The organism is Mucilaginibacter sp. AK015 (assembly GCF_014200785.1).
Lineage (GTDB): Bacteria > Bacteroidota > Bacteroidia > Sphingobacteriales > Sphingobacteriaceae > Mucilaginibacter.
Genome location: NZ_JACHCV010000002.1, coordinates 1 through 662,510 on the forward strand (window position 1 = coordinate 1; position 662,510 = coordinate 662,510).

At 44.3% G+C, this 662,510-nt stretch carries 611 protein-coding genes, 11 tRNA genes, 3 pseudogenes and 2 riboswitches; of the genes and pseudogenes, 229 read left to right on the forward strand and 396 right to left on the reverse strand.

Annotated elements, in window-relative coordinates; translation table 11 throughout:
• On the forward strand, window positions 1–721 hold a 721-nt coding region (locus tag HDC91_RS09160; RefSeq protein ID WP_221262158.1), incomplete at its 5' end, for a transposase.
• Between the two features lie 178 nt (window positions 722–899).
• Here the strand turns inward: HDC91_RS09160 and HDC91_RS09165 are convergent.
• From HDC91_RS09165 to HDC91_RS09175, 3 genes are all read right to left on the reverse strand, one after another.
• The gene (locus tag HDC91_RS09165) at window positions 900–1,400 is read right to left on the reverse strand and encodes a DUF5606 domain-containing protein (RefSeq protein ID WP_183551052.1); all 501 of its coding nucleotides are present in this window, start codon (window positions 1,398–1,400) and stop codon (window positions 900–902) included.
• A gap of 80 nt (window positions 1,401–1,480) precedes the next feature.
• Window positions 1,481–1,918 (reverse strand): peptidylprolyl isomerase, encoded by a 438-nt coding sequence (locus HDC91_RS09170; protein ID WP_162429207.1) that lies wholly within the window; start codon window positions 1,916–1,918, stop codon window positions 1,481–1,483.
• Between the two features lie 157 nt (window positions 1,919–2,075).
• Complete coding sequence (locus HDC91_RS09175; RefSeq protein WP_183551055.1) at window positions 2,076–2,591, reverse strand: hypothetical protein; 516 nt, start codon at window positions 2,589–2,591, stop codon at window positions 2,076–2,078.
• A 195-nt stretch (window positions 2,592–2,786) separates the two neighbouring features.
• Between HDC91_RS09175 and HDC91_RS09180 the strand changes: the two genes are divergently transcribed.
• The gene (locus HDC91_RS09180; RefSeq protein ID WP_183552521.1) at window positions 2,787–3,968 is read left to right on the forward strand and encodes an asparagine synthetase B; all 1,182 of its coding nucleotides are present in this window, start codon (window positions 2,787–2,789) and stop codon (window positions 3,966–3,968) included.
• An 88-nt stretch (window positions 3,969–4,056) separates the two neighbouring features.
• Here HDC91_RS09180 and HDC91_RS09185 read toward each other — a convergent pair whose 3' ends face one another.
• Genes HDC91_RS09185 through lpxK form a run of 3 tightly spaced genes read right to left on the reverse strand, consistent with a single transcriptional unit; the run spans window position 4,057 to window position 8,010 of the window.
• Window positions 4,057–6,168: a putative porin gene (locus HDC91_RS09185; protein ID WP_183551058.1), complete on the reverse strand. Its 2,112-nt coding sequence runs from the start codon at window positions 6,166–6,168 to the stop codon at window positions 4,057–4,059.
• Window positions 6,168–6,983, reverse strand: a complete 816-nt coding sequence (locus HDC91_RS09190; protein WP_183551061.1) for a purine-nucleoside phosphorylase — start codon at window positions 6,981–6,983, stop codon at window positions 6,168–6,170. The genes HDC91_RS09185 and HDC91_RS09190 overlap by 1 nt, the downstream gene beginning before the upstream one ends.
• Complete coding sequence (lpxK, locus tag HDC91_RS09195) at window positions 6,955–8,010, reverse strand: tetraacyldisaccharide 4'-kinase (RefSeq protein WP_183551064.1); 1,056 nt, start codon at window positions 8,008–8,010, stop codon at window positions 6,955–6,957. Before lpxK ends, HDC91_RS09190 begins: the two co-directional genes overlap by 29 nt.
• Before the next feature lie 99 nt (window positions 8,011–8,109).
• On the opposite strand from lpxK, the gene HDC91_RS09200 reads away from it, so the two are divergent.
• Window positions 8,110–9,018: a serine hydrolase gene (locus HDC91_RS09200; protein ID WP_183551067.1), complete on the forward strand. Its 909-nt coding sequence runs from the start codon at window positions 8,110–8,112 to the stop codon at window positions 9,016–9,018.
• 1 nt (window position 9,019) lies between these two features.
• On the opposite strand, the gene HDC91_RS09205 is transcribed toward HDC91_RS09200, so the two are convergent.
• Entirely contained in the window at window positions 9,020–9,508 is a 489-nt protein-coding gene (locus HDC91_RS09205) for a VOC family protein (protein WP_183551070.1), read from the reverse strand.
• A 146-nt stretch (window positions 9,509–9,654) separates the two neighbouring features.
• Here HDC91_RS09205 and yihA point away from each other — a divergent pair, with 146 nt between their 5' ends.
• The 5 genes from yihA (at window position 9,655) to HDC91_RS09230 (ending at window position 14,338) form a co-directional block, all read left to right on the forward strand.
• Window positions 9,655–10,284 carry a ribosome biogenesis GTP-binding protein YihA/YsxC gene (yihA, locus tag HDC91_RS09210; RefSeq protein ID WP_183551073.1) on the forward strand — a complete coding sequence of 210 codons (630 nt, stop codon included), beginning with the start codon at window positions 9,655–9,657 and terminating at the stop codon, window positions 10,282–10,284.
• Window positions 10,285–10,320: 36 nt separating this feature from the next.
• Complete coding sequence (locus HDC91_RS09215; RefSeq protein ID WP_183551076.1) at window positions 10,321–11,175, forward strand: UbiA-like polyprenyltransferase; 855 nt, start codon at window positions 10,321–10,323, stop codon at window positions 11,173–11,175.
• A gap of 213 nt (window positions 11,176–11,388) precedes the next feature.
• Window positions 11,389–13,089, forward strand: coding sequence for a M3 family oligoendopeptidase (locus HDC91_RS09220; RefSeq protein WP_183551079.1), 1,701 nt, complete (start codon window positions 11,389–11,391; stop codon window positions 13,087–13,089).
• A gap of 38 nt (window positions 13,090–13,127) precedes the next feature.
• Window positions 13,128–13,616, forward strand: coding sequence for a hypothetical protein (locus tag HDC91_RS09225; protein WP_183551082.1), 489 nt, complete (start codon window positions 13,128–13,130; stop codon window positions 13,614–13,616).
• Window positions 13,617–13,693: 77 nt separating this feature from the next.
• Window positions 13,694–14,338 (forward strand): hypothetical protein, encoded by a 645-nt coding sequence (locus HDC91_RS09230; RefSeq protein WP_183551085.1) that lies wholly within the window; start codon window positions 13,694–13,696, stop codon window positions 14,336–14,338.
• A gap of 7 nt (window positions 14,339–14,345) precedes the next feature.
• On the opposite strand, the gene HDC91_RS09235 is transcribed toward HDC91_RS09230, so the two are convergent.
• Window positions 14,346–15,008 carry a phosphatase PAP2 family protein gene (locus tag HDC91_RS09235; protein ID WP_183551114.1) on the reverse strand — a complete coding sequence of 221 codons (663 nt, stop codon included), beginning with the start codon at window positions 15,006–15,008 and terminating at the stop codon, window positions 14,346–14,348.
• A gap of 81 nt (window positions 15,009–15,089) precedes the next feature.
• Here HDC91_RS09235 and HDC91_RS09240 point away from each other — a divergent pair, with 81 nt between their 5' ends.
• Complete coding sequence (locus HDC91_RS09240) at window positions 15,090–16,808, forward strand: amino acid permease (RefSeq protein WP_183551117.1); 1,719 nt, start codon at window positions 15,090–15,092, stop codon at window positions 16,806–16,808.
• A gap of 120 nt (window positions 16,809–16,928) precedes the next feature.
• Here HDC91_RS09240 and HDC91_RS09245 read toward each other — a convergent pair whose 3' ends face one another.
• From HDC91_RS09245 to HDC91_RS09255, 3 genes are all read right to left on the reverse strand, one after another.
• Window positions 16,929–17,654 carry a DUF3891 family protein gene (locus HDC91_RS09245; protein WP_183551120.1) on the reverse strand — a complete coding sequence of 242 codons (726 nt, stop codon included), beginning with the start codon at window positions 17,652–17,654 and terminating at the stop codon, window positions 16,929–16,931.
• A 151-nt stretch (window positions 17,655–17,805) separates the two neighbouring features.
• Entirely contained in the window at window positions 17,806–18,696 is an 891-nt protein-coding gene (locus tag HDC91_RS09250) for a flavin reductase family protein (RefSeq protein ID WP_183551123.1), read from the reverse strand.
• Window positions 18,697–18,816: 120 nt separating this feature from the next.
• Complete coding sequence (locus HDC91_RS09255; RefSeq protein WP_183551127.1) at window positions 18,817–19,812, reverse strand: fumarylacetoacetate hydrolase family protein; 996 nt, start codon at window positions 19,810–19,812, stop codon at window positions 18,817–18,819.
• Window positions 19,813–20,211: 399 nt separating this feature from the next.
• On the opposite strand from HDC91_RS09255, the gene HDC91_RS09260 reads away from it, so the two are divergent.
• The 4 genes from HDC91_RS09260 to HDC91_RS09275 all read left to right on the forward strand — a co-directional run bounded on the left by HDC91_RS09260 (window position 20,212) and on the right by HDC91_RS09275 (window position 23,865).
• The gene (locus tag HDC91_RS09260; RefSeq protein ID WP_162429223.1) at window positions 20,212–21,369 is read left to right on the forward strand and encodes a homogentisate 1,2-dioxygenase; all 1,158 of its coding nucleotides are present in this window, start codon (window positions 20,212–20,214) and stop codon (window positions 21,367–21,369) included.
• A 96-nt stretch (window positions 21,370–21,465) separates the two neighbouring features.
• Complete coding sequence (gene hppD / locus HDC91_RS09265) at window positions 21,466–22,590, forward strand: 4-hydroxyphenylpyruvate dioxygenase (protein WP_183551129.1); 1,125 nt, start codon at window positions 21,466–21,468, stop codon at window positions 22,588–22,590.
• Window positions 22,591–22,790: 200 nt separating this feature from the next.
• Window positions 22,791–23,288, forward strand: coding sequence for a TspO/MBR family protein (locus HDC91_RS09270; RefSeq protein ID WP_183551132.1), 498 nt, complete (start codon window positions 22,791–22,793; stop codon window positions 23,286–23,288).
• Window positions 23,289–23,328: 40 nt separating this feature from the next.
• Window positions 23,329–23,865, forward strand: coding sequence for a hypothetical protein (locus tag HDC91_RS09275; protein WP_183551136.1), 537 nt, complete (start codon window positions 23,329–23,331; stop codon window positions 23,863–23,865).
• A gap of 63 nt (window positions 23,866–23,928) precedes the next feature.
• Here HDC91_RS09275 and HDC91_RS09280 read toward each other — a convergent pair whose 3' ends face one another.
• Complete coding sequence (locus HDC91_RS09280) at window positions 23,929–26,322, reverse strand: BamA/TamA family outer membrane protein (RefSeq protein ID WP_183551139.1); 2,394 nt, start codon at window positions 26,320–26,322, stop codon at window positions 23,929–23,931.
• On the opposite strand from HDC91_RS09280, the gene HDC91_RS09285 reads away from it, so the two are divergent.
• From HDC91_RS09285 to HDC91_RS09295, 3 genes are all read left to right on the forward strand, one after another.
• The gene (locus HDC91_RS09285) at window positions 26,313–27,062 is read left to right on the forward strand and encodes an RNA methyltransferase (RefSeq protein ID WP_183551142.1); all 750 of its coding nucleotides are present in this window, start codon (window positions 26,313–26,315) and stop codon (window positions 27,060–27,062) included. The two genes, HDC91_RS09280 and HDC91_RS09285, sit on opposite strands and share 10 nt — an antisense overlap.
• A gap of 47 nt (window positions 27,063–27,109) precedes the next feature.
• Window positions 27,110–27,180 (forward strand) — tRNA-Cys (locus HDC91_RS09290).
• A 30-nt stretch (window positions 27,181–27,210) separates the two neighbouring features.
• Window positions 27,211–27,387, forward strand: a complete 177-nt coding sequence (locus HDC91_RS09295; RefSeq protein WP_162429229.1) for a spore protein — start codon at window positions 27,211–27,213, stop codon at window positions 27,385–27,387.
• A gap of 244 nt (window positions 27,388–27,631) precedes the next feature.
• On the opposite strand, the gene tnpA is transcribed toward HDC91_RS09295, so the two are convergent.
• Both tnpA and HDC91_RS09305 read right to left on the reverse strand, forming a co-directional pair.
• A complete protein-coding gene (gene tnpA, locus HDC91_RS09300; protein ID WP_183551145.1) occupies window positions 27,632–28,099 on the reverse strand; it encodes an IS200/IS605 family transposase in 468 nt (155 codons plus the stop codon).
• A 4-nt stretch (window positions 28,100–28,103) separates the two neighbouring features.
• Window positions 28,104–29,141, reverse strand: coding sequence for a quinone-dependent dihydroorotate dehydrogenase (locus HDC91_RS09305; protein WP_183551148.1), 1,038 nt, complete (start codon window positions 29,139–29,141; stop codon window positions 28,104–28,106).
• 122 nt (window positions 29,142–29,263) lie between these two features.
• Here HDC91_RS09305 and HDC91_RS09310 point away from each other — a divergent pair, with 122 nt between their 5' ends.
• From HDC91_RS09310 to HDC91_RS09325, 4 genes are all read left to right on the forward strand, one after another.
• A complete protein-coding gene (locus tag HDC91_RS09310) occupies window positions 29,264–30,022 on the forward strand; it encodes a GDSL-type esterase/lipase family protein (protein ID WP_183551151.1) in 759 nt (252 codons plus the stop codon).
• 93 nt (window positions 30,023–30,115) lie between these two features.
• A complete protein-coding gene (gene abc-f / locus HDC91_RS09315; protein ID WP_183552523.1) occupies window positions 30,116–32,038 on the forward strand; it encodes a ribosomal protection-like ABC-F family protein in 1,923 nt (640 codons plus the stop codon).
• Between the two features lie 227 nt (window positions 32,039–32,265).
• On the forward strand, window positions 32,266–33,522 hold the full coding sequence (locus HDC91_RS09320) for a type IX secretion system plug protein domain-containing protein (protein ID WP_255476699.1): 1,257 nt from the start codon (window positions 32,266–32,268) through the stop codon (window positions 33,520–33,522).
• Between the two features lie 82 nt (window positions 33,523–33,604).
• On the forward strand, window positions 33,605–34,132 hold the full coding sequence (locus HDC91_RS09325) for an acyl-CoA thioesterase (protein ID WP_183551157.1): 528 nt from the start codon (window positions 33,605–33,607) through the stop codon (window positions 34,130–34,132).
• A 120-nt stretch (window positions 34,133–34,252) separates the two neighbouring features.
• Here the strand turns inward: HDC91_RS09325 and HDC91_RS09330 are convergent, their stop codons facing one another.
• On the reverse strand, window positions 34,253–36,322 hold the full coding sequence (locus tag HDC91_RS09330) for a M13 family metallopeptidase (RefSeq protein ID WP_183551160.1): 2,070 nt from the start codon (window positions 36,320–36,322) through the stop codon (window positions 34,253–34,255).
• Window positions 36,323–36,339: 17 nt separating this feature from the next.
• Here HDC91_RS09330 and HDC91_RS09335 point away from each other — a divergent pair, with 17 nt between their 5' ends.
• From HDC91_RS09335 to HDC91_RS09345, 3 genes are all read left to right on the forward strand, one after another.
• Window positions 36,340–36,501 carry a hypothetical protein gene (locus tag HDC91_RS09335; protein ID WP_183551163.1) on the forward strand — a complete coding sequence of 54 codons (162 nt, stop codon included), beginning with the start codon at window positions 36,340–36,342 and terminating at the stop codon, window positions 36,499–36,501.
• Window positions 36,502–36,704: 203 nt separating this feature from the next.
• Entirely contained in the window at window positions 36,705–39,407 is a 2,703-nt protein-coding gene (locus HDC91_RS09340; protein ID WP_183551177.1) for a valine--tRNA ligase, read from the forward strand.
• Window positions 39,408–39,516: 109 nt separating this feature from the next.
• Window positions 39,517–41,343, forward strand: coding sequence for an ATP-binding protein (locus HDC91_RS09345; protein WP_183551180.1), 1,827 nt, complete (start codon window positions 39,517–39,519; stop codon window positions 41,341–41,343).
• On the opposite strand, the gene HDC91_RS09350 is transcribed toward HDC91_RS09345, so the two are convergent.
• Entirely contained in the window at window positions 41,340–41,798 is a 459-nt protein-coding gene (locus HDC91_RS09350; protein WP_183551183.1) for a type I restriction enzyme HsdR N-terminal domain-containing protein, read from the reverse strand. The genes HDC91_RS09345 and HDC91_RS09350 overlap by 4 nt on opposite strands.
• A gap of 122 nt (window positions 41,799–41,920) precedes the next feature.
• On the opposite strand from HDC91_RS09350, the gene holA reads away from it, so the two are divergent.
• On the forward strand, window positions 41,921–42,943 hold the full coding sequence (holA, locus tag HDC91_RS09355) for a DNA polymerase III subunit delta (RefSeq protein WP_183551185.1): 1,023 nt from the start codon (window positions 41,921–41,923) through the stop codon (window positions 42,941–42,943).
• 6 nt (window positions 42,944–42,949) lie between these two features.
• On the opposite strand, the gene HDC91_RS09360 is transcribed toward holA, so the two are convergent.
• Together HDC91_RS09360 and HDC91_RS09365 are read right to left on the reverse strand one after the other, a co-directional pair.
• A complete protein-coding gene (locus HDC91_RS09360; RefSeq protein WP_183551188.1) occupies window positions 42,950–43,909 on the reverse strand; it encodes a PAS domain-containing protein in 960 nt (319 codons plus the stop codon).
• Window positions 43,910–44,098: 189 nt separating this feature from the next.
• Complete coding sequence (locus HDC91_RS09365) at window positions 44,099–44,362, reverse strand: hypothetical protein (protein WP_183551191.1); 264 nt, start codon at window positions 44,360–44,362, stop codon at window positions 44,099–44,101.
• A 158-nt stretch (window positions 44,363–44,520) separates the two neighbouring features.
• On the opposite strand from HDC91_RS09365, the gene HDC91_RS09370 reads away from it, so the two are divergent.
• A complete protein-coding gene (locus HDC91_RS09370; RefSeq protein WP_183551194.1) occupies window positions 44,521–44,925 on the forward strand; it encodes an EVE domain-containing protein in 405 nt (134 codons plus the stop codon).
• Window positions 44,926–44,960: 35 nt separating this feature from the next.
• Here HDC91_RS09370 and HDC91_RS09375 read toward each other — a convergent pair whose 3' ends face one another.
• Complete coding sequence (locus HDC91_RS09375) at window positions 44,961–45,476, reverse strand: O-acetyl-ADP-ribose deacetylase (RefSeq protein WP_183551197.1); 516 nt, start codon at window positions 45,474–45,476, stop codon at window positions 44,961–44,963.
• A 133-nt stretch (window positions 45,477–45,609) separates the two neighbouring features.
• Between HDC91_RS09375 and HDC91_RS09380 the strand changes: the two genes are divergently transcribed.
• Window positions 45,610–46,944, forward strand: coding sequence for a rhodanese-like domain-containing protein (locus tag HDC91_RS09380; protein WP_183551200.1), 1,335 nt, complete (start codon window positions 45,610–45,612; stop codon window positions 46,942–46,944).
• 38 nt (window positions 46,945–46,982) lie between these two features.
• Here HDC91_RS09380 and HDC91_RS09385 read toward each other — a convergent pair whose 3' ends face one another.
• The 3 genes from HDC91_RS09385 to HDC91_RS09395 form a co-directional block, all read right to left on the reverse strand.
• On the reverse strand, window positions 46,983–48,698 hold the full coding sequence (locus HDC91_RS09385) for a GMC oxidoreductase (RefSeq protein WP_183551203.1): 1,716 nt from the start codon (window positions 48,696–48,698) through the stop codon (window positions 46,983–46,985).
• Between the two features lie 151 nt (window positions 48,699–48,849).
• Complete coding sequence (locus HDC91_RS09390; protein ID WP_221262159.1) at window positions 48,850–49,356, reverse strand: GDSL-type esterase/lipase family protein; 507 nt, start codon at window positions 49,354–49,356, stop codon at window positions 48,850–48,852.
• 3 nt (window positions 49,357–49,359) lie between these two features.
• On the reverse strand, window positions 49,360–49,704 hold the full coding sequence (locus HDC91_RS09395; RefSeq protein ID WP_183551206.1) for a hypothetical protein: 345 nt from the start codon (window positions 49,702–49,704) through the stop codon (window positions 49,360–49,362).
• 178 nt (window positions 49,705–49,882) lie between these two features.
• On the opposite strand from HDC91_RS09395, the gene HDC91_RS09400 reads away from it, so the two are divergent.
• Entirely contained in the window at window positions 49,883–51,175 is a 1,293-nt protein-coding gene (locus HDC91_RS09400) for a hypothetical protein (protein WP_183551209.1), read from the forward strand.
• A gap of 79 nt (window positions 51,176–51,254) precedes the next feature.
• Here the strand turns inward: HDC91_RS09400 and HDC91_RS09405 are convergent, their stop codons facing one another.
• From HDC91_RS09405 to HDC91_RS09415, 3 genes are all read right to left on the reverse strand, one after another.
• A complete protein-coding gene (locus HDC91_RS09405) occupies window positions 51,255–52,712 on the reverse strand; it encodes a hypothetical protein (protein WP_183551212.1) in 1,458 nt (485 codons plus the stop codon).
• Window positions 52,713–52,793: 81 nt separating this feature from the next.
• On the reverse strand, window positions 52,794–55,571 hold the full coding sequence (locus HDC91_RS09410) for a TonB-dependent receptor domain-containing protein (RefSeq protein ID WP_370576814.1): 2,778 nt from the start codon (window positions 55,569–55,571) through the stop codon (window positions 52,794–52,796).
• Window positions 55,572–55,687: 116 nt separating this feature from the next.
• Window positions 55,688–56,050: a helix-turn-helix domain-containing protein gene (locus HDC91_RS09415; RefSeq protein ID WP_183551215.1), complete on the reverse strand. Its 363-nt coding sequence runs from the start codon at window positions 56,048–56,050 to the stop codon at window positions 55,688–55,690.
• A 215-nt stretch (window positions 56,051–56,265) separates the two neighbouring features.
• Here HDC91_RS09415 and HDC91_RS09420 point away from each other — a divergent pair, with 215 nt between their 5' ends.
• Window positions 56,266–57,156: a M12 family metallopeptidase gene (locus tag HDC91_RS09420; RefSeq protein ID WP_183551218.1), complete on the forward strand. Its 891-nt coding sequence runs from the start codon at window positions 56,266–56,268 to the stop codon at window positions 57,154–57,156.
• Between the two features lie 53 nt (window positions 57,157–57,209).
• Here HDC91_RS09420 and HDC91_RS09425 read toward each other — a convergent pair whose 3' ends face one another.
• Window positions 57,210–57,470: a hypothetical protein gene (locus HDC91_RS09425; protein WP_183551221.1), complete on the reverse strand. Its 261-nt coding sequence runs from the start codon at window positions 57,468–57,470 to the stop codon at window positions 57,210–57,212.
• A 309-nt stretch (window positions 57,471–57,779) separates the two neighbouring features.
• Here HDC91_RS09425 and pruA point away from each other — a divergent pair, with 309 nt between their 5' ends.
• Window positions 57,780–59,417, forward strand: a complete 1,638-nt coding sequence (gene pruA / locus HDC91_RS09430) for an L-glutamate gamma-semialdehyde dehydrogenase (RefSeq protein WP_183551224.1) — start codon at window positions 57,780–57,782, stop codon at window positions 59,415–59,417.
• 171 nt (window positions 59,418–59,588) lie between these two features.
• Here pruA and can read toward each other — a convergent pair whose 3' ends face one another.
• The 5 genes from can to HDC91_RS09455 all read right to left on the reverse strand — a co-directional run bounded on the left by can (window position 59,589) and on the right by HDC91_RS09455 (window position 63,965).
• Window positions 59,589–60,248, reverse strand: a complete 660-nt coding sequence (gene can / locus HDC91_RS09435; protein ID WP_183551228.1) for a carbonate dehydratase — start codon at window positions 60,246–60,248, stop codon at window positions 59,589–59,591.
• Window positions 60,249–60,263: 15 nt separating this feature from the next.
• Complete coding sequence (locus HDC91_RS09440; protein WP_183551231.1) at window positions 60,264–61,013, reverse strand: YoaK family protein; 750 nt, start codon at window positions 61,011–61,013, stop codon at window positions 60,264–60,266.
• 129 nt (window positions 61,014–61,142) lie between these two features.
• Window positions 61,143–61,868: a carbonic anhydrase gene (locus HDC91_RS09445; RefSeq protein WP_183551234.1), complete on the reverse strand. Its 726-nt coding sequence runs from the start codon at window positions 61,866–61,868 to the stop codon at window positions 61,143–61,145.
• 14 nt (window positions 61,869–61,882) lie between these two features.
• Complete coding sequence (locus tag HDC91_RS09450) at window positions 61,883–63,484, reverse strand: SulP family inorganic anion transporter (RefSeq protein ID WP_183551237.1); 1,602 nt, start codon at window positions 63,482–63,484, stop codon at window positions 61,883–61,885.
• Between the two features lie 148 nt (window positions 63,485–63,632).
• Window positions 63,633–63,965 (reverse strand): hypothetical protein, encoded by a 333-nt coding sequence (locus HDC91_RS09455; protein ID WP_183551240.1) that lies wholly within the window; start codon window positions 63,963–63,965, stop codon window positions 63,633–63,635.
• A gap of 220 nt (window positions 63,966–64,185) precedes the next feature.
• Here HDC91_RS09455 and HDC91_RS09460 point away from each other — a divergent pair, with 220 nt between their 5' ends.
• From HDC91_RS09460 to HDC91_RS09470, 3 genes are all read left to right on the forward strand, one after another.
• The gene (locus tag HDC91_RS09460; protein WP_183551243.1) at window positions 64,186–65,727 is read left to right on the forward strand and encodes an acyl-CoA carboxylase subunit beta; all 1,542 of its coding nucleotides are present in this window, start codon (window positions 64,186–64,188) and stop codon (window positions 65,725–65,727) included.
• Between the two features lie 237 nt (window positions 65,728–65,964).
• Window positions 65,965–66,375, forward strand: a complete 411-nt coding sequence (locus HDC91_RS09465; RefSeq protein ID WP_183551246.1) for a GNAT family N-acetyltransferase — start codon at window positions 65,965–65,967, stop codon at window positions 66,373–66,375.
• Window positions 66,376–66,409: 34 nt separating this feature from the next.
• Entirely contained in the window at window positions 66,410–67,003 is a 594-nt protein-coding gene (locus HDC91_RS09470; RefSeq protein WP_183551249.1) for a DUF2238 domain-containing protein, read from the forward strand.
• Window positions 67,004–67,007: 4 nt separating this feature from the next.
• Here the strand turns inward: HDC91_RS09470 and HDC91_RS09475 are convergent, their stop codons facing one another.
• Entirely contained in the window at window positions 67,008–67,277 is a 270-nt protein-coding gene (locus tag HDC91_RS09475) for a hypothetical protein (RefSeq protein WP_183551251.1), read from the reverse strand.
• A gap of 142 nt (window positions 67,278–67,419) precedes the next feature.
• Between HDC91_RS09475 and HDC91_RS09480 the strand changes: the two genes are divergently transcribed.
• Window positions 67,420–68,223 (forward strand): bifunctional 2-polyprenyl-6-hydroxyphenol methylase/3-demethylubiquinol 3-O-methyltransferase UbiG, encoded by an 804-nt coding sequence (locus HDC91_RS09480; protein ID WP_183551254.1) that lies wholly within the window; start codon window positions 67,420–67,422, stop codon window positions 68,221–68,223.
• Here HDC91_RS09480 and HDC91_RS09485 read toward each other — a convergent pair.
• From HDC91_RS09485 to HDC91_RS09510, 6 genes are all read right to left on the reverse strand, one after another.
• On the reverse strand, window positions 68,220–72,341 hold the full coding sequence (locus tag HDC91_RS09485; RefSeq protein WP_183551257.1) for a two-component regulator propeller domain-containing protein: 4,122 nt from the start codon (window positions 72,339–72,341) through the stop codon (window positions 68,220–68,222). The two genes, HDC91_RS09480 and HDC91_RS09485, sit on opposite strands and share 4 nt — an antisense overlap.
• Before the next feature lie 244 nt (window positions 72,342–72,585).
• A complete protein-coding gene (locus tag HDC91_RS09490; protein WP_183551260.1) occupies window positions 72,586–74,277 on the reverse strand; it encodes a DUF5060 domain-containing protein in 1,692 nt (563 codons plus the stop codon).
• Between the two features lie 122 nt (window positions 74,278–74,399).
• Window positions 74,400–75,458: a glycoside hydrolase family 26 protein gene (locus tag HDC91_RS09495; RefSeq protein WP_221262160.1), complete on the reverse strand. Its 1,059-nt coding sequence runs from the start codon at window positions 75,456–75,458 to the stop codon at window positions 74,400–74,402.
• Window positions 75,459–75,726: 268 nt separating this feature from the next.
• Window positions 75,727–76,650, reverse strand: a complete 924-nt coding sequence (locus HDC91_RS09500) for a hypothetical protein (protein WP_183551263.1) — start codon at window positions 76,648–76,650, stop codon at window positions 75,727–75,729.
• A gap of 7 nt (window positions 76,651–76,657) precedes the next feature.
• On the reverse strand, window positions 76,658–78,172 hold the full coding sequence (locus tag HDC91_RS09505) for a RagB/SusD family nutrient uptake outer membrane protein (RefSeq protein WP_183551266.1): 1,515 nt from the start codon (window positions 78,170–78,172) through the stop codon (window positions 76,658–76,660).
• Between the two features lie 22 nt (window positions 78,173–78,194).
• Window positions 78,195–81,221: a TonB-dependent receptor gene (locus HDC91_RS09510; protein ID WP_183551269.1), complete on the reverse strand. Its 3,027-nt coding sequence runs from the start codon at window positions 81,219–81,221 to the stop codon at window positions 78,195–78,197.
• A 277-nt stretch (window positions 81,222–81,498) separates the two neighbouring features.
• Here HDC91_RS09510 and HDC91_RS09515 point away from each other — a divergent pair, with 277 nt between their 5' ends.
• Window positions 81,499–82,035, forward strand: a complete 537-nt coding sequence (locus HDC91_RS09515; protein ID WP_183551272.1) for an OmpA family protein — start codon at window positions 81,499–81,501, stop codon at window positions 82,033–82,035.
• Between the two features lie 67 nt (window positions 82,036–82,102).
• Here the strand turns inward: HDC91_RS09515 and HDC91_RS09520 are convergent, their stop codons facing one another.
• Window positions 82,103–83,413, reverse strand: coding sequence for a hypothetical protein (locus tag HDC91_RS09520; RefSeq protein WP_183551285.1), 1,311 nt, complete (start codon window positions 83,411–83,413; stop codon window positions 82,103–82,105).
• 143 nt (window positions 83,414–83,556) lie between these two features.
• Here HDC91_RS09520 and HDC91_RS09525 point away from each other — a divergent pair, with 143 nt between their 5' ends.
• Complete coding sequence (locus tag HDC91_RS09525; RefSeq protein WP_183551288.1) at window positions 83,557–85,920, forward strand: TonB-dependent receptor; 2,364 nt, start codon at window positions 83,557–83,559, stop codon at window positions 85,918–85,920.
• A gap of 1 nt (window position 85,921) precedes the next feature.
• Here HDC91_RS09525 and HDC91_RS09530 read toward each other — a convergent pair whose 3' ends face one another.
• Window positions 85,922–86,524: a trimeric intracellular cation channel family protein gene (locus HDC91_RS09530; protein ID WP_183551291.1), complete on the reverse strand. Its 603-nt coding sequence runs from the start codon at window positions 86,522–86,524 to the stop codon at window positions 85,922–85,924.
• 192 nt (window positions 86,525–86,716) lie between these two features.
• Here HDC91_RS09530 and HDC91_RS09535 point away from each other — a divergent pair, with 192 nt between their 5' ends.
• Window positions 86,717–87,961, forward strand: coding sequence for a cystathionine gamma-synthase family protein (locus tag HDC91_RS09535; protein WP_183551294.1), 1,245 nt, complete (start codon window positions 86,717–86,719; stop codon window positions 87,959–87,961).
• A gap of 192 nt (window positions 87,962–88,153) precedes the next feature.
• Here HDC91_RS09535 and HDC91_RS09540 read toward each other — a convergent pair whose 3' ends face one another.
• The 11 genes from HDC91_RS09540 to kduI all read right to left on the reverse strand — a co-directional run bounded on the left by HDC91_RS09540 (window position 88,154) and on the right by kduI (window position 103,077).
• Entirely contained in the window at window positions 88,154–88,330 is a 177-nt protein-coding gene (locus tag HDC91_RS09540) for a hypothetical protein (protein WP_183551297.1), read from the reverse strand.
• Between the two features lie 51 nt (window positions 88,331–88,381).
• Window positions 88,382–90,889, reverse strand: coding sequence for a hypothetical protein (locus HDC91_RS09545; protein ID WP_183551300.1), 2,508 nt, complete (start codon window positions 90,887–90,889; stop codon window positions 88,382–88,384).
• Between the two features lie 82 nt (window positions 90,890–90,971).
• On the reverse strand, window positions 90,972–94,796 hold the full coding sequence (locus HDC91_RS09550) for a two-component regulator propeller domain-containing protein (protein ID WP_183551303.1): 3,825 nt from the start codon (window positions 94,794–94,796) through the stop codon (window positions 90,972–90,974).
• Window positions 94,797–95,058: 262 nt separating this feature from the next.
• Window positions 95,059–96,225, reverse strand: a complete 1,167-nt coding sequence (locus HDC91_RS09555) for a polysaccharide lyase 6 family protein (protein ID WP_183551306.1) — start codon at window positions 96,223–96,225, stop codon at window positions 95,059–95,061.
• Window positions 96,226–96,351: 126 nt separating this feature from the next.
• Entirely contained in the window at window positions 96,352–97,158 is an 807-nt protein-coding gene (locus tag HDC91_RS09560) for a DUF4350 domain-containing protein (RefSeq protein ID WP_183551308.1), read from the reverse strand.
• A gap of 142 nt (window positions 97,159–97,300) precedes the next feature.
• A complete protein-coding gene (locus tag HDC91_RS09565; protein ID WP_183551311.1) occupies window positions 97,301–98,338 on the reverse strand; it encodes a LacI family DNA-binding transcriptional regulator in 1,038 nt (345 codons plus the stop codon).
• An 88-nt stretch (window positions 98,339–98,426) separates the two neighbouring features.
• Window positions 98,427–99,719: an MFS transporter gene (locus tag HDC91_RS09570; RefSeq protein ID WP_183551314.1), complete on the reverse strand. Its 1,293-nt coding sequence runs from the start codon at window positions 99,717–99,719 to the stop codon at window positions 98,427–98,429.
• A gap of 11 nt (window positions 99,720–99,730) precedes the next feature.
• Window positions 99,731–100,387 (reverse strand): bifunctional 4-hydroxy-2-oxoglutarate aldolase/2-dehydro-3-deoxy-phosphogluconate aldolase, encoded by a 657-nt coding sequence (locus HDC91_RS09575; protein ID WP_183551317.1) that lies wholly within the window; start codon window positions 100,385–100,387, stop codon window positions 99,731–99,733.
• On the reverse strand, window positions 100,377–101,414 hold the full coding sequence (locus tag HDC91_RS09580) for a sugar kinase (RefSeq protein ID WP_183551319.1): 1,038 nt from the start codon (window positions 101,412–101,414) through the stop codon (window positions 100,377–100,379). The genes HDC91_RS09575 and HDC91_RS09580 overlap by 11 nt, the downstream gene beginning before the upstream one ends.
• Window positions 101,414–102,229, reverse strand: coding sequence for an SDR family oxidoreductase (locus tag HDC91_RS09585; protein WP_183551322.1), 816 nt, complete (start codon window positions 102,227–102,229; stop codon window positions 101,414–101,416). The genes HDC91_RS09580 and HDC91_RS09585 overlap by 1 nt, the downstream gene beginning before the upstream one ends.
• An 11-nt stretch (window positions 102,230–102,240) precedes the next feature.
• Entirely contained in the window at window positions 102,241–103,077 is an 837-nt protein-coding gene (gene kduI / locus HDC91_RS09590; protein WP_183551325.1) for a 5-dehydro-4-deoxy-D-glucuronate isomerase, read from the reverse strand.
• Between the two features lie 334 nt (window positions 103,078–103,411).
• On the opposite strand from kduI, the gene HDC91_RS09595 reads away from it, so the two are divergent.
• From HDC91_RS09595 to HDC91_RS09615, 5 genes are read left to right on the forward strand one after another with little or no spacing between them, the layout of a single operon-like run.
• Complete coding sequence (locus tag HDC91_RS09595; protein WP_183551328.1) at window positions 103,412–103,981, forward strand: YhcH/YjgK/YiaL family protein; 570 nt, start codon at window positions 103,412–103,414, stop codon at window positions 103,979–103,981.
• A gap of 21 nt (window positions 103,982–104,002) precedes the next feature.
• Entirely contained in the window at window positions 104,003–105,229 is a 1,227-nt protein-coding gene (locus HDC91_RS09600) for a glycoside hydrolase family 88 protein (RefSeq protein WP_183551330.1), read from the forward strand.
• A 6-nt stretch (window positions 105,230–105,235) separates the two neighbouring features.
• A complete protein-coding gene (locus HDC91_RS09605) occupies window positions 105,236–105,598 on the forward strand; it encodes a cupin domain-containing protein (protein ID WP_183551333.1) in 363 nt (120 codons plus the stop codon).
• Between the two features lie 23 nt (window positions 105,599–105,621).
• Entirely contained in the window at window positions 105,622–106,809 is a 1,188-nt protein-coding gene (gene uxuA / locus HDC91_RS09610) for a mannonate dehydratase (protein ID WP_183551336.1), read from the forward strand.
• A 6-nt stretch (window positions 106,810–106,815) separates the two neighbouring features.
• Window positions 106,816–107,907, forward strand: a complete 1,092-nt coding sequence (locus tag HDC91_RS09615; protein ID WP_183551339.1) for an alginate lyase family protein — start codon at window positions 106,816–106,818, stop codon at window positions 107,905–107,907.
• Window positions 107,908–107,966: 59 nt separating this feature from the next.
• Here the strand turns inward: HDC91_RS09615 and HDC91_RS09620 are convergent.
• Window positions 107,967–108,037 (reverse strand) — tRNA-Gln (locus HDC91_RS09620).
• Window positions 108,038–108,303: 266 nt separating this feature from the next.
• Complete coding sequence (locus HDC91_RS09625) at window positions 108,304–110,433, reverse strand: carbohydrate binding family 9 domain-containing protein (RefSeq protein WP_221262161.1); 2,130 nt, start codon at window positions 110,431–110,433, stop codon at window positions 108,304–108,306.
• A 297-nt stretch (window positions 110,434–110,730) separates the two neighbouring features.
• On the opposite strand from HDC91_RS09625, the gene HDC91_RS09630 reads away from it, so the two are divergent.
• The gene (locus tag HDC91_RS09630) at window positions 110,731–111,384 is read left to right on the forward strand and encodes a class I SAM-dependent methyltransferase (protein WP_183551344.1); all 654 of its coding nucleotides are present in this window, start codon (window positions 110,731–110,733) and stop codon (window positions 111,382–111,384) included.
• A gap of 41 nt (window positions 111,385–111,425) precedes the next feature.
• Here the strand turns inward: HDC91_RS09630 and HDC91_RS09635 are convergent.
• The 5 genes and pseudogenes from HDC91_RS09635 to HDC91_RS09655 all read right to left on the reverse strand — a co-directional run bounded on the left by HDC91_RS09635 (window position 111,426) and on the right by HDC91_RS09655 (window position 116,326).
• Window positions 111,426–112,354 (reverse strand): annotated as a pseudogene (locus HDC91_RS09635) (DUF5996 family protein).
• A 210-nt stretch (window positions 112,355–112,564) separates the two neighbouring features.
• Window positions 112,565–112,635, reverse strand: a tRNA-Cys gene (locus tag HDC91_RS09640).
• Window positions 112,636–112,650: 15 nt separating this feature from the next.
• A complete protein-coding gene (locus tag HDC91_RS09645) occupies window positions 112,651–113,286 on the reverse strand; it encodes a peroxiredoxin (RefSeq protein WP_183551347.1) in 636 nt (211 codons plus the stop codon).
• A 144-nt stretch (window positions 113,287–113,430) separates the two neighbouring features.
• Window positions 113,431–113,548: riboswitch (SAM riboswitch) on the reverse strand.
• Between the two features lie 113 nt (window positions 113,549–113,661).
• On the reverse strand, window positions 113,662–115,209 hold the full coding sequence (locus HDC91_RS09650) for a SulP family inorganic anion transporter (protein WP_183551350.1): 1,548 nt from the start codon (window positions 115,207–115,209) through the stop codon (window positions 113,662–113,664).
• A gap of 49 nt (window positions 115,210–115,258) precedes the next feature.
• Entirely contained in the window at window positions 115,259–116,326 is a 1,068-nt protein-coding gene (locus tag HDC91_RS09655) for a glycoside hydrolase family 2 TIM barrel-domain containing protein (RefSeq protein ID WP_183551353.1), read from the reverse strand.
• A gap of 436 nt (window positions 116,327–116,762) precedes the next feature.
• On the opposite strand from HDC91_RS09655, the gene HDC91_RS09660 reads away from it, so the two are divergent.
• Entirely contained in the window at window positions 116,763–118,244 is a 1,482-nt protein-coding gene (locus HDC91_RS09660; protein WP_183551368.1) for a PAS domain-containing sensor histidine kinase, read from the forward strand.
• 13 nt (window positions 118,245–118,257) lie between these two features.
• Window positions 118,258–118,692: a response regulator gene (locus HDC91_RS09665; RefSeq protein WP_183551371.1), complete on the forward strand. Its 435-nt coding sequence runs from the start codon at window positions 118,258–118,260 to the stop codon at window positions 118,690–118,692.
• Between the two features lie 113 nt (window positions 118,693–118,805).
• On the opposite strand, the gene HDC91_RS09670 is transcribed toward HDC91_RS09665, so the two are convergent.
• Window positions 118,806–119,786: a type I phosphomannose isomerase catalytic subunit gene (locus tag HDC91_RS09670; RefSeq protein ID WP_183551374.1), complete on the reverse strand. Its 981-nt coding sequence runs from the start codon at window positions 119,784–119,786 to the stop codon at window positions 118,806–118,808.
• Between the two features lie 215 nt (window positions 119,787–120,001).
• A complete protein-coding gene (locus HDC91_RS09675) occupies window positions 120,002–121,231 on the reverse strand; it encodes an NADP-dependent isocitrate dehydrogenase (protein WP_183551377.1) in 1,230 nt (409 codons plus the stop codon).
• A 259-nt stretch (window positions 121,232–121,490) separates the two neighbouring features.
• On the opposite strand from HDC91_RS09675, the gene HDC91_RS09680 reads away from it, so the two are divergent.
• Together HDC91_RS09680 and HDC91_RS09685 are read left to right on the forward strand one after the other, a co-directional pair.
• Window positions 121,491–122,201 carry a hypothetical protein gene (locus tag HDC91_RS09680; protein ID WP_183551380.1) on the forward strand — a complete coding sequence of 237 codons (711 nt, stop codon included), beginning with the start codon at window positions 121,491–121,493 and terminating at the stop codon, window positions 122,199–122,201.
• Window positions 122,202–122,267: 66 nt separating this feature from the next.
• Window positions 122,268–122,702 (forward strand): hypothetical protein, encoded by a 435-nt coding sequence (locus HDC91_RS09685; RefSeq protein ID WP_162429303.1) that lies wholly within the window; start codon window positions 122,268–122,270, stop codon window positions 122,700–122,702.
• A gap of 65 nt (window positions 122,703–122,767) precedes the next feature.
• Here HDC91_RS09685 and HDC91_RS09690 read toward each other — a convergent pair whose 3' ends face one another.
• From HDC91_RS09690 to HDC91_RS09705, 4 genes are all read right to left on the reverse strand, one after another.
• Window positions 122,768–124,594: a DNA polymerase III subunit gamma/tau gene (locus tag HDC91_RS09690; RefSeq protein ID WP_183551383.1), complete on the reverse strand. Its 1,827-nt coding sequence runs from the start codon at window positions 124,592–124,594 to the stop codon at window positions 122,768–122,770.
• Window positions 124,595–124,665: 71 nt separating this feature from the next.
• A complete protein-coding gene (locus HDC91_RS09695) occupies window positions 124,666–124,905 on the reverse strand; it encodes a hypothetical protein (protein ID WP_183551385.1) in 240 nt (79 codons plus the stop codon).
• Between the two features lie 58 nt (window positions 124,906–124,963).
• On the reverse strand, window positions 124,964–125,479 hold the full coding sequence (locus HDC91_RS09700) for a hypothetical protein (protein ID WP_183551388.1): 516 nt from the start codon (window positions 125,477–125,479) through the stop codon (window positions 124,964–124,966).
• A 15-nt stretch (window positions 125,480–125,494) separates the two neighbouring features.
• Window positions 125,495–126,115, reverse strand: a complete 621-nt coding sequence (locus HDC91_RS09705; RefSeq protein ID WP_183551391.1) for a hypothetical protein — start codon at window positions 126,113–126,115, stop codon at window positions 125,495–125,497.
• Between the two features lie 124 nt (window positions 126,116–126,239).
• Between HDC91_RS09705 and rpsF the strand changes: the two genes are divergently transcribed.
• The 5 genes from rpsF to HDC91_RS09730 all read left to right on the forward strand — a co-directional run bounded on the left by rpsF (window position 126,240) and on the right by HDC91_RS09730 (window position 128,860).
• A complete protein-coding gene (rpsF, locus tag HDC91_RS09710) occupies window positions 126,240–126,605 on the forward strand; it encodes a 30S ribosomal protein S6 (protein WP_162429306.1) in 366 nt (121 codons plus the stop codon).
• Complete coding sequence (gene rpsR, locus HDC91_RS09715; RefSeq protein WP_095705209.1) at window positions 126,605–126,868, forward strand: 30S ribosomal protein S18; 264 nt, start codon at window positions 126,605–126,607, stop codon at window positions 126,866–126,868. The genes rpsF and rpsR overlap by 1 nt, the downstream gene beginning before the upstream one ends.
• 16 nt (window positions 126,869–126,884) lie before the next feature.
• A complete protein-coding gene (gene rplI, locus HDC91_RS09720; RefSeq protein WP_129876403.1) occupies window positions 126,885–127,328 on the forward strand; it encodes a 50S ribosomal protein L9 in 444 nt (147 codons plus the stop codon).
• 141 nt (window positions 127,329–127,469) lie between these two features.
• A complete protein-coding gene (mtgA, locus tag HDC91_RS09725) occupies window positions 127,470–128,213 on the forward strand; it encodes a monofunctional biosynthetic peptidoglycan transglycosylase (RefSeq protein WP_183551394.1) in 744 nt (247 codons plus the stop codon).
• Between the two features lie 50 nt (window positions 128,214–128,263).
• Window positions 128,264–128,860, forward strand: coding sequence for a lipopolysaccharide assembly protein LapB (locus tag HDC91_RS09730; RefSeq protein ID WP_183551397.1), 597 nt, complete (start codon window positions 128,264–128,266; stop codon window positions 128,858–128,860).
• A 2-nt stretch (window positions 128,861–128,862) separates the two neighbouring features.
• Here HDC91_RS09730 and HDC91_RS09735 read toward each other — a convergent pair whose 3' ends face one another.
• Window positions 128,863–129,822: an MBL fold metallo-hydrolase gene (locus HDC91_RS09735; RefSeq protein WP_183551400.1), complete on the reverse strand. Its 960-nt coding sequence runs from the start codon at window positions 129,820–129,822 to the stop codon at window positions 128,863–128,865.
• A gap of 28 nt (window positions 129,823–129,850) precedes the next feature.
• Between HDC91_RS09735 and HDC91_RS09740 the strand changes: the two genes are divergently transcribed.
• The gene (locus HDC91_RS09740) at window positions 129,851–130,156 is read left to right on the forward strand and encodes a hypothetical protein (protein WP_162429311.1); all 306 of its coding nucleotides are present in this window, start codon (window positions 129,851–129,853) and stop codon (window positions 130,154–130,156) included.
• Window positions 130,157–130,184: 28 nt separating this feature from the next.
• On the opposite strand, the gene HDC91_RS09745 is transcribed toward HDC91_RS09740, so the two are convergent.
• Complete coding sequence (locus tag HDC91_RS09745) at window positions 130,185–131,279, reverse strand: AI-2E family transporter (RefSeq protein WP_183551403.1); 1,095 nt, start codon at window positions 131,277–131,279, stop codon at window positions 130,185–130,187.
• Window positions 131,280–131,463: 184 nt separating this feature from the next.
• On the opposite strand from HDC91_RS09745, the gene HDC91_RS09750 reads away from it, so the two are divergent.
• Window positions 131,464–131,637, forward strand: coding sequence for a DUF6496 domain-containing protein (locus HDC91_RS09750; protein ID WP_183551407.1), 174 nt, complete (start codon window positions 131,464–131,466; stop codon window positions 131,635–131,637).
• Between the two features lie 73 nt (window positions 131,638–131,710).
• On the opposite strand, the gene HDC91_RS09755 is transcribed toward HDC91_RS09750, so the two are convergent.
• From HDC91_RS09755 to HDC91_RS09795, 9 genes are all read right to left on the reverse strand, one after another.
• Window positions 131,711–132,220: a hypothetical protein gene (locus HDC91_RS09755; protein WP_183551410.1), complete on the reverse strand. Its 510-nt coding sequence runs from the start codon at window positions 132,218–132,220 to the stop codon at window positions 131,711–131,713.
• A 20-nt stretch (window positions 132,221–132,240) separates the two neighbouring features.
• Window positions 132,241–134,349: a M48 family metalloprotease gene (locus HDC91_RS09760; protein WP_183551413.1), complete on the reverse strand. Its 2,109-nt coding sequence runs from the start codon at window positions 134,347–134,349 to the stop codon at window positions 132,241–132,243.
• Window positions 134,349–135,326 carry a Gfo/Idh/MocA family protein gene (locus tag HDC91_RS09765; protein ID WP_183551416.1) on the reverse strand — a complete coding sequence of 326 codons (978 nt, stop codon included), beginning with the start codon at window positions 135,324–135,326 and terminating at the stop codon, window positions 134,349–134,351. The genes HDC91_RS09760 and HDC91_RS09765 overlap by 1 nt, the downstream gene beginning before the upstream one ends.
• 12 nt (window positions 135,327–135,338) lie before the next feature.
• On the reverse strand, window positions 135,339–137,387 hold the full coding sequence (gene ligA / locus HDC91_RS09770; RefSeq protein WP_255476700.1) for an NAD-dependent DNA ligase LigA: 2,049 nt from the start codon (window positions 137,385–137,387) through the stop codon (window positions 135,339–135,341).
• Window positions 137,388–137,436: 49 nt separating this feature from the next.
• Window positions 137,437–138,279 (reverse strand): endonuclease/exonuclease/phosphatase family protein, encoded by an 843-nt coding sequence (locus HDC91_RS09775; protein ID WP_183551419.1) that lies wholly within the window; start codon window positions 138,277–138,279, stop codon window positions 137,437–137,439.
• Between the two features lie 132 nt (window positions 138,280–138,411).
• Window positions 138,412–140,475, reverse strand: coding sequence for a hypothetical protein (locus HDC91_RS09780; RefSeq protein ID WP_183551422.1), 2,064 nt, complete (start codon window positions 140,473–140,475; stop codon window positions 138,412–138,414).
• An 85-nt stretch (window positions 140,476–140,560) separates the two neighbouring features.
• Window positions 140,561–140,803 (reverse strand): DUF3253 domain-containing protein, encoded by a 243-nt coding sequence (locus tag HDC91_RS09785; protein ID WP_183551424.1) that lies wholly within the window; start codon window positions 140,801–140,803, stop codon window positions 140,561–140,563.
• A gap of 148 nt (window positions 140,804–140,951) precedes the next feature.
• Complete coding sequence (gene dapA, locus HDC91_RS09790; RefSeq protein WP_183551426.1) at window positions 140,952–141,833, reverse strand: 4-hydroxy-tetrahydrodipicolinate synthase; 882 nt, start codon at window positions 141,831–141,833, stop codon at window positions 140,952–140,954.
• Window positions 141,834–142,023: 190 nt separating this feature from the next.
• Window positions 142,024–143,862, reverse strand: a complete 1,839-nt coding sequence (locus tag HDC91_RS09795) for a UbiD family decarboxylase (RefSeq protein ID WP_183551428.1) — start codon at window positions 143,860–143,862, stop codon at window positions 142,024–142,026.
• A 50-nt stretch (window positions 143,863–143,912) separates the two neighbouring features.
• Between HDC91_RS09795 and HDC91_RS09800 the strand changes: the two genes are divergently transcribed.
• The 3 genes from HDC91_RS09800 to dctA all read left to right on the forward strand — a co-directional run bounded on the left by HDC91_RS09800 (window position 143,913) and on the right by dctA (window position 146,632).
• Window positions 143,913–144,365 (forward strand): hypothetical protein, encoded by a 453-nt coding sequence (locus HDC91_RS09800; RefSeq protein ID WP_183551429.1) that lies wholly within the window; start codon window positions 143,913–143,915, stop codon window positions 144,363–144,365.
• 89 nt (window positions 144,366–144,454) lie between these two features.
• Window positions 144,455–145,294 carry a sulfite exporter TauE/SafE family protein gene (locus HDC91_RS09805; RefSeq protein WP_183551430.1) on the forward strand — a complete coding sequence of 280 codons (840 nt, stop codon included), beginning with the start codon at window positions 144,455–144,457 and terminating at the stop codon, window positions 145,292–145,294.
• A 102-nt stretch (window positions 145,295–145,396) separates the two neighbouring features.
• Window positions 145,397–146,632 (forward strand): C4-dicarboxylate transporter DctA, encoded by a 1,236-nt coding sequence (gene dctA / locus HDC91_RS09810; protein ID WP_183551431.1) that lies wholly within the window; start codon window positions 145,397–145,399, stop codon window positions 146,630–146,632.
• 199 nt (window positions 146,633–146,831) lie between these two features.
• Here the strand turns inward: dctA and HDC91_RS09815 are convergent, their stop codons facing one another.
• Window positions 146,832–147,599: a carboxypeptidase-like regulatory domain-containing protein gene (locus HDC91_RS09815; protein WP_183551434.1), complete on the reverse strand. Its 768-nt coding sequence runs from the start codon at window positions 147,597–147,599 to the stop codon at window positions 146,832–146,834.
• A 182-nt stretch (window positions 147,600–147,781) separates the two neighbouring features.
• Here HDC91_RS09815 and sucD point away from each other — a divergent pair, with 182 nt between their 5' ends.
• From sucD to HDC91_RS09845, 6 genes are all read left to right on the forward strand, one after another.
• Complete coding sequence (sucD, locus tag HDC91_RS09820; protein WP_183551437.1) at window positions 147,782–148,657, forward strand: succinate--CoA ligase subunit alpha; 876 nt, start codon at window positions 147,782–147,784, stop codon at window positions 148,655–148,657.
• Between the two features lie 224 nt (window positions 148,658–148,881).
• Complete coding sequence (locus tag HDC91_RS09825) at window positions 148,882–150,399, forward strand: serine hydrolase (protein ID WP_183551440.1); 1,518 nt, start codon at window positions 148,882–148,884, stop codon at window positions 150,397–150,399.
• Window positions 150,400–150,654: 255 nt separating this feature from the next.
• Window positions 150,655–151,029: a methionine-R-sulfoxide reductase gene (locus HDC91_RS09830; RefSeq protein WP_183551442.1), complete on the forward strand. Its 375-nt coding sequence runs from the start codon at window positions 150,655–150,657 to the stop codon at window positions 151,027–151,029.
• Between the two features lie 671 nt (window positions 151,030–151,700).
• The gene (locus HDC91_RS09835; RefSeq protein WP_162429329.1) at window positions 151,701–152,675 is read left to right on the forward strand and encodes a ribonucleoside-diphosphate reductase small subunit; all 975 of its coding nucleotides are present in this window, start codon (window positions 151,701–151,703) and stop codon (window positions 152,673–152,675) included.
• A 135-nt stretch (window positions 152,676–152,810) separates the two neighbouring features.
• A complete protein-coding gene (locus HDC91_RS09840) occupies window positions 152,811–155,186 on the forward strand; it encodes a ribonucleoside-diphosphate reductase subunit alpha (protein ID WP_183551445.1) in 2,376 nt (791 codons plus the stop codon).
• Between the two features lie 157 nt (window positions 155,187–155,343).
• Entirely contained in the window at window positions 155,344–155,550 is a 207-nt protein-coding gene (locus tag HDC91_RS09845; RefSeq protein ID WP_183551448.1) for a cysteine-rich CWC family protein, read from the forward strand.
• A 460-nt stretch (window positions 155,551–156,010) separates the two neighbouring features.
• Here the strand turns inward: HDC91_RS09845 and HDC91_RS09850 are convergent, their stop codons facing one another.
• Window positions 156,011–156,349, reverse strand: coding sequence for a hypothetical protein (locus tag HDC91_RS09850; RefSeq protein WP_183551451.1), 339 nt, complete (start codon window positions 156,347–156,349; stop codon window positions 156,011–156,013).
• Between the two features lie 155 nt (window positions 156,350–156,504).
• Between HDC91_RS09850 and fabG the strand changes: the two genes are divergently transcribed.
• Window positions 156,505–157,248: a 3-oxoacyl-[acyl-carrier-protein] reductase gene (fabG, locus tag HDC91_RS09855; protein WP_183551454.1), complete on the forward strand. Its 744-nt coding sequence runs from the start codon at window positions 156,505–156,507 to the stop codon at window positions 157,246–157,248.
• A gap of 187 nt (window positions 157,249–157,435) precedes the next feature.
• Here the strand turns inward: fabG and HDC91_RS09860 are convergent, their stop codons facing one another.
• Together HDC91_RS09860 and HDC91_RS09865 are read right to left on the reverse strand one after the other, a co-directional pair.
• Window positions 157,436–157,612 (reverse strand): histone H1, encoded by a 177-nt coding sequence (locus tag HDC91_RS09860; RefSeq protein WP_129876789.1) that lies wholly within the window; start codon window positions 157,610–157,612, stop codon window positions 157,436–157,438.
• Window positions 157,613–157,900: 288 nt separating this feature from the next.
• The gene (locus HDC91_RS09865) at window positions 157,901–159,052 is read right to left on the reverse strand and encodes a hypothetical protein (RefSeq protein WP_183551457.1); all 1,152 of its coding nucleotides are present in this window, start codon (window positions 159,050–159,052) and stop codon (window positions 157,901–157,903) included.
• Between the two features lie 103 nt (window positions 159,053–159,155).
• Between HDC91_RS09865 and HDC91_RS09870 the strand changes: the two genes are divergently transcribed.
• Entirely contained in the window at window positions 159,156–159,893 is a 738-nt protein-coding gene (locus HDC91_RS09870; RefSeq protein WP_183551460.1) for a DUF5020 family protein, read from the forward strand.
• 47 nt (window positions 159,894–159,940) lie between these two features.
• Here the strand turns inward: HDC91_RS09870 and HDC91_RS09875 are convergent, their stop codons facing one another.
• The 16 genes and pseudogenes from HDC91_RS09875 to mraZ all read right to left on the reverse strand — a co-directional run bounded on the left by HDC91_RS09875 (window position 159,941) and on the right by mraZ (window position 178,215).
• Window positions 159,941–161,179: a pyridoxal phosphate-dependent aminotransferase family protein gene (locus HDC91_RS09875; protein WP_183551463.1), complete on the reverse strand. Its 1,239-nt coding sequence runs from the start codon at window positions 161,177–161,179 to the stop codon at window positions 159,941–159,943.
• 129 nt (window positions 161,180–161,308) lie between these two features.
• Window positions 161,309–162,916 (reverse strand): cell division protein FtsZ, encoded by a 1,608-nt coding sequence (gene ftsZ, locus HDC91_RS09880; RefSeq protein WP_183551466.1) that lies wholly within the window; start codon window positions 162,914–162,916, stop codon window positions 161,309–161,311.
• A gap of 204 nt (window positions 162,917–163,120) precedes the next feature.
• Complete coding sequence (gene ftsA / locus HDC91_RS09885; RefSeq protein WP_183551469.1) at window positions 163,121–164,470, reverse strand: cell division protein FtsA; 1,350 nt, start codon at window positions 164,468–164,470, stop codon at window positions 163,121–163,123.
• A gap of 5 nt (window positions 164,471–164,475) precedes the next feature.
• Window positions 164,476–165,390, reverse strand: coding sequence for a cell division protein FtsQ/DivIB (locus HDC91_RS09890; protein WP_183551472.1), 915 nt, complete (start codon window positions 165,388–165,390; stop codon window positions 164,476–164,478).
• A complete protein-coding gene (gene murC / locus HDC91_RS09895; protein ID WP_183551474.1) occupies window positions 165,383–166,738 on the reverse strand; it encodes a UDP-N-acetylmuramate--L-alanine ligase in 1,356 nt (451 codons plus the stop codon). Before murC ends, HDC91_RS09890 begins: the two co-directional genes overlap by 8 nt.
• Window positions 166,739–166,912: 174 nt before the next feature.
• The gene (murG, locus tag HDC91_RS09900; protein ID WP_183551477.1) at window positions 166,913–168,016 is read right to left on the reverse strand and encodes an undecaprenyldiphospho-muramoylpentapeptide beta-N-acetylglucosaminyltransferase; all 1,104 of its coding nucleotides are present in this window, start codon (window positions 168,014–168,016) and stop codon (window positions 166,913–166,915) included.
• A 105-nt stretch (window positions 168,017–168,121) separates the two neighbouring features.
• Complete coding sequence (locus HDC91_RS09905) at window positions 168,122–169,270, reverse strand: FtsW/RodA/SpoVE family cell cycle protein (protein ID WP_183551480.1); 1,149 nt, start codon at window positions 169,268–169,270, stop codon at window positions 168,122–168,124.
• A 57-nt stretch (window positions 169,271–169,327) separates the two neighbouring features.
• Window positions 169,328–169,668: pseudogene (locus HDC91_RS09910) on the reverse strand (four helix bundle protein).
• Between the two features lie 50 nt (window positions 169,669–169,718).
• A complete protein-coding gene (gene murD, locus HDC91_RS09915; RefSeq protein ID WP_183551483.1) occupies window positions 169,719–171,074 on the reverse strand; it encodes a UDP-N-acetylmuramoyl-L-alanine--D-glutamate ligase in 1,356 nt (451 codons plus the stop codon).
• A gap of 77 nt (window positions 171,075–171,151) precedes the next feature.
• On the reverse strand, window positions 171,152–172,393 hold the full coding sequence (gene mraY / locus HDC91_RS09920) for a phospho-N-acetylmuramoyl-pentapeptide-transferase (protein WP_183551486.1): 1,242 nt from the start codon (window positions 172,391–172,393) through the stop codon (window positions 171,152–171,154).
• Between the two features lie 217 nt (window positions 172,394–172,610).
• Window positions 172,611–172,847, reverse strand: a complete 237-nt coding sequence (locus HDC91_RS09925; protein ID WP_221262163.1) for a four helix bundle protein — start codon at window positions 172,845–172,847, stop codon at window positions 172,611–172,613.
• Between the two features lie 57 nt (window positions 172,848–172,904).
• The gene (locus HDC91_RS09930; RefSeq protein ID WP_183551489.1) at window positions 172,905–174,365 is read right to left on the reverse strand and encodes a UDP-N-acetylmuramoyl-L-alanyl-D-glutamate--2,6-diaminopimelate ligase; all 1,461 of its coding nucleotides are present in this window, start codon (window positions 174,363–174,365) and stop codon (window positions 172,905–172,907) included.
• A complete protein-coding gene (locus HDC91_RS09935; RefSeq protein ID WP_183551492.1) occupies window positions 174,362–176,452 on the reverse strand; it encodes a penicillin-binding protein in 2,091 nt (696 codons plus the stop codon). Before HDC91_RS09935 ends, HDC91_RS09930 begins: the two co-directional genes overlap by 4 nt.
• A complete protein-coding gene (locus HDC91_RS09940; protein WP_162429346.1) occupies window positions 176,452–176,859 on the reverse strand; it encodes an FtsL-like putative cell division protein in 408 nt (135 codons plus the stop codon). The genes HDC91_RS09935 and HDC91_RS09940 overlap by 1 nt, the downstream gene beginning before the upstream one ends.
• A complete protein-coding gene (rsmH, locus tag HDC91_RS09945; RefSeq protein WP_183551494.1) occupies window positions 176,856–177,758 on the reverse strand; it encodes a 16S rRNA (cytosine(1402)-N(4))-methyltransferase RsmH in 903 nt (300 codons plus the stop codon). The genes HDC91_RS09940 and rsmH overlap by 4 nt, the downstream gene beginning before the upstream one ends.
• A complete protein-coding gene (mraZ, locus tag HDC91_RS09950; RefSeq protein WP_183551497.1) occupies window positions 177,751–178,215 on the reverse strand; it encodes a division/cell wall cluster transcriptional repressor MraZ in 465 nt (154 codons plus the stop codon). The genes rsmH and mraZ overlap by 8 nt, the downstream gene beginning before the upstream one ends.
• 158 nt (window positions 178,216–178,373) lie before the next feature.
• Here mraZ and purU point away from each other — a divergent pair, with 158 nt between their 5' ends.
• Window positions 178,374–179,198 (forward strand): formyltetrahydrofolate deformylase, encoded by an 825-nt coding sequence (purU, locus tag HDC91_RS09955; RefSeq protein WP_183551500.1) that lies wholly within the window; start codon window positions 178,374–178,376, stop codon window positions 179,196–179,198.
• A gap of 74 nt (window positions 179,199–179,272) precedes the next feature.
• Window positions 179,273–180,379 (forward strand): toxin-antitoxin system YwqK family antitoxin, encoded by a 1,107-nt coding sequence (locus tag HDC91_RS09960; RefSeq protein WP_183551503.1) that lies wholly within the window; start codon window positions 179,273–179,275, stop codon window positions 180,377–180,379.
• Window positions 180,380–180,383: 4 nt separating this feature from the next.
• Here HDC91_RS09960 and HDC91_RS09965 read toward each other — a convergent pair whose 3' ends face one another.
• From HDC91_RS09965 to HDC91_RS10000, 8 genes are all read right to left on the reverse strand, one after another.
• A complete protein-coding gene (locus HDC91_RS09965) occupies window positions 180,384–181,919 on the reverse strand; it encodes a glycoside hydrolase family 32 protein (protein WP_221262164.1) in 1,536 nt (511 codons plus the stop codon).
• 82 nt (window positions 181,920–182,001) lie between these two features.
• Complete coding sequence (locus tag HDC91_RS09970; RefSeq protein ID WP_183551506.1) at window positions 182,002–182,418, reverse strand: VOC family protein; 417 nt, start codon at window positions 182,416–182,418, stop codon at window positions 182,002–182,004.
• 215 nt (window positions 182,419–182,633) lie between these two features.
• Complete coding sequence (locus HDC91_RS09975; protein ID WP_183551509.1) at window positions 182,634–184,490, reverse strand: CocE/NonD family hydrolase; 1,857 nt, start codon at window positions 184,488–184,490, stop codon at window positions 182,634–182,636.
• A gap of 90 nt (window positions 184,491–184,580) precedes the next feature.
• The gene (gene pgk, locus HDC91_RS09980) at window positions 184,581–185,774 is read right to left on the reverse strand and encodes a phosphoglycerate kinase (protein WP_183551512.1); all 1,194 of its coding nucleotides are present in this window, start codon (window positions 185,772–185,774) and stop codon (window positions 184,581–184,583) included.
• 97 nt (window positions 185,775–185,871) lie between these two features.
• Window positions 185,872–186,306 carry a GNAT family N-acetyltransferase gene (locus HDC91_RS09985; RefSeq protein WP_183551514.1) on the reverse strand — a complete coding sequence of 145 codons (435 nt, stop codon included), beginning with the start codon at window positions 186,304–186,306 and terminating at the stop codon, window positions 185,872–185,874.
• Window positions 186,303–187,301, reverse strand: a complete 999-nt coding sequence (gene gap, locus HDC91_RS09990; RefSeq protein WP_183551529.1) for a type I glyceraldehyde-3-phosphate dehydrogenase — start codon at window positions 187,299–187,301, stop codon at window positions 186,303–186,305. Before gap ends, HDC91_RS09985 begins: the two co-directional genes overlap by 4 nt.
• Before the next feature lie 52 nt (window positions 187,302–187,353).
• The gene (locus tag HDC91_RS09995) at window positions 187,354–188,457 is read right to left on the reverse strand and encodes an MraY family glycosyltransferase (protein WP_183551532.1); all 1,104 of its coding nucleotides are present in this window, start codon (window positions 188,455–188,457) and stop codon (window positions 187,354–187,356) included.
• A 54-nt stretch (window positions 188,458–188,511) separates the two neighbouring features.
• Window positions 188,512–189,258 carry a glycosyltransferase family 2 protein gene (locus HDC91_RS10000; protein ID WP_183551535.1) on the reverse strand — a complete coding sequence of 249 codons (747 nt, stop codon included), beginning with the start codon at window positions 189,256–189,258 and terminating at the stop codon, window positions 188,512–188,514.
• 87 nt (window positions 189,259–189,345) lie between these two features.
• On the opposite strand from HDC91_RS10000, the gene HDC91_RS10005 reads away from it, so the two are divergent.
• Window positions 189,346–190,119: a polysaccharide biosynthesis/export family protein gene (locus HDC91_RS10005; protein WP_183551538.1), complete on the forward strand. Its 774-nt coding sequence runs from the start codon at window positions 189,346–189,348 to the stop codon at window positions 190,117–190,119.
• 6 nt (window positions 190,120–190,125) lie between these two features.
• On the opposite strand, the gene obgE is transcribed toward HDC91_RS10005, so the two are convergent.
• The 4 genes from obgE to HDC91_RS10025 form a co-directional block, all read right to left on the reverse strand.
• Window positions 190,126–191,124: a GTPase ObgE gene (gene obgE / locus HDC91_RS10010; RefSeq protein ID WP_183551541.1), complete on the reverse strand. Its 999-nt coding sequence runs from the start codon at window positions 191,122–191,124 to the stop codon at window positions 190,126–190,128.
• Window positions 191,125–191,234: 110 nt separating this feature from the next.
• Window positions 191,235–191,807, reverse strand: coding sequence for an adenylate kinase (locus HDC91_RS10015; protein ID WP_183551544.1), 573 nt, complete (start codon window positions 191,805–191,807; stop codon window positions 191,235–191,237).
• Between the two features lie 56 nt (window positions 191,808–191,863).
• Window positions 191,864–191,937: transfer RNA gene (locus HDC91_RS10020), tRNA-Arg, on the reverse strand.
• Window positions 191,938–192,039: 102 nt separating this feature from the next.
• The gene (locus HDC91_RS10025; protein WP_162429363.1) at window positions 192,040–192,501 is read right to left on the reverse strand and encodes a redoxin domain-containing protein; all 462 of its coding nucleotides are present in this window, start codon (window positions 192,499–192,501) and stop codon (window positions 192,040–192,042) included.
• A gap of 254 nt (window positions 192,502–192,755) precedes the next feature.
• Between HDC91_RS10025 and HDC91_RS10030 the strand changes: the two genes are divergently transcribed.
• From HDC91_RS10030 to atpC, 3 genes are all read left to right on the forward strand, one after another.
• Window positions 192,756–193,748, forward strand: coding sequence for an NAD(P)H-quinone oxidoreductase (locus HDC91_RS10030; RefSeq protein WP_183551547.1), 993 nt, complete (start codon window positions 192,756–192,758; stop codon window positions 193,746–193,748).
• Between the two features lie 205 nt (window positions 193,749–193,953).
• Complete coding sequence (gene atpD / locus HDC91_RS10035; RefSeq protein WP_183551550.1) at window positions 193,954–195,459, forward strand: F0F1 ATP synthase subunit beta; 1,506 nt, start codon at window positions 193,954–193,956, stop codon at window positions 195,457–195,459.
• 145 nt (window positions 195,460–195,604) lie between these two features.
• Complete coding sequence (atpC, locus tag HDC91_RS10040; RefSeq protein WP_183551553.1) at window positions 195,605–195,859, forward strand: ATP synthase F1 subunit epsilon; 255 nt, start codon at window positions 195,605–195,607, stop codon at window positions 195,857–195,859.
• Window positions 195,860–196,138: 279 nt separating this feature from the next.
• On the opposite strand, the gene HDC91_RS10045 is transcribed toward atpC, so the two are convergent.
• Entirely contained in the window at window positions 196,139–196,453 is a 315-nt protein-coding gene (locus HDC91_RS10045; RefSeq protein ID WP_183551556.1) for a hypothetical protein, read from the reverse strand.
• 25 nt (window positions 196,454–196,478) lie between these two features.
• Complete coding sequence (locus HDC91_RS10050) at window positions 196,479–197,267, reverse strand: Fic family protein (protein ID WP_183551559.1); 789 nt, start codon at window positions 197,265–197,267, stop codon at window positions 196,479–196,481.
• Between the two features lie 375 nt (window positions 197,268–197,642).
• Between HDC91_RS10050 and ilvD the strand changes: the two genes are divergently transcribed.
• The 11 genes from ilvD to ilvA all read left to right on the forward strand — a co-directional run bounded on the left by ilvD (window position 197,643) and on the right by ilvA (window position 210,512).
• Window positions 197,643–199,352, forward strand: a complete 1,710-nt coding sequence (gene ilvD, locus HDC91_RS10055; protein ID WP_183551562.1) for a dihydroxy-acid dehydratase — start codon at window positions 197,643–197,645, stop codon at window positions 199,350–199,352.
• A gap of 97 nt (window positions 199,353–199,449) precedes the next feature.
• On the forward strand, window positions 199,450–201,204 hold the full coding sequence (gene ilvB, locus HDC91_RS10060) for a biosynthetic-type acetolactate synthase large subunit (protein ID WP_183551565.1): 1,755 nt from the start codon (window positions 199,450–199,452) through the stop codon (window positions 201,202–201,204).
• A gap of 51 nt (window positions 201,205–201,255) precedes the next feature.
• Complete coding sequence (gene ilvN / locus HDC91_RS10065; RefSeq protein WP_255476702.1) at window positions 201,256–201,903, forward strand: acetolactate synthase small subunit; 648 nt, start codon at window positions 201,256–201,258, stop codon at window positions 201,901–201,903.
• 112 nt (window positions 201,904–202,015) lie between these two features.
• Window positions 202,016–203,074, forward strand: coding sequence for a ketol-acid reductoisomerase (gene ilvC / locus HDC91_RS10070; protein ID WP_183551568.1), 1,059 nt, complete (start codon window positions 202,016–202,018; stop codon window positions 203,072–203,074).
• Window positions 203,075–203,163: 89 nt separating this feature from the next.
• Window positions 203,164–204,579 (forward strand): 3-isopropylmalate dehydratase large subunit, encoded by a 1,416-nt coding sequence (gene leuC / locus HDC91_RS10075; RefSeq protein ID WP_183551571.1) that lies wholly within the window; start codon window positions 203,164–203,166, stop codon window positions 204,577–204,579.
• Window positions 204,579–205,166, forward strand: coding sequence for a 3-isopropylmalate dehydratase small subunit (gene leuD, locus HDC91_RS10080; protein ID WP_183551574.1), 588 nt, complete (start codon window positions 204,579–204,581; stop codon window positions 205,164–205,166). Before leuC ends, leuD begins: the two co-directional genes overlap by 1 nt.
• A gap of 53 nt (window positions 205,167–205,219) precedes the next feature.
• On the forward strand, window positions 205,220–206,014 hold the full coding sequence (locus HDC91_RS10085) for a methyltransferase domain-containing protein (RefSeq protein ID WP_183551577.1): 795 nt from the start codon (window positions 205,220–205,222) through the stop codon (window positions 206,012–206,014).
• A gap of 40 nt (window positions 206,015–206,054) precedes the next feature.
• Entirely contained in the window at window positions 206,055–207,125 is a 1,071-nt protein-coding gene (gene leuB, locus HDC91_RS10090) for a 3-isopropylmalate dehydrogenase (RefSeq protein WP_183552535.1), read from the forward strand.
• Window positions 207,126–207,203: 78 nt separating this feature from the next.
• Window positions 207,204–207,962 (forward strand): class I SAM-dependent methyltransferase, encoded by a 759-nt coding sequence (locus HDC91_RS10095; RefSeq protein WP_183551580.1) that lies wholly within the window; start codon window positions 207,204–207,206, stop codon window positions 207,960–207,962.
• 129 nt (window positions 207,963–208,091) lie between these two features.
• Window positions 208,092–209,258, forward strand: a complete 1,167-nt coding sequence (locus HDC91_RS10100; RefSeq protein WP_183551583.1) for a 2-isopropylmalate synthase — start codon at window positions 208,092–208,094, stop codon at window positions 209,256–209,258.
• Window positions 209,259–209,261: 3 nt separating this feature from the next.
• Window positions 209,262–210,512, forward strand: a complete 1,251-nt coding sequence (gene ilvA, locus HDC91_RS10105; RefSeq protein WP_183551586.1) for a threonine ammonia-lyase IlvA — start codon at window positions 209,262–209,264, stop codon at window positions 210,510–210,512.
• A 201-nt stretch (window positions 210,513–210,713) separates the two neighbouring features.
• On the opposite strand, the gene HDC91_RS10110 is transcribed toward ilvA, so the two are convergent.
• The gene (locus HDC91_RS10110) at window positions 210,714–212,198 is read right to left on the reverse strand and encodes an NAD(P)/FAD-dependent oxidoreductase (protein WP_183551589.1); all 1,485 of its coding nucleotides are present in this window, start codon (window positions 212,196–212,198) and stop codon (window positions 210,714–210,716) included.
• 131 nt (window positions 212,199–212,329) lie between these two features.
• Between HDC91_RS10110 and HDC91_RS10115 the strand changes: the two genes are divergently transcribed.
• Genes HDC91_RS10115 through HDC91_RS10130 form a run of 4 tightly spaced genes read left to right on the forward strand, consistent with a single transcriptional unit; the run spans window position 212,330 to window position 214,669 of the window.
• A complete protein-coding gene (locus tag HDC91_RS10115; protein ID WP_183551592.1) occupies window positions 212,330–213,163 on the forward strand; it encodes a phytoene/squalene synthase family protein in 834 nt (277 codons plus the stop codon).
• A gap of 22 nt (window positions 213,164–213,185) precedes the next feature.
• Window positions 213,186–213,749, forward strand: coding sequence for a hypothetical protein (locus HDC91_RS10120; RefSeq protein WP_183551595.1), 564 nt, complete (start codon window positions 213,186–213,188; stop codon window positions 213,747–213,749).
• Window positions 213,750–214,430 carry a lycopene cyclase domain-containing protein gene (locus HDC91_RS10125; RefSeq protein WP_183551598.1) on the forward strand — a complete coding sequence of 227 codons (681 nt, stop codon included), beginning with the start codon at window positions 213,750–213,752 and terminating at the stop codon, window positions 214,428–214,430. It abuts the gene before it with no gap.
• A complete protein-coding gene (locus HDC91_RS10130) occupies window positions 214,430–214,669 on the forward strand; it encodes a cytochrome b5 domain-containing protein (protein ID WP_183551601.1) in 240 nt (79 codons plus the stop codon). The genes HDC91_RS10125 and HDC91_RS10130 overlap by 1 nt, the downstream gene beginning before the upstream one ends.
• Window positions 214,670–214,874: 205 nt before the next feature.
• Here the strand turns inward: HDC91_RS10130 and HDC91_RS10135 are convergent, their stop codons facing one another.
• The 5 genes from HDC91_RS10135 to HDC91_RS10155 all read right to left on the reverse strand — a co-directional run bounded on the left by HDC91_RS10135 (window position 214,875) and on the right by HDC91_RS10155 (window position 219,349).
• Complete coding sequence (locus tag HDC91_RS10135) at window positions 214,875–215,411, reverse strand: RNA polymerase sigma factor (RefSeq protein WP_183551604.1); 537 nt, start codon at window positions 215,409–215,411, stop codon at window positions 214,875–214,877.
• A gap of 273 nt (window positions 215,412–215,684) precedes the next feature.
• Window positions 215,685–216,704: a UDP-N-acetylmuramate dehydrogenase gene (gene murB / locus HDC91_RS10140; RefSeq protein WP_183551607.1), complete on the reverse strand. Its 1,020-nt coding sequence runs from the start codon at window positions 216,702–216,704 to the stop codon at window positions 215,685–215,687.
• A 143-nt stretch (window positions 216,705–216,847) separates the two neighbouring features.
• Entirely contained in the window at window positions 216,848–217,285 is a 438-nt protein-coding gene (locus HDC91_RS10145) for a sterol desaturase family protein (protein ID WP_183551625.1), read from the reverse strand.
• A 75-nt stretch (window positions 217,286–217,360) separates the two neighbouring features.
• Window positions 217,361–218,764 carry a dihydrolipoyl dehydrogenase gene (gene lpdA / locus HDC91_RS10150; protein ID WP_183551628.1) on the reverse strand — a complete coding sequence of 468 codons (1,404 nt, stop codon included), beginning with the start codon at window positions 218,762–218,764 and terminating at the stop codon, window positions 217,361–217,363.
• Between the two features lie 210 nt (window positions 218,765–218,974).
• Window positions 218,975–219,349, reverse strand: a complete 375-nt coding sequence (locus tag HDC91_RS10155) for a GxxExxY protein (protein ID WP_183551631.1) — start codon at window positions 219,347–219,349, stop codon at window positions 218,975–218,977.
• Window positions 219,350–219,518: 169 nt separating this feature from the next.
• On the opposite strand from HDC91_RS10155, the gene HDC91_RS10160 reads away from it, so the two are divergent.
• From HDC91_RS10160 to HDC91_RS10170, 3 genes are all read left to right on the forward strand, one after another.
• Window positions 219,519–221,384: a CocE/NonD family hydrolase gene (locus HDC91_RS10160; protein WP_183551634.1), complete on the forward strand. Its 1,866-nt coding sequence runs from the start codon at window positions 219,519–219,521 to the stop codon at window positions 221,382–221,384.
• Window positions 221,385–221,488: 104 nt separating this feature from the next.
• The gene (locus tag HDC91_RS10165) at window positions 221,489–223,138 is read left to right on the forward strand and encodes a M1 family metallopeptidase (protein WP_183551637.1); all 1,650 of its coding nucleotides are present in this window, start codon (window positions 221,489–221,491) and stop codon (window positions 223,136–223,138) included.
• 165 nt (window positions 223,139–223,303) lie between these two features.
• Window positions 223,304–223,999 carry a head GIN domain-containing protein gene (locus HDC91_RS10170; protein ID WP_183551639.1) on the forward strand — a complete coding sequence of 232 codons (696 nt, stop codon included), beginning with the start codon at window positions 223,304–223,306 and terminating at the stop codon, window positions 223,997–223,999.
• A 99-nt stretch (window positions 224,000–224,098) separates the two neighbouring features.
• Here HDC91_RS10170 and trxA (HDC91_RS10175) read toward each other — a convergent pair whose 3' ends face one another.
• The 3 genes from trxA (HDC91_RS10175) to dnaE all read right to left on the reverse strand — a co-directional run bounded on the left by trxA (HDC91_RS10175) (window position 224,099) and on the right by dnaE (window position 228,640).
• Window positions 224,099–224,419, reverse strand: a complete 321-nt coding sequence (gene trxA / locus HDC91_RS10175) for a thioredoxin (protein ID WP_129876852.1) — start codon at window positions 224,417–224,419, stop codon at window positions 224,099–224,101.
• A 166-nt stretch (window positions 224,420–224,585) separates the two neighbouring features.
• Window positions 224,586–224,990 (reverse strand): EthD family reductase, encoded by a 405-nt coding sequence (locus tag HDC91_RS10180; protein ID WP_183551641.1) that lies wholly within the window; start codon window positions 224,988–224,990, stop codon window positions 224,586–224,588.
• A gap of 59 nt (window positions 224,991–225,049) precedes the next feature.
• Window positions 225,050–228,640 carry a DNA polymerase III subunit alpha gene (gene dnaE, locus HDC91_RS10185; protein ID WP_183551651.1) on the reverse strand — a complete coding sequence of 1,197 codons (3,591 nt, stop codon included), beginning with the start codon at window positions 228,638–228,640 and terminating at the stop codon, window positions 225,050–225,052.
• A 259-nt stretch (window positions 228,641–228,899) separates the two neighbouring features.
• Here dnaE and HDC91_RS10190 point away from each other — a divergent pair, with 259 nt between their 5' ends.
• The 3 genes from HDC91_RS10190 to HDC91_RS10200 all read left to right on the forward strand — a co-directional run bounded on the left by HDC91_RS10190 (window position 228,900) and on the right by HDC91_RS10200 (window position 236,779).
• Window positions 228,900–234,017, forward strand: a complete 5,118-nt coding sequence (locus HDC91_RS10190; RefSeq protein ID WP_183551658.1) for a translocation/assembly module TamB domain-containing protein — start codon at window positions 228,900–228,902, stop codon at window positions 234,015–234,017.
• A complete protein-coding gene (locus HDC91_RS10195) occupies window positions 234,014–236,272 on the forward strand; it encodes a BamA/TamA family outer membrane protein (RefSeq protein ID WP_183551661.1) in 2,259 nt (752 codons plus the stop codon). Before HDC91_RS10190 ends, HDC91_RS10195 begins: the two co-directional genes overlap by 4 nt.
• A gap of 75 nt (window positions 236,273–236,347) precedes the next feature.
• On the forward strand, window positions 236,348–236,779 hold the full coding sequence (locus tag HDC91_RS10200) for an aspartyl protease family protein (RefSeq protein ID WP_183551662.1): 432 nt from the start codon (window positions 236,348–236,350) through the stop codon (window positions 236,777–236,779).
• A gap of 10 nt (window positions 236,780–236,789) precedes the next feature.
• Here the strand turns inward: HDC91_RS10200 and HDC91_RS10205 are convergent, their stop codons facing one another.
• The 3 genes from HDC91_RS10205 to gyrB all read right to left on the reverse strand — a co-directional run bounded on the left by HDC91_RS10205 (window position 236,790) and on the right by gyrB (window position 239,867).
• The gene (locus HDC91_RS10205) at window positions 236,790–237,449 is read right to left on the reverse strand and encodes a hypothetical protein (protein ID WP_183551665.1); all 660 of its coding nucleotides are present in this window, start codon (window positions 237,447–237,449) and stop codon (window positions 236,790–236,792) included.
• Entirely contained in the window at window positions 237,446–237,784 is a 339-nt protein-coding gene (locus HDC91_RS10210; RefSeq protein ID WP_162429395.1) for a PadR family transcriptional regulator, read from the reverse strand. Before HDC91_RS10210 ends, HDC91_RS10205 begins: the two co-directional genes overlap by 4 nt.
• A 124-nt stretch (window positions 237,785–237,908) precedes the next feature.
• The gene (gene gyrB, locus HDC91_RS10215; protein ID WP_183551668.1) at window positions 237,909–239,867 is read right to left on the reverse strand and encodes a DNA topoisomerase (ATP-hydrolyzing) subunit B; all 1,959 of its coding nucleotides are present in this window, start codon (window positions 239,865–239,867) and stop codon (window positions 237,909–237,911) included.
• A 195-nt stretch (window positions 239,868–240,062) separates the two neighbouring features.
• Here gyrB and HDC91_RS10220 point away from each other — a divergent pair, with 195 nt between their 5' ends.
• A complete protein-coding gene (locus HDC91_RS10220) occupies window positions 240,063–240,668 on the forward strand; it encodes an OmpH family outer membrane protein (RefSeq protein ID WP_183551670.1) in 606 nt (201 codons plus the stop codon).
• Between the two features lie 82 nt (window positions 240,669–240,750).
• Entirely contained in the window at window positions 240,751–241,230 is a 480-nt protein-coding gene (locus HDC91_RS10225) for a nucleoside deaminase (RefSeq protein ID WP_183551673.1), read from the forward strand.
• 11 nt (window positions 241,231–241,241) lie between these two features.
• Here HDC91_RS10225 and HDC91_RS10230 read toward each other — a convergent pair whose 3' ends face one another.
• The 27 genes from HDC91_RS10230 to HDC91_RS10360 form a co-directional block, all read right to left on the reverse strand.
• Window positions 241,242–241,577: a DUF6122 family protein gene (locus tag HDC91_RS10230; protein ID WP_183551676.1), complete on the reverse strand. Its 336-nt coding sequence runs from the start codon at window positions 241,575–241,577 to the stop codon at window positions 241,242–241,244.
• Between the two features lie 36 nt (window positions 241,578–241,613).
• A complete protein-coding gene (gene kdsA / locus HDC91_RS10235) occupies window positions 241,614–242,393 on the reverse strand; it encodes a 3-deoxy-8-phosphooctulonate synthase (protein WP_183551679.1) in 780 nt (259 codons plus the stop codon).
• On the reverse strand, window positions 242,380–243,120 hold the full coding sequence (gene kdsB, locus HDC91_RS10240; protein WP_183551682.1) for a 3-deoxy-manno-octulosonate cytidylyltransferase: 741 nt from the start codon (window positions 243,118–243,120) through the stop codon (window positions 242,380–242,382). Before kdsB ends, kdsA begins: the two co-directional genes overlap by 14 nt.
• Before the next feature lie 2 nt (window positions 243,121–243,122).
• Complete coding sequence (locus HDC91_RS10245; protein WP_183551685.1) at window positions 243,123–244,058, reverse strand: SIS domain-containing protein; 936 nt, start codon at window positions 244,056–244,058, stop codon at window positions 243,123–243,125.
• A 114-nt stretch (window positions 244,059–244,172) separates the two neighbouring features.
• On the reverse strand, window positions 244,173–246,119 hold the full coding sequence (locus HDC91_RS10250; RefSeq protein ID WP_162429403.1) for a nucleoside-diphosphate sugar epimerase/dehydratase: 1,947 nt from the start codon (window positions 246,117–246,119) through the stop codon (window positions 244,173–244,175).
• Between the two features lie 166 nt (window positions 246,120–246,285).
• Complete coding sequence (locus HDC91_RS10255; RefSeq protein WP_183551688.1) at window positions 246,286–247,233, reverse strand: UDP-GlcNAc--UDP-phosphate GlcNAc-1-phosphate transferase; 948 nt, start codon at window positions 247,231–247,233, stop codon at window positions 246,286–246,288.
• Window positions 247,234–247,239: 6 nt separating this feature from the next.
• Window positions 247,240–248,181 (reverse strand): NAD-dependent epimerase/dehydratase family protein, encoded by a 942-nt coding sequence (locus tag HDC91_RS10260; protein ID WP_183551691.1) that lies wholly within the window; start codon window positions 248,179–248,181, stop codon window positions 247,240–247,242.
• Window positions 248,178–249,350 carry a glycosyltransferase family 4 protein gene (locus HDC91_RS10265; protein ID WP_183551694.1) on the reverse strand — a complete coding sequence of 391 codons (1,173 nt, stop codon included), beginning with the start codon at window positions 249,348–249,350 and terminating at the stop codon, window positions 248,178–248,180. The genes HDC91_RS10260 and HDC91_RS10265 overlap by 4 nt, the downstream gene beginning before the upstream one ends.
• Window positions 249,350–250,936 (reverse strand): alginate lyase family protein, encoded by a 1,587-nt coding sequence (locus HDC91_RS10270; RefSeq protein ID WP_183551697.1) that lies wholly within the window; start codon window positions 250,934–250,936, stop codon window positions 249,350–249,352. Before HDC91_RS10270 ends, HDC91_RS10265 begins: the two co-directional genes overlap by 1 nt.
• Window positions 250,937–250,944: 8 nt before the next feature.
• A complete protein-coding gene (gene wecB / locus HDC91_RS10275; RefSeq protein WP_183551700.1) occupies window positions 250,945–252,036 on the reverse strand; it encodes a non-hydrolyzing UDP-N-acetylglucosamine 2-epimerase in 1,092 nt (363 codons plus the stop codon).
• A 13-nt stretch (window positions 252,037–252,049) separates the two neighbouring features.
• Complete coding sequence (locus HDC91_RS10280) at window positions 252,050–254,182, reverse strand: bi-domain-containing oxidoreductase (RefSeq protein WP_183551703.1); 2,133 nt, start codon at window positions 254,180–254,182, stop codon at window positions 252,050–252,052.
• Complete coding sequence (locus HDC91_RS20095) at window positions 254,183–254,695, reverse strand: DapH/DapD/GlmU-related protein (RefSeq protein WP_183551706.1); 513 nt, start codon at window positions 254,693–254,695, stop codon at window positions 254,183–254,185.
• Window positions 254,695–255,903 (reverse strand): glycosyltransferase, encoded by a 1,209-nt coding sequence (locus tag HDC91_RS10290; protein WP_183551709.1) that lies wholly within the window; start codon window positions 255,901–255,903, stop codon window positions 254,695–254,697. The genes HDC91_RS20095 and HDC91_RS10290 overlap by 1 nt, the downstream gene beginning before the upstream one ends.
• A 4-nt stretch (window positions 255,904–255,907) precedes the next feature.
• The gene (locus tag HDC91_RS10295) at window positions 255,908–256,987 is read right to left on the reverse strand and encodes a glycosyltransferase (protein ID WP_183551711.1); all 1,080 of its coding nucleotides are present in this window, start codon (window positions 256,985–256,987) and stop codon (window positions 255,908–255,910) included.
• A 70-nt stretch (window positions 256,988–257,057) separates the two neighbouring features.
• Complete coding sequence (locus HDC91_RS10300; protein ID WP_183551714.1) at window positions 257,058–258,638, reverse strand: DUF4838 domain-containing protein; 1,581 nt, start codon at window positions 258,636–258,638, stop codon at window positions 257,058–257,060.
• A gap of 104 nt (window positions 258,639–258,742) precedes the next feature.
• Complete coding sequence (locus HDC91_RS20100) at window positions 258,743–259,288, reverse strand: acyltransferase (protein WP_162429414.1); 546 nt, start codon at window positions 259,286–259,288, stop codon at window positions 258,743–258,745.
• Between the two features lie 5 nt (window positions 259,289–259,293).
• Window positions 259,294–260,598, reverse strand: a complete 1,305-nt coding sequence (locus tag HDC91_RS10310; protein ID WP_183551717.1) for an O-antigen ligase — start codon at window positions 260,596–260,598, stop codon at window positions 259,294–259,296.
• 46 nt (window positions 260,599–260,644) lie between these two features.
• Window positions 260,645–261,793, reverse strand: coding sequence for a hypothetical protein (locus tag HDC91_RS10315; protein ID WP_183551721.1), 1,149 nt, complete (start codon window positions 261,791–261,793; stop codon window positions 260,645–260,647).
• Window positions 261,794–261,814: 21 nt separating this feature from the next.
• Window positions 261,815–262,672, reverse strand: a complete 858-nt coding sequence (gene murB / locus HDC91_RS10320) for a UDP-N-acetylmuramate dehydrogenase (protein WP_183551724.1) — start codon at window positions 262,670–262,672, stop codon at window positions 261,815–261,817.
• Window positions 262,662–263,978 (reverse strand): flippase, encoded by a 1,317-nt coding sequence (locus HDC91_RS10325; protein ID WP_183551727.1) that lies wholly within the window; start codon window positions 263,976–263,978, stop codon window positions 262,662–262,664. The genes murB (HDC91_RS10320) and HDC91_RS10325 overlap by 11 nt, the downstream gene beginning before the upstream one ends.
• Window positions 263,975–264,511: a serine O-acetyltransferase gene (locus HDC91_RS20105; protein ID WP_162429419.1), complete on the reverse strand. Its 537-nt coding sequence runs from the start codon at window positions 264,509–264,511 to the stop codon at window positions 263,975–263,977. Before HDC91_RS20105 ends, HDC91_RS10325 begins: the two co-directional genes overlap by 4 nt.
• Window positions 264,512–264,520: 9 nt before the next feature.
• Window positions 264,521–265,765: a UDP-N-acetylglucosamine 1-carboxyvinyltransferase gene (locus tag HDC91_RS10335; RefSeq protein WP_183551730.1), complete on the reverse strand. Its 1,245-nt coding sequence runs from the start codon at window positions 265,763–265,765 to the stop codon at window positions 264,521–264,523.
• A 35-nt stretch (window positions 265,766–265,800) separates the two neighbouring features.
• On the reverse strand, window positions 265,801–266,787 hold the full coding sequence (locus HDC91_RS10340) for an SDR family oxidoreductase (protein WP_162429421.1): 987 nt from the start codon (window positions 266,785–266,787) through the stop codon (window positions 265,801–265,803).
• 38 nt (window positions 266,788–266,825) lie between these two features.
• The gene (locus HDC91_RS10345) at window positions 266,826–268,160 is read right to left on the reverse strand and encodes a nucleotide sugar dehydrogenase (protein WP_255476703.1); all 1,335 of its coding nucleotides are present in this window, start codon (window positions 268,158–268,160) and stop codon (window positions 266,826–266,828) included.
• A gap of 77 nt (window positions 268,161–268,237) precedes the next feature.
• Entirely contained in the window at window positions 268,238–270,583 is a 2,346-nt protein-coding gene (locus HDC91_RS10350; protein ID WP_183551733.1) for a tyrosine-protein kinase family protein, read from the reverse strand.
• Between the two features lie 29 nt (window positions 270,584–270,612).
• Window positions 270,613–271,422, reverse strand: coding sequence for a polysaccharide biosynthesis/export family protein (locus tag HDC91_RS10355; protein WP_183551736.1), 810 nt, complete (start codon window positions 271,420–271,422; stop codon window positions 270,613–270,615).
• A gap of 220 nt (window positions 271,423–271,642) precedes the next feature.
• Window positions 271,643–272,035, reverse strand: coding sequence for an RNA-binding S4 domain-containing protein (locus tag HDC91_RS10360; RefSeq protein WP_183551739.1), 393 nt, complete (start codon window positions 272,033–272,035; stop codon window positions 271,643–271,645).
• A gap of 165 nt (window positions 272,036–272,200) precedes the next feature.
• On the opposite strand from HDC91_RS10360, the gene HDC91_RS10365 reads away from it, so the two are divergent.
• The 6 genes from HDC91_RS10365 (at window position 272,201) to miaA (ending at window position 277,832) form a co-directional block, all read left to right on the forward strand.
• Window positions 272,201–273,016 (forward strand): 2,3,4,5-tetrahydropyridine-2,6-dicarboxylate N-succinyltransferase, encoded by an 816-nt coding sequence (locus HDC91_RS10365; protein WP_202925361.1) that lies wholly within the window; start codon window positions 272,201–272,203, stop codon window positions 273,014–273,016.
• A gap of 107 nt (window positions 273,017–273,123) precedes the next feature.
• A complete protein-coding gene (locus tag HDC91_RS10370; RefSeq protein WP_183551742.1) occupies window positions 273,124–274,110 on the forward strand; it encodes a glycosyltransferase family 9 protein in 987 nt (328 codons plus the stop codon).
• Window positions 274,103–274,669, forward strand: coding sequence for an L-threonylcarbamoyladenylate synthase (locus tag HDC91_RS10375; RefSeq protein WP_183552544.1), 567 nt, complete (start codon window positions 274,103–274,105; stop codon window positions 274,667–274,669). Before HDC91_RS10370 ends, HDC91_RS10375 begins: the two co-directional genes overlap by 8 nt.
• Before the next feature lie 53 nt (window positions 274,670–274,722).
• Window positions 274,723–276,135 (forward strand): CCA tRNA nucleotidyltransferase, encoded by a 1,413-nt coding sequence (locus HDC91_RS10380; RefSeq protein WP_183551744.1) that lies wholly within the window; start codon window positions 274,723–274,725, stop codon window positions 276,133–276,135.
• Between the two features lie 39 nt (window positions 276,136–276,174).
• Window positions 276,175–276,825: a plasmid pRiA4b ORF-3 family protein gene (locus HDC91_RS10385; RefSeq protein ID WP_162429427.1), complete on the forward strand. Its 651-nt coding sequence runs from the start codon at window positions 276,175–276,177 to the stop codon at window positions 276,823–276,825.
• An 86-nt stretch (window positions 276,826–276,911) separates the two neighbouring features.
• Window positions 276,912–277,832 (forward strand): tRNA (adenosine(37)-N6)-dimethylallyltransferase MiaA, encoded by a 921-nt coding sequence (gene miaA / locus HDC91_RS10390; RefSeq protein WP_183551747.1) that lies wholly within the window; start codon window positions 276,912–276,914, stop codon window positions 277,830–277,832.
• 183 nt (window positions 277,833–278,015) lie between these two features.
• Here miaA and rfbA read toward each other — a convergent pair whose 3' ends face one another.
• The 30 genes from rfbA to HDC91_RS10540 form a co-directional block, all read right to left on the reverse strand.
• The gene (gene rfbA / locus HDC91_RS10395; RefSeq protein WP_183551750.1) at window positions 278,016–278,882 is read right to left on the reverse strand and encodes a glucose-1-phosphate thymidylyltransferase RfbA; all 867 of its coding nucleotides are present in this window, start codon (window positions 278,880–278,882) and stop codon (window positions 278,016–278,018) included.
• Window positions 278,883–278,958: 76 nt separating this feature from the next.
• Complete coding sequence (gene rfbD, locus HDC91_RS10400) at window positions 278,959–279,828, reverse strand: dTDP-4-dehydrorhamnose reductase (RefSeq protein ID WP_370576816.1); 870 nt, start codon at window positions 279,826–279,828, stop codon at window positions 278,959–278,961.
• 34 nt (window positions 279,829–279,862) lie between these two features.
• On the reverse strand, window positions 279,863–280,798 hold the full coding sequence (locus HDC91_RS10405) for a GDP-L-fucose synthase (protein WP_183551753.1): 936 nt from the start codon (window positions 280,796–280,798) through the stop codon (window positions 279,863–279,865).
• Between the two features lie 106 nt (window positions 280,799–280,904).
• On the reverse strand, window positions 280,905–281,216 hold the full coding sequence (locus HDC91_RS10410) for a DUF3467 domain-containing protein (RefSeq protein ID WP_183551755.1): 312 nt from the start codon (window positions 281,214–281,216) through the stop codon (window positions 280,905–280,907).
• A gap of 212 nt (window positions 281,217–281,428) precedes the next feature.
• A complete protein-coding gene (gene rpoC, locus HDC91_RS10415; protein ID WP_183551758.1) occupies window positions 281,429–285,715 on the reverse strand; it encodes a DNA-directed RNA polymerase subunit beta' in 4,287 nt (1,428 codons plus the stop codon).
• Window positions 285,716–285,800: 85 nt separating this feature from the next.
• Window positions 285,801–289,604 (reverse strand): DNA-directed RNA polymerase subunit beta, encoded by a 3,804-nt coding sequence (rpoB, locus tag HDC91_RS10420; RefSeq protein ID WP_183551761.1) that lies wholly within the window; start codon window positions 289,602–289,604, stop codon window positions 285,801–285,803.
• Between the two features lie 202 nt (window positions 289,605–289,806).
• On the reverse strand, window positions 289,807–290,193 hold the full coding sequence (gene rplL / locus HDC91_RS10425; RefSeq protein ID WP_162429432.1) for a 50S ribosomal protein L7/L12: 387 nt from the start codon (window positions 290,191–290,193) through the stop codon (window positions 289,807–289,809).
• 62 nt (window positions 290,194–290,255) lie between these two features.
• Window positions 290,256–290,774: a 50S ribosomal protein L10 gene (gene rplJ, locus HDC91_RS10430; protein WP_162429433.1), complete on the reverse strand. Its 519-nt coding sequence runs from the start codon at window positions 290,772–290,774 to the stop codon at window positions 290,256–290,258.
• Between the two features lie 2 nt (window positions 290,775–290,776).
• Window positions 290,777–291,475, reverse strand: coding sequence for a 50S ribosomal protein L1 (gene rplA, locus HDC91_RS10435; RefSeq protein WP_183551764.1), 699 nt, complete (start codon window positions 291,473–291,475; stop codon window positions 290,777–290,779).
• A 27-nt stretch (window positions 291,476–291,502) separates the two neighbouring features.
• Window positions 291,503–291,943, reverse strand: a complete 441-nt coding sequence (gene rplK / locus HDC91_RS10440) for a 50S ribosomal protein L11 (protein WP_162429435.1) — start codon at window positions 291,941–291,943, stop codon at window positions 291,503–291,505.
• 197 nt (window positions 291,944–292,140) lie between these two features.
• Window positions 292,141–292,683 (reverse strand): transcription termination/antitermination protein NusG, encoded by a 543-nt coding sequence (gene nusG, locus HDC91_RS10445; RefSeq protein ID WP_162429436.1) that lies wholly within the window; start codon window positions 292,681–292,683, stop codon window positions 292,141–292,143.
• A 10-nt stretch (window positions 292,684–292,693) separates the two neighbouring features.
• On the reverse strand, window positions 292,694–292,888 hold the full coding sequence (gene secE, locus HDC91_RS10450) for a preprotein translocase subunit SecE (protein ID WP_162429437.1): 195 nt from the start codon (window positions 292,886–292,888) through the stop codon (window positions 292,694–292,696).
• Between the two features lie 16 nt (window positions 292,889–292,904).
• Window positions 292,905–292,975 (reverse strand) — tRNA-Trp (locus HDC91_RS10455).
• Between the two features lie 126 nt (window positions 292,976–293,101).
• Window positions 293,102–294,289 (reverse strand): elongation factor Tu, encoded by a 1,188-nt coding sequence (gene tuf, locus HDC91_RS10460; RefSeq protein WP_183551767.1) that lies wholly within the window; start codon window positions 294,287–294,289, stop codon window positions 293,102–293,104.
• Between the two features lie 58 nt (window positions 294,290–294,347).
• Window positions 294,348–294,419 (reverse strand) — tRNA-Thr (locus HDC91_RS10465).
• An 87-nt stretch (window positions 294,420–294,506) separates the two neighbouring features.
• Window positions 294,507–294,579, reverse strand: a tRNA-Gly gene (locus tag HDC91_RS10470).
• A 79-nt stretch (window positions 294,580–294,658) separates the two neighbouring features.
• Window positions 294,659–294,739: transfer RNA gene (locus HDC91_RS10475), tRNA-Tyr, on the reverse strand.
• Between the two features lie 64 nt (window positions 294,740–294,803).
• Window positions 294,804–294,876, reverse strand: a tRNA-Thr gene (locus HDC91_RS10480).
• A 242-nt stretch (window positions 294,877–295,118) separates the two neighbouring features.
• A complete protein-coding gene (hpf, locus tag HDC91_RS10485) occupies window positions 295,119–295,466 on the reverse strand; it encodes a ribosome hibernation-promoting factor, HPF/YfiA family (RefSeq protein ID WP_162429439.1) in 348 nt (115 codons plus the stop codon).
• 12 nt (window positions 295,467–295,478) lie between these two features.
• Window positions 295,479–296,393 (reverse strand): tyrosine-type recombinase/integrase, encoded by a 915-nt coding sequence (locus tag HDC91_RS10490; RefSeq protein WP_183551770.1) that lies wholly within the window; start codon window positions 296,391–296,393, stop codon window positions 295,479–295,481.
• A gap of 86 nt (window positions 296,394–296,479) precedes the next feature.
• Window positions 296,480–296,674, reverse strand: a complete 195-nt coding sequence (gene rpsU, locus HDC91_RS10495) for a 30S ribosomal protein S21 (RefSeq protein WP_067059690.1) — start codon at window positions 296,672–296,674, stop codon at window positions 296,480–296,482.
• A gap of 104 nt (window positions 296,675–296,778) precedes the next feature.
• Window positions 296,779–297,462: a hypothetical protein gene (locus HDC91_RS10500; protein ID WP_183551774.1), complete on the reverse strand. Its 684-nt coding sequence runs from the start codon at window positions 297,460–297,462 to the stop codon at window positions 296,779–296,781.
• A gap of 107 nt (window positions 297,463–297,569) precedes the next feature.
• The gene (locus tag HDC91_RS10505) at window positions 297,570–299,531 is read right to left on the reverse strand and encodes a M1 family metallopeptidase (RefSeq protein WP_183551777.1); all 1,962 of its coding nucleotides are present in this window, start codon (window positions 299,529–299,531) and stop codon (window positions 297,570–297,572) included.
• A gap of 113 nt (window positions 299,532–299,644) precedes the next feature.
• Window positions 299,645–299,989, reverse strand: a complete 345-nt coding sequence (locus HDC91_RS10510; protein ID WP_183551780.1) for a Spx/MgsR family RNA polymerase-binding regulatory protein — start codon at window positions 299,987–299,989, stop codon at window positions 299,645–299,647.
• A gap of 12 nt (window positions 299,990–300,001) precedes the next feature.
• The gene (locus tag HDC91_RS10515) at window positions 300,002–302,389 is read right to left on the reverse strand and encodes a TonB-dependent receptor domain-containing protein (RefSeq protein ID WP_183551783.1); all 2,388 of its coding nucleotides are present in this window, start codon (window positions 302,387–302,389) and stop codon (window positions 300,002–300,004) included.
• 87 nt (window positions 302,390–302,476) lie between these two features.
• On the reverse strand, window positions 302,477–303,037 hold the full coding sequence (gene pth, locus HDC91_RS10520; protein WP_162433073.1) for an aminoacyl-tRNA hydrolase: 561 nt from the start codon (window positions 303,035–303,037) through the stop codon (window positions 302,477–302,479).
• Window positions 303,038–303,334: 297 nt separating this feature from the next.
• On the reverse strand, window positions 303,335–305,185 hold the full coding sequence (locus HDC91_RS10525) for an RICIN domain-containing protein (RefSeq protein ID WP_183551786.1): 1,851 nt from the start codon (window positions 305,183–305,185) through the stop codon (window positions 303,335–303,337).
• A gap of 170 nt (window positions 305,186–305,355) precedes the next feature.
• Window positions 305,356–305,934 carry a 50S ribosomal protein L25/general stress protein Ctc gene (locus HDC91_RS10530; protein WP_162429446.1) on the reverse strand — a complete coding sequence of 193 codons (579 nt, stop codon included), beginning with the start codon at window positions 305,932–305,934 and terminating at the stop codon, window positions 305,356–305,358.
• A 58-nt stretch (window positions 305,935–305,992) separates the two neighbouring features.
• Entirely contained in the window at window positions 305,993–306,937 is a 945-nt protein-coding gene (locus HDC91_RS10535; protein WP_162429447.1) for a ribose-phosphate pyrophosphokinase, read from the reverse strand.
• 146 nt (window positions 306,938–307,083) lie between these two features.
• Window positions 307,084–307,154: transfer RNA gene (locus tag HDC91_RS10540), tRNA-Gln, on the reverse strand.
• 209 nt (window positions 307,155–307,363) lie between these two features.
• Between HDC91_RS10540 and HDC91_RS10545 the strand changes: the two genes are divergently transcribed.
• The 4 genes from HDC91_RS10545 (at window position 307,364) to HDC91_RS10555 (ending at window position 311,376) form a co-directional block, all read left to right on the forward strand.
• Complete coding sequence (locus tag HDC91_RS10545) at window positions 307,364–310,501, forward strand: DUF2723 domain-containing protein (RefSeq protein WP_183551788.1); 3,138 nt, start codon at window positions 307,364–307,366, stop codon at window positions 310,499–310,501.
• Between the two features lie 330 nt (window positions 310,502–310,831).
• Entirely contained in the window at window positions 310,832–311,017 is a 186-nt protein-coding gene (locus tag HDC91_RS10550) for a hypothetical protein (RefSeq protein ID WP_162429449.1), read from the forward strand.
• A gap of 25 nt (window positions 311,018–311,042) precedes the next feature.
• Window positions 311,043–311,171 carry a hypothetical protein gene (locus HDC91_RS20010; protein ID WP_255476704.1) on the forward strand — a complete coding sequence of 43 codons (129 nt, stop codon included), beginning with the start codon at window positions 311,043–311,045 and terminating at the stop codon, window positions 311,169–311,171.
• A 43-nt stretch (window positions 311,172–311,214) separates the two neighbouring features.
• The gene (locus HDC91_RS10555; protein ID WP_183551791.1) at window positions 311,215–311,376 is read left to right on the forward strand and encodes a hypothetical protein; all 162 of its coding nucleotides are present in this window, start codon (window positions 311,215–311,217) and stop codon (window positions 311,374–311,376) included.
• A 58-nt stretch (window positions 311,377–311,434) separates the two neighbouring features.
• Here HDC91_RS10555 and lpxB read toward each other — a convergent pair whose 3' ends face one another.
• The 4 genes from lpxB to HDC91_RS10575 form a co-directional block, all read right to left on the reverse strand.
• Window positions 311,435–312,559, reverse strand: a complete 1,125-nt coding sequence (lpxB, locus tag HDC91_RS10560) for a lipid-A-disaccharide synthase (protein WP_183551794.1) — start codon at window positions 312,557–312,559, stop codon at window positions 311,435–311,437.
• Between the two features lie 88 nt (window positions 312,560–312,647).
• The gene (locus HDC91_RS10565; protein ID WP_183551797.1) at window positions 312,648–312,911 is read right to left on the reverse strand and encodes a hypothetical protein; all 264 of its coding nucleotides are present in this window, start codon (window positions 312,909–312,911) and stop codon (window positions 312,648–312,650) included.
• Window positions 312,904–313,677, reverse strand: coding sequence for a 5'/3'-nucleotidase SurE (gene surE, locus HDC91_RS10570; protein ID WP_183551800.1), 774 nt, complete (start codon window positions 313,675–313,677; stop codon window positions 312,904–312,906). The genes HDC91_RS10565 and surE overlap by 8 nt, the downstream gene beginning before the upstream one ends.
• Before the next feature lie 67 nt (window positions 313,678–313,744).
• Window positions 313,745–314,896: an acyltransferase gene (locus tag HDC91_RS10575; RefSeq protein WP_183551803.1), complete on the reverse strand. Its 1,152-nt coding sequence runs from the start codon at window positions 314,894–314,896 to the stop codon at window positions 313,745–313,747.
• A 196-nt stretch (window positions 314,897–315,092) separates the two neighbouring features.
• On the opposite strand from HDC91_RS10575, the gene HDC91_RS10580 reads away from it, so the two are divergent.
• Complete coding sequence (locus HDC91_RS10580) at window positions 315,093–315,887, forward strand: hypothetical protein (protein WP_183551806.1); 795 nt, start codon at window positions 315,093–315,095, stop codon at window positions 315,885–315,887.
• 8 nt (window positions 315,888–315,895) lie between these two features.
• Here HDC91_RS10580 and HDC91_RS10585 read toward each other — a convergent pair whose 3' ends face one another.
• From HDC91_RS10585 to HDC91_RS10610, 6 genes are all read right to left on the reverse strand, one after another.
• Window positions 315,896–316,870, reverse strand: coding sequence for a hypothetical protein (locus tag HDC91_RS10585; RefSeq protein WP_183551809.1), 975 nt, complete (start codon window positions 316,868–316,870; stop codon window positions 315,896–315,898).
• A 93-nt stretch (window positions 316,871–316,963) separates the two neighbouring features.
• Window positions 316,964–319,117 carry a GH92 family glycosyl hydrolase gene (locus HDC91_RS10590; RefSeq protein WP_183551812.1) on the reverse strand — a complete coding sequence of 718 codons (2,154 nt, stop codon included), beginning with the start codon at window positions 319,115–319,117 and terminating at the stop codon, window positions 316,964–316,966.
• A gap of 57 nt (window positions 319,118–319,174) precedes the next feature.
• Complete coding sequence (locus HDC91_RS10595) at window positions 319,175–319,858, reverse strand: SGNH/GDSL hydrolase family protein (RefSeq protein WP_183551814.1); 684 nt, start codon at window positions 319,856–319,858, stop codon at window positions 319,175–319,177.
• A gap of 184 nt (window positions 319,859–320,042) precedes the next feature.
• Complete coding sequence (locus HDC91_RS10600; RefSeq protein ID WP_183551817.1) at window positions 320,043–320,693, reverse strand: hypothetical protein; 651 nt, start codon at window positions 320,691–320,693, stop codon at window positions 320,043–320,045.
• A gap of 68 nt (window positions 320,694–320,761) precedes the next feature.
• Window positions 320,762–321,526, reverse strand: a complete 765-nt coding sequence (locus HDC91_RS10605; protein WP_183551820.1) for a helix-turn-helix domain-containing protein — start codon at window positions 321,524–321,526, stop codon at window positions 320,762–320,764.
• A gap of 82 nt (window positions 321,527–321,608) precedes the next feature.
• Window positions 321,609–322,133, reverse strand: coding sequence for a hypothetical protein (locus tag HDC91_RS10610; protein ID WP_183551822.1), 525 nt, complete (start codon window positions 322,131–322,133; stop codon window positions 321,609–321,611).
• A gap of 106 nt (window positions 322,134–322,239) precedes the next feature.
• Between HDC91_RS10610 and HDC91_RS10615 the strand changes: the two genes are divergently transcribed.
• On the forward strand, window positions 322,240–322,542 hold the full coding sequence (locus HDC91_RS10615) for a DUF1330 domain-containing protein (protein WP_183551824.1): 303 nt from the start codon (window positions 322,240–322,242) through the stop codon (window positions 322,540–322,542).
• Window positions 322,543–322,588: 46 nt separating this feature from the next.
• On the opposite strand, the gene HDC91_RS10620 is transcribed toward HDC91_RS10615, so the two are convergent.
• The gene (locus HDC91_RS10620; protein WP_183551826.1) at window positions 322,589–324,145 is read right to left on the reverse strand and encodes a serine hydrolase; all 1,557 of its coding nucleotides are present in this window, start codon (window positions 324,143–324,145) and stop codon (window positions 322,589–322,591) included.
• A 282-nt stretch (window positions 324,146–324,427) separates the two neighbouring features.
• On the opposite strand from HDC91_RS10620, the gene HDC91_RS10625 reads away from it, so the two are divergent.
• The gene (locus tag HDC91_RS10625; protein WP_162429464.1) at window positions 324,428–324,871 is read left to right on the forward strand and encodes an Hsp20/alpha crystallin family protein; all 444 of its coding nucleotides are present in this window, start codon (window positions 324,428–324,430) and stop codon (window positions 324,869–324,871) included.
• Between the two features lie 48 nt (window positions 324,872–324,919).
• Here the strand turns inward: HDC91_RS10625 and HDC91_RS10630 are convergent, their stop codons facing one another.
• Both HDC91_RS10630 and HDC91_RS10635 read right to left on the reverse strand, forming a co-directional pair.
• Window positions 324,920–325,609 carry an SGNH/GDSL hydrolase family protein gene (locus HDC91_RS10630; protein ID WP_183551828.1) on the reverse strand — a complete coding sequence of 230 codons (690 nt, stop codon included), beginning with the start codon at window positions 325,607–325,609 and terminating at the stop codon, window positions 324,920–324,922.
• 15 nt (window positions 325,610–325,624) lie between these two features.
• Window positions 325,625–328,525, reverse strand: coding sequence for a glycoside hydrolase family 38 C-terminal domain-containing protein (locus HDC91_RS10635; RefSeq protein ID WP_183551830.1), 2,901 nt, complete (start codon window positions 328,523–328,525; stop codon window positions 325,625–325,627).
• A 183-nt stretch (window positions 328,526–328,708) separates the two neighbouring features.
• On the opposite strand from HDC91_RS10635, the gene HDC91_RS10640 reads away from it, so the two are divergent.
• Entirely contained in the window at window positions 328,709–331,900 is a 3,192-nt protein-coding gene (locus HDC91_RS10640; protein ID WP_183551833.1) for a GH92 family glycosyl hydrolase, read from the forward strand.
• A 100-nt stretch (window positions 331,901–332,000) separates the two neighbouring features.
• Window positions 332,001–334,679, forward strand: coding sequence for a glycoside hydrolase family 38 C-terminal domain-containing protein (locus HDC91_RS10645; RefSeq protein WP_183551836.1), 2,679 nt, complete (start codon window positions 332,001–332,003; stop codon window positions 334,677–334,679).
• 63 nt (window positions 334,680–334,742) lie between these two features.
• Here HDC91_RS10645 and HDC91_RS10650 read toward each other — a convergent pair whose 3' ends face one another.
• From HDC91_RS10650 to HDC91_RS10675, 6 genes are all read right to left on the reverse strand, one after another.
• Complete coding sequence (locus HDC91_RS10650; protein ID WP_183551838.1) at window positions 334,743–337,091, reverse strand: GH92 family glycosyl hydrolase; 2,349 nt, start codon at window positions 337,089–337,091, stop codon at window positions 334,743–334,745.
• Window positions 337,092–337,173: 82 nt separating this feature from the next.
• Window positions 337,174–337,941 (reverse strand): DUF3823 domain-containing protein, encoded by a 768-nt coding sequence (locus HDC91_RS10655; protein WP_183551841.1) that lies wholly within the window; start codon window positions 337,939–337,941, stop codon window positions 337,174–337,176.
• Window positions 337,942–337,951: 10 nt separating this feature from the next.
• On the reverse strand, window positions 337,952–339,868 hold the full coding sequence (locus HDC91_RS10660) for a RagB/SusD family nutrient uptake outer membrane protein (protein WP_183551844.1): 1,917 nt from the start codon (window positions 339,866–339,868) through the stop codon (window positions 337,952–337,954).
• A gap of 11 nt (window positions 339,869–339,879) precedes the next feature.
• Window positions 339,880–343,194, reverse strand: coding sequence for a TonB-dependent receptor (locus HDC91_RS10665; protein WP_221262167.1), 3,315 nt, complete (start codon window positions 343,192–343,194; stop codon window positions 339,880–339,882).
• A gap of 62 nt (window positions 343,195–343,256) precedes the next feature.
• Window positions 343,257–344,672: a sugar porter family MFS transporter gene (locus HDC91_RS10670; protein ID WP_162429472.1), complete on the reverse strand. Its 1,416-nt coding sequence runs from the start codon at window positions 344,670–344,672 to the stop codon at window positions 343,257–343,259.
• Window positions 344,673–344,677: 5 nt separating this feature from the next.
• Entirely contained in the window at window positions 344,678–346,495 is a 1,818-nt protein-coding gene (locus HDC91_RS10675) for a class I mannose-6-phosphate isomerase (RefSeq protein ID WP_183551847.1), read from the reverse strand.
• 257 nt (window positions 346,496–346,752) lie between these two features.
• Here HDC91_RS10675 and HDC91_RS10680 point away from each other — a divergent pair, with 257 nt between their 5' ends.
• A complete protein-coding gene (locus tag HDC91_RS10680; protein WP_162429474.1) occupies window positions 346,753–347,481 on the forward strand; it encodes a GntR family transcriptional regulator in 729 nt (242 codons plus the stop codon).
• Between the two features lie 47 nt (window positions 347,482–347,528).
• On the opposite strand, the gene HDC91_RS10685 is transcribed toward HDC91_RS10680, so the two are convergent.
• Together HDC91_RS10685 and HDC91_RS10690 are read right to left on the reverse strand one after the other, a co-directional pair.
• Window positions 347,529–348,620 carry an MBL fold metallo-hydrolase gene (locus HDC91_RS10685; RefSeq protein ID WP_183551849.1) on the reverse strand — a complete coding sequence of 364 codons (1,092 nt, stop codon included), beginning with the start codon at window positions 348,618–348,620 and terminating at the stop codon, window positions 347,529–347,531.
• Between the two features lie 214 nt (window positions 348,621–348,834).
• The gene (locus tag HDC91_RS10690) at window positions 348,835–349,398 is read right to left on the reverse strand and encodes a PAS domain S-box protein (RefSeq protein WP_183551852.1); all 564 of its coding nucleotides are present in this window, start codon (window positions 349,396–349,398) and stop codon (window positions 348,835–348,837) included.
• A 520-nt stretch (window positions 349,399–349,918) separates the two neighbouring features.
• On the opposite strand from HDC91_RS10690, the gene HDC91_RS10695 reads away from it, so the two are divergent.
• Window positions 349,919–351,226, forward strand: coding sequence for a site-specific integrase (locus tag HDC91_RS10695; RefSeq protein ID WP_183551855.1), 1,308 nt, complete (start codon window positions 349,919–349,921; stop codon window positions 351,224–351,226).
• Window positions 351,227–351,542: 316 nt separating this feature from the next.
• Window positions 351,543–353,102, forward strand: a complete 1,560-nt coding sequence (locus HDC91_RS10700) for a Fic family protein (RefSeq protein WP_183551858.1) — start codon at window positions 351,543–351,545, stop codon at window positions 353,100–353,102.
• A 112-nt stretch (window positions 353,103–353,214) separates the two neighbouring features.
• Here HDC91_RS10700 and HDC91_RS10705 read toward each other — a convergent pair whose 3' ends face one another.
• Window positions 353,215–354,168: a DJ-1/PfpI family protein gene (locus HDC91_RS10705; RefSeq protein ID WP_183551861.1), complete on the reverse strand. Its 954-nt coding sequence runs from the start codon at window positions 354,166–354,168 to the stop codon at window positions 353,215–353,217.
• A gap of 338 nt (window positions 354,169–354,506) precedes the next feature.
• Here HDC91_RS10705 and HDC91_RS10710 point away from each other — a divergent pair, with 338 nt between their 5' ends.
• On the forward strand, window positions 354,507–354,887 hold the full coding sequence (locus HDC91_RS10710) for a hypothetical protein (protein ID WP_183551864.1): 381 nt from the start codon (window positions 354,507–354,509) through the stop codon (window positions 354,885–354,887).
• Between the two features lie 220 nt (window positions 354,888–355,107).
• Here the strand turns inward: HDC91_RS10710 and HDC91_RS10715 are convergent.
• A tRNA-Asn gene (locus tag HDC91_RS10715) sits at window positions 355,108–355,181 on the reverse strand.
• A gap of 86 nt (window positions 355,182–355,267) precedes the next feature.
• Here HDC91_RS10715 and HDC91_RS10720 point away from each other — a divergent pair.
• Window positions 355,268–356,185, forward strand: a complete 918-nt coding sequence (locus HDC91_RS10720; RefSeq protein WP_183551867.1) for a PfkB family carbohydrate kinase — start codon at window positions 355,268–355,270, stop codon at window positions 356,183–356,185.
• Between the two features lie 88 nt (window positions 356,186–356,273).
• On the opposite strand, the gene HDC91_RS10725 is transcribed toward HDC91_RS10720, so the two are convergent.
• The 4 genes from HDC91_RS10725 to HDC91_RS10740 all read right to left on the reverse strand — a co-directional run bounded on the left by HDC91_RS10725 (window position 356,274) and on the right by HDC91_RS10740 (window position 359,827).
• On the reverse strand, window positions 356,274–357,272 hold the full coding sequence (locus tag HDC91_RS10725; protein ID WP_183551870.1) for an ABC transporter ATP-binding protein: 999 nt from the start codon (window positions 357,270–357,272) through the stop codon (window positions 356,274–356,276).
• 347 nt (window positions 357,273–357,619) lie between these two features.
• Window positions 357,620–358,426: an outer membrane beta-barrel protein gene (locus HDC91_RS10730; RefSeq protein WP_183551873.1), complete on the reverse strand. Its 807-nt coding sequence runs from the start codon at window positions 358,424–358,426 to the stop codon at window positions 357,620–357,622.
• Between the two features lie 77 nt (window positions 358,427–358,503).
• Complete coding sequence (locus HDC91_RS10735; protein ID WP_183551875.1) at window positions 358,504–359,274, reverse strand: hypothetical protein; 771 nt, start codon at window positions 359,272–359,274, stop codon at window positions 358,504–358,506.
• Window positions 359,258–359,827 (reverse strand): RNA polymerase sigma factor, encoded by a 570-nt coding sequence (locus tag HDC91_RS10740; protein ID WP_162433075.1) that lies wholly within the window; start codon window positions 359,825–359,827, stop codon window positions 359,258–359,260. The genes HDC91_RS10735 and HDC91_RS10740 overlap by 17 nt, the downstream gene beginning before the upstream one ends.
• Window positions 359,828–359,938: 111 nt before the next feature.
• Here HDC91_RS10740 and HDC91_RS10745 point away from each other — a divergent pair, with 111 nt between their 5' ends.
• On the forward strand, window positions 359,939–361,201 hold the full coding sequence (locus tag HDC91_RS10745) for an amidohydrolase family protein (RefSeq protein ID WP_183551878.1): 1,263 nt from the start codon (window positions 359,939–359,941) through the stop codon (window positions 361,199–361,201).
• 60 nt (window positions 361,202–361,261) lie between these two features.
• Here HDC91_RS10745 and hemJ read toward each other — a convergent pair whose 3' ends face one another.
• The 8 genes from hemJ to hemC all read right to left on the reverse strand — a co-directional run bounded on the left by hemJ (window position 361,262) and on the right by hemC (window position 369,288).
• Window positions 361,262–361,804, reverse strand: a complete 543-nt coding sequence (gene hemJ, locus HDC91_RS10750) for a protoporphyrinogen oxidase HemJ (protein WP_183551881.1) — start codon at window positions 361,802–361,804, stop codon at window positions 361,262–361,264.
• Window positions 361,805–361,922: 118 nt separating this feature from the next.
• Entirely contained in the window at window positions 361,923–362,948 is a 1,026-nt protein-coding gene (hemE, locus tag HDC91_RS10755; protein WP_183551884.1) for a uroporphyrinogen decarboxylase, read from the reverse strand.
• An 81-nt stretch (window positions 362,949–363,029) separates the two neighbouring features.
• On the reverse strand, window positions 363,030–363,554 hold the full coding sequence (locus HDC91_RS10760) for a tol-pal system YbgF family protein (RefSeq protein WP_183551886.1): 525 nt from the start codon (window positions 363,552–363,554) through the stop codon (window positions 363,030–363,032).
• 6 nt (window positions 363,555–363,560) lie between these two features.
• The gene (locus HDC91_RS10765; RefSeq protein ID WP_162429491.1) at window positions 363,561–364,265 is read right to left on the reverse strand and encodes a response regulator transcription factor; all 705 of its coding nucleotides are present in this window, start codon (window positions 364,263–364,265) and stop codon (window positions 363,561–363,563) included.
• Between the two features lie 12 nt (window positions 364,266–364,277).
• Window positions 364,278–365,153 (reverse strand): sensor histidine kinase KdpD, encoded by an 876-nt coding sequence (locus HDC91_RS10770; RefSeq protein WP_162429492.1) that lies wholly within the window; start codon window positions 365,151–365,153, stop codon window positions 364,278–364,280.
• Window positions 365,154–365,211: 58 nt separating this feature from the next.
• Window positions 365,212–366,522, reverse strand: coding sequence for a glutamate-1-semialdehyde 2,1-aminomutase (hemL, locus tag HDC91_RS10775; protein ID WP_183551889.1), 1,311 nt, complete (start codon window positions 366,520–366,522; stop codon window positions 365,212–365,214).
• A 119-nt stretch (window positions 366,523–366,641) separates the two neighbouring features.
• Entirely contained in the window at window positions 366,642–367,613 is a 972-nt protein-coding gene (gene hemB / locus HDC91_RS10780; RefSeq protein ID WP_183551892.1) for a porphobilinogen synthase, read from the reverse strand.
• Window positions 367,614–367,713: 100 nt separating this feature from the next.
• Complete coding sequence (hemC, locus tag HDC91_RS10785) at window positions 367,714–369,288, reverse strand: hydroxymethylbilane synthase (RefSeq protein WP_183551895.1); 1,575 nt, start codon at window positions 369,286–369,288, stop codon at window positions 367,714–367,716.
• Between the two features lie 187 nt (window positions 369,289–369,475).
• On the opposite strand from hemC, the gene HDC91_RS10790 reads away from it, so the two are divergent.
• Window positions 369,476–369,706, forward strand: coding sequence for a hypothetical protein (locus HDC91_RS10790; protein ID WP_183551898.1), 231 nt, complete (start codon window positions 369,476–369,478; stop codon window positions 369,704–369,706).
• Between the two features lie 353 nt (window positions 369,707–370,059).
• On the opposite strand, the gene hemA is transcribed toward HDC91_RS10790, so the two are convergent.
• Window positions 370,060–371,286, reverse strand: coding sequence for a glutamyl-tRNA reductase (gene hemA / locus HDC91_RS10795; protein WP_162429496.1), 1,227 nt, complete (start codon window positions 371,284–371,286; stop codon window positions 370,060–370,062).
• Between the two features lie 155 nt (window positions 371,287–371,441).
• Between hemA and HDC91_RS10800 the strand changes: the two genes are divergently transcribed.
• The 7 genes from HDC91_RS10800 (at window position 371,442) to trxA (HDC91_RS10830) (ending at window position 377,236) form a co-directional block, all read left to right on the forward strand.
• A complete protein-coding gene (locus tag HDC91_RS10800) occupies window positions 371,442–371,828 on the forward strand; it encodes a MauE/DoxX family redox-associated membrane protein (protein WP_221262168.1) in 387 nt (128 codons plus the stop codon).
• A gap of 104 nt (window positions 371,829–371,932) precedes the next feature.
• On the forward strand, window positions 371,933–373,459 hold the full coding sequence (locus HDC91_RS10805; protein WP_183551902.1) for a bifunctional GNAT family N-acetyltransferase/carbon-nitrogen hydrolase family protein: 1,527 nt from the start codon (window positions 371,933–371,935) through the stop codon (window positions 373,457–373,459).
• 35 nt (window positions 373,460–373,494) lie between these two features.
• Window positions 373,495–373,944 carry an RDD family protein gene (locus HDC91_RS10810; protein ID WP_183551906.1) on the forward strand — a complete coding sequence of 150 codons (450 nt, stop codon included), beginning with the start codon at window positions 373,495–373,497 and terminating at the stop codon, window positions 373,942–373,944.
• Entirely contained in the window at window positions 373,944–374,786 is an 843-nt protein-coding gene (locus HDC91_RS10815) for a S9 family peptidase (protein ID WP_255476705.1), read from the forward strand. The genes HDC91_RS10810 and HDC91_RS10815 overlap by 1 nt, the downstream gene beginning before the upstream one ends.
• Window positions 374,787–374,836: 50 nt before the next feature.
• The gene (locus tag HDC91_RS10820; protein ID WP_183551909.1) at window positions 374,837–375,835 is read left to right on the forward strand and encodes an MBL fold metallo-hydrolase; all 999 of its coding nucleotides are present in this window, start codon (window positions 374,837–374,839) and stop codon (window positions 375,833–375,835) included.
• A 13-nt stretch (window positions 375,836–375,848) separates the two neighbouring features.
• Entirely contained in the window at window positions 375,849–376,724 is an 876-nt protein-coding gene (locus tag HDC91_RS10825) for an alpha/beta hydrolase (protein WP_183551913.1), read from the forward strand.
• Window positions 376,725–376,933: 209 nt separating this feature from the next.
• Window positions 376,934–377,236 (forward strand): thioredoxin, encoded by a 303-nt coding sequence (gene trxA, locus HDC91_RS10830; RefSeq protein WP_183551916.1) that lies wholly within the window; start codon window positions 376,934–376,936, stop codon window positions 377,234–377,236.
• 18 nt (window positions 377,237–377,254) lie between these two features.
• Here the strand turns inward: trxA (HDC91_RS10830) and HDC91_RS10835 are convergent, their stop codons facing one another.
• The 30 genes from HDC91_RS10835 to rplC form a co-directional block, all read right to left on the reverse strand.
• On the reverse strand, window positions 377,255–378,991 hold the full coding sequence (locus HDC91_RS10835) for a thiamine pyrophosphate-dependent enzyme (RefSeq protein WP_183551919.1): 1,737 nt from the start codon (window positions 378,989–378,991) through the stop codon (window positions 377,255–377,257).
• A 127-nt stretch (window positions 378,992–379,118) separates the two neighbouring features.
• Entirely contained in the window at window positions 379,119–379,733 is a 615-nt protein-coding gene (rplQ, locus tag HDC91_RS10840; protein WP_183551922.1) for a 50S ribosomal protein L17, read from the reverse strand.
• A 189-nt stretch (window positions 379,734–379,922) separates the two neighbouring features.
• Window positions 379,923–380,915, reverse strand: a complete 993-nt coding sequence (locus tag HDC91_RS10845) for a DNA-directed RNA polymerase subunit alpha (protein WP_183551925.1) — start codon at window positions 380,913–380,915, stop codon at window positions 379,923–379,925.
• A 177-nt stretch (window positions 380,916–381,092) separates the two neighbouring features.
• Complete coding sequence (gene rpsD / locus HDC91_RS10850) at window positions 381,093–381,701, reverse strand: 30S ribosomal protein S4 (protein ID WP_162429505.1); 609 nt, start codon at window positions 381,699–381,701, stop codon at window positions 381,093–381,095.
• A 67-nt stretch (window positions 381,702–381,768) separates the two neighbouring features.
• Window positions 381,769–382,158, reverse strand: a complete 390-nt coding sequence (gene rpsK / locus HDC91_RS10855; protein WP_162429506.1) for a 30S ribosomal protein S11 — start codon at window positions 382,156–382,158, stop codon at window positions 381,769–381,771.
• Window positions 382,159–382,287: 129 nt separating this feature from the next.
• Complete coding sequence (gene rpsM / locus HDC91_RS10860; RefSeq protein WP_162429507.1) at window positions 382,288–382,665, reverse strand: 30S ribosomal protein S13; 378 nt, start codon at window positions 382,663–382,665, stop codon at window positions 382,288–382,290.
• A gap of 73 nt (window positions 382,666–382,738) precedes the next feature.
• Window positions 382,739–382,855, reverse strand: coding sequence for a 50S ribosomal protein L36 (gene rpmJ, locus HDC91_RS10865; RefSeq protein WP_082855993.1), 117 nt, complete (start codon window positions 382,853–382,855; stop codon window positions 382,739–382,741).
• 7 nt (window positions 382,856–382,862) lie between these two features.
• Window positions 382,863–383,081 (reverse strand): translation initiation factor IF-1, encoded by a 219-nt coding sequence (gene infA, locus HDC91_RS10870; RefSeq protein WP_022833270.1) that lies wholly within the window; start codon window positions 383,079–383,081, stop codon window positions 382,863–382,865.
• A gap of 63 nt (window positions 383,082–383,144) precedes the next feature.
• A complete protein-coding gene (gene map, locus HDC91_RS10875) occupies window positions 383,145–383,936 on the reverse strand; it encodes a type I methionyl aminopeptidase (RefSeq protein WP_162429508.1) in 792 nt (263 codons plus the stop codon).
• 8 nt (window positions 383,937–383,944) lie between these two features.
• Complete coding sequence (gene secY, locus HDC91_RS10880; RefSeq protein ID WP_183551929.1) at window positions 383,945–385,288, reverse strand: preprotein translocase subunit SecY; 1,344 nt, start codon at window positions 385,286–385,288, stop codon at window positions 383,945–383,947.
• 6 nt (window positions 385,289–385,294) lie between these two features.
• On the reverse strand, window positions 385,295–385,741 hold the full coding sequence (rplO, locus tag HDC91_RS10885) for a 50S ribosomal protein L15 (RefSeq protein ID WP_162429510.1): 447 nt from the start codon (window positions 385,739–385,741) through the stop codon (window positions 385,295–385,297).
• 4 nt (window positions 385,742–385,745) lie between these two features.
• On the reverse strand, window positions 385,746–385,925 hold the full coding sequence (gene rpmD, locus HDC91_RS10890) for a 50S ribosomal protein L30 (protein WP_067059736.1): 180 nt from the start codon (window positions 385,923–385,925) through the stop codon (window positions 385,746–385,748).
• Between the two features lie 6 nt (window positions 385,926–385,931).
• A complete protein-coding gene (gene rpsE, locus HDC91_RS10895) occupies window positions 385,932–386,450 on the reverse strand; it encodes a 30S ribosomal protein S5 (protein ID WP_162429511.1) in 519 nt (172 codons plus the stop codon).
• 11 nt (window positions 386,451–386,461) lie between these two features.
• On the reverse strand, window positions 386,462–386,815 hold the full coding sequence (gene rplR, locus HDC91_RS10900) for a 50S ribosomal protein L18 (RefSeq protein WP_370576826.1): 354 nt from the start codon (window positions 386,813–386,815) through the stop codon (window positions 386,462–386,464).
• Entirely contained in the window at window positions 386,815–387,372 is a 558-nt protein-coding gene (rplF, locus tag HDC91_RS10905) for a 50S ribosomal protein L6 (protein WP_162429513.1), read from the reverse strand. Before rplF ends, rplR begins: the two co-directional genes overlap by 1 nt.
• A 17-nt stretch (window positions 387,373–387,389) precedes the next feature.
• Complete coding sequence (gene rpsH, locus HDC91_RS10910; RefSeq protein WP_238395350.1) at window positions 387,390–387,791, reverse strand: 30S ribosomal protein S8; 402 nt, start codon at window positions 387,789–387,791, stop codon at window positions 387,390–387,392.
• Window positions 387,792–387,947: 156 nt separating this feature from the next.
• Window positions 387,948–388,217: a 30S ribosomal protein S14 gene (rpsN, locus tag HDC91_RS10915; protein WP_067059741.1), complete on the reverse strand. Its 270-nt coding sequence runs from the start codon at window positions 388,215–388,217 to the stop codon at window positions 387,948–387,950.
• A complete protein-coding gene (gene rplE / locus HDC91_RS10920; RefSeq protein ID WP_162429515.1) occupies window positions 388,210–388,779 on the reverse strand; it encodes a 50S ribosomal protein L5 in 570 nt (189 codons plus the stop codon). Before rplE ends, rpsN begins: the two co-directional genes overlap by 8 nt.
• Window positions 388,779–389,120 (reverse strand): 50S ribosomal protein L24, encoded by a 342-nt coding sequence (gene rplX, locus HDC91_RS10925; protein WP_162429516.1) that lies wholly within the window; start codon window positions 389,118–389,120, stop codon window positions 388,779–388,781. Before rplX ends, rplE begins: the two co-directional genes overlap by 1 nt.
• A 1-nt stretch (window position 389,121) precedes the next feature.
• Window positions 389,122–389,490 carry a 50S ribosomal protein L14 gene (gene rplN, locus HDC91_RS10930; protein ID WP_073405786.1) on the reverse strand — a complete coding sequence of 123 codons (369 nt, stop codon included), beginning with the start codon at window positions 389,488–389,490 and terminating at the stop codon, window positions 389,122–389,124.
• A 1-nt stretch (window position 389,491) separates the two neighbouring features.
• Entirely contained in the window at window positions 389,492–389,746 is a 255-nt protein-coding gene (gene rpsQ / locus HDC91_RS10935; protein ID WP_129876199.1) for a 30S ribosomal protein S17, read from the reverse strand.
• A gap of 19 nt (window positions 389,747–389,765) precedes the next feature.
• The gene (rpmC, locus tag HDC91_RS10940; RefSeq protein WP_067059746.1) at window positions 389,766–389,975 is read right to left on the reverse strand and encodes a 50S ribosomal protein L29; all 210 of its coding nucleotides are present in this window, start codon (window positions 389,973–389,975) and stop codon (window positions 389,766–389,768) included.
• A 111-nt stretch (window positions 389,976–390,086) separates the two neighbouring features.
• Window positions 390,087–390,509, reverse strand: coding sequence for a 50S ribosomal protein L16 (gene rplP / locus HDC91_RS10945; RefSeq protein WP_134335648.1), 423 nt, complete (start codon window positions 390,507–390,509; stop codon window positions 390,087–390,089).
• Between the two features lie 48 nt (window positions 390,510–390,557).
• The gene (rpsC, locus tag HDC91_RS10950) at window positions 390,558–391,409 is read right to left on the reverse strand and encodes a 30S ribosomal protein S3 (protein WP_162429517.1); all 852 of its coding nucleotides are present in this window, start codon (window positions 391,407–391,409) and stop codon (window positions 390,558–390,560) included.
• Between the two features lie 6 nt (window positions 391,410–391,415).
• Window positions 391,416–391,844 (reverse strand): 50S ribosomal protein L22, encoded by a 429-nt coding sequence (gene rplV, locus HDC91_RS10955; protein WP_162429518.1) that lies wholly within the window; start codon window positions 391,842–391,844, stop codon window positions 391,416–391,418.
• 3 nt (window positions 391,845–391,847) lie between these two features.
• On the reverse strand, window positions 391,848–392,114 hold the full coding sequence (rpsS, locus tag HDC91_RS10960; protein WP_067059750.1) for a 30S ribosomal protein S19: 267 nt from the start codon (window positions 392,112–392,114) through the stop codon (window positions 391,848–391,850).
• Window positions 392,115–392,116: 2 nt separating this feature from the next.
• The gene (rplB, locus tag HDC91_RS10965) at window positions 392,117–392,944 is read right to left on the reverse strand and encodes a 50S ribosomal protein L2 (protein WP_162429519.1); all 828 of its coding nucleotides are present in this window, start codon (window positions 392,942–392,944) and stop codon (window positions 392,117–392,119) included.
• A 7-nt stretch (window positions 392,945–392,951) separates the two neighbouring features.
• On the reverse strand, window positions 392,952–393,242 hold the full coding sequence (rplW, locus tag HDC91_RS10970; protein ID WP_121245911.1) for a 50S ribosomal protein L23: 291 nt from the start codon (window positions 393,240–393,242) through the stop codon (window positions 392,952–392,954).
• A gap of 1 nt (window position 393,243) precedes the next feature.
• Window positions 393,244–393,873 carry a 50S ribosomal protein L4 gene (rplD, locus tag HDC91_RS10975; RefSeq protein WP_162429520.1) on the reverse strand — a complete coding sequence of 210 codons (630 nt, stop codon included), beginning with the start codon at window positions 393,871–393,873 and terminating at the stop codon, window positions 393,244–393,246.
• Between the two features lies 1 nt (window position 393,874).
• On the reverse strand, window positions 393,875–394,492 hold the full coding sequence (rplC, locus tag HDC91_RS10980; RefSeq protein ID WP_183552556.1) for a 50S ribosomal protein L3: 618 nt from the start codon (window positions 394,490–394,492) through the stop codon (window positions 393,875–393,877).
• Between the two features lie 243 nt (window positions 394,493–394,735).
• On the opposite strand from rplC, the gene HDC91_RS10985 reads away from it, so the two are divergent.
• Both HDC91_RS10985 and HDC91_RS10990 read left to right on the forward strand, forming a co-directional pair.
• Window positions 394,736–395,356, forward strand: coding sequence for a hypothetical protein (locus tag HDC91_RS10985; protein ID WP_183551935.1), 621 nt, complete (start codon window positions 394,736–394,738; stop codon window positions 395,354–395,356).
• Between the two features lie 317 nt (window positions 395,357–395,673).
• Window positions 395,674–396,201, forward strand: a complete 528-nt coding sequence (locus HDC91_RS10990; protein ID WP_183551938.1) for a hypothetical protein — start codon at window positions 395,674–395,676, stop codon at window positions 396,199–396,201.
• Between the two features lie 60 nt (window positions 396,202–396,261).
• Here the strand turns inward: HDC91_RS10990 and HDC91_RS10995 are convergent, their stop codons facing one another.
• Complete coding sequence (locus HDC91_RS10995) at window positions 396,262–397,521, reverse strand: prephenate dehydrogenase (protein ID WP_183551941.1); 1,260 nt, start codon at window positions 397,519–397,521, stop codon at window positions 396,262–396,264.
• A gap of 97 nt (window positions 397,522–397,618) precedes the next feature.
• Between HDC91_RS10995 and HDC91_RS11000 the strand changes: the two genes are divergently transcribed.
• From HDC91_RS11000 to HDC91_RS11015, 4 genes are all read left to right on the forward strand, one after another.
• Window positions 397,619–398,341 carry a DUF3667 domain-containing protein gene (locus tag HDC91_RS11000; RefSeq protein ID WP_183551943.1) on the forward strand — a complete coding sequence of 241 codons (723 nt, stop codon included), beginning with the start codon at window positions 397,619–397,621 and terminating at the stop codon, window positions 398,339–398,341.
• A 94-nt stretch (window positions 398,342–398,435) separates the two neighbouring features.
• The gene (locus HDC91_RS11005; protein WP_255476706.1) at window positions 398,436–399,176 is read left to right on the forward strand and encodes a hypothetical protein; all 741 of its coding nucleotides are present in this window, start codon (window positions 398,436–398,438) and stop codon (window positions 399,174–399,176) included.
• 23 nt (window positions 399,177–399,199) lie between these two features.
• Entirely contained in the window at window positions 399,200–399,649 is a 450-nt protein-coding gene (locus HDC91_RS11010) for a hypothetical protein (RefSeq protein WP_183551946.1), read from the forward strand.
• Between the two features lie 94 nt (window positions 399,650–399,743).
• Window positions 399,744–400,154, forward strand: coding sequence for a VOC family protein (locus HDC91_RS11015; RefSeq protein ID WP_183551948.1), 411 nt, complete (start codon window positions 399,744–399,746; stop codon window positions 400,152–400,154).
• A 111-nt stretch (window positions 400,155–400,265) separates the two neighbouring features.
• Here HDC91_RS11015 and HDC91_RS11020 read toward each other — a convergent pair whose 3' ends face one another.
• The 9 genes from HDC91_RS11020 to HDC91_RS11060 form a co-directional block, all read right to left on the reverse strand.
• On the reverse strand, window positions 400,266–400,553 hold the full coding sequence (locus HDC91_RS11020; protein ID WP_183551950.1) for a type II toxin-antitoxin system RelE/ParE family toxin: 288 nt from the start codon (window positions 400,551–400,553) through the stop codon (window positions 400,266–400,268).
• A complete protein-coding gene (locus HDC91_RS11025) occupies window positions 400,554–400,763 on the reverse strand; it encodes a DUF2683 family protein (RefSeq protein WP_183551952.1) in 210 nt (69 codons plus the stop codon).
• An 85-nt stretch (window positions 400,764–400,848) separates the two neighbouring features.
• Entirely contained in the window at window positions 400,849–401,154 is a 306-nt protein-coding gene (gene rpsJ, locus HDC91_RS11030; protein WP_022830652.1) for a 30S ribosomal protein S10, read from the reverse strand.
• Between the two features lie 114 nt (window positions 401,155–401,268).
• A complete protein-coding gene (gene fusA, locus HDC91_RS11035) occupies window positions 401,269–403,380 on the reverse strand; it encodes an elongation factor G (protein ID WP_162429529.1) in 2,112 nt (703 codons plus the stop codon).
• 128 nt (window positions 403,381–403,508) lie between these two features.
• Window positions 403,509–403,976 (reverse strand): 30S ribosomal protein S7, encoded by a 468-nt coding sequence (gene rpsG, locus HDC91_RS11040; protein WP_162429530.1) that lies wholly within the window; start codon window positions 403,974–403,976, stop codon window positions 403,509–403,511.
• A gap of 19 nt (window positions 403,977–403,995) precedes the next feature.
• A complete protein-coding gene (gene rpsL, locus HDC91_RS11045; protein ID WP_067063087.1) occupies window positions 403,996–404,409 on the reverse strand; it encodes a 30S ribosomal protein S12 in 414 nt (137 codons plus the stop codon).
• Between the two features lie 346 nt (window positions 404,410–404,755).
• The gene (locus HDC91_RS11050; protein ID WP_183551954.1) at window positions 404,756–405,370 is read right to left on the reverse strand and encodes a hypothetical protein; all 615 of its coding nucleotides are present in this window, start codon (window positions 405,368–405,370) and stop codon (window positions 404,756–404,758) included.
• Between the two features lie 4 nt (window positions 405,371–405,374).
• Window positions 405,375–405,812: a hypothetical protein gene (locus HDC91_RS11055; protein ID WP_183551956.1), complete on the reverse strand. Its 438-nt coding sequence runs from the start codon at window positions 405,810–405,812 to the stop codon at window positions 405,375–405,377.
• 12 nt (window positions 405,813–405,824) lie between these two features.
• Complete coding sequence (locus HDC91_RS11060; RefSeq protein ID WP_221262169.1) at window positions 405,825–406,748, reverse strand: nucleotide kinase domain-containing protein; 924 nt, start codon at window positions 406,746–406,748, stop codon at window positions 405,825–405,827.
• A 298-nt stretch (window positions 406,749–407,046) separates the two neighbouring features.
• On the opposite strand from HDC91_RS11060, the gene HDC91_RS11065 reads away from it, so the two are divergent.
• From HDC91_RS11065 to HDC91_RS11085, 5 genes are all read left to right on the forward strand, one after another.
• A complete protein-coding gene (locus HDC91_RS11065) occupies window positions 407,047–407,931 on the forward strand; it encodes a nucleoside triphosphate pyrophosphohydrolase family protein (protein ID WP_183551960.1) in 885 nt (294 codons plus the stop codon).
• Between the two features lie 379 nt (window positions 407,932–408,310).
• Entirely contained in the window at window positions 408,311–409,240 is a 930-nt protein-coding gene (locus tag HDC91_RS11070; RefSeq protein WP_162429531.1) for an outer membrane protein assembly factor BamD, read from the forward strand.
• Between the two features lie 16 nt (window positions 409,241–409,256).
• Window positions 409,257–409,601, forward strand: a complete 345-nt coding sequence (locus HDC91_RS11075) for a DNA-directed RNA polymerase subunit omega (protein ID WP_183551963.1) — start codon at window positions 409,257–409,259, stop codon at window positions 409,599–409,601.
• A 131-nt stretch (window positions 409,602–409,732) separates the two neighbouring features.
• Window positions 409,733–410,935, forward strand: a complete 1,203-nt coding sequence (gene coaBC, locus HDC91_RS11080) for a bifunctional phosphopantothenoylcysteine decarboxylase/phosphopantothenate--cysteine ligase CoaBC (RefSeq protein ID WP_183551966.1) — start codon at window positions 409,733–409,735, stop codon at window positions 410,933–410,935.
• The gene (locus tag HDC91_RS11085; RefSeq protein ID WP_183551969.1) at window positions 410,932–411,828 is read left to right on the forward strand and encodes a DUF4835 family protein; all 897 of its coding nucleotides are present in this window, start codon (window positions 410,932–410,934) and stop codon (window positions 411,826–411,828) included. The genes coaBC and HDC91_RS11085 overlap by 4 nt, the downstream gene beginning before the upstream one ends.
• Window positions 411,829–411,886: 58 nt before the next feature.
• Here HDC91_RS11085 and HDC91_RS11090 read toward each other — a convergent pair whose 3' ends face one another.
• The 3 genes from HDC91_RS11090 to HDC91_RS11100 form a co-directional block, all read right to left on the reverse strand.
• Window positions 411,887–412,201 (reverse strand): DUF3817 domain-containing protein, encoded by a 315-nt coding sequence (locus tag HDC91_RS11090; protein ID WP_183551972.1) that lies wholly within the window; start codon window positions 412,199–412,201, stop codon window positions 411,887–411,889.
• Window positions 412,202–412,210: 9 nt separating this feature from the next.
• Window positions 412,211–412,675 (reverse strand): hypothetical protein, encoded by a 465-nt coding sequence (locus tag HDC91_RS11095; protein ID WP_183551975.1) that lies wholly within the window; start codon window positions 412,673–412,675, stop codon window positions 412,211–412,213.
• A 66-nt stretch (window positions 412,676–412,741) separates the two neighbouring features.
• Window positions 412,742–413,329, reverse strand: coding sequence for a TetR/AcrR family transcriptional regulator (locus tag HDC91_RS11100; RefSeq protein WP_183551979.1), 588 nt, complete (start codon window positions 413,327–413,329; stop codon window positions 412,742–412,744).
• A gap of 146 nt (window positions 413,330–413,475) precedes the next feature.
• Here HDC91_RS11100 and recJ point away from each other — a divergent pair, with 146 nt between their 5' ends.
• From recJ to HDC91_RS11130, 6 genes are all read left to right on the forward strand, one after another.
• Entirely contained in the window at window positions 413,476–415,185 is a 1,710-nt protein-coding gene (gene recJ, locus HDC91_RS11105) for a single-stranded-DNA-specific exonuclease RecJ (RefSeq protein ID WP_183551982.1), read from the forward strand.
• Between the two features lie 119 nt (window positions 415,186–415,304).
• A complete protein-coding gene (lptB, locus tag HDC91_RS11110) occupies window positions 415,305–416,045 on the forward strand; it encodes an LPS export ABC transporter ATP-binding protein (RefSeq protein WP_183551985.1) in 741 nt (246 codons plus the stop codon).
• A gap of 89 nt (window positions 416,046–416,134) precedes the next feature.
• Entirely contained in the window at window positions 416,135–417,658 is a 1,524-nt protein-coding gene (locus HDC91_RS11115; RefSeq protein ID WP_183551988.1) for a GH3 auxin-responsive promoter family protein, read from the forward strand.
• Between the two features lie 186 nt (window positions 417,659–417,844).
• Window positions 417,845–418,375, forward strand: a complete 531-nt coding sequence (locus HDC91_RS11120) for a transposase (RefSeq protein WP_183551991.1) — start codon at window positions 417,845–417,847, stop codon at window positions 418,373–418,375.
• 244 nt (window positions 418,376–418,619) lie between these two features.
• Window positions 418,620–419,009 (forward strand): hypothetical protein, encoded by a 390-nt coding sequence (locus tag HDC91_RS11125; protein ID WP_183551994.1) that lies wholly within the window; start codon window positions 418,620–418,622, stop codon window positions 419,007–419,009.
• A 165-nt stretch (window positions 419,010–419,174) separates the two neighbouring features.
• Window positions 419,175–419,567: a hypothetical protein gene (locus HDC91_RS11130; RefSeq protein WP_183551997.1), complete on the forward strand. Its 393-nt coding sequence runs from the start codon at window positions 419,175–419,177 to the stop codon at window positions 419,565–419,567.
• 4 nt (window positions 419,568–419,571) lie between these two features.
• Here the strand turns inward: HDC91_RS11130 and folP are convergent, their stop codons facing one another.
• Entirely contained in the window at window positions 419,572–420,423 is an 852-nt protein-coding gene (gene folP, locus HDC91_RS11135) for a dihydropteroate synthase (protein ID WP_370576820.1), read from the reverse strand.
• 118 nt (window positions 420,424–420,541) lie between these two features.
• Between folP and HDC91_RS11140 the strand changes: the two genes are divergently transcribed.
• From HDC91_RS11140 to HDC91_RS11150, 3 genes are read left to right on the forward strand one after another with little or no spacing between them, the layout of a single operon-like run.
• Window positions 420,542–421,081: a DUF1599 domain-containing protein gene (locus tag HDC91_RS11140; RefSeq protein ID WP_183552000.1), complete on the forward strand. Its 540-nt coding sequence runs from the start codon at window positions 420,542–420,544 to the stop codon at window positions 421,079–421,081.
• Window positions 421,078–422,229, forward strand: a complete 1,152-nt coding sequence (locus HDC91_RS11145) for a BT_3928 family protein (RefSeq protein ID WP_183552003.1) — start codon at window positions 421,078–421,080, stop codon at window positions 422,227–422,229. The genes HDC91_RS11140 and HDC91_RS11145 overlap by 4 nt, the downstream gene beginning before the upstream one ends.
• Window positions 422,229–422,738, forward strand: a complete 510-nt coding sequence (locus HDC91_RS11150; protein ID WP_183552006.1) for a shikimate kinase — start codon at window positions 422,229–422,231, stop codon at window positions 422,736–422,738. The genes HDC91_RS11145 and HDC91_RS11150 overlap by 1 nt, the downstream gene beginning before the upstream one ends.
• A 35-nt stretch (window positions 422,739–422,773) precedes the next feature.
• Here HDC91_RS11150 and HDC91_RS11155 read toward each other — a convergent pair whose 3' ends face one another.
• The 6 genes from HDC91_RS11155 to HDC91_RS11180 all read right to left on the reverse strand — a co-directional run bounded on the left by HDC91_RS11155 (window position 422,774) and on the right by HDC91_RS11180 (window position 426,840).
• Window positions 422,774–423,283, reverse strand: coding sequence for a phosphoribosyltransferase family protein (locus tag HDC91_RS11155; RefSeq protein WP_183552009.1), 510 nt, complete (start codon window positions 423,281–423,283; stop codon window positions 422,774–422,776).
• 115 nt (window positions 423,284–423,398) lie between these two features.
• Window positions 423,399–423,800 carry a hypothetical protein gene (locus HDC91_RS11160; protein WP_183552012.1) on the reverse strand — a complete coding sequence of 134 codons (402 nt, stop codon included), beginning with the start codon at window positions 423,798–423,800 and terminating at the stop codon, window positions 423,399–423,401.
• Between the two features lie 6 nt (window positions 423,801–423,806).
• On the reverse strand, window positions 423,807–424,667 hold the full coding sequence (locus HDC91_RS11165) for a hypothetical protein (protein ID WP_183552015.1): 861 nt from the start codon (window positions 424,665–424,667) through the stop codon (window positions 423,807–423,809).
• An 83-nt stretch (window positions 424,668–424,750) separates the two neighbouring features.
• A complete protein-coding gene (locus tag HDC91_RS11170) occupies window positions 424,751–424,966 on the reverse strand; it encodes a DUF2442 domain-containing protein (protein WP_162429548.1) in 216 nt (71 codons plus the stop codon).
• A 95-nt stretch (window positions 424,967–425,061) separates the two neighbouring features.
• The gene (locus HDC91_RS11175) at window positions 425,062–425,787 is read right to left on the reverse strand and encodes a YebC/PmpR family DNA-binding transcriptional regulator (RefSeq protein ID WP_183552017.1); all 726 of its coding nucleotides are present in this window, start codon (window positions 425,785–425,787) and stop codon (window positions 425,062–425,064) included.
• 102 nt (window positions 425,788–425,889) lie between these two features.
• Entirely contained in the window at window positions 425,890–426,840 is a 951-nt protein-coding gene (locus HDC91_RS11180) for an NAD-dependent epimerase/dehydratase family protein (RefSeq protein ID WP_183552020.1), read from the reverse strand.
• A gap of 232 nt (window positions 426,841–427,072) precedes the next feature.
• Between HDC91_RS11180 and HDC91_RS11185 the strand changes: the two genes are divergently transcribed.
• The 3 genes from HDC91_RS11185 to HDC91_RS11195 all read left to right on the forward strand — a co-directional run bounded on the left by HDC91_RS11185 (window position 427,073) and on the right by HDC91_RS11195 (window position 429,603).
• Window positions 427,073–428,080 carry an aspartate-semialdehyde dehydrogenase gene (locus HDC91_RS11185; RefSeq protein WP_183552028.1) on the forward strand — a complete coding sequence of 336 codons (1,008 nt, stop codon included), beginning with the start codon at window positions 427,073–427,075 and terminating at the stop codon, window positions 428,078–428,080.
• 113 nt (window positions 428,081–428,193) lie between these two features.
• A complete protein-coding gene (locus tag HDC91_RS11190; protein ID WP_183552031.1) occupies window positions 428,194–428,976 on the forward strand; it encodes a hypothetical protein in 783 nt (260 codons plus the stop codon).
• Window positions 428,977–429,054: 78 nt separating this feature from the next.
• Window positions 429,055–429,603, forward strand: coding sequence for a type 1 glutamine amidotransferase domain-containing protein (locus HDC91_RS11195; RefSeq protein ID WP_183552034.1), 549 nt, complete (start codon window positions 429,055–429,057; stop codon window positions 429,601–429,603).
• A gap of 56 nt (window positions 429,604–429,659) precedes the next feature.
• Here HDC91_RS11195 and HDC91_RS11200 read toward each other — a convergent pair whose 3' ends face one another.
• The 4 genes from HDC91_RS11200 to HDC91_RS11215 form a co-directional block, all read right to left on the reverse strand.
• On the reverse strand, window positions 429,660–430,115 hold the full coding sequence (locus tag HDC91_RS11200; RefSeq protein WP_183552037.1) for a nuclear transport factor 2 family protein: 456 nt from the start codon (window positions 430,113–430,115) through the stop codon (window positions 429,660–429,662).
• Between the two features lie 213 nt (window positions 430,116–430,328).
• On the reverse strand, window positions 430,329–431,753 hold the full coding sequence (gene dnaA, locus HDC91_RS11205) for a chromosomal replication initiator protein DnaA (protein ID WP_183552040.1): 1,425 nt from the start codon (window positions 431,751–431,753) through the stop codon (window positions 430,329–430,331).
• A gap of 309 nt (window positions 431,754–432,062) precedes the next feature.
• On the reverse strand, window positions 432,063–433,610 hold the full coding sequence (locus HDC91_RS11210; protein WP_183552043.1) for a methylmalonyl-CoA mutase: 1,548 nt from the start codon (window positions 433,608–433,610) through the stop codon (window positions 432,063–432,065).
• A gap of 4 nt (window positions 433,611–433,614) precedes the next feature.
• Complete coding sequence (locus tag HDC91_RS11215) at window positions 433,615–434,145, reverse strand: hypothetical protein (protein ID WP_183552046.1); 531 nt, start codon at window positions 434,143–434,145, stop codon at window positions 433,615–433,617.
• An 89-nt stretch (window positions 434,146–434,234) separates the two neighbouring features.
• On the opposite strand from HDC91_RS11215, the gene HDC91_RS11220 reads away from it, so the two are divergent.
• Window positions 434,235–434,588, forward strand: a complete 354-nt coding sequence (locus tag HDC91_RS11220; protein ID WP_183552048.1) for an iron-sulfur cluster assembly accessory protein — start codon at window positions 434,235–434,237, stop codon at window positions 434,586–434,588.
• Between the two features lie 169 nt (window positions 434,589–434,757).
• The gene (locus HDC91_RS11225) at window positions 434,758–435,996 is read left to right on the forward strand and encodes an ABC transporter permease (protein WP_183552050.1); all 1,239 of its coding nucleotides are present in this window, start codon (window positions 434,758–434,760) and stop codon (window positions 435,994–435,996) included.
• A 133-nt stretch (window positions 435,997–436,129) separates the two neighbouring features.
• On the opposite strand, the gene HDC91_RS11230 is transcribed toward HDC91_RS11225, so the two are convergent.
• The 5 genes from HDC91_RS11230 to HDC91_RS11250 are packed head-to-tail and all read right to left on the reverse strand — an operon-like array spanning window position 436,130 to window position 441,313.
• Window positions 436,130–436,867 carry a tyrosine-protein phosphatase gene (locus HDC91_RS11230; protein ID WP_183552053.1) on the reverse strand — a complete coding sequence of 246 codons (738 nt, stop codon included), beginning with the start codon at window positions 436,865–436,867 and terminating at the stop codon, window positions 436,130–436,132.
• A gap of 2 nt (window positions 436,868–436,869) precedes the next feature.
• Window positions 436,870–437,922, reverse strand: coding sequence for a dTDP-glucose 4,6-dehydratase (gene rfbB, locus HDC91_RS11235; protein ID WP_183552056.1), 1,053 nt, complete (start codon window positions 437,920–437,922; stop codon window positions 436,870–436,872).
• 20 nt (window positions 437,923–437,942) lie between these two features.
• Window positions 437,943–438,962, reverse strand: a complete 1,020-nt coding sequence (galE, locus tag HDC91_RS11240; RefSeq protein ID WP_183552059.1) for a UDP-glucose 4-epimerase GalE — start codon at window positions 438,960–438,962, stop codon at window positions 437,943–437,945.
• 54 nt (window positions 438,963–439,016) lie between these two features.
• Complete coding sequence (locus HDC91_RS11245; protein WP_162429562.1) at window positions 439,017–440,003, reverse strand: UDP-glucuronic acid decarboxylase family protein; 987 nt, start codon at window positions 440,001–440,003, stop codon at window positions 439,017–439,019.
• Window positions 440,003–441,313, reverse strand: coding sequence for a UDP-glucose/GDP-mannose dehydrogenase family protein (locus HDC91_RS11250; RefSeq protein WP_183552062.1), 1,311 nt, complete (start codon window positions 441,311–441,313; stop codon window positions 440,003–440,005). Before HDC91_RS11250 ends, HDC91_RS11245 begins: the two co-directional genes overlap by 1 nt.
• Before the next feature lie 66 nt (window positions 441,314–441,379).
• Between HDC91_RS11250 and HDC91_RS11255 the strand changes: the two genes are divergently transcribed.
• The 10 genes from HDC91_RS11255 to hemH all read left to right on the forward strand — a co-directional run bounded on the left by HDC91_RS11255 (window position 441,380) and on the right by hemH (window position 450,010).
• Window positions 441,380–442,594 (forward strand): 3-deoxy-D-manno-octulosonic acid transferase, encoded by a 1,215-nt coding sequence (locus tag HDC91_RS11255; protein ID WP_183552065.1) that lies wholly within the window; start codon window positions 441,380–441,382, stop codon window positions 442,592–442,594.
• 281 nt (window positions 442,595–442,875) lie between these two features.
• Complete coding sequence (locus tag HDC91_RS11260; protein WP_183552068.1) at window positions 442,876–443,694, forward strand: alpha/beta fold hydrolase; 819 nt, start codon at window positions 442,876–442,878, stop codon at window positions 443,692–443,694.
• Window positions 443,691–444,314, forward strand: a complete 624-nt coding sequence (locus tag HDC91_RS11265) for a lysophospholipid acyltransferase family protein (RefSeq protein ID WP_183552071.1) — start codon at window positions 443,691–443,693, stop codon at window positions 444,312–444,314. The genes HDC91_RS11260 and HDC91_RS11265 overlap by 4 nt, the downstream gene beginning before the upstream one ends.
• Before the next feature lie 3 nt (window positions 444,315–444,317).
• Window positions 444,318–444,947 (forward strand): lysophospholipid acyltransferase family protein, encoded by a 630-nt coding sequence (locus HDC91_RS11270; protein ID WP_183552074.1) that lies wholly within the window; start codon window positions 444,318–444,320, stop codon window positions 444,945–444,947.
• The gene (locus tag HDC91_RS11275; protein ID WP_183552077.1) at window positions 444,944–446,032 is read left to right on the forward strand and encodes a glycosyltransferase family A protein; all 1,089 of its coding nucleotides are present in this window, start codon (window positions 444,944–444,946) and stop codon (window positions 446,030–446,032) included. Before HDC91_RS11270 ends, HDC91_RS11275 begins: the two co-directional genes overlap by 4 nt.
• Complete coding sequence (locus HDC91_RS11280) at window positions 446,029–446,661, forward strand: carotenoid biosynthesis protein (RefSeq protein ID WP_221262170.1); 633 nt, start codon at window positions 446,029–446,031, stop codon at window positions 446,659–446,661. Before HDC91_RS11275 ends, HDC91_RS11280 begins: the two co-directional genes overlap by 4 nt.
• A 102-nt stretch (window positions 446,662–446,763) precedes the next feature.
• Window positions 446,764–447,195, forward strand: coding sequence for a DUF1801 domain-containing protein (locus HDC91_RS11285; RefSeq protein WP_183552083.1), 432 nt, complete (start codon window positions 446,764–446,766; stop codon window positions 447,193–447,195).
• A gap of 72 nt (window positions 447,196–447,267) precedes the next feature.
• Window positions 447,268–448,119, forward strand: coding sequence for a 4-hydroxy-3-methylbut-2-enyl diphosphate reductase (locus tag HDC91_RS11290; RefSeq protein WP_183552086.1), 852 nt, complete (start codon window positions 447,268–447,270; stop codon window positions 448,117–448,119).
• A 64-nt stretch (window positions 448,120–448,183) separates the two neighbouring features.
• Window positions 448,184–448,861 (forward strand): fatty acid desaturase, encoded by a 678-nt coding sequence (locus HDC91_RS11295; RefSeq protein WP_255476707.1) that lies wholly within the window; start codon window positions 448,184–448,186, stop codon window positions 448,859–448,861.
• A 135-nt stretch (window positions 448,862–448,996) separates the two neighbouring features.
• The gene (gene hemH, locus HDC91_RS11300; protein ID WP_183552088.1) at window positions 448,997–450,010 is read left to right on the forward strand and encodes a ferrochelatase; all 1,014 of its coding nucleotides are present in this window, start codon (window positions 448,997–448,999) and stop codon (window positions 450,008–450,010) included.
• 116 nt (window positions 450,011–450,126) lie between these two features.
• Here the strand turns inward: hemH and crtD are convergent, their stop codons facing one another.
• The 3 genes from crtD to HDC91_RS11315 all read right to left on the reverse strand — a co-directional run bounded on the left by crtD (window position 450,127) and on the right by HDC91_RS11315 (window position 455,218).
• On the reverse strand, window positions 450,127–451,599 hold the full coding sequence (crtD, locus tag HDC91_RS11305; RefSeq protein ID WP_183552091.1) for a 1-hydroxycarotenoid 3,4-desaturase CrtD: 1,473 nt from the start codon (window positions 451,597–451,599) through the stop codon (window positions 450,127–450,129).
• A 65-nt stretch (window positions 451,600–451,664) separates the two neighbouring features.
• Window positions 451,665–454,220 (reverse strand): family 20 glycosylhydrolase, encoded by a 2,556-nt coding sequence (locus tag HDC91_RS11310; RefSeq protein ID WP_183552094.1) that lies wholly within the window; start codon window positions 454,218–454,220, stop codon window positions 451,665–451,667.
• Between the two features lie 71 nt (window positions 454,221–454,291).
• The gene (locus tag HDC91_RS11315; RefSeq protein ID WP_183552098.1) at window positions 454,292–455,218 is read right to left on the reverse strand and encodes a cobalamin-binding protein; all 927 of its coding nucleotides are present in this window, start codon (window positions 455,216–455,218) and stop codon (window positions 454,292–454,294) included.
• Between the two features lie 95 nt (window positions 455,219–455,313).
• Between HDC91_RS11315 and HDC91_RS11320 the strand changes: the two genes are divergently transcribed.
• Window positions 455,314–456,024, forward strand: a complete 711-nt coding sequence (locus HDC91_RS11320) for a LysE family translocator (RefSeq protein WP_255476708.1) — start codon at window positions 455,314–455,316, stop codon at window positions 456,022–456,024.
• 170 nt (window positions 456,025–456,194) lie between these two features.
• Complete coding sequence (locus HDC91_RS11325; RefSeq protein ID WP_183552101.1) at window positions 456,195–457,988, forward strand: hypothetical protein; 1,794 nt, start codon at window positions 456,195–456,197, stop codon at window positions 457,986–457,988.
• A 72-nt stretch (window positions 457,989–458,060) separates the two neighbouring features.
• Here the strand turns inward: HDC91_RS11325 and HDC91_RS11330 are convergent, their stop codons facing one another.
• The 6 genes from HDC91_RS11330 to HDC91_RS11355 form a co-directional block, all read right to left on the reverse strand.
• On the reverse strand, window positions 458,061–459,122 hold the full coding sequence (locus HDC91_RS11330) for a DUF2157 domain-containing protein (protein ID WP_183552104.1): 1,062 nt from the start codon (window positions 459,120–459,122) through the stop codon (window positions 458,061–458,063).
• Between the two features lie 115 nt (window positions 459,123–459,237).
• Window positions 459,238–460,188 carry a bifunctional riboflavin kinase/FAD synthetase gene (locus HDC91_RS11335; protein ID WP_183552107.1) on the reverse strand — a complete coding sequence of 317 codons (951 nt, stop codon included), beginning with the start codon at window positions 460,186–460,188 and terminating at the stop codon, window positions 459,238–459,240.
• A 73-nt stretch (window positions 460,189–460,261) separates the two neighbouring features.
• Window positions 460,262–460,975 carry a tRNA pseudouridine(55) synthase TruB gene (gene truB, locus HDC91_RS11340; protein WP_183552110.1) on the reverse strand — a complete coding sequence of 238 codons (714 nt, stop codon included), beginning with the start codon at window positions 460,973–460,975 and terminating at the stop codon, window positions 460,262–460,264.
• A gap of 75 nt (window positions 460,976–461,050) precedes the next feature.
• Window positions 461,051–461,845 carry an undecaprenyl-diphosphate phosphatase gene (locus HDC91_RS11345; RefSeq protein ID WP_183552113.1) on the reverse strand — a complete coding sequence of 265 codons (795 nt, stop codon included), beginning with the start codon at window positions 461,843–461,845 and terminating at the stop codon, window positions 461,051–461,053.
• The gene (locus HDC91_RS11350; protein ID WP_183552116.1) at window positions 461,845–462,105 is read right to left on the reverse strand and encodes a DUF3098 domain-containing protein; all 261 of its coding nucleotides are present in this window, start codon (window positions 462,103–462,105) and stop codon (window positions 461,845–461,847) included. The genes HDC91_RS11345 and HDC91_RS11350 overlap by 1 nt, the downstream gene beginning before the upstream one ends.
• A 62-nt stretch (window positions 462,106–462,167) precedes the next feature.
• Window positions 462,168–463,046 carry an ABC transporter permease gene (locus HDC91_RS11355; protein ID WP_162429582.1) on the reverse strand — a complete coding sequence of 293 codons (879 nt, stop codon included), beginning with the start codon at window positions 463,044–463,046 and terminating at the stop codon, window positions 462,168–462,170.
• Between the two features lie 298 nt (window positions 463,047–463,344).
• Here HDC91_RS11355 and HDC91_RS11360 point away from each other — a divergent pair, with 298 nt between their 5' ends.
• Together HDC91_RS11360 and HDC91_RS11365 are read left to right on the forward strand one after the other, a co-directional pair.
• The gene (locus HDC91_RS11360; RefSeq protein ID WP_183552119.1) at window positions 463,345–463,578 is read left to right on the forward strand and encodes a hypothetical protein; all 234 of its coding nucleotides are present in this window, start codon (window positions 463,345–463,347) and stop codon (window positions 463,576–463,578) included.
• Window positions 463,579–463,661: 83 nt separating this feature from the next.
• Window positions 463,662–464,180, forward strand: coding sequence for a thioredoxin family protein (locus HDC91_RS11365; protein ID WP_183552121.1), 519 nt, complete (start codon window positions 463,662–463,664; stop codon window positions 464,178–464,180).
• 208 nt (window positions 464,181–464,388) lie between these two features.
• Here the strand turns inward: HDC91_RS11365 and pyk are convergent, their stop codons facing one another.
• Together pyk and HDC91_RS11375 are read right to left on the reverse strand one after the other, a co-directional pair.
• A complete protein-coding gene (gene pyk / locus HDC91_RS11370; protein WP_183552124.1) occupies window positions 464,389–465,825 on the reverse strand; it encodes a pyruvate kinase in 1,437 nt (478 codons plus the stop codon).
• A gap of 61 nt (window positions 465,826–465,886) precedes the next feature.
• Window positions 465,887–466,306 (reverse strand): IPExxxVDY family protein, encoded by a 420-nt coding sequence (locus HDC91_RS11375; RefSeq protein ID WP_162429586.1) that lies wholly within the window; start codon window positions 466,304–466,306, stop codon window positions 465,887–465,889.
• Between the two features lie 440 nt (window positions 466,307–466,746).
• Here HDC91_RS11375 and HDC91_RS11380 point away from each other — a divergent pair, with 440 nt between their 5' ends.
• From HDC91_RS11380 to HDC91_RS20170, 4 genes and pseudogenes are all read left to right on the forward strand, one after another.
• Complete coding sequence (locus tag HDC91_RS11380; protein ID WP_067058906.1) at window positions 466,747–466,986, forward strand: acyl carrier protein; 240 nt, start codon at window positions 466,747–466,749, stop codon at window positions 466,984–466,986.
• A gap of 21 nt (window positions 466,987–467,007) precedes the next feature.
• A complete protein-coding gene (gene fabF, locus HDC91_RS11385) occupies window positions 467,008–468,261 on the forward strand; it encodes a beta-ketoacyl-ACP synthase II (RefSeq protein WP_162429587.1) in 1,254 nt (417 codons plus the stop codon).
• A gap of 9 nt (window positions 468,262–468,270) precedes the next feature.
• Window positions 468,271–468,996: a ribonuclease III gene (gene rnc / locus HDC91_RS11390; RefSeq protein ID WP_183552128.1), complete on the forward strand. Its 726-nt coding sequence runs from the start codon at window positions 468,271–468,273 to the stop codon at window positions 468,994–468,996.
• A gap of 18 nt (window positions 468,997–469,014) precedes the next feature.
• Window positions 469,015–469,206: pseudogene (locus tag HDC91_RS20170) on the forward strand (four helix bundle protein); the annotation flags it as partial.
• A 34-nt stretch (window positions 469,207–469,240) separates the two neighbouring features.
• Here the strand turns inward: HDC91_RS20170 and HDC91_RS11400 are convergent.
• Window positions 469,241–469,978 carry a hypothetical protein gene (locus HDC91_RS11400; RefSeq protein WP_221262171.1) on the reverse strand — a complete coding sequence of 246 codons (738 nt, stop codon included), beginning with the start codon at window positions 469,976–469,978 and terminating at the stop codon, window positions 469,241–469,243.
• A gap of 205 nt (window positions 469,979–470,183) precedes the next feature.
• Between HDC91_RS11400 and HDC91_RS11405 the strand changes: the two genes are divergently transcribed.
• The 6 genes from HDC91_RS11405 to HDC91_RS11430 all read left to right on the forward strand — a co-directional run bounded on the left by HDC91_RS11405 (window position 470,184) and on the right by HDC91_RS11430 (window position 473,577).
• Window positions 470,184–471,059 carry a YicC/YloC family endoribonuclease gene (locus HDC91_RS11405; RefSeq protein WP_255476709.1) on the forward strand — a complete coding sequence of 292 codons (876 nt, stop codon included), beginning with the start codon at window positions 470,184–470,186 and terminating at the stop codon, window positions 471,057–471,059.
• A 94-nt stretch (window positions 471,060–471,153) separates the two neighbouring features.
• Entirely contained in the window at window positions 471,154–471,723 is a 570-nt protein-coding gene (gmk, locus tag HDC91_RS11410) for a guanylate kinase (RefSeq protein WP_183552149.1), read from the forward strand.
• A 117-nt stretch (window positions 471,724–471,840) separates the two neighbouring features.
• Window positions 471,841–472,413, forward strand: a complete 573-nt coding sequence (gene nadD, locus HDC91_RS11415; RefSeq protein WP_183552152.1) for a nicotinate (nicotinamide) nucleotide adenylyltransferase — start codon at window positions 471,841–471,843, stop codon at window positions 472,411–472,413.
• Window positions 472,414–472,441: 28 nt separating this feature from the next.
• Window positions 472,442–472,621, forward strand: a complete 180-nt coding sequence (locus HDC91_RS11420) for a hypothetical protein (protein WP_183552155.1) — start codon at window positions 472,442–472,444, stop codon at window positions 472,619–472,621.
• The gene (locus HDC91_RS11425) at window positions 472,612–472,926 is read left to right on the forward strand and encodes a type II toxin-antitoxin system RelE/ParE family toxin (RefSeq protein ID WP_183552158.1); all 315 of its coding nucleotides are present in this window, start codon (window positions 472,612–472,614) and stop codon (window positions 472,924–472,926) included. Before HDC91_RS11420 ends, HDC91_RS11425 begins: the two co-directional genes overlap by 10 nt.
• 51 nt (window positions 472,927–472,977) lie before the next feature.
• Window positions 472,978–473,577: a tRNA-(ms[2]io[6]A)-hydroxylase gene (locus HDC91_RS11430; RefSeq protein ID WP_202925366.1), complete on the forward strand. Its 600-nt coding sequence runs from the start codon at window positions 472,978–472,980 to the stop codon at window positions 473,575–473,577.
• Here the strand turns inward: HDC91_RS11430 and HDC91_RS11435 are convergent, their stop codons facing one another.
• The 6 genes from HDC91_RS11435 to HDC91_RS11460 all read right to left on the reverse strand — a co-directional run bounded on the left by HDC91_RS11435 (window position 473,578) and on the right by HDC91_RS11460 (window position 479,557).
• Window positions 473,578–475,176 (reverse strand): FAD-dependent monooxygenase, encoded by a 1,599-nt coding sequence (locus HDC91_RS11435; RefSeq protein WP_183552161.1) that lies wholly within the window; start codon window positions 475,174–475,176, stop codon window positions 473,578–473,580.
• A 5-nt stretch (window positions 475,177–475,181) separates the two neighbouring features.
• Entirely contained in the window at window positions 475,182–475,892 is a 711-nt protein-coding gene (locus HDC91_RS11440; protein ID WP_183552164.1) for an SAM-dependent methyltransferase, read from the reverse strand.
• A 55-nt stretch (window positions 475,893–475,947) separates the two neighbouring features.
• The gene (locus HDC91_RS11445; protein WP_183552167.1) at window positions 475,948–477,204 is read right to left on the reverse strand and encodes a pyridoxal phosphate-dependent aminotransferase; all 1,257 of its coding nucleotides are present in this window, start codon (window positions 477,202–477,204) and stop codon (window positions 475,948–475,950) included.
• Window positions 477,205–477,362: 158 nt separating this feature from the next.
• Complete coding sequence (locus HDC91_RS11450) at window positions 477,363–478,097, reverse strand: acyl-CoA desaturase (RefSeq protein WP_162429596.1); 735 nt, start codon at window positions 478,095–478,097, stop codon at window positions 477,363–477,365.
• A 157-nt stretch (window positions 478,098–478,254) separates the two neighbouring features.
• Window positions 478,255–478,716 (reverse strand): PA2169 family four-helix-bundle protein, encoded by a 462-nt coding sequence (locus HDC91_RS11455; protein WP_183552169.1) that lies wholly within the window; start codon window positions 478,714–478,716, stop codon window positions 478,255–478,257.
• A gap of 160 nt (window positions 478,717–478,876) precedes the next feature.
• Window positions 478,877–479,557 carry a hypothetical protein gene (locus tag HDC91_RS11460; RefSeq protein WP_183552172.1) on the reverse strand — a complete coding sequence of 227 codons (681 nt, stop codon included), beginning with the start codon at window positions 479,555–479,557 and terminating at the stop codon, window positions 478,877–478,879.
• A 222-nt stretch (window positions 479,558–479,779) separates the two neighbouring features.
• Here HDC91_RS11460 and HDC91_RS11465 point away from each other — a divergent pair, with 222 nt between their 5' ends.
• The gene (locus HDC91_RS11465) at window positions 479,780–480,412 is read left to right on the forward strand and encodes a hypothetical protein (RefSeq protein ID WP_183552175.1); all 633 of its coding nucleotides are present in this window, start codon (window positions 479,780–479,782) and stop codon (window positions 480,410–480,412) included.
• A gap of 254 nt (window positions 480,413–480,666) precedes the next feature.
• The gene (locus tag HDC91_RS11470; protein ID WP_183552178.1) at window positions 480,667–481,956 is read left to right on the forward strand and encodes an HAD-IB family phosphatase; all 1,290 of its coding nucleotides are present in this window, start codon (window positions 480,667–480,669) and stop codon (window positions 481,954–481,956) included.
• Between the two features lie 82 nt (window positions 481,957–482,038).
• Here HDC91_RS11470 and HDC91_RS11475 read toward each other — a convergent pair whose 3' ends face one another.
• Together HDC91_RS11475 and HDC91_RS11480 are read right to left on the reverse strand one after the other, a co-directional pair.
• Window positions 482,039–482,515, reverse strand: a complete 477-nt coding sequence (locus tag HDC91_RS11475) for a universal stress protein (RefSeq protein ID WP_183552181.1) — start codon at window positions 482,513–482,515, stop codon at window positions 482,039–482,041.
• Between the two features lie 69 nt (window positions 482,516–482,584).
• Window positions 482,585–483,928, reverse strand: coding sequence for a voltage-gated chloride channel family protein (locus HDC91_RS11480; RefSeq protein ID WP_183552184.1), 1,344 nt, complete (start codon window positions 483,926–483,928; stop codon window positions 482,585–482,587).
• 28 nt (window positions 483,929–483,956) lie between these two features.
• Window positions 483,957–484,021, reverse strand: a riboswitch (Fluoride riboswitch).
• 113 nt (window positions 484,022–484,134) lie between these two features.
• On the opposite strand from HDC91_RS11480, the gene HDC91_RS11485 reads away from it, so the two are divergent.
• Both HDC91_RS11485 and HDC91_RS11490 read left to right on the forward strand, forming a co-directional pair.
• Complete coding sequence (locus tag HDC91_RS11485) at window positions 484,135–485,088, forward strand: tryptophan 2,3-dioxygenase family protein (RefSeq protein ID WP_183552187.1); 954 nt, start codon at window positions 484,135–484,137, stop codon at window positions 485,086–485,088.
• 74 nt (window positions 485,089–485,162) lie between these two features.
• The gene (locus tag HDC91_RS11490; protein ID WP_183552190.1) at window positions 485,163–486,227 is read left to right on the forward strand and encodes a branched-chain amino acid aminotransferase; all 1,065 of its coding nucleotides are present in this window, start codon (window positions 485,163–485,165) and stop codon (window positions 486,225–486,227) included.
• A gap of 52 nt (window positions 486,228–486,279) precedes the next feature.
• Here HDC91_RS11490 and HDC91_RS11495 read toward each other — a convergent pair whose 3' ends face one another.
• Both HDC91_RS11495 and HDC91_RS11500 read right to left on the reverse strand, forming a co-directional pair.
• A complete protein-coding gene (locus HDC91_RS11495; RefSeq protein ID WP_183552192.1) occupies window positions 486,280–487,026 on the reverse strand; it encodes a bifunctional 2-polyprenyl-6-hydroxyphenol methylase/3-demethylubiquinol 3-O-methyltransferase UbiG in 747 nt (248 codons plus the stop codon).
• 7 nt (window positions 487,027–487,033) lie between these two features.
• Window positions 487,034–487,552, reverse strand: a complete 519-nt coding sequence (locus HDC91_RS11500) for a serine acetyltransferase (RefSeq protein ID WP_183552195.1) — start codon at window positions 487,550–487,552, stop codon at window positions 487,034–487,036.
• A 113-nt stretch (window positions 487,553–487,665) separates the two neighbouring features.
• On the opposite strand from HDC91_RS11500, the gene HDC91_RS11505 reads away from it, so the two are divergent.
• Window positions 487,666–488,943 carry a glycosyltransferase family 4 protein gene (locus HDC91_RS11505; protein ID WP_183552198.1) on the forward strand — a complete coding sequence of 426 codons (1,278 nt, stop codon included), beginning with the start codon at window positions 487,666–487,668 and terminating at the stop codon, window positions 488,941–488,943.
• On the forward strand, window positions 488,940–489,689 hold the full coding sequence (locus HDC91_RS11510; protein WP_183552201.1) for a glycosyltransferase family 2 protein: 750 nt from the start codon (window positions 488,940–488,942) through the stop codon (window positions 489,687–489,689). The genes HDC91_RS11505 and HDC91_RS11510 overlap by 4 nt, the downstream gene beginning before the upstream one ends.
• Before the next feature lie 68 nt (window positions 489,690–489,757).
• On the opposite strand, the gene HDC91_RS11515 is transcribed toward HDC91_RS11510, so the two are convergent.
• The 4 genes from HDC91_RS11515 to uvrB all read right to left on the reverse strand — a co-directional run bounded on the left by HDC91_RS11515 (window position 489,758) and on the right by uvrB (window position 494,986).
• Window positions 489,758–492,232 carry a YfhO family protein gene (locus HDC91_RS11515; RefSeq protein ID WP_183552204.1) on the reverse strand — a complete coding sequence of 825 codons (2,475 nt, stop codon included), beginning with the start codon at window positions 492,230–492,232 and terminating at the stop codon, window positions 489,758–489,760.
• 87 nt (window positions 492,233–492,319) lie between these two features.
• Entirely contained in the window at window positions 492,320–492,616 is a 297-nt protein-coding gene (locus tag HDC91_RS11520) for a hypothetical protein (RefSeq protein WP_162429610.1), read from the reverse strand.
• A gap of 6 nt (window positions 492,617–492,622) precedes the next feature.
• The gene (locus HDC91_RS11525) at window positions 492,623–492,880 is read right to left on the reverse strand and encodes a DUF4834 family protein (RefSeq protein WP_183552207.1); all 258 of its coding nucleotides are present in this window, start codon (window positions 492,878–492,880) and stop codon (window positions 492,623–492,625) included.
• 78 nt (window positions 492,881–492,958) lie between these two features.
• Window positions 492,959–494,986 (reverse strand): excinuclease ABC subunit UvrB, encoded by a 2,028-nt coding sequence (gene uvrB / locus HDC91_RS11530; protein WP_183552210.1) that lies wholly within the window; start codon window positions 494,984–494,986, stop codon window positions 492,959–492,961.
• A gap of 414 nt (window positions 494,987–495,400) precedes the next feature.
• Between uvrB and upp the strand changes: the two genes are divergently transcribed.
• The 4 genes from upp to HDC91_RS11550 all read left to right on the forward strand — a co-directional run bounded on the left by upp (window position 495,401) and on the right by HDC91_RS11550 (window position 498,578).
• Complete coding sequence (upp, locus tag HDC91_RS11535) at window positions 495,401–496,054, forward strand: uracil phosphoribosyltransferase (protein WP_183552213.1); 654 nt, start codon at window positions 495,401–495,403, stop codon at window positions 496,052–496,054.
• Window positions 496,055–496,109: 55 nt separating this feature from the next.
• Window positions 496,110–496,835: a YjjG family noncanonical pyrimidine nucleotidase gene (locus tag HDC91_RS11540; protein WP_183552216.1), complete on the forward strand. Its 726-nt coding sequence runs from the start codon at window positions 496,110–496,112 to the stop codon at window positions 496,833–496,835.
• Window positions 496,832–497,365 carry a DinB family protein gene (locus HDC91_RS11545; protein WP_183552219.1) on the forward strand — a complete coding sequence of 178 codons (534 nt, stop codon included), beginning with the start codon at window positions 496,832–496,834 and terminating at the stop codon, window positions 497,363–497,365. The genes HDC91_RS11540 and HDC91_RS11545 overlap by 4 nt, the downstream gene beginning before the upstream one ends.
• 358 nt (window positions 497,366–497,723) lie before the next feature.
• Entirely contained in the window at window positions 497,724–498,578 is an 855-nt protein-coding gene (locus tag HDC91_RS11550) for a UDP-2,3-diacylglucosamine diphosphatase (protein WP_183552222.1), read from the forward strand.
• Window positions 498,579–498,580: 2 nt separating this feature from the next.
• Here the strand turns inward: HDC91_RS11550 and HDC91_RS11555 are convergent, their stop codons facing one another.
• Window positions 498,581–499,114 carry a hypothetical protein gene (locus HDC91_RS11555; protein ID WP_183552224.1) on the reverse strand — a complete coding sequence of 178 codons (534 nt, stop codon included), beginning with the start codon at window positions 499,112–499,114 and terminating at the stop codon, window positions 498,581–498,583.
• Window positions 499,115–499,257: 143 nt separating this feature from the next.
• Between HDC91_RS11555 and HDC91_RS11560 the strand changes: the two genes are divergently transcribed.
• From HDC91_RS11560 to HDC91_RS11615, 12 genes are all read left to right on the forward strand, one after another.
• On the forward strand, window positions 499,258–500,244 hold the full coding sequence (locus HDC91_RS11560) for a glycosyltransferase family protein (protein ID WP_183552227.1): 987 nt from the start codon (window positions 499,258–499,260) through the stop codon (window positions 500,242–500,244).
• Window positions 500,245–500,394: 150 nt separating this feature from the next.
• Window positions 500,395–501,381, forward strand: coding sequence for a DUF6427 family protein (locus tag HDC91_RS11565; protein WP_162429621.1), 987 nt, complete (start codon window positions 500,395–500,397; stop codon window positions 501,379–501,381).
• Window positions 501,382–501,426: 45 nt separating this feature from the next.
• A complete protein-coding gene (gene purQ, locus HDC91_RS11570) occupies window positions 501,427–502,119 on the forward strand; it encodes a phosphoribosylformylglycinamidine synthase subunit PurQ (RefSeq protein WP_162429622.1) in 693 nt (230 codons plus the stop codon).
• Window positions 502,119–502,862, forward strand: coding sequence for a type III pantothenate kinase (locus tag HDC91_RS11575; RefSeq protein WP_183552230.1), 744 nt, complete (start codon window positions 502,119–502,121; stop codon window positions 502,860–502,862). The genes purQ and HDC91_RS11575 overlap by 1 nt, the downstream gene beginning before the upstream one ends.
• On the forward strand, window positions 502,855–504,177 hold the full coding sequence (locus HDC91_RS11580; protein WP_183552233.1) for a hypothetical protein: 1,323 nt from the start codon (window positions 502,855–502,857) through the stop codon (window positions 504,175–504,177). The genes HDC91_RS11575 and HDC91_RS11580 overlap by 8 nt, the downstream gene beginning before the upstream one ends.
• A 9-nt stretch (window positions 504,178–504,186) precedes the next feature.
• Window positions 504,187–504,762, forward strand: a complete 576-nt coding sequence (gene lptC / locus HDC91_RS11585; RefSeq protein ID WP_183552236.1) for an LPS export ABC transporter periplasmic protein LptC — start codon at window positions 504,187–504,189, stop codon at window positions 504,760–504,762.
• A 106-nt stretch (window positions 504,763–504,868) separates the two neighbouring features.
• Window positions 504,869–506,965 (forward strand): peptidylprolyl isomerase, encoded by a 2,097-nt coding sequence (locus HDC91_RS11590; RefSeq protein ID WP_255476710.1) that lies wholly within the window; start codon window positions 504,869–504,871, stop codon window positions 506,963–506,965.
• Window positions 506,966–507,031: 66 nt separating this feature from the next.
• Window positions 507,032–507,547: a DUF2480 family protein gene (locus HDC91_RS11595; RefSeq protein ID WP_162429627.1), complete on the forward strand. Its 516-nt coding sequence runs from the start codon at window positions 507,032–507,034 to the stop codon at window positions 507,545–507,547.
• A gap of 34 nt (window positions 507,548–507,581) precedes the next feature.
• Window positions 507,582–508,358 (forward strand): DUF3108 domain-containing protein, encoded by a 777-nt coding sequence (locus HDC91_RS11600; RefSeq protein ID WP_183552241.1) that lies wholly within the window; start codon window positions 507,582–507,584, stop codon window positions 508,356–508,358.
• Between the two features lie 8 nt (window positions 508,359–508,366).
• Window positions 508,367–508,930 (forward strand): DUF3109 family protein, encoded by a 564-nt coding sequence (locus HDC91_RS11605; protein ID WP_183552244.1) that lies wholly within the window; start codon window positions 508,367–508,369, stop codon window positions 508,928–508,930.
• Between the two features lie 146 nt (window positions 508,931–509,076).
• Window positions 509,077–510,213, forward strand: a complete 1,137-nt coding sequence (gene gmd, locus HDC91_RS11610; protein ID WP_162429630.1) for a GDP-mannose 4,6-dehydratase — start codon at window positions 509,077–509,079, stop codon at window positions 510,211–510,213.
• A 21-nt stretch (window positions 510,214–510,234) separates the two neighbouring features.
• Window positions 510,235–511,851 (forward strand): gliding motility protein RemB, encoded by a 1,617-nt coding sequence (locus HDC91_RS11615; protein WP_183552246.1) that lies wholly within the window; start codon window positions 510,235–510,237, stop codon window positions 511,849–511,851.
• A 152-nt stretch (window positions 511,852–512,003) separates the two neighbouring features.
• On the opposite strand, the gene HDC91_RS11620 is transcribed toward HDC91_RS11615, so the two are convergent.
• Window positions 512,004–512,489 carry a hypothetical protein gene (locus HDC91_RS11620; RefSeq protein WP_162429632.1) on the reverse strand — a complete coding sequence of 162 codons (486 nt, stop codon included), beginning with the start codon at window positions 512,487–512,489 and terminating at the stop codon, window positions 512,004–512,006.
• Window positions 512,486–513,820: a tRNA lysidine(34) synthetase TilS gene (tilS, locus tag HDC91_RS11625; protein WP_183552259.1), complete on the reverse strand. Its 1,335-nt coding sequence runs from the start codon at window positions 513,818–513,820 to the stop codon at window positions 512,486–512,488. The genes HDC91_RS11620 and tilS overlap by 4 nt, the downstream gene beginning before the upstream one ends.
• A gap of 51 nt (window positions 513,821–513,871) precedes the next feature.
• Between tilS and HDC91_RS11630 the strand changes: the two genes are divergently transcribed.
• Complete coding sequence (locus HDC91_RS11630) at window positions 513,872–516,517, forward strand: OstA-like protein (RefSeq protein WP_183552262.1); 2,646 nt, start codon at window positions 513,872–513,874, stop codon at window positions 516,515–516,517.
• A gap of 105 nt (window positions 516,518–516,622) precedes the next feature.
• Window positions 516,623–516,865, forward strand: coding sequence for a hypothetical protein (locus HDC91_RS11635; RefSeq protein WP_183552265.1), 243 nt, complete (start codon window positions 516,623–516,625; stop codon window positions 516,863–516,865).
• A 123-nt stretch (window positions 516,866–516,988) separates the two neighbouring features.
• Here HDC91_RS11635 and HDC91_RS11640 read toward each other — a convergent pair whose 3' ends face one another.
• Window positions 516,989–518,338, reverse strand: a complete 1,350-nt coding sequence (locus HDC91_RS11640; RefSeq protein ID WP_183552268.1) for an NHL repeat-containing protein — start codon at window positions 518,336–518,338, stop codon at window positions 516,989–516,991.
• Window positions 518,339–518,609: 271 nt separating this feature from the next.
• The gene (locus HDC91_RS11645) at window positions 518,610–520,376 is read right to left on the reverse strand and encodes a fasciclin domain-containing protein (RefSeq protein ID WP_183552271.1); all 1,767 of its coding nucleotides are present in this window, start codon (window positions 520,374–520,376) and stop codon (window positions 518,610–518,612) included.
• 191 nt (window positions 520,377–520,567) lie between these two features.
• On the opposite strand from HDC91_RS11645, the gene HDC91_RS11650 reads away from it, so the two are divergent.
• Window positions 520,568–521,938, forward strand: coding sequence for an APC family permease (locus HDC91_RS11650; RefSeq protein ID WP_183552274.1), 1,371 nt, complete (start codon window positions 520,568–520,570; stop codon window positions 521,936–521,938).
• Here the strand turns inward: HDC91_RS11650 and HDC91_RS11655 are convergent.
• The 23 genes from HDC91_RS11655 to HDC91_RS11765 all read right to left on the reverse strand — a co-directional run bounded on the left by HDC91_RS11655 (window position 521,907) and on the right by HDC91_RS11765 (window position 546,153).
• Window positions 521,907–522,737, reverse strand: a complete 831-nt coding sequence (locus HDC91_RS11655) for an amidohydrolase (protein ID WP_183552277.1) — start codon at window positions 522,735–522,737, stop codon at window positions 521,907–521,909. The genes HDC91_RS11650 and HDC91_RS11655 overlap by 32 nt on opposite strands.
• Window positions 522,724–523,581 (reverse strand): fumarylacetoacetate hydrolase family protein, encoded by an 858-nt coding sequence (locus HDC91_RS11660; protein ID WP_183552280.1) that lies wholly within the window; start codon window positions 523,579–523,581, stop codon window positions 522,724–522,726. The genes HDC91_RS11655 and HDC91_RS11660 overlap by 14 nt, the downstream gene beginning before the upstream one ends.
• Window positions 523,582–523,735: 154 nt before the next feature.
• Window positions 523,736–524,500 (reverse strand): SDR family NAD(P)-dependent oxidoreductase, encoded by a 765-nt coding sequence (locus HDC91_RS11665; RefSeq protein WP_183552283.1) that lies wholly within the window; start codon window positions 524,498–524,500, stop codon window positions 523,736–523,738.
• A gap of 9 nt (window positions 524,501–524,509) precedes the next feature.
• On the reverse strand, window positions 524,510–526,174 hold the full coding sequence (locus HDC91_RS11670; RefSeq protein WP_183552286.1) for a UxaA family hydrolase: 1,665 nt from the start codon (window positions 526,172–526,174) through the stop codon (window positions 524,510–524,512).
• A 166-nt stretch (window positions 526,175–526,340) separates the two neighbouring features.
• Window positions 526,341–527,168, reverse strand: coding sequence for an OmpA family protein (locus HDC91_RS11675; RefSeq protein ID WP_162429643.1), 828 nt, complete (start codon window positions 527,166–527,168; stop codon window positions 526,341–526,343).
• Between the two features lie 21 nt (window positions 527,169–527,189).
• On the reverse strand, window positions 527,190–527,852 hold the full coding sequence (locus HDC91_RS11680; protein WP_183552289.1) for a DUF2461 domain-containing protein: 663 nt from the start codon (window positions 527,850–527,852) through the stop codon (window positions 527,190–527,192).
• A gap of 52 nt (window positions 527,853–527,904) precedes the next feature.
• Window positions 527,905–528,180, reverse strand: a complete 276-nt coding sequence (locus HDC91_RS11685) for a hypothetical protein (RefSeq protein ID WP_162429645.1) — start codon at window positions 528,178–528,180, stop codon at window positions 527,905–527,907.
• Between the two features lie 6 nt (window positions 528,181–528,186).
• Window positions 528,187–528,765 (reverse strand): DUF420 domain-containing protein, encoded by a 579-nt coding sequence (locus tag HDC91_RS11690; protein WP_183552292.1) that lies wholly within the window; start codon window positions 528,763–528,765, stop codon window positions 528,187–528,189.
• 92 nt (window positions 528,766–528,857) lie between these two features.
• The gene (locus HDC91_RS11695) at window positions 528,858–529,514 is read right to left on the reverse strand and encodes an SCO family protein (protein WP_255476711.1); all 657 of its coding nucleotides are present in this window, start codon (window positions 529,512–529,514) and stop codon (window positions 528,858–528,860) included.
• Window positions 529,515–529,555: 41 nt separating this feature from the next.
• Window positions 529,556–529,897, reverse strand: a complete 342-nt coding sequence (locus tag HDC91_RS11700; protein WP_162429648.1) for a cytochrome C oxidase subunit IV family protein — start codon at window positions 529,895–529,897, stop codon at window positions 529,556–529,558.
• Window positions 529,898–529,917: 20 nt separating this feature from the next.
• Window positions 529,918–530,628, reverse strand: coding sequence for a cytochrome c oxidase subunit 3 (locus HDC91_RS11705; RefSeq protein ID WP_162429649.1), 711 nt, complete (start codon window positions 530,626–530,628; stop codon window positions 529,918–529,920).
• A gap of 6 nt (window positions 530,629–530,634) precedes the next feature.
• Window positions 530,635–531,207, reverse strand: a complete 573-nt coding sequence (locus tag HDC91_RS11710; RefSeq protein ID WP_255476712.1) for a cytochrome c oxidase subunit 3 — start codon at window positions 531,205–531,207, stop codon at window positions 530,635–530,637.
• Window positions 531,208–531,215: 8 nt separating this feature from the next.
• Entirely contained in the window at window positions 531,216–532,100 is an 885-nt protein-coding gene (gene cyoE, locus HDC91_RS11715) for a heme o synthase (RefSeq protein ID WP_183552298.1), read from the reverse strand.
• Entirely contained in the window at window positions 532,097–533,158 is a 1,062-nt protein-coding gene (locus tag HDC91_RS11720; RefSeq protein WP_183552300.1) for a heme A synthase, read from the reverse strand. The genes cyoE and HDC91_RS11720 overlap by 4 nt, the downstream gene beginning before the upstream one ends.
• Window positions 533,159–533,310: 152 nt before the next feature.
• Window positions 533,311–535,203, reverse strand: coding sequence for a cbb3-type cytochrome c oxidase subunit I (locus tag HDC91_RS11725; protein ID WP_162429652.1), 1,893 nt, complete (start codon window positions 535,201–535,203; stop codon window positions 533,311–533,313).
• Window positions 535,204–535,222: 19 nt separating this feature from the next.
• The gene (locus tag HDC91_RS11730) at window positions 535,223–536,422 is read right to left on the reverse strand and encodes a cytochrome c oxidase subunit II (RefSeq protein ID WP_162429653.1); all 1,200 of its coding nucleotides are present in this window, start codon (window positions 536,420–536,422) and stop codon (window positions 535,223–535,225) included.
• A gap of 48 nt (window positions 536,423–536,470) precedes the next feature.
• On the reverse strand, window positions 536,471–537,739 hold the full coding sequence (locus HDC91_RS11735; protein ID WP_162429654.1) for a quinol:cytochrome C oxidoreductase: 1,269 nt from the start codon (window positions 537,737–537,739) through the stop codon (window positions 536,471–536,473).
• Between the two features lie 12 nt (window positions 537,740–537,751).
• The gene (locus HDC91_RS11740) at window positions 537,752–538,336 is read right to left on the reverse strand and encodes a cytochrome c (RefSeq protein WP_183552302.1); all 585 of its coding nucleotides are present in this window, start codon (window positions 538,334–538,336) and stop codon (window positions 537,752–537,754) included.
• On the reverse strand, window positions 538,320–538,856 hold the full coding sequence (locus tag HDC91_RS11745) for a DUF3341 domain-containing protein (protein WP_162429656.1): 537 nt from the start codon (window positions 538,854–538,856) through the stop codon (window positions 538,320–538,322). Before HDC91_RS11745 ends, HDC91_RS11740 begins: the two co-directional genes overlap by 17 nt.
• A gap of 2 nt (window positions 538,857–538,858) precedes the next feature.
• Entirely contained in the window at window positions 538,859–540,331 is a 1,473-nt protein-coding gene (gene nrfD / locus HDC91_RS11750) for an NrfD/PsrC family molybdoenzyme membrane anchor subunit (RefSeq protein WP_162429657.1), read from the reverse strand.
• 22 nt (window positions 540,332–540,353) lie between these two features.
• Entirely contained in the window at window positions 540,354–543,419 is a 3,066-nt protein-coding gene (locus HDC91_RS11755; protein ID WP_183552315.1) for a TAT-variant-translocated molybdopterin oxidoreductase, read from the reverse strand.
• A gap of 38 nt (window positions 543,420–543,457) precedes the next feature.
• Window positions 543,458–544,729 (reverse strand): cytochrome c3 family protein, encoded by a 1,272-nt coding sequence (locus HDC91_RS11760; protein WP_183552317.1) that lies wholly within the window; start codon window positions 544,727–544,729, stop codon window positions 543,458–543,460.
• A 443-nt stretch (window positions 544,730–545,172) separates the two neighbouring features.
• On the reverse strand, window positions 545,173–546,153 hold the full coding sequence (locus tag HDC91_RS11765; protein WP_183552319.1) for a deoxyhypusine synthase family protein: 981 nt from the start codon (window positions 546,151–546,153) through the stop codon (window positions 545,173–545,175).
• Between the two features lie 112 nt (window positions 546,154–546,265).
• Between HDC91_RS11765 and HDC91_RS11770 the strand changes: the two genes are divergently transcribed.
• Window positions 546,266–547,402, forward strand: a complete 1,137-nt coding sequence (locus tag HDC91_RS11770) for a polymerase (protein ID WP_183552321.1) — start codon at window positions 546,266–546,268, stop codon at window positions 547,400–547,402.
• Between the two features lie 94 nt (window positions 547,403–547,496).
• Here HDC91_RS11770 and HDC91_RS11775 read toward each other — a convergent pair whose 3' ends face one another.
• The 3 genes from HDC91_RS11775 to HDC91_RS11785 all read right to left on the reverse strand — a co-directional run bounded on the left by HDC91_RS11775 (window position 547,497) and on the right by HDC91_RS11785 (window position 551,277).
• Complete coding sequence (locus tag HDC91_RS11775) at window positions 547,497–548,210, reverse strand: hypothetical protein (RefSeq protein WP_183552323.1); 714 nt, start codon at window positions 548,208–548,210, stop codon at window positions 547,497–547,499.
• 17 nt (window positions 548,211–548,227) lie between these two features.
• On the reverse strand, window positions 548,228–550,195 hold the full coding sequence (locus HDC91_RS11780; protein WP_183552325.1) for a hypothetical protein: 1,968 nt from the start codon (window positions 550,193–550,195) through the stop codon (window positions 548,228–548,230).
• A gap of 296 nt (window positions 550,196–550,491) precedes the next feature.
• Entirely contained in the window at window positions 550,492–551,277 is a 786-nt protein-coding gene (locus tag HDC91_RS11785) for an O-methyltransferase (protein WP_183552327.1), read from the reverse strand.
• A 45-nt stretch (window positions 551,278–551,322) separates the two neighbouring features.
• Here HDC91_RS11785 and HDC91_RS11790 point away from each other — a divergent pair, with 45 nt between their 5' ends.
• Window positions 551,323–552,192: a transglutaminase-like domain-containing protein gene (locus tag HDC91_RS11790; protein ID WP_183552330.1), complete on the forward strand. Its 870-nt coding sequence runs from the start codon at window positions 551,323–551,325 to the stop codon at window positions 552,190–552,192.
• A gap of 106 nt (window positions 552,193–552,298) precedes the next feature.
• On the opposite strand, the gene HDC91_RS11795 is transcribed toward HDC91_RS11790, so the two are convergent.
• The 8 genes from HDC91_RS11795 to HDC91_RS11830 form a co-directional block, all read right to left on the reverse strand.
• The gene (locus HDC91_RS11795) at window positions 552,299–553,210 is read right to left on the reverse strand and encodes an alpha/beta hydrolase (protein WP_183552333.1); all 912 of its coding nucleotides are present in this window, start codon (window positions 553,208–553,210) and stop codon (window positions 552,299–552,301) included.
• A gap of 257 nt (window positions 553,211–553,467) precedes the next feature.
• The gene (locus HDC91_RS11800) at window positions 553,468–553,953 is read right to left on the reverse strand and encodes a hypothetical protein (protein ID WP_183552336.1); all 486 of its coding nucleotides are present in this window, start codon (window positions 553,951–553,953) and stop codon (window positions 553,468–553,470) included.
• Between the two features lie 11 nt (window positions 553,954–553,964).
• The gene (locus HDC91_RS11805; protein WP_183552339.1) at window positions 553,965–554,666 is read right to left on the reverse strand and encodes a hypothetical protein; all 702 of its coding nucleotides are present in this window, start codon (window positions 554,664–554,666) and stop codon (window positions 553,965–553,967) included.
• 198 nt (window positions 554,667–554,864) lie between these two features.
• Window positions 554,865–555,410: a hypothetical protein gene (locus HDC91_RS11810; protein WP_183552341.1), complete on the reverse strand. Its 546-nt coding sequence runs from the start codon at window positions 555,408–555,410 to the stop codon at window positions 554,865–554,867.
• Window position 555,411: 1 nt separating this feature from the next.
• Window positions 555,412–556,494 carry a hypothetical protein gene (locus HDC91_RS11815; protein ID WP_183552344.1) on the reverse strand — a complete coding sequence of 361 codons (1,083 nt, stop codon included), beginning with the start codon at window positions 556,492–556,494 and terminating at the stop codon, window positions 555,412–555,414.
• Between the two features lie 29 nt (window positions 556,495–556,523).
• A complete protein-coding gene (locus HDC91_RS11820; RefSeq protein ID WP_183552347.1) occupies window positions 556,524–556,931 on the reverse strand; it encodes a hypothetical protein in 408 nt (135 codons plus the stop codon).
• A 204-nt stretch (window positions 556,932–557,135) separates the two neighbouring features.
• Window positions 557,136–558,228 (reverse strand): peptide chain release factor 2 gene (gene prfB / locus HDC91_RS11825; RefSeq protein ID WP_162429666.1). Its coding sequence is split into 2 segments (ribosomal slippage): window positions 557,136–558,167 and window positions 558,169–558,228, totalling 1,092 coding nucleotides; the frame shifts between segments, so codons are not numbered across the junction.
• A gap of 141 nt (window positions 558,229–558,369) precedes the next feature.
• The gene (locus tag HDC91_RS11830) at window positions 558,370–558,807 is read right to left on the reverse strand and encodes a hypothetical protein (protein WP_183552354.1); all 438 of its coding nucleotides are present in this window, start codon (window positions 558,805–558,807) and stop codon (window positions 558,370–558,372) included.
• 253 nt (window positions 558,808–559,060) lie between these two features.
• On the opposite strand from HDC91_RS11830, the gene pgi reads away from it, so the two are divergent.
• Window positions 559,061–560,707: a glucose-6-phosphate isomerase gene (gene pgi, locus HDC91_RS11835; protein WP_183552357.1), complete on the forward strand. Its 1,647-nt coding sequence runs from the start codon at window positions 559,061–559,063 to the stop codon at window positions 560,705–560,707.
• A 43-nt stretch (window positions 560,708–560,750) separates the two neighbouring features.
• Window positions 560,751–561,539: a hypothetical protein gene (locus HDC91_RS11840; RefSeq protein ID WP_183552360.1), complete on the forward strand. Its 789-nt coding sequence runs from the start codon at window positions 560,751–560,753 to the stop codon at window positions 561,537–561,539.
• A 64-nt stretch (window positions 561,540–561,603) separates the two neighbouring features.
• On the opposite strand, the gene HDC91_RS11845 is transcribed toward HDC91_RS11840, so the two are convergent.
• A complete protein-coding gene (locus tag HDC91_RS11845) occupies window positions 561,604–563,151 on the reverse strand; it encodes a glycoside hydrolase family 10 protein (protein WP_183552370.1) in 1,548 nt (515 codons plus the stop codon).
• A gap of 256 nt (window positions 563,152–563,407) precedes the next feature.
• On the opposite strand from HDC91_RS11845, the gene HDC91_RS11850 reads away from it, so the two are divergent.
• From HDC91_RS11850 to HDC91_RS11870, 5 genes are all read left to right on the forward strand, one after another.
• Window positions 563,408–564,334, forward strand: coding sequence for a hypothetical protein (locus HDC91_RS11850; protein WP_183552372.1), 927 nt, complete (start codon window positions 563,408–563,410; stop codon window positions 564,332–564,334).
• Between the two features lie 166 nt (window positions 564,335–564,500).
• Window positions 564,501–566,459 carry a DNA primase gene (gene dnaG / locus HDC91_RS11855; RefSeq protein WP_183552374.1) on the forward strand — a complete coding sequence of 653 codons (1,959 nt, stop codon included), beginning with the start codon at window positions 564,501–564,503 and terminating at the stop codon, window positions 566,457–566,459.
• Window positions 566,460–566,461: 2 nt separating this feature from the next.
• Entirely contained in the window at window positions 566,462–566,728 is a 267-nt protein-coding gene (locus HDC91_RS11860) for a hypothetical protein (protein WP_183552376.1), read from the forward strand.
• Window positions 566,728–567,096, forward strand: coding sequence for a YraN family protein (locus HDC91_RS11865; RefSeq protein ID WP_183552378.1), 369 nt, complete (start codon window positions 566,728–566,730; stop codon window positions 567,094–567,096). The genes HDC91_RS11860 and HDC91_RS11865 overlap by 1 nt, the downstream gene beginning before the upstream one ends.
• 1 nt (window position 567,097) lies before the next feature.
• Window positions 567,098–568,150, forward strand: a complete 1,053-nt coding sequence (locus HDC91_RS11870; RefSeq protein ID WP_183552380.1) for a glutaminyl-peptide cyclotransferase — start codon at window positions 567,098–567,100, stop codon at window positions 568,148–568,150.
• Between the two features lie 167 nt (window positions 568,151–568,317).
• Here HDC91_RS11870 and HDC91_RS11875 read toward each other — a convergent pair whose 3' ends face one another.
• Window positions 568,318–569,286, reverse strand: a complete 969-nt coding sequence (locus HDC91_RS11875) for a GlxA family transcriptional regulator (protein ID WP_183552382.1) — start codon at window positions 569,284–569,286, stop codon at window positions 568,318–568,320.
• 136 nt (window positions 569,287–569,422) lie between these two features.
• Between HDC91_RS11875 and HDC91_RS11880 the strand changes: the two genes are divergently transcribed.
• The 3 genes from HDC91_RS11880 to HDC91_RS11890 are packed head-to-tail and all read left to right on the forward strand — an operon-like array spanning window position 569,423 to window position 571,593.
• Window positions 569,423–569,983 (forward strand): dihydrofolate reductase family protein, encoded by a 561-nt coding sequence (locus tag HDC91_RS11880; RefSeq protein ID WP_183552384.1) that lies wholly within the window; start codon window positions 569,423–569,425, stop codon window positions 569,981–569,983.
• 5 nt (window positions 569,984–569,988) lie between these two features.
• Window positions 569,989–570,564 (forward strand): dihydrofolate reductase family protein, encoded by a 576-nt coding sequence (locus tag HDC91_RS11885; protein ID WP_183552387.1) that lies wholly within the window; start codon window positions 569,989–569,991, stop codon window positions 570,562–570,564.
• A gap of 48 nt (window positions 570,565–570,612) precedes the next feature.
• Entirely contained in the window at window positions 570,613–571,593 is a 981-nt protein-coding gene (locus HDC91_RS11890; RefSeq protein WP_183552389.1) for an alpha/beta fold hydrolase, read from the forward strand.
• A gap of 121 nt (window positions 571,594–571,714) precedes the next feature.
• On the opposite strand, the gene HDC91_RS11895 is transcribed toward HDC91_RS11890, so the two are convergent.
• The 10 genes from HDC91_RS11895 to miaB form a co-directional block, all read right to left on the reverse strand.
• A complete protein-coding gene (locus HDC91_RS11895; RefSeq protein WP_183552391.1) occupies window positions 571,715–572,698 on the reverse strand; it encodes a pyruvate dehydrogenase complex E1 component subunit beta in 984 nt (327 codons plus the stop codon).
• A gap of 302 nt (window positions 572,699–573,000) precedes the next feature.
• Window positions 573,001–573,786 carry a mechanosensitive ion channel family protein gene (locus tag HDC91_RS11900; RefSeq protein ID WP_183552393.1) on the reverse strand — a complete coding sequence of 262 codons (786 nt, stop codon included), beginning with the start codon at window positions 573,784–573,786 and terminating at the stop codon, window positions 573,001–573,003.
• A gap of 334 nt (window positions 573,787–574,120) precedes the next feature.
• Window positions 574,121–575,755 carry a chaperonin GroEL gene (gene groL / locus HDC91_RS11905; RefSeq protein ID WP_162429681.1) on the reverse strand — a complete coding sequence of 545 codons (1,635 nt, stop codon included), beginning with the start codon at window positions 575,753–575,755 and terminating at the stop codon, window positions 574,121–574,123.
• A 103-nt stretch (window positions 575,756–575,858) separates the two neighbouring features.
• Entirely contained in the window at window positions 575,859–576,152 is a 294-nt protein-coding gene (groES, locus tag HDC91_RS11910; RefSeq protein ID WP_162429682.1) for a co-chaperone GroES, read from the reverse strand.
• A 239-nt stretch (window positions 576,153–576,391) separates the two neighbouring features.
• A complete protein-coding gene (gene secG / locus HDC91_RS11915; RefSeq protein ID WP_183552395.1) occupies window positions 576,392–576,742 on the reverse strand; it encodes a preprotein translocase subunit SecG in 351 nt (116 codons plus the stop codon).
• An 11-nt stretch (window positions 576,743–576,753) separates the two neighbouring features.
• Window positions 576,754–578,400: a hypothetical protein gene (locus HDC91_RS11920; RefSeq protein ID WP_183552397.1), complete on the reverse strand. Its 1,647-nt coding sequence runs from the start codon at window positions 578,398–578,400 to the stop codon at window positions 576,754–576,756.
• Between the two features lie 18 nt (window positions 578,401–578,418).
• Complete coding sequence (locus HDC91_RS11925) at window positions 578,419–578,970, reverse strand: LptE family protein (protein WP_183552399.1); 552 nt, start codon at window positions 578,968–578,970, stop codon at window positions 578,419–578,421.
• A 7-nt stretch (window positions 578,971–578,977) separates the two neighbouring features.
• On the reverse strand, window positions 578,978–580,222 hold the full coding sequence (locus HDC91_RS11930) for a sigma-54-dependent Fis family transcriptional regulator (RefSeq protein WP_162429686.1): 1,245 nt from the start codon (window positions 580,220–580,222) through the stop codon (window positions 578,978–578,980).
• Between the two features lie 62 nt (window positions 580,223–580,284).
• Window positions 580,285–580,650: a four helix bundle protein gene (locus HDC91_RS20175; RefSeq protein WP_183552401.1), complete on the reverse strand. Its 366-nt coding sequence runs from the start codon at window positions 580,648–580,650 to the stop codon at window positions 580,285–580,287.
• A 54-nt stretch (window positions 580,651–580,704) separates the two neighbouring features.
• Complete coding sequence (gene miaB, locus HDC91_RS11940; protein ID WP_183552403.1) at window positions 580,705–582,150, reverse strand: tRNA (N6-isopentenyl adenosine(37)-C2)-methylthiotransferase MiaB; 1,446 nt, start codon at window positions 582,148–582,150, stop codon at window positions 580,705–580,707.
• A gap of 146 nt (window positions 582,151–582,296) precedes the next feature.
• On the opposite strand from miaB, the gene HDC91_RS11945 reads away from it, so the two are divergent.
• Window positions 582,297–584,102, forward strand: coding sequence for a hypothetical protein (locus tag HDC91_RS11945; protein ID WP_183552404.1), 1,806 nt, complete (start codon window positions 582,297–582,299; stop codon window positions 584,100–584,102).
• A gap of 111 nt (window positions 584,103–584,213) precedes the next feature.
• On the opposite strand, the gene HDC91_RS11950 is transcribed toward HDC91_RS11945, so the two are convergent.
• The 14 genes from HDC91_RS11950 to HDC91_RS12015 all read right to left on the reverse strand — a co-directional run bounded on the left by HDC91_RS11950 (window position 584,214) and on the right by HDC91_RS12015 (window position 605,699).
• The gene (locus tag HDC91_RS11950; protein ID WP_183552412.1) at window positions 584,214–584,795 is read right to left on the reverse strand and encodes a transposase; all 582 of its coding nucleotides are present in this window, start codon (window positions 584,793–584,795) and stop codon (window positions 584,214–584,216) included.
• Between the two features lie 125 nt (window positions 584,796–584,920).
• Window positions 584,921–592,117 carry a cell surface protein SprA gene (sprA, locus tag HDC91_RS11955; RefSeq protein WP_255476713.1) on the reverse strand — a complete coding sequence of 2,399 codons (7,197 nt, stop codon included), beginning with the start codon at window positions 592,115–592,117 and terminating at the stop codon, window positions 584,921–584,923.
• A gap of 23 nt (window positions 592,118–592,140) precedes the next feature.
• On the reverse strand, window positions 592,141–592,725 hold the full coding sequence (gene ruvA / locus HDC91_RS11960) for a Holliday junction branch migration protein RuvA (RefSeq protein ID WP_183552414.1): 585 nt from the start codon (window positions 592,723–592,725) through the stop codon (window positions 592,141–592,143).
• 2 nt (window positions 592,726–592,727) lie between these two features.
• Window positions 592,728–595,037 carry an NADP-dependent malic enzyme gene (locus HDC91_RS11965; RefSeq protein WP_183552416.1) on the reverse strand — a complete coding sequence of 770 codons (2,310 nt, stop codon included), beginning with the start codon at window positions 595,035–595,037 and terminating at the stop codon, window positions 592,728–592,730.
• A gap of 153 nt (window positions 595,038–595,190) precedes the next feature.
• Entirely contained in the window at window positions 595,191–596,429 is a 1,239-nt protein-coding gene (locus HDC91_RS11970; RefSeq protein ID WP_183552418.1) for a lytic transglycosylase domain-containing protein, read from the reverse strand.
• Window positions 596,430–596,483: 54 nt separating this feature from the next.
• Window positions 596,484–597,908, reverse strand: a complete 1,425-nt coding sequence (gene gatA / locus HDC91_RS11975; RefSeq protein ID WP_183552420.1) for an Asp-tRNA(Asn)/Glu-tRNA(Gln) amidotransferase subunit GatA — start codon at window positions 597,906–597,908, stop codon at window positions 596,484–596,486.
• Window positions 597,909–598,009: 101 nt separating this feature from the next.
• Window positions 598,010–598,195 carry a twin-arginine translocase TatA/TatE family subunit gene (gene tatA, locus HDC91_RS11980; RefSeq protein ID WP_162429695.1) on the reverse strand — a complete coding sequence of 62 codons (186 nt, stop codon included), beginning with the start codon at window positions 598,193–598,195 and terminating at the stop codon, window positions 598,010–598,012.
• A gap of 36 nt (window positions 598,196–598,231) precedes the next feature.
• Window positions 598,232–598,720 carry a twin-arginine translocase TatA/TatE family subunit gene (locus HDC91_RS11985; protein ID WP_183552422.1) on the reverse strand — a complete coding sequence of 163 codons (489 nt, stop codon included), beginning with the start codon at window positions 598,718–598,720 and terminating at the stop codon, window positions 598,232–598,234.
• Between the two features lie 54 nt (window positions 598,721–598,774).
• Window positions 598,775–600,070: a murein hydrolase activator EnvC gene (locus HDC91_RS11990; RefSeq protein WP_183552424.1), complete on the reverse strand. Its 1,296-nt coding sequence runs from the start codon at window positions 600,068–600,070 to the stop codon at window positions 598,775–598,777.
• Between the two features lie 16 nt (window positions 600,071–600,086).
• Entirely contained in the window at window positions 600,087–600,887 is an 801-nt protein-coding gene (locus tag HDC91_RS11995) for a DUF4292 domain-containing protein (protein ID WP_183552426.1), read from the reverse strand.
• Window positions 600,865–602,595, reverse strand: a complete 1,731-nt coding sequence (locus tag HDC91_RS12000) for a tetratricopeptide repeat protein (RefSeq protein WP_183552428.1) — start codon at window positions 602,593–602,595, stop codon at window positions 600,865–600,867. The genes HDC91_RS11995 and HDC91_RS12000 overlap by 23 nt, the downstream gene beginning before the upstream one ends.
• A 14-nt stretch (window positions 602,596–602,609) precedes the next feature.
• The gene (locus HDC91_RS12005; protein ID WP_183552430.1) at window positions 602,610–604,115 is read right to left on the reverse strand and encodes a lipopolysaccharide biosynthesis protein; all 1,506 of its coding nucleotides are present in this window, start codon (window positions 604,113–604,115) and stop codon (window positions 602,610–602,612) included.
• 17 nt (window positions 604,116–604,132) lie between these two features.
• On the reverse strand, window positions 604,133–604,402 hold the full coding sequence (locus HDC91_RS12010; RefSeq protein ID WP_255476714.1) for an acylphosphatase: 270 nt from the start codon (window positions 604,400–604,402) through the stop codon (window positions 604,133–604,135).
• 124 nt (window positions 604,403–604,526) lie between these two features.
• A complete protein-coding gene (locus HDC91_RS12015; RefSeq protein WP_183552439.1) occupies window positions 604,527–605,699 on the reverse strand; it encodes an amidohydrolase family protein in 1,173 nt (390 codons plus the stop codon).
• Between the two features lie 143 nt (window positions 605,700–605,842).
• Here HDC91_RS12015 and rlmN point away from each other — a divergent pair, with 143 nt between their 5' ends.
• Both rlmN and HDC91_RS12025 read left to right on the forward strand, forming a co-directional pair.
• Window positions 605,843–606,913 (forward strand): 23S rRNA (adenine(2503)-C(2))-methyltransferase RlmN, encoded by a 1,071-nt coding sequence (rlmN, locus tag HDC91_RS12020; protein ID WP_183552441.1) that lies wholly within the window; start codon window positions 605,843–605,845, stop codon window positions 606,911–606,913.
• Window positions 606,914–607,076: 163 nt separating this feature from the next.
• A complete protein-coding gene (locus tag HDC91_RS12025) occupies window positions 607,077–607,775 on the forward strand; it encodes a ComF family protein (RefSeq protein WP_183552443.1) in 699 nt (232 codons plus the stop codon).
• 87 nt (window positions 607,776–607,862) lie between these two features.
• Here HDC91_RS12025 and HDC91_RS12030 read toward each other — a convergent pair whose 3' ends face one another.
• The 3 genes from HDC91_RS12030 to HDC91_RS12040 form a co-directional block, all read right to left on the reverse strand.
• Window positions 607,863–610,991 (reverse strand): PAS domain S-box protein, encoded by a 3,129-nt coding sequence (locus HDC91_RS12030; protein ID WP_183552445.1) that lies wholly within the window; start codon window positions 610,989–610,991, stop codon window positions 607,863–607,865.
• Between the two features lie 9 nt (window positions 610,992–611,000).
• Window positions 611,001–612,281 (reverse strand): serine hydroxymethyltransferase, encoded by a 1,281-nt coding sequence (gene glyA / locus HDC91_RS12035; protein WP_183552447.1) that lies wholly within the window; start codon window positions 612,279–612,281, stop codon window positions 611,001–611,003.
• 142 nt (window positions 612,282–612,423) lie between these two features.
• Window positions 612,424–613,170 (reverse strand): ScpA family protein, encoded by a 747-nt coding sequence (locus HDC91_RS12040; RefSeq protein ID WP_183552449.1) that lies wholly within the window; start codon window positions 613,168–613,170, stop codon window positions 612,424–612,426.
• A 137-nt stretch (window positions 613,171–613,307) separates the two neighbouring features.
• On the opposite strand from HDC91_RS12040, the gene dxs reads away from it, so the two are divergent.
• Window positions 613,308–615,239, forward strand: coding sequence for a 1-deoxy-D-xylulose-5-phosphate synthase (gene dxs, locus HDC91_RS12045; RefSeq protein ID WP_183552451.1), 1,932 nt, complete (start codon window positions 613,308–613,310; stop codon window positions 615,237–615,239).
• Window positions 615,240–615,306: 67 nt separating this feature from the next.
• Here the strand turns inward: dxs and HDC91_RS12050 are convergent, their stop codons facing one another.
• Both HDC91_RS12050 and HDC91_RS12055 read right to left on the reverse strand, forming a co-directional pair.
• A complete protein-coding gene (locus tag HDC91_RS12050; protein WP_183552453.1) occupies window positions 615,307–616,884 on the reverse strand; it encodes a Na+/H+ antiporter in 1,578 nt (525 codons plus the stop codon).
• 176 nt (window positions 616,885–617,060) lie between these two features.
• On the reverse strand, window positions 617,061–618,632 hold the full coding sequence (locus HDC91_RS12055) for a M20/M25/M40 family metallo-hydrolase (protein ID WP_183552455.1): 1,572 nt from the start codon (window positions 618,630–618,632) through the stop codon (window positions 617,061–617,063).
• 119 nt (window positions 618,633–618,751) lie between these two features.
• Here HDC91_RS12055 and HDC91_RS12060 point away from each other — a divergent pair, with 119 nt between their 5' ends.
• The gene (locus HDC91_RS12060; protein ID WP_183552457.1) at window positions 618,752–619,123 is read left to right on the forward strand and encodes a VOC family protein; all 372 of its coding nucleotides are present in this window, start codon (window positions 618,752–618,754) and stop codon (window positions 619,121–619,123) included.
• A 180-nt stretch (window positions 619,124–619,303) separates the two neighbouring features.
• Here HDC91_RS12060 and HDC91_RS12065 read toward each other — a convergent pair whose 3' ends face one another.
• Entirely contained in the window at window positions 619,304–619,996 is a 693-nt protein-coding gene (locus HDC91_RS12065) for a response regulator transcription factor (protein ID WP_183552459.1), read from the reverse strand.
• A 117-nt stretch (window positions 619,997–620,113) separates the two neighbouring features.
• On the reverse strand, window positions 620,114–621,940 hold the full coding sequence (locus tag HDC91_RS12070) for a sensor histidine kinase KdpD (RefSeq protein WP_183552461.1): 1,827 nt from the start codon (window positions 621,938–621,940) through the stop codon (window positions 620,114–620,116).
• Window positions 621,941–622,073: 133 nt separating this feature from the next.
• On the opposite strand from HDC91_RS12070, the gene HDC91_RS12075 reads away from it, so the two are divergent.
• Window positions 622,074–622,961 (forward strand): T9SS type A sorting domain-containing protein, encoded by an 888-nt coding sequence (locus HDC91_RS12075; RefSeq protein ID WP_183552463.1) that lies wholly within the window; start codon window positions 622,074–622,076, stop codon window positions 622,959–622,961.
• Window positions 622,962–623,069: 108 nt separating this feature from the next.
• On the opposite strand, the gene HDC91_RS12080 is transcribed toward HDC91_RS12075, so the two are convergent.
• Window positions 623,070–623,432 (reverse strand): DUF3127 domain-containing protein, encoded by a 363-nt coding sequence (locus HDC91_RS12080; protein ID WP_162429715.1) that lies wholly within the window; start codon window positions 623,430–623,432, stop codon window positions 623,070–623,072.
• 84 nt (window positions 623,433–623,516) lie between these two features.
• On the opposite strand from HDC91_RS12080, the gene HDC91_RS12085 reads away from it, so the two are divergent.
• Both HDC91_RS12085 and HDC91_RS12090 read left to right on the forward strand, forming a co-directional pair.
• Window positions 623,517–624,692, forward strand: a complete 1,176-nt coding sequence (locus HDC91_RS12085; protein WP_183552465.1) for a class I SAM-dependent RNA methyltransferase — start codon at window positions 623,517–623,519, stop codon at window positions 624,690–624,692.
• Entirely contained in the window at window positions 624,689–625,180 is a 492-nt protein-coding gene (locus HDC91_RS12090; protein ID WP_183552467.1) for a hypothetical protein, read from the forward strand. The genes HDC91_RS12085 and HDC91_RS12090 overlap by 4 nt, the downstream gene beginning before the upstream one ends.
• Before the next feature lie 69 nt (window positions 625,181–625,249).
• On the opposite strand, the gene HDC91_RS12095 is transcribed toward HDC91_RS12090, so the two are convergent.
• Complete coding sequence (locus HDC91_RS12095; RefSeq protein WP_183552469.1) at window positions 625,250–627,178, reverse strand: VWA domain-containing protein; 1,929 nt, start codon at window positions 627,176–627,178, stop codon at window positions 625,250–625,252.
• Between the two features lie 84 nt (window positions 627,179–627,262).
• Here HDC91_RS12095 and HDC91_RS12100 point away from each other — a divergent pair, with 84 nt between their 5' ends.
• Both HDC91_RS12100 and HDC91_RS20180 read left to right on the forward strand, forming a co-directional pair.
• On the forward strand, window positions 627,263–627,829 hold the full coding sequence (locus HDC91_RS12100) for an RNA polymerase sigma factor (protein ID WP_183552470.1): 567 nt from the start codon (window positions 627,263–627,265) through the stop codon (window positions 627,827–627,829).
• Window positions 627,826–629,133, forward strand: coding sequence for a carboxypeptidase-like regulatory domain-containing protein (locus HDC91_RS20180; RefSeq protein ID WP_183552471.1), 1,308 nt, complete (start codon window positions 627,826–627,828; stop codon window positions 629,131–629,133). The genes HDC91_RS12100 and HDC91_RS20180 overlap by 4 nt, the downstream gene beginning before the upstream one ends.
• Window positions 629,134–629,187: 54 nt before the next feature.
• On the opposite strand, the gene HDC91_RS12110 is transcribed toward HDC91_RS20180, so the two are convergent.
• The 12 genes from HDC91_RS12110 to pdhA all read right to left on the reverse strand — a co-directional run bounded on the left by HDC91_RS12110 (window position 629,188) and on the right by pdhA (window position 639,702).
• Window positions 629,188–629,910: a DUF4197 domain-containing protein gene (locus HDC91_RS12110; protein WP_183552473.1), complete on the reverse strand. Its 723-nt coding sequence runs from the start codon at window positions 629,908–629,910 to the stop codon at window positions 629,188–629,190.
• Window positions 629,911–629,948: 38 nt separating this feature from the next.
• Window positions 629,949–630,956 carry an inorganic phosphate transporter gene (locus HDC91_RS12115; RefSeq protein WP_162429722.1) on the reverse strand — a complete coding sequence of 336 codons (1,008 nt, stop codon included), beginning with the start codon at window positions 630,954–630,956 and terminating at the stop codon, window positions 629,949–629,951.
• Window positions 630,957–630,976: 20 nt separating this feature from the next.
• Window positions 630,977–631,627, reverse strand: a complete 651-nt coding sequence (locus HDC91_RS12120; RefSeq protein ID WP_162429723.1) for a DUF47 domain-containing protein — start codon at window positions 631,625–631,627, stop codon at window positions 630,977–630,979.
• Window positions 631,628–631,675: 48 nt separating this feature from the next.
• A complete protein-coding gene (locus HDC91_RS12125; RefSeq protein ID WP_183552475.1) occupies window positions 631,676–632,740 on the reverse strand; it encodes a cell wall metabolism sensor histidine kinase WalK in 1,065 nt (354 codons plus the stop codon).
• 101 nt (window positions 632,741–632,841) lie between these two features.
• Entirely contained in the window at window positions 632,842–633,387 is a 546-nt protein-coding gene (locus tag HDC91_RS12130; protein WP_221262173.1) for a YceI family protein, read from the reverse strand.
• Between the two features lie 72 nt (window positions 633,388–633,459).
• Complete coding sequence (locus HDC91_RS12135) at window positions 633,460–634,110, reverse strand: HD domain-containing protein (protein WP_183552479.1); 651 nt, start codon at window positions 634,108–634,110, stop codon at window positions 633,460–633,462.
• Between the two features lie 59 nt (window positions 634,111–634,169).
• Window positions 634,170–634,400, reverse strand: coding sequence for a helix-turn-helix domain-containing protein (locus HDC91_RS12140; protein WP_183552481.1), 231 nt, complete (start codon window positions 634,398–634,400; stop codon window positions 634,170–634,172).
• 148 nt (window positions 634,401–634,548) lie between these two features.
• Entirely contained in the window at window positions 634,549–635,253 is a 705-nt protein-coding gene (locus HDC91_RS12145; protein WP_183552483.1) for a uracil-DNA glycosylase family protein, read from the reverse strand.
• A gap of 5 nt (window positions 635,254–635,258) precedes the next feature.
• Window positions 635,259–636,041, reverse strand: a complete 783-nt coding sequence (locus HDC91_RS12150; RefSeq protein ID WP_183552485.1) for a zinc-dependent peptidase — start codon at window positions 636,039–636,041, stop codon at window positions 635,259–635,261.
• 5 nt (window positions 636,042–636,046) lie between these two features.
• Window positions 636,047–636,766: a DUF3667 domain-containing protein gene (locus HDC91_RS12155; protein ID WP_183552488.1), complete on the reverse strand. Its 720-nt coding sequence runs from the start codon at window positions 636,764–636,766 to the stop codon at window positions 636,047–636,049.
• 219 nt (window positions 636,767–636,985) lie between these two features.
• Window positions 636,986–638,668 (reverse strand): pyruvate dehydrogenase complex dihydrolipoamide acetyltransferase, encoded by a 1,683-nt coding sequence (locus HDC91_RS12160; protein ID WP_183552490.1) that lies wholly within the window; start codon window positions 638,666–638,668, stop codon window positions 636,986–636,988.
• A 38-nt stretch (window positions 638,669–638,706) separates the two neighbouring features.
• Complete coding sequence (gene pdhA, locus HDC91_RS12165) at window positions 638,707–639,702, reverse strand: pyruvate dehydrogenase (acetyl-transferring) E1 component subunit alpha (protein ID WP_162429732.1); 996 nt, start codon at window positions 639,700–639,702, stop codon at window positions 638,707–638,709.
• Between the two features lie 583 nt (window positions 639,703–640,285).
• On the opposite strand from pdhA, the gene HDC91_RS12170 reads away from it, so the two are divergent.
• Both HDC91_RS12170 and HDC91_RS12175 read left to right on the forward strand, forming a co-directional pair.
• Window positions 640,286–640,861 (forward strand): C40 family peptidase, encoded by a 576-nt coding sequence (locus HDC91_RS12170; protein ID WP_183552492.1) that lies wholly within the window; start codon window positions 640,286–640,288, stop codon window positions 640,859–640,861.
• Window positions 640,862–640,918: 57 nt separating this feature from the next.
• The gene (locus tag HDC91_RS12175; protein ID WP_183552494.1) at window positions 640,919–642,031 is read left to right on the forward strand and encodes a CapA family protein; all 1,113 of its coding nucleotides are present in this window, start codon (window positions 640,919–640,921) and stop codon (window positions 642,029–642,031) included.
• Here HDC91_RS12175 and HDC91_RS12180 read toward each other — a convergent pair.
• Window positions 642,028–642,213 (reverse strand): hypothetical protein, encoded by a 186-nt coding sequence (locus HDC91_RS12180; protein WP_162429735.1) that lies wholly within the window; start codon window positions 642,211–642,213, stop codon window positions 642,028–642,030. The genes HDC91_RS12175 and HDC91_RS12180 overlap by 4 nt on opposite strands.
• A 263-nt stretch (window positions 642,214–642,476) precedes the next feature.
• On the opposite strand from HDC91_RS12180, the gene HDC91_RS12185 reads away from it, so the two are divergent.
• The 4 genes from HDC91_RS12185 to HDC91_RS12200 all read left to right on the forward strand — a co-directional run bounded on the left by HDC91_RS12185 (window position 642,477) and on the right by HDC91_RS12200 (window position 646,260).
• Window positions 642,477–642,929 (forward strand): 3-oxoacyl-ACP synthase, encoded by a 453-nt coding sequence (locus HDC91_RS12185; protein ID WP_183552496.1) that lies wholly within the window; start codon window positions 642,477–642,479, stop codon window positions 642,927–642,929.
• 146 nt (window positions 642,930–643,075) lie between these two features.
• Entirely contained in the window at window positions 643,076–643,453 is a 378-nt protein-coding gene (locus tag HDC91_RS12190) for an RNA-binding protein (RefSeq protein WP_183552498.1), read from the forward strand.
• A gap of 260 nt (window positions 643,454–643,713) precedes the next feature.
• Window positions 643,714–644,277 (forward strand): ribosome recycling factor, encoded by a 564-nt coding sequence (frr, locus tag HDC91_RS12195; RefSeq protein WP_183552500.1) that lies wholly within the window; start codon window positions 643,714–643,716, stop codon window positions 644,275–644,277.
• Window positions 644,278–644,505: 228 nt separating this feature from the next.
• On the forward strand, window positions 644,506–646,260 hold the full coding sequence (locus tag HDC91_RS12200) for an ABC transporter ATP-binding protein (protein ID WP_183552502.1): 1,755 nt from the start codon (window positions 644,506–644,508) through the stop codon (window positions 646,258–646,260).
• 266 nt (window positions 646,261–646,526) lie between these two features.
• Here the strand turns inward: HDC91_RS12200 and pyrH are convergent, their stop codons facing one another.
• The 7 genes from pyrH to HDC91_RS12235 form a co-directional block, all read right to left on the reverse strand.
• The gene (pyrH, locus tag HDC91_RS12205) at window positions 646,527–647,231 is read right to left on the reverse strand and encodes a UMP kinase (RefSeq protein ID WP_183552504.1); all 705 of its coding nucleotides are present in this window, start codon (window positions 647,229–647,231) and stop codon (window positions 646,527–646,529) included.
• Between the two features lie 51 nt (window positions 647,232–647,282).
• Window positions 647,283–648,404, reverse strand: coding sequence for an N-acetylglucosamine-6-phosphate deacetylase (gene nagA, locus HDC91_RS12210; RefSeq protein ID WP_183552506.1), 1,122 nt, complete (start codon window positions 648,402–648,404; stop codon window positions 647,283–647,285).
• Between the two features lie 180 nt (window positions 648,405–648,584).
• Window positions 648,585–649,436: a translation elongation factor Ts gene (gene tsf, locus HDC91_RS12215; RefSeq protein ID WP_162429742.1), complete on the reverse strand. Its 852-nt coding sequence runs from the start codon at window positions 649,434–649,436 to the stop codon at window positions 648,585–648,587.
• 96 nt (window positions 649,437–649,532) lie between these two features.
• Window positions 649,533–650,390, reverse strand: a complete 858-nt coding sequence (gene rpsB / locus HDC91_RS12220) for a 30S ribosomal protein S2 (protein ID WP_162429743.1) — start codon at window positions 650,388–650,390, stop codon at window positions 649,533–649,535.
• A 19-nt stretch (window positions 650,391–650,409) separates the two neighbouring features.
• Window positions 650,410–650,796 (reverse strand): 30S ribosomal protein S9, encoded by a 387-nt coding sequence (gene rpsI, locus HDC91_RS12225; protein ID WP_162429744.1) that lies wholly within the window; start codon window positions 650,794–650,796, stop codon window positions 650,410–650,412.
• Window positions 650,797–650,821: 25 nt separating this feature from the next.
• A complete protein-coding gene (rplM, locus tag HDC91_RS12230; protein WP_183552508.1) occupies window positions 650,822–651,259 on the reverse strand; it encodes a 50S ribosomal protein L13 in 438 nt (145 codons plus the stop codon).
• 495 nt (window positions 651,260–651,754) lie between these two features.
• Window positions 651,755–652,774: an aldo/keto reductase gene (locus tag HDC91_RS12235; protein WP_183552510.1), complete on the reverse strand. Its 1,020-nt coding sequence runs from the start codon at window positions 652,772–652,774 to the stop codon at window positions 651,755–651,757.
• A 112-nt stretch (window positions 652,775–652,886) separates the two neighbouring features.
• Here HDC91_RS12235 and HDC91_RS12240 point away from each other — a divergent pair, with 112 nt between their 5' ends.
• Entirely contained in the window at window positions 652,887–653,216 is a 330-nt protein-coding gene (locus HDC91_RS12240) for a hypothetical protein (protein ID WP_183552511.1), read from the forward strand.
• Between the two features lie 23 nt (window positions 653,217–653,239).
• Here the strand turns inward: HDC91_RS12240 and HDC91_RS12245 are convergent, their stop codons facing one another.
• Both HDC91_RS12245 and HDC91_RS12250 read right to left on the reverse strand, forming a co-directional pair.
• The gene (locus HDC91_RS12245) at window positions 653,240–654,220 is read right to left on the reverse strand and encodes an acyl-ACP desaturase (protein ID WP_162429748.1); all 981 of its coding nucleotides are present in this window, start codon (window positions 654,218–654,220) and stop codon (window positions 653,240–653,242) included.
• Window positions 654,221–654,515: 295 nt separating this feature from the next.
• The gene (locus tag HDC91_RS12250; RefSeq protein WP_183552513.1) at window positions 654,516–654,728 is read right to left on the reverse strand and encodes a hypothetical protein; all 213 of its coding nucleotides are present in this window, start codon (window positions 654,726–654,728) and stop codon (window positions 654,516–654,518) included.
• Window positions 654,729–655,029: 301 nt separating this feature from the next.
• Here HDC91_RS12250 and HDC91_RS12255 point away from each other — a divergent pair, with 301 nt between their 5' ends.
• From HDC91_RS12255 to HDC91_RS12270, 4 genes are read left to right on the forward strand one after another with little or no spacing between them, the layout of a single operon-like run.
• Window positions 655,030–656,376 carry a sensor histidine kinase KdpD gene (locus tag HDC91_RS12255; protein WP_183552515.1) on the forward strand — a complete coding sequence of 449 codons (1,347 nt, stop codon included), beginning with the start codon at window positions 655,030–655,032 and terminating at the stop codon, window positions 656,374–656,376.
• 13 nt (window positions 656,377–656,389) lie between these two features.
• Window positions 656,390–658,483 (forward strand): cellulose biosynthesis cyclic di-GMP-binding regulatory protein BcsB, encoded by a 2,094-nt coding sequence (locus tag HDC91_RS12260; protein WP_162429750.1) that lies wholly within the window; start codon window positions 656,390–656,392, stop codon window positions 658,481–658,483.
• A gap of 34 nt (window positions 658,484–658,517) precedes the next feature.
• Complete coding sequence (locus HDC91_RS12265; protein WP_183552517.1) at window positions 658,518–660,365, forward strand: glycosyltransferase; 1,848 nt, start codon at window positions 658,518–658,520, stop codon at window positions 660,363–660,365.
• Window positions 660,365–661,942 carry a hypothetical protein gene (locus HDC91_RS12270; protein ID WP_183552519.1) on the forward strand — a complete coding sequence of 526 codons (1,578 nt, stop codon included), beginning with the start codon at window positions 660,365–660,367 and terminating at the stop codon, window positions 661,940–661,942. The genes HDC91_RS12265 and HDC91_RS12270 overlap by 1 nt, the downstream gene beginning before the upstream one ends.
• 54 nt (window positions 661,943–661,996) lie before the next feature.
• Here HDC91_RS12270 and HDC91_RS12275 read toward each other — a convergent pair whose 3' ends face one another.
• The gene (locus HDC91_RS12275) at window positions 661,997–662,233 is read right to left on the reverse strand and encodes a hypothetical protein (protein WP_162429753.1); all 237 of its coding nucleotides are present in this window, start codon (window positions 662,231–662,233) and stop codon (window positions 661,997–661,999) included.
• Between the last annotated feature and the right edge of the window lie 277 nt (window positions 662,234–662,510).

Consider the following 662,510-nt stretch of genomic DNA (forward strand, 5'->3'; position numbering starts at 1 on the left):
CCGGTTTAGCCAGATGCGGATGTCGAGGGCAAAAACAGATAAGAAGGATGCCGGGATGATTGCTGAATATGGAAAAATGGAACAGCCCGGTTTATGGCAAAAGCCAGAGCAGCATGTCATTACCCTGCAACAAACAGAAGCGTTATTAGCCAGGCTTCAAACAGAGCATACCGCTTTAAACAACCAGTTAGGCAGTTTTGAAAGCAGCGGCTTGCTGACAAAGGAGTTAAGACGGCAGATCCTTAGAGAGCTGCTTCATAAAGACCGCCTCATCAAAAAGCTGACGATACAAATGGAGCAGATAGCTCAGGTACATTATTCGGGTATGCTAAGCAATCTGGAAAGTATACCAGGCTTGGGCAGGAAAACAGCGATGATGCTGACGGTACTTAGTGGCGGGTTTAGTCGTTTTGATAATTATCGGGCACTGAGTTCATATATTGGCATTTGTCCGAGGATATTTGAATCGGGCACCAGTGTAAAAGGCAAGGCCCGGATCTGCAAGATGGGGATGTCGAGAATAAGGGCAACACTATACATTTGCTCATGGAGCGCATCCAGGTGTAATAAAGCCTGCAAAGAACTTTATCAGCGGCTGCTGGCAAAAGGTAAGGCAAAGAAACTTGCGCTGATCGCAGTAGCTAACAAACTATTGAAACAGGCCTTTGCTATTGCAACACAAAAAACAAAATACAACGAAAATTATTCAAATATTATTTGATTTTAAACACAGTTCATTGCGAGCGATAGCGTGGCAATCTCTTTAAGCCACTCCTCCATGCAAGGCGTATAATTGTCCTGAAGAGGTTGCTTCGTACCTCGCAATGACATAGTTTTATAGTAATATTAAAGCCCCGGCAGTTACCTGCCGGGGCTTTAATATTATCAGCAATAACTGCTTATGCTTTTTTTGCAGGCGCCTTTTTAGCCTTAGCTTTTGGGGCTTCGGCGGCCGGTGCTTCCTCTGTTACAGATCCGGCGGCAGGCGCTGCTTCTTCGGCAACCGGCGCAACGGCAGGCTCCTCGTTAAACAGCGGGAATTCTTTTAATATCAAAAACCAACTGATGATCTTTTTAATATCTGATGAGTAAACTTTTTCCTCGTCATGGTCGGCCGCTACTTCGTAAAAAAAACCGCGAAGTTTTTTGCCGTCATCCTTAACAGACGGCACGCTTGCTGCCGTTTTCATACGTTCAAAAATGTCGGTCAGCTTTATGTCATCCTCTAAACCAAAAACGGTTATCTCGTTCAATGCAGCCAGTTTCGCGGTAGAAATATTAGCCACCAGCTTTGTTTTTTTGTCGTCAAGGCTTTCTAAAACGTAACCCGTTTTGTTTTGGGCTAGCGCCCTCCATAAACCCGGTTTACCCGATACCGCAACAATTCCCTGTAAATTCATGTGTTAGTTTATTGGTTGATTAAGTTGATCGGTGAGTGGTTTTACTAATCACTACTCACCAATCAACCCTTCACTATTATCTATTCTTCAATTACTTCTATACCTAAAATTTTGTCCCCCTGGCGTATATCGTCAACCACGTCAACATTTTCAATAACTTTACCAAATACGGTGTGGTTACGGTCTAAATGCGCGGTGTTATCGCGGCTGTGGCATATAAAAAACTGCGAGCTGCCGGTGTTACGGCCTGCATGCGCCATTGATAGCACACCGCGGTCGTGGTATTGGTTATCGCCAGTAAGTTCGCAGTCAATACGTTTGCCGCTGCCACCGGCACCTGTGCCGGTTGGGTCGCCGCCCTGTACCACAAAATTGGGGATAACACGGTGAAAAGTTACGTTATCATAAAAACCTGATTTAGCCAGCCCTAGGAAGTTAGCTACGGTGTTTGGCGCATCCTTGTCAAAAAATTGAACGGTCATGTCGCCTTTTTCGGTTTTAATTATTGCTTTGCTCATTGTTTTTAATTTTAAACAGGTGGCAAAGGTAATGATTTGGGGTTAAAGCTGAAAGGGTTGAGTGGTTGATAAAGTGAGTGTAGAGTTGTCTTACTTCGCCAATTAATATTCAACATTCAGTGTTCGGTATTATAATTCACAATCAATAATATAGGGTTTAATCTGTAAATGATACTACGATCTGTTTATCAGCCGGTTGATATTTGAAAAACCCTTTTAGATTAGAGTAAAACTCTTCTACTTGATCGATGGGTCTTTGGGGATTTTTGGCGAATCCAGACAAACAATCTTCAAACCACGTCAGTCCTTTTTTTCCTGCTAACAAAAAAGCGAAATATGACATCCTTGTATACTGTATGCTATTGATATCGCGGTTTGTAGTAAATTTAAAAGTAAACATAGCTTTCTTCACTAGGTCTTCCTCGCCAAAAATTTCTACAGAAGTTCCGTTGTCGTCAACACCAACATACCGCGGGTTGCCATTGCTATCGGCCGTTTTCTTAAAAAGCATTGAACTGTCTGACGATTGAATTCGCTTGATTAAATGCGTTCTGCTTACCTGTATCCCTTCCTTTACAACAGGAGGCTCGCCTTTCTGCTGTGCATTAACTCCAAGCACAAATAACATTGAAATAATAGAAAGAACGATTGTTTTTAATACTCCGCGCTTCATGATTTACGACTTTGAGCTACTAATATAATACCATTTCCAATTAATCGTTACATTTGGTAGCATCCAAAAATGAACACCATCGAAAAGCACCTTTCACCTTTTACCTTTCGCCTTTTACCTAAAAGAAAAAGCTTTTTGCTTTTGGCCTTTCTGCTTTTAACTCAATTAACACGGGCGGCCTCTATCCTTATCCCGATGGATGATGAGCAAAAGGATCACCTGAAAAGTTACGGCATTGCTTTTTGGACCTTGAAGAACGGCGAAACGGTTGACTGGCTGCTTAACTACCGTGGCGGCAGCTTTATGATGAAGTACGACCAGAAGCTGGAACAAGAATGCAAGATACGCGGTGTAAGTTACGAGGTTTTGTCTGATGCAAAGGCTAACGAAATATTAACCGAAGTGAGCGACCCATCGGTAAACATGGATATGGTAAAACTGGAGAAAGCGCCAAAAATGGCTGTCTACTCGCCCAAAAACAAACTGCCGTGGGATGATGCCGTTACCCTGGTGTTAAAATATGCCGAGATACCCTACGATGTGATCTACGATGAGGAAGTGATACGCGGCGACCTGCCAAAGTACGACTGGCTGCACATGCACCACGAAGATTTTACGGGCCAGTTCAGCAAGTTTTATGGCGTGTACCGCTACGCGCAGTGGTATAACGATGATGTAAAAAGCCAGCAGGCTATGGCCACAAAGCTGGGTTTTAAAAAGGTTTCGCAAATGAAGCTTGCCGTGGTGCAGCACATACGCGATTTTTGCGCGGGCGGGGGCTTCCTGTTTGCCATGTGTAGCGGTACCGATACTTTTGATATTGCCCTTGCCGCCTCTAATACAGATATCGTTGAAAGCATGTTCGACGGCGACCCCGCCGACCCCGATGCACAGGCCAAGCTCGATTTTACGCAGACCTTCGCCTTCCAGAATTTCACACTCGACCAAAACCCGCTATCCCATCAGTTCGGCAATATCGATGTTACCCCGGTTAGGCAGGTTGACCGTACCCGCGATTTTTTTACGCTGTTTGATTTTTCGGCCAAGTGGGATGTGGTCCCCAGCATGCTAACGCAGGACCATGATAAAGTGATAAAAGGCTTTATGGGCCTAACCACCGCATACAATAAAAATAAGCTAAAGCCCGGCGTTACCATTATGGGCGAAATGAAAACCGCCAACGAAGCCCGATACATACACGGTGAATTTGGCAAAGGCCAGTGGACCTTTTACGGCGGCCACGACCCCGAAGATTACCAGCACGCCGTAGGCGACCCGCCAACCGACCTGAAACTGCACCCTAACTCGCCCGGTTACCGGCTGATATTAAATAACGTACTGTTCCCCGCGGCCAAAAAGAAGAAACAGAAAACGTGATTTCAGTTAGCAGTTTTTAGTTGGCAGTTTGCTGTCTACAGGTAGCTGCATACTGGCAACTGCACACTGTTTTACTGCCAACGGCGTACTAATTATAGAACGTCCACGCTACGCCGAATTTCAGCATCTTATCCATTTGAGGGTAACGGTTCACGGTGTAAAAACCGTTGCTGAAAAGTCCCTGATTTACGTAATCGTATTGTATAAAAAGGTTAGTACGGTCAAGCGTGGCCTTAAAAAATACAGTTGCTATGGGGTACGATGTAAAGGTAATATCAGGCCCGTTATAAAACTGCCCCAGCCCCACCGCGTATGAAGGCGCGAGGTAAGGGGTGTTATACCTTACGCTAACCCCAAACTGCGAGTTTAGCACATTAAACAGCGTAGCGCCATAATACAAGCTGCTGAAAGTATAAACCTCGGGCGTACGCAAAATATTGGCGTTATCTGTTTTCTGGTAAACCACATAATTATCAAAATGGAACCTGCGCCACTCCAGGTTTTTGCCCACGCTTAGCTTAAGCATATTGATGGCCGATCCGTACTGTTTTGGAGTAGCGTCTATACCGCCGGGCTGCGCGGCAAAGTACAGGTAATCGTTTATCAGGAAGTATTCGGCCTTCAGGTCAACTTGCAGCAAATCGTTTAAATAGTTAAAAGACAGGTTGGTGGTTTTTTGATTGCTGAAATTATTGTTAAAAATATAATGGTTAGATATCCAGTTGGTATAAACCATGCCCGGCGAGCTGCTTTGTAAATAGGCGCCCAAAACAATGCGCCCGGCTTTAGGCCCGCCCGAAAGGGTAAGCTTGGCGTCGTATAGCAGATCGCCAAAGTTGCGGCCCTGAACGATCTGGTTTATATTACCATCAAGATTTATCCTGTCGCTGAATTTATAGCCCAGCCTGGCCTTTAAGGTAATGTTCTGAAAAGTCTCGTTTTGTACCCTTGATGGCTTTATCTCTTTGCGCCCAAATTCATTAATTAGCGTATCGGCAACAAACTGGCTCACTTTATAAAAATCCTGGGTTAGCCCTACATCCAGTTTCAATTCATTCTTAACCATTTTCAACGACTTTCCCCTTAAATAAAAACTGTACGAAAAATCGTTTTGCAGGTGCATAACATTCAACGAATCGCGCGATCGGCCCGCGCTAAAATAATAATCGGGGAATACGCCGTACCTGTCCAGATCATTTTGCAGGTAGTTATATTTACGTTGATTAAAATATAATGTGTAGGCTACCCGCTGCGTAGGCAGCACATTTTTACTATAAGCTTTACCCGTATTGAGGCTATCTATATGGCCTATGTAATAGAACTGCTTAATATATATGCCGGTGCTTTTCCAGTTGGTAAAGCTGCTTGGCAGGCGTACGGGTTCGCCGGTTTTATTAAACGACGATTGGCGGCTGTTAAATATGGTATCCTTTAATATCGATCCCGTTTCGGGCGCTTTAAGGTTATTAAACAAAACATTTGCCAACAGATTATACCGCTTATTAACGCTGTGGTACCACGTAAAAATCCCCGCAGTAAAATCGCTTACGTTTTGTGCCAGTATGCCATTGGTACTGTAATACCCCCTTGAACCGTTAAAGTTAAGCAGGAAGCCCACATTCCAGTTGGGTTTTACGTTTTGCGTATGCAGGGTCTTAAAAAGCTGCTCTTTAGAGCCACCGAGCGAACTGTATAAAGAAAGCAGTGTGTAAGGCGCGCGCGCATTAAAATAATTTATATCCTGCGGGTTTACCATGTAGGCATCCAGCGCGTGCATGCCTTCGTCAAACCCAATGGTTTTGCGCGGGTTAAACAGCAGGTCGCGCTGAGATACGCCGGGGTATCCCAGGCTTATTTTAGGGTTGCGCGGCTGGTTAAGCGGGCTGTAATTTTCAAAGTTCACCAAACCTGTATCCAACGGAAATAGCTGGATGCTATCCATCAGCAGGCGTTCGCTGGTAACTTTTATAAATTTAGAAGTAAATACAATAGAATCCTTCCTGTTCTCCTCGCGCATACGCACCGAGTCGAGGTTTTGTGATTCTCCCCTTCTTATCGCATTGCGCGATGTGTCGCGCGAATAAACCGGGTCGTTGCGGTTTTGACCGGGGAAACGGTTGGAACCGCCCACCTGTGCAAAAACATCGTGCGCCGCGGCGCAGATCAATAAAATAAGTAAATATTTAAGCCTGTTCGCCATTAAAGCCCTGCTATTAATTCTTTTAGTATCACGGTCAGTTTCGGTTCGGCTTCGCGGGCCACGGTCAATATTTCTTCGAGCGACACCGGTGTAAGTACCTCGGTGAAACCCTCGTCGGTAATTACCGATATGGCGAATACCGGCAGGCCCATGTGGTTGGCAACAATAACCTCGGGCACGGTGCTCATACCTACAATATCGCCGCCTATTATACGCAGGTATTTATACTCGGCGCGTGTTTCTAAATTAGGGCCGGTAACCGCAACATAAACTCCTTTATGGCAGGTAATATTGTTTGCTTTTGCAATGGCGAGGCCTTTATCTATCAGATCGTGGCGATAAGGTTGACTCATATCCGGGAAACGCGGCCCAAGCCCTTCGTTATTACGGCCGGTAAGCGGGTTAAAGGGCTGCAGATTTATATGATCTTCAATGATCATTAGATCACCTTTTTTGATCGCCGGGTTTAGCGAACCGCTGGCGTTTGATACGAAAAGCGTTTTTATGCCCAGCATTTTCATCACCCTTACCGGAAAGGTGATCTGCTGCATGGTGTAGCCCTCGTAATAATGCAAACGGCCCTGCATGGCCACAACCTTTTTACCCCCAAGCATCCCAAATATCAGTTTACCTGAATGGAACTCAAGCGTTGATATCGGGAAATCGGGAATATTCGAATACATCAGTTGTTTTTCAACCGTTATCTCGTTCACCAGGGCGCCAAGGCCGGTACCCAGAATAATACCTGCTTCGGGTTCAAAATCGCCAATGCGATTTTTTATATATTCAGTGGTGTGTAATATGCTCTCTAACATAATCCTTTACTAATTTATCAAAGTGCCGCTGCCCGTTATTTAAAAAGTGAACCCCTATCGGCAGTACTAAAATTGGCAATTGTTTAACGGCCGGCAACATCTCGTGTATCCCTAAACGTTGAGCATCCTTTTCTGTTGTGATAATAACTTTTTTTTGCACCCTGCAGGCAGAGAATTCGCCGGCAAGTTTAGCGATATTTTTTAAGCTAAACCGGTGATGATCGGGATAATTGTGGTGAATGATATTTGCGCCGGATTGCCTGATGTGCTGTACCAACGGTTTTGGATTGGCAATACCGGTAATTAAAAACACTGTTGTATCGGCATCAATAACAGTATCTGCCGGCTTACCCTGCATATCCTGCAACGGCTGGTAAGCAATCGATGTAAAAAACAGGGGTTGCCAGTTCAAAGGCGCGATACTTTCATAACAGCGGGTCATTTCCACTTCGGTCAACCCGTCCGGGCATTTAGTTACCACCATTACATCGGCGCGCCATCTGCCACTAAAAGGTTCGCGCAGGTTACCGGCCGGCAGCAATGTTTTTGGTCCCTGCAAATGTTTATAATCAAAAAGTAAAATGCTTAAGCCCGGCTTAACCCGCCGGTGCTGAAAGGCATCATCCAATACAATAATATCGCGGTTGTTTTGAAGCTTATCTATCCCTGCGGCCCTGTCTTCGCATACGGCTACGGTAATATCCGGAAACTTTTGTTTGAACTGCGCGGGCTCGTCCCCTATTTGCGTGGCGGTGGCGGCGTCATCAGCGGTTATAAAACCTTTTGTATTGCGACCGTACCCTCTGCTTAGCGTAGCCAATTTGTAATCGTCTTTTAACAGGCGGATAAGGTACTCGGTCATGGGGCTTTTGCCTGCACCACCCACCTCCAGGTTCCCTACGCCTATTACCGGCAGTTTAAACTCCCGCGATTTAAACAACCCCGCATCGTAACACCAGTTACGGATAATAACCGCCAGGCCATAAAGCAACGAAAAAGGTAATAAAAGCCAGCGCAGGTATTGCATAGATGATGTAAAGATAGGAAAACAGGATGTTTAAATTTAATAAAGCTGCGTCGCATAGGGTTACAGAAAAGTTCATAACTTTATTTATCAATTCCTCCTATGAAGTACCCCGCATTTATCTTCCTGATTTTTTGTACCCTAACCGCCTTCGCTCAAACCGACAAAAAGTTAACCGCTCAATTACAAACCGCTGTTAGAGGTTTTAACGGACAGGTAGGCATCTACGTGCAAAATTTAAAAACAGGCAAGTCGGCTGCTATAAATGCCGATACGTTGTTCCCTACTGCCAGCATGATCAAAGTAAGTATTTTAAGCGGCCTGATGGACAAGATAGAAAAAGGCGAAATGCAGTACAACCAAAAACTTGTTTATCGCGATTCGCTGTTGTACCCGGGCGAGGATATCCTGGGCTCGTTTAAGGATAAGGATACCATACAGCTTAGCAAGGTTGCCCTGCTGATGATAACCATGAGCGATAATACCGCCAGCATATGGCTGCAAAAACTGGTGGGCGGCGATTACATTAACACCTGGCTGGAACAGAATGGCTTTAAAGTAATGCGGGTAAATTCGCGCATACCGGCGCGCAGGCCAATTTGGGAAATATATGGCTGGGGCGTAACCACCCCGCGCGAAATGTGCCGGTTGTTTACCATGATAAGGGATGGCAAGGCGGTAAGCCCCGCAGCAAGCGAGCGTATGTACCGCATGCTTAACAGGATCTACTGGGATGATAAAGCGCTGTCGCAGATACCGCCTTATGTGCAAACCTTATCCAAACAGGGTGCGGTTGATGCATCAAAGTCTGAAACGGTGCTGGTGAACGCGCCGCACGGCGACTACGTGTTCTCCATTATCACCAAAAACAATAAGGACCAGCGATGGGTGCCCGACAACGAGGCAGATCTGCTCATTAAAAAAGTATCGGCACTGTTATGGCATTATTTTGAACCCCATAGCAAATGGCAGCCCGCGGCTGGTATGGATAAATACATGCTTAACGAATAACTTATTTAAGTAAGGCAAGCAAACCGGGGATATCCAGCTGGCGGGTGTACATGGTGATATTGCCCTGCTCATCCAGTGGCCACTTATCGCGCGGCTTGTCCCAGTATAGCTCTACACCGTTCTGGTCAGGATCATTGAGGTATATGGCCTCAGATACGCCATGGTCGGCAGCGCCGGTGATGCTGTATTTGGCATCGATCAATCGTTGCAGTATTTCAGCAAGATCCTTCCGTTCCGGATATAGTATAGCAGTATGATATAAACCGGGTGCATACTCAGGCGCCGGCGAAGCGCCCTTACTGTGCCAGGTGTTTAACCCGATATGATGATGGTAACCGCCGGCGGATATAAATGCCGCCTGGTCGCCGTACATGGTTATCAATTCGAAGCCCAGCAGGTCGCAATAAAAAGCCATCGACCTTTTCAGGTCGCTCACCTTTAAGTGCACATGGCCAATCCGGGTTTGGGCTGGTATTTTATAATCGTTCATGGCGTTTGTTTTTATGTTGTAAAGTTACAACGTTGTAAGGCTTTATATATCAACAGCAAGTAAAATAAATGTTTAAACATGTATTTATCGCGCATTCCAACTTTACAACATTCTAACCTTTCAACAATATACCCTACCTTTGCAGCATGATCATTAAATCAGCCGATTTTATTTGCAGCAATACCCAGATATCAAAATTGCCGCCGCCCTTAAAGCCGGAGTATGCTTTCATTGGCCGCAGTAACGTGGGTAAATCGTCCCTGATAAATATGCTCACCCAAAAAAAGGGACTGGCAAAAACCTCGCAAACGCCGGGTAAAACACAGCTTATCAATCATTTTTTAGTTAATGATAACTGGTATATCGTGGATCTGCCGGGTTATGGCTACGCAAAAGTATCAAAAAGCAAAAAGGCGGATTGGAACAAATTTATCCAAACCTACCTTGATAAGCGCGAGAGCCTGCAATGCGTAATGGTTTTGATAGACAGCCGCTTAGAGCCGCAGAAAATAGACCTTGAATTTTGCAGCTGGCTCGGCGAAAAAGGCCTGCCGTTTGTTACCGTGTTTACCAAGGCCGATAAGCAAAGCAGCATAAAAACAGACCAGAACATCGCGAGATTCCGCAAAGCGCTCCTGGGTTATTTTGAGGAGGCCCCACAGCATTTTATAACTTCGGCCGAAAGCATGCAGGGCCGCGATGAGGTACTGGCGTTCATAAGCAGCATAAATCAGAATTTTGAAGTGCCGGAATTTGATGGGGAGAGATATAGTTAATTTGGCTCCACTCTTGAGCGGGGAATTTAGAATAAAATGAAAAAATATTTATCATTAGTAACTTTTACGCATACCATTTTTGCCATGCCGTTTGCCTTTATCGGCTTTTTTTTGGCGGTAACCACTACAAATCATCGGTTTGAATGGCAAAAACTGGCCATGATGTTGCTTTGTATGGTGTTTGCACGCAACTCGGCCATGGCTTTTAACCGCTACCTGGACAGAAATATCGATGCTAAAAACCCGCGCACCAAACAGCGCGATATCCCAGCAGGCAGGATCAGTCCGGCGGCGGCATTAACGTTTACCCTGGTAAACTGCGGCTTATTTATATTAACAACATGGTTTATTAACCCCCTGTGTTTTTACCTTTCGCCAATAGCATTGCTGGTGGTGTTGGGTTACAGCGCTACCAAACGCTTTACGGCGCTTTGCCATATGGTTTTAGGTTTGGGTTTATCCCTCGCCCCTATTGGCGCGTACCTGGTGGTTACCGGTGCATTTGCTTTAACACCCGTATTCTTCTCGCTGTCGGTTTTATGCTGGGTAAGCGGCTTTGATATTATCTACGCCCTGCAGGACGAGGATTTCGACCGTAACGAAAAGCTACACTCCATCCCTGCCTGGCTGGGCAAAGTAAATGCGTTAAGGCTTTCCACTTTTCTTCATGTTCTTTCTTCAGTATTTATCATTATGCCGGTATTCTATACCACCGTGGGGTTATTATATTACATTGGTATCGGTTTCTTTTGTGCTATGCTCATCTATCAGCACCTGCTGGTAAAACCAAATGATCTGAGCCGCGTAAACCTGGCCTTTATGACCACCAACGGCATAGCCAGCGTGGTTTTCGCGGCCTTTTTCTTGTTGGATAGGGTCTGGATGCGGTAACGTTTTAGTCCGAAAGTCCGCAGAAGTCGGAAAGTCCGAAAGATTAGCTCTGTTGGGCTTTGTATTTTGACAATACCCTTGTTTCTCTGCGGACTTTCCGTCTTTCCGGACTTTCTGATTCATCCTCACCGTCTTTTCTACGTTTCCATTCTTTTCCAAATCCCAAATAATCTGCACATTTGCATATCTGCATATTTGCACATCTATAAACCAATGATCCATAAAAAAACAAGAACATATATCCCGGCTAACCTGGAAATTAAGTGGGAAACGCTGGAACCTATTTACAAGGAACTACTGGCCCGCCCCATCAATTCGGTTGAAGAACTGGAGCAATGGCTGAAGGATGGCAGCGAACTACAGGCTGCCCTGGAAGAAGATTTTGCCTGGCGCTACATCCGCATGACTTGCGATACCGTGAGTGAAGAATTGCTGCAAAGCTTTCAGTACTTTGCTACCGAGATAGAGCCTAAAACCGCGCCTTATAATAACGAGCTGAATAAAAAGCTGGTTAATAACGAATACGTTGGCCAACTGAACGAAGAGAAATTCTACATTATGCTGCGTGCGGTACGTAAGCAATTAGAGCTTTTCCGCGAAGAGAACATTCCGCTGCAAACCGAGATACAGGTAGAGCAGCAAAAGTACCAGTCGATAACCGGCGCTATGTCGGTTCATATTGGCGAGAAAGAATATACGCTTGAACAGGCTTCCGTTTTTCTGAAAGATACCGACCGCAGCAAAAGGCAGGAAGTTTGGGAAAAGATTACCGCCCGCCGCCTGCAGGAAAAAACGGTACTTGATACCTTATTTGACCACCTGCGTGCCCTGCGCCATAAAGTAGCGCTAAACGCCGGGTTCGAGAACTTCCGCGATTATATGTTCCAGGCGCTGGGTCGTTTTGATTATACCCCCCAGGACTGTTACGCTTTCCACGCGGCTATAGAAACTGAGGTAGTGCCCATCCTGCGGGAGCAGGCCGAAAAACGTAAACAGGCTTTGGGCGTTGATACGCTTAAGCCCTGGGATATGGATGTTGACCCATTAGGCCGACCCGCGCTTAAGCCTTTCAACAGCGGTGCCGAGTTGGTAGAAAAATCTATCCAGTGCTTCAGCAATATCAACCGTTACCTGGGCGAGCGTTTGGAGATCATGAAAGATAATAACCTGTTTGATGTGGAAAGCCGCAAAGGCAAAGCGCCGGGTGGTTATAATTATCCCTTATCAGAAACTGGTGCGCCATTCATCTTCATGAACTCGGCCAACACCTTTCGTGATCTTACGACCATGGTGCACGAGGGCGGCCATGCTGTACATACTTTCCTGACAGCCGACCTGGAGTTGAACGACTTTAAACATTGCCCAAGCGAAGTGGCCGAACTGGCATCCATGTCGATGGAATTGATATCGATGGATAACTGGGACGTATATTTTGACAACGAGGAAGACCTGAAACGCGCCAAACGCGATCAGCTTGTTGATGTACTGAAAACCCTGCCCTGGGTGGCGGTGGTAGATCAGTTTCAGCACTGGATATATACCAACCCCGATCACACCGATGCCGAACGCACCGAAGCCTGGCTAAAAATTTACGAGCCGTTTGGCGCCGGATTTGCCGATTGGAGCGGGCATGCCGAGGCCGAGCAAAACCTATGGCAAAAACAGCTGCACATTTTTGAAGTACCGTTTTACTATATCGAATATGGGATGGCCCAGCTTGGTGCCATAGCTGTTTGGAAAAACTACAAGGAAAACCCCGAAAAAGGCCTGCAGCAATACCTGGATGCCCTGAAACTGGGTTACACCAAAACCATTACGGAAATTTATGAAACCGCCGGCATCAAATTTGATTTCAGCGCGGGCTACGTAAAAGAACTTGCCGAATTTGTAAAGGCCGAGATGGATAAGATATAAATGATAGGCCCTCTCCGTTGGAGGGGGCTTTTTTAAATATGAACCAAGCCATCAACTTCTTCTGGACCATCATCTGTTTCGCCCCCGTTATTAGTTTTTGGGCTGGTGCCGCGGCCATGCAATTGCTTTATGTGCTTATTTTCATTAGTTCTTTGGGCCTGGCTATCCCCGCCAAAGTTTCACAATTAAGCTATAAGCCTAAGTTTTACGAGGCGCTGGGCATAAAATTCATCCGTAAGCTGGTGCAAAACGGCGAATATGCCAACAAGCTTATCCGCAGAAAAAACCCGCAGTATAAGTTAATAAAAAACAAGGCGCACGCTTTGCGGTATATTCATACCATAAAAATGTACGAACGATTCCATTTTTTTTGCTTTGTTTTCTTTATGCTTACCTCGGTACTTTGCCTGATTACGCGGCAATACAACTACTTTGCGGGTATAACCCTGGCTAACATGGTTTATAATGCATCACCAATGTTGTTACAGCAATACAACCGTGCAAGGGTGCTAAACCTCAACAGATAAGCTACTTACCATCATCATCTGCATATTATTTTTGGCATATATCAAAACTTATAGGGGTTTTATAGGTTTAACCATCTATGAAAAAGATATTTGTAATATTTAGCCTTATGCTGTTAGCAGCAGGTGGCTTTGCGCAAACACCCCTGAAACCGGTTAAGATAGATAGCCTGGTTACGGTTTCGCTACCTGAAAAATACACAAAAAAAGATACGCTCGGCCAATCCATATATTCAGGCAATGGCCAATATGGTTACATGGTGGTTATTCGCGCGCCCAATGCCGCCAATAATGAGCCGTTAAAAAAAGAACGTGACCTGAACAAGGTATTAAAAGATTATATAAAGGGCATTAAAGGGCAGTCAGAGGGCAGCACGCTCAACGTTCGCGATACCCTTATCGGACATCTTAAAGCCAAAACCTTTGAGCTACAGGTTGATGAAGGCGCGGGTGTACAAACGCGCAACTTTATTGTGATATACACCCAGGATGTAACTTACACCTTCGAATATTATTACGAGGAAATGCGTAAGGATGTAATGAAAGATGAGTATAAGGCGTACGCCAGTTCAATAAAGCTTTCGCCCGAAATGAAACGTACCGACCAATACCTGTCGAACGCTAAAGGTTTATCGCCTACGGCTAAAATAGGGATATATGGTGGTGGCGCATTGCTCCTTATCCTGATAATTGTGCTGGTTGTTAGTAAGAAAAAGAAAAAATAAGGGTCGCTCAAACACCTTTGTTTAACAGTCCCCGGCTCCACCGGGGGCTGTTTATAAAAACCTTACGGTCTATATAGCTAAGCCACAATACGGTTACTAAAACCCCCACTACCGAACCAACCGTAACATCTTCAAAAAAATGCTGGCTTAAATACATGCGCGAGTAGCCCACCATTACGGCCACAAAAAGTAATACAGCACCCCATGTTTTGTTTTTAGCCAAATAGGTAATTACAACCCCTGCCGAAAATGCCGTTACCGTATGGCCCGAAGGGAAACTGTGGTAAGTTAAAATATAAAGCCCCTTTACAAAATGTATTCTATTTAACTGGTCGCCAAAGTATAATTTGGGGCGCGGCATATCAAAGCTATATTTCAAGATCTGGGCGGAAACCGCAGTTAAGGCATAGCTGGTTATTACTAAAAATGAAGCGCGGTAGTTAAACAGCACCAGTATAATGGCAAGCGCTACAACTGTCAGGCCATCGCCGATATGGGTAATATAGGGCTCAATATTATCTGCCAGATCGCTATGGATACCGTTAATAGCAAAATATATCTCTGTACGCGTAAAAAGGAGTTTGATAACCAGGCAAATACACAAAATACATACATAAGGGATAAAAAGGTATCGTATTTTAAACAAAACATCTTTTGCACCTGCATTCATCGGCACAAAGTAAGCATATAGTTTTTCAATGCAAAAAAATGGTTATGTTTGGTTTGAAAAAGACCAAACTGATCAAATTACATGTCGAGAAGTATATTTCGAAGAAAGTCAGTCTCTAAAATATTAGCTGATGTAGCCAGCGGTTTTAGCGACAGTGAACACTCCGGTGGCCCGTCCGGGCTTGAAAAAGCATTAAATGTTAAAGACCTAACCCTGATGGGTATTGCAGCCGTTGTAGGCGCGGGTATATTCTCAACCATTGGCGAGGCTTCCTTTCAGGGAGGGCCTGGAGTAAGTATACTGTTTGTTATTACCGCCATTACCTGCGGGTTTTCGGCTTTATGTTATGCTGAGTTCGCATCGCGCATCCCGGTAGCAGGCAGTGCATACACGTATGCCTATGCATCATTCGGCGAGCTTATCGCCTGGATCATAGGCTGGGATCTGCTGATGGAATACGCCATAGGCAACATAGCGGTAGCCATATCATGGAGCGAGTATTTTGTAAACCTGCTTGAAGGGTTTAATATACAGATGCCCGCGTACCTTACTTTAGATTACTTCTCGGCCTTTACCGCTCACGAAAAAATACAGGAGCTTACCGCCGGCGGACACCTTGCCGAAATTACCGACCGGATGCGTATTGCAGCGTCGGCGTGGGCAACCGCGCCGGGAACGGGCAACTTTAAACTGATAGCCAATATACCGGCTTTAGCTATAGTTTTTGTGATAACTTACCTGGTATACATTGGCATACGCGAAACCAAAAAGGCCACTAACGCCATGGTGTACCTAAAAATTGCCATTGTAATTATAGTTATCGTGATAGGCTTTTTTTACGTTACGCCGGCCAACTGGCACCCGTTTTTACCAAACGGCTTTAGCGGGGTAATGAAGGGTGTATCGGGCGTATTTTTTGCCTATATTGGTTTTGATGCCATATCAACTACCGCCGAAGAATGTAAGAACCCGCAAAAGGACCTGCCCCGGGGGATGATCTATTCGCTGGTTATCTGTACCGTTTTATATATACTGATAGCCCTTGTTTTAACAGGTATGGTTAGCTATAAAGACCTTAGGGTTGGCGACCCGCTTGCCTATGTATTTGCCAAGGTTGGATTAAAGAATATAAGCTATGTGATATCCATCAGCGCGGTTGTTGCTACCGCCAGCGTACTGCTCATATTCCAGTTGGGGCAGCCCCGTATATGGATGAGCATGAGCCGCGACGGTTTATTGCCAAAGGCATTTTCGCGTATTCATCCCAGGTTTCACACGCCATCGTTTGCTACCGTGGTAACCGGCTTTGTGGTAGCCGTACCGGCCTTATTCTTAAACCTTACCGAAGTTACCAATTTAACCAGTATAGGCACATTGTTTGCCTTTGTGCTGGTTTGCGGCGGGGTATTGTTGCTGCCGCGCGAAAATGCTGTAAAGGGTAAGTTCCATTTGCCGTATATCAATTCGCAGTGGATAGCGCCGGCGCTCTTTGTTGTAGGGGTGTTCTTTTTCAGGCATAACCTGATGAACCTTATCAGCGGTACCGATCTGCACCAAAAGTTCCCCTACTTTTTATTCATCCTATTATCGGCAACGCTTGCTGTGCTGGCGTTTATCAAAAAATTGTCGCTTATACCTGTATTAGGGCTTGTAAGCTGTTTTTACCTGATGGCCGAGTTAGAATATGAAAGCTGGATACGTTTCCTGGCATGGCTTGTTATAGGGTTGGTTATTTACTTTAGCTATGGCTACAAACACAGTAAGCTGGGCAAACCCGAAAACGCGCACTTGGAGCGATAGCCTTAACGATATTATTAAATAGTGATAAAAATGCCGGCGAAATGCCGGCATTTTTATTTGAAAAAACTTGAATTTTTTAGAGAAATTTCGGGATAATTTTATGAATTAGCCAAAACGTCACTACTTCTGTAGCCGCCAAACCTGCTCGACGACGGGAGCCCCGGCCAATTCCTTTTTGAATTGATCGCAGCTTTCAAACTTCAGCGTGGCGAGCAACCGGCTTTCTAAACTCAAAGTAAAACTTGTTGTTTCAAATGGCCACGGCGCTATGGTAAGGGTGCCGTTGCTGTTACGCGATAGCTTGTATTGTTTATTGTCCGGCCCCGGGCTCACTTCAACCACACGGTTTTCGGGTGGCACCTGGTGCTGGGCAAGCAGCAACGACAAAGCATCGCACCACTCCAACAAACCATATGCCTCGCCGGCTTCCTTTTGAGTAATGCCTAATTCCTTCATCCATTGCTTTTGTAACTGCTTTTGTCCCGCCAGGAAACGCTTTACCTGCGGGTTTGAGAGGGCTTCGCTCTTGTGCAGAAAAACCATGTGCATAGAAGTCAGCAAGGCGATATACCTGCTTTTTGATATCGAAAAGTGATGCAATCGCGTGCAATGTTCCTGCTTAAATTTTTTCATGCTAAAATCTACCGGGCCGCCTTGAGGGGTCAGCAGGTCATCGGCCTCCAGTTCAGTTTGCGCGTCATCATGATCGGCAATAGCTATAAGCGTTTCCGTCCAGCGGTTGGGGCGGTCATTTTTTCGCCATTGCATAGCAATTTGCGCCGCAAGCACCCCGTGCGCCCGCTGTGTTATAATCTCCCAGCCATGTTCTGTATAATTGGCGATCATAAAGGAATAATGATCTGGAAAAGAAATTGTTTACGCTTATTGAACCATGTCATTGCAACGATAGCGCGGCAATCTTGTCGCCCATGCATAACTGCTTAGCATACTACGAGGTTGCCACGTCGCTACGCTCCTCGCAATGACATATTGTTATTTAATCTGCAAGCAACACCATCCACGCCTCTTTTACCTTACCTTCATCCAACAGGTGTTTAGCTTTTAAATGCAGCTGTAATTCACGGGTTTGGGTGTCGCCGATGGTAGCGTCAAAAAGTTCCTTCAGTTCATCGCTTTGCGTGTACGCTTCTATCTCTTCATCTGTGGGCAATACTTCTACATTCCCTAACTGCCCGAGGTTGTTGCCGGTAAGTACTTTCGAATTGCGGATAGCCCTGGGTATGGCATCAACCCCTATACCAATAGTGGTTACGGGTTTAGCCACCTTAAACAGGTTATCGGCAGTGACGCGGCAATACCAGTCGGCGCCAAGGCGGGCTACCAGGTCGATTTTTTCCTGGTCTATAACGCCATTTTCGTTCAAGATCGCCTCGTTAATATGGATGAATTTTATTTCGGCTATTACCAGGTTGCCCGCGCCGGGGGTATCAGCCAGACTGATAATATCCCTTACTACACACTCCAACTGTACCGGCGATTCGGCCACGCGGGGCGGCTTAACCATTACCGATGGCAGCTCGGTTAAGCCCGCCTTAATAAATTCGTTTACGCCTGCCGGATACTCCACGCTCGATAATGATACCTGCTGCACCATATCGTAGTTAACAATATTGATAACGCATTCAGGCACCTGCTTTAAATTTTCGAGGGTATGCTTGGTAGTATTATCCCTCACCCTGCGCGATGGCGAAAAAACGCATACCGGCGGGTTAACGCTAAACACGTTAAAAAAGCTAAACGGACTAAGGTTAACATTCCCCTCCGCATCAACAGTAGATGCCAGGCAAATAGGCCTGGGCGCTACCGCGTGATTGAGGTAAGCCTGGATCTGTAACGGCGATAGGTCTTTTATATCGAGTGTTAGCATGGTGTTCTCAACGCGTCATTGCGAGGTACGAAGCAATCTCCATTGAGGCATATCGGCTATGCATAGCCTTGAGATTGCTTCGTACCTCGCAATGACGGTTTTATTATTATTTAATATTGTTTATTTCTTCAACGCCAGCAGCGAAAAATCGTCCTTACTTTTTTTAATAATATTACCCAGCATGCCCAGGCCGGTTATTTCCATTTCCACCAGGTCATTTGGTTGCAGCCACTGGGGCTGGTAGTTAGGGTCGTTTAGCAGGCCTGTACCGTTTAGTTCCAGAAAACAGCCTGTGCCTACGGTACCCGAGCCAATAACATCGCCCGGCAGCACATCGCAGCCATAAGCACAGCGCTCAATAATTTCCGCGAAGGTCCAGTCCATATCGGCCATATTGCCGGCGCTTACCTGCTTACCGTTCACCACACATTTCATCTCCAGATTGTAAGTAACCCCGGTATGGCCTTCTTTTGGCGAGGTTTTATATTGCTCTAACTCATCGGGGGTAACCAGCCAGGGGCCTATCACGGTCGAAAAATCCTTGCCTTTTGCCGGGCCAAGGTTCAGCAGCATTTCTTCCATTTGCAGGGTGCGTGCGCTCATATCGTTCATGATCATGTAGCCCGCAATAAAGCCGTCGGCATCGGCCGCCCTTATATTACGCCCTTTTTTATTGAGCACAACGGCCACTTCCAGTTCAAAATCAAGCTTCTGGAAATGATCGGGCATGCACTCAATCTCGCCGGGTCCTTGTATGGCGTTATGGTTGGTAAAGTAAAAAATTGGGTACTGGTCAAACTCGGCTATCATATCCACCTTGCGGTTGCGGCGCGCAGCGGCCACATGCTGGCGGAAGGCGTACCCATCACGGCACGAGGTAGGGTGCGGCACGGGGGCCATCAACTCATAAAACAACTCCTCTTTTGCCTGCATTTTAGCAGTTTTAATGGCCTCGTTAACTTTTTTAGCACGATCCATTAATTCATCGCCTCCCCATAAAAATTCGTTCATATTATCGGGGATCAGCTTATCGCACGAGTTTAGGTTGTAGATATGGCCGTTTATGTAAATGCCTAAATGCTCCCGGTCTTCGGTTTTGTAGGATACTAATTTCATACGTTAGGAATTGGTTTATCGGAAATCAAAAGTAGTTATTTTGGTTGATTGTAGAGACGCGATACCTGGTGAAAAACTATGCTTGCATATTAATTGCATATATTGTAATTTTGATGTAATGATGAGCATTAAAAAACAGTTTTACTTTTCCCTCGGACTTACTTCTATGAGTAATTCCTCCTCTTTCAGGGATGCTGTGCTCTCTAAGATCGCCCTGGCGCAATTCTAATTTCTTATTGTAAAGTTTTAAGTTGAAAGGTTGGAATGTTTTCCTGCCCGGGCATTTAAAACTAATAGACGTCAACAAACGTTTAATATAAAGAATTTTATGGTGTAAGTATTTTGATATCAAAACTTTACAACTTTAAAACATTCCAACATTTTAAACCAATATAAACCATGCCTATTTACCATACTTTAGGGACTATCCCGCATAAGCGGCATACGCAATTCCGTAAGCCGGATGGCACTTTATATGCCGAAGAACTGGTATCGACAGAGGGTTTTTCCAGTTTGTACTCGCTGGTTTACCACACTTACCCGCCCACTATTGTAAAAGAACTTGGCGAGCCTTATTCTGTTGAGCCCAAAATAGCGCGCGAAAAGCACCTTAAACATACCAGCCTGATAGGTTTTAACATAAAACCCGAAGACGATTACCTGCAAAGCCGTAAGCCGGTTTTAGTAAATGCCGACCTGCATATTTCCTTGGCGGCCCCACGCCAAAGCATGACGGATTATTTTTACAAGAATAGCCAGGCCGACGAGGTAATATTTATTCATGAGGGCACAGGTACGTTAAAAACAGGTTTCGGCAAGATAAAATTCGAATACGGCGATTACCTGGTTATCCCGCGGGGTACCATTTACCAGCTGGAGTTTAACAGCGAAGATAACCGCCTGTTCATTGTAGAAAGCTTTAGCCCTATCCGATCGCCAAAACGTTATCGCAACGCATATGGCCAGCTCATGGAGCATGCACCCTATTGCGAACGGGATATTAAACGCCCTACAGACCTGGAAACCATAGACCAGAAGGGCGACTTTAAGATCCTGATCAAAAAGCAGGGACTTATTTATCCGTACACTTATGGCACCCATCCGTTTGATTTTATTGGCTGGGACGGCTTTCACTACCCATGGGCATTTTCCATACACGATTTTGAACCGATAACGGGCAGGGTACATCAACCACCACCGGTACACCAAACATTTGAAGGCCACAATTTTGTGATATGCTCATTTGTGCCGCGCAAGTTTGATTATCACCCCTTATCGATACCCGCGCCGTATAATCACAGCAATGTAGATAGCGATGAGGTTTTATATTACGTTGACGGCGATTTTATGAGCCGGAAAAGCGTGGTAAAAGGGCAGATAACGCTGCACCCCGGCGGCATCCCGCACGGCCCGGCGCCGGGCTCGGTCGAAAAATCTATAGGCAAAGAGTTTACTGATGAATTGGCCGTGATGATAGATCCCTTCCGCCCGCTGATGCTGACGGAGGATGCCGTACAGATTGAAGACGAAAATTATTATAAAAGCTGGGTTTTTTGAGGTTGTTGGAAAGTTGAAATGTTGTAAGGTTAGAAAGTTAATTCGCCAAACAACAACATTACATCTTTCCAACTTTAAAACATTACAACAAATAAAATGGAAACATTAACATTAGATACCAAACCAACCACAACAGATTTTTTGCCGCTTAACGGTACGGATTATGTTGAATTTTATGTGGGCAATGCCAAGCAGGCTGCCCACTATTACAAAACCGCTTTCGGTTTTCAGGACCTGGCTTATGCCGGACCCGAAACCGGCGTGCGCGACCGCGCATCGTACGTTTTACAACAAGGTAAAATACGCATTGTGTTAACTACACCGTTGCATTCCGATCACCCGATAGCGGAGCATATTAAAAAACACGGCGATGGTGTAAAGGTGCTGGCGCTATGGGTTGACGACGCTTACGACGCCTTTAAACAAACCACAAGCCGCGGAGCGGAGCCTTTTCAGGAGCCCCAAACCATTACCGACGAACACGGCGAAGTGCGCACCAGCGGCATTAAACTTTATGGCGAAACGGTTCACCTGTTCATCGAGCGTAAAAACTACAGCGGACCGTTCCTGCCGGGATATAAAGCCCTGCAAACAACTTACCGTCCGCCTGTTGCAGGCCTGTTGTATGTAGACCATTGCGTGGGTAATGTGGGCTGGCATAAAATGAACTACTGGGTAAATTTTTATGAGGAAATTATGGGGTTCCGTAATATTCTTACGTTTGATGATAAAATGATATCCACCGAATACTCGGCCCTGATGAGCAAGGTTATGAGTAACGGTAACGGATACGTAAAGTTCCCGATAAATGAGCCGGCCGAGGGTAAAAAGAAAAGCCAGATAGAAGAGTACCTGGAATTTTACGAAGACGAGGGCGTGCAGCACCTGGCATTGGCTACCAACGATATTGTAAAAACAGTAACTGACCTGCAAAGCCGGGGTGTGGAGTTTTTAACGGTACCTACCACCTATTACGACGAGCTTACCGATCGTGTAGGCCATATTGACGAAGACCTGGAGCCGCTTAAAAAATTAGGCATCCTGGTTGACCGCGACGACGAGGGCTACCTGCTGCAGATATTTACCAAACCTGTTGAAGACCGCCCTACGCTGTTCTTCGAGATCATACAGCGCAAAGGGGCAAAATCATTTGGCGCTGGCAATTTTAAAGCGCTGTTTGAAGCCATTGAACGCGAGCAGGAACTGCGCGGAAACTTATAGATCATCTCTTGCCAAGTCAAGAGCATCGTATTACCCAGGGTATGGTTCAAACTTGAACCATACCCCTTATTGAAAGGTTGGGTAAGGTAAATGCCGGGCGCTATGCCTCGCGTTCAGCGTTTTTGACAAGGGCAAATTCCCCCTGTAAAAAGGTGAATTTAAGCCCGAAACATTTATTAACTTGCGTAAGTTGTATTACCATGAGCACCAACCCTTTACATACCAGGTTCCGAATATTTCCATTGCTGGTAAGTGTGGCAATAACATTTGGTATCGGGTTTGTGGCCTCACTTTTTACGCGCCCCGAAATAACCGGATGGTACGCCGCCTTAAAAAAACCGGCGTTTACACCCCCTAACTGGCTTTTCCCGGTAGCATGGACAACCCTGTACTTGCTAATTGCCATTGCAGCGTACCTGGTTTGGCAACGCCGCGACAGCACATCAACCTATAAAACCACGGTTGTTATTTATGTTACGCAGCTTGCGCTCAACTTCTCGTGGTCGATAGTGTTCTTTGGCATGCACCACATATTGGCCGCGCTGTTTATTATCGTAGCGTTACTGGTATGCATCGTTTTAAACATCGGCTGGTTTGCCCGGTTCAGTAAAACAGCGGCCTGGCTGTTGGTACCCTACCTGATGTGGGTACTTTTTGCTGCTTTGTTAAACATTAGCATTAGTGTGCTTAACAAATAAGAAAAACACTATTTTTATTGCACGTTATCCTGTGCCTGAAATGAAAAGATTTTTGCTTACCTGCGTCCTCACAATTATTGCTGTATCATTTGCTTTGGCCGATACTATCGCCATCAACCATTTTGTAATAAAAGAGAACCCGTTTGCTAAAGATGAGATAGCCATTATAGCAGTTGATACCGCCGGGGTGATCCAGGAAAACGTGAGCGGACTGTTCACTTTTACGATAAATGGCTTTACCGAAGAGCTTACTTTTGATAAGGGCACTGCCTTTTATCGGCATAAGATAGAAAAATCGAGCTTTGTATACACCAGGCACGAGAATGTCAATGGCACCCACGCCATACTTTATTACGTTTACAGGCACGATAGCAGGCTTACCCCTGTAAAAATAAGCTGGATAGTATTAATAGGTATACCGCTTGCGTTGATATTGCTTGGTTACCTGTTTAAGCGGTTCATTATAATAGCGCTTATAATTTTTTGTATCTTCCTGTATTTTAACCACAGCAATGGTTTAAGCATCCCAACATTCTTCCAGAGTATTATTGATGGGTTAAAGGGGGTGTTTTCGTAGCAAGAGGTTAGAGCGCTAATGCACTACCGGGTGCCTCGTTTTTCAATACAACCAATCTCCGAATTAAAACGGCAGCCCGATACCAAAGTTTAGCTGCAAGAAACTGTAGCTGTCGCCTAATATCTTGCCATTATTGTCTACCCCTGTTTTATTAGCGCGAAGGTAGGCCTCCTTAAATTCGCCGGTTTTAAACAATTCATCAAAATGTTTAACAAATACCCATTGGTCTGATCCGTTGAACTGCGGGTCTTTAAATTTAAAAGCGGCATCAAGTCTAAAGACAAAAAAACCAAGGTCAAACCTTAAACCGGTGCCAATACCAATTGCGGTAGACTGCAGGATATTGTTAAACCTGAATTCGCCGTTGGGGTTATCGGCGGTTTTATGCAAGCGCCAAACGTTGCCCGCATCTATAAAAAATGCCCCTTTCAGCTTCGTGCCAAAAAAGTTATCCATTAATTTATAGCGGTATTCGGCATTGGCAACCATTTTTATTTCACCAAACTGATCCAGGTATTTTAAACGCGAGCGTGTTGTATCGGCGGCGCCGCCTACGCCATAGCTGGCACGGTTAAACTGGCCCGGCCCTAAGGTACGCGGCAGCCAGGCACGTATATCGTTTGCACCGCCGGTATAAAAATTCTTTTCAAAGATCAACTGGTTACTGTTACCGTACGGCACGCCGATACCGGGATTAAAGCGAAATATAAACTGCTTTTCGCCCCCTAAACTACGGTACCACCGGTAATCAACCTCGGTTTTTACATATTGCGAAAAAGCGTAACCAAACAAGGTGCGCTGGCCAAGCGTATCGCGGGGTGCGTTTACCAGTTTGCTTAGCAGGCTAAGCGTACCCCCGCCCAGATCAAGACCGCCCCTGAAGTATATAAAGTTTTTGTAAGAGTTTAACTCCTGCGCGTTGTACTGGAAGGTATATTGGCTACCTGATGTAAACGTAGTACGCCCAATAAGGTACACATACGAATAGCGGTTTTGCTTTAAAAGCTCGGCCTTCGCCACTGGGTCGATACTGCCGCTCGAAAATTCGATGCTTATAGGCGTAACGGAGTGCTGTTTACGGGCAGTTTCAAAAAAATCGTAGGTAACCGAGTTTATAAAACTGCGGCGCTCCACCAGTCCTTTTTGATAAAACAACTGGAAATTGGTGGAGAATGTGGTATGCGGCACGCCGAATTTAGCAAGGTTAGGAAATTTGAAAGGCAGCAGCAGTCGCGGATAAATAACACTGGCACCGGCCCTGAAATCCTGGTTTTGTATCCCCTGGTTAACCGATGAGTTGCCATTATCGAACAGAATGCTCCAATTGAGCTTTATCTGTAACGTTGCGGCCTGTTTAAAGATATTGCGGTTGGTAAAGGTATTACCAAGGTTATAGCCAAAGCGCCCCTGGTTAAACAAAAATTCGGCTTCTACCCGGTCGCTCATGAGTTTCAGGGGCACAACATCAATTTTGGTATTCAGCCGGTTGCTGCTGTCGGGTAGTTTCTCGTAAGTTGGGTTTGGCACGTTCCTGAATACGTTAAGCTCCGAAAGGCGGGAGGTGGTGAGCGTTTGCTTATCAATATCATACAATTCACCTTTCCGTTGAAAAATATAATCGGTAACGGTGCGGGGCTTAAACTTTCCCGAAAAATCAACAAACCTGAACTGGCTGTCTACCTGTATAGTATCTGCCTTGCCGGGGGTACGGCCATTACTGCGTGCAACGGTAACCAAAGTATTGTTAATGGTATAAACCGGGTGTTCGGTTTTGCCCTGCGGGTTATCGATGGTCATTACCACATCAACAATACTCTTATTAAAACTCGAATCGGGCAGGTAGTTGATATACTGGCGATAAAAGTCGTAATAACCGTTACGTTTCATTACCAGGTAAAACTGATCGCGGTCGTAAGCTAAACTATCTGTATCAAAACGGCTGCCTTTATTGATATGCGAGTAATCCTTACGCGTTTTGCGATACAGTTCCTGCACCTTGGGGTCGGCAATGCTATCCTTAAAGTTCCTTATCTTAAACAGCGGCCCTTCGGTAGCGGTAAAAAACAGCTGGGCCTTTTTCTTCTTCACAATAATGGAGTCGGCTACTTTGGCTTTTAAAAACCCTTTGTTAACCAGGTATTTTTGTATTTGCATTCGCGAAAACTCCACCAGGTTGCTATCCAGCAAAGCGGGCGCTTCGCCTATTTTGCGTTTACCGTTGCCGCTAAACAGGTAATAAAACTGCAGGTTAAGCCAGTTGTTTGGCTGCTGCTCTTTATCAACATAGTTAAGCGCCTCTTCCGAAAACTCTTTGTCAACGCCTTTGATCGTAACTTTGCGCACAATGGCCTGGTTATCTTTTATGCCTCTGGTAACACTGCAGCCGGCACCAATAATAACCACCAAAATACTTAATATTGCAAGACGGAAATGTCCGGGTGTATTATATGCTTTCAAAATCTCAGATCAGTTTACTAACGTCTTTACAACACAAAAAGTTCCGCAGGGAACATGGTTTATTTATGGTAGAAGGCTACAAATCAATAACTGAATTTGACGGTTCCGATTACCACCTGCATACCATATATCATACGCCTGATATTGCACCAAAATTGCTTAAATTATCCCAAAAAATAAACTTTCGGGAGATTTCTTTAAATGACCTTCAAAAAGTAAGCTCCCTGAAAACCCCGGCTGATGCAATTGCTACTGTTAAGATACCCCGATGGGGCAGCTTAAACCCTACAACGTTAAAAAATAAATTTAGTTTGGTGCTTGATGGTATACAGGACCCCGGCAACATGGGTACCATTATACGCACTGCCGATTGGTTTGGCATCGGCAACATTATTTGCTCGGAAGATACTGTTGATGCCTATAACCCCAAAGTTGTACAGGCCACCATGGGCTCGCTGGCGCGGGTAAATGTTACCTATACCAATTTAGCAGGCCTGGTTTCGGCAGCAAAGCTGCCCGTTTTCGGCGCTTTACTAAACGGCGAAAATATTTATACCACAAACTTTGGCACCGAGGGCTTGCTAATTATGGGCAACGAAGGCAATGGTATACGGCCTGATATTCAGGCGTTAGTAACCAAAGCTATCACCATTCCGCGCATTGGTAGGGCCGAATCGTTGAATGTGGCCATAGCCACGGCCATATGCTGCTCAGAGCTTGCCGCAAAATCCTACAAATAAAAATTGATTAGCAACAAATAATTACTATTTTTGCAATCCTTAAAATTGGTCGGGTGGCCGAGTGGCTAGGCAGAGGTCTGCAAAACCTCCTACAGCGGTTCGAATCCGCTCCCGACCTCAAGGTTAAAAACATTTAAAATAAAAAGTCATGGGCGTTACTCGTTTAAAAAGAAAAGATAGAAGGAACAAAACCACTTCGCGTTTAGAAGTTCAGTTTTTAAAATTAGCTACCAACATTGAATTGGGCAGCCGTTCTGCAGAGAAAAAAGACAGCCAGATAGCAAAAAACAATGCTGTTTTAGCTAAAGCCGCTGCAGGCAAATAAGTCGTCTTTTTTAAAGAAATTTAAAGGCATACCGGTAATGGTATGCCTTTTTTATTGGAGGTACGTTTTGTCAAGGAGGCTCCTTTGGAGCCAAAATACCAATTAACTTTTCTATAAACAGGGCGCCCCGCTGGGGCTTTAGCACGGCCATTTAGTATTTCCCTAATCGGCTAACTATCACGGGCTCCAGCGGAGCCACGTGTTTATAGAAAGACAGGGGCTGAACGGGCTCCGTAGGTGCCTCCTAGCTTTTGTCAAAAAAATCAAATAGATACTTATCCTCGAACGGAATTTCAAACTTCTCTAACAATTCTAAATACTCTTGCTTGAACGTTTTCGTTTGATGATGCCTTTCCTGATTAAGTACGTATTTTACAACCGAATCGATATGAGAATGAGAATATGAAAATACACCGTAACCTTCCTGCCAGCTAAACTTGCCCATTATCCAACTTTTGCTGTTTATAAATTCGTTGCTTTCTACTTTAAGCTCCTTTATAAAATCTGAAATTAAAATAGTTGGTTTAAAACCCACAAAAAGATGAACATGATCAGGCATACAATTTACAGCAAGCATTTTTGCTTTCCGGTTTTGTACAAGGGAGGTAAAATATTTATGTAATTCTTCTTTATGTTCCTTAGGAATCAGGCTTAATCTGTTTTGCACGGAAAACACAAACTGTAGATAAATTTGGGAAAACGTGTTTGCCATATTATTAAGTTTTCAACACCGCTTTATTAATCTCCCCTATCAATCCCGGTCCTTCGTAAATAAAACCAGTGTATAACTGCACTAACGATGCGCCGGCCTTTAATTTCTCTATCGCATCCGCGGCCGAATGTATGCCGCCTACCCCGATAATAGGGAACGCCCCGCCTGATATTTTATGCAGATAAGCGATAACCTCCGTGGAGCGATTGGCTAACGGTTTCCCGCTTAATCCGCCGGTCTCTGCTTTATGTGCTGATGTAAGCCCCTCGCGGTTGATCGTGGTATTGGTGGCAATGATGCCTGCTATCCCTGTTTGTTTTACAATATCGGCGATATCGTTTAACTGATCGTTTGTAAGGTCGGGCGCAATCTTTAACAGGATGGGCCTGCTAATACCATTCTTGTTATTGCGTTGCTGCAGCGTGTTTAAAATATGCATCAGGGGCCCTTTCTCCTGTAACTCGCGCAGGCCGGGTGTATTCGGCGAACTTACGTTCACCACAAAATAGTCAACCACATCAAACAGCCTATCGAAGCATTTGATATAATCGCTTACTGCATCCTCATTGGGCGTTACTTTATTTTTACCGATGTTGCCGCCTATTATAAGTGCCTGCTGCCCAGGTTTAAGGCTTTTACGATAGGCCGCAATACGCTCCGCGGCCACATCAACGCCATGATTGTTGAAGCCCATACGGTTTATCAGCGCCTCATCTGCCGGCAGGCGGAACATGCGCGGCCTGGGATTACCCGGCTGCGGCAACGGGGTAACGGTACCAACCTCAACAAAACCAAAGCCCAGGTTACCCATTTCGCTGATCAATTCGGCGTTTTTGTCGAAACCGGCGGCAAGGCCTACCGGGTTCTTAAACTTTAGGCCAAATACTTCGCGTTCCAATCGTTTATCATTACTGCCCCAAATGGCTTTACTTAGTGCCGCGCCACCCGGAAAACGATTGAAACGTTTAAGGTTACGGGTCACAAAATAATGCACGTTTTCGGGGTCGAACTGAAACAGCAGGGGTTTTAGCAATTGATACATGGTGCAAATTTACCGATTTTAACAATTACGCATCAACTTTTAACAATTAAGCATCGGCGTAATTAACAATTTGTATCTTAGGCAAGCGCTATAAATTTGCGCCGTTATAAACCAATACCAACATGACCAATAACAACTCGCGTCGTAATTTTATAAAAACCACCGCTGTGGGCGCAGCTGCAGCTATCAGCATCCCGCAAATTGTATCTGCTTCGGCTAAAAGTTACGGAACTAAAAAGGTGCGATTGAACGATAACGATGTGATCTTGTTCCAGGGCGACTCTATTACCGATTGGGGGCGCGACCATAACAAAACTGTCCCTAATGATAACAGCGCCCTGGGCAACAGTTATGTTTTGCTAACCGCTGCCGAGTTGCTTGAAAAATATGCTGCAAAAAACCTGCAAATTTATAACAAAGGCGTGAGCGGTAACAAAGTTTATCAGCTGGCAGATAGGTGGGACACCGATACGCTTGCGCTGAAACCAACCGTACTGAGCATCCATATTGGGGTGAATGATTTTTGGCATACCCTGGGCGGCGGCTATACCGGTACTATCGACACTTACATAACAGACTACAAAAAACTGCTCGACCGCACTAAAAATGCGCTTCCCGGCGTAAAGCTGATCATAGGCGAGCCTTTCGCCATGATAGGTACCAAAGCCGTTGATGCCAAATGGTACCCCACGTTTGACCTTTTCAGGAAAGCTGCACGAGACATCGCAGCGGAATACGACCTGCCATTTATACCCTACCAAACCGTATTTAATAACGCACTTAAACAAGCGCCCGCCACTTATTGGACACTCGATGGCGTACACCCCAGCCTTGCCGGCGCAAAACTAATGGCGCAAGCCTGGATGGAAACGATAAGGTAGGGCTCACAGCCAAAAGCACTATTATTTCCCATTACAAAGCTTTCCGCTTTGAACTTTAAGCTTTCGGCTCAAAACCGTATCTTTGCGGCCGAAATGATAGCTATAAATAACCTTACGTTCGAGATTGGTGCGCGGGCCTTGTATGATGAAGCCAACTGGCATATTAAACCGGGAGAAAAAATTGGCCTTATAGGCGCTAACGGTACAGGGAAAACCACCCTGCTTAAAATGATCGTTGGTGAATACACCCCAACCTCGGGCACTATTTCAATGGCTAAGGACCTTACCATGGGCTACCTTAACCAGGACCTGCTTTCCTACTCATCTGATAAAAATATTGTGCATGTTGCCATGGAGGCCTTTGAACGCCAAAACCAGCTGCACGATGAAATAGAAAACCTGCTGAAAAAGCTGGAAACCGATTACAGTGAAGACCTGCTGCACAAATTAAGCGATAAACAGCACGAATTTGAATTGCTTGACGGGTACAACATTGAATATAAAGCCCACGAAATTTTAGCGGGTCTTGGTTTTAGCGAGGCCGACTGCCAGCGTAAGCTAAGTACTTTTAGCGGGGGCTGGCGCATGCGTGTAATGCTTGCCAAAATACTTTTACAGGCGCCTGATATCCTTTTACTGGATGAGCCTACCAACCACCTTGACTTACCATCCATCCAATGGCTGGAAGATTACTTGAAGGCCTTTAGCGGCGCTATAATCATCGTATCGCACGACAGGTGGTTTTTAGACAGGGTAATTAACCGCACGGTTGAATCGCGCAAGGGTAAACTAACTGTATACGCGGGTAACTATACTTTTTACCTGGAAGAAAAAGCACTGAGGGCCGAAATACAACGCGGCGAGTTCAAGAACCAGCAATCGAAAATACGGCAGGAAGAGCGCCTGATAGAACGTTTCCGGGCCAAGGCATCCAAAGCAAAAATGGCGCAGTCGCGCATTAAAATGCTCGACAAAATGGAGCGTGTAGAAGACGTTGACGATGATAACCCCGAGGTTAACTTCAGTTTTAAATTCAGTAAGCAATCGGGCCGCCATGTGGTAACATTAGAGCACATCACCAAAAAATACCCTGCTATCGATATCCTGGATGATGCAGAGGCAATTATTGAAAAAGGTGATAAAATAGCGCTAATAGGTGCTAACGGTAAAGGTAAATCAACCCTGCTGCGTATTGTTGCCGGTGCTGATAAAGAGTTTGAAGGAAAAGCGATAACCGGCCATAACGTTACGCAAACCTTTTTTGCGCAGCACCAGTTAGAGAGCCTGCACCTGGAGAACCAGATACTGCAGGAACTGCAATCCTTCGCCCCAAAACATACCGAAACGGAGCTGCGCTCGATATTGGGTTCGTTCCTGTTCACGGGCGATGATGTATTTAAAAAGATCAAAGTACTATCGGGTGGCGAAAAATCGCGCGTAGCGCTGGCTAAGGCCTTAACCGCGGATGCAAACTTTTTGGTACTGGATGAGCCTACCAACCACCTGGATATGGCATCGGTTAATATATTGATACAGGCACTGCAGCAGTACGAAGGTACGGTGATAGTAGTATCGCATGACAGGCATTTCCTTGATAATGTGGCCAACAAAATATGGTTTATAGAAGACCAAAAGATAAAACAATACCCGGGCACTTATGCCGAGTACGACGAATGGGCGGCTAAACGCAAGTTAGAGCCCAAAACAGCCGTGCCTACCCCGCAACCTAAAAAGGAAGAAAAAAAACCGGAGCCTGTTAAACAGCCGCAAAGCGAAAACAAAAACCAGCAGCTAAAAAGGCTGAACCAGGACCTTAATAAGCTGGAAGAACGTATTGCCGAAATAGAAAAGGATGTAAAGGTGCTGGAAGTACAACTGGCCGACGACACTATTTACAACCAGGCCGAGAAACTAAAGCAGGTTAACGATAACTATCAGCTCAAAAAGTTAGAGCTTAGGGAAAACCAGGCACGCTGGGAGGCCCTTGCCGAACAGATAATGGAACTGGAAGCATAACGCTAAAAGCTTTAATTAGCATGGGCAGTTGCAAGAGTAGCTGCCTTTTTGTTCGCGGCAGCAACATAGTATGAGCGATCAAAAAGCGCAATGTCATGGTGAGCTTGTCGAACCATTAGCGAATTGCCCGCCGCGCACCCTTCGACAAGCTCAGGCTGACACTCGTATCTCATTTTCATATCCGAAATAATGCGGTATAACAAACGTTTTGTTGTTATCTTGTGATGATGAAAAGTTTTTTACTAAGCCTGTTCCTGTTAATTTCCGTTGCATGTTTTGCGCAAAGTACACCGTTTGATAACAGCGTTTACCGGCACGAGATAAAAAGCGTTGAGTTTTACAACTCAAAAAAACCGGCATCCTTCCCGGTAATAGAACTGGGCGGGCGCGAAACGGTTACCCTGGGTTTTGACGACCTTAGCGGTGCCAGCCGCACTTTTAACTACGCCCTGCAGCATTGCGATGCCAACTGGCGCCCATCTAACCTATCGCCCTCTGAGTACCTGGAAAGCTTTACCGACGATCGCATTAATGATTATACCTACTCATCAGGTACATTCCAAAAATACACCCACTACGAGGTTAAGATACCTAACCGCAATATCATCCCTAAGATATCCGGCAATTACATATTAAAGGTTTATGAGGACGGCGACCCTGCCAAACTGATACTTACCCGCAGGCTTTACGTGGTTGATAAGCGGGTATCGGTAAGTGCAAATATTATTGCATCAAACAATGTATCGGCAAGGCGCACCAATCAAAAGGTAAATTTCACCATCGACTATACCGGCTTGCCCGTACAAAACCCCAACACCGACATCCGGGCATTTTTAATGCAGAACGCCCGGCTCGAAACGGGGATCATGAACAACAAGCCAACCTACATACGCGGTACGCAGCTGGTTTATAACGACGTTAACATTAACGATTTTGCCGGCCGTAACGAGTTCAGGCATTTTGACACCCGTACGCTAAAGCTCAACTCCGAACGAATATCCAAGATCTATAAAGATACTGCCAACACCGTAATGCTGCTGGGCGACCCAAACCGCAACCTGCCAAATTATACGTTGCTTTACGATATCGACGGCAAGTTTTTCATCCTTAACCAGGATGGTAACGACCCGCGACGCGACGCGGATTACGCGTACATGTATTTTACCCTGGCGGCCAATAAATCGCAGGCAGAGGGCACAGCCTATATTGTGGGCCAGTTTAATGATTATAAGCTAGACGATAACAGCAAGCTCACTTATGACGATCGCGGGCGCTGGTACACCAATTTACTGTTAAAACAGGGCGTTTACGATTACCAGTACGTTTGGGTAAGCAACGCCACCAGGCAACCTGATGATACCGCTTTAGAAGGCAACTATTTTGAAACCGAGAATGAATATCAATTACTTGTTTACTACCGGCAAACCGGCGCGCGGTACGAGCAGTTGGTGGGGTATAACATGCTTACAACTACAAGGCAATAGCATTTATCGCCGTAAGGTAAAGAACAGGCTTCTCTTGTTTATTAAGCGCCCATACTTCCCTGCTAAAGTTTATCTTTGCGTTATGAAAGGAAAATCATCCAAAGAATCGTATACTATCATGAACGAACTGGTGTTACCCAATGACACCAACACCCTTAACAATTTAATGGGGGGCCGTTTACTGCATTGGATGGATATCGCTGCGGCTATATCGGCACAAAAACATTGTAACCGTATAGTGGTAACCGCGTCGGTAGATAACGTGTCCTTTCAGCACCCGATAAAACTGGGCGATGTAATTACCATAGAAGCAAAGGTTTCGCGCGCGTTTACCACCTCTGTTGAGGTTAGGCTGGATGTATATGCCCAAAACATACCATCCGGTACGAAAGTTAAAAGCAACGAAGCTTATTATACATTTGTAGCCCTTGACCAAAATGGCCGCACCATACCCGTGCCGCCTATGCTGCCCGAAACAGACGAAGAAGTTGCCCTTTATGATGGCGCACTGCGCCGCCGCCAGTTAAGACTGATACTTGGCGGTAAAATGAAACCGGATGATGCTACCGAACTAAAAGCCCTGTTCTTTGGAGCATTAGATAAAGATTAGAGATTTATTAGTCGGAGATTAGGAAATTATAAAAAAGGAAGCCCGACGTTTGTCGGGCTTCCTTTTTTATATCAATCAAATGATTCTAATCTCTGATCATAACATTTAATATCTAAATCCCTACCACACTTTTATCCTATCCTCGGGGCTTTTGTACATTTTATCGCCGGGTTTTACATCAAAGGCGGTGTACCAGGCATCCATATTAGTAACCGGGGCGTTGGTGCGGAATTGCTCGGGTGAGTGTGGATCAGTCAGGATACGCTGCGCTGCTGCCTCGGGACGCTGCGAGCTTCTCCAAACCTGCGCCCACGATAAAAAGAAACGCTGATCAGGCGTAAAGCCGTCGATTTTTGTGTTTGACTGTCCCTGTTTGGTTTTCTTAAAAGCCTCATAGGCAACGTTAAGCCCACCCAGGTCGGCAAGGTTTTCGCCAAGGGTAAGCCTGCCGTTTACGTGCATGGTATCAACCACGGTAAAGGCATTGTATTGGGCTACTACCCTATCGGCGCGGGTTTTAAATTTATCTGCGTCGTCTTTTGTCCACCAGTCGCGCAGGGTGCCATCGGCGTCGTACTGGCGGCCCTCGTCGTCAAAGCCGTGGGTCATTTCATGGCCTATCACCGCAGCTATACCACCATAATTTATGGCGTCATCGGCACCAAAATCAAAAAACGGGAACTGCAGTATCCCCGCAGGAAAAGCAATTTCGTTGTTGGTAGGGTTGTATGATGCATTTACGGTTGGCGGGGTCATACCAAATCGTGTCCTGTCTACCGGTTTGCCCAGGCGGCTAACGTTGAAATTATAACGCCATACGGCTATACGCCTTAGGTTTCCGGCATAATCATCGCGGTTGATCACCAGGCCGTTGTAAACCTCCCATTTATCAGGGTAGCCAATTTTAACACGGAACGCAGCCAGTTTTTTAAGCGCGCGTGCCTTTGTTTCTTCGCTCATCCAGTCAAGGCGTTTTATGCGGTCTCCAAGGGTAACCTTAAGGTTGTTCACCAGGTCAACCATGTATTTTTTCGCCGCCGGGGTAAAGTATTTTTCAACGTACAACTGGCCCAGCAACTCGCCAATGCTGCCATCTATCAGGCCGCTCATGCGCTCGTTACGCGGCGTTTGTACCTTTTGGCCGCTAAGGCTGCTGCTATATGCAAACCCGGCCTTAACAAACGGAGAGCTCAGCGATGACGCGGAACCCTTTAATATATTCCATTTTAAATAGGTTTTCAGATCGTTTACCGGCGTGGCAGCCAGCAACGCATCGGCATCTTTAAAAAACGCGGGCTGCCCAACTATAATGGTATCCTGCCCGGCTACCTTTAGCATGGGCAACAACTTAACCCAGTTTAAATGCGGAGTGGTTTTACTGAAATCTAAAACCGAGAACTTGTTATAGGTTAAATGAGGGTCGCGCTGGGCTACACGGCTCAGTTGCGATTTTGCCAGCGCTTTTTCCAATTCAAAGATCATATCCGCGTTTTTAGCCGCCTCGTCTGCGCTGGTACCAGTTAAGGTGAACAGCGTGGTAATGTAAGTTTTCAGCGCGTCCTGTATCTTTTGGGTGCGGGCATCACTTTTCAGGTAATTATCCCTGTCGGGCAGGGTGGTACCGCCCTGCCGCAGGCTAACAATATAGCGGTCAACGTTTTTCTCGTCCTGGCCAACGCCAAAGCCAAACAGTGGGCTGCCTATTCCGTTAACGCGTTCGTAAACCAATTCGTTCACAATGCCGTTAAGATCGGTTATATTGTTAATGCGCGCCAGGTCGGCTGCAATTGGTGTATAGCCTTTCTTTTCAATAGTAAGGCTATCCATACCGCTGGCGTAAAGATCGCCAACGCGCTGTTTAAGGCTGCCTTTTGGCTGGCCCGGGGTTTTGCTTACCTCGTTAAGCAGGCCCAAAAGGCGGTCGGTATTTTCCTGCCTTAAAATATTGAAGCTGCCCCAGCGGGTCTCTTTGGCAGGTATAGCATTTTGTTTTATCCAGTTGCCGTTGGCATATTCAAAAAAGTTATCGCCGGGTTTTACCGACAGATCCATATTGGCCGGGTCGATATATTTTTTAGGCGGGATAGTATGATGTTTTTGGTTGGCTGGCTTAGGGCCGTTACCGGCAAAGGCGGTTACCGACAGGCACAGCGCACCCATCAGCATTAAATTGGTAAACTTTAGTTTCATGATAAATCAGTAAAACCATGAAGTTAATTTTTTATATGCGGGATGGCAAATATTTGAGCAGGCGCATTTATTTATTAAACCAGTTGATAACAACTGACAGGCGCGACATTTTGATAAAAGCCACCAAAAAACGATTTAAGGGCACTGTTTTCATGTCTGGATTTGTTTACAATGTATAAACGTATGTATGTAAAAATATTGTTGCTGATTGTTTAAACTGATTAATTCATAATTGTTCCACATAAAACTTACCCACAACCCCCGCCGCGGGAGAGGGCTTTAAAACCAATTTAAATAATCTTGGCTCCTGTGCAACGGGTTGCGGAGAGGCTATCTCATTTACCTATTCCCAATTAGCGCCAAATAGTTATTTTTGCAGGCTATGAGTATTGCAAAAACCTATTCGCCCGCACAAGCCGAAGAAAAATGGTATAGTTACTGGTTACAGCACAATTTTTTCAGGTCGGTACCTGACGAACGTGAACCTTATACCATTGTGATCCCTCCGCCAAACGTTACCGGCGTGCTGCACATGGGCCATATGCTAAACAATACCATACAGGATGTTTTGATACGCCGCGCCAGGATGAACGGCAAGAATGCCTGCTGGGTACCGGGTACAGACCACGCCAGCATTGCTACCGAAGCAAAGGTTGTGGCCATGCTAAAAGAACGGGGCATCAGCAAAAAAGACCTTACCCGCGAAGAGTTTTTAAGTTACGCCTGGGAATGGAAAGAAAAATACGGCGGCATCATCCTGGAGCAATTAAAAAAGCTCGGCGCTTCGTGCGATTGGGAACGCACCAAATTCACCATGGACGAGGATATGAGCGAGTCTGTTATAGACTACTTTATTCACCTGCACAAAAAAGGCTGGATATACCGCGGCGTGCGTATGGTTAACTGGGACCCGCAGGGAAAAACTGCCGTTAGCGACGAGGAAGTTATTCGTAAGGAGGTAAATCAGAAGCTTTATTATGTTCGATATTATTTGAGTCAGAAAGACGGAAAGTCAGGAAGTCCGAAAGACGAAGCCTCTCTTTCGGACTCACCGACTTCCGGACATTCGGACTTCTTAACCATCGCAACTACCCGCCCTGAGACCATTATGGCCGATGCTGCGATATGTATCAACCCAAATGATGAGCGGTACACGCACCTGCATGGCAAATCGGTTTTTATTCCGCTGATAAACCGCGAGATACCGGTTATACTGGATGAATATGTAACCATGGACTTCGGTACCGGCTGTTTAAAGGTTACCCCGGCGCATGATCTGAACGACTACGAGCTTGGCCAGCGCCATAAGTTGCCGGTTATTGATATTTTAAACGACGACGCCACCCTTAACGAAAAGGCGCAGATACTGGTAGGCGAAGACCGTTTCGCCGCCCGCAAAAAGATAGCAGTGCTGCTGGAAGAAGCAGGCGCGCTTGAAAAAACAGAAGATTACACTTCGCAGATAGGCTACAGCGAACGCACAAACGCCGCTATCGAACCAAAGTTAAGCATGCAATGGTTTTGCAAAATGCCCGAGCTGGCTAAACCTGCCCTGGATTACGTGCTGAACGGCGATGTAAAGCTGATACCCGAGAAATTTATCAACACCTACCGCCACTGGATGGAGAACGTTAGGGACTGGAACATCAGTCGCCAGCTATGGTGGGGGCAGCAAATACCGGCATACTACCTGCCAAACGGCGAGTTTGTGGTAGCCAAAACCAAAGAAGAGGCATTAACCCAGGCACAAAAAGCAGATGCATCGCTTACTATAAACGACCTTACCCAGGACGAAGACGTTTTAGATACCTGGTTCTCGTCGGGTTTGTGGCCGATGTCGGTTTTTGATGGCGTACGCAACCCTGATAACCCCGAGATAAATTATTACTACCCTACAAACGACCTGGTGACAGCCCCCGAGATTTTGTTCTTCTGGGTAGCAAGGATGATCATGGCAGGGCACGAACTGCGCGAGCAGAAACCTTTTACCAACGTTTACCTAACCGGTATTGTGAGGGACAAACTGGGCCGCAAAATGTCAAAATCGTTAGGTAATTCGCCCGACCCTTTAGACCTGATAGAAAAATACGGGGCGGATGGAGTACGTGTGGGTATGCTGCTATGCTCGCCTGCGGGTAACGACCTGATGTTTGACGAAAGCTATTGCGAACAGGGCCGTAACTTCGCCAATAAAATATGGAATGCCTTTAAATTGGTAAAGGGCTGGGAAGCAAACGATAGTATTGCGCCGGCCAATCAAATTGCCATTGAATGGTTTGGCAGCAGGCTGAACCAGGCATTGGTTGATATTGAAAGCGACTTTAAACAATACAGGTTATCTGAGGCGCTAATGACCACCTACAAACTGGTGTGGGACGATTTTTGCGCCTGGTACCTGGAGATGGTTAAACCTGCCTACCAGCAAGGCGTTGAAAAACAAAAAGTCGATCGGGAAACCTACGATGCTACGGTAGCTTATTTTCAGGATATATTGAAGGTATTGCACCCTTATATGCCGTTTATTACCGAAGAGCTGTGGCATGATGAGTTGTTTGGCACCCGGGCCGATCTGGATTGCTGTATTGTTGCACAACTGCCAGTTATCGGGCAAATAAATACCCGCCTGGTTACCGAGATAGAAGTAGTGCAGCAGGTGATAGCGCAGGTAAGAAACACGCGCAACAGTAATAAATTATCGCCTAAGGACACGTTACCGTTAGCGGTAAAAACGAATTCGGCTATTAATTATAAAACGTACGAAGGCGTTATTAAGCAACTGGGCAACATCAGCGATGTGAGTTTGGTGAACGATGCAATTACCGGCGCAAATAGCTTTATTGCAGGTACAGACGAGTTTTTTATCTCCCTTAACATAGAAATCGATGTTGAAGCTGAACGGGCCCGGCTTGAAAAGGAAAGTGATTATTTGGCAGGGTTCCTGAAGTCGGTAAACGCCAAACTGGGAAACGAACGTTTTATGGCAAATGCCAAACCCGAGATAATTGACAACGAACTTAAAAAGAAAGCTGATGCCGAAGCCCGGTTAAAAATAGTGGAAGATAATTTACGCGGCCTGGCAGGCTAATTGCATGGCATAAAGGCACGTTGATACTTAATTATTAAGTTATTGTGTATATTATTACCGCAATATTTAATATTTTAGTTCGTCCTAATTTTACCGGCAAGCAAAGGAAGTGGATTTTTTTAATTTCTCTATTAATAAAATACTTACCCGGGAGCAGTCAATACTTGACCAGGCCCGCATCCGCTTGCTATACTATGGCTTTTTGTTAGCTATTGTTGGCATTGGCGCGCTGTATCTGAGCGTATACCTTCAGGATTTGCATGTAATGTCGATCACATTAGGTGCTACCCTCTTGCTTATCATTGCGCTGTTCAAGTATCTTACCTATAAACCACACTGGCATACCATATCGCACATATTGCTTGTAATGGGTACGCTCATAAACCTGGCCACGGTGTTTGTGATCATGCAGGATGTAAACATCATTACCATACAGATCATCATCCTGGTTATCGTATTCAGCTTTTATATGCTGGGGCAAAACTGGGGGATGTTTTTTTCGCTGCTTAACCTGCTGCCGGTATTGATATTTATGGTAATGCAGTACGACCACAATTATTATATCGATTTTAAGCCTGAAAAGTCTGATCAGTCGACCACTATTATCGCCATTTTCGCCAATTTTATCCTCATCATATTTATTCACAGCCACTTTTACAGCGCGTTTTTAAAAAATATAAAGCAGCTTAAAGAAACCGGCGAAGAGCAGGCGGCTTTGAATATAAAATTTGAAAGGGCTATTGAAAAGGCCGAAAAATCGTCGCAGGTGCAGTCGGAGTTTTTATCCACCATGTCGCACGAGATACGCACCCCGTTAAACGCGGTAATTGGTATGAGCAACCTGCTGCTGATGAATAACCCCCGGCAAGATCAAAGCGAAAACCTGGAGATACTGAAATTCTCGGCTAATAACTTGCTGGCTATTGTTAACGATGTACTTGATTTTAATAAGATAGAATCGGGCAAGGTGGTGTTCGAGAAGATCAAGTTTAACCTGGTTGACCTGATGCAGAATATCTGCGGCGGGCAAATTATCAAAGCCGAGGAAAAAGGCTTGTTGTTTAAGCTGGATATCGACAGCTCGTTGAGGCGAAAGGTAATATTTGGCGACCCCACCCGCCTAACCCAAATAATTTTTAACCTGGTTAGCAACGCCATAAAATTTACAGCGCAAGGCAATATATGGGTAAGGGTAACCTGCTTAGAAGACCGTCATAATAACATTACGGTTGGTTTTTCGGTAAAAGACACGGGTATTGGTATCAAAAAAGAAAACCTGGAAACGATATTCGAGCCTTTTACCCAGGAATCGATAACCACTACCCGCCAATACGGCGGCACCGGCCTGGGGCTGGCTATTGTAAAGCGCCTGCTTGAGCTGCAAAACCTGCAGATGCATGTAAGCAGCAAAGTGAACGAAGGATCTGAATTCTCGTTCAATATGGAGTTCCCGGTATCCACCGAAGCCGTTGCCCGGATAAAAGAACCCACAGCCGAACCACAGCCCCAACAACCGCAACAGCCGCAGGTGGCCGAAGTTGAGGACAGCAGCAGCAGCCTGCGTGTTTTGATTGCCGAGGACAATCCGGTTAACGTTATGCTGATGAAAAAGCTGCTTTCGAAATGGAAGATAGTGCCAACAATAGCCGAAAATGGTGAGCGCGCCGTAGAAATTATGCAATACGGCAACTTCGATATTATTTTAATGGATTTGCAAATGCCGGTGATGAACGGCTTTGACGCCTCCATGGAAATACGCAAAATGCCCGACCCGGCTAAAGCGAATATTCCGATTATAGCCTTAACAGCATCCGCCCTGTTTGATATACGCGAACAGGTAATCAACGCCGGCATGAACGATTACGTGGCCAAGCCCTTTAAACCAGATGAGCTGATGGAAAAGATGCAAAACCTGGTAGCTGCTGTAAACAGTTAAAGCTTATTATAAGCAGGCAGGTCCTGTAAAAACTTAAAACTTTCGGTATCGTGGTCAATGTGGCAGTAATAATGCTGTAAACCGTTGGTTACTGCCATAAGTTGTACTTTATGTACCATGTTATAGCGGGCCGCCTGGCTAAAGGTAGCCTGGTTAATCGTAACCGAAGGCGCCTTACACTCAACAAGCAGTATTTTTTGGCCGGCTGGGTTAAACACAATAATATCGGTGCGTTTAGCCATGCCGTGCAGCTTAAGCCCTCCTTCCAGCTTTATCAATGTTTTGGGGTATTGCTTTTGCCTGATCAGGTATTGTACAAAATGCTGCCGCACCCACTCTTCGGGGGTAATAATAATGGTCTTCTTCCGCAACTCGTCAAACACGGTTAGCTTGCCGTTTTGGTCGGTAAGCTTAAAAGGGTATGGCGGTAGGTTAAGGGGCTGCAATAAATCCATTTTTGAATAAATCAAAAGTAAAAAGTTAAAAGTCAAAACGCATAGCATATCCAATTAAGTTGAGGTTTATTATTCCACAAACACTACTTTTTACTTTTAACTTTTTACTTTTGGCTTAACCCATGGCCGCTCCCGACATTATAAAAGACCTTAAGAACCGTAAGTTTAAGCCCCTGTACCTGCTACATGGCGAAGAGCCGTATTATATAGACCTAATAAGCAATTACATCGAAAACAACCTGCTAACCGATGCCGAAAAAGGGTTTAACCAAACCATATTATACGGCAAGGACACCGATATCATGACGGCCATTAACGCTGCCAAACGGTATCCCATGATGAGCGATTACCAGGTGGTGATGATCAAAGAGGCGCAGGATATGAAATGGGGCCGCGATGATGACGATAAAAAAAACATTAACCCCATACTAAGCTACCTTGAAAACCCGCTGCCAAGCACAATAATGGTTTTTTGCTATAAATACGGCAAATTTGACAAGCGTAAAAAAACCTATAAGGCTATCGAGAAGAATGGGCTGGTGTTTGAGTCGGCAGCTTGGTACGACAGCAAAATACCGGGTTGGATAGAGGGCTACGTAAACGATAAGAAATACAAGATAAGCCCACAAGCGGCGGCCATGCTTGCCGAATACCTGGGTAACGACCTGTCGAAAATTGCCAATGAGCTGGATAAGCTGATGCTTAACGTTACTGCCGGCCAGGAAATAACCCTACAGCTGATACAGGATAATATCGGTATCAGCAAAGAGTATAATGTTTTTGAGCTGCAGAGCGCATTAACAAAAAAAGACGCCTATAAAGTTAACCAGATCATAAATTACTTCGATGCCAACCCAAAATCAAATCCTATTGTGCTGGTATTGGGTAACCTTAATAACTTTTTCAGCAAGGTGCTGGCCTACCATTATGTTAAAGACCGCACCCCGCAAAACCTTGCCCGCGAACTGGGTGTTAGCCCCTACTTTTTAAAGGATTACGAACAGGCGGCGCGTGGTTACAACCTGGGCAAAACCTTTGAGGTAATCAGCTACCTGCGCGAGTACGATTTGAAAAGCAAGGGTGTAGAATCAAACACCGACCACGGCGGTTTGATGAAGGAACTGATGTTTAAGATATTGCATTAAGCCGCATCAGGTCAAGGTTTTCTCAACCCGGGCGTTAATATCTTTGATGATATGATCAAGCTCAACGGCGCTTAGCTTAAGCATTTTCAATGGCTGCTCCAGTTGCTCGTTGTTATGGGGGGTGCCGTCTAAGGAATTGATGATCCCCATGATGTTGGCCAGTGGCTTACGTATCAAATGCGAATTGATGTATGCGATCTGGTCCAGGCTTTGGTTTTTAAGGTTTATCTGTTCTTCGCCGTGCTTTTGTCCGGTGATGTCCTGAAAGTAAACCGCAAGCCCTTCTGCACCCGGATAAACGGTAAAGCATATCCATTTATTCAGCGGCGACACATATTCTTCAAACTTAACCGTTTCATGTTTTTCGAGCGAAAAGTTAAATTGCTTAAAAACCTCCAGCTGGCGATAATATGGGTATAAATGCCATAGCGTTTTGTGCAAAACAGCAGCCCGTTTTGTTGCCAGTATGCGTTCTGCTTCCTTGTTAAGGTAAGTTATACGCAGTTTACTATCCAGTGTAATAAACCCGTCTGTTATACTTTCCAGGGTCTCGTTAATTTTATTTACCGCTTGGGTGAGCTGTATATCCTTAAGTTTTTGTTCCGTAATATCGTGTATAATAACCATGCGGCAGTGGCAGCCGTTATAAGTTACATTGTACGATGTAATGTTCACATAAATGGTGCTGCCATCCTTTTTTAGGTGAGTGAGTTCTTTTTTTACAGTTTGGCTATGCTTTATCCGTTTGATAAGGGCAAGCATATCCTGCTGTTCATAAACGGGCCGTATTTGCGAAAGTGTTATTTCATACAGGAATTCTTCGCGGGTATAGCCATAGTGTTTTATGGCCGCATCGTTCACTTCTTTAAACATCAGCGTATCAACCTCCACAATCCACATGGGGTTTGGGTTGTGATGAAACAACACACTAAAGCTGGCATCATCGTTACTGATCCTTAAAGACATAATTTACATAGCTGCGCAGATAAACACTGTTAATACAATTATATATAATATAGCGTTAAGATTAGCTATAAATTAGTTTTTTCGTAAAAGGAAATAATAAATGGTATGACTTACAGAAAAGCGCTGGTTCCATATCAGTTAGACGCGGGCTGTAAGCCCCGTTGCCATTAAAACTTATGGTTTAATAAGTCAATGTACCCTTGGGTGTAATACTTCCGGGTTTAAAATTTCTGGCAGGCAGCTATTCCTATGATATATAACAACTCTTACCGCATCGCCCAAATTAAACGAATATTTGCTCAGGTCTATCTCAAAGGCCGAGGACTCGAACGCATCCGAAGTAGTCATGCCATTAACTTTCACCTCGTAAACACAAAAAGTTTCACCAAAATTACTATAAGGGTTTTTTACATACAGGTTGTGGCCTGTATAAATGCCATCAATTTCTATCATAACGCGTTCAGGTTTAAACAACAATATCGCAATTATTTATAATAGTATACGTGCTGATAAAGATATTCAAGACCAAATAATTTTAATTTTTCAACGCATTTTGTCACCTTTACCACAAGTTAAGGCAACAAACTAAAGCACCCCCGATACCTTATAATATGCACCATTGGTTAGTAAAATCCGAACCTGTAAAATATAGCTGGGAAAAATTCAATAAAGAAGGCCGCACCTTTTGGGATGGTGTGCGTAATTACCAGGCACGCAATAACTTAAAACTGATGAAAGAGGGCGACCTGGTGATGTGGTACCACAGTAACGAGGGCAAAGAAGTAGTAGGTATTGCCCGTGTGGTTAAAGAGTTTTACCAGGACCCCACTACCGATGACACCAACTGGGTAGTGGTTGACCTTGAACCCGTTGAACCGTTGAAAAAACCCGTTACCCTTGAACAAATAAAAGCCGATGAACGCCTGAAAGACGTCGGGCTGATCCGGCAGGGGCGCTTATCAGTAATGGCTTTAAAGCGTGAAGAATTTGACCGGATAATTGAATTAGGCAGCTAACTTTCCGGAAAAATTCTTAAAAAAATTGAAAATTTTTAGAGTAATTTCTGGTAAATTCTATAGTTCTCGTCATCGAAACAAATAAACATTACCTCCCGGATTTCTTCGTTCCCATATAGAAATTCGTTAACTGTTTTAACCGCTATTTCCGCCGCTTTGTCTTTCGGGAAACGGTAAACACCGGTACTGATATTCGGAAAAGCAATGGTGTTAACATTATTGTTCACTGCTATGGCAAGGCTGTTGACGTAGCAATTTGCAAGCAGGGTTTCCTCGCCGCGTTTGCCACCACCCCAAACCGGCCCCACCGTGTGTATCACATATTTGGCCGGCAGCTTGCCGCCGGTAGTAATTACAGCATTGCCGGTTTTGCAGCCTCCCTGCCGGTTAACTATGTTAACGCACTCTTCCAGTATCTGCTTGCCGCCTGCACGGTGTATGGCGCCATCAACGCCGCCGCCGCCCATGAGGCTGCTGTTGGCCGCATTTACAATAGCATCAACGGCCAGTTTCGTTATATCGCCTTGCCGCAGTATTATACGTTTATCCATATCAGGTTAACCAACAATACTTAACGTATGTTTTAAACTGCACACGGCGTATTGTCAATATTTACCTCGCCCCTACATTGATGGCTTTCAACCATTCAACTAAACGTATATCTTTGCGGCACTGACACATTATATGATAGTTCACCAATTTTACGATAAGGGCCTGGCACATGCCTCGTACGCCATTATCCGCTCGGGCCGGATGGTTGTTATCGACCCTGCCCGCGATCCGCAGCCATACTATGACTTCGCCGCCCTGCATAACGCGGATATCACGGGCGTTATTGAAACACACCCCCACGCCGATTTTGTAAGTTCGCACTTGGAGATACATCAAACTACCGGCGCAGTAATTTATGTGAGCAAACTGGCCGGCGCCGGATACCCGCACGAAAGCTTTGACGACGGCGACGTGATATCCCTTGATGATATCAAACTTAAGGCTATGAACACCCCCGGCCATTCGCCCGATTCTATTTGTATTTTACTGGAGGACGAAAACGGCCGCGACTGCGCCGTATTTACCGGCGATACGCTTTTTGCCGGCGATGTGGGCCGACCCGACCTGCGCGAGAACGCAGGTAACATTACCGCAAAAAAGGAGCAACTGGCCCGGCAAATGTACCATAGCACCCGCGAAAAGCTGATGGTACTGCCCGCCGATGTTACGGTTTACCCCGCCCACGGCCCGGGCTCGCTGTGTGGTAAAAGCATGAGCCCCGACCTGCAAACCACCATTGGCAAAGAACTGCGCGAAAATTACGCCCTGCAGCTGATGGACGAATTGGCCTTTGTAAAAACCTTAACGGCCGACCAGCCCTTTATGCCAAAATATTTTGGTTATGATGTAGAGCTGAATAAAACCGGGGCTCCTAACTTTGAGGAAAGTATTGGCATGGTAAACCGGCCGTCGAAAAGTATCCCTTTGGAAAAAGGCGCTTTAGTTATTGATACCCGCACCAAAGATGTTTACCGCGCTGGCCACGTTAAAAGCTCGATCAACCTGCAGGACGCTGAAAAATTCGAGACCTGGCTGGGATCAGTGATAGGGCCTGATGAACAGTTTTATTTAATAGCCGGCAATGATGAGGAATTAGAGCGAATGATAGCCAAAACAGCTAAAATTGGTTACGAAAAAAACATAATTGCCGCGATGTTGCCTCCTGAAGCCGCCACTGAGCGGTCGCCTGAGCTTAAATACGATGATTTTAAAGCACACCCGGATGACTATACCATTATTGATGTGCGCAATTGGGCCGAAATAAAGGCAGGCAAATTATTCAGCAACGCCCTTACCGTTCCCCTGCCCGAGTTACGCGAGCGTATAAGCGAAATACCGGCCGATAAACCCATAGTGGTGCATTGCGCCGCGGGTTACCGCTCGGCAGCGGCGGCAGGTATTGTCGAAAGCAAAATAACCGGGGTGCCGGTTTATGACCTTGGCGAAGCCATTAACGACTGGAAGTAAGTCGCTGCGTTAAAACTTATAGCAAGTAATGCACATAGCTACACCTCGCCCTTTTTCAGCGCGCTTACAGCGTAATTTGCAGCGCGCGCGGTTAGGGCCATAAAGGTAAGCGAAGGGTTCTGCGTACCGGTAGATGTCATACACGCGCCATCAGTTACAAATACATTTGGGCATGCGTGCAACTGGTTCCACTTATTCAGTAACGATGTTTTAGGGTCGTGCCCCATGCGTATGCCGCCCACTTCGTGAATATCAAGCCCCGGCGCCTGTTTGCTATCATTGGTGGCAATATCTTTGCAGCCTGCCTTGTCCAGCATTTCGGCACCCTGCACCAAAAAGTCTTTCAGCAGTTTTTCATCGTTATCATCATAATCAACAGCAATACGTAATTGCGGTATGCCCCATTTATCGTTTTGCTGGCGGCTTAGCTGTACAAAGTTGCTTTCTTTAGGTATGGTTTCGCCCTGCATCATCATATAAATGCCCCATGGGCCGGGTTCGGCAATGGCATTTTTGTAGTCCGCGCCAATAGGTGCGCCTTGGGTAAAATGGCCCCAGCCCGGGCGTGTTGCGGTATAAAACGTCATATAACCACGCAAAAAGTCCGTCTCTTGCTTACGTACGTTCCTGAAGTTAGGCATCATCACCGCTGTTGGCCTGCGCCCGTAATAATAACTATCCATCGGCCCGTCGAAACTTGCCGTCATAGACCCGCGATAGTTATGAAATGCAATGTATTTACCAAGCAAGCCGTTATCGTTGCCCAAACCATTGGGGAAGCGGCCCGATGTTGAATTAAGCAGGATAAGGTTGCTGTTTAAAGCAGCGGCATTAACAAAAATGATCCTGGCAAAATACTCAATGGCTTTGTTGGTATGCGCATCTATCACCCTTACGCCAAGGGCCTTTTGTTTTTTTTCGTCGTAAATGATGGAATGTACAACCGAATCTGGCCGAAGGGTTAAGTTACCTGTTTTGGCGGCCCAGGGTAGGGTGGATGAGTTAGAACTGAAATATCCGCCGAAAGGGCAGCCCCGTTCGCACAAGCTGCGGGCCTGGCACTGGCCCCTGCCCTGCTGCAAATGTATTTCTTTGGGTTGGGTAAGGTGGGCGCAGCGGCCAATGATAACATCCCGGTCATGGTAATGGGCCATAATGCGCTTTTGGATCTCCTTTTCCACCACGTTCATTTGCCATGGAGGCAAAAAGTCGCCGTCGGGCAGCGTTTCCAGGCCATCGCGATTACCGCTTATCCCGGCAAACTGCTCTACATGGGTATACCAGGGCGCGAGGTCGTTGTAGCGTATTGGCCAGTCTACCGCGAAACCGTCGCGCGCGGGGCCTTCAAAATCAAATTTGCTCCAGCGCTGCGTTTGCCTTGCCCAAAGTAATGATTTACCCCCAACCTGGTACCCGCGAATCCAATCAAAGGGCTTATCCTGTACATAAGGGTGTTCCTTATCCTTAACAAAAAAATGTTCAGACGCTTCGCCAAATGCATAACACCTTTCGGCAATAGGGTTTTGCTGCTTCACCTGCAACGGCAATTGGCCCCGATGCGGAAAATCCCAGGGGTTTTTTGTAGCCGTAGGATAATCTTTTAAATGCACTACATCCTTGCCGCGTTCTAATACCAGGGTTTTAAGGCCCTGGCCACAAAGCTCTTTAGCCGCCCAGCCGCCGCTTATACCCGATCCTATCACGATAGCATCAAAAGTATTGGCCGCAAGCTTGTTTGAATTTACATATGCCATGATTGGTGGTTTGGAAACGGAAATTAATGATTGTTGACCGTAAGCGCAAAGATATATTGATGCTATTGGCAAATACTCCTGTAATCAACCTGCATGCCTAAACCTTTACAACACTTCCCTTATCACCGGCCATACCGTTTCGGCCACCACCTTACCCTTCGGCCGAGGGGTGCAGTCTGTCCCATAAGTTAAGGTGCTTTACACCTGCCACGCCTGATAATAAAAAGGGCACAAAGGCCATTTGATTGTCCTTTGCCAGTTTGGGGTATATGGCGTTAAAAGCAATAGCCACTTGGCCGCCTAAAAATAAAGGCACTTCCATACCCAGCAGTACCAGTTTAGCCTCCGGGTATTTGTTTTTTACACGATTAACTATTTCCTGCAGGTTTTGAGCGATAAGGCCTGGCGGCGTGCCTTTACGTATATCATTTATTCCCAGCTCAAGCACAAATACCGCTATGGGTTTATTCAGCCAATGATCCAACCGGGAAAGGCCGCCTGTTGTAGTATCGCCGCTAAGGCCGGCATTTATTATTTGATAGTGAAGGCCCAGGGCGTTTATTTTATCGCCGATAAGCGCCGGGAACGATTGGGCCGCGGCATTACCAAGCCCATAGCCGGCTGTGAGGCTATTGCCAAAAAACAATATATTTTGCATGGATCAGGTCCCCTCCAAATTCCACAGACCGGGGTGATCGCGGTAATGGCTTACGCTTTCTATAATTTCTTGTATCTCTTCTGTGGTTAGCTCATCGCGACCGTCGGCGGTGTATGTAAACAATTTGCCCGGCTCCTCAAAGGTTATATAACCCAGGTAATTGGGGTCGAGCTTTTTTTCCAGGAGCAGCTCGCTTTCCTGTCGATCTTCCTCTTCCACATCATCCCCCCCGTCGTTATAAATATTATAAGTATAGGTTATTACCTGATGACCATTTACCCGGGCCTGCGTGTTCGGTATAACCTTTACAGGCCTGTCATTCCCTACTGTAAAGTATATAGGTATCATTGGCTGCGCTTTAGTTATCAAAAAACAAATGTTGTACCAAATAAGCGTTGCGTTGCCTGTTATCAGTAATTATAAACATTTGTTTTAAGCCAAACCTACCGCGTACGCAATTTTAAAAGGTGTAAATACTTTAAAATAAACGGTTTATTATTATTTTAGGGTAACCAACCTTAATTAAATGACAAACACCGCAGCCGAGCCGGCCTACTGGTCGCCATTGCGCAAGCTCTCTTTGCGCTTCTTCATGATATTTTTTATTGCGTACATCGTTTTTAACCCCAACGGCGTTTTGCCGAATATTGATAAGCTGTACGAAATTTATATTGAGCCTGTACACACGTTAATTGTTTGGCTGGGTAAGCATGTACTGCATTTAAGTAAGCCCATAACCGTGTTTACCAATGGAAGCGGCGACACCACATACGATTATGTGCTGCTGTTTTTTTGCTTTGTTACTGCAATTGTTAGTGCAATAATATGGTCGGTGGCCGATAGAAAAGCCCGCAATTACAACAACTTATTTTACTGGCTTACGGTAGTTGTACGTTATTATGTAGCCATCACCATGATAACTTATGGTTGTGTAAAAATTATAAAACTGCAGTTTCCGTCGCCATCGCCCGATAGGTTGCTGCAGCCATTTGGCAATGCGTCGCCTATGGGCCTGGCCTGGACCTACATGGGGTATTCGACCGGCTTTAACTACTTTACAGGCTTTGCCGAATTTACATGCGGCGTATTGTTATTTTTTCGGCGTACCGCCACACTCGGCGCTATTGTGGGGCTGGTTGTGGCGGGTAACATCATGGCTATCAACTATGCTTTTGATGTGCCTGTTAAACTGCTGTCAACCATGCTGGTGATCATGTGCCTGTATATATTAAGCAAGGACTTTATCCGGCTTACAAATTTTTTTATCCTTAATAAACCGGCTTCGGCCGCAAATTTAGGCCGGCACACTTTTAAGAAGCGCTGGAAAAACCTTACCCTGTGCATTGTAAAGTATGTATTGGTGATATATACCGTAGTAATGAATTTTTACGGTGATGTAGAGGCAATGGACCAATATGGCGATGCCGCTAAAAAACCACCTTTATATGGCATATATAACGTACAAAGCTTTGTACGCAATAAAGACACCATCCCGCCGCTTAAAACGGATACCACCCGATGGGATAAGCTGACTATTAGTTATGCTGGCCGGGCGAGGGTGATCATGAGCGACGATACCAGCCGGATGCACGATTTTAAGATAGATACGCTTAAACATACCATTGATATGTACAGCTACGCCGACACTACCGGCAAAGCGCATTATACTTACAGCCAACCATCTAAAGATGTGCTGCTGCTAAAAGGGACCATGAGGAAAGATTCGATCAGTATACGCCTTAAAAAATACGACCTGCAAAACTTCAGGCTTTTGAACAGGGGCTTTCACTGGATAAATGAGTATCCGTATAACCGGTAGATTGCCAAAACTGATGTAAAAAAAGCGGCTACCCGAAATGGATAGCCGCTTTATAATTAATTATTAATTGATCTTATGATTAGTTTACTGCGCCTGGTGTTGTGTAAGGCATCACCTGCGGGTTATAGTTAGCCCAGCCTGCGCTCCAATCCTCGGTACCAAATGCACCGCGGTAAGCTACTTTCTCAAAAAACGCATCGGCCAGTTTGGTGTCGGTAAACACCGCGCCCGATGCAGCAATTGAGCCTGCTTTTACTGTAAATATTGGTGTACCCGGCAATGCAAAGTCTGATGAGAATTTAAACGGATCGTTTATCAAAGCATCAGCGTACTGGCTTGCGTCAAAAATGTTGGCAGCGCGCAGGGTAGCTTCAAAAATAGCTTTCTGGGTTGCGTTGTCACCTTTTACTTCGTTACCTTTTTTGTTGCTTCCGTAAATAATGTTGTTAGCAAATTTTAAGCGGCCGGCCGTAAAGTTTGTTGAGGTAGCACCCGCTGTTGCAACTTTTGAATCGTCGATATAAATACCTTCCTGGAAACCTGAGAATATAGAGTTGAAGATACTTTCGGCAGAGTTGCGGCGTATTTGCGCAGCGTGCTGATAGTTAGCATTAACAGCTGGCAATGTTGCACCTGCTGATGCAGGTAATACAGGGCCTAATAAGGTCATATTAGCAAACACAGCCGAAGTTTGAGGGGTTTTATCTGAACCCGAGCCATCATTGTCAGATTCAAAAGCGTTTGAGCCCGATACGTCGGCAATGGTTGGATAACGTTGTGCCAAACCAAACTGAACTTTACCCGAGAAACCAAAGTCGGTATCAAAATCATCGTCAAGGCTGCCTATAGCTAATAAGTGTTTAGCGTTTACTGTACCGCCAAACCATTCGTAAGCGTCATCGCCAGAGCGGTAAACCTCTACATAATCAATAGTAGTACCGGCACCAACGCCGCCAAAAGTAATACCGTTGATCTCGTTATCGGGCGAGAATGGGATACCTGCGTACTCTACACGTACATATTTCAAAGTGCCTGAGTTGTCGTTAGGATCGTTGCCGCCATATTGTTTGTATTTGGCATCGTTACCTTTACCATCAAGGCCACCTTCGATATTTACGTTATCGCCCTGGTTAACCGGCGCCTTACCCAAAAGGATAATACCGCCCCAGTCGCCGGCTGTACGTGTACCTGCAGCAAAAGATGATGTAAATACAATAGGTTTAGCCGGTGTGCCTATGGCCGAAATTTTTGCACCACGGGTAATTATTAATGTGCCTTTGCTTGCCTTATCACCTTTAACGATGGTTCCGGGCTCAACGGTTAAGGTTGCGCCATTGGTAACATAAACAAAGCCTTTTAAAGTGTAAATTTTGTCGGCTGTCCAGGTAGTGTTGGCATCTATATCTCCGCTAACCTCTACAGTGTTGCCGTTTTGAACAGGCGGGTCAACAATAGGATCGATAATGGCATCTTTCTTACTACAAGAACTTGCCATAATAACTGCGCTAAGCGCTAAAAACAATAATGATTTTTTCATGCTGATATCTCTCGATTTTTTAACAAATAACGGCCGCCTGTATTAAGTAAATATTAACTGCCGTTTAACAAATAAATATTATTAAAACGTGTAATTAAATGATAATGAGTAATTTGAACCCATTGCATAATTTTTAAAAGTGGTGCCGGTACCTGATGGTGCGTATGGTTTGCCATCAAGCTGGTAAACAAAATTGTAGCGCTGGTTAAGGATGTCGCTGCCGCTAAACTTAATTTCACCGCGGCTTTTAATAACCTTATAGCCTATCTGAAAATCCAGCATATCGCGCGGTTTTTCGTAGATGCTCGAGAACCTGCCGCCGCCTGCAAAAAATATCCTTTCGCCCAGGCGGTTATAAAGCACATTAATTGACAGTTTGTTATTCAGCTCGGTATGCTGCAGGCCAGCGTTTATTACGTAAGGCGATTGCCCAACCAACGGCCGGGTCTTCTCTAAACGTGGTATACCATCGGTAGGGTTGGTTACTTTTGAACGGTTTATAGAAAGGTTGGCATATGCTGTGGTGTTTTTAAAGAAATTGCTGCCGTTAATAAAATCAAGCGATTTGCGGGCCTCCAGTTCAAAACCATACACATAAGCCGACTTAGAGTTAAAGTAGGTGATGTTGGTAGTCGAGTTTTCGTCCTGTATCAGCGGCTCAATCGCGTTCTGGAACTTTTTATAGAATGCCGATACCGAAAATATTTGCCCTGCCGAAGGATAAAATTCGTAACGCAGGTCGGCATTGTCAATTATCGTGCGCTGCAGATCAGGGTTACCCTGCTGGTTGGCCAGCAATTCGTAATCGTAATATGAGAACAACGCAAGCTCCCTAAACTCGGGGCGCGCCACGGTACGGTAGTAAGATGCCCTTAAGTTAGCTTTATCTGTTAACGCATAGGTAAAGTTTACTGATGGCAACAGGTCAAGGTTATTCAGGTTAACCGCTTTTGCGGTAGGGTCTTTGGTTAGCAGGTTAAGGTCGAATTTTTCGGCCCTTAAACCGTACACCACACGCACGTGATCGCCAATTTTGCTATCCAGCATGGCATAGCCAGCGTTGGTTGTACTATTGGCGGTGTACCTGTCCGTCAGGTTTTGCAATTCATCAAGGTTGTATAAACCTGCGGCTATCACATTTGGGCCAAACAAGGTTTGTATTGGGCGCATCCTTATCGCCTCGGCGTTGGGGTCGTTGGTGTTTAGCACCAGGCCAATAAACCGTGCGTCGAAGGACCTGTCGCGGTACTGCGAGCTTACACCCAGTTTAAGCGTGCTTTGTTTAAACAGGTTTACCGGTACGTTATAATCAACCTTACCCGAGTAAATATTTTCGTTAAGGTGCGAGAACAAGCGGGCGTTCTCTTTATTCAGGTTGGTTACCTGTGCAATAAAGTCTTCGCCGGCGTTGTGTTGTGTATAATTAACTTTCTTTTGGTCGGGTTGGTCGTTAAGTATATTGCTGTAGCTCAGGTTCCATTTTAACTTAGAGCTTTTTTGCCCCAGGCCGTGCTCACCTTCCAAAGTTGTTTTAAATAAGGCTTTCTCTAAAAGGTCGAAAGCGTAAAAACGGTTATCGTTCGACGATGTGCTGGTGTTAGCGCCCGTGCGGTACGTAAACTGATCGTCTAAAACGCGGTTATACAAGTTTTTTAAAGTGATCTTACTTTTGCCAAAGCTGTAGGCAAAGTTTGCCAACGCCCCAATATTGGTCGAAAACTTATATTGCTGGCTGCGATAATCAAAGTTATCGTACTGCTGTATAAAGTCGGGCACAATGGTTTGCGCGTTGCGGTAAGTTAGCGCGACGGTGGTACCAAAGCGGTTTTTGTTTTCGCCAATTTCCTTTACGTTACCAATGGTCAACTGGTAGTTTTGGGTAGGTAATGCTTTAGATGTGTAAACGTTATAATCGTTATTAAGGGTGTTGATAGCCTGTATATTCTGCTTAGCAGGCAACTGCCTTAAGGTGATCTGGCTGGTAGTCGGAAAATTGTTTACCAGTTTGCGGGTACCATCGTCAAAACCCAAATAATCAATACCGCTGCGGTAGCCGCTTTTAAAATCTTTAAAAGTGCTTTGGGTATTGTAGCCCAAACCAAGGCCAACGGTTACAAAGTTTTGGTCGGGGATATCTTTGGTCAATATCTGTACGCTGCCGCCTGCAAAATCGCCCGACATATCAGGGCTGGCGGTTTTGCTGATAACGATATTATCTACCAGGCTTGAGGGTACAATATCAAACGAGAACGCTTTACGGTTAGGCTCGGTGCTGGGCAGCGGCGCACCGTCAAGCGATGCAGTGTTATACCTGTCGCTTAAGCCGCGCACTACAACAAACTTATTATCCTGTATGGTAGCGCCGCTTACGCGTTTAAGCACGTCGCTGGTGTTGCGATCGGGCGATTTTTTGATCAGTTCTGACGAGATACCATCAGAAATGGAAACACTGTTTTTTTGAATGGCGTATAAAGCCCCTACCGACTCCTGGCGGTACGTGGCGCGCACCACCACCTCTTTAAGCGCCTGCGACTCGGCCGGCGCTACGGTAATATCAAGCGGGGTATTGGCGTTTGCCTTCACCTCGATATCAGATACGGTTTTGCTTTGATAGCCAATGTAACGTACCAATATGGTGTATTTGCCAGGGGTAAGCCCGCCCAATACATAATGGCCTTCTACATCGGTAGCGGCGGCTTTGGTGGTGCCCTCAATATTTACGGTGGCGCCAATTAAGGTCTCGCTTGTTTTCTGATCGATTATTTTGCCTGATATACGGCCGGTGCCTTGTGCAAATAAACTGCCTGCATTAAGGCTTAAAACAATGATAATGGTTATAGCAGATAAAACTTTTTTCACGTGTATTAATTTAATACCGCAAAACTATTACCGCTATGTTAGTTGAATGTTATGCGTTTATTACCATAACAACCACTTAATATTAATAAAATGTTAACTGATTTTGGAAGCGGTTATCAACCAGCTTTTTGGCGCCCGGCCACGCCTTGCTGCTTTAATTCCTGCAATTCCAGCTCGTAGGCACGCATGCGGGCGTGCAGTATATCCACCTCGGTACGCATCATTTGTATCTCGGTTATCAGCTTGGCCGAATCGGGCTTGTGTATCATTTTTTCGCCCGTGCCCAGTATCAGCCACTCGGGCGAGTACTTTAGCTGGAAACACAGTTTACGGATCAGGTAATAGCTTACATCCTGCTTTTGGTTAATAACCTTGCTAATAAAACCCTGATCTACCCCAATGGCATTGGCAAGGGCCAGCTGGCCGCCATGTTCTTTAACGATAACCTTTATTCGTTTTACAACTGCTTCATCAGACATGCTGCAAGTATAAACATTTTTGATAAAGCAGGCACATTTGCTTAAAAATTGCGATAGCGGCCGCCCCAACAAATGATGAAAGTTAAGGGGCCAGCCTGCGGGAAACTCAATACTTTTCTGACGTGTTCGTTTGCAATAAAAAAATAAACATATCTGATACATAGGCGTTACAATATAATACAGGGCGAAATTTAATTACTTTAAAAGAATTAATTATGCGTAAAAGATATCTGGTAGCCATGCTGATAGCTTGTATGGCATCTGCATGTACCAAAACACCCGAAGGTGATATTACATCACCATCAAATAACAGCCCCGCCGGTGCCGATGCATCGGACCAGGAGTTATTGGCAAACACCGCTTCTGATGAGCAAAACGAATCTGATTTTGCCACAGACGACGCTATTCCAAAAGTTTGTGTAGATAAATTTACAAGTAGCCAGCCTATTGTATTAGATGAGGAGGATGACGAGGTAAGCAAAAAAGGTGTTTTTGTAAAAGGTACCAAGTGGCCAAAAGGCAAAACGCTAAAAGTATATTTTATAAACGGCAGCGACTTTTTACGAAATAAGGTAATTTTTTACGCCCGGAAATGGGCCAACCATACTACCCTGCATTTTGTGGTTACCAGCAAAAAGTCCGAATCGAACATACGTGTAGGCTTCAAGATCAACAAAGACCATGGCTCGTGGTCATTGCTGGGTACCGACGCCGAAAAATATAAGGCTTACCAAACCATGAATTTTGGATGGTTCAACAAACACACCGAGGATAAGGAATTTAGCCGTACCGTAGTGCACGAATTTGGCCATGCCATTGGCCTGGGCCACGAGCAGCTAAGCCCGGTTGAAAAGATACCGTGGGATAAGCAGGCGGTTTATGATTACTATATGGGCCCGCCAAACAACTGGACAAAAAAACAGGTGGACTTTAACATTTTTGACAGGTATAAAAAACGTGATGTACGCAACACCAAATTCGACCCGGAATCGATAATGCAATACCCTGTACCAAAAGAATTTACTACCGACGGTTCGTCGATAGGGTATAATTACTACCTGAGCGATAAGGATAAAAAGTTTATCGCCAGGATATATCCGGATTAAGTAAATAAAAGGGCAGACGTACCCTGCCCTTTTATTTTATGAAGCTAGGTATGTTATCTAACAATAACTTTATTAGCGTTTTGTGCTGCCATTACTGCCCAGATAATACAGCCTACCCAGGCAATTGCGGCACCAATAATGGGGATAACGAAAAAGAGGATAATTGTAGCGAAAAACATTACCACGCCACCAAGTATCGAAGCGTACAGTAAGCCTAGCGGCCCAAATAAAAAGGCTAACAAAAATGCGGTGCCAACACTTTTTTGTTTGGCTACAATAATAATTTGCTGTTGTGGAGGATTGGTTTGTTCCATAATTTGTGAAAGGTTTAGTTGAAGGTTTTAATAAAAATGTACTACTAGTTACTGTACTACAATAGGTTATATCAAATATTATATATTAAACCAACAATTCAAAATATAATGATATTTGATTTTCATGCGTATACTGGGCCTTCTGTAAGCGCATTCTGCTTGCCATAGCCTGGGTTGTTATTGGTGCCATTGATGTTTATCGATGTTTTAAAGCTCATCAAACCCATGTCACAAATTCCAATTTGCACATTCGTACATTCGCACATCTGCACATTTCGCCGTATCTTTGCGGCACCAAAATAATCATCTATGTTAAAAGGATTTTTTAATGTTCCGGCACCTGTAAATGAGCCTGTATTAAACTACGGCCCGCGCAGTGTGGAGCGTGCGGCCCTTAAAGCCGCTTTAACCGAGGCACGCTCAAAACAGGTTGATATACCCATGTATATTGGCGGCAAAGAGGTGCGTACGGGTAAGCTCAAAGAGCTGCGCCCGCCTCATGACCATCAGCATTTATTAGGCACATTTCACTACGGCGATAAAACCTATATAACAGCGGCTATTGATGCAGCCCTGGCTGCCAAAGCCGATTGGGAAAACCTGCCATGGGAGCAGCGCGCAGCCATATTTTTAAAAGCTGCCGACCTGCTTGCCGGCCCATATCGTTTTAAGATAAACGCGGCCACCATGCTTGGCCAAAGCAAGAACGCTTACCAGGCCGAGATTGATTCGGCCTGCGAGTTCATCGACTTTTTGCGCTTTAACGTGCAATACATGACCGAAATTTACCAGCAGCAGCCCCCGGTATCGGGTAAGGGTGTATGGAACCGCGTAGAACAGCGCCCGCTTGAGGGTTTTGTGTTCGCGCTTACGCCGTTTAACTTTACGGCGATAGCGGGTAACTTGCCAACATCGGCAGCCATGATGGGTAACGTGGTAGTGTGGAAGCCTGCCGATACGCAGGTGTACGCTGCCAACGTAATTATGCAGGTTTTAATTGAAGCAGGCCTGCCGGCTGGTGTTATCAACCTGATATACGCACCCGGCCCCGAGGTTGGCGATGTGGTATTTAACCACCCCGATTTTGCCGGCATCCACTTTACAGGCTCAACCGGTGTTTTCCAGAACATCTGGCAAACCATTGGCAACAACATCCATAAATACAAAACCTACCCGCGCATTGTGGGCGAAACCGGCGGTAAAGACTTTGTGCTTGCCCACCCAAGCGCCAATGCTGATGCCGTTGCGGTAGCCTTGCTGCGCGGCGCATTTGAATACCAGGGGCAAAAATGCTCGGCTGCTTCAAGGGCTTATATACCTGCAAGCTTATGGCCTGCTGTAAAAGAACACATGGTACGCGAGATGGCTACTTTTAAAATGGGCCCTACCGAAGATTTTGAGAATTTTATTAATGCCGTTATCACCGAAGCATCGTTTGATAAACTGGCAAAATATATTGACGCGGCAAAAACCGACGACAGCGTTGAGATTGTTGCCGGCGGCAAGTACGATAAATCAAAGGGCTGGTTTATTGAGCCTACCGTTTTAAAGGTTAACGACCCGTACTATGTAACCATGTGCGAAGAACTGTTTGGCCCGGTATTAACCGTGTATGTTTACGATGACAGCGAGTGGAGCAATATACTGGATATTGTAGATAAAACATCTATTTACGCGTTAACAGGCGCCATTCTATCGCAAGATCGTTACGCCATTGCCGAGGCTACACAACGCCTGCGCAACGCCGCGGGCAACTTCTACATAAACGATAAGCCAACCGGTGCAGTTGTTGGTCAGCAGCCGTTTGGCGGCGCACGTGGATCGGGAACTAACGATAAGGCCGGATCAATGATCAATCTGCTGCGTTGGGTATCGCCAAGAACGATAAAGGAAACCTTTGACCCGCCAACGGATTACAGGTACCCGTTTTTAACGGCTGAGGTTTAATCCCATAGCCCCTTAAAGCGGAAGCTTTAAATAAGCATAATAAAGGCCAAAGTTTTTACTTTGGCCTTTATTTATGAATACCCGCGCTGTGGCAAGCAAACCTGCACAGCGCAACAGATATTCCGTTTCTCGGGATGACAAGCGGGTTATGTCTCTTAGGTATTGATCCTGCTATTTCTCAAACCTGAACACCTCGTCCATTTTCAGGTTATTATGGGTGCTTACCTTCATATCGGTAATAATACCGGTGGCAAGGCTGTACACCCAGCCATGTACGTTTAGCTCCTGCCCGTTTGCCCAGGCATTTTGTACAATAGATGTTTTGCAGAGGTTGCTTACGTTCTCTATCACGTTCAGTTCAACCAGGCGATCGCCGCGTTTGGATTCGTCTTCAATCGCGTCCAGCTCTGCAGCATGCACACGATAAACATCTTTTATGTGGCGCAGCCAGTTATCTATCAGGCCGAATTGTTTATTGGTCATGCTGGCCAGTACGCCGCCGCAGCCATAATGCCCGGTTACAATAACATGCTTTACCTGCAAAACGTTAACAGCGTAGTCTAATACGCTAAGCATATTCATATCCGTGTGTATCACCATATTGGCAATATTGCGGTGCACAAATATCTCGCCGGGTTTGGTATTGGTTATCTGGTTGGCAGGTACCCGGCTATCGGCGCAGCCTATCCACAATACCGGCGGTTTTTGCCCGTTTGCAAGCGTGGTAAAGTACTCGGGGTCTTCTTTTAAAGCGTTGGCAACAAAGTTTTTATTGCCCTCTAAAAGGCTCTCGTAGCTAATGTGGTTGGTTTCGTGTATATGTTTAGACATGGCGATAATTGTTTCTTATTTACTGACCGGCGCATTCTTCCGCGAAAAAAAGCGCATCAATTTGTGCCGGGCAACTGTTGATAAATCGTAATATAATATCGTGAGCAATATTAAGGGTATAAAGTAAAATATGGCAAACTCGTACAAATTAAAGAAGTATCCGCCAATAATGCCACCCAAAAAGTAAAATCCAAGCACCGTAAGGCGAATGTATATTTTGTTTTTGGTACCCTCGGCTTTGGTTGACCTGGGGTGATACCAATCGGATATATCTCCGCCCAGGTCTGTAAACAGCCCGGTTAGGTGCGTTGATTTGATAAGCCCGCCCGACACGATCGACACCATGCTGTTTTGCAGCCCCATTGAAAACAATATGGCGGCAATTACAATTTCGCGTTCGGTTTGGGTCTCTTCATAAAAATTATGGCCGTATATGGCCACAAATAACAGGATAATAATTTCGATAATAACCGGTGCAGAATGCGCGCGGTAGTAGCTCCGTTCTTCGTACGACCGGATGATAAAGCTGGACACAAACGCCCCTGCGAAAAACATGAACAACCACACCAGGAATATGATTATCTGGGCGAAGTTTTGCTCAACAATATGCCGGGCGAGGTTGGCCACATGCCCGGTAATATTTGACGTAAACGCCAGGAACGCCACCATGCCCACTACATTGGTAATGCCTGCTACCGCCGCCGTTGACGATGCCAGCAACAGGTTTTCTTTAAGCGTGCGGTCGTTTTTTGATTGCCTTAGCATAGGTACTGTTTTATAAAGGCTAAATTACTCTTAAAACTTATTAAAGTGCGGCGCTAAAAAAAATACGCCATAAAAAACCCCGGCTGCAATAACAGCCGGGGCAATATGTATAGATAGATATAGGGCGGATTAATGCGCGGCCAGCGCTTCGGTACCTTCCAGTTCGTACACATAGCCCAGGTTGTCTGGCCCGCTGCTGGTTAAGCCAAGGTCTTTAATAAAGCCGGTGCTTATATCAATTACCCAGCCGTGCACCTGCAGGTCGGCGCGGTGCATCCAGGCGTTTTGTACGATGGACGTTTTGCACAGATTATACACCTGCTCGCTCACATTCAGTTCAACCAGGCGGTTTACTTTTTGCTTCTCGTCGGTAATGCGGTCAAGCTCGTAAGCGTGTAAGCGGTAAACGTCTTTAATATGGCGCAGCCAGTTATCTATAATACCAAACTGCTTGCCTGTTAAAGCAGCTGCCACGCCGCCGCAGCCGTAATGGCCGGCAACAATAACATGTTTTACTTTTAATACGTTAACGGCATAATCAAGCACGCTAAGCATATTCATATCAGAGTGCACGCAAACGTTGGCAATGTTGCGGTGCACAAATACCTCGCCCGGTTTGGTACCCGTAACTTCGTTAGCGGGCACGCGGCTGTCAGAACAGCCTATCCACAAAACCTCCGGGCTTTGTCCCTGCGCCAGTTTTTTAAAATACTCAGGGTCTTCCTTTACGCGCTCGGCTACCCAGCTGCTATTGCCCTTAATCAATTTTTTATAGCTCTGGGCCTGGGCCAGCTTGATGCTGCCGGCATCAATAGCCGGCTTGTTTCCGTTCTTATTATTTTCAATTGTCGACATGATACTTTTTTGTTTTATGGTTTATAAACTAATTCTTTTAAAGGCGGCACATCGTACCTTTCCTTTACATCCTGCAATTGCACAACAATACCTTTGGTGTAAGCATTGTGCTTGTAATTGTGTATGATCTCTAATACGTCGGGGTCAATATAGCGCGACTGCGAGCCATCGATAATCACATCGCTGCCCTTTGGCAAACTTGTTAAGGTTACCTGTATAGCAGCTTTGTTTAAAAACGATACCTCTTCGGCCAGCTTTATGCGGATGGTGTTTTTTTCGCCGTTTGGCGCAATGGTGTAAAAATAGGGGTTACGCAGGTTTGTGCGCAGTATATAAAATACGCCAACCAGCATACCAATACCCACACCAATAAGCAGATCGGTAAAAATAACGGCCACTATGGTTACCACAAACGGTATAAACTGGTTCAGCCCTTTATGCCACATGTGCTTAAACAGCCCGATCCTTGCCAGCTTATACCCTACTGTTAATAATATGGCTGCCAGGCACGATAGCGGTATCTTATTCAACAGCGATGGTATGGTTAGCAGGCATATAAGCAGTAAAAAACCATGGAATATGGCGCTTACTTTAGTACGCGCACCCGAATTGACATTCGCCGATGAACGAACGATCACGGCCGTCATGGGTAAACCGCCCAGCAAGCCGCTTACTACATTCCCCGCACCCTGGGCAATCAGCTCGCGGTTTGTAGGCGATACGCGTTTAATAGGGTCAATTTTATCTACTGCTTCAAGGCTCAACAAGGTTTCTAAACTGGCCACAATGGCAATAGTGGCAGCAGTTATCCATACCTGTTTATCGCCTATGCCGCTAAAATTTGGTGATTTAAACAGGCCTAAAAACTCGCTTGTGCTGTTTACAACAGGTATCTGCACAAACTGCTTATCTAAAAGCGCTAAGCTTGTACCGCTAAATAACGAGGCTAACACCACACCGATAACCACAACCATTAACGGTGCGGGCACAATGGCCACCTTTTTAACTTTTGGCCAGTATATCATCAGCAGTAACGAAACACCTGCTATGATCACCGCGCCATAATTTATTTTGCTTACAGCGCTTATAATGCCCGAAAAGGTGTTGTTTGAATCGGCCTGGCTAAAGCCTTCGTCACCCTCAAAGTCCGAATCGTAACCAACAGCGTGCGGAAACTGCTTCATGATGAGGATGATACCAATGGCTGCCAGCATCCCCTCGATAACCGCCGACGGGAAATAGTTGGCAATAGTACCTGCCTTTACCAACCCCAGCACTATTTGCATGGCACCCGCTAACAAAACAGCCAGTAAAAAGGCCTCGAACGAACCCAATGTAGCAATGGAGTTTAACACAATTACGGTTAGCCCCGCGGCCGGGCCGGCTACACTTAGCTGCGAGCCGCTTAACGCCCCGATAACTATACCGCCGATGATACCCGATAATATACCGGAAAACAACGGCGCGCCCGATGCCAGGGCTATACCCAAACATAGTGGCAGGGCAACCAGGAACACCACCAGGCCCGAGGGGATATCTTTTTTTAGATTTTTAGCAAGAAAATACTTTTTCAGGTTAAGATCGCCGGCGGTAACGCCGCCTTGCTTGATTTGCATAACAATGATTTTATAATGAAAATTAAATAAACAGCATGTTAAACAACGCCGTGAAAGGGTATTGTAAAACAGCACAATTTGTTCGGCCTGCGTTAAAAACAGGGAACGCGCGGTTACTTACCGGATACGGCGTATCCGGCTATTTTCATTAAACGTTGGGAGGCGGGGTAGGTACCGTAGGGTGGTAAACTTGCTTGTAAAGCGATTTTTCTAAGTTGTGCAGTATATTGGTTTCGACAATGAAAGGGCGGTAAACAACCAGGTGGTTGATACTTTCATCGAAGACCTTTTTTTCTTTAACAGATTCTTTCTCGGGGTCTTCCTTTTCATTTTTCGATTCATGCTCTAACTGCATGATAACCGCATGAACTGTTTTATTATCAATGCACACAAAAACCGACGCAGTAGATATAACCATCTTTATAACAAAGATGCCCATAAATAAAGCGGCCAATGAATTTTTAAAAATCCGGTTTTTCATGTGCTACAAAGATATGATTTTTTGTAAAAGCAAAGTATCATCCCTGCGTTAAACGCTAATCTTACAATATAATTACTAAATAGCCTCACCTAATCCTCTCCAAAGGAGAGGACTTAAATTTCGGCCTTTTTTGAACCCTCTCCTTTGGAGAGGGCAGGGTGAGGCCAAATAGTTAACAATATAATTACTAATTTTAACGCTTTACCAATTAAACCGCACTGTGAATAAAAAGTTGGAGATTTTACAAAAAAAGCGCGACCACGCGCTTGAGGGTGGAGGGGCTGCACGTATAGAAAGTCAGCATAAAAAAGGGAAATTGACCGCCCGCGAGCGGCTGCATTTTCTATTGGACGAGGGCTCGTTCCAGGAGATAGGGATGCTGGTTTCGCACCGCTCTACCGATTTTGGCATGGAAAAGGAAAAATATCCCGGCGACGGTGTGGTTACCGGTTATGGCACCGTGAACGGGCGTTTGGTGTACGTTTTTTCTCAGGATTTTACCGTTTTTGGCGGCTCGCTATCAGAAACCCACGCCGAAAAGATCTGTAAGATAATGGATCTGGCCATGAAGAACGGGGCACCTGTTATCGGCCTTAACGACTCGGGCGGCGCGCGCATACAGGAAGGCGTGGTATCGCTTGGCGGTTATGCCGATATATTTTACCGCAATACCATGGCCAGCGGTGTAGTGCCGCAGATTTCGGCAATCATGGGCCCGTGCGCGGGTGGTGCCGTGTATTCGCCGGCCATTACCGATTTTATTTTGATGGTAGAGCATACCAGTTACATGTTTGTAACCGGCCCAAACGTGGTAAAGACGGTAACGCACGAGCAGGTAACATCTGAAGAACTGGGCGGCGCCAATACCCATGCAACTAAAAGCGGTGTTACGCATTTTGCCTGCGCCAACGAGATAGAAGCCATTAACAACGTAAAAAAGCTGTTAAGCTACATGCCGCAGAATTGCGAAGACCGCCCCCCTGCCCTGACTTACGAGATTAAGAACGAAGAGCGCCCCGCACTAACCGATATACTGCCTGAAAATGTTTCGCAGCCATATGATATTCGTGAGGTAATAGAACAGGTGATAGACGGCGGGTCATTTATGGAAGTGCATAAGGATTTTGCCGAAAACATTGTGGTTGGCTTTGCCCGACTGGCCGGCCGCAGTATAGGTATAGTAGCCAACCAGCCCGCGTTTTTAGCCGGGGTGCTGGATATTCACTCATCAACCAAAGGAGCGCGATTTGTGCGTTTTTGCGATAGTTTTAACATTCCATTATTGGTTTTTGAAGATGTACCGGGCTTTTTACCGGGCACCGACCAGGAGTGGAACGCCATTATCACCAACGGCGCTAAACTGCTTTACGCCTTTTGCGAGGCTACCGTTCCACGCATTACGGTTATTACCCGCAAAGCCTACGGCGGCGCGTACGATGTAATGAACTCCAAGCACATCGGTGCCGATATGAATTACGCCTGGCCAAGCGCCGAGATCGCCGTAATGGGTGCCAAAGGCGCTGCCGAGATCATTTTTAAGCGCGAGATAACCGCCGCCGAAAACCCGGAAGCAAAATGGCGCGAAAAGGAAGAGCAGTATGCCAGCATCTTCGCCAACCCATACCGCGCGGCCGAACGTGGCTTTATAGACGAGGTAATAACACCCGCCGAAACCCGCGCAAAGCTTATCCACGCCTTTAAAATGCTGGAAAATAAAGTGGTGAATAATCCTAAGAAGAAGCACGGGAATATTCCGTTGTGATATTAGATTTTAGATATACGATTTCGGATTTTGCCGGTATATAGTATGAAGCAATAACCGCGTGATTCCCTCCCAACGGGAGGGTGCAGGGAGGGGTTTTACAAAGCGATAAGCAGCGTTCAAGCCCCTCCCCGCCAACGCGCTACCCTGGCCCCTCTCCCAAGGGAGGAATGACACTTCATCATCCAGTGTTCGATATTAAAAAACCTTTTACCTTTATACTTTCGCCTTGTCCTCATGATAAGTATCGAACAAATAACCCCTCACCTAACCTGGCGGCTACGCAGGGATGTTCTTTATCCAGGCCAATACCTGCACGATATGGAGATGGACGAGGACAATCATGGCTATCATTTCGGGGCATTTGAAAATAATGCGTTGGTGGGTGTGGTATCGTTGTTTAAGCATAGCGATGACGATTGGCAGTTCCGCAAGTTTGCGGTGGTTGCTGATGTGCAAAAGAAAGGGATCGGTACACAATTGTTAAACTATATCACCACATTTGTTGTGCGCGAAAACGGCACCAGGCTTTGGTGTAATGCCAGGCTATCGGCCACAGGCTTTTACCAAAAATTTGGATTTACTAAAACCGGCAGCGAATTCCATAAAAACGGTTTTGATTACCTCATCATGCAAAAAAGCTTGTAATAAAGTATAAATTGCTTTATTTAGGTTTGGATACATGAATAAACATGCTGTTTTAATATTGCTGTTCTTTGCCGGGCTGATACTTTCCGCGATCAACCCGCACGATTATTTTACCTGGATGCTGGAAGTTTTCCCGGCCGTGCTGGGTTTTATTGTACTGGCGCTTACTTACCGGCGCTTTCAGTTTAGCTACCTTACCTACGTGATGATACTGCTGCACTGCTATGTGCTTTTTATAGGCGGGCATTACACCTACGCCGAAGTGCCGGCTTTTAACTGGCTGCGCGATGCCTTTCACCAGGCGCGTAACAATTACGATAAGGTAGGGCATTTTACCCAGGGCTTTGTACCTGCCATGATCACCCGCGAGCTGTTTATCCGGCTGCATGTTTTTCAGAAAAAGAACTGGATAGCGTTTTTAACCGTGTGCGTTTGCACCACCATCAGTGTACTGTACGAGTTTTTAGAGTGGGTTGTGTCGATTATTTCCGGCCAGTCGGGCGACTCGTTCCTTGGCACACAGGGATATATCTGGGATACACAATCGGATATGCTTTACGCCATGATAGGCGCCATTTGTATGGTTGTTTTTTTCTCGGGGTTACAGGACAGAGCGGTAAAAAATTAGCCGCTTAATTTTTAAGGATATAATTATACCAGATGAACAACTGATCGAACAGCGAGCCGGTGGCAAACTCTTCGCCCGTTGAGGTTACCATGCGCACAAAGCCTTGCTCGTTATCGGCTATCACATAGTCGAACTCGGTCTTTACAAAATCGCGCTGAAAGGTGAATTTTACCTTAACCGTATCGGCAGTGTTCTCACCCTGGCTAAAGGTGGGCACAAGGTAGTACCCATTGCTTGTTTGTAATGTAATATGCCTTGTGTCGCGTAGATCCATTGTGATTGGCAGCTTTTAACCTTTATGTAAAGTAAAGCAAAATACACAGGCACGTACAGGGCCAAAACCGCCTTTCTATAAGGGGAATATTCGCTTAGTTGCCGCCAAAATGTATATTTATACTTTAACTAAAAAAACATATATGGAGCCGGCACGGGGTTACATAATTAGCGGCGGTATCGAAGGCAAAAAGCGCCTTAACCTACTTGCCGGGGTGTTGCACGGCCATACCCAATTGCTACTGCAAGCAAACGGCCTTGTACACGGCGCCTCGTTTTTTGACGTAGGGTGCGGCGGCGGCGATGTGGCGGTAATGGCGGCCAAGATAACCGGCAGCAACGGCATGGTTACCGCCATAGATTTTGATAAAGAGATCATTGCGCTGAATAAAAAAGATGCCGAAGGTAAGGGCATTAGCAATATTTTATATAATACCCAAAGCGCTTACGATATCAGCTATCACAACCAGTTTGATGTGGCGTATTCGCGTTTCCTGTTATCGCACCTTACAGAACCTCAAAGGGTGGTAAACAATATGCTAAAAAGTGTAAAGCCCGGCGGGAGAATAATTATAGAGGACATTGATTTTAGTGGCCACTTTTGCTACCCGGCGTGTACCGCCTTTGATGAGTATGTACGTTTATTTACCGCTACCGCGAAACAGCGCGGGCAAAACGCCAATATCGGCCCGTGTTTACCGTCGCTTTTTAAGGCAGCGGGTATAGCTCAAATAAACTTCGACGTGATACAGCCCGTGTTCGCCAAAGGCGACGGCAAACAAATGGCCGTGATCACCATGGATAAAATAAAGCAGGCGGTAGTAGCCGAAGGCCTTGCCGATGCCCAAACTGTTAATTCCATTATTACCGACCTTGAAGCCTTCACCAACGATCCCGAAACCATCATCAGCCCGCGCATCTTCAGGGTGTGGGGGGTTAAGGATTAACCCTGCCTTACACCCGGCAGCCTGTTCTTTGCCCGGTATTCGTTTGGTGAGCAGTTGAATATCTTTTTAAACTCCCTGAAAAAGTAAGTTTTGTTATTGAACCCGGTGCGGTAAAATATCTCTGAAACGGTAAGGTCAGACCCGGTGAGCAATGCCGACGCCTTTTGGATCCTGATGCTGCGGATCAACTCGGTGGGGGTCATGTCCGACAGGGTTTTGATTTTGCGGTACAGCTGTATTTTGCTCAGGTTTAAGGCATTCTCCAAAAAAGCGCCGTCAAGTTCCTCATCTATGTTTTCCTCGATAACGCGGGTTACCTTTTCGATGAATTTCTTGTCACTGTCGGCTACGTCCCGGCTATCCAGGTGGGCGATAACATTCCCCGAATTAAATAACTTGTGCAGCTTATCGCGGTATTCCAGCAGTTTTTGCACTCTTACCAGTAAATGCTCCGTTTGGAATGGCTTAGGGATATAAGCATCCGCCCCGCAGCTGTACCCTTCGGTCATGTGCTCGGTAGTGGTACGGGCAGATAACAGCACAAACGGGATATGGCAGGTTTCGGACGTATTTTTAATCAGATCGCAAAGCTGCAGGCCGTTCATATCGGGCATCATCACATCGCTGATGATCAGGTCGGGCATGGCGCGGTGTATAACTTCCAGCGCCTGCTTTCCGGTAGATGCTTCGTAAATGATATAGGTATCGCCTAAAATATCTTTCAGCAGGTAACGTATCAGCTGTTCATCATCTACAATTAGTATAGCTTTTCTCTCTTCCTGCTCAAAGCTTTTAACCATCGATCTTTTGTTGTTATCGGCAACGGTGCTTGGGTCAATGGTTTTTGTGCCGGTGGTTAACGAGTTGAATATGTACGACGCGTTGTCCGTTTTATCGGTATCGGTTATCTGCTCATGTTTGGCCGGTATATAGTTCAGCGGCAGCAAGGCTTTAAAGGCTATCCAGTTGTTTTCGCAGGTCACGGTTATTTCGCCGCCTAAAAGCTGCACGATCTGCCGGGTAAAGGCCAGGCCAATACCCGAGCTTATTTTGTTTTGCTGGCTGCCATCCACCACAAAAAACTTATCAAACAGCTGCCCCACTTCACCTTCAGTTAGGTTACAGCCCGAGTTAGCTACCACGATTTTCAATTGGTTGGTTTTTTTGCACGCGTCTACCGAAAAGATAATGTATTGCTTAGCGGTGCAATGCTTGAACGCGTTGGAGAGCAGGTTGAAAATGATCTTCTCCAGCTTATCCTTATCCATCCACATGCTGATGCCCGGCTCGATGTGGATAGAGAAATCAAGCCCTTTCTGATCAACCAGAACACTGAATAATCCTGCCCGATTTGTCAGCAGGTCTGATATATTAAAGTAGCTGTAATGATTTTTCAATTGCCCCGATTCGGCCTTCCTGAACTCCAGCAGCTGGTGTACCAGGTAGTGCAGCCTGGACGCTTCCTGGCTAACGATGGACAGGAACTGTTTACCCTGCTTTGGCTCTTCAAATCGTTTAGTTTTAAACAGGTAACGCTCCAGCGAGCCTAATATCAGCGTTAGCGGAGTTTGCAGCTCGTGCGCTATGTTGGTAAAAAAGTTTATTTGTTCCTGGTGCAGGTTCTCGTCCTTTTCGCGCAGCATGTGCTCCATTTTTAGTTCATGTTCCATCAGGAATTTATTTCTGCGATAGCGCACCAACAGGAAACCGGCACCTACCAAAACCACTGCGTAGGCCAAAAACGCCCATAACGACAGCCACCAGTATTGCTTAACGGTTACCGTAAAAGCGGTAACACCCGGTGTCCACGCCCCCTCTCCGTTCGACCACTTTATCTTCAGCGTATAATCGCCCGGCGGCAGATTATTGTAAATTATTTTTTCGTGCTTGCCTATGTAATGCCAGCCTTTGTCAGACCCCTCTAAAAAATAAGCATATTGGCATTTTTGCGAATTAACATAAGTAATAGGCTGCAGGTTAAGCTCAAAGTAATTGTCCTGGGGTTTTAATATATAATGCTGGTTAATTACCGAGCCGTTCTTTGTCAGCACTTTCAGTCCACGCTCGGGGGCGTTTTTGCCGGCAAACTGCATATCAGATATCAGCAGGTGAGGCTGCTCGTTACTCACATGGATATTTTGCGGGAAGAAATAATTAAAGCCATAAATCCCCCCAAAAAACAGCATGCCCGCTTTATCCTTCCAAACAGCATTATCGCTAAACTCGTCGCTTTGCAGCCCATCCGACTCTTTGTAGTGTACTATCTTTAAACTTGCCGGGTTTATCTTAGCCAGGCCCTTGTTAGTGCTTATCCATATATTGCCTGTATTATCCTCGCTTATGGCATGGATGGTGTTATTGGGCAGGCCGTTATCTACATGAAGTTTTTTAAACACAGGCTTAGCGCTTTTTATGGCCGTGGCCTCATCGGCCCAGTTCAGGCCGAAGCTTGTGCCTACCCACAACCGTTTATTGTTATCCACGTATAACGACAAGACATCGTTGTTTGACAGGCTGCCATCGTAACTACGCGCCTTCATGGTGCGGAATTTTTGTGTTGCTTTATTAAAAACGCTTAAGCCACCATACCGGCAGCCTATCCATAAATTATTGTTGCTGCCCTGCGCAAGGGTATATATAACATCATTACCGGGGCCCCTGGCATCGCCCGTGTATTGGTATTTGGTTAGATATTTTATCCTGATCTTACCGTTATCACGTTCCAGTTTAAGGTGTACCAGCCCGCTCTCGTTCAACCCCAGCCAAACCGAGCCGTCGTTATCTGATAAAATGCAGTGTACCGAGCCAAAGGCCGGGTAAGCGCCGCTGTTGCTGATATCCTCCCACTTGGTAAATTCTTTCGTTTTCAGATCATAAAGGGTTACACCCGCCGCATCCGAGCCAATATACGCCAGCCCGTCATTACCCTTTTCAATAGTGTAAACGCAGTTATCCAGCAAGTCTACATTAGTGTGAAACGATTTAATGGCCGAGAAAGCTACATTTTTACTCCCCCAATTTTTTATAGTGATGATGCCGTTGCCCTTTGTGCCTATCCATAGTTCGCCGTTTATTTCGGCAAATGCCCTTACAGGGATATGAAACGACTGCCCGTTGGGCTGCTTTTGCACGATACCGAAATAGTTCTCTTTTTTGGCAACCTTTAACACGCCGTTGCCATCGGTACCAAACCACAGCAGGTTGGTAGCATCGTTCATTAACGAGGTTACCCTTACATTCTGCAAAACGGGTATCTGTGCAGCTATGGTACTTACAGGTTTGAATTGCTCATCGTATTCGCCCATGCCTTTTGAGGCCCAGGCAAAAACGTAGTGCTGTTTAAAAAAGCTCATTGACCGTACCTCGTGCGGTAATTTTAGCAGGCTTTGCTTTGCATACTGCTTATTGATACCCACCAGTACGCCACTTTTTGTGGTATAAAAAACCCTATGATTGGCCATAAAGACATTGTCGACATCCTGTACAGATGTAAACTGCTTTACCGACTCGAAACCGGCAGCCTTTTTCCGGAATGCTTCCAGTATGCCGTTATCTTTTAAAAGCCACAGAGTACCCTGTTCATCAAACAGCATCCGCAGCAGCATAAAGTTGGTAAGGCCCTTAATATTTACCCTGTTAAAACTATCGGTTTGGGTGTTGTAGATAAAAAGCTCTGAACTGTTTTTGCGCGCCGCGTAAACCTGTCCCTTGTTGTCAACTGCAACGGTGTAGCCGTTGGAATTTACTTTTTTTGGATTATAAAAGTAATTAGTAAAATCGCCCGTGTTTTTATTGAATTTTGACAGCCCCTCTACAGTGCCTATCCATATATTACGTTTGGTATCGCCGGTTACCTGGTAAATAACATTGCTGGCAATGGCATTTTTGCTATTCCCTTTCTCGTAGTTGAATACGTGAATATTGTTGCCGTCGTAAAAGTTTAACCCGTCCCAGCTGCCAAACCAGATGATATTGTCAGAATCCTGGTAAATGGTGTTGATACAACTGTTTGACAGGCCGCTGCTGTTATCTATCTGCTGGTAAGTGTATTGCGCCCGGCTTTCGCTGCTCCATAACAACAAGCCTATACAAGTAATTAAAGCGTATAAATATCTCATATACAAAAGCATAAGCAGATATAAACCTTACCCCGCTCTTATACAGCAGTAACCCGGATATACGAAATGGTAAAATGTGTTTATAGCTGGTATAACAAACTTATAAAATAAGCCCGTATATGAGTAATACTATTTTAACATTTAATAATGTTTAGGCCGCTATAATCGCCCTAAAATTAAAATGAAACAACATTTTTACACAATTTAAACGTGTACTAATTACACACCATAAGAAGTTGCAGGGTTATTTTACCAACAGGATAAGCACAACCTCCTGCCCGGCATTAAGTTTAACGCCTTTAATATTTAACCGCTTATTAATCGCCTTAAGCTGTGTAAATTGTGTGGTTTTTAGCGCTGATGGATAAAAAGCCTTTACCATCGCCGCTCCTGCACCGGCATACGCGAATGACACATCAGTATCCAGATCCTCGCCGGTAGTATTAAGCAGGTAAATAAAGTACTTATTGCCGCATTGTACCGCCTGTGTGTGCAGCCTGCCGGCGTTAACGGCAAATTGTACAAATTTACCATTGCCTGCTTTCAGCATCATATCGCTGATTTGCCTTACTCCCTTAAAGTAAGGCTCCATCTTTTGATCGTTAAAGAACTCCCACCACCAACTCATGGGTAATACAGGCGTTGGACTAAACATACCATACCATAACCCCCGCTTAAAATCAAAATTGGCCTCTTTGGCGTACTTAGGGTTGGCATCTTCCCATCTGTACCCAAATTCGCCTACCACGTAAGGTTTACGATAGTTTTCGATGTATTCAGGATAGATAGCGGGAATCTTTTCGGTGCGTTTATAAATATGCTTCTGGTTAAAATCCAGGTATGCTATCTGGTTCATGCCGGCTATATCGCGATGCGAGACGCTGGTGGTAACCAAATGTTTATAGGGGTCGATATCTTTAAGGTACCGGCTCATATCATCATGCCACTGGGTGATAAAATGATGCGGGATCAGGATGCTGTCTTCTTTGGTAAAGGCGGCATTATCCACCTCGTTAAAAAACTCAATAGCGGCAATATTTGTACTGTATCCCCAGCGGGCAATAACGTACCTCAGCTTGTTCTTATATTTTTGCTTTGCAGATGTAAAGCTGAAAAAATCGGTTGGTGTTTTTGCCGGGCCGCCATTTAGCTGGTTATAGGGGCTGTTTTTCCAGCCTCCGTCTTCCATTAAATGGCCGTGCCAGTCCAGCGTGAGCATAAAGTATAGGCCAAGCGAATCGGTCATGTTCACTAACTCGTCCATGCGTTTGATGGCGCCGGGGTTAAAGTATTGGTCGGTATTGCTGTATCTTTTTGTCGACCGCACCTTTTGCCACTCCAGCGGCAGGTTCCAGTAACACATCCATGTCCTGAAGAAATTTGCGCCGTTCTTTGCCAGTTCGGGCAGCAAACGATCGTAAGTATACTTGTCGTTTTCAAACGAGCGCGATTCCCAACCTACGTTCTCACCTATTCCTCTGAACAGCTCACCGTTATCAAATTTAAATGTCCAAAGGTTATTCTTATGCAAAAATCCGCGTTTGGCAGATGGCTGTACGGTAAATTTACCTTTAATGCTTTCGGTGGTTTTACCTTTGGTGTTGAGGTTAAAGTAGTAACTGTAAACACCGGTTTCCTGTGCGGCAAAACGGGCCTTCCATGCAGACGATTTGCTATCGCCCCTATCAAAATAACAGGGCAGTACAAGCGGCTTACCCGATGGGCTGGCAAGCACCATATCCACACTTACCTCCTGCTGGTCGTAAGGATTTTTAAAGGGAACGGATAGTTGAATATCCCACTCCGCTTTTTCATATTCAGTTACTTTTTTGTTTACCTGGCTATAGGTGATACCGCCGGGTTGCGCGCAGGCATTGCCCGCGCGCAGCAGCGATACTACAACCAATACACCAATCAATCTATAAAAGCTTTTCATTTATAATATTTCAATTTCAAACCAGCTTTTTAGCCTCACCTGACCCTCTTGAAAGGAGAGGACTTAGCTAAATATAGCTGATTTTAAGTCCCTCTCCTTTGCAGAGGGATTTGGGGTGAGGCCTACCAGCCAGGCATTTTATCTAAGGTTACCACGTTTGGCGCTGTATATAAAGCCTTTACCTGCGCATCGGTATTTGACGAGAAGGTAAGTTCAGACCAGCTCATGAAGAACGCCCATTTAGGTTGTGCAGAAAGTTGCGCCGCGGTAGGCAGTTTATCACATTCGCCAATAGCAATGGGCTTGCCTTTTGCGGCAGCTACCATAATATTATATTTTGCCGTAGTGTAACCACTGCCGTCGTAAAAATCAAGCGCGGCCACATCCCAGTAGTCCGAACCGGGGTTGTAAGCGTTCATATCAGTTTCCAGGCTACCAAAATCCTGCATATCCCAAACCCAAATCAGGTTGGTAAGGCCCTTGGTATTGGTCATGTAATCGTGCAACTGTTGGTATAACTTACGGGTACCATTTGCACCAGGCCTGCCGCCCCACCAAAACGCGCCCTGGTTCATTTCGTGGTAGGGGCGCCATAAAACCTCTACATTCTTATCTTTTAATTGCTGCAGGTATACGCACACTTCGTCAACCAGGTTTTTCCACTGGGTGTTAATGGCGGTGCCATCGGTTAACAGGTCGTTCCATTGGGCATCGGTTAATTTGCTTTTAACGCCGCTGGCATCAAACCCGCAGGGCTCGGCCAGGGCCGGGTTGCATGAGTGCCACATGATGTTTACAACAGCGCCCTTTTTAAATTGGGCCTCCGCCTCGTTGATCATCAGCTGGCGGTTGTTTATGTTATCCGCCTGGAAAAGGAAGTCGCCGCTCCATAACGCAGGGTATTTGCCTGTTACGCTAAATGCTTTGTCTGTCCATGCTTTTGGGGTGCTGTTTGGCTCGCGGTTGTGTATACCCGAGAGCGTTTTGGTACCAGCTATGCTGTACAGGTATTTCAGCGATTTAAATGGGGTATTCGGGACCACCGGTGGGTCTGTAACCACAACCGGCGGATCGTTCTTTACGGGTGTAATATTGTTTCCGCCATCCTTGCCGCACCTTATTATCGAAAATAAGACAGCTACAGCTACCAGGCACATCAACGGAAAATATCTTTTTTTCATAAGGTCTGTTATTAATACTATCAACACTTTGATCTTTTTCAGGAATGCAGTTTATAATTTATCCAATACAATATGCTACAGCGGCGCGCCCTGCAATGAGGTTCGTAGTGCTTCTTTACAATTCCAATCATGGTTAACATGGTTAACATAATTAAGCTAATTTTTAACTTAAAAACTTGATAATAAGATACTTATGTTAAAACCGTGTTAACCATAATTCGCATTGATCTTTTCCTAAATATGGGCAGCGCCGCTGTGCGCATGTACTTTATTGTTTTTTAACATCTATCCAGTAAACACGAGGGTGCTTAACAAATTTGTCGTAATCCGAGTAGATGTTGTTCCAGTCGTCGGTACCGTTAAGCGTGAACATGAACGAGTTATCGGTTACCGTTCTTGATTTGCCGTTACCCAGATCGGTAGTTGTGCCGGGGCTTACAAACGTTGCTGTAGTGGTTTTTCCGTCGGCAGACTTGAATATCACCTTATTGGCGTTGTAATCGTGTATCCAGGTGCCCTCACCTTTTGGTATGGTACGATAGAAATTGTTTACATCTGTCGGCGGGTTCAGGATATACTTAAAGTCGGCGTATTTGCCGTCTGCACCGGCATTATTGGTAACAGTACCAGTTGTATTTCCCTCAGGGGTCACGCCGGTGTAAACAAAGGTAAGTGTGTTATCCTGCTCCGCTTCGGGGCCGCCAACCGCAGGCCATACCCACGGTTTATCGGTCATTTTTATTACACCGCCGCCACCATACTCAGGGCCGGTACCACCGTAAACCACCAGGCTTTGCACGTTAAATGTGCCCAGTAAGGGCTCCGTAAACGGCACAAGCTCTACCGTCCAGTCGCGGGTTTCGCCCGTTTCAGCAGTTACTGTGTAGGTTGCCTGGTTATCGTGGGCGGCAAAATCAATAGATGTGCCCGATTCAGGTTTTACAGTTGATTTATATGACGTTTGAATATTGGCTTTAACGTTGTCGAACGTTGTACCGTTCTGCATCAGCACGCGCACGGTTACTTTTGAGTTTGCGCGGTCGACCACAGCGGGGCCAACCTGTACCAGGCCATCACCTAAGGTTACAGCCTCTATGGCGCGCTCATGGCTCTGTATGCCTTCTGAAGGATCTTTTTTACAAGCCCCAAGCAAAATGATGGCTATGATGAATATATAATTTATACGTTTCATGATGATCTTAATTTGATTGGTTATTTAAGTTAGGGTTCCTGTCAACCTCTGATTGCGGGATGGGGAAGAAATACGGGTCGCCGGTTACCGTTTTGCCATATTTATCAACCAGGATATTTTCGATATTATGAGTACGGCGCAGGTCAAACAAACGCTGTCCTTCAAAACAAAGCTCCCATGAGCGCTCCTGAAGTACAGCATCCCTGAACTGCTTAACGCTTAAACCCGGCGGCAGGTCGCCTAATCCGGCGCGGTTCCTTATCGCTTTTACAGCATTGTAACCTTCGGTTGTAGGGCCGCATGCTTCCGCATAAACCAGCAGCACATCCGAGTAGCGCAGTATGGGTGTGTTGCAGCTGGTTTGATCGCCGGCCTTCCAGCCGCTATCATTAAACTTATTGCTGAATGGCCTCGTGTATGCATCGTTTATACTCAGGTTTTGTGTTGGCCCTGTGCCCGAGTTGCCGCTGCCTACATCGTAAATGGTTGATATGATCAGCTCGTTTTTGCGTTTATCGTTGTTATCAAAGCTGTTGTACAAGGCCGGTTCGGTTAAAAATTCGTTAAACCCACCCGGTACAAACACCCCGTTTGGCAGCTTAAAGTTCAGGTTTGGCATAAACATCTTTGGCAGTTTTGAGTACAAGCCTTCGTTGGTGCCGGTACGGTCGGCAGATGCATCCCACAGGTGCTCGGGGCCGTTCTTTTTGTTTACATCATAAATATCTACCAAATTTGGATCCAGGCCATAAACGCTTTGGTTATTTACCACCATGCCCGCGTACTCTTTTGCCTTGGCGTACATCGCGTCGGCATTTTCAACAAACTCGTAACCCGGCGAACCGCTTTCCTTGCCCGATGCCAGGGTTAAGTATACTTTTGAAAGTAAGCCCCATGCCCCTACCTGGTTAACTCGGCCCAGGCGGCGTACCTGGTCCATCATACCTGCGGCTTTGGTCAGGTCATCGATGATCTGATCGTAAATAACCTTCATTGATGATTTTGGCAAATTGGTTTTGCTTGGGTCGTCAACGGGTTCCAGGTGCAATGGCACCGCGCCAAATAACCTAACCAGGTTAAAGTAGTGCAGGGCGCGCAGGGTGTAGGCCTCGCCCACCACTTCGTTGCGGGCAGCCTCGCTCATAGATGTTATTTTCGGCACATAAGCAATTACCAGGTTGGCGCGGTTTGCCCCCACATACGGCAGCTGAAAACCGGGCCTCAGCGTAGCGTTTACCGGCGTGGCGGCCAGTTTATCAAGCAACACGTTATCTGCACTTTTACCGGCAGCTATCTCTATATCTTCGGTAGGTGCTTCGGTAAGGGTGATAAAGTTACGCGAGTAATAATCCAGATCGGGCAGGATGGAATAAGCGTATATCAACGCCGAATTTGCATCTGCTTCGGTCTTATAAAAGTTTGCTGTCGACAGGAAACCGTAAGGCTTCTCGTCAAGCTGTTTCCGGCAGGCTGTAAATGAAGTTGCTGCCAGGATAAGCGCTATATATTTTAATTTTTTCATGTTTAATTCAATTTTTAAGGAATTAGAAACTTACGTTAAGGCCAAGGGAATAAGCCCGCGGCTTGCGGTAATTGCCTCCAAATTGTCCGTTCTCGCCAACTTCAGGGTCGTAGCTTGGGTTAAATTTGGTAAAGGTGTACAGGTTATTACCCGAGAAGTATACCCTTAGGTTTGATATTCCTTTTACAAAATTCGGTTTAAAGTTGTAGCCCAGGTTTACATTCTGGATACGCAGGAACGAACCGTCCTGCACGTACCAGTTAGAGGCATAATTTACACGGGTAGAGTTTACGCTCGGATAAGTGTTGCTTGGGTTATCAGGCGTCCAGCGTTGCAACTGCGCGCTTGGGGTAAACTTCGAAAAGTTGAAAATATCGTTACCCTGCACGCCGTAGATCTGTGCCGAAAGATCAAACCTGTCGTACTTTAACGAGGTATTGAAGCTGTAGGTAAACTTAGGGTTGGGGTTACCGATGATATACTTACCGTTTTGCCCTACCGGCAGCGGGCCGCCTGCTATGTATTTGATATCGCCGGCTTTTTGGGTGGTACCATCAACAGGCGATGTACCGCCATCCTGCTGCACAATGCCATCAAACAGGTATCCTACAAATACGTTGGCGGGCTGGCCGTTTATATAATAGTTTAACGGCGCGCGTATGGCCTCGATATCGCCCTGCGCAGCCTCAATGCTGTTGCCGCCACCAATGTTCAGTACTTTGTTACGGTTAATACTTAAGTTACCACCCACATTCCAGCTCAGTTTGCCTTGCAGTACCTGCGCGTTTACACCTAACTCAAAGCCTTTGTTATCAATAGTACCATCGTTAATCTGGATAACGCTGTAACCCGATGACAACGCTATCTGGTTTAAGCGAAGCAGATCGGTAGTATGTTTGTAGTAATAATCTGCCGTAATAGTAAAGCGCTGGTTAAACAAGCCTATATCTACACCCAGGTCAAGCTGGCGGGTGGTTTCCCATTTAAGGCTTTTGTTACCAAGGCCGTTAAACACCTTGCCGTTAACGTTAGATCCATCGTTGAAGAACGGCGGGCCGTAACCTGTTTGGAAGCCGCCATCGGTAAAATATTTGTAGCTACCCAATAACGACAGGGACTGATAGGGCGATATGCCCTGGTTACCTACCAAACCGTAGCTTCCGCGTACTTTTAGTTCAGATATCTCGGGGATGGCTTTCATAAACGATTCTTCGTTCACCTTCCAGGCTACAGCACCCGTAGGGAAGAAAGCGTATTTGTTATTATCACCAAATTTAGACGAACCATCTGTACGGCCGGTAAACGTAAACAGGTAACGGTTAAATAAGGTGTAATTGAAACGGCCGTAGTACGACTCTAACACCGTGCGGGTAAGGTTATTACCTACTACGTAAGTAGTGGCGCCGGCAAGGTTCTCGTTGCCCAGAATATCGTTCACAAAGCCCTGGCCCTGTATAAACGATGTGCGCACGGTAGTGTTTTCGTAACTGGTACCGGCCACAAAGTTAATGTGGTGGTCTTTACCCAGATCGCGGTCGTAAGTTAAAAAGTTCTCTACAATAAGGTGATTGGCGCTATAGTTATTCAGCTGGCCAAATCCCTGAAACTGGTACCCGGTCCCGGTTGCATCGCGCGGCTGGTAATTATCGCTGATGGAGTTACCGTAGGCGTTACTGATGCGGCTGCGCAGATTTAAACCCTTCATAATATCCCAGCTTATAAAAGCGGATGACAAAAGGTCGATAGTTTTGCTTTGGTTGGTAACCTCGTTGGCTATTTGCAGCGGGTTGCCATAGTCGTTACTGCCAATATGAAAGTACGTTCCGTCCTCATTATAAGCGGGGAAGATGATATTACGATCCACCGACAAGCCCTGTCCGTAGTTTTTTGTCCAGGTGCTTATCACGTTAATACCTGCGGTAAGGTTTTGTTTAAGCTTTTGTTCCAGGTTAACACGGCCGATGTACTTTTCGTAGCCGTTTTTGATAGCCAGGCCCTGCTCATTATAATAATTGCCCGATATGGCGTAGATGGTTTTATCGTTACCACCGTCGGCTGTAAGGGTATAGCTTTGCGATATAGGGTTACGGTAAACCAGCTTTGCCCAATCGGTGTTGTATGGCCATTTTGATTTGTTAGGGTCAATACCACGCAGCTCGGCAACCGATGGGTAATAAGTACCGCCAATGGTTTGGCCAACATACTGCGGCGCCTCGCCACCGTTTATACGCGACTCGTTACTTAAAATGGCCACATCGGCCGGGTCATGAAATACGTCGAGTTTATTACCTAAAGTAGAAAGGGTAGTGAGCGCGTTTAATGTGATACGCGCCTGGCCTTTTTTACCTTTACGTGTGGTGATCAAAAGCACCCCATTGGCCCCCCTGGACCCGTAAATGGCCGCTGACGACGCGTCTTTAAGCACTTCTACCGATTCGATATCATCAGGGTTTACCTGTTTAATATCGCCGGCATCGCCCAATGGGATACCGTCAATAACCACAAGCGCGTTGGCATCGCTGCGCGAACCATAACCCCTTACGCGGATAGTTGCGCCCGCGCCGGGCTGGCCCGATGGCGCAATTACCTGCACACCGGCAATTTTTCCCTGAAGTAACTGGTCAACATTACCAGACGGAACGCGGTTTAGGTCGCTGCCCTTGATAGAGCCTACCGAACCGGTTACATCGCGTTTTTTAGTAGTACCGTAGCCTACAACTACCACATCGTTAAGGTCGCGTGTGGCGTTTTGCAGGGTAACATCTAATTTAGTTTGCGATGCATTTACCGGCAGTTCGCGGGTTTGCATCCCTATAAACGAGAAAACAAGGGTAGCTCCTGTTCCCGGTACAGATATAACATATTTACCGTTAACATCAGATACCGCCCTTGTAGCGGTACCTTTTACTGCAATGGTAACACCCGGCAAGGTAATCCCCTCCTGGTCTGCTACCGTACCTGTAACCTGCCTTTGCTGGGCTAACACATTTGCAGTGCTAAAGCAAAGTAAGATCACACAAACAAATGTTGTGTAAAAAATTGTCCTCATAAATTTTTAATTGGTTTATAGCGGCAATATTAGTTTAGCCGCAAAACTTGTTATTACACTATAGTTACTAAGTAGTACACAAACGCGTTAAACCGCGTTACAATAGCCTTAAGGCATTATTTTTTCGTAAAACAAAGGGGCGCTTTTCTTATTAGCATAAATAAATAAACTAAAGGCTTCATTACATGTTTATTCATGTTGCATGAAGCGTAAAAACCTATATTTACAATATCGGGTAACCGTTATCGTTTTTTTTATTTACCAAATCATCTAAAACATGAAGTTTTTAAAAACATCTATTTTACCATTTGCACTACTATTAGGTATAGCCGTTTTACCGGCTTGTTCAAAAAAAGTAATGAAACCATCGCCGCCCTTTATAGCGCCGGCAAGCAATACGCCAACCACACCGCCACCAGCCCAGGAAAAACCTGCACCAGCGCCAGAGAAACCAGCGCCTGCACCAGCCCCCGCACCACCCGACTATAATTTTAGCAACATACAGTTTGAATTTAACTCAGGCATTTTAAAAACAGATGCCTACCCTATTCTGGATAAGGCTGCCGCCGAAATGAAAAAAGACCAATCGGTAAAATTTGTACTGAACGGCAATTCATCTGCCGAGGGTACCGAAGAGCATAACATGGCACTTAGTATTGAGCGCGCTAACGCTGTTAAAACCTACCTGGTTAATACCGGTGTAAACGGTGCCAACCTGGAAGTGAAAGGTTACGGCGAATCGAAACCCATCACCTCGAACGCAACCGAAGAAGGCCGCGCGTTAAACCGCCGGGTTGAAATAAAAAAACAATAAGTTTATTTTCTTATAAAAAAGGGCGATGCGTTTATAACACATCGCCCTTTTTATTTACAAACCAGCTTTACTTTTTCACCAGATCTGCCGGGTTAACGGGATTGCTTAGCAGGTGGCCAAACAGTTCCCAGCGTTTTTCGGGGGCCTTTGCAGTGCCGCCGTTGCGTTCTATATAGCCTTTAACCAGGTCCTGCCCGTAGTTGTAGTTAATAACGTAGCTGCGGTATTTTTTGATGAAGCTCATAGATTTATCAGCGGTTTCATCGTTCATTAAACAATACTTTTTAAGGAAGCTGCGGGCTTTACTTTGGCTCATGGTTTCGTTTATCAAACCCCGCGCCGCTTCGTTACGTGCGTAATTCAGCCTGCCCTTCAGCTCTAATGCCTTAAAATAAGTATCGATGCCGGCGGTATCTAACCCTGCCAGCGGCAGCAATACATTTTTGGCAAACTTTACCTTATCATCCCCCGGGAAAGCTACCTCGATACCATAATTGGCGCTGCCCTCGGCAATTAGCGATTGCGGACTAAACAACGGGTAAAGCGATATCTCTACCCACCCCCTGTCGTGATACAGGTTTTTTTCCAGCAGCATATTGTATACGTGGTGGCCCGGGTAACTTTCGTGGCTGCCCACATCAATAGCGCGGTCAATAAATATCTTAATATCGGTATTGATCTGTACGGTGCTTTGGTACTTGCCTTTATACCAGTTGTAGCCGTTCCAGGGTTTATCGGTAACATATTCTAACGCGAAGTTTTCGCCGGCAGGAAGCTTATAATGTGCAAGCGTGCGTTTGCGGGCCTCAGCAATGGCGGCCTTCATTACCGCATCCAGTTTATCTTTAGGGATAACAAATTTGTTGGCCAGTTTCTGAAACCTGTCGTTTACATTGCCTTTGCCCGGCAGCAGGCTATCCAGCTTATCTAAATCCGCTTTAAAATATTCTTCGGCGTAAGCCGGCGCTGCAACGCCAAATAATTCTCTCGATTCTTCATCGAACGAGCGGTACTCGCCGGCGTAAATTCTTACCCGCCGGCCAAACGCTATCAGCTGGTTATACATCCAGTGCGCCCTTATCTTATTCGAGTCGACCTGCGAGCCATCCGCCAGCAGCTTTATATCGTTCATTAACATGTTAATGCTGGCCAGCAGGCTATCCCGGGGGAAGGTTTTATCTGTAATTTCTTTCGGTTTCAACGAGTCGGGGCCGTAGTAGGCATCCACAAAATCGCTATCGAACTGGCCAATGGTAAGGCCAAGGGTTACATATTGTTGCGCGAATTTATTCAGTTTTTTACCTTCGACGGTATCAGAAGCCTTCTGTTTGCACGACAGGGCGAACAAAACAGGTATCAACAGCAGTAGTTTTTTCATGGGCGGATGTTTGCGCCGCAAGTTAAGAATTCCTTTTTAAACGGATTTGCAATGGCCGCTATAAGTACAATTAAAAGCCGCGGAAGAATTTTCTGAAAGTCCATCTATCATTAGCGTTTAAACCTCATCTTTGGTTATCTGATATGAAAAAAATCTTGCTTGTCATCTTATGCATTGCTCCTTTAGCCGGGTTTTGCCAAACCGGGGTAATTCGTGGCAAAATAACCAATACGTTAAGCAATGCACCGCTATACGGGGTAAGTGTAAGCCTGTTATCCGCAACAACCGGTACCGTAACAGATAGTGCCGGCAACTACCAAATAAGCCAATTAACACCAGGTTATTACACCCTGCAGGTTTCGTTATTAGGATACCGCACCAAAATAATTTATGATATCCAGGTTACCAATGCCAAAACAGCCGTTGCTGATATCAACCTTGACGAAGACGCGCAAACTTTAGATGAAGTAAAAATATCCGCATCAAAATTTTATAAACCGTTAGAAAGCCCGGTATCGTTACGTACCATTGGCGCTACCGAAATAAAACGCAACCCGGGGGGCAACCGCGATATAAGTAAGGTGATACAGTCGCTGCCCGGCGTATCGTCGCCGGTAAGTTTCCGGAACGATATCATCATTCGTGGCGGCGCCCCTAACGAGAACAGGTTTTATATTGATGGCGTAGAGATACCAAACATCAATCATTTTGCAACACAGGGTTCATCGGGCGGGCCTGTGGGGCTTATCAATGTTGATTTTATAAACGAAGTGGATTTTTATTCGGGCGCGTTTCCGGCTAATCGCGGCAACGCTTTAAGCTCGGTATTCGAGTTTAAACAAAAAGATGGCCCAACCGACCGCCAGCACGCCACATTAACTTTAGGCTCGAGCGATTTCGCTGCTTCGCTGGCGGGGCCGCTGGGCAAAAAAACCACCTTTATATCGTCTTACCGTTATTCGTACCTGCAAGGGTTGTTTAAACTGCTTGGCCTGCCGTTCCTGCCATCGTACCAGGATTTTCAGTTCAAATTAAAAACAAAGTTTAACCAAAATAACGAACTTACTATTTTGGGCCTTGGTGCTATTGACAGGTTTAAACTTAACCTGAACGCCAAGAACACCGAGCTAAACAGCTATACACTGGCCAACATCCCTGTTAATTCGCAAAATAACTATACCATAGGGGCAACCTATAAAAACTTTCGCAGCAACGGGTACAGTTTGTTTGTTTTAAGCCGCGATTTTTTAGATAACCAGGCAAAAAAATACCAGGATAACAACGAAGCCGGCACCAAAACGCTGGATTACGTATCGCAGGAGATAGAAAATAAATTCAGGTTCGAGAACGTAAGCAGCATGAATGGCTACCGTTTGAATTTTGGCGCCGGGGCCGAATCGGCCGAATACAGCACCAACACGTTTAATTTGTTGCCCTTCGGCAGCAATATTTACACATCAAACATCAGCTTTTTCAAATATAGCTTGTTCGGGCAGCTAAGCCGCCCTTATTTACAGGACAGGCTTATGCTATCATTTGGGGTGCGTGCCGATGCCAATACTTTCTCCGGCAGGATGAATAACTTGTTAAAAACCCTTTCTCCGCGTTTATCAGCTTCTTATAATTTCACCTATAAAATAAGCCTTAATTTCAACACAGGTATTTATTATCAATTACCTGCTTATACCGTTTTGGGCTACCGCGATAAAAACGGGATACCCGCCAATAAAAACGTTGACTATATAAACAATAAACAACTGGTGCTGGGGGTTGAATATAATACGCAAAAAAATACACGCTTTACCGTAGAGGGCTTTTATAAAGCTTATAAAAACTATCCGCTTGAGCGGGTACTCGGCGATAGCATCCCACTTGCCAATCTGGGTGCCGATTTTGGCGTAGTTGGCAACCAGGAGGTTGTTGGGGCTACAAACGGACGTAGTTATGGGGTGGAATTTTTTGCTCAGCAACGGTTGAACAAGGGGTTTTACGGTATCCTGGCCCTTACGCTTTTCAAAAGCGAGTTCCAGGATAAAAATGGCAGGTATGTGCAGTCGTCATGGAACAACCGTTATATTTTAAGCATGACGGGTGGCAAGGTATTTAAACGCAACTGGGAGGTTGGCGCTAAATTAAGGTACACAGGCGGCAGCCCGTATACGCCTTACGATATAAGCTCGTCAACATTGAAAAGCAACTACAGCATTTTTCCGCAGGGGATACCTGATTGGACGCAGCTTAATACAAGGCGTTTAAAAGATTTTTACCAGCTGGATGTTAGGGTTGATAAAAAATATCCGTTCAAAAGGTTTACCCTTAATATATATGTAGATATTCAAAACCTTACCAACAATCAGTATCAACTGCAAGCATACCTGGTTCCATACCGCGATGCCGAAGGTAATATAACAGATGCTCCCGGCGATCCTTCACGGTTTAAGTCGAAATTGCTTGATAATAAGAGCGGAAACGTACTGCCAACTATTGGGGTTATCTTCGAATTGTAGGTTATACCCTGGGCAACCGCCAGTTATGGCGCACTGATAACAATCGAAAGCTACAGATCAACACCACCGAAATAGATTCCGCGAGCTGCTTTTCTATCAATGGCAGTAAAAGAACATAGCAAACGCCGCCGGTAATACACGGAATGGCATACAGCTCTTTATGAAACAGCACCGGGATGTGATTAAGCAGCATATCGCGCAGTACGCCGCCAAAGCAACCGGTAATAGTGCCCAGGGCTATGCAGGCGCCCGTACCCAGATGGGCATCCAGCCCCTTTTGGATGCCTATTATGGCAAATAACCCCAACCCCAGCGCATCAAAAAGCACCAGCGTTACCTTGAAGTTTTTAACACGTTTTTTAAAAAGAATGGTTACCACAGTGGTGGCCAGTATGATGAGCGGGGTGCTTACATCCCGCAGCCACGAAACCGGTGTATTACCAATAAGCAGATCGCGCAGGGTACCACCGCCAATAGCCGTTACAAAGCCCAGAATGAATACCCCGAAAACATCAAGCCTTTTTTGCATGGCCGAAAAAGCGCCCGATACCGTGAAGGCAATGATGCCCAGTATCTCTATAACGGTTGAAAAGCTCACGTGCATATGGTTTTAAAAGAATCAGGATATTTAGAGTCAGGAGAGGAAGGCATACCTGTATTTCCCTTAATTCTTGACTTCTTGATTCCTGACTCTCTTTTATTGCAAACCTAACTTTTTGTACCGATATAACCATTCGCTTTGTTTTTCATGCTCATATAGCTATAATTGCGAAGTATTAAAATTTCTGCATCTATCATGACCAAGCAAAAAGGATTCACTACTACATTGTTACACGCCGACCGCTTACGTAAACCCGAGTTTGGGGCCCTTCACCAGCCCATCCATACTGCGGTAACCTGGGGATTTGATGATGTGCAGGATCTGGTGAACGTGTTTCAGAACAAAGCGAAGGGTTACGCCTACTCCAGGCAGGGCAACCCCACTACCGCCGCGCTCGAGAACAAGGTTACTATGATGGAGAACGGCCTGGCCTCGGTGAGTTTTGCCACCGGTATGGCAGCCATTATGGCTACCGTTTTTGCGCTGGTAAAAAAGGGCAGCCACATAATCGCCAGCTCGTACCTGTTTGGTAATACCCGCAGCGTACTGCAAACCTTTACCGAAATTGGTTTGGACATTTCTTTTGTGGATGCTACATCTGTCGAAAATATAAAAGCAGCATACCAGCCTAATACCTGTATGGTTATGGTTGAAACTATTGCAAACCCCGCTACCCAAATTGCCGATATGGAAAACATTGGCAAATTTGCCCAGGAAAAAAACCTGATATACGTGGTAGATAACACCATGACCTCGCCTTACCTGTTTAAACCTGCAACGGTTAAGGCATCGCTGGTTATAAACGCGTTAACCAAATATATAGGCGGCCACGGCAACGCGCTTGGAGGCTGCGTAACCGATACCGGCCTTTATAACTGGGCCAACTACCCCGGAATAGCCCAAGTGTTACGCCAGCAAATTAAACCCGAGTTATTAGGCATAACCCAGATACGTAAACGCGGCCTGCGCGATGGCGGGGGAACCCTGGCACCCGAAGCAGCGCACACCATATCGGTAGGGGCCGAAACCCTTGCCCTTAGATTAGAACGCGCATGCGGCAACGCCGCCGCATTGGCCGAGTATTTACAATCGCACCCGTTAGTAAGCAAAGTTTACTACCCGGGCCTAACAGACCACCCGCAGCACCAGCTATCCAAAAAGTTATTTAAGTTTCCGGGTGGGCTAATGAGCTTTGCACTGAAAGACGGGGTGGATGTATTTGCGTTTTTGAACCGCCTGCAGGTGGTAATTAAAAGCAGCAACCTTGGCGATACCCGCACGCTGGCAATACCTGTGGCCCAAACCATATTTTTTGAACTTGGCCCCGAAAGGCGCGCAGAAATGGGCATCCCCGAGGGGATGATACGCTTATCGGTAGGTATCGAAGACCGTGATGACCTGCTTGAAGATTTTAAGCAGGCTTTTGAAGGGGCTTTGTAAATTAGTGATAACAACAGTTCCCCTCTCGAAAGGGGGCGCGCCTGATAGTGCGATTGCAGGGGTGTGTTTGTACGCTTTACTAAACCCCTCCCTACACCCTCCCGGCGGGAGGGAATCGCACATGGCCATCTCTTTTTATAAAACTATATCTGTAACATCCGATAATTACCGATAACGACTTTTAGAATATATTTATTTTGAGACGCAAACTGCTGCTTTAGCCGGATAAGTTGCTGCACGTGCCGGCTGGTTATTGCACTTACCCAGCAAGGTGTATATCACAATGAATATAACGATGGTAGACAGGCAACCACCGCCTAACTTTTTGGCGCCCCATGCCGCAATTATTCCCCTGAAAAAATTATTCATACTCGCTTTTATATGATAAACGCAATTTTTTGCAGATGGTTTTAACCGCTGTTAGGGCAGTTTCTTTTTTACGTTAAAGGTTTGTTCGCCATAAACCACATCTTCGTCGGTAAGGCCCTGTACTACAATTTTAAACGGGCCGGTAATATCGTTAGTAAAAAACGTCAGGTTGGTTTCTGCCGATGAACTTAAAGGCACGTTGTATTTCCAAAAAATAGTAGACTGGTAATCGGGCGGTGCGTCTTTCTCTTTATCGTAATCTACCACATAAAACTCCTTATGGGCATAAATACCCTTTAACTGCAGCATACTTGTGTACTCTTTTTCTTTATGTAATACGCACCCGCGATACACCTCGTTCACATACTGGCCGCCCCGCCAAACTTTAACGATATCTCCTTTTTTAAGCGGTTGAAACCTGTTATTACCAAACGGATGGTTGCCGCAGTTAAGGATATTGTTAAAGCACACCCAATCGCCGCATTCGTTTTTACTTAAGTCGTTTTCAATGGTAAACCTGGGCAGGCTTTCGTAAAAAAGATTACTTTTAACCGCCTTTATCTGCACTTCTTTCAGCTGCTTTATTTTATTCGGCAGTTCCATCACAAAATCTTCATTGCTCCCCGCCGATGCGGTTGTTACCCCGTCATAAAATGTCAGCGTATCTGCCAGCTTTTGGGTAAATTCTTCAAAAGGGTTGTTTATATGAATAACGTAGGGAGCGGTTTTGGCCTTTCCATTAATGAACAATATCATTTTTTTATCGGCTGGCGTAACCATGCTGCGCTCATTCATTTTAAAATGACCGCTGCTGTCGGTATGTACTATCTGCGCTAACGTGTCGGCAATGGCACTTAAATCAATGGGCTTTTTTAATGGCTTGTTACTAAAGGTAACGTCGCCATTATAGGCTAAGTTACGGTATTGCTGTATCGTATCCGCCATCTGCGCTTTTATCATTTCCGGCCAGGTGTAGCGGCTCCAGCCCTTTATCAGCAGTAATTTATTCAGATAAGCCCTGTTGGTACTTTCGTCGCCCATTAAGTTATCCTTGGCGGGCATATCATGCAGCTGCCGCATCAGGTAATAATAACTCTCGATGTTGTTAGGCTGTTTATAGCTGATACGGTTATCCTGTACGCAAGCTACCGAAACATACCCCGATAGCGGGTTACCGGCTGCATTGCTCAGCTTGATATTAAGTTTCACCTTTTGCCGTATATCATATTCCTGGTTATCAGTTTTAAGGTTTAACACAGATCTTTTATCGAAATGGGAAAAAAACACACGCTCTGCACAAGGCCTTTCCAGGCTGTCTAACACCGTTATCATGGTTAAACCGCGCGGCAGATCGGCAAGGGCAAATTTTGTTACCAGGCCTTCCGGATAGATCTCTTCTTCCAGCGAAGTGAAAATCTCGTGGTAGTTATGCAATAATATCTTAACCTGTTGCTGCCGTGTGCTTTGCAATTTGATGGTAATACTATCTGGCGATAAAGCATCAACCACCTGTAATACCACGCCTTGCGACAAGGCCTTTGGCAGCGTATAAACGGTATCTGCCATACCTGCACGCGCCAATCTTACCTGGTAAGCTGCCCCTTTTTGGGGCGCCAGCTTAAACAAGCCCATACCGTAACTGTCCGTCGATATCGTATCAACGGGCTTACCGTTCTTTAGCAGTATGCCCCTTATGGTCAATGGCTCCCCATTAGGGCTTTTAGCTTCCCATCCAATATTGCTTGTTTTACCATTTACCAGGTAACCCCCTTCGGGGTAAAACCTGATAGCGGCCTTTGCCTTGCGTACCGGGAGGTTGATGCGGATACTTTCCTTCAGCTTCCCGTCGCCAACATCGGCCTTCAACACATGGCCGGCCGGCGATACCTGGCTTTTATCCAGGGTGAGGATATGCTCGCCGGTGACACCCGTTTTTCCGGTGGCAAGCACCGCGCTGCGCCCGGTGCCATTCAGTTTATATTTTACTGGGGCTGCAATCACGGGCAGTTCTTTTGATTTTGCAGTAAGCACGGTTCTTATTTTGCCCCGGGGCGTTTGGGTGCTATCCAGTATGCTAAACGATAAATTAAGCGCCGGCTGATTTGTTGTTTTTATGGTTACCGCTTGCTTAAAAAAAGCCGATGGTTTGCCGTTAACCAAACGATCGGTATAGGCTACCAGGTGGTAATTACCGGCGCTAACCGAATCGGGGATATACATGCTGCCAAAGCTGAGGCCACCATCCATAATAAAATTCGCCTGGGTGGCTATTTTATTATCGTCATCACTAATAAGCGAAACCGAAAGGATGTGATGTTCCTTAACCTTATTAATATCCGAGCTGATGAGATACCCGGTAAACCATATCTCCTCGTTGTTGGTGTAGATGTTTTTATCAAAATGAACAAATAATACGGGCGATTGGTCTTTAAGTCCGTACAAATTCATTTTTGCAACAAGCGTATCCGAAAGTTCAGCTTCGTCCTGTGCAAAAAGTGCCGGCGACGCCATTAAAAAAAATAATATGCAGCTTATCAGGCGAAAAATAAACTTATCCATTGCCTAAAAATAACAATAAGTTTATAAAAACACCGCCCGATGCCTGCTGAGCTTTATAAATAATTACACGTTATACACAGGGTTACGCCTTAAACGAAGATGCGTTTTTTGTCACATCGCGATACGATTTTTCCAGATAGACCAACAATTCGGCAAAGCCAATAGGTTTTGACATAAAGTAGTTCATACCGGCCTGCAGGCATTTCATTTTATCCTCGGGCATTGCGCTGGCCGTCATGGCAATAATAACAGGCTGATGGGTGTTTTGCCGCCGTATTATTTGGGTGGCCTCTAAACCGTCTAACTCGGGCATCTGTACATCCATTAAAACCACATCGAATTTTTCCATCTGCGTTATGTCAACCGCTTCGCGGCCGTTAGCTACCATAAAAGGTTCGTACCCAAATTTCTTCAGTATCTGTTTAATAACTTTTTGGTTGATCAAATTGTCTTCGGCTACCAATATTTTCAATGGGAACTTTACGGCAAAACCGGAAGAAACAGCCTGCGGAACCGGGTTAGGCGCGGGCTGATGCTGCGCTGAGGGTTCGTCCGCAGGCAGCCGGCATAGCATGCTAAAGGTTACTTCGGTACCAACATCCAGCACGCTTTCGATATTCATTGATCCGCCTAACAGTTCAACAAGGCGCTCGCAAATGACCAGGCCGAGGCCCGTGCCCCCATATTTGCGTGTTGTAGACGAATCACCCTGCGAGAATGGCCTGAATAAGCGCGAAAGCTTGTCGGGCGATATGCCAACGCCTGTATCTTTAACATGGAAGGATATTTTCGCGTCCGCTTTATCTACATAAAGCAATTCTGCAGCAACAGATACCGTGCCCGCTTTAGTAAACTTTAATGCGTTGCCTATCAGGTTTATCAAAACCTGCTTTAACCGTAGCTTGTCGCTGATCACCTTTTCGGGGATGTTCTGGTCAATTGAACAGGTGAGCTGTATGTTCTGTTTAACGGCTTGCCCGCTAAACAGCTTTAGTACTTCGTTGATACATTCCTGCAGGTCAAACTCGTGAATATCGAGTACCATCTCACCCGATTCTATCTTCGAGAAATCGAGGATATCATTTATTACGTTAATAAGGCTTTCGCCGCTTATGCGGATGGTTTCTGCATATTCGCGTTGCTCGGGGTCAAGCCTGGTTTCGCATAATAACGATGCCATACCCATAACACCATTCATGGGGGTGCGTATCTCGTGACTCATGGTAGCCAGGAAAATGCTTTTGGCGCGGTTAGCCCGTTCGGCCTCCATTCTGGCTTTCAGTTCCTGTTCGCGCTGGTCTCTTAGTTCTTCCGATTGTGCCTGTAATTCTTCATTTATGGCGGTCAACTCTTCCGACTGGTCCTGCAACTCATTTGCCTGCTTTTCAATCTCTGCGGTGCGCTGTTTAACAATACGTTCCAGTTCGGCTTTTTTTGAGCGTATATCGCTTAAGCGGTACCGGTAATAACCATACAGTAAGCCGGCAACAGTTATCGCAGCCAAAATTTTAAACCACCAGGTCATCCAAAAAGGGCCTGCTACAATAATGCGTAATTGCGCGGGGGTGGTGTTCCACACGCCGTCGTTGTTGGCGGCCTTTACCTTAAAAATGTATTCGCCCGGGTATAAATTGGTATAGGTTGCCCGGCGCTGCGTACCTACATAATTCCAGCCGTCTTCAAAACCTTGCAATTGGTATGCATATTGGCTTAAACCCGGTAAGGTATAACTTAATGCCATGTACTCAACCGTAAAAACCGATTGCTTGTAGTCCAGCTTTATCTCTTTTGTTTGGCTTATAACCTGTTTAAGCGGCGAGCCTTTACCAATGGGTAAGGCCTTATTAAACAGCTGAAAACCGCTTATGATTATTTTGGGTGGGTGGCTGTTAACCGGCAGGTTCGACGGATCGATTATATTAAAACCGTTAAGCCCGCCAAACAACAATTTGCCGCTTTGGGTTACCAGGCCGGCGCCTTTTGAAAACTCGGGGCCCTGCAAACCGTTAAGATTTGTAAAATGCCTGAAACTGCCGGTGCCGGGTTTAAAACGAATTAACCCGTTTGTTGTGCTTACCCAAATATACCCATATCTATCTTCGGTTATAACGTTTATGATAGAATAAACATCGCCATTTGGGAAGTGATAACCTGCAAAGTGTTTGCTTTTGGCGTTGTACAGGTTTAGCCCCCCGCCTATTGTACCAACCCACAAGTTACCCTTGCTATCCTCAAAAATATCTGATATGGTATTATTGGTTAAACCGGCATTAAATGTTTTAAACTGTGTAAAATTATTTTTACCCGGGTTATATAAGTTTAGTCCGTCATAAGTACCTACCCAAACGTTGTTCTTCCGGTCGCGGTAAATAACGCGTACATCGTTGTTGCTCAGGCAATGTAGCGTATCCTTTGTGTCGTACTTGTACCGCTTTGTTACCAAACCGCTATGTATAACATTTACGCCCCCTTCATCAAGCCCCACCCAAATATCATTATTCTGGTCCTGCATTAACGAAAACACTATATCGCTACTGATATTTTTGGGGGTAAGGCCCTTTGAATAGTGCGCTATTTTTTTGGTTTTACCTTCAAGTACATCTAAACCGTTGCCATAAGTGCCTGCCCATAGCTTGTTATCTTTATCCTTTAAAAGCGCAAGTATCTTACTACCGCTTATGCCAATATTATCATGGGTTATTTTTTGTGTGGCCTTGTCCATGTAGTTTAGCCCCCCGCCGTCGGTACCTATCCATATATCGGGGCCAACCTCGGCAAAACACAGCGCATGATTGTTGGTTAACGCGTTTACGGCACCTCTTTGATTTGAGAATTGTAAAAACGAAGGGACATTGTTATCGTATTTCAGCATGCCCGACTCAAATGTTCCAACCCGCAGTATACTGCCGGTATCGTACACATAATTAACCGAGTTTACCTTGTTATTAAATTTGTTATAACGATGGTCAAACGTATGAGTAGTTTCATCAAAAAGATCTAATCCTTCCTCGGTACCCACCCAAAGTTGGTGTTCGGATGCAAAGGCAAGGCTAAATACCGAATTATGGGTTATGGAATTTGGGTTATTCGCCTGGTGGCTGTAATGCGTAAACGATTCCGCCGCGCGGTTAAACAGGTCAAGCCCGCTATCCGCCGTAGCGATCCATATATCCCCGTTATTTTTTACAAGCAGGTTGCGGATATGATCAGTGGCGATGCTTTTGCTGTTTGAAGCGCTATGAACATATTTTTTCTTCTCCCCGGTTTTGTAATTAAACCTGACCAGGCCGCCATCGGTACCCAACCACAGGTAGCCGTATTTATCTTCCTTTACCGAATAAATATGATGATCGGCAATGTAATCCTTGTCCTTTTCGTAAAAAAAACGGGTTACCTTATGCGTTACCGGATCGAGCAGGTTTAAACCGGAATAGGTGCCCACCCACATATTGTTTTTGCTATCGCGATAGATGCTGTTTATATCATCGTTAGATATGGTGGTGACAACATTTTTATTTGCGGTAAAGTTTATAAACGAATCGGTGTCGCGGTTATACAAACTTAAGCCGCCGCCCCCCGTGCCAACCCATAAGTTGCCCGCGGCATCTTCAGCAAGAACATTGATGTTGTTGACCCTTAACGAGTTTTTATCGTTGGCGTTGTGGCGGTAAACTTTAAAACCGTACCCGTCGTAACGGTTAAGGCCATCATCGGTAGCCAGCCAGATATAACCTACCCTATCCTCAAAAATAAATTTAACGTTACTGTGCGACAGGCCATCGCTGATGCTTAGGGTAGTTTTATAGGCATTTTGATATTGCGCGGAAACCTTTACAGATATTACAGATAAGGCACTTATTATTAATATGATAAACACCTGTACAGGCCTTAAAGATCGTCTGCTCATTAAATACTACTTTTTTAAATACTTAAACACGCTCGTACAGAACTAATTAGCAAGCAGAATAATAACTTATTGAATTTAGATTTACTGGTTTGTACGAAAGTAATGTATAAAGGTTGTAAATTTTCTTTACATGAAAGTATTTAACACTATTTTTTTCTGCAAGTAAAATATCTGTCAATCAGACCATTATTACAACAAAAAAATAAGCTATAACTTAATATTAAGGAAAAAGGTTTATAAATAATAATATGACAAACGCTATTTATTGTAATACCGGGGTTTGCGTATCGGTGATTATATTACCGGCTATTTCATTGTTGAAAGGTGCTATATCCTGTATAGTGCGCGATGGATAACGCCTGGTATCGAATTTGCCCGTCCAGTCGGCGTTTTTACTGCCGCCAACTAAAATACCCGTAATGCAATGGCTTATGTGGTTGTTTTTGATGATGCAATTGCTTGCTGCTATGTAAAAACCGGTGTCTCCCCTTCCTTTGGCCATGCCGTACATTAGCCTGATGGCTATGGGCAGTCCTTTAAAAGTATTGTTGGTAACAGTATGGGCGGTGCCGTTAACGCGTATGCCTCCTGTACCGCCTTCAAAGCTATTGCTGTCTATTAAACATTCGTGGCCGCCGCGCATTACCAGTTCGCCGTGGCAATCCTCAAAATAGTTATTGATATACTTATTACCCGATGCCTTGTTACTGATCACTTCCGGCTCGCCGTTGCAGCGTATAAAGCGGTTATCGCGTACGGTTGTATACGAATAGCGGTTACCTAACAATATGGGGTCCTGCCCTATTTGTACACATTCGCCGCCGTTGTTACCCTTCCAGGTTACGCTGTCCTTATCCATAAAAGTGTTATGATCTATTAGCGTATGTAACGATACCTCGTTCGGGCCGACTCTTACCTGCACTTCCTGGTTGTTAAAATTGCCGCTAAAAGTGCAATGGTCTACCCGGTTATGCTCGCCCTGCCCGGATACCGCCAATATAGGCATAAACTGAGCATTTACTGTATTCCTGGTAAAAATGCAATCGGTTACCCGGCAATATTTAGCGGCCTTCATTTCAATAAGCACTACGTTAGCGCCTTTTTCCTTAAACAACCGGCAGCCTTCAAATTTTAAACCTCTAACTTGTATGTAACTACCTGTTACCTCTAATACTGCCTGGTGCACCTCGCCCGTAAATACCGCCTTGCCTGTACTTTCGGCCCTGATGATAATAGGCTTGCTGACCGTACCATTACTGTTAACAGCAGCGGCCCAGCCCTGGTAGCTGCCATTGGCAATTACAATTTCATCCCCCGGTTGCACAATAGCCGCAGCTTTGCTGAACTCAGCGGGTGTTTTTACTTTATATTTTTTGCCAAAGCTTACCTGAACGGACAGGCAGGCAAGTGTTACCAGTAAAATCTTCATTAAATTTATGTTGTTTATAATTTTATCCACGGCAGTAGGTGTACTTAATTGAAACATCATAGGTGGATTAACCAAATACCGGCCCCGCTATGCGCGGGACCGGCGAAATGGCACTTACTCACTATATTAATTAACCATGTTTCGGTTCGGGTGCAGCTTACACTGAGATAGTACGTAAACCGCAAGGTCTGCCGCTGCTTTATCATTATCGAAACCGGCGGGCAAACGGCCGTTAACATATTCGTTATACAGCCATGGGTCGCCTATGGCTATAACGGTGCCTTTGCCGTATTTAGTTATGGCTGCTATCGCGGTACCGTTCGCAGCTTTTAAAAGCGGCTTTGCCCGGCCGGATAAACCTATGCTGCATGCATCTTTTATAAAAGCCTTTTTAGATGTTTTAAAAACGGGGTTGTTGCTTATCAAAACCGCGCCATTCTCAAAATGGGCATCATCAATTACATGGCTTTGCATGTCGTTGTTAAAGTGCATGCCAAACTTGGCGGCAAGCACGTTAAAATGGTTTAACTCCACATTAGCGCTATCGTTTGCCATCATGATAAGCACACCGCCAGCCTTTACCCACCGGGCAATATTATCGGCATCGGCCTGCTGTATGTAGTTGGGGTTCGGGTTCTCTTTACGGCTATCGGGGTCAACAATAATATATACCGCTGTGCCCTTTAAATTTGCTGCCGTTGGCGCTGTGTCCAGCCTGCTTAAAGTTGCCCCCTTTGATCTGAAGATATCACCCCATACCGAGAAACCTGAATTGGCGGTATCCTCCCATAAGTAATGAAACCGCTCGGTTTGGCGGCCCTTTGTTTGATGTGTTTCGTGGTTAAAAAAATAATCAAGGGTAACGGTTTGCGCCATTACCGTGCCGGTAACTAAATACAGGGAAACTATAACACCGAAAAAACTGCGTTTCATGCTTTGCAAATAACCGGGTAAATAAGCAGCGTTTATAATTGGTAATAAAGCAACTGCGAATCAAAAATACCCTGATTACCATATCGATGGCATGTTTAAAGGATATTTATTTACGATATCGTTTTCGCTGCGGCCCGGCCAACTATGATGTTTTACGCGCGGTTGAATGGCGGGTAACCAGTTGGGTAGGCAACACAATAGTTTCAAATTCGTGTACAGGGCGTTTTGATAAAATAAGGCTTAACAGCATTTGGGTGGCCTTTTGCCCCATTTCAAATCCCGGCTGATAAACCGAGCTAAGCGAGGGGTTCAGCGCGTCGGCCAGGGTGGTATTGGTGTAGCCTATCAGGGCAATCTCCTGCGGGATCTTTATTCCCAGTTTATTCAGCAACAGCAAAGTGGTGGTGGTTATCCGGTCGGATGTGGTGAAGATCGCGTCGGGCTTTTCTTTCAGCGATAGCAGTTCGTTCAGCGCGTTCTCAATTTCGCCCACATCGCGGCCCCCATGCGGGCAGTGTTTAATGTATTCATCGCCCATCGTTATGCCTGCCTCCTCGAGCGCTTTACTGTACCCGGCAAAACGTTCTTTGGTGATAGAAATATTTGGCGGGCTGGTAATATGCGCTATGCGTTTGTACCCTGAATCCAGCAGGTGGCGGGTGGCGTCATACCCTCCTTTAAAATTGTCGGCAATTACTTTATGGGTGTCTATCTCGTCGGTTATGCGGTCAAAAAAAACAATAGGCAAGCCCTGGCGGTGCAGCTTGTGCAGGTGTTCAAAGTCTTTGGTCTCGGTGGATAGTGATATCAGCAGTCCATCAATAGACCGGTGTGTAAGGTGGTCAACGTTCTTTACTTCCAGGTCGAACGATTCGTGGGTTTGGGTAATGATCACATTGAACCCTGCCTCGTAAGCAACGGATTCGATGCCGTTGATCACCTGCGAAAAAAACTGGTTCTCGATGGTGGAAACTACGATACCGATTGATTTGCTGTGCCCCTGTTTTAAGCTTTGAGCAATAGGGTTTGGCCGGTAGTTATGTTGTTCGGCATACTCATTTACAAGCTTTTTTGTATTCTCGCTGATCTCGTAGCTATCCCTTAACGCCTTTGATACGGTAGAAACCGAAAGGTTAAGCGCGGTAGCTATATCCTTAATTGTAATACTGTTAAAATTCATATTAGGTTAATGCCAAGCAAACGCCATCAACACTGTGCTTAACATTTCACCAATGTAATAAATCTTACTTGTTTATGGAAATATCAGGTTACAGTTTCACCACCTTCATCCTGGGGGTTAACAGGTGCATAATGAACCAGGCCAGCAAATAAGCGCAGGCGCACATGGTGAAAATAATGTTATAACCCGCAGTGATATTACCCGATGCCTTGGCCGAATCTAATATCCAGCCGATAAAGAACGGGAATGCTATACCGCCTACGGCCCCCGCCATACCCCCTATACCCACAACCGAGCTTACCGCCCGTTTAGGGAACATATCTGATGCTGAGGTAAAGATATTGGCGCTCCAGGCCTGGTGGGCCGCCGCTGCCAGACTTATTAACCCCACAGCCTGCCAGATATTGGCCGCATACCTCGCCGCAAATATGGGCACTACGCACAACGCGAAAATGAACATAGCCGTTTTACGCGCCCTGAATATGGGCATCCCGCTTTTAATGAACCGCGATGATAAATATCCCCCGCCTATGCTGCCGATAGTTGTAGCGGTATAAACCAATACAAGGGGCAGGCTTGGTTTGGTAAGATCGAGCTTGAAGGTGCTTGCAAAGTACGATGGCAGCCAAAACAGGAAGAAGTACCAGATGGGATCGGTGAGGAACTTGCCAGCCACAAATGCCCAGGTTTGCCTGATGCCGAACAGCCGCACCCATTTTATCTTTTCCTGCGGGCCGTCTTCCACGGCTGGTTCGTCAACATCACTGTGTATATGCTCAAACTCGGCACTGTTTATCTTTTTATGCTTTGACGGAACCTCGTAAAATATCCACCAGAATATCAGCCATAAAAAACCAATGGCGCCGGTTATGATAAAGGCCATCTGCCAGCCGTAAATACCCAGTATCCAGGGCACCATTATAGGTGCCGCTACCGCGCCTATGTTCGCGCCCGAATTAAATATCCCCGTTGCCAGGGCACGCTCTTTTTTGGGGAACCACTCGGCAACAACCTTAATGGCCGCCGGGAAGTTGCCCGACTCGCCAAGGCCCAACGCCGCCCTTACCGCGCCAAAACCTAAAGTTGTTTTTACAATGGCGTGCAGCATGGCTGCCACGCTCCAAAAAATGAGCGATATGGTGTATCCCAGTTTGGTGCCCAGCTTATCGATAAAGCCGCCAAAGGCCAGTAAGCCAATGGCATAAGCCGCCTGAAAAGCCATAACTATGTGGCTGTAATCTTCTTCTGTCCAGTTAAATTCTCCTTCAAGCTTTGGTTTCAATAAGCCGATAACCTGCCTGTCGAGGTAGTTAATAGTCGTGGCAAAAAACAGCAGGATCACAACAATCCACCGGTAGTTGGTTTTTTTGGTATCGGTCATAATTGGTTTTATTATCGTGCCGACTTTACTAACTGTAATGCCCGCAACGTTTCTGTATATAACTGGTCGTACGCTTTGTTATCAAGGATGCTTTTTGTGATCAGTTTGCTGCCCATCCCAACAGCCGATACACCCGCGTTAAACCATCCCGTAATATTTTCCAGGCTCATTTCTACTCCGCCGGTAGGCATCATTTGCACCCCCGGGAAAAGCTCTTTCACCGCCGATACGAACGCATGCCCCAATATATTGGCGGGGAACAGCTTCACCAATTTGGCGCCAAGCTCCTGCGCCTCGTAAATTTCAGTGGGCGTCATACAGCCGGGTATCCATAGCAGGCCGTGTTTTGCGGCAACCGCTGCAACCTGGTGGTTAACCAGCGGCGATATTAAAAAATCCGCACCGGCGGCGGCAAACTGTTCGGCCTCGTCGGCAGATTTAACGGTACCGATGCCCAAAAGCAAGCCCGGCAATTGCAGCTGCTGCTTTTTAAGTGCTTTAAAATTATCGAGCGCTGCCGGCCCACGGTTGGTATATTCAATGGCACGGATGCCTGCCTTATACAGCGTTTGATTAATAGCCATACTTACCTCGCTGCTTTCGTTATAGTAAAGCGGCAACACACCTTGTTCTACAATACTATCCTGTACCTGCTGCTTAGTTTGCATTGTTAATAGCTTTGGTTATTTTTTCTACGGTGCTTTGGGTAGCATCCCCCTTTACTGACAACTTATCGAACGCAGCTGCTGTAGCAAAATTCAGGGCTGTCCAAAGCTCCAATTTAAGCCCGTAGCAGTATATCAGCCCGGCCATAAAACAATCGCCGCTGCCTACCTTATCAATTACTTTGTTTGTAATATATTCGTGTGAATTATAAAATTCCCCTTCCTGGTATAAGGTGGTATAATATTTTATACCACCTTCATGGTCGAACCTGAAGGTATTGGCAACTGTTCTGCATGCAGGGAACCTTTCCATTATCTTTTTGGAACTGCTAAGCGCTTCGGCAAGGTAGTTTTCTTTTGTATCAATATCTGTCAACTGCGGACTAACCGGTATGCCTAATAAGCTTTCGGCCGCCCAAACATTGCCCATTACCATGTTGCAATATTTTACCAGTCGCGGCATAATTTGCTCCGGCTCCTTGCCGTACTGCCAAAGCTTTGCACGATAATTCAAATCGATAGATATGGTGATGTTTCGTTTGGATGCTGCTATCAGCACCTCTTCGCAAAGGTCGGCGGTTTGCTCCGTCAACGCCGGGCAAATAGCGCTGAAGTGAAACCAGCTTACACCTGTTAAAACTTTGTCCCAATCAATAACGCCCGGCTTTAATTCGGCAAATGCCGAGCCAGCACGGTCATATATTACCGCGTCGTGTTTCATATCGGCGCCGCTGGTTAAATAAAATAACCCCTGGCGGCCTGCACCTTTATGGATAGCCGAAGTATCGATGCCCCTTTCGGCGACATAATTAATGATTTGCGCCGACAAGCCGTTATCGGGCATGGCGGTAAAATACTTTGTTTTAACATTCCATAAAGCCAGCGCGGTAGCCACGTTTAATTCAGCGCCGCCCACATAAACCGGCAGGCTGCTGCTTTCAAGCCATTTGCCGCTCGCATCAGGGCATATCCTGAGCAGCAGTTCGCCAAAAGTTAAAACCGTGTCGTTACTTTGCGTGCCTGTTTCCATTAAACCCCTCCAAATATCGAGAACCCGCCGTCAACACATATCATAGAGCCGGTTACAAATGCCGATGCGTCGCTCAGCAGCCAAACCAGCGCGCCAATCAGCTCATCCGGGTGGCCAAAGCGTTTAAACGGCGTTTGTTTAATAACCAATGCGCCCCTATCGGTGTAACCGCCTTCGGGCTTTGTTAAAAGGTTGCGGTTTTGTTCTGTTAAAAAAAAGCCTGGGGCCAGGGCGTTCATCCGTATCGCATCGCCATAACGGTTGGCCAGCTCAACGGCAAACCATTGGTTATAGCAATCAACCGCGGCCTTGCCCATATTGTAGCCCAATACCCTGGTAATAGCCCGCTTGGAGTTCATGGATGATATATTAACTATACTGCCCTTGCCTGTTTTGGCAATTGCTTCGCCAAACACCTGAGTAGGCAGCAGGGTGCCCCAAAGGTTTACTTCCATTACTTTTTTCATCCCGTTAAGGTTCATATTGAATATGTCCTCATCGGGCTGCAGCACACCTTCGGGCATGTTGCCGCCGGCTCCGTTAACCAACCCGTCTATACGGCCAAATTTATCAAGCAAAGCAGTTTTGGCGGCTTTTAAGTCGTCTTCCTGCAACACATCTGCAACAAGCGCAATGGCCTGCCCGCCGTTTTTATTGATGGCTTCGGCCCTTTCTTCGGCAACCTGCCGGTTGCGGCCCAGTATCCCTACCGTGCCGCCGGCTGCTACAATGCCATCTATAAAAGATTTGCCCAGTATGCCAGTGCCGCCGGTTACAACAATTACCTTCCCTTTTAACGAAAAATTATTCTCCACTGTGCTTATTTCTATTTTATGTTATCAATGCTGATGGCATCCATATCTGTATAATCAAGGTTTTCACCTGCCATGCCCCATATAAAGCTGTAACTGCCGGTACCTGCTCCAGCGTGAATGCTCCACGGCGGCGATACCACGGCACCGTAATTATCAATTAATATATGCCTGGTTTCGGCTTCCTCGCCCATCAGGTGAAATACCCTTTGCCCCGCGGGGATATCGAAGTAAAAATAAGCTTCCATGCGGCGGTCGTGTACGTGCGGCGGCATGGTGTTCCATACGCTGCCTTCGTGCAGTGTGGTTAAGCCCATAACCAGCTGGCAGCTTTTTATACCGCCGTCGCCGTTATGTATATATTTATTAATGGTGCGCTTGTTAGCGGTGGCGCTCCTGCCAGTGTGTACTTTTTCGGCCTGCTCAATGGGCAAAAGGGTTGTGGGATAATTTGTATGCGCGGGCGATGAAAGCAAATAAAACACCGGCGGCGTGGCGGCATCAACTGCGGTAAAGCTTACTTGTTGTACGCCTTTGCCTATATACAGGCAATCCATTTTCTTCAGGTCGAAAGTTTGGCCGTCGGCTGTTACCCGGCCGTCTCCCGCAACATTGATGATGCCTAACTCGCGGCGTTCTAAAAAATACCCGGCTTTAAGGTTATCGTAATTTTCAAGTACTAAGGTTTTACTAACCGGGTGTGCACCGCCTATTATCATGCGGTCGTAATGTGTGTAAACGCAGTTTACCCGGTCTGCCTTTACCAGGTCGTCAATTAAAAAGCGGTCGCGTATCTGTTCGGTCTGGTAGGTTTTAAAATCACCGGGGTGAACGCTATGTATTACTTTCAAAACAGGAAGTGTTAGAGTTTAATGTATAATGTTCAGCAAGTCTACAATTATGATATTTTAATTTGAAATAAACGTGTTGTTATTTCTACGCAAACGTTATCGAAAACTTTCGCTTACTAAATTAATATAAAATACACGGCCTTTACTATAACGTTTGCGTAGAATTAGTAGCGGCCACCGGCTGAAATTTAAACTATTTCCTTGTAATATTGACCTATGGCAGCGCAGTAGAGGCATAGCCGCCGGCGCATTGCCGGTTATAAACCAATTGAATAATATCATGAAAGTTAAACCTTTATTTCGGCTAGCAATAGCTGCTATCAGTTTTATCGCGATGGAAAATACAGCAATAGCGCAAACCGGCACCGGCAATAATGTTAACCCAAAAACCGCCCGGGAATGGGCACAAAGCAATAAATGGAAGAACGGCTTAAAATTAAGCTTGTATAAGCATGTAAACGCAGTTGAGTTTTATAAGCAATACCATAACAATAAAGCCGTGTGGGATAAAGTGTTTAGCTATTTACGCGAACAAAACCTGGATACCTTAAGCGCGGGCAAGCACCCTATTGACGGCGAGAACGCTTATGCCAGCATAACCGAGGCACCATCAAAAGAACTGGATAAGGCGGGGTGGGAATCGCACCGCAAATACATCGATCTGCAATATGTAATAAAGGGTAAAGAGCGCATTGATGTTATCGACATAAACAAAGCCACCATTACCAAACCCTACAGCGAAACCAGCGACGCCGCAAACTATACTGCCGAAGGTGCTTCGTACATCGCCGAACCCGGCACATTCTTTTTGTTTTTTCCGCAGGATGTACATCGCCCTAACATTAAGATAGAAGGTTACGATGTAGTCAAAAAATTAGTGATAAAAATTAAAGTGGTCAATTAAACGGCCCTATTAAATACATCCATGAACATCAAACATATTATACCCCTGATAGCATTGAGCGTCGCTGCTATTAGCGTATCGGCACAAAACAACGCGCGCGAAGCATTCAAATTCGCAAAGCATCAAACAAAACTTTTATTAGCCGAAACTGCTAAAATCAAAGCGGCTGCCAACAAGCCCAACCTGTTATCGCCGCGTGCACTGAACACAAAAGGCGACCTGGTGATGGTATCATCAAAAGATTGGTGCAGCGGCTTTTTTCCCGGCAACCTGTGGTTTTTATATGAATACACCGGCGATAAATTCTGGAAAGAACGATCTGAACCGTTTACTGCCGAAATGGAAGGCGAAAAAAGCAACACCGGCACACACGACCTGGGCTTTATGGTATATAATAGCGTAGGCAACGCCTACCGCTTAACCCGCCAGCAGAAATATAAGGATGATATCATCCAGACGGCCAGGTCACTTATTACCCGTTTTAACCCAACTGTCGGCTGCATCAAATCATGGGACCATCAAAAACAATGGCAGTTCCCGGTGATCATTGATAATATGATGAATCTGGAATTGCTTTTTGAGGCGACCAAACTAAGCGGCGATTCCAGCTTTTATAAGGTGGCGGTCACCCATGCCAATACTACGCTTAAAAACCATTTCAGGGCCGACAACAGTTCGTTCCACGTTATTAATTACGACCCCGAAACCGGCAAGGTGCTTAACAAACAAACCCTGCAGGGCTTTGCCGATAGCTCCGCCTGGGCTCGCGGGCAGGCATGGGGGCTTTATGGCTACACCATGTGCTACCGCGAAACCGGTAACAAAGCATATCTTGCCCAGGCCGAAAAGATAGCCAGATATATTTTCAGCAACCCGCAGATGCCGCCCGACCTGGTGCCCTATTGGGATTTTGACGCGGCTAAACTGGGCAACCAGCCACGCGATGCATCGGCAGCGGCTATTGCCGCGTCTGCTTTGTACGAATTAAGTACCTACAGCAAAAACGCCGTTACCTATAAAAAAACAGCCGACAAGATATTAAACAGCCTGGGCAAAAGCTACCAGGCACAGCCCGATAGCGCCAGCGGCTTTTTGCTGTTGCACAGCACCGGCCATAAACCCGCCAACAGCGAAATTGATGTGCCCATTATTTATGCCGATTACTATTACCTGGAAGCCCTGCTGCGCCAAAAACGCCTGGCCGAGAAAAGGCCGGTTATCAACGCTACCGGTACCCTTAAAAACTGACCGGGCATGATACAAAGCAACTTATTCCAGTTTGAGGATATCGCTAACTGGCAAACCGTTGGCAACGGCGTGCAACGGCAGGTGTTGGGCTATGATGATAAGCTGATGATGGTAAAGGTAAGATTTATCAAAGGGGCTTGCGGCGCCCTGCACAGCCATGCGCACGCGCAGGTTAGCTATGTAGAAAGCGGCGCGTTTGAAATGACAATGGGCGAAACGGTAAAGATCATTCGCAAAGGGGATGGGTATTATGTGCCGCCGTTTACCGTGCATGGCTGCGTTTGCCTGGAGGATGGCATGCTGATTGATGCCTTTAGCCCCGCCCGCTGGGATTTTTTAGCTGCCGACACCGAACAATATACTTTGTAAATTAGGCGATCAAAACTATTTAAATGAGCTTAGAACAAACATGGCGCTGGTACGGGCCTGATGACCCGGTGACGTTGGCCGATGCCAGGCAAGCCGGGGCTGCCGGTATTGTTACCGCCCTGCACCATATCCCCAACGGGGAGGTTTGGCCGGTAGATGAGATCCTGAAAAGAAAAAAATTGATTGAAGACGCGGGTCTAAAGTGGTCGGTAATTGAAAGCGTGCCGGTGCACGAGGATATCAAAAAACGTAGCGGCAATTACGAGCGCTATATCCAAAATTATCGCCAAAGCCTGCTTAATATAGGGCAATGCGGTATCAGCATCGTTTGCTATAATTTTATGCCCGTGCTCGACTGGACCCGCACCGACCTGGATTACCCAATGCCCGGCGGCGCTACCGCCCTAAGGTTTGATACCGTTGCCTTCGCCGCTTTCGATATTTATATCCTGAACAGGCCGGGCGCGGAAAACGATCATCCCGAAGCCATAAGGTTAAAGGCAAAGGCATACCACGATAGTTTAAGCGAGGCCGCCAAACAGCAATTGGTAAAAAACATAATAGCCGGCTTGCCCGGGTCAGAGGAAGGTTACACCCCCGCCAGGTTTTTAAACATGCTGGCCTCGTACGGGCATATCAGCGCGCAAACGCTGAAGGCTAACCTGGCTTATTTTCTGCAGCAGGTTATCCCCGCGGCGGAGCAGGCCGGCGTACTGATGTGCATCCACCCCGACGACCCGCCATACCCTATACTTGGCCTGCCGCGCGTGGTTAGTACCGAGCAGGACATACTGGATATTTATGATGTAGTTGATAGCCCCAATAACGGGCTTACCTTTTGCACCGGATCGTTCGGGGTAATAGCAAGTAACGATTTGCCGGGCATGGTTGAGCGCCTGGGCCATCGTATCCACTTTATACACCTGCGCAGCACCAAACGTGATTCGGAAGGCAACTTCCACGAAGCTGACCACCTTGACGGCGATGTAGATATGTATGCAGTGATGAAGGCCCTGCTGCTGGAACAGCAGAAAAGGGTAACTGCGGACCGAACAGATATCAGTATGCCCTTCCGCCCCGACCACGGGCATAAAATGCTCGATGACCTGCATAAAATAACAAATCCGGGCTACTCGGCCATCGGCCGCCTGCGCGGACTGGCCGAATTGCGCGGGCTGGAGTTGGGTATCAAAAGATCATTAGAAATCTAATTTTACATGAAAAAGTTCGTCTGCTTTTTGGCCCTTGCCGTTACAACTTTTTGTGCCGACGCGCAGTTTGCAAGCCTTGACAAAAACGAGGTAAAATTGATGCGCGAATCGCTCAAAAAAGACAGAAAATTCTCGAAAATTTTCAGGAATTTTCAAGTAATTGCCGACCAATCGCTGAGCGAAACCCCCAACCCGATAGCGGTTATTTTGTCGCAGGGCCTGCTCGCCGGCGACCCCAGGAAGACCGCAAGCCTGAAAGCCCTGGAAGATGCCAATAAGGTTTACGCGCTTGCATTTGCCTACAAAATATCGGGCAAAACCGCTTATCTGAACAAAGCAACAGACTTTTTTACCGCCTGGGCAAAGATCAACAAAGCCACCGACGACCCCATCAACCAAACCAAACTGGAAGATATGGTTACCGCGTATGACCTTGTAAGAGAGGATGTTACAGCACAAAGCCGCACCCTTACAGACGATTGGCTACGCGGTATAGCTGATGCACTGGTGGATAGTAAATACGCCAAAGGCAGCCGCGGCACCGCCATCAACAACTGGAACTCGCACCGTATCAAGATGATAGCCCTTATTGCTTATACGCTGCACGATAATAAATACGATAGCGTTATCAGCACAGAGCTTGAAAAACAGCTTAACGTAAACCTAAACCCTGATGGCACCACCCATGACCTGATGGAACGCGACGCCTTTCACTACCAAACTTATGATATTGAGCCACTTATATCAACCTGCATAGCTATTTACAGGGCAACAGGCAAAAATTATTTTGACTGGAAAACCGCCAACGGTTCGACGATAAAGAACTGCGTTGACTACATGACACCCTATATGACCGGCGAAAAAATCCATCCCGAATTTGTAAAAAGCACTGTAGCCTTTGATAAAAAACGGGCGGAAAACGGAGAAAAGGGCTATGCGCCAGGTACATTGTTCGAGCCTGTTAACGGCGTTCACACCTTCTCGCTGGCAGCTTACTTTGATAAAGGATATAATACGATCATCCGCCGGGCTATGCACGATGATAACTACTTGAACTGGCGAATGGCACTTAATGCTTTTACTGTTGTAAAACCATAACAGACAGCTGTTTATGAATAAAAAGGGCGAATGACCATCAGATCATTCACCCTTTTTAGTTTTCCTGAATGGATTCGAACCACTACTAACAGAGTCAGAGTCTGGTGTGCTACCGTTACACTACAGGAAAATAGCGGTATTGCTTTATGCTGCAAAAGTATAAAATTGACAGATGTTTGCAACCATAATGCTGTAAAAATTGAGAATATCTCCACGCTTCATTGCGCGGAGCGAATCGACAAACGAATCTCTTTAAGCTATTGGTTTATGCAAAGTGTAATTGTCCTCAAGAGATCCCTTCGTTCCTCGCAATGACGTGGTGAAAAACTTCACGATGACAACGCTGTGAATCGCATCTCTCTATTATCTGCACATTTCTCATATCTGCACATCCAACTATATATTCCACCAATAAGTCCACTTAATGGTAAACTGCCTGTTTTTAACAGTGAAGGGCGATGGGATAGAGTTATCGCCATAAACGATAAACAGGTCGGAGGCGGGTTTGTAGCGCCATTGCAGGCGGCTGTTGATGTTCATGTTGCGGGCTTGCTCGTTATATTGCACGTATGTGGTAAAATACAGCGTATTGGTGAAGGTAACATCAGCCCGCGGGCCAATGAGCCAGAATTTGTTGCGTCCATAAGGTGCGGGCAACTGCAGATCATTATACGAGGCGTTCAATATCAGGTTAACATACGGCTGAAAACGGTAGCCCAACTGCCCTACCAGCGTGGTTTTGGTACCGTTATCATAATACCCGCCGCGGGCAACCTCAAAAAGATAAGTAAACACGCTTTGTGGTTTTGATGCGTATTGTACATCGATGGTGTTCCAATGGCTTTTAAAGCCCACGGGCAAGCTGTCCTTACCGGTATTGGTAGGGTCGTATTCGCGCAGCAGCTTCACATAATCATCAAGCGCGGATATGGTTAAGGTACCACGGTCGCGGAAGGTGATCAGGTAGCTGAGGATGCTTTCGTTATCGGTTGGTTTATAAGCCTCGTCAAAAAAGTAAATACCGGTGTACTGCAGGCCATGCGATAATACTACCCCGCTTTTAGGAAAAAAGTTGTGCTGCAGCAGGGGGTTCAACTTATTATAACCGGTACGGGGCACATAGCCAACTTCGGCGTTGTAATCTTTCCCTACATATTGCTGTTGCAAGGCCGCTGTCCAGTATTTGCTTAGGTATTGCAAATTGGCCGCCTGCACGAATTCGCGCCCTTTTACCCCTGCCGTAAAAGATTTTAACCCCAGCAGCTTGCCGGTCCATTGGTTGTTTGATGATGCCAGGTTAAATTCGGCGCCTATGTTACGGTTATACGCGTTGGCTGCACTGCCCGGTGCAGGGGCGCTGCCGGTACCATCCTTATTTACAAACATAAAACCAATATTCGACCGCGAGAACACCCGCCTTTGCAGGGTAACAATACCAAAGTTTTGCCCTGGTAAATTATCAGATGCCGACCGCCCGGTTTGTATATCCATTACCCCTACCCGCCAGTCTTTATCTATTTTCCCGGTTAACCGCGCGCCCGCGCGTATTGGCGCATTTAAACCGATACGGCGCGAGAAGAACGGCCTGATATCGCCATAACCGAAGTTGGCAAACAGATCACCGTTCTCCAGAAAAAACTGACGCTTTTCGGGGAAGAACAGCTCATACCTGTTCAGGTTTATCACCTGCTGATCAACATCCACCTGCGAAAAATCGGGGTTAACGGTCATGTCCAGGTTAAGCGACGAGGTAAGCCCCACCTTTACATCACCCCCAATTTCTTTACGCCAAACTGCCGGTTTATCGCTCTGAAAATCTTTGGTGATGCCCCCCAACGCGTAAGGGATGACTGATATGTTATGTGTAGCCACCGGCGGCGCTTCATCCCAAACAACCGTACCGGTGTAAGCCAGCGCGGCGGTTGGGAATTGTCTGGGTATAGGCGTCCAGCTCGATTTCTCGGTAGTGACCAGATCATTACGGCTAAAGTTTATTCCCCACTCTTTTATGCCTTTTTTGTAACGAATACTTTTAAAAGGAATGGCCGCTTCGAACACCCATTTATCCGGATAATTTTTTACAGCCGAGTACCACTTGTTATCCCAACTCAGGTCAACCTTGCTGCCTTCATACATGGTGCCATCCCATTGGGCCCCTGCCGCGTTGGCGCCGAAGCTAAAGCCATCGGTACGGGCATCAAAGGGATCCATAAAAAAGATGAAGTTATCATTCTTCAGAAAGCTAAAATCGCGCTTCAGCGATTCCACCATATAGCCTGCTGTTGGCGTATAGCAAACCGCCGATATGTAAAAGTTATCGTTATCATACGCCAGGCGAACTACTGTGCGTAGTTTGGCAAGGCTGGTATCCATAGGCAATACCATAAAAAACGGGCTTGTAGTATCGGCCTTAAGCCAGTCGGCTTCATCAAGCAAACCATCAATTTTTATGGGGGATGCAGCACGCTTGATATGGTATTTGTAACCGGCGTTCTTTTTTTGCGCGAAAACAAAACTACTAAACATGCAACAGCACATTAGTAATAGGGTAAACTTTGGTTTTAGCAATTGGTATGGTACTTAGGATGTGAGATAATACCACCGCTATTGTGTTAACGGTACACAATAATATAAATATTATGCGATAATGCATAAGCACATTGGCTTATCAAACCAAATTTTTAAAGCCATTGCAATATTGTTACATTGCAGCCGGGCCGACTCACCCCCTGCCCCCTCTCTGCTGCGCAAAGAGGGGGAGGATTTAAGAACCAATTTCCCCAGTCGGGGAGAGTCGACTACAACGCTAAACTAAATACCAACATGGCAAACCGCTTGCAGCAGCTTTACGGCAATATTGATATCTACCTTTTCGACCAGCTTTTGAAGGGACGCTTTGATGGGTGCACAAACGTGCTGGATGTTGGCTGCGGCGGCGGGCGAAACATCGTATACTTTCTGCAAAACGGCTATGAGGTTTATGGCATCGACCCAAATCCTGAAGCAGTGGCGCTGGTAAAAGCATTGGCCAAAGAGCTGGCTCCGGCTACTCCGCCAACAAACTTCAGCATAGGCAAAGCCGAACAACTGCCCTTTGAGGATGAAATGTTCGACCTGATAGTTTGCAGCGCAGTACTGCATTTTGCAGCCGATAGCAATCACTTCGACGCCATGCTGCGATCAATATGGTGCGCATTAAAAACCGGCGGTTATTTTTTCGCGCGGCTGGCATCTGATATTGGCATCGAGGATAAAGTGATTCCCCTGGGCAATAGCCGCTACGCCCTACCAGATGGCTCCGAACGCTTTTTGGTGAACGAACAGGTGCTAATGGAGTACACAGCCAGCTTAGGCGGCGAACTTTTTGAGCCGATAAAAACCACCAACGTGCAAAATTTACGGTGCATGACAACGTGGTGTTTGCGGAAAGTGGCCTCACCTAAACCCTCTCCGGGAGAACGAACTTTTCCGTTATAATAGCCAACCGCCCGCTCAAGCGCGAACATTTGAATTGGCGATTAATTTTTAAAACCCTGCAAATCACACTCTAATGCTCTATCCCAATTACCTGTTGTGGCGGCGGCATTATAGGTAGTTTGCAAAAACTGCATCAGGGTATTTTCGGGGTTGGCGGCTTGCTGTACCATTTCGTACATTAAAAAATATTCGCCCATTTCCTGGCTGTAAAAGGCTTCGGGTGGGCTCACCTGCTGCTTGCCGTAATCTTCAGGAGTTGGGTAACAATAGGCGTAGAACGCCGGCTGCGGAAACGCCTCGCTGCCCGGCCAAAACCCGCATGAGCTAACCTCGTGCGAGTATGCTTCCTGCATTACATCATCGGGCATGTTGGGCGCGCCGCCGGGGTGTTTGGGCGCCGGCCGGCCGCTGAAACGGGTAACTGCCAGGTCGAACGCGCCCCAAAAGAAATGTACCGGGCTGCATTTGCCCAAAAAGCCTGCCCTGAAATCAGTAAAAACATTGTGTATCCTGATGAGCGCCTGCCACAGGTTGTGCATCACATCGCTGTCGTAAGTACATGGCTTTTGGTTTTCGGCGAAGGGTATGGCCGGGTCAACCTCATTAGGCGCGGCATAAATTTCCACTTCAATACCCGCCAACCTCAGGTTAGCCATAACTCGTTGTAGAAAGCGGCTATGGTTTCGGCGCCTAATGCCGATGAGATATTTTCGCCCGTACTGGTGGTGATATGCAGTTGATGCTTTATAAAATCAAGGTCTATCTGGAACACCCCGCCGCCGTAGGGTATGCTGCCTGTTGTTAAGCCTGTAGCGCTTACATACAGCGTAACCTGCCACGAGTGGTTTATCCACGGCATTTTTTTGAGGCGCACCTTGCCTATCATTTGTGTCCACATGTGTACCGTGGCAAGGGTGTCCTTCAGGTAATGATAATCGAGTTTTGGCCAGGGGTGAGTGGTAGTGTTCATACGTAAAGATACAATGAAATGGGGGAATTTTTTATGTAGTGTGTTAGTTTACTCACCAAGCGACACTTCGTGCGTGGCCCTTTCTGCTACGCAAAGAGGGTGAAAAATTAGAGAGTGGCCAAGCCTGGCGATGACCGGGCAGTAACCAAAAAAGGCGATGGACTCCTCAGCCCACCGCCCCGTCATTATAGTCAGTCAGTATAGTTTCAGACGTCGCGGGTAGATTCGAACTACCGTTAAAGGTTTTGCAGACCCACACCTATCCTCTCGGCCACGCGACTTTATCTTTCAGCCAGTTATTTATTGGGCTGGGGCGTTGTACGCAAATACGGTTTTACCTCTTTAAACCCTTTAGGGAATTTAGCCGGGATATCTTCTGTTTTGATTGATGGAAGCACCACAACATCTTCGCCGTCTTTCCAATCGGCAGGGGTAGCAACGCTGTGGTAAGCGGTTAACTGCAGGCTATCTATCACCCTCAATATCTCCTGGAAATTTCTGCCGGTTGATGCCGGGTAGCTGATGATCAGTTTTATCTTTTTATCGGGGCCGATAATAAATAACGAGCGCACGGTTGCTGTTAGCGAAGCATTAGGATGTATCATGTCGTAAGCTTGCGATATCTCGCGGGTTTCATCGCCTATGATCGGGAACGTAACTTCAACATCCTGGGTCTCATTGATGTCTTTTATCCACCCCTTGTGCGATTCTACATTATCGGTGCTTAAGGCTACTACTTTTACATTACGCTTTGCAAACTCGTCTTTGAGCGCTGCGGTTTTGCCCAGTTCAGTGGTGCAAACGGGGGTATAATCAGCCGGGTGCGAGAAAAGCACACCCCAGCTATCGCCCAGGTATTCGTAAAAATCTATTTCTCCTTGTGATGTTTGTGCTTTAAAATTTGGGGCGTCGTCGCCAATTCGTAAACTCATGTCTTTTTAAATTTTAAGTTGATATAAAAATATACAGCCATTAATGCTATGCTAATAGTTACAAAACTTATACAGGAAATTTGAAGGGATGCCGGCAGATGCAAGAGCATGTTTTGGATGCAAAACATGGTGGTCTTTTAAATCAGCTTATCTGTCTCCGACGCTATGCGGCGAAGCAGGAATTAGCACCTTACACAAGCTAAAAGCTGTACAGGTTGCTAAGACATCATAGGGCCTTTCCCTCTGTCTTTCTGGATAAGTATATATTTAAAGAACGATTACATTACAAAAGTAATTATAAATTCTATAATTCCTATAGACTTTATAATTTATTTTTAACATCTGTTTTAAACAGCTAAATTTCAGGAAGATAATCTATATATTATAACTCTTTTCTGTTGCTACCCAGTAATGCGGGTCTTCCATAATATTTACATCAATAACATCAGCGGCATTTTTTAGCAAAGCGATGCAATCTTTACTCAGATGCTTTAAATGGAGTTTTTTGCCTGCCTTACGATATCGCTCTGTTAATTTGTTAAGGGCTTGGATACCCGACATATCGGCAACGCGACTGTCTTTAAAGTCTATAATCACTTCGTCAGGATCGCCGGAGATGTCAAACTTTTCAGAAAACGCCGTTACCGATCCAAAAAATAACGGGCCGTAAATTTCGTAATGTTTGGCGCCATTACCGTCTACATATTTACGGGCGCGGATGCGTTTTGCACTTTCCCAGGCAAATACCAGGGCCGATATAATAACGCCTATCAACACAGCCAATGCAAGGTTGTGCAGCAGTATAGTTATAACAGCAACTAATATCCCCACAAATACATCCTGTTTGGGCATTTTATTAAATATCCTGAAGCTTATCCATTCAAAAGTACCAAATGCCACCATGATCATCACACCGGTAAGGGCGGCCATTGGCAGTTTGCCTATAACAGGCGCCCCAAAAAGTATAATCAATAAAATAGTTAGCGATGCTATTATACCCGATAACCTTGCCCTGGCGCCTGCTGATAAGTTTACCAGGGTTTGCGCTATCATGGGGCAGCCGCCCATCCCAAAAAAGAAACCATTTAAAATATTGGCGCTTCCCTGGGCTATACATTCGCGGTTGCCGTTGCCCCTTGTTGCGGTCATTTCATCAACCAGGTTTAAGGTAAGCAGGCCCTCTGTTAAGCCTACAGCCGCCATAATTAAAGCATAAGGGAAAATAATGTTGAGTGTGTGCAGGCTTAAAGGTATGGCAGGAATATGAAAAGGCGGGAAGCCACCGCTGACAGATGCAATATCGCTTACTGTTTTTGTGTGGATACCAAAACCCAGCACCAAAACAAATACAACAATAATTGCCACCAGCGACGATGGTACCGCCCTGGTAATTTTTGGGAAAAGCACCACAATAGCTATGGTTAACGCCACAAGGCCGCCCATAATTAACAATGGAGCGCCGCTAAGCCAGGCCGGCTGCCCGTTAACCACCGTTTTAAATTGTTGTAGCTGCGCCATAAAAATGATCACCGCCAGGCCGTTTACAAAACCATACATAACAGGTTGCGGCACCAGCCGGATAAGCTTTGCCAGTTTAAACACCCCAATAGCGATCTGGATAATGCCTGCTAATGCCACTGCGGCAAATACATATTCTATCCCGTTGGCCTTCATTAATGCTATCAGCACTACAACCGTGGCCCCTGCCCCGCCCGAAACGAGCCCCGGCCTTCCGCCGAATATAGCGGTAACAAGCCCCATTATAAAAGCGGCATACAAACCTACCAATGGCGGGAAGCCCGCCAGTATGGCGAACGACAATGATTCGGGCATCATGGTCATGGCAACAGTAAGGCCGGCCAGTATTTCGGTTTTATAGTTAACCTTTTGTGTAAAATCGAATAATTTAAAGCTCGCCTTCATGGCCGCAAAGCTATAAAAATGCCTGCAACATACCGGGCGTATTGCTGTTCTACTTTCCGTTTAGTTTTTTTATCAGCTCCACTTCTTCGGCCCTGTAAGGTGTGCCATCCTTCCGGAATATATCGTGGAACCACTCTTTAGGTTCACTGCCATCAGGAATTGGGTTATCCCAGGCGTAAATGGTATTGGTTTTACCCATTACAAAACCCCAATTAAGTGCGCCCACGTTCTCTTTTTTGAGCATAGGCATTACATTGGCAAATTTGCTTCCGCGGGTGCGGGCCATATATTCGGTACAGATAAGCGGTTTGCCGTGGCTTTTTAATAGTTGTATAGTTTTTAGGTGTGAGGCTTCGTCGGTATAATCGTGGTAAGTAATAATATCCGAGTTAAGGGCCTGGTAGGCATTCAATTTTTCAAAACTCCAATCCCATAAACCAGCGGATACAGGCTGATCGGGGTTTACCGCCCGTGCCCAGGTAAATACTTTGTTAAGCAATGCAAGCGAGGCATCCTTTTTACCGGAATTGCCCGGCTCGTTATACAGGTCCCACAGCAGTATGCGCTTGTCGTGCTTAAAGGCAGTCATAACGTCAGTTACGTAAGCCTGCAACATGGCGGTTTCGCCGGGGTTGTTCAGGCGGTTGCCCGGGTCCTGAAGCCAGCCTGAATTGTGTACGCCAACCTTTGGCGCAGGCTGGGTGCCAATTTTGGCACCGGCGTTCCAGCAGTCATCAAAAAACACAAACATGGTTTTAATGCCGTGCTTATCGGCAATGGCGAGGTATCGGGCAATACGTTTTTTAAAACCGGCTTTATCCTGCTGCCAGGCAAGGCTATGCAAAAACACCCGCATGGTATTAAACCCTATCCCTTCGGCATAACCTAACTCCCGGTCGATGGTTGCAGGGTCGAACGTTGCCGCCTGCCACATCTCTAACTGGTTAATCGCGGTACTGGGTATAAAATCTGCACCGGTCATCCATTTATGCTGGCCGTACCAGGTATTGGCCTTGGCCACCGACCATACTTTACCTGCAGGCGTCGTTTGGGCGGCTGCGCCGGCCGTTATTGATATCAGAACAATTGTAAGCAGCTTCAAGAATTGTTTTCCCATCGTTGTAAATTTTGTAAGGCTAAATATAGAAAATGATGCTGTAATTAATAATGTCAAACTCACATATAATTTAAACGGATATAAACCGCCTAATACGCTACTGGATTTATGAACACATTGAATAGCAATAATATTTCTTTTCAGTTATGATATTATTTCGCCGAATATTATACTATTTTTATCCGCTCAAATTTTCATAACCCTGCGGGTAAAAAACCGTATAAGACCCTTACATTGTTTAATAAGGTAATTTTCAGCGCTATAGAAATTTTGACAATGACCAATAAGCGTTGAAAAGCCCGGATGGCAACCAATAAAAAATATTTAAGACTGCGGGTTTAATACAACTTTTGGTTTTAATTATAACAGAATTGTGCTTTTGGCATATATTTTATTAGGCCATGTGGTAATTATAGATTAGTGATTAAAGTGTAAAATGAGTTTTTCTGACGGTCATAAGTTTTCTGGCGAAAGCATAGCTCATATTGCGCGTATAATTGACAGCATACATTTAGGCATTTGGGAGTATAACACCGATACCAGGCAGGTTAAATGGTCGCCGGGGTTTTATACTGCGTTGGGGTATAAACCGGGCGAGATAGAATGCTCATACAATTACTTTTTTGAACATCTGCTATATTACCACGATAAACAGGCCTTCTTAGCCTCTACCCATCATACAAGGCTTGGCAATTCGCCGGTTGTGCATATCAGGCTGCTTACCAAACAAAATGGTTATCAATGGTTTGAAAGTACCACTCAAAAACATGATACCGCAGACGGACCGCTGATATACGGCGTACTTAGCAATATTAATGCGCTTAAAGTAAGCGAAACAAAAGTTGCTGAAAAAGAACTTAAGTGTGCCGAAATTGGACGTATAGCAAAAATTGGCAGCTGGGAAATCGATGCCGCTACAATGGCGTTGAGGTTTTCGAAAGAGACATACAACATTTTTGAACTGGATGCACAGCCCCCAATAACGGTACCCGAAGCCATCAGTTTTTTTGAACCGCAATATCGCCAGGTGCTTACAGCAGCTATCGAAAACGCTATAAAATATTCCAAGCCTTATGATATTGAGGTGTTATTTAAAACAGCCAGGAATAACGTAATATGGGTACGGTGCAAGGGTGTGCCTGTGCTTGATGATTATGGCAATTGCATTATCCTAAGGGGCATTTTCCAGGATATCGACAGCATCAAAAAGAAAGGTATCACGCTGCAATCATCTTTGAATTTGTTAGACGACCAAAACAAGCGGCTGCAAAACTTTGCTTACATTGTATCGCATAACCTGCGTTCGCACGCTGGAAACCTAAAGTTTATGGTAAACCTGTTTGAAGAATCGCACCTGCAGGACGACCGCACCGAAATTTTCTCGCACATCAAAACCATTAGCGAAAGCCTGAGCGCTACCATGGGGCATTTGGATGAAATAGTTAAAATACAATCAGAAATCAGCAAGGGAAGGAAGGTTATTGATTTTGAGACTATATACAACAACGTTGAATCGGTATTACATACCAATATTGCCAATGCCGGTGCTCAGATCAATATTGATTTTGCCGGCTGCCCGCAAATAGATTATATACCCGCTTACCTGGAAAGCATTTTTCAGAACCTGCTTACCAACGCTATAAAATATAAGCATCCCGATCGTAACCCGGTTATAAATATTAACACCCACAAAATTGGGCACGAGGTTTACCTGGTGTTTGAAGATAATGGGATTGGCATTGACCTGAAACGTTATGGCGACGAGCTTTTTGGCATGTACAAAACGTTTCACCATAATCAGGACGCTAAGGGCATAGGACTTTTTATTACGCGGAACCAGGTAGAAGCCCTGGGTGGAAGCATACAGGTAGACAGTGCCGTAAACGTTGGCACAAAATTTACTATAAAGCTGGTATAACTAATACCCTTTAATGAATACCGAAAACAAAATTGTGACAGCCGGAATTGTTGATGATGATGAAATTTTCACTTACGGTTTTAAAAAATTAACAGCTATAAGGCGCTTATTTGACAAAATACTGCATTTTAACAATGGCAAAGAAGCTATTGATTATTTAACAGATCCGCAAAACAGCAACCATTTACCTGATGTTTTATTTGTAGATATTAACATGCCGGTAATGAACGGCTGGGAATTTAACGCTGCTTTTGAGGAAATAAAATCTCAACTGGGAAAAAATATCACAATTTACACGATCAGTTCGTCGGTTGACCTGGGCGACATCAGGCGTGCTAAAAATAACCCGCTGATTGCTGATTATCTTTTAAAACCTATTGATGAATTATACCTGGCAGAGATAGCAAGAAAACTGCAAAACCCGACCGATATGGAACGCTATAATTGATCAGGACACACCGATTGACAGTAGATTATACAAATAATAAATATGAAAAGACCGGGCTCAAATTAACCCGGTCTTTTTATATCAGTGAAATCAAAAGGAACCTGAGAAATCTATTATTCTATATAATTCTCTAAAATTTTAAAGCCCGATGTGGTTTTAAGCTCTACTTTACCGATGGTTTTTGGCAGCAGTATGCATTCGCCCATTTTTACCGGGTAAGCCAGGCCATTATATTTGATGGTGTATTCGCCGCCAATACAAACATGTATCACAAACGAATCTAAGTTCGAATAGTCTTTATCAAGGCCGTGGGTATAACCAAGCACGTTAGTGGTAAAGTACGGGCAGGTTACCAAATGCACATCCTCGTTTTTATGCGGGGTATAAAGCGTTTTATATTCCGGATAATGTTTGTAATCAATTGCTGCCAGGGCCTCTTCGGTATGCAGTTCGCGCTTGTTGCCCTTGTCGTCTACCCGGTCAAAATCGTAAATGCGGTAGGTAATATCGGATGTTTGCTGTATTTCGGCAATCAATAAACCTTTGCCAATGGTATGCACACGGCCCGCCGGTAAAAAGAAAACATCACCAGCCTTTACATCTTCCCGGTTCAGGATATCCATAATATGGCCGCTGTTTAAAGCTTCCACATATTCTTTTTCGGTCATTTCGCGGTTAAAGCCGGCTATCAGGCTGCTGCCCGGGTCGGCTTCTATTACGTACCACATTTCGGTTTTACCAAACGAGTTATGGCGTTTTTTTGCCAGTTCGTCGTTAGGATGTACCTGTACGCTCAGGTCATCATTCGCGTCAATAAATTTAACCAGCAAGGGGAATATGTTGCCAAAGTGCTTGTAAACCTTATCGCCTACCAGTTCGCCCTGGTATTTTTCCAGCAGGTCGGCAAGCGACTGTCCCTTTAGCTCTCCGCTATCTACAACCGAAACATCCGACTTTACGCCCGAGATCTCCCAGGTTTCGCCGCAGTTTGGCAAATTGCCGATGTTTTTATGCAGGTAAGTTTCAATCTTATGGCCTCCCCATATTTTATCTTTAAATATGGTTTTAAATTTTAGCGGATATAATGCTGACATGGTAGTATATATTAATGCGGCTAAGTTAGGGATTTTGAAGGAGCAAAAATAAGAAAGTGTTCACGTTCACTGTCGTGAACACCCGTGAACGCTCATGAACACTTCATAGTCAAGCGTTTAAAAATAATGGTGACACAACAGTGTCACCATTATCCGGAAATAAGCATAAAAAAACCCGCTCTAAAAGAGCAGGCTTCATATTTTAATCGGGCTTTTTACTTACCCAATTTCGTTTTCAAATTCTCGTTAATAGCTTCCAAAAACTCTTCGGTGTACAGGTAATCAGTACCATGCTCTACCTTTGGTTTTATGGTGATAGCCAAATCTTTTGTCATTTTGCCGCTTTCTACCGTTTCAATACAAACTGCCTCTAAGGTTTTGCAGAAGTTAACCAGTTCCTGGTTATTATCCAGCAATCCGCGGAATTCCAAACCGCGTGTCCATGCAAAGATAGAGGCTATAGGGTTTGTTGAGGTCGGGCGGCCTGCCTGGTGCTCGCGATAGTGGCGGGTTACCGTACCGTGCGCGGCTTCTGCCTCCATAACAGTACCATCTGGCGTAACCAGCGTAGATGTCATTAATCCTAATGAGCCAAAGCCCTGTGCAACGGTATCAGATTGTACGTCGCCATCGTAGTTTTTACAAGCCCAAACAAAGTTACCGTTCCATTTAAGGGCCGATGCAACCATGTCGTCAATTAAGCGGTGCTCGTAAGTGATGCCGGCCTCTGCAAATTTGGTTTTATAATCTGACTGGTATATCTCTTCAAAAATATCTTTAAAGCGGCCATCGTATTTTTTAAGGATGGTGTTTTTGGTTGACAGGTATAACGGCCAGCCTTTCATCAGCGCCTGGTTAAAACAGGCATGTGCAAACCCACGGATCGATTCGTCGGTATTGTACATAGTAAGGGCAACACCATCACCTTTAAAGTTATATACTTCAAATGACTGCTCTTTACCCCCATCTTCGGGCGTAAACGTTACGGTTAGTTTACCTTTTCCTTTGGTTACAAAATCAGTAGCCCGGTACTGATCGCCAAAAGCGTGGCGGCCAATGCATATTGGTGCTGTCCAGTTAGGTACCAGGCGGGGTACGTTTGCCATAACGATAGGCTCGCGGAAAACCGTGCCATCTAAGATATTACGAATAGTTCCGTTTGGCGACTTCCACATTTGTTTAAGGTTAAACTCCTTAACACGCTGCTCGTCAGGCGTAATGGTAGCACACTTAATACCTACGCCATATTTTAAAATAGCGTGTGCGGCATCAACAGTAACCTGATCATCGGTCTCGTCACGGTATTCGATACCTAAGTCGTAATATTTTATATCCAGGTCAAGGTAAGGAATGATCAGTTTATCTTTTATGAACTTCCAGATTATGCGGGTCATTTCATCGCCATCCAGTTCTACTACCGGGTTTTCTACTTTAATTTTTGACATACCTGATTTATGATGATTTTTTATTAAACGGCTTCAAACTTACATTTTTATTTGCAAAAACATACGCCCATTAATTTACATTTCCATCTGCACAAACAATAATATAGCGTATATTTTGCGTTCATTAAAATACTATCGCCAGCGTTTCGTTTTTGTTGGTAAGTACAATTTATTTGACGTTTTTGTTGCTATTTAAAAGTTTGATGCTACTTTTATAAAAATTTATACATCTGCTTTTTAGCCTATTATTGCCTTATATATGATAAAGTTGCTTACTAAAACAACGTTTTTTACCCTATTATTATCCTCAATTACACTTTTATCAAAGGCGCAGGTGGGCTACGATTACGCTCAATATGATATTGGTTTTGGGGGCAGCGTAAATCAGCTATACGGCGACGCAGAGACCTTAAAATCTACAGTAGCGGCAAACGTTAGCTTTATTTATAATCAAACACCATTTGTTAATTACCTTGTTGAATTACAAAATGGCACTTTAGAAGGCGGAAACCGGAAATCGAAATCGGGCAGGTACTTTAAAAACGGATATACGTCAATATTATTCAGAGGGCAGCTGCAAGCCGGCGAATTAATAGATTATTCGGGCGGCGGGTTGATGAATATCGCTAAGAACTTCTATCTGTCTACGGGATTTGGCTACATTTTTAACAAAATAGACGAGAAAAATATCAACCGTATATCAAACACAACGCCGGAATTTACTACCGCGGGGTTAAACAAAAGCAACGAGTTATACATACCGGCCCGGATAGGTTACGAGTTTAAGATATTTAACAAGTATAATCAACCGTCTATAAAAATAGACCTGGCTTACCAGTTTAACATGGACCTTACAGATAACATGGACGGCTTCACTGCCGGGAGCAGCAACGATAAGCTGGTACAGTACTCGTTAGGTGTTAAATTCGCACTTGGCGATGTGATATCGTACCGTAAGTCTATAAATTAATCTGCAGCTATAGCTACGTTACTTTTTTGGCAGGATTTTTAGTATATATACGTAAAACTATAAGCTATGATACCCGATAACCAAAACCAGGATTTTGTTACTGACCCAGAGGACAGGAACACCCCGCTAAACGACGATATTAACGAAACCGGCGACGGCGAAAACCTTAACTACGACGAAAGCACCAACAGCTACGAATACGATGTAAAAGGTGATAATCCCGATTACGATCATCCTGACCCGTATGATACCGCTGCAAAAGATGGAGAGGACTTCAACTCCACCTACGACGAAGCTAACCCATACGATACCAACGGTGAATATGATGCTAACCGGTCGTTAGAAACCGATGCTGATACCCTGGGTATGCATATTGATACCGGGAAAATAGTAGAACTTAACCCACGCGATGCAGCCCTGGCACATACCCCCGAGGATGACCGGGATGACCTTGACGAAGAAGGTTATCCTAAAAACGACACACCGGATATTTTGAAGTAATAAAAAAAGCGAAGTATTGCGTATCTGTTAATTTTTGCGGAGAACGTGATGCTTCGCATCTTCTGTCAATCAAAATCAAGGTTAAATTTATTTTTCAGATCTATTAGCTGGGGGTTTTTGGCTGCCAGGTACTGAAATTTCTCCATAGCGGTGTATGGCCTGCGGGCAACAGTTTGCTCATCTACACGTGCATTAACCTCTATGCTGAAATTTTTTAGCGTGGTACGCAAAAAGTTTAGCAGGTACGGCCGTTCGTCCCTAAAGGCAAGTTCCTGTACCTTGTTTGATACCGGCACCTCAAAGCTCTCGGGGCCTAAAACTATTGGCGTTACAGCTGTAAATATGGTATATAGCGTAGCCGGCTTACCCTCTGCCTTAAGCTTGGCACCATGGTTGGTCCATAATTGCAAAAACTCATCTATGGTAAAAGGCTCTTTATCGGTACCTTTCAAGTAAGGGTCGTCTTCCTCTAACGCCGCTTCTTCAACCTGCTTACCCAAATCTTTTAACGAGGGTATTTTTACAGAAGTAGCCGCCGAATGCACGTTAGGGATAAAAACCTTTGGCTTATCAACAACGGGTTCTGCCTTTGCTTCGGCAGTCGGTATAGCCATTGATGGTGTAGCGGGCGCTGCAACCGATGGGGTTTTATTATAAGTAACCGGGTTATCCCTTGCAACGCTTAGTTCGTCAGTCGCTGCAGCCGGTGTACTATTTACTGCGGTATCAGGTTTTTTTTTTAACTCCCCGTTTGGGGCAGCAGCGTTTTCGCCGGCGGGCAGAGCAGCGAGGTTGAACACCGAGAGCAGGTTACTCATTTTAAGCAAGGCAAGTTCAACCTGTAAGCGCTGGTTTTTGCTTAGCTTATAACTGATATCACACTGGTTAGCAATATTCATGGCCGATAGCAAAAACGATACAGAGGCCGCTTGCGACTGCTGCAGGTAACGCGCCTTAATGGTTTCGCTAACTTCTAATAATTTTATGGTTGACGCATCTTTGCCCACCAGCAGGTTACGGAAATGTTCTGACAGGCCGGAAATAAAGTGCGCCCCGTCAAACCCCTTACCTAATATCTCGTCAAACAGCAGCAGCGTGGCGGCGCCGTCCTCTGTTAAAAGCTTATCGGTTATATTAAAGTAGTAATCGTAATCAAGGATATTAAGGTTATCAATTACTGTTTTGTAAGTAATATTCGCACCGCTAAAACTCACTATCTGATCAAACATAGACAGCGCATCGCGCAAGCCGCCATCGGCTTTTTGGGCGATGATATGCAGGCCGTCAGGTTCGTAAGCAATATTTTCTTTTTGCGCTATGCCTGCCAGGTGGCCGGCCATATCCTCTACCCTGATGCGGTTAAAATCAAATATCTGGCAGCGCGATAATATAGTTGGCAGTATCTTATGCTTCTCGGTAGTAGCTAATATAAATATCGCATAGCTGGGTGGTTCTTCAAGCGTTTTCAGAAAGGCGTTAAAAGCCGCCTGCGACAGCATGTGCACCTCATCGATAATATAAACCTTGTAGCGGGCGGCTTGTGGAGGTATGCGTACCTGTTCTATCAAACTGCGGATATCATCAACCGAGTTGTTCGATGCCGCATCAAGCTCATGTACGTTAAACGAGTTTCCGTTCATAAACGCGCGGCAACTATCGCACTCACCGCAGGCTTCGCCATTGGGTTGTAAATTGGTACAGTTAATGGTTTTTGCCAGTATGCGCGCACAGGTTGTTTTACCCACCCCGCGTGGCCCGCAGAATAAAAATGCCTGCGCCAGCTGGTTATTCTTAATAGCGTTTTTTAACGTATTAGTTATATGTTGCTGACCTACAACGGTATCGAAAGTAGCCGGGCGGTATTTGCGTGCCGAAACAATGAAATTATCCACAGGCACTAAGGTAGCAACAATTGCTTTAAGTTAAAACCTCAAATAAGGATTGTGAACAAAATCAATACGTGCTATTGCAACTCTTCTTCGGGCAAGTGGTCGTCATCCTCGGGGTCGGGTTCGCCAAGGTCATCATCAACCTGTATTTCGTGCAGATCGTTGACAGATTCCGTCTGGTCGTCAAAGTCCTCGTCGTCTTCGTCGTTCCAATCACCTTCAACGGGGTTGCCTGTGTCTGTTGGTTCAAGATTCAAATCATCCGCGAAATCTTCGTGGCTATCCTGGCCGGGGTGTTGGTTGGCAAATTGCATAAGTAATGTTTTTTATTAATGACAATTTTGCCCGCATTTATGTTTTATAAATTAACGCCTATTCTGTTTGGGTGTACACAGGCTGCCCACGAGGCTTAATAACCAGTTTACCATACACGTCAGGAAAATAGTGCTTTATCTGATCGTCGCTCATGGCGCCTACATCAACAAAACTCCACGTTTTACCTTTATCAGTGCTCAAAGCCAGCAACGAACTATCTAAATAACCCCTCGTTTTTTTTGATGGTATGTTTAGGATGGTTCTTTGTATCATAACAGTATACAATCCCGAAGGGGTTTTGATCACCGCCCCCGGCTCATCTATCGAAAAATCAAACTGTACACCATTTTGTAGCATCGGTGCAAACGACGCTTCGATACTTTTGGCCAGGCTATAAGGTCCGCCCGAGGCAGCTATAAACTTTGGCATTATATACTTGGCCGCTGCTATATAATCTTTGTTGATCATATGCGCTATCATCTGGGTTGCATCGCGTTTGATGTTATTACTATACTGCGCAAAGGCGGTGCAGTTGACGAACATCAGTAGTAAAATTCCAAAATACTTTTTCATACTTGATAATTTCGCTTACAAAATATCAACCGATACAATTTCTTTTACTTTATAATACCCTTTAGCGGGCGGCAAATAAACTTCCATCTCCTGCCAGGTAACCTTTAAATTTTTACCGGCAAACTTTACCGTAGGCCCCATAAATTGTTCAGAGCCCGGGAACTGCTTCAACCAGATAAATGAACGCTCGCTGCCGGCGGCATCTGTAAGTACAAAATAATTAAAGCCTTTGGTATCTATCCGCTTAAAGGTGCCCGTGGTTGCCTGGGTAACTGTTTCTGTTTCGCTATCCTCATCTTTCCCGGCCATTTTAACAGCAAGCTGCATAAAGCCATCGCATTTAAGCCTCATTAAATTTTCGGCTATATCTTTACCGATTTTTTTCATGGCTTCACCATCGCTAATTTCAACTTTCCGTTCGGCAGCTACATCCGGTATAAGATCTGCCTGTTCACCAAAACAATCCATAAAAGCTGCATTAGCCTCTTTTGCCCCTTTAAGTTTCGATTTATCGAGTTTGGTAATGCAATCGCATAAGGCGTTGGTCATTTTAACTTCGGCCGGTCCGGGCGTTGCTTGTGCTTTACAAAACGCGGCACAAATCAGCAGTGCAATTAGTATCGAAATTTTCTTCATGATATTGATAAGGTTGCTCTTAAGCCCTCAAAAATACAACTTAAACAGCTTTGATTATATAATATTTCTTCATACATTTGCAGCCCCGATATACCGGGGTAAATAATTAAAAATCAAAATAATAATGCAACAGTACGAAATCGTGATCGTTCTAACCCCGTTGTTATCAGATGAAACTGCTAAAGAGGCAATTGCCAAATACAGCAAAGTTTTAACTGATGGCGGAGCCGAAATTGTCCAGGAGGATAATTGGGGTTTGAGAAAATTAGCGTACCCTATTCAAAAGAAAACTACAGGGTACTATCACCTAACTGAATTCAAGGCTCCCGGTGATCTTATTAACAAACTGGAAGTTGAATTAAGGCGCGATGAGCGTGTGTTACGCTTCCTTACTATTGCTTTGGATAAACATGCCATTGCTTACAACGACAAAAAACGCAGCGGTGCCTTTAACAAGAAACCTGCAGCTAAAGTGGAGGAAAACAACTAATGGCAAACGACCAAATTAAATACGTTACCGCTCCAAAGGTGGAGGATAACCGTAAAAAATACTGCCGTTTTAAAAAGAATGGTATTAAGTATATCGATTACAAAGACGCTAACTTTTTACTAAAGTTTGTTAACGATCAGGGTAAAGTGTTACCACGCCGTTTAACAGGGACTTCGTTGAAGTTTCAGCGTAAAGTGGCCCAAGCTGTTAAGCGTGCGCGCCACATCGGTTTATTACCTTATGTTACAGACTCATTAAAATAATCGGAGGTAAAAAGCAATGGAAGTTATTTTAAAACAAGACGTAAAAAACCTCGGCGATAAAGACGATGTAGTGAATGTAAAGCCAGGTTATGGCCGCAACTTTCTTATCCCTAAAGGTTACGCAATATTAGCAACTGTAAGTGCGCGCAAAGTTTTAGCAGAAAACTTAAAGCAGGCACAGTTTAAACAAGAAAAAATACGCAAAGATGCTGATGCTATCGCCGCTAAATTGGAAGGTGTTAAACTTTCTATCGGTGCTAAAGCAGGCGAAAGCGGCAAGATCTTCGGTGCTATCAATACCATACAGGTAGCTGATGCCCTTAAAAAAGAAGGTTTTGAAGTTGACCGTCGTCGCATCACTTTTGACCAGGAGCCTAAATTTGTTGGTGATTACACCGCAATAGTTAACCTGCATAAAGAAGTTAAAGTTCAGGTTCCTTTCTCAGTTGTTGCTGAGTAATTAACCTTTGATATCGGATTTCGGAATTTCGATTTCGGATTTAGATTTTAGAATTTAAAAAAAGGTGTTTAGTTTGAGGCTAAGCACCTTTTTTGCGTTAATAAAAAGATTATACGCAAATTAGAGGCACCAAATATCACAATGGCCACAAAAACAAAAAGTCGCAAAAGCAGCAGTAAAACAAAAGGATTTTTCAATAATGGTGTAGTAAGGCTGGTATTACGCATACTTAAACTTGCGATTATTGTATTTGTTGCTGCCAGCTTGTTTGGTGTATTGTTCTTCAAGTTTGTAAACCCTCCTTTTACCTGGCTGATGATACAGCGCGGCTTTGAACGCAAAGCCGATGGTAAGGACTGGAAAATAGATAAAAAATGGGTTGCGTTTGATGATATTGCCGATAACATGAAACGCGCGGCCGTTGCTGCCGAAGACCAAACCTTTTTAGAAAACCACGGGTTTGATTTTAAAGCCATTGAACATGCCATTCAAAAAAATGCAAAAAGCAAAAAATTGATAGGCGGCAGCACCATTAGCCAGCAAACAGCCAAAAATGTTTTCCTGTATCCGGGTCGCTCGTTTGTGCGCAAGGGCTTCGAGGCGTGGTTTACCATACTGATAGAAACCTTCTGGAGTAAAAAGCGCATTATGGAGGTGTACCTTAACGTTATTGAAATGGGCGATGGTATTTACGGCATCGAAGCCGCATCGCAGGCGTATTTTCACAAACCGGCATCAAAGCTAACCAAACGGCAGGCGGCAGCTATTGCGGTTATATTTCCAAGCCCGCTTAAGTGGAGCGCCACCAGGCCAACGCGTTATTTAAAGCACCGGCAATACCTGATCATGAAAAACATGCGCAGGCTTGGCCCGCTTGAGTTTTAATTGTATTGGTTTGTATATAAAACCCTAAATCCGGCGTTATTACATCGTCTATGTTGAAAAGATCATTAATAATTTTATCGATAGCTTTTGCGGCGTTTACAAGCCGTGCCCAAACTGCCGATGATGTGTATAATCAATACCTTGATTTTAACCTGGCCCGCCTGCAAGGCGAAACTGATAAGGCGTTAACACTTGGCCAGGACCTGATCCCCAACCTGGACAAACTGAAGGCCAACGCCCGGATAAACTTTTATTATGCCATTGGCAACCTGTTCGAGAACGACGGCCAATCGGTAAAGGCCCAGGAATATTACGAGAAAGTTGCCGCGGCCGTGCCCGATTACTATGTGGTGCAGCGCGCGTTAGGCTACCTGTACATGAAGGATGTTACCGCCCTTGGTGATAAACTTAATGCTAACAGGTTTAACAAAGACGAAGCCAAACGACTGACCAGTCTTTATACAGCAGCGGTAAAAAAGGCATTGCCCTGCCTGGAAAAAGCCCAGGCCTGCGACCCAAACGACGATACCCTATCGCTTATTAAATCGCTTTATAAAAACATCAATGATGCGCAGGGGGCAGCTACATTAAACGGCCGTTTAAAAGCCCTCTCCAAAAACTGTATCGATCTGCTGGATGATAAATAGCCTTATAATTGTAAAGCTATACCTTGTTTAGGGTATATTAAGTTCAGTTGTAGCTTATTAGCAGTTTTTAACTGCGCTTTTATCTTCAGCATGCTTTTGTAAGGCGGCTTTAAATGGGTTATCACTACATTCAAGCCTTTTAAAGATGTACCCGATAGTTTGCCCAGTTCTGTCATTTCGTTCATTAGCAGGTGCGGCGTAAGGTGGCCAAACAGGTTTTTCTCCGGTTGTTCGTTCGGGAACGATACTTCTATCATAATCGCTTTCAACTTTTTGCCTTTTACCAGCGGGGCAACCGCCACCCACAGATTATGCAGGTTTTTGCTTTTCTCTATTTCATCGGCGCCCGTATCGCCTAAATAAAGTACATAGTTATCCTTGCTGCTTACTAGAAATGCAGTACTGGTTAAATTAGCATGGCTTAGCGGAAATATCTGTACCTGCATACCGGTATTTTCAACAGGCATTTTTGAGCCGGGCGTTAATGGTTGATAATGATATTTCTTTAATTGTGGCGCAACGCCGTCATCGGCAAAATTGGCCCAGCTATCCCAGGTAAAGTAATGCGTTTTGACGGTTTCCAGGGTACTTTGCAAACCATAAATATTCTTAGTGCTATCTTCCGGCGAGTTCATAATAAGCCCCGCCACATGGTCGAGGTGAGCGTGCGAGATGAAATAGCCTTTAATATCCTTTTTAAGTACCTGCTCTGCGGGGATGGTAAAGGTTTTGTATGCTATGGCTTTGGCTATCCCCGCGCGAATTGTACCGGCATCTAAACAGATATAATTATCCGATCCTTTTGGCGCCAGCATATAGGCCGACAGGTTACTTTCATCGGCACCACCTAAAACGCCCAATGGCACTATGCGGAATGAGGTTGCACCCGTATTGACCTGTGCAACTGCCATGAAGGGTAACCATAAAAAAACAAGCAGCAATAGTTTTCGGTAATCATTCATTACATCAAATTTACTAATTTGGCCGCTAATGAAGACAAGCCAGATAGCCGCCAAGATTGTAACCCGTTTATTTTTTATTTTACTGCTGATAGCCCTTATACCATTTTTGCAGGGTGATACCTCTAAACTCAAGCACATTTATCTTGCCCCGCAGCATGCCTGGACGCTCATATTCCCTATTTTGTTGATACTTGGCTTTGTGGCTTTGCTGATAATATGCTCGGTAAAAAAGTTCAGTAAAACCGATCTTAACTGGCTGCTGGTTGTAAACACAGTGGTACTGATGGCTTACGCCGCCACATTGTTCATTCGTATTTACGATTTGATAAACTAACTGAGGTAGCCAATCTCTGATTATTACATCACTCTGTTTTCATTTTCTTTTGCGCGGTTTCCTTATACTCGTAATCGCCGCCAAGCAGGTAGCCCCATGGCTTAAGGCTTTCTATCCTGTCGAATATTATTTTAAAAATGGCGATAGTTGGTATAGATAAGAACATGCCCGACAGGCCCCATATCATTTCGCCGATAACAATGCCGATGAATGAGATAAGCGCGTTAAGCCGCACCTTTGAGCCCACCACCGCCGGCAGCAAAAAATTAGCATCAACTATGTGTATGCCTATTGTACACGCCGCCACGGTAAGCGTTTGGCTTATAGTACCGGTTGCAAACGTTACAACAGTGCTTAGCAGTAAAGCACTAAAGATGCCGATATAAGGTATAATGTTAAACACACCTACAATAATCCCCAGTAAGGCGGCATACTTTATACCAATAATATAAAAAACTGTGATGGCCATGCCTGCTACAATAACCATTTCTATAAGTAATCCTAAAATGTATTGCCGCAGTATTCTTTGTACGTTCTCTACTATGTCAACCACAATTTGCCTGTTCTCTTCGCTGAAAACCCAGGTAATGAAGCGGAACAGCAAGCGCCTGTAAAACAGTATAAAAAACGTAAATATCAATATAAATACATAGAACAGCACAAGTGATGATACCGCGCCGAAAGTGGTACCCAGAACCGCAGTACCCGATGCCATAATTTTGTCGGCAGCACTATTCACATAGGTTATTTGTTTATGGCCGTTAATATGGAACGTGTTTTGAACCCAATCTGACAGGTTATTCACAGACTCTTTTACCTGGCTCTGCAGCATAGGCCAATCATTAGCGATATTAGTGATTTGAGCTCCTATCAGGTACATGATACTACCTACAAAGCCCACCAGCAGCAGTATAGAAATAAAGGATGATGCGCTGCGTGGTAACCTGCACTTTTTTTCGAAGAAGTTTGAAACAGGCAGCAGCAACACGGCAAACAAAAACCCGAATATCATAGGATCTATCAGCTCCTTGGCCATTACCACCAGGTAACCCAACACACAAAGGCCTATAAGTATAAGGGCCAGTCTTTCGTAAAACGGAGCTATTAGTTTTTTTGCAGGCATACAGGTGTTATGTTTCAATGCTCAACATATATATATTTTTTATGTTTCAATAGCAATGTAAATGTGCAACAATTTTCAGGCTTTACGATGTTTTATATACCATCTTTAAATATTACGCGTAACCTGTGCCGATATCATTTTGGCAAGCACTTTGCTATAAATTATAGTATAAAAACATACTACCATGGCAAAATATTCAGAAAAAGCGGGCGAAAAGGTTGAAAAAACCATGCACGAGATGAAAGAAGGTAAGTTAAAAAGCGGCAGCGGTAAAAAAGTTACCAGCAAAAAGCAGGCTGTTGCGATAGGTTTATCTGAAGCCCGGAAAGAAGGCGCTAAGGTGCCTAAGAAAAAATAACATTGATCTTCAATACAAAAGCCGTCTTAAAAAATCAGACGGCTTTTGTATTGAAGTAGTATCGCTACTGAGCTTAATTGCTTTCAAAGGTTTGGCCTACCCACGATTCCAATTTATTGTTCTTATCCAGTTCAATTAACCGTTCTATATCGCCGTCGCGCTTATGGGTTGGCTCCATATTATATTTCGCTATTACTGCCCTTAAAGCAACCATGTTGGCTTTTGTTTTATCAAAATCGGCCTTGTGCTGTATCGCGTATTTAGAAAATTGTGCCATATAGATAAATCCAAGCTGCGGGTTTGCATCCGAAAGATCCATAATCACCTGTTTCAGTTCGATAACAACATCCGGCGTACCCTGAGCCCATACCAAAAGAAATTGGGTCGCCGCTTCAGTTTTAGCAGGCTCGGCCCCCCATGGCGTTTTCATCAGCCAGTCTGCGGTTTTAACAATCTCTCCCTCGTATTTAGTATAATCTTCGTGGTTATTAAAATGATAATCTTTAGGCGCTTCATAACTTTGCGCCGACGCATTTACTGTAAATGTAAACGCCACAATAACGATCATGAAAAGATTTTTCATCGGGTTAAATTATGAAAATTTTACTTGCTGTTAAGCATACTTACCTGAAGACTTAAAAGGTCTTTTTTTGTTTGAAAATTTCGGTTTGTTATGGCCAATATATATGCGCCTGTACCTTCATTAAAAGCATTTATAGCGGCATTATCATAATTACGACCGGTAAAATAGGTAAGCTTTGTTGTACAATAATGCTTTAACGCTTTTAACTGCTCGTCCGAAAAATACGCGAGGTTCTCTTCGTCCTGTAATATTTCTAACATCCTTGGTTTTAATTTAACCTCCCGGGCGTAAATATCGTGCAAGTTATCTTCGATCTTATCATAAGGCATGGTTACATATACGTTGTTAAAATATGTCATCACATCCGTGTATAACTCGTAATCGTTCTGGCTACCGGCATTCACCTTAAACAGCTTTTTGTATTTAGCTACCAGTAATTCTTTGTCAATATCGCTTTTAGCTATACTGTAAAAATACATAAAAATGTCTTTATCTAATTTTTCCAATTGCTGCGCTGCTGCCAGCCGCTCCTGCTCAATCGCTTGCATCGTAGCTTCGGCATCGCTGCTACGGTGCTTTATACCTTTATAATCAAATGTTTTAATGTTATTACCTTCATTTACGATACTTTGCAGCACATTAATATCCTGTTGCATCCTGTCTATGGCAGTTGGCAAGCTGGTGTTGGCTGCTGATAATAGGTCCTCAATTTTTTTGGGGGCAGCAGTTGCCAATTCCTTAACTGCTTCATCTACATCAAACTGGCTAATACCGCGGCCATCGTAATAGCCTTTATAAAAATCATCCAGTTTATACTGGTCCGGATTTCCGAAAAAATCGCTCTTAAACACTTCCAGGCCCACACTTTCGGTTTTTTCAGTTGCCGATGTGGTCGAATACACGTCATCCGTAAGCAATCTCTGCAATGCGCCGGCATCGTTAAAAAGCGACCACGCTGTATCCTCAATTACCATAGTTTGCAAGTTAAGCGCTGTCAGGCGCGCCTCACGGTCGGCAGTTGAAGGGTGCGACGACCATTGATCGTTTATTACTACTTGGCTTGTATTTACCACATCAATACCATTAGGTATAACCGGCAGCCCATTTGCATCAATGGCAAGCTTGTTTTGCACCGAGTAATGTTTTATCATTTCCAGGTGCTGCGGATAAAAATTATCCGACCGGTTATTTTTTTCGAGTTGCGTGCTCCAGTAATTTAATAGTTCATTATAACAAAGCTGCCCTACCTCTATCCGTTTTAGCGAACTAATAACCTGGTTAGAGCCGCTTACATAGGCGGCCATTGCATCAGCGTGAAATTCCATCTCACGCGAGAGGCCCATGTACGTTTTATTGAGGACAACATACACTTGTTTAAGGATATACTGTATTACCCTGATCACCTGGATATTTATCCACGCTGTTAAGGTAAACAGCGAATGCAGCTTTGATATGGAGTTTAAAACCCGGCCATACCCTTCGTTATCATAAAGCAGGTTGTGTATCACTTTGTTCATGTTATAAACGTAGCTGCCAAACTTCATGCTCCGTTGCGAAAAATGACCAAACTCGTGCGCCATAACCGCTTTAAACTCTGATATGTTTAACGAGTTTACAAGCCCCAGTCCTATCTTTAAATTCTTCTTTACGGGGAAAAACATGCTCCAGAAACTGGAATCGTAAAATACGCCGGCGTTTACATCAGCTGATAAAAAAATATGCTTTGGAAACGGTGCGTTGGTTTCTTTAGTTAGCTGCCTTATAAACGCGAACAATTTTTGCTGATCATCCTCAGATATCTCTATCATCCCCGAGTAATCGGTAACATTTTGTTTAAAAAGAAACTTGATAATAAAATATACCAGCAATATCCCCGATCCAATAAGCGCCGCACCTAACACAAGTGTGAGGAAGCCTACTTTAGCAGCTATAATGGCTACACCAAGCGTACCAAATGCAATGGCTAAACCAACAACAGCTAAAAGCAGCACTATATAGGTTACAATAAACAACAATACCGCCCCAATTGAGCGATATACATTTGAGTTAAACGATGCCGAAGGCTTAAGTATTTCTTTATCCGCGCCCGCAGGTACAGGCGGAAAGGGCAGGCTTAGGTCAGTATCCATTACCTAAAGATAGTAAACGAATCCATCACTTTCATCAAAACTACAGCTTCGTCAATAGTGCACGGGTTTGGGCCCTCCCCTTTAAAGTATGATACTATTTTGGTGATCATAGGTTGCTGAATATGCTCGGGGTGGGTAAAGTTTACAGTTTGCTCACCTTCTTCATTTTTGCAGGTAACAAATGTGCCAAAAAACGGAAAAGTTATCTTCCCCTTTGTACCAATCATCTCGCAACTGTCAACTGCCTCGCTTTTTGCCACGTTAAAACACCACGAGCCGTTAACCACCACCTTATTTTTAAATACTATCTGCCCGCAAACATGATCATCGGCGGGGCTAAATTGGCCCTGGTTTAGGCTATAACCCGTAGAATGAGCAGGCTCGCCAAAGTAATATAGCATCAGGTCAAGCTGGTGCGGGGCCAGGTCATGAAAGTACCCCCCGCCAGATAGCTCGGGCTGCAGCCGCCAGTTTGGTGGCGCGTTCTCCTGCAGCTTAGGCCGCGGATATTGCCACATCCTTATCTGCACGGTTCTGATATCGCCGATAGCGCCATTATCTATCAGGCTTTTTACATGCAAAAACATGGGCAGGGCGCGGCGGTAATGCGCTACTGTAAGCTTTGCGCCGCTTTGGTTAACCGCATCAGCCATTTGCTGTGCTTCGCCGGCGTTGCGGGTAACCGGTTTTTCCACATACACATTAAGGCCTTTTTTAATCGCCCGCAAAGCATATTCCAGGTGTGATGCAGGAGGTGTGGCTATCGATACAGAATTCACTTCAGGGTCGTTCATTAAATCTTCAGCATCGTTATACCATCGGTCAACATGGTGTCGCAACGCGTAATCGGCTGCCTTTTCGGCATCGCGCCGCATTACCGCAACCAGCTTGCTGCCGGCAATTTTATTGTATGCCTGCCCGCTCTTTTTCTCGGTTACGTTACCGCAGCCTATTATACCCCATTTAATTGTATCCATTAAAAAATCTATTTAACCGATCATCGCCAGTAATTCATGATCGCTGATTATCGGAATATTTAGCTTATTGGCCTTTTCCAGTTTGGCAGGGCCCATATTTTCGCCGGCCACAAGGTAGCTTAGCTTGGCAGATATACTGCTCAATATCTTACCGCCATTTTGTTCAATAATATCCTTCAGCTCATCACGCGAGAATTTCTCAAACGTGCCCGATATGATAAAGTTTTGCCCGCTTAGCTTATCACTTGCCAGGGTCACCTCTTTTTCTTCGGCTACAAATTGCAGGCCGGCGGCTTTTAGTTTTTCAATTTCATGCCGGTGATCTTCATCCGCAAAGTAATCGGTAATGCTTTCGGCGATACGGCCGCCTATCTCCTCGGCAGCCATGAGTTCTTCGGCATTTGCCGCCATCAGCTTATCTATGGTTTTGAAATGAGCTACCAGTTTTTTGGCAACGGTTTCGCCAACGTAACGTATTCCCAGGCCAAACAACACCTTTTCAAATGGCTGCTGCTTTGATTTTTCAATACCATCCAGCATGTTGTTAATGGATTGTTCGCCAAAGCGGTCCATTTGCTTTAACTCGTCAATGTGATCTTGCAGATGATAAAGGTCGCTTATATGCCGTATAAAACCGCGGCTATACAGTGTATTGATGGTTTCGTCGCCCAGGCCGTCGATATTCATAGCTTTACGTCCAATGAAGTGCTGCATTCTCCCTACAATTTGCGGCGGGCAGCCCTCATCGTTGGGGCAGTACCAGGCAGCTTCCCCCTCGGTGCGCAATAGTTTTGTGTTGCATGCGGGGCAGTGGGTTATGTACTCAATTGCCCTTGCGCCGGGTTTACGCTTATCTAAATTTACGCTTATAATTTTGGGGATGATCTCGCCGCCTTTCTCCACATAAACGGTATCGTGCTCATGCAATTTAAGTCGCTCGGTGATTTCGTCGGCATTGTGCAGGGTGGCGCGTTTAACGGTTGTGCCTGCCAGCAAAACTGGCTTGAGGTTGGCTACCGGTGTAACGGCCCCTGTGCGGCCTACCTGGTAAGTAACGGCAAGCAGTTCGGTCTCTACCCTTTCGGCCTTAAATTTATAAGATATGGCCCAACGCGGAGATTTGGCGGTATAGCCAAGCTCCTGCTGCTGCGAATAATTGTTTACTTTGATAACTATCCCATCAATGTCATAGCTCAGGTTATGGCGCTCGGTATCCCAGTGAGCTATAAAATCTAACACACCGTTAATATCTTTTACCAGGCGGCTATGGTTATCTACATGAAAGCCCCAGCCTTTAACAGCTTCCAGGCTTTCCCAATGCGTTTTAAATAAGGGCCTCTCGGTATAAAGGCCGTACAGAAAGCAATCCAGCGGCCGGCGGGCAACCTCGGCCGAGTCCTGCAGCTTTATAGTGCCCGATGCAAAGTTGCGCGGATTAGCGTACGGTACTTCGCCGTTATCAACACGCTCTTTGTTTAGCCTTTCAAATGCTTTTAAGTGCATAAACACCTCGCCGCGTATCTCAAACAGATCGGGATAATCGCCCTCACCCAGTTTTTTTGGTATGCTATGTATCGTGCGTACATTGGTGGTTACCTCATCCCCCTGGGTGCCGTCGCCACGGGTAACAGCACGTGCCAGCTTGCCTTGTTCATAAGTAAGGCTCATAGACAAACCGTCGAACTTCAATTCGCACACATATTCAAAATTATCGCCAATGGCCTTACGTATACGCTGGTCAAAATCTACCAGTTCCTGCTCGTTATAGGTGTTACCTAACGATAACATTGGCCAGCGGTGCTTAACCGTCACAAACTCCTTGGTGATATCGCCGCCCACCACCTGTGTAGGCGATTCCGGATCGGCAAATTCTGGAAATTGCTTTTCCAGTTCGTTTAAATACTCCAGCTTTTTGTCGAATTCGTAATCAGAAATAGTAGGCATGGCCAGCACATAATAATTATAAGTGTGCTGTTTCAATTCGGCAGTGAGGGCCTTAATTTGCTCTTTGGGCGACATGTAACGAAGATAATTTTTTTTAGTTAATAGTCGATAGTCCATAATTCATAGTAAATGTTTTTGACTATGGACTATGTCTATAGGCTATGGACTAGTATTCCATTATAGCTACTACCGGATAATGATCTGACGGGGCGCGGCCATGGTATGTATTAGTTAATATCCCGTAGCGTTTTACTTTAAACTGTTTGGTCACAAAAATATGGTCAATGCGTTTATCGCCAGCGGTATTAACATCAAAGGCATTAAAAGTATTGTTTGGCGCCAGTTTTATAGGAGCCAGTACGTAACTATCTTTTAGTAATCCGGAATTATTTATAACCGCGTAACTATCGGATGTTTGATCTACGTTAAAGTCGCCGGTAAGGATGGTTGGCATGTTCCCCGCCATCTGCCTGATCTTCGCAAGTACCAGTTTAGCACTTTCCTGGCGGGCAACCACGCCTATATGGTCCATGTGCAGGTTAAAGAAATAGAACGTAAACCCGGTTTTTGATTCCTTAAACTGCGCCCAGGTGCAAATACGCGGCAATGCCGCATCCCAGCCGGTATTAGGCCTATCAGTAATGGTCGACATCCAGAAGTTACCTGTTTTTAATATTTTAAACCTGTCGACTTTGTAAAAAATAGCGGAGTGTTCGCCGCCATGCTTGCCATCATCACGGCCGGCACCTACCCATTTGTAGCCGGGCAAGCTATCGGTTAACTCCACCAACTGATGATACTTGGCTTCCTGCGTACCAAAAATATCCAGTTCCTGGAATTGTATTAGCTTGGCTGCCCACGGGAAACGCTGCCCCCAGCCGTTGCCCGCGGTCGAGTCGCCTTTATTAGCGTAACGCAGGTTATATGTACCTATGTTTAATTGTTGAGCATGAACCAATGAAGCTGTTACGGTCAACAGCAAAAAGATGAGCGTTAATTTTATCTTCATAATAGATGGTATTGAAGTGCAAGTATAACAAACTATGTTAACCGGGGCGAAAACAGCAGGTAAAAATCTTGTTCCAATTGGCGGGTATCACAAGAACTGCACACTACGCTACAATCAACTAATCAACACTCTCTAAACCTCCCCTTCGCGTTTTCTCAGGAACCATTCTGTGCTTAGCAGCAGCAGTATCAGTACAAAAACCCACCATACATCTATCAGGTCGCTGTAACGCTTGTCTTCATAAACCACGGTTTTAACGTTTTCGTTCTTGCGGATCAGGTCGGCAAGTTTATTTAGTTGCGATGGCAGCAGCATTTGTCCGCCCGATCGTGTGGCCATATCGCGCAGTAGGCGGTGGTTGGCGGTGCTTTGGCGTGCTTCCAGGTTTAGCTGTTTAACGGTTAATTGCCCGTTTGCTGCAAATTGTTGTTTACCGATGGTGGTTGTGGCCTGATAAGTGTAATCCCCAACCGGCAAAGTGCCCGCGTTAAGCTGGTAACCTTGCCCGCTACGGGTAAACAGGAAGCTGTAATTTTTTCCCGATTGGCTTTTCAGGTTTATCTTCACATCCGGCGTGTTGATCAGCTCCAATGCGTCGTTGTATAATTCGGCATTCAGCAACACGTTCTCACCTTCGTCAAAAACATTTTTTGACGTGTACACCCTAAACCGTTGACGATTGGTGTTGGCCGTTAGGTATTGTACCGTTTGGCTTAATAGTTCCTCAATAGCGTGGTGATTACCGTATTCCCGGTATTCGGCAAGTTGCCAGCGCCACAGGCCTTCTCCGGTAAGCACAGCCAGCCTGCGCCCGCCTTCGTCATTAAAGGCCAGCAGCGGATAATTGGTTTCTACGTTGCCTATCTTTTGCTTTAACAGTACCAATGCGGTTGGCGAGGCTGTATAGCTGCCAAATTGCCCTACCAATGGCGGCATTTTGCTTAGTTTAAAGCGTGTTGAATCAGTAAGCGTAAAAGCCGCAAATGTGCTTACGGGCACGGCGAAGGTCTCCTGTATTTGCTGCCCGTCGGCGTTTGCCTGCACTGTTTTTTGATTGCTGTTAAATGCCTGTATGCCGGCCTGCGTACCCGCTATATGCCACACCGGCGTTTTGCTTTGCAACAGGTTTTGCAGTTTATCATAACTATTGGCAGAAAGCTGGTACAGTATAGCCAGTGTATATTCACCCATTTTTGCCGGGACTACATCACTTACCAAACTCGTTTTTACCTCGAAATTTTTATTGCTTTCTATAGCCTGTTTAATCACGCTTATATCGGGGTGCGGACTGTCATAAAGCAGCAGTATCTTTTGCCGCGCATCAAGCACATCCACATAAATAGTTTCGGTGTTGTTTTGTAGCGAAAGCTCATTTTTAACCGGTGCTAAATTAATGGTAAACTTACGGGTACCCTTTTTATCGGCGTTTAATTTCAGCGGTATCACCTTTTTAAACGCTGCCGATGCTATCGCGATGCTTTGTGCGTACACTTGCCGGCCATCTTCAGTTATGGTGAGGCGCATTTTTTCGCCTGCGCTTTGGTAGGCTTCGGCCAGTATCTCTACCTCAAAATCGTTACCCAAAAACGCGGTCTTGTTATAATTTAGGTTGCCTATAAGCAGGTCGCGGTGCGGGGTAGTGTCGCCGAGGGCAATAGTGTAAATATTTGTTTTAATGTTACGGGCTTCGTATTGCGGATCAGCGCCCAGATTATACAGCCCGTCGGTAGCCAGCACCAGCGCACCTATGTTTTGGTTTACAAAGCGCTCGTTCAACTGGTGCAGTGCTTCTGAAATATCGGTTTGCCTGCCGTTGTAAGAATTTGAGAGGCCACCCTTCAGGTCTTTATCGAAATGAAATTGGTGGACTTCGTAACTGTCGCCGAGTTCTGTTTTTAAGGCCTCCCCCCAGTTTGCCGGAAGCGCATTTTTTCCAAACAATCTTACAGATTCGGAATTATCCTGCGCTATTACTATCACCGGCTTTTGCGGCTGGTAGCGGGTGGAGCGTACCAAAGGCGATACGATGAGCATCGATAATATAAAAACAACAAGAGCCCTGAGGGCGAATAAGGCGTAGCGCATACGCTTATCCAATTGCACCGGTTTTCGATACATGAGCCAGGCATAAACCAAGCCCAGCACCATACAGGCAGGAACCCACCACCCTGAAACCGATCCCCAGGATAACGACATTAGCTTAGTAAGTATTGAGTGGTGAATAGTGAGTTAAGGCACATAACATCCATACCCGCAAAATGCGAAATTATTATGGAATGGGTTAATTAATTTTTATGCGGATTGGCCCCTTAATGTGCTCAACATCTACCGGCCGGCCCTTTTGCGTTATAGCCACCTTACCTGCCTTTTGCAAGGCTATTGCCTCATTGCGCACCTCCTGCATATGTTTACGCCAATTTGTTGGGAATAAGGCCCGGGCAATTTCGCTCGGGCAAACGGTTTTATCAGGCCCGCGTTCGGCCGCCATGGTTAGGATGGTTCGGGAGATGGATGTTTCCGGCATTATGTTATAACAAGTAAGGCCAGCTTATGCTTGTCTTACTTGTTATAATTCGAGTTATGCCCGATTTACTTCGACGCCTCATTTACAGATAGCACACGCCGGCAAATTCTTGGGAAGGCCCCCCGAACAAACTCAGGATGACAAGTGGTTATTCTCCTATTAATCCTATCTGATTCTTTATCTTCTCAACAGCATCGGCGCTGACAGGCACCAATGGTAAGCGCAAAGTATCACCGCAAACGCCTAAAGTTTTTAAGGCCGATTTTACGCCGGCCGGGCTGCCCTCGGCAAACATCAGGCGGGTAAACTCTATCATGCTGTAATGCGCCGTGTGTGCGCCTTTAAAATCACCTTTAAGGCATTTACGTATCATATTGCTGAACTGCTTTGGCAGCGCATTGCCTACAACAGATATTACGCCAACGGCGCCCATTGCTATCATCGGCAGGCTTATCGGGTCGTCGCCGGATATTACCAGAAAGTCTTCCGGTTTATCGCGAAATAGCTGATTAAGCAACTCAAAACTACCCGATGCTTCTTTTATGCCTATGATGTTCTTGAAATCATTTGCCAGCCTAACGGTAGTTTCGGCACTTACTGATGTACCGGTGCGGCTGGGTACATTGTATAATATAATAGGGAGCGGTGCAGCTTCGGCTATTGCTTTATAGTGCTGGTAAATGCCCTCCTGCGTTGGCTTATTATAATGCGGACTGGCCGATAGTATGGCATCATAGCCGGTGGTATCAAAAGCTTTTATATCCTCAACCACATCCAGCGTATTGTTGCCTGCTACGCCGGCTATCAATCCTACACGCTTATTCACGGCTTTGGCAGTAAAGGAAAATACCTGCTTCTTCTCTTCCTTACTTAATGTGGCGCTCTCGCCGGTTGTACCAAGTGATACCAGGTATTCTACCCCGCCATCAATCAGGTGGTCTATCAGCTTTTGCAACGCATCATAGTCTACCTGTCCATCTGCCTGAAAAGGAGTGACCATCGCAACTCCTGTTCCGTGAAATTTGTTCATGTGCCTGAATGTTATAAGGCTGCTAAGATAATAAAATGTGCAGATGTGTAGATATGCAAATGTGCAGACCATCAAAACCATGTCGTTGCGAGGAACGATAGCGGCGCGGTGATCACCGGTACTTTAGCGGACTTTTCTATCGAAGATTGCCACGCTACGCTCGCAATGACGCTTAATTAACCAGGAAGGCTTATATCACCCCGTGCAGCGCCCCACCCTTTTCGCCCATCTTATCCACCAGCTTTTCTATTGCCGGGTCGCGCTCAAGCACCGGGGCGTGATGTGGTTTTATGCGGGCATCAATAATAAGCGGACCGTTACAGCCCCAGTGCTTATGCTCGGTAAAGCTGTTTATGCCGTAGATATCGTGGCTTGGGTTGCTGCGGGTAAATGTTACCCACACAAAGTTATTCAGGTTTTGCGCGGTAAAACCGGCATCGTTGCATAAAACCATCAGCGTCAATCCGTTTAATTCGGCGTCGCCAAGATGCTCCTGTAATATCTCCAGCATTAGCGGCATATCACTTGCGCGGATATTTTTTGGCACTTCAACCGCCAATACACCCGGCATTACCATTTTGTAATTCACAAACGGCCTTGGCAGCGTAAACGACGATGGCAATTCGTTCCAGAGTTCCCGCTTGATATCGCCGGCAACGGTGATGGCAACCTTGCTGCCGCTGTTTAGCCCGTCGCCGCTATAATCAAGCGTATCAATGGTGGTGCGGGTATGAAAATGCAGGTCGCGGGTTAAGTCGACGCGCTGCAAAATGTGTTTCAGGAAGCCGCCTATATCATTCACATCCAAATTAGGGTTATCCTCTTTTGCCGCAATGAAAAGGTATTTGGCAAGGCTCAATTGCCCCTTACCCAAAATATGATTCGCTACGGTAATAATCTCCTGCGGGTGGCGCTCCTTTACATATGGCGTGTAACGCTCGCTGCCGATGGCAAACAAAAGCGGGTGGACCCCGGCGGCATCAACCGCGTTAACTGCATGCAGGCCGGGTATCTCTTTAGGCAAGGCATTGCCGGTAATATCATGGATCAAAGCGCCGAAGCTGGTATCCTCCTGCGGCGGCCTGCCCACTACCGTAAACGACCAGATGGCATCCTTGCGGTGATAAACATTATGTACTTTCATCAGCGGGAAGGGGTGCTTTAGGCTATAATAACCTAAGTGGTCGCCAAAGGGGCCTTCGGGCTTATTCTCCATCGGCATAACAGTGCCGGTTATCACAAAGTCGGCATCGGCCGAAATACAAAAACCCTCGTCATCATAAAAATATCGGAAACGACGATTACCCAACGCGCCGCCAAAGGTCATTTCAGATAAACCTTCGGGCAGGGGCATAACAGCAGCCACAGGGTGCGCCGGCGGGCCGCCTACAAATATGCTTACCTTTAAAGGCTGACCTTTTGCATTAGCCTTGGTTTGATGCACACCAATGCCCCGGTGCAGCTGGTAGTGCAGGCCGATCTCCTTATCCTGCACGTAGTCGTTACCCGCCAGCTGGATGCGGTACATACCCAGGTTGGCATTCATGATCCCGGGCATATCAGCATCTTCGGTATACACCTGCGGCATGGTTACAAAGGGGCCGCCGTCTTTTGGCCAGTTCACTATCTGCGGCAGATGGCTTATCCGCGTTTTACCAAAGCTTATAGGCGCATCTTTACGTACTTTCATGGGCAGGGCCGATAGTGCGGTCAAGGCCGTGTTGGCATATTTAAAAGGATGCTTTATGGCTTTTATAGGGTCGTTTTTGATGTCAACAAGCGTTTTGATCTTATCCAGCGTATCCCTGAAAATAAACCGCGACCTATCCAGCGTGCCAAACAAATTTGATACCGCCGGAAACTTACTCCCCTTCACATTTTCGAACAAGATTGCGGGTCCTTCGTACTCAAATACACGCAGGTGTATGGCCGCCATCTGCAGGTACGGATCCACTTCTTCCTTTATGCGGATAAGGTGGCCGTTCCTTTCCAGATCAGTAATGCAGGCTTGTAAACTATTGTATCCCATTTAGCCCCAAAGATATTATACATTTTAATGTTTTTGGCGATATTTAGCTTATGAAACCACTTATAGTTTTGCTGGCCGTGTTTGCCGTAAGCTGCCTGGCTACTTTTGTGGCAGGCCACCCGGCAGATTATTATTTTTGCGGCAGGCTGGCCATGGGGGTAATGCTGATGTTTACAGCAACCGCGCATTTTAAATTCACCAAAGGCATGGTACTAATGCTGCCTACTTTTGTACCGTTTAAACAGGCCGTTATCTACATAACCGGATATATAGAGATATTGGCCGGGATAGGCTTGCTGGTTAAAGCGGTGCGCGGGCCGGTAGCTTTGTTTGTTATTTTCTTTTTGGTGATATTACTGCCTGCCAACATCCATGCAGCCCAAAACAGAGTGAACCTTGAGAAACCCGATGCCTGCGGAAATGGCTTGAAGTACCTCTGGTTCCGGATACCGCTGCAATTGTTTTTTATTGCCTGGGTGTACTATTTCGGGGTGATACACTGATCTTAAAATAAGTTAGACGATAGATTTACTTCCTTTTTATCATTAAAAAAGTTATATTACTTTTACGGTTCAAATCAACTGAACGCCGTATGTCGGTACTTGTTTTCACTGTAATTATACTTATTGGGGCCTATTTTGCCGGACTGCTTGGCTCATTAACCGGGCTTGGCGGCGGGGTGGTAATTATACCCTTACTTACGCTTTTATTGGGCGTTAACATCCACTATGCCATCGGCGCCTCATTGGTTTCGGTTATCGCCACTTCGTCGGGCTCGGCAGCGGCGTATGTAAAAGAAGGTATCACCAACATAAGGCTGGGCATGTTCCTTGAAATTGCCACCACTATTGGGGCGCTCACAGGTGCACTGGTAGCGGTATATATCCCTACCCAATATATAGCCATATTATTTGGGGTGATACTGATACTGTCGGCATTAATGTCGTTACGTAAAAAAGCGGAGACCATTATTTCGAAACCTACCTACCTTGCTGCAAAACTAAAGCTATACGGCAGTTACCCTAACGGTAATGGTGAACAAGTTGAGTACGGTGTTACCCATGTTGGCGGCGGCTTTTTTATGATGCTTTTTGCAGGTACTATATCGGGCTTGCTGGGCATTGGCTCGGGCGCTTTAAAGGTTATAGCCATGGATACCATCATGAAGATCCCCTTTAAGGTATCAACCACCACCAGTAATTTCATGATAGGCGTTACCGCCGCGGCCAGCGCGGTGGTTTACCTGCAAAGGGGGTACATCGATCCGGCCATATCCATGCCGGTTGTAATAGGCGTTTTACTGGGCGCCATTACCGGGTCGAAAATATTGGTGCATACCAAATCGTCGCGGTGGCTGCGGTGGGTGTTTGCCATAGTGGTTACCTTTTTAGCCGGGCAAATGATCTACAACGGCATTACGGGGAAATTGTAGTTGTTGGGCGGAGAGCGGTGAATAGTTGCAATATACTATATTTAAATTTTCTATTTAACTTGTAACCCTTACCAATAAACCATTCACCACTCACCAGCAGCAATGAAACGCCTTATCACTAATTTAACTTTTCAGGTAATTGTTGCCATTATATTAGGTGTGCTTGTGGGCCTGTATTTCAAAGGCTTTGCGCCAACGGCGCAACTGATCAGTAAGATATTCATCAGCCTGATCACCATGCTGATCGCCCCTATTATCTTCTTCACCATTGTACTGGGTATTGCCGGCATGAGCGATATGAAAAAGGTAGGGCGTGTAGGCGGCAAAGCCCTGTTATATTTTGAATTGGTTACTACACTGGCCCTTATCATCGGCGTTACGGTAGCCAACGTAATGAAACCCGGAGCCAATTTTATTAATAACCATGTTAAGGTTGATACAAGCAAGCTCGCGGGGTATGAAAAGGCCGCTTCTGAGATGAAATGGGGCGATTTTATCGCCCATATTGTGCCTGCTAACGCTTTCGAGGCGTTTGCCAAAGGCGATATTTTGCAGATACTTTTCTTTGCCATATTATTCGGTTTCGGTTTAAGCCGGATGGGTGCTGCGGGCGAATCAGTGATCACGTTGTTTGATAAGCTGTCTAAAGTTTTCTTTAACATTATGCGGATAATAATGAAAGTGGCCCCTATTGGCGCTTTCGGCGGGATGGCGTATACTATAAGCACCTACGGCCTGGCCACGCTTAAGCCGCTGGCCCTACTAATGGGGTCGGTTTACATTACCATGTTCCTGTTCATTTTTGTGGTGCTTAATATCATTTGCTACTTGTTTAAATTTAGTCTGTGGCAATATTTAAAGCATATTAAAGAAGAGATATTGATCGTCCTGGGTACTTCGTCATCAGAATCCGCCCTGCCGGGGATGATGGAAAAGCTGGAAAAATTTGGTTGCTCCAAATCGGTAGTAGGCTTGGTTATCCCCGCAGGGTACTCCTTTAACCTGGATGGCACGACCATTTACCTGTCCATGGCGACCATATTTTTGGCGCAGGTGTTTAAGATAGACCTTTCGATAGAGCAGCAGCTTACCATTATCGGCATCCTCATGATTACCTCAAAGGGTGCAGCAGGGGTAACCGGCAGTGGTTTTATTGTGCTTACCTCCACACTGGCGGCCATAAAAATAATCCCGGTTGAAGGCGTGGCTATCCTGTTAGGGGTCGACCGCTTTATGAGCGAAGCACGGGCAATAACCAATGTAATAGGCAATGGTGTAGCAACTATTGTGGTGGCAAAGAGTGAAAAGGAATTTGTAACGCAGGAATTAAATGGCTAATATTTTATACATTATATTAACCATATTGAAGGCCGCTGTTATAATTTATGCGGGTATATATGTTGCCAGAAATATACGGCCGGCCTTTAAAAGTAATGATAGAAAACAATTAAGGAAGATCGTAAAGCTAATCTTGCTCACTTTTCTGTTTGTATTGGTATTAACAATCATAGAATTTGGAATTGCCCTCAATGGATAATCATTCTGTGTCGCTATCCACCTTAAAACCCGGCTTGGTTATCTTCTCCTTTACAGGTTTCTCTTTAAATTTCCTGAAGCTATCTTTGATATAAAATATCAGGTTGTAATCCGTCATGGCATCTATCTGTGCGGGGGTGGGGCGGTATTCATTCATAAAGTCGTCCAGCGTATCGCCTTGCAGCCCCGTTATCCCGCCTGCAAGTTTCCGGGTAAAGCGCTGGTTGGTATGGTCTTCCCGCTCGTACCGCAGCATAGTTTGCTGCAGCCGGTACGCCCGCGTTTTCTTTTTCGTGAGCGATTTAAACAGCGACAATACATCTATGGTAACAAAGGCAAAGGGCACATTTACGGTGGTTGGCCGCATAATTTCGGTAAAGGCGGGTCCTTTAAATGCAAACTCTTTGGCAAACTGCTTGCGGTTGTTCGTGCTATCGCGCAAGTAATTGCGTTTGGCTACAATAGCTACCTCGTTCAACCTGATCGAAGCTGTTTCCAGTTCTATCAGCTTTAACTTACCACTCCACGGACTAACCGGCAGCGTATAAGTTTTATAGCCCATTGTTTTTATGCGCAGCGTGTCGGCGACTTTTGTTATCCGCAGCGTAAATGCGCCCTGCTCGTTGGTCATGGTGTTGGTGGTTGATGCCGATACAATAACATATTCAACCGGATTGCGTGTTTTTTTATCGATAACAAAACCTGTAACCAGCTGCGCGCTCGCGTTGATGCAAAGGAGTAACAGTGTGGCAGATAGCAGGTATTTCATGCGGCAGTTAAATATACGGGTATAATAGCGCTGTAAAATTGATTTAACACATTTTAACAAGGATACTCCGCAGTAAATATCCCGCTAACTGATAACACAAATGTAATTTTTGAAAATTTAACCCATTAGCAGGATTGAGGGCGAAATTTTTTTTAGCTTTGCCCTACAAAAATCAAAAGCCGATGAGCGTTCTCGTAAATAAAAATTCTAAAGTTATAGTACAGGGTTTTACCGGTAAAGAAGGCACTTACCATGCCGAGCAGATGATTGCCTACGGCACACAAGTGGTTGGTGGTGTAACACCAGGCAAAGGTGGCCAAAGCCATCTGGACAGGCCGGTTTTTAACACCGTTAATGATGCGGTTGACAAAACCGGTGCTGATGTATCTATTATTTTTGTACCCCCTGCTTTTGGCGCTGATGCTATTATGGAGGCCGCCGAAGCCGGCATAAAGGTTATTGTATGTATTACCGAAGGCATCCCTACAAAGGATATGATTGCGGTAAAAGAATATTTAACTGATAAGGATAGCCGCTTGATTGGCCCTAACTGCCCGGGCATTATCACCGCAGATGAAAGCAAAATTGGCATTATGCCGGGTTTTATCTTCAAAAAAGGCAATGTTGGTGTGGTTTCAAAATCGGGCACACTTACTTACGAGGCGGTTGACCAGGTTGTTAAAGCCGGTTTAGGTATTACTACCGCGATCGGCATCGGGGGCGACCCCATCATTGGTACGCCAACCAAAGAAGCTGTTGAATTATTAATGAACGACCCAGAAACACACGGGATCATTATGATAGGTGAGATCGGTGGCGGCATGGAAGCAGATGCTGCGCGCTGGATAAAAGAAAACGGCACCAAGCCAGTTGTTGGCTTTATTGCCGGCCAAACAGCGCCTCCGGGCCGCCGTATGGGCCACGCGGGTGCTATTGTTGGCGGTGCCGACGATACTGCTGCCGCTAAAATGAAGATCATGCGCGAGTGCGGTATCCGTGTAGTAGAATCACCTGCCGAAATTGGCGCTGCCATGGCAGAAGAATTGGCGAAGAAATAGCGTCAGGACTTTTAGTGTCAGGAATCAGGATAAAAGAAAATCCCGGTCAATATTTGGCCGGGATTTTTTTCTTTGGGGCCACTATGTCATTGCGAGCGATAGCGTGGCAATCTCATAGGACAAGCGGATATCCTGAGGTGCCACGTCACTACTTTCCTCGTAATGACATGTTATATAAAAATCCTTAAATTCGTTTCATCCCGGTTCAGACAAAAATTGCCGCTATGAAAAAATACCTCACCCTTTTTCTCTTCCTCTCCACCACAACCTTCGCCCAATACAAACCGGCCGCTTTTAACGATCCCGACAGGCTTAAAAAGATTGAGGATACCTTCCCGGTGATAGATCAATTGTATAAAGACTACGCGGAAAAGAACCACTGGCCGGGTATGGCCTACGGTGTTTTGGTTGATGGTAAACTGGTGCATACCGGCAATACAGGTTATACCGATATAGATGCAAAAACGCCGGTAACCTCGCAGTCGGACTTCCGTATCGCCAGCATGACTAAAAGCTTAACCGCAATGGCTATCCTTAAACTTCGCGATGAGGGCAAACTTAAATTGGACGACCCGGCATACCTATACATCCCCGAGATGAAGAATAACAAATACCTTACTAAAGATGCAACCCCGGTAACCGTCCGCCACTTGCTTACCCATTCGGCGGGCTACCCCGAAGATAACCCTTGGGGAGACAGGCAGTTGGCGGTATCTGATGCGCAGCTGATAGATATTTATAAAAAAGGTGTATCGTTTTCTAGTAACCCCGGGCATGGATACGAGTACAGCAACCTTGGTTTCGCTACTTTGGGGTACATTATCAAAAAAGTATCGGGCAAAACGTACGAGCAATACATCAACGATAATATTTTAAAACCCCTGGGCATGACCCATACCTATTGGGAATACACGCAGGTGCCCAAACAGCAGTTGGCCCTGGGGTACCGCTGGCTTGATGGCAAATGGGTGGAGCAACCCCTGCTGCACGATGGCGCATACGGCGCTATGGGCGGCCTGATAACCACAATTGAAGATTTTAGCAAGTACATGGCCGTGCACATGAACGCCTGGCCTATGCGTGATGATGCCGAGACCGGTCCGGTTAAACGGAGTTCGGTCCGCGAGATGCAATACCCCTGGGATGTAAGCTATTTAAATGCCAATGCGCGCACCACCACCGGCAGACTTTGCCCAACCGTATCAGCCTATGCCTATGGCCTGCGCTGGGCTAAGGATTGCGACAACCGCGTGTATGTTGGCCATACAGGCGGCTTGCCCGGCTTTGGCAGCAACTGGAACATCCTGCCCGACTATGGCGTGGGCGTGGTTTGCTATGCCAATTTAACGTATGCTAACGCAGGCAGGGCAAATAGTATTGCTTTAGATACTTTGCTGGCCTTATCAGGAATTAAGCCCCGCACGCTGCCGGCATCGCAGATACTTACACAGCGCAGGAACGAACTGGTTAAACTGCTGCCCAACTGGAATAATCCACAGGCCACAGACATTTTTGCCGACAACTTTTTTATGGATTACTTCCCCGATAAGCTGAAGGCCGAAGCGCAGGATGTTTATGCAAAGGCAGGTAAGATATTAAGTGTGGGCGAAGTAGTACCCGAGAACAACCTGCGCGGCTATTTTATGATACAGGGCGAAAAGGCGAATATTAAAGTATCATTCACTCTAACGCCTGAGAACCCACCGCTGATTCAGGAATATCATATTACCCAGGCCCCCTAATCCCTGAAGGGAAACCTGCTTTGTTATGCTGAACGAGAGTGAAGCATCTATCGCCGACATACAAGTTTGCGAATAGATCCTTCGTTCCTCAGGATGACAAATCCCGAATAGTCAACCCTATGTAAACATGCTCCTGCCAAACAAAATTCGCCACCAAATTGTCGTATATTTATATAGAACGAAGTGAGAGACGAAGCTCAAATCGCTATCCCGATAGCTATCGGGACATAAATCATCACTAATTCACTATATAAAATGGCATACAATCAATTAACCCCCGAAGAAGAATATATCATATTACATAAAGGTACCGAGCGCCCGTTTACCGGCGAGTTACTTAACAATAAGGCCGAAGGCGTATACGTTTGCAAGCGTTGCGATACACCGCTGTACACCTCCGAATCGAAATTTGAGTCGCATTGCGGCTGGCCAAGCTTTGACGACGAGATACCCGGCGCAGTAAGGCGCGAAACAGATGCGGACGGCCGCCGTACCGAGATACTTTGCGCCAATTGCGGCGCGCACCTGGGCCATGTTTTCGAGGGCGAATACCTTACCCCAAAAAATGTAAGGCATTGCGTAAACTCCGTGTCCATGAAATTTGTCCCTGTTGCCGAGCTGAAGAAATAAGCGGTAACTAACTGGTCTGAAAATTGAACCCAGCAGGTTATAAAACCCGGCAGGGACCTTTCTTTTTCCACATGCGATTTTATTAAAAAACACGGTGGGTTTTGGTGGGTTTTCTGCGTGCAAAAACGGCCTTCCCAAGGTCTTTTCCCTTAGGCATTCCGCTGATTTTTAGGGCAATTAAGAACATGTTTATATCCTGCAAATTTTTTTGAAATTTTATTTAACGTTAATTCAATAGCCGCGTAAAGAGCCGATAAAGCACTGTTGTTTAGCTATTTGATTTTTTTGTCATCGCACAATAATTTTAATATCGCTAAATAATTTGTGGACAACTTATAGGGGATGTTAAAAACTTAGACTAACATGCAATTACATGTTGCCCTATCTTTGAAGTACAAGTTCTTTTAACGCTATCTATGTTATCGATATTTCTATCATAACAGAAAAGAAGACCATGATAAAACATGGGCTAATGTGCAACTAAAAATAGTTAAGAAACGATTAGTGCGGGGGTGTAAAAGCGAGTAAAATAAACGCGAAAAAAAGCAAGTTTTCGCCTTTTTAAATGAAACTCGCATGGTACACCTGTCTATTGTCGGCTCGGTACAAAAGCGGTTTCATCGATACGTTAACAGGGTAAAGAATTTAAAAAATATAATATATACGTCGTCATGCAAGAGGAAACCGAATTACTTTTAAAGGAGAACAAAGACCGCTTTGTGATCCTCCCCATTAAGTACCCCGCTATTTGGGAAATGTATAAAAAAGCCGAAGCCAGTTTCTGGACAGCCGAGGAGATAGACCTTTCGGACGACATGAAGCACTGGGAGAACTTAACCCCTGGTGAAAAACATTTTATATCGCATATCCTGGCGTTTTTTGCAGCAAGCGACGGTATTGTAAACGAAAACCTGGCCATCAACTTCATGAGCGAGGTGCAGCTGCCCGAGGCGCGTTGTTTCTACGGTTTCCAGATCATGATGGAGAATATCCACTCAGAAACTTACGCCCTGCTAATAGATACCTACGTTAAAGACCCGGCAGAAAAAGACCGCCTGTTCCACGCTATCGAGACAGTGCCTTGTGTGGGCAAGAAAGCCGAATGGGCTTTAAAATGGATAAACAACGGCACATTTGCGGAGCGCCTGGTTGCCTTTGCAGCGGTAGAGGGCATCTTTTTCAGCGGCAGCTTCTGCTCTATCTTCTGGTTTAAAAAACGTGGCCTGATGCCGGGCCTTACCTTTAGCAACGAGCTGATATCGCGCGACGAAGGTTCGCACTGCGAGTTTGCCTGCCTGCTATATGGTATGCTGCAAAATAAACTATCAACAGAGGCGGCTACCAAAATTATTACCGATGCGGTTGAGATAGAAAAAGAATTTGTGAACGACGCGTTACCGGTAAGCCTGATAGGCATGAACGCTAAAATGATGAGCCAATACATTGAGTTTGTGGCCGATAGGTGGCTGGCCGAACTGGGTTACCCTAAGGTTTACAATGTATCATGTCCGTTTGATTTTATGGAGATGATAAGCCTGCAGGGTAAAACCAACTTTTTTGAAAAACGCGTTGGCGATTATCAAAAAAGTGGCGTAATGAACAGTACTGCCGAGAGCAAAGCGTTCTCGCTCGATGAGGATTTTTAAGGATTGAAAACTGAAAAAACTCGAAAAAATTAAAGAAAATTCGAGAAAATTCGGGGTGATTTATCTGAAATATTAAACTAACTAATTAAAATAAAATACCCCTGCCGGGTTGGCAGGGAATAAGGAGGTGGCAAAATGTTCGTAGTAAAAAGAGACGGAAGAAAAGAGTCGGTAAAGTTCGACAAGATCACGGCACGTATTGAAAAACTGTGCTATGGGTTTAAACTGGTTGACCCAATTGATGTGGCAAAAAAAGTAATTGAAGGTTTGTTTGATGGTGTTACCACCTCCGAACTGGATAACCTTGCAGCTGAGACGGCGGCATCGTTAACCACCAAGCACCCCGATTATGCTTTGCTTGCATCGCGTATAGCGGTATCAAACCTGCACAAGAACACCACCAAATCGTTCTCTGAAACCATGAAACGTATGTACGAGTACGTTGACAAAAAAACCGGTAAAAATGCCGCTTTACTGGCCGATGATGTTTACGAGGTGATTATGGCCAATGCCGATATCCTGGATAGCAGCATTATTTACGACCGCGACTTTGGTTTTGATTACTTCGGTTTTAAAACACTCGAAAAATCGTACCTGTTGAAAATAGACGGTAAAATTGCCGAGCGCCCGCAGCACCTGTTTATGCGCGTATCGGTAGGTATCCACAAGGATGATATAGAAAGCGCCATCAAAACCTACAACCTGATGAGCGAGCGCTGGTTCACCCATGCTACGCCAACCTTATTTAACGCGGGCACACCAAAACCACAAATGTCATCGTGCTTTTTGCTGACCATGAAAGACGACAGCATCGAAGGCATCTACGATACCTTAAAACAAACCGCCAAGATATCGCAAAGCGCAGGTGGTATTGGTTTAAGCATCCACAATGTAAGGGCTACAGGCTCGTACATCAGCGGCACAAACGGCACCAGCAACGGTATCATCCCGATGCTGAAAGTGTTTAACGATACCGCACGTTATGTTGACCAGGGCGGCGGCAAGCGTAAAGGCGCCTTTGCTATTTACCTGGAACCATGGCATGCAGATATATTTGAGTTTTTAGACCTGCGTAAAAACCACGGTAAGGAAGAAATGCGCGCCCGCGACCTGTTCTACGCCCTTTGGGTATCTGACCTGTTTATGCGCCGTGTTGAAGCCAACGAAGAGTGGACCCTGTTTTGCCCGCACGAAGCACCGGGCCTGGCAGATTGCCACGGTAAGGAGTTTGAAGAGCGTTACGAGCGTTACGAAAAAGAAGGCCGCGGACGTAAAACCATTAAAGCGCAGGAACTTTGGTTTGCCGTGCTTGATGCACAGGTAGAAACCGGTACACCATACCTGTTATACAAGGATGCTGCCAACGCAAAATCAAACCAGCAAAACCTGGGTACCATCAAAAGCTCGAACCTGTGTACCGAAATTATGGAGTACACTTCTGATAAGGAAGTGGCGGTTTGTAACCTGGCATCATTAGCGTTACCACGTTATGTGATCAATGGCGAGTTTGACCATGCTAAACTATACGAGGTAACTTACCAGGCTACCATAAACCTTAACAAGATAATTGATAACAACTACTACCCTGTTGAAGAAGCGCGCTATTCAAACCTGCGCCACCGCCCTATTGGTTTAGGTGTACAAGGTTTGGCCGATGCCTTTATTTTGCTGCGCTTACCGTTTGAGAGCGACGAAGCAAAACAATTGAACAAAGAGATCTTCGAGACCATTTACTTTGCTGCCATGACGGCTTCAAAAGACCTGGCCATTAAAGACGGCGCTTACGATACCTTTAAAGGGTCGCCGTTATCTGAAGGTAAGTTCCAGTTTGACCTTTGGGACGTAAAACCTGCCAGCACCCGTTGGGACTGGGATAACCTGCGCCTTGACGTAATGAACCATGGCGTGCGCAACTCGCTGTTAGTAGCGCCGATGCCAACCGCATCAACATCGCAGATATTGGGTAATAACGAGTGTTTTGAGCCATACACCTCAAACATTTACACCCGCCGTGTATTAAGCGGTGAGTTTGTAATAGTGAACAAACACCTGCTGCGCGACCTTGTTGACCGTGGTTTATGGACCAACAACATGAAAGACAGGATCATCAGCGCCAATGGTTCTATCCAGGATATTGCCGAGATACCTGCAGATATCAAGGAACTGTACAAAACTGTTTGGGAAATTAAGATGCGTAACATTATAGATATGGCCGCCGACAGGGGCGCTTATATCTGCCAGTCGCAATCGTTAAACCTGTTCATCAACTCACCAAATGCCTCAAAACTTACTTCAATGCACTTCTACGCATGGAAGAAAGGGCTTAAAACAGGTATGTACTACCTGCGCACACAAGCGGCATCGCAAGCGGTTAAATTTACAGTTGAGAACCAGGGTGGCGGCAAAAACATGGAAGCCGTTATACCCGAAGTTGTTGCCGACAGCAACGACGAGATACCGGCAGGCCCAACCTGTTCAATGGAAGAAGGTTGTGTTACCTGCTCTGCATAAATAGCCTAATACTATATAGATTATAAGTAGCCGGAAAGTCAGAAAGTCCGCATAAGTCCGAAAGTTGAAGATGTTTTCTCATCTTTGCTTTCGGACTTTTTTATTACAACAATATCTTACGGACTTGCGGTCTTTCCCGACTTCCGGACTCAAAACAATGCTCATCTCCCCCAAACACGAAATACTCCACTGCGACCGCTGCCGGGCTCCTTTTGAATGTAAAGCAAATTCATTCACCAGGTGCCAGTGCAGTACTGTGCAGCTAACCATTAACGAGGTGCAGTACGTAAGCGAGCTATACGACGGCTGTCTGTGCGCCAATTGCCTGTTGGAGTTGCAGAAAGAGTATCAGGAGGGGTTGTAACATAGCTAAAAAGCAGAGGCCTTGTGCGATTCCCTCCCAACGGGAGGGTGCAAGGAGGGGTTTCGCCGCTTTGTGCCCCCCTGCCATTACACACGCCAGCCGCACCCCTCCCCAAGGAGGGAATTATGATCTGCCAACATAAGGGCAGGAAAGTAGCATAGCAGAGGCCTTGTGCGATTCCCTCCCCACGGGAGGGTGCAGGGAGGGGTTAATAAATCAGACTAACCCCTCCCGCCAATACACGTACCGCCCGCACCCCTCCCCCGTGAGGGAATTGGATCTTCGGTTGTTGGTGTACACTAACATGAGTGAAAGTTATAAATAAGAGTGGAGCCGGGGGCTTGTGCGGAGCCCCCTCTTGAGAGGTGTGTAGTGTGTGTATATTACGCGTAAACACACCCCTGCAGCCGCACAGCCTTTCGCGCCCCATCTCAAGAGGGGAACGGCATTAGGAGTTATCTTACAGCTTATCCTTTACATACACCTCGCCCTTATAAGGCTCAATTACCGAGTGGAAGCTGTAACCGGCCACATGCAGCAGGTAATAGGTCATGATATCGCACCAGCAGATCTCGTCATGAAACATAGGTACTTTGGGAAACTTGCCTTCCTGTTTGCTTTCTTCTTTGTTGTAGTTGTACTCGCCATCGTGCTTGCGTATCCATTCTTTAAACAGGTCCATCTCTGATGGTTCGGAGAATACGATCTTGAAAAAGGTTTCTTCAGTAACGTCCTTCAGGTCGTCGTTCATGTAATGGTGATACTTATGGCGGTGGCGGATGATCTTTGCGGTTAACATGTTGTTGTACTATTGTGTATTAGCCTAACAACAAACTTGGGCAAGCGTTTGAGGCGAGGCAAATTTTGTTTGCTTTACTGATGTTACGGCGCGCCCGCTTCCGTCTTTCGCGCTAATTCCATATCTTCACCCACTGTAAAACTCATACTTAAATTATGAAACTACTTGAAGGAAAAACGGCACTCATCACTGGTGCATCAAAAGGCATAGGCCGCAAAATAGCAGAGAAATTTGCCGAGCACGGCGCTAATGTGGCCTTTACATACTTATCATCTGTTGAAAAAGGGCAGGCGCTTGAGCAGGAACTGCAAAGCTTTGGCACACAGGTAAAAGGGTACCGCAGCGATGCCTCGAAGTTTGAGGAAGCCGAAAAGCTGGTTACCGATATCGTTGCCGATTTTGGCACTTTAGATATCGTAGTGAACAATGCCGGTATCACCAAAGACGGCTTGCTGATGCGCATGACCGAAGAACAATGGGACGAGGTACTTAACGTAAACCTGAAATCGATATTCAACGTAACCAAGGCAGCATCCAAGATAATGATGAAGAACCGCAAGGGGGTTTTCATTAACATGAGTTCGGTAGTGGGTGTGCAGGGCAACGCCGGGCAGGCCAACTATGCCGCTTCAAAGGCAGGCATCATCGGGTTCTCAAAGTCGGTGGCCAAAGAGCTTGGCTCGCGTAACATCCGCACCAACGTGGTAGCACCGGGCTTTATCCGCACAGAAATGACCGAAGTTTTAGACCCTAAAGTAGTTGAAGGCTGGGCAGCGGCTATCCCGCTTAAACGTGCCGGCGAAACTGAAGACGTGGCAAACGCCTGCGTATTCCTGGCGTCAGATATGGCAGCCTATATTACTGGGCAGGTGATACCTGTTGACGGCGGAATGTTGTAGCTGCAAGTTGAAAGTACAAAGTTGAAAGTCCGTGCCATCCTGAACTTGCTTCAGGGGCTCATCCGGTCGGCTTGCCCGGACGCTGAAAACCCGGCATAAAACAATAGAAATAATCAACAAAAAATCCGGATAGCTTTAACTACCCGGATTTTTCTATTAAAAGTAAAATAACCTTTCGACTATTTTGTTACGCTTTGTTTTTCGCTTCCTGAACTTCAAGACGGATCGACTGCGCTAAGTTTTTCAGGTCTTGCATACCTTTACGAACGCGTGTGCCGGCAGCACTGTTGCCTTTGTTATAAAATTTGTCGGCATCAGCTTCCAGCGATGCAACCAGTTCTTTTACTTCAGTAAATTTTTTCATTGTGAATGCTCCTTTAATTTTTGAGGTTTATTGTTTTAACTTAAGCTAATCTAAAGTGTTTTTATTTAAAAAAAAACTTTTACGATATAAAAATAGTGCCTTTAAAGTGGTTTTTTTCCACATTTCACCGTTTTTTATTACCGTAAAACCACGCCAATGCTCATTTAAAAATCGCCTGTTTATTAAAATTTTAAGTATTTGAATAATTAGTTACATCATAGGCAATTTTATTTGTCAAATATTCAAATAATTACAACTAATGAGTTTGTTAGTTACAACCTAAGTAAGTTATTCACAATTAGCTGTTTGCATTATAAATTTTTTGACAGTAACCGGTACCACGGGTGTGTTGGGCACCCTGCCTTTTAAGGCAAACAATGCGATATAACGCGGTTTAAACGAAATATCTTTTGCGGCTACCTCTTTAAAAGCGGCGTTAGGCGTATTGCCCCCGGCGTATAAAAACCGGTAATGTTTGTCGGTCCCTTCAATGCGGAGGGCGGTATATTTCAGATTGTCTGCAAGCGTTGGTTTAAGCCTAATGCTATCTAAAAGCATTACTGTTGAATGTGCAAACTCTTCGGGCTTGTTATTTTGCCCTGCCGACACGATTGCTTGTACCAACACTTCCTTAGGCTTATTATACCCGCCAAACATATCATTGTAAGCTAAAGAAACCCTTACACTGGGGCTGTTTAGGGTGGTATCTTCTAAAAGCAACAGCCCGGCCTGCTGCCACTCGGCCATGGGTACAAAGTTCTGCATTTGAAGTTCGGCGTTAAAACAACCGTCGGGCAGCGCATGTACAAGCAAATTTTTTATTTCCGGCGGCGTGTTCCCGTCGGGCCAGTTATCGCCTTGCAAAGTGAACAGTGTTAAACTGCCGGGCCTGCCTGCCCTTTTTGCCCAATAAGCGCTATCCTTACCCAATACGCTCCATCCTGTATTTGTAAGGTGCATGGCGCTCAGGTCGGCAAAATCCTCATTAACAGATAACTCATGCTTGCCACGGAACCAAAGGAAAGCTGCAGCCGTAAACACAAGTACCAGCACGGAAGTGAATAAGATTTTTTTATTCCCGGATGGCTTATCCGCGCCCGCCAGGGTTAAGTTTTTACTGCGGTACATAAACCAATACGGGTGGTGTCCTTCGTCGTTCTTACGGGCTATTTCGTTAGTGTATGGCGCTTGCAGTACGTACCGTGCCAGGGTATCCATAGACGCGACGGAAGGGTTCTCGTCCCGACTTTTATCCAACACAAAAAACGAATAGTTTTTTAGGCTGCGCCAGCCAATAGTTAAGCCCGTTTTCTCAAAGATCTGCTGATAAAAGAGCTTGCTTTCGGTCTCGCTTATTGCGCCGGTAAACAGCTTGTTAAAACAGCGCGCATAGGCCTCGGCGTATAATTTTGCAAATACAACAAAGTCGGGGTCTTCCATTACTCAAATATACAATTCCGTTACGTTTCCGTTACGTTACCGCATTATCTCGCCTGTCCGGAACATTTTTGTGCGATCTAAGCAAACTTAATAATACGGACTAATGAAACATCTAACGGTTATTTTCCTCGTGCTCTACGCCTTGCAGATCAAAGGCCAGTCGTTACAATTACATTACGATGCCAGGCACGCTATTGACCCTGCAAACAATCCTAAAAACTTTGTTTCGTTCCAGTTTGAGTATCTGAAACAATTAGACACGGGCAAAACATTTATAAAGCCCGGCACATTTCTTTTAAAGCTGCAGGCGGATATGTCGGGAGATCAATCCAGCATTGGTAAGTGTTATATGCAGGTATCGCAGGAAGTGCGCTTTTGGAAACCCCGAATTTTTATAAACCTGCAATACAGCGGCGGCCTGGGCGTTACCTACCCCCGGCAGTATAGCTACTATATACAAAACACTTACCAGGTTGGTGTAAGTTATCCGTTTAAAATAAGAAAAGGATACTTTAGCAGCGTTTTAAATTACAAGTATATATCCTATAAAAAGCCAAGTCACGACTTTTTTTACACGCTTTATTTCTACCAGGGGTTATGGAATTATAAAGTTGAGTTTGCGGGCGATTTTTCTTTTGGCACCGAAAACAGAAACCATGGCGATGAATTTACGGCCAGCCTGCATGGCAAGCGTTTTATATTTTTTGCCGAGCCGCAGTTATGGTATAATATTAATAAAACCGTAGCCTGTGGTACCAGGCTCAATCTTTATTATCATATACTTAGCCCTGATAACCGCACCCAAGCGTACCCGACACTGGGGATAAGGGCTAAATTATAAACTAAAAGCCCCGCAATAATGCAGGGCTTTATGATGCCATAAATATACTAAGATGCAATTGCCATTTTATAATGCCCCTCCTGCAACTTCGCCGAAACGGCGCTAAAGGCTGTTAGCGTGTACTCTACATCCTGCAGGCTGTGCATGGCGGTAGGTATCAGCCTAATCATGATCAGGCCTTTTGGTATTACCGGGTAAACTACAATTGAGCAAAAAACACCGTACTTTTCGCGCAGTTCTGTGGTTAAGCTGGTGGCTTCGGTAAGGTCGCCTTTTAAAAATACCGGGGTTACCATAGTGTCGGTTACACCAATATCAAAGCCCTGGGCTACCAGGCCCTTTTGCAGCGCTTTTGCAATTGTCCAAAGTTTCTCGCGCAACTGCGGGTTTGTTTTTAACAACTCGAACCGCTTTTTCAAGCCCATCACCATGGGCATAGGCAATGCCTTGGCAAACGTTTGCGACCGCATGTTATAACGCAGGTAATTGATGATGCCGGTATCGGCGGCTATAAAGGCCCCTATGCCGGCCATAGATTTTGCGAAGGTACCGAAGTAAAGATCTACCCCTTCCACGCAGTTTTGCGCCTCGTGCGTGCCCGAACCGGTTTTACCCATGGTACCAAAGCCGTGCGCGTCATCAACCAAAAGGCGGAAGTTATATTGCTGTTTATATGGTATGATCTCCTTTAGCTTACCCTGCGCGCCCGACATGCCAAAAACGCCCTCGGTTATTACCAATATACCGCCGCCTGTAGCATCGGTTATATGGCGGGCATGCTCCAGCTGTTTTTTAAAGCTATCCATGTCGTTATGCCTGTAAACAAAACGCTTGCCCATATGCAGGCGCACACCATCAATTATACAAGCGTGCGATTCGGCATCGTAAATGATCACATCGTTACGGTCAACCATCGCATCAATGATAGACACCATACCCTGGTAGCCATAATTAAGCAGAAAAGCGGCTTCTTTGCCTACAAATTCGGCCAGGCTATCTTCCAGCTCTTCGTGGTGTTTGGTATTGCCCGACATCATCCTGGCGCCCATGGGATAAGCCATACCATAATCGGCGGCGGCCTGTGCATCCGCTTCGCGCACTTCGGGGTGGTTGGCCAGGCCCAGGTAATTATTCAAGCTCCATACCAGTTGTTTTTTTCCGTTAAATATCATGTGGGGGCCTAACTCTCCTTCCAGGTTGGGGAAAGAGAAATACCCATGCGACCACTTTTGGTGCTGCCCGATAGGGCCGCCCATATTTTTGTTTATCTTATCAAACAAGTCCAAGGTGAGTTTCTTTTTGTTAAATGCTGTAAAAATAGAACCCTTAAAAAGGCTGTTTATTGCGTAACAACCTTATAACAAAAAAGCCCCTGCATTGTTGCAAGGGGCTTTTATATAATGGGTTCAGATCAATTAGTCTACGTTATCGTGTAAAAAGGAATTATTGTTCCTGATCTCGGTTTTACCGTCGCTATCAGGCAGTAAAGAGAACCTTGACACCTGGCTTTCGTCGGATGCCGGGGTTTGCTGAAGGGCAATTTCCTTACGTTTATAGGCCGGTATATTCTCCAGCTCCTGGATGTTACCGTTGCGCAGCTTCATACTCAGGTCTTTTAAACGCATAATACGCTCGCGCGATTTACGCAGCTGCTCTTCTATCGATTCGTCAGTTTTGTTTTCGTCGGCGCTAACTATTTCGGGTTCCGGTTCCGGTTCTGGCTCGGCCTGTACTTTTGCGGTAACCGGTTCAAAGTTCATTACGGTTTCGGTAACCTTAAAGGTAAATTCCGATGGGTCGTTCTCTTCGGCAGCAGGGGTTTCGTCGTTAAGGTCGTATTTTATAACCGTATCGTCAGCCGCGTCCTGTTGTTCGGCGCGCGCAAAAAGGTCAAACAAGCCGGTTTGTTTTGGCTCATCCTTCAGTTTCATATACGGCGCGGCATCCATTTCGGCATCGGTTTTAACCGGAGTGATAAATTCGTTCACCGGTTTTACCAATGGCTCATTCTCGGGCACCAGCATCGATACTATTTTTTTATTACTGTTCTCTTTCTCGCGCTCATCTTTGGTTTGGAAACCGGTTGCAATAATGGTAACCGAAAGTTTATCTCCCAAATTCTCGTCGCGGCAGTTACCCCATATCAGGTCTGCGGCCAGGCCGGCTTCTTCCTGTATATAATCGGTAATAATACTTACCTCGTCCATGGTAACTTCCTTATCACCCGAACTGATATTCAATAAAATATAACGCGCGCCCTCTATTTCGTTATCCTTCAGCAGCGGAGAAGACAGCGCACCTTCTACTGCTTTTAAGGCACGATTTTCGCCTTCGGCAGAGCAACTGCCCATGATAGATACGCCACTGTCTTTCATCACCGTGCGCACATCCTTAAAATCTACGTTGATATAGCCCGGCAGGGTGATGATCTCGGCGATGCCTTTTGCAGCTGTGGTCAAAATATCATCGGCCTGTGCAAATGCCGAACCCAGCGTTAGGTTGCCGAATATCTGGCGCAGCCTGTCGTTTGATATCACCAGGAAAGAATCTACATATTTTTTCAGCTCTTCCATACCGGCATCGGCCTGCATTTTACGGCGTTTGCCCTCAAACGAGAAAGGAGTTGTTATGATACCTACTGTAAGGATATCCAGCTCGCGGGCTGCTTTGGCAATAATAGGGCTTGCGCCTGTACCGGTGCCACCGCCCATACCCGCCGTAATAAACAGCATTTTGGTGTTTGAGCCGAGCATCTGTTTAATGTCGTCGATGTTTTCGATAGCCGAATTTTTACCCACTTCGGGTATAGAACCGGCACCCATACCTTCGGTAAGGCTCGCGCCCAACTGAACTTTGTTTGGGATAGGGCTTAACTCAAGCGCCTGGGCATCGGTGTTACAAATTATGAAATCGACACCGGTAATTCCCTGCCTGTACATATGGTTTACCGCGTTACCGCCGCCCCCGCCAACACCAATTACCTTGATGATAGACGATTTTTCCTTTAACATCTCAAACTGCATAATCCTTATTTTCAGCTATATGTATTCTGGTGAATAAATAGATTTTCTTAATGTAATAATATGACTTTTTCCACAAGCTTTTTCCACAATTGTGCACAATGTGGAAAAGTTTTAGGATGTGAATAAATAGTGAGCGGTTGCTTAAGTGAGTGGTGAATAGTTGTAGATTAATACCCATTTACCACTTAACAACTCACTACTCACTTATTTCAAAAAGTCCTCGTCTTTTATGTCGTCCTTAATAAATTTTTTGCCCGATTCAAGTATTTTGCCCAATAACCCAAACTTGCGGTCGTCGGTATATTTTGCTTTTTCGGCTTTTACAGCTGCTGCTGCCGGTACCTGCGCTACGCCGTTATATTCCATTTTCTGGATACCTTTTATCAACAGGCCTATACCTGTAGCAAAAGTTGGGCTTTGCAGTTCCTCGTAAGTACTTTTAGGCAATACCTCATTCTTGGCCAGGTGCTCGTTGGGGTAACCCACACGGCAATCCAAACCGGTAACGTATTCTATTAACTGGGTCAGGTGCTTTAATTGTGCGCCGCCGCCGGTTACTACTATACCTGCTATCAGTTTCTTTTCGTAGCCGGATGATTTGATCTCGTAGTACACGTGCTCTATAATTTCTTCCATACGCGCCTGTATCACAAACGCCAGGTTTTTCACCGAAATCTCCTTTGGCTCGCGACCGCGTAAACCAGGCACGCAAACTATTTCGTTCTCTTTATTTTCCTCTGCCAGCGCCGAACCAAACCTCACCTTAAGTTGTTCCGCTATGTTGCGCATTACCGAGCAGCCTTCACGGATATCTTCGGTTACGCTGTTACCACCAAACGGAATAACTGCTGTATGGCGGATAATGCCTTCGTGGAAGATAGCCACATCCGTGGTACCGCCACCAATATCAACCAACACCACACCCGCCTCTTTTTCCTCGTCGCTCAACACAGATTCCGACGAGGCCAAAGGTTCCAGTATAAGCTCCTGGCTTTCCAAACTGGCTTTATTAACGCACTTCACAATATTTTTAATAGCGGTTACCTGGCCCGATATGATATGAAAGTTGGCCTCGAGGCGCACACCCGCCATACCTATCGGGTCCTTTACCCCAGGTTCGTTATCTACAGTAAACTCCTGTGGCAATACATGGATGATCTCTTCGCCCGGGGGCATCACCAGGTTGTACATATCCTCAACCAGCTTATCGATATCCTTGCGGCTTATCTCCGAGCTCAGGTCCTTACGGGTGATAAGCCCCCTGTGCTGTAAACTTTTTATATGCTGACCGGCAATACCTACGTTAACTATCCTGATCTCGACGTTTGACTGTGTGCCCGCTATATCAACCGCTGTTGAAATACCTTGCACGGTTTTGTCGATATTTGATACCATACCGCGTGTTACACCGGCCGACTCGGCCTTGCCTATGCCCAATACCTCTATTTTGCCGTTCTTGCTCCTTCGGCCAACTATCGCGCAGATCTTAGTGGTTCCTATATCAAGGCCTACTACAATTGGCGAACTTTTTTCTTGTGTTGAACTTTTGTCCATATAAATTAGTTTTTAATAGATGTCTTTTTACCCGTTGTATCTTTTAAAGCAGCCGCTTTTACGCTTGCCGTATCCTGATTAAATTGCGCCTTTTTTACCGAGTCGGCCATAAACTCGCGGCGGCGCTTCAACGAATCCAGCAAGGTTTCGTTTTTTACACCCACTACCTGGTTTATGTATTTGATGTTGATCAGCTTATAAGCATCCCACCCAACCAAAGGCAAAGCCTGCTTATAAAATACCTTAAGGTTATTAAACTTTGTTGCCAGCGAGTCGGCATTGCCCAGCAAAATACGCTGGTTGCCCACGCGGGGTATCAATTCTATCTCGTGGTCCTGGTTCACATACAGCTGTTCTATCTGTGCGTCCCAAAGCGAATCCTTCCTGATAAAATCAGCTGTTTTAAATATCTCTTTTGCCAGCGCGGTGTGTAACGAATCGACCTTATTGGCAAACAGCTCGTCGATGTAACCGTTAACGGCCAGCACCCTTGCGGTAAAGTTTGGCGATAACGGCATTTTTAGCCCATGCTGATCCACATAAAAATCCTGGTCAAACCTATTCATTACCCGCAGTATGGGCTGGCGCTGGCTCACTTCAACCTGCAGGGTTCCGTCCATCTCAATAAACACCTTTGCAAACTCAACAAAGGGATTAACCTTTAATTTGTTTTCGAGCGCGTGTATATCAATATTCTCTAACCTGCGGCCAATAAGTGTTTGGCTGGTGGTTTGCAGTATATTATCTATTTCCTGCCTGTCAATAAAATACTGGTTGCCCGGGATATATACGTTTACTTTTTTACAGGTAAGTTCAGCTTTTTTAACCTCAATAAAACTCATAAGCACCACCAGGCCGGCCAGGCTTATAAGCCAGCCAAACCCAATAAGAAGCGGCTTCCATATGCGTTTTTTAAACATCCTGTAAAGCTTGTTTTAAAGGTGTAACCAATTGGTCAATATCGCCCGCACCTACAGTTAAAAGTAACGCGGGTTTTTCAGATCGCACAATTTCAATGCTCTCTTGTTTTCCACATTTGCGTTTATTCAACATTTTCATACGGCTGAGTATCATGTCGCTATCCACGCCCCCAATGGGCAACTCGCGGGCCGGGTAAATATCCAGCATCAGCAGTTCATGGGCCATATCCAGCACTTCGGCAAAGCCATCGGCAAAATCGCGCGTACGTGTAAACAGGTGCGGCTGAAAAATAACCGTTAGTTTTTTATCAGGATACAAGCGTTTTACAGATGATATGGCCGCCCTTAATTCTTCGGGGTGGTGCGCATAATCGTCAATATAGATATGGGCTGTGTTTTTTACGACATACTCAAACCTGCGCTTAACTCCTTTAAATGAACCCAGTGCCTCGTGTATGGCAGCAGGCGGTATTTCTACATGCAGTGCAGCCTCAATCGCCGCAACGGCATTTTCGATATTATGAAGCCCTGCTATACCCATTTTTATATCAGGAATGCTGGTGCTGCCATCGTTAAAATCGAAATAAAAATTGCCTTCTTCTATCCGCACATTGGTGGCCATAGCCTGCGCGTCATCGTTCATAGCATAAGTAAACCCGTTGCCCAAAGGCAGGCCTTTGTGGTAAATTAGCGTACCACCCTGTTTTAATTGCGAAGCAAACAGCTTAAACGATTCCTCGAGATGCGCATGGTCGCCGTAAATATCCAGGTGGTCGGCATCCATCGAGGTGATGATGGCTATATCAGGGTGCAGGGTAAGGAACGAACGATCATACTCGTCGGCCTCAACCACCACAATGTTATTGTCGCCATACAACACATTGGTTTGATAATTTGACGATATGCCACCCAAAAACGCTGAACAATCCTTGCCCGAATCTTTTAATATATGTGCTATCATGCACGAGGTGGTGGTTTTGCCGTGTGTGCCTGCCACAGCAATGGTATACATGCTTTGGCTGATGATACCCAACACCTGCGAACGCTTATACAATTCAAAACCCTTACGGCGGAAAAAATTTAATATTTGGGAATCTTTGGGGATAGCTGGGGTATATATAACAAGGGTATCGTTATCCAGTTCCTGGAAACTCATTGGTATCCAATCCGCCCTATCCTCAAAAACCACGCAGATGCCTTCGTTATGCAGTTCGTCCGTTAAGGGGGTATGGGTTTTATCGTAGCCGCAAACAACACAGCCTAAATGATGGAAATAGCGGGCCAGGCCGCTCATGCCTATGCCGCCTATCCCTACCAGGTAAACTCTTTTTATGTTGTTTAGTTCCATATTGGTGAGTGGTTGATTGGGTTAAGTGGTGAGTGGTTCATCTCACCTTGTAACTTATCAGCGCTATCTGTTTTTACTATTAATATTATTAACTACTCTCTATTCAATTGCTCTCCATTCAGTAATCAACTAATACAAAGTCTTCCGCCCGCATAGCAGACGGAATGACTTACTTTAATTGTTGTTTGTTATTTGGATAACCTCTTTTGCAATTACCTCGTCGGCATCGGGCAGGGCCAGCTTACCAATGTTATTGCTTAATTTCTTTTGTTTGTCATTATCATTTAAAAGCGCCAGCACTTTATCAACCAGTTTTGTTTCGGCATCCCTGTCGGCCACAAATACTGCGGCATTCTCTTCAACCAAAGCCAGGGCGTTCTTGGTTTGGTGGTCCTCGGCTACATTTGGCGATGGCACCAGTATCACAGGTTTCTTTACTACACAAAGCTCGGCTATAGTACCCGCGCCGGCTCTTGATATGATTACATCGGCAGCGGCATAAGCCAAATCCATGCGGTTTAAAAACTCTACCACGCAAATGTCCGGGTGGCGATTTGGCCCTAACTGTTCTATAATGGTTTTATAGTAGAACTTACCTGTTTGCCATATCACCTGCACATCGGCGGCAATCAATTTATCAATGCCCGCCTGTATACTGTTATTTAAAGTGCGCGCACCCAGGCTGCCACCTGTTATGAGTATTGTTTTTTTGAACGACGATAACTTAAACAGCTCAAGCGCCTGCATGTGTTTACCGGCTATATTTACCGATTCCTTACGTATAGGGTTGCCGGTTTTAATGATCTTATCGAAAGGGAAAAACTTCTCCATCCCGTCAAAAGCCACGCATATCTTTTTGGCTTTGGCCCCTAACCATTTATTGGTGATGCCTGCGTACGAATTTTGCTCCTGTATCAAGGTTGGAATGCCACGTAATGATGCCGCGTATAATAACGGCCCCGAGGCATAGCCTCCAACACCTACAGCGGCATCGGGCTTAAAATCCCTTATTATCCGGATGGCCTTGCGCACACTGTTTATCAGTTTTACCGGGAACATCAGGTTTTTTAAGATTGATTTACGCTGAATGCCCTGGATATCCAACCCAATAATTTTGTAGCCGGCCGCCGGCACTTTCTCCATTTCCATACGGCCGCTGGCACCAACAAATAATATCTCGGTAGCCGGATCAAGCTTTTTTAAAGCGTTGGCAATAGCAATAGCCGGGAAGATGTGCCCTCCAGTGCCGCCGCCGCTTATGATGATCCTTTTTGACATTTCTTTTTTAAATTCTAAATCCTAAACTTCTAAATCCTAAACTTTGAATCCCAAACTCTAAATAGCTGCATTTGAAAATCCGAAATCGAAATCCGAAATCCGAAATTATCTTGCTACGCTTATTTCTCCTACTACCACCTTCTTCGGCTCGTCTATATCGCGACTTACCGATAGTATGATACCGAACGCCACACTGGTAAATAATATGGATGTACCACCCATACTTACCAGTGGCAACGGCACCCCGGTTACCGGCCCCAGCCCTACTGCCACCGCCATATTAGCAAAGGCCTGTATGGTTAAGCTAAAGCTTAGCCCCGCGGCCAGCAGCGCACCAAATGCTTTTGGGGCTTTAGTCACAATTTTTATACACCTGTATAATAAGAACAGGTAAATACCCACTAATGCTATACCCCCTATTAAACCGTATTCTTCAACAATGGTTGCATAAATGAAATCTGAATAAGGGTGCGGTAAATAATTACGCTCGGTACTATTACCCGGCCCTTTACCCAGCACGCCGCCGGTGGCAATGGCAATTTTTGAATGGTCGGACTGGAACGATTTATCAGCAGTTGCCAGTTCGGGATGCATAAAGGCGTGTATACGCGAAACATAGGTTTGGCGGCGCGGGCCTAAAAATATAACCCCGGTAAGTAATAATGCACCTGCCAGGCAAACCACCGCTATTTGTTTAATGCTGATACGGCCTATGATCAGCAACAAAATGCTTACGCCAAACAGCATCAGTGCGGTTGAAAGGTTAGCCAGCGCTATCAATATAAATACTACACACACCGATCCCATTATAGGGATGAATGATTGCTTTACATCTTTTATATTCTCCTGCTTACGCGATAATGTGCGCGCCAGGTAAGTGATCAAAGCCAGTTTGGCCAAATCGGAAGTTTGGAAGGTTAACCCTGTACCTGGTATAGATATCCAGCGGCTGGCATCGTTAACATGGTTACCAAATACCAGCGTATACAATAGTAAAGGAATTGTTATCACCATTAGTATTTTTGAGATACCGGCGTAATAGCGGTAATCTATACGGTGCGATATATACATAAGCGCCAAACCACCAAACAGCATAGCCATATGCTTAACCAGGTAGGTTTCGTTTGCCTTCCCTTTTATATAAGCCAGCGTACCTGTCGAGCTGTACACAGCCAGCAATGATAATATAGAAAGCAGGATAACGATAAGCCATATCCAGCGGTCGCCTTTTACGTTACTGAGTATTTGATTCATATTGTTTTTAAATGTGCAGATATGCAAATGTGCAGATGTGCAGATTATTAATTTTATTTAGTGCGTTGATGATATAATTTTACCTAACACCTTTAATATTGATTGTATATCGTTATACATTGCTTCCTCAAACGGGTAACTTTCGGCATGCTTACAAAGCAATAACCAGTACTCTGTTTCCTCCGCTTCCTTGTATGCAATTTACATTTATGCCTAAAATCAATTTTACTTTGCGCCCCTTGCGCCTCTCTTACATTTGCCCCTACTGATGTTCCGCTTCTGAATAATTGGTTAGCCATGTTAAATTTCTTTTTCGATTCGAGTAATTCTGTAAACTCAATGATCTTCAAAGAAAAGTTGAAGGTTAAGTCAACTATTAAATTTGGTTTATCATTCATTAATCATTTCTTCATCTGCACATTTGCATACTCTCACATCTGCACATCATCTACAATTCCTTCACCGCGTCCTTAAACTGCCTGCCCCTGTCTTCATAATTTTTAAACAGATCAAAACTTGCGCAGGCAGGTGATAACAATACGGTATCGCCTTTTTCAGCCAGATGATAGGCAACCTGCGCTGCTTCCTGGGCCGATGAGGTATTTACAATAACTTCAACATCCTCTTCAAATGCATCGTGAATGCGTTTATTATCTTTACCCAAACATACTATGGCCTTTACTTTTTGCTTAACCAGTTGCTTAAGCATGCTATAATCGTTGCCCTTGTCAACGCCGCCTAAGATCAAAACAACATCGGTTGTCATGCTCTCGAGCGCGTACCAGGTGGAATTTACATTGGTAGCTTTTGAATCATTAATAAAGCTGATGCCCGATATTTTACCAACCGACTCCAACCTGTGCTCAATGTTCCGGAAGTTGCCCATACTCTCCCGCATTGTTTCGTTGCGTAGCTCAAGCACTTTGGCTACGATACCCGAAGCCATAGAATTGTAGATGTTGTGCTTTCCCTGCAGGGCCAGTTCGTTTATTGACATTTGAAAATGTTGTTGGTGTACGTTTATAATTAGGTTATCCTTATCGAGATATGCTCCCGTTGTAATCTTTTTTTGTATCGAGAATGGCAGTTGCTGCGCCGCTATCTCTTTGCCTTGCATCACCTTTATTGTTTCGGCATCATCCGCGCAATAAATAAAATGGTCGGCGCCGGTTTGGTTCTGCGTTATCCTGAATTTTGATGCGGCGTAGTTTTCAAGTTTGTATTCGTACCGGTCAAGATGGTCAGGCGTAATGTTTAACAACACCGCTATATCCGCCTTAAATCGGTACATGTTATCCAGCATAAAGCTGCTTATCTCCAGCACGTAGTAGTCAAACTTTTCGGTAGCCACCTGGTAGGCAAAGCTTTTGCCAATATTACCTGCCAGCCCTACGTTAAGTCCGCCGTTTTTAAGGATATGATAGGTAAGGCTGGCGGTTGTTGTTTTGCCGTTTGAGCCTGTTATACATATCATTTTTGCATTGGTGTACCGCCCGGCAAACTCTATTTCGGATATCACCGGAATATTGTTCTCTGCCAGCTTTTTCACTATCGGCGCCTTATCGGGTATACCCGGGCTTTTCACCACTTCGACGGCCTTCAATATCTCGGCTTCGGTGTGGCCGTTTTCTTCAAATTTTATGTTCCAGTCCTGCAGCTGCTGTTTGTAATGATCTGCAACCGGCCCAAAATCAGATACAAATACATCGTACCCCTGCTGTAAGGCCAGGTATGCCGCCCCAACACCGCTTTCGCCGGCGCCAAGAATGGCCATTTTGGTATTTGTTCTCGTTTTGTTGTCCATAGTCGATGGTCGATAGACCATAGTTTAACCTTATATTTTATTACCGTGGGACATTAACTATGGCCCATGGACTTCTTTTACCTTAGTTTCAACGTAATCACCGTTATTATTGCCAAAAAGATGCAAATGATCCAAAAGCGGGTTACGATCTTCGATTCATGAAAACCTTTTTTCTGGTAATGGTGGTGCAGCGGCGCCATCAGGAAGATCCTACGGCCTTCACCATACTTGCGTTTGGTAAACTTAAACCAGCCCACCTGCATTATAACCGACAGGTTTTCAACCAAAAAAACACCGCAAAGCACCGGCACCAATAATTCTTTCCGGATCACAATGGCAAACACCGCTATGATACCCCCTATTGCCAAACTGCCTGTATCGCCCATAAAAACCTGCGCCGGGTACGAGTTGTACCATAAAAAGCCTACGCACGCCCCCACAAAAGCACCCGCGAATATTACCAGCTCGGCCGAATTGGGTATATACATGATGTTGAGGTATTCGGCTATCAGCGTGTTACTGGATACGTATGCCAGTATGGCTAACGTTAAGCCAATGATAGCCGATGTACCCGTAGCCAAACCGTCGATGCCGTCGGTAATGTTGGCGCCGTTTGATACCGCGGTAATGATCACGATCACAAAAAGCATAAATACCAGCAAAGCATAATGCTCGTAACCGGGCCCAAGAAATTTCAACACCTTACCGTAATCAAACTCGTTGTTTTTATAGAAAGGCATGGTGGTTTTGGTCGATTTGATGTCTTGCGTCAGCACCTGCTTATCGCCCCGCATATGAAAAGCTACCGGCACGTCGTATGTTATAGGCAGCTTTACTTCCTGGCGCATGGTAATACTCGTGTTAAAGTACATCGTCCAGCCAATAAAAATAGCTAACCCAACCTGGCCGGTAATTTTAAACTTACCTGCTAACCCTTCCTTATTCTTTTTAAATACCTTAATATAATCGTCTAAAAAGCCGATAGCACCCAGCCAAACAGTAGTAACCAGCATCATGATGATGTAGATGTTATCAATTTTAGCGAACAGCAGCGTAGGGATAAGGATACCCAAAATAATAATGATACCACCCATTGTAGGCGTACCCGATTTTTGCATCTGCCCCTCTAAACCCAGGTTACGCACCGTTTCGCCAACCTGTTTAAAGCGCAGATAATCAATAAGCCTGCGGCCATAAACCGTTGTTACCAATAACGATACAATTACCGCCATAGCCATCCGGAAGGTAATGTACTGCATCACACCTATCCCGGGGATACTGTAATTCTTACTTAGGTAGGTAAACAGGTAATATAACATTGGCTTTCAAATGTGCAGATGTGCAGATTTTAGATGTGCAGATGAAGAGGTCAATCCAGATGTGCAATTTAAAATGGGCAGATTTGCGGTTATGTTTTAATTATCGTTGTTGTTTAATTTGTTGATGAAATTATTCTTCCTAAAACTTTTATAATCGATTGTATACTGTCGAACATTGATTGTTCGAATGGATAACTTTCTGCTTTTTCGCATAGTTTTAACAGTATCGCGTTTCTTCTGCTTCCTTATAAGCTATTTTACATTTATGTTTAAAATCGTCCTTGCTCTGCGCCCCCTGCGCTTCGCATATATTAGCACCTATTGATGTTCCGCTTCTAAAAAGTTGATTTGCCATGTTAAACTTTCTTTGTGTTTCCAGTTTTTCTGTGAAGCGTATTATTTGCAAAGAAAACTCAAAGGTCAAGTCCACTATTAAATTTGGTCTGTCACTCATTCGGTATTATTTTTTTCATTTGAGATCTGCACATCTGAAATCTGCACGTCTGCACATTTACTTCATCATTTTAAATTGCTCCAACAATTCTTCCATATCATCAAAATGGTTTTTAACGCCATTTATCTCCTGGTACTTTTCGTGGCCTTTGCCAGCAAGCAGAATGATGTCTCCGGGCTGCGCCAACATGCAGGCCGTTTTAATCGCCTCGCGCCTGTCAACAATACTTACGGTATGACGCTTAAAAGCCGGATCGATACCTTCCTCCATATCTTTGATGATCTGCGCCGGGTCTTCCGTACGCGGATTATCTGATGTAAGGATAACCTTGTCGCTCGATTCGGTTGCTACCTTGGCCATAACCGGCCGCTTGGTCTTATCCCTGTCGCCGCCGCAGCCGATAACCGTAATTACTTTTTCGCTTCCCTTGCGTATGTCATGAATGGTGCTTAACACATTCTGCACCGCATCGGGCGTGTGGGCATAATCAACAATACCAATAACCTTGTTAGGGGCTACTATATATTCAAACCTGCCTTCGGCACCGGTTAATTTGCTCAGGCTTACCAGCACCTTGGATTTATCTTGTTCTAAAAGCAGGGCTGCCGAGTAAACCGCCAACAGGTTGTAGGCATTGAATGTACCTACCAGTTTAAACCATACTTCTTCGTTATCGATGTTTAATAACAAGCCGCCAAATTGGTTCTCGATAATGCGGGCCTTGTAATCGGCCATGCTTTTTAGTCCGTACGTTTTTTTGTGTGCCGATGTATTTTGCAGCATTACATTACCATTTTTATCGTCGCTATTGGTAAGGGCGAACGCGCTTTTTGGCAGATGATCAAAAAATGCCTTTTTAGCCTTCAGGTAGCTATCGAATGTTTTATGATAATCTAAATGATCGTGTGTAAGGTTTGAGAATATACCGCCCGAAAACACCAGCCCGTCTATACGGTGCTGCGCAATAGCGTGCGAACTTACTTCCATAAAGCAGTAGTCGCAACCCTCATTAACCATATCGGCGAGCAATTTATTCAGCGCTACCGGATCAGGCGTGGTATGGGTTGACGGGATAATGCGCCCGTTCACCTGGTTTTCAACAGTGGAGAGCAGCCCGCATTTGTAACCCATATCGCGGAACAGCTTGTAAAGCAGGGTAGCAATAGTGGTTTTGCCATTGGTACCGGTTACCCCAACCAGCTTAAGATTTGATGACGGGTTTTCGTAAAAGTTGGCGGCAAGTGTCGCCAGTGCTTTAGCCGAGTCGGCAACCATTAAAAAGTCAACCTCGGCCGCTGTATGAGCTGGCAGTTCTTCGCAAATTATAGCTATAGCGCCGTCTTTTATTGCCTGGTCAATATAGTCGTGCCCATCTACCGCGGTACCTTTAACGGCTACAAACATGCAGCCCGGCACTACCTGGCGCGAGTCGAACACAACGGCCGAGATCTCCACATCGGCACTTCCCTGCAGTTCGGTAAATGCCACTCCTTCTAATATGTCGCTCAAATATCTCATTGCAGTTCTATTGTTATTTTTGACCCCTTTGGAATTACGCTTCCCCCCGTTACCGATTGCGCAGTAACTGATCCGCTGCCCTTTACCGCCACTTTATATCCTGCATTGCCTAACGCGTAAAGTGCATCGCTCAGGCCCATGCCTGTTACATTGGGCACTGTGCCGGTTTTGTATTTATTTTCTTCAAAAGCAATGCCGCTGCTGGTATCAACTCCGTTTAGATTGGCCGAAGCATATAGTGGTTTTATACCAAGCTTACTGTAAACCTTTTTTAACGCTTTTATATTACCCTGCTTAAATTTGGGCAGGGTGGTGTTTCCTATTAAATGCGCCGGCGTTTGGTTCACTTCCATATCGCCCGCGTAGATACGGTCGGCTATTTCTCTGAAAACCGGACCCGACACTAATGCACCATAATAAGCACCCTTAGGATCATTGATAACCACTATCATAGAATATTTAGGCTTATCCGCCGGAAAATAACCTACAAACGATGCCTGATACTGGCTTTTTACCTTATATCCCCTGTTTCCGTCTGCAACCTGGGCCGTGCCGGTTTTACCGGCAATTTTGTACTCGGGGTTATAAACTACCTGCTTACCGCTGCCTTCGGTTACCACACCTTCAAGCATGCTTTTTATTTTACTCAGCGTTTCGTCCGAACATATTTTTTCGTTTACCACACGCGCCTTGAACTGTTCAATCGGGTTGCCCAGTCTCCTGATCTCACGTACAAAAATGGGGGCTATGTATTTACCATTGTTTGCTACAGCGTTGTAAAACGAAAGCATTTTTAAAGGCGTTAGCTGCATTTCGTACCCATAAGCCATTTGCGGCAGGGTCATATTCTTGTTCCAGCTGCGGTTGCCTGGATTTTTCACCACCGGCTGTGCCTCACCCGGAATTTGCAGCTTCATTTTCTCATTTAAATGCCAGGCATATAAATGGTCGGTAAATTTTGACTGATTGTTACCGTAGTGCGTATTGATCAGTTTGGCGATGGCAGCATTAGACGACTCTTCAAAGGCCTTTTTTACCGTTACTGTTTCAATTTTCGGGTGCGAGTCGGTTATAAGCTTACCTGGTATCTGGTAATAACCTGTGCCTATCATGGTGTTGGTATCAACCAGTTTATCTTCCAGCAGGGCCATGTATGATGCCAGCTTGAATGTAGAGCCGGGGTCCTGGTTACCTGCTATAGCATAGTTAAATTTTTCTTTATAAACCCCTTCTTCTACTTTAGAAAAATTGGCTATAGCCCTTACTTCGCCGGTGGCAACTTCCATTACAATCACAACGCCATGATCTGCCTTACTTTTAATAAGTTGCTTTTCAAGGGCGCTTTGTGCCAGGTCCTGCATGTTTACATCAATGGTAGATATAATATCCGCTCCCTCTTTTGGCGCTATTTCGTTATCGTCGTTAACAGGCATCCACACACCGCCCGCCATGCGCCGTTCTAAACGCTTGCCGCTTTCGCCGTTAATGTATTCGGCATACGCCCCTTCAAGGCCTACCCCATTTTTAACATTCTCGTTTTTATAACCTATGGTACGCGCTGCTAAAAAGCGGAAAGGCCTGATACGTTTGTTTTGCTGCACAATTATCAGCCCGCCCTTGTATTTGCCCATATTAAAAATTGGGAACTTACGGATCTCTTTTAACTCGCTGTAAGTAACTTTACGCCTTACCAACTGGTAGCGCGAGCTGTCCTTACGCGCATCCCGAAACATCCTTGAATAATCGCGGGCCGATCTGTCGCCAAAAAAGGCCGACAATTTCATGGCCAGCGAATCTATTTTAAGATTAAATACTTTATCATTCTCTATACCACCGGCCAGCATATCCATTCGCAGTTCATACTCGGGCACCGATGTAGCCAGCAGGCTACCATCGACCGAAAAAATGTTCCCCCGGGCCGCTTCAATGTTTCTGTAACGGGTAGACATGGTTTTTGACATCGCCTGCCACTTTTTACCTTGTATAAACTGCACACGGCAAAGCTGGAACACTACCGCTGCTGCAAACAGCAAGATTAACCCAAAAGCCAGGTAAACCCTTAACAGTATGTTTGTTCTGATACTCATTACTGCGCGTCCTCCTTCACGGTTATTTTTTGTGGCGGCTCCGTAGGTTCTCTTATACCCAGGGTATCGGCACGTTTGGCAACCTCGGTTAAAGTGCTTTTAAAGGCCAGGTCGGCTTTACTGCTTTTATATTCCCAGCTCAGCTCTTTAACTTCTTTGCTTATCTTATCAATATCGCGTATGTTGTTTTCAGATACATGCCTGTTACCAATATACAGCATGCCCAAAAACGCCACATATAATACAAATGGCAGTGCACGGGTAGCATCGTCAGTTGTTATTACCCCGTTTTTTAAGAACTGCGTTAAAAAGTTATCGGGAATTTCCTTTGCAGGCTTTTCTTCCACAATAAGCTTTTGTTCTTCTAATTCTTCCTCCTGAATTTCTGTACGTAAACGATTGGTCATTTTTTTACAGCTATTCTTAATTTGGCACTGCGTGCCCTGTTATTGCTTAATATCTCTTCTTCGGTAGCTACAATTGCACCGCGGCTAACCGCGTCAAAAGGCCGGTTATTGTTGCCATAAAGGTCTTTCTCAACCTCGCCGCTGAACTTGCCTTTAGCAATAAAATTTTTCACCAGCCTGTCTTCAAGTGAGTGATATGACATCACCACCAGCCTGCCGCCGGTTGCCAATACTTCAGCGGATTGTATCAGGAAATCTTTCAAAGCTTCCAGTTCCTGGTTCACCTCTATCCTCAGCGCCTGAAAAACCTGCGCCAGGTATTTATTCTCTTTACCCCGCGGAGTAATATTGCTTATCGCATTTTTCAGGTCGGCAACAGTAATTATGGGGCCGTTAAGCCTCGCGGTTACAATAGTTTTAGCCAGCGATTTGGCGTTTTGAACTTCGCCATACATGCCAAAAATGCGGTGCAGGTCAGCTTCGCTATAGTTGTTCACTACTTCTTTAGCGCTAAGATCAGATGCCTGGTTCATGCGCATATCCAGCTCGGCATCAAAGCGTATCGAAAACCCGCGGTCGGCCTGGTCAAACTGATATGACGATACACCCAGATCAGCCAGTATACCATCAACCGGAATGGCATCGTGCAGCCTCGTGAAATTTTTGAGGTACCTGAAGTTTTGATCGATAAAGGTGAAGCGCTCGTCGTCTATCAAATTTTGCTGCGCATCGGCATCCTGGTCAAACGCCAGCAATCGCCCGCCCGCGCCTAAATGCTTCATGATCTCGCGCGAGTGGCCGCCGCCCCCAAAGGTTACGTCAACATAGGTACCATCGGGCTTTATATTCAATGCCTCGATGCATTCGGCAAGCATTACAGGGGTATGATAATTACTCATCGCGCCCCCTTCCTTTATTGCCCATAACCTCTTCGGCCAGGTCAGCAAAATTCTCGGGCTCGTTGCTTATCATTTCAAGATGGGCCTTTTTATCCCAAACCTCAACCTTATTTAATAAGCAGGTAAGCACAACCTCGCCGGTAATGCCTGCATAATCCAGCAGGTGCTTTGGCAAGTTTACCCTGCCGGCAGCATCCGGCTGTAAAACCGTTGCGCCACCGGTAAAATATCTTACAAACTTGATACTTTTCCTGTCGTATTCGTTAAGTTTGCTCAGTTCGCCAAGCTTTATGTCCCATTCCTTTTTAGTGTAAATAACAAGATAGTTCTCAAGGCCGCGATTGATCACAAGACCTTCATTGTCAGCTTCCGGGAGCTGCTTCTTAAGGTCCGCAGGGATCATCATCCGCCCTTTGGTATCCAGTTTACAATTAAATTCTCCGGTTAAATAGGACATTCTACAAGGTCAACAACATTTGTAACGTAAAAGTATATTACTTTTACCACTTTTTACCACTTTTTACCACCAAAAAGTTTTCAACACTTTTGGTGCCTTCGCGGCTATGTTATGTTGCGAATAATTATAGCTTTGAAACTGTATTTACACGCCAAAACATGATCATCGTTATCCAATGCACCGACCGTGTAGGCCTGGTTGCGGCTATATCGGGCCTGCTTGCTCAAAAACAGTTTAATATTACCAGCATGCATGAGCATGTAGACAATACCGCCAACCTGTTTTTTATGCGGCTTGAAGTAGACAAAACAGATAATGCTGAAGGACTTGAAGAAGACCTGTGCCAAATTTTACCTCACGGCGCGATAGTTAAAATAAACCCCTTGCCCGAAAAAAAGATCATTGTACTGGTTACTAAAGAATATCATTGCCTTGCAGACATTTTGGTGCGTAATTATTTTAAAACATTGGGCGCCAGCGTACAATGTGTAATTGGCAATCATGATACCCTGCAGGATATCTGCCGGCGGTTCGAGGTGCCGTTTTACCATTTACCCGCAAACGGGGATAAAGAATTGTTTGAGCAAAAGCTGCTTAACACAATCGGGAAATATGAATATGACTACCTGGTGCTGGCCAAATTTATGCGGATACTCTCGCACCAATTTGTAAGCCGTTTCCCCATGCAGATCATCAATATCCATCACTCGTTTTTGCCGGCCTTTGCAGGGGCCAGCCCCTACCGGCAGGCTTACGAACGGGGAGTTAAGCTAATAGGCGCAACGGCGCATTATGTAACCGATGAACTGGACGAAGGCCCCATCATCGCGCAGCAAATTATCCCTGCCAATCACTCGCTTGCCGTATCTGATATGGTAAAGGCTGGGAAGGAAATAGAAACTGCCGTTTTAGCCAAAGCATTAAAGCTGGTATTTGACGACAGGGTTTTTGTGTATAAGAACAAAACTGTGGTGCTGGAGTAAGCCTTGTAACAATATTTTAAACAATTGGCATTAATTGGTAAATATTTGTAATTTACAGGTACCAAACCGCCGCAATGAGATCATTTCTAATCACCTTTTTCACAGCATTTTGCGCATGTGCCGCATTGGCACAACAAGTTACGCCTCCGGTTCAAAGAAGCATCCGGTTTGATTTTATCAGCGGTGACAGCACCCGCCTTAGCTTTAACGAGGACTTTAACCTGATTGAAGATAGCTGCAGCCAGGTTTACCGCTATGCGCATGTGAATATTCAGACCAGGAGATATACCGGACCATTCAGAGACGTAAGTAAGGCCGATGCCAACCTGCTGATCACCCAGGGCACATACACGCCCGAAGGCCTTAAGGAAGGGCCATTTACTATCAATTATTTAAATGGTACGCTGCAGGCAAAGGGCAATTTTAAGAACGGGCTTTTTGACGGGAGATGGGAGGTTTTTTATGATAACGGCAAACCCAAAATAACTTTTGAGGCGGATGGCAAAGACATTAAAATTATTGATGAATGGGATGCCAAAGGTAACAGGACCGTAAACAACGGCAACGGAACCTACCGGGCAGATATGGGCTTTATCTATTGGAAAGGAAAGCTGCTTAATGGCAAACCTGAGGGAAAGTGGAAATCCAAAAAAACATCGGACGACAGCGACCTTACAACCGAGGTTTATAAAAATGGCGTTTTTCAAGGGGGCAGTACCTCCGTTTCGGAGTATCATGATGCGTCCAGAATGGTGTTGATCTCCCCGGATATATTCCCTTTTACAAATGCCGAAAAACTCCAAATATCCTTAACGCCATGCAATGGCGTAAAGCCCGGGTCAGTTGTTAATGCTTCGTATATAGGAGGAACCGCATCTTTTAATGACCATATCGCAGAGCTAACAAACGCCTTTATAAAAAACGGCAATCTTTGGTCAATAAGCGGGCAGATAACATTAGATGGTGAAGTAAACGAACGAGGCGCTATTTTTAAGTTAAAAAACCGCGATCCGGGTTATTCAGATCTTGCACAGGCATTAATTTCCAAGCTACGCTCGCTGCCCAATTTACAGCCCGCTACAGTTAACGGAAAACCTGTTAAACAGGGTTTTACTATAACCTACACTTTTCAAACCGGGTCGTATAGGTATAGCTATCGCTTCTTACCAATCCGGCCATAAGCTATTATTGCCAAATAGACCGGAGCGGCTGGATCTGTAAATGTTCAATCTCCATACCGTTGTTAACGATGCTTAAACGGGTATATGGCTTCTTAGGGAAATAAATGGAGGTAAGGTTGCTTAACCCGCCATCGGCAAATAATTCTACAGACGACGCATCTACCAGCAGCTCAAAATTTGAGGTAGGTGATAATGATACCCGCGGGGCGTAGAGTACAGCCGCGAAATTTTGGCTAAAGCCGCTTTGGCCGGCTTTGGTTCGATCGATATAATAGCGGCTGTTTTTGGCTTCATAGCCTATAACCAGTTTCTCGCCCGAACCGTTAGATAAAATAACCGAATAATCTTTTACGGCCCGGGTATTAAATTTTAGCCGGTATTGTGCAGGCGTTTGTTTGATAACCGAAAAGATATTGTTGTCTTTTGCCAGCAGGCCTGCGTCGACCTTAATGGTTTTGGTAACTATTTTCTTCAATTCCTCAACCGGGTTAGAGGCAAGCCAGATATCGCCGGCCATAAGCTTTAAAGAAAGCTGTCGCGGTATGGTCATAGCATTGCGCCACTTCAGGGTTGGCACCTGGTTGGCATACAGCCAATTGCTCATCCAACCCAAAAACACTTTGCGTGCGCCTGTATTGCCAAAGGTTACGCCCGCGTAATTGTCGGGCCCGAAATCTATCCACTTGGTTTGGCTGCCTATCGGCGTGAATTTCCCCCCGTCGAAATGACCCACAAAGTATTGCGTAGCCGAACCTTTATTTGGCCCGCCCGGGTTAATGCTAACCAGTAGCACCCAATATTCTTTACCATTTAGTTTAAGCGATATCAGATCGGGGCACTCCCAAACGCCGCCGTGCGCGCCAAGCATCTGGCCAAATTCGCTTTCTTTTTTCCACTTCTTTAAATCAGGCGATGAATAAAAGGTAATTCTGTCTTTAGTGGCAAGTGTCATTATCCACTTATTACCGGGGGCATACCAGCAAACTTTCGGATCCCGAAAATCTCTGATACCCGGATTTTTGAGCACCGGGTTGCCCTTATACTTTATCCAGGTAAGGCCTTCATCTAAGCTATATGCAAGGCTTTGATTTTGAAATTTAGCCGAACCAGCTTTCTCGCCTTTCGGGTCGTGATGGGTAAATATGGCAACTATAGCAGGCTTATCTTTAGTGCCCAACCCGGATGTATTATCTTTATCTATAACCGCGCTGCCGCTAAATATATAGCCCAGCTTATCAGGATATAATGCAATAGGCAACTGTTCCCAGTGGATCAGATCTTTACTCACGGCGTGGCCCCAGTGCATTGGCCCCCAAACCGTTGCTTTTGGGTAATACTGAAAAAACAAGTGATATGTACCTTTATAATATACCAGGCCGTTTGGGTCGTTCGTCCAGTGTTCTTTAGGCGAAAAATGCACTTGTGGACGATAGGGCTCATGGTAAGGCGTTATTTGTGCCTTTTGTGCAAACGATGCAAACCCCGCTAAAATACAGCAACTCAATAATAATCCGTTCTTTGCCATAAATTTCATGATCATCTACAGGTTTTTAGATTAATTACGCCAATTGGCAATAAGTTGTGAATTATTTTTCGAATAACGGGCATTAAATACTTACCCACTAAAGGATCTGGTTAAATTCCAGCCGTTCGCCGTCGGGGCCGGTTATGTTAAAATAACGGCAGCCCTTGCTCCAAAACTGCAACAATACAGGTTCCGGTTCAATAATATTGAACCCGGTACGTTTTATCTCGGCAAAAGCCTCGTCAATATTCTCTACATTAAAAGCTATATGGTCTATATGTCCGTTCTTACGATTTCGCACCTCCTGTAGCTGAGGCTCGGGTAACTGGTATAACTCTAAGAGCATTTCGCCGCGCCGCATCATTACGCATGTACCCGGCCGGCCACCATCCATAAAGCCGGCCAGCATGGCCTTGGTAAAGCCCAGCCGTTCATAAAACGTTTGCGAATCGCCGATGTTGGTTACCGGGATGCCGATGTGCTGTATGGCGGTGATATTGATGTGCGGTTTCATTAGTATAAAAATAAGTAAATGCAATATGCATATCCAAAAAAATGACACAACAATAAGCTATGTAAATAGTTTGTATTTGATGTTTTCACAGAATGATACTAAAATAACAACAGCGTTAGCTACCAACCTTGTTCGGTTAGGTGTTCACGTTCGCCGCACGTGAACACCGTGAACACTCATCAACACCTGATAATCAAACAATTATATATTCTACCTTACAACACCCTCACCTTCAAATAACTTGGGTGCGCCTTTGATGTATACACCTTATGCGTCGCTTTTTTAAAATCGGTATCCTTAGCCTTCATGATATCCTGAAACTGCTGCGTGTTCCTGTCGATAAGCGGGAACCAGGTGCTTTGTATCTGCACCATAATTCGGTGTCCTTTTTTAAAGGTGTGCAGAACATCCTGCAGTTCGAAGTTTACCGGGGTTACTTTGCCTGGCACAAACGGCTCGGGTTTGCTAAAGCTGTTGCGGTATTTGCCCCGCATAGCCTCGCTGCGTACCATTTGCTCGTAGCCTGCCATTTGCACATCCTTACCTGTAAATTTACCCGCTGTGGCGGTATCAGGGTAAACATCCAGCACTTTTACCACCCAGTCGGCATCGGTGCCGGTGGTGCTCACCTTCAGGTTTGCCCAAATGTTGCCGGCAATGGTAATATCTTTATCAAGCACTTCGGTTTTATATGTTAACACGTCGGGGCGTTTTTCGGCAAAACGCTGGTCGGCAGTCATGTACTCGCGCTTCATATCAAAGTCAATACCATCAATAAAAGGTACCGGGTTCATTGGGTCTGATACAAACTCTTTAAAATCATCTTTAGTGTTTACAGGCGCCGTAAACGATAGCTTACCGCCCGACAGCAGGTATAGGTTTTTCTCCTGCGCCTCAGCAGGTGGCCAGGTTTTGTAGGTTTTCCATTCGTTTACGCCGGTTTCAAAGGTGTTCACCTTTGCTATATCCAGCGGGGTGCCCTTCAGGTAATGACTAAAAAACGCGAATTCTATCTTCTCCCTGTAAAACGGACCGGTTGGCCCGCCGAAGCCAACATCGCCCAGGTGGTCGCCGTTGCCGCGCGCCCATCCGCCATGCACCCACGGGCCCATAGCAAAGTAAACGGGCGTGGTTGGGTTCTTTTTGGCTAATACCTTATAAGTGTTGATAGCGCCGTATAAGTCTTCGGCATCGTACCAGCCGCCGGTAACCAGTACTGCGGTCTTAATATCGTGCAGGTGGGGTAGCACGTTACGGTCTTTCCAGTGCTGGTCATAGTCAGGGTGGTCCATCATCTCGTTCCACAGGCGGATGGTATCTTTATAATATTTTACGTTGGAGTTGCGCATGCTGCCCATATCCAAAAAGAATTTGTAACCATCTTCGGTACCCGGGTTAAAACTCTTTGCGCGGCGTTGGGTTGGTTTATCATCCTGCCTATTGGTAAAGCCGGGGTAAAAACCAAAGTTGGCAACCAGCATAAACGCGCCGTTATGGAAAGCGTCATCGCGGTACAGATCGGCGATGGGCGCCTGCGGCGACGCGGCAACCAGCGCCGGGTGGCGGCTCAATAAAGCAGTTGTGGTGTAAAAACCGGGGTAAGATATCCCCCATACCCCTACCTTACCGTTGTTATTCGGCAGGTTTTTAAGCAACCAGTCTATGGTATCATACGTATCGGTGCCTTCATCAACATCCTTATTGGTTTTGTGTACTTCCAGCTCGGGGGTCATCTCCTCGTAAATGCCCTCGCTCATCCAGCGGCCGCGCACGTCCTGGTAAACAAATATATAACCATCGTGTGTAAACTGGCTTGATGGGCCAAGGCTGCCTTTATATTTATCGGCCCCGTATGGTGCAACACTATAGCAGGTGCGGTCCACCATGATGGGGTATTTTTTGGTTTGATCTTTTGGTACGTATACCGATGTGAACAGCTTTTTACCATCGCGCATAGGCACTTGGTATTCAAACTTGGTATAATTCTCTTTAATGTAGGCGGCATCGCTTTGCGCGAAAGAGTTGAAAGCCAAAAGGATAAAGCAGAAGGCTATAAGTATGTTTTTCTTCATGATGCTATGTTGATGGATTAAAAGTAATGAATTAAACAAAAAAAGCCTTCCGAAATCCGGAAGGCTCCTTATAATATTTACGTTACAATATTAGTCTTCGTTTATCGCTTTAACGCCCGGCAGTTCCTTACCTTCCATATACTCCAGCAAAGCGCCACCGCCTGTTGATACGTAGCTAACATCAGCTGTCATATCAAACTTGGCTACCGCAGCAGCCGAATCGCCGCCGCCTATTAATGAAAAAGCGCCATTTTCTGTAGCTTTGGCCACCGCTTCGGCAATGGCTTTGGTGCCTACCAAAAATTTCTCCATCTCAAAAACACCCATCGGACCGTTCCAAAGGATGGTTTTTGATTCTTCAACCACCTTGCTGAATAGTTCAACCGTTTCGAGGCCGATATCAAGTCCCATCCAGTTGTCGGGGATCTGGCCTGTTTTGGCAACATCAGTATTGGCATCGTTAGAAAAAGCATCGGCAATTACGTTATCAACCGGCAGCAGCAGGTTAACGCCTTTTTCTTTTGCTTTTTGCTTCAGGCTCAAAGCAAGGTCAAGCTTATCGGCCTCAACCAGCGATGTACCTATGGTACCACCATCGGCTTTAGCAAAGGTATAGGCCATACCCCCGCCAATGATCAGGTTATCCACCTTATCCAGCAGCTTTTCAATCAATTCTATTTTGTCAGAAACTTTAGACCCGCCCATGATAGCCGTAAATGGCTTAGGGGCATCGTTCAGTATTTTTTCGGCGTTGTTTAATTCAGCAGCCATCAGGTAACCAAAAAATTTGGCTTCGGGGAAAAACTGCGCAATTACGGCGGTTGAGGCATGGGCGCGGTGAGCTGTGCCAAAGGCATCGTTTACATATACATCGCCCAATTTTGAAAGTTTTTCGGCAAAATCCTTATCACCTTTTTCTTCCTCTTTATAAAAACGCAGGTTTTCTAATAAAAGCACTTCGCCTTTTTCAAGGTTTTTGGCTTTTTCTACAGCTTGTTCGCCAATGCAATCGTCGGCAAAATCTACGTGCTGGCCCAGCAGGTCGGCCAGGTGAGGTACTATATGTTTTAAGCTAAATTCTTCGGTAGGACCGTTTTTAGGGCGGCCTAAGTGCGACATCAGGATAACGGCACCACCATCTTTTAATATCTTTTTAATGGTTGGTAACGCGGCGGTCATACGGTTATCATCGGTAATGTTATAGTCTTTATCCAAAGGCACATTAAAATCTACACGGATAAGCGCTCTTTTACCGTTAAAACTGATCTGATCTATTGTCTTCATATTTGATGTTATAATTTTTACGAACGGGGCAATTTGTCGAAATTTATCTTAAAACCCAACCCAAAAGTTAAAAAGGTGCTATGTTTTCATCAAAATTTCATTGTATCTTAACATACATTACATGATGCGGGCCAATGCCGGGTACCTCAAACTCCTGAGAAATGATCTCGAAACCGACCCCTAAATAAAATGGCACCGCTTTTTTACGTGCATTGCACCAAAGGTAGTTAACCTTTTGCCCCCGCAGGTACGTAATAGCAAAATTAACCAACATGGTACCATAGCCTTTGCCCCGATATTTTTCCAGTGTGGCCATACCCCTTAATTGGTAAGCCTTGCCTTCCATACCCTTATACGCCGTTGGATGAAAAGACGCGATGCAGGCCAGTTCACCATCTTTATAATACCCCACGTGGAAAGCTTCTTCTGCATCATCATTCGGGAAACGGCATTCATCAAGTGTTAGCTTACCGTCGCGCAATACCTGGTTGCGTATGGGCAGCACCTCATCGGCAGTAATAAATTTTATCATGCGGGCAATTGGCTTATTTTTTCAACCAGGTCGGCCAGGCGGCTGCTGTAACCCATCTCGTTATCGTACCAGCCCACCACTTTTACCAGTCCGCCTACTATCGAAGTTAACTGCGCGTCAAATACGCAGCTATGCGGGTTGTCTAAAATATCTGTTGACACGATAGGGTCCTCGGTATATTCCAGTACGTTTTTCATGGGGCCATGAGCGGCGGCTTTAAAGGCGGCGTTTATTTGGGCTACAGTTGGCATTTTTTTTAGGCTGCAGGTAAAATCGGTTAACGAGCCGTTAAGCACCGGTACACGTATTCCCGCACCACCCAACCGGCCTTCTAAATGTGGAAATATGTTGGTAATGGCCTTTGCGGCCCCGGTGGTTGTGGGTATGATTGAGGCAGACGCGGCCCTTGCCCTGCGCAGGTCTTTATGCGGGGCGTCGTGCAGGTTTTGGTCGCCGGTCATAGAGTGTACAGTGGTAATGTATCCATCTTTTATGCCCCAGTTGTCGTCAAGTATCTTAACCATGGCAGCCACATTGTTGGTGGTACACGAAGCGTTTGACAGTATAGGCGATCGTAGGTCGACCGCGCCATCGTTAACAGCCAAAACAACTGTTGGTATGCTTTTATCTGCCGGCGGGGCCGATATAATAACTTGTTTAGCACCGGCGGTAAGGTGCTTTGATGCATCTTCGCGACTTATGAATTTGCCTGTAGATTCTATTACCAGGTCGATATCAAGTTCCTTCCAGGGCAGCAATGCGGGGTCGGCCTGGCGTAGTACTTTTATAGCGTTGCCATTTACATACAGATTTTCCTCATCGGTAGTAACTGTACCTTTAAAGCCACGGTGAACAGAGTCGTACTTAAACAGATGGGCAAGCGTAGCGGTGTCGGTTTGGTCGTTTATGGCCATAACAACAATACCCGGCTTTGCAAGAATGGTCCTCAGAAATATACGGCCTATACGGCCGAAACCGTTTATAGCGATCCTCATTTATGTTAAGTTAAGGATGCAAAATTAGCAAATTAAATAGCGTGCGGGGGTGTTATGCAAAAAGGTTACGCAGAGACACGTTGTCGCGCTCTTTTGACCTAAGCAGGAACGTTATTGCCCAGTTAAACAAAACAGAGGTTGAGAGTATAATCACGATGAGCGTAAAGTTACCCAGGTGGGCAAACGCAAACGCCATAATAATAAGTATAATATTAATAGCACCTAAAATAAGCGTAGTTTGCAAATGGGTATAGCCCAGCCGCAGCACGCGGTGATGTATGTGGTTCCTGTCGGCAGTAAACGGCGATTTGCCTTTAACAATACGCAATACAAACACACGCAGGGTGTCAAAAATAGGCCCCATTAATAGAGCGAATGTTAAAGCGGGCGCCGATACGACAGCAGAGGTATTACCCTCTGTGATTTTATTAAGCTCGATAAATTTAACCGCCATAATTGCTGATATCAGGCCGATGAGCAAAGACCCTGCATCGCCCATAAATATTCTGGCAGGTGTTAAGTTAAAGCGTAAAAAGCCAAATGTAGCACCGGCTATGCTCAGCGATACCGCTGCCAGTTCGTAATGCCTTATTGATATAAAAAGAACAGAGAAGGTGCCATTAACAATAATGCAGGTAGTACCGGCAAGGCCGTCAATACCATCTATTAAATTAAAGGCATTTATAATAAGGATGATAAACAGGATAGACAATACAGCACTTGTAACATATGATATATTATAAATACCCAGTACACCATACATACTGGTAAAGCGTATATCGCCCAGGATGACCAGTGTGGTTGCCACAATAAATTGTATAAAAAACTTGGTGCTTGAATTTACCCCCGAAAGGTCATCCTTTAAGCCCATTATAAACAACACTATGCTGGCCGCCAGCAAATAACTAACCGGTATGGTTTTATCTATAATGCTGAATAATAATAGAGTAATGGTAAAGCTTACAAAGATTGCCACCCCACCTAAACGGGGTATGCCGTGGTCATGCTGTTTGCGGAAATGGCCAACATCATCATATAAGTGCCGGGTGCGGGCAACATGCAAAATGGAAGGGATAGCGAGCACCGTTACCAGAGTAGAGAACGCTATAATTAGTAAGTAGTATACAAAGTAATACGTGCTAAAATACTCCGGCATTTAAATTAATTGTTAGGGGCAATTATAAAGCAAATGTATTAATTTCATTTTAAATTAAAAATATTGAACAATTTTTACCAATGGCTTGAAAAGCAACGCAATAGGCGGAAATATTATTTCATTGCGGTACATGGCCTTCAGGTCAAAAAATAAAGAATTAATACGGTTAATAATATTTTTGTTACTAACCCCGCCTACCATCATTTTTACAAACACCTGCTGCAAATAAAACGATGGCACCTGCCTCAAGTGCATAAACCGCAACATCAGCTCATAATCGGCAGCGGTGCCAAACTCCAGGCTGTAATTACCAAACCTGGCAAATACCTGCCGCTTACAATAAAAAGTAGGGTGCGGCGGCATCCAGCCACGGTTAAACATCCCTTTTTTGTATTGCCCCGCACGCCATTTGCGAACGATTCCCTTGCCGGGTTTGATATAATCCAGATCCCCATAAACAATATCAACGGCATTGCCGGCAAAAGCCTGGGCTATATCGCTTAAAATATGGTTACCCGCAAACACATCATCTGCGTTAAGTATGCCAATTACATCGCCCCGGGCTAAAGCTATGCCTTTATTCATGGCGTCGTAAATGCCGTTATCGGGCGCTGATACAAATAGCCGGATATCCTTTATATATTTTTCGATTATAGAAACGGTATTATCTGTTGAGGCACCGTCAATGATGATGTACTCAATATCCTGATAGTCCTGGCTGACCACCGATCGTATACATTGTTCAATAGTGCTTTGGGCATTATAGCAAACAGTAATTACAGATATTTTAGGGTAATGCACGTTGGATAATACACTTATTTAGGCGCAAAATATGTAATTTTGGAATTGCTGCCTAATTATCAGTAACATTAAGCAGTAATAACATATATGCGTGCTTTATATTTTATTTGTTTTGCCTTCATAATAACGTTCGGCTGTTCATGTTCATATAAGCAAAACCAGATACTGTTTGAAAAACGGGCGTCGACCATTGCCGATACAGCACAACAAATGACTGCAACCGTAAGCTACAAAATACAGCCACAGGATATTTTACAAATAAGGAACCTGCAAAGCCTGCGTTATATTGTTGATGAGATGCCCGTATCAACCACCTCGGCTAATACTACTGCCGGACAAGGGCAAACCTTCCAGGTGGAAGAGGATGGTACCGTGGCTTTGCCGGCTTTAGGCCATATTCAGGTTGCCGGCTTAACGCGCAGCCAGGCCACAAAGCTTATTGAAGATCTATACCGCAAAAGCCTTTTAAAAGACCCGATAATTGAGCTTAAAGTTATAAACTTAAAAGTAACGTTATTGGGCGAAATAAGGTCACCGGGCAATTTCCCGATAGTAAAAGACAACACAACGCTGGTCGAAATGATTGGGCAGGCTGGTGGTTTAACGCCTGCGGCCAACGAAAAAAATATCAAAATTATACGGGGCAGGGGGAAGCTTCAGAACGTAACTGAAATTGACCTGAGTAATATCAATTCTTTATCCGACCCGCGATCCATACTTCAAAACGGCGACATTGTATATATCGCGCAAAACAAGCGCGCTATCCGGTCAGACAATCTGCAAAGCTTTAACACCTGGGTACAGCCGGCGTTATTGCTGCTAAACACAGCACTGCTTATATTTACACTTGGCAGGCGATAAAAGAAATTATTTATTGATCTCTTTCCAAAGCAGGTCTTTAAGCTCGGTAATGTTTTTTTCGGCTACAGAAGATATGAATACATAAGGAATATCCGCCGGCACCTCTTTTTCCATCTCCTGCTGCAATTCATCGTCAAGCATATCGGCTTTGGTTATGGCCAGCACGCGGGGCTTATGCATCAGTTCGGGGTTATATTCATTCAGTTCTTTTAACAAGATGCTGTACTCCTCTTTTATAGTGCGGCCCGTATCAGCCGGTACCATAAACAATAATACAGAGTTACGTTCGATGTGCCTCAGGAACCTTATCCCCAACCCCTTGCCCTGCGATGCACCCTCTATAATACCCGGAATATCGGCCATAACAAACGATTTGTTGTTTCGGTAGGATACGATCCCCAGATTGGGTACCAGTGTAGTAAAGGCGTAATCGGCTATCTCGGGTTTAGCGGCAGATACTACCGATAATAATGTTGATTTACCCGCGTTCGGGAAACCTACCAAACCAACATCGGCCAGTAGTTTAAGCTCAAGAATATTCCAGTCCTCTTCACCATCTTCTCCCGGCTGGGCAAAACGCGGAGTTTGCTGCGTGGCAGTTTTAAAGTGCCAGTTACCCAGACCGCCACGGCCGCCACGCGCCAATATTTTTGTTTCGCCGTCGGCGCTTATCTCAAATAGCACTTCGCCTGTTTCGGCGTTTTTGGCAATGGTACCCAACGGCACTTCAAGGACCTCGTCGCGACCGGTTTTTCCCGACCGCAGGGAACTCCCGCCCGACTCGCCATCCCCGGCTATCACATGTTTGCGGAACTTAAGGTGAAGCAAAGTCCATAGCTGGGCGTTACCTTTTACAATAACATGGCCGCCCCGGCCGCCATCGCCACCATCAGGTCCGCCCTTCGAGGTTAAAATATCGCGGTGCAGGTGCGATGAACCGGCCCCTCCATGTCCCGAACGGCAGCATATCTTTACGTAATCAACAAAATTTGAGCCTTGAGACATCGTTTTTATTTTTTTGTTAGGAAGCCCGAAAGACAGTAAAGTCCGAAAGTAAAGAAATATACACTTCCTTCTCCCGGACTTTACCGTTTTGCCGACTTTCGGACTATATATTAATACGAAGCTATAACGGTGTTAATAGAATCAAATATCTCGTCTATCGAACCTATACCATTAATGCTTGTAAACTTGTTTTGGTTTTTATAAAAACCTGCAACAGGTGCAGTTTTATCATTATATTCTTTAATGCGCTTGCGTATTACTTCGGGGTTGGCATCATCAGGCCTCCCTGAGGTTTCGCCCCGCTTTAATAAGCGTTGCTCCAATTCGCCATCAGTAACTTCTAAGGCTATCATGCCCGAAATGGCGGAGTTTTTCGATTCCAGCAACTCGTCTAAAGCCTGGGCCTGGGCAACTGTACGAGGAAACCCATCAAAAATAAATCCTTTGGCATCTTTGTTAGCATCCAGTTTGTTACTGATCATGCCGATGACAACGCTATCAGGCACTAGCATCCCTTCATCCATCAGCTTTTTTGCCTCGATACCTAATTCGGTGCCCTGCGATATTTCACCGCGCAACAGATCGCCCGTTGAAAGGTGAATTAGGCCAAATTTTTCGATAAGTTTTTGTGATTGAGTACCTTTCCCGGCACCGGGCGGACCAAACAGAACTAAGTTAAGCATCCCTTGCGATTAAAGTTAAAAGCCTTCCCGTTTTATACAGAAAGGCTTAGTTTGTGTGCACTTGTAGGGATTCGAACCCCAAACCTTCTCATCCGTAGTGAGATGCTCTATCCAATTGAGCTACAAGTGCGTTTTCAACATATTAAATCTTACATCACAAACCGATGCAAGACCTTTTTTAAAGGACTGCAAAAATAGGATTTTCTGCATCCATTGCAAACTTTTTTATCAATTACTTTACTTTTTGCGCAATTGCCTCAAAATTTGGCAAATCTCCTGCGTTCTCAAGCACCTCGGCATATAGCACGTTCTGATCTTCATCTATCACAAAGGCAGCGCGTTTTGATACGCCTTTCATGCCAAAGGCAAACTCGGCATATAGCGCGCCGTAGGCGGCCGATACCTCCTTATTAAAATCAGACAACAGCGGGAACTGGTAACCATTCTCTTCTTTAAACTTTGCCAATGTAAAAGGCGAATCGACCGATACGCCTAAGATCTGAGCGTTTAAGCCGTCGTAATAACCAAAACTATCCCGCATGGTGCAAAGCTGCGTGGTGCACACACCCGTAAACGCCAGCGGGAAAAAGTGCAGAACCACCTTTTTGCCCTTAAAATCGGCTAATGATACTTCTTTAAGATCTGACGAGGTTAATGTAAACTGGGGAGCCGCCTGGCCTGCTGTAATTGACATAAGCTTGAATTTTATACTACAAATAAAATAATAAATAAGCAGTGCTTTATCACAGGCGTGTATTAAAAACAAAAATAAATTATGGTTGATTGTTGTTCAAATACGTATTTTTAAAAGCAACAGAAGATTACTACACCCCTGACCTTTTCTATGTTGCAACGCATCGAAGCCGCGTCGACCAACTAAGATCTAAGCGGGATGATTAAAGGGGTAACATTTCAAACATATCGGGCATAAAGGCTATTATTGTTTATATGAAAGCCATTATTATCAGCGAGCCTGGCGGCCCCGAAGTTTTAGAATTAGCCGACAGGCCCGTTCCTGCCTGTAACGCTAACGAAGTGTTGGTTAAAGTGATGGCAGCAGGGGTTAACCGGCCTGATGTAGCGCAGCGCAAGGGCAACTATCCCCCACCCGCCGGTGCGCCGCCTGATATCCCCGGACTGGAAATAGCCGGTATAGTTGCCGGAGTTGGTGCTGCCGTAACCCGATGGAAGGTTGGCGATAAAGTTTGCGCATTGGTAATTGGGGGCGGCTACGCCGAATACTGCACGGCCCCCCAAGGGCAATGCCTGCCTGTGCCCGGTAACCTGTCGTTTGCCGAAGCAGCATCCTTACCCGAAACATTCTTCACCGTTTGGAGCAATGTGTTCGACCGTGGCCACCTGCAGCCCGGCGAAAGCCTGCTGGTGCATGGCGGCAGCAGCGGCATCGGCGTGGCGGCCATACAAATGGCAACCGCGCTGGGCAGTACTGTGTATGTTACTGCAGGCAGCGATGAAAAATGCAGGTTTTGCGAAGCGCTTGGCGCCGCGAAGTCCATAAACTATAACCATCAGGATTTCAGCAATACGATAGACCAGCTCACCGGCGGCAATGGCGTAAATGTGATATTGGATATGATAGGCGGTGATTATACTGCTCCAAACATCAAAAGCCTTGCCCCCGAAGGCCGGCTGGTACTCATCAATACCATGAAGGGCAAAAATGCAGAAATTGACCTTTCGACCGTAATGCGCAAACGCATCAGTATAACGGGTTCAACGCTGCGGGCGCGGGATGTTGAGTTTAAAAGCGCCATTGCCCAAAACCTGGAAAAGCACATTTGGCCATTGCTGGCATCGGCCAAAATAAAACCTGTTATATACAAAACTTTTGCTGCTGATGAAGCGGCAGCAGCGCACCGGGTGATGGAAAGCAGCGCACATATGGGTAAAATCGTTTTAGAGTTTGCCGTCAGAAGTTAGCAGTTTGCATAGGATAGTTAGCAGTGATCTTTATAAAAACATTAAAATTAAGCTTGGTTTAAGGCGTTAAAATCTTTCGGATAAAAAGTTGATATAAGTGTTTAAATATTTGGCAATAAACCTTAACTTTGCGCCTCTGAAATAGTACCGCCTTGTATGCAAGGTATCTGTTTCATTTTAAATTCTTTAAAACACCAGGTTATATATGCCAAACATTGGAAAAATATCACGGATCATTGGTCCGGTAGTTGACGTAAGTTTCGCTGATGATGCACATCTTCCAAAGATCTATGATGCGCTTGAGATCACAAAAGACAACGGACAAAAAATCATTTTAGAAGTTCAGCAACATTTAGGTGAAGACCGTGTGCGCGCAATCGCCATGGACTCGACCGATGGTTTGCTGCGCGGCATGAAGGTTTTAGATACCGAGGCTGCTATAAAAATGCCGGTTGGTGAATCAATAAAAGGCCGTGTATTTAACGTAGTTGGTGATGCCATCGATGGTATCCCTAACCTGGATAAATCTGCCGGTCGCCCTATCCACGCAACCCCTCCGCGTTTTGAAGACCTATCTACCGAAACCGAAGCGTTGTTTACAGGTATCAAGGTAATCGACCTTTTAGAACCTTATGTAAAAGGTGGTAAAATTGGTTTGTTTGGCGGTGCCGGTGTTGGTAAAACAGTATTAATTCAGGAACTGATAAATAACATCGCGAAAGCATATGCAGGTTTATCTGTATTTGCAGGTGTAGGCGAGCGTACCCGTGAAGGTAACGACTTACTGCGCGAGATGCTTGAATCGGGCATTATAAAATATGGCGATGCGTTTATGCATTCGATGGAAGCAGGCGGTTGGGATCTGACAAAGATCGATACCGAGGCTTTAAAAGAATCAAAAGCGACATTCGTTTTCGGACAGATGAACGAGCCCCCGGGTGCACGTGCACGTGTGGCGCTTTCGGGCTTAACCCTTGCGGAGTATTTCCGCGATGGTGACGAAGAAGGTAAAGGCCGTGATATATTATTCTTTATTGATAACATCTTCCGCTTTACACAAGCAGGTTCTGAGGTGTCGGCGTTATTAGGCCGTATGCCCTCGGCGGTAGGTTACCAGCCAACACTGGCTACCGAGATGGGTACCATGCAAGAGCGTATCACTTCAACAAAACGTGGTTCAATTACATCTGTACAGGCCGTTTACGTACCTGCGGATGACTTGACCGACCCTGCACCGGCAACAACATTTGCCCACTTAGATGCAACAACCGTACTTTCGCGAAAAATTGCCGAGCTTGGTATTTATCCGGCTGTGGATCCGTTGGACTCTACCTCACGTATCCTTAGCGCTGCTATCTTAGGCGAAGAGCACTACAGAACAGCTCAGCGTGTTAAAGAAATTTTACAGCGTTACAAAGAGTTGCAGGATATCATCGCCATCTTAGGTATGGACGAGCTATCTGAAGAAGATAAATTAGTTGTATCGCGCGCGCGCCGTGTTCAGCGTTTCCTTTCTCAGCCATTCTTTGTGGCCGAGCAGTTCACCGGTTTAAAAGGTGTATTGGTTGACATCAAAGATACCATCAAAGGATTTAACATGATCATGGATGGCGAAGTTGATGAATATCCCGAAGCAGCATTTAACCTTGTGGGCAGCATTGAAGATGCGATTGAAAAAGGTAAAAAACTGTTAGCTGAAGCTAATAATTAAGATTTGAGATTATAGATATGAGATTTGAGACCAGGGTTTTAAATCTCATATCTTCTTCTAAATAAATTAAGAAACGGATATAAGTTCGGGGGATCGCAAGGCAAATGTCTCACATCTCAAATCTCATATCTCATATCTAAAACAGATGACATTAGAAATTCTTACTCCTGATAAAAAAGTTTACGAAGGCGAGGCTACCTCGGTTACCTTACCCGGTACGTTAGGATTTTTAGAGATCTTAAACAATCACGCCCCTATCATTTCTACCTTAAACGATGGTAAACTTACCATTCGCGGTACTGCCGGCGCTAAGGAAGAGGTATTTTTTATACAGGGTGGTGTAGTTGAAGCCTTAAACAATAAGGTTACCGTATTAGCCGAAGGTATCACACACAAGTAAAATACTCCTCGAAATTATAACGAAGGCCCGGGCAGGTTTGCTCCGGGCCTTTTTTATTGCATGCCTTTCCGGTCTTTGAAGTTTATCTAATTCTCCTTTCCCCCGACTTTGAAACTTTATAACTGACAAACTCAGTTAGTGCAATTCTGTGGTCTTTAAGTTTCAATAAGAGTTGAGCGAAGTAATAGTTCAGACGCTCATGTGGTGTTTTTTCTTGATATGGTGCCCAAAGACTTATTGGCACCTCGTCGACTATTTTAAGCGATTCGATATTGGATCTTAAAATCCAAATGGACGATATGTAAGTTCCCGTTTTTCTTCAATTAAATTTAAATCGGTAAACCTTACTTTCGCCATTGCCATAAACTCCTTGTTTTCAGAATAAATAAAAAACCAGTCTGTAACATCCTCGTCAATGATGTCCTTAAAGTCCTTTGATGATATTATCTTCCAGTAGTATATTTCGTCGCCAACAATAAACTTAAAATCGCCTTGACCTTCGTTTCCATTTATCCAATGGTTAAACCTTTGAATCGGTTCTGTTTCACCTATTGAATTTAGGTAATGTACACGTTGGATTAAATCTACATTCATTAAATCAACTGTTTCTTTTCAAATTTCACACTGTTAAAATAGTCGCCGGCAACATATTTAAGAATAGCAAAGCCTTAGAATAATCAAGCGTATCATACTCCAATCCTAATGCCCTTATATTATTATAATAGGTATTGTGTTGATCATAATATAGCTTCTCTGATTGTAAGAACCAGGCTTTAGGCCCTAACTTTTGTGCAAGGAACCATTTTTCCAACAGGCGGGCAGTGCGGCCATTGCCGTCATAAAACGGGTGTACTTTCACAAAAACCAAATGTATCAGCGAGGCAAAGAAAAAAGCTTCTTTAATATCCAGCTCAGTATTTAACAGTAACTTTATATCATCATAAAGCTTTTTCATTTCTCCTTTAACCTTTACCCAGTCGCAAGCCACATATTCTATCTTACCATCAGGGGTTATTACAAACATTTTGTCGGCCCGCATTTTACCTTGCTGGCTTTTATGTAAAATATGCTTTGTAAGTAGTTTATGCGCTTGTTTTATGTGCTTTTTATTTAATTCGTTATTCTGCGCAAACTGGTAGGTGGCATACAGGTCGTCAACCTTTTGGGTATAGTCGGGCAGAAATTTGACACCTGATAATTTGTGCTTGATAAATGAATCTAACTCAATATCCTCTCCCTCTATTTTGGATGAGAAAACTGCGGATACCGATGTGTAAAAACTGAAATCACGAGCAGATATGTCGCTTTCTTTAAGCTTTTCAAAATTTTCCAAAATAGTCAGCCCCTGTTGCCGGCGATAATCGGGCAATAAGTCGGTTGGTAATATCTGGAATGAGATCCTGTCCATTATATAATGCTTTTGAAAGCTATGCAATGTTATGAAAATCTTTCGGGTGAAAATCAATTTTTAATTGCAAAAAAATACCACATCCTACCCCATTTTACGCCGAATTTCCATCTTTTACTATGCATGCATAAAAAATATACCGAATACCGTTTTAAACTTTGGTATAAGTTGTTAAAAATAATATTCTATATTTATTAAAAATTTCAAATTATAATTTTGAATTATTTAAATAACTGAAATTATATACTTTTTTAAAAAAATATTTCGCGCTATTGCTATTCTTTATTGCTATATCTAACTTACAAATACACAATACAACTTACATGACGCATGCAATTTTTTGTAGGTGTAATGCTTAAAAAACGCTATTAAAAAATGAGTTCATCATCAGATACTACAAACGCTGTAGAGATAAATAAATACAGTAAAACCTTTACGCAGGACGAAACCCAGCCTGCTGCCAAGGCGATGCTTTATGGCATTGGCCTTACCGATGATGATATGCAGAAGGCACAAGTAGGGATAGCCAGCATGGGTTACGATGGTAATACCTGCAACATGCACCTAAACGACCTGGCCAAACTGGTTAAACAGGGCATCTGGGACGAAGATATGGTTGGCCTGATATTTCATACCATAGGTGTAAGCGATGGCATGAGCAATGGCACCGAGGGCATGCGCTATTCGCTGATGAGCCGCGATATAATTGCTGATTCTATTGAGGCGGTTACCGGCGCGCAATATTATGATGGCTTAATTACCCTGCCCGGCTGCGATAAAAATATGCCCGGCTCTATCATGGCTATGGGCCGTTTAAACCGTCCGTCGATCATGGTATATGGGGGCACTATAAAACCCGGCCACTGGAAAGGCGAAGACCTTAACATTGTATCGGCATTTGAGGCTTTAGGTAAAAAGATAGCCGGCCAGATAACGCCCGAAGATTTTGAAGGTGTGATAAAAAACGCCTGCCCAAGCGCGGGCGCCTGCGGTGGTATTTATACTGCCAACACCATGGCGGCCGCTATCGAAGCATTGGGCATGAGCTTGCCTTACTCGTCATCAAACCCTGCGTTAAGCGAGGATAAAAAGGCAGAATGTTTAGCTGCCGGTAAAGCAATAAAAGTATTATTAGAGAAAGACATCAAACCATCGGATATCATGACCCGCGAGGCTTTTGAGAACGCGATAGTGGTGATAATGGTATTAGGCGGAAGCACAAACGCGGTGCTGCACCTGATAGCAATGGCCAAAAGTGTTGGCGTAAAGGTTACTCAGGACGATTTCCAGGCCGTAAGCAACCGCATACCGGTACTGGCCGATATGAAGCCAAGCGGTAAGTACATGATGGAAGACCTGCACAACATTGGCGGCGTACCTGCTGTAATGAAGTACTGCCTGGCGCAGGGCTGGCTTAATGGCAATTGCTTAACTGTAACAGGCAAAACTATTGCCGAAAACCTTGCAGACGTTCCTGAACTTGATTTTGAAAGTCAGAAAATAATATTCCCGGCAGAGAACCCTATCAAGGCAACCGGTCACTTACAGATATTATACGGCAACCTTGCCGAAGGCGGCAGCGTTGCCAAGATAACCGGTAAAGAAGGCACCAGCTTTGAAGGCCCCGCCCGGGTGTTTGATGGCGAATTTGAGCTGATACACGGTATACAAAGCGGCTTTGTAAAAAAAGGCGACGTAGTGGTTATCCGCAACGTGGGCCCGAAAGGCGCGCCGGGTATGCCCGAAATGCTAAAACCAACTTCTGCCATATTTGGCGCGGGACTTGGCAGTTCGGTAGCGCTGATTACCGATGGCCGTTTTAGCGGTGGTACGCATGGCTTTGTAGTAGGCCACATAACGCCCGAAGCCTACGACGGCGGCGGAATTGCCTTTGTAAAGGATGAGGACAGGATATTTATTGATGCCATAAACCGCACCATTAACGTGTTAATAAGCGACGAAGAACTTGCTGCCCGTAAAGCCGCATGGAAACAGCCGGCTTTAAAGGTAAGCAAAGGGCTTTTATACCGCTACGCAAAAACAGTAAGCAACGCTGCCGAAGGCTGCGTAACGGATGAAATGTAGCCCCCTAACACCCTGAAGGTGGAACAAAGGGACTAAAATATATAACATAGAAATCAATCAAAAACTCTCCGTTAGCTAACGGAGGCTGGGGGTTAAAATGGAAACACAAACAATCGCACAGGAAGTAAGTGAAAAAGCAGCGGAGCCTGCAAAATCACCAACGACAGAAGTTTCAGGGTCAGAAGCGTTATTAGAAGCGCTGATTGTGGAGGGTGTGGATACCATTTTTGGTTACCCCGGCGGCGCTATCATGCCTATCTACGATGCTTTATATCATTATAACGATAAGCTGAACCACATACTGGTACGCCACGAGCAGGGCGCTACGCACGCGGGACAGGGTTATGCGCGTACATCGGGCAAGGTGGGTGTTGTTTTTGCAACAAGCGGACCCGGCGCTACCAATTTGGTTACCGGTTTGGCCGACGCCCAGATAGATAGCACCCCTTTGGTTTGTATCACCGGTCAGGTTTTCGCGAGCCTTTTAGGTACCGATGCCTTCCAGGAGACAGACGTGATCAATATAACCACCCCGGTTACCAAATGGAACTACCAGGTAACCGATGCTACCGAGATTCCCGAGGTTATTGCCAAAGCATTTTATATTGCCAAAAGCGGCCGGCCCGGCCCGGTATTGATAGATATAACCAAGAACGCCCAGATACAAAAATTTGATTTTGCAGGCTACGAGAAATGCGAGCACATCCGCAGCTATAGGCCAAAACCTATTGTTCGCCCACAGTATATTAAGGAAGCTGCGGGGCTCATCAATTCGGCTAAAAAGCCATTTGTTCTGTGGGGTCAGGGCGTAATATTAGGCAGTGCCGAGCAGGAGTTTAAAGCTTTTGTTGAAAAGAGCGGCATCCCATCGGCATGGACGGTTCTGGGCGCGGGCGCTATTCCAACAGATCACCCGCTCAATGTAGGTATGCTGGGCATGCATGGCAACTACGGACCAAACGTTTTAACAAACGAATGTGATGTATTAATAGCCATAGGTATGCGTTTTGACGACCGTGTAACCGGCCGTCTGGATAAATACGCCAAACAGGCAAAGGTTATCCACCTGGATATTGACCCTGCCGAGATAGACAAAAACGTAAAAAGCACCGTACCCGTTTGGGGCGATTGTAAAGAGACATTACCTATGCTTACCGCTTTGGTAGATAAAAAAGAACATACTGAATGGCATAACAAGTTTAAAGACTACACCCGCCAGGAGGTTGAACAGGTGATACACCAGGAGCTTAATCCTACCACGGCCGAGATGACCATGGGTGAGGTGATCAAACAACTGAACGAAATAACCAAAGGCGAAGCGGTTATTGTAACTGATGTGGGCCAGCACCAGATGGTGGCCTGCCGTTACGCGCACTTTAAAAAAACCCGCAGCAATGTTACCAGCGGTGGTTTAGGCACAATGGGCTTTGCATTGCCTGCTGCCATTGGCGCAAAGTTTGGCGCGCAAAACCGTACCGTGGTTGCCGTTATTGGCGATGGCGGTTTCCAGATGACCTGCCAGGAACTGGGTACAATTATGCAAAGCGGGATAGACGTAAAGATCATCATTTTGAACAACCGCTTCCTGGGCATGGTTCGCCAGTGGCAGGAACTGTTCAATGCCCGCCGCTATTCGTTCGTAGATATCGAAAGCCCTGATTTTGTGGCTTTGGCTGCGGCATACCGCATCCCTGGAAAAAGAATAGATGACCGCAAGGACCTGCCATCGGCACTGAACGAAATGCTTAACAACCCCGGTTCGTTCCTTTTAGAAGTAATGGTTACCAAAGAGAATAATGTATTCCCCATGGTGCCGCAAGGCTGCAGTGTTGCCGAGATAAGATTAAAATAAGAAAGCCTCACCTAAATCCTCTCTTAAGGAGAGGACTTAAAAATTAAAAAAATGGAAAATTCAACAAAAGAAAATAAAAGCCCCCTCTCCTCTGGAGAGGGTTGGGGTGAGGCCAAGCAGGAATACAACATAACGGTTTATACCGAAAACCAGATAGGTTTACTGAACCGCATCGCTATTATTTTTACCCGCCGTAAGATCAATATCGACAGCCTGAACACTTCACCGTCGGAGATAGAGAGTATCCATCGCTTCAACATCGTGATAAACGAGTCGGAAGATGTGGTGCGCAAGCTAACCCGCCAAATAGAAAAACAGGTGGAAGTGCTGAAAGTATATTACCATACCAACGACGATGTTATTTGGCAGGAACTGGCCTTATACAAAATGTCAACAGATGTTATTGCCGAAAAGGTGAGTGTAGAACGCTTGCTGCGCGAAAATGGCGCGCGTGCCGTGGTCATCCGTAAGGATTATACGGTATTTGAAACAACCGGGCATCGCGAAGAAACTGATAACCTGATCAAAATATTGCAGCCCTACGGATTGATAGAATTTGTACGCAGCGCCCGGGTTGCTATCATCAAAAACAGTAAAGGGTTTAACAGTAAGCTGCGCGAGTTTGAAAGACTGGAACCGGGTGAAGATGTTATCGAAAACGAATATTTAAACAAAGGGCAAAAAGTGTTTACGATGTAAACCCCTTAACCTCCTGAAAGGGAACAAAAAAGTAAAATCAGAATTAAAATATACAAGCAAAATCGGTGTATCAACGAAAAAGCACCGGTGTAATCACAAAAAGTAAAAAACAATGGCAAAACTAAATTTCGGCGGTACCGAGGAAAACGTAGTAACCCGCGAAGAGTTCCCCTTATCAAAAGCTCAGGACGTATTGAAGGATGAGACTGTTGCAGTAATCGGCTACGGTGTTCAGGGCCCGGGCCAGGCGCTTAACCAAAAAGACAATGGCATTAACGTGATCGTAGGTCAGCGTAAAAATTCAAAATCGTGGGATAAAGCCGTAAGTGATGGCTTTGTACCGGGCGAAACGCTTTTTGAAATTGAAGAGGCCCTTGAAAAAGGAACCATTATTTGCTATTTATTGAGCGATGCTGCGCAAATAGCTTTATGGCCAACTGTTAAAAAACACCTTACCCCGGGCAAAGCCCTATACTTCTCTCACGGCTTCGGTATCACTTTTAAAGAACAAACCGGTATCATACCTCCGGCCGACGTGGACGTGTTTTTGATTGCCCCTAAAGGCTCAGGCACTTCATTACGCCGTATGTTCTTACAAGGCCGTGGCTTAAATTCAAGCTTCGCCATCTTCCAGGATGCTACCGGTAAGGCTAAAGACCGTGTTATAGCTTTAGGTATCGCTGTGGGTAGTGGTTACCTTTTTGAAACCGACTTTAAAAAAGAAGTTTACAGCGATTTAACGGGCGAACGTGGTACGCTGATGGGTTGTATCCAGGGTGTTTTTGCAGCTCAATATGATGTATTACGCAGTAAGGGCCACTCGCCATCTGAGGCCTTCAACGAAACAGTTGAAGAACTTACCCAGTCGTTAATGCCACTTGTTGCTGAAAACGGTATGGACTGGATGTACGCCAATTGCTCAACAACAGCGCAACGTGGCGCGCTTGATTGGTGGAAAAAATTCCGTGACGCTACTAAACCCGTGTTTGAAGAACTTTACGAAAGTGTTGCGACCGGTAAAGAATCGCAAAAATCTATTGATAGCAACAGTAAAACTGACTATCGCGAAAAATTAGATGCGGAATTGAAAGAATTACGCGACAGCGAAATGTGGCAGGCTGGCAAAACTGTGCGCAGCTTACGCCCCGAAAACCAGGCTGTAGAAGCGTAACTAAGTTTAAGGTTAAAAGTGTAAAGTTGAAGCCATAAACTTCCTCTTTACACTTTTAACTTTCCACTTTAGACTTTATACTTAAAAAAATGGGACAAACATTATTCGACAAGATTTGGGATGCGCACGTCGTCAGTAGCAACGAGGGTTTCCCCGATATTTTGTACATCGACACACATTTCATCCACGAGGTAACCAGTCCGCAGGCTTTTGATGGTTTGCGCGCCAGAGGGTTACCGGTTTTCAGGCCAAAACAAACTGTTGCCACGGCCGACCACAACGTCCCTACGTGGGACCAGCATCTACCCATTAAAGAAGAACTTTCCCGATACCAGGTTGATATGCTCACCAAAAACTGCGCGGAGTTCGGCATCGAACTTTACGGTTTAGGGCATCCATTCCAGGGTATCGTCCACGTTATAGGCCCCGAACTGGGCATCACCCGCCCCGGTGGCACCTATGTTTGCGGCGATAGCCACACCTCTACACACGGCGCTTTTGGTGCCATTGCCTTTGGCATAGGTACCTCGCAGGTTGAGCAGGTAATGGCTACGCAATGTTTACTGCAATCGCGCCCTAAGCGCATGAAGATAGAGGTAAACGGCCAATTGCAAAAAGGCGTTGGCGCAAAGGATATCATCCTTTACATTATTTCCCAGATCTCGGCCGCGGGCGGTACCGGTTATGCTGTTGAGTACGCCGGCGATACCATCCGCGGGCTAAGCATGGAGGGCCGCATGACCATCTGTAACATGAGCATTGAAATGGGTGCCCGCTGCGGATTGATCGCTCCTGACGAAACCACCATTAACTACGTAAAAGGCCGCGAATTTGCTCCTAAGGGCGAAGAATGGGATAAAGCAGTAGCTTACTGGCAAACGCTGTATTCTGATGAAGACGCACAGTTTGACAGTGTATTAAGCTTCAGGGCCGAAGACATTGAGCCGATGATAACCTACGGAACAAATCCGGGTATGGGCATTGGCGTTACACAGCACGTTCCGGAAACTGCTTCGTTTGAGCAAAAGGAACAGGGATCATACAAAAAAGCCCTTGATTACATGGGCCTGCACGATGACGAGCAGCTTTTAGGCAAACCTATCGATTATGTTTTTATTGGCAGCTGTACCAATAGCCGCATTGAAGACCTGCGCGAGGTTGCCCAATTTGTAAAAGGTAAACACAAGGCCGATAATGTTACCGTTTGGGTAGTGCCCGGCTCTAAACAAGTTCAGGAACAAGCCATCCGCGAAGGGCTTGACAAGATCTTTGAAGCGGCAGGTTTCCCACTGCGCGAACCCGGCTGCAGCGCATGCCTGGGCATGAACGAAGATAAGATCCCGGCAGGTAAATACTGTGTATCCACCTCGAACAGGAACTTTGAAGGCAGGCAGGGGCCAAATTCACGCACCTTCCTGGCCAGCCCGCTCACCGCGGCAGCCAGCGCGATTACAGGGGTAGTTACAGATATCCGTTCATTTCTTAATCAGGAGGAGTTAGTATAATGCCGACCAAAATATTTAAACACATACAAACCAGCGTGGTGCCTCTGCCTATCGAGAATATCGATACAGACCAGATCATCCCCGCGAGGTTTTTGAAGGCCACCACCCGCGACGGCTTTGGCAATAACCTGTTTCGCGACTGGCGTTTTGATAACGACGGCAACCCAAAGCAGGATTTTGTTTTAAACAACCCTACCTATAGCGGCAAGGTGCTTGTGGCAGGCAAAAACTTTGGTTGTGGCAGCAGCAGGGAACACGCGGCCTGGGCCATTGCCGATTATGGCTTTGATGCCGTAGTAAGCAGCTTTTTCGCTGATATTTTTAAAGGCAATGCCCTTAATAACGGCCTGCTGCCGGTACAGGTAAGCGACGATTTTCTGAAAAGGTTATTTGAGGTAATTGATGCTGATCCGCATGCGGAGGTAGAAATAGACCTGGTGGACCAGTTCATCAAAATTGTAAAAACCGGCGAACAGGAAACCTTTGAGGTTAATCCGTACAAAAAGGCCTGCATGACCAATGGCTATGATGATATCGACTACATCCTGAGCAAAAAGGAATTGATTGAGGAATTTGAGCAGAGGTAAAAGCCAAAATGTCAAAGGTAGGAATACCAATGAACAATTGAACCAGTGAACTAATGAACCAGAAAGAGATAAAACGGGAAGGCAAAGGCACCGCGAAGTTATTTGACGAGCGTAGTCTTGAAGCCGATTATGCCACACTTCCTCCCCTGCTTAGGCAAGGCTGGCGAGTGCTGGATATCGGCTGCGGCACCGGGGCTATCTCTAAGGGCATCGCTCAAAAAGTTGGATCAACCGGGCATGTAACCGGCATAGATAACACGGCGTACTTTATTGAAAGTGGTAAAGAAACCTATGCCGATGTTAAAAACCTGGAACTTTTAAATGCCGACCTGTTCTCGTTCGAGCCAAAAGAAAAATTCGACCTCATAGTGGCCGCAAGGGTACTGCAATGGCTGAACAACCCGCAGGAAGCGGTGGCAAAACTAAAAAGCATGCTAAAGCCGGGCGGCATATTATCCGTACTGGATTACAACCACGAAGCTTTAGAATGGCAGCCCGAACCGCCGGCAAGTATGCGCCAGTTTTACGCAACGTTTTTAAGATGGCGCGGCGATGCAGGCATGAACAACCACATTGCCGAAGATCTGCCCGGCTATTTTACCGAAGCCGGTTTATGCGATGTGGAGGTATTGGAGGCGAACGAGGTTTATAAAAAAGGCGTGCCAAACTTTATCCCGAAAATAGGGATCTGGTCGTCAGTGGCTAAATCAACCCAAATGGTTGAGGAAGGTTACATAACCGATGATGACCGTTTAAAGGCCATTGATGAGTATGATAAATGGATAGAAAGCGACGCACAACTGATGGTGATGAAACTAAAAGAAGTGCGCGGAATAAATAAAATATAAACATAAAATAAATCCCCTTTAGGGGGTATGGGGCATGGCAATTAAAAAACACATATTAGTAATACCCGGTGATGGCATCGGCCCCGAGGTTACCACCTGGGGCAAAGCCGTATTAGAAAAGATAGGCGCCGATTTCGGTCACGAATTCACGTTCGACGAAGCCCTGATGGGCCATGCCGGAATTGAGGCTACAGGCAACCCCTTGCCAGACGAAACGCTTGAAAAAGCGAAGGCCAGCGATGCCATTCTATTCGGCGCTATCGGACACATAAAATATGATAACGACCCTTCTGCTAAAGTGCGCCCGGAGCAGGGGTTATTAAAGATCCGTAAGGAATTGGGACTGTATGCTAACCTGCGCCCTATCATGCTATTTGATGAATTGCTGGATGCATCAAGCTTAAAGCCCGAAATATTGAAGGGTACAGATATCCTGTTCTTCCGCGAGTTGACAGGTGATGTTTATTTCGGCGAGAAGAAGCGAAGCGAAGACCGCAACACCGCATCCGACCTGATGATCTACCATCGTTACGAGGTAGAACGCATAGCTACCAAAGCATTTGAAGCAGCCCGCGTACGCGGCAAAAGGCTTTGCTCGGTAGATAAAGCCAACGTGCTGGAAGCATCCCGCCTGTGGCGCGAGGTAGTACAGGAAGTGGCAAAACAATACCCGGATGTTGAAACCGAACACATGTTCATCGATAACGCCGCCATGCAACTGGTTAAAAACCCTAAAAAGTTTGATGTGGTATTAACCGCCAACCTTTTTGGGGATATCCTTACCGATGAAGCTTCGCAGATAGCAGGCTCCATGGGGATGCTGGCATCGGCGTCAATTGGTGATGGTACCGGCTTTTTCGAGCCTATCCACGGTTCGGCACACGATATTGCCGGGCTGGACAAAGCCAATCCGCTGGCCTCTATCCTATCGGTGGCATTGATGCTCGAGATTAGCTTCGGCCTAAAAGAAGAGGCTAAAAAGATAACCGACGCGATAGATAAAACATTAAAACAAGGGTACCGCACCGGCGATATAGCCGATGCCCACACCGACAAAAGTAAAATATTAGGCTGCAAAGCCATGGGGCAAAAAGTATTGGAATACTTGTAATGTGCAGATCTGCTAATATGCAGATGTGCAAATGATAACATCCAATGAACAAATGAACCATTTAACAAATGAACTAACATGAAATGGAACGCTGAACTATATGACCAGAAGCATGCATTTGTTTACCAATTTGGTGAAAATGTGCTGGAAACATTGGATGCTAAAAAAGGCGAGCACATCCTGGATATTGGCTGCGGTACAGGCTATTTAACCCAGCAGATCCAAAATGCCGGGGCTATTGTAAAGGGGACGGATTATTCGCCTGAGATGATAGCGCAGGCCAAAGCAACCTACCCCGATGTGGAGTTTGAAGTTGCCGATGCAAGCAAATTTGACGAGCCGGGTAAGTATGACGCAGTGTTTTCAAACGCTGTTTTACACTGGATAAAAAATCAGGACGGTATGATGGACAGCGTTTATAAAAGCCTTAAACCCGGCGGTCGTTTTGTTGCCGAAATGGGCGGCAAAGGCAATGTAGGCAAACTGATAGCAGCAACCAAACAGGTGCTGGAGCAACGCGGGTATCACAAACAGGCAAAAACCCAGGTATGGTATTTTCCATCAATAGGCGAATACGCTACAAGGTTAGAGAAACACGGTTTTAGGGTTACTTACGCAGCCCATTTCGACCGTAAAACCCCGTTGCAGGACGGTGACCAGGGCGTAGCTAAATGGATAACCATGTTTGCGCCGTTATACCTGGTGGGTGTTCCGCAAGAAGAAAAAGAAGAGATGCTGAAGGAAGTTACCGCCCTGCTTGAGCCGCATTATAACGAGAATGGGCAATGGTATGCAGATTACAAAAGATTAAGATTTATAGCAGTTAAAGAGATATGAGTATTGAGATGTGAGATTGAGATCTTTCATCATCAAACTAAGGTCTAAATAAAAAGTATTTAAAATTGAATTAACCGATGGCAGATGCGAGTATCAAAGCTCATATCTAACATCTCAAATCCAGGAATTATGTTACACGATCCCAACCGCGTTTATGTTTTTGATACCACGCTTCGCGATGGCGAACAGGTACCGGGCTGCCAGCTGACAACCCCCGAAAAAATTGAGATAGCCCACGAACTGGAGGCGCTGGGCGTGGATATTATAGAAGCGGGGTTCCCTGTTTCAAGTCCGGGGGATTTTATGAGCGTTGTCGAGATATCAAAGGCTGTAAAAGAGCCTGTGGTTTGCGCGCTTACCCGCGCCAACAAAACCGATATTGATGTGGCTGTAGAATCATTAAAGTACGCCAAACGCCCAAGGATCCATACGGGTATCGGCTCATCCGACCAGCATATCCAGCACAAATTTAACAGCACCCGAGAGGAGATCCTGCAACGTGCCGTAGATGCGGTAAGCTATGCTAAAAAATCTGTAGAAGACATTGAGTTCTACGCTGAGGATGCCGGCCGGGCCGATGTTGCCTTTTTAGCACAGATGATAGAGGCGGTTATTGCTGCAGGTGCTACCGTGGTGAACATCCCCGATACTAATGGCTATTGCCTGCCCGACCAATATGGCAGCAAGATCAAATACCTTAAGGAAAATGTTAAGAATATCGATCAGGCCATTATTTCGGTACACTGCCATAACGACCTGGGCCTGGCAACAGCCAACTCTATAGCCGGTTTACAGAACGGCGCCCGCCAGGTAGAAGGCACCATCAACGGCATTGGCGAACGCGCGGGTAATACCTCTATCGAAGAGGTAGTGATGATCCTCAAAACACACTCGGCGCTTGGCTTGCATACCAATGTAAACAGCCGCAATTTTTATGAAATAAGCCGCATGATCAGCAGCCAGATGCGTATGCCTGTACAGCCAAACAAGGCTATTGTGGGCAGCAATGCGTTCGCGCACAGCAGCGGTATCCACCAGGATGGCTTTTTAAAGAATCGCGAAAACTATGAAATTATTCGGCCCGAAGACGTTGGCTTCCCGAGCGCAAGTATTGTTTTAACCGCGCGCAGCGGCCGCCACGCACTTAAATTTCACCTGGAAAGATTAGGGCACAAGTTGGATAAAGACGAGCTGTATGATGCTTACAAACGCTTTTTAACGCTTGCCGATTCAAAGCTGGATATAAATGATGATGACCTGCAGGGCCTGATGGCATACAGGCTGGTAAAGAACTAAGTAATGGATACAGCAACAGCATTGCATTTGAATTTTGACGCGGCCTACCAACGGCTCAAAGATGTGGTGAAACATACGCCCCTGGAGTACAACGAACGCTTGTCGGCAAAATACGAATGCGATATTTATTTAAAACGCGAAGATCTGCAGATCGTACGCTCTTATAAATTAAGGGGCGCGTATAACCTGGTAGCGCAGCTAAGCGATGAGCAACTGGCAAAAGGCGTAGTTTGCGCCAGCGCGGGCAATCACGCGCAGGGCGTGGCTTATTCGTGCAAAAAAAAAGACATCAAAGGTGTTATTTTTATGCCCGAGATTACCCCGAAACAAAAAGTTAAGCAAACAGAGATGTTCGGCAACGGTAATGTAGAACTGGTTTTAACCGGCGATACTTTTGACGACTGCCTGCGCGAAGCCTTAATTTATACGAAGGAACACGATATGGTGTTCATCCCGCCTTTTGATGATTACCGGACAATTGAGGGCCAGGGCACAGTGGGCGTAGAGGTATTACAGGACCTGCCAGCCTTTGATGTGGCCATAATGCCTGTTGGCGGTGGCGGTCTGGCCGCGGGTATGGGAACCTATCTTAAGCAACAACTACCCAATATCACCCTGATAGGCGTAGAACCCGAAGGCGCACCTTCTATGCGTACTTCTATAGAAAATGGGGAAAACACTGCCCTGGGAGACATTGACCGGTTTGTTGACGGCGCCGCCGTAAAACGTGTCGGCGATAAAACATTTGCCATTTGCCGCGAGATATTGGATGATATGCTTACCGTGCCCGAGGGCAAGGTTTGTACCACCATCCTAAGGTTATACAACGAGGATGCCATTGTGGTTGAGCCCGCAGGCGCTTTATCGGTAACCGCGCTGGATGCTGTTAAAGAGCAGATAAAAGGTAAAAAGGTAGTGTGCGTTATCAGTGGCGGCAATAATGATATCGACCGCATGCAGGAGATCAAAGAGAAATCTTTATTGTATGAAGGGTTGAAACATTATTTCATTGTCCGTTTCCCGCAGCGTCCGGGTGCTTTAAAGTTGTTTGTAAATAACGTGCTTGCCCCCGGCGATGATATCACCCGTTTCGAATTCATCAAGAAAAACTCTAAAGAGAACGGCCCGGCATTGGTTGGCATCGAGCTTAAAAACGCCGAGGATTATCCTGCGCTGTTACAGCGTATGGAAGAACACCGCTTTGAGGTAATAGAGCTAAACCGGGATCAAACTTTGTTTGAGTATTTGGTATAAGGATAATAGAGCTATGAAAAACAAGAAGCGCCGGGTTAGCCCGGCGTTCTTGTTTTCATTTCGTATCGCAATCGTCGGCTCCTGCCGAGTGAGGACTTTTAAGCGGCCCCCGGCCTTAGTGTATGCTGTTCGGTCAGAGGCCTTATAATACAGGTCACTCGGCTGGAGCCGAGCGACTGCTTTGATGTGAACCAAACGTCCTCATAATTTTTCCATCATTTTTATCGCCTCCATCGCCGCTATCTGCCCTGATATTAAAGCAGGGGGCACGCCTGGTCCCGGCACGGTTAGCTGGCCGGTATACAGCATATTTTTAACATGTTTTGCGCGCATGCTGGGTTTGAAAAAGGCGGTTTGGGCAAGGGTATTGGCCAGCCCGTAAGCGTTACCTTTAAAAGAATGATAGTCGGCTTTAAAATCCTTAAGGGCGTAACTGCGCTTAACCATGATAGCGTCGCGTATGGTTTGACCGGTGATATGCTCAAATCTATCCAGCATTATATCAAAGTATTTTTCGCGGGTAGCATCGTCATCGGTCAAGTCCGGAGCAATCGGCATCAAAAAGAAAAGATTCTCCCCGCCATCTGGTGCGGCCTCCGCGTCTGTTTTTGACGAACAGCACGCATAAAACAATGGTTTTGTAGGCCATTGCGGGTTTTTATAGATCTCCTGGGCATGCATTTCAAAATCTTCGTCAAAAAACAAGTTGTGGTGTTTTATGCCCGCTACCTTTTTATTGGTGCCGATGTAAAACAACAAACTGGAAGGCGACATGATGCGCTTATCCCAATATTTTTCGGTGTAGTTTCTATTGGCTTTATCCAAAAGATACTGGTCGGTATGCTGATAATCTGCACCCGCGATCACAAAGTCACTGGTATAGCTCCCATTATTGGTTTCAACAGCTTTTGCTTTTCCATCAGCCACCTCAATTCTTGTTACTTCGGTATTTAATTTGATTTCGACGCCATAACTTTGGGCAACTGCAACCATGGCTTTAACGATCTCGTTCATGCCGCCCATGGGGTACCATGTGCCAAGGGCAAGGTCGGCATGGTTCATCATGCTGTACATAGCGGGGGTATCCTGCGGGGTAGCGCCCAAAAATAGCACCGGAAACTCCAGCAGCTTTATCAGCTTAGGGTTTTTAAAATATTGGCGCACATGGCTGCTCATGCTGGTAAGCAATTGCATGCTCATGCTTTTACGGATCAGGTTAAAGTCGATAAACTCGGTAATAGAATGCGAAGGGCGAAACACATACTCGCCCATACCCACCTTATATTTATAGGCGGCCTGTTCTAAAAATTTGCGCAAGCCAGCGCTGCTCCCGGGCTCTATCTCATCAAAAAGTTTTTCCAGCTCGCCCATGTTGGCAGGTACGTCCAGTACATCATCCTTACCATAATAAACACGGTAACCGGGGTCGAGCCGTTTAAGCTCATAAAAATCTGATGGTTTTTTTTCGAACAAGGCAAAAAAGTTTTCGAAAACATCTGGCATCCAGTACCAGCTGGGGCCCATATCAAACTTAAAGCCGTCTTTCTCCCATACGCGTGCGCGGCCCCCGGGCTGGTCGTTGTTTTCCAATATGGTTACACGGTAACCCGCTTTTGCCAATACGCATGCCGAAGCCAGCCCCGCAAAGCCAGCCCCGATAACAATAACTTGTTTGTTGATATCCATCGGTACCAAATTAAGCAAAAAAGCCTCACCCCAACCCTCTCCTTCGGAGAGGGAGTGAAAAAAAGTCCTACCTATCGGGGAGATTTAGAGGGGGCTGAAACAATACAGCATTCATTTTGTACATTTGATTGATGAACCTGTTCGATAAAACGTGTTTTGAATGCAGTAAGCTAATTACCACCCAATACAGTACTTCGTTTAGTACAGGCATTAAGGCTTTCGATAAACGGCTCAGGTACCCGATCTACGCTATTTACGGTTTTGTACGCTATGCGGATGAAATTGTGGATACTTTTTACGGGCACGACCAGCGCCGCCTGATAGATGAGTTTAAGGAGGAAACCTTTAAAGCTATTGACCGCGGCATCAGCACCAATCCCGTGTTGCAGTCGTTTCAGCAGGTGGTTAACCATTATCATATCGAAAAAGAATTGATAGAAGCTTTTTTAACTTCCATGAAAATGGACCTTGATAAAACTGCCTATGACGAGGACGGATATAAAAAATACATTTATGGCTCGGCCGAGGTTATAGGATTAATGTGCCTGCGCGTTTTTTGTGAAAACGATACTGAGCTGTACAGTAAACTGGTGCCTAAAGCACGAAGTTTAGGCTCGGCTTTTCAAAAAATAAACTTTTTAAGGGATATTAAGTCAGACTATGAAGACCGCGGACGTACCTATTTCCCAGAAGTGGATTTTACAAATTTCACCGAAGCAGATAAACAAGTGATAGAAACCGACATAAAAAGAGATTTTGACGATGCATTTGAGGGCATAAAGCTTTTGCCTAAAGGCAGCAGGCTGGGCGTATACGTGGCTTATATATATTACCTGCAGCTTTTTAAAAAAATAAAGGCAACCGCCGCTCTAACTGTTATGCAGAAGCGGATAAGGGTTTCTGATACGCAAAAACTCGGCTTGTACTTTAAGGCCAGGCTGCACCAAAAACTAAATATAATTTAGGTTTTACTTCGCCGATCGTCCAATGCTTTTAAGATCAAAATATATATTATTTACCGCGATACTACTGTTGTTTTCGCCGCTTTACAAAAGTAATGGTGCCCCCACGCACCCCGACGAGCATAGCCCGCAGGTGATACGTAAGCTACTGGTTAACGCTATCAATAACGGAAAGGTAACCGATTCGCTGTATAGTAAATTAACGGCAATTAAAAACCCTACAGCGCTTATTAACGGGTACATCGGCACTTTACAGGCTTTAAAAGCAAAGCATACCTGGAACCCTTATTATAAACTGAAATATTTGAGCGATGCCGAAAAAACGTTTGCCAAAGCTGTAATCGGCGATCCCCATAATATCGAGATACGTTTTATGCGGTTTTCGGTAGAGCATAATGTACCCGGCTTTTTGGGTTACACTAAAAACCTGGCCGCCGACAGGGAAGAGATCATCAAACAGATAGAGCGCAACCACTATTCATCGGCGGATGAGCATCTTGTAAAAACTATCGTTACCTTTCTGCTCGATTCAAAAAGGTGTACTCCTGCCGAGCAAATCAAACTATCACAGCATTTAGCTTCTCTATAAATGAAATATACCTACCTTATCATCAATGCGCTTACTGTATTTTTCCCGGTGGCGCTGTCGTTTGATAAGCGGGTGGCCTTCGCCAAAAGCTGGAAATTCGTATGGCCCGGGATGGCAATAACCGGTTTGCTGTTTTTGTTCTGGGATGTGCTATTCACCATTCATGGCGTTTGGTCGTTTAACGATGAATATATTGTCGGCATAAAATTGCTGGGCCTGCCGCTGGAAGAGATCCTATTTTTTTTAACGGTGCCCTTTGCCTGTATTTTTATTTACGCCTGCTTAAATTACTATGTTAAATGGCAGCTAAGCCCGGTTTTGGCAAGGGTAATATCTAATTTACTTATCGGTATGGCTGTAGCTTTATTGGTTGCTAACTATGCCCGGTTGTACACAGCAGTAACCTTTGGCCTGCTTACAGTATTGCTTGCCCTGTTATTATATCTTTTTAAAGTTGATTGGCTAAACAGGTTTTACGTAGCATTCGCCGTATCGCTTATCCCCTTTTATATTGTTAACGGCTTACTAACGGCCATACCGGTTGTGCTTTATAACAATGCACAGAACATGGGCGTTAGAGTAGGCACCATCCCGTTTGAAGATCATTTTTACAGTATAGCCTTACTGCTGATGAACGTTGGTTTTTTTGAATATTTTAAGAACCGTAAAAATCTTGCTTAATGACGCCGGACCTGCCTGAATATACCAGATCTCAACTGGCGCTGCGTAACGGGCAGGATAAGCCCCAGATATGGGTGGCTTACAGAGGTATTATCTACGATGTGACCGGGAGCCGCCTTTGGCGAAATGGCAAGCATTACGAGCATTGGGCCGGCCAGGACCTGACCGATGAACTGCCCGATGCGCCGCACACCGAGAGTGTTTTTGAGAAGTTTACAGCGGTAGGCAGACTGAGCTAATATCGTATCAAATTTACTCAGAAGTGTTCATTTTCGCGGCGCGTGAACACTGTGAACAGGCATGAACATCTCATAATCAATGCCTTAATAATACAGGCACTGTCAAAACAGCGTCACCACTTTTATCATCTGTACTTATACACTTTTGCCTAAACAAAAAAACCCGCCCGAAGGCAGGTTTTCCTATATATATGTTGAGTTTATTTTAGTTTTCGGCGTATACCGGTTTTGCAATACCATTATCATAAGCTTTCAAATTCTTTTTAAGCAATTTGCGGGCTACGTGGATACGGGTTTTAACAGTACCAATAGGTATACTTAAATGGTCGGCTATCTCATGGTATTTGTGGCCTTCAAAGTACATGGTGAATGGCACGTAGTAATCTGATGGCAACCTGTCTAAAGCGCGTTTTATATCGTCCATAACAAACTTAGCTTCGCCTTGGTTTTTGGTAGAGCTGAATACCAGGTTAGGAGATGATATCTCATCGCTTTTGGTAACAAAAGTGCTCATTTTAACAAAACGGCGATAGTTGTTGATGAAGGTGTTTTTCATGATGGTATATAACCATCCTTTTAAATTAGTGCCTTCTTTAAACTTGTTGTAGTAAGTTATAGCTTTCAACATTGTATCCTGAACAAGGTCGTTAGCATCATCTGCGTCGTGGGTAAAGTGTAAGGCGTATGACCTTAGCGAAGTCGCCTGACGTAATACAAGGGTGTTAAACTCAATCTTTGTCATTCTGTTAATGTTTTGTATTAAGTAGTAGGCAAACATGATACCACTTTATACAAAGCCACTCGGAATAGGATAAGCTTTAAGCTAAATGTCCATTACCAGCGGAAAAGGCAGAATAATTTATTTTATATAGATAAATAGCTATTATAAAGCTACTTACAGCATATATTGCGCTATTGTGGTTGTTATGTAAACTATTTTAAATTTCTAAAACAATTGTTTACTTAACTTACTGTAGATGAGTAACGTGCAAAATTATATTCTTAATTAAGTTAATTAACTTATAATATTCACCTCGCGTTGTAGGGTAACGCCAAATTTAGTGTACACACTGTCTATGATTTGCGACGAAAGACTGTATACTTCTTCGCCCGTTGCCCCGCCGTGGTTCACTAATACCAGCGCCTGGTTCTTCCAGGTGCCAGTGTTTCCAACTGTTTTTCCCTTCCAGCCGCATTGCTCTATCAGCCATCCGGCGGCCAGTTTGTGCAACCCATCGCCTGCGGGATAATTAACTACGTCAGGAAATTGCTCCTGCAGCAGGCGGAACTGCACATCGCCAATTACCGGATTTTTAAAAAAACTCCCTGCATTACCTATGGTTGAAGGGTCGGGCAGTTTAGATACGCGGATGTGCGAAATCACTTTCGATATATCCTCGATAGTAGGGTTACTGATGCCACGGTTGGCCAGTTCCTGCTCTATAGCGCCATATTTTAAATTGATGTTAGGTTTAAGCGACAGGTGGAACTTTACTGATACAATTATATACTGCCCGGCCAGTTCTGACTTGAACACACTTTCGCGGTAGCCAAATTTGCAATCATCTTTGGTGAACGTGCGGAAGGTGCCGGTGGCAATCTCAAACGCCCGGCAGCTTGCAAACACGTCTTTTAACTCTACCCCGTAAGCGCCTATGTTTTGTATGGGCGATGCGCCCACCGAGCCCGGTATCAGACTCAGGTTTTCCATACCGGCATAGTTGCGGTCGACGCAAAAGTTCACCAGGTCGTTCCATACCTCGCCCGCACCAACCTCTACAAATACGTCCTCGTGACTGATGCGGTGCTCAATACCGCGGATATTCATGCGGATAACCAGCCCTTCAAAATCCTTTACCAGCAGCATATTGCTGCCGCCGCCAACAACCAGCCGGTTGATGTGCGCCCATTGCGGGTCGGCAAAAAGCTCAACCAGTTCATCCTCATGGCTTATTTCGGCAAAGTAGCGGGCATTGGCATCAATACCAAAAGTGTTGAAATGTTTAAGCGATACGTTTTCCTGTATTTGCAGCATGGGGCGATGATTTTAAATGGTGGCGAATTTCGGAAATATTATTGAAATCGTCATTGCAAGGTACGAAGCAATCTTCGAAAGAAAAGCTGGCCACAAGCATGTAGAAGATTGCCACGCTACGCTCGCAATGACGCGTGGCGGGATTATCTAAACCACTTCTTCCCCACTACCAGCAACCCAAACTCTTCCGAAGGGTTCTTCTCTGTGGACTTATGGTGGATCTTGTGCGCCCGGCGGATAGCAGATAAATAGCGGTTGCTGCTTTTAAATGCTTTAAATCGGTTATGAATAAACCAATCGTGAAAGATGAAGTAGATGGTGCCATAGGCGCTAATACCGATGCCTATCCAAAAGCGGTAATCTAAAGCGATATGCCCTACCCACATCAGCCATAAGGCAAGCGCCGCGAAGCCGATGCTGAATAAGTCATTGAGCTCGAACCAGCCATGCCGCTGCTGATGGTGTGTTTTATGGATAAACCAAAGCGGCCCATGAAAAAGGTATTTATGCATAGCCCAGGAGAGTAGTTCCATGGCTGCTATCGTGGCTATTATGATGGCTATGTTGATTATTATATTCATGAACACACCCCTAACCCCTCTCAAGAGGGGAACTATGCTTTTCTAAATCTACAATCGTAATTATACAATCGTAAATTAAATATGTATAGCCCTATTCTCCGTAGCCGCTAAGCACGCTTCGCGCATGGCTTCGGTGTAGGTTGGATGGGCGTGGCTGGCACGGGTTACATCCTCGGCACTGGCCCGGAACTCCATAGCGATAACCGCTTCGGCGATCATATCCGCAGCACGCGGGCCTATCATATGTACACCTAAAATTTCGTCGGTAGTGGCATCAGCCAAAACTTTTACAAACCCATCCAGGTCGCCGCTGGCACGGGCACGGCCACTCGCCTTGAACGGGAACGACCCTACTTTGTACTTTGTACCGGCTTCTTTCAGTTGCTCCTCGGTATAACCAACAGCGGCAACTTCCGGCCATGTGTAAACAACGCCCGGGATCAGGTTATAATTAATGTGCGGTTTTTGACCGGCAATAAGTTCGGCAACAAAAGTGCCCTCATCTTCCGCCTTGTGGGCAAGCATGGCGCCTTTTATCACATCGCCAATGGCATAAACGCCTTTAACGCTGGTTTCCAGGTGCTCGTCAACCGTAATTTTACGGCCGCGTTCTTCAACAGTGATGCCTATTTTATCAAGGCCAAGCCCATCAGTATAAGCAACACGCCCAACGGCAACCATGCAGTAGTCGCCCTTAAGTTCTTGTTTTTCGCCTTTTGGGTTATCAAAAGTAACGGTAACCTCTTTGCCTTTGGCGGTAGCGCCTGTAACCTTATGGCCCAGGTAAAACTCCATGCCCAGTTTTTTTAATACTTTCTGTAACTCGCGGCCAAGCGCTTTATCCATTGTAGGGATAATGCTGTCCATATACTCAATTACCGATACCTTAGCGCCTAAACGCGCGTAAACCGAGCCCAGTTCCAAACCAATAACACCACCGCCTATCAATATCAGGTGCTTTGGTATTTCATTAAGGGTTAAAGCCTCGGTTGAAGTGATAATACGTTTTTTATCGATCTTCAGGAAAGGCAGGCTTGACGGTTTGGAACCAGTAGCAATGATCACCTTTTCGGTGGTTAGCTCGGTGGTTTTACCGTCAGCAGCTGTAACAATAATGGTATTTTTATCTTTAAATGAACCTACACCTACGTGTACGTCAATCTTGTTCTTCTTCATCAGGTAGGTGATACCGCTGGTATTGGCATTAACAACTTCCTGTTTGCGTTTTATCATCTGGCCAAAATCAATGCCCAGGTTATCAAGCTTGATACCATGTGCAGAGAAGGCATGGGCAGCGTTATGGTAATGTTCGGACGAATCGAGCAAGGCCTTCGACGGGATACAGCCCACATTAAGGCAGGTACCGCCAAGGGTGTTGTATTTTTCGATAATGGCGGTTTTCATACCCAATTGAGCGCAGCGTATAGCCGCCACATAACCACCCGGACCAGAACCTATAACGATAACATCATATTGCATAGCAGTGTATTTTGGTGGCCAAAGTTAAGGAATGTTTGCAGGCTTATAAATAGGTAATTATTAAAATGTGAAGGGGTTGACAGAGGGTTAGAGGGGAAGGGGGAATTGATTATAATATGTATTGTTTGATCTTTTCCAACTAACCATGGTGTTACCTGCGCAATTGTCTGAACCTTGATTTGCTTGATTATATGATTGCTTGATTTTCCCTTAGGCCATTTTGTTATTGTGGACGCGTTTGAATTGCAAACTTTTTGATCCAAAATTTATTAGCAAGCCTATTTCTATATTGTAAGCTTCAAGATAATTCATCGCCTGTGCTAAATGGACTTCTTCTAATTGGATAATTGCTTTTAGTTCAACCATAATGGTGTTTTCAATAAAAAAATCAACCCTACGCGCCCCAATATCGATACCATCATAATAGATAACCATGTCGAGTTCCCTTGCGTATGCCAAGTCGGCTTTTGATAGCTCGATTGCCAGCGCACGCTGATAAATTACTTCTTGAAAGCCATTACCCAAAACACCATGTACTTTCATTGCACAACCAATAATTTTCTGCGTCAAGTCCGCATGTTTCATTAAGCAATGTACCAATTTTACTCACTTAGTCAAGTGAAGAAATCCTATTAATCCTTAAATCAAGCAAATCATGGTTCAGAAAATCGTCGCCTTTGTAACACTCTTATCACGCTTAGCATTTTTGCAATATACTTAGTAAATTACGCCATCACTCAAAATACTGACCATCATGAAAAAACTCTCCGCATTATTAATTGTAATGGCTGTGGCTTGCAGTTCGTTATTTGCACAAAGCAACTACGTTAAAGAGCATTACACCAAAAGGGATGTATACATCACCATGCGCGATGGGGTAAAGCTTTTTACCTCTATTTACACGCCAAACGATGCATCAAAAAATAAAAAATATCCCATCATGATGCAGCGTACCTGCTACAGCATTGCGCCTTATGGCGAAACCAAATACCCCGGCCAGTTGGGGCCCTCGAAATACATGATGCAGGAAGGGTACATTTTTGTGTATCAGGATGTGCGCGGCCGCTACAAAAGCGAAGGCACCTGGACCAATATGACCCCGGCTATCGACAATAAAAAAAGCAAAAAGGATGTAGACGAAGGCTCTGACACTTACGATACCATAGACTGGCTGATAAAAAACGTGACCGGTAATAACGGCAAAGTTGGCCAATGGGGCATCAGCTATCCGGGCTTTTACACGGCGGCCGGCATCCTTAGCAATCATCCCGCATTAAAAGCTTCATCACCTCAGGCGCCCATTTCCGATTTCTTTTTTGACGATTTTCATCACAACGGCGCTTTCATAGAAAGCTACTTTTTTACATTCCCGGTTTTTGGCGTGCAAAAAACAGACACTACCAGCAAGGCGTGGTACCAAAACACCATGTTTAACCCCGGCACCCGCGACGGCTACCAGTTTTTGCTTGACCTTGGTCCCCTTAGCAATGCCGACAAATATTATAAGGACAACTTTTTTTGGCAGGAAACCATTAATCACCCCAACTACGACGCATTTTGGCAAAAACGCGGACTGCTGAAACACTACAATAAAGTAAAACCGGCTGTAATGCTGGTAGGCGGCTGGTTTGATGCCGAAGATCTTACAGGCCCATTGGCTATTTACAAAACCATCGAAAAGAAAGATCCTAACGCATATAACACTATCGTAATGGGCCCGTTTGGGCACGGCAGGTGGTCGCGCGAGACAGGGCACACCATGCATAGCAACATTTACTTTGGCGATAGCATTGCTACCTTCTATCAAAAAAATATCGAGCAGAAATTCTTTAACCATTTCCTGAAAGGTAATGGCGATAAAAACTCGGGCCTGCCAGAGGCTTACATGTATAACACCGGTAAAAAAGAATGGCAAACGTTTGATAAATGGCCTGCTGCCGAAGCAACGCACATGAAGTTTTACCTGAATAACGATGGCAAGCTGGCTTCGACCCAGCCATCGGCAGAGGGCAGCAACAGCTTTGTAAGCGACCCCATGAAGCCCGTACCTTACACAGAGGACAATACCACCACTATGGGCTTTACACCTCATAACTACATGAGCGAGGATCAGCGTTTTGCAGGCCGCCGTACGGATGTGCTGGTTTACCAAACCGATGTTTTAGCAGATGACGTTACCCTGGGCGGCGAGATCATGGCCAACCTTAAAGTAGCTACCACCGGTACCGATGCCGACTGGATAGTAAAACTGATAGACGTTTACCCGCCGGATGAAAAGAACAACCCGTACATGCCGAACAAAAACATCATCCTGAGCAATTACCAGCAAATGGTTCGTTCAGAGATCATGCCGGCCCGTTTCCGCGATGGCTTTGAAAAGCCGGTGCCGATGGTCGCCAACCAAAAAACAGATGTGAACTTCCGCCTGCAGGATGTATTGCACACGTTTAAAAAAGGCCACCGTATTATGATACAGGTACAGAGCACATCGTTCCCGCTGTATGCGCGCAACCCGCAAAAGTTTGTAGAGAACCCATACAAAGCCGATGCAAGCGATTACCAGAAAGCTACGCATACGGTGTTTAACGATAGTTTTATTGATGTGGAGGTGCTGAAGTAAAGGATTGAGATTATGAAAATCCCCGCTTGTAATTGCGAGGGGCGGGAAGGCAGGGACGTTGGACCTACCTCGCAATTACCTATTTAGAAATTGAAAAATAAACAATGAAATTACGCATATTCGCTCTCCTGGTTCTAAGCGGCTTTACCGCCCACGCCCAGCTTGGCGCGCAAAAAGAAACCTTTACCCGTGCCGATACTTTGCGGGGGATGCTTACGCCGCTGCGCACCTGTTACGATATCAACTACTACCACCTGGATGTGAAGTTTGATATCGATAATAAGTTCATCAGCGGCAATGTGCTTTTTAAATACACCGCCACGCAGGATTTTACTAAGCTGCAGTTCGACCTGTTTGCCAATATGAAGGTTGAAAAGGTGGTTTATAAAGGCAAGCAAGTACCTTACACCCGCGAGTTTAACGCGGTGTTTGTAACGTTCCCGCAAACCATTAAAAATGGCAGCAAGGAGGAGTTTACCGTGTATTATGCAGGCAACCCAACCATTGCCAAACGCGCGCCATGGGATGGCGGTATCGAGTACAATTTAGATTCGCTTGGTCATAAATGGGTTTCAACCGCTTGCCAGGGGATGGGCGCCAGTGTGTGGTGGCCAACAAAAGACCACCAGGCCGACGAAGTGGACAGCGCCCTGATCAGCATCAGCGTACCCAACGGTTTAAAAGATGTAAGTAACGGTCGCCTGCGTAAGGTTACCAAGTTAAAGGATGGCTACACCCGGTTCGACTGGTTTGTGGCAAACCCTATCAACAACTATAACATAGAAGCTAACATTGGCGATTACGTGCATTACAGCGATACCTACATGGGCGAAAAGGGTAAGCTGACACTTGATTTTTGGCCGCTAAGCTATAACCTGGAGAAAGCGAAAAAACAATGGGGCGCTAACGCCAAACCCATGTTAAAAGCCTTTGAACACTGGTTTGGCCCCTACCCTTTTTACGAAGACGGCTATAAGCTGATAGAAACACACCACTTAGGTATGGAACACCAAAGCGGAACGGCTTATGGCAACCATTACCAAAATGGCTACCTGGGCCGCGATCTGTCGGGTACCGGCTGGGGCTTAAAGTGGGATTTTATAGTAGTACATGAAAGCGGCCACGAATGGTTTGCCAACAATATCACCTCAAAAGATCTTGCCGATATGTGGATACATGAAGGTTTTACCAATTACAGCGAATCGCTATTTATCGAGGATAACTGGGGTAAACAAGCCGGGCAGGAATACGTGCACGGCACTCGTATGAATATCCAGAACGACCGCCCGATTATCGGTCCGTACAATGTTAACAAAGAAGGCTCGGGCGATATGTATTACAAGGGCGGCAATATGCTTAATATGATCCGCACCATTATTAACGATGATGAAAAATGGCGCGGTATACTGCGAGGGCTAAATAAAACCTTTTATCACCAAACCGTTACACACGATCAGATCGTGGGATACATTAATGAGCAAAGCGGTAAGAATTTAACGCCTGTATTCGATCAATATTTAAGGCACGCCAATATTCCAACGCTTGATTTTATGACCATTAACGGCAAACTGATGTGTAAGTGGATGGCTGATGTGCGCGAGTTTAATATGCCGGTAAGGGTACGTATTAACGGCGGGCAATACCAGTTTATCACCCCAAAAACACGCTATACACCGGTTAATATTGAGGGCGCTACTAAGGATAATATCGAGGTTGACACCTTTAATTATTATATAGGCGTATTGGTGAATTAAGTAATTGCCAGGAACGAAGCAATCCCCTACATACTTGTCGCGGACTTTTCTATCGAAGATTGCCGCGCTACGTTCGCAATGACGGTTTGAATTTATTTTGGAAAACGTGCAACTAACGTGTTACATGGTGCGTCTAATAGTAAAACAATACTAAAACCAAACCCCATGAGAACACTAAAGACATTAATTATTGCAGGCTTAATGGTAGCAGCCACAAGCATTGCCAAAGCTGATACCCAAGACCGCCATTTGACGGGATTTAACGCGGTTAGCGTTGCAGGTTCGTACGATGTTTACATTACCCAGGGCTCAACCGAGTCGGTTAAAGTAGACGCACCGGCGGATATTATCGACCGCATCATCACCGAAGTAAAAGGCGGTGTACTAATGATCCACACTAAAGAAGGCACTAACTGGAACTGGAAAGGCAATAAAAAAATGATAGTTTACGTAGCCATTAAGGATGTAAATGCCATAAGCCTTGCAGGTTCAGGCGATGTATTCTTTAAAGAGGGCTTAAGAGCGCCATCGTTAAAAATAAAGCTAACCGGCTCTGGTGATATAAGCGGTAAAGTTGATGTGAAAGAACTGGAAAGCAGCATTGGAGGCTCAGGCGATATAACTTTGTCAGGCCGTGCTGATAACTCAACCGTTAGTGTAGTAGGCTCGGGCGATTTTACCGGGTCGAACTTAGTGACAACCAATACCAGAGTTAAGGTTGCAGGTTCAGGCGATGCAAGGGTAAATGCTAACGATAAGATAGATGCCTCTGTTGTAGGTTCGGGTGATGTGCATTACACCGGCTCTGCCAAGAACATCTCCAGCTCCAAAGCAGGCAGCGGCAGCGTTAGCAGGATGTAATTCTTTTTAATAAAAATACATAGACGAAAATAAGGGACGAATGTCCACAAAAAAAAGCCTCCCGGATAATCCGGGAGGCTTTTAATTTATATGATGATGTTATGCTAATTGTTTAGCTAACTTATCTGCAAGTACTGATTTTGGTACAGCGCCAATCTGTTTGTCAACAATTTCACCCCCTTTAAAATATAACAAAGCAGGGATGTTACGGATACCATATTTCATTGATATGCCGGGATTGTTATCTACGTTCACTTTACCTACAACAGCTTTGCCTTCGTAGTCTTTAGCAAGTTCTTCAACTACCGGGCCTACCATTCTACAAGGGCCGCACCATTCTGCCCAAAAATCAATAAGTACCGGTTTATCTGATTTTAATACCAGTTCGTCAAAGTTTGCATCAGTTATTTCTAAAGCCATGATTTCTATTTTTTTTAAATTTTGTCGTACAAATATATAGTATTCAAATAGCTTGCCACAACTGGGTGCATGACAATGTGACAATTATATTATCAACACCTGCCGTAATTACAAACCCTTTATAGTTGCAATTAATTGGATGGTTACTTTGGATGTGGATAACGTGTTATTCAACCACCTCGCTGATCTGTATCACCGGTGTAATATTGGTGTAGTTGGGGACATCTGCCCTTATCTCTGCGGCATGGCTTTTCATTCCTTCCTGAAAAGCAGCAACGTTATCGAAGTACAAATAACCTATGGCTAGATACGGTACCGGGGCGCCGGGAGCGCCGCCTGCTACGCCTTTATCTATCGCGGTGGCTTTTATGGCATCGCCAAACAACCGTCTCAGCATCGGAAAGTGCTTGGTGGTGTAATAGTTCATGTCGAACGTTTTGCCTTCGCCGTTTGGATATACGATAGTTACTTTTATCATTCCCTTTTTAACTGCCTGGGCATTTGCTGTGTTAGCCTGGCAAGCAAAAACAAACGCAAGTGCCGCAATTAGTAAACAGATCTTCGTTTTCATGTAATTTGGAGGTTAATGGTTTAACTTTGTTATCAGCAAATTACAGAAAAATTCCGGCACTACATCAAAACAGCCGGCGCGTTTGTTAAAGTAAAAATATCCGCCATCAGGTCGTCGCTTGGGCTAACCTTGTGCGATTTGGAAAGCAGGTCTACATACATGGCCTCCTCGCCGTCGCGGATCTTAAATTTAAGCTGACAGCTTTTTGCGGGGTACTTTTCGTTATTGGCATTGATAACCTGTAGCAGGTCATCAAGCAGTTGATCGTTCAGTGCTTTTACGTCGAGGCATACCGTCAGCGATTTGGTCAGTTTATCGCGCATTTCAGATAACAGGCTCATGGTAGTTACCCTCAGGTCCCAGTTATCCTTCTGCCTAAACTTCTCTTCGATATTACCTTTGATATGCAGGAAATACCCGTCAACCATCAGGTTACGGAATTTTACATAGTCTTCGCCAAAAAAGGCGAATTCATAACTCTCGTTATAATCCTCCAAAACAAAGGTGCCAAAAGGCTTACCCATTTTTGTGGTTTTGTGCTGCACGTTAGCTACCAGGCCGCCTATGCAAATTTCCCCGCGCTTGCGCAGGTTGGCCAGGTTTTCCATTACCTCTTCGCCGCCCTCGCCCGAGCGGGCTTTTTGAATATTCTTTAGCTCGGTAATGGTGGTGTTGCAATACTTATCAAGTTCCAGCTTGTAATTATCAAGCGGGTGACCGGTTAGGTATATGCCTATTACTTCCTTTTCGTATTTAAGCTTTTCAATCAGCGGCCATTCCTCGGCTTCGGGCATGGCTGGTTCAGGGATATACGAAGCCACCGAGCCGCCAAATAACGACGACTGCGAGCTGCTTTGCGTGTTCTGGTAATCGTTACCATATTTTATAAGGCGTTCCACCCCGCTTAAAATACCGTTCTCTGTTTTGGCGAAGAATTGCGCGCGGTTAAGTCCAAATTCATCAAAAGCGCCGCCATAAACCAAATTCTCATACGCTTTGCGATTAACCGAGCGGGTGTTTGATCGCTGGGCAAAATCATAAATAGATTTGTAGGGGCCACGTTCCCGGCGCTCTTCAATAATACTTTCAACAGCTTTTTCGCCCACACCTTTTACACCTGTAAGCCCGAAACGTATCACCCCTTTTTTATTAGCGGTGAAGGCCATATCGCTTTCGTTGATATCCGGCCCCAGAACCTGCACCCCCATGCGGCGGCATTCTTCCATAAAGAAGGTGATCTTCTCCATGTTGTTTTGGTTGTTCAATACCGCGGCCATATATTCAGCCGGGTAATGGGCTTTAAGGTAAGCCGTTTGGTAGGCCACAAAGGCATAACAGGTAGAGTGCGACTTGTTGAACGCGTACTGCGCAAACGCCTTCCAGTCTGTCCATATTTTGGTCAGCTTATCTTTGGGATGGCCTTTAGCCATAGCCCCCTCCATAAACTGGGCTTCCATTTTGTTAAGCACCTCAATTTGCTTTTTACCCATCGCCTTCCGCAAAACATCGGCATCGCCCTTACTAAAGCCTGCCAGCTTTTGCGACAAAAGCATCACTTGCTCCTGGTACACGGTAATACCATAGGTTTCGCCCAGGTATTCCTCCATATCCGCCAGGTCAAACACAATAGGTTCCAGCCCGTGCTTACGCTTAATAAAATTGGGTATATACTCTATCGGGCCCGGGCGGTACAGGGCGTTCATGGCTATTAAATCCTCAAACTTATCCGGCTTAAGGTCGCGCAAGTACATCTGCATACCGTCGCTTTCAAACTGAAAGGTACCGTTAGTATCGCCGCGCTGATAAAGTGCGTAAGTTTGCTCATCATCCAGGGGGATATAGTCTATATCTATATCAATATCGTGGTTCTGTTTGATCAACCTTAACGCATCCTTTATAATAGTAAGGGTTTTAAGGCCCAAAAAGTCCATTTTGATAACGCCGGCATCTTCTATCACACGTCCGTCGTACTGGGTAACCAGCAGATCGGAGTCTTTAGCGGTAGCCACCGGCACAATCTCTGTAAGGTCATAAGGGGCAATAATGATACCCGCGGCGTGGACCCCTGTATTACGTACAGACCCTTCAAGTTTTTCTGCTTCGCGAAGTACAATCCCCTTAAGGTCGGTTGATTTGTAAATGGTTTGCAGTTCGGGCACTTGCTCTATAGCCGTTTTAAGGTTGATACCTAAAGTTTCCGGCACCAGCTTTTTAAGCGCGTTTACTTCAGATAGCGGCATGTCCAGCACGCGGCCTACATCCTGTATACTGGTACGCGCCGCCATTGAGCCGTAGGTAATGATCTGCGCTACCTGGTTCTTTCCATATTTATCAACCACGTAATCTATTACCTTTTGGCGGCCGGCGTCATCGAAGTCCGTATCGATATCGGGCATGCTCTTACGGTCGGGGTTAAGGAAACGCTCGAACAGCAGGTTGTACTTCAAGGGATCGATGTTGGTAATACCTGTGCAATAAGCAACCACCGAACCTGCCGCCGAGCCACGACCGGGGCCAATAAATACGCCCATATCGCGGCCGGCCTTTATAAAGTCGGCCACAATAAGGAAGTATCCGGCAAACCCCATGGTACGGATGGTAAACAGTTCAAAATTAATGCGCTCTTCGGCCTCGGGGCTTATATCCTTATAACGCTCTTTGGCACCCATAAAGGTAAGGTGCTTCAGGTATTCCCACTGGTTAAGGGTGTCCGCATCGGGCGTCATATCACTGTGGATCTTAAACTCGGGCGGGATAACGTAATTTGGTAACAGGATATCGCGCTTTAATTTTAGCACATCAACCTTATCTACAATTTCCTGCGTGTTGTCCAATGCCTCGGGGATGTCATGGAACAACTTGCCCATCTCATCCTGTGTTTTAAAGTAAAACTGGTCATTAGTGAAGCCGAAACGATAACCTTTGCCGCCTTCTTCGTCGGTAGCGATTGGGGTGCTTTGCAAGTCGCCGGTGTTAACACACAGCAAAATGTCGTGCGCGTTCGAGTCCTGCTGATCCACATAATGCGAATCGTTCGAACAGATAACCTTTACGTTATACTTTTTGGCAAACTTCATTAGCACAGCATTCACCGTGTTTTGCTCGGGGATATCATGGCGCTGCATTTCGATGTAGAAATCTTCGCCGAACAGGTCAAGCCACCATTTAAATTCAATTTCGGCAGCCGCTTCGCCATCGCGTAGTATAGCCTGCGGTACCGATGCCCCCAGGCAGCAGGTAGTGGCTATAATGCCTTTATGATATTTTAAGATCAGTTCTTTATCAATCCGCGGCCATTTGCTGTAAAGCCCTTCCATATAACCTAACGAGCATAGCTTTATCAGGTTTTTATAGCCTTCAGCGTTTTTGGCCAGCATCAGCTGGTGGTAACGCTTGTCTTTTTTCTCTTTGGTAAACTGCTTTATATGCCTGTCTTCAACAACATAAAATTCGCACCCAACAATGGGTTTAACGTTATGCTTACCCGCTTCGGCCACAAATTTGAATGCGCCAAACATATTACCATGATCGGTAATAGCAAGAGCCTTCATGCCATCGGCAGCAGCTTTTTTGTATAACTTTGATATATCGGCGGCACCGTCAAGTAACGAGAATTGGGTATGTACGTGTAAGTGCGAAAAATCGGGCATAACAACAAATATCTGTGGAATACAAATCTATCAAAAAACAAAAGAGCGGTAAAGAAGTATCCTATATTTTTAATTCATCGGCACCAATGGCATACTTTTTTCTTTATGATCGTGTAACGTCTCAGCCGTTAATCTTTTTCATGAGCCCATCCTGCCGTTGTTGCAAACAATTAGCTATAAACAGGTGTTGAAAAATACAGCTGCCAGCATTTTTTAAGTATGAAACACAATCTGAACAGAAACCCTAACCTTTACTAATTTGGAACGATTTGGACGTATAGCTCTTAAAACTATTCTTTGGATAATTGCAAGTGTAATTTTTTTGATATTGCTTGTAGTTATTTTAATACAAGTACCCGCTGTGCAAAATTTTGCGAAGGATAAAGCGGTCACTTTTCTTCAAAATAAAATTCATACAAAAGTGGAGATCGGCCATATCAGTTTGGGCCTGCCTAAGTTGCTCGTGCTTGAGGATGTTTATTTTGAGGACCAGAAGAAAGACACCCTTATTGCCGGTGACAAATTAAAGGTTGATATTACCCTGTTAAAATTGCTTAAGAACAAGGTTGAGATAAATGAAATAAACCTGGAAGGCATCACTGCCAACATTAGCCGCGGCCCCGATAGCCTTTTTAACTTCGATTATATTTTAAAGGCCTTTGCCGGCGAACAAAAAAAAGAGGTTAAGCCCGAGGATACCACCTCTACCATGAAGTTTTCGGTAGATAAGATCATCCTTGATAGGATCAATATAAAATATAAGGATGTAACCACCGGTAACGATGTTAAATTTTTGCTGGGACACTTTGATACCCGTATCAAGGATTTTGATATGGATAAAATGAAATTTACTATCCCTAAAATAAACCTGAGCGGTGTTAACGCTAAAATCATACAAACTCCTGCAGGCTCGTCTATTAAACAAGCGGCTACCATTGATACGGCTACCAAGCCTCTGAATTTAGACCTCACCCTGGGCGAAATAAATGTAGATAAGGTAAAAGTTGATTACAAAAGCAGCGAGATGGCCGCTAATGTTGACCTGGGTACCTTTTTGGTAGAAATGGACAAGATAGATATGAAAAACCAGCATGTGGGCATCAAATCTATCAAGCTGGACAACACCAACGCCGGGCTTACTTTTGCTAAACCACAAACCGTGGCTAAAGCCGTTGATAAAACCATCAAAAAAATTGATACGCTAACTTCAACAACACAGGCCAAAGGGTGGACAGCCAGTTTAGGTCACATTACCCTGGCTAACGATAATATTAATTTTGATAACAACGCGCAAAAACCACTGCCACGCGGGCTGGATTTTGCACACATGGGTATCAAAAACCTAAATACCGATATAACTGACCTTTCTTATACACCAGATAGCTTATCAGGAAAAGTTAATTCGTTCACGTTTGCTGAAAAAAGCGGTTTAAAGATCAATAAGTTTCACACAGCATTTTTTTACGGACCAAAAAGCGCTTACCTAAAAGACCTGCTGGTAGAAACCCCTACATCGGTTATACAGAAAGATCTGCAGGTGGGATACCCTTCTATCGAATCGTTAACAAAAGATTTGGGCAGATTAAGTATCAACGCCAACCTTGACGGTAGCAAGCTTGGGCTGCGTGATGTATTGTTATTAATGCCAACTATGGCATCAATGGAACCGTTTAAATCCTCGCCAAACTCGATCATCAAAATAAACGGCCGTGTTAGCGGCCAGGTAAACAACCTGCGCATCCCCAACATTGAAATAAGCGGCTTTGGTAACACCTATGTAAAAGCATCTGCTACCATGCGGGGCCTGCCCAACGTACAGAAGGCATACTTTGACCTTAACATCAATGATTTTCGTACTACCCGCAATGATATTGCCCGCCTGGTGCCAAAAGGTACTATACCGCCGAATGTAAGCATCCCCGAAAATATGGACCTGAAAGGGACATTTAAGGGCATCATGAAAAACTTCAATACCAAAATGGCGCTGCGCAGCAGCTACGGCGCGGTTGATTTGGTAGCGGCCATGAAGAGCGGCAAGCGCAAAGGCAGCGAAACGTACTCGGCCAATATAAAGGCCAACAATCTAAACGTTGGAGCGCTTACCAAACAGCCGCAAATGGTGGGCTTTGTTACAGCTAAGGCTACCATCAGCGGTGCGGGGCTCGACCCAAAAACGGCCAGCCTTAAGTTCAGCGGCGATGTAATAAGTGCAAATGTAAAAGGCTACACTTATCGTAATTTGGTGATGAATGGCACCGCCCGCAATGGCAGCTATGTAGCTAAGGCACGAATGAAAGACCCGAACATCAATATAACCCTTGATGCTAAGGCCAATATGAATAAAAAATACCCGTCTGTTAATGCTACGCTTGTAGTAGATAGCATCAATCTGCAGAAACTCAACTTCACTACAAACCCAATGCGTTTTCACGGTAAGATCATAGCTGATGTGCCTACCGCTGACCCTGATTACCTGAACGCAAATATACTGGCTACAGATTTGGTGATGAATAACAACGGTCAGCGCATTCAAATGGATACCATAAGCCTGGTGTCTACCGCTAATGCCGATAGCAGCACATTAAAGCTGGAAACCCCTATGTTTTACGCGCACATGGCAGGTAAGTATAAGCTAACTCAAATTACGCCCGCTGTACAGGATGTGATAGATAAATATTACAACACCAGCCTGGGTAGCAAAACACCCCGCGCGAAAGTGCAGTACTCGCCGCAGCAGTTTACCTTTGACGCACGACTTGTTAAAACCCCGCTGGTTACCCAGTTTGCGCCCGATCTAAAACAACTATCGCCGGTATTATTTAACGGCAGCTTTAACAGCACCACCGGCCAACTGGTGGTAAACGGCTCGGCACCGCGCGTTATTTATGGTACAAATACAGTAAACAATCTTAAACTTGCTATTAACACCGGCAACAACGCCCTTAATTATAGCCTAACTGTAGACGAGGTAAAAGTGGGTTCATCGCTCGACCTGCTTTATACCAGTATAACCGGCGCTGCACAAAACAATAAATTGGGAGTTAACCTGCAAGTAAGGGATAAGACAAAAAAAGAGCGTTATCGCCTTGCGGGTACTTTTAGTGCGCTGCCCAACCAATATCAGTTCAGCTTTTTGGAAAACGGTCTGCTGCTTGATTATACCCCATGGGCAGTTAACCCCGATAATGCCTTGTTTTATGGCGCTAAAGGCATACTGGCCCGAAACTTCAGTATCAGTAACACTAACCAGGTATTGAGCGCCAACAGTAACTCTGGCGAATACAACTCGCCCATAACGGTCGATTTCCGGAACTTCCGTATAGAAACCCTGACCAAACTGGCACAACAGGACTCGTTATTAGTGGGCGGCGTTATCAACGGCAATGCTGTGGTAAGCAATTTCCAAAAATCGCCTGTTTTTACATCGGCCCTTAACATAAGCGATTTTAACTTTAAGGGCGATACTGTTGGTAACATAGCGCTTAAGGTGAATAATCAAACTCAAAACACCTACGCCGCCCAAATGAGTATTACAGGAAAAGGAAACCAGGTAGATCTGAACGGCTTTTATTATACTGCACCTCAAAGCCGGTTTGACCTTAATTTGAATATTGTTAACCTAGGCATGAAAAGCATAGAAGGTCTTAGTTTCGGTGCGATAAAAAACTCCAGCGGCAACATAACCGGCCAGCTTAAAATAACCGGAACAACCGATGCACCCGCCGTACGCGGCGACATTCGTTTTAACAGGGTAGCCTTTAATGTAAGTATGCTAAACTCCTACTTCACCATGCCGCAGGAAAGTATTACGTTTAATGATGAGGGTATCCGCTTTAATGATTTTACCCTGGTTGACTCTACCGGAAGCAAAGCAACCGTATCGGGTTCAATCTATACACAAACTTATACCGACTTTAAATTCGGGCTGGATATCCGTTCAAATAATTTCAGGGTGATCAACTCTACCCGCGCCGATAATAAGCTTTTTTACGGTAAGCTTTTTATGGATAGCAACATTAAGATACGCGGCGACATGGCAAAGCCCGTGGTTGACGCTACCTTAACCGTTAACGATAAAACCGACCTGGCAATAGTTTTACCATCAAGCGACCCTGCCGTTGAAGACCGTAAAGGTGTGGTGGAGTTTTTTGACGCCAGCGCCCCGCAAGCCGATTCAATATTTATGGCTCGCCAGCTCGATTCGTTAAAGCAATCGGAAATAACCGGGCTCGACGTAAACGCAACTGTAAATATTGACAAAAATGCAGCTTTCACTATTGTGGTTGATGAGCGTAACGGCGATGTGGTGCATCTGAAAGGCGAGGCACACCTTAGCGGGGGCATCGACCCAAGTGGCAAAACCAGTTTAACCGGTACTTATATTGTTAACAGTGGTTCGTACAATTTATCGTATGCCACTGTATCGCGCAAATTCAACTTTAAACAAGGCAGCACTATTACATGGACGGGTGACCCCACCAGCGCAAATATAGACCTCACGGCAATTTACATAGCCAATGTTCCGCCCATTGACCTGGTGGCCAATCAGCTATCGGAACAAAACACTACACAGTATAAGCAAAAGCTTCCGTTTAACGTAAACCTTAATTTACGTAACCAGCTAATGAAACCCGATATCAGCTTTGACATTACGCTGCCCGACAGTAACTATAACGTATCAGGCGAAGTAACCAACACAGTTGATACCCGGCTTGCACAAATACGGCAAGACCCTAACGAACTGAATAAACAAGTGCTGGGCGTATTGGTGCTTGGCCACTTTATTGGAGATAACCCCTTGCAAAGCCAGGGCGGCAGCGCGGGTGTTGAAGGTGCGATACGTAATAGCGTAAGCAGTTTATTATCAGATCAGTTAAACAGCCTTGCAGGCGATCTAATATCAGGCGTAGACCTTAACTTTGGTTTAACGTCGGGCGAAGATTATTCGTCGGGTACGGCAACCAACCGAACCGACCTGAACGTAGGCTTGTCAAAACGCTTTCTCAATGACCGGCTAACTGTTTCGGTGGGCAATAATTTCAACCTGGAGGGTGCACAGCAGGGACAAAAAACATCAAATATCGCGGGCAATGTATCAGTGAATTATAAACTGAGTAAAGATGGGCGGTATACCTTACGTGCTTACCGTAAAGATGAATTTGTAGTGATACAAGGCCAGATCGTTGAAACAGGTATAGGTTTCTCGCTTACCGTAGATTATAACCGTTTCCGTGAAATATTCCGTAAGCGGACAAAAGAAGAAAGAGAGATGCGCCGCAGGTACAAACAAGAACAAAAGCTGAGGGAAGAGCAGGAGAAGGCATCGCAGCAAAAAGATAAAGAGGAAAGAACTAAGACCCAGACCACAACCTTATGATAAAACGTATAATATATTTATTATCGCTGGCAGTTATTTTAAATGCTTGCAGTACCACCAAATATGTGCCTGAAGGCGAAAAGTTATATACAGGCGGCACTGTAAAGGTTGAAGACAAGGCGATCTCCAAAAGCGACTCGAAAAACCTCAGCTCCGAAATGAAGGCGCTTATACGCCCAAAACCAAATTCATCTATCCTGGGTATGCGTATAAAACTTTGGTTGTATTATAAAACCAAAAACCGGCATGGCTTTATACAAAAATTTCTGAGTAAATATGGCGAGCCGCCGGTATATGTAAGCCAGTTGGATATCGCCAAGAACAGCGAGATCATGACCAACCGCCTGCAAAACGAAAGCTATTTTCAGGCCAGTGTAAGCGGCGATACCATAGGTAAAAAGAAAACTGCCAAGGCAGTATTTACGGCGTTGCCGGGGCCGTCTTATACCATACGCAATGTAACTTTCCCCAGCGCTACCGACAATAATTTGGATACCGCCATTAAAGGTACACAAGCCGAAACGCTTTTAAAAAGTGACGATAAATACAACCTGGATGTTATTAAAGCCGAGCGGTTACGTATTGATACCCGGCTAAAAGAGGAAGGTTTTTTTTATTTTGCGCCCGAGCAGCTTATAGTACGGGTTGATAGTACGGTTGATACCCATAAGGTGGACCTTGTTGTTAAGATAAAAGAAACCACCCCCGAGCAGGCCCGTGAAATTTATACCATCCGTAATATTTACGTTTATCCTAATTACTCTTTACGTGATACGTCGCTAAAACTTGATCAGGCCAAACCATATCGCTGGTACAATATTATTGACCCGCGCAATACGGTTCGCCCTTACTTATTTGCCAATACGGTGTTGCTGCATCCTAACGATGTTTATAGCCGCACTGTTCATAACAACTCGTTAAACCGGTTTATTAACCTTGGGCCTTACCGTTATGTAAAAAACAGGTTCGAGGATGTAACACCCGACTCCCCAAAGCTGGATGTTTACTATTTTCTTACCCCGTACAAACGCAAATCCTTACAGGCCGAAATCATAGGGCGTACCACATCGGCTAATTATACCGGCACACAGTTGAACCTGAGCTGGAAAAACCGTAACGCTTTTAAAGGTGGTGAATTATTAACAGTAACCCTTTTTGGAAGTACCGATGTGCAGGTGGGCGGCCAAAACAGCGGCTTTAATGTTTATCAATACGGTGTGCAAACGAGCCTTTCGTGGCCGAGGCTAATTCCATTCAATATCAAATCAGCTAATGCGTACATACCCCGTACTATACTAACAGTGGGTTACACCTCTGTAGTAAGGCAAAAATTGTACTCGCTTAACTCTTTTACCGGCTCATTTGGGTACCAGTTTAAGTCAGATATACATAAAACGCACGAGTTGAACTTACTGGAGGTAGCATATGTTAAGCCACGTAATGTAACCCAACTGTATACAGATAGCATCAGCAATCCGCAAAACCGCAATCCTTCACTTAAACACGTGATAGATCCGCAGTTTACCATGGGGCCAAGCTATGCTTATACTTATGACAACACTACCGAAGATTACCGCACAAATAGCCTTTATTACCGCGGTAAATTAAGTTTATCAAATAATTTGTATGGGCTTTTAACCGGTGCCGATACCTTAGGAGGCAAAGTAAAAAAATTGTTCGGAAGCGTGTTTAATCAGTACGTGAAGGCCGAGGCCGAGATCAGGTTTTTCCATAAGCTTACCGCCGGTAGTAAAATTGCTTCAAGATTATTGGTTGGTGTTGGTTTGCCTTACGGCAACTCAACCATATTGCCCTATAACCAGCAATTTTTTATTGGCGGGCCTAACAGTTTAAGAGGTTTTAGGCCACGGTCTATAGGCCCGGGCACGGTTGACCCTACCCCGCTAAGCGGCAACAGCTTTATTGCCGACCAAAGCGGGGATATAAAGCTGGAAGCGAACGTTGAGTTCCGCCAAAAGTTATTCAGTATTGTTTACGGCGCCTTATTCGCCGACGCCGGTAACATCTGGAACGCCAAGCCACACCAGCCGGGCGGCACCTTTGGCCCCGATTTTATAAAACAGATGGCTGTTGATGCCGGCTTTGGTTTAAGGTTTGATGCCACCATATTGGTGCTGCGTACCGATCTTGGTTTCCCGCTGATAAGGCCTTACACGCCTGCAGGTGGTACACGATCTATAAGCCCAAGTTTTAAAAACGCGATCTTCAACATTGCTATAGGTTATCCGTTTTAATGAATGTAATATTATCGGCCTAAGCTCGTCTATTACAATAAGCGTACTTATGCCGAAAACCAAAGCGAATAACTAATGGCTAAAAACACTGTACTCGTTCCTTTAAATATAATTGATCTGCATGGCGACGGCTTTCACCCGGTGCTTGATATTACCCTATTTAATACGCCATTTAAAGTGGTGCTTGATACCGGCGCATCACGTACCGCGTTTGATCACCAGCTATTGAGACAGGCCAACCAGGCGGCACCCATTATAGCCAGCGAAAGGCTATCAACCGGGTTGGGCACCAACACCATGGAATCGGCTACAGCCCTTATCGAAAACATATGGATAGGCGACCTGTTGATACCCGAGCTTGAAGTGGCGGTTCTGGATCTGTCCACAATAAACATAGCATATCGCGAACTGGGGCACCCGGAAGTTTTAGGTGTTTTAGGCAGCGATGTGCTCATGAGATATAGCGCCGTTATTGATTTTGGCAAGAAACGGCTGCTATTAAAGTAATACCGTTCAGTTATTTGGCGGCAGCTGTTTTAAATTCGCGCTTATATAGTTTGTATAACGCTATGTTGTAAAAGATGCCCAATACAAAAGATATGGTGAGTAAGTAGTAATTGTTGCTTTCCCATATTTTGTATTGTGCCAGGTTGGTAATAATAATGGGTATAAGGCAAATACGGATAGGTAGGCCTGCCAGGTTTTCAAATAATTTATCCTTTGCTGATCTACGTGTGGTATCTAAAATATAACCCGTATTATATAAACGCAAAAGGCAGATCATACCCGGCGTAAAAACTACCAGGGCAAACATGCCCCATATTGCGTTAGCGCTAAACTGCACGTGCGAGAAAATATAATATGCCAGCAGGGCACTCACTAATGCATAAAGCACCCCAGGGAATTTAAAGCAGTCGGTAAAATAACTTCCAAACCTACGGAGGGCATCCTTAACCAACGCTTTCTTGCCAGCTTGTTCCAGTTTCAATAAATTGGCCGGACTTCCGAAATCGCTTCTGATGATGTTGTTGATAGCGTCTTCAAAAGAAATGTTACCAGGCTGATGTTCCATAGCCGATAGGATATGATCATAGATTTCTTCGTATGTTTCGCGGTAAGCAAGTGTATTGTATAAATAATCCTGCAATACTTTTAGTTGTTGTTCTGTTGGTTTCATTTTGTAGCGGGGTTAAGATTCAATAATGTTTGCAGCTGATCTATGAAAGCCTGTGCTTCGGCCAACTTGCTGGTCACCTCTTTGCCGCCTTGTTCGGTAAGGCTGTAATATTTGCGCACCCTGTTATCAACCACCTGTGTAAACGTTTCCACATAACCATCGGCCTCCAATTTATGCAGGGCGGGATACAGCGCGCCCTCGGTAAGCATAAGCCCTCCTTCTGATACCTCTTTAACCTTTTGAGTTATTTCGTATCCGTACATCTGATCGTTATCTTCCAGCAGTTTTAAAATGATGGTTTGTAAGCTTCCTTTTAGCAATGGGTTGGACTTCATGATCCAAATATAAAATAATTTATATATATAAGAAACTTATGTATATAAATATAAAAGTTTTTGTTAATGAAGAAAAAAAAGCCCCGCTTAACGCGGGGCTTGTATATTTTTTATCGTATATCTTTTAGGTATCTATACGAGCGTAACGTGCATTTTTCTCAATAAATTCCCGGCGTGGGGCAACTTCGTCACCCATCAACATAGAGAATGTATGGTCGCACTCAGCAGCATTTTCAATGCTTACCTTTTTAAGGGTACGGTTTGCCGGGTTCATAGTGGTTTCCCATAGTTGCTCGGCGTTCATCTCTCCCAAACCTTTGTAACGCTGTACATGTACGCTATCTTCTTTACCTTGGCCTTTAAGTCGCTGTATAGCCTTATCGCGCTGCTCGTCACTCCAGCAATATTCCGACTCTTTACCTTTTTTAACCTGATATAGTGGCGGCGAGGCAATGTACACATAACCATATTCAACCAGCTCCTTCATATATCGGAAGAAGAAAGTCAGGATCAATGTGGTAATGTGCGACCCATCCACATCCGCATCGGTCATGATCACAATTTTATGATAACGAAGCTTGGTCAGGTTCAGTGCCTTTGCATCCTCGGGTGTACCAATACTTACACCCAGGCCGGTAAACATATTCTTTATTTCTTCATTCTCGTATATCTTATGCTCCATGGCCTTCTCCACGTTCAGTATCTTACCCCGTAACGGGAGTATTGCTTGGTATTCGCGGTTACGGCCTTGTTTGGCAGTACCACCCGCCGAATCGCCCTCTACAAGGTACAATTCGCACAGGGTTGGGTCGCTGTTGGCACAATCAGAGAGCTTACCAGGCAGGCCCGATCCGCTCATTACACTCTTGCGTTGCACCATTTCGCGCGCCTTACGGGCTGCTGCACGGGCTGTAGCGGCAAGTATAACCTTTTGCACTATCATCTTTGCTTCCCTCGGGTTTTCCTCAAGGTAGTTGCCTAAAATTTCGCCTACGGCAACGTTAACCGCGCCACTCACCTCGCTGTTCCCCAGCTTGGTTTTGGTTTGCCCTTCAAACTGTGGTTCCTGAACTTTAACCGAAATGACAGCTGTTAACCCTTCACGAAAGTCATCGCCTGTAACATCAACCTTAACATTTTTAAGCAGGCCCTCTTTATCAGCATAAGCCTTAAGCGTACGGGTAAGCCCCATTCTGAAACCGGCAACGTGAGTACCGCCTTCAATGGTATTAATGTTATTTACATACGAATGCACATTTTCCGAATAAGTATCGTTGTATTGCAGTGCAAGTTCTACTGGTATCCCTTGTTTTATCCCCTCTACATAAATAGGCTCAGGAATAATAGAGACACGGGTGCCATCAAGGTATTTAACAAACTCTTTTAACCCGCCTTCAGAAAAGAACTCTTCGGTTGGAAATGTACCGTCGGCATTTTCTTCACGTTCGTCAGTTAAGGTTAAACGTATGCCTTTGTTCAAGAAGGCCAGTTCGCGCAAGCGGGTAGCCAACGTATCAAACTTGTACTCGGTTGTCGTTGTAAAGATTTCCGGATCGGGCTGAAAAGTTTGGGTTGTACCTGTTTTGTCAGATACCCCTATTTCTTTTACAGGGAATAGCGGTTTACCACGCTCGTACTCTTGTGTAAATATTTTACCCTCGCGATGCACAACGGTTTTAACATGAACGGACAGCGCGTTAACGCAACTTACACCTACACCATGCAAACCGCCTGATACCTTATAAGTATCCTTATCAAATTTACCGCCTGCATGCAGTACGGTCATTACTATTTCAAGGGCTGATTTTTGTTCTTTTGTATTGATACCTGTGGGTATACCGCGGCCATTATCTACAACCGTTATGGCATTACCCTTATGTATTGTAACGTTAATGGTATCACAGTAGCCGGCAAGTGCCTCGTCTATCGAGTTATCAACAACCTCGTAAACCAGGTGATGAAGGCCTTTTACGCCCGTATCACCGATGTACATCGAAGGCCTTTTACGTACAGCTTCCAGGCCTTCTAAAACCTGTATATTATCTGCTGAGTAATTTGATTTATCCTGATTTTCTTCGCTCATATTTGATTAAAAAAATAACCTTTTCTCCAAGTGGAGTTTATACACAAAAATACGATTTTTGCTTCACATAAAGCTAAACATTGTGCAACATAAGTTTGATTGTTGATAAATATGACAGTAATAAACATCTTAATTAATGATTAGGAAACTTGTACTGAAAGATTATATTTGTCAAAATTTTTTAAGATAAATACAATGAAAATCAAGGCTTCAATTGTTACAAAATCAGTATTGGCAATATTAATTGCTGCAGGTGTATCTGCTTGTAACCAAAATAAAACGGATACTAAACCTGCCGCAGCTACCACTGCAGGCTCAACCAATAGCACTGCTCCCGAAATTGTTTACATAAACCAGGATTCGTTAGTTGCCCAATACGAATACATTAAGGATATGGATAAACGCCTTAATGATAAAGGTAAAGCAGCCCAAAGCGATGTAGCATCGCGCCAGCAGGCCATTCAGCGCGAATACGTTGAGTACCAAAAAGCTGCTGCTACCATGCCGGCCGACCAGCGCCAGGCTACTGAGCAACGCTTACAGAAAAAAGGGCAGGAGTTTCAGCAATACCAGCAAAATGCCGGCGCCCAGGTACAAAACGACCAGTTGAGCGAGCAAACCAAACTTTACGACAAGCTGGTAGAGTTTACCAAAGCTTATGCTAAAGAAAAAGGTTACAAAATGATATTAACCTATCAAAAAGGCAACACTACTATGCTTTATGGTGACCCAAGCCTTGATGTAACTGCTGATGTTATTAAAAGATTGAATGAAGCTTACGCTAAAGACAAAAAATTATAGGATAAATGTGCTGATGCGCACATCAAAAAAATAATGTAATTTAAAACCCCGGCTTTTAGCCGGGGTTTTTTAATTTAAGCTGATGGAAGAAACCGGGAACGAAAAATTTATGCAGATGGCCATAGACCTGTCTGAATATAATGTAAGGCAAGCGCAGGGCGGCCCCTTTGGCGCAGTGATTGTAAAGGATGGGATGGTGGTAGCCCGAAGTGCCAACAGGGTTATACAGCAAAATGACCCGACAGCACACGCCGAAGTATCTGTAATACGTTTGGCCTGCCAGGAGCTGGGCACCTTTGACCTTGAAGGCTGCGAGATATATACAAGCTGCGAGCCCTGCCCTATGTGCCTGGGCGCTATCTATTGGGCTCGTATCAGCAAAATATATTATGCCAACACCAAAAAGGACGCCGCGGATATCGGTTTTGACGATCACTTTATTTACAATGAACTGGAAAAACCGATGGATGAGCGTAAATTGCCTTGCGTACAAATGATGCATACCGAAGCGCTGGCCATATTTGATCAATGGAGAGGCTTAGAAAGCAAGCCGGATTATTGATCAGCGCGAGGCTACCCTATCCATAGGCAATCCTGATAGTCTGCAAGCATATGAAAAAGCAAACCTGTCGCTATTATCCTGGTTTTTGGTACAAACAGCAGTATAACATATACAGCGATAGCGTAATATGAATGCAGCGGATGAAAACCTATACTGCACCTTGTAGGGTCAAAGATGGGTTTGGCCAGCAAGTGGTCGGCATCTACCAACATGGTAGCAACCATTATCAGCCATGCCTTTTGCCATATTTTCCTGAAAAATATCAGTGCCAGTAAGCCTGGCGCAAAAAAATGCAAACCGTAGTGTACTACAAGCCGCAGCACCGTAAAAAAATGAAAGCTTAGCATTAAACTTAATAGCTTAAATGTCACCGCTTAAAAGCATTAGTTTATCAAGGATATTATCAGTTCTTCCAAATCTTTTAGATAAAGCATATTGGGCCCATCGCTTAACGCATGATCCGGGTCGGGATGGGTTTCTATAAAATATCCACTTGCTCCAAATGCTTTAGCCGCCAGCGACATATTAGGCACAAACTTGCGATCGCCGCCGGTTTTACCCCCTGCGCCGCCGGGACGTTGTACCGAGTGAGTGCAATCCATACAAACAGGATAGCCAAACTCGGCCATATCAGCCACATTCCTAAAATCAACAACAAGGTTGTTGTAGCCAAACGAATTGCCCCTTTCAGTAAGAATGATCTGATCATTCCCTGATTCTTTCACCTTTTGCGCAGGATAAAACATATCCTGACCGGATAGAAACTGTGCTTTTTTGATATTTACTATTTTGCCTGTTTCTGCAGCGGCCACCAGCAGATCTGTTTGCCGGCACAGGAATGCAGGTATCTGTAATATGTCTACCACCTCGGCACATGCTGCCGCCTGGAAAGGCTCATGTATATCTGTAGTAACCGGCAAGTTAAATTTGTCTTTAACATTGTTCAGCATCTCCATTCCCTTTGCAAGGCCCGGCCCGCGATAAGCATGTACGCTGGTACGGTTAGCCTTATCAAACGATGACTTGAAAATAACGGTTACAGGGTATTTGCTGCCTATCTCTGCAACCTTTTCGGCCACTGTGTACAACAAGTCCTGGTTTTCCATCACGCATGGGCCAACAATAAAAAACGGTTTTTCGGTAATATCTTTATATAATGCCATTTTCCTTTATCTTTTTAAGTGCAAGTTCCAGGTCTTCGGGGGTGTCTATCCCTTTCTCGATGCCCTTTACTTCAATCATTTTAATTTTGTAGCCGTTCTCTATTGCCCTAAGCTGCTCCAGTTTCTCGGTGTTTTCCAAAAAAGACACGGGCATGGTAACAAACTCTTTTAAAAAAGCCGCTTGATAAGCATATATCCCCATGTGCTTTTTATAAACCGATGTGTCGCTTATCTCTCCATCCCTCGAAAATGGTATTGGATATCTGGAGAAATATATGGCATCATGGTTTACGTCGGTTATTACCTTAACCAGGTTAGGGTTGTTCAACTCGTCAATGTTCTGTACGGGGGCACATACGCTTGCCATCGGGGCTTCGCTTTGCTGTAGCTCGGTTATTAATCTGTCTATTATACCGGCATCAACAAAGGGTTCGTCGCCCTGTACGTTTACTACCACATCGCAAGCTATTTTTTCGATAACCTCTGCAATGCGGTCAGTGCCACTCTGATGGTCTTCACGCGTCATTATTACATTCGCAGTAAAAGCCCTGCAAACATTAAACACTTCATCGCTGTCGGCTGCAATCCATATCTGGTGATGCAGCGTAGCCTTAAGGCAGGCTTCGTAAACACGTTGTATAACAGGTTTACCGCCCAGATCCAGCAGTACTTTGCGTGGCAACCGGGTAGATCTTAAGCGAGCGGGTATCACAATAATAGCCTTCATGGTCAACCCCGGTTAAAAATTTGATAAACACCCGTTAGCATATTCTCGTCATCGTGCACCAGCAGTGTCGTTATTTTACGTTCCATCATCAGCGTTTCGGCGTCATAAACCAATTCATGCTCATTAATGATCTTTGGGGCGGGGTTCATTAGTTCGGTGATAGGTAGTTGATGAATATCGCCGTACTTTACCAATCCGCGGCGAAGGTCGCCATCGGTGATTACGCCGGCTACTTTATCGCGTGTGCCAACTATAACCATTCCGAGCTTACCCTCGCTCATTTGCAATACAAGCTGTGTAAAAGTTGCCTTACTATCAATAAACGGGAGCTTATCGGTGCGCATAACATCTTTTACCCTAACCAGTAGCTTACGGCCAAGCCTTCCACCTGGATGAAAACGTGCAAAATCAGCAGGCGAAAAATCCCTGGCAGTCATCAGGGCTACCGCCAGCGCATCGCCCATAACCAGTGTAGCCGTGGTTGACGACGTGGGTGCGAGTTCAAGGGGACAAGCTTCCTGTGTAACGCAAATATTTAAATGATAAGTAGCATTTTTAGCCAGGGTAGAATTAGGGTTACCCGTTATAGCTATAAATACATTTTTATTGTAGTGGAGGTAAGGCACAATCTTAAGCACCTCTTCAGTTTCGCCTGAATAGGATACCAGAATAACCACATCATCGGCGCTGATCATGCCCAAATCGCCATGAAAGGCTTCGGCAGGGTGCATAAAAAAACTTGGGGTGCCGGTACTTGTAAACGTAGCCGATATCTTTTTGCCTATATGGCCTGATTTACCCATCCCGCAAACTACAAGCTTACCGGTCGACCTAAGGATGGCATCAACTGCGTTAGTAAACTGCTCATCTAACATCGACGCTACATACTGCAACGATGCTATCTCGATATCAAATACTTTTTGGGCAATACTTTTCATTAACTGCAAAACCCGGGGGCGTTTTTTGTATTGCAATTATACTCAATAAAATTTGATAAGCTGAATAGCCGTTGCCGGGGCGTGTTTGAATATCCTGAAGAAACCGGCTGCTAATTAGTCTTGCAATACACGTAATTTGCTGGACTCGGTTTTCATGCTTAATTCCCGCTTATTGTCCAGGTGCTCGAATTTTGAGTTTTTGCTTATAAACTCCGGCACAATCTCCTTCATTTTGTTTACCATCGCCATTTCATCATTTTGCTTATTCAACAGAAGAAGCTCTTTGATGTCCTCCGCAACCTGTTGATAAGGATAATTTATCACCTCTGATATCTTTATCTTCTCGTGATGGGTGGGCTTGGTATTTTCGCCATGATTAAGCAGTTCTTCGTATAATTTTTCGCCAGGTCGCAAGCCTGAGTAAACGATTTTTATATCCCTGTCGGGCTGTAAACCTGCAAGTTTTATCATTTTAAGAGCCAGGTCCACAATTTTGACCGGTTCGCCCATATCAAAAATAAATATTTCGCCGCCGCTGCCCATAGTACCGGCCTCTAACACCAGGTGCACAGCTTCGGGGATGGTCATGAAATAACGGGTTATTTCAGGATGGGTTACAGTAATAGGCCCGCCTTTTTGTATTTGTGCTCTAAAACGCGGTATTACCGAGCCGTTTGAGCCTAATACATTACCAAAACGTGTAGTAATAAAGCAGGTACCTTTATTAGCCGGGCTATCTTTAAGGGATTGGATATAAATTTCGGCAATCCGTTTGGTAGTGCCCATTATGTTTGAAGGGTTAACCGCCTTGTCGGTAGATACCATTACAAATTTTCGCACGCCATAAGCAAGCGAAAGGTCGGCGATGTTTTTTGTACCCAGCACATTGGCTCTTACCGCCTCAGACGGATTTTCTTCCATCATCGGCACGTGTTTGTACGCGGCGGCGTGATAAACTACTTCGGGATGATAATCAGCGAACAGCTTTTCCATGCGGTAGTAGTTCCTGATATCACCAATAAATATTTTCACCGGTACTTTAGCAAACTTTTCTTCTACTTCCAGGCGGATATCGTGTAAAGGCGATTCTGCCTGATCACAAAGGATGACCATTGCCGGGCTATACTGTAATACCTGTTGTACAATTTCTGATCCGATAGACCCTGCAGCCCCGGTAATTAACACACGTTTTCCCTGCAAGTCTTCAGATATGCGTGTAGTATCTATCTGGATAGTTTTGCGCTGCAATAAATCCTCAATCTTAAGGTCCTTTATTTGCTGCATATTAAGTTTACCGTAAATCCATTGGTCTGACGGTGGCACGGTAAGCACCTGTATGCCTAAAGCAAGGCAGGCTTCCAGCGCGGTTTTTTTTGATTGCTCATCAAGATGGTGGTTCATGATGATCATTTTATCAATGGCACGCTTCTCTTTCAGCTTAGCAAGTTTGTTGATATCATAAACCCTAACCTGTTGTATTTCTTTATTGATCTTGCTCGAGTCTGTGTCAACAAACCCTGCAATAACAAAGTTTGTTTTGGCACTTGCTTCTAAGGCTTGTTTAACTAACACCGCGCTGGTATCTGAGCCATAAATAACAACAACGGTTTTTTTGGAACTTGAGTAATTGTTGAGATAATTAAAGGCACTTTTTACAGCGCTGCGTAATAAAATCAGCAACGTGCTAGACACCGAAAAATTCACCAGCAAAACCAGATCGATTGTAGCGGTATTAATGCCAAAAAAGGGTTTTACCCAAAATGTAATTACTGTTATGTAAACTATACTGCTAATAAATACCGAACCAAATATCCGCAGCACGTCCCTTGTATTTGAATACCTTATAAGGCCGGTATGCACACGCATTAAATACATTACCAAAGCGGCTACTATACAGTAAATACCTGTATATATAAAAAAATATCCTCTTAATATATTTGCGAACTCAAAGCGGTTTACGATAAGATATGATGATGCAAATGACCATGTAATAATAACAAAGTCTAATATCATTATTATCCATCTGGGCACAACCTTACTGAACAGTAAATACTTTTTCATGAGTTTATATTATAAGTGTCATTGCAGATATCAAAAGTAAAGGTAACATCTTTTATCATTTTACTAAAATTCTCAAGGTTATTAAATAATTAACTTAAGAGAAAGCTACGATATGCAACTGCGGGGAACTCTATAACCAATTAACGTAAGTTTTGTTTTATATGGTTTAAATATTGCCTTTTGTTAAACCCAACCGTGTTATGATATATATTAGTATCAAAGGTAATATTATTAATAAAGATAATAAAATAGGTGAATAAGTGCTGTTTTGGATAACTATTAAAATAACTATTAACTGTACAAACGCATATACTGTTGAAACCAGCAAGTGGGGCACCTTACACTCGTTGGCAAGTAGTTGATACAGGTGAAGCCGGTGTGCTTTAAAAATATTCTGTTTAAGTATTAACCTGTATATTATAGTTAATACCGTGTCAACACCATAAATGGATAAGAATAATATATATGTCCAATTACCGGTGAATAACATTATTTTAAATAAAAGCAGGGTAATCCAAAAAGCTATGGTAACACTACCCACGTCGCCCGCAAAACACTTCGCCCGCTTGCGGAAGTTGAAAAATAAAAACACTAAACAGGCAATTATGGGCAGCCATATCATATCCGCATCAATAAAATGCACCGCCCTGATGTTGATATACTGCAAGCCGGATAACACTACCAGGCTGTACAACCCAGTAATACCATTAATCCCATCCATAAAGTTGTAGGCATTTATAATACCAATAACAATAATATAAGCGGCAATAACGGCCACCGCGTTTAAATGGTATAAGTTCAGGTACCAAAACATTAAACTCACCGCTATTAATTGAATGATTATCCTGATACGGCTGGACAGCGTATGTATATCATCCAGGAAGCTGATCACCCCAATAACCAATGTACCTAACATGGGTATATAAAATTCGTTAAAATGCCACCCCATTAAAACCAGCGCTGCTATTAAAAATATAATACCGCCGCCACGTATAGTGATAATTGAATGCGAGCTGCGTTCATTTGGATGGTCAATTATATTATAGTGATCTGCGATGCGGAAATAAAGTAGCATAGCGCCAAAAAACAACGGAAACAAAATAATGTAAAGCATAACGGTTTATTCGGTACTAAAGCTTTTAATTGTTTGAGTAAGGCCTTCGCGGGCAGAAACGGGCATCAAACTTATATTTAAGGCCTGTTTTACCTTTTGATTGGACACCACAAAGTTTTCAGTAAGTTTTTTAAGCCGCTCGTTGTTAAGGGGCAAATGTAATATATCGCCGATAGAGGCTATTGCTTTGATCACTACGGGTGATAATTTCCAAAGGCGTGCTTTGCGGCCACTTACGGTAGCTAAAAGCTTAATTAGTTGGTTAGTAGATAGCGGCTCATCGTCTGCAAGGTTGTAGATACCCCCCGGTAACGCGGGGTTGGCCAATATACTTTCTACTACAAAATTGAGGTTGGCTATTGACAAAAAAGACCTTTTATTATCGAATGCCGCAAGTGGGTACGGTATACCCTTTTTTACCACCTGGTACAGCAAATTCAGGTTACCCTTGTTTCCCGGCCCGTGTATCATACACGGTCGTAGTATAAACACGCGCTTACCGGTTGGCAGCTGCCGGCCCAAAATATAAGCCTCCGCCCGGCATTTAGATTCGCCGTATGGAGTTTTAGGCTGTGGTGTTATATCTTCGGTAAGTACGCCCTCAACACTATCTGTTGCAGCCTTAACACTGCTAAAAAAAATAAAAGTACTTGCTGTGCCCTGCAAAAACGAATCAAACAGCTTACTTGTTAAGCCGGTGTTTACTGTGAAGTATTCTTCTGGGTCAGATGTATTCTTAAGATCATGTGCCTTGCCCGCTAAATGAACAAAAGCATCAAGACGCATAGTTTTTAAAGCGGCCATGTTGTCCCATGAGATATCTCCAACTGAATTGCCGGCATGAGCATGTCTTATTAAAGAAATGATGTCATGTCCCTTTTCCTTTAGATGACGGCTGAGATTTTGACCAACAAAGCCCGACACTCCTGACATTAAAATACTACTCATTTTAAATATGATAATATTGATTTCGCCATATTGGCGTTAATGTTTTCGCGGGTAAAGTTTTTCAAAAAATCGGCCCGGAAGTAGTTTTCATATACGTAAGCATTTAGCTGTTTAACCATTTCTTCGGCATCGCCGGGCAAAAATAAAATACGATTCGGCACGTTATCGGCTATAAAACGGTTTGCAAAGCCGGCCACCCCGGCCACTATTGGCTTGTCATAAGCCGCCAATTCAAATATTTTGGAGGGGAGCACCTTTTCAAACGCCTTATAATCATTAAGGTGAAGAAAAAGAAAATCTGATTGATCGTAGATATCAAGTAACTCTTTCCGCGATACCGGGTCCCTCAATTCTATATTCTTCAATCCCGCTTCTGTTATAGCATTAACCAATTTTTGCTTTACGCCCCCATCGCCAATCACCAAAAATTTATATTTATCGCCCAGTAATTTCGCTGCTTGGGGTATTATTTTATGAAGGCCCTGCCCCTCGCCCATATTACCGGCATACGTTATAATGTATTGCTCTTTATTAGGGACAGGATTACTGGGTTTTAGATGTAAAAACTCCGGATCTATGCCATTTGAGAATGAAGAATATGAGGCTTTATTATACTTTTCGAAATATGATTCAAACCCGCCGGATATGAGGTTTATGTGTGTTGCATAGCTAAATACCTTTTTTTCTATTTGTTTTAGTACGGGCAATACTGCGGTTTTCAGCAATTTGCTCTTTAAAACGTCCTGCATGGTATCGATGAAAATATCGCGAATATCAAGATACAACGGAATACGTTGTTTGCGGGCGATACTATATCCCAGATATGCAGTAAACAAACGGGAAGAGGACGCGAAAACCATATCATACTTTTTGCCTTTAATTATCTTATACGTTTCAAAAAAGTACGTTTTGAAAGAATTGATCTGGTCGGTAAATCCGCTATTGTGTTTGGGTATCAATATGCGGTTAACAGTAATATTGTCATGCTCTTCAAAAGCCGGCGCCTGGGTATTAAAGGTACTATACCGGTTGGGTACGGTGGTAATTACATCAATAACGGCTTTGCCTTTAGCTTGCCTTGCCAGTTCTTTTGCAAGCGGTGAATTACGAAACGATCCGGCACATAAATCAGGTTCGAAATAAAAGCTCAGATATAATATTCTTTTCATTAGTCGTTTAATATAATATCAGTTTGCAACTCATTCTCAAAAGTTGCCGACAGACAAAAAGCCGGCAGATAGCTGTTGTACCCGTTAGCAAGTTGGTATGGCTCCAATATCAAGTTGGTTGCGCCCTTAAAAATCAGGCTTGCATACCCCTCAACTTTGGCCTCATTAGCAGCTGTTATTGCTACTTTGCAATTGCTGTGAAAGTGAAAATATGCTTTAGCCGGGATACCTTCTGCAGACTGAACGTCGGTAATGCTGATAATATCCGGGGCAAAATTAAACTTTCTTTGATGATTAGTGCCAAAGCTTTTCTGATAGCCATTATGACTGGCTGTTAAAACATTTGCCGACTCGTTATCGATAACTACTTTTGCGCGATTGCCTACCCTAAATCCACCCCACACCTCCGATTGGTCTTTTCCCCCAATTTCAACCGTGTTATGAGCCCTTGTGGCACGCTCCAGGCTTCGCCGGCTCCCGATTTGGTAGGTTGAGGTGCCTGTATCAACAATTAACGGCTCGTTATTAATATATAACACAAATGACAGCGCATCAGCATGGCCGTGGCCGGGCTGATAAGACGGCCCGATAGCACCTACATCTATAGCACATTCGTATTTTTGCGAATGAAACTTTCTATACCCCGACCCTTTTAACATCAGTTGATGGTTTGGTTCAATTTTCTCCTGCTTCGCAAAAAACTGCAGCTGAAGTGTTGTAAACGTGATGCCGGATGCACTGTCATTAAAATGGGGTATGTCTCCGTTCTTAAAGCTTATCAATTGCAGCCATCCCAGCATATCAGCGGCCTTTTGCGTAATAAAGCTTAAAAAGGCATCGTCATCATTAATATTTTTATACCAATCAAAAAGTTCTAATACCCTGAAAAAAATAATCTGATGGTACATTGGGCTCAGCTCAAAATGTGCACCATCATCTAAAACCTGTTCGGTCAGTTCCTTGTAAAGTATTGCCTTTGCTGTTTTGCGCCAGGCGCCCACATTAAAAAAGTGGCCGCCCATAAATAAAGCAAATGCATCTTCCAGCAGGTGATTACCAAGCAAATGATACTCAAGATTATCATTTAAGTAAGCTAACTGGGCATAAATATCTTGTATTATAGTTGGGTTTTTTATATCCCCTACACTTATAAAACGGATAGCATTCATCACCCTTAATGCCACCGGGTATGGTTCAAGCTGAAGTTTTCCGGTTTCAAGCCATCTGCCAATATCAACCAATAATTCTTGCTTTTGCTCAGCTGTGATATCAGGCTGGTGCAGGTAGTTGAAATATTGAAGGTTATAGTTCCACAGCTTTCCGTAGCCCTGGTAATTCCAATCAATAGCCTTGTTAAAGGAATGTTGCAGATTTAAGAAGTTGAAAGTGTTAGCTGGTTGAACGATGTCTGCTAACTGATAGTTTATGTTAAAATTTAGCGGCTTGTAAACCGGGCCGGCCTGGATTTTATTTTTGAACCAGTGCAGGTTGTGGGTCTTTTTTAACCGATAGTATAATTGATATGCAACCTGGTTGAATTTTAAATGTTTAACGGTGCGGGCAAGTAATAAAACCTTATTGATCACAGCCGTATTTATTTTTCTAACGTTAACAGGTTATCTACAATCCGCCCGGCAGTTTTACCATCCCATAATTCCGGTATTCTTCCCTTTTTCCATTCACCTTTAAAAAGTTTTTCAAAAGCCGGCCCAATGGCTTTGGGGTTTGTACCAAGCAACTCGTTTGTACCTATATTAATAGTTTCAGGTCTTTCCGTGTTGTCGCGCAATGTCATACACGGAACGCCCATAATTGTTGTTTCTTCCGTAATCCCCCCCGAGTCGGTAACTACCGCTTTAGAATGTTGCACCAAATAATTAAACTCCAGGTAGCCCAGCGGTTCTATCATATACAAATTTGGCGCGCTTATACCCGCGTTATTAAGCATTTTTGCTGTACGTGGATGAACCGGGAACACAAGCGGCAAGCCCTGCGATGATTCTACTATGGCGCTCATTAGTTGTTGCAGGCCTTCCTCTTCGTCTACATTGGCCGGGCGGTGAAGCGTCATTACAATATACTGTTTAGGCTGTAACTTAAGCTGGGCCCAAACCTCTGGCTGTTTAAAGTTCGGCATCTGCTTTAACAAGGTATCTATCATGGTGTTGCCCACAAAAAATATACGCTCGTCTGATATTCCTGCTTTTCTTAAATTATCATTGGCAGTAGCCGATGTGGTAAAAAAATAATCGGTAATGGCATCTGTAACCATACGATTAATCTCCTCGGGCATTGTCCAGTCGCCACTGCGTATCCCCGCTTCAACATGAGCAACTTTAGTGTGCAACTTTTTGGCAACAATAGCACAAGCCATTGTTGAAGTTACATCACCTACAACTAATACGATATCTGCCGGGTTTGCAATTAACTCTTTTTCGAAACCGACCATAATTGCTGCAGTTTGCTCCGCCTGCGTTCCGCCTCCGGCTGAAAGATTAGCATCAGGTTCGGGTATCCCTAACTGTTCAAAAAAATCACCGGACATTTTTTTGTCATAATGCTGCCCGGTGTGTATCAATCGGTATTTTATATTTTTTCCTTCTGATACAGCGTCTTCAATAGCACTGATGATTGGCGCTATTTTCATGAAATTAGGGCGGGCACCTGCAATGATAGATATAAGCATAAATGTGATATAATTATAGGTCGGCGTTTAAAGTTACCCAACTGTTTGTTTTTAAACTCTCAATAGCGGCAAAGCTGGCAAGCGTAGTATTAATTATTTCGTTTATAGGAATAATTGCGTCGCCGCCATGTCTCACACCATTCACTAATAATTCGAATTGTTTTGCATGGCCCTTATCCTGTCCGGATGATAAGGATGAGAAACCTTTAAAGCCGTAGCCATGCAACTTGCGCCAGTTATCCATAACAAGGGTACGTTCCTGGGAGTAAACTTCTAAACGCTCTTTTGCATAGGCTTTGCTGCCGTTAGCAAAATAATTAATAACCGCATTACTGCCATTCTCATATCTTAAGATGATAGATGCATTATCTGTTTGTTCATCAGCGTTAACGCCCATAGCGTTCATACACACTTCCTTAACCATTGAGCCGGTTAAATAGGTACACAGGTCTATAAAGTGGCATGCCTCTCCAATAATACGGCCGCCGCCTACCTGCATGTCATGCACCCATGAGTTTTGAGGAATAAAACCCGCGTTCATGGTAGCAATGATGTTAACCGGCGTGTTAGCCGACCCCAGCAGTTGTTTCATTTTTACAGCCAGCGGTGCAAAACGCCTGTTAAAACCAACGGTTATGGTTTTGGGGTTTGCGGTATACGCCTGTAAAATATTTTTTAACTCATCGGTATTTAATGCAAGGGGTTTTTCTACAAATACGTGCTTACCTGCTTCCAATGCTTCAACAACCATTTGTGCATGCAGGTTATGCCTTGTCGTAATTAAAACCAGGTCTACGTCCTTATCATCAAGCACGGTTTTATAATCAGTTGTGGAATTGGCTATATTGTATTTTTTTGCAAGCGTTGTGCCCGTCAATCCGCCTGAACTGGCAATATATTTTATCGAGGCGCTGGCTTTCCTTAATGACGGCAGTATCATGGCGCTTGTAAAATTACCCGCACCAATTACCGCTATTACCCCGGTTTGGCCGCTAAATGTATTATTGTTTAACTGTACAACCCTGTTTAAAGGGCCATCATCATCTGCATATTCTAAAATAGAGGCTATAGAGCCTGCGGCCGATATATTGCCATAAATTTGCTGGTAATCTTCAATAGAAACGCGCTCGGTTATCAGCGGTTTAACTTTCAAGGCGCCGGTGCTTAATGCCTGCAATACCGCCTCAAAGTTTCGCTTTTCAGTCCACCTTACAAATGGCAGCGGATAATCATTGCCCTTTTGCTCATAATTATCATCGTAACGGCCCGGCCCGTAGGAACAAGATACCTGGAACGACAATTCCTTCTCGTAAAAATCGGCACGATTAATATCTAAACCAATTACGCCAACCAGTACGATGCGGCCGCGCTTGCGCGACATGTGGGCCGCCTGGGCTATTATATCATTACTTTTGTTTGAAGCGGTGATGATAACCGCATCTGCACCTACGCTATTGGTAATGTTTTCAACCAGTTTAACCTGATCAATACCTTCCGCAGGGTTGTAAGCCATAATGCCTGCTTCGGCAGCTAAACTTACTTTCTGGCGGTCAAAATCAAAGCCTATTACTTTGCAGCCGTTAGCTACAAGGAGCTGCGCGGTTAATAAACCTATTAAGCCCAACCCCACCACTACCACGGTTTCGCCAAAGGTAGGGTTTATAAGCCTGATGCCTTGCAGCCCAATAGCTCCTATAACGGTAAACGCAGCCTCTTCATCGCTTACATTATCGGGCACGTGGGCAACTAAGTTTTGCGGTACAGATACATACTCGGCATGCGGGCCGTTTGACGCTACCCGGTCGCCCGGCTTAAATTCGGTAACACCGCGGCCAACTGCTACCACTTTACCTACGTTACAATAACCTAATGGCAACGGCTGGCCAAGTTTATTAAACACAGCATCTATAGTTGGTTTTAAGCCATCAGTTTTAACCTTATCGTAAACCATTTTTACACGTTCAGGCTGTTGCATGGCTTTTTGTAACAGGTTAGCTTTACCAAATTCGACCAGCATGCGCTCGGTACCTAATGACACCAGCGTTCTTGAAGTTTTGATGAGCACCTGCCCGCCTTTAACAACCGGTGCGGGCACTTCTTCTAAAACTGTATTGCCATCCTTTAGATCTTGTGTTATTTGTTTCATTTAGTCTCTTTCTTTTATAATTTTTGCGGGTACGCCCCCTACATAAACAAACGGGGGTACATCTTTAGTAACAACACTGCCGGCTGCAACAACAGCACCTTCGCCAATATTTACACCGGGCAGTATTATGCAACCTGCGCCTATCCAAACATCATTGGCTATAGTTACCTGTTTTTTGGTATGCCCTGCAGAAAATATGTGCCCCCTGTTTTTTGGTACAGTATGGTTAGACGAAAAAATTTGTGTGTTGTAACCTACTAATGTGCGCGCACCAATTTGTACACCGCCCCCAGTGGTTATTAATACACCCCAGGCAAGGTCAACATGATCGCCTAAAATAAGTTTTGAACCAGGGCTTATTTTTATGCCCGGATAATAGGTTATAGAATTGCCTATTTTAGAACCGCACAGCCTTAAAAAGTTGCTTTTAAAAATGTTGAATATTTTATGACGAGGTAAAATGAATATCCACGATGCAAAAAATTCAAACGTACACACTAAGAAGTTTTTCATTAATTATCGCTCAAATTATTTGAAATACTTTGATCCAAGTACCACTTTTTACCATGCCGGGCAAAGTTACGATATACAAATTCTAAAAACTTAATTTGTTTTATAACTTTTTGCTCCGGCGTATTATAGGTTTTTATCTGGGTAAGGCCGTTGTCAACAATGGTTTTATAAGTTCCCTTAACTGTTTTTAGCTGCCTGATTTTATCCGCTATTTGCTGTGCATCGTCCCGGTCAACATATATTACGGCGTCTTCGCAAATGCTTCGCGCCCATTCTTCATCAGCTAACAGCAACGGTTTTTGATATGTCCAGGCCTCAATGATGTTTGAGCTAAAACACTCCAGCTTGCTTAACAGCATGGAGGCGGAGGAAACCGCGTAAAGATATTTTACCTCATCAACCTTTACACGGCCCAAAAGGTAAATGTTCGTTTCAACTCCAAACTCCTTTGCTTTGGCCATTAACGTATGAGAGTACGGATGATCGGCTTCAACACTTATCAGGTAGTTTACATCTGTAACTCCTTCATCCTTCAATTCTTTCAGGATGTACGGTACCAGGTCAATATTTTTATTTTTATGCCAGGCGGTTAACATCACAATGTTAAAATTGTCTGCCGGGATACCCTTGAACTTTTCAGGGATTTTTTTCTTATCGATCTCTCCGCTGTTGAACTGACTTACAGAGGGTTTTATAAAAAAGGTATTGTTACTGTTGTACCCAAAGTTCTTTATCGCTCTTGACCGCATTCCTTTGTTCTCAAAGATCAGCGCATCTGCCTTTAGTGTGGTGGCCAACCTATACTTATCTTTTACTTTAGCAATAATGCGTTTTTTAAGCGGCCAGTTGCCCCAAAAATCAATTTCGGGATAGTAGAGGTTAGAGTATGCACTGCGTACAACTGTTGGGATGGTATCTTGCGGTATGCCCGGACCATAGCTGTACATTATGTCTATTTTATTATTTTGGATGATGTCATTGATCTTGAATTTTTCGAACCACATTCGCTTTAAGGGCGAATTATCAACCTCTATAGTATTTTTATAATTACGCCTGCGTAAAATGTTAGATAGTTCGTCGCCCTTGGCTACCATTATCCACCAGTTATGGCCGTACCCGTTATGATCTATCACGGTATCGATAAAGTTGGCTGCCACTTGCAAGCCGCCTCCAAATGTTACGGGAATAAGGTTTAGTAATATGTTCATTAAGTTATTTATTATTATAAACTACCGAATTGTAAAGTGTTGTGTACTTTGCGGATACCTCAGTTATAGCGTATGCTGCAAAACAATCCTGTATTTCTTTAATGTAATTAAAGCGTTCGGCATCACTAAGCGATAGGGCTTTTGTTATTGCTTGCGCCATTTGTGTATTATCGGCAAGTGGCAGCAAAAAAGGGTAATCCGGCGGCAGTAATTCAATATGTGCAGGTATATCAGATGCAATTATCAATAACCCTGACAGACCTGCTTCTATAAGCGTGTTAGGCATCCCCTCGTTAGTACTAAAACTGCAGTAAACATTGCTCTTTTTGTAATATTTAAGCAATTCGTACTTATCGTTAATGAAACCGGTGAAGCTTATTTTATAATTGCAAAGTACCGCTTTTTGCTGCAAAGCTTCAGCTAACGGACCTTTGCCGATTATGGTTAAATGAAGGCCTTCTTTAATGTCCGGAGGTAAGCTTTCAAATACGTCCATCAACTGGGTAAGGTTCTTCGAAACTTCCAGGCGCCCTATGCAAACCACTTCATGCTTATGGTGCTTTCTTTCAGCACTTCCATACCCTTTAAAAAAATCAATTTCGTATCCGTTTCGGATCAATTGTAACTGAAGCCCGGTTTCTTCCCAATATCGCAGGCCTCTTTCAGAGTTTCCCACAATTACTGCCCCCCGCCATACAGCGATCTTTTTTCTTAACTTTAATTTGGTGTTTTGTTTCCTGCTAAGCTTATCACTTGGCTCGCGTATTATCCATTTAAATTTAAGCACCGTTGATAACAACCCTACGATAATATCAACCTGCGTTATCCAGGTCTGCACAATATCTGGCGACAGCCTTTTTAAATGATTGTATAAAGCCCAGAATATTCCGGGCGAATAATTATTGGTTACATTAAGGCAAATTGAATTTACATTCGAATTTAATAAACGGTGTGCATTGGGGTTAGCGTGCAGGTAAATTACCCAAACATCGCCACCTTGACCTGCCATGGTGTTCGCTAATAACCTAAGCTGGTTTTCGGCCCCGCCTCCTTCTATAGAGGGTATAATGTGTACTATTCTCATTTTTCAAAAAAACCAATAGCATACTTATATTAGCAAGTACTATTGCTGAGTGTTTTAACGACTGTAATTGTTAGTCGTCTAATAAAGCCTTTCTACTTGGCCTTGAAGGGGGTTTTATTGTAACGTTATTAATTGTGTTTAGTACTCTGTTAATTCTTGCCTGTGCCGCGGTATCGCCGCTTGCCGCAGCAACGCCCTTTCTTAAAATATCCGAATATATCCCTGTTTTTAGCGGGTTAAGGTATGCAGCCTGATCATCAACCCGCGAATAGGTTAAAATACGCGCGCTGTTTTGCAGGGGCCTGTTACCAGTTTTAGCATAAGTGGCCAATGTATTTAAATACTGTTTTACAAAAGGGGCACCGTTATGATAATAGGCCTTTAAAAACTCGTCGGTAATTGCTTCAGCATCTGCCGACGGATTCCACATAAGTTTTGCCAGCAGGTACGATCTTAACTCCTCCAACTCAAGCCCCATTTTTGCATCTGCCTCAAGGTAAACCATATCAATATTTTTTGCCGCGATAGCTTGCAAATTTGGCTTCAATACCGGGAAGTTTGGAAACGGGCAATCGCACTTATAATATATCATATAATCGCGAAAGATAATGTTGTTGGTAAATTTAAGCCAACCGTTCAGATCACCCATTAGCTCGGGGTTGCTGGTAATGGGTTTCAGTTTATCGTCATTTGAAGCACAGAAATGTATATTAACATTTTTTGCAGGGATAACAGATATTGGTGGTGTCCTGGTTTTTTGGTAAGCCAGTGTTGATATTACCTTGTTTGGAAATTTCGCCGCTATTTTATTTATGAAATTTATGAGCAAATCGCTCTGATTATGATTTTGCGCGCGATAACTTGTGCATAATTCGCAATTGCAATTATCAGGGTTGCCATCCATAGCGCTTACGCTCCAGTACTTTGCATCCGGATTTTTTGCCATCATCACCCGTAAGGTATCAACAATAACATCAACAACCCCGTCTCTTGATAAACAAAGCTGATTTTTGTTGCGCTTATTATTGATAAGGCCGTAATATTCAGGATGTGCCTTGAAATATTTTTTTGGTGGCACAAGTATGGTAAATGTATGGGCCCATAATCCCCATTTATATCTTTTCTGCCTATGCTCATTTGGCAAGTTGCTTATCTTGTTCCAGGCAATGTAATCAGCCTGTAACGCTTCGCCATAGTTGCATGACCTATATGAAATAACGGGAACCTCCGAGAGGTTTACAACTCCAATACTCACATTGGCTTGTTTTGGTATTACAATAAGATCATGTGCATAGTAACGGCAATTTAAATAGGTTTCAAAAAAACTATATACCGCATTTAAAACCCCTCTCTCGTTACCTCCATTAATAAACAGCAGGCTCTTGGATGATTTTAAGTAAGTGCCATCGCCCTTTAAGCTTGCAGCATTAAACTGCGGGAAATATTTACCGGTAATTACATTATCACCTACTACAATTTGGTTATTGCCCGAAAATTTTGTGGTTACAGGTAAATTAGCGCCGCTTATTTTAAAAAAATATTTTGCGAACTCATTTGCAGCATTTTTTACTGTAGGGCTGGCATTTGCGGGTATATAAATACTATAAGATGATCTTCCATCTTTTGCCAGATCAAGAGCTGACGCCGGCATTAAACATATCCATAAAAATAGGCTTAAAAACACCAAGACTCCCTTATATATCATTTTCATACCAATATGTTTAAGTGTTATAGCTAATTGCTAATTAAACCAGCTTAGCTACGAGCCAAATATTCTTTCATTTCAAAATAATCCTCGAGCGCTTCTATACGGGTTTTAAACTCTACTCCGCGGTCTAAATCAGCATCAGAGAGAAAACTATTCAGGGCGGTCTCCTTGTACTTATTAAAATCTCCGATAATTTTAGCCGGATTACCCGCAACAATAACATTTGCGGGTACCGATTTAGTAACCACGGCCCCGGCGCCAATTACAACGTTATCCTGAATGTTTACCCCCGGCATAATGATTGCCCCAACACCAATAAATACGTTATTACCGATAGTTACCCGGGCATACTTATACCGGCGCCCTTTATTATCCCTGATAAGCCAAGTGCTGCCATCGTGGGTTAAAAGTATAACGCCCTCTGTTATAGTAACATTGTTGCCAATACTTATTAAAAATGGCTCGGTCCCTAAATTAATGTTTGATATGCGGCAATTACTGCCCACTTTGGCCCCTAAATAACGTGCTCTGCTTACACCACCTTTAGTGTAGTATAAGTATTTGGCAACTAAGTTTTTTAGACGTGGATGCATATAATTTATTTTACGTTTATAATTGCTCTTACCTCCTCAGGTGGTAACCCGTTAGCAATACGTTTACCCATCGCAATGCCAATGCCCAGCATTATCACAATAGTTTTATTCTCCATCATCGTGTTATTAAACAAGCTGCACACTAACAGGTAAACAACAAAAAAACCGAGATAATCAAAATTGTAATATTTACTTAAAAGCTTTCTTTCAAAACTTTTCCATAATAACCTGTTGAAAGCCAAAAAGATCAATATATATACGATTCCGTATCTAAATGCATATTCTATATAAGAATTGTGACTATTTGACGTAAACTGGCCGCTCTTTTTAAGATCGGTGGTATACAACGGCCCATATCCAAATAAAGGGCTTTCCACTATTTTCCCGAGATACAATTTTTGCGCTTCAAGCCTTTCGTTGACACTATTATCAGACGATAAATCATCTGCCGAGGTTAAACTAACCACCCTGTTGCCTAAAACCTTATAACCTTGGTCAGAAAGGTATATGGATATATAAAATAGTGACGCGAAAGCTGTTATCATGATTAACGGCATACCGATTACCACCAGTTCGGCGGATGCATTTTTAGCAAGACGATATTTTTTGGACAAGGTTTTATATACCAGCTTTGATATGAAGAACGAAGCCGGAACTAAAAAAAGCAACACCGAACGCGAGCCGGTAAGGAAAACTAAACCAACTATAATAACGGTGATTAAAAGTACGGTGAGTATCTTTTTATTTTGCTTCGACACAAAAAGGAAAAAAAACACCGGCACCATACTGAATGCGGCGTAAGTAGATTTTAAATAAAACCCGGCTGCCCTTTCTATTTTTGAAAGCGAATCGGAATCGGCGTCACCATCGGCATCGTTCAAAAGCAGCCGCAGTTTGTAAAAAAGATTGGGGTTAATATAATTATAAATTAACCCGGCTATAATGATGATAACAGAAGGATATATAATAAACCTGTTAAGGTGCTTAAAATCGTATTTGAGCCCTATGATATACGCTGCAAAAAATAGTAAAAGATATAGCAGCGAGTTGCCTAATGGCCTTACAACCTTGGCAAGCGATAAAAAGCCGAGTGAAAAATATATCGGTATAGTTATCAGCATGAATACAAATATCAGCAGCGCATAAAGAAAAATCTTCTTGGTTTTAATAAGCCTCGCGAGTATATGATAATGCAGTATAGCATACAATGATAACAAAGCTACAGCGAGTACCGCAAAAATATCAAGGGAGATGTGCAGAAAAAGGGCAAACCGAAAAAGCTCTGTTAAATACAGGATTATGAGCATCATAATCATAAAATCCAGTAGTTTATATTTCTTAAGCTTTATCATGCTTTTATTTTAAAAAGAATCTGAATAATATAGCCATATGCCTAAGATAATCCATAAGCGGGTCTTTATAGAATTCAGCAGATTGATATATTTTTAAATACGTATCCTTTTTTGTTTCGATACTAAATTTGTCTGTATAGGTTTTGTTTACAAACTCGATGTTGCTTTTACGAAGGTCGTCGCTTTGTAAGATATTTTTTATTGCCAGCAAATTCTCATTCTGATCATATCCCTCTATCCTGTTCCTTTCAGAAAAATTGTAATAAACAAGGTCATCAAAATTATTTTCTGTAATAAGTACCGGGTAATCTGAATCCTTCAAGGGTGTAAACAACATTTTCCCTTTTGATGCCGCTTCCATCACCCCTCTGCCAGTTCCAATTATACCATCTGCAATATTAAGCAATTGGCTGGCATCTGATGTAAATTCGGGCTCGGTTACAAACTTAACCGGTAAACCCGCCGCATGTTCCTTCAGTTCATTTAAAATGTTGTCGTCTTCTACCTTGCCTAAAATAATAAGCTGTATATCAACATTTTGTTTAACTAGCCAACCAATAAGGTTAATTGCTTGCAATAAGCTTTTTTTATAGTAACTGCCTATTCTTGATATACGCAATAAGGTGGCTTTACTTGTAACTAAAGGTCTCAGCTTTTCTATACGCTCGTTATCATCTTTTATTTTATAAACCCTGTTTGGGATTAAAAAAATGTTGCTGTTTTTAAACTTCTCGTTTTTTGAAAAATAATTAAGATCCTCGCTACTGTAGATAATGAGGTTTTTTTGATACGGGTAAAATTTATTTGGTGAAGCGCCGCCGCATTTTGTATTTATTTTAGGAATTTTAAGCCAACTACTTGCCGAGCGGGCAAAAAAATCGGCTTTTGCATCAAAGCTATGGATAACAGTTGGCTTATATTTCGTTAAAATTTTAACAAGGCCCTTTATACCAGCAATAATATTAAAGGTTGAAGACACCCGCTCATATGGGATACCCGATTTTTCAATAGTTGGGCATGGGTTGTCACCAATAATTACAATCAATACGTCTGCGTCTTCACTTATAGCCTGAGCGGTTGCCTTAAGGCTATGATAATGCCCCCCCAACCCGGTGTTCATCCTCATACAGGTAATAACATAGCAAATCTTCATCTTTAATAATTTTATGCGATGTTAAATTATCCGTTGTTCAACTTCCAGCATTACATCATAGGCAGCGTAAACCTTATCCTGAATGTCCTTAATTAAATTTAATATATCGGCGCCTGTTGCGTTATTGTAATTAACAATAAAGCCGGCATGCTTTTCAGAAACCTGGGCACCGCCAACACTGTAACCCTTTAAGCCCAGTTCCTCTATCATTGGCCCAACAAACTTACCCTTGGGGCGTTTAAAAACGCTGCCGGCATTGGGGTATTCTTTGGGTTGCTTTGAATGCCTTGTCGCTTTGGTTTGCTCCATTTTTTCTTTAATGGATTCCTTATCTTTTCTAAATAATTCGAGCGTGGCCTCAGTTATCAGCAAGTGTGGGTTTTTTTGAAAAAAGCTGTCGCGGTAACTAAAGCCAATCTCGCTGTTGTACATTTCATGAAAAGTGAGGCTAATTGGGTCAAAGTACTTCACCTTTACAAGCACGTTCTTGATCTCGTCTGTTCCCGAACCGGCATTCATAACAATAGCACCACCCAACGAACCGGGAATGTCATAAAACACCTCCATACCCGAAAGACCATGCTCGTAGGCCAGCTGACTTATCGCCAGCATGCTTATACCTGCCTGCAGGGTAAGTGTAACATCGTTAACAACTGCTTTTGATAAATTATCAGAGAATATAACAAAAGATTCCTGATAATGCGGTTTTGATAATATGATGTTATACCCACCGCCAATTACAATCTTTTTTTCGATGTTCCGTTCCGAAAACAAGCTGTACAGATCTTCATCCGTTTCCGGAAAATAGGCTTTTGCACAAGTTGCCGCTATTCTATAAGAATTATATGGTGTAAGGTCAAAGTTTTCTTTAACTATCATGCTTAACAGTTTTGCCGGTAAATTTCAATATATAAGAGCGTGCAAACTCTTTGTCTTCGCTTGTAAATTTAAGGATATCTTTTATGGGCATTTTAACCTCTTTTGAGTACACATATAAAAACATCAATGATGCGAACGTGTAACTAACTAATGATGCAGCAGCAGATCCGTTGGCGCCATGGCCTGGCACCCATAAAATATTAAGTAGAATGTTTATGATCACTGCAGGCACCATGGCCTTCATGGAAAGCCAGGGCTTCCCCTTACCCGCAATATCCATATTAAGCACTTTAAAAACGGTTAACAGTAGCACACCCGGTAACAGTATGTTTAAAACACTTACGCTGCCTGCAAATTTGGCCCCAAACAACACCTTTATAATTAGTGGTGATAACAGGAACATTAATATGGAGGCAAAAATTATAATTACACTCGAAAATCTTAGGAGACGGCATACCTTACGCGATATTTCCTGGGGATCTTTAGCACCAACGCTCCTCGAAAAAACGATAGTACTTACCAGGGTGGGCACTTCCCATAAATACTGAACTATATTCACGCTCTTTGAATAAATCCCAAGTTCGGAGATGGTTGAGTATTTATTAAGCAGGATAATATCAACCTTGTAGTTTAAGGCCGTCACCAGCAGCGAGATAGCGTACACAATGCCAAGGCTTAACATGCCCTTAATTATTACTCCGTTAAATACGGGTTTTATTACAGCTACCTTCCTTATTTTATTGGCGATAAAAAATGGCAGAATTGCGGCCCCTATGAATGTACCCAACATAGACCCGGCAACACCTAACGGAACAATGGCAACCAATATAAAAGTAAATGCAAAATTAAGTACGGCCGGTATCCAGTTAATTTTATTGAACTCTTTAATATCCTGCTTACCCAAAAATATACCCGAGCTATAAGTGCTGTAAAGTGAAAAAGGAATAGCGATGACCGCCAGGAGGATAAGTGTTTCGGAATAAATACCTTTGGTAAAAAACTTGATAAGTAGGTAGGAGCTTGCTACGCAAAAAACGCTGGTTACCAGCCATATTGCCAGCACAGCGCCATATATATCTTGTAGCTCGTATTTTTGCTGACCAACAAAGTAAGCGGCAGCCTGCCTTATGCCTAATGAACCAACTGTCATGAAAAGCGAAGGGTAAACCATTAAAGCGGCAATTACACCATTACCTTCGGGGCCAAGATATCGCGCGGTAACTACCGCGCCGCCTATACCGGCAGCTATAACTGCCACCCTGCTTACAAAAACGCTATATAATTCTTTTAAAAAAGAAGCTTTCATGAACCTAATACTTTAGCAGGTATACCTACTGCTGTTTTGTTGGCCGGTACATCCGTATTTACAACCGCATTGGCCCCTATTGCGGCGCCGTCGCCTATTGTAATGCCCCCAAATAGCTTGGCGCCCGCAAAAATCTTAACATTGTTGCCTATCTGCGGGTATATCAAAGCCTGTTCTTTTTTACCGTGGCTGCCTAATGTTACATTTTGCCAGATACGAACATTATCGCCTATCACTACATTCTCGCCGATAATAACACCTATTGGATGCGCAAACCTGAAATTAGAACCTATTGAGGCGCGGAAAGAGATATAACAGTTTCTTTTTGTTACCTGGCGATACTCGTACCGCTGTAAGATAAAGTTGCTGATAAAGTTGCGTCTTTGGCGTAAATATCGCCCTATGCGATAATTAAGAAGCAATCTGAACGACGCGTTAAACAAGTAAACGTTTACTTTCTTTTTGAAGGTTACGCCGCCATGATTATAAATATCACTTTTTATATGTGCTATTGTAGCTTTAAGCGTTACCATTATAATCAGTTAATTTACTTCTTCTATAATTCCTCCCAGGTTGGTTACCTTTTCAATAATATTTTCATAACCACGGGTTATTTGCCACGCATCGCTAATTAGGGTGTCGCCATCGGCCGTTAAGCCGGCAATCAATAATGCTATACCTGCCCTTAAGTCAACAGCCCTTACTTCGGCACCCGTTAATTTGTTACCTCCGTTAATTAATAATATGTCGCCGTTCTCTTCATAGCTCATTCCCATTTTATGCAGTTCTTCGGCATAACCGTATCGGCCGGGGAACCTTAGATCTATAATTTTTGACACTCCCTGAGACATGGCACCAAATACCGCGAATAAAGGCTGCATATCCGAGTTTATCCCGGGATATGGGCCTGTGCTGATCTCTATAGGGTAAGGGGTCCCCCCCCTTACAATCAACGAATTTTGACCGGTAAAGAATTTCGCACCGCTTTCGCGCAAAAATATCAGGGGAACTTCCAGATGCTCAAACGGAAAATTCATTATTTCCAAATCACCGTTGGTAACTACAGAAGCAACCAGCCAGGTAAGCGCTTCCATATTATCCGGAATCACCTGGTGTTCGCAGCCTTTTAACTCGGCCACACCATTTACCACAATTTTTTGCTGCCCGTGTACAGTAATATCCGCCCCCATTTTTGAAAGCATATCAATAAGGTCAATTATTTCCGGTCTGATATGGGGATTCCAGATAGTAGTGGTGCCTTCGGCCAGCGTGCCGCAAAGTATCGCATTCTCGGTTGCGCCTGTAGAGCGCATGGGCAAGTTGATATCAGTACCTTTTAAACGGCCTTCAGACGCTACGCACAGGTAGTTTTCTTCTTCCCATACACGTGCGCCAAGGCTTTCAAATATCATTACGTGAATATCGTATTTTCTTTCGCCTAATTTACAGCCGCCCGGCAAAGGTACACGACCTTTTCCGTGGCGCGTAAGCAAGCAACCCAGCATTAACAAGGTATTACGGATAGATCGCTCTTCCCATTTTAATTCGTCAACAGCATTAAGCTCCTTTATAGTAACATTACTGCCGGATATAACTATTTCTTTCCCTAAGTGCTTAAGCATTTCCAGGTGGACATCAACATCAAGCAGCCCCACGGGGAAATTAGGCAAGAAGATGTCTTTAGCAGACAATATACTTGCACTTAACAATTTAAGTGCACTGTTTTTTGCACCGCTAACAGTAACTTTTCCACGCAGGGTGGATTTTCTTACTTTAATATATTTCATGGTTTTATCAATGTTAGTACCAGCCTTGCTAATAGTTACTGTTTGTTGCTTTTATACCAGTTATAAGCTATGTTCAATCCCTCAAAAACGGAAAACAAAGGCTTGTATCCTATTAAATGGCCCGCCTTGCTAATGTTAGCCAGGCTATGCTTTACATCACCCTTACGCTCGGGTTTATAAGTCGGTTCAATATCCAGATCTGCAATCTTGCTTATTTCGGCCCATAACTCATTTAGGGTTATCTTTTGCCCAAAAGCTATATTAATCACTTCGTGCTTTTCAATGCCGGGTTGTGTTAATGCCTTTATATTTGCTTGCACCGCATTTTCTACAAACGTAAAGTCGCGGCTGGTTTCGCCATCGCCGTTAATTACCGGCCCTTCGCCTTTTAAAGCGGCGTCTATAAATAATGGTATAACGGCCGCGTATGCGCCTTTAGGATTTTGCCTCGGCCCAAAAACGTTAAAGTACCTCAATCCTACTGCATGAAAATCATAAACCTTTGAATATACGGCAGCATACAACTCGTTAACATATTTTGTTACCGCGTAAGGCGATAACGGGTTACCAATCTGGTCTTCTACTTTAGGCAAACCCGGGTGATCGCCATACGTGCTTGAACTTGCTGCGTACACCATCCGCTTAACTCCGGCATCACGCGCGGCTGTAAGCATATTTAAAAAACCGGTAATGTTTACGTTATTGGTGGTTATCGGGTCGTTTATTGAACGGGGAACCGAACCTAACGCCGCCTGATGTGAGACATATTGTATACCGGCTAACGCTTTCTGGCAATCAGCAAACTCCCTGATATCGCCTTCCATTAGCTCGAAAGCCGGATTTGACAGGAAAGGCTCCAGGTTTTCTCTTAAACCGGTAGAAAAGTTATCTAATACACGTACTTTCTTTGCGCCGTATTTTAAAAGGTATTCTACCAGGTTGGAGCCAATAAAACCAGCCCCGCCCGTTATTAAAAATGATGATTCGCTTAAATTATCTTGATGATATGGCTGTGTGTACATATGAATGGGTGTCTTAATCAGTATCGCTAAACCGACAATTAAAGGCGGCCGTCAATTAATTCCTGCGGCAAAATGCACTTCACATCAAAAACAACGCCCGGGTTTGCTTTCAGCGAGTTTATCTCGAGTTTGGCAAACTCATCATGTGCAACGGCTAAAATTATCGCCTCAAACTTGCCCTCAGGCAATTCATTCACGATTTCCAAACCATATTCGTGCATAACCTCTGCGGGGCTCGCCCACGGGTCGTAAACAACCGGTACAACATGGTATGATTTTAATTCTTTAATTATATCTATAACACGGGTGTTTCGAACATCCGGGCAATTTTCTTTAAAAGTAAATCCTAAAACAAGGCATTTAGATTGTATAACAGGTACCTCTTTCTTCACCATACGTTTAACAACCTCTTCAGCCACGTAAGCGCCCATGCTATCATTAAGCCTGCGGCCAGCCAGGATAATCTCAGGGTGATAGCCTAACTCCTGCGCTTTCTGTGCCAGATAGTAAGGGTCAACGCCGATGCAATGCCCACCTACCAAACCCGGTTTAAATTTCAGGAAGTTCCACTTGGTTCCGGCGGCTTCCAATACATCGTTGGTATCTATACCTAAACGGCTAAATATTTTTGAAAGTTCGTTAACAAACGCAATGTTTATATCCCGTTGTGAATTCTCGATAACTTTAGACGCTTCGGCAACTTTAATGCACGACGCCTTGTGTGTTCCGGCTACAATAATGCTGCGGTACAGGTCGTCAACGTAGTCTGCAACTTCAGGGGTTGAACCTGACGTTACCTTCAAAATTTTGGTTACTGTGTGCTCTTTATCGCCAGGATTTATTCTCTCCGGCGAGTACCCTGCAAAAAAGTCGGTGTTAAATACAAGGCCCGATACTCTTTCTAAAACAGGTACGCATTCATCTTCTGTTACGCCAGGGTAAACAGTCGATTCATAAATAACCACATCATTTTGTTTAAGCACTTTACCAACCGTTTCGCTGGCCTTATATAATGGGGTAAGGTCGGGGTGGTTATGTTTATCAGTTGGCGTTGGCACCGTAACAATGTAAACATTACAGTCTTGCAAATATGCAAGGTCATTTGTGCAAAATAAACCTGTAGTACCCGCTGACATATTACCATCGGTGTTGATAACCGATTTTAGCTTATCATCGTCTATCTCAAGGGTACGGTCATGGCCGGCCATTAACTCATTAATCCTTTTGGTATTAATATCAAATCCTATTACAGGATATTTCCTTGCGAATTCTGCTGCTAATGGCAAACCCACATAGCCTAACCCAATGATGGCAATTTTAGCCTCCTCAAGATTTTTAAGTGTTGCAGCCATTTGAGGTGTATTAGATGACATAGTTGATGTGATTGTTATGTTGTATGAGAATTTGAGAATTAATTATCTTGTTACCGCCCAAAATTATAGTTGTATTGTTACCTAAAGAAGTTCTTAAGTTTACTTTTTTTTGAAGGCTTATCCTCCTGGTAATAACCGCCGCCGTAGCTGTAACCATACCCGTAACCGTAGCCATAACCAGATGAGGTATAATCTATGGAGTTGAAAATGATATTTATCTGTGGCAGTTTGCCGGTTTTGCTTAACTGATCTATCATTCCGATCTGGCTCTTAAACGTATAGTTATGACGGATGATAAACATGGTGGCGTTTGCAAATTCGCCTAAAATTTGCGCATCTGTTACCAGGCCTACAGGCGGCGCATCAATTATTACATAATCAAAATCGGCCTTCAACTCTTCAATAAGTGTTTGAATGCGGCCATTTGTTAACAGCTCGGCAGGGTTTGGCGGAATGGGTCCGCTGGTGATAATGTAATAATTTTCCTGGCCCGGGATATTCGAAATAATCTCTTTATATGAAAAAGTGCTGATCAGGTAATTCGAAAGGCCTTTAGAATTATCAATTTCCAATACGGCGTTTAGCTTTGGCTTACGAAGATCGAGCTCTAGAATAACTACCCGTTTACCCGACATTGCCAAACTGGCACCAAGGTTTAACGAAATAAACGACTTACCCTCGCCACTGATGCTTGATGTAAATAACAGCACTTTGTGATCTACGCCCGAACTTATGAATTGTAAGTTTGTACGAAGCGCACGTATTTGCTCCGCCACCATTGAACGGGGTTTATCAACAACTATAAGCGGGGTTGATTGTTCGCTGTGACCAATTTCGGCCACTACGGGCACCCTGGTCATCTTTTCGATATCCGCCTTTTTGCTAACCTTGTTGTTCAATACCTCTTTAAGGTAAATGTAACCCGCGGGTACAATCAAACCTAAAAAGAAAAATATGAGCATGATTAAAGGTTTCACTGGCTTTACCGGGGCCTGACTGCTGCGCGCTTCATCAATGGTGCGGCTATCAGCCATGGTAGAAGCCAGGGCCATTTCTTGTTCTTCGCGCTTCTGAAGCAGAAAAGTAAATAAATTGTTTTTTATTTCCTGTTGACGCATTACATCAATCAAGCCTCTTTCTTTACCCGGCACCTGTGTAATAACCGATTCGAATTTTGCGTTTTTTTCCTGAAGCTGCTGTTTTGTAATAAGCAGGCCCGCCTTAAGGTTTTTCACAGACTGGTCGATACCAGCTTTGATAGACCGTATTTGATCGTTTAGCGAGGTAACGATAGGGTTAGTTTCAGGAATGGTTTGCAACAGGCTCTGTTTCTTTAATTGCGATTCGCTCAACTGCGATACCAAACCAAGTAAAGTGGGGTCTTCAATACCCAGCATTGATGGTAATACACCCGAAAGATCTTTTGAGCTGTTTATATAATTCTGTAGATTATTCAGAACACTTAACTGTATATTAACTTTACTAAGTTCTGCATCGTTTTGCTGCGTGCTTTGTATAAACACCTGCGATTGTGCGCTTATATCGGTAATCCGGTTTTGAGATTTGTAATTCTCAACATTTTTTTCTGCGGTTCCCAGCTCCTGAGAAAGATTCCTTAAACGATCTGTAATAAAATTTAAAGTACTCGAGGTAACTTTATTTTTATCCTGAATTGCAGCATTGTTATACTCAAAAATCAGGCGGTTAAGAATATCTTTCCCCCTTTTTGGTACAGCGTCCTGCAGCGTTATAATTAAGACCGTACCTTCTTTACTTACCGGATTTATTGACAACTGATTGCGATAGCGTTGAACCACCGCATCAATTTTTTGGAATACTATATATATCTTTTTGTGTAAAAATTCGGGGCTTATTCCTTTCGAAGTGATGATAATCTGACCGAACTCGCACTGAACGGGCTTGTTATAAGGATACGTTTTTCCACCAGTCTCGAAACCATTTTCATTTAGCACAACCGGATACCCGTCTTTATAAGATAGCTCGTTAGGATTTATCAGCTGAGCCTGAAAAGGACGGCTATTTGAATATAATGAACTTTTCCTTACTCCTTCGCTTTCAAAATAAGATACATCTAATTTCAAAGCCCTGACTACTTTCTCCATTAAGGTAGCTGATTTGAGTATCTGTACCTCATTATCAATTATCTTGTCTGAAGAAAACAGATCCAACCCTTTTAAAATATCATCTTGTGGCCCGTTAGTACTTTTATCCTTTATTAATAAATCTGTTTCTATTTGATATTGAGGGGTCTGAAACTTGATGTATACGTATCCAAGCACCAAGAAAAACACCAGGGAAAATAGAATTAATTTAGAGTAATGAAGGTACTTAAAAATAATTTCTCTAAGGTTAAGCTCACCTATATTATCATTATCAAAATTAGTATCCGTATTTGCATTCATAAGTTAAAATCGGGTTGTAATTGGTGTAGTTATTTAAACCTGTAAATAAGCAGACCAATAACTGTTAAAGCACTGAGAATAATAGGTACGATTCGATAAGCCTGATCGCTCTGCGCAGCTTTACCTTTACCCTGTTCTACATAAATTAAATCGCCTGAGTGTAAATAATAATATGGAGATGTAAATACTTCTCTTGTGTTGAGGTTAACCCTGCCAAATTCTTTTTTTCCGCCGTTATCCCTAACAATAAGTATATTATCACGCTTGCCATAAATGGTAAGGTCGCCCGCCATGGTCAGCGCCTCGGGCAATGTCACCTTTTCGTTCGGAATAACATAAACCGAAGGACGTGCTACCTCGCCCATTACGGATATTTTATAATTTAAAAACCTAACATTTACGGTAGGCTCCTTTAGGTATTGTTTAAGTTTTTCCCTGATTATATCGCGGGCTTGCGCTGTTGTCAGTCCGCCCACTTTAATTGTGCTTATTAATGGCATCTCGATCTCGCCATTTGCATCAACTAAATATCCGTTAGAGGCTGTTTGAGAAAGCGGCGCCGCACCGTTTTGTGCGTTGGTTGTAGTAATATCTGTGGCTGAAGTTGCAGGAGCATACGGGTTAAAGAAACTACTTGCCGCAGGATTTAAAGAGTTAACAGGTATTGATAAAATATCTCCCGGCTGTATTTTAGGAACATAAGCCTCTGCAACATTGATAGTATCAGATTGATTTAGATCTTTTTGAAAATATACAATTTCCTTTTGCCCTATACACGAAGAGAACGCTATTGCAGCTATTAAAAATAAAAAAATATTACGGTAGATATTTTTTTTCATATGTTATTCGATAAATAGTGGGCGCAAAAATAGACTATTTTATTTAATAAACTAATGTATATTAACAGTTTTGCTATTAACGACTTTTTTGATATTAAAATAATGCATATGTATTACGCATTTATTGCATAAACCGTAAGCAAACGCCCTTAACGTTATAAATATGCAAATACCATAACAATGCCACGTTTTAACGCTTTTACAAGATAATTGTTTTTACTTATTTAAAAAAATCATCTTTAAGGTCATCAATTTCCCTGCGGTCGCGTTTGGTGGGGCGGCCGGCCCCCCGGTCGCGCGTTAAAACAGGGGCATGAAACATAGATTTAAATTTCATCGTCTCCTCTTCAGGGGTTATGTCTTCATAATACATTACCGCGGTTTTGGCGTCAGTGCGGCTTTCCAATAGGCCGGTTACCTTTAATATCCGCTTCTCTGGCCCTTTTGATACGGTATATACCTCGCCTATTTTTACCTCGTGCGAGGGTTTAATGTTATTACCATCCAGTTTAACACGTCCCGCCTTGCAGGCATCAGATGCCAGTGTACGGGTTTTAAACGCGCGGATAGACCATAAATATTTATCTATCCTTAATTTTTCCTTCTCAGCCATTACCGTTTTTTCATTAGGTTACGTGTTTATTGGTTTCATGGGTTAAATGGTATTTTATATATACCTTTTAACGCAGCACAATGGACCATCCAGCCAATAAACTAAACATTACTATAAAACAAATCTGCTTAAAATTCCTTTAATTTGACAAAATTTATATCTGTAATGATCGACCTTAAAAAAATGATTGAGGATGCCTGGGATAACCGCACCCTTTTAAGTGAAAACGACTACATTAACGCCATAAACACCGTTATTGAGCGCTTGGACCAAGGCGAAATGCGTGTTGCCGAACTGATAGGCAGTCGCTGGCATACAAACGAATGGATCAAAAAAGCTGTTATATTATATTTTCCTACCCGCGCCATGGAAGAAATAAAAACAGGCCCGTTTGTTTTTAATGATAAAATGAAGCTTAAAACCAATTATAAAGAGCTTGGCGTACGTGTTGTGCCGCATGGTATTGCCCGGTATGGCGCTTACCTTGCTAAAGGGGTTATCATGATGCCCTCGTATGTAAACATTGGCGCCTATGTTGACGAAGGCACTATGGTTGATACATGGGCAACCGTCGGCTCATGCGCGCAAATTGGCAAGCATGTGCACTTAAGCGGCGGCGTAGGTATTGGCGGCGTTTTAGAGCCTGTTCAGGCCTCTCCTGTAATTATCGAGGATAACTGCTTCCTGGGGTCTCGTGCTATTGTGGTTGAAGGCGTGCATGTAGAGAGTGAAGCCGTTTTGGGCGCAAATGTGGTTTTAACCGCCTCTACCAAAATCATTGATGTAACCGGCACCGAGCCCGTGGAATATAAGGGCCGCGTCCCTGCCCGCTCGGTAGTGATACCAGGCTCATACGCCAAAAAGTTCGCGGCAGGCGAGTACCAGGTACCTTGTGCGCTTATCATTGGCAAGCGCAAAGAATCCACCGACAAAAAGACATCGTTGAACGATGCTTTAAGGGATAATAACGTAGCTGTATAATTCAGATTTGGGATGTTAGATTTGAGATTGGAGATGAAATTTTGCATAATCCGTAAAAACGCTTCTCTGATCTCATATCTAAAGTCTCACATCTTACATCTGTCAATATGAAAATATTGATAAGGTTACCTAACTGGCTTGGCGATGTGGTTATGAGTACCGCTTTCATCAATGCCGTAAGGCAATTTTACCCTGGTGCTTCTATCGACGTTATTATCAAAAAGGAGCTGGGCGGCGTCGCTTCTTTAATACCCGGCATCAGTAGTATCCATCTCTTTTCAAAACACGAATATAGCGGACTAAACGGCGTGTACCGCTTTGGCAGAACGTTTCGGCCTGCGCAATACGATATCTTTTTTAATCTGCCTCAGTCACTATCGTCGTTTGTGATGGCTTGGGCAAGCGGCGCGCGGCAACGTGTTGGTTTTAATGCTGAGGGCGGCTTTTTTATGCTAACCCGATCTTTTAAAAAGCCTGCCAACCTGCACCGGGTTGATGAATACCTATCCCTGCTGGAGAATTATACAGGCAGGGCCGCGGGCGACAGGCAAGTTAAATTAAGTACAGGCGAATCATCAACTGCCAAAAACATCGTAGTGGTCAACTTCAATTCAGAGGCATCATCCCGCCGGATGCCTTTATATAAAGGCCGCGCAATTATAAACACACTAACCGAAGTTTTCACGAACATAACTTTTGTATTGATAGGCGCGCCAAAAGAGACTGCATTTGTGGATGAATTGCTTATTGGCGCAGCCCACCCGCAGAGGCTGCAAAACCTGGCCGGCAAAACCGATCTGGCAGGATTAGTTAAACAGATGGCGGAAAGCAGGGCAGTATTAACCACCGATTCGGGCCCGGCGCACCTGGCCAATGCAGTAGGCACACCCACCGTAGTTTTGTTTGGAGCGGGTAACGAAAACAACACCGCGCCTTATAACAAACAGCAGCTAACCGTTATACGTTACGGCGAACTGATATGCGAACCCTGTGTGCGTAACACCTGCAAATTATACGGTTTACCAAAGTGCATGGAAATGTTAGATGAAATAAAAATAATAAATGCATTAAGTTTGCACTTGAATGATGCTTAAAGACGAAGTAAACAAGGCGCTGAAAATTGTACAGGATGGCGGTATAATCCTTTACCCTACCGATACCATATGGGGTATTGGCTGCGATGCAACAAATACTGATGCTGTAAAAAAGATTTACGCGCTTAAACAGCGCGAAGAAAGCAAAAGCATGATCATTTTGCTGGACGTTGATAATAAACTGCAAAGCTATATAAGCGAGGTGCCTGATATAGCGTACGACCTGATAGAGTATGCCGAAAACCCGCTTACGCTGGTTATGCCGGGAGCTAAAAACATATCTCCCGCTTTAATTGCCGAAGATGGCAGCGTTGGTATAAGGGTAACCAGCCACCCTTTTTGCCAGCAACTAATACAGCGTTTACGTAAGCCCCTGGTATCCACCTCAGCCAATATAAGCGGCCATCCCTCGCCAGGTTACTTTGGTAAAATAGAGCAGGAAATTATTGACGGGGTTGATTATGTAGTTGACATTGACCAGTATAGCACTGAGATAAAAAAACCCTCGACCATTATGCGTCTTGCCCCAAATGGCGGTTTCGAATTTATACGCCGTTAATTTTTATAATCGCTAAATTTGCGCTGCAATACAAGCCTGTTTGCGGCCTTTATATGAAAAAACACCTGCAACATCCGGTATTTTCTGTTATTTCAAAACTTGCTGCCGAACAAGATGTACAGGCTTACGCAATAGGCGGTTACGTGCGCGATATCTTTCTGAACCGCCCCTCAAAAGATATTGATATTGTAATACTGGGCAACGGCATTGCCTTTGCCGAGGCTGTTGCCGCCAGGCTGAACGTTAAGGTATCGGTATTTAAAAATTTTGGCACAGCCATGCTGCGTTACCAGGATGTAGAAGTGGAATTTGTAGGTGCGCGTAAAGAAAGTTACCGTTCAGATTCGCGCAAACCAATTGTTGAAAATGGCACGCTCGAAGACGACCAAAAACGCCGCGATTTCACTTTAAATGCGCTCGCCATCGCACTGCATCCCTCGCAATTCGGCGAACTGATAGACCCGTTTGATGGTATTGCCGATCTAAAAGCCGGGTTGATCCGCACACCGCTAAACCCGGTTGAAACTTTTTCTGACGACCCGCTGCGTATGATGCGCGCCATTAGATTCGCTTCGCAGCTTAATTTCAGGATTGATGACGAAGCTATTGCGGCAATAAAAAGCAATCTTCACCGCATCAAAATAGTATCGCAGGAGCGCATTACCGACGAGTTGAACAAGATCATCCTGTCGCCAAAACCGTCAGTAGGGTTTAATTACCTTTTCGATACCGGCCTGCTCGATCTTATTTTTCCACAAATGGCTGCTTTGTACGGCGTTGAGGTCATAAATGGCAAAGGGCACAAAGATAATTTTTATCATACCCTGCAGGTGCTTGATAATATCTGCGAAACCACCGACGACCTATGGCTGCGCTGGGCGGCCATTTTGCATGATATTGCCAAACCCCCTACCAAACGTTTTGAACCCGGCCACGGATGGACATTTCATGGCCACGAGGATAAGGGCGCCCGTATGGTACCCAAGATATTTGCACAGCTCAAGCTACCGCTTAACGAAAAAATGAAACTGGTGCAAAAGCTGGTGCAGCTTCACTTACGCCCTATAGTGCTGTCGCAGTCTATCGTTACGGATTCGGCTGTGCGCAGGCTGCTATTCGAGGCCGGCGACGATATCGAGGCGCTGATGTTGTTATGTAAAGCAGACGTAACCACAAAAAACGAATATAAGATCAAAAAATACCGCAATAATTTTGAATTAGTTCAGCAAAAATTAAAAGACGTTGAAGAGCGCGACAGCATACGTAACTGGCAGCCGCCGGTAACCGGCCTGGATATTATGCAGTTATTTGGTATTGGCGAAGGCCGCGAGGTGGGTATTATAAAAAATAAAATACGCGAAGCGATACTGGAAGGCGAAATACCCAACGAACGCGAGGCAGCGATAAATTTTACAATTGAAAAAGGCGCAGAAATTGGCTTGAAAGTTGTTGCAAACACAAATTAATATAAACATTACTATTTTTGACAAAAAACTACTTATACAATGGCACTATACAGGTTCAGGGTTACTTTTGAAGATTATGATGACGTTACCCGGGATATTGATGTAAAATCTAACCAGACATTCGAAGATCTTCATAAAGCTATACACCAGTCTACCGGTTATAACTATGAGTATCCATCCTCGTTCTACATCAGTAACGACCAATGGATGAAGGGCGAAGAGATCACTTATATGCCAAACCAAAAAAGGATAGACCGCAAAATACCTTTAATGGATAAAATAAAGCTGAGCAGTTTTATTGACGATCCGCATCAAAAATTCTACTATACCTTTAATTTCGACAGGCCATTTGATTTTCATGTGGAATTGATGAAAATTATACTTGACGAAGCGCCGGGTGTAACCTATCCGGCTGTTGTACGCTCAATCGGGGAGGCTCCAAAGCAATTCGGCAATGTATTTAATCCCGCAGCTGCCGCAACTGCCGAAACCCCTGATGAAGATTTCGACTTTTTGAACGAGATGGCTTACAATCATGATGATGCAGACGATTTTTCTGAAGTGACTGACTCGGGAGTGGATGATGAGGAAGAAACCAAAGCTGACGAGGTGGAAGAAGAAGATGAGTTTGGCTTTGGCGATGACGAAGGCTTTGAAGAAGATGACAAACCGGGACGCGACGATTATTAATTTTCAGTTCATAGACCATAGCCGATAGTCAATAGCCATTGTGGTAACCTATTAACCTGTTATCTATGGAATATCGACCATCGACTATGGACTTCACAAACAAAACTCTTATTGTAATTGCCGGGCCTACGGCGAGCGGGAAAACTGCTGCTGCTATACAACTGGCACAACATTACCACACGGTTATCGTATCCGCCGATTCGAGACAATTTTTTCGCGAAATGTCTGTAGGTACTGCAAAACCCACTGATGAAGAATTAGCTGCCGCCCCGCATTATTTCATTAATTCGCATAGCGTAACACAGCCTTTTTCCGTAGGTGATTTTGAGCGCGAGTGTATGCAATTACTCGAAAAACTTTTTGAACAACACGACGTGGTCATACTTGTTGGCGGATCGGGCCTTTACATTAAAGCAGTTACCGAAGGGTTTGACGAGTTGCCTACAGCAGATCCCGCTATTCGAGAAAGACTAAACGCAGAGTTAGCCACAAACGGCCTATTTCCATTACAGGAACGATTGAAAAATGCCGACCCCGCATATTACGCCTCTGCTAACATAAATAACCCTCAGCGCGTTATAAGGGCATTAGAGGTGTATGAGGCTACCGGCAACCCCATATCATCGTATCAAAAACAAACTATTAACAGCCGCCCGTTTAATACCATCAAGTTTGGCCTGAACATGCCGCGCGAGGAACTTTACGACAGGATCAATAAACGTGTTGATATCATGGTGCAGGATGGTTTGGTAGAAGAAGTGGCGGCGTTAACTCCATTTCGCCAATACAACGCATTAAACACGGTGGGATATTCTGAACTGTTCGATTATTTCGACGGGAAGACAGACCTGGATACGGCCATCGGCCGGATTAAGCAAAACACCCGCCGCTTTGCCAAAAGGCAGCTTACGTGGTTCCGTAAGGATAAAGAGATCATCTGGATGGACGCCAGCAATGAACAGCTTTCGGAAAATATGATAGTGATGGCTAAATCACTAAATCGCTAATATCCAACTACATATAGTGTTCACGTTCGGCGCACGACCACGCCTGAACAGCCGTGAACGATTGATTATCAGCACATTAAATAAAAAAGGGGGAAACACCAGCGTGAACGCTTAACCTCGGCCCTCCCGGAAAGATGCTTATTGAACTAAATACGCAAACCGCTAACTAAAACTGCAAATTGCCTACCGGTTATCCAACACTGACTGGATATACGCCCCGTAGCCGCTTTTAACGTACTTATCAGCCAAGGCCTGCAATTGGTCGGCATCAATATAGCCCATCAGATAAGCTACTTCTTCGATGCAGCCTATTTTTTTTGCCTGGCGCTTTTCTATAACCCTAACAAATTCGGTTGCATCACTCAACGAATCAAAAGTGCCTGTATCAAGCCAAGCTGTGCCCCTGTCCATTACGCCCACATGCAGGTTGCCCTGCTCCAGGTAAACGCGGTTAACATCAGTTATCTCATACTCGCCGCGTGCAGATGGTTCTATGTTTTTAGCTATCTCTACAACGCTGTTATCGTAAAAATACAATCCCGGAACGGCAAACTTTGATTTTGGCTGCGCAGGCTTCTCTTCTATCGAAACCGCTTTCAAATCTTTGTCAAATTCTACAACGCCATAACGTTCCGGGTCGGCCACCGGATAGGCAAATATGGCTGCGCCGTTTACGTCATTAAAACTTTGTATCAGCTTGCTAAACCCCGAACCGTAAAATATGTTGTCGCCTAAAACAAGTGCTACCTTATCGTTGCCAATAAAATCGGCGCCAATAACAAATGCTTGTGCAAGGCCGTTCGGCTTCTCCTGTACAGCATATTCAAAGCGGCAGCCAATTTCCTGGCCGGTGCCTAACAAGCGCACAAAACCCGGGTTATCCTCAGCAGTGGTAATTATCAATATCTCGTTTATCCCGGCCAGCATCAATACCGATAACGGATAGTATATCATCGGCTTATCATAAATAGGCATCAACTGTTTGCTTATGGCTTTTGTTATGGGATACAGCCTTGTGCCCGATCCGCCTGCTAATATGATACCTTTCATAGTGAAAATTATGATTTATTGAATTAATGAATTAGTGATCGCTTAGCCGGTTTAGCTTTTAGGTTAATTGATATAACTAATTAACTTGTTGTTTTAACTTCTCAATACAAATGGCAAGGCTATCTTCCCATTCGGGGATATTAATATTAAATGTCCGCTTTATTTTTGATTTATCCATAACAGCATATACGGGCCTTTTGGCCGGCGTTGGGTATTCTGCGGTAGGTATAGGCAGCACATTTACCTGCGTATTTGCCAGCTTATGTATGGCTACCGCAAAATCAAACCAGGTAGCCTGGCCTGCATTACTATAATGATACAGGCCGTATTTCTCGCTTTTTGACACGATGATGGTGTTGAGTACCCTTGCAAGATCGATAGCGTATGTTGGTGTGCCGGTTTGGTCGTTTATTACACTTATTTCGCCTTTTTCCCTACCTATTCGTAAAATGGTTTTTACAAAATTGTTCCCAAATTCGGAGTAAAGCCAGCCGGTACGGATAATGAAATATTTTTGTAACGCCCCGGGTATGGCCAGTTCGCCCTCCAGTTTGCTTTGCCCGTATACACTTATAGGGTTGGTAGGGCTTTGTTCGGTAAGCGGTGCTTGTCCCTCGCCGCCAAAAACAAAATCGGTTGAGATATGCAGCAGGGTTACATCAAAATTATCGCATATGCGGGCCAGGTTCTCTACCCCTGTTTTGTTTACGGCGAAAGCGGTATCAGCGTCGCTTTCGGCTTTATCAACCGCGGTATAAGCCGCGCAATTGATACAATAAGCCGGTTTATACGTATCAAATAATTTACTGATGGCTCCGGTGTCAAGTATATTACTGTCCGTTTCGTCGGGGAAAATGTAATTGTCAAGCTTTTGCTCACCGGCAATGGTTTTTAAGCATTGCCCTAACTGACCGGAAGCACCAAAAACAATTACGCTGTTCATCATCCAATAGGTTACAAACTTTATTTATAATAACTGTTTATCGCTCTACATGTTTCACCAGGAAGTCCTGATAAGCAAGCCGAATACCTTCTTCCAATTCGGTTTTGTATGTCCAGCCTAATGCGGTCAGTTTAGAAACATCCATTAACTTGCGTGGTGTGCCGTCAGGTTTAGTGGCGTCAAATCGTATTTCGCCGTTATAGCCAATTATACCTTTAATAAGCAAGGCAAGATCTTTTATAGAGATCTCTTTACCGCTGCCTATATTTATAAAACCGGCCTCGTTAAAGTTTTGCATCAGGTAGTAGCAGGCTTCGGCAAGGTCATCGGCAAACAAAAATTCGCGCAAGGGCGACCCGCTCCCCCAGATAACAACTTCGGGTGTACCATTTACTTTGGCCTCATGAAAACGGCGGATCAGCGCGGGCAGCACATGCGAGTTTTGCGGGTGATAGTTATCGTTATACCCGTAAAGGTTTGTAGGCATAACAGATATATAATTGCAACCATATTGCGCACGGTAAGCGTCACACATTTTTATGCCGGCTATCTTAGCTATCGCGTAGGGCTCGTTAGTAGGTTCCAGCAAACCTGTCAGCAATGCGTCTTCCTTTAAGGGTTGTGGCGCCAGTTTAGGGTAGATACAGCTGGAGCCCAGGAACATCAATTTTTTCACATCATTTAAATATGATGAATTGATTATGTTGTTTTGTATCTGCAGGTTATCATACAAAAACTCGGCACGGTAGGTATTGTTAGCTACGATACCCCCTACTTTGGCGGCGGCTAAAAAAACGTATTCTGGTTTTTCCTGCTTAAAAAAATCAGCAACAGCCTGCTGGTTACGCAGGTCAAGCTCGGCGGATGTACGGGTAACGAAATTTGTAAAACCTTCGGCTTGCAGCTTACGCATAATGGCCGAACCCACCATGCCCCGGTGACCGGCAATGTATATTTTAGCGTTTTTATTCATTAAGTTGGTTCATTTGTTCATTGGTTCATCAGTTCATTAGTGGGCTGCGGCAAATTCAGTAAGCTTTGCACTAACAAACTAATGAACAAGCGAACTAATAAACTATTTACGCCTGCCCCATTGTACCGCCAAAATTCATGGGGAAGCCAGTCGGCTCGTTCTGAATTTTTATACGGCCGTTAACAGCTTCAAATTTTTCTAAATTATCTTCCAAGGCCGTTAACAGGCGCTTAGCGTGTTCGGGTGTAAGCACAACACGCGATTTAACTTTTGCCTTAGGAACACCCGGCATAACGCGAATAAAATCGAGCACAAACTCCGAGCTTGAGTGTGTTATGATAGCCAGGTTGGCGTAAACCCCTTCGGCCACATCTTCAGAGAGCTCAATGTTGATCTGGTTTTCGTTTTGTTCTTCCATGATAGTATAAAAATAGCATGAGTCTGAAATAAGCGCTGTAGCCTCACCTAACCTCTCCATAGCAGAGGACCTCAGCTCCATCTTTCTTTATAAGCCCTTCTCCAAAGGAGAAGGGTTGGATGAGGCAATAAACACTAATTCCAACTTACGTAAAAATAGCAAAGCCTTCCATTTTCACAGAAGGCTTTGCAAAAGTATTTAAAAAAATCTGATTAAGCTTCCACTTCCTCAGTTTTTGAAGCCATCAGGCGGTCAAACTCTTCCTGAGAACCTACGCGGATATTTTCGTACTCGCGTAAACCGGTTCCTGACGGTATTAAGTGACCAACAATAACGTTTTCTTTCAGGCCAAGCATCAGATCTTTTTTACCTGCTATGGCTGCTTCGTTCAGTACCTTGGTAGTTTCCTGGAACGATGCGGCTGAAATGAACGATTTTGTACCTAATGATGCCCTGGTAATACCTTGTAACATCGGGCTCGAAGTGGCTGCGATGGCATCCCTTACTTCAACCAGTTTTAAATCTTTACGTTTTAAAATGGAGTTTTCGTCCCGTAGTTTTCTCAGAGAGATGATCTGACCGGCTTTTAAAGTAGCTGAATCACCCGGATCAACAACCACTTTCTTGTCGAATATTTCATCGTTCTCTGTCATGAAGTCCCAGCTATCTACTGCTTCCCTTTCAAGGAAACGGGTATCACCGGCATCTTCAATGGCAACCTTCTGCATCATCTGGTGAACAATCACCTCAAAGTGCTTATCATTAATTTTCACACCCTGTAAACGGTAAACTTCCTGTATACCGTTAACCAGGTATTCCTGTACGGCCGCAGGGCCTTTAATTGCAAGGATATCTGCCGGCGAGATAGAGCCATCAGACAATGGCATACCTGCTTTAACAAAGTCGTTGTCTTGTACAAGGATGTGTTTTGATAATGGCACCAGGTACTTTTTAACCTGACCATCTTTACTTTCGATGGTTATTTCGCGGTTACCACGTTTAACACCACCTAAAGTTACCACACCATCAATTTCGGTTACTACTGCCGGGTTAGATGGGTTACGTGCTTCAAATAACTCTGTTACACGTGGTAAACCACCTGTAATATCTCGCGTTTTACCGGTTGAACGAGGGATTTTGGCAATAACCTGTCCGGTTTGTAGTTTTTCACCTTCTTCAACAGAAATGTGGGCACCTACCGGTATGTTGTATCCTTTTATAATGTTGCCTTTATTATCGGTTATTTGTATAACAGGGTTTTTAGTTTTATCCCTGGTATCAATAATAACCTTTTCGCGGTGGCCGGTTTGCTCGTCGCTTTCTTCGCGGAAGGTAATTCCTTCTAATACCGATTCGAACGTTGTAGTACCTGCAAATTCAGAGATAATAACCGCATTGTACGGATCCCATGAACAGATACGGTCACCTTTGGTTATTTTGCTTCCATCTTTTACATACAGGTATGAACCATACGGGATGTTGTTGGTAACAATAACCTTATTTGTACCCGGCTCGATGATACGGAACTCGCCCGAACGGCCTAATACCACATCAACCATACCTTCTTCGGTATTGTACTCTACGGTACGTACGTTCTCAAATTCGATGATACCATCAAACCTGGCGTTTATCTGCGACTCGGCCGCGATGTTTGACGCGGTACCACCCACGTGGAATGTACGCAATGTTAACTGGGTACCCGGCTCACCGATTGACTGCGCAGCAATTACCCCAACAGCCTCGCCCATTTGCACGCGTTTACCGCTTGCAAGGTTACGGCCATAACATAAAGCACATACGCCACGTTTGCTTTCGCAAGTTAATACCGAGCGTATTTCTACACCTTCAAGCGGAGAGTTCTCTACTTTTTTGGCAATTTCTTCGGTAATATCTTCACCTGCGGCAACAATCAGTTCGTTGGTGATAGGGTCATGAACATCATGAAGCGCTGTACGGCCCAAAATACGGTCGTATAAAGGCTCTACAATATCCTCGTTATCTTTAAGCGCAGTTGTATATATACCACGTAAAGTACCGCAATCAACTTCACCTACTATCATATCCTGTGCAACGTCATGTAAACGACGGGTCAAGTAACCCGCATCCGCTGTTTTTAACGCTGTATCCGCCAAACCTTTACGTGCACCGTGGGTTGAGATGAAGTACTCTAATACCGACAATCCTTCTTTAAAGTTTGAGAGGATAGGGTTTTCGATGATCTCGCCGCCCGAGCCTGATTTTTGAGGTTTAGCCATCAAACCACGCATACCTGCCAGCTGACGGATCTGCTCTTTAGAACCACGCGCGCCCGAGTCAAGCATCATGTAAACAGAGTTAAAGCCCTGGTTATCGTTGCTCAGGATGTTCATCACATTGGCTGTTAAGCGGTTGTTGATACGTGTCCAGATATCGATGATCTGATTATAACGCTCGTTGTTAGTGATGAAACCCATGTTATAGTTGTTCATCACATCCTCAACTTCTTTTGAAGCCTGTGCTATCAAAGTAACCTTTTCTTCAGGGATGTTGATATCCATCAGGTTAAATGATAAACCACCCTGGAACGCCATCTTAAAGCCTAACTCTTTGATATCATCAAGGAACTGAGCCGCACGCGCCATACCGGTGGTTTTAACAACCTCGCCGATAATATCGCGTAACGATTTTTTGGTTAAAAGCTCGTTGATGTAACCAAGTTCTTCAGGCACGTGCTGGTTAAACAACACACGCCCAACGGTGGTCTCAATTATTTTAGAAACGATGTTACCATCGCGTTCTCTGATCTTTCCTTTAACCTTGATAAAGGCATGCAGGTCAATTTTCCTTTCGTTGTAAGCGATGATCACCTCTTCGGCCGAATAGAAAGTTAAACCCTGCCCTTTTACCACACGTGTTTCATCGGTTTTACGGCCTTTGGTTATGTAATATAAACCAAGCACCATGTCCTGCGAAGGTACGGTAATAGGCGTGCCGTTTGCCGGGTTAAGGATGTTGTGCGATGCAAGCATTAATACCTGGGCTTCCAAAATTGCTGCGTTACCAAGCGGTACGTGCACAGCCATCTGGTCACCGTCAAAATCCGCGTTAAAGGCGGTACAGGTTAACGGGTGCAATTGTATAGCCTTACCTTCAACCAGTTTTGGCTGAAATGCCTGGATACCTAACCTGTGCAGCGTAGGCGCACGGTTTAATAATACAGGGTGGCCTTTTAATACGTTTTCCAAAATGTCCCAAACTAATGGGTCTTTACGGTCAACTATCTTTTTAGCAGATTTTACCGTTTTAACCACACCACGCTCAATCATTTTGCGGATGATAAATGGTTTAAACAGCTCGGCAGCCATATCTTTTGGTAAACCGCACTCGTGTAGTTTCAAGTTTGGACCTACAACGATTACCGAACGTGCAGAGTAATCCACACGTTTACCTAATAAGTTTTGACGGAAACGGCCTTGTTTACCTTTCAGGATATCTGAAAGCGATTTTAAGGCACGGTTACCTTCGGTTTTTACCGCGTTAACTTTACGTGAGTTATCAAATAACGAATCTACAGCTTCCTGCAGCATACGTTTTTCGTTACGTAAAATTACTTCCGGCGCTTTTATCTCGATCAAACGTTTTAAACGGTTGTTACGGATAATTACACGGCGGTATAAGTCGTTCAGATCGGACGTAGCGAAACGGCCACCTTCCAACGGTACCAGCGGGCGCAATTCAGGAGGTATAACCGGAACGATCTTAACGATCATCCACGATGGGTTATTTTCGATCCTTGTAGCTGCGCCACGGAAAGCTTCAACAACCTGCAGGCGTTTTAACGCTTCGTTTTTACGTTGCTGAGAGGTTTCGTTAGCTGCCTGGTGGCGAAGGTTGTATGAAAGCTCATCAAGGTCGATGCGTTTTAATAACTCCTCAAGCGCCTCGGCACCCATTTTTGCCACAAATTTTTGCGGATCTTTATCATCCAGGTATTGGTTTTCTTTTGGTAAAGTATCCAATATATCCAGGTATTCTTCTTCTGTCAGGAAATCCATTTTCGAGATCCCGTCAGCTTCTTTAATACCTGGCTGAATAACTACATATCTTTCATAGTAAATGATCAGGTCGAGCCTTTTGGTAGGTAAGCCCAGCAGGTAACCAATTTTATTTGGCAACGAGCGGAAATACCAGATATGCGCAACAGGCACCACCAGGTTGATGTGGCCCATACGCTCGCGGCGTACCTTCTTTTCAGTTACTTCAACACCGCAACGGTCGCAAACAATCCCTTTGTAACGGATACGTTTGTATTTACCGCAATGGCATTCGTAATCTTTAACCGGGCCAAAAATACGCTCGCAAAACAAACCATCACGTTCAGGCTTGTAGGTACGGTAGTTAATGGTCTCAGGTTTTAAAACCTCACCGCTTGAACGCTCAAGTATAGATTCCGGAGAAGCTAAACTGATGGTAATTGTGGTGAAATTACTCTTGATTTTGTTATCCTTTTTGTAAGACATAGTCTCCTTTGTTTTAAAGTTGAAAGTTCAAAGTCAAAAGTTGAAAGTAGCTTTCGCTTTAAACTTTCAACTCTAAACTTTATACCTATTCTAATGTGATATCCAAACCTAAACCTCTTAGCTCATGAACCAATACGTTGAATGATTCAGGAACAGATGGGGTTGGCAGGTTTTCACCTTTAACAATAGCTTCGTAAGTTTTGGCACGGCCAATAACATCATCCGATTTAACGGTCAATATTTCCTGCAGGATGTTTGCAGCACCAAATGCTTCTAACGCCCAAACCTCCATCTCACCAAAACGCTGACCACCAAACTGTGCTTTACCACCCAATGGCTGTTGTGTAATTAATGAGTATGGCCCGATAGAACGCGCGTGCATCTTATCGTCAACCATGTGGCCCAGTTTTAACATATAGATGATACCTACAGTTGTCTGCTGGTCAAAACGGTCGCCTGTTAAGCCATTGTATAAATAGGTACGGCCCGATGCCGGTAAGTTGGCCTTTTTGATCCACTCCTCAACCTCTTCGTGGCTTGCACCATCAAAAATAGGGGTAGCGAATTTAACACCAAGCTCTTTACCTGCCCAGCCTAATACGGTTTCGTAAATTTGCCCAAGGTTCATACGCGAAGGTACACCCAGCGGGTTCAACACAATATCAACCGGGGTACCATCTTCTAAGAAAGGCATGTCCTCGTCGCGTACAATACGCGCAACAATACCTTTGTTACCGTGGCGACCTGCCATTTTATCACCCACTTTAAGCTTACGCTTTTTAGCAATATAAACTTTAGCCATCTGAACTATACCCGATGGAAGCTCGTCACCAACACTAATGGCAAACTTATCGCGGCGGTAAGCGCCCAGTTCTTCGTTTACCTTAATGTTATAGTTGTGAAGCAACGTTTTTATCTGCTCGTTCTTATCTTCATCAGTGGTCCATTTTGTGGGGTTGATGTTTTCGTAGTTAAGCTCGGTCAGTATCTTCTGGGTGAACTTAACGCCTTTGGCAACAAACAGCTCTTTGTAAACATTATAAACACCTTGCGATGTTTTGCCGTTAACTATCTCGAATAACTTTTCAATCAAAGTATTTTTAAGATCTTTTACAGCTTTATCGTGTTTAGCGTCAAGTTTTTCAATTTGTGCTTTTTCTTCTGCCTTAGTGGTTTTCTTAGCACGGCTGAATAGTTTTGTATCAATAACAACACCCGCGATAGAAGGCGGAGTTTTTAACGATGCATCCTTAACGTCGCCTGCTTTATCACCAAATATGGCACGTAACAGTTTTTCTTCCGGTGAAGGGTCTGATTCGCCTTTTGGCGTGATCTTACCTATCAGGATATCGCCTTCTTTAACCTCTGCGCCAACACGGATGATACCGTCTTCGTCGAGGTCTTTGGTGGCTTCTTCCGATACGTTAGGGATATCAGGCGTCAATTCCTCTTCGCCGCGTTTTGTATCACGCACTTCCAGTTCAAATTCTTCAACGTGAAGCGATGTGAATATATCCTGCGATACTACACGCTCAGATATAACGATCGCATCCTCAAAGTTGTAACCCTGCCAAGGCATGAATGCCACTTTAAGGTTACGACCTAAAGCAAGCTCGCCATTCTGGGTTGCGTAGCCTTCGCAAAGCACCTGTCCTTTTTCAACACGCTGGCCTTTTTTAACAATAGGCTTTAAGTTGATAGTGGTGCTTTGGTTGGTCTTTTTAAACTTGGTTAATATATAGCTTTTGGTATCGCCTTCAAATGAAACCAAACGATCAAGTTCGTTGCGGTCATATTTGATCTTGATCTCGTTAGCGTCAACATACTCAACCACACCATCGCCTTCGGCGTTGATAAGGGTACGAGAATCTTTTGCTACGCGGCCTTCCAAACCTGTACCTACAATTGGCGCCTCGGGGCGTAACAATGGTACGGCCTGGCGCTGCATGTTAGATCCCATCAGGGCACGGTTAGCATCATCATGCTCCAGGAACGGAATTAATGATGCCGCTATTGACGTGATCTGGTTTGGAGCAATATCCATCAGGTCAAGTCTTTCAGGCTCAATGATCGGGAAGTCGCCTTCGAAACGTGCTTTTACACGTGGGTTGGCAAATACCCCTTTATCATCGTAGTAAGCGTTAGCCTGGCCGATAGTTTTTCCGTCTTCATCTTCAGCAGATAAATAGATAACCGGCTCATCAACCTGTACTTTACCTTCAACAACCCTTTTGTATGGTGTTTCGATGAAGCCTAAATTGTTGATCTTGGCATGTACGCAAAGCGATGATATCAAACCAATGTTCGGTCCTTCCGGGGTTTCGATGGTACACAACCTACCGTAGTGGGTGTAGTGAACGTCACGAACCTCGAAACCTGCACGCTCACGAGACAGACCACCGGGCCCCAGGGCTGACAAACGACGCTTGTGCGTGATCTCTGCCAGTGGGTTGGTTTGGTCCATGAACTGCGATAACTGGTTTGTTCCGAAGAACGAGTTGATCACAGATGAAAGCGTACGCGCGTTGATCAGATCAGTTGGTGTGAACACCTCGTTGTCACGGATGTTCATACGCTCGCGGATGGTACGTGCCATACGCGCTAAACCAACGCCAAACTGTGCATAAAGCTGCTCGCCAACGGTACGAACACGACGGTTTGACAAGTGATCGATATCATCCACCTCGGCTTTTGAGTTGATGAGCTTGATCAGGTATTTCACAATCGCGATGATATCCTGCTTGGTTAATACTTTTGTTTCGTCAGAAGTATTCAGCTTTAATTTACGGTTGATGCGGTAACGGCCCACATCGCCCAGGTCATATCTTTTATCAGAGAAGAATAAACGATCGATGATACCACGTGCAGTTTCCTCATCAGGTGGTTCGGCGTTACGCAGCTGGCGGTAAATGTGCTCAACCGCTTCTTTCTCCGAGTTCGAAGTATCTTTTTGTAAAGTATTATATATAATGGTATAATCACCGCTGGTGGCCGCATCCTCCTTGTTAAGGATGATGGTTTTTACACCGGCATCAATGATCATATCGATATGGTCGTCTTCCAATACGGTTTCGCGCTCAAGGATGATCTCGTTACGGTCAATAGATACCACTTCACCGGTATCTTCGTCCACAAAGTCCTCAACCCATTTTTTAAGCACCCTTGCAGCAAGTTTACGGCCTATAAATTTCTTTAAACCGCTTTTGCTTACTTTTACCTCGTCTGCAAGTTCAAACAATTCTAATATATCTTTATCAGAATCGTATCCAATCGCACGAAGCAGTGTGGTAACCGGGAATTTCTTTTTACGGTCTATATAAGCATACATCACGTTGTTAACGTCTGTAGCGAACTCAATCCACGAACCTTTAAAAGGTATAACACGGGCCGAGTATAATTTTGTACCGTTAGTGTGGCGGCTTTGGCCAAAGAATACGCCTGGCGAACGGTGCAACTGCGATACAATTACACGCTCGGCGCCATTGATCACAAAGGTACCTTTGGGTGTCATGTAAGGGATGGTTCCCAGGTACACGTCCTGTACAATCGTTTCAAAGTCTTCGTGTTCGGCATCATTACATGACAAACGAAGCTTTGCTTTTAATGGCACACTGTAAGTTAACCCGCGCTCGATACACTCGCGTATATCGTAACGTGGCGGATCAATAAAATAATCAAGAAACTCTAAAACGAATATGTTCCTCGAATCTGAAATAGGAAAGTTTTCGGCAAATACTTTAAACAACCCTTCTTTATAGCGGTTGTCTGAGGTGGTTTCCAATTGAAAAAATTCCTGAAAAGATTGTAACTGTACATCCAGGAAATCCGGGTAATCAAGTACCTTTCTGCTGGTTGCAAAGTTTACTCTTTGGTTATTATTGTTTGCCAAGGTATTATAATTTTAGTTTATTAAACCTGTGTTTAGATATGAGATATCAGACGTGAGATTTGAGACAGACGTTGAAATCTTTTATGTTTTGACGCAAGAATCTCATATCTCATATCTTACGTCTCAAATCTAAAGTATATAAACAGCAATAGACCCCGACCAAAAATGGTCGGAGTCTGATGCTATTGTGCGTGTGGTTAAATTATTTAACCTCAACTACCGCTCCGGCTTCCTCTAATTGAGTTTTCAAAGACTGAGCTTCTTCTTTAGTTACGCCGGTTTTAACCTCTTTAGGTGCACCGTCAACTAAATCTTTAGCTTCTTTCAAGCCCAGACCGGTTAAATCTTTCACTAATTTAACTACAGCTAATTTTGAACCACCTGCTTCTTTCAGGATTACGTCAAATGCTGTTTGCTCAGCTGCAGCTGCAGGAGCGTCGTCGCCGCCACCGGCAGCAGGACCTGCAACAGCAACAGCTGCAGCAGCTGGCTCAATGCCATACTCGTCTTTCAGGATTTGAGCTAATTCGTTTACTTCTTTTACTGTTAAGTTAACTAACTGTTCAGCAAAGGCTTTTAAATCTGCCATTTTATTTAAATTTTACTTTTAATACTTTTTGTTTTTAATGTCCAAACTTATAGGTGTTTGGATTAACCTCTTTCTTGTAATGTTTTTACAACACCTGCTAGTATATTTCCGCCTGATTGTAATGCAGAAATAACGTTCTTGGCTGGTGATTGCAATAAGCCAACTATCTCGCCTATCAGTTGTTCTTTTGATTTTAGTTTTATCAAAGTATCTAACTGATTATCGCCAATGAAGATCGCCGAATCAATGTAAGCTGCTTTTAAAAGCGGTTTGTCGCCTGTTTTTCTCAGTTTCTTGATCAGCTTTGCCGGGGCAGTTGCTGATTTTGAGAAAAGAATAGATGATGAACCTTTTAATACATCAAACATCGGAGCAAAATCACCGCCTGCTGCTTCCATAGCTTTTTTAATTAAGCTGTTTTTTGCAACCTGCATGGTGATCTCATTTTCAAAGCATTGACGACGGATCGAATTTACTTTTGCAACCGTTAGATCAGCAGTATCGGTAATATAAAAGTTACCGTACTCTTTAATCTGATCAGTAAGGGCCAGAACAAGGTCGTGTTTTTCTTCTTTATTCATGATTAGATCCCCGCTACTGATTTAGTTTCAATTGTAATTCCCGGCGACATGGTTGAAGAGATATGTATGCTCTTAAAATATGTGCCTTTTGCTGCCGATGGTTTTAATTTAGAGATGGTTTGCAATACTTCTAATGCGTTCTCGTAAATTTTATCAGCAGTGAAAGATGCTTTTCCTATTGAAGTGTGGATGATACCGGTTTTATCAACCTTGAAATCGATCTTACCACCTTTTACGTCAGCAACAGCTTTACCAACTTCTGGTGTTACTGTTCCTGATTTAGGGTTAGGCATTAGGTTACGCGGGCCTAAAATTCTGCCCAAACGTCCTACCTTAGCCATAACACTTGGCATAGTGATGATAATATCAACATCAGTCCATCCGCTTTCAATCTTGGCAATATAATCATCCAAACCTACGTAATCTGCACCTGCATCCTTAGCTTCTTGTTCCTTATCAGGAGTACAAAGCACTAATACACGTACAGTTTTACCGGTTCCATGAGGTAGTGTTGCTATACCACGCACCATTTGATTGGCTTTGCGAGGGTCAACACCTAAACGTACATCAATATCAACTGACGAATCAAACTTGGTATTGGTTAATTCCTTTACCAATGCTGATGCATCTTGTAGGGTATACGATTTGTTAGCCTCAATTTTGGAGAGTGCCGCTTTTTGATTTTTTGTTAATCTAGCCACTGTCTTAAACTGATTTGTATAAATTAATTAATTCCAGGGTGCCGTACCTGATACGGTTATCCCCATACTGCGGGCAGTACCTGCCACCATTCTCATGGCTGATTCTACTGTAAATGCATTCAAATCAGTCATTTTATCTTTGGCTATGGTCTCAACCTGCTCCCAGTTTACACTGGCAACTTTTTTACGGTTGGGCTCTGCCGAACCACTCTTTAAGCCTGTTGCTTCTAAAAGCTGTATAGCTACCGGAGGGGTTTTAATGATAAAATCGAAAGACTTGTCGACATAAACAGTAATTACTACAGGTAGCACTTTACCAGGTTTATCCTGGGTACGTGCGTTGAACTGCTTGCAAAACTCCATAATGTTCACCCCTTTTGCACCCAATGCAGGGCCAATTGGTGGAGATGGGTTTGCAGCGCCGCCCTTCACTTGTAGCTTTACCATCGCACCGACTTCTTTTGCCATTTTGATTTGTTTTAATTATAACTCAATGTTAGTAAGTGGAAGCTAAGTAACATTTAAGATTTTGTGAGTGGTTGATTTGGTGAGTAGTGAGTTGTTAAACTCGTCACGTATCAAACGCTCTGTGTATTTAATATTGTTATGCTTAGGTCAGGCTACGGTAAACTATTCTCTATTCAACCAATCACCCTTCACTAAACTTATTCTTTCTCTACCTGCATGTAATTCAATTCAAGCGGCGTACGGCGCCCAAATATCTTTACCATCACTTTTAATTTCTTTTTCTCTTCGTTCACCTCTTCAATTACACCGCTAAACCCGTTGAATGGCCCATCCATTACTTTAACGTTTTCGCCAACGTAATACGGCACGTTCATGGTTTCGCCCTGCGTGCTCATTTCATCAACCTTACCTAAAATACGGTTAACTTCGGCCTGGCGTAAAGGGATAGCGTTACCTTGCTTATCGCCCAGGAAACCAATCACACTGTTTACGTTTTTTATAATGTGTTCCAGTTCACCATCAAGGGCGGCTTCCATCAGCACATACCCCGGAAAATAATTGCGCTCTTTGGCAATTTTTTTTCCATCGCGCATCTGGTAGTATTTTTCGGTAGGGATAAGTACCTGAGGCACTAAATGCGTTATACCTAATCTGCTTATCTCAGCGTCTATATATTGCTTTACCTTTTTTTCTTTACCACTTATGGCCCTAACCACGTACCATTTTAATTGATCACTCATCTATTTATAATTAGGCTAGTGAAGTATAAAACTGATTAAGCAAGTAGCCGATGATTTGGTCCATACCAAATATGATCAGCGCAATAATGATCGAAGCTATCAGTACTAAAACCGCGCTGTTTTGCAATTCTCTCCATGTTGGCCAGGTTACTTTCTCGGTCAACTCTATGTACGATTCTTTAATATATTCAGCTACGCCTGCCATTTTATTATTGCTTATGCACGGGAACAAGGATTCGAACCCTGATCAAAGGTTTTGGAGACCTCTATTCTACCATTGAACTATTCCCGTGTATACTATCTTCAAAAAAGCTGAAGATTTGTATTGTGTTTGCTTATTGTGAATAAAGTACCGAGACCAAAGCCCCGGTACTTTACACAAAATTAACCGTTTGCTACCCTGTTTAAGGGTAAGTATTTATGCTAATATTTCAGTTACCTGACCAGCACCTACAGTTCGGCCACCTTCACGGATAGCGAAACGCAGACCTTTTTCCATAGCGATAGCGTTGATCAGCTTTACAGTGATGGTAACGTTATCACCTGGCATAACCATTTCTACACCTTCGGCCAATGAAATTTCACCGGTTACGTCAGTTGTACGGAAATAGAATTGCGGACGGTATTTGTTGAAGAATGGAGTGTGACGGCCACCTTCTGCTTTTGATAATACGTAAACTTCTGCTTTAAAGTCAGTGTGTGGGTTAACTGAACCTGGTTTGCAAATAACCATACCCCTGCGGATATCAGTTTTTTCAATACCACGTAACAATAAACCTACGTTATCACCAGCTTCGCCGCGGTCAAGGATCTTGCGGAACATCTCAACACCTGTTACGGTTGATTTTAAGTTCTCGGCACCCATACCTAAGATGTCAACAGGCTCGCCTGAGTTGATAACACCACGCTCGATACGACCGGTTGCAACAGTACCACGACCAGTGATCGAGAATACGTCTTCAACAGGCATCAAGAAAGGAAGATCAGTTAAACGTGGAGGGATTGGAATGTAGCTATCTACAGCATCCATCAACTCCATAATTTTACCTACCCATTTAGGATCGCCGTTTAAACCGCCTAATGCAGAACCTTGGATAACAGGGATATCATCGCCAGGGAAATCGTAGAATGATAATAATTCACGGATCTCCATTTCAACTAATTCTAATAATTCCGGATCATCAACCATGTCCACTTTGTTCATGAACACAACCAATGAAGGTACACCTACCTGACGTGCAAGCAGGATGTGCTCGCGGGTTTGAGGCATCGGACCATCAGTAGCAGCAACCACAATGATAGCACCATCCATCTGTGCAGCACCTGTAACCATGTTTTTTACATAGTCAGCGTGGCCCGGACAGTCAACGTGTGCATAGTGACGGTTTGCTGTTGAATATTCAACGTGAGCGGTATTGATTGTAATACCACGCTCTTTTTCTTCAGGAGCAGAGTCAATTGAATCAAATGAACGTGCTTCTGTTAAACCAGCGTCAGCTAATACTTTAGTGATAGCTGCGGTAAGGGTTGTTTTACCGTGGTCAACGTGACCGATTGTACCGATGTTTAAGTGCGGCTTACTGCGGTCAAACTTTTCTTTTGCCATGATTTATTTTGTTTGTAGGTTAATTTATTTAAACGTAATGTACTATTTAAAGTATCTGAGCCAACAATGGGATTTGAACCCATGACCTCTTCCTTACCAAGGAAGTGCTCTACCCCTGAGCTACGTCGGCTAATATTAGTTTGCAGTTGTTAGTTATCAGTTTGCAGTTGTTTTATCAATTGCTTACTGCGAACCGCGCACTGCTCATTTTTTAAAGAGCGGAAGACGAGGTTCGAACTCGCGACCTATAGCTTGGAAGGCTATCGCTCTACCAACTGAGCTACTTCCGCTTTTTTAAAACCTAAAACACTAAACTCTAAACCCTAAAACAATTTTTAGAATTTAGAATTTAGCTTTTAGAATTTAAAGTGGGGGGAGAAGGATTCGAACCTTCGTAGCCGAAGCAACGGATTTACAGTCCGTCCCATTTGACCGCTCTGGTATCCCCCCATTGTTGATTTCGGATCGGTAATGCTCAATTGGAAGCTAAGCATCACATTTCCGAAATAAACAGAGCCTCCTATCGGGATCGAACCAATGACCTACTGATTACAAGTCAGTCGCTCTACCAGCTGAGCTAAGGAGGCTTAAATTGTTTACCATTACCTTGTTACCTTTTTAGGCCTTCAGGATTTTGGCTGCAAATTAATATTGCGCTATTTTTTCTTTTTAAAGAACCACCCCTTTTAATAAATCAGAGATGATTAAACCCTCTCTGAAAGGGATTGCAAATCTACAAAAATTTAAAGCTGTACAAAATTTTTTTCCAAAAAAAATCGGCAGGCTTTAAACCTGCCGATCCGGGCATAAAATTTACCCTGTTATATGCTTAAAAATCATCCTCTTCCGTTACCAGGGCTGCTTTTTTAGCAGCATCGGCAGCTATGGCTTTTTTTGTTTTATGTTTTTCTATTTGTTTACGAAGGCTTTCTACCACCAGGTCCGTTGCCTCTTCAAACGTTTTACACTTTTCCTTTGCAAAAATTTGATTACCAGGCAGCATAAGCTTTATCTCGGATATCTTATTAGCCTCATCCTCTACATTCTCCAGTTTTAAATACACTTCGCCGCTTATAATGTGATCAAAAAAAGTTTCCAGCTTATCTACCTTTTTTTGAATAAAATCCAACAACTTCTGATCTGCATTGAAATGAATAGATTGCACGGTAATTTTCATTTTTCCTCCTTTTTATGCCTTTGGATGGGCTTGTTTATAAATAGATTTAAGTCGTTCAACAGAATTATGCGTATAAATTTGTGTGGCACTAAGGTTTGCGTGGCCAAGCAGTTCTTTTATAGCGTTCAGATCGGCACCTTTATTTAACAGGCTTGTTGCAAACGTGTGCCTTAACACGTGCGGGCTTTTTTTATCCTGGGTTGATATGTAAGACAAGTATTTATGCACTATTAAATATATAAGTTTGGGATATGCATCCGCGCCTTTATTTGTAACGATTAATGTTACGGAATTGTTATTAAAATTTTCACTTTTCTTTGCCTCCACATACCGCCTTATAAGACTTACCAACTCGCTGTTAAGTGGTATAATCCTCTGTTTGTTGCGCTTACCCAAAACTTTGATGGTGTTCTCGTATAAATCGATATCGGGGTGTTTTACGCCGGTAATTTCGGCAAGGCGCATGCCGGTGCCGAAAAGCATCTCGATAACGAGTTTATCGCGCAGGCCGGCAAAGGTATCCGTAAATATATTCTCGTCCCGGATGGTGAGCCGGCCATCAAGCATCTGTGTTAACTTGTCGCCGTCAACTACTGCGGGTAAATTTCTGGGTACCCTGGGGGCGTTTATTCGTGAAGTTGGATTGCCTGATATCACGCCTTCCTGCATCAAAAATTTAAAGTATTTGCGCAGGGTGGCAATTTTACGGTTAACTGAGCGGGCAGTTAGGCCGTCGTCCATCTGCTGCGCCATCCAGTTACGAATATCGTGATGACTTATCTCTGAGGGGTGTAAAACAGGGTGTGTACCATCAGGCGGACTTAAAAACAACAGAAATTGATCAAGATCTGACTGGTAGGCCGCTACCGTATGGGGTGAGTATCGCTTCTCGAAGCTGATGTACTGAATAAACCTGTCTGAAAACATAAAAACTATTTGAACACCCAATAAATTGAATGTACAAATAGTTTTTTTATAGTGACAAGAAAATCTGTAAAATTCTTCTACAAGAATTAAACAGTAGTTTCCAAGTTCATATTCTGCTTATAGATAGCATGCTTAATTTCATGCCTGCGGGTAATTGATTTTTTCTCGAAAGCCTGGCGACTGCGCAGTTCTCTTAAAACACCCGTTTTTTCAAATTTCTTTTTAAAGCGTTTTAATGCCTTATCTAATGATTCGCCGTCTTTTACGTTAATGATGATCATAATTCCAAATACCTCCTTTCAGGGACGTCAAAGGTATGGAAATACTTTTAAAACTGAAATACAATATTTTATAATTTTTTCCGCCGATTTAAACCCGGGCAGTTTTAGGGTTTAAGGGCCTGTGGGGCCCGCTTGTCAGGCGGCAGGGCCATAAACTTTTTATAGCTGTCATTTACATATGCCACCATCGATTCGGCATTATTACTGCGTATAAAGGCATAGGTAGGCCTAAACATCGTCATGAAGTTTTCAAGGTCAGTACCTCTTAACGGCACCAGACTGCTAACGTAAGCGGGGCTAAACGCAGCATCTATACCGCGCTGTTCGGCCTCACGCTGAAAGTACCGTTTTAACCGGCGCGCCTTTTTCCCTTCGCTGCTAAACCATGTTGATGGCGAAAATACATACACCTTACTTTTTTCATACACCTCGGGGTATTCGGCCCGGGGATTAAATGGCGTGCGTTTGGCAGTAATGTTTACCTGCCTTAACGAGATAGTTTGCGTGGTAAGCATTATCTTTTTGGGGGTAAGGTCTATCAGGTACAGGGTATCTGAAGTATATCCCGGCGAATTAAATATAAGGGTTTGCCCTGCCGCAGCACGTATGGCAAAATTGCCTTTGTTATCGGTAATGCTTACCTGGCGGTTATTTATATCACGTATAAAAACATCTGATAAGCGGATGTTGGTACCCTGCTCGTAAACAGTTCCTTTAAAAACACCCTGTGCATTTGCAAACGTGGTAGTTGATATCAATATAACGGCAACCCAAAATACCTGTTTCATGGCGCATATATTAGCTATATTATTAAACCTGTTTATTCCTTTAAAAGTTTCAAATTAACAGCCTAAAATCAATAAAAAACCCGGCCTAAACCGGGTTTTTATGAAAATTACTTTTGCCAAACATTATTATCCGGGTTATAATCGGGTAATACTTTGTCAGGGTCGTAAGTAACTGATTGTATTTCTTCTGTAGATGGGTATTTTACAACAAAGCTATTGTTACGTTCCCATATTTCAACGGGCAGTTTAAGACGGGTAACCTTACCGCTTACTGTTTTAATATCCAGGATAACCGGCATTACCAGCTTATCAAGGTTTTCGATGGTGATTAACGCGCCCTTATTTGCATCGCCGCCTACATATTTAACATCGCGCACAGCAACATCCAATCGCCAGTTGTTTACAAACCAGCCTCTCCAAAACCAGCTCAGATTCTCGCCGCTCGCGTTTTCCATTGTCCTGAAGAAATCATCAGGCGTAGGATGTTTAAATGCCCAGCGTGCAATGTAAGTACGGAAAGCATAATCGAAGCGCTCAGGGCCCAGGATCGTTTCGCGCAGCATAGTTAAGCCCATGCCGGGTTTAAAATATAGCATCCAACCGGTGTTGGCTTCTTTCAGGTTTTCCGGATAACTCATTATCGGTTCCATCTGTGCGCTTGTTACAAATGCCCCGGCTTTGTGCATATCCTGTTTTTTGCTTGCGTACTCGCCTTTATTAAAGTCAGCTGTGCTTAAAGTATTTATAAAGGTATTAAAGCCTTCATCCATCCAGCCGTATAAACGTTCGTTAGAGCCTACGATCATCGGGAACCAGGTATGGCCAAACTCGTGATCGTTAACCCCCCAAAGCTGTGATTTTTTTGCTTTGAAACCACAGAACACAATACCAGGGTATTCCATGCCGCCAACCCTGCCGGCAACTGCTGTAGCAGCAGGATAAGGATATTCGAACCATTTTTGCGAGTTGTACTCAATAGATTTTTTTACATACTCAGTTGATCGGCCCCAGGCATCGTTGCCATCGCTTTCAACCGGATAAGCCGATATAGCGATAGATTTTTTGCCGCTTGGCAGGTCCATTTTAGCAGCATCAACAATAAACGCTGCCGATGAACCCCATGAGGCGTCGCGCGCATTCTTTATTTTGAAGTGCCAGGTAAGCTCTTTTTTGCCCGCCGGGCGCGATGCGGGGCTGGTTACTTCGTTTGCTGAGCGTATCATTACGGTCTGCTCGCTTTTTTCTGCCTGTGCCCAGCGTTTTAACTGCTCGGGCGTGTAAACGTCCTGCGGATTTTGCAACTCGCCCGATGCAACTACTATATGATTGGCCGGTGCAGTGATATTCAGATCAAAATCGCCATACTCCAGGTAAAACTCTCCCGGGCCAGTGTAAGGCACAGCATTCCATCCCATTATATCATCGTACACATACATGCGGGGATACCATTGTGCTATGGTGTAAATTTTACCATTTTTTGTTTCCTGGATACCGGTACGGTCAGATCCGTAATCGGGTACAATAAATGAGTACTCGATGTTAAGTTTTACCTGGCCGCCATTAGCATTTACACCGGCAGGCAAAAATATCTGCATGCGGGTATCTTCAATTAAATACTTAACAGGGGTATCGCCAACCTTAACTGACTTAATTTTATATCCGCCTTTGCTCAGATCGCCACGGCCACCGTTACGGCTACCGCTCGGCGGTATAATTGCCGAACCACGTGAGCCTTCGGCAAACAGGTTCTGATCTAACTGCATCCATAAAAAGTCGAGTTTTTGAGGGCTGTTGTTGGTATACGTTAAAACTTCAGAACCGGTAACCTCGTTGGTTTGATCATTAAGCCGTGCGTTCAGTTGGTAATCGGCCCGGTTTTGCCAATACCTTGGCCCCGGCTGCCCATCCGCCGCGCGAAACTCCGACCCATTTTTTGTGTAAAAAAAGGGTGCAAACGGATCATGGTAATTATAGTTGCCGGCAGCCGGCTGCTCCTGCTGCTGCGCCTGCACAACGCTGCTAACGGCCATAATAGCCAGCGTACAACCGGCAATTAGTTTAAGTTTCATAATTTTATAATGATTTGGTAAAAACAAAGACAATAATACACATTATACATTTGAGTGTGTCATCAAATTACAAAGTGTAATAAGTAAGTTACGGATTAACAGCCTGTAATAAATTACTTAAACGCCTTATTATAAACGGCTTCATCAAAGCCAAAAAACAATAAATCGCCATTTTCTATAACGGGGCGTTTGATCATACTGGTTTTTTGCTGCAATAATTGCAAGGCATCCTCGTTTGTTTTGATACTTTCTTTAACGGCGGGGTCAAGCTGTTTCCAGGTTAGGCCCTGCTTGTTCAAGAACTTTTCGTAACCCGCTTTCTCATCCCACTCGTTCAGTTTTTCGGCGCTTACGCCCAACTTCTTAAAATCATGAAACTCGTATGCAACGTTATTTGCTTTTAACCAGTCGAGCGCTTTCTTTACCGTGTTGCAGTTAGTGATGCCGTAAACTTTCATGGTGCTAAAATATCAATTTTTAGCACCGCCAAGTGAATCATCATTATTAATTCCGCGCTGGTTTTTTTTAATAGATGCGCTTAAGCTGCCAAACTTATAATTGAAGCCTATGCCGATAGACCTGAAATTTTGGTAGTTATAGGAAAAGTTGTTAAACGAATCGGTATGCGTATAAAAATCAAGCTTTATAAACTTGCTAAACGGCCCGTTGGCGTATAACGACAATGTGGCTTTTTTATTAAACAGCTCTTTAGATGCGTTGAAACCATAACCCAGGTAGTAATTATCAATGCCCTGCAATAGCACATAGCGGCTATCAAAACCTACATTAACCCCTACCCGGTAACCATCACTAAATTTGTAACTGCTATTGGTAAATACATGCCCCTGGTAACCGCTGTTAGTAAAAAACTCGTTATTGAACGTGCCTTTTAACCACACGCGCATTATCTCGGCATTTACGTTTACATTAAATTTGGTTGTTATGGGGTAGTTCCAATTTACATCCAACCCCAGGTTTTTGTTTTTACCTACGTTAGCATAAGTACTGGTGGTAACGGTGCCATTTACGCTTGATAAATTTTGAATAGTATTATTGGCAAAAGCATAGCTTAAGCTGATATTAAGCGATCCTTTTGCGAAGTTACCATAACTGAGCTCGAAATTATTATTAACTGCCGGGCGCAATGCAGGGTTACCCCTGCTAATGTATTTGGTATTGGTACTATCAACAAACGGGTTAAGTTGCCATATACCGGGGCGCTGTATACGTTGCGTAAAACCAAACGTCAGGCTGCTATTGTTTAACGAGCGTTGCATCGAGAACGATGGCACAACATTGGTATACGATTGATCGAGGTTGGTACTGGTTGATGTAAAGTTGGCATTGATCTCGGTACGCTCATACCTCGCGCCCGCTTTGAAGGTCCATTTGGTAAATTTAAGTGTATAAGAGTTATAGGCGCTATATACATTTTGATGGTAGTCAAAATCGTTTGCCTGTCCGCTGTTATCCATGTAATTACCCGTCGCGTCCTTCAGGTCGGTATGAAACGTACTGTAGTTATTACGGTTTATCATTTTCCCCCCGGCTTCTATGTTCAGTTTTTTAAGCGGGTGCACATAATCCAATTGCGTGGTATGCTCTTTTGCACCGGAATTATTTAACTGACGAAAATCGGCACTGTTTCCCGGAGATACAAGATTAAGGGCGTTATTACCAAAATCGCTGTATTTATAAGAGGCGGTAAGCAACCGGTCTTTATTGTCCTTAAAACCTAACTGGTAGTTAAGCCCAAAATCAGCGCCGTGGTATGCACCATCACCATTGTTGGTAGTAGTGTAACTGTTGGCAACACCCGCATTAGTTTCGGTAGTAAATTGTGTAGATAAGTTTAAGTTGCTGCCGCGGTAGTAATTGAAAGTACCGGTCAACAGGTTTAAACTATCAGCCTCGAAACTTAGCTCGGTACTTACATAATTATTGTTTCCGGTACCAAAACGATTGCCCGTTTGCACCACTGATGATGGCTGCAGCAGGAAATCTGTTTGATTATAAAAATCGGTAGGGCGCTTCGGCCTGTGCCCCGTACCTGCGTAGGCATTAACTCCAAACTTGCCTTTTTTTGCTGTAAGGTTTATATTGGCCCGCGGCCCCCATATACTGTTATAATTAAGGTTTACCGAGCCATTGTACCCTTCATCTCCCTTTTTTTGAGTAATGATATTGATAATACCTGCCAATCCCTCGGCATCGTACTTGGCAGGTGGTGTGGTTATTACCTCTATCTTTACAATGTTGGTACCCGGCATGGCTTTTAATATATCTGACGGGTTACGCGCCATCAGTGCCGACTCTTTACCATTCAATAATATCTTGTAATTACCGCTTCCGCGCAGTTTGATATTATCGTTGCCATCAACAGACAGCAGCGGCACTTTTCGGATCATATCAAGCGCGGTGACGGCTTTCGCTTCCGGGTCTGCCTGCACGTCGTAACTCAGGCGGTCAACCTCCTGTTTCATCAACGGCCTCGCCGCAACAACCGATACTTCTTTTAATTGATTATGCGTAGTTGCAAGCAGCACACTACCCACGTCGACCATTTTTTTATCACCCGGTATATCGATCACTTTGGTACCGTAGCCCATGTAGACCAATGCAAGTTTATAACGCTTTTGAGGGATACCTCCAAGTTCAAAAGTACCGTCATCTTTGGTGAGCATACTTTTTACAGGGGCGTTGCTGGCGGCATCTGTTAAGGCAACGGTTACAAAACTAAGGGGTTTATTAATGGCCGAATCGATAACCAGACCCTTTATAGTAATATTTTGTACCGGGGATTGTGCAAATGTAAGGGTAGTGCAGAAACTGAGCACTGCCAGCAGAAATATTTTCATTCAATAGTTTAGCCTAAAAGACGCGCGAAGATAAGCCTTCGTTGCAACCTACACCGTCATAAATACGGGTAATTTGTAACAAAAACGCTACTTATTGAATTTGGTCATGGTTAACTCTGTACCAATGGTAGTAAAGCTTTTTATCATCTCTATCGAGCGCTCAATCAGGGCAGGTAATTCGGGCTTTTCATCATCATCAAAGCCGCTTAACACGTAATCTACCTGCCGCCCTTTTGGGAAATTATCGCCCACACCAAACCTAAGCCTGGCATATTCATTATTACCCAATATTGCTTCGATGTTCTTTAAGCCGTTATGCCCCGCGGCGCTGCCTTTAGGTTTTAATCGCAGGGTGCCTAATGGCAATGCTATATCGTCCACAACTACCAATACATTCTGCACCGGGATCTTTAGTTCCTTCATCCAGTGGTTAAGCGCTTTACCGCTAAGGTTCATGTAAGTGGTTGGCTTAATAAGGTGCAGGCTACGGCCTTTATGGTTTACTTCGGCGTAGGAAGCAAGGCGCATGGTGTAAAACTTCGCTCCCTCCTGCTTTGCCATTTCATCCAACACCATAAAACCAATGTTATGCCTCGTATCGGCATACTCCGGCCCAATATTACCCAAACCAACAATTAGATATTTCATACCCGCTAAACCCGGTTTAGCCACCGGGGCTTTCTTTAAAAACTTACTAAAATAAGGCCTGATTGCCATAAATTAAGAAATAGCAAAGTAAAACAAAAACGGCAATAAGTAACTCATCGGTTTACCCATTATTTAAGTAAACAGGCCTTTGCTTCTTCAAACCGCCTTCTTTTATCACCGCGGAAAGACTGCTAAAATTTCCAAAGCACTCGTCGGATGAGCGCAAGGATTAGGTTTTCTAAATAGCAAAGCCGCCTAAAGTATAGGCGGCTTTGCTAAAAAATACATCGCTTTGCTTTATAATCCCACTACCGAATATGGTACACGGATGTTTTTTACACGATAGTAATAAGGGTCGAGATAACCTTCCTGACAATCTGAAACGCCGCAGCCCGAAAAATTAAGGCAAAAGGTAAGTAACAGTTCGTTATGGCCGTTAACCGATTCGGGGTGAATTGACGGCGTATAGTAACGTGCGTACTTACCGGCTAAATATTCGCTAACCGTATATATATACTTTGGAGCGGTAAACGGACCTGTGGGGCTGCTTGATGTGGATATATATATATCACGCTTATCCTCGCAGTTGAAGCCCTGGTCCATTGACATCATAATGTATTTACCGTTAAGATAAGAGATGGAGTTATTACCCGGCCCTACAGCAATTTTTGCCGCATCGCTGGCGGTAGGCATGCTTACCCATGAAGCACCGTCCCAAAACGTCCATTTCAACGGATCACTTTGTGCGAATCGGGCCACAAAAATATTATTGGCATAACCGAAGTTGAAGCCTTGGGAGCCGAAAGAATACACATAACCATCGTTACCCTTTACCATACCCGTAGAATAACTGATATCTACCTGGCCTGACATACCCTGGGGTGTAAAACGCTCAGCTGTCCATTCGTTGCCTGCATTAGGTGTTAACTTATACAGCGACTGGTTAATGCTGCTTAATCCTTTACCCTCGCCGCACTGTACCCAAACACTACCGTTTATCTGAACACCTAAGCCCGGCCACGACCAATCTGTGCCCGGTTGGTTATTAAACACCTGCCGCGGCCTTCCATGCGCGCTGTTTGGTATTGTCATGTTAGTGGTATGGTCAGGGTTCCAGTCGGTCGCTGTTGGTTGAATCATTACCGAGTTGTTGTAATTAAAAAAGTCCGAACATGAAAATTTATGATTATCGCGTAACCTGGAACCATCCCAAGCATCTTGTGTTATCCATAGAACGCGTCCATCGCTCAGCGGTACACTGGTACCCTGGTCAAACGCTACCGAACCCTGGCTTGGGTCATTTCTTTCAAAAAATCCTATTGCCGAGTCATCCCTGTAAGCCTCCTCTGCAAGCGGTGTAAGGGTGAAACGCTGGCCGCTACTATTATCATCCGCCTGCAGGGTTACCTTATTGTCTACGGCTGATACATTAAGCACCAGGCCCGTAGCCTTATTAACAATATTAAATGCGCCTATGGTTGATGATTGCTTAATTTCCCACAATTCTGCTGCTGCGGCCGATTCGCGATATTGCTCAGCTACTGTACCTGCCTGTGCACCAGCGGGGGCATTCAAAAACTTTCCGGTGAACAGATTGCGGATCTGGTAATACCTTACTCCTCCGGCTGTGCTATTATATATAAGGTGCCATTTTTGCCAAAGCGGCGTCACCGATACACTTGTAACGGCTTCTACTTTTTGGTTATCCTTATATTTCTCATTAAAGGTATAATTGCCTGCTACCTGTAGCATTTTGCTGTTGATACCGGCAATAGCAAATACGCCGTATTGTATATCGTTTATATCAAAAACTTTAAACTCCACATTCCAGTCGTACGTCTCGCCCGATTCGGCCGTGACTACAAATAACTGCTTCAACGATGTAGCATCAAAACTCGCACCGGATGCAGGCGACACAGTCGCCCCTTCAGATATTACCATATTAGCCTTTAGTGCAGCCATGTTAGCACCTTTCTGTACTGTAACCAGTATGGTATGTGTAGTATTATTAAACACCGCAGGGCCCATCTGCCCTTCGGCAAGCGAAAATTGTTTGATCATTCTTCCGGGACTTGGAAATCGTTTATATTCTTTAGAACAAGACACAACAAGCATAGTTGCCGTTAGCAGCAGGAGTAATTTTCTCATGATAAGCCTTTGATTTAAGTTTAATTATCACAAATGTTACGATTGTAAATCGATTTAGCAAACTTTTTTAAATTTTTATAAGGTTTTAACTGCAAAAAACCATGTGCATAAAAAAAAGCGACGGTTTTTCCGTCGCTTTAAATTTTAAGCTGGTGCAGTGACCGACTAAATTATTTTTTGCCTGCCTCTTGTTCAGCCTGGCGTAATGCACGCGAAGTAGTAACAGATACAATAGTATCTTCCTGCGCATTGGTGATAGTAAGGTTAGGGATCTTGATCTCGTTAACTTTTACCGATTTACCAACCTCAAGCGCTTCGATGCTTACTTCGATGTTGTCTAAGTGGTCTTTAGGCAAAGCCTTTACACGCAGTTTCCTCAATTTTTGAACTAACTTACCGCCCACTTTAACGCCCGGCGAAGTTCCTGTCAATTTTACAGGGATCTCAATGGTTACCGGTTTGTTTTCATCTAGCAATAAAAAGTCGATGTGGATAAGTTGTTCCGTTAACGGGTGGAACTGCATATCTTTAATTATAGCCCTTGATTTTACGCCGGCTACGTCAATGTCGATGAAATGAACAACCGGAGTATAAACTACGGCTCTCAAATCAGCTGCGGACACTGCAAAGTGGGTTTGGGTTGACCCACCGTAAAGTACTGCTGGCACTAAGCCCTGGTAACGCAGTTCTTTAGCGTCTCTTTTCCCTACGTTCTCTCTCGGAGAACCGCTAATAGCAATTGATTTCATTATTTATTTATTATTCAAAGCCATACCAACACGGTATGGATATTTTAAGTCTCCTTTATTAATCTACCCTGAACAACTGGCTTATTGAGCCATGCTCGTTAACGTTGCTTATTGCCTTTGCAAACAGATCAGCGGTGGTAAGTACCTTTATTTTAGGGCTCGAGTGTTTTAACGGTATGGTATCGGTTACTATCAGTTCAGTTAACGCCGAATTCTCGATAGTTTCGTAAGCTTTACCTGATAATACCGGATGTGTACAAACCGCGCGAACGCTTTTTGCCCCACGCTCCATAATCAAACCGGCAGCTTTTGCAAGCGTACCTGCCGTATCACAAATGTCATCTATCAGTACAATGTCCTGGTCTGTAACATCGCCAATAATCGTCATGCTTTCAATTTCATTTGCACGCTTACGGCGTTTATCGCAAATTACTACCTCGGCATTAAAGAACTTGGCAAAGCTACGCGCCCTGTACGAACCGCCCATATCAGGCGATGCAATGGTAAGGTTACCCAAACCCAGGCTTTTTATATAGGGCACAAATATGATAGACGCATCCAGGTGATCTACCGGTACATCAAAAAACGCCTGTATCTGCGCAGCGTGCAGGTCCATCGTCATGATACGATTTATACCTGCGGCTACCAGTAAATTAGCTACCAGCTTTGACCCTATTGCAACACGGGGCTTATCTTTCCTGTCCTGGCGTGCCAATCCAAAATAAGGGATAACCGCTATAATGTAATGGGCAGACGCACGCCGGGCGGCATCTATCATCATTAACAGCTCCATCAGGTTATCGGTTGGCTGGTGCGTACTCTGTATTAAAAACACATCGCAACCGCGGATAGACTCGTTAAAATGCGGCTGAAACTCGCCATCGCTGAAACGCGATAAAACCACATCGCCAAGTTCCTGGCCGTATGATTCAGCAATGTGTTTTGACAGCTCCTGCGAACCCGAACCTGCAAATAGCTTAACCGTATTAAACTGTAAAGGCATCTTCTTATTTGGATTTATGATTTCGATTCGGATTTCTCCTCATTCGTTCTCCATGTATTCCAGTACCGTATTAAACAACAATCGGATTTCGATTTTCATCAGGATATAAATCCGAAACTAAAAATCCGAAATCCGAAATTTCAATGTTGCCCGACCAGGATTCGAACCTAGACAAACGGTACCAAAAACCGTCGTACTACCATTATACTATCAGGCAATCTCCTTTGGTTTGTAAGCCATCCCAAAAAGGAATGCAAATATAGGACGATTTTTCAATAGTCAAAAGTAAAATTTAAAAAAGTAACCGCATTTATTTTCAGATCACAACATCCGTTAAAAAGTGTTAAGGTTTTGGTTTTAACATAAACATCTTAATGTTTTTGTTAATTTCGTCAGCTTAAACCTTACTTAGCTCGTAATTACAGCATGAACTACAATAAGATAAACAATATTTTTGGCTGGGCAGTCGGTATAATTGCTTCTATAACATACATTTTAACGCTGGAGCCCTCTACCAGTTTTTGGGATTGCGGCGAATTTATTGCCTGTATATACCGCCTGCAGGTAGCGCACCAGCCCGGTGCACCGCTGTTTACTATGATCGGCAAGGTATTTTCGCTCCTATCATTCGGTAATAATATGAAGGTGGCCTATTTTACCAATATGGCTTCTGCTTTATCAAGCGGCGCAACAATTATATTTTTGTTTTGGACCATAACCGCCCTGGCTAAAAAGCTGATTGTTAAAGCCGGCGAACAAATAACCCAAACAAACATTATCCAGATAATAGGCGCCGGTTTGGTGGGCGCGCTGGCCTATACCTGGTCAGATACCTTTTGGTTCTCGGCTGTAGAGAGTGAAGTTTATGCGCAATCATCACTTTGTACCGCCGTAGTTTTTTGGGCTATACTTAAATGGGAAGCCCATGCCGACGAGCCCCGTGCCGATAAATGGATCATATTTATTGCTTATGTAATGGGTTTATCTATAGGTATCCACTTGCTAAACCTGCTGGTGATACCGGCAATTGCGTTGGTTATATATTTCCGTAGGGCAAAACAGGTTACTACGCCGGGCACGATATGGTCCTTTATTTTGGGTATAATCACCGTCGCCCTGATCCTATGGGGCGTAATACAGTTTACAGTTAAAGGCGCAGCCTTCTCCGATCTGTTTTTTGTGAATACCCTGGGGATGAGCTTTAACACCGGTGCTATTATATTCTACTTGCTTGTTATAGCCGCGCTGGCTTTAGGGATTATTTATACCATTAATGCCCAGGCCAGTTACATGTGGGCGGCAGTTATCTGTTTTATATTGCTGCTGGGCTTCAGCGCCGGGATTGTTGGGCTGATAGCCGGAATTGCCATACTTGCCTTGCTTGAATATGTTTTAAAAGTACGCGGAAAGCGCGTGGCGTTAAACCGTATTTTAATTTGCACGGTGTTTATCCTTTTTGGTTACAGCTCATTTGTAATGATCGTTATCCGCGCAAAGGCGGGTACAAACCTAAACAACAGCGACCCCCAGGATGCTTTCGCATTGAACAGCTATCTTAACCGCGACCAATACGGCGATACTCCTTTATTATATGGCGAATACTTTGATTCGAAAGCTATAGACCAAACTGAGGGCGCTAATATTTATCGCCGCGGCGAAAAGAAATATGAGATTGCGGGTAAAAAATTAAACACCATTTACGATCGCAACACCTTGTTCCCACGCATGTTCAGTCAAAAACCGGGGCACGCCGAGTTTTATAGGATGTGGAGCAACCTGGGCCCTGAAGAACAGCCTACAATGGCAACTAATATTGGCTTCTTCAGCACCTGGCAGGTAACACAAATGTACACCCGTTACTTTTTGTGGAATTTTGCCGGCCGTGCTAATGAAATGGACGGCCAAACGGCGCAAGGGATAGACGGCAGCTGGTTAAGCGGTTTTAACTTTGGTAAGGAACTCCCAAGCACTGTTACACAAAGCAAATCGTACAACAGGCTGTTCTTTCTGCCGCTTATAATTGGCCTATTGGGGGTAGTTTATCATTTTAGACGCAATCAGCGCGATGCGGGTGTGGTAACCGTATTATTCTTTTTTACGGGATTAGCCATTGTGCTTTACCTTAACCAGGACCCTTTACAGCCGCGCGAACGTGATTACGCCTATGCCGGATCGTTTTATGCCTTTGCCATATGGATAGGCCTGGGGGTATTGCTCATTGCCGAGTTTTTGAGCAAGAAAATAAATGCCAAAACCAGCGCTATCATAGCATCGGTAGTATGCTTGCTGGCAGCGCCGGTTTTAATGGCAAGCCAGGAATGGGACGACCACGACCGCTCCACCAAACTTACGCCGCATGATATCGCTTATGATTATTTAAACTCTTGCGCGCCAAATGCCATTTTGTTTACTTATGCTGATAACGACACCTACCCGCTTTGGTATATACAGGAAGTGGAAGGGGTAAGGCCGGATGTGCGTATCGTAAATTTAAGCTTGCTGGGTACTGATTGGTACATACGCCAAATGAAACAAAAAATGAACGAATCGGCGCCATTACCTATCAGTATGCCGAACGATAAATTCAAAGCCGGCGTACGCGATGTAATATATTACAATGACGCAAAAGTGGCCGGCCCTATTGAGTTAAAGGAGGTGTTTGATTTTATTACGTCTGACAATAAAGATAACATGGTGCAGTATCAAAATGGCGAGAATGCCAATTATCTGCCCACCAAAAACTTTAAAATGACGGTAAATGCAGATGAGGTGGTTAAGTCGGGCTCGGTACCGGCCGACCAAAAAGACCGCATCGTATCCGAAATGGACTGGACCTATCCCGGTAAATATGTAACCAAAGACAACCTGGCCATGATGGATATACTGGCCACTAACAACTGGAAACGGCCGGTATATTTTGCCACCACCGTACCGAGCGATAATATGCTCGGCCTTGATAAATACCTTTACAGCGAAGGCTTTGCCTCCCGCCTTATGCCATACAAGCCGGATAGTACTGTACAGCCGCAGGAATACAGCAATACGCTTATTATGTATAACAACATGATAAATAAGTATAAATACGGCAATTTTAAAACTGCTAAATACCTTGATCATGAATCGTTGAATTTGTTTTACCCGCTGATCACACGTTTATACGCAACCCTTGCTGATAACCTTTTGAAAGAAGGGCACCGTGATCTTGCAAAAAACACGCTTAAAAAATATGAAGACGTAATGCCTTCAACGATCATTTCGACAGAACTGGCGGTCAGAAAGTACTGGATGTCTGAAAGCCTGTTCAGAATAGGCGACACTGCCTTAGCTGTTAAATTTGTGAACCAGGTGGATGATTATGTTACTGATCAGCTGAAATTCAATTACACCTTATTTCAAAAAGGTGATGCGGGCTTAAATACGCGCGACGTACAGATGGCCCTGTCTTTATTAAACAGTATGGCCACCGTTACCAAAGACTTTAAGCAGGATGCCTTAAGTGCAAAAATAAGTGCACAGCTTAAAGACTACGGTACCAAGTTCGGCGGTATGCAAACACAGCCATAGTAAGGATAGTTCATAAATAACCATTAAACAATATTAAAGCGGCCATAAGCCGCTTTTTTGTTTTCTGAGCCGGTGCAAAACAAACACTTCACTGTTCACAACCGAACACTTTGTTACGATTATAAACCGGTGCTGACCATTCTATACGACACATGTAGTTTTTTTTCATCCACAATTACGTACACCCCAAAATAAAAAATAGCTCAATAATGCATTCTAAAGGCGTTTTTGCTTTCTTTTAAAAAATATTCCTACTTAAATGTCGTTTTTTTATCCGCGAATTGAAAGTTTGGCACCGAATTGGAATACTACTTATCAAACGGAGTTAAAATGGTAATCGATAAGAAAACTGAAAACACGGGCGAAGAGAAAGAGTGGGAAAACCCACAAGCTCCTGAAAAAACATCCGACGAAAGGGATAAGGAACAAATTGCGAGGCAATACAAAGAAGCGAAACGCAGACATGATAACCTTAGCGAAAACCAGGAAGAAGACGATAAAGAAACTAAACAATAAACTAAAAAACTTAAAATATTGAATTATGAAAACTTACCAAAAACCTGCTACCAGCAAATTAGTTAACCGCTTTGATAAAGAATTAATGAACATTTTGATGAGCGACCTAAAAGCAATGAAATCAAAAAACCCGGGCCGCCTGACAGCCGCGTAGTTTAAACATATCCCAAAACTCACAACACTAACTATCTTAACCTATGAAAGCTTATAAAAAACCTGCTGCAAGTAAATTACTTACCCGTTTTGATAACGACCTAAAGACTTTATTAATGGAAGACCTAAGATCTTTCAGGGAGAGAAACCAATTTTCATCAAGCAACAAACAGGCCGCTGTGACACAACAATTATCAGCTGCCTGATCAATCATATATCTGCTCTATTTAAAACATCTTTTTGAGACAAACAAGGCCCTGCTTATTAAGCCGGGCCTTGTTGTTTCAAAGCATATTTTACGATCAATTTTGCTGTTTTTTCCGAAGCCCCCGGCGAACCCATTTTTTCATGAAGTGTATTATACCCGTCAAGTATTTTTTTGCGATAATTTTGATCATTCAGTAACTTATCCAACTCCCGGGTTATTCCCTCCTTTGTACAGTCCTGCTGTATCAGTTCCTTAACTACCGCGGTATTCATTATCAGGTTTACAAGCGATATAAATTTTATTTTTATAAGCAAACGCCCTATGGCAATGGTAAGCGCATTGCCTTTATAAACAACCACCTGTGGTACGTTAAAAAGGGCAGTTTCTAAAGTGGCCGTACCCGACGCTACAACCGCCGCCCGGGCAATGGCCAAGACATCATAAGTAGCATCAAATATTACCGGGATATCCTTATCATTCAGATATTGTTTGTAATACGCTAGATTAAACGATGGCGCCCCCGCTATAACAAACTGGTAGTCTGGAAAGTCATCGGTAATACCCAGCATCTCCGGCAATAACCTGCTTATTTCCTGCTTACGGCTACCCGGTAATAAGGCAATGACTTTTTTGCCGGTCAGGTTATTATTCGTCAGGAAATTAGCATCCGCTTTAAATGCATCTACAGCATCGAGCAAGGGGTTTCCTACATAATCTATATCCATGCCCCAGCTTTTGTAAAAATCAACCTCGAACGGCAGGATACAAAACAGGTGATCTACTATCTTTTTTATTTTAAGTACCCGTTTCTGGTTCCAGGCCCAAACCTTCGGCGAGATATAATAGCAAACCAACAAGCCATTAGTTTTAGCAAATTCGGCTATTTTTAAGTTAAATCCCGGGAAATCTATCAATATCAAAACGTCGGGATGGAATGAGGCAATATCCCGTTTACATTTCTTCAGGTTTTTAAGAACGGTGTTCAGGTTTAGTATAACTTCTACGAAACCCATAAACGCCATATCGGCGTAGTGTTTAACCAGCGTACCACCCTGGGCCTGCATCAGGTCGCCACCAAAAAAGCGAAACTCGGCCTGCCCGTCAAGCTCTTTCAAAGCCTTAATCAGGTTGGCCCCGTGCAGGTCGCCCGATGCTTCGCCTGCTACCAGGTAGTACTTCATGCTAAAGTTATTCAGTTAACTATTTATTGATTAAAGCCTCCAGGAACCAAAAATCCCGTCAGCATATCGTAAATCCGCACACTTATCTTTAGATATGCATTTTAAACACAAATATCAGTAGTGTGCATACAAATGTAGTGATCATTATACCGTTTGATGTTTTATCAAGATGCGCCCTTGCCGAGAATCTTAACATCACTAAATTTAAAGCCAGGGCTATCAGGTACGGAGCGGCAGGCTTGTCTAAAAAAAAGCGTCCGTTATTTAATACCACCGCAAATACCAACCATGCCAAAACAGGGGCCGGAAAGCCGTAAAGTATCCCCAAAAAAAGGTTGTTTTTTTTAAACATTAAAATTCCAGGAGTTTAAAACAGGGATAGCGTGGTGGGCCGTCATATCAAACTGTACCGGCACAACCGATGCGTAATTGTGCTCAAGCGCCCAAACATCGGTATCCTCGCCGTTATCGTCATTTGTAAAAATGCCTGTTAGCCAATAATAAGGGCGCTTATGCGGGTCAACGCGTTCATCAAACTCTTCAGCCCATTTGGCATTAGCCTGGCGACAAATTTTTATACCTTTAATGTTATGCCCGGCCGGGAAATTTACATTTAGCACTGTCCCTACAGGCAAGCCATTGTTTAAAACCTGTGTGGCAAGTTCCTTTACGAACTTTTGGCAATGGTCGAAATTAGCCTGGTTAGTATAATCGTCCAGCGAAAACCCGATAGAAGGGATGCGTTCAATAGCCCCTTCAACTGCTGCCGACATTGTGCCCGAGTATAATACGTTTATAGAATTATTTAAACCGTGGTTGATACCAGATACACACAGATCGGGCTTTACACCTTTTAATACTGTGTTTACAGCAAGTTTCACACAATCCACCGGTGTGCCGCTGCAGCTGTACATTTCAATACCGTCGTAAATATCAACCTTATCTAAACGCAGGGGTTTGCCTATGGTTATGGCATGGCCCATGCCCGATTGCGGGCTATCTGGCGCTACAACCACCACCCTGCCAAGCTCTTTCATGGTGTGCATAAGGGCTTTTATACCCGGCGCGGTTATACCATCATCATTTACTACAAGTATTGTGGGCTGCTTTGTTTTCATGCTGGTGCAAAAATAGAGAATTTGAAACAAGCCTGCTGATGAAATAAATAAAAGTGCCTGGGTAATATCAAACTACCTTATTCACACCGGGAATACGCACTATTGCCAATCCTAATAAAAAGCTGAGTACTACCGCCGTTGGTGCAACAACCAATAGCTTTATAGCAGGATCTATTCCCCAGTTCCGTGCCATGACCGATAAGGAGATGATGATGAGCGGGTGAAAAATATAAACAGCGAATGTGCTGCGCGATAATTTGCTCAGAAAAGCCGAAGACTTATTCCACCTGTATTTGCCAATGCAAAGCAGCGAACTAATAATAGCAAAGCCCACCAATTGTTCCCACACGGCATACCATAACGATTGCCAGTGGGTGCCGCCGGAAAACCAGGCAACCGGAAAATTGAGCAAATTGCGTACAATAAAAAATAAAGGAAAGCCGACAAGCACCACGCACAAGGCAATTGTACGCATACGTTTACCAGTTTTGTACTCGGCATGATTAAGCCATTTACTTTTCGACGCTATCAACCCCAATACGAATAAACTAACATACTGAGGAAAATGCCCTAACTGAAAACCTACCGGTTTTAACACCCACCCTACCGGAAATAGGATGCGGATAACATAGCTGATAACACCAATAATCACTGCAAACACCATAACAGTTGTAACGGTTGGCATGGCAACGGCCTTGCTTGCCAGCTTAATTACTATACGGTATAAAACATATATAAAAGTGAACAAAAGCAGCGCGGCAACAAACCAGAGGACACCGAAATCTATCCAGCTATTAAAGCCGCCTAAGTATTGCAGGTAGGTTATATGATGCTCTCCCGCCCAATTATATGGGATATAGCTAAGTATCGGCGAAAGAATAAAGGAATAAAAAACTAAAGGCAGGCCCAACCTTATGAGGCGGTCGGTAATGAATTTCACGGGGCCCTTTTTATCATAAGAAGATGGTACAAACAACGCCGAAAGGAAAAAGAAAAAGCCCATGAAAAAAGCCTGGTTAACAGCTACAAATGCCGTCATTGGGATAAGGGCAGCTGTAAGCGTGGTTTTTTGAGTATAATACCAGCCACCCGGCGCTCCGTATGTTATAAAGGTATGGTGCATTATTACCAGCACGGTAAGCGTCACTTTAAGATGATCGATATAATTTATCTTTTGTTTGGGATGAACAAGCGCCGGCTGAGCTTCAGGTTTAGACATTGTATTGAATTATAGCACTCAAATGTATATGAAAAATTGCTTTGTTACATATCTGTAATTTGATACACATCTATAAGAATTTGAGTCCGCAAGGCGATAAAGGTTACAAGCACATGCTCAAAAAAAGCAAATTACCCTTTGCAGTTAACGCTATGTTTGTAACTTGCATTAAATAGCCCCCTTATAAACCTTTATCATGCAAAATTCAAACAAAATATGGCGGATACTTTTCGCTGTCGCCATAATAGCTATTGCTATACAGCAGGTAGTATTTTCAGTTTATATGCCCGTTATAGTCCCGTGGCCCAAGGATCTTGTAACATCGCACGTGGCAGTATGGATAGGGAGCACTATACTGGCTACCTTGGGTGGGCTGATAATTGTTGATAACAAAGCACGACCGGCCGCTCTTTATTTAGGGCTGATATTCCTGACGCTGCTGATTATATTTCATATACCTAATCAGTTCAGGACCACACCTGCTTTTTTAGGCAGTTGGGCGAATGCGCTTAAAATATTTGCCTTAAGCGGCTGCGCGCTGATAGTTGCTGCATCGGCGCCAAAATCCGGAGCCTATGTAACAGGGTTTGAGGCCATCGTACCCGCCGGCCGCTTCTTTCTGGCTATAACCATGTTTGTTTTTGGCATAGAGCATTTTGTTTATATAGACTTTGTGCCTGGGCTTGTGCCCCAATGGGCCGCACTCCCCGTTTTTTGGACCTATTTTACAGGCGTTGCGCTCATTGCGGCGGGCTTAGGAATAATGTTGAACATAAAACTTCGCCTGGCAGCAAATTTACTGGGTTTAATGATATTCATATGGTTTTTGCTACTCCACATCCCCCGGGCACTTGCAGATCCGCGAGGTTTACATGGCAACGAGATTGTAAGCGCCTTAGAGGCATTGGCATTTAGCAGCAGCGCCTTTATACTTGCAGCTATCAGCAAAAACAAGGAGGCCGATTTTAAGCGTAAAAGAAAAAAGGCTTAACAGTACAGTTAGTATCTCGTAGCCTCGAAAATAAACCAGGCGTTTAAAATGATATAAGCCATTAACACAACCTGCGCAAATATGAAATCGAACTTTTTGGCTTTTTCAATTTGTTCGCGCTTTACCATTTTCAGAGAAAGTGAAGTGCCGATAATCACCGCCAAAATAAATATCAGGGTAATCCCATGAAGGGTATCAACCAGCGTAAATGTGGTGGATTCGGGAAGCGACGAATCGACAATATACTTGTTACCAATAACGGCAAAAAGGGCGCCAACGCTTAAACCAAAGCGCGAGTCGATACTATCGGTGTGGATGTAAAAGCACATATAAGCTATCAGGAATGCGACATACATCCCCAGGAACATTTTCCAGAACAAACCCATAGCATTCCTGTCCAGTTGCACCCTAACTTTAAAGTTGCTGTATTCGGTATGGGGCTTAGCCAGGCTCTCGTCGCCAAAACCGGTTTCGTAAACTTTGATACCTGTTGATACATTCAAACTATCAATGTGCCAGCCGCGCAGGGTGAAGCGGGGGTCGAAATGCTTGCCCAGTGTATCGGCTGCAAACACCAGCGACTTTGAATCAAATTGCGAATTTTCGATAGAGAAACGCAGCTTCTGCCTGTCGAACGGAAAGTTATTTATAGCCCAGGAATCCTTCATTACACATTGCAGCTTCATCAGTAAATATATCCTGTTATCGCTCGAATCTACGGTTGAGTAAGAGGTTGTAACTGATTTGGCCTGCGGCACTTCCAGGTTGTGTAAAAAGTCGAACTTCTTGTTCTTATATTTAAGCCACAGCCACAGATTAATGCTGTATTCTTTATCCTTAAAATTTATATCGTGAATGCTGGTGATATAAATGCCGCTGTAAACGGTATCAGGGCGCGCCGTTTGAGCCGTTACAGATTCACTTGAAAAAACTGCTGCCAGTACGGTAAATGCCAAAAACAATTTACCAATATATTTTGCCATTATAAGGATTTGAGGTATAAGCTAAAAGTAGATATTTTGTTTGACTATTAACATCATACAAACCTATATCCTACAGCTATTACCCCTTAGCACTTATTTAGTACCGATAGTTACCGTTCCCCCGGTTTTAAAAAGGTCGTGCGATACAAAATAGCCCTTGTTCTCTTTTCCGTTCACTTTTACCGATGTGATGTGCCTTCCTTTTCCAGGCTTGGTTATGGTGATTGTTTTACCATTGCTTGTGCGCCATTTTACCTCATCAAAAATCGGTACGGTAACGATATATTTAGGATCGGTGGCTGAAAAAGGGTAAAGGCCCAATGAGCTGAAAACATACCATGACGACATTTCGCCGGCGTCGTCCATGCCGCTAAGCTCCAGTCCTTCTTCACCAATTCCGTATAAATTTTCCATAATAAAATCAAGAATTTTCTGGGTTTTTTCTGGCTTATTGATGAAGATATAAGAGAATGGCGCCTCATGATCAGGCTGGTTCCCCTGGCAATACTGACCAACCATAGTTTCTACGTTCCGGGCAATGTAATTGGGGTTCCAGGGCAGGGTAAACAACGAATCTAACTTTGATTCGAACCCTTTAGGCCCGCCATATAATTTTATCAGGCCCGGCATATCGTGCGGCGCAAAAAACGACACCTGCCAGGCATTTGCTTCTCGGTACATATATTCGTAATACGGAAACTGCGGGTTGAAATTTTTTACCCATTCTCCATTCTCAAGTCGGCCCCTCATAAACCGGGTAGATGGGTCAAAAACGTTTTTGTAGTTCTTTGACCTGGCCATCAGTATCCTGTAATTGGCGGTATCGCCGAGTTTTTTTGCTATCTGTGCTACCGAATAGTCGTCGTACGAATACTCAAGGGTTTTGGAAACCCCCGCCTTCGCTTTGGTTTCCACATCGGGGTGGGCAATGTCAGGGGTAGATATATAGCCTTTGTTAATGTATTCGGTGATGAACGGCCGTGTGCCGCCCTCTATGTTAGCATTTCGTAAAAGCAATTGGTAAGTGCCTTTTATGTCGAAGTTATCAATACCCCGCAGGTAGGCCCCCGCGATAGAGGATGCGGCATGGTCACCGTGAAAAAATGTTGGTATAAACCCGGTTTTATCGCCCACATCTTTCATTGATTTAATAACGTTAAGGGTAACCTGCGGCGTTATTAAACCTAAAAGCACATCTTTATTGCGGTAAGTATCCCACAACGATGGCTCGGTATAGTAGGTAATGCCCGTATTTACAACGTTCCTTTTCGCATCAATAAATTGACCGTTTACATCGCTGCGCAGGGCAGGCCATAAAAACGACCGGTACAGGCACGAGTAAAACATCTGTGTTTGTTTTGGCGTGCCGCCTTTTACCTGTATTTCAGATAACAGCTTTTCCCACTTTTGGGTAGCCTCATTGCGTATGGTTTCAAATGTTTTATTACCTATTTCTGCTTCCAGGTTTTGTTTGGCATTAGCAATACTCACAAATGATAAACCAATTTTAAGTTCTACAGGCCTGCTGCCGTTTGCCAGGGTTACCAAAGCATAACCGGCGTGTTTGCCCTCCTCCTTTTTATCCAGTTTCTCTATATTGGCGTTAAGGCTCGCATAAAAGTAAATTTTCTCGCCCCCCTGCTGGTACCCTTGTAACGCTGATGTGCCCACCTGCTCAATACTCCAGTTGGATATACGGTTATTAGCTTTTGCCAGATCAAAAAGTATCTGCCTGTTGGCGTTATTTTTATACTCGTACCTATGGTACCCGGCACGCAAGGTAGATGTTAAGCTTACGTTCACCTGGTAATCATCAAGGTATACCTGATAAAAGCCCGGCGCAGAACTTTCCCTTTTGTGTGAAAACCTCGAGCCAAACTTCTCGCCGGGGTTTGAAACAGGTAATACAGGAATGTTGCAAAGATTCCAGTGCCCTTTGTTAGTATGGGTAAACCCCAGTATCACCGAATCTTCATACTGATACCCTGCACCCGAGCCATAGGCCGTCATGGGGCTTAACTGTACCATGGCGTTGGGCAGCGAGCTACCCGGAAACACCAGCCCGGCCCAAGAGCGCCATCCCTCGGGCAGTTTATAACCAAGCACTTTAGGGTCGTTAAGCGGCGCTGTTCCAATAAAGGTGTTTACATATTTGGTATAGTGCGTTTGCTGGGCAATGGCGGGCACGCCGGCGGCGAGCGTAATAATTAACATTAAATGCGAGATGGTACTGGTAATGCTTTTCATGGGAGTGTATGGTACCCGTAATATTTTACGGGTATGATATTAATATTAGATAATGCTTTATTTTTTTAACAGTGCTGCCTTTATCGCTTTTTCGGCAAGCGGCTCCATCATTTTGTAACCTTGTAAATTGGGATGCACCCCATCCTTTGACAGGCGGGCAGGCAGCCCGCCTTTAGCATCCGCCATCGCACTGAAGTAATCAAGGTAAACTATGCCGCTCTTAGCGGCGTAGGCTTTAAGCATTTGGTTAAGCGCTTTAACTTTTGCCGCGGGTTTTATGGCGGGCCGCCAGGGGAAACTTAAAGCAGGCAGCACCGACGACAGCACAACTTTAATATGGTTGGCTTGTGCAAGCTGCGCCATTGAAACGATGTTCCCGAACACATCTTCGAGTTTTGACGGCCCATTGTTTTCGGCAATATCATTTATGCCTGCCAATATTACTACTACACGCGGTTTTAAGTTGATCACATCCTCGCGAAAACGAACCAGCATTTGCCCGGTTGTTTGGCCGCTTATGCCGCGATCATAATAGGGTTTGCCTGCAAAAAACAATGAATCGCTGGTTATCCAGAAATCGGTTATCGAATCGCCCATGTAAACTACACGGTTTTCGCCGGCGACAGGTGGGGGGACCTTGCTGTTAGCATCCTGGTATCTGCCGATATTTGCCCAATCCTGTGCCCGGGCCGCACCTATAGCGCAGGTAAAAAGCAGCCCCAATAGTATTCTTTTGGTCATTATATAAGTGGTTTCGGATATAACCATACATAGCTATCCGTTAAGTTTACATAGGTACCGGGCGCTATCGCCCGCCATAATAATAAGACGCAATACCGGGCCGCATCCCCCAAAAGAATGTGAAATTTTAATGTATTGTACCCGTTTTCTTTTTAACGTTACGATTTAGATGAGATGATAACGTTCAGGCTAATTTTGACATTAGGCTATCATAGCGTTCATCTTCCAGTTCGGTTTTTAGTGCGGCCAGCACCTGCCCAAAGGCATCCTGAGGGGCGTTCGCTTTAAAACCCGACAGCATGCCCAGGCTTTCTTCTTCACGCTGTGCGGGTATAATGTATTTTAACCACAGCAATAATACAGGAAACGCAAGCCTATCCATGATCTGATTGCGGTGCCCTGTCAGTTCTTCATCACTGAAATTTTGCTGCAGTAACATTTCAGTGACGGTTTCTTCTTCATAAATGTGTTCAAGATATTGGCTTTGAAATAAAGAGAAATCAAGGTAAAATTGATGGATCTCTTCACTTATTTCCTGACCGCTGAACCCGGAGAGCTTTTTCGCGAGCGAATGTTGGACAGTTTCTAATTTTTCATGATCGGCCACATCATGGCCGGACGCGCCCGGAACCCTTTCTTCCAATTGTTTAAGCGTGTGTTCATTTTCGGTATGAACATGGTCGTCCAGCAGGGTGAACATTTCGAGCCCTAATTGCTTTAAGGCTCCTAATTGCGCCGGGGAGCCGAAATCTGTATGCCCTAAACGGATGGCAAATTTAGAGATAATGTAACGCAGCCCTTTATGCGGCGCTGCAAATGACCTGATACTTGACATGACTTTTAAAATTGATGTAATACAAAATTGCCATTATACCCATGGCGGTAATTGTAAAAAATCGTTTATTATCGGCCGGAGAAGAAATTTTCCGGAGACTCGCCGGTAAAATTTTTAAATGCTTTGATAAAGTGCGCCTGATCGTAAAAACCTGACTGATACCCCAGATCGGTTAAGGGTTGCCCCTGGTAGTGCTCTTGCAGCGTATGCTTTAGCCGTACAATGTTCGCAAACTTTTTAGGTGAGGTGCCTACTACTCGCCTAAATCTTTTCTCAAGTGGGCTTTGACTGGTGTTCAATATTGTTAACAATTCCCTTATCCTGATATTACCCTTATGTCGATTGATCAAAGTAACGGCAGCTACTACCAACGGATCCGGATCCGCATGGCTCATTTTTTGAAGCAGGAAACGCTCAACCAGCCTTATCCGTCCTTCATCTGCTTTTGCCTCACAAAGCTGTTCCTCAAGTACCATCAACTCCGAAGCAAGCATGAAATGATCCAATGAAAGGCTTTCACCAAAAAGCTCGTGTATAGGTAAATTGAAAAAAGGCGCTGCGCCCCCTTCGGCAAAAAAGACCAGTACCGTACCGATGTTTGCCGAATTGCTAAATACCCGGTAGCTATCTCTTAACCCTGTAATGCCGGCGCTTGCAAGAGGTGTTTCAGAGCCGTATTTAAGGTACGACAGCTTTCCCCGGTATTGAAAACCAATCACCAGGCCGGTATCGGGCAGAACTTTATAAGTATGTGCAGCAGCATTTTCTGAAATGGCAAACGACTTCACAAACGGTTTTAATGCCTCGCATGGGGTATAGGTATCGAACTTCATCTTAAAAAAACCGTATTATGCCGTGCATTTACTATAACTGCTGTTGGCTTACAACAGCTGTATATGCTATCGTACGCATGCTCTATTTCGCCGGGTTGTGTCGTATCTTCTCGTCGTACAGTACTATTTTACCGTTTTTAAGTAAAACGTCATCCGTGTAATAAAGCGAATCGGTTTTGCCTTTTTTATCAGTCCATTTTTCCATGTACCACAGGGTAACCCAGGTTTCTTTTTTATCCGGGTAATAGGTTGTCATCCACGATTCAAACTCCTTTGATACCGAAACCAAATCGCCGCGCATTTGGCCGATAATAGTTGCCAGACTGTCCTTTTTACCCGTAAACGCAAAATTATCCGCCAAAAAGGTAACGGTATCTGCAAAGTTTGCTACGGCCCCCTTAATGTCGCCATCTACATACTTTTTTAAACAGTTAAGTACTATCTGCGCGTTCTTTTCGTCGCCCTTCTCCCATTTTATAGAATATTTGGGCTTAAACGGGTAATCGGGGGTCGAAACGGTGTCGGCTTTAGTTTGCCCTGTAGTATTTGTTTGTTTACAGCTTATTAATGCAAAGGCTAATATGGCAATTACAAGTATTTGTTTCATGGCTTAAAGGTTGATTATCAAATAGTTTATATTGATAAATATATGAAATTGAATTATATAATGACACCTGCCTGTTCAATAAAGCAAAATTTAATAGCTTTATATTATGCTATATATCACGCAGCTTATTTACGTCAAACCGGGCCAGGAAAATGTTTTTCACCAGTTTGAAGATATCGCCATCCCCCTAATTGCAAAGTATAACGGTACGTTAATGCTTCGGGTGCGGCCGGATGAACAGGCTGTGATTGAAAGCAATATAAATGCGCCGTACGAAATTCACCTGGTAGAATTTAAAGACGAGCAGGATCTTGATAACTTTATGAAGGATGAAGAACGGAAAAAGTTCCTTCACCTTAAGGAGCAGTCGATAGAATCTGTTATGCTGATAAAAGGGGCGAAAATGTAATAAGAGCCTATAACCTTTATGCACCACACTTGTTATTATCAGGACATTACTTTGCCCTTACAAAATCCAGGTCCTGGAAATCGTAGCTAAAATCCGTAGCAGGCGATATGGGCTTCATTTTAAAACCAAGTGGTTTTCCGTTCTCATCGGTGGTAAACATTATAAAGGCATCGGCATCCATACTGCGCTTGTTCCATTTTACTACGTAGGTATTGGCATTATAATGAAACATTCGTCCTTTTAGTAAGGGCGAGCGTTTAGCAGCAAACCAAAGTTGCCCGTCCGTCTGACTGATGGTAGCATCGCCCAGCCAGTTATCATGGTAGGTGCCTGTATACATGCTGCCATCTGCGTTGGTTTTCTTTTGCTCTTCTACCTGTTTCCAAACAGCATCAACAACAGCCGTAGCACCGCCTGCATTTAGCTTTTCTACATCACCGTACAGCTTTACCCAGTCTTTACCGGTATCGCCAATGTAACTGTCAACAATTTCATTGGTAATTGAGATAAAAGCCGCGCCCGACTGCTGGTTGGTTAGTACGATAACCCCAAGCTTAATTTCGGGGAACAAGGTAACCTGTGTAACCATACCATCTAACCCGCCGGTATGGCTTGCCTTTAAATAACCTTTGGCATCGTTAAGGAACCAGCCTAAACCGTAACCGCTAAAGTGTGCGTTATACGGCCCCGGCGTGCTAACCGGCAGTGCGGTTTGCACCGTCCACATCTCGTGGTGCATACGGCTGCTAAATAGGCGTTTGCTTAGGCCCTCTCCGTATTTACCATCGTTCATTTGCATAATAGCCCATTTGCTCAGGTCGTTTACGCTACTGTAAATACCGCCTGCGGCATTGGTAGGCTCGCTGGTGCTGCGTGGTATCACCACTACTTTACCATCTACCGGGGCATGCGCGTCAATATAATTTTTGGTGTTTTTGATCCGGCTGTACGAGGCGAAGCTCCCCGTCATTTGCAGCGGCTTCATTATACGGGTTTCAATAAAATCTTCCCAGCTCATGCCGCTTACACGGGCAATAATCTCTCCGGCTACAATATACATCTGGTTATCGTAATCAAACTTACTGCGAAAGCTGCTCGCGGGTTTTAAGTAGCGCAGGTTGTGTATAATATCCTTTACCTTGAAATCAGCCGAATCGGGGAAGATCATCAGGTCGCCTGCTCCAAGTCCCAATCCGCTGCGGTGGGTAAGCAAATCACGTATTGTAAATTCGGCCGTAACATACGGGTCGTACATTTTAAATTCGGGGATGTAGTCGGTAACCTTGTCATCAAGCTTAAGCTTTTGCTCGTCTGCCAGCATACCTATTGCCGCGGCTGTAAAAGCTTTACTGTTTGAGGCAATGCCAAATAGCGTGTTGCCATCAACTTTTTGTTTGGTGCGCAGCGATGCAACACCATAGCCGTGTGAATAAACCAGCTTACCGTCTTTAACAACAGCCACGGCAATCCCCGGCACATCAAAGGTTTTCAGTGCCAGCTGCACCAGGCTATCAATTTTTGCCGGGGCCATTTGCGCTTTTACGGTGTTTACGCTTAACGTGCCTGATAAAACGGCGATTGAGAACAGGTATCTCAGCTTCATGTGTGTGGTTTTGATTGGTTGAATATAGGTATTATTTATTATGCTAATACACCACAATAGCGGCGCTTATCTATCAACGGACCAACAGTAGCTGACATGAGGCTTGCGGTATTGGACACCACCTTGAAAAATTGACAGCTACCGGCTGTAATATTTTCACTTTCTGTGCAAATTTTTCAGTCGGTCCTACATCTTTTTGCTTTGGCATCGAGGTTGATACCTTTAACATGAGTTTAATTATTTATTAGTTTAATCATTAAAATTATTTAAGGAGGACAACCGATGACACTGGTTAAATTTAATTCCGACAAAAGAAGCAATGGTTCGTTAATGCCCGGCTTTAACGATGTTTTTGACTCGATCTTCAACGACACATTTTTTAGCGACCGCATGGTAGCCCGTGTACCGGCTGCTAACATCAGCGAAACCGAAGATCATTTTCATGTGGAACTGGCAGCGCCAGGCTTAAAAAAAGAGGATTTTAAAATAAACCTTGACCGCAATGTGCTGAACATTTCGGTGGAAACCCAAAATGAAAACAACAATACGCAAAAGAATTACAGCAAACGCGAGTACAGCTATAGTTCGTTCGTGCGTTCGTTCACACTGCCCGAAACCGCTGATTACGAGAACATCGAAGCTGGCTACAGCGATGGCATATTAAAGATAGACATTGCCAAACGCGAAGAGGCTAAAGCGGTGCGCAGGCAAATAGAGATAAAATAAGTTTTAGTGTAGCAGCTAATAAGGAGGCCCCCGTATAGAGGGCCTTTCTTATTTCCCTGTTAATTTTTTCAAAACCAGCGGCGCTATTATTTCCCGGGCGCCGTTTTCATCAGGGTGTATCCCGTCGGGTACGTATTTAAGATATTCGGCCGTGCCCCGGTCTAATATTTTCTTCCAGTTGTTGTAATGATCAATTAACAACAGCCCCCTTTGTTTAGCAACCTGCCGGTACATATTGTAATATTGCAGCAGGTGTGGCCGCTGCTGCGCATGTACCTTTATGGGGATGTTCATTACCTGCAATATCACTTCGCATTTGGGGTTAAATAATTTTATCCGGTCTATCATATAATTCAGGTTTAGCCTGGCCAATGCCACGCTGGTTTTATAATCCAGAAATGCATCGTTCATGCTGAATTCCATCAAAACCGCATCTGGTTTTTTGCTTATTACGCTATCTTCCAGGTGCTGCACGCCCCAGGTAGACCACATGGCGCTCCTGGCCGTGTTATAAACCGTTAAATTCTGTTGATATTTATTGTTAATGGCGTCGCTTACCGCTTTAACCCAGGCCTGCCCCCCCTCTGCGGCCGATAAACTTGTGCCATATACCACCAGCGTTTGCTTTTTGCCGGCGGCAAGGTTTTTTATCAAATGGGTTTGAGCCAGCGAAATTGAAGGCAGCAGTAATGCAATAAACGCCGCCCCAATAACTGTTTTGGTTAAGAAATACCTCATATATTATTTTTTTTATTATTTAGTTACGCTTACTGAACCGTAAGGCGCTATGCTGATTAATTTTTTAGATCCGTCCTTCCACCGCACGTTTACCTTTTGCGGCTTGTCAGAAACCGACCGTAGCTTCACCTCGGGATGTTTACTGTCACCCTTTTTCTGGTAAGATAACAACATTATCTCCGGGTTATCAATCGTAACCAAAGCATTCACCTTGGTTTTGCCGGTGGTTTCTACCGCGATAAGCGGCCTGTTAAACTCCACCCCGAAATGATTGGCTGTAACCGCGTCATAAGCTCCGTGCAACAGTATCCCGTACCGGCTTTTTATTATACCACCTTGCTCCAGTGCGAAGTTAGTATCCCAATGGTTGTTCAGCATCCACGATATGATAGTTTGGGGTTTGGAGATATGCTTTTCCCACAGGTCGCCTTGTCTTGCACCGTCTAAAATATTCCCGGTTATCGACCCAAACTCCACAATGGGCGATTCTTCCGACGTCCATGTTACGCCGGAGCTTTGATTTGAAACATCTATCCACCGTTGAAAAGCCAGCCAGTTTTTGTTGGTCCCTTTTAGCTGGTCCCGCTCGGGCTGCATAACCCCCAGGGGGATATCCATATGGGTAACCCCCTCCGGCACATTAAAACCAAACCCAAAATGTATACCCTCTTTTTGACGGGTTGAGATTTTATCAACAGTATTAATTATCTCTACAAAAGGCTGGTCTTTATAGAGCCGTATCTCGCGGTTCAATCCCTTGCAGCCTTCCGCATCAGCCTGTACGCTTACCGAAACTAATAATGGCCCGATTTCCTTAATGCTGATCTTTGCATTAGTGGCATGAGTGGGGGCGGTAACCGTATCTTTACCGTTGCGCACGCCCTTTACATAATTATAGCTATTTAAATCAAAACCCGAAGCGGCGTTGACAAACTCCTTTTTATCCTTGAGCCTAAGCAGACTTATGATATTGCCTGTTTTTTTATCCAGCGTTATCTTTACCTGGTTATTGCTTAAAAAACCGATGCCGGCTTTAAGGCTCCGGTTGCCTTTGTATGTCCCCGGCACCACCTTATAAGCTTTTGACCCCAGAGCGGGCAACTTATCCGCGTAAAAGATCAATTCGCCCGTACTTAAACGCTGCGTAGGCATCTCTGTGCCTTTTTTATCCACCACGCGATTACCCGCACGGCTCAATTTGGCATCCAGTATAACTACTCCTCCACGAATCCACGACAGCGTGTTAAATACAGCGATATATCCGCCGTTGATCTTTTTTACATTTTTAAGGGCATCCGCGATGAGTGCATTGCTTTGTTTTTCGGCATTTTCGAAATAAGCAGCTTTGTTTGCCTCTACCTGTTTGGCAAGCGGGGCTTTAGGGTTTTGGTAACCCCAGGTGTGCTCTGCCGAAAGCAATAACTGTTCCCAGCAATCATTAAACCGGTTTACAGGGGCCGGGCGTTTATTACCATTCAGCATTGGCCACAACGTTTCAGCCTGAACCAGGTTTTCTTTTGCCTTGCGGCCCATACCTACCCTTAACGCGTCCGAGCCAAGCCCTTCCGTCCAAAATTCGGTTATATCGCCACTATACGTGGGTATAATGGCAGCATACTTTTCTTTATAAGCATTCAGGATATCCCTGCTCCCGGCTATAATTACCTTTGGGTAGGCGTATTTCTGATTCCATAACTTTACGGCTTCGGGCAGGTCCGCATCTATCAGGCAATTGTCCGCCATTGACCATGTCATGGCATAAATATCATACGGCGAACCTTCCCGTTCCAGCCTGTCGGTTTCATGGAAAATAAAGGGGTCGATAAAATTAGCGCTGGGGTTTTTGGTACTCACCCTGTCAATTGTATCAGAGTATGATTGCAATATTTTGAGCCCGTACTTACTGCCTTTAACGGTATAACCATAGCCGTAAGGGCTGCCCTGCAAAAAAAGTATCTTGCTTTTACCATCGGGTCCTAACCAGTAAAAGGGTTTGTGGTCCCACACTCGGCGCAAATCGAAATAATTAGGGAAATTGATAAAGCCATCAATGCCGCTTTGTTTGGCGGCTTGCACCAAGCCCCATGCCGCACCGGGCAGGTCCATCTGTACCATAGTATGTATAGGCACTTTTGTTTGCTGCTCTATTTTAAGTTTATTGCTAAACATCATTTGCAGTTCTTCGTCAGAGCAAGTGCTGGTATTGATGTTAGAGTGGCCGCCGTCTATCTGCAGCCAGCCTTTCCTCACCGCGTTGTTAAATTTTGCCTTTTGCTGTGGGGTTGCCTGCGCGAGATATTCATCTACCACCCAGGTGGCCTCGGTGTTCCATATAAAACGTGCGCCTTCAGGGTAATTCTGTGTTTTTTCTGCCAGATCGATACCTACATCGATATTACGTACATGCAGCTTCCTCACCGTTTCCTGCAGGTTAGTATAGCCTATATCTACATGGCTATGCGGATATATATAAACCGTCCACTGTTTTTTTACAGGTATGGCTACAGTGGCGCTATATTCTTTTCCACTACAATATACATTAACCTGCGCAGATGATGCCGCCTTAACACCAACGCCATCGGGAAGCAAAACGGCTGCCCCGTTTGTAGCAGTCTCAAACTGAAATTTTGATTCTTCAGCTTTGTCATCGCACTTTACTACTACTTTTACATCACCTTTTAATATCTTTTCTTTAAAATATAGGATTATCTCACGCCCTGGTTTACCGTCGTTCCTGTATTTGTAATAAGGCTGTACGTAAACGGTCAAATTTGCCTCTGAAGGACCTTTCCTAATGTCTGTCGTGATACCCACAGCATTAACTTTCAAACTAAGCAATCCAATCACCAGCAAAAAAAACAAAAATCCTACAAGCGAGCGGTTAACGCTGCAGCGGGGGGCAGACCTGTAAATCATAAAAGATAAAAATTTATAATGTATGTATGTACAAACATATTAATTTTTTTTTATGTTTGTCAAAGAGATTGCTCCTTTTGAGGGGTTGATTAAGTTGGTTTATTAGTAAGCCCTTGGTTACTGGGGCTTACTTTTAATTTCATCGGTATCTTGCACCAAATTATAACACCTTTAATACACAAAATGAAAAAAAGATTTTTACTGCTTTGCCAGCTTACCATCGGTTTTGTAGCGTATTCATATGCGCAACAAACACAGAAAGCCATTTGGAATGTTGGTAAGACTGATAACTCAGGATCTGAATTTGCGCTTGCGCCAAACGGTTTTAAAAAATTTGTAGGGCAGGACTTTGGCTACGAAGACAAGTTTTATTTAGTAGGCTATTCTAAGGAGAAAAAAGACTTTCCATACGTGCTTCCGGGCCCGGTTGATACATGGGGAGGTACCTGGCCTACTGCCGGCTGGCGTACAAACCAGGTAAACATATTATTTGGTTTAGAAAACGTGCCTGCGAAAGGCGATTATAAATTGGTGATCAGGCTGGCAGATTATGCAAAGCACTTTTTACCAGTGCTTAAGATCAGCATAAACAACCAGGACGAAAGGATACAACTCTCCGCCGCCGGATATGATGTGAATAAGCAGCGCAGCCCCAGGCTGGATGAAAAACTGGTTGATACGGCATCGCTTACTGGCAACCTGGCCGCTGCTACACCAAAAACTATTGAAATACCTATTAACCCAGGCATCATTAAAAAGGGCGGCAACAATGTTACCATTACAGTTGTAGAAGGTTCGTGGATAATGTTCGATAAACTAAGCCTGGAGGGTCCCGCGCAGGCGCGTGTAAAAACTCCCGGCCAGATGTATATCGGCACTGTAAAGCCGGCCCAATATCAATTGATATCAAATGGCAAACCGGTGCAGCCATTGCTGATAAATGCTACACATTTAAAGGGTGCGCCCAGGATCAGTGTAAAATTAGATGGCCGTACCATTTTTAACGACGTTGTAGAAAAGGGCGATTATGAGTTTGAAGCGTTAATGCCCGCGGTTACTACCGCAAAACAGAGCCGCTACAGCATTTTAGAAAATGGTAAGATCATGCAAATCGGCGTGGTAAACCGCTCTAAACAAAAAATACAGACACTCGCAAACTACGTTGATACGCGCATGGGCACCGCTCACTCGCGTTGGATGATAGCGCCCGGCCCCTGGATGCCTTTCAGCATGGTAAAAATGAGCCCCGATAACCAAAACGCAGGCTGGCAGGCGGGCTATCAGCCTACTTACGAAAGCGTTGGCACATTTAGCCATATACATGAGTGGACCATGGCCGGCCTGGGCATTTTTGCCAGCAACGGCAAATTAAAGACCACTATGGGCGACGAACAGAAACCAAACTCGGGCTATCGTTCGCTTATTGACAAACGTTCTGAAGAGGCGCCGATAGGTTATTATAAGGTTGACTTAAAAAATTATGACATTAAGGCGGAAGTTACCGCTACAACGCGATGTGGCTTTGAACGCTTCACCTTCCCGGCAAACAGGGATAGCGCGCGTATACTGGTAGACCTGCACGTGCCCGCCGAATACAATTACCAGTTGAAAGAAATAAAACTGAAAAAGGTAAGCGATTATCGGATAGAAGGATCGGCACACCAGGTTTCGCCGGGGGTTTGGAGCAACGATGCCGAGCAGGATTATACGCTGCACTTTGTTGTTGAATTTGATAAGCCTATCAAAAATATGGGCGGCTGGGTAAACAAAACAGTAAAATACAGTAACGAATTTGAGGCCAACGGCGCTAAAGAAGCCGGTTTGTTCCTGGAGTTTGATGCCAAACAAACCCCGGTAGTGCAGGTTAGGTCGAGCATATCGCTGGTAAGCGTTGATAATGCGCGGCAAAATTTAAAAACGGAGGTAACAGATCGGTTTGGATGGAACTTTGATGCGGTAAGACAAAACCAGGTTAACACCTGGAACGACATTTTTGACCGGGTTAAAATTACAACTACGAACAGGTTGGAGAAAGTGCGCTTTTATAACTCGATGTACAGATCTATCTGCAGCCGCAACACCTGGAGCGATGTTAACGGCGAATGGCATGGCACCGACGGAAAGATACAAAAGCTAAAGAACAAAGAAGATGTAGCCTTAGGCTGTGACGCGTTTTGGAACACTTTCTGGAACCTTAACCAGATGTGGAATCTGGTTACGCCCGAATGGAGTAACCGTTGGGTTAACTCGCAATTGGCCATGTACGACGCTTACGGCTGGCTGGCAAAAGGCCCCGCCGCCATGAACTACATCCCGGTGATGGTTGGCGAACACGAGATACCGCAAATGATATCGGCCTATCAAATGGGGATACGGAACTTTGATGCCAATAAAGTGCTTGATGCCGCTGTAAAAATGCAAACCACCCCGGCGCAGAAAGTATATACCGGCTTTGCCGGTAACCGCGACCTGGTTGAATACATGAAGCATAAATACGTACCGTCTGACAGTGGCCGTTTTTCGAACACAATGGAGTATTCTTTTGACGACTGGACGGTTGGGCAGTTAGCAAAGTCGTTAGGCGAAACTGATATCTACAACAAATTTAACGACCGTGGCTACTGGTGGCAAAACGCTATTGATACCGCAGGCTACTGCCACATGAAACTGGCAAATGGCGAATGGGTGAAAAATTTCGACCCTTTCCGTAGCGGGGCTAACGAGGAATATGTTGAGGGCAATGCCTGGCAGCTTACCTTTTTCGTTCCGCAGAATGTTCCGGCCTTGATCAGTAAGATCGGCAAAAAGAAATTTATCGATCGCCTGGAGTGGGGCTTTAAAGAAAGTGAGCCGTGGCGTTATAACGGCATGAACGACCAGTACTGGGATTACCCGGTAGTGCAGGGCAACCAGCAGTCTATGCATTTCGCATTTTTGTTTAACTGGGCAGGTAAACCGTGGTCTACCCAAAAATGGAGCCGTTCAATCATCGATCGTTTTTATGGTTATGGTGTTGCCAATGCCTATTTAGGCGATGAAGATCAGGGACAAATGAGCGCCTGGCTGATCATGGCTTCAATAGGCCTTTTCCAAACTGACGGCGGAACCAGCGCAAAACCGGTTTACGAAATAGGCAGCCCGCTTTATCAAAAAATAGAGATAGACCTGGGACAGAAATTTGGCCGCGGCAAAAAGTTTACCATCGTAGCTAATGGGGCATCGCGTAATAATATGTACGTGCAATCGGCAACATTAAACGGGCGTAAATTAAATTCATTTAACTTCCCCGCTTCCGAGTTGTTAAAAGGGGGTTCGCTGGTACTAACCATGGGGCCAAAGCCTAACGAAAACTGGGGGCTCTTGAACGCAAAGTAATATAGCGCAAGATGCAAAGCCTGCAATAATATTGCAGGCTTTGCTTTTTAAAACGGCCGCTATTAAACAGCAGATGATTTACCACCCTAACCAAATTAGTATGTTTAAATATTTAAGTTTATGCTTATTATGCATCAGTTATGCCGGATATGGTCAAAGCAAGGCATCGCACCTAAAGCATACCGCTTCAAAAGCAAATTACACTAAAACGCAGCCAGCTCCCTTTGATTGCGACGTAAAAGCTGTGTATCGTCATCGTCCCGACGGAAAGCCCGGCAGGGAAATAATGTTAAATTTCAAAAGCAGGTTTGCAGGCAAAGGAACCATAACAGTAAATTGTATTGGGCAAAAAGAAATCACAACCATACAAGCAGGCAAAGGGCTGGATAGCCTCGCGGTTTTGCTGCCCGATAACGCGGGCGTAGATAACGCATGCCAAGCCACCATAACATTACGTGCGGCCGGTAAAACGTATGCCAAAACGATTGATGTACCTGCAAAACGGCACTGGACGGTTTACATTTACCCACACAGCCATGTGGATATCGGCTATACCAATACCCAGGCTAATATAGAAGTTATCCATAAACGAAACCTGGTTAACGCTATAAAGCTTGGTAAGCAAACAGCTAATTATCCTGAAGATGCCCGGTTTAAATGGAACCCCGAGGTGTTATGGCCGGTAGAACGCTACCTTAAAACAGCCGGCGCAAAGGAGAAGCAGTACCTGATAGAAGGCATACAAAAAGGTTACTTACAGCTTGATGCCGGATATGTTAACATGAACACCAGCGCTTCGGCAGATGAAGAGTTGCTGCAATACTTTAGCTACGCCAAAAAGATAGAAAAGCTTACCGGCAAAAAAATAGAGACCCTGGTGCAGACAGATGTGCCTGGCATGTCGTGGGGTGTTGTGCCGGCCGCCGCGAAGTTTGGTATAAAGTATTGCTTCGCCTTAAACAATGGCTGGGGCAGGGTTGGTCATTCAACGGACCTTAGCTTTAAACCGTTTTGGTGGGTTGGCCCTGACGGGAAATCAAAGATATTGTTTTTACAGCCGGGCAGTTACAGGCCGGGAGCCGAAGCAAAGGGTCACGATTACTGGCCGCTGATGTCTGGCCAGACCGATACTTCCAAATTATTGAAGATCATTAAAACCGATCATCCGCGTAAAAACTTCGTAGATACTTATCTTGCCAAAGCACTCCCCGAGTTGGAAGCATCGGGCACCTACCCCTATGATATTTTTGCGATGTCGTGGGCAATGGCCGACAATACCCCTATTGATGCCGACCTCCCTGATGCAGTAAAAAGCTGGAACGAAGACTACGCCTACCCACACCTGGTAATAGCAAGCGCCACGCAGGTGATGCAAACCTTTGAAAAGAAATATGGCGACCAGTTGCCTGTTATGAAGGGTGATTTTACTGAGTACTGGACCGACGGGCTTGGCAGCGCTGCCAAACAAACCAGCATGAACAGCTCATCGAAAGAACGCCTGATACAAGCCAAGACTTTATGGGATATGCTGCATCCGGGTGCGCCTGCGCCGCAACAAAAATTTGACGAGGCATGGCGAAACGTGATCATGGCCGACGAACACACCTGGTGCTTTATCGACCCTTCAAAACAGCCTATCACAAATAACATCCTAAAAACCAAGTTCGGTTTCTTCCAAAACGCACATGACATGAGCGCCGATTTGATAGACTCGGCCTTAGCTCCGGTAAATAAAGGTGGTAGCAAGGTTATCGGTGTATTTAACACGCTTGTGTGGCCGCGGGGCGGATTGGTTTACGTACCGGCCGAACAAAGTAAGGGATATGGCAAGGTTGTTGACGAGCATGGAAAACCGGTTATCAGTCAGCGCCTTTCAACCGGCAACCTGGTGTTTTACAGTTCGGATGTCCCGGCCTTAAGCTCTAAAAGATATACCCTTAAAAAGGGCGAGCCAAAACCCTCAAACGCCCTGGTACACGGTAATAACCTTGATAATGGCCTGTTACAAGCCGTAATTAATACACAAACAGGTGATATTTCCAGTTTGAAAAAAGAAGGCTATGAATTTGTAGACACCAAACACTCGCTCAACAGCTACCGCTACCTGCATGCCGATGATGATGCATCCAAAGCAACCGGAACATCTGATGTAAAAATAACTATTAAAGAAAACGGCCCGCTTGTGGCTACCCTGCAGGTAATATCGAAAGTTGAAGGCTGCAACAGCCTGACGCGCGAGGTTACCCTTGTTGCCGGCTCGCCATCATTGGAAATTACCAATTACATCGATAAGCAACCCATTACAAAAAAAGAAGGTGTACATTTTGGTTTTGCGTTTAACATCCCCAACCCTGAAACGCGTGTAGATATACCATTTGGTATCTTGGCACTTGAAAAAGATCAGTTGCCGGGAGCAAACCGTAACTGGATAACCTTTCAGCGCTGGCTTGATATTTCGAACAACGAAAGGGGTGTAACATGGTGCTCGTTAGATGCGCCGGTTTTTGAAGACGGGGGAATAACCGCCAATATCATCGGCAGCGGCGCAAACTCACCCAAATGGATAACAAAGCTCCAGCCAAACGCTACCATATACTCGTGGGTGATGAATAACCATTGGCATACCAATTTCCCACTGAGCCAGGAAGGAATGGTTAAATTCAGGTACAGACTGTTACCCCATAATAATAAATATGATGCCGCAGCAGCCAATCGTTATGGAACGGAGCAGGCACAGCCCCTTATTGCAAGCCCGGTTAATGTTGATCACCAGCAGTAACCGCTATCGCTATAAACAAAAAGAGGCCGCTTGCAATAAGCGGCCTCTTTTTTTACGTTTTATTTATTGTACCGATGGCGGCGGTACCTTAGTGCCCCAGGCCTTGTTCGGCTTATTCCCCATAACAAAGGTTAATGTGCCACCCTGCATCAGGTCATCGCGATACAGCCAGCAATTGTTTAACATTTTACCGTTAAACGTGGCAGATTGTACATAATAATTTTGCTTTGAGTTGTTTTTAGCCACAATAACAAGCTTTTTACCGTTGCCTAATTTAACCGAAGCCTTGCTGAACATAGGGCTGCCTAATTCAACAATAGGTTTGGCATCGGTAAACCCTTTTACATCAAATAAGCCAAGCGCACTCATTACATACCACGAGCCCAGCTGGCCCTGATCTTCATCCTGGCCATATCCATAACCGTGAATGGGTTCTGTGCCGTAAAACTCGTCACAGATGCGCCTTGTCCATTTTTGGGTAAGCCACGGGTTGCCCGAAAAATTAAAAAGCCAGCTGGTATGAAGGTTAGGCTGATTGCCATGATTGTAAATAGCGGTTATACCGGCAAACGCGTCTATAGTTTTACCACCCCCAAAGGCGTCTTTTTCAGATTTCTCGAAGATGTTGTTCAGGTTTTTGTTAAAGTAGTCTTTACCCAGCGCGTTTATTAACGCTGCAGGGTTCTGCGGCACATAAAAAGTGTACTGTACAGCGTTACCTTCCTGGAAACCGCGCCATGGCTCAAGCGGGTTAAATTTATCAATAAAGCTACCGTCGGCGCGCTTTGGCTGTATCAGCTTATTGGTTGGGTTGTAAAGGTGTTTCCATCCGTTTGAGTAGCTGATGAACTTTTTATAATCGTCCAACTTGCCCAATTTTTTTGCCATTTGCGCCGCCGCGAAAGCGCTAAAACTATACTCGAGCGTGTGCGAGGCCGAAAAATAGGCCCCTGTAGAGTCTGTTTTGTTTTCATCAATAAATGGCGAGTAACCGTGTTCTAAAAAGGCTTTGGTATCCATTTTACCGGCGCCAACATCGCGGTTTTTCCAACCCAGTTCATTGTTTTTTACTGCCTCATATGCAAGGTTTATATCGTAATCGCGTATGCCGGCCTGGTAAGCAGCCGCAATGGCTAGCCCAACAAAGTTAGTCCCCACGCCTGATTCATATTCACTGTTGGCAATACCGTCGCCAAACCAGCCGCGGTCTTGATATAACTGCAGCTGTGTGTGCACAAAATCGCTGTAGCTTTCGGGGTAAGATAACGACCATAATTGCGTAAGGTTCCAGAAAGCGCCCCAAATGGCATCGGTATTTATAAAATTACGTTTCGGTTTACCCTGGGCGTAATCCATTTGGCCAATATGGCCCCCATGTGTAGGGTATGCTCCATTTACATCGCTGGCAGTGCCCCGGCCCAATAAAGCGTGGAACAGACCTGTGTAAAACTTCTTTTTATCCGCCTCGTTTTTACCTTCTACATAAAGTTTTCCGAGCTGTTGGCGCCAGGTGGTTTGGGCTGCAAGCTTAGCCAGGTTAAACGAAAGGCCTTTAGCTTCGGCCGCCAGGTTTTCTTTTGCATTGTTTACTGACGTGTAAGAAAGTCCAACTTTCAACTCTATAGCCTCGTTTTTGCTTGTTTTATAATTGAGGAACAGGCCGGCGCCTTTACCCTTGGCCGAAGTAGTGTTTTGGTTGATCCCCTTTGCTGTAAACGCCCCCACGCTGCCAGGCTTTTTACTTATCTCGCCGTAAAAAAACATGGCTACCTTACCTTCCGGGTCGTATATCTTCAGGTATTTTGGATAAGTAATAACAAAGCCTTCAAAATGAGTATCATCTACCATGTGAATTTCGGCATCTGTTACCGCGCCGCTTTCACCCTGCACATTGCCAATATCCAATATAATATGCGATTCGTCGTTCTGCGGGAAGGTGTATCGGTGAAAACCTACGCGTTTGGTGGCGGTTAGCTCAGCGGTGATGTTATAATCATCCAGCAAAACCTTGTAATAGCCTGGTTGCGCAACTTCGTTCTTGCGGTTAAAGTTTGAGCGATAGCCGCTGCCTGCGGTATCTAATGCGCCCGGCTTTACTTTTAAAGGCCCTGTAGTTGGCATAAAGCTAACGCCCCCAACCTGCCACTCGTGAAAATGCACAAAGCCTTCAATCGAGTTTTGGCGGGTATCGTACCCAACCGCCTGCCAGCCCGTGGCATTGCCATAATGTCCGTTTGTGGATGGCGCCAGCTTAGCCATGCCGCCCGGCACAGCAGCGGGGGTATAAAAAAACCACCGGCTATGCGCCGTCCCGATATTAGGATCCACATATTTTAAAACATCCTGGGCCATTATGCTGCCAGGCAAAACAAACGCCGCGAGTAAAAAAGCAAATGATCTAATGTATCTCATCAAAGTAGTGTTAGTAGATGAACAGGATATCGGTATATCCAAAGTTAAAAAACCGGGAGGCCGCGGCCTCCCGGTTTGCAAATTACGGAACTGTTACAACTTTTGGTTCGTTGTAGTTATATCGTTTAAGGCCATAATCTGTTCTGGCCCCCACGCGCACGTAATAATCCCTTTTTGCCGGCAGCGCGCCGCCTTTGGTTTTAAGTGTAAGCGTAGTACCCACAATAGCGTTACCTGTTGCACCCGGATAAACCGTTTGCAAACTGTAATTGGTATCATAGTTATTGTTACCTATGTATTTGGTGTTATTAACATACAAGAAAACATCCGTTATATTTTGCTGAAAAGCAGGGTTTGTTGTTCCGCGGGTAATTTTCACCTGTGCGGTTATACTGCCATCAGCAGCCACAACAGGGTCTCCCACCCATTCAATGTTCAAAAATGGCTCTACTTTAAAGTTCACTGTTGTAGTACCGCCTTTAACTTCAACGTTTTGGCTTTGGTCAACCGTAGTATGTCCCGAAGCGTCGGTTTGCACCAGGGGTACAAATGCACCTTCGGCGCTTATGTTATAAGTAGCGGCAAAAACCTTGGTATTGTTAAAGGTGCCATCCTGCATGGTGGCCAGGTAAAGCGGCGTTGGATTGCTGCTCCAACTGGTTTCCAGCAGCTTTATGCGCGTACCGTTACCGTTATCTCCCGATACCTCGCTCTGAACGTTTTTTCCGGTGGCAACATCAGTAATGGTGCCCTTTAAAGTTTCTGTTGGGGCGGGGTAATTATCAATTTTTTTGCACGAGGCGGTGATAACGGCCAGCCCTAATGCTATGTGATATATTTTACTTTTCATATTGTTAAAATTAATAGCCTGGATTTTGAACTAAGTTTGTACTCCGGCCAATTACAGCCGGCGGTATTTGCTCGTAATACCATTTGGTATCAAAAGTGTAGCGGCTGTTCCTTTCGTCAAAGCGGGGGTCAAAGAAGTATTTATTGGCATCGGCGACATAAAACGGCATTAATATCCTGTAAATGGTATTGTTTTGCTCTTTATCAATTATGCGCCACCTTCTAAGGTCAAACCATGTTTTGTTTTCAAATGCAAGCTCTTTTCTGCGCTCCATTCTAATATCATCTATGTTTGTGATAGATGGCAGCAAACTTGCGCCGGCCCTTTCGCGTATAGCGTTGATATCGGTTAAGGCATCCTGCTGGTAATTCCCACCCTGCCCCAGGCTATACAATTCGTAGGCGGCTTCCGCACGATTTAATAATACCTCGGCGTAACGCAGTTCTATCCAGGCCTGCTCAGAACGATTTGTCTGCACCTCAGAAGTTGGCTTATCAGGCACTAAATACTTCCTGATAGAAAAGCCTGAAATGTTACCTGCCTGCCCGCTGTAGTTTGTAAAAATACCGCTAAGACCTGCCGGGTTCATTTTTGAACCATCGGGTAACTCATAAGCTGTTTGAACTGCAGTTGCAGACCCTACAAATTTACCAGATGGGTAAGGTGAAGTTGATCCAAACGGAACAAGCTTATCAATACCGCCTGCAGAATTTTGGGTATAAATACCACGCCGTATCTCGATATTTTGATTTTTGAACAGATCGCCCGGGAAAATAACGGTTGCTCGTAAGCGCGGCTCGGCATTTGTAAAAAGGTCAAGCGGGCGATCGTATAAAATATATTGACCGTTTGCATCAACCGTTTTAATGGTACCATCGGCGTTTTTAGGCAGCCCTTCAAACATCTCTACAAAATCAAGTGTAGGGCAGGTTTCTGACGAAACGCCACCGGTTAATTGATAAGGCACGTTGTTGGCGTCGTACCAATGGGCAGCGTCGGGATATTTATACTGCCTCACAAATATATTTTCGCTGCTGTTGGCATCCAAAAATAAGTTTACGAAGTTTTGGTACTGGGCATCCTTATTGCCTGGTATCCAATTGTTTTTATAAAGGCTGTATTTACCCTGAACCAACATAGCAGCATCATAACTGGCTTTAAAGTAATCGGCCGCTTTGCTTGCCGGTATACCGCACAAACGTTCGGAACCCGCTACCAATGTAATATTGTTGTATTTTGCTATACTGCCGGCAAACAGCATTGCGCGCGATTTAAATGCTGCGGCCGCGTATTTGTTTGCCCTGCCTTTCTGGTTGCTTTCGGGCAGGTTGGCATACGCAAAGTCAAAATCAGCAGCTATAAAATCATACACAGCTTCTTCAGAAGAGCGGGGCACTTTAAGCTCTTCAATGCTTTGTGTGATATCATCAATATTTGCCCCTGGTTTGGTGAGTACCTTATCTATAATTGGCACACCACCGTAACGTTTTACCAAGGCAAAGTAGGTAGCAGCCCGTATAAAGCGTGCTTCGCCTAACCAGCCGTTAACTTCTGCGGTTGTGAAGTTGCTTGCATAATCTGGCAAGGTTTCCATAAAGTAATTACACTCCCTGATCAACAGGTAAGCATCGGCCCAATAACCAAAGGTTTCGGTACTGTTTTGCTGATCGCGGCTGATAGCTTCGCCTGTAATAGCGCTTGGGGAGCCATAGAAATAGGCTTTAAAGCCTGTATTAGGCCCCCATTTAAAATCCTCGATAGGGAGTTCGCTGTAAATACGCGCCATGTAGGATGTGATGCCATTTGAGGTTGTGAAAACGTCAGGATCCTGAACCACGTTCATCGGGGGCACATCAAGGTTTTTCTTACATGCAGGTGCAAGCCCGGCAAGGGTAAGAAGCAGAAATATATAAAACTTTCTTTTCATGATTTTAGATTTTAAAATTTGACATTAACGCCAAACTGGTATATTTTATCAAGCGGATATATGTAACCGTACTGGCTATCGATAGCTGAAGTTGCCGACGGGTGTTCAGGATCCATATATTGCAGGCCCGTTATTGTTAATAAGTTGTAACCGTTAGCAAACACTCTTAAGCCTTTGATCCCCAAGGTTGATACCCATTTTTTTGGTAATGTGTAACCAATTTCGGCGCTCTTAAGCCTTACGTAAGAAGCATCCTGAAGATTTGCCAGGGTATTAGTGTAAGGCACTGTACCGGTGTAGGCAAAGTGACCAGGGATCCATACCGTGTTTGGGTCGTAAGGGTTAGCGTTAGGATCTGCAGGGTGATACCTGTCCAAGAACTGAGACAGGGCGCCGCCGCCGGCCCATAGTGGCGTATTCAATTGCTCTAAATAGCTGGCGTTTACCTGTGCAGCACCCTGTAGCTGTAAGTTAACATCAAAGTTTTTATATGATGCGCCCAGGCTTAGCCCAAAGGTAATTAGTGGTAAACCGGTGGTTGCTATCGGATGGCTGTCGTCAGAACCTACCTGTCCGTCGCCGTTCCAGTCCTGGTAACGGTAATCGCCTACAACTGTACCTTTATTAACATATATTGCGCTGTTTTTCAGTGCATCATATGATTCAAACTGGCCGTTGGCGCCATATCCCCAATAGATATTATTGTAACGGTTTGTTGTATTGTTACTGTTTAACCAGTTAAGATAAGAGTTGCCTGCCATTGCCTGAACCCTTACTGTATTCATGGTTCTTGTCATACCAAAAACACCCCGAACATTGTAGCCAAACTGGCCAATATGGTTGCGGTGCGATACTTCAAAATCAAAACCCTGCGTACGGTCGCCGTTAAGGTTTTGTTGTGGTAAGGCTGCGCCAACAACATCGGGCAAGGTTAACAATTGTGTAGCCAATAGGCCAGCCCTATCCCTTTTATAGTAATCAAATGTAACGCCTAACAACCCGTTCCATGCTTCCAGGTCGAAACCGATATCGAGTGTTTTTGCAGTGTACCATGTAATATAAGGATTTGGGATACCCTTGCTTTGTACACCGTTTATAAATGTTCCATCAAAAACAGATCCTTTTGGCTGCCCTGTAGACGATCCGCTTGCCGGGTAGGTGTACCCGGTAATAAACTGGTAGCTTGATGCGGAGTCGTCACCGGTTTTCCCATACGAAGCTCTGAATTTTAAGTTGTTAACAAATGAGAGCCCTGAAGCATTTTTCCAGAAGCCTTCCTCAGAAATGCGCCATCCTAACGATGCGGCAGGGAAAAGCCCCCATTGTTGACCGGCACCAAACTTAGATGAGCCATCGTACCTGAACCTGAAATCGGCCAGGTACTTTGATTTGTAATCGTAAGTAAATGTACCTACAAGCCCGGCGTTGGAGTACTTATACAGTACGTTGCTTGCCATGCTGCCTTGCTGATTAAGGCTGTTACCCGCAAGCAATTGATCAACCGGTATAGACAGTTCACGCTGGGCGTAAAAGTTATCGGCCAAACGGTCGCTGGTTTCATAAAGTACCAAGGCGTTTACGTGATGGGTATCCTTGCCAAAGGTATGGTTGTAATTAAGCGAGAACTGCGAAAGCGTGGTAGGATAATCGTAAAACTCGCGCCTTATAGTGCTTGGCGATTGTTGAGGGGTGGGTTTGTAAAAATCTTTGGCCGCATCGTAGTTGTATAAATTAAATGATTTCATGAACTTTTTATTGTCCGACATATTGTAATCATAGCTATACAATCCCTTTATGCTCAACCCCTGTATAAACGGAATATCGTACGTTACACTGGCCGAGGATTGAAACCATTTGTTATTTAACGTTTGATAACCGTTCACATCGGCGTCTGTCAGCGCCAGCGGGTTTACCACGTTTGCTACATTGCTCAGGTAAGATTTATTGTCGTTGGCGTAAACCGATGTTGTAGGCGGCACATACCACAAACTTCTGAATGCCCAGTAGGGCGCATTATATGGCATGTTTTTCTGTTCCATTATGCCGTTCAGGTTCAAATCAAAGGTTAAGTTCTTTGATACCTTTGTGCTCAGGTTCGAGCGTACATTATACCTCCTGTAATTAAGATCGTTACTTTTTAAGATACCGTCCTGCCCGGTATAGCCAAGGCTTACAAAATAGGTTGTGTTTTCGCTGCCGCCGCTTGCGCTTAAATTATGCTGTGTTTGCGGCGCCGATGACTTCATTACAGCATCGTACCAGTTGGCGCTTTGTTTAGTGCCATTTAAATAAGGTTCAAATGCTTCCGGCTTATACGTTATGGTACCACCATTTACGTTGTGCATGCTTTTTTCGTTTACCAGTGTCATCCAATCAACGGCGCCAACCGTTTCGGGGAATTTTATAGGAACCTGCAGGCCATAATTTGCAGTGTAGTTCAACTCCAGGGCGCCTTTTTTACCTTTTTTTGTGGTAACCAGTATCACCCCATTGGCTGCGCGCACACCATAAATAGCTGCAGATGCATCCTTTAATACCGAAATACTTTCTATATCATTAGGGTCGATACGCATAATATCTGTTCTGGGTACGCCGTCTACTACCAACAGCGGATTGCCCATCCCCCTTATATCAAAGGAGTTGTTGAAGTCGCCGGGCTCGGCGCTGTTTTGTACTACGCGCAGGCCAGGTATCTTACCTGCAATTGAGTTTATAACATTCTCGTTTTTTGTTGTTACAATTTCAGAATTGGTAATAGTGGACACCGCTGTGGTAAGCGCGCCTTTTTTCTGCGTGCCGTAACCTACAACAACCACTTCATTTAAGTTTGAACTGCTTGTTATAAGTTTCACATTCAGTGGACCATCGCTGCCAATCACCACTTCTTTAGTGTTGTAGCCAATAAAGCTGAAAACAAGCGTTTGTCCCACTTTAGCATTAATAAAAAACTTACCATCTACATTGGTAATGGTACCGGTTGTAGTGCCTTTAAGGCTAACGCTTACCCCCGGCAGTGTGCCCTGTTCATCTGATACGGTACCCTGTATTTTGGCGACGTCCTGGCTAAACGCAGCAGTGTTTATGAACATACATACCAACAAAATAAGAGACGTAAAAAATGCTCTTTTGTAAATAGTGTGATCAAAATTAGTTTCCCATCCGAGGGATGATTGTGTTGACAAAACCCGCCTGCCCTTCTCAATGGCCTGCGGATTTTGCGCTACATCGCGAAGCAGGAGACCTCCTGTAACGCGGCGCATCATCAAAGCAAAGCTTATTGGCTTGTGCCCTGTTTTTCTGATGTTTTTTTGTAAAAAAAATCTCATAAATAATTGGTTGTTATATGGGTTATTGGTTAATTGATTACTGAATTTGGATATGGTTTTAGCTATTCTTTATTACGATAGGTGGTTTTCCAAAAGGCTTCTATCATCTCCAGCGATTTGCCTTTGGTTTCGGGTATCAGTTTCCATGTGATATATAATGCGGGCGAACAGCACAAGGCGAATACCCAAAACGTCCACGATGAACCTATTCCTTCGAGCAGTACAGGGGTTAGCTGCCCCACCAGGAAATTGCCGATCCATAAGGAAAGCGTAGCAAGGGCCATAGCTTTACCCCTTATGGCGTTGGGGAATATTTCGCCTATAACCACCCAGCACACGGGGCCGAAAGAAAAAGCAAAGCAGGCTATGAAAGCTAAAATGAAGATCAGTATCCATGGCCCCTGGGTAATGCCCAGCGCAAATAGGGCACCTATAATGATAAGTGATATCACAGCGCCCCCTATCCCGACAAATAACAAGGGTTTGCGGCCCCATTTATCAACCGTAAAAATGGCAACAAATGTAAATACCACGTTAACTATGCCTATGGTCACCTGGCCGCCAAGCGCGTTGTTCAGCGTAAAACCCGCTTGTTCCAATATCCTTGGGCCATAATAAATTACAGCGTTTATACCGCAAACCTGCGACAGGAATGGCAATAACAAACCTATCCATAACGCCCTGCGATAAACCGGTGTAAACAGTTCTTTCAACGAGCCCTCTCCCTCGTTATTGGATGTATTGAAATCTTCAAGCTCGCGCCTGGCTGATTCGGCTCCGTCTATTTTTATTAAAATATTTTTCGCTTTTTGCGTCTCGCCTTTTAATAACAGCCACCTTGGTGATTCGGGAACTAAAAACAACGACACCAGAAATATTGCAGCCGGCAAAGCGCCCATGCCCAGCATTGCACGCCAAACCTCAGCAGAAAATATCTTTTCCATACCTTGTCCGCTAAATGTATCGGCAGTATGGCCGGCAAGGTATGCGTTTGAAAAATAGGCGAGCACTATACCGATGGTCAACGCCAGCTGATATAACGATACCATCATGCCCCGGTATCGCGGCGGCGAAAACTCCGATATGTATAATGGCGAAACCATAGAAGCCACCCCTATACCTAAACCGCCCACAAGTCTCGAAATGATAAGTATGGTAAACGACCCCGAAAGCATACAGCCCAACGCTGACGCAAGGAAAAGTACTGCCGATAAAATAAGTACAATTTTACGCCCGTATTTATCGCTTAACTTACCTGATAAGCTCACGCCTATGATGCAACCTAATAAAGCGCAGCTTACAAACCAGCCCTCGTTAACGGCGTCAAGGCTAAAATCGTTTTTTACAAGGCTTACCGTACCAGAAATTACGGCGGTATCAAACCCAAACAAAAAGCCCCCAAGCGCAGCCACCAGGCATACCAGGTATAAATATGTGGTGCTCTTTTTTACTTCGGTATTTAATGCTATTTCGCTCATATCGCTTATTTTAAAAAGGCTTTTATAACTTTTGCCGGGGTTTTACCCAAGTTGGTTAGTTTATACCATTTTGCCGCTGCAGGTATAACAAAGGTTTCGGCGTAGGCAAATACGTGGCGGCTGCCATCTGCGGTCTCTACCAAAACTCTTTGTCCGTCAACCAGCATCATAATGTGGCAGCAGTCGTTTGTATCTACACGGGTTTCGGCAGTAAACTCTATGCGGTGTATATCATAAAAATGATTAGGGTGCGTAGGTAAGTACACCAGCGTATGATCGGTTGTTTGCTCAATTACCGCGGGTATCGAGATATATTCCTCTTTAACTTTTTGGCCTTTACACTCAAAATTAAGGTTGTTAAAAGCGTGGTCTATATTAATTGGCCGTGGGTTCCCCTCAAGGTCCAGCCTCAGCCAGTCGTACATTTTAAATGTAAATATGTAAGGTGTAGCGCTAATTTCCAGCACCAGGTTGTTAGCGCCTGCACTATGGATGGTGCCGTTCGGTATCAGGAAAAGGTCGTGCTTTTTAGCCTGGTGCACCTGTACAAAATCCTCTATTTGCACTTCTGTGCTTTCATTCTGGCTTTTAATCAGCGCAGCCTGAAATTCATCCGGATCTATGTTATCCTGAAAACCCAGGTAAACATTCGCGTCTTCTTTACAGTCAAGTATATAGTAGGTTTCATCCTGTGTTATGTTCTCACCAAAAACTTCCTGGATATACTTTAGGCTGGGGTGGCATTGTATCGACAAGTTACCACCGTCAAACGTATCCAAAAAATCAAACCTTATCGGGAACTCGTCGCCAAATCTGTCTGCGTGTTTACCCAATACCTGCTGTTGGTTATTAAACATTAAAAAATCAAACGATGCCTCAAGCAGGTTACCATCACTTTCAAATATCAGTCCGTTTTCGGGCACTATCAATTCAAACGACCAGGCATAATTAACAACATCCTTATTAATACCCGGTATATGCTCTTTTATCCATTGCCCGCCCCAGGCGCCCGGCTCAAACCATGGCCTTACGCGGATAACCGATTGGCTCATTTTATTTAATCCTTCGGCAAAATCGGTTTTAAACATCCAGTTGATATTGTTCGCCCACTGGCCATCAGCCAACACGGTAATTTTATCAAGCAGTTGCTTTTTGTGCTGGTTAAGTAACACCCAGTCAACAAAGTAAAACCTTTTATACATCAGGTATGGTTCGTCAACTTTGCTGCTGCCCAGGTTTTTTATTGCTCCGGCCCTCATCCTGAACTGCAGCTCATTTTTAGGCATATCAATATATATTAAAGGCGCCTGCCAGTTAGCCAGCGATGCCCCTGTGCCTATTATGATGTTTATCTCAAACTCGCTGTTGGGTTGTTGTGCGCTCAGCCTTTCCGTTTGAAACAGGTCGTGAAGGGTTAACGTACATTTAGTACCCCAAACCGAATCTGCTGTACCCAGAAACGGCTTTACCAGGGTATCAACCTCAACCTCCGGTTTCAGATACTGCGTAGTTTCTACCCAGTTGATGCTAAAGCCCTTTAAAGCTATATGTTGTTCCAGGCCCGTTTTTACTTTATCCCAAAAGATGCCCGCGTAACCATCTATTACTACTGTTTTCTGCCTAATGATCCACCCGGCAAGAGCGTCATAACCATTGAATATTTTGTTGTCGCCCAGTTTGCAAACCGGATAAATATTATACTCTTCCCCTGCAACTGCTTCTGTACTTAATTTAGCAGGCATCAGTAGCTGAGCCGTTTTGCGAAGGCTGGCATCATCTAATTCTGCGTTTGCGGTTGGATTTTGAGATAAAGTTGAGTTCATATTAATTGTACAAATGTATATACATATTTAAAAGCGCGTTATAATTGCCCTTGCTGTTATTATAGTCGAATAAAGATTTATAGGGCTTATATAGATTATAATGTACAAACATATAAATAAAATCATAATTCCAAATTATTTCCGTAAAAAAAGTTGGGCGCTATTGGCGGTACGGCTAAATTTTAATTTATATTTCTATATGTTCAAACAAATTATCTAAATTTCAAAATACTTAATATTGCCGCATATTTTTAACAATGAAGTATTCTATAGATCATAAGAGCCCTATCCCGTTACATGCACAAGCAGAAACGCTGTTACGACAACTAATTGAGCAGGATGATTACCAAAACGGTAAAATTTTACCTAACGAAGTAGAACTGGCCAAAATGCTGGCCATATCACGTACCACTTTAAGGCAGGCAATTACCAAACTGGTTTTTGAGGGACTTTTGGTGCGTAAAAAACGAACCGGCACCAAGGTTGCGCAAGGCGCGGTAAGCTCGAAATCAAATAACTGGCTGAGCTTCTCGCAAGAAATGAAGTTAAGGGGCATTCCTATAAAAAACTTCGAATTTCATGTTACCTGGGTATACCCCGACGAAGCATTGGCTAATTTTTTTGAAATAAAAACCGATAGAAAAATACTAAAGATGGAGCGTGTAAGGGGTAAACCGGAAGAACCTTTCGTTTACTTTGCCTCATACTTTCACCCGCGTGTTGGTTTAACAGGCGAAGAGGACTTTAAAAGACCATTATACGAAATGCTGGAGCAAGAGCACTCGGTTATTGCCACCCTCTCCAAAGAAGAGATAAGCGCTAAAGCAGCAGATTCGTTCATAGCCAACAAACTTAAAATTGCCGCAGGCAGCCCGGTGTTATTTCGCAAACGTTTTGTGTTTGATCAGGGCGAGCGTCCTATTGAGTATAATTTGGGCTACTACAAAGCCGATAGCTTTGTTTATACGGTAGAAAGCTCGAGGTAGTAATTCTTTAATGTGAATAAAACTTTAACCCAGACACTTACTTTAATTTAAAAATTCCACCAGACATCTCTCCTGGGGGGCCTTCCCAAAGTGTAAGGCTCGCCAATACGCGGCACATTTACAGGTATACCCTCTTTTGCAGCAGCAGGCAAAAGCTGCTTTATTGCCTCGTTCCATGGATGATCGGCCTCTTCAAACTTAGCCCAATGGATTGGCTGCAGCAAGCGTGCCTGCAGGTCAGCACCGGCCCGGGCGGCCTGCCCCAGCCATAAATGCGCCCACGGCCAATTGGTGCTGTATTGCCCGCACTCGAGCATTGCCAGATCAAACGGCCCATATTTTTGGCCTATTTTTTTAAAGAGCGTACCATAACCGCTGTCGCCGCCATAAAACATCCTGTACTTGCCCGCTTGTATCACATATGATGCCCAAAGGGTTTTATTTGATTTAGAATAGGTACGGTTGCTGCGGTGCTGCGCCGGCGTAGCAGTTACCTGTAAGCCGCCTGGAAGTGTAACTGATTGCTCCCAGTTTAATTCAATGATGTTTTTACGATCAAACCCCCAATACACTAAAGTAGAACCCAAGCCCAGGGGCACTACAGCGGTTTTAATATGATCCTTCAATTTTCGTAATGTACTGTAGTCTAAGTGATCGTAGTGATCATGAGAGATGATCAGCACGTCAATTGGGGGCATATCTTTGGCATGGTAATGCGTTGTCCCTTTAAATGCTGTAACCAACCCAGGCACCGGCCCGGCATGGTTGCTTAAGATGGGATCAATAAGGATATTACCCTGCCCGGTTTTGATAAGCATAGACGAATGTCCAAACCAAACCACTGTTGGTGCGGGTGCTGTTAATGTATTCAAGTCGGTTTTTACCCAGGGAAGTCCAAGAGAGGGCCTGGTGATCTTCGAGCGGTTGTGGAATAGCAACAGCAACTTATTGCGCTTCACTGTTGAGTCAGTAAGCTCAGCCAGGTTTTCAAAAACGCCATTTTTGTAATTGGGTAAAGTATCTAACCGCGCAAGGTCTTCACCATCAGGATCTTTCCCCACCGATCGTACTATACCGCAACCTGCCGCTACTGTAAGCAAAAGCGCGGCTATTACTATCCTTAACCCCCTGTTATTCATTGTGATATTAACGTTGATATTCAAAAAATAGTCTAACAGCCGTACAGCGGGTAAAAGAAAAACCCCTTTGCCAGGAAATCTATCAACTTTAGCAGCATATAAAAAATGCGCTCCGGTAAATGGCCGGATACAGTGGTATAAACGGAAGTATGTATAAGTACCGGCTTTGCAAATGAACCATTCTTCCCCCTGATCCAAGGGAACCGGCTTTAGTCTACTTTGCCTGGTTTTCAACTACGGCCATCGCCATCACAAGCGATTCTCTTGCACTATCAATTAAATTGCATGTAATGTGTACCTTGATGATGGTGCCGTCCTTTTTAAGGTGTTTGACCACCCCGATGTCGTTGATTCCCTTTGTCAAATCATGAAAGATCATAATGGCGGCATTGATCTCTTCCGGCGGCCGAAGATCAAGCGCGCTCATTTTCAAAAACTCCTCTTTCGTATACCCGTAGCGGGCGGTTGCCGCGTCGTTCACGGCGGTGATCAGCATAGTGCGCCGGTTGATGATCCACATCGGGTTGGTATTCTGATCAAAATAGGTGCGATATTTGCGTTCGCTCTCCGAAAGCCGGCGCGTATGCCGTACGATGAGATAATATAACAGAACGCCGGTTATCAATACGTAAACAATGCCCTTGATACTCCCCAGGAAAAACACCTGCTCCGCCCCAAAGGTGGACTGCAAGGCTAATAACACCCTGTCACTTAAGGTGATCCATAAGATGCCCATAACAATATAAACAAGTGCAATCTTAAAAGCTCCGGTCCTCATGAATAGGTTTTTTAATTACTTAGGTTATTGAAGATAGTAAATTTCATATGATTGGGAAACAGAATTTAATAAAGAACCGGAAATCTGCGTTAAAAGCGAACTTATTGGTTCCATGTACTCCCAAAATTTACTATAAGGATTGGCAACATTAAGTCGCTCAGATAAGTGACTTATGCAATTTATATATTTGAAAAAAATAGATACGAAAAAAAAGAAGGGCAAGCGACCGATTTCTCGTGCTTGCCCTTTTCGGCTCCTGAGGCTGGGCTCGAACCAGCGACCCTCTGATTAACAGTCAGAAACATACCATTTTCGATATTTGTTTTTTTGTGTTTATCTATTGATATTCAAGTATTTATAATAATTGAACTTTTCGATTTTTGTCGATATTTATCGATTTTTGTGTCAAAAATATGCGAAAACTATGCGAAAAAAAAGTGCCAAAAATTGGGTTTTTAATATCATTAAGGCTATTTTTATACTGTTTCATTAAATTAAATATGCGAAAATATTCTGAAATATGGAAAAGATAACGAGAAAGCCTAAAATTTCATTATATCAAGATACCAGGAAGCCAACCCAAGATGGCATTTACCCGGTAAGAATTCTGGTCTACTACGGCACACAGCGGTATTTTTTTACCGGAATCCGCGTGTCTGAAGAGGATTTTGAAAACTCTTATAAGGCATCGAAACCTAAAGGCGACCGTCTTAAAGAGTTGAAGATCGAGCTGACAGCTATCGAATCACGAGCAAATGAAGTTGTTGACGAAATAAAGGTTTTCACTTTTGAAAAGTTCGAAAAGGAAATGTTCACAACCAGACGGTCCTTAACAAATGTCATTGACCATTACAAGTCTTATATCGCGGAATTGGATAAAAATGAACAAACCGGAACCTCGTCCAGTTATTCCTGTAGCATCAATTCTATAAAGGAATACATCAATAGCAGCCGTAGAAATCCTATCGAGGTCATTACTTTTGATATGATCACTCCGGACTTCCTCAACAGATACGAGAACTGGATGATCGCTCAGGATAACAGCAGAACAACAGTAGGTATATATTTAAGAGCTACCCGAAAGATATTTAATCAAGCTATCGAAGAAGGAATTATAGATAAAGAGCTTTATCCTTTTAAAAAGTATAAGATACCTACCGGCAAAAACACTAAGAAAGCTATCGAGGCTCCCGACCTCAAGAAATTATTTAATGCCGACACCAAGGGGAATGCCTTCCAGGAGAAAGCGAAAGCGTTTTGGTTTTTTAGCTACCAGTGTAATGGTATGAATATCAGAGATATTTCAGAACTAAAATTCAAAGATATACATGGAACCTATTTTTCCTTTTTAAGGCATAAAACTATCCGTACTACGAAAGAAGATCCGAAGCCCATAATTGTGCCGATGACCGATTATGTCAAATTGGTCATAGAAAAATACGGTAATAAAAATGGCAAGCCGAGTGATTATGTATTCCCCATTTTCAGTCCTGGTATGGACGCTAAGGAACGTCACCGTGTTAACCAAAATTTCGTCCGCTTCATCAATCAGCACATGAAAAAACTGGCGAATGCTAATGGTATGGATATTAAAGGGACCATGGAAGCCAGGCACTCTTTTACGACCCAGGTTACCAGAAAACAAGGGTTGGAATTTGCCCAGGAAGCTTTAGGCCATACTACTTTTGGTACTACCCAAAATTATTGGGCCGGCTTTCAAAGTGAAACTAAAAAGGAAATGGCGGATATGCTGATGAATTTCGACGAGCAAAAAAGTAAAAGGACCGCCAGTCCTGCAAAGCGCGTTGCCAGACGGGTACGCTTGTAAAATTCTTTGAGCATCCGGTACGTAATTACATATCTGCGTACCATCATAGCTATCAGCAATAACAAGAGAAGCAAAAAGTTGATGAGGGCATCAGTAAGAAATTAACATTAGATGTTCAGCAACATGAATATTAAAACAAGAAACAATAGCAAAAGCACAACAACAAAGAATAATAACAGTACAACAAATAACAATAACAACAGCACAACAAGAAATAATAGTAATAGCACGACAAAATTTAATAACTTTATCACAGCAAACAGAAATAACACGGGTACAGAGAAACCTACCAGGCAATCAAAGAACACAAACTACAATGGCGACACCAAGAGAAAGATTTGTTACAGCCCTAAATGTCCTCAAGGAATTACAGGATAAAGGAACGGTAGCGATACACACCGGAGATATAGCCAACCGCAGTTATCGGGAAATACTGCTAAAGAATGGATTTATAACAGAAGTATTAAATGGTTGGTACATCAGTTCAGATCCTGGTGCGATGCCAGGAGATACAACATCATGGTATAGTTCTTACTGGGATTTTTGTAAAAGATTTCTTGAACATAAGTACAAAGGGTCTTGGTGCCTGATGGCCGATCAATCTCTAAAGATCCATGCGGGGGACAGATCTGTTCCACTTCAGTTATTTATCAGGTCACCAAAAGGAAATAACATTCCGACACCCTTCATACACGGAACCTCTCTTTTTAACTTGCGATTGGAACTCCCCGAAAAAAATGTCAGTATAATAGATAACGGGTTAAGAATGTATAGTCTGGCGGGCTCATTGATCTACTGCACCAAAGGAATGTTCACCAGTAACCCGATAGATACAAGAACCGCCCTTTCCCTTATCAGCGACGCGTCTGAGATATTGACAATACTTCTTGAAAAAGGACATACCTCTATCGGTGGCCGGTTGGCGGGCGCTTTCAGGAATATAGGCCGTGAGAAGATAGCAGACCAGATCATGGAAACAATGAAAGAGGCAGGTTACGATATCCGGGAGGAAGATCCTTTTGAAACGGCAATGCCGATCAACTTATCGCCAAGGGAACGTTCACCCTTTGTCAACAGAATAAAACTGATGTGGCAGCAAATGCGCCCACAGATCATAAACGATTTTCCAAAAGAACCGGGTATACAGCCGGACCATGCAGAATACCTAAAACAGGTGAATGATATCTATCTTACTGACGCTTACCACTCCTTGTCAATAGAACGATACAAGGTCACCCCAGAGCTGATCAACCGGGTGAGTTCAGGTCAATGGGACACCAAGGAAAATGAAGATGACAGAAAGCAGGTAGATGCAATGGCAGCCCGTGGGTACTTCCAGGCTTTTGAAAGTGTGAAGGAAACGATCAGCAAAGTATTGGCCGGAGCGAATGCAGGAGATGTAGCTGAACGAGATCACCAACGATGGTACCGTCAACTATTTGACCCGAGCGTCACCGCTGGTTTGCTTAAAGCAACTGATCTGGCAGGCTACAGGACAAACCAGGTTTATATCAGAGGCGCACAACATGTACCATTAGGTGTGGAGGCCATGAGAGATGCTATGCCGGCATTGTTTGAACTTTTGCAAGCGGAAGAATCAGCAGCGGTGCGTGCCGTTCTCGGGCATTTTATTTTTGTATTTATTCACCCTTATTCCGATGGTAACGGAAGGATCGGCAGGTTTTTGCTAAATGTAATGCTGGCTTCAGGCGGCTATCCCTGGACGGTGATCCCTGTCGAAAAGCGACAGGATTATATGAAAGCGTTAGAGCAAGCCAGCGTACAGCAAGACATTACCCATTTTTCCAAATTTATAGCCGAGCTTGTAAGAGAGACCATGCAGGGAAAACCTTCAGCTCATTTGCCTGATCAATGAAATTTAAATAGTGAATTTCCCGTTATCACTTTTGATCATAACTCTCAGCAGTGCCGAGAGTTATGATCAAAAGTTCTACCAGTCTTAAAGGAAAGATGTTCAGTGCGTACAATCAAAGAGCTGTTGGGTTTTTTTGAAAACCAGCCTTACACCGTGCGGAACAAAAGCCAATGATCTTCCCCTTGAAATGAACGGTGTCAGCATAGCCGGCTAAGGCCATCCCACAAACCGGGTCTTTAGCGTTGTTTATTTTGGTTTTTGCAGAAGCCATTTCAGGGTGCAGTAAAGGCTCCAGCGCGCTATCGTACATCGTCCTTACACTTTCGACGATAGCTTTATCCGTGTTATGTTCACTGCCGCCTTTTACCGGTGGCTGCGGGTCATACTCCAGGTCGAGCATCACTGTTTGGGTATATTCTTCTCCCATGATATCGTTGATCAAACCCAGGCTCATATCTATACCGGCAGAAACACCCGCGCTCGTCCAGTATTTGCCGCTTTTGACATAACGTTTATCCGCTGCATTGATCCCGAACTCATCTTTCAGCAGCTTCTTTCCATACCAATGCGTGGTTGCTTCATGATCTTTAAGCAGGCCCGTTGCCGCCAATATCCAAGCCCCGGTACAAACACTGGTCGTATATTTGGAGCGGGCATCGATCGCTTTGATCCAGTTTAGAAGCTCCGTATCCTTGGTCGCAGTGTAAGTTTCATTCAAACCACCGGGAATGACCAGGATATCCAATTGTTTTACTTCACTGATAGAGGTATCGCACTGTACCTTTAGTCCGTTGCCGGTAGTTATCAACCCTTTGTGGCGTCCAACAAAAAACACTTTGGCTCCCATCAGTTCACTCAATACATGATACGGTCCCATCGCATCTAAAACGGCGTAGTTATCATAAAGCAGTATACCTACGGTCTTAATATTTACTTTGGGCTCAGGCATCATTACGGTCTTCTGAGCCGAATGAGCTTTTGTTTCGGCTTTTTTTGTATGCTTTGATTTGCTGTTACAGGCTGCGATCACCAAAATGAGCGATGCTGCGAAAAGTAGTTTTTTCATTGTTTTTAGAATTTAGCGATCATGGTAATTCCGTAGGTTCTCGGGCTACCCAGCAGGAAAGAGTTGAAAGAACCGTAGGCGATATATTTTTTATCCGACAGGTTCCTTGCCTGGAGGTTCCGCTGAAATTGACCACCTGATTCCGATTTAAAGTGACCACCCATTCCGGATTCAAAGTGAGCAGGGTATTCCGGATCAAACTGACCACCCCGTTTTTGTAACTACGCTTTAGATACTGCTTGTGCTGTTTAGAAGCGTGATATGGCGACCCGATGAAAAAGTTAATCGGGAGCCTGATCGCGTAAGGGAAATGGTCCTGTAAAGCCGCTATTAAAGCGATGGACGATGATTACCGAAAGAGATATGCGGTAACTACCCAGGTGTTTCAAGCTTCTAAGAAAAAGCATGAGCGCCACCAGACCAATTGGGAAAAGGTAAATAAGCTATCTTTGTTTTATGCTGCTAAAGCATCTGCTGCATTTCTTTGCCAGCAAAATAGGTGGTCAGTTTGCCACGGAATAGGGTGTAACATATCTCCGAAACACCCAATGAACCCCTCTTTTAGAAGCGGAATTTTTGGTGATCCTCCTTTAAATACCCATAGAGGTTATAATTCTTTTAATAACACATTAGTATTTCGTGATGAAACATTAGACTTAGACGAAATATTGACGGCACTTGAAAGTATACACGGTAATTGCAGGTTATACGATTTCTAGATTGTACCTCTTCAATCAAAGAAACCTTTAAAACTAAAATAGCTGCGAGACAACCAAATGAAATTGCTGGGTTTTTGCGGCAAATAAATGCTGCAAAATGTTCTAACGTCAAGCAAAGGAATTTCGACAGCGGTATGCAAATGCTGAAAAAGTATGCGAAAACTATGCGAAAAAAAAAATCCCCACTCGCCAGAGTGGGGATAAATCATTGATTTTTAGGCTCCTGAGGCTGGGCTCGAACCAGCGACCCTCTGATTAACAGTCAGATGCTCTAACCGGCTGAGCTACTCAGGAGTGTTTTCCGGTTTGGAGTGTGCAAAAGTATGATTTCTGGGGTAATTTCACAATATTTGCACAAAAAAAATTTAAAAATATTTTACATGAGTTTGTTAGTTATTGGTACTGTGGCGTTTGACGCAATCGAGACCCCTTTTGGTAAGACGGATAAAATTGTTGGGGGCGCTGCAACCTATGCAAGTTTGGCTGCTTCGTACTTTTACGACAAGATAAAGATAGTGGCCGTAGTAGGCGACGATTTCCCGAGGGAGGAGGTTGAAAACCTTAACCAGCACGGCATAGATACCGAAGGCCTGCAGGTAAAGCAGGGAGAAAAGTCCTTTTTCTGGAGTGGTAAGTATCATAATGATATGAATAGCCGCGATACTTTAGCTACCGAACTGAACGTGCTGGCTGATTTTGATCCCATTATACCTGATGCCTACCAGGATTGCGAATACCTGATGTTGGGCAACCTTACCCCGCAGGTACAACAAACGGTTATTAAACGCCTTAAAAACCGCCCTAAGCTTATTGTAATGGACACCATGAACTTCTGGATGGATATTGCCATGGACGACCTTATGGAAACCATTAAGATGGTGGACGTTTTGACCATTAACGATGCCGAGGCCCGCCAGCTATCTGGCGAATACTCCCTGGTAAAGGCCGCAAAAAAGATCCTTACCATGGGCCCTAAATACCTGATCATTAAAAAGGGCGAGCATGGCGCGCTGCTATTCCATGATGAGCACATATTCTCTGCACCTGCGCTTCCGCTGGCCGAAGTATTTGACCCTACCGGCGCCGGTGATACCTTTGCAGGCGGCTTTATTGGCTATATAGCCAAAGTAGGTACTGTAAACTTCAATAACATGAAAAACGCTATCATCTTCGGCTCGGCTTTGGCATCGTTCTGCGTAGAAAAGTTCGGCACCGAAAAGATAAAAAACCTTACCGAACAGGAAATTGCGGCACGTGTACAGGAGTTTGTACAGCTATCAACCTTTGATATAAAATAATAGATGTGCAGATTACAGATGGACATATATGCAAATAAGCAGCGAACATCTGCACATCTGTAACCTGCACATATTTACACATCCGTTATTAATATTCCAGCCATTTTTTTATTTTAACGCCTACCATATCGCCATCGGCATACTTGCCGCTCTGGTTATTCAAAACGCGTAAAATGGCACCGCCATTTTCCAGTATCAGGTCCTCGTAAAAGCCTTTAAAAAGTACCTGCTTAACCGTCCATTTACTGGTCATCAGTATATCGTTCAGGCGTATCCACTCTGGATAGATCACTACAAACTCTTTGGTGGCCTCAATGCCGCAAGCTTTGGCGTCCTGCGTAGTAAGCACATTGCAATTGGTGAGCAGCTCGGCGGTGTACAAACTAAGCGGGGTATGGTAAAGCGTTTTTGGATGCCCCCTTTCTACTATATCGCCCTGTTTTAAAACAATAAGGTCATCGGCCATAGAAAGTACCTCAGCGGGATCATGCGATACCATTATCACCGTAAGGCCGGTTTGCCTTACTATCTGCCGTATATCGTGCTGCAAGCCTTCGCGAAACGAGGTGTCGACCTGGTTAAAGGGTTCATCGAGCAACAATACCTGGGGGCGTGTAATAATGGCCCGGGCAATGGCTACACGTTGTTTTTCGCCGCCGCTCAGGTCGGCTACGCGCTTATAGGCCAGTTGCATCATATTTAGTTGGGTTAAAACCTGTTCGGTTTTTTCCTCCTTCAGCTTAACATTTGTACTGGGCAGCATAGCCGATACGTTATCCCAAACGCGGGCAAAAAGGTTCAGGTCATCCGTATGCTGGGTAACCATTTTCATAGCATCGTGGCCGGGTATCAGCTTTTCATCGGGTCCCCAAATACGTTCTCCTTTAAACGTTACGGTACCTGCATCGGGCGAGAGGAGGCCGTACAACAAGCGAAGTAACGTACTTTTTCCGCTACCGCTTTCGCCTATAATGGCGGTTATCTTTCCCGGCTCAATATCAAGGCTGATATCTTTTACCCCCGACGCTACCGCACCGCCATAACTTTTACTTACTAAATTTGCCTGCAAAAAAGGTATATCTGCCATTGCCGACAAAGATAACCGGGATTGAGCAAATTCAACAGATTTTTAGGATTTTGAAGAACAAGGGGTCAACAGGTTTGAATTTTCAGTAAATCCGTAAATCAAACCAATCCATTACTCACTTGGCGGTTTACTCACCACTACTCCGCTTCACTTTCGACCCGCTTTACTTTGTAAAGATGGTAAAGAAAAAAACAAAACCCTCTTTCCGCCTGCGGAGAGAGGGGGGGGGGGCCGAGCGAAGCAATGACCGGGTGAGTCAAACGGCGCGTAGGTTGAACAACATGCTTAAATCACAAGTCTTAAAGTCGATTTAGCTATAGACTATCAATTACAGGCTACATACTAAGCTACCAGCCCACGCTCATCCCGAAAGAAAAGTTACGCAACCCATCCTGCGCGGGGCTGTTCTCGAACATATTATTGAAGTAATATTTGGTAAACACGCCTATTGAACCATACCCGGCCCTTAAAGATGCACCATACCTGAACTTGGCAAAGTGATAATTGCCGCTCAACTTCTGATCGCCTTTTTCCTTACTTTCCTGTTTCAGGCTGCTGCTGATGAGTGCGCCCATTTCAAATCCGCCAACAAAATGAAAGCGCCTGCCGTCGTCGTCGTTATGCGTGCGGAAATCGAACGCTACAGGTACACGTATGTAGGTGGCGGATAACCTGTTTTTATCATATCTAACATCATCGCGGGTGTAGGTTAAAACGGGCTGATCGCGCAATATAGTCACGCTTTCGCGCAGGCGCAGGTTTGTCCAGTCAAAACCGCCCGAGGTATATATCCTGAACGAACTGTTAAAGCGATAGCTTAGCTGCAATATGTCAAACCCAATGTTGCTGCTGCGCCATGACCGGTAATTTAAAAATTGGTTGGTGGGCGATAGTTTAAAACTACCATTATCGTTAAGGGTGGTTAAGCCTATATCAAACCTTGTAAAGGTAAGTCCGAAGGAAAAACCCGGCGCCTTTGAAGCATAACTGGTAGTATCATTTATAGACACCTGTGCAACATCGTCGCCAAAGCCAAGCTTTATCCTGGTGCGGCGCGTTTTGGTTGTATCGGTTTCGGTTTTAACAGAATCGGTTTGTGCGAACACAACGGTTGCTGTTAAGCTTATTATTGCAGTAAAAATCAGGCGTTTCATATAAAAAGAATTTTGATTTGGTGTTTATTGATCTGGTGATCTCATTTGCGCATATAATCTGCGCATCCGGTTATCTGTTAATCTTGTTTTTTAATTTTAATAAAGCCCAGGTTAAGTCCGCTCACTATTGATTCGTCCTCGTCTTTTGTATCCGAAAACTCTATCAGCTTATCCTTACGCTTATCCACTTTGCTAACAACAACGTTGATCAGGTCGCCAAGGTTCCTTATGCGGTGCTTTTTGGCAGGCGCAGCCGCAATGGTTTTGGCGCCTGTTACCGGCTGTGCGGCTAAGGTACCCGCGGTAGCACTAACCTCATCCGGCATTATAATCTTTTCGTTCAAAGGAGTTTGCTTGTCGGGTACAACAAACTTTATATCATCCTCGGTTTTTTGAACGGTTTGTGCCAGTTGTGTGGCAGGCTGTAATATTTCCTGATACGGTACCGGCACCACCGGCGCAGGTGATACATCAGGCGTGATATTGTTTTTTGCCTTTTGCCGGCGCGGCCTTGTTGTGGCATTTAAGGCAACGCCTTTTTGCAATGGCGGTTCAATTGTTTCAGTTGCTGCAACAACCGGTTCAATGGCTTTTACCGGCTTGTTTACTTTAACCGCGGTTATTTGCACGGGCTTTTCAACATCATCCTTTACGCCGTACATAAAATACAACCCGGCGCTAAGCAATATAATTAAACTGGCTGCAGCGCCCAGGTAAGTTTTCCAGCGCCTTTTTTTCATATCCAGGCCAGAAGTGATTTTAGCCCACACCTTGTCCGATGGCTCAGCCTCAAGATTATCCAAACCTGATTTGAATAACCGGTCAATTTCTTTATCCTGCATATCCATACTTTTTATTGTCCATTTTTAATATCTGTTCTTTTAAAATAGCCCGGGCCCTTGACAATTGCGACTTCGAGGCCCCTTCACTTATCCCCACTATTTCGGCTATTTCTTTATGCGAATAACCATCAATGGCATATAGGTTAAATACCATACGATATCCGGGCGATAAGGCTTTTATCAGCACCAACAGATCTTTTGCTTCCAGGCTGCTTGCGGCGGCTGCATTTACAGATGGCTCGTGCCCCGAATCGGCAATGTCAACCACCTGCATCATTTTATGATGGCGGCGGTAATACTCAATAGAGCTATGTACCATTATTCGCCTTATCCAACCTTCAAAAGAACCATCGCCCCTGTAATCGGCTATTTTTTGAAACACTTTTATAAACCCATTCTGCAACATATCCTCGGCTTCCATCCTATCGGTGGCGTAACGCATACAAACCCCCAGCATTTTTGAAGCAAATTGCTTGTATAGCAACTCCTGTGCCTTACGCTGGCCGGCCTTGCAGCATTGTACCAGATGATCAATAGTAGTTTTAGGTTCCAAAAACATCATTTACAGGTAAGATGTGGAAGTGCTACAAATGGTTGCATGCATTGTAAAATAATTTCTCTAAATTTCGTTTGGCCTTTAACGGCTTAAAGTAACCTATCTTTATCTGTAATGAAAACATTTCAACTTTTTATCATCACTATTTTATCAGCCTTTAGCGTTAACGCGCAGGATACCACCTATATGCTTTTAAAACCCGCCCGCGTTTTCGACGGGCAAGCCATACACAGTAACTGGTATGTGTTGGTTAAAGGCAAACACATAGAGGCGGCCGGCGAACCATCAACGATTAACATACCGGCAACTGCAAAGATCATCGAATTAAAAGGCATGACTTTGCTGCCCGGATTGATAGAGGGCCACTCGCATTTATTTTTGCACCCTTACAACGAAACCAAATGGACCGATCAGGTAATGAACGAAAGCCGCGCAGAGCGCACAGCCCGGGCTGTTGAACATGCAAAAGCTACTTTGATGGCAGGCTTCACCACCGTACGCGACCTGGGGACAGAAGGGGCTGCTTATGATGATGTGGGTTTAAAAACCGCGATCAGTAAAGGCGTAATACCCGGCCCCAGGATGCTGGTAGCAACCCGCGCCATTGTTACCACGGGTGCCTACGGGCCAAAAAGCAGCGTTGCCGAATGGCACCCGGTGCTTGGCGCCGAAGAAGCGGATGGTGTTGAAGGAATATCAAGAGTGGTGCGCTCGCAGATTGGTTACGGTGCCGATGTGGTAAAACTGTATGCCGATTACTGGGCTACCGACGAGGGCGCCACCCCTACTTTTACAGTTGATGAGCTAAAAGCCGCTGTAGCAGTGGCCAATAGCCGCGGCAGCCAGGTGGTAGTACACTCAGGCACAGAAGAGGGTATGCGCCGCGCGATAATAGCAGGAGCCAGCACTATTGAGCACGGCGATGGCGGCACGCCTGAATTATTCAAAATGATGAAAGAAAAAGGGATAGCCTTATGCCCCACACTTGCAGCAACAGAAGCCAACGACAGGTACCGCGGATGGAAAAAAGGTGTTGATGCCGACCCGGAAGACGTAATAACAAAACGCAAGATGTTCAGGGAAGCGTTAAGCGCCGGGGTTACTATATGTATGGGCGGCGATGTTGGCGTGTTTGCACATGGCGAAAATGCCCGTGAAATGCTCTTAATGGCCGAGTACGGAATGAAACCGGTTGATGTGTTAAGATCGGCAACATCGGTAAACGCCGGGGTGTTTGGGCTAAAAAAGTTGGGTAGCATCAAGGCTGGTTACCTTGCGGATATCATAGCTGTTGAGGGTAATCCCGCGAAAGATATTAAAGCAGTACAGCAGGTGAAATTGGTGATGAAGGATGGCAAGATTTATTTACAGAAGTAAACGATAAATGCTTGCAAACCCTCGAAAATTCCTGAAAAAATCCGAGAAAATTCTAAGTTTTTAGGGATTATTTCTCTCTCTGAAATACTTATAGATCTTCACAGCCGACATCAGGATAAGGCTGAAAAGGATGATACCGATAACACCGAAGATCCAGTTCACCGTGCTTTTTAGCACTACCAAAAATACGATGGCGAAAAGCAGGATGGTTGCCAGTTCGTTCCACAGGCGTAGTTGGGTAGATGTCCATTTGAAGTTGCCTTGTGCCATTTGTTTCATCTTTTTCTGGCAGATGAAATGGTATATAACCAAACCAGTTACAAACAGCAGTTTAATGTGCAGCCACCTTTGCGGCACCAATGCGGCAGCATGCAGGTGGATCATTAACGCCCCGGCGATAATAACCAGGTACATGCTTGGGGTAGTGATGATCCACCAAAGCTTTCGCTCCATAACCTCAAACTGTTCGGACAATATCGTGCGGGCAGGCTCGGGCTTTGCCTGCGCCTCGGTATGATAAATAAACAGGCGCACCATGTAAAACAGCCCCGCCATCCAGCAGACTACAAATATGATATGTATGGCTAAAACGTATTGGTACATGTTTTTTTCTATGGCATTGCGAGCGATAGCGCGGCAAACTCGTCGGATGCAAAGCGTGTATGCATTGGCTACGAGATTGCCGCGTCGCTACGCTCTTCGCATTGACATCTCTATTTATTTAATACTTAAACTCTTTTATCACCTCTACCGCGTACTTCACATTATCAAACGGGATATCGGGCATAATGCCGTGGCCCAGGTTAAAAATGAAGCCATTTTCGCCCTTCATTCGCCCAAAAAGGTTATAAATTCGCTCTTTTATCACCTTTTTATCGGCATATAAGATATGCGGATCAAGATTGCCTTGTACGGCGATATTTTTCGGCAACCGGTTCTTGATATCCAGCAGGTCAGCGTTCCAGTCGATTGAAATTACATCCGGTTTTGCCTCAGCCATTAACGGCGCGAATACCGAACTACCTTTGCAGAACGATATCACCGGGATATCCTTCCTGTTCAGTTTACTAATGATCTCCACAATGTAGCGGTGCGAAAATTCGGTATAATCATCCCATGATAATGCCTGCGCCCAGCTATCAAATATCTGTACAGCGTTTACCCCTGCCGCTATCTGCAGGTTCAGGTAATCGGCCGTAACCGTAGCAATTTTTGATAAAAGTTGATGCGCCATTTCGGGATGGTTATGCAGCATCAGTTTGGTCAGTTTGAAATCTTTTGACGATCCGCCTTCAACCAAATAGCTCATCACGGTAAACGGCGCGCCTGCAAACCCGATCAACGGGATGCTGCCATTTAAACGCTGCTGAATTACGTTGATAGCATCGGCTACATATTGCAGCCTGTCGCCCACGTTGGTTTGCAGGTTATCGATATCGGCCTGTGTACGCACGGGGTTAGCAAACTTGGGCCCTACGCCTTGTGTAAAGCTCAGATCGCCGCCCATGGCTTCGCCGGTAACCAGGATGTCGGAAAACAAGATGGCGGCATCAATACCCAGCAGATCAACCGGCAGCATGGTAACATCGGCAGCCAGCTCGGGCGTTTTGCACATCTCCAGGAAAGAATACTTATTTTTGATCTCCCAGTACTCGGGCATAAAACGGCCTGCCTGGCGCATCATCCACACCGGCGGGCGTTCTGTTTTTTCTGAAAATGCGGCTTTTATAAATAACGAATCTTTCATATTTGTGGAGAGGCAAGGTAACAGGAATCAGGATTCAAGACAAAAATAATCCTGGTTCTTGATTCTTATTATCTTGCCTCTTTATTTGTGTTTGCTTAATTCCTGCTCAACCTTCCAGATCACATCCTTCATTTTGGCAGTTATGTTGTCTTTATGTTTTTCGGTAAGCTGCAGGTATATCCTCGCTTTTTCAAAGTTACCGTTACGCACATTAATATTGGCCACATGCACCAGCGCGGCCACATGGTCGTTTGCACTGCGTAATGGATATAAGGCAGCTAATTCATAGTGCTGTTCGGCTTCGGCATATTCACGTTTTTGCAGGCATATCCCACCGTATATAAATTCATAAAACCCGCGGCGCTTTTTACTGAGCCATTCGGGTTTCGGAACCTGCTTTAATAAAGCTTCGGCTTTATCGTAATCCTTCTGGTGAAAAGCCTTAGCCGCCAATACAATAGTTCCCTGTTTAAAGTAGCCCCATATCAGCAGCGCAATAAACATCAGGGCTAAAGCAGCTAACTGGTATGCCTGGTACTTAACGGCTACGGCCATTAAAACTATAAACATCCCCGCTACTAATATCCTGGCCCTGTTTGTAAACATGCAGTATTAGTGATTGTCTGTAAATTTATAACCTACACCCCGTATCGAGTGGAAATAAACCGGGTTTTTAGGGTCCGGTTCAAAGTACTTACGGAACGTCAGTATAAAGTTATCGATAGTGCGGGTTGACGGATACACATCGTAATTCCAAACGGTTTCCAATATCTGCTCACGCGATACCGCCTCGTTACGGCGCTCTATCAGCAATTTCAGCAGCATAGTTTCCTTTTTGGTAAGCGGTGTAATACTTTCATCGCCGTTAACCAGTTCAAAAGAGTTAAAATGGATGGTTTTGTCGCCTATCTTGTAACTGTTGAATTCTTTCAGGTCGTCGCCTTTCAGGCTGCGTTTTACCAGGTTGTTAACACGAAGGATCAACTCTTCCAGGTTAAACGGCTTGGTCAGATAGTCATCTGCGCCTTTTTTCAGGCCCGATATTTTATCCTCGTTGGTGTTTTTTGCGGTAAGGAACATGATAGGCACCTCAGAGTTTTCAAGTCTTATGGTTTCTGCAACCACAAAGCCGTCAATTTCGGGCATCATCACATCCAGTATTACCAGGTTAAATCGCTCTTCCTTAAAAATTTGAAGGGCTTTTTTACCGTTATTCGCTGTAGAAACTTTATACCCCTCCAGCTCGAGGTTTAACTTAATAGCCTCTAATAGATGCTCTTCGTCTTCGGCTAATAAAATTCTTTTTTTGTTCAGCATGGTCGCTATTGTTTAGGTTAATGCAAATACTACTTCAAATACGCTGCCGGCAGGGCGGTTGTCTTTAACTTTTATACTGGCCTGGTGTTTATCTAATACCTCTTTAACAATGTATAAACCCAAGCCCGTCCCTTTTGTATTGCGTGTATCTTCGCTGCCTACACGATAAAATTTATCAAAGATGCGTGACTTTTCACTATCAGCAATACCTATGCCATGGTCTGCCACCTGAAAGTAAACTTTACCCTCTTTCTCAAACAGCCTGACATTAACGGTTTCGCAGGGGCTGGAATATTTTACAGCGTTCTCTACCAGGTTGGTAACCACCGAAGTTAAAGCAAACTTATCGCCTGTTATCTCTATTTTAGGCTCGATCTCGGCATTTATGATCTGCTGGTTGCAATCGCACTTGCTTATTTGCAGGCGGTTAACAATGCTGTCAACCAAAACCGACAGGTTGAATTTTGCCTTCGGAAAGGTGTACGAGCGGTTATCAATTTTTGATGCAAGCAGCATGTTCTCTACCATATCATCCAGCCGCTCTACATCAAGTAACGACTTATCGATAAAGTTCAATATCTGCACTTTTGTCAGGTCGCGCTTTTGAATAGTCTGCAATAATATTTTTATAGATGCCAGCGGCGACTTCAGTTCGTGCGTTACCGAAAGCAGGAAGTTCTTTTTCTGTTCCTGCAGTTTGGCTTCGCGGTTAAGCGATTGATGTAAAAAATATGCCCCGATCAAAAAAACGGTGATGAACATCATGCCCTCGCCCATGATCATCCCCTTACGGCTTGGATTAAGATGTACCAGCATATATCCCCACCATATCAGTTCGGCAACCGCATAAATAATGATGGCATAAAATATTACGAGTGTCTTTTTCATAACTTCTCAATTTGCGGTTGGCAGTTATTTGGCAAACTGCTAACCGGCAACTGCAAACTTATTTTCCAAATACAATATCCAGACTATCAAATATAGCTGTTTTTGTTGTTTCTAAATCGGCTTGTGTGTGGGCGGCCGATATAAAGCCAACCTCGTAGCCCGACGGACCTAAATAAATGCCTCTGTTGATCAGTTCCCGGTGCATTTCTTTAAATTTGGCCATGCTGCCCGGGTCAATGTCTTCTGCGGTTGTGATAGTTTCTTTATCGGTAAATGCAAACCAAAATATCGATCCAATGGTGAACACCTTGAATTGATACGTACGTTCAGCCACAAAATTCTGAATATCTTTTACAAAACCCGCGGTTTTTGCATGCAGATCATCGTAAAAACCAGGTTTTAACAGCTCGCTTAATTGGGCGATACCCGCTGCCATAGCAACCGGATTTCCTGATAAGGTACCCGCCTGGTAAACTGAGCCTACGGGGGATATATGATCCATTACCTGTGCCGATGCACCGTAAGCCCCAACAGGCAAACCGCCGCCGATGATCTTACCATAAGTAATGATATCCGGCTGGATGCCATAATAAGCAGCCGCGCCTTCAAAACCCACACGGAAACCCGAGATCACCTCATCAAAGATCAGCATGGCGCCGTTATCGGTACAGATCTGGCGCAGGTAATTTAGATAATCCTGCGTTTGCAGCAACAAGCCGTTGTTAGCAGGCACAGGCTCGATGATAACCGCTGCAATTTGCCCCCTAAACTCATCAAAGGCCTCCTGCAGGGCTTTTTTATCATTTAACGACACTACTATCGTTTCATCAGCAAAAGCCTTTGGTACGCCTGCAGACGAGGTTTCGCCGAAGGTTACCAGGCCCGAGCCCGCTTTAACTAAAAGACTATCCGAGTGGCCATGATAGCAGCCTTCAAATTTTAAGATCTTGTCGCGCTTGGTGTAGCCCCTTGCCAGCCTGATGGCCGACATTACCGCTTCGGTGCCCGAGCTTACAAACCGTATTTTTTGGATGAATTTATTATTGCCGAGGATAAGTTCCGCCAGTTCGTTCTCCAACGCCGTAGGCGCACCGAAAGACATGCCTTTCTGCATTACCCCGGTTACCTTTTCGCGAACGGCCGGGTTGTTGTGACCCAAAATAAGCGGCCCCCATGAGCAGCAAAAATCAACAAACTCGTTACCGTCGGCATCCCAAATATGGCTGCCGTCGCCTTTTTCGATAAAAAGCGGCGTACCGTAAACAGATTTAAACGCCCGTACCGGCGAGTTTACACCACCCGGGAAATAGGTCTTTGCTTTTTCGTACAGTTCTGCAGATCTTGCTCTGCTAATATCAGGTTTGTTCATTTGTTCTTTCTTTCTAACCCGTCATTGCGAGGTACGAAGCAATCTCCCGGGATGCATATCGGTTATGCACAGTTCTGAGATTGCTTCGTACCTCGCAATGACGTTTTGTTATTTCACTATTACAACCACTTATTCAGCAGCACCTCTTTGGCATGGTAGGTTAATATCGCGCTGGCGCCTGCACGGCGGATGCTGGTAAGCACCTCGGTAATGGCGCGCTGCTCGTTCAGCCAGCCTTTTTGTATGGCGGCTTTGATCATAGCGTATTCGCCGCTCACATTGTAAGCCGCAACGGGCAGCTCTGTATCGTCTTTTATGAGTTTAATAACATCCAGGTATGAAAGGGCTGGTTTCACCATCAGGAAATCCGCTCCTTCGGCCTCATCTAAACGGGCTTCTATCAGCGCTTCCCGCTGGTTGGCAGGATTCATCTGGTAGGTTTTTTTATCGCCAAATTTCGGGGCCGAATTTAACGCATCCCTAAACGGACCATAGAACGCGCTGGCATATTTTGCGGAGTACGACATGATAGATACGCCGGTAAAACCGTTGTCGTCAAGCACCTGGCGAATGTAACCCACACGGCCATCCATCATATCTGATGGGGCAATAATATCCGCCCCGCTGCGGGCATGGGCCAAAGCCATTTTACCTAATATCTCGAGGGTCTCATCATTTAATATCTCGCCATTTTCAACTACGCCATCATGGCCATCGCTGCTGTATGGGTCCATCGCAACGTCGGTAATTACGCAAGCTTCCGGGAATTCCTTCTTTACGGCACGGATGGCGCGCAGGTAAAGGCTCTCATCTCGGTGGCTTTCGGTGGCATATTTGTCTTTTAATGATTCTTCTATATTAGGGAACAAGTCGAAAGCGTTTAAACCCAGCTTAAGGCAGCTTTCTACCTCGCGCAGTAAATTATCTATCGAATACCTGAAGATGCCGGGCATTGATGCCACTTCGGTTTTTTGGTTTTCGCCATCCACAATAAACAGCGGGAATATCAGGTTAGCAGCGCTAACATGCGTTTCCTGCACCATTTGGCGGATAACTTCACTTTTTCTATTTCGTCTTGGTCGTTGTAGCATTTTCTTAGTCCATAGACCATGGTCGATAGTCCATAGTCGGCTTCAATTATATAATCGTAAAATCAGTCTATGGACTATCGACCATCGACTATTGACTTCTCTATATTCCAAACACCGCCTCTGCCAGCCCGACTTCGTCGGGAGAGAAAGGCAGGGTATATTTTACTCCCATTTCATCAAACTTTTTACCGGTTGATTTACCAATGGCTATCACCTTTTGGCCAGGCTCCAGCAGGTTATCGGCAAAGTAGGCCTCCACATTGCTTGGGCTGGTAAATACCATTACGTCAGCGCCGCTTGGCTCCACGTCCTCCTCCAGTACGGTTTCGTAAACGGGCAGATCAATTATCTTAGTTTCGGCAGACAAGCCCTGCTGGATACTCCGCATGGGGTTATCAGCCCCGGGGAATAATATTGTTGTACCGTTGGCCAGTTCGGCAAAGTCGGCGGCTACATCAGCCGTGTCGTTACTTTCGCCAACAAAATCGGCAAAGTGGCCATTGCGGCGCAGCATATCTTCGCTGCCGGCACCCATCACCCCAAATTTTACCTTTTTAGGAAACTGGGGCGATAGTTTAAAAAAGTACTCCACCGCGTTCTTACTGGTAAAAAACACCCAATCTATATTTTTCAGGATGTACGAATCGAACCGGGTGATAATCGGTACGGTGCGGATAAGCGACCGCGCTTCGATCTCTATTTTATGTTTCTCTAATGCCTTGCGGAAATAGCTGGTTTCCGAAATATCCCGGGATATAAATACTTTATTAGGGAATTTTCTGTCTTTTGCAAAACGGCTTACTATTTTATCTGCCACGCCATCCAGGGTATCACTTTCGATAAAATACCGGTCCGGAAATTCGTCGGCATCTTCCGCCTTTGATGTAAACACCTGGAACTTGCCATCGTCGCGCCGGCAGTAAACACCCAGCGGTAAATGGCAGCCACCACCAAACATTTTTAATACACCGCGCTCCAGGGCCAATTCTTCAGCAACTTCGGGATGGTGCAACGCCTGTAGGGCTTCAAACAATTCAGCATTATTTTCGCGTACCTGGATAGCCAGTACCCCTTGCGCCGGAGCAGGGATAAATTCTGTGGGGGTCAACTCCTCAACATGAAACTCGCTCAGGTCGATACCTAAACGGGATACACCTGCCTTGGCAAGCATAATGGCATCATATTTCTCGTCGCGCAGTTTGCCTATGCGGGTTGGCACATTGCCGCGCAGTTCTTCTATCTCCAGATCGGGCCGTACGGCCAGTAGCTGGGCCTTGCGCCGGTTAGATGATGTACCCACCATGCCACCAAACTTTACGGATAGCTTTTGACGGACATCCACACAGTCCTTCAAGATCAACAACAGTTCAGCCGGGTCTTCCCGTTCTGAAACTGCTGCGATGATGAGTCCCGGAGGGTTTTCTGTTGGCAGGTCCTTATGCGAGTGCACAGCAATATCTATAGTGCCTGCCAATAATTCTTCTTCTAATTCCTTGGTAAAAAAGCCCTTTCCTTCCAGCTTATCAAAGCTCAGGTTAAGGATGCGGTCGCCCTGTGTTTTTATAATCTTAAGTTCGGCGGTAATGTTTATCGCGGCCAGGCTGTCCTTTACAAAGTTTGCCTGCCATAAAGCTAATTCGCTGCCACGCGTTCCTATTATTACTGTTCTGTCCAAAGGGATAAATTTTTACAGCACAAATTTAAATTTTTATGCACAGTAATATAGTATTAATTAAGGATATGAGAGTGGGCTGACTATTATTGTTTAGCTGGAAGCTTACCTATGCCAACAGCGAGAGAACCGTTTGTGCTTTCATGAAACGTCAGTCCGCTCAATTGCCGCGGAGGGCTGTTACTTTGTCTTGATACAAAGTAACCAAAAATCAAGTCAGCAAAAAGGCTTCTTCGCCGCACAGGGCTTTACCCCGCAAATCGTGCAGAACCACGGGCTGGAAACCTTTGCCCCACGCTTCGCCGCGCAAGCCTCACGCTTCAGCAAAATTTCCTATGCCCTTGCCACGCTCAAGGCCACCATGTTCTGCCCACTTTCGGCCGAAGCTGTTTTGCTGACGGGGCAAGAAAAAACTAAATAAATCGTTACAAAAAGTACTGCCCTAACGACACCTCAAAATGCGGCATTGGCCTGTTCGGGTGGCACAGGCATTGCCCCGGCAGAACCTTTCACAGAACAGGACGCAGCCGCGACTTTTCTTTGGTTACTTTCTTTTGAGAGAAAAGAAAGTAACATCCACTGACGATCATATTGCGTACTGCCAATCCTAACGGAGAACTAACTTCACATCAGGCGAGATTATGCAGACAGGAAGGGTTGATCGATGTTATTTTGATGATTAGTGTGGTAAGCTGAAAGCTTACCTTGTGCTACACCACGAGTTACGCTGCGCTAAACTCGCAGCAGCTTACTAAATATACGATAAGAAAGAAACTATTTATTATTGATCAATATATCCTTCGCCATGATCATCGGCACGCTGATATACTTTTTCTCCATGTAGTTCATCACCTTCTCCAGTATCTCGCGCGATTCTTTATCAAGGCTTTGAACTTCCTGTGCAAAAACGGTGTTTACGGCATTATTGCGTATTTCCTTGATCTTTTCAGGCACCTGGCGCATGGCCAGCTCAATTTTGCGCTGCTTCAGCATCACCATAAACTCGGCGATGTTCTGATCTATAATGGCTTCGGCGTGCACCAGTTCCTGGTAGCGTTCCTGCAGGTTCTTTTTGGCAATTTCGTTAAGGCTGTGTACCTCGATAAAATTTACATCAAACTGCTCTAATACTACAGGAGAGGTGTCGTTCGGGATAGCCAGGTCGACAATTGTTTTTTTATCGGTATCGCCGTTTAGCAACGACGCGTAAATTTCAGGGGTGATAATGGGTTCAACCGCCGACGTGCAGGTGATAATAGCATCAAACCCTTTTTTGTAGTTTTTCAACTCGGAAAGCTCAAAAGCCTCGCCGCCCAGATCGGCAGCCAACTGCTGTGCTTTTTCAAGCGTACGGTTAAATACTGAAAAGTTAGAGAACTTATGCTTTTGAAGATATTTTGAAATATTGCGGTTGGTTTCGCCTGCTCCGATGATCAATATACGGGCATTAGAGCAAAGCTTAAGGTCTTTTAACTTACGGTAAGCCAACGACACTACCGAAATAGGGTTTTTCGAGATATTGGTATGGGTATAAACTTCTTTGGCTGTTTTTACCACACAATCCATTACCACACGCAAACAATCGCCGGTTAGCCCTGCCGCCCTGCAATCTTCGTAAGCTTTACGCAACTGGGCTAAAATTTCTTTTTCGCCAACTATCAGGCTCTCCAACGAGCATGATGTGCGCAACAAATGGTTCATCGCATCCTGCCCTTCATAGATCGACGCCGCATCAAGGAAAGTACTTGTAGAGTGCGGGCAAAGGCCCATTTGCAATGTCTCCAAAAACTGGTGGGCAAAAGCCTTGTCAATTACCTGCTGTGTCGACATTACAAATTCTACACGGTTACAGGTACCCAGATAAAATAACTCGTCAATACCAAAACGTGCTTTAACCTCTTGAAGCTTAGTGGTCAGATTTTCCTGGCATATCACCAACCGCCCCAATTCCTTCAGCTCAATCTGTTTATGTGTAAAAGCAATAACTTTTAAGTACTTCAAAGCAGTTTATTTTTTGACCCAACAAAAGTAGCACACCAATTAAGATGCAATGTCAAGGATATGTCAAACAGGCGCATTTAGAATGATTATAAATTAAGCGGTTTTTTAAAAATAAAGCCGCCAATATTATAATATTATTGTTTTAGAAGGCAGATATGACCAAAAAAATAAAAAATATTAAAAAAATCAGCCTTGTAATTTTGACAGCCGGCTATTTGGCAGCCGGTGCCAATCATTTTTATAACCCACAATCATATTATAGAATAATCCCCTCCTATATCCCTTATCCCATTATTGCAAATGTGTTGGCAGGTTTTTTTGAGATAGCATTCGCGGTTATGATGATATTACCCAAAACCCGTAAAATTGCTTCGTGGGGTATCATACTCATGCTGGCGGCCTTTTTACCGGTGCATATCAGCATGATCATAGATGCACCTGTTAACCTTGGCAGCCTTACGGTTACCCCGGCAATAGCATGGGTAAGGTTGCTTTTACAACCGGTGCTCATGTTATGGGCCTGGTGGCATTCTAAGTCGTAAATATTTAGCCTTAAGTCTATAGTTAATGAAATCCGACCTAAGACTTGAAACTTACGACTTTCGGCTTTATACAAACATTCCGCCTCAAAACGGGTTACAGAAAAATGGATCTGCAAAGTATAGAATTACGTAACCTTGAAGTACAAGATTACCAGGAGTTAAAAAAGTCGATGAAATCGGCTTACCTGGATATGGACGAAGACCATTGGGACGCCGCCTCTATCAGAAAGCTCATCAAGCTTTTTCCCGAAGGGCAAATTTGCGTTACCGTAAATAACGAGGTAGTTGGCTGCGCGCTTTCTATAATTGTTGATTACAGCAAATTTGGCGATACCCATACCTATAAACAGATAACCGGTAACGGCACGTTTAAAACCCACGATGACAAAGGAGACGTACTGTACGGCATAGAAATTTTTGTACATCCCAAGTATCGCGGCCTGCGCCTGGCCCGCCGCTTATACGAAGCCCGTAAAGCCCTGTGCGAAAAGCTGAACTTAAAAAGCATTATTGCCGGAGGCCGCATCCCTAACTATCAAAAATTTCAGAACGACCTTACGCCAAAACAATATATAGATAAGGTAAAGTATAAAGAGATATTCGACCCTACGCTGTCGTTCCAGTTGTCAAACGATTTTCACGTGCGTAAAATACTGCGTAATTACCTACCCGAGGACAACCGTTCAAAAGGCTTTGCTACCCTGATAGAATGGAACAATGTATACTACGAAGAAATAAGCTCGGTTATCAATCAAAAAACCGTAGTACGCATTGGCCTGGTACAGTGGCAAATGCGGCCGTACAATAACATCAGCGAACTGATGAAACATGCCGAGTATTTTGTAGATGCCGTGAGCGATTACCAGTCGGATTTTGTATTGTTCCCGGAGTTGTTCAATACCCCGCTGATGGCCGAGTATAACCATATGGATGCGGCCAAGGCCATGCGCGAACTGGCTAAATTTACAGGGCCCATTACCGAGGCGTTTACTAAACTGGCCGTATCGTACAATGTAAACATTATTGCGGGCAGCATGCCCAAGATAGAAGATGATTCGCTTTATAATGTATCATACCTTTTCAGGCGTAATGGCAGCATGGAGGAAAGCGTAAAAATACACCCTACTCCTTCCGAGATCAGTTCATGGGGGATGCGCGGAGGTAACGACCTGAAAGTTTTTGATACTGATGCCGGGCGGATAGGCATTTTGATATGTTATGATGTGGAGTTTCCGGAATTAGGGCGCATATTGGCCGGGCAGGATATGCAGATATTATTTGTACCATTTTTAACCGATACACAGAACGGCTATAACCGTGTTAAGTTTTGTGCCCAGGCGCGCGCTGTAGAAAACGAGTGCTATGTAGCTATTGCCGGTTGCGTAGGTAACCTGCCCAATGTTAACAACATGGATATTTCTTATGCGCAGTCGGCTGTGTTTACCCCTTCAGATTTTGGCTTCCCTACCAACGGCATCCAGTCGGAGGCCACACCAAACAGCGAAATGATCGTGATAGCGGATGTAGACCTATCTACCCTGGGCGAACTGCATGAATATGGCAGCGTACAAAATTTAAAGGATCGAAGGACGGATCTGTATGGGATAACTTTTAATGGGAAGAAAATATAATAGCATTTCATACATTGCATGTATAATTGTTATTAATGAAATTTTATACCATTACGCCTAAACCATACATTAAACTACGAATCATAGCCACGCTAATTGATTACAGCCTATATTTTGTTTTTTATACCGTATATATTTATGCGTTTGATGAAAACCCAGAACCGGGAAAAGCAACTGTAACCGGCATAATGGTGCTCCCAATTATAATCGCCTGGCTTCTATACTTTGTTGTATTAGAGTCGGCGCATGCAACGCCTGGACATGACATAGTTAAATTAAAAGTTGTAACTGACGGTGCCGTTAAACCGTCGTTATCAACAACTTTTAAAAGACGCCTGTTAGATTCAATAGATATTTTCATATATGGAATTCCTGCGTTAATTTGTATTTCAAAAACACCGAAGCATCAAAGATTAGGCGACCTTTGGGCGGGTACGGTTGTTGTAAAAACAACAGATATAACCGAAAAAGAAGTAACTTTTTAATGATGATCGTTAAGCAACATTATACCATCCCCGGCGCAAAGGGCCGGGGAATGACAGCCGATATTACCTACGATACCTTACAGCCTTACGCGCCGCTGGTGATTTTTGCCCATGGCATAAGGGGGTTTAAAGATTGGGGCGCGCATAACCTGGTTGCAAAATATTTCGCCGAAAATGGCTTTCGCTTTTTAAAATTCAACTTTTCGCATAATGGTACTACGGCCGATAACCCTACCGAGTTTGCCGACCTGATAGCTTTTGGAGATAACACGTTCAGTATCGAACTGGAAGACCTTAAATCGGTTATCGATTTTGCCTGCGGGGGCTCGGCTATCGCCCGTGTAAACAGCGTTTACCTGATAGGACACAGCATGGGCGGCGGCATCAGCATCGTTAAAACTGCCGAGGATGCCCGTATCAAAAAACTCGTTACTATGGCCGCAATATCCAGCTTTTATAACCTTTGGCCAAAAGAAGCAGAAAGGCAATGGCGCCTGCAGGGCGTAATGTATATGAAAAACGCGCGTACCGGGCAAAATATGCCTTATAAATCGTCGTTGCTACATGACCTGGATGCTAACCCTAAAAGGCTTGATATACAAGCGAAAGCCGCCCAGGTTGCGCAGCCCTGGCTTATTACACATGGGGATGCCGATACCAGCGTGCCTTTGAGCCACGCCCAACAGTTACACGCTGCGCAGCCCAATGCTGAGTTTGTGATCATCCCTGGTGCCGACCATACTTTTGGGGCCGTGCACCCGTATACCGAACCGCAATTGCCGGTAAGTCTGCTGGCTTTTTGCGATATAGCTGTAGCCTTTTTAAAAAAACACGGCGTTTAAAGCAGTTTTTGATATTTCATTACCCTAACTATCAGCATTTATAATATCCTATGAAATTAGCCGGAGCAACAAAAAAAGGAAGAAAATTTCAAAACCCCATCCCAACTGATAGTGGTGGGTTCGGCAAGCTACTACCTATAATGCGTGAATATGCAAATAACACGGCCGAGAATACACCGAAGATTCCGTTAGGGCCGTTTACTACAGATGTATCAGTGTATCAAACGCTGCCTGAAAAGGGCCTGCGCATAACATGGGTTGGCCATTCCAGTTTATTGATAGAAATTGACGGCATCCATATTTTAACAGACCCTGTTTGGAGCCAGCGGGTTTCATTTACACAGGCATTTGGCCCCAGGCGCTTTTTTCAACCGCCAATTGCGCTTCAAGACCTGCCCCCGTTAGATGCGGTGATCATTTCGCACGATCATTATGACCATCTTGACAAAGCAACGATAAGTTTCTTTGCCGGTAAGGCAATACCCTTTATTACGCCGATGGGGGTTTGTGATTATCTTGAAAATTGGGGGATCTTAAAAAATTATATTAACGAGGTAGATTGGGGAGATAGTGTGATGATAGGCAATTGCAATATCACGGCCACACCTGCAAGGCATTTTTCGGGCCGGGGCATCTTTAACCGCAACGAAACCTTGTGGGCATCGTTTGTGATAAAAGGCCCGCAGCATAACATATTTTTCGGCGCCGATTCGGGCTGGTTCCCCGGCTTTGCCGAAATTGGTGAGGCTTTTGGCCCGTTTGACCTTACCATGCTTGAGGTAGGGGCTTACGGCAAGTACTGGCCGGATATACATATGGGGCCTGACAATGCCACCAACGCGCACCTTGCCCTTAAAGGCAACTTAATGATGCCATTGCACTGGGGCACCTTTAACCTTGCACCGCACGCCTGGTACGAGCCAGCCGAAAGGTTATTAAACCTGGCCGGCGAAAAAGGCATCGCGCTGTTTATGCCTGAGCCAGGAAAGCCTACTGAACCGGATGGCCCGTATAATTCTGAATGGTGGAAGGGTTTTATGAGTAAATAGCTTAAATTGCATTATGAAAACGCTGTCGTCATTTTGCACAAGCTTGGTTATGTTGGTGTTATGCACCCTTGCAGTGCATGCACAAACGGTTATTCCCTTATGGCCAAAGGGGGCGCCCGGTTTTGAAAACCGCCGCAACGAACCCGAACAGGCCAAAGATTACTGGGTAAAAAATATTCACAATCCATCGTTAACGGTATATGCCCCGCCCGCCGATAAGGCAAACGGGGCCGCGGTGATCATTTGCCCCGGAGGCGGCCACAGGTTATTAGTTTATAACTCAGAGGGTGTAGCGCCGGCAAAATTTTATAACGACCTCGGAGTAACCGTTTTTATACTTAAGTACCGTTTAGGGCGCGATAGCCTATCGCCTTACAAGGTTGATATACACCCCAAACAGGATGCTTACCGCGCCATGCGTTTGGTGCGCAGCCGGGCGGCCGAGTTTAACATCGATACCAACCGGATAGGTATGATGGGCTTTTCGGCAGGCGGCGAAGTGGTTGATATGGTTGCCTTTAGCGGCTGGAAAGGCGACCCAAAAGCTGCTGACCTTATTGACCGATTAAGCGCAAAACCAAACTTTATTGTACAGGTTTACCCGGGCCCTGGCTACGTGCCCGAAACCGTTCCGCCTGATGCGCCCCAGGCATTTTTGGTAGCCGCCAATGATGACGCGTGCTGCTCGTTACCTATTATACAGCTCTTACAGCGTTATCGCAAAGCTAAAGTGCCGGTTGAGATGCATATGTATGCGCGTGGCGACCATGCCTTTAACATGGGCATGAACCGCCGGCTAAAATCTATTAACAACTGGCCACAGCGCCTTGCCGACTGGCTAACCGATAGTAATATATTGCAGCCCTTTCACAAGAAAGTTTTGCATTGAGATCGGTTAAGTGCGCAACTTAAACTCCCTCTCTGGGGAGGGGGGCGATGGCTCAGCGTAGAAGAAGGGAAATGTTTAGTGTACATTTCGTATCATTCCTGCCTGCACCCCGGCGGATGGGAATCGCACCGGCCAACAACTTTAATTTAATTCCATTATAAAACGTATTCCCCTATTTAGCGTTATTATTATCAAAAGGAGATAAACCAATGGCAAACTTTAAGGATATTATAGCATCAGAAAAACCTGTGCTGGTAGATTTTTCGGCGGAGTGGTGCGGGCCTTGTAAAATGATGCCGCCAATTTTAAAGCAGGTAAAAGATGCCCTGGGCGATAAGGTCACCATCATTAAAATCGATATAGATAAAAACCCGGCGGCAGCCAATGCTTACCGCGTACAGAGTGTGCCAACGCTAATGATTTTCCAAAACGGCGAAAGTAAATGGCGCCAAAGTGGCGTTATGCAAGCCGGCCAGTTGCAGCAGGTTATTAAGCAATACATTAAGCCTTGAACCTGCCCTTAGCGTTGTTTATATGATATCTTTAAGATGTTTATAATTGGCCTTAATGGTATCAACAACCTCGTCCATCCGTCCGTTTAGCATCAGCTTGGTCATGGATACGGCCATCCCTTTTACCTGACTCAGTTCTACTTTTGGCGGCATGGCCAGGGCGTTAGGGTCAGTCATAATATTTATAAGTGCCGGGCCTTTATATATTAATCCTTCAATTAAAGCCTGCCGGGCTTCATCAGGGTCGGTAACGGTTATCCCCTTAATCCCCATCGCCTTTGCAACCATGGCAAAATCGGGGTTGTGCATATCGGTTTGCCAGTCGGGCAGGCCGGCCACTTCCATTTCAAGCTTCACCATCCCTAACGAGCGGTTGTTAAACACAATTATTTTTACAGGAAGCTTGTACTGCGCTATGGTGGCCAGGTCGCCCAGCAGCATAGATATCCCTCCATCGCCGCATAAAGCTACCACCTGCCTGCCCGGCATTGCTAAAGCAGCACCTATTGCCTGCGGCATGGCGTTAGCCATTGAGCCGTGATTGAACGAACCTATCATTTTACGTTTGCCGGTTGCATTTATATAACGCGCCCCCCATACGCACGACATGCCGGTATCCACCGTGAATATAGCATCATCAGCAGCCAGTTCATCAATAAGGGTGGCAATATATTCCGGATGGATATTTTCCTTTTTTCCCTTATCGTCTACGTAGGTCTTCATGTTCTTCTGCACGTCGGCATAAAAATCCAGCTGTGCTTTCAAAAAGCTGTCATCCCCGTGCTGCTCAACCAGTGGCAGCAAAGCGGTCAGGGTATCTTTAACAGAGCCGCTTAAACCCACATCAACCTTAGCCCGGCGGCCAATTCGTTCGGGTTTTATATCTATCTGCACTATCTTGCAGTCGGTAGGCATAAAAGGCGTGTAAGGGAAATCAGTACCTAACAATATGAGCAGATCTGATTGATGCATACTGTGATATGCCGAAGGCAGGCCCAGTAAGCCGGTCATCCCTACCTCGTTGGGGTTATCGTACTGGATATCCATTTTTGAGCGGAAAGAATAGGCCACCGGCGCATTCAGCTTTTGCGATAAGGCCAAAACTTCATCGTGCGCATCGGCGGCCCCTATACCACAAAAAATGGTAATCTTTTTATGCTGATTGATCAATGCTGCAAGCCTGGCAAGGTCATCATCATTGGGCCGGGTTACCGCAATTGGGTTAAAGTTTTGGGTAGATGTTGCTATTTCTTCGGCATCCATAGCGGTCAGATCGCCGGGTACACCAATTACCGCCACGCCTTTGCGGTGCAGCGCGGCCTGTATACCCGCCTGCAGCATCCGCGGAAATTGTTTTGGCGTAGTAGCAACCTGGTTATAAAGGCTGCAATCGTCAAATAATTTTATGGTGTTTGTTTCCTGGAAATATTCGGTACCATACTCAAAACTGGCAACGGTTGATGCTATGGCTATAACCGGCGCGCCTGAGCGGTGCGCATCGTACAGGCCGTTGATCAGGTGAACGTGGCCCGGGCCGCTGCTGCCGGCACAACAAGCCAGGGTACCGGTTAACTGCGCCTCGGCACCGGCCGCATAGGCGCCCGCTTCTTCGTGCCGTACATGCACCCATTGAATGCTGCCCTCGCGCCTTACGGCGTCATTAACCTCGTTTAAGCTATCGCCTGTTACAGCGTATATCCTTTTAATGCCCGCGTTCACCAGCATCTCAACCATCTGGTCTGCTACGTTTGCCATAGTAAGTTTAATATTATTCTATTTAAACCCAGGAAACAGGCAGGGGTTTTAAAATTCGGCAACATTACAAAACAAAAAAGCCCCCCGGAATACGGGAGGCTTTATATACTTTAAGGTGAATAGTTAATTATTCGCCTTTTTCAGCATTTTCTTCCTTGTCATCAGCTGCAGGAGCTTCAGTGGCAGGAGTTTCTTCTGCAGCTGGTGCAGTTTCTACAGCGGGTGTAGTTTCAGCCACTGGTGCAGTTTCAACTGTTTCTTCGGCGGCTACCGGAGCAGCAGCTTTTTCGGTTGCAGGAGCAGCAGCTTTAGCCTTAGAAGCACCACCACGACGACGTGTTGATTTTTTCTCGGTTTTAGCTTCAGCATCTTTACCGTAAACAGTGTTGTAATCAACAAGCTCGATGATGGCCATTTCAGCGTTATCGCCTAACCGGTTCTCTAACTTAACTATACGTGTGTAACCACCCGGGCGGTTAGCAATTTTCTCGGCAACTTCACGGAACAGAATGTTCACGGTGTCTTTGTCTTGTAAATAGCTAAACACTGTACGGCGAGAGTGTGTAGTATCGTTTTTTGATTTTGTTAAAAGTGGCTCAACATATCCGCGCAAAGCTTTTGCTTTTGCTAATGTTGTTGTAATGCGCTTGTGTTGGATAAGCGAAGAGGCCATGTTAGCCAGCATTGCTTTGCGGTGGCTGTCTGTGCGGCCTAAGTGATTAACTTTTTTTCCGTGTCTCATTTGTTTTTGTGTTGTGGCACGTGCATACCGTTGGGCGGCGATGTTTCGTCAAGCCCGCGGAATTACGCGATGTTTAGTGACTTGTTAATTAGTGATCGGAGATTAGTCACTGTGTGGTCTCCAACCAATGGTATAAAAATGAAAAGAGGTTAAAGACTGATTAACTAATCTCTAACCTCTTATCACTAATTATTCTTCGTCCAACTTAAATTTAGACAGGTTCATACCAAAAGATAAGCCTTTTGATTTAACCAGGTCCTGAATCTCCGTTAATGATTTTTTACCAAAGTTCCTGAATTTCAACATATCAGCAACATCGTACGATACCAGGTCTGCAAGGCTGCGGATATCAGCAGCTTTTAAGCAGTTTAGTGCGCGTACGCTCAGGTCAAGATCAACCAATTCGGTTTTAAGGATCTTGCGCATGTGCAAAATTTCCTCATCAACTTCTTTAGTTTCTTCTTTAGCCTGTGCTTCAAGCATCATGTTCTCGTCAGAGAACAGCATGAAGTGCTGGATAAGGATCTTAGCGGCTTGTTTCAACGCATCCTCCGGATGGATAGAGCCATCTGTAGAAATATCAAGGATCAGTTTTTCGTAATCCGTTTTTTGTTCTACACGATAGTTTTCAAGCGTATATTTTACATTCTTGATAGGTGTGAAGATCGAATCGATAGCTATCACGCCTACGTTAGCATCAGGGTTTTTGTTTTCCTCGTTGCTGATGTAACCACGGCCTTTAGCAACAGTAAGCTCAACTTCAAGCGTTACTGATGAATCCATGTTACAAATAACAAGATCAGGGTTCAATACGGTAAAGTTGTTCGAAAACTTAGTAATGCCGCCTGCAGAAAAAGCATCCTGGCCGTTAATGATCACAAATATTTTCTCATTATCGCCCGACTCACCTGTTTTTTTAAAACGAACTTGTTTTAAGTTCAGGATGATTTCGGTTACGTCTTCAACCACACCTTTGATGGTCGAAAACTCGTGCATCACACCCGAAAAACGTACAGATGTAATTGCATAACCTTCTAATGAAGAAAGTAAGATACGACGCAGAGCATTACCAATGGTTACACCGAAGCCTGGTTCTAACGGACGAAACTCAAACGTGCCATCAAAATCATTTGATTTCTGCATGATAACCTTGTCTGGTTTTTGAAATGCTAAAATTGCCATTTATATCTTTTATTTATTGTTAACTTGATTATAGATTTGAGATATGAGACGTGAGATATGAGAGCTTGTCCGTTATCTTCTTCTCTTCTTAAACCCTTTAATTATTTTTCCTTTGACCTGAAACCAGAAATGAGACTTGAAAAAAAGTCTCAAATCTCATATCTAAAATCTCAAATCTTATTTAGAATATAACTCGACGATCAGGTTCTCTTTGATGTTCTCAGGAATCTCATCGCGGTTTGGATAGTTTAAGAACTTACCTGATAATTCATCAGCGTTCCACTCCAACCAGCTATATTTATTTACTTTACGGCCAGCTACCGAATTGGTAATGCTTTCAAGTGATTTTGATTTTTCGCGTACTGCAATAACGTCGCCGGCTTTAAGCTGGTACGAAGCGATGTTTACCACGCTGCCGTTTACAGTAATATGTTTGTGGCCTACTAACTGGCGTGCACCCGAACGTGTAGGAGCAATACCTAAACGGTAAACTGCATTATCCAAACGTGCTTCTAAAAACTTTAATAAGTTTTCGCCGGTGATACCTTCTTTAGCAGAAGCTGTATGGAATAAGTTTTCGAACTGGCGCTCTAATACACCGTAAGTGTATTTAACTTTTTGTTTTTCCATCAACTGTACCGCGTACTCAGATTGCTTTCCTCTTCTTTTAGAAGCGCCGTGCATACCCGGTCCGTAGTTTTTTCTTTCTAACGCTTTATCCGGACCGAAGATCGGTTCGCGGAACCTGCGCGCAATTTTTGATTTGGGGCCTGTATATCTTGCCATTATTTGTGTGTTTTAAAGTATCAAACAGCCCGCAGCTGCCGAATCTTAGCTTTAAAAATTTAGTGAATTAAACTCTTCTACGTTTAGACGGACGGCAACCATTGTGCGGAAGCGGTGTAATGTCTCTTATAGTAGTTACTTCGATACCTGTGGTTTGCAGCGTACGAATTGCCGACTCGCGGCCTGAACCCGGACCTTTAACAAATACCTCTACTTTGCGCAAACCTAAGTCGTAAGCAACTTTACCGCAATCGGCAGCAGCCTGACCGGCAGCGTAAGGGGTGTTCTTTTTAGAACCTTTAAAGCCCATTTTACCTGCAGACGACCACGATATAGCCTGGCCGCTTTTGTTGGTAAGGGTAATGATGATGTTGTTAAAAGTTGCGTTGATGTGTGCTTCGCCTACAGCGTCGATAACAACAATACGCTTTTTGGTAACTTTTTTGCTTTTAGCCATTTTTTTAATTATTGATTTAATGAATTACTGAGTTATTGAACTAACTCGGACCCATTAATCGTTTTCTAATTTATTATTCCTGGCAAGCTTAAAGTATCAACTACCCACCGCTCACCAATCAACTATTTACTATTTAGTAGCTTTCTTTTTGTTAGCAACTGTTTTACGTTTTCCTTTACGGGTACGTGAGTTGTTTTTGGTGCGCTGGCCACGTAATGGTAAACCTTTACGATGACGGGTACCACGGTAGCAACCAATATCCATTAAACGTTTGATGTTAAGCTGAACTTCTGAACGTAAAGCACCTTCAACCTTAATTTGATCGTTAATGATGGTACGGATAGCAGTTAACTGCTCATCTGTCCAATCCTGAACTTTAATATTAACGTCGATACCTGCCTGGTTCAAAATATCCTGAGCGGTAGAGCGGCCAATGCCGTAGATATAGGTTAAGCCTATTTCGCCTCTTTTATTTTTTGGTAAATCAATACCTGAGATCCTTGCCATATTTGTTTGTTGTTTTTAAGTAATACCGAACGGCGGGCCACCGTTGTACGGGTTACAATTTCTTCTTTTTTAATTATCCCTGACGCTGCTTAAACTTCGGATTCTTTTTGTTTATCACATAAAGTTTCCCGTTACGGCGGATGATCTTGCAATCAACACTACGTTTTTTAATGGATGCTCTAACTTTCATCTCGTTGTTATTTATATCTGTAGGTTATTCTTCCTTTTGTTAAATCATACGGGCTCATCTCCAATTTAACCCTGTCGCCGGGTAATATTTTGATGTAGTGCATCCGCATTTTACCGGATATGTGTGCAATAATCTCGTGGCCATTTTCAAGTTCAACCCTAAACATTGCGTTTGACAATGCTTCGCGAATTGTACCATCTTGCTCAATCGAGGATTGTTTTGCCATATTTTACTGATTATTACTTAATTATCCACCCCAAAACCGGGATGCAAAATTAATAAAAAAAATTTAATTTTTATTCTTTTCTTCTAAAACTTTATCAATGTACTCAAACGTCGATAAAACATCGGGTTTCCCCCTTTTTACGGCAACCGTGTGCTCGTAATGTGCCGATGGCTTTTTATCAACCGTTGATACGGTCCATCCATCATCCCAAAACTTAACACCGGCGCGCCCTGCATTAATCATCGGCTCAATGGCTATTACCATCCCCTCTTCTAACTTTATGCCGGAGCCGCGCTTACCGTAATTAGGTACTTCAGGTTTTTCGTGCAGGCGGGTACCCACACCGTGGCCCACCAGTTCTTTCACTACCCCAAAGCCGTTTTTTTCGGCATGCTCTTGTACCGCGTAGCCAATATCACCAATGCGCATGCCTACTACAGCCTTCTCAACGCCCAGATCTAAACACTCGCGCGTAACCCGCATCAGCTTTTTAGTGTTTTCGTCAACCTCGCCAATGGCAAAGGTAAAAGCCGAGTCGCCATAATATTTGTTCAATATTACACCGCAATCAACCGATACCAGGTCGCCTTCTACTAAAACATGTTTACCCGGGAAGCCGTGTACCACCTGATCGTTAAGCGATATGCATAACGAATATGGAAAGCCATTATAATTTAAAAATGCCGGAACCCCGCCGTTATCGCGGATAAACGTTTCGGCAAGTTTATTTAATTCGATGGTAGTTACACCGGGGCCAATAACTTTAGCTATCTCCCCATGTGTTTTGGAAACAAGTAAAGAACTTTCTCTTATTAGTTCTATCTCTTCGACAGACTTATAAATGATCTTTGACATGTATGCTATTAGATAACCGGTGGTGTAGCACCCGAAGCTGTAGGGATACTTGCACGGCCTTTTATCCTGCCTGTTTTCATTAAACCATCGTAATGGCGCATTAATAAATGGCTTTCAATTTGCTGCAATGTATCTAATACCACACCCACCAGGATGATCAATGATGTACCACCAAAAAATCTTGAAAAGATGCTGCTCACACCTACTAAACTGGCTATTGCAGGTATAATAGCTACAATGGCTAAGAAAATAGAACCAGGCAATGTTATTTTAGAGATAACCCCGTCAATAAAATCAGCCGTTGATTTACCTGGTTTAATACCAGGAATAAATCCGCCGTTCTTTTTCATATCGTCAGCCATTTGGTTTGGGTTAACTGTAATAGCTGTATAAAAGTAGGTGAACAATATAATTAATATACCAAATATCAAATTATGCTGCCATGAGTTATAATTTGATAAGGCCATTAAAAAGCTGTTTGTCGCAACAGACGGAAAGAAGCTTGATACCGTTGCGGGTATAAACATTAAGGCCTGGGCAAATATAATAGGCATTACGCCGGCAGCATTTACCTTTAAAGGTATATACTGGCGTACACCGCCATACTGCTTGTTACCAACAATACGTTTGGCATATTGCACAGCTATTTTACGTGTGCCCTGTACTATAAGTATGGTAAACATTACTACACCAAGCAACGCTACAATTTCAACAATAAAGGTAATTAAACCACCCGGCCCACCGGTACGCGATTGAAACTCCACAATAAACGCGCTTGGCAGTTGTGCAATAATACCCACCATGATGATAAGCGATATACCGTTGCCAATGCCTTTATCGGTGATTTTTTCGCCCAGCCACATTACAAATAGAGTACCCGCAGTTAATACACAGGTATTTAATACTGTGAAGTAAGGGTTACCAATAAGCATCGCATCCGGGGTTATCTGCGATTTTAAATACGCAACAGCCTGTACCGCGGTAATACCTATTGTAAGGTAGCGTGTCCACTGGTTTATCTTGTTACGTCCGCTTTCGCCCTCCTTCTGCAATTTAATAAAGTATGGCACTGCAATACCCAATAACTGCACAACAATGGATGCAGAAATATAAGGCATAACACCCAAAGCCATAATAGACGACCGCGAGAACGAGCCACCGGCAAACATGTTTAACAGCCCTAAAAGCCCTTCCTTGTTTTGGCTGGCATTAAGAGCTGCGGCGTTTACACCCGGTAAAACAACAAACGAACCTACGCGATATATCAAAAGAAATAAGAGTGTGTTTATAATACGCACTCTTAGATCTTCAATTTTCCAGATATTGGATAATGTGGTGAATAATTTCTTCATCGAAATTTACAACTTTACAATAGTTCCGCCGGCTGCTTCAATAGCTTTTTGTGCAGTAGCAGTAAATGCGTGTGCTTTAACTTCTAATTTGGCTTTTAATTCGCCACGGCCCAGTATCTTAACAAGATCGTTACGCGAAACTAACCCGTGTTCTTTCAGTATGGCAAAATCAACCGCCTCTAACGAGAACTTCTCGGTTAAAGCTTGCAATACATCAAGGTTAACACCAACATACTCTACACGGTTAGGATTTTTAAAGCCTACCTTAGGCACACGGCGCTGTAATGGCATCTGGCCGCCTTCAAAACCTACCTTGGTAGATGTACCTGAACGCGAACCTGCGCCTTTATGGCCACGGGTTGATGTACCGCCACGGCCAGAACCTGTACCACGGCCAATTCTTTTCCTATTTTTAGTAGAACCTTCTGCAGGTTTAAGATTACTTAAATTCATGATATTAAATATTTTCTACTGCTACCAAGTGGTTAACTTTTCTAACCATACCAATAATAGCTGCAGTGGCTTCAACTTCCACGCTGTGGTTAATTTTCTTAAGGCCTAAAGCCTCAACAGTTTTTTTCTGGCGCTCGCTTCTGTCGATAACGCTTTTAATTTGTGTTATTTTAATTTTCGACATAACTGATTATCCGTTAAATACTTTACCTAAACTAATACCGCGCTGTTGAGCTACTGTATGCGCATCGCGTAATTGCGATAATGCAGATACGGTTGCTTTAACCACGTTGTGCGGGTTTGACGAACCCTTTGATTTTGCCAATACATTGTGCACACCGGCACTTTCTAATACCGCACGCATTGCACCACCTGCAATAACACCGGTACCGTTAGCTGCTGGTTTAATGTAAACAAAACCACCGCTAAATTTACCTATCTGGTCATGAGGGATAGTGCTGTTAATGATCGGAACCTTTACCAGGTTCTTTTTAGCATCATCAATACCTTTCGCAATAGCTTCGGTAACCTCTTTTGCTTTACCCAAGCCGTAACCTACAACGCCATTCTCATCGCCTACTACCACAATGGCACTAAAGCTGAAAGTACGGCCGCCTTTTGTTACTTTGGCTACACGCTGTATGCTAACCAGGCGATCTTTTAATTCGATCTCGCTGGTTTTTACTCTTTTTATGTTGATTGTTGACATTTCCTGTTTGATTAAAAGTTTAAACCACCCTCACGTGCACCTTCGGCCAACGATTTGATACGGCCGTGATACAGGTAACCATTCCTGTCAAAAACCACATCTTTAATACCTGCGGCAATAGCCTTTTCGGCTACTAATTTACCTACAGCTACAGATTGGTCTGACTTTGTTGTACCGCTTGCTACAAAATCTTTTGATAATGATGACGCAGATACAATGGTTTTTCCTGATACATCGTCAATAATTTGTGCATAGATGCCTTTGTTGCTTCTGAATACAGATAAACGCGGGCGTGCTGATGAACCTGAAAGGCGTTTTCTGATGCCTTTTTTAATCCTGTCTCTTCTTGATAGTTTCATGACGATTATTTTTTAGATGCTGATTTACCTGCTTTTCTTCTCAATACTTCGCCAACAAACTTGATACCTTTACCTTTGTAAGGCTCTGGAGCGCGTAACGAGCGTATTTTCGCCGCTACCTGTCCAATCAATTGTTTATCGTTTGATTCCAGGATGATGGTGGGGTTTTTACCCTTCTCAGCAGTGGTTGTAACTTTAATTTCTTGTGGTAATTGAAACACATAGTGGTGAGAGAAACCCAACACTAAATCTAACGTATTGCCCTGGTTAGTTGCACGGTAACCCACACCAACTAATTCCTGCTCTACTTTGTAACCGGTGGTTACACCAACTACCATGTTGTTGATAAGCGAACGGTATAAACCGTGTAATGCTTTATGACGCTTTTGGTCAGACGGGCGTTTTACCAATAACTGGTCGCCTTCTTGTTCAACGATGATATCTCTATCAACTGCCTGTTGCAATTCGCCTTTAGGGCCTTTTACAGTAACAACATTATCTGCTGATACAGTAACGGTAACTCCGCTGGTTAATGCAATAGGTGCTTTTCCTATTCTTGACATTGCTTAATTTCCTCCTATTAATAAACGTAGCATAAAACTTCGCCACCTACATTTTGCGCACGCGCCTCTTTATCGGTCATTACACCTTTAGATGTTGATAGGATAGCGATACCTAAACCATTTAACACACGTGGCATGGTATCCATACCGGCGTATTTCCTCAAACCTGGTTTACTAATACGTGCAATGCTGCGTATAGCAGAAATTTTAGTTATCGGGTGATACTTCAAAGCAACCTTGATGGTGCCCTGAGGTCCGTTATCCTCAAACTTGTAATTAGCAATGTAACCTTTTTCGAAAAGCACTTTAGTGATTTCCTTTTTCAGATTTGATGCAGGAATTTCAACAACCCTGTGGTTGGCTTTAATAGCATTCCTTACTCTTGTAAGATAATCTGCGATTGGATCTGTATTCATTATTGTTGTTTATGATAGTGGTTTCCTTCCCGTAACATCCGGGGCGACCTTCTATCGGTTAATTCTTTTATAAAATTCGAGCCGCGAAAATACGAAAAATTCAAAACATATTTAAGGTATGTTTTGAATTCGTTGATCGCTTTGCGAATTAGTTGATAATTACCAGCTTGCTTTTTTAACACCCGGTATTTTACCAGCCAATGCCATATCACGGAATGTTACACGAGATATACCAAACTGGCGCATGTAACCACGCGGGCGGCCGGTTAATTTGCAACGGTTGTGCAATTTTACAGGTGATGAAGCCTTAGGTAATTTATCTAAGCCTATGTAATCGCCGGCTGCTTTTAACGCTGCCCTTTTCTCAGCAAATTTTGCTACTAATTTGGCACGTTTTACTTCACGAGCCTTTACGCCTTCTTTAGCCATTGTTAGTTGGGGTTTGATTTTTAAATGGTAAACCAAATTGTTTCAGTAACTCCAATGCTTCAACATCGTTTGTTGCCGAGGTTACAAAGGTAATATCCATACCTTGAATTTTATTGATCTTGTCAATATTGATCTCGGGGAATATTATCTGTTCTGATATACCTAAGGTATAGTTTCCGCGTCCGTCAAAACCTTTATCGTTGATGCCTTTAAAATCACGAATACGTGGCAGGGCAACAGCAATTAAGCGGTCTAAAAACTCATACATTGTATTATCGCGTAATGTTACACGTACACCAATTGGCATACCTTTACGCAATTTGAAGTTAGAGATATCCTTTTTAGATTTTGAAGCAACCGCCTGCTGGCCAGTAATGGTAGTTAGCTCGGTGATTGTGTTCTCGATAAGTTTTTTATCGGTAGTAGCACCGCCAACACCCTGGTTAATGGCTATTTTTTGCAACTTAGGAACCTGCATTACGCTTTTATAAGCAAACTTATCTTTAAGCGCGGTGCGTATCTCTTCCTTATATTTTGATTTTAATCTTGGTACGTAAGCCATTACTTAATTTCCTCCCCTGATTTTTTTGATACTCTAACCAATTTGCCGGCATCGTTTAATTTACGGCCAACACGGGTTGTTTTACCTGTTTTAGGTTCAACCAGCGCCAGGTTAGAAATGTGTATAGCAGCTTCCTGTTTTACAATTCCGCCGTTAGGGTTGGCTGCATTAGGCTTGGTGTGTTTAGATACCATATTAGCACCTTCAACAACAGCCCTGTTTTTTTCAATGATAACTTCAACTACTTTGCCTTGTGAACCTTTTGAGTCGCCGGCTATTACCTTCACTAAATCGCCCTTACGGATCTTCAATTTAGCTGGCTTTGTTATTTTCTTTTCCATATTACAATACCTCCGGTGCTAATGATACAATTTTCATAAATTGTTTTTCACGTAACTCTCTGGCAACAGGGCCAAATATACGTGTGCCCCTTGGCTCATCCTGGTTGTTTAACAAAACGGCTGCGTTATCGTCAAAACGGATATATGAACCATCTTTTCTGCGTATCTCTTTCTTGGTTCTAACCACTACGGCTTTAGATACAGTACCTTTTTTTACGTTACCTGATGGCAGGGCGCTTTTTACGGTAACTACAATCTTATCGCCAATAGAGGCATATCTTTTACCGGTACCACCTAATACGCGTATTACTAAAACTTCTTTAGCACCGCTGTTATCGGCTACATTTAATCTTGATTCCTGTTGTACCATGTTATTTAGCCCTCTCTAAAATTTGAACTAATCTCCAGTTTTTGTTTTTGCTCAGCGGACGGGTTTCCATAATCAATACGGTATCGCCAACACCGCAGGTGTTTGCTTCGTCATGAGCCATAAATTTGGTAGTCTTCTTTACGAATTTACCATAGATGGGGTGCTTCACCTTCCGCTCTACAGCAACCACAATAGATTTTTCCATCTTATTGCTTACTACCAGGCCGGTACGTGTTTTTCTTAAATTTCTTTCCATTGTTTTCCGACGCTTAAAATTAATTCTGTTCAGAAGCTGACGCCGCCTTGCGCTTTGTTAATTCAGTATTTAAACGAGCAATATCCTTACGCACTTTTGTAATGCGGGTGGGGTTCTCAATAGCCGAAACCGCGTGAGCAAATTTCAGTTTAGTAAGAGTTGATTTTTCCTCGCCCAGTCTTGCTGCCAATTCTTCGGTTGAAAGCTCTAAAATTTCTGAGTTCTTCATTTTCTTTATTCTGTTGTAATGTTGTAATGTTGAAATGTTTGAATGTTGCCTGTATAGCGATTGTAAGTAACCTTACAACCTTTCAACATTACAACTTTTCAACGTTTTTAATTATGCTTCTACGTAATCCCTACGTGTTACAAATCTGGTTTGCACAGGTAACTTTTGAGCTGCCAGGCGTAATGCCTCTTTGGCAACCTCTAATGGCACACCTTCTGCTTCAAATATCATCCTGCCCGGGCGTACAACTGCAACCCAGTATTCTGGCGCACCTTTACCTTTACCCATACGTACCTCTGCAGGTTTTTTGGTTACAGGTTTATCAGGGAATATCCTGATCCACACCTGGCCTTCACGTTTCATGAAACGTGTTACAGCAATACGTGCAGCCTCGATCTGGCGGCTGGTTATCCAGGCGGCTTCGAGTGATTTTATACCGAAAGATCCGAATGAAAGTTCAGCACCACGGGTGGCTAAACCTTTCATCCTGCCTTTTTGCATCTTTCTGAACTTCGTTCTTTTTGGCTGTAGCATTTTCTTAAGCTTTTATATCCGTCACGGATATGTCTGTTCTAATTATTATTATCTCCTTGGACCACCCGGGCGATTGCCGCCACCTTGTCCGCCACGGTTGTTACCACCCTGGCCGCCTCTGCGGTCACCACCTGGTTTACGGTCGCCTCTGCGCTCGCCGCCTCTTTCGCCGCCACGTGCATTATCACGGCCGCCAAAACCGGCACCGCCTTCAGGGCGCCCACCTTTACCGCTTGCGCTGCTTGTACCGCCAATGTTTGGCGATAAGTCGCGTTTGCCGTAAACCTCACCTTTACATATCCATACTTTAACACCTATTTTACCATAAGTAGTTAAGGCTTCTGCCAAAGCATAGTCAATATCGGCACGGAAAGTGTGCAATGGAATCCTTCCTTCTTTATATTGCTCGGTACGTGCCATCTCAGCGCCACCTAAACGGCCCGATGTCATCACTTTAATTCCTTCGGCACCCATTCTCATGGTTGAAGCAATTGTAGTTTTCATGGCACGACGGAAAGAGATACGTGCTTCAAGTTGTTTAGCAATACCTTCGGCAACTAACTGGGCATCAAGCTCAGGGCGTTTTATTTCGAAGATGTTGATCTGAACATCCTTTTTTGTTAATTTTTTTAACTCTTCCTTGATCTTATCAACCTCGGCGCCACCTTTACCAATCACAATACCCGGGCGGGCGGTGTGTATGGTTACGGTAATGCGTTTTAAAGTACGTTCAATAACTACTTTAGATACACCACCTTTGTTGATACGTGCTGATAAGTATTTGCGGATCTTTTCGTCTTCAACTAATTTGTCGGCATAGTGATTTCCACCGAACCAATTAGAATCCCAACCGCGGATGATCCCTAACCTGTTACCTATTGGATGTGCTTTTTGTCCCATTTCAAATTAGTTGTTATCGTTTTTACTATCCACAATCAGTGTTACATGGTTAGAGCGTTTGCGGATACGGAACCCTCTGCCTTGTGGTGCAGGGCGTAAACGTTTTAACTGACGGCCACCGCCTACTGATACTTCTTTTACAAATAAGCCGCTGTCTTCAACACGTTTGCCTTCGTTTTTTGCTTCCCAGTTTTTAATGGCTGATAACAAAAGTTTCTCTACACGTATTGCAGCTTCCTTATTGGTAAATTTTAAAATGTATAACGCTTTCTCAACGTTTTCACCACGTATCAGATCAACCACCAGGCGCATTTTGCGCGGTGAAGTTGGACAGTTCTGTAGCTTTGCAACCGAAGCGCCGCCTACAATGGCTTTCGCAGCTTCTTTTTGTTGCCTGATCAATACAGACTTTTTAATTTTAGTTGTTGCTTCCATGCCTTATTTTTTCTTTTCTGCGTGACCGCGGAATGTGCGGGTTGGTGCAAATTCTCCCAACTTGTGACCAACCATGTTTTCTGTTACATACACCGGTATAAATTTGTTACCGTTGTGTACTGCGAATGTATGACCAACGAAATCAGGAGAGATCATGGAACGACGTGACCATGTTTTTACAACTGATTTTTTACTTGCATCATTCAAGGTCAGAACTTTTCTTTCCAGGTTATGATCTATGTAAGGTCCTTTTTTAATTGAACGTGCCATTATTATTTCTTCCTTCTTTCAATGATATAACGATCTGACCCTTTTTTCTTGTCACGGGTTTTGTAGCCTTTAGCCAATAAACCTTTACGTGAACGTGGATGACCACCTGAGGCTCTACCCTCACCACCACCCATAGGGTGATCTACTGGGTTCATGGCAACACCACGTACCCTTGGCCTGCGGCCTAACCAGCGCTTACGGCCGGCTTTACCCAACACCGCGTTTGCCCTTTCGCCGTTTGAAACGGTACCGATAGTTGCCAAACAAGTTGACAGTATCATACGTGTTTCGCCTGAAGGCAACTTGATAATGGCATATTTACCATCGCGTGCCGATAGCTGAGCGTAAGTACCGGCGCTGCGCGCTAATACACCACCCTGGCCGGGGTTTAACTCAATGTTGTGGATGATAGAACCTAACGGAATGTTTTTCAAAGGCATGGTATTACCAACCTCTGGTGCAGCACTCTCGCCAGATACAACCATCGTTCCAACTGTTAAGCCTTCCGGAGCGATCATATATCGTTTTTCACCATCAACAAAGTGCAGCAGGGCTATACGTGCCGATCTGTTAGGATCGTACTCGATAGTTGCAACTTTTGCAGGGATGTCAAATTTATTACGTTTAAAATCAATTAACCTGTATGCCTGTTTATGGCCACCACCCAGGTAGCGCATAGTCATTTTACCGCTGTGGTTACGGCCACCCGACCTTGTGTTGGCTGCTACAACCAACGACTTTTCAGGAACGTTTGTTGTAATATCTGAGTTAGATACATCAATCCTGAAGCGGGTTCCCGGTGTAACCGGTTTAAATCTCTTTACTGCCATTTCCTTATTATATATTGCTGTAAAAATCTATTGTTTCACCATCCTTCAGCGTGATGATGGCCTTTTTATACGTGGCGGCGCGGCCAGATACTGCACCTGCTTTTGTATTGCGGGTTTTAAGTTTACCTACATATTTCATTGTGTTAACTGCTGTAACGTTAACACCATACATAGCCTCAATAGCGCCTTTTATCTGAATCTTGTTAGCCCTGTGATCAACTTTGAACGCGTAACGGTTAAGTTTCTCAGTTAGTTGAGCTACTTTTTCAGTAAGTAAGGGTTTCTTTAAAATTTCCATATTACTTAGCTAATGCTTCCTCCAAAGTTTTAACAGCGCCTGTAGTTAACAAAAGTTTGCCTGCGTTTAACACATCATAAGTGTTTAACTGGTCGGCAGTGATAACTTTAGTTTTCTTAAGGTTCCTGCTTGATAAATACACATTGTCATTTGCAGTAGCTAATACTAATAATGTTTTAACATCAGTAACATTTAGGTCTGCAACCATTTTAACATATGTTTTGGTTTTGATGGCATCAAAGCTGATGTCTTCCAAAACTAAAATGTTGTTATCCTGTGCTTTGTATGATAAAGCCGATTTACGGGCCAGTGATTTAAGCTTCTTGTTCAACTTAAAGCTGTAATCGCGCGGCTGTGGGCCAAAAACACGTCCACCGCCATTAAATAATGGAGATTTGATGCTACCTGCACGGGCGCCGCCTGTACCTTTTTGTTTATGTAATTTGCGGGTACTACCTGCAATTTCATTACGTTGTTTTGCTTTGTGCGTACCCTGGCGTTGGTTAGCTAAGAACTGCTTTACATCTAAGTAAATAGCATGATCGTTAGGCTCTACTCCGAATACGGACTCAGGCAGCTGCACCTTGGCACCTGTTTCTTTACCTGATAGATTTAATACGTTGATCTCCATCTTATTTATCCACTATTACGAATGAACCCTTAGCTCCTGGGATAGAACCTTTAACAACAAGCAAATTTTGCTCGGCAAATACTTTAACCACTTCAAGGTTTTGTACTTTAACACGAACGTTACCCATTTGGCCGGCCATACGCATACCTTTAAATACACGTGAAGGCCATGACGATGCTCCTAATGAACCTGGTGCACGTAAACGGTTGTGCTGACCGTGAGTTTGCATACCCACACCACCAAAACCGTGACGCTTTACAACACCCTGAAATCCTTTACCTTTTGAAGTACCTACTACATCAACGTAATCGCCGGCGTTAAAAATCTCAACAGTAACAGTGTCACCAAGAGATTTTTCGTCTTCGAAAGTTTTAAATTCAACTAATTTACGTTTTGGAGTGGTACCGGCTTTTTGGAAATGGCCTTTTAACGGACCAGAGGTGTTTTTTTCCTTCTTCTCGCCATATGCTAACTGTACAGCTGCATATCCGTCTGCTTCTACAGACCTGATCTGGGTTACTACGCAAGGGCCAGCTTCGATTACTGTACAAGGAATATTCTTCCCTGTTTCATCGAAAATGCTGGTCATTCCTACTTTTTTACCAATAATTCCTGACATTTTCTTTATTTTATTTGTGCCCATCGAAGCAGTAGGGCTTCGTTCAAGGCATATTATTTCCCCCTTAAGGGACGGCAAAGATAGAAACTTTACATTAATTTTCAAATAGTTAGTCAGTTATTTTAAAATAAATATTGGGTAAACGGAAATAGTTGGTTTTGTGAGGTGTATAGTTAAAACAATTGAAGCGAAAAGTCATCGATTTACTTATTAAAAGTATATTATCCATCTTTATATTTGACAATGAAAATTTTAATGTTCGATGCTTTTCCAGTAGAAATTTGGGGCACTGTAGCCGATTGGGGTGCAGTGTTAGTTTATAGCATAACGGGCTGGTTTATTTATAGCACATTTAGATCGCAGCTTCAGGTACAACGACTTCAACAAAGATCTATCGATTTACAAAACAGATTGACACAAATAGAAATATCAAGGTACAGGTATTCAATAATGCCTAAAATCTCTATTCAAAAACCATCATACGATGAAAAAATTTCTCATGATAAAGTTTTCATAGATAATTTAGAAATAGGATTTAGAGTCTTAAGCAATCCCATAAAAGATATCCGTTTTAATATTACACTTTCAAACGGCATAGAACTACTAAATGAGCATTCACCTAATAATCTTGAGTTTATTAATTCCGATAATTTTTTTCTAATAACTGGAGATATTAAAATTGAACCTGTCGTAATGCCTGGGCATATTTTCAATTATAACGAGACAATTAAATTCGATTTTATTTTTAATGATATTGATGGCAATAATTATTCTCAAATCTGCTTTCTAATACTTAGAAGTGGACAAGACAGTGCATATTCTGAAAATCCAGTATTTAATTTGCCGACTACACCTGCTGTTTAACCCATCATCAACCTTCTTATCAATTCGGCGCTTTGCTTGTTGCCTTCTTCGAGCCGTCCCGCAAAAAAAGCTTGCACCTCGTTAAAGTGTTTTTTGTAGCCTTCCATGTCGCCGTAACCGATAATGGCGCTCCATTCCCGTACGGCAGGGTGAAATTCCAGGTCGTCGCCATGTATGTGGATTATAAACTTGTAAAGCTCGGCACGCTTTTAAACATTAATAAGCTTGACTTTTTCAGGATTGCAAAATTTCACCGTAAATAAAAAAATACTACTTATTTTAGTATTTTAGCCATTAAATCTTTAACCATTATCATTATGAAGAAATTATTACTTGTTATTATTGTGTTGTTCCCTTTTGTATCATCGGCACAAAAACTAACCAAACCAGCTATTGATAAGCTCACAGGTGATACAACCTGGTCTACGTCAAAAGAGAAACTTTACTTACATGGTAACTATCTAACCGGCCAGGCGGAAGGAGTAGTTTGCTGGGTAAGATCATTTAAAGGTTCAAAATCTCTGGTTTTAAACATTCAAACCACCAATCAAAAGAATTTTCCTGCAATGAACACGGGCGGCAAAGCGTATTTTAAATTGGCAGATAATTCTACAGTAACCCTTACCTGTTCAGCGAATGATTACAGTATATCAGGAAGCAACGTTGCTATAGCAGGTAGTGCATTTGCCATGTACGATGTCTCGGCTGAGGAAATTCAAAAACTTACCTCAAGTGCATTGACTTTCTTAAGAGTTGAAACAACCAACGGAAATTTCGATTGTGATATCAAACCTAAAAATGCTGAGATGTTTAAGAAGCAATTTGAATTGATTGCAAAATATTAACTTCCCCAAAAGCCCTTATTTTTTAATAAGGGCTTTTTTTATTGTGGTTTGAGTTAACCTCTACCCCATCATCAACCTTCTTATCAATTCGGCGCTTTGCTTGTTGCCTTCTTCGAGCCGTCCCGCAAAAAAAGCTTGCACCTCGTTAAAGTGTTTTTTGTAGCCTTCCATGTCGCCATAACCAATAATGGCGCTCCACTCGCGTACCGCGGAATGAAACTCCAGGTCGTCGCCGCGTATGGTTTTGTCGTACAGGGCGGTTTGGATGGATTCTTCCAGCAGTTCTTCGTTCTTAAACAGGTATTCGGCAATACCAAGGCGCAGCCTAAAAGGCGGTGTTTGGCATATCAGGTTATCATAAGGGTTTACGCCCAGGTGGTACCAGGCATCAACCATGCTTAATATGCTCAGGTGCGAGTTAGGTTTCTGGTGCCCCGCATCGCGCGCCAGCGAAAACTCGCGCATAACGGCATCGTTAAACATAATGGGTTTACGGCTCTCGTGGAAAACAAAATCGCGTGCGCGGTAAAGGCGGTTCCTAAACTCCTGTTCCTCCTCTTTGATCATCAGCTTAAACAACTCCGATTCCGATTCAGCGTAGCGCTTTACCTGCTGGCGCGCGTAGGGGTTTAGTATAGCCAGGCCGGCATACACGTGCGCCTTATAGCTGAATATGCGCAGGGTGGTCAATATTTTTACATTATCGATACCCCCTATATAAGAGGCGTTCTCCCACGGGAAAAACCCTGCCGACTTCCATGCGGTACCCATGCTCTCGAACCCTACGTGAGTAACTGCCTGCGTATCGGCAACAATTTTATCATGTTCATGGTAATCCTTTATTTCTACTATATCGGTTTCAACCGCGGCGAACAGGTCGAGCATGCGCTTGTAGGCATCTGCCTGGCTGCGGTGGTTTATCAGTATAAGCTTTTGGCCCTTTGGCTCAAAGCCCGGCCCATGCATGGCATGAAAGGTGATGATCTGGGCATCGGCAGGCAGGTATTTTTCAAATATGGCTATCTCCGGGTGCTTAACTGATGTTTGGCCGGCTACTATGGCACCGTATTTGGTTGCCGGCCCGTACTGGGCCACTACCTGCTCCAGTTTATCTGCCTCAACCGAATATATAATAAGATCGCTCACGCGCGATACGTCCTTGCCATCGTCCATCAGGGTTATCCCTAAAGGGGCTAACTCATCTTCCAGCCGTTCCCGGTTATAGGGCATATCGCAGCCGCAAACCGTATACCCGGCCTTTGAAAAAGCTTTGGCATACAACTTACCCATATCGCCCAAGCCTATGATACCTATCCGCATAGTATAAATTAAAAAGGCTAATATATGCTTTTGATAATTACACCTTTAATATATGCTTAACAACTTTTTTATACTTTTAAAAAGTAAAACTGCTTAAATGGATATTACTGCAAAAACAAATAACTGTAAAGCATGCGGTGCCGAAGGTACCGGCAACTACTGTAATACTTGCGGCGAGCCGTACCATGTCCACCGGATAACCCTTAAACACATGCTGCACGAGGCCTGGCATTTGTTTACCCATTTTGATAAGGGTTTTGGTTATACCTTAAAACAACTTGCCTTAAAGCCCGGCTACATGCAGCAAGAATATATTACCGGCACGCGCAGGTTGTATCAAAAACCCTTCTCGATGTTTTTTTTGTGCGGCACTATTACCGCGTTGGCTTTGTATTGGATAAATAAAGGCGTAACAGTTATACATGCATCAGGAGATTCAGACGAGGGGCATTTTTACCAGCATTATTTTGTATTGCTGCAAATGTGCCTGGTACCTGCTTACTGTTTGGTTGCGTATATGGTATTTTATAAACGCTATAATTTTGCCGAATATTTGGTGATACTATTATACAACACTTCAATGCTGTTTATTTTTGTATGTATGGCCAACGCGCCAAAACTGATATTTGGAGGTTTTGAGACAGGGTATATCGAAATTGCTTTTGTGGTATTGTACAATATATTTACTTATCTTAATTTATTTAATGATAAAAGCAGTGTATCTGTTATATTGCGCACATTGCTATCATCGTTACTATGTTTTGGCATATCGCGCATAGCAATGGAATTGTTCATCCGCTTTTTTATGCCACACAATTAATACAAACTTTAGTTAGGTTAACAACGTTAAAATAATTAAAGCCGTTTTAACTGCCCGCTCGTATACAAACACACTGAAACCTAATTTTTAAAAGATGAAGTTTTGCAAATTATTCCCCCTTGTTTTAGCCGCTATTATTTTAACAGCCGCACTGCCCGGTTATACGCAGGACACTGCTAAAAAAGTAAAAGTAGCCACTACGCCTGCAACTCCGAAAAATCCAAACCTCACTAACAAAAGCTACTATAAAAAACCAATTGTTACCCCGGCGCAAAAACTGGGCAATGCCACACCGATAAGTGTGCCAAAGATAACTCAGCCAGCAGCCCCGGTTGATAAAAGCCTGCGCGGCCAGTATCAGTATTTGTTAACCAAAGTATATAACTACCAGCAACCCCTGGTGGCGGCGCTGTTTAAAAACTATAGCGATACTTTAAGCCAGACCCGTAAGCAATTAAAAGCGGCGCAGGCTACCGTTGCAGCGCAAGCCAAAACCATTGACACCTTAAAAACAGCATCTGCCACTAAAGATCAAAACCTGGCCGAATCAAAAGCTAAGGTTGACGAGGTAAGCTTACTGGGTATGCCGTTATCAAAATCTACCTATAACTTGATCATGTGGGGGCTGGTAATTGGCTTTGGCGCCATTGCTGCTATTGTTATTGCCCGCTCGGGCAGCCACAGCCGCGAGGCCAATTACCGTATCAAGCTTTATAACGAACTTGAAGAGGAATATAAAACCTATAAAACCAAAGCCAACGAAAAGGAAAAAAAGCTTGCCCGCGAGCTGCAAACCGAACGCAACAAGAACGATGAGTTGATGGGCAAGGGTTAATTGGTCAACTATCTTAAACTATAATGAAAGCTTTTTTATTTGGCTGGAATCCGCATAAGTTTGAGTGGGCCGGTCTGGAGGCCGACATAGAAAAGCTAAAAACAACCGGCGAACTAATAGATAACTGGAGCGTGGCCAGCCATAAAACCGTCAGGCCCGGCGACAGGGCGTATGTTGTAAGGCTTGGCGTTGAGCCAAAAGGGATATTTGCATCGGGCTACATCGCATCTGAACCATACCTGGCATCGCGTAAAGGGCGGATCTATCACCGTATTAATATTGCTTTTGATGTTTTGCTTAACCCGGAAAAGGAGCGGATACTGACCTTTGATATTTTAAAAACCGGTAACCTTGCCGGGCAGACCTGGTCGCCACAGGCATCGGGTATATCTATAAGGCCGCACTTGGCTGATGAAGTGGAAGGTGTATGGCTTGATTTCCTTGGCGAACATCCTAAGTTCGGGGTAATATAAAGAAACGTCGTAATTGCCCCCTTAAATTGTCGTTTTTACACAGTTACAGTCCCCATTACCAATATTACCTTTGGATATACAAAAACTAAAAGACATGGCAACTCAAATTTTCGTGAACCTACCGGTTAAAGACCTTGATAAATCAGTAGCGTTCTTTACAAAACTTGGTTATACTTTTAACCCGCAATTTACCAACGAGAATGCAACCTGCATGATCATCAGCGATACCATATATGTAATGCTGCTGGTAGAACCGTTCTTCCAGACATTTACAACTAAAGAAATAATAAATGCCAATAAAGCGGTTGAGTGCATTATCTGCTTATCGGCCGATAGCAAGGATGCGGTAAACGAGATGGTGGATAAAGCTGAAGCCGCCGGCGCCAGGATACCCAAACCGGCAACCGATTATGGCTTTATGTACCAGCACAGCTATGAAGACCTTGACGGGCACCTTTGGGAATTTGCATGGATGGACCCTAATGGCATGCCGGAGCACCAGTAAGAATCTGTCTCCGGACTTGCACAGCTGACTGTCCCTGCAGAGATTGCATCGTACCTCGCAATAAATCGCGGGCATATATTATAAAAGCCATCAGTTATTCACTGGTGGCTCTTATAGTAATGGCTCTTGCCTGTTATCCCAAAAGAAATGAATCTCGATGTTCCGCCCTTTTAGCTCATAAAGAAAAGAACAACTAGCATGAACAACGCATCTTCTTAAACTTTCATCCTGAGTTAATGCCTGGTAAATAAGCGGTGTTTGTTGGATAATATCAATTAAGCTGTAAACCCTTGCTTCAAAATCCGCGGCTTTTTTGGCTCCCCATCTTGCAAGGATTTGCTCAAATAATAAATCATATGTTTCAATTGCACGTGCCGAAAAAATTACAGTGTACTCCATCTACACAGCCTTCTTCCTGCTTTTGAATTCCTCATAAGTCATGGTTCGCCCAGCTTTTATATCTTCCCGGCTTTTTTGTATGCCCTTAAGCACATGCTCGGGTAACTCGTTAGTATTATCGTTCATAACAAATGATATGTTTAAAGCTTCTAAAAAAGCTGTAACCACTTTGGCTTGCTCATCAGTTGGGTGTATTACAAATGTGCTCATAAACAAATTTACTTAAAAAAGTATCAGCAACAAAAAAGCCACTCTCTTTCAAGAATGGCTTTTTATTATAGATCTTTCGGTACTATTACACTTTGATCTCAACTTCAACACCGCTTGGCAGTTCAAGCTTCATCAGCGCATCTACAGTTTTCGAGTTTGAGCTGTAGATATCCAATAAACGCTTGTAAGAGCATAACTGGAATTGCTCACGTGCTTTTTTGTTAACGTGTGGTGAACGTAAAACAGTGAAAATTTTCTTTTCGGTTGGTAACGGAAGTGGTCCGCTAACTACAGCGCCCGTGGGCTTTACTGTTTTAACGATCTTCTCGGCTGATTTGTCAACCAAGTTGTAATCGTACGATTTTAATTTGATCCTGATTCTTTGGCTCATTTTGTTTTTGTTTATGACCGTTATAAGAGCTATTTATTATAGCGGCCGATTATTTATTTGGTTTGAAAAGTTGACCGGTAATTAATCTCTAATCACCGATCAACTGATCTTTATTTACGCGTTTGCAGCAGCTCTTTTGCCTTTTGCTTTAGCAACAACTTCTTCCTGTACGTTACGCGGTGCTTCAGCATAGTGATCAAACTCCATGGTTGAAGTAGCACGGCCGGATGTGATAGTACGTAACTGGGTTACGTAACCAAACATTTCTGAAAGTGGCACAGTAGCTTTAATTACCTGCGAGCCTGCACGTGAGTCCATACCCAAAAGCTGGCCACGACGACGGTTCATGTCACCGATAACGTCACCCATGTTTTCTTCAGGGGTTAAGATCTCGATCTTCATGATCGGCTCAAGCAATACCGGCTTACATTTTGGCAATGCTTCGCGGTAAGCCATCTTAGCAGCTAACTCGAAAGATAAAGCATCCGAATCGACAGCGTGGAATGAACCATCTATCAAACGTACTTTTAAGCTGGTTAACGGATAGCCTGCCAACACACCATTTGCCATTGAAGCTTCGAAGCCTTTTTGTACAGATGGGATAAACTCGCGAGGGATTGAACCACCGCTGATCTCGTTAACAAACTGTAAACCTTCTTTACCTTCGTCATTTGGCGATAATACAACTTGTATATCGGCAAATTTACCACGGCCACCGGTTTGTTTCTTGTAAGTTTCGCGGTGTTGTACAGTACCGGTGATAGACTCTTTGTAAGCTACCTGTGGCGCACCCTGGTTAACCTCAACCTTAAACTCACGTTTCAAACGGTCCATGATGATATCCAGGTGAAGCTCGCCCATACCGCTGATTACGGTTTGGCCGGTCTCTTCGTCAGAGTTTACACGGAAGGTTGGATCCTCTTCGGCAAGTTTACCTAAAGCCATACCCAATTTATCAACGTCGGCCTGAGTTTTTGGCTCGATAGCTAAACCGATAACCGGGTCAGGGAAGTTCATCGACTCCAGGATGATAGGGTGTTTCTCGTCGCAAAGGGTATCACCGGTTTTAATATCCTTAAAGCCTACTACCGCAGCAATATCACCTGCACCTACGTTAGGTATAGGGTTTTGCTTGTTAGCGTGCATCTGGAAGATACGGGAAATACGTTCTTTGTTATCTGAGCGCATGTTGTGTACATACGAACCTGCTTCAAGGTTACCGGAGTAAACACGGATAAAGCAAAGGCGGCCCACAAACGGGTCGGTTGCAATTTTAAACGCTAAAGCTGCAAATGGCTCTTTAACATCCGGTTTACGTAATATCTCTTCGCCTGTATCAGGGTTTGTACCAATAATACCTTCAACATCCATAGGTGAAGGAAGCAATTCCATCACATAGTCAAGCATGGTTTGTACACCTTTGTTTTTGAAAGATGAACCACACACCATCGGAACGATCTTGGCATCTAAAACCGCTTTGCGTAAAGCGTCAAGCACTTCGCGCTCGGTAATGGTATCAGGTGCGTCAAAGAATTTCTCCATTAACGACTCATCGTACTCCGCTACCGATTCAAGCAATTTCTCTCTCCACTCGGTTGCTTCCTCGATCATATCCTCAGGAATAGGCACTTCGGTAAAGGTCATACCTTTATCGTGCTCGTTCCAAACAATACCTCTCCAGTTAATTAAGTCAACCACGCCTTTAAAGTTCTCTTCGGCACCAATTGGTAACTGAAGCGGAACAGCGTTGCTGCCTAACATGGTTTTAACCTGTTTAACAACGTTTAAAAAGTCGGCACCGCTACGGTCCATCTTGTTAACAAAGCCTATACGGGCAACGTTATAGTTGTTTGCAAGCCTCCAGTTGGTTTCTGATTGTGGCTCAACACCATCAACCGCGCTAAAAAGGAAAACCAAACCATCCAATACACGTAAGCTGCGGTTTACCTCTACGGTAAAATCCACGTGGCCCGGTGTATCAATAATGTTCATGTGGTAGTTCTGGCCCCTGTACTTCCAGTTAACTGTAGTAGCTGCCGAAGTAATGGTAATACCACGCTCCTGCTCCTGCGCCATCCAGTCCATTGTAGCTGCACCTTCGTGTACCTCGCCAATTTTATGGCTAACACCGGCGTAGTACAATATACGCTCTGTAGTAGTGGTTTTACCGGCATCAATGTGGGCGGCAATACCTATGTTTCTTGTATATCTTAGATCTCTTGACATATTAATTATTGAGTTATTGAATTATTGAATTAATGAATATTAAATGCTCACTAAATCTGCGAAGTAATGAATTACTGATCGGGTTGATGTTACCAAATCAATAATTCACTAATTCAATAATTCGCTAATTAGAATCTGAAGTGTGAGAACGCTTTGTTGGCCTCGGCCATTTTGTGCGTATCTTCTTTCTTCTTAACAGCAGCACCTTCACCTTTAGCAGCCGATATGATCTCGCCGGCTAATTTCTCCATCATGGTTTTTTCACCACGACGACGGGCATAGCTGATAAGCCATTTCATACCTAATGCTATTTTACGCTCCGGGCGAACCTCGGTAGGTACCTGGAAGTTAGCACCACCAACACGGCGGCTTTTTACTTCAACAGCAGGCATTACGTTGTTTAAAGCTTTTTTCCAGGTATCTAACCCGTTTTCGCTTGTTTTTTTCTCAACTATCTCAACTGCATTGTAGAATATGGTGTAAGCGGTAGATTTTTTACCATCAAACATCATGTTATTTACAAACCTGGTTACCAAAACATCGTTGAATTTTGGATCAGGAAGAAGGATTCTCTTTTTTGGTTTTGACTTTCTCATTTTTACTATCCTCCTTTAATTATTTCTTTTTACCTTTTGCTGGAGCCGCTGCTGCTTGTCCTGGTTTAGGGCGCTTGGTTCCGTATTTCGAACGGCGTTGGTTACGGCCGGCAACACCTGATGTATCCAGTGCACCACGGATGATGTGGTAACGTACACCCGGTAAGTCTTTAACACGACCACCACGGATCAAAACAATAGAGTGTTCCTGTAAGTTGTGGCCTTCACCAGGGATGTAGGCGTTAACTTCTTTACCATTTGTAAGGCGCACACGTGCAACTTTACGCATTGCTGAGTTTGGTTTTTTAGGGGTAGTGGTGTACACACGGGTGCACACGCCTCTTCGCTGTGGACAGCTGTCCAACGCTGGCGACTTACTCTTGTCAACCATAGCTACTCTACCTTTTCTAACTAATTGTTGAATAGTAGGCATTCTTTGCTTTTTGTTTTTACAGTTTTATCCTTATTTTAAGGACTGCAAAGGTAGGTACTATTTTTTGATTTTCAAGCGCTTAAATAAAAAAGTTTTTGGGGTAATTGGTTGAGTGATTGAAGGGACGATGCAAAAACGTAGGGGTTACGGGATATGTTGCCCACGCGTCTTTGCGGGGTACGAAGCAATCCCTGAACTATGCTGGTATTTTTTTGAAAAAGCAATGTTACTGCTGCATCTGCCGCCAGCCAGCTTTCCGCTCATACTGCACACGCCTTAGGTGCAGGGCCGGTATCCGCTCCAATTGTTAACGCGGACAGAGGTATTGTATGACCACGTATAGCGATTAAGCAAATAGCCTCAACTGCTGGTATTCAATCCAATTGATAGGAAAGCCATGTATACCTTGAGAATAATTATTAGTTATCCATTTGATAAATTCTGATGCAAGTTCCTGATCTTTGATTAGTTTAGTGTCTCTTACATCGCTAATAGCGTTTAGATATTCGTCAGGAACTGCGAAATTCTTATCTCCGAAATACCAGAAATTATTTGACAATAAGACGAATTTGCCTTTAAGGTCTCTTTCCATGTGGCCGCCGTGAGGGCTACCGTCTTCATGGCTATGGAACGACCGAAGCTGACCAAATGCTCCATCAACATTCAAATAATAAATATTGTCACCATGCAAACGGGCGAGGCTGCCATTGTATACTGGCCTTTTTACAGAAAATTGCGGATCTGACCAATACTCATCAAAGGTAATTTTGCTTGCAACCTGCATCACGTGAATTAAATGATTCTTTAATCCCATCTTTTTACTTCCGGTGCCAATTATCCAGTCGCCCGGTCCTACACCTAGCCTGATTTTAGATTTGCAATTGGCAAGCGTGCATGTGCCAAAAAAAGGGTTGGGTGCAAATCCATAATCATGCGCCATTTTATACGCATAATATTTCATGCCTTTAACATTTTGGAGGTTTTGTTGACCTACTTAAAGGTTTTTGTTGACCCTTTTGATCACTAAATCCAATATCCTCTCCATTTAACCCTTTTCTAAGCTTTTCAGCATCCCATTCAGTTATAGCTGTGGCACAGATATCTAAAGATGACGGTAGTTGAATTTCTATATCTGTCGTAGGGCAATATATGGCAAATACTTTTTTACCTGCCTTCGCTGCTTTTATAATTTCACGTGCAAGGTCTGTTGATCTGTGAGAATTTTGATCAAGTATACATACATAACTTTCAACCTCATCGACAATTTTGTCAAAATCAGAATTTGAAAAGTTGCCGTGCTGAACGTCAAAACCAGCCTCTTTCAAATAAGTTATTAACTTTCCAACTTCTTCTGCATCGCAGGTGTTTTGATATGAAATTAATATACGTTTAGGTGTTTCCATTTATTAATTAAATTAAAGGTTTAATTTCCATTTGGGAGGGAAATAATATTCAATATCGGAAATATTTTTGGTATATAACTGCTTGATCCTCTTACGGCGAGAAATCCCACTCGTTTCTGGGTGGGCAACTCTCGAATATTTATCTGTTTCACAAAAAAGATTTTGACAGTCTATAAGTTGAAGTGGTCTACCCCATAAATCCTTAAAATCTATTTCAAGTCTTTTGAATTCCTGCTCTTGTATATCGGTAACGTAATGAATAATATCCGTTTGGTCATAGTCGCCAAGATCTATAAAGCATTTCATTATACCATCCAAAGCGCCTGGACCAGGTACGACAAAGTCCATTTCGCTGAAATTTGTCAACTCGCTATAGTTGATATCAATTGCATATTGAAATGCAAGAAATTTTCCTATCGTAGGATAAGATAACAAGATTTGATACACATCGCTCATTGTCAAGGCATCTTTTATCTTTTCCGCCAATCCCCCAGTTAACATGTATTCAATTAACTTCAAATGATTTTCATGTTTCCGGTTAAAACCAAAAGAGCTTTTCCCTGAGGCCATAATGTAAGCCCCAGAATATATTGATTCGCCTGCGAACATCGCTTGAGTAAGAACAGAGTTGTAGCGTTTAAATGAATAGTCTTTCCATGTTAACGTATGGAATTCATCTTTTAATAGCTCCCATGTAGAAATCTTGTTGAAAATTTTGAAGAGTAAGATTCTAAATAGCACTTCGACAGGCTCTTGGTCTCCTTTATAAATAACTTCTTTGATAAGGTACTGGCTAACACGGTCTGAAGCGCGATATGCGTTGGTAAATTTATGTTTTAATAAAATAGGGTCTTCAGTTAATTTTGATTCGCCAGCCATTCGGTTAAAGAAAATTTTCTGTCGTTCGGCAGCAAATTTCCAATAAGTATCTAACACGTAACTGGCGATCGGTTTTTTTCTGTTCCAATAAATCATATATTCCCAAAATTAAAAAAAGCTCCCATCAGATAAAGCGATTAACAGATATATTGCTCTCTACTTATCTAAGAATTATCCAGTATTTTCTCTTACTGTGTTGAACGCTGTAAATCAGCAACATACATTTGGATATATTAAATGATGTTATTAAATTTGAAATCGCCTAACCTGTTTGCTACGCAGATTCGAGTAAGTCTTTATCCTCAGAATTTGGTATTGTAATAGATGGCAAACCTAATTCCTTTAATCTGCAACAATGGAAATTAACTTTTATCAAGAAGAGGCAAAAAAAACTATTCAGAAAAACGCACCAAGTACAACTAGTGATGAAATTGTCCCATTTCTAGGCATAATAGGTGAAGTTGGTTCTGTTGTCACTCAACTGAAAACTAAATTAAGAATAGGCAGTTCTCACGTTAATTATAGAAAAAAGCTCGCGGAAGAACTTGGCGATGTATTATGGTATATTTCAACAATAGCAACCTCTAACAATTTATCATTAGAAGAAATCGCTATGAAAAATATCGAAAAAATTCGCGATCGGTTTTTAACAGATGAATCTGCGAACTACACTGATTATGAAGAATCCTTTCCTGAAAATGAAAAATTCCCAGAAGAATTTGAGATTGAGTTTGTTTCGTATGAAGAAAACGGTAAAGACAAATCAAAAATCATCGACAAACGTACTGGAGATATGATTGGTGACCCCCTTACAGATAACACCTACGAAGAAGACGGCTATCGATTTCATGATATCTTTCATTATGGCTATCTAGCTATATTGGGATGGTCGCCAGTTTTAAGGAAATTATTAAAACTAAAAAGGAAGAGTGATCCTATAGTTGACGAAAATGAAGATGGTGCAAGATCTCAAATTACAGAAGAATTAATATCACTCTATATTTATCATCACGCTTTGGATCACGATTTAATGCAATATGGAACAAGTGTAGATTCAGGTGTAATTAAACAGGTGCAAAATTTAGTTAAGAATACTGAAGTTAAAGAATGTAGTGGTAAACAATGGGAAAAAGCTATTTTAAACTCTTATGAAGTATTTAACAAATTACTTAAAAATGGTGGTGGGCGTGTTCTAGTAAGTAGAAAAAATAGATCTTTAATTTATTTGGGAATTCGTTAGCAAGCTGTTCCCCACCGGTTAAGCGTACTTCGCCCAACAATTTCAAGCGTTCCGCGCGCGTGTAACATGAAAAGGACTGTCGCTTACCTATTGAAAAGCTAGATGACTAATAACCACGGCGCTCTCTGCGGCTCGCTGTAGGCTTCATACGCCTGCCGGCCTTTGGCGCACGGCCAGTATCCGCTGCAATCGGGTTTAGGGAAGTAAAGATTTGACAACTTTTAAAAAGTTGTCAAATCTAACAACTGATAATTTATCCCCCATACGTTAAAAGATGTTAAATACTACACCTATATATATAAGGTGCGCTTTTACCGTTATATATTCGTCCACTAAATAAATAATTGACTGATTTATAATATTCAACTATCTTTGCAAAATGTTTAAAAAGCAACTACTCATATTTTCGGGCGTAATGTTCCTGCTTATTGTTACGCTTGGCAGTTGTAAAAGCAAATACGAAAAGTTAAAAGCGAGTAACGATAACGCTAAAAAATACCAGGAAGCGGTAAAGTTTTATAATAAAAAAGATTACACTAAAGCCCTGGGCTTATTTGAAGACCTGGTAACCCGTTACCGCGGGCGCGCCGAGGCCGAAGATTTATTTTACTATTACGCCTACACCAACTACAGGCTTAAGGATTATACTTCGGCAAGGTTCCATTTTAAAACATTTGCAGATACGTACCCATCAAGCCCCCGGGCCGAGGAGTGCCGCTTTATTGCCGCTTATTGCTATTATTTAGATTCGCCTATCTACTCGTTAGACCAGGAGAACACTACCAAGGCAATCGAGTCGTTACAGTTGTTTATCAATCTTTATCCGAAAAGCGACCGTGTTACCGAGGCAAGCAAGCTGATACAGAACCTGCGCGATAAGCTGGAGCAAAAATCATACGCCAACGCTAAATTATATTTAACCATTGGCGATTACCAGTCGGCAGTTATTGCATTTGGCAACACCCTGCGCGATTACCCGGACACCAAATACGCCGAAGAACTGGAGTTTTTAACCATACGCGCCCAGTACGAGTACGCGAAGGTTAGCCGCGAGAACAGGCAGGAAGAGCGTTTTAACCAGGCTGCTGCTTTCGCTGACGAGTTTATCGAAAAATACCCTTCGAGCAAATTTTTAAAAGAAGCTGCCGATTATAAAAAAGATAGCGAACAAAATGCCATAAAAGCTAAAAAATTTATGGCCGAAGTTATGGCAAACCCAAAGCTGGCTCAAAAGGTGGCCAATAAAGATACCGTAACATCGCAGCCGCCATCAATAAAGGATAGGGACAATCAAAAAATACCATATTAATAAGATATAAAAAGACATGAACGTTAATAACCCAGCAAACAAGCCGGCTGTAGCCAGCAGTACAGTTACCCGCGACCTGCGTGAACTGGATATGAGAACCGATAATATATACGAGTCGTTGGTAATTATGTCAAAAAGGGCCAACCAGATATCAAACAACATCAAAGAAGAGTTGCACCAAAAACTTTCTGAATTTGCATCGGCTAATGATAACCTGGAAGAGGTATTTGAAAACCGCGAACAGATAGAGATATCAAAATATTACGAAAAATTACCTAAACCTACCCTGGTAGCCGTTCAGGAATTTTTAGATAATAAAATTTACTACCGCAACCCGGCTAAAGAATCAAAAGAGCTTTAAGCCCCGGTCCCCTGAAGGGGGAACTGAAAATATCAGGCCCTTCTCGTTTACGAGAGGGGCTTTATTTGTTTATTAACGGTAGCTATTTATATATTTGATCTTAATTCCCCCTTCTGGGGGTTAGGGGGCTTATGCTTGAGGATAAAAAGATAATTTTAGGAGTTTGTGGCAGCATTGCGGCCTATAAATCGGCAACACTGGTGAGGCTGCTGGTAAAGGCCGGGGCTCAGGTACAGGTCATAATGACACCCGATGCTACCAACTTCATTACACCGCTTACCTTATCTACCCTATCTAAACGCCCGGTATATTCAGATTACTTTAAGCCCGAAACCGGCGAGTGGAACAACCACGTAGAGCTGGGGCTTTGGGCCGATGCCATGATCATGGCGCCGGCAAGCGCCAATACTATGGCAAAAATGGCAACCGGCCTGGTTGATAACCTGCTTACAGCGGTTTACCTGTCGGCAAAATGCCCGGTATACTTTGCCCCCGCTATGGACCTGGATATGTGGAAGCATGAAAGTACACAGCACAACATAACCGCGCTGCAGTCTTTCGAAAATATCCTGATCCCGCCCGGTACCGGCGAACTGGCAAGCGGCCTGCACGGCGAAGGCCGCATGGCCGAACCGGAAGAAATAATTGCTTTCCTGACAAACGATATCAAAGAGAAGCTGCCGTTGTTTAACCAAAAGGTATTAGTTACCGCAGGGCCAACTTATGAGGCTATCGATCCGGTGCGATTTATAGGCAACCACTCATCAGGTAAAATGGGCTTCGCACTGGCAGATGAACTGGCCTCGCTTGGGGCAGATGTTACCTTAATTGCAGGGCCAACCGCGCAGGCCAGCAAATACAAAAGCATCAAACGGATAAACGTTACCAGCGCGGCAGATATGCTGCAGCAATGCCTGGAACATTTCCCTGCTGCAAACGCCTGTGTGATGTGCGCCGCCGTTGCCGATTATACCCCGGCAGCAGTGTCTGCGCAAAAAATAAAAAAGCATGACGACGGCCTTTCCATTGAACTGAAAAAAACTACCGACATATTAAAAACCCTTGGCGGCCAAAAGCATGCGGGGCAGATACTGGTTGGCTTTGCCCTGGAAACCCAGAACGAAGAGCAATACGCGATAGAAAAACTGCAAAAGAAAAACTTAGATTTGATTGTGCTAAATTCGCTGAACGATGCGGGTGCCGGTTTTAAAAATGATACGAACAAAGTAACCCTGATTGACCGTAAGCTGCAAAAAACCACTTTTGGGCTTAAAAACAAGGCCGAAGTAGCACGGGATATTTGCATCAAGCTGACCGAATTGCTAAAAAAATGAAAAGATATATAACTGTTGCCGTGCTGTTTTTTACCTGCTGCGCCGTGCACGCGCAGGACCTGAACGCACGCGTAAAAGTTGTGGCACCCAAAATACAGGTTACCAATAAGCGCGTATTGCAAACTTTGGAAACCGCCATGAAGGACTTCCTGAACGGCCGCAAATGGAGTGCGGACGATATTGCCCCACAGGAACGTATTGATTGCAATTTTGTATTGAATATTACCGCCTGGGACGGCAGCAGTAATTTTAGCGGGGAGTTGCAGGTACAATCATCAAGGCCGGTGTTTAACACGGCTTACAGCACTACCCTGCTCAACATCAATGACAAAGATTTTGATTTTACTTATACCGAAGGCCAAACCATTGATTACAGCGACCAGAACTTTCAAAGTAACCTGAGCTCGGTAATGGCGTTTTACGCTTATATCATTGTAGGGATGGATTACGACTCGTTCTCGAAATATGGCGGCACACCGTACTTTTTAAATGCACAAACAGTTGCCATTAATGCGCAAACCACATCTTTTAAAGGATGGAAGGCTTTCGATAGCAACCTTAACCGTTATTGGCTGGCAGAGAACCTGAACAATAAGCTTTACAACAACCTGCGCGAGTTTTTTTATAACTATCACCGTAACGGCCTTGATATGATGGCCAATGATGCGGCGAAGAGCCGCAGGTACATTAGCAGCATACTGCCGGTGCTGAGCCAGGTAGACCGCAAGCGTTTAGGTTCGTATTTTCCGCTGGCTTTTTTTACCGCCAAAAATGCCGAGCTGGTATCCATCTTCAGCAACGCCTCCCCGCAGGACAGGATGCAGGCCATGAACATCTTGTCGTTGGCCGACCCGGCAAACGGTGGCAAATACCAAACCTTAAAAGGAAAATAGGATTTTAAAAATTTCACACGCTAAATACTAACATCCAAAAACCAATTCAAAGGTTCAATCAACCGGTAAATTTCTCAGTTTTTTTCAGGAATTTTCTGTCAATATAGAATGTGCCAAAGGGTATAAAGCAAGCCAGCAAAACTTTTAAGGTGGTACGGAATTTCCAATTTTGCTCTACGCCTACGCTTACCGTGTTCACAATAAATAGCAGGAATAATGCCCCATGTATCGGGCCCATAGCCTTAACAACTGACGGGTCGTGCCCGGCGTATTTAAGTGGCACCGCAATAAACATCAGCACAAGTAGCGATATCCCTTCTAAAAATCCAATAATACGCAGGCGGCCTATGTTTGTGAATAGTAGTTGCTTCATAGCTTATAGTTAAAAAGATCTTAAATAAGGCCGTTGTACCAGCGGCGAAAACGGCCATGGTATGGCAATAAATATGATCAGCAAAGCTATACCGAACCATATCAGCATGGTTTTGAATTTGTCACTATCTATTGGTTTGCGTTTGGCCATCGCCGAGCCTATAGTGATGATAACAATTGCCGACACCATCAGCAATAAATGCAATACGCCAAAAAAGAAAGGCTGGCTTATCTGCCCGTTACTGCCTGTAGCATGCCATGAAAACCTGGCATTGGGGCTTTGAGTGTATAATATCATACCCAGCATTAGCTGGATATGCGCTGTTGTTGCCGTCCAGTGCCTCAGGCGATCAGTACCTTTTGTAAAGGGTAGCCGTTGCGTATAACCTTTGTAAGCGCGGTAAAAAGCAAAAAGCAAAGTGCCCAATACAGCCCATCTAACTACCGAGTGAAGAAATAATAAAGCATTTAACATTATCAATACATCAGGCTGCAAACATAATTAAAACATACCAATTAGTATGTTTTAGTTGAAAAAAATTTACCCTAATTGTTTCAGGTAATTTTTTAGTTCCTGCAGGTAAATACTATAGCAGGATGAGCCAACCGCTTTGCCCATATTGCGGATGCCGCTATACCCTGCAACAATAAAACAAGCTGCGTGTGAGGCATTTACATCCTCCCTTACCTCTTTAGTCGCCTTGCCGTGGTTAATACTTTCTTTTATAGCATCCTGCCATTGTTCCGTCAATTTTAAAAGGGCCTGCTTAAAATCCTCGTTCAGGGGCGACATTTCCTCTATCAAATTTACCGCGGGGCAGCCGTATTTAGCCCGCAAAAACGGCACCTTCAATAACACATTCCGCATCATTTCGTAAATATCAGTAACCGGACTTTTAGCATCAAGTAACGGCCTTACCAAACTGGCGTACATACCCGGAAAGATGATCTCGTTGATCATCGCCAGCCCCATCTCGTCCTTGTTTTTAAAATGATAAAAAAAAGCGCCTTTGGTTACTTTAGTAGTTGCCAGTATATTATCAATACTGGTAGCCTGGTAGCCCTGCTTATAAATCAGTTCAAATGACTTGGTTAAGATCATATGGCGTGTATTGGCCGCTTTAGACATAGTTTAGATACTAAATGGTACGTTATGTAAACATAAATTAAACTTTATGGGTTTCCTAATTTATTTTTGTATTTAAAATTTAACCCTTGCACCTGCGTTTTATCAACCATTAGCTATCTTTACTCTTCTTAAGCGATAAACTATTTATGACTAAACGGTGGGTATTAAAAGATGCGGCAGATAATGCTACTATACAGCAACTTTCTGAACAGCTAAATATAAACCCCGTTCTGTCATCCTTGCTTGCCCGCCGGGGGGTTACCAATTTTGACGAGGCTAAATACTTTTTCCGCCCAAGCCACCTGCACCTGCACGACCCTTTCCTGATGCAGGATATGGAAAAAGCTATAGATCGTATTGAGCAGGCAATTACAAACGACGAGAAAATATTAGTTTACGGCGATTATGATGTAGATGGCACCACGGCCGTGGCCCTGGTTTACAGCTTCTTTAAAAAGATCCACCAAAATATTGAATACTACATTCCCGACAGGTACAAAGAGGGGTATGGCATATCAACAGCCGGCATTGATTACGCCGCGGCAAACGGGTTCAGCTTAATCATAGCTTTAGATTGCGGGATAAAATCGGTAGATAAAATAGCCTATGCAAATAATTTAGGTGTAGATTTTATCATCTGCGACCACCACCTGCCCGGCGAAGAATTGCCTGCTGCCATCGCTGTGCTCGACCCAAAACGTGCCGATTGCGGGTACCCTTATAAAGAACTTTCAGGCTGTGGTATCGGTCTAAAACTCATACAAGCATGGTCTGATAAACATGATATGCCATTTGAAGGCGTTGCAGAATACTTTGATTTGGTGGCAATCAGCATAGCCTGCGATATTGTGCACATCACCGGCGAAAACCGGGTGCTGGCACACTTAGGGCTGCAAAAAATAAACGAAAACCCATGCATTGGTGTAAAAATGCTGATGCAGGTAGCCGGCCGAACCGGCACCTACACCATAAGCGATGTGGTATTTTTATTGGGTCCGCGCATAAATGCCGCCGGCCGTATCGACGATGCAAAGCACGCGGTTGAGTTGCTGATAGCCTGTCATGAAGAGGCCGCGAAAGAAAAAGGCGATATGATCAACCTCCGCAACACCGAACGTAAGGGTCACGACCAGCAAATTACCGACGAGGCCCTGGGCATGATCGATAACGATGAGGTAATGATAGCCCGCAAATCTACCGTTGTGTTTAACGAGAACTGGCACAAGGGCGTTATCGGCATTGTGGCATCGCGCCTTACCGAGAAATATTACCGCCCCACCGTTGTACTTACCCGTTCTAACGGGCATGTGGCGGGTTCGGCGCGCTCGGTTGTAGGTTACGACCTGTACGAGGCGCTTTGCGGATGCTCTGAACTGCTCATCCAATTCGGGGGGCACAAATACGCCGCAGGCTTAACCATGCACCCCGAGAACGTGCCGGCTTTTATAGAAAAGTTTGAAGAAGTTGTGAGCACCACCATCACTGAAGACCTGCTGGTACAGCAAATAAGTATAGATGCCGAGATTGAACTTAAAGATATCGATGCGAAATTTTTCAGGATCCTGAGTCAGTTTGCTCCGTTTGGGCCAGAGAATATGTCGCCGGTATTCCTCAGCAAAAATGTGTATGTTAGCGGTAATGCGGGTTTAGTAGGCAGCAACCACATAAAAATGTTTATTGTACAGCCCGGCTCAGCTAGTTTTAGCAGCATTGCCTTTAACCAGGCCGAACTATTGCCGCTACTAAGGCCGGGTGTGCCGTTTGATGTTTGTTACACCATAGAAGAGAACGTATGGCGCGAGCAACGCAGCATACAATTAAATATAAAAGCGATTAGGTTAGAGATTAGTGAATAGTGATCGGAGATTAGTTTCTATCGAAAATTAGCAAACGTCATTGCGAGAAATGAAGCAATCTCTTGATAGGCAATGACAAGCGTTAAAATCCGTTAAAGCGGTAACAGAATTTTGAATTAATGATACTAAGGGCAGAAAATTTAGTAAAAAAATATAAGCAGCGCAGCGTGGTGAACGATGTAACGTTCAATGTATCGCAGGGCGAGATCGTAGGCTTGCTTGGGCCAAACGGGGCCGGTAAAACCACTTCTTTTTATATGATAGTGGGTTTGATAAAGCCCAACGAAGGCAAAATATTTTTAGACGATGAAGATATAACTACAGACCCTATGTATCGCCGCGCGCAAAAAGGTATCGGTTACCTGGCGCAGGAAGCATCGGTCTTTCGTAAGCTTTCGGTTGAGGACAATATTAAGGCTGTTTTGGAAATGGGCAAAATGAGTAAGGAAAAACAGCGGGATAAACTGGAAGAACTGATAGATGAATTCAGTTTACACAAGGTACGCCGTAACCGCGGCGACCTGCTATCTGGAGGTGAGCGCCGCCGTACCGAAATAGCGCGCGCACTGGCTGCCGAGCCCAACTTTATCCTGCTCGACGAGCCCTTTGCCGGCGTAGATCCAATTGCGGTTGAAGAAATTCAGGCTATGGTTGCCAAATTAAAGCACCGCAATATCGGCATCCTGATAACCGACCACAACGTGCAGGAAACCCTTTCCATCACCGACCGTGCCTACCTGCTATTTGAAGGTAAGATACTGGAATCGGGCGTACCCGAGGTACTGGCCGAAAACGAGATGGTGCGTAAAGTTTACCTGGGCGCTAACTTCGTATTGAAAAGAAAAACATTTCCGCAATAACTTTTATCTTTGGGAAAGAGATCGTAGTTGACGGTTTATAGCCGCCCGGCTCCGGCTTTGAACTATGATCTATGACTATTAACTAACTTATGACCATATTCAACTCTGTTTTTACCTGGTTCATGAAAAAGCGTATCCACCAGATAGAGCTTTTTATGAAATACCCCAACGAGGTACAGGAAGAGTGGTTTGAGCAACTTATTGCGGGTGCCGAAAACACCGAGTGGGGTAAGCAATATGGTTATAAAAGCATTGAAAACCTCGTACAGTTCAAAGAGCGTGTACCCATTCAAAACTATGATACGCTAAAGCCCTATATCGAACGGATGCTTAAAGGCGAGCAAAATGTGCTTTGGCCGTCAGAGATCCGCTGGTTTGCCAAATCATCAGGCACCACCAGCGACCGTAGTAAATTCATCCCCGTAAGCGAAGAATCACTGGAAGAATGCCATTTTAAGGGTGGTAAGGATATGCTTACCCTATACTTTAACAACCGGCCAAATGCCCGAATATTCACAGGAAAAAGTTTAACACTCGGCGGCAGTCACCAGGTCGGTCAGTTAAATGCCGATACTTTTTTCGGCGACCTGTCTGCGGTGATCATGAAAAACCTGCCCCTTTGGGCCGAGTTTTGCCGTACTCCTCATCTGGATATTGCCCTGCTGGAAAATTTCGAAGAAAAGATCGAAAAAATGGCACATGCCACCAAGGATGTAAACGTAACCAGCATAAGTGGTGTACCTACCTGGAATATCCTGCTGTTTAAACGGATTCTTGAAATAACCGGAAAAAAGAACCTGCTGGAAGTTTGGCCGAACCTTGAGTTATATTTTCACGGCGCGGTAAATTTTACGCCTTACCGCGAGCAGTTCAGGAAACTGATACCTAACGATGACATGTACTACCTGGAAACCTACAATGCATCTGAAGGCTTCTTTGGGATACAGGACCAGGAAAACCCCGGCGAATTACTGTTGATGCTGGATTACGGGATTTTTTACGAATTTTTACCGATAGAGAACCTGCACGAAGAGAACCCCAAAACACTTACATTGTACGAGGTTGAGCTGAATAAGAATTACGCGCTTATCATCACCACCAATGCCGGTTTATGGCGATACATGATAGGCGATACCGTAAGGTTCACCTCGCTGGTACCCTATCGCATCCAAATAACAGGTCGCACCAAACATTTTATTAATGCCTTTGGCGAAGAATTGATCATAGATAATGCCGAACGCGCGCTTGCCGAGGCCTGCTCACAAACCGGGGCCATCATCCGCGATTATACTGCCGCGCCTGTTTACTTTAGCGATAACGAATGCGGCGCACACGAATGGCTTATTGAATTTGAGAAGAGACCGGCAGAATTTGAACGCTTTGTTGACCTGCTCGATGAAACCCTGCGCCGCGTAAACTCCGATTATGATGCCAAGCGTTTTAAAGACATGGCGCTTCGCCGCCCGCAGGTAAGGGTGATGGCCCAAAATACTTTCTTTAACTGGATGAAGGAGAAAGGAAAGATTGGCGGTCAGCATAAGGTGCCGCGCCTTGCCAATAACCGCGAATACGTCGATTCGATTTTGAAGATGGCGGAACCGATCATCAATTGATATACTGCGGTTGATTGGGCGGCCTGAGGCCGTATAATAGTTGTCACTCGCGAGGACGCGAGCGAGTGCATCAGAGTTTACAAACCACCGCACTCGCTCGGCTCCAGCCGAGTGAGAATTATTATAAGGCCTCAGGCCGCCCCAAACACCTATTTTATTTTCATCTAACAATAATTATATCGATAAATGTCTGAATTAGGCAAAGCCAATAGCGACCGACCCTTTTTTATAACATTACCCGTTGTTGGCTGGATAGATGTATTCACAAGAAATGACTATTGTGAAGAATTTATCCGCAATCTCGAATACTGCAGAAAGAACAAAGGTTTAAAAGTATATGCTTATTGCATTATGAGCAATCATATACATTTAATTGCAGCACATTACGATGGCAAGTTACCTGCTGTTATCCGTGATTTGAAAAGCTATACTGCTAAGCGTATAATAGAAATGATCAGCGATAATCTTCAGGAGAGTCGTAAGGAATGGATGCTTTATATGTTTAGGTTTTTTGCGAACAATACAAGTCAGAACAGTCAATATCAGTTTTGGCAAAAAACAAGCTATCCGATTGAATTATTTACGAATGAGGTGTTTGATCAAAAGGTGGATTACATACATCAGAACCCGGTAAAGGCAATGCTCGTTAATGACGAAACTGCGTATGTTTATAGCAGTGCCAATCCTGATTCGCCATTTATTGTCGATGAAGGTTAATTTTATTGCGGCCGGAGGCCGCGTGATAATCGCCACTCGCGAAGACGCGAGCGACGGCATTAAATACAGCCAGATTATGCGGTCGGAGGCCGTCTAATAGTGGTCACTCGCGAAGATGCGAGAGGTTGCATTTGCCGCGACCCACTATTTACACCGAATTAACAAAATCTTAATCATCATTTAACCAAATTCCTGTATCGCCCGCCATTTAGTAGCCGTAATAGCTTTATAAACTCACAAAAAAATGAAAAAAGCTATACTGTTTGTGGCTGTAGTTATCGGCCTGGTGTCCTGTAAAAAAGATCAACCCGCTATCCTAACCCTTAACGGAACATGGGAACTAAAAGCGATTTTAGGTGGGTTCGGCCCCGGGGAAGATGTGACTGACGATAATAGAGATAAATATGTGATCACCCTTAACAGCAAATACGTAAAAACCGACGCAAACAAAGTACAAACAAGGGGCTCTTATACCGTAAACCTCACCGAAGAGCGCAACGGTTATAGATTTGGTACCATAACCTTTACAAACCCGGCGTATACTGACGCGTTTGCGTTTAAGGCTGATACTATTATTATAGGCAGTTCGGCAGCAGATGGACCAAGTTATAAATATGTCAGGGTAAAGAGGTGACAGCATTATAAATATTTACTGACCCTACACCACTGCACTCGCTCGGCTCCTGCCGAGTGAGAATTATTGTAAGGCCTCCGGCCACCATATTCTGCCGCTTTTATTTACATATTGCTGTAGCGCAAAACCCAATCCTTGCGTAATGCCATTATAACCGCTCAAAACGTGAAAAAGATCTTATTCTGCGTAGCAATTTTAGCATGCCTTGCATCCTGCAAAAAAGAAAAAACGGCGCTTAGCCCGGGGCTTTTCGGCAAATGGGAGTTACGGTCAAAATCCGGCGGCTTTAGCGGCACTGTTGGATACTATCCACCTGGCAATGGGGATATCTATCAATTTAACAGCGATAGCACTTATTCAAAAATTGACAGCAATAAGGTCACCAGCGCCGGCAAATTCCATATTAAAATAACAAATATCGAGCAAGGTTATAAGCAGGGTAATATCGAGTTTGTGGATATAGATTATAAAGATGCTTTTGCCATGAAAAAGGACACCATTTATATTGGCACCTCTATTGCTGATGGCATCAGATCAGTTTATGCGAAAATAAAATAAGGAATTACCTGCAGGCCTCATATATTTTTATCGCTTCTACGGCTTCTTTAACATCATGCACCCGCAAAATATTCGCGCCTTTTGTAAGTGCTATGGTATTAAGTACGGTGGTTCCGTTTAGCGCTTCTTCCGCTGTAATACCCAGCAAGCCATAGATCATTTTTTTGCGCGATATGCCTGCAAGGATCGGCAATTGCAGCCTTTCCAACTCCTGCAAACGGCTCATCAATTTGTAACTGTGGCCCCGCTGTTTGGCAAAGCCGAACCCGGGATCTATGATAATATCGTGCACGCCCAACTGCTTCAGCCGGTAAACCTTCCTGACAAAGTAATCATACACTTCATCAAACACATCCTCGTAATTACCCAACTGCTGCATGGTTCTGGGGTTACCTTTCATGTGCATTAAAATATATGGTACCTGCAAACGGCCAACGGTATCAAACATATCTTCATCCAGTTCGCCGCCGGATATATCGTTAATGATATGTGCGCCGGCTTTTATGGCCTCTTCGGCAACTTTAGCCCTAAAGGTATCTACAGAAATAGCAGCTTCAGGGAAATTCTTTACAATAGCTTCTATTGCGGGCAGCAGGCGGTCGGTCTCTTCCTGCACCGATATATCATCGGCACCCGGGCGCGATGAGTAAGCACCAATATCCAGGAACGCCGCTCCATCGTTCAGCATTTTTCCAGCTTGCTGCAGCACATCTTCCACGCTTGTTTTACGACTACCCGCGTAAAACGAATCGGGTGTGATATTGATAATGCCCATCACCTTCGGCAACGAAAGATGGATCAATTTGCCCCCGGCATTTATGGTTGCCTTTTTCTGAAAAAATGTATCTTTAGCCACGTTGGAGTTGTTGCAATGTTGAAACGTTACAAAGTTGTAAAGTTAAACCACTTTACAAAATCTTTATATCTCATAACATCAACATTTCAACTTAAAACATTACAACATTACAACAAAAGTGACTAACACAGCAGCAGAATACGAAGCCGTAATAAATATTTGCAGGGGCCTTTTCCTTAAAAAAACCCGCGACTATGGTACTGCGTGGCGTATACTACGTATAGAATCTATCACTGATCAGATATTTATTAAAGCGCAGCGCATCCGTACCCTCGAAGAAAAAAAAGTTTCTAAAGTTGACGAGGACATTACCGGCGAGTATATCGGTATTGTGAATTATTGCGTTATTGCCATGATGCAGCTGGATTGCGGCCCACAAACCCCTACCGAGCTGGATGCAGCTGAAGTAGAAATGCTATTTGACAGCAAAGTTGCCGAAACCAAAGAACTGATGTTTGCTAAAAATCACGACTATGGCGAAGCGTGGCGGGATATGCGCATCAGTTCGTTAACCGACCTGATACTAATGAAACTGTTGCGTGTAAAGCAAATAGAGGATAACAAGGGCCAAACCCTGGCATCTGAAGGGGTAAAAGCCAATTACCAGGATATGCTTAACTACGCCGTATTCGCGCTGATAAAACTGGGTGTAAAATGAAAAATGCTTTGGTTTGGTTTTGCAGAATAGCCGTTGGCTTACTGTTCATTTTTTCGGGGCTGATAAAAGCAAACGACCCACTGGGTTTCTCGTACAAACTTGAAGAGTACTTTGAGGTATTTTATATAACCTGGCTAAACGGGTTTGCTTTAAGTCTGTCTGTAATACTTTGCGCGCTGGAAATGATATTGGGTTTTGCCCTGCTTGTTGGCGCGCGTGCTGTAAAAGTAGTTTGGGGCTTGCTGCTGCTTATTATCTTTTTCGGTTTCCTTACCTTTTATTCGGCTTACTTTAAGGTGGTACAAACCTGCGGTTGCTTTGGCGATGCCATACCGCTTACACCGTGGCAGTCGTTTATTAAGGACATGATATTGCTGCTGCTGGTAGTGATGCTGTTTATCAACCGTAAAAGCATAAAACCGTTAACCAACGCCAAAACCGGCGACAAGCTGTTACTTGGCGCGGCTATAGTATCGATAGGTTTTGGCCTGTATACTTACAATTTTTTACCGGTGATAGATTTTCTGCCCTACAAGATCGGCGCTAATATCCTGGAAGAAATGAAGACGCCGCCGGGTGCAATACCGGATGAATTTGAGATCACCTACAAGCTTATTAACAAAAAAACCAAGGCTACCAAAACCATGACCGATAAGGAGTACCTGAAATCGGGGATATGGAAGGATGCCAATTGGCAGGTACAAGGCAACCCTGAAAGCCGGCTGGTGAAAAAAGGTTTTGAACCAAAAATACGCGACCTGAACATCCAGGATGCACAGGGGAATAACTACAACCAGGAACTGCTGTCGAGTCCGTTTTACAGCCTTTGGATAGTTGCATACAATCTCGACGACGCTAACGCTGCTGCTGTAAATCGCAGTAACGCATTAGCTGCAAACCTTATTCAGAATTACAACACACGCGTTATATTTTTAACTTCCAACGCCCCCGAAAGCGCGCAAAAGTTTGCAAAAGAACATAAACTGGTAAGCGAGTTATTTTATGCCGACGGCGTGCCGTTGAAAACCATGGTGCGTGCTAACCCGGGCATTATACTCCTTAAAAACGGCACCGTTATTAATAAGTGGCATTTTCATAACATGCCCAAGTATGATGAGTTGGTTAAAAATTACCTGAGTAAGCAATAATGGGTTTAATATTTTTAGTTGGATTTATGGGCTGCGGCAAAACATCCTGGGGCCGTAAACTGGCCGCAGGGTTAGGGTACGATTTCATAGATCTTGACCATACGCTCGAGGCTAAAGTAGGCTCTACCGTAGCTGACTATTTTGCGTCACACGGCGAAACCGCGTTTCGTAACCTGGAAAGCGAAATATTAAAAACAACCGCATATCCCCAAAATACAATTGTATCTACCGGAGGTGGTTTGCCTTGCTTTTTTGACAACATGGATTGGATGAATAGCCATGGGCAAACCCTTTACATACAATTATCGCCAAAGGCATTGGCTAATCGTTTGGAACATGCTAAAACCCCGCGCCCTGTGCTGCAAGGCAAAAAAGGCGACGAACTGGTAACATTTATCGAACACAAATTAGCCGAACGGAAAGGCTTTTACCTAAAAGCTACACATATTGTTGATGGGATGGATATGAGCGTTGACAAGTTGATGGGGATAATAAACGGTAATATTTAGCCTGTCATTGCGAGCGTAATAAGTTTCCGTTTATTCTACCTTAAATAAACCGCATCTTCCTGTCCGGCTTCGTTCAAAACAACATCTACGTGCTCCTTTATAACGGTAGAAAGGGCAACCCCGGCATAATCTGTGGTTACCGGGAAGTTTTTGTGGTTACGATCGATAAGCACCACGGTGCGCAGCTTTTTTAACGGTACATCCAGGAACACACCAAAACCATAGGCAAGGGTTTTGCCGCTGTTGAGCACATCATCAACCAAAACAATTACCTTATTGCTGCACTCCTGCACGTCAAAGTTGGTTTTGGCCTGTAGCCGGCTGCTTTGTTTGTCCAGTTCGATGGTTAGCAGGCGGCTTTTAAACGGCGCTATTTTATCCAAAACCAGCTTTAAACGCCCGGCTACATGGTTACCGCGCGGGAGGATACCGGCTATCAGTATTTCCTTCTCGTCAAAATTATCTTCCAATATCTGGTAGGCAATACGGTCTATCTTTTGCTGTATTTGCTGCTGGTTTAATATCAGGATCTTTTTATCAGACATGGAGACGATGTTGAATGTTGTAAAGTTTGAACGTTGTAAAGTTAAGCCACTTTTTTAATATGTAAATATATAGGAACCTTTCAACATTTTACATTTCAAACGTTCCAACAACCTTTCAATTTTTAACGTACGGATAATACACAAAATTGGCACCCTCGGGCACTACTACAAACAGGCACATAAAATCGTTGGGGTTTTTATATGTGCTCATGAAGCGCTCTTTCAGTTCAGTTTTAATGATGCCACGTTCTATAAACTCTTCGATAGTTGAAGCGTGGATACTCCACTCGGTGTTTAGCTCGTTGCGGTCCAATATCATCTCGCCCAGTTTTATTTCGTGCTGATGGGCGATAAATATAGGCGTTGCCGACAGGCCTTCCACCATGATCTCGACAGCTACCTCCCTGATCGATTCATTAAAAAATTTAAGGTCTCGCTCTAAACTTACCAGCGGACTTTCCTTTTTGGGCTGTTGCTCCGCTCCCCTGTTTTCGTTAAAAAGTTCTTCGGTATCCATATTACACTATTCTTCAGGTGGTTTGGGTTTCGTGGTTGTGGCATTAAACCTCGGTTTGAAGCCAATTTTTGGTGTTGTGGGCGCTACAGGTTTTATAGGCTCACTTTCGTTTATCAACTTATCCTCCCCAGGTTCAGTTTCTGCAGGCGCATCCGTAGCTGCTGCGGGCTTAGGCGCCATTGTTTTCATGTTAAAGCGCGGCTTAAAGCCTGCAGGCTTGGTCGCCTCGGTTTGTTTAAGGTCACCCGGTTCTTGCGCCGGTTCTTGCGTCTTTGGTTCCGCCTCAAACTCCTTTGTTTGCGGTGCATTACCCTGGGTCATTTTCATACTGAAGCGAGGCTTAAAACCAGCCGGCTTTGTAGCCGGGCCTTGTGTTTGCTTTTCCTTTTCTTCAGCATCTGTGGTACGTGGCGTGACATCAGCGGCGGCTTGCATTGCCTCTTTCTCCTGTTGAAAGGGAGGAAGCTGGTCTCCAGCTGCTGCAGCTGCGTTTACCTCTGGGGTGGCGGTTGCACTGTCATCCTGTGCGGCAACCTTTTGATCGTTTGTTGCATTGGCAGCCTTGCCCATTCCGGGTTTAAACCTCGGTTTAAATCCAACAGATGGTTCCGGCACATTATCTGTTAATGTTTCAGCGATAGTTTGCTCGGCAAGTTTATTTTCTAAGTGTACCTTTTCCGGCTTTTGTTCAGGCGCAAGGTGATATTGCAGCCTTAATTTATTGAACCAGTATTTTTTAGTGTGGTCGAAACTTTTTTCGCCCATCTGGTTGAAGTGCTTTTCAAATTCAGCGTAGAGAGCCGGCTCTGCTGCCCGCAGGGCGACCAGGTCTATCCGCTTCCTGTTAAAAAACTCTTCGAAGGTCATTTTAAATAATTTGAAAATTTGTTGATTTGAAAATTTGAAAGTTGATAGTCATCTTCAAATTGCCGCATCTTCAAATTGCTTAATTACAAAGCCACATCAACATCCAGACTGTTAAAGTGGATTCCCTTGTCTGTTTGTGTCCAGTCCTCACGTTCATCGTCGGTAGCGTTCATTAGTTTGGGGAACCACTCCAGCGGAAAAGCCTGCTGCTTTCCATCTGCCTTTTCTACAAAAAGCAGTCCATTAGCAAAGGTTACCTTAACTTTTTTTTCCTGTTTGCTTGATGAGAATAAAGGCATACTTGAAAATTCTAAATTCTAAACCCTAAATCCTAAAGCAGCTCTCGTTATTTTAAAATAAATCCGAAATCGAAAATCCGAAATCCGAAATCGTCTTATTCCGCCATATTATGATAAACCGCCTGTACATCATCATCCTCTTCAAGTCGGTCGATGATCTTGAAAACGTCTACAGCCTGCTCTTCGGTTACCGGCGTGGTTGATTGTGCAATACGCTCCAACTTGGCCGATTTGGTTTCGATACCCATTTCTTCCAAAGTTTTCTGCATCTTTCCAAAATCTTCAAAAGCGGTGTGTATCACGGCAATATCGTTTCCTTCCTCGTCTGCCTCCACAAAAAGATCTTCGAGCCCGGCGTCGATCAATTCAAATTCAAGTTCTTCCAGGTCGCGGTCGCCAGGGTCAAAGGTAAATACCGATTTACGGCTGAAGATAAAATCCAGCGACCCGGTTTTGCCCAACGTGCCGCCGTATTTTGTAAAATAGCTGCGCACATTAGCCACTGTACGGTTAAGGTTATCGGTGGCAGTTTCAACCAGTATTGCAACACCATGCTGCGCATAGCCTTCGTACACAATTTCTTCGTAATCCTTTTCGTCGCGACTGGTAGCACGCTTTATAGCGGCTTCTACCCTGTCTTTAGGCATATTAACCGCTTTGGCATTTTGCACCGCGGTGCGCAGGCGCGAGTTGGTGTTAGGGTCGCCGCCGCCTGCTTTAACCGCCATTACAATTTCTTTGCCCAAGCGGGTAAACTGCACGGCCATTTTAGCCCAACGCTTAAACTTTCTTTCTTTACGGAATTCAAATGCTCTTCCCATATTACCCCCCAGCCCCCTAAAGGGGGAGCCGGAATTTAGTTTTTATTTTTTGTTTATACCATTATAAAGCCTACTTGTTCCCCCTTCAGGGGGTAAAGGGCTCTAAATTACATTTTTTAAGTTAGTTAGCATATCCTCCGTGATCTTTGCCAGGTCGTACTCCAAAGCCCATCCCCAATCCTGCTGCGCTTGTGTATCATCTATTGATTTTGGCCAGCTATCGGCAATTGCCTGCCGGGGGTCATTATCGGCATAGCTCATTTCAAAACCCGGTATATGCTTTTTAATTTCTTCGGCCAGTTGCTCTGGCGTAAAACTTATCCCCGCCAGGTTATAGCTCGACCGGATGCTCAGGTTTTCTGCAGGGGCATCCATCAGGCTGATGGTAGCGCGTATGGCATCGTCCATATACATCATGGGCAAAGCTGTTTGTGCCGATAGGAAACCCTGGTATTTACCCTTTTTTAACGCTTCGTGGAAGATGTGCACCGCGTAATCTGTAGTGCCGCCTCCGGGATTAGCGCGCCAGCCAATTAAGCCGGGGTAGCGCAGGCTGCGCACATCTACTCCGTGTTTAACATAGTAATACTCGCACCAGCGTTCGCCGGCCAGTTTGCTAAAGCCATAAACCGTGTTAGGGTCCATAATACAATACTGCGGTGTATTATACTGCGGCGAATGCGGCCCAAATACCGCTATGGAACTTGGCCAAAATATTTTTGAAGTTTTAAACTCTACGGCAAAATCAAGCACATGCAGTAAGCCGGTCATGTTTAAATCCCAGGCCATTTTTGGTTTTTGCTCGCCTACTGCCGATAATATAGCGGCCAGCAGGTACACTTGCGTTGGCCGGTGCTTGTCAAACAAGTGGTGCAGATTATCTTTGTCCAGTACGTTAGCAAACTCGAACGGGCCACTGTTACGGATGGCATAATTCGGGCTGTTTATATCAGATGCTATAACGTTTTCGGCGCCGTGTATATTTCTTAAAGCAGTTACCAATTCGGTGCCAATTTGCCCATTGGCGCCAATCACTAAAATCTTTTCGCTCATGCAATCGCGGTTTGGGTACAAAGGTAAATTTTTTTGCCTGAACCCGAATTTTAAGCATCAAAGAATTGACAAAATAGCTTTAAATACACCGCAGACCCTATATATGCATTATATTATTTTCGATACATATCGATTTAAACAGTTATTTTTTGCATACTAAATTAGTAGACATTTTGGCAAAAAAATCGCATATTTGCCATTTAGTTTACATATCCATAATTTAAAACAAAAAATGAAAGTCGCAGTTGTAGGTGCCACAGGATTGGTTGGCACTAAAATGTTGCAGGTTCTTGCCGAACGCAACTTCCCCGTTACAGAATTAATTCCCGTAGCTTCCGCTAAAAGTATTGGTAAAGAGATCACTTTTAAGGGTAAGCAGTTTAAGGTGGTTTCTGTTGAGGATGCGATTAAACAAAAGCCCGATGTAGCTATTTTTAGCGCTGGTGGCAGTACTTCTTTAGAGCAGGCACCTTTATTCGCAGCTGCGGGCATAACCGTTATTGATAATTCTTCGGCCTGGCGTATGGACCCAACCAAAAAACTGGTTGTGCCCGAGGTAAACGCCGATGTACTTACCGCAGAGGATAAGATCATTGCCAACCCAAATTGCTCAACCATACAAATGGTAGTAGCGTTAAAACCCTTGCACGATAAATATAAAATCAAACGCGTTGTAGTATCTACCTATCAATCGGTAACAGGTACAGGCGTTAAGGCTGTAGACCAGCTTTTCAACGAGCGTAAAGGCATTGACGGGCCGAAGGTTTATCCTTACACTATCGACCTGAACGTTATTCCTCAAATTGATGTGTTTACCGAGAACGGTTACACCAAAGAGGAGATGAAGATGATATTGGAAACCAAAAAGATAATGGGCGACGAAAGTATCAAAGTAACCGCAACTACCGTGCGTATACCGGTTATGGGTGGTCATTCGGAGTCTGTTAACATCGAGTTTTTGCACGATTTTGACCTGAGCGAGGTACGCGAACTATTGGCAAATTCGCCGGGTATTGTAGTGGTTGATGATACTGCCAACCTGAAATACCCCATGCCGCTTGATGCGCATGATAAGGACGAGGTATTTGTAGGCCGCCTTCGCCGCGACGAAACACAGGATAATACGCTTAATTGCTGGATAGTATCTGATAACCTGCGTAAAGGTGCGGCTACCAACGCCGTACAAATTGCGGAATATTTAGCTGCCAAAAATTTAATAGGGCAGGCTGTAGAGGCTTAAACTGTAGAGACGCGATACTTCGCGTCTTATATTACTTAACCTTCAATGAGACGCGAAGTATCGCGTCTCTACAATAAATAGGGATGATCAAAGATTATCCCTATTTTATTTATATGAAACGTGCACTAATCCTTGCTGTATTTGTAACTACGTTGTGGATTCCGGCCGTCATGGCGCAGAACGGCAAAATTGAAGCCGACCTCTTAAGATCGTTCACCAAACTGGAATATTGGGACCACCAACAACGGAAAGGCCTTGATGGAGCAAGCGATTCGCTGGAGGCCGCTAACGATGTGTTTGAAACGAAGTTGAAGGGTTATGCAATTAACATCCCATCTACGATAGCCGAGCCTTTCACTGCTTTGAAAAAAGCGCACCTGGATATTTTTACCTCAACAGATGGTTTGTTCAGGATATATTCATGGGAAACCTGGATGGGTGGTACGATGCGCGATTTTTCGAACCTGATGCAATACAAAACCGGGCAAAAAACAAATGCTATATTATACACTACCACACAGGATGTTTACATACCGTTTTACAGCAATCTTTACACATTTAAAAATGGTGCTAAAACCTATTATCTGGGCGTGTATAACGGCATATATTCTACCAAGGATGTAAGTACTGGTATTAAATTATTTACGATAGAAAATGGCAGGTTAAACGACAATGTTAAACTTATTAAAACTCAATCGGGCCTACGCAACAAAATAAGCTACAATTACGATTTTTTCTCAGTAGTGGATATCGCTGTCGAATTACGGCCAACTATTACCTTTGATGCCGCAACCAATACCATTAAACTGCCCCTGGTAAACAACAAAGGCAAAATAACTGATAAGTTTATCCTCTATAAATTTAATGGCAATTACTTTGAAAGGGTTAAAAGCTAATTTAATTTTACTAAAACTATAAAAACGGCCACTTGTAGTTAATATACATTGAAGTATAATCTATAAAAAATTACAGTTATGGCTGATTTAAGTAGTAAAAAAGTAGCAATGCTTACCGAAGAAGGATTTGAGCAGGTTGAATTAACCAGCCCTAAAGAAGCATTGGAAGCCGCGGGCGCAACCGTGCATATCATATCACCAAAAAGCGGCAAGATCAAAGCCTGGGACAAGGATAAATGGGGCATAGAGGTTGACGTAGACAAAAACCTGAGCGATGTTAGTCCGGATGATTACGACGCGCTGGTGCTGCCCGGGGGCGTATTAAACCCGGATAAATTGCGACAGAATAAAGACGCTGTGGCCTTTGCATCGGCCTTTTTAGATGAAGGCAAACCACTGGCGGCCATTTGCCATGGCCCGCAGTTGCTGATAGAAACGAATATGCTGAAAGGCCGCCGCCTCACCTCCTATCCTTCCCTGCAAACCGACCTTAAGAATGCCGGCGCAGATTGGGTTGACGAAGAAGTGGTGACTGACAGCGGGTTGGTAACAAGCCGTCGTCCTGCCGATCTTGAGGCTTTTAACCAAAAAACAATTGAGGAAATTGCCGAAGGTGTTCATGTTTAAATAAAAGACCATGCGTCATTGCTTATGGCGCATGGTAATATTGTTAAGCCGTTACCTTACTCGGGGCAGTTACCTGTACGGCGGGTATCAACTATATAAATGATCTTCCAGCCGGCGGCGGTTTTCATTAACTGGTAAAAATCAACCCCGCAATGGCTGAACTTTTCGCCTACGTAAAATTTATAAGGCGTCCACGCGCTGGCCAGGTCCCCGTCTACTTTAATATCGCCCCAGGTGATACGCTCGTCGTATATTTCTTTATGAGGAGTGCCAACTTGTTTTACAAACTCATCGGCTTTTTCTGTCAGCAGCACAGTAGAGCCATCCCTTTTGTTCACCACACTTTGCAGCACCATATCTTTATGAAAGGTTGAACGCAGCATGGTGCTATCGCCCTTACGCATGCCATCAAACATGGTGGTAATAGTTTTTTTGATATCGTCCTTATCGGTTTGGCAGAAAGCAGGCGCGCTTAACACTAAAATCAGCGTAGCAAGTAACAAGGTTTTCATAATTTGTGTTGATTGGTTGAGGCAATTTAAATAAAAGAAATCAAATTGTTGACCACTACGTCATTGCGAGCGTAGCGTGGCAATCTCTTTAGGACAAGTGTGCATCTTGAAAAGAGATTGCTTTGTCGCTATCGCTCCGCGAAATGACATAGGAGAGAAGAAAAACAAAAAAGCCCCACATTTCTGCAAGGCTTCTGTATATCTTCATGTCAGTTACGACATTTTTAGCTTCTTTTGGATATCGGCTACGTAGCCTTTAAATTTTTTATCGGTATCAATAAGGTCTTCCACAGTTTGGCAGGCATAGATAACGGTAGAGTGGTCGCGGCCGCCAAAGAAGCTGCCGATGGATTTTAATGAGCTTTTGGTGTGGGCCTTAGCCAGGTACATCGATATCTGGCGGGCCTGAACGATTTCGCGCTTGCGCGTTTGCGACTTTACCATCTCAATGGGTACTTCAAAATACTCGCAAACGAGGCTTTGAATATATTCCATTGAAATTTCCTTGGCCGAATTTTTCACAAAATTCTTCAGCATCTGCTTGGCCAGGTTCAGGTCTATCTCTTTACGGTTAAGGGTTGATTGAGCCAATAACGACACCATAGCGCCTTCCAACTCGCGTACATTATTATCAATGTTGTGGGCTACATATTCTACTACATCATTAGATAACTCGATACCATCCTGGTAGATCTTGTTTTTTAGGATGGCCATACGGGTTTCCAGGTCTGGGATCTGCAGATCGGCAGAAAGGCCCCATTTAAAACGCGACAGCAGGCGCTCTTCTAAACCCGCCAGATCTTTGGGAGCTTTATCCGAGGTAATGATCAGTTGCTTACCGCTTTGGTGCAAGTGGTTAAATATGTGGAAGAAGAAATCCTGTGTTTTTTCTTTACCGGCAAAGTTGTGTACATCATCCATGATCAGTACATCAATAGCCTGGTAAAAGTTCACAAAATCGTTTATGTTATTGTGTTTTAAAGCATCAACAAATTGCTGGGTAAATTTTTCGCAGCTAACGTATAGTACAAGTTTATCGGGCAGGGTGCGTTTAATTTCGTTACCAATAGCCTGGGCCAGATGTGTTTTACCAAGGCCTACCCCTCCGTATATCATTAACGGGTTAAAGGATGTACCACCGGGTTTGGCAGCCACCGCGTAACCTGCAGAACGCGCTAAGCGGTTGCAATCGCCTTCAACAAAGTTTTCGAAGGTATAGTTGCGGTTTAGCTGCGGGTCTACATTAAGCTTTTTAAGTCCCGGGATTACAAACGGGTTCTTAATATCCTTATTTATAGAAATAGGTATTGGCATAGACTGATTTTTTGATTCAGCACCATTCCCGTTCGAGGGCATGTTGGTAGTGTATGGCTTGCTTGATGATTGCTCAACAACAATGTTATACTCTAAACGACCTTCGTCGCCCAATTGTTTTTTTATTGTTTTGCGCAGCAAGCCAACGTAATGCTCTTCCAGCCACTCGTAAAAGAATAAACTTGGTACTTGTATCGTTAAAACGCTACCCTCCATACGCAAAGCTTTTATTGGCTCAAACCATGTTTTAAAGCTTTGTGCCGGTATGTTATCTTTTATGATCTGAAGGCAACTATTCCAAACGTTAGTACAAGTTTTTTCCATATAAGTATCAGTAATATCTTGATTTACAGTGTCCGAAGTGGCAAGTTTTTCGGCCGTTTCGGAACATCGAATATTCTAAAAAAAAGCGGATAAAAAAATAAATTTTAAGAAATATATTTAGAAAAAATACACTTTTTTATTGCGGATATTAAAGTTATTAACATTATATTTCGCATCAAGAAGGCGCTTTTATGCGTCAGTTTTGCGGTATCGCATTTTTTAAAGTTGCAACATCGTTTTGCCGGATTTTGTGGATTATTTTTTTTATAAAACATCTCTAAAAATCCTTAATTAGGACGATAATACTTCTCAATATTCTCCAAATATTTTTCGCAGGGTGTCGGCTATTTCGCCAAGGGTTGCGTAGCATTCAACAGCTGCCAAAATGTAAGGCATCAGGTTATCCTTACCCCGGGCGGCAGTTGTTAAGTTTTGCAATGCGGTTTTTACCTGGTCGTTATTTCTGCTTGCCTTTAAGCGGTTAAGCTTATCCATTTGTTGCCGGCGTATGCCGTCATCAACTCTAAATACATTTTGGGCAACTTCCTCCTGCTGGGTAAACTTATTAACGCCAACCAACACGCGGTCGCCGCTTTCAATATCGTTTTGGTACTGATATGCGGCTGCCGCTATTTCCTGCTGAATATAATCCTGTTCAATGGCTTTAACAGATCCACCCATCGCGTCTATCCTGTCTATATATATCTGCGCTGCGGCTTCCAGTTCATTGGTTAAGGCCTCAATAAAATACGAGCCTGCCAGTGGGTCAACCGTATCGGTTACGCCGCTTTCAAACGCGATGATCTGCTGGGTGCGCAGGGCGATCTTTGCAGCCGCCTCTGTTGGCAGCGACAAGGCCTCGTCGTAACCATTGGTGTGTAATGATTGTGTGCCGCCCAACACTGCAGCCAACGCCTGCATGCTTACCCGTACTATATTATTCATCGGTTGCTGCGCCGTCAAGGTGGAGCCGCCGGTTTGGGTATGAAAGCGCAGCTTTTGCGCGCCGGGGTCTGTAGCGCCAAGTTCTTTGGTGATATGCGCCCACATACGGCGGGCCGCCCTGAATTTGGCTATCTCCTCGAAGAAATTGTTATGGCAGTTAAAGAAGAACGAAAGGCGCTTAGCAAATACGTTTATATCTAATCCTTTATCTAACGCGGCCTTTAAATACGTTTTGCCATTGGCCAAAGTAAAGGCCAGTTCTTGCACGGCCGTTGAACCGGCCTCCCGAATATGATAACCCGATATGGATATCGTGTTCCATTTAGGTACCTCCTTGCTGCAATACTCAAAAATATCAGTTATTAAGCGCATAGAGGGTTCGGGCGGATAAATATAAGTGCCCCTGGCCGCGTACTCTTTTAATATATCGTTTTGTATAGTGCCCGAAATTTGTTTAAGATCGGCTCCCTGTTTTTTTGCTAACGCGATGTACATTGCCAGCAATATGGCAGCGGTAGCATTAATGGTCATGCTGGTAGTAATATTCTTTAGCTCGATACCATCAAATAGTATCTCCATATCCTTTAGCGAATCTATCGCAACACCTACTTTGCCAACCTCGCCTTCGGCAAGTTCATGGTCGCTGTCGTAGCCTATTTGCGTAGGCAGGTCAAACGCTACCGAAAGCCCCATTGTACCCTGGCTTAACAGGTAATGGTAGCGCTTGTTACTTTCTTCTGCGGTTGAAAAACCTGCATACTGCCGCATGGTCCAGGGTTTACCCCGATACATGTCTTTTTGTATACCGCGGGTGTACGGGAACTGTCCCGGTAACTCATTCATACCCGAAGGTTCCGTGTAAACTTCCTTAAGCTCGATGCCGGAAATAGTGGTGAATTTTTTATCGGCCATATGCTTAAAATATATTGTCCAGATCTTTTCGTACAAGATTGGTTGCTATCTCATAGGGGTCCTCATCCAGTTTGCTTAAATGGGTTAGTATAACCTTGCCCAGGTCAAGGCCTGTTGCATTATCAGGAATGGCCTTAACCGCATTATTTATCAGGCTTAAGGTATCTTCTTTTGTGCGCTTTACTATGGCCCAAGCCTGTGTGCTCACATATATTTGCTGCGTTACGTTATGCTGATACTCGGTGCGCACCTCGTTTAAAATAATGCTGTGCAACTCGGCTGCCGAATAGCCGTTACCATTTAGGCGTATAAGCAGGTTAGCCGGGTTTATCCTGTCTATAAATAACACCAAACGTTCGTAAGCCTGCAACCGTAATGGCAGTGTTTGGTGGCTTACTGCTTTTTTAAACTCCAGCATTTGCAAGGTATTGCTTTTATCCAGATAGGGCTTAAACAAATAAAACGCTATATACACAATGCCCATACCGGCAACGGTATATTTTAAAATATCAAAAAGGTAGTTATAGAGGATCATTTTATAATGTTAGGCGGAGGTCATAAATAAATCGGTCGGTGCAAAAATCCGCATTTTACCTTATATTTGTGTAGTTAATTAAAAATAAGATGAGTGCTATTGCTGAAACCCTTACTGCACCTGTAACCTTTACTGAAGGTGCCGTTAAAGAACTTGTTAAACTGAGAGACCAGCAGGAAATTGCCGACGATTTTGGACTGCGTGTGGGAGTTGAAGGCGGCGGCTGTTCTGGTATGAACTATGTTTTAGGTTTTGACCAGAGAAAAGATGGCGACCAGGAATTTTTAATTGATGGTATTAAGGTGTATATGCATAAGGCGCATGGCCTTTACCTGGCTGGGATGCAGATAGATTTTCAGGACGGTTTAAACGCCCGTGGCTTTACCTTTAATAACCCTAATGCTGCCAGTACCTGCGGCTGCGGCACTTCGTTTTCAGTGTAATTAATTTAAAATATTTAGAAAAGGGTCCCTGAATCAGGGGCCCTTTTTTTGTTTGGCGGGCGTTATCTGTATGTATGCCTTACCATCATATTTACAAATAATTAACGGCCTGTGTGTAACAAACCGCATAACACTATAGTCATACGATCAAGTTTTTTATATTTATGGCATGCCGGTAAAAACCACCTACAAAGAAAACATATCCATAGCGTTACAATCTATAGCCGGCAACAGGCTGCGGACTTCGCTTACGGCGTTAATTATCGCTATAGGTATCATGGCATTGGTTGGTATATTAACCGCCATTGAGGGCATTAAGCAATTTACAAACGATGCCTTTGCAGGGCTGGGGGCCAACTCTTTTACTATCCAAAACCGTGGCAGCGGCATCAACTTCGGTAATGGCGGGCACCGTAAAATATATCCGGCAATTAATTACGACCAGGCCGAGCGGTTTTTAAAGCTTTATAAATTGCCCGCACGCATTAGCATAGACCTGAACGTAACGGGTACTGCCATTGCCAAGTATAACAGCATAAAAACCAACCCCAATATTTCGGTAACGGGCAGTAACGATAATTATTTATTTATAAAGGGGCATAAGCTTGCCTTGGGACGTAATTTTTCCTCGTCCGAGCTGGAACATGGCGCCAACGTTGTTATTATTGGCGACGAAATAAAGGTCAAACTGTTCAAAAACGAAGACCCTATAAATAAATCGATATTACTGGGCAGCAGTAAGTTCAGGATAATTGGTGTGGTTGCACCAAAGGGCAGTAACAGTTTTGGAGGCGATAAATTTTGTATTATCCCCGTACAAAAGGCGCGGCAAATTGCTGCCACTTCGAAGCCATCATTTGGGATAACCGTAAACGTTAACAGCCCCGATGTGCTTGATGCCAGTATAGGCGAAGCTACATCGCTGATGCGTAATATACGCGGTACACGTATTGGCCAGCCGGACAATTTTGAAATATCCAGGAGCGACTCTATCCAGCAGGAACTATCCGGGCAATTAACAGGTATTACAGTAGCCGGCTTTGCTATCGGCGCTATAACGCTTATTGGTGCTGCTATTGGCCTGATGAACATTATGCTGGTATCGGTAACCGAGCGCACGCGCGAAATAGGGCTGCGCAAAGCTATTGGCGCAACGCCATCGGTAATACGCAAACAGTTTTTAATTGAGGCGATTGTTATTTGCCTTATAGGCTGTTTTGCCGGCATTATTTTGGGGATGGGTATGGGCAACCTTATAGCTGTACAAATCAGCGGCACTTTTATTATACCATGGGTTTGGCTGTTCTGCGCAGTAGGCTTATGTACTTTCATCGGCCTGTCGTCGGGATTTTATCCCGCACGCAAAGCTGCCCGCCTTGACCCTGTAGAGGCGCTGCGGTACGAGTAGGAAATGCAATACAGAGAAGCAAGAGACAGGACAGAAAGATAAAAGATTTCTTTTTGAGTCTTGCTATTTAGTATTATTGTCCCGCCTCTACATCTTCGTCTTGTTTCTTGATTCTTACTATCGTGATTCCCTGCTACAGCATTACATTTTTTAACGGATAATCAACTAATATCTTTTGCAGGTAGGGCGTAGTCAGTACGGCTTCAAACGCTGCTGCGTGACGGGGGTGGTGCATATCGCTCGAGATAAAATCAACCATATTATTATCTATCAGGTCTTCGGCCATTTTTTTTGAATGTTTGCCGTAATAACCCGCAAGCGATATTGTGTTAAGCTGTAAGCTGCAGCCCCAGCTGTGTATCATCTTTAGCTGTTCCAGGCTCATATACCCGTACCTTTCGGGATGGGCCAGTATAGGTTTGTAACCCATATCCGTCATCTTTTGAACAATAGCTATCGTATTTGGCGGTTGGCTAACGAAAGAAAGTTCAAACAGCACGTAGTTATCTCCCATTGTTAAAACCTTGCGTTCTTCAAGACGCTTTTCAAAAGTTTCGTCAAAATAATGCTCGGCTGCGGCTGAGATATCAATATCTATGTTTTGATGTTTTAGCTCTGCCTTGAGTATCGCAAGCGCGTTAGCTATGCTTTCGGCGTCGTTACGATAATAATCGATCATGATGTGCGGGGTGGCAATAATTTTCTTGATGCCCAGCGCCATCATTTTTTTTATAAGAAAGATGGATTCTTCTACGTTTTGCGCACCATCATCAATACCCGGCAAAACATGCGAATGCATATCTGTTACAATCGAACTGTAGTCGAAATTAACAATTGGTTTAACTTCCTTCTTCTTAAAAAATCCGAACATCTTTATCGATTAGTGTATTGCTCATTGTAATAATCCTGGTAATGTCCGGATGTTACGTCGTTAAGCCATTCCTGGTTCTCAAGGTACCAGTCAACGGTTTTTTCAAGGCCTTCCTCAAAGGTTATAGATGGCTCCCAGCCCAGTTCATTCTTTAGTTTGGTGGCATCAATGGCATATCTTAGATCATGCCCGGCCCGGTCTGTTACATAAGTTATCAATTTAGCAGATTCCCCCGTTTCGCGGCCGAGCTTTTTGTCCATTATAGCACATAACAGCCTGATCAGATCAATGTTTTTCCACTCATTGTGTCCGCCAATATTGTAGGTGGTGCCCGCTGCTGCTTTATGAAAAATAACATCTATCGCCCTGGCGTGGTCTTCAACCCATAGCCAGTCGCGCACGTTCTCGCCTTTGCCATAAACGGGTACAGGCTTATTTTGCTTGATATTATTAATGGCCAGGGGTATTAATTTTTCGGGAAAATGGTACGACCCGTAGTTATTTGAGCAATTTGATATAACCGTGCCTAAACCATAAGTATCATAATAGGCCCTTACAAAATGATCAGAACTCGCTTTGGATGCTGAATAAGGAGAATGCGGATCATAGGCGGTTTGCTCGGTAAACATCGCCGTGTTGCCCAGGCTGCCGTAAACCTCATCTGTAGATACATGGTAAAAGCGTTTTTTATCATATACGCCCTTCCACAGATTTTTAGCCGCGTTTAAAAGATTTACGGTACCTACTACGTTGGTCATTACAAACTCCAGCGGGTTGGTGATAGACCGGTCTACGTGCGATTCGGCCGCAAGATGTATTACCGCGTCGGGCTGTTCCCGCTCAAACAAATCATTTATAAAGTCAAGCGCTACTATATCGCCCTTAATAAAACGATAATTTGGCGCATGTTCAATATCTTTTAAGTTGGCCAGGTTGCCTGCATAAGTAAGTTTATCCAGGTTTATAATGGTGTAATCCGGATAATTTTTTACAAAACGCCGCACCACGTGCGACCCTATAAACCCAGCGCCACCCGTAATAATTATCTTTTTCATTAGATGATAATGTTATGAGGTTATAACGGGTTTTGGGTGATATAATTTTCCCAAGCCCAGGCAGATGACATCATGGTATCAATATCGCGCTCGGCCTTCCAGTGCAGTTTTTGCGTTGATTTACTTACATCGCCCCAAACTTTTTCGATATCGCCGCTGCGGGGCGGCCCTATCTGGTAGTTCAGTTTTTTACCGGTTGATTGTTCGAAAGCGCTTATTACCTCTAAAACCGTGTACCCTTTACCGGTGCCAATGTTAAATACATCGTAACCATTAAAACCCGACTGCTCCATTAACTTCAGCGCGGCTACATGTGCCCTGGCCAAATCAACCACGTGGATATAATCGCGTATGCAGCTGCCATCGGGCGTATCATATTTGTCGCCAAAAACAGTTAGCTTCTCGCGCTTACCTATAGCCGTTTGCGTGATAAATGGTACCAGGTTTTGCGGAACGCCAATGGGCAGCTCGCCAATCATGGCACTGTCGTGCGCCCCTACCGGGTTAAAGTATCGCAATGCAATAACTTTATACGCTGAACCTGCCGCCACAACATCTCTTAATATTTCTTCGGCAATTTGTTTGGTGTTGCCGTACGGCGATTCGGCAGGTTTTACCGGCGCATCTTCGGTTACCGGCAAAACGTCGGGCTGACCATACACAGTGCAGCTTGACGAGAAAACAAAGTTTAGGGGGCTACCTTCGTAAGCCTGCAGAATATTAATAAGCGAATAAAAATTATTCCGGTAATACTTTAGCGGTAACTGTACTGATTCGCCAACCGCCTTAGAAGCCGCGAAATGAATAATACCACTAATATCGGGGTTGTTAGCCGCAAAATCTTTTACCGCCTTTGCATCGCACAGATCAAATTCGTGAAAAGCCGGTTTATACCCGATTATCTTAGCGATCTGATCTAATATCCTGACGTTTGAGTTAGAAAGATCGTCGATAATTACCGGGTCGTAACCTGCATTTACCAGTTCTACTACCGTATGCGATCCAATAAACCCCAGGCCCCCGGTCACTAAAATTTTCATAGCATGTTTTTAAAAGGTAAAATTTAAAGCTACACCGCCAAGCGACTGAAAAGCTTATTGTTTGTTATAATACGTAAAATCTTTATGCAGTATATCTTTTTCGGGCAGCGATTTAAAATACTCGTAGGTGATCTTCAACCCTTCGCTTCGCGATACTTTTGGCTCCCAGCCCAAAATACTTCTTGCTTTAGTAATATCAGGGCGGCGTTGTTTCGGATCGTCTGTAGGCAGCGGCAAGCTTATCATTTGCTGGTTGGTGCCGGTCAGTTTTATTATTTCCTCGCCAAACTCCCTAATGGTTATCTCATCGGGGTTGCCAATATTCATCGGCTGCGCGTAATCGCTGTGCAATAACCTATAGATACCTTCTATCAGATCGTCGACATAGCAAAACGAGCGGGTTTGCGACCCATCGCCAAACATGGTCAGCGGTTCGCCGCGTAAAGCCTGGCCAATAAAGGCCGGTAAAACGCGGCCATCGTTTAGGCGCATACGGGGGCCATACGTGTTAAATATGCGTACAATACGTGTTTCCAGCCCATGAAAGGTATGGTAAGCCATGGTAATAGCCTCCTGGAAACGTTTAGCCTCGTCGTAAACACCGCGGGGGCCAACCGGGTTAACGTTACCCCAGTACTCTTCAGGCTGCGGGTTTATATTCGGGTCGCCGTAAACCTCAGAAGTTGAAGCGATAAGCATCCGGGCCGCCTTTGAACGGGCCAGCCCCAATAAATTATGGGTACCTAACGAGCCCACCTTTAGTGTTTGAATGGGGATCTTCAAATAATCGATGGGGCTTGCAGGCGATGCGAAATGCAATATATAATCTAACTTACCCGGCACATACACAAATTTGGAGACATCATGGTTATAAAACTCAAAATTCTCCAGTTTAAAAAGGTGCTCAATGTTTCGCAGGTCGCCCGTTATCAGGTTGTCCATGCCAATTACATGGTAATCTTCCTTTATAAACCTGTCGCATAAATGCGAGCCCAAAAAACCGGCCGCACCGGTGATCAGAATACGCTTGCGTTGTACCATTAGTTAATTACCTTTCTGCCGATACTGTTGTAGTAATAACCCAGATCGATCATTTTTTGCAGATCGTAAAGGTTCCTGCCATCAAATATAACCTTGCTTTTTAAAAGTCCGGACAGTTGCTCAAAATCCGGCGTCCTGAACAATGACCACTCGGTAACTATCAGTAACGCATCCGCGCCGTCGGCGGTTGTATACGGGTCGGTACCGTATTGTATTTTATCGCCAAGCAAAGCTTTAACGTTATTCATACCCTCGGGGTCAAAAACGGTTAGCTCGGCCCCGGCTGCCAGCAACTCATCTATTATGTACAATGCAGGGGCTTCGCGTATATCGTCGGTCTCCGGTTTAAATGCCAGGCCCCACATCGCAAATTTCTTTCCCTTCAGGTCGTTATTGTAATATTTTCTTACTTTTTGCACTAATACCTTCTTCTGAATCTCGTTAACCTCCATCACCGAGTTGAGTATCTTGAAGTCGTATTGATTCTCCTGAGCAGATTTCGCCAGTGCCTGTACATCTTTAGGGAAACAGCTGCCACCGTAACCAATACCCGAAAACAGGAAGCGGTTACCAATACGGTTATCAGCGCCTATACCCCGGCGTACCATATCAACATCAGCACCAACCAGTTCGCATAAGTTGGCCACTTCGTTCATGAACGATATTTTTGTTGCCAGGAAAGAGTTTGCCGCATACTTGGTGAGCTCAGATGAACGCTCGTCCATAAATATGATGGGGTTACCCTGGCGTACATAAGGGGCATAAAGTTCGCCCATTAACTTACGGGCGCGTTCGTCGGTAGTGCCTACAACCACACGGTCGGGCTTCATAAAATCTTCAACAGCCACACCTTCGCGTAAAAACTCCGGGTTTGATACTACCGCACATGCTATATCGGTGTTTGCTTTTAAAACCGCAGTTACCTTGTCTGCCGTACCAACTGGCACGGTAGATTTGGTTACGATCACTTTATAATCGGTAACCAATTTAGCAATATCTTTTGCAGCACCTAAAACATAGCTTAGATCGGCAGATCCATCGCCACCGGGAGGTGTTGGCAACGCCAGGAAAATGATCTCGGCGTCTGCAATGGCATCAGCAAGGTTATTTGTAAACAATAAGCGTTTCTGATTGATATTGCGATGAAATAACAACTCAAGGCCTGGTTCGTATATAGGAAGCTTCCCTTCCTGCATCATTTTTACCTTTTGTTCGTTAATATCAACACAGGTAACCTGATTCCCGGTTTCCGCTAAACAAGTACCGGTTACCAGTCCAACATACCCCGTACCGACAACAGCTATTTTCATAATTTTAGTTTTGCGTTAATATATTACTTTTATGCCCGGCGAAGATAATAAATCGTTAAGTAAAAAATGATTTTACTATACAACATAAGCATATACTTATACTACATATTGATCCATATTGTTTCCGTTTTTAACAATAAGGCAAAATTGTGGATCAGCGGTCGCCGGGAACAACATATACAACCTTCAGTATCGGGCATTTGGTTCCATTTTGCATCATTAGGCGAGTTTGAACAGGGCCGCCCGGTGTTGGAAAAAATGAAAGTGTCGTATCCGCAGCATAAAATCATTATTACATTTTTTTCTCCGTCAGGGTACCAGATCCGGAAAAACACCCCCCTGGCCGATGCGGTTTATTATTTGCCGCTTGATACCCCCGCAAACGCCCGGAAATTTATAAATACCATACGGCCCGTGATGGCCATTTTTACCAAATACGAATATTGGTACCACTTTTTTAACGAGTTACACAAACAGCATGTGCCGCTCTATATAATCTCGGGCATATTCAGGCCCGGGCAGGTTTTTTTCAGGTGGTATGGCGGCCTTCACCGCAAAATGCTTAAAATGGTTACCTGGTATTTTTTGCAGGATGTACCTTCGAAACACTTGCTGCATGACGTGGGCATTACCAATGTTACCATCAGCGGCGACACCCGTTTTGACAGGGTATGGGCCAATGCGCAGCAGCCGAAAGCCCTGCCGGAAATTGCGGCGTTTAAGGCAGGACAAAAACTATTTATAGCCGGCAGCACCTGGCCCGCTGATGAAAAGCTGTTAGCCGATCTGGTTGCACACCACCCCGACTGGAAATTCATTATTGCCCCGCACGAGATCAGTGAGGATAAAATAACCGGGTTGATGAACATCTTGCCAAAAAACAATACGCTTAAATACTCCCAACTCACCACTCACCACTCACCACTCACCACTCTTATCATCGATAACATAGGTATGCTCTCCGCCTTGTACCAATATGCGGATATGGCTTACATAGGCGGCGGCTTTGGCGCGGGAATACATAATACGCTGGAAGCAGCGGCCTTTGGCATGCCGGTAATATTTGGCCCCAGGTATGGTAAGTTCAAAGAAGCCCGCGACCTGGTAGATATACGCGCCGGTTTTAGTATAACCAACCAGGAAGAACTAAACAGTATCGCCGGTACATTGATGATTGATGATGCCGCGCGGGTTACAGCGGCTAACCTTGCCAAAAACTATGTGCAGCAGCATATAGGCGCCACAGATACAATAATGGGTTATATTAAAGAGAGGCATTAAGTACCTGTTAAATTAAAAAACGGGAGTTGCGGATAGCAATTCCCGTTTTTGGATTGTGATGCCTCACCCTAAGCCAAACATGGTTAACACTTTTTAGTGGATTTTTTATATAAATATTTGATTATTAATGTTTTATATAAATTTTATTGAAAATTGTGTTAACCATGTTAACCCAGTTTGGACCAAGCGGGCTGATGTTGTAAGTTTAGCATATATTGGTTTTAAATCTGTAAATCGTTAAAATCCGTTTCATCCCGGTTCATTTTCTTAATATTGCCCCTATGGGCTTCTTGGATATTTCCGGCTTGGGTAAGGTGCATTATCATGAATATGGCAGCGGCGGTAAACCCCTGCTGGCGTTTCATGGGTATGGCATGACGGGCAGGCAGTTCCATGTGCTCGAAAATTCTATCCTGCAGGAGTATCATGTTTATGGTTTCGACCATTTTTTTCATGGCGGCAGCCAATTGGCCGACTGGACAGAAGCACAGATACTTACCGGCATGCCACGCGAAATGGTAAAGCAATATGCAGAAGAATGGTTTAAGCTACACGGCCGGCAACGGTTTTCGGTTATGGGGTATTCCATTGGCGCTAATATCGCGCTGATACTTGTTGAAGAATATGCCGACCAGATAGATGAGGTGATTTTAATGGCCCCGGACGGGTTGGCGGTTTATAAAGGCTTTGAGATTTTATTGCACAAACCATGGGGGCGGTATATGTTCAAAACCGTCACTAAAAGCAAATGGCTGGCTCCGGCGCTGCTCAATAGCCTGAAAAAAATAAGGTTTATAGACGATAGCCTGCACCAGATAGCCTATAATGAAATTGATACGGAACAAAAGCGGCGGGATGTGTATTATACCTTAAATCTTATCCGTTTGTTAAAACCCGACATTGACAGGATAGCCGAAAACGTAAACAAGTATACCATTAAGTGCCGGTTGATTTTTGGCAAATACGATAACTTATTTCCGATGAAGGCTGCCCGGCCATTTATTCACAAAGTGCAAAATGCCGATGTGCACGAGGTGAATATGGGCCACTGGCTGGTTACCCGGCAATTAGATGAGTATTTAGTAAATTTACAACGATGATACCTGCACGCAGAGTAAAGCTTTTTAGCAACTGGTTTGCCATATATATGCGCTACCGCATGCGCAAGGCTTTTAACAGGCTTGTTGTTACGCCGTTTACGCCAAAACCACGCCATTCGGTATTGCTGCTTTGCAATCACTTTAGCTGGTGGGACGGGCTTTGGGGCAATTACCTTGCCTACTGGCACCTTAACCGGCACCTGTATATTATGATGCAGGAAGACCACTTGCAAAAACGTATGCTGCTGAATCTTTTTGGTGGTTTTTCTATCAACCGTTCTTCGCGGGAGATGATAAAATCATTACAGTATGCGGCAGGATTGCTGAACCACCCCGAAAACCTGGTGGTTGTTTTTCCGCAGGGCGAGCTGATATCCAACCACACTACCGAGATCAAGGTTGAAAAGGGGATCGAACGCCTCATTAAAAACATAAAAGGCCCCTGCCAGATCGTGTACAACTGCGCCCTGATCGATTATTTTGAAAGCCTGAAGCCTTCTGTTTACTTCCATTTATTTGATTGCGGCGTGGCGGGCGAGGTATCGTTTGATGAACTGACAGCAAAAATAAATGCCTTTCATCAGCAGGCATTACAGGCACAAATACACGTTGAGCACTAACCTATGCTGTACCCCAAAAAAAACCCGGTAGCAAAATGGATCTTTAGAGCTTATGTAAAATGGCTTGTGCGGAAGGAATTTCATGACTTTATATACAATAATGTAGAGGTTAACAAAAACAAGTCGGTATTGCTAATAGCCAATCACTTTAGTTTTTGGGACGCCCTTATATTATTTTGCTTAAACGAAAAACTTTTTAAAAAGAATTTTCATGTAATGATATTACAGGAAACAGCCAAAAAGGTAAGCTCATTGCGTTATGGCGGGGCTTTTTCGGTCAACAAGGGTTCAAGAGATATGCTCCGGTCGCTTAATTATGCATCGCAATTATTAAGTGACCCTGATAACCTGGTGCTCATGTTTCCGCAAGGCAGGCTGTTCTCCAATTTTACCAGCAATATTACCTTTCAAAAAGGCATAATGAAACTTATTGAGAATGCCACCGACCATTACCAGGTAATTTTTGCCGCAACTTTTATTCAATACTTACAGCACAAAAAGCCAACAGTTACCGTTTATTTAAAACGGGAGGATGATAATTTTAAAGGCAAAACCATCAACGACCTGCAAAGCAGCTATCAGCAACACTATCAATCATCCAAACAGCTACAAACCGAAATTGACATACCGTGATCATAGCTCTTTTAATCAGCTTTATTTTTTTGATACTGCGCTTTACGGTTACGCTGTTCAATTTTTTATCGAACCCAAAACTGCCGCGTATTGGTAAACATTACGAAAGCAAATTATCAGTTTTGATACCGGCACGCAATGAAGCCGACAATATCCTTACCCTGCTACGGTCTATCTATGCACAGGATTATAAAAACTATGAGGTGATTGTATTAGATGACAACTCGACTGACAATACCTACGCCCTTTGCGAAGCATTCGCCAATGGCCATGATCATTTCAAGGTTTTGAAGGGTAAGCCACTGCCAACCGGCTGGCTGGGTAAAAATTATGCGTGTTATCAATTAGCCAAACAGGCTACCGGCAAATATTACCTGTTTTTAGATGCTGATGAAAAGGTTGAAAAGGGGCTTTTTAACAGCGCGATACACCGCATGAACCTGCGCGGCCTGAGCCTGTTGAGCTTGTTTACCAACCAAACCATGGTTACCTTCGGCGAAAAAATGACGGTGCCGCTAATGCACTATATTTTGCTGAACCTGTTGCCATTGCGGCTGGTATATCTTATAAAAAGCGCTGCGGTTGCGGCGGCCAGTGGCCAGTTCATGCTGTTCAACGCTGCCGATTATCATAAATACCAGTGGCATCAAATGGCTAAAAATAAAGTGGTAGAAGATGTTGAGATCATGAAATTAGTAAAGGGGTCGCAACTTAACGGCGAGGCTTTGCTGGCTAACAACATGATAAGCTGCCGTATGTACAGTAGCTATAGCGAAGCTGTAAATGGTTTCGGCAAAAACTTCCTGGCGGCTTTTAATTATAACATTATAGGTTTTTTAGTATACCTGCTGCTGATAATTGGCGGCCCGGCAATAATAGTTATGACATTAAACCTGAACCTTATACTAATGATGATAGGATTAATTGCCCTTACGCGCGTCATGATCTCGTTATCCGCCGGGCAAAACGCCTTGCTGAATGTAATTTTACACCCTATACAAATGCTGAGCCTGCTGCTTATTGGCCTTACATCTATACAAAAACACATTACAAAAACAACTGAATGGAAAGGCCGCAAAATATGAGCATTGCACCACGCATTGCGGTTGGGGTAATTATTCTGTTCCACGCAGTTGGCCTGGTGGGCCTTAGCCTGCCTGCTACAAGGCCTCTTTTTTTGCAAGTAGCTCCGTGGCATTTGTTGCTCATGCTGTTAACAATAGTATTTGGCCACTATAAGCTGAGCGGCCGTTTCGGGATATTTATCCTTGTGGTATTTTGGCTGGGCTTCCTTGCTGAGTGGATAGGTGTACATAAAGGCTGGTTGTTTGGTAATTATGCCTATGGCACAACGCTTGGTGTAAAAATGTTGGATATACCCTTAATGATAGGCGTCAACTGGTTTTTGCTGGTATATTCGGCGGGTGTTACGATGCAGCGCAGCGGGCTTAAAAACGGTTTTGTAAGGGTGGTAACAGGCGCCGGGTTATTGGTGTTGCTTGATGTTTTGATAGAACCCGTGGCCATAAAGTTTAATTATTGGCAATGGACCACAGGCAGCATTCCATTAAAAAATTACGCCTGCTGGTTTTTGGTTGGCGCTGTTATCCTTTACGTTTTTGAACTTTTTAGTTTCAAAAAGCAAGGTATTGCTGCACCGGCATTGTTAATAACCGAATTTGTATTTTTTGGGGCACTAAATTTAGTAATATAGGGTTATCGCCATTATGAATCCGGATTACAGTGTGATCCATTCGTTTTGTGGGCTAAATATCCCGAAATTTATACCTAACTGATATCCAATTCAACACCTTACATGAACATACACCAAGAGATCACAAACTATATTGCCGGCCAGCCGGGGCCTAAACGGAAGGATATGGAAGAGTTGCATACGCGCATACTTCAAATACATCCCACAGGTAAACTTTGGTTTCTGGATGGTAAAGACAGCGAAAATAAAACGGTTAGTAACCCCAATATTGGATATGGGTCGTACCACATAATATATGCTGACGGAACAACCAAAGAATTTTACCAGGTTGGCATGAGTGCAAACACTACCGGAATATCTGTTTATATAATGGGACTTAAAGATAAGGCATACTTGCCTCAAACCTTTGGAAAGGATATAGGCAAGGCAAGCGTAACCGGTTACTGTATTAAGTTTAAAGCGCTTAAGGATATTAGTGTTAATGTACTTGAAGCAGCTATACGATATGGGTTTGAGGCAACCGGAGGGAACTAATTAAAAAACCAGACACTGCCGTATAACCTATTTTAATATTTAGCGTTTAGAATTTAGTATTTTTGCAATAACATGAGTGATTATCAGCTACAGGTTACTATTGATCAGGACTCGGGCTTTTGCTTTGGGGTAGTTTATGCCATTGACATGGCCGAAGAGATACTGGCCGAAGACGGCTATTTATATTGCCTTGGGGATATAGTTCATAATGACGAGGAAGTTGAACGCCTGAAAGCGATGGGGCTGCGTATCATTGGTCATGACGAACTGGCGGACCTCCGTAACGAAAAAGTGCTGATACGCGCACATGGTGAAGCCCCCGAAACTTACAAAATAGCTTTAGAAAATAATATCACCCTGATAGATGCATCCTGCCCGGTGGTTTTAAAACTGCAAAACCGCATCAAAACGTCATATGACACAAACGAAAAGATCCTGATATTTGGCAAGCACGGCCATGCCGAGGTTGTTGGCTTGCAGGGGCAAACTAACGGCGACGCCCTGGTTTTCCAGGACATTTCTGAACTTGACGACGCTGAACTGCCCCCAAGCTTTACCTTGTACAGCCAAACCACCAAAAGCATGGAGAAGTTTTACGATGTAAAAGAACAGCTGCTTTCGCGCGGTTACGAGGTAAAAGCTAACGATACTATTTGCCGGCAGGTAAGTAACCGTGACAAAGACCTGCCAGCTTTTGTGGCAAAATTTAACAAGGTGGTTTTTGTGTCAGGCAGAAAATCTTCTAATGGCAAGGTGCTTTACGAGGTTTGCCGTAAACATAATCCGAACACCTATTTCGTATCATCAATAAGCGAGTTGGATAAAACCATGTTTGTGCCGGGCGACAAAGTTGGCATTGCCGGGGCGACATCAACACCCATGTGGCTGATGCAACAGGTAAAAGCCGAGCTTGAGAAATATTAACCGCACGCTATTTGCTTGAATAAATCTCTCTGCCTTACAGAGGGATTTAAAGGAGGCTGTTATTTTGCAAAGATCATCATACACCGGTTTATTAATTGCCCTGCTTGTACTGGGCAGTTGGGCCCTCTCAATTGTTTTATTAATGCAATGGCATGTGGATCTTAAAAACCCCCTGGTTTACCTGTTCATATTATTGCAAATGCACCTGTATACAGGTTTATTCATCACCGCACACGATGCCATGCACGGCACTATTGCACCCAATAAAAAAATGAATGATGCGGCAGGCTTTATCTGTACGTTTCTGTATGCCTCGTTCTGGTATCCCAAGTTATATTCCAAACATCATCAGCACCATAATCATGTACATACTGATGCCGACCCTGACTATCATAAAGGCAGCTTTTTTAGCTGGTATGTAAGGTTTATTCGCAACTACCTGTCCATTTGGCAAATTGTGGTAATGGCCATAATATTTAATATTTTAAAAATATGGATACCTCAACAAAACCTTATTCTTTTCTGGGTTGTGCCTTCGCTACTAAGCACGCTGCAACTTTTTTATTTCGGCACCTATTTGCCTCACAAAGGCGAACACGGTAACAAGCATCATTCGCGTAGCTTGCCGCGCAACCATTTTTTTGCCTTTATTTCCTGCTACTTTTTTGGCTATCATTATGAGCATCACGATGCGCCCTGGGTACCCTGGTGGAGGTTATGGAAGGTAAAAGAGAGTAAATGAACCGTTAGTGGATGTTACTTTCTTTCTCTCCAAAGAAAGATTCTGTGTATCGTACACCTATCATCGTTTTGCAATAATGACTATCGTCACAATTGGTTAGGGCCTTTTTTATTACATTTGCAGCTCTTGTAAATTATGGCAAAAAAAGGAGTTTTACTCGTAAACTTAGGTACACCAGATAGCCCTTCAACGGCGGATGTGCGCAAGTATCTAAACGAATTTTTGATGGATCCCCGGGTTATTGATGTAAACCCCGTACTACGTACTTTTTTGGTAAAAACCATTATAGTACCTTTCAGGGCTCCTAAATCTGCCAAACTTTATCAGGCTATTTGGGACAAGCAAACGGGGTCGCCATTGTTGCATTACAGCCTGCAACAGCAAAAGTTGCTGCAACAACGCCTGGGCGACGGCTACCTGGTTGAGCTGGCCATGCGCTACCAAAGCCCGTCGATAGAATCGGCTTTACAACGTTTAAAGGACGCGCTTGTAAGCGAGATACAGGTAATACCCCTATTTCCGCAATATGCTTCTGCAAGTACCGGCTCAGTACACGAAAAGATAATGAACCTGGTTAAAGAATGGCAAACCATCCCGGATATTTCCTTTATCAACTCGTTTCATAATAACGACCTGATGATAGAGACCTTTGCGGATAACGCGCAAAAATATCAACCCGAAACTTACGACCATATCCTGTTCAGCTTTCATGGCCTGCCGCAACGCCAGTTAAAAAAATGTGATCATACGCACAGCTACTGCCTGCAGGCTGATGGCTGCTGCAATATCTTAAATGATACCAACAAATTGTGTTATTCGGCACAATCGCATGATACAGCACGACTGATTGCTGCTAAAATGAACCTGCCACAGGGGAAATACACCGTTTGCTTTCAATCGCGCCTGGGCAGCGACCCATGGGTACAGCCTTATACCAGTGAAGTTATTGCTCAGCTGGCGAAGGAAGGAAAAAAACGACTGCTGGTATTTTGCCCCGCCTTTGTGGCCGACTGCCTTGAAACTGTTTTTGAAGTGACCCACGAATATGGCGACGAATTTAAAGCCCTTGGTGGCGAGCACGTACAACTGGTAGAAAGCCTGAACGCCGAACCGAAGTGGATTGAAGCGCTGGCAGGAATGGTGAAGTAGCAGAGTTAAGAAAGAAGCCCCTTTTTTCACGCGTCATTGCGAGATACGAAGCAATCTATTGATATGCAATGCAGTCATGCAAAGTTCAGAGATTGCTTCGTACCTCGCAATTACGGTTAGTTTATTAATCCGCTTACTATCTTAGCCGAAAGCAAACAAAGCGGTATCCCGCCGCCGGGATGTACGCTTCCGCCGCAAAAATAAAGCCCTTTAACTTTCGATGATTGATTGGCATGCCTCAAAAACGCCGCAAATTGGTTGTTGGAACTTGTGCCATAGATAGACCCCTTATAAGATGATGTTCTACTTTCGATACTGCGGGGATCAAGAACACTTTCGTTAACTATAAGCGATGTAATATCCTCCCCTAATACACTGGACAGTTTGTCCGCAATGCGCCCGCGTGCGCCCGCTATCAGCTTGTCCCAATCCTGCCCGTTATTCGCCGGCACATTGATCATTACAAACCAATTTTCGCAACCGGGCGGAGCATCATCAGGCTTTAGTTTCGAACTGATGTTAACGTAAACGGTCGGATCGTGAAAAATGTCCTGACGCTCCCAGATGTGGTCGAATTCGGCTTCATAGTCAGCACTGAAAAAGATGTTGTGCAGATCAAGACTGGCAAACTGCTTTTTTATCCCCCAATAAAATATCAATGCCGAGCTGCTGCGCTCCTGGTTCAGTATTTTTTTGGGATGTAATTGAGGGTATTTGCTAAGCAAACGGGTATAAGTAAACCAAACATCCATGTTGGATATCACCATATCCGCCATAATATTCTGATCATTGGAGCGTATACCTTTGGTTTTTCCGTTGATAACCACGATCTCGTCCACCCTGGAATTATAATAAAATTTGACACCCAATTCTTCTGCAAGTTTTACCAGCTTTTGCGTAATGCTGTACATGCCACCATCGGGGAAATATGCGCCAAAGTGTTGTTCCAGATGAGGGATAACATTTAAAGTGGCGGGTGCCTGGTAGGGGTTGGAACCATTGTAGGTGGCATACCTGTCAAATAGCTGTACAACGCGTTTATCCTTAAAACCGGTTTTATTGGCCTTATGCATCGTACGGAACGGGTCAATCTTCGGGAAGCGAAGGATAGATCGTAGCGTATCAATCCTCAAATAGGTTTGTAGCCTGTGCAGCGATCGTTCTAAAAAAACGTGATTGGTAATGCTGTAAATATCAGCGCTGTTGGCCAAATGTTTTATTACCGATGCAGCAGGTTCACCTGTTTTGTTTTCAATCTCTCCGGCGAATTGCCTGGTATCGGCAAAAGCGCTGATGCGTGTACCATCTTCATAAAAGTATTTGCATACCACATCCAACTTTTGGTAACTAAAGTAGTCGGCGGGATTTTTACCGGCAAGTTTAAATAACTCATCCACATATTGCGGCATGGTGAAAAGGCTTGGCCCGGCATCAAAACGGTAACCGTCCTGCTCAATTTCTGATAACTTTCCACCCGGGTAACCGTTAGCCTCAAAAACCTCAACCTTATAGCCTTTAACCGCCAAACGGATAGCAGTGGCTATACCCGCTATACCGGCACCAATAATTACCGCCTTTTTTTGAGACATGGGTATAAAGATAAAAAGCAGAACCGAAATGGCCCTGCTTTTAAGCAAAATCTAATTAACCATTATTACAACGCCGGGCTTTCCTTATTCTGCAGTTCGGCTACATTGCCCCCACGCCCCTTAGCATCAAACGCGCGGAATTTTATAATGCCATTGGCATTTACCGGTCCGGTATAAACCGGGCTGCCGGCATCCGGCTCTTTACCGTTGGTGGTGTAACGTATTGTCATGCCGGGGAACTGGATATTACTGTAATATTTCCCATCCTGCAGCAGTACCCCCGGTTTAGGGATGCGGAAGTTGTACCCGCCGTTATAGTAAGCCAGGCGCGGCAGCTCGCGTTTACCCAAAATATTCAGAAATTTGCTCCAGTCCTGGTTGTAAAGTTCCCGGGCTTTCGCGGTATCCCGCTCGGTAGCCCAGGAAGGGTCTTTAGCCCAGGCGCGCTCGGCCAAACCTATCAGTTTAGGGAATATCATGTAATCCATACGCTCCGCGCTCTTTACAGTTTCGCCCCAAAGCGCACCCTGCAAGCCTATTATGTTTGTTTTGCCGTAATCGGTAAGGCGTTGCTTGCCTAAAAACAAATTGCGGTTGATAGGGAGGCCGTTCTTGTCAACATCCGCATTTTTAAAGTAATCGTAAGGGATAAAAGAGAAAAATTTATCGATCCCTAAAAACGCGCCCCAATAATAGCCCGGCTCATCAAACGATTTGTAGTTGGCCATATCAAAATACAGGTTGGTTACGCAGGTAAGTACCGTTTTGTACCCTCCGTTTGCCAGCTTGTAAGCCAGGTCTTCCTGCCCGTCGCCCAGTACGTTATTCCAAACATCAACCTGCATTTTTTCGCCTAAGAACTGCGGGTTGGGCACATAGGTAGCCTGCCCGTCAACAGCGGTTTTACGCAGGGCCATTTCTTCCCAGCCAGACAGGGTGATGTTGCGTTTCTTTAAAATATCATTTACCCGGCCATAAAAGTAGTACCACAGGTCGCCGGTATTTTGTATTGCCGGGTTGCTGGCCTTTAGGGCCAGGTAGGCGGGCGATTGCTCCCAAACACCTGCAGGCACTTCATCTCCGCCAAAGTGCATGGCAGGCAGCGGCGCGCCTGCTTCTTTGTACATATTTACCAGATCGCCAACAACGGTTTCAATATAGTTATAAGTGGATGGCAGGGCAACATCTATTACATTATCATTCCAATATTGCACCGAACGGTAGGCCGACTTATCGTTCATATCGCGCAGCAGGGTACGTTCGGCGCCGGCTTTATCGCCAGCCGCCATCAATCGTTGGTAACGGGCGTCCATGGCTTTGATAGATGCGCGTGCATGGCCCGGGGTCTCTATCTCGGGCAATACGGTAACGTGGCGCTCAGTAGCATATTTCAGTATCTCGATATAATCCGCCTTGGTATAAAACCCGGTTCCGGCGGTATTGGTAAAATCGGGACCGGAACCATGCGAGGCAGGCAGGAAGGTTTTGCTGTCCAGCGTGTGCCCGCGTTTTGACCCTACAGCAGTCAACTCCGGTAACGATGGTATCTCGATGCGCCAGCCCTCATCGTCGGTTAAGTGCAGGTGCAGGGTGTTTAGCTTGTAAACTGCCATCAGGTTAATGAGCTTTAAAACCTGTTGTTTACTCTGGAAATTACGGGCCACATCCAGCATCACCGCGCGATATGGGAAGCGGGGTTCGTCCTTAACACTAACACACGGTACCGGTATGCTTGCCTGCGGCTTCATCCATGGCGAGGAGGAAATAGATGTTTTAAACGACTGTATACCATAGAACAAACCCGCAGGTGTTGATGCCGCTATAGTCATTTCATCAGGGGTAACAGTTAACGTATAGGCTTCCGCGCCAAGGCTGGCGTCCTTTTTAAATATGATCATTTTATCCTTAGACGTCCCTTTTAATTTGCTGCCCAGTAATTTTTCTATCCCGGTTATAAAATAGGCTTTCTCTTTGGCAAAAAGCGGATCGCTTATCAGGGTAATGGCATTGGTAATTATAAAAGTACCCGGGTTTTCGGCATAGTTAAGAGGCGTTGGTATTATCTTTTGCAGCTGCGATGCAGGGATGTCTTGTATGATCTTGTTTTGATTGTAGAGTATCTCCGGGGTTATCAGCCCCTGGTAATTCGGGGTATAAGGTTTAACAGTGAAATCGCCGGGCAGGTGGCCTTTGGCGGGTTCGGCATCCCACACAAAATATGGGCCTTCAATGGCGTCGGTGAAATTTACCACTATAGCCTCGCAAACATAGTCGATACGAGTGCTTTCACCAGGCTTTACCTCCTTGAATTTATCATTTGGGGTGATGCTGTACAAGTCGCCATTTACCTGTTGTATCTTTGCATTGCCGCTAACCGCATCGGCGGTAAAATTGCGCGATGAGTTAAAATAGATCTTCCATCCGCTAGCGGGTAAAGTTTGTTTCCCGGTATTTGTAATGGTTAAACCGGTGAGTGCTTCTTGTTTGTTGTGATAGTTATTGTCGATAACTTCCCAACTCAGGCGCAGGTTTTTTACATCAAAATCCGGCACGCCGGCCATAACTGCCACAGCACTTATATTTACTGCAACAAAAAATATCAGGGTAATAAAACGTCGCATCAGGATCATATTTAGGTTTATACCGTAAATATAATCAATTTAAGATGTGGAAATACTTTTTAAAATATTTTTTAAAGTGTGAACCTTACCCAACCGTTGCCCTCGTAGCCAAACGCGAATTGTTTAGTATGGATGATCTCCGCCAATATTTCCAGCGAGTCAACTATCCGCGGGCCCGGGCGGTTAAAATAGTGGTTTCCATCAGCTATATAGATCCGGTTGTTCTTCACAGCTTTTAAATCGGTAAAACCAGGTTGTTCCAATAGTATATTAACCTCGCGCATAGTGCGTTCTATTGAAAAGCCACAAGGCATTAGCAGGATAATCTCGGGGTCGCTTTCGCGGATATCATCCCAGCTTACATAGGGCGAATGTTTGCCTGCCCGGGCGAGTATAGGTGTCCCTCCGGCAATATTAACCAGTTCAGGTATCCAATTGCCCGATATCATTAAGGGCTCCAGCCATTCTATACAGGCGATAGTGGGCTTGCTTTCCATAAACTTTAATTTATGGCGAATGATATCTACGCGCTCGTTCAGGTCTTCCAGTAAGCGCACCCCTTTCGCCTCAACACTAAGGGCTTTGGCAACGGTACCTATATCGGTAAATATATCGTCGAGGCTGTTAGGTTGCAGGGAGATGATATGCGCCTGCTTGCCCAGGTAATTCTCCAGGGCCTGTTCAACATCTGGTAATGATACCGCGCAAACATCACACTGCGCCTGGGTGATCACCAAATCGGGCGAAAGCTGTTTGATCACTTCGCGCTTTACAGTATAAACTGATAAAGCATCGGCCAGTATCTCTTTTACTTTCGCGTCGATATCCGCGCTGCTTAAGCCATCAGGAAGGTTAGCTTCAGAGCAAACGGGCAGCGTTTTTATACTATCGGGATAATCGCATTCGTGCGAGCGGCCAACCAGGTTGGTTTCTAATCCCAGGGCACAAACTATCTCGGTTGCTGCAGGTAATAACGAAACTATTTTTTGATCAGACATGTCTTCAGTTCGCAGTTTTAAGTTTGCAGTCGCATTGGTTTACGCCTATGTCGCTACTCTAATAATTGCGCTGCAAATATGCGAAATATAGGGCAATGTTGTTAGCATTAGAAGTATTGCATCCCAACCCACTGCAAACTGCTCACTGCATTATTTATCCTTTTAATATTACCTTTGCGCAGATGATCATCCTCACCTTTTTTATCGGGATAATTGCCAACTTTATTGGCTATGTGCCGCCCGGTAACATCAATCTTACGCTGGTGCAGGTAGCTATAAACAGGGGGTTAAAACAAGCGCTCAGGTTTATTATTGCTTTTTCTTGTGTCGAGTTCTTTTTTACCTATGTTGTGATGCAGGGCGCCAAATGGCTTTCAGAACAAGTACGGCTGGATACAATCATAGATTGGATTATGATAGCGCTTTTCAGCACCTTAGGATACATCACCTGGAAAAATCGCAACAATCCGCCCAAAACCACCTATAGCCCACATGCCAGCGTTAAGTACGGTATACTGCTCGGCTTTTTAAACCCTGTACAAATACCTTTCTGGATGGTTACAGGCACCTACCTTATTACCCACCAATGGATAGCCGACGGCTGGTTCGAGCTGGTTGTTTTTAGCCTGGGCTCGGCAGCGGGAGCGTTTTTAGCGCTGTTCCTGTACGCCAAGTTTGCAGGGTATATACAAAAACGCTTTGAACTAAGTACAAGGGTAATTGATACAGGCATAGCCATATTGTTTTTTGCATTTGCAGCTTACCATATTTGTAAGCAGGTATATTTGCTGTGTTTTAAACATTGATATCGAAAATAAACAAGTGCATATTATTCGCAACGCGCTTTAAGCAAATAGCTTAACTTGATAATAATAAAAGTTGTTGCTACTTTTAAAATCACCAGCCTTTATATATTATGAAGCCGAAGACATGCGTTTTTAAATCCCCCCTCTGCATCCTGATAATAAACTTAGTTTTGTTCACTAATGTTGCTTATAGCCAATCTCAACAAGGCAGTTTAAAAGGCGATTGGACAGACTGGGAAACTGTTTATACCGAGCAACCAAACCTTAAAGTTGAGATAAGTTTTAACTTTAGCCCCTGCGATAGTTACGGGAACTCCAACGCTTCGTTTTGGCGTATCCGCAGCAATTTCAACCGGCCGAAGGCCTGGCTAACCTTTAGCTTTAACTCGATAGCGTGCGGCGGGAAGGAAAGTATTACCAATATATTTTTCCAGTTGGATAAGCCGGGGATAACCGACGACCTTGGCGACCATTTTAGGGGCTATCGTATAAAAGGCCTTAACTTGCCTGCTAAAATAACCGATTACGGCAAGGGCATTAAAAATAACGCACTTGTTAATACAACATTAAATACCTATACGCAAACCTTTAATGAAACATATAGCACTTACGATATACAATTGAGTAAGGTACAAAACCAGGCATCCAAACAGCAGTACCAGGCGGCTTTACAAAATGCCAAAACACAATTTGATAAGGGATACCGGCTGGCGCAACAGTATGCCGGACAAGGCAATCAGCAGAAAGCACAAGAACAGTTAAATTATCTTAAAAAAGTACAACAGCAGTTTGATGGCAACCTTAATTTACTGAATGATGTGGTGGAACAGCAGGGTACAGCAACAGCAGGCTCTGAAGCTAAACCGGGAGAAACAAACCCGCAAAATACCAAACCTATAACCCTGCAGCAACCAGCATCAGTAACACAACAAACCTCTGTACGGCAATCGGCTGCCGAAAAAACATTCCAGGAAATGACACCGGTACGGCAATCCTTGGCAGCATTGCTGGATCAGACCCTTGTTGATAAAGAAAAATTAAAGGATGACCCTAACGCGGCGGCTTCGCATAATTATGCTAAGGCGGCATTAAACTCTACCACATCAACCAGTTATGTTGCTAATAGCGCGGCCTCCCTTGGCTTTTCTATTATCGGAGAAATTCAAAAAGAGAAAGCGTTTAAAGAGCGAATGAAAATGCTTGAAATACGGGTGGAAAAAGAAAGGGTGCAAAACGCGATGAATACCTTGAATGAATATGCTGAGCCTATTAATCGATTGACTTCTTCATCTACCATTTCCGACAGCGATAAGGTGGTAGTAATTTATGATATCCAGCAATCATGCAAACCGCTTCTGGTAGTTGCGTGCAATGGTACACAGCAAGAAATGTTTGATGCCTCATCACTGAGCCATAAATTATTTTCGATGACTATGTCGAAAGAGATCAACAGTATATTAAAAAAAGCCCGTAATGATCCGGACGATGAGAACAGTTTTACAGCGACACAAATATATACACTTGGCACGTGGAGAAGGAACGCTTTAGAGAATGAAAAAATAGATAAAAACAAAGAGTTAGCCGTAAAAACGATTGCTGAATATAAAACTGCCAAATCGAACTTGAATAATACGATAAAACAAATACGGGCTGATTTTGCGGCAATTATTGTTGAAGAAAGCTTTAATCCTGCCAGTATTGAAAACCTGACCGATTGGGACCTGCGTTGCCAGGAACTGCTGAAGCAAACTGCTGCTGAACTAAAAAAAGGCAATGCAATGGTTGCTCTTGATAAAAAAAACCAATTTTTCGTACCTAATCTTTTACTGGGTATCGAGGCAAAAATTATTCACCTGCGCTGTAGTTTATATCAAAAGGGCACATTTAACCAGCAGGTAGATTATGATCAAATACTTAACGACTACCGGCAATTTTATAAGGTATGCATTGCGGGAATGCAATAGTTAGTTATTCTGCCTAACAGGTTCTATGTGAATTATCTTACTTCAAAAGCTGCGTTGTAACGCGTCGAAGATTTATTCTTCGGGCAGGGATTGGGGCTTAGTATTAATGTTCCATATCTTCTCTGCCTTCCGTCCAACAAGCCAGAACGACAGCGCGAGTATTGAAAAAAACAAAGTTTTATTGGTGTTTTCCCAAAAATATTCGAAGTATTTGGTGTAAAGGAATATGATCAGGAAGGTGATGCCAAATTCGCGGGCTACTACATCCTTATACTTTAACCCATATAGCATGAACACCCCTGCCACTACCACCGCTATAATGCCCCAATAGAACAAACTGATCTGCTTGATCTGCCACCAAACATCAAGGCTGCCGTAATTGCCGAATATGCTGAGCAACCAAAGCGACATGAAAAGGTACAGCATCCCCACTACGTAGGTAAGCTCCCAAAAGTAGGCAAACCACTTTCTACCCTTCATTAAGTGGCAGGCCCCTACCAGCAACAGCCCAAACAGCACAAAACGCAGCGGGTAATTCATCCCTAAAAAGTACATAGCCCAATTGGTTTGATAACCCGTTTCGGTGCCGAACCAGCTACCCAGCGATACCAGTGCAAATAGCCATATCAGCCTTGACGACATACGGCGCGCTAAAAAACCGTACACAAACACCGATACCAGAAACAAAAGCGAGTAGTGCCCCGACCGGTTATCGAACGTTTTGCCTAAATAGGCTATGCAACATGCTGTAAACAGCACACCGGTAAATATTACCGCTTCGTTACTGAATATTTTTTCGGGGTAAAGTTTTTCGCGCCGGCGGCCTATGTAGAACAAGCCGGCGGCCATAGCGCCCGAAAGGATAGCGATAACAATATCGGGCGTATCATAAAGCTGCTTTATCCAATTGATAACAGCATCATCAACAATTAGCGAGCCAATGGCTATAGCCCCGCAGAAAAGCGCCACCCAAATGCTGTATTTGGCCAGGCGCATCCAATCAAACCCCTTTATTTCGTATGAATCGCGAAGTTTGCCGGCCTGGGTGGCATCTATCAGCCGGTGCTTTTCCCAATGCGCAATGGCATCGTTCAAAAACTCACTTTCCTGCCTGTCGATGTTTAATTTAGCCATAGCTTGCTGACGCACTAATTTAGCGCAATAGGTTTAAATTAACAATGTTAATGCACGGTTATTGTTGTGCTTGCTGCAAGAAAAATAAATGTTAATTATGAAAATGCGGTGAAAACTATGTGTTGAATTGCGGGCGATCAATAACCAGCAAGGCCTGCACATCTTCTTTGTCTTTCCCCAACTGTACAACCAGTTCTTCCAGTGATGCAAACTTGATATCGCCGCGTATAAAGTGCAAAAATTCCATGCGCACCTCCTGGTTATATATCTCGGTATTAAAATCAAAGATATTAACTTCAATATTGCGCGCCATGCCATTTACGGTTGGGCGGTGGCCTATGTAGGCCATGCCGGTATATTCTTTACCCGCTACTATTACTTTAACAGCGAAGATGCCGTCGGCAGGTATCAGCTTATAACTTTCTTCAATAAGCAGATTAGCGGTGGGGTACCCCAGTTCACGGCCTAACTGGTCGCCGCGGATAACCTTGCCGGTGATAAAAAACGGATATCCCAGGCACTCATTTGCAATACGGATATCGTTTGCAAGCAGTGCGGTACGTATACGGGTAGAACTTATGGCTACATCGTTTATATCCTGTTCGGGTATCTCCACCACTTCAAAACCGTAAACCGGCGCCAGCTCAAGCAAATCGCCCAGGCCGCCCTGCCGGTCTTTACCAAAACGGTGATCGTATCCAATAACAATGGTTTTAGTGCCAATTTTATTTACCAATACATCGCGGATATAGCCCTCGGCAGTTTGGTTAGAAAAATCCCTCGAGAATGGCGTGATAATTAAATGATCTACTCCCAATTGCTCAAGCAATCCGGCTTTTTCGTTTATGGTGTTGATGAGTTTAAGGCTTTCATCCTCGGGATGCAATATCATGCGCGGATGCGGGAAGAAAGTAAGGATAACCGTTTCGCCATCCGTAGCTGCGGCCAATTCTTTTATGCGCGATATGATCTTACGGTGCCCAATATGCACCCCATCAAAAGTACCGATGGTAACCACGGCATTTTTAACGGGCTTAAATTCATCAATATGATGGTAGATCTTCATTTATTGAGCAAAGGTAAAAGGAGAAAACTAAAAGGAGAAAGTTTTTTGCCTGCTGCGTGTAAAGATATTGCGATCAGCCGTTATCCTGGAATTCGGCCGCTTTTAATTCTCTAATAGTGTTTACTAACGTTAGTATCTCATGCGCATCCTCAATACGGTAATTACCGCTGCGGGTACGCCTTAAACGCGAGAGGTATGCGCCATTATTCAACGCCGCGCCAAAATCGTTCACCAACGACCGGATGTAGGTACCCTTGCTGCACACCACCCTGAAATCAACCTCGGGCAATTCTATGCGGGTTATCTCAAATTCAGTGATGGTGACATTGCGCAGTTTTAATTCCACATCCTCACCGCGGCGCGCTTTTTCGTACAGGCGCTCGCCGTCAACTTTGATGGCCGAATGCGCCGGCGGGTATTGCTGTATATCCCCAACAAACTGCGCGCAGGCGGCCCTTATTTGTTCATCAGTAAGATGGCTTATTTCAAATCCTTGCTCCGGTTCGCTTTCCAGGTCGTAGGTTGGTGTGGTCGATCCAAGCACCATGGTACCGGTGTATTCCTTTTCTTCAGCCTGGAAGGTATCAATCTGCTTGGTCATTTTACCGGTGCAAACAATGAGCAGGCCGGTAGCTAACGGATCGAGCGTGCCGGCATGGCCAACCTTTAGCTTTAGCGGCTTAAAGGCGTTGCGCAGCTTGCCCACCACATCAAAGCTGGTCCACTTGTAGGGTTTGTTGATAAGAAGGAGCTGCCCGTCGGCAAATTGTTGTATGGAATTGAACATGTTAACCGCGGTTAAACGGATTTATCTGATTAAGGAATTCTTGTGACCGCATCAAGTAGATTAGGCTAATCCCGGTTATATCACCTGTAAATTGTGGCCGCTTAGGTAAAGCACAATGATCACTCCGCCTACCAATATACGGTACCAGCCAAAAAGCTGAAAACCGCGGCGCTCTAAAAAGGTGATAAATGTTTTAATAGCCAGCAGGGCTACAATAAATGCTATGATGTTACCAACAGCCAAAAGCTTAATTTCTTCGCTGGTAAATACATGGCCCTCTTTATAAAAATCATACAGTTTTTTTGCTGTGGCTGCAAACATGGTTGGCACAGCCAAAAAGAACGAAAATTCTGCTGCTGCCTTACGGCTCAGCTTTTGGCTCATACCGCCTACTATGGTTGCCGCGGAGCGCGATGTGCCCGGTATCATGGCAAGGCACTGAAACAGGCCTATCTTTAAAGCGGTGAAATAATTTATTTCCTTTTCTTCATTTACATCAGGTTTATTAAACCACTTATCTACAAAAAGCAGAATAATACCGCCTATAAATAGGGTAATACCTACGGTTAAGGCGCTCTCTAACAAAGCATCTATTTTTTTACTGAATAGCAGGCCAAATATCGCAGCCGGTATAAACGCCACAACAAGCTTATAGTAAAAATTGATAGACTGAAAAAAGCGCTTGAAGTAAAGCACCACTACAGAAAGTATGGCCCCTAACTGAATGGCAATGGTAAATAACTTTACGAAATCATCGTTTTGGATGCCCATTACCGATGAAGCGATGATCATATGCCCGGTTGATGATACCGGCAAAAACTCCGTGAGCCCCTCAATAATCGCCAGGACAATTACGTGTAGTATGTTCATTATTTAGCAGCCGGCTTTTTCAAAATGGCGTAAAAACCCAGGCCGAAACCCGCCAATACTACAATTGGCGCTATCACAATTTTGGTTGTACTGTAAATATCCGTGGTGCCGCTCATCAGCACAAAGCCAAAGGCAACTATGGCAATGCTGATAATTAGCCATAGGTAATTGTCTTTACCGAAAATGAATTGGCCCGGGGTGGTATTGTTTACCGGGGCCTGTGTTTTACTTGCAGCTGTTTTTGTTTGTTGCAGTGCCATATATTTTTAATTGTTGAAGTAGTGGTTTACTGAATTAGCGGTTGGACCTGGTTTCAAATGAACTATCTATATAGATCGTATATTTTTAAGCGTAAAAACTTGTTGACCGCCAGGAATGTGCTAAACGCCGATATAAATATCCCAAGTATTATAATACCTATAAAAACCATCCCAAATTCGGCAGGGCTTTGCAGTATCACCAGGTCTGGTATCTGTTTATTGGCCAGGTAAAGTGTGCCAATCAATATAACAATAGATATTAGGGCGCCCAGTAACCCATGCCATATGCCGTAAAGTAAAAACGGCTTGCGTATAAAGCTTTTGGTAGCACCTACCAACTGCATTGATTTGATGAGGAAGCGCTGCGAGTAAATAGCCAGCCGGATGGTGTTATTGATGAGGGCGACTGATAATATTACAAATATACCGGCAAAGGCCAGGATAATAAGGCTGATAGAGGTAAGGTTTTGGTTCATTTGATCAACCAGTGATTGCTGATACTTCACCTCTTTAACCAAGGGGTTTTTTAGTAACTGGGCCTTAAACTTTTCGATACCGGCGTTGTTGGCGTAATCTGCCTTCAGGTAAATATCGAGCGATTGCGATAGCGGGTTGTATCCTAAAAACTTTACAAAGTCTTCGCCAAGATCCTTCTGCAGGTTGTGGGCAGCCAACTCTTTACTTACGTAAAGCGTTTGTTTTACCATGGGGTTAGCATCCAGTTGCTTTTGCAGCTGCATTACATCTGTTTCGTGGGCCGAATCGTCCATAAATATGTTCAGAACAATATTTTCCTTAACATATCTGGAGAGGTTGTTGGCATGAACCAGTATCAACCCCAGCAACCCTATCATCAATAAAACCATGGCAATACCAAAAACGGTAGATATATATATCGTTTTGGTTTTTTTTGCCGATGCACTTGCTTCAAATTCTTCCATACGTTTTATAGATAGGTAACCAATTACACTTAGTAGTTTGCGAAATTAACAAACCCTGCCTAAAGGTAAAAGTTTATAGCCGATAATTAACAATTATTAACGCATACCTGCGCTCCCGCTTCAATTTGTCCTTATTAGGATACATTAAAATTGGCAGTTTGCCCGCACGAAACCTTTGGTGCCACTGATCTAAAAAACCGTCAGGTTATACCAAAGTCCTGGTAATTTTAAACATCTGCCAAAATATCCCGTTAAGGCACGGCTATTGCCTGTATCTGGCCGACTACTTAATTTAAATATGAAACATTTACTTGCAACCCTGCTCCACGTATTCGTTATTTTCATGATGGTTAGCTTTGTAATAGGCGGTATACTAGCGGCCACGGGTACGTTTGATCACTGGGCAGAACGATACCGCTTAAAACGCCGCAGGCGCAGGTTGATAAGAAGCAAGCGTTTGGAAGATAACATTACGCCATATCACGCCGCTAAACCCGACAGGTCGTCGGTCACTTATACCGGCAACGTATAAATATATAATCTGTTATTACTATATTTACCTTTAATAACCTGCTCAAATTTCTGGTTATATATTTATTCTGTAGATTAATTATTATGAAGAAGATATTGTTTATCGCCGCTATAATAGGCCTGTCGGTAACCGCCAGGGCTCAGGAAGCCGCTAAAGCGGAAGGCCCTAAAATTTACAACCCAGCTGCCGATGCCAAAGCCGAGATTGCAGCCGCTGTAAAAACCGCCGAGGTACAGCATAAAAATGTGCTGCTTCAAATTGGCGGCAACTGGTGTATATGGTGCCTAAGGTTTAACGACCTGGTAACCAAAGATGCCGAATTAAATAAATACATGAATGATAATTTTGTGGTACTGCACGTAAACTGGAGCCCTGAAAATAAAAACGAAAAGGTGCTGGCCGATCTGGGCTACCCGCAACGTTTTGGCTTCCCGGTGTTTGTAGTACTTGATAGCAAAGGCAACCGCCTTCATACCCAAAACTCGGGTTACCTTGAGGAAGGCAAAGGCCACAGTAAAGCCAAAGTAATGGAGTTTTTTCAAGGCTGGGCACCGGCCGCGCTTGACCCTAAAAGCTACGTAGAGAAAGAAAAGGCGAAATAGTGATGAGAGGTTAATAATTGATGATCAGAGTGATTGCTATTGACCTTAATAAAAGTCCGTCATTGCGTGGTACGAAGCGCGATCTTCGACAGAAAAGTAGGTGACCAGCATATCGGGATTGCCACGTCGCTATGATGGGGCCATAAACAAAAGGGGGTTACGCTAAACGCGCAACCCCCTTTTGTTTATATTCTTCAGACTTTCGGACTTATTCAATAACGCTTACTTTAAGCATATTGGTTTTACCTTGTTTATAAATTGGCACCGCGGCAGTATTAATTACCACGTCGCCAGCTTTTAGTAATTGCTCCTGTTTAAGTATGTTGTTTACATCCGCAATGGTCTGGTCGGTGCTTTCGGCTTTATCGTAATAAAATGCCCTTACACCCCAAACAAGACTCAGCGCGTTAAGTAACTGCTTATTTGATGTAAATATGTAAGTGCCGGCCTTCGGACGATAGCTCGATATTTCGAAAGCGGTGTAACCGCTAACGGTCATGCTTACAATACCCATGGCATTGGTATGTTCGGCCAAATATACAGCCGATCCGCAAAGCGCGTCGCTCAGGTAATTTGCCGATGCAGAATCGGTGTTTTCAGCCTTTGAAGCGTTGAAAGGGTAACCCAGGTCTTCCACGTTACGAACGATCTTCGCCATTGTTTCGATTACAATAACCGGGAACTCCCCTACCGATGTTTCGCCGCTTAACATTACCGCGTCGGCACCATCCAGTACCGAGTTAGCAACATCATTTACCTCGGCGCGCGTTGGGCGCGGCGTGGTTATCATCGATTCAAGCATCTGCGTAGCCACAATAACCGGTTTTGATGCATCGCGGCATTTGCGGGCAATCATTTTTTGCAGCAGGGGCACTTCTTCCAGCGGGCACTCAACACCAAGGTCGCCACGGGCAATCATTACCGCATCGGTAGCTGCAATAATTTCGTCGATATTTTCAATAGCTTCGGGCTTTTCAACTTTCGCAATAACCCGCGATTGTTTACCGCTTTCGCGGATGATACGCTTAAGGTCTATGATATCCTGGCCGGTACGTACAAACGAAAGGCCCACCCAGTCTACCTCCCACTCTAAGGCGTATTTTAAATTTTCAAGGTCTTCGGGTGTTAAACTTGGTATAGATACTTTTGTGTTGGGCAGGTTAACACCTTTGCGCGATGTTAAAATACCACCATGCACTACCTCGCAAACTACGGTATCCTTACGGTTTGTTTCAATAACCTTCAATTGCAGTTTACCATCGTCCAGTAAAATGATCTCGTTGGCCTGTACATCCTGGGGGAACGTTTCGTAAGTAATATATATCTGGCTGTCGTCGCCAATACATTCATGGGTAGTAATATTAATCCGCGTACCGTTTATAAGGTGTATACCGCCATCTTTAACCAGGCCTATACGGATCTTAGGGCCCTGCAAATCGGCAAGGATACCAACATTGGTTTTATATTCAGAGTTTATCTCACGGATCAGGTCAACAAACTTTTTGTGATCCTCAGGTTTACCGTGCGAAAAATTTAGTCGGCACACATTTAGTCCGGCCCTTATCATTGACAGCAACACTTCCTTTTTTGCTGATGCAGGCCCCATTGTAGCAACGATCTTAGTACGATTGTAGTAAAAATTCATATTTTCAGGTTAAATTCGGCTTTTTACGCTATTGTGTACAAATTACACATCTAATTTTCCGCTAAAATAATAGATTTTCGCGTGATTTTATTTTTTTCGGGTCAATCTTTACTGCCGCAACAATTTCAGGGATCTTATTTAAAGCGGATATCATGCTTTCAAGGTCCTCGTCATCGATGTAATTTTTTATCATTATAAAATAATCCGCCTCACGCATTTCGGGTACCAAATATCCTTCCGAACCCTTGTTACCTATAAAATAAAAGTCAGTTTCGGTACTTTCCCAACTGTAATGGTATAACGAGAACAACAGCGGAGAGCCGTTTAAATTAGTATCCAGCCGCAAATCGTCTATCCGCGAAAAATTAAAATTTAAACACTTGTTTATATAGTAGCATATACGGTAGTCTTTTAACGACGTCGTAACCGCTATTAATATAAAATCCAGATCGATCTCAAACTTTAAAATTTTCCTGTTCAAAACCATTCATATTTAAAACGGTAAAAATACAAAACGCAGGCACATACCATAAATTTTATTGCACCTGCCTATGCCCGCAAAACCACGCCACATCATGAACCGGTTATTATTTAATACCCGGCTTTTGTAATAAACACACTTTTGGCCCATCATTTTATATCCATAAACATCACATACAGGTTGCAGGTAATCAGTTACCTGCCTGACAGTTAAGCATATATAAACCCTTAGTGTAACTTTATTACTATAAATTCAAAATAGATATTAAACTTTAATACTTCTGCTCAAAATCATTACTTTTACGCCAGTTAGATAGCCGGGTTGAAACCTTTTGATATAATTAGTTGTTCACTAAATATTGTCAAAGTTTTTAGATTTGATATTTAACATAATTTATTTTTCTTTGCACTGAATTTATTAATCATTAAACTATAAAGACTATGTCTGATATCGCTTCAAGAGTAAAAGCTATTATCGTGGAAAAACTGGGTGTTGACGAAAGTGAAGTAACACCAGAAGCAAGCTTCACCAACGATCTTGGTGCTGACTCTTTAGACACCGTGGAATTGATCATGGAGTTTGAAAAAGAATTTAACGTTGCAATTCCTGATGATCAGGCAGAAACCATTGGTACTGTTGGCCAGGCTGTTGCTTACTTAGAAAAAAACGTTAAAGCTTAATTAACTCCTTAAAACTGTTAAATGGAGTTTAAAAGAGTTGTAGTAACCGGGCTTGGAGCGCTTACTCCAATTGGTAATACTGTTCCGGAATATTGGAACAGCCTTATTAATGGGGTAAGCGGCGCTGCCTTAATCAAAAGTTTTGATGTTGAAAAATTCAAAACTAAATTTGCCTGCGAAGTAAAGAATTTTGACGCGGAAGCGTTTTTGGGCCGCAAAGAGGCCCGCAAACTTGACCCGTTTGTTCAATACGCTTTATTTTCGACAGAAGAAGCCGTTAAAGATGCAGGTTTAGATTTCGAGAAACTGGACACCAGCCGTATTGGTGTTATCTGGGGATCGGGCATTGGCGGTTTAAAGACATTTTTAGACGAGGTTGTAAACTTTGCCAAAGGCGACGGTACACCCAAGTTTAATCCTTTCTTTATCCCCAAAATGATAGCCGACATTGCACCAGGCCATATATCTATTAAATATGGCTTACGCGGGCCGAACTTTACTACGGTATCCGCTTGTGCTTCATCAAACAATTCGCTTATTGACGCTTTTAACTACCTGCGCCTTGGTAAAGCAAACATGTTTATTACCGGCGGGTCCGAAGCTATTATAAATGAAGCGGGTATTGGTGGTTTTAACGCAATGCATGCCTTATCAACCCGCAACGATGACCCGGCAACTGCCTCGCGTCCGTTTGATCTGGACAGGGATGGTTTTGTGGCCGGCGAAGGTGCAGGCACTATTATTTTAGAAGAATTGGAGCACGCCCTAAAACGCGGTGCAAAAATTTATGCTGAAATGGTTGGCGGCGGCATGAGCGCCGATGCTTACCACATGACAGCCCCCCACCCCGAAGGTTTAGGCGCATCGCTGGTTATGAAGGCAGCGTTAGAAGACGCAGGCTTAACACCCGCCGATATCGATTACGTTAACGTACACGGTACATCTACCCCAATTGGCGACCCCCAGGAAGTAAAAGCTATAACAGATGCTTTTGGCGACAGGATATACGATATCAATATCAGCTCAACAAAATCAATGACCGGCCACTTACTTGGTGCGGCAGGCGCTGTTGAAGCAATTGCCTCGATATTGGCAATTCAGAACGATATTATCCCGCCAACCATCAACCATTTTACCGATGACCCCGCTTTTGACCCTAAAATTAACTTTACATTTAACACCGCTCAAAAACGTGTGGTTAATGTAGCACAAAGCAACGGTTTTGGCTTTGGCGGTCATAATGCATCGGTAATATTTAAAAAGTACCAGCAATAATTTCGTTGGATGCCAATTAGTCGCTTTTATAAGTTATACCTTTCGCCCAATAGAAAATATGTTAAGGTCTTAAAAAATTTGCTCGGTTTTGTACCGGGCAATTTGTCGTTATACCGGTTGGCATTTCGCCATAAATCGGTTGCCCAAAACATAAAAAAGGGAGTAAAAAACAGCAATGAGCGCCTCGAATTTTTGGGAGATGCGGTATTAGGCAGCGTAGTTGCCGAAGTGCTTTTTAAGCTATACCCTTACGAAGATGAAGGCTTTTTAACAGAGCTGCGATCAAAGATCGTGAGCCGTAATAACCTTAACCAGCTTGCCCGTAAGCTGGGTTTTGACAAACTTATAGAGTTTGATACCAAAATATTAAATGCCGGAAGGCAGGGCTCGCTGCTTGGCGATGCCTTTGAGGCGCTGATAGGCGCTGTTTACCTGGATAAGGGATACGATTTTACCCGCAACTTTTTGGTGAACCACATCATCAAATCGCATATTGACATTCATACCCTTGAGCAAACCGAAACCAATTTTAAAAGTAAACTGATTGAGTGGTGCCAGCGACATGGTAAGGACATTAGCTTTGATGTAATTGAGAACCAGGAAGGCGAAAGCACCAAGCTGTTTACCGTTCAGGCCAGTGTAGACGGCGAAATAATGGGCTCGGGCAAGGAATTCAGTAAAAAGAACGCCGAAAAACTCGCCGCCGAAAAAGCCTGTACTGCACTGGGGATATAGCTCCAATGCCATGGCCGCTTTCATTATCTCGATGCATCAAAATTTCTAATAACTGCCCGAGGGTCGGCCTCAGAAACTATAGATCATCTTATAATAGCCTTAGATAATAAGTTAATTAATAACCAAATTTTTGAAGAATTAAAGGCTCAATGCGAAGAGTGTTCTAAAATGATCAATGGCTACATAAATTATCTAAAAAGTAAGGCATAACTTTACCAATCTCTAATCTCCCGCCTCCAATCTCTCAATATAACTTCTGCAAAGTAGGCCGGTCGCCGTTTTTCTTGAAGTATTCGTACTGGGTTTTTATTTTTTTGATCAGGTCGTAATCGCCCCAAACTTTTAGGTCTTCAAATGACGGGCGATAGTATTCCATAAATCTGGTCACTGTTGTGCTGTCGGCATCTGTAAGGCCTGTGGCACGCATTACAAAGGGCCTGTTATACCTTTTATCCACTTCGGTAGCTTCCAGTTCCTTTTTGGTAAAGGCGGCAAAGCGGCGCATATTACGGGCATCCTTGCTAAACAATTCGCGCAGGCCGGTAAGCGGCGAACCGCCTATAGGTAAAAAAATAGTAGCCGGTGGCTTACCATCAAAGTACAGGCCCTTGCTGCGGTAATCGTCTAATATTTCACTAAGTTCCTGCCTTTTTGTTTGCCCTACAATACGTACCTCGTTCAGCTGCACCTCAGGCTGCATATAAACCACCATTCCGTAATTGGTAGCTTCCTGCTTTTGCTGTGTGTAACCCCTTTTGGTGAACAGTAGCGTATCGCCAACATTGGCGCTGATGCTAAAGCCGCCAAGCTGGTCGCCAATGGCAACGCCCTTGGTGCGCAGGTTGGTAATAAATACATCGGCGAGCCGCTCGGATGAAATGCGCTTGTAAATAGCCCCCTTTATGATCACCTGCTGCGCAGATGCACAAAATACAAAACAAAGCAGGCTGATTAAAAAGGGTATAATAAACTTCAAGGGCATTTATATTAAACGCGGTAAACTTATAAAATGTATAGCTGTTAAAATGTGAAAAAATGTTAAAGTTGGGGTTAGTCCGCAGTCCGAAGGTCCGAAAGGCGACTATCGTGCTGATCTTTGCCCACATCCATCTCTTCATACCTCAGGACTTCCGCACTGCGGACTTCCGACTTCTTCCAACTTTCGGACTAAAAACATATCTTTGCACATGATAAAATCCATGACAGGGTATGGAATTGCCAGTTTTGACTCCGGCAGAATAAAGTATACCGTCGAGATCAAATCCCTGAACAGTAAGTTTCTTGAGCTTTCCCTGCGATTACCAAAAATATTTTCTGAGAAAGAATTTCAGCTGCGTAACGATTGCAGCAAGCAGATAGAACGTGGTAAGGTAAATCTTTCTATCAACGTAGAACAGGCAAACGCCAACGTAAAGGCAGCCGGCATAGACCGCGATTTGCTTAAACATTATTACAACCAGCTGAAAAGCGTAAGCGACGAACTTAACGAGCCGGGCGGCAACCTGCTGCAGTTAGCCTTAGGTTTGCCCGAGGTGGTTAAATACGAAGAAGATACCGTATCTGACGATGAGTGGAAACTGGTTGAAAAAACCTTTCAGCAGGCGATGGCCGCTTTTCAGCAGTTTAGGGCAGACGAGGGTAAGGTTTTAGAACAGGACATTAAGATGCGTATTGGCATCATCCTTAAAAACCTGGAACTGGTTGAAGTTGAAGAACCTAAACGCGTCCCCGTAATCCGCGAGCGTTTAAACCAGTTTTTAAGCGACGCCGTGGGTGCCGATAGTATCGACAAAAACCGCTTTGAGCAAGAACTGATATATTACATTGACAAGCTGGACATAACGGAAGAGAAGATACGCCTGAAAGCGCATTGCGAATATTTTATAGAAACGCTGAAAAACGCCGACGCGAACGGTAAAAAACTGGGTTTCATTTCACAGGAGATAGGTCGCGAGATAAACACCCTCGGCTCAAAAGCTAACGACGCCAACATGCAAAAACTTGTGGTGGGTATGAAAGAAGAACTTGAAAAAATTAAGGAACAATTACTAAATGTGTTGTAAGATGTTGTAAGGTCGGAGTGTTGTATACGGTTGGAAGGTTAAACTCAATCAGCTTACAACATTTAAACTTTGTAACCTTCCACTTTCCAACAAAATGAAAGAAGGTAAACTTGTTATATTCTCGGCCCCATCGGGTGCAGGAAAAACCACCATCGTACATCACCTGCTCAGTCAGATACCCGACCTGGAGTTTTCCATTTCTGCTACTACCAGGCCAGCACGTGGCGAAGAGGTACACGGCAGGGATTATTATTTTATTAGCAAGGAAGAGTTTTTACACCGGATAGCCAAAAAGCAATTTGTTGAGTTTGAAGAAGTTTACTCAGGCACTTTTTACGGCACCCTGCGTACCGAAATAGAACGCATTTGGGCAAAAGGAAAAACGGTAATTTTCGATATAGACGTAGAAGGGGGTATGCACCTGAAGCGCAAGTATGAAGACCAGGCGCTGGCTGTATTTGTTCAGCCGCCATCACTTGAAGTTTTGATAGAGCGCTTGACCGGCCGCGGGACCGATAGCCCCGAAAAACTGCAGGAACGCTTCGCAAAAGCTGAAAAGGAGCTGAATTATGCCCCGCAGTTTGATGTTATCCTGAAAAATTACGATCTTGAAACAGCTTGCAAAGAGGCTAAAGAGTTGGTAACCAATTTTATTGGTTCATAGGCAATGGTTGATTGTTCATAGCTGTTAACAGCCATCTTGATAATGAGAAAAGAACTTACAACTATATTAGCTAATATCCGTTCGCTATGATCCATGAACGATTAACCATCAACAAACATGAAGATAGGTTTACTATTCGGTTCGTTTAATCCTATACACATAGGGCATTTAATTATCGCCAATTATATGGCAAACCACACTGCGCTTGATAAGGTATGGCTGGTGGTATCGCCGCAAAACCCCCTTAAAAAATATGGCGACCTGATAAACACTTACGACAGGCTGGAGATGGCTAAACTGGCCACGGATAATGCAACCAACATTAAAGTTAGCGATGTCGAACTCAGGTTACCGCAGCCATCATACACTATTGACACACTTACACATTTAAAAGAAAAGTACCCGCAGCACGAGTTTGCCCTTATAATGGGTTCAGACAACCTGGCTACTATACATAAATGGAAAAATTATAAGGTAATACTGCGCGATTATCAAATATTTGTGTACCCGCGCCCGGGGTATGAAAATGCCGAATTTGCATCGCATCCTTCGGTAACTATAACCATGACCCCCTTGATGGAACTGTCGGCAACCTTCATCCGTAAATCTATAGCCGAGAAAAAGAATGTGCAATATTTTGTACCTGATGCTGTTTTAAAATTTATAGAGAGCAAAAGCTTGTACAGGTAATTTTGTATATTTATAAAAAGGAATGAGTATGCTAACTAAGGATAAGGTAAAAGAGCTTGTTGACCACATGCCGGATACGTTTTCGGTTGATGATTTGATAGAACAAATAATCATATTGCAAAAAATTGAGATTGCCCGAAAACAGATTGAAACTGGAGAATTCTTAACTGAAGAAGAATTAGATGCTGAGATTGAGAAGTGGGACTAACGATTACTTACTCCGATATTTCCCGGCGAGATCTGCGCGCTATTTATAATTTCATCCGGCGAGATTCTTTGTTCTATGCAAAAAAAGAAATAAAGGAAATCCGCTTAGCTATAACCAAACTTAAATTAAATCCATTATTGGGGCGCAGGTTTGAAAAATTCGATGATGAACTAACGCGTGAACTCATATTTAAAAATTATCGGATTATTTACGATATAGTTCCTGATAAGCGGATAAATATCCTTTCCATTCATCACCATGCGCGCAGTCTAAGCAACAACCCGGCTTTTATTCCCGAAGATTAAGCTTCTGCTTTACCCTTTCTGCTTTCAGCCTCATCACCTATCTTTGTACCCGTGAGTGAGAAAACGATCCTTAAACTTCAGTTACCAACCGACCCGTTGTGGGTTAAAAATGTGGTAGAAAGCAATATTGAAGAGCTTTTAACCGATCATGCTTATTGCGAACAGAAAGCGGCAACCAATGCCATCACGCTTATTGTGCAAAACCCAAACCTGAGCGATATGGTGCAGGAAATGATAGCCCTTGCCCAGGAAGAAATGGACCACTTTAAACGCGTACACGAAATATTACTGCAGCGCGGCTTTACGCTGGGCAGGGAGCGCAGGGATAATTATGTGAACGAGCTTAGAAAATTTATTATCGTAGGTGGCGGCCGCGAAGCGCAACTGATAGACAGGCTGCTATTTTCGGCAATGATTGAGGCACGCAGCTGCGAGCGTTTTAAAGTGCTGTCTGAAAACATAAATGACAAGGAGTTATCCGAGTTTTACCACGAACTGATGATAAGCGAGGCTACACATTACGCCATGTTTTTACGCCTTGCTAAAAAACATGCTGTTGAAATTGATGTGGATGCCCGCTGGGCGGCGTTTTTAGCCTATGAAGCGCAGGTAATTCAAAATTATGGCAAAGGCGAAACCATACACGGCTAATTAACCAATAACGCCCACTATGTTGCGCAGGTAGTTATTCATCATTTCGATATCTACGGCATCGTTTATATAGCCAATGTGGATATCCGGCCGAATGATGAGTGCCTTGCGGGTACCGGTTTTCACCTCAAACACATCAAAAATATGCTGGTTATTTTCTGATGGCGGCAAGTGGAAGAAATTAATATTGCCGTTGTAATCCTGCGTAATCCATTTGGCCAGGGTAAACAGGAAGCTTTCTTTTATTTCGCCAAGTGTAATAAGGGTAAACCCCGGCTTGTTGCACCAGGCATGTATATCGGTTTTAGCTTTTTTCTTCTCATCATATATCTCCAGGTATGGCAGGCGGTCCCCGGCCTTTATTTTACCCGAATGCCCTAATTGAAGGTTTATTTTGCTGTCGCGATAGCTAATGCCAGTTTGCGATACCTGTTTAAAAAAGTATCCGCGCATGCTTTCGTTTTTCCACACCAGCTTTAGGGCGTTTGGTATAACGTATCTTTTTAACAACCGGCTAAACCAGCTGCGCGAGGTAATGACATTAAACATACGGTCGGTAGTATTAAGCAGATCTTTAGCAACCGGCATGCGTTCGGCAGCATAGCTGCCCAGTATATCCTCTTTTATCTGACCATTAACAACCGCGGCCAGTTTCCAGCCAAGGTTATACGCGTCCTGTAAACCCGTATTCATGCCCTGCCCGCCTACCGGCGAATGGATATGCGCGGCGTCTCCAATTAAAAAGCAGCGGCCATCGCTAAATTTTTCGGCCATGCGGTGATGTAACTTGTAGGTGGTAAACCAGTTAACATGCTCAACCTCTATAGCGGCCCGGGTAATACGCTCTAATTCAGGCAGCACATCGTCCAATTGCAGATCCTCCCTGTCCTCCAGTCCGTCAGGTAAACTGGCAACTACCCGAAAAGAGCGCTCTTTCGGCATGGGGAAGAAACCCGCGAAGCCGGACTTGCCTATAAAAAGGTTCACCTGCCTGCCATCCATGGCGCTTGCCAGTTCAATATCTGCAAGGTAAAATTTATGCTGGTAAGTATCCCCGGTAAAAGGAATGCCCAGTTGCTTGCGAACCACACTATGCGCGCCATCGGCACCTATAATGTAATCGCAGGAGAGTTGGAAGGTAGTATCGCCATTTTGCAAACCAACTTGCAGCGTATTATTATTCCGCGTTAGGCTGGTTAGTGTCGTTTCCCAATAAACGGGGCAGCATGCTGCGGTTAAGTATTCCAGCAGCGCGCGTTCGTTCTTGCTTTGTGGATATAGGTGTATAAAAGGGAACAGCGTTTGAGGTTCGCCCATGTCTTTTAATGATATCGACACGAGTTGCTCGCCACCCATATTAAAAGCCAGGCCGCCCGCCTGTTTACCTTCGCTAATGATCTTATCTACTATGCCCAGTTGCCGATAGATCTCAAGCGAACGGGCCTGCACAGCCAGCGCTTTAGATTGATTAGTGGGGCCTTGCTTGATATCGATAATCACGGGCTGCACACCGTTGCGAAGTAATTGCGCGGCCATCATCAACCCCGACGGCCCGGCGCCAACTATCAGTATGCTGGTATGTTGGGGCACGCTTATCATTTCATTTACGCATGGAATAATAAAAATATGGCTGGCCGCTTCCGCAGATCAGGCACCTGCTTTTGCCATTCGGCTATAGGCATGGTTTTGATAAATTCTGTTGGGGCGGTAATATCGCAGGCAATACAAAGCCTTGTGTTTGGTTTACAGCTTTTCAATATTTCCTGCAGCATGCTATCGTTACGAAAAGGCGTTTCGATAAACAGCTGGGTTTGCTTGTTTTTCTCCGCAAGGCTTTCCAGTTCTTTTATGCGTTTACCGCGCTCCATTTTATCTATAGGCAAGTAACCATGAAAGGTGAAGCTTTGCCCGTTAAATCCTGATGCCATCAGCGCCAATAAAATAGAGCTTGGCCCCACCAGTGGCACCACTTTTATACCTTTACGGTGCGCTTCGGCAACAATATCTGCGCCGGGGTCAGCTATACCGGGACAGCCTGCTTCGCTCATGAGGCCGACATCATTCCCGGCAACCAATCCTTTAAAAAATTCCTTTAACCCGGCACCGCGGTTATGTTTTCCGTAGTCGTGGATAACCAGTTCGCTTTGCGGGGTTTTTAACCCGGCCAGCTTTAAGAACCGGCGGGCGGTCTTCTCATTCTCTACAATATATTCTTTTAAACTATTAATGGCTTCTACCAGGTAAGGCGTAAAAGATTGGGCCGCGGCTTCGTCTGCAAGCGGTACAGGTATCAAAAACAGGGTTCCGTAGGCCATATGTATATTATAAATGCAAAAAGAGACGCGAAGTTTCGCGTCTCTACTTTTTTATCTATTTCAATTTTGCAAGCGCTTCGCGGATACGTGGTATCATTTGCTGTATTTCGGCCAGGGTACTTGCCCCTACCGATGCCCTGAACCAGGTTATCTCTTCGCCGGTACCAAAAGCCGAGAACGGCACAAAGGCAACGCCTGCTTCTTTTATAAGGTAAAAATTCACATCGGCGCTGTTTGCAAGCACTTTGCCTTCGGGCGTGGTTTTGCCGGTATAATCAACCCTCACGGTTAAATAAATGGCGCCCATCGGCTCAATCGAATCTACATTGAACCCTTCAGCCTTCAATTGCTGAAAGCCTTCGTGCAGGGTGCTTAAGCTGGCCTGGATATCACCTTTTAGCTTATCAAGGTATGCATTAACATAGCCGTCGTTCTTCAGGTATTCGGCCATGGCCACCTGCTCAGCCTTAGGCGACCATGCGCCCATGTGCCCAACTATGGCTTTCATATTGGTAATTATTTCCGCCGGGCCAAAACCCCAGCCCACACGTACGCCGGTAGCCGCAAAACATTTCGATCCGCCATCAATAAATACGGTGTAGTCCTTCAGTTCGGGGCGCAAGGTTACCGGGTCGTAATGTTTGCATTCGCCAAAGGTAAGCTGCGAATAGATCTGATCGTATAATAAATACAAAGGTTTTTCATCCGCGCCACGGCTTTCGTTTTCGGCAATCACCAGGTCGCATATCTCTTCCAGGTCCTTTTTACCAAACATGGTACCCGTTGGGTTTAGCGGCGAGCATAAGGCCAGCAGGGTAGCGCCTTTTAAATGCGGGGCGATTTCGGCTGCCGTAGGCATAAAATTATTTTCGGCGCGGGTTTCTACCAAAATAGCTTCGGCACCGGTCAGGTCGCAATAGTGGTTATTGTTCCATGAGGGTGTAGGGAAAACTACCTTATCGCCCGGATCAACCAGCGCCAGGTAAGTAGAATATATAAGCGGGCGCGAGCCGCCTGAAATCAGTATCTGGTTAGCGGCATACTCCAAACCCATCCTGCTTTTCAGGAAAGCCGAAACGCTTTCGCGCAGGCTAAGCATGCCATCGGCAGGTGGATAGTTGGTTTGGTTGCGGTTATACGCGTCTACAATACCATCTTTAAGTTCGGTTGGTATGGGATAAATATCAGCATCAAAATCGCCAATGGTTAGGTTGGCAATGTTTTGTCCCTGTTTTTTTAATTCGTTTATTTCGCCGGCTATTTTAATGATCTCCGAACCGTGTAAATTTTGTGCTAATACTGATACTTTCATCGATAGAATTTTACGAACGGCAAAGATAGCGTTATTAGGGGGAAAGGGCAACAGAGCGGAAAGCAGAAAGGCCAAAGCAAAAATTGCTTTATTAAAAAAGCGAAAAGCAATATCAAAGGATATTGCTTTTTGCTTTCTCTGCTTTAAGCTTTTTACTTTTATAAATAGGCTTTCCTCAGCCTGATGATGCGGGCCCAGTGCATCAGTTTCATGATGGGGTAAACCGGATCAATCTCGAACCACCTGGCACCGAAATTGGCGCTGTTAGGCCGCTTGTGGTGATTGTTCTGGAACAACTCGCCAAGCATCAGAAAGTCAAACGGGGTTGTATTTTTTGATTTATCGTTATTATCAAAATTTGAATAACCATACTTGTGGCCGCACCAGTTTACAATAGCGCCGTGTAAGGGCCCCATGATAAAGTGAATAGGTATCAGCAGGTACATCCACCACTGTGTAGCAAATACTACATAAAAAGCGATATAAAACAAACCGAATATTATGCGCGATACAATGGACGAGCCAATATAATCTAAAAACTTCCACTCCGGATAGTTCCCTTTAAAGCGTTCTTCGGGCTCTTTAAGTTTCTTTTCGTGTTTACGGTAGCTCACAGCAGTATAATACATCATTTGGAAAACATCCTTAAAAAAATGCGGCGAGTGCGGATCCTTCTCGGTATCGCTGTAAGCATGGTGTTCGCGATGCATAATAGCATAGGCACGCGGGTTTAGGTACGAAGATCCCTGGAAAAGGAAGGTCATAACATGAAAGGTGCGCTCAAAAAATTTATTGGTGGTAAACATTTTGTGTGAAGCGTACCTGTGCAGAAAAAAAGTTTGGAAGAACAGTGATAAAAACCAGTGCCCAAGGAAGAAAATTAATATGATCACAAAAATTTAATTAACGTAGATTTACTATTTATAATGATTACAAATATACGATTTTAAAGGCTATTTAGTTCCATTATTAAGGTTAAGTAATGTCATAAACATTAAAAAGCCGCCCAGCTTTCGCTAAACGGCTTTAAAAAAATGAATTTATCCAGGCTTAAACCTGGCTGTCTCTAAGGGCTTTGATGGTATCGTGTCCCTGGTTTATCAATTGCTGCTGTTGTGCAACTATCTGGCTGTGTTGTAATGACAGGCCGTTATCAGGTGATAAAGCATCGCGGTACGCTTTTTTAATAGCATCCTCGCCACGTTCACATTCTTCCAATATACTTTTACGGTCGTGGCCGCTAAATGTCGCTTTAACATCAAGCCATGCGCGGTGTATGGTTCCGGTTGCACTGTTACCGGTTTCAACCTCGCCCCCGGCCTGGCCCACTGCAGCGCTTAACTCTTGTACATTGCGGCGGCTATCACTTGCAAACTGCTCAAAAATTCCTTTCAGGTCGCTGTCGCTCCCGTCTAATTCCTTAGCAGCGCGGTCAAACCCGTCTATGCGGTCGTTATTAATTTCTATCAGGTCGTTTAAAACTTCAATTGATTTTTCTGTGGTAGTTTCCATAGTAGTTTCTATTATTTATTTACTACTACAGTGCAACCACCATGCCATGTTTAATCTAAAATTAAAAAAATTACAAAATAGCTTGTGTCAAAGACAAGTTCCTTTAAATAACAAAAGGCCTTTGAAAATATCAAAGGCCTTTTGCTTACATTACAGGAATTTATTTAATACTGTAGTTTAACAACTTTGATGTAGCTACCAGACCGAAAAAGTTGGTATCCGTTTCTATCAGGCCAACACCTTTGGCCAAATAATAATCATAAGTTCCAAAATCTTCAAATCCGGCACCCAGATCGTACTGAATGATAACTTGTGTATGCACAACGTTTTTATACGTTTTGCCAAGTACCACTTTAGTCACATCTTTTTCTATGATCTTCCCTTTAGTACGCGCCGGCACGCCATTAATATATCCGTTCGGGCTCATTTTGGCGGTCCATTCGCCCTCCACAGGCAAACTGGCATCCAGGTAATGGAACTCTACAACAGTGCCGCTCTCTATCGTTGCCCCTTTGATTTTGTAATTGTGGTCGTCAACATAGTAATAAGCGGTTTCTTCGGCACGGCCTGTGGTGGCGCTTTTTACCTCAAAATAGTTAACGCCATCTAACGGCGTTATCACGCCTGTCATATGGATTTCCGAGTTAGTTTTAACGCCATTACCCGGGTCGCTTACATAGGTCCAGCTGGTGCCCTTCGAGGTAGGCATATAGCTATCAGCAAACTTATCGGTTTCAGAATTGCCATTAGCCTCATAGCCTGTAAAATCGATCGGGTCTTTTTTACATGAGCTGACCAGTAACAAAATGGCGGGGAACAGGACGAGTAAATATTTTTTCAAACAGTTTAATTTAAGGGTAACAATTTGCCATAAATATAAATAAATACGGGCGTTGTGCAAAGGTTTAACCATCGCCAAACAACCCGCCCTACACTTATCAGGTGTTACACCTTTCAATTATGATATACGTATTATCACGCATATAAATATACCTATACGCAGGGATTGCCGCAAAATATTGATTGCCTGAACTTTACATTCATAAACTAAACACTAAATATTATGAAGAAGTTATTACTAAGCGCTGTATTTGCATTGACACTTTGCTTTGCTGCAAAAGCGCAAGACGAAACCGTAACTGAAAACCCCGGAGAGGTTAAAGAAACCAAGGCTTTAACTATTGATGAATTGAAAGCGCAGCGCGCCGAACTGGTAGCAATGCTAAAGTCAGAAGAGTTTCAAAAAGTGCTGGCTAAAGCCGACGCGCTAAAAGCCCCAAAAGATGCCGGCATTGCGGGTGTAGATGCGCTGGCCGGTATGGTTACAACAATGTTGACTCAGTTAAAAGAAAACAGGCAACTTATACCACAAATGTATGCCAGCGTAACCGGACAAACCATCGACGGCCTGCCTACAACCGAGGTTAAGCCATTATCGCCCGATCAGTTAATGAATTTCTCGAAATTGTGTCTATCGATGGGTTCAAACCTGCTTAAATCTTCAAAAGACCTGATCACGCTGCCGGGCGAGATCAAAAGCGCCGGTCTGATGAAAGGCATTAAAGGCTTAAAATCATTAATGTACATCAAAAGCAGTATAGGTGCATTAAAACAGGAAATCTCTTTCAATTCAAAAATGATAAACAACCTTATTGCTACTAATAAATTAGCAATGGCTGCCAATACAACCAAATAAAGTTTCTTTTATTTAGTTTTAAGAGGGTGCTGCACGGGGGGTGCGGCCCCTCTTTTTTGTTATAGGCCTGCTATTATCCTAAGAAAGTAAAAAGGATTAATGTAGAATAACGAATTTTGAATATCCAAACGTCGAAGTTCTCATTCATTTGATGTTCGACGTTTCACTGATATCAAAAGTGTTCATATTACACATCCATTTCGGCACATACGCAAAAAATTTGCACATTTGCAATTCAGCATCTCATACCCCAAATGGATCAGTATTTTATAATAGATTTCGACAGCACCTTTACACAGGTGGAGGCGTTAGACGAGTTAGCCCGCATATCTTTAAAAAATCATCCCGACAGGGAAACCATCTATAAGAAAATAGAAGACCTTACAAACGCTTCGATGGAAGGGCGCTTGTCATTCACAGAAAGTTTGGAACGCCGCGTTCAGCTGCTTTGTGCTAACCGCGGCCATCTGAAAATGCTGATAACTCATTTAAAGAAAAAAGTATCGCGCTCATTTTCGCGTAATACGGTATTCTTTAAAAACCACCAGGATGAAGTGCTGATCGTATCCGGTGGCTTTAAAGAATTTATTATCCCCGTAGTTACCGAATATCATATAAAAAAGGAAAATATTTACGCTAACACCTTTGTGTTTGATGACGAGGGGAACATTGTAGGTTACGATCGTGAGAACCCTTTATCGCAAGAGGGCGGTAAGGTTAAACTGTTAAAAGAGCTGAACCTGCCCGGCGAGATATTCGGCATTGGCGACGGTTATTCCGATTTCCAACTAAAGGAATCGGGCATGATCAAGAAATTCTTTGCCTTTACTGAAAACATCGAACGCAAATCCGTAGCAGAAAAGGCCGACCATATAACACCGAGCTTTGATGAGTTTTTATACATCAATAAACTGCCAAGGGCAATATCATACCCCAAAAACCGGATAAAATGTTTGATAGTGGGGCAGGTAAACGAAGAAGCTTTATCACAAATGAAACGCGAGGGCTACAACCTGCGACACCGCGACAGCATTGAAGAAAAGTATTTGGAAGAGGCCGGGGTTTTATTTTGCGACGAGGCCGGCTTGCCTAAACCCGAACAGCTTGTGAATGCGGGCCGTTTAAAAGTGATTGGTTGTTTTGGCCGTGTTAACCGCAAACTGGCCGAGGCCGCGTGCGAAAAAGGGATCATTATTTTTGACGACCCTAAAGCAAACCCACGTAATGCCGACTTTATACCACGCCGCGTAATTGCTTTTATGAACGAAGGCAAAACTCACATGAGCTGTAACTTCCCCGATTTACAGCCGCCGCGTATTAACAACGCCCACCGCCTAATACACATTCACAAAAACGTACCGGGTATACTGGCGCAGATAAACGAAGTTTTTGCCAACCATAACATTAACATTGTTGGCGAATTTTTGGTTACCAACCCGCAAATTGGGTATGTAATTACTGATGTTGACGCCGGCTATGATACCCATGTACTAAACGAGTTGAAAGCCATTGAGCAAACTATAAAATTCAGGCTGCTATATTAGGTAGTCGATGGTTGATAGTCCATTGACCATAGCAAGGTATTGACCATTGACGACTATGAACTATCGACCAAGGACCATCAACTTATTCCCCCTCGTCTACCAGCGGCACCACCAATACCGGCACATGCGAGTTTCTTACTACGCTTTCAGCAACGCTACCCATCAGCAGCCTGTCTATCCCGGTGCGATTGTGTGTGCCAATTACAATCAGGTCGGCATTAAACTCTTTACTGCAGCTTAAAATACCGTCGGCGGTCGATCCGTATTCGTTGAAGTGGGTAACCTGCAAACCCCTGGCATATTTTTTTATAGTTCTTTCAATAACACTTTCTGCCTGGTCTTTCTGTATATCCAGAATATTCATTTCATTATAATCGGGCGTTTGCAACGGCATGCCCAAAACCGTATCGGTATTGCTTTCAGGAATAATTGCCGGTTCTACAATGTGCACCAGCCCTACATGAGCATTAAAGGTTTGTGCAATGTCAAAGCCGTATGATGCCGCATATTCTGCAAACTTGCTGTCATCAATACCAATAAGTATCTTGCTAATTTTCATGTTATAAGTGCTTGGTGTACTTATTAAACAATCATCTGCAAATATGTTTTCAGCTAATAATACTTGTTGCTATACCCTATACTTCGAAAACATGCGTTTCAGATATCTCCCCGCATCGGGGTTTAGGTTATCACCCGGCACCTTAGGTATTTCTGTCCGCTGAGCGGAATATATGCCCTTTTCGCCGCTAAAAAAGTACGCGGTAAAACATGCCACTGCAAAAAACAACGCATAGTGGCCGCCAAACAATTCAATTCCCATTAAGGTGCAGGCCAGGGGCGTGTTAGTTGCCCCGGCAAATACCGCTATAAAGCCCAGGGCGGCAAAAAGGCCCACCGGGGCGTTCATTATTTCTGCCAGTGTATTGCCCAGGGTTGCACCAATATAAAACAGCGGTGTTACCTCGCCTCCTTTAAAACCGGTGCCTAAGGTAATGGCGGTATATATTAGTTTCCATAACCAGCTTAAGGCATGGGCCCCGCCGTGTTCAAATGCCGATACAACGGTTACAGCCCCCGGGTATTCCGCATCAACGCCAAGGCTTAAATAATCCGGCTTGCCTATAGCCAGGGTTAAACCAATGATTATGAGGCCGCCGATAACAGGGATAAGCCAGGTGAGCTTTATCCACTTTAGCCCAAATTTTTTTACAACATGTACCGCTTTAGCAAAAGCATAGCTTACCAACCCGAATAAAGCCGAGGCTACTACTACTTTGGCAAGCAGCCACAAGCTAACTGTTAAATGGCGGCCGTACAGTTCCTGGCTGATGTTAACTATATCTACATGATATAATGTATGGTGCACGCCCCACGCTGATACCGTAAGATCGCCTGCCAGGCCGGCAATAAGACAGGGCAATAACGCATTATACTGAATACGGCCAATGGCAATAACCTCCAGCGCGAAGATAGTACCGGTTAAGGGTGTACCAAAAACAGCGCCAAAGCCCGCCGCCACACCCGCGGTAAGTATCAGCTTTTTATCACCGGGGCTTAGCTTAAGCCAGCTGCCAAACAAGTTGGCCAGGCTACCGCCAATTTGCACGGCCGTGCCTTCGCGGCCGGCCGAGCCACCAAATAAATGTGTGATGACCGTAGTAACCAATATCAGCGGCGCCATGCGTTTGGGCACCCCCGCACCGGGCTGGTGAATTTCATCGATTATAAGATTGTTGCCGCGCTCGGCGCTTTGGCCGTAAAATTTATACAACAGGTGGATAGCAACACCTGCCACAGGCAAAAAATATAGCAGCCAGGTATGCCCAAACCTGAAGTGTATAGCCGCGGTAAGCAGCCACAGAAAAAGTGCTACCATGCTGCCAACAGCAACTGCTACGGGTATGCTGATCAACGTCCAGCGGATAAGGTATTTTAACAGCGCGAATTGTTTTGAAAAGATATTTTTGAACATAACCTACATGCAAATAAATAAAAAATCCATTTGAGCAGGCGTCATCAGCTTTGCAGCGGTTCAAATAGGCAGAACACCATTGCCTTGTTGTATGAAGCAAATATATTGATTAATTTGGATTTCAGGTGTTCAATTTCGAATTATTAACGGGAGGCAGCCAATCTAAAATCGTACATCTGAAATCTAAAATCTCGTATCTTTGCCTTATGAGTATCTCACCCGAAATTGAACAACGGCTTACCCTGCTGCAGGAAAAATACAACGCCATGGGACAAGACATGACGTCGTACCTGGACGGCTTGCTGCATGCCGATTTTTTAACCTATTGGGATTACATTCACCTGGATACGCTTTTGAGCCTGCAAAGCCCTAAAACGCAGTTCCCGGACGAAGAGATATTCATCATGTACCACCAGATAACCGAGCTGTATTTTAAGCTTGTACTGCACGAGTGCAAACAGTTATCAGGTGCTGAAAACCTCACCGCGCAATTTTTTACTGCCCGTTTAAAACGCATAAACCGCTACTTTGAAGCCCTTACAAATTCGTTCGAGATCATGGTGGATGGCATGGACAAAGAGCAGTTTTTGCAGTTCCGGATGAGTTTGCTGCCGGCAAGCGGTTTTCAGAGCGGGCAGTACCGTATGATTGAGATATATGCTACCGATTTTATTAACCTGATAGCCCCCGACCACCGCGAAGCCCTGCGCAGCGCCCCGGTCGAAGAGCAATTTGAGCAGATATACTGGAAATACGGCGCCACCGAACTATCAACAGGTAAAAAAACGCTTACCCTAAAACAGTTCGAACATAAATACGCCAAAACGTTTATCGAACTGGCTAAAAATGTTGTGGATACTAACTTTAACGCGCTGCTGCAGCAGCTGAAATATAAAGGTGAAAGTACAAACGCCTTAGAAGACGAGCTAAGGCAGCTGGATGTAAATGTAAATGTTAACTGGCCGTTGTGCCATTATAAATCGGCTGTGCGTTACTTAAACCGCGACCCCGAAGATATCAAAGCAACGGGCGGCACCAACTGGCAAAAGTACCTGCCTCCGCGTTTTCAGCGCCGTATTTTTTATCCCTCGTTATGGAACGTGGACCAACTGGAAAACTGGGGCAGGGCCTGGGTTGAAAAGGTTGTTAGCGAACTGTAATACTTAGCTAATAAATTGGCAGTTAGGCCTAAAATTTGCTACCTTGCCATTTTCTGAATTATATCTATACTACCATGACCGAAACATTGGACATAAAAATAACCAGGACCGCACATTCGCGCCTTGCCGAAACGGATTTTAGCAACCTGCCCTTTGGCAAGGTTTTTAGCGACCACATGTTTGTGGCCGACTATACTGACGGAGAGTGGAAGAACTTTGAAATACTGCCCTACGGCCCTATTTTGATGAGCCCGGCAATATCGGCGCTGCACTATGGTCAATCGTTTTTTGAAGGCATTAAAGCCTATAAACATGCCGATGGCACGGTTTCTATCTTCAGGCCCGATAAGAACGCGATCCGTTTTAACAAATCGGCAGAGCGCCTGTGTATGCCTACCCTGCCCGAAGAGGTGTTTATACAAAGTATAGCTGCTTTGGTTGATCTTGACCGAGAATGGATACCGGCAAAGGCTGATCACGCTTTGTATATCCGTCCGTTTATGTTCGCTACTGATCCGTTTTTGGGCGTAAATCCATCGGCTACCTATAAGTTTATCGTTATAATCGGCCCAACCGGCCCGTATTTTTCTAAAACCCTGAGGGTAAAAATTGAAACGCATTACACCCGCGCCGCCGAAGGTGGTATGGGCTTTGCAAAGGCGGCCGGCAATTATGGTTCGGCTATGCTGCCTGCCCGTAAAGCCGCACAAGAAGGTTTCGATCAGTTAATATGGACAGATGCCAAAGAGCATAAATATGTTGAAGAAATGGGTGCGGCTAATGCCATGTTTCTTTTAGATGGAAAACTGGTGACCGCCGAAGCAAAAGATACCATACTTGATGGTGTAACCCGCGATACGGTTATCGCCCTGGCTAAAGACTGGGGTATCCCGGTTGAGGAGCGCAAGGTTTCTGTTGCCGAATTAATTGAAGGTGCTAAAAACGGCAAACTAACTGATGCCTTTGGCGCCGGTACTGCCGCTACCATAGCTCCCGTTGGTTCTATCAGCGTTGATGGCGAAGAATACTTCCTGAGCGACCCGGCTACCCGCCAGTTCTCGCAAAAGGTGCTGGCCACGCTTGATGCCATTAAATACGGCCGGGCCGAAGACACCCACGGATGGAATTATATTGTATAATTTCTACAGAATATTATTAAAAAACCCTGCAAAAATGTAGGGTTTTTTTGTTTTACATCGTCGCCTTCACCACAATATATGGCGACAGGGCTTTACTATCAACAGGGATAAGCTTGGTAAATATCTTTCCGGCTACCCAAATAGCCTTTACAATGCCTTTTGAAATCGCCTTTTGCTCCGATTTATTCTCGAGCCACACGGTAAATTTGCCGTGGTAGTAGGTTTCTATATCCTTTAAACCCAACGCCTTACAACTATCGCGCAGCAGGTTAAGGTCCATACTGTTGATGTTGTGCTTATCGTAATTGTCCTTATCAAAATTCTTTTGTACCCAGCCGTTAACGCTCTTAAAATTTGGCAAAGTGATGAATAATGTGCCGCCGGGCTTTAGAAACTTAAGGTGTTCGTTAATGATGAATTTTGTATCGTTAAAATGCTCTATCAAGCCAAAGGAAAGTACCATATCAAACTTTTCGGCGGGCTGATAAGTAAACAGGTCGGCTTCTACGATATTTATATCCCCCGGCTGCAAATCATTGGCTGCAAGCAGTTTATTAACCAATGCGGGGTGAATAAAATAATCCAATAAGGTAGTTTTAAGGTGCTGATACTTTTTTAGGTAGATAGAATAATATCCCGGGAAGCCACCCAGCTCTATAGCATTCTTCACGCCTTTTTCGGCAATTATTTTTGCCAGTATATCTCCAAAAACATAATTAGGCTTTAATTTAAATATCAGCCCCTTACGCGATTCCCAAAACGATTTCCAGAAGGAACGGTCGGTTAAATTATTCTCCATTAAAATATTAAATATGGGCTTCGATTTTCTGTTCTAATATGCGTGCCGGGTTGCCTACCGCTATGCTGTTATCGGGTATATCTTTAACCACCACGGCCCCTGCGCCAATTATTACGTTGTTGCCTATTGTTACATCGCCAATGATACAAACGTTTGCCCCTACATCAACGTTGTTGCCTAAACGCGGACAAGCGGTAAAAGTGCCGTCGGCCAGCTTTTTGTGGCCAATAGTAACGCTGTTACGCAGTACGCAGTTATCGCCGATGATCACGCCCTGGTTAACCACTAAAGCCTGCCCGTGATAAATTATAAGTCCTTTGCCGGCTGTAAGCTTTCGGGGCAGTTCGATACCCAAATGCCATTCTACTAACAAGCGGTAAAGCATTAGGTGCCAGCAAAAAAGTATTTTTAGCAGCATATGGCGGTTTACAACTTGTACGGAACGGAATAAAAACAACACCAATCGCCCTTTTATATTGCCCCGGTTGGCGTTCCAATCCTGGAATAAATAAGCGAAAAAGTTCATGCCTGGTGCGCGTTTGCTGTTAAACCCCATTGATTGATGCAAATGAAGTATTCAAAAGTAAAATTTTTAATTTTAGTATCATTATACTTGCCCCGATAAATCAAATCTGCTGAATGAAGGTTGCCCTCATAAATACATCTGATGCCGGCGGCGGTGCCGCTGAAGCTTGTATGCGCCTGTTAAAGGCCCTGCAATTGCAGGCTGTAGATGTAACTATGGTTGTTGAGCATAAAAAACGCAATGTTCCCGCGGTTCACAGCGTTGACCAGGGCATGTTTGGCAGGCTGAGGTCGAAAATAAACTTTCTCAGGGAACGTATCCCATTTATGCTTTTTCGCGAACGCGACCCGTCGGTACGGTTTGCATTTTCGACAGCGAACGCAGGCACAGATATTAGTAAACTTGAAGTGATACAACAGGCGGATATCATCCACCTGCACTGGACCAACTCGGGGTTCCTGTCTATCGCGGATATAAAAAAGCTCATTGCCCTTAATAAGCCAATTGTTTGGACGCTGCACGATATGTGGGCATTTACTGGCGGTTGTCATTATTCGGGGCCTTGTAATCACTTTAAAAACCAGTGCGGCAATTGCTATTTTTTACGCGACCCGGAAGATGATGACCTATCGCATGATGGATGGCTGCGCAAAAAAGATATGCTTAGCTTCGCCAAAAACCTGTCGGTTGTAACTTGCAGCAACTGGCTGGCGGGGGTAGCCAAACAAAGTACGCTGTTGCAGAACTTCAGCATTCAAGCTATACCAAACCCTATTGATACGATGCTGTTTTCGCCAAAGAATAAAGCCGCAATGCGCGCGAAATGGGGAGTTGATCCATCGGCTAAAGTAATTTTGTTTGGCGCTGCCAATATCAACGACAGGCGCAAAGGCATAACTTACCTGGTAGAAGCCCTGCAAATTTTAAAGGACAACTATGCGGGCGACACGCCAATAAAAATAGTAATATTTGGCAAGAATAAGCATTTTGATACCAGTGTGCTGCCTTTCCCGGTGCACCAGTTAAATACGATAACGTCCCCGGCTGATCTGGCCGAAATATACAGTATGGCCGATGTCTTTGTATCGCCGTCTGTAGAAGATAACCTGCCCAATATGATCATGGAAGCTATGAGTTGTGGTACACCTGTAGCGGCCTTTAATACCGGCGGCATCCCTGATCTAATAGACCATAAAGTGAACGGGTACCTGGCGGAGTTTAAATCATCGGCAGACCTTGCCGAGGGTATAAATAACGTGTTAAATGTAGAAAACCATAATAAATATGCCGCTATTGCCCGTACTAAAGTGGAGCAGATGTTTAATAATGAAAAGGTAGCCGGGCAATATATTGACCTTTATCGGTCAGTTTTAAACCGGGTGAGCGTATGAATCCAGTATTATCCGTCATCACGATAGTTTATAATAATGCGCGTGATATTGAGCGCACCATGCTTTCGGTATTGAACCAAACCTATCGCGGTATTGAATATATCGTGGTCGACGGCGCATCAACTGACGGCACACTGGACATTATTAAACGTTACGAAAACAGCATTGCCACCTTCGTCAGCGAAAAGGATAAAGGCATTTATGATGCCATGAACAAAGGCCTGGCCCTCGCCACTGGCGATTATGTGATATTCATGAACTCGGGCGATGAATTTTACGCATCTGATACTGTTGCCAAGGTATTTGCTACGGCACCCGATGCGGACATTTATTACGGCGAAACCGAAATGGTGAACGATACCCGCGAAAGCCTTGGCCGCCGCCGCCACAAAGTCCCCCCAAAATTTACCTGGCGCAGTTTTAAATATGGCATGAGCCTAAGCCACCAGGCTATTTACATCAGACGTTCGCTGGTTGAGCCTTACGACCGCCGGTACCAGCTCAGTGCTGATATCGACTGGATTATACGCGCTGCTAAAAAAGCTTCGAAGATCGTTAGGGTTGACGGTTATGTGGCTAAATATTTGGTGGGCGGCATGTCAAAAGCTAAACACAAACAAAGCTTGCTTGAGCGATTTGATATTATGAAACGCCATTACGGGCTGATCCCCACCTTGTTTAACCATGCGGTTATCGCCTTTAATTTGGGGTGGTATTGGTTGATGAATAGGAGGACGAACGATTAACCGATTACGCACAAACAAAAAGAGCGATAGGTTCCCCCATCGCTCTTCAAATAATATCAACACAAACCTTATACTTTTTTAGCTTCCGGTTTTTTCTTTTTGCGTTCGGCATACACCGCGCCAGCCAAAGCCAGTACCAGTATAATTGAACCGGCTAACGAAATGTTTTCTCCGGCGTAGTATGAGGTAGGGTGGAAAATAAATTCAACCTTATGGTTACCCAACGGAATTGTTGCGGCACGCAGCAGGTAATTGGCGCGATAGTATGGCTGCTCAACACCATCTATCAGCATTTTCCAGCCCTTATCATAATAGATCTCTGAAAATATTGCAACCTGGTTGGCGGTTGAACCTGTTTGGTATGTTAAATGCTCGGGGGTATAACTGGTTAAGGTAATGGTAGCATTAGGGTCGATACCTATCGGTTTTGCTTCAACCGTGCTTTTGTATTTCTGGTCTATCATAGCTTCTTCCTTTGGGTTAAAGCTGCTGATGGCCAGCATTTCCTCGTCGGCATCCTTTACATACTTAACACTTTTTACAAACCATGCATGGCCGCATGCGGTAGCATTAGCATGCATGCTTGCCATACCTGTTTTCGGGTCGGCGGTGATGATGTATTTGGTATTCAGCATGTCCAGTACATCCTCGTTTATGCTTTTGGTGAACTGATTTTCCACCAGTTCGTCAAAACGCCTTAACCTGGCCGAGTGGAAACCACCTACCGTTTTATAAAAGTATGATGAGCGCGAATCGTGAAAAGGATCTGGCAGGCTCAGATCCATCACCCTAAAATCAGGATCCTTATCGCGCATAATAAATTCATCTACTTCGCGTGGTGTATAGGCCCGTCCTAATTCTTCTTTCGGAATAAAATTATCGTCCTTTAAGTAACGTTTATCCACGCTCCACATATCAACCAGTATAATACCCATAAAAGCAAGGGCGGCAAAGGTTGTGCTTATTTTTTGTTTGATAACGATATAAAGCAAGCCAAAGGCCAGCGCTATAAATATCAGGGTGCGTATGGCATCGGCACGTTCTAAAGCCTGGCGATCCTGAACCAGGGCGTTGGCCACCTGGTTGGCCATGGTAGCGTTACCCTGAAACGCCTGGGTAAGCCCGGAAATAAAGGTTTGATGATCGGCAGTTTTAAAGCTTAGGAACAAGCCCGGTAACGCTATCATCAGTAAGGTTAAACCGCCTGTAATGTAAAATGCCAGCTTAACCTTTTTAAAAATGTATGGTTTATCGCGGTTTACAAACACTTCGTTAAGCGCCAAAAAGCCCAATATAGGAAAACACAACGAAGCGATGACCAAAATTGACTCTACGGCCCTGAACTTATTATACAGCGGGAAATAGTTAAAGAAGATGTCTGACAGGAAAGGCAAATTTTTGCCAAACGAAAGGAAGACGCTTAACAGCACCGCCGAAAGCAGCCACCATTTTATCCTGTGCTTAACTATTATTAAGCCCAAAACAAATAAGAAGAACACAATAGCACCAAAATACCAGGGGCCCGATGTACCCGGTTTATTACCCCAATACATACGCTGCCCAACAAATTGCTCCGCCTGAGCAGGATCTACATTTTTACCGGTAAGCAGTTTTACAGTTTCTGAATTTTCAGCAGCAGGCGTAGCACTGCCGCCACCATAAGCGTTTGGTATAAAAAAGGTAAAACACTCGGCTACGCCCTGGCTCCAGTTGTAAGCATACTCTTTATCAAGGCCCGAACTTGTGGCACCTTTTTCGCTTTTTAAGTTTGGTTTACCGCGTATGGTGTAGTGGCTATATTCGTAGGTTGTCCACAACGACCCGGCATTTACAATTACTGCCAAAATAGTAGCGGCAAACAAATATGCAACCGACTTAAAGAAAGGCTGGGTTTGTTTTGCCTTTATGGCGTGGTAAAGCTCGATACATACCAGTATGATGATTGCCAGTAGCAGGTAAAAGGTCATTTGCACGTGGTTCGACCTTATTTCCATTGCTAAAAAGAACGCGGTTAACGCTCCGCCGGTGATATACTGGCCTCTAAGCGTCATAATGATTCCGGCAACTATGGGCGCAAAGAACGCTATGGCGTAAGCCTGGTTGGCATGCCCGGCATCTATATAAATAAAGTTATAGGATGAAAAAGCAAACGCTACCGCACCTGCCGCTGCCAGCCAACTGTTTAACTTTAACGTGCAAAACAACAGGTAAGCCCCAAACAGGTACAGCAATATAGTATCAACCGGATTAGGGAAAACCGTTTTCAAGACGTCGATAACGTAGGTAGTAAGGTTTTTCCCATACTTAGCCCATATCTGGTAGCTTGGCATACCGCCAAACATCTGGTTTGTCCACAAGGGGGCGCGGCCGGTGGCTTCCTTCACATCCATTATCTCTTTTTGCATGGCCTGTGCCTGCAAAACATCGCCCTGGTACAATATCTTGCCCTGCATTATCGGGTTAAAGAAATAGGCAAATGTCATTACCAAAAATATTGCAGCGACAATAAGATGCTCACTATTCCGCTTGATCCAGTTGTTCATTTAAACTCTTTTAGGGATAATAATTAATTTTCAAAAATAGAAAATTGGACGAGATTAGAAACGATAAGTTTTTTATAAGATATTTACTTAGCACTTGTGGGGCTGGGCGCTGAAATAATAGAACAGGAATATCATTAGCAATATGCTAATGATGTAAACTATGATATTAAGCTTATTATATTCTTCGCGGTTGCGGCGGATGTTGTAGACGTTGTAAAGCGCAAGGCCGGCAACTACCACCCAGAAAAAACTATTAATGGTACTGCAGCCGGTATATAGCTGAATTAAAACCGCCAACACAATACAATTGGTAAGTATTAACAGCACCGATGGCGGTGTGTTATTATGGTTGCGTCTGCGTTTATAAAGCCCTTCGGGTAACATTACAGATTATTTTATTTCTTCGTAATCTACAAATTCTCCCTCAGAATCCGGAACAGAACTTTTTGCGTCGGGTTTATAATCAACCCGTATACGGCCATCCGCCTTTGGTTGCTGTTGCTGATAGTAATCTTGCTGTTGCTGACGCGCCTGCTCTTGTGCTTTATTTATTACGCTGTTAAACAGCATAGGCAAAAATATACGCACCAGGCTGCGTATAATATATAACGAACAAATAGTAATAATTAAAAAACGTATTAAACCCATATGGTTTTATTTAGCTTACAAATATAAATATATAACGGAAAAATTGAATGGATAGATATAATGTGGAGCTATGCACATTTACGAAAACTTCTCTTCCATCGTTTTTTCCAGCGCGAACATTTCGTCGCGCAGTTTGGCGGCCAGTAAAAAGTCCATATTTTTTGCGGCAGCGACCATGTCCTTTCTCGTGTTTTCGATAGACTTTTTCAGGTCGGCTTTGGTCATGTACTGTACTATCGGGTCGGCGGCAAGGGTCATGGTATCCGTTTCAACATAGGCTTGCTGTACACCGCCTTTAAAGTCTACAACGGACGTTTGCTCCATTATTTCCTCTTTTGATTTACCAACCGTTTTGGGTATAATGCCGTGTTCCTGGTTGTATTTTATCTGTAACTCGCGCCGGCGGTTGGTTTCGTCGATAGTTATCTGCATCGAGTCGGTTATGGAATCGGCATACATAATAACCCTACCTCTGTCATTACGGGCGGCGCGGCCAATGGTTTGTATCAGCGAGCGCTCCGAACGCAGGAAACCCTCTTTATCTGCATCTAAAATTGCCACTAACGATACCTCGGGCAGGTCTAACCCTTCGCGCAATAAGTTGATACCAATTAATACATCAAATTCGCCCAGGCGCAAACCGCGAAGTATCTCTACACGCTGTAAAGTTTTCACTTCCGAGTGGATGTACCGGCATTTAATGCCCAGCCTGTCCATGTACTTAGCCAGTTCTTCGGCCATGCGCTTGGTAAGGGTGGTCACCAATACGCGGTCGCCCATCTTTATAGTTTTGTCTACCTCGTCAAGCAAATCATCTACCTGGTTTATCACCGGGCGAACATCAATAACAGGGTCGAGCAAGCCGGTTGGGCGTATTACCTGCTCAACCACCACACCACCTGATTTTTCCAGTTCAAAATCGGCCGGGGTAGCGCTTACATAAATGGTTTGCGGGGCAAGGCGCTCAAACTCCTGGAAGTTCAATGGCCTGTTATCCATCGCCGCAGGCAAACGAAAACCGTAATCAACCAGCGATATCTTGCGCGACCTGTCTCCGCCGTACATGGCCCTTATTTGTGGTACGGTTACGTGGCTCTCATCAATTACCATCAGGTAATCATCCGGGAAGTAATCCAGCAGGCAGAACGGGCGCATACCCGGTGCCCGGCCGTCAAAAAAGCGGGAGTAGTTTTCAATACCGCTGCAGTAACCCAACTCGCGTATCATCTCCAGGTCGTAGTTAACCCTTTCTTCCAGGCGTTTGGCCTCTATAAACCGACCATCGTCTATAAACTGCTTTTTACGGGTTTCCAGTTCTTCCTGTATGGCCCAGACCGATTGCTGAAAGCGTTCGCGGGGTGCAACATACAAGTTCGCGGGATAAACCACCATGTGGGTCATCTTTTCGATGGTTTTGCCTGTGGTGATGTCAAATGTGCTCAGTTCCTCGATATCATCACCAAAAAAACTGATCCGGTAAGCATAGTCCATATACGCCGGGAAAATGTCAACGGTATCGCCCTTAACCCGAAACGTACCGCGTTTAAAATCGGCGGTGGTGCGGGCGTATAAAATCTCGACCAATCTATGTAAAAAAGCATTCCGGCTAATACGTGTACCAACCGCGAATTTAAATACCGAATTGGCAAAATCTTCGGGGTTACCCATACCGTAAATGCAGGATATGGACGACACTACAATAACATCGCGCCTGCCGCTCATGAGCGCCGATGTGGTGCGCAAACGCAACTTTTCTATCTCTTCGTTTATCTGGAGGTCCTTTTCTATATAGGTGTTTGATGAGGGAATAAATGCCTCGGGTTGGTAGTAATCATAATAAGATACAAAATAGTTTACCGCGTTTTCGGGGAAAAACTGCTTAAACTCGCCGTAAAGCTGTGCCGCCAGCGTCTTGTTATGACTGAGGATCAGCGTAGGCTTTTGCGTTTGCTCAATTACGTTGGCAATGGTAAACGTTTTGCCCGAACCGGTTACCCCTAAAAGGGTTTGAAACGGGTCGCCGTTGTTTACACCTTCAACCAGTTGTTTAATGGCGTTTGGCTGGTCGCCGGTAGGTACGTATTGAGAAGTTATTTTAAAATCCATTATTACAAAAATAGTGATTAGTGGGCAGACATTTGTGATTAGGCTGTCAGGTTTGCTAAGCGTTTTAGTTGTAAAAAATGTCTCTGCAAGTGATAACCCTGAATACAACTCAATGTTTACACGAAGTAACGGGTTATGTTGACAACCCTATGTCAGCAGTGAAATGGTTCTACCGAAATCTTTTTTCAAAAGAGAAACTTGCAGGTAGATATTGCCGAAAGTGTTCACGTTCGGCACATTGCGCACCCGTGAACACTCGTGAACACCTGATTTTCAATCATATAACAATATGGCTACTGACAAAGCACTGTCACCAATTTTGTGATATATTTATATATGGGCTATCGCAGCTCTTTTACTAAATTATTAAACAGAGGTGCTTATGTTAGACCATGCTTATTTGTATATTTAACCATGCCAACAAATACTTTCATCCTGAATAAAACTAACAGTATTGCCAACCAGTTTTTGGCCGAGCTGCGCGATGCAGACATCCAACAGGATAAGTACCGTTTCCGCAAGAACCAGGAACGGCTGGGCGAGATACTGGCCTACGAAATAAGCAAAACCCTGCCTTATACGGCTACAGATGTACACACACCTTTGGGTACCGCCAATGTTAACCAGCTCACCGACCAGCCGGTAATAGCAACTATTCTGCGTGCCGGGCTGCCCTTTCACCAGGGGTTCATCAATTTTTTCGATCGAGCCGATTCTGCTTTTGTAACAGCTTGTCGCAAAGTTAAAAAGAGCGGGGCGTTCACTATCCAGATAGATCATATTTCTAATCCCCGGCTGGAGGGCAAAACCCTGATCATGTGCGATACCATGCTGGCAACAGGGCAGAGCATTGTTTGCGTTTGCAAGGAAATTATGGCGCAATACAACCTTAAAGCCCTGCACATTGCCGCTGTAATTGCCAGCACCGAAGGTATAGCCCACGTACGGGCCAACTTGCCCAAGGTACAGGTATGGGCCTGTGCCGTTGATGATGAAATGACCAGCAAAGCTTACATTGTTCCGGGCCTCGGCGATGCAGGGGACTTAGCGTTTGGGGAGAAGGCGTAGGGATTTACGATGGTCGATTTTAGATTTACGATTTTAAATGTGATAAATTTGCTTCATGCCACAATCCGAAATCGTAAATCGTAATTCTAAAATCTACAAACATATCTTCTTCGACCTTGACCACACCATTTGGGATTTTGATAAGAACGCCGAGGAAACCCTGCACGAGCTTTACAGCACTTACAAGCTAAAAGATATTGGCCTGCACTCCGCCGACCTGTTCATTGAAACCTATACGCGCCACAACCACCGCCTTTGGGCACAGTATCATTTGGGCGAGATAACAAAAAATGAGCTGCGCGAAGAACGGTTCAAATCTACGTTCATTGAACTTGGCGTACAGCCCAACCTGATGCCCGCCGATTTTGAGGATGCCTATGTTAGTTTGGGGCCAACAAAAACTAACCTTTTTCCGCACGCGCATGAAACACTGGCCTACCTGCAAAGCAAATACACATTACACCTTATTTCGAACGGGTTTAAAGAAGCTACCGAGATGAAGGTTGCGGGTACCAATCTTGCGCCTTATTTTAAAAATATCATCATATCCGAAGTCGTTGGCGTTAACAAACCCGATCCGCAGATATTTAAGCATGCTATTGAACTGGCCGGTGCAACCGTCCCTGAAAGCGTAATGATAGGCGACAGTATTGAGGCGGATATACGCGGCGCTATGGGCGTGGGTATGGATGCTATTTATTTTAACCCTTTTAATTTAGAAAAACCGGATGATGTGGCTGTGCAGATCAGTCATTTAAAAGAGTTAACTTTACTATTATGAACCCAACCAAAGAGCGGCGTGCCATTGATAACGCGTTAGATAAGTACCGCGAACTGGTAGATACCTATCACGATGAGCAGTTTGCCAAAACACCCCCAATTGGCGGTTGGAGTTACTCGGAAGTTTACGACCATATCCTTAAATCAACCTTAGCCGCAAGTATCGCCCTGGAGCGTTGTACCCACAACAATTGCCCCCCTACTAAGCAAGGGCCAAACTTTTGGGGCCGCTATTTACTGATAACCGGCTTGTTCCCTCCGTTTAAAGTAAAAATGCCCCAAGAAGTAGCCGCCAAAATAGCGCCTGCTAAAATTGATAAAGAGGAAGCCAAAAACCTGCTGGTAAAAACCCGTAAGCGTATTGATGGTGTAAGCATGCTGATAAGCGATGCGCCCAAAAACGCCCGCTGGCAGCACCCGCGTTTGGGCATGCTTAACGCAGCGCAATGGTTCAAATTTATTCGCGTACACTTACAGCATCATTTAAAACAGCTGGACAGGATACAAAATAGTTTTGCAAAGAGTGGTTAACCTGCTGTACTAACCAAAATTTCACGCCGTTTTCATATGATATTGTTAACTTGAGTTATTAAGCCGCTTTAAGGCGGTATGGCTATGTTTAATAATTATTTTAAATATTACGTAACCTTTTACATTTAACACAGTCTTAACACTGTAATAACTTGATAACGCGACATTTGTAAAAATAAGAAGATGAATTTTGAATTTACTTACTTGTTTGTAATAGGACTGCTGGTGCTGCTTGGCGCATTCTATTTAAGCCCTTACGAACTGAAGGTTAACGAAGAAGACGACGAGGAATAACCCTATTTGCCGGCTATCAGCAATTAATAAAATTAACGGCTATTTATTTAGCCTGTAAACTTTAATGGCAAAACGCGAAGTAGATATAGTCATCATTTCTGATGTGCACTTAGGCACATATGGGTGCCACGCCAAAGAACTCCTAAAATATCTTAAAAGTATCAAGCCTAAAATGCTTATCCTTAATGGGGATATCATTGATATATGGCAATTCAGCAAATCGTACTGGCCCGAAGCGCACATGAAGGTGGTACGCCGCATCCTTAAATTTGTTACCGAGGGCATCCCGGTGTATTACCTTACCGGCAACCACGATGAGATGCTGCGTAAATTCACCGATTTTAACCTGGGCACCTTTCGGCTGCTCGATAAGATAGTACTGAACATCGACGGTAAAAAAGCCTGGATATTTCACGGCGATGTGTTTGATGTTACCATGCAGCACTCTAAATGGCTGGCCAAAATGGGCGCGGTTGGGTACGATACGCTCATCCTTATCAATAGCCTTACCAACTGGCTGTTAACCGCGATGGGCAGGCCCAAAATGAGCTTTTCGCAAAAAATAAAGGCAAAGTTTAAGGACGCGGTAAAATTTATTAACCAGTTTGAGCAAACCGCTGCAGACCTGGCTGTAGAAAAAGCATACAGCTATGTGATTTGCGGGCATATACACCATGCCGAGATCAGGGAGATACAATCTTCAGAACAAACCGGCTCCGTACTGTACCTCAACAGCGGCGATTGGGTAGAGAGCCTTACCGCGCTGGAATACAACAACAAGCAGTGGACTGTTTTTAAGTACCGGGCCGAGGACTTTAAGCAAGATAACGACGAAGACGACCTGACTGACGCAGAAGACCTTAACGCGAAGCTGGACGTCACCAAGCTTTTAGAAAGATTTAAGCAGGAAGTACGATGATATTATATTACAGTACGGTCCAGTATACCCCGATAAGGAATTTCATCGCGTAAAATAAAAAGTTCCTCGCCTTTTGTTGCTTTAGGCGGGATATTAAAAGAAATATTTTTAAGGATACGATACTCCAGCTTTGCAAGTTCATCGGCATTAATGGTGGTAAATTTCCTGAAAGAGAACGTAACCTCTTTAACCGCACCCGTTTTGGTGACATAATAATTGATAACAAGCGATCTTTCGCGAACCAATAATTGCAGCCGTTCTTTGCTAAAAACTTCGGTAATGGTAGGATATATAATATACGCGGGCCGTTTGCTGAACTTAGCGGCATTATACACATTAAGTTTTTTATCTGATAATTCGTTTTCGGTGTCGGCTACTACAAAGCTATCGCGGCTAATGCTTTTACTCTTAAAAACAACATCCGTATTTCCCCTGATGCTGGCTTTATCCGCTGACAAAACTTCCTGGGCATACGATGCTGTGCTACAAAAAAGAATAGCGAAAAAAAGCAATGATAATAGGTTTAGCGTTTTCATAATGTGATTTAGTTACGGGGATTCGACTATTTGTACATAACAAGGTTTAATGCGTTTTAAAAGTTAAACACTTCACATCTATTTAATCGATTATTCACCTCCGAAACACATTTCTTTACTAAATTGCCCGCAATTCTACAGCTATGAAAATATTGTTTGGTATACAGGGTACAGGGAATGGCCACATCAGCCGCGCCCGCGAAATTGTGCCCCTGTTGCAGCAATATGGCGACGTTGACTTACTGGTGAGCGGCACAGAGGCCGAGGTAAGCCTAAGCCAGCCGCTTAAGTACCGTTTTCATGGCTTTAGTTTTGTATTTGGCAAAAAAGGCGGGGTTGATAACTGGGCTACATTTAAGATCATGAACCTGCGCCAGCTTTGGAAAGATATGCACAGCATTCCCTTAAACCAGTATGATCTGATCATTAATGATTTTGAGCCCGTTAGCGCCTGGGCTTGCCGCCTGCAAAAAGTACCGTCGGTGTCGCTAAGCCACCAATGTTCGTTCATTTCAAAAAAAACCCCACGCCCGGCTAAATGGAATTACGCCGAATGGCTGTTTAAGTATTATTCGCCAACCACACATCATATCGGTTTTCATTTTGAGCGGTACGACGATTTTATACACACACCGGTCATTCGCAGCGATATACGCAACATGGTAACCAGCAACCTGGGCCATTATACCGTTTACTTGCCGGCATACGGCGATAAAACGCTGATAAAGCATTTAAAAGAAACCGATGCTGAGTGGCATATATTTAGCAAGCGTACAAAAACCGCATATAAAGAGGGCAACGTAAATGTTTTTCCGATCGATAATGAGGCCTTTAATAATAGCCTTGCCAGTTGCGCCGGCCTGCTAACCGGCGGTGGTTTTGAAGGCCCTGCGGAGGCTTTGTTTTTGGGCAAAAAGGTGTTGATGATACCTATGCGCGGTCAGTACGAGCAGCAATGCAATGCGCTGTCGGCCTCTAAACTGGGAGTTGAAGTGGTGTACAGCATCAACCACGATTTTGTATATCGCATTAAACAATGGCTGGCCGATGACCGCCGCATTGTGGTCGATTTCCCGGACGAGACCGCCCAGATAGTAGATAAAATGGTGAAGCAATACACAAGGCAATAACGTACAACATCGATATCAAAATAATGCGCGGAGGCAATAATAAGCATTGGCCTGTTTCGATTCTCTCCCAACCGGAGGGTGCAGGTAATTATTGCAACCTGTTCAACTCTCTAAATTTTTGTGCTAATTTTGCCCATATAGCCACCCCGTATGATCAGCATTTTTAAGGTATTTAATCCGCTTAACGTTTTATGGCTGGCTATTTTATTGTTCATTCTCCGTATTGGTTACATAGCACAGGTACCTGATAAACTCGAATTTATTTTTGTTGAACCGTTTGCCCGCCTGCTGGTACCGGTATCGTATGAGTACGCGTTTTCGCCGGCAGCCAATATTTTTTTAGCGGCGGTTATCATACTATCGCAGGCGCTGTTACTTAATTACCTGGTAAACCGGTTTAACTTATTGGGCAAGCCAACATTTTTACCATCGCTAATGTATGTAACATTAACATCCTTGTTTACGCCATTTATGGTGCTGAGCGCGCCGCTTATCTGCAATTTTTTGGTGATATGGATGCTGTTCAAACTTTTCAGCTTTTATAAAGGCGATGATGCAAAATCCACCGCTTATGATCTTGGCATGATCGTAGCAATTGGTTCAATTATTTACCTTCCTTATATATACTTATTCTTATCCATCTGGATAGCGCTTATCATATTTAAACCTTTTAACTGGCGCGAATGGGTATCAGGCATATTGGGTTACCTCACCATCTTCTTTTTCTTCGCGGTATTTTATTACCTCAACAACAAACTGGGCAGCTTTTACCATATATGGGCCCCCCTTGGCACCAAATTTCCAAACCGTATCAATATCAATCATTACAACTACCTGGTACTGGTGCCGGTATTGCTGCTTTTAGGCATGTATTTTTTTAAATTACAGCAAAATTATTATAAAAGCTATGTGCAGGTACGCAAGTCGTTTCAGCTGCTGTTTTTTATTTTTTTGATCGGCGCGTTATCGTTTTACGTAAAATCTGAATTTAACCTCAATCATTTTTTGTTGTGCGCCGTACCGGTAGCGGTATTTTTGTCTTATTATTTCATCAGCGCCAACATCAGGTGGATGTACGAAACCTTGTATTTATTGCTGCTTATCAGTATTATATATTTTCAGTTTAACACTTTTTAACTTTTACATTCGTTCAAATTTCAGCGGTTATATTAGTTTTGTAGCATGAAATTCGGTGTAGTAATATTTCCAGGCTCCAATTGTGATGAAGATATCATCCACGTTCTTGAAAAGGTAATGGGCCAGCAGGTAGTGCGGTTATGGCATAAAGACCATGATCTGCAGGGTGCTGAGTTTATTGTTTTGCCGGGCGGCTTCTCTTTCGGCGATTACCTGCGTTCGGGCGCAATTGCCCGTTTCTCGCCTATTATGCAGGAAGTTATACAGTTTGCGGCAAAGGGCGGCAAAGTATTGGGCATTTGCAATGGTTTTCAGATCCTTACAGAAGCAGGGCTTTTACCGGGCGCGCTGTTGCATAATAAAAACCGCAAATTTATTTGCCGCAACATCCACATGAAAGCGCAAACCCAAAACTCGCTTGTTACGCAGTTAATTGACCCGCAACGCGCGTTAAAAATACCTTTGGCGCATGGCGAGGGTAATTATTTTGCAGATGCTGATGTATTAAAGGCCATAAATGATAACGACCAGGTGCTGTTCCGTTATTGCGACGAGTCGGGTAACGTTACCGACGAAAGCAACCCTAACGGCTCTATCGAAAACATTGCCGGGGTAACCAACGCGGGGCGTAATGTATTTGGCTTTATGCCACACCCGGAGCGCGCGGCAGAAAGCATTGTAGGTAACCAGGATGGCCTTGCCATTTTTGAATCGATACTGTCACTGGCAAAAGCCTGATGCTTAACCTGGTTATTGATATTGGAAACACTTTTACCAAGGTAGCCGTTTTTAATAACGACAACCTGCTTAAAGTACAACAATACCAGCAACCCGTACAGGAGGACCTGGATGCTTTTTTAACCGACCATAAAATAGACAAGGTTATCATATCATCTGTAAAAACAGAAACACAACCCTGGCAAACCATACTTAGCAATACGTTGCCGGTATTGTATTTTAACAGCAATATAACAGCGGGTATTAATAACCATTATAAAACACCCGCTACCCTGGGCACCGACAGGCTGGCGGCGGTAATAGGTGCAAACCATTTATATCAGGGTGCAAACAACATTGTTATAGGCGGGGGTACCTGTATCACTTACGATTTTATTGACGCCGGCGCAAATTATTTTGGCGGCAGTATATCACCGGGTTTAAATATGCGTTATAAAGCCGTTAACCATTATACCGCTGCGCTGCCGTTACTTAAAGCAGATCAAAATTTTACAGCGGCCTATGGCAACGATACCGCATCGGCAATAGTATCGGGGGTACAAAACGGAATAAAATACGAGCTGGAAGGCTTTATTAATAATTACATAAATACAGCAGCAGGGTACAATATCATACTAAGCGGGGGCGACAGTATTTTTTTTGATACTCTATTGAAAAATAGCATCTTTGCCCCCTATATTAAAATTGAGCCTTACCTGGTTCTTAAAGGATTAAACGCAGCTATACAACAGCATAATGATTAAATATATAAGGTTCGTAATAATACTATTCTTATTTACTGCAACGGCACTTGGCGTTAAGGCGCAATCTACTGCAACTACCAGTTCGCCATATTCGCGCTATGGCATTGGCGATATCGATCCAATGCTAATGCCACAAAATGTGGGCATGGGCGGTATTGGCGTAGCTACCAACCGTATTAATAATTTTAATAATGCAAACTCGCTTAATCCGGCTTCGTACGCTTCAATCGGCTTAACGGTTATTGATATAGGCTTGTACGGCAAGTTCAATACGCTCGAAAAAAGTGGCCAGTCGTCGCAAAGCAACGCCAACTTCCGGCTTAGCCATATTGCTTTTGGTCTGCCTATCTCAAAACGGTCGGCAATTAGCTTTGGTTTAATGCCCTACAGCGAACTTGGCTATAATTACAGGCAGGTACGCCCCAACTTTGGTACCGGCCTTCCGGGCGATACAAGCGCCGTAAACTACATTTATAGCGGTGATGGCGGTCTGTCGAAATTTTATTTAGGTTACGGCTTCGGCATAGGCAAGCACCTGTCAATAGGTGGTAACATCTCTTACATTTTTGGTAACCTTAAAGAAACTCAATCAACAGAAGTACCTTCATTGGCCGGTGTGTTAAACTCCCGCATTGAAGAAGGCAACAGTATAAGCGGCTTAAATTACGATTACGGCATCCAGTATTCGGTAGATTTTTCTGAGAAAAAACACTTAACCTTTGGTTATTCTGCATCAGCAAATACCAAGTTGAATACAGTTAACAGCTACATTGTCAGCAGTTATTACAGAAATGGTACCGGCGATGAAGGTGTTGCTACGGATAGTATCATAAACAACCAGCAACCATCTGCAAAAATACAGCTGCCGAGCATAAACCGTTTCGGTATAGCTTTTCAAAACGACGGGAAATTTTTGGTTGGTGCCGATTATACCATGAGCAATTGGTCGAAACTTACAGTTGCAGGCGTAAATAAGGGCCTGCGCGATAGCAAGACTTTTAATGTAGGCGGCCAGTTTACGCCCAACATCAACTCGCTCTCGAGTTATTTTGCCGCAGTTGATTATCGTTTAGGCTTCATTTACGACCAAACCTACTTACGTGTAAATAATACCGATATTAAACGCTACGCGGCTACAGTAGGCCTTGGCTTACCTTTAAGAGCTAATAATTCCAGCTTTTACAAAATAAACATTGCCGCCGAAATTGGTAAACGGGGCACCCTGGTAAACAGCCTGGTTAAAGAAAACTACGTTAACGTACATTTATCATTCACCCTTAATGACAAGTGGTTCCAGAAGTACAGGTTTGATTAACATTGTATAATGCAAAACAGGTTAAAACAACTTTGCATTTATTTACCGGTTGTTTTTACAGGCATATTCTTCACCGCCTGCGAAAACGACATTAACAAGGTAAAAGCAATTGCTGCCGCTGATGCTACAAAACCAATACAGCGCACTACCGGCGTTAATATGATACTGAGCGACTCGGGTATTGTAAAGGCGCAGCTAACGGCCCCCCTGCTTATAGAGTATGCTACCAAAAAAAATCCTTACCAGGTGATGCCTAATGGTGTAAAAGTGATCTTGTATACACCCAAGGTTACCGAGGAAGCCAATATTATTGCCGATACAGGGTATTACTACGGCCAAAAAGAACTTGTTGTATTTAAAAAGCATGTGGTAGCTACAAGGAGCGACGGTTCTGTGTACCGATCAGAAGAGTTGATATGGGATATGAAGAAAAAGCAAGCCTATTCAAACCAAAAGGTGGTAATGACAAAACCTAACGGCGACGAAATGACCGGAACAAGCTTTGTAACCGACGATAAATTGCAAAATCCGAAGTTTCAAAACTCAACTGCCATTATCCATGTTGACGGCAGCCTTGCGCAATAAAGGGCAGTAATTTTTACGCAAATTTTTGTGTTATAGAATTTTAGTAAAAATTGTATCTTGCGCCTCTTTTTGAGAAATATAAAATATATATAGTTGTATGGGTATAATGAGTTATTTGCGGGAGCGAATGGGAAAAATTCTCGCAGGAGTTATCGGATTGGCGCTTTTTGCGTTTATAGCAGGCGAAGTGGTACAATCAGGAGGTGCTTTTTTCAGGGATGATGTTCATAACATCGGCGAAGTGAACGGCGAAAAAATTCCGTATGTTGATTTTAATAACAGGTTAGAGCAAAGCACACAGCAGTTTAAGCAACAGTCTGGCCAAAGCCTTACACCTCAGATCACCAACTACATACAGGAGACAACCTGGAACCAATTTTTAACAGAGTTACTTTTAAATAAAGAGATAAATAAACTGGGCATTGTGGTAGGCGATGACGAAACCAGGTCAATGATCAGTGGTAACAACCCCGACCCGCAGATACAGCGCCAGTTTGTTGATGATAAAGGCCAGTTTGATAAAACGAAGCTTAACCAGTTTTTAGGTTATCTGCAATCTGCAAAGGTAGACCCTAAACAACAAGAGGCCTGGAACGATTTTGTTAAGCAACTGATCGCTGCAAAAAGGCAGCAAAAGTATATGGCTTTGGTAACCAATGGCTTGTACGTTAACGCGCTTGATGCTCAGGACGATTACCTTGCAAAAAACAAACTGGCAAACTTTAAGTACACAGTGCTTGACTATGCTTCAATACCTGATGCTAACGTTAAACTAACTGACAACGATTACAGCACTTATTATAATGATCATAAATCAGAGTTTAAAAACCCGCAGGAGTTGCGCAGCTTTGAATACATAAGCTTTAACGCGGCACCTTCAAAAGCCGATACCGCAGCAGTACGTACGCAGGTTGATAAATTAGCGGCTGATTTTAAGGCAACCCCCAACGATTCACTTTTTGTACAGATCAACTCTGAAACAAAGGCGCAGCTTACCTATCACAAAAAAGGCGAGTTAGAGCCAAAGCTGGATTCGGTAATGTTCGGTGCGGACAAAGGCTTTGTTTACGGCCCTTACCTGTCAAACGGCAGCTTCAAAATCGCCAAGCTTGTTGATTCAAAAATTGGCCCCGACTCGGTTAAAGCACGCCACATTTTGTTGAACCCTACCACCGAAGGCGGCCTTGATAAAGCTATTGCCAAAGCCGATTCGCTTAAAAAACTGATTGCAGGCGGCAGGCCGTTTGCAGAGTTAGCAAAAAACTTTTCTGTTGATAAGGTAGCTAACGAAAAAGGCGGCGACCTTGGCACTTTTGGCCGTAACACTATGGATCCGGTATTTGAAGCGGCGACTTTTAATGCAAAGGTTGGCGATGTAAAGGTGGTAACCACTCAATTTGGTGTTCATGTGGTTCAGATATTGGATCAAAAAGGATCATCAAGAGTGGTAAAAGTAGCCGTAGTTGATAAACCATTGTTGCCAAGCACTAAAACAACCGCAGCTGTTTACGCCAGGGCACAGTCGTTTTTATCTTCGTTAACCGCCGAAAATTTCGACGCGCAGGCAAAGAAGGCCGGCTTGGCTATTAAAAACGCCGAAGACGTTAACGCTACCGCTGCCAGTGTATTGGGTTTAGATAACGCACGCGACATTGTAAAGTGGGCTTTTAAATCAGAAAAAGGCACTTTCTCTGACCAGGTGTTTGCAGTTGGCGACCAGTATGTGGTTGCCCGTTTAACCACTATAAAACCAAAAGGCGTTTTACCTTTGGATGTTGTTAAAAAACAAATTGAACCCATGGTACGCATACAGGTTAAAGGAAAACAGCTTAGCGATAAATTCCAGGCTGCTTTAAATGGCGCTTCAAACATCGATCAGGTTGCCCAAAAAGTTGGCAGCAAAGTAGTGCCTTTGCAAAACATAGTATTTGCCAACCCGGTAATACCAGGTGCAACAGCCGAATATAAAGTGGTAGGTACGGTATTTGGTTCGCAGCCAAACAAACTTTCTAAACCTATCGCCGGCCAGCAAGGCGTTTATGTATTTACGTTGGATAGCTTTACAAACCCAGCACAGCTTACAAACAATGTAAGGGAGAAACAACAGATAGGCCAGGCGCTTGCACAACGCTCGCAAGGCCAGGTGCTTGATGCGCTGAAAGATAAGGCGAATGTAAAAGATAACAGGGCGAAGTTCTTGTAACAAAAATTTAAAGTAATTTTACATCCGGCAATAACGTTATAGTTATTGCCGGATTTTTTTTATACCATGGAGATACAGGAAAACATTATAAATAAAGTGGCGCAAAGCGGCCTGGTCACTTTAGACCCGGCGCAGTTTTACGCACCGGGCGAGCGTGTGGTTTATGATATCAAAGACAACTTGTTCCACGGCCTTATACTGCGCGAAAAAGATTTTCGCGAGTTTGTAAAAACACACGATTGGGCACAATATCAGGGCAAAAATGTTGCGGTTACCTGCACAGCCGACGCCATTGTACCTGCCTGGGCATATATGTTACTGGCCAACCGTTTGGCGCCGTATGCCCGCCAGGTAGTTTTCGGCGATGCTGAAGTTTTAGAAACCGTATTGTTTGTAAAAGAGGTTTCGCGCCTTGATGTGGAGCAATACCGCGATCAGCGCGTAGTGATTAAAGGCTGCGGTGATATCCCGGTGCCGGTATCTGCATATGTAGAGTTAACGCAAAGGCTTACGCCGGTGGCAAAAAGCCTGATGTTCGGCGAACCCTGCTCTACCGTACCCATTTATAAACGCAAAGATTAAACCGTTTGGCGGCAATTGCGTCTATATCAAATACATGAAGAAATATTTTTTATTCCTGCTAATGCTTGCCGGTGTTTCGGCCGCATTTAGCCAGGAAGTAACCAAAACAAACGAAGTTGCATTTCAGGCCGGCGAACAAATAACTTATAAGCTTAAATATGGCATATTTACCGCGGCCGAGGCCGTTATAAAAGTAGAAAGCAGCCCTGTTAAGTTTGACAACCACCCCGCACTCCATATATTCGCCGACGCTAAAACAGCCGGTACATTTAACCTGCTTTTTAAAGTACGTAACAGATACGAAACCTTTATTAATCCGCAAACCTTGCTGCCTTACTACTATTCCGAGCAAAGGCAGGAGTCGAGTTACCGGCATAGCGATAAGGTAACTTTTGACCACGATACCGGAATAATAACCGCTGATAAGGGCAAGTTCCCTTTTAAAGGCAATGTGTTCGATTTTTTATCAGCATATTACTTTGCACGTAACATCGATGTTTCAAAATTAAAGGTGGGCGATAAATTAAGTATGCGTTACTTTTTAGAGGATGGGATACATACGCTTACCATAACATTTATGGGCCACGAGCAGGTAAAATGCGGCTTGGGCACATTCGACTGTTTAAAATTCAATCCTACAATTATCCCCGGGCGTATATTCCGAAAAAATAGTAAGCTATATTTGTGGATAACCAACGATAAGAACCGCATACCCGTTAAAGCGCATGTAGAGTTGATAGTTGGCAGTTTAGTAATGGATCTTACACAGGCCAGCGGGCTTAAATACCCCCTAAACCCGGTAAAAAAATAAAGATACTGATGATCGAAGTTGGAAGCGTGTTATTGCACGAGGATGTAATAAAAAACAATTTTGTTTGTAATTTGAATAAATGCAAAGGCGCCTGCTGCCTGGAAGGCGACTCGGGCGCGCCCTTAAATCACGACGAACTGGAGATACTGGCAGATATTTATCCAAAGGTAAAACCTTATATGACGGCCAAGGGAATTGCCACCATTGAACGCGAAGGCACCCATGTAACCGATTTTGAAGGGGATTATACTACACCATGCGTTGATGTAAATAAAGAATGCGCTTACGTAACCTGGGAGAACGGCATTACCAAATGTGCCATAGAAAAAGCGTATGAGCAAGGCGCGATAACCTGGCAAAAACCAATATCCTGCCACCTGTACCCTATCCGCATTACGGCTTACCCCGAGTTTGATGTGCTTAACTATGATCGCTGGAGCATTTGCAGCCCTGCATGTACGTTTGGCAACGAACTACAGGTAAAAGTACACGAGTTTTTGAAAGGCCCGCTCATTCGTAAATACGGCGAAGAATGGTACCGCGAACTGGAAGATACTGTTGCGGGCATCTGATAGGATCGAATAATGTATGTCGAATATCCAACACCGAATTCCCCAATTTATCATTCGTTATCGGGTGTTCAGCGTTCGATATTACCCTGCCAAATACAAGCTTTTACAATTAATTTAAATAATATTGCATTTTATATTATTTATTAATGAAAAAGGCTTTAATAACGGGTATAACCGGACAAGACGGCGCATATTTAGCTGAATTTTTGCTTAAAAAAGGATATGAGGTGCATGGCATTAAACGCCGCTCATCATCATTCAATACCGACCGGATAGATCACCTTTACCACGACCCGCACGAAACCGGTGTTAAATTGCAGCTACACTACGGCGACCTTACCGATGCCATGAATTTAACCCGGCTTATACAAGAAATACAGCCCGATGAAATATATAACCTTGGCGCACAAAGCCACGTTAAAGTAAGCTTTGACTCCCCTGAATACACCGCCAATGCGGATGGACTTGGCGTGCTCCGTATTTTAGAAGCCATCAGGCTATTGGGACTTACCAAAAAAACGCGTTTGTACCAGGCATCTACATCAGAGCTTTATGGTTTGGTGCAGCATGTTCCGCAAAGCGAAACAACGCCTTTTTATCCACGCTCTCCTTATGCTGTGGCTAAGCTTTACGGGTATTGGATAATAGTAAACTATCGCGAAGCCTATCAAATGTATGCATGCAATGGTATATTATTCAATCATGAAAGCCCTATACGCGGCGAAACGTTTGTTACGCGCAAAATTACCCGCGCGGTTGCCAAGATCGGGTTAGGGCTGCAGGATTGCCTGTATATAGGTAATTTATCGGCGCAGCGCGATTGGGGCCACGCTAAGGACTATATTGTTGCGATGTGGCTGATGTTGCAGCAGGAGAAGCCAGAGGACTATGTAATAGCAACCGGCGTTACCACTACCGTTCGCGAGTTTATTAAAATGTCGTTCGCTGAGTTGGGTATCGAGGTGGAATTTAGCGGCAAGGATGAAAATGAAAGAGGCGTTATTATTGATATTGACCAGCAAAAAGTAGAATTGTTAGGCTTAAACGCTGATGCTTTAAGGTTTGGCCAAACGGTTGTTAAGGTCGACAGCAACTATTTCAGGCCTACGGAAGTTGACCTGTTAATTGGCGACCCTTCAAAAGCAAAAAAACAATTAGGCTGGCAACCAAGTTATGATTTGCAAGCCCTAGTTACTGATATGGTACAGTCTGACCTGCATTTAGCAAAAAAGGACGAGCACATGAAAAAAGGGGGATTTAAGACGTTAAACTACTTTGAATAGCTTAGTTCATTCGGTATCAATATGAAGAGATTATTTATCAGCATAACATTACTACTGATTACGGTGGGCATCGCTCGTTCTCAATCGGTATACCAGCCGTACTCATACGACTTTTATCAAAAGTTTAATGCTGATGCTTACTCAACCAAAACCCGCCTGCATACTGCCATAAAACCATTTTTTGTTGACGATTCGCTGCTAATGCACCGCTATGATTCCATCATGAACTATGGCGGCGATGCATCAAACAGTAATGTATTGTACCGCAAATTGTTTAACGAACATTTGGTAGATGTGAAAGGTGTAAACTCTACTTTTTATGCCGATCTGCTGCCCGATTTTAATATTGGCCGGGACCTCTCTGCTAAAGAAAACACCTACCTCAGTTCGCTTGGATTGCAATTTGGAGGTACTGCCGGTAAAAAGTTTTCTTATCGTGTATCGGGGTATTTGAACCAGGCCAGGGTGCCGGATTATATCTCTACCTACATCAGGCAGGTTGGTATTGTGCCCGGGCAGGCGTATGCAAATACCTTTAACAATAACCCCAACGATTACTCGTGGGATTATATTACGGCTAATGTATCGTACACCCCGGTTAAGTATTTAAACATAAGCGCCGGGCGCGATAAAACATTTATCGGCGACGGCTACCGCTCGCTGCTATTATCTGATTATGCTTCGCCGTACCCTTTTTTCAAGCTTACGGCAAACCTGGGCAACGTAAAATATATGGCCATGTGGGCGTACTTTAGCGACCCTGCCGGCACCAGCGACAAATTTAAAGACCGCAATAAGTGGGGAATATTCCATTACCTTGACTGGAACGTAAGTAACCGATTGTCGCTTGGCTTTTTTGATTCTATCATCTGGGCCAACGAGGACGACCAGGGCCACACCCACGGTTTCGATTTTAGCTACATAAACCCGGTAATATTTTTAAGGCCTGTTGAAGCCGCAAATGGCTCGCCTGATAACGCGCTGATAGGTTTTACAACTAAATACAAATTAACCGATGGCCTAACTGCTTACGGCCAGTTTTCGCTTGATGAATTTACGGCTAAGGAGTTCTTCTCTAACCCGGGTTATTCAAACAATAAATTCGGTTATCAGCTCGGGGTAAAGGGCGCAAACCTGTTCGGCGTTACCAATCTTAACTACCTGTTAGAAACCAACACCGTAAGGCCTTACACCTATTCGGAAAGGGCCAGCATACTAAATTATTCGGCCAATAGCGAGCCGCTGGCGCACCCCTGGGGCGCCAACTTTCGCGAAGTGGTTGCGCTGCTTAACTACGCCTACAAACGTTTTGACCTGATGGGTGAAGTAGATTACGGGCATTACGGACTTGATATGAATGGTATAAACTACGGTAAAGACATATTTCAGCATTATACCACACCGTTAGCTAAATATGGCAACACTATTGGGCAAGGCTTAAAAACAAACATGGTATACCTGCAGGGTAAAATTGGTTATGTACTTAACCCCAAATACAACCTGAGGTTAGAACTGGGAGGCATATACCGTACCGAAAAGAACAGCGATTTTAACGACAAGACCGCCATGATAACTTTCGGCGTACGCAGTTCGTTCCGCCAGATCTATACCGACCTGGCCAGCTATAAAACGCACTGAGGAAAAACCTCATTCACAAAAAAAGACTGTAATATTATTAAAGGTGTTCACGTTCGGCACACGTGAACACTGTGAACAGTCATGAATGCTTGATAATGAGGTAATTACACTTTTGATGTTTTAGCAATAATCAATGGCAGGCTATCCGGAGGTTATACCGCTTTCATTTCGCTTTTTATCGCCCTTAAAAACTCATTGGCATGCTGCGATCCGATGATGTAAACAAGCCCATCCCTATCGGTTAGGTGTATGGCATCGTTACCGGCGGCGTAAAAGCGTATGGTACCTTTGGTGTGCAGGTTATAAACCGGGTTATTAAATAAATACCTGCTGTACGATCCTTTTTCAACCTTCACAATACTGTTCAGGTCTATTTTTACCCGGCGGGTGCTCCAAAGGCCGTCAAGTAAAATGCTTTTGTTGATAACACGGGTGCTAAAGTGCAGCAGGAAGCCCATGATAATGGATATGATAATGATAACAAACCCAACGATGGCTAACAAGTCGCCGTTGCGTTCCCGTTCGTCAGTAAAAAAATAAGCAGCAAAACAAAACATGGCTAAAACAAGGCGTATGGTTATAGGTATCCATTCGCGGCCCAGGTATTGTTTTTCAATAAAAACCGATTTATCGCTCATAATTTATACAGTTCGAATATAGTAACTTTTTTAGTGTTATCGCTTACTTTATACCTTTCGCTCAAACGGTAACCACCAACCCAAATGATATCGCCATTGCCGTTTACCAGTATCGGCACACCGTCTTTTTGATGCAGCGGCACTTTTTGATGTATAAAAAAATCGCTTAGCTTTTGCCTGGTCTTCATCCCCAGTGGATAAAAAGTATCTCCCTGCTGCCATGCACGAAGCGTTAGCGGGTAAACCAACAGTTCCGCATCTACCGAAACCGCCAGCGGATTATCCTTCACAATAAGCGGACTATCATCATGCAGCACAGTCAATTTATAGTTGTTATACCCCACATTGGTATCGCGCGGGCTAATACTAACTGCCTTATCCTTTACACTCGCTTTTGGCGAAATAATTAACCTGCCCCTATCAACCAATAAGGTAAACCCTGCACTTTCAAAAACCCTGCCCGGATGCCTGCCAAGTACTGTTATCAGGTCATCAACCACCATTTCGCTGAAGCCGTAATCATACAGCAATTTAAAAAGTAACAAGCGCTTAGGCGATAGCTTTTCTATTTCGTTAATACTTATGTGTACTTCATTACCTTCAATTAGCAAAAGCTTCTTTTTTAATCCATCTACCTCACGGTTCAACAGCATTTCCAGTTCCCTGAATTTGCGCAGATTGCTTTCAAAAGTGGCCTCGAGGTTGGGGTTAAGCTCTTTTAATATCGGGATAACCTGGTGCCGCAGTTTGTTCCGGGCGTATTTAACCGAGGCGTTCGAGGCGTCCTCTGTATATGTTAAACCTTCCGCAGCAATAATGGTCTGTATTTCGTTGCGCGTCAGGAAAAGCAGGGGGCGCACCAGGTTGCCGTTTTTGGGCAAAATGCCGTGCAAACCAGCAATGCCCGTACCCCGTGTAAGGTTTAACAATATTGTTTCGATAGTATCGTTCTGATGGTGTGCAAGCGCAATGACATCATAACCTGCTGATTGGCTGACCTCATCAAACCATCGGTACCGCATATCGCGGGCCGCCATTTGGATAGATACCCGGTTATCGGCAGCGTATTGCTGAGTATTAAACTTAACAGTGTGGAAGCTAACCCCCATTTGCAGGGCAAGCTGCCTGGTAAACTCCTCGTCGGCATCAGCTTCGGGGCCGCGCAGGTTAAAATTGCAATGTGCTATGCTAAAATTAAAGCCGGCCGCCTTTAGCAAATGGGCCATTAAAACGGAATCCATGCCTCCGCTTACAGCTGCCAGTATTTTGTTGGCAGGTGTAAATAACTTATTTTGTCCAATAAATTCAACAAAGCGTTTAACAGGAAGCATACATCAAAATTATTAATTTAATAACCCCAGCAAAAAACTAATTTTGCCATTGTGATAAAATACATTCTTAGTACACTTTTAGTGATCATAACCTTAACCGTATCGGCGCAGAAAAAATCTGTAGTGCACCTTATACAATCAAAAAGCAGCGAGGTTATTAAGCTAAACGGCCGGAATGTTATCAAAGTTTACCAGGGTGTTTTTCAACAGGATTATTCCATCATGCGGTCAGACAGCGCATATTTTTATGCTGAAGATAATGCCTTCGACGCTTTTAGCAATGTACATATAACCCAGGGCGATACGCTGAATATTTACGCGGATAAGCTTAATTACAATGGCAATACCAAGGTGGCTGTACTTACAGATAACGTGAGGCTGATTGATAAGGATGCTATTTTAACCACCAATTACCTTACTTATAACACCGCTACCCGCATTGGTACTTATACCGGAGGCGGTAAACTGATAAATAAAGACAATACCCTCACCAGCAAGAACGGTTATTACTTCGCCTTTTCAAGAGACTCTTATTTCCGTTATAACGTGGTGCTGATAACGCCGGATGCCTTGATAAAAACTGATACCCTGCGTTACAACACCGGCAGCCGGATAGCTTATTTTTACGGGCCCACAAACATTTACGATACTAAGGATAAAAAAGATACGCTATACACCGAGAATGGCTTATACAATACTATTACCGAACAGGCTTTTTTTGGTAAAAAGAACTTATACAAACAGGGTACTAAAACCCTGACCGGCGACAGTTTATTTTATGATAAAATAAATGGTTATGGTCGCGCGGTTAAACGCGTTACCTTTCACGACCGCGAACAAAATGTAACCCTCAAGGGCGACCTGGCTACCTACTATAAAAAAGGCGAACGCACCGTTGTAACCAAGGACCCATACGTAATTATTGTTACCGAAGAAAAGGACACCACCAAAGCGGATACGATGACTTTAGAGTCCGGAACTAAAGCCAACCCCGCAGTTAAAACAGCGCCCGGTGTAAAAAAGGCAAATGCGTTTGCTATTAAACCACCCCCGGGCACAGTGCAGGTAAAGGGGTTGCAAAAACCTGTTGCTACCGATGTAGATACATTAACTGTCAAAGTTCAAAACACATTAAAAAATAACCGGGCCGGCGTAGCTGCTTTAGTAAAAAAGGCTGATGCACTGGCCGTTAAATCGCGCCCGGGCATTTCTAAAACTGGGATGGTACCTTTGCAGGTAATAGCTGATAGCGCGGTTGAGGTACCCCAAGCGGGCGTTAAGCCGGTAAAGGGCGGTACTCCCGCCAAAGGTGCGGGCCTGGCTGCTTTCCCGATAACGGATACAGCCAAAGCGACGCCTGAGAAAAAGGTAAAACGTGATTCTATTTATATATCTGCAGATACACTGGAAACCCAGATACTTACCTATAAAGATCTGAAGATTATGCAGGAGCAACAGCGATTGCTCAACGTACGCGACACCAGTGTTAAAACTAAAAAGCTTACTCCTGAGCAACAAAAAAAGGCCGACAAATTTTTAACCCTGAATGCGCCGAAATGGAAAACCGACACGCTGCACCTGCATGCCGATTTTTTCGGGAAGCCGAAACCCGAAGCAACTGCCCAGGCTAAAGGGAATGCGAAAGGACAAGGCGGCGCAACTGCCGCGCCAGGCCAAACTGCATCAAAAGGGGGCGATGCAAACGCCGTAGAAAACGATCCGATATTTTTTACGCCGCCGGTTACCCTGAGCGATACGGCCAGGGTGAGGATAATTAAAGCCTATCATGGCGCTAAGCTGTTCAAATCAGATCTTCAGGCCAAGGCCGACTCGATGTTTTACAGTTACAGCGACTCTACCCTTCATTGTTTTATAAACCCGCTGATATGGACCCAGGGCTCGCAGCTATCGGGCGATACCATCACCATGCAGATGAAAAATAAAAAGCTGGATAACCTTAACTTATTCCCTTCATCGTTTGTGGTAAATATTGAAAAGGGCGACTCCACCAATTTTAACCAGGTAGGTGGTAAAAGGATGAAAGGCTTTTTTAAAAGCGACAAACTGGACAGGATGTACGTTGCAGGAAATGCCGAAAGCATTTACTTTAGCCGCGACAGCCTTAAAAAGGTTGATGGCATGCAACGATCGTTAAGCAGCCGCATGCGCGTTTATTTCAAAAATGGCACTGCCTCGCAAATCGTATTTTTAACCAAACCCGAACACCGTTACGGTCCTTTGGCTAAGTTTTCTGAAGACGATAAGATACTGAAAGGCTTTATATGGAAGCCTAAAGAAAGGCCGGTTTCTAAAGAATCTATCATCCCATCCTATAATAGAAAAAAAGCACGCGAACAGGCGGCAGCCGATAAAAAGCTTGTTAATGCGAATAAACCAAAAGATGCAGCACAAAACGATAAAGCGCGCAAGGATTCGTTACAGCATTATTTACCCCGAACCGACAGCACAAAGGTGGGCAGGGATAGTATAGGCACAGCGACACAAGGGGTTACGAGCCCCTCTATTGTAAAAGCAAGACAGGATAGCTCCGGCATTAAACAACCACCGGCGACGACAGCGCCAGTTATCCGGACTAAGCAGGATAGCTTGAAAGCCAAGCCTGTACCTGCTACTAAATCAAAGAGCGATGCTGTAAAAGTTAAAACACCCAAGGTTTTACAGCAACGAACGTATTGACGGGATAAACGTTGCGCAATACAGCCAAAATCCTTCACCACAAAAGCTATGGTTAGGTAGCTTTTATAGTTTATCGCATATTTGCGTCACACTTAATACAATGTTATGAAACACGAAGATGTGGTTGCAGCGCTTAAGGTTATCGCTGAAAAAGAAATGGCCATAAATATAAGCAAAGCCGATTTACAGGACCTGAAACAATACAACCTGATAAATATAGCGAAGGGCGAGGAAAATGCACGATCGCCGGCTTGTACCTTAACTAAAAAGGGCAGGGTGATGTTGAAGGCAAACTTGCCGAAGGATAACAAGACAACAGACATTGAGCAGGATGACCTTAGCGATTAACAATCGTTATCGCGCTACTCTTAAAATCGGGGGTTACACACAAAATACACAGACCATGCTTAAAATGGCCTGTTAAAAAGAAGGGCCGCTCTAAATAGAGCGGCCCTTCTTTTATCTCGATATTTACTTTATTTTTCTTATCCGGTTATTGTTGTAATCGGCAACATAAACGTTGCCCTGGTTATCAACAGCAATGCCTCTTGGATCGTTAAATGATGCCGTGCCGCCAGCACCATCTGCCGAACCGGTAGTGCCCGTGGTACCGGCAAGTACACTAAAGGTTTTGTCGGCCGCTATTTTTAATATGCGCCCGTTTGCATCTGCAATATATAAGTTATTACTGCCGTCTGTCTTAATAGCCTGTGGCCTGCCAATAGCAAACGATAACGAGTCGGAGCCCCCGGTAAAGATGGTTACCATATAATCTTTACTTATTTTTCTTATCGCTTTATTCATGGGTTCGGTAACATATAAATTCCCTGCTGCATCCATTGCAATACCGCTTGGCTTGTTTAACGATGCTGCTGTACCTTGTCCGCTTGCAATTCCTGCAAACCGGTTTCCAGCTACCGTGGTAACTACCCCTGCCGGGGTAATTTGCCTTATCAGGTTGTTACCCATATCTGCCACAAATAAATTTCCGCTTCCATCTATCACGATATCTGCCGGTTGAGAGAACGATGCTATCGTACCAGTACCGTTATTATATCCGGCCGAACCGCTGCCTGCAAAGGTGCTTACAATGCCCGATGGCGTTATCTTGCGGATCAGGTTATTGCCCATATCCGCTACAAAGATATTGCCGGTTGCATCTACCGCTAAACCGGCGGGCGCATAAAATTGGGCTACGTTTCCCGGTCCGTCGGTATTACCCAGGGCACCGGTACCTGCTATAGTAGTAACCTCGCCTTCAGGTGTTATTTTCCTGATGGAGCAATTATAAGAATCAGAAACATACAGGTTGCCCGCGGCATCAGTGGCGGTGCCATACGGATGGTTAAACAAGGCTGCCGTACCGTGGCCGTTGGCGTTACCTTTGGATGATCCGGCAAGGGTACTTACATTGGCGGCAGGCGTACCTGTGCCGCTGCCGGTTTTAAACTGAACAACGTTACCATAAGCCGTAGCTGCCGAGTTTGTTGCATATGCCCTGGCATAGTAAGTTGTATTTGGGGTAAGCCCCTTCATATTACTGTTAAACCAATAAAGGCCTACTTTATTGTCGGTTTTAGCATCAGCAACGGTAGGTTCGGAATTGGTTGAACTGTAACAAACGCCGTAAGCAGTAATGTTTGTGGCCCCATTGCTTATAAAGCCGCCGCCCCACGCGCTGGTACCGGTTGTTTCAACGATTATGTCAGTAGTTACCACCACCGGCTTTTCTACAGTTACGGTTGTCCCTTTTACGCAGGCGCCAAGCGACGCGATGATTAGTAAGAGCAATAAATTGATTGGAGTTGATGTTTTATTCATATATGGTATTTGACGTAGTATGATATGCCGCTAATTTGCTGAATAATCAATTCATAATTTGTTAATTAGTGTTAAAGAAAGTTGCGTAAAACAAGTGTAATGGCATTTTTACATCTATTACGTGTAGCCGGGCGAGATTGCAACAGTGGCTTTAAAATGAATGTAAAACATTACAAAAAAGAAAAGCATCCTGCGATAACCCCAGCTAAGCTATTAAACACAAAAGCCCCTGCAAATAATGCAGGGGCGTATAAGCCGTGCTTAATTTTATTTACTGAAAGGTTATTTTGCGGATAGTCCCTGCATCTGTACCTACATACAATGCGCCCTTACTGTCAATTGCAATAGTATTTACCCCGTTAAATCCGGCTGCGGTACCTATACCGTCCACATCAGCCCCTCCGCCGGCACCCCCCGCAATAGTGGTAACCTCTCCCCTCGGATTGATCATTCGTATAATAAAGTTGGATGTTCCGTAATCGTTATCACAAACATACAGGTTACCCTTATTGTCCAGTGTAATACCAAACGGAGCGCCAAACTGCGCGGCTGTGCCCACCCCATCTTTTGCAACATGTGTATTATTCCCGGCAAGCACCTTTAAGCCGTTGTTGTCTTTTATCCAAATCCTGCCGTTAGTAGCGTCTGATACATATGTTTTTGATCCCGAAAGCGCTATTCCATAAGATGACACCCTTTGTACATTCGGATCTGCCGACAAAAACTCCGCATTACCGATAACGATACTTACATTACCTGCAGGCGTTATTTTTTGCAGGTTACCGCCACTGTTAAGCAAGTATAAGTTATCCTGCTTATCAAATTTTATAACGCTTGTATAAACTTTTAAATCGGCCCTGGTGGTTGCCGTATAGTTTGTACCCGTACCTGCCCACCATTCGGCCGTGGTTGGCGTAGCTGTTGCCGAACGGAATATGCCGCTGTAACCCTCAGCCGAGCTTGATTCGGTTGCAAAGTAAACCTGGTTTTGGCTATTAAGCCCGATAGCCCACAAAAGCGTTTTGGTATTTAAAACTGCAATATTGGTACCATCCCCGTTAGGGTTAGGGAAAACAGGCTTATAGTAAGATATTTGGCCTGCGCTATACTTAACAAGCCGCGCGGCCGGAACATTGCCGTTGTAAAAATTATCTGTCCAATAAATGTTATCGGCCGCGTCAATGGATATGCCTTGCACCGGCCCGCCGCCTGTGCCTGCAACAGTTGTTACGTGAGCTTTTTGCACGGTTAAAGTTTGCTCCATGGTTACGGTACGCCCCTGGGTGGTAACTGTTAATGCCCCGGCGGTAACCCCGTGAGGAACCGTGATCTCGATAGAATCCGCGTTTGCGGTATGTATTGTAGCAGTTATATTGTCTATCTTCACCACATTTTTATTTACGGCCGCCCCTAAATTACCGCCATAAATGGTCAGCAGCCACCCCGGGAAGATCTTGGTGCTCGATACACCGGTAATATGCGGCAAAGTACTGGTATTGAACAGACCTGCCAGGCTAAATACAACCGTATTGTCGCCAGTTGATAATACAGTAATATTTAAAAATATACCGTTAACATACCACTTGTCGTTCACCTTTGTTAGTATCAGCTTTTTGCCGCTTATGGCCGTTAAGGAAGTTCCGTTGGTTATCTTGGCAATATCTATTTTCCCGCTCACAATATAATCTCTTACAACCGAGGAATCGGGCAGGTAAACATCTGTAACGGCGGTTATTTTCTTCCGACCGGTGGTTTTTAACGTATAGGCTTTATTTGAGGGCGCGAAAACCGTTATACCATTTTCTACTTCGGTTTGTGTAAGCCCCGCCGATTTAAAATCGAGGGCAAACTGGCTCAGGGTATCTTTACCTGCAAGCGCCGTGTTCACACTGGTGGTCACCTCGTCTACCGTGGGCTTTTTTACAGGCTTAGGGTCAGGATCGGGTTTAACAGGGTCGCTTTTTTTACATGCACCGCAAAAAAACACAACCAAGCAAAGCAACAAAAGGTATTTTACCGGCCAATATATCTTGTTCATAATAAAGCATTTAGTATAACAATAGTAATATTATTTGTCGCCATAAAACATACCCGTAAATGGGTATATTGTAAATATTATTTACGCCGGTAAAACTCGTTACAAACCGCTGACCCAATAAATTTTGCCCCTTGCCGGTTAAAGTTATTTTTGTACCATTGGCCCGCTTTCGGGCTGATTTAAAAACTACAATGGCTGAAAATACTCTGGTAAGACGCCTTGGACTGGCTCATGCCACTGCAATAAACATGACCGACATGGTAGGCATCGGGCCGTTTATAACATTACCTATGGTAATAGGAATGATGAATGGCCCATGGTTTCTGTACGCCTGGCTGGCGGGGGCCATATTATCATTTATTGATGCGATGGTTTGGAGCGAACTTGGCGCAGCCTTCCCAAAGGCGGGCGGATCATATAATTTCCTGAAAGAAACCTACGGTAAAACCGGCATGGGTAAATTAATGAGTTTTTTATTCGTATGGCAAACCATGATACAGGCGCCGCTGGTAATAGCGTCTGCAGCTATCGGGTTCGCCTCGTACTTTTCATACCTGCTGCCGTTATCCGCCGTAGAAGCTAAAATAATGAGCGGCAGTGTGGTAATTTGTATAGTCGTATTGCTTTACCGCAAAATTGAATCTATAGGCAAAATAAGTATGGTGTTGTGGGTAGGCGTTTTGTTAACCCTGATATGGATAATTGGCGGCGGTTTAGCACATGGCAACTTTTTATCACCCATAAAGCATATCAACGACGGGCTTACGCTTAACTACGCGTTTGTTGCTGCTCTTGGTTTTGCCAGCGTAAAAAGCGTTTACAGCTACCTGGGTTATTACAATATTTGCCATTTGGGCGGCGAAATTATCGACCCGGCTAAAAACATACCAAAAAGTATGTTTATATCTATTGCAGGCATTGCGGTTTTATATATGTTGATGAACGTAAGTGTGGTGAGCGTAATTCCGTGGCAGCAGGCTAAAGACAGCGGCTTTGTAGTCAGCGAGTTTATGGAGCAACTATCCGGGCATGCTGCGGCTAAAATTATTACCTGCCTAATATTACTTGTGGCCTTTTCGTCGGTATTTTCGGCTACGCTGGGCTATAGCCGTATTCCGTATGCAGCAGCTGCAGATGGCGCCTTCTTTAAGGTATTTGCAAAACTTCACCCTACTGGCAACTTCCCGCATGTTTCGTTATTATTTTTAGGTGGAGTAGCTTTTATTTTTAGCCTGCTATTTAAGCTTAGCGATGTAATCAGCGCTATACTGGCCATGCGCATAGTCATCCAGTTTATTTCGCAGGCATGGGGGCTGTTCCTGCTTCGGCGGCGGAAAAGCGAAACCAGCTTCCCTTATAAAATGCCGCTATTTCCAATACCCGTTTTCCTGGCTATTATCATGTGGATAGGTATACTGATATCCACCGGTTTTCACATGGTGTTGGGCGGACTAAGCGCAATAGCTTTGGGCATTGTGGTTTACTTTGTTAAAGCAAAGGCGAATAAAGAGTGGCCCTTTAACATCGCCGCTAAAGCCGATAAAAATCCTCAGCATTTTTAGCCCAAAAGGCTTGTTGTTCATCCTGGCTTAATCTACTTACGTAGTTGCCAATAACCGTTAGTACACCATTATAACCGCCAGCTACATTACATACGGGCCAATCAGAACCGTACATTACGCGCTGCGCACCAAATGCTTCGAAAACCACCTCCAGGTAGGGTGTAAAATCGTCGGGTCGCCAGTTAAGCCAATCAGCTTCGGTTACCATGCCCGATATTTTGCAGCAAACGTTTGGCAAAGCGGCTATCGCTTGCATATCCGTTTTCCAGCCGGTTATCCGTTTTTCTTTGATGTACGGTTTCGCCAGGTGGTCTATCACAAAACGCTGATCAGGGAAGGTTGATGCGAATTGCAGTGCATATGGCAACTGATTTGGCTTTATCAATATATCGTAACTAAAATTGTATTTATTTAGTAAGCCAATGCCCCGCATAAAATTTGGGTTCAGCATAAATTTGTCATCGGCCTCACCCTGTAGTATATGGCGAAACCCTTTAATCAGCTTAACTGTGCTGTAATACTGCAGGCGTTCTTCCACCCTGTCGGCCGCCATTTCTATCCAGCCAACTATACCCTTAATAAAACTGTTGTTTTCCGCAAGGCTCAGCATAAGGTCGTTTTCAGCTTCGGTTTGCTCTACCTGCACGGTTATGCATCCCTCAATACCGTTTTGCTGCAATATGGGTTGTAGTTGGCCGGGCAAAAAATCCTTTTGGATGGCCTGCATCGAATCATCTATCCAGGCGTGCCTTTCGGCGTCAAATGTCCAAAAATGCTGGTGACTGTCAATCTTTCGCATAGGCTTTGAGCACTTGTTTTGCTTCCCCAAGGCCTTCAATACCAAGTTCAACTATATCGCCTGGCTTTAAATATAATGGTGGTTTCATACCTAAACCTACCCCTGCAGGTGTACCTGTAGATATCACATCGCCGGGCAACAAGGTCATGAACTGACTTATATAAGCCACTAAATAAGGGATATTGAATATCAGGTTTGATGTGCTGCCGTCCTGAACAATTTTGCCGTTAAGGGATAACCACAAGCGCAGGTTGTGCACATCTTCGATCTCATCTGTTGTAGCTAAAAACGGGCCTACCGGCGCAAAGGTATCGCAGCCTTTGCCCTTATCCCAGGTGCCATTACGTTCTAACTGAAACTCCCTTTCAGACACGTCGTTATGCAGGCAATATCCCGCCACATAATCCATCGCTTCGCTTTCTTCAATATAGGTGGCCTTTTTGCCGATCACCACCGCCAATTCTACTTCCCAATCGGTTTTTACGGAGTTTTTAGGAATAACAATATCGTCATTGGGGCCTACCAGGGCTGTAGTTGACTTAAAGAACAGGATAGGCTCCTTCGGCAGCGGCGCGTTTGTTTCCTCAGCATGATCTTTATAGTTAAGACCTATACAAACAATTTTTGAAGGGCGTGCAAACGGGCTCCCTAATCGCTCGCTATCGGCAATTTTTGTAAGCTTTCCCTCGTTTTCATCGATAAATTGCTGTAGCCTGTTTAGCCCGTCGTTCTCAAAAAAGGCTTCGTTATAATCCTCGTCAAAGGCCGATGTGTCGTATTTTACATCATTAATGATAACACCGGTTTTTTCGTTACCTGCCGCGCCGTATCGTATCAGTTTCATTTATTTAATAATGAGTAGTGAAAGGGTTAAATGGTGAACAGTTGATGGTTCTCTGTTAAAAGAAAGTTGGTAGCAGTGATTGATAAAGCATTCCCGCACTTAAATTTCGGAATATTTAACCACACGCCACTCAACCATTCTCCATTCACCATAATTAATTGTTTAATTTTATAAAGCCCCCGTCTATGGGGTAATCGCAGCCTGTTATAAAGCCTGCTTCGTCGCTGCATAAGTAAAGGGCCAGTGCCGCAACTTCTTCGGGCCTGCCCATACGGCCAATGGGCTGGCTTTTTGAGAGCTTTTCAAAAATCTCCTCTTCGCGGCCCGCATAATTTTTCGATATAAAGCCATCAACAAACGGCGTGTGCACCCTGGCCGGCGAAATGGTATTACACCGGATATGATCTGCAAGATAATCTCGCGCTACCGAAAGGCTCATGGCCATAATGGCGCCCTTGCTCATGGAATAGGCAAACCTATCGGTAATACCCACCGTTGCCGCAATTGATGCCATATTAAGAATAACACCGCCGCCGTTTGCTTTCATTAAAGGCACAGCCGCATACAAGGCGTTGTAAGCCCCTTTAACATTCACGTTATATACACGGTCAAGATCGGCACCCGTTGTGCCTTCCAGGCTACCTATGTGTGCTATACCAGCATTATTTACCAGGATGTCAACCACCCCTATCCGGTTAAATACAGCCAGTACCTGTTCTTGCAGGCTTATATCGGCAGTATAACTAAAGGCGTTGCCGCCACCGGATTGTATTTCCCCGATGGTTTGCGTGGCGGCATCTTCATTGAGTTCAATGATATGTACCGTGGCACCTTGCCGGGCAAAAAGCACCGAAATGGCCCTACCAATTCCGCTGCCGCCACCTGTTATCACCGCGTGTTTATTTTTTAAGCTGAACATTGTAATGCTTTATAATGAAACCCCTCTCTTCCAGGGGATGAAATCGTCTTGCCCTAAAATTACCGCTTTGGGTTGTTTTAGGCCGCTGGCCACTTCTATCACATAATCCAGCATGCGTGTGGCCGATTGGGCTATAGTTTCTTCACCTTCGATGATAGTGCCGCAATTTATGTCCAAAATGTCGGGCATTTTGCTGAACACCGCTGAATTTGTGGCCACTTTAATAACCGGTGCAATGGGGTTACCCGTAGGGGTACCCAGGCCTGTTGTAAACAAAACCACATTGGCGCCCGCTGCTACTTCGGCGGTGCTGCTTTCTACATCGCTACCTGGCGTACACAGCAGGTTAAGTCCGGGCCTGGTTACTTTTTCGGGATAATCAAGCACGGCCGTTACCGGCGATGTTCCGCCTTTTTTTGCAGCCCCGGCAGATTTTATAGCATCGGTGATCAGGCCATCCCTGATGTTGCCCGGCGATGGATTGGCATAAAAGCCCGAACCATCGGCTTCGGCACGGGCGTTGTAGGTTCGCATCAGGTGCATAAACCTCAGCGCCTCCGCTTCATCAACACATCTATCGCTCATCTCTTGTTCTACGCCGCAAAGCTCGGGGAATTCTGACAGGATAACGCTGCCACCCAACCCTACCACAATATCAGACAGATACCCCAGCGCGGGGTTTGCGGATATACCAGAAAACCCGTCCGAGCCTCCGCACTCTAATCCTATGCACAGTTTAGATAACGGGGCGGGTTGCCGCAACTGCTTATTGGCTTCCATCAGCCCGGCAAAGGTTTGCTTCAGCGCTTCATGAAGTAATTTGCTTTCGGTACCCATTTTTTGCTGCTCGAGCATTATCAGCGGCTTACTAAATCCGGGATCGCGTTTTTTGATCTCTTCCTGTAGTATCCCTGCCTGTGCATGCTGGCATCCCAAACTGAGCACGGTTGCACCCGCCACATTGGGGTGGGTGATATATCCGGCTAATAAACCGCACAAAGCGTCAGAATCCGTACGCGTGCCACCGCAGCCCATATCGTGGTTCAGAAACTTTATCCCGTCGATATTCTCAAACAGCTTTTTTGCAGTTTGCCCTACGGGGGATGGTTGCAGATCGGCCTGTAAAATATCAGCCGCTGTTTTACCCGACCGGTACATCGCTATCAGGTCATCTACTTCGCTTTCGTATCCCCGCGGTTTGGCAAAACCAAGCTTCGCCGCCAGTGCATCCTTTAAAACGGTGATGTTCCTGTTCTCGCAAAAAACCAATGGTATCACCAGCCAGTAGTTTGCTGTACCCACCGAGCCATCCGCACGATGGAAACCCATAAAAGTTTTTTGGCGGTAAGCATCCGCAGCGGCCGGTACTGTCCAATCTGTTTTACGGCTGCCCAGTTTAAAATCATCCGCGGCATGCCTGATGTTATTTACGGTTAAGGCTGCGCCTTGCGGTATAGGCTGGTTAGCCTTACCTACCAGTACACCATACATATAAACAGGCGCTTCGGGCTCAAGCGCGGCAACAGTAAATTTATGCTTTGCTTCAACCGGCGTGAACAGGGCGAAGCTATGCCCGTTGAAATTAACCGGAGTGCCCGCTGCAAGGCTGGTTAAAGCCACCAGCACATTATCGGCCGGGTGAATTTGTATATAAGTAGGCTTTTCTGCAGGCATTGCTAATTGATACGCTTTTAAAAGTTTCTGTTTTACGAATATATAAAAGCTTATAATTATTTACTGTAAAATTTACCCGTAATGTAAAATAATCTGAATAAAAAAAATCCCCCATAAGGTGGAGGATTTGATATAATGGATTATGCTATTAAAAAGATGGATTATTTTATTTACTTATCAAGTTGTATAATTCGTCCAGCTTTGGCGACAACACGATCTCGATGCGCCTGTTCTTTGAAAGTGCTTCGGGGGAGTTACCGGTATCAATCGGCTGAAATTCTCCTTTCCCGGTAGCGGTTAATCTTTTAGGGTCGATATTTTCGTTTTCGGTAAGGTAACGGGTTACAGATGTTGCCCGCAATACGCTTAAATCCCAGTTATCTTTGATCTGGCCAAGGTTCTTTATCTTCTTGTTATCGGTATGGCCTTCAACAGCAATATTGATATCGGCTTCTTTATTCAGTACAGCCGCAAGCTGTTTCAGCGCCTGTTTACCCTTTTCGTCGATCACAATGCTGCCCGATGGGAAAAGCAATTTATCGGTTAATGATACATACACCTTGCCGTTACGTATATCAACAGTAAGCCCGCTTTGCTGAAAACCAAGCAAAGCCTTTTGCAACTTATCTTTCAGCGCGTTGGTTGCCTCGTCGCGTTTGCGCAAAATCTCTTCAACTTCTTTAAGGCGCGCTTCGCGTTTTTGCAGGTCGGTAGATAACTGGCTCACTTTTGACGAACTGGCATTATAATTTTTATCAAGAGCATTATACTTATCATTTAAGCCCTTATAATTTCCTTTTAGCGTGGCAAGTTCCTGGCGTATGCGTGCTGTGTCGGCTATCAGTTGCGAAACCTGCTCTTCTAATGCAGTGGTACGGTTAGCTAACGAATCGCGCTCGGCTAATAAAGCCTTGTGCTTTTTGGGCGACATCACTACGCACGATTGCAGTGCAGAAATAAGCAGAGCGGCTAACAGTAGGTGTTTAAATTTCATGATCAATCAGATTTAAGTGTATCAAGCTATCGCGTTTTTCAGAAAAACATTCATAGGGTATATCCTGCTGCACAAAGCTACAATTTCTGTTGCGGCGCCGGCGCGCATTACTTCCTTATCTTTGAGCGGGTGCCAGGCTACGAAACTTTTTAATTTTAACAGATCGATGTTTTCGTTATCGGCATCATAGCCTTTTGGGGTTGTCTTTAGCTGATCTTGTTTCCTGAACTCGCCAAACAGCTTTATAAATTCTTTGTCGTCGATCACCTTCTTCAGATCTTCGGCATTATAATCAATTTCCTGGCGTATGGCTTTGAGATGATCGGCTTCGGGCATCCAATAGCCCCCGGCTATAAAAGATTTACCTGGTTGTATATGTAAGTAATATTCAACCCCGCCGGGTTTTAAACCCTGGGTTGGCAGGCTTATGCCAAAGTTATTCTTGTAAGGCGTTTTATTTTTGCTGAAGCGTATATCGCGGTAAATACGCATTACGCACTTTTTGGGGTCAAGGTCGGCGCTAACGCTGGGGTCAACTTTGTGCAGCTTGTTAATAACATCTGCAGCAAGCTCAATTACGTTGGCACGCGCATCTTCGTACCGGTCTTTATTTTCCTGAAACCACTCCCTGTTATTATTTTCAACAAGCTCTTTTAAAAAGTCAAGCGTTTGGGGCCGTATCATCCAAAGTATCTGTTTGTGGTTAGTTGCGGTTGCCTGTCATCAACCAATAGTGTCAATTCAGGTGCAGTTTCTCGCTTCGCATGTTCAGTTCAACATTTTTACGACGGTATTTTTTCAGCCAGATGTAGGCTACTACAGCCACAGCCAGATAAGGGGCAGCTAATAAATATACTATGCCATTGTTTAAACCATTGGTAGTTTTGGCTCCGCTTTTAGAATTGGTTTCGACGTTAGAAGCACACATGGCACATTGTGCCTTAACCGGCACAACACTGCATACCAATAAGCCCAATACTAACGCGATGTATAAAAATTTTAACTTTTTCATGATTGGTTAATTAAAGTGGTAGTAAGGCCTGATCATCAAATATACAACAACGCCCGATAAGGTAACAAACAACCATATAGGGAACGTCCATCTTACCAATTTCTTATGTTTTTGCACCTGCATTTGCAATCCGCGGTAAAAGCTTAACAGTATAAGCGGCAAAACCCCGGCGGCAAGTATAATATGCGGCACAAGTATATACAGGTAAACGGTTCTTGAACTGCCGGCCGCCACACGTTCCGCATCTGATAACAGCCCGTTGCCGTCTATATCCCCATAAACGGTATCGTTACGCATCAGGTAATGGAACAGGATATACGATACCAGGAACAACGACGACAGGCAAAAGGTAGTGATGTTCAGCCGCTTGTGTATGGTAATTTTGCCCTGTTTAATAAAATATAACGACGTTAACAGCAATATACTGCAGGTACCATTAAGTATGGCATTAAGCAAGGGCAAATAGGGAGTGAACGCGGGCGGAGTAGCCGGACCGGGTATAAGATGGCGGTTAAGCACAATAACCACGGCTATAACAAAAACGGTTATACCGGCAACAAATCGGAATATGAATTTATCTGTCATTCTGTTGTATATATTTATGAAAGCCTAAAAGAAAAAGGACTTGCAAATTATTTTATGCCCTGTTACTTTATCCTGGTGTCATAATCTTTTATTTAATAAAGCGGTTTATCAACTTTACGTAATTCTTCCGCTATCAGTACCTTTATCTCGTCGTTAAGTTTAGTGATATCGGCTGCAGATGTACCATCGTAATACCCTCTTATGCGTTTTTCGGCATCTATGAGTATGAGCTTGTCGCTGTAAATAAAGTCGTGCTCGTTTTTTTGCACGGCATTAACCAAAAAGCCATTGCGGGCCAGGCTATAGGTGGTAGCAGTATCGCCCGATAAAAAAAGCCATTTATTAGTCGTCTCGTATCTCGAGCTATACTTCTTTAGTGCAGGTGGCGTATCGCGTTCAGGGTCTACCGTTATCGATGTAAAATAAACCATGCGGTTTTTACGGTACGCATATACCAGTTCGCTGATGTTCTTATTTACCGCGCTGCAAATATCCGGGCAATTGGTATAAAAAAAGCTGGCAACAAATATTTTTTTGTCGAAGTTTTTAAAAGACACCGGCTTGCCATTTTGGTCTGTCAGGTTAAAATCGCTCAGTTTGTGGTAAATGGTATCAGGGATATACTTACCATGAAACTTGTGCCCTGTTTTGGCTACCACTTTTGGCCCGTAAAAAGGCAGCGGCTTATACCTGTTTTTACCTTTCGCGGTTAGTAAATAATATAAAAATCCCGGTAAAGCTAATATCAATACCAGGATTATTATTTTTTTTAGGATGTATCCTTTACGCATTACATCCTAAGGTCTATCCAGTAATGGCTTTCGTTTGTAAGCACTAATATTAAGCCTATGATAAACAATATAGGCACTATGATAGATAGAGCTAACCCGATTCTTTCGAACTTTAAGTGCATAAAGTACGCAACAATGTAAAACGCTTTAGCCAGCGTTAACACTATGTATATGGGGTTGGCTGTATGCAAAGGTATAATTCCCTTGGGCACCAATACCAATGCAATAATAAATTCAACAACCGTTATGGCAAGTAAAATGCCAAATACTTTCCATATTTTTTTCCGGGTCATTCCTTCACCGTGCTCGTCGTGGTGAACTTCTGTTGTTTCTGATGACATATGTATATCAGGTTAAAATTTTAAACTAAGTAAAAGAAAGTAAATACAAATACCCAAACAAGGTCTACAAAGTGCCAGTAAAGGCCAACTTTTTCTATCATTAAATAGCTGCCGCGTTTTTGGTAAGTACCTAACAATACGTTCACTGTTATAATGATATTAATGATAACGCCGCTAAATACGTGGAACCCGTGGAAACCTGTTATGGTGAAAAACAAATTCGCGAATTGCTGCGTGTAGGTGGTTGACAGTGGTGCCCCTTCGTGAAAGTATTCTTTCAGATCGTGCGGGATACTGCCCCACCAAAAGCCTTCGTGGTGTAAGTGCGACCACTCCAACGCCTGGCAACCTAAAAACATAAACCCGCCTATTATAGTGAGTATCATCCAGGTTACTACTTCCTTCTTTGCCATCCGGTGCCCTGCTTCTACTGCCAGCACCATGGTTACCGAACTCATGATCAGGATAAACGTCATTAAGCCCACAAATACAAGCGGTGCACCATGATCTATCATGCCGGGAACCGACTGGAAGATAAGATCGGCAGCGGGCCAGCTATTAGAGCTAAAACGCAATGAGCCATAGGCTATTAGTAACGATGAAAAGGTAAACGCATCCGACAGGAGGAAAAACCACATCATCATTTTACCATACTCAACATTAAATGGCGATTTGCCTCCGGACCACGGCGTGGTTTTTACTTCATCAATAGGTGATAATTGTGCACTCATGTGTTTTTATTGTTGGTTCAAAAGTAAAAAAACATACAGATAAATCCATATTATATCGACAAAATGCCAAAAAATAGCAGACATCTGCATACTGTGTAAATTTTTAACCTGCGCTATGCTGCGGTAACTACGCCAAAGCGTATTTGCCAATAACAACAGGCCGGCTAAAATGTGTATTAAATGCATCCATATAAATACATATATGAACGATTGCGATGCGTTTGGGTTAGAAAAGTAAACCCCCATACCCGGCAAAAGTATAAGCCACGCGTATACCTGGATGGCAAAAAATACAAGCCCTAAAAGTATGGTTAGTAAAAGGTACAACCGTTGTTTGCCATACTGTAAAGCACGGGTGGCTTTTGAGGATAAAAACATGGTTATACTGCTCAGTACAATTACTACTGTACTGTACGTAAAAATACCGGGCAATTTAATGTTCATGCCATGCGCAGAACTGCCGCCCGCATAAACAATAAACCCGCTGGTTAACGCCGCAAAAAACATAAACGAGGTGAATATGAATATCCACATATTAAACCTTTTAGGCGCCAGATCATATCTATCTTCTTGCTGCATCTGAGTAATCATTTTCCTACAAAATCAAATAAAAATAGCAACTGCACAACCGGCAGATAATAAAACGAGCCAAACATTAATTTACGCGCGCTGCTAATTTCAAGCGTTCGCAATAAATTAAATGCCTGGTATACAAATATTAAACTCATTATTAATGATACTATCGCAAGAACGATACCAGCATTATGGTTTAAATATGGAAGCAGGCTTACGGGCAATAATACCAATGTTATTACAAAGGTGATAACTGCGCTTGTCCTGTCGCGCTTACCCGAAGGTAATAAGCGGAAGCCTGCTAACTTATAATCATCATCAAGCACCCACGCTATAGCCCAAAAATGCGGGAATTGCCAAACAAACTGTATAGCAAACAATATAAGCGCTATTTCATCTATACGCCCGTGGGGCTGCCCTGCAACATAGCCTATTAATGCCGGCAATGCCCCCGGTATTGCCCCAACAAATACCGCCACCGGCGATTTGCGTTTAAGCGGCGTATATGCAAAGGCGTATAATATTATTGAAAAGACCGATAACAAGCCTGTTAAAACATTTAACGAACCTAACAGGTAAGTACCGGCCACGCCCATTCCTAAACCTAACACCAATCCTTGCCCGGTGGTCATGCGGCCGGCGGGCATAGGGCGGTCCATCGTGCGTTTCATCAACCTGTCAAGGTTAACCTCTATAACTTCGTTAAAACAATTTGCCGCAGCGGTAACTAAAAACCCACCTACAACAAGCTTTAGCCAGTTTATCCACATGGTTGTGCTATACAGCGAGCCCCAGGTGTTGCCCCCATTAGCCTTTACCGCAATGATAAATGATATAGAGGCCGAAAAAACCACAAGCAATGTCAAGCGTAACTTAACCAGCTTTATAAAATCCCTCATTTGCCTGCCCCCTGCACGTTAACCGAACTAAATAAATTTAACAGTAAATAAAACTGGGCGCCAAATAGTAAACTTGCCAATACAATGTGTGATGCCTGCGCAAACGGCGGTAATGCCCAGTACGATAAAAATATACCGGTAACTATCTGCAGCATTATCATTAAAAAAGCAAAACTCATTAACTGCTGCTGTATCGAGTGCCTGTTAAAGCCCTTGCGAATCAGCACGTATAAAACCAGGTTTGCCAGCAATACTATTATAGCCACATCCCGGTGTTGGGCAAATATGTCGCCGGCACGTGTTACCCAGCTTTCGCGATAGCTGCCTTCCAAATGGCCGGCAACCGCGTCGATCCTTTCGCGCACTTCGGTACCAAAAGTTATCTGCAAAATGCTGATAGCTAAAACCACAACCGTAACTATCGCTACAAACGGCTTGCGCTGAACTTTATACCTCCCCTGCACCTTTGCCATATGATAAGTGGCAATACTGATAGCCAATATCGCAAGCGCTATAAGCATGTGAACGGTAACTATCCATGCAACCAGGTTAGTTGATACCACTATAGAGCCTAACCATCCCTGAAAACCTACCAGCAAAACATTAAATATGCTGAGCGCTACAATCAACTTACTGGTTTTGCGATATCTGAACGAGAAGATTGCGCACAGCAACAGTAACACGCCCGAAACGGCGCCTATCAGCCTGTTTACATACTCTGTCCAGGTACGGGCGCTGTTAAATTCTTCAGGAACCAGGATCGACCTGTCGTTACGTATACGCACAGCCAATTGGCTGTAACCAAAAACGTCAAGCATTTTTGCAAACTTTTGGTTTTTGGCCAGGCGCTTATCCGCATATACTTTTTTATAATTTGCGGGCAATTCGGTTATGTTGGTTGGCGGCACATAACGCCCGAAACATTTTGGCCAATCGGGGCACCCCATGCCAGATCCGGTACTGCGCACAACCCCGCCAGCCAGTATCAGTACAAAAAGTACAATGATGGTTATAAGGTTGACTTTTAGAAATGTATTACCGGATGCCTTTATGCTCATTTAAATATTTCTAAAAAATTAGGGCACCTGTTTAAGCGTAAGCCTTAAGTACTTAGTTTTAAGTCAACAGTGTTAACTATTGACCTAAAACATCAGACTTAAAAACTTAGTACTTTAACAACTACCCTAAAAGATCAGATCAGTATAAAATATTATTTTACCTCTTCGTTACTCTTTTGAGTATTTGCCCATTTCATATGTTCTTCCAACCCTGTAGGGTTATCCTCAAAGTCATGCGGAAGGTTTGAGCTCATGGTTTGCGAAAGCGGAACTATTTGTGGTATAAAGTCGTCTTCGGCACCGGGCTTGCTATAATCGTAAGGCCAACGATAAACAGTTGGAATTTCGCCCGGCCAGTTGCCATGTAAATGCTCAACCGGTGTTGTCCATTCCAGGGTGTTGGCATGCCATGGATTTTGTTCGGCCTTTTTACCCCAGAAAATAGAGTGTATAAAGTTGAACAGGAAAGCAAGCTGCGCCACACCCGACATAATTGCCGCCCATGTAACAAATGTATTTACAGATAACCACTGTTTCATTGATTCAAACTCGGTGAACGCGTAGTAACGGCGTGGTACACCATCTAACCCCATAAAGTGCATAGGGAAAAATACCAGGTAAGCGCCTATAAACGTTAACCAGAAGTGCAGGTAACCAAGGCGCTCGTTCATCATACGGCCGAACATTTTTGGGAACCAGTGATAAACGCCCGCAAGCATACCAAATATAGCGGCCGACCCCATTACAAGGTGGAAGTGGGCAACCACAAAATAAGTATCGTGCAGGTTAATATCTAACGCGGCGTTACCCAGGAATATACCTGTTAAACCACCGGAGATAAAGAACGACACCATGCCTATAGCAAATAGCATTGCCGAGGTAAAACGGATATTACCGCGCCACAATGTAGCCAGCCAGTTAAAGGTTTTTACTGCCGATGGAACCGCGATGATAAGGGTAGTGATCATGAATACACCACCCAGGAACGGATTCATACCGGTTACAAACATATGGTGGCCCCATACGATGAACGATAGTACGGTGATACCGATAAGCGAGTAAACCATTGCATGGTAACCAAAAATTGGTTTACGCGAGTTTACCGACATAACCTCGGACGAGATACCCATTGCAGGCATAATTACGATATACACCTCGGGGTGACCCAGGAACCAGAATAAGTGCTGGAACAGGATAGGGCTACCACCTTCGTAAGGTTGTATCTGTGTACCGTTCAATACAATATCCGAAAGATAAAAGCTGGTACCAAAGCTGCGGTCAAATATCAATAATACAACGCCCGCAACCAATACCGGGAACGATAACACCCCTAATATAGCAGTAAGGAACAATGCCCAAACGGTTAAAGGCATTTTCCACAAATCCATGCCTTTGGTACGCATATTTAGCACCGTACTGATGTAGTTGATACCACCCATAAGCGACGATGCAACAAAGAATACGATACTGATAAGCCAAAGCGTCATCCCCATTCCCGAACCGGGCATGGCTTTAGGCAAGGCTGATAACGGAGGGTATATGGTCCACCCGCCACTTGCAGGGCCTTTTTGTATCATGAACGATGAAAGCATTACAACACTGGCTATCAGGAAAAACCAGTATGAAAGCATATTCATAAAGGGCGATGCCATATCGCGGGCACCCACCTGCAATGGTATTAAAAGGTTGGCAAAAGTACCGCTTAAGCCGGCTGTTAATACAAAAAACACCATGATGGTACCGTGTATGGTAACCAATGCCAGGTAAAAGTTAGAATCTAAACGGCCGCCCGGTGCAAAACGTCCTAATAATGTTTCCATCAAAGGGAATGATTTATCCGGATAGGCTAACTGGATCCTGAACAGGATAGATAACATCATAGCGATGAACGCCATTGTGATACCTGTTATAAGGAACTGCTTGGCTATCATCTTGTGATCCTGGCTAAATACGTATGTATTCAGGAACGTTGCTTTATGATGATGTTGTCCGTGATCGTCTTCGTGATGAACTACGCCGTGATCTTGAACTGATAATGTTGACATACTCGCTAATCTTTTTGTATTAATTGTTTAACGCTAACCTGTTGGGTTGTACTTCTTTCTTTTCTGCAGCAAAATTTAATGCTTGTTTTACCTTATCGGTAAGATATGGTTTTTGCTGAGCCAACCATCCCTGGTATTCGGCCTCTGATACCACACGCACAATCTTTTTCATATTGTAGTGCGAGCCGCCGCAAATTTTGTTACACAAAATTTCGTATTCAAAATCCGGCTTATTCAATTTTACACGCATTTCTGCTGTAGTAATTGTAGGCTTAAATTTAAAATAGGTAGGTAATCCCGGCACCGCGTTCAACTGTACGCGAAAATGCGGCATATAAACGCTATGGATAACATCCTGTGCGTGTATGTTCAACCTGATTGATTTACGTACCGGTATCACCATGGTATCGGCCTGCAAATCATCGTAGCTATATTTATCTTTAAAGTTTATCCCAAGTTTATTGATACCGCTTACCAGTTTGTAATTGGTTGAGCCTAAACGCGCATCTTTACCCGGATAACGCAGCTCCCAGGCAAACTGGTGGCCGGTAATATCGATATTGATTGAAGCGGGTTCGCCTTTGGCATCAACGTTATCAGTGATTTTTTGCCAGGTAAAGAACCCGAAGATCACCAGGATAGTTAGCACAATAGCCGGTGCAATAGTCCAAACTTTTTCGATGGTATTATTATGCGGATAAAAATGGCCGCGACGTTTGGCGTTATAACGATACCTGAACAGGAAGGTGAACAGCAATACCTGCGTAATCACAAACACGATCATGGTTAAAACCGTTGTGGTCCAAAACATTTCGTCTATCTTAACGCCGTGCTCTGAAGCCGCAGCGGGCAATATCATGCTGCCATGAACGGTAAACTCCCAGTATGCGCCGTATGCGCCGGCAATAAGGAATATCAGGCAGCAAACACCCATTACATTGTTCCAGTTGATTGGCTGTTTGCCTTGTATTTGCTGGGTTAGATCATACACCCGCAGTATTTTGCCAACAATCCCGATAATGAAACAAGCTACCAGGAAGATCAGGATGTAGTAACCGGCAGTCGCTAAACCGTTATCCTTAACTGCATCGGCAGCAGGCGATGCGGCAGCCCCGGCTGATTCTGTACCCTGGGCAAAAAGCATGCTTGTGCCCAAAAGCATAAACACAGCTAAAAGCGAAAGTATTTTTTTAGAATTTATTAAATTTTTGAATCCCATTTTATTGGTTATTTGAATTGCTGTATCCGGTTGCAAATTTAACAATTATTATATGTGATGATGCAGGCTCTCTTCCAGGAATGGATGTTTTTTAGGTATCAGCGACGTGAATTTGCTTAACTGTGTAAACACCAGATAAGTAAACATACCGGCATATCCTAAAAACAGCCCTATCTCTTCTACACCAAAACCTGCGCCTTTAGGGCCTACGGTGCCCGGCATTACCATCAGGTAATAATCCAGCCAGTGGCCGCAAATCAACACAACACAAGTCCATTTCATCCTCGTTTCTAAACGTTTTGCATCGCGCGACATTAACATCAGCAGCGGCGCCAGGAAGTTTAACACAATATTTACCCAAAACCACCACTTAAACTCAGGCTCCCACCTGATATAGAAGTAAGCCGATTCTTCGGGGATGTTTGCATACCAGGTAAGGAAGAATTGACCAAACCATACATATGTCCAGAATATCGAGAAACCGAAAATGATCTTACCCAAATCGTGCAGGTGATTTTCTGACAACCAATTCATGTAGCCTTTTTTGCGTACATATATGATGATCAGGGCTATCATAGCTACACCCATTACGTGTGCAGCAGCAAGGTTATACCAGCCAAACATGGTCGAGAACCAATGCGCTTCTAACGACATGATTACGCCAAAGGCTAATAAAGGGAATGTAAAGCCAAACACTACCAGGAATATAACGGATAACTTAAAGTTCTTTTTGTAATTCACCATATTGCCGGTGGTATCCTCATCGGCAGAGTTTTTTGCTATCGACCAGCCTAAAAAGCTGTACGATCCTAACAATAAAACTACCAATGCATAAAACGATGGAATACTTAAGAACGCCGACTTACCTGCAATTACCGCGTCGAAGTTTTCGCTGCCTGCGGTAGTAAGGCCGTGCGCCGCCCAATGGGCATATAAATATGGCACCATTTCTTTTTTACCGTCCTCGCCAACAATTTCATGCGTATGGAACAAACCCGCGGTTACTACTATAAGCAAAATAAGGCTCGCAAAAGGTAACACCCTGCCCAATGCCTGCGGCACCCTTAATAATGCTGCCGACCAGCCAGACTGCGACACGTACTGGTAAGCGCTAAAGAACACACCGCCAATGCAAACGCAAACAAAGTAGTACGACATTAGCAACAGGTTACTGTATGTACGCTGGATATGCTCGCCGCCGCCAAATATAAAGCCAAAAGCTAAAGCCAAAACACCAATTACAATTGCAACCAGGCTAAATGTTTTTAATTTGCCGGTGAATTCAAATCTTTCTTCAAAACTATTATGAGTTTTCATTAAAAATAATTCTTATAAATTTTGTAAATGGTGTACATACATAACTATTTTCCAGCGCTCGTCGGGCGATACTTGCGAAGCGTAAGACCCCATAGCGTTAACGCCATAAGTTATAGTATGATAAATTTTCCCGTCTGTAAGGTCTTTCATTGCGCCACCACGAGAGGATTGCCCTTTTGAGTATGACGGCGGCGGCGGATAGCCGTGTTGTACTATTACGCCATCACCTTGCCCGGTTACACCATGGCATGGCGAGCAAAAGGTTGTAAATAACGCCTTGCCTTCTGCTAAATTAGCAGGGGTTTGGGCTATAAGGCTGGTTACCTCGGCGCCTGCCTTTTCGTATCCTTCTTTAGTGTTCGGATAATCAAAACGCTTAAAGCCGATAGGTATAGTACCTGCGGGCGGCACCTGAGCGGTTTTACCATCCTTAAAGTTTGGATTGGCCTGGTCAGGATCATAAGCGATATGCTCGTACATATTGGGAGCGTATTCCCAACCGGTACTGCGCTTATCCTTACACGATGTAATAACTATCGATGCAGCGATAACGAAAACCGTTGTGCCCAATATTCTTAATTTATTCATAGCTAACATATTTCCTTTCGTTATGCTTTACTTCTACTGCTCCTGCTTGTTTTAATAAATTGGTTATATCCTCGTGCGGAACGTTGCCTTTTGCATCAACCGCTATAACAAAGCGGTCGTCGGTTGCGCGCAGGTCCATTACACGCGGGGCTCGGCCCGGAAACAGATGCGTTGCGGCAAAAAAGGTTAACGTCATACCAAAGGCAGTCCATAATATGGTCCACTCAAAGGTAAAAGGTACAAAGTTTGGTATGGCAAAGCTCGGCTTACCACCTACGTTCATTGGCCAGTCGTGCACCAGCATATAATATATCATGCTGAATATTACTGTACCGCCAAGGCAGCCAAAGCAAAATGCCGCGTATCCTAATCTCGATTCTTTAACGCCCATTTTGGCTTCGATACCGTGTATAGGCATTGGTGTATAAACATCGTAAATAGGGATGCTATTTTTCTGCAGATTATCGATACCCTGCATCATATCGTCAGGATCATCAAAAAGGCCCAATATAAATTTAGTGTTGCTCATTTTTATACTTTTTCGTAATCAGCCATGTTTACGCTATCATACTTAGTTAACGACTCTTTGTAGTACTGAACTTCAGTCGGATCAAGGTGCCCTTCGTCGATCAGCTTCTTCTTAGCCTGCTCGCTCGATGATTTCAGCAGTAATTTAACCTCGGCAATGGCTACCGATGGTAATACCCTGATGAATAACAGGAACATGGTAAAGAATATACCGATAGAGCCGATAAACACGCTAACATCTACCCAGGTTGGATAAAACATTGCCCAGCTTGATGGCAGGTAATCGCGGTGTAACGAGGTTACGATGATCACAAAACGCTCGAACCACATACCTATGTTCACGATGATAGAGAAACCCCATGAAAGCGCTATGTTGGTACGTACTTTCTTGAACCACATTACCTGGGTCATGATAACGTTACAGCCGTACATCATACAGCCGGCCCACCAATATGGCCCAATAAACCTGTTCAGGAACGTATATTGCTCATATTCACTACCAGAGTACCATGCAATAAAGAACTCGGTAAGGTAAGCCACGCCAACAATTGAACCGGTTAACAAGATGATCTTGTTCATCGATTCGATGTGGAACATGGTGATATAGTTTTCTAAACCTAATACTTTACGGGTTACCAATAATAGTGTTTGCACCATGGCGAAACCCGAGAAGATAGCACCCGCAACAAAGTAAGGCGGGAAGATGGTGGTGTGCCATCCGGGCTCAAGCGAGGTAGCAAAGTCAAAAGATACGATGGTGTGTACCGAAAGTACCAGTGGCGTTGCTATACCTGCAAGTATAAGCGATACAGTTTCGAAACGCTGCCATGTTTTTAAGGAGCCTGTCCATCCGAAGGACATGATCGAATAGATACGGCGGCGTAAGCCTGTTGCACGATCGCGGATAGCGGCAATATCGGGTAATAAACCTGTGTACCAAAACAATAACGATACAGAGAAGTATGTTGATATCGCAAATACGTCCATCATCAGCGCCGAGTTCCAGTTTACCCATAACGAACCGTACTGGTTTGGCAGCGGTAAAGTGAAATATGCTAACCACGGGCGGCCCATATGCGCTACAATGTAGGTAGCGGCGCAAATTACCGCGAAGATGGTCATCGCTTCGGCCGAGCGGTTAATAGAGTTACGCCAGTTTTGACGGAACAGCAATAGTACTGCCGAAATAAGGGTTCCGGCGTGACCGATACCTACCCACCACACGAAACCGGTAATATCCCAGGCCCAGCCTATCGTTTTATTTAATCCCCAAGCACCTAAGCCAAACCAAAAAGTATAGCTGATAGATACTACCCATAACAACGAGCCTAACGAGGCTAATGTAAAGCCTATCCACCAGGCCTTATTGGGTTTATTTTCAACAGGCAACAATATATCGTTTGTAATTTGGGCGTAGGTAATATCCTTGCCCGTCATTAACGGTTCCCTGATTATCGATTCGTTGTGAGATGCCATATGTTATATATCTCTTGTATAATTAAGCCTGTAATTCAGATGATGTATTTCTAACTTTTACCTGGTAACCAATACCTGGTTTAGTGTTAAGCTCTTCAAGCACGTAGTATGTACGCTCGCTTTGTAAAGCTTTATAAACTTCAGAGTTTTTATCGTTACGGTTACCAAATACAATAGCGTTTGCCGAACAGGTTTGCTGGCAGGCTACTTTAATTTCGCCATCCCTTAGCGGGCGCTTCTCTATTTTAGCCTGTAACTTACCTGCCTGTATACGTTGTACGCACATCGAGCATTTTTCCATCACCCCACGGAAACGGGTAGTAACATCAGGGTTAAGTACTAATTGTGTATGCTCGTTGTTCAGGTAATTATCAAAGCGGCTGTCGTTCCAGTAGTTAAACCAGTTAAAGCGGCGCACTTTATATGGGCAGTTGTTTGCGCAGTAACGTGTACCAACACAACGGTTATATGCCATTTGGTTCAAACCTTCGCTTGAGTGTACGGTAGCCAACACAGGGCACACCGTTTCGCACGGTGCGTGGTCGCAATGCTGACATAGCATCGGCTGATGAATAACGGTAACATTGGTCAGGTCGTCAAGCTTGGCGATATCCCTTTCCCTGGTCACTGCGCTTCCGTTGCCATCATCGTTATAGCTGTAGTAACGGTCAATGCGTATCCAGTGCATTTCGCGGCGGCGGCCAACTTCGTCTTTACCAACAACGGGTATATTGTTTTCAGCGTTACATGCTACAATACAAGCGCCGCAGCCGGTACAAGCGTTAAGGTCAATAGCCATAACCCAATCGTAAACAGGGCGCGCGTGGATATGATCTTCGTTGGTGTTTTCCCACAAGTCATATTTTTCGTGCTCGCCTTCGCTTCCGCTGTTTATTGCAGGGTTTTTCTTGTACTCGGTAAAGGTGGCTTCGCGTATAATGTTGCGGCCCTCAATTGAGTGGTGCGTTTGTGTTTGCGAAAGCGGGAAAAGGTCGCCCGTTCCGTTAAGGCTTGCCACAGCGGTAGTTTGGAACGTACCGTTGCGGAAGGTATGAAAAGGATATGCGTTTTTACCAACGCTATTACCAACCAAACCGGCTGCAGTGCGGCCATAACCAACAGCTACCGATACCGTACCGGCGGCTTGCCCGGGTTGTGATAATACTGGTAATGATACTTTATAACCGTTAGCTTCTATCTCTACTAACTCAAATTCCTCCAGACTTAACCTTTTGATATCCGCCGGAGACATGGCAGCGTAATTGTCCCAGGTAACTTTCGATACCGGATCAGGCATTTCCTGTAACCACGGGTTGTTAGCTTTTTTTCCATCGCGCATACCAACTGATTGGTAAATCTGCAGTTCAAACTTATTATCGCCTGCAACCAGTTTGGCGCTCTGGCTTAATATCGTTTGCGCAACCGCATTAAGGTCGAGGTTAAAGGTATAGCTACCGGCAGCAACGGCTGGCGCCAGTATAAATCCCTTTTGCAGCAAGGTTTCCCACCCGGCCTGGCCAGATAAACCGCCTTTGGCCAACAGGTTGTTATTCCAGTTATTTCTAACGTAGGTGTAATAATCTTTAACCGCGTTATCGCTCCATATCAACAGGCTTTGTTCGGCCTGGCGCGTATTATTAACCGGGTTAATGGTTGGCTGCATAACAGTGTAGTAACCCTCAACCGAGCTATCATCGCCCCACGACTCTAAATAGTGATGGTTTGGTGCAACTACGTTACAAAGCGCTGTAGTTTCATCGGCATGATCAGACAACGACACTTTAAGGCGAACATTCTTCAATGCCTCTTTAACCGCATCGGCCGAGTGATAATCGTAAGCAGGGTTAGCATCAAGGAATATCGCTGCACCCACTGATCCGTTTTTGGCCTGGGTTACAAAGTCGACAATATCACCATCGTTACCGGCGTACTGGCGAGACGGATTGTCAAGGTCAATAGTAGTGCCGTAGCTGCCCAACAGGGAGTTAATGGCATTTACCAATACCTGGGTGGCAACATCGTTCGATCCGCAAACCACCAGGGCACGGCCTTTGGCTGCCTTAAGTTCGGTTGCTACTAACTGGATGGCTTTATCTGCGTTGGCAGTGGTTAATTTTTTTGAACCTGGCAGCGTCGTACCTGATAATGCGTTGTACAGGTTAACCAGCGCCGGGCCTTCTTCAGATGGCTTTATAGCTATACGCACATCGGCGTTGGTGCCGGTCATGCTCATGCCGCTCTCAAACTGAATGTGGCGCGACATCTTTTTAGCCTCAAGCGATTTATTGTTGCGGTTTGATACGTACTGGCGGCTAAATTCTTCGCCAGATATCCACGTACCCAGGAAATCGGCACCGAAACTTACAATAACATCAGCATTTTGAAAATTGTAATGCGGCAATACGGCTTTACCAAAGCTGTTCTGGTTAGCTTTTATAATACCGGTGTATGATACCGCATCGTAACTAACGTGCTTGGCAGTAGGATATTTTAATATAAAATCGGCAATTACCGCCTGTGTTGACGGGCTGTGGATGGTTGATGTAACAATGCTTATTGTTTTACCGCTTGCTGCTATAGCTGCAAGTTCGTTTTTTACAAAAGCATCTACACTTGCCCAACTGCTGTCGCTGCCATTTTGCTGCGGGTCTTTAATACGGCTGGTATCGTACAACTCAAGTACCGATGCCTGCGCCTGCGCGCTTAATCCGCCTTTTCCTAACAGGTCGTTAGGGTTACCTTCAACTTTAATAGGGCGGCCTTCGCGGGTTTTAACCAGTATAGCGCTGCCATCATAGGTTGATGAGTAATAGCTGGCCACACCCGGCGTTACCTCTTCAGGTTTTATTAAGTATGGGATTGATTTGTGTACAGGTACTTTTTGGCAAGCCGCTAAAGTAACAGCACCTACACCAAAGCCAAGCGCCTTTAAAAAGTCGCGGCGAGGAGTTTTCGACGATAAACCACCTCCGCTTAAAACCTCTTCAATAGGAATAGGCTCTGCAAATTCGTGTTTATTTTTCTCAACAAATTCTGGGCTTTTGTTTAGTTCTTCTAAACCTTTCCAGTATTTTTTATTGCTATCCATTTAAGTTATATAAACTGTAATGTTGTGTTCCAAATTTATTAATAGTGGCACTTGCCGCACTCAATACCGCCTAAAACAGCCGCGGTAACCTTTTCACCCTTTTTGATCTTATCGTGGGTAGCAAGTATGCTATCATAGTAAGCGTTGCCTTTTCCGTTAACCTCGGTGCGTTTGTGGCACTGTATACACCATTTCATGGTAAGCGGCGAGTATTGGTATACTTCCTTCATTTCCTGGATCTGGCCGTGGCAGGTTTGGCATTTTATATTACCAACCTTTACGTGCTGCGAGTGGTTAAAGTAAGCCAGATCGGGCAGGTTGTGTACACGTACCCACTGTATAGGCCTTGCTTTAGTGCTATCATACTTAGCGGTGTTGGGGTCGTAACCCAAAGCATCGTAAATTTTATGGATCTCGGGCGACTCTGTTTTAACCGATTTATGGCAGTTCATACAAACGTTCAGCGACGGTATCGAAGCGTTCTTTGATTTGAACGCGCCGGTGTGGCAGTACTGGCATTCCAGTTTCATTACACCCGCGTGCAGCTCATGAGAGTATTTGATAGGCTGTACCGGCTGGTATCCCTGGTGCACGTTGGTGTTCCACATGGTTACCCAGCTAAAGCTGCCCATTGCAATGGTACCGCAAAGCACTATAAAGAATACAAGCTTTTTGTTCTTCAGCAGTTTTTTAACGGTTGCCAAACGGTTGGCTTTGGCTTCTTCGGTTGTAGTTTCTTCCTCCTCCAGCAGTAAACCCTGCCTGTTCAGCAACAAACGCTCAAGCGTTGCAATAACCTTGTTTAATACCAGGATAACGATGAACGCTATAGCGATAACACCCAAAAGCCCCCATACTACCAAACTGCTTGGGCCGGTTGCTTCAGTAGCGGTGCCGCCTGCAGGTGCTTTTGTTTTATCATCCTGCATTTTTTTCCACTCTGTACGTACGTAAGTTATTACGTTACCTACATCGGCATCGCTAAGCTCTTCAAACGAGGTCATGGTAACCTGGTTAAATTCGTTGAAGATCTTAACCGCTTTTGGGTTTTTGGCTGCAACCAGCGCCTGGCTGTTCTGTATCCATTTGGTCAGGTATGCATCATCTGTTTCAGATGTTAACTGCGGGCCTAAGGCCGGGCCTGTCATACGCGTATCTATTTTATGGCACGCGGTACATTTGGCCTTAAATATAGCTTCACCTTTTGCTGCATCTGCTTGCGCCCGGGCCGTAGCCCCGTAAACAACCAAACCGGCAACCAGTAAAACCGACCTTGAAAACTGTTTAAAAATCAATGAGATATTTCTCATAAAAGGTATTTATGCTAAATAATTTTATATTAAAGTGTTAAACGGACGTAGAGTTGTATGTTTTTGCCACTTTTTCAGGCACAAAAGTATAACTTATTACAGTATCGCTGACAATATAATGACAGCAATATCTAATTTATAATCGTTCTAAATTATTGATAAAAGCCGTTTAAATAACGCTGAAGGCCTTTTTTGTAAAATATTGATACTTAAGCAGAAAGCTGCCACTTGTTATACTTATAAATATTAATTATTGTTTTAGCTATAACCGTTAAAATCCCACAAACCATGATCAGCGGTATTGCATGGTGGCTGGCTGCATGTTTAAATTAACCGGAAGCTATTCTGTTATCGCGCGGGCGGTTTTAACATGGCTTAAAACTAACCGGTTTACACTTAATAAAAGAGCCCTGCTGTTTTTGCAGGGCTCTTCATATCTCGCCTTATTGTTTCAATATCCAGGCAAATATAAGCGGCACAACTATGGTAGCATCGCTCTCGACAATAAATTTGGGTGTATGGATATCCAGCTTGCCCCAGGTAATTTTCTCGTTCGGTACCGCGCCCGAGTACGAGCCGTATGATGTGGTCGAATCGCTCACCTGGCAAAAGTAACTCCAGAAAGGGATATCCTGCATTTCCATATCCTGGTAAAGCATAGGCACCACACAAATCGGGAAATCGCCGGCAATACCACCGCCTATCTGGAAAAAGCCAAGGCCTTTACCGCCTGAGTTTTTTGGGTACCAATCGGCCAGCCAGGCCATATATTCGATACCGCTTTTCATGGTGGTTGCCTTTATTTCACCTTTCATCACGTACGATGCAAAGATATTCCCCATGGTAGAGTCTTCCCAGCCCGGTACAACTATAGGCAGGTTACGCTCGGCGGCCGCCAGCATCCATGAATTTTTCGGATCTATCTCATAATACTGCTCCAGTTCGCCGCTTAGCAATATCTTATACATAAACTCATGCGGGAAATAACGTTCGCCCGCGGTATCGGCATCCTTCCATATTTTATAAATATGCTTTTGCAAACGGCGGAACGCTTCTTCTTCGGGGATGCAGGTATCAGTTACACGGTTATAATGATTCTCTAACAGGTCCCACTCGTCCTGCGGACTAAGATCGCGGTAATGTGGCACGCGCTTGTAATGCGAGTGCGCCACCAGGTTCATAATGTCTTCCTCGAGGTTGGCACCTGTACATGATATAATATCTATTTTACCCTGGCGTATCATTTCGGCAAGCGAAATACCCAATTCGGCGGTGCTCATGGCGCCGGCAATGGTCACCATCATTTTGCCGCCTTCGGTTAAATGCGTTTCGTAACCTTTGGCTGCGTCCATTAATGCCGCTGCATTAAAATGCAGGTAATTTTTCTCGATGAATTGAGATATAGGGCCTCTTGATGTGCTCATATTAATTGCTCTTTATTATTTTGCAAAAGTAGGTATTTTGGGCACAACAGAATTTTAAATTACAAATTCGGTAAAACAAGTGCTTTAAATATACCTTTATGGCATATCGCTTATGAAGAAACTTGCCACCATTGTATTATTCTCCGTACTCATCCAGCCTGCTTTTGCCCAGGTAAAGCTGTTGCCAAAATTTATCCGCAAAATGTATTTTGAAAAAGATACCACCAAAAAAGCCAGCTTTGTAGTGCTGCCAGTGATCAGTTCGGCCCCCGAAACCGGTTTGGAGGCAGGCGGTTCGGCACTATACTCATTTTATACCGATACGCTGGGCAACGATACCCGCGTATCGAACATTTTTGCCTACGCTACCCTGACCACCAAGGGCCAAAGTCGCCTGAATTTAAGCAGCAGCTACTGGGCGCCACATAATAATTATCATTTTACGGGCCAGGTGGGGTACATTAACTTCCCCTTCGATTTTTATGGGATAGGTAATAATACTGCCAAAGCCGATGCCGACCGCCTGGGCCAAAAACGCATAAGGGTTAACCTAACCGCCGAAAAAAAGATAAGCAGCAACATTTATATGGGCCTGGTTGGCGGTGGGTATGATTACCGCTTTAACGACAAGGAAAGCGCAGGGATTTTTGCCACCGACCCTATCATAGAAGGCCAGCATGGCGGTTCTATATTCTATATTGGCCCTACCTTTATTTTTGATAGCCGCAACAACAATACCTATACCACCAAAGGCACAACGCTTACCAGCTATTTTAATATTATGAACGGTGTTGGCGGTAACAGCAGCTACAAAGGCGGCTTTTTAAATGTAGAGTTCACCCAGTTTTTTGCCCTGAGCAAGCGTTTTGTTTTAGGGTTTGATATCCAAAGCCAGAACATGACGGGCAGTCAATCACCGTTTTACCTGCTGCCCGCCCTGGGTAGCGACGAGATGATGCGCGGCTACTACAACGGCCGTTTCCGCGACCGCAACCTGATAGCCGGCCAAACCGAACTGCGCTACCGCATGAGCGAACGTTTTGGCATAGTAGGCTTTTTAGGCACCGGCGAGGTATTTAACAAGGAGTTTAGCGCCAGCCAGCTAAAGCCAAACTACGGTGGCGGGCTGCGTTATTTCTTCGACGTGCAAAAAGGCCTCAGCATCCGCGTAGATTACGGCATTGGCGAAAAACGCCCCGGCGAAAGCAGGCAAAGCGGTGTATATGTGGGGTTGGGCGAAGCGTTTTAAAGCAGGTCATTAAACGACATGGTTCCCCTTGTGTAAAACTATATTGGATTTCATTAAACTGTACGATATTGCCTTAGATATATACTAACTTAGTTTAACAAAGTTCTACGGTTGTAAAATAATTCATACTTGATAAATGCGGTAAAAGTTTCTTAAAAAAATATGGCCCGGTTGATCCAAGGTCAATATCATAAATTAACTTACCGCTTTCTGTCCTTGGCTTCCAGTTATGGATTACGCCATGCGTCCGGCCTTTCTTTTCCGAATTTTCATTAAAAGCAGCAATGAAATCATCTATTTCACCCATGATGCTTTCGACGTCGCTCAGGTACTCCGGTTTTAATTGTATTTGCATTGTGCAATCCATATTAATTCGGGCGACAATTAATTCATAGCTCAAATCTTTTAATTTGAATGGCAACTTCACATTCGGATACATTTGCTGGTATATCAAAGCTACATCCAACCCATCAAACCAAAACTCAATGTCATTACAGTCAATATCGGTGTCTTCCAGTCGGTAAACACGACCAGATTTTGATTTCCAAAGCACGGTTATATTATTCCAATTATGGTTTATATAAATAGAGAAGGCTACCTTAGAAACTTCTCCTATTTCAGTAAAAAACTCCCATTCTGGTCTTGTGGCAATGGAAATCTGTTTATTGATTTTAATTCCGGTTTTTAATTCAAAAAGGGCTGTCAACTGTACATCTGCACAATTTGCAAATTCATGAGAAATAGTTTTATTGTATCTGTTTTTGAAATCGTAAGCTAATGTCGAAATATCTACAAATAATGTACGCATATATTTATTAAATCACATCAAATTATAACAATTCCGTTGCTAACCCGCCAAAGTGCTCTTGCTATTAAAAAGCTTTGCCAATCATCTAAAACACCCGCTCCATCACTTGCAATATCCTCTAGAATGGTGCCAATAACAACTACCGCAGCTGCGCTTTTAAGATAGGGTATGATTTTGGGGTTTTGCCGAACGAAAGCGATAATTTGCAGCTGCATGTTGTTTGGATTCTCCTTAATTTGCCTGAATAATTTTTTTAGTTTTTCTAAAAGATTTTCAGGTAGGACTATAGGAACTGGCTGCGGTAATCCGTTACGTGGTTTAGAGGCATAAACAATTACACCATTACTGAACAAACGTGAGATTAAAAGATTTGCCGGATTCTTAGGATCTGGTAAACTACGGGATGGATAATTCCCACCTGCAGACCATCCCCCACCAACCACCCTTGGGCATAAAGCATTGGCCTTCGTTACATAAAGTTGTATTTCAGCTACACCAGCGCTTTGTCCGCCAGTATTATCTGGTTTTATTTCGAACATCTCACCTGTAACAGGGTTGGCAATATCTGCATAACCGGGGTTACCATTAAGTTTACCGCTTGAGCCCGGCACATAATATTCCTTTAATGACAATGGGTTGCTGGCAATATAATCAAATTGTATCAGCCAATGTTCGAGAGTGCCTGGCCATTTAACATTACCGTTACGAGCTGTGCCATGGCAGGGGCCTGCGGCCGCGTCATCTGCAGCATCTTCCTGCTGGAGCAATTGTAAAAGACGGCTGTTATCGGAACTTTCCAATTGCTGCCTTTGGGCAGCGGTTAACAACGCACCGCCACTGCCACCCAGTGGAGCATAAGTAACTGTCCCATTACCTAAATAGGATGAAGGGCTACCTACCCTAACTGCTCCGAAATCCATGCTGATCGTTGTGTTGACTGTATTAGAACTAACCGGGCTTGTACCTATTGCATATTCCATTCCGATTTGGAAAGGGCCACTACTTATATCTGGGCTAAAGTAATGTACGACCGTACCATCAGGATTATATATATCAGTATATTGGCCTTTATATTGAATGCCGTTGATTGTTACGGTAACATTATAAGGATTGGAATAGGAAATGCCTTTAGTGTCGAGATAATTCAAAAGATCATCGAAGTTAGCATCAGGTATTATTGCATTCGAGTTATTAATACCAAAGATAGGATGAAGTGACGATGACGGCACATTATCACAAGGATCATCCTCATCAGTTGGTGGGGGGAAGCCCCCGCCCGGTACATTGTTAACAACTACATGGCCCGATAGCGCCGTAGGAACGGATGGGGTTGATGGCGAATTAGGCGTTGAGGGCGATAGCGGTCCTTGTGTATCGCATCTATTTGGGGGTGCAGGACTTCCGCTTGATCCTGGATCTTGTGGGTTTGGGGTGTTGCAGGTGGTATATAAGTAAATCGAACCAACAAATACGCCGTTTACATAAACATCGTAGTACCAATCGATACATCTTTCCGCTAATTGAACCCTTGTTCTGCCTTGTGATTGCACCGCCGATCCTGATTCCACAAGTTGCCCATTTTTGTAAGCGTAACCGTTAAGATATTTACCTTTCGGGGTAAAATATAATACCAGCCCGCTAAAATCTGCATCGTGCTGCCGGTAGGTATTGTTTGCTAATTTGCCGGGATCGCCCTTAATGTACGATGAATCGGCAACAATCGTCATGATATAGGCTTTGTAACCTTTTACATCCTTTAACAGCAAATATGAACTACGAGTATAGCTTTTACTGTAAGCCTGGTTATTGATCTTCTTTTTTAGTATGCTTTTAAACTTGCTATCCGGGCAAATAGGCATCTCTATCACATCTTTACCCAAGCGGGTATAGCGGGTGGCGTGCGGCCAGTCGGGTTTAACCTTTTGGCTCAAGTCAAATCCGGTACCGTTGCCGTTTGTATGAACGGTTTGATTGCTGCCGCCCATAACAGGGAAAGTACGCTCGTACCAGGTTTTGGCATCGGGAACAGCGGGATCAGTATTTAATGTGGATTCTTTACTGTTTGTTATCTCTTTACGGCAACCATAAATTAAAGCGCACAAAGCAATAAGGGCTATACACAACCTTAAAATAATGCTTTTTGGATAAAGTCTTTTCATGTGATAGTTAAAGTATTTCGTAAAAATATAGCATTATTGCCTTACAAACAATACGTAAAACTACCTGATTTTCATTTCTAATTAACCTAAAAGAAACAATCGAAGCTACATCCGCACATCCACTACACTTTTATCTTAAAATTCTCCTTTGCTTGTCCCGGTTTAAAAAACACCAGGCCTATCCAAAACAGGTCGACTGTGGCGGTTACCTGCGGGTGAGCTTTTATCTGCGCCCAGGCTTGTTTCATGCCGTCGCTCCAGTAAATATCGTCAAATATCAGCATGGTGCCTTCGTGTACCTTGGGCAGGCACCATTCAAAATACCGCAGGGTGGCATCGCGCTGGTGGTTGCCGTCTATATACACAAAGTCAAGTTTATCCAACCCGGCTATAACACCGGGCATGGTATCGTCAAAATTCCCGGTTATTACGTTGATGTCCTTTGCTCCCGCCCTTTCAAATACATCTTTGGCAACACCTGCAGTTTGCGGGCAGCCCTCTAAGGTATACACTTTTGCATCGGGCGCGGCTGCCTGCAGGTAAAGCGTGGTAATACCTAAGCAGGTGCCTAATTCAACAACGCTTGTTGGGTTAGTAAAGGCAGCAAGCCGGTAAAGCAACTTTGCCAGTTTGGGTGGTTTAAGCGCGTTTAGGGTGATATCGCTTATCTTTTTCTGTTTATTATTATTTACATGCGAGCCAGCGCCCAGGTCGGTAACGGTAATTTGGCGGTCGTCAACCAGCAGATGGTCGCGCTGCTGTTCAATGCTATCGTAAGCAGGGTAATGTCTCTTATCGTAAATAACCTCATCTACCAAACGGTATACAAACGGCGAGTGCAAACCATGACGGTTTTTTGACTTAAGCTGGTGCAACAGAAAATCCCTTGCAAACGTTAAATTGAACATAGCTGTAAAAATATTAAAACGTTTAGTATTTTAGCATGAAGCGATATGATTAATCCTACAGAAGTAAATTCATTAATCCGTTTACTGGACGACCCGGATACCGAAATATACGGGCACGTGCACGAAAAGCTGCTGTCGTACGGCACCGAGGCCATTACTTACCTTGAAAGCGCTTTTGAACAGGCCTTTGACCCTACACAGCAGGAGCGTATTGCCAACCTGGTGCACGAGATACAATTCGGCACCGTAAAAAACGACCTGAAGCTTTGGCACCAAAGCGGAGCCTTCGACCTGCTGCAGGGCATCCTGATCATTAACCGCTACCAATACCCCGATCTTGACGAGCAAAAGGTTATTAACCAGATAGAATCTATTAAGCGCGATATCTGGATACAGATGATGAACGAGGCCAGCCCGGTTGAGCAGGTTAAGCTGATGAACCATGTTTTTTACAGCATACATGGTTTTAGCGGCAATACCACCAACCACCGCGACCCTCAAAACAGCTACATAAGCCAGGTGCTGGAAACCAAAAAGGGCAACCAGATATCGCTGGCTATTATTTATTCCATCATCGCTCAAAAACTGGATATCCCGGTTTACGGGGTAAACCTGCCACAGCATTTTATATTGGCCTACCTTGACGAAAGCCGCGAAAGCGAGTTTGAAGGCGGTATTTTGTTCTACATCAACGCGTTTAATAAAGGATTTATATTCGGCCGCCGGGATGTGGATATGTTTTTGAAACAGCTTAACCTGCAGTTCGATAAACAGTTTTACGAGCCCTGCTCAAATGCCGACATTATTAAACGCGTACTGCGTAACCTCATTAGCGCCTACGAGCACCTGGGATCATCAGAGAAAGTGGATGAACTGAACGAACTGCTAAACCTGTTTATAATACCGGAAGCGTAAATCCGAGGTTCACAGGCACAATCGTTCCATATTTAAAATATTGATTGACAATTATTAAACCTGTTGACTTTGTTCCATTTTAAAGTAAAACAACCTCAACAAACAACTATCTGTTCAACCATCCGTTATCGCCCATCCAGGTTTTGGCCCAATCAAACCAAAGGCCCTTGCTTTTGGGGTTAAACATGCCAAAGCCGTGCCCGCCTTCGGGGAAAATGTGTAAAGCTGCTTTCACTTTATTTTTCAGCAAGGCGTTATACATCATCAGGCCATTCTCAACCGGCACCACATCATCGTCTTCGGCAAACACGATAAAGGTTGGCGGGGTGTTGGCGGTTACCTGCTTCTCGTTCGAATAAAGATCTGTCATCTGCTGAGGTGCGTCTTTCCCTATCAGATTCTCGCGCGAACCGGCATGCGTTTTTTCGCCAAAAGTGATCACCGGGTATATCAGCATCATAAAATCGGGCCTAACGCTGATATTGTCCGGGTTATCAATAACTACCTTATCAAAATGTGTCCCTTCGGTTGATGCCAGGTGCCCTCCCGCCGAAAAGCCCATAATACCTATCCGGTTGGGGTTTATGCCCCATTTGGCTGCGCCCTGCCTAACCATCTGTATAGCGCGCTGCGCATCCTGCAAAGGGCCTATGGTTTTATCAATCATAATACTGTCGCTCGGCAAGCGGTATTTTAACACAAACGCGGTAACGCCAATTTTATTAAAGGCTTGTGCCACCTGGAAACCCTCGTGCGCCGATGCCAGCCCTGCATACGACCCACCCGGGCATATCACAATCGCGGTACCGTTGGCTGTGCCCTTTTCGGGCAGGTAAGCCGTAAGCGTAGGGGTGCTTACATGGGTTATCCAATAGGTATCATTAATAGTTTCTTTATAGGTAGCCGGGGTAGGTTTTGAATTTGGCACACCATTAGGGTAAAGCGGCATTGGCTTTTGCTGGCTAAACGCCGCGATAGTAGCAGCAGTTAAAATTATGGTAGTTAAAAAAGGCTTCATCACGGTTAGGAGTAATTGTTGAGGCCAAATTACAATTTATGCTAACAAAAAACGATGCCGTAGTGTGCGGCATCGTTTTTAACGTTAACGTTAAAGTTATGGGCTGTGCAATCCCTTCAACACCAATTTGTTTTTATCCCCCACCTTTTTTACGTTTTGCCCACCTGCACCGTTCTCGCGGCATCGCACGCCACATAACGTGACATTTACAGAAAAGGGCTACCTAAACTGCATATGGTGCGTGTATCAACATAATTTTAACGTTGAGAAGGTGGATATCCTATAAAAACTAAATTAGGTACAAATATCGTTTTAGGATCGTCACGCAATATCTTTTGCATATAGGATGTAATGGTAGAAACTACATCGTTAGGGGCATAAAACACTTTATCACCAGGCTTTTCTTTACAAATTTCCAAATTATCAATGCCTAAATAAAATATAATTGGATGCCCGTTTATTTTGGTTGCTTTTGGAAACTGATAACCGATTAAAAAATCAAAAGGTTTTTTCATTCCTTCCGTCGGCTTGTTTACGAACTCATATTTGATAATTCTATTATGGTTGTCTGTTTTCACTTTTACAATTGCGTACATCCATTCACAATTGCTTTTCAATTCTTCGGGCAAACGGTAATTTTTTGATACAAATTTTGTGAATGCTTGTACACCAGGATGTGACTGTGACTTACTGATTATAGGTAATAACAGGATCAATAAGATAGTATAACTTTTCTTTAACATAGTATTAAATATTATGGTGTGCATGGCTGTCCCATAGCTCCCGACTTGAAATTTTTGTTAGCAATCGTAATATTGTCTTTTTGAGCGGTTGAAAGACGGGAATATAAAGTTACTGCATCATCTTTTAAACCACCCCATGCTAACGCAAATGCATCATCAGGTGTAAGTGTAGATGGAAACATATTCAACAACTGCTGCTGCATTGAATTTATATAATTTGTCGCTATATCAATATGCTGATTTATAATAGTTTGACTAAAATCTAAATACGCATGGAGGGCCTCATGCATAATAGTTGCCGCTACATATTCTTTTGATCCAGTAGCTAAATTAGTATTCATTCTAATGCTTAGATCCATAGACTGAAGCATTATTCTGCCGTTCGCTAATTTAGTAGAACCGGAGTGATCTATATGAGTATCACCATCCACTGTTGGCTTACTGAAACTATTTGGTGCGGCGTCGATAAAATTCAAATTAAAATCGGTGTTTTGATCAAAAATTGATTTCATTGAATTATTAAGATCAAATTTAATGTCTTTTTGAATTGCTATATCAACCATTGCTTTTAAGCATTGATTTTTAATATTATTAATGACATCTTGTAGCTCCGGGCACGGGTCATCCTCATCCGTTGGCGGTGGGAAACCACCACCACCCGGTACATTGTTAATGGCAATATGCCCAGGTATTGCTAAAGGTACAGGCGGCACCGGCGGCTGATTTGGTGTTGAGGGCGGATTTGGGTTTGTAGGTAGTGGCGGAACCGGCGTATCACAAGGATTGGGCGGTGCGGGGTACCGCCGGTACCCGGATCATTCGGGTTTTGTGATGTACACATAACATGGTATGTCAATCAATGCAAATTTTATTAATTCGATATTTTTAAGTCGATTAATAATTACGTTTGGTTACATATTGCCCTTTGTAAGAACTTTAATATTTATAGGAGAAAACATTACTGAATTTCCAATAAAATACTGATTTTTAAACTTTAAGCTCCTCTCTAATTCTTCATACGAGAAAATCTTTTTCTGGTTTGGGTATTCCGGCTGATAGTTTACAGGTATTAATAGCGAAATATTTGAGTATGCCTTTAGCCGGGCATATTTTTCGAAAGTGCTTTTTATGTCCCTATTTCGTGGATTATTGAAATATGATTTTACGAAAACAGAATCAGCACTATCTGAAAAATGAATCCCGGTTACTTTACCATTCCAATCTAAATCAATTTTGAGCATTGTAAAAATCGGCGTTTTATTGCTCATATATGATGGCGAATAATAAGAATAATAAATATTGTTATCTATTATTCTTAAAAGGCTATCCTCTGCATGCTCAATATTATTTTTATCTATTATTGATTTTGTATTGAATTTCTTATTCTCCTGCGCTTTTAAAATACCGGAGTGGACTGTAAAAGTGATTAACATCAATGTTTTAAAAAAATATCCCATATCATTTGTTGCATTTAGTTCCAGCGGTACCTATTGAAAAAGCATCCTGCGTTGCTTCAAAGCTACCAAGAATACCAGCATCTGAAGCCATATTATTTTGAAAGTCATCAGTCATAGTGAGACCGCCCCAAGCTAAATATTTGGCATCGCTTTCAGATAAATTGGGATACATCTGTCGTAAATCTAAAGCCATCTGATTGGCAAAAACTGTCGCAATAGTTTCATGTTGCAACTTACCAAACGTACCAATGGTTGTTAAATATGCATGAATACTTTCATGGATGATTACGGTGCTAATAAATTCCTGTGAATAATTCGGCAATTCATTTTTATTCAATTGTACAGTGATTGTTAAATTTCCGTCAGGATCAAGACTGCTGGGCGGAGGAGTATAACCTTCCTGCCCGGGGTTCAATGGTGCATCAATATACTTAATGTTTACTTTAGAGCTACCCCCAAAAACATTTTGTATCATTGCGTTTATTACAGTAGTAATATCTTTATTAATAACCGCATCAACCATGGCCTTCAGACACGGGTCTTTTACTTTATTAATAATATCGTAATCATGGGGTGGGCACGGGTCATCCTCGTCAGTTGGCGGCGGGAAACCACCACCCGGTACATTGTTAATGGCTATATGTCCCGGTATTGCCAAAGGCACAGGCGGCACCGGAGGCTGATTTGGTGTTGATGGCGGATTTGGATCTGTGGATGGCGGCTGCGGCGTATCACAAGGATTGGGGGGTGCAGGGGTACCGCTTGATCCCGGGTCATTCGGGTTTTGGGCTGTGCAGGTGGTGTATAAATACACCGAACCCACTAACACCCCGTTTACATAAACATCATAGTACCAGTCGGTGCATTGCATTACCAGTTGCACCCTTGTTTTACCTTGTGCTTGTGTCTGCGAGCCTGGTGTAACTAACTGCCCGTTCTTGTAGGCATATCCGTTAACATACTTACCTTTTGGAGTAAAGTACAGTACTAATCCACTAAAATCGGCATCGTGCTGCCGGTAGGTATTGTTTGCTAATTTGTCGGGGTTACCTTTGATGTACGATGAATCTCCAACAATGGTCATGATATAGGCTTTATAGCCTTTGCCATCTTTTAACAGCAGGTACGAACTGCGGGTGTAGCTTTTACTGTAAGCCTGGTTGTTGATCTTCCTTTTAGTATACTATTAAACTTACTGTCCGGGTCAATAGGCATTTCTATCACATCTTTGCCCAAGCGGGCATATGTTGCTGTATGCTTCCAGTCGGGTTTTACCCGTTGGCTCAGGTCGAACCCCGTACCCGTGCTGTTTGTATGAACGGTTTGATTGCTGCTGCCGGTAACAGGGAAAGTGCTTTCGTACCAGCTTTTGGCATCGGCAATTGCCGGTTCAGTATTTAATGTGGATCCTTTACTGTTTGTTATCTCTTTACGGCAACCGTATATGACGCCGCATAACGCAACAAGGGCAATAAAGAAAAATTTAATGTGGGAATTACGTTTAGAATAAAGTCTTTTCATGTGATAGTTAAGGTTGTTTCGTAAAGGTATAGTTTAATTATCTAACAAACAATACGTAAAACTACGCGATTTTACAATCCAGGATAGTAAATCAGCAGCAATCGCTTAACTAAAACGATAATAGTAAAGTTATTCCTTACGGATGCCCGTTGCTCGTCCTTCTGCATACCCGGGCTGACACCTACACTTCACAAATTTCAACCCTTAACTCTTCGGCCCGCCAAATTCCATCAGGTAGGCTTTTAAAAACTCATTCAGATCCCCATCAAGTACTGCTGCGGCGTTCGACGTTTCATGGTCGGTACGCAGGTCCTTCACCAGTTTGTATGGGTGTAAAACATAGTTACGTATCTGCGACCCCCACTCTATTTTCTTCTTATTGCCTTCAATAGCATTGGTGGTTTCCTGGCGTTTGCGCATTTCAATTTCATACAACTGCGATTTAAGCAGGCGCATGGCGTTCTCCTTATTCTGCAGCTGCGAGCGCGACTCCTGGTTTTTGATAATGATGCCCGATGGCTTGTGGTATAAACGTACGGCGGTTTCAACCTTATTTACGTTTTGGCCGCCTGCACCACCCGAACGGAAGGTTTCGAACTCAACATCGGCAGGGTTTACCTCAATCTCGATGGTATCATCAACCAGCGGGTAAACATATACCGATGCAAATGATGTGTGGCGCTTGGCATTGGCATCAAACGGCGATACGCGCACCAACCGGTGAACGCCGTTCTCTCCTTTTAGATAGCCATAAGCAAAGTCTCCCTCCAGTTGCAGGGTTACGGTTTTTACACCGGCCACATCGCCGGGCTGGTAATCCTGCTCGGTAACTTTATAGCCGTTCTTCTCGCCCCACATAATGTACATGCGCATCAGCATACCGGCCCAGTCGCAGCTTTCGGTGCCGCCGGCGCCGGCAGTTATTTGCAAAACCGCGTTAAACTGGTCTTCCTCGGCGCTCAGCATGTTTTTAAATTCAAGCTCTTCAACCGCGGTTAAGGCCAGGTTGTACTGTTCGTTCATTTCGGCTTCGGTAGCATCACCGCTCTGAAAAAATTCGAACAATACGTTTGTATCATCAACTACCGATACTACCTTCTGGAAAGCGTCGGTCCATATTTTTTTTGTTTTGATGGATGCCAGAACCTTCTCGGCATCTTTAGGATTATCCCAAAAGTTTGGGCCTAAGGTTATATCCTGTTCCTTTTGCATGGCATCGAGTTTGGTATCGATGTCAAAGATGCCTCCTCAGGGAAGTTGTTCTATCCCTTAAATCCTGCATGTTCTCTTTTGTCATGTCGCAAAGATATAAAATGGGTGGTAAATGTGGTAGTTGTTAAGCGTGGTTAAAACTATAAGCGTATATAGGTTATACCCAAAAACAAAAAGGCTGTAAGCTAACCCTTACAACCTTTACAACTTCGTTTAACGCTGTTACCTATGCTATCCGCATCTGGTTAAGCAATAGGCCCATATCGCCTACGCCGCCGCTTAATTTCGAAAGCATGGCGCCAAGCGCAAATTCTTTATTCTGTTCGCTTTTTGATTGTTTGATCAGCTCCTGCATTACCGGCGGTATCAGTTCATCGGCTATTTGCAGCGCCTGGGGCGTATCAATATTGTAGTAGTTGTTCAGCTTATTGGCAAATTTGTTTACCGCGCTATTGATAAGCGGATTATCATACAACCCCGAAAACTGAAAATATTTCACAAGGTCCTTTAACCTGCCGCTTTCCATCTGGTTTTTTAACACCTCGATGATCGAGCTCGAAGCTTCGTTTATTACGGCGTCGCGGTATTGTTCAGGAACTACCGGGTTGTTAATAACAGCCGTACCGGCGTTATTTTTTACAAGCAAAAAAAGTTTTTCGAACATGGTATGATGCGGTTAAAAAAGCCAATTAATAAAATGATGAAAAATCCTATATTTATTTATAAACACCACAAATATATGAATTGTTTATTTTCATTTTCAAAAAATTATTTAATATCTGTTATTGATATGACAATTTCAAGGTGTAAAACAAACACTATGTGCGGTGTGTTAAAATAACACTTAACTGTCCTTTTTTTACTTTTAATTCAGGGCTCAGTTTTAACTTGCTATTTTTACAAAAAATGTTACAACTATGCTGCCAAATATCGATTTCACCACCACCCAGGCCTATAAATATCTAACTGACCATTATATAGATATCGTTTCAAAAAGCTTGAAGGAATTATTTGAGGCTGACAATCAGCGATTTGAAAAATTCTCCCTGCAGTTTGATGACCTTTTACTGGATTACTCCAAGAACCGTATCGACGATGAGACCGTTGCTTTATTGATACAGCTGGCCCGCGAGTGTGGTGTAAATAAGGCAGTTGAGGCCATGTACTCGGGCGAAAAGATCAACGTTACCGAGGGCCGCCCGGTACTGCACATAGCCCTGCGTAACCGCAGCAATACCCCCATATATGTTGAGGGTAAGGATGTAATGCCCGATGTAAACCGGGTACTAAACCAAATGAAGTATTTTAGCGAAGCGATAATCAGCGGCGAGTGGAAAGGCTACACAGGTAAGGCCATCACCGATGTAGTGAACATTGGCATTGGCGGCTCCGACCTTGGCCCGGTAATGGTTACCGAAGCCTTAAAGGCCTACAAGAACCACTTGAACCTGCATTTTGTGTCCAACGTGGATGCTACCCATATAGTAGAGACGCTAAAAACAGTCGACCCGGAAACCACACTGTTCCTGGTGGCATCAAAAACCTTTACTACGCAGGAAACCATGGGTAACGCCCACAGCGCCCGCGACTGGTTCATCAAAAATGGCGGCAAGGATGAGGATGTGGCCAAACATTTCGTGGCGCTTTCTACCAATACCGAAGGCGTTGAAAAATTTGGCATCGATACTAAAAATATGTTCGAGTTTTGGGACTGGGTTGGGGGGCGCTACTCTTTATGGAGCGCTATTGGCCTTTCTATTTCGCTTAGCATTGGTTTTGAAAATTTTGTTGAGTTGCTTGATGGCGCGCATGCTATGGATAACCATTTTAAAGATGCGCCGCTTGAGCAAAACCTGCCGGTTATTTTGGCTTTAATAGGGATATGGCATAACAACTTTTTTGAGGCCGAAACACAGGCTATACTGCCATACGACCAGTACATGCACCGCTTTGCGGCTTATTTTCAGCAGGGCGATATGGAAAGCAACGGCAAGCATGTAGACCGTAACGGCAAACATGTCGACTATCAAACCGGCCCGGTTATTTGGGGCGAGCCCGGCACCAACGGTCAGCATGCTTTTTACCAGCTGATACACCAGGGTACAAAGTTGATCCCCTGCGATTTTATCGCACCGGCACAATCGCATAACCCATTGGGCGAGCACCATAATATGCTGCTGTCAAACTTCTTTGCCCAAACCGAGGCTTTAATGAACGGCAAAACCGAGGACGAGGTAATTGCCGAATTAAAAAAAGCCGGTAAAACCGATGAGGAGATCGAAAAGATTGCACCGTTTAAAGTATTTGAAGGCAACCGGCCTACAAACTCCATACTGGTTAAAAAAATAACGCCGCGCACCTTAGGCAGCCTGATTGCCATGTACGAGCATAAAATATTTGTACAGGGCATTATCTGGAATATTTACAGCTTCGACCAATGGGGCGTTGAACTGGGCAAGCAGCTTGCCGGTAAAATATTACCTGAATTAAAAGATGACGCCGAAGTAACCAGTCATGATTCATCAACCAACGGGTTGATAAATCAGTATAAAGCCTGGAGGTAATAAAACATCCCGTATCCATTTACGCGCTGTAAAACCAAGTTATATGAGTGTGCTTAACATACTTAACGGCAACGCTACCCTGCATGGGTTTGAACGGACCGGCATTGAAGGCGATGTAATGGTTTGGCGCGAAGTTTTATCTGAAGGCCCGCTCTCAGAAAACATCGCGTCAGCGGATTTCTGGAGGGATCGTTCGGCGTTTATTTGCCGGACGTTTGACGAAACGCCCCAACGCTATCATGATGAGATGGTGGCGCACCTGGAAAAACTAAGCCAGCCCTATGATGAAGTTAACCTTTGGTTTGAGTTCGACCTGCATTGCCAGGTGAACCTGCTTGGCGCCTTAATGCTGTTATCGCAGCAAACCAACCTATCAGCGCCGGCCATATACCTGATATGCCCGGCAGATTATCCCGATCTGCCCGATTTTAGGGGCATGGGCGAATTAAACGGCGAACAGCTTGAATACCTGTACGATAACATCCGCGTGCAATTAGGCGAATATGATATTGAACTGGCTACCGAAGCCTGGCAACTGTATGTTGCCGGCAATGCGGATAAACTGAACGCCTGGATTGATGCAACCCGGTTTTGGGGCAATTTGCCATGCCTTAAACCAGCTATGCAGGCGCACTTAAAACGCTTGCAAACCAATGCCGCAGGGTTAAGTTATATTCATCAAAAGCTGCTGAACATTTATGATAATGGCAAGCACAGCAAACCCGATATTTACAAGGCCTTTTGGCAAACCGAAAAGATATATGGCATGGGCGACAGCGAGCTGGATATCTATCTGGACGAGCTAACCGCCCGCCGGCTTATCACCCTGTAACCGGCCGATCGGGTAAAAACATCGATATTCAATAATCGAGATTCTACATTCGATATTCATTCCGCTAAGGCGCTGTCACCATCATCGTTGGCGACCGGTCGCTCTCGTTCTTTAACCGGTCTATCGCCGTTATCACATAATAGTACGTTTGGCCTGGCTTAACATTACTGTCCATGTATAAGGTTTCGGTATCGTATTGTATGTGCAGTATGTTCTTGGGGTCGGCCATATCAAACTTTTCGTTTTGCTGAAAACGGTATATCACATAGCCATAAACCGCCTCGCTGTCCTTGGCCAATACCGGTGCCTGCCATTTCAGCATAATGCCTTTATTTTCTGCCTTCGCTATAAAGTTTTGCGGGGCATTGGGCGCTATCGAATCCAGCCAAAGCATAGGCGGCGGCAACGCCGGGTATTTGTAAAAATCCTCCTTCAGGCTATCAACCAAATGGTTGGCATTGGCCATTAACGTTTGCGACCTGAAAAAAACGCTGCCCTGCACACGCGGGTTCTCCCGTATCAAACGTATCTGGTTGGGTATCTCCGATGGGTTTTTAAAAGCCGGGCTTCGCTGCTCATAAAAGCGGTACGGCCCCTGGCCAATGTACAGGTGCCTGTTATAAGTATTATTGCTCCACCAGTTCAATAGCGTATCAAATGATGCCACCCGGTTAGCAATATGCCAGTATATCTGCGGGTTAATGTAATCTATCCAGCCCTGCTGTACCCATTTACGGGTATCGGCAAAGTTTTCAATGTATGACGAGCCACCGTTGGTGGCCGAACCATCGGGATGCTGGCTCTTGTTCGCCCAGATCCCAAAAGGGCTTATGCCAAATTTCATGCGCGGTTTGTACTTATGTATACTATCTGCAAGCATATGCACCAGTTTATCAACATTATCGCGCCGCCAGTCTTTTATATTATCAAAGCCTTCGCCATATTGGGCAAAGGTTTCGGCGTCGCCTATAACCTGCCCTCTTACAGGATAAGGGTAAAAATAATCGTCCATATGTATGCCGTCCACATCATAGTTCTTTACCACATCCAATATTACCTGCACAATATATTCGCGCACCTCGGGTATGCCGGGGTTAAATAATTTTATCCCGTCGTAAATAAAGAACCATTCGGGTTTGGCGCGTGTGATGTGGTTTTGCGCAAGCGCCCAAAACTTGTTATCAAAAGTTGCGCGGTAAGGATTAAACCAGGCGTGCAGCTCCATGCCCCGTTTATGGGCTTCGGTGGTGGCAAACTCCAGCGGGTCGTACCCCGGTTCCTGCCCTTGCTTGCCTGTGAGGTATTTTGACCATGGCTCGCGGCTTTTTGCGTAAAAGGCATCGGCGGCAGGCCTTACCTGAAACATGATAGCATTTATACCTGCCTGCTGGTGAAAATTTAACTGGTTAAGCAGGTCCTTTTCCTGCGCTTCGGCCGTGGCCCTGGCATTTGTCGGCCAGTCAAGGTTTACTACAGTGGCTATCCATACGCCTCTAAATTCGCGTTTGGGTTCGGCCTGAGTAACCTCCTCAGGAGTTACCGTTTGTGCTATTGAGAGGGAATATATAGTTATAAAAAGAAGGGTACAAAGTAAACGTTTATAAAGATACATTAAACGGGTATTTATTTTAAGGTCCAAAGATATAAACTCATAACAAACCAGTTTTAGTATTAGTATAATAATTACGTCTATTTTGTGTTTTAATCATATTGTACTTAATTTAGCCCGCGTTGCTTAAGTACTAAAAGGGCTTCAAACTTTCGTATTGTTAGTTTTTTGCTTATTTTTATGTAGATTATATAAAAAAGAATGATAATGCTTAGCGGGTAACAGCCTGCCGGTTTATCAAAAACTTTAATTAATTGCTATGGAATACCAGCCAGTAGAAAACCAACCGGAACAAGCCCCCAAAAAAAATTCTAACGTAATTTATTTTTTGATAGCCGTTGTGGTTGCTTTATTGGGTACCGATGTTTACCTGTATACGCAGAAAAAGAACTCGGATACAAAAATTGTTTATCAAAACGACGAAAAAACAAGGCTGCAAACCGAACTGGATAGCCTGGAAGCGCAAATAGAGCAGGTTAACGCGGGCAGGGCAAAAATGTCGGCCGAAATGCAGGCCAAAAACGATTCGTTAAGGGTGAAGATTCGCGTGCTAAGAAGCGAACTGGCCAAGGGCAAGCTAACCGCCGCCGAACTTAGCAAAGCGCAGGAAGATATCAAGCAGCTAAGGTATTTTGTAACCAAATACACCGCCGATATTGAAGAGCTTAAAAAACAGAACACCACCCTGGCTACCGAGCGCGATACATTAAAAAACAACCTGGCAGCCGTTAGCCAAAAAGCTACCGACCTTGAGCAAAAGAACCAGGAGCTTGACACCAAGGTTAAAGTTGCATCGGCCATTAAGGTGGCAACTGCGGATGTGGTGGCCTATAAAGTAAAAAACAGCGGCAAGGAAAGCGATGTTACAAAAGCCAAACAAGCGCAAAAAATAAAGATCAATTTTACAATAGCGACCAACGCGGTGGCCGAAAAAGGCCTGCATGATGTTTATGTGCGGATAATTGACCCAACCGGCAACCTGATCACTCAAAACGACTCGGGTATGTTTAACGCCGATAACCAGGACCTGCAATATACCTACCGAACATCTATTGATTTCAGGGATGATGGCAGCGCTTACACTATTGACTGGATAAACCCCGCGCCGTTTCAAAAAGGTGCTTATACCGTACTGCTTTATGCAGATGGTTATACTATGGGCAAAACCAGCATAACGCTTAAATAACCCCGGCACCCGAAGGGAGAGCATAATATTTAAGCCCCGGTTGTTAGGCAACCGGGGCTTTTTGTTGGCACAGGGAGGCTTACCATTTGATTTTTTTCTATATTTAAAACAACGATTTAGAGAGTTAAGATTACTTTTGTACCCGCTCAATCGCGAAGCAAAATCCATGATCACCAAACCCACCATCGACCGTATAATGGAAGCCACAGATATTGTGGAGGTGATTGGCGAATTTGTGGCTTTAAAAAAGCGCGGGGCCAATTATGTGGGCCTTTCGCCGTTTGCTAACGAGCGTACGCCATCGTTCACGGTATCGCCGGCAAAGGGCATTTTTAAAGATTTTTCATCAGGCAAGGGTGGCAGCGCAGTTACCTTTTTAATGGAACTGGAAAAGTTCACGTATCCCGAAGCGTTAAAATGGCTGGCCAAAAAATACGGTATACAGGTTGAAGAAACGGTAGATACCACCGAAAACCTGGAAGAGCAAAATCACCGCGAAAGCCTGATGATCGTATCGGGTTATGCGGCGAAATTTTTTCATGAAAGTTTACTGGAAACCGAGGAGGGCCAAAACATTGGCCTGAGCTATTTTAAAGAACGCGGTTTTAACGCCGATACCATTAAAAAGTTCGAGCTGGGCTACTCGCCCGACCAATGGGAAGCCTTTACCGGTGAAGCCATTAAGCAGGGCTACCAGGAACAATATCTTGTAGAAAGCGGCCTTTCGGTTAAGCGGGACAACGGCTCGCTGTACGACCGTTACCGCGGGCGGGTGATGTTCCCCATCCATAGCTTTACCGGCAGGGTGATAGCCTTTGGGGGGCGTACGCTGAAAAGCGATAAGAATGTACCCAAGTATGTTAATTCGCCCGAGTCGGAGATCTACCATAAATCCAACGTTTTATACGGCCTGTACTTTGCCAAGCGGGCCATCCGCGAGGAAGATAACTGCTACCTGGTTGAAGGGTATGCCGATGTAATATCGGTGCACCAGGCGGGTGTAGAAAATGTGGTGGCATCATCGGGTACCTCGTTAACCGTTGAGCAGATCCGGCTTATCGGCCGCCTCACCAAAAACATCACCATATTATACGATGGCGACGCGGCGGGGATAAAAGCTGCAATCAGAGGGTTAGATATTGTAATTGAAGAAGGCTTAAATGTGCGCATAGTTTTGTTTCCTGATGGAGACGACCCTGATTCTTATGTAAGAAAGGTTGGAAGTTCAGGTTTTTTAAATTATGTTAAATCTAATAGCAAAGATTTTATTGAATTTAAGTCAGAAATCCTTTTAAAAGATATCCAAAATGATCCCATTGCTAAGGCAAACGCATTTACGGAAATATCCAAAACAATTTCGCTAATAAAAGACGATTTAAAGAGGTCAGAATACACTAAAATTGCATCTCAAAAATTTAATATTTCCGAAAGGCAGCTTATAGGTATAATCAATAAGAACATTTCGGATGAACTTCGTAAAAAGCGTCAAAGTGAAGAAAGAGCTTCTGAAAAATTAATTCAGGAAGAGAATAATATAGAGGATGAAACTTCTATCAATACAGGCCTTTCGCAAAAGGAATTAGAAGCAATAGCTTACAGCGACGCAAATCAGGAGAAAGAGATCATTCGGCTGTTGCTGCTATATGGTAATAAAATGATAGACTGGGATGGCATTGCCAATACCTACATAGGCCCGTTTATGATAGCCGAGCTAAGCGATGTTGAATTTGAGCAGCCCGTAACCAAACACTTTATGGAAATTTACCGCCAGGAAGTGGAGAATGGTGTACTGCCCGAAGAGCAGCACTTTATACACCATCCTGATAAAGGCATTGTAGACCTGGTGGTTACCCTGCTGGCAACAAAATATACCCTAAGCGAAAACTGGTACGAAATGCACAAAATAATGGTGCCCGATGAGCAGGCAAACATGAAGGCCACCATCCTGGGCGCTATATTTCACCTTAAAAAGCAAAAGGTGGGCAAGATTTTGGAAAGCCTGCGTAAAGAACTGCAGACAACCAGCGCCGAAGCCGACCAGGAGATACTGCTTAACCAGTACATGCACATGAAAAAGGTGGAGAAGACCATATCCGATTACTTAGGGTCGGTAATTATAAAATAACAATGAAATACAGGTTTTTTCTGCTGTTTTTGGCAATCGAAATTTTGGTGATATGGATAGCACAAAATTCGACGTATTCAATGATGCCACTGTTTTTCATATTGCTGTTCTTATTTTCAGGTGTAATATTATGGGTTTTAAGTAAATACGGGTATATACCATTAAAAAACATCAGCTGGGGATTGCTTTATAGTAGCACTTTAGTGTTTTTTGCAGGCATAGGCTTTTTAGTTTATATCATGTTTTTATTTCATAGCATAAGCAATTAATGGCATACCACAACGACCTGGGCCAAAAAGGCGAAGCAATGGCCAAAGCGCACCTGGAAGCCGCTGGCTACGAGATAATGGACGAGAACTGGGTTTTCGGCAAGGCTGAGATAGACCTGATAGCCTATAAGGCCGGGATAATTATATTCACGGAAGTTAAAACCCGCACCGGCAACGGCTTTGGCCAGCCTGAGGATTTCGTGGACGCCCGCAAGCAACGTTTGCTGGTTGAGGCTGCCGATGAGTACATTTACTTGATGAACCACCAGGGCGAAGTGAGATTTGATATAATATCTATCCTTTTCGACCGTAATAATAACCACACATTAAAACATATTGAAGATGCCTTTTGGCCTTCTGCCATTTAACATGAACAAACGCATAGCACTTTTAGCGATCATAGCCCTTTTTGCATACAGCTGTAAAGATAATGACAAAGCCGAAGAATTTACCATAAGCCCTGATGCCGGCAGTAACTATAAATGGGGCGATAACATTGCCCTTAAGGTTGGTTATCCGGCTGGTACTAAGGTCGATTCGGTAGTATACCTGGTAGATTCGGCGCGTGTGGGTTCAGCAAAAGATTCCTCGGCTGTTAGTTTAAAAACGAGCGACCTGAAGCTGGGCGCGCGGATCATCACCGCTAAAGTTTACCAGGGAGGGAAAGCCCAGGACGTGACCACCAACGTAAACCTGCTGCCGGCCAAAGCACCCGAAGAATTAAGCTTTAAAGTAGAGAAGGTGTTCCCGCATGATACTTCATCGTACACCGAGGGCCTTGAATTTCATGACGGCATACTGTACGAGAGCGATGGCGGCCGTTTAACCGAAGAAACCGGCCAGTCGAGCCTGCGTACTGCCAACTTAACCACCGGCAAGGTGATAAAAATGGTACCTGTTGATCCCAAGATATTCGCCGAGGGTATCACGGTAGTGGGCAACAAAATAATACAGCTCACCTGGACCGAGAAGATTGGCTACGTATATGACAAAGCCACTCTTAAACTGCTTGATACTTTCACCAATAATGTTGGCATAGAGGGCTGGGGTATGACCTTTGACGGCAGCAAGATCTATATGGACGACAGCTCTAACCGTATCTGGTTCCTGAACAAGGATACTTACCAGCAAATGGGCTATATTGATGTTTACGACGACAAAGGCCCGGTAAACAAGCTGAACGAACTGGAGTATATTGACGGGAAGATCTACGCCAATGTATACGGCACGGATGATATTGTGGTGATAGACCCTAAAACCGGCGCCGTTCTGCAAAAAGCCGACATGACCGACCTTTACCTTAACCGCAACCAATACGCCGATGTGCTAAACGGTATTGCCTACGACAAAGCCACCGGCCGTATTTTTGTAACCGGTAAAAAATGGAATAAGCTGTTCCAGGTAAAGTTTAGCAAAAAGTAACTACACGTCACCTTCAGTAATAACATTTTGGCTGATAATAATGGTGACGCTATCTTGTCAGCTATCAAATTATTAAATAGCTGATTATCAGGCATTCATGACTGTTCACGGTGTTCACGTGCGCCGAACGTGAACACTTTTGGTTGTTATCGCTTTTTTTCAGAAGCCTAAGCGGCGTTATACTTATTCCTGTATTCCACAGGCGATAACCCGGTTATCTTCTTAAAAACCGTGCGGAAGGCTTTGGTATCCGAGTAGCCAACATCGTACATTACTTCGTTAATATTTTTACGGCTGCTTTCCAGGTGCTTTTTGGCGGCCTCTATTTTTACGCGCTGAATATATTCAAGGGGGCTGTTATTGGTAGCCTTTTTAAACCGGCGCTCAAAGTGTCGTTTGCCTATGGCATATTTCGTAGCCAGGTCTTCTACGGATATCTTTTCGGTGATGTTGGCCTCTATAAATTCCTGCGCTTTTTTTATAGGCTCGTCCTCATGAGTTTTTTGCCCGTTAAACATAATAAACGGCGACTGGCTTTTGCGGTCTATTTCCAGGGCAAACATTTTGGCAGCCATAATCGAAATATCGCGCCCGGCATACTTTTCTACAAGGTATAAAAGCAGGTTCCAGTATGAGGTCGCGCCGCCGCTGCTGTACAGGCCTTTTTGCTCGGTAACAATACGATCGTCAACCAATGTAACGTCCGGGAACATCTCGCGGAACTCGTTAGCAAACCGCCAGTGGGTAGAACACTCCTTGCCACTTAGTAACCCTGTCGCGGCCAGCAGGAACGCGCCAACGCAAAGGCTGGCAACCTCTGCCCCTTTGTAATGCTGATCGGTTATCCATGGGATAAATTCCGCATTGCGCTGTATGCCCGCAGCCATATCACCGCCAAAGGCCGGCACAATGATCAGGTCGGTTTTCTTAACCTCACTCAACACCGCGTCCGTATGCACCGAAAATAACCCGCCATGCAGGCGTACTTCTTTTTCCAGGCCTACCAATTGCACATTAAAGGCCGGCGGTTTACCCATCGCGGCCAAAAAATCGTTGGCTCCGGTAAAAATAATACGCGGGTCTACAATGCTTGCCAGCACGGCCTCGTTGGTTATCAGTATGGATACCTGTTTCATGGTAAAGGGGTGGTTATCGGTTTATAAGTATAAATGTAGGAAAGAAGAAAGTCGTAAACAACCCTAAATAAGTCCTTTTTGCACCTTACCTCAAATTTTAGGGTGCTGTACATTTGTATTGTTAATTACACCACAAATGAGGAAGCTAAAATTACAAATGCAGGTGAGCCTTGACGGCTATGTAGCCGGCCCAAATAATGAAATGGACTGGTTGACCTGGGACTGGGACGATAATCTTAAAAAGTATGTTCAGGACTTAACCGCGCCGGTGGATACCATTATACTTGGCCGCGTACTGGCCGAAGGCTTTATCCCGGTATGGAAGGAACGCGCCGCTGATCCAACTGCTGATGAGTTCACGCATAAAATGGTTGACGCCCCAAAAGTGGTATTCACCAAAACCCTTACCGAAAACCCCTGGGAAAACACCACGCTTGCAGCGGGCGAACTGGTAAAAGAAATAAATACGCTAAAAGCCCTACCAGGGGGCGACATTATTATTTATGGTGGGGCCCGCCTTGCATCGGCATTGGTAGCGGCTAACCTGATAGACGAGTACCACATTTTTGTTAACCCGGCGGCCATTGGTAAAGGAAAAAGTATTTACAGTATGCTTGACGAAAAACTAAACTTAAAACTGGTAAAAGCTACCCAATTTAACTGCGGCATTACTGTACTTTGTTATAACCCGGCATAATATCTATGCGGAAGTTAATTGTGTCAATGAATGTAAGCCTTAATGGCTTTATGGCCGGCCCACACGGCGAACTGGACTGGCATGCATCACACTGGGATGAGGAGATGGCGAAGGTTACCGCCAGCCAATTAGGCGATGCAGACACCTTACTATTCGGGAGGATAACTTACTGTGCAATGGCCCCATATTGGTCGGCCGTGCAGGCAAATGCTTTTGGGGCAAGGGTAGATATGGATTATGCCGATTTGATAAACAGGTGTCAAAAAGTTGTGTTCTCTAAAACGCTTAATGCGGTAAGCTGGCAAAACTCCCGGCTCGCCCAAAGGAGTTTGTCAAAAGAAATTAAGGCGCTTAAAGCTGCAGCGGGTAAAAGTATAGTAGTGTATGGCAGCGGTAAATTGGTTTGGGCGCTTAACCGATTAAACCTGGTAGACGAGTACCGCATTTGGGTACATCCGGTATTATTAAGTAAGGGCAGGCCCCTGTTTAAAACCAAAATAAATATCCGCCCTTATAAAACCAGTGTTTTTAATACCGGGGTGGTATTAATTTATTATAAAACAGACGCAGCTTCGGGATAAAGCTTTGGGTAAAGTAAAACCATAGCCGGCTATAGCTGTATCTTAAATATGTGCAGAAAAGCTTTAACCGTAATACTCGTCATTATAAACCTATCTATCGTTTCGGCGCAGGATACGTTATCCATTACACTCGAAAATGTAAAGTACCCTTACCCCGTAAAGTTCATGCCAATCCATATCGAAAACCAGGATATCCGGATGGCTTATATGGATGTTACGCCGGCTAACCCCAATGGCAAAACAGTGATGCTGTTTCATGGCAAAAATTTTGGCGGTTATTATTGGACAAACGTGATAAAGTGGCTAAGCGCAAAAGGGTACCGCGTTGTCGTACCTGATCAGGTTGGGTTTGGCAAATCGTCAAAGCCGTTTATACATTACAGTTTTCATCAGCTGGCAAGGTTCAATAAACAACTGCTTGATACGCTGGGTATAAAACAAATTGTTTTGCTGGGGCACTCGATGGGTGGGATGCTTGCCACGCGGTTTACCCTGATGTATCCTGAACATGTGCAAAAGCTATTGCTGGAAGACCCTATCGGGCTGGAAGACTACCGGACCTTTGTGCCTTACAACAGCGCCGCCGATGATTATAAAAAAGAACTGCAAACAAGTTATCAAAGCGTTAAGAAATATTATGAGACATCGTATTTTGTAAAGTGGAAACCGGAATATGACTACCTGGTTAAAATTGCCGCCGGTGTTAATAAGAGCGCCGATTTCCCGAGATATGCAATGGTTGCTGCCTTAACCTTCGAGATGATATATGAGCAGCCAGTGTGTTACGAATTTGGTTTGATTAAGGTGCCCACGGTGCTTTTTATTGGCAAAGAAGATAAAACAATTGTAGGTAAAGCGCTTTTAAGCGATGAAGAAAAAACCAAACACGGCCAATATAGATTGTTAGGCCCCCAAACTGCTAAAAAGATACCAAACTGCAAGTTAATTGAATTCGACGACTGCGGCCACATCCCACAAATTGAAATACCTGATAAATTCCTGAAGGCGTTGGGTGAGTGTATTGACTAAATGACTCTTTGTAAATCACTATATGCTAGTGCCACCCGTGGAATTTTTAAGGCGGTATAATAAGCATAAAAAAAGCCCCCTGTATACAGAGGGCCTTATAATATCTAAGCGTTACTACTAATTACTTTGTAACGTACATTACTTCTTTTACCGCTTTTATCACACGCTCGGGGTTTGGCAGATATTCCTGGATCAAGGTTGGCGCGTACGGTAATGGCACATCACCACCGGTAATACGTAAAACCGGCGCATCTAAATAATCAAACGCATCCTTCTGCACTTTAAACGCTACTTCGGTAGCGATTGAACCCAACGGCCAGCTTTCTTCAACGATCACTAAACGGTTTGTTTTTTTAACCGAACCAATAACCGTCTCGTAATCAATTGGGCGAACGGTGCGCAGGTCGATAACCTCGGCGTGGATGCCTTCTTTTTCCAGTTCTGCGGCAGCCGCGTTAACCACTTTCATGATCTTACCGAAACCTACCAAAGTAACATCGCTGCCTTCTTTGGTCACTTTCGCCTTGCCCAATTCAATATAATAGGTCTCTTCAGGTACTTCGCCCTTATCGCCGTACATTAGTTCCGATTCCATAAAAATTACCGGATCGGGGTCAAGTATAGCAGACTTTAAAAGTCCCTTAGCGTCGTACGGATTTGACGGCACAACCACTTTTAAGCCGGGGCAGTTTGCATACCAGTTTTCGAAACATTGGCTATGCTGTGAGCTTAACATACCGGCGTTGCCTGTTGGGCCGCGAAATACGATAGGCACCGAGAATTGCCCGCCGCTCATAGACATGATCTTGGCTGCACCGTTAATGATCTGGTCGATAGCTACCAGCGAAAAGTTAAACGTCATAAACTCGATGATGGGGCGTAAGCCGTTCATGGCCGAACCTATGCCTATACCGGCAAAACCCAATTCAGAGATAGGCGTATCAATAACACGTTTTGCACCAAATTCGTCGAGCATACCCTGGCTTACTTTATAAGCGCCGTTATATTCGGCAACTTCTTCGCCCATTAGGTATATATTCTCATCCTTGCGCATTTCTTCCTGCATGGCTTCCCTTAGCGCTTCCCTGAATTGTATTTCTCTCATTATGATAGTTAAATGAAGTTTTTTACGACCGCAAATATAAGCACTAATGTGTAAAATGCAATCGGGTAAGGATACTATAAGTATTTATGTACTATTTGTTACATTTGGTCAACTTAGACCCAACATAGAGGGGTGCTTTGATATATAAAACCGCCTTATAACACGCCGGTTGCTGCTGAACTTGCTGGCACCATCGCCCGCATGAGCAGTAAAACCCTTCGGTCAAATTATATCACCGAAACGAGACATTCCGACACAAAAAGCTAATATGTGACCTAATTGCCTTGCAGAAGACACCTTTTTTAGGTGCCGGGCAGTTTAATTTCGGCGGCCCTTAAATTGTTAACGATTTTTTCCTGCAGCGCCATTTTTGTTGCCAGGTAATGGGCAGGATCTACCCATACGCGCACGGTAAAACGCATTCCGTCGGCTTCCAAAGCCAGTACGCCCACTTTGGTAGCGGGCTGCCCCAAAATGTTCGATGTACCCGTTATTGACTTTTCCAATATTTCTTTAACCTGCTCGATATCAACCCCAAAACCAAGTTTAAAATCAATATCTAAGCGGCGCTTACCCTGGCGGCCAATATTTGTAATTACCTCGTTAAATAGCTTACCGTTTGGTATAATCACAGTTTTATTATCAGCAGTTAACAGCTCGGTGAAAAATAACTGAATGCCCTGTACCCGGCCATCCTGCCCCTGGGCAATAATATGGTCATCGATATCGAACGGTTTTAGCAATAATATTAAAACGCCGCCTGCAAAATTTTGCAGCGTACCTGATAAAGCAAGGCCCGCCGCTACACCCAACGCGCCAATCACCGTGCTGATGAATGTTAGCTGGAATCCAATAATATTGAATACCGTGATAATAAGCACCACGTACAGGGCGGTAATAGAAAGGCTTAAAAAGAAAGGCTGCAACGAAGAGTGCACTTCGCGTTTACTCATACGCCGGGTAAGGCGCGATTTGATGAACGATATAGCCCAAAGCCCGCCAAGAAAGAGTATTATGCCTAAAAGGTACCTTGGCCCGTTTTGTAAAAGCCAAACGTGTAGTACGTGATAAAAATCTTTAAGTTCCATTGATGAGGGGCAAATTTAAGAATTTTTATTTGCCATAGATGGTTACAAACAGCTCCGGGCCCTTAAACAGCACCCACTCAACTATGTGGCTGTGTATGTGCTTCCGTTTTTTTACTATTTGTTTCATACCAGCATTTATTCAAATGCTGTGCCTAACCCGCGTAATTGTTATTATGTTACAAAAAATTAACACAACACCGCCCATGCGCGCAAAAAAACGATCGGGCAAAGTGTACAAACGTGCTATTAGTGTACGTTCAGGCTGTATAATACAAAGCCCCCTGTCTGAAAAAACAGACAGGGGGCTTGTATGTGTTTAGCTTTGAGTGGCTGATTACATCATGCCGCCCATGCCGCCGCCGCCCATTGGTGGCATACCGCCTTTATCTTCCTCAGGCTCGTCTGCAAGCACACACTCGGTGGTTAACAGCATCGCCGCGATAGAAGCTGCGTTCTCTAATGCTACACGGCCTACTTTTGTAGGATCGATAACACCGGCGCCGATTAGGTTTTCATATTTATCAGTGCGGGCGTTGTAACCAAAGTCGGCCTGGCCTTCTTTAACTTTTTGAACAACGATAGAACCTTCGATACCTGCGTTATCGCATATCTGGCGCAAAGGCTCTTCAATAGCACGACGGATGATCTGGATACCGGTGTTCTCGTCTTCGTTAACGCCTTTCAAATCAGCCAAAGATGCTACCGCACGGATGAAGGCAACGCCACCACCAGCAACAATACCTTCTTCAACAGCTGCACGGGTTGCGTGTAAAGCATCGTCAACACGGTCTTTCTTTTCTTTCATCTCTACTTCAGATGCAGCGCCGATATATAACACAGCAACACCGCCTGATAACTTGGCTAAACGCTCCTGTAATTTTTCTTTGTCGTAGTCAGATGTAGTGGTTTCAATCTGTGCGCGTATTTCGCTTACACGGGCTTTTATCTGGTCAGCATCGCCAGCGCCGTTAACAATAGTGGTATTGTCTTTATCAACAGATATCTTTTCGGCCTGGCCTAACATAGAAAGGTCTGCGCTTTCCAGTTTATAACCACGCTCTTCGGATATTACGGTACCGCCGGTTAATACAGCGATATCCTCTAACATCGCTTTACGACGGTCGCCAAAGCCCGGTGCCTTAACTGCGGCAACTTTCAGCGAGCCACGTATCTTGTTAACCACTAAAGTAGCCAATGCTTCGCCGTCAAGGTCTTCAGCAATAATTAAAAGCGGTTTACCGGTTTGTACTTGTTTCTCCAGGATAGGAAGTAGTTCCTTCATCGACGAGATCTTTTTGTCGTAGATAAGGATGTATGGATTTTCTAACTCCACTTCCATTTTATCAGAATTGGTCACAAAATATGGCGACAGGTAACCACGGTCAAACTGCATACCTTCAACCGTTTTAACTTCGGTTTCGGTACCTTTTGCTTCCTCAACTGTGATAACGCCGGAAGTGCCAACTTTTTCCATTGCCTCGGCAATTAATGATCCGATCACCTCGTCGTTATTAGCCGAAATTGAGGCAACTTGTTTTATTTTATTGTTGTCTTCGCCAACGGTTTGCGATTGTGTTTTCAGGTTTGCAACAACTGCCGCAACAGCTTTATCAATACCGCGTTTCAAATCCATTGGGTTTGCACCTGCGGCAACGTTTTTAATGCCGGCAGTAACAATGGCCTGCGCCAAAACAGTAGCAGTAGTAGTACCGTCACCTGCAATGTCAGCGGTTTTTGATGCTACTTCTTTAACCATTTGTGCGCCCATATTCTCGATAGGGTCTTTCAGTTCAATTTCTTTAGCTACAGTTACACCATCTTTTGTAACAGCTGGTGAACCAAACTTTTTATCAATAATTACGTGACGACCTTTAGGGCCTAATGTAACTTTAACCGCGTTAGCCAGGATATCAACACCACGCTTTAAAGCGTCACGTGCTTCAACATTATATTTAACTTGTTTTGCCATTTTCTTTTTTGTTTGAATGTTTTAAGGTTGTAAAGTTGAAACGTTATAAATAATCAATGTTAGAAGGCAACTTTACAACCTTCAACATTGCAACTTTCAACTTTTATAATACAGCGTAAATATCAGATTCGCGCATGATCAGGTATTCCTTACCATCAAGGTTGACCTCGGTACCGGCATATTTACCATATAAAACTTCGTCACCAACTTTAACGGTCATGGGGATAAGTGTTCCTGATGCATCAGCATACCTGCCGGGGCCTACAGCTACAATAGTTCCTTTTTGCGGTTTCTCCTGCGCTGTTTCCGGGATGTAAATACCAGAAGCGGTTTTGGTTTCTGCAGCAGCAGCTTCAACAACCACTCTGTCTGCACTTGGTTTAATGTTTAATGACATAGTAATACTATTTTGATTTTATAATTTTAAGTTTTCGCTAACTTTTTCACATCAATTATGCCAAGCGGCAAAAAAAAACCGTATTGGCATATTTACTGTTCAATTGTCACCCTTTTAAAGGCAAGGTTACAACCTATAAGTTATACTGCAATGCGCAAGTGCCAACGTGTCAGTAACCCATTTCAGCAAAAAAGGCTTTGGAAATAGTCCAAAGCCTTTTTGATACCGTTTATACAATATTATTTCTTCTGACCGGCAGGTGGTGTTGCAGCCGGCTGGCTTATTGGCGCAGGCGCCGTGGTAGTTGCGGGTTTTGATGCCTTATTGATACGCTCTATCAATTGCGGGTCATCGCTTTTTTGCGCGCCGCCTTTAACAGATACGTTAATGATAAGCGATAATACCATAATACTGATAGCCAGCACCCAGGTACCCTTTTCTAAAAAATCGCCGGTTTTTTGCACGCCCATTAATTGCGACGAACCCGAAAAGTTTGAGGATAAGCCGCCGCCTTTAGGATTTTGGATCAATACGATTAATCCTAAAAGGACGCATAAAATAATGGTGATGATGACTAAAAGTAAATACATTTCTTGTTATATCAATTGGTTTTTTTTTCTAACTGTTCAATCTGGGACGCAAAGTAAAGCTTTTTTTCCGGGAATTTCAATATCAATTTTTTATAAGTGGCTATGGCTTTATGATATAGCATCTGGTCGCAGTATATGCGGGCCAGGGTTTCGGTAACCAGTTCGTTCTGGTCCTCCGAACTTTTTTTGGCCTTGTTCTCATTATCAAGCTTATCGGCCGAAAGCGGTTTTATCTGCGGTTCGGTATGGATAAAACGCTCGATAATTACGTCCTCTTTCTTGTTGTGGTCAAATGCTATTCCTGCCGGTTCCGCATCCCTCTCAACAGCGCTTACCGATGTAAGGCTAAAAATATTTTCGTAATACTGTTGTTGTAGCTCGTCGGCAGTATTGGCTTTAGGGGTGCCAACCGGTTCGCTGGCTTTATTTTTTACCCTGTTGTGAGTGGCGTATGGCTGCAGGTTAGCGGCATGCTCTTTACGCGTTTTATCAAGCCACCACATAAAAGTGTACGGCATTTTATCATCATCGTAACGCGATACCTCGTGACTTTCTGCTGCAGGTTGCGCTGAGATGTCAGGTGCGCTTCCGGCCGGCGCAGCGTTGCGCAGCTCGTCCAGCTTTTTATCAAACGACAGGTAATCGGTGTTCACAATACCGCCCAATATCAAGCGCTCTTCCTGATCATTAATGTTTTGTTCGGCATTATATACGGGCTCTGCCACCGGCTGCGGCTGATGAAACAGCACCGGAGACGCTTCCTCCTCCTCGGGTACAGCATACGGATCGCTAAACCGGACCTCGGGCTGCGGTTCGGTGTTGGGTTCGTTAACTACAGCTTCAAAACCAATATCTTCAATGCTTACAATTTCATCATATACCTCATCCTCAATATCATGCTGCTGCGGATAGTCAGGTTCAGGTGGGTAGCTGTTTGTAACATCTCTTTTGGGGAAACGCGAGCCAAATACAGATTTATCTGTATGCCCTACAGGCCGGGCAAAATCCGTTATTGGTTCCCGGGGCTGTTGTGGGGTGTTGTTAACCTGCTCGTCAGTTTCGGGTAATATGCCGGCATCCTCGCTTTCGTTATCATCAAACAGCTGACCATTCTCCCCTCCGATACTGTCGGCCGGCAATGTTTCGGCATTTTGTTCAACGGGTTGCGAAGCTATCCCTTCTACATCCCGTTCAGCCACATCCACATCGCCGGTATCGGGTTCAGTAAATGCGGCCTGCGTGTATATTTCCTCACCGGCAGTTATTTCCTCGATATTTTCGGCAGGTTCAATATCCTGTAAATGCGTAGTTTGTGCTGCGCCGGATATAATCTCCACCTGTGCTGCATTGGTAGCAGCATTATTGGTGAATAGCCCGGTACCAGCAGGTACCGATATAATACGGGAAGCGTCAACCTTGGCCAAACGCTCGGGATGGTTAATCAGTTTGTGCAGGGCGCGCGGATTGCAATAAATGGCGGCCCGGCCCAATTGCTGCTTATCACCGGCGCGGGCAAGCATCACCTGTAATATGCCGCTTTGAGGATATTCATGAGCCAACCGTTCCAGGCTTTGGATATACGCCGAACCGGTATCGGCAGGGTTTGCCAATAAGTCCCATAAAATCTCTTTCTGCCTGCTATCTACGTATTGATCCACGCTTTTAAAACTATTGGCTTACCAATTGGCAAATGCCCTGTTAAAAATATCTTCGGTTAACTGTTTAACTATATCCTGTATCAAAGCTTGTTCCTGCGATGAACTTTCGCCTGTAAATTCTTTATATTTAGTAAACGATTCTTCAAAACTAAGTATTTTATCGGGTTCATCGGTTCTTTTGCCGTCCTTATAAATATACTTTACATATTTTACACTCACGGTAATTGTTAAACGGCTTGCACCTGCAATAGGCGGCGCATTGCTGTTTGTGGCTTGTATAGACACAGGCGCAATGCTGTAGCCTGTTATAGCCCCGCTCATTACCGCGTCGGCCTCTCCCCTAACGATGCTTAAACTTGTTTGCGACCGTATACGACTTTTTAACGCCTCGGTAAAAGTTTGGCTTAATGTAGGCACAACAAGGGGAGCGTTGTTTTCAAAAAACTGTATGTCGATAGTTTTCATACCCACAGTAGACGCACCATTAAGCGAAAGTTTGTAAGCACATGAGTTAAAAAGCATAACCACCGAGCACATTGTTAGTAAACCTAAAAAAAGCCTTTTTCTCATCTGATACCTATAAATCTAATTCTTTTATTTTACGATATAAAGTTCTTTCGGATATTCCCAGCTCGTTGGCCGCCAGCTTACGTTTGCCTTTATGCTTTTTTAAGGCTTTGCGTATCAGGTCAGATTCTTTTTCAATAAGCGACAACGATTCCTCAACCTCTTCTGCATCGTGTGTAATATTATAGTCGGTATTGTTATTGCCGCCGCTATTGTTAACGGGCTGCTGCAAGGTAAATTGTGCCTCGTGTTTGTTGGTTGGTAATTCAATATCGCGGTACAATTGTGTTATAGCCGGCGAGTTATGCTGAAAGTTTGCACTTACACCACCATGCTCAATGATATCGGCCACCAGCTTTTTTAGTTCTACCATATCTCGCTTCATATCAAACAGCACTTTATACAGTATGTCCCTCTCAGAAAAGTCCTCTTTTGGCTGGCTATCCAAACGCATTGGCAGGTTGCTGCGGCTGGCCTCGTGCGGAATGTAAGTTAATAAGGTTGCCGCTGTTATAATACGGTCGCGCTCTAAAACGGCCAGTTGCTCGGCCATGTTTTTCAGTTGCCTGACATTCCCCGGCCACGAATAGTTGATCAATACCTGCTGTGCCTCGTCATCAAGCTGTATGGGCGGTGTGCGGTATTTATCAGTAAAATCTGAAGTAAACTTGCGGAACAGCAGGAAAATATCCTCCTTCCTGTCGCGCAGGGGCGGTATGCGCAACGGCACGGTGTTTAAGCGGTAGTATAGATCCTCGCGGAACTTTCCTGCCTTTACAGCATCATAAACATCAACATTGGTTGCGGCAATAACGCGCACGTTTGTCTTCTCCACCTTTGACGACCCCACCCTGATGTACTGGCCCGACTCTAAAACACGTAACAAACGTGCCTGAGTACCCAAAGGCATCTCGGCTATCTCATCCAAAAATATAGTACCGCCGTTAACCGTTTCAAAATACCCCTTACGTTCGCCAATGGCGCCGGTGTAAGCGCCTTTTTCGTGCCCGAAAAGCTCTGAGTCAATGGTTCCTTCGGGAATAGCACCGCAGTTCACCGCGATAAACGGCCCGTGCTTGCGCGGACTCATCTGGTGAATGATGTGCGAAAAAACCTCTTTACCGCTACCGCTCTCCCCGGTAATTAATACCGAAATATCGGTAGGTGCAACCTGGTTTGCAATATTTATAGCCCGGTTAAGCAACGGCGAATTGCCGATGATCCCGAAGCGCTGTTTAATTTCCTGTACTTCCATAAGAGATTCAAGAATCAGGATATCAAGACCTAAGACAACTTAAGAATTGACCTGACCCAATTTTAATCATCGCCTTTCAATATATATTCTCTGAAATTGAATATCATTTTCTGAATTTCAGCAACTAATTCCAAACATTCCTTTAATTTATTCTGAGAACCATACGCCCTCCTCTCACATATCAACAACTGCGTTTCTACCTCAAAAGAAGATGTTAGCGACGTTGTTAAAAATTCCGCGAAGTGGATCTTCGTTCGTTTCCCTGACCCCTCGGCTATATTTGATGGTATAGAACAAGAACACCGGTTGAGTTGATCAATAAGATTGAAGCGTTCTTCTACTGGTAAACCCTTGCAATATTCAAAAGTTAGATCGGTTAAGTCAATGGACCGTTGCCAAATCTTTAAACTTTTAAAATTGTGCTTCATTCTATCTTCGATCCTTTTCTTGTCTCTTGATTCCTAATTTCTTGCTTCTACAAATTAAACGATAGTTCCTATCAACGTTGCCGATGTTGTACGCTCTACCAATACATTAACATACTGCCCGGGCTTGTAATTTTCATTCACCGGGAATATCACCATAGCATTCTGGTCGCTGCGGCCGCAGTAGTCTTTGTCAGATTTTTTGGAGAAACCCTCTATCAGCACCTTCTCAATTTTACCGATACGCGCCTGCATACGGTAAAAAGAATATTGTTGCTGCTTGGCTACTATTTGGGCCAGGCGGCGCTGTTTTACATCCTCCGGTATATCGTCGGTGTAACGCTTGGCAGCCAATGTGCCGGGCCGCTCGCTGTACTTAAACATATAAGCAAAATCGTATTTTACGTAATCCATCATGGTTACGGTATCGTTATGCTCTTCCTCAGTTTCGGTGCAAAAGCCGGTGATCACATCGGTAGATATAGCACATTCCGGTATTATCCTGCGGATAGCATCTATACGGTTCATGTACCACTCGCGGTCGTAGGTGCGGTTCATCATTTCCAATATACGGCTGTTACCGCTTTGTACCGGCAGGTGTATGTAATTGCAAATATTTTCGTACCTGGCAATTGTGTGTAATACTTCGTCGGTTATATCTTTTGGGTGCGAAGTAGAGAACCTCACCCGCAGCTCGGGGCTTACCAAAGCCACCATCTCTAACAAATTGGCAAAGTTTACAACTTTAACCTTATCACCCACTGCCGACTGCTCACTGCCATCTGCCAACTCACCACTCCATTTATAAGAGTCTACATTTTGCCCCAACAATGTAACCTCGCGGTATCCTGCTTCAAAAAGTGCCCGGCACTCTGCCACAACTGAATAGGCATCGCGGCTGCGCTCGCGGCCACGGGTAAACGGCACCACGCAAAAGCTGCACATGTTATCGCAACCACGCATAATCGATACAAAGGCGTTTATACCGTTGCTGTTTAAACGCACCGGACTTATATCGGCGTAGGTTTCTTCGCGGCTTAAAAGTACATTCACCGCGCGTTGCCCGCTATCAACCTGTTCTATCAGATCAGGCAGGCTACGGTAGGCATCAGGGCCAACTACTACATCAACCAGCTTTTCTTCTTCTAAAAATTTAGCTTTTAAGCGCTCGGCCATACAACCCAAAACGCCAACCACCATGCCGGGGTTCCTGAATTTAGCACCGGCAAATTCTTTAAGCCGGTTACGTACGCGCACTTCGGCATTCTCGCGTATCGAGCAGGTATTGATAAAAACTACATCGGCATTATTAAAATCTGATGTAGTTTCGAAACCCTTCTCGGCTAATATTGAAGCTACTATCTCACTGTCAGAAAAGTTCATGGCGCAGCCATAGCTTTCTATATAAAGCTTTCGGCCGTTATTTTTATAGCCGGGCTCTAATATCAGCGCCTCGCCCTGCCTGCTTTCGTCATGCACCTTATCCGGAATAAGCAAATCCATCGTCATAAAAAATTGAACAGCAAAAATACATAATTTTATTTAATGAGTGACAGTTTGTCAGCGTTTAACAATTTTCGCTTTCTGTTGTTATACTCACTGAAGCCGCCATACGGGTTGCTGCAAATACACTTCAACGCGAACAAAAAATGGCTGTTAAAATTTTCAAACACAAATGGCAAAAAGTGCTACTTATAACTGTGGCTGCACTGTTTATTCTGGTACTTATCCCTGTGTTATTTCTGAATAGCTTCCTGGCACCCAAGCTGTCTGATAAGTTAAAAGAAGCGGTATTAAAAGGCACCGACAGCCTGTATACTATCAATTATAGCAACATAGACCTTAATGTGCTGCAAGGCAGGGCCGTATTATATAACATCACTTTTAAAGCCGATACAGCCGTTTACCACCGCATGAAAAAAAATGGGAACGCGCCGGGTACCTTATACGAGCTACATATAAACCGGCTTATTGTATCTAACGCGCACCCTTTTGAGCTATATTTTAAAAAGAAACTGAACATCGGTCGCATTGCCCTTAATGAACCGAAAATAGAGATAAACAAACTATTTGTTAAGAAAGACACTGCTAAAAAAGATAACCGTACGCTATACCAGAAGCTATCAAAAACCTTCAAAATGGTGCACGTAGGCGAAATATTGCTTACCAATATCAATTACAAACAGCGCGATTACACGGGCCCTGCAATAGCTACATCGCAGCTAAAGGAAATGGATGTAAAGGTGACCGACTTACTAATAGACTCCGCCAGCCAAACCGATACTTCGCGTTTTTTGTTCAGCAAGGATATTACCACCGAATTAAAAAATTACAGCAGCAAATCGGCCGATGGGTTATATTCATTTAAGGTCAAATCCGTAAAGCTGTCTACCCGAACAAGAAAGCTGAGCATTATCGGTATCAACCTTAAGCCTGTGAATCATACAGTATTTTTTCAAAAAAGTAAAAAAGACAGGTTTACCGTCAGCCTGGATTCGGTACAGCTTAAAAATTTCGATTATATCACCTATCAAAAGTCTCAAAGTGTTGATGTGAAAAAACTTGAAATATTTAAAGGAAATTTCGAGGTTTTTAGCAATTATAACGGGCCGCTTCAAACTACCGACAGGCTGGTTACTTTCCCGAACTGGGCCATTCGCCATGCTATTAAAAATACATTGAATGTTGATACACTCGACCTGAAGCACATGAACTTTATGTATTCGCAGTTTAGTAAAAAATCAAAAAAATTCGGGCATTTGAAATTTGAAAATATCAATGGCCGGCTCCTTAATTTAACAAACCGCGCAGATAAGTTAAAGAAAAACAATATTGCTACCGCCAGCCTTACCAGCTATTTTATGGGCAAGGCTAAACTTAACGTGCACTTTGATTTTAATTTAAACGATGCTACTTACAATTATGCCTACAAAGGGCACCTGGCCCCAATGGATATGGCTGTTGTTAACTCGGTTTTAATGCCGCTTGCAATGGCCAAATTCACCTCGGGCAGGATCACCAGTTTAGATTTTGATGTGCATAGCACACAAAAAGTTTCAAGAGGTACCGTATCTTTTTTATATCACGATCTTAAAGTTGATATACTGCGCCCCGACTATACCAAGAAAACCCTGATCAGTACATTGGCGAATGCCATAGTTTTAAAACACGATAATCCTGACGATGGCGACAAAACGCCACGCCTGGCCAATGTGGTGTACATCCGGCCGTCAAACTTCCCGTTCTTTAAAACGGTGTGGCATGTGCTGCTCAACGGCATAAAAAACTGTGCTGGTGTTGGTCCCGCCCAGGAAAAGAAACTTAGTGAGCAGTCTGACACCGACGATAAAAAGGAGCAGGAGAAAATTATCAAAAAAGCGATAAAAGAAAAAGAGAAAGAGGATAAGAAATTTAAGGAGAAAGTGGAGGATAAGAAGAAAGGAAAGAAGGATTAAACATTCGCGATATCATCGCAAAGCCATATTAAGCGCTCGTTATAAACGAGCGCAAGTCAAACACTCTGTCCGAGATGCTTTGTCAGTCTTGCGCTCGTCTGCGACGAGTGTTTAATATGGTTTTACGTTTGCAACGTAAAACCCCGTATCTAACAGTAACACATCCAACAATCCTTTTTCACCTGCATAATTAGCGGCCGAACTGTATAAGTAATGTTCGGGCAGCGCAACAATCCCGCTTTTAACCGGGTTATCATGAATATAATCTAATTTTTGAAGAAGGATATCAGGCTTATCACAGGCAATTCCATGATAGCCATCCTGCCATACTTTATAATCCTGTATCCTGTTGTTATACTTTGCATGATACTGAAACCTGTAAACTATCCAGTCCTTCCGGCTTTCATTTTCAGTTTCCATTAGTTTCATTATTTGCTTATTGGTGTGCTTTTTAAAATCCCGTATGATATCAGAAAGCCTTGCCGGAAGTTGCGCAGACACCAATAAGTGCAGGTGATTGGTCATTAAACAATAGGCGTAAATTTCAAGCCCCTTGTTTTGCTGACAATATTTAAGCGAATCAATTATTAATTCTTTGTATGAAGGTCTTGTAAAAAGATCGATCCAGTCAACAATTGTAAAAGTAACAAAGTAAATTTCTTCGGGATCTCTTACACGGTATTGATGCGACATGGCTAAGGCTTTTCTGTAAAAATATAATTGTAGCGATATAATCGCAAGCCCATGTTAAGCACTCGTCACAGACGAGCCCAAGTTTCGTAAGCACTCGTTTATAAACGAGTGCAAGATATATTCTACTATTGCAACAACAATTTCAAGTTAATACCAAAATTGGTAAACGATGTATTAAACGCCTGCGAAGTATAAGGCTTGGTAATGTTGCTATCGTAAAACAGGTTTAGGTTAAAGCGCTGGTTTATCACATAATCGATAGAAGGGCGCAGGGTAATGTTCTGCGCGCCCGATGATACTTCGGCGTTGGGTACATCCGCCCGGTAAATAAGCGTTTTGTTATCGCGCACGGCAACATCAAGTTTAAAATTGATATCATTATCTGTACGTGCCCCTGTGCCGAACAGCCCCCATGGCATCCTGAAATTTTTTGGCCGGTAACCAAACCCAAATACCAAAATGTTCTCGTCCTGCTGTGCCAGCTGGCTATTTAGCAAGCTTAAGTTCAACGATCGCGTTTTGCGATACTCAAAATTGGCGGTCATGCTGTTTTTAAAGCGCACATCGGCGCCCAGTAAGGGTACAAACTGCTCAAATATAGCCACCTGCGAAAACTGGTAAAACGGCAGGAAATCGTTATTAAAATCCCTTGAGCTTACCGCACCGTTATTTTCCTGGTATTGCAGCAGGGTGGTATAGCTGCTGACGTTATATGACGACCGGTAACCGTGCTTCAGGTCGAACGATTCAAACAGGTCTGCAAAGAACGGCAGTCTGCCCAGCCCGCCGTACGAAATTTGCCAGTTAGGGATAGGAATATTAGGGAACTGACTGGTGTTTGCCGAACCTGCATCTTTACCCGCGTAAGCGGCCAAAAACGCCGGCACCAGCACATTTTGGGCGTTAGGGCCGTAACCATCGGCAAAGCCCCCGGCGGCACCACCGGAATTGGGGTTAGTGCGGCCCAGCCTTTGAGAAACTATCGCGCGGTTATTTAAAAACTTCTGATAGGCAGGCGATGTGTTGTCAACACCACCGCCTTTTGAAAATGCGGTAGCCAGGGACATGAACGAGATACTGTAAGTACCGGATGTAACAGGGCTAAGGCTTTCGATGCTGTTGGTTGATGCCAGGTACTTAAAATTAGTTTGATAATTGCGGTCCTGGGTTTTAAAGGCTATCAGCTCGATACGCAGATCGGGCAGCGGCTCAATAATGCTGCGCAGGTGGATATCTTCGTTAAAAGACCTAACGTACAATTGATTCTGCAGGGTATCTGTTGTTATCCATCCGTTTGCTACGGCCCTGTTACGCAGATCGGCCTGGCTGCCCAGCAGGAAGCCTATGCCCGGCGCATCATACGTAAGGTCCTCACCAAAAAAGTTTGATTTAGGCAGGTATCCCGGCAGGAACGTACCTTCGGTACGGCTGTAAGTACCGCTTATACTTTTAATGCTGGTTAAAAGCCCCGTGAAAAACTTTGCCGCTCCCTTTTTCTCGTTCCTGCCTTTACGAAGGGCGCTAAACTTGTTATAAAAGTTCGAGAAATTCAAGTTAGGGTTCAGCTGTATAGTGCGGGCGTTCTGTATGCTGTTGCCCACATCATAAGTGGGATCGTTTATGGCAAACTCGGGCTGGCTTTGCCAGTTAAAGTTAGTGCTGTAACGCACGGTAAGGGCGGTCCAGTCAAGGCCGGGTAATTTATTTACAGGCGCGGTCCAGTTCAAATTAATGGTATGGTTATAGTTTGTGGTGCGCCCCAATCGCCACAGGTTTTCCCAAAGTGTATCGCGTTTCAAGCCATTTATACGCCCGGCGGGCTCATCCACAACAGACAGGTTGGTCGCATCAATATCCAGCGATAACGACTTTGACAGGTTCCACCCTATTCCGTAAACGCGGGTTATATTGAAGTTTTTGTTAAACGATGTTGGGATAGGTATAAAATTATTAGGGTCGTTATTGCGCAGGGTGTTCTCCGAATAAAAACGATCGAAATTAATGCTGAAGTTAAGTCTGGATGGCAATATGCTGAAATTAAAATCCCGCGCCAGCGCAAGCAGATTGCTCTTTATGATCTTAGCAAAAGGCGCGTAATAATTAGGCTCTTTATTGTAATTATAATTCAGCGCTACGCGATAGGTTTTGGCAAAGTCGTTCTCCACAATAAAATCGTGGTGCTGGTATTCGGTATAGGCGTAGGTAGCTGCAAAGTTTTCGATGTCCCATACATGCACCGCCGCCGAAGGATCGGTACGCTCTTTATGCACATTGGTAAAGTTGATACTTTTGCGCATAGTATAGTCCGTGGTAACATTTTTTATAGAGTCGCGCGCCTGGCTGGTTGGTGCCGCCGCAAGCGATTTTTTCAGCTCCACATCGGGCGATCCGGGGTCGTACTGCGGGTTACTTACCTGGGTTGATATATTTACATAGGCCGGTATGCGTATACCGCTTTTTTCAGGGAAGAACTTGCCCAGCTCCACACTTGCCGATGCATCTATCGCCTGGTTATCACTACGGTTACGGTCGCCTATCCGCGAATCAAGCGTACCAAACCCAATGGTGCTTTTACTGCCCGATACGGTGATATTGGCAAAGTCAGCCAGGGCGGCATCAACCCTTGCGGTAGCAGCCCAGCCGCCGCGCTGGTCAAAATCAGTCAGCCGCAATTCGTCAAACCAAACCGTGCCTGTTTTATTCAAGCCGTCGTCGCCGGGCAGGCCGCCAGGTTTGTATGGGTTACGTACGCCCAGCATTATCGTACGCAACCGGCTCAGGTCGGGCTGGCCCTTAATGGTTACCTTGTTACGGCCGTCAGTATATACAAATGGCACCGTAAACGGCCAGGGCTGCCCATTTAACTTTGCATTGTTACGTGCCAGTTTCGCATCAACCAATATGGATAGTTGCAGGTCCAGTTCGTTGTTTGCCGGCCATATAGCGCCAGGGTCGCGGGTGCCGGGCTGGGTAATTGCCAAAGGCACTTCATACTCGTAGTAGTTGTCCTGGTAATCAACACCAAGGCGCACAAAACCGCTCAGGTCGTTATCTTTCAGTTGATCGCCCTCGGCGTGGATAAACATCTGGATACGTTTATACGACCGCAGATCGTTAAAAAAGGTGCGGAAAGCCGCCCGCGAATAGCCATCGCGCAGGTTGGCAACATTAAGCGACAGGGATTGCTCATTAAGCTTTGTATCGGTTTGCAGGTTATTGTAGTTACGCTGGCGGTTTATACCCGGCGGCACCACATAGGGTATTGGCGACCGGTTACCGTTCTCTTCAATATTTACGGCCTGCACATCAAGGGTAGAGCCATCTACAACCGGGTTGATTATGGCTGGGTCGGCAATAACATTGGTCTGGCTGTTTTCGGCGTTAAAGGTGCGCCACTCGCCCCTTACCAGTTGCAGGGTGGCAAAACGCAGTATAGAGGTATCGGCAAAGTTGGTCATGAACATACGCATAAAACGGATGGCCTTAAAATCCTGGATGTTGCCCACCTTACTTTGATAATCGGTAATAGGTATCCTAAACTGATACCAGGTTACCGGCTGTGTGGTGCCGTTTGGCAGTTTTATGTTGGATGTTATTTTGTCGTTGATAAAGTTTTGACCAACGATCATATCCTGTGGCCGGATAGATACCCGGTACTGAAAATATTCATCGGTTTGGCTCATGTTATTGTCGCGGTTAATATCCTCGCCATCGGGTAATGATGTTGATGCCGAAGTTTGAATACCCAGCTCGGCCTGCGATTGCTCCGCGGTTTTGGAGTTACCCTCGGTACCGTTGTACCTGCTGTAACGTTCCAATATCCCCGCGCCGGCCTGGTCAAGCGCGGCCCCCTGGTAGTACTGGTAATCATCTGATGACGGGTCGTTTGAAAAAGCTGCTGCCGCCTGCGCATTCAACTGGCCCTGAACCTGCTGCAGTATGGGCGCAAATTTCACCTTCTCGTCGTTATCGTTAAGCCCGTCAATACCCACATCCTGCAGCTTGCGCGATTCGGGGTTATTATCAAAAGCGTTAATAACCGGCTGTAATTTTGATACCCGCCCCCAATTGGTTTCGTCCACCTTATCTGCGCCTGCGGCATCTACCGGTAAACCATTCTCCAGGCTTTTGCGGCCATCTTTTAAAATATCTTCGGATACGCTGCCCAGGTTAAAATACAGATCGCCGCCAGCGGAGTTTGGTTTGTAAATAAATGGATCCATCACCCAAAACTCGATGTACCCTACATTTAATGATTCGAAGTCATTGGTTTCAAGCTTGCGAAACATACCACCCCACCGGTTTTTGGGATTTTGCAGGCTGCCATCAGGGTTAATACCGGTGGTGGTATAGTTATAAGGCCCCCGCACGGTTGGATAAAAAACCATATTTAATGTAGAAAGGCTTAAGGGCTGCCCGGTGGTTGATTGCTTGTACGGGAATACTTCCTGCTCTATAACCTGCCTTACGTAGTGGTTTGAAAGTTCGTTACGCGATATGTTTGCAGTGCCCGAGCTTGTATAAAAGATAGGGTCGATGTTATAAAAGGCAAGTCGGGCACGGTTAAAGCCGTAGCTCAGGTCATCAAACCTGTCCGACTCGGGGAACATTTGTGGTGTACCCGATATTTGCCAGCTAATGGCGCTTTTTATATCTATTACCGAACGACTATTCTCAAAATCGTCCAGGTACGATGTCCCGTTCCTGGAGCCTGCAAAATTCAGTGCGCCGGGGCTGCCGGGCATTAATTTTGCAAATTCGCCGCTGAAGTTTATAGTAGATGGCGCTTTGGTGTTTATGAACGGTATCTTATCCACCAATCGCGTCAAAAAGCGCGAATTGGTACTATAGTTCGCATCAAGGCCCCAAATCGTGTTCGAGATCGATTCCTCGCCTACAATTTCATTCTGCGTGATCGGCTGCTCGGTGAGATGCATAATGGTACCGCCAAGCAGAAGTTTATCGTTAAAATGGTAATCCAGGCGCGACCCGAACAACGATTTTTGCTGCACCCCAAAAAGTTCGTTATTTTCTAACTTGATATTAATGCTTTGGCCCGAAGCCAGTAAAGCCTGGTTTAGCACCCGTATACGGCCCGCGTTGTAATCAATGGTGTAATCGGTACCCTCCTGCAGCTTTACCGAACCGGCAGTAACCACTACTGAGCCCTGCGGAATGTTCACCGCGTTAAGCTGGTACTCCGAGCCGCTTTGCGATGTGTAAGTTCCTTTTATTGAATACCGGTTCAGTTTCGGGAAAAGCTGCTGCGCTATGGTCTTGGTAGAATCGTACAAGGGTTGATAAGAGTAACGGGCAGCCAGGTCAGCTTCGCCCGCGGTAAACTGTTTAGCCAGGTCGCTGCCAAAAGGTTCAAGCACCGGGAACATAATGCGCCCCTGCTGCGAGTCGATGGTAACCCCTTCTAAAAAGTCGAAGTACCCGTCAGGCCGTTTGTCGTTCTGCTGGTCCAGGTTATCAACCCCGGTTATCTGCAGCCAGCGTTTGCCCTTTGTGTTCTGCCCTTCGTCCATGATGGTCTTTTCGATACCCGATTTATCATCCAAACGCGAAATGTTCAACTTAAAATCGGTGGGGCTTATCTGGTATGCGCCTAACGAGTAAATGTTTTTCATCATCAGGTCCCAGGTAGGCAAATTGGTTTTCAGTAGCTCGTTCTTCAACAGCTTGGTATATAAAACGGTTGGGGTATTAGGGTCAACAGCCCTGTCGCTGCTAAATTCACCAACCTGGTACTGCACGCCGTTAACCGAGTACTGGTAAGCCACGGCCAGCACCTCATCGTTATTTAAAGGATAATTAAGTGAAATATAGCCCAGCTGCGGATGCAGGGTAAACTCTTTATCGGTGAGTTTACGGGCGTAGGTTAACTTGGCGTAGTTATCAGTAGCGCCGGTAGCCCTGAAATAATTTGCAGCGTCGTTAGAGTTTGTATTGCGCGCCCCCGCGGGCAGATTATTTAACAACGAGTTTGATTGCTGCGTAAAGCCCGGGCCTTTAAAACCGGCGGGCAACGCGCTAAAGCCGGGGCCTCCCTGTACCAGGGCGGTATTATATGGCCTGTTCTCCCCAAGATCGATGAAAGCCAATATATCGCGCGAATCGGTGGTTACGTTAGTGCGGTTGGTTGTCCAAACCTCAATTTTAGTAATATTGATATTAGAACTGATAATGGGAATATTGGCCAGCGCCCTATTATAATTGTTGCGGAAATACTGAGACAGAAAGAAGTGCTTGTTGCTTTCGTAATCGGCAGCAGTGATGTTTATATTTTGCTGCTGCGCCCCGTTATTGATGGTTAAATTTTTTGATTGCGAGCGCTGCTGCGAAAATATACTGGTTACGTCAAGCTTGCCAAACTTAAGCTTGGTTTTTACCCCGAACAACGCCTGGCTACCCGAAATCAAGGTGGTGTTCAAAGGCATACTTACGGTACCTGCCTCAATTTTCTGGATGATCTCATCAGGGTGCCCGGTATAGTCAAGCTTTATCTGGTTCTCAAACTGAAACTGCGCTTCGGTGTTGTAGTTGGTTGTTATCTTTAGCTTGTCGCCTATCTCTCCGGTAACGTTCAGTTGTATACGCTGGTCGAAGTTAAAGTTGAACTGGTTGCGCTGGCGGGTGTTAAAAAGCGGGTTCTCATTTTTGTTTACCTGCCCGGCCAATATCACTTCGGCCGATCCCTGCGGGCGGATGTTGATATTAGAGCTGCCGAATATCTGCTCAAATGTTTTACTGCGCACCTTCATCTGCGGGATAAAGCCCGGCTGCTGCGATTCATAAGCATAGTTATCCGCCAGTTGTTTAAAATACTCGCGTTTTACACCCCGTTGCTGTAATAACAGGTATTCGGCAAAAGTTAGGTATTGCGGGGGGCGGTAAAGCAGGCTGCCTACACGCTCGTATAAAATGTATTTATTGGTAGCGGCATCGTATTCGATAGTACGAACCAAACCCGGAGGGTCGGCAAAAAATATCCCGTTGCGCTGCCTTTTGCTCTGCGGCTCGTTAAAACTGATGGGGCCAGGCTTTATCCCGGTATCAATTTTAGCGGCACCTGGTGCTGCCTGCTGTTGCCCTTGCTGCACCGGTGGGCGCTGACCGATTTGCTGTGGTTGGTTAGGCTGTTGCTGCGAATTAGGCACTTGCTGCCCCGGCCGCTGGCTGGTTGGTTGCTGACCCGTTGTTTGCTGGCCCGGAGGCCTTTGAACAGGCGTTTGCTGTGCAAATAATTTCCCCACCCCGCCTAAAGCAGATACCACGAGTATAACTACAAAAAGCTTGGTAGTAAAAATTCTAATCAAGTGTATAAATTATTGCAAAGTAATTATAAGCTTTTTAGGGCAGATTTAATCAATTGTTCAACAGTTAAAACACTGCTGCTTTTACTTATTTCCTGCTCTAATACTTTTTCTGCAACGTTACGAACAAATCCAAGCATTACAAGGGCAGAAAGGGCTTCATCTTTTGCCGTTTTTAACCCTGGCATAACCGTTAAAGTGTCAGGCCCTTCTTTTTTCAACTTATCCTGTAACTCTAATATCACACGCTGGGCTGATTTGGGGCCAATGCCCTTTATACGCTGTATAGCCGCTACATTACCCTGCACAATAGCCGCTTGTATTTCGGCAGGGGTTATGGAAGAGAGCATCATGCGGCCGGTATTTGGCCCGATGCCAGATATAGATATCAGGTGCATAAACAGCCTGCGTTCGCCTTCGGTAGCAAAGCCATACAAGGTATGCGCATCTTCTTTTACATGGAGCCATATAAACAACTTGCAGCGCTCGTCGGCAGGCAATTGCGAGTAGGTATTTAATGAGATATTAATGTGATAGCCAACCCCTCCGGCATCAATCACCACATGCGCGGCGCCTTTAAACACCAGTTTACCATCAATATAATCGTACATGCTTATTTGGTTTTACCGGTTTTTGACGGCTTTTTATTACTTTCGGCGCATTTTACCTGGGCGTCAATTACAGCTATGGTAACCATATTAACAATTTCGCGTACCGAACTACCCAGTTGCAGTACATGTACCGGTTTTTTCATACCCAACAGTATCGGACCAACAGCCTCGGCACCGCCAATTTCCTGTAACAACTTGTAGGCTATGTTACCCGATGCCAATCCAGGGAATATTAATGTGTTGGCGGGTTTACCACTTAAAGTAGAGAAGGGAAAATTATCAGCCAACAGCGAAGAGTTCAACGCGAAGTTGGCCTGCATTTCCCCGTCAACAACCATCTCGGGGTACTTTTCGTGAAGTATGCGCACGGTTTCCCGCGTTTTTTCAGGGATCTCGCCCTCATTTGAGCCAAAGTTTGAGTAAGATAATATACCAATGCGGGGTTTTATATTGAACTGTGCAACCGATCGTTCCATCAACACGGTAATATCTACCAGTTCCTGCGCGGTAGGGTTAATGTTTACGGTTGTATCGCCAAAAAAAACAGGGCCTTTCTCGGTTATCATCAGGTACATACCAGCCACACGGTTTACGCCCGCTTCGGTGCCTATTATCTGTAAGGCCGGTTTAATTGTTGTAGCGTAATCCTTTGTCAAGCCCGATATCAGGGCGTCAGCCTCACCAAAATGAACCATACACGCACCGTAATAATTACGGTCTATCATCATTTTTTTGGCTTCGAACAGGGTAACCCCCTTACGCTGGCGCTTATTAAACAAGAATTGCGCAAACTCCAGCGAGCGTTCGGTTTTTATTTTAGGATCGATGATCTGCACATCGCCCAAATCAAGCTCGTTCTCGCGCATTATTTCGCGTATCTTATCGGCGTTACCTAAAAGTATCGGTGTTGCAATGCCCTCGTCTTTAACAATCTGCGCTGCTCGCAATATTTTGTAAGTATCTGCTTCGGCAAACACAACGCGTTTGGGGTTTTGCTTAGCTTTGTTGGTTACATCGCGAAGTATTTTATTGTTATTGCCTAATCGGGACAATAACTCCTCGTTGTAAGCATCCCAGTCGGTAATGGTTTTACGCGCCACGCCCGACTCGATGGCGGCTTTGGCAACTGCCGCAGAAACTTCGGTAATCAAGCGCTGGTCCATTGGTTTGGGGATGATGTAATCGCGGCCAAACTTAAGGTTGGTGATACCGTAGGCCAGGTTAACGGCTTCGGGTACTGGCTTTTTAGCCATTTCGGCTATGGCCTTTACCGCCGCTATCTTCATTTCCTCGTTGATAGCGGTTGCCCTTACATCCAGTGCGCCGCGGAAAATGTACGGGAAGCCCAATACGTTGTTCACCTGGTTAGGAAAATCCGACCGGCCGGTTGCCATAATGATATCCTTGCGGGCAGCATGGCCCAGGTCATATGAAATTTCGGGCTCAGGGTTAGCCATGGCAAACACAATAGGGTTTTTGGCCATGCTTACCAGCATAGCCGGTGTAACCACATTCCCCGCCGACAAGCCTACAAACACATCTGCGTTCTTCATAGCATCGGCCAGGGTAGTAATATCTTTGCGCTGCGTGGCAAACTGCATGCGCATCTCGTCAAGGTCGGTGCGATCGGGAGTGAGCAGGCCGTTGATATCAAACATCACCAGGTTCTCTTTTTTAACCCCCAGCGATAAGTACATTTTCGTGCAGGATACAGCAGCCGCGCCGGCGCCGTTCACAACCATTTTTATTTTATCGAGCTTTTTGCCCTGTATTTCGCAGGCGTTCATCAATGCCGCACCCGATATAATGGCGGTGCCATGCTGATCGTCGTGCATCACGGGTATCTTCATTTCGGCCTTTAGCCTGCGTTCTATCTCAAAGCAGGTTGGTGCCGATATATCTTCAAGGTTTATACCCCCAAAAGTTGGCTCAAGCGCCTTTACGATATTTACAAATTCATCAACCGTTTTGGCATTTATCTCCAGGTCAAATACATCGATATCAGCATATATCTTAAATAATAAACCCTTCCCTTCCATCACGGGCTTACTGGCTTCGGGGCCAATATTACCCAGGCCAAGTACAGCAGTACCGTTACTTATAACGGCTACCAGGTTACCTTTGGCGGTGTATTTATACACGTCTTCAACATTATCGGCAATACGCAGGCAGGGCTCGGCAACCCCCGGCGAATAGGCTAAAGTAAGGTCGCGCTGAGAATTGGTAGGTTTGGTTGGTACTACCTGTATTTTTCCAGGGCGGCCTTTTGCATGATAATTAAGGGCTTCCTGTTTACGATTGGGTTTATTCATGGTCTCAAAATTCAAGCGCTCAAAATTACAATTACTTTTCGAGATGTGCAGACGTACGAATTTCCGATGTGCAGATTTTTATGAATACCGGGTTTCCTGAAACATAATTGACGTTATGTGCTCTTGGTGAGCCCGTGAACCTGCACTCCTAAATTACCCTTGTCCTATGTTAACCGTTAAACCAGGCATTAGCGGCAAAGTTGTATTAGAACCTAACGACTTGTTCCACCGCATCAGGTCTTCAACCTTTACGCCATACTGGCTGGCAATGCCCGAAAGTGTTTCGCCTCTTTTTGTAGTATGGGTAGTTGGTGTAACCAATTTACCGGCAACCATTACCTTTTGAACAGGCATAGCTGGTTTTACCGGCTCGGGCGGCGGGGCAATGGCTATATATTGTATCGGCCTGAGTACCGGGATGGGTGCACTGATATCTGCGATGGCTTTTCGTAAAATAGCGGCGCGGTCGTTTTCAATTTTGGGGATAACAATTTTGCGTGGTACAGCAGCGGTGCCGTTAACAAGCTGCTGGCGATACGAGGGGTTTAGCGTACAAATATCTTTTAAAGGCATGCCTAAGGCCTGCGCCACCCGGTTAAGTGACACAAACTTATTTACCATAACGGTATCGGTAACAATAGCGAGGTTGCCGGTTTGGGGCACTATGTAATGATACTTGTGATACTTCATTACATAGTTTATGGCGATAAACGCGGGCACATATCCGCGTGTTTCGGCAGGCAGCAGTTCGCGTATCGACCAAAAATCGTGCGTGCCGGTTTGTTCAAGCGCATGTAATACATTGCTTTTGCCACAATTGTATGATGCAATGGCCAGCAGCCAGTCACCAAATTGTTGATAGGCATCCTTAAGATAGGCGGCAGCCGCGTTGCTGGCTTGCACAGGGTCGCGGCGCTCGTCAACATAATCGGTCATACTTAAGCCGTATATCTTGGCCGTTTCTGACATAAACTGCCATGGCCCGGCTGCACCCACTCTTGAAATTGCATTCGGGTTAAGTGCCGACTCCACTATCGAAAGGTACTTAATTTCATCGGGGATCCCGGCTTCTTTAAACGCCTTTTCATAAATGGGAAAGTAATATCTCGAAAGCCCCATCATACGGCCCATCTCGTCCTTGCGCCGGGTGTAATTATCTATATACGCCTGCACATAGCCGTTATAATCTAAAGGCACTTCCTGTTGAACAGAGTCGAGGCGGCGTTTAAAGATGTTATTCTGATAAACTGATACCGGCGTTTGAACTGCCGGCAACAATACGTTGGTATCTTGCTGAACAATTTCGGCCATAAAGGCGGCCGGTTCCACGTTATCTGCTTTAACTATTTGTAGGGATAATACACAAATAATAAAAGTAAACAGTCTCTTCATAATTAGGGCAATTCTCAAAAAACTTCGACGATTATTTACTAATATATTAAATAATTATAGCTGCATGAAATATTCTGAAAAATTAAGCAGCGCTTGCTCGTCGAAACTTTTAGTTAATAATTGTAACCCTAACGGCAAACCCCTGCTGTTATTGCCCGCCGGGAGCGAAATTGCAGGCATCCCTGACAGCGAAGCCTGCACCGTAAAAATATCGTACAGGTAAGTTACCACCGGATCCTTTTCTTTAAGGCCCAGGGCAAATGCGGGTTCAGGAGCGGTAGGGGTTAATATAAAATCAAAATTATTTAAAAGCTTGTTTGTTTCATTTTGGATGAGCCGGCGCACTTTTTGCGCTTTAGCATAGTAAGCATCGTAATACCCCGCGCTCAAAACGAAAGTTCCCAGCATGATACGGCGCTTTACTTCTTTACCAAAACCTTCGGACCGCGAAAGTTTATAGGTCGATTCCAGGTCGGTAGCGTTGGGACTGCGGTAACCGTAATGTACCCCATCATAACGCGCAAGGTTTGATGATGCCTCGGCCATAGCAAGGATGTAATAAGTGGGCACCAGGTAATCCAGTAATTCAAAAGAGATGGGCGTTACCGTATGGCCATCGGCCCGAAGCTTTTCGATATAATGGGTTAGCGTGGCTTTCACATCGGCGTTTACGCCAGGGCTTGATAATGCTTCCTGCAGGTAGGCGATCTTTTTTTTGCCGGTTTCCTTTTTCAGGACTCCTGACTCCGGAACAGGCATTTGAGATACTGTACTGTCGTGTTCATCAGCACCGGCCAAAACCTCCAATAATAAGGCGGCATCGGCAACAGACCGCGTTAGCGGGCCCACCTGATCAAAAGATGAGGCGTAGCTGATAATACCATGCCTTGATATGCGGCCGTAGGTTGGTTTTAGCCCAATTACCCCGCAAAACGATGCGGGCTGCCTTACCGAGCCGCCGGTATCGGTACCTATTGCCGCATGGCACATGCCTGCCTGCACCGCAACCGCCGAGCCGCCCGACGAGCCGCCGGATACGTGAGCTTCATCGGCATAGTTTTTTACGGGGCCAAAAAAAGAATTTTCGTTTGCCGCTCCCATCGCAAATTCGTCACAATTGCAGCGGCCAATTATAATGGCATCTTCGGCCAGCAAGCGTTCTACTACCGTTGATGAATATATTGAGGTAAAATCCTTTAAAATTTTTGATGACGCGGTAACCTTATGTCCTTTGTAGCAGATATTATCCTTTATGGCAATCACCATCCCTGCAAGCTTACCTGCGGTGCCGTTTGCTATGCGTAAATCAATATTTTTTGCAGAGGTCAGGGCCTCATCTTCAAAAACTTCGTTAAAAACATTTAAATGCGTATTTGCCTTTATCTGCTGCAGGTAGCCTGTTACCAGGCTTTCAGCTGTGATCTCCCCACTTTTTAACCCGCTCTTAATTTCCGAATAAGAGGTGTAGTTTTTAGCCATGGGCCTAAAATAAAAAACTTATCCGTTGAAGCATAACTATTTCAACAGATAAGTTTATACGGTAAAACAGCGGTTATGCTGTACAAGAAAGGGGCAGAAAATTAAACCTTGGTTTTATCTTCTGTAGTAGTTGTGTTTGCGGTATTGGTTTCGCCGTTCTGCGCGTCTTTAAACTCTTTTACGCCGCGGCCTAAACCCTTCATTAGTTCGGGAATTTTTTTACCACCGAACATAATTAATATCGCAATAATGATCAGAATGATTTCTGGTGCGCCTAATCCACCCATGATTTTTAAGTTTTATGTATGTTAATATTTTTGTTATTATTTATATTCTTCTTCTGTAGTTTTATTAACCGGCTCTTCGGCTTTTGTTAAATCGATACTGCTGTTAGCGCTACCGGTAACAGGGTGTTTCAATTCCTCGGGCTGGTGTTCAAATGCCGCATCCTTTGCTACTTCGCCGTCAACAACGGGTGCTGTATCCTCAATTGCATCAGTACCTACAGCATGGCCTTCAAATGCGGGCAAAGTGCCGGCAACGGGTTCGTAAGTATACCCTGCTGGTTCGTTTTCGTCTGTAACCTCAGGTTCGACTTTCTTTTCTACTTTTTTATCCTCGTAATTATTTATCTGATTGTTGATCTCGCGCTTAACATCTTCAGATGCATCTTTAAAATCGCGGATACCCTTCCCTAACCCACGCGCAAGTTCGGGCAGCTTATTGCCGCCAAAAAGCATGAGTGCCGCGAATAATATCAGGATCATTTCGCCGCTGCCTATATTCAAAAATAAAAAGACTGAATTTAACATCTGTATTAAATTAAGGTTACAAATATACACAATTTGAATAGTATATGTTTAAAATCAATTTGGTGCCAGCCATAGCCTTGGGTCAACAAAGGTTGTACCTTTTGACAAGGTGAATATGGTTGTGGCATCACCCGTTGCCGGATCAAGCGCTACAGTACCAATGGTTTGCTTAGTGCTTACCTTTTGGCCTTTAGATACGTTTACCGTTTTAAGGTTTTGATAGGCCGTAAAGTACTCGCCATGATTTATCACCACCAAAAAGCTGCCGCTAATATCCATTACCGTTTTTACTTCGCCTTCAAAAACAGCCCTAACCGGCGCACCGGTATTGGTTCTTATTTCGTACCCGGTATTATCGTTCCGGATGCCCTCGGCATCGGTATAAGTGCCAAAGCCATGCACCAGCTGGCCTGTTGCAACCGGCCACGGTAAACGGCCCTTGTTACCCAAAAAGTCGTTAGACAGTTTGGCGGCTTCGGGCGTAGAGTTCAATATCTCACTGTTAGACGATTTGCTCGTTATCGCTTTTTTTGTGGGGGCAACCACCTCACGGTTTTCTGCTTTGGCTTTCGCCGCCGCTATCCTGGCCCGTTCCCTTTCTTCAGCCTCGGCCTTGCGCTTTGCTTCTTCTACTTCACGCCTAATTGCATTTAAAATCTCCTGCTTATTGCGCGCTAATCTTTTCTGAACGTCCCTTTGCAGCCTTTTTAATTCGCCCTGGTGTTTAGACAGGTTTGAAATAACCTTTACCTGGTTGTTTTTTGCCTTACCTAACTCCTGTTTCTCCTTTTCCTGGCTTTGCAGCAGGTCGCTCTTTTGTTTTTTATCCTTATCCAGTTCAACTATCTTAATGTGCAGGTCTTTTTGGGTACCTTGTATATAGCCGGCCTGCCGCTCGCGGTAAGCGCCAAACTGTTGTAAATACTTTAAACGCCGGTATGCCTGGTTAAAGTCTTTGGCGGCAAAAATAAACATCAATTTATTATAAGCGCTTTGGTTGCGGTACGCAAAAAGCACCATGCCGGCGTAATCCTTTTTAAGCTGATCTAACTGGGTTTGTAAGTTATGTACGGTATTATTGCTTTCAGAGATCTGATTATCTAAATTTCTTACCTCGGCGTTGATATTGGTTATCTTTTCTTCGCGCAGGTTTATTTGCGCTTTTAATATATTAAGCTGTTTTAACGATACCCTTTTATTGTTTTTTGTTTCGTCGTACTCCCGGTTCAGTTGCTCAAGTTCATCGTTTAATTTATCTCGCCTGCGTTTAAGTTCGGCGCTGGTTTGTGCAAAAACCCCCGAAGTTGCAAGCATTAGGAAAATAAATAATGCAGCTTTAAAAAATTTCATTCACCAAAAATATAATTTAATTAGCAGGTTCGTAACTTTTTGGAATACTAAAAGGATATTCAAGCGGCTTATCAAACTCGGCCTGGGCATAACGCAGGTTGGCCTGAATCTTTTTATCGCCCGCGGTAGACAAAATATCTATTTGTGAAGGTATAACACGGTTATCGGCTTGTATAAAAACGCTGTTGGCTACCTGTAACGATTGCCTGGCCACCTGGTTCGACAGATTTGTTTGAGTAACTTTCATGTCGGGCCCCAGCAAAAGCTTATAAATAATATCCTGCAAGTTGCCGCTAAGTACCGTATTGGCACCTTCCATTTTAAAATCCGCATCGCTGTTTACCATTTCCGGAATAGCGTTACCAACCAACAATGCCTGCAGTGTTTTGAAGTTAACCTGCTTGCTGGCATAGGTGTAAACATAGCTAAACGGCTTTTTTAAATAAACGCTTTGCAGCCGGTTAACAACTATAATGCTATCGGGCGTTATTTGCGCGCGGGCAACCTCTATCCCAACAATGGCTGTTATGGAGATCCATATCTTTTGATCGCGGGCTATGCGGATGTTCAATGTAACATCGTTATCGTTACCGTTAATATCAAGTTTGGTTTTTGCCTTGCCCGAAAAGGTATTAAAAGTAACCTGTTTAGACCGGATAGCAGCCAGCCTGGCGCGCAGGCTATTTTCCTCGTTAACAGCCGCGGAGTCGACTATGGTTGTGGGCCTGTTAACAACAACCAGTTTTTTAGACTTGCAGGCCACTAAAGCCACAAGGCAAAAAACCATTGCCATTTTATTCAAAATATTTTTTCTCATTTATTTTCCTTTCTAAAACCGGCGACCTGCCTCCCTGTGTTTTTGCCTTTACCCAGTTTTGTACGGCGGCATCCTTATCGCCTGATAAAAACAAGATGTCGCCGTAATGCTCAGTTTTCACGGCGCTGTTCCCTTTATCATGTAAGAGCGATTTTTCTATCCAAAGTTTAGCCTCGGGGTATTTTTTCTGTTTAAAAAGTATCCACGCGTAGGTATCTTCAAACGATGCGTTATTGGGTTGCAGATCGTTGCAGTGTTTTGACATTTGCGCCGCGCTCTCTAAACGCTCATTTCTTAACGACAAATAGTAGGCATAATTGTTCAGGGTAAACGCATTATCCGGACTAATGGCTATGGCCTTTTCGTAAGCATTATCTGATGCCGCATTATCAGCTATCGAGTGATAACAATCGCCAAGGGCCGAATAGGCCTGCGTTAACAGTTCCTTATCCTGTGTTTCTAAGGATACCGCGTTATTTAAATAACTTATCGCTTTTTTATAATCGCGCTTTTGCTGCCAGGCAATCCCCACCATATAATTCATCCACGCCTGGTTCGGAAAAAACGACAGCGAGTTTTCGCCATCTTTTATAGCAGCATCCAGGTCATTTTCGCTGAGATCTATCCGCACCAATTGCTCCTGCACACTATACGCCTGATTGTTTAGCATAAGTGCTTTTTGATAAGCAGTTTTGGCTTCGTGCACCTTTTCGCTTTGCAGCAGCATATCACCGTACATGGCAAAGGCCCTGCTATCGGCAGGATGGGCCTTTGTTAATATACGGCTTAGTTCAAGCGCGCTCGCCCTTGCATTTGGCTCGGGAAATTTTGGCACATAGCCCAGTAATATTCTGATCTTTTGCTCGATATCCACATCCGGGATGGCAAAGGCGGTTTCTAATTCATCAAAGCTTGCCCCGGCATTGTTTTGCGCGCGGTACATATCGGCAAGCGCTAAATGTATCATCCCGTTTTGAGGGGCAATAGCCTTTGCTTTTTGTAATATGGCAATAGCTTTATCATTCAGGTTATTGGCGCTATAAACTTCGGCCAGCATCAGATAGTAACGAACCTGCGTTGGGTTGGCTGCTATCAACTCATCCAATACCGAAGCAGCCTTTTTTACATTGCCTTGCCTGATGTAAATTTTCTGGCGGTTTTCCAGTATGTCGTCACTTGCGCCTGCAAGCTCTTCAACTTTATCGTACATCGTTAAGGCCGCGTCGTACTTTTTTTGCAGTGATAAAGCATTGGCCTCGCCATAATAATAATCGGGCTTACCGGGATTAATACGTATAAGTTGGTTAAAAACGTTCTCCAGCTTGCTAATGTCATTCGTTTTTTCGTAACTGCCCGCAAGTGCTATCCAGTACCATTCGTTGTTTGGATTAACTGTTACCGCACGCTCTAATAAAGCCTCTGCAGCCTGGTTGTTGTTACGAGACTTCTCCAGGTTGGCCAGCTCAAACATGGTAGCATCGTTAGCAGGGTCTATTTGCAGTACCCGGTTAAAAATATCGAACGCCAGTTTGGGGTTGTCAACGGTTTTTTCGCGCAGCGCCGAAAAAAACAATTGCTTTACCATGGCGCTGTCGGCAGCCGTCATGGGCTTACCGGCAACCGCTATTGCAGCATTACCCGTTTTGCTTTGCGCAAAACCGGCAAAGGTAATTCCGATAAACAATATTACTGCTGCCGCTGACTTCATGCTGATGGTATGCGTTATTTTTTGCTAAATATAGCTTTAAGTTCAGTTCGCTCGGCGTATAACGTGCCTAAACCAAACAGTATAAGCAACCCGTTGCCAATAAATATATTACGTTTAAATACGCTGAACGATATATAAACGAGTACGATGGAGATAATAATATAACCCAAATTCTTTTTGAGATGATACGGGATGGGATAATGTTTTTGACCCCATAAATAAGACATAACCATCATACTGGCATAAGCGGCCAGGGATATCCACGCCGACGCGATGTACCCGTATGATGGAATAAAGATAACGTTGAGTACGATAGTGACCATCGCCCCAATGCCGGATATATACAAGCCATACTTGGTTTGGTCGGTTAGTTTATACCATACCGATAAGTTCATGTATATACCCAAACTAACGTAACCGAACAGTAACACCGGTATAACGCCTATACCCGACCAGTAAATTTGCGTTTGCGCTGCATCTTTACCCTTGATAAAATACTTTAACAGTTCGATATTGGCCACCAGCGCAACAAAAATCAAGCATACCGCAATGATAAAGTAGTTCATTATACGGGCGTAGGTTTGGGTGGCGTTTTTATTTTTAGCATGGCTAAAAAAGAAGGGTTCTGCTCCAAGCCTGAAGGCATTTACAAAGATACTGAGGAAGATGGATATTTTGGCGCAGGCAGTGTATATGCCCACCTGTATGGCACTCACCTTTTCGGGCAGCAGGTTGCCAAGTAATATCTTATCTAAATTTTCATTTACAAGGTACGAAAAGTTGGCCACCAGTACCGGCCAGCTATATAGTAGCATTTCGGCAAACAACGCCTTGCTAAACTTCGGCCGAAGTTTCATAAACTCGGGAAGCAGCATTATTAAAGTTGCCGAGCTTGCAATTAAGTTTGAAAGGAACACATAGCCCACCCAGGTTTTTTTGAACCAGCCACTCATCCATGTGCCGCCGGGTAAACCATGATTGATGATAAAGGGCACCAGGTAAATAAACACCAGGTTTAAACTTACAAAAATAACAATGTTAATAAATTTAAGTAAGCCATAGCGCCCCGGCCTGCCATCGGCACGCAGCTTGGCAAACGGGATAACGCATAACGCATCGATGATGAGTGTACCTATAAAAAACTTGATGTACAGGATATAATCGGGCAGCGGCGTAGCATCACCTATCCTTATCCAGTTAGTTATAGTAGCGGCAAACGGAAAAGTGCAGAGGAAGAATATGACCGAAACGGTAAGGATAGCTCCGAATGTATTGTTATAAACCAGTTGCTTGTCATCCGAGCGCTTGTTCAGATACCTGAAAAAAGTGGTTTCCATGCCAAAGGCCAAAAGCGCATTAAGCATAGATGCATAAGCATAAAGATTACCAAATACACCATATATTTTAGCCGGGTAAGTGCGTGTGTATATCGGTGTTAGGAAAAAATTAAGAACACGGCCCGCAATGGTACTTAGGCCATATAGCGCTGTTTGCCCGGCAAATTTTTTAGCTGTTGACAATTAAGAAAGTATAAGGGTTACAAACTCTTTTTTACAACCTCAAAATTACGATAGTTTTTTAATTCGCCCTCACGAGTTTCAACGCCTGTAACTACTGCATGCTCGGCACCTTCGTGGCACCACTCCAAAAACATTTCCATTATTACATCTTCTGCTTCGGCCGATATGAATACATCACCGTTTGTCTCGTTCTTTACAAAGCCGCGTACACCAAGCTGGTCGGCAACGGCTTTTGCGCCCGCCCTGAAAAATACCCCCTGCACTTTCCCTTTAACCGTTATATCCATATGTTTTATCATTAATTTGAGAATTAACTAATTTGATGATTAGAAAGGTGCTTTCTAATGCTCCCAAATTACATGGTTATTATCTGAAATAAAAAATGCGTTTTCAAATAATCCCATTCTCAAATTAAACCAGTTTTTTAACCTTGCTATCGGGTGTCAACTTCAAGCCGTTCATCCCGGTTATGAGGTTTAGTCCGGGTGTTTTACCGGCTTCAAGAGTTCCTTTTTCGTCGTCGATACCCAGGAAACGCGCGCCGTTAATGGTTGCCCACTCCAAAAGCGTATCGATACTTAACGATGGAAAGTGTTGCTGCAGGGTTTGCATTTCGCTTAAAATACAAAGCTTGCTGTTTGATGCAAGGCTATCGGTACCTAAAGTGATATTAAAGCCCTGGTTTACAAAAAGCTCGATCTTAGGCAGCCTTTTTTCTATATAAAGGTTGGCATTGGGGCAAAAGCACCAGGTTATCTTACGGTCGAACCGCTTGATAAAGTAAATGTCTTTTAAGTTGGTGCACGTATTATGCACCATCAGTATCTTTTGCCTGTTTGTTAAAAGCGGGATGATGGATTGCAAAGAGTTACGCGCCTGCGGGCGAAAGTACCCGATATCGATCCCCATGTGTTTATATAGATCTATAAAGCCGCCCAGCTTGTACCGGTAAAATTTATTTTCGTCTTCGCATTCCTGGTTATGTATGCTTAGCAGGTTAGTACCGGTATCGCAGTGTTTTTTGATCAGCTTAAATAATTCTTTCGAAACCGAGTAAGGTGCATGCGCGGTTATTGATGTTGGCAAAGGCCTGAACTCTTCGGCTGTTTCAAGCGCCTTTTCAAACAAACTGTCGGCGCTTTCGGGCAAAAAACCCAATATCTCAATAAAAGTATGGTAGTACAGTTTACTTTTAGCCTTTATTGAGGCGGTAAGGCTGTTGTTTGAAATGTCGCCAACGGCCACTATGCCGTTATCATACATTTCCTGGTCGGCCGCCTGCGCAGCGTCAAGTATATCGGCTGTTTCGGCGGCCCTGGATGATAATATATCCTTTATAAAACTGATCAGGCCGCCGCCGGCGGCTATCACATCTTTCATATGCGATAGTTCGGTATGGCAATGAGTGTTTATAAACCCCGGGACAATTATCCCGCTAACTTGTTCTATGGGTGTGTCTGATGCTTGGGGGGCTTTTTCATCGGTAACAGAAAGTATCTTTCCATTATCATCCACGGTTATAATTCCATTCTTTATCGGATCGGCACAAATAGGATAAACGTAATCGGCTTTAAAACTTTTCATTAAATATAACTTAGCATCAGCAATGTTTTTTTTAAACCCAATCCAAACATAAATACAATTAACTTTTAGTTATTGTTTTTAATGTTATAAAAGAATGACTTTAAAAAAAGAACAGATTTTTTAAATTTAAGTACTTTTGTATTGTGAACAACAAAAAAGATAAAATAGATATCCGCAGCCTTAGCCTACAGGCCTTACAGCAGCATTTCATAAGCATGGATGAAAAAAGCTTTAGAGCTAAGCAGGTTTATGAATGGTTATGGGGAAAATCGTGCATCTCTTTTGACGCAATGAGCAATATTTCAAAAGAACTTCGTACCAAACTTGATGAAAAATTTCAAATAAACAATGTTAAAATAAATACATCGCAGGTTAGTGCTGATAAAACTATAAAAAATTCCTTTATATTACATGATACTCACCTGATTGAGGGTGTTTTAATTCCTACAACCGACAGGATGACTGCCTGCGTATCCTCCCAGGTGGGTTGCAGCCTTACCTGTAAGTTTTGCGCTACGGGTTATATGGAGCGCAAACGCAACCTTAATCCCGATGAGATATATGACCAGGTTGTACTGATTGACAAACAGGCCCGCGAAAATTATGGCATACCTTTATCAAATATCGTTTATATGGGTATGGGGGAGCCATTGCTTAATTACGCCAACGTTTTAAAATCAATTGAGCGGATAACCGCGCCCGACGGACTGAACATGTCGGCAAAACGGATCACAGTATCAACCGCCGGCATCGCGAAAATGATCCGTAAACTGGGCGACGACCAGGTAAAGTTTAACCTGGCCTTATCGCTGCATGCAGCTAACGACGAAAAGCGTAACACCATAATGCCTATTAACGAGCAAAACTCATTAAAAGCGTTGGCCGAAGCTTTAAAATATTATTACGCCAAAACCAAAAATCCGGTTACTTACGAGTACATTATCTTCGACGGTGTAAATGATAATATACAGGATGCGATGGAACTGGCCCGCTTTTGTAAGCACCTTCCCTGCAAAGTCAATATTATCGAATACAACCCTATATCAATGGCGAGCTTTATAAATGCCGGCGAGGACAAGGTTGAGGCCTTTGCCGATTACCTGCGCAGCCAGGGCATAAACACCAACCTGCGCCGCAGCCGTGGTAAAGATATTGATGCTGCCTGCGGGCAATTGGCTATAAACGAGAAGGAAAAAGAAGACGTTACTTCTTAAATATTGTGAACTGACTTACCCCCTGCCCCCTCTCTGCTTCGCAAATAGGGGGTTTTTAGTTTTTTTTACCCGCCTGTGCGCAGCGGGGAGGGTCGATCAGCGCGGCGTAGTCGGGGTGAGTAACCTATTGGAGTATTCAGAAATTTCTGCCTAACTTACCCCCATGCTAGTCCTGCGCGCTTACCTGGCCGATTTTACGTCACTGATATTTCCGCAGCTTTGCGCCGCTTGCAGCGCCAGCCTGATGGCGAACGAGGATATTTTGTGTACCGATTGCCTTTATAATTTACCATTTACCAATTTTCATCAACAGCCCGATAACATTGTTGCCCGCCAGTTTTGGGGGAAGCTGAATATTGAGGCGGCTTACGCCCTTTACTATTTTAATAAAGGCGGCAAGGTGCAAAACATGGTGCACCAGTTTAAATATAACGGCATGCACCGGATAGGTAATTTGCTGGGGAATATTGCCGGTAAGCAGTTATTACAAAGCCCGGTTTTCAGTACTGTCGATTACATCATCCCCGTGCCATTGCATAAAAAACGTTTAAAAACACGCGGCTACAATCAAAGCGCCTGCTTTGCCCAAGGGTTAGCGGATCAGTTAAATGCAGCTGTCGAACTGGAAAACCTGATACGTACTGTAGCCACCCAAACGCAAACCCATAAATCGCGGTTTGCCAGGTTCCAGAACATGCAGGAGGTTTTTGCCATTGCCTGCTCAAATAAGCTGGAGAATAAACATGTGCTGCTTGTTGACGACATAGTTACAACGGGTGCAACACTGGAAGCTTGCGGAATTGAATTGCTTAAAGTGCCCGGTTTGAAGCTTAGTATTGCTACTATAGCGTATGCGGAGTAACCTTTAGTGATTAGAGGATAGTTGATTAGAGATTAGGACGAATAGCATACAATAACTAATCTCTGGTTACAAATCTCTAACCCCTACCTACTGTTTCTGATACCTGCTCAGCTTTTCGAACAGGGTGGTTGGGTCAAATGGTTTCAGGATGTAATCGTTCATGCCGGCATCTTCTATCTGGCCCATTTGGTTGCTAAGCATTGATGCGGTTAAAGCAATGATAGGCAGATTTTGAAAGTAAGCATCCGTTTTAGCGCGGATAACACCGGCAGCTTCCAGCCCGCCCATTACAGGCATGTGTATATCCATCAGTACAACATCAAAGTTTTTATGCAGTTCCAGTTTATCAATTGCTTCCTGGCCGTTCTCGGCAAAGTCGGCAGTTGCTCCCCATTTTTTTAGCACCTTATTGATCAGCAACCTGTTTATCTGGTTGTCGTCAACTACAAGCACATTAATATTTAATACTGTTTCCACTTTGTTTTTATTATTAATTGCATGGCCGGCCAACTTGTTAAAAGTAATGGTAAACCAAAATGTCGAACCTTCTCCAAGTACACTATCTACATTTATACGCGAATCGTGCAGTTCAATTAAACGTTTACTTATTGCCAAACCAAGCCCTGTTCCTCCGTAATTGCGCGTAGTATCGGCCTCGGCCTGTTTAAACGATTCAAATATGGTGTTTAATTTGTTCTTAGCAATACCAATCCCGGTATCAGATACACCAAAACGGATGCGTACGGTATCGTTATTTTGCTCAATTACCTTCAGATCGATATTTACACCACCCTGGCTGGTAAATTTAACAGAATTACTTACCAAATTCAACAAAATCTGAATAAGCCTCGATCTGTCGCCCATTACAATCTCCGGCACGGCATCATCAATGCTCTCGGTTAGGTAGATCCCCTTCTCCTGAGCTTTATATTTCATCGAGCCAATGATGCTCTGGATCATCTCGCGGATATTCACTTTCGCTTTCTCCAGCTCAATGTTTCCGGTTTCTATTTTTGTAAAATCAAGCACATCGTTTATCAGGGTCATTAAATTTTCGGCCGAGAATTTAAGTATGCTCAAATTCTCCTTCTGCGATTCAAGCGGGTCGTCATTCAGCAACAGGTGCGACATCCCTATTACCGCGTTCAATGGCGTGCGTATCTCGTGGCTCATTACCCCAATAAACATATCCTTTGCACGGCTTAGCTGAAGGGCTTCTTCTTTAGCGGCTATCAGTTCAAGCTCCGCCTTCTTCTTGGCGGTAATATCAATAATGGTTTCAATGTATTTATCCACCTTGCCGTTATCTCCCCTGATTGCGGAGTTTATGACCGATATCCATAGCGGCTGCCCGTCTTTACGGTATATCAGCAGATCCACCTCAAACGATTGCATTTTTGCAGAAAGTTCGCGGGCTTTTTGTATGATAGAAACATCGGTCAGTTCGCCCTTCAATGAATCGCCCAGGTGTTTATCCTTAACATCACTTAAGGTGTAACCGGTTATTTGTTCAAAGGCGTCGTTTACCCATTCTACCTTACCATCCTTATCGTTTATTACCACGCCGCTGGTGGTTTTACTGGCCACCAACGATAACATGGTCAGTTCTTCCTCTGCTTTCTTACGTTCAGTTATATCTACGATCACCCCTATCTGGCGTTCAACGTTGCCAACGTCGTTAAACAGCGGACTGTTTGATATGAACACCCAGGCGGTCGAGCCGTTCTTTTTGTATATTTTGATCTCAACCTCGTAAGGCTTATTTGCCTTAACCGCTGCTACCGCTCTTTGAAAAATCTCCTGGTTGGTTTCGGCCCCTATTAATTTGGTGCCGATAGTTTTCCCCTTAAGTTCCGCAAGTGTATAACCAATGATATGTTCAAGCGATTCGTTCATCCAAATCACCTCACCCCTGCTATCGCGTATCATGATGCCGCTTGGCGATTTACGCGCCGCAAACGATAGTATCTCCACATCTTGTTCGGCACGCTTACGGTTGGTAATGTCTATAATTATCCTGATATACTTTTCTATAGCGCCGTTGGCCGCGTAGATAACCGAATTTGTTACGGCAATCCATAGCGGCCGGCCGTCCTTGCTCACCATAGATAGCTCTACCTCGTACGAATGTTTTTTTTCCCTCGCTTCTATCAGGGTCCGCTCCGCATCGTCATCTTTAGGCTTGCCTTGCAACACCTCGCCTAAAAATTTCCCCTCTATATCTTGCAGCGTGTACCCGGTTATATGTTCAAAAGCGTCGTTGGCCCACACCACTTTATCATCGGCATTGCTTATTACTACCCCGTTCTTTATTTTACTTGCCACCAGCGATAACTGCCGGGTCTCTTCTATTAACTTTTGCTGAAACGTAGTATCGCGCCCGCTGGCATACCATTTACCACCGCTGTTTATAGCGGTCCAGCTCAGGTGCTTCACCTCGCCGGTACGGCTCACCGTTTCTGTTTCCAGTTCAAACGGTTTTTGCGACTTAACGGCCTGCTCTATCATCGGCACATATTGCTCACGGTTTTTGCCGACAACAAACTCCCATAACGATTTGCCAATGGCCTGTTCTGGTGTGTACCCTAATATATCAAACACAGCGTTATTTATGGTTTCGATATTTGAATCGGCACCGGCAATAAAATGTATTTCTGACGAGCTATTGAACAGTTTAGAAAACTCTTTGTGCAGGTCCAGGCTTTTTTCAAGGTCTCGTTTTTGCTTGCGCAAAGTAAGGTGCGACATCACCTCGTCAGCAAGCGTGCGCAAGGCATCACGCTGCTCGTCGGTCAGTTGTCGGGGTTTTCGGTCGACCACGCAAAGCGAGCCAAGGCGATGACCGTCGGGATCTATCAACGGGGCGCCGGCATAAAACCGGATGCCGTTGGCAGTATTAACAAAGGGATTGGTTTTCAGCTCCTCATGAACCAAGGCGTCGGGCACCTCAAAAATATGGTCGCTTTGTATGGTGTAATTGCAAAACGCGTCGGCGCGTGGTGTCTCGTTTATTTCCAGGCCAACCTTAGATTTAAACCATTGTTTTTCGCCGTCTATGAGTGTAATTAAAGCAATAGGTGCCTGGCATATATACGATGCCAGGCGGGCTATAGCATCGTACTCCTTCTCGGGTAACGTATCCAATACGTCGTATGAATTAAGCGCGTTTAACCGCTTACTTTCAGTGTCGAAAGAGTTTTCCGGCTTTATCCCCATCTATTAATGCTAATCTTTATCCCTGTATAACGGGAAATCTTCCATCAGCTTATGCACTTTTTTACGGATTTTTTTGATAGAGGTTTCATTTTCAGGATCAATTAATACGGCATCTATCAGATCAACGATGGTTTCCATATGCTTCTCCTTTAATCCGCGGGTGGTAATGGCGGCTGTGCCAACCCTTATACCCGAAGTTACAAAAGGCGATTTATCATCATACGGTACCATGTTTTTATTAACGGTAATATCCGCGCTAACCAGTACGTTTTCGGCGGCTTTGCCGGTAATGTTTTTGTTGCGAAGGTCTATCAGCATTAAATGGTTATCAGTACCGCCCGATATAATATCGTACCCTTTGGCTACAAACGCTTTCGCCATTGCCGCCGCGTTTAATTTTACCTGTGCAATATATTTCATATAGCCATCGGTTAACGCCTCGCCAAAAGCAATTGCCTTTGCGGCAATAATGTGCTCAAGCGGGCCGCCCTGCGTACCGGGGAACACCGCCATATCCAGCATGGCCGACATCATTTTAACTTCCCCCTTTGGTGTTTTTATACCCCACGGGTTTGCAAAATCTTTACCTAAAAGGATAAGGCCGCCACGCGGGCCGCGCAGGGTTTTATGGGTAGTTGTAGTAACAATATGGCAATGCGGCAGCGGATCGGTTAATAAACCACGCGCTATAAGCCCCGCGGGGTGGCTAATATCGGCCAGCACCAGGGCGCCCACCTTATCAGCAACCTTGCGGATAAAGGCGTAGTCCCAATCGCGCGAGTATGCCGAAGCGCCGCAGATGATCAGTTTTGGTTTTTGCTCTAAAGCAACTTTTTCAAGCTGCTTGTAGTCGATAAGACCTGTTTCTTTTACAACACCATAAAAATGCGGCTCGTACAGTTTACCCGAAAAGTTAACCGGCGAACCGTGCGTTAGGTGACCACCATGAGAAAGGTCAAAACCTAATATTTTATCGCCGGGGTTTAGCACGGCAAGCATTACCGCCGCGTTGGCTTGCGCGCCGCTATGCGGCTGCACGTTTGCCCACTCGGCATTAAAAAGCTGCTTGGCGCGCTCAATGGCAATGGTCTCAATTTCGTCAACCACTTCGCAGCCGCCATAATAGCGCTTGCCCGGTAAGCCTTCGGCATATTTGTTGGTAGCCACAGAACCGGCCGCTTCCATTACCTGCCTGCTTACAAAGTTTTCTGACGCGATAAGCTCAATTCCTTCTTCCTGGCGTTGCTGCTCTTCTTCTAACAGCTTGAATATTAATTTGTCTCTTTTCATTATGGTGTGTAAAACGGCGCTAATTTAGATATTAAGATTAGATTTGAGATGTGAGATACGAGATTTGAGATGAAAAAATATTAGTTTGAGCTTATAAATTGTTCCATTACCATAAATTGTCTCATATCTCAAATCTAATATCTCACATCTCTCTCGGTGCTATCCAAAAATTATTATACCCTAATCCAATAGTTATGTCTATCATTTCCTGCTGAAGCATCTCCAGCACGGCTAAAAAATTATATACAAAGTGTACCTTGTTCTCGCTGTTGCCGGCAATATGTTTAAAGTCCATTTTTTTGTTGATGCGCAGCAGGTTGTTTATCGCTTCCTTTTGTTTTTCGATGGTATAGGGATATTGCACCACCGTATGGTGCACTTCTTCGGTGCGGGTCATATACTGGCGCATCAGGCGGTTATATACCGTCATCAGCTTGTACAGGTTTAGTTCGGATAGTTCCTCGCCGGGCACCGTTACCTTTTCTATCTGTTCCAGGTCGGTTTTGATGTTCCCGCGTTTTTCCTGCTTAAAGCGCTCATCCTCGTAAGGGCGCAGTTCATCGCAAAGCACCTTAAATTTCTTGTATTCGATGAGTTTACGGATCAGCCCCTCTTTGGTGTCCATCTCGTTCTCCTCCTCATCGGCATTATAACGCGGCAGCAGCATTTTGGCTTTAATGCGCATCAGCGTGGCGGCAACAAAAATAAACTCGCTGGCCAGTTCCATGTTCAGCACCGTCATCTGGTGGATGTAGTTCAGAAAATCGTCGGTTATCTTAGCGATGGGGATATCGTGGATGTCGAGCTCGTCCCGCTCGATAAAAAACAGCAAAAGATCAAAGGGGCCTTCAAACTGCGATAACTTTATGGAGAACCCATCTTCGGTCATGTGTCAAAAATACAGCTATTTACGATTTAAAAAATTATAAAATTTTATAATCAAAACAATAAATACGTTTATTATATTCCAATTATTAATAATTAAATAGCTTACTTTGTAAGTTATAACAGAGTGAATATCATCCAATGCAGGTACCCGCCGGTGAATTTTTAAAACGCATTAACTATCCTTCTGATTTAAAGCAATTTAAGGAAGATGAACTTGAACAGGTTTGCAATGAACTACGCCAGTATATTATTGATGTAGTATCGGTAAACGGCGGGCATTTTGCGGCCAGCCTGGGCACCGTTGAACTTACAGTTGCCCTTCAGTATGTATTAAACACCCCATACGACCAGTTGGTTTGGGACGTTGGCCACCAGGCATATGGCCATAAGATACTCACCGGCCGCCGCGAAAACTTTCATACCAACCGTATTTATAAAGGCTTAAGCGGTTTCCCGAAACGCAGCGAGAGCGTATTCGACACCTTTGGTGTGGGCCACTCATCAACCTCAATATCCGCAGCTTTGGGTATGGCTGTTGCATCGCAATACAAAGGCGAAACCGACAGGCAGCACGTAGCCGTAATTGGCGATGGCGCCATGACGGCCGGCCTGGCCTTTGAAGCGCTTAACCATGCAGGTATCGAAAACTCTAACCTGCTGGTGATCCTGAACGACAATAACATGTCGATAGACCCGAATGTGGGCGCGTTAAAAGAGTACTTAACTGATATTACCACATCAAAGCCTTATAACCGTTTCCGCGATGATATAGCCACTGTGCTGGCCAAAATATCGTCATTAGGGCCTGATGCCTTTAAAATAGCCAAGAAAATTGAAAAAAGCATAAAAGGTACCCTGCTTAAGCGCAGCAACTTTTTTGAGGCCCTTAAATTCAGGTACTTTGGCCCGGTTGACGGCCACGATGTAAAACACCTGGTTAAACTGCTGCGCGACCTGCGCGACATCCCCGGCCCTAAATTATTGCATTGCGTTACAGTGAAGGGCAAGGGTTACGCACTGGCCGAAAAAGACCAGACCAAATGGCACGCCCCCGGCTTATTTGATAAAATAACCGGCGAAATAAAAAAGACAAAACACGAAAAGCCACAGCCGCCTAAATACCAGGATGTTTTTGGCCACACCATTATAGAGCTGGCCGAGCAGAATCCTAAAATAATGGGTATAACGCCGGCTATGCCTTCGGGATGCTCGTTAAACCTGATGATGAAGGCCATGCCAACACGCGCGTTTGACGTGGGCATTGCCGAGCAGCACGCGGTAACATTCAGCGCGGGCCTTGCTACGCAAGGGTTGGTGCCGTTTTGTAACATATACTCCAGCTTTATGCAGCGGGCTTACGACCAGGTGATACATGATGTTGCCCTGCAAAAGCTAAACGTTGTTTTCTGCCTTGACCGCGCGGGCTTTGCCGGTGCTGACGGCGCAACGCACCACGGCGCTTACGACCTGGCCTTTATGCGCTGCATACCCAATATGACGGTATCAGCACCTATGAACGAGGAAGAGCTGCGCAACCTGATGTACACCGCGCAGCAGGATAATATGGGCCCGTTTGTAATACGCTACCCACGTGGTAACGGTGTTATGGTTGACTGGCAACGCCCAATGAAAGCTATACCGGTTGGCAAAGGCCGCATGATTTGCGATGGCGAGGAAGTAGCTATTTTAACCATTGGCGCTATTGGCAACGAGGCTGTTAAAGCTATCGCCGGCCTTAACGCCGAGGGCTATTATCCTGCCCATTACGACCTGCGCTTTGTAAAACCGCTGGACGAAGCGCTGCTGCACGAAGTATTTAAAAAATTCAACCACATAATAACCGTTGAGGACGGCTGCCTTGAAGGTGGAATGGGCACGGCAGTATTAGAGTTTATGGCCGATAACAATTACAAGGCCCAGGTAACCCGCTTAGGCATCCCGGATAAGGTTATCGAACACGGCGAACAACCCGAGCTTTGGGCGGAGTGCGGCTACGACGCTGCAGGTATTGCCGCCCAGGTAAAAAGGTTTGCAATTAAAAGAGATAATACGCATATCATCGCTTCGTAACAGCCGGTTTTGCCTTTACCGTTACCACGTAAAGGGTGAACTAAGATGTTGGTAGTTTTTGATATGGTTAAAATAATTTGATGCGTTCTTCTTCCAGGTCTATCTGGTAGATCTGCAAGCGAACGACATCTTCATCCAATTCGGGATTTTTGTTCAACTCTTCTAAAAAAAATCGTTGCCGGGTCAAAAGTTCTATATAATTTCGTTTCGATTCCTCGCTTAATCGTTGTCTTTCCGGCTCGTGTAATTTGCGCTCCCACTGTTCAATCATGTACTCTAAATGAAGATCGGTACATAATCCTTTTTTATGCAGCTCCTTTAACAACCTCACCGTTTCTATCACTAATTTGTTCCTTACTTCAATTTTCGCTTCGTCTTCCGACATCCCGTTGGCGGATCCTGCCAAATCGAAACGTTTAATAATGTAGGGAAGCGTTAGGCCTTGTACAAGCAATGTAAGTAAGATAACCACGAAGGTTATAAAAAGAATGAGACTGCGATGAGGAAACGGCTCGCCATGCAGGGTGATTGGAATAGCCAGGGCCGCTGCCAGGGACACCACACCACGCATACCTGTCCAACCTAACAAAAGGGGTATGCGAAACATTCTGCGCCGGTCGCCGCGGTGTGGTAATACGCCAGGCCTGAATATAAAGGTTGCCAGCAATGCAACATACGAACTCAACGTTCGGGCAACAATTAAGATCGCCGTTACCAACGCGCCGTACATGATAGCTGTTTGTAAAGCAATCCCATCTGTGCGTAGTCCGGCTATGATCTCCGGCAACTCCAGGCCGATTATCATAAAAACAATTCCGTTCAACACAAAAATAAACGACTCCCAAACGCTGTAACCTTTTATGCGGCTGGCGCTGTTTAAGAATAAAAGCCGCCTGGTTGATAAAAACAAGCCACCTGTTACTACAGCTAACACACCAGAGCTATGGGTTTTTTCAGCAATCCAATAAAGAAAATAAGGTTCTATCAGCGTAAGCACAATATCAGATGACGCATCAGTAGGCAGGCGCTTATGTGCCTGTAAAAAAAGCCAGCCAAAAAGCAGCCCGATACCAATGCCACCAATTATCATCCACGAAAAACTCATGAATGCTTCATGAAAAACAAAGTGCCCTGTCCCTACGGCTATTAAGGCAAATTTGAAAATTATTAGCGAAGAGGCATCGTTCAATAAGCTTTCGCCCTCCAGCACAGCAAGTGTTTGCTTGGGCATCTTTACAAATTTCTTAATAGCTCCGGTGCTTACCGCATCCGGCGGAGAAACAATGCCTCCCAGCAAAAAGCCAAACACCAAAGTAAAACCCGGTATAAAATAATTAGTAATTACAGCAACGGCAAATGCCGAAAACAACACTACCAAAAAAGCGAAACTGCCTATAATACGCCACCATTTCTTCATTTCTTTAAAAGAAATGTTCCATGACGAATCAAATAACAAAGGCGGTAAAAAAATAAAGAAGATCATGTTTGGGTCTACTTTTACGGCAGGTAACCCGGGTATAAAACTGATCAGCAGGCCTGCTACAACTAATAGCACCGGATAAGCAACACGCATCTTAGAGGCCAACATCTCTATCAGAATTATCGCGGCTATAAGCGCCAGTATAAAGGGTAGTTGTTGATGCATTTATAGTAAAAGGTTAGATGTCAAAAACAATAAGCGTCTTTTTTAGCTCCAATCTACACATAAACATTGGCCGTAAGCAAATTTTAGATAAAAAAGGAAAAGCCGCCTGATACCTCAAGCGGCTTTCCTTTTAAAGATTTGACTACTTTTGAAAGTTGTCAAACCTAAACTCTTAATTACCTGCCCGGTGTTGCCGGCGGCGGGGTTGGTAACTCTTTACGGGGTATCATTTCTGTACGCTGAGAGGTATTGTAAACAAACGATGCCACAATGGTAGCGGCTTGTTTCAGATCGTCCTCGCTTAAGCGGTCGTAAGTATCCTGGTTGCTGTGGTGGGTACGTGTACCGTAATCCATAGCATCCTGTATAAACTGGAAGCCCGGCAACCCAACCGCATCAAACGAAAGGTGGTCGGTACCGCCCGTATTGCCTATGGTAACCGTGGTAGCGCCCAGATCTTTAAACGGCTCTAACCATGCTTTAAATATCGGCCCTGCCGCGCTGTCGCCTTGCAGGTAAATACCGCGTATTTTACCTGTACCATTATCAAGATTATAGTAAGCATCAAGTGTTTTTTGCTCAGGTTTTAGCTCCATGGTCTTTGGATCGCCAAAGTGCTTAAGCACATAACCGCGCGATCCGAACAAGCCCTGCTCTTCCGAGCTCCATAAGGCAATGCGGATAGTGCGTTTTGGTTTAAAACCTATTGCTTTTAATATGCGCATGGCCTCCATCATCACAGCGCTGCCTGCCGCGTTATCAGTTGCGCCGGTTGCGCCGTGCCATGAGTCAAGGTGACCGCCGATCATTACCACCTGCTCTTTTAATTTTTTATCGGTGCCCGGTATTTCGGCTACCACGTTATACCCTTGCAGGTCATCGGTAATAAACTGGGTTTTAATATCTGCTTCCATTTCAACCTTTTGCCCTGCTTTAACCAAACGCAGTATACGAAGGAAGTCTTCACCGCTGGTTTCCAGTTCAGGGGCAACGGCTTTTGCGGTATCGGCATACGACGCGCCATTTGTGGTAAAGGTTGTACCATCGGTACCACGGCCCTGGCTAAGTATCAGGCCAACTTTTTCGTCAATCAAAAACTGGCTCATGGCAGCACGCATTGCCCTGGCCTTACGCATGGCAGCAAACTGCGGCGAGTTTGGGTCAAACGCCCTGCGCTGACCACGTGGCTGAGGTTTGGCATTTGCCATTTCGGCCAGTTGCTCGTCGGTGTAGCGCTCCAGATCAGGCTTGGTTGAACGTTTTAAAGTGTTTTTGGTGTCGAATATTACTATTTTACCGGCCAGCTTGCCTTTGTATTTGTCCAGATCGGGCATGCTGTCGGCCTGCACCAAAACAACATCGCTTTTTATAAGGCCATTTGTCCCGGGCGTCCAGGCTTTAGGAATGGCAATAATAGCATGGTAGTAAGGCATGGTAATAGCCGCGTAGTTTTTTTGAACTTCCCAGCCTTTGCCAAATTTGCCCCATGGCTCTAACTTGGAGTTTGACATGCCCCAGCTTTTCAGCTGGTTAACCGCCCAGGCTTGCGCACGTTTTAGCCCCGGCGAGTTAGCCAGGCGCGGGCCCGATACATCGGTTAAATAAAAAGCGGTTTCCATTACCTTGGAATGATTCATGCCCTCCTCGCGTATTTTTTGCGTGGCGGCCTGGTCAACAGTTTCCTGCGCAAAAGCAGTGGTTGCCAAACCTGTAAGGGCCATACAGGTGTAAAGTAGTTTTAATTTCATAATGAGTCAGTTAAGTTTAAAAGCAAACTTATTTAATTACCCCGTTATTTTTGCAGTGCAGATTTAACAAAGTTGTTACAAGCAATAATTATATTTGAATTGAACATTTAAAAGATCCCATGCTAAAAGCCGCCATACCCATATTGGCCTCTTTAAACGAGGAAGCAAGTATTAAATTTTATACCGAAAAACTGGGCTTTACCTTTCATAATAGCTGGGATGGCTATCTGATATTTAGCCGCGATGGAGTAAACATACATATGTGGCCCTGTAAAGACCCGGAAATACCTAAGGCAACCGGCTGCTACGTAAATGTGACGGAGGTGGATAAGCTATACGCCGAATATAAGGCACAGGGCATCATCCATCCTAATGGCGACCTGCAGGATATGCCCTGGGAAATGCGCCAGTTCAGCGTATTGGATAATGATGGCAACATCATCCATTTTGGGGAGGATATATCCAACGGCGAAGATAATGAGGCAACGTGAGTGGGTAAACTATTCCATTACTTAATAACACGGGATGTCTTGCATTAATTAAGGTTAACCTGTTTTAGTAAAATAATTTTATACATATTTGATTATCAGACTATTATAAAATAAAGATTACAAATTGTGTTAACCATGTTAACCATGTAAACACATGTTCCGGCGGCCAACTCCCGTTAATTAATTGATGAGCAGCTTATACCCCCTGCCATGAACGTTGATGATCTCTACTGATGGGTCGTCCTTTAAATACTTGCGTATCTTGCTTAAAAAAACATCCATACTGCGGCCGTTAAAGTAATTGTCATCGTGCCAGATGTTTAGCAGGGCCTCCTCGCGGGTAAGCACCTCGTTTTTTTTGATGCAAAGCAGGCGCAGCAATTCAGCTTCTTTGGTAGAGAGTTTTTGCAGGGCGGTACCCCGCGTTATCAATTGCGATGTATAATCAAAATCGTAGCTGCCCAGCTTAAATTGCGATGGTTTGTCGTCGCCTTTTTTCTCCGTAACGTCAGCTCTTTTTAATAAGGCGTTTATGCGCAGCAAAAGCTCTTCTATGCGGAACGGTTTGGTGATATAATCGTCGCCGCCAAGGTTAAAGGCCTGCGTTTTATCTTCTATCATGGCCTTAGCCGTGGCAAATATAATGGGCACAGTGGGGTTTATCTTCCTTATCTCTTTACCCAATGTAAAGCCATCCTTCTTTGGCATCATCACATCCAGTATCAGCAGGTCAAACTGGTCCCTGGTAAAAGCGCGCAGGCCTTCGTCGCCATCCTTACAAAGCAACACATCAAACTTACCTTTTAGCTGCAGGTAATCCTGCAACAACAGGCCAAGGTTGGGGTCATCTTCAACAAGTAATATTTTTTTCATAAATTTTTAGTCCGAAAATCCGATAAGCCCGGAAATCGGCGAGATTTTAAGTTTTACTTATGCGGTCGCTTCTTTCTCTTTCGGACTTCCCGACCGCGGACTTTCCGACTTTCAGACCTACGCCACCGGAAATTTTAATTCAAACTCCGATCCTTTTTCCTTTTCAGACCGTACGCTTATAGTTCCCTCTAAACGTTTAACAATGGTATTTACGTAGCTAAGCCCCAGCCCAAAGCCTTTTACATCGTGCAGGTTGCCCGTGGGGATGCGATAAAACTGCTCAAATATTTTTGCCTGCTGATCGCGACTCATGCCTATGCCTTTATCGGCAACGCGTATTATTACATGCCCGTTCCTGTTTAACGTAGTAATTGCAATTTCTGGTGCACCGGCGCTGTATTTAATGGCATTATCTATCAGGTTAAACATTACGTTGCTAAAGTGCAGTTCATCGGCAATAATAACCGGTTTATCGGCCTCCAGGTGTAAGGTAGTAACCGCGTTGCATTTTTGCATTTTTAGCGCCATGCTATCCAGCGCTATGGTAATCATTTCATTTACATCCAACGGTTTTTTATCCAGCTTAAAGTCGTTACGCTCTATACGGGCAATGTTCAATACCCGTTCTATATGGCTGCCAAGGCGCACATTTTCTTCATAAATAACGTTTGCAAGGCGTGTAACACGGGTTTTATCTTCGGCAATCTCCTTATCTTTTAAAGCTTCGCTGGCTATCATGATGGTTGATACCGGGGTTTTAAACTCGTGAGTCATGTTGTTGATAAAATCTATCTTCATCTCAGATATCTTCTTTTGCCTGAGGATAGAAAAGATAGTATAGCCAAAACAAAATATTAGTACAAATAACAAGGCCCCGGTTGTACCCATGGTAGCCGTCATGTTACTTAAAATGAACGAGCTTTTTTGCGGAAAAGAAATTTTTATCTTACCCGGGTCGTTGATCAGTTCATCGCTGAATATGGCTTTCTGATAGGTATTGGCAGCAACAAATTCGGGCTTAACGCCTTTTGTATCCATAGCGCTGGCAAAAATGAGCGAATCGCTGTTGGCCGTACTCACCTCATAGCTAAAGGGCAAAAATATGCCCCGGTTATGCAGCTCGAACCGTAGCAGCGAATCTATCCAAAAACTATTTAAGCGTTTATCCAGCGGCTCGTTAGATTTCCGGTACTCTTCGGCAAGGTTCTCTATCACGTTAGGTTTTTTTGCATTGGCCGGCGCGTTCTCTAACGAGTCGGTTTCCAGCATTTTCTTCACCTGCTGAAACTGCCGTTCTTTTTGAATGCGCTCCTGCTCCCTTACCCAATCGGGGTTAAGCTTGGGCACCGATATCATTTGGGGTCCAAATTGCGGATCGATATAAGTGTATCTAAGCGTATCGTACTTATGCGGTTTTTGATTAACCTTCCGTGGTGGCGTTTTTACGATCTCGGGCACGAACCTAAAATGTACCTCGCCAAACTCATCGGTATATTGCCCAATTCGAATACGCAGGTTAACCAGGCCCTGCTGCATTAACCCGGTCAGGTCATCGTCCATTTTTTTGTGCAATATCATGCGTTTCAGGCTGTCGCGCAGCATAGCCAGCTTCCGTTCGCGCTTGCTTTGCTTCTTTTTAAGTACCAGCGAGTCGCCTATGATACTTTTACTGCCATTGATGCTTATTTCGCTTCTTTTATCAATAGTTTCTGCACGCTTTAACGTGTAATTATGGGTTTGCTGGGTTTTAGCATTCAAAAAGTTAATGGCATCCTGTTTGGCAACTTTTGCTACCACATTGCTTAATGCCTCGTTAACCGAACGGTTAAAAAGCTCGGACTGCATTTGGTACGATTGCCGCAAAAAATACAATTGCATAACAATAACACCCAAAAGTGCAAACCCCATTAAACCTATTATAAGCGCTATGCTTCTTCTTTTCATGCCAACAACAAAAATATTTTAAATTACCCACACGATATTGCTTTTAACAATTTTTAACAATTTACCATCAACCTTTTAACGTATTGATTAAGAAGAGTTTCTAAATTTGTGCGTTAACCTTAGATCAATAGCGATGAAGAAGATCATAACACCCGGCTTTGAGTTCATTTTCTCAGTTGCTTTAGTGGCCATAATTGGCCTGCCACCCCTGGTACTCGGGCAAACGCAAAAAAGCACCGAGATACGAATTGTTAACGGCGATACTACCATAAACGGTAAGGATATCAAAAAGTTATCGGCACAGGAACGCAAGGATGCCCTTGCCGAAATAAATAATTTGCCTACACCGCCTTTATACAATAACAATAGTGTTATAACAAACCGCACGATAACCATAGAGCGCGAAACTACCGGTGACGGAAAAAATAATCATATCACTATTGAACGCAACATGGATAACGATAACGAGATTGTTGCTGGTTCTGGTAATGATAGCGCGCGTAATGACGTTAGGTTACGCCTTAAAAAGCTGCGAGGCAATGATAGCTCCCAGGCATTTACCTATCGCTTTGATAAGGATTTGCCCCCTATGAGAATAGAACCATTTAATTTTGATTTTCCGCGCCGCAGGCCTGGCTTTGAATTTAACGGCCGCAATACACAAAGCTTTAGTTATGACAATACCGATGCTGACGGCATAAGCACCCATATAAGCTATCGTGTCACCGAGGCGCCGAAAGAGAAACTGAAAGCTATGGGTTTAATAAAACCTTTGCTAACTGTAACCGATATCAATATCACTTACGAATTTAGCACGGGCAAAACGGTATTAGCTTTTAATTTGCCCGCAAAAACCGGGGCAGCTATTAAACTTACCGACAGCAGGGGCGATATAATATGGGCGGATAAGAGCAGCACCGGTAGTTTCAGCAAAAAGTTTAATCTGCCTTTAAACGGCGTTTATTACCTGCAGGTACAGCAAGGCGCAAACGTTGCTGTAAAAAGGATAGTTAAGGAATAGTTAGCGGTTACCGTTTGCAGCTTGTACAAAAAAGCCCTTCTAAAATAATTTAGAAGGGCTTTTATATTTTATTGGCCCGCTTACTGCAAACTAAAACCCGCCAGCGAATTAAAACGGCAGATCGTCATCGTCCGGGGTTGAGCTTATATCAGCTGGTGCCGCGTATTCAGGTGCAGAGGCAGAGCCTGCGCCGCCTAATACGTTGATCTTCCATAACTGCAGCGAGTTGAAGTACGTTTTTTTACCGGTTTTATCTGTCCACGGGCGACCCCTTAAATTAAAGAACACCTCGATATCATCGCCAACTTTCACATTGTCTAATAAATTGCAACGATCTTGTATGGCTTCAAACTTTAAATACTCGGGATATTGTGGGTTCTCGATATATTCAAGTATCAATTCTCTCTTCTTTAACGACTCGGTAACCTGTTGGGTTGCCGACACTTCATGTACCTTACCTTTAACTTCCATAATTTCAGAAAATGTTTAAAATGTAAAGTTAATAGTATGAAATTAAATAGCGGCGTATTTAATTCATAAATTCGCAAAATTATTATGCAAGTTTTCCACACTGAAAGTAAGATCATTATCACCTGCAACAAAAGGCTGTCGCCATATTTACAGCAGGAAGTTGAAGCATTAGGCTTTAAACCAACACGCGTTTTTGCAACCGGCATTGAGTTGCTGGGCACTGTTAACGATACCATAGCGCTAAACCTTAACCTGCGCTGCGCAAGCCAGGTGCTTTACCTGCTAAAAAGTTTTGAAGCTACCGACCCTAAACAACTTTACGATGAACTGGTACAGATAGAATGGGAAAACCTGATCGATTTTTCGGGCTACTTTTCGGTAACATCCAACGTAAATAATAAACATATATTAACACCGCTGTTTGCCAACGTAAAAGTAAAAGATGCCATTGTAGACAGGATAAAGGAGAAAAAAGGCATCAGGCCAAACTCTGGCGCTGAATCGAACAAAACGGTGATCAGCCTTTACTGGCAGGACGATAAGGCCGATATCTATATAGATACATCAGGCGAAACGCTGGCTAAACACAGCTACCGTAAAATACCGGGTAAGGCCCCAATGCTGGAAGCGCTTGCCGCATCAACCATTATGGCCACCAACTGGGACAGGAACAGTACTTTTATTAACCCTATGTGTGGCTCGGGTACGCTTGCAATTGAAGCGGCTTTGCTGGCTACTGATAAGCATCCCGGCCTGTTCCGTATGAATTACGGTTTCATGCATATTATGGGCTACGATGAGCAGGAATTTTTTACCGAGCGCCGAAAATTAAAGGATAAGGCAAAAAAGGCGGTCGACTTTAAGATCATCGCTACGGACATTTCTGAAGATGCCGTTGATATTGCCCGTAAAAATGCAAATACCGCGGGTGTAGAACATTTGATAGAATTTTACGTTTGTGATTTTGAAGATACCGAAGTGCCTGCCGAACCGGGTATTGTAATGTTTAACCCCGAGTATGGCGAGCGTTTAGGCGTACATACCAAACTGGAAATAACTTACAAACGTATAGGCGATTTCCTGAAAAAGAAATGTTTAGGCTACCGCGGTTATGTTTTTACCGGCAACCCCGACCTGGCTAAGAAAATAGGTTTAAGGGCGGCACGCAAAATTGAGTTTTACAACGGCAAGCTTGATTGCCGCTTATTTGAATACGAGCTGTACGAAGGCAGCAAACGAGAACCAAAAGAAACAGAATGAAAAAACTGATCGTAATTGCACTATTATTATCTTCTTTTTACGTAAAAGCACAGGAGGAACTGGCGTTCCCGTTTCAGGGAGGGGTACCGGTAATGAACCGGTTTTTTAAGGATAGCCTGGTTGTTAGCCCCGAGATTATCGCTAAAAAGGCCGGCGGCGTAGCCGTAATAAAGTTTACTGCCGATGTTAACGGTAACCTTTCAAAACTGGTAATTTATTATGCTGATGATTACCTGTTAACTGTCCCGGCAATAGCGGCCTTAAAAAAGTCGACTAAAAAATGGATAATACCCAATAAAGAGAAGTTTCATGATTTTATTATCCCTTTTTCTATCAATTTTAACAACCCTGCATCGGGTGTTGCGGATGTGCAAAAAGCGGCTTACGATTTCTATAAAGCCCGCAGGCCAATTGTAGCTACCGATCAGATACCCCTAAACTCGGCTACTTTGCTGCCAACTGTGGTCGTAAAGTACGATATTCAGTAAAAGATTTGTTCCTTTACACGAAACAGGGCCTGCCGAAAATGATTCGACAGGCCTGTTTTATGTAATTGGCTATTCTTCCTCATTTACCTTTGCTAAAGCGGCACTTTTACTAAGCAGCTTTGCACTTTCGGCAAGGCGGATAAACTCAGCCCGGTAGCCTTCCGTATCCTCGCCTTTACCGGCTCGTGCTGTGGCAATGGCATGGGCATAACTGGCTTTTTGTTTAAATTTTGAATCGCGCAGCAGCATACCTACTTCGGCAACTGCCGAAGCAAATTTAAAATCGACAGAAGTTGAGTTAAAACCTACCGGCTTATCATAAACAACAGCCTGGCTCAGCTTGCTTACCGATGATACCGGTTCTTTATACCTGAACTTTATGGTCATCATCTCTGCTGATGGGTTTAAGTCTGCCTTGCTTTCTTTAACCTTTTGATATTTCAGCGGATCTACGCTCACCATATAATCGTCTTTGATGCCGGCAGGCACTATCTCGTAAAAAGCGGTAACGGTATGGCCGCTGCCCATGTCGCCGGCATCCTTTTTATCATCGTTAAAGTCCTCTTTGTTTAAAATGCGGTTTTCGTAACCCAGCAGGCGATAGGCCTGTACTTTGGCGGGGTTAAACTCTATCTGCAGCTTTACATCCTTGGCAACCGTAAATAAGGTACCGCCAAATTCGGTTACCAGTGTTTTACGGGCTTCAGTAATGTTATCAATGTAAGCATAGTTTCCGTTGCCCTTGTCGGCAAGGGTTTCCATTTTGCTGTCTTTATAGTTACCCATGCCATAACCCAATACCGATAGGAAAATGCCGCTTTCGCGTTTTTTCTCTATCAGTTTTTCCATATCGTCATCGCTGGATGCGCCTACGTTAAAGTCGCCATCGGTGGCAAGTATTATGCGGTTATTGCCGGTTTTAACAAAGCTTTCCGCGGCAATTTTGTAAGCCAGCTTTATGCCTTCGCCACCCGCGGTTGAGCCGCCAGCACTAAGGTTATCAATTGCGTTTTTAATGGTTTCCTTCTTATCACCGGGGGTTGATGGCAGCACCACACCTGCGGCACCGGCATAAACCACCAGGGCAACCTTATCCTGCGGGCGTAGTTGGTCTACCAGCATTTTTAACGATGACTGCACCAACGGCAGCTTATTGGGGCTATCCATTGAGCCGGATACATCTATCAGGAAAACGAGGTTTGAGGCAGGCAGGTTGTTTGTAGGGATTGTTTTAGCCTTTAAGCCTATACGCAGCAAACGGTGACTGGTATTCCACGGTGCCGATGAAAGTTCGGTATGTATAGCAACCGGGCCGCCATCTGTTGGGCCGGTAAGGTTGTAGTTAAAATAATTGATCATTTCTTCTACACGTACCGCATCGGCAGGCGGCAGCTGGCCGTTGTTGATGAAGCGCCTTACGTTACTGTAGGATGCTGCATCCACATCAACCGAAAAAGTTGAAAGCGGGGTAGACGCCGCATTGGTGAATGCGTTTTCGGTAATGCCTTTGTAACTTTCATTATCTTGCACGGGTGCGGGGGCATACATGTAGTTTGCATTCAATGTTCTATTACCTCTTAACGTAAGCCGCATCCCTGCCGCCGAATTAACTGCCTGACCTTTAACGATGGCAACACTTGCAGCCACTTCTTTTCTTTTCTGGGCAGCATAACCTGTCACCACAACTTCGTTTAATTGAGTCGACGAGCCTTTTAATGCAACATCCACTTTGCTTTTGCCGCCAATGTTAACCGTTTGTGTTTGATAGCCAATAAAGGCGAATGTTAAGTATATTTTTCCATCGGGTACATTTAGCGAGTATTTACCTTTCGAATCGGTTTGTATGCCTATGCCGGTCCCCTTTACCATTACAGTTACGCCCGGCAGGGGTATTTTGTCATCAGCAGAAAATACTGTACCGTAAACGATGCGGGTACTACTACTTTTAAAGCCGGTAAGGGCGGCAAACACCATGATAATTAATAAAAGCTTTTTCATAATCTGTCGCGTTTTTTATTACAGGATGCCGCACAGATAAGATTTCCATAAGCGGTTTAAAAAAATTATTTTGCAACCCTCTTGATGAAATTTTTTACCAGGCCAGTTAAACCAGAAGATACCGCAGACGATGAGCTGTTAACAAGCTACCGGGCAACCCGCGACCTAAAGGTTCTGGGCACGCTGTACGAGCGTTATATGCCGCTGGTTTATGGCGTGGCGTTAAAGTATCTGAAAGATGAGGAGCCGGCTCAGGACGCGGTAATGAGCATATTTGAAGAGCTGGCACAAAAGGTGCACCTGCACGATATAAAACAGTTCAGGGCCTGGCTATACGTGCTAAGCCGCAACCATTGCCTGATGCAGCTGCGCGCGGGTAAAAAATTAGAGACCGTTGGGTTGGATGAGTTTATGGAATTTACCCCGGTTTTGCATCCTGATACTGAAAACCGCGAAGAAGCCATGCAGGCTTTGGAACGTTGTTTGGACAAACTAACACCGGCACAAAAACAAAGCGTAAAATTATTTTACCTTGAAGAGAAGTGTTATAAAGAAGTGGCCGACGAAACCGGCTTTACCATGAACGAAGTGAAAAGCTATATACAAAACGGAAAGCGCAACCTTAAAATTTGCCTTGAAAAAAAACAGTGAATAACAAACGGGCCAACATATCGCAGATACAGAAGTACCTTAACAGGGAGCTTGATGCCCGCGCCATGCATAAACTGGAACGCGAGGCACAGGACGATCCGTTTTTAAGGGATGCGCTGGAAGGATATGGCAATGCAAAAAATAAACACCACGAAAACCTTAATGCCCTGCGCCAGCGCTTGCAGGAGCGTACAGCCCCTAAAGTACGGCGCTTATTGCCATGGACTGTAACTGCCATTGCAGCAAGCCTTATTGGCTTTGCGATAGTGGTAGGATTATTATACAAACGCAATAATACAACCCTTGCGCCAAAAGTAGCCAAAACAGTGCCTGCAAACAGTATTGTGCCTGTTGATACAACGCCGGTTGTGATAGATAATAAAGCCGTGCCTGGTATTATAAAAGCTGGTGAACAAGCTATAGCCTACCAAAAACGTAAATCCGCCGTTATAAATGAAAGAGCGGCGGCAAACCGGGCGAAGGCGGAATCTGCAGCGACACGCCAAATTGCAATAGCACAAAACTATGCTTTTAAGGCAGCCCCCCCTGTTACCCCCCTGGAAGAAATGGTAGCTTCGGATATGATAGCCGACAAAAAACAGGACACTGTTTTAGGCGGCGGCTATGTAGCTATCAATAAAAACCCCTCGGCGCTAACACCATTAAAAAGCAAGGCCGAAGGCGCGGATATTACGGTTAGGCCGGGTAAACGTACAGATAATAACCCGGCTGCTTTAGCGAGTGCGGGCTTACCCTTAAACCTGGTGTCGGGTGTAGTGTTAAACCGCGTGGATGGCTCTCCGCTTCCGGGCGTATCTGTACAGGTTGTAGGCAAACCCCAGGGCACTTTAACTGATGTCAATGGCAAGTTTACCCTGCCCAATATTAAAAAAGATGAGAGCCTTGAGTTTGGCTCGGTTGGCTTTAACAGTAAAACGCTGAATGTTAAAAATAACGACAGCTTGAAGGTTGAATTAGACCAAAGCGCCCACACTTTAAGCGAAGTGGTGGTTGTAAAAACAATTAAAAGGAAACTGCCGCGAGCCCACCCGCAAAACGGCTGGGAAAACTTCAGAAAGTATTTAAAAGATAACGCTACGCTGCCCAACAGCGAAGAGGGTGTAGTTACCCTGCAGCTTACGGTAAACCCAAATGGCAGCATAGGCGGCATCAAAGTAATAAAGAGCTTGAACGAAGCAGCTGATAAACAAGCCATTTCCCTGATACAACAAGGCCCCGCATGGATTGGCAATATTAACGGTAAAACCGAAGATGTGAAGGTGAAGGTGGAGTTTCATAAATAGCGATGGATTTTATCAGCGATGGGTATAAAACCCATCGCTATATACATTTCGCGGTTACTTCTTATTTTTATCGTAGTAAGCAAATACCTTTTGCAGCAGCGGCGTGGTACGTGCGCTCAGGTTTTGGCGGATGTTAAGTTCTTCTTTAGCTATCTCTACAAACAAGCCGTCAATAGCCTTTTGGGTAACGTAATCGCTTATATCAGGGTTTATCTTGCTTACCAGGGGTATTTTATTGTAAGCGCTGGCGGCATCGGTATAATACTTTGTAGCCCCTACTTTGTTAAGGCTGTTTTGTATAACAGGTTTAAACTTGGCAGAAAGCTGTAAGGTGGTAGTACGTTTGAAATATTGCGTGGCGGCATCCCGGCTGCCTAACAGAATGTTGGTTACATCTGTTAAGGTCATTTGTTTAATGGCGTTAACAAAAATAGGCTTTGCCTGCACCGCGGCATCTTCGGCAGCGCGGTTAAGGGATAGTATAACGTTGTCGGCCAGTTTGCCAAGGCCTATGCTGCGCAAGGTTTGTTCAACCTTTTGCGCTTCGGGCGGGAACAATATCTTTATAGCGGCGTTACCAAAAAAGCCATTTACAGCCGATAGCTGGTCAGAACTTTTGCCGGTACCTATTTCAAGTGCCTGTTTTAAGCCGTTGTTAATTTCGAATGTTGTAGGGGTGCCGTACTGTTGTATAGTAGTTTGCGCCACCTGGTTGAGCGTATCGCAGCTGCTTAACAAAATAAAAAGGAAAGGGATAAGTAAAAATGCTTTTTTCATGGAAATGAGTAAGCAAATTTACTGCCATAAATATATTGCTACCAATGCCTTACCACCAAAAATACAAGCCCGGCAATAAGTGCCGAAATTGGTATGGTAATTATCCAGGCCCAAACCAGGTTTATGGTAACACCCCAGCGCACAGCCGATACCCTTTTTGTTAAGCCCACCCCGATGATAGACCCGGTAATGGTATGGGTAGTTGATACAGGGATACCAAAACGCTCGGTAATAAACAGGGTAACTGCGCCGGCAGATTCGGCTGCAACCCCTTCTAAAGGTGTGATCTTGGTGATCTTCGAGCCCATCGTTTTAACGATCTTCCATCCGCCAGACATGGTACCCAATGATATAGCGCTGTAACATGCCAAAGGTATCCACTCGGGCATTGGGGCGCTGTTATTAATAACCTTTGCAGCAATAAGCGCCACATATAAAATACCCATTACCTTTTGAGCGTCGTTTGTACCGTGTGCAAAGCTTAGCGCAGCGGCCGATACCAGCTGCAGGCGCTTAAACCAGCGCTCGGCCGTTGCTGGTTTTGCCCTTTTGCAAATGTGCAGTATCAATATGGTAATAAAATACGCTATAAACAAACCAATGAACGGCGCAAGTACGATGTATGCTATAATTGTTAAGATGTAATGCGAGTTTACCGCCGCAAAGCCATGGGCACCCATAAAAAACGAATTGGTTATCCCTGCACCGGCAAAGCCCCCGATAAGTGTATGCGAAGAGCTTGACGGGATGCCAAACCACCAGGTTACCAAATTCCAGGTAATGGCAGCAATAAGCCCCGCCAAAATTACATGCATGGTTATAAATTCCTCGTGCACAATTTTGGCAACGGTATTAGCCACCTTATGGTCTTTGATAAAAAAATAGGCGGCAAAATTGAAAACTGCGGCTAACAGAACGGCCTGGAAAGGCGTTAGCACTTTGGTTGAAACGATGGTAGCTATAGAGTTAGCCGCATCATGAAAGCCGTTGGTGTAATCAAATATGAGCGCCAGGGCAACTACAGCAACAAGTAAGGTGGTAACCATCTAAATAATGTAATTTATGCTTAGGCGTTTTTAATTAAAATAGATTCCATTACGTTAGCGGCATCTTCGCACATATCGGTAGCCGTTTCAAGGGCTGCCAATATCTCTTTATATTTTATCAACCTTATTGCATCCGTTTCATAAAGAAAAAGATCAGCAACGGCACGGTCGAAAACGTAGTCGGCCTGGTTTTCCACACTGTTTATACGGATGCATGAATCGGCAATAGCGCGTACGTTCCGCAGGTCTTTCAATTCGCGTACAGCTTTTTCAAGGTCTGTTCCGGCTTGCAGTATCAACTCGCATAATTTGCGTACGTGCTCGTTAAAATCGTCTATCTTGTAAAGCAGCATGCGGTTGGCAGCGCCATGTATGTAGTCGGCTATATCGTCAATAGCGGTAGCTAAAGCATGTATGTCTTCACGGTCAAAAGGGGTAATAAAATTTTTGCCCAGTTCAAGGTATATTTGATGAGTAAGCTCGTCACCCCTGTTTTCAAGCTTGTCTATCTGCCTGAAAAGTTCCTCACGGGTGGCTACGTTAGCCGAGTTCACAGCCTCAACCAAAATTGTTGCCATGCTTACAACATTACTTGCAGCCTGCTCAAACAGCGGGAAAAAGGTTTTCTTATCTTTAGGAACAAAATACTGGAATATACTGTTAAGTGACATTTTGCATTTAAATTTCGGTAAAGGTAAGGTTGCAATGTTAAGTTAATGTTAACTTTTCAATACAGGGATATTGGGAAAAGGAAGTGAGGGGCGCGCTATTTGCAAGGTAAAACCAAAAGTCGACCCCATCCCCTCGGTACTGCGCACGTTAATGGTTTGCTGGTGGGCTTCGATGATATGCTTTACAATAGCCAGCCCCAGTCCCGAACCGCCAATTTGCCTTGAACGGCTGGTATCCGTACGGAAAAAGCGCTCAAATAGCCTCGGAAGGAATTTTTCTTCAATACCAATACCATCGTCGGTAACTTCAATCAATACTTGTTCATGCAGTGTAAAAATGCTTACCGAAGTACTGCCTCCATCTTTGCCATATTTAAACGAATTATCAATGAGGTTTACCAGAACCTGCCTGATCTTTTCACGGTCGGCATTAACAAAAATGCCTTCATCGTATTTTTGTTTAAACATTAGCTTAATATTGTGCTGCCTGCTCTTCAGCTCCATTGATTCAAAAACCTCTTTAATCAGGTCGTTTATTTTAAATTTGGTATAGTTGATCGGTATCTCGCCCGATTCCAGCTTTGATATCTCGTCCAGATCGGTTATCAGGTAGCTTAACCTGTCAACATTCTTTGAGGCCTTTTCCAGGAACTGCGCAGCAAGTTCTTTATCTTCCAGGCCGTCATCCTGCAAAGCTTCAATGTAACCTTGTATGGCAAAAAGAGGTGTTTTAAACTCGTGCGAGATATTTGATAAAAAATCCCGGCGAAATCTTTCCTGCTTTTTCAGCTCGTCTATCTCTGTTTTTTTTTGCCGCGCCCATTCCTGCACCTCCTGTTCAACATCGTTAATAGGGTCGGCGCTTACGTGTTCCCCAAGGGCGTCCCTAAGATCGCGCCCGAGTTTGAGATTATGTATCAGCTTATAAATAAGCTTTATTTTTGAGTAGATGTATTTCTCGGTGAGATAATAAAAAACAAGATAGCTGGTAATAAACGACACCAGGAAGGTTATCATCATATCGTACCACTTATGCTGAAAGTAGTAGTTTACCGCCGATAAGGTTATGGCAACCGCGGCAGCGTTTATCAATATCAATACACGCAATTTCATAGTATAAAGTTACTATTTGTAAATGGTTATAATTAATATCATAAACTGCATATTAATTAATATATCGTTACCATTTTATTGCGCCGGCAATAGAGGCTTAGTTATTTTGTTGCCTGTGCCTCTATAAATATGGTAACATCGTCGCTCATGGTCATGCTGTTACCGCCAATACCAAAATCCTTTCGGTTTATTTTAAAACTGCCTTTAAAATTGCTGGTGTTACCCTGCTCTGTATAGTTAAATGGCACTTCAACAGGTTTGGTTGTGCCTTTTATAGTAAGGTTAAAACGCCCAACATACCGAGTGCCTTTTTTTTGAAACGACAACGAAGACATGGTTATTTTTGGATAGGTATCCGCGTTAAAATAATCTTCACCCTTCAGGTGCCCGTCGCGCATGCTGTTATCAGTGTTAATGGTATTTGCGTCGGCAGTCGCCTCGATTTTGCTGCCGCCGGGGTTTGCCGGATCAAACATAATATTACCCTGCACCCCACCAATGGTACCGCCGGTTTTAATGCCTAGGTTTTTTAATTCAAAAGTTATTTTAGCGCTGGTGATGTTGCTTTTATTTTGAGCGAACGCCCCGGCAGTAATTATTAATATGCCTATTGTTGTTAAGATACGCTTCATGGTTGGATATGACATTTTTTATACGGCAGGGTTTAATTAACCCGATCTGCATTTGCCAGCAATGGTAACGGCTTTACCGTTATAAAATTATTGCGGCGCAACCTCCGAATAAAACTGCTGTAAATACGCCTCCATAAAAGTATGCCTGCGCTGCGCGAGGTGACGACCGGTAGGGGTGTTCATTTTATCTTTAAGCAACAGCAGCTTCTCGTAAAAATGGTTAATGGTGGGTGCGGTGGTGTTTTTATATTCATCCTTTGTCATATTCAGCTTAGGCTGAATATGGGGATTGTATATCTCCCTGCCCTTAAAGCCGCCATAAGTAAACGCCCGGGCAATGCCCATAGCGCCAATAGCGTCGAGCCGGTCCGCATCCTGTACTACAGCCAGCTCCTTCGAATGAAAAGTCGCTTTATCAAAGCTCGCTTTGAAAGACATGTACCTGATGATCTGTTGTACGTGAACAATAACATCGGCAGAAACACCGATTTGAGTAAGAAACTTACCGGCAGTAGCCGGGCCAATCTCTTCATCGCCGTTATGAAATTTGCTATCGGCAATATCATGTAGCAGGGCAGCCAGCTCTACCACAAGCAGATCGCAGTCTTCGGTTTTTGCTATCTGTTTGGCATTTGTCCAAACGCGGTGAATATGCCACCAATCGTGGCCCCCTTCGGCGTTTTTTAAAGTTTCCTGTACAAAGCTTATGGTTTTATCCAATATATCGGTGCTGTTCATGGGTTGCTGTTTGTGCAAATATAACAGTTGACCTTTACTTGGATGGGCTTTTAGGGTGGTTAAGCGGCGGCTGTTTTCTCGCTTCCAATCAGCTCCGTCATATCTGTTTCCAAAATATCAGCTATCTGAAAAAGGCGCTCTACAGTAATCTTTGTATAACCCAATTCTATTTTACTATAGGCATTTTGGGAAATACCGAGTTTTGCGGCCAGGTATTCTTGTGTATAGTTTAGCTTTTCGCGCTTATTACGGATATTGGTTGCGACAGCTTTTGCCCTCTGATTCAACATGTACTCGCTCTTTTAGATTTTATAATACCATATAAACGAGATTGTTTGCCGTGCGGATTTCAAAAAAATATTTTTAAAAGTAATTTCTTTTCACAAATATTCCGGCTGATATCTCTAACCTCAGGGCGCACCAGGCTTTAAAACAGATTTACGTAACTATGCCGGCGTCGGCAAAGGCTTGCAAATATTTATCAATATACAGCTGCCTGGTTTTAGATCTGTATTGCACTATAAAACGGGGATGTTCCAAGGCTACTATCTTATTAAAAAACCCATGAATTTCGTTTAATTTTTTCAGGAATTTTTCGTTTTGCCCGGTACCAAAGCAAAAGCAGGTATCTGTATAGCAGCCTAAGGCAATTTGCTTTTTTATGTTATCGACCATAAAAGGCGTTACTGTTGTGCACAGCTCTTTACTATCATAATAGTTGTAATTTTTTTCCTTCCCTTTATTATCAATAGTGGTAAACCCCAACGGGCAAAGCGAATTAATGTAGAGTTTGCTGTAAAATGCCTTTACACCGCCAAAGGCGTTTATCATTTCGTAAATGTATACCGAAGATGGCTCATGCGTTAGTTTACCGTTGTATCCAATACCGCATTCTGCTATTAAGCGTTTCGGATCGGTGAAGGGTACGCCTGTAACACCGCCGCCAAACCTGCCGGGGTTGATCCCCAGAATAAGGTGGCGCTTATTGTTATCGCTATAATACTGTCGGTAAAACGTTGATGATATCTGCAGGGCATGCTCTTCTTCGCGGTAAGGGTTCATGATCCGGATGTTGGCAGGTAATGGTGGCCCGGTGTATTCCAGCTGCCCGTTAAACGCTATTACCTTTTCAGCGAAGTTCATATTAATTATTTTGTTGCCGGGTTTTGTGCAAATACTTTGCTCAGTATGTCATATAATTCAGGATGCCTGGTTTGGAACTGGTCGGGCTTTTCAAAAAAATATTCAGATACCACAGCAAAGAACTCCGCTTCGTTAGTAGTGGCATACCCACTAATGTCTGAGCGGCCCGCCTCTATCCTACGGATTTCCTGGTGCATCATCCGCACCCAGGGCTGTACATATTCATGTTGCAGGAATCCCCCGGGTATCCCGTCTGTGGCGCCATCGGCGTTGTCAAGCAGGTGCACAAATTCGTGGATACCGGTATTTTCTTTACCTGAATTTTTTGAGAAACCCTTTACCAGCGCGTTGCGCGATAATATCATTTGCCCGTTCATATACCCGCTGCCTACCATCCCCATAATATTACGCCCCTCGCCGCTGTCGCCTTCAAACTGAAAGTCCTTATCAAAAGTATCGGGATATAAGAGTACGTTAGTAACGTTGCGATAGGTCCAATCTTTAAAACTAAATATCGGGATCACCGCGCTCGATGCTACCATAATGCGGTCAGTATCGGTAACTTCAAGGCCCACTCCCTCGATACGCACCGCATCTAAAAACTGTTCTATCTTATCTTCAAAGCACAGTTTATCGGTATCTGATAATTTGTTGTAGTAATTAATATGCTGCGTAAGCAGTTGCTTTTGCGCGTCGTTTAGAACAGTTTGCGTTAAGGCGCCTTTTTTTTTACGCTGAAACACTGTAAAACAGATAACAACGGCAAACGCGATAAGGAAGTATAGCATGTGATCTAATGTTTGATAACCTGGTCGACCACTGTTCCTATTATAATTGCAATAACAAAAAACGTTACCATCCCCAATATATAAGCGCCTAACGCTTTAAAATAGGAGCTTACTTTAAGCTTATCGAAAAACTGGCCTATGGCCCATGCACAATAAAGCACTCCTACGTACCCTCCAACTTGTACCAGGCTGATATGTGTTATACCCTGAACAATTGCAAATAACGTAAATATGAGCATGCCCATACCCATAATAAAACATAGCAGGATGAGAATCTCAAAAAAATTATAGTTGTATTTTTTAAAGAATACTTTAGCCCACAATGCAATAAACATCCCCATCATAATATTCGAGTAGCCATAATGATTAGCTATCCATTCAAATATCGCATCCGTTGCGGCACTTCTTGTGTCCCCTACTTTTACGTAACCGTCTTCGATATGAAAAAAGTGATTTACAACGGTGTAGATCAATGAAGTAACAATGATGAAGATAACTGGCTTTACAAGCCGGCTCCTGTTCTCGGAAATAAAATCACGTACATTTTTGCCCGGCCTTATTAGTAGTTCTTTAACGGTGAACAATATGCCCCGCTCAAAATGCAGAATGTGTTCAATTTCATGGGCGATGTAATGCGCGTCGATGCGTTTTAGTATGGCTGGCTGTCCGCAGTTGGAACAATAATTTTGATTTATTTCGGTATTGCAATTTTTACAAGCAGGCATTTTTTGCTTAAATATTAAGGGTTTTAAAGCTGGAAAATGGTTACCCATTAGCGCTGCATAAATATAACAGAAAAAATTATTCTCCATGCCTATGTCAGCTTAAACCGGCCCTGCGGAACACCATTTGCTGTAAGTTCGCCGCAGCGCCACACGTATTAAATAAAAAAGCGATGAGTAAACCCATCGCTTTTAAATCCGTAATCGTAAATCCGATATTGGCTATATCATCATCCTTACCGGTTCTTCCAGTAATGATTTTAATGTTTGCAGGAACGCGGCACCTGTTGCACCATCAACCACGCGGTGATCGCAGCTTAAGGTTACCTTCATAACGTTACCAGGTACTACCGCGCCGTTTTTAACAACCGGCACCTGCGCTATACCGCTAACGGCAAGGATACAAGCGTTTGGCGTATTAATGATAGCCGTAAACTCGTCAACACCAAACATACCAAGGTTTGATATGGTGAAGGTTGAGCCTTCCATTTCGGCAGGCTGTAATTTTTTCGCTTTTGCTTTGCCGGCAAACTCTTTTACCTCCTGCGAGATATGGCTTAACGATTTGCCATCGGCAAATTTGATTACCGGTACCAGCAGGCCTTCGTCTACGGCTACGGCAACACCAATGTGTACGTGTTCGTTTGTGCGTATCTTATCGCCCAGGAATGATGAGTTTATGGCAGGGTGCTGTTTCAGCGAAACGGCTACTGCCTTTACTACAAAATCGTTAAACGATATCTTAACCGGCGCAACCTCGTTCATTTTATTACGGGCGGCAATTGCCTGGTCCATATCAATTGACATGGTTACATAAAAATGCGGCGCGGTAAATAAGCTTTCAGATAACCTGCGGCTTATTGCCTTACGCATTTGCGTAACATTCCTTTCAGTAAATTTCTCCTCGCCTGTGTACGCAGGTAAAATAACCGGTGCTTTCTCGGCAGGGGCGCTTGCTGCCTGTTCCTGTGGTTTAGCGGTTTCGGCAGGTTTTGCAGATGGCGTAAACTCTTCCACATCTTTTTTAATGATACGGCCGCCGTCGGCGCTTCCCTTTACATCATTAAGGTTGATGCCTTTTTCTTTAGCGATCTTACGTGCAAGGGGCGATGCCTTAACGCGGCTATCATCGGCAGTTGAGCCGGCTGATGTGGCAGCAGGTGCAGCTTCGGCCGCCGCAGCGGGTGCAGCTTCTTTGCTTTCTTCGGTACCTGTCGTTTCCTCAGATGCCCCGGCACCACCATCGTTATCCAATAACGGTTGTATATCCGTACCTTCTTTACCTACAATGGCAATAATATCGTTTACCTTAGCGGCTTCGCCTTCCTTAACACCAATATATAGCAGCGTACCTTCTTCATAGCCCACAACTTCCATAGTAGCTTTATCCGTAGCTACATCAGCCAGCGAGTCGTCAGATTTTACTTTGTCGCCAACTTTAAAGTTCCATTTTTCAATAGTCCCTTCGGTCATCGTATCGCTAAGCAATGGCATGCGTATTACAGTGGCCGGTATGCTGGCGGTATCTACCTTTGGTTTTGCAGCCTCGGCAGGCGCAGGCTTTTTATCCTCGGCTGCAGCCGGCTTGTCTTCGTTTTTCTCTTCTGGTTTAGCAGGCGCGGCTTCGGCACCGCCTGCGCCATCTAAAAGCGCTTTGTAATCTTCGCCCTCTTTACCTAAAACCGCAATAACGGCGTCAACAGGAACCGCGCTACCTTCTTGCACGCCTATATAAAGCAGGGTGCCGTCCTGGTACGATTCAAAATCCATAGTGGCCTTGTCAGTTTCTATCTCGGCTAATACGTCGCCCGATTTTACCTTGTCGCCAACTTTCTTATGCCATTTAGCCAATACCCCTTCGGTCATGGTATCGCTCATTTTAGGCATTTTAACTACTTCAGCCATATATAAATGTGATGAATATTGTTAGTGTAAATTTAGTGTTAGTCGCGTATGTAAGGATAATCCTGTTGCACGTACACATCAGTATATAGCTCTGATGCTTCCGGCCACGGCGATTCTTCAGAGAATTTCACGGCCTCGTCTACCTGCGCCTTAACTTTTGCCTCTATTTCTTCAAACCATTTATCATCAGCATAACCTTCTTTTTGTATCGTTAGCTTTACAGTTTCAATGGGGTCTTTTGATTTGTAGCTTTCCAGTTCCTCTTTGGTACGATACTTCTGCGGGTCGCTCATCGAGTGCCCTTTGTAGCGATAAGTACGCATTTCCAGGAAGGTTGGCCCCTCTCCGCGGCGCGCGCGCGATACGGCCTCGTCCATGGCGTTATGCACCGCCACCGGGTCCATACCATCAACCGGCGATGAGGGGATACCGTAAGGAAGACCCAATTTGTAAATATCAGTTTGAATAGTAGTACGCTCAACCGATGTACCCATGGCGTATCCGTTGTTTTCGCAAACAAAAATTACCGGCAATTTCCATAGCGCTGCCATGTTAAAGGTTTCGGTTAACGCACCCTGGCGCACGGCGCCATCGCCCATGTAGGTAATATTTACATTATCGGTGCCTTTGTACTTTTCGGCAAAGGCTATACCTGCGCCCATAGGTATCTGGCCGCCTACAATACCATGCCCCCCATAAAAATGGTTTTCTTTATCAAACATGTGCATAGAACCGCCTTTGCCCTTTGAGCATCCGGTGGCCTTACCATACATTTCGGCCATTACGGCGTTAGGGTGTGTACCTTTTGCCAAAGCATGCGCGTGATCGCGATAAGCGGTTATCAGGCTGTCCTCGTGGCGTATAACAGACATGGCGCCGGCTAATACCGCTTCCTGCCCAATATACAAGTGACAAAATCCGCGTATCTTTTGCTGACCATATAACTGGCCGGTCTTTTCTTCAAACTTACGCATCAGGAGCATAGACTCGTACCACATCAGGTAGGTGTCTTTAGTTATTTCGATTGAACTCATTTATTAAAAACAAATTTCTATGAGAAAGTGCAAATCTAATTATATCCTGCAAATAACCGAAACTGCAACCAATTTGTTATGAATATTTGTTTAAAGCCGTCGTACGGGTTTGTGATGCATGCATAGCATTTTTATAAAAAGCGAAATATCATTTGGATGCAGCTTAACTAAGGATATTTATATGCGGGCAAAACACTGCTAATCCGCAATTTTCTTTTCGCACAAATTCTCAAATAATAATGTAATATGGGCTAATATTTGACCCTATTTACCATTTTGCTACAGTTTTTAATTGATACAGTTAAGTTTATTTCCCAATCCGCATTGCCTTTAGTATACAGCGACCGCACCACCCGCAGCCATCGAAAAATAATTTCACCGGTAGAAATATCAACGCATTTTTTTTATTTAAGCGATACAATAATTAACAATGGTTAAAAAAATTATCTGAATCGTTAGGAAAAAATTTATCGCTTTTAATTTGGTAATTTAAATATATTGGATAGTTTTGTATTCACAATAGACATAAACGTCCAGTTTAATATACATTTGTTGTCCTAATTACAACAACTTAATAGATTAAATGAAGAAAATTACAATTGCTATTGCATTATTCCTGAGTGTTTTAAGCGCACAAGCTCAAACAAAAACTGTTCCAAGCCAGGCTGCAGAAAATGCAGAACAAGAGAGCTTAGCAAAAGATTATCTTTCGCAAATTATGGGCGTCGCGGTTTCGGCGACCTCTAACATGAAACTTTTTCACTTTGTTTATGATTGGATAGGCACTCCTTACCGTTTTGGCGGCAGTTCAAAAAAAGGGATCGACTGTTCGGCGTTTACCAAGCAATTATACAGCGACGTATTTAACCTGACTATCCGCCGTAATTCGCGCGATATCTTCAGTATGGTTAACCCGGTTAGCAAGGACGACCTTAAAGAGGGCGATCTGGTATTCTTTAAAATTCACAGCCGCAGCATATCACATGTGGGCATTTACCTGGGTAATAACAGGTTTGCACATGCATCATCGCGTGGTGTTGCCATAAGCAGTTTAGACGATGCTTACTACAGCCGTTACTTTTACAAAGGCGGCCGGTTATTAGAGTCATTTAAAAATGAACTTTCATCGTCAGTTGCTGATGATGAACCTGCCAACTAAATAAACCTAAATTAATATCCCTGATCCTTTCACTAACCATGAAAGGATTTTTTTGTTATGAAAACCCGGTTTATACAATGCTTTTTAATATTAATTATAGCGGCTTGCACTCGTCCCCCGTCGGGCAGCCCTGTCATTAAAAAACCGGTTGCAAAAGCACAGCCGTCAGCCGCCGTCGCACCGCCCGATGCTATAAATATAGCCGCAGTTGGTGATATTATGCTGGGCTCATCATACCCCGATAGCAGCTGCCTGCCTCCCGATAGCGCAAAAAACAGTTTTAAATACGCACTAAAAGACCTGCGCGAAGCCGACCTGGCGTTTGGCAACCTGGAAGGGGTACTGTTGGATACCGGCGCACCCGTTGGGTATAAATTACGATTTAAGCATAAGGGTTATCTTTTTAGAATGCCCGCCAAGTTCGGCAATGTGTTAAAGGATGCCGGCTTTGATATTTTAAGCGTTGGCAACAACCACTCAAACGATTTTGATGTGGCGGGCCGCAAAAGCACTCTTAAAGTTTTAGATAGCCTGGGCATACATACCGCCGGCTTTAAATCCCATCCGTCAAAAACCTTTATCGTAAATGGTGTTAAATATGGTTTTTGCGCGTTCTCGCCAAATGGGCAAACGGTTTCGCTATTGCAAACGGCCAGGGCAAAAAAACTTATAGCCGGACTTAAATCCAAAGTTGATATTGTTATCGTATCGTTTCATGGAGGCGGCGAAGGCATTGATTACGAGCACGTGCCCGATTCGGCCGAGATATTTAAAGGAGAAAACCGCGGCAACCTGCGCGCATTTACACATGCTGCAGTTGACGCGGGTGCCGATGTGGTTTTTGGCAATGGGCCCCACGTGGCCCGTGCAATGGAGTTATATAAAAACCGCCTTATAGCTTACAGCTTAGGCAACTTTGTAACTTACAAAGGCGTAAGCATAAGCGGGATTTGCGGTATAGCGCCGTTACTTAAGGTCAGCATCAATAAACAGGGCGAGTTTTTAAACGGACAAATAGTATCGTATAAACAAAGCCATCAAACAGGCCTGCGGCTTGACACACTTAATCTTGCGGCACAACGCATAATGGCCCTCACCCTAGCCGACTTTAGACAACCCGGCTTAAAAATTTCTCCATCCGGCAAAATCACGCCGTCAACTGCCAATTAAGCTTCGTCCTTGGTATTGCGTACCAGACTCACCCCGGTAAAAAAGAATATAACAGATATTAACCCCACAACAGTTAACGTTGTTGCCGAGCCGCTATGCTGTATTATTTGAATACCGGTATAAATTAATCCTACTATACCTAATACCGTAAGTATAGCTCCAAAAGTACGTTTTAAGTTCATTTTTCTTTATTAGTTATGGTTAACAACTATTCATTAACCACTTTACCACCGGTTTGTTTCAAATATACATGCCTGTAAAAAAGCAACATATATCATAAAACTGTAAATTAGCCGCTGTAAACGTACAATTTTCATAAAACGTACGTTTATATCTCTGTAAGTGCCTCGCATTTACATTGTGATAAGGTTTAGGTTGAAAGTCCCCGGGCAGCGAGTGCCTGGGGCTTTTGTTTTTATGGCTTTAGCTATTTAAGTTTTACAAAATGAATGACATCAAAGCAAAGCTGCACGCGCTGTGCGTTTCGTATGTAACAAACCGTATGCAGGCCGCCCAACAGGCAATAGCCGAAGCCCAGCAGGCGCAAAGTGACGATACCAAAAGCAGCGCAGGCGACAAATATGAAACCGGCCGGGAAATGGCACAGCAGGAAACGAACCGAAATTTGGCGCAGTTGGACGAGGCTAACAAGCTAATGGTAGCGTTAAATACCATTGCTTTAAACAGCACATCGCAAAAGGCAGAAACCGGCAGCGTGATCTGCACTAATAACGGAAACTTTTACCTGGCCATAAGCGCGGGTACATTAACGGTAGATGGCAGCGATTATATTGCTGTATCGCCGGCATCGCCTATAGGCCACAGGCTAAAAGATAAAAAGCCCGGTGATGAGTTTATTTTGAATGAAAAAACTTATCAAATACAGCACATTTTTTAATTTTTATGCCCGCGATTTGCACACAGATAGAAAATAAAAAATATAGTTTAACAAATTATTGTACAATTGATTGATTTCTATTCTATATTTGGTGTAAACAAATAAAATGACAGCTAACAACTGATCATTACTAAACTAATTTTTTGATGAACATATTCGTAGGAAGCCTTCCGTACTCATTAGAGGAAGCAGATTTACAAGAGCTTTTTGAAGCTTATGGTGAAGTAAGCACCGTTAAAATTATTATTGACAGAGAATCCGGCAGAAGCAAAGGTTTTGGATTTGTTGAAATGCCGGATGATGAAGCAGCACAAAAAGCTATCTCGGGCTTAAACGGATCAGAAGTTAGCGGCCGCTCTATAGCTGTTAGCCAGGCTGAAGACAAAAAGCCAGGTGAGCGCAGAGGCGGCGGTGGCTTTGGTGGCGGCAACCGTGGTGGCGGCGGCGGCTATTCAAGAGATAATAACAGAGGTGGCGGCGGCTACTCAAAAGATAACAGAGGTGGCGGCGGCAGCCGTTGGTAATCTGTAAAAATTACTAAAAAGCAAAGCACTGTATTAACGGTGTTTTGCTTTGATTTTGTTAACACGCTTTCATGAAAATTGTTAGCGTGCTTTTTATTGCCTTTTTTTAAGGTATGGCCTTGTCATCAGGCTTGCATGCCGGCGCCGGTAGCTATAAGCAACCAGGCTTTAGATCATCGGCTATAAATTGTTTTGGTTTGATGGCCCGGATTAAGGGGCTTTGATACTTTTTATTATTTTTGTCAAAAAAACTATAACCAATGAGCGAACTCATTAAGAAACAAGTAACTGATGCAAAAGCTTTAATGGATAAAGCGATTGCCCACGCAGATAGCGAATTATTAAAGATACGCGCAGGCAAAGCCAACCCATCCATGTTAGACGATGTGCATGTAGATTATTATGGCACTCCTACCCCGCTAAGCCAGGTAGGCAGCGTAAATACTCCGGATGCGCGTACTATTGTTGTACAGCCATGGGAAAAAAACCTGCTACCGGCCATAGAAAAAGCTATTAAAGAGGCCAACCTGGGTGTTAACCCACAAAACGATGGTGTGATTATCCGCATCAATGTACCGCCGTTAACAGAAGAGCGCCGCCGCGAACTGGTTAAAAAAGCAAAAGGCGAAGCCGAGAATGGTAAAATAGCTATCCGCAACATCCGCAAAGATGCCAACGAAAAGATAAAAAAACTGAAAACAGAAGGTGTTTCTGAAGATGAGATTAAAGTTGGCGAAGCCGAAGTACAAAAACTAACCGATGCCTACATCGTTAAGGTCGACCAGCTATCAGAAGCTAAAGAAAAAGATATCATGACGGTTTAATTTAAACCTGTTGAAATATTAAAAGGGATGGCCGAGAGGTGCATCCCTTTTTTGTTGGCTTGCAGGGACGCAATACCTTTGCGTCTTTTACAGTCAATACGCGGCGCGAAGTAGAGGCAAGAGCACAGCATCCCTGCGATGTGTCGGGCTGCTTTTATTAACCCAATTGTCAAATTAAAGGGAATGAGGTATTTAGCCATTCCCTTTTTTATATTTTTGCCCCATACTATGAATATATTACTATCCTATTTATCCAAGCACCGCTGGGTTGTGGTGCTGGCGCTGTTCCTGGCCGCCATGAACATCGGCTTTTCGTTGTTAGACCCGTATATCACCGGCCGTATTGTAGATAATTTCATTGAAAAATACAAAGTGCTTAGCCACAGCGAATACCTGTATGGTGTGCTTAAGCTTGTGGGCATGGCGGTCGGCGTGGCAATGGTATCGCGCATAGCCAAAAACTTTCAGGATTATTTTACCAATATCATTACCCAAAAGGTTGGTGCCGCTATGTATGCCGATGGCTTAAAGCACTCGCTTGAGTTACCTTACCAGGTATTTGAAGATCAGCGCAGCGGCGAAACCCTGGGCATACTGCAAAAAGTGCGTTTAGATTGCGAGAAGTTCATTACCTCATTTATCAGCATACTGTTTGTAAGTTTGATTGGTATGGTGTTCGTCATCGTTTATTCGGCCACGGTAAGCTACCAGGTTACTTTGGTTTATTTTGCAGCTATACCGGTTATTACCTTTGTAAGCATGGCCATGAGCCGCCGTATAAAACGCATTCAAAAAAATATTGTGGCCGAAACTACGGCACTGGCCGGCTCCACAACCGAATCGTTGCGGAACATTGAGCTGATAAAAAGCCTTGGGCTGGCCAAACAGGAAATAAAGCGCCTTAATACCACCACCTACAAAATACTGGACCTGGAACTGAAGAAGGTAAAATACGTACGCAGCATGAGCTTTGTACAAGGCACCACTGTAAACTTTGTACGCAGCGTTATGGTGGTAATATTGCTGCTGCTGATTTTTAAGGAAACTATCTCCCCCGGGCAATATTTCAGCTTTTTGTTTTATTCTTTCTTTTTATTTAACCCTTTACAAGAGCTGGGCAATGTTATTTTAAGCTGGCGCGAGGCCGAAGTATCATTAAACAACTTTAAAAATATCCTGAATACCCCGATAGATAAAAAACCCGAAAAGCCTGTTCTTTTAGAAAAGGTGAGCACTCTTACGTTCAGCGATGTAAGCTTTAAGCACTTAACGGCCAACCGCAACGCGCTTAACAATATCAGCTTTAAAACAACTACCGGCCAAACCATCGCCTTTGTAGGGCCATCGGGTTCGGGTAAAACTACGCTGGTAAAATTGCTGGTTGGTTTATACCAGCCATTGCAGGGCGATATCATGTATAATAATATACCAAGCAAGGATATAGACCTTGACCAGCTACGCGAAAAGATTGGTTTTGTAACCCAGGATACCCAACTTTTCTCAGGCACCATTCGCGAAAACCTGCTGTTTGTTAACCCGACCGCTACGGATGAGGAATGTATGAACGTATTGCAGCGCGCGGCCTGCCAAACCCTGCTTGCGCGGGCGGATAAAGGGCTTGATACTGTTATCGGCGAAGGTGGCGTAAAGGTTTCGGGCGGCGAAAAGCAACGTTTATCTATCGCTCGTGCCTTACTGCGCAAACCCGACCTGCTGGTATTTGACGAGGCCACCTCATCGCTGGACTCCATCACCGAGGAGGAGATAACCGACACCATCCGCGATGTATCGGTATTAAACGACCACATCACCATATTGATAGCCCACCGGTTATCTACCATTATGCATGCCGATTGCATATATGTGCTGGAGAAGGGCCATATCATCGAATCGGGCAAACACTTCGACCTGATAGACCAAAAAGGCCTTTACTACGCCATGTGGCGCCAGCAAATCGGCGAGAAGCATACGGTGGATGCGTAGGTATCATCACACCCACGCGTCATTGCGAAGTACGAAGCAATCTCTTTAAGCTATTCCTTTAATCAAGGTGTATAACCGCCCCAAAGAGATTGCCACGCTACGCTCGCAATGACGGATTATAATCAAAGTGGGCTGCCGGAATTCGGCAGCCCACTTTTGCATTTCGTCTTGCCGAATTTATTTCGGCATCTCTCGGGATAATAAAGTATGCAAATCTTTATGTTCAACGTGAGGGGGCTGAAACAAGTTCAGCATGACTATTATCTTTACTTTACCAGCGTACCAATCGGTTCGCCTTTGGCAATTTTCATGAAGTTGCCTTCTTTGTTCATGTCAAAAACGATGATAGGTAACTTGTTTTCCTGGCAAAGGGTAATAGCGGTCATGTCCATTACGTTAAGGCCTTTATCATACACCTCCTGGAAGCTTATCTCGTCGTACCGGGTTGCGGATGCATCTTTTTCCGGGTCGGCTGTGTAAATGCCATCCACACGAGTACCTTTTAGTACAACGTCGGCTTTTATCTCTATAGCGCGCAATGATGCCGCGGTATCGGTAGTAAAATATGGGTTACCGGTACCGGCGCCAAATATCACTATTTTACCGCACTCCAAATGGTGCATAGCACGGCGGCGTATGTAAGGTTCGCAGATCTGCTCCATCTTAATAGCCGACTGCAGGCGGGTTTCTACACCAATACTTTCTAAAGCGTTTTGCAGGGCCATACAATTAATCACGGTGGCCAGCATGCCCATATAATCAGCTTGCGCGCGCTCCATCCCGCTTTTTTCGGCGCTGAGTCCTCTAAAAATGTTGCCGCCGCCAACTACAACGGCAATCTCGATGCCCTGGTCTTTTACAGCTTTTATATCATGCGCGTATTGCAGCACCTGGGCGTTATCAATACCGTACTGGCGTTCGCCCATCAGGGATTCGCCGCTAAGCTTTAGTAGAACTCTTTTGTATTTCATTTATAAAGGAAGATTTATCAAAAATAGATAATAAATGGTATTGTTAAAATTTTATGTGGTTGGTGTTAAATAATCGCCCTGTATTATGGTAGCCAGAGTTTGGTACTGTTCATTAAATATGATCAGGTCGGCATCGAAGCCGGCTTCAATCTTACCCTTAGTTCTTTTTGATGCCAGTTGGGCGGGGTAAAGCGCTGCCATGTTAACCGCCTCGGCAAGGTCGATACCTACACGCTCGACACAGTTTTGCACCGCCTTAAGCACGGTAAGACTGGAACCTGAAAGCGTACCATCGGGCATTACATACTTATCGCCTTCTAACCTGTGCTGGTAAGTACCTTCGGTAGCCGCGGTAACCGCATCAGTTATCAAAAATAATTTATTGCCCAGTTCTCGCTTGGCCAAACGTATCATGGGCCAATCCACATGATTGCCGTCGGCAACGATGCTGGTATATGGTTTTTCCTCAAATATAGCGGGAATGTAGCCCGGTTCGCGGTGGTGCATTTGCGGCATCGCGTTAAACAGATGCGTAACCGCTGGTATTGGTTTATTTAAAAACCCCTTACCTTGTTCGTACGTAGCGTTGCTGTGCCCCGATGAAATAATTACACCCTGGGCATGCAGGTAATCTATTACATCCTGATCCTGCAATTCGGGGGCTATGGTCATCATGGTGATAACGCCCTCAGCTCGTTCTATCCAGCCTTTAACTTCCGCAAGTGTTGCCTTTTTAATAAGACCGGCCGGGTGCGCCCCTCTTTTAGCAGCATTCAGGTACGGACCCTCCAGGTGTACGCCCCAAAAATTACCCCTTGCGGTTTTTCGGTACTCTTTAGCGGCTGCTATGCCTTTTTCAACAATATCATTGGTGTTGGTGCCGATGGTTGCAAAGAATCCCGTAGTGCCCTGGTTAAGCAGGTCATCCTCCATACGCTTTAAAGCTGCCATTTCGGGCTTGCCGGCAAATAATTTACCGCCGCTGCCATATATCTGCAGATCAATAAAACCCGGGGCAAGATATGCGCCGTTCAGGTTTCTCTTTTCGACACCTGCAGGTATACCTGTTTCATCAACAATAGCCTTGATCTGGCTGCCTTCAATTAAAACGGCTTTGCCTGCGGCGATGCTACCATCCGAAATTAGGGTGAGGTTATGAAGTGCTGTTATCATAGTGTCGCGTATTTAACAGGTTACGTCATTGCGAGGAACGAAGCAATCTCTACAATAGAAGGTCAATCATGCAAATCGTTCAGCACAGTTCTGAGATTGCTTCGTCCCTTGCAATGACGCGTGGTTAAGAAATCTCAGGGCAAAAAAAATCCCCTCGTTAATAACGAGGGGATAATATAATTAAGCTCCTAAAGCTACCCGCTTAAAAGCGGTAACGGTTAGGCCTTTATCAACCGTATCTAAGAACTGGGCAACAGTTTTAGATGAGTCTTTCACAAACTCCTGGTTTAATAAAGTTGAATCTTTGTAGAATTTGTTAAGCTTGCCTGCAGCAATTTTTTCAACCATTGCTTCCGGTTTGCCTTCGGCACGGATCTGGTCTTTTGCAATTTCCATTTCGCGCTCAATGGTGGTGGCGTCAACGCCATCTTTATCAATAGCAACAGGGTTCATGGCCGCAATTTGCATAGCAACGTCTTTACCTGCTTCGTCAGCACCATCAACAGCCTTGCTTAAACCAACCAGCACGGCTAAACGGTAGTTACCATGTATATAGGCAACAACCTTATCGCCTTCAATAACTTCGTATTTAGAAACACCTATCTTCTCACCTATTTTACCGGTTTTGTCGATAACTGCATCGCCAATTTTAACACGTGCATTTTCAACGTCAATTTCCAGGTTGTAAAGTTCTTCGATAGAAGCCGGCTTAGCCTGTACTGCTGCGTTTGCTATTTCGTTACCAAAGGCAACAAACTCAGCGTTTTTGGCCACAAAATCTGTTTCGCAGTTAAGCTCGATGATAACACCGGTCTTAAAATCTTCAGAAGTACGTGCTATAACAACACCTTCGTTTGATTCGCGGTCCTGGCGGCTGGCAGCAACCTTAGCGCCTTTTTTCCTTAAAAAATCAATAGCAGCTTCAAAATCGCCGTTGGTTTCAGTTAAAGCTTTTTTGCAATCCATCATGCCCGCACCTGTTTGCTGGCGCAGTTTATTTACATCTGATGCAGATATTTGTACTGTAGACATTTTTTTAGTTTTTAAAAAGTTGAAAGTAAAAAGTTGAAAGTAAAAAGCCATAAGTAATACCTACAACTTTTAACCTTCAACTTTAAACTCGTTGTATTATTCTTCTGTTGAATCAGCAGCAGGGGCTTCAGTTTCAGTAGCAGCTTCGGCTGTTACTTCTGCAGTCCTTTTACGTTTGCCACCTTCAGAGCGGTCAGCTACTTCAGGCGCGTCAGCTTTTGCTTTAGCAGCAGCTGCTTCTTTTTCAGTTTCGTCTTCTTTCTCGCGTTTGCGCTCATCTAAACCTTCTTCGATAGCTTTGATGATAATACCGGTGATCAATGAAATTGATTTGGTAGCATCGTCGTTCGCCGGGATAGGGAAATCGATGTTAGATGGGTCAGAGTTGGTATCAACCATCGCAAATGTTGGTATGTTAAGCTTTAAAGCTTCAGATACCGCGATGTGCTCTTTCTTCACGTCGATCAGGAACAATGCAGCCGGTAAACGGTTAAGATCCGAAATACCACCTAACAAGGTTTCTAATTTAATGCGCTCGCGCTGTATCATCAAACGTTCTTTTTTCGACAGGTTGCTGTAAGTACCGTCCTTGGTCAATTTATCGATGTTCGACATCTTTTTGATCGACTTACGTACGGTAGCAAAGTTGGTTAACATACCACCCAACCAACGCTCGGTGATGTACGGCATGTTTACGCTTTTTGCATGTTCAGCTACAATATCCTTCGCTTGTTTCTTTGTTGCAACGAATAATACCTTACGGCCTGATTTTACAATTTGTTTGATAGCTGAAGCAGCTTCTTCAACCTTTGATAAGGTTTTATTTAAATCTATAATGTGGATACCGTTACGCTCCATGAAAATGTACTGTGACATTTTCGGGTCCCATTTGCGGGTAAGGTGACCAAAGTGTACACCTGCATCCAGTAAATCCTGATATGTTGTTCTTGCCATTGTTTGTGTCCTCCTTAAATTATCGTTTACTGAATTGGAATTTCTTACGTGCTTTCTTGCGTCCTGGTTTTTTACGCTCAACCATACGGTCGTCACGTGTCATTAAACCTTTAGCGCGCAATGCCGGTTTCTTTTCCGGGTCCAGTTCAACAATAGCTTTCGCGATGGCTAAACGAACGGCTTCTGCCTGGCCTTTTACACCACCACCTGCAACGTTTACTTTCACATCAAATTTACCGGCCGAGCCAGAAACTTCTGTTGATTGCATAACGATATATTGTAATGGTAAGGTAGGGAAGTACTCTTTGTAATCTTTACCGTTAACGGTAATGGCACCATTGCCTTCGCTCAGATAGATGCGGGCAACAGCGGTTTTTCTTCTGCCTGAGGTGTTAGTTGTTGGCATTTTCTTTTCTCCTTGTGATTAAAAATTAAACGGTTTTTGGATTTTGAGCGGCATGAGGATGCTCTGCACCTGCGTAAACATGCAGGTTACCATAAATAGCACGGCCTAAACGGTTTTTAGGTAACATACCACGTACGGCTTTCTCTATCACACGCTCAGGATGCTTTGCCATTAACTCTTTTGGAGAAATGAAACGCTGACCACCCGGATAACCGGTGTACGAAACATATTGCTTGGTGGCAAATTTGTCTCCTGTCAGTTTAACCTTGTCTGCATTAATAACAATTACGTTATCTCCGCAGTCTACGTGTGGGGTGAACCCTGGCTTGTGTTTACCTCTGATCATCATCGCGATCTTAGTACACAAGCGCCCCAAAATCTCATTGTTTGCATCAACAATAACCCATTCTTTATTAACGGTTTTCTTGTTGGCTGAGACAGTTTTGTAACTTAACGTATTCACTTGCTTTTAATTAAATTTATTAAACGTATACTTTACCCCGTATTTACGGGACTGCAAAGATAGGCTTAATTGTTTAATTAACAAATGGTTTTTGTGGAATTATTGATGGTATGGTGAGTGGTTAGATCGGTTGATTAGGTGAGTGGTTAGGACGAGTTGATAACAGTGTTATGGTAAACGGCGAAATAAAAATAGTTGTTGACGTAAGATCATAATTTATGAGAACCACTCACAACTTATTCAATCACCATTCACTATAATGGCGTTGCCTGCGGCCCGGGCTTTACGCTCATACGCCTTCAGGCTTTAGGCACAGGCCGGTATCCGCTGCAATCCCTAACGCGGGTTAAATGCGAAAGAGACGCGAGGTATCGCGTCTCTACAGCCACCGTCATTGCGAGGTACGAAGCAATCTCCTGATAGACACGCGATATGCAAAGCATTCACGCATAGTTTTGAGATTGCTTCGTACCTCGCAATGACGGGTTGGTGGTCTTATCTCTTCTCCACCCTATCATAAAACCCGCCGAAGCTGTTCATCTTTACGGCATCCTCCGCAAAAAAATCACCGGGGAAGCCTAATTCTATCTTGCTGGCTTCATCCAGTTTGGCTATATGTTCAGAGCTTAAGGTAACGTCTATAGTTTTCAGGTTATCTTTTAATTGATCTACTTTGGTAGCGCCCACGATAGGAATGCAGCTGAAACCTTTGCTCATGGTCCATTGCAGGGCAACGTGGCTTTCGGATACCCCAAGCTCCTGCGCTATTTCCATTACCACGCGGGTTATCTTCTCTGCGCGGGCATCAAGGCGTTTACTGTCGGGCTTTATGCGGCCTTTGTCGCCTTTTAAATATTTGCCGGTTAGCGCGCCGCCGGCCAATGGCGCCCAGGGGGTAACTGTCATGCCGAAGTGTTTGGCCATCGGTATCAGTTCGCGCTCGGCAGTACGGGCCAGCAGGCTGTACTCTACCTGAAGGGCGATGAACTGGCTCCAGCCCATTAGCTCGGCAAGGGTGTTGCCTTTGGCTACTACCCATGCGGGCGTATCGCTTATAGCGGCGTATGTAACCTTACCTTGTTTAATCAGGTCGTCCATGGCGCGCATTACTTCGTCAATGGGGGTTATATCATCCCATATGTGCAGGTAAAGCACATCAATAAAGTCGGTTTTTAATCTTTTAAGGCTCTCCTCCACGCTGCGCATCATATTTTTACGGTTGTTGCCGCTGGCGTTGGGGTTAGTGGTATTATCCTTTAAGGTGTATTTAGTGGCCAGTACAAAGTAGTCGCGGTCCTGGTTGGCCAGGTAATCGCCGATAATTTTTTCGCTGGTGCCCAGTTTGTATATGTTGGCCGTATCCAGAAAGTTGCCTCCCGCGTTAGCGTAGGCATCCATTATTTCAAAACTGGTTGCGGCGTCTGCACCCCAGCCGCCTTCGGTGCCAAAACCCATGGTACCTAAACAAAGCTCGGATACCTTTAGACCCGAGCGGCCCAATAATTTATATTTCATGATGGTAGTTTTATAATGAACGTTTTAAACAAAACTGCGGTTTTAAAAGCTCAAATAAAAATGCCGGGGAAACAATAGGGTAAGCTGATTGTAATATATTAAACGCACGCCCATGAAAATTATCAATACCGATACCCCGATAAATGCCAGTGACTACGCTGATTTTTTGCGGCAAAAACTACTACCCCTGTTTAAGGAGCGGCGCCAGGTGGAGCTTACCTTTAACATTGTAAATACCGACGACAGCATTGAGATACAAAATACCGATATCTACGACGGCTTTTTATTCCGGTTTGAATTTAAAGGGAATGAGGTAGATGTTATCAAATCTGAGCATTATACTGATGATGTAAATGTGCTCACGTTAGAGGATATACTAAATAACCTGTATATGGAATTCCCCGGAAGGGACAATATCAGTTTAATTGAAGAAGGCTCTTAAAAAGAGCCTTCCGTATTTATATCCTATCCGTATATCCAGCTGAACTTATATTCCAGCATAGGGTTTTTCATACGTTCGGCTACGCGTAATAGCCGTGCCGGCAGGTTCATGATGTAATCGCGAGCTTTTTCGCCGTCTTCTTTCAGGTCGCTAACGCTCTCGATGTGCCAATCCTCAATCAATTCTTTTAATATATCTACGTAATCAATAGCGGTATATATACCCAGGCGTTCGGCGGCATCGGTAAAATGACCGAAGGTTTGCCCGATCTTTAAACCAATTTCGCGAAGGAAGTGCGCCGGCATCACAATTTTTTTACGCATCATATCTTCAAAAGCAAGCATAGCTTCGTTAGGGTCAACCTCAAATATTTTGCTGATGAAGTATTTATATGCCTTGGCGTGGCGAGCCTCGTCGCCGGCAATAACACCGCACATTTTAGATAACAACGTATCACCATCCTTTTTTGCCTGCGATGCAACCCTGCGGTGCGATACGTTGGTGGCCAGCTCCTGGAACGACGTATAAATAAAGTTACGGTATGGGTCGTGGCCGGTACCTATATCAAATCCATCCGCAATTAAATAATGGGTAGAAACCTCCATGGCCCGCATATTCACCCGGCCGCTCAGGTATAAATATTTATTCAGCAGATCGCCGTGGCGGTTCTCTTCGGCCGTCCATAAGCGGGTCCACTTCATCCAGCCGCCTTCTTCGTTATCTGACACCCCCTCAACCATGGTTAACCACGATTCGTAGGTGGGCAGTGCTTCTTCGGTAATCGTATCGCCAATTAATACGGCAACAAGATCGTACGACAAGCCACGGGCGCTTTCCTGCATTTCTTTAATTTCGCTGAAAAACGTATCCCTTGAAGCATCAGGTAAAAAATCTGATGGCTGCCATATTGTATCAATGGGTTTTAAGTACTCGTTCATCTTTTCGAGCATGAACTTTTCTATGTGCCCCATTACCTCCTTACGTTTTTCTTCGTAAAATTTCATAGTCCTTTATTAGTATGCAAAGTTAGTAATTTAATGCCAATATATTATTTCACTATTTTATAGTCAACACCTGTTCATGCACGCCACAAAGTTCTTGATAGCGGGCGGGCCGTTAAATAAAATGAGACTTAAGATAAGGGCATCCCCGGCAAAGTGTGCCATACGGCTAACTCATAACTATGGTTAAAGTTTGACGCCCTGAAAATTAAAGTGCCCTTTTATCTACCTTCCCTATTGGTGGCTCATTGTATATTCCGAAAAAACTTTTCAGCGCTTTGCTGTTTATGCCCCGGGGCTATAGTAAGCCGCCGATCATTATTTCGGGCGTTTCGGTTAGGTAATAATTATCATTAAGGTAGCCGTAGTGGTAATCAATTATTAACTTTAACCCATACTTATCACATTGTTTCAAAACTTCATCAATATGTGCAAATACTTTCTCATAAGGTATATGAGCAGCCCTGAAATATACAAATGCAACCGGCAGCGTTACGTTTTTAAACCACAATGCCTTAATTAATACAATGCTGTTGTTTTTTATGGGCTTTATACTTAAAACACCTTTATTTCACGTTTGCGCTAACCACGGTATGCAACTCCCGTTTTCCGGGCTATTTGCGCGTGTAAACGCTATTTACTGCGAGATTACAGGTATTGGAGTGTTTTTTGCGTTAATGCCCTGCATAATTACTATAATAATAGGCAGCTTTGTGGGCAGCTTTAAAATTCCATTTTTAGTTACCGTGTTTTTCAATATATTAACCGTACAAAAGGCTGGGATTATTTTATATTATACTTAAGGACACAAAATGTTTGTTCAAATTTCAAAAGAGGAATATAAAAAGGAGATATCCAAAAGGGCATGGTATCAAACCAATAATATAATCTGGACAATTATATTTCTATATCCTATTTTCAGCATTATCGATTTCATTTACGCCAATAGCATTTGGCTGCAGTTTTTTATCGTAAGAATAATCACCGTGCTTGTTATATACGGCTTGTATAGTTTTTTTCAGGCCCGCAAGTATAATTACCGAACTTTGCTGCACATTTGCTTCTTTTTACTATCGGCTACCTGTGCTGTTTTATGTAATGTGGTCAATATACAGCAGCAAACAACCTATTACTTAATTTTTGCTACCATTATATTGTTTTTTAACCTGCAGGTTTTCTGGGAGCCCATCAACTCTATTGCTCAAACTTTGCTTGCCTTGCTGCTGCTTGCCGTTTGCTACAACATTTTGAGCGATTATTCTGTAGACCTGGTGATAAACAGCGGTGGCCAGATATTTTTCATCATCGCGTTTATATCCTGCCTTATCCCCAACGCCCGCTATAAGGTTATAGCGCGCGATGTACGCTCGCAGATACTCATCGAAAAATCGAACGAGCAGCTAAAGGAGCAAAACCACAACATTAACGAAAAAAATAATATTATAGACCGCCAATACGAACAGTTACGCAAGTTGGACGATCAAAAGAACAGCTTTATTAACATAGCGGGCCACGATCTTAAAAACCTTATCGGCTCTATTATCATGAGCAATAATATGTTAAGGGAAGAAGATTACCGCCTTAGTGCCGACCAAAAAGAATACACCGGCTACATTGCAGAATCGGCTGAAAAAATGCAGTACATGCTTAACAAGCTAATGGATGTTAAAGAGATCGAATCGCCTGAGATGAAATTTAACATGGAGATCTTTGATATCAACGCCGAGGTTACGCATGTGTTTAAGGGCCTGCTCGAAACTGCCCACATGAAAAACATACACCTTACCGATAATATTTTAAAGCTACCCCTTAACGTAAAGCTTGATAAGGTTTTTGTAGGCCAGGTATTTCAAAACCTGCTATCCAACGCCATTAAGTTTTCGCAAACAAACAACAACATTAAAGTAGTTACCAGTTTGCAGCGCCAAAAGTTTGTTTTTGAAATTATTGACGAAGGGGTTGCCATTGGCCAGGACGAATTGGATATGATGTTTAATAAGCTAAAAACGCTTAACGATGCATCGGGCACCATGGAAAGCAGGTTGGGCCTGGGCTTATCAATTGCCAAACTAATGACAAAAGAACTCGGCGGCGACTTAATTTACCGCAGCGACGATAACGGAAATTATTTTAGAGTAGAATTTTACGTAATAAACTAACGCTTATAACCTAATGAACAGATTTTTTACCTTCCTGGCATTTATATTTCTTAGCACTGCTTCGTTCGGGCAATCCATTTTGTCGTTCAAAGCATTGGGCCATGCCGATGACGAGCCCATATTTGGTATGAGCGGGGCTACTTCATTCTATTTTAAAATAACGCCACAGTATGAAATAAGCGGGAGTAAGCTGGTTATTTATTTTGAACCATCGCAGGCGCTGATACGCGACAGGTCGTACATCAACCTTTTCCTTGGTTCAAAACCGGTATATAGCGGCCGTTTAACAAAAGATTCCGTTCAAAAAATAATGCTAAACCTTACCCCTGCGGATGTTTCGGCCGACAGGTATCTGAAGATAACCGTAAAAACCCTTTTAACCATTACTGACGACCAATGCCGCGACCTTGACAACCCCGCTATGTGGCTAAAGGTTAAAAACTACTCGTACCTGTCGTTGGTAAAAAGCAATAAAAACTTTTTTAACAACATAAACATCAGCAATTGCTTCGACTCAAAAACGGCTATAGTTTATAACAGCAACCCAACCCTTCACGATCTTAAAGCGGTTGCATGGGCTTATTCGAGGTTAAAGAAAACGCAAACAAAAACAATTAATGTATTTGAGCTAAGCAAATTACCCGATACGGTACGTAACTATATTATGGTAGGCACAATGCCTACGCTGCGCGCCGATAAGCGCGCGTTGGTAAAAGTAACCCCACAGGCCAACCAGGGGCTGTTGTATTTGCATAAATCTGTGTCGACAGTAACCGATACGGTAACCCGCATGGTTGACCTGGGCGGCAAGTTTATGGAGGTAAAATCAGTATCGCAGGAGGTTGTGCCTACCGAAATATTGTTTGTTACGGGTGGCGATGATACCGGCTACGAAAAAACCATTACCGCCCTGGGTAATATGAACGTGCTGAATTCAACCTTTGGCGATTACCTGCTGGTTAACAAGGCGCAAAACACCTTTTTTAAAACCATTGATGAAAACCGCTCTAAACTATCGCTGAAACAAATTGGCGGTGTAAGCGATTTCTTGTCGGGGATAGGTTCGTTAAAAAGTTCTTTCAATTTTAAAAACAGCGATTTTAGCTTTACGCCTAAAGAGGTTGAAATACGCATTGTAGCCAATTACAGCAGCCTTAACCCGGGCGACCGCGGTTTCTTTAATATTTACCTGAACGGTTTACTGCTGAGCAGCGAAAAGCTGGACGCCTCGGGCAAATTAAACACATCGGTAACCATTAACCGCTACCAGCATCATAAATATAACACCCTTGAGGCCGAGTTTAGGTTTTATCCTAACAATGGTAACTGTAAAAACAGCTTCACCAATTTCTTTGCCGAAATTGACGTGGATAAATCGTACCTGGAATCAAAAAACCCCTTTATTACCAGCGACCTGAGCTTTTACCAATACCCCGAGGCATTTAATAGTGGCACAACACGCATAGTGGTATCAAAAAAGTTTGCTAAATATGCTGCCGGCGCCATGGGCGAAATTATTTACGAACTGAATAACAATATCAACGCAAATAACTTCCCCGAGTTTTTGTACTCTGAGGACGTGATCGCCAATCAATCGGAACTAAAGAAAAACAATATTATAGCGTTGCTGGCTAAAGACGACCCCCTGTTCACCAGGAATGAATTCCCTGACGCGCCTATTAAATTCGATCGCAACTTCAGGCTTTATAATACCGATAATAATACCATTGTCTATTCCCTGTCTGATACCACATCAAACGGGCTGGCCCAGATATTTTACGGCCGAAGCAACAACGCAACCCTTGTGTTAACCGCAACCGGCACACACCTGGCCGAGGCGTTTTTATCGGCATCCAAATCTATTACCGAGCAGCTGTCAACCCTCAGCAGCAACGTTTGTATATCTGATGTTAACAATAATAAGTACCTGTTTAATATAAACAAATCAAGCGAAAACCTGGAGTATATTGATACAAAAAGCGCCCTTACCCGCTTTTGGGACAATTACAACCTGTATATCTTACTAGGTATACTGGTGCTTATCCTGTTGTCGTTCCTTTACATACGTTCGCGGGTACAAAAATCGCAGGATCTGTTTAACGATTAACCCGCAACCTCAAAAATTTAACTGATATTAATTCATGAGGATACCAATTCCCGAATTATTAACTAATGATGGCTTTATTACAGCAGGCGAACGCGAGGAGATTGAACAACATTCAATGGAATCGGGCTTATCCTTCATTAAAATTGCCTTAACTTCGGGATATATATCGCGCAAGAACTACGACAGATCGTTACTTAACGCGGGGTACACCATAAGCGAACACCCGCGGGAGGAAGCGTATGATAGTGAAGTTTTAAACAAAATCGACCTTAATTTCGCACACGACAGGCTGGCTATCCCCCTGCGCATCCAAAACAACAAAGTGGTTTGCCTTATGGCCTCGCCGGACGACCCCCTGTTTTTGGATTATATAAGATTCACCTACGATCGCGAAGCCGAGGTGATCATAGCGTCCGACCTGGATATAACCTGGTTAAGCAATAAGCTATTAGGCGAAAAGTATATCAAGTCGTCGGTGTTCGAACTCATGAAACGCGACCCGGACAACTCGGCCATTGTAACGTTCTCTACCGCGCAGCTCATCTTTATTTTTATAATCATTGGCCTGGTTACTATTGGGCTGGTTATAAGCTTTAAAAACACATCTATAATTGTTAACGTTATCATCAGTTCGTTCTTTTTGGTAGCTATTATTTTTAAGCTGTTCCTGGCGCTGGTAGGCTCCCGTTTCGAACTTCACCAGGCGGTTACCCGCGACGACCTGAAGCAGGTTAAGGAAAGTGAACTGCCCGTTTATACCATATTGCTGCCCGTTTACAAAGAGGATAAACTGATAAAAAAGCTAATATGGAACCTGCAGTCAATTGATTACCCGCGCCATAAGCTGGATATTAAGCTGCTGATAGAAGAGGATGATGACAAAACTTTTAACGCTGTAAAGAACCTTGACTTCCCGGCCGTATTTGAGGTGATAGTGGTGCCTTTTCATATGCCTAAAACCAAACCAAAGGCCTGCAATTACGGGCTGCACTTTGCGCGCGGCAAATACCTCACTATCTACGACGCCGAGGATATACCCGATACCGACCAGTTAAAAAAAGTGGTAGCGCTTTTTAACAAACTACCGTGGGATTATATTTGTGTACAAAGCGCTCTAAACTACTTTAACCGCAACGAGAACTTCCTTACCAGGATGTTCACCCTCGAATACTCGTATTGGTTTGATTATATGCTTCCTGGACTCGATACATTGGATATACCTATCCCTCTGGGCGGTACAAGCAATCACTTTAAGCTTAACGAACTGGTAGAACTGGGTGCCTGGGACCCCTTTAATGTAACCGAGGACGCCGACCTGGGCGTGAGGGCTTACGCCAAGGGTTATAAAATAGCTATCATTAACTCCACCACCTACGAAGAAGCCAATAACGAGCCATTTAACTGGATACGCCAGCGCAGCCGTTGGATAAAAGGCTACATGCAAACCTATCTGGTACACATGCGGCACCCTGTTGAGCTATGGAAAGAAATTGGCTGGCGCGGATTTTTAGGCTTTAACTTTTTTATAGGCGCAACACCGGTAACTTTTTTAGTATACCCGCTAATGCTGGCCTTTTTTATATGCTATGTAGTGTTTGATCTTTCGAGCATACGCACTCTTTTTCCCGACTGGGTTTTATTTATGTCGATATTTAACCTGATGGTAGGCAATATCCTGATGATATATGTGAATATGATAGCGGTATTTAAACGCCGCTATTACGAGTTGATACTGTTTGCCATAGCCAACCCTATTTATTGGCTAATGCACTCAATAGCTGCATATAAAGGATTGTACCAATTGGTAACCAAGCCTTTTTACTGGGAAAAAACCAATCACGGGTTAAGTAAGGTTAATAGCCCCGTAAACGTTGTAAAATAATGAAGTTAACAGGTACTATATATTTGGCCATACTTACCCTGTTGCTGGTAATTTACTACCTGGTATGCGGCATTTATTTAAACAACCTGAACTACTATAACCACGAGTCGTTATTTTATATCGAAAAAGCGAAAATAGTTTTTGAGGGTTTGGGCAACCGTTTAAAAGTAATGGGCTTAACCACGCCCATGATACCTTTTTACACCACTTTTATATTTACTATTTTCAGTAACACGCTTGCGCCCGTATTGGCCTCGGCAATTGGCACCGGCGTGTTGTTTTACATTATTGCAAGCACGGTGGCAAAACGCCTTAACGATGAAGGTTATATCTGGCTGCTGCTGGTAATTTTTTTGCTTCATCCCGGCATTATTTACACCGCCGCATCCGGCAAAAGCATTTATCTTATCTTAATATTCTTCTTCCTGTTTTTTCTAAACCTGTTTAAATTCTACCGGTCAAATACTACATTCCACGTGTCAATTGCAAGTATTTGCCTGGTGATGCTCATTTTTTGCGATTATAAATTTATTTGGTTAACCCTGTTCTTTTTGCCCCTGGTGTTATCCATTACCCTGCATAGCTTAAACCTGGGCGAGCAGGAATCTATCTTCCGTCTATTTTTAAGCTTCAACAGCCCATCATTAAGGCGCAAGCTAATCAACAAAACATTTGCGCTGTATATTATTTTATTTAGCCTGCCGCTGGTAGCTGTGTTATGCTACAAGTTGCTTAACCTTACCCATGCCAATGATCTTAATTACTTTGCCGAAAGCCCCTATGCTACCTGGAATGTATTAATAGATAAGTTAAGCTTTGACCAGCAAACCACCAATACGAATTATAAGATCCCAGAAATTTCTGTTCTTCTGTCAGCAAGGGTTGTGCTTTTCTGCCCCATGATACTTATTGCCATGTATCTGTTCAGAGAGAGCACCTACCAGGTTTTAACCATCCTGATCCCTTTTGCATTTATCGAGTTTCTGCACATTAAATACGATAAAGTATTTTTGGCGTACCAGTATTACATGATATTTTTAATATTGGCTTATTTGTGCGTTATATTTAAAGCACATACCGTAAAAGACCAAAAAAACTTTAAAATTTTATTGGCTTTTACGGTTGTTTTTCAGCTATACTTTGGCTGGTACTACCTAAACACCTCTTCGATACCCGAAGAACAGAACTTTGTAAAAGTACTTTTTAACCGCGAGGAGGATGACAAGCAACAGGATAATATCGATGTTGCAAATTATCTGAACAGCCTTCCTTCAGATTCGCACGTGTTGGTAGATGATGCTATTGCTTATGGCGTAATAGCCTTTACAAACGATATAAAGCCCCTTATAATGCCTTACGAAAGCAATTTTTTAAGCGCGTTGGAATCGCCGGATAAATATGCAGACTATGTAGTTGTGGCCACTGCTAAAAACGTGGTATCGGGGTATACGCAACTTAATAACAAGTATATTGTTACCATAAGCCAAACCATACCGGATATAAACTTCCGTAAGGTTTTTGAAACAAACGACTGGGTGGTATACCGCATCATCACCAACGGAAGCGAGCCTTTTTAACACACACAACCTACGCGTTACTTAGCGCGCAGCTTGTGTGATTTGATATGGCCGCTAATGGCTCACAACATTTGCAAGTTCGCTTACATCAGTTTTTAACTTTTTGGCGCCCTTATGCTTCTCTTTCAGATAATCTTGCGCATGCTCCTTCAATTCGGCTGCCTCGGCCTCTATATCGGCTTTACGTTTTATATACAGATATACAATCGCACCTGCAAAAATTGCCCCAAGCGCCAAACCTGCTACTAATTTACCGCTGCTGCTATCGTGTTTTTTAAATGGATTTTTCATAGTATATGTTTTTATAAAGCAACACACCGCTCCCGATTTGGTTCTGTTTTATTTAAAATACAATGCAGGCATGTATACTTCGCCCTTAACAATTCCAATATTTTAAATGGTGACAGTACCCTGTCAGTAGTTAAAAACGGAAGTAACTGATAATGAAGCGTTCATGAGTGTTCACGGTGTGAACGTGCGCCGAACGTGAACGCTTTTTCAGATGTGCAGGTTCCAGATGTGCAGATGTGCAGATTTCAGATGTGCAGATGACTATGGACTATCGACC

What these genes read in the sequence shown, in the direction of transcription:
- HDC91_RS09165 (WP_183551052.1), bottom strand. Translation starts at nt 1,400, where the DNA reads ATGAATTTACAGGGAATTGTTGCGGTATCGGGTAAACCGGGTTTATGG.
- HDC91_RS09170 (WP_162429207.1), bottom strand. Translation starts at nt 1,918, where the DNA reads ATGAGCAAAGCAATAATTAAAACCGAAAAAGGCGACATGACCGTTCAA.
- HDC91_RS09175 (WP_183551055.1), bottom strand. Translation starts at nt 2,591, where the DNA reads ATGAAGCGCGGAGTATTAAAAACAATCGTTCTTTCTATTATTTCAATG.
- HDC91_RS09180 (WP_183552521.1), top strand. Translation starts at nt 2,787, where the DNA reads ATGGATGATGAGCAAAAGGATCACCTGAAAAGTTACGGCATTGCTTTT.
- HDC91_RS09185 (WP_183551058.1), bottom strand. Translation starts at nt 6,168, where the DNA reads ATGGCGAACAGGCTTAAATATTTACTTATTTTATTGATCTGCGCCGCG.
- HDC91_RS09190 (WP_183551061.1), bottom strand. Translation starts at nt 6,983, where the DNA reads ATGTTAGAGAGCATATTACACACCACTGAATATATAAAAAATCGCATT.
- lpxK (WP_183551064.1), bottom strand. Translation starts at nt 8,010, where the DNA reads ATGCAATACCTGCGCTGGCTTTTATTACCTTTTTCGTTGCTTTATGGC.
- HDC91_RS09200 (WP_183551067.1), top strand. Translation starts at nt 8,110, where the DNA reads ATGAAGTACCCCGCATTTATCTTCCTGATTTTTTGTACCCTAACCGCC.
- HDC91_RS09205 (WP_183551070.1), bottom strand. Translation starts at nt 9,508, where the DNA reads ATGAACGATTATAAAATACCAGCCCAAACCCGGATTGGCCATGTGCAC.
- yihA (WP_183551073.1), top strand. Translation starts at nt 9,655, where the DNA reads ATGATCATTAAATCAGCCGATTTTATTTGCAGCAATACCCAGATATCA.
- HDC91_RS09215 (WP_183551076.1), top strand. Translation starts at nt 10,321, where the DNA reads ATGAAAAAATATTTATCATTAGTAACTTTTACGCATACCATTTTTGCC.
- HDC91_RS09220 (WP_183551079.1), top strand. Translation starts at nt 11,389, where the DNA reads ATGATCCATAAAAAAACAAGAACATATATCCCGGCTAACCTGGAAATT.
- HDC91_RS09225 (WP_183551082.1), top strand. Translation starts at nt 13,128, where the DNA reads ATGAACCAAGCCATCAACTTCTTCTGGACCATCATCTGTTTCGCCCCC.
- HDC91_RS09230 (WP_183551085.1), top strand. Translation starts at nt 13,694, where the DNA reads ATGAAAAAGATATTTGTAATATTTAGCCTTATGCTGTTAGCAGCAGGT.
- HDC91_RS09235 (WP_183551114.1), bottom strand. Translation starts at nt 15,008, where the DNA reads ATGAATGCAGGTGCAAAAGATGTTTTGTTTAAAATACGATACCTTTTT.
- HDC91_RS09240 (WP_183551117.1), top strand. Translation starts at nt 15,090, where the DNA reads ATGTCGAGAAGTATATTTCGAAGAAAGTCAGTCTCTAAAATATTAGCT.
- HDC91_RS09245 (WP_183551120.1), bottom strand. Translation starts at nt 17,654, where the DNA reads ATGATCGCCAATTATACAGAACATGGCTGGGAGATTATAACACAGCGG.
- HDC91_RS09250 (WP_183551123.1), bottom strand. Translation starts at nt 18,696, where the DNA reads ATGCTAACACTCGATATAAAAGACCTATCGCCGTTACAGATCCAGGCT.
- HDC91_RS09255 (WP_183551127.1), bottom strand. Translation starts at nt 19,812, where the DNA reads ATGAAATTAGTATCCTACAAAACCGAAGACCGGGAGCATTTAGGCATT.
- HDC91_RS09260 (WP_162429223.1), top strand. Translation starts at nt 20,212, where the DNA reads ATGCCTATTTACCATACTTTAGGGACTATCCCGCATAAGCGGCATACG.
- hppD (WP_183551129.1), top strand. Translation starts at nt 21,466, where the DNA reads ATGGAAACATTAACATTAGATACCAAACCAACCACAACAGATTTTTTG.
- HDC91_RS09270 (WP_183551132.1), top strand. Translation starts at nt 22,791, where the DNA reads ATGAGCACCAACCCTTTACATACCAGGTTCCGAATATTTCCATTGCTG.
- HDC91_RS09275 (WP_183551136.1), top strand. Translation starts at nt 23,329, where the DNA reads ATGAAAAGATTTTTGCTTACCTGCGTCCTCACAATTATTGCTGTATCA.
- HDC91_RS09285 (WP_183551142.1), top strand. Translation starts at nt 26,313, where the DNA reads ATGCTTTCAAAATCTCAGATCAGTTTACTAACGTCTTTACAACACAAA.
- HDC91_RS09295 (WP_162429229.1), top strand. Translation starts at nt 27,211, where the DNA reads ATGGGCGTTACTCGTTTAAAAAGAAAAGATAGAAGGAACAAAACCACT.
- tnpA (WP_183551145.1), bottom strand. Translation starts at nt 28,099, where the DNA reads ATGGCAAACACGTTTTCCCAAATTTATCTACAGTTTGTGTTTTCCGTG.
- HDC91_RS09305 (WP_183551148.1), bottom strand. Translation starts at nt 29,141, where the DNA reads ATGTATCAATTGCTAAAACCCCTGCTGTTTCAGTTCGACCCCGAAAAC.
- HDC91_RS09310 (WP_183551151.1), top strand. Translation starts at nt 29,264, where the DNA reads ATGACCAATAACAACTCGCGTCGTAATTTTATAAAAACCACCGCTGTG.
- abc-f (WP_183552523.1), top strand. Translation starts at nt 30,116, where the DNA reads ATGATAGCTATAAATAACCTTACGTTCGAGATTGGTGCGCGGGCCTTG.
- HDC91_RS09320 (WP_255476699.1), top strand. Translation starts at nt 32,266, where the DNA reads ATGAAAAGTTTTTTACTAAGCCTGTTCCTGTTAATTTCCGTTGCATGT.
- HDC91_RS09325 (WP_183551157.1), top strand. Translation starts at nt 33,605, where the DNA reads ATGAAAGGAAAATCATCCAAAGAATCGTATACTATCATGAACGAACTG.
- HDC91_RS09330 (WP_183551160.1), bottom strand. Translation starts at nt 36,322, where the DNA reads ATGAAACTAAAGTTTACCAATTTAATGCTGATGGGTGCGCTGTGCCTG.
- HDC91_RS09335 (WP_183551163.1), top strand. Translation starts at nt 36,340, where the DNA reads ATGAAGTTAATTTTTTATATGCGGGATGGCAAATATTTGAGCAGGCGC.
- HDC91_RS09340 (WP_183551177.1), top strand. Translation starts at nt 36,705, where the DNA reads ATGAGTATTGCAAAAACCTATTCGCCCGCACAAGCCGAAGAAAAATGG.
- HDC91_RS09350 (WP_183551183.1), bottom strand. Translation starts at nt 41,798, where the DNA reads ATGGATTTATTGCAGCCCCTTAACCTACCGCCATACCCTTTTAAGCTT.
- holA (WP_183551185.1), top strand. Translation starts at nt 41,921, where the DNA reads ATGGCCGCTCCCGACATTATAAAAGACCTTAAGAACCGTAAGTTTAAG.
- HDC91_RS09360 (WP_183551188.1), bottom strand. Translation starts at nt 43,909, where the DNA reads ATGTCTTTAAGGATCAGTAACGATGATGCCAGCTTTAGTGTGTTGTTT.
- HDC91_RS09365 (WP_183551191.1), bottom strand. Translation starts at nt 44,362, where the DNA reads ATGATAGAAATTGATGGCATTTATACAGGCCACAACCTGTATGTAAAA.
- HDC91_RS09370 (WP_183551194.1), top strand. Translation starts at nt 44,521, where the DNA reads ATGCACCATTGGTTAGTAAAATCCGAACCTGTAAAATATAGCTGGGAA.
- HDC91_RS09375 (WP_183551197.1), bottom strand. Translation starts at nt 45,476, where the DNA reads ATGGATAAACGTATAATACTGCGGCAAGGCGATATAACGAAACTGGCC.
- HDC91_RS09380 (WP_183551200.1), top strand. Translation starts at nt 45,610, where the DNA reads ATGATAGTTCACCAATTTTACGATAAGGGCCTGGCACATGCCTCGTAC.
- HDC91_RS09385 (WP_183551203.1), bottom strand. Translation starts at nt 48,698, where the DNA reads ATGGCATATGTAAATTCAAACAAGCTTGCGGCCAATACTTTTGATGCT.
- HDC91_RS09390 (WP_221262159.1), bottom strand. Translation starts at nt 49,356, where the DNA reads ATGCAAAATATATTGTTTTTTGGCAATAGCCTCACAGCCGGCTATGGG.
- HDC91_RS09395 (WP_183551206.1), bottom strand. Translation starts at nt 49,704, where the DNA reads ATGATACCTATATACTTTACAGTAGGGAATGACAGGCCTGTAAAGGTT.
- HDC91_RS09400 (WP_183551209.1), top strand. Translation starts at nt 49,883, where the DNA reads ATGACAAACACCGCAGCCGAGCCGGCCTACTGGTCGCCATTGCGCAAG.
- HDC91_RS09405 (WP_183551212.1), bottom strand. Translation starts at nt 52,712, where the DNA reads ATGAAAAAATCATTATTGTTTTTAGCGCTTAGCGCAGTTATTATGGCA.
- HDC91_RS09415 (WP_183551215.1), bottom strand. Translation starts at nt 56,050, where the DNA reads ATGTCTGATGAAGCAGTTGTAAAACGAATAAAGGTTATCGTTAAAGAA.
- HDC91_RS09420 (WP_183551218.1), top strand. Translation starts at nt 56,266, where the DNA reads ATGCGTAAAAGATATCTGGTAGCCATGCTGATAGCTTGTATGGCATCT.
- HDC91_RS09425 (WP_183551221.1), bottom strand. Translation starts at nt 57,470, where the DNA reads ATGGAACAAACCAATCCTCCACAACAGCAAATTATTATTGTAGCCAAA.
- pruA (WP_183551224.1), top strand. Translation starts at nt 57,780, where the DNA reads ATGTTAAAAGGATTTTTTAATGTTCCGGCACCTGTAAATGAGCCTGTA.
- can (WP_183551228.1), bottom strand. Translation starts at nt 60,248, where the DNA reads ATGTCTAAACATATACACGAAACCAACCACATTAGCTACGAGAGCCTT.
- HDC91_RS09440 (WP_183551231.1), bottom strand. Translation starts at nt 61,013, where the DNA reads ATGCTAAGGCAATCAAAAAACGACCGCACGCTTAAAGAAAACCTGTTG.
- HDC91_RS09445 (WP_183551234.1), bottom strand. Translation starts at nt 61,868, where the DNA reads ATGTCGACAATTGAAAATAATAAGAACGGAAACAAGCCGGCTATTGAT.
- HDC91_RS09450 (WP_183551237.1), bottom strand. Translation starts at nt 63,484, where the DNA reads ATGCAAATCAAGCAAGGCGGCGTTACCGCCGGCGATCTTAACCTGAAA.
- HDC91_RS09455 (WP_183551240.1), bottom strand. Translation starts at nt 63,965, where the DNA reads ATGAAAAACCGGATTTTTAAAAATTCATTGGCCGCTTTATTTATGGGC.
- HDC91_RS09465 (WP_183551246.1), top strand. Translation starts at nt 65,965, where the DNA reads ATGATAAGTATCGAACAAATAACCCCTCACCTAACCTGGCGGCTACGC.
- HDC91_RS09470 (WP_183551249.1), top strand. Translation starts at nt 66,410, where the DNA reads ATGAATAAACATGCTGTTTTAATATTGCTGTTCTTTGCCGGGCTGATA.
- HDC91_RS09475 (WP_183551251.1), bottom strand. Translation starts at nt 67,277, where the DNA reads ATGGATCTACGCGACACAAGGCATATTACATTACAAACAAGCAATGGG.
- HDC91_RS09480 (WP_183551254.1), top strand. Translation starts at nt 67,420, where the DNA reads ATGGAGCCGGCACGGGGTTACATAATTAGCGGCGGTATCGAAGGCAAA.
- HDC91_RS09485 (WP_183551257.1), bottom strand. Translation starts at nt 72,341, where the DNA reads ATGAGATATTTATACGCTTTAATTACTTGTATAGGCTTGTTGTTATGG.
- HDC91_RS09490 (WP_183551260.1), bottom strand. Translation starts at nt 74,277, where the DNA reads ATGAAAAGCTTTTATAGATTGATTGGTGTATTGGTTGTAGTATCGCTG.
- HDC91_RS09495 (WP_221262160.1), bottom strand. Translation starts at nt 75,458, where the DNA reads ATGAAAAAAAGATATTTTCCGTTGATGTGCCTGGTAGCTGTAGCTGTC.
- HDC91_RS09500 (WP_183551263.1), bottom strand. Translation starts at nt 76,650, where the DNA reads ATGAAACGTATAAATTATATATTCATCATAGCCATCATTTTGCTTGGG.
- HDC91_RS09505 (WP_183551266.1), bottom strand. Translation starts at nt 78,172, where the DNA reads ATGAAAAAATTAAAATATATAGCGCTTATCCTGGCAGCAACTTCATTT.
- HDC91_RS09510 (WP_183551269.1), bottom strand. Translation starts at nt 81,221, where the DNA reads ATGAGGACAATTTTTTACACAACATTTGTTTGTGTGATCTTACTTTGC.
- HDC91_RS09515 (WP_183551272.1), top strand. Translation starts at nt 81,499, where the DNA reads ATGAAGTTTTTAAAAACATCTATTTTACCATTTGCACTACTATTAGGT.
- HDC91_RS09520 (WP_183551285.1), bottom strand. Translation starts at nt 83,413, where the DNA reads ATGAAAAAACTACTGCTGTTGATACCTGTTTTGTTCGCCCTGTCGTGC.
- HDC91_RS09525 (WP_183551288.1), top strand. Translation starts at nt 83,557, where the DNA reads ATGAAAAAAATCTTGCTTGTCATCTTATGCATTGCTCCTTTAGCCGGG.
- HDC91_RS09530 (WP_183551291.1), bottom strand. Translation starts at nt 86,524, where the DNA reads ATGCACGTGAGCTTTTCAACCGTTATAGAGATACTGGGCATCATTGCC.
- HDC91_RS09535 (WP_183551294.1), top strand. Translation starts at nt 86,717, where the DNA reads ATGACCAAGCAAAAAGGATTCACTACTACATTGTTACACGCCGACCGC.
- HDC91_RS09540 (WP_183551297.1), bottom strand. Translation starts at nt 88,330, where the DNA reads ATGAATAATTTTTTCAGGGGAATAATTGCGGCATGGGGCGCCAAAAAG.
- HDC91_RS09545 (WP_183551300.1), bottom strand. Translation starts at nt 90,889, where the DNA reads ATGGATAAGTTTATTTTTCGCCTGATAAGCTGCATATTATTTTTTTTA.
- HDC91_RS09550 (WP_183551303.1), bottom strand. Translation starts at nt 94,796, where the DNA reads ATGAGCAGACGATCTTTAAGGCCTGTACAGGTGTTTATCATATTAATA.
- HDC91_RS09555 (WP_183551306.1), bottom strand. Translation starts at nt 96,225, where the DNA reads ATGAAGATTTTACTGGTAACACTTGCCTGCCTGTCCGTTCAGGTAAGC.
- HDC91_RS09560 (WP_183551308.1), bottom strand. Translation starts at nt 97,158, where the DNA reads ATGAAACGCAGTTTTTTCGGTGTTATAGTTTCCCTGTATTTAGTTACC.
- HDC91_RS09565 (WP_183551311.1), bottom strand. Translation starts at nt 98,338, where the DNA reads ATGAATTTTAACAGTATTACAATTAAGGATATAGCTACCGCGCTTAAC.
- HDC91_RS09570 (WP_183551314.1), bottom strand. Translation starts at nt 99,719, where the DNA reads ATGACCGATACCAAAAAAACCAACTACCGGTGGATTGTTGTGATCCTG.
- HDC91_RS09575 (WP_183551317.1), bottom strand. Translation starts at nt 100,387, where the DNA reads ATGCAAACTAAGCAGCAGGTACAGGATAGTATTGTAGAACAAGGTGTG.
- HDC91_RS09580 (WP_183551319.1), bottom strand. Translation starts at nt 101,414, where the DNA reads ATGGAAACAGGCACGCAAAGTAACGACACGGTTTTAACTTTTGGCGAA.
- HDC91_RS09595 (WP_183551328.1), top strand. Translation starts at nt 103,412, where the DNA reads ATGGAAAATACAGCAATAGCGCAAACCGGCACCGGCAATAATGTTAAC.
- HDC91_RS09600 (WP_183551330.1), top strand. Translation starts at nt 104,003, where the DNA reads ATGAACATCAAACATATTATACCCCTGATAGCATTGAGCGTCGCTGCT.
- HDC91_RS09605 (WP_183551333.1), top strand. Translation starts at nt 105,236, where the DNA reads ATGATACAAAGCAACTTATTCCAGTTTGAGGATATCGCTAACTGGCAA.
- uxuA (WP_183551336.1), top strand. Translation starts at nt 105,622, where the DNA reads ATGAGCTTAGAACAAACATGGCGCTGGTACGGGCCTGATGACCCGGTG.
- HDC91_RS09615 (WP_183551339.1), top strand. Translation starts at nt 106,816, where the DNA reads ATGAAAAAGTTCGTCTGCTTTTTGGCCCTTGCCGTTACAACTTTTTGT.
- HDC91_RS09625 (WP_221262161.1), bottom strand. Translation starts at nt 110,433, where the DNA reads ATGTTTAGTAGTTTTGTTTTCGCGCAAAAAAAGAACGCCGGTTACAAA.
- HDC91_RS09630 (WP_183551344.1), top strand. Translation starts at nt 110,731, where the DNA reads ATGGCAAACCGCTTGCAGCAGCTTTACGGCAATATTGATATCTACCTT.
- HDC91_RS09645 (WP_183551347.1), bottom strand. Translation starts at nt 113,286, where the DNA reads ATGAGTTTACGAATTGGCGACGACGCCCCAAATTTTAAAGCACAAACA.
- HDC91_RS09650 (WP_183551350.1), bottom strand. Translation starts at nt 115,209, where the DNA reads ATGAAGGCGAGCTTTAAATTATTCGATTTTACACAAAAGGTTAACTAT.
- HDC91_RS09655 (WP_183551353.1), bottom strand. Translation starts at nt 116,326, where the DNA reads ATGGGAAAACAATTCTTGAAGCTGCTTACAATTGTTCTGATATCAATA.
- HDC91_RS09660 (WP_183551368.1), top strand. Translation starts at nt 116,763, where the DNA reads ATGAGTTTTTCTGACGGTCATAAGTTTTCTGGCGAAAGCATAGCTCAT.
- HDC91_RS09665 (WP_183551371.1), top strand. Translation starts at nt 118,258, where the DNA reads ATGAATACCGAAAACAAAATTGTGACAGCCGGAATTGTTGATGATGAT.
- HDC91_RS09670 (WP_183551374.1), bottom strand. Translation starts at nt 119,786, where the DNA reads ATGTCAGCATTATATCCGCTAAAATTTAAAACCATATTTAAAGATAAA.
- HDC91_RS09675 (WP_183551377.1), bottom strand. Translation starts at nt 121,231, where the DNA reads ATGTCAAAAATTAAAGTAGAAAACCCGGTAGTAGAACTGGATGGCGAT.
- HDC91_RS09680 (WP_183551380.1), top strand. Translation starts at nt 121,491, where the DNA reads ATGATAAAGTTGCTTACTAAAACAACGTTTTTTACCCTATTATTATCC.
- HDC91_RS09685 (WP_162429303.1), top strand. Translation starts at nt 122,268, where the DNA reads ATGATACCCGATAACCAAAACCAGGATTTTGTTACTGACCCAGAGGAC.
- HDC91_RS09695 (WP_183551385.1), bottom strand. Translation starts at nt 124,905, where the DNA reads ATGCAATTTGCCAACCAACACCCCGGCCAGGATAGCCACGAAGATTTC.
- HDC91_RS09700 (WP_183551388.1), bottom strand. Translation starts at nt 125,479, where the DNA reads ATGAAAAAGTATTTTGGAATTTTACTACTGATGTTCGTCAACTGCACC.
- HDC91_RS09705 (WP_183551391.1), bottom strand. Translation starts at nt 126,115, where the DNA reads ATGAAGAAAATTTCGATACTAATTGCACTGCTGATTTGTGCCGCGTTT.
- rpsF (WP_162429306.1), top strand. Translation starts at nt 126,240, where the DNA reads ATGCAACAGTACGAAATCGTGATCGTTCTAACCCCGTTGTTATCAGAT.
- rpsR (WP_095705209.1), top strand. Translation starts at nt 126,605, where the DNA reads ATGGCAAACGACCAAATTAAATACGTTACCGCTCCAAAGGTGGAGGAT.
- rplI (WP_129876403.1), top strand. Translation starts at nt 126,885, where the DNA reads ATGGAAGTTATTTTAAAACAAGACGTAAAAAACCTCGGCGATAAAGAC.
- mtgA (WP_183551394.1), top strand. Translation starts at nt 127,470, where the DNA reads ATGGCCACAAAAACAAAAAGTCGCAAAAGCAGCAGTAAAACAAAAGGA.
- HDC91_RS09730 (WP_183551397.1), top strand. Translation starts at nt 128,264, where the DNA reads ATGTTGAAAAGATCATTAATAATTTTATCGATAGCTTTTGCGGCGTTT.
- HDC91_RS09735 (WP_183551400.1), bottom strand. Translation starts at nt 129,822, where the DNA reads ATGAATGATTACCGAAAACTATTGCTGCTTGTTTTTTTATGGTTACCC.
- HDC91_RS09740 (WP_162429311.1), top strand. Translation starts at nt 129,851, where the DNA reads ATGAAGACAAGCCAGATAGCCGCCAAGATTGTAACCCGTTTATTTTTT.
- HDC91_RS09745 (WP_183551403.1), bottom strand. Translation starts at nt 131,279, where the DNA reads ATGCCTGCAAAAAAACTAATAGCTCCGTTTTACGAAAGACTGGCCCTT.
- HDC91_RS09750 (WP_183551407.1), top strand. Translation starts at nt 131,464, where the DNA reads ATGGCAAAATATTCAGAAAAAGCGGGCGAAAAGGTTGAAAAAACCATG.
- HDC91_RS09755 (WP_183551410.1), bottom strand. Translation starts at nt 132,220, where the DNA reads ATGAAAAATCTTTTCATGATCGTTATTGTGGCGTTTACATTTACAGTA.
- HDC91_RS09760 (WP_183551413.1), bottom strand. Translation starts at nt 134,349, where the DNA reads ATGGATACTGACCTAAGCCTGCCCTTTCCGCCTGTACCTGCGGGCGCG.
- HDC91_RS09765 (WP_183551416.1), bottom strand. Translation starts at nt 135,326, where the DNA reads ATGGATACAATTAAATGGGGTATAATAGGCTGCGGTAACGTAACCGAG.
- ligA (WP_255476700.1), bottom strand. Translation starts at nt 137,387, where the DNA reads ATGGACTATCGACTATTAACTAAAAAAAATTATCTTCGTTACATGTCG.
- HDC91_RS09775 (WP_183551419.1), bottom strand. Translation starts at nt 138,279, where the DNA reads ATGAAGATAAAATTAACGCTCATCTTTTTGCTGTTGACCGTAACAGCT.
- HDC91_RS09780 (WP_183551422.1), bottom strand. Translation starts at nt 140,475, where the DNA reads ATGTCGTTATCCTGGGGATCGGTTTCAGGGTGGTGGGTTCCTGCCTGT.
- HDC91_RS09785 (WP_183551424.1), bottom strand. Translation starts at nt 140,803, where the DNA reads ATGCCGGAAACATCCATCTCCCGAACCATCCTAACCATGGCGGCCGAA.
- dapA (WP_183551426.1), bottom strand. Translation starts at nt 141,833, where the DNA reads ATGAACAAATTTCACGGAACAGGAGTTGCGATGGTCACTCCTTTTCAG.
- HDC91_RS09795 (WP_183551428.1), bottom strand. Translation starts at nt 143,862, where the DNA reads ATGGGATACAATAGTTTACAAGCCTGCATTACTGATCTGGAAAGGAAC.
- HDC91_RS09800 (WP_183551429.1), top strand. Translation starts at nt 143,913, where the DNA reads ATGAAACCACTTATAGTTTTGCTGGCCGTGTTTGCCGTAAGCTGCCTG.
- HDC91_RS09805 (WP_183551430.1), top strand. Translation starts at nt 144,455, where the DNA reads ATGTCGGTACTTGTTTTCACTGTAATTATACTTATTGGGGCCTATTTT.
- dctA (WP_183551431.1), top strand. Translation starts at nt 145,397, where the DNA reads ATGAAACGCCTTATCACTAATTTAACTTTTCAGGTAATTGTTGCCATT.
- HDC91_RS09815 (WP_183551434.1), bottom strand. Translation starts at nt 147,599, where the DNA reads ATGAAATACCTGCTATCTGCCACACTGTTACTCCTTTGCATCAACGCG.
- sucD (WP_183551437.1), top strand. Translation starts at nt 147,782, where the DNA reads ATGAGCGTTCTCGTAAATAAAAATTCTAAAGTTATAGTACAGGGTTTT.
- HDC91_RS09825 (WP_183551440.1), top strand. Translation starts at nt 148,882, where the DNA reads ATGAAAAAATACCTCACCCTTTTTCTCTTCCTCTCCACCACAACCTTC.
- HDC91_RS09830 (WP_183551442.1), top strand. Translation starts at nt 150,655, where the DNA reads ATGGCATACAATCAATTAACCCCCGAAGAAGAATATATCATATTACAT.
- HDC91_RS09835 (WP_162429329.1), top strand. Translation starts at nt 151,701, where the DNA reads ATGCAAGAGGAAACCGAATTACTTTTAAAGGAGAACAAAGACCGCTTT.
- HDC91_RS09840 (WP_183551445.1), top strand. Translation starts at nt 152,811, where the DNA reads ATGTTCGTAGTAAAAAGAGACGGAAGAAAAGAGTCGGTAAAGTTCGAC.
- HDC91_RS09845 (WP_183551448.1), top strand. Translation starts at nt 155,344, where the DNA reads ATGCTCATCTCCCCCAAACACGAAATACTCCACTGCGACCGCTGCCGG.
- HDC91_RS09850 (WP_183551451.1), bottom strand. Translation starts at nt 156,349, where the DNA reads ATGTTAACCGCAAAGATCATCCGCCACCGCCATAAGTATCACCATTAC.
- fabG (WP_183551454.1), top strand. Translation starts at nt 156,505, where the DNA reads ATGAAACTACTTGAAGGAAAAACGGCACTCATCACTGGTGCATCAAAA.
- HDC91_RS09860 (WP_129876789.1), bottom strand. Translation starts at nt 157,612, where the DNA reads ATGAAAAAATTTACTGAAGTAAAAGAACTGGTTGCATCGCTGGAAGCT.
- HDC91_RS09865 (WP_183551457.1), bottom strand. Translation starts at nt 159,052, where the DNA reads ATGGAAGACCCCGACTTTGTTGTATTTGCAAAATTATACGCCGAGGCC.
- HDC91_RS09870 (WP_183551460.1), top strand. Translation starts at nt 159,156, where the DNA reads ATGAAACATCTAACGGTTATTTTCCTCGTGCTCTACGCCTTGCAGATC.
- ftsZ (WP_183551466.1), bottom strand. Translation starts at nt 162,916, where the DNA reads ATGCAGTTTGAGATGTTAAAGGAAAAATCGTCTATCATCAAGGTAATT.
- ftsA (WP_183551469.1), bottom strand. Translation starts at nt 164,470, where the DNA reads ATGGACAAAAGTTCAACACAAGAAAAAAGTTCGCCAATTGTAGTAGGC.
- HDC91_RS09890 (WP_183551472.1), bottom strand. Translation starts at nt 165,390, where the DNA reads ATGTTTAAAAAACGCATATGGAAGCCGCTTCTTATTGGGTTTGGCTGG.
- murC (WP_183551474.1), bottom strand. Translation starts at nt 166,738, where the DNA reads ATGGAACTAAACAACATAAAAAGAGTTTACCTGGTAGGGATAGGCGGC.
- murG (WP_183551477.1), bottom strand. Translation starts at nt 168,016, where the DNA reads ATGTCAAAAAGGATCATCATAAGCGGCGGCGGCACTGGAGGGCACATC.
- HDC91_RS09905 (WP_183551480.1), bottom strand. Translation starts at nt 169,270, where the DNA reads ATGAATCAAATACTCAGTAACGTAAAAGGCGACCGCTGGATATGGCTT.
- murD (WP_183551483.1), bottom strand. Translation starts at nt 171,074, where the DNA reads ATGGACAACAAAACGAGAACAAATACCAAAATGGCCATTCTTGGCGCC.
- mraY (WP_183551486.1), bottom strand. Translation starts at nt 172,393, where the DNA reads ATGTTATATTACCTGTTTACCTACCTAAGTAAGAATTACAGTATCCCC.
- HDC91_RS09925 (WP_221262163.1), bottom strand. Translation starts at nt 172,847, where the DNA reads ATGAGTGACAGACCAAATTTAATAGTGGACTTGACCTTTGAGTTTTCT.
- HDC91_RS09930 (WP_183551489.1), bottom strand. Translation starts at nt 174,365, where the DNA reads ATGAGATATTTGAGCGACATATTAGAAGGAGTGGCATTTACCGAACTG.
- HDC91_RS09935 (WP_183551492.1), bottom strand. Translation starts at nt 176,452, where the DNA reads ATGAGTATCAGAACAAACATACTGTTAAGGGTTTACCTGGCTTTTGGG.
- HDC91_RS09940 (WP_162429346.1), bottom strand. Translation starts at nt 176,859, where the DNA reads ATGACCAATCGTTTACGTACAGAAATTCAGGAGGAAGAATTAGAAGAA.
- rsmH (WP_183551494.1), bottom strand. Translation starts at nt 177,758, where the DNA reads ATGAGTAATTATCATACCCCTGTAATGCTTGCCGAATGCATCGAGGCA.
- mraZ (WP_183551497.1), bottom strand. Translation starts at nt 178,215, where the DNA reads ATGTCCTATTTAACCGGAGAATTTAATTGTAAACTGGATACCAAAGGG.
- purU (WP_183551500.1), top strand. Translation starts at nt 178,374, where the DNA reads ATGATCATCGTTATCCAATGCACCGACCGTGTAGGCCTGGTTGCGGCT.
- HDC91_RS09960 (WP_183551503.1), top strand. Translation starts at nt 179,273, where the DNA reads ATGAGATCATTTCTAATCACCTTTTTCACAGCATTTTGCGCATGTGCC.
- HDC91_RS09965 (WP_221262164.1), bottom strand. Translation starts at nt 181,919, where the DNA reads ATGATCATGAAATTTATGGCAAAGAACGGATTATTATTGAGTTGCTGT.
- HDC91_RS09970 (WP_183551506.1), bottom strand. Translation starts at nt 182,418, where the DNA reads ATGAAACCGCACATCAATATCACCGCCATACAGCACATCGGCATCCCG.
- HDC91_RS09975 (WP_183551509.1), bottom strand. Translation starts at nt 184,490, where the DNA reads ATGAAGAAAAACATACTTATAGCCTTCTGCTTTATCCTTTTGGCTTTC.
- pgk (WP_183551512.1), bottom strand. Translation starts at nt 185,774, where the DNA reads ATGAAGACAATAGATCAGATCAGTTTTAACGGTAAAAGAGCGCTTATC.
- HDC91_RS09985 (WP_183551514.1), bottom strand. Translation starts at nt 186,306, where the DNA reads ATGATAAAATTTATTACTGCCGATGAGGTGCTGCCCATACGCAACCAG.
- gap (WP_183551529.1), bottom strand. Translation starts at nt 187,301, where the DNA reads ATGAGGATCGCTATAAACGGTTTCGGCCGTATAGGCCGTATATTTCTG.
- HDC91_RS09995 (WP_183551532.1), bottom strand. Translation starts at nt 188,457, where the DNA reads ATGCCGGAGTATTTTAGCACGTATTACTTTGTATACTACTTACTAATT.
- HDC91_RS10005 (WP_183551538.1), top strand. Translation starts at nt 189,346, where the DNA reads ATGCGTGCTTTATATTTTATTTGTTTTGCCTTCATAATAACGTTCGGC.
- obgE (WP_183551541.1), bottom strand. Translation starts at nt 191,124, where the DNA reads ATGTCTCAAGGCTCAAATTTTGTTGATTACGTAAAGATATGCTGCCGT.
- HDC91_RS10015 (WP_183551544.1), bottom strand. Translation starts at nt 191,807, where the DNA reads ATGCTTAACTTAGTTCTGTTTGGTCCGCCCGGTGCCGGGAAAGGTACT.
- HDC91_RS10025 (WP_162429363.1), bottom strand. Translation starts at nt 192,501, where the DNA reads ATGTCAATTACAGCAGGCCAGGCGGCTCCCCAGTTTACATTAACCTCG.
- HDC91_RS10030 (WP_183551547.1), top strand. Translation starts at nt 192,756, where the DNA reads ATGAAAGCCATTATTATCAGCGAGCCTGGCGGCCCCGAAGTTTTAGAA.
- atpD (WP_183551550.1), top strand. Translation starts at nt 193,954, where the DNA reads ATGCCAAACATTGGAAAAATATCACGGATCATTGGTCCGGTAGTTGAC.
- atpC (WP_183551553.1), top strand. Translation starts at nt 195,605, where the DNA reads ATGACATTAGAAATTCTTACTCCTGATAAAAAAGTTTACGAAGGCGAG.
- HDC91_RS10045 (WP_183551556.1), bottom strand. Translation starts at nt 196,453, where the DNA reads ATGAATGTAGATTTAATCCAACGTGTACATTACCTAAATTCAATAGGT.
- HDC91_RS10050 (WP_183551559.1), bottom strand. Translation starts at nt 197,267, where the DNA reads ATGGACAGGATCTCATTCCAGATATTACCAACCGACTTATTGCCCGAT.
- ilvD (WP_183551562.1), top strand. Translation starts at nt 197,643, where the DNA reads ATGAGTTCATCATCAGATACTACAAACGCTGTAGAGATAAATAAATAC.
- ilvB (WP_183551565.1), top strand. Translation starts at nt 199,450, where the DNA reads ATGGAAACACAAACAATCGCACAGGAAGTAAGTGAAAAAGCAGCGGAG.
- ilvN (WP_255476702.1), top strand. Translation starts at nt 201,256, where the DNA reads ATGGAAAATTCAACAAAAGAAAATAAAAGCCCCCTCTCCTCTGGAGAG.
- ilvC (WP_183551568.1), top strand. Translation starts at nt 202,016, where the DNA reads ATGGCAAAACTAAATTTCGGCGGTACCGAGGAAAACGTAGTAACCCGC.
- leuC (WP_183551571.1), top strand. Translation starts at nt 203,164, where the DNA reads ATGGGACAAACATTATTCGACAAGATTTGGGATGCGCACGTCGTCAGT.
- leuD (WP_183551574.1), top strand. Translation starts at nt 204,579, where the DNA reads ATGCCGACCAAAATATTTAAACACATACAAACCAGCGTGGTGCCTCTG.
- HDC91_RS10085 (WP_183551577.1), top strand. Translation starts at nt 205,220, where the DNA reads ATGAACCAGAAAGAGATAAAACGGGAAGGCAAAGGCACCGCGAAGTTA.
- HDC91_RS10095 (WP_183551580.1), top strand. Translation starts at nt 207,204, where the DNA reads ATGAAATGGAACGCTGAACTATATGACCAGAAGCATGCATTTGTTTAC.
- HDC91_RS10100 (WP_183551583.1), top strand. Translation starts at nt 208,092, where the DNA reads ATGTTACACGATCCCAACCGCGTTTATGTTTTTGATACCACGCTTCGC.
- ilvA (WP_183551586.1), top strand. Translation starts at nt 209,262, where the DNA reads ATGGATACAGCAACAGCATTGCATTTGAATTTTGACGCGGCCTACCAA.
- HDC91_RS10110 (WP_183551589.1), bottom strand. Translation starts at nt 212,198, where the DNA reads ATGGATATCAACAAACAAGTTATTGTTATCGGGGCTGGCTTTGCGGGG.
- HDC91_RS10115 (WP_183551592.1), top strand. Translation starts at nt 212,330, where the DNA reads ATGAACCTGTTCGATAAAACGTGTTTTGAATGCAGTAAGCTAATTACC.
- HDC91_RS10120 (WP_183551595.1), top strand. Translation starts at nt 213,186, where the DNA reads ATGCTTTTAAGATCAAAATATATATTATTTACCGCGATACTACTGTTG.
- HDC91_RS10125 (WP_183551598.1), top strand. Translation starts at nt 213,750, where the DNA reads ATGAAATATACCTACCTTATCATCAATGCGCTTACTGTATTTTTCCCG.
- HDC91_RS10130 (WP_183551601.1), top strand. Translation starts at nt 214,430, where the DNA reads ATGACGCCGGACCTGCCTGAATATACCAGATCTCAACTGGCGCTGCGT.
- HDC91_RS10135 (WP_183551604.1), bottom strand. Translation starts at nt 215,411, where the DNA reads ATGACAAAGATTGAGTTTAACACCCTTGTATTACGTCAGGCGACTTCG.
- murB (WP_183551607.1), bottom strand. Translation starts at nt 216,704, where the DNA reads ATGCTGCAAATACAGGAAAACGTATCGCTTAAACATTTCAACACTTTT.
- HDC91_RS10145 (WP_183551625.1), bottom strand. Translation starts at nt 217,285, where the DNA reads ATGAATATAATAATCAACATAGCCATCATAATAGCCACGATAGCAGCC.
- lpdA (WP_183551628.1), bottom strand. Translation starts at nt 218,764, where the DNA reads ATGCAATATGATGTTATCGTTATAGGTTCTGGTCCGGGTGGTTATGTG.
- HDC91_RS10155 (WP_183551631.1), bottom strand. Translation starts at nt 219,349, where the DNA reads ATGAAACATGCGGACTTGACGCAGAAAATTATTGGTTGTGCAATGAAA.
- HDC91_RS10160 (WP_183551634.1), top strand. Translation starts at nt 219,519, where the DNA reads ATGAAAAAACTCTCCGCATTATTAATTGTAATGGCTGTGGCTTGCAGT.
- HDC91_RS10165 (WP_183551637.1), top strand. Translation starts at nt 221,489, where the DNA reads ATGAAATTACGCATATTCGCTCTCCTGGTTCTAAGCGGCTTTACCGCC.
- HDC91_RS10170 (WP_183551639.1), top strand. Translation starts at nt 223,304, where the DNA reads ATGAGAACACTAAAGACATTAATTATTGCAGGCTTAATGGTAGCAGCC.
- trxA (WP_129876852.1), bottom strand. Translation starts at nt 224,419, where the DNA reads ATGGCTTTAGAAATAACTGATGCAAACTTTGACGAACTGGTATTAAAA.
- HDC91_RS10180 (WP_183551641.1), bottom strand. Translation starts at nt 224,990, where the DNA reads ATGAAAACGAAGATCTGTTTACTAATTGCGGCACTTGCGTTTGTTTTT.
- dnaE (WP_183551651.1), bottom strand. Translation starts at nt 228,640, where the DNA reads ATGCCCGATTTTTCGCACTTACACGTACATACCCAATTCTCGTTACTT.
- HDC91_RS10195 (WP_183551661.1), top strand. Translation starts at nt 234,014, where the DNA reads ATGATAAAACGTATAATATATTTATTATCGCTGGCAGTTATTTTAAAT.
- HDC91_RS10200 (WP_183551662.1), top strand. Translation starts at nt 236,348, where the DNA reads ATGGCTAAAAACACTGTACTCGTTCCTTTAAATATAATTGATCTGCAT.
- HDC91_RS10205 (WP_183551665.1), bottom strand. Translation starts at nt 237,449, where the DNA reads ATGAAACCAACAGAACAACAACTAAAAGTATTGCAGGATTATTTATAC.
- HDC91_RS10210 (WP_162429395.1), bottom strand. Translation starts at nt 237,784, where the DNA reads ATGAAGTCCAACCCATTGCTAAAAGGAAGCTTACAAACCATCATTTTA.
- gyrB (WP_183551668.1), bottom strand. Translation starts at nt 239,867, where the DNA reads ATGAGCGAAGAAAATCAGGATAAATCAAATTACTCAGCAGATAATATA.
- HDC91_RS10220 (WP_183551670.1), top strand. Translation starts at nt 240,063, where the DNA reads ATGAAAATCAAGGCTTCAATTGTTACAAAATCAGTATTGGCAATATTA.
- HDC91_RS10225 (WP_183551673.1), top strand. Translation starts at nt 240,751, where the DNA reads ATGGAAGAAACCGGGAACGAAAAATTTATGCAGATGGCCATAGACCTG.
- HDC91_RS10230 (WP_183551676.1), bottom strand. Translation starts at nt 241,577, where the DNA reads ATGCTAAGCTTTCATTTTTTTACGGTGCTGCGGCTTGTAGTACACTAC.
- kdsA (WP_183551679.1), bottom strand. Translation starts at nt 242,393, where the DNA reads ATGGCATTATATAAAGATATTACCGAAAAACCGTTTTTTATTGTTGGC.
- kdsB (WP_183551682.1), bottom strand. Translation starts at nt 243,120, where the DNA reads ATGAAGGCTATTATTGTGATACCCGCTCGCTTAAGATCTACCCGGTTG.
- HDC91_RS10245 (WP_183551685.1), bottom strand. Translation starts at nt 244,058, where the DNA reads ATGAAAAGTATTGCCCAAAAAGTATTTGATATCGAGATAGCATCGTTG.
- HDC91_RS10250 (WP_162429403.1), bottom strand. Translation starts at nt 246,119, where the DNA reads ATGAAAAAGTATTTACTGTTCAGTAAGGTTGTGCCCAGATGGATAATA.
- HDC91_RS10255 (WP_183551688.1), bottom strand. Translation starts at nt 247,233, where the DNA reads ATGCTTTACATTATTTTGTTTCCGTTGTTTTTTGGCGCTATGCTACTT.
- HDC91_RS10260 (WP_183551691.1), bottom strand. Translation starts at nt 248,181, where the DNA reads ATGAGTAGTATTTTAATGTCAGGAGTGTCGGGCTTTGTTGGTCAAAAT.
- HDC91_RS10265 (WP_183551694.1), bottom strand. Translation starts at nt 249,350, where the DNA reads ATGAAAAGAATATTATATCTGAGCTTTTATTTCGAACCTGATTTATGT.
- wecB (WP_183551700.1), bottom strand. Translation starts at nt 252,036, where the DNA reads ATGCTTATATCTATCATTGCAGGTGCCCGCCCTAATTTCATGAAAATA.
- HDC91_RS10280 (WP_183551703.1), bottom strand. Translation starts at nt 254,182, where the DNA reads ATGAAACAAATAACACAAGATCTAAAGGATGGCAATACAGTTTTAGAA.
- HDC91_RS20095 (WP_183551706.1), bottom strand. Translation starts at nt 254,695, where the DNA reads ATGAAAAACTTCTTAGTGTGTACGTTTGAATTTTTTGCATCGTGGATA.
- HDC91_RS10290 (WP_183551709.1), bottom strand. Translation starts at nt 255,903, where the DNA reads ATGAACATATTACTAAACCTTATTCCCGTAACATTTGGAGGCGGCTTG.
- HDC91_RS10295 (WP_183551711.1), bottom strand. Translation starts at nt 256,987, where the DNA reads ATGAGAATAGTACACATTATACCCTCTATAGAAGGAGGCGGGGCCGAA.
- HDC91_RS10300 (WP_183551714.1), bottom strand. Translation starts at nt 258,638, where the DNA reads ATGCCGGCGTCAGCTCTTGATCTGGCAAAAGATGGAAGATCATCTTAT.
- HDC91_RS20100 (WP_162429414.1), bottom strand. Translation starts at nt 259,288, where the DNA reads ATGCATCCACGTCTAAAAAACTTAGTTGCCAAATACTTATACTACACT.
- HDC91_RS10310 (WP_183551717.1), bottom strand. Translation starts at nt 260,598, where the DNA reads ATGATGCTCATAATCCTGTATTTAACAGAGCTTTTTCGGTTTGCCCTT.
- HDC91_RS10315 (WP_183551721.1), bottom strand. Translation starts at nt 261,793, where the DNA reads ATGAAGATTTGCTATGTTATTACCTGTATGAGGATGAACACCGGGTTG.
- murB (WP_183551724.1), bottom strand. Translation starts at nt 262,672, where the DNA reads ATGATAGTTAAAGAAAACTTTGACCTTACACCATATAATTCTTATAGA.
- HDC91_RS10325 (WP_183551727.1), bottom strand. Translation starts at nt 263,978, where the DNA reads ATGAAAGCTTCTTTTTTAAAAGAATTATATAGCGTTTTTGTAAGCAGG.
- HDC91_RS20105 (WP_162429419.1), bottom strand. Translation starts at nt 264,511, where the DNA reads ATGGTAACGCTTAAAGCTACAATAGCACATATAAAAAGTGATATTTAT.
- HDC91_RS10335 (WP_183551730.1), bottom strand. Translation starts at nt 265,765, where the DNA reads ATGAAATATATTAAAGTAAGAAAATCCACCCTGCGTGGAAAAGTTACT.
- HDC91_RS10340 (WP_162429421.1), bottom strand. Translation starts at nt 266,787, where the DNA reads ATGTACACACAGCCATATCATCAAGATAATTTAAGCGAATCATCATTT.
- HDC91_RS10345 (WP_255476703.1), bottom strand. Translation starts at nt 268,160, where the DNA reads ATGTCATCTAATACACCTCAAATGGCTGCAACACTTAAAAATCTTGAG.
- HDC91_RS10350 (WP_183551733.1), bottom strand. Translation starts at nt 270,583, where the DNA reads ATGAATGCAAATACGGATACTAATTTTGATAATGATAATATAGGTGAG.
- HDC91_RS10355 (WP_183551736.1), bottom strand. Translation starts at nt 271,422, where the DNA reads ATGAAAAAAAATATCTACCGTAATATTTTTTTATTTTTAATAGCTGCA.
- HDC91_RS10360 (WP_183551739.1), bottom strand. Translation starts at nt 272,035, where the DNA reads ATGGCTGAGAAGGAAAAATTAAGGATAGATAAATATTTATGGTCTATC.
- HDC91_RS10365 (WP_202925361.1), top strand. Translation starts at nt 272,201, where the DNA reads ATGATCGACCTTAAAAAAATGATTGAGGATGCCTGGGATAACCGCACC.
- HDC91_RS10370 (WP_183551742.1), top strand. Translation starts at nt 273,124, where the DNA reads ATGAAAATATTGATAAGGTTACCTAACTGGCTTGGCGATGTGGTTATG.
- HDC91_RS10375 (WP_183552544.1), top strand. Translation starts at nt 274,103, where the DNA reads ATGCTTAAAGACGAAGTAAACAAGGCGCTGAAAATTGTACAGGATGGC.
- HDC91_RS10380 (WP_183551744.1), top strand. Translation starts at nt 274,723, where the DNA reads ATGAAAAAACACCTGCAACATCCGGTATTTTCTGTTATTTCAAAACTT.
- HDC91_RS10385 (WP_162429427.1), top strand. Translation starts at nt 276,175, where the DNA reads ATGGCACTATACAGGTTCAGGGTTACTTTTGAAGATTATGATGACGTT.
- miaA (WP_183551747.1), top strand. Translation starts at nt 276,912, where the DNA reads ATGGACTTCACAAACAAAACTCTTATTGTAATTGCCGGGCCTACGGCG.
- rfbA (WP_183551750.1), bottom strand. Translation starts at nt 278,882, where the DNA reads ATGAAAGGTATCATATTAGCAGGCGGATCGGGCACAAGGCTGTATCCC.
- rfbD (WP_370576816.1), bottom strand. Translation starts at nt 279,828, where the DNA reads ATGATGAACAGCGTAATTGTTTTTGGTGCTTCCGGTCAGTTAGGGCAA.
- HDC91_RS10405 (WP_183551753.1), bottom strand. Translation starts at nt 280,798, where the DNA reads ATGAATAAAAACGCTAAAATATACATTGCCGGTCACCGGGGCATGGTG.
- HDC91_RS10410 (WP_183551755.1), bottom strand. Translation starts at nt 281,216, where the DNA reads ATGGAAGAACAAAACGAAAACCAGATCAACATTGAGCTCTCTGAAGAT.
- rpoC (WP_183551758.1), bottom strand. Translation starts at nt 285,715, where the DNA reads ATGTCTTACAAAAAGGATAACAAAATCAAGAGTAATTTCACCACAATT.
- rplL (WP_162429432.1), bottom strand. Translation starts at nt 290,193, where the DNA reads ATGGCAGATTTAAAAGCCTTTGCTGAACAGTTAGTTAACTTAACAGTA.
- rplJ (WP_162429433.1), bottom strand. Translation starts at nt 290,774, where the DNA reads ATGAATAAAGAAGAAAAACACGACCTTGTTCTGGCCCTTACTGATCAG.
- rplK (WP_162429435.1), bottom strand. Translation starts at nt 291,943, where the DNA reads ATGGCAAAAGAAGTCGGTGCGATGGTAAAGCTACAAGTGAAGGGCGGC.
- nusG (WP_162429436.1), bottom strand. Translation starts at nt 292,683, where the DNA reads ATGAGTGATCAATTAAAATGGTACGTGGTTAGGGCCATAAGTGGTAAA.
- secE (WP_162429437.1), bottom strand. Translation starts at nt 292,888, where the DNA reads ATGGCAGGCGTAGCTGAATATATTAAAGAATCGTACATAGAGTTGACC.
- tuf (WP_183551767.1), bottom strand. Translation starts at nt 294,289, where the DNA reads ATGGCAAAAGAAAAGTTTGACCGCAGTAAGCCGCACTTAAACATCGGT.
- hpf (WP_162429439.1), bottom strand. Translation starts at nt 295,466, where the DNA reads ATGAAAATTACCGTGCAATCTATTCATTTCAATGCAGATCAGAAGTTG.
- HDC91_RS10490 (WP_183551770.1), bottom strand. Translation starts at nt 296,393, where the DNA reads ATGTTTTCAGACAGGTTTATTCAGTACATCAGCTTCGAGAAGCGATAC.
- rpsU (WP_067059690.1), bottom strand. Translation starts at nt 296,674, where the DNA reads ATGATCATCATTAACGTAAAAGACGGCGAATCATTAGATAAGGCATTA.
- HDC91_RS10500 (WP_183551774.1), bottom strand. Translation starts at nt 297,462, where the DNA reads ATGAAACAGGTATTTTGGGTTGCCGTTATATTGATATCAACTACCACG.
- HDC91_RS10505 (WP_183551777.1), bottom strand. Translation starts at nt 299,531, where the DNA reads ATGAAACTTAAACTAATTGCCGGTTGTACGCTGGCTATTATGGCCGTT.
- HDC91_RS10510 (WP_183551780.1), bottom strand. Translation starts at nt 299,989, where the DNA reads ATGAAAGTTTACGGCATCACTAACTGCAACACGGTAAAGAAAGCGCTC.
- HDC91_RS10515 (WP_183551783.1), bottom strand. Translation starts at nt 302,389, where the DNA reads ATGAAAATATTTCTGCTGGCAGTGCTCAGTTTCTGCACTACCCTTACA.
- pth (WP_162433073.1), bottom strand. Translation starts at nt 303,037, where the DNA reads ATGAAATATCTAATTGTTGGTTTGGGTAATATTGGGCCGGAGTATGCC.
- HDC91_RS10525 (WP_183551786.1), bottom strand. Translation starts at nt 305,185, where the DNA reads ATGAGAAAATTACTCCTGCTGCTAACGGCAACTATGCTTGTTGTGTCT.
- HDC91_RS10530 (WP_162429446.1), bottom strand. Translation starts at nt 305,934, where the DNA reads ATGAAATCAATTGCTATTAGCGGTTCTCCGAGAGAGAACGTAGGGAAA.
- HDC91_RS10535 (WP_162429447.1), bottom strand. Translation starts at nt 306,937, where the DNA reads ATGCCTTTACAGTTTAATACGGTTAAGCTATTTGCAGGTTCGGGTTCG.
- HDC91_RS10545 (WP_183551788.1), top strand. Translation starts at nt 307,364, where the DNA reads ATGAACTACAATAAGATAAACAATATTTTTGGCTGGGCAGTCGGTATA.
- HDC91_RS10550 (WP_162429449.1), top strand. Translation starts at nt 310,832, where the DNA reads ATGGTAATCGATAAGAAAACTGAAAACACGGGCGAAGAGAAAGAGTGG.
- HDC91_RS20010 (WP_255476704.1), top strand. Translation starts at nt 311,043, where the DNA reads ATGAAAACTTACCAAAAACCTGCTACCAGCAAATTAGTTAACCGCTTT.
- HDC91_RS10555 (WP_183551791.1), top strand. Translation starts at nt 311,215, where the DNA reads ATGAAAGCTTATAAAAAACCTGCTGCAAGTAAATTACTTACCCGTTTT.
- lpxB (WP_183551794.1), bottom strand. Translation starts at nt 312,559, where the DNA reads ATGAAGTACTACCTGGTAGCAGGCGAAGCATCGGGCGACCTGCACGGG.
- HDC91_RS10565 (WP_183551797.1), bottom strand. Translation starts at nt 312,911, where the DNA reads ATGTTTAAAAAAAACAACCTTTTTTTGGGGATACTTTACGGCTTTCCG.
- surE (WP_183551800.1), bottom strand. Translation starts at nt 313,677, where the DNA reads ATGAAAACAAAGCAGCCCACAATACTTGTAGTAAATGATGATGGTATA.
- HDC91_RS10575 (WP_183551803.1), bottom strand. Translation starts at nt 314,896, where the DNA reads ATGTCTAAACCTGAAGCTCAGCCGGCGCTTGTTCATCCCAAACAAAAG.
- HDC91_RS10580 (WP_183551806.1), top strand. Translation starts at nt 315,093, where the DNA reads ATGCAAAATTCAAACAAAATATGGCGGATACTTTTCGCTGTCGCCATA.
- HDC91_RS10585 (WP_183551809.1), bottom strand. Translation starts at nt 316,870, where the DNA reads ATGGCAAAATATATTGGTAAATTGTTTTTGGCATTTACCGTACTGGCA.
- HDC91_RS10590 (WP_183551812.1), bottom strand. Translation starts at nt 319,117, where the DNA reads ATGAAAAGCATTACCAGTACCATCTCGCATTTAATGTTAATTATTACG.
- HDC91_RS10595 (WP_183551814.1), bottom strand. Translation starts at nt 319,858, where the DNA reads ATGACCAAAAGAATACTATTGGGGCTGCTTTTTACCTGCGCTATAGGT.
- HDC91_RS10600 (WP_183551817.1), bottom strand. Translation starts at nt 320,693, where the DNA reads ATGTCAAGTATCAGGTCATTTGCAGCGCCGCATAAAGGGCTGCGTTAC.
- HDC91_RS10605 (WP_183551820.1), bottom strand. Translation starts at nt 321,526, where the DNA reads ATGAAGTTCGATACCTATACCCCATGCGAGGCATTAAAACCGTTTGTG.
- HDC91_RS10610 (WP_183551822.1), bottom strand. Translation starts at nt 322,133, where the DNA reads ATGAAACAAATACTTGTAATTGCCATATTAGCCTTTGCATTAATAAGC.
- HDC91_RS10615 (WP_183551824.1), top strand. Translation starts at nt 322,240, where the DNA reads ATGCTATATATCACGCAGCTTATTTACGTCAAACCGGGCCAGGAAAAT.
- HDC91_RS10620 (WP_183551826.1), bottom strand. Translation starts at nt 324,145, where the DNA reads ATGAAGCTGAGATACCTGTTCTCAATCGCCGTTTTATCAGGCACGTTA.
- HDC91_RS10625 (WP_162429464.1), top strand. Translation starts at nt 324,428, where the DNA reads ATGACACTGGTTAAATTTAATTCCGACAAAAGAAGCAATGGTTCGTTA.
- HDC91_RS10630 (WP_183551828.1), bottom strand. Translation starts at nt 325,609, where the DNA reads ATGAGGTATTTCTTAACCAAAACAGTTATTGGGGCGGCGTTTATTGCA.
- HDC91_RS10635 (WP_183551830.1), bottom strand. Translation starts at nt 328,525, where the DNA reads ATGATTTACAGGTCTGCCCCCCGCTGCAGCGTTAACCGCTCGCTTGTA.
- HDC91_RS10640 (WP_183551833.1), top strand. Translation starts at nt 328,709, where the DNA reads ATGAAAAAAAGATTTTTACTGCTTTGCCAGCTTACCATCGGTTTTGTA.
- HDC91_RS10645 (WP_183551836.1), top strand. Translation starts at nt 332,001, where the DNA reads ATGTTTAAATATTTAAGTTTATGCTTATTATGCATCAGTTATGCCGGA.
- HDC91_RS10650 (WP_183551838.1), bottom strand. Translation starts at nt 337,091, where the DNA reads ATGAGATACATTAGATCATTTGCTTTTTTACTCGCGGCGTTTGTTTTG.
- HDC91_RS10655 (WP_183551841.1), bottom strand. Translation starts at nt 337,941, where the DNA reads ATGAAAAGTAAAATATATCACATAGCATTAGGGCTGGCCGTTATCACC.
- HDC91_RS10660 (WP_183551844.1), bottom strand. Translation starts at nt 339,868, where the DNA reads ATGAAAAGAAAGTTTTATATATTTCTGCTTCTTACCCTTGCCGGGCTT.
- HDC91_RS10665 (WP_221262167.1), bottom strand. Translation starts at nt 343,194, where the DNA reads ATGAGATTTTTTTTACAAAAAAACATCAGAAAAACAGGGCACAAGCCA.
- HDC91_RS10670 (WP_162429472.1), bottom strand. Translation starts at nt 344,672, where the DNA reads ATGAGCGAAATAGCATTAAATACCGAAGTAAAAAAGAGCACCACATAT.
- HDC91_RS10675 (WP_183551847.1), bottom strand. Translation starts at nt 346,495, where the DNA reads ATGAACTCAACTTTATCTCAAAATCCAACCGCAAACGCAGAATTAGAT.
- HDC91_RS10680 (WP_162429474.1), top strand. Translation starts at nt 346,753, where the DNA reads ATGAAGTATTCTATAGATCATAAGAGCCCTATCCCGTTACATGCACAA.
- HDC91_RS10685 (WP_183551849.1), bottom strand. Translation starts at nt 348,620, where the DNA reads ATGAATAACAGGGGGTTAAGGATAGTAATAGCCGCGCTTTTGCTTACA.
- HDC91_RS10690 (WP_183551852.1), bottom strand. Translation starts at nt 349,398, where the DNA reads ATGAGGACCGGAGCTTTTAAGATTGCACTTGTTTATATTGTTATGGGC.
- HDC91_RS10695 (WP_183551855.1), top strand. Translation starts at nt 349,919, where the DNA reads ATGGAAAAGATAACGAGAAAGCCTAAAATTTCATTATATCAAGATACC.
- HDC91_RS10700 (WP_183551858.1), top strand. Translation starts at nt 351,543, where the DNA reads ATGGCGACACCAAGAGAAAGATTTGTTACAGCCCTAAATGTCCTCAAG.
- HDC91_RS10705 (WP_183551861.1), bottom strand. Translation starts at nt 354,168, where the DNA reads ATGAAAAAACTACTTTTCGCAGCATCGCTCATTTTGGTGATCGCAGCC.
- HDC91_RS10710 (WP_183551864.1), top strand. Translation starts at nt 354,507, where the DNA reads ATGGACGATGATTACCGAAAGAGATATGCGGTAACTACCCAGGTGTTT.
- HDC91_RS10720 (WP_183551867.1), top strand. Translation starts at nt 355,268, where the DNA reads ATGAGTTTGTTAGTTATTGGTACTGTGGCGTTTGACGCAATCGAGACC.
- HDC91_RS10725 (WP_183551870.1), bottom strand. Translation starts at nt 357,272, where the DNA reads ATGGCAGATATACCTTTTTTGCAGGCAAATTTAGTAAGTAAAAGTTAT.
- HDC91_RS10730 (WP_183551873.1), bottom strand. Translation starts at nt 358,426, where the DNA reads ATGAAACGCCTGATTTTTACTGCAATAATAAGCTTAACAGCAACCGTT.
- HDC91_RS10735 (WP_183551875.1), bottom strand. Translation starts at nt 359,274, where the DNA reads ATGGATATGCAGGATAAAGAAATTGACCGGTTATTCAAATCAGGTTTG.
- HDC91_RS10740 (WP_162433075.1), bottom strand. Translation starts at nt 359,827, where the DNA reads ATGTTTTTGGAACCTAAAACTACTATTGATCATCTGGTACAATGCTGC.
- HDC91_RS10745 (WP_183551878.1), top strand. Translation starts at nt 359,939, where the DNA reads ATGAAAACATTTCAACTTTTTATCATCACTATTTTATCAGCCTTTAGC.
- hemJ (WP_183551881.1), bottom strand. Translation starts at nt 361,804, where the DNA reads ATGTACCAATACGTTTTAGCCATACATATCATATTTGTAGTCTGCTGG.
- hemE (WP_183551884.1), bottom strand. Translation starts at nt 362,948, where the DNA reads ATGAAAGATTCGTTATTTATAAAAGCCGCATTTTCAGAAAAAACAGAA.
- HDC91_RS10760 (WP_183551886.1), bottom strand. Translation starts at nt 363,554, where the DNA reads ATGTTTACAAACAGGGCCAGGATATTAGTAGCGGGGATGTTTATAGTT.
- HDC91_RS10765 (WP_162429491.1), bottom strand. Translation starts at nt 364,265, where the DNA reads ATGCTGAACAAAAAAAGAATTTTATTAGCCGAAGACGAAGAGCATCTA.
- HDC91_RS10770 (WP_162429492.1), bottom strand. Translation starts at nt 365,153, where the DNA reads ATGAAAAAGACACTCGTAATATTTTATGCCATCATTATTTATGCGGTT.
- hemL (WP_183551889.1), bottom strand. Translation starts at nt 366,522, where the DNA reads ATGAACAAACCTGATATTAGCAGAGCAAGATCTGCAGAACTGTACGAA.
- hemB (WP_183551892.1), bottom strand. Translation starts at nt 367,613, where the DNA reads ATGCTACAACGACCAAGACGAAATAGAAAAAGTGAAGTTATCCGCCAA.
- HDC91_RS10800 (WP_221262168.1), top strand. Translation starts at nt 371,442, where the DNA reads ATGACCAAAAAAATAAAAAATATTAAAAAAATCAGCCTTGTAATTTTG.
- HDC91_RS10805 (WP_183551902.1), top strand. Translation starts at nt 371,933, where the DNA reads ATGGATCTGCAAAGTATAGAATTACGTAACCTTGAAGTACAAGATTAC.
- HDC91_RS10810 (WP_183551906.1), top strand. Translation starts at nt 373,495, where the DNA reads ATGAAATTTTATACCATTACGCCTAAACCATACATTAAACTACGAATC.
- HDC91_RS10815 (WP_255476705.1), top strand. Translation starts at nt 373,944, where the DNA reads ATGATGATCGTTAAGCAACATTATACCATCCCCGGCGCAAAGGGCCGG.
- HDC91_RS10820 (WP_183551909.1), top strand. Translation starts at nt 374,837, where the DNA reads ATGAAATTAGCCGGAGCAACAAAAAAAGGAAGAAAATTTCAAAACCCC.
- HDC91_RS10825 (WP_183551913.1), top strand. Translation starts at nt 375,849, where the DNA reads ATGAAAACGCTGTCGTCATTTTGCACAAGCTTGGTTATGTTGGTGTTA.
- trxA (WP_183551916.1), top strand. Translation starts at nt 376,934, where the DNA reads ATGGCAAACTTTAAGGATATTATAGCATCAGAAAAACCTGTGCTGGTA.
- HDC91_RS10835 (WP_183551919.1), bottom strand. Translation starts at nt 378,991, where the DNA reads ATGGCAAACGTAGCAGACCAGATGGTTGAGATGCTGGTGAACGCGGGC.
- rplQ (WP_183551922.1), bottom strand. Translation starts at nt 379,733, where the DNA reads ATGAGACACGGAAAAAAAGTTAATCACTTAGGCCGCACAGACAGCCAC.
- HDC91_RS10845 (WP_183551925.1), bottom strand. Translation starts at nt 380,915, where the DNA reads ATGGCAATTTTAGCATTTCAAAAACCAGACAAGGTTATCATGCAGAAA.
- rpsD (WP_162429505.1), bottom strand. Translation starts at nt 381,701, where the DNA reads ATGGCAAGATATACAGGCCCCAAATCAAAAATTGCGCGCAGGTTCCGC.
- rpsK (WP_162429506.1), bottom strand. Translation starts at nt 382,158, where the DNA reads ATGGCTAAAAGCAAAAAAGTTACCAAAAAGCGTATTGTTGTTATCGAC.
- rpsM (WP_162429507.1), bottom strand. Translation starts at nt 382,665, where the DNA reads ATGGCAAGGATCTCAGGTATTGATTTACCAAAAAATAAAAGAGGCGAA.
- rpmJ (WP_082855993.1), bottom strand. Translation starts at nt 382,855, where the DNA reads ATGAAAGTTAGAGCATCCATTAAAAAACGTAGTGTTGATTGCAAGATC.
- infA (WP_022833270.1), bottom strand. Translation starts at nt 383,081, where the DNA reads ATGGCAAAACAATCCTCGATTGAGCAAGATGGTACAATTCGCGAAGCA.
- map (WP_162429508.1), bottom strand. Translation starts at nt 383,936, where the DNA reads ATGTCAAAGATCATTTATAAGTCTGTCGAAGAGATAGAACTAATAAGA.
- secY (WP_183551929.1), bottom strand. Translation starts at nt 385,288, where the DNA reads ATGAAGAAATTATTCACCACATTATCCAATATCTGGAAAATTGAAGAT.
- rplO (WP_162429510.1), bottom strand. Translation starts at nt 385,741, where the DNA reads ATGAATTTAAGTAATCTTAAACCTGCAGAAGGTTCTACTAAAAATAGG.
- rpmD (WP_067059736.1), bottom strand. Translation starts at nt 385,925, where the DNA reads ATGTCGAAAATTAAAATAACACAAATTAAAAGCGTTATCGACAGAAGC.
- rpsE (WP_162429511.1), bottom strand. Translation starts at nt 386,450, where the DNA reads ATGTCAACAATCAACATAAAAAGAGTAAAAACCAGCGAGATCGAATTA.
- rplF (WP_162429513.1), bottom strand. Translation starts at nt 387,372, where the DNA reads ATGTCAAGAATAGGAAAAGCACCTATTGCATTAACCAGCGGAGTTACC.
- rpsN (WP_067059741.1), bottom strand. Translation starts at nt 388,217, where the DNA reads ATGGCTAAAGAAGGCGTAAAGGCTCGTGAAGTAAAACGTGCCAAATTA.
- rplE (WP_162429515.1), bottom strand. Translation starts at nt 388,779, where the DNA reads ATGGCTTACGTACCAAGATTAAAATCAAAATATAAGGAAGAGATACGC.
- rplX (WP_162429516.1), bottom strand. Translation starts at nt 389,120, where the DNA reads ATGGAAAAGAAAATAACAAAGCCAGCTAAATTGAAGATCCGTAAGGGC.
- rplN (WP_073405786.1), bottom strand. Translation starts at nt 389,490, where the DNA reads ATGGTACAACAGGAATCAAGATTAAATGTAGCCGATAACAGCGGTGCT.
- rpsQ (WP_129876199.1), bottom strand. Translation starts at nt 389,746, where the DNA reads ATGGAAAGAAATTTAAGAAAAACACGTACCGGCCTGGTAGTAAGCAAT.
- rpmC (WP_067059746.1), bottom strand. Translation starts at nt 389,975, where the DNA reads ATGAAGAACTCAGAAATTTTAGAGCTTTCAACCGAAGAATTGGCAGCA.
- rplP (WP_134335648.1), bottom strand. Translation starts at nt 390,509, where the DNA reads ATGCTACAGCCAAAAAGAACGAAGTTCAGAAAGATGCAAAAAGGCAGG.
- rpsC (WP_162429517.1), bottom strand. Translation starts at nt 391,409, where the DNA reads ATGGGACAAAAAGCACATCCAATAGGTAACAGGTTAGGGATCATCCGC.
- rplV (WP_162429518.1), bottom strand. Translation starts at nt 391,844, where the DNA reads ATGGAAGCAACAACTAAAATTAAAAAGTCTGTATTGATCAGGCAACAA.
- rpsS (WP_067059750.1), bottom strand. Translation starts at nt 392,114, where the DNA reads ATGGCACGTTCAATTAAAAAAGGACCTTACATAGATCATAACCTGGAA.
- rplB (WP_162429519.1), bottom strand. Translation starts at nt 392,944, where the DNA reads ATGGCAGTAAAGAGATTTAAACCGGTTACACCGGGAACCCGCTTCAGG.
- rplW (WP_121245911.1), bottom strand. Translation starts at nt 393,242, where the DNA reads ATGGAAATTTTAAAGAAACCCTTACTTACTGAAAAAGTAGCTCAACTA.
- rplD (WP_162429520.1), bottom strand. Translation starts at nt 393,873, where the DNA reads ATGGAGATCAACGTATTAAATCTATCAGGTAAAGAAACAGGTGCCAAG.
- rplC (WP_183552556.1), bottom strand. Translation starts at nt 394,492, where the DNA reads ATGTCAGGAATTATTGGTAAAAAAGTAGGAATGACCAGCATTTTCGAT.
- HDC91_RS10985 (WP_183551935.1), top strand. Translation starts at nt 394,736, where the DNA reads ATGAAAATTTTAATGTTCGATGCTTTTCCAGTAGAAATTTGGGGCACT.
- HDC91_RS10990 (WP_183551938.1), top strand. Translation starts at nt 395,674, where the DNA reads ATGAAGAAATTATTACTTGTTATTATTGTGTTGTTCCCTTTTGTATCA.
- HDC91_RS10995 (WP_183551941.1), bottom strand. Translation starts at nt 397,521, where the DNA reads ATGCGGATAGGTATCATAGGCTTGGGCGATATGGGTAAGTTGTATGCC.
- HDC91_RS11000 (WP_183551943.1), top strand. Translation starts at nt 397,619, where the DNA reads ATGGATATTACTGCAAAAACAAATAACTGTAAAGCATGCGGTGCCGAA.
- HDC91_RS11005 (WP_255476706.1), top strand. Translation starts at nt 398,436, where the DNA reads ATGAAGTTTTGCAAATTATTCCCCCTTGTTTTAGCCGCTATTATTTTA.
- HDC91_RS11010 (WP_183551946.1), top strand. Translation starts at nt 399,200, where the DNA reads ATGAAAGCTTTTTTATTTGGCTGGAATCCGCATAAGTTTGAGTGGGCC.
- HDC91_RS11015 (WP_183551948.1), top strand. Translation starts at nt 399,744, where the DNA reads ATGGCAACTCAAATTTTCGTGAACCTACCGGTTAAAGACCTTGATAAA.
- HDC91_RS11020 (WP_183551950.1), bottom strand. Translation starts at nt 400,553, where the DNA reads ATGGAGTACACTGTAATTTTTTCGGCACGTGCAATTGAAACATATGAT.
- HDC91_RS11025 (WP_183551952.1), bottom strand. Translation starts at nt 400,763, where the DNA reads ATGAGCACATTTGTAATACACCCAACTGATGAGCAAGCCAAAGTGGTT.
- rpsJ (WP_022830652.1), bottom strand. Translation starts at nt 401,154, where the DNA reads ATGAGCCAAAGAATCAGGATCAAATTAAAATCGTACGATTACAACTTG.
- fusA (WP_162429529.1), bottom strand. Translation starts at nt 403,380, where the DNA reads ATGTCAAGAGATCTAAGATATACAAGAAACATAGGTATTGCCGCCCAC.
- rpsG (WP_162429530.1), bottom strand. Translation starts at nt 403,976, where the DNA reads ATGAGAAAGTCAAAACCAAAAAAGAGAATCCTTCTTCCTGATCCAAAA.
- rpsL (WP_067063087.1), bottom strand. Translation starts at nt 404,409, where the DNA reads ATGCCTACTATTCAACAATTAGTTAGAAAAGGTAGAGTAGCTATGGTT.
- HDC91_RS11050 (WP_183551954.1), bottom strand. Translation starts at nt 405,370, where the DNA reads ATGAAATATTATGCGTATAAAATGGCGCATGATTATGGATTTGCACCC.
- HDC91_RS11055 (WP_183551956.1), bottom strand. Translation starts at nt 405,812, where the DNA reads ATGGAAACACCTAAACGTATATTAATTTCATATCAAAACACCTGCGAT.
- HDC91_RS11065 (WP_183551960.1), top strand. Translation starts at nt 407,047, where the DNA reads ATGGAAATTAACTTTTATCAAGAAGAGGCAAAAAAAACTATTCAGAAA.
- HDC91_RS11070 (WP_162429531.1), top strand. Translation starts at nt 408,311, where the DNA reads ATGTTTAAAAAGCAACTACTCATATTTTCGGGCGTAATGTTCCTGCTT.
- HDC91_RS11075 (WP_183551963.1), top strand. Translation starts at nt 409,257, where the DNA reads ATGAACGTTAATAACCCAGCAAACAAGCCGGCTGTAGCCAGCAGTACA.
- coaBC (WP_183551966.1), top strand. Translation starts at nt 409,733, where the DNA reads ATGCTTGAGGATAAAAAGATAATTTTAGGAGTTTGTGGCAGCATTGCG.
- HDC91_RS11085 (WP_183551969.1), top strand. Translation starts at nt 410,932, where the DNA reads ATGAAAAGATATATAACTGTTGCCGTGCTGTTTTTTACCTGCTGCGCC.
- HDC91_RS11090 (WP_183551972.1), bottom strand. Translation starts at nt 412,201, where the DNA reads ATGAAGCAACTACTATTCACAAACATAGGCCGCCTGCGTATTATTGGA.
- HDC91_RS11095 (WP_183551975.1), bottom strand. Translation starts at nt 412,675, where the DNA reads ATGTTAAATGCTTTATTATTTCTTCACTCGGTAGTTAGATGGGCTGTA.
- HDC91_RS11100 (WP_183551979.1), bottom strand. Translation starts at nt 413,329, where the DNA reads ATGTCTAAAGCGGCCAATACACGCCATATGATCTTAACCAAGTCATTT.
- recJ (WP_183551982.1), top strand. Translation starts at nt 413,476, where the DNA reads ATGACTAAACGGTGGGTATTAAAAGATGCGGCAGATAATGCTACTATA.
- lptB (WP_183551985.1), top strand. Translation starts at nt 415,305, where the DNA reads ATGATACTAAGGGCAGAAAATTTAGTAAAAAAATATAAGCAGCGCAGC.
- HDC91_RS11115 (WP_183551988.1), top strand. Translation starts at nt 416,135, where the DNA reads ATGACCATATTCAACTCTGTTTTTACCTGGTTCATGAAAAAGCGTATC.
- HDC91_RS11120 (WP_183551991.1), top strand. Translation starts at nt 417,845, where the DNA reads ATGTCTGAATTAGGCAAAGCCAATAGCGACCGACCCTTTTTTATAACA.
- HDC91_RS11125 (WP_183551994.1), top strand. Translation starts at nt 418,620, where the DNA reads ATGAAAAAAGCTATACTGTTTGTGGCTGTAGTTATCGGCCTGGTGTCC.
- HDC91_RS11145 (WP_183552003.1), top strand. Translation starts at nt 421,078, where the DNA reads ATGAAAAATGCTTTGGTTTGGTTTTGCAGAATAGCCGTTGGCTTACTG.
- HDC91_RS11150 (WP_183552006.1), top strand. Translation starts at nt 422,229, where the DNA reads ATGGGTTTAATATTTTTAGTTGGATTTATGGGCTGCGGCAAAACATCC.
- HDC91_RS11155 (WP_183552009.1), bottom strand. Translation starts at nt 423,283, where the DNA reads ATGTCTGATAAAAAGATCCTGATATTAAACCAGCAGCAAATACAGCAA.
- HDC91_RS11160 (WP_183552012.1), bottom strand. Translation starts at nt 423,800, where the DNA reads ATGGATACCGAAGAACTTTTTAACGAAAACAGGGGAGCGGAGCAACAG.
- HDC91_RS11165 (WP_183552015.1), bottom strand. Translation starts at nt 424,667, where the DNA reads ATGACCTTCGAAGAGTTTTTTAACAGGAAGCGGATAGACCTGGTCGCC.
- HDC91_RS11170 (WP_162429548.1), bottom strand. Translation starts at nt 424,966, where the DNA reads ATGCCTTTATTCTCATCAAGCAAACAGGAAAAAAAAGTTAAGGTAACC.
- HDC91_RS11175 (WP_183552017.1), bottom strand. Translation starts at nt 425,787, where the DNA reads ATGGGAAGAGCATTTGAATTCCGTAAAGAAAGAAAGTTTAAGCGTTGG.
- HDC91_RS11180 (WP_183552020.1), bottom strand. Translation starts at nt 426,840, where the DNA reads ATGAGCGAAAAGATTTTAGTGATTGGCGCCAATGGGCAAATTGGCACC.
- HDC91_RS11185 (WP_183552028.1), top strand. Translation starts at nt 427,073, where the DNA reads ATGAAAGTCGCAGTTGTAGGTGCCACAGGATTGGTTGGCACTAAAATG.
- HDC91_RS11190 (WP_183552031.1), top strand. Translation starts at nt 428,194, where the DNA reads ATGAAACGTGCACTAATCCTTGCTGTATTTGTAACTACGTTGTGGATT.
- HDC91_RS11195 (WP_183552034.1), top strand. Translation starts at nt 429,055, where the DNA reads ATGGCTGATTTAAGTAGTAAAAAAGTAGCAATGCTTACCGAAGAAGGA.
- HDC91_RS11200 (WP_183552037.1), bottom strand. Translation starts at nt 430,115, where the DNA reads ATGAAAACCTTGTTACTTGCTACGCTGATTTTAGTGTTAAGCGCGCCT.
- dnaA (WP_183552040.1), bottom strand. Translation starts at nt 431,753, where the DNA reads ATGGAAAAAACTTGTACTAACGTTTGGAATAGTTGCCTTCAGATCATA.
- HDC91_RS11210 (WP_183552043.1), bottom strand. Translation starts at nt 433,610, where the DNA reads ATGGCCGATAAAAAATTCACCACTATTTCCGGCATCGAGCTTAAGGAA.
- HDC91_RS11215 (WP_183552046.1), bottom strand. Translation starts at nt 434,145, where the DNA reads ATGATCCTCTATAACTACCTTTTTGATATTTTAAAATATACCGTTGCC.
- HDC91_RS11220 (WP_183552048.1), top strand. Translation starts at nt 434,235, where the DNA reads ATGAGTGCTATTGCTGAAACCCTTACTGCACCTGTAACCTTTACTGAA.
- HDC91_RS11225 (WP_183552050.1), top strand. Translation starts at nt 434,758, where the DNA reads ATGCCGGTAAAAACCACCTACAAAGAAAACATATCCATAGCGTTACAA.
- HDC91_RS11230 (WP_183552053.1), bottom strand. Translation starts at nt 436,867, where the DNA reads ATGTTCGGATTTTTTAAGAAGAAGGAAGTTAAACCAATTGTTAATTTC.
- rfbB (WP_183552056.1), bottom strand. Translation starts at nt 437,922, where the DNA reads ATGAAAAAGATAATTATTACGGGTGGCGCTGGGTTTATAGGGTCGCAC.
- galE (WP_183552059.1), bottom strand. Translation starts at nt 438,962, where the DNA reads ATGAAAATTTTAGTGACCGGGGGCCTGGGGTTTATTGGATCGCATACG.
- HDC91_RS11245 (WP_162429562.1), bottom strand. Translation starts at nt 440,003, where the DNA reads ATGGTACAACGCAAGCGTATTCTGATCACCGGTGCGGCCGGTTTTTTG.
- HDC91_RS11250 (WP_183552062.1), bottom strand. Translation starts at nt 441,313, where the DNA reads ATGAAAATAGCTGTTGTCGGTACGGGGTATGTTGGACTGGTAACCGGT.
- HDC91_RS11255 (WP_183552065.1), top strand. Translation starts at nt 441,380, where the DNA reads ATGATTTTACTATACAACATAAGCATATACTTATACTACATATTGATC.
- HDC91_RS11260 (WP_183552068.1), top strand. Translation starts at nt 442,876, where the DNA reads ATGGGCTTCTTGGATATTTCCGGCTTGGGTAAGGTGCATTATCATGAA.
- HDC91_RS11265 (WP_183552071.1), top strand. Translation starts at nt 443,691, where the DNA reads ATGATACCTGCACGCAGAGTAAAGCTTTTTAGCAACTGGTTTGCCATA.
- HDC91_RS11270 (WP_183552074.1), top strand. Translation starts at nt 444,318, where the DNA reads ATGCTGTACCCCAAAAAAAACCCGGTAGCAAAATGGATCTTTAGAGCT.
- HDC91_RS11280 (WP_221262170.1), top strand. Translation starts at nt 446,029, where the DNA reads ATGAGCATTGCACCACGCATTGCGGTTGGGGTAATTATTCTGTTCCAC.
- HDC91_RS11285 (WP_183552083.1), top strand. Translation starts at nt 446,764, where the DNA reads ATGAACATACACCAAGAGATCACAAACTATATTGCCGGCCAGCCGGGG.
- HDC91_RS11290 (WP_183552086.1), top strand. Translation starts at nt 447,268, where the DNA reads ATGAGTGATTATCAGCTACAGGTTACTATTGATCAGGACTCGGGCTTT.
- hemH (WP_183552088.1), top strand. Translation starts at nt 448,997, where the DNA reads ATGGCAAAAAAAGGAGTTTTACTCGTAAACTTAGGTACACCAGATAGC.
- crtD (WP_183552091.1), bottom strand. Translation starts at nt 451,599, where the DNA reads ATGTCTCAAAAAAAGGCGGTAATTATTGGTGCCGGTATAGCGGGTATA.
- HDC91_RS11310 (WP_183552094.1), bottom strand. Translation starts at nt 454,220, where the DNA reads ATGCGACGTTTTATTACCCTGATATTTTTTGTTGCAGTAAATATAAGT.
- HDC91_RS11315 (WP_183552098.1), bottom strand. Translation starts at nt 455,218, where the DNA reads ATGTCTGATCAAAAAATAGTTTCGTTATTACCTGCAGCAACCGAGATA.
- HDC91_RS11320 (WP_255476708.1), top strand. Translation starts at nt 455,314, where the DNA reads ATGTTGTTAGCATTAGAAGTATTGCATCCCAACCCACTGCAAACTGCT.
- HDC91_RS11330 (WP_183552104.1), bottom strand. Translation starts at nt 459,122, where the DNA reads ATGGCTAAATTAAACATCGACAGGCAGGAAAGTGAGTTTTTGAACGAT.
- HDC91_RS11335 (WP_183552107.1), bottom strand. Translation starts at nt 460,188, where the DNA reads ATGAAGATCTACCATCATATTGATGAATTTAAGCCCGTTAAAAATGCC.
- truB (WP_183552110.1), bottom strand. Translation starts at nt 460,975, where the DNA reads ATGTTCAATTCCATACAACAATTTGCCGACGGGCAGCTCCTTCTTATC.
- HDC91_RS11345 (WP_183552113.1), bottom strand. Translation starts at nt 461,845, where the DNA reads ATGAACATACTACACGTAATTGTCCTGGCGATTATTGAGGGGCTCACG.
- HDC91_RS11350 (WP_183552116.1), bottom strand. Translation starts at nt 462,105, where the DNA reads ATGGCACTGCAACAAACAAAAACAGCTGCAAGTAAAACACAGGCCCCG.
- HDC91_RS11355 (WP_162429582.1), bottom strand. Translation starts at nt 463,046, where the DNA reads ATGGAAGAATTTGAAGCAAGTGCATCGGCAAAAAAAACCAAAACGATA.
- HDC91_RS11360 (WP_183552119.1), top strand. Translation starts at nt 463,345, where the DNA reads ATGAAACATTTACTTGCAACCCTGCTCCACGTATTCGTTATTTTCATG.
- HDC91_RS11365 (WP_183552121.1), top strand. Translation starts at nt 463,662, where the DNA reads ATGAAGAAGATATTGTTTATCGCCGCTATAATAGGCCTGTCGGTAACC.
- pyk (WP_183552124.1), bottom strand. Translation starts at nt 465,825, where the DNA reads ATGAATTTTTACTACAATCGTACTAAGATCGTTGCTACAATGGGGCCT.
- HDC91_RS11380 (WP_067058906.1), top strand. Translation starts at nt 466,747, where the DNA reads ATGTCTGATATCGCTTCAAGAGTAAAAGCTATTATCGTGGAAAAACTG.
- fabF (WP_162429587.1), top strand. Translation starts at nt 467,008, where the DNA reads ATGGAGTTTAAAAGAGTTGTAGTAACCGGGCTTGGAGCGCTTACTCCA.
- rnc (WP_183552128.1), top strand. Translation starts at nt 468,271, where the DNA reads ATGCCAATTAGTCGCTTTTATAAGTTATACCTTTCGCCCAATAGAAAA.
- HDC91_RS11400 (WP_221262171.1), bottom strand. Translation starts at nt 469,978, where the DNA reads ATGCCCTTGAAGTTTATTATACCCTTTTTAATCAGCCTGCTTTGTTTT.
- HDC91_RS11405 (WP_255476709.1), top strand. Translation starts at nt 470,184, where the DNA reads ATGATAAAATCCATGACAGGGTATGGAATTGCCAGTTTTGACTCCGGC.
- gmk (WP_183552149.1), top strand. Translation starts at nt 471,154, where the DNA reads ATGAAAGAAGGTAAACTTGTTATATTCTCGGCCCCATCGGGTGCAGGA.
- nadD (WP_183552152.1), top strand. Translation starts at nt 471,841, where the DNA reads ATGAAGATAGGTTTACTATTCGGTTCGTTTAATCCTATACACATAGGG.
- HDC91_RS11420 (WP_183552155.1), top strand. Translation starts at nt 472,442, where the DNA reads ATGCTAACTAAGGATAAGGTAAAAGAGCTTGTTGACCACATGCCGGAT.
- HDC91_RS11435 (WP_183552161.1), bottom strand. Translation starts at nt 475,176, where the DNA reads ATGATAAGCGTGCCCCAACATACCAGCATACTGATAGTTGGCGCCGGG.
- HDC91_RS11440 (WP_183552164.1), bottom strand. Translation starts at nt 475,892, where the DNA reads ATGGCCTACGGAACCCTGTTTTTGATACCTGTACCGCTTGCAGACGAA.
- HDC91_RS11445 (WP_183552167.1), bottom strand. Translation starts at nt 477,204, where the DNA reads ATGAAAGTATCAGTATTAGCACAAAATTTACACGGTTCGGAGATCATT.
- HDC91_RS11455 (WP_183552169.1), bottom strand. Translation starts at nt 478,716, where the DNA reads ATGGAAACTACCACAGAAAAATCAATTGAAGTTTTAAACGACCTGATA.
- HDC91_RS11465 (WP_183552175.1), top strand. Translation starts at nt 479,780, where the DNA reads ATGAAGAAGTTATTACTAAGCGCTGTATTTGCATTGACACTTTGCTTT.
- HDC91_RS11470 (WP_183552178.1), top strand. Translation starts at nt 480,667, where the DNA reads ATGGATCAGTATTTTATAATAGATTTCGACAGCACCTTTACACAGGTG.
- HDC91_RS11475 (WP_183552181.1), bottom strand. Translation starts at nt 482,515, where the DNA reads ATGAAAATTAGCAAGATACTTATTGGTATTGATGACAGCAAGTTTGCA.
- HDC91_RS11480 (WP_183552184.1), bottom strand. Translation starts at nt 483,928, where the DNA reads ATGTTCAAAAATATCTTTTCAAAACAATTCGCGCTGTTAAAATACCTT.
- HDC91_RS11485 (WP_183552187.1), top strand. Translation starts at nt 484,135, where the DNA reads ATGAGTATCTCACCCGAAATTGAACAACGGCTTACCCTGCTGCAGGAA.
- HDC91_RS11490 (WP_183552190.1), top strand. Translation starts at nt 485,163, where the DNA reads ATGACCGAAACATTGGACATAAAAATAACCAGGACCGCACATTCGCGC.
- HDC91_RS11495 (WP_183552192.1), bottom strand. Translation starts at nt 487,026, where the DNA reads ATGGAGAATAATTTAACCGACCGTTCCTTCTGGAAATCGTTTTGGGAA.
- HDC91_RS11500 (WP_183552195.1), bottom strand. Translation starts at nt 487,552, where the DNA reads ATGAACTTTTTCGCTTATTTATTCCAGGATTGGAACGCCAACCGGGGC.
- HDC91_RS11505 (WP_183552198.1), top strand. Translation starts at nt 487,666, where the DNA reads ATGAAGGTTGCCCTCATAAATACATCTGATGCCGGCGGCGGTGCCGCT.
- HDC91_RS11510 (WP_183552201.1), top strand. Translation starts at nt 488,940, where the DNA reads ATGAATCCAGTATTATCCGTCATCACGATAGTTTATAATAATGCGCGT.
- HDC91_RS11515 (WP_183552204.1), bottom strand. Translation starts at nt 492,232, where the DNA reads ATGAACAACTGGATCAAGCGGAATAGTGAGCATCTTATTGTCGCTGCA.
- HDC91_RS11520 (WP_162429610.1), bottom strand. Translation starts at nt 492,616, where the DNA reads ATGTTACCCGAAGGGCTTTATAAACGCAGACGCAACCATAATAACACA.
- HDC91_RS11525 (WP_183552207.1), bottom strand. Translation starts at nt 492,880, where the DNA reads ATGGGTTTAATACGTTTTTTAATTATTACTATTTGTTCGTTATATATT.
- uvrB (WP_183552210.1), bottom strand. Translation starts at nt 494,986, where the DNA reads ATGGATTTTAAAATAACTTCTCAATACGTACCTACCGGCGACCAGCCA.
- upp (WP_183552213.1), top strand. Translation starts at nt 495,401, where the DNA reads ATGCCAACAAATACTTTCATCCTGAATAAAACTAACAGTATTGCCAAC.
- HDC91_RS11540 (WP_183552216.1), top strand. Translation starts at nt 496,110, where the DNA reads ATGCCACAATCCGAAATCGTAAATCGTAATTCTAAAATCTACAAACAT.
- HDC91_RS11545 (WP_183552219.1), top strand. Translation starts at nt 496,832, where the DNA reads ATGAACCCAACCAAAGAGCGGCGTGCCATTGATAACGCGTTAGATAAG.
- HDC91_RS11550 (WP_183552222.1), top strand. Translation starts at nt 497,724, where the DNA reads ATGGCAAAACGCGAAGTAGATATAGTCATCATTTCTGATGTGCACTTA.
- HDC91_RS11555 (WP_183552224.1), bottom strand. Translation starts at nt 499,114, where the DNA reads ATGAAAACGCTAAACCTATTATCATTGCTTTTTTTCGCTATTCTTTTT.
- HDC91_RS11560 (WP_183552227.1), top strand. Translation starts at nt 499,258, where the DNA reads ATGAAAATATTGTTTGGTATACAGGGTACAGGGAATGGCCACATCAGC.
- HDC91_RS11565 (WP_162429621.1), top strand. Translation starts at nt 500,395, where the DNA reads ATGATCAGCATTTTTAAGGTATTTAATCCGCTTAACGTTTTATGGCTG.
- purQ (WP_162429622.1), top strand. Translation starts at nt 501,427, where the DNA reads ATGAAATTCGGTGTAGTAATATTTCCAGGCTCCAATTGTGATGAAGAT.
- HDC91_RS11575 (WP_183552230.1), top strand. Translation starts at nt 502,119, where the DNA reads ATGCTTAACCTGGTTATTGATATTGGAAACACTTTTACCAAGGTAGCC.
- HDC91_RS11580 (WP_183552233.1), top strand. Translation starts at nt 502,855, where the DNA reads ATGATTAAATATATAAGGTTCGTAATAATACTATTCTTATTTACTGCA.
- lptC (WP_183552236.1), top strand. Translation starts at nt 504,187, where the DNA reads ATGCAAAACAGGTTAAAACAACTTTGCATTTATTTACCGGTTGTTTTT.
- HDC91_RS11590 (WP_255476710.1), top strand. Translation starts at nt 504,869, where the DNA reads ATGAGTTATTTGCGGGAGCGAATGGGAAAAATTCTCGCAGGAGTTATC.
- HDC91_RS11595 (WP_162429627.1), top strand. Translation starts at nt 507,032, where the DNA reads ATGGAGATACAGGAAAACATTATAAATAAAGTGGCGCAAAGCGGCCTG.
- HDC91_RS11600 (WP_183552241.1), top strand. Translation starts at nt 507,582, where the DNA reads ATGAAGAAATATTTTTTATTCCTGCTAATGCTTGCCGGTGTTTCGGCC.
- HDC91_RS11605 (WP_183552244.1), top strand. Translation starts at nt 508,367, where the DNA reads ATGATCGAAGTTGGAAGCGTGTTATTGCACGAGGATGTAATAAAAAAC.
- gmd (WP_162429630.1), top strand. Translation starts at nt 509,077, where the DNA reads ATGAAAAAGGCTTTAATAACGGGTATAACCGGACAAGACGGCGCATAT.
- HDC91_RS11615 (WP_183552246.1), top strand. Translation starts at nt 510,235, where the DNA reads ATGAAGAGATTATTTATCAGCATAACATTACTACTGATTACGGTGGGC.
- HDC91_RS11620 (WP_162429632.1), bottom strand. Translation starts at nt 512,489, where the DNA reads ATGAGCGATAAATCGGTTTTTATTGAAAAACAATACCTGGGCCGCGAA.
- tilS (WP_183552259.1), bottom strand. Translation starts at nt 513,820, where the DNA reads ATGCTTCCTGTTAAACGCTTTGTTGAATTTATTGGACAAAATAAGTTA.
- HDC91_RS11635 (WP_183552265.1), top strand. Translation starts at nt 516,623, where the DNA reads ATGAAACACGAAGATGTGGTTGCAGCGCTTAAGGTTATCGCTGAAAAA.
- HDC91_RS11640 (WP_183552268.1), bottom strand. Translation starts at nt 518,338, where the DNA reads ATGAATAAAACATCAACTCCAATCAATTTATTGCTCTTACTAATCATC.
- HDC91_RS11645 (WP_183552271.1), bottom strand. Translation starts at nt 520,376, where the DNA reads ATGAACAAGATATATTGGCCGGTAAAATACCTTTTGTTGCTTTGCTTG.
- HDC91_RS11650 (WP_183552274.1), top strand. Translation starts at nt 520,568, where the DNA reads ATGGCTGAAAATACTCTGGTAAGACGCCTTGGACTGGCTCATGCCACT.
- HDC91_RS11655 (WP_183552277.1), bottom strand. Translation starts at nt 522,737, where the DNA reads ATGCGAAAGATTGACAGTCACCAGCATTTTTGGACATTTGACGCCGAA.
- HDC91_RS11660 (WP_183552280.1), bottom strand. Translation starts at nt 523,581, where the DNA reads ATGAAACTGATACGATACGGCGCGGCAGGTAACGAAAAAACCGGTGTT.
- HDC91_RS11665 (WP_183552283.1), bottom strand. Translation starts at nt 524,500, where the DNA reads ATGTTCAGCTTAAAAAATAAACACGCGGTGATAACAGGTGGCGGCAGC.
- HDC91_RS11670 (WP_183552286.1), bottom strand. Translation starts at nt 526,174, where the DNA reads ATGCCTGCAGAAAAGCCTACTTATATACAAATTCACCCGGCCGATAAT.
- HDC91_RS11675 (WP_162429643.1), bottom strand. Translation starts at nt 527,168, where the DNA reads ATGAAATTTAAACACCTACTGTTAGCCGCTCTGCTTATTTCTGCACTG.
- HDC91_RS11680 (WP_183552289.1), bottom strand. Translation starts at nt 527,852, where the DNA reads ATGATACGGCCCCAAACGCTTGACTTTTTAAAAGAGCTTGTTGAAAAT.
- HDC91_RS11685 (WP_162429645.1), bottom strand. Translation starts at nt 528,180, where the DNA reads ATGAAAAAGTTAAAATTTTTATACATCGCGTTAGTATTGGGCTTATTG.
- HDC91_RS11690 (WP_183552292.1), bottom strand. Translation starts at nt 528,765, where the DNA reads ATGACAGATAAATTCATATTCCGATTTGTTGCCGGTATAACCGTTTTT.
- HDC91_RS11700 (WP_162429648.1), bottom strand. Translation starts at nt 529,897, where the DNA reads ATGTCATCAGAAACAACAGAAGTTCACCACGACGAGCACGGTGAAGGA.
- HDC91_RS11705 (WP_162429649.1), bottom strand. Translation starts at nt 530,628, where the DNA reads ATGAGTGCACAATTATCACCTATTGATGAAGTAAAAACCACGCCGTGG.
- HDC91_RS11710 (WP_255476712.1), bottom strand. Translation starts at nt 531,207, where the DNA reads ATGCAGCAAGAAGATAGATATGATCTGGCGCCTAAAAGGTTTAATATG.
- cyoE (WP_183552298.1), bottom strand. Translation starts at nt 532,100, where the DNA reads ATGAGGGATTTTATAAAGCTGGTTAAGTTACGCTTGACATTGCTTGTG.
- HDC91_RS11720 (WP_183552300.1), bottom strand. Translation starts at nt 533,158, where the DNA reads ATGAGCATAAAGGCATCCGGTAATACATTTCTAAAAGTCAACCTTATA.
- HDC91_RS11725 (WP_162429652.1), bottom strand. Translation starts at nt 535,203, where the DNA reads ATGTCAACATTATCAGTTCAAGATCACGGCGTAGTTCATCACGAAGAC.
- HDC91_RS11730 (WP_162429653.1), bottom strand. Translation starts at nt 536,422, where the DNA reads ATGGGATTCAAAAATTTAATAAATTCTAAAAAAATACTTTCGCTTTTA.
- HDC91_RS11735 (WP_162429654.1), bottom strand. Translation starts at nt 537,739, where the DNA reads ATGAAAACTCATAATAGTTTTGAAGAAAGATTTGAATTCACCGGCAAA.
- HDC91_RS11740 (WP_183552302.1), bottom strand. Translation starts at nt 538,336, where the DNA reads ATGTTAGCTATGAATAAATTAAGAATATTGGGCACAACGGTTTTCGTT.
- HDC91_RS11745 (WP_162429656.1), bottom strand. Translation starts at nt 538,856, where the DNA reads ATGAGCAACACTAAATTTATATTGGGCCTTTTTGATGATCCTGACGAT.
- nrfD (WP_162429657.1), bottom strand. Translation starts at nt 540,331, where the DNA reads ATGGCATCTCACAACGAATCGATAATCAGGGAACCGTTAATGACGGGC.
- HDC91_RS11755 (WP_183552315.1), bottom strand. Translation starts at nt 543,419, where the DNA reads ATGGATAGCAATAAAAAATACTGGAAAGGTTTAGAAGAACTAAACAAA.
- HDC91_RS11760 (WP_183552317.1), bottom strand. Translation starts at nt 544,729, where the DNA reads ATGAGAAATATCTCATTGATTTTTAAACAGTTTTCAAGGTCGGTTTTA.
- HDC91_RS11765 (WP_183552319.1), bottom strand. Translation starts at nt 546,153, where the DNA reads ATGAGCACATCAAGAGGCCCTATATCTCAATTCATCGAGAAAAATTAC.
- HDC91_RS11770 (WP_183552321.1), top strand. Translation starts at nt 546,266, where the DNA reads ATGAAGAAACTTGCCACCATTGTATTATTCTCCGTACTCATCCAGCCT.
- HDC91_RS11775 (WP_183552323.1), bottom strand. Translation starts at nt 548,210, where the DNA reads ATGCGTACATTATTTGTAGATATTTCGACATTAGCTTACGATTTCAAA.
- HDC91_RS11780 (WP_183552325.1), bottom strand. Translation starts at nt 550,195, where the DNA reads ATGGGCGGCAGCAATCAAACCGTTCATACAAACGGCAACGGTACCGGA.
- HDC91_RS11785 (WP_183552327.1), bottom strand. Translation starts at nt 551,277, where the DNA reads ATGTTCAATTTAACGTTTGCAAGGGATTTTCTGTTGCACCAGCTTAAG.
- HDC91_RS11790 (WP_183552330.1), top strand. Translation starts at nt 551,323, where the DNA reads ATGATTAATCCTACAGAAGTAAATTCATTAATCCGTTTACTGGACGAC.
- HDC91_RS11795 (WP_183552333.1), bottom strand. Translation starts at nt 553,210, where the DNA reads ATGAAGCCTTTTTTAACTACCATAATTTTAACTGCTGCTACTATCGCG.
- HDC91_RS11800 (WP_183552336.1), bottom strand. Translation starts at nt 553,953, where the DNA reads ATGTTAAAGAAAAGTTATACTATCTTATTGATCCTGTTATTACCTATA.
- HDC91_RS11810 (WP_183552341.1), bottom strand. Translation starts at nt 555,410, where the DNA reads ATGGGATATTTTTTTAAAACATTGATGTTAATCACTTTTACAGTCCAC.
- HDC91_RS11815 (WP_183552344.1), bottom strand. Translation starts at nt 556,494, where the DNA reads ATGACCATTGTTGGAGATTCATCGTACATCAAAGGTAACCCCGACAAA.
- HDC91_RS11820 (WP_183552347.1), bottom strand. Translation starts at nt 556,931, where the DNA reads ATGAAAAGACTTTATTCTAAACGTAATTCCCACATTAAATTTTTCTTT.
- HDC91_RS11830 (WP_183552354.1), bottom strand. Translation starts at nt 558,807, where the DNA reads ATGTTCGAAAAACTTTTTTTGCTTGTAAAAAATAACGCCGGTACGGCT.
- pgi (WP_183552357.1), top strand. Translation starts at nt 559,061, where the DNA reads ATGCTGCCAAATATCGATTTCACCACCACCCAGGCCTATAAATATCTA.
- HDC91_RS11840 (WP_183552360.1), top strand. Translation starts at nt 560,751, where the DNA reads ATGAGTGTGCTTAACATACTTAACGGCAACGCTACCCTGCATGGGTTT.
- HDC91_RS11845 (WP_183552370.1), bottom strand. Translation starts at nt 563,151, where the DNA reads ATGTATCTTTATAAACGTTTACTTTGTACCCTTCTTTTTATAACTATA.
- HDC91_RS11850 (WP_183552372.1), top strand. Translation starts at nt 563,408, where the DNA reads ATGGAATACCAGCCAGTAGAAAACCAACCGGAACAAGCCCCCAAAAAA.
- dnaG (WP_183552374.1), top strand. Translation starts at nt 564,501, where the DNA reads ATGATCACCAAACCCACCATCGACCGTATAATGGAAGCCACAGATATT.
- HDC91_RS11860 (WP_183552376.1), top strand. Translation starts at nt 566,462, where the DNA reads ATGAAATACAGGTTTTTTCTGCTGTTTTTGGCAATCGAAATTTTGGTG.
- HDC91_RS11865 (WP_183552378.1), top strand. Translation starts at nt 566,728, where the DNA reads ATGGCATACCACAACGACCTGGGCCAAAAAGGCGAAGCAATGGCCAAA.
- HDC91_RS11870 (WP_183552380.1), top strand. Translation starts at nt 567,098, where the DNA reads ATGAACAAACGCATAGCACTTTTAGCGATCATAGCCCTTTTTGCATAC.
- HDC91_RS11875 (WP_183552382.1), bottom strand. Translation starts at nt 569,286, where the DNA reads ATGAAACAGGTATCCATACTGATAACCAACGAGGCCGTGCTGGCAAGC.
- HDC91_RS11880 (WP_183552384.1), top strand. Translation starts at nt 569,423, where the DNA reads ATGAGGAAGCTAAAATTACAAATGCAGGTGAGCCTTGACGGCTATGTA.
- HDC91_RS11885 (WP_183552387.1), top strand. Translation starts at nt 569,989, where the DNA reads ATGCGGAAGTTAATTGTGTCAATGAATGTAAGCCTTAATGGCTTTATG.
- HDC91_RS11890 (WP_183552389.1), top strand. Translation starts at nt 570,613, where the DNA reads ATGTGCAGAAAAGCTTTAACCGTAATACTCGTCATTATAAACCTATCT.
- HDC91_RS11895 (WP_183552391.1), bottom strand. Translation starts at nt 572,698, where the DNA reads ATGAGAGAAATACAATTCAGGGAAGCGCTAAGGGAAGCCATGCAGGAA.
- HDC91_RS11900 (WP_183552393.1), bottom strand. Translation starts at nt 573,786, where the DNA reads ATGGAACTTAAAGATTTTTATCACGTACTACACGTTTGGCTTTTACAA.
- groL (WP_162429681.1), bottom strand. Translation starts at nt 575,755, where the DNA reads ATGGCAAAACAAGTTAAATATAATGTTGAAGCACGTGACGCTTTAAAG.
- groES (WP_162429682.1), bottom strand. Translation starts at nt 576,152, where the DNA reads ATGTCATTAAACATTAAACCAAGTGCAGACAGAGTGGTTGTTGAAGCT.
- secG (WP_183552395.1), bottom strand. Translation starts at nt 576,742, where the DNA reads ATGTATTTACTTTTAGTCATCATCACCATTATTTTATGCGTCCTTTTA.
- HDC91_RS11925 (WP_183552399.1), bottom strand. Translation starts at nt 578,970, where the DNA reads ATGAGAAAAAGGCTTTTTTTAGGTTTACTAACAATGTGCTCGGTGGTT.
- HDC91_RS11930 (WP_162429686.1), bottom strand. Translation starts at nt 580,222, where the DNA reads ATGGAAGTACAGGAAATTAAACAGCGCTTCGGGATCATCGGCAATTCG.
- HDC91_RS20175 (WP_183552401.1), bottom strand. Translation starts at nt 580,650, where the DNA reads ATGAAGCACAATTTTAAAAGTTTAAAGATTTGGCAACGGTCCATTGAC.
- miaB (WP_183552403.1), bottom strand. Translation starts at nt 582,150, where the DNA reads ATGGATTTGCTTATTCCGGATAAGGTGCATGACGAAAGCAGGCAGGGC.
- HDC91_RS11945 (WP_183552404.1), top strand. Translation starts at nt 582,297, where the DNA reads ATGGCTGTTAAAATTTTCAAACACAAATGGCAAAAAGTGCTACTTATA.
- HDC91_RS11950 (WP_183552412.1), bottom strand. Translation starts at nt 584,795, where the DNA reads ATGTCGCATCAATACCGTGTAAGAGATCCCGAAGAAATTTACTTTGTT.
- ruvA (WP_183552414.1), bottom strand. Translation starts at nt 592,725, where the DNA reads ATGTACGATTATATTGATGGTAAACTGGTGTTTAAAGGCGCCGCGCAT.
- HDC91_RS11965 (WP_183552416.1), bottom strand. Translation starts at nt 595,037, where the DNA reads ATGAATAAACCCAATCGTAAACAGGAAGCCCTTAATTATCATGCAAAA.
- HDC91_RS11970 (WP_183552418.1), bottom strand. Translation starts at nt 596,429, where the DNA reads ATGAAGAGACTGTTTACTTTTATTATTTGTGTATTATCCCTACAAATA.
- gatA (WP_183552420.1), bottom strand. Translation starts at nt 597,908, where the DNA reads ATGGCTAAAAACTACACCTCTTATTCGGAAATTAAGAGCGGGTTAAAA.
- tatA (WP_162429695.1), bottom strand. Translation starts at nt 598,195, where the DNA reads ATGGGTGGATTAGGCGCACCAGAAATCATTCTGATCATTATTGCGATA.
- HDC91_RS11985 (WP_183552422.1), bottom strand. Translation starts at nt 598,720, where the DNA reads ATGTTAAATTCAGTCTTTTTATTTTTGAATATAGGCAGCGGCGAAATG.
- HDC91_RS11990 (WP_183552424.1), bottom strand. Translation starts at nt 600,070, where the DNA reads ATGAAATTTTTTAAAGCTGCATTATTTATTTTCCTAATGCTTGCAACT.
- HDC91_RS11995 (WP_183552426.1), bottom strand. Translation starts at nt 600,887, where the DNA reads ATGAGAAAAAATATTTTGAATAAAATGGCAATGGTTTTTTGCCTTGTG.
- HDC91_RS12000 (WP_183552428.1), bottom strand. Translation starts at nt 602,595, where the DNA reads ATGAAGTCAGCGGCAGCAGTAATATTGTTTATCGGAATTACCTTTGCC.
- HDC91_RS12010 (WP_255476714.1), bottom strand. Translation starts at nt 604,402, where the DNA reads ATGGATATAACGGTTAAAGGGAAAGTGCAGGGGGTATTTTTCAGGGCG.
- HDC91_RS12015 (WP_183552439.1), bottom strand. Translation starts at nt 605,699, where the DNA reads ATGAAAAGTTTTAAAGCCGATTACGTTTATCCTATTTGTGCCGATCCG.
- HDC91_RS12025 (WP_183552443.1), top strand. Translation starts at nt 607,077, where the DNA reads ATGCTAGTCCTGCGCGCTTACCTGGCCGATTTTACGTCACTGATATTT.
- HDC91_RS12030 (WP_183552445.1), bottom strand. Translation starts at nt 610,991, where the DNA reads ATGGGGATAAAGCCGGAAAACTCTTTCGACACTGAAAGTAAGCGGTTA.
- glyA (WP_183552447.1), bottom strand. Translation starts at nt 612,281, where the DNA reads ATGAAAAGAGACAAATTAATATTCAAGCTGTTAGAAGAAGAGCAGCAA.
- HDC91_RS12040 (WP_183552449.1), bottom strand. Translation starts at nt 613,170, where the DNA reads ATGACCGAAGATGGGTTCTCCATAAAGTTATCGCAGTTTGAAGGCCCC.
- dxs (WP_183552451.1), top strand. Translation starts at nt 613,308, where the DNA reads ATGCAGGTACCCGCCGGTGAATTTTTAAAACGCATTAACTATCCTTCT.
- HDC91_RS12050 (WP_183552453.1), bottom strand. Translation starts at nt 616,884, where the DNA reads ATGCATCAACAACTACCCTTTATACTGGCGCTTATAGCCGCGATAATT.
- HDC91_RS12055 (WP_183552455.1), bottom strand. Translation starts at nt 618,632, where the DNA reads ATGAAATTAAAACTACTTTACACCTGTATGGCCCTTACAGGTTTGGCA.
- HDC91_RS12060 (WP_183552457.1), top strand. Translation starts at nt 618,752, where the DNA reads ATGCTAAAAGCCGCCATACCCATATTGGCCTCTTTAAACGAGGAAGCA.
- HDC91_RS12065 (WP_183552459.1), bottom strand. Translation starts at nt 619,996, where the DNA reads ATGAAAAAAATATTACTTGTTGAAGATGACCCCAACCTTGGCCTGTTG.
- HDC91_RS12070 (WP_183552461.1), bottom strand. Translation starts at nt 621,940, where the DNA reads ATGAAAAGAAGAAGCATAGCGCTTATAATAGGTTTAATGGGGTTTGCA.
- HDC91_RS12075 (WP_183552463.1), top strand. Translation starts at nt 622,074, where the DNA reads ATGAAGAAGATCATAACACCCGGCTTTGAGTTCATTTTCTCAGTTGCT.
- HDC91_RS12080 (WP_162429715.1), bottom strand. Translation starts at nt 623,432, where the DNA reads ATGGAAGTTAAAGGTAAGGTACATGAAGTGTCGGCAACCCAACAGGTT.
- HDC91_RS12085 (WP_183552465.1), top strand. Translation starts at nt 623,517, where the DNA reads ATGCAAGTTTTCCACACTGAAAGTAAGATCATTATCACCTGCAACAAA.
- HDC91_RS12090 (WP_183552467.1), top strand. Translation starts at nt 624,689, where the DNA reads ATGAAAAAACTGATCGTAATTGCACTATTATTATCTTCTTTTTACGTA.
- HDC91_RS12095 (WP_183552469.1), bottom strand. Translation starts at nt 627,178, where the DNA reads ATGAAAAAGCTTTTATTAATTATCATGGTGTTTGCCGCCCTTACCGGC.
- HDC91_RS12100 (WP_183552470.1), top strand. Translation starts at nt 627,263, where the DNA reads ATGAAATTTTTTACCAGGCCAGTTAAACCAGAAGATACCGCAGACGAT.
- HDC91_RS12110 (WP_183552473.1), bottom strand. Translation starts at nt 629,910, where the DNA reads ATGAAAAAAGCATTTTTACTTATCCCTTTCCTTTTTATTTTGTTAAGC.
- HDC91_RS12115 (WP_162429722.1), bottom strand. Translation starts at nt 630,956, where the DNA reads ATGGTTACCACCTTACTTGTTGCTGTAGTTGCCCTGGCGCTCATATTT.
- HDC91_RS12120 (WP_162429723.1), bottom strand. Translation starts at nt 631,627, where the DNA reads ATGTCACTTAACAGTATATTCCAGTATTTTGTTCCTAAAGATAAGAAA.
- HDC91_RS12125 (WP_183552475.1), bottom strand. Translation starts at nt 632,740, where the DNA reads ATGAAATTGCGTGTATTGATATTGATAAACGCTGCCGCGGTTGCCATA.
- HDC91_RS12130 (WP_221262173.1), bottom strand. Translation starts at nt 633,387, where the DNA reads ATGTCATATCCAACCATGAAGCGTATCTTAACAACAATAGGCATATTA.
- HDC91_RS12135 (WP_183552479.1), bottom strand. Translation starts at nt 634,110, where the DNA reads ATGAACAGCACCGATATATTGGATAAAACCATAAGCTTTGTACAGGAA.
- HDC91_RS12140 (WP_183552481.1), bottom strand. Translation starts at nt 634,400, where the DNA reads ATGTTGAATCAGAGGGCAAAAGCTGTCGCAACCAATATCCGTAATAAG.
- HDC91_RS12145 (WP_183552483.1), bottom strand. Translation starts at nt 635,253, where the DNA reads ATGAACTTCGCTGAAAAGGTAATAGCGTTTAACGGGCAGCTGGAATAC.
- HDC91_RS12150 (WP_183552485.1), bottom strand. Translation starts at nt 636,041, where the DNA reads ATGCTATACTTCCTTATCGCGTTTGCCGTTGTTATCTGTTTTACAGTG.
- HDC91_RS12155 (WP_183552488.1), bottom strand. Translation starts at nt 636,766, where the DNA reads ATGCCTGCTTGTAAAAATTGCAATACCGAAATAAATCAAAATTATTGT.
- HDC91_RS12160 (WP_183552490.1), bottom strand. Translation starts at nt 638,668, where the DNA reads ATGGCTGAAGTAGTTAAAATGCCTAAAATGAGCGATACCATGACCGAA.
- pdhA (WP_162429732.1), bottom strand. Translation starts at nt 639,702, where the DNA reads ATGAGTTCAATCGAAATAACTAAAGACACCTACCTGATGTGGTACGAG.
- HDC91_RS12170 (WP_183552492.1), top strand. Translation starts at nt 640,286, where the DNA reads ATGAAGAAAATTACAATTGCTATTGCATTATTCCTGAGTGTTTTAAGC.
- HDC91_RS12175 (WP_183552494.1), top strand. Translation starts at nt 640,919, where the DNA reads ATGAAAACCCGGTTTATACAATGCTTTTTAATATTAATTATAGCGGCT.
- HDC91_RS12180 (WP_162429735.1), bottom strand. Translation starts at nt 642,213, where the DNA reads ATGAACTTAAAACGTACTTTTGGAGCTATACTTACGGTATTAGGTATA.
- HDC91_RS12185 (WP_183552496.1), top strand. Translation starts at nt 642,477, where the DNA reads ATGAATGACATCAAAGCAAAGCTGCACGCGCTGTGCGTTTCGTATGTA.
- HDC91_RS12190 (WP_183552498.1), top strand. Translation starts at nt 643,076, where the DNA reads ATGAACATATTCGTAGGAAGCCTTCCGTACTCATTAGAGGAAGCAGAT.
- frr (WP_183552500.1), top strand. Translation starts at nt 643,714, where the DNA reads ATGAGCGAACTCATTAAGAAACAAGTAACTGATGCAAAAGCTTTAATG.
- HDC91_RS12200 (WP_183552502.1), top strand. Translation starts at nt 644,506, where the DNA reads ATGAATATATTACTATCCTATTTATCCAAGCACCGCTGGGTTGTGGTG.
- pyrH (WP_183552504.1), bottom strand. Translation starts at nt 647,231, where the DNA reads ATGAAATACAAAAGAGTTCTACTAAAGCTTAGCGGCGAATCCCTGATG.
- nagA (WP_183552506.1), bottom strand. Translation starts at nt 648,404, where the DNA reads ATGATAACAGCACTTCATAACCTCACCCTAATTTCGGATGGTAGCATC.
- tsf (WP_162429742.1), bottom strand. Translation starts at nt 649,436, where the DNA reads ATGTCTACAGTACAAATATCTGCATCAGATGTAAATAAACTGCGCCAG.
- rpsB (WP_162429743.1), bottom strand. Translation starts at nt 650,390, where the DNA reads ATGGCAAGAACAACATATCAGGATTTACTGGATGCAGGTGTACACTTT.
- rpsI (WP_162429744.1), bottom strand. Translation starts at nt 650,796, where the DNA reads ATGCCAACAACTAACACCTCAGGCAGAAGAAAAACCGCTGTTGCCCGC.
- HDC91_RS12235 (WP_183552510.1), bottom strand. Translation starts at nt 652,774, where the DNA reads ATGAAATATAAATTATTGGGCCGCTCGGGTCTAAAGGTATCCGAGCTT.
- HDC91_RS12240 (WP_183552511.1), top strand. Translation starts at nt 652,887, where the DNA reads ATGAAAATTATCAATACCGATACCCCGATAAATGCCAGTGACTACGCT.
- HDC91_RS12245 (WP_162429748.1), bottom strand. Translation starts at nt 654,220, where the DNA reads ATGAAATTTTACGAAGAAAAACGTAAGGAGGTAATGGGGCACATAGAA.
- HDC91_RS12255 (WP_183552515.1), top strand. Translation starts at nt 655,030, where the DNA reads ATGTTTGTTCAAATTTCAAAAGAGGAATATAAAAAGGAGATATCCAAA.
- HDC91_RS12260 (WP_162429750.1), top strand. Translation starts at nt 656,390, where the DNA reads ATGAACAGATTTTTTACCTTCCTGGCATTTATATTTCTTAGCACTGCT.
- HDC91_RS12265 (WP_183552517.1), top strand. Translation starts at nt 658,518, where the DNA reads ATGAGGATACCAATTCCCGAATTATTAACTAATGATGGCTTTATTACA.
- HDC91_RS12270 (WP_183552519.1), top strand. Translation starts at nt 660,365, where the DNA reads ATGAAGTTAACAGGTACTATATATTTGGCCATACTTACCCTGTTGCTG.
- HDC91_RS12275 (WP_162429753.1), bottom strand. Translation starts at nt 662,233, where the DNA reads ATGAAAAATCCATTTAAAAAACACGATAGCAGCAGCGGTAAATTAGTA.